Genomic DNA, 914135 nt, shown 5'->3' with positions numbered 1-914135 from the left:
GGCGGTCATGACGTACAACAGCCCCGCCTTCCTCATCGCCGCCTTCGGCGCATGGCACGCCGGCGCCACCCTGGTGCCCGTCAACCACAAGCTGCAGACCTCCGAGGTGGACCGGCTGCTGCGCCACTGCGGTGCCCGGCTGGCCGTCGTCGACGAGGCCGTCGGCGCCCGCGCGACCGATGCGGCGGCCGACGTCCGATGGCTGATCAGCCGCCCGGACGAGACGCCGGGCAAGGCGGGTCCGGACGCGGACGCGGACACGTCGGACTCCTTCGAAGCGCTGGTCGCGCACGCCGAGGAGTGGGAGGGCGCGCGCGGCGCGGACACCGACATCGCCCAGATCCTGTACACCTCCGGCACCTCCGGCCGCCCCAAGGGCTGCGTGCACACGCACCGGGGCATCGCGCTCACCGCCACCTACACCTCGGTGACCGTCCCGCTGCGGCGCGACGACCGGACCCTGATCAGCATGCCCATCTGGCATGCCTCCCCCCTGAACAACTGGGCCATGAGCACGGTCTTCATGGGCGGCACGATCGTGCTGCAGCGCGAGTACGAGCCGCGGGGCATGCTGGAGATCATCCAGAAGGAGCGCGTCACCGCTGTCTTCGGCGCCCCGATCGCCTTCCTCGCTCCGCTGCGGGCGGTGCCGGACTTCGCCGCGTACGACCTGTCCTCGGTACGGGCATGGATCTACGGCGCCGGCCCGCTCGACGCGGACAGCGCCCGCAGGCTGATGAGCGCCTACGGATCCACGAACTTCCACCAGGTGTACGGGATGAGCGAGATGGGACCCGTCGGGTCCTCGCTCTCACCCGACGAGCAGATCGACAAGGCCGGTTCGATCGGCCGGGGCGGCATGCCCGGCGTGGACCTGCGCGTGGTCACCATGGACGGCACCGACGCCACCGCAGGACAGACCGGGGAGATCTGGCTGCGCTCCGACACCCGCATGGTCGGCTACCTCGATGACGAGGAGGCCACTGCGAAGGCGTTCGACGGTGACTGGTACCGCAGCGGTGACCTCGGCCGGATCGACAAGGACGGCTTCGTCACGATCGTGGACCGGATGCAGGACCTGATCATCACCGGCGGGGAGAACGTCTCCTCGCAGGAGGTGGAGGGTGTGCTCCGCGGGCACCCGGACATCGTCGACGTCGCCGTCGTGGGCCGCCCGCACGCGCAGTGGGGGGAGACCGTCGTCGCCTTCGTCGTGCCGGGCGACGGCGGCGCACCGACCCTGGACGGGCTGCGCGAATGGATGGAGCCGCTGATCGCGCGCTACAAGATCCCGCGCGAACTGGTGCTCGTCACGCAACTGCCGCGCACGCCGTCGGGCAAGGTGACCAAGCACGTCCTCCGGGCCGAGCTGGCCGGCTGAACGGGCCGGCCGCGGCGTCGGCGGACCGTGCTGCCGGGGCGACAGCGACAGGACATCGCCCCGGCAGCGCGGCCGTTCGGTGGACTCCCTACTCGCCGATGCGTACCACCGCGAGCGTGATGTTGTCGGGGCCGCCCGCCTCGATGGCGGCCCTCCACAGCTCGAATGCGGCCCTGCCGTCGTCGTGCACCCGCAGCAGACCGTCGAGTTCATCCTCCGCCACCGGGTCGGTCAGCCCGTCGGTGCAGACCACATAGCGATCGCCCGCGGACAGCGGCGACGTCGTCACATGGGGCGTGATCGCGCTGAACCGGGGCGCGCCGCCGAGCGACTGCGTGATGAGTGACGTGGTGCGCCGGCCCGGCGCCAGCGGAGGGCTGTCGTCCACGCTCACCTGGCGGAGTCCGTCCTCGGCCACGTCGAGCACTCTGCTGTCGCCGACGTTGAAGGCGAGCAGCGACTCCGCCAGCACGACCGCGCCCGCGACCGTGGTCCCCATGGCGACCAGCTCCGGACGGCCGTCGGCGGCCGCGTACACGGCACGATTGCAGGCGATCAGCGCGTCCCGGACGGCTTCCTCGCTGTCCAGCGAAGGACCGACCGAAGCGAGCCGGCGGACGACGAGCGCGCTGGCCACCTCGCCGGCAGGCTGCCCGCCGATCCCGTCGGCGACCGCGACGACGAGCGGGGTGCCGAGCGGGAACAGCAGCGTCTGGGGATTCTCGGTGGCGGTGCCGCACAGCGTCCACGGTCCGACCACGAGGCTGTCCTCGTTGTGATCGCGGATCAGCCCGGTGTGACTCAATGCAGTGACGGCTATGTACGGCATCGAAGGGCCCCGCTTCTCCGCGACGGCTGGCGCGTTCCGCACCTCCATTGTGGCGCGGCGCGCCGAGTGGCCGCCCGTCGTCGCGTCCACCACGGTGCACTCGCCGGGCGAGGCGTTACGTCCTTCGGCCGCACGGGCAGGGATCGGCCCATGCCCGTGCTCGTCGGAACCTCGGGGTGGCAGTACAAGGACTGGCGCGACGTGCTCTACCCGCCCGGACAACCGCAGCGGCTGTGGCTGGAGGAGTACGCCCGGAACTTCGCCACCGTCGAGAACAACAACGCCTTCTACCGGCTTCCCACCGCGGAGATCTTCGCCTCCTGGCGGGAGCGGACGCCGGAGGGATTCGTCATGGCGGTCAAGGCCAGCCGCTATCTGACCCATCTGAAGCGGCTGCACGAACCCGAGGAACCGGTGAGCCGGCTGATGGACCGCGCCGAGGGCCTCGGCGACCGCCTGGGCCCCGTGCTGCTTCAACTGCCGGCGCACTTCCGGGAGGACACCGGGGCCCTGGACGCCTGTCTGCGCTGCTTTCCCGGCAGGGTGCGGGTGGCCGTCGAACTCCGGCACACCTCCTGGTGGGAGGCGGAGCGCGAGCTCCGGACGGTGCTGGAGCGCCACGGCAGCGCCCTGTGCTGGGCGGACCGGGGGTCCCGCCCGGTGACGCCTCTGTGGCGCACCGCGTCATGGGGATACGTGCGGTTCCACGGCGGCCTGGCAGAGCCGTCGCCGCGCTACGGCCGCCAGGCACTGACGTCCTGGGTCCGCCGCATCGTGGACGCCTGGCCCGACGAGGACGACGTGTATGCGTACTTCAACAACGATCTGGGCGGCGCGGCCGTCGTGGACGCCGCGACGTTCGCGCGGACGGTGGCCGCGTCGGGCCGGACGGTGAGCCGTACCCCGCCGGTCCCGCCGGCAGGGCGAACCTGAGATCCCCTGTTTTTCCCCGAGACCTGCCAGATGTGCGTCCGGGCCGGAGCTGTCGGCGCGGCCGGGGTGTTCGCCCTGCTGATCGTGGTTGTCTGGCAGGTGGCTGCGACCTGGCGTGACCGCATGGTCGCCGCCTGCGAGGAGCAGTACAGGCAGCTCGCCGGAAGGTACGCGGAGCTGCTCGAGGACGACGCCGAGCTGCACCGGCGGACGCTGGAGGAGCTGACAGGCCCGGACCTCGATCGCGTCGATGGAGAAGATGATGCGCGAGATCGACCAGTCCCGTGACGGGCTGTACGAGTGGTACGGCCGGGAGCGCCAACACCCGGCCATACCTGCGAAGTACACGCCGGACAACACCGTCCGCAGCCGCGGCGGGCTCTCACACCCTCACACCGCGGCACGGATTCCCTGTGTCCCTCACCGGCCTGCGGCCGGTCGCACCCCACCCTGGGAGATGACTCATGAAAGCGCTGCTCAGGCGTGCCGCCGGCATTCCCGCCGGGCGCCGCACCAAGTGGCTCGTGCTCGCCGCCTGGCTGATCCTCGCCGTCTCTCTCGGCCCGCTCGCGGGCAAGCTGGGCGAGGCCGAGAACACCGGCGCCAATGCGTTCCTGCCGCGCGGGGCCGAGTCCGCACAGGTGAACACGGCGCTGGAGAAGTTCCGTACCGACGCCGTCATGCCCGCCGTCGTCGTCTACAGCAGCGACCGGCCGCTCACCGGCGCCGACCGGGCCAGGGCCCTTGCCGACCGGGCCGCCTATGCGCATCTCGCCGCGGACGGTGAGCAGCCGGCGGGCCCGGTCGCGTCCGAGGACGGCAGAGCGCTGATGGTCGTCGTCCCGCTCGCGTACGGGGACGACCTCACCGGACGCGTCGACAAGGTCCGCGAGATCGCGCACGCCGACCCCCCTCCCGGCCTGGACATCGAGGTCGGCGGACCGGCCGGTTCGCTCGACGACCAGGTGGCGGTCTTCGGCTCCCTCGACTCGACCCTGATGATCGCGACCGGCCTGGTCGTCGCCGTCCTGCTGCTGATCACCTACCGCAGCCCCGTTCTCTGGCTCTTCCCGCTGCTCTCGGTCGGTTTCGCCGCCGTACTGACGCGGGTGAGCACCTATCTGCTGGCCAGGTACGCCGGCCTGCCGGTCGATCCGCAGAGCGCGGGCATCCTGATGGTGCTGGTCTTCGGTGTCGGTACGGACTACGCACTGCTGCTGATCGCCCGCTACCGCGAAGAGCTGCACCGCCACGAAGAGCGGCACACGGCGATGCGGATCGCGCTGAGCCGCTCCGGTCCCGCCGTCCTGGCCTCGGCGGGCACGATCGCGGCAGGTCTCGCCTGCCTGTCGCTCGCGGACGTCAACTCCTCGCGCTCCATGGGTCTGGTCGGGGCGGTGGGGGTGGTCTGCGGGTACCTCGCGATGGTCACGGTTCTGCCGTCGCTGCTGGTGATCGCGGGCCGCTGGGTGTTCTGGCCGTTCGTGCCCCGGTACGGCACCCCGTTCCGCAAGGTGCGGACCATCTGGTCCAGGGTCGGGGCCGCCGTTGCCGCCCGTCCCCGCCGGTCCTGGATGATGTCCGCCGCGGTGACCGCCGTGCTCGCACTGAGCGCCCTCGGCATCGACATGGGCCTGACGCAGTCCGAGATGTTCCGGACCGAGCCGGAGTCGGTCGTCGCGCAACAGAGGATCTCCGCGCACTACCCGTCGGGCTCCTCCGCCCCCGCGAAGATCGTCACCGACGCCGGTGCGGCGGACCGGGTCAGGCCGGTTGCGGCCGGAGTCGAGGGCGTCACCCGGGTCGAGGACGGCGACCGCACGCCCGACGGGCGGCCGGCCTCCCTCTCCGTGGTACTGAGCGACGCCCCGGACAGCCCGGCCGCCAAGGACACCGTCGATCGGCTGCGTACCGCGGTCCATGCGGTGGACGGCGCCGACGCTCTGGTCGGCGGCACCACGGCGCAGACCCTGGACACCCAGCGGGCCGCCGACCGCGACCTGCTCACGGTCATCCCGGTGGTGCTGCTGGTGGTCCTGCTGGTTCTCGTCTGGCTGCTGCGGGCCCTGGTCGGGCCACTGCTGCTGCTCGCCACGGTCGCCCTGTCCTATCTGGCGGCCCTCGGAGCCTCGAACCTGCTCTTCGAGCACGTACTGGGCTTCGCCGGGGTGGACTGGTCGATTCCGTTGATGAGCTTCGTCTTCCTGGTCGCGCTGGGGATCGACTACAACATCTTCCTGATGCACCGGGTGCGCGAGGAGACCGCACGGCTCGGCCACGGTCCGGGCGTGCTGGAGGGTCTGACCAGCACCGGAGGCGTCATCACCTCCGCCGGAGTGGTGCTCGCCGCGACCTTCGCCGTCTTCGCAGGGCTGCCCCTGGTCGCCATGGCCCAGCTGGGTGTCATCGTCGGCATCGGCGTCCTGCTCGACACCTTCCTCGTCCGTACGGTCCTGGTTCCCGCCCTCGCCCTCGACCTGGGCCGGTGGTTCTGGTGGCCGGGGAAGCTCTTCCGTGCGGCGGGCCCGCCCCCGCAGGTCCCGGCAACGGCGACCGGACAACGGGCGCACGCGGAGGCGTAGGAGGGCTTCGTCCGGACCGGTTCCGCCCGATGTGCGCCACAGAGCCGCGCGGTGCCCGCGCCGGTGGTGGGGACGCCGGCACGGGCACCGCTTGCGGGGGCCGGGTCAGCACAGGAGGTGGAGGGGGACGGCGTCGGCCATGGCCTCGTATGCGCCGCTGGCACGGATCCAGTGGTTGACGGCCCGCCGCGCGGCTTCGTTCCCGGGGCTGTAGAAGCCGAGGGTGTCGTCCTTGAACGGCAGGATCGTGCCGCCGTACACCGTCAGTCCGCGTGCGTGGGCGCGGGCGACGATCTGGCGGTGGGCGTCGATGATGTCGGAAGCGGGGACCTGCCGGGTGGGCTACACGACCAGCACCTGGAACAACGGCCTGACCGCGACCCTCACCCTCACCAACACCGGCAGCGCGCCCCTCACCGGCTGGTCGCTCGCCTTCACCCTGCCCGCGGGCCAGACGATCACCGCCGGCTGGGGCGCGAACTACAGCCCGGGCAGGGGGCCGTGACCGCCAGGGGGGCCTCGTACAACGCCACGCTCGCCCCGGGGGCCACCACCCAGATCGGCTTCCAGGCGACCCACACCGGCAACACCGGAAACCCGCCCGCCTTCACGCTCGACGGGACCACCTGCTCCACCGCCTGACGTCTCCCGCCCGGCGCGCGGCCGTCCCCGGCGTTTTCGGGCGGCCGCAGCCGGGCGGCGACCATCATGACCTGCTGCTCGTCGCCTCCTGGAGATACGCGGCCACGTCGGCCACGTCGTCGCCGATGTCCAGCACGCCGTCGATATCGGACGCGGACGCACCGTTCACCCCGGCGAAGAACACGTCGTGGCGCCCCTCGCGCGTCTCGAGATACCCGGCGACGGCCTCCGCGCCCACGCCCAGACGCTCGTTGAGCAGGTCACCCTCCGTGACGGTGCCCGTTTTGGCGGACACTCTGCCGCGGGCGGGACAGCTCCGGCAGGACGACGCGAGGGATCCGTCGACACCCAGGGTGGGCAGCGCCTCCCGGAAGCGGGTCGCCTCGGAGGTGCCTTGCCAGTACCTCAGGAGCTGGGCCACGGCGCGGGGTGTGACGCGGTCGGCCGGATTGCCGCCGCGGCCGTCGGAGAGCTGGACCGACTTGCGGTCCACCTTGGCGCTGCCCAGGAACTTCTCGAGCACGGGAAAGCCGTCCGCGCACCGGGAACTGCCCGTGCTGACGGCCATGAGGCAGATCCCGAGGTTGGCCCCGAGGTTGTGGCTCACCTTGAAGATGAGCCGGGCGTACGAGTCGTACGCCGGGGAGGTGAACCGGGCCACCACCGGCGCACCCCCGTACGAGCGGGGCAGCCGGGCCGCCGGGTTGGGTCCCACGGCCTTGGCGGTGACCGCGACCCCGGCCCGCTTCAGTGCCTCGATCAGGGCGGTACGGCCGAAAGCGTTCGGGTCCTTGATGTCCGACACCCGCAGGACCGGGGCGGAATCGATGGCGATGGTGCCGGAGACCTGGATACGGGTGCCGTCGGCGGAGGGCTTCACCTTGAGGGCGGTGGGCTTGCCGGCCGCGACGGTACGGACGGTGGACTTGACGCTGTACGGCGCGACGTGCGGGCGCCAGTCCAGCCGGGCGCGCGCGCCCGGAGTGTCGCCCGGGGTGGTGAGCAGGTCGATCAGGTTGTCGTTGATGATCAGCGGCGTCGGTGCCGGGTCGAGCAACGGATCGGGACGGAACAGCCGGGCGTCCACGATCACGTTGCCGTCCACCTTGGTGATCCCCGAAGCCCGTACCTGTTTGGCGAGTTGATTGATGCCGGCCAGCGGGTTGGGTGCGGTGAGCGTGGCTCCGGGAATGTCGTCGGCGTAGGTGTGGTCGATGTCCGTGAAGGCGACCGTGCCGTCCGGGCGCGTACGGCCGCCGAGGGTCAGATCGCCCTGGGCGACGAGATCCAGGTCCCCGACGAGGGTCGCGCCCTGGCGCTTCCCGACGGCGTGCACCGGCGTGACGAACTGGTGATCGCCCCCGAGGGTGCGCCAGGTGCCGCTGACGCCGAACAGCTTGGCCACGGATCCGGGCACGAAGAACTGGTCGGCGTTGCGCGACTCCACCACCTCGCCGCTGTCCGGGTTCTGCTGGAAGATCGCCCACTGGGCGTGCGGGTAGGCGGGCTTGCGCATGATCGAAGCGATGCGCGGGTCGAGGTCGTCCAGCGCCTTCGACGGAATCACCGCGGCGATCCCGAAGGCCGCCACCCAGGCGGCCAGCAGAAGGCCGAGGACAGTGAGAACGCGCTTGCGGGTCCGACTGCGCCGAGGGCTTCGGCTCCGGCTGCTGTCTGGCGTGAAGGCAAAGGACATGCGGACTCCACCGGTGGTGTGCGGCTCGCGGGTGTACTGGGCCCGAAAAGTGTGATTTGAGGCTATTGCCCAGGGGGGCGGCACACGGGGCGGACGGTCCCGGCGCGGCGGACGGGTCCCCCGGACGGTCGCGGGAGAGGGCCCCGGCGGGGCCCGGCGGGCGCGCCTGTACGGACGCCGGGTGCGGGACGGGCCCGGCGTCCGCCGCGGTGGCGTACGCCCGCGAGGGGCGCCGGGTCACTTCCCCAGCAGCGTCGGCAGGTCCGCGAAGGAGTCGAGGACGTGATCCGGGGTGCCGGAGGCGGACCTGTGCGTCTCCGGCAGGTATTTGCCGGTCCTGACCAGTACGCCGGTGATCCCGAAGCGCTGCGCCGCCAGTACGTCGGTCTCGATGTCGTCACCCACCATCAGCGTTCCGGACGCGCCGGCGCCGAGATGGGCCAGTGCGGTGGCGTAGAACGCCTCGGCGGGCTTGCCGGTGACCACCGCCTCGACCCGCGCCGCCCGTTCCAGCCCCGGCAGGAAGGCCCCCGTGTCGAGGTCGAGACCCTGCGCCGTACGCCAGTACAGGTTCCGGTGCATGGCGATCAGCCGGGCGCCGCCCTGGAGGTGGCGGAAGACCGCGTTGAGGGCCGCGTAACCGAATGCCTCTCCCGCGCCGCCCAGGACGACCACATCCACCGGAGCACCCTCGTCCGCTGGATCGACGAGGGTCACACCCGCCAGGTCCTCCCCGACATCGCCGCTGTTGAGCAGCGCGCACCGGGCGCCGGGGCAGTGTTCGCGCAGATACGCGGCGGTGACCGCCGGTGCGGTGAGGATGTCGTCCTGGCCGACGGGGAAACCCGCCCCGGCCAGCTTCGCAGCCATCTCGGCGCGGGTGCGGGAGGTGGTGTTGGTGACCAGGGCCAGCGGGAGCCCGGCGGCACGCAGCCGCTCCATGGCCGCCACCGCGCCGGGCAGCGGCTGCCAGTCCACGGTGAGCACGCCGTCGATGTCGATCAGGACCGCTCCGATTCGTTCCACAAGGTCGACTGTCGCCGACTTGCGGGACCGCCGCACATGGGGTTGCGTTCGAAGTGGATACGTACGTGGTCACTGTCTCCCCTGGTTCGGGGGTGAACCACCGTGTTGTTCGCCGATCGCGTGGATGCGGGGCGGCGCCTTGGCGAGGCGCTGCGGCATCTGGCGGAGGAGAAACCCGTCGTGCTGGGGCTGCCGCGCGGTGGGGTTCCCGTCGCCGCGGCGGTTGCCGCGGCACTCGGTGCCCCTCTCGATGTGATCGTGGTCCGCAAGCTGGGCGTGCCGTACCACCGCGAGCTGGCCTTCGGTGCCATCGGGGAGGGCGGGGTGCGGGTGATCAACGACGACGTCGTCCGGCGCGGAGGGATCGGGCCCGAGGACATCGCCACCGTCGAACGCACCGAGCAGGCGGAGCTCGAACGACAGGCGCGGCGGTTCCGCGAGGACCGGCCCCGGCTGCCGCTCGACGGCCGTACCGCGATCGTGGTCGACGACGGCATCGCGACCGGCGCCACGGCCGCGGCCGCCTGCCAGGTCGTACGGGCGCAGGGCGCCGCCCGCGTGGTGCTGGCCGTTCCGGTGGCGCCCGCAGACACCGTCGCCCACCTGCGTACGCAGGTGGACGAGCTGGTCTGCCTGTCCACGCCGGTGCTGTTCTCGGCCGTCGGCGAGTGGTACCGGGACTTCTCCCAGACGCCTGACGAGGAAGTCCTCTCCCTGCTGAAGGCGTAGGGCCCCGTCCGCACCATGCTCGGCCCGCGCCCGGTCAGTCCGCGCAGAACGTGTCCCGGTCCGGGCGTACCCCCGTGGTCAGGAACGTGGTGACCTTGCCGGTGCCGCACGCGTTGCCGTTGCCCAGGTAGACGCCGTGCCCGCCGTGGCCGACCGTGACGAGCCGCGCACGGCCGCCCAGGGCCTCGCGCATCTTCAGCGCCCCGAAGTACGGGGTCGCGGGGTCCCGGAGGTTCTGGATCATCAGGATGTCGGACGGGCCCTCGGCGGTGATCCTGGCCGGCTTCTCGACGGGCCCGTTCTTCCAGAACGCGCAGGGTGTGATGTTCGCCGGCATCCCGGCCGTCAACGGGTGATCCACCCGGTCGGCGGCCACCGCCCTCCGGTACGAGGCGACGGACGCCGGCCACCGCACGTCGTTGCAGATGACGGCGACCATGACCGCGGCGTCCTGGTCCGGCAGCGGGTATGCGAGCTCCGGCGGGAGGACCGGTGTCACGGCCGGGTCCTGGGCCGCCACGACGAGCCCGGACAGCTGCTCGAACGAGGCGTCGCTGTAGAGGGCGCTCTGCAGCGCCTGCCGCAGCCGGTTGCCGGTCAGCGCGATGCCCGCCGTGGTCGTCTCCCTCGGTCGGCGGTCCAGCTCCGCCGCCAGCGAGAGGATCAACGGCCGTACGTCCTGCGGCCGTCGGGCCAGGCGGAGCCCCTCGGCCTCCCGCGCCGGATCCGAGGCCCAGGCCGCGAAGTCCGGGAAGCGGTCGTCCGCCGCCTGCGCCATGTTGGCCAGCCAGCCGCGCTCGAGCCGGGACGGATCGGGGTCACCGCTGCTGTCCAGCACCCAACGGTCCGTGTGCCGCGGATACTTCTGCGCGTACACGGCGCCCACGTACGTACCGTACGAGACGCCCCACGCCGACAGTTTCTCCTCGCCCAGCGCCTGCCGGAAGCGGTCGATGTCGCGCACCTCGTTCGCCGTGCTGAAGCTGCGCAGCACGGCTCCGCCGTTGCGGGCGCAGGCCTCGGCGGTGCGGCGGGACCGGGCGACGTTCTCCGTGATGTCGCCGTCCGGCGCCGGCCAGGAACGCAGGGTCGTCATGTACCGGTCCTCCTCGTCGAGACCGCAGTTCGCCCTCGTACTGCCGCCGATGCCGCGCGGATCGAGGCCCACCAGGTCGTACGCCCCCGCCAGCTCCTTCTGCAGCGCCGCCCCCTTCTGCGTCAGCCGCTGCACCCCGGCGCTGCCCGGCCCGCCGGGGATGACGATCAGCGTGCCGCGTCGCGCGCCGGGCCGGTCGCTGCGCACACGGGAGACGGCGACGGTGAGCTGCGGGCCGTCTGGGTCGGCGTAGTCGAGCGGTACGGGCAGATCGGCGCACTCCTGCCCGGCAGGGCCGCCGGGCTGGGCGCACGACCGCCACGTGAGGGTGGGGACAGCGGTGGCGGAGTTCGCCGGTACGGCGAGGGCGGCAGGGACCGCGACGGCGGCGAGTGACGTGGCGACGACGGTCACGGACAGGGCGAGAAGCAGGGGCCGATTGCTGTAAGTGGTCATGGGGCAAGGGTTGTTGAACGGAAGTCCCCATCCCATCCGGCAGGCACCACGGCCTCCGGTGGGGCTGCCCCCCGCACGCCTGACGAGACGTCAGTCGCGTTCCTTGCCGAACAGCAGCTTCCACGGTGTGATCGCCGATTCGATCTGCACGCGCAGCCCCAACTTCGATTCGCCGTTCACCCGCTCCTCGAATCTGATCGGCACTTCGACGATCTTCAGTCCGCGCCTGACCGTCCGGTGGTTCATCTCCACCTGGAAGGAATACCCGTTGCTTCGGACGGACGGCAGATCGATCGCTTTCAGGGTGTCCGCCCGCCATGCCTTGAAACCGGCCGTGGCGTCCTTCACACGCAGCCGCAGAATCGCGTTGACGTAGAAATTCGCCCAGGCGGAGAGCGCCTTGCGGTGCCACGGCCACTCGGTGGCGAGCGAACCGCCTTTCACATAGCGGGAGCCGATCACGACGGCGGCGTCGTCGGCGAAAAGTCTCTCGACCATGAGCGGGACCACCGAAGCCGGGTGGGAGAGGTCGGCGTCCATCTGAATGACCACGTCCGCTTCTTTTTGCAGCGCGCGCGTCATACCGGCGACATACGCACGGCCCAGCCCGTTCTTCTCGCTCCGGTGCAGAACGCCGACCGTGCCCGAGGTCCCGCCTGCGAGCCGGTCCGCGACATCCCCCGTACCGTCGGGCGAATTGTCGTCGACGACGAGAACATGCAGGTTCGGCACGTGCAGGTCCATGAGCAGATCGACGAGGACGGGCAGGTTCGTCCGCTCGTTGTAGGTGGGGACGACCACCACGATCTTCGGGGAAGTCTTCTCCACGACCGTTCCCTTGCGCTCTCAGGCGTTTGCTGATGATCCACGCTCTTGATCCGCGCGAGCCTAACACCCGGGAACAGCGCCTCACCGGGCTCTCCGTACAGCGATCCGCGCAGGCCTCGGCACCGGAGAAAAACCCGCACCCGCCCCTACGCGACGCGACACCTTTTGCACGGGGAGGAAACGAGGAAAGGACCGGTCCCGATTCCGCGCGTGTCACACGGGAGCACGGCCGGCTCTTCCCGGAGTTCCGGGCTTCTGGGTACGCTGCCCGGCGGAGACCCGGGCCCGTTGCACCCGTTCGCCGCTGAATCGGAGCACGCCATCGACCATCCGCAGAATCCGGCGGTTCTGAGCGCGACGCCCCGTCCCGAAGAATGTTCCGGACCCCGCCCGGAACGGGATCCCGCACCGCCGTTCGCTTACCCGGCCGGATTGCTGTCCGCGCTGACGGCACTGCTGATGGGCCTCTGGGGAGTCCGTCGCGAAAACTCCATGTGGCGCGACGAGTCGGTGACCTACCAGGTGGCGCACCGAAGCCCCGACGAATTATGGCAACTGCTCGGCAATACCGACGCGGTGCACGGCCTCTACTACTTCTTCATGCACGCGATGTTCGCCGTCGGAGGCGACAGTCTGGTGACGCTCCGGCTCCCGTCGGTGCTCGCGACGTCCGTGTCCGCATTTCTGGTCGCACGGACCGGGAGCCGCCTCGCGGGCCCCCGCGCCGGATGCATCGGCGGTCTCGCCTTCGCCCTCATCCCTGTGGTCCAGATGTACGCGCAGGAGGGCCGCTCTTACGCGCTGGTCTGCGCGCTCGTCGCCCTCTCCACCCATCTGTTCGCCGGCGCCCTCGACGATTCCTCGCGCGGGCGCTGGACCGCCTACGCACTCACCGTCATCGTCGCCGGATGGCTGCACGAGTTCGCGCTTCTCGCCCTGCCCGCCCACGGTCTGACGCTGTATCTCTCACGGCTGCCGCGTCCGCTGCTGCGGTCCTGGGCGGTGGCGGCAGGGGTGTCGGTCGCCGCGGTCGCCCCGCTGGCCGTGCGCTCCGCGGGGCAGTCGGGGCAGGTCTCCTGGATCGGGTGGCCGCGTCCGGCCGAATGGCTCGTGGTCGCGGCCGTGACACTGATCGGCGTCCTCTGCGCGGTGTACGTGACGAAGCCGGCGGGGGCGGCGGCGCGGGCGGGCGGCCTTCGCCTGGTCCGGCTGGCTCTGCCGCTGCTGATCGTGCCCCCGGCCGCGCTGCTGCTCGCCTCGCTCCACGACCCCGTGTACCTGGACCGCTATGTCCTCTACTCCCACGTCGGGCTGGCCCTGCTCATCGGCCTCGCGGCGGACCGGCTGTGGGAGGCCGCCGGACGGACCGCCCGGACGGCGACACCCTGGCGGCGTGCCACGGTGTCCGGTGTCGCGGCGGTCGGTGTGGTCGCCGCTCTCCTCCCGGTGACGCTCCAGATGCGCACTCCCGACAGCCGTAAGGACGACGTCACCGCCATCGCCGCCCAGGTCCGTGCCATGGCGCCGGACGGCGCCGGCGTGCTCTTCATGCCGTCGCGGCGGAGGGAGTGGGCCCTCTCCTACCCGGACGACTTCCGGGGCCTGACCGATCTGGCGCTGCGGCGGAGCCCGACCGCCGGCAACACCCTCGAAGGCACGGAGGATTCGGCCGGCCGGATCCGGGCCCGGCTGCGCGGGTTCGACCGGATCGTGGCGCTCAGCGATCCGCCGGGGCAGCCGGAGGACGCGTTCCCCGGCGAAGTGGTCAAGCGGGACGTCCTGCGCCAGGAGTTCGTCGTATGCCGGCGGGTGCAGGTCAAGGGCGGCCGGGTCACGCTGTATGCGCGGCCGGGCCGGTGCTGAGCCGGCCGGGCGCCGGTCGTCCCTCGCGCCAGGCACGGCGCACACACGGGCGATAGTCTGGTGCGAGCAGGGGCCGTGCGGGTGACGGTTGCTGCGCGGCGGTGGGGCCCGCCGTACCCGAACCGCGGCAGCAGCGCCGCCAACGGTCCCTACTTGCGGCCGAGCGTGCCCGCTCGCGGGCACCCAGCAGGTAGGAGACGCATGTCCACGGGAGCGCAGCAGCCCCGGGTGTTCCCGGCATCGACGGGATCCCCGGACTCCTCCGTGCCGGATGACCCCGACGACGCCGAGGCCGCCATGTCCGTGCCCGCACGACTGGGCGCCCGGTCCGGCCGGCAGTGGCCGGTCGTCGCGGCCGTCGCCCTCGGCGGTGCGATCGGAGCGTGCGGCCGCTACGGGGCCTCGCTGCTCTGGACGACCGCGCCGGGCGGTTTCCCGTGGACGACGCTGCTGGTGAACGTCGTCGGGTGTGCGGTGATCGGCGTCTTCATGGTGGTGATCAGCGACGTCTGGGCGGCGCACCGGCTGGTGCGGCCGTTCTTCGGTACGGGGGTGCTGGGCGGGTTCACCACGTTCTCCACGTACGCGGTGGAGATCGAGCGGCTCGTGGACAGCGGCCGGGCCCGTGCAGGTGTCGCCTATCTCGGACTGACCCTGCTCGCGGCGCTCACCGCGGTGTGGAGTGCGGTGTGGCTGACGCGCCGCGTACTGGCGTGGAGGCGGCCATGACGCAGGAGACCAGCGGGACCGAGGGGGCCGGGGCGGCCGAACGGGCCCTGCGGCTGACGGTCCTCGTCGGGGAGTCCGACAGCTGGCACCACCGGCCCCTCTACTCGGAGATCGTGCACCGGGCGCACCGGGCGGGGCTGGCGGGTGCCAGCGTGTTCCGGGGCATCGAGGGCTTCGGCGCCTCGTCGATGATCCACACCCAGCGGCTGCTGTCACTGAGCGAGGACCTGCCGGTGGCCGTCGTGATCGTGGACACCGAGGAGCGCGTCCGCGCGTTCCTTCCGCTCGTCGACGAGCTGATCGGGGAAGGCGTGGCCGTGCTGGACGCCTGCGAGGTCATCCGCCGCCACGGCCGGGAGGAGGGCCCGTGAACTGGCTGCTCGTGATCGTCGGCGCTTCCGTCGGCGCACCGCTGCGCTACTTGACCGACCGGGCGGTCCAGTCCCGGCACGACACGGTCTTCCCGTGGGGGACCTTCGTGGTGAACACGGCCGGCTCCCTGGTGCTCGGTCTGCTGACCGGCGCGGTGGCGGCAGGCGCCGCGTCGTCACAGGTGCAACTGCTCGTGGGGACGGGGCTGTGCGGGGCGCTGACGACCTACTCGACGTTCAGCTACGAGACGCTGCGACTGGCCGAGGGCGGGGCGAAACTGTACGCGGCGGCCAATGTCGTGGGGAGCGTGGTGGCGGCGCTGGCCGCGGTGTTCGCAGGGGTCTCGCTCGCCGATGCGCTCTGGGCGTAGGACCGTTCGGGACGCCCCGCCGCACGGGCGGGACGTCCCGGGATCAATGAGCTGGGGTCTTTCGTCCGGATCAGGCGCGAGCCCAGCATGATCCGAACGAGAGGCCCTAGGACCGGCGCTGCGAGCCGCCGTTGCCCGTGCCGGACGACGTGCGGCGGCCCTGTGACGGGCGGCTGCGGCGGGCGCGGGACGACGGCGAGCCGCCGCTCTTCGCGCGCTCCGTGACCGGCGCCGAGATCGTGACCGGCACCCCCGACGGGGCCTGCGCGCCGGTGATCCGGCTCAACTCGGCCTCGCCGGAGCGGACCTGGGCGATTTTCGGGGTGATCCCCGCATCGGCCATCAGACGGGTCATCTCCCGGCGCTGATTGGGCAGCACCAGTGTGACGACGCTGCCGGACTCACCGGCCCGGGCGGTACGGCCGCCGCGGTGCAGGTAGTCCTTGTGGTCGCTCGGCGGGTCCACATTGACGACGAGGTCGAGATTGTCGACGTGGATGCCGCGGGCCGCGACGTTCGTGGCGACCAGCACCGTGACGTGCCCGGTCTTGAACCGGGTCAGGGTGCGGGTGCGCTGCGGCTGCGACTTGCCGCCGTGCAGCGCGGCTGCCCGTACCCCGCTGTTGAGGAGGTGGTCGGTGAGCTTGTCCACGGCGTGCTTGGTGTCCAGGAACATGATCACCCGGCCGTCGCGCGCCGCGATCTCCGTCGTGGTGGCGTACTTGTCGGCGCCGTGGACGTACAGCACGTGGTGCTCCATCGTCGTCACGGCACCGGCCGCCGGGTCGACGGAGTGGACCACCGGGTCGTGCAGATAGCGGCGGACCAGCAGGTCGACGTTACGGTCCAGGGTGGCCGAGAACAGCATCCGCTGGCCCTCGGGCGCCACCTGGTCGAGCAGCTCGGTGACCTGCGGCATGAAGCCCATGTCGGCCATCTGGTCGGCCTCGTCGAGAACGGTGATGGTGACACGGTCGAGGCGGACGTCGCCACGCTCGATGAGGTCCTTGAGCCGGCCGGGTGTGGCGACGACGACTTCGGCGCCGCCACGCAGCGCACTTGCCTGCCGTCCGATCGACATGCCGCCGACGACGGTCGCCAGCCGCAGCTTCAGCGACTTGGCGTACGGGGTGAGTGCGTCGGTGACCTGCTGCGCCAGCTCCCGGGTGGGGACGAGGACCAGGGCCAGCGGGCGTCGGGCGTCGGCGCGCCGGCCTGCCGTACGGGCCAGCAGGGCGAGGCCGAAGGCGAGCGTCTTGCCCGAGCCGGTGCGGCCGCGGCCGAGCACGTCGCGCCCGGCGAGCGAGTTGGGCAGGGTGGCCGCCTGGATCGGGAACGGCGTGGTCACGCCCTCGGCGGCGAGCGCCGCCAGCAGGGGTGCGGGCAGATCCAGATCGGCGAACGCCTCGGCGGCGGGCAGCGCGGGGGTGATCGTCTTCGGCAGGGCGAACTCGCCCTGCTTGGCGGCGGGCCGGCGTCCGTAGCCACCGGAGCGCGGACCGGAACCCGGGACGGAGCGGCCCGGGGCTCCGTAGCGGCTCTGGCCTCCCTGACCGCCGCCGGACTGCGAGTGGAAGCCGCCGCTGCGGGTGCGGGAGTATCGATCGTTCGTGCGAGCTGTGCGGTTCATGCAGAACCCTTCCTCGATATGGCGCGTATCGAGGAATTCACTGCGACGGCGGAGCGGCGCAGGAATCGCAAGAACGGGCCGATGAAATGCGTGGACGAAGCCCGGCTGCGATGAAACGAGCCGTGTCCGACACGGATGAACCGTGTCCGTCACAGGGACTTGGGGGCGGCGCACGATGGCGGGCCCGGAAAAAGCAACGAGCTGGGGCCCGCACCCAAGGTGCGGGCCCCAGCTGTGCGCAAGTGCGTCTCAGCGCGTCAGCGCCGGAGCGTTTGCAGGATCACGCGGGGGTGATGTTCTCCGCCTGCGGGCCCTTCTGGCCCTGCGTGACGTCGAAGGTCACCTTCTGGCCCTCCTGCAGCTCACGGAAGCCGCTCGCGGCGATGTTCGAGTAGTGGGCGAAGACGTCAGCGCCGCCACCGTCCTGCTCGATGAAGCCGAAGCCCTTTTCCGCGTTGAACCACTTGACGGTGCCAGTAGCCATGTTTGTCTCCTTCTGGGGCAGTGCCCGGGGATCCGCACCGTGCGCATCCCGCGTCGCCGCGATGATTACCCCGTCCGGAACATTAATGCCGGAAATACAAAAGCGCGCCCATCGACACATTACGCCGACGAGAGCACTTGGAGTTTTGGGAACCACAACTGCAACTGGCATCCACACTAGCACGATGGAAGCGTCCGGAAGCGGCAAGTAATTACACTCCGTCAGGTGCGCCATAAACCCTCATCGCGCATTGCATAAAATTCTGCACTTGCGGCAGCAGATATTCTGCCCCGCGGACCCGGCCTCAGGACCCCGTGCCCGCTCCGCCGACCGAACCCGTCCGGGACCGACGCAGCTCCGCGTTGAGGCGCAGGGCCTCCTCGAGCTGGTCCTCCAGGATGACGATGCGACAGGCCGCCTCGATCGGCGTACCGCCGTCGACGAGTTCACGCGCGCGGGCCGCTATGCGCAACTGGTAGCGGGAGTAGCGGCGGTGGCCGCCCTCGGACCGCAGGGGCGTGATCAGGCGGGCTTCGCCGATCGCCCGGAGGAAGCCGGGCGTCGCGCCGATCATCTCCGCCGCCCGGCCCATGGTGTAGGCGGGGTAGTCGTCGTCATCGAGCCGGTCGGCGGCGTGCGGAGGGGTCTCTGGGGGCATTTGCACCTCTTCCGGGCCCGCTGCGAGAGACATCGGAAGCGTCTCTGATTTCGTTGACCGAAAAAGAAACTCTCTGGGTGCGAGCCATCATCTCTATCATAGCCGCGACAGATTTCCCGGGCCTGTCAGGGGAAATTAGCTGTCCGGGCGGCCGACGGCCGTCCGGGTGCACGACGCCCCGCCGCACACCTCTTCGCGCGCCGCTTCCCGTCGCGACACGCGTGCGCCGATGCACACGTCGCGGGACACACTGACTGGACGGTCAGTTGATGACGGCCTGGCCGGCGGTCATAATGTACGAGTAGCCCTTCACGCATCCCCCGTCGTGAAGGGCTACGACCCGTTGCGGGCCCACCCGTACCGGACATACGACGACACCACGGGCAAGGGACTCCCCTCGTGGTCCCTTGCCCATGTTTTTTTGAGTTAACAGTGACGTAGAGTGTTTGCGCAAGCCCGCTCCTGGCACCGGAGCAGGATGTTCCGCTCGGACGGACGCGCGTGCGGCGGACGTGGACGTGGGGGCCCCGATGGACAACGGCGAAGAACACGCGCCGGAGCTGCGGACGCTGCAGCAGAAGGTCGAGTACATGGTGGAGGAGACCTTCCCCGGCCAGAAGATCTCCGGGCGGGTCTTCGCGGACCTGGTCAAGGAGCGCGGCGGCTCGCTGTCGCACAGCTACTTCTCCAACATCCTCGCCGGAAAGGTCACCCAGCCGTCCGAGGAGATCCTCAAGGCCCTCGGGCTGGGCTTCGGTGTCGACTGGCGCTTCTTCAAGGAGGAGTCCGAGGTCGTCGACGATGTCGTCGCGGGTCTGCGGTTCCTTGCGAAGCGTCGTACCGGGGAGATCAGCGGGCTGGCCGGCCGCGGCCTCGACGACGACGGTCTTCCGCCGGAGCTCCTGCAGTTCGCGCTCTCACTCCTGGAGGACGCGAAGGACCGCCGGGGCGACGCGGCCGACGGCCGGGCGGAGCAGTAGACCTCATGTCCCTGCGTGCGCTGCGGAAAGAGTGCGAGGCCGGGCTGGCCGACCTGCCCATCCCCGCGCCGTTCTCCGTCGCCGGCCTGGTGGCGAACATGGAGGCGGCCCGCGGCCGCACCATCGTGCTGCATGAAATGCCCGACCGGCTGGCGCGCGTCAATGCCGCCTGCGGACTGCGCCTGGCCTCGGGACGGACCAGCTTCGTGCTCTACCGGCGGCGCCCCACCGCGTACCAGACGCAGCACGTCATCCTGCACGAGCTGTGCCACGAGTGGTTCGACCACGGCACCTCGCTCGACGCGGAGCAACTCCAGCGGCTGCTCCCGGTCTTCGACACGTCCCTGATCTCCCGGGTCCTCGACTCCGGTGTCGCCGACGCGCTGCGGGCGGGCGGCGGCACCGTGCAGGCACGCGCCCAGTACGACACGCACGACGAGCGGATCGCCGAGTTCGGCGCCTCGCTCATCCCGCGTATGGCCAGGGACGTGACCAGCGACGACATGGTGGGCCGCCTGGCCGACTCGCTCTCCCGCCCCGTCGCGCGCCGCCGCCGGTCCGGCGGCCTGTTCCGCCGGACCTGACTGTTCGACAGCCCCCTCCCCCCACTCCAGAGGACTTCGCCGTGACCCCGCTCGACCTCGCCGGCTACCTGATAGCCGGCCTCATGACGGCCGTCGCCGTGTGGCGCATGCCGGCCGCCCTGTGGGGCGACGAGGAGGACAGACGCCGACGGGCCCTGTGGGGCTGCTACGCCGGATTCGCCGCCGCCCTGTGGACGAAGACCCGCGCCGTGCGCACCGGGCTCAACAACAGTGCGGTCACCGACCTGTCGGTCCTGATCAAGCACTACACCGCGACCGTCGCGATCCTGGCGATCCTCAGCTACATCGTCGCGATCTACGGCCAGTACCCCGAGGCCGGGGACGTCCCGCGGCACGTCCGGTTCGCGCGGATGATCCAGCAGGTGGCGGCGAAGGCGTCCGTCGCCACCCTGATCCTGCTGACGGTGCTCTTCTTCACCGTCGTCGACCGTTCCGTACCGTCGGACCGCTTCGTCTCCGACCATGCCGGTCAGTGGGGCGCCACGCTGTACATGAGCGTGTTCTACCTCTACCTGGGCGCCGCGTCCGCGGTCTGCGCGTACCAGTGGGCCCTGGCCACCGCCGGTGCGCGGCTGCGCCATCTGCGGGTGGGGCTGGGCATGATGACGTTCGCGATGGTCATCGGCGTCGGCTACACCGTCAGCCGCACGCTGTTCCTGTGGGTCAGCGTCATCGACCGGCCGAGCCCGGCCTTCGCCCTGGAGTTCGACGAGGTCACCGAGGCCGCGCAGCTGGTGCTGTTCGCGTTCTTCGCGGTGGGCGCGTCCCTCCCCGCTCTCAGCGAGGGACGGCGCCGGGTCAGACTGTGGCGGGCCCAGACCCGGCTGCACGGCCTCTGGTACGAGCTGATGACCGCGTTCCCCGACCAGCCGTTCGAGCCCCCGGCGTCACTGCGCCGCGAACTGACCCGGTTCGACACGCCCGCGGACCTCCGGATCGACCGGTGGGCCGCCGATATCGCGGACGCGGTCGAGAAACTGCGCCACTACGTGCCGGACACCCTGCTGCCGGCCGCCGGGGCGGCAGCCGCCCGCGACACCGCGAACCCCGCGAAGGCCGGACCGCTCGCCGACGCGTACTGGATCAAGGCGGCCCTGACCGCGAGGAACACCGGCGCCGCCGCCGGCCCTGCCGCGGCGGTCGGCACGCAGCACGCCACCGACCAGGACGACGAAGTGGCGTGGCTGGTGGAGGTGGCGGCCGCGTACCGGACGGTCTCCGAGGACCGGACCCGGCAGATCCTGGCCTCCGTGACAGCCATGGAGACGACGGAGAAGACGCAGGAGAAGGCGTGACGACGACGAACACCCCCGCGGCCCCTGCCCCCGCCGGCGAACGCACGCCGGCCGCCCGCACGGTCACGGACGTCCTCCAGCCCCGCAACGTCCTGCTCGCCGGCATGCTCGCCATCGGCGTGGCCGCCGCCGGCCACTGGACCGGTCTGCTGTGGGGCCTCCTCGGCGCCCTCTGTGCGGGAATCGTCCCGGCCGGGTACATCGAGTGGGAACGGGGGCGCGGCACCTGGGGCGACCGGCATGTCGTCGACCGTACGAAGCGTGCGCCGATCTTCTTCGTCATCCTCGGCTCGATCGGGGCGGGCTCGGTCGTCATGGTCCTCGGGCACGCGCCTGCCGGGATCCTGGTGGCGATGCTGGCCCTGTGGGCCATGACGGTCGTCCTGCTGGCCGTCAACACCGTCTGGAAGATCTCGGTGGACGCGTCGGTCGCCTCGGCGGTCGTCGCGCTGCTCGCCGCGGCCGACTCCCCGTGGTGGCTCCTGGCGTACCCGATGACGGCCGCCGTGTGCTGGTCGCGGGTGGCGCTCGGTTACCACAGCGTCGCCCAGGTGGTGGCGGGCGCGTCGCTGGGAGCGGCGACGGCGACGGCGTTCCTGGTCGCCTGACGCCCGGAGCGGCCGTCACCGGTTTCCTCCGGGCTCCCCCGGTTGCGTAATGCCACGTATGCCCAAATAGTCGTGTAGCGACAGGCTTTGTGGCCGGGCGGCTGCGCGGCGACGTCCTCGGTGCGCAGGTCGCCGACCGCGGCACCGCCCGGGTGAGGCCGGCGGTACGGGAACCAGGCCGGCGCACCACCGGCCCCAGGAGATCAGCATGCCCACCACCGCAGCATCCGCTGGATCCGCCACACCCGACTTCGCGGACCGTACGGACTTCGAGAACGCCGACCGGGGATTCGTGGCCGGCCCGTCGGTCACGGCCGTCACCGGCGACGACGGACGCGTGGTGTGGGACTTCGCCGACACCGCCTTCCTGGCGGGGGACTGCCCGGACTCCGTCAACCCGAGCCTGTGGCGGCAGTCCCAGCTCTGCGCCCGCGCCGGTCTGTACCGCGTGACCGACGGGATCTACCAGATCCGCGGCTTCGACCTGTCGAACATGACCCTCGTCGAGAGCGACACCGGAGTCATCGTCGTCGATCCGCTCGTCTCCGCCGAGACCGCGGCGGCCGGCCTCGCGCTCTACCGCGAGCAGCGCGGTGACCGGCCCGTCACCGGCGTGATCTTCACCCATTCGCACATCGACCACTTCGGCGGCATCCACGGCGTCGTCGGCCGGGACGACGACGTACCCGTCCTCGCCCCGCAGGGCTTCATGGAGCACTCCGTCACCGAGAACGTGTACGCCGGCACGGCCATGCTGCGGCGCGGCGCCTACTACTCGGGCATGAACCTCGACCGCGGGCCCACCGGCCTGGTCGGTACGGGCCTCGGCTTCACCACGTCCACCGGAACCACCGGCATCCTCCCGGCCACCATCGAGATCACCGGAACCGGGCAGGTCGAGACGGTCGACGGCGTGGTGTTCCACTTCCATCTGACGCCCGGCACCGAGGCACCCGCGGAGATGAACTTCCATCTGCCCGAACACCGCGCCCTGTGCATGGCCGAGAACGCCACCCACAACCTGCACAACATCCTGACCCTGCGCGGCGCCGTGGTCCGCGACGCCCGGATCTGGTCCCGCTATCTGAACGAGGCCGTGGAGCTCTTCGGCACCGAGAGCGACGTCCTGTTCGCCTCCCACCACTGGCCCACCTGGGGGACGGAGCAGCTGACCACGTTCCTGTCGGAACAGTGCGACCTGTACGCCTACCTGCACGACCAGACCCTGCGCCTGGCCAACCAGGGCCACACCGGCATCGAGATCGCCGAACTGATCGAGCTGCCGCCCGGCCTCGCCCGCTCCTGGCACGCCCGCGGCTACTACGGTTCCGTCAGCCACAACGTGAAGGCGATCTACCAGCGCTACCTGGGCTGGTACGACGGCCACCCGTCCTCGCTCTGGGAGCACCCGCCGACCGAGTCCGCGCGCCGCTACGTCGACTGCATGGGCGGCGTCGACGCGGTGGTCGACCGGGCCGGGCAGTACGTCTCCGAGGGCGATCTGCGGTTCGCGGCGCAGCTGCTCAAGCACGCGGTCTTCGCGGACCCCGGACACACCGCGGCCAAGGAGATGCTCGCGCAGACCTTCGAACGGCTCGCCCACGGCTCCGAGAACGCGACCTGGCGCAACTGCTATCTCATGGGCGCCCTCGAACTGCGCCAGGGCATCACCAGGACGCCCCTGTCCGCCGGAGGCATGACCGCGGCGCTGAGCGTGGAGCAGATCTTCGACTCGCTCGCCATCCGCATCGACGGCCCCAAGGCGTGGGACCACCGGGCCACTCTGGACTGGCACTTCACCGATCTGGGCGAGTGGTACCGGACCACCCTGCGCAACGGTGTCCTCGTACCGGCGAGGACGGACCCCACCGACACCGCGATCGACGCCCCCGCCGACGTGGCGTTCACCCTGACCCGGGCGCAACTGCTGCAGCTGCTGGCCGGCAAGGGGCTCGACACGATCGAGCACACCGGGGACATCGGCGCACTGCGGACCCTGGTGTCGGTGCTGGACACCCCCGACCCGGACTTCGCCGTCGTCACGCCCTGACCGCCGGCCCGGCGTGCGGGCCGTCGCGTTCCAGGTCCCTGTGCGACGGGTTCTTACGCTCCGGTGACGTGCCCGCACGGCGGCGGAGCGGAGCGCGCACGGCGATCTAACGTGGCGTCATGCGCGTACTGCTCACCGGCGGGGCCGGGTTCATCGGAGGACACATCGCCGAAGCGCTCGCCCGGCGCGGGCACGAGGTGGTGGTGTTCGACGCGCTGCTGGAGTCGGCGCACGGGCGCGGTGCGCGCGCCGGGCGGGAGGGCCTGGTCGTCGCCGATGTACGGGACCGGGGCGCGGTCGCCGATGCGCTGCGGGGCGTCGACGCGGTGTGCCACCAGGCGGCGATGGTCGGTCTGGGCAAGGACTTCGCGGACGCCCCCGAGTACGTCGGCTGCAACGACCTGGGGACGGCTGTCCTGCTGGCGGAGATGGCCGGGGCCGGGGTGGGCGGTCTGGTGCTCGCGGGGTCGATGGTCGTGTACGGCGAGGGCCGGTACGACTGCCCGCGGCACGGGCAGGTCAGGCCCGGACCGCGAGCCGTGGCCGATCTGGCGGCGGGCCGGTTCGAACCGCGCTGCCCGGACTGCGGGGCGGAGCTGACCCCCGGTCTGGTGGCCGAGAGCGCGCCGACCGACCCGCGCAACGTGTACGCGGCGACGAAGCTCGCCCAGGAACATCTCGCCGCGTCCTGGGCGCGGGCGACGGGCGGCCGGGCGGTGGCCCTGCGGTACCACAACGTGTACGGGCCGGGGATGCCGCGCGACACCCCGTACGCGGGCGTCGCCTCCTTCTTCCGCTCGTCGCTGGCCCGGGACGAGGCACCACAGGTCTTCGAGGACGGCGGCCAGCGACGCGACTTCGTCCACGTACGCGATGTGGCGGCTGCGAACGCGGTGGCGCTGGAGGCCGTGCTGGAACGTGCGGCGGGGAGCTTCGCCGCGTACAACACGGGGAGCGGGGACCCCCACACGATCGGCGAGATGGCGGCGGCACTGGCCGCCGCGCACGGCGGCCCGGCGCCGGAGATCACCGGTGGGTACCGGCTCGGGGACGTACGCCATGTGACGGCGGACTCGCGCCGGCTGCGGGAGGAACTGGGCTGGCGGCCGGAGGTGGGGTTCGCGGAGGGGATGAAGGAGTTCGCGGGGGCGGCGGCACTCAGAGCGGTCCCGGCCGGCGGGTGAGACGGCCGGCCGGACGCGGCTCTCAAGCCGGGGCGGCCGCCGGGAGGGTGACCTCGAAGCAGCAGCCACCCGTCACGTTGCGCACGTCCGCCCGGCCCTCGTGCGCCTCCACGATGCCGCGCACGATGGCCAGCCCCAGGCCCGCGCCGGCGGGGGGCGTACGTGCGTGGCTGCCGCGCCAGCCCGTGTCGAACACCCTCGGCAGGTCCTCCTCCGGGATGCCGCCGCAGCCGTCCGTCACCGAGAGCACCACCGCGCCTTCGGCGCGGTGCGCGGCCACCGCGACCGTGCCGTCGGCCGGGGTGCGGCGGATCGCGTTGATCAGGAGGTTGCCCAGGACCCGGCTCATCTCCTTGCTGTCGACCTCCACCGGCACGGCGTCGATGCGGTCGCCGACCAGCCGTACCCCGTGCTCGCGCGCCAGCGGGTCGGCACCCGCGAGGGCGTCGCCGACCAGGTCGTACACGGAGATGCGGGTGGGTGCCAGGGTGAGCGAACCGGCGTGGATCCGGGAGAGTTCGAAGAGGTCGCCGACCATGTCGTTCATGCGTTCCACCTCGGTCCGTATCCGACGGAGGTAGCGGCCCGAGTCGGCGGCCAGGCCGTCCTCCAGCGCCTCGGACATGGCCCGCAGCCCGGCGAGCGGGGTCCGCAGATCGTGCGAGATCCAGGCGACGAGCTCACGGCGCGACGTCTCCAGCGCGCGTTCGCGCTCCCGGGAGCGGTCGAGCTTGGCGCTGGTGGCCGCCAGTTCCCTGGCCAGGGAGGCGAGTTCGGCGGTCGCCCGCTCCTCGGGGACGGCGAACGTACCGCCGTCGCCGAACGAGCGGGCCGCGAGGGTCAGCTCCCGGCTCCTGGCCGCGACCCAGCGCCCCAGCAGCATCGCGGTGGCGAGGGACACCACGGCGGCCATGGCGACCACGGTCGTGACGACGGTCAGATCGTGCGGGGACAGGAACATCGCCCAGGCGACCACGAGGGTCCCGGCAAGCATCGCGGTCACGGCGACGGCGGCGACGACGCTCAGCGACACGACGAGCGAACGGTGCCGGAAGAGGCGCAGCGCCAGTGCGCCGAGCAGTCCGGCCGCTGCGGCGCCGAGGAACGCGCAGAGCGCAATGAGGAGGATGTCGGTCATGAGGGGCCCGCAGCGGTGGTGGGGTCGGCCGGCGTCCGGACGGAGGCCGGGGGTGAGGCCGGGGCCGGCTCCGGCTCCGGCTCCGGCTCCGGGGTCAGGCGGTAGCCCACGCCCCACACCGTCCGGATCAGCCGCGGTCCGGCCGGGTCGGCCTCGACCTTGCCGCGCAGCCGGCGCACATGGACCGTCACGGTCGACAGGTCCCCGAAATCCCAGCCCCAGACCTCCCGCATCAGCTCCTCCCGGGTGAAGACCCGGCCGGGGTGGCGCAGGAAGAAGGCCAGCAGATCGAACTCGCGGAGGGTGAGGGACAGTTCGCGGCCGTCCCGGGTGGCGCGGCGGGCCGCCGGCTCGAGACGGAGTCCGGAGCACTCCCACACGGCCGGCGTGGCGTCCGTGACGGGCGCCGCCTCCCGGCCCCGGCGCAGCACCGCATCGACGCGCAGCACGAGCTCGCGCGGGCTGAACGGCTTGGTGACGTAGTCGTCCGCGCCCGTCTCCAGGCCGAGGATGCGGTCGTCCTCGTCCCCGCGCGCCGTCAGCATGATGACCGGCACCCGGCCGTGCGCCCGCATCCGGCGGCACACCTCGAAGCCGTCCATGCCGGGCAGCATCAGATCGAGGACGACGAGGTCCGGCCGCCGCCCGCTGAAGCACTCCAGCGCCGCCGGACCGTCACCGGCCCGCCGGACGTCGTAACCCGCCCGGTGCAGATAGCCGACGACGACCTCGGCGACCGTCGGATCGTCGTCCACGACGAGGACATGGCCGCGCGGGGCGCCGGGGACCGGCCCGGAACCCCGGGTGTCCGGGATGTTCTCCATACCGCCACCTTGGCATCCCGGTCGCCGACAGGAGTGGTCCGCGGTCCGCCGAAGGGTCGACGTCCGCCTTTCGTAAGAACCCGAAGACCGAAATGCCGGTTTCTTCTCCGTAGGGTGAGCGAGGTGACCGATTCCTTCCGCAATCGAACCCCGCGCGCCGATGTGGTCCTGCCCTGTCTCGACGAGGCCGCGGCCCTGCCCCGGGTCCTGGGCCGCATCCCGGACGGCTGGCGCGCGATCGTCGTCGACAACGGTTCCACCGACGGATCGGCGGAGCTCGCCCGCTCCCTCGGGGCGACCGTCGTGCCCGAGCCTCGGCGCGGCTTCGGCGCCGCGTGCCATGCCGGACTGCTCGCCGCCGCGGCGGAGTTCGTCTGCTTCTGCGACTGCGACGGATCCCTCGACCCGGGGCTGCTGCCCGGCTTCGTGCGCCGGATCGCCGACGGGGAGACGGATCTGCTGCTGGGCCGCCGCCGCCCCGAGGGCCGCGGTGCCTGGCCGCTGCACGCCCGTGCGGGAAATCTGGCGCTGGCCCGCATGCTGCACCGCCGTACGGGCCTGCGGCTGCACGACCTGGGCCCGATGCGGGCCGCGCGCCGGGCGGACCTGCTGGACCTGGACCTCACCGACCGGCGCAGCGGCTACCCGCTGCAGATGGTGGTGCGTGCGTCGGACGCCGGACTGCGGGTCGCGGAGACGGATGTCCCGTACCTCCCGCGGACCGGCAGGTCCAAGGTGACCGGCACCTGGCGGGGCACCTGGCAGGCGGTACGCGACATGCGCGCCGTACTGCGCGAGCCACCGCGGCCGGCCGCCCCGCGCACCGTGCGGCCGGAGGCCTCCCGATGAGCGCGGCACCGGCCGCGCCCGGCCCCACCACCCTCCTCGTGATCGCCAAGGAACCGCTGCCCGGCCTCGTCAAGACCCGGCTGACCCCGCCCTTCACCCCTGCCGAAGCCGCGCAGCTCGCCGAGGCCGCGCTCCGTGACACGCTGCGCACGATGCTCGCGCTGCCGGCCCGGCGAAGGATCCTGGTGCTCGACGGGCGGCCCGGGCCCTGGCTCCCGCCCGGCATCGAGGTCGTCGCGCAGGGCACCGGCGGGCTCGACGAGCGGCTCGCGGCGGCGTTCGACGGCTGCACCGGACCGGCGCTGCTCATCGGCATGGACACCCCGCAGATCACCGCGGCCCATCTCGCGCCAGCGCTCTCCCCGGACGCGTGGGACGGCTGCGATGCGTGGTTCGGGCCGGCCGAGGACGGCGGCTTCTGGGCGCTCGGACTGGCCTGCCCCGACCCGGAACTGGTGCGCGGCGTGCCCATGTCCGTCCCGGAGACCGGGGCCGTCCAGCGGCGGCGACTCGTCGACGCCGGGCTGATCGTCCGCGATCTGCCGGCGCTGCGGGACGTGGACACGGTGGCGGACGCCGCGCGTGTGGCGGCCGCCGCACCGCACGGCCGGTTCGCCGAGACCCTCGCCCGGCTGACCGGGGCGGCGACCCGGTGAGCGGGACCGTACCGAAACGCTCCGTGCCGGCTTCCGTGCCCCCGGACACCCGCCACCCGGACGCCGAGCGCCGCGGCACCGGGCATCCGGACATCGCCCCGTGGAGCACCGACCCGTACGCCAATGCACTGCGCAACGGCCACGGTCCGCTCTTCCTGCGCCGCACGGACGGCTGGCTGCTGCCCCTCGACGTCGAGCGCTGGTGCGCGGGCGCCGACGCGGCCGATCTGTCCGCGCTGCTCCGCTGCGAGGGGCCGGTCCTCGACATCGGGTGCGGACCCGGCCGCCTCGTCGCGGAACTGGCCGCCCGCGGACACCGCGCGCTCGGCATCGACGTCAGCGAGGCGGCCGTCGCCCACACCCTGCGGACCGGCGGCTCGGCGCTGCGCCGCTCCGTCTTCGACCCGCTGCCCGGCGAGGGCCGTTGGGGCACCGTCCTGCTCGCCGACGGCAACATCGGCATCGGCGGAGACCCGCGCAGCCTCCTGCGACGCACCGCGGACCTGCTCGCCCCCGGCGGCCTGCTCATCGCCGAGACCGCGCCGATGGACATCGACGAACGGGTCCGGGTCCGGCTGTACGACGGCCGCCCCGCACCGGACACGACCGGCGGGCCGGACCGGGCCGATGCCGGCGACGACCACTTCCCCTGGGCCCGGATCGGCGCCCCGGCCCTGATCCGGCACGCACGGCCGAACGGCTGGCGCCCGGTCGATCAGTGGACGGCGGACGGCCGCACCTTCGTCGCCCTGCGCCGCGACCGGAGGGTCCGGACCGTGAGCCAGAGCGCCGACACCGCGAAGAGCGCCGCCGTGATCAGCAGCCAGTTCCCGAGGAAGACGTCGAGCGGGAGTCCGCTCGCCGGCTCGTAGCGCTCCGCCTGCCGGGTGATCAGGGGGAACCACATGAGCAGGAGAAGCCCCGACAGAAACGCCGGTACGCGGACGAAGTTGACCAGGCCGGAGCGCGGCCCCAGCACCCTGCGCACGGCCCGGTCCGCCGTCGCGTACACCGGCAGCAGCACCAGGTCGTGCACCAGCGCCGCGGCGACGAACCACACCGCCACCGCGAACGTGTCCCCCTCCAGCAGCCGCACCCCCGCATAGCCCGCGAGCGCGAACGTGACCGCCAGCAGGGCGAAATGCAGCGGCCCTTCCCCGTACCAGCGCCGGAGAACCGCCGCCGGTCTGAACCCTCCACGTCTGCGCACGGTTCTCCTCACGCTCCTCGTCAGAGCTCCCCGAACGTCAGCCGGGTCACCCATTTGGTGTTGAGCACGCCGGGCGCCGCCGGCACGATGATCCGCGCCGGATACCCGTGATCCGGCGACAGCGTCTCGCCGTTGACCTCCAGCGCCAGCAGCGATCGCGGGTCGCGCACCTGGTTGTCGCGCAGGGCCGCCTTGCGGAACGGCCCGCTGTGCTGCACCGACTCGACCAGCACACCCGGCGGCCGGTCCGGGTACCCCGCGACCACCGCCAGGTCCCGCAGCCGCACGCCGCGCCACCACTGGTCCGCTGTCGACCAGCCCTCCACGCACGCGATCGGCAGGGCCGCGCTGTACTGGTCCATGGCCAGCAGCTGTTCGCGGGTGAACGAGCGCTCGCCGGCGGGCCCGCTGACGGTCAGCCGCCACCGTTCCCCGGTGTCGGCCGGGGTGACCCGCACGGACGCGGCCGTCTTGTTGATCTGAAACCCGTTGGGCCCCGGTCCGGGGTCGGCGACGCCACGCGGGGTGAGCAGGGCGGTGCTCCGCAGCGCGTCGAAGCTCCGGCCCACCGAGGTGACCAGCAGGAGCAGCGATCCGGCGCCCACCACGGCGAACGCGCCGCGCCGGGTGAGAGTCGGCGCGTCGGGGGCCGGTGAAGCCAGCTCGTCCACCTCGCCGCGCAGTTCACCACTGCGCAACACCCGTACGGCTCTCGGGAGCTTCAGCCCGACATGGGCGACGAACCCCGCGAAGAACACCCACGCCCCGTAGAAGTGCAGCGGGTAGAACGACCCCGGGAACACGTACTCCACCTGGATGTTGAGCAGCCCGGTGACGAACTCGAACAGCGCCCCGCCGACGAGCAGCAGCAACGACACCCGCTCCAGCGCATGCCCCACCGACCGGGCCGGCGGCAACGCGAAGAGCTTGGGAATCACCGACCAGAGCTTTGCCAGCAGCACGGGTACGAGCACGATGCCGCCCGTGACATGCAGCCCCTGCGTCAGCCGGTACAGCCAGTGCGGTCCGGTCGGCCAGGCGAAGAGATAGAACCCCAGCAGCCCCTTCCCCGGCGTCTTGTCGTTGACCGCTGCCAGATCCGGGTTGTACGCGGCGTACGACAGCAGACCGGTCACGAACACCAGCGTCAGCCCGACGAGGAGGACGAGACCGAGCACCGCCGTGAACCGGACCCCGCGGACCGGGCTGCGCCAGAACCCGGGCGCGGAGGGAAGCCGCCCCCGTTCCTGGAGCCGCGCCAGGAACGCCGGGACCGGAAAGCGGAGTGCTCTGCTGTGACCTGTGTCGCCCATCCCCCGAAGCTAAGCCCGGGGTACCCGGCCGGGGCCCTTGCAACCCCTGACGAAACTCTGACGTCACTCCCGCGACGGCCGACCGGGCGATGATCCCCCGGCACCCGCCGGGCCGTCCCGCGTCGCGACGAGGATCTGACGGTTCCGTGACGCGCCCCGGTGGTACCGCCCGCGGACGCCCCGCCCTGCTTACCGTGCCTGCGTGAAGACCGAGGAACGCACCACCGGCCACCGTCCCCCGCAGCAGCAGCGGGCCGACGGCCACCGCGGCGACCTGATCGCCGCCGCCGCGGGTGTCCTGCTCGTGACCGCCGCCGTGCTGATCGGCCGCGCGATCCAGGACGCCCACGGAACGCTGGTCGTCCACTGGCCGCCGCTGCTGGCGTCCTGGTATCCGCACACCGGCCCCGGCACCGCGGCGGCCGTCGTCGTCGCGGCGGCCGTCGTCGCGTACGGGCCGGTCCTCGCCGGCCGGCTGCCCTGGCGGGGTCTGCTCGCCACCGCGTGGGCCGCCTCCCTCGCCTGGATCTTCTCGCTGGCGATGATCGACGGCTGGGGCCGGGGCATCGCCGACCGGCTCACCACGAAGCACGAATACCTCCGGGTCATCGGCCGGTTCGACGACATCGGCGCGGCCCTGCGCGGTTTCACCGGCCACATCCTGCTCAGCCACCCGGGCAACTGGCCCGCCCATGTCGCCGGTCATCCGCCGGGCGCCACGCTCACCTTCGTCCTGCTCGACCGGATCGGGCTGGGCGGCGGCGCATGGGCCGGTGTCTGGTGCATCGTGCTCGGCGGCTCCGCGGTGGCCGCCGTGCTGATCACGGTGCGCGCCCTCGCCGACGAACGTCTGGCGCGGCGCGCCGCGCCGTTCCTCGTCCTCGCGCCGATGGCGGTCTGGACGGGCGCCTCGGCGGACGGCTACTTCGCCGCGGTGGCCGCCTGGTCGGTCGCGCTCCTCGCCCTGGCCGCGACCCGCACCACCCGCCTCCCGGCGGCGGCCGCCCTCGGTTCCGGGCTGCTCTACGGACTGACCTGCTACCTCTCGTACGGTCTGACGCTCGTCGCGCTGCTGCTTGTCACCGTCCTCCTCCTGAACCGGACGGCCCGCCCCGTCCCCCTCTTCCTTCTCGGGGCGCTCGTCGTCCCGGTCTCGTTCACCCTGGCGGGGTTCAACTGGTGGGAGGGGTACCGGGTGCTGGTCGAGAGGTACTACCAGGGGGCGGGCGGGATCCGCCCGTACTCCTACTGGGTCTGGGCGAACCTCGCGGCGACGACGGTCGCCGCCGGACTCGCCACGGTCGCCGGCCTGCGCCGGGCCGTGGCCGGCGCCCCCTCCGCCGTCCGCGCCCTGCGCACCGGCACCGGCTCGGCACCGCACCGGCTGATCCTTCTCACCCTGGCCGGACTCCTCGCCCTCCTCGTCGCGGATCTGTCCGGGATGAGCAAGGCGGAGACGGAGCGCATCTGGCAGCCGTTCGTCCTCTGGCTCCTGCCGACCGCCGCGCTGCTCCCGGGCACCCGCCGCGGCTGGCTGGCCGCACAGGCCGTCGTCGCGCTCCTGGTCAACCATCTTCTCTGGACAGGGTGGTGACGGGTCCGCACATGGCCGAACGATCGCCCTTGAACCGATCACGCACCGGGTACAGGTGCCCCGTGCCGACATTCGAGATCACCACAGCAAGCGCCGACGACATCGAGATGCTGGGAGAGTGGGCCCACGCCGAGGGGTGGAACCCGGGCCGCGCCGACGGTCTGGCCTTCTTCGCCACCGACCCGCGCGGCTTCCTCATCGGCAGGCTCGACGGTGAGCCCGTCTCCTCCGTGTCCGTCATCCGGTACGGCTCCGGTTCCGGATTCCTCGGCTTCTATCTCACCCGCCCCGAGCTTCGCGGCCAGGGGTACGGCATCCAGGTCTGGCGCGCCGGAATGGACCGGCTCGCCGGACGCAACGTCGGGCTCGACGGCGTCGTCGCCCAGCAGGCCAACTACCGCAAGTCCGGCTTCCGTTCCGCCTGGACGAACATGCGCTGGGTCGGCCGGCCCACCGCGGACGCCGCCGTGCCGCCCGGCCTCACGCTCGTCGACGCCCGCTCGCTGCCCTTCGGCCGGCTGGCCGGCTACGACCGCCGCTTCTTCCCCGCCGAGCGCGACAGCTTCCTCGCCCCGTGGATCGCCGCGCCCGGGCGCACCGCCCTCGCCGCCGTCTCCGGCGACGGGGAGCTGCGGGGATTCGCCGTGATGCGTCCCGGCCGCACGTCGTCACGCGTCGGTCCCCTCCACGCCTCGTCGCCCGACGTGGCCGCCGCACTGCTGAGCGCCCTGTCGGCCGTCGCGCCGGACAGCGAGATCGCCGTCGACGTACCCGGCATCAATCCGGCGGCGGTCGCGCTCGCCGAACAGCTGGGCCTCGCACCGTCGTTCGAGACGGCCCGGATGTACACGGGGCCCATGCCGGATGTCGATCACACCGGGCTGTTCGGCATCACCAGTCTGGAGCTCGGCTGACGTCGCAGCGACCGCTGTCGGCGCCCCTAAGGGGCCTGCTCCGGTTCCGGGATCCGGGCCCGTGACGCCAGCACGGCGATGTCGTCCTCCGCGCCCGGGCCGAACCTCTCCAGCACCCCGTCCAGCAACTCGTCGAGGCTCCCGCTCGTCGGCAGGGTCATCTCCGCGAGCCGGCGCACCGATACGTCGATGTCCTCGCCCCGCCGCTCCACCAGACCGTCGGTGTACATGAACATCACCGTCCCCGGGCCGCACTCCACCGCCGTCGTCACATAGCCGCCGAACCCGGTGCCGAGCGGCGGGCCCGCCGCCACCTCGCCCAGCCGGGCCCCCGTGTCCCCCGGGCCGATGAACACCGGTGGCAGATGCCCCGCGCTCGCCATCTCGTACGTCCCGCCGGTGCGGTCGACGACCGCCAGCAGGCAGGTCGCCGCCCGGTCCGGACCCGAGCGCTCCACCATCCTGTCGAGCTGTTCCAGAATGCGGTGCGGCGGCAGCAGTTCATCGGCGAGCAGCCGCAGCAGGGAGCGGTAGTGGCTCATCGCGACCGCCGCCTCCACCCCGTGCCCCATCACATCGCCCATCGCCTTGAGATGGCGCCCGTCCGGCAGCGGGATGACGTCGAACCAGTCGCCGCCCACCATCGCGCCGCGGTCGGCCGGCAGATAGCGGGTGGCCACCTCGATGTGCGGGTGCGGCAGGCGCGGCTCGGACAGCAGGGAACGCTGCAGTTCCAGGGCGATGGTGTGCTCGTGGGCGAACCGCCGGGCGTGGTCGAGATCGACGGCCGCCCGCGCGGCCAGTTCCCGCGCGACCACGACGTCCTCGTCCGAGAACACCGGCGAGTCCCCCGCCCGGACCAGGCCGAGGACACCGAGCGGCCCGCCGCGCACCGAGAGCGGCACGACGACCGTCGAATGCATGCCGAGGGCGCGGTAGGCGGCCACCCGCTGGGGGTTCGCGGCGGCGCTGCCGAGATGCCGGTCGTCGCCGAGGTTCGCGACGACGGGCTGGTCGGTCTCCAGGCACCGGGGTACGGACGCGTCCTCCTGGTAATCGATGTACTCACTGGTCAGCCCGAACTCATCGAGCCCCTCCCGCAACCCGGCGACCGCTGTGATCGCCGCGCGGCGCAGCCGCAGCATCCCCGGCGGCGCGGGGCGCACGGGGGCTGCCACGTCCGGAGGGAACACCTCGACCGTCGCGGCGTCCGCCAGCGCCGGTACGACGAGGTCGACGAGTTCCGCGCAGGTGGTGTCCATGTCGAGGGTGGTGCCGATCCGGGAGACCGCGGCGTCGAGGAGCGTCAAGTTCCGCCGCGCCTGCTCCAGCTCGCGCTGCTCCTCGCCCGAGGCCATCACCTCCAGCACGATCGCGGCGATCCCCCTCACCTGCCCGTCCACCTCCAGCCGGTGGTACGCGCCGTGCCAGTACCGCCGGGCCCTGCCGGAGGCGGCGGGCGTGTAGCCGCTGGAGGTGATGTCGCGGGGTTTCCCGTCGGCGAGGACCGCCCGCATCGCGTCCTCCCGCGCGTCGAGATACGGCAGGACCTCGGAGACCGTCCGGCCGAGGTGTTCGGCGGCCGGGATGCCGTTGATCCGTTCGAGTGCCGCATTGACGTACACGTAGCGCAGCTCGGTGTCGAGGACGGCCACCCCGGCCGTGGTCCCGCCGACCACCGCCGCCAGGGTCGCGGGATCGAACGGTGGCTGGGCACCGGCGTACGCATCGGCCTGCAAGAGCACCTCCTGGGGCAGGGCGCGGGCCACCCGCCGGCCCGGCCTCCATGGTCGGCCGCCCGGCCCCGCCCCGCATCCGCGCCCACCCGTGGATCGGTGGCGCGGCCGGGCCCGGGACCCGGCGTGGTGGGCGCGCTCGGCGTGGAGACGGCCGCCACCGTGATCACGCCGTCCACACGCGGTGTGTCACGTCCCGTCGCCGTTGTCCGGCAGGGGTGTTGCCCGCTCCGTGCGCAGCCGGTCGTAGTCCACCGTGCCGTCCGTCGCCGGGGCGTCCAGCGGAAGCCGGAGGGCGGCGTCCACCGCCGCCGGCAGCGCGGCCAGCCCCAGCAGCCCCCTCACCAGCTCGGTCGTCAGCCCGTGCCACGCACCGGCGCGGCGGAGCATGGCATGGTCACTGTCGCGGATGGTCACCAGACAGGAGCGGGCGCCGGCCCGGCGGGCGCGGGTGGCGAGGGACTGGGAGCCCTGGGGGCTCGTCACACGGTCGCGGGTGCTGTGCAGCAGCACGACGTCCCGGTCGGCCAGTTGGGTCACCGGATCACCGGGCGGACACCAGGGAGCGAGGCCGACCACCCCCCGTACCGACGGATGACCGGCGGCGCGAAGGGCGGCGCGGGCTCCCATCGAGTGCCCGACGAGCACCACCGGAACGTCGCCGTGGGTGCGCCGCACGTCGTCCAGTGCACGTACCGCGTCGTGCAGGGCATCTTCCCGGGACCCGTTCCATCCGCGGTGTCCGTACTGGACCTCCCGTACCGCCACCTCCACCGGCTCGGCGCGCGTCACCCGGACAACGGCCCGCGCGAACGGCCGCATCCGCAGGGCCGGAAGGTTCAACGGCCCCGGCGGGGGCGGCCCCAGACCCGTCTCGCGCCCGCCGTGCAGGAGGAGCACCGCCGCCGACGGTGGTCGCCGAACCGCCATGGGTACCTCCTGGTCGCGAAAGCCACCACCGTAGCGAGCATGCTGTACCGGAACATCGCCGAACACCGCACACCCGTCGCACGCAAGGGGACCCACCATGGGATCGTCACCACAAGTCGGCCTGCCCGCCCCGGACTTCACCCTGCCGGGCGGCACACTCGCCGAAGACAAGTTCGAACGCCGCGACTACGCGCTCTCGGCCGCCCGCGGGCGTACCGTCGTTCTCGCCTTCTATCCCGGCGACAACACGACGGTCTGCACCAGGCAGCTCTGCTCGTACTCCTCCGGCCTGGATACCTTCACCGGTCTCGACACGGAGGTCTGGGGAATCAGTCCACAGGGTGTGGACAGCCATGAGTCGTTCGCCCGGGCACACGGTCTGCGGATGCCGCTGCTCGCGGACGCCGGACGGGAGATCGCCCGGGCGTACGGAGTCACAGCGCCCGGGATCGGGGTGCGCCGGGCCGTGTTCCTGATCGGGCCGGACGGCGTGCTGCGGTGGAAGCATGTCTCGCTCCTCGGGGCCACCTACCAGTCCCTGGACACGCTCGCCGAGCACATCTCCGGCATCAGGAACCGCACGGGGGAAGCCACTTCACCCGCCCCTGGGCAGCCGGCCGACGACACGGACGAGACCACCGACTGACCACTCCCACGACCTCGCGTGCCCGGCGGTGAGCAACGGACCGCCGGGCACGGCCGTGTCCGGCGCCCGGCCGTCCTCGTGCGGCTGCGCGCCGGCCGACGCGGCCCGGGAAGCCTCTGCGGGTCCCCGTCCGAAATCGCCCGCCCCCAAACGGTGGAAGTCTCCGGTTAAGGTAATGAGACATTAAAGAGATTGCCAAGTGCGTCGCTGTGCCGTCGTGCGCCTCGGGAGGAAGCCATGGGAACCCACCGGACCACGCTGCCCGGAGTCGGTGTGCAGTACGACTACACCACCGAGTCGGGACAGCACATCTCGGTCGTCGTGCACCACGACGGGCGGCGGTTCATCGGGTTCTACGAGCACGACGATCCCGATTCGTGCAGGCTCTCCGTGCCGCTGACTCCGCAGGAGGCCACCGCACTCGCGCATCTCATCGACTCCGCGCCCATCGACGCCGTACGGACCGAAGGCATCGATCTCGTCACCGAGCACATACCGCTCGGGTCGCGCTCACCGTACGGGGGGCGGCTGCTCGGGGACACCCGGGCGCGGACGCGGACCGGGGCGTCGATCGTGGCCGTGCTCCGGACGCACAGTGCGCATCCGTCGCCGGGGCCGGACTTCCGGCTGGCCATCGGGGACACGCTTGTCGTCGTCGGTACGCGTGAGGGCGTCGACGCGCTCTCCGAGATCATTGCGGAGGGCTGACCGTGCAAGACACGACCGCACTGCTGGTGGAGCTCGGCTCCGTCATTCTGGGGCTCGGGATCATCGGGCGGTTCGCCGGGCGGATAGGGCTCTCGCCGATTCCGCTCTATCTGCTGGCCGGGCTGGCGTTCGGGGACGGGGGGCTGCTGCCCCTCGGGGCCAGCGAGGAGTTCACCGCCGTCGGCGCCGAGATCGGTGTCATTCTGCTGCTGCTCCTGCTGGGGCTGGAGTACAGCGCCTCCGAGCTGGTGACCAGCCTCAAGACGCAATATCCGTCCGGGGTCGTCGACTTCGTGCTCAACGCGACGCCCGGCGCGGTGGCTGCGCTGCTGCTCGGATGGGGACCCGTCGGGGCCGTCGCACTGGCCGGGGTCACCTGGATCTCCTCGTCCGGCGTCATCGCGAAGGTGCTCACCGATCTGGGGCGGCTGGGAAACCGGGAGACGCCCGTCATTCTCGGAGTTCTCGTCATCGAGGACCTGTCGATGGCCGTCTATCTGCCGCTGCTCACCGCGATGCTCGCCGGTGTCGGCCTGGCCGGCGGCAGCATCGCCCTGCTGGTCGCACTCGGCACCGTCGGGTCGGTGCTGTATCTGGCGCTGCGGCACGGCCGGCTCATCAGCCGGGCCGTGTCCTCCGACAACCCGGAGATGCTGCTCCTCGTCGTCCTCGGGCTGACCGTCCTGGTGGCCGGGGTGGCCCAGCAGTTGCAGGTCTCCGCGGCGGTCGGGGCGTTCCTGGTGGGCATCGCCCTCTCGGGAGAGGTGGCGGAGGGCGCCCGCAAGCTGCTCACGCCGCTGCGTGATCTGTTCGCCGCCGTCTTCTTCGTGTTCTTCGGGCTCTCCACCGATCCGGCCGCGATTCCGCCCGTGCTGCTCCCGGCCCTGCTGCTGGCCGTCGTCACCGTCTTCACCAAGATCGGCACCGGGTGGTACGCGGCCCGGCGGGCCGGGATCGGGTCGCGCGGGCGGTGGCGTGCCGGTGGCACGCTCGTGGCGCGCGGTGAGTTCTCCATCGTCATCGCCGGTCTGGCCGTGGCGACCGAGCCCCGGATCGGCCCCATCGCCACCGCGTACGTCCTCATCCTGGTCATCGCCGGCCCGCTCACCGCCCGTTGGACGGAGCCGGTCGTGGCCCGGATCAAAAAGCGGCGGGAGCGCAGGCCCGACGAGGCCGGTGTGCTCGTGGTCCACGAGGAGCTTCCGGTCGTGGAGCGTGCCTCGGCCGCCGACTGAGCCGCCGTCAGAGCGGGGTCGCCGCGTGCAGGATCCGTACCAGCGTCACCGTCGCGTTCAGCGACGACAGCGCGGACACCGCGGTGCCGGCGGTGGCCACCAGTCCCGCGAAGGCGACATGGGCGGACGGCGGCGGCCAGAGCCGGGCCGGCGGGACGGGGTCCAGGAGCGCGGCGACCCGGCGCGGGACCGGGCCGACCGCCGCGAGCGCGGGCAGGGCGTCCGGTGACCGGTGGGCGAAGAGCGCCGCCTTGCCGACCGCCCCCGCCACCGCCCGCCGGTCGCCGGTCGCCTGCGCCGCCGCCTCGTCCGCCCACCGCTCCGTGCTGTACGCCACCGCCGTGCGCAACGGCAGCAGGAACGGGTTGGCCCGCGCGGCGAGTTGGGTGGCGAGGAGGTAGCGGTGATGGCGGGCGGTCAGATGGGCCCGCTCGTGGGCGACGAGCGCCCGGCGTTCGCGCGCGGTCAGGCACTCCATCATCGCCGTCGACACCACCACCCGGCCGGGGGTGCCGGGGAGTGCGTACGCGTACGGCTCCGGGTCCGGCAGCACGGCGACCGCGGAAGGCCGCTCCGGGAGGGACTCGAGGGCCCGGGTGGCGCGGACGCGCTGGCGTACGTGGTGGTGGACCGCCGCCGCGCAGGCCGCGACCACCGCCGCCAGTACCCCGATCGCGACGATGCCCGCCTTCTCCTCGTACGGCACCGCCGCGCGCACCTCGGGGTCCGACCAGCCGTCCGGCAGCGGATTGCCGGGGAGTTGGGCCGTGCGCACCACCATCAGCAGCGCCAGGCACACCGTGCTGCACAGGGCGAGCGTCGTGCCGACGGCCACCAGCAGACGGGTGGCGCTGCGCGGGTGCAGATGCTGTTCGGCCAGGTGCGCGATCGGCAGCGCGGTCAGCGGCAGCACGAGGGGCAGGTAGACGAAGACGCCCATCGGTCAGTCCCCCTCCCTCTCCGTCGTCTGCGCCAGCAGCGCGCGCAGACGTTCCTCGTCACCCGGGGACAGCACCGAGACGAACCGGGCGAGTACGGCCTCGCGGTCCCGCTCGCCGTCCAGGACCCGGCGCATCCGCAGCGCGGCGAGACCGGCCTCGTCGGAGGCGGACGTCCAGGTGTAGGAGCGGCCCTGGCGGGACCGGGTCACACAGTTCTTCTCGTACAGACGGGTCAGGATCGTGATGACGGTGGTGTACGCGAGGTCGCCGTCGAGGTGCTCCTGCACCCAGCCCGCCGTCGCGGGGCCGTGCGCCGAGCGCAGTACGGCGAGGATCTGGGCCTCCAGTTCGCCCTGACCGCGCTTGCGGGGGCGCCGGCCCCCGCCCACCGGGGCCGCCGGGGGCACGTTGTCGCCGGGCAGTTCGTTGTGCGGGTGGTGGCTGGCCCCGGCCGTGTCCATCGTGGTGACTGCCCTTCGTGCGATACCGCGTCGTCCACGGCGTCGCAGCATCGTACTGAAGGCCGGTTCCCGGACACCGCGGGCGGTCATCCTGCTTACTTCTACACCTATGTAGAGTTTGATCTCGTTCCGCCGACACAACGCAACGTATGGAGACGTCATGGCACTGTGGGATCGGATCAAGGAATCCGCGTCGACGATGCAGTCGCAGCTCGAGGCGAAGAAGAACGACCTGAAGAGCGGCGCGTTCCGCGACGCGAGCATGGCGATGTGCGCCCTGGTCGCCGCCGCCGACGGTTCCATCGACCCGTCCGAGCGTCAGCGCGTCGCCTCGCTGATCGCCTCGAACGAGGTACTTCAGAACTTCCCGGCCGACGACCTGCAACGGCGCTTCAACGACTACGTGAACAAGCTGACCGCGGACTTCGCCTTCGGCAAGGTCAGCGTGCTCCAGGAGATCGGCAAGGCGAAGAAGAAGCCGGCCGAGGCGCGTGCCGTCATCCAGATCGGCATTGTCATCGGTGGCGCCGACGGCGACTTCGACAAGTCGGAGCAGGCCGTGGTGCGGGAGGCGTGCTTCGCGCTCGACCTCCCGCCGCACGAGTTCGACCTGTAGGCACCGGCGCCGCACGGCCCTCGGGCCGGACCGCACTCGGGCCGGACCGCACTCGGGCCGGACCGCCGGGACCACCGCTGGTCCGGCCCCCAGGACCCCACCCTCGTACCGCGTATGCAACGCGTCACGGAGGCGGGGTTCTGCGTCAAGTCGGCATCAGGGCCGTACTCGTTCCCCTCGTCGGCGGGCTTAGCGTCATCAGTGCGGCCGCGTACACCTCGGCCGCAGTCCCCTCGAGGAGGAACACCATGTCCGACTGCGCCGAAACGGACGACCCCGAACCTCTTGAACCCGTCCCGGCCGGGCCGCTCTTCGTCCCCGTCCGGCCGGGTCTCACCGGCGGCTCAGCCGGCTGCACCGCACGGTTCTTCCGTACCCCCCTCGGCGACCGCACCGCCGTCGGCTTCACCTCCGCGCACCGGCTCGCCGCCACTCTCGGCGCCCGCCAGCCCTGGATCCGGCTCTCCGAACCGGCCCTGCGCGCCCTTGCCGCCCCGCTCGGTATCACCACCCTGACCGTGGATCCGCAGCTGACCGCGCAACCCGCATCCCCTTCCCGCGGGGCGCGTTGGCGGAACCCGTATCCGCAGGAGGCGCCCACCGCCGTCGCTGCGCAGCGGCGTTGAGGACCGGAAGGGGAACCATCGTGACCATCTCGTCCGAAGCCGTCGTCGAGGAGACCTCCTTGCGTGACGGCGATGTCTGGCCCGCCTCCGCCCGCACCGTGCCCGGCGGCGATGTGACCGTGGGCGGAGTGTCGCTCGCCGAGGCCGCCGACCGGTTCGGGACGCCCGTGTACGTCCTGGACGAGGACGAGGTGCGCCGGCGCTGCCGTGCGTACCGTGCCGCCTTCCCCTCCGCCGAGGCGGACGTCGTCTACGCCGCCAAGGCCTTCCTGTGCCGCGCCGTCGCCCGCTGGGTCGGCGAGGAGGGGCTCGGGCTCGACGTCTGCTCGGCCGGCGAACTGGGACTCGCCGTCGCCACGGGCTTCCCCGCCGAGCGGATCGTCATGCACGGCAACGCGAAGAGCCCGGAGGACCTGCATACGGCCGTACGTCTCGGGGTCGGCCGGATCGTCATCGACAACGCCTCCGAGATCGCCCGGCTGGCGACGATCGTGCCGCGGAACACCCGGCAGCAGGTCCTGGTGCGCGTGGTGCCCGGCATATCGGCCGGCGGGCACGCTGCGATCCGTACCGGCACCGACGACCAGAAGTTCGGTCTCTCCCTCACCGACGGGTCCGCGCAGCACGCCATCGCCAAGGTGCTCGGGCAGCCGAGGCTCCAGCTCATGGGCCTGCACTGCCACATCGGCTCGCAGATCGGCACGGTGAAGCCGTATCTCCAGGCCGTGCGGCGGATGGTGGGGCTGCTCGCCCGCGTCCGCGACCAGCACGGGGTGGTCCTGCCACAGCTCGACATCGGCGGCGGACACGCGATCGCCTACCGGCCCGGCGAGCGGAGCCTCGACATACGGACCCTCGCCACCCGGGTACGGAGCGAACTGGCCGACGGGTGCGCGCGGGCCGGGCTCCCCGTCCCCCGGATCACCGTGGAACCGGGGCGCGCCGTCATCGGTCCCGCCGCGGTCGCCGTGTACCGGGTGCTCGCGGTCAAGCGGACCGGGGCGCGCACCTTCGTCGCCGTCGACGGCGGGATGAGCGACAACCCGCGGCCCGCGCTGTACGGCGTGCGGTACGCGCCCCGCCTCGTCGGCCGCGCCTCCACCGCCGCCCCGCAGCAGGTGACCGTCGTCGGGCGGCACTGCGAGGCGGGCGACGTCCTCGCGGACGGCGTGGAGCTGCCCGGTGACGTACGGCCCGGCGACCTGCTGGCGGTGCCCGCGGCGGGGGCGTACCACCTGTCGATGGCGTCCGGATACAACCTGGTCGGCAGGCCTCCGGTCGTCGCCGTGGCGGACGGGACCGCACGCACCCTCGTGCGGCGCGAGTCGCTGGACGACATGCGGCGGCGGGACATCGGGGTGTAGGGCGGGAGACCGGCCTCGTCGTCAGGCACGGACCGGGGCCGGCTCCTCCACCCTCTGGGGACGGGGTGCGCCCCGGCGGTACAGGACCACGGTGACCAGCATCCCGAGGGCGAAGTAGCCCGCCGACCACCAGTACGCGGTGGAGTAGCTGTGCAGCTGGGCCCCGGCGATGTCGGCGGGGGTCGGCCGACGCCCGGCGAGGTAGCTCGTGGCGGCGCCGGTGGCGAGCGTGTTCAGCAGCGCCGTGCCGATGGAACCGCCCACCTGCTGGCTGGTGGTGACCATGGCCGAGGCCACCCCCGCGTCACGGGCGGCCACCCCGTACGTGGCCAGGTTCATCACGGTCGCGAAGACCATGCCGAGCCCCAGGCCGAGGAAGAGCAGATTGGGCAGCACATGGGTGACGTAACCGCTGGTCAGGTCCAGGCTGGTCATCCACACCATGGCGGCCGCTGCGATGCCCATGCCGAGCGGCACGACCGGCTTCGCGCCGAACCGCGGCACCAGCACATTGGTCGTCGTCATCGACGTCGCGATCATCAGGGCGACCATCGGGATGAACGCGAGACCGGTGGCGACCGGCGAGTAGAGCAGGGTCTTCTGCAGGTAGTACGTGAGGAAGAGGAACACGCCGAACATGCCGCCGCCGGCGATGAACATCGCCAGGTACGACGCTCCTCGGTTCCGGTTCAGCACCACCCGCAGCGGCAGCAGCGGGTGCACCGCCCGCGTCTGCCACCAGGCGAACGCCGCCACGAGCACTCCGCCCGCCGCGAGGAAACCCCAGGTGTGCGGTGAACTCCACTGGTGCGACCCGGCATTGGAGAAGCCGAAAACGATGCAGAAGAGACCCGACGAGACCAGGACCGTGCCCGGGACATCGAGCCTCGGGCGGTGGGCGGGGGCACCGGCGGACAGCAGCCGGGCTCCGCCGACGAAGGCGGCCAGGGCGAACAGCAGGTTGACGTACAGGCACCAGCGCCAGTTCAGATACTCGGTGAGGACCCCGCCGAGCAGCAGCCCCACCGCGCCGCCGGTGCCCGCGATGGCGCCGTAGATCCCGAAGGCCTTGGCCCGCTCCTTCGGGACGGTGAACGTCGTGGTGAGGAGAGAGAGCGCGGCCGGCGCGAGCAGCGCGCCGAACATGCCCTGGAGCGCGCGGGCGACGACCAGGACCTCGAAGCCCGGGGCGGCGCCCCCGATCGCCGAGGCCACCGCGAAGCCGACCAGACCGGTCAGGAAGACGATCTTGCGGCCCACCAGGTCGGCGATCCGGCCGCCGAGCAGCAGCAGCGAGCCGAAGACCAGGGCGTACGACGTCACGATCCACTGGCGGTTGCCGTCGGAGAAGCCGAGGTCCCGCTGGGCGGAGGGCAGGGCGATGTTCACGATGGTGGCGTCCAGGACCACCATCAGCTGCGCCAGACCGATCACCCCGAGCACCCACCATCGGCGCTCCGGTCCCTGCACGCGCCGGGGCTCGGGACGGGACGGCGCAGAGAGCGCGACATGCGGGGCGCCCCGGGGGGCCGGTCGGCCGGCGGACGGTTTCACCTCGGGGGACGGAGCGCGCGCATGACGTGCGTGACGTGCCATGGTTCTGGGTCTCCCTCGGTGCACACGTCCGAACACCCCCCGCACCTCACGCTAGGCGCAGCTCAGGATCGCCGCATGCGGGAAGGGGCGCACGGGTCCGGACCTGCCGGGATCCGGCAGATGAGGGGGTCCGTGGCCGGCCCGCACGCACCGGTCGAGGGGCCGGACCGGCCCCCGGGTGCGGCGGGGACGTCAGAGTTCGTTCGCCGGCCAGTCCAGCAGCCGGGCGCCGATCACCGCCGTCTGCAGCGTGTACCGGTGCATCGGGTCGGACGGATCGGAACCGGTCAGCTGATGGATCCGCTCCAGCCGGTAGGTGAGCGCCCGCACGCTCAGCGTCAGCCGCCGGGCCGCCTCGGCGGCGACACAGCCCGCGTCGAAGTAGGCGGCGAGCGTCTTCAGCAGCGGTTCCGCGCCGCCGCGGGCCTGTCGGAGGGGGCCCAGCTGGCTGCGCACCAGGTCGGCCATGGCCTGCCGGTCCCGGGTCAGGACGGGGTAGACCAGCAGGTCGGCGGCGTACAGCACCGGATCGTCCAGGTTCATGCGGTCCGCCAGGTCGATCGCGGCGAGCGCCTCGTCGTACGACTGGACGACACCGCCCGGGCCCCGGTGCGGGCGGCCGACCGCGACCCGGCCGCCGTCCGTCGCCGCATGCGCCTGCTTGGCGAAATGGCGCAGGGCCTCCGGCTGGGAGCCCGGGGCGATACAGACCAGACGCCCGTCCTTCGTCGTCAGCAGGATCTCCCGGCCGTCGAAACGGGCCAGCAGCGCCGACTCCACCTGGCGCGGCACCGCATCCGTCTCGGTGTACGCCTCCGGCCCCGCCGCCACGGCGACCGCATGGGCGCGTGACAGCCGCAGCCCGAAGCGGGTGGCCCGTTCGGCGAGCCGGCCCAGGTCGCTGCGCCCGTACAGCAGGTCGTCGATGAACTCGCGGCGCGCCGCCTCCTCCCGCCGTACGGTGAGCCGCTGGGCCCGCTCGAACCCCTCGGCGAACGCGTCGACGGCCTGCTCGACCGCGGCCAGCACGCAGCCGGCGGACGCCGGGCGGGCGGCGTCGATGCCCGGCCAGACGGTGCGGGTCGCCGCCAGATGGAGACCGACCAGGGCGCGCAGCTGGGCTCCGGCCTCGGCGGCCTTTCGGCCCAGATCCCGGCGGCTGTCCAGCTCGTCGCGTGTCAGCCGGCGCCCGGTCGCGGCGACCTCGCCCAGTATGCGGGTGTAATCCCCCAGCCAGTCGTCGGCGATCTCCGGCTCCGGCACGCCCTTGCCTCCAGTTTTGATGCGTCTCTGACACTTACTCAACGCATCGGGGCAGGTGCTGGTGCCCGGCATCAAGGAAGTACAAAGACTGCCGGATACCGGCAATGCGGCACAGGCGCATCGGCTGTCACGATCAGAACCGGCACCAGCCGGGGGAAACACGGGGGATACGGGGACGGGGGAGGACTCGGGTGCTGCGACGCCGCTGTCGGCGGCGTCGCAGCACCCGGGTCACCGCCGCACGACGCGTCCGCCGCGCCCCCGCTCACACGCAGGGGGGAGTGCACCGATGCAGGAGTTCCTGAGCGCGGCGTTCTCCTTTCCGGCCGCCCTGTTCGGTGCGGCCCTGGTGGTCGTCGTCTGCTTCTGGCTGCTGGTCCTGGCCGGCGCGGCCGACCACCACGCCTTCGACGGGGACCTCGACACCGACCTGGCCGGGATCAGCGGTGCGCCGGTCTCCGTCTCGGTGTCCGTGATGGTGGTCGTCGCCTGGTTCACCAGCCTGACCGGCTCCGTCCTGCTGCACCGCAGCACGGTCACGGGCACGGCCCGGGCCGTACTCGCCTGCGCCGTACTCGCCGGGGCGCTGCTGATCTCCTGGGCCGTGGTCCGGATCCTCGTTGGCCGCTACCGCCGCCACTTCCCGGACGAACCGCCGCCCTCGCGCCGGGACTTCCTCGGCCGGGTCTGCACGGTCCGCACCGGCTCCGTCAGCTCCGACTTCGGCCAGGCCGAGGTCGCGGCAGCCGACGGCTCCACCGCCATCGTCCAGGTCAGGCAGTTCTCGCAGCCGGACGAAGGGGTCCTCACCGCAGGCAGTGCGGGGCTGCTGTACGCATACGACGACGAGGGCGAGTTCTTCTGGGTCTCGCCGTACGACGTGACGCTCGACCCGGGACCACCGCCACCGTCGCAGCCCCGGCCGCTGCCGCGTACCAAGCCCCGCCGTTCCGGCTGAGCCGTCCGCCGACGACGCCGCCCGCAGATTTCCGGCGCGCAGACGCGGCTGCCCGACGCCGCCCGCTCCGTACCCCTCCTCCCCTCTTCTTCCTCACCAGCCGCCAAGGACTGTCATGGACGCCATCTCCCTGGGCTTCGGTGTGCTCATCGCCGTGGTCCTGCTCATCGCGATCACCCTGCTCCTCGTCGTCAGCCGGCTCTTCCGCAAGGTCGAACAGGGCAAGGCGCTGATCATCTCCAAGACCAAGAAAGTCGACGTGACCTTCACCGGCGCGGTCGTCCTGCCGGTGCTGCACAAGGCCGAGTACATGGACATCTCGGTGAAGACGATCGAGATCCGCCGCACCGGGCGCGAGGGCCTCATCTGCCAGGACAACATCCGCGCCGACATCCACATCAACTTCTTCGTACGGGTCAACAAGACCGTCGAGGACGTCATCAAGGTCGCCCAGGCCATCGGCACCGAACGGGCCAGCGACAAGGCCGCCATCCAGGACTTCTTCGCCGCGAAGTTCGCCGAAGCCCTCAAGACGGTCGGCAAGCAGCTGGACTTCGTCGATCTCTACACCAAGCGCGAGGAGTTCCGCGACCGCATCATCCGGGTCATCGGCACCGACCTGAACGGCTACCACCTCGACGACGCGGCCATCGACCACCTGGAACAGACGCCGATGACGCAGCTCGACGGCGCCAACATCCTCGACGCACAGGGCATTCGCAAGATCACCGAACTGACGACGATCGAGCATGTGCGCACCAACGAGTACCAGCGCACCGAGCAGAAGGAGATCACGCGGCAGAACGTCGACGCCCGCGAGACCATCCTGGAACTGGAGCGCCGGCAGGCCGAGGCCGAGATCAAGCAGCGGCGTGAGGTCGAGACGCTGCGGGCCCGCGAGGAGGCGGCGACCGCCCGGGTCCAGGAGGAGGAACGGCTCGGCGCGCAGGCCGCGTTCATCCGTACCGAGGAGCAGCTCGGGATCCAGCGCGAGAACCAGGCGCGGGAGATCGCCGTCGCGCAGAAGAACCGCGAGCGCGTCATCGCGGTCGAGAACGAGCGCATCGAGAAGGACCGGCTGATCGAGGTCATCGGGCGCGAGCGGCAGACCGAGCTCAACCGGATCGCCGCGACGAAGGAGGTCGAGGCCGAGCGCCGCGAGGTCGCCGATGTGATCCGGGAACGGATCGCGGTGGACCGTACGGTCGCCGAGCAGGAGGAGTCGATCAAGACGTTGCGGGCCGTCGAGGAGTCGGAGCGTACCCGCAAGTCGGTGATCATCGCCGCGGAGGCGGAGGCCCAGGAGAAGCTGGTCAAGGACATCAAGGCGGCGGAGGCCGCCGAGGCGGCCGCCACGCACCGCGCGGCGGAGCAACTGACGCTCGCCGAGGCCCGGCTGAAGAGCGCGGACCTCGACGCCCGGGCGAAGCTGCGGCTCGCCGAGGGCGTCCAGGCGGAGTCCGCGGCGCCCGGCCTGGCGGAGGTGCAGGTCCGGGAGGCGGCGGCCGACGCCATCGAGAAGACCGGCCTCGCCGAGGCCGAGGCCACCTCGGCCCGGCTCAAGGCCGAGGCGGAGGGGGCCAGGCTGAAGGCACTGGCCACCGCCGAGGGCACCCGGGCGCAGGCCACTGCGGACGCGGCGATGATCGGCGAGAAGCTGAAGGCCGAGGCGGCCGGGCTCACCGAGAAGGCGGCGGCGATGGCGGCGCTGGACGACGCGTCGCGCGGACACGAGGAGTACCGGCTGCGGCTCGCCGCCGAGAAGGAGATCCGGCTGGCCGGACTCGACGTGCAGCGGCAGGTCGCCGAGGCGCAGGCGACGATCGTGGCCACCGGTCTGGAGAACGCCGACATCGACATCATCGGCGGGGAATCGGTCTTCTTCGACCGGCTGGTCTCGTCGATCGCGCTCGGCAAGAGCGTCGACGGGTTCGTGGAGAACTCGGACACGGCGAAGGCCCTCGCCGGGCCGTGGCTGAACGGCACGTCGTCGTTCACGGACGACCTGACTCACGTGCTCGGCTCGGTCTCGACGGGCGATGTGCAGAACCTGACGGTGTCGGCGCTGCTGATGCGGATGATGAGGGCGCCGGGGACGGGGGCGGACGCCGGACAGCTCCGGCGACTCCTGGACTCGGCACGGCAGTTGGGCCTGGCGGACGTGCCGGTGGGGGCGGTACCGGCCACGGGTGACGTACCGGCGTCGCGAAACGGATCGCCGGTGGCCTGAGGGCTGTCGTGGACGGGGGCCGTTCCGTCCTCACGCACCGGACGGGCCCGGGACGGCCTCCCGGCGCCCGCCCACCGCACACCACAGGCCCGACCGGGCGGCTCCGTCCTCGGACGCCGGACGGACCCGAACGGCCGGGCGGGCCTTCCGGCCCGTCGAGGCCGTCCCCCCATTCCCTCGGGGCCATGGGGGAGTTCGAGGACGAAACCGCGGCCGGAGGCCGCGGCGACCGAACCACATCGCGCAGGGAGCCGTACGCATGGACACCGACCCCACCCCCACCGTGGACGCCGGCACCTACGACGTGCTCCGGCGCCGCCTCACCGTGCAGGCCGCCGAGCTCGCCCGCCGCGCCGAGGCCCTCAATGCCCGCCGCACCGAAGCGTTCGGTTCGACGGAGCTGCGGTTGCTGGCCACCGAACAGATCCGCACCGAGCAGCCGTCGCTGCCCCGCGATCTCACCGCCGTGGGCGGCCAGTTGCTGTTCGGCTTCGAGCGCGGACCGGGCACCCGCGGCGAGCCCGCCGTGGCCGACGTCCTCGCGCTGTACGACGCGGACCTGGCGACGGCCCCCACCGCCCTCCTCGCCGATGAGACCTTCGTACGCGAGTTCACCGCTCTGCACCGCTACTACCGCGACGCCCGCCTGCTGCGGCTGCGCCGCGTCGACGGCCGGCTGCTCGCGGTGTTCCGTACCGGTGAGAACGCCGACGACATCCGCGTCCTGCGCTGGGCGCTCGCCCCGGACGGCTCCCCCGGCGCGTTCCTCGACGCGCGCGGCGACCGCGACCACGCCTTCCCGCCGTCGCACGATTTCACCTGGACGGCCACCGGTCGCGAGTCGCACGTCCCCGGCCGCCACCCGCACATCGCGATCGGTGACAGCGGCGCCCTGTTCGTCGACACGCTCGGCGGCACCCTGACCGTCAAGACGGCCGACGACACCGGCACACCCGAAGGGATCTACGAGGAGCCGGTCGCCGACCCGCTCCAGTCCCTGGCCGACGCGGACGTCGAGTTCGCCGAGGTCGGGCCGCTGATCCTGCTGCGCATCCGCCCGTACAACGAGGACGCCTGGCGCCACCTGGTCTTCAACACACTGCTGTCGACCGTGCAGCGTCTGGACGCCATCGGTCCGGCCTGCCACCGGCTCCCCGAGGACCAGGGGATCATCTTCCCCGGCGGCACCTATCTCACCACCGGCGCCGTCAGGACCTTCGACCTCTCCGAGCCGCTCACCGACCCGGTCTTCGAGGGGGCCGTCCGCTCCCCCAACGGTGAGGACGTCCTCTACCTCTTCCGCTCCCGGGACGGCGCCCGCGCCCTGCTCCTCCCCTACAACCTCATCCGCCAGGAGGTCACCACCCCGCTGCTCGGCCGCGGTCACGCCCTCCTCGACGACGGCACGCTCGTTCTCCTCAAGGACCCGGCGGCGGCCGAACCGGCGCGCGTCCATCCGCTGCAGCGCTGGCGTACCCCGTACGTCTCCGACACCTACGCCGCCTCCCGTCCCGCCGGAACCGGTCCGCTCTCCCGCGTCGGCAACGCCGACCTGGTGCGCGGGATCTCCGACTGCCTCGCGCTCGCGCGCAGCGCCGCCGAAACCACGCCCACCACGGCCGTGTACGGACAGCTGGTCGCCGACTGCACCCGCGCCGCCGACCGCTACCACTGGCTGACGGATCCCGGACTCGGCGACCTGGCCGCCCCGTTGGCGGAAATGCACGGCACGGCACGCCAGGTACTGGCCGAGTTCGAGACCGTGCAGGAACTGACCCGGCAGGCCGCCGACGCGCTCACCGCAACGGCGGACCGGATCACCGGGCTCGTCCGGCGTATCCGCGGCGAGGTCCCGCCGTCCGCCGCCGCCTGGGTCGACCGGCTCACCGAACTGCGCCGCGCCCATGGCCACATGGCGACGCTCGCCGGGATGCGGTACGCGGACACCGGCCGGATCGCCGAGCTCACCGCGGCCACTGCCGCCGAACTCACCTCGGCGGCGCAGCGCGCGGTCGCGTTCCTGAGCCGGGACGACGCGTTCGCCGCCTACCACCGGGACGTGGAGCAGTTCACCGCCGACGCGTCGGCGTTCGCCACCGTCACCGACGCGGCGGCGCTCGGCGACCGGCTGACGCAGCTGGCGGACGGGCTGTCGACGGTCACGGATGTCGTCGCCGGGCTCGACATCGGCGACGCCACCGTCCGTACGTCGATCCTGGAGCGGATCGCCGACGTGCTCGGCGGTGTCAACCGGGCCCGCGCCACGCTCGCCGCCCGCCGGCGTGAACTTCTCGACCGCGAGGGACGGGCGGAGTTCGCCGCCGAGTCCGCCCTGCTCGGGCAGGCCGTCACGGGTGCGCTGGCCGCCGCGGACTCCCCCGACGCATGCGACGAGCAGCTGGCCAGGATGCTGCTCCAGGTGGAGAACCTGGAGTCCCGGTTCGCCGAGTACGACGACTTCCTCGCTGCCCTGGCAGAGCGGCGGACGGAGGTGTACGAGGCGTTCTCGGCCCGCAAGCAGACGCTGCAGGACGCTCGTGCACGCCGCGCCGAGCGGCTGGCCGAGTCGGCGGCCCGGGTCCTCGAAACGGTCTCACGCCGCCTGACGGCCCTTGCCGACCTGGACGCCGTGCACACGTTCTTCGCCTCCGACCCGATGGTCGCCAAGGTCGTCCGCACGGCGGACGAGCTGCGCGGACTCGGCGACCCGGTACGGGCCGAGGAGCTCGACGGGCGGCTGAAGGCGGCCCGCCAGGAGGCGGGGCGTGCGCTGCGCGACCGCAGCGAGCTGTACGCGGACGGCGGTGCGACGATCCGGCTCGGCCGCCACCGGTTCGCCGTGAACACCCAGCCGTTCGACCTGACCCTGGTGCCGTCCGGGGAACGCCTCGCGTTCGCCGTCACCGGAACCGACTACCGGGCTCCGGTCACCGACCCGGCGTTCGAGGCGACCCGCCCGTACTGGGAGCAGTTGCTGCCATCGGAGTCCCCGTCCGTCTACCGCGGCGAACACCTCGCCGCCCGGCTCCTGGACGAGCACGGCGCGGACGCACTGGCCGCCCGCGAACCGGACGAACTGCTGTCCTTTGTACGGGAGTCGGCGGCGGCCGCGTATGACGAGGGGTACCAGCGGGGCGTCCACGACGAGGACGCCACCGCCATCCTGACCGCGCTGCTCGGACTGCACGCCGGGGCGGGTCTGCTGCGCGTCCCGCCGCAGGTGCGGGCAGCGGCGCAACTCTTCTGGACGTACGAAGCCGATGCCGCCCTCCGCACCTCCTGGACGCGCCGCGCCGTGTCGCTGGCCCGCGCCCGAGCGGAGTTCGGGGCGGCGCCCGCGATCAGCGCCCTCCAGGAGGAATGGGCGGCCAGGATCGCCGGAGAGCACGGGCGACCGGCTGCCGCGTATCTCTTCGAGGAGCTGACTTCCGGGCCCGCCGGGTTCGTGACGAGCGCCGCGGTCCGTACCTTCCTGGACAAGTTCCGCCGCACGACGGGCACTTCGGCGTACGACGAGGACCTCGCCGCACTCCGCGACGACCTTCCCGCGCGCCGCCAGCTCGTCGAGGGCTGGCTGACGTCGTACGCCACCGCGAGCGGCGCCGGGATCGGGAGCGGCGATCTCGCGGAGGCGGTCGCCGTGGAGCTCTGCCCGGAACCGGCGACCGAGCGGTACGACTGCGAGGCACCGCTCACCGCCACCGTGCAGGGGCTGCTCGGCGCGCACCCGCGCATCGACCGGGGCAGGCTGTCCGTCCGCCTGGACGAACTCCTCGCCCGCACCGCCGGGTTCCGTGCGGCCGTCGTCCCCGGCTTCCGCGCCTACCAGCGGCAGCGGACCGCCCTCGTCGCCGCCGAACGTGCCCGGTTGCGGCTCGACGAGCACCGGCCGCGGGTGATGTCCGCGTTCGTCCGCAACCGGCTGCTCGACGAGGTGTATCTGCCGCTGATCGGCGACAGCCTCGCCAAGCAGCTCTCCACCGCCGATGCCGGCCGGCGCACCGACTCGCAGGGGCTGCTGCTGCTCGTCTCGCCGCCCGGATACGGCAAGACGACCCTCATGGAGTACGTCGCCCACCGGCTCGGCCTGGTCCTCGTCAAGATCAGCGGCCCTTCGCTCGGCCGCGAGGTGACTTCCCTCGACCCGGCGCAGGCACCCGACGCGACCGCCCGACAGGAGATCGAGAAGATCAACTTCGCGCTGGAGGCGGGCAACAACACGCTCCTCCACCTCGACGACATCCAGCACACCTCGCCCGAGCTGCTCCAGAAGTTCATCCCGCTCTGCGATGCCACCCGCCGTGTCGAGGGCGTACAGAACGGCGAGCCGCGCAGCTACGACCTGCGGGGCAAGCGATTCGCCGTGTGCATGGCGGGCAATCCGTACACCGAGTCCGGCGAGCAGTTCCGGATCCCGGACATGCTCGCCAACCGGGCCGACGTGTGGAACCTGGGCGAGGTGCTGAGCGGCCGCGAGGACGTCTTCGCGCTGAGCTTCGTCGAGAACGCGCTGACCGCCAACCCGGTGCTGGCCCCCCTCGCCGGCTGCTCCCGGGAAGACCTCGCACTGCTGGTACGCCTGGCCTCCGGCACGGAACCCTCGGCGCACGCGGACAGGCTCGGCCACCCGTACGCACCCGCCGAACTCGACGGGATCGTCTCGGTCCTGCGTCATCTGCTGACCGCCCGGTCCACCGTGCTCGCGGTGAACGCCGCATACATCGCCTCGGCCGCGCAGACCGATGCGACCCGCACCGAGCCGCCGTTCCGGCTGCAGGGCTCGTACCGCAACATGAACAGGATCGCCGAACGGATCGTGCCCGTGATGAACGACGCGGAGCTCGCCGCCGTCGTCGACGACCACTACGCGGGCGAGGCCCAGACGCTCACCACGGGCGCCGAGGCCAACCTGCTGAAACTGGCGTCCCTACGGGGCACGCTCACCCCCGAACAGGCCGAGCGGTGGGCGGCGATCACCGCCTCGTACGTGCGCACCCAGGCACTGGGCGGCCCGGACGGCTCGCGCGGCGGGGATTCCGTGTCCCGGGCGGTCGCGGCGCTCGGTCTGCTCGCGGACCGGATCGCGGCGGTCGAGTCGGCGATCCGGAACGGAGACCGCTGAAACGGGGCGGCACCCATGGAGCGGTGATCGTTCAGGGGATCCCTTCTGCCGCACGGCCGCGGGGGACAAGGCATGCTGGGTTCCGTGTCCACACTTCCCCAGCAGCCCCAACGCCCCACAGCCGAAGGCCACATGGTCGTCTGCGGTGACGACGCACTCGCACGGCGGCTGGCGGTGGAACTGCGGTACGTCTACGGGGAGCGGGTCACACTGCTGCTCCCGCCGGGACGCGACCCGCGCCGGCCGGAGCTGCCGCTGACCCAGCGCGGGCGTGCGGTCACGCTGTTCGGCCGGATGTCGGCGGCGATGAACCGCAACGGCGCGCCCGCGCCTTCGGGCACCGGGGACGGCGACACCAACGCCGGAGTCCAGGCCGTCCGCATCCTGGAGGCGGCGGAACCGTCCGACGAGGCGTTCGAGGAGGCGGGGGTCGACACGGCCGCCGCACTGGCGCTCGTCTACGACGACGACGAGCGCAACATACGTGCCGCGTTGACCGCCCGCCGCCTCAACCCCCGTGTCCGGCTGGTCATCCGCCTCTACAACCGCAAGCTCGGCCAGCACCTGGAGACCCTCCTCGACCAGGCCGCCGCCGTCGCCCTCCCCGGGCTCGGCACGACGGCACCGGACACGTCCACCACCGTGCTCTCCGACGCCGACACCGCCGCCCCCGCACTCGCCGCGACCGCACTGACCGGCTCCAGCAAGGTGATCCAGGCGGAAGGCCTGCTCCTGCGGGCCGTCGAACGCACCCCGCCCCGCCAGGGCGAGGTCGCCGACCCCGGTCTGTGCACGCTCGCGCTGCTCTCCTCCACCACGCATGACCCGGCGGGCACCGAAGGGTCCGAGAGCAGCGGCGCCGAGGGCCCCCAACTCCTTCCGGACCACCGGGCGGTGGCCGCCGCGACCGGCCGCGGCACCGTCGTCCTGGAGGCCATCCGGGAGGCCGCGCCGACCGGACCCGCCCCGCGGATGGGCGGCCGGAACGTACCGCTGAGCCAGATCTTCTCGCGCCGGCTGCGCTGGTCGGCACTGGGCGTCGCCGCGGCGGTCCTCGCGCTCGCGGTGGCCTCCACGCTCACCACAGGCGACAATCCGCTGCACGCCACGTACGTCACGCTCCTCGACCTGTTCGCCATGGGCGACCCGGCGATCGGCGACACCGCCGCACGGCAGATCATCCAGCTGCTCTCCGGCCTGGCCGGACTGATGCTGCTGCCGCTGCTGGTCGCGGGCGTCCTCGAAGCCTTCGGCTCCCTGCGCACGGCCTCGTCCCTGCGCCGCCCGCCGCGCGGACTCACCGGCCATGTGGTGCTGCTGGGACTCGGCAAGATCGGTACGAGGGTGCTGGTGCGGCTGCGTGAACTCGGTATCCCCGTGGTGTGCGTGGAGGACGACCCGAACGCGCGCGGCATCCCGGTGGCCCGGCGGCTGCACGTACCGGTCGTGCTCGGGGACGTCACCCAGGAGGGAGTCCTGGAAGCGGCGAAGATCGAGCGTGCCCGCGCGCTCCTCGCACTGACCAGCGCCGACACCACCAATCTGGAGGCCGTGCTCTACGCCCGCTCGGTCAAACCGGACCTGCGGGTGGCGCTGCGGCTGTTCGACGACGAGTTCGCCACCGCCGTCTACCGCACCCTGCGCACCGCCCATCCGCACGCCCTGACCCGCTCGCGGTCCGTCTCCCACCTGGCCGCCCCGGCGTTCGCCGGGGCGATGATGGGCCGGCAGATCCTGGGCGCGATCCCGGTCGAGCGGAAGGTGATGCTGTTCGCCGCGATCGAGGTGGCGGGCCACCCGCAGCTGGAGGGCCGGACGGTCGAGCAGGCGTTCCGGGCGGGTGCGTGGCGGGTACTGGCGCTGGATGCGACACCGCCGGAGGACCGCCACCGCGACCTGACGGCGTCCGCACCCGCGTCCCCGGACCGGCCGTCGGGCCTGGTCTGGGATCTGCACCCCGGCTACGTGCTCCGCGCCGAGGACCGCGTGGTGATCGCGGCGACCCGGCGCGGACTTGCGGAACTGCTGCGCAGGCGGGGCTCGATGACGTATTGCTGAGGGCTGTGCGGCCGGCGTCCTGCGCGGGCCGCCCGGTGCGCACCATGCCGACGGCGGGCAGGACGACGCACGTCACCGAAATGTGGAGAGCGCCCCGTGGCACACCGCGCGCGCGTCGATCCGGTGCCCGGCACGATGGTCCCGGGCACCCGGCGCCCGGCGAAATCCGGATGCTCCGCGGGCCCCTGCTGCCTACCCTCGCCGCATGGACCACACGGGACGGGACAAGCAGGACGGCGGACTCCTGAACGTCATCGACGTCGAGGCGACGTGCTGGGACGGGCAGCCGCCTCCCGGGGCCGTCAGCGAGATCATCGAGATCGGGCTGACCGTCGTCGACCTGCGCCCGGCCGACAGGGTCCGGGCTGCTCCATGGGGTCCTTCCGGCTCGGGCGCCGCCGACAGCCCGGGGAGGGAGCCGGGACCCCGGGGAAGGGTCGCCCGCCACCGGATCCTGGTGCGTCCGGCCCGGTCCACCGTCAGCGCGTTCTGCACCGAACTGACCGGCCTGACCCAGGCCGAGGTGGACACGGGCCTGTCCTTCGCCGACGCCTGCCGGCTGCTGGCGGCCGAGCACCTGGCCGGGGCACGCCCCTGGGCCAGCTGGGGCGACTACGACCGCCACCAGTTCACCCGCCAGTGCCGGGCCACCGGGACCCCGTACCCGTTCGGCAGCCGCCACACCAACGCCAAGATCCCCTTCACTGCCGCCCACGGCCTGCGCAAGCGCCCCGGCATGGCCCAGGCCCTGCAGATCGCGGGCCTCCCCCTGGAAGGCCGCCACCACAGCGGCGCGGACGACGCCTGGAACATCGCGGCGCTGATCCTGGATCTGTCGGCACGGGGTGCCTGGCCGGTGGCGGACGCGGGCTGGGCCGAGGCGGCGGGCGCGCCCCGGCCCGGCACCGCGAAGTCCTAGAGCACGCCCCCCATCACCGCCCGCACCTCGGCCAGCGTCTCCTCGGCCACGGCGTTGGCCCGCTCGTTTCCGGCCCGCAGCACCGACCGCACGTATGCCATGTCCTGCGCGTACTCCGCCCGCCGTGCCCGCACCGGTGCCAGCCGGGTGTTGACGGCGTCCGTCACCGTCCGCTTGAGCGCGGCGCCGCCGCCGTCGCCGATCTCCTCGGCGACGGCGTACGGGTCGCGGTCGAGGCAGAGCGCGGCGAGCAGCACGAGGCCCGACACCTCGGGCCGGGTCTCCGGTGCGTACGTGATGCGCCGGTCGGTGTCCGTCCTCGCCCCGCGGATCAGCCGGGCCGTCTCGTCGGGGGTGGCGCCGAGAGCGATGGAGTTGCCCCGGCTCTTGCTCATCTTGGTGCCGTCGGTGCCGAGCAGGAGCGGTGCGGCGGAGAGCAGGGCGTCCGGTTCCGGGAAGACCGCCCCGTACCGCTCGTTGAAGCGCCGGGCGATCGTCCGGGTCACTTCGAGGTGGGGCAGCTGGTCCTGCCCGACAGGTACGAGATTGCCCTTGCAGAAGAGGATGTCGGCGGCCTGGTGCACGGGGTACGTGAACATCAGCCCACTGACCGCCGACTGCCGGGAGTGCGCGATCTCGTCCTTGACCGTGGGGTTGCGGCTCAGCTCGGCGACGGAGACCAGACTGAGGAACGGCAGCAGCAGCTGGTTCAGGGCGGGCACGGCGCTGTGGTTGAAGATCGTGGTGCGGGCGGGGTCGAGGCCGATGGCCAGATAGTCCAGCAGCATCCCCTCCATGTACTCACCGAGCCGGTCGGCGACGTCCCGGTCGGTCAGCACCTGGTAGTCGGCGACGATCACGAAGACGTCCACGCCGAGATCCTGCAGCCGGACCCGGTTGTGCAGGGTGCCGAAGTAGTGCCCGAGGTGCAGGGGTCCGGTCGGCCGGTCCCCGGTCATGACCCGGAACCGTCCGGGTGCGTCCTGGATCCGCTGCTCCAGTCCGGCGCTGCGGCGCTCGGCGGGTGCGGTGGCGACGGTGGTCGTGATGCTCATGGGTCTCTCCTCGCGGGTGCTGGTGCGGTGCGTGGAGGACGGCCCGCCCGAAGCGGTCTTTCGTACCCGTGCGAGGGCAGAGAAAAAGGGCCGTCCCGATCGAACGGCCCTGGTTACGTGCAGATGAGGCGGCCGCTCCTAGGAGGAGCGCCACCAGTTCCGGCACGGTACGGAGGTCATGCCGCGAGTGTAACGCGGTACGGCGGCCCGGTCAGGTCACTTGTGGGCGTGGTCACCCACGTAGAACAGCAGGTAGACGAAGCCCGCGAAGAGGTGCGTGGCGAAGATGTAGACGAAGACGCGCAGCGCGACGCCGCGCTCCTTCCAGCTCTCGCTGTCGCCCACTGGCCCTGCCTCCCCGGGTCCGGCACGCCCGGCCCGTACCGGGGACTTCCGCATTCAGGGTACGCATCCGCGGCACCTTCGCCCGCCCCCGGAATAGGGAGGGCGGGTGCCCCGTTGTATCGTGCGAAGAAGTAGTTCAAGTTTCAACAATAAGCACTCACCGTTATGGAGGCGGGCGCCATGCAGTTCGGGATCTTCACCGTCGGAGACGTCACCACCGACCCCACGACCGGTACGACACCGACCGAGCACGAGCGGATCAAGGCGACCCTCGCCATCGCGCTCAAGGCCGAGGAAGTGGGCCTCGACGTCTTCGCGACCGGTGAGCACCACAACCCGCCGTTCGTCCCGTCCTCCCCGACGACCACGCTCGGCTACATCGCGGCCCGCACCGAGAACCTCATCCTCTCGACCTCGACCACGCTCATCACCACCAACGACCCGGTGAAGATCGCCGAGGACTACGCCACGCTGCAGCACCTCGCGGACGGCCGCGTCGATTTGATGATGGGGCGCGGCAACACCGGACCGGTCTACCCGTGGTTCGGCCAGGACATCCGCCAGGGCATCCCGCTCGCCATCGAGAACTACGCCCTGCTGCACAAGCTGTGGCGTGAGGACGTCGTCGACTGGGAGGGCAGGTTCCGCACGCCGCTGCAGTCGTTCACCGCGACCCCGCGCCCGCTGGACGGCGTCCCGCCGTTCGTCTGGCACGGTTCCATCCGCTCCCCGGAGATCGCGGAGCAGGCCGCGTACTACGGCGACGGCTTCTTCCACAACAACATCTTCTGGCCCATCGAGCACACCAAGAAGATGGTGAACCTCTACCGCCAGCGGTACGCGCACTACGGGCACGGCACCGCCGAGCAGGCCATCGTCGGCCTCGGCGGCCAGGTGTTCATGCGGAAGAACTCGCAGGACGCGGTACGGGAGTTCCGCCCGTACTTCGACAACGCGCCGGTCTACGGACACGGGCCGTCCCTGGAGGACTTCTCGCAGCAGACACCGCTGACCGTCGGTTCGCCGCAGGAGGTCATCGAGCGGACGCTGTCATTCCGTGACGCCGTCGGCGACTACCAGCGCCAGCTGTTCCTGATGGACCACGCGGGGCTCCCGCTGAAGACGGTCCTGGAACAGCTCGACATCCTCGGCGAGGAGGTCGTCCCGGTGCTGCGCAAGGAGTTCGCGAACATGCGGCCGGCCGGCGTGCCGGACTCCGCCCCCGTCCACCCGGCCGTCGCCGCCCGCACGAAGGAGATCTGACCCACCATGCACACCGAGGCCCTGAAGATCGTCGCCGTCTCGGCCGGACTGAGCCAGCCGTCGTCGACCCGGCTGCTGGCCGACCGGCTGGCGGCGGCCGCCCGGGAGCGGCTGACCACCGACCAGGACCGGCCGGTCGAGATCCGGGTGATCGAGCTGCGCGATCTGGCCGTCGACATCGCGAACCACCTGGTGACGGGGTTCCCGTCGCCGGCCCTGGACGAGGCGATCGAAGCGGCGGCGGAGGCCGACGGCCTGATAGCCGTGTCGCCGGTCTTCACCGCCTCGTACAGCGGTCTGTTCAAGTCGTTCTTCGACCTGATCGGCAACACGACGCTGACCGGCAAGCCCGTGCTGATCGCGGCGACCGGGGGCACCGCCCGGCACTCGCTGGTCCTGGAGCACGCGATGCGGCCGCTCTTCGCGTACCTGCGGGCCACCGTCGTACCGACATCCGTGTACGCGGCGTCGGAGGACTGGGGTTCGTCCGGGGACGAGTACACCGAGGGACTGCCGTCCAGGATCCGGCGCGCGGGCGGCGAGCTCGCGGGCATGATCGCGGGCGGCCGGGCGGTCTCCGGGGCGTCGAGGGCACTCGGACTCGACGACGCGGTGGTGCCGTTCGAGCAGCAGCTGGCAGACCTGCGACTGGACTGAACGCCTGAATGTCTGGTTTGACTGCAGTTATCCGCAAAGATGCAATGCGACGTGTATCCGCGGATGCGAGCTGAACCGAGCTGGAGGCAGAGATGGGCAGGATCGTAGTGGGCGTGGACGGCTCCGAGCAGTCGATCAAGGCGCTGCACTGGGCCGTACGCCAGGCCGAGCTGACCGGCGACTCGGTGGAGGCCGTCAACAGCTGGGAGTACCCCGCGACCAGCTGGGCGTCCATGATGCCGGGCATGCCGGAGGACTTCGATCCGCAGGCCGTGGCGATCGTGTCGCTCACCGAGGCACTGGAGGAGGCACTCGGAGCGGAGGGCGCCGCCGCGGTCAGCAAGATCGTGGTGATCGGCAACCCGGCGGAGGCCCTGCTGGACCGGGCGAAGGGCGCGAACCTGCTGGTCGTCGGGGCGCGCGGGTACAGCGGGTTCAAGGCGACCCTGCTCGGCTCGGTCAGCCTGCACGTCACCCAGCACGCGCCGTGCCCGGTGACGGTCGTCCGCGACTGAGCGGTCCCGGGCGGAACGGGAGGCCCCCGCGCAGGTGTGCGCGGGGGCCTCCCGCTGCCTACAGCGCCACCACGTCCGCGACGACGCAGGCCACGTTGTCCGGGCCGCCCGCCGCGTGGGCCAGCGCGACCAGTTCCCGAACGGCTGTGTCCGGGCCGTCCGCCGCGCCGAGCACCCGGGCCAGTTCCGTACCGGCGACCACCGCCGACAGGCCGTCCGAGCAGAGCAGATAGCGGTCGCCGGGCCCGGCGTCCTGCAGGCGTACGTCCGCGCGTCGCGCCGGGTCGTCCTGCCCTGGCCCGCCCACCAGGGCCTTGAGCAGCAGAGCACGCTGCGGGTGCGAGAACGCCTCCTCCTCGGTGAGCGAACCGTCGTCGACCATCGACTGGACCAGGCTGTGGTCGTGGGTGATCCGGAACAGCTCGCCACCGCGCAGCAGATACGCCCGCGAGTCCCCGATGTGCACCAGACCCAGCTGCGAACCCGTCCACATCAGCGCGGTCAGCGTCGTCCCCGACCCGTCCGGCGCCCCGTCGCTCCCCGCGACCGCGTCCCGTACCGCCTGCGCGGCCAGGTCCGCCGCATCCTGCAGGGCGTTCAGGAGCTCCGCGGCCGGCACCGCATGGCCCGCAGCGCCGCCCACCGCCCCGCGCGCCACCGGCTTCAGCGCGTCGATCGCTGCCGTGCTCGCGCCGGCGCCGCGGTCCCCGAACCCGTCGGCGACCGCGAGCAGCCGGGAGCCGGCGAACGCCGCATCCTGGTTGATCTCGCGCACCGCACCCGGGTCGGACTGCGCCGCGTACCGGATTCCCAGCGTGCCCAGGGTCCCCCGGGCCGTGTCCATGTGCGACATGGTGACTTCCTCCGCTGACAGATGATCGACGAGGAAGATCGCCAGGTCCCGCCGGGCCGCCGTCTCGGCCTCCACCTGCGCCCAGTACGCCCGTATCGCGGCGGCGGCCGCGCCCGCATCGAGCGCGACCACCTCCGCGATCCCGGCCAGCGGCATCCCGATCCGGCGCAGCCAGGCCACCAGCCTGGCCGTCTCCAGCTGCGTCCGGTCGTAGTACCGGTAGCCGTTCACCGGATCGACCAGGGCGGGCCGGAGGAGGCCCAGTTCGTCGTAGCGGCGCAGGGTCTTCGCCGACAGCCGTGACGACCGGGCGAACTCCCCGATCGTCACCAGTGCCGCCGTGTCCTTCGCACGCGTCTCGCGTTCCACCGCAACCTCCTCGTACCGGGCGGTCCGCCCGGCCCCGCCGATGCTGGGGCTTCCCCCGCGGAGAAGGTCAAGGATGAAGGAGACGGAGGGAGGACGGAGGCGGTCAGTGCTTCCTCACGTAGAACGAGTAGAAGGCGGTCACCAGCATGCCGGCGCCGGTCACCAGCCCCACCACGGAGGCGGCGAGCACGCTCTTTCCGGACAGGCTGTAGAGGAAACCGACCGTACCGCCGAACAGCGTGCCGTAGGCGAGGGCCTTCGCCTCCACCGGCAGTTGCTTCTGCGCCCGGCCGAGGGCGTAGCAGAGCCCCGCCAGGACGGCACCGGAGATCAGACCGAGCGCGAGCTGCGTGCCCGTGAGCACGCCACCGCCGCGCACGATGGACGTCGCCCACCAGCCCGCGATCACTCCCAGCGTGACGGGCACGGCCCAGCTGAGCGTGCTGGGGCGCCGTGTGCGCGCCGGCGTGGCGCGGCGCGTCGGCATCGAAGCGTGTGTGGCCATGGCCGAGAGCTCCTTCCGTCACCCCCTGATCCCTCCAGGGCACACCCGGCCGCACCGCCCGGCAACTCGAATGGCTCACGGTCCGCGGGCGCGCCGTCCGTGTCCGGGATTTCCTTGGGGGATGCGGACCTGTCTCTCAGCGACTCTGTCGATGGTGGTACTCGTCCTGCTCGCCGTCCTCGTCCCGCTGAGCGCCCTGTCCGCCTGGGTCGATCTGGAGATCGACAACACGGACCGGTACGTGGCCGCGGTGGAGCCGCTCGCCTCCGACCCGGGGGTACAGGGCATCGTGTCCGATCTGATCACCGACCAGGCGATGACACAGATCGACGCCGGGCCGCTCCAGGGCGCCCTGCGGGACTTCCTGCACGAGGCGGTGCAGTCGTTCACCACCACGGATGCCTTCCGTACCGCCTGGGTCGCCGCCAATCGCACGGCGCACACAGCCGTCACCGCCGCGATGAACGGTAAGAGCGGCGAGGCCGTGGTCATCGATCTCGGGCCGGTGATGGAGCAGGTCAGACACAATCTGGTGGACAGTGGGGTGCCGCTCGCCAACCAGATCCCCGTCCAGCACACCGACATCACCCTGATCTCCGCCGACCGCGCCGACCAGCTGCGCTCCACGTTCCGCCTGCTGCGGGCCGGCAGCATCTGGCCCGCCGTCGTCACCGTGGTGTTCGCCGTCGCGGCTGTGGCCGCGGCCGCGGTGCGCGGCGGGCGGAGCGCCGCGGCGGCCGCCGCGGCAGTCGTCGGGGCCGGCTTCGCGATCGGCGCGCTGATGCTGCGGGGATTGCTCGCGATCGCCAGGAACCGGGTGCTGGCCGGGGTTCCCGGGAGTGATCGCGACGGGGCTGCGGCGGTGTACGACGCGCTGACGGCTTCGCTCCGCACGACGGTGTGGATCGTCCTCGCAGTGGGACTCGCGCTGGCGCTGTGCGCGACGGCCGCCCGGATGTGGGCGCGGCGGCGGGAGGCCGTACGGATTTGATCCGCCGGCGGCCACCGGATTCGGCGTGCGGCAGCACACGGGCCGGGCAAGAGTGGAGCCCAGACTGCGTCACCGTCGGGGCGACTGAGAGGTCTTCCGTATGCGAGCCGTGGCCGTCAGCGCGTTCCGGGCCGAACCGGCCCTGATCCAGCTGCCCAAGCCGGAACCCGAACCCGGCGGCGTACGGGTGAAGATCGAGTACGCCGCGCTCAACCCGTCCGACTGGCAGACCGCGGACGGCGCCCTGGAAGGACTGGCTCCGCATGTGTTCCCGCTGGTCATCGGGGTGGACTACGCGGGCCGGGTGGACATGATCGGCAGCGGCGACAACCGTTTCCGGGTCGGCGACCAGGTCTTCGGCCGGGTCACCGAATCGCCGGTCGGCGCGGGTACGTACTGCGAATACGTGTCCGTACCGCAGGACTCCGCGATCACACTGATCCCGTCCGGACTGTCGCCGCGCACCGCCGCCGCGCTGCCGTCCGCCGGGATGACCGCCGCCCAGATCCTGGACACGGCGGTGCTGCGCGGTCACGAGAGCCTGCTGATCATCGGTGCTGCGGGCGGTGTCGGCAGCTGTCTGACGCAGCTTGCGTCGGCCCGGGACCTGCGTGTTCTCGCGGTGGTGCGCGGCGACGAGCAACGGCGGATGCAGGCGCTCGGCGCCGCCGTCACGATCGACACGACGGCCCGTCCGCTCGAAGCGGCGGTACGGGAGGTGTCCGCGGGCGGGGTCGATGCGCTCGTCGACCTGGTCTCCGGCACACCGGAGGCGTTCGCGGTCCATGCGGCACTGGTCCGCGACGGCGGCGTCGCGGTGACCACGCGGGGCGTCGCCGGCGGGGCGGCCGTTCCGCCGGGCGTCGGGGCCATCGACTTCCGTCTCGAACCGACACCCGTGCTGCTCGACGTCCTGGCTGCCGGGGCCGTGGAAGGCGTACTGCAGGTGCCCATCGACGCCGAACTCCCGCTGGAGAAGGCGCCGCAGGCCCTCGACCGGAACCGCACGGGCGGCGCCCGCGGCAAGACCTTGTTGGTGCTCCGGCCCACACCTCGGGGGAGAGGCCGCGCCCGCACGCGGTGACGGTTGCCCGACCGGCCACCCTCGGTGAGCGGCAGCCGTACCCGGGCTCAGGCCGGATGATCCCCGGGGCCACGGCTCTGGAGGCGCTCCATCTCGCGGCGGTCGCGTTTGGTGGGGCGGCCCGCACCGCGGTCGCGGACCGGCACCTGGATCACCGCTTCCCGCGGCGGCGGGGGCGGGCTGTTGTCGACGAAGCACTCGGCGGCCACCGGAGGGCCGACCCGCTTCTTCACGATCCGTGACACGACGACGATCCGGTCCCGTCCGCCGTGCCGGAGCCGTACCTCGTCTCCCACATGCAGGGTCTGCGCCGGCTTGGCCCGCTCGCCGTTGACCTTGACGTGCCCTGCGCGGCAGGCGGCAGCAGCCTGCGAGCGGGTCTTGGTCAGCCGTACCGACCAGATCCAACTGTCGACGCGGACGCTTCCCTCCGCCTGTGGCGCCTCACCCGAAACCATGGTTCCGACTCTAGGGCCTTGCGTCCGGAGTCGGTGACGGACGACCACACAGGAGGTGTGCGTGCCGGACCCCGTGAGCCCGGAGTGATCCGGACGGAAGACCCAGGGTCCCGGCGGGTCGTGCAGGTGACCGCACAGCCCGCAGCGCCCACGTCTCGCCGGCTGTAACCACAGGACTACGATGCGGACGATCTCCCGAGCGGACCGGCCGCACCACCGTCCGGACTTCCGGGGATCTGTTTCTGACATGCCGCCACATGTCGTGCCGTTGAAGGATGTACGGGGACACCGGCCGGGGCACGGCGCACTTCCGGAAGCAGTTGAGAACAGCGATGAGCAGCACGCCCGACAGGCCCGGCCGTGGGCTCCAGCCCAACGTCCTCGGCACGTTCCACACGATCGTGATGGCCGTTGCGGGCAGCGCCCCCGCCTACTCGCTGGCCGCCACCAGTGCCGTGCTCGTCGGCACGGTCGGTCTCGGCGGACCCGCCGCCCTGCTGTACTGCGCCATACCGATGCTCGGCATCGCCCTCGCCTACCGTCAACTCGGCCGGATCGACGTCAACGCGGGCGCCGGCTACTCCTGGGTGGGCCGGACCCTCCACCCCTTCCTCGGCTTCCTCAGCGGCTGGGCGCTGGTCGTCGCGGCGACCCTCTTCATGGTCGCCGGATCGCTGCCCGCGGGGACGATGACGCTGACCGTCATCGACTCCCGGTTCGCCGACGACACGACGCTCGCCACCCTCATCGGGGCCGGCTGGTTCCTGGTGATGCTGCTCGTCGTGCTCGGCGGGGCACGGCTCAGCGCCCGCGCCCAGCTGCTGATCTCCGGGGTCGAGCTGGTGATCCTGCTGGCCTTCGCGGTCCTCGCACTCGTCCACGGAACCACGGCGGGCCGGAACACGGGTACCGGCACCGCGCATGCCTTCGACTGGTCGTGGCTCGGCTTCGGGCACTTCGACGGCGTCTCCGGCTTCGCCTCCGGTGCGCTCATCGCGGCCTTCTACTACTGGGGCTGGGACGTCACCGGCAACCTCAGCGAGGAGACCCGCAACAGCCGCCGCACCGCGGGCCTGGCCGGGATCGTGGGCGTGCTCACCGTTTTCGCGCTCGTCGAGGTGTTCACCATTGCGGTGAACGTGATCCTCTCCGCCGACGACATCGAGCGGCACAGCACCAACGTACTGACCGTGCTCGGTGAGCAGGTCTGGCCCGGCGTCGGCGGAAAACTCCTGGTGGTGGCAGTGATGCTGTCGACCGTCGCGACGCTGCAGACGACGCTCATCCAAGTCACGCGCTCCCTGTTCGCCATGGGCCGCGACCGTACGATGCCCGCCGCGTTCGGCCGGGTGCACCACAGCTGGAACACCCCGTGGGTGGCGGTCGCCACCGTCGGCGGCGTCGCCCTCGCCCTGATCCTCGCCTCCCTGGCCCTCGGTCCGGTCCACCGCATCCTGGGCGTGGCCGTCGAGGCGATCGGACTGCAGGTCGCCGTGTACTACGGTCTCGCGGGCCTGGCCGCGGTCGTCGCGTACCGCAAGATGCTGCACCGCTCGGTCGCGGACTTCGTCCTCGGCGGACTCTGGCCGCTGACGGGCTCGCTCTTCATGTTCTGGATCTTCTTCGAGGCGCTCGGCAGCTTCAGCAGGACCGCGCTCGTGCTCGGCCTCGGCAGTCTCGCCGTGGGAGCCGTCCCGATGCTCTGGTACTGGCGGCAGGGCAGCTCGTACTACCGGCCGGCGAAACTCGACGCCTCGCGGACCGTGCAGGCCGGGGAGCCGTCCGGCTACGCCCACTCCACCACGATCGTCACCGACTACTGATGGCCGGACGCCGCCGCACGCCCCCGCCCGTGCGCTTCGACCCGGACCTCGGCGACCGGCCGCTCACCACGGCCCGCCAGGACATCGTCATCGGCCGCTGGCAGGGCGTACGCGACCTGCTGCACGCCACCGGCGACCACTGGGCCCTGCGCACCCACCGGGTCCGGCTGCTCGCCCACGCCGTCGCGGGCAGCACCACCGTGGAGACCTGGCTCGCCGCCGAACCGAAGAGCGCCGACGCGCAGGTGCTCAAGGCCGCGACCGAAGTGGTCCGGCTCTTCGGCCGGGCCGTCACCGCAGGCCGTGGCGCCGGGCTCGACCGGAACCGCGTGGACCGGGTCGTCGACTGCTGCCTGCGGGCCGCCGGCAGCTGCCCGCCCGACCCGATGCCCTGGGCGTCCCTGCTGACCGTGGCGCGGCTGTACGAGGACGGGACCAGGCACCGGGTCACCCAGTGGTGGGACGAACTGCTCCGCCGCGATCCGCACCACATGGAGGGACACGCCCAACTGCTGCGGTACTACTCGGCACGCTGGCACGGCACCCACGGCACCATGTACGACTTCGCCCGCGCCGCGGCGGGCGCGGCGCCGCCCGGTTCGCCGCTGCCGGTGCTGGTGCAGATCGCCAGGGTCGAGGAGTACCGGTACGTCTCCGACGCCACGCACGGGCGGCCCGTCGTCCCGCCGCGCACCGGGCAGCAGCACTGGGACCACGAGCTGGCCGTCACCGAGGTGCGCCGCACCTGGGAACGGTGGCTCGGGATGCGCGAGGCGGGGCCGGTGCCCGCGCAGGAGGTCGGCGAACTGAACTACCTGGCGCACGCGGCGTGTTACGCGGGACGGGCGGTGGAGGCCGCGGACGCGTTCCGGTTACTGGACGGCCGGGCGGTGCGGGTGCCGTGGTCGTACACCGGGGACCCGGAGGCACAGTTCACGCGGTGGCGCCGCCAGGTCGCCACCGCATGAGCCGCCGTACGCGCGTCCGGAAACCGGACGCCGATGTCACGGACGCACGGTACGACGCCAGGTGCACAGCCACGCGGTACGAAGCACTCCGCATGAGCGGGGAGTGAAATCGGGTCCACCGCTGCCCGATTGACACGGGCGCGGGCCGCACCAACGAACGGCCGGATCCGGCCGCTAACCTTACGTATCCGCCCTGGCCAGGGATAAATTCCCGCAGTACGGACATTCATCGCACTCAACTCATGCGAAAGGCCTCGCCCATGGGCATTCGGAGCTTGCTGCGCAAGGTGTTCGGCCGCGACCGCACGGAGCAGGACCAGCCGGCGACGGCAACGGTCCCGCCCCAGTCGGAGCGCACCGGGCCCACGGAGTCGGAGCCCGCCGTCGTCACGGTGACGGCGGACGAGACGGTGGTCGAACCCGCCCCGGCCGCCAAGGCCTCGGTGCCCGCACCCGCCTCACGCCGGTCCGGCTCGGGCGGAGGCGGGCTGGCGGCGGACCTGGTGGCGGAGGCCTTCGACAAGGCCTCCGCCCCCACCCCGAAGCCCACTCCCACGGTCCCGGCCCAGGGCTCGGCCCCGAAGCCGGTCGCCGCCGAGACCCCGGTGGAGCCGGCCGCGGAGGCGGACACCGCGGTCGCCGCGCCGGAAGCAGCAGCCGAGCCCGTCACGCCCGAGGCCCGGCCTGAGCCGGAGGCTGCTCCGGTCGCTGCCGAGGCCGAGGTTGCGGAGGTCGCCGAGCCCTCGGCCGAAACCGAGCCCGAGACGGCGGCCGATGTCGAGGTCGAGGTCGAGGTCGAGGCAGAGTCCGCCACCGTTGTGGCCGAGCCCGCGTCGGACGAGCCCGAGGTCAAGGCCGAGGCGGAACCGGTCGCTGTTGTGGCCGAGCCCGAGACGGAGACCGCCCCGGCCGTCGCCGAGGCCGAGCCGGAAGCCACGACGGAGCCCGCCGCCGCCGCCGCAGCCGAGCCCGAGGTCGGGATCGAGGCCGAGCCTGTCGCCGCCGACGTGGAGGCCGAGCCGGTCTCCGCCGTGGCCGCACCGGCTGCCGACACCGCCCCTGCCGCCGAGCCCGAGCCTCAGGTACGTGAGGTCGTGGAGCCGGCCCCCGCCAACGGGGCCGACGCCGAACCGGAGACCCCGGCCGAGGCCGAACCGGTCCTCGTCGCCGACGCCGAACCGGAGACCCCGGCCGAGGCCGAACCGGTCCTCGTCGCCGACGCCGAGCCGAAGGCCCCGGCCGAGGCCGAACCGGTCCTCGTCACCGCCGACGCCGAGCCGGTCGCCGCCGACGTGCTGCCCGAGCCGGATGCCGAGCCCGCGGCCGCAGAGGTCACCGAGCCCGCCGTCGGGGCCCCCGGCCCTGCTGTCACCGCCGCCCACGTCTCGTCGCTCGCACCCGCGCTCGTCGACCCGTACGGCGCGGCCCGGGACGCGCTGCAGGCGCACGGGCTGACCGGGCTCCGGGCCACCGTGTACCTGGTGCTCGACCGTTCCGGCTCCATGCGGCCGTTCTACAAGGACGGCAGCGCCCAGCACCTGGGCGACCGCACGCTCGCGCTCGCCGCGCACCTCGACGAGAACGCCACCGTGCCCGTCGTCTTCTTCTCGACCGACATCGACGGCACCGGCACGGTCGGCCTCGCCGACCACGAAGGCCGGATCGACGAGCTGCACGCGGGCCTCGGCCGCCTGGGCCGTACCAGCTACCACCGCGCCGTCGAGGAGGTCGTCGCGCACTACGAGAAGTCGGAGACCACCGGCCCCGCGCTGGTGATCTTCCAGACGGACGGCCCGCCGGACGCCAAGCAGCCCGCCAAGCAGGCGCTCGCGGAGGCGGCACGGCTGCCGCTGTTCTTCCAGTTCGTCGCGTTCGGCGACGAGGACGCGAAGGGCTTCGACTTCCTGCGGAAGCTGGACGCCCCGAACGCCGCGTTCTTCCACGCCGGCCCGACCCCGGCCGAGGTGCCGGACGCCACGCTGTACCGCGAGATCCTCGCCGCGCTCCCCGGCTGGCTCGCGGCCCGCGGGACGGCCGCCGGAAACGGCTGACCCGACGGTCCGGCCTGCAGACGTACGGTCACGGCGCGCCCGCCTCCGGGCCCGGCGCCGCCGTGACCGTACCGGCACCGGTCATCGGTGTGAGTGGATCTTCCGCGGGCCGTTAGGATTTCGACCATGGCGGCCACTGGATCCGAGAAGCAGGGGGCGACGGCGTACTACGTCTCGACCCCCATTTACTACGTCAACGACGCTCCTCACCTGGGCCACGCCTACACGACCGTCGCAGGCGACGTGCTCACCCGCTGGCACCGCCAGCGTGGCGAGAAGGTGTGGTACCTCACCGGCACGGACGAGCACGGTCAGAAGATCATGCGCACTGCCGAGGCGAACAACGTCACCCCGCAGGAGTGGTGCGACAAGCTCGTCGAGGAGGCATGGAAGCCCCTCTGGGAGCACCTGAACATCGCGAACGACGACTTCATCCGTACGACGGAGAAGCGGCACACGGACCGTGTGCAGGAGTTCGTGCAGGACCTGTACGACAAGGGCGAGATCTACAAGGGCGGGTACGAAGGCCCGTACTGCGTGGGCTGCGAGGAGTACAAGCTCCCCGGCGACCTCATCGAGGCGGAGGACGGCACGAAGCTGTGCCCGATCCACAAGAAGCCGGTGGAGATCCTCAAGGAGGAGAACTACTTCTTCAAGCTGAGCGAGTACGGCCCGAAGCTGCTGGAGTTCTACGCGAACAACCCCGGCTTCATCCAGCCCGAGTCGGCCCGCAACGAGGTCGTGAACTTCGTCCGGCAGGGTCTGCAGGACCTGTCGATCTCGCGCTCGACGTTCGACTGGGGCGTCCCCGTGCCGTGGGACGAGAAGCACGTCATCTACGTGTGGGTCGACGCGCTGCTCAACTACGCGACGGCGGTCGGCTACGGCGCCAACCAGGAGAAGTTCGACGGAACGTTCCCGGCCGACGTGCACCTGGTCGGCAAGGACATCCTCCGCTTCCACGCGGTCATCTGGCCCGCGATGCTGATGGCGCAGGGTCTGCCGCTGCCCGGCAGGGTCGCGGCCAACGGCTGGCTGATGGTCGGCGGCGAGAAGATGTCGAAGTCGAACCTGACCGGCATCAAGCCGCAGGACCTGACGTCGCACTTCGGCGTGGACGCGTACCGCTGGTACTTCCTGCGGGCGATCGCGTTCGGCAGCGACGGCTCGTTCTCCTGGGAGGACTTCACCGCCCGCTACACCTCCGAGCTCGCCAACGACTACGGCAACCTCGCCTCGCGCGTCGCCGCCATGGTCGGCAAGTACTTCGGCGGGGCGCTCCCGGAGGCCACGGCCGTCGGTGACGCCGAGAAGGCGGTCCAGGAGGGTCTCGCGAAGGCCGTCGCCACGGCCGACCGGAAGATCGGCGAGGAGCTCGACTTCCAGGCCGGCATTCTGGCGATCTTCGAATTCGTGAAGCAGGTCAACGGCTATATCACGGAGCAGGAGCCCTGGAAGGTCGCCAAGGACGAGTCGCCCGAGGGGCGGGCCCGCCTCGCGACGATCCTGTACACGGCCGCCGAGGCGCTCCGCGGTGTCGCGGTCCTGCTGAACGCCGTCATGCCGGAGACCTCACAGAAGCTGTGGGAGTCGCTGGGCGCCGAGGAGTCCCTGGGCGCGCTGCCCGACCAGCGCGTGCAGGACGCGGGCCGCTGGGGTCAGCTGCCCGCGGGCGCGACGGTGACGAAGGGTGCGGTGCTGTTCCCGCGCCTGGAGGAGAAGCCCGCGTAACGCTGCGGCTCGGTACGCAGATGAGGGGCCGGACCGGTCATGGTCCGGCCCTTCTCGTACGCATGGGCAGGGGCGGCTCCTGCAGGTGACGTCCGGTCAGCGCGCCAGCGCCGCCGCGTCGCCCATCACGATCACCGGGACCTTGGCCGGTTCGAGGATGCGCAGCAGCTCCCTCATCCGGTCCTCGGGCAGCGAGATGCAGCCCTGGGTCGGTCCGCCGTGGTCGACATGGAGCCAGATGCCGCCGCCTCGCTCGTCACCGAGCGGACGGGTCCGGTCCAGCGGGGAGACCCCGGGAACGCGGTTGTAGTCGATGGCGATGACGTAGTCGAACGACCCCTCGAGGGGCTCTCCGTGGAGCCCTTCACCGCTCACCGCGAAGTCGGAGCTCTGCTCGTACGGGAACGCGGTGCCCGGAGCTTCGAGCAGGCCGCCCGCGGACGTCAGCCCGTAGACGCCGATGGGGGTGCGGAGGTCGTCCACCCAGTGCTCGTAGGTCCAGCCGTACAGGGCGTTGTGGGCGGGCCACGGACCGGCGGCCGGCTGCCAGCCCGCCGCGGGGTCCTCGCGGGTGTAGAGAACGGCGGTGGCCAGGCTGGAGTCCTCGGAGTCGCCGGTGACGACCAGCGCCTGCCGGGACTCGGGCGGGATCGCGGCCCTGATCTCCGGTCCCAGCAACCGGATCCCGCGGGGCTGGGTGGGGGCGGCCGGCCCGCGCGCGGCGACCCCGGGACCCGCCGCACCCGATCCGCCGGCCGGTGCGGCGGAGCCGGGGCTTCCGACGGCGGTGGGGCGGGGGGCGAGGCCGACCGCACTGCATCCGGTGAGCAGCACGAGCAGTGCGGCGCAGACGACGTGCGACAGACGCCTGCGCATGGAGGGACGGGGCACCGGTTCGGGAACAGGCACGGTTTCGAGGACGGGCACGGGGAGCTCCTGGCAGTCGGCGTCGAGGGCGGCGGGGCGAAGGCCCCTGTACCGAAGCCCCGAGCCAGTCTTTGCCGAGTCGGCCGACGGCTAATCAGACAAAGGGGCCATCCGGGCGCATCAGATCCGGTGCCGTCCGCGTTTCCCGGCGTGTCCTGCTGGGCGAATCCGGCCTGCTTATGTAGGGGAAAGGGCCCGGAAGCGCACCCTGTCGTGGCGATTCCGGGCCCATCCCCTCCGCGGGGGAACGGAGCGTCAGAGGTCCGTGCCGTCGTGCGTCTCATCCGGGTCGACACCCATCGTGATCGACCCGACGACGCCACGCGCCATGTGGTTCTTGCGGTACGAGAGCTTCATCAGCCCGCCCGTGACACCGCTCTGGTCGTAGATGGTGTCCTCGGTGAGGGTCGTACGGGTGGTGGTACTGGTCGAGTACGGCGCGATCTTCGCCGAGTCGAGCACCGCGGACTCCGCGAAGAAGAACTGACCGGTGTGGCAGGTGCGTCCGCCCTCGTACCCGGCGTCGGTCATCTTCCCGCCTACGTGCACCTTGGTGTGAATGTGCACACAACGGCCCTGGTACCAGCCAGGGAAGATCGTCCTGAACTCCACGTACCCGTGCTTGTCGGTGAGCTGCGTGCCGCGCAGATAGCGCTCGTCGTCGGTGGGCTCCGCATGCCCGCCCCCGCCGCCGCCACCGGGCCCGCCGGACGGAGGCGTGCCCGTCGGGGCGCCGGTGGGGGCACCGGTCGGGGCATCCGTCGGGGCGCCGCTCGGCGGCGTGCCGCCACCGCCGGGGCCGCCGGCGCTCATCGACTCGTAACCGGAGTAGATGCCGAGCGCATCGCAGTGCCAGATGTCGACGGCCGCATGGCTCAGGGATTTGCAGGTGTCCGAGTCGATCACCTTGAGGCGGAGGGTCATCGGGATGCCCTCCCTGTCCTCGGTGATGTCCTTCCGGATCTTGTCGGCGTCGATGTAGTACGGCCCCTCAGTGGTCTCCGAGGTCAGCCGGTAACACTCCTCGCCCTGTCCGGCGGCGGACTTCTTTCCGCTGCCGCCGCTCGTGACCTCGTCGGCCGAGGCACCGGCCACCGCACCCGCCCCGATCCCGGCGGCCACGATGGCCGCACCACCGGCGAACACCATCCGGCGACGCGTCATGTCCTTCTTGTGTGCGGGTCCTTGAGTCTCTGTCATGGGAGGTGAGGCTAGGCAGGGGAGCTGGCAGGGGCGTGTGTGCCGGCTGTGCCTTGCTGTGGAGAGCGGCCACGACGCGGAACAGCCCCCGGCCGAAGGCCGGGGGCTGTTTCACGTGCAACCGAAGCGGAACCGGTGACGCTTACTTCGCGCCGGTGTCCCTCGCCACCGAGTCCTTGGCCTCGGCCTTCTCCTTCACCGGCGCGGCGGGCTTGCGGAGCTGGATGTTCAGCTCGCGCAGCCGCGCCTCGTCCAGCACGGTCGGAGCGCCCATCATCAGGTCCTGCGCGTTGCCGTTGAGCGGGAAGGCGATCGTCTCGCGGATGTTGGGCTCGTCGGCGAGCAGCATCACGATGCGGTCGACGCCCGGGGCGATGCCACCGTGCGGCGGGGCGCCGAGACGGAACGCGCGGAGCATGCCCGCGAACTCGTGCTCGACGGTCTCGCGGTCGTAACCGGCGATCTCGAACGCCTTGAGCATCAGCTCGGGCTCGTGGTTGCGGATGGCGCCGGAGGACAGCTCGATGCCGTTGCAGACGATGTCGTACTGCCAGGCGAGGATGTCCAGCGGGTCCTTCGTCTCCAGGTCCTCCAGGCCACCCTGGGGCATGGAGAACGGGTTGTGCGAGAAGTCGATCTTGCCGGTCTCCTCGTCCTTCTCGTACATCGGGAAGTCGACGATCCAGCAGAACCGGAAGACGCCCTCCTCGAAGTGGCCGGCGCGCTTGGCGGCCTCGACCCGGACGGCCGACATGATCTTGGAGACCTCGTCGAACTCGCCGGCACCGAAGAAGACGGCGTGACCCGGGACGAGCGAGAGACGCTCGGTGAGGGTCTTGATGTCCGTCTCGGTGAGGAACTTGGCGATCGGTCCGGCCAGCGTGCCGTCCTCGCCGACGCGGACCCAGGCCAGGCCCTTGGCACCCTGCTCGACGGCGTACTCACCGAGGCCGTCGAAGAACTTGCGGGACTGGCCCGCGGTGTCCGGCACCGGAAGGGCGCGGACGTGCTTGCCGGCGAACGCCTTGAACTCCGAGCCGGCGAAGACGTCGGAGATGTCGACGAGCTCCAGCTTGGCGCGCAGGTCGGGCTTGTCGTTGCCGTACTTCAGCATCGACTCGCGGAACGGGATCCGCGGGAACGGCGACGTGACGTGCCGGCCGTTGCCGAACTCCTCGAAGAGCTCGGTCATCAGCTTCTCGATCGGCTGGAAGACGTCCTCCTGCTCGACGAACGACATCTCGACGTCGAGCTGGTAGAACTCGCCCGGCGAGCGGTCGGCGCGGGCGTCCTCGTCGCGGAAGCACGGCGCGATCTGGAAGTAGCGGTCGAAGCCCGAGATCATCAGCAGCTGCTTGAACTGCTGCGGGGCCTGCGGCAGCGCGTAGAACTTGCCGGGGTTCAGCCGGGACGGGACGACGAAGTCACGGGCACCCTCGGGGGACGTCGCGGTGAGGATCGGGGTCGCCATCTCGTTGAAGCCGAGGGCCACCATCTTCGCGCGGATCGAGGCGATGACGGCGGAGCGCAGCATGATGTTGCGGTGCATGCGCTCACGGCGCAGGTCGAGGAAGCGGTACTCCAGACGCCGCTCCTCGTTGACCCCGTCGTCGGTGTTGATCGTGAAGGGCAGCGGGGCGGCCTCGCCCAGTACCTCGACCTCGGTGACCTCGATCTCGATCTCGCCGGTCGGGAGATCCGGGTTCACGTTGTCGGCGCCACGTGCGGAGACCTTGCCGTCGATCCGGACGACGGTCTCCTTGGTGAGCTTCGACAGGGCGTCGTTGCCGGGGGTGCCGGGGCGGGCGACGAGCTGCACGAGACCGTAGTGGTCGCGCAGATCGATGAAGAGGATGCCGCCCAGGTCTCGACGATTGTGCAGCCAGCCGCTCAGCCGGACGTCGGTGCCGACGTCAGAGGCGCGGAGCTCGCCGCAGGTGTGGGACCTGTACCGATGCATCGTCGTTCATCCAGTCTTCGCGGTTGGGGTGGATTCAGCCTCCCCAGGCTACCGCCCGCGCCCGCACGACTTCATTGACATAAACATTTCAAGATCATCCGGCGGGTCCGGACCACCCGACGGCGGCGGTCCTCGGTGGCGTCCACGGAGCACATATTCCTAAAGTGGGGCAATGCGCACCGAGGACGTCCTGGCCGCGACCGCGACCGGCCTGTGGCGCTGGGACAACACAGCCGGGACGGTCACGCTCGACGCAGAAGCCGCCCGGCTGGTCGACCTGCCCGCCAGGGACGGTGTCTTCCGCGAGGCCGCGGTGCGCGCGCGTTTCCACCCGATCGACTGGAACGAGATCTACGGGGTGGTGAATCTCGCCATCGCCGAAAACACCCTGGCGGAGGCCCGGCTGCGCATCGTCGACGGGGACGGCCGGGTGCTCCGTACCGTACGCAGCCGTTCCAAGCCTCTGCGTGTCGAGTCGGCCGACGGCTCGACGTACGTACTGGTCGGCACCATCCAGGAGGTCCCCGAACCGCAGCCGGGCACCGCCGGGGCGCACACACCCATCACCGGGGACTGGCGCCGGTCCCGGGAGGCGTTCCTGCTGGACGCGGGGCGGGCGCTCGCCGAGGCCCGTTCCACGGAGGAGGTGCTGCGGGTCGCCGCCTCGCTCTCCATGCCCGGCTTCTCACCGGACGGACTCGCCGTCTTCGGCGTCGCGGGCGACCGGCTGACGATCACCGGCCACCACGGCCAGACCATGGGCGACGAGGACCCGTTCAACGACATGCCGCTGGAGACCGACTACCCGGCCGCCGAGGTCGTACGGACCGGGCGGGCGATCTATCTCCCGTCGCCCGAGGAGTACCGACGCCGCTTCCCGGTCACCTGGCCGCTCGCCAGCCGCTTCGGACGCCGCTCCTGGGCCTTCCTCCCACTGATCGTTTCGGGCCGCACCATGGGCGCCTGGATGGCGGGGTTCCGGCACCCGGTGTCGTTCTCGCCGGACGAGCGTTCCGTGCTGACGACGGTGGCCCGGATGCTCGCACAGGCCCTGGCACGGGCCGGGGAGGCGGAGACCGAGCGGGAGCTGTCGCAGGGACTCCAGCGGTCGATGATGCCGACCCTGGACCCCGACATCCCCGGGATGACGGTCGCCGCACGCTACGTACCGACCGGTGGCGGGCTCCAGGTCGGTGGCGACTGGTACGACATGATCCCGCTCCCGAACGGCCGTATCGCCCTCGTCATCGGCGACGTCCAGGGCCATGACGTGCGGGCGGCCGGGCTGATGGGCCAGCTGCGGATCGCCCTGCGCGCGTACGCCTCCGAGGGGCACAGCCCGGACGCGGTGCTCTCGCGCGCCTCCCGGTTCCTCTCCGGGCTCACCGACGCGTACGACGACGGGAAGCAGACCGGTCCGCGGTTCGCGACATGTCTGTACGCGGAGGCCGACCCGGAGACCGGGACGCTCGATATCGCGCGGGCCGGCCACCCCGACCCGGTCGTGATCAGCAGCGACGGGACGGCGGTCATCCGGCAGACCGGCGGCGGACTGCCGCTCGGCATAGAGACGGACACCGACTATCCGACGACCCGGGTGGTCCTGCAGCCCGGCGACACGATCATGCTGTGCACGGACGGCCTGATCGAGACCGGCGGCCACGACCTGACCACCGGCTGGGACCGGCTCCGGCCGGTTCTGGAACAGCACACCGGGGACCTGGAGAAACTCGCCGACGCGCTGGTGCAGGCCGTGCACGGGCCGACCTCGCACTACACGACCGGGCCGCTGGCCGACCGCCGTGAGGACGACATCGCGGTGCTCGTGCTGCGCCGCGAGGACGGCCCGACGAAGCGGGCCGCAACGCGCCGTACCGCGATGACCGTCGCGCAGGCCGAGCCCGAACGGATCGCGGCCGCCCGGCAGCAGCTGCGCGAGCTGCTGCACGACTGGTCGGACCCGGAGCAGGTCGACACGGCCGTGCTGCTGATCTCCGAGATCACCACGAACGTCCTCCTGCACACGGACGGCGACGCGCTGATGGTCGTCGAGGTCGGCACGGACCGGGGCGGGCGATGCCTCCGGGTGGAGGTGACGGACGGCAGTGACGAACTGCCGCACAAGCGGCGGCCCGGCGAGATGGCTTCCAGCGGGCGGGGGCTGGTGCTGATGCAGCTGCTGGCCGATGCGTGGGGTGTGGAGCCGCGGGGGGCCGGGAAGTCCATCTGGTTCGAGCTGTACGAGTCGTAGGAGGCGGGGCGGTCACCGGGGAGCGCCCGGGTGGCCGCTTTGCCGTCAGCCGCCGGGCGGGCCCGATGCGCCGGGCGGAGGCGGTGCGCCCGGGGGCGGCGCAGCACCCGGGGCGGAGGCGTACCCCTTGCGGAGCTCGCCGACGACACCGAAGGCCGCAGCGCACACCGGTACCGCCAGCAGCAGGCCCAGCAGGCCCGCCACGCTCGCACCCGCCGTCAGCGCGATCATGATCATGGCCGGGTGCATCTGGACCGTTCGGCTCTGGATCACCGGCTGCAGCACGTGCCCCTCCAGCACCTGGACCGCGAGCACCACACCGAGCACCCAGATCGCGATCACGACCCCCCGGTCCGCGAGCGCGACCAGGACGGCGACCGCACCCGAGAGGAACGCGCCGAGGTACGGGATGTACGCGCCGACGAAGACCAGCGCGCCCAGCCCCACCGCGCCCGGCACCCGCAGGATCAGCAGACCCACCGCGATGCAGGTCGCATCGATCAGCGCAATGAACGTGGTGCCGCGCATGAAGCCCTCGACGGCCTCGAAGGCCCGCCGCCCCATCGCCTCGACCAGCTCACCGGTGTCGCGCGGGGCGAGGCTGTGGGCGAGGGCCGCGGCCCGGTCGGCGTCACGCAGGAAGAAGAAGGTCAGCAGCAGGGCGAGGACGCTCGTCGCGATCAGCGAGCCGACCAGGCTGATCCCGGTGAGCAGCCCGCCCGCGGCACCCGCCCCGAACTTCTCGACGAGCTTCTGCGCATTGGCGGCGAGGTTGTCCACATTGATGTCGCGCGCGAACCCGAAGTGGTCGACGACCCACTGACCGACGTCCTTCAGTGACCGGACGATCTGGCCGCCGGTGTCGATGAGCGCGGTGACGACGATGTACCCGGCGCCGCCGACCACCGCGACGAGCAGCACACAGGTGAGCCCGGCGGCCAGCGACCGGTTGACCCCGCGGGCGACGAGCCAGCGGTGGACGGGGCCGAGCAGCGCCGTACCGAGCAGGGCGAGCAGGACGGGTGTGACCGCGGTCTTGAGGGTGACGCACAGCCAGATGGCGACCGCGGCAACGCCCATGACCAGCAGAAGCACGACGCACCAGGCGGCTGTTCGCCGCGCGGCGTCGGGCAGGAGGGGCTTCCGGGTCTGCACCCTCCCACCCGATCACGGCGCGGGAGCCGTGTCCCGCCCGACGGTCCGCATGGGTGACGGACCGTCAGTGAGGACCGGCGGCAGGGTCACTCACCCATGCCGTGGACCGCGGGCACGGTGCCGAGGCGGCCGGCCTGGAAGTCCTCGAACGCCTTCTTGAGTTCGGCCTGGCTGTTCATGACGAACGGGCCGTAGTGCGCCATCGGCTCCCGGATCGGACGGCCGCCGAGCAGCACGACCTCCAGGTCGGGCGTGTTGCCGTCCTGCTTCTCGTCCGCACGGACGGTCAGCGAGGACCCGGCACCGAAGACCGCGGTCTGCCCCATGTGGACGGGGCGGCGCTCCTCACCGACCGTGCCGCGGCCGGCCAGCACGTACGCGAGTCCGTTGAAGTCCTCGCGCCACGGCAGGGTCACCTCGGCGCCGGGGCGCACGGTGGCGTGGACCATCGTGATCGGGGTGTGGGTGACGCCCGGGCCCTCGTGACCGTCGAGCTCACCGGCGATGACGCGGAGCAGCGCGCCGCCGTCCGGGGAGGCGAGGAGCTGGACCTGGCCGCCGCGGATGTCCTGGTAGCGGGGGGGCCATCATCTTGTCGGCCTTGGGCAGGTTCACCCAGAGCTGGAGGCCGTGGAAGAGGCCGCCCGACATGACGAGGGACTCCGGCGGGGCCTCGATGTGCAGGAGGCCGGATCCGGCCGTCATCCACTGGGTGTCACCATCGCGGATGGTGCCGCCGCCGCCGTTGCTGTCCTGGTGGATGAAGGTGCCGTCGATGATGTACGTGACGGTCTCGAAGCCGCGGTGGGGGTGCCAGGGGGTGCCCTTGGGCTCGCCCGGCGCGTACTCCACCTCGCCCATCTGGTCCATCATGATGAACGGGTCGAGGTACTTGTAGTTGATCCCGGCGAACGCACGGCGAACCGGGAAGCCTTCACCTTCGAATCCGCTCGGCGCCGTGGTGACGGCGAGCACGGGGCGGGCCGTGGCGTCGCCCGAGGCGGCGACCTTGGGCAGGGTCAGCGGGTTTTCGACGGTCACTGCGGGCATGAGAGCCACCTCCGGGATTGTCCTGGTTCCAATTTAGTTGAACAGTGAACATCTTGCAAGGGGTGCCTCATTCCCGCGCCGCCGCAGCACCCCCCGGACAGCGAGAAGGGGTCCGTACCGCTCGGGTACGGACCCCTTCTCGAAGGTCAGGAATCAGCCATACATGCGACGCATCGCGAAGTCGACCATCTGCTCGACGGCCTTGGCGTCGAAGACCATCCGGTGCTCGCCCTCCATGTCGAGGACGAACCCGTAGCCGGTCGGCAGCAGGTCGATCACCTCGGCGCCGGTGATCACGAAGTACTTGGACTCCTTGCCCGCGTACAGCCGCAGCTCCTTGAGCGTGGTGAACATGGGGATCACCGGCTGCTGGGTGTTGTGCAGGGCGAGGAAGCCGGGGTTGTCGCCGCGCGGGCAGTAGACCTTCGAGGTCGCGAAGATCTGCTGGAAGTCCTCGGCGGACAGGGATCCGGTGGTGAAGGCCCGTACCGCGTCACCGAGGGAGGGCGGCGAGGGCTCGGGGTACAGCGGCTGCTCGCCGTAGCCGCCACCCATCTGCTGCTGCGCGCCCTGATTCTGGTCGTAGCCGTACATGCCTCAAAGAGTAATCGGACACATCGCCGCCTCGAGGGGTTGCGTCTTATTACTGACGGGTAGCATCATCGGAGACGTCAGCTCATATACGGACCGCCAGCTCGTCGCCCGCCCGGACCTCACCCCTCACCGGGGCGCTGCGCGCCACTGCTATTGATTACGGAGCCTTCCCATGGGGCACTACAAGTCGAATCTCCGCGACATCGAGTTCAACCTCTTCGAGGTCCTCGGGCGCGACAAGCTGTACGGCACCGGCACGTTCGCCGAGATGGACGTCGAGACGGCGAAGAGCATCCTCGAGGAGGTCACCCGCCTCGCGGAGAACGAGCTGGCCGACTCCTTCGCCGACGCCGACCGCACCCCGCCGGCCTTCGACCCGGAGACCAACACCGCGCCGGTCCCGGAGACGTTCAAGAAGTCGTACCAGGCGTTCATGGACTCCGAGTACTGGCGTCTGGGCCTGCCCGAGGAGATCGGCGGCACGACCTCCCCGCGCTCCCTGATCTGGTCCTACGCGGAGCTGGTGCTCGGCTCGAACCCGGCCGTCTGGATGTACTCCTCGGGCCCGGCGTTCGCCGGCATCCTCTTCGACGAGGGCAACGAGGCGCAGAAGAAGATCGCCGAGATCGCCGTCGAGAAGCAGTGGGGCTCGACGATGGTGCTGACCGAGCCGGACGCCGGTTCGGACGTCGGCGCGGGCCGCACGAAGGCCGTCGAGCAGGAAGACGGCTCCTGGCACATCGAGGGTGTGAAGCGCTTCATCACCTCGGGCGAGCACGACATGTCCGAGAACATCATTCACTACGTGCTGGCCCGCCCCGAGGGCGCAGGCCCGGGCACGAAGGGTCTGTCGCTCTTCATGGTCCCGAAGTTCCACTTCGACTGGACCACCGGTGAGCTGGGCGAGCGCAACGGCGTGTACGCGACGAACGTCGAGCACAAGATGGGCCTCAAGGCGTCCAACACGTGCGAGATGACCTTCGGCGACCAGCACCCCGCCAAGGGCTGGCTGATCGGTGACAAGCACGACGGCATCCGCCAGATGTTCCGCATCATCGAGTTCGCCCGCATGATGGTCGGCACGAAGGCCATCGCCACCCTCTCGACGGGTTACCTGAGCGCGCTGGAGTACGCCAAGGAGCGCGTCCAGGGCACCGACCTGGCGAACTTCATGGACAAGACCGCGCCCAAGGTCACCATCACGCACCACCCCGACGTGCGCCGCTCCCTGATGACGCAGAAGGCGTACGCGGAGGGCATGCGCTCCCTCGTGCTGTACACCGCCTCCGTCCAGGACGCGATCCAGGAGAAGGAGGCCGCGGGCGAGGACGCCAAGGCGCTGCACGGCCTCAACGACCTGCTGCTCCCGATCGTGAAGGGCTACGGCTCCGAGAAGTCGTACGAGCAGCTGGCGCAGTCGCTCCAGACGTTCGGCGGCTCCGGGTACCTCCAGGAGTACCCGATCGAGCAGTACATCCGTGACGCCAAGATCGACACCCTCTACGAGGGCACCACGGCGATCCAGGGCCAGGACTTCTTCTTCCGGAAGATCGTCCGCGACCAGGGTGCCTCGCTGAACGCACTGTCCGAGGAGATCAAGAAGTTCCTCGCCGGCGCCCACGGAAACGAGGAGCTGTCCGGTGCGCTGGACTCGCTCGCCAAGGCGGCCGTGGACCTGGAGGCGATCGTCGGCACGATGATCACCGACCTCACCGCGACCGGCGAGGACGTCAAGAACATCTACAAGGTCGGCCTGAACACCACCCGCCTGCTGCTGGCCTCCGGCGACGTCGTCGTCGGCTACCTGCTGCTGAAGGGCGCGGCCGTGGCGGCCGAGAAGCTGCCGACCGCCGCCGCGAAGGACGTCGCCTTCTACCAGGGCAAGATCGCCGCCGCGAAGTTCTTCGCCGCGAACGTCCTGCCGGGCGTCTCCACCGAGCGCGCGCTCGCCGAGGCGGTCGACGGTTCGCTGATGGAGCTGGACGAGGCCGCGTTCTAGCCTTCGGCGCGCAGCATCGGTCGATGAAGCGCCGCCGCCCGAATTCCTTCGGGCGGCGGCGCTGCCGTATCAGCCGGGTGCACGGCCGGGAATCCCGTCCGGGGGACATCCACCGGAGCCCGCCACCACCGGCCCGGGCGCTCCGCACGACATCGGCGTCGGCCCGGCTGCGATCGACACGCTGCGGCCCCCGGCCCGCAGGGCGGGCTGGTGATACGCGGATTCTTCCCGGCGCATCGTCGTTACAGTGAAGAACATGAGTTCTCCCCTCCGCTTCGACCGCGGTCACACCGACGACCTGATGGCCTTCCTGATGGCCAGCCCCACTCCGTACCACGCCGTGGCCACCGCCGCGGCGCGGCTGGAGAAGGCCGGCTTCCGGCAGGTCGAGGAGACCGCGGCCTGGGACGCGTCCACCGGCGGGAAGTACGTGCTGCGCGGCGGGGCGATCGTCGCCTGGTACGTGCCGGAGGGCGCCGGTGCGCACACCCCGTTCCGGATCGTCGGCGCGCACACCGACTCGCCGAACCTGCGGGTGAAGCCGCTGCCCGACACGGGGTCGTACGGCTGGCGGCAGGTCGCCGTCGAGGTGTACGGCGGGACGCTGCTCAACACCTGGCTGGACCGGGACCTCGGTCTCGCGGGCCGGATCAGCCTGCGGGACGGCACGCACCGGCTCGTCGACATCGACCGGCCGCTGCTGCGTGTGCCGCAGCTGGCCGTGCATCTGGACCGGTCGGCCAACACCGACGGGCTCAAGCTCGACCGGCAGAAGCACATGCAGCCGATCTGGGGCCTCGGGGACGTCGAGGAAGGCGGCCTGATCCGGTTCGTCGCCGAGGAGGCGGGGGTCGACGCGGCGGACGTGACCGGCTGGGACCTGATGCCGCACGCCGTGGAGCCGCCGGCCTACCTGGGCCGCGATCGCGAGCTGCTGGCCGGCCCGCGGATGGACAACCTGCTCTCCGTGCACGCGGCGACGGCCGCGCTCGCCGCCGTCGCCGGACAGCCGGACGAAGAGATTCCGTACATCCCGGTACTGGCCGCGTTCGACCACGAGGAGAACGGCTCCCAGTCGGACACCGGCGCGGACGGACCGCTGCTCGGCACGGTGCTGGAGCGGTCGGTCTTCGCCCGCGGCGGTACGTACGAGGACCGCGCCCGGGCCTTCGCGGGGACCGTCTGTCTCTCCTCCGACACCGGTCACGCGATCCACCCCAACTACGGCGAGCGCCACGACCCGACACACCACCCGGTGGCGAACGGCGGGCCGATCCTCAAGGTGAACGTCAACATGCGGTACGCCACCGACGGCAGCGGCCGGGCCGTGTTCGCGGCGGCGTGCGAGAAGGCGGGCGTGCCGTGGCAGACGTTTGTCTCCAACAACTCGATGCCGTGCGGCACGACGATCGGCCCGATCACCGCGGCCCGGCACGGCATCCAGACCGTGGACATCGGCGTCGCGATCCTGTCGATGCACAGTGCGCGTGAGCTGTGCGGCGCGGACGACCCGTATCTGCTCGCGAACGCGCTGACGGCGTTCCTGGCGGGCTGAGCGGCCGGACCCCGGCGGGGCCGCTCCTCGAGCGGCCCCTGCCGGGCAGCCCTACCGACGGGCGGGCCCGCCCCTTGTATGAGGAACCGCCCGTTCCGTCCGGGCCGTCCCCTCCCCATCCGCCCCGCACACATGCTTGCTGCCGGGCCGGGTACGCGATCCGTACAACGGTCCGGAGCCTCCGGGCCGCCAAGGAGGCGTGACCATGGGACTCGGAGGATGCATCATCCTCATCGCCGTCGGGGCGGTACTCGCCTTCGCCACCGACTGGAAGATGGACACCGTCAATGTCGACCTGGTCGGCTGGATCATGATGATCGTCGGCATCATCGGGGTCTTCGTCTACGCGAGCATCGCGCGGCGCCGCCGGGTGGTCGTACCGCCCAGCGCCACGGTCGTGTCCGAGGACGAGCGCCGCGGTCTCTGAACCGGTTTCCGGCCTCTTCGCTGCTGCGGCGCAGCTCACAGCAGTTCGGCGTGGCCGCGGGCAGTGATCCCGGACCGCGACGCCTGGTCCGGCCCCGCACCCGCAACGGCCGAAACCCTGCCGGGCAATCGCAGCTGCGCCGGCACGGCTCGCCGCCGCCCGGTCACGCTCACGGGAGGCGGCGGCATGGCTGCCGTGAAGGCGCCCGGCGGCGAGGGTGTCGCCGCCGGGCGCGGCGTAGTGGGCGACGGGCTGCCGGACGAACGGGCTCCGTAACGGCGCCGACGTTCTCCGAGCCCGTCAGGCCTGCTCGTCCATTCCGGCGAGCACCAGCGGCAGCCGGGGCGTTCCCTCCGCGGTCACGCGGACGGGGACGCCCCAGTCCTGCTGGTGGACGTGGCACGCCGGGTACTCGTTCGCCGGGTCGTCGTCGCACGACGCCGCCATCGCGGACACATGCAGAACGCCTTCGCAGACGCCGTCGGCCAGGACGAGGTCGCGGAAGAGATCGGTGCCGGGACCGGCGCCCTCCGCGAGCAGCTCGGGCGGGGTCGACGAGATCAGCAGCCGGGTCGAGGGACCGTACCGGGTGTCGAGCTTCTGACCGGCGGGCGCCTGGAAGACCACGTCCAGGCGGAGCGTGCCGGGGGCGATCTCGGTGGCCGCGCGCTGGGTGCGGTGCGCCTGGTCGGCGACGCGTACGGCCTCCTCGGGCAGGCGCAGCCGGGTCAGCCGGTGGCGGGCCGACTCGACGACGACGAGGTCGTCACCGACCAGCACGGCGTCGCTCGGCTCGCGCAGATCGGTGGCCAGGGTGGTGACCTCACCGGTGGCCGGGTCGTAACGGCGCAGGGCGTGGTTGTACGTGTCGCTGACGGCGACGGACCCGTCGGGCAGCGCGGTGACGCCCAGCGGGTGCTGGAAGAGCGCCTGGTCGGCGGCGCCGTCACGGTGGCCGAAGTCGAAGAGGCCGGTGCCGACGGCCGTGTGCACGGTCCCGTCCCGGTCGACGTAGCGCAGCGCGGACGTCTCCGAGTCGGCGACCCAGAGCCGTTCGCCGTCGGCCGCGGCCGCGAGCCCGGACGGCTGGGCGAACCAGGCCTCGTCGGCCGGACCGTCCACCAGACCCTCGTTGGTGGTGCCCGCGGCGACCTGCACGGTCCCGGCTTCCGGGTCGTACGACCACAGCTGGTGCACGCCCGCCATGGCGATCCACAGCCGGTCCGCGAACCAGGCGACGTCCCACGGGGACGAGAGGTCGACCTCGCGGGCCGGGCCGGTGGTCGGAGAGCCCTGCCACCACTGGCGACCGGTACCGGCGAGCGTCGTCGTCACCCCGGTCGTGAGGTCGAGGGCGCGGATGGCGTGATTGACGGTGTCGGCGACCGCGATCCGGCCGTCGGGCAGCACGGCCAGCCCCTGCGGCTCGCTGAAGCGGACGTCGTCGGGTCCGCCGTCCGTGAGTCCCCGGTCCCCCGTACCGAAGTGACGGCGGACCGTCTCGCCGTCCTGCTCGAGCTCGACGAGACGGTGCCGCGTGGTGTCGGAGACCAGGAAGCCGCCGTCCGGCAGCAGCAGGGCCTTGCCGGGGAAACGCAGATGCGTGGCGACGGGCTCGGGCGCCACGTACGGGCCGTCGCCACGGCGCAGCGTGCCCTTCTCGGCGTGCTCCGCCTCCAGTTCCTCGACGAGCTTCTCGATGGCGTGCGCGTGTCCCTCGCCGGCGTGCTGGGCGACGATGTAACCCTCGGGGTCGATGACGACGAGCGTGGGCCAGGCCCGTACGGCGTACTGCTTCCAGGTGGCGAGTTCGGGGTCGTCGAGGACGGGGTGGTGGACCTCGTACCGCTCGACGGCGTCGACGACGGCCTGGTGCTCGGCCTCGTGGACGAACTTCGGCGAGTGCACGCCGATGATCACCACGGTGTCGCGGTGCTTCTCCTCCAGCTCGCGCAGCTCATCGAGGACATGCAGACAGTTCACACAGCAGAATGTCCAGAAATCCAGGATGACGATGCGTCCCCGCAGGTCAGCGAGGGTGTACTGGTGGTCGCCTGTATTGAGCCAGCCGCCCTTGCCGATCAGCTCGGGGGCCCTGACGCGCGCACGTGTAGCCATGTGAACAGTCAACATCACCGTGGCCGTCCGCATTCCGGAGGGTCGCACGCATTCCGGGGAGTCCCGGGGGGAACCTGTGAGCCATGAGATTCCTGGTGCGTGAGCGACTCTTCGCCGTCGGCGACGACTACTGGATCGAGGACGCGGACGGGCGCAAGGTCTTCCTCGTCGACGGCAAGGCCCTGCGGGTGCGCGACACCTTCGAGCTGAAGGACGCGCAGGGCCGGATTCTGATCGAGATCAGACAGAAACTGCTGAGCCTGCGCGACACGATGCTCATCGAGCGCGACGGCGAGCAGCTCGCCAGGATCAAACGCAAGCGGCTGTCCCTGCTGCGCAACCACTACCGGGTGACGCTGGTGGACGGCACCGGGCTCGATGTCAGCGGCAAGATCCTGGACCGCGAGTTCGCCATCGACTACGACGGCGAACTGCTGGCCCAGATCTCGCGACGATGGCTGACCGTCCGGGACACGTACGGCATCGATGTCGTACGGGAGGACGCCGACATGGCGCTGCTGATCGCCGTCGCCGTGTGCGTGATCGTGCTGGCGGACAAGGAGCACGACGAGGAGTGAGGGCATGTGGGCTGTTTCACGTGAAACAGCCCAGGCCGGTGGCGGTGCGCCACGCTCGATGCCGGTGCGTCGCCCGCCGGGGCAGCGGCTGCGTCAGCGGACCGCCGACGGCGGGGCGAGGCCCAGGCGCCGGTCCTTGAGCGCCGGGAACTGCTCCCGCGTGGCGGCGACCTTCGCCGGGTCGAACTCCACGGTGAGCACCTCCTCGCCCGCGCCCGCCTCGGCGAGCACCTCGCCCCACGGGTCGACGGCGATGCTGTGCCCGGCCTGCTCGACCCCGGCGTGGGTGCCCCCGGTGCCGACGGCCAGGACGTACGCCTGGTTCTCGACGGCCCGCGCCCGGGCCAGCAGGGTCCAATGGGCGCGGCGGCGCTCCGGCCAGCCCGCCGGTACGACGAGCGTCTGCGCGCCCGCGTCGACGAGGCCACGGAACAGCTCGGGGAAGCGCAGGTCGTAGCAGGTGGCGAGGCCGAGCGTGGTCAGCGGCAGGGCGACTGTCACGAGGTCCTCGCCGGCGCCCATCATCACCGCCTCGCCCTTGTCGAAACCGAAGCGGTGGATCTTGCGGTACGCGGCGGCCCGCTCGCCCTCGGGCGTGAAGACCAGGGACGTGTTGTAGAGCGTGCCGTCATCGGCACGTTCCACGAAGGATCCCGCGTGCAGCCAGACCCCGGCATCGGCCGCGGCCTTCGCCATCAGGTCGTGCGTGGGCCCCAGAAGGGGTTCGGCCTCGTCGGCGAAGGCGGTGTACGCGAACGCGCCGACCGGCCAGAGTTCGGGAAGAACCACCAGATCGGCACCCCGCTGCTGCGCGACCAGCGAAGCCACGCGATCCCTACGGGAATTGACCGATTCGTCCGGGTCTACTGCGATCTGGATGAGGGAGGCGTGCACACTACCACCGTCCTGGCATTCGAGCCGTCAACGCGGGCCTACGATCGTCACACGAAAGCACTGCCGGGGTGCCTGCTCGCAGCGTAACTTAGCGACCGAACCTCCCACGCAGCCCGCAGCCGCCGCCCGCCGACCGCGCCCGCAGTCCAGCCCATGCACCGCAGAACCGCACGAGGGGTCCCGTGACCGTCCATCCCATCCTCCAGACCTACGCCGATGCCTGGACCCACTCCGTCGAGTCGATAGCCGAGCTGGTGAAGCCGCTCCCCGAGGGGGAGTGGAACCGTCGTACACCGTGCCCCGGTTGGTCGGTGCGTGACATCGTCTCGCACGTCATCGGCATGGAGTGCGAGCAGCTCGGCGATCCGCGGCCGATCCACACGCTGCCGCGCGATCTCTACCACGTACAGAACGAGTTCACCCGCTACATGGAGATGCAGGTCGATGTGCGGCGCCACCACACCGCACCCGAGATGACCTCCGAGCTGGAGTACACGATCATCCGCCGCTCCCGTCAGCTGCGGAACGAGGCGCGTGATCCGGAGACCATGACCAGGGCGCCGCTCGGCGCCGAGCAGACCCTGGAACTGGCGCTGCGGATGCGGGCCTTCGACGTCTGGGTGCACGAGCAGGACCTGCGGGCGTCGCTGGGACAGCCCGGCAATCTGGACTCCCCCGGAGCCACCATCACCCGGGACGTCCTGCTCGCCGCGCTGCCGAAGGTGGTCGCCAAGGACGCCGGCGCACCGCCTCAGTCGGCAGTCGTGCTCGATGTGCACGGGCCGGTGGAGTTCATGCGCACGGTCAGGGTCGACGCGGACGGCCATGGCTCCGTGGACGGAGCGCCGTCGTTGGGTCCCGCGGTGACGCTGTCGATGGACTGGGAGACGTACGTCCGGCTGGCCTGCGGGCGGGTGCGGCTGTCGGCGGTCGCGGACCGCATCAAGACCGAGGGCGACCAGGAGCTGGCCGCGGCGATCCTGCAGAACTTCGCCGTGACGCCGTGACGTCCGGCACCGTCACGCCGTAACAGCCGGAAGGGCCGGCGGCGCCCGTCGTTTCGTGGGACGAGGAGACGGGCGCGCCGCCGAGCCGGCCGCCGCAGCGGTCACGCGGGTACGTGCACGGCCTCCACACGGCTGATCACATGGTGGCTCCGCTCCCGGCGCGTGGCGCGGGCGTGCAGCCGCAGAATCTGCACGACCCCGAGCGCCTCCAGCACGAAGACGGAGGCGAACGCGATGCGGTAGTCGTCGCCCGTGGCGTCGAGCAGCACTCCGACGGCGAACAGGGTGGTCATCGAGGCCGTGAAGCCGCCCATGTTGACGATCCCCGAGGCGGTGCCCTGCCGCTCCGGCGGATTGGCCGGGCGCGCGAAGTCGAAGCCGATCATCGAGGCGGGACCGCAGGCGCCGAGCACCGTGCAGAGGGTGATCAGCAGCCACATCGGCGCATGGTCGCCCGGGTACAGGATGGCCGATGCCCACAGGGCGGCGGTCACCACGACCGTGCCGAGGGCCAGCGGGGCGCGCGCGGCATGGTGGCGGGCGATGATCTGCCCATAGACGAGGCCGACGGCCATGTTGGAGAGCACCACCAGGGTGAGCAGCTCCCCGGCGGTGGACCGGCTCAGCCCCTCCGCCTCCACCAGGAACGGCATCCCCCACAGCAGCAGGAACACCATGGCCGGGAACTGCGTGGTGAAGTGCACCCACATCCCGAGCCGGGTGCCCGGCTCCCGCCACGAGGCCGCAATCTGCCTGCGTACGTACGCGGCGCCGGTGTGCTCGACGGGCGGCGGCTCATGCCCCTCCGGGTGGTCCTTCAGGAAGAGGAGCAGCAGCACCAGCACCACGACGCCGGCCATCGCGCTGCCCGCGAACGTGGCGGTCCAGCCGAAGCCGTGCAGGGCGCGGGCGATGAAGAGCGTCGAGACGAGGTTGCCCGCCATGCCGAAGAGCGCGGCGACCTGGCCGATCAGCGGTCCGCGCCGGGCCGGGAACCAGCGGGCGCCGAGCCTGAGCACACTGATGAACGTCATGGCGTCGCCGCAGCCGAGCAGCGCCCGGGAGGCCAGCGCAGCGCCGTAGGACGGGGAGAGCGCGAAGCCGAGCTGCCCGATGGTGAACAGGACGGCCCCGGTGGTGAGGACCTTCTTGGTGCCGAACCGGTCGACCAGCAGGCCGACCGGTATCTGCATGCCCGCGTAGACGAGCAGCTGAAGGATGGAGAACGTCGACAGGGCGGAGGCGTTGATGCCGAACCGGTCGGCGGCGTCCAGGCCGGCGACTCCGAGGCTCGTACGGAAGATGATCGCCACGAAGTAGACGGCGACACCGATGCCCCAGACCCGGGCGGCACGCCGGCCGCCGGGCGGGTCACCGGGCAGGGACAGGGTGGGGGCACCGGCAGAGCTCACCGGTCCTCACCCCGGACCAGCACCTTGACCCGGCTGACATGGCGCCGCACGACCTGCGCGGCGCCGTCGGCGTCACCGGCTCTGATCGCTTCCAGCAGCTCACCGTGCTCGGCGATGTTGGCGGCGATCCTGCCCGGGTGCGCCTCCATCACGGCGACCCCCATCCGCAGCTGCCGGTCGCGCAGCTGGTCGTAGAGGCGCGACAGGATGTTGTTGCCCGCGTGGCGCACGATCTCGGCGTGGAAGCAGCGGTCCGCGACCGACACGGCGGCGAGATCCCCGGCCTCCACCTGCCGCCGCTGCTCCTCGAGCAGCTCCTCCAGCCGGGCGATCAGCTTCGCGGAGGCGGGCACGGCCTTGCGGGCGGCGAACTCCTCGACGAGCAGCCGGGTCTCCACCACGTCCGAGATCTCCTGCGCGGAGACGGCGAGCACCAGGGCCCCCTTCTTCGGATAGAGCTTGATCAGCCCCTCGACCTCCAGCCGCAGCAGCGCCTCGCGCACCGGCGTGCGGGAGACGCCGACGGCCTCTGCGAGATCCCCTTCGGTCAGCAGCGTCCCGCCCTCGTAACGGCGGTCGAGCACCGCCTCCTTGATGTGGGTGTAGACGCGCTCGGCGGCGGGCGGCTGCTTGCCGGCCGGCTTCGCAGCGGACTTCACGGGGCGCTCCATCGAGCGCTTCACGACGGGGGGTGCGGCAGGCATGCACACAGCATAGATACAACATGGACACATGCGCCGCGCCGATCCGCCATCCGGACGGGCACCGCCCCCGGCGCCGCCCCGGCAACGTTCCCGAAATCACCCCATGTTTCGGTACATCCATCGCCCTGCCTCATGAGTCTCACCACCGAGCGGCACCCTTATGTAGCCGCATTCCAGGGGCATTTGGAGCGTTCGAATTGAAAATCGGAATCAAGGGAACACGTCGCGCATCCGCCGCCGCCACCGTGGCTCTGACCGCGGGCGCCGTCCTCACGGGCAGCGTGTTCGCCACCGCGGCGCAGGCCGCTACGCCGCCCACACCCACGATCGTCGCCAAGGGCGGCTTCGTGATGGACGACGGCACCGCGACGACCCTGTTCACCAAGGCCGCGGACACCCGTCGCTCCACCGGTTCCACCACCAAGATCATGACGGCCAAGGTGGTCCTGGCGCAGAAGAACCTCAACCTGGATTCCAAGGTCACGATCCAGCAGGCGTACAGCGACTACATCGTCTCCAAGGGCGCCTCGTCGGCCCACCTGATCGTCGGCGACAAGGTCACCGTCCGCCAGCTTCTGTACGGTCTGATGCTGCCGTCCGGCTGCGATGCCGCGTACGCCCTCGCCGACAAGTTCGGCACCGGCTCCACCCGCGCGGCCCGCGTGAAGTCGTTCATCGGCAAGATGAACGCCTCCGCCACGTCCCTCGGCCTGAAGAACACGCACTTCGACTCGTTCGACGGCATAGGGAATGGCTCGAACTACTCGACGCCGCGCGACCTGACGAAGATCGCCAGCAGCGCGATGAAGAACGCGACGTTCCGCACGGTCGTGAAGACGAGGTCGACCAGGCAGAAGGTCACCACGAAGAGCGGCGGTTACCGCTACATGTCGTGGACCAACACCAACAAGCTGCTCGGCACCTACAGCGGTGCGATCGGCGTGAAGACCGGATCCGGCCCGACGGCCAAGTACTGCCTGGTCTTCGCCGCGACCCGGAACGGCAGGACGGTCATCGGCACCGTCCTCGCCTCCACGTCCGAGACGACCCGGACGGCGGACGCGAAGAAGCTCATGGACTACGGCTTCAAGAAGGACGTTCCCCGGAGCATCCGAAGGGGCCTGTAGCACCACGCCCAGGCGGGTAGGCAGAAGGGGCCGGTGGCACTGGCAGTGCCACCGGCCCCTTCGGCGTACGCGGGGTGTTACGCCCAGGTGATCAGCCGCTTGGGCTGTTCCAGGATCGCCGCGACATCGGCGAGCACCTTCGAGCCGAGCTCGCCGTCGACCAGACGGTGGTCGAACGACAGTGCCAGCGTGGTGACCTGACGAGGCTTCACCTTGCCCTTGTGGACCCACGGCTGCAGCTTGATCGCGCCGACCGCGAGGATCGCGGACTCGCCCGGGTTCAGGATCGGCGTGCCCGTGTCGACGCCGAAGACGCCGACGTTGGTGATCGTCACCGTGCCGCCCGCCATAGCCGCGGGGGACGTCCTGCCCTCGCGTGCCGTGGTGACCAGTTCGCCCAGTGCCGCGGCGAGCTGGGGCAGGGTCTTGTCGTGCGCGTCCTTGATGTTCGGCACGATCAGACCGCGCGGGGTGGCGGCCGCGATGCCCAGGTTCACGTAGTGCTTCTGCACGATCTCCTGGTTGGCCTCGTCCCAGGCGGCGTTGACCTCCGGGTTCCGCTTGATCGCGACCAGGAGTGCCTTGGCGATGATCAGGAGCGGGTTGACCCGGACCCCCGCCATGTCCTTGTCGTCCTTGAGCTCCGCCACGAGCTTCATCGTGCGCGTGACGTCGACCGTCACGAACTCGGTGACATGCGGAGCCGTGAACGCGCTGCCGACCATCGCCTGCGCGATGGCCTTCCGCACGCCCTTGACCGGGATACGGGTCTCCCGAACACCCGGTTCGGAGACCGCCGCGACAGGTGCCGCGGGAGCGGGCACGGGTACCTGTGCCTGCGCCGGTACGGGCACGGCCGCCGCGTGCACGTCCTCGCGGGTGATGATCCCGTCCGGACCGGTCGGGACGACCGTCGCCAGATCGATACCGAGGTCCTTCGCCAGCTTGCGCACCGGCGGCTTGGCGAGCGGGCGGCTCGCAGGAACGGGCACGGCAGCCGGAGCGACGGCGGGGGCGGCAGCGTGTCCGCGGCCGTTGAGCTCGCCCTGTATCCCGGCGGCCGCGGCCACCGGGGCGGCCGTCCCGTCACCCTTGCGGGCACGCCGCTTGGTGGAGGACTCGGCCACGCCGTAACCCACCAGCACCGGCTGGCGGCCCTTCGGCTCTTCGGGCTCGGCCTCCGGTTCGGCGACGGGAGCGGCCTCCGGAGCCGGCGCCTCGGTGCTGCCCGGTGCCACGTCCACCGCGATGATCACCTGGCCGACGTCGACGGTCGTGCCCTCGGGGAAGCGCAGCTCGTGCACCACTCCGTCGAACGGGATCGGCAGTTCCACGGCCGCCTTCGCGGTCTCGACCTCGCACACGACCTGGCCGTCGGAGACGGTGTCGCCGGGCTGGACGTACCACTTGAGGATCTCGGCCTCGGTCAGTCCCTCGCCCACGTCGGGCATCTTGAACTCACGGAAGCGAGCAGACGTTTCGGTCATCGTCGTCACGACCCCTCTCCTCAGTACGCCAGCGAGCGGTCGACGGCGTCGAGCACGCGGTCCAGGCCCGGCAGGTACTCGTCCTCGAGCCGCGCCGGCGGATACGGGGCGTGATAGCCGCCGACCCGGAGCACCGGTGCTTCGAGATGGTAGAAGCACCGCTCCGTGATGCGGGCGGCGATCTCGGCCCCGGAGCCGTAGAACACCGGCGCCTCGTGGACCACGACCAGCCGGCCGGTCTTCTCGACCGACGCCTGGACGGTGTCGAAGTCGATCGGGGACATCGACCGCAGGTCCAGGACCTCGATCGACTTGCCCTCCTCCTGGGCGGCCGCGGCCGCCTCCAGGCAGACCTTCACCATCGGGCCGTACGCGACGAGGGTGAGGTCGGAGCCCTCCCGTACCGTCGCGGCCTTGTGCAGCGGGCCGGGGATGAGGTCGGTCTCGACCTCGCCCTTGTCCCAGTAGCGCCGCTTCGGCTCGAAGAAGATGATCGGGTCGTTGCTCTGGACGGCTTGCTGCATCATCCAGTAGGCGTCCGACGCGTTGGACGGCGAGACCACCTTCAACCCCGCGACATGCGCGAACAGGGCCTCGGGCGATTCGCTGTGGTGCTCGACGGCGCCGATGCCGCCGCCGTACGGGATCCGGACGACGACCGGCAGCTTGATCTTGCCGAGCGCGCGGGCGTGCATCTTGGCGAGCTGCGTGACGATCTGGTCGTACGCCGGGAAGACGAAGCCGTCGAACTGGATCTCCACGATCGGCCGGTAGCCGCGCAGGGCCAGACCGATCGCGGTGCCGACGATGCCGGACTCGGCGAGCGGGGTGTCGATGACCCGGTCCTCGCCGAAGTCCTTCTGGAGCCCGTCGGTGATCCGGAAGACCCCGCCCAGCTTGCCGACGTCCTCACCCATGATGAGGACCTTGGGGTCGGTGTCGAGGGCCTTGCGCAGCGACTCGTTGAGCGCCTTCGCGAGGGACATCTTCTGCGTGGCCATGACTAGTTGCCCTCCTCGGCGAACGAAGCCTGGTAGGCGGCGAACTGGGCACGCTCCTCGTCGACGAGCGGGTTCCCGTCGGCGTAGGCGTGGTCGAAGATCGCCATCCGGTCCGGGTCGGGCATGGCCCGCACCGCTTCCCGGACCCGCTTGCCGAGAGCCTCGCTCTCGGCCTCCAGCGCGGCGAAGAACGCCTCGTCGGCGAGCTCCTGCTTCTCCAGGTACGTACGCAGCCGCAGGATCGGGTCCTTGGCCTCCCAGGAGGCACGCTCCTCGTCCGCCCGGTACTTCGTCGGGTCGTCGGAGGTGGTGTGCGCGCCCATCCGGTAGGTGAACGCCTCGACGAGGGTGGGACCCTCGCCCCGGCGGGCCCGCTCGAGCGCCGACTTGGTGACGGCCAGGCACGCGAGGACGTCGTTGCCGTCGACCCGGACACCGGGGAAGCCGAAGCCCTGGGCGCGCTGGTAGAGCGGCACCCGGGTCTGCTTCTCGGTCGGCTCGGAGATCGCCCACTGGTTGTTCTGGCAGAAGAACACCACGGGCGCGTTGTAGACCGCGGAGAAGGTGAACGACTCGGCCACGTCACCCTGGCTGGAGGCGCCGTCACCGAAGTACGCGATCACGGCCGAGTCCGCGCCGTCCTTGGCGACGCCCATGGCATAGCCGGTGGCGTGCAGGGTCTGCGAGCCGATGACGATCGTGTACAGGTGGAAGTTGTTGGTGTTCGGGTCCCAGCCGCCGTGGTTCACACCGCGGAACATCCCGAGCAGGTTGGTCGGGTCGACCCCGCGGCACCAGGCGACCCCGTGCTCACGGTAGGTCGGGAAGACATAGTCGTCGTCGCGCAGCGCCCGGCCGGAGCCGATCTGGGCGGCCTCCTGGCCCAGCAGCGACGCCCACAGGCCCAGCTCGCCCTGACGCTGCAGCGCGGTGGCCTCGGCGTCGAAGCGCCGGGTCAGGACCATGTCCCGGTACAGACCGCGCAGCTCGTCCGCGGTCAGGTCGATCGTGTAGTCCGGGTGCTCCACCCGCTCGCCCTCGGGCGTCAGCAGTTGTACGAGCTCGGGCTCCGAACTCTGTGGCGTCCTCGCGGCGCTGGTCCGCTTGCTGCTGCGTCGCGGTTTGCGCGCGGCAGTGCTCTCCACGGTCACGTGCGTGCTCCTCCGTCGGTCCGGCCCCCGGGGTCTGCCGGGAGACCAGTGCGGCTCGCCTGTGTCCGTACCCGTGCACGGGGTGGGTGCCGCTCGGCCGGGAACAGGCGTGACAGGTGCCCCGGCGAGCGTCCTGCCAAAGGCACGTTACCCAGTGCGCCCCACAACTACGAAACCCTGTCTGACCTGCGATTTTGCTTGGATTTCCAAGTAAATCGAAAAAGTCGGGAACTTTCGCTGGTCACAGCACTGGTAACAGCCTTGCAGGCCGCCGGAACAACGGCACGTTATCCCGCCGTTCAGCGGCAGGGAAGAGGGGAGTGTGTGAGACTGCATTTGTGCGCGAAGAAGGAAAAATCACCGTTTTTCTACTGGATGACCACGAGGTCGTCCGACGGGGCGTCCATGAATTGCTCTCGTGCGAGCAGGACATCGAAGTCGTCGGCGAGGCCGGCACGGCGGCGGACGCGCTGGTCCGCATCCTCGCCACCCGGCCCGATGTGGCGGTGCTCGACGTGCGGCTGCCGGACGGCAGCGGGGTGGAGGTCTGCCGGGAGATCCGCTCCAAGGACGACAGCATCAAATGCCTGATGCTGACGTCGTACGCCGATGACGAGGCCCTCTTCGACGCGATCATGGCGGGCGCGTCGGGATATGTGCTGAAGGCGATCCGCGGCAATGAGCTGCTCACGGCAGTACGGGACGTGGCGGCCGGAAAGTCGCTGCTGGATCCCGTGGCCACCGCGCGCGTGCTGGAACGGCTGCGCGAGGGCAAGAAGAGCCGGAGCGACGACAAGCTGTCCTCCCTCACCGACCAGGAGCGCCGGATCCTCGACCTGATCGGCGAGGGGCTGACGAACCGGGTGATCGGCGAGCGGCTGCACCTCGCCGAGAAGACGATCAAGAACTATGTCTCCAGCCTGCTGTCCAAGCTGGGCATGGAGCGACGCTCGCAGGCGGCCGCCTATGTGGCGCGGCTGGAGGCCGAGCGGCGCTGAGCCGACGCGGCGCGCGGCACCGGGCCGCGGTCGCCGCGGACGTTTCGGGACCTTGGTCCCGGGCGACCCGGGGCTGCGGCCTCTTTCTGGGTCCACCACCGTGACGGAGAGTGGACGCATGCCCTCTGCGGAACCCCGGACGACGGAACCACCAGCACCAGCACCAGCACCCCCGGCGATGGAACCCCCACCGATGGAGCCGGGGGCGATCGAGCTGCTCGGGCGGGTGCGGTACGGCCGGCTGGCGACGACCCGTCGGGCCCTTCCGTTTCTGGCGGTGGCCCGCCATCTCGTGATCGACGGGCACGTGGTCCTGAGGATGCACAACGCGCTCGGCCGGAAGGAGTCGTGCGACGGCAGCGTCGTCGCGTACGCGGTGGACAACTTCAACACGGCGGACACCGGGGACGCGGGCGGCGGCGATCTGTGGTCGGTGCAGCTCACCGGTCCCGCCGAGGTCGTACATCCGACCGAGGAGCATCGCGCGCGCTTCGGTGCGACACCGCTCCAGGTCGACGGCGAGCCGTTCGAGCCGGTCTATCTCCGGCTCGCCCCGCACTTCGTCACTACGCACACTCTGAGCCGTCACGCAAGTCAGCCGAGTCACCACACAGCGTGATCTACCATTTGGTGAGTGCCGCGCTCATCTGTAGCCCTCCCACCCGTACCGCCGGTCATCGAGGTGCTGCAGCGCTACCCGGACGCGGGTGAGCCCCTCACCTGCAGCCCCGTCACCCAGGGCCTGCTCAACCACGGCTACCGCGTGTCCACCACCCGCGGCTCGTACTTCCTCAAGCATCACCTCGACGACTCCACCGGCGACCGCGCGACCATCGTCCGCCAGCACCGCGCCACCCAGCGGCTGCAGTCGCTCGGAGTGCCGGTCGCGCCGCCCGTCGAGGACACGGAGGGCGGCACGGTCACCGAGATCGGCGGCCGGTGCTATGCCCTGCACCCGTGGGTGGACGGACTGCACCGGGTGGGCGCCCAGCTGACCACCGCCCAGTCGCAGCGGCTCGGGGCGCTCCTCGGAGCCGTACACACCGGCCTTGCGCAGGTCATGGAGACTGGGGCCGCCCAGGGGCGCGGACCTGCGAGCCCGGACGCCGCCGACACGTTCGCCCTGATCGACGATCTGCTCGACGCAGCGCGCGGACGGCGGCCCCGGGACTCCTTCGACGAGCTGGCCGAGCACCGTCTCGTCGAGCGGCGCGCCCTCCTGGAGCAGTACGCCGACCGCCGGCCGCCCGCCCCCGACGTCCCGGCGACCGGTTGGGTGCACGGCGACTTCCACCCGCTGAACGTGCTGTACCGGGGGGCGAATCCGGTGGCGATCATCGACTGGGACCGGCTGGGGGTGCAGCCGCGCGCCGAGGAGGCCGTACGGGCCGCGGCGATCTTCTTCGTACAGCCCGCCGGAAAGCTGGAGCTGGACAAGGTACGGGCGTACGCACGGGCCTACCGGGGGGCGACCGGCGCGGGCGCCGCCGAACTCGCCGCCGCGGTGCACCGGGTGTGGTGGGAGCGGCTCAACGACTTCTGGATACTGCGCTGGCGCTACCGCCTGCACGACGGAAGGGCCGACCCGCAGTTTCCTGCGGTGTCGGCCCTGGCGGTCTGGTGGACGCGGGAGTACGAGGCGGTGCGCGAGGCCTTCACGGAGTGAGGGCCTCGCGGGTCCCCGGCCCGCACGGTCCCGGGGATCAGGGGGTGGTGCCCCCCGCGGTCGCCGGGTTGCCGTTGGCACCGGTGGTGGTCCCGCCATCGGTGAGCGTGCCCCCGTCGGTGCTCGTGCCCCCGTCGGTGCCTGTGCCGCCGTCCGTACCCGTGCCGCCGTCCGTACCCGTGCCGCCGTCCGTGCCCGTGCCGCCGTCGGTCGCCGTGCCGCCGTCGGTCTCACCGGTGTCCGGTGAGGTGGCCGTGTCGGACGGGGTCTCGGACGGTGTGCTGGGCGTGGTGCTCGGCGAGGCGGATGCCGGCGGCCAGTTCGACTGCTCATCGCCGCCGGTGGAGTCGTCCTGCGGCGGGACCACCGCCGTGTCCTCCTCGCTGGGCGCCTCCGAACTCTTCGTCGGGGCCGGAGAGCTGGAGTGCGTGGCCGGGGGAGGCTCGTGGTGGGTGCCGTTGCCGTTCGCCGCGTTGACCGCGATGGCGACACCCGCCCCGATCGCGATCAGCGCGAGGACGACGAACAGCCAGATCTTGCCGCGGCCGCCACCAGCGCCGTGCCCGCCCTCGTATCCGCCGTCGTCCGGGTTCATCGGCGGCAGGATCGGGCCCTGTGAGGTGTCCCCGTAATGCGGCTGCCCCATCGCCATCGTGCCGCCCGCCATGCCCATGGCGGGGACGTGACCGCCCTGGTGCACGGTGACCGGGCCGGTGTTCCACGTGCCCGTGTGGCCGCCCTGCACCTGCAGCATCTGCAGGCTGTACTGGACCAGCCCGCGCATCTCCTCGGCGCTCTGGAACCGGTCGTCCGGGTCCTTCGCGAGCGACCGCATGACGAGCCCGTCCAGCTCCGGTGGCACCGCACCCGAGACGTCGGACGGCGGCACCGGGATGTCCTGGACGTGCTGGTACACGACGGAGAGCGGCGTCTCACCCGTGAACGGGGGCCGCAGCGCGAGGAGTTCGTACAGCAGACAGCCGGTGGCGTACAGGTCGGAGCGGTGGTCGACGGCCTTGCCGAGCGCCTGCTCGGGGGAGAGGTACTGCGGCGTGCCCATGACCATGCCGGTCTGGGTCATCGTCGACTGCGCCCCGTGCAGGGCGCGGGCGATGCCGAAGTCCATCACCTTGACCGCGCCGGAGTGCGTGATGATCACGTTCGCCGGCTTGATGTCGCGGTGCACGATGCCGTGCTGGTGCGAGTACGCGAGGGCCTCCAGCACGCCCGAGACGATGATCAGCGCCTGCTCGGGCGGCGGGGCCTCGGCGTTGAGCAGCAGATCACGGATGGTGCGGCCCTCGACGAGCTCCATCACGATGTACGGGACGGTCTGGCCGCCCACGACGTCCTCGCCGGAGTCGTACACGGCGACGATCGCATGGTGGTTGAGGCCCGCGACGGACTGCGCCTCACGCGTGAACCGGGCCTTGGAGACCGGATCCTCGGCAAGATCGGAGCGGAGCAGCTTCACCGCGACCGTGCGTCCGAGCCGGACGTCCTCGGCCGCGAACACCTCGGCCATGCCACCACGGCCGAGGCGGTGCGTCATCCGGTAACGCCCGTCACCGACGACACCGCCTATGCCCCAGGAGTCGGCCGCATCCGAAACTCCGCCGCCGTTTGCTTCGGGTTCGGGTGCCATCAGTCCTCGCCGTCGTATCTGTCCGCGCGTCCGCGGGTTCTCACGGTGTCTTGCATGCCTTGCTGCATTGCCACGTCACGCTACAGCCTCCGCCGGACGCCCCGTTCTCGAGAGGGACGGGCCATCCAACCGGCTGCCGCGCCACGCACGCAAATTCCATGCCCGTCCTGTAACGCTTCCGAGACTCTTCCTGTGCGTAGGGTCACGGAACGGGCACCCGGCTTGACGTGTCGTACCCCTCGGGCAGACTTGGCGCGTATATAGGGATCTTCGCGCGAGACGCGCGCCTAGGGGGAAGCAAGTCATGAGCCAGGACGGCGCACACGGCGCCCAGGGGCGGTATGCGGGCGGTTCGGTCGCCGGCGGCCGGTACCAGCTTCGCGACCTGCTCGGCGAAGGCGGGATGGCGTCCGTATATCTGGCGTACGACTCCGCGCTCGATCGCCAGGTGGCGATCAAGACCCTGCACACGGAGCTGGGGCGCGAGCAGTCCTTCCGTGAGCGGTTCCGGCGCGAGGCACAGGCCGTTGCCAAGTTGCAGCACACCAACATCGTTTCGGTCTTCGACACCGGCGAGGACGAGCTCGGCGGCGCGCTGATGCCGTACATCGTCATGGAGTACGTGGAAGGGGAGCCGCTCGGCTCCGTACTCCAGGCAGACATCCGCGCCTATGGCGCGATGCCGGCCGCGAAGGCGCTCAAGGTCACAGGCGACGTGCTGGCCGCGCTGGACACCAGCCACGAAATGGGCCTGGTCCACCGCGACATCAAACCGGGCAACGTGATGGTGACCAAGCGCGGTGTCGTGAAGGTCATGGACTTCGGCATCGCCCGTGCCATGCAGTCGGGTGTCACCTCGATGACGCAGACCGGCATGGTCGTCGGCACCCCCCAGTACCTCTCCCCCGAACAGGCGCTGGGCCGTGGCGTGGACGCGCGCTCCGACCTCTACTCGGTCGGCATCATGCTGTTCCAGCTGCTGACCGGGCGGATCCCGTTCGACGCGGACTCGCCGCTGGCGATCGCGTATGCGCACGTCCAGGAGGAGCCGGTCGCGCCGTCCTCCATCAACCGCTCGATCACCCCGGCGATGGACGCGCTCGTTGCCCGGGCGCTGAAGAAGAATCCGAACGAGCGCTTCCCCAGTGCTGCCGCGATGCAGGACGAGATCACACGCGTGCTGAACGCGGGCGGGCAGACGGGCGCCCCTGTGATCATCAGCGGTGCACCCACCGGCAGCGGTTCGGGCGTCGGCTCGGCGGTCTTCCCGCCGGTCGACCAGTCCACACCCCCGGCGCACGGCGTGCAGATGCCGTACCAGCCGCAGCAGTACCAGCAGCAGCCCGGCCCGTACGGTCCCCCGACCCCGACCCCGACCCCGGCACCTTCGTACGGCTACCCGCAGGCGAATCCGGCGTACCGGACCCCGGCGCCGATGCAGCACCAGGCACCGGCGCCGTACACCGTCACTCCGCAGCCGGTGGGCGGCGGTGGTCCCGGCAGCGGCGGCAGCAAGCGGAACATGCCGGTGATCGTGGGCTCGATCGTGGTCGCGCTGATCGCGATCGGCGGCCTGATCACGGTCCTTTCCCTGAAGGACGACCCGGGCTCGGGAACGGGCGGCGACCCGACCAGCTCACCGGTGGCGGGCGAGCACAAGGATCCGGAGCGGAACCGGACGATGAAGACCGAGGACTGCACGGACGCCGTGGAGGACAGCGACGACCCGAACAAGGTCGACGCACCGAGCTTCCTGTACAAGGACATCCTCTCCGCGAAGGAATGCGCGCTGGCCGCGGGCTGGACGATCAAAACGATCCCGGTCCCCGGGAACGCCTACGCCGAGGACCAGGTCATCGACCAGTTCCCCTCTTCGGGTACCGCCGTCCCCGAGAAGGGCGCCCACTTCGAGCTGCGCATCTCCACAGGCGACCCGGCCTGAGCGAAGCGGCAGCACCGCACCTGGGGAAGTGACGGCCCGGCACGCGGGAGGTGTGCCGGGCCGTAGTGCATCCCGATCACCCCGGATGCCGGACATATCGGCACATGTGACGCTGACCTCATGGCTTCAGGACTCCTCCCTCCACGGTCTTCGAGGTGCCTGGCCTGTCTGGCGATAGCGATAGGGGTGGCGCTGGGGCCGGTACAGGGTCGGGCGCATGCGGACCAGCGCGAACCCGGCGGCACGCCGGGGCGGACGCGGGAGCCGGTCAGCGCTTCGCCGGCCGCGCCGCCCGCCGCACCGGACATATCCGACGCGGATCCCCTCTCCGCCTCTCCGACGGGTCCGGACATACCCGCGGATCCCCCCTCCGTCCCTCCCGCAGCACCGGAAGAGCTCGCGGGTCCCCCCGCCGGCGCCCCGCCCACCGGGCCGTCCGCCGCCCCCTCGGGCAAACCGTCCCTCCCTCCTTCGGCCGAATCCTCACCAGAACTTCCAGGACCTCCGGCACGTCCGGCGCCCTCGGCCCCGTCCGGCAGCACTCCGGGAGACAGCGCCGGGGGCAACCACCCCGGGAACAACCACTCCATCGGCGACAGCGGCCCGGCCGACAGCTCCGCAGGCGCCCGCCCGGCGGAGGACGGCAACGCCCCGGCCGATGCCTCCACGGACCACAGCGCCCAGGCCGGCAACACCCAGGCGGACAAGGCCGCGGCCGGCAGCTCCGCGGACGCTCCCTCCGGCCCGGCCCTGCAGCCCCCTTCCGGCCCCCGTTCCGATTCCGGCGGCTCGCCCGCCGGGTCGTCCGCCCGGCCCGATGCACCGCCTCTGCTCGCCGGACGCCAGGACGCGGAGGGGCGGCTGCGGCCCGGGCGGCCGTTCTCGCCCTGGGAGCTCACGCACCGGGACGACTTTCTCGGCCAGTTCGACCAGCCACCCCCCTCGGCGGCCCCGTCGGCAGCCCCCATGGCAGTGCCCAGATCGACGACGGGGTCCGACGACTCCCCGAAGTCGGGCCGGGCGGCACCGCGGGCCCTCGACCGGCCCGGCGCCCACCAGATGCAGCAGGTGTCACTGGGCATCGGCATAGCCCTGGTCGGACTGGGGCTGGGCTTCCTCGGACTCCGGATCCGGCGTACGAACTGAGCTGTTACAGGAGAGCAGCAGATACATCAGTGGTACGAAAGGGGCTTGCCTCGGGCAGCATACTCGGTATACATACTGAGTATGTCGATCCGCCATGGGCTCCTTGCCCTCCTGGAGCGCGGGCCGCGTTACGGCTCCCAGCTCCGCACCGAATTCGAATCACGCACCGGCTCCACCTGGCCCCTGAACGTCGGCCAGGTGTACACGACGCTCAGCAGGCTGGAGCGCGACGGCATGGTGGTCCAGGACGGTGAGGACGACCAGGGCCACGCCCTCTACTCGATCACCGACGACGGCCGCACCGAACTGCGGAACTGGTTCGAGACACCCGTCGACCGCAGCAGCCCACCGCGAGACGAGCTGGCGATCAAGCTCGCCATGGCCGTCGGCGCACCCGGCGTCGACATCCGGGCCGTCATCCAGTCCCAGCGCCACCACACCGTGAAGGCGATGCAGGACTACACCCGGCTGAAGGCACAGGCCCTGGCCGATGTCCCGGGCAACCGCGACGAGGTGGCCTGGCTGCTCGTGGTGGAACAGCTGATCTTCCAGGCCGAGGCCGAGGCCCGCTGGCTGGACCACTGCGAGGCGCGGCTGGTCCGCCTCGCCGAAGCCTCCGTCACGGATCCGGAACCTGAGGCGCACACGACCGGCCGCACCCCGGCTCGCACGCCTGCCCGGCCGCGTACCCGGCGCTGACCGTCCGCGTGCGCCGTCTCGACCACAGACCATTCCCAAGGGGGGAACCTCACCATGTCCTCGCACGACCCGTCCGCATCCCCGTCGTCCCAGCGGTCCGCCACGCCCCTGTCGGTCGACGCTCCCGTGCTCGAACTCCGCAGCCTCACACGTACCCACGGCACCGGCATCGCCGAGGTGCACGCCCTGCGCGGCATCAATCTCTCGGTGCACACCGGTGAACTCGTCGCCGTGATGGGTCCGTCCGGTTCCGGCAAGTCCACCCTGCTCACCCTGGCCGGCGGTCTCGACACCGCGACCGGCGGCCAGGTGATCATCGAGGGGCAGGACATCTCCGCCCTCGGCCGCAAGGGCGTCGCGGCCCTGCGCCGACGCAGCGTGGGTTATGTCTTCCAGGACTACAACCTGATCCCGGCGCTGACCGCCGCCGAGAACATCGCCCTGCCGCGTGAGCTCGACGGCGTCTCCGTGCGCAAGGCACGCAAGGAGGCGCGTGCCGCGCTGGAGGAGATGAACCTCCTGCAGATCGCCGACCGGTTCCCCGACGAGATGTCCGGCGGCCAGCAGCAGCGGGTCGCGATCGCCCGCGCGCTGGTGGGGGACCGGCGTCTGGTGCTCGCCGACGAACCGACCGGGGCGCTCGACTCCGAGACCGGTGAGACCGTCCTCGCACTGCTGCGCAACCGGTGCGACCAGGGTGCAGCCGGGGTGATGGTGACGCACGAGCCGCGGTACGCCGCCTGGGCGGACCGGGTCGTGTTCCTCCGCGACGGCTCGATCGTCGACCAGACGCTGGCCACCGGCGCCGACTCGCTGCTCGCCGCCGAGGGCGCCAAGTGAGCGTGTTCACGGGCTGGCGTGCCGCCCTCAGGATCGCCCGGCGCGACGCGATGCGAGCCAAGGGCCGCAGCGCACTGGTCGTCGCGATGATCGCGCTGCCGGTGCTCGGGGTGACGGCCGCCGATGTGACGTACCGCAGCGTGGAGCCGACCCAGGCCGAGAAGCTGACGGCCGCGATGGGCTCCGCGGACGCGCTGTACAGCGATCCGGGGATGGGGGGCCCGATCCAGCAGATGCCCGACGGGCAGTCGTACGACCTGGCGTCGCCGGACAGCACCCAGCCGGGCGGCGAACCCGTACCGCCGATCGACATCCGGTCCGCACTCCCCGGGGGCGCGCACGCGACAAGCATCCAGTCCGTCCCGGCAAGCGTCACCACCGAGTACGGCATCACCACCACCGAGATCGTCGAGTTCCGTACGTCGGACCCGATGGCACGCGGCAAGGTCGACCTCGTGCGGGGCAGACTTCCGCACGGCGAGCGTGAAATGGCCGCCACCGAGCCGTTCCTGACGAAGTCGGGGCTGCACGTCGGCTCGCGCACCACCCTGCGCGGCGCCGAGCGCACGTACACCATCACCGGTGTCGTCGAGCGGCCCGACGACCTCAAGTCCGAAGCCCTGTACGCCGATCCGGGGGCGGTCATCGCCCCGTGGACGAACACCGCCCGGCACGACAAGAAGGTGCTGCCGCCGAACGTCGACTCCAAGAAGTGGCTGGTCAAGGGCGCCGAGGGGGCTGGCGTGAGCTGGTCCGACGTGCTCGCCGCCAATGCACGCGGTGCCCTCGTCGTGTCCCGGCAGGTCGTCCTCGACCCGCCGCCGGACTCCGAGGTCCCGATGGCCCGGACCATGAGCGGCAACTCGTACAGCGGTTCCGAGGAGCTGAGCGCGGCACTGATCACCGTCGTCGCCATGGCCGTCCTGGAGATCGTGCTGCTCGCCGGACCCGCCTTCGCGGTCGGCGCCCGGCGCTCCCGCCGTCAGCTCGGCCTCGTCGGTACGTGCGGTGGCGACCGGCGCCATGTCCGGGCCGTGGTGCTCTCCGGCGGGCTGGTCCTCGGCGGTGTCGGGGCCGTGGCCGGTGTCGCGGCGGGACTCCTGCTCACCGTGGTGTTCCGCCCGGTGATCGAGAACTGGGCCGGATACCGCTTCGGATCACTGTCCGTGCGCCCGTCGGAGCTGCTGATCATTGCCGTGATCGGTCTGGTCACCGGTCTGCTGGCAGCGCTCGTACCCGCGATCGTGGCGAGCCGGCAGTCCGTGCTGGAGTCGCTCAGCGGCCGTCGCGGCATCCGTCACAGCTCCCGGGTACTCCCGGTGCTGGGCTTCGTCACCCTGCTGATCGGTGCGGCCGTCGCGGTCCGCGGCGGTACCAGCGGCAACTCGACGCTGGTCGCCGGCGGTTCGGTCGTCGCCGAGCTCGGACTGCTCGGCTGCATCCCGGTGATCGTCGGCCTCCTCGGGCGGCTCGGCCGCAGGCTCCCGCTCTCGCCACGGATGGCGTTGCGTGACGCGGCCCGCAACCGGGGGCGTACGGCTCCGGCGGTCGCGGCCGTGATGGCCGCCGTCGCGGGTTCGGTGGCGATCGCCACCTCCATGTCCAGCAGCCAGGCAGAGGTGGAGTACGAGTACACGGCGGGGCTCACCCCCGGCACGGTTGCGCTCATGGCCTCCGGCGACAAGTCGGCCGACCGGCTCCCCCTCGCCCGGGCCGCCGTCGAACACAACCTCGCCGTCACCGGTGGACACGCCGACGTCGGCCGGGTCTGGGCGGGCAGCGACTGCAATGTCTACTACGAGGACGAGGCGAGCTGCGGCTCGGTCGAGCTGATCAAGCCCACCGGCAAGGGCCACTCCTGCCCGCTCACCGGCAAGGGCGCCAGGAAACTCGCCGCGAGTCTCTCCGCCGACGAGCACAGGAAGCTGATGCGGACCCCCGCCTGTCTGGGCGAGTACATAAACGTCGACCCGTTCAACGGCTCGGCGGGTGGCGTCGTCCTGGGAGACGCGGCCTTCCTCTCCACCTATGTGAAACTCCAGGATCCCGCGGCCGCCAAGGCCCTGGCGGCCGGCACACCCGTGCTGCTCAACCCGGCGTACGCGAAGGACGGCGAGGTCACCCTCAAGGCCGTCCACAGGTACAGCGAGCGCGACAAGACGAACCGCAAGCTGCACCCGGGCACGGCCCAGACCCGTACCGACCGGCTGAAGGTGTATCAGGCACCGGAGCAGTACGCCGCCACGCCCGGGGTCCGCCTGATCCTTCCCCTGCAGACGGCGAAGCGGCTCGGCCTGCACACCGAGGTGAACGGCACCGTCTACACGGTTGCCCATGAGACGACGCCCAGCGAAGAGCAGCGGGTCTCGGCAGCGATCGACCTGGCCGGCGGCGGCATCTACCTCCAGTCGTCGCGCGGTCCGTCCGAGCGGCAGGACACGATCCTGCTGGTCCTCTCCCTGTTCGCGGGCATGGTGACCCTGGGGGCGGCCGCGATCGCGACCGGTCTCGCCAAGGCCGATGCGGAGGCGGACCTCACCACGCTCAGCGCGGTGGGCGCACCCCCACGCGTACGGCGGACCCTCTCCGGATTCCAGTGCCTGGTCGTCGCGCTCACCGGCGTCCTGCTCGGCACGGCGGCCGGTCTGGTGCCCGCGGTGGCGCTCCGGCTCGTCGATCTGCGTGAGGCCGTGAAACAGATGCGGGTGGAGCCGATGGAGTCCGCTTACACACCGATCGTGCTGCCCTGGGCGACCATCGGGTTGCTGGCCGTGGTCGTACCGCTGCTGGCCGGGCTGGGCGCCGCGGCGTTCACCCGCTCCCGGCAAACCCTGTCACGACGGGCCGGGTGACGGGCCGACCGGGTGGTTCCGGTGCCCCCGAAAACGGTGGATCAACCGTTTTCGGGGGCACCACCCTATTGAGCAGCACGTGTGCGAGACAATGGGCGGCATGGAGATGCCGAGGAATGAACGGTCGCAGGAGCACCCCCAAGTCCTCGTAGTGGGACAGGACGGCATGGCGATCGGCGGCGGTGGCACTGACGACGAATCGCGTGAGGTCCCGGTGACAGAAATGGTCGAACAGCCCGCGAAGGTCATGCGCATCGGCAGCATGATCAAGCAGCTCCTGGAAGAGGTCAGGGCGGCTCCTCTCGACGAGGCGAGCCGGGTCCGGCTCAAGGAGATCCACGCAAGCTCCGTGAAGGAGCTGGAGGACGGCCTCGCGCCGGAGCTGGTCGAGGAGCTCGAGCGGCTCTCTCTGCCGTTCAACGAGGAATCGGTCCCCTCCGAAGCGGAACTCCGGATTGCGCAGGCCCAGTTGGTGGGGTGGCTGGAGGGCCTCTTCCACGGCATCCAGACGGCTCTGTTCGCCCAGCAGATGGCGGCCCGGGCGCAGTTGGAACAGATGCGCCGCGCCCTTCCGCCGGGCAGCGGTCACGACGACGACAGCTCGGATCCGCACGGGGCGATCCGGTCGGGGCCGTACCTCTAGGCCGTACGGCGAGTTCCGTACAGCTGCTGAACCCCGACCCACCCACGTACGAACGAAGAGCAGGGCCCGGCACACGTTCCTGTATGCCGGGCCCTGCTGCCGCTCTGTCCGTTGTGCACCTTCTGTCGAGCTCTGCTCCTTACGCGCCCTCTGTCGGCTTTCGCGCCGCGCCCCGGTGCCGTGCGTCACCGGCTTCCGCTGTCCGCTCAGGCCGTCGTCGGTGTGCGCAGGAGAACCTTGCCGATGTGCTTGCTGGCCTCCAGCACCCGGTGCGCCTCCGCGGCCTCCGGCATCGGCAGTGTGCAGTCCACGATCGGCCGGACCACACCACTGCTGATCAGCGGCCACACATGCTCACGCACGGCGGCGACGATCGCGGCCTTCTCGGCAAGCGGACGCCCACGCAGGGATGTCGCGGTGACAGCGGCACGCTTGTTCAGCAGGGCGCCCAGGTTGAGCTCGCCCTTGATGCCACCCTGGAGGCCGATGATGGCGAGCCGGCCATTGACCGCGAGCGCCTGCACATTCCGGTCCAGGTACTTCGCACCGACGATGTCGAGGATGACGTCCGCGCCCGCCCCGTCCGTCGCCTTGTGCAGCTCCTCGACGAAGTCCTGCTCCCGGTAGTCGATCAGGATGTCCGCACCGAGCTCCGCGCAGCGCGCCAGCTTCTCGGGGCCGCCCGCGGTCACCGCGACCCGCGCACCCACGGCCTTGGCGAGCTGGATCGCCATGGTGCCGATGCCGCTGGAACCACCGTGCACCAACAGCGTCTCGCCGGGGCGCAGATGGGCCACCATGAAGACGTTCGACCAGACCGTGGCGGTCACTTCGGGCAGCGCCGCGGTCACCGACATATCGACGCCGTCCGGCACAGGCAGCAGCTGGCCGGCAGGCACGGCGACCTTCTCCGCGTAACCACCGCCGGCCAGCAGCGCGCACACCTCGTCGCCGACCGACCAGCCGGTGACACCGGGGCCGATCGCCGCGATCCGGCCCGCGCACTCCAGTCCCGGGTACGGGGACGCGCCGGGCGGGGGATTGTAGAAGCCCTGCCGCTGCAGCACGTCGGCGCGGTTGACGGCGCTGGACACGACCTCGACGAGGGCCTCGCCCTCGCCGGGTACGGGATCGGGGACCTCGGCCCACACGAGCGCTTCGGGGCCACCGGGTTCGGGGATCGTGATCGCATGCATGGCGGCGAGGCTACTCCGTAACGTCGGCGCGGCAAGCCTCCGACCGGCTCACACGACATGTCGCGGGCGTTCGCCCTCCGGGAACGGCGGGCATGCGGGCTGTCACCCGCCTTGCCGGTGCGATGTGTTCAGCGACTGAGCGTCGCCCGAGGCCCGCGCGATGGTGATCAGCCGATCCGTCAACTGCAGTGGGCTGGCCGACGGATCGTCGTAACCGATCAGCCGGTGGCCGCGCAGCACACTGACGACCAGATCGTCGGTCTCCCGGACACTCTTTCCGACCTCGGCCTTTATCACCGGTCGCTCGACGAGATCGAGGCCGCTTCCCTGCTGGATCAGATCCTCCATCACCGTGCCTGCGCTGGGGCTGAGCACGGAGAGGCCGAGCAGCCGGCCCGCAGCACTGGCACTGGTGATCACGGCGTCGGCACCGGACTGCCGCAGCAGCGGCGCGTTCTCCTCCTCGCGCACTGCCGCGACGATCTTCGCGCCGCGGTTGAGCTGCCGCGCGGTCAGCGTGACCAGCACCGCTGTGTCGTCGCGCTGGGTGGCGATGATGATCTGACGCGCCTTCTGGAGCTCCGCCCGCAGCAGCACCTCGCTGCGTGTCGCATCCCCGACGACGCCCACGAACCCTTCGGCGTTGGCGGCCTCGATCACCTTGGTCGCCGGGTCGACGATCACGATCTGTTCCTTCTTCAGACCGGTGGCGCAGAGCGTCTGGATGGCCGAGCGGCCCTTGGTGCCGAAGCCGACGACAACGGTGTGCTCACGCAAGTTTGTTCTCCAACGGTTCAGCCGGAAGTCCTCCCGGGTCCGCTCCGTCAGGACCTCCAGGGTGGTGCCGACCAGAATGATCAGGAAGAGCACGCGCAGTGGTGTCACGAGCAGCACATTGGTCAGTCGTGCGCCGTCGCTGTACGGGGTGATGTCGCCGTACCCGGTGGTGGAAAGAGTGACCGTCGAGTAGTAGACCGCATCCAGCAGGTCCACCGAGCCGTCGGCGGCGTCGTGGTAACCGGAACGGTCGGACCAGACGATCAGCACGGTGACGGCCAGGACCAGCAGCGCCATCAGCAGCCGTTTGACCACCTGCCGGATGGGCCGGTCGACGACACGGCGCGGGAGCAGGATCCGGGTGGGGGCGAGGTGCTCGTCGACCCGTCTGGCCATCGCATCGTGGCCGGGAAGTTTCACGTGAAACACCCTCCCGTCCACGGTGTCGCCGAGCCCCACGGCAGTTCGAGGATCTGCAGCTCGTCGCCGGATTGCGCCCCGCCCGGCGGTACGACGGCGAGCCCGTCGGCGGCGGCGATCCCGCGGAGCATGGCCGGACCGTTGTAGTGCAGGGGTACGACGTGCCCTGCGTCGCCACCGCCGGCCGCGCGGCCGGCGCCCCCTCCGGCGGCAACCCGGTGGACGACGGGGACCAAGCGGGTGTCGTGCGGGTGGCCGTGTACCTCGTCGCGCACGACGACCCGGTGCGTCTCCTCCGGTGAACGGCCGGCCAGGCCGCGCAGGAGAGGTTCGGCGAGCGTCAGAAGACCGGACACAGCGGCGAGCGGGTTGCCGGGCAGCCCGACGAGATACGGGCCACCGGAGGGCAGCCGAGCCAGCAGCATCGGGTGGCCGGGGCGTACGGCGACACCGTCGACCAACAGCTCTGCGCCGGTCTTGGCGAGAACGGGATGGACGTGGTCGACCGGGCCCGCGGCGGTGCCGCCGGTGGTGATGACGAGGTCGGCGTCGGAGGTCGTGAGGGCGTGCCGCAGAGCCTCCGCGTCGTCGCCCAGACGGCGTGGGGCGGAAACCTCGGCGCCCAGGGACCGCAGCCAGGGTCCGATCATGGGACCCAGGGCATCCCGGATCAGCCCGTCGTGCGGCAGACCGGCGGTGAGCAGTTCGTCCCCGAGGACGAGAACATCGACGCGCGGGCGGGGGACCGTCACCAGCTCGTCGTAACCGGCGGCCGCGGACAGGCCGAGAACGGCCGGCGTCACCAGCGTTCCGGCGGGCAGGAGTTGTTCACCGGACCGGCACTCCTGGCCGCGCGGCCGGATGTCCTGCCCGGGAACCACCTGGTGCTGTGCATACAGCAGCCTCTTGGCCTCGTCCGTGTGAGCGTGTTCGTAGCGGATCACGGCGGTGGCGTTCGCCGGGATGCGGGCGCCCGTGGCGATGCGTACGGCATCACCGTCGGGGAGCGCGGCCGGCGCACTGTGCCCAGCGAGAATGCCCAGCCCGGGACTCCCGTCCTCGCCCACCAGGACGGTCCACGGTCCGGGTCCGGCGACGGCCCAGCCGTCCATGGCGGAGGTGTCGAAGGACGGCAGATCGGTGAGGGCGGTCACGGGTTCGGCCAGTACGTGCCCGAGGGCCAGGTCGAGGGCGACCCGCTGTGTACGGGGAGAGGCTCCGCGACCGGCCCGCGCAGCACGGGCACGGGCCTCGCTCCAGACGGTGGCATCTCGGCGGGGGACGCGAGCGGGAGTCTGACCGGGGTTCCGCGCTGCGGCGCCACAACCGGGACCGTGAGCGGAGCGTCGGTCGGAGCCGGAGCCTGGGGTGGGAGTGGGGGTGGGATCGGGCCCAGGGCCAGGGCTGGAGTCGGGGCTCGGGTCGGCGTCCTGGCCGGCCCTGCGGTCGGAGCTCTGCTGGAGGCTCTGCGTCGTGGCCCCCGCGAGCGGCTGCGGCCGAGCCGAGAACCGAGGCTCGATCGAAACCCGGCATCCCACCAGCGCAAGCGCCTCATCAACGGCACGATCTTCCGCCGCGACGCGCGCCTGCTCAGCGGTGCGGACTTCCTCGGCCAGGCGGGCTTCCTCGACACCGCGAGTCCGCTCAGCCGCGCGGGCTTGTTCGGCAGCACGAGCCACCTCCGCGATGCGGGCCTGCTCAGCTCCACGGGCCGTCTCCGCCGCGTGGTCCTGCTCAGCGATGCCGACTTCCTCGGCCAGGCGGGCTTCCCCAACACGGCGAGTCTGCTCCGCCGCGCGGGCCCGCTCAGCTACACGGACCTGGTCAGCGACTCGGACCTGTTCGACCGCAACGACCGCCTCGGCGACGTTGGATTCCTCAGCCGCGCACGTCTGCTCCGCGACGCGGCCCTCCTCTGCGGGAGGGTCCTCCCTCGCAGCCCGGGGCGCCTCGGCCACGCGAGACTCCCTGGGAGTCAGCGGCCGGGCAGCAGACGGCTCAGCCCTCGCCGCGCCCGCAGCCCCGTTCACCGGGGCCGGCGGAAGCAGCAAATCCGGCGGCGGTCCCGATGCCCCGTCAATCGACGAGTCGTCACCGGCCCTGTCTTGATGCACCGTCATGGCCTCTCGGTCTCGGCCTCGTCTGCCCAGCGGAGGGCGAGAGCGGTCGCCTTGCGAGCCGCCTCGGCCACCGCCTCAGCGCCGCCATCGCTCGCCTTCGCCGCCGCGTACCCGACCAGAAACGTCGTCAGGGGCGCGGCGGGCCGGGCGACACCATGGGCGGCATCGCGGGCGAGGTCGAGCAGCACGCCGGTGTCGACGTCGAGCTCGATGCCCAGTTCGTTCTTGACTGCGGTGATCCATTCGTCCAGCACGGTCCCATGCTCTCTGATACGGGCCCGGGCTGCGGCAATGTCTTCCCAGGTGTCGCAGTCGAACGAGGCGAGGGGACCCGCCTCGACGCGGGCGAGGTCCAGTTCATGTGCCAGCAACCGCAGCGGCAGCCCGGCCAGACTCCCATGCTCCGTGGCAAGAAGTGCCAGCTCACGGCGGAGTGGCTCGGCACGGTAGACGGCGACGAGCGGCTGGTCCCGCCCGTCCTCGTCGACGCACAGGGCCCCGTCCCGTTCTCCGTGCCCGGCCGCCGCCAGCAGTGCCTTGACCGTGCTCTGCCCCAGGAACGGCAGATCCGCGGAGAGCACGAGCACGTGCTCCGCCGTCGTCTGCCGCACCCCGGCGCCCAGCGCCGCCAACGGCCCCCCGCCCTGCGGCTCTTCGCGCGTCCAGGTCACAGCGTGCAGCGTGGGCCGCCGTCCGCCCACCACAACGGTGACGGCGGCATCGGCGCAGGCGCCGAGCACCCTGTCGAGCAGCGCCCGGCCACCGACCTGGACAGCCGGCTTGTCGGCACCGCCGAGGCGCTTGGCGGCGCCTCCGGCAAGAACGATGGCGTCATACACGGTCATGCCCCGAGTATGCGTGCCGTGCGCCCCCGTTGGGCCTCCTCGTTCCCTCCCTTCTCGTCTTCCTCCACTTCCCCCTACAACGTGCGCAGCAACAGGGCCGGCTGTTCCACACAGTCGGCCACGTACCGCAGGAAGCCACCCGCCGTGCCTCCGTCGCAGACCCGGTGGTCGAAGGTCAGCGAGAGTTGGACGACCTGGCGAACGGCCAGCTCGCCCCGGTGCACCCACGGCTTGGCCACGATCCGGCCCACACCGAGCATCGCCGCCTCGGGGTGGTTGATGATCGGCGTCGATCCGTCGACCCCGAACACCCCGTAGTTGTTCAGCGTGAACGTGCCGCCGGTCAGCTCCGCCGGGGTCAGCGTGCCCGTCCGTGCCGCCTCGGTCAGCCGGCCGATCTCGGCGCCGATCGATTCCGCGTTACGGGTCTGCGCGTCCCGCACGACAGGAACGACAAGCCCGCGCTCGGTCTGGGCCGCGAAGCCGAGATGCACGGCGGGCAGCCGTACGATCTCCCGTGCCTCCAGGTCCACAGTGGAATTGAGCTCGGGGAACCGGGCCAGAGCCGCTGTGCAGATACGGGCCAGCAGGGCGAGCACCGACACCTTGGGCCCCGCGGAAGGACCACCGGCACCGTTCATCGCGGCTCTGGCGGCCATCAGCTCGGTGGCATCCGCGTCGACCCAGCACGTGGCGTCGGGTATCTCACGTCGACTGCGCGCCAGCTTGTCGGCGACCGCGCCCCGTACACCACGCAACGGAATCCGCTCCCCGGCGGCCGAAGGCGACACCGGCACCGGCCCGGGGGCCGAGGCGAGGGCCGGCACCTGAGCGGTCGCCGACACCGCGGCAGGAAGGGAAGCCGAAGCAGCCGCCGCCCTCCCCGCCGTTCCGTCCGCCGCAGCCCTGATCGCGGATTCGACATCGGCGCGCAGGATCAACCCGTCGGGCCCGGACCCCGTCAACTGCCGCAGATCGAGATCATGTTGCCGCGCCAGCTTCCGCACCAGCGGAGAGACCACCGCCACCGGGCCCGGCACCGCCTCGGGAACCACAGCGGAGACCGGCCGCGGCGCCGCATCCGGAGCCACCACCGCCCTCGCGGCAGAGGCCGAAATCGCCTCGGGCCGCACCCGCCGACGACGCGCCCTGGGCGCCCCGGTGCCGTATCCGACCAGCACATTGCCGGACGACTCGGTCTCCGCGGCGCCCGCATCGGAAGGAACCCCGGCACGGTCCTCCTCCGTGGACCCCACCGCCACCGTCAGCAACGGCGCCCCGACCGGAAGCTCCGCACCCTCCTCGCCGAAGCGGGCGGTCACGACACCCCCGTACGGGCACGGCACCTCCACCATCGCCTTGGCGGTCTCGACCTCGACAACCGGCTGGTCGATGGCGACCACATCGCCGACCTCCACCAGCCAGCGCACGATCTCCGCCTCGGTCAGGCCCTCGCCGAGGTCGGGCAGCTTGAATTCGAGCACCTGGGGCATCAGCTCCCCGCCTCCCACTGCAGCCGCGCGACCGCGTCGAGCACCCGGTCCACGCCCGGCAGATGGTGCCGCTCCAGCATCGGCGGCGGATACGGGATGTCGAACCCGGCGACCCGCAGCACCGGGGCCTCCAGATGGTGGAAGCAGCGCTCGGTGACGCGAGCGGCGATCTCTCCACCGGGGCCGCCGAACCCGGACGACTCGTGGACGACGACCGCGCGGCCGGTGCGCCGCACGGAAGCGGCGACCGTCTCGTCGTCGAACGGGACCAGCGAACGCAGGTCCACCACCTCGAGGTCCCAGCCCTCCTCGACGGCCGCCTCGGCGGCCTCCAGGCAGACCGGCAGGGACGGCCCGTAGGTGATCAGCGTCGCGCTGCGCCCGGGACGGCGGACAACGGCACGTCCTATCGGTTCGACCTCCACCGGCGCGTCCGGCGACCATGGCGCTTTCGACCAGTACAGCCGCTTGGGCTCCAGGAAGACCACCGGGTCGTCGGAGGCGATCGATGCCCGCAGCAGGCCGTACGCGTCGTCGACCGTGGCCGGCGTGACGACATGCAGGCCCGGCGTGGCCATGTAGTAGGCCTCCGAGGAGTCGCTGTGGTGCTCGACCCCGCCGATCCCGCCGCCGTACGGCACCCGCACCGTGATCGGCAGCGGCATGGCGCCCCGGGTCCGGTTCCTCATCTTGGCGACATGGCTGATGAGCTGCTCGAACGCCGGATAGGCGAACGCGTCGAACTGCATCTCCACCACAGGCCGCAGCCCGTACATCGCCATGCCGACGGCCGTACCGAGAATGCCCGCCTCGGCCAGCGGCGTGTCGGTACAGCGGTCCTCGCCGAACTCCTTGGCCAGCCCGTCGGTGATCCGGAAGACCCCGCCGAGCGTGCCGACATCCTCACCGAGGACGTGCACCGTCGGGTCCTCGGCCATCGAGTCGCGCAGTGCACGCCCGAGCGCCTGCGCCATGGTGGCCGGCTTGACCCTGTCAGTCCGCTCGCCGGCCATCGCCGCCGTGGTCATCGGCCGTCCCCCGCACCACTCGTACCGTCCTGGCCCTGCTCGGCGTCCAGCTCCACCCGCAGCCGGGCCGCCTGCTCCCGCAACTGTGCGGTCTGTTCCGCATAGACATGCGTGAAGAGATCCATGGGATCGAGCACCGGATCGGCGTTCATCCGCGCGCGCAGCCCGGCAGCCATCCGCTCCGCGGCCGCACGCGCCTCCTCGATGCCGTCCTCGCCGAGCAGCCCGCGCTCGGTGAGCTCCCGCTCCAGCAGCATGATCGGGTCGTGCGCCCGCCACGCCTCCACCTCGCTGTCGCCGCGATAGCGCGTCGCATCGTCCGCATTCGTATGCGCGTCCATCCGGTACGTCACCGCCTCGACCAGGGTCGGGCCCCCACCCGCCCGGGCCCGTGCCACCGCCTCGCCGAGCACCTGGTGCACGGCGGCCGCGTCATTGCCGTCGACCAGCCGGCCCGGCATCCCGTACCCCACCGCCTTGTGCGCCAGTGACGGCGCAGCCGTCTGCTTCGCCAGGGGTACGGAGATGGCAAAGCCGTTGTTCTGGACCAGGAACACCACCGGTGCCCGCCAGACGGCCGCGAAGTTCAACGCCTCGTGGAAATCGCCCTCGCTGGTCCCGCCGTCGCCGACCATGGCGAGCGCCACCACATCGTCCCCCTTGAGCCGTGCCGCGTGGGCCAGACCCACGGCATGCGGCAGCTGGGTGGCGAGCGGGGTGCAGAGCGGGGCGATGCGGTGCTCACGCGGGTCGTACCCGGTGTGCCGGTCGCCGCGCAGCAGAGTCAGCGCCTCGACCGGATCGAGGCCGCGCGCCACCGCCGCGAGCGTGTCGCGGTAGCTGGGGAAGAGCCAGTCGCGCTCCTCCAGCACCAGCGCCGCCGCTATCTCGCAGGCTTCCTGCCCGGTGCTCGACGGATAGACGGCGAGTCGGCCCTGCTTGGTGAGGGCGGTGGCCTGGGCGTTGTACCGCCGACCGCGCACCAGCTCGGCGTAGAGCCGCAGCAGCAGCTCGGGGTCTGCGTCGGCCACGGCAGCCGTACCGAGCACGCGGTACGGCTCGGGGTCCGGGAGCAGCGGCGCGGGGTTGGTGAGCGGCTTCCAGGCCGGAGGCGGCGTGGGCCGGTAGGCGGCCGCGCCGGGCAGCTCTTGGACCGTCATGACAAGCACCTCCTTGCATCGAGGGATATCGAGCGGCTTGGCGATATCGAGGGGTCATCCGATATCGAGGGGTGACTGAATATGTCGAAATGTCGAGCACTGTCCGAGACACGGATGTGGTGTGCCTCACCTACCGATTGTTCGGTCGCGGGCGCATTTTGGCTACAGGCGCCATCAGCCTGTGGACAAACGGTTCTCCACAGCCTGGGATAGGGACAGGTCGTCCAGGGCAGGGAGGCACGGGGACATGGCAGCTGAACAAATGGCCGACGGGGTCGAGGGTCCCGGCCAGGTTCCACCCGCGCGCCCGCTCGATGCCATCGACCGTGACATCCTCCGGCTGCTGCAGACGGACGGCCGCGCCTCGATACGGTCGGTGGCCGACCGCGTCCATGTGTCGCGCGCCAACGCCTACGCGCGGATCAACCGGCTCATCGACGACGGCGTGATCCGCGGCTTCAGCGCACGCGTGAACCATGAGCGGGCGGGGCAGGGCGCCTCCGCGTACATCACGCTCAAGATCGTGCAGAACTCCTGGCGGACGGTGCGCGAGCAGCTCCAGGCACTGCCGGGGGCGACCCACATCGCGCTGGTCAGCGGAGACTTCGACGTGCTGCTGCTGGTACACACCCCGGACAACCGGTCGCTGCGCGAGCTGGTCCTGACCAGAATCCAGGCCATCCCGGAGGTGCTGTCCACGCGCACGCTTCTGGTGTTCGAGGAGACCGATCTGGCCCCGGGGCCCGAGCGCCCCACCGAACTCACCTAGGGACTTGCTCACCCTGGAGATCGCCGCGTCGGTTCCGGTGCTCCCGGCACCCGGCCTCCGGTCGTCGACGACTCAGCGGCTGGAACGCATCCCCTCGAACGCCAGCTGCACGACCGTGTCCGCCAGCTGCTCCCCCTCGGCGCCACCGCCCGGCTGCGGCCGGTACCACTCGACCAGGGAGTTGACCATCCCGAAGAGCAGCCGGGTCGCCAGCCGTATGTCCACGTCGGAGCGGAGATCACCGTCCGCGACCGCCGCCTTCAGCAGCTCGGCCACCCGATGGTCGAACTCGCGGCGCCGTTCCATTGCCCAGCGCTCGGCCGCCGTATTGCCCCGCACACGCAGCAGCAGCGTGACGTAGGGCAGTTCGGCTATCAGCACCTCGACGGTACGGCGCGTGACGTATTCGACCCTTTCCATCGCGCGCCCGCGCGTCGCCCCGGCCTCGCCGAGAATCCCGAAGAGCCCGTCCAGCGCCCGGCTGACTGCGCGCCGCAGCAGCTCTTCCTTGCCCGCGACATGGTGGTAGATGGACGATTTGGAGATGCCCGCCGCCTTGGACAGGTGCTCCATCGACGTGCCGTCGTAACCGCGCTCGTTGAAGACACGGACGGCGACGGTGAGGAGAGTCTCCGGGGTGTACGTGTCCCGCTTGGCCGTGGTCATGTCCGCGATCCTCCCCTACGAGTTGTCCACAGGTTTCGTGGGCCCCCTTGTCCCGACCGATCGTTCGGTTACTCTAACTCTGTCCGCCCGTCCCTGCCCAGCTCGATGAGGAGTTGGTCCGTCATGGCCGCCGAGCTCTCCCCCCGACTGCTGTCCGACAAACACCGCCCCACGCTCGACCAGGCCCTCGACGCGATCCGCACGCGCGCCTACTGGTCCCCGCATCCCGAGCACCCGAAGGCATACGGCGAGGGCGGCGCCCCGGGCAGCCTGGGCGCCGCCGAGGGCAAGGCCGCGTTCGACGCCGTGCTGCACACCCGGCTCGACCTCGGCCAGCCGGGCACCGACGACTGGACGGGCGGGGAGATCTCTCCCTACGGACCGGAGCTCGGCGTCGAATATCCGCACGCCGACCTGGACGTGCTGCTTCCGGCGATGCGCGCGGGGATGGCCGCGTGGCGCGAGGCGGGGCCCGAGACCAGGGCTCTGGTGTGCCTGGAGATCCTGGCGCGGATCAGCGCCCGCACCCATGAGTTCGGCCACGCCGTGATGCACACGACCGGGCAGGCCTTCATGATGGCGTTCCAGGCGGGCGGCCCGCACGCCCAGGACCGCGGCCTGGAAGCGGTGGCGTATGCGTACGAGGAGCAGATCCGCACACCGCGGACCGCGGACTGGTCCAAGCCGCAGGGCAAGCGCGATCCGCTCCAGCTGCACAAGACGTACATCGCGGCGGGCCGCGGCATCGCACTGGTGATCGGCTGCAACACCTTCCCGACGTGGAACGGCTATCCGGGACTCTTCGCCTCCCTCGCCACCGGCAACCCGGTCCTGGTGAAGCCGCATCCGCGCGCCGTACTGCCCCTGGCGCTCACGGTCCAGGTGGCCCGCGAGGTGCTGACCGAGGCGGGCTTCGACCCCAACCTGGTCTGCCTGGCCGTCGAGCGGCCGGGCGAGGGCATCGCCAAGACCCTGGCGGTCCGCCCCGAGATCAAGATCATCGACTACACCGGATCCACGGCCTTCGGCGACTGGCTGGAGGCCAACGCCCGCCAGGCCCAGGTCTACACGGAGAAGGCGGGGGTCAACACGATCGTCGTCGACTCCACCGATGACTACCGGGGCATGCTGGCCAACCTGGCGTTCTCCCTCTCCTTGTACAGCGGCCAGATGTGCACCACCCCGCAGAACCTGCTGATCCCCCGGGACGGCATCACGACCAACGCCGGCGACAAGTCGTACGACGACGTGGTCGGTGACATCGCCGCCTCGGTCACCGGCCTGCTCGGAGACGACGCCCGGGCGAGCGCGCTGCTCGGCGCGCTCGTCAACCCGGAGGTGAAGGCCCGGCTGGAGGCGGCGAGCGAACTGGGTGAGGTCGCCCTGGCCTCGCGGGAAGTGTCCAACGCGGAGTTCCCGGACGCGGTGGTCCGTACCCCGGTCGTCGTCAAGCTCGACGCCACCAAGCCGGACGACGAGGCGGCCTGCCTGTCGGAGTGCTTCGGACCGGTGGCGTTCGCGGTCGCCGTCGACTCGACGGCGGACGCGGTGGAGCTGCTGCGCCGCACGATCCGCGATGAGGGCGCCATGACGGTCGGCGCGTACACGACCTCACCGGAGGTGGAGCGTGCGGTGGAGGACGTCTGCCTGGACGAGTCGGCCCAGCTCTCGCTGAACCTGACGGGCGGGGTGTACGTCAACCAGACGGCGGCCTTCTCCGACTTCCACGGCTCGGGCGGCAACCCTGCGGCGAACGCGGCACTGAGCGACGGAGCATTCGTGTCGAACCGCTTCCGCATGGTGGAAGTCCGCCGCCAGGCATAGCGCAGGCCCGTCGGCCGGTCCCTCGGGCGCGAGGGGCGGGGCCGGGGCAGAAGCCCCCGGCCCCGCCCCTCGGCCTTCGCCTCCTCAGACTCCGGCCTCCGGAATGTCGGCGTACCGCTGCACCCACGCATGCATGGCAATGGCCGCCGCCGCCCCCGCATTGATCGACCGCGTCGAGCCGAACTGGGCGATCGAGCAGACCATCGTGGCGTGCTTGCGGGCCTCCTCCGTCAGCCCCGGCCCCTCCTGCCCGAAAAGCAGCACACACCTGCGCGGCAGCTCGGTGCGCTCCAGCGGCACGGCTCCCGGCAGATTGTCGATCCCGATGATCGGCAGCCCCTCGGCCGCCGCCCAGGCGGTCAGATCCGCCGTGTCGGGGTGGTGCCGCACATGCTGGTACCGGTCGGTCACCATCGCACCGCGCCGGTTCCAGCGCCGCCGGCCCACGATGTGGATCTCCTTGGCCAGGAAGGCGTTCGCGGTACGCACCACCGACCCGATATTGAAGTCGTGACCCCAGTTCTCCACGGCCACATGGAAGTCGTGCCGTCGCAGATCCAGATCGGCGACGATCGCTTCCCGCGTCCAGTAGCGGTACTCGTCGCCGACATTGCGCCGGTCGCCGTGGGCGAGCAGCTCGGGGTCGTACCGCTCGCCCTCGGGCCAGGGCAGCGGGTGCGGTCCGACACCGATCTCCGCCCCGAACCCGTCGTCGTACTGCAGGGGCTCCACCGTCGGCTCACCCGCCGCGAGGGCTGAGCCCGAGGGGCCGCCAGTGGTGCTGGTACTGCTGCTGGTGCTGGTACGGCCGGTGCTGCCGGTATCGCTGCTCACCCGACGAGCGTATGGCCACCGCTTCCGGTGTGCTGCGGGGCCTCCTCCTCGCCGCCTCGCCGCGGCCCGGGCACCCGGCCCGAGCGGGAGAACAGCAGCTGCCGCCCGAGCGACACCTGGCCCCCCAGCCAGACCAGGAAGACCGTCGGCAGGAAGACGGAGTCGGCAGCGATCATCGCCATCGAGAAGAAAGGCAGCCCCAGCAGCAGGGCGATGCCGGCGTGCTCGCAGATCATGGCGACGAGCAGGACGTTCTTGACCCGCCGGTTGAAGAGGGTGAAGGGGAAGGCGACCTGCACGATGACTGTGCCGTACGTCAGGACCATGACCATCACACCGTTGGAGGCGAGCAGGTCGGACAGGGCGGGCCAGGGGGTGAAGTAGTCGAGCTTGAGCGGGTAGTACAGGGCGGTGCCGTCCTGCCACCGCGATCCCTGGATCTTGTACCAGCCGGCGGTCGCGTAGATCAGGCAGACCTCGACCATGATCACGACGAGCGTGGCGTTGTGGACGAGGTTGGCGATGACGTCCAGCAGAAGGCGCGGTTCACTGCGCGGCGCGTAGCGATTCAGGGCCCACCAGGCACCATGGCCGATCCACAGCACCCAGAGGAGAGCCGGCAGCCACCAGGTGCCGCCGAGTCCGTCTGTCGCCGAACCCGCCACGAGGACCAGGCCGAGCAGCACCCACAGGACCGTCCCGCCCACATTCGGCGCCGGCCTGCGTGCGCCCGGCCCCTCTGCAGTCGCCTCTCGCGTCGCCCGTGCCGCACGCCGCGCGTCCAGGGACCAGACCTGCCCGCAACGCGTCAGCACCAGATAGATCGCCATCAGATGGATGACGTTGTCGCCGCCGTCACCCAGGAAAATGCTGCGGTTCTGCAGCGAGAGCACGCCGACCATGAAGAGGACGGACATGACGCGGGTATGCCAGCCGAGCATCAGCAGCGCGGCGGACACCAGCGCGATCCCGTAGACGACTTCGAACCAGGCCGTGCTGTTCGACCACATGAGCACGGAGAAGGATTCGTTGCCCGATATGAGCTGCTTCGCCATGTCCCAGCCCCACGGGGCGTCGGGGCCGTACATCTCGTGGCGGTGCGGCAGCTCGCGGAGCAGGAAGAGCAGATAGGTGACGGAAAAACCGATCCGGATGACCGCGGTCTGATACGGACCGAGCGCCGAGGAGGTGATGCGCTGGGCGGCACGGGCGAGCTTGCGGCCGCGGGCAGGCGCGCTCGGGGAAGGCTCGCTCGAGGAAGACGTGCTCGGCGAAGACATGCTCGGGGAAGACATGCTCGGGGAGGGCTCGCTCACTGGTCCGCCTCCTCGGCGTTCTCGGGGAGGTCCGCGGAGGTGACGGTCCACCACGGCAGCACCCTGTAGTTCGGCCGGGTACTGATCTTCTCGGTGCTCCACGGCGGCGCTCCGACGGAACGCACTTCGGACCGGACCTGGATGCGCTCGATGGTGCCGCCGTAGTCGTGCTCGCTGAGGCGCAGCAACACCATCCGGCGGATGTAGCGCTCGGAGAGTTCGCCGCGCAGGCCGTTCGGCCGGTTCTCGGCGTCGTGCGAGTTGATGTAGAAGTCCCAGCCGCGGCGGAGTTCGTTCTGATGGACATGGCTGGGGAGAAGATTGCCGCGTATCGCCTTGCCGTCCTCGCCGGAGAGGCTCATCCACGGAGTGGTGCGGCGACCGTCGGCGCCGGCTATCTCGACCCGGACATGCACGGCGACGTTCTGCTGGAGCGGGTTGGGGGCGAAGAGCTTCCAGTTCTGCTCGAACTCGGGATAGACCCAGTCGTCCACCACCTTGCCGTGCTGCTTGGTCAGCGTGTTGGACGGTGCGACGTGCAGAAACACCATGGCCAGGTGGGTGCAGGCGATCAGCCCGATGATCGAGAGCGCGACGGCGGCACCGATCTGGTAGGGAAGAGACAGGCCCGCAATACCGGCACGCGGCAGCTCGGCGGCCGCATCGGAACCGGTGCCCTGACCGGTGTCGAACGGGGCGTCCTCACACCGGATCGCCCTCGGCCCGGCGCTCCCGCTCCCACCTCCGACGCCCCTGTCGTCGTACGAATCCATCCCGCCCCGATCCCCGTCGATCCCCGGTCAGTTATCCACAGGGTTGACACCCTACGGGCCAGCGACTCACCATTGAAGCCAATGAACCGAACGATCGGTCGGTAGGGAGCCCGGGATGGCGGCAGTGACTGCGGACCAGACAGCGCAGGCGACGGTGCAGGGGGGAACAGGCGGGCACGACGACGCGGACAGCGCCCTGCTGGCCGTGTTCGACGCTGCGGTGGCGGCGGACGAGCGCATCGAGCCGCGCGACTGGATGCCGGACGCCTACCGGGCCTCGCTGGTCAGGCAAATGGCGCAGCACGCCCATTCCGAAATCATCGGTATGCAGCCCGAGGCCAACTGGATCAGCCGTGCCCCCTCGCTGCGCCGCAAGGCGATCCTGATGGCCAAGGTGCAGGACGAGGCAGGGCACGGGCTGTATCTCTACAGCGCGGCGGAGACCCTCGGGACGAGCCGCGAGGAGCTGCTCGACAAGCTCCACGCAGGCCGCCAGAGGTACTCGTCGATCTTCAATTACCCCACGCTGACCTGGGCTGACGTCGGCGCGATCGGCTGGCTGGTGGACGGCGCCGCGATCACCAACCAGGTGCCGCTCTGCCGCTGCTCGTACGGCCCGTACGCCCGGGCGATGGTCCGCATCTGCAAGGAGGAGTCCTTCCACCAGCGTCAGGGGTACGAGCTGCTGCTCACCCTCGGCCGCGGCACGCCTGCGCAGCGCGAGATGGCGCAGGACGCGGTGAACCGCTGGTGGTGGCCGTCCTTGATGATGTTCGGCCCCCCGGACGACGCGTCGGCGCACTCGGCGCAGTCGATGACCTGGAAGATCAAGCGGCACTCGAACGACGAGCTGCGGCAGCGGTTCGTCGACATCTGTGTCCCGCAGGCCGAGACGCTGGGGCTCACCCTCCCGGACCCGGACCTCAGGTGGAACGAGGAGCGCGGACACCACGACTTCGGGGCGATCGACTGGACGGAGTTCCAGGAGGTCCTGAAGGGCAACGGCCCGTGTAACGAGCAGCGCCTCACCCAGCGGCGCCGGGCGCACGAAGAGGGCGCCTGGGTACGGGACGCGGCGGCCGCCTTCGCCGTGAAACACCGGACAGAGAATCCTCACGCGCGGACGCGCGAGGCAGACACAGCCACAGCGAACGCGGAGGCGACGGCATGAGCAGCTCGACGGACTGGCCCCTGTGGGAGGTGTTCGTGCGGTCGCGACGCGGCCTCTCGCACACCCACGCGGGCAGCCTGCACGCCCCGGACGCCGAGATGGCCCTGCGCAACGCCCGCGATCTGTACACGCGCCGTTCCGAGGGCGTCTCCATCTGGGTGGTGCCGTCGAAGGAGATCACGGCCTCCTCGCCGGACGAGAAGGACTCCTTCTTCGAGCCGTCGGGCGACAAGCCCTACCGGCACCCGACGTTCTACGAGATCCCGGAAGGGGTGAAGCACCTGTGACCGCGGCCCTCGCCCTCGGCGACGACGCGCTGGTGCTGTCGCACCGGCTGGGGGAGTGGGCGGGTCATGCGCCCGTGCTGGAGGAGGAGGTGGCCCTCGCCAACATCGCCCTGGATCTGCTGGGGCAGGCCCGGGTGCTGCTCTCGCTCGTGGGGGACGAGGACGAGTTGGCGTTCATGCGCGAGGAGCGGGCGTTCCGCAACGTCCAGCTGGTCGAGCAGCCCAACGGCGATTTCGCCCACACCATCGCCCGCCAGCTCTACTTCTCCGTCTATCAGCGGGGGTTGTACGAGCAGTTGACAGCCGGTGACGGGGAGTTCTCCGGACTGGCGGCGAAGGCGGTCAAGGAGGTCGCCTACCACCAGGACCACGCCGAGCACTGGACGCTGCGACTCGGTGACGGCACGGCGGAGAGTCACCAGCGGATGCAGCACGGGGTGGACGCGCTGTGGCGGTTCACCGGTGAGCTCTTCCAGCCGGTCGAGGGCGTGGAGATCGACTGGCAGTCGCTGCAGAACGACTGGCTGACGACGGTCACCGGCGTCCTGGAACGGGCGACGCTGACCGTGCCGGCCGGTCCGCAGTCCGGTGCCTGGACGGCCGGGGCCGGACGTCAGGGCATCCACACGGAACCATTCGGCCGGATGCTCGCCGAGATGCAGCATCTGCACCGCAGTCATCCGGGTGCGTCATGGTGACCGGGACGCTGCTGGAGGAGGAGGTGCGCAGACTCGCCGGGTCCGTGCCCGACCCCGAGCTGCCCGTCCTGACCCTGGAGGAGCTGGGGGTGCTCCGCGGGGTGGAGGTGCTCGCCCCCGGCAGGGTCACGGTCCGCCTCACCCCGACATACACCGGCTGCCCGGCGATCGAGGCCATGTCCACCGACATCGAGCGGGTGCTGCACGACCACGGGATACCCGAGGTCTCCGTGGTCACCGTCCTCGCGCCGGCCTGGTCGACGGACGACATCAGCGCGGAGGGGCGGCGCAAGCTCGCCGAGTTCGGCATAGCGCCCCCTCGCGCGCACGACGCGGCAGGCCGGTCCGGCGGGCCGGTGCCGCTCACCCTCTCGGTGCGATGCCCGCACTGCGGTTCCACGGACACGGAGCTGCTGAGCCGGTTCTCCTCGACCGCCTGCAAGGCGCTGCGCCGCTGTGTGAGCTGCCGCGAACCGTTCGACCACTTCAAGGAGTTGTAGATGTTCCATCCGCTCCGGGTCCGCGCGATCGAGCGGCTGACCGATGATTCGGTGGCCGTCACGCTCGCGGTGCCGGCCGAGTTGCGCGAGACCTTCCGCTACAAGCCCGGCCAACACCTCAATGTGCGTTACACGGTCGACGGCGAGGAGATCCGGCGTTCGTACTCGATCTGTGCCCCGGCCGCCGAGGCGTCCGCCGATCCGGCGCTGCGGGTGGGCATCCGGCTGGTCGACGGCGGAGCGTTCTCCACGTACGCCCTCAAGGAACTCGCCGTCGGCGACCAGGTCGAAGCAATGCCTCCGATGGGGCGCTTCGTGCTCACTCCTCGCGCCGGGCATTTCGCGGCGATTGTCGGCGGCAGCGGCATCACCCCGGTGCTGTCGATCGCATCGACGCTGCTGGCGCGGGAGCCCGAGGCCCGGTTCTGCCTGATCCGGAGCGACCGGACAGCGGCGTCGACGATGTTCCTGGACGAGGTCGCCGACCTCAAGGACCGTTACCCGGACCGTTTTCAGCTGGTGACGGTGCTCTCCCGGGAGGAGCAGCAGGCGGGCCTCCCGTCCGGCCGGCTCGACCGGGAGCGGCTCACCGGGTTGCTGCCCGCTCTGCTTTCGGTGGACGAGGTGGACGGCTGGTATCTGTGCGGGCCGCTCGGCCTGGTCGTGGCAGCAGAACGTGCGCTGCACGGCCTCGGCGTCGGCCGGACCCGTATCCACCAGGAGATCTTCCATGTCGACGACGGGCCGGCCGAGGCCGTCCGCGCCCGGGTCGAGGCACCTGCACACAGCACGCTCACCGCGACGCTGGACGGCCGCTCGGGAAGCTGGCCGGTCCAGGACGGCGAATCACTGCTGGAGACGGTGCTGCGCAGCCGCTCCGACGCGCCGTACGCCTGCAAGGGCGGGGTGTGCGGGACCTGCCGGGCCTTCCTGGTCTCGGGCGAGGTCCGGATGGACCGCAACTTCGCGCTGGAACCGGAGGAGACGGGGGCCGGCTATGTGCTGGCCTGCCAGTCGCACCCGGTCACTTCGGAGGTGGAGCTCGACTTCGACCGCTGACCCCACCGGGCTCCCCGGCCGTTCGCCGACGTCCCGCCCTCCTGTTCCTTTCTTGTAGAACCTGTTCTATCTTGACGATCCGTCAGGTCCTAGTACGGGCAATGCGGTTCGCAGGAGGTCAGGGCAGTGGACTTCACCTTCACCGAGGAGCAGCAGGCCGCCGCCGAGGCAGCGAGGGCGATCTTCTCGGGCGTCGAGCCCGACGCGGTACCCAGCCCCGCCCTCGTACAGGGCGCAGTGGCCCAGGACATCGATCGCTCGCTGTGGGCCGGCCTGGCCGCAGGCGACCTGCTGGGCCTGACGCTGGCGCCGGAACACGGCGGGTCCGGGCTCGATCCGGTCGCGCTCTGCCTGGTCCTGCGGGAGTCCGCCAAGGTGCTCGCCCGGGTACCACTGCTGGAGACCTGCGCTGTCGCGATGTCGCTCCAGCAGGACGGTGATCCCGGCCTGGCCGCCGAGCTGCTGCCCCGAGTCGGCCGGGGCGAGCTGGTCCTGACCGTCGGGGCCAACGGCCGCACCGGCCATGGCACCGCCGAGCTCGCCGTCACCGCCCGCCCGGGCGACGGGGAGAACGGCAGCGACACCCCGGTATGGGTGCTCGACGGGGTGCAGTCGGGGGTGCCGTGGGCGCAGTGCGCCGACTGGATCGCCGTGCCCGCCCGGACGAGCGACGGCCGGGCCGTACTGGCCCTGGTGAGCCGCACCGCCGAAGGCGTCACCCTGGCCGAACAGGTCTCCACCAGCGGCGAGTTGCTCGCCGAGGTCCGGCTCGACGCAGTGCGCGTCGACGACCGTGCGCTGATCGGCGCCCCGGGAGCCTGGGAGTGGCTGCGCGCCTTGCTCACCACCGGAACCTGCGCGCTCGCACTGGGACTTGGCGAGACCGTGCTGGCCATGACGAGCGAGTACACCGGCAAGCGCGAGCAGTTCGGTTTCCCGGTGGCGACGTTCCAGTCCGTCGCCGTCCAGGCCGCGGACCGTTACATCGATCTGCGGGCCATGGAAGTGACTCTCTGGCAGGCGGCCTGGCGGATCTCCACCGGCGCCGCCGGCCCGCTGCCCGTCGAGGGTGATGTCGCCGTGGCGAAGATCTGGGCGTCGGAGGGCGTCCGCCGGGTCGTGCAGACGGCCCAGCACCTGCACGGCGGCTTCGGCGCGGACACCGACTACCCGTTGCACCGCTTCCACGCCTGGGCGAAGCAGATCGAGCTCTCGCTCGGTCCGGCGGCGGCCCATGAGGAGGCCCTGGGCGACCTGCTGGCGGCCCATCCTCTCGACTGAGGGCCGCGCTCCGCCCCGGAGCCGTGGCACCGTGGGCGGACCGTCCGTTCCGGCCGGATCGGCGCGCTCTCCGGCCGGACCAGAGGTTACGGCCGGATCAGAGAACGAAGGCCGGGGTGCCGTTGTCGGTGACCATCGGACGGCCGGCACCGTCCCAGGCGAGCATCCCGCCGTCGATGTTTACGGCGTCGATGCCCTGCTGCACCAGGTACTGGGTGACCTGGGCGGACCGTCCACCGACGCGGCACATCACGTGCACGCGGCGGCCGTCCTCGGCCGCCTCGGTCAGCTCACCGAAGCGGCTGACGAAGTCACTCATCGGAATGTGCAGGGCACCTTCGACATGCCCGGCGGCCCATTCGTCGTTCTCCCGGACGTCCAGCACAAGGCCGTCCGACGGCACCGCCGCAACATCCACCGAGGGCAGCGGGGCGAAATTCATGGGTCATGCCTTCTCTCGTACGTACACTCCAGGGTCACCAGAAACGCTACTGCACCAGCCCGGCCAGTTCCGCCTCGCGCTGTGAGACCTCACCCAGCAGCTGCTCGGCGATCTCGTCCAGCAGCCGGTCCGGATCGTCGGGTGCCATCCGCAGCATCGCCCCGATCGCACTCTCCTCCAGCTCCTGGGCGAGCACCGTCAGCAGTTCCTTGCGCTGGGTCAGCCAGTCCAGCCGGGCGTAGAGCTCCTCGCTCTCGCTGAGCTCCGCCCGCTCCGCAACCGGCCCGGCCTCCCACTCCTGCGCCAGCTCTTTCAGCAGTGTCTCGTCGCCACGCCCGTAGGCGCCATTGACGCGGGTGATGAACTCGTCCCGGCGCGCGCGCTCCTTCTCGTCCTGAGCCAGATCCGGGTGAGCCTTGCGAGCCAGCTCGCGGTAGAGCTTGCGCGCCTCCTCGGTCGGCCGGACCCGCTTCGGCGGCCGAACCGGCTGCTCGGTCAGCATCGCCGCCGCCTCGGGGGACAGCCCTTCGGAGTCGATCCAGTCGTGGAACAGCTCCTCGACACCCGGCATCGGCATCACGAGCGCCCGCGCCTCCTGCGCCCTGCGCAGGTCCTCGGGGTCACCGGTCCTGGCGGCCCGGGCTTCCGCGATCTGCGCATCGAGCTCGTCGAGGCGGGCGTACATCGGGCCGAGCTTCTGGTGGTGCAGCCGGGAGAAATTCTCGACCTCGACGCGGAAGGTCTCCACTGCGATCTCGAACTCGATCAGCGCCTGCTCCGCCACTCGCACGGCCTTCGCCAGCCGCGCCTCGGGACGCGCCCCATCGGCGGCGCGGCCGGCTGCACCGTCCGTCTCGGCGTCCGCACCGGCATCGGCCGTGAGGCCCTGCTGCTCGTCCTGCACCTGCTGCCCGTCCTGCACCTGCTGCTCGTGCTGCCGGTCGTTGTCCTGCCGGTCATCGTCGTTCCGGGTGGTCGGCACCCCGGCGGCTTCGTGGGTCACCCGTCCAGCGTATGGCCCCGTCCCACGCCCCGAGGACGCGCGGTCGTGCAGCGGCGCCTCAGACCCCCAGCTCGGCCGCTATTCGGCCGGCGCCGACGGCCCGCACCAGCTCAGCGTGGTCCGCCTCCGTACGGTCCGCGTACGTCACCGCGAAGCTCGCCATCGCCTCGTCCAGCTCGTCGCTCTTCCCGCAGTACCCCGCGATCAGCCGCGGGTCGGCACTGTGCGCATGGGCCCGCGCCAGCAGCGCACCCGTCATCCGCCCGTAGTCGTCGACCTGGTCGGCCGTCAGGGCCACCGGGTCCACACTGCCCTTGCGGTTCCTGAACTGCCGCACCTGGAACTGCCGCCCGTCCACGGTCGCCCACCCCAGCAGAATGTCGCTGACGACCTGCATCCGCTTCTGCCCGAGCACCACCCGGCGCCCCTCGTGCGCCACCTCCGGCACCTCGAACCCGACGGTCGGCAGATACGGCGCCAGCGCGGAGGGCCGCGCCTCCTTCACCTGCAGCACCAAAGGCTCGCCCCGGTGGTCGAGCAAAAGCACCACGTACGACCGGGTACCGACGCTGCCCGTACCGACCACCCGGAACGCCACATCGTGGATCGCGTACCGTGCGAGCAGCGGCACCCGGTCCTCGGAGATCGTGCCCAGATAGTCTCCGAGCCCCGCGGCCACGGCCGCGGCCTCCGCATCCGGTACGCGCCGCAGCACCGGCGGTGCATCCACGAAGCGGCGCCCGCCGTCCTCGGACTCCTCCGTGGACTTGGCCGCGAAGCGCGCACTGGTGTTGTTGCGGGCCTTCTCCGAGACCCGTTCCAGCGTGCCGAGCAGATCGCGCGCATCCGTGTGCGAGACGAGTTCCTCGTCCGCGATGGCATTCCAGGCGTCGAGGGCGGGCAGCCTGGCCAGCAGCCGCATCGTCCGCCGGAACGCACCCACCGCGTCGTACGCACCCTGCCGGCAGGTGCCCTCGTCCGCTCCCGCCTCACGCCCCGCCAGCACCAACGAGGTGGCGAGCCGCTTCAGATCCCACTCCCACGGACCGAACACGGTCTCGTCGAAGTCGTTCAGATCGATGACCAGGCTGCCGCGCGCATCGCCGTACAGCCCGAAATTGGCCGCGTGCGCATCGCCGCACAACTGGGCCCCCACCCCCGTCACGGGTGTGCCCATCAGGTCATGGGCCATCAACCCGGCGGAACCCCGCAGGAACGCGAACGGCGTGGCAGCCATGCGCCCCACCCGGATCGGCGCCAGGTCGCGAACGCGGCCCCGGCTCGACTCCTCGACCGCTTGCACCGCGTCGGGCCGACCGGCCGGAAGGACCAAGGAGTCGTGGGAGTTCCTGGGCACCCGGCCGCGCAGCGCCTTGCCTGCCTGCTTCGGCGACGACGGGGCACTCCGCTCCGCCACCACCGCGCGCTGCGCGAACCCGGGCACGACCGGAATGCGCGGCCCGACCGTCACAGCCCGCTGCATCGGCACCGTCGCACTGAACTCACCCATGGCACGCAGCCTCCCCCGCCGTCGACCGGCGACCTTCCCCAACATCAACTGCCGACGACGGTACCGCCGTACACCAACGGGCGTCCGCCCCTGTGGAAAACCAGGGCGGACGCCTGTGGACAACACTCTGCCCTGGTCAGACCGCGACGGCCTCCTCGAGCTCTTCCTCCAGCTCCTCCTTCGCCTCGGCCTGTGACCGGAGCACCGCCTCGGACGGGCTCGCCGCCGTCCGGTTCTCCGCCCCGGCCCGGTGCCGGGAGCCGGCCGCGCCCTGGGCGTGCGCGGCAGCGCTCCGCCGCTTCCCCTCGGCCAGCCCGGCGGCACCCATCACGGCCAGACCCACCACGAACCACAGCGCGAGCACCAGCACATGGCCGCCGAGCGCATGCCCGTCGAAGTACACATGGCTGCGCACGCCCTCGACAAAGCCCGCACCGTTCCAGAAGGCATGCAGCGAACCGAAGAACCCGGGCTGCAGCTCGGGCCGGAAGATGCCGCCGGAACTGGTGAAGTTGAGCATCACGAACAGCACCATCACGCCGAGCGTCGTCCACCGCTTCAGGAAGGTGTGCAGCCCGATACCGACCAGCAGGATGCCCGCCGAGTAGAGCCACGCCATCGCCCAGACACCGCTGAGCCCGTGGTCCACCAGGCCGAACAGCGGCCCTGCGAATGCCGCTCCGACGGCACTCACGGCCAGCGACGCGCCGACGGCCAGCATCGCCCTGATCCGCAGGGCCAGCACCGCACCGGCGCCGCCGATCACCGCGACCGACGCGTACGACCCGATGCTCACCGCGACCAGCAGGAAGAAGATGCCCTGGCCGGTCGGATCGCCGTCCGCGGTCGGCGCCGTGTCCGTCACCTTCAACGGGTCGCCCTGCGCGGCCGCGACCTCGGTGAAGACCTTCTCCACCACTGTGGCACTGGTGTCGGAGGAGGCGGAGGCCACGAGCAGCCCGGGGTCCTTCCCCGGCAGGTATGCGCCATAACTCGCCTGTGTCTTGAGGTGGTTCACCGCGGTGGCCCGATCGGGGACCGTACGCACGCTCAGTGCCCCATCACTCTTGTCCTGCAGCGTCTGCGCGAGCACCTGGGCCTGCGGACCCGCCCCGACCACGTCCACCCTCAGGTCATGCGGCTCCGGGGCGTGGAACGCCCCGAGGTAGGCGAGCCCCATGCCGATGCACATCAACAGCGGGGTGACGAGATGGCTCAGCACATGACGTACGGCCCCGGCGGTGGAGCCGGTAGCGCTCGGGCCTGTGGACATCGGAACTCCAATAGTTGGCTTTTACAACTCCTATATTTGTTGTACTATACAACTGAAATTTGGTGAGGGAAGGTGAGATCCGTGACAGACACCCCCGGGGAACGCGAAGAGTCACTGGATGTCATTCAGCGCGAACTGACCGCGTTCGCGCGCCGGGCGCGCGCCGCCGCGGCCCGCCTCCATCCGGAGCTGCCCCTGGTCTCGTACACGCTGCTGGCGCACATCGACGACCGCCACGGCTGCCGCGCAACGGACCTGGCGGCGCATTACATGCTCGACAAGTCGACGGTCAGCCGGCAGATCCGCACCCTGGAGAAACTCGGCCTGGTGGAGCGCCACCCGGACCCCGCCGATCACCGCATCCAGGTGCTGCATCCCACCGAGGCCGGAACCCGCGCCCTCGCCTCGACCCAGGCCAGCCGCCGCACCGCCTACCAGGAGCGCCTGGCGGAGTGGACCTCGGACGATCTGGCCCGTTTCGCGGAGTACCTGCTGCGCTACAACGCGTCGGGCGGGACAAGCAGCCAGGGCACCGAGGAGGGGCACCAGCAGGCCTAGAAGCCGGGTGCACCATCCGAAGCGGCAGAAGTCACAGCCCCGGGGGCCGTCAGCAGCCGCCCCCGTCATCGGCGAGGTACGTCTTCGACCAGAGCGCCAGCTCCTTGAGTGCGGGCTCCATCGCGGCTCCTGCCCGCGTCAGACGGTACGAGACCCGCAGCGGGGGCCCCTCGTCGACCTGACGCACCACCAGGCCGGCCGCGCCGAGCTCGGACAGCCGGTCCGAGAGCATGCGCTCACTGATGCCCGGAATCGCCCGCCGCAGATCGGCGAAGTGCACCGGCTGCTGCATGAGCACGGAGACGATCGGGCCCGTCCAGCGCTTCCCGAACAGCTCGAAAACGCGCGTGATGCCCACGTCGACCCGCTGACACGCCTGCTCGCTGTGCTCCGCCATACACCAAGAGTACTGCGTCGTCGTGCGGGACTTACGAATAGTAAGGACCTATGTTATTACTAGGTACGTACAAAACAGATGCCCTCCCATCCGGCCGGACATCACCTCCCCTAGACATCCGTGGAGACCCCCATGGCCACGCTTCTGCACCTCGACTCCGCCGTCTTCCCCCAGGGCTCCGCATCGCGCGAGGTCACTGCGGCCTTTGTCCAGACATGGATCGAGCAGCACCCCGACGGACAGGTCGTCTACCGCGACCTCGCCGCGAACCCGCTGCCCCACCTGGACGCCGCCGCAGCCGCCGCCGGCGCCGGGGACTCGCTGCGCAACGAGCTCGCCGCCGAACTGGAAGCGGCAGACGCCGTCCTGATCGGCGCGCCGATGTACAACTTCAGCATTCCGTCCACCCTGAAGGCCTGGCTCGACCAGGTGATCATCGTCGGCCACAACGCAGGCCCCGACAGCCCCGTGGCGGGCACTCCGATCACCGTCGTCGCCAGCCGCGGCGGCTCGTACGCGCCCGGCACCCCGCGCGCGGACGCCGAGTTCGTGCAGAACTACCTGGAGAAGCTCCTGACGAGCATGTTCGGCGCCGAGGTCGACTTCATCGTTCCGGAGCTCACGCTGGCCCACTCCCAGCCGGCGATGGCCGAGCTCATCCCGCTCGCCGAGGCCTCCCGCGCCAAGGCGTTCACCGACGCCGCAGAGAAGGCCAAGGCGCTCGCCGCCCGCTTCGCCGCCTGAGCCGTACGACAAAGGGCCGGGGCCGCGGAGTACTCGATCTCCGCGGCCCCGGCCCTTCCTTGTGCTCACACAGCCCAGAACGCCCTGCCATGCCACGGAACACCCCGAATCAGGCGTTTCACGTGAAACAAGGAACAGAACAACGCCGGCACCGGACGCGACACCGGGAACGAAGAAGCCCCACAGACCATTGGCCTGTGGGGCTTCTCTCTTGTGCGCGAGGGGGGATTTGAACCCCCACGTCCCTAAGGACACTGGCACCTGAAGCCAGCGCGTCTGCCGTTCCGCCACTCGCGCATGAGTGGTGTTTTCAGACTCTCTCACCTGTTGGTGCGAGCGCCTGGCGACATCCGGAAGATTAGCACGCTGGACAGGGTGGATTCACATCCGTTGTTTCGTGGGCAGGTGCAGGACGAACCAAGGCGGCCGGAACCCGCGCCGCCCGCCCCCACTCCTCCTCAGTGCACCCCAGGTGCGGGACACTGTCAGGAGCCCACCTCTACGATCCATGTGAGAGGTGACACTCATCCACAGGGCAGACAAGGGGAACCAGCCGATTTCCCGACGCGTGGATACGATCAGTAAGCAGTACAGGGACGAGAACACCGGAGGAGGTGCCCCATGGGAGTCATGAAGCGTTTCGAGCAGCGTCTCGAAGGTCTGGTCAACGGCACCTTCGCCAAGGTGTTCAAGTCCGAGGTCCAGCCGGTCGAGATCGCGGGTGCCCTCCAGCGCGAATGCGACAACAACGCAACGATCTGGAACCGCGAGCGGACCGTCGTCCCCAACGACTTCATCGTCGAGCTCAGCGCCCCGGACTACGAGCGCCTCAGCCCGTACTCGGGCCAGCTCGGCGACGAACTCTCCGGTCTGGTCCGGGACTACGCCAAGCAACAGCGGTACACCTTCATGGGACCCATCAAGGTCCACCTGGAGAAGGCCGACGACCTCGACACCGGGCTCTACCGCGTACGGAGCCGCACCCTCGCGTCGAGCTCGTCGCAGCAGGGCCAGCAGGCTCCCCAGAGCCACCTGGGACAGTCCGGCCACCCGGGACAGGGGCGGCCCGCCGCTCCCCAGCCCACGGGTGGCTACGGCTACCCGCCCAGCGCCGTTCCGCCCATGCCCGCGGCCCCGCCGCCGGGCGGCGGCCGCCACGGCGCACCCGCCCACGACCGGCGCCCGCCGGCCGCGCCCGGCCCCATGCCGAACGCGCAGGTCCGACGCTGGATCGAGATCAACGGCACCCGCCATCAGATCTCCCGCCCGACGCTGGTGCTGGGACGCAGCACCGACGCCGACGTGCGGATCGACGACCCCGGCGTATCCCGCCGGCACTGTGAGATCCGGACCGGAACGCCCTCGACGATCCAGGATCTCGGGTCTACCAACGGCATCGTGGTAGACGGGCAGCACACAACCCGCGCTACGCTCCGCGACGGCTCGCGGATCGTCGTGGGCAGCACCACAATCGTTTACCGGCAAGCCGAAGGGTGAAGCGGGGGCAATGTCAGAGCTGACCCTGACGGTCATGCGGCTAGGTTTCCTGGCCGTTCTGTGGCTGTTCGTGATCGTGGCCGTCCAGGTCATCCGCAGCGACCTGTTCGGAACGCGCGTCACACAGCGCGGCTCACGCCGCTCTGCGTCCGACGCACGACCGCAACAGGCACGCCAAAACGCCGCGGCACCGCCGCAACAACGCCAGCAGCCCGGCCGCCAGCGCCGGGGGGCACCCACAAAACTGGTCGTCTCCGAGGGCACCCTCACCGGCACCACGGTGGCGCTCCAGGGACAGACCATCACCCTGGGCCGGGCCCACGACTCAACGATCGTGCTGGACGACGACTACGCGTCCAGCCGGCATGCCAGGATCTACCCCGACCGTGACGGCCAGTGGATCGTCGAGGATCTCGGGTCCACCAACGGCACATATCTCGACCGGACCCGTCTCACCACCCCGACGCCTGTTCCGCTGGGCGCGCCGATCCGGATCGGCAAGACCGTCATCGAGCTGCGGAAGTAGTACGACAATGAGCGAGCGGAGCGAGCGAGCCGCAGGGATCCGGGCAACGGACCCGGCCCGGCTCCCGACCGGAGGGTGGGCAGTGTGGCTCGAGACCGGCTGTACCCCGAGCCGACGGGCGAGGTGCGCATGAGTCTGTCCCTGCGCTTCGCCGCCGGATCGCACAAGGGCATGATCCGGGAAGGCAACGAGGACTCCGGCTATGCCGGTCCGCGCCTTCTCGCGATCGCCGACGGCATGGGCGGTCAGGCGGCCGGTGAGGTCGCCAGCTCCGAGGTGATCTCCACGCTCGTCCAGCTCGACGACGACGTACCGGGCTCGGACATCCTCACCTCGCTCGGCACGGCAGTCCAACGGGCCAACGACCAACTGCGCATGATGGTCGAGGAGGACCCCCAGCTCGAGGGCATGGGCACCACGCTCACCGCGCTGCTCTGGACCGGACAGCGCCTCGGCCTGGTACACGTCGGCGACTCCCGCGCGTACCTGCTGCGCGACGGCGTACTGACCCAGATCACCCAGGACCACACATGGGTGCAGCGGCTGGTCGACGAGGGCCGGATCACCGAGGAAGAGGCCACCACCCACCCGCAGCGCTCCCTGCTGATGCGCGCGCTGGGCTCCGGCGACCACGTCGAACCCGACCTCTCCATCCGTGAAGTCCGGGCCGGCGACCGCTATTTGATCTGCTCCGACGGGCTCTCCGGCGTCGTCTCGCACCAGACGATGGAAGAGACCCTCGCCAGCTACCAGGGCCCGCAGGAGACCATCCAGGAGCTCATCCAGCTCGCCCTGCGCGGCGGTGGCCCGGACAACATCACCTGCATCGTCGCCGACGTCCTCGACGTCGACAGCAACGACACCCTGGCCGGACGGCTCAACGACACTCCGGTCATCGTCGGCGCGGTCGCCGAGAACCAGGCCGCCCAGCTGAACGACGGCGGCATGATGGAGACCCCGGCCGGACGCGCGGCCGGCCTCGGCCGTTCCGTCCCACCGCCCGCAGGCGGCTTCGGCCCGCCCGGAAGCGGTGACGGCCTCGGCTACGGCGGAATGCCGGACGGCTCCTTCGACGCCTACACCGACGACGACTTCATCAAGCCCGGCGGCGGCCGCAAGTGGCTGAAGAGGACCCTGTACATCGTGCTCGCACTGGCCGTCATCGGCGGCGGTGTGTACGGCGGCTACCGCTGGACCCAGAACCAGTTCTACGTGGGCGCGAAGAACGAACACGTCGCGCTCTTCCGCGGCATCAGCCAGGACCTCGCGTGGGTCTCGCTCTCGAAGGTCGAGAAGGACCACCCCGAGATCGAACTCAAGTACCTCCCGCCCTACCAGCGCAAGCAGGTCGAGGCGACCATCGCCGAGGGCAACCTGGCCGACGCCCGCGAAAAGATCAACGAGCTCTCGACCCAGGCCTCCGCCTGCAAGAAGGACGCGCAGCGCCGCGCCGCCGAGGCGGAGAGCAACGCCCGCACCGGCGAGGGCGAAGCCGGCGGCACGGACACGGAAGTCACCAAGACGACCGCACAGTCCGGCACCACCAAGACCAAGCCGACCACAGCGACTCCCACTCCCGGCCCCAGCCTCTCGGAGGAAGAGAAAAAGCTGGTCCCGCAGTGCGGTAAGCAGTAAGCCGTAGGGGGCCTTCAGCACCATGAGCGTTGTCACCAACACGACCACGATCGGCGCGATCGACGCGCCGAGCCGCCGCAACACCGAACTGGGCCTGATGGCCTTCGCCATCGGCATCTCGGTATTCGCCTACGCCAATGTGGGCCTTGCCATGGACGGCGAACTGCCCTCCGGCATGCTCGGATACGGGCTCGGCCTGATCCTCCTCGGCGGCGTCGCCCACTTCGTGGTGCGCAAGTTCGCCCCATACGCGGACCCGCTGCTGCTGCCGCTGGCGACCCTGCTCAACGGACTGGGACTGGTGCTGATCTGGCGCCTGGACCAGTCGCCGCGACTGATCCAGCGGGCCGAGACACTGTTCGGCGGCTTCACCCCCGATGCCCCCAAGCAGCTGATGTACTCCGCGATCGGCGTCGCCCTGTTCGTCGCCGTACTGCTCGCGCTCAAGGACCACCGCATCCTGCAGCGCTACACCTACATCTCGATGGTCGTGGCGCTCGTCCTGCTGATCGCGCCGATGTTCTTCCCCTCGGTGAACGGCGCCAAGATCTGGGTCACTCTCGGTCCGTTCTCCATCCAGCCCGGCGAGTTCGCGAAGATCGTCATCGCGGTCTTCTTCTCCGGCTACCTGATGGTGAAACGAGACGCACTGGCCCTGGCCAGCCGCCGCTTCATGGGTCTGTACCTGCCCCGCGGCCGTGACCTCGGACCGATTCTCGTGATCTGGGGCCTGTCGATCCTGATCCTGGTCTTCGAGACCGACCTCGGTACGTCGCTGCTGTTCTTCGGCCTCTTCGTGATCATGCTGTACGTAGCCACGGAACGGACCAGCTGGATCGTCTTCGGTCTGCTGATGTCCGCAGCCGGCGCGGTCGGGGTGGCCACCTTCGAACCCCACGTCCAGTCACGTGTGAACGCCTGGGCCGACCCGTTCGCCTGCTACACGAGCGACACGAGCGGCGCGTGCGAGCAGATCGCCAACGCCATCATGTCCTTCGGCTCCGGCGGCACCCTCGGCACCGGCTGGGGCCAGGGCAACTCCGACCTGATCGGCTTCGCCGCGAACGCCGACTTCATCCTCTCCACCGTCGGCGAGGAACTCGGTCTCGCCGGAATGATGGCAGTCCTGCTGATCTACGGCCTCATCGTCGAGCGCGGCGTGCGCACCGCACTCGCCGCCCGCGACCCGTTCGGCAAGCTCCTGGCGATCGGCCTCTCGGGAGCCTTCGCGATCCAGGTCTTCGTCGTCGCCGGCGGTGTCATGGGACTCATCCCGCTGACCGGTATGACGATGCCGTTCCTCGCAGCCGGTGGGTCATCCGTGATCGCCAACTGGGCACTCATCGGCGTCCTGATCCGGATCAGCGACACCGCGCGCCGCCCCGCACCGGCCCCCGCACCCTCCTCCGACGCCGAGATGACCCAGGTGGTCCGACCGTGAACAAGCCCCTGCGCCGGATCGCAATCTTCTGCGGTGTCCTCATCCTCGCCCTGCTCGTGCGGACCAACTACCTCCAGTACGTCCGCGCCGACGAGCTGAACACCCGCGACGAGAACCGCCGCGTCCGCATCGAGCGATACGCCCATGAGCGCGGCAACATCATCGTCGACGGGAACCCCGTCACCGGTTCCGTCGTGACCAAGGGCAGCGACTTCAAGTACAAGCGGGTCTGGAAGAACGGCCCCATGTGGGCGCCCGTCACTGGATACTCCTCGCAGGCGTTCGACGCCAACTTCCTGGAGAAGATCGAGGACGGCATCCTCACCGGCAACGACGACCAGCTCTTCTTCGACCGCACCCTGTCGATGTTCACGGGCGAGAAGAAGCAGGGCGGCAACGTCGTCACCACCCTGAACGCCGCCGCGCAGAAGGCCGCCTTCGAGGGACTCGGCAACAAGAAGGGCGCCGTGGCCGCCCTCGACCCGCAGACCGGCGCCATCCTGGCCCTCGCCAGCACCCCCTCGTACGACCCCTCGACCTTCGCGGGCAACTCCGACAAGGACTCCGAGGCCTGGCAGAAGCTCCAGAAGGACAAGGACAAGCCGATGCTCAACCGGGCATTGCGCGAGACCTACCCGCCCGGCTCGACCTTCAAGGTCGTCACCGCGGCCGCGGCCCTGGAGAACGGCCTCTACACCGGTATCGACGACAAGACGGACTCCCCCCTGCCGTACCGGCTCCCGCAGGTGAGCACCGTCCTGCAGAACGAGGGCAACATCCCGTGTGAGAACGCCTCGCTCCGGGAAGCGCTGCGGATGTCCTGCAACACCGTCTTCGGCAAGATCAGCGACGACCTGGGCAACCAGAAGATGATGGACGAGGCCGCCAAGTTCGGCTTCAACAAGGAGATCTTCACTCCGGTCCGCTCGGCTGCCAGCATCTACCCGAAGGACAACCGGCCGCAGAACGCCATGGCCGGCATCGGCCAGGCGTCCAACCGAGCCACTCCGCTGCAGATGGCCATGGTCGCCTCCGCGGTCGCCAACGACGGCAAGCTCATGCAGCCGTACATGGTCGCCAAGCGCCAGGCGCCCAACCTGGACGACATCTACACCCACGAGAAGGAACAGCTCAGCCAGCCCCTCTCCGGTGAGAACGCACAGAAGCTCCAGGAAATGATGGAGACCGTCGTCAAGAGCGGTACAGGAACCAGGGCCCTCATCGACGGCGTCACCGTCGGTGGCAAGACCGGTACCGCCCAGCACGGCCTGAACAACAGCGAGAAGCCGTACGCCTGGTTCATCTCGTACGCGAAGACCAGCGACGGCAGCTCGCCGGTCGCCGTGGCCGTGGTGGTCGAGGACAGCCAGGCCAACCGGGACGACGTCTCCGGTGGCGGACTCGCCGCCCCGATCGCACGGGACGTGATGAAGGCGGTCCTCGGCAAGTAGACGTGACGCCCATCACATCGGGCGCCATATCTGCACATTGGGATACCGGTCAGATATCAGGTGACGGCTCGGGGCCGATCAGCCGGGGCGTGGCCGGTAGCGTATGCGCGAGCAGCACACCGCCGGACCCCACACCGGTGCGGTTCGGACTGACGGAGAGGGCTGGAACAGTTATGGAAGAGCCGCGTCGCCTCGGCGGCCGGTACGAGCTGGGCTCGGTGCTCGGTCGTGGTGGCATGGCCGAGGTCTACCTCGCTCATGACACCCGGCTCGGCCGCACCGTCGCTGTGAAGACGCTGCGGACCGATCTCGCCCGCGACCCGTCCTTCCAGGCCCGGTTCCGCCGAGAGGCGCAATCCGCCGCCTCGCTCAATCACCCGGCGATCGTCGCCGTCTATGACACCGGCGAGGACTACGTCGACGGAGTCTCCATCCCGTACATCGTGATGGAGTACGTCGACGGGTCGACGCTCAGAGAACTTCTGCACTCCGGCCGCAAGCTGCTGCCCGAGCGCACGCTCGAGATGACGGTCGGGATCCTCCAGGCACTGGAGTACTCGCACCGCGCAGGCATCGTCCACCGCGACATCAAACCGGCGAACGTCATGCTGACGCGCACCGGCCAGGTCAAGGTCATGGACTTCGGCATCGCCCGCGCCATGGGCGACTCCGGCATGACGATGACCCAGACGTCGGCCGTCATCGGCACCGCCCAGTACCTCTCCCCCGAGCAGGCGAAGGGCGAGCAGGTCGACGCCCGCTCCGACCTGTATTCGACCGGCTGCCTGCTCTACGAGCTGCTGACGGTCCGGCCGCCGTTCATCGGCGACTCACCCGTCGCGGTTGCCTACCAGCACGTGCGGGAAGAGCCGCAGACCCCCAGCACCTTCGACCCCGAGATCACGCCCGAAATGGACGCGATCGTGTTGAAGGCCCTGGTCAAGGACCCGGACTACCGCTACCAGTCGGCGGACGAAATGCGCGCCGACATCGAGGCCTGCCTCGACGGCCGGCCGGTCGCCGCCACCGCGGCGATGGGCGCGGCCGGCTACGGCGGGTACGGCGGCTACGACGGGTACGGCAACGACCAGCCGACCACAGCCCTGCGCGCCGCGGACCAGAACGGCGCCCAGACATCCATGCTGCCCCCGGTCAACCCGGACGACGGCGGCTACGGATACGACGACCGCCCCGACCGCCGCCGTCAGAAGAAGAGCAACACCTCGACGATCCTGCTGGTCGTCGCGGGCATTCTGGTGCTGATCGGCGCGATCCTGATCGGCAGATCCGTCTTCAGCGGCGGCAACGGCGACAACGGCAAGGTCGATGTGCCGAACATGGTCGGCTCGACCTTGAACGATGCGCAGGACCTCGCAAAGAACGCCGGCGTCCTCCTCAAGGTCGGCTCGCGCGAACCCTGCGAGGACCAGCCCAAGGGCAAGATCTGCAGCCAGAGCCCCGAAGACGGCAAGATGGCGGAGAACGAGACCGTCACGGTCGTCGTCTCCACCGGCGCGCCGAAGGTCGAGGTCCCGGACGTCACGGAGAAGTCCGAGGAGAACGCCCGCAAGATCCTTGAGGACAAGGGATTCACGGTGACGGTCGTGACGGCCGAATCGTCCACCGCGGATCCCGACACCGTACTCGAGCAGACCCCCAAGGGCGGCGCGAAGGCCGAGCGGGAGTCCGAGGTCAAGATCACGGTCGCCAAGCAGGCCACGAAGGACGTTCCCCCTGTGATCGACAGGTTGTACGACGACGCGGTGGCGCAGCTCAAGGCCAACGGCTTCGAGAACGTGTCGCAGACCCAAGTCGAATCGGAAAAGCCGATCAACACGGTGATCAATCAGACCCCGCCAGGGGGTAGCAAGGCGCCGCTGGACACCCAGATCGTCCTGACGGTCTCCAAGGGCCCGGCTCAGCCGGCGACGAAACCGATCCCCCAGGGGCTCCTGGGCAAAACGGTCGCGGAAGCCAAGCAGATCCTGGCCTCGCAAGGCTTCACGAACATCCAGTTCGCGCAGGGCAGCTCGCCGGACGACAACGCCAGAGTCACCGACGTCACGCCTGCGCCAGGCACACCGGCCGACCCGGCTACCCCCGTAACCCTCACCACCATCGGTGGGAACGGTAACGGCGGAGGCAATTTCTTCGGCGGCCCAACCGGCTCACGGAACTGACGCCGAATCGCACAAACGCGAAGGGCCCCGGCCACCTCAACGGTGACCGGGGCCCTTCGCTGTGTCCGTCGCATGCCTTGCACCTGGCATACCGCACATGCAGCCGTAAACCGATCGTGTCTTCATATGTGCCGATTCGTTGATCGGGTGGGGCGGGGCATCGGGCTCCGTTCGCACACACGGCTACGCGAAGGGTCAAGAGCGTGATCAACGAGGTTGCTCTGGTGGAGTCACAGGCATTGCGTCAGAGCTTTGCCGAGCGGACAGAGGCACTCGACCGAGTCAAAACACTGTCCTTGCTGCCGGACGGTATGCACGTGACCACCGCCATGGTCGCCACCTACTTCGAGGTGGCGGAAACAGTCATCAACAACCTCCTCAGCCGTCATCGCGAAGAGCTCGAATCAAACGGCCTGAGGGTGATCCGGGGCGCTGAGCTGCAGAAATTTAAGGAACTCACGTTGAGTTCCTATCCGGAGAGTTATCCACAGCCCCGTTCGAGCATGGCTCTGTGGCCCCGGCGGACCGTCCTGAACGTCGCCATGCTGCTCCGGGACAGTGAGATCGCGCGCCGCGTCCGCACGTATCTGCTCGACATCGAGCACGCTTCCCGGGCACGCCCGTTGATCCCGGATACCCCGCGGCATGACAGCGACGTCGAATCGCTCGACGCCCACATCACGCGACTCAGTGAGGAGAGCTTCACCCGTCTTCTCGGCACCACCGTCGTCCCCATACTCAACGCCCTCATCGAGACCTCTGGCGAGCAGCAGCGGGAACTCATCAGCCTCCGTGAGAACGTCCAGCAGATCGAGCGGCGGCTCGTCCGCCACGACATCCAGCTACGTCGCCTTCAGCGCACGCACGAGCAGCGCCCCCTCACCGGGGTCATGGCGTCGATGGACGCCATGAACTGGCGGGAGTTCGAGCAGCACATCGCCGGACTGCTGCGTCGGGACGGCTGCACCGATGTCGAGGTCCACGGTGGGAGCGGCGACCGCGGCGCCGACATCACCGCGTACACCTCCGATGGTCGCCGACTGGTCGTCCAGTGCAAGAACTTCGCCCCGTACCGTTCGGTATGGAGCGGCGAGATGCAGAAGTTCGTCGGCACCAAGACGCTGCACCAAGCTGACGTGGCCGTGTACGTGGCGACCTGCCCGTTCTCCCGCGAGGCGCTCGACATTGCGATGCAGGTCGGCGTCACCGCCGTGCACCGCGGCCTGCTGGAAGCCTGGAGCGCGGGCGCGACACTGCAGGCACTGCGGTAAATACGCCGAACGTCGAAGGGCCCGAAGTCGCAAAAGGAAGTTGCGGCTTCGGGCCCTTCGCCATCCTAGGGTCAGCGCAGCTCCGCCGGGACCGTACGGTCCTTGTCGACCTTCTCCGTACGCACCAGCTCGCCCCACACGATGTAGCGGTACCTCGACGTGTAGACCGGCGTACAGGTCGTCAGCGTGATGTAGCGGCCGGGCTTCTTCACGCCCGCTTCCTTCGGAACCGGCTGGAGCACCTTGACGTTGTACTTCGAGGTTTCGGGAAGCTCCTTGAAGACCTTGTAGACGTACCAGGTGTCCTTCGTCTCGAAGACGACCGCGTCACCCGTCTTCACCTTGTCGATGTTGTGGAACTTCGCCCCGTGCCCGTCACGGTGAGCCGCCAGCGTGAAGTTGCCCTGCTTGTCCCACGGGAGAGCCGACTTCACAGGATCGGTGTAGTAGCCGGCGACACCGTCATTGAGGATCTTGGTGTCGGTGCCCTTCTTGACCAGTACCTCGCCGTTCTTCATCGCGGGTACGTGCAGGAAGCCGATGCCGTCCTTGGTGTCCAGAGCGCCGGGTTCATCCGCCCACTGATCGCGGACGCTGTGGCTCTGCTTCTTGGCTTCGCGGTCGGCGAGCACGTTCGTCCACCACAGGGAGTAGACGACGAACAGTCCGAGCACCAGGCCGGCGGTGATCAGCAGCTCACCGAAGACGCTGATCGCGGTCGCGACGGGGTGGCGGTCCCTGTTCCGTACCGGGGGCGCGGACTCGTCCGTCTGCTCTTCCTGCTGCTGGGTCCTCGCTGCCACCGCACCCGTCCCTGTTGTGGTGATGTTCAGCCGACGAGCACGTCGGGCAATCCCTTGCTGCGCGGCCGTTCGTCGACCATCTTGCCCCAGACGATCAATCGGTACGTACTCGTGAATTCCGGCGTACAGGTCGTCAGAGTGATGTAGCGGCCGGGCTTTGTGAACCCCGATCCGGGCGGCACGGGTCCGATGACCGAGACGTTGGACGGCGATGTCTGCGGAAGGACGCTGGTCATCTCGTACGTGTAGTACGCATCGCGCGTCTCGACCACGATCGGGTCTCCCGGGCGCAGCCGGTTGATGTAGCGGAACGGTTCGCCGTGCGTGTTGCGGTGGCCGGCGAGCGCGAAGTTGCCCTGCGCGGCCGACGGCATCGCGGTACGGAGCGCACCCTCGCCGTAGTGACCGACCATGCCGCGGTCGAGAACCTTCTCCTTGCTGGTGCCCTCGGCGATGGGCGCGACCACATCCAGTTTCGGGATGTGGATGATGGCAAAGCCCTGCCCCGGTTCGAACGCCACGGGTTTGCGGTCGTCGCCACTCGCCCAGTCGTCCTGGATCTTGTGCGTCTCATTGCCGGCGATCTGGTCGGCTCGGACATTGGTCCACCAGAGCTGGTACGTCACGAACAGCAGCATCAGCACACCGAGCGAGATGAACAGCTCGCCGACGACCCGGCTTGCGACGACGGCGGGGCTGTCCTTGGCTGCGCGGGCGGCGCGGCGGGCCTCGACGCGCGTCAGCGGCCTGCCGTCCGAGGACGCCGATTCCGGTCGGGAATCCTGCTGCGGCTCGGCGCGACGGCGGCCGCGCCCCTTGGCGGCGCGCCGGCGTTCGGCGCGACCTCCGGTGGGTGGTTCTGCCAGCGGTTCGGGGCCCTGGATCTCCGGACCGGGGCCGGCCGCTACGGAGCCGTCCGCCTCCGGCACCGGGCCGTACTCGGGTACGTGGTCCGGCTCCGGCTCGAGTCGCGGTGGAGGAACAGCGGGCGGAGCCGATGCAGTTGTCGGAGCCGATGCCACCGCTCCGGCGACTGATCGGCGGATGTCGGCCGTCCGCAGACCGACGGTCTCGTCGTTGGAGGGGGGCGGCGGGGGCGAAGGCGCCGCAACAGGCTCCTGCTGCCCGTACCAGTCCCGTTCGTACCCCTCAGGGTCGTACCACTCGCGCGGGGCCCCTTGGGGCTCCTGAGGCCCCTGTGACGTCTGCATCTGCCCGACCTGCGCCGCCCCGGCCTGTGCCCCCTCCGGCGGAGGGCTCTCCGCCCGGAACCACGGCGCGGCATGCTGCCCCGGCAGCGGGTCGTTCAGCGGATCCGCCAGCTGGTCGACTGCCGCCTCGAACGCGCCCGTGGCCTCGTACGCATGGTGCTCGTACGGGCCGTCCTGTCCGGCGTCGTGCTCGGGACGGAGTGCGGTCACGCGACGGCCTTGCCCACCACCGGCGCGAGCCCCACCGACCTCGCGACGGCTCCCGCATCCCCGCACTCCGCAAGCCAGTTGGCCAGCATCAGGTGGCCGTACTGGGTCAGAACCGACTCCGGGTGGAACTGCACGCCCTCCACAGCCAGTTCCCGGTGGCGCAGGCCCATGATGATGCCGTCGGCCGTGCGCGCCGTCACCTCCAACTCCGGCGGAATCGTCTCCGGTTCGGCAGCGAGCGAGTGGTAACGGGTCGCGGTGAACGGGGACGGCAGCCCGGCGAAGACGCCCTTGCCCTCGTGGATCACCGGTGACGTCTTGCCGTGCAGCAGCTCGGGCGCCCGGTCCACCACACCTCCGTAGGCCACAGCCATCGACTGCATCCCGAGGCAGACGCCGAAGACCGGGACGTCGGTCGCCGCGCAGTGGCGCACCATGTCGATGCAGACACCCGCCTGCTCGGGGGTGCCGGGGCCCGGCGAGAGCAGGACACCGTCGAAGCCGTCCTGGGCGTGGGCCGTGGTCACCTCGTCGTTCCGCAGCACTTCGCACTCGGCGCCGAGCTGGTAGAGGTACTGAACGAGGTTGAAGACGAAGCTGTCGTAGTTGTCGACGACAAGGATGCGGGCGCTCACTGGCCGGCCCCCGTTCCGTTCGTGCCGTCGACCGTCACGTCGCCGAACGGAAGCAGCGGCTCGGCCCACGGGAAGACGTACTGGAAAAGCACATAGACGACGGCAAGTGCCAGAACGAGCGAGATGAGCCCGCGCACCCACGCGTTGCCCGGCAGATGCCGCCAGATCCAGCCGTACATGCTGTCCCCTTCATTCGGTACGGGACCAGACTAAAGGGCTGGGGCAGGAGCGTGGGTCAGCTGTGGAAAGCTGCTGGCCTGCCGTCGGTCACAGGCTGGGTCGCGTCGAGATGTGCCCAGACGATCAGCCGGTGGCTGCTGCCCCACTCGGGGTCGCAGGTGGTCAGCGTCAGATAGCGGCCGGGACCGTCGAACCCGGACTTGCGGGGGACGGGGTCGATCACGCCGATGTCGCTCGGCACGGTCCGGTACGGCCTCTTGTCGATGCGGTACGTGAACCACGTCGTGCCGTCCGTCAGTATCACCGGATCTCCGCGGCGCAGCTTCGGGAAGTCCTTGAAGGGATCCCCGTACGTACGGCGGTGCCCGGCCACCGCGAAGTTGCCGGTCGCACCGAGCGGGGCGGTTTCCCGGTAGTGGCCGAGGCCCCGCTGCAACGTCTTTACCTCGGTGTTCTCCAGAACGGGCCACTCCCAGCCCTTGCCGAGGCGGGGGATGTACAGCATCGCGAACGGCTTTCCGTCGCGGTATGCGTCGGGCGCGGATGCTGCGGGCGTGGGCGGCGGGGACGTCTGCGACGTGGCCGGCGCGGGTGTGGACACGGTCCCCTGCGCCCACTGGCTCTGCAAGTCGTCGATCTGTCCTTCGGTCGCGCCGGCGGCCTTCACTCCGGTCCAGAACAGCACGTACACCACAAAGAGGATGATCAAGGTGCCTGCGGTGATGCACAGTTCGCTGAGCGTTCTGACGATCAGTCGCACCGACACCGGTCGGCCTCCCGGAACTGCTCGCTACTTCACCGGCTGGGCATAGTGGAGATCCACTGTGCCCGAGTAGCCGGGAAGAGTCACCGTCTCGTGCTCGTCGACTTTCCAGCCCAGCCCGTACGCCTTCACGTAGAGCAGGTAGTTCTGGATCGCCGGGGAGTTGTCGAGGGCCTTCCTGAGATCGTCCGGATCGCCCACCGCGGTGATCTTGTACGGGGGTGAGTAGACCCGGCCCTGAAGGATCAGCGTGTTGCCGACGCAGCGCACCGCGCTGGTGGAGATCAGCCGCTGGTCCATGACCCGGATGCCGCGGGCGCCGCCCTGCCAGAGCGCGTTGACTACGGCCTGCAGGTCCTGCTGGTGAATGACCAGGTCGTTGGGTTGCGGGTCGGGGTAGCCGGGCTTCGCCGTGGCGTTCGGCGGGGCGTCGTCGAGCGTGACGGCGACAGCCGGGCCGGAGAGCTTCTTGGTGCCCGCCTCCTGCTCCAGCGCCTTGAGCCTGGCGTCCTCCGCCTTCGTGCTGCCGTCGTCGCGCTGGGCGAGGGCGTCGATGTCGTCGCGCAGGGCCGCGTTGGAGTCGTCGAGCCCCGCGTTCTTCCCGCTGCGCTGCTGGATCAGGTCCGAGAGCTTCAGCAGCGAGGAGTCCGTACGGATGTTGGTGCCCTTGGCCGTGTTGGCGCTGGTGACGAAGATCAGTCCGGCAAGGGCGAAGACAGCGGCAGTGAGCACCCGGACCGGGTGCCGGAAGGTACGCCGGACCGGCCCTTGGGGAGAGTCGGCAGAATTGCTCAACGTACCCTTATCTCCTTCGACGCCACGGAAGCACTACGCTAACGGACGCCCGGGGGAGGCAGCATTCCCCCTCGCGCCCTGCCCCGGCGCCAGCCATAGTTCCCTGCGCGGTCACGCAGCGCATCGACAGGAGAGTTCCTCGTGCCGAAGTCACGTATCCGCAAGAAGGCCGACTTCACGCCGCCTCCGGCGAAGCAGGCAACCAACATAAAGCTGACCAACCGCAGTTGGGTGGCGCCGGTGATGCTGGCGTTCTTCCTGATCGGTCTGGCCTGGATCGTCGTTTTCTATGTGACCGACGGCGATCTGCCGATCAAGGCGCTGGGGAACTGGAACATCGTGGTCGGCTTCGGCTTCATCGCCGGCGGCTTCGGTGTCTCCACGCAGTGGAAGTAGCTCCACCCCGCATCCGGCACCACAGATGACCCCGGTATCGCAACCCTTGCCCTGAGTTACCCACAGCGTTATCCACAGGCGGGGGAAAAGGTCGGACGATCTGTGGATAACTCCCTGGATGTTGCCGCCAGTATGACTGCAGCCTCCCCCGTCGAGGGGTGGTGCGCCCCTTGTCCGAGCTGGAAAAACCCAGCTCAGAGGCAAGGGGCACAGTTGTTCCCGCGGAATGCACAAGATCACACCCCGGTTGTGGACAACTTTCGTGAGACGGCTTGCGAGCGCTCCGTCATCAGGTCAGTGCGGCGGTTCTGGCGAGCACGATGAGGGCCACCGCCGCCAGGACCAGCGCGCAGGTCCCGTACTGCACCAGCGCACGCCGCCCCCGCGGTGCGTGCACCATGGCGATGGCGATCACCGTCCCCGCGATCAGGCCGCCGACATGCGCCTGCCAGGCGATCCCGCCCCAGGTGAAGGTGAAGAGCAGGTTCAGCGCGAGGAGCACGAAGACCGGCCGCATGTCGTAGTTCAGGCGGCGCATGAGCACGGCGGTGGCGCCCAGCAGACCGAAGATGGCACCGGAGGCACCGAGCGAAGGCTGATTCGGCGCGGCGAGCCAGTAGGTGAGAGCGCTGCCCGCCAGGCCGGAGATCAGATAGAGCGTGAGGTAGCGGGCGCGGCCGAGTGCCGCCTCCAGGGGGCCGCCGAGCCACCACAGTCCCAGCATGTTGAACGCGATGTGCCACACCTCCTGGTGCAGGAACATCGACGTCACCAGCCGGTACCACTGGCCCTCTGCAACGCCTTCCGGCGGACCGCCGTAGTAGAAGGTGGCCCGGCCCAGCAGCGTCAGGTCGTCGAGCAGTGACGCCTTCACGTGCACCGCGATGAACAGGGCGACATTGAGGGCGAGCAGAACCTTGGTGACCAGCCTCGGGTCGGCCGCGACGGTGCCGCCGGCGATCGTGCGCGGCCGGTTGGCGGCCGGGCCGTGCCCGGTACCGGATCCCTCGCGGACGCAGTTCGGGCACTGGAAGCCGACCGACGCGCTGACCATGCACTCGGTGCAGATCGGGCGGTCGCAGCGCGTACAGCGGATCCCCGTCTCACGGCCCGGGTGGCGGTAGCAGGCGAGCGGACCTCCGGTGGCAGCGGACCGGTCCTGGGCGCCGGGCGGCTTCTCGTCCATCGGTTCCCTCACTTCCTGGTCCCCTCGGTCGTCGTCGTGGACGCCGCCACATACGACGCCGCCCTGCTCGTCCGCTATGTAACAGTACGGACGAGCAGGGCGATTGGTTCCCGGAAGGGAGATCAGAGAGTGATCATTCGGTGACCACCGGCGATCAGCGGGTCTCGACGACGACCGACTCGATCACCACGTCCTGCACCGGGCGGTCTGTACGGGCGTTGGTCTGGGTGCCGGCGATGGCGTCCACGACCTTCTTGCTGGCCTCGTCGGCCACCTCACCGAAGATGGTGTGCTTGCCGGTCAGCCAGGCGGTCGGCGAGACGGTCACGAAGAACTGCGAGCCGTTGGTGCCCGGGCCCGCGTTGGCCATGGCCAGCAGGTACGGCTTGTTGAAGCTGAGATCCGGGTGGAACTCGTCACCGAACTCGTAGCCCGGGCCGCCGGTTCCGTTGCCCAGCGGGTCGCCGCCCTGGATCATGAAGCCGCTGATGACACGGTGGAACACGGTGCCGTCGTACAGCCTGTCCTTGGACTTCTTGCCGGTCGCGGGGTGGGTCCACTCGCGCTCGCCCGTGGCGAGCTCGACGAAGTTCTTGACCGTCTTGGGCGCGTGGTTCGGCAGAAGCCGGATCTCGATGTCGCCTTGGTTGGTCTTCAAGGTGGCGTAAAGCTGCTCGGCCACGATCTGCCTTCCGTAAGTCTTCGCTGACGTCCACCGAATCCTTGCACGGACCGTCCCTCGCGTCGCCCGACCGCCACCGACGAACGGACGTCCCTCACCTTCTTGCCCGAGTGCCCGCTGTGCGGCTGCCGCTTCCCGCAGGAACAAATGAGGCCAAGCGCGTGACGAACCGGCGCGTACTGAGCCGAACCATGGCATTGTCGTCGGCAAGCTCCCCTTGCACCGCATTGCCCGAGGACGTCTTTCGTGGCCGTCTCTCACGACCGTCGTTCATGACCCGGATGCCCGCCCCGCATGCCACTTGGGCCAGCGGGAGGCATGATCTCGAAATGGGTGGAAAGGCGGAGTATCAACCCGCCACCAAGGAGGAGGATCCCGTGACCCGCATCGACAGCGTGCGCGCCGCAACCGACTCGGCGAAGGAAAGCGTGCAGCACGCCGCGGAAGTGGTGGCGCCCTACGCCGACACGGCCAAGGACCAGGCCGCTCGCTATGCGCTCGAGGCCCGCGCGCGACTCGCGCCGAGGGCGTCGAAGGCAGCACAGCAGGCCCGCGTCCACTACGACGCTTATCTCGCCCCACGTATCGAACTGGCCCGCACTCACGTGCCCCCCAAGGTCGACGAGGTCACCCAGCTGGCCGCGCTCCGCACCCGGCAGGCCGCCAGGAGTGCCGCGGACTACACCGTGCCCCGCGTCGAGTCCGCCATGGCCGCCGCCCAGCCCGTCGCCGAGGAGGCCACGTCGCGCGGTATCGCGGCCCTGGCAGCGCTGCGCGGGCAGGTCACTCCGAAGGAGATCCAGCAACTGGCCAAGAAGCACCGGCGGAGGGCCAAGGCCGGCCGCCTGCTCAAGGGCTTCGCGGTGGTCTCCCTCCTGGTGGGTGGTGCCTATGCCGCGTGGCGGTGGTGGGACAAGCAGGCCAACCCGGACTGGCTGGTCGAGCCTCCCGCCCCCACGGAGGTCTCCGATCACGCGCCGCTGACCTCGGTCGACGGCACCGGCCCGACGGTCCTCGACCCGGACGTCCAGGCCAAGGAGGACGACGGGTCGGACGAGGTGGACGGCACCGACTTCGACGACCGCCCCTGAATCCCCCGCCCGCCACCGGCCGAGCAGCGCGGGCGCCGGGAAACCCCAGAGGTTTCCCGGCGCCCGTTGCGTTGCCCATCGAGTACAGCAGCCGCGAACCCGGAACCGCCGCCTCGCTGCGAGCGCGGGCCTTCTCACGGGGTTCGCGCCGCTCGATGTGAGCGTCCTGGTGTCCTCCGCATGGATGCCGGGGACGAAGAAAAGACCCCTCTGATCGCGTTTCCGCAGGTCAAAGGGGTCTTTCGATGTGGAGCCTAGGAGATTCGAACTCCTGACATCTGCCTTGCAAAGGCAGCGCTCTACCAACTGAGCTAAGGCCCCGAAAAGGTGGACAGCACCGGGCGCATCAACGTCTCGGTCTCCGTCGCAGACCACAGTACCGGGTGACCCCCTGAATCTTCCAAAAAGATTGGGACTCCCGGTCGGCGACCACTCTCCGTAAGATGCTCGTCGAGGTTCGCAGCAGCGAAGGGGAGACGCCATGGACGCAGCTCAGCAAGAGGCAACGGCAAGAGCCAGAGAGCTTCAGCGCAGTTGGTACGGAGAGCCGCTGGGGGCGCTCTTCCGCCGGCTGATAGATGATCTCGGCCTGAACCAGGCCCGGCTCGCCGCCGTACTCGGGCTGTCCGCGCCCATGCTCTCCCAGCTGATGAGCGGCCAGCGGGCGAAGATCGGCAACCCGGCCGTCGTCCAGCGCGTCCAGGCCTTGCAGGAGCTGGCCGGCCAGGTCGCCGACGGCAGCCTCAGCGCGGGGGAGGCCACCGACCGCATGGAAGAGATCAAGAAGTCTCAGGGCGGCTCCGTCCTCACCAGCACCGGTCAGACCTCGACCACCGGCGGGGCACCGACCGTCCGGCGCGTGGTCCGTGAGATCCAGTCGCTGCTGCGGTCGGTCGCGGCCGCCGGGGACATCATCGATGCCGCCAACTCCCTCACCCCGACCCACCCGGAACTGGCAGAGTTTCTCAAGGTGTACGGCGCAGGCCGCACCGCGGACGCGGTCGCGCACTACGAGGGACACCAGAGCTAGGGCCTCCCCACAGTCCTAGGGCACTACCCCCGAGAGCCGGCCACGAGCCGAAACAGGAACTGGGAGCGGGCGCAGCGCAATGGGTGAGGTCTTCGCTGGTCGGTACGAGTTGATCGACCCGATCGGACGTGGTGGCGTCGGCGCGGTCTGGCGCGCCTGGGATCACCGGCGCCGCCGGTATGTGGCGGCCAAGGTTCTCCAGCAGAGCGACGCCCACACGTTGCTGCGCTTCGTCCGCGAGCAGGCGCTGCGGATCGAGCATCCGCATGTGCTCGCCCCGGCCAGTTGGGCCGCGGACGACGACAAGGTCCTGTTCACCATGGATCTGGTCAGCGGTGGCTCGCTGGCACATGTCATCGGTGACTACGGCCCGCTGCCTCCACGCTTCGTCTGCACGCTGCTCGACCAGTTGCTGTCCGGGCTGTCGACGGTGCATGCGGAGGGCGTCGTGCACCGTGACATCAAACCCGCCAACATCCTGATGGAGGCCACCGGTACCGGCCGGCCGCACCTGCGGCTGTCCGACTTCGGCATCTCCATGCGCAAGGGCGAACCGCGTCTCACCGAGACCAACTATGTGGTGGGAACGCCGGGGTACTTCGCTCCCGAGCAGATGATGGGCGCAGAGCCCGACTTCCCCGCAGACCTCTTCGCCGTCGGTCTCGTCGCGCTGTATCTGCTGCAGGGTCAGAAGCCGGACGCCAAGGCGCTCGTCGAGCATTTCGCGTCGTACGGCACGCCCGGCGCCCCCCAGGGAATCCCGGAACCGCTGTGGCAGGTCCTCGCGGGTCTGCTTCAGCCGGATCCCCAGGCCCGTTTCCGGACGGCCACGGGTGCGCGCAAGGCCCTGGCCGCCGCTGTCGAGATGCTGCCGGAGCCGGGCATCGACGACGAGCCCGTGGAGGTCTTCGACCAGATCGGCCCGTTGCCCGCCGGATTCGGCCCCGAGGGCCCCGTTGCCGTCACCCAGACTCCTCCCCAGCCCGGCGTGACTGCACCGACCACCCCGACGGGCCAGACATTCCAGCAGGACGCCCACCAGTCCGTACAGCAGCCGCATACCCCGCCGCCCTCGCTGATGTCGGAGACGGGCAGCTTCCATCTGGCCCCGCCTCCTCAGCAGCCGTCCACCCCACAGCCCCCGGCTCCGCTCCCGGCGCATACGGGTTCCCCCTTCCCCGCCGCCGCACCGGACCCTTCGCAGGCCCCGACGTCCGCAGTGCAGCACGAACAAGCTCTCACTCGTGCATACACCGCTCAGCAGCCGCAGGTTCCGCATCCCGGAGCAGGAGTTCTCGCGCATCCGCCGCAGAAGCGTCCGGGACCACCCGCGAAGGTGGCGGTCCCGGTCCTGCTGGTGGCGCTGATCTGCTTCGCCGTGGGCATCTGGGCGCTGACCCAGGCCTGAGTCCGCCGGCCTGGCGACCGACGGGTCCGGACCAGCGGGCCCGGGACGGTGCTACCAGGCTTGCGGCGGACCTCCGTACGGTGCCTGCCCGGCCGCGCCGGTGGCGGTCGGCCCACCTGCGGCGCTCGCCGTGCGGCGCCGCGCGATCAGCGTCCAGGCCCCGAGCCCGAGTACCAGCACGGTGCCTGTGCCGATCCCGGCCGCTGCGACCGTGTTCATCGTGTCGCTCTTGGCGGCCTGAGGGGCGCTCTGGCCGCTTCTGGCCATGTCCTTGTCGTCCTGCGTGACACTGAAGACGCCGGCAGAACCCTCGTATGGCGACGGACCCGCGGAGTTCTCGACCTTCACCGTCAGGGTCATCGGGATCGCCTTCTTGCCGTACGCCTTCTCGACCTCCGGGCTCAGCGAGACCGACAGGTAGTACCAGCCCGCGAACCGCATGGCGCTGGCATCGGCGCTGGAGGCGAACCGGTTCTCGTACGCCACCGGGGGCAGCGGATCGAGTGACACGGAGGCCGGCTTGCCGGAGTACGACAGCGGAGACGCCTCGTCGACATGGCCGTGCGCCGGATTGTCCAGGGACAGGCCGAGCGCGCTGCCGATGTACTCGTTCGAACCGCCGACGCTGTTACCGAGGTCGACAGTGGCGAAGATCTGCTGTCCCCAGTCCACGGGTACCCGGTAGAAGTGGGTCTGCCCCGGTTCGATGCCATCCTTCCACTTGCCGGTCTGCAGGCTGGTGGCGTCGTAATAGCTTGTGCCGCCCGGCCGTTCCTGCGCGGTCTGGGTGAGCGGCGGCGGCGATGCCGAGGGCCAGTTCTCCGGCGCCCGGGTCGGGGTCGACCCGCCTTCCTTCGGCTTCGGCTCCGACTCGTAGCGAAGCTCCAGGTCCCACGCGTCCTGCGACGAGGTGGCCTTGCTCTCCCGCTCGACCAGCACGTTGTACGTACCGGCCTCGTCGCAGGTGGTGCTGTCCTTCTCCGGGACCCGGTAGGCGTACGCGGCGATCGGGCGAGCAAACTCCGCCGACTCGAATCTGGCATCCTCCGAGCTGCACTGCAGGTCGGTGCTGTCCCGGATACTGACCTTGATGCCGTCCCCGTACGCGACCTGGCCGCCGAGCTTGGGCACCGCCACCGCCGAGACATACGCATTCGTGTCGGCATCGAGGTCAAGGCGGTAGTAGAGCTTCTCGCCCGGCTTGATCGAGCTCTTGTACACGGATCCGGCGGTCAGCTCAGACGCGTCGGTGCTGATCTCCGCACCCTGGATCGTCTTGGCCTCGGGGTCGAAGGTGTACGGAGCAGACTCACCGGCGGCGTGCGCCTGCACCGGCAGCGCCGCCACCGCGCACATCGCCGCGACCGCGGCCAGCGTCGCCCGGCCTCTTCTGCGCTGCCTCATCACGCGCTTCCCCTCGTCGTCCGTGCGGCCACTCCGCCGCGGCCGCGCATGAACACGAGCCCCGCGGTCACCACCACCACGGCGCCCGTCCCGGCAGCGGCCGCGATGCTGGTCCATCCTGCCCCGCCCGCACCGTGGCTGTCTGCGGCCGCAGTTGAATTGCGTTCTTGTCCGCGTCGTTGTCCGCCTTCTTCGCCAGGACCGCGTCGCGCTCCGGCCCTGCCCGCGCGTCGTCGAGCACGGACACCCGTAGCCCCACACCGGTCTGCGGGGTGTCGACGATCTCCGCGTGCCCAGCGTCACCGAAATGGAGAACCCGCCCCCGGTGTGCACCGGCCGGACCACGGAGCCGTCGTTGAATCCGGTGCCGCCCCGCACATCCCAAAGGTCACCCGAAGGCGTCACGGCGCTCTTTCCGCCCGCGCCGTACTCCGGCTCCGGCGCGGCAGGCGTGACGCCCCTCTTCAGCGGCGCCTCACCTCGTGGGCGAGCTCCACCGGCCAACGCGCCGCGTCGGATCTCTTTTCGCTCTCCCGCTCCGCGACCAGTCGGACCGGCCAGTAGCGGGCTCGACTCCCCCGGGTCCATGGCGGACGACGACGGCACCGACCGGACCGAGATGGACTCCGCGCGTACCGCCGTGGGCACGGTCCTGGAGGGTCTTCCCGACGGCTGTCCGGCCAGTCTGCGCGCGGTGCCGCAGTCCGGGGCCGTTGTCGACACCTTCGACACGCTGCGCCCCCACCCGCACCCCTCGATCGAAGCACCGGTCCTTTTGCTCACGCAATCTACCGATTTGCTCAAGTGAACTCACGAGCACAGGTGTCACGGTCCCGCAACAGCACGAAGCCCCGGCCGCTCAGCGACCGGGGCCCGCAACAGGCTGATTCCGTCTCACACACCCGAACCTGCGGGCACGGAGTCGGTCGCCTCCGTCCACAGATCCTGCTCGGCGCGATCCGCCTGGATCTGGCGGTACACGAGGAGCCCGCCGATGGCGGCCAGTGCGACCAGGAGAAGCTTCTTCACCGCGCGACCTCGTCTTTCCTTGACATAGGAGACCTCTGCCGCCCGACTATACACACCGGCCGATACCGATCAGTGACCTCCCCGCGACCCAACCGGGGCTCGGGCAAATGCGACCTTCCCGACCGGCCTCACGCCGACTCGTCCAGCCCGGTTGAACCATACGAGTGGTGTTCATCTGAAGATCGGCGGATCCGTGGCGTCGGTCCATGAATTGGCGACCCGGATCCACATCATCAGAAAGGTAAGCAAACCGGACCACCCGAAAGTGAGGGGCCATGAGCACCTTCAAGGCCAAGAGCCTCTGGACCGCCTTCATCACCGCCTTCTTCGCGCTCCTCGCGTCGATGGGCCTCGTCAGCGCCCCCGCCGCGGCCGCGCAGCCGACGGCCACGAACCAGGAGCACACGGGTGCTGCCGTCGCAACCGCGACCGCCCCGTCTGTGCGATGGACCCTTCCGCGTGACAGGGCGCTGCCACCCACGATGAAGCAGCGCATCCGCGCCGAGGCTCACGGCTCCTCACCGGCCGCCAGGAACCTGTCCACGGACATGAGGAACACGCCGGCCGCCACAGGCACCACAGGCGCCGCCCGCACCGCCCACGGTGCCCCGGCAGGGGACGCATCACTCCTACCGCCGTGAGAGCGGCGCAACCGACGCACAGGGCCCCTGGTCCGGTTCACACCGGACGGGGGCTTTTCCGTGTGCCCCGCCTCGTCCTGTGTCCCGCCGGAGAGCCGACACAGCACACCCTCGCCCGCCCGGGATCCCGCCGCGGCGTACGACTGCCGGGCACACGAACACCTCTCCCGACACGGCCGGTCTGCCACCCCAGCCACCCGGTCACGGAGAGCCGGCTCCGGCCAAGGCCGGGAAGCGGCCATGTGCCGACGGTCACACACGGGGACGTCAGTACGACGCAGCCCGGAACCGCTGCCGCACCTGGGCAAACGAAGAGGGCGCCTCCCGCTTGGGAGACGCCCTCTTCTTGCTGTGGGGCTAACAGGATTTGAACCTGTGGCCTCATCCTTATCAGGGATGCGCTCTAACCAACTGAGCTATAGCCCCGCCGCGCTGCGCGCTGACTTCTGAAGATTAGCGCACGTCGGGGCCAGTCCCAAAATCGATACCCGAAGCGCTACTCGTCCTCGGCCAGCGTGAGCTCGACACCGCCCACGAAGCCGGCCGACAAGTTGTAGATGAAGGCGCCCAGCGTCGCCAGCGCAGTGGCCAGCACCACGTCGATCACCGCGATGACCGACGTGAAGACGAGAACGCGCGGAAGCGACAGGAACGACTGCAGATCGAAGCCGTTGCTCTCGTTGGAACCGGTCGCCTCGCTGATCGTGCCGCCTACGGTGGTGAAGACGCCCATGGCGTCCATCACCATCCACAGGACCGCGGCCGCCACGACCGTGCAGATACCGAGCGCGATGGAGAGCAGGAAGCTGACCTTCATCACCGACCACGGGTCTGCCTTGGCCACCCGCAGCCGCGCCTTACGGGTTCGCGGCGTTGTCCGCGCCCCCGTCCGCGGCCGACGGGTCGCCTGCGCTCCCTGGGGCCGGCCGCCCTGCGTCCCGCCCGCGGGCGAGGGGTACGCCTGCGGCGGGTGGTACGGCCCGCCTGCCTGCCCCGATGTGGGCTCGCGCTCACCGGGCAGCGGCCCGGTCGCGTATCCCTCGTATTGGGGCTGAGGCCCCCGGGTGTCCGTCACAGTGCCCCCTTGGGAGTCCGTGGCAGGGCCACGGGCACCGTTCGCTCCAGCTCCGGAAGCGGCCCCGGCGCCCGTGGCTCCACTCACGCTCTACTCCTCGTGCTCCCCGGCCGAAGGCGACGTGCCTTCGACTGTGCTTTCGACAGTCGCCTCGGCGGTCGTCTCACCCTCGGGGCCCTCGGCCCCGTCGACCTCTTCGGCCTCGCGACCGGCCTCGGCGTTACGAGCGATGCCGACGACGGCATCGCGCTTGCCCAGATTGATCAGTTGGACGCCCATGGTGTCACGGCCCGTCTCCCTGACTTCATTGACTCGCGTACGAATCACACCGCCGCCGAGCGTGATGGCGAGGATCTCATCCGTCTCCTCGACCACCAGCGCGCCGACCAGCGAGCCCCTGTCCTCCACGATCTTGGCGGCCTTGATACCGAGGCCGCCGCGACCCTGAACGCGGTACTCGTCGACGGCGGTCCGCTTCGCGTACCCACCATCGGTGGCAGTGAAGACGAACGTACCCGGCCGGACGACATTCATCGAGAGCAGTTCGTCCCCCTCGCGGAAACTCATGCCCTTCACACCCGATGTGGCACGGCCCATCGGGCGCAGCGCATCGTCCGTCGCAGTGAATCTGATCGACTGGGCCTTCTTGCTGATAAGCAGCAGATCGTCGTCGGCCGAAACCAGCTCCGCACCGATCAGCTCGTCATCGCTGCCGTCCTCCGTTTCGCGGAGGTTGATCGCGATGACGCCGCCCGAGCGCGGCGAGTCGTAGTCCTTCAGCGCGGTCTTCTTCACCAGGCCGCCCTTGGTGGCCAGGATCAGATAGGGCGCGGCCTCGTAGTCGCGGATCGCCAGGATCTCGGCGATCTGCTCATCCGGCTGGAAGGCCAGCAGGTTGGCCACATGCTGGCCGCGCGCGTCCCGGCCGGCGTCGGGAAGCTCATACGCCTTGGCCCGGTAGACGCGGCCCTTGTTGGTGAAGAACAGCAGCCAGTGGTGGGTCGTCGACACGAAGAAGTGGTCGACGATGTCGTCTTCCCTGAGCTTCGTGCCACGTACGCCCTTGCCGCCGCGCTTCTGCGAGCGGTAGTCGTCCGTCTTCGTACGCTTCACATAACCGCCGCGCGAGATCGTGACGACGATGTCTTCCTCGGCGATCAGGTCCTCGATGGACATGTCACCGTCGAAGGGCACCAGCTTGGAGCGCCGGTCGTCACCGAACTTCTCGACGATCGCCGCCAGCTCCTCGCTGACGATCTGCCGCTGCCGCTCCGGCGACGCCAGGATCAGGTTGTACTCGTTGATCTTCGCCTGGAGTTCGTCGTGCTCGGCGGTGATCTTCTGGTGCTCCAGCGCGGCCAGTCGGCGCAGCTGCATCTCCAGGATCGCGTTCGCCTGGATCTCGTCGATCTCCAGCAGGCCCATCAGGCCCTCACGGGCGACCTCGACCGTCTGGCTGCGCCGGATGAGGGCGATGACCTCGTCGATCGCGTCGAGCGCCTTGAGCAGGCCGCGCAGGATGTGCGCCCGCTCCTCCGCCTTGCGTAGACGGAACTTCGTACGCCGGACGATGACCTCGATCTGGTGCGTCACCCAGTGGCGGATGAACGCGTCGATCGACAGCGTGCGCGGCACCCCGTCGACCAGCGCCAGCATGTTGGCGCCGAAGTTGGTCTGCAGGTCGGTGTGCTTGTACAGGTTGTTCAGCACGACCTTGGCGACTGCGTCCCGCTTCAGCACGACGACCAGACGCTGGCCGGTGCGCGACGAGGTCTCGTCACGGACGTCCGCGATGCCGCCGACCTTGCCGTCCTTGACCAGGTCGGCGATCTTCTGCGCGAGGTTGTCGGGGTTGGTCTGGTACGGAAGCTCCGTGACGACCAGGCACTGCCGGTTCTGGATCTCCTCGACCGCGACGACCGCGCGCATCGTGATCGAGCCACGGCCGGTGCGGTACGCCTCCTCGATGCCCTTGCGGCCCACGACGAGCGCACCGGTCGGGAAGTCCGGGCCCTTGATCCGCTCGATCAGGGCGTCCAGCAGCTCCTCGTGCGAGGCCTCCGGGTGCTCCAGGTACCACTGCGCACCGGACGCGACCTCGCGCAGGTTGTGCGGCGGAATGTTGGTCGCCATGCCGACCGCGATGCCCGCGGAACCGTTGACCAGCAGGTTCGGGAAGCGCGCCGGCAGAACCGTCGGCTCCTGATTGCGTCCGTCGTAGTTGTCCTGGAAGTCGACGGTCTCCTCGTCGATGTCCCGGACCATCTCCATGGACTGCGGCATCATCTTGCACTCGGTGTACCGCATGGCGGCGGCCGGGTCGTTGCCCGGAGAACCGAAGTTGCCGTTGGAGTCCACCAGCGGCATCCGCATCGACCACGGCTGCGCCAGTCGCACGAGCGCGTCATAGATCGACGAGTCACCGTGCGGGTGGTACGTACCCATGACGTCACCGACGACACGGGCGCACTTGTAGAAGCCCTTCTCGGGCCGGTAGCCGCCGTCGTACATCGCGTACAGCACGCGGCGGTGCACAGGCTTCAGGCCGTCACGTACGTCGGGCAGCGCACGCGAGACGATGACGGACATCGCGTAGTCGAGGTAGGAGCGCTGCATCTCCGTCTCGAGCCCGACGGGCTCGACACGCATTCCCACACCCGCGGCTGCGGGATCCTCTTCGGGCGTCACAGGGGTGTTCTCGTCGGCCATTGCTGGTCAAAGTCCTTTCGAGCGGCTGCTTGCTGGTACGGCCGACTCAGATGTCGAGGAAGCGGACGTCCTTGGCGTTGCGCTGGATGAACGAGCGCCGTGCCTCGACGTCCTCACCCATCAGCACCGAGAAGAGGTCGTCGGCCTGCGCCGCGTCGTCCAGCGTGACCTGGCCGAGCACCCGGTGGTCGATGTCCATCGTGGTGATGCGCAGCTCCTCGGCGTTCATCTCGCCGAGACCCTTGAAGCGCTGGATCGAGTCTTCCTTGATCCGCTTGCCGTTCTGCTTGCCGAGCTCGACCAGGGCGTCGCGCTCACGGTCCGAGTACGCGTACTCGAAGTCGTCCCGGCCCCACTTGATCTTGTAGAGCGGCGGACGGGAGAGGTAGACGTGCCCGGCCTCGACGAGCGGACGCATGAAGCGGAAGAGGAACGTCAGCAGCAGGGTGTTGATGTGCTGACCGTCGACGTCGGCGTCCGCCATCAGAATGATCTTGTGATAGCGGAGCTTCTCGATGTCGAAGTCCTCGTGGACTCCGGTGCCGAAGGCCGAAATCAGCGCCTGGACCTCGGTGTTCTGCAGGATCTTGTCGACCCGGGCCTTCTCGACGTTCAGGATCTTGCCTCGGATCGGCAGGATGGCCTGGTACATCGGGTTACGGCCGGACTTCGCCGAACCACCGGCGGAGTCACCCTCGACGATGAAGATCTCGCACTTCGTCGGGTCGTTCGACTGGCAGTCGCTCAGCTTGCCCGGCAGCGAGGCGCTCTCCAGGAGCCCCTTGCGGCGGGTCAGATCGCGCGCCTTGCGGGCCGCGACACGGGCCGTGGCCGCCGCGATGCCCTTGCGGATGATGTCCGCCGCTTCGTTCGGGTTCCGGTCGAACCAGTCCGTGAGGTGCTCGTGGACGACCTTCTGCACGAAGGTCTTCGCCTCCGTGTTGCCCAGCTTGGTCTTCGTCTGGCCCTCGAACTGCGGCTCGCCCAGCTTCAGCGAGATGATCGCCGTAAGCCCCTCACGGATGTCGTCACCGGTGAGGTTGTCGTCCTTCTCGCGCAGCAGCTTCTTGTCCCGCGCGTACTTGTTGACCAGCGTGGTCAGCGCCGCACGGAAACCTTCCTCGTGGGTACCGCCCTCATGCGTGTGGATCGTGTTGGCGAAGGAGTAGACGCCTTCGCTGTACTGCGTGTTCCACTGCATCGCGATCTCGGCCGAGAGCAGTCGGTCCTTGTCCTCGGCCTCGATGTCGATCACCGACTGGTGAATGACTTCGCCCTTGCGGGAGTTGAGGTACTTCACGAAGTCGACGATGCCGCCCTCGTAGTGGTACGTGACCGTACGGGCCGCTTCCTCCTCGGCGACCTCGACGGCCTCCGCGACGTCCGCGCCCGCCGTCGCCTTTGCCGAATCACGCTCGTCCGTGAGCTTGATGGTCAGGCCCTTGTTGAGGAATGCCATCTCCTGGAAGCGGCGCGACAGGGTCTCGAAGGAGTACTCGGTGGTCTCGAAGATGTCGCCGTCGGCCCAGAAGGTGACGGTCGTACCGGTCTCGTCGGTGGCCTCGTTACGGGCCAGCGGCGCCGTGGGCACACCGAGCTTGTAGTCCTGGGTCCAGCGGTAGCCGTCCCGCCTGACCTCGACGGCGACGCGCGTCGACAGGGCGTTCACGACGGAGACACCGACACCGTGCAGACCACCGGAGACGGCATATCCGCCGCCGCCGAACTTGCCGCCGGCGTGCAGCACCGTCAGCACGACCTCGACCGCGGGCTTCTTCTCCGACGGCACGATGTCGACGGGGATACCGCGACCGTTGTCGATCACCCGGACCCCGCCGTCGGCAAGGATCGTGACGTCGATGGTGTCCGCGTGCCCGGCCAGGGCCTCGTCGACCGAGTTGTCGACGACCTCTTGCACAAGGTGGTGCAATCCACGCTCACCGGTCGAGCCGATGTACATGCCAGGTCGCTTGCGGACCGCGTCCAGGCCCTCGAGGACAGTGATCGCGCTGGCGTCGTACGAAGCAGGCACCTCGCCGCTCTCACCGGGTGTGGACGGAATGTTCTCGTTGGGGTTGCCGGAATCGGCCACGAAGCGCCCTTTCTGGCACAGCACAGGCCGTTCTCCGGGCAGGCGGGAGCGGCTGCGTCGTTCGGCTTGTATCGACGACTCCCGCAAGTAAGCGGGATTGTTCACCAGTCTACCGGTAGCGCCGACATGAATGGGGGTTTGCCGGTACCTGAGTCCGCATGTGCCGCCCTGAATGAGCGCCTGACGACTCCCCATATTCAGGAAGGGGCCCTAAGAGGCTCACGCGGGCATTGAGCGCTTCGACCTGTCAACCTCCCGCTACGGTGAGGGACGCATCAGCCCATCCGTGCGGTTTCAACCGCCACATACCTGCACATACAGGAAGCGCCGGGCACCACGACGGGCTGAGCAGCACACCTCCACAGCCGTGCCGCGACACAACCGGGAACAGGGGCCGCCAGAAGGGGGCAAAGAACGGGATACGGAGAGAAAGCCCAGGTCAGCCGTAGGTGTCGCCAGGGCCCGTGGAACCCGGCGCACGCAGTGGACCGAACCGGCGCTGTGGACCGCCCGGCCCCAACACCTTGATCAATTTCACTGTGCCGTGCCCCAGATCCGCGTTCAGCCGGGCCACCAGCTGCGGCGCCAGCAACCGCAGCTGCGTCGCCCATGCCGTCGAATCGCACTGCACCGTGAGCACCCGCTCGTCGGGGTCCTCGTCGTACCGCAGCGGCACACAGTGTTTGGCCAGATCCTCACCGACGATCTGCGGCCAGCGACCCATCACCCCGCCCACCGCGGCCGGCGTCTCCCAGCCTCGCTCAGTGATCAGACGATTGATCGCAGCGCCCAGCGGCAGCGGGTCACGGCCGTCCGCCCGCGCTCCGGAACGCAGTCCTCCACCCCGTCTGGCCTGCTTCTTCTGCTGCGCCGCAGCACCACGCGCCCGCGCCTGCTCCTTCGCTGCGCGCAGCGCCACCCGGGCCAGGTCGACCCCCGACGCCTCCGGCTGCCTCGCCTCGCCCGCCGGCCGACCCGTATCGCCCGACGGCTGCTGCGACGCCGAGCCGCCGTCCTTCACCGGACCACCGGAGCCGCTCATACGCGCTCCACCTCGCCCGCCGACACCGCATACCGCCTACCCGCCAGCACACCTGGAACGTCATCGTCCACCGCGGCCGTCACCAGCACCTGCTCGCCGGGAGCCACCAGCTCCGCCAGCCGCTCCCGGCGCCGCGCGTCCAGCTCGGCGAAGACGTCGTCCAGGACGAGCACCGGCTCATTGCCCTCCCCGCGCAGCAGATCGTACGAGGCCAGCCGCAGCGCCAGCGCATACGACCAGGACTCGCCATGGCTCGCGTACCCCTTGGCAGGCATACCGCGCAGCCCCAGCAACAGATCGTCCCGGTGCGGTCCCACGAGCGTCACGCCCCGCTCGATCTCCTGCTTACGGACCTCGGCCAGGGCCGCGATCAGCTGCTCGTACAACGCGTCACGGGTACGCGCGGGCTCAACCCCCGCACCGACCGAACTGCGGTACTCCAAGGTCACAGGGCCGCCGCCGGGCGCCACATCCCCGTACGCCTTGTCGGCGAGCGGCTGCAGGGTCGCTATCAGATCCAGCCGCTGCGCCAGAAGCTCCGCGCCCACCCGGCCCAGATGCTGGTCCCACACGTCGAGGGTGGACAGATCCATCGACCGGCCGCCGTGCCTGCGCGCCATCGCGGCGGACTTCAGCAGGGTGTTGCGCTGCTTCAGCACCCGCTCGTAGTCCGAGCGGACCCCTGCCATCCGTGGCGACCGCGCCGTGATCAGCTCGTCGAGGAAGCGGCGGCGCTCGCCGGGATCGCCCTTGACCAGCGCCAGGTCCTCCGGGGCGAACAGCACAGTTCGAACGATCCCCAGCACGTCACGCGGTCTGACCTGCGACGACCTATTGATCCGGGCGCGGTTGGCCTTGCCCGGATTGAGCTCCAACTCGATCAGCTGGGACCGTTCGCCCTGCGTGACTGCGGCCCGGATGACGGCCCGGTCCGCGCCCATCCGCACCAGCGGCGCATCGGAGGAGACACGGTGGCTGCCGAGCGTCGCGAGGTAGCCGACGGCCTCGACCAGATTCGTCTTGCCCTGGCCGTTGGCCCCCACGAACGCGGTGACGCCCGGATCGAGAGGTACCTCGACCCGGGCGTACGAGCGGAAGTCGGCCAGCGAGAGATGCGTGACATGCATGGGTGTACGCCGACCTTCCCGGCTTCCTGCTCCGTAGCGCGGGCCGGTGGTGCTGGTCCGGCCCGCCTTTCGTTGCGGTTACTTCTTGTTCTCGACCGCGTGGCCACCGAACTGGTTGCGCAGCGCGGCGATCATCTTCATCTGCGGGGAGTCGTCCTGCCGGGAGGCGAAACGGGCGAAGAGCGACGCGGTGATCGCGGGCAGCGGCACCGCGTTGTCGATCGCCGCCTCCACGGTCCAGCGGCCCTCACCGGAGTCCGCGGCGAAGCCACGCAGCTTGTCCAGGTGCTCGTCGTCGTCCAGCGCGTTGACCGCCAGGTCGAGCAGCCAGGAACGGATGACCGTACCTTCCTGCCAGGAGCGGAAGACCTCGCGCACATCGGTGACGGAGTCGACCTTCTCCAGCAGCTCCCAGCCCTCGGCGTAGGCCTGCATCATGGCGTACTCGATGCCGTTGTGGACCATCTTCGCGAAGTGGCCGGCGCCGACCTTGCCCGCGTGGACGGAACCGAAGTCGCCCTCCGGCTTCAGCGCGTCGAAGACCGGCTGAACCTTCGCGACGTGGTCGGCGTCGCCGCCGTACATCAGCGCGTAACCGTTCTCCAGGCCCCAGACGCCGCCGGAGACACCGCAGTCGACGAAGCCGATGCCCTTGATGCCCAGCTCGACCGCGTGCTTCTCGTCGTCGGTCCAACGGGAGTTCCCGCCGTCCACGACGATGTCGCCCGGCGACAGCAGCGCTGCCAGCTCGTCGATCGTGGCCTGGGTCGCGGCACCGGCCGGGACCATGACCCAGACGACGCGCGGACCCTTCAGCTTGCCCACAAGCTCTTCGAGGCTGTGGACATCGGAGACGTCCGGGTTGCGGTCGTAACCGATGACGGTGTGGCCTGCGCGGCGAATGCGCTCGCGCATGTTGCCGCCCATCTTGCCGAGGCCGACGAGACCGAGCTCCATCAGAGATTCCTTAAGCGTTGTGCCGATTCGTACCCAAAGCCGAGCCTACGCCCGGCAGGAGACAGGCCGCTGGGCAAGCTCCGCGCTGAGCGTGCCCGGCCGGACACTGCCGTGACAGGACCGATGGCCGGATCAGCCGGAAAGACGCACCGGCATGATCAGGTACTTGTATGCGTCATCCGCCTCGGCATCCACCGCGGGCCGGCCGCTGAGCAGCGCGGGCTTGGTGGAGGTCGTGAACGAGAGCTGTGCAACCGGGGAGTCGATCGCACTGAGCCCGTCGAGCAGGAAGGTCGGGTTGAAGGCGATCGAGATGTCGTCGCCGTCCAGCACGGCGTCGACGCGCTCCACAGCCTGTGCATCGTCGCTGGAACCGGCTTCCAGGATCAGCACACCCTGTTCGAAGCTGAGCCGCACCGGGGTGTTCCGCTCCGCGACGAGGGCCACACGCTTGACGGCCTCGACGAACGGGGCCGTCTCGATCACCGCGACCGAGTTGAACTCGGTGGGGAACAGCGTCCGGTACTTCGGCAGGTCGCCTTCGAGCAGCCGCGTGGTGGTCCGCCGCCCCGCGCCCTCGAAGCCGATCAGGCCCTCACCGGCGCCCGAGCCGGACAGCGCCAGAGTCACCGTGTCACCGCTGGTCAGCGCCTTGGCGGTGTCCAGCAGCGTCTTTGCGGGCACCAGGGCGACGGCCGAGGCGTCCGGGTTCTCCGGCTTCCACAGGAACTCGCGGACCGCGAAGCGGTAGCGGTCGGTGGAGGCGAGCGTGACCGTGTCGCCCTCGATCTCGATCCGCACACCGGTCAGGACGGGCAGCGTGTCGTCACGGCCGGCGGCGATGGCGACCTGGGCGGCAGCGGAGGCGAAGACCTCGCCGGGGACGGTGCCCGTCGCGGTCGGCATCTGCGGCAGCGCCGGGTATTCCTCCACAGGAAGGGTGTGGAGTGTGAATCGCGAGGAGCCGCAGACCACCGTGGCCCGTACACCGTCGGTGGAAATCTCCACCGGGCGGTTGGGGAGAGCACGGCAGATGTCGGCGAGCAGCCGGCCGGAGACCAGCACCGTGCCGTCCTCCTCGACCTCGGCGTCCACCGAGACCCGGGCCGAGACCTCGTAGTCGAAGCTCGAGAAGCTGAGAGAGCCGTCCTCGGCCTTCAGAAGAAGGCCCGCAAGAACGGGCGCCGGCGGACGGGCCGGAAGGCTGCGAGCCACCCAGGCCACCGCCTCCGCGAGTACATCGCGCTCCACCCGGATCTTCACCGGAACCGCCTCCTGCTGTTGCTCGCTCGCCCTGCTGGCCTTCGTCGTCTGGTCGGGGTCGCTCCGCCGATGGCAGGGGGAGGACGCCGGGGACCAGTCTGACGTACCGCACCGACACTCGGTGCTGCTCGGGGTCAAGTCGCGACAAGAGGTTCGGAGAGCTCCGGCACCAAGTTGTGCACAGCCCAGACTTCGAAGCGGAATCCGAGCTAACTCTATGTGGCAGTAGTAGTAGGGCCTGTGGAAACCGTGGATAACGTCGTTTTCCCAGGTCAGGCCCAGTTTTTTGTCCACCGGCCCTGTGGGTGGCATCGGTGGACAACCCGGTGTTTCTGTGGACACCCAGAAGTTCTGCACACCCGATGCACAGGGCGACGGTGTTTCTCCCCAGGGCTGTCCCCAGCTTTACCCAGGTTCCCCACAGCCCAACCGACCTCATCGGTGTGACGCCTTTCACTCTGCGCGGTGAAGAGCGGTGTTGCGTTGCCGAACAGTGGACAGGGGTGTGGAGAAGCTGGGGACAACATCACCCTGCCTGTGGGCCGCCGGTGGACAACACGGACGGCCCCTTGTGGACGAATATCTTGTCCACAGCTTGTGGATCACTGTTGACCACAAATCCCCAGGCTTCTGACCAGCCCTGATGGAGCATCGGCGGACCGCCCTGTGGAAGCAGTATGGACAACTTCGTGGTCCCCAGGCTGTGGAGGGGGAATTCTCCCCAGATCTGTGGAGAACTGCAGGTCGGCGACGCGTATTCGAACACCGAGGCTGCGGCGGAGGCGCCGTGAAGCCGTCCGGGGGGACGCACGGAGGCTGTTGGGAGGCGCCCGGAAGCCGCTGGAAGGCGTTCTGAAGCCGTCCGGAAACGACGAAGGGCGCCCCGGGGACTGTGTGAGAGTCCGTCCGGGGCGCCCTTCCGGTGCCGTACGTATGCGTGGCAGAGGCCGTACCCGGCCCTCCGTCAGCCGTTCTTGATGCGGTTGGTGAGCTCGGTGACCTGGTTGTAGATGGAGCGCCGCTCCGCCATCAGCGCGCGGATCTTCCGGTCCGCGTGCATCACGGTCGTATGGTCGCGGCCGCCGAACTGCGCACCGATCTTGGGCAGCGAGAGATCCGTCAGTTCACGGCAGAGATACATCGCGATCTGGCGAGCCGTCACCAGCACCCGGCTGCGCGAGGATCCGCAGAGATCCTCCACCGTCAGCCCGAAGTAGTCCGCGGTCGCCGCCATGATGGCCGACGCCGTGATCTCCGGAGCGGAGTCCTCGCCGCCGGGGATCAGGTCCTTCAGCACGATCTCGGTCAGCCCGAGATCCACCGGCTGCCGGTTGAGGCTGGCGAAGGCCGTCACCCGGATCAGCGCGCCCTCGAGCTCGCGGATGTTGCGCGAGATGCGGGACGCGATGAACTCCAGTACCTCCGGCGGTGCGTTGAGCTGCTCCTGCACCGCCTTCTTGCGGAGGATCGCGATCCGCGTCTCCAGCTCGGGCGGCTGGACGTCGGTGGTCAGTCCCCATTCGAAACGGTTCCGCAGCCGGTCCTCGAGGGTGACCAGCTGCTTCGGCGGCCGGTCCGAGGACAGCACGATCTGCTTGTTGGCGTTGTGGAGCGTATTGAAGGTGTGGAAGAACTCCTCCTGCGTCGACTCCTTGCTCGCCAGGAACTGGATGTCGTCGACCAGCAGGATGTCCACATCGCGGTACCGCTTGCGGAAGGTGTCGCCCTTGCCGTCGCGGATCGAGTTGATGAACTCGTTGGTGAACTCCTCGGAGCTCACATAGCGCACCCGGGTGCCCGGGTAGAGGCTGCGCGCGTAGTGCCCGATGGCATGCAGCAGGTGGGTCTTGCCGAGTCCCGACTCCCCATAGATGAAGAGGGGGTTGTACGCCTTCGCGGGCGCCTCGGCCACGGCTACGGCCGCCGCGTGCGCGAACCGGTTGGACGCGCCGATGACAAAGGTGTCGAAGAGGTACTTCGGATTGAGCCGGGCATGTGGTTCGCCGGGACCGGGCGCGGGTGCGGGCTGTGCGCCCATAGGCCCGGTGGCGCCGCCGGGGCGTCCGGTGCCGGCACCGGACGGCCGGTGCTGGGGCTCCTGCATGTCACGGCGCTCGAGGTGCTGCTGCTCGTACCCCTGACGCTCGGGCGGCTGCGACCGGTAGTCGTGCTGCTGCGGGCGGTAGTCGTGCTGCGGTTCGCGCCACTGCTCCGCGGACGTGTCGCGCTCCTGGAAGCCGCCGAGCCGGGGCTGCTGCCAGGAGAGGTCCTCCTGGGTGCGCGGCCAGGCGCCGGGCTCGGGTCGCTGCTGCTGGTAGTCCGGGTAGGCGGGCCGAGCCGTCGGCATGCCGTCGTCCGAGGGCCGGTGGCCGTAGCCGTCGTACCCGTCGTTGTGCTGGCGCTCGTCGTGCTGGGGTCCCTGGTAGCGGGGCGGCTGCTGGGGTTGGTGCATCGGCGGGGCCGGCGGACTCGGCGGTTCGCCCGCGGAGTCGTCCACGGTGATCGCGATCCGGATGGGGCGGCCGCACTCACGGCTCAGCGTCTCGCTGATGAGCGGCGCGAGCCGGCCCTCCAGGACGCGCTTGCCCCATTCGTTGGGGACGGCGAGCAGTGCGGTGTCGGCGACGAGTGCGAGAGGCTGGCAGCGCTCGATCCACTGCTTGTCCTTCGGCTCGATGCCTTGCTGGCCCTCCCCGAGGAGCTGCTCCAGCACTCGTGGCCACACTGCGGCAAGATCGGCAGGTACGTCAGCCACAAGGCACGCTCTCTCGCTGGTCCCACGAATGTGTGGTTCTCGGGACGGGATGGGTAAGGCCCGGCAGGCAGGAAGAAAAAGAACCGGAGTTCAGCCACGGTAGTCAGGCCGACCCGCGTCGTTCAAGTTGTTGTCCACAGGCTGTGTACAGCGCGGGTCGTTACAGGCTCGCCGTGGGGCCGGTTTGACCGGATGGCGTAGCCGCGCGTACCGTGACCAGGTCGAGTTGTCGATGGCTGCTGCCGCCTGCCTCCGATGGGCAAAGATCACGATCAGTGATTGTGAAGCGGTGCACTAAGGCGTTTACGCGAGTCTCTCGTGGGCGCACGGTGACAGCCAGGCGATGTCCCGCCATCACACGATCATTTCTGGAGCCCCCGAGTGAGCAAGCGCACCTTCCAGCCGAACAACCGTCGTCGCGCGAAGACCCACGGCTTCCGGCTGCGTATGCGCACCCGTGCCGGCCGCGCGATTCTCGCGTCCCGCCGTGGCAAGGGTCGCGCCAACCTGTCCGCCTGATCGCTTACAGGTCATGACGTGCTGCCTACCGAGAATCGGCTGAGGCGGCGCGAGGACTTCGCGACCGCAGTACGTCGAGGACGCCGGGCCGGCCGCCCGCTACTCGTCGTCCATCTACGCAGCGGTGCAACGGACCCGCACGTGACTGGGGAGAGTGCTCCCCCGCCACGTGCGGGTTTCGTTGTCAGCAAAGCCGTGGGTGGAGCGGTCGTACGCACAGCAGTGAAGCGGAGGCTTCGCCATCTGGTCCGCGAACGACTGCCCCTGCTGCCCCCCGGTAGCCTGGTTGTCGTACGAGCGCTGCCCGGATCGGGCGACGCCGACCATGAACAGCTGGCCCGAGACCTTGACGCCGCACTTCAGCGGCTACTGGGAGGGGGCGCGCGATGAAGTACCCGCTGCTGGCTCTTATCAAGCTGTATCAGTGGACGATCAGCCCACTACTCGGGCCTGTCTGCCGTTACTACCCGTCGTGTTCCCACTATGGATATACGGCGATCGACCGGCACGGAGCGATCAAGGGAACAGCGCTGACCGCATGGCGCATCCTGCGATGCAATCCGTGGTCACCCGGCGGCGTGGATCACGTCCCGCCACGCAAACGCCCGCGTTGGCACGAACTGCTGCGTCAAGCGATACGCAGCAGCAAGGGCGGGGACTCCGCCGCTGATGTGCCTTCTGGGGGGAACGGTCTCCGAACCCCCAGCCCGGCCTCAGAGACCTCGCCCAAAGCTCAAGGAGCCTGATTAGTGGACACGATTGCCAGTCTGTTCAGCTTTATCACCTACCCCGTCTCGTGGGTCATCGTTCAGTTCCACAAGCTGTACGGAGCGATCTTCGGCGACGACACCGGCTGGGCCTGGGGCCTGTCCATCGTGTCCCTGGTGGTGCTGATCCGCATCTGCCTGATCCCGCTTTTCGTGAAGCAGATCAAGTCGACGCGGAACATGCAGGTGCTCCAGCCGAAGATGAAGGCGATCCAGGAGCGCTACAAGAGCGACAAGCAGCGTCAGTCCGAAGAGATGATGAAGCTGTACAAGGAGACGGGCACCAACCCGCTCTCCTCGTGCCTTCCCATCCTGGCGCAGTCGCCGTTCTTCTTCGCCCTGTATCACGTGCTCTCGGCCATCGCCTCGGGCAAGACGATCGGTGTCATCAACCAGCCGCTGCTGGACAGTGCCCGGCAGGCACACATCTTCGGTGCCCCGCTGGCCGCGAAGTTCACCGATAGCGCTTCGGAGGTTGCCGCTCTTGGTGCGTCGCTGACCGATGTCCGCGTCGTCACTGCGGTCATGATCGTGATGATGTCGGCGTCGCAGTTCTTCACCCAGCGCCAGCTGATGACGAAGAACGTCGACCTGACGGTCAAGACGCCGTACATGCAGCAGCAGAAGATGCTCATGTACATCTTCCCGCTGATCTTCGCCGTCATGGGCATCAACTTCCCCGTCGGCGTCCTCGTCTACTGGCTGACCACCAACGTCTGGACCATGGGTCAGCAGATGTACGTGATCAACCAGAACCCGACCCCGGGCAGCAAGGCGCAGGACCACTACCTGGGACGTCTGCTGAAGAGCGTCACCGCTCACGGTGAGGTGCGGGGCAGGACGAAGCGCAACACCGTCAAGCGGATCGTTGCCAAGGGTGCGGACCGCAACGACATCGAGCGGAAGTTCATCACCGGGCTGGCCAAGCTGGGCCTCGTCGCCCAGGCGGACGGCACGGTGACCAAGAGCGATACCGCTGTGGCCGAGGCCGAGGGCGGAGCCACTCAGAAGCGTCAGCAGCCCAAGCGCCAGACCAAGGCGAAGCGCCAGACCGGTGCTGTCCAGCAGGGCGCGGCGAAGGACAGCGACTCTGCTGCCTCGACCGAGTCGGCGGATGCCAAGACCTCGCTGGAGAAGCAGGACGCACCGCAGGACGACAAGCCCAAGCCGGCGGGCAAGCCCGCGTCCGGCTCCTCACGCCAAGCCAAGTCCGGACAGCGCAGGGGCCCGCAGCGGCCCAAGCACCCGTCCAAGAAGTAAGAAGGAGTCCATCCGTGACGGAAGGCACCACCTCCACGGCCGCTGAGGGCAGCGACACCTTGACTCGCCTCGAGCAGGAAGGGGAGATCGCAGCCGACTACCTCGAGGGCCTGCTCGACATCGCCGACCTCGACGGTGACATCGACATGGATGTCGAGGCGGACCGGGCCGCGGTCTCGATCATCAGCGACTCGGCTCGTGAACTGCAGAAGCTCGTGGGCCGCGACGGTGAGGTGCTGGAGGCGCTCCAGGAGCTGACGCGACTGGCCGTGCACCGGGAGACCGGTGACCGTAGTCGGCTGATGCTGGACATCGCGGGCTTCCGGGCCAAGAAGCGGGAGGTCCTTGCCGAGTTGGGTGCCAAGGCCGCGGACGAGGTCAAGAAGACCGGTGAGCCGGTGAAGCTGGACCCGATGACGCCGTTCGAGCGCAAGGTTGTGCACGACGCGGTTGCGGCCGCGGGTCTGCGCAGCGAGTCAGAGGGCGAGGAGCCGCAGCGCTTCGTCGTCGTCCTCCCGGCCTGACCGGACCCTTGTTCTGTCGGCCCCGTCTGTTCGCAGGCGGGGCCGATCTTTGTCAGCCTGATAGTCAGCCACCCACAGTGCGGTTGTGCGGTAAGGAAGGACGGTTCCCGTGACGGCGGAAGTAGAGCTTCCCCAGGCGCCCGAAGAGGCGCGGGCGGTTTTCGGTGAGTTCTTCCCGGAGGCTGTCCGGTACGCGGAACTGCTTGCCGATGCCGGGGTCAAGCGAGGGCTGATCGGTCCTCGTGAGGTGCCGCGGCTGTGGGAGCGGCATTTGCTGAACTGTGCGGTGCTCTCGGAGGTCGTACCCGAGGGTGTGACGGTCTGCGATGTGGGCTCCGGCGCCGGTCTCCCGGGTATTCCGCTGGCACTGGTCCGTCCGGATCTGAAGATCACCCTGCTTGAGCCGTTGCTCCGGCGGACGAACTTCCTGCAGGAAGTCGTCGAGCTGCTGGGGCTGGATCACGTGACGGTCGTCCGTGGCCGGGCCGAGGAGGTCCTGGGGACGCTGCAGCCGGTCCATGTGGTGACGGCTCGCGCTGTCGCACCGCTCGACCGGCTGGCCGGCTGGGGTGTGCCGCTGCTGCGCCCGTACGGAGAGATGCTGGCGCTCAAGGGTGATACCGCAGAAGAGGAGATCAACGGCGCGCGTGCTGCCCTGAGCAAGCTCGGTGTGGTGGACACCGAGGTACTGCACGTCGGTGAAGGTGTGGTCGAACCGTTGTCCACTGTGGTGCGGGTAGTGGTCGGCGAGAGTCCGGGTGGTGTGAGGTTCGCCGCAAAGAGGGCGAAGGCTGCCAGGGTCGGCCGAGCGCGTCGCCGCCGCTGAAGGCGGCGGCAACACTGCGAGACTGCCTGTTACGGGTAGTTCATGCCGTTTTGTCAGTGATGCTCCGCGCGCGGTCATACGTACCGCATGCGGAGTGTCGTGCCCCTGTAGCTACGCTGCAGGGGCATCGTGTTTCACGTGAAACGTCGCTCTCTGTTGCATGGAATCATCAGCCGCGGTCGCGCGGCTGCCGCACCGCGGCATCGCAGGCCCTTTAGGGCTACGAAGTTGTCCACAGAAGTGGATTCATCCACAGAAGAGTGGGCCTCGCTGGTTCACGACCCCGAAAGCATGGCAGGCTCTGCTCATTGCGAGTCTGAAGTCGAGGAGAGTGAATCCTTGCGGTCCGACGCCAACATCGCGGGACCGATGACCGATCCGGTCCCCGGTCCCCGAACCGAATCGGCGGGGGACGGTGTTTCACGTGAAACACCGCCGCCGATGGATGACACACCCATCGGTCGCGCGGCCCAGCTGGCGGTCGAGGCCCTTGGCCGTGCCGGTGAAGGGCTGCCTCGCCCTGACCAGACACGCGTCATGGTGGTGGCCAACCAGAAGGGTGGGGTGGGTAAGACCACTACGACGGTCAACCTTGCCGCCTCGCTTGCCCTCCATGGTGCGCGCGTGCTGGTGGTCGACCTCGACCCGCAGGGCAACGCCTCCACCGCCCTGGGCATTGATCACCATGCCGAAGTTCCCTCCATCTATGACGTCCTGGTCGAGAGCAAGCCGCTCTCGGAGGTGGTTCAGCCCGTCCCGGACGTCGAGGGCCTCTTCTGTGCCCCCGCCACCATCGATCTCGCCGGTGCGGAGATCGAGCTGGTGTCGCTGGTGGCGCGGGAGAGTCGCCTGCAGCGGGCGATCCAGGCGTATGAGCAGCCTCTGGACTACATCCTCATCGACTGCCCGCCGTCGCTCGGTCTGTTGACGGTCAACGCTCTGGTTGCGGGCGCCGAAGTGCTGATCCCTATCCAGTGCGAGTACTACGCGCTCGAAGGACTGGGGCAGCTGCTGCGCAACGTCGACCTCGTCCGGGGGCACCTCAACCCCGATCTGCATGTGTCGACGATCCTGCTCACCATGTACGACGGCAGGACCAGGCTCGCTTCCCAGGTGGCGGAGGAGGTGCGCAGTCACTTCGGCAAGGAGGTGCTGCGCACGAGCATTCCTCGATCGGTGCGGATCTCGGAGGCGCCGAGCTATGGGCAGACCGTGCTGACCTACGATCCAGGTTCCAGTGGGTCCCTGTCGTATCTTGAAGCCGCTCGTGAGATCGCCCTGCGGGGGGTGGGGGTGCACTACGAGGCTCAGCATGCCCCGACGGGCAGCCTGAACAGCCAGCAGAACATTTCGGAGGGGATCCAGTGAGTGAGCGTCGTAGAGGGCTGGGGCGTGGGCTCGGCGCATTGATTCCCGCTGCCCCGCAGGAACGTCAGATGCCGACGTCCGGAGCAGGTTTGGTTTCTCCGGGCGGGATGCCCGCCATGACGACCGATCGCGGCGTGGCCGCCGCGAAGGTGACCACGCTCACCGCCGCTCAGGTCGTTCCGGAGCCGGGTACCCCCGTAGGGGACCCCGAGGAGTCGTCCTCGCAGCCGACGGATGCCGCGGGCGCCTACTTCGCGGAGGTCCTTCTCGGTTCCATCACTCCGAACCCCCGTCAGCCTCGTGAGGTGTTCGACGAGGACGCACTTGCGGAGCTGGTCACCTCCATCAAGGAGGTCGGGCTCCTCCAGCCGGTCGTCGTGCGGAAGCTGGGGCCGGAGCGCTATGAGCTCATCATGGGCGAGCGGCGTTGGAGGGCCTGCCGTGAGGCCGGTCTGGAGCGGATCCCGGCCATCGTCCGGGCCACGGACGACGAGAAGCTGCTTCTGGACGCGCTTCTGGAGAACCTGCACCGGGCTCAGCTGAACCCGTTGGAGGAGGCAGCTGCGTACGACCAGCTGCTCAAGGACTTCAAGTGCACACATGATCAGCTGGCCGATCGGATCGGGCGCTCCCGCCCGCAGGTGTCGAACACGCTACGTCTGCTGCGGCTCTCTCCGCCGGTGCAGCGCAGGGTCGCAGCCGGGGTGCTATCGGCCGGTCACGCGAGGGCACTGCTGTCTGTGGACGACTCCGAGGAGCAGGACCGCCTGGCTCATCGCATTGTGGCCGAGGGGCTCTCGGTGCGTGCGGTCGAGGAGATCGTGACGCTGATGGGCTCCCGGCCCAGCAGCACTCCCAAGTCCAAGGGCCCCCGAGCCGGCGGTCGGTTGTCGCCCGCCCTCTCCGATCTTGCTTCCAGGCTCTCGGACCGGTTCGAGACGAGGGTGAAGGTCGATCTCGGGCAGAAGAAGGGAAAGATCGTCGTCGAGTTTGCCTCGATGGAGGATCTGGACCGCATTCTCGGCAGCCTGGCACCGGGCGAGGGTCGTGTGCTGGAGCGGGGTCTTGCCGCGGAATCCGATGAGGACGGCGAGAACTGACGTCCGGACAAGGAACAGCAGGGCGGGCTGCATGCCGGAACATTCCGGAACACAGCCCGCCCTTTGCTTTGTCACGGTGTCGACTTCATCTCCGAGTGGATACGATTCGTTCTGGTATGGCACATCCAGCTTGATCCACCTCGGCGGAGGGAGGGCCATGCGTTCAGTGAGCCGCAGCCAACTGGTGACAGTGGGGCTGGGCCTAGGGGCTGTCGGAGGCTTTGTCGGCGGCCTGCTCCGAGAACGGAGCGCACTGGCCGCCGCACGCGATGCGGCGGGCGAAGGAAGCGAGGAACAGCCTTCATGGGACGGCGGCTCGTACCGCTCACACTGGATAACCTTCCCGATCTCCCCAAGCGGTGCCGCTCGTGTGTCTTCTGGGAGCTTGATCCGGTCAGTGGGGAAGCTGCGATAAAGGCAGGAACCCCCGAGCTGGAGAAGGAAGCCTGGATCTCTGCCGTCCTGCTGGAGTGGGGATCCTGCGGACGCGTCGTCTACGTGGACGACGTGCCGGTCGGCTTCGTTCTCTATGCGCCACCGGCGTATGTACCGCGCTCGACGGCCTTTCCCACCAGTCCGGTCTCCCCCGACGCTGTGCAGTTGATGACCGCCTGGATCATGCCCGGATATCAGGGCCAGGGACTGGGCCGCGTGATGGTGCAGACCGTCGCCAAGGATCTGCTGCGACGGGGTTTCAAGGCGATCGAGGCGTTCGGCGATGCTCGGTGGATGGAACCGGCCTGTGTGCTCCCGGCAGACCACCTACTGGCGGTGGGCTTCAAGACCGTACGCCCGCATCCGGTCCATCCACGGTTGAGACTGGAGCTGCGCACGACACTGTCGTGGAAGGAAGACGTCGAGTTGGCGCTGGACCGATTGCTCGGGGCTGTTCAGAAGGAACCGGCGCTGCGACCGCTGTGATTCAAGGCGTCACGGAAACGTGAAACGGGTCCGTCCCCCAGGGGACGGACCCGTTTCACGTGAAACAGTGGATCAAGTCCTACTCGGCGATGAAGCCTTCCAGGTCGCGGAGGATCGCAGCCTTCGGCTTGGCGCCGACGATGGTCTTTGCGACCTCGCCGCCCTGGTACACGTTCAGCGTCGGAATGGACATCACGCCGTACTTGGCAGCGGTGGCCGGGTTCTCGTCGATGTTGAGCTTGACGATTTCGATCTTGTCGCCGTGCTCAGCCGCAATGGCCTCCAGCGAGGGCGCGATCTGGCGGCACGGACCGCACCACGCGGCCCAGAAGTCCACCAGTACCGGCTTCTCGCTCTTCAGGACGTCCTCGTCGAAGGAGTCGTCAGTCACGTTCTTCAGGGCGCCGGCCACGGCGGCCTCCTTAACTTCGTGGGGTGAGGGGTGAGGGGTGAGGGGTGAGGGGTGAGGGGTGTGGATCAGACGGTGGCCGCAGCGGCCTTCTCGCCGTCGGCGAGCGCGGAAAGGAAGCGCTCGGCGTCGAGAGCGGCGGAGCAGCCGGTGCCGGAAGCGGTGATGGCCTGTCGGTAGGTGTGGTCGACGACGTCGCCGGCGCCGAAGACACCGGTCAGGTTCGTGCGCGTCGAGGGCGCGTCGACCTTGAGGTAGCCCTCGTCGTCGAGGTCGAGCTGGCCCTTGAAGAGCTCCGTGCGAGGGTCGTGGCCGACGGCGATGAACAGGCCGGTCACGGCGAGATCGGACGTCTCACCGGTCTTGGTGTTGCGCAGCGTCAGCCCGGAGAGCTTCTGCTCGCCGTGGACCCCGGCCACCTCGCTGTCCCAGGCGAACTTGATCTTCGGGTCGGCAAAGGCACGCTCCTGCATGGCCTTGGAGGCCCGCAGTGAGTCGCGGCGGTGGACGATCGTGACCGACCTGGCGAAGCGGGAGAGGAACGTCGCCTCCTCCATGGCCGTGTCGCCACCGCCGACCACAGCGATGTCCTGGTCCTTGAAGAAGAAGCCGTCACAGGTTGCGCACCAGGAGACGCCGCGTCCGGAGAGGGCGTCCTCATTCGGCAGGCCGAGCTTCCGGTGCTGCGAGCCGGTGGTGACGATGACTGCCTTGGCGCGGTGCACCGTGCCAGCCGTGTCGGTGACCGTCTTGATGTCACCGTTCAGGTCGACGGCAACCACATCGTCGGGGATGAGCTCGGCGCCGAACCGCTCCGCCTGGGCCCGCATGTTGTCCATGAGCTCAGGGCCCATGATCCCGTCCTGGAAGCCCGGGAAGTTCTCCACGTCGGTGGTGTTCATCAGAGCGCCACCAGCGGTCACAGCGCCCTCGAACACCAGGGGCTTCAGCGACGCACGCGCGGTGTACAGGGCGGCGGTGTAGCCCGCAGGGCCGGAGCCGATGATGATCACATTACGGACGTCGCTCACGGGTTTCTTCCTCGTCTCTGCAGACTGCCTACTGTCCACGCCTGATGGGGTCGGTTCAACGACTCACACCCCACCCAACGGATCCTACGGGGGATGCATTCCCGACGTGCCGGGGCCGCATCCGACGCGACTGTCAGTGGCGGGCGTAGGCGTGGGTCAGGAGCAGTTCGCCCTTGCCCGTGGGATCTGCTTCGACGCAGCCGGCGTCGATGACATAAGCCTGGACGAGCGTCGCGTCGCTCTGGTGCGGCAGAACGACAAGGAAGGCAGGCAGGCCCTCGTAGGTGCCTTCCTCGATGGCGAGGGCGGCAGACTTGCGCCCGATGCCTTGCTGGATGCAGGCGGGGACGGCCGCCGCGGGGGTGTGCAGCGACGTTCTGGGCGATGCAGAGGCGGAGGACTCGTTGTCGGGCGTCGACTGGCTATCGACCGAAGGCGCTCGTTTTTCGGAGAACGAGTCCTCGGCAGCAGGGGTACCGGAGTCGCTCAGGAGTGCGTGCACGCGCAAACCCAGTGGGGAGCCCGAGAACGCGTTTGCTCCGCTCTTTGAGGCGCCGCCCCGCATGTCCGCCGCCTTGCTGGTCGCGTCGGAGCTCTGGGAGGTCCGGACCGTCTGCAGCATGAGGACACTCGTGACGACGACGGCTGCGCCGAGCGCTGCGCTGAGAACGATGGTGCGGCGGCGTCGTGCCGACCTGCGCCCTGGGCCGGTGGCCGCCTGCGGCCGCCCTGCGGGACGACCTCCAGAGGCAGGCTGTGCCTCCGGGCCTCGTGTCTCGTGGCTCGCCCTCTCCGGGCCCTCTGGTTCTTGGCCCTCGGTTTCCGGACCTTCGGTACTCTGACCGTGTTCCGCGGCAGATGTTTCACGTGAAACATCTGCCGCTTCGTCCGACGCCGGCGTATCGAGAAGAGCCTCGGTGCTCAGCGCAGCGTCGATACGACGCGCGATGTCGTCGGGCATGGGTTCAGCGTCAGGCAGAGCGCCGAGCATCCCCTGGATCTCTTCGAGCGACGCCAGGACATCTCCGCAGAGGGTGCAGTCGTCCACGTGACGGCGCACTTCCTCGGTGCGGGACGGGGACAGCAGTCCTTCAGTGAGGTCGGAGATCTCCGAGATGTCCGGGTGCTGGGTCGTGTCGGTCGTCGATGTCATGTGCGCCCACCTCCGCCCTTCACTCCAGCAGGATCACTGGTCCCAATATCTCTCGGCCCCGGCACGGGTGGGACGGATGCTCTCTGCGTCCGGTTCCTCGCGGCGTTGACATCGCTGGTGTGACGGCCCTCGCTGCGCAGATGGGCGAGGAGGGGGGCCAGCCGAGCCCTGCCGCGTGCGCAGCGGCTCTTCACCGTGCCGGTCGGTACGTCGAGGATGAGGGCAGCCTCTGCCACGGGATAGCCCTGCATATCCACGAGGACGAGCGCGGCGCGCTGCTCGACAGGGAGGGTGCCGAGCGCTGCGAGAAGTTCGCGGTGCAGATCCTGGCGCTCGGCCGGCGCTTCGGCGGATTCGTGGGGCTCAAGGAGCTGCTCAAGCCGCTCGGTGTCGTCGACCGGCGAAGTCTTGCGCGAGGCCGCCTTACGGACCCGGTCGAGGCAGGCGTTGACGGTGATGCGGTGCAGCCAGGTGGTGACGGCGGACTGACCGCGGAAGGTGTGGGCGGCCCGGAAAGCGGAGACCAGGGCGTCCTGGACCGCATCGGCCGCTTCCTCGCGGTCGCCCAGGGTCCGTAGTGCCACGGCCCACAGCCGGTCGCGGTGCCGCCGTACCAACTCGCCGAAGGCATCCGGTTCACCGGCCACATGGCGAGCGAGGAGGTCTGAGTCGCTGAGTGGCTCTGACGGCTCGGCGGCCACCTCCCCTCCCTCCCTCTGTGTGTCGGGTGCGTCTGTCTATCACGATTCAGGCGAGCGGCGGCATGGAGACGAGGAAGATGGGTCCACGGAGGGCTGCGACCGTCCGTCGTCGGTCGCAGCCGCAGAGCCGACATGGTGAATGACTCCTGCCGGCCTGTTCTGTCAGCCGCGTACAGAGATCTCCGAGATCCCGCCGCGGAAGCGGCCTGCTGCCCCGTCCGGCGGGAGTTCGGTGATGTGGATCAGGATGTAGCGGGTCCGCACCGGTTTGTCGAGGCTCTCCTCCAGGCTGCTTCCGACCGTACCGAGCTCGGTGAGGCGCTGCGGGAAGTCGGAGACGGACGACGGCGTGGATGCGTTCTCGTCGGCGGCGAGCACTTCCGCCTTCTGCCCGCCGCGGTACATCTTGATCGTGAAGCCGCTGACGTCCTGCACGCGGCCGAGGTCAACGACTATGCCGCTGCCCTGCTTGCGGTTCGGCAGGTTGCCGAAATTGGCGTAGCCCTGGTACTGCGGGGTGATCCAGGCGGTGTCCGGCCTGCCGTCGACCGCGTTCGGTGCGTCCTCCTGCTGGATCCCCGAGCCGCCCGGCATGAACTCCGTCGCACCGGCGATCCGCAACGGCTTGGCCGGAGCAGGAATGTTCTTGTCGCCGTTCTCCGGGTTCGTCTGTGTGGTGCCGGTGCCGCCGGAATCGTTGCCGCGGTCCAGGAGCGTCTCTGCGAGCTGCCAGCTACCGAGGCCCAGGGCCGCGATGAGGAGTGCCGACACTGCCCACTTGAGAGCTTTGCCGGTACGGCTCTGGAGCGGCGCCGGCGGTGCGGGCATCACGGGCTGCGTCGCAGCACCGCCGGGAGCGGTGGGCGGGCGTCCGAAGCTGCCCTGCTGGTAGGTCGTGCGCTGGTACTCGGGCGGAGCCGTGAAGCTGGGCTCGGGCGGGCGGATGCGGGGCATCGCCGCAACGGCTTTGGCCAGCTCGTCGGGTGTGGTGCACGGCTGCTCCTGCCGGGAGGCGGTGGCTCCGTCGTTGGCGAGGGCGCGCATGGCAATTTCCGAGAGGCCGCGGTGGACCCCCGCCCGCACCTGGTCGGGGGCGAGCAGTCCGACGCCCTTGGGCAGCCCGGTAAGTCCGTAGGCATCGACCTCGTAGGGCCAGCGCTGGGTCAATGCGGCGTAGAGCAGGGCGCCGATCGCCTCGGTGTCTGCGCGCTGCGGGCCGTCGGCGGCAATGCCCCGCAGGGCGGCGTTCACCGCGAGGCCACGGATCCGGTACTGGCCGGTCGAGCTCCGCAGTACTGCCCCGGGGGTGAGCCGCAGATGTGCGAGACCCTCACGGTGTGCGGCCGCCATGGCCTGGGCGACCTGGCTGACCAACTGATAGGCGTCGTGAGCATCCATCGGACCGGCCGCCAGCAGAGCCGTGAGCTCGGTGGCATCGGGGAGCCATTCGTGGACGACATAGACGAGGTCGTCCTCCTCGACGGCGTCGAGGACCTGCACGAAGCGCGGGTCCCCGAGCAGCGCGGAGGATCGGGCCGCGGCCAGCACGGAGCGGGCTCGCGGATGGTCCGCGGGGAGCAGATGGACGCCCACCGCGCGGCGCAGTTTCTCGTCGACAGCACGCCAGCTGCTGAATCCGTCCAGACGGGTGACGCACTCCTCAAGGCGGTAGCGTCTGGCAAGTTTGTGGCCACTGTGCAGATCGGGGGTCGCTGACGCGGTTTCAGAGGGGCTCCGCTCACCGTCCGTGTCCTGGGCGGGGCTTGTGCCCGCGGTCTCCTGGGCTTCTGCCGTCCCGTCGGCCGTGGCCTCGTCCGCCTTGGCGGTCAGCGGCTCATCGCCGCTGTTGTCGGCCACGTCGACGGCAGCCGTGCTACGTTCCGCCACCGTCGTTCCTGCCTCCCCATCCGTTGAGCGATGCCAGCCAGCTCTGCACAGTCACGCCAATTGTGCCCACACTCCGGCGCTATGCACGACACGCGGAGACCGGCGATGGTTGTGCGCGACGACGATCCTCAGCGTCCGAGACGTCCGCGGACCATGCCGACCATGCCGTTGATCTCCTCGATCCGCATGCGCTTCGCAGCGACGAAGAAGACCCCCAGGAGAGCGGCCCCGCCGAAGAGCAGGGCGATCAGCGAACCGAAGGCACCCTCGCCCAGGGCCAGGAGCAGGGCGAAGCCCACGCCCCCGCCGATGACCGCCGCGGGGACCGCTGCGAGGCACAGTCGGGCGTAGGTACGGACGACCTGGGCGCCGTCCAGGTCGCCGCCCAGGCGGTTGCGGAGCCGCCGCCAGGCGATGCCCACGCCGACGGCGTAGGCCAGCCCGTACGAGGCCGCCATGCCGACGACAGCCCACTGGGCCGGAAGGACCACGTAGCAGAGAGCGGAGGCCGCAGCGTTGACCGCGGCGACGATGACCGTGTTGTAGAAGGGCGTGCGGGTGTCCTCGTACGCGTAGAAGCCACGCAGCACGACGTACTGCACGGAGTACGGGATGAGTCCGAGGCCGAACGCCATCAGGATGAAGCCCATGGACCGGGCGGCCTCGGTGCCGCTGGAGGAGTACAGCAGGGTGCACATCGGGACGCCCAGCGCGAGAAACGCGAAGGCCACCGGCACGATCGCCACGGCGGAGTTGCGCAGCCCCTGGGAGATGTCGTCGCGGACCGCACCGGGGTCGTTGTCGTGGGCGGCGCGCGAGATGCGGGGCAGCAGGGCCGCCATGACCGAGACGGTGATGATCGCCTGGGGCATGCCCCAGATCAGCTGGGCATTGGAGTACGCGAGGAATCCCGCGCCGTTCCTGCCGGAAGCCTTGCCCGCCGAGGTCGCGAGCTGCGTGACGACCAGTACACCGGCCTGGTTGGCGAAGACGAACAGCACGGTCCACTTGGCCAGCTTGACCGTCTTGCCGAGGCCGTGGCCCTTCCAGTCGAAGCGCGGACGGAAGCGGAAGCCGGCCTCGCGCAGATACGGGATCATCGCCAGGGCCTGGACGACCAGACCGAGCAGTGTGCCGATGCCGAGCAGCCGGATGCCCTCCGGCGGAATCGTCTGCACACCCATGTGGGACTCGGCGGAGGTGCCGTAGACCCAGATGAACATGCCGAACGTGAAGATCATGACGATGTTGTTGAGGACCGGGGTCCACATCATCGCGCCGAACCTGCCCCGGGCGTTGAGGATCTGGCCCATCACCACATGCACACCCATGAAGAAGATGGTGGGCAGGCAGTATCGGGCGAACGTCGTGGCCACGTTGTCGGCCGCCGGATCGTTCGCGATCGTGCTCGACATCAGGTGGATCAGCAGCGGAGCGGCAAAGACCGCGATGGCGACGATCACACCGAGCGCGACCATCACCAGCGTCAGCAGACGGTTGGCGTAGGCCTCGCCGCCGTCCTCGTCGTCCTTCATGGAACGGACGAGCTGAGGGACGAACACCGAGTTGAGACCGCCGCCGACGGTGAGGATGTAGATCATCGTCGGCAGTGTGTAGGCGATGGTGAAACTGTCACCGAGCAGTGCCGCACCCAGTGCAGCGGTGATCACCAGGCTGCGTACGAAGCCGGTGAGCCGGGACACCAGGGTGCCGGCCGCCATCACCGCGCTGGACTTGAGCAGGCCGGAAGCCCGGCCGCCTGCCTTCGGCGGGGCGGGTGCTGGAGCCGGTTCGGGCTCGGACGGGGCGGGAGATCCGGCTTGGCCCTCCTGGTCCCGGAACAGGTGGGCGAACGCGTCCGGTTCCTCGCGGTCCCCGGACGCCTGGGTGACGAGGTCGTCCACGCCGACGAACTGGGTCGTCGCCGCGTCCTCGCCGTAGGGCAGGTGCCGGGACGGGCCGGCGGGTTCGGGCGGTGGGGTCTGAGCCCAGATGCGCGGATCGGGGGCGTACTGCGTCGCCGGCGGCTGTTGGTAGAGCGGCTGCGGCGGCTGATAGGTGCCAGGAGGCGGGGGTGGGTGCGAGGCGCGGTCGTACAGCGCCTCGGCCACCGGGTCCTGGGCGGAGAGGTCCTGGGCACGGTAGGGATCGCGGTCGTACGCGTCCTGGAGGTACGGGTCCGGCACCGGAGGCCCCTGCTCCGGGCCTGAAGGCATCGAGGGTCCGCCGGAAGACCCGGCTCCGCCCGCACCTTGACCGCGGTCACCGTCGTACGGCGCGTTCATCGATACCCCACCTCATCGTCCCCGGCCGACCGGCCACGACAGACATCGCTCAACGGTCCACTTTCTCACCCGTGCCCGACGGCGCTCCGCTTTCCGGATCGGTGTCCGGCGTCGGGTCACTCGGCTGCTCGGGTTCACCGCCGTTGCCTTCCGCCGGATCGCCGGCGTTGGCACGCTTGCGATGGGTGTACATCCTGATGCCCGCAAGGACCAGTAGCAGCAGTCCTCCGGCGATCACCAGCAGCACAGTTGGTGTGACTTCGGAGACCTTCACGGTGAAGGTCATCTCCTCGCCGTACGGTGTGCCGTCCTCGGTGTAGAGCTGCGCTGTCACCTGCACCTGGCCGTTGGCGTTCGCCGCGGCGTTGAACTTCACGGACTGGCTGTGGCCGCCCGCGATACGGATCGGCCGCTCCGCGACTGCGCCGCCGCCGTTGAGCTTGAGCCGGGTCGCGTTCTCCGACTTCAGTCGGAGAACCAGATGATCGACACCCTGCACCAACTTGTTCTGCACGGTCACCGGGATGGTGGCGCTGCGGCCGGAAAGGGTGACGTCCGACTTAGCGATGAGCTGCACCTCGTTGGTGAGTCCATGCAGATACGTTCGTACGGAGTCCCGGTACTGCTGAGCCTCCAGCGGCCTGCCGCGCCATGACGTAGACATGGACCGGTTGATCGCGTTGCCGAAGGGGGTCACGACCCGCTCGGGCTGGGTGAGGATGACCCGGAAGTTGTCGAGCGAGTCCTGAGTGGCCTTGATGTCCTGGAAGGCCTGGGTCGGCAGCTCCTGGCTGCGGAGCTTCTTCGGGTACTCGGAGGTCCTGGGGACCCTCGTCGTCGCCTCTGCGTCGGGCTTCGCCTCGGCCGCGCCCACCAGGTCGAGGGGCTGTGTCCACCGCTCGTCGTCGAGGACGTGCAGGGCGCGCGCCATCGACTGCGCCTGGGCGGCGGTGGGCATCCGCTGCGGCGCGACGACGATGCTGCGGTCGCTGTCCGTGTCCTGCTCGGTCAGCGCAAGGCTCGTGGCGAGGAACTTCTGAACGGCAAGGGTGGATCGCCCCGCGTTCGACATGTCGCCCTCGAAGGCCTTGGAGAGCCGGGAGTCGGCGACGACGGCGGTGGTACCGCCACCGATCGGCCGAGCCGCGGTCGGTGTGTAGGGCAGCCCCCCGGTCTCCTGAAGGCTGTCGCTGCGGGCGATCACGTTGTGGGCACCGGCCGAAGTGGCGACATCGACGATCGACGGATCGATGGCACCGTCGATCGGCCACGCGAAGTCCGTGGACGGCTTCACATGCAGGACGGTCTCCACCGTCGGACCGGCCACCTCGGTGGCGTTCTGCAGGTGGCTCAGGGTTCCCGAGACGTTCTTTCCGCGGTGGGCGAGAGATGCCAGATCCGGGTCGGCGAACGGCAGCGCGACGACCTTGCGGTCCGCCACGGCTGCCTGCAGCGAAGTGAGCCACTGCTTGGCGACGGCCTGGTTCTTCCCTGCGATGGTGGTGTCCCCGGCCTTGATGCGGTAGTTCCCCGTCATCGCGTCGACGCCGGCCAGTAGATCCGGGTCGATCACCCACGTCACGGGCAGCTGGCTGCCCAGCGAGACCATCTGCTCCAGTCGTCCGCCGGGGGCGAGCTCAGTGGCCAGGTCGTCGTCCGCGAAGACCGGGGTCTGCTGCTCGTCGGAGCCCGTCTCGGCCGTCAGGTGCGCCGACGCGATCAGCGGCCAGAGATAGGTGATCCGGGTCGTGGAATCACTCTCCTCGGCCTGCCAGGGGAGGAAGGTCCGCTGGATGCCGAGCACGTGCTCGTACGGGGCACGGGAGGTCTGTCCGGACAGGGAGACACCGAACTGGTAGACACCGGAATCGTCGAGTTCCAGCTTGTCGACGGGCACGGACAGCGTGAAGTCCTGACTGATCCCGGACGGGAGCTTCGCGATCTTCAGCGTGTACCTGCCGCCGACCGGCGCCGGATCGATGCCGGGCACATATCCGGTGCGTTCGGCGGCCGCGTCGATGGATGTCCTGCCGAAGAGCCGTGGCCCCACGCGCAGGTCGACCCGGGCATCGGTGACCGTTTCCTTGCTCCTGTTGGTCAACGTGCCGGAGACGGTGAGTGTGTCCCCTTTCACGGGCGCGCTGGGGGCCAGGGAGTCCAGAGACACGCCCACGGTGCTGGAGCCGGTCGGCGCCTTGCTCGTCTCGCCGGCCTGCGCCGCGGGCGCGCCGGGACCGGCCAGCAGCATGGCGACGAGCGGCGCTCCGAGGAACGCGGAGGCTGTACGCCGCAGCCAGCGGCGGGCAGGAGAGTGACTGATCCCCTGAATGTCTGCCGCCTCGGCCACGCGCCTGTCCGTCCTTCGTCGTAGTCAGCTGCTGTCGATCGCTGTCGGTTGCTGCGTCCCCGCATGGTAACGATGTGCGCCGGGACTGAGTGCTGCGGAGTGAGCTACATGATCGGGAGAGTCTCGCAGGGCGGAAAGAAACGATGACGCCCGGGAGGGTTCGGGCACGTACCCTTTTCTGTTGTGCCGAACGCCAATGAAGAGAATTCCAGTGCCCTGACCCAGGTGCAGCACCTCGCAGTCAGCGAGCTGCTGCGGGTGTCCCCTGTCGCCGATGACCTCGCACGCCGTTTCCAGGATGCCGGATTCGGTCTCGCCCTGGTCGGCGGCTCGGTCCGGGACGCGCTTCTCGGCAGGCTCGGGAATGACCTGGACTTCACCACGGATGCCCGCCCCGAGGACGTACTGAAGATCGTCCGTCCTTGGGCCGACGCGGTGTGGGAGGTCGGTATTGCCTTCGGCACAGTGGGGTGCCAGAAGAACGGCTACCTGATCGAAGTCACCACATACCGGTCGGAGGCGTACGACAGGACCTCGCGCAAGCCGGAGGTTTCGTACGGCGACTCCATCGAGGAAGATCTCGTGCGCCGGGACTTCACGGTCAATGCGATGGCTGTGGCGCTGCCGCAGAAGGAATTCATCGACCCGCACGGTGGTCTCGATGATCTGGCGGAGCGTGTGCTGCGCACCCCCGGGACGCCCGAGGAATCATTCTCCGACGACCCGCTGCGCATGCTTCGCGCCGCACGCTTTGCCGCGCAGCTGGACTTCGATGTTGCCCCCGACGTCGTCGCCGCGATGACGGAGATGGCAGGCCGTATCGAGATCGTCTCTGCGGAGCGGGTCCGTGAGGAGTTCAACAAGCTGCTGCTCTCCGCGAACCCCCGCAAGGGTCTGGCTCTCCTGGTCTCCACGGGGCTGGCGCAGCAGGTGCTGCCGGAGCTGCCCGCCCTGCGGCTGGAGAGTGACGAGCATCACCGTCACAAGGACGTCTACGAGCATTCGTTGACCGTCCTGGAGCAGGCGATCGACCTGGAGGAGGACGGGCCCGATCTGACGCTGCGGCTTGCGGCGCTGCTTCACGACATCGGCAAGCCGCGGACCCGGCGCTTCGAGAAGGACGGGCGCGTCTCGTTCCATCACCACGAGGTGGTGGGCGCCAAGATGGTCAAGAAGCGAATGACGGAGCTCAAGTACGCCAACGACCTGGTCAAGGACGTTGCGAATCTGGTGGAGCTGCACCTTCGGTTCCATGGCTACGGCGACGGGGAGTGGACGGACTCCGCTGTGCGCCGGTATGTGCGCGATGCGGGCCCGCTGCTGGAGCGGCTGCACAAACTGACCCGCTCGGACTGCACGACCCGGAACAAGCGCAAGGCCGGCGCCCTCTCGCGCACGTACGACGCGCTTGAGGAGCGCATCGCGCAGCTGAAGGATCAGGAGGAGCTGGATGCCATCCGGCCCGACCTGGACGGGAACGAGATCATGCAGATCCTCGGTGTCGGTCCCGGGCCCGTGATCGGCAAGGCGTACGCGTTCCTGCTGGAACTGCGACTGGAGAATGGCCCGATGGAGCACGACGCTGCGGTCGCGGAGCTCAAGAAGTGGTGGGCCGCGCAGAGCTGAGGTCGCAGCGGCGGTCATGTTTCACGTGAAACATGACCGCCGCTGTCGTGTGAGGGGCGTTGTTTCACGTGAAACAACGCCCCTCGACATAGCGCCCCGCCTTGAGCGCCTGCCCGGTAGGCCGCGTGCCTGTCCAGGCCGAAGTGGGTCTCATGCGGTGGCACGCTAGAGCGCTTTGTCGGAATGACTCCATCGGAACATCGTCACTGCGACGATCGAGTAGAGCGCGGCAACCGCGATCACCACTGTGGGCGACTCGCCATCAGGCGGCAGGATCAAGGCGCACACCGCGGCAGCGCCGACAAAGGCCACGTTGAACAGCACGTCGTACAGGGAGAAGATCCGGCCGCGGAAGGAGTCGTCCACCGAGGTCTGCACGACGGTGTCCGTCGCGATCTTTGCTCCCTGGGTGACCATTCCGAGGACGAACGCTGCAACGAGCATCGGCTGGGGACTGAACCACAGCCCGAGCGCGGGCTCGAGGGCCGCGGCCGCGGTCGCGCAGACGGCCATCCATCGGAAACGGCCCAGCCGTCCCACCGCCCAGGGTGTCAGTACGGCCGCTGCGAAGAACCCCGCACCGGAGGCCCCTACCGCCAGGCCGAGCAGAGCGAGTCCGTCGGAGTCGTTGTCGGACCAGGCGTATCGGCACAGCATCAGCACCATCACGGTCAGCGCTCCGTAACAGAACCGGATCACCGTCATGGCCGCCAGCGCCCGTGCGGCGGCCCTTCGCGTGGCCAGGTGGTGCAGCCCGCCGGCGAGTCCCCGCGCGGTGGTGGTCAGGGCGTTCCGCAGCCTGAGACGGCTGTCATCCGGGTCCGGCCCGAGGAGACCAGCCGCAAGGCTCAGGGATGTCAGCGCCGACGCGAGATAGAGCCCCGCCCCCAGCAGAACCACCGCTGCATCGGAGTCTGCCGCGACCAGACGTACGACAAAGGCAAGACCGCCGCCCGCCGTGGCGGCGAGCGTGCCCGCAGTCGGCGAGAGCGAGTTGGCCATGACCAGTCGGTCCCTGTCGACGACCCGCGGAAGTACGGCCGAGAGGCCCGCCAGCACAAAGCGGTTGACTGCGGTGACGCTCAGGGCGGAGGCGTAGAAGAGCCAGGCGGGCGCCGAGCCGAGGATCAGCAGGGCCGTGCAGCAGGCGAGGGCGGCTCGCAGCAGATTGCCGTACAGAAAGACCTGGCGGCGCGGCCAGCGATCCAGAAAGACGCCGGCGAAGGGCCCGATGAGTGAGTACGGCAGCAGCAGCACGGCCATCGCGGAGGCGATGGCTCCCGCCGATGTCTGTTTCTCCGGGGAGAAGACGACGTGCGCAGCCAGGGCGACCTGGTAGACACCGTCGGCCGACTGGGAGAGCAGACGTACGGCGAGCAGACGACGGAAGTTCCGAAGGCGCAGGAGTACGCGCAGATCACGTACGACGGGCATGTGGGCAAGGGTCACATACGTTGAGGGTCCCCGGGCGGATTGCCCGGGGACCCTCAACGATGCGGGAAAGGTGGAGCGTTGCCGCTCATCGCCCTTCCACGGTCACACGCCGTTGCCGCTCGTGTCAGCGCTCGACGTCGCCGCTGATGAACTTCTCGACGTTCTCGCGGGCCTCGTCGTCGAAGTACTGGACCGGCGGGGACTTCATGAAGTACGAGGACGCGGAGAGGATCGGACCGCCGATGCCGCGGTCCTTGGCGATCTTCGCGGCGCGCACGGCGTCGATGATGACACCGGCGGAGTTCGGGGAGTCCCAGACCTCGAGCTTGTACTCCAGGTTCAGCGGAACGTCACCGAAGGCACGACCCTCGAGACGCACGTACGCCCACTTGCGGTCGTCCAGCCAGGCCACGTAGTCCGACGGGCCGATGTGCACGTTGTCCGCACCCAGCTCGCGGTCACGGATCTGCGAGGTGACGGCCTGCGTCTTGGAGATCTTCTTGGACTCCAGGCGCTCGCGCTCGAGCATGTTCTTGAAGTCCATGTTGCCGCCGACGTTCAGCTGCATCGTGCGGTCCAGGACGACGCCCCGGTCCTCGAAGAGCTTCGCCATCACGCGGTGCGTGATGGTGGCGCCGACCTGCGACTTGATGTCGTCGCCGACGATCGGGACACCGGCCTCGGTGAACTTGTCCGCCCACTCCTTGGTACCGGCGATGAAGACCGGGAGGGCGTTGACGAACGCGACCTTGGCGTCGATGGCGCACTGTGCGTAGAACTTGGCAGCGACCTCGGAACCGACGGGCAGGTAGCAGACGAGAACGTCGACCTGCTTGTCCTTGAGGACCTGAACGACGTCGACCGGGGCCTCGGTGGACTCCTCGATGGTCTCGCGGTAGTACTTGCCCAGACCGTCGTGGGTGTGGCCGCGCTGGACGGTCACGCCGGTGTTCGGCACGTCGGCGATCTTGATGGTGTTGTTCTCGCTCGCACCGATGGCGTCCGCGAGGTCGAGACCGACCTTCTTCGCGTCGACGTCGAAGGCGGCGACGAACTCGACGTCACGCACGTGGTAGTCGCCGAACTGGACGTGCATCAGGCCGGGCACCTTGCCGGCCGGATCGGCGTCCTTGTAGTACTCGACGCCCTGCACCAGCGAGGCGGCGCAGTTACCCACGCCTACGATGGCTACGCGAACCGAACCCATTCCGGTTGCTCCCTGTGTTGAGTGTTCTCGGTGATTCCGATGAAGGCCCTGCGGAACTGCTGGGACTTCACTTGCCGGTGTCGTCGGACGGATCCGGCGGGGCAGCGCCCCGGTGCCGGGGCAGGCCGTCCGTCTCTCCTGCTGTGTTCTGCGGAGCTGAGCCCTCGGGCGAGGATCGTCGCTGATCCCGTCCCGATCGCTCGCTCTCGATGAGCTCGTTCAGCCAGCGCACTTCGCGCTCCACGGACTCCATGCCGTGTCGCTGCAGCTCAAGTGTGTAGTCGTCGAGTCGCTCGCGGGTGCGTGCCAGAGAGGCGCGCATCTTCTCCAGACGCTCCTCCAGCCGGCTGCGGCGGCCTTCCAGCACGCGCATCCGCACCTCGTGCTCCGTCTGCCCGAAGAAGGCGAAACGTGCTGCGAAATGCTCGTCCTCCCAGGAGTCCGGGCCGGTGTGGGAGAGCAACTCCTCGAAGTGCTCCTTACCTTCTGCCGTCAGCCGGTAGACGATCTTGGCGCGGCGTCCCGCCAGTGTCGAAGCGGGGGCGACAGGACGGCCACCGGCGGGTGGAAGGTCGTCCGCGGAGCTACCTGTCTCCTCGATCAACCATCCATTGGCGACCAGCGTCTTGAGGCACGGGTAAAGGGTGCCGTAGCTGAAGGCGCGGAAGATCCCCAGCGACGTGTTGAGGCGTTTGCGGAGCTCGTACCCATGCATCGGGGACTCGCGGAGCAGACCGAGTACGGCGAACTCGAGGATGCCGGAACGTCTGCTCAACTTCGCCTCCTCCTTCTTCTCCGAGTGCTCTCAGGGAGCCTATGCCGAGCTGATGTATCGACTCGATACATCCTGACGATAGATCGCTCCGAGCGATGCGACAAGGGGGGCCATCGTGAACGGCGTCACATCATCAATTCGCAGCAGGTGACTTGCCTGATTTGAGGTGAACTTCGGCTCTAGGAGGGTTTTGACCGTGCGTAGTCTGTGCGGCATGCAGACCACCGGGAACCGTGTGACGCGCCCAAGCGTCAGTCATCGCGGACCGACCGGATGCGCTGCGGATGAGCCTGTCGCAGGGCTGGTCCGTAATTCGGGGGGACCGGATCTCAACTGCCGCTTCCAGGCACTCTTGCCTGCCCGAGGAGTAGTCGTTCGATGAGCGAGCACCGTCGCAAAACGCCGCAACCGCAGGGTGGCGGGCGCGCCGCGGCCAGACGAGCCGCCCAGCAGTCCTCAGGACGCCGCGCAGCTCCGTCACGCGGAGTAACTTCCGAGTCACCGTCCGGTTCGTACGGCGCGGAGAGTCCGTACGGCGGACGCGCCGAAGCCAGGAGGGCCGCCCAGCGCGGCGGCGGGCGGCGGGCCGCCGAGGGAGGTGGCGCAGGCTACGGCGGAGGAGGGGGCCGCCGACGCGGTGGTGACGACGGCGGGTACGACGGCCCCGGCCGGGGCCGTGGACGCGGCAGTCAGCGGCCCGTCAAGAAGCGCTTCATCGACTACCCGCGCGCCGACAAGTACGGGATGCGGCGCTGGGTGCCGTCGTGGAAGCTCCTCTCGGGTCTGTGCATCGCCTTCCTCGGCCTGCTCATGGGCTTTGCCGGGCTGGCCTACGCGATGGTTGCCACGCCCGAGGTGAAGGATGCCGCCAAGGCGGAGAACAACGTCTACTACTGGGCCGACAACACGCAGATGGTCGCGACGGGTGGTGAGACCAACCGTCAGATCATCGATTACTCGCAGATCCCCGCGGCCATGCGGAACGCCGTCATCTCGGCGGAGAACAAGTCGTTCGAAACGGACAGCGGCATCGACCCCATGGGTATCGCCCGGGCCCTCTACAACATGGCCAAGGGCGGCGAGACCCAGGGTGGCTCGACGATCACCCAGCAGTACGTGAAGAACTCGCGGCTCTCGCAGGAACAGACGCTGAGCCGGAAGTTCGAGGAACTGTTCATCACGCTCAAGGTCGGCAAGCAGATGGACAAGAAGGACATCATGGCCGACTACCTCAACATCTCGTACTACGGACGAGGTGCATCGGGAATCCAGGCCGCGGCCCGTACGTACTACGGCAAGGACGCGAAGAAGCTGAACCCGAGCGAGTGCGCTTTCCTGGCCACTCTGCTCAAGGGCGCGACTTACTACGATCCGGCGGGCGCGCCCGAGATCGATCCCGAACAGGCCACGCCGGCGAAGAACCTGGACCGGGCGAAGAAGCGCTGGAAGTGGATCCTCGAGGAAGAGGTGAAGGACGGCCGGCTGGACGCTTCGGACCTCGCCAAGTACAAGACGTTCCCCATGCCGGACGCGCCGAAGAAGAACGCCCAGCTGGGCGGACAGATCGGTTATCTGGTGGACCTCGCCAAGTCGAACTTCCTCAACAACAACGACCGGGGCATCACCGCGGACAAGCTCGCCCAGGGCGGTTTCGAGATCCACACCACCTTCGACAAGAAGAAGGTCGAGAAGCTCAACGCCGCGGTGAAGAAGGTCTACGACAGCAGGATCGACCCGAAGAAGCGCCCCTTGACGGACACGCACGTCCAGTTCGGTGGCGCGTCGGTGGATCCGAACACCGGTGCCATCCTCGCGATATACGGCGGTCAGAACGCGACGACGCACTACACCAACAACGCCGACACCACGGGCGCACAGGTCGGTTCGACCTTCAAGCCGTTCGTGCTGGCGGCCGCGATGGAGTACGGCAAGCGAGACCCGGATCTCGGCCCGGACCAGGGTGAGTCGGAGCGCGAGAAGGTCTCGCCCAAGAGCATCTACAACGCCAACGACATGCTGAAGATCAAGAAATACAACGGTGAGGTGTGGGAGGACGAGAACGGCAAGGAGTGGCTGCAGTCCAACGACGGCCATGAGTCGAGGGGAAACATCACCCTTCGTGAGGCCATGCAGTGGTCCGCCAACTCGCCCTACGTGCAGCTCGGTATGGACGTCGGCACCGACAAGGTGAAGGACGTCGCCGTCGCGGCGGGTCTGCGTGACGACAAGTACATGGCGGACTCGAACGTTCCGTCGTTCTCCATCGGAACGTCCCAGCCGAGCGCGATCCGCATGGCGGGGGCGTACGGCACCTTCGCCACCAGCGGTATGCAGCACGACCCGTACTCGGTCAGCGAGGTCAAGCAGCGTGGCGAGGTCATCTATCAGCACAAGAAGGTGAACAAGCGGGCCTTCGATCCCGTGATCGCCGACAACGTCACCGACGTTCTGAAGAATGTCGTGGAGAAGGGAACAGGCACGCCTGCCCGGCTCCCCGGCCGGGACGTGGCGGGCAAGACGGGTACCACCGACCAGAACAAGTCCGCCTGGTTCGTGGGCTACACCCCGCAGCTCTCGACGGCCATCAGCATGTACCGGCTGGACGACAACGAGAAGCACAAGGACCGTGGGTTCGAGGAGATGTACGGGACAGGCGGCGAGAGGACCATCCACGGTGCCTCGTTCCCGGCCCAGATCTGGCACGACTACATGATCGACGCGCTGCAAGGGACGCAGGCCGTGAGCTTCCCGAAGCCGCAGCCCTGGGGTGAGACGCTCTACGGCGGTGGCGCGAAGAGCCCCTCCCCGACGCCGAGCGTCGTGCCTTCGGACACCCCTTCCAGCACGCCGTCGTCGAAGCCTTCGAGGACTCCCGATGTCCCGAAGCCCGGCCCGAGCGACAGCTGCGGGGCGTGGGACTGGAACTGCCAGAACAACAACGGCGGCACCAACACGGGCGGCAACACCGGAACGACCGACGGCGGCACGGGAGGCACGACCCAACCCTCGACAGACCCGACATCCTCGCCAGGGGACACTGTGGGAGGCAACGGGAACGGGAACGGAAACGGGGGCGGAAACTTCTTCGGGGGCCCGGTCGGATAGCGTCCGGCCGGCAGGCGCTCCGGTCGGCGGCACGCCGACGAAGAGCAGCCGGAGAACGACCTCTCGAGGGCCGTCGCACCACTCGGTGCGGCGGCCCTCGCCGTTTCCACAGTCCCGTACGGCAGGATGTGCGGCATGCCAAGCGCAGAAGACACGAGCGTGCACCACGAACGGCCCGTCGTGAGGCCCACGCAGCGGGACGAGATCGCCGCGGCCGGCAGCGAGCTGATCGGCGGGCGGTCGGGGCGCTGGGCGCGGCTCGGTACCGGCCCGCTCACACCGGTGCGCGTCGTCGCGCTGGTGGCGATCGGGATGTTCGCGCTCGGCATGGTGCAGAAGGCGCCTTGCTACAACTGGGCGTGGTTCAGGGGTGCCAGCTCGCAGTACACGCACGCCTGCTACTCCGACATTCCGCATCTCTTCGTCGGGCGCGGCTTCGCCGACGGCCTTGTGCCGTACTTCGACCGCCTGAGCGGCGACATGCAGTACCTCGAGTACCCCGTGCTGACGGGTGTGTTCATGCAGGTCGCGTCCTGGCTGACGCCCGGCGGTTCCATGCAGCACCGCGAGCAGATGTACTGGATGGTCAACGCGGGCATGCTCATGATCTGCGCTGCGGTCATGGCCGTGTGTGTCGCCCGCACGCACCGGCGCCGTCCGTGGGACGGGCTGCTGGTCGCCCTGGCGCCCGCGTTCGCGCTCACCGCCACGATCAACTGGGACCTGCTGGCCGTCGCTCTGACGGCTGCGGGGATGCTCATGTGGTCCCGGCAGCGGACGCTGGCGTTCGGCATCCTCATCGGCCTCGCCACGGCCGCCAAGCTCTATCCCGTCTTCCTGCTGGGGCCGGTCTTCGTGCTCTGCTGGCGGGCGGGCAAATGGCGCGAGTTCTTTGTGGCGACGCTCGGCGCGGCCGCGTCCTGGCTGGCGGTGAACCTGCCGGTAATGGTGTTCGCGCCCGAGGGGTGGAAGAAGTTCTACACGTTCAGCCACGACCGGCCGCTCGACTTCGGTTCGTTCTGGCTGATCATTGCGCAGCGTGCCGGCATCTCCATCTCGGTCGACACCGTGAACAACATCTCGCTGCTGCTGACCATCCTGTTGTGCGCGGGTATCGGCGCGCTGACGCTGGCGGCCCCGCGCCGGCCGCGCTTCGCCCAGCTCGCCTTCCTCGTCGTCGCGGCGTTCATCCTCACCAACAAGGTCTATTCACCGCAGTACGTTCTGTGGCTGATCCCCCTGGCAGCACTGGCGAGGCCGCGCTGGCGGGACTTCCTCATCTGGCAGGCGTGCGAGGTCATGTACTACCTGGGGATCTGGATGTACCTCGCGTACACGACGAGCGGGGACAAGCACCAGGGGCTGCCGACGGAGGGCTACCAGCTGGCGATCGCCGTGCATCTGCTGGGCACGCTCTACCTCTGCGCCGTCGTTGTACGGGACATCCTGATGCCGGAGCGGGACGTCGTACGCAGCGACGGGTCGGACGACCCGTCGGGCGGGGTGCTCGACGGGGCCGAGGACGTCTTCGTGGTGGGGCGTGCGGCGGCGCACCGGCCGCGGCACGCGGCGCCCGCGGCCGAGGGACCGCGGGTGGAGTGGGGCACGGCACGCGAACCGGCCGGAGACTGAGCAGGGCCTCACCGGACGGCTGCGAGCCCCCGGCGAGGCCCTGGCCCCTACTTCGTTCTCTGGGTCGGCCCAGCGCCTCAGCAGTCGACGAGACGGTCGAACTGGGTGGTCGTGTGGCGCAGATGGGCGACGAGCTCGTCGCCGACCTTCGGTTCCGGCGCGTCCGCGGGCACGAACAGGATCGACACCTGCATGTGCGGCGGCTCGGCGAACCAGCGCTGCTTGCCCGCCCAGACGAACGGCGACAGGTTGCGGTTGACCGTGGCCAGCCCCGCGCGGGCGACGCCCTTGGCCCGCGGCATCACGCCATGCAGGGCCTTCGGGGCCTCCAGGCCCACGCCGTGCGACGTACCGCCGGCGACGACCACCAGCCAGCCGTCGGAAGCGGCCCTCTGCTGCCGGTAGCCGAACCGGTCGCCCTTGGCGACGCGCGTGACGTCGAGGACAGAACCCCGGTACTCCGTCGCGTCGTGGTCGCCGAGCCACAGCCGCGTGCCGATGCGGGCGCGGAAGCGGGTCTGCGGGAACTGCTGCTGCAGCCGGGCCAGCTCCTCGGCGCGCAGATGACTGACGAACATGGTGTGCAACGGCAGCCGGGCCGCCCGCAGGCGGTCCATCCAGCCGATGACCTCCTCGACCGCATCCGAGCCGTCCGTGCGGTCCAGCGGCAGGTGCAGGGCGAAACCTTCGAGGCGCACGTCCTCGATGGCGGCGTGCAGCTGCCCCAGCTCCTCCTCCTTGACGCCGTGACGCTTCATCGAGCTCATGCACTCGATGACGACCCGGGCCCCCACGAGTGCGTGCACACCGTCCACGGAGGAGACGGACCGGATGACGCGGTCGGGCAGCGGCACCGGCTCCTCGCCCCGCCGGAACGGGGTGAGCACCAGCAGATCGCCGCTGAACCAGTCCTTTATCCGAGCCGCCTCATAGGTGGTGCCGACGGCCAACGTGTCCGATCCGAAGCGGATCGCCTCGTCTGCGAGCCGCTCGTGACCGAAGCCGTATCCGTTGCCCTTGCAGACCGGTACGAGTCCGGGGAACTGGTCGAGTACGGATTTCTGGTGCGCCCGCCAGCGCGCGGTGTCGACGTAGAGGGAGAGCGCCATGGCCGGTCCGGAACCTTTCTGGTGGCTGCGGTGTATCAGAGGTATGCGGAGCTTGATGAAGTGCCTGAGCGTGTCGGCCTGCCTGCCGACGTGCCTGCTGAAGCGCCTGTTAATCCTGTTGGTGCGCCTATTGAAGCGAATGAAGCCGGTTTCGTCAGCGGCGCGACATATAAATGTCGAGCGCCTTGTGCAGAAGCTTGTTGAGCGGGAAGTCCCACTCGCCGAGGTATTCGGCCGCCTGCCCGCCGGTGCCGACCTTGAACTGGATCAGGCCGAAGAGGTGGTCGGTCTCGTCCAGCGAATCGGAGATGCCCCGCAGGTCGTAGACGGTGGCGCCCATGGCGTACGCATCGCGCAGCATCCGCCACTGCATCGCGTTCGAGGGCCGGACCTCGCGCTTGTGGTTGGCGGACGCACCGTACGAGTACCAGACGTGGCCGCCGACGATCAGCATGGTCGCGGCCGCGACATTCTCACCCTCGTGCCGGGCGAAGTAGAGCCGCATCCGATTGCGGTCCTCGTTGTTGAGGGCCGTCCACATGCGCTGGAAGTAGCCCAGCGGGCGCGGCCGGAAGTGGTCCCGCTCCGCGGTGATCTCGTACAGGCGCTGCCATTCGGCCAGATCCTCGTAGCTGCCCTGCACGACCTCGACGCCGGCCTTCTCGGCCTTCTTGATATTGCGCCGCCACAGCTGGTTGAAGCCCTTGTGGACGTCTTCGAGCGAACGATTGGCCAGTGGCACCTGGAAGATGTAGCGCGGCTGCACGTCGCCGAATCCGGCGCCGCCGTCCTCGCCCTGCTGCCAGCCCATCTTCCGCAGCCGGTCCGCGACTTCGAAGGCGCGCGGCTCGATGTGGGTGGCTTCGACGTCGCGCAGGCGCTTCACATCCGGGTCCTGGATGCCGGACTTGATGGCGGCCGCGTCCCAGCGTCGGATGACGACCGGCGGACCCATCTTCACGGAGAAGGCGCCCTGCTGCTTGAGATGCGCCAGCATCGGCTGCAGCCAGTCGTTGAGGTTCGGGGCGTACCAGTTGATGACCGGGCCCTCGGGCAGATACGCGAGATACCGCTTGATCTTGGGCAACTGCCGGTACAGCACCAGGCCGGCGCCGACCAGCTGACCGTCCTTGTCGAACCAGCCCAGGTTCTCCGAGCGCCACTCGGCCTTCACATCCGCCCACGCCGGGACCTGCATGTGACTGGCCGCGGGCAGACTCTGGATGTACGCCAGATGCTGCTCTCGGCTGATGGTCCTCAGGGTCAGGCTCATGCGGGGCGCTCCTCGGCAGGTGTGTCCCCATCGGTCAGGGGCTCCGGCTCTCGCGCCGAAGCCTACTGTGACCGGGAAGCGCGCCGTCTGGCCCTATGGGACCTTGCCGTTCCTGTGGGACCGGTGGCCAGCCCTACGGGGACCCGCACGGCCCCGTGGACGGGGGCCTGTACCGGGTTCCCGTGTTCCAGCGGGGTCCGCGCCCGGGTCAGCCGACCACGCCGCCGAAGAGGCCGCCGTGGGCCATGCCCAGGAAGAATCCGATGGCGGAAGCGCCCATACCGAGGATCAGCGGGAACCGCTCCCGCGTGGTCACCGAGATGTACTGCCCGTATGCCCCCGTCAGGATCCCGACGAGTCCGGCCCACGAACTGATCAGATGCAGATTGGCGAACATCGCGGTCACGAAGGCGAGAGCGCCGAGAGCCACGGTCACTGCCACCAGGGTGTCCTGGAGCGGATGGGACCTGCCGTCCGTGGCCAGCAGGGAAACGGGAGGGCGGGAACGCATTGTCTGTGCCATGGAGAACCTCCTGGCCGAAAGGCGGCGCATCGTGGCGCCGCTCACACCCGATGTGTACAGATTGCGTCTCCTGAGCACCGGATTTCAACCGGAAGCCGGTGTGCGGGTACTCTGTAACGTCTGCACCGGTGTCTGCCCAGGCCAGCACATCAGCCCCTCTTGACGGAGGGCGTTGTCAGTGGTGGCTGTTTTACTCGGAGACACTGTTGCTTTACGCATCACGACCCTCCTGCCACGGAACGACCGTGGCCGCTGAGTCCAAAGGAGGTGGGTTCCACATGCGTCACTACGAGGTGATGGTCATCCTCGACCCCGATCTCGAGGAGCGCGCTGTCTCCCCGCTGATCGAGAACTTCCTCTCCGTCGTCCGTGAGGGCAACGGAAAGGTTGAGAAGGTCGACACCTGGGGCCGTCGTCGTCTCGCTTACGAGATCAAGAAGAAGCCCGAGGGCATCTACTCGGTCATCGACCTGCAGGCCGAGCCTGCGGTCGTCAAGGAGCTCGACCGCCAGATGAACCTGAACGAGTCGGTCCTCCGGACCAAGGTCCTCCGTCCCGAGATCCACTGAGTATCTAGCTCAGCGGTCATCGGGTTCGAGTAGCAGCAAGCAGCCAGAAGCAATCCCCGCCGAGAGGTTCACCCATGGCAGGCGAGACCGTCATCACGGTCGTCGGCAATCTCGTCGACGACCCCGAGCTGCGCTTCACCCCGTCCGGTGCGGCGGTCGCGAAGTTCCGTGTCGCGTCCACTCCCCGCATCTTCGACCGGCAGACCAATGAGTGGAAGGACGGCGAAGGCCTGTTCCTCACCTGCTCGGTCTGGCGTCAGGCGGCGGAGAACGTCGCCGAGTCGCTCCAGCGAGGCATGCGCGTCGTCGTGCAGGGCCGGCTGAAGCAGCGGTCGTACGAAGACCGCGAGGGCGTGAAGCGCACGGTCTACGAGCTGGACGTCGAGGAAGTCGGCCCCAGCCTCAAGAGCGCCACGGCCAAGGTCACCAAGACCACCGGTCGCGGTGGCCAGGGCGGCCAGGGTGGTTACGGCGGCGGCCAGCAGGGCGGCGGCAACTGGGGCGGCGGTCCCGGTGGCGGCGGCCAGCAGGGTGGCGGCGGTGCTCCCGCCGACGACCCGTGGGCCACCAGCGCGCCGGCCGGTGGCCAGCAGGGTGGCGGAGGCGGTTGGGGCGGAAGCTCCGGCGGCTCCGGCGGTTCTGGTGGCGGCTACTCGGACGAGCCTCCCTTCTAGGGCAGCTCGTACCCCCACTTCTTGATCACACAGGAGAAACACCATGGCGAAGCCGCCTGTGCGCAAGCCTAAGAAGAAGGTCTGCGCGTTCTGCAAGGACAAGACCCAGTACGTGGACTACAAGGACACGAACATGCTGCGGAAGTTCATTTCCGACCGCGGCAAGATCCGTGCCCGCCGCGTCACCGGCAACTGCACGCAGCACCAGCGTGACGTCGCCACGGCAGTCAAGAACAGCCGTGAGATGGCGCTGCTGCCCTACACGTCCACCGCGCGATAAGGGAAGGGTGACCGAATAATGAAGATCATCCTCACCCACGAGGTCTCCGGCCTCGGCACTGCCGGCGACGTCGTCGACGTCAAGGACGGGTACGCCCGTAACTACCTGGTTCCGCGTGGCTTTGCCATCCGCTGGACCAAGGGTGGCGAGAAGGACGTGGCGCAGATCCGCCGCGCCCGCAAGATCCACGAGATCGCGACGATCGAGCAGGCCAACGAGGTCAAGGCCAAGCTCGAGGCCGTGAAGGTGCGTCTGGCTGTTCGCTCCGGCGACGCCGGCCGTCTCTTCGGCTCCGTCACCCCGGCCGACATCGCCTCGGCGATCAAGGCTGCCGGTGGCCCGGACGTCGACAAGCGTCGCGTCGAGCTCGGCTCGCCGATCAAGACGCTGGGCGGACACCAGGTGTCCGTGCGTCTGCACCCCGAGGTTGCGGCGAAGCTCGGCATCGAGGTCGTTGCTGCCTAAGGGCGGAGCTCAGCAGAGCATGCGAGGGGCCGCACTCCACGGGAGTGCGGCCCCTCGTCGTTTCACGTGAAACACGCTCTACGTCCCAGGGTCAGCGGGTGGCTCCGGTAACGATCCACTTACCGGAGCGGGTACGCAGCCAGAGCGTCATCATGCGCACCGCCATCATCAGGGTCATCGCCCACCACAGCGCGGTCAGACCGCCGCCGAATGTGGGAACGAGCAGGGCGACCGGAGCGAAGACGGCCAAGGTGATCAGCATGGCCCAGGCGAGGTACCGGCCGTCTCCGGCGCCCATCAGTACACCGTCCAGGACGAAGACCACGCCGGCGATCGGCTGGGACAGCGCCACGACCAGCAGGGCAGGGATCAGAGTGTTCTGCACCGCCCCGTCGCTGGTGAACAGCGGAGTGAACAAGGGCCTCGCGAGCACGACCAGGGCCCCGAGCACGACGCCCGAGGCAATGCCCCACTGCACCATGCGACGGCATGCCTCGCGGGCACCTTGGGCGTCACCGGCTCCCAGATAGCGACCGATGATGGCCTGCCCGGCGATGGCAATGGCATCGAGGGCGAAGGCCATCAGACTCCACAGGGAGAGGACGATCTGGTGGGCGGCGATATCGGCATCGCCCAAGCGGGCGGCGACGGCGGTGGCGATCAGAAGGACGGCACGGAGCGACAGTGTCCGGACCAACAGGGGGGCACCGGCCTGCGCGCTGGTCCTGATGCCTGTTGCGTCGGGGTACAACGAGGCCCCGTGCCGACGCGCTCCGCGTATCACCACGACCAGATAGGCGGCTGCCATCCCGCACTGGGCCATGACTGTTCCCCAGGCCGATCCGGCGATGCCGAGTCCCGCGCCGTACACAAGCCCCGCGTTGAGGGCGCCGTTGGCAGCGAAGCCGCCAATGGCGACGTAGAGCGGGGTTCTGGTGTCCTGCAGGCCGCGGAGTACGCCGGTCGCGGCCATCACGATGAGCATGGCAGGGATGCCGAGGCTGGAGATCCTCAGATAGGTGGTGGCGTACGGGGCGGCGGTTTCGGAGGCGCCAAAGGCATCGACGAGCCAGGGGGCGGAGGGGAGTGCCAGGACGATGACGGCGATCCCGAGGAGCAGTGCCAGCCAGATGCCGTCCATGCCCTGGCGTATCGCAGAGGCGAGATCGCCCGCGCCGACCCGTCGGGCGACTGCCGCCGTTGTGGCATACGCGAGGAAGACGAAGACGCTGACGGCGGTGGTCAGCAGTGCCGCAGCGACCCCCAGGCCGGCCAGTTGCGGTGTGCCGAGATGTCCGACGATGGCGCTGTCGACCATGACGAAGAGCGGTTCGGCGACGAGTGCGCCGAAGGCCGGAACGGCGAGTGCGACGATCTCGCGATCGTGCCGTCGGCGACTGGAGTGCGAGGTCGCAGGGGCCTGGGTCATGGGGGTCAATCTAATCTTCCACAGGTAATGGATGCAATGTCTCGGCAGTCCTTACATCTCCCTGGGTGATGTGTTCTTCTGCACGTGGTTTGCCGTGATCTTGTGCAGACTCGGGAAGTTTTTCTCCCCCACAGCCCGTGGATGGAGAAACCCCAGGTCAAGGCCGTGATGATGGCGGTGCTATGAGTTTGTCCACAGTGCTGTCCCCTGGTCCGTGCACAGGTTCCGCGGAGTTCTCCACAGCATCGGGTCCGTCGTCCACATGCCCTGTGGATAACCAGATTGGCTGACGGTGCCGGGCGGCCTACCGTGGAGCGGCGCCACACCCCGTTTCAGCCCTGGAATCCCGCAGAACTCGACGTGCCGGAACCGGAGTCGAGCGTCTTGTTTGTCGGTGCTGTGCCGTAAGAAAGAGTGGCATGGCGAGGGTCCGCTGAGCGGACGGGAGGAGGTGGCCCGGTGAGCATTCCCGAGCCTTTGGACGACCCCTGGGTCGACACCGGTCCCAGCGACCGTCTGCCCGTTTCCCGCCAGCGTCGCGGTGAGGGTCGGGACCGTGGTGAGCAGCACGACCGTGGCAGGGAGAGCAGTGCCTGGGACGGCGGGTCGCCCGGCTTCGAACGGGTGCCCCCGCAGGACCTCGATGCCGAGCAGTCGGTGCTGGGCGGCATGCTCCTGTCCAAGGACGCCATCGCCGACGTCGTGGAGATCATCAAGGGGCACGACTTCTACCGCCCCGCGCACGAGACCGTCTTCCAGGCGATCCTCGACCTCTATGCCAAGGGCGAGCCGGCCGACCCGATCACGGTCGCGGCCGAACTGGTCAAGCGCGGCGAGATCACCAAGGTGGGCGGCGCCCCTTATCTGCACACCCTCGTCCAGTCCGTGCCTACTGCGGCCAACGCCTCGTACTACGCGGAGATCGTCCACGAGCGGGCGGTGCTGCGGCGGCTCGTCGAAGCCGGAACGAAGATCACGCAGATGGGATACGCGGCCGACGGTGACGTCGACGAGATCGTCAACTCCGCGCAGGCCGAGATCTACGCCGTCACCGAGCAGCGCACCAGCGAGGACTACCTGCCGCTCGGCGACATCATGGAAGGCGCACTCGACGAGATCGAGGCGATCGGTTCGCGCTCGGGTGAGATGACCGGTGTACCGACCGGCTTCACCGACTTCGACGCACTGACGAACGGCCTGCACCCGGGCCAGATGATCGTCATCGCGGCACGTCCGGCCATGGGTAAGTCCACACTGGCCCTGGACTTCGCCCGGGCCGCTTCGATCAAGCACAACCTGCCGAGCGTGATCTTCTCCCTCGAAATGGGGCGCAACGAGATTGCGATGCGTCTGCTCTCCGCGGAGGCGCGGGTGGCGCTGCACCATATGCGCTCGGGCACGATGACCGACGAGGACTGGACGCGGCTGGCCCGCCGGATGCCGGACGTCTCGGCCGCCCCGCTCTACATCGACGATTCGCCGAATCTCTCGATGATGGAGATCCGCGCCAAGTGCCGCCGTCTGAAGCAGCGGAACGACATCAAGTTGGTGATCATCGACTATCTGCAGCTGATGCAGTCCGGTGGTTCGAAGCGGGCCGAGAGCCGCCAGCAGGAAGTCTCGGACATGTCCCGAAACCTCAAGCTGCTCGCAAAGGAACTGGAGCTCCCGGTCATCGCGCTGTCGCAGCTGAACCGTGGCCCGGAGCAGCGTACGGACAAGAAGCCGATGGTCTCCGACCTGCGTGAATCAGGTTCCATCGAGCAGGACGCCGACATGGTGATCCTGCTGCACCGCGAGGACGCGTACGAGAAGGAGTCCCCGCGGGCGGGCGAGGCGGACCTGATGGTGGCCAAGCACCGTAACGGCCCGACGGCGACGATCACTGTGGCGTTCCAGGGTCACTACTCGCGCTTTGTGGACATGGCGCAGACCTGAGGCGTGCCTGTACGGCCCCGTATTGCGTGCCGGCATCCCATGTCCGATGCCGGATACGGCATCGGCCGTGAGACCGACCGCGCCCTTGATGTCGCGTTGGCTCAGCAAGCGAGCCCGTACCTCGGCAGCCCATCGGCGCATCTTTTCCGCCTGGCGTGGCCGAAAAGGGGAGATCCAATTATCGCAGCGCTGTTATATTAGCGCTGTGACATCGGATCCCACGACGCTGCCCGATCCCTGGCAGCCACTGCACAAGTTGCTGGCCGCCATGGACGCCGAGATCGAGCAGGTCTACGTCGCACGCGGAATCGAGGGGGTGCGGCCGCGGTTCGCCTATCCACTGATCCGGCTCGCCCACGCCGGGCCGCTGACCATCCGCGAACTTGCGGAGTCCCTCGACCGCTCCCACTCGGCGATCAGCCAGACCATCGCCGCCATGCGCAAGGAGGATCTGGTCACCTCCTCCCCGGGGCCCGACGCCCGCACCCGGCGGATCGGCCTGACCGAGCGTGGGCGGTCGCTGGTGCCGTTTCTGGAGGCCGAGTGGCGCGCCACGCATGCGGCGGTCGCCGAACTGGACGGCGAAACCCCCTACGCGCTGACTGCTGTGGTCGAGGAGCTGCGGCGGGCGCTGGAACACCGTTCGATGCGGCAGCGGATCCTCGACCACCTCGTCGAGCCACCGGGATGAGGGGGAGTGCCAGGTTCCTCGACACCCGCCCGCTGCGTAGTAGCCGGCCGTTCCGCGACCTGTGGATCGGCTCCTCCGCCTCACAACTCGGCGGGCAGATAGCCACCGTGGCAGTGCTGGCTCAGGTCTGGGAACTGACCGGCAGCCCGGTGAGCACCGGAGCCATCGGGCTCGCAACCGGCCTGCCACTGGTGTTGTTCGGGCTGCTCGGCGGCACTCTGGCGGATGCCGTCGACCGCCGTGCGGTCGTGCGGGCCACCACCGCAGGCCAACTCCTGGCCGCCGCGGGGCTGTGCGCCCAGGCTCTGGCGGACAACCAGAACGTATTGCTGCTGTTCGTCCTGGTCGCCACGGGGGCCGCTTGCGGCGCGCTCGGCGCACCTTCCCGGCGCACCTTCCCGGTGCGGCTGCTGCCGGGCGACCAGGTCGCGGCCGGGCTCGCGCTGACCAACGTCTCCTTCCAGGCAGCGATGTTGGCAGGGCCGGCGCTGGCCGGGATGATCATCACCCACTGGGGCTTCCCCGCCGCCTACGCTGCACAGGTCCTGGCCGCGGCGGTCTCGGCGCTCGCGGTGATCCGGCTCCCGGCCATGCGACCCGAGAGCACTGACGCGGCAGAAAGACGCCGGCCGCAGCGCGGCGGCTGGCGGGTCGTCCTGCGCCGTCCGACGCTGTGGGGCTCGATGGCCACCGACCTGTCCGCGACGCTACTCGCCATGCCGATCGCGCTCTTCCCGCTCGTCAACGAGATCCGCTTCGACGGCGACCCGCAGACACTCGGCCTGTTCCTTTCGGCCGTCGCGGTCGGGGGGATCACCGTCGGCCTGCTCTCCGGCACGGTGACGCGCTGGCGCTGCGGCGGCCGGGTTCAGCTGATCGCGGCCGGTGTCTGGGGCCTGGCGCTCGCCGGCTTCGGTCTGGCGGGGCCGCTATGGCTGGCTCTCGGCTGCCTGGCTGTGGCCGGCGCCGCCGATACCGTGTCCGTAGTCACCCGCAGCGCCCTGGTCCAGTTGGAGACCCCGGACGCGTACCGGGGCCGGGTCTCTTCCGTGGAACACGTCATCGGCGTCGCGGGCCCCGAACTCGGCAACTTCCGCGGCGGCCTGCTGGCATCGGCCACTTCCGCCCCCTTCGCCCTGGTCGTCGGCGGCCTGTCCGCCACCCTGGCGATCGGAGCCGTGGCGGCGACCAACGCTTCCCTCCGTGCCTACCGCACACCGGCGCCCACCGCGCTCGCCGCCCCCGAGCCGACCGAACCCGGGGATGCCGGCGCGGCGACGGCCGCGGGGTAGGCAGTCCTGACCGGCCTCGTTGCCTCCGAACCCGCCTGAATGCACCACCGAGTATGGAGACAGCGCGTGGCGGTGCACTGGCGCCGCAACGACCGGCCACCCGGCAACCCGTGAGCCAGCCTCTGTCGCCCCCGGCCACAGCACAGCACGACGACATGGAATGCGGCATCCTGCACCCCGGCGGACTGGTCGCGAACATGCCGTCTCCCGCGATGAGGTGGCGGATCGACGAACGGCGCACCCCATGAGCGCAGCGCCAGGCATTGGCCGCTGTGCCCGCATGCTGCGAAATGGGCTCGCCACGGAGCGGCTGCGCCGGTACTTGTTGACCATGACCTACTCAGAAGAACTGCTTCCCGGCACGCAGCGTGCTCTGCTGCACCGCATCGCCACCGCGCAGGCGGAGGGCCGCACGCCCTCGGTTGTCGCCGCGGTTCAGCGTCAGGGCCGGATCGTCTGGATCGGTTCCCGCAGCTGCGTCGACGGGCACGCCCCGGACGCGGATACGCAGTTCAGGATCGGTTCCCTCACCAAGACCCTCACCGCCGTGCTGGTGCTGCGGCTGCGTGACGAGGGGCTGCTGGATCTGGACGACCCGCTGGAGAAGCACCTGCCCGGCACAGGCGTCGGCGGTGTCACCGTCCTCCAACTGCTCGGCCACAGTGCGGGCCTGGGCGCCGAGTCGCCCGCACCCTGGTGGGAGCGGACGCCGGGCACGCTCCGCCCTGAGCTCGCCGATGTCCTGGGCGAGCAGACCCGGATGCATCCGCCCGGCCGGCGCCATCACTACTCCAACCCCGGTTACACGCTGCTCGGCGCGTTGATCGAGGCGGTGCGCGGAGCGTCCTGGGCGGATGTGTTGCAGCGGGAAGTGCTGGAACCGCTGGGCATGAGGCGCACGAGTACCCAACCGCAGGCGCCGCACGCGGGTGGCTGGGCTGTGCACCCATGGGCCGATGCGCTGCTGCCGGAACCTCCTGAGGACCTCGGTCTGATGGCCCCGGCGGGACAGCTGTGGTCCACGGCCGCCGACCTCCTCCGGTTCGCCTCGTTCCTCAGCGAAGGAGACGACCGCGTGCTGGGGGCCGCCTCGGTCGCGGAGATGCACGTACCGTCCGCACCGTCCGAGTCCGGTGACTGGCAGAGCGGTTACGGTCTCGGGCTGCAGCTCGTCCGACAGGACGGCCGCACTCTTGTCGGGCACACCGGCTCGCTGCCGGGCTTCCTGGCTGCGCTCTGGCTCAGCGCCGAGGACGATGTGGCTGCTGTGGTACTCGCCAACGCCACTTCGGGCCTGTTCGTCGGAACGGTCGCCGCCGACCTCGTGGGGATCGTCGCCGAGGCCGAGCCCCGTATTCCGGAGCCATGGCGCCCGCTGCCCGAGGTCGATGCGGAACTCCTTGCGCTGACAGGCCCCTGGTACTGGGGTACGCGTGCGAACATCCTGCGCCTGACCGCGGATCGGGGGCTGGAGTTGCAGGTGCTGCAAGGCAGCGGACGTGGCGCCCGGTTCGTTGCACAGCCCGATGGCACCTGGATCGGCCTCGACGGCTACTACGCCGGGGAGACGCTACGTATCGTCAGGGCCGCCGACGGCAGCGTGACCCATCTCGACCTGGGGTCCTTCGTCTTCACGCGTGAACCGTACGACCCTGCGTCGGTGGTGCCCGGCGGAGTGGACCCGGAGGGCTGGAGAGGCCTCGGCGCCTGAGTGCGGGGCCGTAGCGCCATCACGGCGTCGCGTTTCACGTGAAACGCGACGTGTGCGGCCCGATCAGGCCGTCAACTCCCTTTCCAGCGGCGCACGGAAGCGTGGAGTGACCCGCGTGTCACCCACCCATTCCGACAGCCGGGAAGCCTCCGCCTCGATGGATGCGGAGGCTTCCCGGCCTACGTCGGACAGCAGTCGCCAGACCGGCTCGCCGTCGGTGAGCTGTGCCCAGCCGCCCACGATCCGGCCGTTCCACCACACCGTCGGGCCGATGTTGCCGGACCGGTCGAAGAGCGCCGCCCGGTGTTCGGCCGGAAGGTGGAAGTTGCGATCGGCCCAGCCCATCGCGCTCGGGTCGAGCGCGGGAAGCAGCGCCGCCCAGGGCTCCAGGGCAGGTTCGGGCTCCGTGTCGCCCGGCGAGACCCAGCCCGTGGCCCCGTTGTCGAGCCGCACCGCCTCGGCTCCCGCGGCTGCCAGAGCCTTGCGTACGTGCCCGAGGGTCCAGCCCGTCCACCACTTCAGGTCGGTTTCGGTGGCGGGTCCGTACGAGCGGAGCCAGCGCAGGGCAAGTTCCGCCTGTGCTCCTGCGGTCTCCTGGACGGGCCAGGGCTCGGACGCCGTCCAGCGGAACTGGCTGGACGTCCAGGAGCCGCGCGGCCTGTCCCGACGGATCAGACCCTCGGCCGCCATGACCCGTATGACGCGTGTGGCGATGCCCTGTACCGTCTCCTGCTTCTTGCCGGGAAAGACAGTGATCTTCGTTCGCAGCGCCGGCACGGCGGCGGAGAGCTCGCTGCCGGTCGCCGAGCCCCGAGCCGTCAGGACGGCGAGGGTCTCCTGCTCCGCCCTGGCGAGCCAGCGTTCATCCAGTCCACTTCCGTCGTCCTGCAGGTGCTTGAGGAGGGTTCGGCGCTCCTTGGCGGCCACGGCCCGGGCATTCGACGCGTCGATGTACGGAGCGATCTCGCGCGACACGGTGAAAAGCGTGTTGCGCATGGAGAGCAGCCGGACCAGGGAAACGTCTTCGTAGAGAGCCTGCTCCACCGTGCCGGTGCTCGCCTCGGTCAGCCGGGCGCAGGTGGAGAGGAAGACGGTGGCGGCGTCGGTGGCGTGCAGGGCCACCACTGCGTCGGCCACGGACACCGCGGAAGCCGCCCGTACGGACGGTGCCAGGAGATGGCGCCGGCCGAGCCTGGTCCGGCGCTGTGCGTCGCTGATGCTGTACACCGGGAGAGCTCCTCCGGTCCGGGGGATCTTGTGGGACTGCGGGCAGGTCAGAGGGTGAGCTTGAAGCCCACGTGGCTGGCGGTGAAGCCGAGCCGCGCGTAGAAGCGGTGCGCATCGGCCCGAGTGGCGTCGGATGTCAGCTGGACCAACTGGCAGTCCTGGCGCCGGGATTCGTCCACGGCCCAACTGATCAGCTGGGTACCGAGGCCGCTCCCGCGCTCATCGGCATGGACGCGGACACCTTCGATGATCGAGCGCGTCGAGCCGCGCCGGGAGAGTCCTGGGATCACCGTCAGCTGCAGGGTCCCCACGACAGTGCCCTCGCGCACGGCGACGACCAGATGCTGGTTCGGGTCGTCGGCGAGGCGCTGGAACGCGGCGTGGTAGGGGGTGAGGTCGTCCGGCGACTCCCGCTGTGCTCCCAGTGGATCGTCCGCCAGCATCGCCACGACGGCCGGGACGTCGGTGAGGACCGCCGGCCGTATTTTCACGTCACTCATGATCGGCAGACTACGCAGATCACGCAGCCTGCGCGGGAACCTTCAGCTCTTCGACCGTCCTGACGAGCGGGGCCAGCTCGGGGTTCTTGGCGGCCTCGTCGAGGGCGGCACGCAACGCGGTGTCATTGGTGGGCCGGGCCTCGGCGAGAAGGGTCAGGCCGGCGTCGGTGACGTCGGTGTAGATGCCGCGGCGGTCGGTGTCGCAGAGATACCGGGTCAGCAGTCCGCGGTCCTCGAGGCGGCTGACCAGGCGGGTGGTGGCGCTCTGGCTGAGCACGACGGCCTCTGCGACCTGCTTCATCTGGAGATGGCCGCCGGGGCCGCTGTGCTGTCGGCTCAGGACATCGAGCAGGGAGTACTCCCGCACGCTGAGGTCGTGCCCGGACTGCAGGGCCCGCTCGACATGGGCCTCGATCTTGCCGTGGAGCAGGGAGAGCGCGTACCAGCCCTGGGAGAGGGCGGTCAGTGCGGGGTCTGTCGCTGTCATGGTCTCTCCTCCGTGCGGGAGCTGCTTGCGTCCAGGATAGGGGACATCTGCAATAGCCCGCGTTTGCAATTAATCGGCGTCTGCAATTATTGTGAACGCTCGTAAGGCGCAGACGCAATCTTCTGGGAAGGTGAAACCCATGCCGCTCGCGCTCCTCGCCCTGGCCATCGGGGCATTCGGTATCGGAACCACCGAGTTCGTGATCATGGGGCTTCTCCCCGAGGTTGCTGCGGACTTCCAGGTCTCGATCCCGACCGCAGGGTTCCTTGTCACGGGCTACGCCCTCGGTGTCGTACTCGGTGCTCCGCTGATGACCGTTCTCGGCACCCGGGTCACCCGCAAACGCATGCTGATGCTCCTGATGGGGCTGTTCGTCATAGGCAACGTGGTGTCCGCCGTCGCCCCTGCTTTCGGTGTGATGCTTGCAGGACGGGTCATCGCGTCGCTCGCCCACGGTGCCTTCTTCGGCATCGGGTCGGTCGTCGCGGCCGACCTGGTCGCACCGCAGAAGAAGGCCGGTGCGATCGCCATGATGTTCACCGGCCTCACCGTCGCCAATGTCGTCGGCGTACCGCTGGGCACGTACATCGGGCAGAACGTCGGGTGGCGGACCACGTTCTTCATCGTTGCGGCCCTCGGAGTCGTCGGCCTTCTCGGTGTGGCCAGGCTGGTTCCCGAGCAGCCGAAGGCCGAAGGCGTACGCCTCCGCCACGAGCTGGCGGCTTTCCGTAATGTGCAGGTGCTGCTCGCCATGGCGATGACCGTCCTGGGCTTCGGTGGAGTCTTCGCCGCGATCACCTACATCACGCCGATGATGACGGAGATCGCCGGCTACTCCGCCTCGTCCGTCACCTGGTTGCTGGTCCTGTTCGGGCTCGGCATGGTCGGGGGCAATCTGCTCGGCGGCAAGTTCGCCGACCGTCATCTGATGCCGATGCTGTACGTGTCACTGGGGGCCCTTGCGGCAGTCCTGGCCGTATTCACGCTGACCGCCCACAACAAGATCGCGGCAGCCGTCACCATCGTTCTGATCGGTGGCCTGGGCTTCGCGACCGTGCCGCCGTTGCAGAAGCGGGTGCTCGACCAGGCGGCGGGCGCTCCGACCCTTGCCTCCGCCGTCAACATCGGCGCCTTCAACCTGGGTAACGCGCTGTCGGCGTGGCTCGGAGGCCTCGTCATCGCGGCAGGTCTCGGCTACACCGCACCCAACTGGGTCGGCGCCGTACTGGCCGCATCCGCACTCGTTCTCGCTGTCCTCTCCGGACTCCTGGAACGCCGCACGGGCGCACACAGCCGACGCGTCGCCGGCCACATCCCCGAACCGGTCGCAGTCGCCGAAGCCGGCCGCTGACACCTCCCACAGCCCCTGCAGACACAACACTCAACCGCACCAAGGAGTCATTCCTCATGACCAGCACCCCCACCTCGGTCGCCGTCGCCCCGCTGACCATCCAGGACGCGGAAGCGCTCGTCGCCACCGCATGCACCGCCGCGGAAGCCGCCGGCGTCACGGTGGCCGTCACCGTCCTGGACGCGGGCGGCCACCTGCTGGCCTTCCGGCGCGACGACCGAGCCGTTCTCGTCGCGGGGGAGACCAGCACCCGCAAGGCGTACACGGCCCTCCAACTCGGCGCCCCGACGGCCGAACTCGTCGACGCGGTCAAGCCCGGCGGGCTCTTCCACACCCTGCCGACCGCTCTCGATCGACCGCTGCTCTTCATCGCCGGCGGTGTCCCGGTCTTCCGTGACGGCCGGCTGGTCGGTGCCGTCGGCGTCGGCGGTGGCGCGCCCGAGCAGGACCACGGCTTCGCGACGGCTGCCGTGGAGGCGCTCGCCTAGCCGGCGACCCGCAGCGGAAACCCTGGGTGTCCGCCCTCATGTGCCCGCATCATCACGGCACATGGGGGCGGACACGTACCACCGGGCAGGCGGACGACGAGCCGGTGGGTCACTCCCCGGTCAGCCCGTCGCCACAGTCAGCGGCGCGAAGCGGCGGGACCAGTCACCCGGCAGCTCCGCAGCCCGGTAGGCCATCACCGTGGTTCCGGGAGCGGCCTGCAGACCGCGCTCCTTGAGCCGGCCGAGCAGCTCCGTGTGGCGTGCGTCGGCGTCCATGCGAAGAGGCCGGTCCGTCGCCTCGGCGAGCGAGGCGACGAGAGCCTCCGCAGTGTCGGTGTCCCGGGCGATCAGCGGACCGACGGCGTGGAGCCGATCACTCGGCCAGATCGCCGCATACCCAACGAGATCTCCGCCGTCCTCCGCGACCCGCAGGTGATCCGCGAAAGCCGGAAGCCGGGCGAGGAGATGCGTCCTGTCGGCGCCGAAGACCTCGGCATCCAGCCGGAGCATGGCATGCAGGTCCCCGGCTGCGGCCGGGCGGACGGTCACGGCGGATGCCGCGGAAGAGTCGCCGCTTGATACGCGCGGCCGGAAATGCCCGATCACCCGCTCGGCCTGTCCCACTGTTTCGAACCCGAGCTCTTCGTAGAGCGGCTGTCCAGACGCCGTCGCATACAGGCCGAGCACCGTCTCCCCGGACACCTCGATCACATGGCGCATCAGACGCCGGGCGATCCCCTGCCGCGTGTACCGCTCGGCGACGAGCAGCATGCCGATGGCAGCGAAGCCCTGGCCGTACGAGGTCACTACGCAGGTGGCCGCCAGGCCTTTGCCCTCGGGGTCGTCGATGCCGTAGGCCGTCCCCGCGGACAGGAGCAGCCCCCATCGGTGCTCGTCGCGCGGCCAGCCACGGTCCTCGCAGAGATCGGCGCAGGGGACCAGGTCTCCCCGGTTGAGGCGCCGGATGGGTGCGTCGGCGTGCGGACGGGGCAGTGAGCTGGGCATGAGGATCAGGCTGTCCGACGCAGTGATCGCTCGTCCACCGATTTGCCGGAACTGGCCGAGACGCGTAGTCGTCTGCCGCGCCGGGTCGGTCCCCACGGCTTCAGTACCGAGATTGCGGTGATGAACAGATAGGTGGCCGTCGCCACCGAAGGAGCGACGACGAGGTTGATGTCGACAGCCCCCCGTGCCGCAGCCTCATTGATCCCCGGTCGCAGCGAGAAGACCGACAGTGCCGTCGTGATCAGAGTGAGCCAGAACTTCGTCCAGACCCAGCGGTGCCGGGCAAGGCCCCACGGGGTGCCGAGCGCCAGGGCCAGACCGCTGAGCAGTGAGAGCAGGGCGACCGGCACGATCAGCCAGTCGCCGAAGACTTTCATGGCGAGGGTGACGGCCTGCTCGGTAGCGGGGTCGCGGGTCAGGAAGGCCGTGAGCCCGAGTGCCAGCAGGCCGACAGTCAGACCCAGCCAGCTGACGGAGACCGCGACATGGGCGACCAGGAGACTTCGGCGAGCGGGACGCTTGAGTGGTTTCACGTGAAACACGGTGCCTGGCGAAGAGCGGCCGGGCGTCCGGCGGCGGGAGTATCCGTCCGTACTGGCTTCGGCGTACGAGGTGCTTCCCCGCCGTCCCTTCACGCATGGAGCTGACCGCCGGCGTGCATTTCCGGCGCAGCCATGTGGCAAGGGAGCATAACGGGAAAACCGGTTCGGATACCCGGACTTCCCGCTATTTGTCCGGCCCGGAGCGCATGCGGGCATGCTGGGGCTCGGGGGCCGCACGCAGTGGCTGCCAGCACTGTCGGCACGCAATGAACCAGAAGATGTTCGAGGCGAGGCACAGTTATGGACGCTCCGGCCACCATGCCGACCGGCGACAGAACCTTCAGATCTTCCGATGCGATCCTGGTCCGTCGCACGCTGGCGGAGATCGTCCCTGCCGGGGATCAGGTCACCTCGTACTTCTACGCCCTGCTCTTCGTCCGTCACCCCGAACTGCGCGCCCTGTTCCCGGCTGCGATGGACGCCCAGCGCGACCGCCTCCTCCGGGCGCTGCTCACGGCCGCCGACCGGATGGACGACCCCGATGCGCTGAGCGAGTACCTCGGGGGACTGGCCCGGGGACACCGCAAGTACGGCACCCTGCCCACGCACTATCCCGCGGTCGGTGAGGCCCTCCTCGGCGCCTTGAGCCGCTACGCCACCACCACGTGGGACAAGGAGGCCGAGGCCGCCTGGATCCGCACCTACACCATGCTGTCCCAGATCATGATCGATGCCGCCGACGAGGACGGGCTGCATGGGCCCGCCTGGTGGATGGCCGAGATCGTCTCCCACGATCTCCGAACGCCTGACACGGCGATCCTCACGGTCCGCCCCGACCAGGCCTACCCTTTCCTCGCAGGCCAGTACGCCGCCATGGAAACGCCGTGGTGGCCGCGAGTCTGGCGGAACTACTCCTTCGCCTCGGCACCCCGGCCCGACGGTCTGCTCACGTTCCACATCAAGGCGGTCCCGGTGGGGTGGGTCTCCAACGCACTGGTGCACCGGGCCCGTCCCGGCGACGTTCTGCGCCTCGGCCCGCCCACCGGCTCGATGACGGTCGACCACACCACTCACAACGGTCTGCTCTGCCTGGGCGGCGGCACGGGTATCGCGCCCATCAAGGCGCTGGTCGAGGATGTCGCCGAACACGGTGACCGGCGCCCGGTGGAGGTCTTCTACGGCGCGCGCAGCGACCGCGACCTGTACGACCTCGAGACGATGCTGCGGCTCCAGCAGACCTTCCCCTGGCTCGTCGTGCGGCCGGTGGTCTCCGGCGCCTCGGGTGGGAACACGGGGCTCAAGGGCCTGTTGCCCGATGCCCTGCGCGAGCGTGGCCCATGGCCGGAGTACGAGGCCTATCTTTCGGGTCCGCCGGGAATGGTCCGCAGCAGCGTGGACGTACTCACCAGCATCGGCATGCCGCCCGAGCGCATTCGGTACGACTCCATCCAGGAGCCGGCGCCCGTGCAGGGGCCTGCCTGAACGCGAGGAACAGCAGCACGGCGCGGGGAACAGCGGTACTGCGCCGGGGGAACGGCGCCCGTGCACAGGGCGCGAGAGACGGCGGCAGGGCGCAGTAGCCGCAAGAGCAGGGCGCCGTCCGGGGATCAGCCCAGATCGGGTGCGTGCATCGCCCGTACGCCTTCGATATTGCCGTCCAGGTAGTGCCGCAGCGACAGCGGTACGAGATGAACGGCGGCGATCCCGATCCGGCTGAACGGCACCCGTACGACGTCGTACTCCCCGCACGGATCCTCGATCTCGGGGCCGTGCCGTCGGGACAGATCCATCGAGTCGAGCCGGCAGACGAAGAAGTGCTGCACTTTCACGCCCTTCACCCCGCCGCCCTCGATGTGTTCCACGGTGTCGACGAAGCAGGGGACCACATCGGTGATCTTGGCGCCGAGCTCTTCGTCCACCTCACGGTGCAGGGCGTCGACAACGGTTGCGTCCTCAGGCTCGACCCCGCCGCCCGGCGTGAGCCAGTACGGATCCACCCCCGGCTTGGTGCGCTTGATCAGAATGAGGTCGTCGCCGTCGAGCAGGATGGCGCGTGCGGTGCGCTTGACCACAGGACGTTCGGTCATGGCAAGAGAGTGGCCCACAGAACCCGTTCTGAAACACCCGCACGCCCGGGGGTCACCAGTCGGCGGCAGCGCGTACCAGCCACTCGTGCGCCCGCGCGATGTGCGGCAGGGCGAGTGTTCCGGTCCGCGCGGCCAGGAAGTAGGTGCGCAGCGGGGGCACCGGCGGGTCCAGGAGCGCCACCACCTCGCCCCGCTCCAGTGCCCCCGCGCACAGATAGCGCGGCAGTACGGCAAGCCCGGCGCCCGCCGCGGTGCACTCCAGGACAGCCCGCAGATCCGGTGTGATGACGGTTCCCGCGGCGGCGGGACGGCTGTCGAAGACGGCAGCCCAGTAGCGGGAGACGAAGGGCAGGCTCTCGTGCACCTCCACCACCGGAAGCTGCTCCAGCACCACAGGTCCCTTGCGGCGCAGCGTTCCGGGGCCGAGGCGTGCGGCCCAGCGCGGAGCGGCGACCAGCACATGCTCCTCGTCGCAGAGCGGAGTCGCGGTGAGCAGCCCTCCGCGCGGCCGGGCTGTCGCGATGGCCAGATCATGGTGTCCCGCGGCGAGTCCCTCGAATGTCTCCTCGGTGTTCGCGAGGAACGAGCTGCGCAGGGCGAGCCCCTGGGAGACGAGGGGGATCAGTGCGGGCAGGGCGCGCAGAGAGGTGAACTCCGGGGGCCCGGCCAGATGCAGCGTCCGTACCGCCGACTCCTCGTCGAGTCCGGTCTCGGTGATCTCGACCAGCGCATCCAGATGAGGGGCCGCCCGGTGCGCAAGCTCGTCGCCGATGGCTGTCGGGGTCACGCCGCGGGCCCGGCGCAGGAAGAGCGGGCGGCCCAGTTGCCGTTCCAGCGTGCGTATCTGCGAGGTCACCGCGGGCTGGGAGAGGCCGAGCAGTGCGGCGGCCCGGGTAAAGGATCCGGCCCGGTGCACCGTCACGAACGTACGCAGCAGGGCCAGGTCCATGTCCTGTCCCCTCCCACCCTTGCGAAGCGTCCGACCCGCACAACTATAAATATGTCGATAGGTCGCTGTCGCTACGGTGATTGGACACTGACGCAGAGTCAATTAGCCTTGTCCAGGCGGTTCTTCGCGCGTGGAACCGGGGCGGTCCGAGCCACGAGGGGGGAGGCTCGGACCGCCCGTACCGGCCATCCTGCGATGCCCCGCGGGCTCAGCGCCCGCTCGTCGCCTCGTCCAGCGCCCGCTCCACGTCGGCCACCAGATCGGTCACGTCCTCGGCCCCGACGGAGAACCGGATGAACCCTTCCGGTACGGCGTCGCCGCCCCAGCGCGCCCTGCGCTCGGCGGTGGAGCGCACGCCGCCGAAGCTCGTGGCGTCGTCGACCAGCCGCAGCCCGGCCAGGAACCGCTCGGCGATCTCGCGGTCGGGCAGCACGAAGGACACCACGGAGCCGAAGCGACGCATCTGCCGCACCGCGACCGGGTACGAGGGGTCGGTGGGCAGCCCGGGGTACCTCAGGCCGGTCACCTCCTGCCGCTTGCCCAGCGCCTCGGCGAGGACGAGCGCATTGGCGCACTGCCGGTTGATCCGCAGCTCCAGCGTGGCCAGCGAACGGTGCGCGAGCCAGGCCTCCATCGGCCCGGGGATCGCCCCGACGACCTTGCGCCAGCGTCGTACACCCGCTGCCAGTTCCGGATCGCGGCAGGTCACATGGCCGAGCAAAATGTCGCCGTGCCCGGTCATGCCCTTGGTGTCACTGGCCACCGAGAAATCGGCGCCCAGCTCCAGCGGGCGCTGGCCGAGCGGGGTGGCGAGCGTGTTGTCCACGGCCACCAGGACGCCGGCCGCGTGTGCGGCCTCGATGAGCCGCCGCAGGTCGCAGACATCGAGCCCGGGGTTGGACGGCGTCTCGATCCACAGCAGCCTGGCACCCTCCAGGACCGCCAGCTGTGCATCGCCCCCGGTCGGCGCGGTCCTCACCTCGACCCCGTATGCCTCCAGCTGCTCACGTACCAGCGGAAGCGCCTGATAGCCGTCGTCGGGCAGGACCACGGTGTCACCGGATCGCGCCTGGGACAGCAGTACGGCCGAGATCGCCGCCATACCGGAGGCGAACACGGTGGTCTCGACCGTCTCCCCCGGCGCTTCGAGCTCACCGATGGCCCGTTCCAGATGGGTCCAGGTCGGATTGGTGTCCCGGCCGTACGTGTACGGGCCGGTCGGCTCGCCGGAGAGGTGGAAGTGCGCGGCGAAGACCGGACCGGGCAGCGTGGGTTCGTACTGCTCCGGTTCGGGAAGGCCCGCCCGTACCGCTCGGGTTCCGTCGCCCATGGTGTTCATGCTGTTCCTTCTGTTCTCCGGACGCGCCGGTGTTGCTGGTACTGCGGTTCCTGCTGGTCCCTCTGATCCTCTGATCCTGGCGACCGCTCCGATTCGGCCGGATCAGTCCTCGTCGGGCAGGACGACATTCAGTGCCCAGGACACGATCGAGATGATCAGGCCGCCGAGCACGGCAGTCCAGAAGCCCTCGACATGGAAGCTGAGGTCGAACTGGTCGGCCAGCCAGGAGGTCAGCAACAGCATCAGCGCGTTCACCACGAGGGTGATCAGCCCGAGTGTGAGGATGAACAGCGGCAGCGTGAGCACCTTCACGATCGGCTTCACCACGAAGTTGACCAGCCCGAAGATCAGGGCGACGAGAACCAGGGTGAGCGCCTTGCGTCCGGTACTGCCACCGGACAGCGTGATGTTGTCGAGCAGCCAGATGGCCACGGCCAGCGCACCTGCGTTGGCGATCGTCTTGACTACGAAATTCTTCATGTGTCTGATCGTGGCAGACATGATCGATGGCGAACACTGGCAGAACGAAAGCAAGGGGCGGACGGGCCATGAAGGCATTCAGACTGGACGAACTGGAGGCGGAACGGGCCGCCAACGATGGTGCGTACCTGCAGTTTCTGCGCGAACGGAACATGTCCGTCGGTCTGTACGCGCTCGACGCCGGCGACCTCGACCCCCAGCAGCCGCACAGCCAGGACGAGGTCTACCTCATCGTCAGCGGCCGCGCCTCGATCACCGTCGGCATGGAGACCACGCAGGTGGGCAGGGGAAGCGTGGTGTACGTCCCGGCCGGTGTGGCCCACAAGTTCCACCACATCACCGAGGATCTGCGGGTCATGGTGGTCTTCTCTCCGCCGGAGAGCTGAGCCGGACCCTCAGGGATCCCTAGGGGTTCGATCAGGGGACTCCAAGGGCTCCAAGACCACCGCAGGCCGCCCCCGCGCCTCTAGCATCGAAGCAAGTGCTCATCGAAGCGGGTACTCACAGAGACGAGGTAGGGACGATGGCCGTGCGGGAGATATTCGCGGGGATGCCCTGGTGGGTGAAGTGGGTCGCGGTGCCCGTCATCGCGATCGTCGTGTTCGGCGGTCTGATCGCCAGCGTGATCGGATTCGTGATCGGTCTGCTCTTCAAGGCGCTGGTCTTCGTGCTCCTGGTCGGCGGGCTCGTCTTCGTAGTACGGAAGTTCATGTCGTCCTCGTCGTCGCGCGGTGACTGGTAGGACGGGGCCGGTCACCAGTCGGGCTATTAGCCCAGCTGAGCTAAGTACCAGACGAAACGACACCCCCTGCGGACGCTGCCGATACAGTGGCGCTCCGCTGCCGTTGCCTGGGAAAAAACTGTCCGTCACCGCCGTGACCAGTGATTTGCACGAACGTCCGGCCTGCGGACCCAGGATTGCGGCAGGCCCGTGGGGGCGGCCCCCACGGTCGGGCTGATAGCCCGTCACCATGCCTGGGGGTGACCTTTGACCACGGCATCGAGTACCGCTGTCCCGACGTTGATCGGTTCGGTTCAGCGGGCGTTGAGGCTGTTGGAGGCTGTGGGCGCCCATCGGGACGGGGCGCCCGCGAAGCAGCTCGCCCGGGAAGCGGGGCTTCCCCTTCCCACCGCCTATCACCTGCTGCGCACCCTCACCCATGAGGGCTATCTGCGCCGGGAGAACGGCGTCTTCCTCTTCGGTTCCGCCGCTGAGCGGCTGGTCGACGACGGTGCGCTGCAGAATCGTCGCAGCGGAATGACCCAGTCCCTGGCCCGCTGGAGCGACATCATCGGTGCGCCCGTGTACTGCGCCGTCTACCGCGAGGGAGAGATCGAACTCGTCGCGGTGGCCGATGCGCCTGCCGCGCCCGCGGTGGAGGAGTGGGCCTCGTTCCGGGAGACCGGGCACGCCCATGCGATCGGCCAGTGCCTGCTGGGCCAGCTCGACGAGAGGGCTCGTGAGGACCATCTGGACCGTCACCCTGTGCAGCCGCTGACCCGCTACACGGTGCGGGACAAATCGGCGCTTCTTGAGCGTTTGGGGTCGTCGAGCCCCATGGAGCCTGTCATCGAGCGACAGGAGTACGCCCTCGGAACCGTCTGCGCCGCCATCCCGATCACGGCCGGATTCACGGCAGCCGCCATGGCGATTTCGGTGCCTCTCGACCAAGAGGAGCAGTTGCTCCCCGCAATCGAACGGCTACGTGGCGAAGTGGCGAGCCTCTTGCGCTCGTTCGTGTTCTCTATCAGTATCTGAAAAATCACTCCTTGTGATCTGCTATCGCGTGCACCACGATGGCGTCAATAGGGCCATGGGGGATCATTCCTGGCCAGATTCATCTACTGCGGGGTTGAACGATGCGCGAGTCGGTTCAAGCTGAAGTCATGATGAGTTTTCTCGTCTCCGAGGAGCTCTCCTTCCGTATTCCGGTGGAGCTCCGGTACGAAGTGTGCGATCCGTATGCGATCCGGATGACCTTCCATCTGCCGGGCGACGCCCCCGTCACCTGGGCTTTTGGCCGCGAGCTGCTGCTGGACGGCCTCAACAGCCCCAGCGGCGACGGGGATGTGCACATCAGTCCCACGGAGCCCGAGGGGCTGTCCGACGTGCACATCCGCCTTCAGGTCGGCGCCGATCGCGCTCTCTTCAGGGCCGGCACGGCGCCACTCGTTGCATTTCTGGACCGAACGGACAAACTCGTCCCTCTCGGTCAGGAGTGCACACTGAGTGACTTCGAGGGGAGCCTGGAGGAGGCGCTCGGCCGGATCCTGGCCAAGGAACAGAACGCCGGCTGAAGAGGGGTTTGCGCCGACGGCCGGCACACCGTTCGAACACGGTGTCTGCCGAACGGGTGATACGTGCTCCGTGCCGGGACGTTCAGTGCTTCGCCCTGCGACGCCGGCCTCTTCCGCTCCGTACGGGTGCCGAAGCTCCGGCTTCCGCGCCGAGCCCCGTGCGGTCGGCGGAGACGACCAACGCCGCGAGCACCGTCGTCACCGGCACCGAGGCGACCAGTCCGATGGACCCGATCAGCGTCCGTACGATCTCCACCGCCACGAGTTCGCTGTTGGCCACGGTCCCCACGCTGCTCTGCGCGATCGAGAACAGCAGCAACAGGGGAAGCGCGGCGCCGGCATACGCGAGCACCAGTGTGTTGACCACCGAAGCGATGTGGTCGCGTCCGATCCTGATGCCTGCCCGGTACAGCTTCCGCGCCCCCATCGTCGGATCCGCCTGATGCAACTCCCAGACCGCCGATGTCTGGGTGACCGTCACATCGTCGAGCACGCCGAGCGAGCCGATGATGACACCGGCCAGCAGCAGGCCGCTCATGTCGATGTGCGGGTACAGGCCGTGGATGAGGCCGGTGCTGTCGTCGGTGTTGCCGCTCAGGCTCGCCCAGCCGATGAAGAGCGAACCGAGCAGCCCGATCAGCACCAGTGAGATCAGCGTGCCGATGACCGCGACCGATGTGCGGGCGCTCAGGCCGTGGCACATGTAGAGCGCGAGCAGCATGATCGCGCTGGCCCCGACGACCGCAACCAGCAGCGGATTCGAGCCCTGCAGGATCGCCGGCAGGATGAACAGGGTCAGCACGGCGAACGACGCGGCGAGCGCGATCAGCGCCATCACCCCGCGCATCCTGCCGACCACGACCACCGCGAGGGCGAAGATCCCGGCCAGCAGAGCCATCGGGAACTCCCGGTCCACATCCATGACGGAGTACTGGAGGTCATGGGGAGCATCGGGGGCGTACGCGACGACGACTCCCTGCCCCTCGTGCAACTGCCGTGGTGCGTCGGGCTGGACGATCTCGACGAAGGTCCTTCCCTTGTCGTGGCCGGTCGTCACCTCGATCGTGGCCTTCTCGCACAGCCCCGCCTCCCGGCCGGGGGTCGCGCTCCCCGAGGGCGTCGTGGTGTCGCCGGTGGCCGGTGCCTGCGCGGCGTTCACGTCCTTGCAGTCGACCTTGTCGATGTTCACCACCTTGCCCTGCTGGGTCTGCCGGTCGAAGCCGACACCGGTGCGCTCGTGCGCGGGCGCACCGCCAGGCCAGAGCACCACGAGGCCGACGACGACGGCGGTGGCGAACGGGATCAGCACGGCCGCGATGACCTTGCGCAGATGTTTCGATACCGGTGCGGCGGGCCCATGGCTGTGCGCGTGGGCGTGCTGATGGTCCTGCGGTCCGGAGTCGCTCTGGGGGGGACGTCACCCAGGGATCATCGCAAGGAGAGGAGGCCCTCTGTTCAGTACGGCTCGAAGGACGCTAGCGTGGCAGCACCTTTGCACACGCGGGAGCTCGGAGCACCGGGCTGAGAGGGCGCTGATATCCGTACGTCCGTACGGAACAGGCTGCGCCGACCGCCGAACCTGTTACCGGGTAATGCCGGCGTAGGGAGTAGGTCTCATGACCACATCGGACGCACGCACGCCTGCCTCGAACCGGAGCGCCGAGGCCGGGAAGTCCATCGGCTGGCACAAGGGGTACGTCCAGGGCTCGCGCCCGGACCTCCGGGTGCCGGTCCGGCAGGTGCACCTCACCAACGGCAAGGACGTGACGCTGTACGACACCTCGGGGCCGTACACCGACCCCGCCACCGACACCGACGTCCGGCGCGGCCTTGCGCCGCTCCGCGAGAACTGGATCACCGCCCGCGGCGACACCGAGCAGTACGCGGGCCGCCCGGTCCGGCCCGAGGACGACGGGCTCAAGAACACCTCGCCGCGCGGCGGACTGCGCAACCTCGACGCCGTCTTCCCCGGCCGCCCGCGCCAGCCGCGCCGCAGCCGCGACGGGCAGCCGGTGACCCAGCTCGCGTACGCCCACCGGGGCGACATCACCCCGGAGATGGAGTACGTGGCGATCCGGGAGAACGTGGAACCCGAGGTCGTACGCGAGGAGATCGCAGCCGGCCGGGCGGTCCTGCCGGCCAACGTCAACCACCCGGAGACCGAGCCGATGATCATCGGCAAGCGGTTCCTGGTGAAGGTCAACGCCAACATCGGCAACTCCGCGGTCACTTCCTCCATCGAGGAGGAGGTGGAGAAGATGACCTGGGCGACCCGGTGGGGCGCCGACACGGTCATGGATCTCTCCACCGGTCGCAACATCCACACCACCCGTGAGTGGGTTCTGCGCAACTCCCCGGTGCCCATCGGCACCGTTCCGCTCTACCAGGCCCTCGAAAAGGTCGACGGCAGGGCCGAGGAGCTGACCTGGGAGATCTACAAGGACACCGTCATCGAGCAGGCCGAGCAGGGCGTCGACTACATGACGGTCCACGCCGGTGTGCGCCTCCCGTACGTCCCGCTCACCGCCCGCCGCAAGACCGGCATCGTCTCCCGTGGCGGATCGATCATGGCGGCCTGGTGCCTGGCGCACCACAAGGAGTCGTTCCTGTACGAGAACTTCGAGGAGCTCTGCGAGATCCTCGCGACGTACGACGTGACGTACTCGCTGGGCGACGGGCTGCGCCCCGGCTCGATCGCCGACGCCAACGACGAGGCCCAGTTCGCCGAACTGCGCACGCTCGGCGAACTCAACACGATCGCCAAGCGGTTCGGCGTCCAGACGATGATCGAGGGCCCGGGCCATGTCCCGATGCACAAGATCAAGGAGAACATCGACCTCCAGCAGGAGATCTGCGAGGAGGCGCCGTTCTACACGCTCGGCCCGCTCACCACGGACGTCGCTCCGGCGTACGACCACATCACCTCGGGCATCGGCGCAGCGATGATCGCCTGGTGGGGGACGGCGATGCTCTGTTACGTCACGCCCAAGGAGCACCTGGGCCTGCCCAACCGGGACGACGTGAAGACAGGGGTGATCACCTACAAGATCGCGGCTCATGCCGCGGACCTGGCCAAGGGCCACCCCGGGGCGCAGGACTGGGACGACGCCCTGTCCGACGCGCGCTTCGAGTTCCGCTGGGAGGACCAGTTCAACCTGGCTCTCGACCCGGACACGGCACGGGAGTTCCACGACGAGACGCTGCCGGCCGAGCCGGCGAAAACGGCGCACTTCTGCTCGATGTGCGGCCCCAAGTTCTGCTCGATGAAGATCAGTCGAAGCATCACAGAGCAGTTCGGCGGTGACACCGGCTCGACGGCTGAAGAGATCGAGGCCGGGATGCTGGAGAAGTCGAAGGAGTTCGCGGCGGCGGGGAACCGGGTGTACCTGCCGCTCGCGGAGACGGGAGGCAGGTCGGCCGACTGACCCGGCCGCCTCAGCGGAGGGGGCCCGCCAGGCCACCGGTCCCGGCCGGCCCGCCTCCGCGAAACCCACCGCGAACGGCTTGTCGTCGTCGTCCGTCACCAGGTGGATGCTGCACTCCGTCACGCTGTCGCCCGGCCGGATTGTCCGCGCGACCCAGTCGGACGGACAGCCGGGCCCATGGCGGCCTTCTTGACGTATCTGGACAGGCGCATGGACTTCCCTTGCCGCACGATGATCCGGATCCGCCGGAGGACTGACGCATCGTAGGACGTCACCGCGGAGGGGGCGGGGCGGCCGGTCGTGCCTTGATCATCCAGGTGGGGCCTGACGCTGTCCTCGATGAAGATCTCCCGGGACATCCGGCGTGCGCACCGCGGTTCGCAGTCGGAGATCGAGGCCGGCATGGCCGAGAAGGCCAAGGAGTTCGCGGCGGCGGGCAACCGCGTCCATCTGCCGATAGCGGACTGATACCGAGGCATTCGGTGTGAGCGGTGGGGGTGGCTCTCCTGGCGCCCCCACCCCTGACGACGCCGTCGCTCACGGGAGGGGACCAGGGGCGTCCGGCCCTTCGACCTCCGGACACCCCCTGGTGGCCGGAGCGGCCGGTCAGTCCAGTTCGTGTTCCGGGCCGCCGAAGTCCGGACTGGTGAAGTCGGGACTCGTGAACGAAGGGCGGGGACCCGCCGCCGGGCCCTCCTCGGGGCTCGAGAAGTCCGGCCTGGAATAACCGATCTTCGGGATGCGGTTGGCCGAGCGGTGCGGTGTGCGCGACGCGGGGCCGGCCGTGGGATCGGCGAGCGCGTCCCGCAGGAACGGCAGGATGCCCCGCTCCAGCAGTGCATGCCGCCAGGCCTCTCTGGCGCGCGCCACATCCTCCGGCAGCTCGTCCTCGGGGTCCTCGGCGGGCAGCGACGTCGAGCCGTTGCGCAACGCGGTGATGAGCAGTCCGATGGCGGCGGCCAGTATCGCGGCCGCCATGACCGCCGCGAAGAACCAGCCCGCGGCGACCATGGTGTCGGCGAAGGACGGGGGCTGACTGAGCATCTTCAGGATGTAGCCGACCAGGAGGAAGATCAGCGCGGCGGTACCCGCGAGCATCGGTGCCAGGACGGTGACGACTGCCCCTATGCCGGCGCCAGGCCGGTTCAGATCGTCCGCGTCGGACCCGAGGCCCGAGCCCTGGGCCGAGCCGGCGGCCGGTCCGCGCAGTTCTTCGCGGACCTTCACATAGTGCTCGTACTCGGTGGCGGCCGCCGCGGTGATCAGGGCTGTGGCGTTCAGCGCCATGGTGCGCAACTGTTCCGCGTTGAGCCGTTCGCCGACTCCGGCAAGATCCGGTCGTTCATGGGCGTGACGCAGCGCGTCGCCGAGGATCCGCTCGTACTCGGGTCGGTCCTCGGCCAGCAGGTGCGGAGCGCTGTTCATCTGCATCCCCCGATGCTCCGTAGGGCCTGATTGCCCGCTTGGACCGGGCAGTTGGGCGGAAACGGAGGAGAGCCTGCTACTGATAGGCCGATGGTAGAGCGCCCACGGCACGGGGTGACAGGGGGTTTCCGTAAATAGGCCCAGTGGTCGGCATGGTCAGGTCGTGGATGCGTCTTCCCCGCAGACCGTCAGTCATGCAATGGCAGCTGGACGACCAGTAGCTTTCCGGCCATGGTCACGCCGCCGTCCATGGCGATGGCGAGCCCGTCCGCGTACACGTGGGGGCCGTTCACCACGGGGCCCGCACCGTCCTCGCCGTCCTCCGGGGAGACCTCGCCGAGCAGATACGGAATGGGGCTGTGACCATGCACGATGCGCTGTCCGCCGTACGCCGCCATCAGGTCCTGGACCGCCTGCGTGCCGCCCTCGTCGCGGAAGGCGAACCGCTTGGTGAGCTTGCGGAAGAGGTCCCAGCACTCGTCGGCGTCGTTGCGCGTGAGAATGGCGTGCACAGTCTCGTTGACGTCCTCGATGGTGGAGCCGTAGTCGAGGTAGGCCGTCGTGTCGGAGTGCATCAGAAGATGCCCGTCCTCCTCGACGACCGCGTCGAGCCGGGACATCCACTGGAGGTGCACGTCCTGGAGCCGCTCCATGTCGGTCTTCTGGCCGCCGTTGAGCAGCCAGGCGGCCTGGAACGTGGCGGTGCCCGCACCGGAGTTGACCGGTGTGTCGGCGAACCGCTTGGCGCCGATGAGCAGCAGTTCGTGGTTGCCCATCAGGGCCTTGCAGTAGCCGCCGGCGGCCGCGGCCTCGGCGGACAGGCGCATGACCAGGTCGATGACGCCGATGCCGTCCGGACCGCGGTCGGTGAAGTCGCCGAGGAACCAGAGCCGGGCGTTGCCTGCGGCCCAGGCGCCCTCGGCGTCGATGAGGCCCTTCTCGACGAGGGCTTCGCGGAGCTCGTCCAGATAACCGTGGACGTCGCCGACGACGTACAGCGGTCCGAGTCCCTGGTCCGCTGCGGGCCGCGGGTCCGGGACGGCCTGTACCTGGACGGTGCCACCGCGGTTGATCACGGGAAGATCGCGTGCGGTGGGCGTGTACCCCTCCGGCTCGTCGCCCGGGACGACGCTGCCGGGATGTGGCGCCGCGGGCGGCACCGGGGTCTGCGCATAGGGCGGCACGCGGAAGTCACGCAACGTCGCCGTCCGCACCACGGGTTCCTGACCGGCCCCCTGTGTCATCGACCCCTCCACCACCGTCGCGCCGCCGTACACCTGGCGGCCCCTGCTGGTCGGGGTGGTCCGCGGTGTCGTGCGCCCATCATAGGAATGCGGATCGTGCTCTGTGATGCACCAGGGGTGGTGAATCCGGGCGCACGCCGGGTTCACTGGCCGATTGGTCCTAATTGACCTGATCAATCCCCGGACGGGGAGCGAGGGGCGCTGACCGTGGTGCGGGGCGGACGGCGTTGCGAGGACGTCCGGACGATGAGTTCGGTCGGTATGACCCGTTCCACCGGACCGTCCTGATCGACGCCTTCGATGGCGTCGATCAAGAGCTGGACGACCGCTGTGCCGATGCGGCGCGGCTTGAGCGAGAGTGTCGTGATGGGCGGTTCGGTCGTCGCGTACACGGTGGACTCGCTGCAGCAGACGAGCAGCAGGTCCTCGGGAACGCGCAGTCCGTACCGGCGGGCGGCTGCCAGGAGATCGGTGCCGTTGGGGTCGAAGAGTCCGTAGACGGCGTCGGGCCGGTCGGGGCGGGCGAGGAGACGGTCGGCTGCGACCGCCCCCGCGCACGGGTCGTGAGCCGGATAGGACTCGTACACCGGGTCCTGGCCCACGCGCTCGCACCAGTGGAGGTACGCGGTGGTGGAGAGCCGGGTGTACGTGTCCGTGGTGGTGCCGGTGAGGAGGCCGATCCGGCGGGCCCCGGCGGCGGCGAGATGGTCGAGGAGGTCGAGCACCGCGGCACGGTGGTCGTTGTCCACCCAGGCGGTGACCGGAAGGGTCCCGGCGGGGCGGCCGTCCGAGACGACGGGCAGCCCCTGGCGGACGAGTTCGGTGACGACCGGATCCTGGTCGGAGGGGTCGATGACCACGGTGCCGTCGAGCGCCACATTCGACCAGACGTCATGGCGTGAAGTGGCGGGGAGGATGACAAGGGCGTAGCCGCGGGCGAGCGCGGCGGAGGTGGCCGCTCTGGCCATCTCCGCGAAATAGGCGAATTCGGTGAAGGTGAAAGGTTCATCCCCGTACGTCGTGACGGTCAGGCCGATGAGGCCGGACTTGCCGGTACGGAGCGTTCGGGCCGCGGCGGACGGGCGGTAGCCCAGGCGCTCGGCGACCTCGCGGACATGGCGGCGGGTGGCGTCCGGGAGCCTGCCCTTGCCGTTGAGCGCGTCGGAGACGGTCGTGATGGAGACTCCGGCGGCGGCGGCCACATCACGGATTCCCGCTCGTCCCTGCCGTCCGCCGCGCCGGGGTGTCTCCGTCCGGCTCACCTGGTGCTTCCCTGCTGCTGTCATGGCGAGCCGATAGTAGGGCTCGGGTGGCTGGTTGGGCCGGTCGCATATTCACGCATTGACAGACACGTTTCTGCATGATCATTGCACGTCAAATGCCTTGTAAAGCAAGGGAGTTGATGCGCTAGGTCATGGTCTGTGATGTGTCGATGCGGATGGGCCTGCTAAATGGTCGATGTTTCGAAGAGGTCTCAACTCACCTCTTCGGGGGATGCGCGCCACGGCGTGAACCACCGGCGTGCGCCAGGATGAGAAACGCTCCCCCCATTCCCGGGCCCACCGGACGATTCCTCCGCTCTCCCATTCGCAGCAGCGCCCAATCCTCATAAGGTGAGCAGTATTGATGTGTACGACGGTCGAGGAGGACCTGCGGTGAGCAAGACGAGCCCCAAGCTGCGCGCCGAGCTGGACGGCGTCCCCGCCTATGTACCGGGCCGGGCGGCGGCGGCCGGCGGACCGGTCGCGTTCAAGCTGTCCTCCAACGAGAACCCGTATCCGCCGCTGCCCGGGGTGATGGAGTCCGCCCTGGCCGCGGCCGCGAACTTCAACCGCTACCCCGACATGGCCTGCACCGGGCTGATGAACGAGCTGTCCGACCGGTTCGGTGTGCCTCTCTCGCATCTCGCCACCGGTACCGGCTCCGTCGGGGTGGCGCAGCAGCTGCTTCAGGCCACGTCGGGCCCGGGCGACGAGGTCATCTATGCCTGGCGCTCCTTCGAGGCGTACCCGATCATCACCCAGATCAGCGGTGCGACCTCGGTGAAGGTGCCGCTCACCGACGGCGAGGTGCACGACCTCGACGCGATGGCGGACGCGATCACGGACCGCACCCGGATGATCTTCGTATGCAACCCGAACAACCCGACCGGGACGGTGGTGCGCAGGGCCGAGCTGGAGCGGTTCCTGGACCGGGTGCCGGGCGATGTGCTCGTGGTGCTCGACGAGGCGTACAAGGAGTTCATCCGCGACATCGAGGTGCCGGACGGACTCGAGATCTACCGGGACCGGCCCAATGTTGCGGTGCTGCGGACGTTCTCCAAGGCCTACGGGCTGGCAGGCCTGCGGGTCGGGTTCGCGGTGGCCCATGAGCCGGTGGCGGCCGCACTGCGCAAGACCGCGGTGCCGTTCGGGGTCAGTCAAGTGGCGCAGGACGCGGCGGTCGCCTCGATGCGCGCCGAGGACGAACTTCTCGGCCGGGTGGGCTCCCTGGTCTGTGAGCGGACCCGCGTGCAGAAGGCTCTGGTGGGCCAGGGGTGGACCGTTCCGGATTCGCAGGCCAACTTCATCTGGCTGCGGCTCGGCGACCGTGCACTCGACTTCGCCGGGGCCTGCGAGCGGGCCGGTGTCGTGGTCAGGCCGTTCGCGGGCGAGGGTGTGCGGGTCACGATCGGCGAGGACGAGGCGAACGACGTGTTCCTGAGGGTGGCGGAGGCGTACCGCGAGGAGCTGTAGCCGACTCCTGCTCGCGCATACGGCAACGCGCCGAGGCGCGTATGTGTGCACCGGAAGGCCCCGCACCTCTCGTTCGTCGAGGTGCGGGGCCTTTCCGTGTGCGGGCGTCCCGGACGAGAGGCCCAGGGGGACCCCCCTCGAACATCCCGAAAGCCTGTGCGCCATAATGCTTGTGAATGTGAACGCGTTCACAAGCTGTCCTGTTTCTCCCTTGAACAGTCGGATTAACAGGGCAAACTGCCGCTGTGGCTACGGCGACGTAAGGAGAAGACGACGTGGAGCTAGCACTGGCGCCCGAGACCTTGGCGCGATGGCAGTTCGGCATCACCACCGTCTACCACTTCCTCTTCGTTCCCCTCACGATCTCTCTGGCCGCGCTCACCGCCGGCCTGCAGACCGCCTGGGTGCGGACCAACAAGGAGAAGTACCTCAGGGCCACGAAGTTCTGGGGGAAGCTCTTCCTGATCAACATCGCCATGGGTGTCGTCACCGGCATCGTCCAGGAGTTCCAGTTCGGCATGAACTGGTCCGACTACTCGCGATTCGTCGGTGACGTCTTCGGTGCCCCGCTCGCCTTCGAGGCGTTGATCGCCTTCTTCTTCGAGTCCACCTTCATCGGACTGTGGATCTTCGGCTGGGACCGGCTGCCGAAGAGGATCCACCTCGCCTGCATCTGGATGGTCTCCATCGGGACGATCCTCTCCGCGTACTTCATCCTGGCGGCGAACTCCTGGATGCAGCACCCGGTCGGCTACCGGATCAACAAGGAACGGGGCCGGGCCGAGCTCACCGACTTCTGGCATGTGCTCACCCAGAACACCGCGCTCGCCCAGTTCTTCCACACCATCTCGGCGGCCTTCCTGGTCGGCGGTGCGTTCATGGTCGGCATTGCCGCCTTTCATCTGGCGCGCAAGAAGCACATCCCGGTGATGCGCACCTCGCTCCGGCTCGGACTGGTCACCGTCGTGATCGCCGGTCTGCTCACCGCCGTCAGCGGCGACACGCTGGGCAAGGTCATGTTCAAGCAGCAGCCGATGAAGATGGCCGCGGCCGAGGCGCTGTGGGAGGGGCAGGACGCGGCCCCCTTCTCGATCTTCGCGGTCGGGGACGTGGCCAAGGGCCACAACACCGTGGAGATCTCGATCCCGGGGATACTGTCCTTCCTCGCGGACGACGATTTCCATTCGTACGTCCCCGGCATCAACGACATCAACAAGGCGGAGCAGGAGCGATTCGGCCCCGGCGACTACCGGCCCAACATCCCGGTCGCCTTCTGGAGCTTCCGCTGGATGATCGGCTTCGGCATGGCGTCCTTCGGCCTCGGCCTGCTCGGACTGTGGCTGACGCGCAAGAGGTTCATGCTGCGGCCGGGACTGCGGACCGGCGAGGACGAAGTGCCGCACCTGGTCCTCTTCAAGAACAAGGCGCTCAGCCCGAAGTTCGCCAGGCTCTACTGGATCGTCGCTCTGTGGACGCTCCTCTTCCCGTTGGTCGCCAACTCCTGGGGCTGGATCTTCACCGAGATGGGCCGCCAGCCCTGGGTCGTCTACGGGGTGCTGCAGACGCGCAATGCGGTCTCTCCCGGCGTCTCCCAGGGTGAGGTGCTCACCTCCATGATCCTCTTCACCCTGCTCTACGGGACGCTCGCCGTGGTCGAGGTCAAGCTGCTCGTGAAGTACATCAAGGCCGGACCACCGGAGCTCACGGAGTCCGATCTCAACCCGCCCACCAGGATCGGCGGCGACGACCACGACGACGCCGACCGGCCGATGGCCTTCTCCTACTGAGAGCAGAGGAGCGCAGAGATGGAACTCCACGACGTCTGGTTCGTACTCATCGCCGTTCTCTGGACCGGCTACTTCTTCCTGGAGGGCTTCGACTTCGGTATCGGTGTCCTCACCAAGCTGCTGGCCCGGGACCGCAAGGAGCGGCGGGTCCTGATCAATACGATCGGACCCGTCTGGGACGGCAACGAGGTATGGCTGCTCACCGCGGGCGGTGCGACCTTCGCCGCCTTCCCCGAGTGGTACGCGACCCTGTTCTCCGGCTTCTACCTGCCGCTGCTGATCATTCTGCTCTGCCTGATCGTGCGCGGTGTCGCCTTCGAGTACCGGGCGAAGCGGCCCGAGGAGAGGTGGCAGACCAACTGGGAGCATGCGATCTTCTGGACCTCGCTGATTCCGGCCCTGCTCTGGGGCGTGGCCTTCGGGAACATCGTGCGGGGCGTGAAGATCGACGCCGACATGGAGTACGTGGGCACTTTCGGGGACCTGCTCAACCCGTACGCAATCCTCGGCGGACTGGTCACACTCTTCCTCTTCACCTTCCACGGTGCGGTGTTCGCCGCGCTCAAGACGGTCGGGGACATCAGGGAGCGCTCGCGTGCCATGGCGTTCAAGCTGGGCCTGGCAACCGCGGTGCTCGCACTCGGCTTCCTGATCTGGACCCAGGCCGACAACGGCGACGGCAGGAGTCTCGTCGCGATGGTCATCGCCGTGCTGGCGCTGGTCGGAGCGATCGCTGCCATAGCGGCGGGACGTGAGGGCTGGTCGTTCGCGTTCTCCGGAGTGACCATCGTGGCCGCCGTCGCGATGCTCTTCCTGACCCTCTTTCCGAACGTCATGCCGTCCTCGCTGAACGACGCTTGGAACCTCACAGTCACCAACGCCTCGTCCAGCCCGTACACGCTGAAGATCATGACCTGGTGCGCCGGAATCGCCACTCCTGTGGTGCTGCTGTACCAGGGGTGGACGTACTGGGTGTTCCGCAAGCGCATCGGCACGCAGCACATCGCCGAAGCACACTGACGCACCCCGCGCGGGAGAGGGGTCCCGGCCTTTCTCCCGCTCCGGTCCACCGACTGAGCTCTCTGGGGGCTGTTTCACGTGAAACCGATCGATCCGCGTCTGCTCCACCACGCCCGCGCCACCCGTCTCTTCCTCATGGCCGTGGTGGCACTCGGGGCGGTCGGTGCGGCGCTGGTCGTCGCCCAGGCCGTGCTCATCGCCGACGTGGTGGTGGGCGGGTTCGAGGACGGGCTGACCGTCCCGGGGCTGCGCACCCCGCTGGTCCTGCTCGCAGCGGTCGCGCTGGGCCGGGGGCTGGTCTCCTGGCTGACCGAACTGGCCGCGTACCGGGCCAGCGCGGCGGTCAAGTCCGAACTCCGCGGCCGGCTGCTCGACCGGGCGGCGGCGCTCGGGCCGGAGTGGCTGAGCGGCCAGCGCACCGGCTCCCTTGTGGCCCTCGCCACCCGGGGTGTCGACGCGCTCGACGACTACTTCGCGCGCTATCTGCCGCAGCTCGGTCTCGCGGTGATCGTGCCGGTGGCGGTCCTCGCCCGGATCGTCACCGAGGACTGGGTCTCGGCGGCGATCATCGTGGTCACACTGCCGCTCATCCCGCTCTTCATGATTCTGATCGGCTGGGCCACCCAGTCCCGGATGGACCGCCAGTGGCAGTTGCTCTCCCGGCTCTCCGGACACTTCCTCGACGTGGTCGCCGGACTGCCCACGCTGAAGGTCTTCGGCCGCGCCAAGGCTCAGGCCGAGTCCATTCGCACCATCACCTCGCAGTACCGCAGGGCCACCCTCCGGACTCTGCGGATCGCCTTCCTGTCGTCCTTCGCGCTGGAGCTTCTCGCCACCCTGTCGGTGGCGCTGGTTGCCGTCACCATCGGCATGCGGCTCGTCCACGGCGAACTCGACCTCTACACAGGCCTGGTGGTGCTGATCCTCGCGCCCGAGGCCTATCTGCCGATCCGGCAGGTCGGCGCGCAGTACCACGCAGCGGCCGAAGGGCTCTCGGCCGCGGAGGAGATCTTCGCGGTCCTGGAGACCGAGCCGCAGGCCGGCGGCACGGCGGATGTCCCGCAGTCGCTGCGCCTGGAGCTGGAGGGGGTGACCGTACGGCACGCGGGCCGTACCGAGCCTTCGCTGGACAGGGCCTCGCTGGTGGTGGACGAAGGGGAGACCGTAGCCCTGGTCGGCCCGAGCGGCGTCGGAAAGTCCACGCTGCTCCATGCGCTGCTGGGGTTCGCGGCGCCCGACGAGGGCCGGGTGCGGATCGGCAGCGCCGATCTGTCGACGCTCGCGCCCGAGCGCTGGCGGGAGCGGATCGCCTGGGTGCCGCAGCGCCCACAGCTTTTCGCGGGCACGATCGCGGAGAACGTACGGCTGGCCCGGCCGGACGCGGACGACAGCGCGGTGGAGGCGGCGTTGCGGGACGCGGGGGCGCACGACTTCGTGACGGAGCTGCCCGACGGCGCGCAGACGCTCCTCGGCGAGGACGGCGCCGGACTCTCCGCCGGTCAGCGGCAGCGGCTCGCGCTCGCGCGGGCGTTCCTCGCCGACCGGCCGGTGCTGCTGCTCGACGAGCCGACCGCGAGCCTGGACGGCGAGACGGAGGCGGAGATCGTCGACGCGGTACGGAGGCTGGCGGCGGGGCGGACCGTGCTGCTCGTCGTGCACCGGCCGGCCCTGCTCGCGGTTGCCGACCGGGTGGTGACGCTGGAACGCGGTGATGCACCGCAAGGGCGGCCGGCCAGGAGGCCGGCCGAGGCGGTGGCCGCGGTGCCGCGGCAGGCGCGCACGGACGGGCCGGGGAGCCCGGACACGTACGAGGGCGAGCGGGAGCCCGAGGTGCTGCGCGAGACAGCGGCCCGCACCGGAAAGGTGCTCGCCCGGGTCCGGGAGGCCGCAGGGGCACAGCGCGGACGGTTCGCGCTCGCCCTGTTGCTGGGCAGCCTCGCCCTGGGTTCCACCGTCGGTCTCATGGCCGTCTCCGGCTGGCTGATCTCCCGGGCCTCCGAGCAGCCTCCCGTGCTCTATCTGATGGTCGCCGTGACCGCGACCCGTGCCTTCGGGCTCGGACGCGCCGTCTTCCGCTATGCCGAGCGTCTGGTCTCGCACGACGCGGTGCTGAGCATGCTCGCCGAGCTGCGCGTGGCCGTGTACCGCGGACTGGAGCGCATCGCACCGGCCGGTCTGCGCCGCACGCGGCGAGGGGACCTGCTGTCCCGGCTCGTCGCCGATGTCGACGCGCTGCAGGACTACTGGCTGCGGTGGCTGCTGCCCGCCGGGACCGCGGTGGTGGTGGGATCCGCAGCCGCAGGGTTCACCGGCTGGCTGCTGCCCCAGGCGGGCGTCGTACTCGCCGCCGGGCTGCTGCTGGCCGGTGTCGGGGTGCCGCTGGTGAGTGGTGCGGGCGCCCGCCGTGCGGAACGTCAACTGGCGCCCGCACGGGCCGACCTGGCCACCAGGATCACCGATCTGCTCGGCGGCACGGCCGAACTGACCGTCGCGGGCGCGCTGCCCGCACGCAAGGAGAGGACGCGGGAGGCCGACACCGTGTTGACCAGGATCGCGGCACGGGCAGCCGCGGCCACCGCGCTCGGCGGCGGCCTCTCCGCCCTGATCTGCGGACTCACCGTCGTCGTCGCCGCGCTCGTCGCGGTCCCGGCGGTTCACGACGGACGGCTGGAAGGCGTGGAGCTCGCGGTGGTGGTGCTCACCCCGCTCGCCGCGTTCGAAGCCGTGACCGGTCTGCCGCTCGCCGCCCAGTACCGGCACCGGGTCAGGCGGAGCGCGGAGCGGGTGTACGAGGTGCTGGACGCCCCGGTGCCGGTGCACGAGCCCGCCACCTCGGCCGAGGCCCCCGCAACACCGTTCCCGCTGGAGGTGCGGGGGCTGGCCGCCCGGTACGCGGGAGCGTCTCGGGACGCCCTGGACTCGGTCGACCTGACACTGACCGCAGGCCGGCGCATCGCCGTCGTCGGTCCCTCGGGCTCCGGGAAGACCACCCTCGCGCAGGTCCTGCTCCGCTTCCTGGACGCGCGGGCGGGGACGTACCGGATCGGGGGTGTGGAAGCCTCCACCCTGGACGGGGACACCGTGCGGCAGTACGTCGGACTCTGTGCCCAGGACGCCCATGTCTTCGACAGCTCCATCCGGGAGAACCTCAGGCTCGCCCGTACCGGCGCGACGGACGACGACCTGCGGGACGCTCTCGCCGAGGCACGGCTGCTCGACTGGGCCGAAGCGCTGCCCGACGGGCTCGACACCCTCGTCGGTGAGCACGGCGCGCGGCTCTCCGGCGGCCAGCGCCAGCGGCTTGCGCTGGCCCGCGCACTCCTGGCCGACTTCCCCGTGCTCGTCCTGGACGAGCCGGCCGAGCATCTCGACCTGGCAACGGCGGATGCCCTGACGGCGGATCTGCTGGCCGCGACCCGGGGCCGTACGACGGTCCTGATCACTCATCGGCTGGCGGGGCTCGAAGCCGTCGACGAGGTGGTGGTGATGGACGCGGGCAGGATCGTGCAACGCGGCCCGTACACCGTTCTGGCGGCCGCCGACGGACCGTTGCGCCGGATGCTGGAGCGCGAACAGGAGACCGTACAGATGCCGGACGTGGCCGCACGGCTGTAGCGCCCTTCCGCCGGCCCAAGAGGTGGGCCGGCGGCTGCCGGAGCGAGCCGCCGGACCACTCCAGCCGACTTTCCTCCCCAAAAGGGACTAACTAGGCTCTGGGTATGTCAGAGCAGGACCCGAAGGACTCACTCGAAGCCGCAACGCAGGCGACGCACAGCCTGCAGGGCCTGTCCACCGAGCTCACCGCCCGCGTCCCGCAACTCCTGGAAGCCATGCGTTCCGTCGGCACCGGGCTCGAACTGCACTCCACCCTCGACCGGATCTGCGACACCGCGGCCGAACTCGCCGACGCCCGCTACGCCGCCATCGGCGTCGTCGACGAGGAGGGCGCAGGACTCTCCGACTTCCTGACACACGGGGTGCCGAAAGAGGTGGAAGACGAGATCGGGCACCGGCCCGGCGGGCAGCGGGGGCTGCTCGGAGCGCTGATCCACGATCCGGCACCCGTCAGGCTCGCCGATCTGACGGCCGATCCGAGGTTCGAAGGATTTCCCGCCGGTCATCCCCCGATGCGGACCTTCCTCGGCGTCCCGATCCGGGTACAGGGAGAGATCTTCGGCAATCTCTATCTCGCCGAGAAGGAGGGCGGGGCCGAGTTCACCGACTACGACCTGCACATGGTGCGGGTGCTCGCCACGGAGGCCGGGATCGCCATCGGCAACGCCCGGCTGTACGAGGCAGCACGCCAGCGCGAACGGTGGATCGACGGATCGGTGGCCGTGACCACCGCGCTGCTCTCCGGCGGGGACGCCGACGACGCCCTCGCGGTCGTCGCCGAACAGGCCCGCCATCTCGCCGACTCCGCCGCGGGGATCGTGCTCCTTCCGGCCGAGGAGGGCGGTCTGGAGATCGTCGCCGTCTCCGCCGACAGCCCGTCAGCCTCGCTCGGAGTGATCATCGGCCCGGAGAGTCCTGCCGTCGCCGAACTGCTGGCCGGCGAGGCAGTCTTCATGGACGACCTGGCCACCGACTCCCGCATGGTCATCAGGCCGGCGCACCCGTACGGCCCGAGCATGTTCCTGCCGCTGCACAGCGGCGGACGGGTCCTCGGGGCGCTCGCCACCCCACGCGCCCGCGGCGACCGACCGTTCACCAAGACCGAACGGACACTGGCCACGCAGTTCGCCTCGCAGGCCGCGCTCGCACTGATGATGGCCGAAGCACAGCGGGACCGGGAGCGGCTCGCGGTGTACGAGGACCGCGACCGGATCGCCCGTGACCTGCACGATCTGGTCATCCAGCGGCTGTTCGCCACCGGGATGATGCTGGAGAGCGCGCAGCGCCGCTCGGACGTGCCGGAGGTGCAGACCGGCGTCGGCCGGGCGGTCGACGAACTGGACGTGACCATCCAGGAGATCCGTACCGCGATCTTCGCACTCCAGCCGGAGCCGGCCGAGGCGCCGTCAGGGCTGCGCACCCGCGTCCTGCGCGAGATCAACATGGCGGCCGTCCCTCTGGGCTTCAAGCCGTCCCACCGCTTCCTCGGCCCGGTCGACTCACTGGTGGGCGAGCGGACCGGCAAGAACCTGATCGCTGCGCTGCGGGAGGCGCTGTCCAACGCGTTCCGGCATGCCGAGGCGTCCTTGATCGACGTGGTCGTCGACGCGACGGCCGCACTGCCCGACGGACGCGACGCGGTACGTCTGTCGGTGGCCGACGACGGGGTGGGCATCCCGGAGGGCAGCCGCCGCAGCGGGCTGCGGAATCTGGCGCGCAGGGCGGAATCGCTGGGCGGGGCGAGCTGGTTCGGGCCGGGCATCGGGGAGGGCGGCGGAGGCACGACGGTGGTGTGGGAGGCACCGCTGTGACGGCCGGTCGCTGGTGCGAGGCTTCGTGGTCTGCCGCCGTTCGTGGCCGGTGTTCAGCCTTCGGTGCGGTGCGTCCGGCGCTCGGCGACCAGCCGTTCGACGACGACCGCGACACCGTCCTCGTTGTTGGTGACGGTCCGGCCGGAGGCGGCGGCGAGCGCTGCGGGGTGAGCGTTGGCCATCGCGTACGAGGTGCCTGCCCAGCTCAGCATCTCCACGTCGTTCGGCATGTCCCCGAAGGCGACGACCTCGGCGGGCGAGATGCCGCGCTCGGCACAGCAGAGCGCCAGCGTGCTGGCCTTGGAGACGCCGAGACCGCTGACTTCCAGCAGGGCCGTGGGGCTGGACCGGGTGAAGGACGCCACATCGCCGGCTGCGGCGCGGGCCACATCGAGGAAGTCGTCGGGGGCCAGCTCCGTGTGGTGCGCGAGAAGCTTCAGAACGGGGACGCCCGAGCCCGGGGTCTCCTCGTGGAGCAGCTTCTCGGCGATGGCGACGGTGGCGCCCGGGTCGACGTGGAACGGCGGGTAGGCCGGCTCGTAGTGGATGCCGGTCGTCAGCTCCACGGCGAACGTCGTGCCCGGGGCGGCCGCACGCAGGGCGTGGACGACCGCGAGGGCGGCGCCACGTTCCAGCGGCCGGACCTTCAGCAGCTTGCCGCCCGCGTGCAGATCGGCGACCGCGGCGCCGTTCGCGCAGATCGCCAGGCCGTGGCCGTGGACATGGTCGCTGACGACATCCATCCAGCGGGCCGGGCGTCCGGTGACGAAGAAGACCTCGATCCCGGCCTCCTCGGCCGCGGCGAGAGCCGCGACGGTGCGGTCCGAGACGGTTTTGTCGTCACGCAGCAGAGTGCCGTCCAGATCGGTGGCGACCAGCCGGGGAAGGGCAGGCAGAGGCGATTCGATAGCTGAGGTCACCCCGCCATTCTCGCGTACGACGGCGCACGGGTGTGCGGAGGGGCGCACATATGAGGGCGCGCGCCTCTGAGCTGGGGAACATGCCTGCCGCATATGCCAGGGGATCTCGGATCCCCTGGCGCGCTGCCGGCGGCCGACGACGGTCTGCCGCCGACAGCGGGTCCGAGGGTCAGCCGAGCTGGGACAGGCCTTCGGTGGCGATCCGCTCGAAGACCTTCTCGTCCGCCGCGAAGTCGGAGTCCGCGATCGGCCAGTGGATGACGATCTCCGTGAACCCCAGCTCGAAGTGGGTGCCTGCGAAGTCCACGAACGCGTCGAAGGACTCCAGGGGGCGGTCCGGGGTGAAGCCGGTGAGCAGGATCTTGTCCAGCTCACCGACATCCCGGCCGATGGCCTCGCAGGCCGTCCCGAGCTTCTTGAGCTGCCCGCGGATGGCCTCCACGGACTGCGCGGGCGTGCCCTCTTCGAACAGCTTGGGGTCGCCGGTGGTGACCCAGGCCTGCCCGTACTGCGCGGCGAGCTTCAGCCCGCGCGGCCCGGTGGCGGCCACGGCGAACGGCAGCCTCGGGCGCTGCACACAGCCGGGGATGTTCCGCGCCTCGTTCGCCGAGTAGAACTCCCCCTCGTGCGTGACCGACGGTTCCCGCAGCAGCCGGTCGAGCAGGGGAACGAACTCGGCGAAGTGGTCGGCCCGCTCGCGCGGGGTCCATGGCTCCTCGTCGCTCCGGCGCAGTGTCGTGGCGTCGAAACCGTTGCCGCCTGCACCGATACCGAGGGTGATACGTCCGTCGGCGACGTCGTCCAGCGTGATGAGGTCCTTGGCCAAGGTCACCGGGTGCCGGAAGTTCGGGGAGGTGACGAGGGTGCCCAGACGGATCCGCTCGGTGGCGGCGGCCGCTGCGGTCAGGGTCGGAACCGCACCGAACCACGGTCCGTCGCGGAAGGTCCGCCAGGCCAGGTGGTCGTACGTGTACGCGGCGTGGAAACCCAGTTCCTCGGCGCGCTGCCAGACCTTGCGGCCCTCGCTCCAGCGGTGGATCGGCAGAATTGCAGTGCTCAGACGCATACCTATGACCATACGGCGGGCGACAGGGCGGCAGGGGGACCGGTTCCGCGGTAGGTGCGGGTCGGGCTCAGCCGGGGAAGCGCAGGAACTCGGGCGGTACCGCGTCGGTGAGCCAGACGCCGTTCGCGCTGACGTAGAAGACGTGGCCGGCCCGGTGCATCGCCGCCGCGTCCACGGAGAGGACGACAGGGCGCCCGCGCCGGGCGCCGACACGGGTCGCCGTCTCGCGGTCGGGCGAGAGATGGACGTGGCGCCGGTTCATGGGGCGCAGCCCCTCGGTACGGATCGCGTCCAGGACGCGGCCCACCGTGCCGTGGTAGAGGTACGCCGGCGGCTCGGCGGGTGGCAGACCGAGGTCCACCGGGACGGTGTGGCCCTGGCTCGCACGGATGCGGTCGCCCTCGATGGCGTAGCGCTGTTTGTCATTGGCCGCGACGACATGGTCGAGCTCGGCCCGGGTGATGGGGAAATTGTGCCGGGCCGTGGCCCGCAGCAGCTCGTCGATCGGCACCCAGCCGTTCGCATCGAGAGTGATGCCGATGCGCTCGGGGTGATGCCGCAGGTGCTTCGAAAGGTATTTGGACACCTTGACGGTGCGTCTCTCGTCCATCCCGCTGTCGTCCATCCCGCAAGAGTGCCCGTGACGATCTCGTCAACGCATCCGGATTTGGTCAGGATGCACACCGCCGATTTTCGTTCACAGGTTTGATCCACAGCCAACTAGCTTTATCCACAGGCAATTTGGCGATTCTGTGGACAAGTACCAGAGAAATCAATCGATTTGATCAACTTGCCTGGATTTAGCGTGTGATGTGGCGAGTGTGTCCAATGTCCTTTTCTGTACCTCCCGTTCGGTGGCCGCCGTGATGAAGGACGTGACGTTCTCTGTCCCAACAAGCCGCTGCACGGCCTGTATCGTGTCCGGCGGAAGCAGCACAGAACGTGACTCATCGGCCGAGAACGCAGCTCCGAGCGGAGTGCCGGTGCCGAGATGGTGGTGCAGATGGCGGGTGGCGAACATCCGCATGGCACGGGCGAGTTCTGCATCGACCGTCTGCTGGGCGAGCGGCCGGAGCCGGCGCACCAGCTCGGCCGCCTCGGCCGCATCCGCGTCCGTCGGTGGCCGATGGCCGAGGTAACGGGCGAACACGTGCTCTGTGGTGAACTCCAGGAAACGGGAGGCGATGTGTTCCACCTGGACGCGAAGTTCCCTCAGATGTCCTGAGATTGCGGTGAGCGGCACACCGGCCGCGTGCAACTCGACTGCCACCGACAGTTCTTGCGGGCTCGGTACGAGGAACTCGTCCTCCTTTCCGGGGATCGGTTCAAGCACTCCGAGCTCGACCGCCTCGGCGACCGCCTGATCGTCCTGTATGCCGCCGAACTTCCGGTGCAGCTCGTCGCGGGTGATCCGGTCGGCCTGCTCGTCGGTCCACGGGCCGTGCACCTCGGCGACGAGCCCGAGCACCCCGCCGAGACCGCGGCCCTCGTCCCACGCCTCCAGCAACTCCTTGATGCTGGCCAGCGTGTAGCCACGGTCCAGCAGATCGGCGATCTGCCGGAGCCGGGCGAGATGCGTCTCCCCGTACACATTGGCCCGGCCGCGCCGCTCCGGGGTAGGCAACAGCCCCCGGTCCTGATAGGCCCGGATCGTGCGGACCGTGGCGCCGCTCGCATGCGCCAGGTCCTCGATCCGGTACTCGGCGCGTAGCCGACTCGTCCCGCCCGTTGTCCCCGGCCCGCTCACAGCGGCGGCTTCAGCCGGGCGATCCCGCGCAGTGAGCCGGGGCTGAACCGGGACAAAAACCTGGCGGCGCGGGCCTCCGGTGTCACCGGCACCACGGCACGGTTGTGCACCACGGCCTCGATGATCGCGTCGGCGACCTTCTCCGGCGGGTAGTTGCGGAGCCCGTACAGCCGGCCGGTCCGCTTCTGCAGCCGCTTCTCCTCGGCGGCGTCGGCCCCGGCGAAATGCGCCGTCGCGGTGATGTTGGTGTTCACGATGCCGGGGCAGATCGCGCTGACGCCGATCGAGCGCTCGGCCAGTTCGGCCCGCAGGCACTCGCTGAGCATCAGCACGGCAGCCTTGGAAGTGCTGTACGCGGGCAGCGCCCGGGACGGCTGATATGCGGCAGCGGAGGCGGTGTTGACGATATGGCCCCCCTGACCGCGCTCGGCCATCTGCCTGCCGAAGATCCGGCAACCGTGGATGACACCCCACAGATTGACGTCGAGGACGTTCTTCCAGTCCTCGCTCGTGGTCTCCAGGAATGAGCCGGACAGCCCGATCCCGGCATTGTTGACCAGAACGTCGACGATGCCGTACTCGGCGGCGACCTTCTCGGCGAGCTTCTCCATCGCCTGTTCGTCACTGACATCGACCGCCTCGCCCCAGGCCGCCGGGGAACCGATCAGCCGCGCCATCTCGGCCGTTCTGGCAGCCCCTTCCGCATCCCGGTCCACGGCCACCACCCGGGCGCCCGCCTCGGCGAAGGCGAACACGGTGGCCCGTCCGATGCCGGCGGCCGCGCCCGTCACCAGCACCAGCCGGCCGCCGAACCGGTCCGCATACGCCCCGGTCGGTGCGGTGGCCTGAAGTGGACGCCCCTCCTCCCGGTCCGACTCGTTGGTGGCGACGAACTCGGTGATCCAGGAAGCCAGCTGGTCCGGCCTGGTACGCGGCACCCAGTGCTTGGCCGGCAGGGAGCGTCGTACCAACTGCGGTGCCCAGAGCTCAAGTCGGTCGTAGAGCTTCTCCGAAAGGAAGATGTCGCCGGTCGGTGTGATCAGCTGGACCGGCACATGCGCGTACGCGTCGCCGCGCGGCCTGCCCAACCGGGCACGGACGTTGTCACGGTAGAGCCAGGCACCGTGCGCCGCGTCGTTCGGCAGGGACGGCGTCGGATAGTCGCCCGCCGGCACGTTCTCCAGGCGCTGGAGTATCCGTGGCCACTGTCTGCCGAGCGGACCGCGCCAGGCGAGCTCCGGCAGCACCGGAGTGTGCAGCATGTACACGTACCAGGATTTGGCTCCCTGGCCGAGCAGTTGGCCGACCCGGCGCGGGGTGGGCCGGGACATCCGCTGCTTGATCCAGTGTCCGAAATGGTCCAGGGAGGGTCCCGACATCGATGTGAAGGAAGCGATCCGGCCCTCGGTGCGCTTGACCGTCGCGAACTCCCACGACTGCACCGAACCCCAGTCGTGCCCGACCAGATGCACCGGCCGGTCCGGGCTCACCGCGTCGGCCACCGCCAGGAAGTCGTCGGTCAGCTTCTCCAGCGTGAACCCGCCGCGCAGCGGCGACGGCGCGGTCGACCTGCCGTGTCCGCGCACGTCGTACAGCACGACATGCCACTGCTCGGCCAGCCGCCGTGCAACCTCCGTCCAGACTTCCTTGCTGTCCGGGTAGCCGTGCACGAGCACCAGCGTGGGACGCGTCCCGTCGCCCAACTCGGCGACACACAGCTCGATCCCGCCCGTACGCACCCGGCGTTCGCGGTAATCCGGCAGATCCTGCAGACTCACGCCGCCACCTTCTCCTCGGCCCAGCGCCGCACATGCGGCAGATCGTCGTCCAGCCAGAAGGCGCTCTGCTCGGGGTCCTTGGAGTCGGTGACGACCAGGATCTCCTCGAACTTCGCTCCCGTGCCCCGGAATCCGAGATGGGGCTCGACCGCCCACAGCCCCGGCTGCGGCGGATGGTCGGAGAAGCGGTACGGACTCCACAGCGGCGACCAGCCGTCCCGGTGCCCGTGCAGCGCATCACTGACAAGACCCTTGAGCGACTGCGTGCCGAACCCGAAGACATGCGGGGACCAGCGGCGCTCGGCGACCCGGTCGATCTTGTGGGCGATGACTCCGAAGGGGTACGCGCGATGTCTGTTCGCGTACCCCTGCCTGATCATCAGCCGTTCGACGTCCTCGTAGATCTCGCGCAGCGAACGCCGCTCGCGCACCTCGCTCAGAATCAGAGCGCGATGGGCCTCCAGATCGGCCAGGAGCCTGTCGTGCAGCGGGTTGAGCCCGAGACAGCCGGAGTATCCGATGTCCGCCGTGAAACCCTTGTGGACGGGGGCCATGTCGAGGATGAACGGCATCCCCGGCTCCAGCTTCCGGTTGGTCGGGAAGAACTGCAACGGCACCTTGAAGCCGGTGAACGCCGTACGGTCCCCGAACCAGGCGAACGGGAGATGGAACCAGTCCCGCACCCCGCGCCTCCGCAGCCACTCCCGCTGCATCCGGGCCGCCTCGCGCTCCGTCATGCCCGGTTCGAGCCGGGCGGCGACCGCCTCCGCGCATGCGTACGCGAGGCGCTGCACCTCTTTGAACCCCTGGAGCTCCGGGGCCGATTGGTCTTTCACCGATGAGGCCATGCCACCGTCCGTCCCATGCCGTGTGCGGTACGTGCTCGTAACGTGACACTGATGAATGTGACAATGCCTGGCGGCTGCGTCAAGGGGTGTGCGCGGACCTGTGGACGACTCCACGCAAGGCGACTGCGATCCACTCCCGGCCGGATTCCCTGGAGCCGGTGCAGCCCCGGGCTTCGCGGCGGGCCCGGGTCCTCCTCCATGGGGTCCCCCTACGGGTCCGTACGACTGGAGTCTGACGCGGATACAACCGCCTGGTCTGACGACCGGTGTGGCCCGTACCACTACCGTCGAAGACGTGACTGTGATCGCGACCGAAAGCCTGAGCAAGCGGTTCCCCCGGGTGACCGCTCTTGACCGGCTCACTCTGGACATCGGGCCCGGTGTGACCGGGCTGGTGGGTGCCAACGGAGCCGGCAAATCCACACTGATCAAGATCCTGCTGGGTCTGTCCCCCGCCACCGAAGGCCGGGCCGCAGTGCTCGGGCTGGACGTCGCCACCAGTGGCGCCGCCATCCGGGAGCGGGTCGGGTACATGCCCGAGCACGACTGCCTGCCACCGGACGTCTCGGCCACCGAGTTCGTCGTCCACATGGCGCGGATGTCCGGACTGCCGCCGACGGCCGCGCGCGAGCGCACCGCCGACACCCTGCGCCACGTGGGGCTGTACGAGGAGCGCTACCGCCCCATCGGTGGCTACTCGACCGGCATGAAGCAGCGGGTGAAGCTGGCACAGGCGCTGGTCCACGACCCGCAGCTGGTCCTTCTCGACGAGCCGACCAACGGGTTGGACCCGGTCGGACGGGACGAGATGCTCGGCCTGATCCGCCGCGTCCACACGGACTTCGGCATCTCGGTCCTGGTGACCTCGCACCTGCTGGGGGAACTGGAGCGCACCTGCGACCATGTCGTCGTCATCGACGGCGGTGCGCTGCTGCGTTCCAGCTCCACCAGCGACTTCACCCAGATCACAACGACCCTCGCGGTGGAGGTCACCGACAGCGACACCCACCCGGACGGCACGGACGCGCTGCGCCGGACGCTGACGGCAGCCGGCGTGAAGCTCGTGGGCCTCGACGGAATCGAAGGGAACGGTCTGCCCGGCGCCGGGCACATCCTGCTGATCGAGGCCACCGGCGAGGAGACGTACGACGTGGTCCGCGACAGTGTCGCCGGGCTCGGACTCGGTCTCGTACGGATGGAGCAGCGACGCCACCACATCGCCGAGGTCTTCCGTACCGAAGGCACCGCAGAGGCCACGGAAACAGCCCTGGCCGGCGCCGTACAGCAGAAGGGGAGCGGTCACGATGAGCACTGAGACCGGGGCCGTGACCGGGAGCGAGACCACCCGGATCCACAACATCGGGTACCGCTCCTACGACGGCCCGCGCCTGGGCCGCGGCTATGCCCGCCGCTCGCTCTACTCGCAGTCGCTGCGGGGCTCCTTCGGACTGGGCCGTTCCGCCAAGTCCAAAGTGCTGCCGATGCTGCTCTTCGGTGTGATGTGCCTGGTCGCGCTGATCTTCGTGGCCGTCGCGATGTTCACGCCGGACGCGACGAAACTCCCGGTCAAGTACACCGCCTTCGCGATCTACATGCAGGCCGTCATCGGTCTCTTCCTCGCCGCGCAGGCACCGCAGTCCGTATCCCGGGACCTCCGCTTCAAGAGCGTCCCCCTGTACTTCTCGCGGCCCATCGAGCGGGTCGACTACGTCGCCGCCAAATACGCCGCCATGGCATCCGCCCTGTTCGTCCTCACCGCGACGCCGCTGCTGGTGATGTACGTGGGCGCCCTGCTGGCGAAGTTCGACTTCGCCGACCAGACCAAGTGGTTCGGACAGGGTCTGGTGTCGGTGGCGCTGCTCTCCGTGCTCTTCGCCGGAGTCGGCCTGGTCGTGGCCGCGCTGACACCGCGCCGCGGCTTCGGTGTCGCGGCGGTGATCGCCGGCCTCACCATCTCGTACGGAGCGGTCTCCACGGTCCAGGCCATCGCCTGGGAGACGGGCTCGGCGGGCGCCGTGCAGTGGCTTGGGCTCTTCTCGCCCATCACCCTGATCGGCGGCATCCAGACCGCGTTCCTCGGAGCCACCTCCGCCTTCCCCGGAGGGGAAGAACCCAGCGCCGGGGCAGGCGTGGTGTATCTGATCGCTGTTCTCGCGCTCGTCGCCGGCTCGTACGCCGTACTGATGCGCCGCTACCGGAGGGTCGGGCTGTGACCACCATCGAGATCGACCACACCTCGCGCTGGTTCGGCAATGTGGTCGCCGTCAACGACGTGAGCATGACCGTGGGCCCCGGAGTGACCGGACTGCTCGGCCCCAACGGCGCGGGCAAGTCCACGCTGATCAACATGATGGCCGGGTTCCTCGCTCCGTCGACGGGCACGGTGACGCTCGACGGCGCGCTGATCTGGCGCAACGAGGCGGTGTACCGGCAGATCGGCATCGTGCCGGAGCGGGAGGGGATGTACGACTTCCTCACCGGCCGCGAATTCGTGGTCGCCAATGCGGAACTGCACGGACTCGGTGATGCGGCTGCGCGCAAGGCGCTGGCCACGGTCGAGATGGAATACGCGCAGGACCGCAAGATCTCCACGTACAGCAAGGGCATGCGCCAGCGCGTGAAAATGGCGTCGGCGCTGGTCCACGAGCCGTCGGTGCTGCTCCTCGACGAGCCGTTCAACGGGATGGACCCGCGCCAGCGGATGCAGCTGATGGAACTGCTGCGGCGGATGGGTGCCGAGGGCCGTACGGTGCTGTTCTCCTCCCACATCCTCGAAGAGGTCGAGCAACTCGCCTCGCACATCGAGGTGATCGTGGCCGGCCGGCATGCCGCGTCCGGTGACTTCCGGAAGATCCGCCGGCTGATGACGGACCGCCCGCACCGCTATCTCGTACGGTCCAGCGACGACCGCGCACTCGCTGCCGCGCTCATCGCCGACCCGTCGACCGCCGGGATCGAAGTGGACCTGGGCGAACAGGCCCTGCGGATCCAGGCGGTCGACTTCGGACGATTCACCACGCTGCTGCCGAAGGTCGCGCGTGAACACGGCATCCGTCTGCTGACCGTCTCGCCGTCCGACGAGTCCCTCGAATCGGTCTTCTCCTATCTCGTAGCGGCCTGAGTAGCGGCCTGAAAGGAGCTGTGAAGCGTCATGTACAACCCCACAGTCGCCCGGCTCACCTACCGGGCCCTGCTCGGCCGGCGACGGGCCGCGATCCTCTTCGTCCTGCCCGCGCTGCTGATCTTCATCGCCGCGGCGGTACGGATGCTCGCCGGAGCGGATGACCAGGTCGCCGCGAACGTGCTGGGCGGTTTCGCGCTTGCCACGATGGTGCCGCTGATCGGCGTGATCGCCGGTACGGGGGCCATCGGGCCGGAGATCGACGACGGATCGATCGTCTATCTGCTGGCCAAGCCGGTGAAACGGCCGACGATCATCTTCACCAAGCTGATCGTGGCGATCGCCGTGACCATGGTCTTCTCCGCCCTGCCGACATTCATCGCGGGCCTGATCCTCAATGGCAACGGCCAGCAGATCGCGGTCGCGTACACGATCGCGACGCTGGTTGCCTCGATTGCGTACAGCGCGCTGTTCCTGCTGCTCGGCACGGTCAGCCGGCACGCAGTGGTCCTCGGCCTGGTCTACGCACTGGTGTGGGAGGCGCTCTTCGGCAGCCTGGTGCCGGGGGCACGGACGCTCAGTGTGCAGCAGTGGTCGCTCGCGCTTGCCGAGAAGGTCGGCGGGGAAGGCGTGATCACTTCCGACGTCGGACTGCCGCTCGCGACGGTCCTGCTGGCGGGTGTCACCGTCATCGCCACCTGGTACGCGGGCCAGAAACTGCGCACGCTGAAGCTCGCCGGCGAGGAGTGAGCAGAAGGTCTCTGCCGCACTGTCCTGTCAGCCCCTGCCCTTTGGGCGGGGGCTGACGCATGAGCGGACAGTCGTACGCGTAACTGTACGTTTATCGGCCCGTTGTTCAGGGTGCGTGGAGGCAACTGGGATCCGTGGCGTCGTAGCGTTCGTGAAATTGGGGAGTGCCGACTCCGGCGAGGCAGCGCCGGCCGGATCGGTCATCGGGTGAGTGGCAACCGTGAGCGACCTCCGCCCCTGAAGCCCGGGGAGAGGGCCGCCCATCGTCGTTTTCGCGAATGGAAGGCATGCCCATGCCTACAGAAGTCGCCCTGCTCGAATCGCGCGCACTGCGCGTCGAGCAGATGGGGCGCGTCGATGTTCTCGACAAGGTGAAGAGCCTTCTCATGCTCCCGGACGGAGTTCACGTCCGCACAGAGGACGTGGCTCGCTACTTCGAAGTATCCACAGCCTCGGTCAGAAGGCTGACCGATCGGCACCACAAGGAGTTCGCGGAGAACGGCATGCGCGTGCTGCGTGGTGCTGACCTGCGGTCATTCCATAGCGACATCGAGTCGCTATGGAATGGCGAGGGGGTGCAAAGTTATCCACAGGCTGCCACTCAGCTGAGGCTTTTCACCCGCAGGACCGTGCTCAATGTCGCGATGCTTCTTCGCGACAGCGACATCGCCCGATGCGTCCGCACCTATCTGCTCGACGCGGAGGAGGACCTGCGGGCGGGGTACGCCTCGCTCGATCGGCGTGTCACCCGGGTCGAGAGCTGCCTGGCCGGAGTCGGCGTGGCGCTCCAGGAACTCGGGCCGGTGCTCAACCGGATGTCGCACCGGCTCGACAGTCTCGACCAGAGGCTCGAGGCCACGAACCAGGTGGTCGGAGCCATGAGCGTCCGACTCGGAGACATCTCCGAGGACATCGTCCGTATCGATGCCCGGATGGACGACTTCGTCCTTCAGCTCAAGGATCTGCGCCGCCGCCGTAAGCGCCGCTGATCCCTGACCGACGCTCGCGGTCCGCTCCGGCCCGGTCCGTAACGGCCGGCCGCGGGCCGCGAGCAACGTCGTAGGCCGGGGCCGTGCTCGCCGCCCGGAAAATGGGTGGCGGACAACGGCCGCCCCGGGCACAGTGGTTGAGGAAGTGCACGCCACAGGACCGGGAGAGGAGCGCGGCGATGACCGAGAGTCCGAGTCCGTCGAGTTCCCAGCAGGGCGGCCCGGAGCAGGCGCCGGAGTAACCATCACCTCACTCCGCCGAGCCGCTCAGGGTGAGCCCGGGGCGGCCCTTCTGCGCGCATCGCGCGCGGCCGCCCTCCCGGAGGATTGGCCGAGTGGTAAGGCAGCGGCTTGCTAAGCCGTCGTCGGGGCTCTGAGCCCTGCGCGCGTTCGATCCGCGCATCCTCCGCCCAGTTCGGCGCGTCGGCACATTCCGCATCCGCGCGACCGGCGGCGCAGCCGCCTAGAGCAGCTGTTCCAGCACCAGCGCGATGCCGTCGTCCTCGTTCGACGCGGTGATCTCGTGCGCCACGGCCTTCAGGTCGTCGTGCGCGTTGGCCATCGCCACGCTGTGCTGCGCCCAGGCGAACATCGGGATGTCGTTCGGCATGTCACCGAAGGCGAGTGTGTCCGCCGCCTTCACACCCAGCCGGCGCGCGGCCAGCGAGAGCCCGGTCGCCTTGCTCAGCCCCAGCGGCAGGATCTCCACCACGCCGGGACCCGCCATGACCACGTCCACCAGATTGCCGACGGCTCCGCGTGCGGCCTTCGCCAGTGCGTCGTCGCCGAGTGCCGGGTGCTGGATGTAGACCTTGTTCAGCGGCGCGGACCACATCTCGGTCGCGTCGTCCACGAAGAGGGCCGGAAGCGGCCCCTCCTGTACCCGGTAGCCGGGGCCGACCAGCACCTCGCCGTCGAGTCCGTCGCGGCTCGCGGCCAGCGCCAGCGGGCCGACCTCCGCCTCGATCTTGGACAGCGCGAGACCGGCGAGCTGCCGGTCCAGCGTCAGTGAGGTCAGCAGCTTGTGCTCGCCCGCGTGGTAGACCTGCGCGCCCTGGCCGCAGACCGCGATGCCGTCGTAGCCCAGGTCGTCCAGGATGTGCCGGGTCCACGGAACGGCCCGACCGGTGACGATGATGTGCGCGGCACCGGCCGCGGCGGCGGCGGCCAGTGCCTCGCGGGTGCGCTCGGAGACCGTGTCGTCGTTACGCAGGAGCGTTCCGTCGAGGTCGGTCGCGACGAGCTTGTAGGGGAACGTCACTTGGCGACCGGCTCCAGAACCTCACGCCCGCCCAGGTACGGACGGAGTACCTCGGGCACACGTACGGAACCGTCGGCCAGCTGGTGGTTCTCCAGGATCGCCACGATGGTGCGCGGTACGGCGCAGAGCGTGCCGTTCAGTGTGGCGAGCGGCTGGACCTTCTTGCCGTCGCGCATCCGGACGGAGAGGCGGCGCGCCTGGAACCCGTCGCAGTTGGACGCGGACGTCAGCTCGCGGTACTTGCCCTGGGTCGGGATCCACGCCTCGCAGTCGAACTTCCGTGAGGCCGAGGAACCCAGGTCGCCGGTGGCCACATCGATCACCTGGAACGGAAGCTCGAGGCCGGTGAGCCACTGCTTCTCCCAGTCCAGGAGCCGCCGGTGCTCGGCCTCTGCGTCCGCCGGGTCGACGTACGAGAACATCTCGACCTTGTCGAACTGGTGGACGCGGAAGATGCCCCGGGTGTCCTTGCCGTACGTGCCGGCCTCGCGGCGGAAGCACGGCGAGAAGCCGGCGTACCGCAGCGGCAGCTTGTCGGCGTCGATGATCTCGTCCATGTGGTACGCGGCGAGCGGGACCTCGGAGGTGCCGACGAGGTAGTAGTCGTCCTTCTCCAGGTGGTACACGTTCTCCGCGGCCTGGCCGAGGAACCCGGTGCCCTCCATGGCGCGCGGGCGGACCAGCGCCGGCGTCAGCATCGGGATGAAACCGGCCTCGGTGGCCTGTGCGATCGCCGCGTTGACGAGCGCGAGCTCGAGCAGTGCGCCGACACCTGTCAGGTAGTAGAAGCGCGAGCCGGACACCTTGGCGCCGCGCTCCACGTCGATGGCGCCGAGCGCCTCGCCGAGCTCCAGGTGGTCCTTGGGCTCGAAGCCCTCGGCGCCGAAGTCGCGGATGGTGCCGTGCGTCTCGAGAACGACGAAGTCCTCCTCGCCGCCGATCGGCACGTCCTCATGGACGATGTTGCCGAGCTTCAGCAGCAGGTTCTTGGCCTCCGCGTCGGCCTCGTCCTGCGCCGCATCGGCAGCCCTGACGTCGGCCTTCAGCTGCTCGGCCTTCTTGAGCAGCTCGGTGCGCTCCTCGGGCGAAGCCTTGGGAATGAGCTTGCCGAGCGATTTCTGCTCGGAACGGAGTTCGTCGAAGCGGACACCGGACGACCTGCGCCGTTCGTCGGCGGAGAGAAGAGCGTCGACGAGCGCGACGTCCTCTCCACGGGCGCGCTGGGAGGCGCGAACACGGTCGGGGTCCTCACGGAGCAGGCGAAGGTCAATCACCTCTCCAGGCTACCGGTGTGCGCTTCCATAGCTCGAACCGATATTGCCAAGCGTGTCACTTTGTCCGAATTGCCAGCATTGGTAATGCTGGGGGTGCGTGTTGGCCGCAGTCGATCTCGCCCGTCGGTAAAGAGTCCCTATTCCCCTAAATGGGGCAGAAGGGGTCTCTGTTCTTGACGCACCGGCCTTGCGGGGGGCGGGAGTTGGAGGTCACTTGTCCACAGGCCTGAGGGTGTATCCAGAGTTATCCACAGGCTGTGAGGAAGATCTGTGGACATCGGAAGAGATCATTCCGAAAGCCGCATGAAGGGTCATGGATTCCCCGTTCAAACGCACTTCACACACTCATTCGGGTGGGAATTCCTCGCCCTGAAGAGTTGATCAAAGGAATTAAGGTGACACGGCCCGACCTGGGGCTCTGTGGATGGATGTGGGGCGACTGGAGCGATTTGTCGACCATGTCGTATTGAGGTGTCGACTTGTCCCCAGGTCGAGAACAGGCCCTGTGGATAACTCTGTGGGTTATGAAAAACGGCAGATAACACCGGTGATGCGCGCACGCTGCCACGGCGCACGCAGCAGCCCTCCGCGGGTGGGCCCGGCAACCGTCAGCGGCAGCCCCCACCTGCTCCACGAGACTGCGAGGCCCAGCCGCCCTACGAGACCGTCAGGCCCGGCCGTCCTGGTTCCGCGCCAGCCAGTCCGAGGCATCGGTGAAGTCCGCGTCCGACGTCCCCGGACGCAGCGGTCCTACGTCCTCCGGCGCCACCCCGGCCCGCGGATACGAGCCGAGGAACCGCACCTTGGGGCTGATCCGCTTCAGCCCCATCAATGCCTCGCCGACCCGGCGGTCGGCGATGTGCCCCTCGGCGTCCACCGCGAAGCAGTAGTTCCCGATGCCCGCACCCGTCGGCCGGGACTGGATCAGCATCAGGTTCACCCCGCGCACCATGAACTCCTGGAGGAGTTCGAGCAGCGCACCGGGGTGGTCGTCGCCCAGCCAGATGACCACCGACGTCTTGTCCGCGCCGGTCGGCGCCGCCGGCCGGGCCGGACGGCCCACCAGGACGAAGCGCGTCTGAGCGTTCTCCGCGTCGTGGATCTCTGTCACCAGCGGTTCGAGACCGTATGTCGCGGCCGCGAACTCACCGGCGAAGGCGGCGTCGAACCGTCCCTCCTGCACCAGCCGCGCACCGTCCGCGTTGGATGCGGCCGACTCCCACAGAGCCTCCGGCAGATGGGCCGCCATCCAGTTGCGCACCTGCGGCTGTGCGGCCGGGTGCGCGGTGACCGTCTTGATGTCGGACAGCTTGGTGCCGGGCCGCACGAGCAGCGCGAAGGTGATGGAGAGCAGCACCTCGCGGTAGATCATCAGCGGTTCGCCGGTGGTCAGCTCGTCGAGTGTCGCGGTGATGCCGCCCTCGACGGAGTTCTCGATCGGTACGAGGGCTGCCGCGGCAGCTCCGCTCCGTACCGCGTCCAGAGCCGCCGGGACGGAGACCATCGGGACGAGTTCCCGAGTGGCGGCTTCCGGAAGCGTACGGAGGGCGACCTCGGTGAAGGTGCCTTCGGGGCCGAGATAGGCGTAGCGCGTGGCGGACATACCGTCACCCTAATGCGCTGCGGTGGCTCAGGACTCCAGCAGCCGCTGCCCCACGTACTCCCCGGCCGCGGCGCCGCCCGGTACCGCGAACAGTCCGCTCGCCTCATGCCGGATGAACGGCGACAGGGCGTCCCCCCGGTCGAGTTTGCGCTGTACGGGCACGAACCCCTTCAGCGGGTCCGCCTGCCAGCAGATGAACAGCAGCCCGGCGTCCGGAGTGCCGTCCGCCGCGATGCCGTCGTGGTACGAGAAGGGGCGTCGCAGCATGGCCGCGCCGCTGTTCCGCTCGGGGGAGGAGATCCGGGCGTGGGCGTTGTCCGGGATCAGCAGTTTGCCGTCGGGGCCCGCCTTGTCGAGGTCCATCTCGGTGGTCTCGGTACCCCCGCTCAGCGGCGCACCGTCCGCCTTGCGCCGCCCTATGACCCGCTCCTGCCCGTCCACCGGGAGCTTTTCCCAGTCGTCGAGCAGCATCCTGATCCGTCGTACGACCGCGTACGAGCCGCCGGCCAGCCAGGCGTACTCCGCGTTGCCGCCCTCGCCTGTGTGCGGCGGCACGAAGATGCGGCGGTCGAAGTCGCTCTCCGAGGGCTTCGGGTTGCCGGTGCCGTCGATCTGGCCCATCAGATTGCGGGCGGTCATCGGCGCGGCCGTGGCGCCCGGGGTGCGGTTGAAGCCGTTCATCTGCCACCGCACCCGTGCCGTCGTGGCGGCCTCCTTCTGGATGGCGCGCAGTGCGTGGAAGGCGACGAGTGCGTCGTCGGCACCGACCTGTACCCAGAGGTCGCCGTTGGACCGCTTGGCGTCGAGCCGGTCGGAGGAGAACGGCGGCAGTGGGTCCAGCCCGGGCGGCCGATGGTCCACCAAGCCTGTGCGTTCGAAGAAGGTGTATCCGAAACCGAAGGTGACGGTCAGCGAGGACGGACCTGCGTCCAGCGCGATCCCGGTGTCGTGCGCCGTGCCGTCCTCGCTGCCGCCGGTGGGTTCGCCGGCCATCAGCCGCTCGGCCGCGGCGGACCAGCGGCGCATCAGGGCGGCGGCTTCCTTCTGCCCTGCGCCAGGTGCCAGATCGAAGGCGATGAGATGGCCGCGCGCCTGAAGCGGGGTGGTGATCCCCGGTTGGTGTTTCCCGTGAAACATTGCCCGGGTCGAGCCGACCGTGGTCAGGGCGGCCTGGTCATCGGGGCGGGTCGCGACGTATCCGGTCGCACCGCCGGCCGCGCCCAGCACCAGTCCGGTCGCACCGGCCGCGCCCACGCTGCCGAGCAGCCGCCGCCGGGAGAGGTCGCCCGTGGCCGCCTGGGATCCGGTGTCCGTGCCGACCTTGCTGTTCTTGCTGTTTGCGCCGCGCTTGCTGTTCGCACTGCTCATGCTGGTTCCGCTCACGATCCCGCTCAGCCGATCTTCACGTTCTTGCCGATGGTGGTCTGATCGATGTCCGATGTGCGCACGGTCACCGCGATCTTCCAGTTGCCCGCCATGGGGATCTGGACGCCACTGGCCGTCCAGTGCCCCTCGGTGAGCCGGTCGGGGACGACGGGCAGCGGACCGATGTCCTTGGACGTGAGGGTGAAGGCGAGCTTCACCTCGGGAACGTCCAGGGGGCGGCCGTCGGGGGCCTCGATCCAGATGTGCAGCCCGTTGGCACCGGTACGGCCGGGGTCGATGTCCAGCCGGACCGTCCCCTTGCCGTTGCGGCCACCGGTGTCGAACGGCAGGCTCACCGCAAGGGGGCCCGCGGTCGCGGGCACGGATGCAGCCGTCGAGGTGCGGGCCGCTTCCTCCTCGGTGCGTCCGGGCTCGGTCGACGTCAGTACGGTGGTCACCGCCAACAGCGCCACCGCGACCCCGACTTCGGCCAGCACCGAGCGGCGGAGCCCGGACCGGTCGGGGTCGGCATCACGGATCCGCTTCTTCGTGGCGGTCGCCACGGCTGCCTTCTGCCGGGCGAGCTGGGCGGCACGTGCGGGGTCCTCGGGCGCCGTCGCCGACTTAGTCTCCCCAGTGGCTTCGGCATCGTCATCGCTGTCGGCCGGGCACTCGTCCTGTGCCTGCGCCGTGCCCGCAGTCAGCCGCGCCGTCCACCGTCGCGAGATCCATGCGACCCCGACCAGTACGGCGACGAGCCCCACCTTGACGAGCAGCAGCTGCCCGTACGCGGTCCCGGTCAGCGCCGACCAGGAACCGACCTGGCGCCAGGACTGGTAGAGCCCGGTCGCGGTGAGCACGAGCACGCTGCCGAACGCGATACGGGAGAAGCGCCGTACCGCCGTGACTCCGATGTCCGGCGTCCGGTACAGCGCGACCAGCAGCGCCGCGAGGCCGCCCAGCCAGGTGGCGACGGCCAGCAGGTGAAGCACGTCGACCGGCATGGCGATGCCCGGCTGGATTCCGGTGGAGGCATGTTCGGCGAGCGCCCACGTACCGGCGATCCCGGCGGCGACGACCGCGCCGCCGATGGCCAGCCCGAAGGTGAGGTCCTTCTTCTCCCGCTCGTCCTCGCGTTTCGCGTACGCCCCGAACAGCACGGCGATGAAGAGTGCGGCGGCGCCGAGCAGCAGCAGCCGGGCCACCAGGGCGGCCCCCGCTTTGGTGTCGAGCACGGCCTTCAGGCCGTCCAGGTCGAAGGCGTCCGCGAGCTTCCCGGAGCCCGTGTACGGGTTCCGCAGCGCGAGCATGGCCAGAGTGGCCGCGGTGAGCGTCATCCAGCCGCGTACGACCAGGCGCTGCAGCGGCAGGGCCCCCGCCCCGCGCTGCCAGCAGGCGAGGACGAAGGCCGCGCCACCGGCCAGCAGGATGAATCCGGCGTACGCGGCATAGCGCGCGATGCCGTAGAGCGTGCCGACCAGGCCGCCGCCGGCCTGTTCCGTCGGAAGGGCGACGGTGGTCTTGGAGGGGGCGCCGATGGAGAAGGTGAAGGCGCCGGAGACCGGGTGGCTGTCCGCGGAGACGGCCTGCCAGGCCACGGTGTACGTGCCGTCGGGCAGCCCGGCATGCAGCGGGATGCCGTACCTCACGGTGGAGCCGCCCTGCAGATCGCGTGGTTCCGCGCCGGTGTCGGCGCGTTTTCCGCTGGGGTCCAGCACCCGGATGGAACCGTCACCCATGGCGACCTGTTCGGAGAAGGTGAGTGTGACCTGCGTGGGTGCGGTGGCGACCACCGCCCCGTCCTGCGGATCGCTCCCGGTGAGCGCGGCATGCGCGGTTGCGGGTGCCGCGCTCACCAGCAGCAGGCCGAACACCGTGCCGAGGAGTGCGGCAAGGAGTGCGGCGGCGGCGCGTGGCCGGCGCTGCGGTGACGCGGACGGGGTCGGTCCGAAGTGCGGGGCGGTGTCCGTCATGGAGTGTCAGTCCCTCACTGCTTCTTCGGGTTGTGGGTGGTCTCCTTCACGGGGAGATCCACCTTGATGGGGTCGGCCTTCTCGAAGTGCAGCTCCACGGACACCTTCTCGCCCTGCTTGGGCTGCTGTTTGAGTTTCATGAACATGATGTGGTTGCCGCCGCGTTCCAGATCCAGTTCGCCACCCGCGGGCACCTCGAAGGAGGACACCATGCGCATGGTCTGGTTCGTCGTCCTGTGGATCGTGACGTCGTCCGAGAGGGGGCTGGTGACCGAGGTGAGCCGGTCGGAGCTGCTGCCGCTGTTCTGCACGACGAGGAAACCGGCTGCCATGTCGTTGATCGGCTGCGGCATGAACGCGCCGGTGACCTTCAGTTCGGGTGCCCCTCCGGAGGACGAGCACCCCGCCAGCGTCAGCCCGGTGGTGAGGGCGAGCACGCCGGCGAGGACGGTGCGGCGGGTCACGGGTTCTCCCCCTTGATGATCTTGGGGAGGTCCTTGGTGTAGTCGTCGGGCGTGGTGTCCTCGCTGTACAGCACGTACCCCTTGTCGGTCTTCGGGGAGAACGCGATGACCTGCGACCCGTGCATCGAGACGATTGTTCCGTCCTTCTCCTTCTTCGGCGGGTCTATGCCGATGCCGATCTGCCGTGCGCCCGCCTGGATGGTCGGGAAGGCGCCGGTGAGACCGATGAAGGAGGCGTCCTGGGCCTTGAGCCAGCTCCCCAGTGAGGACGGGGTGTCCCGCTCGGGGTCGGTGGTCACGAAGACGACTTGGAGCTTGTCCTGGTCGGCCTTGGGCAGGGCCTTCTTGGCGATGGCGATGTTGCTCATGATGAGCGGGCAGACGTCGGGGCAGTGGGTGTAGCCGAAGTAGATGAGCGTCGGCTTGCCCCGGGTCTGCTCACGGAGGTCGTACGTCCTGCCGTGGGTGTCGGTCAGGACGAGGTCGGGCTTGGTGAACGGCTGGTCGAGCACCGTTGCAGCCTTGGTCTGCGCCGGGGCGGAGACGTCCGCGAGGGGCTTGCCGGCGTCGTCGCCGCTGCCGCAGGCCGACAGGGTGAGCGCGGCCGCGGTGACGAACGCCGCGGCCAGCACAGTCTTCTTACGCATGGATTACTGATTCCTGGTGGGTCGGTGTTTCGGTGGGGCCGGAGGGTCAGGCGGTGCGCCGACGGCCGGCGAGGACGCCGAAGGCCACTCCGGCGGCGCCGATGAGGATGCCGACGATGCCGAGGACCCGGGCCGTGGTGTCGCTGGAGGAGGACGACGCGGACGACGCCTCCGTGTGCTCGTCCTTCGCCTGGTCGGCGCCGGCCGCACCGCTCTTGCCGGCGGCGGCGCCGTGCTCGTCAGCGGTCGCGGCGGTCAGTTTGAGGACCGGAGCCGGGCTCTCGGGCTCCTCCGCGCCGTCCTTCTGCTCCTCGATCCAGCGCACGACTTCCTTGTTGTCGTACGTCTGGATGGCCTTGAAGACCAGCTGATCGGTGTCCTCGGGGAGCTGGCCGACGGAGAGCGGGAACTGCTGGAACTGGCCCGGGCGGATGCCGAGGTCGTTCTTGCTGCCGTCGGCGGTCCAGGTGACCTTGGAGACCGCCTCGTTGATCTTGTTGCCGTGGACCTCGAGCGGCTTGGCGAGCTTGCTCTTGGTGACGACGATCTTCCAGCCGGGCACCGGCTGCGGCATCACGGAAGCGAGCGGGTGGTCGGTCGGGAAGTTGACTTCGAGCTTGGTCGTCGAGGCGTCGTCGCGCTCGTTGGGGACCTTGAAGTTGATGGTGGCGTAGCCGCCCTTGGCGGCCGCGCCCTGCGGTTGCACGCTGACATGTGCGGAGGCGGTGCCGGCGAGGATCAGCACGGTGGACGCGGCGACGCCGCCGGCGAAGGCGAGGCGGGAAACGTTCATGTCAGGAATCACTCCACAGAGGCACGAAGGAAAGGTGGTCCGGCGCGCCGGTGCGCGACGGCATCGCGACACCTCTTCCTCACGTGCGCAGTGCGTGTACCGGGCCGCGCGGCCACCGCACGGCGAAGGGCCGGGCGATGACTGCGTCGAGCCGTGTGTACGACGGGCGGAGGGTGTCGCGTCAGGCTGCGAGGCTGAATACGGACGGAGGCCCGCGCCTGATCACCAGGTGCTGCAGTGGATCGCCGGTGGCGGGAGCCGGGGCGTCGGCCGCGGTGCGGGGGGCGCGCGGCCCGGTCGCCGGTTCGCCCGGGAGGCCGGCGCGCAGTGCCCGTACGAGAGCGAGCGCGGCCCGCAGCGCACGCAACCGGGCCCCGGCCACAAGCTGCCTGGCGCCGTACGCCGACAGCCGGAGCAGCCGGAACAGTGCGATTTCGCCACGCCGCAGCAGCCAGCCGGTGGCCAGTGCGGCCAGCAGGTGGCCGAGCAGCATGGGCAGGCTGGGCAGCAGTCCGGCGAGCGCGGTCGGGTCGGGCGCGGTGGTGACCACGGTCCCGGTCACGGCGGTCATGTGCTGATGGCCCTGGGCCATCACGGTCACCGGGTCGATGCCCGCGTCGGTGACGATGCGGCGGGCGTCGGCGGCGTTCAGCTGTGCCGGTCCTGCGCCGCATACGAGGCTCGCCGCGAACCGGATCAGCGAGCCGTCGCCGCCCGGCACCGCGTCCTTCGCCGCACCGGAGGCGCTGTGCGTGCCCAGTCCGAACAGGGTGTGCAGGGCGATCTGCCCGCCGGCCAGGGCGGCGGCGATGGACGGCATGGAACGTTCGCGTCCGGCGAGCGGCACCACCACGGCGAAGACCCCGAGGAAGCTCGCGAGCAATGTCCACCAGGGGACGATGTCGCAGGACGCCAGTGTGTGCCCTGCCGCGGACAGCGCGACACAGGCCGCGGTGAACACCGCGGCCCTCAGGAGCCGCAGACCGGCTCCGGCGCGTGCGACAGGCATAGACATGGCCGGGCCATCATCGCACTGCGCCCCCGGACTCCGGAGGGCAGGTCCGGAAGGTCGCCTTCCGCCCGATTGGATGCGAGGCGCGTGTGCTGGACGGGTCCGGCATACACGGGTGTACGGAGTGCGGGTATCCGCCGAATGAGCGGTCTCACATCGGAACTGTGCTTACGAACCGCCGTCTGCGGCAATACGTATCGGTATGTCGAGCCGCAGCCAGGAGGCTGGAGCATGAGCATCTGGTGGTCACTCCATTTGCGGCGCGAAGCTGCGAGCGTTCCGCTCGCGCGTCGTTTCCTGCTCGGCACCATGGAGACCGCGGGCGTGGATCCGGACATCTCCTTCGACCTGTCGCTCGCCCTCAGCGAGGCGTGTGCGAACGCTGTCGAGCACGGTGGGGAGCGCAGGGGCGCCGGCGACCTCGTCGCCGCGGGGGACTGCGATCCGTGGGATACGTGGGACTCCTGGGACGATCAGTCCGTCATGGCCTCCGGGCAGTACTGGGTCACCGCCTATCTGGACGGTGAGAAATGCCGTATCGAAGTCGCCGATCTGGGACCCGGGTTCCCTGCCCGGAGTGTGCTTCGCACCGCTGAACACCCGCAGCCGCATCAGCCGCAACCACAGACCCATCAACAGCAGCCGTATCCATCGCAGCAGCTCCCCCCGCTCAGCGCCGAGGACGGCCGGGGACTCTGCCTGATCGAGCAGCTCGCCGACCATGTCCACTTCGGCAACCGTCCGGGCCGGGGCGCGGTGGTGAGTTTCGACAAGGTCCTGAAATGGCGGAAGGGCGCCCTGCTCATGGTGTCCTGAGCGGGGCGCCCTCCGATGTGCCGCAACCGACTTGCGGTGATCAGCCCTTGAGCTGAGCCATCCACGCCTCGACCTCGTCGGCCTGGCGCGGCAGCTTGTCCGAGAGGTTCCGGTTGCCGTCCTCGGTCACGAGGATGTCGTCCTCGATCCGGACGCCGATGCCGCGGTACTCCTCCGGCACGGTCAGGTCGTCGGCCTGGAAGTACAGACCGGGCTCGACGGTGAGGCAGACGCCGGGCTCCAGCGTCCCGTTGACGTACGTCTCGGTCCGCGCGGCGGCGCAGTCGTGGACGTCCATGCCGAGCATGTGGCCGGTGCCGTGCAGGGTCCAGCGGCGCTGCAGACCCAGCTCCAGGACCTTGTCCACGGAGAGGTCGCCCAGCAGACCCCACTCGACGAGCTTCTCGGCGAGCACGCGCTGCGCGGCGTCGTGGAAGTCGCGGTAGTCCGCGCCGGGCTTGACGGCTGCGATGCCCGCCTCCTGGGCCTCGTACACCGCGTCGTAGATCTTCCGCTGCAGCGGCGTGAACGTGCCGTTGATGGGAAGGGTCCGCGTCACGTCGGCCGTGTAGAGGTCATTGGTCTCCACACCGGCGTCGAGCAGCAGCAGCTCGCCGGAGCGCACGGGGCCGTCGTTGCGCACCCAGTGCAGGGTGGTGGCGTGCGGGCCCGCGGCGCAGATCGAGCCGTAGCCGATGTCGTTGCCCTCGATGCGGGCGCGCAGGAAGAACGTGCCCTCGATGTAGCGCTCGCTCGTCGCCTCGGCCTTGTCGAGGACCTTCACGACATCCTCGAAGCCGCGCGCCGTGGCGTCGCAGGCCTTCTCCAGCTCGGCGATCTCGAAGGCGTCCTTGACGAGTCGCGCCTCGGAGAGGAAGACCCGCAGCTCCTCGTCGCGCTCCGCGGTGACTTTGTCCTTCAGCGCGGACTCGATGCCGGCGTCGTGTCCCCGGACGTTGCGGACCGGGCCGGTGGCTTCGGTCAGCGCGCCCGGAAGCTTCCGTACGTCCTTCGCCGGGAGGCCCAGCAGCTGCTCGGCCTCGGCCAGGGAGTGACGGCGGCCGACCCACAGCTCGCCCTGGCCGTCGAGCCAGAACTCGCCGTTCTCGCGGTTGGAGCGGGGCAGCAGGTAGACGGTCGCTTCGTGTCCGTCGTCCGTCGGCTCCAGGACGAGCACACCGTCCTGGGTCTGGTCGCCGGTGAGGTACGCGTACTCGGTGGACGCGCGGAAGGCGTACTCGGTGTCATTGGAGCGGGTCTTCAGGTTGCCCGCGGGAATGACCAGACGCTCGCCGGGGAAGCGCGCGGAGAGTGCGGCGCGGCGGGCGGCAGTGTGCTCGGCCTGGGCGATCGGCTCGAGGCCCTGCAGTTCGGTGTCGGCCCAGCCCGACTTCATGCTGGCGGCGAGCTCGTCGGAGACGCCCGGGTACAGGCCGTTCTTCCGCTGCTTGACCGTCTCTGCTTCTTCGGTCTCCGGGTTCTCCGGGGTGAGCTCCTCAGACACGACTTGTCTCTCCTTGCTACGACACTGGACCCCGTCCATCGTACGGGCGTACGGAAGGGGGCCCAGGGCCGGAAGACCTCTTACAGAGACCGGCCGTATGTCACCCAGGAGAATTGCGGAGCCCGGCAGCCCGGCGAACGGTGCGGCTCAGCCGAAGCGTGCGGCCAGGAGGACGACGTCCTCGGTGCTGTCGACCTGGTCGAGCCCGTCAGGCAGGACGGTCCGCAGCACATGGTCGGCCACCGATCCGGCGTCGTGGCGCAGTGCCTTCGGCACGCTCGCGGCCGCCGAGTGGAGCCGGGCGAACGCCCGGTCCGTCGAGTCGCCGGTACGGCGGAGCAGACCGTCGGTGTAAAGCAGCACGGTCTCGCCGGGTGCCGGAGCCATCTCCACGCTCGGCGCCTCCCAGCAGGCCAGCATGCCCAGCGGCGCGGACAGGGTGGTCTCGACGAACTCGGTGCGCCGGTCGCCGATCACCAGCGGTGGGGTGTGTCCGGCACCGGCCAGCACGACCTTGCGTGCGGCGGGCTCGCAGTAGGCGAAGAGCGCGGTCGCGGACCGTGCGGGTTCGGTCAGCCGCAGCAGCAGTTCCAGGTCGGAGAGCACCGCGACCGGATCCTCGCCCTCCATCACCGCGTACGCCCGCAGGCCGGCCCTCAGCCGCCCCATCGCGGCCAGAGCGCTCGGGCCCGAGCCGCCCACCGAGCCGACGGCTAGACCGAGCGCACCTTCCGGCAGCGCCAGCGCGTCGTACCAGTCGCCGCCACCGCACGGTGCCACGCGGTGGCGGGCGGCCAGCTGCACGCCGGGGACCCGGGGCAGCCGGCCGGGCCGCAGCTCCTCGGTGAGGGCGGCGGCCTCGGCCTTGGCCCGGTGCAGCTCCAGCAGCCGGGCCAGGTGCTCGCTCGCGTGACCGGAGTAAAGGCCGACGAGGTGGCGCTGGCGTTCGAGGGGTTCGGCGGGCTCGTCGTAGAGCCAGACGGCCGCGCCCAGCCGGCCGGTCGCATCGGTGGCGAGGGGCAGGGCGTAGCTGGCGGCGTATCCGAGCCGCGCGGCGACTTCGCGGTGGCGGGGGTCCAGGCTTGCGTCACTCAGCAGATCGGGGCTGGTCAGAGGTCCTTTGGCGTCCGGGAGGCCGTCCAGGATCCGGCCGTACGAGGTTGCGCAGCGCGGCACCGTCTCGATGTGGCCGAGGTCGGCATGGGCGAGTCCGAGGCCGATGGTGGCGACCGGGCCGCGGTGGTCGGAGGGTTCGAAGACGATCAGTCCGCGGCGGGCACCGACGAGGGCGGCGCCGGCGCCGAGTACCTCGTGCAGCGCGTCGTCGAGGGTGCTGGTTCCGGCCAGGCGCTCGGTGAGCTCGTGCAGCGTGGTGAGGTCGGAGACCCAGCCGGCCAGACGGTCCTGGAGGAAGGCTCCTGGCGCGGCGGGTACACCGGCCAGAGGCCCTGGAGTGTGCGCTGAAACAGGAACTGTGGGATCGATTCCAGCCACTTTCGGCAGGTGAGGGGCGCTCATGGCAATCGGCTTTCCGACCAGTGCGTTTCGTCGAATAGCATCGCAAACCCCCATGTCATTCTGCGCCGCTATCAGTGCATCCACATGTACACGCACAAGTAAGCAGATGTCCAGCATTGTCCCTGCAGGATTTGTGGTGTCCGTGTGACTACTAAGTTGGCCAAAAAATGCACCCCATGAACGTTATTTGCGGTCGACTGGGTCTTGTTCGACAGGGGTTCCCTCGGGGTGAAGTCCCGGGCGGAGCGTCATTCCAGGCATGCTGGGTACGTAATCGGTGAGGAACCAGGGGCAGTTCTGATCGCTCCGGAACCTGGCAGCGAGCCCGGACGTCCTCACTTGTGACGGCCGCGCCCCACCCCGAGTGGCGGGGCGGTGCACCATGGGGCGGCAGACGCGATGCGCGCAGCCCCTTGCCACGCTTTTGGCTGGACCCGGATCAGCTCGACTCGGCTCACGCTCGGTACCGACGGGATACCCGTACCGCAGACTTAGAGAGCATGTACGCACGGTGAAGTGATGCACACGCGGCGTGACGCACGCGTGGTGTGATGTGGCCCTCGGCGTTCAACGGAAAGGAACGAGCGCTCATGCGCGAGATCCTCGGAAGGCGACGCAGGCTCCGGCTCCGGCGCAAGGCAAGGCCCGCCCAGCTCGACGCGGCACTGACCTGTGCCACCGCATGGCACTGGCCCGTGCTGCCCGGAGTGGGGCTGAACGCAGCCGGTGGCCGCGGTGGCCGCGGCCGCGGCTGCGCCTGCCCCGATCCCGAGTGCGCCGTACCCGGCGCGCACCCCTTCGACCCCGGTCTTCTTGCGGCGACCACCGACGAGCGCATGGTGCGCTGGTGGTGGACCAACCGGCCGGCCGCACCGATCATGCTCGCCACCGGTGGCCGCGCCCCGTGCGCCCTGAGCCTGCCCGCCGTGGCCGGCGCCCGGGCGCTGACCGAACTCGACCGCATGGGCATGCGAGTCGGCCCGGTGGTGGCGACGCCGACGCGCTGGTCGCTGCTGGTGGCTCCGTACACCCTCGAACAGCTCGGTGAGCTGTTGCACGCCAAGGACTGGGTGCCCAGTTCGCTGCGGTTCCACGGCGAGGGGGGCTACCTCGTGCTTCCCCCGTCCGAGGTGGGTACGGGGCAGGTGCGCTGGGAACGGGCTCCGCTGCCCGGCTCCGCGGCCCCCTGGCTACCGGATGTGGAGGCGGTCGTGGACGCGCTGGTCGAAGCGAGCAGCAGCGCCCCCGGCGGCGGCAGCCGGCTCGCGTACTGAGGGCCGGCCGACGGTGGGTGTCGTGACCGGCCGGTGGGTCCGTGTGGCGGCCGGCAGGGTGTGCCGACGGCTCGGCTCACTCGTTCGGGTGTGAGCAGGTCCGAATTCTGCGGTAAATGGGTGCTCCTCATCCAGGAGCCCGCATTTTCGCCGATATCTTCGGCGCGCCGTCAGGAATTCCCGCGCAGTCGACAGGTGGGGCCGTCATGAATCTCCGCATGATCGTCATGACGGGTGTGGTGGTGTCCGCCGTCGTACTTCCGTTCGCGGCTTCGGCGGAACCCGCGGGCGTCCCTGGTTCCGTGTCGCGTCAAGCAAAGTCTGCCGATGCAAAGTCCCGCCCGGGCAGGATTTCTGACGGGCCTTCCGGGACCAGCTCGAAGGGCCTTTCGAAAGAGCCGTCGAAGAGGTATTCGGGAGCCGTTTCAAAGAGATCTTCGGGGTGGGGTGCCGGGACCGGATTTCTGTCCGATACCGACCCGTCGGACGGGGCGGGCGAAGCCGCCGGGTCCTACGGAGAGGCGAGCTCCGCTTCCGCCGCACCGTTCGGGCCCGCACCGGGGACCGTGGCGCGGTGCGGACCCGAGTTGACGTCTCCCGAGGGCGTCGAGGCGCAGACCTGCGTCATGACCGACGGACGCGACACATGGGCGCGCAGCTACTACCGCAATGCGACGGGCGACGAACTGCGTTCCGAACTCACGCTGATGGGCCCCGGCGGCCGGACCGTCGCCATGCGCTGCACCGTGGATCCACAGGATGAGCCAGGGGTCTGCCAGACACCGCGCCGCAGGTCGTACGGAGGTCCCGAGGGGTACGTGGCGGTGGCCGAGTACGCACGGGGCGGAGTGGCCGAGGGGGCGGAAGAAGAGGTTCCGCTGCTGTTGAGGTCCGGATCCAATCCGGCACCCTCCGCGTCGCGTTGACGCAGGATCCGCAGCCGCCGCGGGCCGTTCGGCACCACGCGTGGACATGAGAGCGCCCGATCGCTGGCGACGGGGGATGCACCAGCGACCGGGCTTCTAGAACGGTAACAAGAGATCTGCCGTTCGCAAATTCGATCTCGCTTATTCGGACAGCTATTTACCTGCGGGTACGGGGAGTTGTGACATGAGTCACCGATCGGCCCGCGGGAGTCCGCACGCCGTCACGGTCAGCTGAGCGTCACCTGGCGGTTGGTGAGGCCGCCGCGGGCCCGCCGCTCCTCCGCGGTCAGCGGCGCGTCCGAGGCGAGCGCCTGAGCCAGTCGCTCGGCGAGCTCGGCTGCGGGCTTCTCGCAGTCCTCGGCCCCCATCGCGCTCGGCAGGTCCCAGACCGGGACCATCAGCCCGTGCGCGCGGAAGGATCCGACCAGGCGCGTCCCCTCGCCGAGCGAGGAGGTGCCGGCGGCGTGCAGCCGGGCGAGCGCGTCGAGGAGCTGTTCCTCGGGGTGCGGCATGACCCACCGCAGGTGGTTCTTCTCGGGGGTCTCGCACCAGTACGCGGCGTCCACCCCGGAGAGCCGGGTGGTCGGGATCGCCGCCTCGTTCGCGCGCTCCAGGGACGCGGAGACCTCGGGCGTGGCGTTCTCCGCGTCCGGGACCCAGAACTCGAATCCGGAGTGGACGGTCGGCTCGAACGCGGATTCCGGGTCGAGCAGGTCCTGCAGACGCGGCCCGTCGGCCGGTACACCCTGGGCGGCGACGGGCGAACCGGGCTCGGCGTCCAGTGCGCGCTGCAGGGTGCCCGCCAGGTCACGGCTGAGGTCGCCGGACGGAGTGTCGTTCTGCAGGGCGAGCAGGACGGAGCCGTCGTCGCGGCGCAGCGCCGGCCATGCCATCGGCAGCACGGTCGCGAGCGTCACGGACGGCACGCCCTCGGGCAGCCCGCCCTTCAGGGCCAGTTCGACCGTGGCGGCGGGTACCAGTTCCCGCAGGGCGACCCAGTCGCACTCGCCGGCCAGGCCCTCGAACGGGCGGTGGACCAGCTCGGTGACGGCCTGGGCGGCGGCGCGGCCGTGGCAGGCCTTGTAGCGGCGGCCCGAACCGCACGGGCAGGGTTCGCGAGCCCCGACCACCGGGATCTCGCCGTCCTTGAGCTGCTGCTTCCCGGCCTTGGTCTGAGGGCGCTTCTTGGCCATGGTGGGCTTTCTCCCGATTGCGACAGTGCGGTCTGGGCCGCGAGCCTAGCCGCCCTTGTCGGGTCCGGTGTACAGACGCCCGGGCGCCCGCGGCATGTGTGCCGGATCGCCGGTGTGCACGTACATCTGTACGGTGCGCGAGTGCGTCCGTGCGCGGGCCGCTCCGCACCGTGTGTGCGTGCCCGTCGGTGCACCGGTCGTTGCGCGAGCCGACGCAGTGTGTGCCGGTCTCAGCCGGCGTCGTCGAAGGCGTCGGCGAAGTCCAGTCCGTCGAGCCCCGGTACGTGCCCGCTCCCATGACCGTGGTCATGGTCGTGGCCCTCGCTGACCACCACCCACACGGTGACCTCGCCGGACGAACTGTCGCGCACGCCCCATTCCTCGGCGAGCGCGCTGATGATGTTGAGCCCGCGACCGCCGCGCGCCGTCACGGACGGTGTGGCCGGAATCGGTCGGGTCGGACCGCCTCCGTCCGTCACCTCGACGGTCAGCCCGCCCGTTCCGTCGACGCGCCATGCGGCACGTACGTCGCCCTCACCCACATCCGTGTGCCGCCCCAGCGGCCTGCCGTGGCGGCAGGCATTGCTGAGAAGTTCGGAAAGGATCAATACAGCATCGTCGACAACCGAATCCGACACCCCGTAACTGCGCAGTTGCTCACGCATCCGGTGCCGCGCCTGACCCACGCCCGCAGGGCCATGGGGTACGGCCATGCTCGACGACGTGGGCACTTCCTGTGCCACCACCAACGCCACCCCCGAGACCTCCTTTGCCCCACGCCACGGAGTGGATGCCCTCCTGGACTGGACCGGAAACCGGCCAATGGCCTGCTGATGACGCACTCGTAACGATCGGATACGGGCTGAATGCGCCGGTGTACTCCCTGTAACTGACGTTAAAGGCGACCCAGTTGGGACAGGACCTGTTTTGGGCGATTCGTGATGATCGCCTCGATGCCGAGGCGGGCGCAGAGCTCGACGTCCTCGGGTTCGTTGACCGTCCAGACATGCACACGGTGGCCCGCGCGGTGCAGTCGCTCGATGTAACCGGGGTGACTGCGTACGATCCGCAGGCCCGGACCGGCGATACGGGCACCGGCCGGCAGCCGCCCGTCGCGCAGCCGCGGTGATACGAACTGCATCAGATAGACCGTCGGCAGAGTCGGCGAGGCCGCCTGGATGCGGTGCAGGGAGCGGGCCGAGAAGCTCATGATGCGCACCGGCGAGGGGCCGTCCGCCGGCGGGGCGTCCAGTTCGAATCGCTTCAGCAGATACAGCAGCCGCTCCTCCACCTGGCCTGCCCAGCGAGTCGGGTGCTTGGTCTCGATGGCCAGCTGGAGGGGGCGCCCGGCGGCGCGTGTCTCGACGACCAGTTCGAGCAGTCGCTCGAGCGTGAGTACAGAGGTGAGCTCGCCCGGCGCCGGATCCCAGTCCGGGGACTCCTCGCGGTCCTTCCAGGAGCCGAAGTCGAGAGCGGCGAGTTCGGAGAGCTCCAAGGCCGAGACGGCGCCGCGGCCGTTGGACGTGCGGTTGACCCGCCGGTCGTGCACACAGACGAGGTGGCCGTCGGAGGTGAGCCGTACATCGCACTCCAGTGCGTCGGCGCCGTCCTCGATCGCCTTGCGGTAGGCGGCCAGGGTGTGCTCGGGCGCGTCGTCGGACGCCCCGCGGTGCGCGATGACCTGGATGGGATGGTGCAGTGTGTGCTGCCGTGCATGGTTCACCGCGTCATGGTGTCACCGTGAGGCGACGGCGGCCCGCACCTTGCGACTGGAGACCGTTTTGCCGGATATAAAGATTGGTGTGCGGACGCACAGGTCCTGCTTACAGTGGCCTGACGGGTCATGGGAAAAGCTGACTCCAGACACGTACGCAGCGGATCTCTTGCCGACATTGATGAGGAACCGAGGAGTAAAAAGCTGTGAGCACAGAGAACGAGGGCAACGAGGGCACCGCGGCTCAGGCCGTACCGTCCGTACCTCCCGTGCCGGCCGCTCCTCCTGAGGGCACGCCTGCGCCCCCGTCGGCGCCCCCGGTTCCCGGCCTGTCGGACGCACCGGCATCGCAGCAGTCGGGACAGGCGAGGGACTGGCCGCCGCCGCAGCCTCCCCAGCAGGCGAAGGACTGGCCGCCGCCGCAGCCGCCGCACTCCCCCGAGCAGCAGACGACGCACGCGCAGCCGGGCCCGTCCGCGGAGGATCCGACTGCTGCCGTGACGACTCCGATGGCTCCGGTCGCTCCGGACAGCGGGACCGCGGCCCAGCCGCAGGCGGCCGGTGGCTGGCCGCCGCCCCCGCCCACCGTTCCCGCATACGCGCAGGATGCGGGTGCCGGTGGCGGAGGTCCCGTCTGGGGTGCGGCGGCCCAGCTGCAGTCGCCCGAGGCCTCGCAGCGGCGGCGGGCCGGCGGCCTGGTGGCCGCGGTGGCCGTGGCGGCACTCGTGGCGGGCGGTATCGGCGGCGCTCTCGGCTACTGGGCGGCCGACCGGAACGACAGCGGCAACTCCTCCGGTTCGACCACGATCTCGGCGTCGGCCAACCCGCAGGACCTCAAGCGCGACCCCGGTACGGTCGCGGGCGTCGCGGCGAGGGCGCTGCCCAGCGTGGTCACCATCGACGCGCAGAGCGGCGACGGCGAGGGCGGCACGGGCACCGGCTTCGTGTACGACAGGGAAGGCCACATCCTCACCAACAACCACGTGGTGGCTTCTGCGGCGAACAGCGGCCAGCTGACGGCGACGTTCTCCAACGGCAAGAAGTACGACGCCGAGGTCGTCGGCCGCGCCGAGGGTTACGACGTCGCCGTACTGAAGCTCAAGAACGCTCCGTCGGGGCTCGCCCCGCTGGCCCTGGGCAACTCGGACCAGGTCGCGGTCGGCGACTCGACGATCGCGATCGGCGCGCCGTTCGGTCTGTCCAACACGGTCACGACCGGCATCATCAGTGCGAAGAACCGTCCGGTCGCCTCCGGTGACGGATCCGGCGGCAGCAATTCGTACATGAGCGCACTGCAGACCGACGCCTCGATCAACCCGGGCAATTCCGGTGGCCCGCTGCTCGATGCGCGCGGTGCGGTCATCGGTATCAACTCGGCCATCCAGTCGACCGCCAGCAGTGGCCAGTCCCAGGCGGGATCCATCGGTCTCGGCTTCGCGATCCCGATCAACCAGGCGGAGAACGTCGCCCAGCAGCTGATCAAGACGGGCGAGCCGGTCTATCCGGTCATCGGCGCCACGGTCACGATGGACGAGAAGACCGGCGGTGCCGTCATCTCGGACCAGGGCTCGGGCGGCACATCGGCCGTCAGCCCGGACGGGCCCGCCGACAAGGCCGGTCTCAAGGCGGGCGATGTCATCACCAAGTTCGACGACGCGGTGATCGACAGCGGCCCGACCCTGATCGGCCAGATCTGGACCCACAAGCCGGGCGACCAGGTCACCCTCACCTACAAGCGCGACGGCAAGGTGTCGACGGCCGAAGTCACGCTGGGGGAGCGCAAGGGCGACAACTGACCGGCTAGGCTGTCCTCGCGTCGACGCCGGTCCATGACCGGTGACGCGGGGTGGGTTGCCCGAGCGGCCTAAGGGAACGGTCTTGAAAACCGTCGTGGCGCGAGTCACCGTGGGTTCAAATCCCACACCCACCGCCAGGCCGGCGCATGTGCAGGCCAGAAGGGGCGTCCGACCAGGGCGCCCCTTCGGCATGAGGCCTGCTGACAACCTGCGCGCTGCTGTCGTCCCGGCCGAGGCCGCCTGTCCGTCGGGGTGCGGCGGATCGCGGACAGGAACGTTCCGTATCAAGGGGACGGGTCAGGGCGCTCGGTGTCCTGCGGGTCCGTGGGGCGGTCCGCGGTCAGGCGGGCGGCCGAGGCGATGGTGGCCCGGGCCTCGCGTTCGGTGAGGCCGGTGCGGACGGCGGCGCTGGTGAGGGCGTCCGCCAGTTCGTCGCCGAAGCCGTGTTCGTACGCGCGGCAAGCGGCCCAGAAGAGACGGGTGTTGCGCTGTCCTTCGTGTGCCGCGAGGACGAACTGGACCAGGCCCTGGCCATGGTGGGGGCGGCCCGAGGGTTGGTGCGGGCGCGCGGGGGGTGTGAGCAGACGGAGGAGCGCGCGGGGGCAGGGGGCCGGGGAGAGATCCGCGGCGCCAGGGGCGAGGCGGTAGGTGCCGCGAGTGGTGACCGAGCCGGGACCGACCAGGTAGCCGCCACTGCCGCGGATGTCGATGCCCGGGGCGAGGCGGCTTGCGGAGTTCGGCACGGACACGCCGGGCGGGCCGGTGAGCCAGATGTGGCGGCCGCCGCTGGGCGTGATCACGGTGACCGTCGGCGGGATCGTGAACAGGTGATGCAGGGCCAGCTGCTGGAGAGCCGCCACGGAGTCGTTCCGGCCGGTGGTGTCGATGTCGAGGTCGACGCCGATGAGGTGGTGCGGGGCCCGGCCGCATGCGATGCCGTAGCCGGTGGCCCACGGAGCGGCGGCGAAGAGGGCTCGTACGGCGGCCGGGTTGGTGGTGGCGTCGTGGACGCCGTGCCCGGGAAGACCGCAGGCGCCCCGGCAGCGGACCGGCCGGTCCTCGTCGTGGTGGGGGGAGCGCAGCGCGGGGAGCTTGGTGGCGGACAGCGGGATGACGGGGAGCCCGTGCTCGGCGGCGGAGAGCGCGTGGGCGAGGGCCAGGGTGGCGGTCTGCCGGTCGGTGATGGCCATGGCTCTATTTTCGTACAACTGTTCGAGGAAGGGAAGGGCTGGCGATGGGGGTCGGCCGGCGAAGAGCGGCCGAGGCGTCGATGCGGGCGGATTGCCAGAAAATGCGGCGAAACGCTTTTCCTTGTGGGATGCACGGGATCGAAGGGTGTGCGGGTGTGCGCCGGGGTGCGGATTGGGGCTTTGAGATGCATAGGAGGTTTATCAGGTGTTCCTCATGCTTGCGGGGGAATAGGCGATCCTGGGCGGTTCGGAGGGGGTTCGGTGGGCAGCTTTGATCTCGCGACGTCGTGATCCGTATCGAGGCCGTCGGCCAACTGCCTCGGAGCAAGCAGCACATCCGTTTCTGGAGGAAATTGACATGGCAACCATCCGTACCGCCCGCATCCTCGCGGTTGTTGCCGCGCTGCCCCTCGCCGTCGCACTCTTCGGCGGCGTGGCTCAGGCCGACAACGGGGCGTTCGCGAGCGGCGGATCGAACGCGGGCGTCGCGACCATCAGCGGCAGCGGGGTAGGTGGGAACAACTCGGGCAACTCGTCCACTTCGCAGCAGCAGGCCACCGGCTCCGGGGCATCGAACCGGAGCAACTCGGCGCAGGTGAGCGGCTCGCCCTTCACTGTGATCGACCAGTCCGACAGGAGCATCGCGGTGAACTTCACCAATCTCTGGTGAGCCGGGGCCCGCCGTGGGCCGGTCGGGGGGCCGGAGCGGGGTGGGGTGAACGGCGGCCTGCGTGAGGGTGCTTCGGCGCCTTTGCGCAGGCCGTTCGCATGTCCCGGCGGGCGGGTTCGGGTGCCGCCGGCCTTGACAGCCACCTCGAATCTGACGGACAGTCAGAAATCCTGTTCCATTCACCTGTGTCCGGGAGGCCGGCTGCCGTGCACCTCGCCCCGACGGAGCGCCAGCTGCAGCTGCGCGCCGAACTCCGCAGGTATTTCCAGGATGTGACCTCCGGTCCGGATGTGCCCACCGGGGCGGATGCGGGGTCCGGGGCGCGGGCGAGACAGGCCGGGGATCCGGCCGAGCAGCGCCGACTGCTGCGCCGGGTCGGCGCCGACGGGATGCTCGGACTCGGCTGGCCCGTCGAGTACGGAGGTCAGGGCCGCGGACCCGACGAGCAGTTCGTCTTCTTCGACGAGGCGTACCGGGCGGGCGTGCCCGTATCCATGGTCACGCTCAACACCGTCGGCCCGACCTTCATGAAGTACGGGACCGAGGAGCAGAAGAAGTACTTCCTGCCGCGGATCCTGGGCGGCGACCTCGTCTTCGCGATCGGCTACAGCGAGCCGGAGGCCGGCACGGATCTGGCCGCTCTGCGCACCAGGGCGGTGCGGGACGCAGGGGGCGCCTCCCGCCCGAACGAGGCCGGGAGCGGGGGAGACTGGGTGATCGACGGGCAGAAGATCTTCACCAGCAATGCCCAGAACGCCGACTGGATCTGGCTCGCCTGCCGTACGGATCCGGATGCGCCCAGGCACCAGGGCATCTCGATCATTCTGGTCCCGACGGACGCCCCCGGGTTCTCCTGGACGCCGATCGAGACCGTGGGCGGCCTGACCACGACGGCCACCTATTACGACGGGGTGCGGGTACCCGCCACGAACCTGGTCGGTGAGGAGAACGCCGGCTGGGGGCTGATCACCAACCAGCTGAACCACGAGCGGGTGGCGCTCGCGGCGATCGGGATGCAGGCCGAGGAGTTCTACGAGGCTGCGCTCGCCCACGCCCGTACCCCCGATCCAGTGACGGGGCGCCGTCCGGTTGACGAGCCGTGGGTGCGGTCCCGGCTGGCCGAGGCGTATGCCCGGCTGGCGGCAACGCGCCTGCTCAACTGGCGTCTGGTGGGGGACGTGGGGGCGGGCTCACTGGCCCCGGGCGAGGCGAGCGGCGTGAAGTTCGCGGGAACCGAATCGGCCGTGGAGGTGTATCGAATGTGCCAGGAAATCACGGGCGAGGCCGGGATGATCCGGGGCGGTTCGCCCGGCTCCTTCGGGGACGGGGAGCTGGAGCGGATGAACAGGGCGGCGCAGATCAACACCTTCGGGGGCGGGGTGAGCGAGGTGCAGCGGGAGATCGTCGCGACGATGCGGCTCGGCATGAAGAGGGGGAAGCGGTGACGGGCACGCGGTACAGGCAGGTCGGGGGCGGTCCGGACGCGTTGTACGGGCGGCTGAAGGCGTACGAGGGGCGGGCGGCCGCCACCGCAGGTGTCGGCAAGGACCTGGTCAACGAGCCGATGATCCGGCACTGGTGCGAGGCCATGGGCGACACGAACCCGGCATACGCAGGGCCGGGGGCAATCGCTCCGCCGACCATGCTGCAGGCGTGGACGATGGGCGGCCTTTCGGGGCACTCGGATCGTTCCTCGGCGTACGACGAGCTGTTCGGGCTGCTCGACGGCGCCGGGTACACCTCGGTGGTCGCGACCGACTGCGAGCAGGAGTATCTGAGGCCGCTGAGGCCGGGGGACGAGATCACCTTCGACGCGGTGATCGAGTCGGTGTCGGAGCGGAAGACGACGAAACTGGGGACGGGCTATTTCATCACCACACGGACGGATGTCCGGGCAGCCGGGGAACCGGCCGGCACGCATCGTTTCCGCATCCTCCGGTACAGGCCTGCGGTGAGGGCGCGCGGGACGAAGCCGGGCGGCGGGCCGGAGGCAGGACAGGACGGCCGGAATCTGCGGCCGAGGCCCGTCATCAACCGGGACAATGCAGGGTTCTGGCAGGGGGTGGCTGAGCACAAACTGCTCATCCAACGGTGCGGGCAGTGCGGGGCCCTGCGCTTTCCCTGGCTGCCGGGATGCAATGAATGCGGCTGCCAGGAATGGGACACGGTCGAGGCGAGCGGCGAGGGCACCGTCTTCAGTCATGTCGTGATGCACCACCCGCCCTTCCCCGCCTTCCGCACCTCCGACGATGCGGGGCCGTACGCGGTGGCGCTGATAGAGCTGGCGGAGGGCGTACGGATGGTCAGCAACGTGGTCGGGGTCCCGCACGGCAAAGTGCGCACGGGGATGCCGGTCAGGCTGGAATTCCTGCGTACGGACCCCGAGTTGGAACTTCCGGTCTTCCGGGGGAGCGAGGGCTGACATGGACTTCACACCCACGGAGGAGCAGGCCGCGGCGCAGGGTCTCGCCGCGCAGATCTTCGGAGATCTGGCCACGCACGAGCGGCTGGCCGCCGCCGGGACGGGGACGGACACCGGGCTGTGGAAGGAGCTGTGCGCGGCCGGCCTGACCGGCGCCGTCGAGGAGATCGGGCTGCTGGGCCTGGTGCTGCTCCTGGAGGAGCAGGGGAGAACGACTGCGCAGGTGCCGTTCGCGGCCACATGTGTGTACGGGCTGCTCGCCGTCGCCACACATGGCACGGACGAACAACGGGAGCGAATACTGCCGCCGTTGCGGGACGGCACGGCTGTCGCCGCCGGCGCATTTCCGGCGCGTGGCGGTCTACGGGGCGACAGGGATGGGCGGTTGAGCGGCAGCGTGCCCTATGTGCCGTGGCTGCGGGACGCCACCGTGGTGCTCGTCGCGGACGCGGACCGGGCGCTGTGGCTCGTGCGGACGGCCGATCCTGGCGTGACGGCCGGTCCCGTGGAGACCACGGCTCCGTGGTCGGCGGCTCGGCTCACTCTGGACCGGGTGGCCGGTGAGCGGCTCGGTGGCGCAGGGGCCGGAGCGGAGGCGTACGGTGCTGTGCTCGCTGCGAGCCGGACGGCATTCGCGGGGTTGCAGGCCGGGGTGTGCGCGGGGTCGCTCGCCCGGGCGGTCGCCCACACCACCACCAGGGAGCAGTTCGGGCGGCCGCTCTCCACCAATCAAGGGGTGCTGCTCCGCGCCGCCGACGCCCATATGGACACCGAGGCGATACGGGTCACTGCGTACGAGGCGGCGTGGCGCTACGACCAGGGGCTGCCGTACGAGGCGCAGGCGCTGACCGCGGCCTGGTGGGCCTCGGAGGCCGGCAAGAGAGTCGTGCATGCCGGACAGCATCTGCACGGCGGGACGGGCGCCGACCTCGACCACCCGGTCCACCGCCACTTCCTCTGGGGCCGACAGCTCGACGCCTACCTGGGATGTGGCAGCGAAGTGCTCCAGGAATTGGGTCAGTTGCTGGTGAAGCAGGGATCGCAATGAAGGTCGGCGAGGAGCTGGAACCGCTGGAGATCGCGGTGACCCGCACGCTGATCGTCGCGGGTGCCGTCGCTTCCCGCGATTACCAGGACGTGCACCATGACGCCGAGCTCGCGCAGCAGAAGGGCTCCCCGGACATCTTCATGAACATCCTGACGACCAACGGGCTCGTCGGGCGGTACGTCACCGATCACTTCGGGCCCTCGGCGGTGCTCCACAGGGTCGCCATCAGGCTGGGTGTGCCCAACTATCCGGGGGACACCATGGTGTTGAGCGGCGCCGTCACAGCCCTCGGCGACGACGGGAGGGCCGAGGTGACGGTGGTCGGATCCAATGGCCTCGGCAGGCACGTCACCGGCAAGGTGACGGTCAGTGTCCCGGAGGGGGCCGCATGAGCGTGCGCAGGGCGGATTCCCTCGGCGGCCGGGCCGCGATCGTCGGGATCGGGGCAACCGAGTTCTCCAAGGACTCCGGGCGCAGCGAACTGAAGTTGGCTGTCGAGGCGGTGCGGGCCGCCCTCGACGACGCCGGGCTGACCCCCGCCGATGTCGACGGCCTGGTCACGTTCACGATGGACACCAGTCCCGAGATCACCGTCGCCCAGGCAGCCGGCATCGGCGAGCTGTCGTTCTTCTCCCGCATCCACTACGGAGGCGGGGCGGCCTGTGCCACCGTGCAGCAGGCGGCGCTCGCCGTCGCGAGCGGGGTGGCCGACGTCGTGGTCTGCTACCGCGCATTCAACGAGCGCTCGGGGAGGCGCTTCGGTTCCGGGATGCAGCACCGGGAACCGACCGCCGAGGGCGCCGCGCTCGGCTGGAACCTCCCCTTCGGACTGCTCACCCCGGCCTCCTGGGTCGCCATGGCCGCTCAGCGCTATCTGCACACGTACAACCTGACGCCGGAGGCCTTCGGTCATGTCGCGGTGACCGACCGGCGCCATGCCGCGCGCAATCCGGCGGCGTACTTCTACCGGAAGCCCATCACGCTGGCCGATCACGCCGCATCGCGCTGGATCGTCGAACCTCTCCGTCTGCTCGACTGCTGCCAGGAGACCGACGGCGGACAGGCGCTCGTCGTCACCAGTGCCGAGCGTGCCCGCGACCTGCCCCGGCCGCCCGCGGTGATCGTCGCGGTGGCGCAGGGCGCCGGGCGGGCGCAGGAGCAGATGACGAGCTTCTACCGTGACGGGCTGACCGGACTGCCGGAGACCGCCGTCGTCGCCGGACAGCTCTGGCGTACCTCCGGACTCGCCCCCCGCGACATTGATGTGGGCATCCTCTACGACCACTTCACTCCGTTCGTACTGATGCAACTGGAGGAGTTCGGCTTCTGCGGACCGGGCGAGGCCGCCGACTTCGTGGCGGACGGCGCGCTTCCCCTGAACACCCATGGAGGCCAGCTGGGCGAGGCGTATCTGCATGGGATGAACGGCATCGCGGAGGCGGTCCGGCAGATCCGGGGCACGTCGGTGAACCAGATACCCGGGGCGGCCAGGACGCTGGTCACCGCCGGTACGGGGGTCCCGACCTCGGGACTGATCCTGGGCACGGACGGCTGATCGGGGGGGCCGCGGGGCACCGGTCGGGCGGCGGGACGGTGAGTCCGTCCCAGGGGTGACCCCGAGTCCGCAGGACGGGGGCCCTACTCCTTCAGGAGGTGGGGCCGGCCCCACCCCTACAACCTGAGGCGGACGTGGCTTCGGGACCTGGGGCCGATCCCCCGCGTAGCGACCGCTCCTAGCGTGGACCCATGACCACGCCAGTCTGCACGGGCGCCTCCAGGGGAGCCGCTGCCGCCACCGGACACGCGCCACGCACCTTGCCGGCGTCACACACGCAGCACGCATCGGCCCTGTCGCAGGCACAGCATGCATCGGCGACCCCGCACGCGTCGCACGCCGCTGCTGCGCACGCTCCGTACGGGGCGCGTGCACCGCATGTTCCGTATCCGTCGTTCTCGTCGTTCGTGCGGGCGCGGGGGCCCGTACTGCTGCGCACCGCACGCTCGCTCACCGCGAACCCGAGCGATGCCGAGGATCTGCTGCAGACCGCGCTCGCCAAGACGTATGTCGCGTGGGAGCGGATAGAGGACCACCGGGCGCTCGACGGTTACGTCCGCCGGGCCCTGCTGAACACCCGGACCTCGCAGTGGCGCAAGCGCAAGGTCGACGAGTTCACGTGCGAGGAGCTGCCCGAGCAGGAGGCCGCTCCCGCACCCGATCCCGCCGAGCAGCAGTCGTTGCACGATGCGATGTGGCGGGCCGTGCTGAAACTCCCGGACCGGCAGCGGGCGATGGTCGTCCTGCGCTACTACGAGGATCTCAGCGAGGCGCAGACGGCCGAGGTGCTCGGGGTGTCCATCGGTACGGTCAAGAGCGCCGTGTCACGGGCGCTCGGCAAGCTCCGCGAGGACCCCGAGCTGATTCCGGTCCGCTGAGCCCGAACCGTGCGGGCGCGCGGGCGGGCACGCGGGCGCGGGACGGCTCCGGGACGGCCCCGGGCGGGGACTCGTCGCACCGCAGCTGCGCTCCCTGCGCCGCAATCCCGCTCCGCGCGCCGCGGGTCCACTCGCATGCGACGGCGGCGACGGCGCTGCGCGCGGACGGTGACGGCATTTCGGCAGTGTTCCGCCCAGGAGAATCCGGCGGAGACCGATTCGTACTCCCGGGAGTAGTGACATACCAATCGGTATGTGCGCAGAATCAGCGGAACCCTACTGCCGCGTAGCGCCCACCGGGAGGACGCCGTGCTGAGCACCATGCAGGACGTACCGCTGACTGTCACCCGCATCCTGACGCACGGGATGACGATCCATGGGAAGTCTCAGGTCACGACCTGGACGGGCGACCCCGAGCCGCAGCGGCGAAGCTTCGCCGAGGTGGGCCGTCGTGCCACGCAGCTCGCCCACGCCCTGCGTGACGAACTCGGTGTCGTCGGCGACCAGAGGGTGGCCACCCTCATGTGGAACAACGCGGAGCACGTGGAGGCGTATCTCGCGATTCCCTCCATGGGGGCCGTGCTCCACACGCTCAACCTGCGCCTTCCCGCCGAGCAGTTGATCTGGGTCGTCAAGCACGCCGACGACAAGGTCGTTCTCGTCAACGGCTCGCTGCTGCCGCTCCTCGCGCCGCTCCTCCCCCACCTGACGTCGATCGAGCATGTGGTCGTCGTGGGCGCCGGCGACCGCTCCGTGCTCGACGGCGCCGTCCCGCAGGTACACGACTACGAGGAGCTGATCGCAGGACGTCCGACCGGATACGACTGGCCGGAGCTGGACGAACGTCAGGCCGCCGCCATGTGTTACACCTCCGGCACCACCGGCGACCCCAAGGGCGTCGTCTACTCCCACCGCTCCATCTACCTGCACTCCATGCAGGTCAACATGACCGAGTCGATGGGGCTGACGGACAAGGACACCACACTGGTGGTCGTGCCCCAGTTCCACGTCAACGCCTGGGGTCTGCCGCACGCGACGTTCATGTCCGGCGTCAACATGCTCATGCCCGACCGTTTCCTGCAGCCCGCTCCGCTCGCCGACATGATCGAGCGTGAGAAGCCGAGCCACGCCGCCGCCGTCCCCACCATCTGGCAGGGACTGCTCGCCGAGGTCGTCGCCAACCCGCGCGATCTGTCCTCGATGGCCCGCGTCACCATCGGCGGCTCCGCCTGCCCGCCCGCACTCATGGAGGCGTACGACAAGCTGGGCGTCCGCCTCTGCCACGCCTGGGGCATGACGGAGACATCGCCGCTCGGCACCATGGCCAACCCGCCCGCGGGCCTGACCGAGGAGCAGGAGTGGCCGTACCGGATCACCCAGGGCCGCTTCCCGGCCGGTGTCGAGGCGCGGCTGGTCGGCCCCGGCGGCGGGCTTCTGCCCTGGGACGGCGCGTCGGCAGGTGAGCTGGAGGTCCGCGGTCCCTGGATCGCCGGTGCGTACTACGGAGGCGCGGACGGCGAGGCGCTGCGCCCCGAGGACAAGTTCAGTGAGGACGGCTGGCTGAAGACCGGCGACGTCGGCGTCATCAGCGACGAAGGCTTCCTCACCCTCACCGACCGGGCCAAGGACGTCATCAAGTCCGGTGGCGAGTGGATTTCGAGCGTGGAGCTGGAGAACGCCCTGATGGCGCACCCGGATGTGGCCGAGGCTGCCGTCGTCGCCGTCCCGGACGACAAGTGGGGCGAACGCCCGCTCGCGACCGTCGTCCTCAAGAGCGACGCCACCGCCGACTACGTGGCGCTGAGGGCGTTCCTCGCCGAGTCGGGCATCGCCAAGTGGCAGCTGCCGGAGCGTTGGACGGTCATTGCGGCGGTGCCGAAGACCAGCGTCGGCAAGTTCGACAAGAAGGTGATCCGCCAGCAGTACGCGCAGGGCGAGCTGGAGATCACCCACCTCTGATCGGGCACGGACGACGAGGGCGGTACGGGACTTCCCGTACCGCCCTCGTCGTCCGTCCTGGTGCCTTGTTCAGTTCGTGCCGATCTTCGCCAGCAGATCGACGATGCGGGACTGCACCTCGTCGCTCGTCGACCGTTCCGCCAGGAACAGCACGGTCTCGCCGGAGCTGAGCTTCGGCAGGTCCGCCCGGTCCATGCCGGCCGACGTGTAGACGACCAGCGGGGTCCGGTTGAGCTGGCCGTTCGCGCGCAGCCAGTCGACGATGCCGGCCCGTCGGCGGCGTACCTGCATCAGGTCCATCACCACGAGGTTCGGCCGCATCCGGGTGGCCAGCGAGACTGCCTCGTTGTCGGTCGCGGCCTGCGCGACCTGCATGCCGCGGCGTTCCAGCGTCGCCGTCAGCGCCACCGCGATCTCCTCGTGCTCCTCGATCAGCAGCACCCGCGGCGGGTGCTGCTCGCTGTCACGAGGGGCGAGCGCCTTGAGCAGCACGGCGGGGTCGGCACCGTACGCCGCTTCCCGCGACGCCTGCCCCAGACCGGCCGTCACCAGCACCGGAACCTCGGCGGCCACCGCCGCCTGGCGCAGCGACTGCAGCGCCGTACGGGTGATGGGGCCGGTCAGCGGGTCCACGAAGAGCGCGGCGGGGAACGCCGCGATCTGGGCGTCCACCTCCTCGCGGGAGTGCACGATCACAGGGCGGTAGCCGCGGTCGCTCAGCGCCTGCTGGGTGGAGGCGTCGGGCGCGGGCCAGACGAGGAGCCGGCGCGGGTTGTCCAGCGGCTCCGGGGGCAGCTCGTCGTCGGCCGGCTGCGGTGACGGCCGGTTGGCGACCTCGATCGCGCCGCCCGGACCGTCCAGTGGCTCCGGACCTTCGGCGCCCTCGTCGGGGGCCCCGATGGCGTAGGCGCGCCCCTCGGCCGCCGGGGCGGCGAGCAGCTGTCCCGAGGTGCTGGTGGTGGGCGCGGTGCCGGGCTGCGCGGTGGCAGCCGGGGTGGCGGCGGGCTGTGCGGCGGCCGGCTGCGGCACGGTGGCCGGTGCGGTGCGCTCGGCCGCGGGCGGCGCGGCGAGCTTGCGGCGCCGGCCGGCGCCGCCGAGCGTCTGGTTCTGCTGGTGCGCGAGGTGCTGGACGAACGGCACGCCCTGGCCGAGCGTCCGCACGCTGAACGCCCGCCCCTGCGTCGAGTCCGAGGACGCGGGCATGGGGGCTTCGGCGGGCAGCGGCTGTCGTCGCGCATCGGGCACGGCGGCGGCCGCCGGTGCAGGGACGGGAGCGGCGGCGGGCGCGTTCTCCCGCGGACGGCTCTCCCCTGCGGCGGCGTTGGCGGTGCCGGTGGTGTGCGTCGTGTGACCCGCGCCGGTCCAGTCCGGATCGTCGTCAGGGGCGGTCAGGGCGGTGAGGGCGGCCAGGCCCTGCCCCGAAGTGCCGTTGTCCGACCAGCCGCCGGGCTGCGCCGGCAGCCCGGACTGCTGCGGGGGTTCCGGCTGCTGAGCCTGCTGCGGTGCGTCGGCGGGGCGCGCCCGGCGGCGGCCGGTCGGTACGGGGTGTTCCTGCGACGGTGTGTGGGCGTCGCCCTGCGGCACCTGTACAGCGTCATGGCGCCCCGGCAGCGAGGCATCCGCTGCACCGGCCGTGGGCGGGATCCGGTCGGCCTCGGCGGGCGGGAGTGCGAACGCGGTACGCGGCCCCGCGGGCTCGGGCCGGTCCTGCGCGGTCGCCAGCGCCCGCCTGGCCCGCCGCCCGGTCTGCTGGGCCTGCGCGCCGCCCTCGCTCTGTCCCTGGCCGGCGGCAGGGGCGACTGCCGGGAGGGCCAGCTGGTTCTCGTTGCTCTGTCGTGCCGGCTGTCCGCCCGCGGGCACCGGCACCGCCATCTCGGCCGGCACACCCTGCGGCGGTACGGTCTGCCCGCGCTGCGGGCGGCCGCCACCGCCCTGCGCGCCCTCGGCAGCCGTCACCACGGAGCCCTCGGACGGCGCTGCGGCCGCGGACAGGGCCAACGCGGACCCAGGTCCCTGCGACGGCTGTGATCCCTGGGCAAGCTGCGCGGACGGCTCGGCCGTCTCGGCGGGGCTGGGCCTCCCCCGCCTGCGCCCCGATCCCTCGCCCTGCCGGTCCGGGACGAGCTCCTGCGGCGACTGCGGGACCTGCGGCACCGGCTGAGCCTGCTCGTCCGGTGCCACCGCCTCACGACGCGCCCTGCGCCGCCCTGTCGGCTCCGCCGCCGCGTCGCCGGACCCGGCCACGGCATCGGTCCCGCCCACCGGGCTCTCCAGGAACGCGTCCGTCGACGCCCGGCGTGCCCTGCGCCGCCCGCCGCCCGATGCGCCCTGCTGCTCCTGAACGGCCACGACACCGGCACCGGCCGTCGTCTCCGTCATCGGTGCCTGCACGGCGGGAGCCTCCGGCGGCACCACGGTGCCCGAACCCGCGCCCAGCGGCACCTCGAGCACGTACGCGCTGCCGCTCATGCCCGGCATCTCGTGCGTCTGGAGCACGCCGCCGTGCGCCCGTACGATCCCGCGCACGATCGGTTCGTGGACCGGGTCTCCCCCGGCGAACGGTCCACGGACCTCGATCCGTACGACCTCGCCGCGCTGGGCCGCGGCCACGACCACCGTCGAGTCGACGTAGCCGCCGCCCGGCACCAGTCGTGCCCGGCCGGTCGAGTCGACGCCGGCGACATCCGCGACCAGATGCGCGAGCGCGGTCACCAGCCGGCCCGCGTCGACCTCGGCCTCGATCGGCGGCGCGTGCACCGCGAACTGGGCCCTGCCGGGACCGATCAGCTCGACGGCGGCGTCGATGCCGGCCGTCACGACGCCGTCGAGCAGCGCCTTCTCCTTGACCAGCTGCTCCGCACCGGCGTCCAGCCGCTGGAAGCTCAGTACGTTGTCGACGAGCGTCGCCATCCGGGCGTAGCCCGCCGCCAGGTGGTGCAGGATCTGGTTGGCCTCGGGCCACAGCTGGCCCGCCGGGTCGGCGGCGAGCGTGAAGAGCTCGCCGCGCAGCTCCTCCAGCGGACCGCGCAGCGACTCGCCGAGGACGGCAGTCAGCTGGGTGTGCCGGGCGGTCAGATCCGTGAGCTGCTCGGCCTGCTCCTCCAGCTCGGCCGCGTACCGCTCGGTGCGGTCGGCCAGCTCGGCGGCGTGCTGCTCGGTCAGCCCCGTGACCTCGGCGGTGTGCCGTTCGGTGAGCTCGGTGACCTCGGTGGTGTGGCTCTCGGTCAGCTGCGCCAGCTGCTCCGTGTGCTGCTTGGCGAGTTCCTCGTAGGGCCTGCGGTCGGTGAACGTCATCACCGCACCGACCAGCTGGTCCCCGTCGCGCACGGGCGCCGTCGTCAGATCGACCGGTACCTGCGCGCCGCTCTTGGACCACAGGACCTGCCCGCGCACCCGGTGCTTGCGGCCGGACTTGAGCGTGTCGGCGAGCGGCGACTCCTCGTACGGGAACGGCTCGCCCTCCGCACGCGAGTGCAGGATCAGCGCGTGCAGCTGCCGGCCGCCCAGGTCGCTGGCGCGGAAGCCGAGGATCTGCGCGGCGGCGGGGTTGACCAGAACGACCCGGCCGTCCGTGTCCGTGCCGACGACGCCCTCGGCCGCGGCCCGCAGGATCATCTCGGTCTGCCGCTGCGAACGGGCCAGCTCGGCCTCGGTGTCGACGGTGCCCGACAGATCCCGTACGACGAGCATCAGCAGCTCGTCGCCCGTGTAGCTGCCGGTGTAGCCGGCCTGGACGTCGTTGTACGCGGCCTGCCCGTCCTCCAGGCTGGCGCTGGTGACCTCGACCGGGTACTCGGAGCCGTCGGTCCGCCGCGCGGTCATCCGCGTCGGCTTCGTACGGCCCCGCTCGTCCGCCGCCTCGGGCCTGCGCATCGACCCGGGAATCAGCTTGGAGTCGAACTCCGGCAGCAGATCGAGCAGTCCGCGACCGACGAGCGCGGTGCCCGGGGTCTCGAACATTTCGAGGGCGATGGTGTTGGCGTTGACGACCGTGCCGTTGCAATTGACGAGCAGCAGCCCGTCAGGAAGGGCATCGAGTATGGCTGCGAGGCGAGCAGTGCCTCGGGACGGCCTGCTGCTCACGACGACGCTTCCTCCCTGATTACCGCACCTTGCCGACAGCGGGCCCCATCTTGCCTCTCGGGCCGCAGGCTGTCACTGGAGGAGTCTAAAGGCAGGGGAGGGGCATCCGACGGCGGATGAGGGGGAGCTCTCACCAAGGTTCTGTGCATACGGTGTACGACTCCGGTTCTGTGCGTGTCCTGTGAAGAGCCTGGCAGGTGTCCTGCGACGGGCCCGGTCGCCCGTGACCGGCGGCTGCCGGCGGGCCCTCCGCCCGTGGTCAGCGGACGTTCGGGAGCACGGGAAGCAGGGCGTTCCAGCGCGCGATCTCGCAGCCGTTGGTCCGAACGAAGGACGCGTCGACCGGCTGTCCCCGCCATGTCCCGGTGACGCGGGCCGTGGCCGAACCGCCGAACTGCTGGGTGCACATGGCGTCCGCGGGCACCGGACGGAAGGGATCCGTGCCGCCATCCGTGGGTACGGCCAGCTCCGCCAGCCGGTCGCAGGCCTGCTGCGCCGACGGATGGGTGCCGCGGGCGGGGAGGCACTGCAGTTCGTACACGCCGTCGGCGGCCCGGTCTCCGGAGTCCGAGACCGTCACCTTCAGCTGGGTGGTGCCGGAGTCGCCGTTGTCCTGCGGCGCAGGCATCGGCAAGGGAAGGGGCAGCGGCAGGAGGTCGGTGGAGGCGGTGGCGGCCGGTGCTGCGGCGGACAGCACGGCGAGGGACGCAACGGCGGTGAGGGCGAGGCGGCGCAGCATGCGGACTCCTGTGGAAGCGGGAAGAGCGGGGAGGCGAAGCCCCCTTTCCCACTAACGCTCCGCACGCCGCGGCGTTGCGCAACCGCAGAGGCTTTGCCCTGGCGGCCGACTGCCTAGTACCGTAGGCGGCGATTGGAGACACAGCCCTCAGCTGTGTCATCATCTGCACGCACCACTCGCGCCAGCGCGAGGTGTGCTGGAGGCGTCGCCTAGTCCGGTCTATGGCGCCGCACTGCTAATGCGGTTTGGGTCTTAAAGCCCATCGAGGGTTCAAATCCCTCCGCCTCCGCTTGATCACTGAAGCCCCGTGCCACTGGCCGGGGCTTCAGTCGTATCCGGATGTGACAGCGGCACCGCGGGACCCCGCCACAAGCCGGCCGAACGGCGGGCTGTGAGGCGTTTTCGCAGGTCAGAGGTGGTTTGGTTAATGGATTTCGCGTGACGGCGCAGGTCATGTAATGTTGTTCCCGCAACGCCGACCAGGCAGAAAAGCCCGGAACGCCAAGCACTCGTAGCTTAACGGATAGAGCATCTGACTACGGATCAGAAGGTTGCAGGTTCGAATCCTGCCGAGTGCACACAGCTCAGAGGCCCCCAGGAGAAATCCCGGGGGCCTCTTGCGTTGCCCGTACAGCAACGAAGTACAGCAACCGTGTCAGCCGGTACCGCCCATCGCGTCTGACAGCCGGCTGATCGCGTCGCGGACTTCTTCTTCGCTCGCTTCGGCGTAGACCTCCATCGTCATGGCGATCTGCGAGTGCCGCAGGATCCGCTGAGCGATCTTCGGGTGAACCTTGAGGGCGACCAGGAGCGAACTGCATGTGTGCCGGGTGTTCCGGAGCGGGATGACCCGAAGGCCGGCACGGCGAGCCCGCAGCGCGAACATCCGGGTGAGGTTCCCCGGCTCGATCGGCGTACCGTGCTTCGTCGTGAAGACCAGGCCGTGAGCGTCCTGCCAGAGTTTTCCCGCGGCCTTCCGGTCGCCGAGCTGCTGAGCGCGGCGCATCCGGAGCGCCTTGAGGCAGAGTGCGGGGAGCGGCAGGAAGTCGTCTGAGTCCTCGGTCTTGGTCTCACGGTGGAGGATCTGACGCCCGGCGCGCTGGATCTGATGGTCCACGTACAGTTCGCCGGTCTCGAAGTCGATGGACTGCCAGGTCAGTCCCAGCACCTCACCCCGACGCAAACCGAGGGTCAGCACGAGCATCCAGGCTGCGAAGAGGTGATCATCACGAGCCACCGCATCAGCGAGGAACTGGCCGGCCTCGGCGACGGACCACGGCTTGATCCGGCGGCGGCGCGGCTTGGGTACCTTCACCAGCGAGGCCACGTTCTTGCCGATCTCTTCTTCGGTAACCGCATGCGTCAGCGCGGCCCGCAGAGCATCGCGGGAAGCTTGGATCACCCGACGCGACGGGTACGACTCGCAGCACTCCCCGACCGCGCAGCACTTCCGCCGAGCAGGAGTCCTCTTGGCGTCCTTGCCCTGGGCACAGCACTGGCAGACGGTCGCCAGCTTGGTCAGCCACTCACGCACGTCGCGAACGGTGAGCTTGTCCAGCCGCTTCGCACCGAGGTACGGCCCGATGTAGAGCCGGACGTACCCCTCGTACGAGACGTACGACAGCGGGGCGAGGTTGGGCTTCACGATGGAGTCGAGCCAGTACGCCAAGAAGGCTGCGAGGGTGCGGTGCCGGGTGGCTACAGGGCCGTTCCTGGCTTCCGCGTGCAGATTGATCCACTTGCTGTGAACCTCTTCGCGCGTCTTGCCGTAGACGTACTTTCGGGCGCGCTTCCCATCCGGTTTGGTCACCCACGCGTACGCTGCGTAGCCGTTCTTGTACGGGTAGATGGACCCTTCGCCGTTGCCGCGCTTGCCGCTCATGCCGCCCACCCTTCGACGTCAGAGGTGACGCGCTGGACGTACTCGTCCACCCAGGCCGGGAGGATGCGGCGGTTACGACCGACCTTCACCGAGCGGATCTCTCCGGTCAGGACCAGCATCTTGGTCTTGGACAGACCGAAGCCGAGCATTGCTGCAACTTCGTTTGTGGTGTGCCACTTGCGCTCGATCACTGCTGTGCTCATGCGGAATCACCTTCCTGGGCTTCGAGTTCGGCGCGGTGTTCGCGGGCGGTGTCGCGGTTGTGCTGGATGTCGCGGTGGATGTTGGCGGCGAGCCAGGATTCGCCGGGGGTGTGGCCGTGGCCGGCGTAGGCCCAGTGGGCGAGGGTGAGGGTGGTTGCTTCGGGGTGGTCGTCGGGGTCGGGCACGCCGAGGGCGGCGCGTTGCTGTTGGGCGCGGTAGTCGGCACGGACCTGGCGGAGGGCGCCGAGGGTGGTGGAGTAGCGGCGGGATTTGGTGGAGAAGTGGCCGCGGAAGCCGAGCATGTGGGCCCAGTCCCGGAGCTTGCGGTCGGGGAAGGCGTGGTGGAGGTCCAGGCAAGCTTCGATCAGGCGCCGGGGGTGGTCGGGGACGCCGAGCAGGACGAGGGCTTCTTTGTTGCCGATGCGGTGGTCGACGGTGCCGGTGGTCTCGGCCGCTTTGGTGGCGTACTTCGCGACGTAGGAGGCCACTGCCTGCTCGGTGAGGTCTTCGCCGTTCCCGAACGCTCCGATGGGCTGGACGTCGAGCTGTGTGCCCCAGCGCAGTACCCACTCATTGGCGAAGCCAGCACCGGGGTTGGCCGGCACGGTGACTTCGACCCGGGCGGCCGCCGCGCAGATGGCGTCGGTGAGCAGGTCGAGGGTGGCCCAAGCCGGGGGTGGGGAGTCGGGCCCGTCGGGGCCGTCGAAGCGGATCACGGCGTGGAAGTGGACCGCACCGCGCTTTTGGTACTCGGCGACCTTGCCGAAGGACAGGCGGGACTGCTCACGGGCGGCTGTCTGGGTGAGTCCGGCTCGGCGGGCGATCTCTCGGCGGAGGTAGATCGTGAAGTAGCGCCACAGGTCGGATGCGTGGTTGTTCCACAGCACCGCACCCGCGTAGTCGTACATGGTGGGGTCGAGGGCGGTGCCGAGTTCGGGCGCGTTGTCGGGGTGGTGGGCGCCGCAGCGGCAGGGCCGGTTCCCGGGACGGTTATGCACGGGGCCGAATGATGGGGCGGTGAGGGTCGCGAAGACGCGGGGGTGGTCGCGGATGGTGTGCGGGGTGCCCTTGTCGGGGTCGCCGGTGAGTCCGGCGCGGATGAGGTGGTAGGTGTCGCCGGCGTAGGTCCAGGCGCAGGCGGGGCACCGGGAGGCCCGCCGGTTGCCGCAGGCGATCCGTAACCGCCCGCCCGGTTCGGTGTCGGTGCTGTAGGAGTGCAGGACCGTGCCGGTTGCGCGGTCGATGGTCTTGGTGGCGCCGGTGAGGTGGATGGGTTGTGCGCATCCTCCGGTGCGGCGGATCTGTTCTTCCCAGCGGTCGAAGCCGGTGGACCCGGCCACCCGGAGCAGGTCGCCCAGGGTGATCGGGTCCAGGCCCGCCGCGGTGGCGGGGTCGGTCACTGGTCGTTCTCCTTGGGCGGGTGGTTGTCGATCCACTCTTCGGCGCACACCTTGTGGACGGGCTTGCCGCGGTCGGAGCGGAGCGGGGTGGGCTTGTCGCACAGCACGCAGGGCTTGTCGCCCGTGGCGTCGAAGTGCTTGGGCGAGCTCCAGTTCAGAAGGGCCACGGCGGTCACCTCTCGGCGCGGGCGTAGGCGCGGGCGGGGATGGCGCGGCCGGTGCCGCGGCAGGCCGGGCAGTCGGCGGTGATGGTGTGGCGCTGGCCGTCGAGGGTGGTCTGACCGGTGGCGATGGCGACCTGGGGGAAGCCGTCGCAGTGGGCGCAGATCGGCCCGGGCCGGGTGTGCTGGGGCATGATGGGTTCTCCCTTTCGGGTCTGCTTGATCTGGAAGGTGTTGAGGCGCCCGGGGCGGCGGAAGTTTGGCGACCGAGGCCGCCCCGGGGGCTGTTAGCGCTGCTGGTTCTGGCTGTTGAGGAGCGAGCGCAGGACGACAGCGCAGATCGCGACGGAGACGCCGGTGATGGCGACCGCGAGGAGCATCGAGACCAGGACCGCGCCGACGACGAGGACCACGGCGGTACCGCCCGCGGCGGCGACGATCAAGGAGCCCGGGGTGAGCTGCACAGCCGGCCGGGAGACCGGGACGGGCGCCGGGGCCGCGGGGGCGACGGGGCTGTGGTGGCAGCCGCATGCCGGGGCGTGAGCGTCGCCGGTCGGCATGGGGATCAGGTGCGCAGTGCGGGTCGGTGCGGTGTCCGGGGCCGGGTACTTGGGAGTGAACATGGACGGTTCTCCTCTCAGGGGTTGCAGCGATGGGTGCGGGCAGCGAGTTCGGCGGCGGACCGGTTGAGGTAGTCCGTGGAGAAGTTGCAGCCCGGGGCAGTGCAGGCGGCGGTGTGCTTGGTGCGACCCCGGCCGTCGTAGTGCGTGCCGACCTGCACGGGACCGATGCGGATCACGGCGGTGAAGCGGTTCGGACGCGGCATGCGGTGACCTTCCTTTCTGCTCAGGCGAGTTGAGCGGCGATGGCGTCGGCGAGCGGCCCGGGGACGCCGAGGCGGGCACGCAGGGTGGCCGGGTCGATCCGGGCGCCGGTCGTGGCGTGGTGGGTGTCGGCGACCTTGCGGGCGTGATCGAGCAGGGCCGGAGGAACAGCCACGGCCGGGACGGGCGGTAGTTCCGGGGCGGGCTCGGGGGCGCGCTCCACCGTGACGTCCGGGACCGGTTCGGGTGTCGGATCAGCCAGCGGCACAGGAGCCGGGACCGGTTCGGGTTCGGCCGGCGCAGCGGGGGCGTGGGCGAGGAGGGTTCCGCCGAGGAAGGCGAGGGCGGGCCAGCCAGCGACGAGGATCCGCAGCCAGGCCGGTACGTCGCCCAGGTCGAGGAGTCCGGCGGTGGCGATGTTCGCGCCCAACGATGCGGCCAGGGCGATCACGAACCAGCTCCAGGCGGCGCGGTTGTCCGCGTGGGTGCGCATGCGGCGCCAGGCGGCGACGAGCAGCAGATCCACGCTGATCGGGTAGGCCCATGCCTTCCAGCCGTCCTGTCCGGCCGCTTCTGCCAGGTCGTGCAGGTGGGAGAAGGACAGCGCACCGGCGATGACGGCCTGGATCAGAACGGCGTCCAGGCGGATGGTGCGGGACATCGGGATCACCTCCCTTTCACGGGGTGGGCCGGTGCCGGGCGGGATGCTTTGGTCGACCGCCCGGCGCCGGGGCGAGGGGGTCAGGGCTCGGGATTGGTGCCGGTGCCGAAGCAGTTCAGGCAGAGGCCGTCCTGCTGTCCGACCGGGCGACGCTTGCGCCCGACACGGACCGTGGCGGCAACGGTGCCGGTGCCCCCGCAGGGCGGGCACTTCATCGGCTCATCCGGTGCCGAAGCCTTCTTCGGGGTGGTCCTCTTGGTGGCCATGGCGGTGCGTCCTTTCCGGTTCCGGGCATGGGCGGGGTAGGGACCTGGCGCGAGGCGGTCACGCCGACCGTGGGGCGGGGTGTTACTCGGTGACCGGAACCGGCTTGACCAGCGGCCCAGTTGCGGCCGGGGCAGGGTCGGCGGGAACGAGCGGCCGGAACGGTGCCAGGGCCGCGATGTGTGGGGTCAGGTGCGCGTACTCGCGGCAGACGCCCACGGCCTGGGCGGGGGTCATTTCCGGGGTGCGGATGCGGGACCAGCCGCCCGAGGAGTCGCCGGCCACGGCCACACCGGGGCGGTCCGGAGCTATGGTGGTGGCGGCGAAGACCGCTTCGGGGGCGATGTCGCCCAGGCCCATGTCTGCGGTCTGCTTGTCGTTGACGCGGTGCACGACACGGCCGGTGAGTTGAGCGCGGAGCATGGTGGCGCCCTTGCCGAGGTCGGAGCCGAAGCGCTGTCCGCAGACTTCCAGGTAGATGCCGATCGCGCGGGCCATCTGGGCCAGGCGGATCATGTGCGTCACCATGCGGTCGCGGCGTTCCTCGTCCTTCTTCGCGGCGGTGAGGAAGAGTTCTGCCACCTCGTCCACCAGGACCACGAGCGGCACCGGACGAACCTTCGCGGGCAGGCTCCACAGGTCCGTGGCGCCGTGTTCGCTCAGGAGGTCGAAGCGGGCTTCCATCTCACCGACCAGCGCTTCCAGCAGACGGGATGCCTCATCCGGGGTGACCGCGAGAGCGGAGAGCCGCGGCGCGTAACCGCGCTGTTCCACGCCGCGCTTGCAGTCGATGCCGACCAGGCCGACCGGGAGTTTCGCAAGGCCGGCGATGAGGTTGCGCTGATACATCGACTTGCCCGACTGATTCGCCCCGAGCGTCAGGGCGTGCGGGATCTTCTGGTAGTCGCGGACGAACGCGGTTCCGTCGTCCCGCAGGGCCACCGGCACCACCATCGGGCCGGACATCAGCTTGCGCGGCAGCCGGCGCGGCATCTTCACCCGCCGCAGAACGTCGTAGCCAGTCATCCGCAGCTCGACGACACCGGGCTTGATCTCCATGACGTGCACGGAGTGAACTCCCCAGGCGTGCCGCAGTCGTTCCGAGGCGGCGGCCACGTCGGCAGGTTCCAGGCCGGCGGGAAGCCGGAGCGTGACCCGCATCCCGGTGGAGGAGCCGCGGACCCGGCGGACCTTCGGCGGGACCGGCTGCACGTCCTGGCGACGGGCCACGTTGCGGACCATGAACGCCCGCAGGCGGGACGGCTGAACCGTCAGCCCGCACACGTCCATCGTGGACCGGTAGGTGACCGAGAAGCGGACCCGGGCGACCGGCAGGCCGGCCAGCGACCAGAACACGCGAGGAGCGCGTACCTTCGCATAGCCGAGGCCGCCGGCGGCGGCTAAGGCCCCGGTTGCTTCGATCACCGTGGCGAGGTCCGACACGTCAGGCCCCCGGCGTGATCGCGACCGCGCGGAACGAGATCCCGTGTCGGGTCTGGCCGTTGAACGTGTTCTCCCAGTCACGGGCCTTGAGCCCGATCACCGAGACCGGCGTACCCGGGGCCAGGCCCTCGGGGATCCCGGTGTTGGGCACGGTCACCTGGTACAGGTTCCCCTCACCCTCGTCCGAGATCAGCAGGCCCACCGTCGCGAGCGGGGCACCGGTCTCTCGGTCGATCGCGATCTCACCGGTCTGCTTGCTCACGAGCTTCGGGGTCGGGGGCGTCGCGACGAACACGACAGCGGTCGAAACATCGATCTTGAACGACGGCATTTGCGTCTCCCTCATCGCGCTGGGGCAGCATGAGGACCGCCAACCCCAACTGGCTTGAGCCACTTACTGGCTTAAGCCAGTTGAGCATGCGTCAGTTCGCGCGTCAAGCTTCTGGCTTGAGCCAGTTGCTACGCTGACGCCATGACCTCGTCCGAGCCTCCTACTCAGCAGCCAGCAAGCAGACGCATCGCGGAAGAGCTGCGCCGACAGATCCACGCCGGCGAGATCGCAACTGGAGAGAAGTTGCCTTCGGAGCGTGCCCTGGCCGAGCAGTACGGAGCCGCCCGCAACACAGCGCGCGAGGCTGTGCGCCTACTCGCGGAGCAGGGGCTTGTGACCGCCAAGCACGGGCGAGGGGTGTTCGTACGAGAGCCGCAGAGGCTGTTCAGGTTCGGGAGCGATCGGTACTCGATCAAGAACCGGGAAACCGGGCTGACACCATTCCGACTGGAGGCCAAACGGCAGGGCAAAGAGCCAAGGATCGAGGTGCTCTACATCGAGCGCGAGGTTCCACCCCTGGACGTAGCGGAGCGTCTCGGCGTGCCGGCGGACGAGCAGAGCGTCGTGCACCGTGAAAACCACTACTTCGCGGACGACGAGCCCGTCCAGATCGTCTCCACCTACCTCCGGTGGGATGAAGCCAGAGACACCCTGCTCATGCAGGCCAAGACCGGCAAGGACGGAATCTATGGGCGCCTCGAAGAGTTGGGCCACACAATGACTCGGGTCCGAGACGAGATTAGCGCCCGAATGCCTACACCTGAGGAAGCCGGCATTCTTCACCTCGTTCCCGGCGTACCCATCCTTGAAGTACTCCACACGAGCCTCGATCAGAACCTGAAACCGTTCGAGGTCTCACGGTACGTGCATCGGGCCGACCAAACCGGCCTTCTTTATGAACTGCCGGTCGAATAGTTTCCCAGCCACAGGAAGGTTGCTTCATGTCGAGCGCTTTCGTTCGCCGGCGTAGTCAGGGCGACATTTTCGAAGCGGCGAAAGTACTCAGCGCCGTGCACGAGTCCGACGGATATCCCGTTGAAGGGGTGGCAGAGCCGGAAAAGTGGCTCACTCCGGCAGGCCTGTTGGCCGCATGGGTCGCCGAGTTGGACGGCCGTGTAGTCGGGCACGTGGTGGTCAACCGCCCTCAGCCAGGAGACGAAGCCGCACACATGTGGCAAGAGAGAAGTGGAGATGACTCCTCTGCCATCGCAGTGTTGGCGCGACTGTTCGTAGCGCGCGAGGCCCGCAAGGCGTCCGTCGGCGAAGGCCTCATGAGGGCCGCCATGGAGTACACGCGCGAAAACCGTATCCGCCTCGTACTGGACGTCATGAAGAAGGATGTTGCGGCCATCCGCCTCTACGAACGTTTGGGATGGCAGAGAATCGGCGAGGCCGTACATACCTTCGGGGGTGGGCAGATCGACGCCGTTTGCTTCGTCGCCCCCGCCTGACAGGCTAAGTCGACTTCAATCTGCCTCGACCGACTACCGCAACATATGGGTAGGGATCCGCGGACCTTCAATAAATCAAGAGTGCCAAACCATAACTACGCACCAGGGATGAGAGGCCTCAGTGTGTCAGTCCTTCTTTCTGAGAATTGCCGCATCTCCGTCGCCGACCCACGCCCAGAGCACCGTATCGCCATTGAGTGATGCCGCTGTCAAGGTCGCCCCACCTCCGCGGGTGAAGTGCAGGTCCACCGTTGTCGCAGAGCTGTAGTCCCCTGAAAACCATTCTCCCGCCCCTTCTACCACCTCCTCTGCGATGACCTTGACGCCGGAACCCTCCGTATAGGAGGTGTTCAGGCGCTTCGCTGTGAATGTCATGTTCTCTTTCAGGGTAAGAGAAGAGCCATTCTCGCCCTGCCAGACACCTGAAAGTTCACTCTTCGTCACCCCACTCACGTCGTCGAGGTTATTTCCGCAACCGGCTACGGCCATGGTCACCATAAGCGCCACCGTACTTTTCGAAATGAGTTGACGGACGCGAATGATCATTCTCCTCTGGGCCACCGGCCCAACCCCCTAGACCTCAAGTTCGTGCGCCAGTACGCCGGCTTTGACTGCCGCGGCTTGCGTGATCGTAGAGGTCCGCGACCAGTGCAGTCACGAGATCGGCGGTGAGTGGCCGAAGCCTCCCCTGTGCGCTGCTCCTCTGCCTCCTAACCGACGCGGGGTTACGGGGCAACCTCTAGCCTGTCCTACCGATCATGTGAGCCAGAGAACGGTGGAGAGGGAAGGCAGATGTGGGTGGCGCCTCAGTGCTGGATCAGGCCACCGACCGGAACGGACGCGACGTGACCGGTCGCTGGAACGGACTGCGCCAGGGCGAGGCCGACGTCGACCAGCGATGACCGGCGCAGGCAAGCAACATCGGGGATCGAAGTCCAGACCGACTCGGCGATTTCGCCGTTCGGCTCAGGCCGCAGTTGGCCGCCAGTGATGCGGACCCGGTAGAAGATGCCGACGTTCTGGTGCTCGACTCCCGCACGCGCGATGGCCATGGGGATCACCCTCGAGTCCACGCCCAGCAGGCGTTCGACCACCGCGTCGCAGCCGGTCTCCTCGGCGACCTCACGGATCACCGCATCGAACGGATCCTCCCCGTGCTCGACCCGACCACCCGGAAGAGTCCAGTTGCTCTCGCCCTTCGGTGGCACATGACAGGCGAGCAGCACACGCCCGTCCTCAATGCACACGGCGTACGCCGCCAGCCGAAAACTCATCCCCCGCACCTCCACCAGGCCCTATCCCAACATCCAAGATCCGCGCATCGGCCATCGTCAACCATCAGCTGGGATCGAAGTGCCAAGCATCTACCAGGGCCGGGCACCTTACGAGGGACGGCAGTTGTTACAGGTTTCTCTACCTCATCAAGACCCGCGCACGGCGCGGGCGCGCCGCCTCAGCGGCGCGGCCTGCCTCTGTCTTCGCCCCGGCTGGCCGCGCCAGGCGGCGCGCTACATGCTGCGGGCTAAAGCGAGAACTCATCCGCGGGTCAAGAACATGCCTCCGGCGGGGGCGCTCAGACTCCGGGATGGACGGGGCGCCGTTCGCGGGTGCCGGCCGGATCGTGGTGAGCGTTGTGGGCTCCCATCCCGTCCACCATCGACCCAGGCAGAGCCGAGCAGACGCGGCCCATGGCGTCCAGGTCGTTCGTACAGTGGCGCGCTCCACCTGGACGCCATGAACCACGCCCGCTCCACGGTGTGTGGGTCGACGGCGGACGGGATGGGAGCTGGGGCGAGTAGCGGGTACTGGGGGCATCAGCCATGGCGCCAGGCCGTGCTCCTAGAGCGCCTGTAGCGCCTAGAAGCGGACCGCGTTATCCGAAGCTCGACGCGAAGCTGCCCACAAGCAAGAGCGCGAGGGAAGTGACAGGTCCGAGCCACTCCGGGAGCCCGATCGTGCTGCGCTTCTCGAAGCCATGTCCAGCCCTTGGCACGGCGGCGTCGCGGCGACGCAGCAGCTCCTGCGCGACGGCGTCCCGCTTGGCCTTGCCCGTCAGAGGAGCGGCGTCGAGTGCAGCCACCGGAAGGCGACCGTATCCCGACACGACAAGAGTGAGGGCAGTCCGCCCCTCCAGCGCCGTGATCGAGTGGTAGGGGACGAGGTAGTGCGTGAACAGATTGTTCACGCGGAAGCGATCCTGCCCGAACGATACGTATGGGTTCAGGAACAGCCGCCAAATCATGTACTGGGCGAACAACGTGGGAGCCAGCGGGATCAGGCACGTCAGCCACGAGCCAGTCACGGCCGCCTGCTCCTGGAGCAACACCACCTGCAGTGCCACCAGCCCTGCCTGTCCTGCGATGGCCCACACCACCTTGGGGATTCTTCTGATCCTCGCCACCGAGCCGGTTCTTTCGTCGTGTCCACTCGGACAGTCCTGCCCAGCCCCCGGGAATCGGGCGGGGCAGGAAACCTACTACGTACTGTCCGACGGGTCACCCTCGCAGCCACAGCCGGATCGCTGAGAGGGTGACCGCGCCGTGGAATGCCACAACTTCGCCAGCGCCTACCAAGCCGTGGTCGGCCGACAAGGCCTGTGGCGGTACAGCAGCGAAGTACAGCAACCACACCAACTGGCCCCGGCCGGCGATGACCCCGTAAGGCCGTAGCGCGACTGGTCCGACCCTCACCGACCGATCTACATAGAACTACGGATCAGAAGGTTGCAGGTTCGAATCCTGCCGAGTGCACCAGCCGAAAGGCCCCCGGAGACCCGGGGGCCTTTCGCGTTTCCCGGTTCCGGTTGCGCCGGGTGTTCCGGGTGTTCTCCCTGGATCGGAAAGATCCGTACGGCTGCGGTACGGGCCTCGTTACGCTCACACGTATGGGTTGGCACTGCACCGGGCTGCGATGGCCCCAGGAGGGGCCGGTCCTGGGCTGGCGCAAGGACGGGCGGGCGGGCGGCGCCGGTTCGGTGCGGACGAGCGTGCTCGCGTACGGGGCGGAACTCGGTTTCCGCGCAGGGGGCGAGCGGCACTGCGTGGGTGCGCGGGGGAACGTGTGTCCGCTGGGGGCCGTGGTGTCCGGGCGGAGTACCGGGGCGCGGTGCCCGGAGTGCGCGCGGCTGGACCGGGCGCACTCGGTGGCCGCCGACACGATCGCCGACGACCCGCGGACGTACCGCGTCTATCTCGCCTGGTTCGGGCCCGGGATGGTGAAGGTCGGGATCACCGCCGAGGAGCGGGGTGCGGCGCGGCTGCGGGAGCAGGGCGCCGTGGTCTTCAGCTGGCTGGGGCGCGGGCCGTTGATGGCGGCGCGGCGGACCGAGGAGCTGCTGCGTTCGGCGCTGGGGGTGCCGGACCGGATCCCTTACGCACGCAAGCGTGCGGTGCGCGCCGCGCTGCCCGGGGCCACCGAGCGGGTGGCGGAGGTCGAGGGGCTGTACGGGCGGGCGGCGGCGCTGGAGGGCGAGGGCGGCGGGTGGCCGCGGTCTCTGGAGCGGCTGCCGTTCGAGCCCGTCGACCACACGGGGCTGTTCGGGCTCGACGGGGCGGTCGAGGTGGCGCGGGCGGTGACCGAGCTGGTGGCCGACGGGGTGGTCGCGGGGCGGCTGGTCGCGGCCGCCGGGCCCGATCTGCATCTCGCGGGTGCGGACCGGGTGGTCGTGCTGGACACCCGGCTGATCACCGGCTGGGAGCTGGCCGGGGCCGATGCGCGGTCGGGGGTGACCGTGCCGACGGCCGACATCGGGGGCGGCGGCGTGCAGGACGGGCTGTTCTGAGATCGTCGGTGGTCGGCCCGGGGCGGACGAGGAGTGCGTGGTGGACAACGGCAGCGATGACGTGGTGCGGTTCTGGGAGCGGCTCGGGCTGCCGGGGCTGATCGACGTCCATACGCACTTCATGCCGGAGCAGGTGCTCCGCAAGGTGTGGGCGTACTTCGACTCGGCCGGCCCGCTGACCGGCATGGAGTGGCCGATCGCCTACCGGCACGACGAGGACGAACGGCTCGCGCTGCTCCGGTCCTTCGGCGTGCGGCGGTTCACCTCGATGCTCTACCCGCACAAGGCGGGCATGGCGGCCTGGCTCAACGGCTGGGCGGCCGACTTCGCGCAGCGGGTGCCCGACTGCCTGCACACCGCGACGCTCTTCCCCGAGGAGGGCGTGGAGCGTTACGTCCGCGAGGCGCTCGAGGCGGGGGCGCGGGTCTTCAAGTCGCACCTCCAGGTCGGGGCCTACGACGCGAACGATCCGCTGCTCGAACCGGTCTGGGGGCTGTTGGCGGAGGCGGCGGTGCCGGTCGTGATGCACTGCGGTTCCGGTCCCGCACCCGGCAAGTACACCGGGCCCGAGCCGATCGGCCGGCTGCTCGCCCGCCATCCGCGGCTGCGGCTGGTGGTGGCGCACATGGGGATGCCCGAGTACGCGGAGTTCCTGGCGCTGGCGCAGCAGTACCCCGAGGTGCGGCTCGACACGACGATGGCGTTCACGGACTTCTCGGAGGACCTCTCGCCGTTCCCGGTGGCGGAGCGGGGGCGGCTCGCCGACCTCGGGGACCGGATCCTGCTGGGGACGGACTTCCCGAACATCCCGTATCCGTACGCGCATCAGCTGCACGCGCTGGAGCGGCTGGAGTTGGGGGACGCGTGGTTGCGGGCGGTCTGCCACGGGAACGCGCACGCGCTGTTCGACGGGCCCTGAGCCGGCGCCTCCCGGTTTCTCAGGGAATTCACAGAATCGGGAAAGGGACCTCTCAGAGGCGTCCCACAGGGTTGAGGCATGACGACGACCACGCCCCAGGGGCGTACCGAACTGCTGAGGCCGGACCGCAATCCCGTCCGCGTGCTGGTCGTGGACGACGAGGCACCGCTCGCCGAGCTGCTCTCCATGGCCCTGCGCTACGAGGGCTGGGAGGTGCGCAGCGCCGGGGACGGGGCGGGCGCCGTCCGGATGGCGCGCGAATTCCGGCCCGACGCGGTGATCCTCGACGTGATGCTGCCCGACACCGACGGGCTCTCGGTGCTCGGCAAGCTGCGACGGGAACTCTCCGAGGTTCCCGTGCTGTTCCTGACCGCGCGCGACTCGGTGGAGGACCGGATCGCCGGGCTCACGGCGGGCGGCGACGACTATGTGACCAAGCCGTTCAGCCTGGAAGAGGTCGTGGCGCGGCTGCGCGGGCTGATCCGGCGGTCCGGGACGGCGGCGGTACGGAGCGAGTCGACGCTCGTCGTCGGGGACCTGGTGCTCGACGAGGACAGTCATGAGGTGAGCCGGGGGACGACCTCCATCCACCTCACCGCGACCGAGTTCGAGCTGCTGCGTTTCCTGATGCGCAATCCGCGCCGGGTGCTGAGCAAGGCGCAGATCCTGGACCGCGTGTGGAACTACGACTTCGGCGGACAGGCGAACGTCGTCGAGCTGTACATCTCGTATCTGCGCAAGAAGATCGACGCCGGACGGACGCCGATGATCCACACCCGGCGCGGGGCCGGGTATCTCATCAAGCCCGGTGAATAGCGCGGTGAACAGCCCGGTGAGCCGTGGGGTGCGACGGCGCGGAGCGCGGTGGGGACGGGGGCCGTGGACGCTGCGGACCCGGCTGGTGGTGTCCGCGGTGACGCTGATCGCCGTGGTGGCCTCGGTGATCGGTTCGGTGACCACCATCGCCTTCCACAGCTACATGTACGGCAAGCTCGACGACCAGCTGGGCTCCATCGCCATGCGCGCCTCGAAGCCGCCGGGCGGCGCTGACGGTGCGGGTGGAGGCGCGGGGGAGCTGCCGATGCCCGGTGGCGGTCCGAACGGCGATCCGCTGGCCTTCATCGACGCCCGCGGGCAGCCCTTCGGCACGCTCGGTGCGGTGTCCGTGGACGGTGCGATCACCGTGTCGAGCGTGGTCCAGGAGAATTCCGCCGCCCTCGAGCAGACCGCCGCGGCCGGTGAGAGGCCGCTGAAGGGCGCGGAGGAGAAGGCGCTGGAGGCGGCGCACGTCGAGATCGGGGACGGGGTGCGGAGCGTCGATCTGCCCGGACTCGGCTCGTACCGCGTGAAGGCCGTCGAGGGGGTGGACGGGACGACCGTCCTCGTCGGCATTCCCGCCGCCGAGGTGCGCCGCGCCCTCACCACCCTGATCCTCGTCGAGGTCTGCGTCACCGCGGCCGGGCTGATCGCCGCCGGAATCGCCGGGGCAGCCATGGTCGGGGTCGCGCTGCGGCCGCTGCGCCGGGTCGCCGCGACCGCCACCCGGGTCTCCGAGCTCCGGCTGCACAGCGGTGAGGTGGCGCCCCTGGAACGGGTCCCGGACGCCGAGGCGGATCCGCGGACCGAGGTCGGGCAGGTGGGCGCGGCGCTCAACCGGATGCTGGGGCATGTCGGTTCGGCGCTGGCGGTGCGCCAGGAGAGCGAGATACGGGTACGGCAGTTCGTCGCGGACGCCAGCCATGAGCTGCGGACGCCGCTGGCCTCGATCCGCGGTTACGCCGAACTGACCCGGCGCGGACGCGAGGAGACGGGTCCCGACACCCGGCACGCGCTGGGGCGGATCGAGTCCGAGGCGGAGCGGATGACGGGCATGGTGGAGGACCTGCTGCTCCTCGCCCGCCTCGATGCCGGGCGCCCGCTCTCGTACGAGAGCACCGATCTGTCGCCGATCGTCGTCGATGCGGTGAGCGATGCCCGGGCGGCCGGGCAACGGGGTCACCACTGGCGGCTGGAGCTGCCCGACGAGCCCGCGACCGTGCACGCCGATCCGACCAGGCTCCACCAGGTGCTGGTCAATCTGCTGGCCAATGCGCGTACGCACACCCCGCCCGGCACCACCGTCACCGCACGCGTGCGGACCGTACCCGCGCATCCGTGGGTGACGCTGGAGGTGCAGGACGACGGGCCGGGAATCCCGGCGCAGCTGCTGCCGCACGTCTTCGAACGGTTCGCGCGCGGCGACGCGTCGCGCTCGCGCAGCGCCGGTTCCACCGGGCTCGGTCTCGCCATCGTGCAGGCCGTCGTCACCGCGCACGGCGGCCGGGTGGAGGTGCGGTCGGTGCCGGGGTGCACGGTCTTCGCCGTCCATCTGCCGGCGGTGCCGGTGGCGGTCGTGCCTGCCGCGCGGCCTGCTGTTCTGCCGGTCCGTACCGACTCACAGCCCTCCCACAGTCCCATCACACCGGTGTGACAGCGGGGTTGGCGACTGTCGACCCCATGCGAACCGACTCTTCTTGGAGCACCTTGCCGGCCCGGGAGCATCTCCTGGCCGGAGCGGTCGACGCGGCAGGTGCCCCCGTCCTCGATGTGGTGGTACCCGTCTACAACGAGGAGAAGGACCTCGAAACCTGTGTGCTGCGCCTGCACGACCATCTGGTGCGCACCTTTCCGTACGCCTTCCGGATCACCGTCGCCGACAACGCGAGCACCGACCGCACGCCCCAGGTGGCGGCCCGGCTGGCGGCGATCCTCCCGCGATGCCGTTCGTACCGGCTGGAGGAGAAGGGGCGCGGGCGGGCGCTGCGTAATGTCTGGTCGGAGTCGGACGCCCCGGTCCTCGCCTATATGGACGTCGATCTCTCCACCGACCTCAACGCTCTGCTGCCGCTCGTCGCCCCGCTGATCTCCGGGCATTCGGACCTGGCCATCGGATCGCGGCTGGCCCGCAGTTCGCGGGTGGTACGGGGGTCGAAGCGGGAGTTCATCTCGCGGGCCTACAACCTCATCCTCCGTTCGTCGCTGGCCGCGCGGTTCAGCGACGCGCAGTGCGGGTTCAAGGCCATTCGGCGGGACGTCGCACAGCGGCTGCTGCCGATGGTCGAGGACACCGGATGGTTCTTCGACACCGAGATGCTGGTCCTCGCCGAGCGGGCCGGGCTGCGCATCCACGAGGTGCCGGTCGACTGGGTCGACGACCCCGACTCCACGGTCCACATCGTGCGGACGGCCACCGAGGACCTGAAAGGCGTGTGGCGGGTGGGGCGGGCGCTGGCCGTCGGGGCGCTGCCGCTGGACCGTCTCGCCCGGCCCTTCGGGGACGATCCGCGCGACCGCGGGCTGAGCGGTGTGCCGGGCGGCCTGGCCCGGCAGCTGGTCGGGTTCTGTGTCGTGGGCGCGCTCTCCACGCTCTTCTATCTCGCCCTGTACTCGCTCTTCCGGCTGGGCGCCGGCCCGCAGATCGCCAACGGCGGTGCGCTGCTGGTCTCGGCCGTCGCCAATACGGCGGCCAACCGGAGGCTCACCTTCGGCGTACGCGGCCGGAACGGCGCGGTACGCCATCAGGCGCAGGGTCTCGTCGTCTTCGCCGTCGGTCTGGCGCTGACCAGCGGTTCGCTCGCGGCGCTGGGCGCGGCGTCCGGATCTCCCTCGCACGGTACGGAACTCGCCGTGCTGATCGCGGCCAACCTCGCGGCGACGGTGCTGCGCTTCCTGCTCTTCCGCGCCTGGGTCTTCCCGGACCGGGCCCCCGCGGCCGGCCGCGCCGACGACACTCACCACGAACTGGGGAACGTCCGATGACCACCCTGCATCCCACCGACCGGTTTCCGGCGCCGCCGGCCACGGCCGCACCGGCAGCGGACGAGCCGTTCCTGCGACGCGTACGGCGCGGCAGGCCCGAGGACCCGCGCTGGGCACGACCCGCCTTCCTCGCCCTGCTGCTGGCCATTGCGCTGGCGTATCTGTGGAATCTCAGCGCCTCCGGTTACGCCAACTCCTTCTACTCCGCGGCCGTGCAGGCCGGCAGTCAGAGCTGGAAGGCGTTCTTCTTCGGTTCGCTGGACGCGGCGAACGCCATCACCGTCGACAAACCCCCGGCCACGCTCTGGCCGATGGCCCTGTCGGTGCGGATCTTCGGCCTCAGCTCGTGGGCGATCCTCGCCCCGCAGGTGCTGATGGGGGTGGCGACGGCCGGGGTCCTGTACGCGGCGGTACGCCGCCGGTTCAGCGCGACCGCCGGACTGATCGCGATGACGGTGTTCGCACTCACGCCCGTCGCCGCGCTGATGTTCCGCTTCAACAACCCGGACGCGCTGCTCGCGCTGCTGATGACCGTGACCGTCCACTGCGTGCTGCGCGCGCTGGAGAACGGCCGGACGAAGTGGCTGGTGTGGGCCGGGGTCGCGGTCGGGCTCGCTTTCCTGTCGAAGACGCTGCAGGCGTTCCTGATCCTGCCGCCGCTGGCCGTGCTGTACGCCGTGTGCGCGCCGACGTCGGTACGGAAGCGGTTCGGTCAACTCGGGCTGGCGGCGCTCGCGATGGTCGTCGCGGGCGGCTGGTGGGTGGCGATCGTCGAACTCTGGCCCGCCTCCTCCCGTCCGTACATCGGCGGTTCGCAGAACAACTCCTTCCTGGAACTGACCTTCGGCTACAACGGGCTCGGCCGGATCAACGGCGACGAGACCGGCAGCGTGGGAGGGGGAGGCGGCGGCCAGGCCGGTGGGCAGTGGGGCGAGACCGGCATCGGCCGGATGTTCAACTCGGAGATCGGCAGCCAGATCTCGTGGCTGCTGCCCGCCGCCCTGATCCTGCTGGCCGCGGGCCTCTGGCTCACCTGGAAGGCGAAGCGGACGGACACCGCCCGTGCGGCCTTCCTCGCCTGGGGCGGCTCGCTGCTGATGACCGCGGTCGTCTTCAGCTTCATGGCCGGCATCTTCCACCAGTACTACACGGTCGCCCTGGCCCCCTACATCGCGGCGCTCGTCGGCATGGGCGTCACGGTCCTGTGGGAGGAGCGGGCCACGTGGGCGGCGAGCGGACTGCTCGGTGCGACGGTCGCCGTGACGGCAGTCTGGTCGTACGTCCTGCTGGGGCGGACCCCGGACTACCTGCCATGGCTGCGCCAGGCCGTCCTGATCGGCGGTCTCGTGGCCGCGGTGGGCCCGCTGCTCGCGGGCCGGGCCGGACGCCGAGTGGCGCTGGCCGCGGCGGGCATCGGGTTCGTCGCGTCACTGGCCGGGCCGACGGCGTACACCGTCAGCACGCTGGACACCGGGCACCAGGGCTCGATCGTCACGGCCGGCCCGGCGGGCGCCTCCACGATGGGCGGTGGCGGCCGGGGCGGTCCCGGTGGTGGCGGAATGCAGCCTCCGGGCCAGAACAGCCGGAACGGACAAGCCAATCAGCAGGGCGGCGGCATGGGCCGGCCGCCTGCCGGCGGCCAGGGCGGCTTCCCGGGCGGCGGCCCACAGGGTCAGGGCAATCAGCAGAACGGCCGACAGCAGAACGCCATGCCGGGCGGCAGCCCCGGTGGCATGGCCGAAGGCGGCATGGGCGGAGGCGGCGGGATGGGCGGCCTGCTCAACGGCTCCTCCGTCAGCTCCCAGGCCAGGAAACTCCTGGAGCAGAACGCCGGCGCGTACACCTGGGCAGCCGCCGCCATCGGCTCGCAGAACGCCGCCAGTTACCAGCTCGCCACCGGCGACCCGGTGATGGCCATCGGCGGCTTCAACGGCAGTGACCCGTCCCCGACGCTCGCCCGGTTCAAGGAGTACGTCGAGGACGGGAAGATCCACTACTTCATTTCGAGCGGCACGGGCGGGATGGGCGGCGGTGGCGGAAACAGCGGCACCTCGTCCGAGATCAGCTCGTGGGTCGAGGACACCTTCGAGAAGGTCACCGTGGGAAGTGCGACCTTCTACGACCTGACCCGACCCACGAGCTGATCCGGACCGGCCGTCAGCGCCGGAGCAGCAGATCGGCGACAACCGGGCGGTGGTCCGAGGCGAGCGTCTCGGCCCCCGCCGCGTCGCGTACCCGCACGCCGTCCTTCGACACCGCCACGAAGTCGATCCGTTTCACCGGGTCCAGTGCGGGGAAGGTCGGCGCGCCCGGGTCGGCATCGGCCAGCTCGTTCCAGAGGGGGGCCAGTTCCGGGGCGCCCGGTTCCGCGTTGAAGTCGCCGAGCAGCACCTTCCGCCCCCGGTCCTCCGCCATGATCCGCCGGGTGTCGGCGACCTGCGCCATCCGTACGGACGGGTCGGGGCGGTAGTCGAGGTGCGTCACATACACATGCACGGGCACCCCCTTCACCCGTACGACCACCTCGCCGAAGCCGGGCGCCGGGGCCGGCACGGGATCGGGGACCTGAGTGGAGAGCCGGGTGATCTCGTGGTTCTCGGCGCTCACGATCCGGTACCTGGACAGCACCGCGACGCCGTACTCGCGTCGCGGCGCCCCCGGCGTCGTGGGATCGAGGCTGTATATCGGGGCGAACGACACCTGCATGTCCAGCCGTTCGGCCAGCTCGGCCGCGACATCACGCCACTGGCTGCGGGTGTCCCAGTGGACGTCGACCTCCTGAAGCCCGATCACATCGGCGTCCAGCGCACGGAGCTGGGCTGTCTGCCGGTCCAGATCGAAGACGTTGTCCATGCCGGCGCCCGCATGGATGTTGTACGTGGCGACGCGCAGCGGCACCGAACGGCCCTGCCCGGCGGCTCCGGCGGGCGGGACGGCGGCGACCCCCAACAGGCCTGCGGCGAACAGGACTTCCACCGTACGACGACGCAGTGACATATCACTCCCCGGTCCCAAGGCCTTTGGATCAGCGCCGAGCACCGTACCGCGGGAAAGTCGCTTGTACACCGTAAGAGGGATGTCTTACGGTGTACAACGCATGGCTCGTACACCGTAGAAGACCTCCACAGGCCCAAGGAGCCCGCATGACGGCGACCACAGCCGCCGGGAACCGGCTCACGCCCCCCGCCCACCCGCAGCGCTGGCTGATCCTCGGCGTCATCTGCCTCGCCCAGCTCACCGTGCTGCTCGACAACACGGTCCTCAACGTCGCGATCCCGTCCCTCACCCGGGAACTCGACGCGTCCACCGCCGATGTGCAGTGGATGATCAACGCGTACTCGCTCGTCCAGTCGGGTCTGCTGCTCACCGCGGGCAGCTCCGCCGACCGCTACGGGCGCAGGAAGATGCTGCTCGCGGGGCTCGTGCTGTTCGGTGTCGGTTCGCTGGTGGCGGGGCTCGCCCAGTCGTCCGGGCAGCTGATCGCCGCCCGGGCCGGCATGGGTGTCGGCGGTGCGCTGCTGATCACCACGACCCTGGCCGTCGTCGTCCAGACCTTCGACGACACCGAGCGCGTGAAGGCGATCGGCATCTGGTCCACCGTCAACTCGCTCGGATTCGCCGTCGGGCCGCTGATCGGCGGGGTCATGCTCGCCCACTTCTGGTGGGGCGCGATCTTCCTGGTCAACATCCCGGTCGCGGTCGTCGGCCTGATCGCCGTGGTCCGGCTCGTACCGGAGTCCAAGAACCCGCGTGGCGACCGCCCCGATCTGCTCGGCGCGCTGCTCTCCACCGTCGGCATGGCCGCCGTCGTCTACGCGATCATCTCCGGACCGGGGTACGGCTGGACCTCGGGCCGGGTCCTGCTCACCGCTTTCACCGGCGTCGCCGTGCTGGCCGGCTTCGCGCTCTGGGAGCTGCACATCCCGTACCCGATGCTGGACATGCACTTCTTCCGGAACCAGAAGTTCATCGGGGCGGTCGCGGGCGCGATCCTGGTGGCCTTCGGGATGGGCGGCTCGCTCTTCCTGCTCACCCAGCAGCTCCAGTTCGTCCTCGGCTACGGGCCGCTGGAGGCGGGCCTGCGTACGGCTCCGCTGGCGCTGAGCGTCGTCGCGCTCAACCTCACGGGCGTGGGCGCCAGGCTGGTGCCCACGCTGGGCACGCCCGTCACGATCGCCTCCGGGATGGGCCTGCTGGCCGCCGGGCTGGCCGCGATCGCACTGTTCGGCGGGGGCGGGTACGGCGGGATGCTGCTGGGTCTGGTCGTGATGGGTGCGGGCATCGCCCTGGCCATGCCCGCCATGGCCAACGCCATCATGAGCGCCATTCCGCCGGAGAAGGCGGGCGTGGGCGCCGGGGTCAACGGCACGCTCGCCGAATGCGGCAACGGGCTCGGGGTCGCGGTGCTCGGTGCGGTCCTCAACTCGCGGTTCGCCGCGCTCGTACCGGCAGCGGTCGGGGCCGCCTCGCTGCCCGCCGCACTCGCCGCGGCCGGCGGAGACGGGGAGCGGCAGCGCATCACGGACGCGTTCTCGGCCGGTCTGCAGACCAGTCAGCTGGTCGGAGCCGTGGCGGTGCTGGCCGGCGGCCTGCTCGCCGCCGTGCTCCTGCGGCGTGCGGAGCGGGCAGAATCGGCACTGGCAGACCCGGCCGCGAAAGCGGCATAGTCCGGAAGACGAGGAGAGCGCGTCATGGCGTCCGCGGCCGACCGTGTGAAGAGCCCTGCCCGGACCAGCGTCTGGCTCGAGCAGCGGCCGCCCTCGCGCACGCGCAGGGCCGACCAGCCGGCCGGCCTCGACCGGGAGAAGATCACCGCGGCAACGGTGCGGCTGCTGGACGCCGAGGGGCTCGCGAAGTTCTCCATGCGCAGGCTCGCCGCCGAGCTGGACGTCACCGCGATGTCCCTCTACTGGTACGTCGACACCAAGGACGACCTGCTGGAGCTGGCCCTCGACTCGGTCTACCGCGAGATCACGCCTCCCCGGGAGGAGGACGCGCACTGGCACGACCGGCTGCGCGAACTGGCCACCACCTACCGGGAACTGCTGGTCCGGCACGTCTGGGTGTCGCCGCTCGCGGGTCACTTCCTCAATATCGGCCCGCACTCGATGCTGTTCTCGTACGCCGTCCAGGACGTGATCCGGGCGACGGGGCTGCCGTTGCGCCGGCAGACGGGAGCACTCTCCGCGGTCTTCCAGTTCGTGTACGGATTCGGCACCATCGAGGGCCATTTCGTACAGCGTTCCGCGGAGGCGGGACTCAGCCAGGACGAGTTCTTCCAGCAGGCCATGGGCACGATCCGGTCCCAGCCGCAGTTCAGCCGGATGGTCGAGTCGTCGCAGGACCTGATGGACGCCCGCGGCGGCGACACGGTCGAGGAGATGCGCGAGCGGGACTTCGACTTCGCCCTGGACCTGCTGATCGCGGGCATCGAGGCGATGCGGGACCGCTGAGGCCTTCGTCCGGATCGGGCCGGCTCAGGGAGCGGGGGCCCAGCCGGGCCGACGTGGTCCCGACGAGGGCCCCTGGGTCCTGTCGAGCGCGTCCCGCACCCGTCAGTACCCGCGCCCCACGTCCACGGCCGTCCCCGGCAACCGTCCCGCCGCCAGCGCCTCCCAGCACGCGGCGAAGTCCGTGAGGATGTCCTCGTCCGCCGTGATGCCCGCGGAGTGCGAGGTGATCACCGTGCGGGGCAGCTGCCAGTTGCGGTCGCCGGGCGCGGCGGGTTCCTCGGGCAGCACGTCCAGCACGGCCCCGCCCACCGCACCGGAGCGCAGCCCGGCCTCCAGCGCCCGCATGTCCACCGTGGCGCCCCTGCCGACATTGATGAACGTGGCACCACCCATGCCCGCGAACCGGTCCGCTCCGAAGAATCCGGCCGTGGCGGGGGTCAGCGGCAGTGTGGAGACCACCCAGCGCGCGGACGCGAGCGGTCCGGCGTCGTCGTCGGCCCCGACGACCCGGTCGAAGCCGGCAGGCGCCGCACGTGATCCGCGCCCCACCCCCACGGTCCGGATGCCGCACGCCCGCAGCAGGCCGGCGACGGCCGAGCCGATGCGACCCGTCCCGTAGATCACGGCCGTCTGTCCCGCGACGAGTTCGGAGGGGATGCGGCGCCATTCGGCCCGTGCGTGCTGGGCGGCGAACTCGGGGACGGACTGGCAGTCGGCGAGCACCCAGGCCAGCACGTACTGGGCGATCCGTTCACCCATGCGGCCGACCGTCCGGGTGAGCAGCACCCCGGGCGGCCACGGCCCCGCGCTCAGCAGGGCGTCCGTACCGGCGTTCACGCTGTGGAACCAGACCAGCGGCCCGCCCCGCAGCGTCTGCGGCAGGGTGGCCCCGACACAGATGAAGGGCTCCTCCGGCGGTGTGCCGGGGAAACCCTGTTCGACCGGGCGGCCGGTGATCTCCTCCAGACCGCGGACGACAAAGGCGCCGACGGCCGGCGCGGCCAGCAGCCGGGCCCGCGCGAGCAGACCCGGCGCCGGAGCGTTCTCCCGCATCCTGGAACAGCCGTCAGCTGCCGGGTGCCAGGTGGGCGGGGAAGCCGCCCGTGGCGATCGGCCCCCACCGCTCCGGAGTGATCCGGATGATGGACTTGCCCTGCTTCACCATCGCCGCCCGGTACTCGTCCCAGTCCGGGTGCTCCCCCGAGATGTTCCGGAAGTACTCGACGAGCGGTTCCACGGACTCGGGCGCGTCGATCACCTCGGCCGAGCCGTCGATCTGCACCCACGCCCCGTTCCAGTCGTCCGACAGGACGAGCACGCTCACGCGCGCGTCCCGCTTCGCGTTGCGGGTCTTGGCCCGTTCGGGGTACGTCGAGACGACGATCCGGCCCGAGTCGTCGACGCCGCAGGTGAGCGGGGAGGCCTGGGGGCGGCCGTCGGACCGGGTCGTCAGCAGGATCGCCCGGTGCCGGGGCCGCACGAACGCCAGCAACTCATCGAGGTCCACGGTGGTGTTGGTCGCGATGTTGGGTGCCATGTCCGCAGACTACGACGGCAGTGACTCACCCTGCACGGCCTGGATGTCCAGTTCGACCCGGAGCGTCGTACCGATCGCCGAGATGCCGGCCTGGACCACCTGGTTGTAGTTCATGGCGAAGTCGTCACGGCGCAGTTCGGCCGTGGCGCTGAACGCCGCGCGCGTCCCGCCCCACGGGTCGGGACCGGTGCCGAGATAGCTCAGATTCAGGTCGACCCTGCGCGCGACACCGCGCATGGTCAGCTCGCCGTGCACGGTCCAGCGGTCGGGACCGGCCGGATCCAGCCCGTCGGAGCGGTACGTGATCTCCGGGAACCGGTCCGCGTCGAGGAAGTCCGGAGACCGCAGGTGCTTGTCCCGCATGCCGTTGCCGGTGTCGATGCTGGCCGCGCTGATGACGGCGTCGACCCGGGACCGGTGGAGCTCCTCGGCGATCTCGATCCGGCCGCTGAACTCGGTGAACCGGCCGTGCACGCTGGAGATCCCCAGGTGCTGCGCGACCGCGCCCACCGTGCAGTGCGCCGGGTCCAGCGACCAGGCCCCCGGCGGCGGCAGCTCCACGCCGCCCTGGCGGGCCAGCACCACCGTGCCCGCCTCGACCCGGCCGCTCGCCGTGACGAGGGCGGTCGAGGCGGCGGGGGCGTACCCGACGGCCGTCACGATCACCGTGTACGCGCCGGCGGGCAGCTGAGCGTCGGTCCGGACCGCCCCGTCCTCGTCGGCGGCGGCTCGCAGCACCTGGTTGCCGGTCATGTCGGTCAGCGTCACGACCGCGTGCTGGACGGCCCAGCCGTCCCGCGTCCGTACCTGTGCGCGAAGTCCCATCCCGTTTCTCTCCTTGCTCCATGACTCAATGAGTCGGGCCCCGGGGCGGGGACGGCAGGCCGTCCCCTGCCTGCCGTCCCCACCACCGGGGCCCATTTCCACCGGGGGCAGCCTCTCCGCTCGAGGCGCTGCCCGCCAGGGGTCCTTGTTACTCGGTCACTCGCCGGGGTGGGCGAGCTCGATGTCGTGGCCGTCGACCCCGCGACCGGCCACGGTCAGCGCGCCGGCCACCGGCGGGTAGCCGGTCGCGATGACCGAGTACTCGCCCGCGTCCAGGTCGGCGAAGGCGTACGCCCCGTCGTCCCCGGTCGTCGAGGTGGCGACCACATTGCCCGCCGCATCGATCAGCGTGACGCGGGCGTCGGGCAGCGGCCGGCGGGCGGCACCGGCCCGCACGACACCCTGGACCAGCGCACCCGCCTGCAGGGCGGCGTCGACCCGGGTGACGCCCTGGCCGCCGATCTCCACCGGCAGTGCCAGCGGACGGAACCCGGCGGCGTTCACCGCGACGGTCACCGCACCGGGCACCAGCTCGGCGAAGGCGAACTCGCCGCTCTCGGCGGACTTGCCGGTGGCCAGCACGTCGCCGCGGACATCGGTCACGATGACCATGGCGCCGTCGACCGGAGCACCGCTCTCGGCGGCCCGCACGGTCCCGGTCAGGCCGCTCGTACCGACGAGCAGGATGTCGTACGACAGCTGCTCGTCGCCGACGACCACGGTGGACGCCTGCGGCTGGAAACCGTCGGCGGATGCGATCAGGACGTAGCTGCCGGAGCCCGGCGCCTCCAGACCGTAGGTGCCGTCGGCCTGGGCGACGGAGCGCCCGAGCTGCCGGCCGCCCAGCGAGATCAGCGTGACGGCGGCCCCGGCCACCGGCGCGCCTTCGGCGCCGCGCACCACACCGCGCACCGCGGTGCCAGGCGTGGTCGACACCGGAGCCTCGAGTGTGTCGACCGAGGTGACCCCGGCCGCTCCCTCGGCGATCAGCGCGGCGGCCCCGGACGGGACCTCGGCGAGCACCGCGGCGGGAACCTCGGTCTCCGCCGGGGCGTCGTTCGCGGCGTTCGTCTTCAGCGCGACCTCCTTGATGAAGATCGTGATCAGGAAGGCGATCAGCGCGGCCGGAGCGGCGTACAGGAAGACATCGCCGACACCGTGCCCGTAGGCGCTCTCCACGACCGTACGGAAGGGCGCGGGCAGCTTGTCCAGGTCGGGGATGCCTCCGCCGCCGGTACCGCCGTGGCCCAGGGCGGCGCCCTTCGGACCGAGGTCCGCGAGGCCGTCCTTGACGTAGTGGGTGACGCGGTTCGCCATGACGGCGCCCAGCGCCGAGACGCCGATCGCACCACCGAGGGAACGGAAGAAGGTGACGACGGAGCTGGCCGAGCCGAGGTCGGACGGGGCGACCTGGTTCTGCGTGGCGAGCACCAGGTTCTGCATCATCATGCCGACGCCGAGACCCATCACGAACATGAAGACCGCGATGTGCCAGTACTCCGTGTCGTACCGGATCGTGCCGAGCATCCCGAGCCCGGCGGTGACCAGGAAGCCACCGCTGACCAGCCAGGCCTTCCAGCGGCCGGTCTTGGTGATGATCTGGCCGGAGATGGTCGACGAGAGGAACAGGCCGGCGATCATCGGGATCGTCATGACGCCGGACATCGTCGGCGACTTGCCGCGGGCCAGCTGGAAGTACTGGCTGAAGAAGACGGTGCCCGCGAACATCGCGATACCGACGAACAGCGAGGCGACCGAGGCCAGCGTGATGGTGCGGTTACGGAAGAGGCGCAGCGGGATGATCGGCTCGCTGGCCCGGGACTCGGTGAAGACGAAGAGTGCGACCAGCACCAGGGAGCCGGCCAGCATCGCGGCGGTCTGCCAGGACTTCCAGTCGTACTTGTCGCCCGCGAAGGTCACCCAGAGCAGCAGCAGCGAGACGGCGGCGCTGATGAAGAACGCGCCCGTCCAGTCGACCTTGACCTCGCGCTTGACGACCGGGAGCTTGAGGGTCTTCTGCAGCACGATCAGTGCGATGACCGCGAACGGCACACCCACGTAGAAGCACCAGCGCCAGCCCATCCAGCTGGTGTCGGTGATGACACCGCCGAGCAGCGGACCACCGACGGTGGCGACGGCGAAGACCGCGCCGAGGTAGCCGCTGTAGCGACCGCGCTCACGCGGGGCGATCATCGCGGCCATCACGATCTGGGCGAGGGCGGAGAGACCGCCGACGCCGATGCCCTGTACGACACGGCAGACGATGAGCATGCCGCTGCTCGTCGACATACCGGCCACGATCGAGCCGGTGACGTAGATGATCAGTGCTATCTGGACCAGCAGCTTCTTGCTGAACAGGTCGGAGAGCTTGCCCCACAGAGGCGTGGTGGCCGTCATCGCGAGCAGCGAGGCCGTGACGACCCAGGTGTACGCGGACTGGCCGCCGCCGAGGTCCGAGATGATCTCGGGCAGAGCGTTGGAGACGACGGTCGACGACAGGATCGCGACGAACATGCCGAGCAGCAGCCCGGTCAGTGCTTCCATGATCTGCCGGTGTGTCATCGGCGCGCCGTCGGGGGAAGCGGTTTCCCCGTGCTTGGCGTGGCCGCCCCGCACACCGGTGGGTGTGGTCGTAGCCATTGAGTTCCTTGTCTTTGCTTCTGTTACACAGGTGTACGGGTGTACGAGTCGTCGTCGCTGTCGGCGGGCCGCAGACGGCACTCGTCGCTGTGCTTTCCGGGGGCGCACCCACCGGAGCCGCGACGGGCGAAGCTGTCGCGCAGCCGGGCCAGCAGCGTGTTGAGCTGTCCGACGTCGTCGTCGGACCATTCCTGAAGGTGATGGGCGAACATGTCGGTGATCCGCAGGTTCAGGTCGACGAGTGCGTCGACTCCCGCGGGGGTCAGCCGCAGAATGCGGGACCGCTTGTCCGCTGGGTCGGGAGACCGTTCTATCCAGCCACGTTCGGCCACATGGGCTACATGACGGCTGGTCACCGACATGTCGACGGCCAGCAACTCGGCGAGTCTGCTGATCCGCATTTCGCCGTGCTGACTGAGGAGAGCCAGTACGGCGGCGGATCCGCCAGGACATTCAGCAGGCAGGATGCGGGCGATCCCTCGCTTGACGGCCCCGACGGCGCTGAGCTGCCGAGCCAGTTCTTCGTACTGACTCCGTGCGGCCACGGGACCCCCAGACTGATCTACATGCATCTTGTTGCTTAGGGCAACCATAGAACTGTTGGTTGCTGCAGGCAAACGAAACGGGGCTTGCATAAGTAAAGGAACGCAAAAGCCTGTGCCGTGTTCGGGTCAAACGCCCAGCGTGTGACCGGTGGACTTTGCGGGGATGTGTCCTGCGCCACGGACCGGAGCGGTTCACCGGTTCTCCGTCTCCACCCCCGGCCCTTCACGGACCCGGGGGTTGGGGCGTACCCCCGAGTTCGCTAGGGTCCTGGCCCATGGCACACAACCCCCATGCGCCCCAGGGTCCCGAGGGTCACGACCCGGCGGGCAGCACGCAGATGTTCCGCGCCTTCGTCGACGAGGGCGAGCCGCAGCGCCGGCAGCAGCCGCCCGCGTCGTCCGGACCGAAGACCGGGGTGATCCTCGCTGTCGTCGCGGTGGTCGTCGTCCTCGGCGCGGTCGCCTGGCTCGCGCTCGGCTGACCGGCTCCGGCCCCCTCCACCCGTCACTTCCAGACGGCGGTGACGTCCCGGGTCTCGACATGCATGCCCAGGGGCACCCGCCAGGCGTCCGCACAGACGGTGTACGTCTTCTTCCGCGCCGCCCCCGCGTCGATCGGCGCGGGCAGCGGCGCGGACGTTTCCACGGTCGCCCAGTCGATCCCGAGCGCGCCGATGATGTGCGTGGCGAACGTGACCGTTCCCGACCGGACCGGTGAGCCACCGGTGTTGCGGAACTCGAGGGTCACCTTCTCGCACCAGCGGTCATCGGCCGCCGCCCGCTCGGGTGCGCCCAGCGCCAGCACCGCAGGCCCTGCGGGTGCGGTGGCGCCCGGCGCGGACGGGGTGGAGGAGCCGGGCGAGCCGCTTCCTGCGCCGGTACCGCCCGTGCCGCTCGAACCTCCGGTACCGCTCGTACCACCTGCCCCGCCGTCACCGCCGCCGCCCGAGCTGCTCGCGGAGCCCGGGGTGACCCCGGACGGCGAGGCGCCGGGCGAGCCGGGCGCCTGTGTACCGGTGTCCATACCGTCGCCGGTGTCCCCGGGGCCTCCCGCATTCCCCGCGCCGTCGCTCTTCGCGGAGGATCCCGGCTTCGGCCGTGCACCGCCGCCGTCGCCCCCGGAACCGTCCAGCGGGATCAGCGTCACCTTCCCCGAGGGTGCCACCGGCGCGGTGGGCGCCTTCTCCCGCCCCGCCCCCGCCGCGCCGACCGCCACATAGCCGTCACCGTCGCCCGCCCCCGCGCCGCAGGCGGCGAGCGCGCCGCCCAGGCACAGCACGGCCGCCGAGGCGGCGATCAGGGTGCCCCGGCGGCCGGTCGAGCCGAATGTCTGACGTCGCATCGCGTCAGTGTGGCTGACGGTCCGTCAATTCGGAACCCTTGTGCTCCTGGCTCCACGGTCGGCGAGGAGCCCCTCGCGCTGCAGGCTCCCAGGGCCTCTCGTTCGGATCATGCTGGGCTCGCGGGGTCGGGCACGCACATCTGCCGCGTTGTCGTCAGTCCCCGACGCTCCGCGTCGGCTCCTTCCTCCGCCCTGCAGCTGCACGCACCAGACCCCGCTCCCTGATCCAGCCTGATCCGAACGAAAGGCCCTAGTCGGCGATGAGTCCTTCCCGGAGCTGGGCCAGGGTCCGGGTGAGCAGCCGCGAGACATGCATCTGCGAGATGCCGACCTCCTCGCCGATCTGCGACTGGGTCATGTTGGCGAAGAACCGCAGCATGATGATCTGCCGCTCGCGGGGCGGGAGCTTGGCCAGCAGCGGCTTCAGCGATTCGCGGTACTCGACTCCTTCCAGTGCCGAGTCCTCGTAACCGAGCCGGTCCGCGAGGGAGCCCTCACCGCCGTCGTCCTCGGGAGAGGGCGAGTCCAGTGAAGAGGCTGTGTACGCGTTGCCGACGGCCAGTCCGTCGACCACGTCCTCCTCGGAGACCCCGAGCGCCGCCGCGAGCTCCGGCACGGTCGGCGAGCGGTCGAGCTTCTGGGCCAGCTCGTCGCTGGTCTTGGTCAGCGCGAGCCGCAGTTCCTGGAGCCGGCGCGGCACCCGCACCGACCAGGAGGTGTCACGGAAGAAGCGCTTGATCTCGCCGACGACGGTGGGCATCGCGAACGTCGGGAACTCCACACCCCGTTCGCAGTCGAACCGGTCGATCGCCTTGATCAGGCCGATCGTGCCGACCTGGACGATGTCCTCCATCGGTTCGTTACGGCTCCGGAACCGCGCCGCCGCGTACCGCACGAGCGGGAGGTTGAGCTCGATGAGTGTGTCCCGCACGTAGGCACGCTCCGGGCTGTCCGGTCCGTCGTGGTCCGGTGCCGGACCCAGGGCGGCGAGCCGCAGGAACAGGGAGCGGGACAGAGTGCGGGTGTCGATGGCTTCCGGCGAGCTGGTGAGCACAACGGGTGCGGGTGCGCTCTTGGTGAGCGTGAGCACCTTCGAGCTGCCCTGTTCTACGGACATGCCACCCCCTTGAGGTCGCGGACGGTCGCGTTGAGCCGCGACCATCGGAGGAACGCAGCCTCCACCTGAATACCGGAGGCGGGGCTGCGGCAAACGCGGTTCACGCAGAATGTCACATGTCGGCAACACGCTGTAGTGACATGTCGACAAGTCAAGGTGGAATACGTGCAGTTAACAAGGCGTGTGCGGCATTCCGTCGACCTGGAAGGGACCTTGAACGGTTTACCCGTTCCGGTTACGCCTCGATCCTGTTTGCGGATCGAAGTCGGGCGAAACTTCGGGCCAGCAGCCTTGACACGTGCATCTGGGAGACACCCAACTCGGCGCTGATCTGCGACTGCGTCAGATTGCTGTAGTAGCGCAGCAGCAGGATCCGCTGCTCACGTTCGGGTAGCTGGACGAGCAGATGCCGGACCAGATCGCGGTGTTCGACCCCGGCGAGCGCGGGGTCCTCGTAGCCGAGCCGGTCGAGCAGTCCGGGCAGTCCGTCGCCCTCCTGGGCCGCTTCCAGCGACGTCGCGTGGTAGGAGCGGCCCGCCTCGATGCAGGCGAGGACCTCGTCCTCGGAGATCTTCAGCCGTGCGGCGATCTCGGCGGTGGTGGGTGAGCGGCCGTGCGCGGTCGTCAGGTCCTCGGTGGCGCCGGTGACCTGGACCCAGAGCTCGTGAAGCCGCCGCGGTACGTGGACGGTACGTACGTTGTCCCGGAAGTACCGCTTGATCTCGCCGACGACGGTCGGCATCGCGAAGGTCGGGAACTGGACGCCGCGCTCGGGGTCGAACCGGTCGATGGCGTTGATCAGGCCGATCGTGCCCACCTGGACGACGTCCTCCATCGGCTCGTTGCGGCTCCGGAAGCGGGCCGCGGCGTACCGCACGAGGGGGAGGTTCGCCTCGATCAGCGCCGCCCGCACCCTGCCGTGCTCCGGCGACCCCGGTTCCAGCCCCTTGAGCTGCCCGAAGAGGACCTGGGTGAGAGCCCTGGTGTCCGCGCCACGGGTCCGGGCGGGCGGCATCGAACTGTCGGGTGTCTCGGTCTGGACCGTTTGCGCGTCCTGGACAGACTGCGCGTTCTGTACCGGTTGCGCGTTCTGGACAGCCTGCATGTTCGGGGCTGGCTGGAGGGGCTGGGCGGTCTGGGGAGGCACTTGAGGCGCTGTACTGGCCGGCACGATGACGCCACCCCTTTGCGGTCAACTTCGGTCAACTCATCCGTCAAAAGCGGTCATAGCATCACAAGACATGTCCACTGTGTGCAAGCACCGCGCATCCCCGTGTTGGGGTCAAGTTGGTTTAAACGCATGGAAAAGCCCCTCACCGGATCGGTGAAGGGCTTGGGGCGCCCGGACCCTGGGGGTTCGGGCGTCACGACCGGGGGGTCAGAACGGATAGTCGGCGATCACCCAGGTGGCGAAGGACCGCCACTGTCCGGCGGCGGCCTGATGGGCCGGGTGCTCGACGTAGCGCTTCAGTGCGTCCTCGTCGGCGACCGCGGAGTTGATGGCGAAGTCGTACGCGATCGGCCGGTCGGTGATGTTCCAGGCGCATTCCCAGAACTCCAGCTCGGGGATCTTCCCCGCCAGCTCCTGGAACGCCTTCGCCCCGGCGACGACCTGCGGATCATCGCGCTGCACGCCGTCGTTCAGCTTGAACAGGACCAGGTGGCGGATCATGGGGGTCTCCTACTTCACGAGCTCGGTCATGAAATCGCCGACGCCCTGTGCGGCACTCGCAACGCCCTCGAACCCTACCTCGACGAGATCTGCGGCCCGTTTCGGGGACGTGATGATCGTGTACAGCACGAAGACCACAACCATGTAGAGCGCGATCTTCTTCGCTTGCGCCACAGCCCCTGCCTCCCCATCGATCCCCTGTGCAGTCGGGCGATTCTATCCGCACGGATGGTCGTATCCGATGGGGGTTTCCGTGGGGGTTTCCGATGGGTTTTCGATCACACCTCCGATTCGATGCTCGTGTACCGGCGATTGCCTCGCCGCCCTGCACCCCTGCCGACCGACGCCGCGCCCCGCCGAGTTCGCCGCCGGCATCACCACACACGCCCGGTGCTCGTCCCGCAGCGCGCTCTCGATGCACCACTTCTGTCCTGAGGCACACCGCCTCGGCCTGCTCCCCGTGCACGCCCGCGTCGTGGACCCCCGGGGCCGGCCGTCCTCAGTGCGCGTGCCGGTCCGCCTTGTTCATCCATGTGCCGTAGGCCGCCCCGGGCGCCGATTTCGCGATGGGTCTGCTCGACCCTGATCGACCGCCGGCCGAGCGGCCTTCTGAAGTCCTCGTACGGATGGACGTCGTCGAAGCCGATCCGGCGGGTGTCGTCCAGGCCGCAGCCGAAGTGCACCGCGTCGATCCGCGACCAGTGGATGACGCTCATGCACATCGGACAGGGAGCGCATCGGCGGAACAGAAACGGACTTGGCGCGGGGAACAAAAGACCGCCCCCGACCTGCTTTCGCAGGATCAGAGGCGGTCTTCCGAAGCGATAGCGGAGGGATTTGAACCCTCGGCGAGTTTCCCCGCACTCGCTTTCGAGGTCTGCTCGTGCAGGTCAGATGGGAATTCGGTGCTGTTCAGCCCCGTTCATTCACGTAGCCGCGCCCGTCGCGTGAACTGCTCTGGACGGCCCCGGGCGGGGGTGAATGAGACAGGAACTGAGACGGGGCACCTCAGGGCTGACCTGGACTAGTGGCCGCTGCGAACGATCTTCTTCTTGTCGATCTTGTTGAAGCTGTCCTTGATGACTTGGACCTTCTTCTTGTGTGTCTCGTCGCCGACGGTGCAGCGGTTGTTCGCGACGTACTGGTGCGTGGACTGTTCGGCGTTGCCACCGTCTCCGCCATCGGCGCTGCCGAAGTTTGCTGCCCCAAGGCCGACCCCGTCCCCGCCGGTGTTGTCGCCGTACGGGAGCGTACTGACTCCGCCGTGGTAGCCATCCCCGCCCAGACCGACGCCCAGGCCCTTGGCGACCTGGCCGAGCAGCCCGCCGTTGCCGCCGCCGGCATCCACGAGGCTGAAGTTGAACGGGTTGTTGCAGAACACGGTAACGGCGTCATTCTTGTCATGGCTGTCGTCGGCCGAGGCAACTCCGCCGATACTCGCTGTGGCAAAGGCGAGCGGAACCACAATCGCCATACACCTTCGAATCCTCATGCTTTCTCCTTCTCAAGCGCCAGAATTGAGGTCTTGCCATCTCAAACAGATCACCTGTGACAAAGGGTGCGAAACTTACTCGGAAATAGACCCATTCGCGCAGGATTCCCAGGTGAGGCGATAGTCATGAGGGTGATGAAGGCTCACTGGATGTGTGCCTCAACGTTCAGGTGATAAGCGCTCAACGGCCTGTCGTAGGCGTTGATAACCCAAGTTGCCAATCAGACAACCAACAATGTGAGTCACATTATCGAAATCAACATCGATGGCTCCGTCAGCACGGGAAACGGCAATGCCGCGAATACGGCTGGCGGCGGTGGTGGCCGGCAGATCGGGTCGTGGCGCCGGCTCTCGGGCTTCGTCAGGGCGAGGCCCTCGGCCTCGAGTGGGGATGTGGACCTGTGCCGAGGGGTGCTGATGGTGCGTCGGAGTCGTCGGCGCCCTCGCTCCGCCCACGGGTGCGCCGACACATGCGGCAGGAAGGCCGGCTACCGCCCGCAGAGTCTCGGAGAGGGCCGTCATGGCCCTCATGGGGAGGTCCAAAACCGCCATGGCCGCGCGTATCAGCACATGGTCGACTCGGTACGCAGTGACGTTGCCCGACAGGTAGGCGGACTCATCCAGGAGCCGAACGGAGACGGGCCCGACGACGACGGGGCCGCCGGCGTGCCCGTACCGGCCAACTGAGACGGAGCAGCACGAAGGGCCCGGTCCAGATGGACCGGGCCCTTCGTCTACCTGCGGTAGCGGAGGGATTTGAACCCTCGGTGAGTTTCCCCACACTCGCTTTCGAGGCGAGCTCCTTCGGCCGCTCGGACACGCTACCGAGAGAGAGCTTAGACCATCGGGGCCGTGGGTCGAAATCCGATTCCCCGTGACGCCCCGAGCCGGCCCCCGGACCGTGCAGCGGCGGCGCTCCCGGGCGGGGTCAGCGGTCGCGGAAGAAGGCCGTCAGCTGGGCGGAGCAGTCCTCCTCCAGGACTCCGTGGATCACTTCGGGGCGGTGGTTGAGCCGCCGGTCCCGTACGACGTCCCAGAGCGAGCCGGCCGCGCCCGCCTTCTCGTCCCGAGCCCCGTAGACCACACGGGCCACCCGGGACTGCACGAGCGCACCCGCGCACATCGTGCACGGCTCCAGGGTGACCACCAGCGTGCACCCGGCAAGCCGCCATGCACCGAGGGCCGCCGAGGCCCGGCGCAGCGCGACGATCTCGGCGTGCGCGGTCGGGTCGCCGGTCGCCTCGCGTTCGTTGTGCCCTGTGGCGAGCAGGTCGCCGCCCGGGCCGAGAACGACGGCGCCGACCGGCACATCGCCGGCCCGCGCCGCGTGCGCCGCCTCGTCCAGGGCGTGGCGCATGGGCGCCCGCCACGGGTCCCGCACGGGGTCGTGCGGTGGTTCGCCCGTCGGATCGTGCGGTTCTGACGGTCGGTGCGGGCCCGGTCGTTCGGTCACCCGCGGACCCTAACGGACGGTTTCCAGGACCTCGGCCGCTCCCAGCGCGTCCGCGATCTCCGCCAGTGCGTCCGTCCGCAGGAGCAGCAGCTCCTTCTCGGGGAGCCCGAGGTCGGACAGGATCCCGGTGTCGCCGAGGGGACCCGCCGGTACGGCGTCGGCGTCGAGCCCGTCGTCGTCGTTGTCGTCGTTGTCGTCGTTGTCGTTGTCGTTGTCGTCGAGGTCGGTGTCGTTGTTGTCGGTGGTCTGGTCCGGCTCGTCGTCCTCCGTACCGTCGAGGCCGACGAGCTCTTCGAGGGCGGCAATCGCGTCCTCGGCCCCGGGTTCGCGGCCGAGCAGTTCATCGGTGAGCAGGATCTCCCCGTACGAGGAGCGGGCGGCGGCGGACGCGTCCGAGATGTAGATACGGGGGTCCTCCTCACCGTCCACCCGGATGACGCCGAACCAGGCGTCCTCCTGTTCGATGAAGACGAGCACCGTGTCCTCGTCCACCGAGGCCTCACGGGCCAGATCCGTCAGATCGGACAGGGTCTCCACATCGTCGAGCTCCGTGTCGCTCGCTTCCCACCCGTCTTCGGTGCGCGCGAGCAGTGCGGCGAAGTACACCGTGACTCTCCCACTGGTCATAGGGGTGTCGGTCCGGCGGGAGGCCAGTCGGTGATCCGGCTGCCCTGCGTCCCGCCCATCGGAATCGTGGCAGAAAGGAAGCGTTCGCGAGAGGAGTTCGACCGTTGCGTCGGCCATCAGTTGTCGAGGACACCGCTTCGGCGGGGCCGTCCGGCGGCGCTGTCCGGCGGGTTTGGGCGGCTACCAGCGGAAGGTCCGCATCCGCATGGCTTGGCGCATTCGGGCGGCCCGGGCCCGGCGTGGCTGCACCCGGTCGCGCAGTGCCTTCGCCTCGTGGAGCTCGCGCAGAAACTGGGCGCGGCGCCTGCGTCGCTCCGTGTCCGTCTCGGGCGCGTCCAGCGTGTCCCGTGGGCCCTGTGTGGCCTGCGGAACCGACTGGTCCCGATTCTGCTGCTCCCCGTGCGGCATCGGCACATCACCCCCAGGCTGGGTCCGTATGCCCCCACCTTCCCTCCGAACGTGCGGTTGATGCCAGCGCACAGGTGCGGAGACCCCCGCTACTGTTGAGCCCATGCGGATCCACGTCGTCGACCACCCGCTGGTCGCGCACAAGCTCACCACCCTGCGCGACAAGCGCACCGACTCCCCGACCTTCCGGCGGCTCGCCGACGAGCTGGTCACCCTGCTCGCGTACGAGGCCACCCGGGACGTGCGCACCGAGCAGGTCGACATCGAGACCCCGGTGACGCCGACCACCGGCGTGAAACTGTCGTACCCGCGACCGTTGGTCGTGCCGATCCTGCGGGCCGGTCTCGGCATGCTCGACGGCATGGTGCGGCTGCTGCCGACCGCCGAGGTCGGCTTCCTGGGCATGATCCGCAACGAGGAGACGCTCAAGGCGGAGACCTACGCCACGCGGATGCCGGACGACCTCTCGGGCCGCCAGGTGTACGTCCTGGACCCGATGCTCGCCACCGGCGGCACGCTGGTCGCGGCCATCCGGGAGCTGATCAAGCGCGGTGCGGACGATGTCACCGCCGTCGTGCTGCTCGCGGCGCCCGAGGGCGTCGAGGTGATGGAGCGCGAACTGGCCGGTGCACCGGTCACCGTGGTCACCGCCTCGGTCGACGAGCGGCTCAACGAGAACGGCTACATCGTGCCGGGCCTCGGCGACGCGGGCGACCGCATGTACGGCACCGTCGACTAGGACCCGTCAGGCCCTCAGGCGTCACGGTTCGGCGAAGACCTGCGGCTCTCGGGCCCTTTCTGCGGTGTCACCCGCAGGAGGGCGCGGGGGCCGGCTTGTTCAGGACGGCCAGGGCCGCCGCAGCGTCCTTCGGTGTGTTGAGCTTCTTGAACGCCGTACCGATGATCAGATCGACGTCCGCCGTCTTGCGCGTGTCGGTCTTCGGCGTGGTGCCCGCCAACTGCGTACCCAGGACCGGGAACGAGCCGTTCATGGCCGTCGGCGCCCCCACCAGTACCGCGGGCCCGGGAACCTTCTTGTCGTACGCGGCCGAGGCGTTGCCCACCTTGCCGATACGGAAGCCGCGCTTCTTCAGCTCGTCGGCCGCGGCCTTCGCGAGCCCGCCGCGCGGTGTCGCGTTGTAGACGTTGACCGTGATCCCGCCCGGCTTCGGCAGCGCCTTCGCGGGCGCGGACGGCTTGGCGGAGGAGCATGCGGCCGCGCGCCCGGCGGCGCCGGCGTTTCCGTCACCGCCGGTGAAGACGTCGATGAGCTGCAGCGACCCCCATCCGGCCAGCCCGAGGGCCACCACGGAGGCAAGGGAAGCCAGGACCAGTGTCCGGCGGCGTCGAGGGCGGCGCATGCGGGGGTACTTGTCACCCGTGATGCGGTACTTTCCGCCCATGCCGGGGGGAGTCAGCATGCTCATGGGCGCAGCGTAATGCGACCTGGTGAAGATGCGTACTAAATGATCAATGGATGGCGCCCGTCCGAGTGCGAAAGCACTCGAAAGCACCCGAAAAATCGTCCGGCGCGCGCCGTGCGTCAGCCGAGCTCGAGCACGCGGGCGTGCAGAACCTGGCGCTGCTGGAGCGCCGCACGGACCGCGCGGTGCAGCCCGTCCTCCAGATAGAGGTCGCCCTGCCACTTCACGACGTGGGCGAACAGGTCCCCGTAGAACGTCGAGTCCTCGGCCAGGAGCGTTTCGAGGTCCAGCTGCCCCTTGGTCGTCACCAGCTGGTCGAGGCGGACCGGGCGCGGCGCGACATCCGCCCACTGCCGGGTGCTTTCCCGGCCGTGGTCGGGATAAGGCCGCCCATTTCCGATGCGCTTGAAGATCACACGGAAAGCCTACCGGCCAAGGGCCTCCGGGCGCAGCCATGGAGCGGTACTGCGATGCTTGTCGGAGCGCCATAAAAGCAGGCATTCCGGAACAGGGGCCGTGATGAGTGACGTCGGAGAAGCCGCCGGGGTGCTGCCGCAGCCTGCTCAGAAGATCGCCGACGGGTACGCCGTCGACGGAGCCGCCCTCGGTCTGGGTGCGCTGCTCTGGGACGGAGCGTGTCTGCCCGGCGCTCAGATCCGGGTCCCGCTGGGGATGCTCAACCGGCACGGACTCGTCGCGGGCGCCACCGGCACCGGCAAGACGAAGACCCTCCAGCTGATCGCCGAACAGCTGTCGGCGAACGGAGTGCCGGTCTTCCTCGCCGACATCAAGGGAGACGTGTCCGGCATCGCCGCTCCCGGCGAGCCGGGCGGCAAGGTCACCGAGCGGGCCGGGCAGGTCGGGCAGAGCTGGGAGGCCAAGGGCTTCCCCTGCGAGTTCTACGCGCTCGGCGGCATCGGTCCCGGCATTCCGCTGCGGGCGACCGTCACCAGCTTCGGGCCCGTACTGCTCTCCAAGGTGCTCCAGCTCAACCGGACGCAGGAGCAGTCGCTCGGCCTGATCTTCCACTACGCCGACGGCAAGGGCCTGGAGTTGGTGGACCTGAAGGATCTGCGGGCCGTCGTCGCGTTTCTCGTCTCGGACACGGGCAGGCCCGAGCTGAAGGGGATCGGTGGGCTCTCCACGGCCACCGCCGGGGTGATCCTGCGATCGCTCACCGCCTTCGAGCAGCAGGGGGCGGGCGACTTCTTCGGCGAGCCGGAGTTCGACACGGCGGAGCTGCTGCGGCAGGCGCCGGACGGACGAGGGCTGGTCTCCGTACTGGAACTGGCCGCCGTACAGGACAAGCCGCAGCTCTTCTCGACGTTCCTGATGTGGCTGCTCGCGGATCTCTTCCACGATCTGCCGGAGGTCGGCGACCTGGACCGGCCGAAGCTGGTGTTCTTCTTCGACGAGGCGCATCTGCTCTTCGACGGGGCGTCGAAGGCGTTCCTGGACGCGATCACCCAGACCGTGCGGCTGATCCGTTCCAAGGGCGTGGGCATCTTCTTCGTCACGCAGACGCCGCGCGACGTCCCCGGGGATGTTCTGGCGCAGCTCGGCAACCGGGTGCAGCACGCGCTGCGGGCGTTCACGCCGGACGATGCGAAGGCGTTGCGGGCGACGGTGAAGACGTTCCCGAACTCGCCGTACGACCTGGAAGAGCTGCTGACCGGGCTGGGCATCGGCGAGGCGGTGATCACCGTACTGAGCGAGAACGGTGCGCCCACACCGGTCGCCGCTACCCGGCTGCGGTCGCCGCAGTCACTGATGGGGCCGCTCGCCGCGACGCAGCTGGACGCGGCGGTGAAGGGCTCGCCCCTGTACGGGCGTTACGCCGAGGCGGTGGACCGGGAGTCGGCGTACGAGAAGCTCACCGCCGAGCACGAGGCCGAGCAGCAGGCCGCGGCGGGCACGGCGGGCACGGCGGAGGCGGCGGGCAAGGCTGCGAAGAAGGCGAAGAAGGCGCCCAGGCAGCCGGAGGACGACGCCTCGCTGGTGGAACAGGTGGTGGGGAGCGGGATGTTCCGGTCGCTGGCGCGGTCGGTCGGGACGCAGCTGGGGCGGGAGATCTCGCGATCGCTCTTCGGTACGGCACGTCGCCGGCGGTAGGGGGCGGGACCGCTGTCGGGGCCCCCACCCCTCCCCCATCCTGATCTGTCCTGCGGTGACGGCGGTGAGCCGTCCGGGGCTCAGCTCTTCTTTGCGGCCGCCGCCTTCGCCGCGGCCTTCGCCTCCTGCTTGTATGCGCGGACCCTGGCGAGTGAGTCGGGGCCGGTGATGTCGGCGACCGACCGGTGCGACCCCGCCTCCCCGTACGGGCCTGCCGCCGCCCGCCAGCCGGCCGGCCGGACGCCCAGCTGCTTGCCGAGCAGCGCCAGGAAGATCTGTGCCTTCTGGGTGCCGAACCCGGGCAGCGCCTTCAGCCGCTTCAGCAGCTCGGCGCCGGTCCCGGCATCGCCCCACACCGCGTCGGCGTCTCCGTCGTACTCCGCCACCAGGAACTGGCAGAGCTGCTGCACCCGTTTGGCCATGGAGCCCGGATAGCGGTGCAGAGCGGGTTTCGCGGTGAAGAGCTGGGTGAACGCCTCGGGGTCGTAGGCGGCGATCTCGTGGGCGTCCAGGTCGTCGGAACCCATCCGCTGTGCCAGGGTGAACGGGCCGGAGAAGGCCCACTCCATCGGAACCTGCTGGTCCAGCAGCATGCCGATCATGGCCGCCAGCGGGCTGCGGCCGAGGAGTTCGTCCGCCTCCGGCTGCTGGGCGATCTGCAAGGTATGGGCCGTGCTCCCGTTGCTCTGTGTCATGTCTTCGATCATCGCGACATGGGCGGGCGACGGCGAGTCCAGACGCGGCCGACGCGCGCCTGCTGCGACTGAAGGGGTATCCGAAGGCGGCTGCCGAGGCTCACACATCGCCTCCGCCGTCGAGGATCGGCCGGATGACGACGGGGTGGACGGGGGCGCCGTCGGGAGCCGGGCACCGCGCGATGCGCGCCGCGATCTCCGTGACCCGCTCCAGGCTCTCGCAGTCGAGCACCCAGAACCCGGCGAGCAGCTCCTGGGTCTCCCCGTACGGCGACCACATCCAGCTTCAGGGTGTTGCCCTGCCTGGCGGTGAAGACGATGTTCTGCTCGCCCGGGTGACTGCCCTGGCTGTCGTTGCCGTACACCTGCCAGGTCGGGTGGGACCAGGTCTGGCCGCCCGGGTTCCTGGCGACGGTCTTCCGGCCGGTGCCGTCGGCCGCGGCGACCACCAGATCGCCGTGACCGTCGACGAAAGCGGCCCTGGAGCCGTCGGGGGACCAGGCGAGATCCCGTACCGCGGTGCCGAAGTCGACGGAAGTGCCTTTCATGAGGACGGTGTTCGAGCCGTTGCTGATGGTCAGCCGGTTCGCCTTTGACGTGCCGTTCATCCCGCTCCCGGCCGGCGTGCCGCCACCCGGCCCGGCCGGAGCGGAGGTGCCCGTAGCGGAGGTGCCCGGGGACGAGGTGTTCGGAGCGGTGCTCGACGCGGCGTCCGCGGAACTCGACGGATCGCAGGCGGCGAGGAACATCGCGCTGCTGGTGGTGATCAGGGTTGTCGCGGCAATGGCGGCGAGGCGGCTGCGTGCAGGCATGACTCTGCACCCCCCTGGACTGAGCTGTGTGAGGGGAGAAGAGTGCCAGTCGTCTGCTGCGGAATCGATGCGGAAACCGTCACGGCGGCACAACAGCGCCCATCCCCGATGAGCCCTTTTCCAAAAAGAATTGATGGAACATCAGGATGGGTGGGATCTGCGGCGACGGCGCACCCGGCCCCCCGCTCTCCCGTGCAGTGGGAGCGCAAGGAGCCGGGGGAGGGGCGGCCTCGGCGAGACCGCCCCCCGACGTGTCACCGGCTCGGCCGGCCTGTCCGGAGCCGGGTCCCCGCAGTGAGGACCCGGACTCTGCGGGCGGGTCAGAAGCCGCAGTACACCAGGCTTCCGTAGTCGCTCAGGAGGTCGTCGCGGACCCACCCGTAGGTACCCGTGCTGTCGTTCCTGAGGTACGTCCAGGTGTAGTCGCCGGCCACCGTGTAGCAGTGGTAGTCCAGCTTGTGCCCGGAGTACGCGATTCCGTTGATCGCGCAGCCGGTGCTGGAACCACTACGTTCGTTGGCCCCGCCGGCCGTGGCGTTCCAGGCGCTGCTGTCCTTGTCGGCGACGGTCTTGCCGCAGGCGGCGGACGCCACCGCCGGGGTGGTGGAGAGCGCGATCGGAATACTCGCGGCCACCGCCACGAGCGCGGGCAGGACGACTGCGATTCGACGCTTCATTGGATCCCCCATCGTTGACTTCTGTTTTCGCTGCTCCCGTGTGGCAGGTGCTCCTGGAAAGGAGGCAGCGACCGCTGCATCACCGGGGATGCGAGTGGCGCTAGTACGATTTCGAACCGAAAATTCTGAAGAAAGGATTCCGCCCACAGATGGCCATTTTTGATTCCAGTGAGGCCGAAAGATCGCAGGGCGAAAACAGGACATGGGAGGGGTGCGAGGCCAATTCGAATGGCCCGAAAGGCATGTGCGCGGCAGCCCTCGGTTTCCGCGTTCGGCGGCGACGGCCCTGGCCGAATGAGGCCTGTGAGGGAGTGGCTCGAGGATCGACTTCGGCCATTTTCTTGTGCGGAATCGGCCACGTCATTTTCGATTCATCCGTGGAGGATTTAGTTCCGAATGAGGGTTTGAGCATTGCTCATTCGTCCCGGCCGTTGACCGGGTACTCTGTGAAATTCCAGCCGGAGGAGTCCCGTTGAGTGCTCGCATACTGGTCGCCGAAGATGACGTGAAACAGGCGCGACTGATCAGGATCTATCTGGAGCGGGAGGGGAACGAGGTCCAGGTCGTCGCCGACGGCCGTTCGGCGGTCGACCGGGCCAGATCCACCCGGCCCGATCTCATCGTGCTCGACGTGATGATGCCGAACGTCGACGGTCTCGACGTGTGCCGCATCCTGCGCGCCGAATCCCAGGTGCCCATCCTGCTGCTCACCGCGCGGACCACGGAGGAGGACATGCTCCTCGGGCTCGACCTCGGGGCCGACGACTACATGACCAAGCCGTACAGCCCGAGGGAGCTGACTGCTCGGGTCAGGGCACTGCTGCGGAGGGCGAAGTCGGCCGGGGGTGACGAGTCCGCTGTGCTCGCGGTCGGGGATCTGGAGGTGGACACCGCCCGCTTCGAAGTGCGAGTGGCAGGGGCACCGGTGGTGCTGACCGGCAAGGAGTTCGCGATCCTGACCGTGCTGGCGGGGGAGCCCGGGCGGGTGTTCACCAGGGCGCAGATCATCGACCGGGTCTTCGGGTTCGATCAGAACGTCCTGGAGCGCACGGTCGATGCCCATGTGATGAATCTGCGGCGGAAGCTGGAGAAGGGCCGAGAAGGCGCCCGGTATGTGGAGACCGTCTACGGGCGGGGCTACCGGCTGGCGGGCGGGCCCAGGGAGACGCGGTGAGTCTGCGGTTGCGGGTCATCGGCCTGCTCATGCTGGTCGCCATGGCCGCCACGGCGGCCACCGCTTGGCTGACGCTACGTCAGGTGACCAGTCAGGTACGCGAGTCCGATCGTGCGGGGCGGCAGGAGGTGTCCCGGATCACCGGCGAGCTCCATGCGTACGGCTTCGCACACGGCACCTGGGAAGGCGTCTCGCCGACGGTCGCGGAGCTGGAGAGGGACACCGGACAACGCATCCGGGTCACCACGGAGTCCGACGTGCTGCTGGCCGATTCCGACGCCCTCGCAGGCCGCGAGCCCCGCGCGGTGAGCAGCCGGCCCCCGGTCCCCGTCGACCCGCGCCCCGAACTGCGGTTCCCCCAGGGGAAGGTGCCGCTGGCCTCGGTCAAACTCACCGTGACCGCGATCGGTGAGTACCGTGCCGTGGCGGCGTACCAGACCTGCCTGACCCGGGCGGGCGTCAGGATGACGGCCCGGCCGAACAGCTTCGGAATCCCCCGGATCAGTACGGACCGCCGCCCACCCCAGTGCAAGGAGCCGGCCGGCGATGCGGATCCGGGCGCCGCCCAGGATCACGACGCCGCCTCGACCTGTGTGTCCGACCCGCGTCTCGCAGCATGTCTGCAGCGAGTTTTCGACGAGCGGACGGCGTCCGTCGCGCCGCCGCGCCTTCAGGTACGCCTCGGCGTACGGGACGAATCGCCGGCCACTTTGGCCGCCGCGCCCACGGTGGCTGTCGCGGTCGGGGTCGGCCTTGCCGTCATCCTCGGCGGACTGCTCCTGAGCAGGGCGGTGCTGCGCCCGGTGCGAGCCCTGACCCTGGCAGCCCGGGGGCTGGGGGAAGGGGACCTGGAGCGGCGGGTCCCCGCCTCGGGTCGCGACGAGATCGCCGAACTCGGACGTGCCTTCAACAGGATGGCCGACTCCGTCCAGACCGGCGAGGAGCGTCAGCGCCGTCTCATCGGCGACATCGCACATGAGCTCCGTACCCCGCTGGCCAATCTGCGCGGCTATCTGGAAGCGCTGCAGGACGGGTTCGTCGAGCCGACCCCCGAACTGCTCGACTCCCTCCACGAGGAGGCGATGCTGCAGCAGCGGATCGTGGACGATCTGCAGGACCTGGCGCTGGCCGAGGCCGGTGCACTCACCTACCACCACGCGGTCGTCGATCTGCTCGACGTCCTCGACACCTGTCGCACCGCCCATCGGGCCCAGGCCGAGGCAGCCGGTGTGTCCCTGGAGCTGGAGGGGCCGCAGCGGGTGTACGTGGACGCCGATACGGACCGACTGCGTCAGGTCGTCGGCAATCTCATCGGCAACGCGCTGCGGGCCACGCCGCCGGGTGGCACCGTGACGCTGGCTCTGGTCCGGCACGGCGAGTCGGCGGTCCTTCAGGTGCGGGACACCGGGAAGGGGATACCGGCCGAGCATCTGCCGCACCTCTTCGACCGCTTCTGGCGGGCGGATGCGGCCCGGGGCCGCGCCACCGGCGGCAGTGGTCTGGGGCTTTCCATCGCCCGGCAGATCGTGACCGATCACCGGGGGACGATCGACGTGGAGAGCACGGTGGGTGCCGGGACGACCTTCACCGTCGTGCTCTCCACGGTCCCGGCGGCCGCCCGGTGACCCGGTCCGTCCGGCCGGGGAGGAGTGCGGTCGGGTCAGGAACCCGCGAGGGCCTGTGTGGGGGCCAGGCGCCCGGCCCGTACTGCCGGGTAGAGCCCGGCGACCGCCCCGATCAGCAGTGTGACGGCGATCCCGGCAGCCGCCGCCCACGCCGGTACCTCCGTCGGCCATCCCCGTACGTATGCGTACCCGGCGGTGATGGCCGTGCCGAGGACCGTGCCGCCGAGCCCGCCCAGCGCGGACAACAGCAGTGACTCCGAGACGAACTGGCCCCGGATCTGGCCGCTGGTGGCGCCGAGGGCCCTGCGCAGGCCGATCTCGGGGCGCCGTTCGAGCACCGAGATGACCATGGTGTTGCCCACGCCGACCCCGCCCACCAGGAGCGCGACCCCGCCGAGGCCGAGCAGCAGCCCGGTCAGCGCCGACTCCGTGGCCTCCCGCGCGGCCAAGGCGTCGGACGGCCGGGAGACCAGCACGCCGCTCGGCTTCTCGGGGTTCGCCGTCGCCGCGAGCACATCCCGCACCGCCGTCACCTGGTCGTCCCTGGCGCGCACGTAGACGGTGGACGGATGGCCGTCGAAGCCCAGATACGTCTGGGCGGCCTGCCAGCCGACCAGTGCCGAACTGTCCACCTCAGGTGCCAGCGGCATCGGTTCGAGCACCCCGACCAGGGAGAACCACTTCCCGCCCAGCCACAGCCGCGTCCCCGGGGTGTAGACGTCGAGTCGCCGGGCCGCCTGGGCGCCGAGCACCACGGCCGGAAACTCCTCGGTGGCCGACTCGAGCCACCGGCCGGTGCGCACCTTTCCGCCGATCGCCGGCAGCAGGTGCGAGCCGGCTGCGGCGACCTCGACGCTGCTGGTCCGCCCTACCGGCACATGCTCGTTGCGGTAGACGGCGGCGCCCTTGACCGTGCCGGTCGCCGCCACCTGCTGCACCGGACCGATACGCCCGATCATGGGCACCGCCTCCTCGGGAAGGCGGGTCGTCTCGCCGTCGGGGGTCTGGCCCGGGGCGACGCGCAGCATGTTGGTGCCCAGCCGGTCGAGCCGGCGGTCGACCTCGGCCCGGCTGGAGCTGGAGATACCGACGACGGCGACCATCGCCGCCACACCGATCGCGATGCCCAGCGCGGACAGGAACACACGCAGCGGCCGGGTCCGCAGCCCGGTTCCGCCGAGGCGGACGATGTCGGCGGGGCTCAGCCGGGCAGGGCGCAGTGCGGCTGCCCGGCGCCTGCGGCTCATCTCCGGACTCCGGTGCGGGGCACCGGGGAAAGGCCGCTGTCGGCCACGATCCGGCCGTCGCGCATCTCGACCTTCCGGTCGAACGCCTCGGCCATCTCCCGGTCGTGTGTGATGACCACCACCGTGGTTCCGGCCGCGTGCAACTCCCGCAGCAGCTCCAGAACCGCCGCGCCGGAGGCCGAGTCGAGGTTGCCGGTGGGTTCGTCGGCGAGCAGCAGGGCCGGTTCGCCGATGACTGCGCGGGCGACCGCGGCCCGTTGGCGTTCGCCCCCGGAGAGCTGGTGGGGGAGGTGGTCGAGCCGGTGATCGAGTCCCACTCGGGTCAGTGCCCGTGCGGCTCTGCGCCGGCGTTCCCGCAGGGGCACGCCCGCGTACAGCAGGCCGTCGGCGACCGTGTCCAGCACAGGTACCCCCACGGCCAGGTGGAACTGCTGGAAGACAAAGCCGATCCGCTGGGCCCGCAGCGCGGAGACCTCGCGGTCGGACAGCTCGGCGATCTCGTGACCGTCAATGGCGATCCGGCCGGCGGACGGCCTGTCCAGGGTTCCCATCAGATGCAGCATCGTCGATTTGCCCGAGCCGGAAGGGCCGACGACACAGGCAAGTTCTCCGTACTGGATGGCCAGGTCGACCCCGCTGACGGCGGTGACGCGTCCGGGGTAGGTCTTCGACACCGCGGTGAACGCGACGACCGGGGTATCGGGCATGCCGGGCGAGATCACTCGGGGATCCTCACCTTCATGCCTTCGCGGACCCGGGGGCCACTCACCTCGACCTTGCCTCCCGCGTACAGACCGGTCCTCGCGGGCACGAAGCGGCCGGCCACGCTGCCCGCGCCCCCGCCGTCCCCGTCCTCCGCGGCGAGTTCCAGGCCGTAACCGCCCTCGGCCAGAGCCACCAGGGCGGCGACCGGAACGGTCAGGACCGCCTTGCGCTGCTTGACCACATGGCGGACTGTGACCGGCCCGCTCTCCAGCCTGCCCAGCGAGCCCTGGTCGGCGAAGGTGATCACCACGGACACGGTGGCCGCGGCGCCGTCCGAGCTGTCACCGCCGTCCTCGCCGCCCTTGCCCGCGGTGTCCCCGCCGCCGGAGGCGCCGGACGAGGACGCGTCCTTGCCCACGCGCGCGATCTCGCCCTTGACCGAGCGCCCGTCGGGAAGGTCCACCGCGACCTCGCTGCCCCGCTGCGCCCAGTTCGTGTCCGTGGCAGGGACGTTCACGGTGACCATGCGCGATGTGCTGGTGTACGTGAGCGGGTTGCCGGAAGCGTCGGCTCCGACCAGCGCGGCGGTGCCCGCGATCCGGACAGGGCCGGGCGCGTAGACGATGTCGCCGGCATCGACCTCGCCCGTCTGCGGCAGGCCGAGGTCCTTCTGCCAGCGCTTGACCGCATCGGCGGTCAGCACGGTGTACGACTCGTCCACGGTGAAGCCCGAGTAGCCGAGGGCGCTGAGGTTGCTCTCGAACTGCTTGACGTCCATGCCGTGCAGTGGTGCCGGCTGTCGCGGCGCTCCGGCCGCTCGAACCGCCCCGGCGTCCTCGGCGTTCGCAGAGCCGCCGCCCGCGGAACCGCCGTCGGCCTCACCGCCCTTGGCGGTTCCGGTGCCGCCGTCCGGCCCGTCGCCGCTGCCCGTGGCCGCGTCCTGGGGCTCCGCCTCCGTCACACCCAGGTCGCGATACATGGGCAGACTTCCGTAGAGGAGGATCACCGGGCGGTCGTCGACCCGCAGCACCTTCCCTCCGCGCCGCACCGTGCTGCCGATCGTCGGCAGCCAGGTCAGTGTTCCCTCTGCCTTGATCTGGAACGGGACTTCCGGACCATGACCCAGCCGTCCGTCGACCTCGGTCTGCTCGGTCAGCGTCTCCCGGGTCACGGGCACCACATGGCTGCTTCTGCCCGGCGCCGCACCGTCGTCGTCGGTGCCGCCTCCGCCGAGCCCCAGGGCTCCGACCGTGCTGACCACGGCGACCAGAAGAAAGCCGGCCGCTATGAGGAGGGGGCCCCGTCTGCGCCTTCCGGTTCTCCCGCCACCGGCGCGGTCGTCCGCCCCGTCGTCGCCCGCTGCGCGCTCCCGGCCCGCATCCTTCATGACGTCCACGGTTTCTCGCCCCGTCAGCCCTTGGGCGTGGGCGCGTCGTCCGGGATGCCGATGATCGAGGCGCAGGAGCGCGTGGCCCGCTTGGCACCCGCCGATGTCGAATCCCATGTGACGTCCCGGAAGTGGCCGTCCGCCCCGGCGTCGGGGAAGTCGGGCGCCCCGTGTTCCTGCATGCATTGCGCGTACTGCTGGTTCTTCCGGATCTCACCCGCGGTGAGCTCGGGCTGCTGCGCCTTCTCGACGCTCTCCGGTACCGGCACGCTGAGGTCCGAGCACTTCTCCTGCGCCCTGAGGGCCTTCGGGTCGCGCTTCCACTTGGACCGGTCACCGAGGTCGACCTTGCCCCTGGAATCCGGATCAGGGGCGTCGAGCCCCTCGTCACGCAGACATGTGACCCACTTGCGCTGCGCCTCGACATACTCGGCCAGCTCGCTCGAACTGCTCTTGGAAGCCTGGGCGCCGGTCTTGTCGCCCCCCGCGGACGCGACCCCGTCGCCCCCGTCACCGCCTCCTCCGCAGCCGCTGACGGCCAACGCCATCACCGACGCCGTCGCAGCCAGCACCATCCGGCCCCCGAACCGCCGACGCGAACTCATCCTCATGGGCTCCTCACACCTGTGCCACCGGCCGGCCCCGTGGTGGGCGGCCGGTGCCGAATGTAGGACCGCCCCTGTGAAGGACCTATGAAGAAGCCGTCAAGAACCGTCCCTGCACGGTGGGGGCCGCTCCGAACGGAAGGGAACGCAACCGGAACAGCGGCCACCGGAACCCAGGGGTCACGCCGAGGCGCTGCGCCATGCCCCGAGCAGTTCCTCCGGCCCGTACGCCGCATGGAGCCCGGAACAGCTGATCCCGTTGCGGGAGACAGCCACGAGCGGCACGGGGTCGTCCGTGATCGCCGCCCGGTGCTTCTGCAGCGCCGCCAGGTCGTGGCTGTCGAACGTGGAGTTCTCCAGCCACTTGACCGAGCCCAGGAAGAGCAGCCGCTTGGCCACCGGCCGCCGGTCGGCGCCCACCAGGTCGATCTCGACGTCGTTGCTGCGGGTCCAGTAGCCACCGATCGCCGGGGCGGCAGGCAGGGCTTCGTCCGGCAGCAGACGGGCGAGGGAGTCACGGACGAGCGGCTCGACGGCGCGGCCCCGCCAGCTCGTCCACCGCTCCTTGATCCGGCTCAGCGTGAGGTCGCCCCGCATCCGTTCGATCTCCGCCATGTGCGGATCCAGAAAGGCCAGCCAGAACCGCAGGTACGGGTCCGCCACCCGGTAGCGGCGCTCCTTGGACGGCCGCAGCGAGAGCGGTAGCTCGGCCGCCACCACTCGCTTCTCGATCAGGACGTCCGTGGCTCTGGTGAGGGTGGTGTGGGCGATGCCGCCGGCGGCGCGCGCGATGTTGGTGAAGGTGCGCTCTCCCGTCCCGATGGCCCGCAGTACTTCGCGGCTCATCGCCTGGGGCGGAAACTCTGCGGCCAGTGAGCGTTCGGCGGAGACCAGCAGCGCCGAGAGCGGGTTGTCCAGCGATGCGCGGAGAAACTCCCAGACGGTCGCCCCGGCCCGCCACTCGGCACAGATCAGTGGCAGTCCGCCGGTGACCAGAGCGGCGTCGAGGGCGGCCGCCGGTGGCAGGCCGAGCATCTCGCCGATGTCTGCCGGGTTCAGCGGCCCCACGACCATCTCGCGCCCCCGCTGGTGGAACGGGCGGTCGTAGCTGTCCAGCGCCTCCATCATCGAGAGGTCGGAACCGACCAGGAGGAGAAGCACGGGCTTGCGGCTGAGCAGCCGATCCCATGCCCGCTGGAGCATGCCCTCGAAGGCGTCGATGCGGTTCATGAGATACGGGACCTCATCGATGACGACCACGCTCGGGCGGTCATCGGGCAGGACCTCCGCGAGCAGCCTGAACGCCGCGTTCCACTGCCCCGGGGCCTCCTCGGCGAACAGTCCCCGGTCCGGGAGCGTGGAGGTGGCGACGGCGTCGAGCAGCTCGGTCAGTTCGTCCTCCGCCGAGCCGCCGGCCGCAGTGAAGAAGAGATTCGGCGCCTCGGTGCGCCGGAGGAACTCCTCGACGAGGCTGGACTTGCCGACCCGCCGCCTTCCCCGCATGAGGATGCACTGACCGGGGTTCGCGGAACCGGCGGCCTCGCCGACTTCCCGGAAGGCGTTGCGGAGCACGTTCAGCTCCCGGTCCCGTCCGATGAAACGGCGCATGGCAGACCTTCCGGGAGTCAATAGTCTCAATGGAGATACTATCTCTCCCGATACTATCCTCGGATGCGGTATCTGTGCCCCGGCTCGGCGAGCCGCAGGGCCGGTCTCCGGGCGCCGGGGCCCGACGGACGGCCCGTGGCCGTGCGGATCCGTTCCGGCGAGCGCCGGCACCTGGCCGGCGGGTGCCGCGTCGATGCCGGGGACGGTGGGACGGGCTTCGGCCGAGTGATCATGACGAGTCCGCCGGTCAGCCGGAGGCCGGCGGGGTACTGCCCGGGTCGGGGCCGATCGGGCGCGAGGGGCTGCCCCCGATCCCGGATGGGATCGGCTCTCTCATGCGCCAGGTGTCCACCACGGTCAAGCCCGTCGGATGAACTCTCGAGGATCAGGCACGGCCCAGCGCTGCGCGAAGCTTGTTCCGCGAGTTGACGTCGAGCTTGGTGAACACCTTGTGCAGGTGCCATTCGACCGTGCGGGGGCTGATGAACAACTCGGCGCCGATTTCGGGGTTCGTCTTTCCGTCGGCGGCCAGCCGGGCGATCTGGGCTTCCTGCGCGGTGAGTGCCTCACGTTCTTCGACCGCGCGTTGCCGTACCGACTCGCCGGTGGCCAGCAGTTCGCGACGGGCGCGCTCGGCGAAGGCGGTGGCTCCGAAACCTTGCAGCATCTCGTAGGCGGTGCGCAGGTGCTCGCGCGCGTCGAGGCGCCGATTCTCGCGGCGGAGCCACTCGCCGTACACCAGGTGGGTGCGGGCGAGGTGGACGGCGATCCGGCTGCGCTCGAGGCGCTCGATGGCCTCGCGGTACAGCAGTTCGGCGGCCTGACCGTCACAGAGCAGCGCTCTCGACCGGGCCAGAACGCCGAGGGCCCAGTCCGTGCCGCTGGCGCCGGCTCGTTCCTCGAGCCGGCGCAGGGCCGCCGCGGCCGCCTCGGGGGCATCACTGCGAGCGCACGCCTCGATGAGTTCGACGAGGGAGAACCCGACGACCGCCACATCCTCGTGCTCCCCCGCCTGCTGGGCGCTGGCCACGGCGTCCTGGTAGCGGCCGAGGCCGTTGTACAGCACCGCGAGCAGGTAGCTGGCCAAACCGATCGCCCGCCCCTCGCCCCAGGAGGTGGCGTCCTGGACGGCGGACTGGATCACCTCCGGCGCCCCGGCGTCCTCGCCGCGCCAGGCCAGGAGCAGAAGCGAGGGGTACGCGAGGGGCGAGTTGCCGGTCACCTCCGTGATGGTGTCGGACTCGTCGACCAACGCCGAGGCAAGGTCGAACTCTCCGGCGTGCACGTGCATGGCGGCGCGGTAGGCGAGAGCCAGGGGAAGAAAATTGAGTGCGCCGGTCTCGCGAGCCGCCCGGACCGCGTGCGTGGTCAGCACATGCCACGTCTCGTCGTCCCACATGTCGCCGGCGATCAGCCACGTGAGCCAGAGCCAGCGCACGACGTCGTCCTCGTTGCGTCCGGCGGCTTGCCGGAACGCCAGCAGCGCGGGCTTGAGCTGCGCCGCACCTGCGACGCAGCCTTCGGCGAACCACGTCGCCAGGCCGTCGAGAAGTACGTCCGCCGGCCGCGGAGGCTGTGGTCCGCGCGGTGCGGCGCGGACGGCCTCGGCGACCTCCCGCACTCCGATACGTCCTCTGAGGCGACCGGCGAAGATCGCTGCTCCCATCGCATCGAGGTACGCCTCACGCGCCTGTCCCTCGTCGGCCCGTTCCAGCCGGCCGGCCGCGTCGAGCAGCAACGGCAGCGCCTCACCGCCGCGCCTGCGAGCGAAGACGATCTGGGCACGGAGCCGCGTCAGGCGCGCGTGCTGGACCTCGTCCAACGGGCCCATCTCCGCGGCGGCGAGGAGTTCGAGCGCCGCATCGGGGGTCCCGGCCTCGAAGGTGACCTGTGCCGCGGTCACGGCCCTCTTTCCACGTCCGGCCGGATCGGGCGTCAGCTCGGTCGCACGTCTCAGGAACGCGGCCGCCGCCGCGATACCGCCGCGGGCCTGGGCCCGGTCGGCCGAGCGCTCCAGCTCGCCCGCCAGGGCCTCGTCGGGTTCGACCGCCGCGTGGGCGCGATGCCAGGCTTGGCGGTCCGAGTCGAAATCGGGATCGGTCGCTTCGGCCAGCGCACGATGCACGTCCCGGCGTACTCCGGGGTCGGCCGCGCGATAGGCCGCCGAGCGCACCAGCGGATGATGGAACCGCACCCGTGCGCCGAACTCGATCAGCCCCGCGGCCTCGGCCAACCCCGCGGCGTCCGCCCCGATGTCGAGCCGCTCGGCCACCCGCCTCAGCAACGGCAAGTCCCCGACCGGTTCGGCGGCGGCCGCCAGCAGCAGTCGTTGCGCCGCATCCGGAAGCGCTCCTATGCGCCGCAGGAAACTCTGCTCGATCTGACTGGCCAGCGGGCGCGCGTCCGGACGCCCGAACCCGCCGGCCAGCTCCGCCGCAGTCAACCCACGTGTCAATTCCAGCAGCGCCAGCGGGTTGCCGCGGGTCTCGGCGACGACCCGGTCCCGGACGCGCTCGTCCAGCCGCCCGGGGACCACCGAGTCCAGAAGCGCACGCGCATCGTCGTCGCGCAGACCCCGGATCACGAGCTCCGGCAGCCCCACCAGCGCTGCGTCACCCGGAGCGAGTGTCGACGTACGCACCGCGAACACCAGCGCCACCCGCTCCGCGAGCAGCCGGCGCGCGACAAAGGCCAGCGTCTGCGTGGAGACCCGATCGAGCCACTGGGCATCGTCCACGACGCAGACGAGCGGCTGCTCCTCCGCCGCCTCGGCCAGCAGGCTGAGCACCGCCAGCCCGACCATGAAACGGTCCGGCGCGCTCCCCGCACTCAGGCCGAACGCGACGGCCAAGGCGTCGCGCTGCGGTTCGGGAAGGCGATCGAGGTACCCCATCATCGGCAGGCACAGCTGGTGCAGACCGGCGAACGCCAGCTCCATCTCGGACTCGACGCCGACGGCCCGCAGGATCTGGCATCCCGCCGCACTCCCTGCGAGGTACTCCACCAATGCGGACTTGCCGACCCCGGCTTCGCCACGCAGCACCAGTACCCGGCTGTGACCCGCCCTTGTGTCGGCGACCACCCGATCCAGCGTCCCGCACTCGCCGCGACGGCCACGCAGCACGCGCTGAGGAGCGCTGTTCGACATCCACCACTTCCGCAGGTCAATGGGGTCAGACCCTGATCAACTCGAATCGTCCCCATCATGCACCAGTGGCGCGGGCCGGACAATCGGCCGGAAAGTCACCGTCGGAGCCCGCAGAAGCCTTGCCAACTGCTGGTAGCGGCATGGTCATCAAGGAGGATCATCGGTGTGTGGCGAGGGCGAAGACCGTCGGCCGTGAGGCCGGCCATCGGCTCAACTCGCCCAGTGTCCTTGACGTTCGCCGGTGACGGCCGCGCCGACGGCTCCGCAGCGTGGGGCCCGACGCGCGACCGGTCGGTGCCGATCACGCCGGTGGGGCCGCGCTCCATCCACCCACCACGTACGCGTCCGGCGACGGCGCACCGTCGCACGGCATCCGGGCTGCCCGATGCGGCACCGTTCTGCACGCAGCAGTGAACGGCGGTCCGCCCAGCGGCGCTTCGCGGCACCCGACTGTCCGCACCGCCGGCTGCGCCTTGTCCCTTCATGCGCTCCGATGCCGCACGCTCCGCCCGCGTCGCCCGTTTCCGTCCGCTTGCAGCACTCCTCCCCTGCTCACTCGACACAGCGTCGCCAGGAGCTCAACGAAATGTCTGCATTGGTACGTTATGCGCATCCGGTGGTCACAGCAGGTGACACTCCGGCATCCAAGTGGGAAGGCAACTGCCGGAGATGCGCAAACCAACACGGCACGATCTGCTCACGGGAACCGCGGCCCTCGGCGCCGCCGCCATCGCCGACGGAGCGCTGGGCACACCCGCGCGGGCGCTCGTCCGAGCAAGGCCGGAGGGGGCGGTGACCCGGCTGCCGCGGCCCGATGGACGCGGCGGCGCCGGGAACGCTGGTCGACGAGGCCCAGCGCCAGCTGCGCGAGCTGCACGGACCCGACGCCCGCATTCCCGAGCCGACGTCGGCCTACTTCCAGGACTGGGTACAGGACCCGTACGGAGCCGCCTACCACTTCTGGCAGGTGGGGGCGAAGAGCTGGGAGATCATGCCGCGCATGCGCCACCCGGTCCCCGGCGCCAACCTGTACGTCTGCGGAGACGGGTGGTCGACCGGGCAGGGATGGGTCTACGGCGCGCTCACCCAGGCCGAGTTGATGCTCGAAGAGCACTTCGGCCTGCCCCGCCCGACGTGGCTCTCACCGGACGTCTACCTCGGCTGGTAGGCAGGCCGCCGCGGAGCCCGATCGCCGGAGCCTCCACCGGGCGCAGGCGATCACCACCCGATCGCTCGCAGGAGCGTCGACCTCGGGGTCCCCGACCGGGCCGTGATGTACATCACGGCCCGGTCGTCAGCGGTGACGGCGGCGCACTGCCGGCACGTGACGGGCGGCGTCCTCGCCGGCGTCGCGCGGCGGGCCGGTGGACGGGGCGTGGCCGAGGGCCCCGGCGAGAGCGGCCCGGAGGACTCCGAAGAGTCTCGTCGAGACCGCAGATGAGACGACGAACGCCGAAGGGCCCCACCGCAAGCGGTGGGGCCCTTCGACGTATTGCCCGGTGAGAGCAATGGCGGAGGATACGAGATTCGAACTCGTGAGGGGTTGCCCCCAACACGCTTTCCAAGTGTGCTTGTGCTCCTCGGAGGGTCGTACGGAGCCGTTCACCTGGGTCTACATAGATCCGCCGCCTTGGAGACCGAGCTGTGCGAGTACTCATCCGGACGGGACGGTACGCCTGCGAATGAGACCAAAAGCGAGACCAGGACCGGGACCGGCTTTGTTGGCCGTCGGAAAATCGAACACACTTGATCGGGTCGCCACGACCTGCAACATCACTTGCTGGTTGCGACAACGGCCGTGGCATAGGAGGCTCTGGTCCGTGCTCAGGGAACCTAGTCAGCTGACGATCGCAGAAGACGGCTCGGTCGTCCTCCCGCTTGGGGTGCTAGCCGAGGCGGGGCTATCGCCCGGGAGCTCCGTGCTGGCCTACAGCAATGGCGACGGCCGGATCGTGTTGCGCAGGGAAGAGGATGCGGTGCAGGACCTCATCCAGTTCGGGCGCCTCGATTAACCGGAGCCGCGGCGTCGAGAACCCCGAGGATGCGCTCCACAGCCGCATCCGGAGCCTCGTGCTCCCACACGCGGACGACTGTCCACCCGGCGGCTGTGAGGGCCTCGTCGGCGGCTCTGTCCCGTGCAACGTTGCGCTCTAGCTTCGGCCCCCAGTAGCCGCCATTAACGCCGGGCTGCCGACCGTGCTCGGGGCAGCAGTGCCAGAAGCACCCGTCTACGAAAATGGCGACTCGTGCCCGTGTGAAGACGATGTCTGGCCGCGGGCGCGCGCCCTCAAGCTGTAGACGAACGTCTACCCGGTACCGCTTTCCCGCGGCATGGAGCAAGGACCGGATCGTCCGCTCGGGCTTAGTGTCCCGCCGCTTGATCGCAGCCATGTTACGCGACCGACCAGGGGTCGGCGGTGTCGATGCTGCGGGGTCAGGGCTGACGGTCATCGCTTCCACCGTAGCTAAGCTGTCAGACTCACAGTGTTTGATGGGTCAGGATGGTAGACCTGTGCAAGCCAGACCTGGAGGTACGAGCGTGGCTGATCTGTCGGCCGTGGAAATCTGCGCGGGCGCTGGCGGCCAGTCGCTCGGCCTTGAGCTGGCAGGTTTCGAACATGAGGTGGCCGTCGAGCTCGACGAGAACGCGGCGAACACTCTCAAGAAGAACCGCGAGCACTGGGACGTGCGACACGGCGATGTGGCTGACGAGGGGATCTGGAACTACAAGGATTTCCCGGACGTCGACTTGCTCGCTGGTGGGGTTCCCTGCCCCCCGTTCTCCATCGCTGGCAAGCAGCTCGGGGCCACCGACGAGCGGGACCTTTTCGCGTGGGCCGTTGAACTCGCCGGAAAGCTGCAGCCGAGGGCTGTCCTCTTGGAGAACGTGCGAGGGCTCTCAATGCCGCGTTTCTCCGCATACCGCCAGCACGTGAAGGACCGACTGAAGGACTTCGGGTACTGGTCCGACTGGAAGCTTCTGCACGCAAGTGACTACGGCGTACCCCAGCTGCGTCCCCGTTTCGTCCTAGTCGCAATGCGCAACGAAGACGCTCAGTGGTTCGAGTGGCCCGAAGAAGCACCCTATAAGGGAACCGTCGGAACAGCGCTCTTCGACCTGATGGCAGCGAATGGCTGGCGGGGCGCTGAGGCTTGGAAAGACAAGGCGAACGACATTGCGCCCACCATTGTGGGTGGCTCCAAGAAACACGGCGGAGCTGATCTTGGTCCGACTCGCGCCAAGGCCGCGTGGCGTGAACTCGGTGTAGACGCGATGGGTGTTGCCGATGCCCCGCCAAACGCGTCGCACCCTGTCGACTTTGTGCCCAAGCTGACCACAGAAATGGTCGCGCGCATCCAGGGCTGGGGACCTGAGCCGGAATATGCCTGGGAATTCACAGGCCGCAAGACAACAAAGTATCGGCAGATCGGCAACGCCTTCCCCCCGCCGGTGGCCAGGGCGGTCGGTACGTCGATCGCCAACGCGCTCAACCGCAAGGGCGAGCCGAAGGAACTGTCCGAGGTGGAGAACGAGGTCATGCATGACCGTCTCTACCTGGCCTTGAAGAGCGCTCCAGCTCCGCTCACGGAAAAAGAGCTGGTGAAGCTGGCCGGAGAGAAGATTGATTCCCCCGCCTTCGAGCGCCGGATGGCCATGCTCGCGAGAGACTTCGTGATCGACGAGGATGACCAGCTTGGCGGGCGCGCATACCGGCTCGTGGGCTTCAAGGGGTTTATAGGCCAGGAAGGCCACGAGCGGCACGCGCGATTCGCTGAAATGCGCTCCCGAATCAGCTAGTTGTGGCCCAGCAACTTCTCTACATAGCCGATTAGTTTCTCGTTTTCGCTGTGGGACAGCTTGCGTGCGCGGTCATACGCGCGATCGAGCTTCGACCGTGAGCGTTCGCCGGTGCGGAGCCAACTCAGGAGTAGTGTCAGATCGGCTTTTCTTAGCTGCTTGATTTCTGCGGCTACCTCATCATACTGCTCCGGATCAGGAAGCTCGTTCCGTACCGTCTCGTTGCAGCGTGCGCATTCTGTCCGCCAATTGTCGATATCGTCTGCAGCACCGCGTGATCGCAAGCGCTCTTGTGGGACACGGTGTCCAATAGTGAGTTTGGCTTTACTACCTGGTTCGCCCGGGTAAGACTCTCCGTCGCCCACCCCGCATACCTTGCAGCGAGATCCATCTCGATCGAGGACGATTCGACGCGTACGCTGTGAAAACTTGGGAGCGCCGTTAGAGCGTTTCCTTTCGTCCTGTAGCCAGAGCCTGCGTCCCTTGGTTTCCAGTCGGTAAGTGTCCTGCGGGAGAGTCCGGTCATCCTTGTAAGACGGGATTATCCACTCGAACTCTCTCAGCTTGCGAAGCCGTCGGTTGAGATGCTCTGACTCGCCTACGATTTCAGGGCCGAGGGCTGTTCGTAGTTCCCTCATGGTGAAGGTCTCGCCGACTTCCTTGTGGAACCATATCCAGGCGCCTAGCTTTGGTTCCTGGCCGAACTCCCTTTTAGTGCCAGGCCAAAAAGAAAGTTCCCACCAGAGCGTGCCGTCGGGAGCTCTCTGCTCGTCGTGCGGTTCGTCCGCGTCCATTGGAAGCATGCGAGGGAGTATGGCCGGCTCAGTGGATCTTTGCCGAGATACCTCGGCCCCGTCGTTGCGGTAGAGAGCAGGACTCAGACTTGGCCCGCCCTGCTGGAGACTGGCTCACGTCTCTGGCACAGCCAGTATTCGATCTTGAGCGCCCGTCAGTTCAGCTCGGGGACAAGCCACCTGCGGCGCAGCATACTTACTGGTTGGTAGCACTGGAGGTGCTAGCGCAACCTCCCAACTAGCGCAAGTTCAAAGTGATTTATGGGACAGCGTGCTCGGCATGTGCTTACAGTTGTCTCTGGACGTGGTGCGAGGACGTGCTGCGACGTATGGAGCCGGGGGCTGTCCCGGAGGCTCTGCCGCCGGGGTTACCCGGCTGGTCGGGCTGTTGTCAGTGGCGAGGTACGACGCAAGGGCGTCTTTACTCCTGCGTGACGACAACCGCGTCGGCTCGGCGTCGCGAGACGTCGCGCGTGGCTAGGGGAGTTGCCCACCGCCCTGTTCCATCGGTTTGCCGAGGCATCAGGAAGACAGCCCGGCGTGTGCCGAACTTGGCTGACTGCTCTCCCGTACGGAGTTGGTCGCCGTGACCACCGCACCCCTGAAGTCGAGCATCTACTTCGTAGATGACAGCGGCGACGCTCGTCGACTAGCCGTACTCGGCTGGCTCCGTGTCGATCTTGGTTTCTGCGCCGGTCCTCTCGGTCATTGGCAAGTATTTCTTTCGGAGCTTCACGCCGACCCTTACCTTGACATCCGCCCGGGCGACAGCCTGCATGCAGTGTCACTCGCCGCAGGACGTGGCCGTCCGGTCTATGGTGTCCGCCGTCCGCCGGGGACCTCTGTCAAGCAGCCATACCGCGAAGTCATTCGTCGGGCACTGGCCGCTATCAGCTTCATGCCGGGAGTTGCCGTCGGCAGTGCCTTCCGGGTGGGGGAGCCGGACGTTCACTACGGACAGCTCAAGCAGGACCTGTACGAGGCTTGGACGCGGCAGGTCAATGCCGCGCACGCAGCCGCAGGCACGCACGCCTTCGTCGTCTTTGATGGCGATGGGTCCGAGGCGGGTCTGCGCCGCGTCCACCGCCGTCTCGGCGAGCCCCGTCACGTTGTTGGCGATCCATACCTCGTGCCCGCTCGCCGTAGCCCGCTGCTCCAGGCTGCAGACCAGGTCGCCTACAGCGGCTTCCAGCAGCTGGTCCGCCAACCGCGTCGGCGTTTCATGTGGGAGTGGCTCCAGGAGCTCATCCCTAAGGTCGAAGGCCCATTTCAGCTCTCAACGAACGAGGTCCGGGCTCCGGCATCACTGCCGGAGCCCGGTATGCGGACCTGGTAGCCCGGTCGTCCGGACCAGGACCGCCAACTACCAGCTTCCCACATCAGCGAGCGAGCAACGGAGGCGTCATGAACAGCTCCACACCCTCTCCTGCCATCTCAGTCAACTGGGAGGGCGAGACCATCATCGTCTCGAACGTTGAGCGAAAATTGCCGGCGCTATCGACGGGGGATGATCGCGGTGAAGTTGTTGCCGCGGGGGGCTCCAATCCCTTGACCCCCCTTCCAGTAGACGCTTGGCACGCGGTGGCTCGCGCTCTGGTCACCCCTGCGGCCGTGGCTGCGCAGCTCCAGCAGTCCAAGAACGCACCCGGTGGACTGTTGCAGGAAGAGCACGTCGAAGGTGCGACCCTCCGGTCGGTTCTCTCCAGGGCCTGGCTGCTGGAGTTGTTTCCGGGTATCCAGCCACGCACGGGCATGGAGGTCATGGAGACCGCTGACCCGCGGGTCGAAGGCATGACGGAAAGTGGGAATCCGACTACGCTTCTGCGCTACACGTATAAGACCCTGGAAGATCTCAAAAGCCACGTGTGGCAGACGATCCAGGGCACCTTGTTCCTCAACAACTACACGCCTTCAATCCTCAGCCGGAAGGTGACGCGGGCGCTGATCACCCATCCTGTCGAATTCGCTTTTGAGGACGGCACCGAATCAATCTATGCACTCGTGGTGCGCGACGGAATCACGCGTTTGGCGAGCGCCTGGAAGGTATTGGCGGGCCCGGGTAAGAGCGTGGATGATGCGGCAACCGCGGCGGTGGATGCGTTGTTTGGGACGATTTCCGCAAAGAAGGCAGGGGATAAGCCTCTGACTCAGCGGATGGCTGCAAGTCGGGAAGCTCGGCGCCGTACGCTCGCCACGGAATTCGCTGATGACTGGGTTGGTGTTCAGCCGGGGGTAAGGGCAATTGAGGTGGCCCAAACATGTGCCGTTCCTGTTCAGATCACCGTTGGGGTGCAGAGGCATATGAGTGGGCCGGCGCTGGCTGCCGAGGACCTCTTTGATGACGCGATGCGCTCCATCCTGGCATCTGTGCATTTGGAATTCAAAGAATGGGATCCGTTCGCCCAGAACGTTGAAGTCGCTACGCGCGCCCTCAAGCGAGTAATGCAGCTTGGGTTGGGAGGCTGGGATAAAGACGATTTGAAAGTAGTGTACGGCCTGGCTGTCGGGCGAACTCCTGTGGAAGACTTGCCGAAGGAGTACGGAAGCAACGAAATTCCAGGTACGGCTCTGTGGCGCGCTGTATATCTCGTGCATGCTCTGACACATCAAGGTCTCTATGAGCCACTTAAGGAGCAGTCCAAGTCTATAAAAGGCGAGCGCCGAATGTCGGAGAAGGGGTTTGGTGGCTTGCTCGCGCCCATCGTGGACCTTCCGTGGCGCAGCACAAAGCGGGACGTGATTAAGCAGGCCCGCAATGCTTGGGCCAACGGCGGCGTTCTCGCCAAGGATCTGCTCGTTAGCGTCTGGGAACCTGTTCCCACAACCGATTTCACTACGCTGATTGAGCCCGCCCGTCAGGGCGACGAAAACGCGCGGTTCACGCTGGCAGTCGCCGGTGGTACGGCGCTGATCGCCGACAAGCTGCTGACGAGAAACGTTGGTTCTGCCCTTATGGCCCCCAAAGATAAGGGAGGTGTTCCATTCCGTGCCGACGTCAACGATATTGTGGGAGACCTTGCGCAAGCGGACAACGAGCTGGGCTTGTGGACACTCGCCCTAGCAGCGCAGCGGTTTGACGCCGGGCGGCTGCCGCAAAACTCTGCTACCACGCGCCAGATCACACGACAGCAAGGGGTCGCGGCCAGGCCTAACGACTATGTCCACGTCCTAGTGGATCTCGAGGCGTCTGACCGGGTGGCGCGGGATGCAGCGGGGAAGCCGATTCCTCTTACGCAGTGGGATGTTGTGTGGGCCTCCGATGAGCCCCGTGCGAATAGAGAGATGGCGCGTAGGGCGCGTTCTAGTTCGCCGATTCCCCTGTCGCCGATTCCCCCGATCACCAGTCTGCAGCCGACAGCGGCTGAGTCCGCGGATGAGGAGAAGTCGGAAGAAGGAATCCCCACCGAGGGCGAGACTGCCGCGGAATCTGGTGCTCCCCGTCCGCTGGCTCAACGCGCTGCAGACGAACGCCGGGTACTCAAGGACTCGCTGGGCGACGCGCGGCACGCGCTCGACGAGTTGATCAAGCTCGAATCGGAACACAGTGGATGGCCGCCGCTTTTCCCCCTCGACGACCTCAAGCCGATGCACGCTGATGCCCAGGACATAAAGCATGAGCTGTACCAAAGACTCAAGGCGGCTGAGGAGCGGCAGCGACAAGAGGATGAGGTAGCGCTGGAGGAGGCCAATGACGGCGACGAAGAATCGTAAGAACCGATCCATCCTCGCTAGCGGGGCGTGGCGCTGTAGTCGGCCGGTGACGTGAGGTCGGTGGAGCGGCTTTGGGCTGGAGCTGCTTTGGGGCGAGTGATCATGGCCCCGTAAGCTTCCGGCGAGTCGGGCAGTCTGTGGACCTGCCCGTTAAAGCACGACGTTGGGGCCATGATCTTAGAGGCTCGCCCCAAAGTGGCTGCCTAAAGCCGTGGAGCCGACCGCCCCAGCCACAGAGGGGTCTCCCACTTCATGCCCGCTGCCGCTAGCGCGCCGCCTGGCGCGGCCAGCCGGGGCGAAGACAGAGGCAGGCCGCGCCGCAGAGGCGGCGCGCGCCCGCGCCGTGCGCGGGCCTTGATGAAGTAGGGAAACTTCTACCGCACCTGGATCAGGTGCTTGGCGTCATGGCCCCGGAAGTCTTCGTCCACCACGGTTCCCGCCGCAGAGACAGAGTGCTTCGCCGTAGCCCTTGAACCGGTCGGGTTAGGCATCGAAGTCGTACTCGAGGACGTACGACGCGGAATCGAGGGTCATCTCGTTGACCTCAACTGCCCGGCCTTCGTCCGCGAACGCCGTACGCACGATCAGGATCACCGGCGTACCCATGGACAGGGAGAGCCGCTCAGCCTCGTCGGCTGACGGCATCCGGCATCGGATCTCTTCGCGGAAGTGGACTGGCTTGTATCCGAGTTCTGCGAGTCGGGCGTACGTTCCGCCTGGGCCTGTGTCCTCCTGGGTGATCGTGGAGCCCTCCACGATCTCGGACGGTAGGTAGGACGTCGCGATCAGCACGGGCTTCTCGTCGAGAACGAACCGGCGACTGCGCACGCACACTGGCGATCCCGGTGCCAGATCGAGCGCTCCAGCAATCCGTTCGTCGGCCGACCTCTCCCGGACTTCGACCTGGTCCACCACAAGGGTCCGGTCCTCGGTGTCGGCTGACCAGATGGACCGCCCGGAACCCCACTGCTCCTGGGCCAGACGCTGGATGCCGCGGCGACGCAGCGGTTTGAACTCCCGGACGAACACACCGGCACCCTTGCGGGCCTCGGCGAGCCCTTCGTTCTGCAGCACGCTCAACGCCTGGCGAGCGGTCATACGCGCCACTTCGTACGTGGCCATGAGGTCGTTCTCGCCCGGCAGCCGGTCCCCCGGGCCGTACTCGCCTGCCTGGATCGCAGCCTTCAGCACATCCGCGATGCGCTGGTACTTCGGCGGCTGGCGGCCGTTGCCCTGGTTGGCCATTAGCTGATCACTCCTCCTCTTCTCTAGACAGCCTAAGGGGCACACCCGTCAGCCGCGCACCCCACAGGTCGGCGTCGCGAGCGTGCCCTCGATCTATCAACCAACGCATCTCTAGAGATGTGTTGACGGATTGCAGTGCAGCCGCTTCACTGGAGACATCTCTAGAGAGGTTGCCCATCCCGGGGTGGCCTCGCTGCCCTGGGAGCGTCTTCATGCGTCAGATCCCCGTCGACACCTCCGCCGCCTCCGTGATGGTGGCGCAGTCTCCGCAGCCGAAGATCAAGGACCGCCGCACCGGTGAGGTCGCCACCGACACCGAGACCGGGGGCACGCTGATGACCGTGAGCGTGATGTTCGCGGCCAACGACACCGTGGAACTCCTGCCCGTGACCGTCCCGGAAACCGGCATCTCCGGCGACCTGGCGATGGGAACCCCGGTCGCACTCACCGGCCTGATCGCCCGGCCGTGGGAGCGAGACGGCCGCCACGGCGTCGCCTTCCGCGCCGTCGCCGTCACCTCGCTGACAGCCGGTGCCACGAAGCCCAAGGCGGCCTGATCATGTCGTGGCTGACCGTCCTCGTGGTCCTGGTCGTCGTCACCGCGGGTCTCCTGCGGTGGCGGCGCCCCGCCTGGTACTGGCTGACCTTCGGCGTCACCCTGGCCACGCTGCGCGTTCTGATTCGCTACGGCTCGGTCATGGACGCCTGCGGGCTGACCGTTCCTCCGTCCCGGTGGCGGATCGCCGTCGCCCGGATGGCCAACCGGCCCGCTCCCGAGTCCCGTGCGCCGCGCATCCTGCGGGTTCGGCCGACCCGGACGGGCCTGGTCTTACGGTTGGGGCTCCGCCCTGGTCAGGACGCGTTCGACGTGGCCGCGTCCTGCGACCGATTGCGGCACTCGTTCGCGATGTACGGCGTCACCTCGCGGGAGATCCGCTCGGGTGTCGTCGAGCTGCGGATGACCGGTTACGACATCCTCAAGCGTGTGCAGATGCCCGCAAGGGTGGCCACTGTTCCGATGCGCGTTCCGGTCGCTCTGCGCGAGGACGGTGCCGTGCATTACCGCGACTACCGCACCACTCCGCATGCCCTGACGCTCGGCGCCACGAAGTCGGGCAAGTCGGTGTACCAACGCAACCTGGTGGCTGAACTCGCTTCGCAGGACGTCGCCTTGGTCGGCATCGACTGCAAACAGGGTGTGGAACTGTTCCCGCTGGCCCGCCGCTTCTCCGCGCTGGCGGACAACCCTGACACCGCCGCCGAACTCCTCGACGCGCTCGTCTCCCACATGGAAGGCGTCTACCACCTGATCCGCGCTGAGCAACGCATCACTGCCGATGTGCCGGACGCGGAGATAGCCGCCGACATCTGGGACCTGCCCGACCACCTGCGCCCGACCCCGGTCGTCCTCCTGGTCGACGAGGTCGCCGAACTCGCCCTGTTCGCCACCAAGGACGAAGAGAAGCGCCGGGACCGGATCATCACCGCACTCGCCCGCCTGGCCCAGCTCGGCCGCGCCGCCGGCATCTATCTGGAGATCTGTGGGCAGCGCTTCGGCTCCGAACTCGGCAAGGGCATCACCATGCTCCGCGCCCAGCTCACCGGCCGCACCGCACACCGCGTCAACGACGAATCCTCCGCCAACATGGCCTTCGGCGACATCGCCCCGGACGCCGTCGTCGCCGCGATCCAGATCCCGACCGACAAACCCGGTCTCGCCGTGGTTGGCGACGCTACGGGCGGCTGGGCCCGTGTCCGCACCTCGCACACCACGCTGCGGCAAGCCGTGAACGCCTGCAACCGCCACGCCCACCGCACTCCGGACCTGCCAGCGCTGGCCCGCTTCCGGCCCACGCTGCCGCCCAATGCGACCGTCCCGGCTCCGGCGGTCGAGTCTGCCCCGGCTCCAGCCTGACCCATCCCGCACCCCGGTCGGCGCGACCGCCTCGCGCCAAATCCCTACCCGCGTCATGCCCGAAACCGGAATTGAGGCACCATCCATGGCCACCAATCGCAAGCGCCGGGCGAAGAAGTGCCCGGACTGCAACGGCACCGGCGAGACCGCCGAAACCGTCCGCGTCGGCTCCGTCCGCAAGTCCCGCGAGACCACCGACCAGCAGGCCGCTCTCTGCCTGACCTGCTTTGGCACCGGTGACGCGCCCACCGACTGACACCGCTGGCACCGGGCGGCCGGCCCACGATCCCCGCCCCGTGCTGGCCCAACCCCTGAAGGAGGTGGAGACATGACCCGCTCGATCCGACCGGATGCCGTACTCGTACAGGCCGTGATCGCCGGTGCTCTGTCCTTCGCTCACCTGCATGACCTGGCCGCAGCCGCCGGACAGGACGGCTGGAAGGCATGGGCCTACCCGATCAGTGTCGACCTGCTGCTGGTCGCCGCCTGGCGTCGGCTGCGTAGCAACGGCCCGTCGCGGCTGGCCTGGTGCTGGTTCCTGATTGCCCTGGTCGCCTCGCTCGGAGCGAACGTGGCCACTGCCGGGTTCCTCGACCTGGACCACCCGCCCGCCTGGCTGCGATTTGGCATCGCGGGATGGCCCGCGCTCGCCTTCCTCGGCGGCACGCTCCTCGCCCACTCACCAGACGTCGTCGACCACGACTCCTCACCGGAACCTGAGCTGGTCGAGGTCACGCAGGCTGAATCGGCCCCGGCTTTTCAGCCTGCGTCCGTCGAGCTGTCGACACCTGCTCCAGCCCTGCCTGCTGCCGAGCCCGCCCCCGCCGCGGCACCGCTGTCGGTCCCGGCAGCCCTGGTCGACCACGCACGCAAAGTCGCAGCCGACCACCGCGCCCGTACCGGCGCCCCGATCGACACCGACACCCTGCGTGCTCGTCTTGGCGTCCCCGCCCAGATGGCCGACGCCATCGCCGCCCAACTCGCCTGAACCGAAAGGAGATCACGACCATGCCCGCCCGCGACAACTTCCACTCAGTGATGCGGATCGGCCCAGTGCAGATCGGCACCCATCGTGACCGGCACGGCCGCTCCAAGCACGCCGCCGTCTGCACCTCCGACCGCTGCGGCTGGTCCGCCGACTACTCCAGCCAGTCCGCTGCCCAGCTCGCCGCCCGCACCCACCGCTGCCGCCCCACCGACTGATCGGAGACCCGTCATGGACGTCCCGCTCTGGCTCGCCCTGATCGTCGTTGGCGCCCTCGGCATCAAGCTCATCCGCCCGCCCTGGTGGCTCGTCGCTGTGCTCCTCCTCGGCGGCTACCTCCTCGCCGACAGCCTGCTCGCCCCCGCCATCGACGCCGCCGTCAAGTAGCGCACCACAGAAGGGAGAACCCTCATGCTCCGCCCGAAGATCCCCACCATGCCGACCCCGACCGGCATCGTCACCCCGGTTGCCGTCGAGCCGACCACTGCCGTCCAGCACACCCTGGCCCCGGCTCCCATAGCACCGACGGCGCCGACGCGGCCCACGGTCCAGCTCACGCCCGGCGCCCTGGCAGCCCTCGTCGGCGGCGGCACCGCCGTCGTGCTCGTCGTCGGCGCCGTCCTGGTCTCCATGCTCCTCGCGGTCGCCATTACCGCTGCCTCGGTCGCCGTGTGCGCGCTGGTCGTCCGCTCGCTGGTCGCATCCGAGGCCAAGCGCCACTGACCGGCTCCCGGGCGGCCTCGATACCGCCAAGCATCCGCCGCCCGGGAGCCGTGCCCCTGCCCGAACCACTGATCCGGAAGGAACACCCATCATGACCGACCGCATTACCGCCCCCGCGCGGGTCTGCCCGAACTGCGACGGCTTCCCCACCGTGAGGGTCACACTCGGCGGTCGCGACCCGCACGGACATCTGCGCACCATCACCGTCCACTGCCCGGCCTGCCACGGCACCGGCACCCGCTCGGCCCGCCGCCCCGCCTCGACCCGCACCCAGGTGGCCGCGTGAACGACACCGCCACCCTGGCGGGCCTGGATCCGGCCACCCTGGGGGACATCCTCCGGGTGGCCGGGTCCCCCGGCTTCGACCGCTGGCAGGACCAGGTGCGCCGCACCGGCGGCTGCTCCGACCCGATCCACCTGACCGGCTGGACGCTCGCCAAAGACCGCGTAACCGGTGAGACGCTGCGCCGGTACTCGACCGATACCGAGCCGGACGGACGGCTCCGCGTCGCCTGCGGCAACCGCCGCGCCTCCCGCTGCCCCTCCTGCGCCTACACCTACGCCGGAGACACCTACCACCTGATCCGCGCTGGGCTCGCCGGAGACGAATCCAAGGACATTCCCGCCACCGTCCGCGACCACCCCCGTGTGTTCGCCACCCTCACCGCGCCCTCGTTCGGCCCGGTCCACAACCGGCCCGACCGCGGGGTCTGCCGCTGTGGCACCCGGCACGCCGAGGATGATTCCGCCCTCGGCACCGCCCTCGACCCGGCCACGTACGACTACGCCGGGACGGTCCTGTTCAACAACCACGCCGGGCAGCTCTGGCAGCGCTTCACCACCCGGCTGCGCCGCGAGCTCGCCGCCCGCGCCGGACTGTCACAGCGCGCCCTGGCCGACCAACTGCGCCTGTCCTACGGCAAGGTCGCCGAGTTCCAGAAGCGCGGTGCGATCCACTTCCATGCCGTGATCCGCCTCGACGGACCCGACGGGCCCGACTCCCCGCCGCCCGTCTGGGCCACCACCGCTGTCCTCACCGACTCGATCCGGGCCGCGGTCGCCCACTCGTACACGACCGTCACCGTGCCCGCCGCGGGGAACCAGCCGTGCCGGCCTTTCCGCTGGGGCCGACAGCTCGACATCCGACCCGTCAAGGCGTTCGGCGACGGCTCCCACATCACCGAGCAGGCGGTCGCCTCCTACGTCGCCAAGTACGCCACCAAAGCAGCCGAGTCGACCGGCAGCCTCGACCGCCGGATCGGGAACCGGGAAGTCCTCGCCCTGCTTGACGTGCCCGACCACCCTCGCCGACTCATCGAGGCCTGCCTCGATCTCGCCCCGCTCTACCCGGACAGGAAGTTGGCGGCCTGGGCGCACATGCTCGGCTTCCGAGGCCACTTCTCCACCAAATCCCGCCGGTACTCCACCACCCTCGGCGCCCTCCGCCAGATCCGCGCTGACTACCGCACCGCCCAGGAACAGGACGCCCTGGATGGCGAGCCGGACACCGTGCTCGTCCTCGCCTCCTGGCAGTACGCCGGGCACGGGCACACCCCCGGCGAGTCTGCTCTCGCCGCCACCATTGCCCGCGGCATCCGGCTCAACCGCGAAACCGCTCGTGAAGAGATTGCAGCTTTGGAAGGGGCCGACCATGCGTGACCGTCTGCCGATCGTGCCAGGTACGGACTGCCCGGTGTGCCGACAGGACTGCACCGACCGCGCGGCCTGTTCCGCTGCCCTTGCCGCGGGGGAGTGGACGGCCTGCCTGGAGTGTGGTGGCGATGGCCGCCACTCGACCGAACCGCGTTTCCCGTGCCCCCTTTGCGGTGGCTCCACGCTTATGCCCACGCGTGAAGTCCTGACCTTGCTCGGTCTCGATCCCTGGGAGGCGATGTGACCACGGCAGCACCCGCAGTGACCCTCGTGGCTGCCGACCCGACGCTCCTGCTCCTGCCTGTCGAGGAAGCCGCTCGCCGACTCGGTATCGGCCGAACGACGTGCTTCGCGCTCATCGCCTCGGGCGAACTTGAGTCGGTCAAGGTCGGAAGCTTGCGGCGCATCCCCGCTGACGCCCTGGCTGTGTACGTGGCACGTCTGCGCGAGGTTTCCACTGCTCCCCGGGCTGGGGGTGCGTGATGGCGAAGAAGAGCCGTGAGCCGAACGGCGCCGCCTCGATCTACAAGGGTGCCGACGGCCGGTGGCATGGCCGCGTCACGGTCGGGGTCCGTCCAGATGGCAAGCCGGATCGGCGGCACGTTGGCCGAAAAACCAAGGCCGAAGTCGTCAAAGCGGTCCGTGAGATCGAACGGAAGCGGGACGCGGGGAGCCTCAGCAAACCAGGGGAGAAGTGGACTCTCGGCAGCTGGCTGGAGCACTGGGTGCATGAGATCGCCAAGAAGTACGTCTCCGAGAACACGTACGACGGCTATGAGGTCGACGTGCGCGTCCACCTGGTCCCGGGCATCGGGGCACACCGGATCGACCGGCTTGAGCCGGAGCACCTGGAGGCCTTCTACGCCAAGATGCAGTGCGACGGCAGCAAGCCCGGGACCGCGCATCACGTGCACCGCACCGTGCGTGTGGCACTCGCCGAGGCCAGGCGGCGCGGGCATGTCTCCCGGAACGTCGCCGAGATCGCGCGAGCTCCCCGGATCGAAGAGGAGGAGATCGAGCCGTACAGGATCGATGAGGTTCAGAGCCTGCTCCTGCAGGCGTCGAAACTCAGGAACAGCGCGCGATGGGTCGTCGCCCTGGCACTCGGCCTCCGCCAAGGTGAGGCGCTCGCACTCCAGTGGGAGGACGTGGACCTCGACGCCGGGTATCTCCGCATCCGGCGGAACCGGCTCCGGCCGAGGTACCGGCACGGCTGCGATGACGAGCCGTGCGGCAGGAAACCGGGCTACTGCCCCAAGCGCGAGCAGATCCGGCGTGAGCACAAGAACACGAAGTCGCGCTCCGGACGCCGCACAGTCGGTCTGCCGGATCCGCTGATCACACTTCTGCGTCAGCATGCGGACGCGCAGGACTGCGAGCGGGCAGATGCCGGTGCCAACTGGGAGGCCAAGGACTACGTCTTCGCGTCGCCGACGGGCGGGCCCCTCAGCCCGAACACCGACTACCACGTGTGGAAACGGCTCCTCCGGGACGCGGGCGTACGTGACGGGCGGCTGCACGACGCTCGGCACACGGCGGGCACTGTCCTTCTCCTGCTCGGCGTCCCGGATGTGATCGTGGACACAATCATGGGCTGGGAGCCAGGCGGTGCCGCCCGGATGCGCGCTCGCTACATGCACGTGACGGGGCCCATGCTCCGCAGGGTGGCGGACCAGGTCGGCGAGACGCTGTGGGGCTCTTCCGGGGCCGAATGAGACCAAAACTGAGACCACTAACGCCGAAGGGCCCCACAGCAAGCTGCGGGGCCCTTCAACGTATTGCCCGGTGAGAGCAATGGCGGAGGATACGAGATTCGAACTCGTGAGGGGTTGCCCCCAACACGCTTTCCAAGCGTGCGCCCTAGGCCACTAGGCGAATCCTCCGCGGCAAACAATACAAGACGTTGAAGGGTGCTCGCGAACACGATCCCCGGCGGGGGGTCGGGAAGGGGAACGGGTGGACTTGATCCGGTGGGGATCGGCTAAGGTGGGCACCAGCCCCTCACGTGGCGCTATCTGACTGAACTCCCCCAGGGCCGGAAGGCAGCAAGGGTAGGTCGGCTCTGGCGGGTGCGTGGGGGGCCCTTGCGTTTCCGGGGGCCTTGCGGGTTCCCGGTGCCTTCCGTGGCGCGGGGTCGTCGGTCTCCGGTGGTGTGCCCGGGCCGGGCCCGGTTGTCGGTCCGCCCCGATAACCTCGTATGTGTGTCGTCCCTTGCGCTGTACCGCCGCTACCGCCCCGAGTCGTTCGCCGAGGTCATCGGGCAGGAGCATGTCACTGACCCGCTGCAGCAGGCCCTGCGGAACAACCGGGTCAATCACGCGTACCTGTTCAGTGGTCCGCGCGGCTGCGGGAAGACGACCAGTGCGCGCATCCTCGCCCGCTGTCTGAACTGCGAGCAGGGGCCCACGCCGACTCCCTGCGGGGAGTGCCAGTCCTGCCGGGACCTCGCGCGCAACGGGCCGGGATCGATCGATGTCATCGAGATCGACGCCGCATCGCACGGTGGCGTGGACGACGCCCGTGATCTGCGGGAGAAGGCGTTCTTCGGACCCGCGTCGAGTCGTTACAAGATCTACATCATCGACGAGGCGCACATGGTCACGCCGGCGGGGTTCAACGCCCTGCTGAAGGTGGTCGAGGAGCCGCCGGAGCACCTCAAGTTCATCTTTGCGACCACCGAGCCCGAGAAGGTCATCGGCACGATCCGGTCGCGCACGCATCACTACCCGTTCCGCCTCGTGCCGCCGGGGACGCTGCGCGAATATCTCGCCGAGGTCTGCGGCAAGGAGAACAGCTACGTCGAGGACGGCGTGCTGCCTCTGGTCGTGCGGGCCGGTGCCGGATCCGTGCGTGACTCGATGTCCGTGATGGACCAGCTGCTGGCGGGAGCGGGCGACGACGGTGTGACCTACGCCATGGCGACGTCGCTCCTCGGCTACACGGACGGCTCGCTGCTCGACTCCGTCGTGGACGCGTTCGCGGCGGGCGACGGGGCAGCGGCGTTCGAAGTGGTGGACCGGGTGATCGAGGGAGGCAACGACCCACGGCGCTTCGTCGCCGACCTGCTGGAGCGGCTGCGCGACCTGGTGATCCTGGCCGCCGTGCCGGACGCCGGGGAGAAGGGCCTCATCGACGCGCCCGCCGACGTGGTCGAGCGGATGCAGGCCCAGGCGTCCGTCTTCGGCGCCGCCGAGCTGAGCCGCGCCGCCGACCTGGTCAACGAAGGGCTCACGGAGATGCGCGGGGCGACCTCGCCGCGCCTCCAGGTCGAGCTGATCTGCGCCCGGGTGCTGCTGCCCGCGGCCTTCGACGACGAGCGTTCGCTGCAGGCCCGGCTGGACCGGCTGGAGCGCGGTGCCTCCTTCGCGGCCGCCGGGGCGGGCCCCGCCCTGGGGTACGTACCGGGGCCGGAGGCACAGGCGCATGCGCCCGTGGCCACGGCGGCGCCGGGTGACGGGGTCGCTGCGGCGCGCGCCGCCGTACGCGGAGACGTCCCCGAGGCCGCGCCGGCCGGCGCTTCCGTCGCACCCCCTGCCGTGTCCGCGCCGCCCGCGCCGTACGCCGCGCCCGCTGCTGCCGCCCCCGCCGCCCCCGCTCCGCAGCCTCCCGCCGAGGCTCCCGCCGGCGGGCAGCGTCCCGGGGCATGGCCCGCCGCGGCAGCGCCGGAGTCCGGGCGCCGTCCCGGTGGCTGGCCGACCGCCTCCGCTCCGGGACAGGCACCGGCCCCCGCCGCCCCCGCCCCCGCTCCTGCCCCGGTTCCCGCGGCCGCCGTTCCCGGTGCGGCCCAGCCCGGTCCGGGCATGGCGCAGGGCTCGGCCCAGGTGCGGAACATGTGGCCGGACATCCTGGAGGCCGTGAAGAACCGGCGCCGGTTCACCTGGATCCTGCTCAGTCAGAACGCGCAGGTCACCGGCTTCGACGGCACCACCCTGCAGATCGGCTTCCTCAACGCCGGCGCCCGCGACAACTTCGCGAGCAGCGGCAGCGAGGACGTGCTCAAGCAGGCCCTCGCCGAGCAGTTCAACATGCAGTGGAAGATCGAGGCGATCGTCGACCCGTCGGGCGGCGCGGGACAGCCCCCGCAGACCGGTGGCGGCCGTCCGTCCGCCCCCCCGGTGCAGCAGCGCCCGGCCGCACCCGCCCCGCAGCAGTACGAGTCCCGGCCCGCACCGGCCCCGCACCAGCAGCCGAACGCCGCCCCTGCCGCGGCACCCGCCCCGCAGTCGCACGCCGCCCCCGAGCCGCCGCGTTCGGTCGCCCCGGAGGACGACACCCCGGAGGCGGACGACCCGGATCTGGTCGACTCGGCGCTCTCCGGCCATGACCTGATCGTCCGGGAGCTGGGCGCCACGGTCGTCGAGGAGTTCACCAACGAGTAGCGCTCCTCGGACAGCCCGCGGCACGCCCCGCAGGCCGTCCACGGAGCGGCTTCCGTCAAGGCCGCCGCGCCCCGGCGGCTAGGCTGCACCCCGTGAAGGTCCTCGTCATCGGCGGCGGCGCCCGCGAACACGCCCTGTGCCGCTCTCTCTCCCTCGACCCCGAGGTCACCGCTCTGTACTGCGCGCCCGGCAATGCCGGCATCGCAGAGGTGGCCGAACTGCACCCGGTCGACGCACTCGACGGCGACGCCGTCGCGCGCCTCGCCACCGAACTGGGCGCCGAGCTGGTGGTCGTCGGCCCCGAGGCTCCGCTCGTCGCCGGGGTCGCGGACGCCGTGCGCGCAGCCGGCATCCCCTGCTTCGGGCCCTCCCGTGAGGCGTCCCAGCTGGAGGGCTCCAAGGCGTTCGCCAAGGACGTGATGGCCGGCGCAGGTGTCCCCACCGCCCGCAGCTACGTCTGCACCACCCCCGCGGAGATCGACTCCGCCCTCGATGCCTTCGGCGCCCCGTACGTCGTCAAGGACGACGGCCTCGCCGCCGGCAAGGGCGTCGTCGTCACGGACGACGTCGCGACCGCCCGCGCCCACGCGCTGGCCTGCGAACGTGTGGTCATCGAGGAGTTCCTCGACGGCCCCGAGGTGAGCCTCTTCGCGATCACGGACGGCACCACCGTGCTGCCGCTCCAGCCCGCCCAGGACTTCAAGCGCGCCCTCGACGACGACGAGGGCCCGAACACCGGCGGCATGGGCGCGTACTCCCCGCTTCCGTGGGCCGACCCCAAGCTGGTCGACGAGGTCATGGAGACGGTCCTCCAGCCGACCGTCGACGAACTCCGCCGCCGCGGCACCCCGTTCTCCGGGCTGCTGTACGCGGGTCTCGCGATCACCTCGCGCGGCGTCCGCGTCATCGAGTTCAACGCCCGCTTCGGCGACCCGGAGACCCAGGTGGTCCTGGCCCGGCTGAAGACCCCGCTGGCCGGTGTCCTGCTGGGCTCCGCCAACGGCACCCTCGACCAGCTCCCCCTGCTCAAGTGGCGCGACGACGCCGCGGTCACCGTGGTCATCGCCTCGCACAACTACCCGGACACGCCGCGGACGGGTGACCCGATCGAGGGCCTCGACGACGTGGCGGCGCAGGACGCCCCGCATGCGTACGTCCTGCACGCCGGGACCAGGCGCGAAGGCGACACGATCGTCAGCGCGGGCGGCCGTGTGCTGTCCGTGACCGCGACCGGCAAGGACCTCGCCGACGCGCGTGAGCGCGCCTACACGGCGGCCGCCCGGATCCGGCTCGACGGCTCGCAGCTGCGTACGGACATCGCCCGGAAGGCCGCCGGAGCCTGACCGGAGGCCGGGAGACCTTCGCGCTCCCGGCCGACCCCACACATCGCGCCCCCTCCGGCCCCCGGCCGGAGGGGGCGCGGCCATGCCGCCCGAGCCCCGGCCGGGCGGATGAGCAGCTGCCGCCCGGGCGCCCGGGCGGCCACCGCGACCCCCTCGACCGGCTGCCGCGCGACCGGCCCCCGCCCGCCGCCGGCGACGGCTCCGGCCGGCCCGCCCGAGCCCCTTTGCCGCATGGACACCGGCACGTCAGCACCTTTGCCCAAAGCCATTCCATCGAGTGACGGCTAGGCCATCCGGATGACGTTCGTCGAGGCCCCAACTAGGGTGCGGCGCAAGCGTTCCGGCACTTGGCCCACCGGCATTGCGATGTCAGTGACGGGTGCCACAGTGGGGGAGTGAGCAATACCGCCGCGGGGGCAGAGGGGGTGACGTCCGGCTGTGTCCGGTACCGGTACTGGTGAGGAGCTGGGTGTGCAGGCTGCGCGCACCCGAGCTCTCGCCCTGCTGCGCATCCGCAGCAGGGCCACGGCCGCGGCCCTGCTGCCGGCGGCGGTTGCCGTCGTGCTGCTCGTCGCGGCCGCGCAGGGCCGTATCGGCGGCAGCGGCTGGGACACCGCGCGCTGGGTGGTGACGGCGTGCGCGGTGGTCGTGCTGCTGGGCGCTGCTGCGGTCTCGGTCGCGATCGTACGAGCGAGACCGGCGGTCAGCCCGACCGTCCCGCTCACGGAGCAGGCCGCCCCCGATCTCTACCGGCTGGTCCGGGACCTCGCCGACCGGCTCGGCGTGCCCGCACCGTCGGCGATAGCCCTCACGCCCGACTGCGACAGCTGGCTGGAGGACCGCACCCATCCCTCCGCGCAGCCTGCCGGGAACGCCGCGGGCGCCCGGTGGAGCGCCGCCTCCGGCGGCCGTCGGCGCCGGGTGCAGGCGGCGCCTGTGCTGGTCATCGGCTCGCCGTTCCTGTGGTGGATGCGGGTCGCGGAACTACGGGCGGTGCTCGCCCCCGTCGTCGCGGGCACGGGCCCCTCCGCCCACCCCGACATAGCCGCCGCCCGCCGTTTCGTACGGGGGCTGGACGGCGCGGTCGCCGACGCGGCCGCCCCCGCCCCGGGACCGCTCGCGAAGCTGCGCAGGCTGCCGCGCGTCTTTGTCGGCTGGATCGCCCGGCTGCTGCTGCGCAGCTGCCGTGGCCATGCCGCCGCGATGGAACGGGGCGTTGCCGCCGCCGCGTCCGAGCGTGCACAGGCTGTGGATTACGGGCTGCGGATCGCAGCCCAGGAGCAGGTCGGCCTCGCCTACGCGGGCTGGGACCGGCTGCTCACCCGGGTCGCGCTGCCCGCCTGGCGGATGGGCCGCTGGCCGTCCCGGCTCGACGCGGGTGTCGTCTCCGCCCTCACGGAGCTGTCCCGGCGCGACCGGCTCGCCGAGGGCTTCGCGTCACGGCTCGGCGAGCGCCCCGCCTGCGACCTCTTGGAGGAGCCCGGTGCGGCCGACGAGGCGGCCTCGCTGCTGGCTGCCCGGCTCTTCCACGGCGGTCCCGCGGAGGCCGGTCCCGACTGGTCCCCGGTCGACTGGCAGCAGTATCCGGACGAGGTCGTCGACCGGAAGTGGCGCGCCGAGGCGGCCCGTCTGCTGCGTGTCCTGGACGCAGTGGGTGTGCCGCCCGCGCCGACGGCCGAAGGACTGAGCGAGGCGTCCGTGGGGGCCACGGAAGCCGGGTCGGTCGGTGCGGCCCGGGCGGCCAGGGCGCGCAGCGCCGATCCTGTCGCCGTGCCCACGCTCGCCCGGGTCGTGGAGCATCTCGCCGGCCCGGGCGGACGGGGCGAGGAGCTCGCGGCCGGGATCAGCGCCGCGGTGGCCCGCGAGGAGGCCGCAGCCCCTCAGCACCTGCCCACGGGTTCGCCCCCCGGAGCCGCCGGAGACCCCGGAGGCGATGACATGCTCGACTTCTGGGGTCCCGCCCCTCTCCCGCTCTTCCCGCTCCAGCCGCCGCGTACGGGTACGGAGCTGCTCGCCGACCACGTCGCGGCGATGGTCTGCTGCGCCGCCGTGGACACGGCGGGCGCGACGCCCGGCCTCGACTGGCTCGACGGGCCGGCCCTCCTGGTCGACGGCGAGCGCCGGGCGGATCTGGGCAGTCCGGTCCTCAGCCTGGTCGAGGACGGGGACGCCGGACCGCTCCGATCCTGGCTCGCCTCGGTCGGCGTCCGCACCGACAAACCCGTCCGTCTCGTGTGACACAGGGACCCACCCCGGCACCATCAACATCCGGAAGGGTGGGTTCCGTTCACGTCAATTCACGACGAACGGTGACGGAGTGCATGCGTTATGTGATGTGCTGGGGATCGGCGCTGACAGCGGCGGCATCACAGGCTGACACGCGGCGCGTGCACATGGCACACCACAGTCGGCACACCACAGTTGTCTCGGGGGACTCGAGGGAGGTAGCGATATGGGGGCGGAGCAGATTCGCCGGTGGGAATCGGGTGCCCTCGCGCACGCCGTCTCCGACCCCTTCGGTCAGGGTCCGCTGCCCTGGCTGCGCGGCAGCGAGAACTACTTCGACGACACCGGCCAGGTCGTCCCCTGGTACGCCGATCTCGCCCTGGCCCGCGGCACCGGCGGCGGCACCCGTACCGCCGACGACGTGCACCGCCAGATCAAGGGCTTCATCTCGACCGGCGCCGCGGCCCCCGGCGAGGCGATCGACTTCCACATCACCGTCGACCCGCCCCAGCAGTTCTCCGTGGACATCTACCGGATCGGTCACTACGGGGGCGACGGCGCCGCCAAGATCACCACCAGTCCGCGGCTCTCCGGCATCGTCCAGCCGCCCCCGCTCGCCGCCGACCGCACCGTCTCCTGCCACCACTGGTGGCTGTCCTGGCGGCTGCAGATCCCTGCCTACTGGTCGATCGGCGCCTATGTCGCCGTCCTCACCACGGCCGACGGATACCGCTCCCACATCCCGTTCACGGTCCGCGACGACCACCCGGCCGATCTGCTGCTCGTCCTGCCGGACATCACCTGGCAGGCGTACAACCTCTATCCCGAGGACGGCCGCACCGGCGCGAGTCTCTACCACGCCTGGGACGAGCAGGGCCGGCTCCTGGGCGAGGAGGACGCCGCGGTCACCGTCTCCTTCGACCGCCCGTACGCAGGCGCCGGCCTGCCGCTCCACGTCGGCCACGCCTACGACTTCATCCGCTGGGCCGAGCGGTACGGCTACGACATCGCGTATGCCGACACCCGCGATCTGCATGCCGGCCGGGTCGACCCCGGGCGCTACCGGGGCCTGGTCTTCCCGGGCCACGACGAGTACTGGTCCGTGCCGATGCGCCGCACCGCGGAGGCCGCCCGGGACGGCGGGACCTCGCTCGTCTTCCTCTCCGCCAACACCATGTACTGGCAGGTCAGCCTCGCCCCCTCGCCGTCCGGGGTACCGGACCGGCTGCTCACCTGCCGCAAGCGCCGTGGCCCGGGGAAGCCCGCGCTCTGGCGCGAGGTCGACCGGGCCGAGCAGCAGCTCCTCGGCATTCAGTACGCGGGCCGGGTCCCCGACCCGCACCCCCTGGTCGTGCGGAACGCGCAGCACTGGCTCTGGGACGCGACCGGGGCCGGCGAGGGCGACGAGATCGACGGCCTGGTGGCGGGCGAGGCCGACCGCTACTTCCCGCGGACCACGCTCCCCGAGCACGAGAACCGCATCCTGCTCGCCCACTCCCCGTACCAGGACAGCGAAGGTGTGACACGCCACCAGGAGACGTCCCTCTACCGGGCCCCCTCGGGCGCCCTCGTCTTCGCCTCCGGCACGTTCGCCTGGTCCCCGGCGCTGGACCGTCCCGGCCATGTGGACACCCGCATCCAGCGGGCCACCGCCAATCTCCTCGACCGCATCTGCAAACGCGCCTGACGGACATCCGCACATACGCCCGAGCGGCGCGATGCGGCCGCCCCACGCCGCCCCGCTCCACCCCCGCTCCACGTCACCCACCCGGATACGGGACAATCGGAACGACTCCTGGATCAACCTACGCGGAGGCAGCGTGTCCGGATTTGTAGAAAAGCCCGAACCTGTGGTGGTCCCCGGACTCACCCACCTCCACACCGGCAAGGTGCGCGACCTGTACCGGAACGAGGCGGGCGACCTCGTGATGGTCGCCAGCGACCGCATGTCCGCGTACGACTGGGTCCTGCCCACCGAGATCCCCGACAAGGGCCGCGTCCTCACCCGGCTCTCGCTGTGGTGGTTCGACCAGCTCGCCGATCTCGTCCCGAACCACGTCCTGTCCACGGAGCTCCCCGCCGGAGCCCCGGAGGACTGGGCCGGCCGGACGCTGATCTGCAGGTCGCTGCGGATGGTCCCGGTCGAGTGCGTCGCCCGTGGCTATCTGACCGGCTCGGGCCTCGTCGAGTACAACGCGTCCCGTACGGTCTGCGGCCTCGCCCTTCCCGAGGGCCTCGTCGACGGCTCCGAACTCCCGGCACCGATCTTCACGCCCGCCACCAAGGCGGCCGTCGGCGACCACGACGAGAACGTGTCGTACGAGGAAGTGGCCCGTGAAGTCGGCGCGGAGACCGCCTCCCAACTGCGCCGGACGACTCTGGACGTCTACGGCCGCGCCCGGGACATCGCCCGTGAGCGCGGCATCATCCTCGCGGACACGAAGTTCGAGTTCGGCTTCGACGGTGATGAGCTGATCATCGCGGACGAGGTGCTGACCCCGGACTCGTCCCGTTTCTGGCCGGCCGCCGCCTGGGAGCCGGGCAGGGCCCAGCCCTCGTACGACAAGCAGTTCGTGCGCGACTGGCTGACCTCGCCGGCCTCCGGCTGGGACCGTACGAGCGAGCAGCCGCCCCCGGCCCTGCCGCAGGAGATCGTCGAGGCGACCCGGTCGAAGTACCTGGAGGCGTACGAACTCCTCACCGGCACCACCTGGCAGTAGGACACGAAGAAGGCCCCGGTCACGAGGACCGGGGCCTTCTTGCGTGGAGCGAACGACGAGGTTCGAACTCGCGACCTCAACCTTGGCAAGGTTGCGCTCTACCAGCTGAGCTACGTTCGCATGCGCCGAAGCGCGAGACCAACTATACCCACGCTCGCTCCCGTACGAGACGCACCGCCGCATGTCGGTTCTCCGCGCCGAGCTTCGAGGCGGCCGCGGAGAGGTGGTTCCGCACGGTTCCCCGCGACAGTGACGCCCGTTCCGCGATCTCCGCGACAGGCGCCCCGTCCGCCGCCAGTTCCAGCCCGTCGGCCTCGCGCACGGTCAGCGGAGAGTCCCCGGCGAAGATCACGCCGACGGCCAACTCCGGGTCCACAGACCGGTTTCCGGCATGCACGGCAGGGATGATGCCGGCCGGCCACGAGCGCCGTCCGTCTTCGGCACGAACGCCCGCACGCCCGCCGCGAGCGCCCGCTTCAGATGCCCGCGTCGGCCGTGACCGGTTGCGATCATGATCCGGCAGCCGGGCGGTTCGGCCCGCAGTGATGTGGCCACGCTCACACCGTCCGTGCCCGGCATCTGCAGATCGAGCACCGCCACATGCAGTTCGCTCAGCGTCTCCTGCAGCCGGTGCGGGTGCGGATCCCGGTCCGCCGGCCGCCGGACGCGGACCGAAGCTGTAGCGGCAGCCGCGGCGCGGCGATCCCGTCAGGCAGTCCGAACCGGATCCGGGCCGGACGGACGCCGTCGCCTCTGGCGGGCGTGCCCGCCACCACGGTCCGGCCCCGGTGCATGATCGCCGGCCGGCCGGCGGGCGATTCCGTCTCTTCCAGGTGGTGCCGGGTGAGCGCGGGCTGTCGCCACTGTTCGGGACAAGCGTCATGGGCGGTTATGGAGTGGGGCGCCGGAATACGACGAAGGCCCTGGTCGATATCGACCAGGGCCTTCACACGATCAAGAGCGGACGACGAGATTCGAACTCGCGACCCTCACCTTGGCAAGGTGATGCTCTACCAACTGAGCCACGTCCGCATTGCTGCCGCTCGGCTTTCACCGGGCGGTGCGAGCACCACTCTACCTGATCCACCGGAGTGGTCTGAAAGAGCGATGCAGAGCGGGTGACAGGAATTGCACACTGCGCCTTCCCCCTGGAAGGGGGATGTTCTGCTACTGAACTACACCCGCACGCTGCGTGAGGTCCGGCCTTTCGGCCTCGCCCCTCGGCGTGCTCCAGACTCTAGCCGAACTGATGGGGTGTCGCGCAAGTCGGTGCCCGCGGGGTGTCGTCGCAGGTGCGCTCGGGTGACGTCCCCTCGCACCTCGCGGGTCGTTTCCCGGCCGCCCCTCAACTCGCTTCACGGAACGCCTCGTAGACCTTCTTGGGGATCCGGCCGCGGGCCGGCACCTCCATCTGGTGGGACCGGGCCCAGGCGCGCACGGCCGCCGGGTCGGGTGCGAGCGCGGTGTGCCGGTACGACACGGGGGTCCTGCCGTGCTTGCCGGTTTTTGTCTGCTTACGGCCTGCCGCCATGTACGGGGCCAGGACCTTGCGCAGTTTCTTTGCATTGGACGGATTCAGGTCGATCTCGTACGACTTCCCGTCCAGGGCGAAGGTAACCGTTTCCGCCGCTGCTCCCCCGTCGATGTCGTCGGAGAGCGTGACCACTACGCGCTGAGCCACGGATATTGGTCCTTTCCTACGGCATCCGCGCATCTGACATGGGCTGATGTCGGCCTTCTGGCTGTCAGGCGGATGCAGGTCGACCGGTGTCGACTGTTTAGGGGCAATGTTGCTTTCCCTGCTAATCATTTGTACAGCGGTTGGCGCCGCATTGTGAAGCCCGGCCAATTACCTCCGCGTGTCCGCCTTCTCCGCGTGATCCTGTGAGGATTTTTTTCGTAGGACATTCCCTGCGTGTTGGCACGCCCGATATCTCGGTGTGATCATGGCCGGCGATATCTACCCGCGTAGAATTTCTGGCCAGGTAAGCTGAGGTCACCTGCGGGGGTCTGGGGAGCCCCCCGGAGAAACAGCCGCACCACACCACCACCGGGAGTGCCAGTGGCACGCGTCGTAGTCGACGTCATGCTCAAGCCGGAGATCCTCGACCCGCAAGGACAGGCGGTGCAGCGTGCGCTGCCCCGTCTCGGCTTCGAGGGAATCGCGGACGTACGTCAGGGAAAGCGTTTCGAGCTCGAGGTCGAGGGGCCGGTCGACGACGCCGCCCTCAGCCGCATTCATGAGATGGCGGAGACGTTCCTCGCCAACACCGTCATCGAGGACTTCACCGTGAAGGTGGAGAAGGCCGAGGAGTCGAAGTGACTGCTCGTATCGGAGTCGTCACCTTCCCCGGCACGCTCGACGACCAGGACAGCCTGAGGGCCGTACGGGTCGCGGGCGCCGAACCCGTATCGCTGTGGCACCGCGACAAGAACCTGCACCAGGTCGACGCGGTCATCCTGGCGGGCGGCTTCTCCTACGGCGACTATCTGCGGGCCGGAGCCATCTCCCGGTTCTCGCCGGTCATGGAGACCGTCATCGAGCAGGCGAAGGCCGGAATGCCGGTCCTCGGTATCTGCAACGGCTTCCAGATTCTGACCGAGGCGCATCTGCTGCCCGGCGCGATGCTGCGCAACAATCACCTGCACTTCATCTGCCGCGACCAGAAGCTGCGCGTCGAGAACGCGGAGACCGCCTGGACCTCGGACTACTCCGCGGGCCAGGAAATCTCCGTACCGCTCAAGAACATGGACGGGCGTTACGTCGCCGACGAGCGCGTCCTCGACGAGCTGGAGGCGGAGGGCCGGGTCGCCTTCCGCTACCTGGACGTGAACCCCAACGGTTCGCTGCGCGACATCGCCGGCATCACCAACGCCGCGGGCAACGTCGTCGGCCTGATGCCGCACCCGGAGCACGCCGTCGAGCCGCTGATCGGAACCGGTCGCACCGACGGTCTCGGTTTCTTCACCTCGATCATCAAGAAGCTGGTCAACGCATGAGCCTGGATACGGTCAAGCACGCGGCCGAGACCCCGGACACGGCGCAGCCCTGGAAGGAGCTCGGCCTCAAGGAGGACGAGTACGCCCGGATCCGCGAGATCCTGGGCCGCCGTCCCACCGGCGCCGAGCTCGCCATGTACTCCGTGATGTGGTCCGAGCACTGCTCCTACAAGAGCAGCAAGGTCCATCTCAAGCAGTTCGGCGAGAAGGTCCCGGCCAACGACGCGATGCTCGTCGGCATCGGCGAGAACGCCGGTGTGGTCGACGTCGGTCAGGGTTACGCGGTCACCTTCAAGGTCGAGTCGCACAACCACCCCTCGTACATCGAGCCCTACCAGGGCGCGGCCACCGGCGTCGGCGGCATCGTCCGCGACATCCTCGCCATGGGCGCCCGCCCCGTCGCGGTCGTCGACCCGCTGCGGTTCGGTGCGGCCGACCACCCCGACACCAAGCGGGTCCTGCCCGGCGTCGTCGCGGGCATCGGCGGGTACGGCAACTGTCTCGGCCTGCCGAACATCGGCGGCGAGGTCGTCTTCGACGCCTGCTACCAGGGCAACCCGCTCGTCAACGCCGGCTGCATCGGTGTGATGAAGCACGAGGACATCCACCTCGCCCAGGCCTCCGGCCCCGGCAACAAGGTGATCCTCTACGGCGCCCGCACCGGCGGCGACGGCATCGGCGGCGTCTCGGTCCTGGCCTCGGAGACCTTCGAGTCGACCGGCCCGGCGAAGCGTCCGGCCGTCCAGGTCGGCGACCCGTTCCAGGAGAAGCTCCTGATCGAGTGCACCCTGGAGATCTTCGGCGAGAAGCTCGTCGCCGGTATCCAGGACCTCGGCGGCGCCGGCCTGTCCTGCGCCACCTCCGAGCTGGCCTCCGCCGGCTCCGGCGGTATGCGCGTCGAGCTGGACACCGTCCCGCTGCGCGACTCCTCCCTCTCGCCCGAGGAAATCCTCATGAGCGAGTCGCAGGAGCGCATGTGCGCGATCGTCGAGCCGCAGCACGTCGACCGCTTCCTGGAGATCTGCGAGAAGTGGGACGTCATCGCCACCGTCATCGGTGAGGTGACCGAGGGCTCGCAGCTGGAGATCTTCTGGCACGGCGAGCAGATCGTCGACGTGCCGCCGCGGTCCGTCGCGCACGAGGGCCCGACGTACCACCGCCCGTTCGCCCGCCCGTCCTGGCAGGACGCGCTGCAGGCCGACGACGCGAACAAGCTGGCCCGGCCGGCGAACGCGGCCGAGCTGCGCGAGCAGGTCCTCAAGCTGGTCGCCTCCCCGAACCAGGCCTCCAAGGCGTGGATCACGGACCAGTACGACCGGTTCGTGCAGGGCAACACCGTGCTCGCGATGCCCGAGGACGCCGGCATGGTCCGGATCGACGAGAAGTCGAACCTCGGCGTGGCCATGGCGACCGACGGCAACGGCCGGTACGCGAAGCTCGACCCGTACACCGGCGCGCAGCTCGCACTGGCGGAGGCGTACCGCAACGTCGCCACCTCCGGCGCCAAGCCGCTCGCCATCTCGGACTGCCTGAACTTCGGTTCGCCCGAGGACCCGGACGTCATGTGGCAGTTCGCCGAGGCCACCCGTGGTCTCGCGGACGGCTGCCTGGAGCTCGGCACCCCGGTCACCGGCGGCAATGTGTCGCTGTACAACCAGACCGGTGAGACGGCGATCCACCCGACGCCGGTCGTGGCCGTGCTCGGTGTGATCGACGACGTGACGCGGCGTACGCCGGTCGCCTTCAAGGAAGAGGGCCAGCTCCTCTACCTGCTCGGCGACACGCGTGAGGAGTTCGGCGGCTCGGCCTGGTCCGAGGTCGTCCACAACCACCTCGGCGGGCTGCCGCCCAAGGTCGATCTGGCCCGCGAGAAGCTGCTCGGCGAGATCCTGATCTCGGCGTCCCGCGACGGCATGGTCGACGCGGCGCACGACCTCTCCGACGGCGGTCTGATCCAGGCGGTCACCGAGTCCTGCCTGCGTGGCGGGAAGGGTGCCCGGCTGGTCGTGCCGGACGGTCTGGACGCGTTCACCTTCCTCTTCTCGGAGTCGGCGGGCCGCGCGGTCGTCTCGATTCCGCGCAGCGAGGAGCTCCGCTTCAACGACATGTGCGGGGCGCGGGGTCTGCCCGTCACCCGCATCGGTGTCGTGGACGGCGAGGAGATCGAGGTCCAGGGCGAGTTCAGCATCCCGCTGAGCGAGCTCCGTACGGCGCACGAAGCGACCATCCCGGGTCTGCTCGCCTGAGCCGGTTCCGTGTCAGCGCTTTGAGCGAAGCCCCCGTCCGGTCCACCGGGCGGGGGCTTCGTCATCGCGTGCGTCCCGGTGCCGGATCGGTCGGGCGGTGGTGAGTCGCAGCGTCACTGCGGCTCGGAGCACCGCCTGGGGTCCTCCACGACCGAGGCCGACCGGGGCACGGCGCCTGCCGACTGCCCGTAGGCTCGCTGCCATGCCGCCGTCCCAGAAGCGCGCCCGCCGCTACGACCTCGTCCGGACCCGCACCGCCGTGCAGGCGCAGTTCGCCCATGTCCGGGCGGCGGTCGGCACTCTGACGCAGGATCAGCTGGCTCTGCCGACCCGGCTCGGGGAGTGGACGGTGCGCGAGCTCGCCGCCCATCTGACGATGGCTGTCTCGAACGTCTGCCGGAACCTGGAGCTGCCGGAACCGCCCGGCGAGAAGCCCGAGCTCACGCTGCTGGAGTGGCCGTTCTCGACCGCCGGGCGGGCCGGCCGGATCGCCGACGACGCCGCGGCGCTCGCCACGGACCGCCCCGACCTCGACGCGTTGTACGCGGAGACCGCCGACCGGTTCGAGGCGGCGGTGCCGGGCGTGGCCGAGGACCGGCTGCTGCCGACCCGGGTGGGCGTGATGCGGCTGGGCGACTTCCTCGTCACCCGCACCGTCGAACTGGTCGTGCACACGGACGACCTGAACGCGGCGGCCGGGCTGGACATCCCGTACGACCGGCAGGCCCTCGCCGCCTGCACCCGGCTGCTCACCGACGCCCTTGCGGAGAAGGCGCCCGGCGGTTCGGTCGAGGTGCGCGTCCCGCCGTTCTCGGTCGTCCAGTGCGTCCAGGGTCCGAAGCACACCCGCGGTACGCCGCCCAATGTCGTCGAGACCGATCCGCTGACCTGGATCCGGCTCGCCACCGGGCGTACGCAGTGGTCCCGGGCGCTCGACGAGGCGAAAGTCAGCGCGAGCGGTGAGCGGGCCGACCTGAGCGACCTGCTGCCGCTGCTCCGCTGACGGAGGCGGGGGAACCGGACCGGACCCTCGCCCCGTCACAGGGCCATGTTCGGACAACGAATGACTGTCAGTGTCCTGGCTCTCCTCACCCTCACCGCGTGCGGTACGGAGCCGGGGTCCGACGACGGCAGCGGCACCGTACGGACCGACCAGCCTGTCATCGGCGTCCACTGGAACGTCGATGCGGTGACGGTCGGAGGGAAGAGGACCGTGGCCCCGGACGGCGCCCACGTCACGATCACGCCTGACGGCAGGGCCACCGGGAACTTCGGCTGCAACCACTTCACCGCCCCGGTCCGCGTGGACGGCGGCACGGTCACCGTGAAGCCGGCCACGACCACCGAGATGGGCTGCGAGAAAAATCTTCAGCAGTTCGAGCGGGCCCTGTCCAGCACGTTCAGCGGCAGACTCACCGCTGCTGTGACGGAGAAGGGCCTGACCCTGACCACGGCGAAGGGCGACACCATCGCCTTCACCTCGGAGCCTTCGGCCCCGCTCATCGGCACCACCTGGACCGTCACCGCTCTGGTCTCCGGCTCGGTCGCCTCGTCGCTGCCCGCCGGTGCGGAGAAGAAGGCGCGGCTGACCTTCGGCAAGGACGACTCCGTGGCGGGCAGCCCCGGCTGCAACCAGATCCGCGGCGCCGCGACGGTCTCCGGCGCGGGCATCACGTTCGGCCGGATCAACGGCACCAAGACGATGTGCCCGGATCCGCAGATGAAGGTGGAGCGTGCACTGCTCGCGATCCTGGACGGGCGGGCCACGTACCGGATCGATCACCGAACGCTGACCCTCACCGCGGCGAACGGCGAGGGCTTCAGCGCGACGGCACCCGCACCCGGGACGTGACACCCGCACCCGGGAGGTGGTTCAGGACCCCGTCGGGTACGGCAGCAGGCCGGCGTCCGTCCTCTCCCAGGACGCCCGCAGCTCGGCCAGCAGCGCCGGCTCGGCCTGCGCACGGTCCGCCTGTTCCCGCTGGTCATGGGCGAGCTGGAACAGCTGGTCGGCCCCTCCCTTGCCCCGGTAGTACTTCCAGTCGCCGCGCCGCAGCGCCCGCTCCCCGCGCACCCGCCAGAACAGGTCCCGCTCCTTCGGCTCCTCGCCCCTCAGCAGGTACCCGGCGAGGCTGATGCCGTCCAGCGGGTACGCGGGGTCCGGCCGCGCGCCGCCGAGCTCCAGCAGCGTCGCCGTCCAGTCCGGCGAGAACACCGGCAGACCGCTCACCTGGTGCGGGTCGATCCTGGCCGGCCAGCGCAGCACCGCCGGTACCCGGATGCCGCCCTCCTGCAGCGAGGACTTGTTCCCGGAGAGCGGCCATTGGTACGAGAACCGCTCGCCGCCGTTGTCGCTCGCGAAGAAGACCAGCGTGTCCTCCTCCTGGCCGGACCGCTCGAGTGCCTTCAGCACCTCGCCGACCGAGCGGTCCAGGTCCTCGACCATCTGCTTGTACTTCTCGACCGAACCCCCGTCCGCGTGGAACAGCCCGGCCAGGCCTCCGGCCCTGATCTTGCGGACGATCTCGGCGCTCTCGGCCGTGTCGCCCTCCGCGATCCACGGCCAGTGCGGGGTGGTGAAGTTCAGGTTGAGCAGCCACGGCCTGTCGTGGCCGCGTTGTACGTACGCGCTCGCCCGCTCGGTCAGAATCCGCGTGTAGTAGCGCAGGTCCTTGTACTCGGCGTCGCCCTCGAACAGGTCGTACTCGCCGCCGAGGCCGAGCTTGGAGTAGTACTCCAGCGCCCCGCCGAAGTTCCCGAAGAACTCGTCCCAGCCCGACCTGGTGGGGCTGTAGTCCGGCAGATAGCCGCAGTGCCACTTGCCGATCAGTGCGGTGCTGTATCCGACGCCGCGCAGCAGCGAGGCGAGCGTCGGATGGGTGGGTTCGAGGCCGACCGAGCGGTCCGCGATGGGCTCGGCGAGACCGCCCCTCGTACGGCCCGGATAGCGCCCGGTGTAGAGGCTGAACCGGGTGGGGGAGCAGGTCGCGGACCCGGCGTAGGCGTCCGTGAACCGCACGCCCTGGCGGCCCAGCCGGTCCAGGTTCGGGGTGTGGATGTGCGGGGAGCCGTACGAGGAGAGGTCGGCCCAGCCGAGGTCGTCGCCGAGGATGAAGAGGATGTTGGGCCGCCGGGAGTGCTTGCCGCGGGCCGCCCGGAAGGGCCGTTCCCGGGTGGCCTCCGGGTGGTCGCCGGCCTGGGCGGAAGCTGCCGGGGCGGCGGAGGCGGGTGTGGCCGCGGCGACCGGGATGCCGACGGCGGCGGTGGCGGCGGTGGCGCCGACGGCGGTCCCGAAGGCGCGCCGGGTCAGCGACGCCGAATCCGTTCCGTTGTTCGAGTTGCTTGCATCGCGAGAAGGCATGACTGCTCCAGGGCAGGGCTCGGCCGCGCACGGCGGGGCGGAGAGGGAAGGCCCGGACGAACCCGTCAGGCGTCAGGTGAGGACACGCGGACGCACGGCGGGTGCGGGTACGGGTGAGGGAGGCGGAGAGGGGAGGCGCCTGCGCAGGGAGCGGGGCTCAGGCCTGGCGCGAGGTGTGGCGCGTCGCGGACGTCAGGCGCAGCGACAGATGGCGCTCGCGACACGTCCCAGATCGACGTGGCGGCGCTCCACAAGCGTGACCGAGCGATCACCGAGGGGCTGCATGGGGCAGGAGCCTGCCAAGAGGGCATGCGCCTGTCAACGCCGGTCTCGCACTCCGGACGGCGCGCAACTCGCCCCGGACGGAGCGCCATGCACCTCCGGACCCGGCGCAGCGCCCCCGGTCGATGTGAGGCTCACCACGAAACGGGTGTTCGGCCGGCGCCCGCTTCGGCCCGTCGGCCGGCTTCCCGGCCGGGCTCCCGGGGCCGCCGCCCCTCATGACGCCCCTGGCCTGAACTCGCCGGTAGCCCCCGGAAGGCCGGGCCGCGACCGCCCCGCGGCCCCTCCCGGGCCGCCCCGTATCCCGCCCGAAAGGGGCAACCGTCACTGTCTGTGATCAGCCGATGCACCCGGCACACGCAGTCCCGGTGCTCGTCCCCGGCGCTCGGGCGAGGTGTCCCCAATTCGGACCGGTGGTCGATCTCGCCTACACTCGGTGGCGTGCCCCGTGGTGATGGACGACTCAACCACGACCTGCTCCCCGGAGAGAAAGGCCCCCAGGACGCTTGTGGCGTCTTCGGTGTCTGGGCTCCGGGTGAAGAGGTCGCCAAGCTCACCTATTTCGGACTGTATGCCCTGCAGCACCGTGGACAGGAGTCCGCGGGCATCGCAGTGAGCAACGGGTCCCAGATCCTGGTCTTCAAGGACATGGGACTGGTCTCGCAGGTCTTCGACGAAACGTCTCTGGGATCTCTCCAGGGCCATATCGCGGTCGGTCATGCCCGCTACTCCACCACCGGTGCCTCGGTGTGGGAGAACGCGCAGCCGACGTTCCGTGCCACTGCGCACGGCTCGATCGCCCTGGGTCACAACGGCAACCTGGTCAATACGGCCCAGCTCGCCGAGATGGTCGCCGACCTTCCCCGCAAGGACGGCCGCGCCACCCAGGTCGCCGCGACGAACGACACCGATCTGGTGACCGCTCTGCTCGCCGGCCAGACCGACGACGACGGCAAGCCGCTGACCATCGAGGAGGCCGCCGCCAAGGTGCTTCCCGACGTCAAGGGCGCCTTCTCGCTCGTGTTCATGGACGAACACACCCTCTACGCGGCCCGCGACCCGCAGGGCATCCGCCCGCTGGTCCTCGGCCGGCTGGAGCGCGGCTGGGTGGTGGCCTCCGAGTCCGCCGCCCTCGACATCTGCGGCGCCAGCTTCGTCCGTGAGATCGAGCCCGGCGAGCTCGTCGCCATCGACGAGAACGGCCTGCGCACCTCGCGCTTCGCGGAAGCGAAGCCCAAGGGCTGTGTCTTCGAGTACGTCTATCTGGCCCGCCCCGACACCGACATCGCCGGGCGGAACGTGTACCTCTCCCGGGTGGAGATGGGCCGCAAGCTGGCCGCCGAGGCCCCGGTCGAGGCCGATCTGGTCATAGCGACTCCGGAGTCCGGCACCCCCGCCGCCATCGGCTACGCGGAGGCCAGCGGCATCCCGTTCGGCGCCGGTCTGGTCAAGAACGCGTACGTCGGCCGGACCTTCATCCAGCCGTCCCAGACCATTCGCCAGCTGGGTATCCGCCTCAAGCTGAACCCGCTCAAGGAAGTCATCAAGGGCAAGCGCCTGGTGGTCGTCGACGACTCGATCGTCCGCGGCAACACGCAGCGCGCACTGGTCCGGATGCTCCGTGAGGCCGGAGCCGCCGAGATCCACATCCGGATCTCGTCCCCGCCGGTGAAGTGGCCCTGCTTCTTCGGTATCGACTTCGCGACCCGCGCCGAGCTGATCGCCAACGGCATGTCCGTCGACGAGATCTGCACGTCGATGGGGGCCGACTCGCTCGCGTACATCTCGCTCGACGCGATGATCGAAGCGACGACGATCGCCAAGCCGAACCTGTGCCGTGCCTGCTTCGACGGCGAGTACCCGATGGAGCTCCCGGACCCGGAGCTGCTCGGCAAGCAGCTGCTGGAGACCGAGCTGGCGGCGGGCCCCGCGGCCACCGCAGCGACCGACGCCCTGCGTCGTCCGTGACCGGCCAGGCACCCCAGCCCTGCCACCAGCCCCGTATTTCCACACGAAAGATCCCAGGCAATGTCTGAGACAACAGGTGCTTCCTACGCGGCAGCGGGCGTCGACATCGAGGCCGGTGACCGTGCCGTCGAGCTCATGAAGGAGTGGGTGAAGAAGACGCGGCGCCCCGAGGTCCTCGGCGGCCTCGGCGGTTTCGCCGGCCTCTTCGACGCCTCGGCGCTGAAGCGTTACGAGCGTCCGCTGCTCGCCTCCGCCACCGACGGCGTCGGCACGAAGGTCGACCTCGCCCGCCAGATGGGCGTGTACGACACGATCGGCCACGACCTCGTCGGCATGGTCGTCGACGACCTGGTCGTCTGCGGCGCCGAACCGCTGTTCATGACCGACTACATCTGCGTCGGCAAGGTGCACCCCGAGCGCGTCGCGTCCATCGTGAAGGGCATCGCCGAAGGCTGTGTCCTGGCGGGCTGCGCCCTGGTCGGCGGCGAGACCGCCGAGCACCCCGGTCTGCTCGGCCCGGACGACTTCGATGTCGCGGGCGCCGGTACGGGCGTCGTCGAGGCCGACCGGCTGCTCGGCCCGGACCGTATCCGTAAGGGTGACGCGGTCATCGCGATGGCGTCGTCCGGACTTCACTCCAACGGGTACTCGCTCGTCCGCCACGTCGTCTTCGACCGGGCCGGCTGGGCGCTGGACCGGGACGTCGAGGAGTTCGGCCGCACCCTCGGTGAGGAGCTCCTGGAGCCCACGAAGATCTACTCGCTGGACTGCCTGGCGCTGACCCGTACGACCGAGGTGCACGGCTTCAGCCACGTCACCGGCGGCGGTCTCGCCAACAACCTGGCCCGGGTCATCCCGGACGGTCTGCACGCCACGGTCGACCGCTCCACCTGGACGCCCGGTGCGGTCTTCGATCTGGTCGGCAAGGCCGGGCAGGTCGAGCAGCTGGAGCTGGAGAAGACGCTCAACATGGGCGTCGGCATGATCGCGATCGTCCCCGAGGGATCGGTGGACGCCGCGCTGACGACGCTGGCCGACCGCGGGGTCGACTCCTGGGTCGCCGGCGAGATCACGGAGCGCGGCGCGCACGCGACCGGCGCCGAGCTCACGGGTTCGTACGCGCGCTGAGACGCTGCGCCCTCGGCCGCCGGGCAGGTGTGAGGTCACGCCTGCCCGGCGACGTGGAGCAGTCGGCGGCACACCCGCCGGTCATGGACCGTCCGGCCGGACGGAGCCGCTGCAGCCGGACGCTGAGGATTCATTCGGACCGGGACAGCACAGAACCCGGTCCGGGCAGGCCCGGACCGGGTTGTTGTGTCAGCGCGAGGTCAAGCGCCGCGGCGCTGTGACGACGGACCGGACTGATCGTCCTCGTCCTCGTCCTCGTCGTCGTTGTACAGATCCGCGTACTGTGCGTACGGGTCATCTTCCTCGTCGTCGTCCTCGAACGGCTCTGCGTTCGGTGGCTGACTCGAAGGCGATGCGCCCAGCTCATTGGCCAGACGCGACAGGTCAGTCCCGCCGCTGCTGTACTTCAGCTGGCGGGCGACCTTTGTCTGCTTGGCCTTTGCCCGGCCGCGCCCCATGGCTCGACCCCCTCGGTGACGGGGCTCGACGGCCCCAGAGTCTTGACACGCGTTCATGTTTCAGGACGGACTCTCGGCAGAGAGACCGTGCCCGTAGGGCTTTAACGGTACCTGCTTCCGTGGCCATACGGTACGCCGCCCGCATCACACGCCCCGGAACAGGACCAGCAAGAAGCCCTGTCCTCGCTGGTCAACTGCGATTTTAACCTCTTCTTGGCATGCGACCCGCCGACCGGCGTGAGTCTTGTCTCGCAGGTCGGCGGATCGGTGGGCCCGTGGAGGCCGCGGACGGGAAGACGCCCGGTGAGGCTCTCGCGACCCTCGGTGACCGGATCAGCGGCGGCGCGCCTCGAACATCCGCTGCTCGGCGATCCGGTCGGCCGCTGCGGCCGGCGGAATGCCGTCTTCCTTCGCACGTGCGAATATGGCCAGCGTGGTGTCGAAGATCTTCGACGCCTTCGCCTTGCACCGGTCGAAGTCGAAGCCGTGCAGCTCGTCGGCGACCTGGATGACACCGCCCGCGTTCACCACGTAGTCGGGGGCGTACAGGATCGAACGGTCTGCGAGGTCCTTTTCGACGCCCGGATGCGCGAGCTGGTTGTTGGCCGCACCGCACACCACCTTGGCCGTGAGCACCGGAACGGTGTCGTCGTTCAGTGCCCCGCCGAGCGCGCACGGGGCGTAGATGTCGAGGCCCTCCGTACGGATCAGCGCGGCGGTGTCCGCGGCGACCGAGACCTCCGGGTGGAGTTCGGTGATCCGGCGCACCGACTCGTCCCGTACGTCCGTGATGACGACCTCGGCGCCGTCCGACAGAAGATGCTCGACGAGGTGGCGGCCGACCTTGCCGACGCCCGCGACCCCCACTTTTCGGCCACGCAGCGTCGGGTCCCCCCAGAGGTGCTGGGCCGAGGCCCGCATGCCCTGGAAGACGCCGAACGCGGTGAGGACCGAGGAGTCCCCGGCGCCGCCGTTCTCCGGGGAGCGGCCGGTGGTCCACCGGCACTCGCGCGCGATGACGTCCATGTCGGCGACATACGTGCCGACGTCGCAGGCGGTCACGTAACGCCCGCCGAGCGAGGCCACGAACCGGCCGTACGCCAGCAGCAGTTCCTCGGTCTTGATCTTCTCGGGGTCGCCGATGATGACGGCCTTGCCGCCACCGTGGTCGAGACCGGCCATGGCGTTCTTGTACGACATGCCGCGCGCCAGGTTCAGCGCATCCGCGACGGCCTCCTCCTCGGAGGCGTACGGATAGAAGCGGGTGCCGCCCAGGGCCGGGCCCAGGGCGGTGGAGTGGATGGCGATGACGGCCTTGAGGCCGCTGGCACGGTCCTGGCAGAGCACGACTTGCTCGTGGCCCCCCTGATCCGAGTGGAACAGGGTGTGCAGGACGCCGTCGGTCACATCGGTCACTGTGGTGACTCCCAAGTACGAAGCGGCGGAAGACCCTCCTGAAGGTGGGGAGGGTCCCGGACCGACCGGTGCGGCCGGTCCGGCTTGGGCAAGAGCGTAAGTCCTGCGGAGACGCAGATCTGTTCCAGTGCTGAGGATCACCCCCTGGCGGAGTACGGGCGTGACACGATTTGCTCCATGTCGGTGGAGTCTTCGGTGCTCGTCCCCTACGCGTCCTATCTCCGGGTCTACGAACCGCTGGCCGCCTTCCCGGAACCGGAGCGCGCCCACTGGGCCCGGTACGCGGGGCGTGCCCGCATTCCCACGGCCCAGGACGAACTGCGGCGTTCGCTGGCGGACTTGGTGGCCACCCCGCCGGTGGGGGTGCCGGTGCACGAGAGCGGGGACGCGTTCGTCGCCGAGGTGGACGGTGTGGTCTGCGTCTGTCCGTGGCGGACCCGGCTGCGCGGCTGGCTGGCGCTGGAGGAGCTGGCGGAGATGTTCCCGGCCCCGGTGCTGGACGCGGTGCTGCCGCCGGTGGTGCGCGGGCAGGCGGTCGCGGACCACGAGCGGTGGGCGGAGCGCAATCCGGACGCCCGGCCGTGGATCCGGACCACGGTGTGGCAGGTCCCCGTGCGCTGGTTCGTTCTTTTCTCCGACGAGGAGCGGGAGCACGCCGAGGCGGATGCCGAGGGGGAGGCGCCGGTGCTGCGCTACCGGACCCCGATGGTGCAGGCGCGGCGCCGGCTGGCCCGGGCGCTGAAGGCGCTGCGCGAGAGCGCCGACGAGGGCCCGCTGACCGAAGGGCTGGTGGACGTGGGGCGCTGGCTGGAGGAGTTCCATCCGCGCGCACTGGTCGAGCTGGACTACGGCGGCCTCGTGCACACCCTGTCGGCGAAGCAGCTCGCGGAGGACCGGTCGGCGCTGGACGTAGCCGAGGGCATCGCGGCGCTCCAGGCCGGCGACACCGAGAAGGCGGGCGAGGCGTACGGGCGGCTGGCCGAGCGGTGGCGGGCCGTGAGGGACCGTCAGTTCGCCAACTGACCCCGATCGAGTCCGGCCGGGCCTCCGACCGGGTCCGGCAGGACCGGGCCTGAACCGTTGTTCCGCGTGACGCGTGAGAGTGGTGGGGGCCAAGGGGCGGGGGTGCGATCCTGTGGCCTTAGGACCTACGTCCCGAACCGGGCCTTTGACTCAAGGGTGACGGATAGCACTAACGGGGCTCTTGCGCCCTTCCCTACTCCTCGTGCCAAAATAGGACAAGGAGTCCGGGGAGGACTTCATCCGTCCAAGTATGGGCGGAATACTCAGCATTGCACGCTATGGGGGGTCTGATGGCTCCTGATCGCTCTGTGACTGATCGTCACGGTGGTGTGACTGTCCGCTATGGCATGGTCCATCGGCTTCCGTCGCTGATGAACACCTGGGAGGGCAATTCCATCGGTTTGGCCGACGCGGCTGGACGGATGGTGTAGTTGTAGTGCCGAGGACAAGCCGTTCGTCCTATAACCGACTCGGCCCGCGTCCGCCATTTCGGGCAACGTGGGCCAAGGTGCAGAATTTAGAGGAAAGAACCGAGATGGTTCGGTTCTCCCGAGGAGGCCGCTCATGACCGCTCGCACCCCTGATGCCGAGCCGCTGCTGACCCCGGCTGAGGTTGCCACGATGTTCCGCGTGGACCCGAAGACGGTCACCCGTTGGGCCAAAGCAGGCAAGCTCACGTCCATCCGCACGCTCGGTGGACATCGCCGGTACCGCGAGGCAGAGGTCCGCGCACTGCTTGCGGGTATTCCGCAGCAGCGCAGCGAGGCCTGACACACCCCCTGTCGCCGCGCCACAACCGGGCTGCCCGGGTCCCCCAACCCGTGTTCGCCCACCCATAGCTCCACACGACGGGCGCTCGCCCCAACGGGCGCCATTCCTGTGCAATACGGGTAAGTCGTTTTGATCGCGCTGGACTCCGCCGGGTCCAGCGCGATCTTTTTTGTGCCCGCGCGGACGGGCGGCGGGCCCGGGATCAGTCCGGGATCAGTCCGGGACCGGCCCGGGACCGGCCCGGGACCGGCCGGGACCGGCCTGCCCCCAGCCCGGGACCGGCCTGGGATCAGCCTGGGGATCGGCTGCGCGGCGGCTTGTCGCCGGCTGTCGTGCGGGTCTGTTCGACCCTGTCGGAGGGGCCCGAAGCGCTCTCCCGGCGGTCCCGTGATGACCCCGTCCGGGGGGTGCAATTGCACATATTAAATTCGCCAGTTGTAGGAAGGGTGTAAAGTGACCCTTTCTCAAAACACTTTCAGTGACTCCCGTCACATGGCCCTGGTCTTGCCAAGGCCGATCCCGGCACTGCGCGGAAGTGGAATTCGCGGCCATCGGTCACGGGGCGACGGGACTTCCGCTTTCGGCCCTCGCCCCGCCGGCCGGTGCGTCGGGGCCGTGGGCGGACGCGGCGATGACGGCGGTGTCCGGAACGGCCGCTGACGCACCGCCGGGTAAGCCGGGCGGTGCGGAGGAGGGAGAGGGGCCGGCGGCCGTCGTGGGCTCCATGGGCTCTGTGGCGGCCGCCACGGGGGCGTTCGCCGCCGTGAGGCCGCCGGCGGACTGCAGGAAGTCGGCGGAGGGTTCCATGGCGTCGTCGGAGGGTTCCATGGCGAGCCGCAGGAGCCGGTGGCAGATCGGGCAGTGCCGGGTGAGATGTCGGTAGCCGGAAGCGGCCGCCAGGTGTGCGCGCAGCAGTGCGCGGGTCTCGTGCCTCGCTGTGGATGCAGCCATCCGCGCCACCTCCCGGTGGAACGCGCCGCCCCGCGCCGAGGAACAGGGGCAGCCCCTGTTGTCTGAGTACTCGTTGGCAGTTGCCGGAGTCAAGACACGCGAAAGCCCGGATCCTTGGGGATCCGGGCTTTCGTTACTGCGGTCCTGACGGGATTTGAACCCGCGGCCTCCACCTTGACAGGGTGGCGAGCACTCCAAACTGCTCCACAGGACCAGGTTTTCGCGGCCGCCTTGCGGCTGCCTGCGAAAACAGACTGTACAGGAGTTTGGAGGCTCTGGTCGACCTCACTCCAGGTGGTGGTCCGGTTACGCCCTCCCGGCCATGCGGATCACGGCGCCGCGGCGTCGATCGCCTTCACGATCCGCTTGTCGGAGACGGGGTACGCGGTGCCCAGGGCGTGGGCGAAATAGCTGACCCGGAGCTCCTCGATCATCCAGCGAATGTCCAGGACCTCCTGCGGAACAGGCCTGCCCTGTGGCATCTGTTCGAGCAGCCAGGCGTACTCGTCCTGCATCTCGTGGACCTTCTCCATGCGCGTGGTGTCGCGCTGGACGGCCGTCGGCATCTGCTGGAGCCGGCGGTCCGCGGCGACCAGATAGCGCATCAGGTCGGGCAGCCTGCGCAGCCCGGTCGCGGTGACGAATCCCGGCGGTACGAGGGCCGAGAGCTGGTCCCGCACATCGGTGACGTTGTTGACCAGGACGAGGCTGCCGGTGGCCTTCAGGCGCCGCTCGCAGGCCTGCCAGGCGGCCAGTACCTGCTGGACCTGGGCGACCGTGTGCTCGGTCAGCGCGACGAGGTCGGCGCGGACCTTGTCGTACAGCTTCCGGAACGACTCCTCGTCCCAGGCCGGCCCGCCGTGCGCGGCGATCAGCCGGTCCGCGGCCGCGGTCGCGCAGTCCTCGAACAGCGCCTGGATGGAGCCGTGCGGATTGCGCGACAGGGCCAGCTTCTGCTGGTTCGTCAGCTTGTCCGAGGCGAACTTGGCCGGGTTCACCGGGATGTTCAGCAGGATCAGCTTCCGGGTGCCGCGCCACATGGACTGCATTTGCTCGGCCTCGGTGTCGAAGAGGCGCACGGCCACGGTCTCGCCCTGGTCGACGAGCGCCGGGTACGCCTTGACCGGCTGGCCGGCCCGCCGGGTCTCGAAGACCCGGTTCAGGGTGCCGATCGTCCAGTTCGTGAGGCCCGACCGCTCGATGGACTCGCCCGACGGGCCCGCAGTGGCCGCAGCGGCCTTGGAGAGGGCCTGGCGGGCCTTGGGGCGCAGCTGCAGCTTCAGCGCCTCCAGGTCCTTGTCCTCTGCCACCCTGCGGCGCCGCTCGTCGACGATCCGGAACGTGATCTTCAGGTGGTCCGGGATCCGGGACAGGTCGAAGTCGTCGGCGGAGACGGGGACGCCGACCATCCGCTGGAGCTCGCGCGCGAGTGTGGCCGGCAGCGGCTCCTGCAGGGGCACCGCCCGGTCCAGGAACTTGCCCGCGTAGTTCGGCGCGGGGACGTAATGCCGGCGGATCGGCTTGGGCAGGGACCGGATCAGCTCGGTGACGACCTCTTCGCGCAGACCGGGGATCTGCCAGTCGAAGCCCTCTGCGGTGACCTGGTTGAGCACCTGGAGCGGGACATGGACGGTCACGCCGTCCGCGTCCGTACCGGGCTCGAACTGGTACGTCACCTTGAACTTGAGCTTGCCCTGCCGCCAGGAGTCCGGATAGTCGTCCTTGGTGACGGCCCCGGCCTTCTCGTTGATGAGCATCGAGCGCTCGAAGTCGAGCGCGTCCGGCTCGTCGCGGCGCTTGTGCTTCCACCAGGAGTCGAAATGCGCACCGGAGACGATGTGCTCGGGGATCCGCTGGTCGTAGAAGTCGAAGAGCGTCTCGTCGTCCACGAGGATGTCGCGGCGACGGGCGCGGTGCTCCAACTCCTCGACCTCGCCGAGAAGTTTGCGGTTGTCGTGGAAGAACTGGTGGTGCGTCCGCCAGTCGCCCTCGACCAGTGCGTTCCGGATGAAGAGATCGCGGGACGTCTCCGCGTCGATACGGCCGAAATTGATCTTGCGCTGGGCGACGATCGGTACGCCGTACAGCGTGACCCGCTCGTACGCCATCACGGCCGCCTGGTCCTTCTCCCAGTGCGGCTCGCTGTAGGTGCGCTTCAGCAGATGCTGGGCCAGCGGTTCGATCCACTCCGGCTCGACCTTGGCGTTGACCCGCGCCCACAGCCGGGACGTCTCGACCAGCTCGGCCGACATCACGAACCGCGGCTGCTTCTTGAAGAGCGCCGACCCCGGGAAGATCGCGAACTTGGCGCTGCGCGCACCCAGGTACTCGTTCTTCTCGGTGTCCTTCAGCCCGATGTGCGACAGCAGCCCGGCCAGCAGCGAGGTGTGCACCGCCTGCTCGGGCGCGTCCTCCTCGTTCAGATGGATGCCCATCTGCTTGGCGACCGTGCGCAGCTGCGCGTAGATGTCCTGCCATTCGCGGATGCGCAGGAAGTTCAGGTACTCCTGCTTGCACATCCGGCGGAAGCTGGACGAGCCGCGTTCCTTCTGCTGCTCGCGGATGTACCGCCACAGATTCAGGAACGCCAGGAAGTCCGACGTCTCGTCCTTGAAGCGGGCGTGCTGCTGATCGGCCTGCGTCTGCTTGTCCGAGGGCCGCTCGCGCGGGTCCTGGATGGAGAGCGCGGCGGCGATCACCATGACCTCGCGCGTGCAGCCGTTGCGGTCGGCCTCGATGACCATGCGGGCCAGGCGCGGGTCGACGGGCAGCTGCGAGAGCTTGCGTCCCAGCTGCGTCAGCCGCTGTCCCTTCCTCCCCTCCCCGGGGGACTTCTCCTCCAGGTCGAGCGCGCCGAGTTCCTGGAGCAGCTGCACACCGTCGCGGATGTTGCGGTGGTCCGGCGGGTCGATGAAGGGGAACTTCTCGATGTCGCCGAGGCCGGCCGCGGTCATCTGGAGGATGACGGACGCCAGGTTCGTGCGGAGGATCTCGGCGTCCGTGAACTCCGGGCGGGTCAGGAAGTCGTCCTCGGAGTACAGCCGGATGCAGATGCCGTCCGACGTACGGCCGCAGCGGCCCTTGCGCTGGTTGGCGCTGGCCTGCGAGATCCGCTCGATCGGCAGCCGCTGGACCTTGGTGCGGTGGCTGTAGCGGGAGATGCGGGCGTTGCCCGGGTCGATCACGTACTTGATGCCGGGGACGGTCAGCGAGGTCTCGGCGACGTTCGTCGCCAGAACGATCCTGCGGCCGGTGTGGCGCTGGAACACCCGGTGCTGCTCGGCGTGCGACAGGCGCGCATAGAGCGGGAGCACCTCGGTGTGGCGGAGGTTCTTCTTGTTGAGGGCGTCCGCGGTGTCGCGGATCTCGCGCTCGCCGGAGAGGAAGACCAGGATGTCGCCGGGGCCCTCCGACTGGAGCTCGTCCACGGCGTCGCAGATCGCGGTGATCTGGTCGCGGTCGGAGTCGTCGCCCTCTTCCTCCAGGAGAGGCCGGTAGCGCACCTCGACGGGATACGTACGGCCGCTGACCTCGACGATCGGCGCGCCCGGCGGCTCCGCGCCGCCCGTCATGTCCACGGCGGCGACGCCACCGAAGTGCCGGGCGAAGCGCTCCGGGTCGATGGTCGCCGAGGTGATGACGACCTTCAGGTCCGGGCGCTTGGGCAGCAGCCTGGCCAGATAGCCGAGCAGGAAGTCGATGTTCAGCGACCGCTCGTGGGCCTCGTCGATGATGATCGTGTCGTAGGCGAGCAGCTCGCGGTCCGTCTGGATCTCGGCGAGCAGGATGCCGTCGGTCATCAGCTTCAGGAACGTGGCGTCCGGGTTCACCTGGTCGGTGAAGCGGACCTTCCAGCCGACCGCCTCGCCGAGCGGGGTCTTCAGCTCGTCGGCGACGCGCTCGGCGACCGTACGGGCCGCGATCCGGCGCGGCTGGGTGTGCCCGATCATGCCGCGGACGCCGCGTCCCAGCTCCATACAGATCTTCGGGATCTGCGTGGTCTTTCCGGAGCCGGTCTCACCGGCGACGATCACGACCTGGTGGTCGCGTATCGCCTCCAGGATCTCGTCCTTCTTCTGGCTGACCGGAAGCTCTTCCGGGTACGAGATGGCGGGCAGCCGAGCGGCGCGTGCTGCGAGCCGCTCGGCTGCCTTCCCGGCCTGGGTGGCGATCTCGTCCAGCACGGCCTGCCGGGCCTCGGGCTTACGGATCCGGCGCGCCCCTTCGAGGCGGCGGCCGAGCCGGTGCGCGTCGCGGAGCGAGAGCTGTCCGAGCTGGGACTGGAGATCGGCAAAGGAAGTAGACATACGGGTCCCAGGATCGCACCCGGGCCCGAGGAACGGCGAACCTATTTCGCGCGGTCTGCGTCACGGCCGGGGTGACTGCACGGAAGTGCGGGATCACAGTACGTACCATTTCGGGCAACCGGTCCTGTGACTCCCGGCTCCCGGTCCTCGCAGACCCCTGTGCACGGAGAATTCCACGCCCATGCCTCACGCCCCCTCGTCGAAGCCGTCCGCCAGGAAGCCGCTGCTCTACGGCTGCGGCGTCGCCCTCGCCGCCGCACTGCTCGGCTACGCCTCCTACCGGGCCACCGACCCCGGCCACCGGCCCGCCGTCTCCCCGTCGGCCGTCGATGCCACCGCCGGCCCGGCCGCCGGCGTCGTCCCCGAGCTGGTGAAGCTCGCCCGCCGCGATCCGGGGGACAAGCTGGCGCGGGGACGGGCGGACGCGCCGGTCGTCGTCATCGAGTACGCAGACTTCACGTGCGGCCACTGCGCGAGGTTCGCCCGGGACACCGAACCCGCCCTGGTGAAGAAGTACGTCGACAACGGCACCCTGCGCATCGAGTGGCGCAACTTCCCGATCTTCGGCGCCGAGTCCGAGGCCGCGGCGCGCGCCGCCTGGGCCGCCGGACAGCAGGACCGCTTCTGGCAGTTCCACGCCGCCGCGTACGCCGAAGGGGTCAAGGAGAAGGGCTTCGGCAAGGCCAGGCTGACGGCCCTCGCGCGCCAGGCGGGGGTGGCGGACCTCGACCGGTTCGCACGCGACGCGGACAGCCCCGCCGCGCGGGCGGCGGTGAGCAGGGACCAGGCAGAGGCGTACGGCATCGGTGCGACCTCCACCCCGTCGTTCCTCGTCAACGGGCGCCCGATCGTCGGATACCAGCCGGTGGCCGTCTTCGCACAGGTCATCGAGGCGGCGGCCGGCGGGACCGGGAACACCGAGGACGCCAAGGGCACCGACAAATGGCCTCGGACACCGGTCACTTCGCTCCTGGCCTGAACTCCCCGGAGCGGGAAGAGGCCTGACACGACGAAGGCCCCGTCCGGTGGACGGGGCCTTCGAGTGGTGGCTGGGGCCGGGATCGAACCGGCGACCTATCGCTTTTCAGGCGATCGCTCGTACCAACTGAGCTACCCAGCCACGCAGCGCATAAGAGCTGCAGCGGTCCTGACGGGATTTGAACCCGCGGCCTCCACCTTGACAGGGTGGCGAGCACTCCAAACTGCTCCACAGGACCAAGCAATGTGCGAGACAAGTCTCGCACACGTTAAAGCGTGCCCCCAACGGGATTCGAACCCGTGCTACCGCCTTGAAAGGGCGGCGTCCTGGGCCACTAGACGATGAGGGCTAAGGGCCCACCTGCGCGCTTTCCAGCGCGTCGGGGACGTGAGAAGCATATGGGATGGGCGGAGGTAACGCCAAAACGGTTTACGGCGAGGTCGTCGGAGTCGTCGGCGAAGGGCTCTCGTTCGGGGTGTTCTCCTCCGGCAGATGGCGGCTGACCTCGGCCGTCGTCAGGCCGAGACCGCCGAGCGTGATCTCGTCCCAGGCCTGCAGACGGCGCGTTGCGCGGTCCAGATAGAGCACCGATGCGCGCACCGGCTCAGGCTTCCTGCTCTGCAGGGCGCGCAGCCCGCCGCCGCCCGTGGAGCCCTCGACCTTGAGCCGGGTGCCGAAGGGCATCAGTTCGTTCTGCCGGTGGTGCACATGGCCGGCGAGGACCAGGGGAACCGTGCCGTCCGTCTCGCGGGCCGCGTCCGGCTCGTGGGTGACGGCGATGTCGGCCGGGGTGCCGGCCTGCTCCTGGGCGCGCAGCGCGGCGGCGAGCCGCATGCCGGCCAGCCGCTCGGCGGCCGCGCCCTGGGCGGGCAGCGAGCGGTCCGGGGTGAACTGGGGGTCCCCGATACCGGCCACTCGCAGCCCGCCGACGTCCACCGCACGGCCGTCGTCCAGCACATGCACGTTCCTGAACCGCTTCAGGTAGGTCTGCGTGAGGCGCGAGTCGTGGTTGCCGCGGACCCAGACGTAGGGCACGCCGAGGTCGCGGACCGGGTCGAGGAAGCCGTTCTCGACGGCGGAGCCGTGGTCCATGGTGTCGCCGGAGTCGATGATCACGTCGATGTCGTACTGCTGGACCAGCGAGCCGATGATCTGCCAGGCCACGGGGTTGAGGTGGATGTCCGAGACATGCAGGACGCGGAGGGTGGCGGGGTCCGGCCGGTAGACGGGGAGCGTCGACGTGGCGTCGTACAGCTTGGTCACATTGGTGACGAGCCGGGCCAGTTCGCGCTGGTAGACGTCGAAGTCGGTGACGATCGAGCGGGCGTCGCCGACCACCGAGGGAGCGCTGGAGAGCAGTCCGGAGAACTTCGGTTCCAGGACGGACTTCGGGTTCCAGGTGGCGTACGCGCTGACGCCGGACGCGGCCAGGAGCGCGAGCGCGAGCCCTCCGGCGGCGAGGGCGCGGCGCGGGCGGCGGTAGACGGCGAGGCCGAGGGCGGTGGCACCGGAGACGACGGCGACGCAGGAGCGCACGGCGAGATCGCGCGTACCGGTGGAGACATCCGCGCCGACCTCCTCCTGGAGGCCGGAGAGCCGCTCGGGGTGCTGGACCAGTGCCTCGGAGCGCACCGGGTCGAGGCGGTCGACGTCGACGTCGAGGCGGACCGGGGCGATGTGGGAGCGCAGCTCCAGGGTGCCGAGCGGAGCCACATTGATCTTCGTGCCGCCGGTGAGGGAGGGGCGTAGGGCCATCGTGGTGTCCATCGGCCCCACGGGCGTACGGACATTGCCGACGATCAAAAGGCCCAGCCAGGCGCCGAACACGACGACGGCTATGAGGCCCAGGGCGCGGGCGTACGGGTGCGGGGTGGGGGCCAGGGTGGTGGTGCTGCTGGCGGTCGCGGAGCGGTAGGGGTGGCGGATGCGGGCGACTGCGGTTGCTATTGCTGCGCGGAACGGGTCGCGGGGCATTGGGCGCGTATGCCCGGGTAAGGCTGCGGCCATGCGGGGCGCGAGGTGGCGGGAAGTGGCGGTCAGGAGCCGGGCGGGCCGGGTTACGTGACAATGGCGGGGTGCTGGAGATGACGCGCGAAGAGTTCGAGGAACTGGTCGCCGAGGCCCTGGACCGCATTCCACCGGAGCTGACGCGGCTGATGGACAACGTCGCGGTGTTCGTCGAGGACGAACCGGACCCCGGCGATCCGGAACTGCTGGGGCTGTACGAGGGCACGCCGCTGACCGACCGCGGTGAGTGGTACGCCGGGGTGCTGCCGGACCGGATCACGATCTACCGGGGCCCGACGCTGCGGATCTGCGAGTCGCGCGAGGATGTGGTCGCCGAGACCGAAATCACGGTCGTCCATGAGATCGCCCACCATTTCGGCATCGACGACGAGCGGCTGCACGCGCTGGGTTACGGCTGATCCGCGGGCACGCGGAAGGCCCGGGAGCGGGGCGCGGCGGGGTGCGGAGCCCTTGGGGCCGGGGGCGGCCGGGTGGGTGGGGGAGTCCGGCGATCGGGGTTCGGTGGGGCGCAGGGCGTGTCCCCGGCGGGGGAACGGGAGTTGGGCACAGTGCCCCCCTCCATGTCCCTGCCCGCCTCTCTTCGCTCCCCGCCTCCCGGAGGTGCCACCCGTGCGCCAGATGTCCGCCTTGTCCGTGCCCGTTCGATGGGCAGCCGTCACCGCAGTGACGATCGCCGCGTCCACCGGCTGCATGAGCATCAGCGACGACGGCGGGAAACCGGTCCCGTCGCGGTCGGCCCGGCCCGAGGGGGCGGCGGCCGAGCCGGACGGTTCCACCACGGGCGGCGCGGGGTGGGCCCGTACCGGCCGTGGCAGTGGCGCCGAGCCGCACTTCGACCGGGAGACCACCGGATCGCCGGACCCGAGCGCCTCTGCGGGCAAATCGGCCGGCCCCGGCGGCGGGCCGGCGAGCGCCGGGTCCGGTGATCCGGCACCGACACGGGGCGGGCACCTGCCGATGCCCTCGGAAGCGGGGTCCGGCGGGCCGCAGCAGTCGGCGGGGCCGTCGTCGGAGCCGTCGGGACCCTCCGAGCCGTCCGGGCCGGCCACGCCGGAGGCGCCGAACTCGCCCGCCCCCTCGGATCAGCCGCCGGGGCCGTCCGATTCACCGGCCGCGCAGCTCCGCAACAGCGCGATGGGTGCGCCGGGCCGACTGGAAACCAGGCGGACTCCCGAGGTATCACCGCAGGTGGGGCCGGTGTAGAGCCGGCCTCGGGGCGCGGTCGGGAGAGTGCGGTTTGCGCAATGTGGGTGAGAGTGCGTATGGTAGTAGATCGTTTGATCCCATTGCCCGGCGCCGACACAGAAGAGCGCCGTGTGGCGCGTACTCTCCCTTGCCGTGGCTGGACCGCATTGAGGCGGTCGAAATTGCGAATCACGGAGTTATGGGCGCGTGCCGAGACTCCGGAAGGTTTCGCATTTCGCATGTCCAATTTCAGCTCTGACAACACCGTCATGCCCGAGAACGACGAGATTGTCACCGACGCCGAGGCCGTAGTGGCCGAGGCCGCCGAGGTGTCCGAGTCGACCGAGATCGTCGACTCCGCCGAGGCCACCACCGACATCACCCCCGCCGACGACGCGGACGCCGAGCCGACCGTCACCTTCGCGGACCTGGGCCTGCCCGAGGGCATCGTCCGCAAGCTCGCGCAGAACGGCGTGACCGAGCCCTTCCCGATCCAGGCCGCGACCATTCCGGACGCCCTGGCCGGCAAGGACATCCTGGGCCGCGGCCGTACCGGCTCCGGCAAGACGCTCTCCTTCGGTCTGCCGACCCTGGCCACGCTGGCCGGCGGCCACACCGAGAAGAAGAAGCCCCGCGCCGTCATCCTCACCCCGACCCGTGAGCTCGCGATGCAGGTCGCGGACGCGCTTCAGCCGTACGGCGACGTGCTCGGCCTGAAGATGAAGGTCGTCTGCGGCGGTACGTCGATGGGCAACCAGATCTACGCGCTGGAGCGCGGTGTCGACGTCCTCGTCGCCACCCCGGGCCGGCTGCGCGACATCATCAACCGGGGCGCCTGCTCCCTGGAGAACGTCCAGGTCGCCGTGCTCGATGAGGCCGACCAGATGTCCGACCTGGGCTTCCTGCCCGAGGTCACCGAGCTGCTCGACCAGGTTCCGGTCGGCGGTCAGCGCATGCTCTTCTCCGCCACGATGGAGAACGAGATCGGCACGCTGGTCAAGCGTTACCTGAACAACCCGGTGAGCCACGAGGTCGACAGCGCCCAGGGCAACGTCACGACCATGACGCACCACGTCCTCGTCGTGAAGCCGAAGGACAAGGCGCCGGTCACCTCCGCCATCGCCGCCCGCAAGGGCCGCACCATCATCTTCGTCCGTACCCAGCTGGGTGCCGACCGCATCGCCGAGCAGCTCGTCGAGGCGGGGGTCAAGGCGGACGCGCTGCACGGCGGCATGACGCAGGGTGCCCGTACCCGCGTGCTCGCCGACTTCAAGGACGGTTACGTCAACGCGCTCGTCGCGACCGACGTCGCCGCCCGCGGTATCCACGTCGACGGCATCGACCTGGTGCTGAACGTGGACCCGGCCGGTGACCACAAGGACTACCTGCACCGCTCGGGCCGTACCGCCCGCGCCGGCAAGTCCGGTGTCGTCGTCTCGCTGGCGCTGCCGCACCAGCGCCGCCAGATCTTCCGCCTGATGGAGGACGCGGGCGTCGACGCCTCGCGCCACATCGTCGGCGGCGCGGGAGCGTTCGACCCGGAGGTCGCCGAGATCACTGGCGCCCGTTCGCTGACCGAGGTCCAGGCCGACTCCGCGAACAACGCCGCCAAGCAGGCGGAGCGCGAGGTCGCCGACTTGACGAAGCAGCTGGAGCGCGTCCAGCGCCGCGCCGGTGAACTCCGCGAGGAGGCAGACCGTCTGGTTGCCCGTGCCGCACGCGAGCGGGGCGACGACCCCGAGGCGGCAGTGGCCGAGGCCGCCGCTGAGGCGGAGGCCGCGATCGAGGCCGTCGTCTCCGTGCCGGAGCAGCCGGCCGCGCGTGACGACCGTCGCGACGACCGGGGCAACTTCGACCGCCGCGACAACCGCGGTGGCGACCGCCGGGACGACCGTGGTGGATACCGCGGCGGTGACCGTGGTGGCGACCGTGGTGGTTTCCAGCGTCGTGACGACCGTCCGTCGGGTGGTTTCCGTCGTGACAACGACCGTCCGTCGTTCAACCGCGACCGTGACGACCGTCCGTCGTTCAACCGGGACCGTCGTGACGACCGTGGCGGCGACCGTGGTGGTTTCCAGCGTCGTGACGACCGTCCGTCGGGTGGTTTCCGTCGTGACAACGACCGTCCGTCGTTCAACCGGGACCGTCGTGACGACCGCGGTGGCGACCGTGGTGGTTTCCAGCGTCGTGACGACCGTCCGTCGGGTGGTTTCCGTCGTGACAACGACCGCCCGTCGTTCAACCGCGACCGTGACGACCGTCCGTCGTTCAACCGCGACCGTCGTGACGACCGCCCGTCCGGTGGCTTCCGCTCCGGTGGCAGCGACCGTCCGTTCAACCGCGACCGTCGTGACGACCGCCCGTCGGGCGGCTTCCGCTCCGGCGGCAGCGACCGCCCGACCGGCCGCCGCGACGACCACCGTGGTGGCACGGGCACCGGCACCAACACCGGTTCCTTCGGCCGCCGCGACGACAAGCCGCGCTGGAAGCGCAACGGCTGAACATAGCTGATCCGTCAGGCCGAAAGGCCCTGCCCGATGCACCGCATCAGGCAGGGCCTTTCGGCATTTTGTGATCAGGCCATGCCAACGCGTGCATCCGCTGATAGCCTCCGCTTCCTATGTGCGTGGTTCTGACACACGTACCTCCACACGTACTTTCTTGTTTCCCGTGTCCACGCACGGGACCACCAGAGGGCCCCACACCTCTTCGCTGCCCGGAACGCGCCATGGCGCCTTCCGGCCTCCGCAGATTTGGGGGGTCCCTCTGTGGGCCGTCATGTCCTGGCACGCCCTCGTACGATCCGAAACGTCGCTACTGCAGTGGGTGTCGCAGCTGCTCTTGTCGGGATCCTGGGGCCGCTGGGCGGCCCGGCGGGCGCCGCAGTTCCGGCGCCCGAGGCGGTACTCGAGGCAGCCACGAGAACGATCAGCCCCGGCTATCCCGTGGTTGCGGGACGCACCGGCTTCGCGTACCGGAGGGCCGACGGCGGCTATCAGTGGACGGACTACGCGAGCGGTGCGACGTCCGAACTGCGCCTGCAAGGCATTACCTTCATGCCCGTCAACACCATGTCGGACGTGATCGCCTATCCCGTCACCGCCGACACGATCAATGTGGTCGATGCGCCGGACGGTGCCACCCGGACTGTACAACTGCCCCCGGGATTCAAGTATCTGACGGCTCATGGTGAGACGGTTGTGGCCGTCGCGACGACTGGAGAAGCGGCAGGGGAGTGCCACCTCTTCCGCTTCGACGGCCCGGTTCTCACCGAGCGCAAGGTGCTCGGGCTGCCGTCCGGCGCCGTCTGCACCGCTTCCTTCACACCCACATACGGGATCGGGGACCCTTCCAGCACGGTCGTCGGGTACGTGGCCGGAGAAGTCCATCACTACGGGCTCGTCGACCTGGACGAAGCCACGTCCACCGAACTGCCGTTCACCGGCCGTCCGAAGAACATCCAGATCACCAAGGACTCCGTGTCCTGGTACGAACTCGCGTCCAAGAGCGTCAAGGTGCTCTCCCGCGCCGATCTGCAGGCAGTCCCTCGAAGCGTGCCGATCGTCAATTCGGTCAACGCGAGTGCGGGGGTGACGACGTTCCTGCTCGGCGATCAAGTGGTCTCGATGAATGACGGGAACGGTGTGCTCACCGCCAGAGCCCCCGACGGCAAGGCCACCAACTTGCTCGCCTTCGCATACGCGGATCGCGCGCTGCCGGGCCCGGACGGCAGTCTGCTCGTCCTGGGCCGTGGCCCCTCGGGTGACTACGCCGTACACCGTTTCACCGTGGGCCCGGACGGCGCACCCCTGCGCAGCGAAGTCCTGACCGTGCCGTGGCAGCCGTCCCGGAGCGCCAGGCTCGCCCTGGCCGGGAACCGGCTCGTCACGTACGAGACGGACCCGGCGGGCACGGGCATCGGCTTCTTCGAGCGGCAGCCGGCCCTGACGGGCACACCGACGGTGAGCGGCAGCACATATCTCGGGGCATCCGACTGGTACCGCACGGTATGCAAGGAGGCGCAGAGCTGCCCGGAGCTGTACCCGGCAGCTGACGGCTCCGCCGTATACACGACGCTCGAGGACAACGGATACCGGATCCACGTGGTCGACAAGGACGATCCCGCCCCAGGAAGTCACGTGACCGTGGGCGCCGCAGCGCCGAGGGTCTACGGCGTGTCCGGCCACTACATCGCCTACGGGACGGGGGACGGTACCGCGGCACGCACCGAAGTACGCGATCTGGACTCCCTCGAGGTGGTGCGCACAGCGCCCGCCGGGGCCTCCGCCCTCTGGGGCAACACGCTTTGGCAGCTGTCCACGGCGGGCAAGCTGACCGCCACCGACGTAGCGAAGGGCACGGTCACCCGCACGCTCACCACCGGGGCATCCTGCGCAGCTCCTGCCCTGCAGGCTTCCGCGCGGTACCTCTACTGGGAGTGCGGTGCATCGCCGAGCGCCGCCGGAGTCGTCGATCTCGCCGACGGAAAGGCCAGGACGATCGGCGTCGGCGCCACTCCCGGCCGGCTCGGCGACGGTTTCGTCTCCCGACTGGACGCCGACGACCGGGTTGTTGTCACGGACCTCACCGGCGCGTCTCCCGCCGACCTGGTGATGGGAACGGCCAACTCATCCGTTCCTGGGGTCGGTTGGACGGCCGACCCGCACAGTGACCTCGTGGCATATGCCGGTAAGGATCAGAAGGTGCATCTCGCGCCGACCGGGATCGGTTCGGCCCCCCTCGCCCAGATCGACTCGTCGGTGCCGACCACCAGGAATGTGGAACAAGAGGGCCTTCACTGGACCCCGAAGTGGTGGCTGTCGAAGGCGGCGGGGTCATGGAAGCTGTCGCTGAAGAACAAAGCCACGGGCATCACGGTGGAGACGCTCTCCGGAGGGGAGACCCGCGGGCTGATCGAGGCCTCTTGGTACGGTGTGCCATCGGCCGGCCACCCTGTGGCCAACGGCGCCTACACCTGGACGCTGACGGCGCAGCCCGCGGACGGTGTCGGAGCGGCGCTGACGAAGTCGGGGACGGTACAGGTGACGGGCGGCAGCGCGGTGCCGCGCGACTTCGTGAAGAGTGACGGGTTCGGTGATCTGCTGGCGTTCACGTCGGCGGGTGTGGCCGACTTCCGCGGCGGTACGGGTACGGGCCTTGTGGATGCGAAGGTGTCGGGGTCGGGTTGGACCGGTGCCAACACGGTGACGTCGGCGGTGCCGTTCGATGATGTGAGCGGTGACCACCGGTGCAATGACGTGCTGGTGCGGGTGTCGAGCGGTGAGCTGCGGGCGTACAAGCCTTCCTGCGGGGGCGCGCTGAAGTCGTCGACTGCGTACACGAAGGTCGGTGCGGGCTGGAATGTCTATGACGTGCTGACCTCGCCCGGTGATCTGACGGGGGACGGTCGCGCGGATCTGCTGGCTCGTGAGACGTCGACCGGTTACCTCTACCTGTACGAGAGTGCGGGTGCCGGTGTCTTCAAGTCGCGCGTGAAGATCGGTACGGGCTGGAAGGGCTACCTTCTCGCCGGGGCCGGTGATCTGAACGGTGACGGCAAGGGTGACCTGCTGGCGCGGGACACGGCCGGGGTGCTGTGGCGTTACCCCGGGACCGGCGCCGGAACCCTGGGGCCCCGGGTGAAGGTCGGCGGGGGCTGGCAGATCTACAACTCCCTGGTCGGGGTGGGTGATCTGAGTGGTGACGGCAAGGCCGATCTGCTCGCCCGGGACACGTCCGGGGTGCTGTGGAGCTACCGCGGTGACGGCAAAGGGCTCTTCGCGACGCGGATGAAGGTCGGCGGCGGCTGGCAGATGTACTCCCGACTCTCCTGAGTTCCCCGCCTTGTGATTCGGGGCCCGTACGACACCGGCTCGGTGGCGTACGGGCCCTGGTGCATGGAACGGGCGTATGAGCGGCGCGTTGAACGGGTTCGAAAAACCTTCCGTTGCTGATGAGGCCGCTGGTAAGGTCTGCCCACTTGCATGGGGGCGGTGTGGTTGGGGGGCCTTCTCGCACACTCTGCTCGGCATTTCCGCCGAGTGCAGACGCCGCTGATTTCCCATGCCTCTCAGATGTATCAGGGGAGGACCCGAGTGCCTCGTAGCGCTCTTCTACGTCATTCCGTTGCGGCTGTCGCCGCAGCGACCCTTCTTGCCGGTATCGGCCCGCTGTCGTCGACGGCGGCCGCCGCCCCGGTTCTATCGACGCCGGCCGGTGCCGCCGCAAGCCTTGACCCGTGGGCGGCGTCCGCGGCGCTGACGGACGGCACGGCGATCCAGTATGTTCTCGACGTCAGGACGGCCAAGAACGGAGCCGTCGTCACCCTCTGGAACCGCATACCCGGCGACCACAGCAAGCGCGAACTCGTCGTGTCGGTGCGCCCGGCCGGCAGCGGCACGTGGGGAGCGCCGCACGTTCTCACGACTACGGCGTATGAGCGCGGCAACGCGGAGCTCGTCGTCTCGGCCGACGGTTCCGTCACGGCGGCGTGGGTGGAGTATCCGAACGACATCCTGAACTACCAGGAAAAGCCGGGTGCTGTGTTCCGGATGGCCGTGCTCGCGGCCGGCGCCACGACCTGGTCCACCCCGGTCGACATCGTGACCGACCCGGACAACATCCAGGGGGGCAAGCTGGTTGGTTCGCCGTCCGGGACTCTCGTTGCGGTGTGGAGGCGCAACTCGGAACGCTCGTCCGCGCTGTACTCCTCGGTCCGTGAGGCGCCCGGCCAGGCCTGGTCGGAGCCGGCCCGTCTGGACGAGGAACTTGCGGACATGGAGATCGTCTCCGATCCGGAGCTCGTCTACTCGGACCAGGGCACGGCGACCGTGGCCTTCACGCAGTACGGTGCAGGCAGCTATGCGATCAAGGTTGCCGACCGGGCCCACGACGGGACGGGCTGGACCAAGCCGGTCACCGTCTCCGACCCGAACGCTGACACGAGCAATCCCACGCTGACGCTCGGCCAGGACGGCCGCTCCACGCTGGTCTGGACGACTTTGGAGTCCCCGGAGGGCGGCGGGACGACCGAGGTGTTCGCCCAGCGTCCGGCCGGAAGCCTGGTCTGGGGAGCCCAGGAGCCGATCAACGGGTTCGCGACCGGCGGCTGGCGCAAGGTCGCCGTCGGCCCCGAGGGCGATGTCACCGTGCTTGGGGTCGCCTATGCCGAGGGCTCCGGCTTCAGAGCCCTGACCGCCACCCGGTCCGCGGCGACCGGCAACTGGTCCGCCGTGAAGACCCTTTCCACGGGCTCCGCGACGGAGGACCAGTTCGATCTCGCGGTTGGTTCCGACGGGAGCGCGCACGCGGTGTGGAGCCAGAGCGGCTCGTCCCGGAAGACGATGACGTCTTCCCGGGTGAACGGTGTCTGGTCCGCGGCCCCGACGGCGCTGAGCACCAACACCAGCGGCTACGCCATTGGGCAGATCACTGTCGGCGCCGACAACCGCCCCGTCGCCGTGTGGGCGCAGTCCACCGGTGACTTCACCACCCAGGTGCGTGCGGCCACCACCGCCCCTGTGAAGCCGCTCCCCAAGTGGCGTGACTTCAGCGGCGACGGCAAGGGCGACCTGCTCGCACTGACCTCGGGCGGGACGCTGACCGTGCGCACCGGGTCGGGCGCGGGAGGCCTCGGTACGGGCGCCTCGGCGACCGGCTGGCCGGCAACGTCGATGGTCGTTCCGATCGGGGACCTCTCCGGAGACCGGTGCAACGACCTGCTCGTGCGGAACTCCGCAGGTGTGCTGACTCGGTACGACGGCAGTTGTGGGAAGGCCTTCTCTCCGAGCGGGACGCGGCTGACGATCGGCAGCGGCTGGAACATCTACAACGCGCTCACGTCGCCGGGCGATCTGACGGGCGACGGCCGGACGGACCTGGTGGCCCGCACGCCGGCCGGCGAGCTGTGGTTGTACGCCGACAACGGCGCGGGCAAGCTCGCACCGCGCGTGAAGATCGGCAATGGCTGGCAGATCTACAACACGGTCATCGGCGTCGGGGATCTGAACGGCGACAAGTTCGGCGATCTGCTGGCCCGGGACACGGCCGGCGTGCTGTGGCGGTACAACGGCACCGGTAAAGGCACGTTCGCGACCCGGGTGAAGGTCGGCGGCGGCTGGCAGATCTACAACACGCTCGCGACCGTCGGCGACATCACCGCCGACGGCAAGGCGGACCTGGTCGCCCGGGACACGGCCGGCGTGCTGTGGCGGTACAACGGGACCGGCGCCGGCACCTTCGCCGGACGGGTGAGAATCGGCGGCGGCTGGCAGATGTACAAGACCCTGTCCTGACGTGTGACCTGATGTTCAGGGCCCGTACGACTGGTGGTTGCCGTACGGGTCCTGAGCCTTTGAGCGGGTTCGAAACCCCCTGTCAGGCTGTCCGAGGCTGCTGTTAAAGTCGCCGCATCTGCTCGGGGGTGGTGGTGCGAGCGGTAGCAGCCGCACCACGAAGGCCACAGTGCGTCCACTGCGGGCCTCCCCTCGTGCCATGTGTCCTGGGGAGGGACTTTCACATTGACTCGCTCATCCAGCGGGTGGAGAAGCCGGCGCGCGTCCGGCCGTATCGCCCTCTTGGTCACCCTGGCGGTCACCGCCGGGGTCGGTGCGACCGCCACGGGGACGGCCGTCGCCGACACGTCCGGCGACACCGTCGTGGTGAAGCCGGGAGCACGCTTCGTGCCCCGCGCCACGCGCGTGCTCAACGCCGGTGAGACAGGCTTCCTGACGGCGCAGGAAGGCGACGACCGTCTGCGCTGGATCGACTACGCCACCGGAGCGGCCACCGTTCTGGCCGACCGGCTTCCGAAGCCGCTCGAGTACGACGTCGAGGCAGGCCGCCCCGTCGGCACCTGGCCCACCGGCTTCGGCCACGGGTCCGACACCGTGGCGATCTACTCGGCGACCCCGAGCCCGCACGTCACGCTGCAACAGGGCGCGGGCGGCGGGGCGACCACCACCGTGCCGATTCCGGAAGGACAGTCGTACGTCGAGACGTACGGCACGACCGTCATCACCCGCACCGGCACCGAGAAGGCCACGACGAGTCTCCATCTGCTGCGGGCGGAGGCCGGCGGGGTCAAGGAGCAGCGGCTGGAGGGGCTTCCCGAAGGGTGGAGCCTGACCATCTCGGAGGGTGACACCCGGTCGGTCGTCGTCCGGGGCATCCTCTGGGAAGGCACCACCATGAAGAATGGCTGGTGGCTCGTCGACCTCGCGAGCGGACAGATCAGGGCGCTGGACGCCCACGCCCACAGCGTCACCCTCGGCAAGGACACCCTTCTGCAGGTGGGCCCGGGGGATGGCACCGGCGACGTCGCCGAGGTGTTCGACCGGAACGATCTGACGGCCCCGCCCCGCGTGCTGGACATCAGGAACTTCTACGCCGACTCGTTCCGCATGCTCGGGAACTCGCTCATCGGCGCCCCCTCCCTCAACGGTGGGGACAACGAGTACCGCGGGCAGCCGCTACGCCGTCTCTCCGATGACGGCGAGACCACCGAGGAACTGCTGGCTGTCGCCCGCACCGACCTCTCCTGGGCGCCGGACGGCTCCGTCCTGGTCGCCGGTGCCGAGAGGCGGACCGACTACGGTCCGCTCGACTGGGGCTACTACCGGTTCACGGCCGCCGCCGACGGCACCGTGACGCGCAAGCGCGTCGCCGACATCGAGGACATGCCCGCACAGCCCGCAGGCATCTCCCTGGGCAGCGGCATTCTCACCACGGCCGACGACTCGAACCTCTTCCAGCCGAACACGTACATCGGCGGCTACCGCAGTACGTGGCTCAAGACCTCTGGCCGTCCCGAGGAGATCCGGACGACGGTGGACGGGCTCACCAGCGGGCGGGAGGCGGACTGCGGATGGACGGACGGCTCCTACTGCGTCACCATGCTCGCGAGCGGCGACGGACACCACGGCCAGAAGGAGGGCACCGAGCAGGCCGACGGCAAGACCAAGACGATCCTCTTCCCGAACGGGACCGCGAACTGGGGGCCGAGGCTCACCACCGGCATGCACACCCCGGAGCTCGTCGACCTCTCCGGCCGGTTCGGGGTCGTGAACGAGGCGTCGGGCGGCAATCAGGCGATCGTCGAGTTCCAGGGCGCCGATTCCGGCGCGGTGGTGGAGAACCGGTCACAGACCACCGCGGCGGTGTGGGGCAACACATTCTGGAGTGGCCTCAAGGACTCGCCCACGGTGTCCTCGAAGACCCTGCCGGCAGGCGCGGCGGGTACTTCCTTCACCACGCTCAACAAATGCGTTCCCAGCGAGCTGCAGGCCGTGGGCCGCTGGGTGTACTGGGAGTGCCGGGACAACTGGTTCAGGGGCGCCGGCGTCTACGACCGGCAGACCGGGCGTTCCGTGACGGCGCCGGACGCCAAGATCCTCCTTGCCGACGGCTACTTCGTCGCGTACACGGAGGAAGCCGGACTCACCCTCTTCGATCTGCACAACGGCCTGCCGACCAGCGGCGCGTACGCGAATCTGACCAACCGCCCGCTGGTGAGCGCGGCGGACCTGGGCAAGGGCGTGGTGCGTCGCGCCGGCTGGACCGTCGACCGCTTCGGCGGCCACGTCGCGTACACCGGGGACGACCGGCGGGTTCGCATCGTCCCCACGGGTGTCCCGGCCTCGCCGCTCTCGGTGATCGACACGAAGGCGCCCGGAACCTCGCTCGACATGCGGGCGGCCGCTCCGAGCTGGGCGGGCACCTGGTGGCTGTCCAAGCCGGCCGCGTCGTGGCAGGTCACGGTGAAGAACACGGCGTCGGGCCAGGTCGTGCGTACGGTCGCCGGCGGAGAGGCCCGCGGCACGGTCAGCGCCACGTGGGACGGGAAGGACGCGGCGGGCAAGATCGTCGCCAACGGTGCGTACACCTGGACGCTGTCGGCCAAGCCGGCCGACGGCCAGGGTGCGGCTCTCGCGGTGTCGGGTTCGGTGAAGCTGACGGGTGGTGCTGCTGTCCGTCGTGACTTTGTCGGCAACGACGGTTTCGGTGATCTGCTGGCGTTCACGTCGGCGGGTGTCGCGGACTTCCGGGGTGGCACGGGCAACGGGACCGGCACGGTCAGTTCGAAGGTGTCGGGGTCAGGTTGGACCGGTGCCAATGAGGTGACGGCGGCGATGCCGTTCGACGATGTGAGCGGCGACCGGTGCAATGACGTGCTGGTACGCGTGAAGAGCGGTGAGCTGCGGGCGTACAAGCCGGCGTGCGGTGGGGCGCTGAACTCCACGACTGCGTACACGAAGGTCGGTGCGGGCTGGAACGTGTACGACGCGCTGACCTCTCCCGGTGACCTGACCGGGGACGGCCGGGCGGATCTGCTGGCCCGTGAGACGTCGACGGGTTATCTGTACCTGTACACGAGCAAGGGCACGGGTGCCTTCAACGCCCGCGTGAAGATCGGTACGGGGTGGAAGGGCTACCTCCTGGCCGGTGCGGGTGATCTGAACGGTGACGGCAAGGGCGACCTGCTGGCGCGGGACTCGGCCGGTGTGCTGTGGCGATACGCCGGGACCGGTACCGGCACGCTCGCGACCCGGGTGAAGGTCGGTGCCGGCTGGCAGATCTACAACTCGCTGGTCGGTGTGGGCGACGCGAGTGGTGACGGCAAGGCCGATCTCCTCGCCCGGGACACGGCCGGTGTGCTGTGGGCCTACCGGGGTGACGGCAAGGGTCTCTTCGCGACGCGGGTGAAGGTCGGTGCCGGCTGGCAGATGTACAAGACCCTCTCCTGACGTGTGACCCCATGTTCGGGGCCCGTACGACATCGACTCGGTGTTGTACGGGCCCTCACTTTGAACAGGTTCGAAAATTCCCTATCGGCGCCTGTGCGGCTGCTGTTAAAGTCGGCCCACTTGCATGGGGGGTTGGGGCCGGGGGGCTTTCACTTCGCGCGGACCGCGGCACTTGCTGCCGCGTCCTCCTCATGCCCTGTGTGGGTTGCCGGGGAGGGACGCGTATGACATCGGTACGGAAGGGCCTGTTGGCCCCATTGCTTGCCGCGGCCGTCGGAGGAGCGGTGCTCCTGCCGCTCAGTACTGGTGCGGCCCAGGCCGAGACCCCCGCTGCCGAGGTGGTGCTGGACAATCCGAGTCAGGACCAGCCGCGTCTGATGCAGTTGCTGTCGGCTGGTACCACCGGTTTCCTGCATCGACAGGCCGGCCGGGATGCGGAGGGGCTGCTGTGGACTCCGTACGACGGCGGGAAGACCGTGTCCGTACAGGACAGCGCTGGTGTGTACCACATGCCACAGTCCATCGGGAGATGCTTCTCCATCCCGAGCCTCTGCCCGGACGGCGTTTTCGGCCTTGGTGGTGACACGGTCGCCATGCCTTCCCTCCGTCAGAGCCCTGTCCAGTTGCGGGACGTGACCACGAACGCGCTCCGCATCGTCGATGGTTACCAGGGGCCCTACCAGGGGACGTTCGGGGACGTCGCCATATTTGGCTACATCCGGGGTGAGTTCGAGCTCATTGACGCTGTCGACGGCGAGCAGCGCATCCGCGACGTGAGCGGGATCCCCGACGGCATCAGCAACGTTGTGGTGACGACCGGTGACGCCCGGGGTGCCGTAGTCCGCTGGCAGCGCGAGGATGGCGTGTATGTCCTCGGATATGTGGATTTCGCCATGGCGACGGTCGCCGAGATTTTCGTGACCGACCTCGGCACCGAGGCCTGGACCGTGCCCGAAACGTTGCTGGACCGCGATCGCGTCGGCTGGATCGCGCCGGACTCGGTCGTGCATCTCAAGTCCCGCTCGAACCTGGGTGGTCAGGAGACGGTACGTACTCTCGCGGGTACCTCCGGAGACCGCCATGAGGCAGTCCTGGTCGGCAACTGGCTGGTCCTGGCGCAGAGCGAGGCCTCGGGGCCGATCGTGGCCCTTCCCCTCGACGGAGGTCCGGCAAAGGTGCTGTTGGCGAAGGCGGGCCAGGGCGTCCAGCCCGCCCCCGACGGCTCGGCACTGGTCATGGGGGGTACGGGCAATACCGACTGGTGGGTGCAGCGCATCACGCAGGACCCGCAGGGCGCGCTCGCGCTCACCAAGGTGTACAAGGTCGCCCCGTACGAGGCCCTCAAGGGAGGACTCGCCTTCAGCCGCGGTCAGCTGAGAGTGGCGTACGGCACGTCCGGCACATTCGATACCAATGTCTGGGACCTCGGGACGAGCGGAGATCCCGTTCCTGGCAAGCCCATTGCCGGAGACGCCATCGGTGCAGCCGGCGAGATCTGGGGCAACCATCACACCGGTGGCGACATCGTTCTGGCGCACAGTTTCGTCGACCAGAACGTGGAGAGCGACGTTGCGCACTCGCTGGGCGACGGAGTCGTCACCGCCGACGTCGAGTTCGGCCCGGGCACCGACGGCGGAACTCTTGTCGATGTGGCCGACCGCTTCGTCGTCTACAACTCGGGCGGCCCGACGCCCAAGCAGTATGTCGGGGAGGTCGGCCGGGGAGTCCAACTGACCGGACCGGTGCGAGCTGCCGCGCTTGCCGGGCGCACGCTGTGGCGATCCACCACCACGGCGGGGCAGGTCACCTCGTACGACCTGCGCGCGTCGAAGACGACGAGCACGGTCTCCGTCGGGGCGCCGTGCATCCCGGCAGAGCTGCAGGCGGCCGGGAAGTGGCTGTACTGGAGCTGCGGCAGCACCGGTCCGGCCGGGGTGTACGACACGGTTGCCAAGAAGTCCGTCGCCGTGAACGGCGGCGACGTGCTGCTGGGTGACGGCTTCACGGTGCGGCACGACCACAGCGACGGCAAGCTGCTGCTCACCGATGTGACCGGCGGTGCGTCGGCGACCCGGACACTCGCGTCCTTCCCCGACAAGGGGCGGGCCACGGACCGCCGTTACTCCTGGGCCGTGGACGAATACACCGGCATGGTGGCGTACACCGGTGAGCTGGACCAGGTGCATGTGCTGGGCACCAACACAGCTCACTCGGCGCTCGCTTCGGTCGACAGGGATGTATGGGACGGGATCTATCTCCGCGAACCCGGCTACGAGACCTGGTTCGGGTCCTGGCATCTGTCGCGCCCGGTGGACTCGTGGACTGTCACCGTCAGGGACACGGCCGGGAGGACTCTGAGGACCCTCACCGGGCGTGACACCCGGGCTGTGATCCAAGCGAGATGGAACGGGCGCACCGACTCGGGTGCGTACGCCCCGAACGGCAGGTTCAGCTACTCCGTGGACGCGGTGCCCGCGGGTGGCGGCGCGTCGGTCCGGCTGGCCACCGGTACCGCAATGCTGGGTGACGGTGCAGCGGTCTTCCGCGATTACTCCGGCGGATGGGGCCGGCCCGACGGGTTCGGTGATCTGCTGGCGTTCACGTCGGCCGGTGTCGCGGACTTCCGGGGCGGTACGGGGACGGGTTCGGTGAGCTCGAAGGTGTCGGGCTCCGGCTGGACGGGTGCCAACACGGTGACGTCGGCGGTGCCGTTCGACGATGTGAGCGGTGATCGGTGCAATGACGTACTGGTACGGGTGTCGAGCGGTGAGTTGCGGGCCTATAAGCCTTCGTGCGGTGGTGCGCTGAAGTCCACGACTGCGTACACGAAGGTCGGTGGGGGTTGGAACGTCTATGACGCGTTGACGTCCCCGGGTGATCTGACGGGTGACGGCCGGGCTGATCTGCTGGCTCGTGAGACGTCGACGGGTTACCTCTACCTGTACACGAGCAAGGGCACGGGTGCCTTCAACGCCCGCGTGAAGATCGGTACGGGGTGGAAGGGCTACCTCCTGGCCGGTGCGGGTGATCTGAACGGTGACGGCAAGGGCGACCTGCTGGCGCGGGACTCGGCCGGTGTGCTGTGGCGATACGCCGGGACCGGTACCGGCACGCTCGCGACCCGGGTGAAGGTCGGCGGTGGCTGGCAGATCTACAACGCGCTCGTCGGTGTGGGTGATGTGAGCGGTGACGGCAAGGCCGACCTGCTCGCCCGGGACACGTCCGGGGTGCTGTGGAGCTACCGCGGTGACGGCAAGGGCCTCTTCGCCGCCCGCACCAAGGTCGGCGGCGGCTGGCAGATGTACTCCAGGCTCTCCTGACGTCCGTGTCCCACATCGCACCAGGCTCCTGAGAGGAAAGGAAATCCCTTGCTCATATCCACGCGCGCACGAAGAGGAGCGGCAGCTCTGGCGGTGCTCGCCTCGGTCGGCGGAGCGCTGCCCGCCGCGAGCGCTTCCGCGCAGGAGGCTGCTCCGGCTTCGGGACCGACCCCCGTCACCACGACCGGTGTCTGGGGCCTGGACTTCGGCGGTGGCGTGCTGAATACCGTGGAGCGTGCCGCCAACGGTGAGCAGTACGTCATGTCGCGCCGGATCAGCGCGGACGGAGCGTCCGCGGGCGAGCCGGTGCGCGGGGCCTTCGCAGGCCAGTACGCGTTCGGGCAGAGCCTTGAGCGGGTGCCGTGCGATGCCGGTTCCTGTGTGACCCTGGTCGCTGCGGGCAACGGCCACTACGGCGTGACTCAGGTGGGGTCGGACGGTCGCGAGACCGTGCAGGTCTGGGTAACTCCCAGCAGTCTCTACTACGTTCCCGACGCCACGTTCCCAGCGACGCGGATCGTGGACCTGACCGGCCGCTACGCGGTCGTCGACGCGGGATCGCCCGCCACGCAGTACATCTCCGGGATCCAGAAGTACCGCGCGACCCAGGAGAACTGGACGCGCAAGCCCACCGCCGCCGCCGTCTGGGGCACCAGGCTCTGGGCGGCGGGATCCGTCACCGGCGCGCTCACCTCGATCGACATCGCGCAGAAGAAGGTCATGGAGACGGTCGCCACCGGCGCCCCCTGTGTGATCAAGGAGGTGCGTACGGTCGGACGCTGGGTCTACTGGAACTGCGGGCCGGCCGGCGCGGCCGGCGTCTACGACCGTACGGCGAAGAAGTCCTTCACGGTGCCGTCCGGGCCCGCCCTCGTCGGTGACGGGTTCCTCGTCCGGCACGACCGGGATGCGGGGCAGCTCCTGCTGACCGACTTCCACACCGGCGGGGCCGCCGCGCCCCGGGCGGTGGCCGACCTCCCGGCCGGGAACACCGCCGACCAGCGGCGGCTGACCTGGGCGGTGGACAAGTTCGGCGGGGACATCGCGTACGTCGATGCCGCGCACTCCCTCCACATCGTGCCCAGTGGTGTGCCCGCACAGCCCCTCGCGAAGATCGCTTCCGACGTCAGCGACAGCGACATCGACATGAAGGGCCCGGACGGCGTGCCGGTGTGGTCCAGCACCTGGCAGTTCAACAAGCCGGCCACCTGGACGTACACGGTCAAGGATTGGCTCGGCCGTACCGTACGCACCATGAAGGGTGGTTCCGGTACCGAGGCCGACGTCGAATGGAACGGCCGGACCGACGCGGGGGAGCCCACCGGCAACGGCCGGCACACCTGGTCCTTGCAGGTGACGGCCGAGGACGGCGCGGGGACGTACACCACCAGCGGTACCTTCTCGGTGGCCGGAGGGAAGGAGGGCTTCCACGACCAGGGCTACTTCAGCCTCGGTGACCTGGTCACCCTCAACTCCACCGGCGGGCTGACCGTCCAGTTCGGGCAGAGCGGAGGCCGCTTCGAGGGCAAGTCGTCCGGCTCCGGCTGGCCGGCCGGCACGCTTGCCGTGCCGTTCGCGGACACCGGCAGCGACCACTGCGCCGAACTGCTCGTACGGCTGCCGGGCGGCGAACTGCGCCAGTATGCGGGCCGCTGCGGCAAGTCGGGGTACACGCCCGGCTCCGGACACACCACGATCGGAAAGGGCTGGCAGCAGTACGACGTGCTGACCTCGCCCGGCGACCTGAACGGGGACGGCCGGGCCGACCTCGTCGCCCGGCAGACGGCCACCGGCGACATGTACTTCTACGCAGGAGCGGCCGGTGGGAAGTTCGCGGCCAGGGTCAGGATCTTCGCCAACTGGAAGACGTACGGGCAGATCACGGGCGTCGGCGACATCACCGGTGACGGCCGCCCCGACCTGCTCGGCCACGACCGCAACGGCGGCCTGTGGCGCTACAACGGTCTGGGCAACGGCACCTTCGCGCCGCGGGTGAAGGTGTTCTCGGACTGGGGGCGTACCTACAACTCGGTCGTGGGCATCGGTGACCTGAGCGGTGACGGCAAGAACGACATCGTCGTGCGCGACTCGGCCGGAAAGCTCTTCCGCAACGACGGCAACGGCAAGGGGTCGTTCGGACCCCGTACCCAGATCGCCACCGGGTGGCAGGTCTACAAGGGGATCTTCTGATGAGCAGACGTACAAGCAGCGCAACAGCGCGGCGCCGTTCCGGCCGCCTCCTCACCGTGATGGCGGCCTCCGGGGCGCTGGTCTCGGGGCTGCTCGGCATGGGGGTGTCGGGCGCGTCGGCGGCCTCCTCCGTGCCGTCATGGGTCATCCCGCTCTACAACGAGGACTGGGCGAACGGCTCCCACCGGGCCTGCACCGGCATCGTCCTGTCGAAGACCAAGACACTCGCCACTCCGGACTGCTTCACCGGGATGGACGAACAGGACATGTCCTCGGAGTACAGCCTGACGTCCGGTCAGATCACCGGCGGTGTTGGTGCGATGCAGTACCGCAGCCATCCGCAGTACGACGCGGCGAGCCGCCGCGCCGCCCTCACCGTCGCCATCCGGGGGACCCCGGACAACAGCGGCAAGCCGGTCCTCGCCTCCGCGGCGGACTCGGCGCTCCGGGCGGCCGGGGCGAAGGCGACGTACTACTCCTGGTCCGGTCTCGATCTCGACTCGGCGCCCCGGGTGCGCCACTCCGAACAGGTGGTCGTGAAGTCGGCGGCTGAATGCGCCTCGCTGCTCGGGGCCGCGCTGCCATCCGGGGGGTTGTGCACCGCGCCCGCGCCGGGCGCACCGCCGATCGCGGACGAGGACCAGTGCTTCGGGGACGCAGGGGGCGCCCTGGTCGCCGGTGGCAAGCTCGTCGCCGTCTCGGCGACGAAGTCGACCGGGTGCGTACAAGGCGGGGTCCGGCTCTACACCCGTATCGACTCCTACCGGGCGCTGGTCGACGAATGGTCCAGGGACGTCGACCTGGACTACAGGAACGGCGGCAGCGTACTCGCCCTGGAGAAGCTCGGGACCGACTACTACTTGTTCGACATCTGTTCGACGGACACGCGGCGCAGGCTGGCGGACTGCTATGTGGACAACATCGGCGCCGGCGTGGCTGGTGGCTATTCCACACTCCTGCAGGCCGGGGACATGAACAGCGACGGCTACGGCGACATGGTCGCGCGTACCACCGGCGGAACCCTCTACCGCGTACCCAGCAGCGACGCCGACGGCCCGGACGGCTTCGATCACCGGGTGCGGATCGGTGGCGGCTGGAACATCTACAACCAGCTGGTCGCTGTCCGTGACATCTCCGGCGACGGCCGGATGGACCTCATCGGCCGGGACTCCGGCGGGGTGCTCTGGCTCTACCGGGGCGCCAGCGACGGCAAGTTCGCGGGGCGTACGCGCATCGGCGGCGGCTGGAACGTGTACACCTCGCTCGCCGGGCGCGGTGACCTCTCCGGTGACGGCCGGTCGGACCTGGTGGCGCGGGACAAGGCCGGGGTCCTGTGGCTGTACCGCGGCAACGGCAAGGGCGGGTATGCCGCCCGGACCCGGGTCGGCGGGGGCTGGAACGTGTACAACGCGATCGTGGCGAGCGGGGACATGGACCACAACGGGCGGCAGGACATCCTGACCCGCACGCCGGCCGGGGCGGTGTACCTGTACAACGCCAACCACAAGGGCGGGTTCGACAGCAGGAAGCAGCTCGCGGTCACGCGCTGGAAGAACTACGCCAAGATCAGCTGAGAGCGGTCCACGAGGCCCCGCCTCGCGTCACCGTATCGAGGCTCGAGACGGCGCATGCCGTGCCCCCGGCGAGGGAATCGCTGGGAGCATGACAAACACCAGCACACACCGTCCCCGCGGTGCCCCGGAACCGGGCGCGGACGAAGCGCGCCTGGCCGAACTCGGCTACACGCAGGTCCTCGCCCGCCGGATGTCCGCGTTCGCCAACTACGCCGTCTCGTTCACGATCATCTCGGTGCTCTCCGGCTGCCTGACGCTCTATCTGTTCGGCATGAACACCGGCGGCCCGGCCGTCATCACGTGGGGCTGGGTCGCGGTCGGCCTGATGACGTTGTTCGTCGGCCTGGCGATGGCGGAGATCTGTTCGGCGTACCCGACGTCCGCGGGCCTGTACTTCTGGGCGCACCGGCTGGCCCCGCCGCGTTCGGCGGCGGCCTGGGCCTGGTTCACCGGCTGGTTCAACGTGCTGGGGCAGGTCGCCGTCACCGCCGGGATCGACTTCGGGGCGGCGTCCTTCCTGGGGGCGTACCTGAACCTCCAGTTCGACTTCGAGGTCACGCCCGGCCGTACGGTCCTGCTGTTCGCCGCGATCCTTCTGCTGCACGGGCTCCTGAACACCTTCGGGGTCCGCATCGTCGCCGTCCTGAACAGCGTGAGCGTGTGGTGGCACGTCCTCGGGGTCGCGGTCATCGTCGGCGCCCTGACCTTCGTACCGGACTCCCATCAGTCGGCGTCGTTCGTCTTCACCGAGTTCGTGAACAACACTGGGTGGGGCAGCGGCTTCTACGTCGTGATGATCGGCCTGCTGATGGCCCAGTACACGTTCACCGGCTACGACGCCTCCGCCCATATGACGGAGGAGACCCACGACGCCGCGACGGCCGGTCCGCGCGGCATCGTCCAGTCGATCTGGACGTCGTGGATCGCCGGCTTCGTCCTCCTCCTCGGCTTCACCTTCGCCATCCAGTCGTACGACGGAGCCCTGAACTCCCCGACCGGCGCCCCGCCCGCCCAGATCCTGCTGGACGCCCTCGGCGCCACCACCGGAAAGCTTCTGCTGCTGGTCGTCATCGGCGCCCAGCTGTTCTGCGGGATGGCGTCCGTGACCGCGAACAGCCGCATGATCTACGCGTTCTCCCGGGACGGCGCACTGCCGTTCTCCCGCGTCTGGCACACGGTCAGCCCCCGTACCCGAACGCCCGTCGCCGCGGTCTGGCTGGCCGCGATCGGCGCACTGGTCCTGGGTCTGCCGTACCTGATCAACGTCACCGCGTACGCGGCAGTGACCTCGATCGCGGTGATCGGCCTCTACATCGCGTACGTCATCCCCACCCTGCTCCGACTCCTGCGAGGCGACGACTTCGTCCCGGGCCCCTGGCACCTGGGCCGCTGGTCCCGGCCCATCGGAATCGTCGCGGTGGTGTGGGTGGCGGTCATCACGGTCCTCTTCATGCTGCCGCAACTGTCCCCGGTCACCTGGGAGACGTTCAACTACGCACCGGTAGCGGTCCTGGTGGTGCTGGGGTTCGCGGCGACATGGTGGTTCGCGTCGGCGCGCCACTGGTTCCTCAAAACGGATCACAAGGGTATGAGCACGGACATTGCGTCGGACTGACCGGCCCAAGTCCCCGGTTCGACGGGCCCGGCGACCGATACTCGATCGGCGGCCGGGCCGCGGCGGGCTATGCTCAGGGGTGATCGCCGAGGGCCGTTAGCTCAATTGGCAGAGCAGCGGACTTTTAATCCGTTGGTTGTGGGTTCGAGTCCCACACGGCCTACCGGGCCCCTCGGGGTCGGAGCCCCCGTTGACCTGCGTCAACGGGGGCTCTGTCATGTTCGGGTCCTGCTCCGGGGCGGAATCCGGCGGTCAGGTGGTCACCCAGTGGTCGCGCACGTCATCGGCAGGCGCAGACACTCAGAGCAGCGACTTGTACGTCTGCCAGCCGCTGCCGATCTTCACCCGGGCGGAGAAGACGCCGGAACCCGTGCCGTTGTAGCGCCACAGCACACCAGCCGTGTCCCGCGCGACCAGATCCGCCTTGCCATCGCCGGTGATGTCGCCGGCACCGGCGATCGCGTTGTAGATCTGCCAGCCTCCGCCGACCTTCACCCGGCCCTTCAGCGTGTTCTTGCCCGTGCCGTCGTATCGCCACAGCACACCCGCCGCGTCCCGGGCCAGCAGGTCGCCGGCCTTGTCGCCGTTCAGGTCGCCGGCACCGGCGATCGTGTTGTAGATCTGCCAGCCTCCGCCGACCTTCACCCGGGTCTTGAACGCGCCCGCGCCGCTGTCCGCGTACAGATACAGCTCACCCGCCGGCGTACGCGCCAGCAGATCCGCACGCCCGTCACCCGTCAGGTCCCCCGGCGAGGTCAGCACGTTGTAGATGTTCCAGCCCGAACCGATCACGCGCTTGGGCCCGCTCGGTGCGAACGCCTTGCCGCAGGCCCCGTCGTAGCGCGTCAGCACACCCGAGGAGTTCCGCACCAGCACGTCGTTGCACCGGTCGCCGGACAGGTCCCCGAACGGGACGACGACCGAGGTAGCCGGCCAGCCCGCCGCGGACACGCCCGTACCGAACCCGCCCGCGCTCGTACCCGTCCGCACCGCCAGCGAGCCGCCCGACGTCAGGCCGAGCAGATCACCCCGGCCGTCACCACTGAAGTCACGCCATTTGGGCAGCGGCTTGGACGGAGCGGGGGGAGCGGGCGCGGTGGTGGCGGAGCGCACCTGGGTGGTGGCGTCCCTGGTGTCCTGCGCCCACATGGTGGCCTGCGTCCACACGGCGACGGGGCGGTTGCCGGCGTCCACGGTGACCTGGCCCTGACTGTTGCCGTCGGTGTTGGTGCTCAGCCGGACGGGCGTGGTCCAGACCCCGTTCACCCGGGAGGCGGTGTACAGCGCGTAGGTGGGGCCGTCGCCGGGAACCTCCTGGCGCCAGACGGCATGCGCGGTGCCGTCCGCGCCCACCGTCAGGTCGATCCGGTCGTCCAGCACGTGATCGCTCGAGAGTTGCTTCACGGCGGACCACGTGCCTGTGGCCGCGGACCGTGTGGTGGCGCGCACGACAAGGTTGCCGATGGCGTCGCGGCCGCCCCAGAGCAAGGTGATGTCGCCGTCGGGGCCGACGGCCAGGTCCCGTACGGGCTGGACCCCGACGCCGGTGATCGGCTCCGCGGCTCCCCACGTGCGGCTGCCGGCCGGTCGCTGCGCGAGCATCGCGGACTCGTACGCCGTCCACACCAGCGCGGCCCGGCCGTCCCGGCCCAGCGTCAGCGAGGCGCCGTTCGCGTAGATCCCGGACTCCGGAGCCGCAGTGAAGACCGTGACCGGCGCGGACCAGTCCTGACTGTCGGCCGCCAGGTCGACGACCTTGACGGAGTGGCCGTAGGAGGGGGAGGTCTTCCCGAAGGCCACGGTCGCCGTGCCGTCGTCCGCATACACGAGCTGCGGATTGTCGACGTCCGGCTGTCCCGGCGTGCCGACATCTATCTGCGCCGGGTGCGACCAGGCGGCACCGGGCGCCGGGCGGACGGACGAGAAGAGACCGAACGACGACGGGTCGCCCGCCACGTCCCGCCAGACGGCGACGAGCTTCCCGGAAGGGGAGCCCACCAGCCGCGCGTCCCGGATGGCGTCGGAGGCGGCGATGTCGGACGGGCCCGACCAGGTGGTGGCACCGGCCGCGAGCACGGACATCCGGAAGACGCCGCCGAGCCTCTCGCCGTCGGGCGGGGTGTCGTTCGGATACTCCGTCCAGGACGCGACGACGGAACCGTCCGTCGAGGTGACGATCTGCGCGTCACCTCGCGCGGTGGGGGTCGTGGCCAGCACCTGCGGCGCGCCCCAGACGGTGCTCCCGGCCGGGCGGACCGCCGCGACCAGCTCACGCCTGTTCTTGTCGGCGGGCTTGCGGTTCCACAGCGCGACGACGGCTCCGTTCCCGGCCGTCTTCACGTCAAGGACGTCCTGGATGGTGGTGCCGTCCGTCAGGGGTACGGACGCCGCCCACGGGTCGAGCGCCACCGCGGCGGCGGCGGCAGCGGGACGGGCGGCCGGGGCGGCGAACGCGGCGTGGACGCCGGTCGCCGCGATACCGAGTCCGAGGACAGGCACGAGTGCGCTGCCGAGAACCCGGCGGACGGTGGCCCGCCGGGGCTGGGTGTAGTGACTCACGGGTGTCTCCATTGATGCGACCGGAGCATGGAGAGGACGCGGCAAGGCTGTGCCGCGGTCGACACCGTGAAGTGATGAGCCCCCCTGGGCCCCACCCCCCATGCAGTGCGGGGAGACTAACACCGGCCTCCAGGTCGCCGACCTGCAGGGACGGCCACCCGCTCCTGTGTGAATCGCGAGGACCGGGCCTCACGCGCAGCACCCACCGACGGCGCACGGAGCGGCGGTGCATGGAGATCACCCGCGTGCACGGCCCCGAGCTCTCCGGACGCCGAACGTGCGCCGGGCGGTCACTCGGCCGGGACCCCCCGGCCGAGTGATCACCCCCGCGTCCTGCTGCCTCTTCTTCGCGGCGGCGCGCCGGTTGCCGCCGATGTGCGGTACATCGTCAGTAGGCTGACGCGTCCGGACGAAGGAGCACATCCCATGAGCCTGCGCCTGAAGGCGATCACCCGTGAGGAGCACCTGGCGTTCGTCGGGCGCCGACCCTCCGCGAGTCACATGCAGGTTCCCTCGTGGGGGGATGTGAAGCCGGACTGGCGGGCACGGAGCCTGGGTTGGTTCGACGAGGGCGACCGGCTCGTCGGCGCGGGGCTGGTCCTGCTGAGGCCGCTGCCGAAGCTCAAGCGGTACCTCGCCTATCTGCCCGAAGGGCCGCTCATCGACTGGTCCGCGCCGGATCTGGAGCGGTGGCTGCGCCCGATGCTGGGCCATCTGAAGGCGCAGGGCGTGTTCTCGGTGAAGATGGGCCCGCCCGTCGTCACCCGCCGCTGGAGCGCGGAGGCCGTCAAGGCCGCGATCGCCGATCCACAGGCCGGACGGCTGCGGGACGCCGAGGCCACGTCCCACGAGCCGGGGGCCCTCGCCGTCGCCGACCGGCTGCGCGCGATGGGCTGGCGGCAGACCGAGCCGGGCGACGAGGACGGGTTCGCCGCCGGCCAGCCCCGGTACGTCTTCCAGGTCCCGTTCGCCGGGAAGTCGCTGGAGGAAGTCCAGCAGGGCTTCAACCAGCAGTGGCGCCGCAACATCAAGAAGGCCGAGAAGGCGGGCGTCAAAGTCGTCCGGGGCGGCTACGAGGACCTGCCCGCCTTCTACGAGCTCTACGTGGAGACCGCACGACGGGACAGGTTCATCCCGCGCCCGCAGGCCTACTTCGAACGGATGTGGACCGCCCTCGCGGCCGAGGACCCGGACCGTATGCGGCTCTACCTCGCCCATCACGACGGCGAGGTCCTCTCGGCGGCGACGATGCTGACCGTGGGCGAGCACGTCTGGTACTCGTACGGCGCGTCGACCGACCGCAAGCGCGAGGTCCAGCCGAACAACGCCATCCAGTGGCGGATGATGTCCGACGCCCACGAACTCGGCGCGAGCGTCTACGACCTGCGCGGCATCACGGACACTCTGGACGAGGGCAACCACCTGCTGGGCCTGCTCCGGTTCAAGGTCGGCACCGGCGGCCAGGCGGTGGAGTACCTGGGTGAATGGGACTTCCCGCTCAACAGGTTCCTGCACAAGGCGCTCGACCTGTACATGTCCCGCCGCTGAGGCCGGGCCCGGGAAGTCCCCCACGCCCATCGCGGGTCAGTCCTCGCCCTCCAGTTCCCCCTCCGCCTCCAGGAACACCTGGCGCAGCGCCTCCAGTACCGCGGGGTCCGGCTTGGCCCACATGCCGCGGGACTCGGCTTCCAGGAGGCGTTCCGCGATGCCGTGGAGGGCCCAGGGGTTGGCCTGCTGGAGGAACTCGCGGTTGGCCGGGTCCAGGACGTAGGTCTCGGTGAGTTTGTCGTACATCCAGTCGGCGACCACGCCCGTCGTCGCGTCGTAGCCGAAGAGGTAGTCGACCGTCGCGGCCAGTTCGAAGGCGCCCTTGTAGCCGTGGCGGCGCATCGCCTCGATCCACTTGGGGTTGACCACGCGGGCGCGGAAGACACGGGACGTCTCCTCGACCAGGGTGCGGGTGCGGACCGTCTCCGGGCGGGTGGAGTCGCCGATGTACGCCTCGGGGGCCGTGCCGCGCAGGGCGCGGACGGTGGCCACCATGCCGCCGTGGTACTGGAAGTAGTCGTCCGAGTCCGCGATGTCGTGCTCGCGGGTGTCCGTGTTCTTGGCGGCCACGGCGATGCGCTTGTAGGCCGTCTCCATCTCGTCGCGGGCCGGACGGCCGTCCAGTTCACGGCCGTAGGCGTAGCCGCCCCACACCGTGTAGACCTCGGCGAGGTCGGCGTCGGTGCGCCAGTCGCGGCTGTCGATGAGCTGGAGGAGGCCCGCTCCGTACGTACCGGGGCGGGAGCCGAAGATACGGGTGGTGGCGCGTCGTTCGTCGCCGTGTTCGGCGAGATCGGCCTGGGCGTGGGCGCGGATGTGGTTGTGGTCGGCGGGTTCGTCGAGGGATGCGGCGAGGCGTACCGCGTCGTCGAGCAGGCCGATGGTGTGCGGGAACGCGTCGCGGAAGAAGCCGGAGATGCGCAGGGTCACGTCGATGCGCGGCCGGCCGAGGTCGGCGAGGTCGATCGGTTCCAGGCCGGTGACGCGGCGCGAGGCGTCGTCCCAGACCGGGCGGACACCGAGCAGCGCCAGCGCTTCGGCGACGTCGTCGCCCGACGTACGCATCGCGCTGGTGCCCCACAGGGAGAGGCCCACCGAGGTGGGCCATGTGCCGTGGTCGGTGCGGTAGCGCTCCAGGAGCGATTCGGCCAGGGCCTGGCCGGTCTCCCAGGCGAGGCGGGAGGGGACCGCCTTGGGGTCCACCGAGTAGAAGTTGCGGCCGGTCGGCAGGACGTTGACGAGGCCGCGCAGCGGGGAGCCGGACGGGCCCGCCGGGACGAAGCCGCCGTTCAGGGCGTGGACGGTGTGGTCCAGTTCCGCCGTGGTGGCGGCCAGGCGGGGGACCACTTCACGAGCGGCGAAGTCGAGGATGTCCGCGACCGGCCGGGGGTGGGACGCCGCCACGGTCGCGACGGCCGACGGGTCCCAGTCCGCGTCCTCCATCGCCTGGACCAGAGCCCGCGCCTGCTCCTCGGCCTCGTCCGCCGTGGTGCGGGTGGCGGCGGACTCGTCGAGGCCCAGTGCCTCGCGCAGCCCCGGCAGCGACGCCGTACCGCCCCAGATCTGTCGGGCGCGCAGGATCGCCAGGACCAGGTTGACCCGGTCCGGGCCGGCCGGGGCGCCACCCAGGACGTGCAGGCCGTCGCGGATCTGGGCGTCCTTGATCTCGCAGAGCCAGCCGTCCAGATGCATGATGAATTCGTCGAAGCCCTCGTCGTCCGGGCGGTCGTCGAGCCCCAGGTCGTGGTCGAGCTTCGCGGCCTGGATCAGGGTCCAGATCTGCGCGCGGATCGCGGGCAGCTTCGCCGGGTCCATCGCGGCGATCTGGGCGTGCTCGTCGAGGAGCTGCTCCAGCCGGGCGATGTCGCCGTAGCTGTCGGCGCGGGCCATCGGCGGCACGAGGTGGTCGATCAGGGTGGCGTGGACGCGGCGCTTGGCCTGCGTGCCCTCGCCCGGGTCGTTCACCAGGAACGGGTAGACGAGGGGAAGGTCGCCCAGTGCCGCGTCCGGGCCGCAGGCCGCGGACAGGCCCGCGTTCTTGCCGGGCAGCCACTCCAGGTTGCCGTGCTTGCCGAGGTGGATCATCGCGTCGGCGCCGAAGCCGCCGTCGCTCTGCGCCGCCGCGATCCAGCGGTATGCGGCCAAGTAGTGGTGCGAGGGCGGCAGATCGGGGTCGTGGTAGATCGCGATCGGGTTCTCGCCGAAGCCGCGCGGCGGCTGGATGAGGATCAGCAGGTTCCCGCGGCGCAGGGCGGCGAGCACGATGTCGCCCTCCGGGTTGCGGGAACGGTCCACGAACATCTCGCCGGGCGGCGGGCCCCAGTGACGCTCGACCGCGTTCCGGAGTTCCGCGGGGAGCGTCGCGTACCAGCGCCGGTAGTCGGCGGCCGGGATCCGCACCGGGTTGCGGGCCAGCTGCTCCTCCGTCAGCCACTCCTGGTCGTGGCCGCCCGCCTCGATGAGGGCGTGGATCAGCTCGTCGCCGTCGCCGGAGACCAGTCCGGGGAGGCCGGCCTCGGGGCCGAAGTCGTAGCCCTCGGCGCGCAGCCGGCGCAGCAGGGCCACGGCACTGGCCGGGGTGTCGAGGCCGACCGCGTTGCCGATACGGGAGTGCTTCGTCGGATAGGCGGAGAGGACGAGTGCCAGGCGCTTGTCCGCGGCCGGGATGTGGCGCAGCCGGGCGTGGCGTACGGCGATTCCGGCGACGCGGGCGGCGCGCTCGGTGTCGGCGACGTACGTGGGCAGGCCGTCCTCGTCGATCTCCTTGAAGGAGAACGGGACGGTGATCAGCCGGCCGTCGAACTCGGGGACCGCGATCTGGCTGGCCGCGTCGAGCGGTGAGACGCCCTCGTCGTTGTCCTCCCAGTCGCTGCGCGAGCCGGTCAGGCAGAGCGCCTGCAGGATCGGTACGTCGAGGCCGGTGAGGGCGCCCGCGTCCCACGACTCGTCGTCGCCGCCCGCCGACGCCTCGGCGGGCCGGGTGCCGCCGGCGGCGAGGACGGTGGTGACGATGGCGTCGGCGGCGCGCAGTTCGTCGATGAGTGCGGGTTCCGGGGTACGCAGCGAGGCGACGTACAGGGGGAGGGCGCGGGCGCCCGCGTCCTCGACCGCCCGGCAGAGCGTGTCGATGAACGCGGTGTTCCCGCTCATGTGGTGGGCGCGGTAGTAGAGCACCGCGATCGTCGGGCCGTCGGTGGGGCGCGCGGTGCGCTCCAGGGGACCCCAGGAGGGGGCGGGCGCCGGGGGTTCGAAGCCGTGGCCGGTCAGCAGGACCGTGTCGGAGAGGAACCGGGCCAGCTGGTCCAGGTTGGCGGGGCCGCCGTGCGCCAGGTAGGCGTGGGCCTCGGCCGCGATCCCGATCGGCACGGTGGAGGCGGCCATCAGCTGGGCGTCGGGGGCCTGTTCACCGGTGAGGACGACGACCGGCCTGCCGGTGGCGAGGACTTGGTCGAGCCCCTCCTGCCAGGCGCGGACACCGCCGAGGAGGCGTACGACGACGAGGTCGGCGCCGTCGAGGAGAGCCGGGAGGTCGTCGAGCGGCAGGCGCGAGGGGTTGGCGTAGCGGTAGGGCACCGGACCGTCCGCGGCGCGGGCGCTGAGCAGGTCGGTGTCGGACGTCGACAGGAGCAGGATCATGCGGCGTCGGGCCTTCCTCGGGGTGTCCACGCCCCGGGCGGTGTCGGAATGGGGTTCTCCCCTGCTCGAGCGGGATCGAGAGCGTGGGGAAGGGAGTTCCTGACTCGCCCGGCTGTTGCAGCCGGACTCACAGTGGCGGGACCGCGCCGGATTCGCACCGGGCTTCCTCCCCTGTCGCCGTTTCTGGCGATGCCGGGCCGGGTGGCCCGCTGCTAGGCATAGTAAGGGCCGTACATCGGATGGTGTTCATACCGCTCAGGATGATGGTCGGTATGCTCGCCGCCATGTCCACTTCCGACACCCCTCCGTCGGCCTCGGGGGAGCCCTTCTCCCGGGACCGTGGCGATGCCTGCCCGGGGTCGCTGCGGCTCCACCGGGCGGACGACGGGGCACTGGCGCGGGTGCGGATTCCCGGCGGCGTGCTGAACATGCGTCAGGCGGACGTGCTCCGGCAGGCGGCACGGGAGTTGAGCGACGGTGAGTTGCATCTCACTTCGCGGGGCAATGTCCAGTTGCGCGGGCTCGACGCGGACTGCGGCGGGCGGCTCGCCGAACTCCTCGGCACGGCAGGGCTGCTGCCGTCCTGGAGCCATGAGCGGATACGCAATGTGGTGGCCTCACCGCTCTCCGGGCTCGACGGCCGGGGCCGGACGGACGTCCGGCCGTGGCTGACCGGGCTGGACGGGCTGTTGTGCGGAAGTGACAAAGCGGCCGGGCTGTCCGGCCGCTTTCTGTTCGCGCTCGATGACGGCCGCGGTGATGTGGACGCCCTGGGTGCGGACGTGACGTTGCTGGGGCGGGGCGACGGGACCGCGCTGCTGCGGATCGGGGCCGCGGAGGCGGTGCTGAGGGTCTCCGGGGCGGATGCGCCCCGTGCCGCGCTCGTTGCCGCCGAGACGTTCGTGGACGCGGCGCGGGAGACGGGCGCCTGGCGGGTGAGCGAATTGCCGCTCCCGGCAGAAGAGTTGTTGTCGCAGGTGGGAACGGCATTGCGTGCGGCGGGAGTTGACGCGGCCGACCGCCTGGAGCACGTACCGCCGCCGACGACGGCGCAGGAGCCCGCGTACGGACGCGTCGGCACCTCCGAACCGGTCGCGCTCTGTGTGGGTGTGCCGTTCGGACGCCTCACCGGCGCGCAGTGGGAGGGCCTGACCCGCGCGGGCGGTGAGGTGCGGCTGACCCCCTGGCGGAGCGTCGTCGTGACAGGTGTGGCACGCGGCGGGGCGGCGGCGCGGCTGGCCGAGTGGGGCGCGGCCGGACTGGTGGTCGGACCCGGCTCCGCGTGGACCGGCGTCGGGGCCTGTATCGGCCGGCCGGGCTGTGCGAAGTCCCTGGCGGATGTACGGGGGGACGCGGAGGCCGCGGTGACGGCGGGGGATCCGGGTATCGCTCGACTGCCCGTGTACTGGTCCGGCTGTGAACGCCGGTGCGGCCACCCCAAGGGCAGCTGGGTCGACGTCGTCGCCGTCCCCGGCGGGCACCAGGTGTCCCTGGTGCGCGGCGACGTGCGGGGCGCCCCGGCGACGGTCCTCGGCAGCCCGTCCGAGCTGGCCGCCGCGGTGACGGCCGCCCGCAGCACCTCCAGCTGAACCACCGGCCCCAGGGCCCCACACTCTGTCAGCCCGACCACCCATCGACCGGAGAGAGCGAACCCACCGTGTTCCAGTACGAGAAGGACGGACCGGCGATCTACCGCCAGTCCTTCGCCACCATCCGCGCCGAGGCGGATCTCGCGGGGCTGCCCGCCGACGTCAGCCAGGTCGCGGTCCGCATGATCCACGCCTGCGGCATGGTCGACCTCGTACGCGACATCGGCTTCACCCCGGGGGTGGTGGCCGGGGCCCGCGCGGCGCTGCGCTCCGGTGCGCCGATCCTGTGCGACGTCGCCATGGTCGCCAGCGGTGTCACCCGCAAGCGGCTGCCCGCCGGCAACGAAGTCATCTGCACCCTGTCGGACCCCACGGTCCCCGATCTCGCGGCGAAGCTCGGCACGACCCGCAGCGCCGCGGCGATGGAGCTGTGGCGGGACCGCATGGAGGGGGCCGTCGTGGCTGTCGGCAACGCGCCGACCGCCCTGTTCCGGCTGCTCGAGATGATCGAGGAGGGTGCTCCCCGCCCGGCCGCCGTCATCGGCGTGCCCGTCGGTTTCGTCGGAGCAGCCGAGTCCAAGGACGCCCTGGCCGACCATCCGTCCGGTCTGGAACACCTGGTCGTACGGGGCCGTCGCGGCGGCAGCGCCATGGCCGCGGCCGCGCTCAACGCGATCGCCAGCGAGGAAGAGTAAGAGTGAGCGAGCAGAACACGGGCCGGCTGTACGGGGTGGGGCTCGGGCCCGGCGATCCGGCGCTGATGACCGTACGAGCGGTGCAGATCATCGCCGAGGCCGATGTCGTCGCCTATCACAGCGCCCGCCACGGACGGTCCATCGCGCGCTCCATCGCCGCCGAGCACATCCGCGCCGACCACATCGAGGAGAAGCTGGTCTATCCGGTCACGACGGAGACCACCGACCACCCCGGGGGCTACCGGGGTGCGATGGAGGAGTTCTACGGCGAGGCCGCGGCCCGGCTGGCGGTGCACCTGGACGCCGGACGGACGGTGGCGGTGCTCGCCGAGGGCGACCCGATGTTCTACGGCTCGTACATGCACATGCACAAGCGGCTCGCCGACCGCTATCCCACCGAGGTGATCCCGGGGGTGACGTCGGTCAGCGCGGCCGCCGCCCGGCTGGGCACCCCGCTCGCCGAGGGTGAGGAGGTGCTGACGATCCTGCCCGGCACCCTGCCGGAGGAGGAGCTGACGGCCAGGCTGGCCGCCACCGACGCCGCCGTGGTGATGAAGCTGGGGCGTACGTTCCCCGCGGTGCGCCGTGCCTTCGAGGCGTCGGGGCGGCTCGGCGAGGCGCACTACGTGGAGCGCGCCACGATGGCCGGGGAGCGTACCGGCGAACTGGCGGACACCGACCCGGACTCCGTGCCGTACTTCGCCGTCGCGGTGCTGCCCAGCCGGATCGACGCGCCCCGCCCGGAAGCGGGTGCGGATGCGGCCGTCACCGGTGAGGTCGTGGTCGTCGGTACGGGTCCCGCCGGACCGCTGTGGCTGACCCCGGAGACCCGTGGGGCGCTGGCCGCCGCCGACGACCTCGTCGGCTACACCACGTATCTGGACCGCGTCCCGGTCCGCCCCGGGCAGGCCCGCCACGGCTCGGACAACAAAGTGGAGTCGGAGCGCGCCGAGTTCGCCCTCGACCTGGCCCGCCGCGGCCGCCGCGTGGCCGTCGTGTCCGGCGGCGATCCGGGGATCTTCGCCATGGCGACGGCCGTGCTGGAGGTGGCCTCGCAGGACGCGTACGCCAAGGTGCCCGTGCGGGTGCTGCCTGGCGTGACCGCGGCAAACGCCGCCGCCGCCCGTGCGGGCGCGCCACTCGGCCACGACTACGCCACGATCTCGCTCTCCGACCGGCTCAAGCCGTGGGAGGTGATCGCCGCCCGGCTGCGCGCGGCCGCGGCGGCGGATCTGGTGCTGGCGCTGTACAACCCGGGTTCGCGGACCCGCACCGAGCAGGTCGGCAAGGCCCGTGACCTGCTGCTGGAGCTCCGTTCGCCGGACACCCCGGTGGTGGTGGGGCGGGATGTGGGCGGGCCCTCGGAGAGCGTACGGATCGTCACCCTGGCCGAGCTGGAACCGGCCGAGGTCGACATGCGGACGATCCTGCTGGTCGGTTCCTCGCAGACGCGGTCGGTGCTGCGGGGGGACGGCCGGCAGATCGTGTGGACGCCGCGGCGGTACCCGGAGGTCTGAGTTCCGGCCTCAGCCGCGCAGGCCGGTCAGCCAGTCCACGGCGAGTTCCGGTGTACCGACCACGGGTACGCCCGCCGGGACCGGCGGCCGGCGGACCACCACCACCGGAATGCCGGCCTCCCGGGCGGCGGTCAGCTTCGGGGCGGTGGCGTCGCCCCCGCTGTCCTTCGTGACGAGGACATCGACGCGGTGACGGCGGATCAGCTCGCGCTCACCGTCGAGGGTGAAGGGCCCACGGTCCAGCAGGACCTCCATCCGCGCCGGGTGCGGCCCGTCGGGGGCGTCCACGGACCGCATCAGGAACCAAAGGGAGTCGAGGCCGGCGAAGGCCGCGAGCCCCATCCGGCCCGTGGTCAGGAAGACCCGGCGGCCCAGCGCGGGCAGGGCCGCGGCCGCCTCGTCCAGCGACCCGGCCGGATGCCAGCGGTCGCCGTCGACCGGCACCCAGCCGGGCCGGCGCAGCGCGAGCAGGGGAACATGGGCGGCGGCAGCGGCCGAGGCCGCATGGAAACTGATCGTCCCGGCGAAAGGATGGGTGGCATCGATGAGCGCGTCGACCCGGTGCGTACGCAGCCACTCGGCGAGCCCGTCGGCTCCGCCGAACCCGCCGACCCGCACCTCGCCCGGCGGCAGCTTCGGACTGGCCACCCGGCCGGCGAGCGAGCTGGTGACCCGGGCTCCGGCGGGGAGCGCCCCGGCCAGGATCCCGGCGAGCCGGCGGGCCTCCGTCGTGCCACCGAGGACGAGTACGTGCATGGGATCGGTCCAGACATGAGTGAGGCGACGGGCGGGCGCAGCGCCCAACTCAAACACACCGGTCTGCGGCCCGGCTGGACGACCGGTGCCTGTGCCACCGCGGCAGCCACCGCCGCGTACACGGCCCTGCTGACCGGTGACTTCCCCGACCCGGTGACCATCACCCTGCCCAAGGGCCAGACCCCCGCGTTCGCGCTGGCCGTGGAGGAACTCGACGGGGAGCGGGCGACGGCCGGGGTGGTCAAGGACGCGGGAGACGACCCGGACGTGACACACGGCGCGCTGGTACGGGCCACCGTGCGCCGTCTGCCGCCCGGTTCGGGTGTGGTGTTCCGGGCGGGGTCCGGCGTGGGCACGGTGACCCGCCCCGGCCTGCCGCTGGACGTCGGCGAGCCGGCCATCAACCCGGTGCCGCGGCAGTTGATGCGCGACCACATCGCACGGGTGGCGGCGGAGCGCGGCGCCACGGGTGACGCCGAGATCACCGTCTCCGTCGATCACGGCGAGGAGATCGCCCGTTCCACGTGGAACCCGCGCCTGGGCATCCTGGGCGGTCTGTCGATCCTCGGCACGACCGGGGTCGTCGTCCCGTACTCCTGCTCGGCGTGGATCGACTCGATCCGCCGCGGCGTGGATGTGGCCCGCGCGGCGGGGCACACGCATGTGGCGGGGTGCACGGGGTCGACCTCGGAGAAGACCGTCGTCGCCGAGTACGGCCTGCCGGAGATCGCCCTGCTCGACATGGGGGACTTCGCAGGAGCGGTGCTCAAGTACGTACGCAGGCATCCGGTGGACCGGCTGACGGTGTGCGGCGGGTTCGCGAAGCTGTCGAAGCTCGCGGCGGGCCATCTGGATCTGCACTCGGCCCGCTCGCAGGTCGACAAGGGATTCCTCGCCGAACTCGCCCGGCGGGGCGGTGCGGACGCCGCCCTGGCCGCCGAAGTGGCGGACGCCAACACGGGCCTGGCCGCCCTTCAGCTGTGCGCGGCGGCCGGGGTCCCCCTGGGCGACCTGGTCGCGGTCGCCGCCCGCGACCAGGCGCTGTCGGTGCTGCGCGGGGCGCCGGTGTCCGTGGACGTCCTCTGCATCGACCGCGCGGGGACGGTCGTGGGCCGCAGCGAGCCACGCTGACGACGGCCCGGCGAACGGGTCAGCAGACGTGCCGCTCGCGCTCCGCCGAGTACAGGTGGCTGTCGCGGAACTGCTCGGCGCCCAGCGTGCGGCCCACCATGATGACGGCGGTACGGATGACGCCCGCGGCCTTCACCTGACCGGCGATGTCGCTGAGGGAACCGCGCAGGATCAGCTCGTCCGGGCGGGACGCCATGGCCACGACGGCGGCCGGGCAGTCGGCCCCGTAGTGCGGCAGCAGCTCCTCGACGACCCGGTCCACGTACCGGGCGGCCAGATGCAGCACGATCAGCGCACCACTGCGCCCGAGCGTCGCCAGGTCCTCGCCGTCCGGCATGGCGGTGGCACGGTGGGCGATGCGGGTGAGGATGACGGTCTGGCCGACGGTCGGCACGGTCAGTTCCCGCTTCAGCGCGGCTGCGGCCGCCGCGAACGCAGGTACTCCGGGCACCACTTCGTACGGCACCCCTGCCGCTTCGAGCCGCCTCATCTGCTCGGCGACCGCACTGAAGACGGACGGGTCGCCGGAGTGCAGCCGGGCCACGTCGTGCCCGTCCCCGTGGGCGCGGACCAGCTCGGCGGTGATCTCGTCGAGGGTGAGCTGCGCGGTGTCGACGAGGCGTGCGTCCGGCGGGCATTCGGCGAGCAGTTCCCGGGGGACCAGGCTGCCCGCGTACAGACAGACCTGGCAGGCGGCGAGCGTCCGGGCGCCGCGCACCGTGATCAGGTCGGCGGCGCCGGGCCCGGCACCGATGAAGTACACGGTCATCTGTTGTCTCCTGTGTCTTCTGATGCGGACGGTGCCGAGGGCTTGCACACGGACCACTGGGTGACCGGCATGGACTGACGCCAGCCGGTGAAGCCGCCGACCGGTACCGCGTGGGCCACCGCGAGCCGTACCAGCTCGCCGCCGTGGCGCCCGTACCGCTCGGTGAGCAGCGCCTCGGACTCCAGCGTCACGGTGTTGGCGACCAGCCGGCCGCCGGGCGGCAGCGCGTCCCAGCAGGCGTCGAGCAGGCCCGGCACGGTCAGTCCGCCGCCGATGAACACGGCGTCCGGAACCGGCAGTCCGGCGAGTGCCTCCGGGGCCCGCCCGGCCACCACGCGCAGCGCGGGGACGCCCAGCCGGTCGGCGTTACGGGTGATGCGTCCGGCCCGCACCGGATCGCGTTCGACGGTCACGGCACGGCAGGACGGGTGGGTGCGCATCCACTCGACGGCGATCGAGCCGGATCCGCCGCCGATGTCCCAGAGCAGCTCGCCGGGGGCCGGGGCCAGTGCCCCGAGCGTGGCTGCGCGGATGTGACGTTTGGTGAGCTGGCCGTCGTGTTCGTACGCGACGTCCGGCAGCCCGGGAACGGCCCCGAGCCGCAGTGCGTCCGGGGCCCGGCGGCACTCGACCGCGATGACGTTCAACGGGTCGCCCGGCGGATGCGCCCATGCCTCGGCCGTACCCGCCGCACCGTCCTCGGCCTCGCCGCCGAGCCGCTCCAGCACCCGCATCCGGCTGGGCCCGAAGCCGTGCTCGCGCAGCAGCGCCGCCACGTCGCCCGGGGTTCCGGCACCGGCGCTCAGCACCAGCAGCCGCCGGCCGTCGTGCAGGGCGGCGGCCAGCCGGGCCGCCGGGCGGCCGACGAGCGTGACGACCTCGGTGTCCTCCAGCGGCCAGCCGAGCCGGGCACAGGCGTAGGAGACGGAGGACGGATGCGGCAGGACACGGAGGTTTTCGGCGCCCAACTCCTCGCTGAGCGCGCGCCCGATGCCGTAGAACATGGGGTCGCCGCTGGCCAGCACGGCGATCCGGAGTCCCTGATGTGCGGTCAGGAGAGCGGCCACGGCGGGCCGCAGCGGCGAGGGCCAGGGAACGCGCCGCCCCGTGCACTGCGGTGGCAGCAGCTCCAACTGCCGTGCACCGCCGATCACCACCTGTGCGCCGAGCAGCGCCGCGCGCGAGTCCTCCGGCAGCCCCTGCCATCCGTCGGCGCCGATCCCCACCACGGTCGGCGCAGGGGGCGGGGGCGGGCTGGGCTCTGCGGGTATCACGGCCGGTACCTCGGAGTTCGGGGGCTGACGCAGCCGAAACTCTACTGTTCGTCCCTGCCCGGCCGGTGGGCCGGGCAGGGACCGCCTGCCGGGAGCGGTCAGAACCGGAAGACGGGGCCCGTGACCGATGCCAGCACACAGGCGTTGGCGAAGGTCCGCTGCCAGGACACCGGGCGGCCGTCGTACTGCCCCTCGGCGGTGGCGGTGACCGGCTCGTAGAGGTGCGCGCACCGACGAGGGTCGCCCGGCAGCCCGTCGGGATCGCCCCCGGCCGCGTTCAGTGCTGCGCAGGCCTCGGCGGCCTGCGGGTGGTTGCTCCCGGAAGCGGACGGGCACTCGAGGAGGACGCCGCGGATCCACGTGTCGTCGCTGCCGGACACGGTCAGCAAGAGCCCGTCGTCGGGGGCGGCGGCGTGTGCAGTGGGGGACATGAGCAGTGGCGCGGCGAGGGCGGCGGCGGTCAGCGAGGCGGCGGCCAGGCGCCGTGCGACAGTGGAGACGATCATGCTGGGGTAACGAACCTCGGGTCGCGAGGGCACGAGCCGGGGCCATCCAGGCCGGCGACAGGGGGAGTCCCGTCAGCTCGGCGACGCGGCCGGCTCGATGTTGTGGTTGACGTGGAAGACGTTGTCCGGATCGTAGGCGCGCTTGACGGCCGCGAGACGGTCGTAGTGGTCGCGGTAGGAGGCGCGGACCCGGTCGGGGGTCTCACCCGTTCCCATGAAGTTCACGTACGTTCCGCCCATCGAGTGCGGGTGGAGCTCCTCCCAGTAGTCGACGCACCACTGCCTGAGCGTCTCGGCCTTGTCCGGGTCGGGGTCGATGCCGGCGATGACGCCGGACCAGACCGCGTCCCGGTACGCCCACGCCGTGTCGTCCGCGCCGATCCGGTGGGCGGCTCCGTCGACCGGGTACAGGTGCGTGGTCGACAGGTCGGTGGGGAGGTTCTCGGCGTACTTGACGTGCACGTCGACGGCGTCGTCCGTGATCCGGTCGAAGAAGTTGCCCCGCCAGTACCACTGCAGGCCGGCCGGGAGCAGTCCGTCGAACATGGTCTGCAGCGCCGGGTAGGGCATCGGTGCGGTGAAGTGGAACGCGGGGGGACCCGGTTCGTCCACCACGGCGAGCGTGGTGCCGAGGAGGCCGGGGTCGCCGGTCCAGCACCAGATGACCCCGCACATCTTCTGACCGTGGATCTCCTCGGGGAACGGCGGACCCGGCGGCACGCTGAGCGCCGCGAAGAAGCCGTTCAGGTCCTCGGGCGCCTGCGGCAGGAAGTCCCGGTACCACTCGAGGACTTCGCGGGTCCGGTCGACCGGCCACACCGTGATCCCGACGCCCACGGTGTCCACCGGATGGAGCCGGAAGGTGAACGCGGTGACGATGCCGAAGTTCCCGCCGCCGCCGCGCAACGCCCAGAACAGGTCGGCGTTCTCGGTCTCGTTCGCGGTGACGAAGCTTCCGTCGGCCAGGACGACGTCCGCCGAGAGGAGGTTGTCCACCGCCAGTCCGTACCTGCGGGTGAGATGACCGTGACCGCCGCCGACGGTGAGCCCGCCGACGCCGGTCGTCGACATGATCCCGGACGGGGTGGCCAGCCCGAACGCATGGGCGGCGTGGTCGAGGTCGCCCAGCACGGCGCCGCCGCCGACCCGAGCCGTCCTGGCCCCCGGATCGATGTCCGCCCAGCGCATCGGCGACAGGTCGAGGGTGACACCGTCGTCCACCAGACACAGCCCGGCGCCGCTGTGCCCGCCGCCCCGGACGGCGAGTTCGAGTCCTTCGGTACGGAGGAAGCCGACCGCTGCCATGACGTCCGCCGCGTCCGCGCACCGCACCACGGCGGCCGGACGCCGGTCGATCATGGCGTTGTAGACCGTGCGGGCCTCGCGGTACTCCGGGTCCTGCGGGCCGATGACCGGACCGCGCAGCGCGGCCCCCATCGCCTCGAGCGTGCTGCCGTCCATGACCCTCTCCTTGCCGGGGCGCGGAGCGCTGATGTCTCCACGCTCCCGCCCGCGAGGAGGCCGTGCAATCGCCCGGCGCCGGGCAAAGAGCGACATGCGGTGTCCGGGAGGCGGGGAGCGGTGGGCGGTGGCGACCCGCAGGCGCACCATGAAGCCATGGACGGACGTCCGGGGCCCTTCGACGGCGGCGTCAGCCCCCGGGGGCGCCTCGCCGGGCCCGGCGAGGGCATCAGCCCGGAGGAGCTCGCGCTCGCGGCGCGCAACCACGGTCTGCCGCTGGAGGCGCTGCGCTACGACGTCACGCCGTCCGGCCTCCACTACGTACTGGTCCACTACGACATTCCCTATGTCCCCGACGCCTGTGCCGGGCGCTCCCACGGCTGGCAGCTCACGGTGCACGGCCGGGTCCGCAGGCCGCTGGCGCTGGACGCGGCGGCCCTGCGGTCGTTCCCGGCCGTCACGCATCGCGTCACGATGGAGTGTGCGGGCAACGGGCGGGCCCTGCTCACCCCGCGTCCGGTCAGCCAGCCGTGGCAGGTCGAAGCGGTCGGTACGGCCGAATGGACCGGGGTGCCGCTGCGGCTGCTGCTCGCCGAGGCCGGGGTCGAGCCGGACGCCGTCGAGGCCGTCTTCTGCGGGGCCGACCACGGCGTCGAGCGGGGCGTCGAGCAGGACTACCGGCGGAGCCTGCCGTTGGAGGTGGCCATCGGCGACGACCCGGACGTGCTGGTGGCGTACCGGATGAACGGCGGGCCGCTGCCGCCGCAGCACGGCCATCCGCTCCGGCTGGTGGTGCCGGGCTGGTACGGCATGGCCCACGTGAAGTGGCTCCGCGAGATCCGGCTCACCAGCACCCCGTTCACCGGGTTCCAGCAGACGACGGCGTACCGCTACCGCCAGGAGCCCGACGATCCCGGCGAGCCCGTCACCCGGATCGCCCCGCGGGCGCTGATGATCCCGCCCGGCTTCCCGGACTTCATGTCCAGGACCCGTTTTGTCCATCCCGGGCGGCTGCTGCTGGAAGGCAGGGCCTGGTCGGGGCGGCCGCCCGTCACCCGGGTCGAGGTGACCACCGACGACTGCCGTTCCTGGTACGACGCCGAGCTCGCCGCGCCGGACGGGGACGGGTCGCACATCTGGGCGTGGCAGCGGTGGCAGGCGTCGTGGAAGGCCACCCCCGGCAGGCATGTCCTCGCCGCCCGCGCCACCGATGCGGCGGGCCGGGTACAGCCCCTGCGCCAGCCGTGGAACCGCGGCGGCTTCGGCAACAACGCTGTCCAGCGGATCCCGGTGCACTGCGGGGCGGGGCGTCCGGACTGAACCGGGACGCCCGGGAACGAGCTGCACCGCCGGGGCCGGGCGGTGCAGCTCGGACGCGGAGTACGCCTCAGATCAGGAGCTTCGTCTTGGCCTGCACGAACTCCTCGTCGGTGATCGCGCCACGGTCCCTGAGGTCCGCGAGTTTGGCCAGTTCGTCGACGCTCGGGCCGCCCTTCGCCGCGGCGCCCTTGCCGCCCGTGCCCGCCGCCTCGCGCACGTACGCCTTGAAGGCGGCCTCTCTCTCCTGGGCCTCCTTCACGTCGCGCTTCCCCATGGACTTGCCGCGCGCGATCACGTAGATCAGGACGCCGAGGTACGGCACCACCAGGGCCAGGATCAGCCAGCCCGCCTTGGCCCAGCCACCCAGGTCGTCGCTGCGGAAGATGTCCACGATGACCTTGAAGAGCAGGAACAGCCACATGATCCAGAGGAAGAACCAGAGCATGGTCCAGAAGAGATTGAGCAGGGGGTAGTCGTCCATGTTCAGCTCCCTAGTCGTCGCCGCGGTTCAGCGCCGAATGACTGAATGCTGAATTAGTCATATCACCACATATGGGCGTCTGCTCGTCGTGGTTCGGCACCGGTCCTCCGGGGGTGCTGCGGAGTACCGTGGAACCGTCGACGAAGGCGTGGGCGAGTGCGAGGGCGTATGAGAGCCGCAGACGAGTCCGCTCTGAGCCCGGTCGGGGCGGTGGGGCGCGTCACCGTGCCGATCCCGCAGGGTGGCCCGGGCGAAGTGCTGGTGGCCGTACGGGGCGGTTCGGAGGCCTACACCGCATGGTCGTCGACGTCGATCGACAGGGACGAACGCGTCGTTGTCGTCGACTCGGTCTCGGCGCGCAGCGTGATCGTCGAACGTCTGCCGTCCTGAACGGGATCCGGCACCGGGGGATGACGTCGGGGGACGACGTCGAGGTGAAATGACGTACGGCAGGAGTCCGCTCATGTTGTTCTGGCACGTTCCCGCCCCCAACGAGGCGATGCTCATCTCCGGATCGAAGCGGCAGACGCAGGACACGCAGTTCCGGATCGTCACCGGCCACGGCAGTTTCGTCGTACCGGTGAAGCAGAAGGCGCGCATGCTCTCCCTGGCGCTGCGCGAGGCCGAGATCACCGAGGACTGCGTCACCCAGCAGGGCATCCGCCTCAACGTCCGCGCGGTCGCCGTCTTCAAGGTCGGTGACGACGCCGTCTCCATCGCCAACGCGGCACGCCGCTTCCTGTCCGAACAGGACCAGATGGAGGAACTCGCGGGCCGGATCTTCGCCGGTCACCTGCGATCCATCATCGGCGGGCTGACCGTCGAGCAGATCATCCGGGAACGGAACCGGGTCTCCCAGGAGGTCATCGCCGGCAGCCACGGCGAGATGGAGAAGCTGGGCATCGTCGTGGACGCCCTGCAGATCCAGGAGATCGACGACGCCACCGGCTACATCAGCAACCTCGCCGCCCCGCACGCGGCCGCCGTCGCCAGCCAGGCCCGGATCGCCCAGGCCAGGGCCGACCAGGAGGCGTCCGAGCGTGAGCAGCAGGCCGCGGCGCTCAAGGCCGAGTACGAACGGGACACCGCGATCAAGCGGGCCGGCTTCCTCGCCGAGACCGAGCAGTACAACGCCCGCGCCGCCCAGGCCGGGCCGCTCGCCCAGGCCAGGTCGTCGCAGGAGGTCATCGAGGAGCAGACCGCCCTGGCGGAGCGCCAGGCCGCGCTGGCCGCACAGCGGCTGGAGGCGGAGGTCAGGCGTCCGGCGGACGCCGAGGCGTACCGGCAGCGCACGCTCGCCGAGGCCGCCCGGGACCGGGCGAAGTTCCAGGCCGACGGCAATGCGTACACCGAGCGGACCCTCGCCCAGGCGCAGGCCGATGCCAACACCGCCCGCGCCGCCTCGCTCCGGGACGGAAACCAGGAGCTGATCGCGGCCAACCGCATCGTGGAGAACCTGCCGGCGCTGGCGGACGCGGCGGCCCGCGGGATGAAGGGCGCCGACCTCACCGTGCTCAACGGCACCAACGGGGTCAACGAGATGGCGGCGGGCGTGGTCGGCCAGGGGCTGGCCATCCTCCACGCGCTCCAGCGCAGCGCGGGGGCGGGAGCGGGTGCGGTCAACGGGAAGCAGACGCCGCGCATCACCGAATCGAAGTGACCGGGGACCCGCCCCGGGCCGGGTCCGGCAGAGGCCCGGGGCGGGCCGGGACCGCCAGGATCTCGTGCCCGGGGCCGGGCGGTTCGGCACTCATTCCACAATTGGTCAGCAGCCCGTCCCGGATGGCGTAGAGTTGTGTTCACCGACGCGGGGTGGAGCAGCTCGGTAGCTCGCTGGGCTCATAACCCAGAGGTCGCAGGTTCAAATCCTGTCCCCGCTACTGAAACATCAGGCCCGGCACGCATCAAGCGTGCCGGGCCTGATGCGTATGTGTCCTCTCCCCCCATTGGCCGACGAGGAGTCGCCGCGTGAGGCCGCTCCGGCGAACCTGGGAGGTCACAGGGCGCACCGGGCAGGAGAACACAGGTGGGGATGGCGGAGAAGCCGAGCGGTGCGCAGGCCCTGGGCGACGGCTGGGCCTGGCAGTTCGTCCGGACGCTGCCGGTCCTGATGATCGTCGGCGGGATTCTCTTCGACTACTTCGCGCCGCCGGCCTTCACCGCCGTGCCGCTGTTCGTGGCGGCCCCGTTGATCGCCGCCCCGTTCGTCTCGCTGGCCGGCGCCATCCGTACCGGCGCGGCAGCGGTCCTCGCCATCGTCGTGCTGCGGACGGCCAGCGGCACGCTGATGCACGTCGTGCCGGTCATCGAGGTCTTCACCGTGCTCACGGTCTCGATCCTCGCCGTCGTCATCAACGGGGTGGTACGGCACAGCAACGAGCAGCTGGCCTCGGCGCGGTTCATCGCGGAGACCGCCATGCGGGCCGTGCTGCCGGCCCCCATGGACCGGATCGGGGGGCTCCGCGTCGCGGCGCGGTACGAGGCGGCCCAGGCGGACGAGTACGTCGGCGGCGACCTGTTCGCCGTGGCGGAGAGCCCGCACGGGGTGCGGCTCGTCGTCGGGGACGTGCGCGGCAAGGGGCTCCAGGCGGTCGAGGCGGTGGCCGTGATCATCGGTGCGTTCCGGGAGGCCGCCGAGCAGGAGGACTCGCTGGAGCGCGTGGCGCAGCGGCTGGAACGGGCGCTGGCGCGGGAGGGGGCGCGGCAGCGCGGGATCGATCCGGTCGAGGGGTTCGTGACGGCCGTGCTCGCCGAGATCCCGCCCGGCGCGGACGAGGTGCGGATCGTCAACCGCGGCCACCCCGAGCCATTGCTGATCCACCCCGACGGCGCCCTGGACGTGCTGGCGCCGTCGGTGCCCGCGCTGCCGCTCGGCATGGACCTGGGGGTGTGGGCGGACCGGGCCGACGTATGGGGTCTGGCCGCCGGCGCGACGCTGCTCGCCTTCACGGACGGGCTCTCCGAGGCCCGCGACCCACAGGGGGTCTTCTACGATCCGGCGGCCCGGCTGCGCGGCCGGATCTTTCCCGGGCCCGAGGAGCTGCTGTCCGCGCTCTCCGACGACGTACGGCTGCACACCGGCGGCAAGTCCACCGACGACATGGCGCTGCTCGCCGTCGAGCGCCCCGCGGAGGGGCAGCCGGAGCGGCGGACGACGGTGAAGATCGTGGGACGTGATGCGCGTGCGGGCGAAGGAAATCCGGGCCGGTGAGAAGACTCGGCCGAGCCGGTGAGAGGACTGTGTGGGCCGATGCCACTGTCCGTGACCGAAAGACGCCGCTCCGCATAACATTTGACGCAACGTCAGAAACCGGGTAATGGCTGAGGGGCGTTCAACTCGCCCGTTTCCGCCCGATTGTGTCCCGTAAAGTCCAGGCCAAGGCCGTGAATGATCACTGGGAACGGCTTGGAATCGGGCCCGTGTGTCTATTAACGTTCGATAACGCAGCGCGGTTGTCCCAGCCGTCGTCAGTGGCGGCACCGTGCGCGAGCGCCGAATTCCGCAAGGGAACCGGGGAACCACCTACATGGGGTGAATCGGACACCTGTGTCTCGTAAGAGGCAGAGGGATCCGTAGGAGACCTTCCTGCTCCGAACCCGTCAGCTAACCCGGTAGGCGAGAAGGAAGGAAAGGAGTGCGCCCCCGTGGCGTCCAACAAGCCTGCCCCCGAAGCCCCCTCCCGGTTCGGCTCCGACTTCGCGAGCGAGTACGGAAACGACCGGAGAACCGAATTCGGCGCCGAGTTCACCACTGACTTCACAGCCGACGGCTTCGGTGAGAGCGACCGGTCCTGGGAGGAATGGAATCCCACCGAGGAGTCCGTCCGCCCCGTGCGCGGCAGGCATCGCGTCGCCAAGCAGCGCAACGGACTCGCCCGCAGCTCCACGGTGCTCGGAGTCGGCGTCATCGCGGCCGTCGGCGCGGGCGGCATGGCCACCGCGCAGAGCAAGCCGCCGGTCTCCATCTCCCTTCCCGACTCCCTCGCGGACAACCTCCCCGACGCCAAGTCCCTTCCCGGCGTGGGCAGTCTGTTCGCCGACGACTCCGTCGACCAGGCGAAGGCCGCGGAGTCCGCGGCCCCGCTCACCAGCGCCGGCATCACCACCGCCGAGGCCGAGCAGGGCGCCACCGACGCCGGCGAGGCACTGCGCGCCCGCATCCTCCAGCAGGCCGAGCAGCAGCAGAGCGCCGCCGACGCGGAGGCCAAGGCCGCCGAGGAGAAGGCCGCCACCGAGAAGGCCGCCGCCGAGGCCAAGGCGAAGCAGGACGCCGCGGAGGCCAAGGCCGCCGCCGAGAAGAAGAAGGCGGAGGAAGCCGCGAAGGCGAAGGCCGAGGCCGAACGGATCGCCAAGCTCGCCGCGTCGTTCACCATCCCCACCTCCTCGTACACGATCACCTCGACCTTCGGCGAAGCCGGTTCGATGTGGTCCTCCGGCTACCACACCGGCCTCGATTTCGCGGCGCCCACCGGCACCCCGATCAAGGCCGTCCACAGCGGCACCATCAAGTCGGCGGGCTGGTCCGGCTCGTACGGCTACCGCACGGTCCTGGAGCTGGAGGACGGTACGGAGCTGTGGTTCTGCCACCAGTCGTCGATCGACGTCACCGTCGGCCAGAAGGTCACCACCGGTGACACCATCGGCCGTGTCGGCGCCACCGGCAATGTGACCGGGCCCCACCTCCACCTGGAGGTCCACACTCCGGCCGGCACCGGCATCGACCCGATGACCTGGCTGCGCGACAAGGGCCTCACCGTCTGAGCCCGCGCCGGTTCCCCGGCATCCGAACCCCGGCAGTCCCGACGCTCACCCCCCGACGTCAGGGCTGCCGGTCCGCTTTTCCCGAGTCCCGGCGCCTCACCCTCGGGGCGTGATGCCGGCTGGGCACATGCCCTCTGCACGGAATAGCGGGCGCGGCGGAATTCGTTGATCCGCCGTGACTTCTCTCCGTAAGCTCGGCTCTTCCGACCTTCAGGTCTTCCCGCTCGCCCTCGGCGGCAACGTCTTCGGCTGGACCGCCGACGAGGCACAGTCGTTCGCCGTGCTCGACGCCTACGCCGCGGCGGGCGGCAACTTCATCGACACCGCCGACGTGTACTCCGCCTGGGTCCCGGGCAACGAGGGCGGCGAGTCGGAGACGATCATCGGCAAGTGGCTCGCCGCCCGGGGCAACCGTTCCGACATCGTCGTCGCGACCAAGGTCGGCTCCCACCCCGCATACAAGGGACTCTCCGCCACGACCATCAAGGCCGCGGCCGAGGAATCGCTGCGCCGGCTCGGCACCGACCACATCGACCTCTACTACACGCACTACGACGACGAGACGGTCCCGGTCGAGGAGATCATCAGCGCCCTCGACCGGCTGGTGAAGGACGGCAAGGTGCGCGCCATCGCGGCCTCCAACATCAGCCCGGAGCGGCTCCAGGCCTCGCTGGACTTCTCGGAGCGCGAGGGGCTCGCCCGGTACGTCGCGCTGCAGCCGCACTACAACCTCGTCTCGCGCGACACCTACGAGGGCGAGCTCCAGGAGACGGCCGCCCGCGCCGGGCTCGCCGCCGTCCCGTACTTCGCCCTGGCCTCGGGCTTCCTCACCGGTAAGTACCGTCCGGGCGTGTCGGTGGAGAGCGCCCGCGCCGAGAAGGCCGGCCGGCACCTGGAGTCGGAGCGGGGGCAGAACGTCCTGGCCGCACTCGACAGGGTCGCCAAGGAGCGCGACGCCGAGATCGCGACGGTCGCCCTGGCCTGGCTCGCTGCCCAGCCGACCGTTGCCGCGCCGATCGCCTCGGCCCGCACGGTCGAGCAGGTGCCCGCCCTGGTGGACGTCGCCGGCCTTCAGCTGACCGAGCAGGAGCTGGCGGAACTCACCGGAGCGTCCGCCTGAGTCCCTACCAGGAGCGCCCGGGCGGTTGGCTGCCGTAGGGCGGCCGGGTGTGGGGCGGCAGATAAGGGGAGGGGCCGTAGCCGCCGTACTGCTGGTGCGGGGCCGGCCCCGGGGATATGTACCGGGGGCGCAGACGACCCGATGCCTGCGCCGCGTACGCCAGGGCGGGGCCGGCCACCTCCCTGCGCTGCCAGAGGTGGTGCAGCAGTTCCAGCTCGCGCGCCGCGAAGTCCGGGTCCGCCGCTCCGCGGCGGGCCCGGCGGCGCAGGAACGCCAGGGACGTCGCGAACGATTCGTACTCGGCGACCGCACGGGCCGCCGCCTTGCCACGCGCCTTTGCCTGCGCCTTGGCATGGCTGCGGACCTGCGCCGCGACCCGGTTGCCGCCGTACGCCGGGAGGTGGGGCTGCGGGTGACCGGGTGCCGCGTATCCGGGTGGTGCGTATCCGGCGGCTGCATACCCGGGTGGTGCGTACCCGGGCGTCGGGTAGCCGTGGCCCGCGCCGGCGTAGGGGGTGGCGTACGGGGATCCGTACCCGTGCGCGTGCTGGCGGCGGGCCATGTCCCGGGCCATGCCGCGGGCCCGTATCGACGAGAGCGCGAGGGGCTCGGCCGGGGTCAGCCAGCCGGCCGCCGCATAGACGGGCAGCTCGGTCGCCAGAGTGCGCAGCTCACGTTGGCGCGACCAGATCACCAGCCAGGAGACCAGCCCGAAGACCGGGACCATGAACACCCCGTACACGGCATAGAAGCCGTACGGGCCGAACGCCGCCGAGCCGTTCCACAGGGCGTGCATGCCCATCGCGAGAAACAGTCCGAGCAGCGGCAGCAGGATCCGGCGGGTGCGCCGGCGGCGTGCGGCCATTGCCGCGAAGCCGAAGCCCAGACCGGTCAGCACGGTGAAGAGCGGATGCGCGAACGGCGTCATCACCCCGCGTACGAAGAACGTCGCGGCGGTCACCGACGCGAAGCCCGAGCCGATCTGCTGGTCCTCGCCGAAGGCATTGCCCAGATAGAGGATGTTCTCGGTGAAGGCGAAGCCGGTCGCGGTGAAGCCGGCGATCACCACACCGTCGACGACGCCGCTGAAGTCCCGCCGCCGGAACAGGAAGATCAGCAGGACCGCCGCGGCCTTCGCGCTCTCCTCGACGACCGGCGCTATCACCGTGGCCCCGAGGGTGTCCGCACTTGCCGGGTCGGCGGTGGCCGTCGCGATCCAGTGGGTCGCGAACGAATTCGCGATGATCGCGACCAGGGCGGCGGCGCAGGCACCCCAGCCGAAGGAGAAGAGCAGATTCCGCCAGGGCCACGGTTCGACCCGGTCCAGCCAGCGGAACGCCGCCATCAGCAGGGGGACGGGCAGCACGGCCAGCCCCAGCCCGACCAGGAAACCCTCGGTGCCGGTCTCGGCGCGGACGAGGGCCAGGATCACCAGCCCGCACAGCGCGAGCACCGTGAACACCGCAGCGATACGGAATGTCCTGCTCCGCCACACCATCCCGACCCGGCGCGGCCGGTAGCGCCACTGGCTCCGTTCCGGTACGGCCGCGAGGATCTCGCCGACCCGCTGCTCCTCGAGAAGCGGGACGGCCGGCTGCGACTCCTGCTGCTGCACAGACCCGTCGGACACCCCATGACCCTAACGAGGGGGACCGACAACTGACCATGGGGCAGCACCAGCCACGTTGTTCGCAGGCTCCGCGATTGCGCAGCTCAGCGGCGGTTGAACAGCAGGTCGTGCACGACATGGCCCTTGTCCAGGCCCTGCCCCTCGAACCGGGTCAGCGGCCGGAACGCGGGCCGCGGTGCGTAGCCGCCGTCCGCCTGGGTGTTCTCGAAGCGGGGGTGCGCGGTCAGCACCTCCAGCATCTGCTCGGCGTACGGCTCCCAGTCGGTCGCGCAGTGCAGCACGGCCCCCGGCTTCAGCCGCTGCGCCACCAGATCGAGGAACTCCGGCTGGATCAGCCGCCGCTTGTGGTGACGCTTCTTGGGCCACGGGTCGGGGAAGTACACCCGCAGTCCGTCGAGCGCGTCCGGCGGCAGCATCTCGCGCAGCAGGATGATCGCGTCGCCGTTGGCCACCCGGATGTTGGACAGCCCGTTCCGGTCCGCGAGACCGAGCAGATTGCCCTGGCCCGGGGTGTGCACATCGACGGCGAGTATGCCGGTGCCCAGGTCGTCGGCCGCCATCTGCGCGGTGGCCTCACCCATGCCGAAGCCGATCTCCAGCACGACCGGCAGCCCGTCGAACAGCGCGGGCAGGTCGAGGACCGACTGACCGTCGATGTCCAGGCCCCACTTCGGCCAGAGGCGCTGCAGGGCGTCCTCCTGGCCGGCCGTGACACGGCTGCGGCGCGGCTGGAAGCTGCGGATCCGGCGCTCGTGGTGCGATCCGGCCGGATCGGCGGCGGGCCCGCCGGGGAAGCGCGGCTCCTGACGCAGCCTGCGCTGCCGCTCGAAGGCGGCGGCGCGCAGATCGTGGGCCTCGACGGTCTCGGGGGCGGGGTTCAAGGACTCAGACACAATGCCCCGATTCTACGGCGGGCGGCTTCCACCCCGTCCCGCGTGCCCGGAGCAGCGCCCTGCGTGCCACCTCCCGCCCGATGGGCAGCGAGGCCGTCGCGGCGGGCGACGGAGCGTTCAGGACATGCACGGTGTGCGGGGCCTCGCGGATCAGGAAGTCGTCCACCAGCGTGCCGTTGCGCAGCACCGCCTGCGCCCGGACACCGGCCACGGCGGGACGCAGGTCGTCCTCCGTGACCTCGGGCAGCAGCCGCCGCACGGCCGCCGTGAAGGCACGCTTCGACAGCGAACGGTGCACCTCCCCCGCCCCGTACCGCCAGTGCCTGCGTGCGATCCGCCAGGAGCCCGGCCAGGCCAGTGTGTCCAAGAGCTCATTCGGGCGTACGACCGGCCAGCCGTACCCCTCGCGGGCCAGCGCCGGCACCGCGTTCGGCCCGACGTGGACGCTTCCGTCGTGGCCCCGGGTCAGATGCACCCCGAGGAACGGGAACGCCGGATCGGGCACCGGGTAGACCAGTCCGTGCACCAGATCCGGCCTGGCCAGCTCGTAGTACTCCCCACGGAAGGGCACGATCCGCATGCCCGGGTCGTCGCCCGCGAGCAGCGCCACCCGGTCGCTCTGCAGCCCCGCGCAATTGACCAGGACCCGGGCCCGCACCACCCGTCCGTCCGTCGTCCGCACCGCCACACCCCACGGGCGGCGGTCGATCGCCGTGACCTCCGCGCCGAACCGGATCAGCCCGCCCGCGCCCCGCACCTCGGCCGCGAACCGCTCGGTGACCGCCTTGAAGTCGCACACCCCGGTCGTGCCGACCCGGATCGCCGCGAGCCCCCGCACCTGCGGCTCGTACTCCGCGATCTGTGCGGGTCCCAGCTCCCGCACCGGCAGACCGTGCTGCCGGCCACGCTGCACCAGCGCATGCAGCCGGGGGAGCTCGGACCGTTCCGTCGCGACGATCAGCTTGCCGGTCACCGCGTGCGCAATGCCGTGTTCGGCACAGAAGTCGACCATCTCCGCGGAGCCACGCAGTGCATAGCGGGCCTTCAACGAGCCCGGACGGTAGTAGATGCCGCTGTGGATCACCCCACTGTTGCGCCCCGTCTGATGGCGCGCCGGGCCCCATTCCTTCTCCAGCACCGTCACCTGTGTGCCCGGAGCGGTCCGTGTGATCGCATACGCCGTCGACAGGCCGACGATTCCGCCGCCGATCACCAGCACATCGCAGTCGTACGCCGCGTGCGTCATCATCACGCCACCTCCCACCCCGATAGTGCACTGACCCACTGACATCGCACTCAAACCAGCGGCGGCCAGCGTGGCGCCGAGATTTCGGCCGGCGGTCGCCTGCACGTCGCCCGGAGGACTCCCCGCAGGCACCCGGGAGGCACGAGGGAGGCACGAGGGAGCGCGGGCGGCAGCGGGAGGCACCGCTACGCGGGCGCCACCAGCAGTGGTCGCGCCCGCTCGCGCAGCTCGGCGACGCGGGGTTCGTCCCCGTACGGTTCGAGGCGGTGCAGCAGGTCACGTACGTACTCGGTCGTCCGCGCCGACGAGATGCGGCCCGCCACCTCCACGGCCCGGGTGCCTGCCGCGCACGCCGCGTCCAGATTGCCCGACTCCAGCTCGGCGACCGCCGAGACCACCAGCCGCAGTCCGTGCGAGCGGACGAACTCCTCGGTCGGCCGGGAGAGCGCCTGTTCGGTGAACCGCCGCACCTGCCGGGGCGCCTTGAGGTCGCGATAGCACTCCGCGGCGTCGGCGGCGAACCTGTCGTACGAGTAGAAGCCCAGCCACGACGGGTCCGCGTCGCCGTCGCGGGACCGCTCCAGCCAGCTCTCGGCAGCCTTCAGCGCGGCCCCCGCGGCCGGTGCGTCATTCGCCTTCGCATGGGCCCGCGCCTCGACCAGCCGGAAGAAACTCATGGTGCGGGCGGTGGCGAGCCCGCGGTTGCGCTCGACGGCGGCCTGCGCGAGGTCCACCCCCTCGTCGGCGAAGCCGCGGTAGGTCGCCTGCAGCGACATGGAGGCGAGGACATAGCCGCCGAGCGGTACGTCGGCGGCGGCCCGGGCCAGCCGCAGCGCCTGGATGTAGTACCGCTGAGCGGCCTCCTGCTGGCCGGTGTCGAACGCCATCCACCCGGCGAGTCTGGTCAGTTCGGAGGCGGCGCCGAACAGCGCCCGGCCCACGTCGTCGCTGTACGAGCCGAGGAGCAGCGGCGCCGCGTCCACGCGTAAGCACTCCGGGACCATGGAGGAGCGCCAGTCGCCGCCGCCGTACTTGGAGTCCCAGCGGCGCGCGTCCTGGGCCGCCTCGCGGAGCTTGGTCACATCGCTGTGGCCGACCCGCAGCGGCGAGATGTCGTTCAGGGAGTCCGGCCCCGGCTGCTTGGGAACGCCGGGCGCAGTGGGTGCGCCAGGCGTGCTCGGGACTGCGCTCGTTTCGCCCCCTGATGCGCCCTGTTGTGCGCCCGGCGCACTCAGCGCGCTCTGCGCACCCTGTGGCCTCGTCGGGGCCTGCGGAGACGGTGTGCCGAGGATCGCCTCCTGTACCGCCGACGAGTCACGTCCCACCGACGGGTCGGCGGGGGATATCAGCCAGCGGGATGCGGGTGTCGCGTACGCACTCACCGAGAACGAGCCCGCCAGCGACTGCCAGATCCCGCCGCCGCCCGCCCGGCGTCCGGCCAGATCCAGCCGGTACAACTCGGTGGCCGAACGCACCGCCTCACCCACATCGCGCGGGAAGGCCAGACCGACCTCCGGCGCCGGATCGGCGTCCGCGAGCCCGATCTCGTGCAGCGGGACCGGCCGGCCCAGCTTGGCGCCGATCGCCGCGGCGATCAGATGGGGCGCGGCGCCCTGCGGCACCATGCCCTTGGAGACCCATCTCGCCACCGAGGTCTTGTCGTAGCGAAGGGTCAGTCCGCGCTGCGCCCCGAGGTCGTTGACCCGCCGGGCGAGCCCGGCGTTGCTGATTCCCGCGAGGGCGAGAACGGTTCCGAGCTTCTCGTTCGGCCCGCGTTGCTCCCTGGACATGCGCCACCCCTCGACACACAGACGGCCGCCGCGTCACCTGTCGAGGTGCGCGGCATTCGTACCGTGTCCTCCCCAGGGACGGACCCCGGCACTCCGGCCGCACACGCGTATGGCCGAGCTCCGAGGAATATGCCTCCTGCCGAGAACCTCAGTAAACCCAGCGTAGTTCGCCGCATCCCTACCGTTAAGGGGCAGACGTCCGTATGGCGGGATTGTTGTCCGTGCGGACGGTCCCGTACGGGCGGTGGGCGGACAGTGGAGGGGCCCGCGTGACCGGGGAAGGCGTGAGGGGTGCGCGGGACGCGTGAGGCGGACATACGGCGGACGCGAGGAGGACGGGGAGCGAGCCCGCCGTGACGATCCGGTCGCTGTGGCGGACCCGCCGGAACGCAGCTCCGACGCCGCGGGGTGAGCTCCCGTCGTGCTCCTGTTGTGTGGCCGTGCGCCCGGCCGTGCGCTGTTGTCCGGCCGTCGGGAGAGCGCTTCCATGGGTCCTGCGTGGGTCGGCCCACTGCACTGGACTCAGTGGGCTGGGGGACACTGCCGCCTCATTCCCCGCAGGCGGCGGAGCGGTCCGGGAGGCGAACCGCGCCTCCCGGACTGTGCGTCGAGCCGGTGGCGAACCGGCCGGGAGCGGTGCGGTGCGGGTGCGGAATCGGTCCTGCGGCCCTGCGTCGAAGCGGGACGGAACGGCGCATTCGGTGCGGGCTCCGTCAGCCCCCACGGTCGATACGCGCTTCGAGAATGGCCGAATGACGTCGGTCCGCCGTGGGTTGGGCCGAGTCAGTCGCGGACACGTGGAGGGTCGTTGGCGGACCGTCGAGGAGGTGGCCGGAAGTCGGCCGGTACGGTCCGGAGCCGGCGGGGAAGGCAACAAGCGGAACAGTCAGGTCCGTTGCCTCTCCGGGCGTCTCGCCGGGGCCGGGTAACGACATCCTCTCTTCGGCTTTTTGCCAGGGGCGCATGCGCTTCCGACGTGCGCCCCTCCATAGCCGCTCCTGCGCGCCGTTGTCGTGGCAGCATGTTCGCAACGGCGCTGCGTGTTCCCGCAGTTCTCCCGACGTGTTCCTGGCGCGCCGTTTTGTCCACAGCCTGTGGAGGCGGCGATGCGTTGGTTGGTGGGCTGGAGCAGTATCGCCGCGAGTTTCGGCACGGTCGGGGCGGTCGGCGCGGGTGACGAGGGGCGCACGGTGCACCCCGTGGGCTCCCAGCTCCTGTGGGGCGACCCGGATCCGCTCTGGGCCGTGGGCGACTGGCGTCCCGACGAGATCCGGATCAGCACCCTCGAGACCGCCGAGGGCGCACCCACGGCCCGTCTCGCCGTTCTCGGCTGCTGCGGCGCCACCGACGAACAGCTGCGGCTCGGCCTGCTCGCCGCCCGCGGCGGCGCGTTGCGCCATCTCACCGCCTGGTCGGGCAGTTACACGGCCGTCGTCCAGATAGGCCGACGGATCACCGTCGTCGGGGACCTCGCCGGAGCCCGCCCGGTCTTCTACACGCCCTGGGCCAGCGGTACGGCGTACGCAACCGCCGCGCTCCCGCTCGCCGATCTGATCGAGGCGCAGCTGGACATCGGTCACCTGGCCGCGCTGCTCGCCTGCCCCGAGACACCGGAAGCGCTGCGCGACGGCACTCCGTACGCGGGTGTGAAGCGCATCCCGCCTGGGCACGCGCTCATCCTCCGCGAAGGCTCGCGCGAGGTCACCGGGTACGAACCGGTGGCCTCCCTCGCCGTCGCCGCGCCCCAGCTCGACCCGGTGAGCGCCGTCGACGGGGTGCGCGACGCGCTGGTCGAAGCGGTACGCACCAGGCTCACGGCCCCGCGGCACGCCCCCGAGACCCAGCCGCCGGACCCCGGCCCGGTTCCAGGCATGGGCCCCGCCGAACGCCGTGCCGCCCGCGGCGCGCCCGTCCCCGGCATCGGCGCCGACCTCTCCGGAGGCAGTGCCTCAGCCACCCTCGCCCTGCTCGCCGCGGGCCTGCCGGGCCTGCCGGGCACTCTCCTCGGCCACGGCACGGGAGCGGGGGAGCGGCTGCTCGCCGTCACCTTCAACGACCTCACCACCCGCGACCACGAGGACGAACTCGAACGGGCGGCGGTCATCGCCGCCAACCCGCGTCTGCACCATGTCGTCGTCGCGGCCGGCGAGGAGGCCCTGCCCTACGCCGACCTGGGCGGCGGCCCGCTCACCGACGAACCGGCCCCGTCCCTCGTCGTCGCCGAACGCCACCGCCGCCGGCTCACTGCCGGCAGCGCCGACCACTTCGTCGGCGACGGCGCACGGCAGGTCCTCGACGCCCACCCGGCCCGTCTTGCCGACCTGCTGATGGACCGGCGCCGACGCCACCTCCTGCGCCCGGTCGCCGCCCTGGCCAGAGCCGAACCGCCGTCCGCGCACTCGCTGTTCGTACCGCTGACGGTCTACCGTGCGGCCCGCCGCCTGGCCCGTACGTCGTACCGCACCGGCCTCGAAGCGGCGGCCGACCGGCTCCCGGACGCCAACCGGCACACGCCCGGCCTCGGCACCCCCGCCGACGCCTCGCTGGCCGCGCTCACCTGGTCGCGGCCGGGCCCGGCCGCCCGCTGGCTGACAGGGGAAGCGCTCGCGGAAGTATCGGTCCGTCTTCAAGAGGCGGCGCTCCGTCCCGCCTCCGTCCAGCGCCCCGGCGAGGCGCGCGCCCGCGCCGCGCTCGCCCGGCACGCCGCAGACCACCGGATCCTGGAACAGGCCGCGGAGATCCGCAGCCAGCGGCTGCACGCCCCGTTCCTCGACAACCAGGTGGTACGCGCCGCCCGCGCGCTGCCCGAATCGCTCCGGGTCCAGCCGGGCGCCCGCGCCGCTGTCCTGCGCCGGGTCCTCGCGGGTGCGGGCATCCACGAACTGCCGCCGGGCTGGGGCACCCCCTCCCAGGCCACGTCGACCGCGGTCAGCCGCACGGGCCTGCGCACCGCGCTCCCCGACCTGATCGCCCTCTTCGACGCCCCGCTGCTCGCCGACGCGGGCCTGATCGAGGCCCGGGTGGTGCGGAAGGCCCTGCGGGCGGCCTCCGAGGGCGCACCGCTGCCCCTGGACGGCCTCGCCGACCTGGCAGCCACGGAACTCTGGCTCCGGCGTCTCGTTTCGCGCCGCGGTACCTGCTGGACGGGCACGGCGGCGCCGCGCCAACGGGCGGTGGCAGGCGGGGTGGCCCCGGCCCGCCGCGCCGTGCAGCGCTGACCGCGACCCCGCCGACCGGCGGGCGGGTCACCCGGCGGGGTCCGCTCCCCCGCCCGGGCGTGCCCCGGCCGCGTCTCAGCGGCAGCTGATTCTGGACTCCGCCCAGTCGGCCAGCGTCACTCCGCCGAACGGCGTGTGCGGTTCGACGACGAGCCGGATCCGCTGCCGCCCCTCGACACCGATCCCGACCGGCACGGCCGGATGGTTGCCGTTCATCACCGGGGACTGCCACAACCGTGCCCCGTCACCGTCGAACACGGAGAAGCGCACCGAGCCGAGCCCCCGCGCCAGATCGTCGACCCCGACCATCGCCTCGTAACGGGTGCAGGACCGGTTCAGCCGGATGGTCACCGAGGAATGGCTGTTCACGGTCACTCCGTGGGCGTACTGCGTGCCACCGACCGACAGGCCGGAGCGCCGCCAGACCCAACTGCTCGCACCCAGCACCACCTCCGGCTCGGTGTGATCGCCGTGGACGGAGTAGTCCAACTCGCTGACCTGATACACGGTCGGCGGCGCGGGCGGTGGGGGCGGCGCGGGCGTCGGCATCGGGGACGGCGTCGGGGACGGCGGCGGCGCAGGGACCGGCGGCTTCGGTTTCGGTTTCGGTGTGGGTGTGGGCGCGGGCGCCGGGGACGTCGGATCCGCCTTCGGCGGCGGAGCCGGCGCAGGGGCGGCCTGCGCTGGCATGCCCGGCGGCAGGGACTTCGCTGCCGGCGGCGGGGGCGACGGCACGGCGGGTGCCACCACCGGCGGCCTGGTCTCCGGCTTGGTCTCCGGCTTCGGCGTCTCGCCACCGATCAGCGCCCACACCAGACCAGCCACGGCCGTCATGGCCACCGCCGCCGCGATCCCGGCCTTGGCCGGCGCGCCGAGCCCTTCCGAGGCGGCTGCGCCACCGGCCGCACTGCCGCCGGACGAACTCCCGCCCGTCGCCACCGCTGCGGCACCCGCCCCGGCCGCCCCGCCCGCCACGATCCCGGCGGCCTTGAGTGCGTACCCGCCGGCGAACCAGCCGATGACCGCGACCGGAAGCAGCGCCGGAATCCCGGCGTTGACATGCGCGAGTTCACCTGCGGCGACCCGGCACCTCGCGCACTCGTCCAGATGCTTGCGCAGCCCGCGCTCGGCCCGGATCCGCAGCCCGCCCCGGGCGTACGCGCCGAGCCGGTCGGCATAGCGCGCACAGTTGCCGCCCGAGGTGAGCGACTGGCTCACGTGCGCCTGCAGATATGCCTGCTTCAGCCCCTCACGGGCCCGGCTGGCCAGCACCGCCGTGGCGTTGGCGGTCAGCCCGAACAGCGGCGCGACCTCGCCAGGAGACTCCTCCTCGACCGTGGTGTGCCACAGCACCGCCTGCCAGCGCTCCGGCAAGCTGCGGAACGCCTTCATCGCCATCGACTGCTCGGCCTCGTGCATCGCCAGGACGTCGGCGCCGAGGTCCAGCGTGTCCGCATCCGACATGTCGGAGGAGCGGACCGCCTGCGCGGCGAACACAGCGAAGTCGTCGACCAGTTGCTCCCGCTTCGCCGTTTTTGTCCAGGCGGCCGCGACGTGCCGGACGGCCGTCATCAGGTACGCCCTCACGGCTTCCTCGGGCCCCTTGCCGCCCCGTACCGCCTGCAGTGTGCGGGCGAAGACCTCAGCCGTCAGGTCGTCGGCGGTGTGGGCGTCGCGGCAGCAGGTGCGCGCATAGCGGCGGACCCTGTCCGAGTGGCGCCGGAACAGCTCCTCGTACGCGAGATCGTCGCCGTCCCGCATCTGCAGGATCAACTGGGCGTCGGAGAGGGCGAGACCGGCCGCGGCGGGACCGCGGCCGCCCTCTCGCTGCATCGGTACGGCGGCACCGGACGCGGACCCGGCCTCGCCGCCCGGCTCCGCCGGCCCGCGGTGACCGGGCGCACCGTCGGCCGGTCCGCCGTCACCGGGCCCGTCGCCGACGGGCCCGGGCGTCCAGGGGCCGGACAGTACGGTGCCGCCTTCGGCGTCCCCGTCGGACCGCCCGGGTCCGGCCTGACTCGGCACCTGCCGCAAGGGGGGCACCCCTCCGGCGTCCGTGCCGCCCGTGGCCGACATGCCGTCGAGCGACTCTTCCTGCTGCCCGTCACCGCTCATCGCGGAAGCCCCCGTATGCACCTTCGGACCCGAACACCGGGCAAGAGTGTCACACGGCTCAATGACGACGGCCGTTCAGTCACTGCAACCACTCATCCGGGGCGTTTTCCCGAATACGAGCACTAACAGCCATCGAACAGGGAGGGATCAACGCGCCTCCGCGTCGGGCGAGTTGCCGATCATGTTCCGCGCACGCGGACCACACCGATTCCCCCCCGCCGCCCTCACCGGACCGGAACGACACCCTCACGGATTCGGCCCCGCTCGCACGGCCTCGGCCCTACGGCTACGCCCATTCCGCTCCGCCCGCTCCGGCCCGGCAGTGTCCGGGCGACCCGCTCACGCAGGGCGCGAACGCAGACCCTCCAGCAGGATGTCCAGCAGCCGGGCCGAAGCGGCGGCCTGCTGAGCCGAATCCGGCAGCGAGGGCGCCGCTGTGGCGATGACCAGCAGCACGTCGGCCACCGTCACGTCGCGGCGCAGTTCACCCGATGCCCGCGCCCGGTCGACCAGCCGGCCCACGACCTCCAGCAGCTCGGCCGAGCCCATGTCGTCGTCCGCGAGTCCGGTCTCGTCGGCGGAGATCCGGCCGGCGGCCCGCAGGTCGGTCTGCCCCACTCCCTGCCGCTGCTGAGGAACGCGTGCCGTGTCCCGGGCATCACCGGAGGGGGCGGAGCCCGCGCCCGCGTCCCGTACGACTCCCGCTTCCCCGACGACCGTCGAGTCGTCCACATCGACGCCGACCCGCAGCACCTGGGGCGGCAGCAGTCGGCCCGCGCCCGAGGCCACGGACGTCCGGAGGAAGCGCGAGAGCGCCGACCACGGCTCGTCCTCCTGCCCCAGTGCGCTGCGCGCCTGGTCGGTCAGCCGGGCGGTCTCCTCCTCGGCTATCCGCCGCACCAGCACGTCCTTGCTCGGAAACCGCCGGTACACCGTGCCGACCCCGACCCGGGCGCGACGCGCCACGTCCTCCATCGGAGCCCCGTACCCCAGCTCGCCGAAGACCTCACGCGCAGCCCGCAGTACATGCTCCAGATTGCGCTGTGCGTCCACGCGCAGCGGTGTCGAGCGGGAGGCGCTGCCGCCGGTCCCGACCGCACTTCCCGTTCCGGCGGAGCCCACCGAGCCGATTGGTCCCGTCGAACTCAATGTGCCGATTCGTCCGTTTCCTTCGGACGTGACGGTAGTGCTCTGCCCATGCGAATCCTGAATGTGCATAACTTCCCCCGGTTATGACGTCTCCCCCCGGAGACTTCCCGCCGTGTCAGCCGGGGAGCGGATCTCCATCCCAACCCGACACCCCGACGACATACGAACATAGTTGAGCCCCGGTCAATTCAGAAGGGGGTTGTTCCGCACGGAGCGTCCCCCGATCGGAGCAAGGACCGATCCGTTCCTGTTCCCGCCCTGCTCCACCACCTCCGCGGCAACGCCTGACCTGCGTGCCTTCCGCATTCCCGGAGGCATCGACGACACAGGCCCACGGAAAACCTCCGGTCACACAATTTGCCGGGGCTGTGGACAAACACCGGAGCGCGTTGCGTCATGGGGAGGTGATGGCTTCAGATTCCCGGGGTACGATCCCCGGCCCACCGCCCGGTGTGCGCATTCTCGTCGTCGGCGGTGGCTACGTCGGGATGTACACAGCTCTGCGTCTGCAGCGGAAGCTGAAGCAGAGACTCAAGTCCGGCGAGGCCGAGATCGTCGTCGTCACGCCCGAGCCCTATATGACATATCAGCCGTTCCTGCCCGAAGCAGCCGCCGGTTCGATCTCGCCGCGCCATGTCGTCGTGCCGCTCCGACGCGTCCTGGCGCACTGCACCATCGTCATCGGCGAGGCGCAGCGCATCGACCACACCAAGCGCACCGCGACCGTCACCACCCTTGCCACCGGCGAGGACGGTACGGGCGCCGTCGAGATCCCGTACGGCGAGATCGTCATCGCCCCGGGCTCCGTGTCGCGCACCCTCCCGGTCCCCGGCCTCGCCGAGCACGGCATCGGTTTCAAGACCATCGAGGAGGCCATCGGCCTGCGTAACCACGTCATCGAGCAGATGGACATCGCTTCCGCCACCCGCGACCCGGCGATCCGCGACGCCGCCCTCACCTTCGTCTTCGTCGGCGGCGGCTACGCGGGCGTCGAGGCGCTCGCCGAACTCGAGGACATGGCGCGCTACACCGCCCGCTACTACCACAACATCAAGGCCGAGGACCTGAAGTGGATCCTCGTCGAGGCCTCCGGCCGGATCCTTCCCGAGGTCGGCGACGCGATGGGCACGTACGCCATCCGAGAGCTGCGCGGCCGCAACATCGACGTACGTCTCGACACCCGGCTGGACTCCTGCGAGGACCGGATCGCCGTCCTCAGCGACGGTTCCCGCTTCCCGACCCGCACCCTCGTCTGGACCGCGGGCGTCAAACCCGCCCCGGTCCTCGCCGCCACCGATCTTCCGCTCGACGAACGCGGCAGGCTCCGGTGCACGGCGCAGCTCACCGTCGAGGGCACCGCACACGCGTGGGCCGCCGGGGACGCCGCGGCCGTACCCGACCTGACCGCGGACGAGCCGGGCAAGGAGACCGCCCCCAACGCGCAGCACGCGGTGCGCCAGGCCAAGGTGCTCGCCGAGAACATCCTCGCGGCGATCAGCGGCGAGCCGCTCACGGACTACCGGCACAGCTATGCGGGCTCCGTCGCCTCACTCGGCCTGCACAAGGGCGTGGCCCATGTCTACGGGCGCAAGCTCAAGGGCTATCCGGCCTGGCTGATGCACCGCACGTACCACCTGAGCAGGGTGCCGACGTTCAACCGGAAGGCCCGCGTCCTTGCCGAATGGGCCCTCGCCGGACTCTTCAAACGCGAGATCGTGTCCCTCGGTTCGCTGGAACACCCGCGCGCCGAATTCGAACTCGCCGCCGGGGGAAGACGTCCCGACGGCAAAGGGCCGTCGAAGAAGGACGGCTGACTGTCAGTACGGTCCGTCACACTGGACGTGTGACCATAGGTGGGCCCACACCTGCACAGAGTGACCCGGCCGGCAGTGACCAACAGTGACCAGCACCACGAGGCCCGGCTGCGCCTCACCGGGGGTCCGGCCCCCGGCGCCCCCGACCCCGGCGAGAGAGAAACCGGTAGCAGAACCGGACGGCAGAACCGGCAGAGGAAGCAGCTCCGCCCGGGCGGAGAAGACCGCCCGAGCGGACCAGACCGACACACGAGGCCAGAAATTCCGTGAACTTCACGCGTTGGAGCGCCCGCCTACCAGGAACGCAGCGCCGTGCCGCAGCCCGGGACGACCGCAGTTCCGTGCCCTCGGCCCGCGCCGAGTACGCCAGGTCCGAGCCCGGATCCGGCTCCCCGGGCGGCGACACTCCCGAGGCATCCGCAGAGAACTCCCGGAAGCCCGATCAACCCGCGGACCAGTCCTCCGGTCGTCCCTCCGGCCCCGCCCTGGAGGATCTCCCCGCCCACGAGATCCTCGGCCGGCTGCCCGCCCTCGTCGCCCTGGTGCACGGCCCCGACCACCGCATCGCGTACGTCAACGACGCCTACGCCGCAGCCTTCGGCCCCCGTCCCACGGGCGCCACCGCCGCCGAGGCCATGCCCGAACTCGACGAGCTCAGCCTGCTGCCCCTCATGGACCAGGTCCTGCGCAGCGGCACGCCCCGCACGGTCAAGTCCCGCAAGGTCCGCAGCGGAAACTCGTACACCGTGACCTGCACCCCCGTCGCCACGCCCACCGGCCTCGCCGCGCACGGCAGCAGCAAGAACAAGAACGGCAGAAACAGCGCAGGGGACAAGGGGAGCGGGGGCGGTGTCCTCGTGTACGCCGCCGATGTCACCGACCATGCCGAAGCGGCCGAGCGCCTGCGCGCCAGCGAACGCCGCCTCCGCGAAACGGCCGTCACCCTCCAGCGTTCCCTGCTCCCGCAGGAGCTCGAACAGCCCGACGACCTGCGGATCGCCGCCACGTACCAGCCGGGCGGCGTGGACGCGGCGGTGGGCGGCGACTGGTACGACGTCATCACGCTCGGCGCCGGCCGCACCGCCCTCGTCATCGGGGACGTGATGGGCCGCGGAGTGCGTGCCGCCGCGGTGATGGGCCAGCTCCGCACGGCCGTGCGCGCCTACGCCCGCCTCGACCTCCCGCCGCACGAGGTGCTCCAGCTGCTCGACGGCCTTGCCGCGGAGATCGACGCCAGCCAGATCGCCACCTGCGCCTACGCGGTCCACGACCCGAACGAGGGCCGGCTCGTCTACGCCTCCGCCGGCCACCTCCCCATCCTGGTCCGCGACGAGGACGGTACGGTCCACCGCGCCGAGGACCCGACCGGACCACCGTTGGGCACCGGTGGCTGGATCCACACCTCGGGCACGATCGAGCTCCCGCCGGGTTCCACTGCCGTCCTCTACACGGACGGCCTCGTCGAACGCCGCAGCGAGGACATCGACGAAGGCGTCGCCGCCCTGGAGCGGGCTCTCTCCGGAGCCAAGGGGTCCCCGCAGGTCGTCTGCGACCGTCTCATCCGCTCCCTCGGCGTGACCGCCGAACACGACGACGACGTGGCGGTGCTGGTCGTCCAGCACCCCGCCCGCACAGGCACGAATGCGGAGCTGTTCCACAACGCCTCGCTCGAACTCCTCGGCGGCATCGAAGCGGCCCCGCGCGCCCGCGCCTTCGCAACCGGCGTCCTCGCGTCGTGGCGCTTCCCCGTGGAGTTGTGCGACCTGGGCGTCCTGGCCGCCAGCGAACTGGTGGCCAACTCCCTCCAGCACGGCACCCCGCCGATGCGCCTGGGCCTGCGTCGCACCGACCGCCGCCTGATCATCGAGGTGACCGACGGCGACGACCATCTGCCGCGCCGCCGCCGCGCCGATCCGGCGGACGAGGCGGGCCGCGGCATCTCCATCGTCGCGACGATCGCCTCGTCCTGGGGCAGCCGCCGCACACCGGGCGGCGGCAAAGCGGTCTGGTGCGAGTTCGCGCTGCCTCAGTGACCGGCAGCGCGTGACGTCACCCTGCGGCAGCGGGGACGATGGCCGGCTCGGACACCCGCTCGGGGACAGCCCCCGCGGTGTCCGGCCGGGACACGGCCACCACCCGCGACGGCGCCGCCACGAGCGACGGCTGGTCCTGTACCGGGGTGAGCTGACGGCCCAGCCGCAGCGCGAGCACGGTGATGCCCAGGGAGAACAGCACGAACGTCACGATGTACGGACCGTGCAGCGAGGCGCCCATCGGCCCGCCCACGGCCGGTCCGACCGCCAGTGCAAGCTGCTTGACCAGGGCGAACGCCGAGTTGTATTGACCGACCATCGACTCGGGCGCCAGATCGGCGACCAGCGGTGCCACCGTCGGCGACAACATCGACTCGCCGAGCCCGAACAGCGCGTACGTCGAGATCATCGCGGCCGTCGCCATGGTCTGGCTGCCGTGCCCGAGCCCCGCGTACCCCGCCACGATCCAGGCGAACGCCCAGATCAGGCCGACCGCGGCGATGACCCGGCTGCGCTTGCGGCGCTCGACGAGCCGCAGCACGACGAACTGCGCCACGACGATGACCGCGGTGTTGGCGGCCAGCGCGATGCCCAGCGTCGAGGGCTCGATCCCGGCAGCCTCGGTGCCGTACGCCGCGAGACCGGACTCGAACTGGCCGTAACAGGCGAAGAACAGCACGAAGCCCAGGACACACAACTGCACCATGGCCCGGTGCGACAGCAGCACGCGCAGTCCGCCCCCGGCGGCGGACCCGTCGGAGGGCCGGGCGTCCACGATCGCGGGAGCACGGGGCGTCCGCACCGTCGCAGCGACGACGCCGAGCACGATGAACATCGCCGCCTCGATCAGGAACAGCAGCGTGAAGGTCTCCGGCCGGCTCGTGTCGACGATCTGCCCGCCGACCAGCCCGCCGATGCCGAGCCCCAGGTTCTGCAGGAAGAACTGCATGGCGAAGGCGCGTGTACGAGTCGCCGTGCTGGAGCACCGGACGAGCATGGTGGCGAGCGCCGGCGACATGACCGCCGTGCCCGCACCGAGTACGGCGGCCGACAGCACGGCCGTCGTCACGCTCGACGAAAGTCCGAGGGCCGCCGCACCCACGGACGCCACCACGGCGGCGACGATCAGCACCGGCATCGGACCGCGCCGGTCGATGGCCCGCCCGGTGAACGGCAGGACAGCCAGCGCAGCCATGGCGAAGACCGCCAGCACGACACCCGCCGTACCGGCACCCAGATCCCGGACCTGCGCCACATAGACGTACAGATACGGGACGGTGAACCCCACACCGAACGCGCTCAGCGCGCTTCCCAGCTGGATCCGCCGCAGCGCTGCGCCCATTTCCCTGGTCACACTCACCTACCTCAAGTTCGCGAAGGACTCACGTCCTAAGACTTCAACAGTAAAGTTAGAACTTCAACAGTACAGAATGAAGGACTTCGACGCCAACGAAAGGCGTGCCATACTGCCCGCCATGTCTGACACCACCGAGCCGTCCGGCCTCGAGGAGCCGAGCCTCGACGAGCAGATCGCGGCCTATCAGCGCGAGTTCCGAGACCTCGATCCCCAGGTCGAGCAGGTCGTCTCGGCCCTGGGCCGGCTGAACCGCCGGATGAACGTCGGGTACGGACGCCAGCTGGCCGACCTCGGCATCAGCAACACCGAGTGGGAGGTCCTCAAGACCCTCGTCGTGGCGGGCTCGCCGTATCGGCTGGGCCCGGGCGAGCTGGCCAAGCGCCTCGGCTTGACCCCGGCGGCGATGACCCATCGCATCGACCGCATGGCGAGCGAGGGCCTGGTCACCCGCGACAGGGACGAGAGCAACCGGGTACGTGTCATCGTCGAGCTGACCGACGAGGGCCGCACGAAGTGGCTGGAGGCGATGCGCATGGCATCCGCCTTCGAGGAGGACCTGCTCCAGGACCTCTCGGGCGACGAGCGCGGCGCTCTGGGTGAGATGCTCATCCGCCTCCTGCGCCGGGTGGAACACACCCAGCCGGACGCCGGCGGCCGCCTCACCGACCTGGACTGACCCGGGACGGGCACGCGGGGAACGTGCGACGAAAAACGGCTTGACCTGGCGGGGTTGACACGTCCCTCGTCGATCCGTAAAGTTCTCCGAGTTGTCATGGGGCCGGAACGGTTCTGCGACAGCCGATCCCGCCGCGAATGCGGCAACCAAAACTCTGTACGGTTTCCCACTCGGGATGATTTCGGCATGCCGGAATTCATTTCGAAGACGCGATTATGAATCGCCGGGAAGAATCCGCTAGGGTTTGGGTGTCGGAACGGCCCAATGGCCGGGATGACAAGCCCGCTGACTGGGAATCAGGCCCGAGAGGATCTGATAGAGTCGGACTCGCCGGAAAGGGAAACGCGAAAGCGGGAACCTGGAAAGCGGAACCCGCTTCGACCGGGAATCGGACACGAAAGAGTCTGGTAGAGTCGGAAACGCAAGACCGAAGGGAAAAGCCCGGAGGAAAGCCCGTGAGGGTGAGTACGAAGGAAGCGTCCGTTCCTTGAGAACTCAACAGCGTGCCAAAAGTCAACGCCAGATATGTTGATACCCCGGCCTGTTTCGGCAGGTTGGTGGTTCCTTTGAAAGTCCTGCCGGGCCTTGTGGTTCCGGTGGGCAATTTTACACAGCGAGGACGCTGTGGACGACCGGTCCTATTCCGACCGGTTGTTCCGCTCTCGTGTGTGTCGTCCCGATTACGGGAAAACATTCACGGAGAGTTTGATCCTGGCTCAGGACGAACGCTGGCGGCGTGCTTAACACATGCAAGTCGAACGATGAAGCCCTTCGGGGTGGATTAGTGGCGAACGGGTGAGTAACACGTGGGCAATCTGCCCTTCACTCTGGGACAAGCCCTGGAAACGGGGTCTAATACCGGATAACACTCTGTCCCGCATGGGACGGGGTTGAAAGCTCCGGCGGTGAAGGATGAGCCCGCGGCCTATCAGCTTGTTGGTGGGGTGATGGCCTACCAAGGCGACGACGGGTAGCCGGCCTGAGAGGGCGACCGGCCACACTGGGACTGAGACACGGCCCAGACTCCTACGGGAGGCAGCAGTGGGGAATATTGCACAATGGGCGAAAGCCTGATGCAGCGACGCCGCGTGAGGGATGACGGCCTTCGGGTTGTAAACCTCTTTCAGCAGGGAAGAAGCGAGAGTGACGGTACCTGCAGAAGAAGCGCCGGCTAACTACGTGCCAGCAGCCGCGGTAATACGTAGGGCGCAAGCGTTGTCCGGAATTATTGGGCGTAAAGAGCTCGTAGGCGGCTTGTTGCGTCGGTTGTGAAAGCCCGGGGCTTAACCCCGGGTCTGCAGTCGATACGGGCAGGCTAGAGTGTGGTAGGGGAGATCGGAATTCCTGGTGTAGCGGTGAAATGCGCAGATATCAGGAGGAACACCGGTGGCGAAGGCGGATCTCTGGGCCATTACTGACGCTGAGGAGCGAAAGCGTGGGGAGCGAACAGGATTAGATACCCTGGTAGTCCACGCCGTAAACGTTGGGAACTAGGTGTTGGCGACATTCCACGTCGTCGGTGCCGCAGCTAACGCATTAAGTTCCCCGCCTGGGGAGTACGGCCGCAAGGCTAAAACTCAAAGGAATTGACGGGGGCCCGCACAAGCAGCGGAGCATGTGGCTTAATTCGACGCAACGCGAAGAACCTTACCAAGGCTTGACATATACCGGAAAGCATCAGAGATGGTGCCCCCCTTGTGGTCGGTATACAGGTGGTGCATGGCTGTCGTCAGCTCGTGTCGTGAGATGTTGGGTTAAGTCCCGCAACGAGCGCAACCCTTGTTCTGTGTTGCCAGCATGCCCTTCGGGGTGATGGGGACTCACAGGAGACTGCCGGGGTCAACTCGGAGGAAGGTGGGGACGACGTCAAGTCATCATGCCCCTTATGTCTTGGGCTGCACACGTGCTACAATGGCCGGTACAATGAGCTGCGATGCCGCGAGGCGGAGCGAATCTCAAAAAGCCGGTCTCAGTTCGGATTGGGGTCTGCAACTCGACCCCATGAAGTCGGAGTTGCTAGTAATCGCAGATCAGCATTGCTGCGGTGAATACGTTCCCGGGCCTTGTACACACCGCCCGTCACGTCACGAAAGTCGGTAACACCCGAAGCCGGTGGCCCAACCCCTTGTGGGAGGGAGCTGTCGAAGGTGGGACTGGCGATTGGGACGAAGTCGTAACAAGGTAGCCGTACCGGAAGGTGCGGCTGGATCACCTCCTTTCTAAGGAGCATCTAGATTCCGCAAGGAATCCAGAGCCACTACGTCGGCAAATGTTCGACGGTGGTTAGCTCATGGGTGGAACGTTGACTATTCGGCACGACAGGTTGTTGTTCACCAGTACTGCTTCGGCGTGGAACGTGGAGAATGGTCGGTCGTGTCGGGCACGTTGTTGGGTATCTGAGGGTACGGGCTCGTTTGAGTCTGTCCTTCGGTTGCCGGCCCCAGTGAACTCGCCCTTGTGGGTGGGGTGATGGGTGGCTGGTCGTTGTTTGAGAACTGCACAGTGGACGCGAGCATCTGTGGCCAAGTTTTTAAGGGCGCACGGTGGATGCCTTGGCACCAGGAACCGATGAAGGACGTGGGAGGCCACGATAGGCCCCGGGGAGCTGTCAACCGAGCTTTGATCCGGGGGTGTCCGAATGGGGAAACCCGGCAGTCGTCATGGGCTGTCACCCGCTGCTGAACACATAGGCAGTGTGGAGGGAACGAGGGGAAGTGAAACATCTCAGTACCCTCAGGAAGAGAAAACAACCGTGATTCCGGGAGTAGTGGCGAGCGAAACCGGATGAGGCCAAACCGTATGCGTGTGATACCCGGCAGGGGTTGCGCATGCGGGGTTGTGGGATCTCTCTTTTGCGGTCTGCCGGCCGTGAGACGAGTCAGAAACCGTTGATGTAGGCGAAGGACATGCGAAAGGTCCGGCGTAGAGGGTAAGACCCCCGTAGCTGAAACATTGACGGCTCGTTTGAGAGACACCCAAGTAGCACGGGGCCCGAGAAATCCCGTGTGAATCTGGCGGGACCACCCGCTAAGCCTAAATATTCCCTGGTGACCGATAGCGGATAGTACCGTGAGGGAATGGTGAAAAGTACCGCGGGAGCGGAGTGAAATAGTACCTGAAACCGTGTGCCTACAAGCCGTGGGAGCGTCGCTCACATCTTCGGATGTGGGTCGTGACTGCGTGCCTTTTGAAGAATGAGCCTGCGAGTTTGCGGTGTGTTGCGAGGTTAACCCGTGTGGGGAAGCCGTAGCGAAAGCGAGTCCGAATAGGGCGTTTTAGTAGCACGCTCAAGACCCGAAGCGGAGTGATCTAGCCATGGGCAGGTTGAAGCGGAGGTAAGACTTCGTGGAGGACCGAACCCACCAGGGTTGAAAACCTGGGGGATGACCTGTGGTTAGGGGTGAAAGGCCAATCAAACTCCGTGATAGCTGGTTCTCCCCGAAATGCATTTAGGTGCAGCGTCGTGTGTTTCTTGCCGGAGGTAGAGCACTGGATAGGCGATGGGCCCTACCGGGTTACTGACCTTAGCCAAACTCCGAATGCCGGTAAGTGAGAGCACGGCAGTGAGACTGTGGGGGATAAGCTCCATGGTCGAGAGGGAAACAGCCCAGAGCATCGACTAAGGCCCCTAAGCGTACGCTAAGTGGGAAAGGATGTGGAGTCGCAGAGACAACCAGGAGGTTGGCTTAGAAGCAGCCACCCTTGAAAGAGTGCGTAATAGCTCACTGGTCAAGTGATTCCGCGCCGACAATGTAGCGGGGCTCAAGCGTACCGCCGAAGTCGTGTCATTCCAGCATTGAGGGCCAACGCCTGCTGGGATGGGTAGGGGAGCGTCGTGTGCCGGGTGAAGCAGCCGCGGAAGCGAGTTGTGGACGGTTCACGAGTGAGAATGCAGGCATGAGTAGCGATACACACGTGAGAAACGTGTGCGCCGATTGACTAAGGGTTCCTGGGTCAAGCTGATCTGCCCAGGGTAAGTCGGGACCTAAGGCGAGGCCGACAGGCGTAGTCGATGGACAACCGGTTGATATTCCGGTACCCGCTTTGAAACGCCCAATACTGAATCAGGCGATGCTAAGTCCGTGAAGCCGGCCCGATCTCTTCGGAGTTGAGGGTAGTGGTGGAGCCGACGAACCAGACTTGTACTAGGTAAGCGATGGGGTGACGCAGGAAGGTAGTCCAGCCCGGGCGGTGGTTGTCCCGGGGTAAGGGTGTAGGGCGTGTGATAGGCAAATCCGTCACACATTAAGTCTGAGACCTGATGCCGAGCCGATTGTGGCGAAGTGGATGATCCTATGCTGTCGAGAAAAGCCTCTAGCGAGTTTCATGGCGGCCCGTACCCTAAACCGACTCAGGTGGTCAGGTAGAGAATACCGAGGCGTTCGGGTGAACTATGGTTAAGGAACTCGGCAAAATGCCCCCGTAACTTCGGGAGAAGGGGGGCCATCACTGGTGATTGGATTTACTCCATGAGCTGGGGGTGGCCGCAGAGACCAGCGAGAAGCGACTGTTTACTAAAAACACAGGTCCGTGCGAAGCCGTAAGGCGATGTATACGGACTGACGCCTGCCCGGTGCTGGAACGTTAAGGGGACCGGTTAGCTGACTTTCGGGTCGGCGAAGCTGAGAACTTAAGCGCCAGTAAACGGCGGTGGTAACTATAACCATCCTAAGGTAGCGAAATTCCTTGTCGGGTAAGTTCCGACCTGCACGAATGGCGTAACGACTTCTCGACTGTCTCAACCATAGGCCCGGTGAAATTGCACTACGAGTAAAGATGCTCGTTTCGCGCAGCAGGACGGAAAGACCCCGGGACCTTTACTACAGTTTGATATTGGTGTTCGGTTCGGCTTGTGTAGGATAGGTGGGAGACTTTGAAGCAGCCACGCCAGTGGTTGTGGAGTCGCCGTTGAAATACCACTCTGGTCGTGCTGGATGTCTAACCTGGGTCCGTGATCCGGATCAGGGACAGTGTCTGATGGGTAGTTTAACTGGGGCGGTTGCCTCCTAAAGAGTAACGGAGGCGCCCAAAGGTTCCCTCAGCCTGGTTGGCAATCAGGTGTTGAGTGTAAGTGCACAAGGGAGCTTGACTGTGAGACCGACGGGTCGAGCAGGGACGAAAGTCGGGACTAGTGATCCGGCAGTGGCTTGTGGAAGCGCTGTCGCTCAACGGATAAAAGGTACCCCGGGGATAACAGGCTGATCTTCCCCAAGAGTCCATATCGACGGGATGGTTTGGCACCTCGATGTCGGCTCGTCGCATCCTGGGGCTGGAGTCGGTCCCAAGGGTTGGGCTGTTCGCCCATTAAAGCGGTACGCGAGCTGGGTTTAGAACGTCGTGAGACAGTTCGGTCCCTATCCGCTGCGCGCGTAGGAATATTGAGAAGGGCTGTCCCTAGTACGAGAGGACCGGGACGGACGAACCTCTGGTGTGCCAGTTGTTCTGCCAAGGGCATGGCTGGTTGGCTACGTTCGGAAAGGATAACCGCTGAAAGCATCTAAGCGGGAAGCCTGCTTCGAGATGAGTATTCCCACCCCCTTGAGGGGTTAAGGCTCCCAGTAGACGACTGGGTTGATAGGCCAGATGTGGAAGCCCGGTAACGGGTGGAGCTGACTGGTACTAATAGGCCGAGGGCTTGTCCTCAGTTGCTCGCGTCCACTGTGTTAGTTCTGAAATAACGAACGGCCGTGTTGTTGTCCGGTGTTGGTTAATTTCATAGTGTTTCGGTGGTCATTGCGTTAGGGAAACGCCCGGTTACATTCCGAACCCGGAAGCTAAGCCTTTCAGCGCCGATGGTACTGCAGGGGGGACCCTGTGGGAGAGTAGGACGCCGCCGAACAATTATTCCGGAAAAGCCCCGCACCTCTGGTGCGGGGCTTTTCTGCGTTCACAGGGCGGCAGGGTACGACGATCCTGTGATGCCTGACGAGTTGTCGGTGACTTCCTGCCAGTACATGCGGAGATACCGAGTAGCGCGTGCACCGGCCACACCTGCTTCAACACCCATTGCGCGGCCTCGCAGCCCTCGACCTTGTCGTACAAAGCCCGCGGCTACAGCGGACACCACTGGCCCAGACCGTTGGGCGCCCCTTCCCGGATAAAGGTGCACACAAGGCGCGACGCGTGCTCGATGTTCAGGACGAAGTCACCCGTGAACTCTGCTGGACCGTCGATGCTCGGGATGTCGACCACGGCGTCGGAGGGGACGACGCCATCTCCCAAGAGAAGAGAAACCCTCTCTGCATCTCTGAACAGATGGACGACCGCGTGATCACCTCGGAAGCCGAGGGTGAGCAGAGGATAGTCACTGTCCGGTAGCCGGACTTCGAGGTATCCGTGCCCGAGGGCACGCAGTTGGCCGAAACGGACTGAGAGGACGCTGATGTCCGAACGTCTCTCAACCGTTGAGAACCGCCCGGATTCCGGCGACGTCGTCGCCCAGACCACGTTCACGCAACCCCCAAAGATCGGTCCCTGCCCTCAACTGCCGGTCACGATAGGGCCATCAGGACCCGCGTGATCGTGCCATGAGCTCTATGGGCGGGAAGCGCCTCACCTACTCGGCTCATGTACCCGGCGGCGATCCGGAGGCGCTGCAGAGCGTCGATGCCGTTCGAGGGGCCGGCGAACGCCTCGTCCCTGCTCTCCTTGGACACCGGAAGCGACTCACGTGTGACGGCCGTCAGTCGGGATCCGGGCCGGACAGCGCCCGGTTGAGGAGTGCGACCGCGCCGGTGGCGAGTTCGCGGATCACGTCCGCGGCGGGTTCGATCCTCGTGACGGCACCGACCGCCTCGCCCGCGTAGAGCGGCATCGCGTCCACCTGACCGGTCGTGGTCCGGGTCGGGCAGAACGGACTGGATGCCGGGACCGGTACGGCGGCGCCGGCCAGCAACGTCTCGGTCGTGGCAATGAACCGGGTTCCGATACGAGCTCCGTCGGCGCCGGCGGCGAGGACCGCTGCCACGGATCTCGCGGTGGCGATGCCGCCGGCTGCGACGACCGGGATATCGACGTGCTCCACCACCTCACCGAGCAGCGGCAACAGGGCCCGCGATCCACGGACGTGCCCGCCCGCCTCCACTCCCTGGACGACGACGAAGTCGCACCCCGCGTATGCCGCCTCTCGCGCCTCCTCCACCGAACCGACCTGCCACGCGGCGAGCGCCCCACCCGCCTGGACCCGAGCGACCAGACGCGGGGAGGGAGTTGCCCAAAGGAACTCGACGACAGACATCCGCTCCGCGGCGATATCGATGCACGCGTGGTCCTGGAGGAGCGGAAGAAGGAAATTGATCCCCACCGGACGGGTGGTGCGCCGCCGCACGTCCTCCAGTAGCCCGGTCAGGGCCTCGGGTGTCGCCATGGGGAAGGCGACCATGCCGAGGCCGCCGGCCTGGGAGACCGCGGCCGAGAGGTCCACGCCACTCACCCAGCCCATGCCGGCCAGCTGGACGGGCACCGTGCAGCCGACGAGTTCCGTGAAGCGGGTGCGCAGAGACGGTGGTGCAGTTGCCATGTTCCGATGGAACTAACCCGCCGCCGGATGGAGCGGCTCCGACGCGGTTGCTCGGACATGCGTCATGCGCAAGGCGTAGCACGGGGCAGCAGCCCTCTGATTCAGTCGTGCGATCCGCTCGGTCTTCAGCGTTCCGGCTCGCTGCCTGTTCACTGCGAGGGGTGGACCAGGCCTCCCTCGTAGGCGGCAATGACCAGGTGCGCCCTGTCTCTGGCCCCCAGCTTCACCATGGCCCGGTTCACATGTGTTTTCGCCGTGAGGACGGAGATGCCGAGGTGATCCGCGATCTCGTCGTTGGACAGTCCCATGGCCGCCAGCATCACCACCTCGCGCTCCCGACCGGTCAGACTCTCCAACATCGGCGCAGCGTGCCGTACGGCGGGCCGGCGTGCGAGGAAGCGCTGGATCAGCGACCGTGTCGCTGCGGGCGACAGCAGCGCGTCACCGGCGGCGATGGTCCTGATCGCATCGATCAGCTCCTGCGGGTGGATGCTTTTGCCGACGAATCCACTCGCTCCCGCTTGCAGTGCATCCGCTACGTGCTCGTCGGTCTCGAACGTGGTCAGGATGAGTACTTTCACCCCGGCAAGGGCCTTGTCACCGGTGATGATCCGGGTCGATTCGATCCCGTCGAGGCCGGGCATGCGGATGTCCATCAGCACCACATCCGTTGGCTGACTTCGCACGTGTTCCACGGCGTCCGACCCGTCGGATGCCTCACCGACGACCTCGATGCCCGGTGTGGCCTCCAGCAGGATGCGGAAGGTCCCTCTGAGCAGCGCCTGGTCATCGACCAGGAGCACGCGGATACTCATCCGCTCTCCCGGGGGCTTGCCTGCGGAAGGCCGTGAGAACCGAGGGGCAAGAGTGCGTGAACGCGGAAGCCGCCTGACATCTGGGGGTCGGCCTGCAGGGTTCCGCCCGCCGCGCGCACGCGTTCTGTGAGGCTGATCAACCCCAGGCCCGTGCCGGGACCGTGACCTGGTCCGGTGCCCCCGTCGTCGGTGACGGAGACTTCCAGGTGGGTTCGGTGAACCGCGATGACCACGGACACACGGGCATCGGCAACGTGCTTTCGCGCGTTCGTCATCGCCTCCTGGACCACCCTGTAGGCGGCCAGGTCGGTCAGGGGCGGAAGAGTGGCGCGTGGCCTGTCGTACTGGGCTTCCACGCAGAGGCCGGCATGGCGGAACGAGTCCAGCAGCGCCGGCAGGTCATGCAGTCCGGGCGCCGGGGTGAGGGGCTGGTCGGAGTCGTCTGCCTGACGCAGCAAGCCGACGGTGGCGCGCAGTTCGTCAAGTGCCGCTCGGCTGGTGTCGTGGATCTGCCCGAGTGCCTTGTAGGCGCGCTCGGCATCCTGGCGAACCAGATGGTGGGCCACTCCGGCCTGCGCGTTGACCAGGGTGAGGTGGTGCGTCACGACGTCATGCAGTTCCCGGGCGAGGCGCATGCGCTCGGCCACGACCTGTCGGCGCGCTTCTTCTTCCCTGGTCGCCTCGGCGTGCTCTGCGCGTTCCTGATAGGAGACCAGCAGTTCGCGTCGGCTCCGTACCGCGTCCCCGACCGCGGTCGGCAGTTGGGTCCATGCCAGAAGCGCAAGGTTGGCCTCCACGGCCGACATTTCGGGGCGCACGACGAACGCGGCAGCGGTCATCGCGACGCCCACTGCCGCGCCGGTGCGTACGGCGGTTCGGCGGTCCGTCCGGGCTGCGAGCAGGAAAAGCGCTGCGACTGCCGGTGCGGGGGGCGGCGGCGTATCGGGCACAAGGGCGAGAAGTACCACGCTGGTCGTGGCCGTTGCCCACGTTGTTGCGCGTGGCCATCGGTGGGCGCACAACACCAGCAGACTGCAGACTGCGGATATCGCTCCGGCCGGGCGAAGATCGGCTCGGTCCTGGTGCGACACCAGCATCATGATCGGTCCGGTGATGAGCACGCAGCAGACAGCGGCCACGGCGTCCACGGCGAATGGCCGCCGGGCTGGACGGTCGGCGAGGTTCCTCACCGTCGTCCAGATGCCTGTGACTGGTGCCATATCCCTTCCCGTATCCCGTATCCCGTATCCCGTACGTGTTGCGTATGCGACCCGGCGAGCGTCGGCGTGACTCACGGCGCGATCGAGATCTCTTGTCGCCGTGGTTCGCGGCAGTGCTGTCGGAGTGGAAGCCGTTGGCGGCCTTCGTCTCGGACCGGCCCAGTGCCCGCGGTCCTTCGGAACGAGCTCCGGATGTCACGGTTGCGGTAGATGCAGGATAATTCCCGCCCTGGCAACGGGGTGCGTCAGGGCTCCCGGGCGGCTGCGGGCGCCGGGTTCTCCTCCTCCCACAGCGGGTGGTGGTGACGCGCCCAGTCCCGTGGGACCTGCCCGGTGCGCAGCCCACGGCGGGCCTGTGCGTCGCGGACGGCCATCCGTATGTGGCCGAGGACCAGAGCCGCGATGAGCAGGGCCAGCCAGTCGTGGACGAATGTCGCTCCGGTGCGCCACAGGAGGGGCGCAAGGCGAGGGAACCACATCAGGAGCCCTGTGCCGATCATGACGAGCAAGGCCCCGGCGAGGACGTTCGCGTACAGCTTCTGCCCGGCGTTGAATTTTCCGGCTGTACGAGGCCGCCGGCGAAGGGCGGCACGCACCCATCCGCGGTCGTGCGGGCCGAACCGGTTCAGGCGGCTCAGGTCGGCACGAAACGCACGGGAGACCAGGCCGGCCAGGAGCGGGACGGGCATGGCGATGCCCGCCCACTCGTGCACGGTCACCAACAGCCTGCGCCGTCCGACGAGTTCGGCCAGCACCGGCAAGTAGAGGAAGGCGGCAGTAACGAGGGCGGTTCCCACCAAAGCGGCTGTGCCCCGGTGTATCCAGCGTTCGGCGGCAGTGAAACGCCTGATCAGGTCCGGTTGTTCAGCTGGTCGGGGCATCATCGCGTCCGTTCGACTTGCCGACCCAGCCGTCCACGTCGTAGCCGAAATGCTCCCAGTAGCCCGGCTGGACATGATCGGTGACGGTGATGCCGGACAGCCACTTGGCTGACTTGTAGAAGTACATCGGGGCGGCGTACAGGCGCACCGGCCCGCCATGGGCAGCGGTCAGCGGCTCGTCCCGCATCTTGTAGGACACCAGCATGTCGTGGCGTCGCGCCTGCTCCAGGGTGAGGCTTTCGGAGTAGACCCCGTCGAAACAGGTGAAACGCACCGCGGCGGCGTCGGGCCGCACTCCGGCGACGTCAAGGAGATGAGACAGCGGTACCCCGGTGAAGGCCGTCTGGGGAACGCGCCAACCGGTGACGCACTGCACGTCCCGCACCAGGCGGGTGCTCGGCATGGCCGTCAGTTCGTCCAGTGTGTACGACGCGGGGCGGTCCACCAGACCGTCCACGGTCAGCCGGTAGTCGTCGGCAGAGCGGTGCGGGACCTTGTCGGCGACGGAATAGAAGCGGAAGCCGCCGCCACCGGGCAACAGTGAGAAAAGGCCGGTGGGGTCCTTGCTGGCTACCGCGGCGAGTGTGTCGTCAAGCCTGCGTTGTGCAGGCGCGCCCACAGCCACTCCCAGGGCGCCGAGCCCCAGAGCACCAAGAATGATCCGCCGTCCGACGGGCCTGTCCTCGCGGCGCCCTCGGGCGGGGCCGCCGGTGCTGTTCGCCGTCACCGTCGGTCGGCCCGCAGCTTCCTGATGCCGCCGACCAGGAGCGTCACACCCACGATGGCCACGATCAGGCCGATGAACAGCCACTGTGATTCGCCGGACATCACTTCGCTGTTGTCGACAACGCCGGAGCCTTGCAGTGACCACACCACGCCTACGAAGAGCAAAAATGCTCCGATCAGTGGCCGTACCCACTTCTTCATCTGCTGCTCCCCGAAGTCCGCATGCGTCTCCTGCGACGCGTCATGTCCGAGACGCGTCATGTCCGACAGGAACAGTCTCTCTCCGCACTGCTCTCCGACGGTCATCCGCAGGAACGGAGTTCGGCTACCACCGCCACGGTGGACATCTGTGCCGCATACCACGGCCGTGGTACGCGGCAGGGGGTGCGATGAACGGCCGGTGCGCCCTCCTGGGGCCGGTGGTCACGCAGGATCTTCCAGCTCTTCAGCGATGCCTACGGCGTGCCGGGAAGCCCGACCGTGACGAGGAGACCGCCGGCGGGGCGGGGGACGAGGTCGAGGGTCCCGCCGTGGGCGCGGACGATGCTGTGCACGATGGCCAGGCCGAGGCCGACACCGGCGTGCTCGTCGGTGCGTACGCGTTCCGTTCCGCGCTGGAAGGGTTCGGTGAGGGTCGGTACCAGTTCCGGTGGGAGCCGGCGGCCCGTGTTCTCGACCCGCAGCACGCTCGTGTCGCCGTGCGCCTCGGTGTGGACCGTCACGGTGCCGCCGGCGGGGAGGTTGTGGACGATGGCGTTCTGGACGAGGTTCGTCACCATCTGCAGCAGGAGCTCCGCGGAGCCACTGGTCCGGGCCGCCCCGCCGGTGACGTCGAGCGTGATCCGGCGCTGTTCGGCGAGGGGAAGCAGCGTTTCGGCGGCTTCCTCGGCGATGAGGGAGAGGTCGACGCTCTCGCGGGTGAAGTTGCCGCGGTCGCCGCGGCTGAGCAGCAGGAGGGCCTCGGTGAGGTCGATCGCCCTCGTATTGACGGCGTGCAGGCGTTCGATGAGTTCATCCCGGTCCCGCGTGGGGTCCTTGCGGGCGACGTCGAGGAGCGTCCGCGAGATCGCCAGCGGGGTGCGCAGTTCGTGGGAGGCGTTCGCGGCGAACCTCTGCTGCTCGACGACGTGGGACTCGAGTTGTCGGAGCATCGAGTCGAACGCGTCGGAGAGTTCACGGAATTCGTCCTGGCGGCCCTTCATGCGGATGCGGTGGGACAACGACCCGTTCTCGGCCATCCGTGCCGCATCCGTGATCTGTGTGAGTGGCGCGAGCATCCGGCCGGCGAGGAGCCATCCTCCCAGCAGGCCGAACACGAGCAGGAAGGCCATCGCCACGGCCGCGGCGGGCGCGAAGGTGTGTACAAGGAGGTAGCGGTTGGGCGAGATCCCGAGAAGGCCCTTGGGGCTGTCGGGCACGTAACGCAGCAGGTACCCCCACACCACGGCCAGCAGGAGAGCGCCGGCGATGGCGAGGAATCCGGCGTAGCTGAGGGTGAGTTTCAGTCGGGCGCTGAGCCCTGGGCGTCTATGCACGCGTACTGCCGGGGTCGGAAGTGTCCTTGCCGGGGGCGATGATGCCCATAGGGGTGTCGACCCGGTAGCCGACGCCGGGCACCGTGGCGATGATCCACGGTTCGCCGAGCCGTTTGCGCAGTGCGGAGACGGTGATGCGCACGGCGTTGGTGAGGGGGTCGGCGTTCTCGTCCCAGGCCCGTGCCAGCAGCTCCTCGGCGCTGACGACCCCGCCCTCGGCGGCGACGAGGACTTCCAGCACCGCGAACTGTTTGCGGGTGAGCGCGATGTAGCGTCCGTCGCGGAAGACCTCCCGCCGGAAGGGGTCGAGCCGCAGGCCCGCGATCTCGCGGACCGGGGGCCGGGCGTACGCGCGTCTGCGGTCGAGCGCCCTCAGCCGCAGGACGAGCTCCCGCAGCTCGAACGGTTTGGTGAGGTAGTCGTCGGCGCCGAGCCCGAACCCGGACGCCTTGTCGTCGATCCGGTCGGCAGCGGTGAGCATGAGGATCGGGATGCCGCTGCCGGAGGCGACGATGCGCCGGGCGACCTCGTCGCCGGAGGGGCCGGGGATGTCGCGGTCGAGGACCGCGAGGTCGTAGGAGTTGACGCTGAGCAGTTCCAGGGCGGAGTCGCCGTCGCCGGCGATGTCGGCGGCGATCGCCTCCAGCCGCAGGCCGTCACGCACGGCTTCGGCCAGGTAGGGCTCGTCCTCCACGATCAGTACGCGCATGTCTGAAGCCTAAGCAGCACGCCATGTCGCCGACGTATGCAAAGACGTGTGCACTCCGGGCACGCGACTCAGCCTGCCGGTGCCGGCGCGGGGCGAGGCTGGTCCGACGGAGCGTGCGCCGTGGTGCGCCACCAGCGGCGCGACGCCAGTGCGGCCAGCAGGGCGCCGGCGGCGTTGACCAGTACGTCGTCCACGGAGGACACCCGGTCCAGCCGCAGGACGTACTGTGCGGTCTCGACCAGGACCGAGCAGCCCGCCCCGAGTGCCAGGATCCGCGGCACGGAGGCCAGCGCCGCGAACCGCATCGGGGCGAAGAACCCCAGCGCCGCGAAGACCAGGAGGTTGCCGACGATCCCGAGCGGCCCCATCGTGACCAGGTCCCGCAGCGGTACCAGGCTGAACCGGCCGGGGACGGTGCAGGCCCCGGCGCCCGGCATCATGGTCAGCCAGAGGAACGGCACCGTCCCGTGGACCATGCCCACCTCGGCCAGCGACATCCGCCACGCCGTCGTGCCGTCGGCGCCACGCCGACGGCACGACGGCGTGGCGCCGACGGCACGAGCACGGCCAACGGCAGCGCGACCAACGTCATGAGCACCACACCGTTGAACGTGTCGAAGCAGCCGTGCCACCGCCCGGCCATGCATCTCGGAGCGGACATCATGAGCGGCCGGCGCACGACGTACACGGCGCTCGCCAGGCCGAGGATCGCCAGGCCGAGGAGCACGATGCTGCGCGTGCGGCGGGGTGGTGCCGACAGGGCTACGTTGTGGTTCACGTTCCCATTGGAGACGGAGGGCCGTTGCGGTGGCGTATGCGATTTTCGATACCCCGGCGATACACGGAAATCCCCGGCATCGAGGAACTGGCGCGAGCCGGCGATGAGATGGTCCCGCCGCCGATGATCGCGTCGGCCCAGCCACTGCCGGTGCCGGACGACTCGTCCGTGAACATCGCACTGCCGAGCATCCGGGCCGAGCTCGTCGTCACGCCCGCACATCTGCCCTGGACCGTGAACGCCTGAAGGCCGTCACATATAGAGGGGAGAGCGATCCGCCATGGCGAGCTTGTGAAGCCGGGCGATGCCGAGCATGGCCTGGTGGACGCCGTGCCCGTAAGACGGCTTCGCCCGGGTCTTCGTCACCCCTGAACTCGACGGGTGGACCTTCGTACCCGAGGCGTGGTGCGACCCCTGCGACGCCGAACGCAGCGAGGAGATCCTGAGGAACTCTGCACCCTGCTCACGCTACGGACGGGCCCAGGCGTACGGCTGCGGGGCGCAGGACGGTGAGGGCAGCGACGTGTCGCGTACCCCCGGGGCGGCGGGGCAGGTGAGGGCGAAAACGGCTTGACCTGGCGGGGTTGACACGTCCCTCGTCGATCCGTAAAGTTCTCCGAGTTGTCATGGGGCCGGAACGGTTCTGCGACAGCCGATCCCGCCGCGAATGCGGCAACCAAAACTCTGTACGGTTTCCCACTCGGGATGATTTCGGCATGCCGGAATTCATTTCGAAGACGCGATTATGAATCGCCGGGAAGAATCCGCTAGGGTTTGGGTGTCGGAACGGCCCAATGGCCGGGATGACAAGCCCGCTGACTGGGAATCAGGCCCGAGAGGATCTGATAGAGTCGGACTCGCCGGAAAGGGAAACGCGAAAGCGGGAACCTGGAAAGCGGAACCCGCTTCGACCGGGAATCGGACACGAAAGAGTCTGATAGAGTCGGAGACGCAAGACCGAAGGGAAAAGCCCGGAGGAAAGCCCGTGAGGGTGAGTACGAAGGAAGCGTCCGTTCCTTGAGAACTCAACAGCGTGCCAAAAGTCAACGCCAGATATGTTGATACCCCGGCCTGTTTCGGCAGGTTGGTGGTTCCTTTGAAAGTCCTGCCGGGCCTTGTGGTTCCGGTGGGCAATTTTACACAGCGAGGACGCTGTGGACGACCGGTCCTATTCCGACCGGTTGTTCCGCTCTCGTGTGTGTCGTCCCGATTACGGGAAAACATTCACGGAGAGTTTGATCCTGGCTCAGGACGAACGCTGGCGGCGTGCTTAACACATGCAAGTCGAACGATGAAGCCCTTCGGGGTGGATTAGTGGCGAACGGGTGAGTAACACGTGGGCAATCTGCCCTTCACTCTGGGACAAGCCCTGGAAACGGGGTCTAATACCGGATAACACTCTGTCCCGCATGGGACGGGGTTGAAAGCTCCGGCGGTGAAGGATGAGCCCGCGGCCTATCAGCTTGTTGGTGGGGTGATGGCCTACCAAGGCGACGACGGGTAGCCGGCCTGAGAGGGCGACCGGCCACACTGGGACTGAGACACGGCCCAGACTCCTACGGGAGGCAGCAGTGGGGAATATTGCACAATGGGCGAAAGCCTGATGCAGCGACGCCGCGTGAGGGATGACGGCCTTCGGGTTGTAAACCTCTTTCAGCAGGGAAGAAGCGAGAGTGACGGTACCTGCAGAAGAAGCGCCGGCTAACTACGTGCCAGCAGCCGCGGTAATACGTAGGGCGCAAGCGTTGTCCGGAATTATTGGGCGTAAAGAGCTCGTAGGCGGCTTGTTGCGTCGGTTGTGAAAGCCCGGGGCTTAACCCCGGGTCTGCAGTCGATACGGGCAGGCTAGAGTGTGGTAGGGGAGATCGGAATTCCTGGTGTAGCGGTGAAATGCGCAGATATCAGGAGGAACACCGGTGGCGAAGGCGGATCTCTGGGCCATTACTGACGCTGAGGAGCGAAAGCGTGGGGAGCGAACAGGATTAGATACCCTGGTAGTCCACGCCGTAAACGTTGGGAACTAGGTGTTGGCGACATTCCACGTCGTCGGTGCCGCAGCTAACGCATTAAGTTCCCCGCCTGGGGAGTACGGCCGCAAGGCTAAAACTCAAAGGAATTGACGGGGGCCCGCACAAGCAGCGGAGCATGTGGCTTAATTCGACGCAACGCGAAGAACCTTACCAAGGCTTGACATATACCGGAAAGCATCAGAGATGGTGCCCCCCTTGTGGTCGGTATACAGGTGGTGCATGGCTGTCGTCAGCTCGTGTCGTGAGATGTTGGGTTAAGTCCCGCAACGAGCGCAACCCTTGTTCTGTGTTGCCAGCATGCCCTTCGGGGTGATGGGGACTCACAGGAGACTGCCGGGGTCAACTCGGAGGAAGGTGGGGACGACGTCAAGTCATCATGCCCCTTATGTCTTGGGCTGCACACGTGCTACAATGGCCGGTACAATGAGCTGCGATGCCGCGAGGCGGAGCGAATCTCAAAAAGCCGGTCTCAGTTCGGATTGGGGTCTGCAACTCGACCCCATGAAGTCGGAGTTGCTAGTAATCGCAGATCAGCATTGCTGCGGTGAATACGTTCCCGGGCCTTGTACACACCGCCCGTCACGTCACGAAAGTCGGTAACACCCGAAGCCGGTGGCCCAACCCCTTGTGGGAGGGAGCTGTCGAAGGTGGGACTGGCGATTGGGACGAAGTCGTAACAAGGTAGCCGTACCGGAAGGTGCGGCTGGATCACCTCCTTTCTAAGGAGCATCTAGATTCCGCAAGGAATCCAGAGCCACTACGTCGGCAAATGTTCGACGGTGGTTAGCTCATGGGTGGAACGTTGACTATTCGGCACGACAGGTTGTTGTTCACCAGTACTGCTTCGGCGTGGAACGTGGAGAATGGTCGGTCGTGTCGGGCACGTTGTTGGGTATCTGAGGGTACGGGCTCGTTTGAGTCTGTCCTTCGGTTGCCGGCCCCAGTGAACTCGCCCTTGTGGGTGGGGTGATGGGTGGCTGGTCGTTGTTTGAGAACTGCACAGTGGACGCGAGCATCTGTGGCCAAGTTTTTAAGGGCGCACGGTGGATGCCTTGGCACCAGGAACCGATGAAGGACGTGGGAGGCCACGATAGGCCCCGGGGAGCTGTCAACCGAGCTTTGATCCGGGGGTGTCCGAATGGGGAAACCCGGCAGTCGTCATGGGCTGTCACCCGCTGCTGAACACATAGGCAGTGTGGAGGGAACGAGGGGAAGTGAAACATCTCAGTACCCTCAGGAAGAGAAAACAACCGTGATTCCGGGAGTAGTGGCGAGCGAAACCGGATGAGGCCAAACCGTATGCGTGTGATACCCGGCAGGGGTTGCGCATGCGGGGTTGTGGGATCTCTCTTTTGCGGTCTGCCGGCCGTGAGACGAGTCAGAAACCGTTGATGTAGGCGAAGGACATGCGAAAGGTCCGGCGTAGAGGGTAAGACCCCCGTAGCTGAAACATTGACGGCTCGTTTGAGAGACACCCAAGTAGCACGGGGCCCGAGAAATCCCGTGTGAATCTGGCGGGACCACCCGCTAAGCCTAAATATTCCCTGGTGACCGATAGCGGATAGTACCGTGAGGGAATGGTGAAAAGTACCGCGGGAGCGGAGTGAAATAGTACCTGAAACCGTGTGCCTACAAGCCGTGGGAGCGTCGCTCACATCTTCGGATGTGGGTCGTGACTGCGTGCCTTTTGAAGAATGAGCCTGCGAGTTTGCGGTGTGTTGCGAGGTTAACCCGTGTGGGGAAGCCGTAGCGAAAGCGAGTCCGAATAGGGCGTTTTAGTAGCACGCTCAAGACCCGAAGCGGAGTGATCTAGCCATGGGCAGGTTGAAGCGGAGGTAAGACTTCGTGGAGGACCGAACCCACCAGGGTTGAAAACCTGGGGGATGACCTGTGGTTAGGGGTGAAAGGCCAATCAAACTCCGTGATAGCTGGTTCTCCCCGAAATGCATTTAGGTGCAGCGTCGTGTGTTTCTTGCCGGAGGTAGAGCACTGGATAGGCGATGGGCCCTACCGGGTTACTGACCTTAGCCAAACTCCGAATGCCGGTAAGTGAGAGCACGGCAGTGAGACTGTGGGGGATAAGCTCCATGGTCGAGAGGGAAACAGCCCAGAGCATCGACTAAGGCCCCTAAGCGTACGCTAAGTGGGAAAGGATGTGGAGTCGCAGAGACAACCAGGAGGTTGGCTTAGAAGCAGCCACCCTTGAAAGAGTGCGTAATAGCTCACTGGTCAAGTGATTCCGCGCCGACAATGTAGCGGGGCTCAAGCGTACCGCCGAAGTCGTGTCATTCGAGCATTGAGGGCCAACGCGCTGCGGATGGGTAGGGGAGCGTCGTGTGCCGGGTGAAGCAGCCGCGGAAGCGAGTTGTGGACGGTTCACGAGTGAGAATGCAGGCATGAGTAGCGATACACACGTGAGAAACGTGTGCGCCGATTGACTAAGGGTTCCTGGGTCAAGCTGATCTGCCCAGGGTAAGTCGGGACCTAAGGCGAGGCCGACAGGCGTAGTCGATGGACAACCGGTTGATATTCCGGTACCCGCTTTGAAACGCCCAATACTGAATCAGGCGATGCTAAGTCCGTGAAGCCGGCCCGATCTCTTCGGAGTTGAGGGTAGTGGTGGAGCCGACGAACCAGACTTGTACTAGGTAAGCGATGGGGTGACGCAGGAAGGTAGTCCAGCCCGGGCGGTGGTTGTCCCGGGGTAAGGGTGTAGGGCGTGTGATAGGCAAATCCGTCACACATTAAGTCTGAGACCTGATGCCGAGCCGATTGTGGCGAAGTGGATGATCCTATGCTGTCGAGAAAAGCCTCTAGCGAGTTTCATGGCGGCCCGTACCCTAAACCGACTCAGGTGGTCAGGTAGAGAATACCGAGGCGTTCGGGTGAACTATGGTTAAGGAACTCGGCAAAATGCCCCCGTAACTTCGGGAGAAGGGGGGCCATCACTGGTGATTGGATTTACTCCATGAGCTGGGGGTGGCCGCAGAGACCAGCGAGAAGCGACTGTTTACTAAAAACACAGGTCCGTGCGAAGCCGTAAGGCGATGTATACGGACTGACGCCTGCCCGGTGCTGGAACGTTAAGGGGACCGGTTAGCTGACTTTCGGGTCGGCGAAGCTGAGAACTTAAGCGCCAGTAAACGGCGGTGGTAACTATAACCATCCTAAGGTAGCGAAATTCCTTGTCGGGTAAGTTCCGACCTGCACGAATGGCGTAACGACTTCTCGACTGTCTCAACCATAGGCCCGGTGAAATTGCACTACGAGTAAAGATGCTCGTTTCGCGCAGCAGGACGGAAAGACCCCGGGACCTTTACTACAGTTTGATATTGGTGTTCGGTTCGGCTTGTGTAGGATAGGTGGGAGACTTTGAAGCAGCCACGCCAGTGGTTGTGGAGTCGCCGTTGAAATACCACTCTGGTCGTGCTGGATGTCTAACCTGGGTCCGTGATCCGGATCAGGGACAGTGTCTGATGGGTAGTTTAACTGGGGCGGTTGCCTCCTAAAGAGTAACGGAGGCGCCCAAAGGTTCCCTCAGCCTGGTTGGCAATCAGGTGTTGAGTGTAAGTGCACAAGGGAGCTTGACTGTGAGACCGACGGGTCGAGCAGGGACGAAAGTCGGGACTAGTGATCCGGCAGTGGCTTGTGGAAGCGCTGTCGCTCAACGGATAAAAGGTACCCCGGGGATAACAGGCTGATCTTCCCCAAGAGTCCATATCGACGGGATGGTTTGGCACCTCGATGTCGGCTCGTCGCATCCTGGGGCTGGAGTCGGTCCCAAGGGTTGGGCTGTTCGCCCATTAAAGCGGTACGCGAGCTGGGTTTAGAACGTCGTGAGACAGTTCGGTCCCTATCCGCTGCGCGCGTAGGAATATTGAGAAGGGCTGTCCCTAGTACGAGAGGACCGGGACGGACGAACCTCTGGTGTGCCAGTTGTTCTGCCAAGGGCATGGCTGGTTGGCTACGTTCGGAAAGGATAACCGCTGAAAGCATCTAAGCGGGAAGCCTGCTTCGAGATGAGTATTCCCACCCCCTTGAGGGGTTAAGGCTCCCAGTAGACGACTGGGTTGATAGGCCAGATGTGGAAGCCCGGTAACGGGTGGAGCTGACTGGTACTAATAGGCCGAGGGCTTGTCCTCAGTTGCTCGCGTCCACTGTGTTAGTTCTGAAATAACGAACGGCCGTGTTGTTGTCCGGTGTTGGTTAATTTCATAGTGTTTCGGTGGTCATTGCGTTAGGGAAACGCCCGGTTACATTCCGAACCCGGAAGCTAAGCCTTTCAGCGCCGATGGTACTGCAGGGGGGACCCTGTGGGAGAGTAGGACGCCGCCGAACAATTATTCCGGAAAAGCCCCGCACCTCTGGTGCGGGGCTTTTCTGCGTTCACGGGGAGTTGCTCAATTCGATGGTGACCATATGTACGGGGTCGTCGTGGTCACTGCGTGAAAACCGAGACGGCGCAGGATCGGTGCGCTGTCGTCGGATGCGTCCACTTGCAGATAGGTGACTCCGCGGGCTGCCGCGATCTCGGCACGGGCGGAGACCAGTGCTCGGTAGATGCCGCGTCCTCGCCATTCGGAGAGGGTGGAACCACCCCACAGACCGGCGAATTCGGTGCCCTCCCTGAAGACCAGCCAGGCCGCGGAGACGAGCTCGCCGCCGGCTTCGGCGACCAGGACGGCGATGTCGTCAGGGGCAACGGCCACCCGGCCTGCCAGATCGTCGCCGATCATGCTCAGGTCCTCGCCCCAGATCGCCGACTCCATCGCCGCTATGCGGTGCATGTCGGCGGCCTCGGTGACCTGGCGGAGTGCAACGCCGTCCGGGAGCACGGGCGGTGATGCCATGTCCTTGGTGAGACCGATGAGGATGGTCTCCTCGTCCTCCGGAACGAAACCGGCCGCGCGCAGCCGCTCGGGGAGGTCGGCGGGGAGGTCGTGGCCCCGCGTCTTCCATTCCACCGACTCCCCGCGCGCGGCGAAGTAGTCACGCTGACGCACGATCAGCTCGTCGAGTGCGGCGCCCCGCACGCCCACGTCACGTGGGGCGTTGATGAAGCCGCGGAACTGGCCGACGGTCCGGATGAGGGGCCCGTCCTCTTCATGGACGACCCCTGCCGGCGGGTGGGGCGATGCACCGCGGATCTGCTCGTCGTAGGCCGCGAGCAGGCCTTTCATGTCTGTCACGGAAGTACACAGTACGAGCCCGAGATTTGGACGGGCATGCGAATTCGATTGCCTGGGCGCGGGGCGCGGGACAGGATCGGCGTATGGACTATGTGATTCGCCCCGTACGTGCCGAGGAATGGCCGCTGGCCAAGGAGATCAGGCTCGCGGCTCTGCAGGATCCTGTGGCTCCAGTGGCGTTCCTGGAGACGTACGAGCAAGGGGTGTCCCAGCCCGACAGCTTCTGGCAGGCGCGGGCTGCCGGTGCGGCGGAGGACGGCGACGGCGAGAAGCGTCAGTTCGTCGCCGAGGCGCCCGACGGGAGCTGGGCCGGCACGATCACTGTGCTCGTCGAGCGACCGGACGGGGATCTGCGATTCGGCGAGCCCGCCGAGGTCGACCAGGCCCACGTGGTCGGGGTCTTCGTACGGCCCGAGGCGCGGGGAACCGGCCTTGCCGAGCAGCTGTTCGGGGCCGGGGTCGACTGGGCGTGGTCACTGGGCGAGCCGCGGATCCAGCGGGTGCGTCTCTATGTGCACGAGAGCAACCCGCGGGCCGCTGCGTTCTACCGCCGGTTCGGCTTCGCACCGACCGGGGAGACCCTCGCCGTACCGGACGATCCGACGTCGCTGGAGCTGGAGTACGAGATCGTCCGGCCCGCCTGATGCCGACGGCAACGGCTGGCTGAAGGCTGTCAGCCCGGACCGGATGGCTGCCGGCAGGGCCTCCCCGGGGGACCGGGGAGGCCCGCACACGCGATGCCCGTCGCTCGACGGCTCAGAGCGGGGACGACCAGCGGGCGCGGGCCTGTTCCTCGGAGCGGAGCAGGACCAGCGTCGGCAGGCCCTGGTCCTGGCCCGTCGACAGCAGCTCCGGGAGCTGAGGCACGGGCGCCACGGCCGCGACGTCGTCGAGGACGAGCGTCATTGGTGGGTCGAGCCGACCGTCGGTTGACCGTGCGGCCATGCGGCGGCCGTGCTCGACCACGTGTGAGGCGAGGGCGGTGAGCAGAGGCATCGCACCCGGGGCGGAGCGAGGATCCTCGATGGGTTCACCAACCACATAAAGAGTGCCCCCTTCGCCTGTAAAAGATTCCAGTGCGAGCGCATCGGATCGGTTCGGTGTGCAGGCTTCGCGGATGTGGATCGAGGAGAGCGCGGCGAAGGCCCGTACCGTCAACTCCTGGGCCATCTCCCTGCGTTCGGGGTGGCCGGTGAGCGCGGACTCCAGCAGGCCGGCGAGTCCGGAGGAGGCCTTGGGGTGTGTACGGAGCAGGCGTACCGGTTCGTGGGCGCTGGAGCCGAGGGCCCAGCGGTGGACCTGACGGAACGGGCGGCCGTCTATGGCAGCGGCGTGGAGCCAGCACTGGAGGAGGGTCTCCGCGGTCTCCGCCGTCATGGCGTCGATACGGGCCTGCGGCCGGACCGGGGCGAGGAGCGCGAGGGCGCGGGCGGCTGCCGTGTCCGGTGCTTCGCACCCGGCGGTGGGGGACCAGTGGAGGCGGGCCGGGGTGTCGCAGAGATGGCCCGGGTCGTAGACGAGAACCGGGCCGAGTTTGGCGCGGGCATCCTTCGTCTCGGCCCAGACCGTGGGGTCCGAGGTGACGACCAGCGCCGGTCCGTCGGCTTCCCGGATGGCCTGTACGACGGTGGGGCGGCGGGTGGCGGCCGGGCCGTAGACGATGTGCGGCGTACGGGGGGAGGGGACGGCCGGGGGGAGAGGGAGGGTTTCCGCCGTGCTGGGTGCGCCGGGTGTGCTGGGCGTCCCGGTTCCGACCTCTGCCGCAGCCTCTGGGGGTGTCGGGGCCGTGGTTGCCGGCGCCTGTTCGGGGACGAGTGCCTGCATCATGACGGGCTCGTCGTGTTCCGTGCGTGCCGTCTGCCGTGCGTGCCGGCGCTGGGTGCGTACCGCGCGCCAGCGGGTCACCACCCCCATCACGAACACCGTCAGCACCATGAGCACCATGAGTTCACCGATGAACAGGCCCCAGAACAGCCCGTATCCGGAGAGCTCGCCCACCGGTGTGTCGGGCCATGCGGCCGGGATGTCATGCGGTGACGCCGCCAGTCGGCGCATGGCGAGCGGGGTCTCGGTGAAGGTGACGCCCTTCGGCCAGGCGCCGTGGGCGAACAGGCCGGACATGCCGGTGGCCGTCCAGACCAGGACCGTCAGCCCGAGCAGGAAGCCCAGCAGGCCGACCAGCAGGCCGTCGGGGATGCCGCCGGTGCCCTGCTCGTTGCCCCGGTCCGGAGTGCGACCCGCCATGTCATGCCACCGTTGACTCGGACGACTCGTTCAGCCGTTGCTGGTGCTCGATGCGTGCCGCGCGCTGTTCCGCCTCCAGGTCTGCGGCGCGTACGTCCTCCGGGCGCAGGTCGGCGGCGGAGGACTCGGTCATGGCGCGGTCGGTGTAGACGAGGGGGCGTTCCGCCTCGGTGATCAGGTGTTTGACGACCTGTACGTTGCCGTTGACGTCCCATACCGCGATGCCGGGGGTGAGGGTGGGAATGATCTCGACCGCCCAGCGGGGCAGGCCGAGCACCCGCCCCGTCGCTCTGGCCTCGTCGGCCTTCTGCGCGTAGATCGTGCGGGTCGAGGCCATCTTGAGGATGGCCGCCGCCTCACGTGCCGCGGCCCCGTCGACCACGTCGCTGAGGTGGTGGACGACGGCGACGAACGACAGACCCAGGCGTCGCCCGAACTTCAGGAGGCGCTGGAAGAGCTGGGCGACGAACGGCGAGTTGATGATGTGCCAGGCCTCCTCGACCAGGAAGATGCGCTTCTTCCGGTCGGGCCTGATCCAGGTGTGCTCCAGCCAGACGCCGACGATCGCCATCAGGATCGGCATCGCGATCGAGTTCCGGTCGATGTGCGACAGGTCGAAGACGATCAGTGGTGCGTCCAGGTCGATGCCTGCGGAGGTCGGGCCGTCGAACATGCCGCGCAGGTCGCCGTCGACCAGCCGGTCCAGGACGAGGGCGACATCGAGACCCCAGGCCCGTACGTCGTCTATGTCGACGTTCATCGCCTCGGCGGACTCGGGTTCCGGGTGGCGCAGTTGCTCGACGATGTCGGTCAGCACGGGCTGCCGGTCGGTGATCGTCTCGTTGACGTAGGCGTGCGCGACCTTCAGCGCGAACCCGGACCGTTCGTCGAGGCCGTGCCCCATCGCGACTTCGATGATCGTGCGGAGCAGGGCGAGCTGGCCGGTCGTGGTGATCGAGGGGTCCAGCGGGTTGAGCCGGATCCCGCCGTTCATGGCCGAGGTCGGGTCGAGCCGGACGGGGGTGAGGCCGAGCTCCTGGGCGATGAGGTTCCACTCGCCGACGCCGTCCTCGCCCTGCGCGTCGAGGACGACGACCTGGCGGTCACGGAACCTGAGCTGGCGGAGCACGTACGTCTTCTCCAGCGCGGACTTGCCGTTGCCGGACTCCCCGAGCACCAGCCAGTGCGGGGCGGGGAGCTGCTGTCCGTACAGCTGGAAGGGGTCGTAGATGTAGCCCTTGCCGGAGTACACCTCGCGGCCGATGATCACGCCGGAGTCGCCGAGGCCGGGGGCGGCGGTGGGCAGGTAGACGGCCTGCGCCTGGCCGGTCGAGGTGCGTACGGGCAGCCTGGTCGTCTCCACCTTCCCGAAGAGGAAGGAGGCGAAGGCATCCGACAATGCGGACAGCGGATCTCGCATGGCGTGACTGCCCTCTCGGTTAGCGACGGATGCCGGTGGCGAACGGCAGGGTGTTCACAAAGGCGCGGTGGTGCTCGCGGTCGCACCACTCCAGCTTCAGATACGACTTGCCGGCCGAGGCGCGGATCGTCCGCTTGTCACGGGCGAGGGACTCGGGTGATCGCGACGACACGGTGATGTACCCCACGAGGTTCACTCCGGCCGCTCCGCTCGCGAGATCTTCACCCCGCTGGTCGAGCCTGCCGTGGGCGGCGATGTCGCGCGGGTCGACGGTCCGGTTCATCTTGGCCTGGCGGCTGGCCTCGGCCTCGTCGTTCGTCTTCTCGGTGAGCATGCGCTCGATGGCGACCTCGGTGGGTTCGAGGTCCATACAGACCGCGACCGTGCGGATGACATCGGGTGTGTGGACGAGGAGCGGGGCCAGGAAGTTGACGCCGACGGGCGTCATCGGCCACTCCTTCACCCAGGCCGTGGCGTGGCACCAAGGGGCACGGGTCGCCGATTCGCGGGTCTTGGCCTGCAGGTACGTCGGCTCGACGGCGTCCAGCTCGGCGGGCCAGGCGTTGCGCTTCGTCATCGCCTGGATGTGGTCGATGGGGTGGTCGGGGTCGTACATCGAGTGCACGAGGGACGCGAGCCGGCTCTGGCCGAGCGGCTGGCGCACCCGGATGTCCGCCTCGGCGAGGCGGGCGCAGATGTCGGTCAGTTCACGTGCCATGACGACGGCGAGGCCGGCGTCCCGGTCGAGCTTGCGGCCGGCCTGGGGGCGGGCGGCGCGGGCCATGGCGTTGGCCTCGGCGGCGAGTTCGCGTCCGTAGTGCATGCATGCGACGAGGTAGGCGCGGTGCTGTTCGCTGGAGGTCGAGACCATCGACTGGAGCTGGTCGTACGACTCCTGCAGCCAGCCCGGGGACGACTGGTCGCCGCGCTGGGCGACGTCCTTGGCGTGGGCGTCGGGGTCGGCGGGCAGGGTGCGGGCCAGCATCTGAACGCGGGTCACGAAGCCGTCGCCGTTGGCCACATGCTTCAGCAGTGTGCCGAAGCGGTCGACCAGGGCCTCCTGGTCCTCGCTGTCGCGCAGCCCGACGCCGGGACCCTCGATCTCGATCGCGGCGGTGACGGTGCGGCGGTCGGCGTGCAGCAGTACGGCGATCTCGTCCGGGCCGAAGGGGGCGGCCAGCCAGCTGATCCGTCCGATGCCCGGGGGCGGTCCGATCTCGACCTCACGGCCGTCGGCCCGTACGCCCGCTTCCATGGCTGCGGACCGGTACGTCGTGCCGCGGCGCAGAGAACGCTTGAAGCTGCGGTTGATCTCGAACCATTTGTAGAAGGTGCGGTGCTTGTACGGGACGTACACCATGGCGAGCGCCAGCAGCGGGAAGCCCGTGAGGAGCACGATCCGCAGGGACAGGACGGGGACGATCAGCCCGCTCATCATGCCGAGGAACGCGCCGGCGATGATCAGCGCGATCTCGCCGGTCTCGCGGTTCTTGCCGACGATCGCGTTCGGCCGGGCCCGGCCGATGAGATACGTGCGGCGGGGCGCGACCGGATGGGACTGGGTCGTCAACGCCCTCCACCTCCTGTGCGGTTGGTGCCTGAGTTACCTGATCCGCCGCGCGGGCTGCGGCTGCTGTGGGGGGTGCCGGCGGTGGGGCCGGACCCGCTGCGGGGCGGAGGTGCGGCGGAGGGGACAGATCCGCCGCCGACCCCGCTCCCGCCGGGGTTGCGGGAGCTGTGCGCGGCCACCCCGCCGCTGACCGGATTGGCGGGCCTGCCGCCGCTGCCGCCTCCGCTGTTGTCGGCGCCTCCGCTGCGGCTGCTGTGGGTCTTGATGCCCTGCGAGACGAGGGCGGCCGGCGAGCTGATCAGGGCGGCGGCCTGGGCGCCGTCGGTGGCCTGCTTGCGGTTGGTGCGGGCGCCCTGGATCTCGTCGCCGAAGCCGGGCACGAACCGGTAGATCATCGCCGAGGCGAAGATCGCGAGCAGGATGATGGCGAGGCCGGAGACGACGGCGGAGAACGCGTTCGGGCCGCCGTCGGAGGAGAGCGCTCCGGCCAGCCCGAGCACGATGACGATGACCGGCTTCACCATGATCACAGCGATCATGATGCCTGCCCAGCGGCGGACGTGGCCCCACATGTTCTTGTCCACGAGTCCGGAGTAGACGACGACACCGAGGAGCGCGCCGACGTAGAGCAGCGCGGCCCGGATCACGAGCTCGAGCCAGAGCACGCCCGCGGCGAGGATCGAGACGAGCGAGACGACGATCAGCATGATCGGTCCGCCACCGATGTCCGAGCCCTTGCTGAGCGCCTCGGCGAACGACCCGAAGAAGACGTCCGTCTGCCCGCCGGAGGACGACGCGATGACGTCGGTGACACCGTCGGTCGCCGAGACGACCGTGTAGAGGATCAGCGGCGTGAACGCGGAGGCGAGCACGGTCAGCCAGAGGAACCCGACGGCCTCGGAGATCGCGGTGGCCACCGGGACGCCGCGGATGGCGCGCTTGGCGACGGCGAGCAGCCAGAGGACCAGCGTGAGCACGGTGGAGGCCGCGAAGATGACCGCGTACTGCTGGAGGAACTTGGGGTTCGTGAAGTCGACGTTCGCAGTGCCCTTGACCGCGTCGCTGAGCTTGCCGACGATCCAGGCCGCGGCGTCGGCGCAGCCGCGGGCGAGGGAGGAGAGGGGGTCGAGGGCGTTGGTGGCGTCGTCGGGGGAGACGGTTTTGGGGCTGCCGGCGTCGCCGTTTTCGCAGTAGTTCCTCGCCGGGCCGCGAATCAGATCGCATGCGTTGTTGCTCTTGCTCGGCGATGGGCTAGGAGAGGGCTCGGCGAACGCGCGACTTGCCAGCAGTACGACAGCGAGCTGCAGGCCTGACACGACCGTGGCCAGGGAGAGGGCGTGGCGAGATCGATTACCGGGCATACGTGAACCCTCCGAACTGTTCCACGGCGTCGGCCATCTCCTGGGCGGGGGATGCGGCCTGGTCACGGCCAACCGGGACAGGGCCGTCCTTCTGCGTGAAATCGGTGATCTTCCAGTCGCCATCCATCCACGCCAACTCGAAGGTGTTGGTGAACCAGCTTTCGGACACGGGGTTCTTCGAGCCTTCACCGGCTAGTCCGAAAAGGGCGGAGTACCAAACGGCGACACTTGCTGTGTCGCCGCTGAACTTCACGACCTTGGTGCCGGCGGGGTTGGAGCGCGAGATGAAGGTCATGCCGCTTGGGGCGGTGCCGTCCTCGTTCAGCCCGATGCTCGTGAGGAACGCCTCGCCGGAGTACACCTTGTCCAGGTCGCCTTGGCGGGCAGCGGCCACATCAGGTGCGTACACAGCGTTCACGATCTGGCGGCGACGATCCCCGTCGAACATATCGGCGGAGCCGAGCGCAACGGAGTAGTTTGCGGCCGCGCTCTGCGCACCCTGCTCGTCATGGGCGAAGCCCGACGGAACCGTGCCGTTCTTTCCCGTCACCGGCTTCGTCCCCGTCGCCGCCGTCGGTGCCGCGCCCGCCTTGCTGTCGCCGCGCCCGCTGCCGCCCGAGGCGTCGTCCGTGCCCCCGCCCATGTTCGCGAATGCGATAGCCGAGATGAGCAGAACGACCACGCCGACGACCATCACCAGGGATCGTGAGCTGCGGGCCGGCCGGCGGGTACTGCCGTAGCCGTCGCCGCCGCCCTCAGGGAATCGGGTACGGGTCTGGCGCGTACCACCGAGGGTGCTGTATCCATCATCGGTACGGCTTGAACCGGAATCGCTGCCGTAGCCGTGACCGTCACCATGACTCATACCGCGTAGGCCCCCTCAACCGTGTGCGATTCCGCGTAGTACGACGGTAGCCGTGCTGGTTCCCGCGTGAGTGCGGTGTGGTGACTCGACATCAGGGAGACACAACCTCTGTCGGTGGGCACGACGGACGGATGGTGTGGGAGTCGGGTGCGGTGGACGGAGCCCCGATCAGGCTGACGGGCGGCTAGATGGCCATGCCATAGACGATGGTGAACAGGGTCCCGAGCGATCCGATGATGAACACACCGGTCAGACCGGCAACGATCAGACCCTTGCCCTGTTCGGCGCTGAACGTGTCGCGCAGCGCCGTGGCACCGATGCGCTGTTTGGCCGCTCCCCAGATGGCGATGCCGAAGCAGAGCAGGATGGCGACGGCCATGACGACCTCGATCATCACCTTGGCTTCGTCGCCCAGGGCTCCGAACGGCCCCCACTTGGGCGCGATGCCGTTGATGATGGTGCTGATACCGCCCTTATCAGTGTCAGCTGCCAGGACCATGTAAGTCACCGCCCCTGTTGGGTAGTTCATGCCCCTGCCACATGGCACGGGTCACCCTCTATCTTCGCTGATGAAACCGCTCTCGCACGACGACTTGGCGGCTCTCTTTCCTCGAACCCCGCACGTTTGACCGGTTCGACCGCCCTGACCTGCGGATCGAATCGGTGTGTGACCGAACACGTATGGTTACTCTGTGTATCACGGAGCGTGACCCTGGGCAATGATCGGCATCCCGCCACCCTGGCCGACACCCACTTCATGGGCCGAAAGCGCGAGATGACGGGCGGTCAGGAGGGAGTGTCCGAGCCCGCGCGGTCGTGCTCCGCGAAGTGGTCGAACTCGCCGGCCGTCACTCCCTTGGTGAAGGCATCCCATTTCGTCATGGTGGTCGTCACGACGTTGCCGGGGTCGCTGGTCTCCCGTAGATAGACGAACTCGCCCGGCCCGAATGCCACCTCGATCCAGGGGCCGGGCCCCTGTTCGCCGTCGGGTGCGGCGCGGATCCAGGTGAGGTCGGCCGGGATCGCCGGGTCAGCCACGGCAGGTGCCGTCCTTGACGGTTCGAATGAGCGCGGCCCAGGCGGCGGGGGTGATGCGGAGTATCGCTCCGCTGGGATCGCCGCTCTCGGTGACGTTGATCGTGCCGTGGTGAGCTGCTACGTGCACGCAGGAGTTCCCCTGGGCGCAGTAGGAGGACTTCTGCCAGGTGGGAGCGTCCATCGTGGATTCCTTCACAGGCTGCGGGCGATGTTGTGGATGAAGTCTCGCGAACGGTCGGCGTCGAGTGCTGTGGATTCCATGCGGCCGAGGAGTACGCGGTACTTCGTCAGTTGAGCCTCGGCGTCGAGGAAGACGGGCCCGTGCGACTGGTCGAGATTGACGGTGTCGAGCTGGGGCACCGGCCCGGAGAAGTAGTAGATCGACTGACCGGACCCGGCGAAGGTTCCCGCCGAGAACGGAATCACGTGGAGGGTGATGTGCTCCCGCTCGCCCATGTCCAGCAGGTGCCGAAGCTGTTGGCGGGTCACCGCTGCGCCGCCGAACTGCATCCGCAGCGCGGCTTCGTGGACGACTGCCTGGTGTGGCGTCGGTGACTCGCGGAACAGGACTGCCTGCCGCTTGATACGGAAGGAGATGCGGTGCTCGATGTCGGGCGGCGACAGCTCCGGTACGTCTTGGCGGAAGACTTCGCGCGCGTATTCCGCGGTCTGGAGGAGGCCGGGAATGTGGACGGTGACAGCGGTGCGAAGTCGATGCGCATGGTGCTCGATCTCGGCCAGATCGAGCAGGGGTGCGGGCAGGATCTCCCGGTACTCCTCCCACCAGCCGCGCGTACGGTCGGCGGTCATCTCGCCGAGCGCTGTGACGAGGCCCTTGTCCGTGCAGTCGTAGTGGCAGGCAAGCGTGTGTACCCGCTCGGGGCTCACGCCGACGCGACCGGCCTCCATGTTGCTGATCTGGTTCTGCTTCACGCCCAGCAGTTGACCTGCCTGGGTGGCGGTGAGGCCGGCGCGTTCGCGGAGCTTGCGCAGTTCGCTGCCGAATCGGAGTTGGCGACCCGTTGGGTTGGTTCTCACGGGAGTGTTCGCCTCCTTGAGCGGCTGGTCACCCACAAGGGTGTCAGTTTATGGATTCCCCGGGAATCGGTTAACACGTTAGCCGTGGATCGCTACGTTTGATGCTCAGGCCTTCGCCCGGAAGTACCCCGCAACTTCAGCGGCGGGTCACTGTCGCTGACCCTCGTCCAGATCGGCAACGGCGGCCTGCTGCTGGTGCTGACCCAGTACCTGCAGTTCGTCCTCGGCTACTCGCCGGTCAAGGCGGGCCTCGCGTTCGTCCCGCTGGCCGTCACCGCGCTGGTCGGTAACCTCGCGGGTGCCGGGCTCGCCGCGAGGATCGGCAACCGGCTGCTGGTCCTGGCCGGGATGCTCGTCATGGCCTCGTCCTTCGCGCTGCTGACCACCGTCTCGGCCGACACCGCCTTCGCCGTCCCGGCGATCGCGCTCGGTCTGCTCGGACTCGGCGCGGGCCTTGCGATGCCGGCCGCGGTCGGCGCGCTGATGGGCACCATTCCGGCGGACAAGGCGGGCGTCGGCTCGGCCTTGAACGACACCATCCAGCAGGCGGGCACCGCGCTCGGCATCGCGATCCTCGGCTCGCTGCTGTCGAGCGGCTTCGCCCGTGAGATGTCCGACGGCGCACCCGAGCAGGCGAAGCACTCGATCGCCGGCGCGCTGGCCGTGGCCCACGGCGACACCGGTCTGATCCAGGCCGCCCGGGACGCCTTCACCGCCTCGATGGCGACCACCTTCACGGTCGGCGCGATCGGCGTCGTCGCCGCTGCGGTCCTGGCCGCCCTGGTCATGCGCGACACCAAGCCCGAGCCCGCCGCAGAGCCGGCGGGCGAGGCCGAACTCGTCGCCTGATCTCGGGCGGGAAGGTCGGTGCCCCCGCGGGTGCCGGCCTTTCTGCCGTTGCCTGAGACCCGGCACCGCGTCAGCGGGCAGCTGGTGCGTACGTGGTCATGGCGCTCGTCTGGGCGGCGGTGATCCGCTGGATGACGAGGACGAGGAGTACCGCGGCGATCAGATACAGCGCCTGGCTCGCCGCCGACACGACGACGGAGTCGGCGTAGGCCGAGGAGGCAGCCATCATGGCTCCCACCATGTGTGCCATCCACGCCGCCCACCAGGCGTTGATGAGGGCGATGGTGGCGTCCGGGGCGGGGTCGTGGCCGATGGCTCGATGGATGTCGAGGGCGATGCGGCGAGGCCGCCACCACATCAGCACCGGAGTGAACCAGGCGCCCACCGCCCAGCCCGGCGAGTGGGCGAACGGGCCGACCGACAGTGCCTGGGCGTTGTAGCGGCATCGGCGGAACCAGAGGAGGAAGGTGACGAGCGTGGCGAGCTCCACGAGGGAGGAGACCGACAGGTAGCGGGAGTAGAAGAGCCCGTGGTCGGTCGTACTGAAGAGTCTCGGCCGCATGGGGTCGAGCAGGGCGGACAGCCCTATGAGGATCTGTGCGGCCCGGGCGAGCGACTGAAGGGTGCGGGGTATGGCACCGGGTGATCTTGTCATGGCCGGTGAATGTAGCCCAGAGGCGGGCGGCAGCTCCGGGTGGTGTCGGTCTTCGGGGACGGCCCCCGGTCCCCAGGGCGGTGATGGTGCCTGAGGGCCGGGGGCCGGAAGTGCTGTGGGTACCGGGTCGCCGGTCACGCTGCCGGGTGTGCGTACCGCCCCGGGTGCGCGGATCACGCCTCGGCTTCGGGCTCCGAGGTCCAGCTGCCCAGAGAGATCTCGGCGGTGATGCCTGGGCCGAAGCCGGCCATCATGCCGCGTTGGCCGTGGAGGGTCGATGCCTCGTCGAACATCCGGCCCAGGGCGTCGAGCACCACCGCGCTGGCTATGTTGCCGTACTCGGTGAGCGTCGCCCGACTGAAGCGGAACGCCTCGGGCGGAACGTCGAGGAAGCGGCTCAGGTCGTCGAGGATGCGCGGGCCGCCTGCGTGGATGATGTAGAAGTCCAGTTTGCTGGCGTTCCATTGGTGCTGTTCCGCGAGGGAGCTCAGGGCCGGAGCGAGTGGTTCCATGGTCCCGGGCACGCGCTTGTCGAGCTGGAAGTGGAAGCCCGTGGACCGGACTGCGTAGGAGATCCAGTCCTCGGTGTCCGGGATGACGTACGAGCCGTTCCGTTCCAGGCGGATCCCGGTGCCGCCCCTGCCCCGGACCACGACGGCTGCGATTCCGTCGCCGAACAGGCCGTTGGACAGCAGGGACCCCACGCCCAGATCGGTGGGCTGGTAACAGAGCGAGCAGAACTCGCAGGCGACGATGAGCACATTGGCGTCGGGGTGTGCCGTGCAGAAGTCGTGGGCCCGGTTGACGGCCGCACCGCCCGCGGCGCAGCCGAGTTGGGCGATCGGAAGTTGCCGTGTCTCCGGACGGAAGCCCATCTTGCCTATGAGCCAGGCCGTCGGCGGAGGCATCATGAAGCCGGTGCAGGAGACGTAGACGATCAAGTCGATCTGTGGCGGTTCGAGTTCCGCCTGGTCGAGTGCCTGGCGGACGACAGCCGGCACGCGGTCCTTGGTCTGCTGCTCGTAGACGATGCTCCGAGCATCGAACCCCGGATGTTGCAGCACTTTTTCGATCGGCTGGATCAGGTGCCGCTTCTGCACACCGGTGTTTTCGATCAGGCGCAGTGCGAGACCGAGCTGCGGATGGTCCCCGTGCAACCGTTTTGCCAGTTCGAGAGTTTCGTCGTTGGTGATGACGTACTCGGGAACTGCGATTGCCGGTTTGCAGAGTACCGCCATGGATCTCCTCCTAGCGGACGGTGGTCCACGCGGCCGGGCCCTGCCGGTGCGGGGCATGCGGTCCACGACAGCAGCCACCACGGCGCCGCGCGGGTCGGCGCGAAGCCTGTTGTCTTCGGTGGTTGCGGTGCCGGGTTCGATGCTCCTGGAGTGGGCGCGGACGGGCCGACCGACGAAAGACCAAGTTCTCACCGTGTGGGCAGATGTATTTCCGCCTCACCTCGGCTGGCCTCCGCATCACGCTACGGCAGGCGCATGAGGGTCGCATGTCGGGCAGAACGCGCTGTCGGCCCGGCCCGGAATATGCCGGATTCCGTCGGCTCGGGGAGGGTGACGCAGGGCTGGTGGCGAGCCTTTTCGGACCATCGTGGGGCGATGACAGCCCTTTCCTCAGCCACAGTCAGCCGGGCTCCGGGATCGGCTGCTGTCCCGGCTGTCCCGCCCGCCGACGGGTCTCCCGCTGTCTCCGGCGGTGGGTTCCGCGTCCGACGGGACGCACCGCACGTCACCTGATCGGCGCCTCTCCTGTTGCGCCTTCCCGGCCGGCCGTGTCCCGGCCGGCCGGGAGGGGCCGGTGCCTCGTGCGGGTACCGACGTCACCAGGTGACAGGCAGCGCAAGCGGATAGCGCCAGATCGACGTCTTGTTCCACCGCACTTCCTCGGCCGGCTTCGCGAGCTGCAGGTCCGGGAAACGCTCCAGGAGGGTGCCGAGCGCGACCTCGAGTTCTGTGGCGGCGAGCGGGGCGCCGAGACAGTGATGGCCACCCCAGCCGAAGGTCATGTGGGACGGACCCGTGCGCTCCAGATCCAGCTCGTCGGGACGGTCGAACTTCCGTCCGTCCCGGTTGGCCGTCAGGTAGGAGACATGCACCACGTCGCCCGCCCGGATCTTCACGCCGCTCAGTTCCACGTCCTCCAGGGCGATGCGGGGGATGCCGACGCCCTTGCGGAAGGGGATGAAGCGCAGCATCTCCTCGATGGCCTGCGGGAGCATCGCGGGCTGGGCCCGCAGCATGGCGAGCTCCTTGGGGCGGGTGAGCAGGGTGTAGGCGAGGTTCCCGATCTCGTACGTGGTGGTGTCCTGGCCGGTGATGAGCAGGACCATGGCCATGACGGCCAGTTCCTTGTCGTTGAGAAGCTCGTCCCCGTCGCGGGCGGTGGCCAGCGCGCTGATCAGGTCGTCGCCCGGGTTGGCCCGCCGGTCCGCCGTCAGCGTCGTGAAGTAGGCACGGAGATCGGCCTTGGCCCGTACCGCGTTCTCCTTGTTGTCGATGGTGAGGTCCATCATGGTCCGCGCATGAGCCCGCAGTTGTGCGCGGTCGGCCTCGGGAATGTCGAGGACCTCGCAGATGGTGGTCAGGGGAAGCGGGGCCGCCAGGTGCTCGAAGAGATCGGCTGGGGAACCGTGCTCCTCCATCCGGTCCAGCAGTTCGTCCACGACATGCTGGGTCCGTGCCCGCATGCGTTCCATGTGGCGCGGCGCGAAGCCCTTGGAGATCAGGCTGCGCAGGCGGCTGCTGGCCGGCGGGTCCATCACGTTGATCGCCTCGTCCTGAACGATGGGTTCAGGAGTCATGCGGGGGAAGTCGGTGCCGATGATGGCGTTGCGGCTGAAACGCCGGTCGGTGGTCACCGTGCGCACGTCGTCGTAGCCGGTGACGAGCCACGCCTCGCCTTCACCGTGGGGCAGCACGATGCGGGCTACGGGTTCTTCGTTCTGCAGTTGTCTGAGCACCGGGTCGAATTCGAGGGCCTCGGCGTAGTCGAATGGGCAGTCACGGGCGGTGGAGACTGGTTCCATACGGAGCTCCAGATATGGGTTCTGAGGGGTGATTCAGTACCTACCGCAATGAAGCAGGGCATAGGTATGTCGTGGGTACCCGATCGGCCGCCGGGACACTCACCGCTGTGCGGCAATTGGCCCCATAAGCCCCTGTGAAGCGGCCGCGGCCCGCCCCCGGTGACGCCCTGCGGGGCCGGTGGGGGCGGGCGGTCGAAGGCGAGCGGTGTCGCTGACAGCGAGGGGTGGTCACCGGCAGCGCGGAGAGACTGTGGCGGCCATGAGTCACCTGCGCGTCATACTCCGCTGGTCGGCACGACGTTCGTGGCGTTCACTGCGTGGCGCAGCGCTCGGGCGAGCTTGACGGCGTTGCCCACGGCCCAGAAATGGGTGAAGAACAGGCGGGGGCTCTCCGTCAAGTGGTGGTTGTGCAGCTCGACGAGCTTGATCCCGCCCCGTCGCAACGCCTCCAATACGTCCTGGACCTCCTCGGCGAGCATGACGCAGTCGCCGCTGAGCGCGGCCCGGCCGCGACCCAGCGGCTGGAAGATGAACGCACTGGTCGCGCCCAGGCCGGGAGGCAGTACCAGATGGCCGTCGCGGATCGTCTCGCGACGGGCGAAGACGGCCTTGTAGACCACGCCGTCGCTGGAACCCTTGGCGCCCAGCGCCCGGTCGATTCCGGCAGTGTCCAGGGCGAGGGGGCGCGGCCGGCCGGGCGGCGCGGCCGGCAGGATGCCGGTTCTGTCGAATCCCGCGCGCAGGCCGCGTGCCAGGGTCGGTGCGTCACGGCCGTGTCCGTGGACGTGGACCCACCAGATGTCGGGATGCTGGGCAGGCAGATGCTTGTGGAGCGCGGTCTGCGAGATTCCGTGTTTCTGCCAGGCGTCGATCACATGCTGCAGTTCCCGCTCGGTGACCGCCACGTCACCCATGCACATCGTGGTGCCGTCGGCGTAACGGACGAAGGCCACGTGCGCGCCCAGGGCGAGCGCCGGTGTGATCGTGACGCCGTCGGCGACGACATGGAGATCGTCGCGGGGGAAGGGTGTGTGGTACGTCGTTCCCCGCAGCAGGTTGCCGCTGCGGCCCAGCTCCTTCGCCACCTCCGCCCAGTGCGACATGCTGGTGGTCAGCGGCTTGACCATCTCCTGCTTTCGCGCCCCGGGCATCGCGCCGGCCGCGGCCGGCCCCACCCCTGCCAGCGTCGGTGCCAGTGCGGCTGCGGCCAGAATGCGCCGCCGCGACGTGGTCCTCGGCGGGTTGGCGTCCTGCTGTCGGTCTTCAGTCATCATCTGATTTCCTCCATGGCGAGATGGAACCATGCGCAATGGGAAGAAACGTGATATCTCGCCATCAATTGGGACTATATGGACTACGCGTGTTCTTTCGGGCCAGGTCGGGGGCGTTGCCGGGGGATGACAGCCCATCATTCGGGTGAATGCCGCGGCGGGCGCGGCGGGCGTGCAGCCTTGCAATTCAGGGCCTTGCGCCTGTGACGGGTGCTGATGCGGACGGCATGTCGGGTGTCCCGTCTTTGGCACAGTGCCGCTCCACGATCAAGGAGCGGGGTGAGCGGCGTGGCCGCGGTGGGCGGGCAGAAGCAGCAGAGGTTGAGTGATCTGAGTGGGACCGGCGGGGCTGGAGGCGGCTGTGGCCGGGACGAGCTGAGACACAGCGACGGTCCCTGGCAGCGGGCCGCCGGGGGAGCGGAGGCGGTGCACGCGCTGCTGGGGCCGGTGAAGTCCGAGCTGGGGACCGCGCACGAGGGCGTGGTGTCGGGGACCGCCGGACTCGGTGCACTGGCCGAGCTGGGCGCCGTACGCGAGTCGTGGGAGCGACGGTTCGAGGCCGCGCGGAACGAGTGCCGGAGCCTCGCCGGGAAACTGCGGGACGTCGCGCGGGCGCAGGGCGGGACGGACGAGGCCGTGAGGGCGTCCTTCGCGCCGGTCGCGGGGCAAAGGGGTGGCCGATGAGTTCCACGCTCACGTGGGCGCAGTTACGGGACCTGAAGTGTGCCGAACTGGAGGGCGCCGCCGATGGGTGGGGCCGGGCGAGCAACCTGGCCGACGCGGGCCGGGACCACATCGACAAGCAGCTGCTGAACGCGTTGCGGGGCACACAGCGGGGCGAGGCGGCGGACGCGGCCGTGGGGCGGCTGCGGCAGTTGGGCCGGAACTTCCAGTACGTCTACACGGAGTGCGGTCTGCTCCGTACCGCGCTGAACAGCCTGGCACACGAGATGAGGGCCCAGCAGCGGGCGTTGCGGGAGGCGCTGGACGACGCGGATGCCCTGAGGCTCACGGTGCACGCGGACGGTTCGGTGACGTTCCCGGAAGCGGGCGAGGGCCTGATCGACGGGAAACCGCTGCCGGGAGGGACGGTGACGGGCGGCGGGGTGCCGGGGCTGCGGCCGGCCTCGGGGCTGGTCGCGCCCAACCCGAACGCGGCAAAGGCGCAGGACATCGCGGACCGGGTGCAGAAGGCCGTACGGACGGCGGCCGAGATCGACTGGCGATACACGCGGATCCTGCGGAAGTTGAGGGCCGAGGACGGTCTGAAGGTCCCGGACGCCGCATGGACGGACGCGGCGGCGGACGCGGCGGCCGTACGGGGCGCGGCGCGCGGGTACCTGAAGGACGCCATCCCGCACGACGCGAGTCCGGCCGAACGCAAGGCGTGGTGGGCCGGGCTGACCCAGGAACAGCGGGAGGAGTACCTCGCGGTGTACCCGGACCAGATCGGCAACCTGGACGGGATCCCCGCGGTGGTACGCGACGCTGCGAACCGGGACAACCTCCAGTTGCTGATCGGGAAGCTGGAGGGGCGGGGCGACGAGAAGGCGGAGACGCAGCTGGCGGGTCTGCGGGAGATCGACCGGCAGCTGAACTTGTCGCCTAGGTCTGGTGAGCCGCAAATATATTTGCTGGGTATTGGTGATGAAGGGAACGGGCGCGCGATCGTCTCGTTTGGTAACCCGGACACTGCGCGAAATGTATCGACGTACGTTCCAGGGTTGAATACGTCACTGGACAAGGACTTTGCAGAGGGTGATATCAAGCGGGCCCGCGACACTGCGATCGGAACTCGGTATCTCGATCATTCCAGCGCTGCGATCGTCTGGCTTGGTTACGATGCGCCACAGTCTCCGGATGGGCTGGGGAGCCTGGCAGTAATGGGCGACGAGAGAGCGGAGCGGGGTGGCGGCGCGTTAAATGGTTTCATGAGTGGCCTAGTGGCTACAAACGAGAATGAGGATCCACATCTCACGGCCATTGGGCACTCATATGGTTCGCGCACCGTGGGCGCTGCCACACAGCGGGCGGGCGGGATCCCTGGGGTGGATGACATCGTCCTGGTCGGTAGTCCAGGGGTCGGTGTGGACCGTGCTGAGGATCTCGGAGTCGGGAAAGGCCACGTATTTGTCGGGGCGGCCGAGAATGATGTGGTGACCAAACTCCCGTCCAAGCGGCAGGCTGCTGTCGGTGCTGCAGGGTTCGCTGCCGGAGGGCCGGGCATTGCCTACATGCTCGGAGATCTAGCCGATCAGGGAGATGACGACCTCTGGTTCGGGAAGGACCCGGCGAGCGAAGCGTTCGGCGCGAGACGTTTTCCTGTGAACGAGGGGCCACGACTGATTACTGGTAACGGGATCTCGATTGACGCGCATTCGCAGTACTTCGACCCGGACAGGGATGCGGTATCGGCAAGCAACATTGCCCTTGTTGCCGCAGGGCGTTCGAACAAACTTAAGATAGAGGAGTACCGATGAGGTGTCGATTTAGGGCCGCGGTGACGTTACTTCTGCTGTGCGTGACGCTTTCCGGTTGTGCGAATGGAGGGAAGAGGAGCGACATGAATATGCAAGAAGCAGCGGACCGCGCCGATGGCATTCTTGATGCCGTGTTGAAGGAAATTGAACCGGAGGTTCAGTGGGCACACGGGCCGACCACGACGGGCACCTGCGATGTGACTCGAAGGCGCGCAGTAATGACTGTTGTGTCGGCCGAGCGTCGTGGCAGCTTTTTGGGTGTAGTAGATCGTTTCTGGCGCCAGAGCGGCTACAGGATCAAGGCGGTTAACAAGGATGCAGACCTGCCGGCGATCTTTGCGCAGACGAAAGACGGATTCGGTGTCACTCTGATCATTGGAGGTGAAGGTCAGGCATTCTTTGAGGTTGATACCCCATGCGTGGAAAAGTCGGAGGTTGCCGAGTCCACCACCCAACCCAACGGGCCTAGCTACGTGGGGGTGGAGACGCTCCCGCGACCCAACGTGCACTCCGACTTCTGGTCCGCCGAGGCCGTCTGATGGCTGGTCAGTGATTCGGACAACTCGCACACACCCGCGAAACCGCCCTTGAACCCCGCCCCGATGGGGGATGGTTGAGGGGTGCGTAAATTCTGGGTGGTCGGTGGGATCGGCGTCGGGTTGGCCATGTGCTTCGTGGCGCTGCTTGTCGTCGGTACGTACTCCGCCGCCGCCGGTCTCGTCGGCGGCGTCAACGGGGCCGTCGGCCTGGCCAAGGGGGCCGTGCCGGCGCAGTTCCAGCCGCTCGTCCAGAAGTGGGGCAACCTCTGCCCGGCCATCAACCCCGCTTTGCTGGCAGCCCAGTTGTACCAGGAGAGCGGCTGGAACCCCCGCGCCCAGAGTCCGGCCGCCGCGCAGGGCATCGCGCAGTTCATCCCCGGGACGTGGGCCGGGCACGGGATCGACGGGGACGACGACGGGGACCGGGACGTATGGGATCCGGCCGATGCGATCCCGTCGGCCGCCAGCTACGACTGTGAACTCGCCGGGTACGTCAAGAAGGTGCCGGGGGATCAGACGGACAACATGCTCGCCGCGTACAACGCCGGTGCGTACCGCGTGATCCAGGCGGGCGGTGTACCGCAGATCGCCGAGACGCAGAATTACGTCAAAATCATCCGGACCCTGGAGAAGAGCTTCGCGCGGCCCGTGGGGCGGGTCGAGCCGTCGAGGCAGGCGGCCGGAGCGATCTACTTCGCGCAGAAGAAGCTCGGTACGAAGTATCTGTGGGGCGGAAACGGGACGGCCGAGCAGGGCGGGCGGTTCGACTGTTCCGGGCTGACGCAGGCCGCGTACCGGACGGTCGACATCGAGCTGCCGCGCGTGGCGAACGATCAGTACAACGCCGGGCCGCACCCTTCACGGGACGAGCTGCTCCCCGGTGACCTGGTGTTCTTCTCCGACGATCTGACGAACTCCCGGGCGATCCACCACGTCGGGCTGTACGTCGGCGGCGGATACATGATCAACGCGCCGTACACCGGGGCCGTGATCCGGTTCGACAAGATCGACACGCCCGACTACTTCGGTGCGACGCGTGTCACCAAGGACGGGGCCGCGGCTCTTCCGACCGCGCAGCCGGGAGTGTGACGCGGCGTCGGCCGTGGCCGGAACTCTCCGTGAAGCCTGGGCCCTGAGCTGCGACGATGAGTCACTCTTCGATAACGTCATGGTGATCATTCGGTGGAGGGCGGAACGTACACCCGGAGCGTGTCGTTCCCTGGACTGGGACAGCATGCGCACTGACCATGCGGCGCTGTCCGATGACGTCACACAGGTGATCGAATCGAACACGGGGGTTCGTCATGAGCGGTGCACACGGGCGTGCACCGCGGCAGCAGACAAGGCAAGGGGCCGCAGCAGATGGCTGGACTCGCACTGGATGGGTCGAACCCCGATGTCAGCCTGCTCTACGACATCAATGGGCTCGCGAAGTCGGCTCCGACCTGGTTCGACCGGGCCATGGAGTTCGTCGGTGAGTACGGGATCATGCTCGGCATGGTCCTGGTGGTCCTGTGGTGCTGGTGGAGCGTCCGCCGGCGCGGCACGGCCGAGGACTCGGTGACGGCCGTCGCCGGGCTCGTCTGGGCGCCTCTCGCCGCCGGAATCGCGCTGCTGGTCAACATCCCGATCCGGGGCTTCGTGGAGCGGCCGCGCCCGTTCCGCGACCATCAGGGACTGGACGTCCTGGTGTCGGGCAAGAACGACTTCTCCTTTGTGAGCGACCACGCGACGATGGCGATGGCCCTGGCCGTCGGAGTGTTCGTGGCCCACCGGAAGTTCGGCTTCGCCGCGATCGCCCTCGCCCTGGCGGAGGGGTTCTGCCGGATCTACATGGGTGTCCACTACCCGACCGATGTCATCGGCGGATTCGCCCTCGGTACCGCCGCCGCGCTGCTGCTCGCGCCGCTTGCGATGGCGCTGCTCACTCCGGTGGTGACGGCCGTCGCGCGGTCGGAGCGGGTGGGGTGGCTGGTGCGGTCGCGCCGGCCCGTGCCGGTGACGGCCGGGAGCCGGGGCGGGGCGCTCGGGATCCCCGAGCCGCGCCCGGGGTCGGGCGGCGGCGGGGCCGGCGAGAAGGATCTGGCGGCGTAGGGGTTCCGGCGGCGGTGGGCTGCGGGGGCGTTCCCGCAGCCCCGACGTCACAGGGCCTGAGGGAACGAGAACAGGCGCCCGGGGTCGTACTGGTTCTTCAGACGGGTCAGGCGGTCGGCCGCCGAGCCGTAGTACGCCTGCCGCCAGTCGGTCAGCGTCGGGTCGATGTAGTTCTGGTACGCAGCCCCGGACGCATAACGGCGCAGCGCCGCATGAGTGTTTTTCAGCCAGTCCTGCTGGGCGGTGCCCGCCGTGCCGGCGCGCCAGGAGCCGATGTACTGGGAGAGCATCCGGGAGCGGCGGTGGACGAAGGCCGTCGAGGCCGGGTCGACCCGGTTGATCGCCCCGCCCAGCGCGGTGAGCACGATCGCCGCACCGCCACCGCTCGGGCCCGCGCCGATCCGGGTGAACGCCTCGGTCCGGTCGAGCAGGGCGCGTACGCCCGCCGGGGACAGGGAGCCGTCGAAGAAGTCGGACGCGGCGGCGTACGTCTCGCGCTGGAGCGTGCCCTGCGGGGTGCGGCCGGGCGTCGTTCCCGGCAGATGGCACTGGGCATCGGTGATGCCCGAGCAGCCCGCGTACACGAGCATCGCGTCCTGGTAGCTGCGGCGGCGCAACGAGACCGAGGTGGCCGAGGCGCCGATCCGGTCGGCGAGGCGGTCGACGGCGTTCTGCAGGTCACCGTAGGTGCCGAGGCTGAAGGCGGCGACCGTCACCGTCGGGTCGGCGCCACCGGGACCGGCCGCGAGGTGTGCGGAGGACCAGATCTCGTCCGGCTGGTCGGGTCCCCACGCCTGCCAGGCCGTGATCACGGACTGGGCGCGCGACCACGGCCAGGACATGTAGGCCATCACGGTCTGCGGGGCCGGACGGGTGCGGAACTTCAGCTCGGTTACCACGCCGAAATTGCCGTTGCCCGCGCCGCGCAGCGCCCAGAAGAGGTCCGAGTGGCGCTTGGCGTCGGCGGTCACGGTCGTGCCGTCGGCGGTGACGAGGGTGGCCGAGGTGAGGCTGTCGCAGGTCAGGCCGTAGGCGCGGGACGCGACACCATGGCCGCCGCCGAGCGTCAGGCCGGAGATGCCGACCGTGGGGCAGGAGCCGCCGGGGATCGTCAGGCCGTGCCGGACGAGGCCCTGGTAGACGTCGATGAGTCTGGCGCCCGCACCGATGGTGCCGTCCTGGTCGACCTGGGCGAGTGACGAGACGTCAATGACCAGGCGGCCGTTGCCGCTCGACCAGCCCGCGTACGAGTGGCCGCCGCTGCGGATGGAGACGGGGGTGGAGCTGCGGCGGGCGAAGGCCAGGCACTCGCGGATGTCCGCCTCGTGCCGGACATAGGCGACGGCGGCGGGTTTCTGGGTGTCGTACCGGGTGTTGTAGAGCTGGCGGGCCGTCGGGTAGGCGGCGTCGTCGGGGCGTACGAGAGTGCCGTCGAGGCTCTTGGCCAGTGCCGACCAGCTTGCCGGACCCGTGGGGGAGGCGGGTGCGGAGGGGGATTTCGGCGGAGTGCGTGTCGCCGTGGCGGCGGAGGGGCTGCCGTCCGGGCTGCTTCCGGAGCCGGGGCTGCCACAGGCGGCGACGGTGGCGGTGACGCCGGCGAGAGCTGTTGCCGCGCCCGCGGTGAGCACGGTGCGCCGGTTCGGCAGGTTCATCGGACCTCCGGGTGGTGGCCTCTTCGCGGGCCGGACGGATCCAGCGGATCGAGTGGATGTGCGGAGCGCACGGCCGGGCGGATCGAGGACCGGCGGTCGGCGAGGTGATCGGTGATCAGAAGGCGGAGCGGTGCTCTTCGGCATCGGTGCGGGCGCGGTCGCGGGAGCGGCGGGCCGGACCGGTCCAGCCGCAGTCGCAGCGGGCGATGCAGAACGAGCCGTGCTCGACGGTGTACGGCTCGTGGGTGGGAGATGTGCCTGGTGAGGCGGGAGCGCTCGGGGGAGCCTCGGCGGTGTGTTGGTCGTACACGCGTCCACGGTACTGGGACGGTCGCCCGGTCGTGAGGTCCGGGGCCCGATCCGGGAGGTGCGCCGGGGGAACCGCTGCAGGGGGGCTTGGAGGACACGGCGTGACGGTGGACACGGGCGGTCGTTATGCGAAGCGGGCGGGGCTCGGCAAGCGGTGACGTCGTTGGGGGTTGGCAGGCGATGGTGGTGCAGCAGCACAGGTCCGGAGGCGGGGCGCGTGCTGTCTGTGCCCTCGCCGTGGTGGGCGTGATGGCGGCGACCGCCGGATGCTCGGACAGCGGTGGCGGTGTCGTCGGAGACCGGGCCGTCGCGGACGAGCGGGGCGGCGCCGATCCCGTGGAGGCCGTTCACCGGGCGGCCGAGGTGCTCGTCGGCAAGGGGAGCGGGGGCGGGAACCGGTCGGGGGCGGGCCGGGCCGTCGCCGGGAGCGCCGAGGTGCATACGTCGATGGAGACCGCCGTCGGCGGGACGCGGGTGACGATCACCGGCCGGGGGAGGTACGACTTCCGCAAGCAGCTCGGCCGGCTCACGGTCGTGCTGCCGGAGGACGCCGCGGGTGAGGCGGAACACCGCCCCATCACCGAACTCCTTGCCCCCGGCGCGCTGTACATGAAGAACCGGGGCGCCGGAGTGCCCGACGACAAGTGGGTCAGGGTCGACACGACGACTCTGGAGGACGGCAATCTGGTCACCGGTGGGGTCACCGACCCGATGGCTGCGGCGGAGCTGCTGCGCACGGCGCGCTCGGTGACGTATGTAGGGGAGAGCGATCTCGCCGGGGTGACCGTCCGGCACTACCGGGGGACCGCGGACATCGGACGGGCGGCGCGGGCCGCTTCGCCGGGATCGCGCGATGCGCTCGCCGCGGCGGCAAAGGGGTTCCGCACGCACACGGTGCCGTTCGACGCCTATCTGGACACGGCGGGGCGGCTGCGGAAGGTGCGGCACCGGTTCAGTTTCGCCAACGGGGGGCGGGTGGTGGAGGTGATCTCGACGACGCTGCTGTCCGGATTCGGGGTGCCGGTGACCGTACGGCTTCCGGACGATCGGGACATCTACACCGGCAAGATCCAGCAGGGGCCGCGGTAGCCGCGCGGGGCCGTGCTGAGGTGAGGGAGTGGCGGTTGTGGCCGGGGCGCGTAGGCATCCGGCGGGGGCCGGAAATGGTCCGTCCGTGCCATGCGCGGCGTGCGGTCCGCTCCCTACGCTAGGAAGTCGGCGACGGCAGTGAGAGGTGACGACGTGGTGACGCTCAGCGCTCGGACCGATCAGGACCATGTGGCCCTTGCGGAGATCGAGCTGTGCGGTGAGCTGATGATCGCGGCGTCGGCGGCGATGGGGGACCGGCTCAGTGCGGACCGTATCGATGAGGTGCTCAACGTCAAGGTGAGCACCGAACGCACCACCGTCCCCCGGCAGGGCGAGCACCGGGAGTGACGAAGGGGGCGGCGGACGGACGGCGGAGGGGTGACCGGGAGGCGACGTCAGGCCACTTCAGGCCACGTCGGGTGGGGTTGCCTCAGGTACGGAGAAGGCGGGCGATCGCCTTCGTGGCCTCCTCGACCTTCGCGTCGATCTCCTCGCCGCCCTTGACCGCGGCGTCGGCGACGCAGTGTCTCAGGTGCTCCTCCAGGAGCTGGAGCGCGAACGACTGCAGGGCCTTCGTGGACGCCGAGACCTGGGTCAGTATGTCGATGCAGTAGACGTCCTCGTCGACCATCCGTTGCAGACCGCGGATCTGGCCCTCGATCCGGCGCAGACGCTTGACGTGCTCGGCCTTCTGGTGGTGGTAGCCGTGTATGCCGCGGTCGTGGTCGGTGACGATCGACGTCGGGTCCATCGCGTCCTCGATGTCCGCGGAACCCGTCGTCCCTGTCGGTTCCGTGGCCTCGGTGGTGCTCATTGCTGCCTCCCGTTTTCCCATTACCCTGCGGTTTAGATACCCCTGGTGGGTATATCCTAACGAATTCAGCTGAAACGTGACCGGGGGCCCGTGCTGATCACCGTGTTCGATGCGCGACACTGAAGAATGCCGGTTAGCCGTGGCCGGATGATGCGCCTAGCATCAGCCTGACCGAATCCAAAGCATCCCGAGGACCCCACGTGCGCTTTCGTCTGACCCCCAGGGAGACGAGCTTCTATGACATGTTCTCCGCATCCGCGGACAACATCGTCACGGGCTCGAAACTCCTGATGGAACTGCTCGGGGCGGACTCTGCCTCCCGAGCCGAGATCGCGGAGCGCATGCGGGCAGCGGAGCACGCGGGGGACGACGCCACCCACGCGATCTTCCACCAGCTGAACTCCTCTTTCATCACGCCGTTCGACCGCGAGGACATCTACAACCTCGCATCGTCGCTCGACGACATCATGGACTTCATGGAGGAGGCCGTCGACTTGGTCGTGCTGTACCAGGTCGAAGAACTCCCCAAGGGTGTCGAGCAGCAGATCGAGGTGCTGGCGCGGGCGGCCGAGCTGACCGCCGAGGCGATGCCCAACCTGCGGACGATGGACAACCTCACCGAGTACTGGATCGAGGTCAACCGTCTGGAGAACCAGGCCGACCAGATCCACCGGAAGCTGCTCGCCCATCTCTTCAACGGCAAGTACGACGCCATTGAGGTGCTGAAGCTCAAGCAGATCGTGGATGTGCTGGAAGAGGCGGCCGACGCGTTCGAGCACGTCGCCAACACGGTGGAGACCATCGCGGTCAAGGAGTCCTGAACCACGTGGACACCTTTGCGCTGATCGTGACCATCGCTGTCGCGCTCGGCTTCACGTATACGAACGGGTTCCACGACTCCGCGAACGCCATCGCCACCTCGGTCTCCACCCGGGCTCTGACCCCGCGGGCGGCCCTGGCGATGGCCGCGGTCATGAATCTCGCCGGTGCCTTCCTGGGGCAGGGCGTCGCCAAGACCGTCAGTGAGGGTCTGATCGCGACGCCCGAGGGGGAGAAGGGGATGGGAATCCTCTTCGCCGCGCTCGTCGGTGCGATCATCTGGAACCTTGTGACCTGGTACTTCGGGCTTCCGTCGTCGTCCTCGCACGCCCTGTTCGGCGGCATGGTCGGTGCGGCGCTGGCCGGCGGGACGATGGTGCACTGGGACGGGGTGCTCGACAAGGTCGTCATCCCGATGTTCGTCTCGCCCGTCGTCGGTCTGATCGTCGGCTATCTGGTGATGGTCGCGATCATGTGGATGTTCCGGAAGTCCAACCCGCACAAGGCCAAGCGTGGTTTCCGGATCGCGCAGACGGTGTCTGCGGCCGGTATGGCGCTCGGACACGGTCTGCAGGACGCGCAGAAGACGATGGGCATCGTGGTGATGGCGCTGGTCATCGCCGATGTCGAGGAGCCGAACGATCCGATCCCGGTCTGGGTGAAGCTCGTCTGCGCGCTGATGCTCTCGCTGGGTACGTACGCGGGTGGCTGGCGGATCATGCGGACGCTCGGCCGGAAGATCATCGAGCTGGACCCGCCGCAGGGCTTTGCGGCGGAGACGACCGGAGCGTCGATCATGTTCGGCTCGGCGTACCTCTTTCACGCGCCGATCTCCACGACACATGTGATCACCTCGGCGATCATGGGTGTGGGGGCTACGAAGCGCGTGAACGCGGTGCGGTGGGGGGTCGCGAAGAACATCATCCTCGGGTGGTTCATCACGATGCCGGCTGCGGCGCTGGTCGCTGCGGCGAGTTATGGGCTTGTCGTTCTGCTGTTCGGGTGACGACGGGCCGGGCGGCGAGGTACCGGGACCGTCCGGTGGCCGCCGCGTCGTCCCTCACCGGGCGGGCTTGATTCTGTTCGATGCCCGGCAGGCAGCCTGACGTGAATTGGGTCCGCCCCCGCTCCCTCGTGGGAGCGGGGGCGGACCCTTTGCCTTGCGGGTGGCACCGCCATGCAGCACCCCAAGGCTGTCCTTGGTCACCCAAAGCGGCCGGAGATGTAGTCCTCCGTCGCCTGGACCGACGGGTTGGAGAAGATCCGCTCCGTCTCGTCTATTTCCACGAGCTTGCCGGGCCTGCCGACCGCCGCGAGGTTGAAGAACGCCGTGCGGTCCGAGACACGGGCCGCCTGCTGCATGTTGTGCGTCACGATGACGATCGTGAAGCGTTCCTTCAGCTCGCCGATCAGGTCCTCGATGGCGAGGGTGGAGATCGGGTCGAGGGCGGAGCACGGTTCGTCCATCAGCAGCACGTCCGGCTCGACCGCGATCGCGCGGGCGATGCACAGGCGCTGCTGCTGGCCGCCGGAGAGACCGGAACCGGGCTTGTTCAGGCGGTCCTTGACCTCGTTCCAGAGGTTGGCGCCGCGGAGGGACTTCTCGACGATGTCCGACAGCCGGCTCTTCTTGTACGAGCCGTTCAGCTTCAGGCCCGCCGCGACGTTGTCGAAGATCGACATCGTCGGGAACGGGTTCGGGCGCTGGAAGACCATGCCGACCGTGCGGCGCACGGTGACCGGGTCGACGTTCGCCCCGTACAGGTTCTCGTCGTCCAGCAGCACCTTGCCCTCGACGCGGCCACCGGGGGTGACCTCGTGCATCCGGTTCAGGGTGCGCAGGAAGGTGGACTTGCCACAGCCGGACGGGCCGATGAAGGCGGTCACGGAGCGGGGCTCCACGGTCATCGAGATGTCCTCGATGGCGAGGTGGGAGCCGTAGTAGGCGGACAGGCCGCTGACGTCGATGCGCTTGGCCATCTGAATCACTGCTTCTTTCGTGCCGCGTCAGCGGCCGGTCTTCGGGGCCTTCCAGCGGGCGATGCCGCGGGCCACCAGGTTGAGGATCATGACGAAGGCGATCAGGACCAGAGCGGCGGCCCAGGCACGGTCGTACGACGGCTCGCTGCCGATCTTGTACTGCTCCCAGATGTAGAACGGGAGCGACGACTGTGCACCTTGGAAGGGATTGGTGTTGATCAGCTGGCTGCCGAAGACCAGCAGCATGATCGGCGCGGTCTCGCCGGCGATCCGGGCGATCGCGAGCATCACACCGGTGGTGATGCCGCCGATCGCGGTGGGCAGGACCACCTTCAGGATGGTGCGCCACTTCGGGATGCCGAGGGCGAGCGAAGCTTCGCGGAGCTCGTTCGGGACGAGCTTGAGCATCTCCTCGGTGGAGCGGACCACGACCGGGATCATCAGGATCGTGAGCGCCAGCGAACCCATCAGACCGGACGGCTGGAGCTTCGTCAGCAGCATGATCGACAGGATGAAGAGGCCGGCCACGATGGACGGGATGCCGGTCATCACGTCGACGAAGAACGTCACGGCCTTGGCGAGCGCGCCCTTGCCGTACTCCACCAGGTAGACGGCGGTCAGCAGCCCGATCGGGGCGGAGATCAGGGTGGCGATGCCGACCTGCTCCAGGGTGCCGATCAGCGCGTGGTAGACGCCACCGCCCGGTGCCATGCCGAGCACACCGGCCATGGAGTGGGTGAGGAAGTAGCCGTCGAGGACCTTCGCGCCGCGGCTGACCGTCGTCCAGATCAGTGAGGCCAGCGGCACGACGGCCAGGAGGAAGCACACCCAGACGATGCTGGTGGCGAGCCGGTCCTTGGCCTGGCGCCGGTTCTCGACGACCGAGGTCGTGACGTACGAGATGGCGACGAAGAGCAGCGCGGAGAACAGGCCCCACTGCATACGGCTCTGCCAGCCCGCCGCCGCGCCGATGCCGACGCCGAGGACGAGCGCGGCTGCCGCAAAGGCGAGGGGAGCCCAGCGGGGGAGCGCCCGGCTGCTGAGGCTGTTCCGGGAAGCGGCCGCCGTGGAGGTGGGGCGCTCCTGTATGCCGGTGTTGGCTGCCTGGCTCATGCGTTGGCCCCCGAGTACTCCTTGCGGCGGGCGATGATGAGCCGGGCCGCGCCGTTGACCAGCAGGGTGAGGATGAAGAGGACGAGGCCGGAGGCGATCAGGGCGTCACGCCCGAACTGGTCGGCCTCGTCGAACTTGGCGGCGATGTTCTGGGCGAACGTTCCGCCGCCGGGGTTGAGCACATGCGCCGAGATGATGAAGCTCGGCGACAGGACCGTGGCGACGGCCATCGTCTCGCCGAGTGCGCGGCCGAGGCCCAGCATCGACGCGGAGATCACGCCGGAGCGGCCGAAGGGCAGCACCGAGAGGCGGATGACTTCCCAGCGGGTGGCGCCGAGGGCGAGGGCCGCTTCCTCGTTCATCTTCGGGACCTGGAGGAAGACCTCGCGGCTGACGCTCGTCACGATCGGCAGGATCATGATCGCGAGCAGGATGCCGACGGTGAAGAGCGAGCGGGCGACGCCGACCTCGGTCTTCTCGAAGATGTACGTCCAGCCGAAGAACTGGTCGAGCCAGAGGTTCAGGCCCTCCAGGTACGGGACGAGGAAGAGGGCGCCCCAGATGCCGTACACGATGCTCGGCACTGCGGCGAGCAGATCGACGACGTACGCGAGGGGCGCGGCCAGCCTGCGCGGCGCGTAGTGCGAGATGAAGAGGGCGATGCCGACAGCGACCGGGACCGCGATGACCATCGCGATGATCGAGCTGACGATCGTGCCGAAGAGCAGGACCGCGATACCGAAGGCCGGCTTGTCGCCGACCGGGTTCCAGTCCAGCGTGGTGAAGAAGTTGGCCTCGTCCTTGGAGACGGCGAGGGTTGCTCGGTACGTGAGGAACACGGCGATCGACGCCATGATCACGAGCAGCAGAATGCCTGAACCCCGCGAGAGGCCCAGGAAGATCTTATCGCCCGCGCGTCCTACGGCCTTGGGCCTGGCGCGCCTGCGCTGCACCGGGTGCGCCGGTGGCGTGTCTATCGGTGTGGTGGAAGCCATGGTCTTTCCGGTCTGTGTGGGGGAGCGAGCGAGCTCCCCTGGCGGCGGTGCACCGGATGGGGTGGGACGGCGGGCCGGTCCGGAGCTGCCCCGGGCCGGCCTGCCGGTTGTGCTGGCTGAGCGGGTGTTACGGGTGGTGCTTCTGGTTACGAGAGGGAGGCGATGGTCTCGCGCACCTTGGCGTTGATCTCGGTCGGGATCGGCGCGTAGCCGGCCTCGCTGAGGAGCTTCTGGCCCTCGTCACCGGCGGTGTAGTTGAGGAAGGACTTGACCGTGGGGAGCGTCTCGGCCTTGTTGCCCGTGTCGCAGACGACCTCGTACGTCACCAGGACGATCGGGTACGCACCCTCGGCCTTGGTGGTGTAGTCGAGGTCGAGCGCCAGGTCCTTGCCGGTGCCCTTGACCTTGGCGGCGGCGATGGCCTTGGAGGCGTTCTCCGAGGAGGCCTTGACCGGGGCGGAGCCGCCGGTGTTGATGTCGACCGTGGAGATGGACTGCGAAGAGGCGTAGGAGAGCTCGAAGTAACCGATCGCGCCGTCGACCTGCTTCACCTGGGCGGCGACACCGGCGGAGCCGGACGCGGCCTGGCCACCCGGGGCCGGCCACTTCTTCTCGGGCTCGTACTTCCAGTCGTTCGGAGCGGTGGCGGCGAGGTACTTGCCGAGGTTCTGCGTGGTGCCGGAGTCCTCGGAGCGGTGGAAGGCCTGGATGGCCTTGTCCGGAAGCTTCGCGCCGGTGTTGAGCTTGGCGATCGCCTCGTCGTTCCACTTCTTGATCTTGCCGTCGAAGATCTTGGCGAGCGTGGGGGCGTCCAGCGTCAGGCTGTCGACACCCTCGAGGTGGAAGCCGATCGCGATCGGGCCGCCGACCATCGGGAGGTTGATGCCCTGGCCGGTCTTGCAGATCTTCTTCGAGTCGGCGACCTCTTCGGGCTTCAGCGCCGAGTCGGAGCCGGCGAAGCCGACGGTGCCCTGGTTGAAGGCGATGATGCCTTCGCCGGAGGACGACGACTTGTAGTTGACCTCGACGCCCGTGCAGCCGGCCATGTAGTCCTTGACCCAGAGGTCCATGGCGTTCTTCTGTGCGCTGGAGCCGGAGGCGAGGAGCTGGCCCTTGGCGTCGTCGCACTTGATGTTCGACGCGGCGCTCGTCTTCTCGCTGCTGCCGCCCGTGCTGCTGCCGCCGCTGTTGTTGTCCGAACCGCACGCCGTGAGGACCAGGGCGCTGGAGACGGCGAGGGCACCGAGCGCGGTGGCACGAAGCCGGTTCTTGCGCTGAAGCTTCACTTTCGGGTTTTTCCTTCCAGGAGCCGCCGAGGTCTTTTTCGTTCTACGACGGCGTGCGTTGTGGTGGGTGGTGCGGCGTTTCGCCGCGCACCGTGCACTGCCGAAATTAGGCAGAACAGGTGAAGCGGCCTACGGGGGAGAGTGAACGGAAGGTGAACCGTGGCGGGCGGCCTGGTTCACACGCGCGCGCCGCTGTTCCGGGGTGGGGGGTTCCGTCCTCAATCGCCGGACGGGCTCGGGGTGTCCGTCCCGGCGCGGTTCTCCGGGGGTGCGGTCGCCTTGGTTCGGTGGGTGGTGGTCCGGGGCCCCTCCGGGGTGTCTCCTCGAACGACGAACGTTCGGGCTCGTCGTCGGGCGAGCCCGGCTATCCGTTCGTCGTCCTGCGGGGACCCCCCTGCACGGCCCCGGACCGGGCCGTCGCGCGTCAGCGGCCCGGTGGGCCTTCATGTCCGACCACCGGGTCGCAGGCGCGAGTGATACATGGTGGGGCCGTGCAGGGGAGTCCCCGCAGGGACTGGCGCACCTGCCGGGCTCGTCCGCGTTGCGGGCTTCCGCGCCAGTCCTGAGGAGACGCCCCGGAGGGGCACCGCCCACCCCACCCCCGGCCGGAGGCGACGGCACCCCCACGGCCCGGGGTGACACAACCAAGCCCGTCCGGCGATTGAGGACGGAACCCTCCGCCCCGGACCCGGGCGCGACGTCATCCGAGCCGCAGCGCGTCCAGCAGGTCGCGGTCCCGGGGCTGGGTGAGGCGGGCGCGGGCAGCGTCGGGGCGGAGCCAGAGGATGCGGTCCACCTCGTCGTCCGGGACGAACGTGCCGTCCGTCGCCTCGGCCGCCCAGTACATGACTTCCTTGGGCCGGCCGTTCGCGACGTACCGGATCGTCGGCAGCCGGGCCCCCGGTATGCAGTGGTGCCCGGTCTCCTCCAGAACCTCGCGCAGAGCGGCGTCGATGGCCGGCTCGCCGCGCTTGAGCTTGCCCTTCGGGTGCGACCAGTCGTCATAGCGGGGCCGGTGGACCAGGCAGATCTCCAGCTCTCCGGAGTGCGGTGCGCGGCGCCACAGCACGCACCCCGCGGCCCGCACGGTGGTGGTGTCGCTCATGGCGCGGTCGCCGCCGCGGTGTGGGGCCAGGTCTCCCGGAACACCTCGCGGGCCGCCTCCACCTCGTGGCGCTGGTCGGCGTGGAGCACGCCCAGGGCGTACGCGGTGGCCGGGGCGATCCGGGGTGTGCGGGCCGCAGCGGCTGCCGCCGCGGCCGCCTCCGCCGCGTCCCGGTGCAGGTCGAGCGCGTGTCCGGGCGCGGCCAGGACCGGGTCGGGGGCGCCGCGCACCACCTCGTGGGCGTAACGGTGCAGGCGCAGCAGAAGGCGGGTCTGGTGCCAGGGCGCGTCGTACGCCTCGTCGTACGGCTCGACCGCCTGGTGGGCGGAGGGGAGCGCGGCCACCGCACCGAGCAGCCGCTGTTCGGCCCGGCGCGCGGGTCCGTGCAGCATCTCGGCGGCCGGGGCGGTGGACGCGGCGGAGAGCGGGACCTCGGAGGCGAGCAGGGCGACCGCGTCGGCGACCGCGTGGAACCGGGACGAGCCGAACGCCTGGAGGGCCGCGGAGTGCGCGCGGGTCCTGGCAAGGGTCAGCTGCCGTTCCAGCAGCGCCCCGGCCCGCGCCGCGCCGACATCGAGCGCGGCGCGGGTCCGGGGGCCGGCCACAGGCTGCGGGGTGACGTCGTGCGGAGGGGTTTCGGGCGGGGCGGCATCGGTGTCGCGGGGTGCGGTGCCCGGGGCGTTCGCGATCTCCACAGCCCCCGCCGCCTTCGCGCGGGTGCGGGCCGCCGGTACCGCCGAGGTGCCGGACAGGGCGTGCAGCGCCTCGAGGAGCCGGGTGAGCCGGGTCGCGTACGCGTGTTCGCGGGCCAGCGTGCCGGAGAGCCAGGACAGTTCCGTACGGAGCTGCTCGGCCCAGCCCGGTTCGAGCGCCGAGCGGAAGGTGTGCAGGGTGCCGCTGATCCGGCGGGCCGACCGGCGCAGCGCACCGGCGGCCTCCTCGGCGGCGAGTGTCCCGGCGTCCGTGGGGGCACTGCTCTCGCGGTGCAGGCGCAGGCTCCGCAGGAATTCCGCGGCCTGATCCTGCAGGTACGGAGCGAGGACCGCACCCGCGGTCACGTCCGTCCGGGTTGTCGTCTGGTGGTCAGGGCGTGGCACGCCGGCGCCTCCGGGCGTCAATGAGCATTTCCTGTACGTGCCGCAGCGGCTGGCCGTCCGCGTCCGTGGCGTGCCGGGTCCAGTTCCCGTCGGGACCGAGGTGCCAGGAGGAGGTGGTGTCGGCCATGCCGGTCTCCAGGAGTCGGCTGAGCGCGGCACGGTGGGCGGGGTCGGTGACCCGGACCAGTGCTTCGATCCGGCGGTCGAGGTTACGGTGCATCATGTCGGCGCTGCCCAGCCACACTTCGGGTTCCCCGCCGTTGCCGAACGAGAAGACCCGGGAGTGTTCCAGGAAGCGGCCGAGTATCGAGCGGACCCGGATGTTCTCGGAGAGGCCGGTGACGCCGGGGCGGATCGCGCAGATGCCGCGCACCCAGATGTCCACCGGCACGCCCGCCTGGGCGGCCCGGTAGCAGGCGTCGATGATCGCTTCGTCGACCATCGAGTTGACCTTGAACCGCACGTAGGCGGGGCGCCCGGCGCGCTGGTGCGCGATCTCCTTGTTTATGCGCGCGATCAGCCCGTCGCGCAGGGACTTCGGGGCGACCAGGAGACGGCGGTACGTCTCGCGGCGGGAGTAGCCGGAGAGCCGGTTGAAGAGGTCGGAGAGGTCCGCCCCGACCTGCGGGTCGGCGGTCAGCAGGCCGAGGTCCTCGTACAGCCGCGCGGTCTTGGGGTGGTAGTTGCCGGTGCCGACGTGCGAGTAGCGGCGCAGCGTGTCTCCCTCCTGGCGGACCACGAGGGAGAGCTTGCAGTGCGTCTTCAGCCCGACGAGGCCGTAGACGACATGGCAGCCGGCCTCCTCCAGCTTGCGCGCCCACTTGATGTTGGCCTGTTCGTCGAAGCGTGCCTTGATCTCGACGAGCACGAGGACCTGCTTGCCGGACTCGGCGGCGTCGATCAGGGCGTCGACAATCGGTGAGTCGCCCGACGTGCGGTACAGGGTCTGCTTGATCGCGAGCACGTCCGGGTCGCTCGCCGCCTGCTCCAGGAACGCCTGGACGGAGGTGGAGAACGAGTCGTACGGGTGGTGCAGCAGCACATCGCGTTCGCGCAGCGCGGCGAAGATGTCCGGCGCGGAGGAGGACTCGACCTCGGCGAGGTCGCGGTGGGTGCCCGCGATGAACTTGGGGTACTTCAGCTCGGGCCGGTCCAGCGACGCGATGCCGAACAGGCCGGTGAGGTCGAGCGGTCCGGGCAGCGGGTAGACCTCGGCGTCGGACACCTTCAGCTCACGGACCAGCAGGTCGAGGACGTACGGGTCGATGGACTCCTCGACCTCCAGGCGCACCGGCGGGCCGAAGCGGCGCCGCATGAGTTCCTTCTCCAGGGCCTTGAGGAGATTCTCGGCGTCGTCCTCCTCGACCTCGAGGTCCTCGTTCCTGGTGACCCGGAACATGTGGTGGGCGAGGACCTCCATGCCCGGGAAGAGCTCTTCCAGGTGCGCCGCGATGACGTCCTCGATGGGCACGTACCGCTGCGGCGACGCCTCCAGGAACCGGGTCAGCAGCGGCGGCACCTTGACACGGGCGAAGTGGCGGTGGCCGCTGACCGGGTTGCGCACCACGACCGCGAGGTTGAGCGAGAGACCCGAGATGTAGGGGAACGGGTGCGCCGGGTCGACGGCCAGCGGTGTCAGTACGGGGAAGACCCGCTGCCGGAAGAAGGTGAACAGCCGGGCCTGTTCCTTCTCGGTCAGTTCGGGCCAGCGGATCAGCTGTATCGACTCGTCGGAGAGCGCCGGCGCGACGTCCTGCTGGTAACAGGCGGCATGCCGCGCCATGAGCTCGCGCGACCGGGTCCAGATCAGGTCGAGGACCTCACGCGGCTGCAGACCGGACGCGGAGCGGTTGGCGACGCCGGTGGCGATACGGCGCTTGAGTCCGGCCACCCGGACCATGAAGAACTCGTCCAGGTTCGAGGCGAAGATGGCGAGGAAATTGGCCCGCTCGAGAAGGGGCGTCGCCGGGTCCTCGGCGAGTTCGAGCACGCGCTCGTTGAACGCGAGCCAACTGCGCTCGCGGTCGAGGAAACGGCCCTGGGGCAGCTCGTTGCCGTCGACATCGGGCTCGTACCCGTCCACGTCGGCATCGAGGTCGGGATCGAAGTCGGCGGCGGTGGAAAGACCGCCGTTGGACGCCGCGACGGCATGCGGACGGTGCGCGGCGAGCGAGCCGATGGACGGCTGCGCGGCGGGCTGTACCGGGACCTCGGAGCTGGGCTGCTGGCTCATGGCCCTATTGTTCCGCGCGGAAGGCTTCCGGGGCGCGTCGGAGAGTGCGGGGATCGCGGGGAACGCGCGGTCTCCGCCGGGATTTCTCCCGTTGCGGGGGGTCGGCACAGCTGGCTGCATCCTGAGAGGGTCGCAAGCGCTTCTGAATGGCCGGTAACGGCGACATGACGTGCAGGAAGCGGTGTGCGGTGGCGGGGTTGCCGTGGGTGTGCCGTCCGGGGCGCCCGGGCGGAGGGTCGGCCGGGGTGGCGACCGGCCCGCGCGGTGCCCGGGCCGACCCCGCGCGACCCGCCCCGGGCGACGGCAGCGGCAGCGGCGCCGAGGACGGGCAGGAGGCCGGTCCGACCGCCGGAAACGCCGGGCCGGATGGTGGTCGGCGTGCCGCCCGGCGGTGCCGTGCCCGGTGAGGCGCCGGGCCTCGTCGGCCGTAGGGGCCGGCAGATCTCCATCGGAGGGCGGGCGCCGCCGCCGGTGGCACGGCCGGTCCCGACGGTGCAGGTCCCGGCGGCCATCCCGGTCCCGTCCGCGGCGGTGCTGATCGCCGTCCGCAGGGGCCGCAGTCCGCTGCGTACGGTTCCCGGGATCAGGATCACCGTGAGCGCGGGCCGTGTGCGGCGAGGACGTCCTTTGAGGGGCGGCGGCGCGTGGCGCCGCCCCCGGGAGGAGCCCTGCCGTCTCAGGACTCCGTGCGGTACATCAGGTCCACCTCGTGGGTGGCGAATCCCATCCGCTCGTACACCGACAGGGCCGCCTTGTTGTCCGCGTCGACATAGAGCATCGCCGTCGGCATCCCCTCGGCGGCGAGATGGCGCAGCCCGATCGCGGTGAGCGCCTTGCCGAGGCCGCCGCCCTGCGCGTCGGGCCGGATGCCGACGACGTAGACCTCGCCGAGCTGCTCCTCAGCGTGCACCTTGGTCCAATGGAAACCGATCAGCTCGCCGTCGCGCTCGGCGAGGAAGAAGCCCTTCGGGTCGAACCACGGCTCGGCCTTGCGGTCGTCCAGGTCGCGCTGGGTGAGCGCCCCCTGCTCGGGGTGGTGGGCGAAGGCGGCGCTGTTCACCGCGAGCCAGGCGGCGTCGTCCTGGCCGGGCACGAAGGTGCGGACGGTGACACCCGGCGGCAGTACGGGCTCCGCGATGTCCAGCGGGCTCAAGCCGCGGCGCAGTTGCCGCAGTTCACGGAAGAGGGAGAGGCCGAGGACCTGGGCGAGATGGCGCGCCGCGGACTTCCCGCCGTGCGCCCAGACGCGCAGCCGCTTCCCGGTCGCGGCGAGCAGTGCGGCACCCAGCGCCCGGCCGTGTCCCTGGCCTCGGTACGAGGGGTGCACGACCAGTTCGGCGGCCGGCGCCTCGACGGGGTCCGTGTCCTCCAGCTGCGCGTACCCGACGAGGGTCCCGGACAGGGTGAGCAGCAGATGCCGCACGCCCTCCCGGCTCCCGCCCCTGAGCTGCAGCCGCCCCTGCTCGGAGACCGCGGGCCGGCCGTCGGCGCGGGTGGCCTCACCGAGCAGGTCGAGGACGGCGGCGGCCTGGTCGTCGGAGAGCACGTCCAGCGTCTGGATCTCGCGCCCGGGGGCGGGGAAGGGTACATCAGTCGTCATGCGTACGAGCGTACGGCGGGGCGGGGGGAGGTGGGGGAGGGTCGGGGCCGACGTCTCGGGGCGTGCCTCCGGTCGAGCTGTTCGCGGGCGTGGTGCGGTACGCCGTCCGTGCTGCGGGCGAGGTTCCGGCGCCGGCGCCGGGCTGCGACCGTACCTGCGCCGGGGCCGGTGCGACCGGACGCGTTCCGTCGGTCATCGGGCAGCGGCCGGGCGGCAGTTCGGGCCCGGCCGGTCCGTGCGGCACGGGGGCGGCGCCCGTGCACGCATGCCGTATATGTGCGCCATGCGGGTGATGCGCGGGACTTGGTCCCCTTACTGACCACAAGGCAACCAGTTCGTAACTCGAAACACCTGTCGCGCTACGCGCGTTGACTCTAGGCTGCGGGCCGAAGCCTCCCTCTGAACTCCCGCTGAACTCACAAGGGGACCGATGTCAGCGACACCGCAGAAGAACCGTGCGTCACGGCGGGTGCTGTCCGCCGCAGCCGGGCTGGCCACCGTCGGCGCGCTCGTCGCCGCGATGCCGGCCGGCGCCCAGGACCACGGTCACGGCCACGGGCACCATGAGCCCGCACGCACCGTCGACGTCCAGCTGCTGTCCTTCAACGACCTGCACGGCAACCTGGAGCCGCCGGCCGGCTCGGCCGGCAACGTCACCGAGACGCAGGCCGACGGCACGACGAAGTCGATTCCGGCCGGTGGTGTCGAGTACCTCGCCTCCTCGCTGCGTACCGCGCGCAAGGGTCACGCCTACTCCATCACCGCGGCCGGCGGCGACATGGTGGGCGCCAGCCCGCTGCTGTCCGGGCTCTTCCACGACGAGCCGACCATCGAGGCGCTCAACAAGCTGGACCTCGATGTGACATCCGTCGGCAACCACGAGTTCGACGAGGGCGCCACCGAACTGGCCCGCCTCCAGAACGGCGGCTGCCACCCCGTCGACGGGTGTTACGAGCAGGGCAAGACGTTCCCGGGCGCCGACTTCCCGTATCTCGCCGCCAACGTGACGAGCGAGGAGACCGGCAAGCCGATCCTCAAGCCGTACACGGTGTGGGAGAAGAACGGCGTCAAGATCGGCTTCATCGGGGTGACCCTGGAGGGGACGCCGAACATCGTCACCGCCAACGGCGTCAAGGGCCTGAAGTTCCACGACGAGATCGAGACGGTCAACAAGTACGCCAAGGAGCTCGACCGGCAGGGCGTGAAGTCCATCGTCGCGCTCATCCACGAGGGCGGTGCCCCCGCCTCCTCGTCGTACAACTACAACTGCGACAGCCCCGGCGCCGGCGACGGCATCTCCGGGCCGATCGCGGACATCGCCAAGGGCATCAGCCCGAAGGTCGACGCGCTGGTCACGGGCCACACCCACCAGGCGTACGTGTGCACCGTGCCGGACCCGGCGGGCAACCCGCGCATGGTCACCTCGGCGTCGTCGTTCGGCAAGCTGTACACGGACACGACCCTCACGTACGACCGCCGCACCAAGGACATCGTGCGTACGGCGGTGAAGACGGCGAGCTCGTCGAACCCGACCTCGGCCAACCACATCGTCACCCGTGACCAGCCCAAGGCCACCGACATGACGGCCCTGATCGCCCGCTGGAACACCCTCGCGGCCCCCATCGCGAGCAGGCCGCAGGGCTTCATCTCCGCCGACATCAACGGCCGCGGCTCCACGGCCCCCGAGAAGCCGCTCGGCAACCTGATCGCCGACGCGCAGCTGGAGGGCATGGCCCCGGCGGACAAGGGCGGGGCGGTCGTCGCCTTCATGAACCCGGGCGGCATCCGCGCGGACCTGGTGTACACGTCGACCGGCAGTGAGGGCGACGGGGTGGTGACGTACGGCGAGTCGTTCACCGTGCAGCCCTTCACCAACATGATGAACGCCGTCGACCTGACCGGCGCCCAGCTGATCAGCGCGCTGCAGCAGCAGGTCAGCGGCGCCAACGAGGCCAGCCCGAAGATCCTGCAGGTGTCCAGGGGCCTCACGTACACCCTCGACATGACGAAGACGGGAGCTGACCGCGTCGTCGTCGGCACGATCAAGCTGAACGGTGCGGCGATCGACCCGGCCGCGACGTACCGCGTCGCGATGAACGAGTTCCTGGCCGGCGGCGGCGACGGCTTCGCGGCGCTCGGACAGGGCACCAACAAGCTGGTCGGCCCGTCCGACCTGGACCTGTTCAACGCGTATCTGGCGGCGCACTCGTCGGCCACGGCGCCGCTGGCCCCGCCGGCCACGGACCGGATCACGGTCGTTCAGTAGGCCGGAGGACCGGGTGAGCGGGGCGGTGGGCCATCCGGCCCACCGCCCCGCTGTCGTCAGCGGTTCGGGGCAGGGCCTCGCATAGTGTCGGAAACATGACTGCAGACGCAGATGACGGCTTGGTCACCGTTGCCGGGAACGGGACCGTCCGCGAGACGATCGACCGGCTCCAGGAGGCGATCACCGCCTCGGGGTTCCAGGTGTTCGCGCGGATCGACCACGCGGACCATGCCGCCAGCATCGGCCTGGATCTCCGGCCGACCGAGCTGCTGATCTTCGGCAAGCCCGAGGGCGGGACGCAGCTGATGCAGGACCGGCAGACCGCCGGCATCGACCTCCCGTCGAAGGCGCTGGCCTGGCAGGACGCCGCCGGTGACACCTGGGTGACCTGCAACGATGCCTCCTGGCTGGCGGCTCGTCACGGTCTGGGGCCCGCGAGCGAAGCGGGCGTCGCGGCGGTGGAGGCCAGCACGGTGGCCGCCGTACGCCAGGCGACGGGGCCCGTCCCGGAGTAGGCCGGCCGGGCGGGTCACGGCCGAGGCCGCGGCACAGACGCCCCGCAGGCCCCGGTCCGGGGGGCGGCCGTCATGCCCCCGTCGTCTCCGGCGGCGGCTGCGGGGCGCCCGGCAGACGGATCCAGGCCTCCGTGCCGCCTCCCGGCGCCGGGCGCAGGGAGACTTCGCCGCCGGACTGCTGGACCGTACGCGCGACGATCGACAGGCCCAGGCCCGAGCCCGGCAGCTGGCGGGCGGACGGGGAACGCCAGAAGCGTTCGAAGACATACGGGAGTTCTTCGGGCGGGATGCCAGGGCCCCGGTCCAGTACGGTCAGCTCCCCGCCGCGCAGGGCCACCTCGATCGTGCCGTGCTGCGGACTGAACTTCACTGCGTTGTCCAGGACGTTGACGACGGCCCGTTCCAGCGCCGCCGGCTCGGTCCGCACGTACCAGGGTTCGAGGTCCGCGGTGATGGTCAGCTCGGGCCCGCGGAGCCTGGCCCGTTCCAGGGCGGCGGACGCGATGTCGTGCAGGCCGACGACCTGCAGCGGGCCGCTCCTGGCCGCATCGGGTCGGGCCAGCTCCTGGAGGTCGCCGATGAGGGAGGCCAGCTCGGTCATCTGCGCCGTGACGGACTTCATCAGCGCCCTGCGGTCGTCCGGCGGAATCGGCCGGCCGGTCTCCTCGCTGCGGGCGAGCAGTTCCACGTTCGTACGCAGCGAGGTCAGCGGGGTGCGCAGTTCGTGGCCGGCGTCCGCGATCAGCTGCGACTGCCGGTCGCGGGACGTGGCGAGGGAAGCGGTCATCGAGTTGAAGGAGCGTGACAGCCGGGCGATCTCGTCCTCGCCCTCGACCGGGATGCGGAGAGTGAGGTCCTCGGTGCGGGCGACGTGCTCGACGGCCTCGGTGAGTTCGTCCACGGGGCGCAGGCCGGTTCGGGCCACCCACAGGCCGGCGGCGCCCGCGCCGATGACGCCGATGCCGGAGACGGAGAGCAGGACGAGCGCCAGCTGGTCGAGGGGGTCGGTGACCTGTTTCATGGGCAGGGCCACGGATACGGCGATCCCGGGGCGGCTTCCCGGACCGTGAACGGCCGAGGTGTAGACGCGCATCTCGGTGCCGTCCTTCGCCGCGGTGGTGTGCACCGCGTCCCTCCGCACCCCGGCGGCGACGGCCCGGTCGGCGAGCTGCACCGGGATCGGGGACTTCTCCGGCTGGGTGCAGGGCGTCGTGCTCGTCGCCAGCACCAGCTGGAGCGTGTAGGACGTGGGGAGGAACAGGACTTCGTCCGGGTCGGCGCAGGCCCGCGTGAGGACGTCGACGTCGGCCCCGGTGGGACGGACCTGTCGCAGACTCGAGTCGAGCTGTTCGATCAGCCGGTCCCGCGTGGTCAGCCAGCAGGCCAGAGCCACCGCCGCCACCGCGACCGCCACCGCGGTCGCGACCAGCATCGCCAGCCGGGAGCGCAGCGGCAGCGCGCGGATCCGGTGCAGCGGGCCCGTCACCCGTCACCCCCGCCGGCCCGCAGCGCGTACCCGACGCCCCGCACCGTGTGCACGAGCCGCGGTTCACCGCCCGCTTCCGTCTTGCGGCGCAGGTACATCACGTACACGTCCAGGGAGTTGGAGCTCGGTTCGAAGTCGAAGCCCCAGACCGCCTTCAGGATCTGCTCGCGGGTCAGCACCTGCCGCGGGTGGGCCAGGAACATCTCCAGCAGCGTGAACTCGGTCCGGGTCAGTTCGACGCGGCGCGTACCGCGGGTGACCTCACGGGTGGCGAGGTCCATCCGCAGATCGGCGAACGACAGCACATCGGCGTCGGGGACGTCGCCGCCCGCCGCGGCCGCGTACGAGCTGCGGCGCAGCAGGGCCCGGATGCGGGCGAAGAGCTCGTCCAGTTCGAACGGCTTGACCAGATAGTCGTCGGCGCCCGCGTCGAGCCCGGTGACCCGGTCGCCGACCGTGTCACGCGCGGTGAGCATCAGGATGGGGGTGGTGGCCCCGGTGGAGCGGATGCGGCGGGCGGCGGTCAGGCCGTCCATCCGCGGCATCTGGATGTCGAGGACGATCAGATCGGGGGCGTACGACTCCGCCCTGGCCAGCGCGTCGAGGCCGTCGACGGCGACCTGCGTGGCGTATCCCTCGAAGGCGAGGCTGCGCTGCAGGGCCTCGCGCACGGCGGGCTCGTCGTCGACGATCAGGATGCGCTGCGGATCGTCTTCGGCGGGGCTCATCGCTCGTCTTCCTCTTCTCTGTGTCCGGCCGTGCTCTCCGTGTCCGGCCGTGCGGGGTCCTGTCCGGGGTCTCCGCGCCCCGCTCTCTCAGCCTCGCACGGCCGCGGCGCGGCGTCGTGCGGCCCGGTTCCCGCGCGGCGGGCGGTGCCGGTGGGGGTGCCGGGCGGGTGGTTCACGGCCGGGCGCCTCAGTCCCCGTCGCCGGACCGCAGTGTGCCGAGGTCGGCCTTGAGCGTGTTCACCGGGATGGCGAAGCCGAGACCGACGCTGCCCGCACCGGAGCTGCTCGATCCGTCCGGCGAACTCGCCGAGTACATCGCCGAGTTGATACCGATGATCTCGCCCTTCATGTTGATGAGCGCGCCACCGGAGTTGCCGGGGTTGAGCGAGGCGTCGGTCTGGATGGCCTTGTAGGTGGTGGTCGAGTCGCCGGTGTCACCGTTGAACTGCTGCCCGCCGAACTGGAACGGCCAGCCGCCGTCGCCCCCGCCCTGCTGCCACTGGCCCCGGCCGTCCTCGCTGTCCTTGGCGACGGTGACATCGCGGTTCAGCGCGGAGACGATGCCGCTGGTGACGGTGCCGGTGAGGCCTTCGGGCGAGCCGATCGCGACGACCTGGTCGCCGACCTGGACCCCGGACGAGTCGCCGAGCGTGGCCGTCTTCAGCCCGCTCGCGCCCTGCAGCTCGATGAGCGCGAGATCCTTGTCCGCGTCCGTGCCGAGGACCTTCGCGGTGTACGTCCTGCCGGTGCTCAGCGTCACCTTGATCGAGGAGGCGCCCGCGATGACGTGGTTGTTGGTGACGATCTCGCCGTCGGACGTGATGACCACGCCGGAGCCGGTGGACTCGCCCGCGGTCGAGGTCGCGCCGATCTCGACGATCGCCGGCGACACCGCCTTCGCGACGCCGGCGACGGTGCCCGCACTGCTCTGCGAGACCGTCGTGCCACTGACCACACCACTGCTGCCGGTGCCGCCGGAGCCGGCGTCGGTGAACTGGCCGATGGCGGTGGCGGTGACCCCGCCGACGACCGCCGCCGCGATGGCCACGGACGCCAGGAGGGCGACCGGTCGCCGGACCCGGCGTCCGTGCCCGGACGGCTGGGGGGCGGGCTGCGGCAGCCCCTGGCCGTGGCCGCCGTAGCCGTCGCCGCCACCGCTGTGACCGTCGGCGCCGCCGTTGCCTGGCCACACGGTGGTTCCGGGGCCGGTGGAGATCGGCTGCGCGGGCCGGTAGGCGGGCGGCGGCGGGTAGGCCGCGTCACCGTTGCCGTACGAGGGGTACGTCGGGTACTCGCCGCTCGGGCGCTGGCTCTCAGTCATGTCTACGACTGTGGCCACGGAACATGAGAGAAGCCTGAGCGGGCGCTGAGAAGCCCGGCAGAACCGCGTATGCCCGATATAAAGACCGTACGGGCGTCGGCCGCCTACTGGAGCAGACCGGCCGCCGGCTCCCCGCACCCGCACGAGCGCCGCACCACGAGCGCCGACGGGAACTGCTTCAGCCGCTCCCGCCGCGACCCCGACACGCGCAGCGCGTCGTCGAGCACCAGGTCCACCGCGGCGCGCGCCATCGCCGGGCGGTCCGAGGAGATCGTGGTCAGCGGCGGATCGGTCAGACCCGCTTCCTTCACGTCGTCGAAGCCCGCCACCGCGAGCTCCCCGGGCACATCGATCCGCAGTTCGCGCGCCGCCCGCAGCACCCCGATGGCCTGGTCGTCCGTCGAGCAGAAGATCGCCGGCGGGCGGTCCGGGCCGGCCAGCAGCCCGAGCGCCACCTGGTAGGCGTCGTAACGGTTGTACGGGGCCTGGAAGAGCCGGCCCTCGGTCGACCGTCCGGACTCGTGCATCGCCCGGCGCCAGCCCTCGACGTGGTCGGCGACCGGGTCGCCGACCGCCGGAGTCGTCTCCATGCCGCCGAGGCACGCCACGTACGCGTTGCCGTGCTCGAGCAGGTGCCGGGTGGCCAGCTGCGCGCCGCCGATGTCGTCCGTGACGACCGCGACGTCATCGATCGCCTCCGGCCGCTCGTGCAGCAGCACGACCCGCGCGTCCCATGCCTCTATCTCGGCCGCCGCCCGCTCGCTGGGGCCCTGGCTGACCAGGATCAGCCCGGAGACCCGCATCCCGAGGAAAGCCCGCAGGTAGTGGACCTCGCGCTCGTCGCGGTAGTCGGAGTTGCCGACCAGGACCATCTTTCCGCGCTCGGCCGCGGCCTGTTCGACCGCGTGCGCCATCTCCGCGAAGAACGGCTGGCGGGCGTCCGGAACGATCATTCCTATGAGGTCGGTCCGCCGTGACGCCATCGCCTGGGCGACCCGGTCGGGCCGGTAGCCCAGCTCCTTGATCGCGCCGAGTACCCGCTCGCGCGTGGCCGGGGCAACCGGCCGGGGTCCGTTGTTGATGACGTAGCTGACGACCGCGGTCGACGTCCCCGCCAGTCTCGCCACATCGTCCCGCGTCACCTTGGCCACGCGCGGCAGTCTACGCGGATGGACCTACCTGTTGGCAGGCCGGACAGGGGCTTCTTCCGTGACCTCGGCTACCTCCGAGTACTCCGGACGGGTGAGGGCTCCGGCCGGCGCGTCCGCCCCCGTCTTCGCCGCCCTGGCCTTGGCCTCCTCGGCCGCGCGCTCCACCTTCTCCGGCGTGACGAAGCGGTAGCCGACGTTGCGGACCGTGCCGATCAGCGACTCGTGCTCGGGGCCGAGCTTGGCGCGCAGCCGCCGGACATGGACGTCGACCGTCCGCGTACCGCCGAAGTAGTCGTAGCCCCAGACCTCCTGGAGCAGCTGGGCGCGGGTGAAGACCCGGCCCGGGTGCTGTGCGAGGTATTTGAGCAGTTCGAATTCCTTGAAGGTCAGGTCGAGGACCCGGCCCTTCAGCTTCGCGCTGTACGTCGCCTCGTCGACCGACAGATCGCCGTTGCGGATCTCCATCGGGGAGTCGTCGCAGGTGATCTGCTGCCGGCCGGTGGCCAGCCGTAGTCGTGCCTCGACCTCCGCCGGTCCGGCCGTGTCCAGCAGCACGTCGTCGATGCCCCAGTCGGCGGTGACGGCCGCGAGACCGCCCTCCGTCACGACGAGGATCAGCGGACAGCCCGGTCCGGTGGACCGCAGCAGCTGGCACAGCGACCGCACCTGCGGCAGGTCGCGGCGCCCGTCGACCAGGATGACGTCGGCACCGGGGGTGTCGACGAGAGCGGGGCCCTCGGCAGGGGCCACCCGCACGTTGTGCAGCAGAAGACCGAGGGCGGGAAGCACCTCCGTCGACGGCTGGAGGGCATTCGTCAGAAGCAGCAGTGAACTCATCGCCGCCCACCTGCCTGAGTCGTCGGTCGATGATCGTGCACGGTTTGCTCGCCCATTACGTCGGTCCTCCTCGTTCCCTGCGAGAGGGGCACTCCCGGGCGGGACCCGGGGGAGTATGCGGCACTTCTTCGTACGTTTTTACGGTGCTCCCGCACGACATCCGTCACACGGGTTTTACGGTGCGGCCCCGCGCCCTGGGTCCGCTGAGCTTGTCGAAACGTCGTCGTAACAACGCGGGGAAAGCACAAAAGGACCCGGGGGCTGCGTTGCCCGGATCCTCTTCCCAGCAGAATAGCCCACATGAGTTCTGTGTCCGAGAGTCCGTTTCGGAGTTCCCCTGTTTGTTTGATCACGCCGGGGGCCCGGCGTGCGACATTGCGGACGGATGACGGGCTGTCGATCGAGGCGGTGTACGAACCGTGTACGACCGGTGCCGGGCCCGGCACCGGCCCGGTCGGCGCCGGTACGGCGATCGTGGTCGCGCACGGTTTCACGGGCGCGGCGGACCGGCCCGCCGTGCGGCGGGCGGCGCGGGTGTTCGCCCAGCGTGCGGCCGTGATCACGTTCTCCTTCCGGGGGCACGGCGGGTCCGGCGGGCGGTCGACGGTGGGTGACCGCGAGGTGCTGGATCTGGCCGCCGCGGTGGCCTGGGCGCGCTCCCTCGGGCACCGCCGTGTGGTGACGGTCGGGTTCTCGATGGGTGGTTCCGTGGTGCTGCGGCACGGCGCGCTGTATACGGCGCCCGGTACGGCCGAGGTCACCGGTGGGACTGCCCGTCCGGTTCCCGCGCACGGGGGGCGCACAGAAGCGCACGCGGATGCAGTGGTTGCCGTGAGTGCCCCCGCCCGCTGGTACTACCGGGGAACGGCCCCGATGCGGCGACTGCACTGGGTGGTGACCCGGCCCGTCGGCCGGGTGGTCGGCCGGTACGGCTTCGGCACCCGGATCGACCGCAACGAGTGGAACCCCGTGCCGCTCTCGCCGGTCGAGTCGGTCCCGCTGATCGCCCCGGCCCCGCTGCTGATCGTCCACGGCGACCAGGACCCCTACTTCCCGCTCGACCACCCGAGAATGCTGGCCGACGCGGCCCGGGGCGGTGCCGAAATGTGGCTGGAGCGGGGCATGGGGCACGCGGAGAACGCGGCGGACGAGAGCTTGCTCACCCGTATCGCGGACTGGTCGGTGGCCGCGTGATTCATCATGGACAGCTGACGCCAGACGAAGGGAGCGTCGCCATGCCAGCGGTAACCATCCGCTACTGGGCCGCCGCCAAGGCCGCCGCCGGGACCGCGGAGGAGCCGTACACAGCCGCGACGCTCGCAGAGGCGCTCGACGCGGTGCGTGAGAGGCACCCGGGAGAGCTCACCCGGGTGCTGCAACGGTGCTCGTTCCTGATCGACGGTGACCCCGTCGGGACCCGCGGCCATGAGACCGTACGCCTTGCCGAGGGCGGCACGGTCGAGGTGCTCCCGCCGTTCGCAGGAGGGTGAACCGCAGAACATGAGCAGCAGCGATCAGCAGCATCCGTACGGACAGGAGCCCGGGTCGGGACCGGGTGCCGGGTACGGCTACGCGTACGGGCAGGAGCCGCAGGCGGCGTACGGCGAGCAGCCGTACGGGCAGCAGGCCCCGTACGACCCGAACGGCCAGGCGTTCCCGGACCCGGGCGTCACACAGACGTGGGAGGGCCAGACCTGGGACACCCAGTACCAGCCGGCCGTCCAGCCCGCGCCGCAGCCGCAGTACGGGCAGCCGCAGTACGGGCAGGCGCAGCAGGACGGGCAGTCCTATGCCCAGCCCCAGTACGGGCAGGCGCAGCAGGACGGGCAGTCCTACGCCCAGCAGCAGTACGAGCAGCCCTACGCCCAGCAGCAGTACGAGCAGCCGTACGCCGAGGCCGCCCCGCAGCCGCCACAGGGCGCCACGGGCTCCCACCCACTGCCGGCCGAGGTCCAGGCCGCCCCCGGCGCTGTCACGGCGGAAGCCGCCGCACACGACACCTCCGGCTACAGCGCCCCCACCACGCTGGGCAACAGCCGCATCACCGACGCCCAGCGCGCCCGTGCCGAGGGCCGTTCGCCGATCATCGCGCCGGGCATGCAGCCGGCCGCGATCACCGCGGGGCTCGGGCTGCTGCTCGCCCTCGGTGCCGCGATCGGGCAGTACGCCCTGTTCGTACCGCTGGTGCTGCTCCAGGCCGTGACCGCGGCGGGCTGGTTCCGGCTGAACGGCATGTGGCCGGCCCGGCAGGGCATCGCGCTCGCTTTCGCCGGCGGGTTCGTCGCCGATGTCGTGCTGCTCGCCGCGGGCCGGGAGAACGCTCCGGCGGCGATCCTCGGCACCCTCGGCATCTGGGTGCTGCTCACCGTCGTCCTCCAGCTGCGCAGTCACGCGGGCGCCGACGAGCGGATGTACGGGCTGATGGCCACCGTCGCCTCGGCGGCCCTGGCGATCCTCGCCGCCGGGCACCTTGCCGCGGTGCCGGACGCGGTGACGGTGGGCGGTGTGTCCGTCGCGGTCGCCGTGCTCGCCCGGGCGCTGCCGCTGCCCGGACCGGCCTCGGTGGTGGTCGCCCTGCTCGCGGCCGCGGGGGCCGGTGTCGCGGCCGGCGGGCTGACCGACCTCGGTGCGAAGGGTGCCCTCCTCGGGCTCGCGGCCGGGGGCTGCGCGCTGATCGGGCTGCGGGCGGCCAGCTATGACTACCCGTCACGTTTCGTGCACATGACCGCCGGTGTGGCGCTGCCGCTGACCGCCGCGGCGCCCGCCGTCTATCTGATCGGCCGCGCGCTCTCCTGACCCGCACGATCCCTGCCCCGCGTTCCCGGGCCGATACCTGTGTACCGGCCCGGGAACCGGGGAGGACCCCCCGCTCGTCGATCCCCCGGGTGTGCCGTGCAGCCACAGCAGGCTCACGGACACCGGGGGTCCGGCCGGAACGGATGCAGGGTGGGGGAAGAACGGGCATGCGCGCACTGCGAATACTGCTGGTCGTCGTGGTGGTTCTGGGCGGGGTCTGCATCGCCGTGGACCGGGCGGCGGTGTACTTCGCCGAGTCGGAGGCCGAGGGCAGGGTCGACATCAGCGGCTCCACGGTCGACTCGACGGACGTCTCCATCAAGGGTTTCCCGTTTCTGACACAGGTCGCCGGATCCACGCTCGACGAGGTCGACATCAGGCTCACCGGCATCGAGACCGCCGCGGCGGGGCGCAGGATCCGGATCAGCGAGATGAACGCCGAACTCCACGACATCGCGCTGTCCGGCGGCTTCTCCAGCGCCACCGCCGCCCGCGCCACGGGCACGGCGACCATCTCGTACGAGGATCTGACGCACGTGGCCGACGACGGTGTCGTGGTCGAGTACGGCGGCAACGGCAAGGTGAAGGTGACCGGCACCGTCGACATCCTCGGCCGGACGCTCTCGCGCAGCGTGACCTCCACCGTCACGCTCGTCGACGGGCACACCGTCCGGGTGCATGCGGACAAGGTGCCGGGCGAGGGCATCCCCGGCCTCGAAGATCTGGTGCGCAAGAAGACCGACTTCGAGCGGGAGGTCGGCGCCCTGCCGAACGGCCTGAAGCTGCAGCGGATCGAGCCGACGAGGGACGGCCTGGAGATCTCGGTGACGGGTTCGGACATCCCGCTCGGCGGATGAGCGGCCGGGCCGGCAGCCGGCAGCGGTCCGGTCCGGTCCGCAAACGGGCCGGTGATGCGACACGTAATCCGTGTCGCGACCGGATAGGCGTCCTGGTGGCCCGTCGCGCCACATAATGAGACGGACCTGTCCGACCTGTAGATGACCGAGCGGTCCGACCGGCCGGGGATCGGTGCGCGCGGCGGGGCCAACCCGCTGACGTACCACAGTGTGGACGATCGTGTCTCAAGATGCGACACAACGGTGACATGGCCGCCCGCACGTCCCTACGATCGGACGCATGAAGCGACAGGCGGATCTCACGAAGCGGCGGGCAGTAGACCTGTGCCGCATCGCCGCCATGCTCTGTCGCACCGTCTGAGCGGGGATCGACGCATCCCGCATTCCCGGCCCTTCGACCGCTGTCAGGGCCCGCCCCGTGCATGTTGTGTACGCGCTGAAACCGCGCCCCGTACATCCCGCATCACGCACCATCTCGCCGCAGACTGCCCCGGAGGAGAACAGAATGAGCCGCAGTGACGTCCTCGTAGACGCCGACTGGGTCGAGGCCCACCTCGACGACCCGCAGGTCGCCCTTGTCGAGGTCGACGAGGACACCTCGGCGTACGAGAAGAACCACATCAAGAACGCGATCCGGATCGACTGGACCAAGGACCTCCAGGACCCGGTCCGCCGCGACTTCATCGACCAGGCCGGCTTCGAGAAGCTCCTGTCGGAGAAGGGCATCGGGAACGACACCACGGTCGTCCTCTACGGCGGCAACAACAACTGGTTCGCGTCCTACGCGTTCTGGTACTTCAAGCTGTACGGCCACCAGGACGTGCGTCTGCTCGACGGCGGCCGCAAGAAGTGGGAGCTGGACTCCCGCGACCTGGTCGACGGCGACCAGATCCCGTCCCGCCCGGCCACCGAGTACAAGGCCAAGGCCCAGGACGAGTCGATCCGCGCCTACCGCGACGACGTCGTGGCCGCGATCGGCAACCAGAACCTGGTCGACGTGCGTTCGCCCGACGAGTTCAGCGGCAAGCTGCTCGCCCCCGCGCACCTGCCGCAGGAGCAGTCGCAGCGCCCCGGCCACGTGCCGAGCGCCCGCAACATCCCGTGGTCGAAGAACGCCAACGACGACGGCACGTTCAAGTCGGACGAAGAGCTCAAGGCGCTCTACGAGGCCGAGCAGGTCGACCTGGCCAAGGACACCATCGCGTACTGCCGCATCGGTGAGCGTTCCGCGCTGACCTGGTTCGTGCTGCACCAGCTGCTCGGTGTCGAGAACGTCAAGAACTACGACGGCTCGTGGACCGAGTACGGCTCCCTCGTGGGTGTGCCGATCGAGCTCGGCGCCAACAAGTAACTCCGCACGACCCGGACCAGCACGACCCCCGACCAGAAGGACAGAACGCCATGTGTGGAGCAAAGGCCGGCGGCCCCGACGCTTCGACCATCAAGCCCGGTGAGACCACCATCCAGGGCAGCGTGACCCGCGACGGCGAGCCCGTCACCGGCTACGTCCGCCTCCTGGACTCGACCGGCGAGTTCACCGCGGAGGTCCCGACCTCGGCGACCGGGCAGTTCCGCTTCTACGCGGCCGAGGGCACGTGGACGGTGCGGGCGCTCGTACCCGGCGGCAGCGCCGACCGCACGGTCGTCGCGCAGACCGGTGGCCTCTCCGAGGTGGCCATCGCGGTCTGATCCGCGGCACAGATCGGCCGGAGGGCCGTACCCCAGGGGGTTGGACGCCTTCTGAACCGGGGTACGGCCCTTCGCGCCGTTCACCTGCGCCCGACCGGGGCCTACGCTTGAAGCATGTACGCCCGGCGCCGTCGCCGCTATTTCCTGCTGATGGGCGGATGCATCGTCCTGTTCGTGTCCGCCTGGGCCGTCGTGCGGCTCTGGTCGATGCCCGTCGCCATAGGGATGTGCGTCGTCGCCATGGTCATCCCGCCGGTCGCGGCGATGGTCGCCAACCGGCGGGGGCCGGAGGACCGCTGGTGGGACGATCCGTCCGGCGACCCGAAGTCGGACGAGTGGTGGGACGAACTCGACGGCAAGAAGCGCCGTCAGTAGACGGCCGCCCGAGTGACCGGCTGCCTCAGTAGACGAGGGCCTGGACGTCCTCGGCCATGATCTCGCTGACGAAGACCTGGGCGCCCGCGATGCGTACGCCTTCCAGGACGTCGCTCTCGGTGATGTCGCGACGTGCGGCGCACTGCGTGCAGAGGGTGATCAGGCCGCCCGCCTGAATCGACTCGATCAGATCCGGCAGCGGTGCGGAGTGCGGGAGTTCGAACTCGGCGGCGCGGCCCGGCAGGGCGAACCAGGCGGACTCGCCGGTCAGCCAGAGGGAGACCTCCACACCGCTGGCGACGGCGACGGCCGCCACCGTGAACGCCTGGGAGCAGCGCTCGGCGGAGTCGGCACCTGCGGTCACCTTGATCACGAGCTTCTTCGGCATATGCAGAACTGTAATCCTCGGCCGCGCAACCCCGGACCCTTGCTGTGGGTCAGTGGTGTGCGCAGGTAACGGAATCTGCGCCTCAGGGCTCGTGGGGGGACCCCTTTTGGAACCGAAAGACACTATTCCTGACGAGCCGGCCGAGCCGCCCGTGCAGGTCGAGGCGCCGGTGCGGCCCGTAGAGCCGCCCGCGCCGCCGGCGGAGCCCGCGCCCTCTTTGGTGGCGGAGCCCGTGTACGTCCCGGTGGCCGAGCCCGCGCCGACGGCCGGTTCCGAAGCGCCGACACCGACGGCTGCGCGACGGCCGCGGGGCCGTACGGCGCTGCTGATCGCCGCGGCCGCGGTGCTCGGGATCTCCGGCGGCACCGCCGTCGGTTACGGCGTACAGGCCGACCGCGCTCCGACCCCGCTGCCCGCCCTGTCGCAGCCGGGCCTCGGTTACCCGGTGAAGGCGCTGCCCGCGGACAAGGCCCCGGACCCGCTGCCCGTGTCGCAGGACCGGCAGCTGAAGACGGACGGCGATCTGCTCAGGCTGCTCGTCGACAGGCCCACGGGGGCGCGCAGCCCCCGCGCGTCCCTGCCGGCCGAGAGGTGGATGTCTCTCGACGCGTACGCGATGGAGTTCAAGAGCGAGGACTACATGTTCGAGCGGCTCGCGGACGGCGATGTCCGCCGCATCGCAGCCGCCGACTGGGAGCAGGGGCAGCACCGCGGGGTGAGCATCCGCCTCGTGCAGTTCCGCTCGAGCGCACAGCTCGGAGCCTCGGACCATGCGAACGGCCAGCTGGACTACATGCCCGATGCCGAGGAGGGCGCGGGCAACAGCGGCACCGCGATCAAGGGCAGCGGTAACGGCCGCTACTTCGTGTACAAGCCCCGCTACAAGGCGGGCTATCTGCCGAGCTACCGGGCCCGGGCCATCGCTCAGCGCGGCGACGTCATGTTCGACATCCACATCTTCGACACCGCGCCGATCAGCAAGAAGGACATCCGGACCCTGGCCGAGCGACAGCTGGAGCGGCTGTGAACGACGACATGACACCTGACAGCGTCCCCGCAGCCCCGCCCGTCCTGTCGGAGCCGCCTGCCTTCACAGCCACGCCGGCCCGGCGGGGCCGGGCCCGACGTGCGGTGCTGGCCGCGCTTCCCGTGGTCCTGGTCCTCGGAGCCGTCGGCGGCGCGGCCGCCTACACCAAGGTCACCGTGGACGACGCCGACCGCACGGTCACCACCGAGGTCTGGGGCGGGGGCTCGGGGGCGCCCTCCAAGGACCCCGCCGGGGACGTCGGCAGCGGGAGGGCGGACACCGAGCTCAGCAAGCTGCTGCTGCCGGTTCCCGACGGCTACCGTCTCGGCCCGGATGTCGGTGAGTACGGAAACGACAGCGAGGTCAGCGGCAAGAAGGCCACGGCCCAGATGAAGGAGAGCGGCCGGGGGATCGCGGGCAAGGAACGCCGTGAGCTGGACAAGCGCATCGACCGGCTCCATGTCCAGGGCATCGCGCAGCGTTCGTACATCTCGGGCTACGGCGATCTGGTGGTCGTCCATATCGTGAAGATGAAGGACAAGAAGGCCGTCCACGACATGTACGCCTTCCAGACGGAGCTGATGGACACCTACGGCGGCTTCCGCAAGGGGCCGAAGGTCGACGGCCACAAGAAGGCCACGTGCTTCCGGGCGTCCACGACGAGCAAGGTGAAGCTGGACGGCCTGTCCTGCCTCGCGTACGACGGGGAGCTGTTCGTCACCGTCGACGCGTCCGGCACCAAGCCGTTCAGCGCGCCCGACATCGCCGATCTGGTGAAGGACCAGCTCGACCACATCGAGTCCCCGGGGGAGTACGTATGACCGAGAAGACGGCGGAACCGACCGCCGCGACGGCCCCGGCCGTGGAGCCGGCGGTTCCGGCGCAGGAGCCCCCGGCGGCGCAGGCGGAGCCCGCACCGCCCGCGGAGCAGCCTGTTCCGGCTCCGGAGTCCGTCCCCGCCCCGGAGGATGTCCCGGCCCCGAAGCGGCCCCGCCGGGTCCTTCGGGCCGTTGCCCGCTGGACCGCCGCCGTGCTGGTGCTCGGGGGCCTGGGCACCGGTACGGCGCTGGGGATCACCTCGATGGAGCGCACCGATGTACCGGGTCTGGCCACCGAGGACGACGGGCGCTGGGACTATCCCGAGCTGAGCCTGCCCGCGCTCCCGGCCGGCTCGCCCCGCCCGTTCAACGACGGCAACATCGCCGAGATCCACCACGCCGACCTGCGGAAGCTGCTTCTGCCGGCCCCGGCCGGAGCAACGCCGGACAAGAAACTCACCGGTGGGTGGGTGAGTACGGCGCAGTACCTCTCCGTCTACGAGAAGGGCAGGCGCGCCGAGCTGGACCAGGTGCTGAAGGACTCCGCGCTGCGTCACATCGCGGCGCGCGGCTGGACCATGCCGGACGGCACGTCGTCCCGGATCTATCTGCTCCAGTTCAATTCGACGGCGTTCGCCGAGGCGTTCCGGGACGTGATCTCCGAGAACACCACCACCGGTGCTCTGCTCGTCGGGTCGCCCCTGACGGACATCGACGAGACCTGGCAGGGCGGCGGGCGGGTGGAAAACACCACGACCTATGTGTATGCCGAGGACAAGCCGTACGGCTCCGAGCAGGTCCGCCACGCGTATGCGCTCTCCGGCGACACGCTCGCCCTGGTCATCCAGTCCCGCAAGGGCACGGCAGGTACGGAGCACGTCCCGTTCCACCAGACGCTGATCCTGCAGGACCAGCTGCTGGGCTGACCCGCACGCCCGGGGGATCCACTCCCCCGGGCACGCCCCGAACCATCGTGCCGGGCCCCCACCCATTAGGCTGGGGCCCGGCCCTGTACTGCCGCCATACCGCTCGTTACCGCTCGTCCGAGGAGCTCCCGTGCTTGAGGCATTCTTCTCCACCCTGCTGGTCCTGGTCTGCGTCGGTGTTCTCGCCTTCGCCGGCCTGACCGTGAAGAAGCTGTACCAGGGCCAGCGCTGACCCGCGTCCGCACCGCTCATCACCCCCTCACAGATCGTCTGAGCCGCTCATGATCGAGATCCCGTCCGACCTCCACCCGGACCTCGTCCCCCTTGCCTTCCTGCTCGGCAACTGGGCGGGCGCGGGCGTGTCCGATTTCCCCGGCGCCGAGAAGTGCAACTTCGGTCAGGAAGTCTCCTTCAGCCACGACGGCCGGGACTTCCTCGAGTACGTCTCGCACTCCTGGGTGCTCGACGCCGAGGGCAACAAGGTCAAGCCGCTGGAGACCGAGTCCGGCTACTGGCGCATCGACAAGGACCGCAAGGTCGAGGTCGTCATGGTCCGCGACCAGGGCGTCATCGAGATCTGGTACGGCGAGCTCGCCCACCAGAAGCCGCAGATCGACCTGGTCACCGACGCGGTGGCCCGGACGGCGGCCTCCGGCCCGTACAACGGCGGCAAGCGGCTCTACGGCTATGTGAACAGCGACCTGATGTGGGTCGGCGAGAAGGCCACCCCCGAGGTGGAGCTGCGCCCCTACATGTCGGCGCATCTGAAGAAGGTCGTCACCCCCGAAGAGGTCGAGGCGATGGCGAAGAGCCTCGGAGACCTGCCGGACGACGGCATCGCGTTCTTCAAATAGACGCGCGACCCCCGGGCGGGTGTTGGTCCGGTCCTACACTGGGCCTGTGGTGAGCACCGACTGGAAGAGCGACCTTCGGCAGCGCGGCTACCGGCTGACGCCGCAGCGGCAGCTTGTCCTCGAAGCGGTCGAGAAGCTGGAACACGCGACGCCGGACGACATCCTGTGCGAGGTCCGCAGGACGGCGTCCGGCGTGAACATCTCCACCGTCTACCGGACCCTGGAGCTCCTGGAGGAGCTGGAGCTGGTCAGCCACGCCCATCTGGGGCACGGGGCGCCGACGTACCACCTGGCCGACCGTCACCACCACATCCATCTGGTCTGCCGGGACTGCACGAACGTCATCGAGGCCGATGTCGGCGTCGTCGACGAGTTCACCACGAAGCTGCGGGACACGTTCGGGTTCGAGACCGACATGAAGCACTTCGCGATCTTCGGCCGCTGCGCCGAGTGCACGGCGAAGGCCGCCGCGGCCGGGCCGGGGCGGACTCCCGGTTCCGAGCAGTAAATCGAGTCGTACGCTGGTCGCATGAAGAGCCCTCTGCTGTCCCTGCCCGGCGCCGTCCCCGCCGAAGGCCGCGACGAAGGCGTCGCCGCGCACTACGGCGACCTGTTCCGCGAGCAGCGCGCCCTCGCCGACGGCACCGGCCTCGTCGACCTCTCGCACCGCGGCGTCATCACCGTCACCGGAAGCGACCGGCTGGCCTGGCTGCACCTGCTGCTCACCCAGCACGTCAGTGAACTCGCCCCCGGACAGGCCACCGAGGCGCTGATCCTCTCCGCGCACGGGCACATCGAGCACGCCCTCTGTCTCGTCGACGACGGCGAGACGGTGTGGGCGCACGTCGAGCCGGGCACCCAGGGCGAACTGATCGCCTATCTGGAGTCGATGAAGTTCTTCTACCGGGTCGAAGTCGCCGACCGGACCGAGGACTTCGCCGTCGTGCACCTGCCGGCCGGCTCCATCGAGGAGGTGCCGGAGGGCGTCACCGTACTGGAGGCGCCGCACGGCCGGGACCTGTTCCTGCCCCGCGCCGGTCTGGAGAAGTTCGCCGCCGAGCACGGCCCGGTGGCCGGCGTTCTGGCGTACGAGGCGCTGCGCGTCGAGGCCCACCGTCCGCGGCTCGGCTTCGAGACCGACCACCGCACCATCCCGCACGAGCTGGGCTGGATCGGCACCGCCGTCCACCTCCAGAAGGGCTGCTACCGCGGTCAGGAGACCGTCGCCCGGGTGCAGAACCTGGGGAAGCCCCCGCGCCGGCTGGTCTTCCTGCACCTGGACGGCAGCGACGTGCTGCTGCCCGGGCACGGCACGCCCGTGCGGCTCGCCTCGGACGGGGCGGAGGGCCGGCAGCTCGGCTTCATCACCACGTCCGCCCGCCACCACGAGCTGGGCCCGATCGCGCTGGCCCTGGTCAAGCGGAACGTGGCGGTGGACGCGGAACTGCTCGCGGGCGACACGGCGGCGGCTCAGGAGACGGTCGTCGAGCCGTAGGCCCTGCCGTCGAGCCGCGGGTCCGGCTCAGACCTCGACGAGCACGGTGAACGGGCCATGGTTCGTGAGCGAGACCCGCATGTCCGCTCCGAACCGGCCCGTCTCCACATGCGCCCCCAGCGCCCGCAGCTGCGCCACCACCTCGTCGACCAGCGGTTCGGCGAGCTCGCCGGGTGCCGCTGCGTTCCAGGTGGGCCTGCGGCCCTTCCGGGCGTCCCCGTAGAGAGTGAACTGCGAAATCACCAGAAGTGGCGCATTCACGTCGGAGCAGGACTTCTCGCCCTCGAGGATGCGGACCGACCAGAGTTTGCGGGCGAGCTGAGCCGCCTTCTCCACGGTGTCCCCGTGGGTGACTCCGACCAGCACACACAATCCCTCGCCGACGATCTCGCCCACCACCGCGGGTCCGCTGCCGTCGCCCGCGCCGTCGGCCACCGTGACGCTCGCGCCATCCACCCGCTGTATCACTGCACGCATACAGACCAACCTATCTTGGGCTGAACGGGTACAGAGCACCTGCGTAGTCACCGTGCGGAGTGGCACCATGCACGGAGGCGGTGTGCCGACGCACCGGTCGAGGGGATGGACTGAGCATGAGTACATATGGAGCCGGGCAGCCACCCGGTACCGTACCGATCACGCTGGTCACCACCAGTACCAGCACCAGTACCACCAGTACCGGCGCCGTCACCATGCGCCCACCCGTGCAGCGGACCGGCCCGGGCCTCGACAACGGACTGCCGGGGCAGCCGCCGCCCGACCTCGGCACCCTGCGGCTCCCCGAGCTGCGCACCCTGCGCCGCGACGCGCAGCGCGACGAGGCCGACCTCAGCTACGTGCGCCGCCTGGTGCAGGGCCGCGTCGACATCCTGCGGGCCGAACTGGCCCGCCGCCGTGACCCCGAGGCGCCGGTCGTGGACCGGCTCTCCGAGATCCTCACCGACACCCCGTCCCGGCACCGCTCCTCCGCCCGGCATGTCACGCTCACCACACCGCGGAGCGACGAATTCCGCCGGCTTGCGGCCGAGACGCTCGCCGAGGTCGAGCTCTCGGACCTCGACGCCCGCACGGACGAGGAGCTGCACGCCGCGATGGGGCGGCTCGTCCGCTACGAACAGCAGGTGTCCCGCCGCCGTCACCAGCTGCAACGGACCGCTGACGATTGCAGCGCCGAGATCGCCCGCAGGTACCGTGATGGGGAAGCACAAGTAGACGACCTGCTCACCTGAAGCGATCCTTCCGGGGCGGGTCCCGCCCCGCCCCGGAAGGCCGCGCCATGACCTCCACACCCCTCATATCCCCGGCGTCTCCTGCCCGCCCGGCTCTTCCGGATCTCCCCGTTCTGGCCGAGGTCGTACGGTCCGGCTTCGTGGAGGGCCACCACCGCGGCTCGCTGGTCGTGCTGGCCGCCGACGGCAGCGTGGAGCTGGCCCTGGGAGACCCGGCAGCGCCGGTCTTCCCGCGTTCCTCCAACAAGCCCATGCAGGCCGCCGCCGTGCTGCGGGCCGGGCTCGACCTCTCCGGGGAGCGGCTGGCGCTGGCCGCCGCGAGCCACTCGGGCGAGGTGTTCCATCTCGATCTCGTACGCAAGATGCTCGCCGAGCACGGACTGACGCCCGACGATCTGCAGACTCCGGCCGACCTGCCGCTGGACCCGGCGGAGGCGGAGACGTATCTCGCCGCGGGCCAGGTCAGGGAGCGGCTCACCATGAACTGCTCCGGCAAGCACGCCGCCATGCTCGCGGTGTGCGCACTCAACGGCTGGGACCGGGCGAGCTACCTGGACCCGGCGCACCCGCTCCAGCAGCTCGTCCACCAGGTGGTCGAGGAGGCGGCGGGCGAACCGGTCGCGGCGGTCGGTACGGACGGCTGCGGGGCGCCGCTGATGGCGATCAGCCTGGTGGGTCTGGCGCGGGCGTTCCGCTCGTTCGTGCTGGCCGAGGAGGGCACCGCGGAGCGCCGGGTGGCGGACGCGATGCGCGCCCACCCCGAGTACGTCGCGGGCACCCGGCGGCCCGACACCTGGCTGATGCGCGAAGTGCCGGGCGCGCTGTCCAAGATGGGCGCGGAGGCGGTCCAGGCGGTGGCGCTGCCGGACGGCCGGGCGCTGGCGTTCAAGATCGCCGACGGTGGGGGACGGGCACTCGGGCCGGTGCTGGCCAGGGCGCTGGGACTGCTCGGTGTCGACGCACCGGTGGCGGACCGGATCGGCCGGGCGCCCCTGCTGGGCGGCAGCGCGGAGGTGGGCGCGATCAGGGCGGCTTTCTGATCGGACCGCTCGGTTCCGTCCAGCTGTCCCACGGGGAGCGCACCGTCCTGCCCCCATATTCGGGCGACAATCGCCGCGCCGTGTGCCTAGCGTGGGGCGCATGACCCTTGAGATCCGTTCCGTCACCGCGTCGGAATTCCCCGGCTGGCTGCGCGCCGTGAACACCGGTTTCCTGCGCCCGCCGACGGTGACGGACACCGAGGTGGCGAGTCGCCTCCCGCACAACGACCTGTCCCGGGTGCAGGGGGTGTTCGACGACGGCCGGTGCGTGGCGTCGTTCCGGTCGTTCGCACAGGAGCTGACGGTCGTCGGCGGTGCCTCGGTGCCGTCCGACGCGGTCACCAACGTCACCGTGTCGCCCACGCACCGCCGCCGTGGGCTGCTCGGCCGGATGATGGCCATGGACCTGGCGGCGGCGAAGGACCGCGGCGACGTGGTGGCCACGCTGATCGCCGCCGAGTACCCGATCTACGGGCGGTACGGGTTCGGCCCGGCCGCCTGGACCACCGAGTGGGAGATCGACGTCCCCCGGGCCGGCCTGGACCTTCACCGGCCGGGCCCGTCCACGGCGGACGGCGGCCGTATCGACCTGGTGGACGTGGCGGAGGTACGCAAGATCGGCCCCGCCCTGCACGAGCGGCTGCGGGCCCGGCAGCACGGGGTGGTCAGCCGCAACGACCGGTGGTGGCAGCTGAGCACCGGCGCGGACGTGCCCGTACCTGGCTCCTGGACCGAACCGTTCCACGCGGTGTACCGCACCGCGGACGGTGAGGTGGACGGCCTGCTCGTCTACCGCGCCGACGACAACTGGGGCGACGCGAAGCAGCCGCTGAACCGGGCGACCGTCCTCGGCCTGATCGCCGAGACCCCGGCGGCCGAACGGGCGCTGTGGCACTTCGTCTGCTCGATCGACTGGATCACCACGGTCCGCTCCGGCCACCGCGCCCCCGACGACCTGCTCCCCCTTCTCCTCCCGGACCCCCGGGCGGCCCGCATCGTGACGCAGGCGGACTGGTTGTGGGTGCGTGTCCTGGACGTCGTACGAGCCCTGGAGGCCCGCACCTACGCGGTCCCGGCCACCCTGACCCTGGACATCCACGACCCGGCAGGCCTCGCCGGCGGCCGCTTCCGCCTGGACGCCTCCCCGACGGGCGCCTCGTGCATCCCGACGACACAGAGCGCGGGTCTGGCCCTGGACATACGGGAGTTGGGCACGCTCTACCTCGGCGACGAATCGGCGCTGCGGCTGACGGCACTGGGCCGCATCGAGGAGCGCACACCGGGCGCGGCCGCGGTGGCGGACGGGGTGTTCCGGGCGGCGCGGCGGGCGTGGTGCCCGGATGTGTTCTGAGACGGCGGGCAGGTGGCCTGCCCGCCGCTTCTAGCGGCTTGACCCGGCGAGCAGCGCGAGAATCACGCAGCCCGCGATCAGGCACTTCGTGTTGCCCAACTTGACTCCGGCTGCCACGAGGGAGGCGCTCACGCCACCCATGAAGCCGAGTTTCCATTGGATCAGTTGCTCCAGGAAAAGGGTGATCCAGGGCATGGCGGTCCCTCCTCGGGAGGTGGGGAGCGGAGAGGCTCCGGGGAATCAGCCGATGCGCGAGCAGCACCCGTACGACGGTGGACGGGCGAGCGGGGGATGTGCCGGGTCGAACTCGGGGAGGTTACGACCAACTACGTGAGTTGTTCCCAGTTGGTGCCATCTCGTAAACAACTCCCGCTCGATGGCCGGAAGTTGTAGCGTTCTGTTGTGACTCCTGAGCGCACAGCAATGAACGGCAGTCGTAAGCCCTCGCCCGATGACGTAGCGGATGCGCTTCGGGCGCGCATCCGTACCGGAGACCTGAAGTCCGGCGACCAGCTGCCCACCCAGGCCGTGCTGGCCGAGGAGTTCGGGGTCGAGCGCGGAGTGGTCCGGCTGGCGCTTCAGCGTCTGCAGGGCGACGGGCTGCTCACGGGCGTCACCCGAGGGGCTCCGCCCCGGGTCGCCAGCCCGGCCGCGGTGGAAATCCCGCAGCAGACGGCGGCGGGGCTCGGACCCCGGATCCTGGGGGCGTTCCAGGGCGACGCCGTACGGATCGATGCACTCTGCCTGACGGCCGAGTCCCTCACCCTCGCCCTGTCCGAGCCACTGCAGCGGATCAGGGCGGGAAGGCTTTCCCCGGGTTCGGTGAAGGTCCGGGTGATGCTGCCGGCCCGCGACCTCGACCTCGCCTTTCCCAGACGGGCCGAACCTCTGCAGGACGACGGGGCCGTGCACCAGCGCTGGCTGGCGCTGCGCAACTCGCAGGGGCAGGTGCTCAGGCACAACCTTGAATCGCTGCGCAGCACGCACGACCTGGACGTCGAAGTGACCATGAAGGCCCTGCCGTTCACTCCTCCGGTGAAGCTGTATCTGCTGAACGGGACGGAGGCACTGTTCGCGTACTACACGGTGGAGAAGCGTGAGGAGCTGATCGAGGGCTCACCGACCGAGCTGTTCGATGTGCTGGGCAGTGACTCGACGCTCTTCCGCTTCGAAGTCACTGCCGGGGTACGCGATCAATTGTTCGTGACGCAGTCCGCGGCATGGTTCGAGAGCCTGTGGAACACGATTGCGACCGAACTGGTTCTGGGTACCTGACACGGAGTGCCCCAATTGTCGTCGTGGCCATGCTGATTGATGGCCGGACTCCTCTGATGTTCCCGGGGACTGCGGGCAGTATGGAGAGTGCGAGCCCCGCCACTTGCCTGCTGCCCGACGGACGGAGTGCTGTGACCAACCCGCACCCGAGGGCGTTGTCGGCCCTTTTCGCGTCGGCCAAGTGCGTGCTCTTCGACTTCGACGGGCCTGTCTGCGATCTGTTCTCCGGCCACACCGCGAAGCGGGTCGCCCAGGCGCTGGCGGGTGAACTGGGCCTGCGCGGGGGCGATCCGGCCCACGTGTCCGAGGCGGTCGGAGAAAGGGACCCGCTGGCCGTGCTGCGGACGGTCGCCGGCCTCTACGCGAACCCCGAACTGGTCGGGCATCTGGAGCGGCGGCTCACGGCCGAGGAGGTCGAGGCCACCAGGAGCGCCGAGGCCACTCCCGGCGCCGACTTGCTGATACGTACCCTCCGCGACGGTGGATTCGTCTTGGCCGTGACGACCAACAACTCCGCAACCGCGGTGCATCACTATCTCGAGAGCCGCGGCACGGCCGACTGCTTCAGACCGCATGTGCACGGCCGGATGTCCGACCCCGCGCTCCTCAAACCGGATCCGCACTGCCTGGGCCGGGCCCTGGAGTCGACCGGATCGGCGGCGGCCGACGCACTCATGATCGGGGATTCCTGGGCCGACCGCGAGGCCGCCCGGAGGCTGGGCATCCCCTTCATCGGATATGCGAAGAACCACAGGAAGTGGGAGGCACTGGGTGCCGAGGACGGGGTCACCGTCGGGCGCCTGGAGCTCCTGGTCGAGGCAGTGAAGGACGTTCGGGGGCAACGGCGGTGAGGGTGTTCGGGCAGCGCGCCATCTGGTGGAGTGAAACTCACGGAGTCTCTGTAATACGCGCCCCGGAAAGGCGATGGCACCAGTAGTCACCTTCACGAGCTCCAGTCCAAAGGCGCCGAGACATGGAAGTTCCGCTGGAATCCGGGGTCAAGCGCCGAGCGGCGGACATGTTCGGGCTGCCTCTCGACCACCCGGCGATCGAAGGCCCCCTCAAGGGGCACCATCACGAGGCCTACGCCGTCCCGCTGCCCGGAGGGGGTCGCGCCAAGTACCGGGAGCCGCGCGAGGGGCTGCTCTGGTTCGACCGGAGATGTTTCGCCCTGGAGGAGGAACTGCTCCGGGACCTGCAGGGACGAGTGACACGGATCCCGGAGGTGCTCGACTACGGCGTACTGCTGCAACGGTTCATCGAGGGGAGGACTCTCGGGGTCGGCGTGGCGAGCGAGACCCTGTCACCGAAGCACCGGACTCAGCTCGGCGAACTCTTCGGCGAGCTGGCCTCCCTCGGCATCGACGATGTCGCAGCGCGCAGGATCTGTGACGATGCGGACCGTCCCGTCGACGGCGACTCCCACGGATTCCTGACCCGGCTCATCAACTTCACCGAGCAACGCGTGTACCAGGAGCACGGTGTCGCGTATCACGGACTTCTGGCGGAGCTCGGCGTGCGGGAAGGGGCGTTGGACGGGCTCAAGAAGTCCGCCGAGACCCTCACCGGACGTACCTTCACGCTCCTGCACGGTGATCTGCACGGGCTCAATCTCATCGTCGACGAGCAGGGTGACCTCTGGGCCGTCGACTGGGAACTCGCGATGATCGGCGATCCTCTGTACGACCTGGCAACCCACCTCCATCTGATGCGCTACTCGCGCAAGGAGGCGGAGCGGGTCACCGGACTCTGGCGGCGGGCCGTCGAGAGCCGGCGGCCGGAGTGCGTCAAGGGGTGGGAAGTGGATCTGGACGTCCTGCGCGACTACAAGCGAGCCCAGTCGGTGTACACCGATGTGATCCGGGCCGCGCTGGCGCTGAGCCGGCGACCTCCGGAGCTCAACCTGGATCAGTTGCAGAAGGTCGCCGGGCGGGTGCAGCAGGCATTGGCGGCGGCCCGGCGTCCGCTGGGCCTGCAGGCGGTGCCCACGCTCCGTCAGGTGGCGGCCGCCTACGCCACCTGGTTCACATCCCACTCGGATACGGTCGCCCCGTCCGCGTCCTGACAGGCAGGGGTGCCGGTCGTCCGCACGAGGTGAGCGCCAACGGCGGCCCCCGGGCCCCGTCACCCCTCCTTTTGCGCGCTCAGCAGCACCTTGCCCAGCAGTCCGCGTTCCTCGATCGCCGTGTGCGCGTCGGCCGCCTGTGACAGTGGGTAGACGTGGCCGATCACCGGACGCAGCCGCCCGGCCGCCGCCTCGGCGAGTGTGCGGCCCGCCAGGCGTACGTACTCCGCGTCCGTCAGCTGTACGTCCCCGATGCCGCGCAGCGTGATGCCGCGCCGCGCGGCCTCCTGCGGTTCGATCGGGGCGAAGCCGCCCGTCGGCGCCCCGTGGGCGGAGAAGCGGCCGCCGTCGGCGGTCAGGGCGAAGGCGGCCGCGCCCATGGCGCCGCCCACGCCGTCCAGGACCACGTCGGCCGGGCCGCCCGCCGCCGCCAGGGCCGTGCGGGCCCGCTCCGCCCACTCCGCGTCCGAGCCGTCGATCACGTCGTCGGCGCCCAGCTCCCGTACCAGCGCCGTCTTCCGTTCGCCGCGTGCCACGGCGACGACATGTGCGCCGGCCGCGTGCATCAACTGGACGAGGAGGGTGCCCATGCCACCGGAGGCGCCGAGGAGCAGTACGCGTTCGCCGGGACCGGGGGCGGTCGCCTCCATCAGCGCGGCGGCCGTCACCCCGTCGTGGGCGAGCGCGGCGGCCTCGCGCAGCCCGAGTCCGTCCGGTACCGGTACCAGGCGGTCGGCGGAGGTCACCGCCCGCTCGGCGTAGCCGCCGGTGAAGCCGACGGAGGCGATGACCCGGCGGCCGGTCCATCCCGCGTCGACGCCCTCGCCGGCCGTATGCACCGTTCCGGCGACCCCGCCGCCCGGTACGTACGGGGGCTGGACCGGGAAGTAGGCACTGAACGCACCCGACCGGATCTGGGTCTCCACGAAGAGCGTGTCAACGTGACTCACGTCGATCACCACCTCGCCGGGGCCCGCGACCGGATCGGGCAGCTCGGCCGGAACCAGTACCTCCGGACCACCCAGCTCCCTGACCAGCGCCACACGCATGCGGATCACACCCCTCCGTCAGTGGGCGGCCGACCCGTCCGGCACCCTTGCGGCCACCCTCGGACGTCAAGTCCGGTTGAGGTCAAGGGCGTACCCTTCATGGTCATGAGCGGAGAGACGACCGGCCCCGGGACGGTGACGCGGCAGCCGATCAGCCTGCGTGAGCGGAAGAAGCAGCTGACGTACGAGGCGGTCTCCGATGCCGCGATCGCGATGTTCCTGGAGCGGGGCTTCGACAAGGTCTCCGTGGCGGAGGTGGCGGCCGCCGCCGACATCTCCAAGCCGACGCTGTTCCGGTACTTCCCGTCCAAGGAGGACCTGGCGCTGCACCGGTTCGCCGACCACGAGGACGAGGCCGCCCGGATCGTCGCGGCCCGCGCGGACGACGAATCCCCGCTCGACGCCCTGCGCCGCCATTTCCTGGACGGCCTGGAGCGCCGCGACCCGGTGACCGGGCTCTGCGATCATCCGCAGGTGCTGGCGTTCCACCGGATGCTGTACGGGACACCGTCCCTGGTGGCCCGCCTGTACGGATACCAGAGCCGCTCGGAGGCTGCGCTCGCCCGCGCGCTGGGGGACGGGGTGCGGGAGCAGCTGGCGGCCGGCCAGATCATCGCGGTGCAGCGGATCCTGGCGATGGAGAACTGGCGGCGCATCGATGCCGGGGCGAGCGCGGACCAGGTGTACGAGGGGGCCGTGCGGGCGGCCGAACTCGCGTTCGTCCAGCTGAGGTCGGGGCTGGAGAAGGAACAGTAGGAACGGTGGCCGCCCGGCTCGGGCGGGGCCGTCGCCACCGGGACGCAGCACCTTTTCGGCGACCTCCCGCACCCGTGCCGGGTGATGCCCGTGCGTCCGCTGTGCCACCGCCCGGGGCGGTCCGTGGGCCCAGCTCGGTGCGCGGGCGCCGCCTGGCGGGCTCTCGTGCGTCAGCAGACAATGAGGACGGGAGCGGATGGTGCCCACCAGACAGCGGCTACGCCGGTCGTCGTCCGGGAGGTGGTAGCGATGCGTCAGACCAATCTCACCGGGGAGCCGGCCGATTACGTCAGCGCCCGCGAGGAGCTGCGCCAGGCCGAGGTCGAGCTGATGCGTCACCGCGAACGCGTCGCCGACCTGCGCCGGCGGCTGCCGCCGGGCCCTGTCGTCGACGACTACGTGTTCGAGGAGGGCCCTGCCGACCTTCAGGCCGGTGACGCGCCGGTGAAGACCGTGCGACTGAGTGAACTGTTCACCGGGCCAGGGCGTGACCTGGTCGTCTACCACTTCATGTACGGCAAGCAGCAGACCGATCCGTGCCCCATGTGCACGATGTGGATCGACGGGTTCAACGGCATCGCCCACCACGTCGTGCGGAACGTCGACCTCGCCGTCGTCGCCGCGGCCGACCTGCCCGTGCTCCGTGCGCACGCCCGGATCCGGCAGTGGCCGAACCTGCGCCTGCTCAGCGCCGGGTCCAGCACCTTCAAATACGACCTCGGCAGCGAGGACGCCGACGGCAACCAGGACTCGACGGTGTCGGTGTTCACCCGCGACGACGACGGGTCGGTGCGCCACTTCTACTCTGCGCACCCCCGGATGGACGACGGCATCGACCAGCGGGGCATCGACCTGCTCAGTCCGGTGTGGCACATCCTCGACCTCACACCCCGAGGCCGGGGCGACTGGTTCCCCGCACTCGGCTACTGACTCGGTGCTGAGCCGGGAATTCGGTGCGGATCTCCGGCGAGGTTCTGTCGGAGGAACGGGGTTCGTCACGTGGCTGTTCACGCCGGCCGCTTCGTACGGGTACCCGAGGAAGGCACCGCAGGAGGCACGACCTGTGCCGCTGCTGGGCGCGAGCCCGGCCAGGCGGTCCGACGCGGGGGAGAGGCGCCGCAGGTCGGGCGGATGGGTGCTGGATACCGATGGCGAAGGGGCTGACTCGATGGGACTCACTGCGGAGTGGGAGGGAGCGCTCGATGCCCGGCTCGCGATGTGCCCCACGTCCCCGGTGCATGTGCTCAACGATCTTCTGCAGGAACGTCTGAAAACGCGGCGTCGGGCGCCGCCTGGGAGAGAAATCCCAAGATCTTCTCCCAGGACGGCCTCGCACAACGCATCAGGGCCACCTACTCGCAAGAGCAGGTGGCCCTGATGTCTCAGCTGTCGGGGTGGCGGGATTTGAACCCACGACCTCTTCGTCCCGAACGAAGCGCGCTGCCAAGCTGCGCTACACCCCGATCGCCGCCGTTGTCCTGGCGACATCGATTACTTTAGCCCACCCGCGGCCGGAGGTGAAATCCGGTTTCTGTCCCGGCGCCCGCGGGGCCCGGGCAGGCGGTGCAGAGGGATCAGCCGCGGGGGGTCAGCGTCAGCAGGGTCGCCTCGGGCGGGCAGGCGAAGCGGACCGGGGTGTAGCGGTTGGTGCCACAGCCTGCCGAGACGTGGAGGTAGGCGCGCCGGTCGCCGACCGTGTGGCTGGAGAGGCCCTTGACCCGGTCGGTGTCCAGGTCGCAGTTGGTGACCAGGGCGCCGTAGAAGGGGATGCAGAGCTGGCCGCCGTGCGTGTGGCCCGCGAGGATCAGGGGGTAGCCGTCGGCCGTGAAGGCGTCGAGGGAGCGCAGGTACGGGGCGTGCACCACGCCGATCGAGAGGTCGGCGCCCGTTTCCGTCCCGCCCGCGACCTCCGCGTACCTGTCCCGCTTGATGTGCGGGTCGTCGAGACCGGTGAAGGCGATCTCCAGGCCGTCGACCTTGAGACGGCCGCGGGTGTTGCTCAGGTTCAGCCAGCCCGCCTCGTCGAACGCGTCGCGCATCGGCTCCCACGGGTTGTGGACGACGCCGACCGCCGGGGCGTTCCCGTTGAGACCGTGCTTGCCCCGGGCCTTCTCGAGGAGGTAGCGCGCCGGGTTGCGGAGCTTGGGGCCGTAGTAGTCGTTGGAGCCGAAGACGTACACACCGGGGACGTCCATCAGCGGGCCGAGAGCGTCCAGCAGCTCCGGCACGGCCTGGGGGTCGGAGAGGTTGTCGCCGGTGTTCACGACGAAGTCCGGGCGCAGCCCGGCCAGCGACTGCAGCCAGCCGCGCTTCTTGCGCTGGCCGCTCACCATGTGGATGTCGGAGACCTGCAGCACGCGCAACGGGCGTGCCCCGTGCGGGAGTACCGGGATCGTGACCCGTCGGAGCCGGAACGAGCGGGCCTCGAATCCTGCCGCGTAGGCGAGACCGGCGGCGCCGACCGCAGCGCCGACTGCCGTGACTTTCAGGGGTACTCCGTAGCGTGCGCGCATGCGCCCATCGTTGCAGACACCGTGCGCCCCGCGGAAAACCGGCGGGCGGTCCGCACCCCGCACCTGCCACAATCAGCTCATGACCACGCTCAAGTCCAAGCTCAAGGAAGACCTCACGACGGCCATGAAGGCGCGCGACGAGCTGACCTCGTCCACGCTCCGGCTGACTCTCACCGCGATCACCAAGGAGGAGGTCAGCGGCAAGACGGCCCGTGAGCTCTCCGACGACGAGGTGCAGAAGGTGATCGCCAAGGAGGCGAAGAAGCGCCGCGAGGCGGCCGAGGCCTTCGCGCAGGGCGGCCGGAGCGAGCAGGCCGAGCGCGAGCGGGCGGAGGGCGAGCTGCTCGACGCCTACCTGCCGAAGCAGCTGAGCGACGACGAGCTGGGCGCGATCGTGGCGGCGGCCGTCGACGAGGCGAAGGGCGCCGGCGCCGAGGGGCCGCGGGCCATGGGCGCCGTCATGAAGATCGTGAACCCGAAGGTCGCGGGGCGCGCGGACGGCGGCCGGGTGGCGGCCGCGGTGAAGAAGCTCCTCGCGGGCTGAGGCGGTAGTTCCGTACCTACGCGAAGGTGGGGTGGACCGGATGTTCCGGTCCACCCCACTTTTCTGTGGCGGCTGTGTGTGACGGGGCCGGTCAGGGACCGGTCGTGCCGCCATTGTTCTGGCCGGGCTTGGCCCCGTTGTTCCCGCCGCGCATGTCCGGCGGGAAGCTGATGCCGGGGAACGGGCTGTCGCCGGGATTGTCGCCGCCGTCGTCGCCGCGGCCGCCCCTGTCGTGGCCCCTGCCGCGGCCCCTGTCCTCGTCGTCCTTCGGCGCGTCCGGAATGTCGACGGTGACGAAGGACGGGGCGGGCTGGTCGCTGAGGGCGCTCGTCATGGCGTCACGCCAGATCGGTCCGGGGACCTCACCGCCGTACACCTTGTCCCGGTACACGCCACCGATGGTGATGTTCTCCATCTCGACCTTCTGGGACGGGCTGCCGACCCAGACGGCACCCGACATGTTCGGCGTGTAGCCGACGAACCAGGCGTTCTTGCGGGCGTCGGTCGTACCCGTCTTGCCCGCGTTGTCACGGTTCTGGAGACCGGCCTCACGGCCCGTACCGGAGTCGATCACGCCGCGCAGCAGGGTGTTGATGGTGTCGGCCGTCGTCTGCGACATCGCCTGCGTGCAGGTGGTCTTCGGTACGGAGAGCGAGTCGCCGTTCGCCGTCTTCACCGACTCGATGGCGATCGGCGTGCAGTAGGTGCCGCGGTTGGCGAACGCCGCGTACGCGCTGGCCATCGTCAGCGGCGAGAGACCGTTGGAGCCGAGGGTCAGCGTGGACGGGTTCTGCGGCAGCTTGGTGCCGTCGCCCTGCACCACGCCCAGCTTGTCGGTCATGTTCGAGACCGGGCACATGCCGATGTCCTGGAGCATCTGCACGAAGTAGGTGTTGACCGACTTCGCCATGGCGTCCTTCAGCGCGTACGGGCCCTCTTCGCTCTCGCTCTCGTTCTCCAGGTGATACTTCGGCACCGCGTTGTTGACCCACGGCTTCCCGCAGGTCTGGACCGTGTCCGGGTAGTCCATCTCGTACGGGGCCGAGTACATCTGCGTCGCCGGCTTGCCGCCCTCTATGGCTGCCGCGGCAAGGAACGGCTTGAACGTCGACCCGGTGGGGAAGCCGTAGTTCGAACCGCCCATGGCCTTGTTGACCGAGTAGTTGTACTGAGTCTCGTTCGGCCCGAGTCCGTACGGCTTCGACTGGCCCATGCCCATGATCTTGCCGGTGCCCGGCTGGACCAGGGTCACGGCAGTGGCGACCTTGTCCGTCTTGTAGACGTGACTCTTGATCGAGTCCTGCACCCCCTGCTGCGACTGCGGGTCGAGCGTGGTGCGGATCGTGAGACCGCCCTGGTTCCAGATCTTGGCCCGGTCCTCCTTGGTCTTGCCGAAGGCCGGGTCGGTGAGGAAGACCTGGCGTACGTAGTCACAGAAGAGACCGGCGCCCTTGACGGCGGTGATGCAGCCGTTCTTCGGCTTGCTGACCTTCAGCTTGATCGGCGTCGCCTGCGCCTTGTCCGCCATGGCCTGCGAGATGTCCCCGACGTCCGCCATCCGCTGGAGCACGGTGTTGCGACGCTTGGTCGCCTCCTCCGCGTCGTTGACCGGGTCATAGCGGCTCGGCGACTGGACGAGGCCGGCCAGCAGCGCGGACTCCTCCAGATTCAGGTCCTTCGCCGACTTGGAGAAGTAGCGGTGCGAGGCGGCCTCGATGCCGTACGCCTGCTGACCGAAGAAGGTGATGTTGAGGTAGTTCTCCAGGATCTTCTTCTTGCCGAGCTCCTCCTCGATCTGGATCGCGTACTTCAACTCCTGGACCTTGCGGCCCACCGTCTGCTGGGTGGCCTGCGCGACCTTGGTCGGGTCGTCGCCCGCCTCCTCGACGAAGACGTTCTTCACGTACTGCTGGGTGAGGGTCGACGCGCCCTGCGCGGTCCCACCGGCCTGCACGTTGCGATTCATCGCGCGAAGGATGCCCTTGAGGTCGACCGCCCCGTGCTCGTAGAAGCGCGCGTCCTCGATCGCGACGATCGCCTTCTGCATGGACGGGGAGATGTCCTTCAGCGGGACGACGGTGCGGTCGCGCGAGTAGACCGTGGCGATCGCGCCGCCCTGACTGTCCAGGATCGTGGTGCGCTGGCTCAGCGGCGGAGTCTTGAGATTGGCCGGGATTTCGTCGAATCCCTCGACCGTCCCCTTGGCGGCGAGTCCCAGAACTCCGGCGGCCGGCAGCGCGAGGCCTGCGAGCACGACTCCGGAGAGCGCGGCGACACCGAGGAACTTGGCGGCCTGCTGGGTCGCGGTGAGACCACCGCCCGAGCGGTTCTTTGGCATGGGGGCAGCCTACGTTCTCATTCGCCGGACAGGCGTATATGCGTTGGCCTAAGCTGCTCACAACTGTCACAGCAGTCCGGTTCTGTATCAACCCCCATGCACAACCCGGCCTTGACCCGGCCGTGACCCGAGGTGCTCCCGAAATCGCCTCGTGTGTCATCGAACATCCGTTGTGACCCAGGCGAACTGTCCCGATTTGGTCGGGATAGTCACGGATGTCGCCACCTCACTCCCCTGGGTGATCTGCCGCGTACGCATAGTCCGTTCGGGCCATTCAAGATTGGGCCCGAAGGGGGTGTTGTGCTGTCGCTGCCTTCCGTAACGTCCTCAACTGGCAGCGGTGAATATGCCGCTACCGCCGTGGGGGAGCCTCGATTCGGGAGAGGACGGCGCCGTGATGGGCTGGGTAACCGACTGGAGTGCGCAGGCAGCCTGCCGCACTACCGATCCGGATGAACTGTTCGTACAAGGGGCAGCGCAGAACAGGGCCAAGGCGGTGTGCACCGGATGCCCGGTGCGGACCGAGTGCCTGGCCGATGCGCTGGACAATCGCGTCGAGTTCGGCGTGTGGGGCGGAATGACCGAGCGGGAGCGGCGCGCACTGCTGCGCAGGCGGCCCACCGTCACGTCCTGGCGCCGACTGCTGGAGACCGCTCGCAGTGAGTACGAGCGGTCCACGGGCATCCTGCCGGTGGCGATCGGTCTGGATGACGACGAGCTGCACGAGACGTACGCCGCTGTGGGATAGGCCTCGCAGGCCGCTCGGCCTTTCAGGTGGTCAGGCAGCTCCGGCCGGCGCGGAACCGGTCGCGAGCCGGTCCCCGACGGCCCGAAGCCCTGCCAGGTCGTGCACATCACCCGGCAGTGCGGCGACTTCGGTCACGGCCACCTCGGGGTGCAGCGCGGTGAAGCGGGCGCGGGTGTGCTGTTCGTGCGCGACGACCTGCATGCGTTCGGCATGCAGTCGCAACAGACCTGCGGTCAGCTGTTCTACGGAGACAGCTTCGGATGAGGGTTCGATTCCGAGGGCCTCTGGTTCCGTTCGGTGAGCCGCGGGCCCGGTTTTGCGAGCCTCGCGTTCGGCCAGGTGTGTATCGCTGTCGGTCTCAGGGTCTTCGGTGTGTTCGGAACGGGCGAGGGAGGGCGGCGGCTCGGCGGCCTCGGGGGCTTCGGGAGAGGCGACTGCAGAGCCGGCCGGGTCACGAAGTCCAGCCTTCCCGGCCGCCTGATCCACAATGCCGATGTCGTCAAGATTTTCTGCGGCCGCCAAGGCGCGCTCGGCGGAGAGCCGGGCGGCGCCGCTGCCGTGTACCCGGTTGAGGACCAGACCCGCCAGTGGCATGTCCTCCGCGGCCAGCCGTTCCACGAAGTACGCGGCCTCGCGCAGCGCGTCGCGCTCCGGTGTCGCGACGACGAGGAACGCCGTACCGGGGGCCTGCAGCAGTTTGTACGTGGCGTCGGCCCGGGTCCGGAAGCCGCCGAACATGGTGTCCATCGCCGCGACAAACGTCTGTACGTCACGCAGGAACTGACCGCCGAGGAGTTTGCCGAGGGTCCCGGTCATCATCGACATGCCGACGTTGAGGAACTTCATCCCGGCCCGGCCGCCCATTTTCGCCGGTGCCATCAGCAGCTTGATGAACTTCCCGTCCAGGAACGATCCCAGCCGCTTGGGCGCATCCAGGAAATCCAGCGCGGAACGCGACGGCGGGGTGTCGACGATGATCAGGTCCCACTCGTTGCGCGCCCGCAGCTGCCCGAGCTTCTCCATCGCCATGTACTCCTGCGTGCCCGCGAAACCGGCCGACAGGGACTGGTAGAAGGGGTTCTCCAGGATCGCGCGGGCCCGCTCGCCGTCCGCGTGCGCCTCGACGATCTCGTCGAAGGTCCGCTTCATGTCGAGCATCATGGCGTGCAGTTCCCCGGCACCTTCGCCGTCGATGCCCGGCACCCGGCGAGGGATGTTGTCCAGCGAGTCGATGCCCATGGACTGGGCGAGCCTGCGGGCCGGGTCGATGGTGAGGACGACGACCTTCCGGCCGCGCTCGGCCGCCCGTACGCCCAGCGCCGCGGCGGTCGTGGTCTTGCCGACGCCGCCCGAACCGCAGCAGACGATGATCCGGATGTCCGGGTCGGCGAGCAGCGCGTCGGCGTCCAGGGCCGGGGCGGTGTCCAAGAGGGCTTCCTCGCCGGGGTCCTGCGCGGTCTCCGGGGCCGCGCCCGTACCCGTGGCCGCGCCCGTCCTCGTACGCGCTGTCATGTACCCACCCCTTGTCCCGCCTCTTCGCCCACGCCCTGCTTGCGGAGTTCGATCGCCAGGTCGTACAGCCCGGGGAGGTCCACACCTTCACCGATCAGAGGGAGTTCGCCGGTCGGCAGGTCCAGCCCGGCGAGGACCGCGCGCTGCTCGCGCTCCAGCTCGACCCGCTGGGCATGCTCGGCGGCCTGCTCGACCAAGGGCCGTACGAGCGCCGCGGAGCCGGTCACACCGGCCCTGGTCAGCGCCTTCGCGATCTCCCTGCGACGGTTGCCCGACGCGGTGCGCAGCGCGTCCTCGTCCAGCAGATGCGGTCGCACCATGTTCACGATGACCCTGCCCACCGGCAGTTCGGCCGCCTGCAGCTCCGCGATGCCGTCCACGGTCTCCTGGACCGGCATCTCCTCCAGCAGCGTCACCAGATGGACCGCCGTCTCGGGGGACTTCAGCACCCGCATCACGGCCTGCGCCTGATTGTGTATCGGGCCGATCCGGGCCAGCCCCGCCACCTCGTCGTTCACGTTGAGGAAGCGCGTGATGCGGCCGGTGGGCGGCGCATCCATGATCACGTAGTCGTAGCTGTACCGGCCCTGCTTGTCCTTGCGGCGTACGGCTTCGCAGGCCTTGCCGGTCAGCAGCACGTCCCGTACGCCCGGCGCGATGGTGGTGGCGAAGTCGATCGCGCCGAGCTTCTTGAGCGCCCGGCCCGCGCTGCCGAGCTTGTAGAACATCTGGAGGTAGTCGAGGAGCGCGCGCTCCGCGTCGATCGCGAGGGCGTACACCTCGCCGCCGCCCGGCGCGACGGCGATCTTGCGCTCCTCGTACGGAAGGGACTCCGCCTCGAAGAGCTGGGCGATGCCCTGCCTGCCCTCGACCTCGACGAGGAGGGTGCGCCTGCCCTCGGTCGCGAGGGCGAGCGCGAGGGCGGCGGCGACCGTGGTCTTACCGGTACCACCCTTGCCGCTGACGACCTGGAACCTGCTCACGTATTCGAGCCTAACCAGTCGGGCCGCGGGCTACGCACGAGGCCGTACGTGCCAGGCATTACAGTCGGCCCATGACCAAGTGGGAATACGCGACCGTGCCGCTTCTCGTGCACGCGACCAAGCAGATTCTGGACACCTGGGGCGAGGACGGCTGGGAGCTGGTCCAGGTCGTTCCCGGCCCGAACAACCCCGAGCAGCTCGTGGCCTACCTGAAGCGGGAGAAGGCGTAGTGGCGGGCGCCGTCGAGGCGAAGCTCGCCGAGCTCGGGCTGACGCTGCCGGACGTCGTACCGCCGCTGGCCTCGTACCAGCCGGCCGTCCAATCCGGTGTATATGTGTACACATCGGGCCAACTGCCCATGGTGGAGGGCAAGCTCTCGGTCACCGGCAAGGTCGGTGCCGAGGTCACGCCGGACGAGGCCAAGGAGCTGGCGAAGACCTGCGCGCTCAACGCGCTGGCCGCCGTGAAGTCGGTCGCCGGTGACCTGGACCGGATCAAGCGGGTCGTGAAGGTCGTGGGCTTCGTCGCCTCGGCCGCCGACTTCACCGGACAGCCCGCCGTGATCAACGGTGCGAGCGAGCTGCTGGGCGCGGTGCTCGGCGACAAGGGCGTGCACGCGCGCAGCGCGGTGGGCGTCGCGGTGCTTCCGCTGGACGCACCGGTCGAGGTCGAGGTCCAGGTCGAGCTGACCGGGGCCTGAGCCGCCGCCGCAGTGGTGGGACGAGTGGTCTCCGCGATCCCGTCCGGTCGATGCGACCGGGCGGGATCGCGCGTTCGGGGACGGGTCGTGGAGGGGCGACCGGGCGGCATCATTCGGGATCGCGGGTGGCGCGACCGGCACCCCTCGAACATCGACGCGGTTCCGGATAGCCTCCGGCCATGTCCAATGGTCAGTGGTACCCACCGGAATGGCCCGACCGGATCCGGGCGCTCGCCGCGGGCGAGCTGACGGCCGCGACTCCCCGGCGCGCCGCCACCGTGATGCTGCTCCGGGACCCCGCTGACGCCGGCGGCCTGCCCACCGTCCACATGTTGCGCCGCCGCGCCTCCATGGCTTTTGCCGGAGGCGCGTACGCCTATCCGGGTGGCGGGGTCGATCCGCGCGACGACGACCGCCTCGTCGGCTGGGCCGGCCCCGCGCTGGAGAGCTGGGCCGAGCGGCTCGGTGTCGGTACGGCGGCCGAGGCGCAGGCCGTCGTCTGTGCGGCGGTCCGCGAGACGTACGAGGAGGCGGGTGTCCTCCTCGCCGGGCCGACCGCCGACACGGTCGTCGGAGACACCACGGGCGCCGACTGGGAGGCCGACCGGGAGGCGCTGATCGCCCGCGAGCTGTCCTTCGCCGAGTTCCTGGACCGGCGCGGCCTGGTACTGCGCTCCGATCTGCTCGGGGCGTGGGCGCGCTGGATCACGCCCGAGTTCGAGCCGCGCCGCTACGACACCTGGTTCTTCGTCGCCGCGCTCCCCGAGGGCCAGCGCACCCGCAACGCCTCCACGGAGGCCGACCGTACGGTGTGGATCGCCCCCGCTGATGCCGCCGACGGGTACGACAGGGGCGAGCTGCTGATGATGCCGCCGACCGTGTCGACGCTGCGTCAGCTGCGGCCGTACGCCACCGCGGCCGAGGCACTGAAGGCCGCGTCCTCGCAGGACCTCACCCCCGTCCTCGCGCAGGCCCGGCTCGACGGCGACGAGTTGGTGCTGAGCTGGCCGGGGCACGACGAGTTCACCAAACACATTCCGGCCGGCGGCGCGGGCGGTGAGGTCCTGTGAGCGAGGCAGCGGTTCTTCCCGGACAGCCGCGCGGCGGAGTCGTGTCCGGTCCTGCCACCACTCGTACGGTCAACGTCCTCGCGCCCAACGCCTCGGCGATGACCCTCGACGGCACCAACACCTGGATCGTCGCCGAACCGGACTCCGACCTCGCGGTCGTCATCGACCCGGGCCCGCTGGACGACAGCCATCTGCAGGCCGTCATCGACACCGCCGAGCGCGCGGGACGGCGGGTCGCGCTCACCCTCCTCACCCACGGGCACCCCGACCACGCGGAGGGCGCGGCGCGCTTCGCCGAGCTGACCCGGACGAGAGTGCGGGCGCTGGACCCGGCGCTGCGCCTCGGTGACGAGGGCCTGTCCCCGGGCGACGTCATCACGACCGGGGGTCTGGAGATGCACGTCGTCCCGACCCCGGGGCACACCGCGGACTCGCTCTCCTTCCATCTGCCCGCCGACCGGGCGGTGCTGACGGGGGACACCGTCCTGGGACGCGGCACGACGGTCGTCGCGCACCCGGACGGGCGGCTCGGCGACTACCTCGACTCGCTGCGGCGGCTGCGCTCGCTGACGGTCGACGACGGGGTGCACACGGTGCTGCCGGGGCATGGACCGGTGCTGGACGACGCCCAGGGCGCGGTCGAGTTCTACCTCGCACACCGCGCGCACCGGCTGGCGCAGGTGGAGACGGCGGTGGAGGCGGGGCACCGTACGGCCTCCGAGGTGGTGGCCCAGGTGTACGCCGATGTGGACCGCTCGCTCTGGCCGGCGGCGCAGCTCTCGGTGCTGGCCCAGCTGGAGTATCTGGGGGAGCACGGGCTGATCTGACGCGAGGCGACGCGTGGACGTCGCAGGCGCGTGTACGGGGCGGACATGCGTGGAGGGTCCCGCCATCCGACGGGACCCTCCACGTCGCTACGAGGCGGCGTCCGCGGCTAGCGCGAACGCTTCGCGAGGCGCTCCACGTCCAGCAGGATCACGGCCCGCGCCTCCAGGCGCAGCCAGCCGCGGCCCGCGAAGTCCGCGAGCGCCTTGTTGACCGTCTCGCGGGAGGCGCCGACCAGCTGGGCCAGCTCTTCCTGGGTCAGGTCGTGGACGACGTGGATGCCTTCCTCCGACTGGACGCCGAACCGGCGCGACAGGTCGAGGAGGGCGCGGGCGACACGGCCCGGTACGTCGGAGAAGACCAGGTCGGACATCTGGTCGTTGGTCTTGCGCAGGCGGCGGGCGACGGCACGCAGCAGGGCCGTGGCCACCTCGGGGCGGGCGTTCAGCCAGGGCTGCAGGTCGCCGTGGCCGAGGCCGAGGAGCTTGACCTCGGTGAGCGCGGTCGCGGTGGCGGTGCGCGGGCCCGGGTCGAAGAGCGACAGCTCACCGATCAGCTCACCGGGGCCGAGGACCGCGAGCATGTTCTCGCGTCCGTCGGGGGACGTGCGGTGGAGCTTCACCTTGCCCTCGGTGACCACATACAGGCGGTCGCCCTGGTCGCCCTCGTGGAAGAGCGCGTCGCCGCGTGCGAGGGTCACCTCACTCATCGAGGCGCGGAGCTCCGCGGCCTGTTCGTCATCGAGCGCCGCGAAAAGCGGGGCGCGCCGCAGAACGTCGTCCACGAGTTCTCTCCTTGTCGGCCTGTTCAGGGAACCGTGGTCCCCATCATGCCGGACGGTAAAACAGTGCGATCAATCACAAACCAGTTTGACGCACGGGCGCGGCTCACCGTGCGGCAGGGGGCCGATTGAGGGCGGATCCGCGGTGACCGGGGCGGATGTCAGTGCCTGGCTCTAGGCTGGCCGGGTGTCCAAATCGCCGGTGAGAGCGCAGGCCAAGGGGGCTGATGGGGTGTCGGAAGGCCGTAATTCCGCTGTGGGCGAACAGGGTGCGAATCACCCGGCAGAGGCGACAAAAAGCCCAACGGTGAAGCCGGGGAGGCGGACGGTGTCGGGGAGTGCGAAGAAGCCGGTGAAGGACACGAAGCCCGGAAAGCCGGAATCCCACCTCGCGATGGTCCGCCGCGCCCGCCGGATCAACCGCGAGCTCGCCGAGGTCTACCCGTACGCCCACCCGGAGCTGGACTTCAGGAATCCCTTCGAGCTCCTCGTCGCCACGGTCCTGTCCGCCCAGACCACCGACCTGAGGGTCAACCAGACCACCCCCGCGCTCTTCGCCGCCTACCCGACCCCCGAGGACATGGCGGCGGCCGTCCCGGAGGAGCTGGAGGAGATCATCCGGCCGACCGGCTTCTTCCGCGCCAAGGCCAAGTCGCTGATAGGGCTCTCCGCATCGCTCAGGGACGACTTCGGCGGTGAGGTACCGGGCCGGCTGGCGGACCTGGTCACGCTGCCGGGTGTCGGCCGCAAGACCGCCAATGTCGTCCTCGGCAATGCCTTCGGCGTCCCCGGCATCACGGTCGACACCCACTTCGGGCGGCTGGTCCGCCGCTGGAAATGGACGGACCAGGAGGACCCGGAGAAGGTCGAGGCGGAGATCGCCGCGATCTTCCCCAAGAGCGAGTGGACGATGCTCTCGCACCGCGTCGTCTTCCACGGCCGCCGTATCTGCCACGCTCGCAAGCCCGCGTGCGGTGCCTGTCCGATCGCCCCGCTCTGCCCCTCGTACGGCGAGGGTGAGACCGACCCGGAGAAGGCGCGCAAGCTCCTGAAGTACGAGATGGGCGGGCAGCCCGGCCAGCGGCTCAGCCCGCCGCCGGACTACCCGGGGAAGCCCGCTCCGCCGCTGGGAGCCGGGTGACACGGGCGGCAGCCGACCGACGAGGGCGCCCGCTCAGGAACGAAATGCGCGGCGACAGGCGTTGTGAGACGACGAGGGGTGCCGATGAAGACGCATGAACAGAGCCACGACCACAGTCACGTCCAAGGCCGCCCGGAGGGCCATGCGGAGGGCCGCGCAGAGACCTCCGGGGCACAGGACCAGAGCTCGGCGCAGGGGCACGCAGAGGGCCGCCTGCAGCCTTACGAGCAGGACCGCGAGCAGCGACGCGCAGACGGGTACGCACGGACCCGTGAGCAGGCGTACGAGCGGCGCGACGCCCAGAGGCGCGAACCGGACCGCGCCGGTGCCACGGACGCGGGCCGTGACGAGGCCGTCGCCGTCACGACCGAGGGGCTGCCCGGCTGGCTGGAGCCCGTCGCCCGCGCCGCACGGACCATCGAGCCCCTGCAGCTCAGCCGATTCCTGCCGCCCGAGAGCGGTGCGGGACGGCAGTCCGCGGTCCTCATCCTGTTCGGCGAGGGTGAGCGCGGCCCCGAGCTGCTTCTGATGGAGCGCTCCGGGTCCCTGCGTTCCCACGCGGGGCAGCCCTCGTTCCCCGGCGGCGCACTGGACCCGGAGGACGGCGACCAGGCGACCACGGGGCCGCTCAGGGCCGCTCTGCGGGAGGCCGAGGAGGAGACCGGTCTCGATCCCCGCGGTGTCCAGCTCTTCGGTGTGCTGCCCAGGCTCTACATCCCGGTGAGCAGCTTCGTGGTGACGCCGGTCCTCGGCTGGTGGCGGGCGCCGAGCCCGGTCGGAGTCGTCGATCCGGCGGAGACGGCCCGGGTCTTCACGGTTCCCGTGGCGGATCTCACGGATCCGGCCAATCGGGTGACGACCCGGCATCCCAGCGGTCACCGCGGCCCGGCATTTCTGGTCGAATCCGCCCTGGTCTGGGGTTTCACGGCCGGGGTGATCGACCGCATTCTGCATTTCGCCGGCTGGGAGCGCCCGTGGGACAGGACCAGACAGGTGCCGCTCGACTGGCGCGCATGACAGGCTGACTCCCGTGCTGGGGCCCCCCGGGCCTGCCCGGTCCCAGCCGAACGAAAACGGGTCCGGTGACGAATCTGCGAGGGCAATAGACGGTGAACGTGCTGGACATCCTGCTGCTGGCCGGCGCCGTGTGGTTCGCAGTGATCGGCTACCGCCAGGGCTTCGTCGTCGGCATCCTGTCGGTGATCGGCTTTCTCGGCGGCGGCCTGGTGGCCGTCTATCTGCTCCCGGTCCTGTGGGACCAGCTGACCGACGGCTCCGAGGTCTCCTCGACGGCGGCTGTCGTCGCGGTCGTGATCGTGATCGTGTGCGCGTCGGTCGGCCAGGCCTTCACCACGCACCTCGGCAACAAACTCCGCCGCTACATCACGTGGTCACCCGCCCGCGCCCTCGACGCGACCGGCGGCGCGCTGGTCAACGTGGTCGCGATGCTGCTGGTGGCGTGGCTGATCGGCTCCGCCCTCGCGGGAACGTCACTGCCCACGCTGGGCAAGGAGGTCCGCAGCTCCTCGGTGCTGCTCGGCATCTCCCGGGTGATGCCCGCCCAGGCCTCCACCTGGTTCACGGACTTCTCCTCGGTCCTCGCGCAGAACGGCTTCCCGCAGGTCTTCAGCCCCTTCGCCAACGAGCCGATCACCGAGGTCCAGGCCCCGGACCCGACGTTGGTCAGCAGCCCCGTCGCGGCACGCGCCAAGCAGTCCATCGTCAAGGTCGTCGGTACGGCCCCGAGCTGCGGCAAGGTACTCGAAGGCACCGGCTTCGTCTTCTCCGACCGCCGGGTGATGACCAACGCGCACGTCGTCGGCGGCGTCGACGAGCCGACCGTCCAGATCGGCGGCCAGGGGCGGCTGTACGACGCGAAGGTCGTCCTCTACGACTGGCAGCGCGACATCGCCGTACTCGACGTCCCGGACCTCGACGCGGCGCCGCTGAAGTTCACCGGCACCGACCAAGACGCGCGGACGGGGAACAGCGCCATAGTCGCGGGCTTCCCGGAGAACGGCTCGTACGACGTGCGTGCCGCCCGTGTCCGCGCCCGCATCGACGCCAACGGCCCGGACATCTACCACCGGGACACGGTCCGCCGCGATGTGTACTCGCTCTACACGACCATCCGCCAGGGCAACTCCGGCGGCCCACTGCTCACGCCCGACGGCAAGGTGTACGGGGTCGTGTTCGCCAAGTCGCTGGACGACGCCCGCACGGGTTATGCCCTCACGGCCGACGAGATCCGCCAGGACATCACCGCCGGCCGCGCCGCCAACCAGCAGGTCGACAGCCAGGGGTGCGCGCTGTAGGACGCGGGGGGACGAGAGAGTGCGGGGCAGTTGCCCCGCACGCAGCCCCCGCCGTGTGAGCGGGTGAGGGGCGGGTCATCCGCGGGGATGCCGCAGTCGCGCCGAGACCCAGCGGGCCCGGCGGCGGAGGATGCGGGGAATGCCCAGCCGGGGATCGTGCAGATGTGCACGGTGCACCCGGCCCTGGGGGCCGTCCCCCTCATGAGTGCCCGGATCCGCCGTAGCGGTCGAGCGGCGATTGCGTGCTGCGTCACCGAAGTCGTGCGTCCAGCCCATACCCCGACGTCTGCCCGTGCCTCATGGTCGGTAATCGCCCATGCCTCAGCCAATTGGCCTATGCGCCGGGCAATTGGCTGTTCGTCGGACAACTGTGCGCTTCCAGCCACCGGTTGGTTCCACCGGGTGACCGTTCCGGCCGTCCCGGGAGCCCGTCGCGCGCGGCTGCCCGGGCTACCGGTCCGGTTCGGGATCCTTGAGCCAGTTGATGAGTTCGGTCGAGAACCCGTCCGGATCCTCCTCGTGCGGGAAGTGCCCCAGACCGTCGAAAAGTCGCCAACGGTAGGGCGCTTCGACGTACTCGCCGGACCCGGCCGAACTCCGCGTACGGACGGCCGGATCGAGCGATCCGTGCAGATGCAGCGTGGGCACCCGCACGGGGCGCTTCATCCTCCGGTTGAACTGGATGCCGTCCGGACGTGCCATGGACCGCACCATCCAGCGGTACGGTTCGATCGAGCAGTGGGCCGTCGACGGGATGCACATCGCACGCCGGTAGACGTCCACCACCGCGTCGTCGGGGAACTCCGTCGCGCGTGGTCCCGACCAGTCACGGATCAGCCGGCCCACCAACGCCGCGTCGTCCGCGACGAGCTGACGCTCCGGCACCCATGGCCGCTGGAAGCCCCAGATGTACGAGCCTGCCCGGGACTGCGCGAAGTCGGAGAGCATGGAGGACCGCCAGCGGCGCGGGTGCGGCATCGAGGAGACAGCCAGTCGGCGCACCAGCTTCGGCCGCATCACCGCGGCCGTCCAGGCGAGGTAGCCGCCCATGTCGTGGCCGACCAGAGCCGCGTCCGGCTCACCGAGCGAACGGATCACGCCGGTGATGTCGAGGGCCAGGTTGGCGGGGTCGTAACCCCGCGGCGTGCGGTCGCTGCCGCCCACTCCGCGCAGATCCATCGCGACGGCACGGAATCCGGCGCCGGCGAGCGCGGTCAGCTGATGGCGCCAGGTCCACCAGAACTGCGGGAAGCCGTGGAGCAGCAGCACCAGCGGCCCGTCGCCCAGCTCGGCGATGTGGAAGCGCGCACCGTTGGCCGCCACGTCGCGGTGGGTCCAGGGACCGTCGAGGCGTACGGGTCCGGCCGAGCCGGAACCGGAGCCGGCGCCAGTCGGGCCGAATGCGCTGAAATCGGGGACGGTCATGCGGACGAGCGTGCCACAGCAGATGCCTCGTCCTGGACCGAAGCCTTCGCCACGGCCTTGCCCGACGGCGTGCCGCCCGAGCTGGTGACGGCCGGCAGGCTCGCGCCCGCCGTGACGGCGGGCCGCGGATGCGGCTTGACGCCCTGCAGCACGGCCGCCGTCTGCTTGGCCGACGCGATGGATTTCTCCGGCGGCTTGACCTTCTTGAACTTGGCGACGGCGAACAGGGCGAGCAGCGCTCCCAGCAGGATGAAGGCGGCGCCCACGATCAGGAACGACCAGGCGAGCCCGAGCCCCAGGTTGTGGATTCCGTACGCCGCCGCAAAGCTCAGCACCGGCACCGCGAAGAGGATCAGCACACCCGCGATGATGAACGCCACACTGCCGGTCACACCCCGCTTGACGTCCTGCCGCACCTCGGCCTTGGCCAGGGCGATCTCGTCGTGCACGAGTGCGGACACCTCGGCCGTCGCCGAGGCGACCAGCTGCCCGAGACTGCGGTCGGCGCTGCCCGCGTAGTTGCCGGGGTCGCTCATCCCTGACTCCCTCTTCTGCTCCAGCTCAACACATCTGGTGTCAGATCATGCCGGACTGTCCGGCTTGCTGCTCGCTGCCCCCGCCAGTTCGGCAAGGCGGCGATGCTCCGCGGCCTTCTTCTCGTGGAGCGCAGCCATCCGAAGGTGGTACTCCGGATTCTCCTGTTCGTAGATGTCGGGCACTCCGTCCTGGTCCTCGTCGAGCTCCTCCGCCTCGTACAGCGCCCGGTATCTGCGTACCCGGAGTTTGAGCAGTACACCGGCGATCACGGCCGAAATCAGGGAACCCGTCAGCACCGCGGCCTTGATCTCGTTGGTGAGGCCGGCGTCCCCTTCGAACGCGAGCTCGCCGATGAGCAGGGAGACGGTGAAGCCGATCCCGGCGAGCGAGGCGACCGCGAGGACGTCCGCCCAGGCCAGGTCCTCGTTCAGCTCCGCCCTGGTGAAGCGGGCGGCCAGCCATGTTCCGCCGAAGATGCCCACCGTCTTGCCGACGACGAGCCCCAGCACGACACCGAGCGTCTCGGGGCGGGCGAAGACCCCCGCCAGCGCGTCACCGGAGAGTGAGACCCCGGCCGAGAAGAGCGCGAACAGGGGCACGGCGAGACCGGCCGACAGCGGGCGTATCAGGTGCTCGATGTGCTCGCCGGGGGAGTGCTCCTCGCCCTCGCGCCGGGTGCAGCGCAGCATCAGGCCCATGGCGACACCGGCGATGGTGGCGTGGACGCCGCTGTTGTACATCAGGCCCCAGATGATCAGGGCGAGCGGTACGTAGACGTACCAGCCGCGCACGTTCTTGTGCAGCAGCAGACAGAAGACGGCGAGGCCGACGACGGCGCCGATGAGCGCCAGGAAGTTGATGTCCGCGGTGAAGAAGACGGCGATGATCAGGATTGCGCAGAGGTCGTCGACGACGGCGAGCGTGAGCAGGAAGGCGCGGAGCGCGGACGGCAGCGAGGTGCCGATGACCGCGAGGACGGCCAGTGCGAAGGCGATGTCGGTCGCGGTGGGGACTGCCCAGCCGCCTGTGTCACCGCCGCCGAACACGTTCACCAGTGTGTAGACGACGGCCGGCACAGCCATTCCGCACAGGGCGGCGACGACCGGGAGGGCGGCTGCCTTGCGGTCACGGAGGTCCCCCGCGACCAGTTCCCGTTTGAGTTCGACGCCCGCGACGAAGAAGAAGACCGCGAGCAGCCCGTCGGCCGCCCAGTGCTCCACGGAGAGGTTCAGCCCCAGGGAGTGCGGCCCGAGGTGGAAGTCGCTGATGGTCCGGTAACCGGAGCTGAAGGTGTTTGCCCAGACCAGTGAGGCGATGGCGGCGACCAGCAGGATGACTCCGCCGACGGTCTCGGTGCGAAGGGCGTCCGCGAGGTAGTTCCGCTCGGGAAGGGAGAGGCGCCCGAGAAAGGTCCGGCGGGGGGAGCGGGGTGCGGGGGTGGGCGCGGCCACGGGTCAAGACCTCCGGGTCGGTACGGCAGCAATGGCATGGCTGATGCACTTGCCGACCAGACTTCCCGGCACACCCTGTGGAAATTTCTTGATGTGTTGTTGATGCAGCTGCCACTGTACCTGGGGCGTGCGGGGCCGTATCCAGTGTTTTTCACCCTAAATGCCCGAGGGGCACCCGGCGCGTTTCCGGATGCCCCTCGGGGTCGTACCGCTCGATCCCGCTGTTCCCCCCGCAGGACGATGTTTCGCCCCGCGGGGGACGCTGCGTCTCAGTCCTCGGAGGACGACGACGGCAGCTGTGTCTGGATGAGGTCCATCACCGAGGAGTCGGTGAGCGTGGTGACATCGCCCAGCTCGCGGTTCTCCGCGACATCGCGCAGCAGTCGCCGCATGATCTTGCCGGATCGGGTCTTCGGCAGCTCGGCGACCGGCAGGATCCGCTTCGGCTTGGCGATCGGGCCGAGCGTGGCACCGACGTGGTTGCGCAGATCGGCGACGAGGCTGTCGGAGGCGGACGCCGTGCCACGCAGTATCACGAACGCGACGATGGCCTGGCCGGTCGTCTCGTCGGCCGCACCGACCACGGCGGCCTCGGCGACGGACGGGTGCGACACGAGCGCCGACTCGACCTCGGTGGTCGAGATGTTGTGCCCGGACACGAGCATCACGTCGTCGACGCGGCCGAGCAGCCAGATGTCGCCGTCCTCGTCCTTCTTGGCGCCGTCGCCCGCGAAGTACTTGCCCTCGAAGCGCGACCAGTAGGTGTCGATGAAGCGCTGGTCGTCGCCCCAGATGGTGCGGAGCATCGACGGCCACGGCTCGGTGAGGACGAGGTAGCCGCCCCCGCCGTTCGGAACCTCGTTGGCCTCGTCGTCGACGATGGTGGCGGCGATACCGGGCAGCGCCCGCTGCGCCGAACCCGGCTTGGTCTCCGTGACACCGGGAAGCGGCGAGATCATCATCGCGCCGGTCTCGGTCTGCCACCAGGTGTCCACGATCGGGCACTTGTCGGCGCCGATGTGCTTGCGGTACCAGATCCACGCCTCGGGGTTGATCGGCTCACCGACCGAGCCGAGGATCCGCAGCGACGACAGGTCGAACTTGGCGGGGATGTCGTCTCCCCACTTCATGAACGTACGGATCGCGGTCGGTGCGGTGTAGAGGATCGTCACGCCGTACTTCTGGACGATCTCCCAGAAGCGTCCCTGGTGGGGGGTGTCGGGCGTGCCCTCGTACATCACCTGCGTCGCGCCGTTGGCCAGCGGTCCGTACACGATGTACGAGTGGCCGGTCACCCAGCCGATGTCGGCGGTGCACCAGTAGACGTCGGTCTCCGGCTTGAGGTCGAAGACCGCGTGGTGCGTGTACGCAGCCTGCGTGAGGTACCCGCCGGACGTGTGCAGGATGCCCTTCGGCTTACCCGTCGTGCCCGACGTGTAGAGGATGAAGAGCGGCTGCTCGGCGTCGAACGCCTCCGGGGCGTGCTCGGTGGACTGGCGGCCGGTGATCTCGTGCCACCAGACGTCGCGGCCCTCGGTCCACGGGGTGTCCTGGCCGGTGCGCCGCACCACGAGGACGTGCTCGACGGCGTCGATGCGGGAGACGGCGTCGTCCACGGCGGGCTTCAGCGCGGACGGCTTGCCGCGGCGGTAGCCACCGTCGGCCGTGATGACGACCTTGGCGTCCGCGTCCTGGATACGGGCGGCGATGGCGTCCGCGGAGAAGCCGCCGAAGACCACCGAGTGCGCGGCGCCGATGCGGGCGCAGGCCAGCATCGCGACGGCGGCCTCGGGGATCATCGGCAGATAGACGGCGACCCGGTCGCCCTTGCCGACGCCGAGTTCGGTGAGGGCGTTGGCTGCGCGGGAGACCTCGTCCTTCAGCTCCGCGTAGGTGATCGCACGGCTGTCGCCCGGCTCGCCCTCGAAGTGGATGGCCACCCGGTCGCCGTGGCCCGCCTCGACGTGGCGGTCCACGCAGTTGTACGCGACGTTCAACTTGCCGTCGGCGAACCACTTCGCGAAGGGCGGGTTGCTCCAGTCGAGCGTCTCGGTCGGCTCCGTGGCCCAGGTCAGGCGCCGGGCCTGCTCGGCCCAGAAGCCCAGCCGGTCCGCCTCTGCCTGCGCGTACGCCTCGGCTGTGACGTTGGCGTCGGCGGCCAGATCGGCGGGGGGTGCGAACCGACGATCTTCCCGAAGCAGATTGGCCAAGCTCTCGTTGCTCACGACATCTCCCATTCCCAGGGTGTCCGTTGTGTCCCAGGGCATAGCTCATCAGGCCAGGGGCCGGGTGACAAGTGTCTGCCGGGAATTGGTTTAGACCTGTGCTTTCGTGTATGAGGAATGACCACAAGGTCTCACGGACCCGAGGCGCATGTGGTTCAGGCGCTCGTGCGTTCCAACCCGTCGGAACCGGACGGGCCGACCGGATCGGTGCTGTCCCCGGGGGCGACGGGGGCGCCGAGCCCGTCGTGACCCGTGGGATCGGCGATGGTGTCGTACGAGCCGGCGTGGCTGTACGGGTCACCGGGGCCCACCCGGTCGAAGACCTCGTCCATCCCCGTACCGGCGCTCGCGTCGTCGGTCAGCAGGTACGCCTGTGCCTCACCGACATGGAAGTACATCCCGTGCAACTGGAGTGTGCCTTCCGCGAGTCGCCGCGCCACCGACTCATGGGCCCGCAGATGGTCCAGCTGCTGGACCACATTGGTGAGGCAGAGCTGCTCCACCGCATCGGCTGGGAGCCGTCCGGAGATCCGTGCCCACGCCTGATGCCGGGACGCCATCCGCTCCAGACTCGGCAGACCGTGCCGCAGCCAGCGCCACAGGGACGTCTGCGGGGTGCCCGGCTTCGCGCCCGTCAGCGCCTGCATCGCGCCGCAGCCGGAGTGGCCGCAGACGGTGATGGATTCGACCTTCAGTACATCCACCGCGTACTCGATCGCGGCGCCCACCGAGTCGTCACCGGCCTCCGCCCCCGGCGGGGGGACCAGGTTGCCCACGTTCCGCACGGTGAACAGGTCACCCGGGCCACTGGCCGTGATCATGCTGGTGACCAGACGGGAGTCCGCGCAGGTGATGAAGAGCTGAGAGGGGCGCTGCCCCTCGCGGGCCAGCCGGGCCAGCTCGCCGCGCACCAGCGGAGCCGTATTGCGCTGGAACGAACTCAGCCCGCTGACCAGCCGGTGCGTCCCGCTCAGGCGGGGAGCGGCGGCTCTCCCGAAGGGGTCTTCGGTCCGGTCGGCGTGGCCGGTGGGGGTGATGGCGTCGGTGGCACGGGGCACCGGAGTGACGTAGGCGTGGGAATCGGCGACCACCGAGCCCGTGCCGGGGCCGTCGGCCAGGTGCTTCCCGGGGTCGAAGGCGGCCTTGGTGGCGGCGCTCCGGCGGGCGCCGGCCGTAGTGCCGGCGGCGCGCTGCCCGGGCCGGTCGTGGCAGTGGTGGTTGCGCCATGGCGTCCAGGGGCGGCAGCAGGAGTGGGCCGCCGAGGCGGGTTCGGCGATCCGGCCGCCGGATCGACCGGTGAAGACGATCCGGGCGCCTTGGGCGGTCTGGGCGTTGCTCCAGTCCTGGATCGTCTCGTACGCCGCATGGTCCATGAAGAAGCCGTCCAACTCGACCACCGCGTCCCCGCCCTGCGGCAGCTGGCTGAGGGCCCGGCTGAGCCGTGGCACTGCCAGGAACGTCAACTGTCCGCGCACGATCACCAGATGCTGACCGTTCTGATCGGTCACCGTGATCCTGGTACGGGCCAGCCGGTGGAGCGCGACGGCCACGGCCACGGCGATCCCGATGGCCACGCCCTTCAGCACGCCGAAGAGCACCACGCCGGTGATCGTCGCCGCGTATGCCGGGAATTCGCGGTGCCTGTGGACGTTGCGGATGTGGGCGAAACTCACCATCTGGAATCCGACCATCATCACCAGGGCGGCGAGCGCCGCCAGCGGGATCCACTCCAGGACCGTGACCAGCAGCCCGGCGGCCAGAAGCACCCAGACGCCGTGCAGCACGGTGGCCGCGCGGCCGGTGGCCCCGGCCCGTACATTCGCCGAACTCCGCACCGCGCCTCCTGACACCGGCAAGCCGCCGAGCAGCCCGGACAGCACATTGGCGATGCCTTGACCGCGCAACTCCCGATCCAGGTCGGAGCGCTGGACCGGCGGGGCGGTGGCGGTACCCATGGCAGGTGGAGCTGTGGTGGCAAGCGGGCTCTCGGGGGCGCTGGGGACCGAGTCGGTGGTTCGCGCGCCGGTGCGGTCGGCGGTCAGCTTGTCCACGGCCACCGCGGCGAGCAGCGACTCGAGACTGGCCACCAGCAGCACCGTGAGCACAGCGGTAACCAGGGCCGTCACGGGCCCCTGCGGCAGTTCGGGCAGGGCATGCGAACGCCAGGAGGGCAGATCGACCCGGGCGATCCCGGGCGCCGCGACCGCGGCCACCGCCGTCGCGAGCACCACGGAGACGAGGGCCGCCGGAATCCGCCGTAGCCGTTTCCCGATCCGTCCGGGGAGCCGCGGCCACACCACCAGTACGGCGATGGTCAGCGCACCGATCATGGACGCCGCGGGGCTCAGCCGTCCCAATCGGTCCGGCAACGACAGGACGTTGGCGACGGCCGAACTCTGTGGTGAGCCGCCGAGCACGATGTGCAGTTGGGCGAGTGCGATGGCCACGCCGATGCCGGCAAGAGTGCCGTGCACGATGGCGGGGCTGACGGCGAGAGCGCTGCGCGCCGCTCGCAATGAGCCCAGCAGGATCTGCAGAAGCCCGGCGCCGATAGTGATCGCGCAGGTGGTGCGCCAGCCGTAGATCTGGATCAACTCGGCTGTGACCACCGTCAGTCCGGCGGAAGGACCGCTGACCTGGAGGGGCGTGCCGCCGATCAGCCCGGCGACGATGCCGCCGACCGCGGCGGAGATGAGTCCGGCCTCCAGCGGGGCGTCCATGGCGACGGCCAGGCCGAGCGACATGGGAACGGCGATGAGAAAGACAGTGATCGATGCGGACAGATCGGCGCCCGTGACGCGGAATCGTCCGCGGGGGTGCGGTGGTGGCGGGCTGTGAGGCCGCTTGATTCCCGAGGCGCGGGAAGGCAGCGAACTGTGGGATGTGCGGTCATGACGAGTGGGGACGCAGGCAGACATGTTTCCCGTCTCCTCCGGGGCAGCGCGGTCGCGGAATGTGGGGGACGCGGCCGTGGGTCACGGCGTGCAGCGGCGGGATTTCTCAACGCTCAGTAAATGAATCGTAATGGAGAGTAAAGATTTGTGTCCATGATTCAGGTCAAATGGTCCACTCGATCACCCATTAAAGTGAATAAGGTGCTTTGCGTATGAGTTGTCGTCCCGATTCCGTCGAGGGCGCACGCGATCTTGGCCGCGCTGTGTCGGTATTTTCCGTGCAAAATGCCTGAAAAGGCAGATAGCGGGCGGATGGTGGCTGCCACGAAGAGGGTCGCCCTGGGCGTCACGGCGTCACGGCCGTGGCGCTGATCTGGGAGCGGCCGGCTGCTCGGGTTCCGGCTCGCCTTCTGCTTCGGACGGTTCCGGTTCGGCTGTCGGCGCGGGCCGCAGTTCAGCTGCTGCTTCGGGTGGTGTGGGGGCGAGCGTCGGGAGAGGGGCTGCCGAGTCGAGGCGGAACGCTCCCGGAGTGCCGTCGAGAACGCCTTACGGCTCCGGGCGATGGCTTTACCGCCTTCACCGGGAGCCGGCCCGAGCAGCCGCGACCGAAGCACCTGGCACCCGGTCAGAAGCCGTCGCAGTTCATGGTGTTCTCGTGAGACGGCGCGGGCGAGGGCGGCCGGAAACCGTTCTCGCGCTTCCGCGAGGTCGGCAGGAAGTACCACGCGCACATGACGTACTGGGTGGCCTGCCTCCAACGGTCCTCCAGGACGGACCACGCGCCCGGCGCGGCCGACGGGATGCCTGCGGAGCGCTGAGCCTTTGCCGCCGGGCCGGTCGCCGGGTTGAGGGCGACCGGCTGTCGGGGATCGGCGCGGGGCGGGGCGGCCGGGCGGCAGAGGTGAGCGGTCAGGTGTCGCGACCCGCTCGGGCGGCAGGGCTAAGCGGTGAGGTGTTGCGACCCGCTCAGGCGGGCTGGGCGGCGCCGGAATGGGTGATCCGCTCGTCGAGCACGAAGGCGGGGTCGACCTGGGCAGCCAGATCGGTGCCCGTCTTTTCGTTGCCCCAGCTCGCGGCGTTCTTCAGATGGAAGTGGACCATCTGTCGCGTGTAACGCTCCCAGTCGCGCTCTTCGTACGAATCCTCCGCCGCGTTCTGCAGGGCCTGCAGAGCCATCCGGTTGTCCGCCTCCAGCAGCTCGAAGCGAGCCGGCCGGCCCTTCTCCATCGCCCGTACCCAGTCGGAGTGCCCGACGCTCACCAGCAGGTCGTCGCCGACCTCGGCCCGCAGGAAGTCCAGATCGTCCTGGCCCTGCACCTTGTTTCCGACGACCTTCAGGGCGACCCCGAAGTCCCGCGCGTACTCCTTGTACTGGCGGTAGACCGAGACGCCCTTGCGGGTCGGCTCAGCGACCAGGAACGTCATGTCGAAGCGGGTGAACATCCCGGACGCGAAGGAGTCCGAGCCCGCTGTCATGTCGACGACCACATACTCGTCGGGGCCGTCGACGAGATGGTTGAGGCAGAGCTCGACCGCGCCGACCTTGGAGTGGTAGCACGCCACCCCCAGATCCGATTCGGTGAACGGCCCGGTGGCCATCAACCGGATGTCCCCGTCGTCCAGGGCGACCGTGCGGGCACAGGCGTCGTAGACCGGGTTGTCCTCACGGACGCGCAACAGCCGCGAGCCCTCGCCGGGCGGAGTCGTCTTGATCATCGTTTCGGTGGAGGCGATGCGGGGGTTGCTGCCGCGCAGATACTCCTTGATCAGGGGGAGGTGCGCACCCATGGCGGGCAGCACCGCCGCCTCCTCCTCGTCGAGGCCGAGCGCGGCCCCCAGGTGCTGGTTGATGTCGGCGTCCACCGCGACGACGTGGGCTTCATTGGCGGCAAGGTGGCGGATGAAGAGCGAGGACAGCGTGGTCTTGCCGCTGCCGCCCTTCCCCACGAAAGCGATCTTCATGTTCACCTAGGGTAGCCGCCCAACTGCGTTCCGCTGTCGAACTTCGTGAAGAAGGCCACTCCGGGGCGGTATGGGTGTAGGGGGCGCGTAGCCTCGCTACTTATGAGTACGCCTGCCCCAGATCCGCTTGCCACCCTGGGCGCCCTGCCGGGGGTCGCCGATGCGGTGGACTCCGTACGCAAGGCCGTCGACCGGGTCTACGGTCACCGCGTCATGCGGCGCCGCAGCAACGAGGTCACCGCGGAGGCGGCGCTGCGCGGCGCCCGCGGCTCCGCCGCACTCTCCGGCGCCGACTGGAACCTGGAGGAGGTGCGCCGACGTACCGACTTCAGTGGTGACAGCGAGTCGCAGGTGATCGGAGCGGCCCTCCGGCTCACCGCCGAGGCGGGCCAACTGCTCTCCATCTGGCGGCAGTCACCGCTGCGGGTTCTCGCCCGGCTGCATCTCGTGGCGGCCGGCGGAGCCGCGCCCGAGGATGCGGTCGGCCGTCCGCGACTGGCGGGCGAACCGGTGGACGAGCCGCTGATCGAAGCGCCGCTGCCGGACGCGGACGAGGTCGCCGGGAGGCTGGAAGGCCTCTCCGGGCTGATCCTTGCGGGGAGCACGGCGCCCGCGCTGGTGACGGCGGCGGTCGTGCACGGCGAACTGCTTGCGCTGCGTCCCTTCGGCTCGCGCAACGGGCTGGTCGCGCGGACCGCCGAGCGGATCGTACTGATCGGGAGCGGGCTCGACCCGAAGTCGATCTGCCCCGCCGAGGTCGGCCATGCCGAGCAGGGCCGGGCGGCGTACCTCGCGGCGTTCGAGGGTTATGTGTCGGGGACGCCGCGCGGCATGGCTGCCTGGATTGCGCACTGCGGGCGATCGGTGGAGTTGGGGGTCAGGGAGTCGACGGCGGTCTGCGAGGCGCTCCAGCGCGGGGCGGCGTAGCCGACCTCGGACGCGTGGAGCGTCAACTCTCGGGCTCGGATGCCGATTTCACGCCCCATGAAAGGGTTGCGGCGGTACCGTCCTCGGTACCGCCGCTGGCACGTCCACCCAGTTACCATGCGTCCTCGATAAGTGCCCATCAGGTCGGGAACTCAGCCCGTTCCTGGTGCGGCTGGCCCGTAATCGACGGGTCGACGTCGCGTGGGTGCTCGGTTTTCATGCTTCGGTCCGTGGGGCCTTCTCTGCGTTACAGGTAATCCTTTCGGATGTCCTTGGTCTCGCGGGCCGTTGAGTCCTTTGTACTCCTGAGCCGGGGCAAGCGGTAGTGCTGGCCATATTCTTTACTTTTAGGTTCAAGTAGGGCAGGCCGGACAGGTTGAACGACGCTGACCGGGCCGCTGATCGGGCCGCTGTCCGGAGGTGGGCTCCGGACAGCGGCCATGCCGGGCGGCGCTCAGCGGGCGGGACCCCAAGGGCGAGTTCCGGAGGCGGAGTCCGGTAGGTGCCGAGCCGCGGGCCCGGCGTGGCAAGGCTCGCAGGGTGCTGGTGTGGGTACGGGTGTGGCTGCAGGCGTGGGGTGTCAGGCGGGTGTTGCGGTCGCGCGTCGGCGTGAGGTGTACCAGACCAGTCCCGCGGTGAGGGCTGCCGCACCCACCGCTGCCGCGGCGACGAGCATCGGCCGGGGAGGGATGGAGAACGTGGGCAGCCGCTGCTTGAGCCGGACCGGTCGGTCGAAGACGAGAATCGGCCAATCCCGGAGCGTCGCTTCACGTCGCAGCGCACGGTCCGGGTTCACTGCGTGCGGGTGGCCGACGGACTCGAGCATCGGCACGTCGGTCGCGGAATCGCTGTAGGCGTAACAGCGTGAGAGGTCGTATCCCTCCGTCAGGGCGAGCGTCCTGACGGCTTCGGCCTTCGTCGGCCCGTATGCGTAGTACTCCACCTCGCCGGTGAAACATCCGTCGTCACCGACGACCATGCGTGTGGCGACGACCCGGTCGGCGCCCAGCAGCTCACCGATCGGCTCGACGACCTCGGCGCCCGAGGTGGAAACGATGACCACATCGCGTCCGGCGGTGTGGTGCTCCTCGATGAGGGTGGCGGCCTCGTCGTAGATGATCGGGTCGATCAGGTCGTGCAGGGTCTCGGCGACGATCTCCTTCACCTGCCGGACGTTCCAGCCCTTGCAGAGCGCGGAGAGATATTCGCGCATCCGCTCCATCTGGTCGTGATCGGCGCCCCCGGCGAGGAACACGAACTGTGCGTACGCGGTGCGCAGTACGGCACGGCGGTTGATCAGTCCGCCTTGGTAGAAGGACTTGCTGAAGGTCAGAGTCGAAGACTTCGCAATGACCGTCTTGTCCAGGTCAAAGAAGGCTGCTGTGCGCGGCAAGGAGTGGTTTTCCACAAGGCAGAGCATAGGGGCCCACCATTCGGCGTAAACTCTGGCGCGTGGGTTTGCCTGAGAAGGCTCTCGGGTACACCATGGAAGTCACGGATCGTTCGCGACCGTGCTAACCCGGTCCGACTCCTCCCCCCCCCGAGTCGGCCGTGGGGACGACCCCCGCTCTCCCCCCCGGCGGGGGTCGTCGCATGTCCGGACGCCTTTTTGGGCTCGGAACCAAGCATTCTGCCTCCTTCTCGGCCGTGACGGCCCATTTTTCGGCGCTCTCGAACTGTCGTGACTCGTCACAGTGTGTAACGGAATGGCTGCTCTCCGGAAGTCGCTGGTTTGAGTGACGGAGATATTCACAACGGTGGAGTTGTCCACAGTTTTTGAGCAAGATCCACAAGATTTTCCGAGGCGTTGCACGGTGATTCCACCCGCGAAGTCCGCGGGTTCCGGATATCGCCGATCTCGGAACGCTCCGAGATCGCTGCGAATCCGCGGTGAAGGTGCAGTGAGAAGGGGGCGGAGACCGTGGCCGAATCCATCGCACGGGACCGTCTGCCGGTCGCCGAAGGGCGACGCGGCGGACCGCTGATCGTGACCGAGGATGTGGAACTGCTCGACGATCTGCTGCGGCTGTGCGCGGCCGCCGGAGCGGAGCCGGAGGTCCACCACGCGCTGCCCGAGGGCAGAGGGGGCTGGGAGCAGGCCCCGATGGTCCTGGTGGGCGACGACGCGGCTGCGCGATGCCGGGGCGCCGCGCGCAGACCGGGCGTGATGCTCGTCGGACACGACCAGGACGCCCCGGACGTCTGGCGGCAGGCCGTGGAGATCGGGGCGGAATATGTGCTGCGGCTGCCCGATGCGGAGAGCTGGCTCGTCGATCAGATCGCCAATGCCGCGGAAGGCGTGGGCCGGCCCGCGCTCACCGTCGGCGTGATCGGCGGGAGGGGTGGCGCGGGAGCGTCGACGCTGGCCTGTGCGCTGGCCGTGACCGCGGCCAGAAGTGGGCGGCGGACCATGCTGGTCGACGGCGATCCGCTGGGCGGTGGCATCGATGTGCTGCTCGGCGGCGAGCGGGCCGAGGGCATGAGGTGGCCGGATTTCGCCCACTCCAAAGGGCGGGTGGGCGGGGGCGCCCTGGAGGAGTCACTGCCCGCGCTGCACGGGCTGCGGGTCCTCAGCTGGGGCCGCGACGACTGGGTGGTCGTTCCGCCACCGGCCATGGAGGCGGTGCTGGCGGCCGCGCGCAGGCTGGGTGGGGTGGTGGTCGTCGATCTGCCGCGCCGGGTGGACGAGTCGGTGGCCGAGGTGCTTGCTCAGCTGGACCTCGGACTGCTGGTGGTCCCCGGCGAACTGCGGGCGGTCGCTGCGGCGAAACGGGTGGCGTCGATGACCTCGATGGTCCTCGGCGACCTGCGGGTGGTGGCGCGCGGACCCTACGCGGCAGGGCTGGACGACCACTGGGTGGCCCATGCGCTGGGGCTGCCGCTCGCCGGTGAACTTCCGCTGGAGCCGGGGCTGCTGGCCGCCCAGGACGGCGGCCGGCCGCCCGGCGGCAGCGCCCGCGGCCCGCTGGCTCGATTCTGTACGGCGTTCTGGGAGCGGGCGCTCGCCGGAGGCGTTGCCGGGGACGGTGCGTCATGACCGACGCGCTGCTCGACGCCGTGCGGCAGCGGCTGGCGCAGAGCGGCGCCGCACCGACCCCGGCCGGGGTGGCAGCCGCGCTGCGCGCCCAGGGCAGGCTGCTCGGCGATGCCGAAGTGCTCGGCGCCGCAGAGGAGTTGCGTGGCGAACTGGTCGGCACCGGGGTACTGGAACCACTGCTCGCCGATCCCGCGGTGACGGATGTGCTGGTGTCCGCACCGGATCGGGTCTGGGTGGACCGGGGCGGCGGGCTCGAACTCACCGGGGTGACTTTTCGGGATGCTCCGGCTGTGCGCAGGCTGGCGCAGAGGCTCGCGGCGGTGGCAGGCCGGCGGCTGGACGACGCCCGTCCCTGGGTGGACGCACGGCTGCCGGACGGGACCCGGATGCATGCGGTGCTGCCGCCGGTGTCCGTCGGCTCCACATGTCTGTCGCTGCGGGTGGTGCGTCCCAGGGCCTTCTCGCTGGCGGAGCTGGTTGCGGCGGGGACCGTGCCGCCGGGTGGGGACCGGGTGCTGCGGGCGCTGGTGGAGGCCCGGGTCTCGTATCTGATCAGCGGCGGCACGGGTGCCGGGAACCCGGAACTCTGGTTAAGACACCTCTACCAGAAACGGGCCGAGGGCATGACGTGCGTAACGCACGTCATGCCCCCTGACCTGCGGTTTTGCAGCCGTTCCGAGTGGCGCGCGAGCGGCCCTCGTCCACGCCTTCGATTCCAAGGTTGGGGGCGAAACGGGCACGGCAGAGCCCCGACCGCGGGTGCAGTCGGGGCTCCGGTCGACGAGCAATAAGCCCGCCCGCACCCTGGCCGCCGCCGGCCTCGGGTACGGGCGGGAGTCAGCTGCGCCAGGTGGTTCCGGGGCGGTCCCATGACGCGCGGGTGTACGGGTCGAAGTGGTCCCCGTCGTGCCCGGGGTCCCGAGTGCAGCGCGCCGCAGTTTCCGGGTCCATGTCCCAGCAGACGTGCGTGATGATGTCGGTGCTCTCGGTCTTCATGCCCGCCCCCGGTGCAGCGGGTCGGCGGCCTGCTGCTCGGCCCGCTTCGTGCACGCCTTGGAGTCGGCGCAGGCGCGAGGGAACCACGAGTACGCGGCCCCGTTGGTCGGCCTGGTGCGCTGCTCGCCGAGGTCGATGTCGTCGCCCACCGTGAGGGGGTACCGGCACCAGACGCACCGCCACCCGCGGCGCTGCTGCTCGGTGAGCTCGTTGACTGGCGGTAGATCCCCCCGCACGGCCATGGCCCTGTGCTGGGCTGCCACCTGCCCGGTAGGCTCGTTCATGTCATCAGCTCCCGTTGCTGGTGTCCGCACCCCCGGGCCGTGCCATCGGCCGCGGGGGTTATTCGTGTCGACCACCATATGCCCGCCATGGTGCACCCTGGTAGGTCTAGTACATCTCGCGTGGTCTGGTGCCCTACACCAATGCTGGGCGCATGGTCGAGTGGGAACCGGATATTGCCCGGTGGAAGCAGGTAGCGGACATCATCCGGGAGCGCATCGCTGATGGGACGTACCCGCCGCGGTCCCGGATTCCGTCCGTGGTCGACATGCTCGAGGAGTTCGGCATCAGCACGTCGACCGGGCAGAAGGTGCACAGGGCGCTGCGTGCGGAGGGGCTCACCCATACCGAGCCAGGAATTGGGACGTTCGTTGCTCGGCAGGCCGAACCGCCGGCCAGCACCTGACGCTGGACGCGCGAAAACGCCCCCCGCCCCGGCCGTAGCCGGAGCAGGGGGCGTGATCACTTTGTCGGCAGCGACAAAGTGACAAGCGTTTTCACTTTCGCGGTGCCACGAAAGTGATCAAGGGCGGCGCCGATCAGCTGGCAGGCCGAGGATCGTCGGACCCTTCGCCGGGTCGTCAGGGGTGGACGGGGCATCGCGCCGGCACATCAGCCCATCGGGATCCCCTGGGGGCGGCTGCAGGGTGTACCCGTCGGGGCAGGTCTGCCCATCACGACCGTCGGTCCCGTTGGTCCCGTCGCGGCCGTTCGTGCCGTCCGCCCCGGGTGGGCCTACAGCCCCGGTGTCGCCCTTGGGTCCGGCCGGCCCGGGCACGGTGGAGTCCGCGCCAGCTTGGCCGGCCGCGCCCGACGGGCCCGGGGACGGGGTGATGGTCGGGGCAGCTGCCCCTGTGTCGCCCTTGTCGCCCTTCGGGCCGGGCGGCCCGGGGATCGGTACGGGCACCTCGGCCCGGGCGGGCAAATCGTCGACCGCCTGCTCGGGATCCGGTGCGGCCGGGGTGCCACCCTTCGCCTGGATCTGCGACCGCAGCTTCCGTACATCGGTGGCCAGGGTTGTCACGGCGTCGCCGCGACGGTCCGCCTCGGTGGCCAGCTCGGACGCGCGTGCCTCGGCCTGGCCAATCTGGAGGAACGCGACCGCGAGGCCGCCGCCAAGGAAGAGCATTCCGGCGACGATCCACAGGAGGTAGCGGCGCCGGTAGAGGATTCGCTCGGCTCTCGTCATGGCGTCCCCCCGAGCTGGGTGACCATGAACCGCAGCCTTGCCACTTCCAACTCCAGTGCCGCGGCTCGCTGTTCGGCCGCCGTCTGGTCCTTCTCTGCCTTGTCCCGCTCAGCTGCGAGCTTGGACGTCAGGCTGTCGTATCCGCCGATGACTCCGCCCTCCCGGGTCGCTCTCGTGGCGCCCCGGGAGCCGTACACGGCCGCTGCTGCGGCCAACGGCGAGGCCAGCAGTGCACCCAGCGCGGTGACCATGGCAGCGTCCATTTATTTCTCCCGAGGCGCTCAGCGGGCAGCTCAGACACCCTTGGCGAGCGAGGCGGAGTTCGCGACATCCCGCAGCCGCGCGACGATGCCCTTCACGAGGGAGAACGCCGCGGCGACCCCGCCGGACAGGGCGGTGTACCACATGCCCCCGTCGAGGGGCTGGGTGATGACGAACCCGGCAACGAAGCCACCGAGGAACGAGGCGACCACCCGTTCGAGGAGGTCGCGCCCATACGTCTTGGCGCTCTTGATGACGGTCTGCGTGTCGGGCAGGGGGAAGTCGGTCATGGTTAGTCCTTCAGTCGGGCGGCGAGGGTGTTGGCGATGGCGGCTGCCAGTGCCGGGTGGGTGGCGACGGCTTGCGCGATGGAGGCGACCTGCGCGTCGGTGAGGGGATGCGACTCCAGCTCCTTGACGCGGGCCTCCAGCCGCTTCACTGCGGCCTCGGTGTCGCGCAGGTAGGCGTAGGCGTCACGCGGGTCCGGCTTGCCGCCGAGCTTCCCGTGGTACGCCCAGACGTCGATGGGGCCCATGTCGGTGTCCTCCTCGGACGGGGGGTTGGGAATGGTGGGGCTCTTCCAGCTGGGGTCGGCCGAGACGATCCCGCCCGGGTAGGCGGGGTAGCCGTAGCCGTACACGTAGGCGTCGCGGCGCTGTCGCACCTTGCGGTACACCCCGTCGCCCTCGGCCGACCCGGAGGTGTTCGTGTTGCCCTCGATCGTGGTGATGGTGGTCGCGTCGTAGGCGATAACCACGCCCGTGTGGGACCCGCCGCCGGGGCCGAACATGACCTGGGCGCCGATCGCCGGGTACTCCGACCACCTGTTCTGCTGCTTCCACCAGGTCGTCGCCATTGCGCACGACGCGGTCACCGGGTACGAGCCCCTCGGCATCCCGGCCGTCTGGAACACCCAGGTAGTGAAGGTGCAGCACCACGCCTGATAGTCCGACCACTCCAGGCCCGGCACGGCGCCGGAGTACTTCTGCTTGTTGTTCCAGTGGCCGCCCGACTTGCCTTCGTGGTAGCCGACTTCGGCTGTGGCGACTCGTGCGACGTCGGCTGCGGAACCAGCCATGCGTATCTCCAGATATGCGAAAGGCCCCGGCCGGCGGCTCGGGGCGGTGGGATGGAACGCGGCTTAGGAGACGACGAGGTCCGACCAGCGGGCCTTGACGTCGCGTACTCCCAGGTGGGGGTACATGTCACCCCGGTATGTGGCGTCCGTGACCGTGACGCTGTTCGGCGCGCCAATGGTGGTCCGTGTGGCGGTGATCTGGCCTGGCGTTACCTGTACCCGCAGGTGGTACACCGTCCCGGGAACGAGCGCGGCACTGACCACTCCGCCGAGTTTCGTCGCTGGTGTGGTGCCGCCGTAGGTCTTGAAGATGTCGACGGCCCCGTTGCTGCGCACCAGGATGTTGTAGCCAGCCGCCCGCGCGCCCCCGGTGGTGACGTCGTCGTCGTATTCGACGTCGCCGGTGGTGAGCGCGAGCTGGAGTGACGACCCTGCGGAGTCTGCAGCGTCGAGCACGAAGTCGAAGTCGAGCGTAAACGCGTCGCCCAGCGGTCCGAGGTAGCCCTGCATGACCCCCAGGTAGCCGAGGTTCTCGGCGTGCAGGGTGCCGGAGGTGTCGAGCCCGAACCATGCTGGCGCCTGGAACTGGCCGCGGTCCTCTTTGCCGTCGACGATGCCGAGCATTCCGTGGAAGTACGTCTGCGCGCTGAAGATGTCCCGGGTGCGCATGGGCGCTGTGGTCCTGGCGTACCAGGGGTCGTCGGAGATGACCGCCCACACGGAGGCCAGTGGCAGGGCCGCGTAGTCCACCCGGCGGTTGACGGTGTAGACGATGACCTTCAGCCCGGCTGCCGCTGCTGCCTGAATGGTGGAGGCCTGCGCCACGGCCGGGTTGATGCCGAAGTACTCGGTGCCGGCGGCGAGCAGGCCTTCGTAGGTCTGCCCGGACAGGATGCCGTCTTCGTCGAGGAGGATCGTCGGGATGCCCGCGGCGCGGGCCGCTGCCAGCTCGGTCTCGTTCCACGCCATGACCAGGACGGAGTCCGCGCGCTCCTGCCGCTGGATCTCGGCGACTGCCGCCGCCCCGGATCCGGCGTTGTTGCAGTGGACGACCAGTGGAACGATGCCGCCCATCTCGGCGAGCAGGTCCGCGAACAGCGGGATCCGCAGGTCGTTGGGCCAGGTGTTGCAGAACCAGGTGCCCGCGTCGATGCGGCCGCGCAGCACGGCCGGGGTGGTCAGGCCGCCGGTGGACCCGGTCAGGTTGCTGGTGTGGTCGGCGGTGCTGTCGTGCATGACGACCAGGCCGCCGTCCTGGAGCCGGTAGACGTCGATCTCGATCGCGTCGATGCCCAGCTCCGCGGCCATCCGGTAGGCCTCGACAGTGTTCTCTGGCGCGAGCCAGCGGCCGCCTCGGTGTGCGATCCAGCGGGGGGCTGGAAGGTTGGCGAGGTCCGCCCAGGTGGCTACCGGGTAGGTCGGGTCAAGCGGCACTGAATCCCCTTTCACAGGCTGTACTCGACTGCCTCGGCCGGGTCGGTTCGAGGCGGGTGGGTGGCGCGTGTCAGGTGATGGGCTCTCCGGGCTCTGTCGTCTCAGGGCCGGGCTCCTCGGACGCCGGCGGTGGCGGCTCGGATGTCGCGATGGGCATGAGGCTGCCCTCGGGCAGCGGCAGTTCGGGAGGCAGGGCGGTCATGGTGGTCCTCGGGTCAGGACTGGATGGTGTACGCGCTGAACAGGGAGGCGCGGATGGTGCCGGTGCCGCTGTCGCGCTTGGCTTCGACCGTGATGTCGACCTGCTGCATGTGCTCAAAGTTGGCGAGGGAGTAGGGGCCGAGGGTGTAGTAGCCGACGGCGAACCCGACACTCTGGCTGGGTTGACTCACATCGCTGATCTTGAGACCGATCGATCCGGTGGCCCCGGAGGTGTCCATCGATGCGCGCACCACGACGACGATCCGCGGCTGCTGCTTGTAGATCCGGCCGCCCCAGAGCTCGGTCATCGTGGTGGCGCTGGTGCGAGGCCAGTAATCCCACGCCCCGCCGTATGCGGGAGCGAGGGCCACGGGCAGGTAGGGGCGGGCCAGGCCGGCTCCGCTGTTGGCGTCCTCGGCGAGGACGACGGACCCGGAGTTGTCGTAGAACTTCCAGGCCTGGGCCTCTGATCCGAACGGCGGGTAGGAGAAGCAGCTGAGCATCGGGCTGCCGTCCTCGCGTCGGAGGAAGATGCCCTGCTGCCGGGTGCCGTCGCCGTGGTTGTAGTCGTCGTTGGTGATCGCGCCGATGTCGACCATGTGCTTCTTGGCGGGGGTGTCCATGGCGAACCGGCCCCCGTCGACGACACGGACGCCGCCGGCGCCAACCGAGGCGTTCTCCAGGCGGCGTGCCGCGCGCAGTTCGCGGACCTCGCGTTCCAGGGCTGCGAGGCGGCGGGCCAGGTCGGTCGCCCCGCCGGGGAGTTGGTCGCCTGCAGTGGGCACGTCAGTCCTCCTGTACGAGGGTGGGCTTGATCCGGTCGGCGCCGGGGTCGAGTTCCCATGCCCAGGCTCGGGCGACGATGTCGGCGCCGCGCGGGTGTCGGGGTGAGTGGTCGATGGCGACTCGGACGGTGTCGCCGATTCCCCAGTCCCGCCCAAGTCGCGGGGCCCGGGACGCGACGGCGTCGATCGCCCAGACGGTGGCGCCGGTCTGCATGACGCCCAGGCTCTTGCCGGCGTGGGCGGTGAGCTGGTCAGGGTTGGTGATGCCGGACGCCGGGGTGTAGCGGTAGACGTACCGCGGCCAGCCCGCCGCTTCCAGGGCGGTGGCGATCTGCGCTGCGCTCGTCAGGCGGCCGGCTCCCTCGCCCTCGCCGCGGGCCTGGACGACCGTGGCCCCCTTGCCCTGCTCGTAGGACTCGGCGAGCGTGTACGCGCTGATGGAGCCGGGGAAGTCGAACACGGCCTCCGGCTCCGCGGCCTGGGTGCCGATGGCGGGCCGGACGCGCACAGGTAGGACGAAACCGGTGTGCGCCGCGTCCGCCCACGCGACGTCGACAGTCCATTCCGGCCCGCCATCCATTCCCGTGATCTCTGTGAGGGCGGACAGGACGGTGCGGTCGTCGATGTCCTGCACCGTGTAGTCCATGAGGACTCCGGTCGGCGGTGCGTCCATGACGAACGGCGGGCCCTGGGTGAGCGGGGACACCATGAGGGCGGTGATGACGGTGGCCTGGTCCTGCTGGATGAGCGTCTGGTCTCCGGTGAACCGCCGGTCCAGGTAGGCCTCCGGGGTTGCGGTGCCAAGGGACACGGTCGGTCCCGATCCGCCCTCGCGGGTGAGGACCATGCCCGCCCATACGGGCTGGTCGGTCACCGTGTCCACGCCCACGATCAGGGTTCGGCCTTCGTCGGTGGCCTCTTCCCACCCGTTCGGCGCGCCGCCCAGCCCGAGCTCGAAGGTCGCCGAGGTGTGCTTGCCCAGCTGCTTGGTGAGGGCCCCGGTGGGCTTGAGCGAGGGCAGGTCCTCGATGATCTGACCGGTGCGGAGGTCGCAGCCGTACCAGGCAAGGACGACCGGGCGGGCAGTGTCAGGCTGCTCGAGGCTGGCCGCTTCCAGCCGTTCCAGGCTGGTCATGTCAGGGGGTACCTGCAGCCAGCGACGGTGAACCACAAGGCTTCAACGCTGCTCGGAGGTCCGGCGTCCTGGCTAAACAGGGCGACGGTGCCATCCTGGTTGAAGTCGACCTTGAGGGAGTGGATGACGCTGTTGGTGTTCGACACCCCATTGATCGCGACTCCGTTTCGGGGAACCACGAACGAGGCGCGGTACGCGGGTCGCAGGCCTGCGGCCAGTGCGGTGCTGAGGACGTTCGTGGTCTGCGCCCCGGAGACGCGGGTGGCGCCACCGGCCCACTCGATGAAGTCGACGCCCCGGTCGGTGATCTTGCGGTAGCGAAGCGGCCCGTTCAGGTTGCCGTTGGTGGAGCTGTCGCCCTGGGTGTAGCCCGTCCCCACCGAGACGGTCGTGAATCCGACACTCTCTTTCTTCTGGTACGTCTCCCAGGTGGAGCCGTTGTACCGCAGCAGGTCGTTGCCGTTGTCGTAGAACTGTCCCGTGTACGGCGAGGTGGGTGCGGCGGTCTGCAGGGGCAGAATGCCGCCCGGCGCCACCGTGATCGGTCGCACCGTTGTGGACACCGACGGCGAGCCGCCACCCGAGGCGGGCACGCTGATCGTGGCGAGCGGGATGTAGATCTGGGTGCCCGCAGGAACGGGCGCCACGGGTGTCGATGACGCGGTGCCGGCGAGGTACACGGCATCGGCCTTGTTCAGGCCGGACGCGTCCACCGCGTTGTCCCAGACCCGCAGATAGACAAGGTCGATGCGGGCGAGCGTGGCGTGCGCGGCCGTCAGCGTGGCAGTGGCACCCGAGGCGAGAGCCGCCCGGTACATGCCCTGTCCGGACTGGTAGACCCACGCTGTGCCGGCGCCCACTGTGATGGTGCTGCCCGCGATGGAGACACCCAGACCGTTGCCCCCGGGCACGACCCCGGCGCGCCCGCCCATGGCCGTGCCGTTGTGCATGACGAGCAGCTGGTCGACGCGGCGCAGCTCCTGGGCGTCGAGGGTTACTCCATTGATCCACGTCGGATCTGTTGCGACCACGGTGGGCCTCCTTTCACATCCAGGCGGAGCGCCAGCGGGCGGTCAGCATGGCGTCGGGGTCGTAGGTGTCGGACCGGAACTGGAAGCTGACGGTGCCGCCGGCGGGGATGATGGGCCAGCCCGTCGGGGTGGTCAGGAACCGGCGTCTGGAGACGGCGCCGTTGAGGATGACGCTGTGCGCGTCGGTGTCGATGACCAGCTGCTCGCCGACGTTGAGGGTCTGGGAGTAGCCGATGATCCGGACGCTGCCATCGGGCATCTGGGCGAGGACCTGCGGGGCGATTACCGGTCCGTCGATGACGAGGATGGGCCGCGAGTCGAACGTGCCCGCGTTGTACGCATCGATCTGGCCCGCGACGGTGACGGCGTCGACCAGCACCGGCGGGGTCAGCGGCGGGGTGGCGCCACCGGTGGATGACGGCAGGGGCGTGGACGCTTCCTGCAGGTCGGTCGAGTACCGCCGGGGGTCGGCCGCTGTGACCATCAGCGAGTACGTCGCGACGCTATCCGTGACGTGCTTGATCAGCAGCTTCCCGGACCGGCGCACCATCGCCTGCTTGGGGGTGCTCTCCTGGACGACGAGCAGGGTGTCGGTGAGCGAGACCGCCACGCGCAGGCGATCCATCGCGTCGTCCAGCGAGGCCCGGTCCGGAGCGACGATCGTCCCGGCGGCAGTGATGGGCCGCTCACGCAGGTAGACCGGAGTGAACCAGCTGCCGTGGTCGCCCTCGCGCGCCTGGGTCTCCCCTTCGGAGGCCGGGGAGTCCCACCCGTCCATCTCCTGCAGGTGCCAGGCGACCCCGGCGGAGTCGACACCGCCCAGCGGGATGTCGCCGAGGTCGACCCTCAGGCCGCCGCCCAGAGTGTCGCCTGAGGTGTACGGCATCGGCCGGTCCCTCCTTTCAGCTGATCAGTGACATGTGTCGGGCGACGTCCATTGCTTGCTCGCCGGACGTCTGCTTGGCGCCGTGCAGGTGGAGCTCGATGTGCTTGGTGACCTGCTGGGTGACAGGCGCACCGCTCGGGCCGCTTCCCCATCGCCCAGCCGGCCGGGCGTCGTAGCCGAGCATCCGAGCGGTCGTGGCCAGCAGCGCACGGGATCGGGCGGACCCGTTGATGGGGATGTACGCCTCGGCTCCCGCTTCACCCGCGAGCACGGTGGGTGATCCGAGGATGCCGCCGCGCGCCATCGCAGTGATGCCGGTCTGACCGGCGAACTGCTTCAGGAACGCCGCCTTGTTGGCCTCGGGCAGGCTGTTGATCTGGGCGAGCATCTTGGGGACGAGGGACCGGATCGTGCCCGCGTCCAGTCCTGCGGCAATCAGGTCGGCGTATCCGCGCCCAGTACCGCCCCGCAGAGTGGTCAGCAGGACCAAGGCGTTGGACAGGTCTTCGCCGGATAGGGCTTGGCCTGCTGTGGTGACCGCGGCGTTGGCCTTCGCCACGTCGGCCGAGTTGCCGGTTGCCGCGGCGTGGGCGAGAGCCTGCGCGTTGGCGTCGCCCTGGGCGGCGAGCGCCTGCGCCAGGTCCCCGTAGCCCTTCGCTGCGAGGGTCTGCAGGTCGCTGGCGAACTGGGCGTTGACCTTGTTCGCGGCGTTGAGCTGCTGGGTGAAGTCGGCCAGCGTCGCCTTGGCGGTGTCGCCGGTCGCCTTCAGCTTGGACACGATGTCCTTGAACTGCTTGTCCGACGCTCCCGCGAGGGAGTTGACCAGGGCGTACCCGTCTTCACCCATGGCCTCCAGCAGGGCCTGGATCTCCGCCCCGCCCCTCTTGCCGATCTTCGCCAGGTTGTTGCGCCACTTCGTGGTCGCGGCGAGCGAGGCAGTGAGCTGCTTCTGGTAGGCAGCCAGGTTGAAGGTGGTGGGCGCCTTCGCACCCCTCTTCACGCCCAGCGCCTTGTCGGCGTCGTAGACGTCCTGCCGTTCCTCCTTCACCTTTGCGTCAGCAGTCTTCTTGGACTTGCGCGCGGCGGTGACCTTGTCTTCAGCCACCTCCAGCTGATGCTTGGTGTGCTTGCCCTTGCGGACCTTCGCCAGGTTCTTCTCGGCGTCCCTGAGCGCGTCGGCCTTCTTCTTCGCGTCGGCCAGCGCCTTGGTCAGCGCGTCCCACGCGGCCTTCAGGTCGGCGAGCTCCTTGTCGTACCGGGCCTTTGCATCGCCTGGCCCGCCAAGTACGGCGGTGCCGGTCGGGGTGTACGTGAAGCCCGCGAGGCCGCCGCCGGCGAACCGGCCGGCGTTGAGCCGGTCGAACATGGCCACGCCGTACTTCTGGACGCTCGAGGCCTTGACGACGTACTCGCCGTTGCTGATCAGGGCGGGGATGCTGTCTGACGTTCCGGTCCCCGGGCCGAAGACTGCACCGCCTTGCGGGTAGTACCGCACCGCGCCGCCACCCGCACGCCGCACGATGCCGCCCTGGGCACGGGCCTGGATCATGTCCGGGACCCCGTTGGCGTCGGTGTCCGACGTGGTGGCCTTGAGGTAGACGCCGATGCCGACGGGCTTGCCTGAGATTCCGTTGATGGCGCGCTGGATGGCGCCCACCTGGGCGATCGGCGTCCCGGTCGGGACCGAGACCTTTACCGACCCGTCCTTCATGTGGGTGACCGTGTAGCCGAGGTCCTTCAGCAGCTTTTCGGCGGTCTTGGTCATCGCCGTCATCGTGAACGGCTTGCCCTTGGTGCTCCGGATCTTGTCCTGAACGGTCTGCAGGTCCTTGACCGCGGCCTTGGTGTCTGCGGTGATCTTTGTGCTGGCCTCCGGCGGGAGCTGGGTGTAGGCGGCCGTCAGCTTGTCGATGGCGTCCTTGGAGAATCCGGCGGCGTGCATCGTCGCCTTGAGCGCCTCGACGTCCTTGACGAGAACCTCGTTGCCGGCCTCGACGCTGTCCTTCTGCTCGGCCACCGCCTGGGCGTGCTCCATCGCAGCCTTCGCGGCCTCGAGGAACGCGCCCTTTACAGCCCGGCCCTTCTCCGACGTGACGTCCAGCGAGTGTCCGTTGTCCTTCACCGCACCGGTCAGGTCGGCCAGCGACTTGCGGAAGCTGATCTCCTGCTCGGCCGCCCCGATGTTGATCCCGTTGAGCGCCTTCAGCGTGTCGGTCAGCTTCTCAGCCTCAGACCGCTGGTCCTGAAGCTCGTCAGTCGTCAGGGCCAGGTCGCTCGCGAGGTCTTCCTGCGACTTTCCGGTGAGCTGCTGCTCGATGCCCGTGTTCGCCAGCGCATCGGTGTACCCCGGCAGCAGCGTCTTCAGCTTCTCGACCGAGGTGCCGTTCTTCTCCGCGTTCGCCGCCATGATGTCGAACGCTTCGGCGGCCACGTCGGCATGCCCGGAGGTGACCAGCCCGCCGAGAGCGTCGTCGATCGACTTGACCTGATCGCGGGCGTCCTGCAGGGCGATGTCCGTCTCGGCAATACCCTCGGTCATCTGAAGCGTCAGGCTGTTGACGATGTCCGTCGCGCGGTTCTCCCCGCTCGGGTGGGCGATGCGGCTCACCGCGTCACCGAAGCCGTCGAGGTTGTCACCGAAGGTCTTCGTGAGCTCCCCGGCCGCCTTGCCCTTCTGCGCCAGGTCGACGAGGGACGCCGCCATCTTCGCGGTCGACGGCGGGGCGTCCGCGAACGTGTCCCGCACCTTCTGTGAGGCCATGGAGACGAGCTCGAGGCCGGCCACAACAGCACCGACCTGTCCCAGCACCATCATCGACGTGCGGGCCCGTGCCGCCGTGACACCCATGCTCGCCAGGGCGGCACGGGTGGCGGCGATCCGCGGGAGAAGCAGGAGCATTGCCGACCCGGCGAGCGTCACCGCGCCGCCGATACCGGCGAACAGGGTGACGGCGTGCTGCAGCGGGGCGGGCAGTCTGTTGTAGGCGTCGACGACCGTGGTGATCCACTGGGCCATCGTCCGCAGTGCCCCGTTGGCCGACGAGCCGCCCTCGATGAGCGCCACCTCGATGGCACCCTTGAGGCGCTCCATGTCGCCGACGAGGTTGTCGGTCTGCACGGACGCCATGCGCTGGGCGGCGCCCTGGTCGTCGACGGCCCTCTTGTAGGCGTCGATGCCCTTGGCTCCGAGCTCGTACAGGATGGTCGCCGATCGGACTGCATCCGACCCGAAGATGGTGGCCATGGCGGAGTTGCGGGCCTCGGGCGTGAGCTTGCCGAAAGACTCCTTCATGCGCTGGGCGGTCTCGGACAGACCGACGAACTGGCCACTTGAGTCGTAGGCGCTGAACCCGATCTTCTCCATGGCGGCCTGCGCCTCTTTGGACTGGGGCACCAGCCGCTGAAGCATCGTCTTCAGCGACGTACCGGCATCCGAGCCGATCAGCGCGTGGTCGGCGAACGCGGACAGCGTCGCCACGGTGTCCTCGATGGACAGGCCCGTCTGGTGGGCGAGGAGACCGCCCTGGCGCAGGGCTGTGCCCAGCCCGTGGACGTCCGCAGCGGACTTGTTCGCGCCGGCCGCGAGGAGGTCGGCGATGTGGCCGACGTCCTTGCCGGTCAGGCCGAAGGTGTTCATTGCCTGGGCGGACAGGGTGGCTGCCTCGGCGAGGTCGACCTGCCCGGACGCGGCCAGGGCGAGCGACCCCTTGAGCGCACCGCCGATGATGTTGGCGGTGCTGACGCCCGCACGGGCGAGCTCGGCCTCAGCGTTCGCCGCCTCGGTGGCCGTGAACACCGAGGTCTTGCCCGCGTCCAGGGCGGCCGCACGCAGCTTGGCCATGTCTGCCGTGGACGCTCCGGTGACGGCGCGGACGTTGGACAGGGCCTTGTCGAACTTCGCAGCCGCGGCCGCCGCCACCGCGAACCCGGCGAGCAGCGCCGCGCCAGCTGCCGCACCGCCATTGGCGAGCCGCGACGTGTTGTCCGAGGCGTTCCGCATGTTGCGGGTGTAGTTGGAGATGTCAGCGCGGAGCCGGACGGTGACGGTACGGGTGACCACGGCTCACCTCCTGCTCTTGCGGTGCTCGAGATGGACGTGGAGCCCATCGGCGGAGCCCTTGTTGTCCTGGTGGGCGCGCACGGTCTTGGCCGACATGGCGCAGGCGTGGCACATCACCAGCTGGGCCTTGTACTGGTCCTCGTTCTTGGCGTCGGTGGCCTCCGACCACGGCTGACCGCAGTCGGGGCAGGTGTCCGCCTCGATCTCGGCCAGAGCGAGCGCCCACGCCCGGTCTTCCTCGGTCCACGCCGACTCGCCAGGGGCGACGACACGGCCGAGGAAGACAGAGCGCGGGACACCCCACGCGCGTGCGGTCTCTACTTCTCGCCGCCACCGGCCGCCGCCAGGAGAGCGGAGGCGGCCAACGAGAAAGGGACGAGACCAGCGGCGTTATGAACGTCCCAGGCCGCGTCGAACAGGCGCTGGATCTGCCCCTGGTTGATGACCTTGAACAGTTCCTTGGCCTCGTCCGCGGTCATGACCGGGTCGACGCACGAGGCGGCGATCAGCGCCCGGGGGAAGCTGTCCGAGTCGAACAGCTCTTCCTTGCTCGCCGACGGGTGTGCGGCCAGGAGGCTGGAGTACGCCTCGTCGCCGATGTACCGGAACCGAAACTCGGCCTCCGACTCGCGCGCCTTCTCCCGAAGCTCGGCGATCTGCGCAGCGATGGCCCGGCCGGGGTGTTCCTCGGCCAGGTCTGAGGGCTGCCAGTCTTCCGAGACCTCGAGGAGCTCGGCCTCCAGGCGCTCGATCTCTCCGGCGGTCGCACCGTCCAGCATGACCTTGACGGTGCGCTCGCGAGGTTTGGCCTTGGCCAGCAAGGCCTTGATGTCGGGCACGTCAGGCCACCGTTGCGGCAGTCGCCGGCGGGTCCGTCACCTTCATCGGGCTGACGAACTTCATGACCTCGTTCGCCGCCGGGCTGGAGTTCTGGGGCTCACCGCAGGTGATCGGGTACACCTCCACCTTCTGGGCGACGGCCCAGGCGGTGGTGTAGTCGACTCCGCGGCGCACGACCAGGAACCCGCTGACGCCGTACTTCAGGGTCGAGTACGGGGCGTCGTCGGTCGGGTTGTCGCCACGCTTGAACGTGAGCTCGGTGTCGTACCCGACCCGGCCCGCGGTCTTGGTGTCGAACTTGCTGGCTAGGGACGACGTGTCGACGTCCGCCGTGGACGGGTCGATCTTGAGGCCGTCGGGGGTGATGCGCTTGGTGTAGTCCGCGCCGGCGGTCAGTTCCGCCACGGTCGGCGCGTTGAGGTTGGCGACGGTCGACAGCCAGGCGACGCGAGTCTTGCCATCGCTGATCAGGTCGGACATGGGGCCCTCCAGGGCATGAAGAAAGCCCCGGCCGACGGCACGGGGCGTACAGGGTGGGTGGGGGTCAGATGCGGAGCGAGGCGACCGTGACGGACGCCGATGCGGAGTAGCCGACCGCGCACAGGCCGTCGGTGCTGTTCTGCAGGAGGTCCGGCTGGACCGGCCCGATGAACCGTTCGCCGGCTGCGGGCACGGCCACGGTCAGGTTGGACACGGCCTGGCCGCGCACCGAGGCGGTGGCGGTCAGCGTCACGGTGACGCTGGACGCCGAACCGTTCTTCACGTGGATGAAGTTGCGGTCACCGCACTCGACCTTGTCGCCGCCGGCGGCGGCCGTGGCGTAGGTGGGGTTGAGGCCTGCCAGGGCTACCGCCTGGGTGGCGAGAGTCGCCATGAGCTTTCTCCGATCAGGAGGGGATGGACTGGATCCGGTACTGCACCGGCACGAACCACAGGGGTGGGGTGACGTCGTCGTCGCGCTGGACGGGCGGGCCTCCCTGGTCCTCGGGGCGCCATGCCGCACGCCCAGCGACCGTGAGCGGCCCTGAGAGCACCTCTCGCACCCGGTCGGCCACCCAGAGCGCCCGCTCCACTGAGCCGCCCACACAGGTCACCTGGAACATCGCGGTGAAGTCTGTGCGGTCGTCGGCGAGTGAGGCCCGGGCGGCCTGCCCCGGCTCGGGGTAGATGACCGCGAACTTGTCGGGCGGTACCCATCCGGTGGTGGTGGGTGTGCCGCCGATGTAGACGGTCAGCCCGCCCCCGGTCAGCGCTGCCTCTACGGCATCAACGTGGGGCAGGACGGTGGGTGTCGTCATCGGCTCACCACCACGTCAATCCGCGCTCCAGGATGAGCGCCATCTGTGCCTCGAACTGCGGCACCTCGTTGACCAGGGCCCTTCCGCCGTCGTTGTGCGGCGGATTTTTCACCGACCCGTACTCCAGCAGGTTGCCGAGGGCGCCCTGAGTGCCGGACTTCTCGGGGCCGATGATGGCCAGGACCTGATCCGGGCCGAACGTGTGCACGTCGTACCCGATGGTCCGCGGGTAGGCCGGTGCGTGCTTCGGTGCGGACTGGCGGGCGTTCTGCCGCCATTCCTTCTTGATGTTCAGGGCACCGCGGGCGACGACCGCCCGGGTGTCGCGCCGGGCTCGGGGGATGCCCCGGGCAAGGTGGATCCGCAGGCGCCGGACATCGCGCATGTCGAACGGGTTCCCAATCACGATCGGTCCTCCGCTGAAATCCGCCACGCCGTGGCCTGGGACGAGAACTGTCCGCCGGTCGCCCACAGGACCACCCCCACCATCCGGGGGTCGTCCGACTCCAGCACCTCTATCCGAGCGCCCGGCAGAAGCCGGGTACCGGGCAGGACGGTGGACCAGGGCACCGACACCTCGACCTCGCGGAGAACGACCTCTCGTTCCCCGGCCTGGGTGTCCTCGCCGGCGGACTGGGCGACGGGCTTGACCCGGGCCCGGCCGACGTAAAGGACGGTCCGGGCCCCGGGGGTGGTGGTGCCGGACGCCCTGTCGAAGACGTCCTCGGCCTGGTTGTAGATGCGGATGAGGTCCCGCATCCGACGTTCGGCGGCCACCCGCCCCTGGGTCAGGGCCGCGTCTTCGCTCACGGGGTCACGACCGGGGCGCCGGGAACGATGCTGAACGCCGAGGTACGGACGGGACGGAGTTCGTCGATCTCCGCTTCGGTCAGGTAGATCTCGCCCGAAGACCGGGACGAGTCGACCGTGAACGAATAGTCGTCGATGGACTCCTGCCGCAGCCCGTTCGGGTTCCGCAGGACCCGCAGGACCATCGCGCAGCAGACCTTCTTGGAGACGGCCGTCGGCGTGGTGGCGTACTGCGGGAACCGGTCGAGGATGACCGACGTCGCGTCGTCGAGGAGAACGGGCGCCTGGCGGTCCTCTACGTCCGTGAGGTCACGGCCGAGCCGGTCCGCCAGTTCCGCGGGGGTCGCCAGGGTCACCACGGCTACTCCTTCTTGGCGTCGCCCTCGGTCTTGGCCGGGGCCTTGACCTCAGAGATGCCCTCCGACTCGGGGAGGCCGCGCAGCCGCTTCACGACCGCGGCATCCGTGGTCTCAAGCTGGCCGCCCTCGAACCGGGCCCAGATCCCCTTGTCGTCCTGCAGGGTCAGGGCCGGGTACTTCGCGCTCCTGAACTTCGCCATGACGGCGTCTCCTTAGCTGAGGTCCTTGATGACGCCGTGGTAGACCTCGGGGCCGTACTCCAGCCCGACCTCGCCGTACAGCTGCCACTTCTCGGAGGCGCCGACCTTGGCGAGCTGCTCCGCGAACAGCAGGCCCTTGCCGGGGATCTCCAGCCACACCGGGGCGCAGACGGAGAGGTCGACGACGCCGATCTGCCCGGCCGGCATCCACCGGTCGAGCATCACGCCGAACGTCCCGAAGTCGGTGACGAGCGTGTCGACGGCGACGCCACCGATATTGCGGGTCATCGTCGGCTGGTTCAGCGAACCGGTGCCGTACAGGTTCGACAGGGCGACCTTCTGCGCCGGGCCCACCATGAACACGGTGGACTCCTGCGGCAGCTTGGCGCCCGCGGCGAACATCGCCGACAGCTGGGCGTCGACGATCGTCTTCGAGATGGCGCGCGGGGTGCCGCCGTTGGCGTTGACGTTCGTGGTGATGGCCGCGAGCAGGCCGCGGGTCTTGCGGGCGGTCGAGTTGTTCGCCGGCTTGGCGTAGACGCCGGTCAGGAACGACAGCTCGATGTCCACAGCCATGGCCTCGAGCTCGGCCGTGATCTGCGCGGTCAGCTCGTCGTTGACCGGGTTGTCGTCGGCACCGATGTTGATGCCGCCGTACATGCCGGTCGCCGCCTGGCGGGTGTAGGACACCTCGATGGCGGACTGGTGGATCTCCACCACGTTGGAGACGTTCGAGCGGGAGCGGGCCACACCGGTCGGCGCGGCCGCACCCTCGACCACCGAGTTGTTCGTGGTCGACGCGCGGCGGTCGACGGTCTGCCACTCGAACTCAACGGACTTGGTCCGCTTGCCGCCGGACAGGCCGCCGATCGCCGACAGGAACGGCGTCTCGGTCGGAGTGACGGTGTACAGCTCACCGTGGTAGTTCGGCAGGTTGTAGGTCGTGCCCTGCCCGGAAACTGCGCCCATGATGGGGTCCTCGCTTCTGATCTATGGGCGGGCGAGGCCGACGGCCTGCCCGGTTACTTGGTCGATTGGCTGATCTCGCGGAGCTGCTGCGTCTTGAGCGCCAGCGCGAGCTTGGTGTTACCGCCGGACTCCGCCTCGGTGATTCGCTGCCCGAGGGTCGCCGTACTGCCCGGCCGGGCTCCCTGTGAGGGGTCCGGCGCCGGCACCCGCGGCCCGGGCGCGGTAGCGGCCCAGTGCGGCTTGCGTTCCAGCAGGCTGTCCAGAGCGGCCGTGATGGCGTCCCGGTCGATGCCGCCGTCCTCGGTGAGGAACTCGGCGCCCTGAAGGGCGTCAACGGCGTCCTGCGGGTCGTGGAAGCGCCCGGCGGCCAATGCCTCCACCTTGGAGGCGGTCGCCAGCCTGGTGGCTGCTGCGGCCCGCTCCTCGGCCTTCGTAGCCCGGTCGACGAGCTTCTCGGCCTCGGTCTTGTCGCGGTCCGTGAACTCCTGCAGCTTCGCGGCCTGTTCCTTGCTCAGGCGCTCGGCTTCCTTCGCACGGTTCTTCCACTCGGCCAGCGCCTTCTCCCCGGCAGGGCCGAGGGGTGCGTCGTCGGCGGGTTCACCGTTCAAAGGCTCGGCCGCAGGCGGCTCGGCCGCGGTAGCTGCCGGGTCCTGCGGGTTGCCCGCGGACGGATCGGCGTTCGGTTCGCTGGGGGTACTCATGACGTGCTCCCGTTGCAGGAGGGTGGGACCGTCGGCGTTGCGCCGGGGTCAGGTCAGATAGCCGAAGCGCCTGAGCATCGCGATGGCTTCATCGCGGCTGCCTGCGCGCCGGAAAATCTCCTCGGGCATGAGCCGAGGCGTGCGGATCTGGAACATGCGGCCGATGTCCGCCGGGACTTCCCCCGCGTCGATCGCTCGCCGCCGCTCCACGTTGTAGAAGTGGGAGCCGCGCCGGGTGCCCACGCGGGTCGCCGAGACGCGGCCGTCACCGATCCCGGCCTGGTACATGCCGCGGCGGGCGTTGATGACCTGCCCCATGTCGGCGCCCTCGCGGATCGCACTGGCGCCGGCGGCGGTGAACACGCGGTCCTGCTCGGCCCTGGACAGGGTGTTGAAGTACGCCCGGGGATCGAGGAAACCGCGGCCGCCCTCGCCGGGTCGTGTCGTCGGTGAGAACCGGTCAGAGCCGATGGACCCGCGGCCGGCCCGGTTGCGGGCGATCAGGGTGGTCGGTAGGTGGATGCAGTCGCACCGGGGATGCCGTTGAAAGCCGGAGTTCCACCCGTACTCCTTGCCGGCCAGGATCACGCAGCGGGCGCATGCGGGAGGCTGCACGACCCGCACATAGCCCTGGATCGCGCGACGGCCCGCCATGCCGGACGCCACCGCGCCTCGGCCCGCATCGGCCACCTGCGTCGCCGTGAGCCGCAGAGCACTCGACAGCGCGCCGCGGGCCGCGTCCTCCATCGACTGCCCGGCCAGCATCCGCACCTTCCAGCCGATGACCGGCTGGTAGAGCAGGGAGAGCAGGGAGCGTCCGTCAGAGGCCACGCCAGCGAAAGCGGTGGGCACGACCCGGCCGGCGGCCGCAGTCTCGGCGCCCTCGGCGGCCTGGATGGCGTCCAGGTACGCGTCGGCGAACGCCGCGGCCGCGATCTGCTCGGCGATGACGGCCTGTTCCAGCGACGGGGCGAGTTGCTCCCACGATCCGGTGATGTCGCCGCGGTCGATGCGGCGCCACAGGGTCTGTACGCGGTTCGTGGCCCGGCGTACCGCGCTCTGCTGGCGGCGGTACTGGTCCAGTGCGATCGCTCGCACGTCCTGGGCGACCACGGGCTACTCCTGCAGCTGCGGGTCAGCCACGGGCGGTGTGGGCTTCGGCCCGTACTCGGCGGCCAGGTCAGGGCCGATGACCCGGTCCATGGCGGCGGTGTCCATCTGCCGCATCCGCTCGCGCTGCACCGCCGTGTACCCGAGGTCCTCGCGGCCCTGCTCGATCGGCAGCAGCCCAACCTGGACCAGCTTCACGACGGCGTCCGCCTGCTGCGCGAACGTCGGCGTTGCCGGGTTGCGCCACAGGGTCTCCAGTGACTGGGCACGCGGGTCCCACTTGCCGTCCCGGATCCGCAGGGCCAGGCGCATGGCGTCCTCGTAGGCACCGCCCCAGGCGCGCTGCTTGCGCTCGGCCCGCTTGACCAGCCGTGTCTCAGCCGAGCGGATCGCGTCGGCCGAGGGCGGGTTGTCGGTGGCCAGGCCCAAGAAGTGCGGCGGCATCCCGGACAGCGAAGCCGTGATCCGGGCCAGCTGGTTCAGCGTGCTGTGGAAGTTCGCCAGCTGGGCCTCGGGGAACTGGATGACGTCAGCGCCGTCACCGTCCGGGCCCGTCTTGCGGTTCTTCGTCGTCGCCCAGATCCGGCCGGCGATCCTCGACCACACCGAGACCGGGTTGCCGTTCTCGTCGGTGAAGTCCTGCTCGTCAACGCCGAACGCGACCCGGCGGGGCATCGCGTGGTACTCCGCGCTGACCATCATGTCCGTCGCAATTTTGCAGGCCGCGTCGGACAGCGGCAGGATGTCCGCCAGTTCGGAGACCCCGCCCGGCTTCAGCAGCCTGGGACGGTTCACGACCGGCACCACAGGCGGCACCTCGAGCCCGTGCTCGTCCCGGCTCTCCTCTTTCCAGTTGCCCGGTGTCGTCTGGGCGTAGAAGTGCGTCACGCCCGGCAGGTACAGCGTTGCGTACTGGTCCGTGATGGCGTCGGTGATCGGGTCCTGCTCGTGGTACCGCTTCAGCGCCGACCGCACCGTGCGGGTTCGCGGGTCCCAGTCGACGACCATCTGCAGCGGCGACTCCACCGTCACCAGGGGCGTGGCGGGGTCCTTCTCGTTCGTGCCGCCGACCAGGAACGCGCGGCGCATCGTCAGAGCGTCCACGTGGCCCTGCTGCGTGGCCTCGTCCAGGCCGTTGGCCTGCCAGATCTTCCACAGGTCCTCGGCCGCCGTCTCGTCGTCGGCGTATCGGAACCCTTCGACGTCCAGGCGCTCCTCGAGCGCGTCGACAACCAGCCGCGGCCAGTTGATGACGACCTGCTTGAGCTGCTCGCCCAGCTCCTCCAGAAGCTCGGGGTGCATGTAGGAGAGAGGTTGCTGGCCCTCGTAGTAACGGTTCAGCTCCTCGAGCTTGGGCTTCTGCGCTTCGTGCACGCGCGCCAGGTAGGCCACCCATTCGTCAGCGGTACGGTCCATCAGCGCATCACCTCCTTCGCCCCATCACGATCATTCGGGAGCTCTTCTTAGGCTTGGCCTGGCCTGCCGCGATCGCGTCGACCGCGGCCTCATGGGCGAGGACGGAGCAGACGACCAGGTCGATCTTTTGGTGCACGGACGCTTTCCTGAGCACGTACCGGTTCGCCGGCCTCGCTGCTTTGCGGGCGTTCCGCATGTGCAGGGACGTCGTCTGGCACCCGTCGTGCCGGAAGGTGCTGTCGGCCTTGAGGACGTCGGTCAGCAGCTGCTCGCACGCGGCGTGCATCTGCACCGGGCGGGTGGTGTGCCACTCCGTCACGCGCTTCTCGCCGTGCCGGGCCTGCCACGCAGCGACCTCGCTCGTCCAGTACGGCGGGTCCGCGTACATGCGGATCACGTCGTACCGGTCGAACATCTCGTCCACGGCGGCATCGACTTCAAGGCGCGGCACCTGACCCTCCCACTCGGCCGGGTCCCACACGGTGGGGCGCCGGTCCGGCCCATAGACCGGGGTGAACTGAAAGCCGTCCAGGGTCTCGGCCCGTAGGCCGGTCCAGTCGTCGACGTCGGAGCCGTCGAAGCCGAGGACGATGCGCGTGCCGTCTGGCGGCAGTTCCAGCGGGTCATCCTTGCGGGCGTCCCATCGGTCCTGCTGCACCCAGGCGCCCATACCGGCGACGATCCGGTTGCCGTAGAAGCGCTCGGCCTCGGCCGGCTCCTTCTCCAGCAGCTCGGCGGCCTCGCCCTCGATGGCGTCGAGGTCGATGTGCGCGCTGCCGTCGTAGACGTGGGCGTGGATACGTCGCCGTTCGGCCTTGTTCGTGTAGGACAGGCCCTTCGGTGGGAGCCGGTGGAACCGGTAGATGTCCTCTTGGTTCGACTCGGCGGTCTTCTGGGCCTGGGAGTTTTCTGACGGGTCCCAACTGTTCGTGGTCTCCATCGAGCGGCCCTGCATGCCCGCCAGGCCGCGCCGTTGAGTGGTCGCGACCTTGGTCATCTTGTTGCCGTCGGTCCAGATGCCCGTCTCGTCCTGGACCACGAAGGTGACCGGGTTGCCGAGGCGGGACTGGGCGCTCGAGGTGACGACGTCGATACGGCCGTCGTTCGGAAGGCGGATGAACTGCTCGCCGACCTTCATCAGCTCTTTGAGCGGCCCGTTGCGGATCATCGCCTGCAGCGGCCGGTAGACGTTGTCTGTCTGGTCCTCGCTGGTGGCCGTGATCTGGAGGAGCGGAGTCGTCCAGGGGCGGCCGATCGGCTCGCCCGGCTCGTACTCGTAGGCCCAGCCGCAGCTGCAGCCGTGCCTGTGGCACTCGTACCGTTCGCCGCCCTCTGCCCAGCCGCCGAAGAGGACCGGGCCGACAGCCTCGGCTGCCACGATCCCGGCTGTCCACGGGCCCTTGCCGGACTTCTGTGGTGCGACGACCTGTGCGCGCCGGTAGTGGAACGCGGTGGACAGCTTGCCCACCGTGGCAGTGGGTCGGACCCGGTAGAAGTTGGCCGTGGCCCGCAGCTGCCAGTCGTACATCTCGAACGGTTGCGGCTCGGTGACCAGGCCGCCCACCGACTGGAGTCGGCAGTGCTGGGCGATCCAGTCCGGGACGACGTACAGGGTGGGGAAGTCGAGCGGCCAGGTTCCGTCGTCAGCCGCTACCACCAGGCACCGCCCTCAGCCTGGCGCGGGCCGAGTTCGGGGCGATCGGCGTGTGGCCGGCCGTCTGCTCTTCGGCTTCCTCGGGTCGGTCGATGCGCCACCGGTTGGCGCGCATCCCGGGCGTCGTCAGGCCGAGCGAGTCAGCCATCTGCCGCACCAGCGTGGTCAGCACCGCGGCGGACCCTCGTTCCTCGGCCTCGACCAGGCGCCGCACGTACAGGGCGACTTCAACTTCCTGGCCGTACCGCTCCCAGACCAGGGCCTGGGGCTTGGACCAGAGGTCTTCCCACAGGTCCTCTTCGCGCTCTGCCTGCGAGGTCAGCGGCCACTGGGGCGTTGCGCCCTGGCGGCCCTCCGCGGGCAGGATCGTCCACTCGCCGGCATCCCTGTCGCGCTTCAGCGCGGTCGGGTCGGGCGCCGGCCCGGACCTGGTTCGTGCACCACCCTTTGCCATGTTGATCACTCCAACTGTGCCGCGTTGCGCGACGAAAGCGCCGTCACGTTGCGTGACAGCGAGGCATGATCGTTGATCAACGGACCAAGATCATCGGAGGCTCTGAACCCGGCAGACCGGGCGGCCACCTCCCCGGCGGTCCGTCTGATGATCATGATCAAGGTCCCCTCCCCGGGGTGATCATGGACCGGATGGATCTTGATGACGGTCCGTGATGATCAGCTGTCGGCCGGCGGGGTCCAGCCGAGCGCCACCAGGACGTCGTGGACGCCGGCGCCAAGGATGACCTCGGCCTCGATGGAGCCGACCGTGCTCACGTCGATCAGCTGGAGGTCGACCTCCAGCTGAGGGAGGGTGCCGGCGCAGCCCATGGTCAGCGTCAGGCCGGTGGCACCCTGCGAGATGTCGTGTCCGTCGATCTTGAGGCTGTGCTTGAGGCCATCGCTGCCGATCTCGACCTGATGCCTGCTCACGCGTTCCACCCTCCTGGCTGGTGCTGTGCCGTCTCGCTGCTGTGGCATGGCTGGCACAGGCCGCGCCCGTTGGCCGGATCGTCAGGGTCCTTGCCGGCCGCGGTGAGCTCGCGTCTGCTGAGTGGCCAGTGGTCTGCGTGCACGGACCGTTGGCCGCATGGGCTGCCGTGTCCGTGCGCCTCCTCGGTGCATACGCACCGCGGGTCGCGGGCGAGGACGGCCGGCCGGAACCTGGTCTCGTGCCCTCGTCCGTAGCCTCGCTGTCGCGCGCTGCCTCGCCGCTGCTCAGCTTCGCTGCGATGGTCGGGGCACCGACCCCCTTGATCGGTGTACTCCGGGCACCCCGGCGTGGAGCACACTCGCCAGCCTGTTCGTCTGGCCACGGTCACCTCGGCTCTGTACGGTGTCGCACCCTGGGGGTGGTGCGAATGAAGCGGATAGATGCTCCGCTGGGAATCGTCGCGGCCGGGCTGATTGTGGCGGTCGGCTGTCGAGTGGCTGGTTGGATGCCAGGCGTCGTGCTGGGCGCTGCGATCGTGCTGGGGGGCCTGGCTGTTGCGTGGGCCGGCAAGAACAAGCGCGGGCGCTGACGCCAGCCCTAGAGCTGGGTGATGACGAGGTTCCGCCAGTGCGGCTTGGTCGCCAGGTTGGTGATGCCGCCATTCGACAGCCCGAAGTACAGCCCGCGGTATGTCGTGTCGGCGATCGGCCCGGTGGTCCACCCCGTGCTGTCGGTCCGCCGGAGCTCGACCGTCGTCGCGGTGACGTCCAGCTGGAACGACATGGGGTTGTCGGCGACGACGGCCGTCGTCGGCTGCGCCGTGCCGAGCGCCGTGCCCGTAGTGACGCCGGCGGCGTGTCGGTTGAGCTGCATCTGCCCGTTGGCCCGCATGACCATGTGGTAACCGCCGGTGGCGTTGGCCGTGCCGAAGCGATAGGCGTCGTCCGAGGTCTTCCCGAAGTAGATCCCGGCGTGCTCGGTCGTCAGGGTCGGAATGCCCTCGAACCTCATGTCGAAGCTGATCCGGTACCCGCCGGCGCCGCCGACGATCGGGCAGTAGGTGCCGAGCCCGTAGGACTGGCCGGTGGAGTTGATGTACACCCAGCCAACGTTCGGGGCGTCGTCCCACTTGAGGGCGTAGGTGCTGTCGTAATCGAGGGTCGGGACGCCGCCCGGCTCCTTGACCTGAGTGGACCAGTTACTTGCGGTACGCATCGGGGTGCTGCGGCTGACGTACTGGATGTCGCTGGTCATCATGCCGACGACGCCGAGGCCGCTGAGCCGGTCGCGCTGGCTGCGTCGGTAGACGGGCCAGGAGAAGACGGGCTTGCCGCGGGCGACGATCTGAGTGACGCGGGCGTCGGCCATGGTGGTCTGGACGCCCCAGTAGTCGACGTTGGAGTCCTTGCCGTCCATAGCCGCGTCGGTGGTGCCGTCGTCGACGTACACCCAAGTCTTGAAGCCGGCGCCCTTTGCCCACGGCAGGCTCGCCGTGCCGACGTGCGCCTTCCATACGACGCTCTTGTTGGCCGTCGGGTAGAAGGTGGTCAGCATCTGCTGGAGCGGGACGACGGCGTCGTTGCCCTTGGCTTCCAGGAAGATGACGACCTTGCCGAGGAAGGTGTCGAGGACTTCGCGCAGGGTGGGGATGGGCTGGTCGGTCCACCCTTGCCCTTGCAGCGTTCGCCCGTTGGTGAGGACCCGGTTCTTCAGCTCCGGCCACGTCCACGTGTTGACCGCGCCGGTGCTGTACGTGGTCCGGGTCAGGGTCGTGTCGTGGATGCAGACGAGCGTCCCGTCGGCGGTCACGTTCACCGAGACCTCGATGGCCTGCGCCCCGGACGCCACGGCGGCCTGGTAGCCAGCCATGGTGTGCTCGGGACTGACCATGCCCTGCCCGCGGTGCCCGAAGTACGCGGGGACCGTGGACAGCAGGTTGGTGATGGTGACGGCGGCCTGGGGGACGTAGGCGGCGTTGGAGCGCGTCACCTCGCCAGCGACGGCGGTATCGGTGTACGCCTGGGCGTTCGCCTGGCTGCCGGCCGGGCCTTGCGGTCCGGGCGGGCCCGGTACGAGGACGTAGTCCCCGGTGTACGGCTCGACGGGGGCCAGGGACGCAAGGTCGATGGTGCCCATGCCTGCGGTGAGGAGTACGGGGTACGAGCGGACCTCGGCGTCGTATGGGCGCTCGGTGACGCGGTAGGTCCACCCGGTGGGGGTGATGCCGTCTGCGTCGCATGCGAGGACGGTGACGCTGAAGTCGCCGTCGACCCATGCAACTTCGGCACTGCCCATGACGATGGTGCCGTGTTCGGCGCTGGTGACGACGGGCACTTCGGGCGTGAGGACGACGCGGCCGCGCATGGGGCCACCGTCGGGGTGCGTGCGGCTATCGACCACGGTCACGGTCTGGAGGCCGGGGGGCAGGGCCATGTCGACCTCCTCCGGGTACGACGACGGCCCCGACCGGGGGGATTGGTCGGGGCCGTCGCGTTGTCTGCGGTGTCCGGGCATGCCGGATGTGCCCTCAGTGTTACACCTGCGGCTTACTGGTTCAAGCGGCGTTGACCATTGGCCGTGGTGCAACTTCGTTGAGGTCGACGAGGGTTCGGCCGGCCTGGTCGTGGCCGTGGTGGGTGAGCTTGCCGCGGTGGAGCCACACGCGGAGGGTTCCGGCCTTGATGCCGGTGGCGGCCTGGGCGGCGTACACGTCGACGAGGAGCGGCTGCATGTGACCAGTGTGCCGGTCCTGCGTGCGGTCGGTGGTCTGCGGGCGAGGGAGACGGCAGTAGGGGCCAGGAGAGGCGCTCATACGCCCGTTCTGGCCCCTACTCGAACCGCGCTCCCTGCCTCCCTGAATCGTCGTTTTACCTGATCAAGGGCGGTTTTAGGATGCAGGGAGTTGATCGGGGAGAACTCCCCGCCTCCCTGCCGCCTCCCTACGCTTCGGTTGCCTCGTCGTCGGCCTGGCCGCGCTCCTCGATGGCCCTCTCGATGCGCTCCCGGCTGACGTGCATGCGCCCGCCGTCGGTCTTGTACTCGCCGTGGCCGACGTCGTCGAGCAGCTGCTTGAGGTCGCCCGGCGTCCACTCGCGGTACTCCTGCGGGTTCTTCTCGGCGAGCCGCTGCAGCACCTCCTGCGTCCGCATCCGCGGAAGGTCGGCAAGGACGAACGCGATGTCGGCGAGAGCGTCGACCTCTTCGACCGACTCGGCCGCGGCCCGCGTGGTGACTGCGCTGCGGCGCTGCTTGGCCCGCTCGGCAATCTCCTTGGCGTGGTCCTCGTCGATGTAGTGCGTGCGCACCGTCACGGACGTCTGGCCGGCGGCCAGCTTGATGCCGTCACCCGCGACGACGACCGTGCCCTTGTCGAGGCCCTGGCGCAGCTTGTGCGGTGCGGCGCCCCCGTCGATCGCTGCGTCCCCGATCGCCATGCGGGCCTGCGACTCTGTGCCGAGGACCAGCGACGAGCGGATGTGGTTGCCCTCGCGGGACCGCTTCGGCAGGTTCTCGTTCGTCGGGTCCTGCGTGCCTTCCCACGTGGTGATATTCACCGCGCGCCCCTGGTCGTGGATCGCCTTTATGGCACGGAAATACCTGCTCGTCGCCTTGGAGCCGCCGTAGGGGATCTTGTTGCCGTCGACGGCCCCGGACCCGTAGGCGACCTGCGCCTCGTCGACGATGACGACGATCGGGTGGGCCGTCTTCCCGTCCGGGGAGAGCAGCCGCCGGTTCATCTCGCGGACCGCCTCCTCGGCCATCTCGGTGACCGCCATGACGTGCTCGTCGGTCGGCCCTTCGATCAGCACGGTGGCCAGGCCCTTGAACATCGCCCAGTCGCCAACACCCTTGAGGTCGCCGAGGCGGAACTCGACCGTCGGGTCGGACGCCAGCCACAGGGCCAGCGCCCGCAGGCTCGCGGTCTTCCCCTGGTTCGACAGCCCGGTGATGAGCAGCATCCGCTGAAAGAGGCTGATCAGGGCCGCGTCGCCGCGGAGATCCTGCCCCCACGGGGCCCGCCCGGTCTTGTAGTTCGCGGTCACATCCATGTCGGTGACCAGCGGAGACGGGCCGATCGGCTCGTCCAGGGCGCCGCTGTCCGCGATCCACAGGCGCACCGTCCGCGGCGACGGGGGGATCGTGATGAACACCTCGTGCTCATGCCGGTTCAGGTTCTCCGCGAGCTTGCGCCGGCGGCTCTGAATCTCCGCGGTACTGACCCCGGACGGCAGGTGTACGTCGACCTCGACACCGCACCCGGCGATCGTGATCAGGCTGAGCATCTGCGCGCCGACGTCGCCCATCTCCTTGATGGCCGCCTTCAGTGCGGAAACGCCCAGGTCACGCATGGCGGTGACCACGATCGACGGGGTGATCGGTGCCCCGTCGCCGCTGCGCACGTTCGCGGGCAGCGCCCATTCCGGGGCGGTGTGCATCTGCCGTCCGACGGCCCACAGTCCGGCGAGGATGGCCCACGGCAGGATCATCGAGGCGACGCCCCAGACGACCGTGCCGATGATGACGGCCCACCGGATCGCGTCGACGAGGAACAGCGTCGGGGCGAGGACGTCGCTGATGTCCTTGTTGGCGACGGCCAGGGCGACCCCGGTGCCGAGCAGCAGGCCGGCGCCAACTGCGGTACCCGCCACGGCGCTCTTGGCCAGCTGCTGCGGGGACGTCAGCATCTCCATGCGGCGGCGGTGACGGGCGGCACGGAACTGCTGGCCACGCTCCTCCCACTCCTTGGCCTCTTCAAGGTTCCCGGCGGCCTCGGCGGCGCGGATCATCCGCTCGTACCGTGCGGCGCTGCGGGCGTCCCAGGCGCGGCGGATGACGATCCGGGTGCCGCCGGCCAGGTAGCCGCCGTGGCGGACGACGAGGTGCCCGGCGGTGCGGGTGCGATCGTGGGTGGCGACGTGCTTGACGGCCCGTCCAGCGCGGACGTACAGGCGCGGCCCAGGCGGCTTGACCAGCGGTTTTACCAGGTTGGCCGGGGCGGTGGTCGTCTTGTCGAGGGCGTCGGGGCTGATGGGGCGCAGCTTCTCAATGGCGTGCCCGTTGACCGGGCGGACGATGCTTTCGGTCATGATGTGGGTCTCCTGCTCTCTGGTGAGGTGCGGGGGCACGGGGCGGCCGGCTGTCTTGGCGGATGACGGCCGCCCCGTGGTGTGGCTAGTCGCGGCGTTCGGCCCGGTTCACGGCCCGCTCGGAGCGCCTGAGCTGCTGCTCGGCATCCCGCACCTGCCGCCTGGCCGCGGCCCGCTCGGCCCACGGCGCGGTGCGCAGTGTGGCCTTGGCGGTAGCGACGGCCTGGCGGTCCTTCTCCCGTACCGCGTGCAGGGCGTTGAGCTCCCGCTGTCCGCGCTCGGCGGCGACTCGGTCGATGGCGTCGATACGGGCGTTCACCTTCGGGTCGACGCAGTCGGCGAGGGCCTGGTGGAAGCCCTGGCGGAACAGCTTTGCGCGCTGCCGCTTTTCTGCCGGGGTGTAGCTGTACATGGGGCTCTCCTTCTGGTCAGGCAGCAGGGGCGGTGCGGTGGTTGTGACGGCAGATCGGGCAGGTCTTCTCGTTGCCGTCGATGGCCCAGGCGAGGCCGAGGTAGAGGCCGACCGGCGTGAACGCGGCGGCGATGGCGATAGGGGCGGCCAGCCAGAGGAAGACGGCGACGGCGATGCCAGCCGTTGTGACGACGGGGTTGGTGCTGAGGTGGTGGATGGCCTGGGCGGTCTTCCTCACGGCACGGAAGAGGGCGTGCACCTCGAAGGTGATCCGACTGCGCCAGGTGTTCTCGGTCTGCGTGGTCATGGCTGGTCCTCTCGGTGGTTGGGGTGATGGGCGGTGGTTTGCCTTGTGCGCGGGCATCAGTCGCCGCCCTTGCGGATGTCCTGCCACACGGAGCGCAGGATCAGCAGGCAGATGGTCAGGGCCACCGCGGAGATGGCTACGGCGATCGCGGACACGGCCACGGTCAGCAGGAACACCGACCCGCCGACCCCGATACCGATCCACTTCGCGGCGCCCCCGGACGTCCGGGCTGCGGGCTGCGGGTGGTGACAGGCCGGCGCGTGCTGCTGCGCCTGCTGTGCGGCGGTGACCGCGGCGAGGATCACGGCGTACTGATCGGACTGGCGGGCGGCGTCGATGGCTTCCTGCGACGCCTTGCTGAGGTCGCTCATGACCGGCTGCTTCCTACGATGTCGCGGCGGAGGTCGGTGGCGTCGCGGCGAGACAGCCCGTACTCCTCGCGGAGCCGTTCGATGGTCACCTGCTTGCCGGTCTCGGATACCAGTTCCCGGTTGAGCTTGCGGGCCTGTCGCCGCAGTTCAGCGTGGGTGATGGTGACCGGGACGGTGACCACCTGTCGGGGTTCGGCGGCGGCCAGGTTGCTGGTCAGCTCGGCCGGGCGCTGATGGTCATCGATGGTGTCGAGGGATGACCAGTCGAGCATCTTCCAGTCGGTCTCGATCGCGGGCCGGGTGACCACCTGCTCGGGCTCGACGGCGACTCGTTCGATGGTCACCTCGGTGGTCGGCTCGGGGGCGACGATGGGCAGCAGGGTGACCCCGGCGGGTACCACCTCGGGGCGGCGTCGGATGACCACCGGGTCGCCGTACACCCTGGCGACCTTGGCGGCGGCCAGCTCGGCGTGAAGGTTCCGATCCTCGACTGGCGCTGGCAGTGCCTCCGTTGCCTGCTGAGCAATGGAGGGTGCCTCGCTGAGCCGGTGAACGCGCCACAGGACGAGCGGGGCGATCGCAGACACGGCGACCACCAGCGGCCACGACACCGGAACGATGCCGGAGCTCACCAGGTGCGACGCGGCGTTCACGAGGATGAGGGCGATGACCGCCGCGGTGACGTCCCGCTTCGCCCGCAGCGCCTTCACTGCGTAGATGTCGAGGGCCCCGGGGACGCCGGCGGCGACGTAGGTGCCGAAGCCGCAGGCGCGGGCCAGGTCGTACTCCGCTGACGCGAGGACGACGAGGACGGCGATCAGGGCGCCCCACAGGAGCGGGTCGCGCTTCACTGGTTCTCCTCGGTGAGCAGGGCGGCGAGTTGCCGGGCGTGGACGCGGAGGACGGCGGCGTGCTCGACGAGGGCGTCGGCGGCCTGGAGGAGGCCTGCCGGGTCGAACTCGTGCCACTGGTCCAGCTCGATCACGGCGTGGATCCGGCTGTCGGTCGGGCTGAACGGCCGCCAGGCGAAGAACACGGGAAGCGCGGCGGCGAGCCCGTGGCAGGCGGTGGGCACGAGGAGCGGCGTCTGGGTGCCGTAGTGCTCGATGTCCACCCGGTAGCCCTCGGCGGCATGCGGTGCGATGCACCACTGGGGCTCAGGGATTACGAGGGCGCCGTGGTCGGCGGTGTGCACCGTGACGGTGCGCGGGGCGCTCACTGGCCGGCCTCCGTCCGCGGGGTGCCGTAGTGGCGGTAGCCGGTAGGCGGGTGCTCGGCGAGGCGTTCCCGCAGGTATGTGGTCGTCCACTCGACGCTCATCTGGGGCTTGTCGTCGAGGACGCTGCGGAGCGCGATCGCCGCGTGCATGGCGCGGTCGGCCAGGATCTGGTCGTGCGTCTCGGTGTCGCCGATGGTCGCGGGGTGGGGGATGTCGAGCGCTTCGAGCACGGCCGTGAGGAGGTTGCGGGTGGGGTCCGTGCTGCTGGCGCCATCGTGGAACGCGGTCACTGTGACACCCCCTTGGCAATGAGCCGGAGGAGCTCGGCGTACTCGCCCCTCGTCTGGTTGTCGCGGACCCGCGGGGCGGCGGCGAGGAGGTCCTGCTCGGCGGCGAACGCCTTCTCGGTGGGGCCGTGCAGCTGCTCGGCGAACACGAGGGCCTGGGCGAGTCGGGTCGCTTCGAGCATCACGGCGTTGGGCCGGTGGGCGTCGAGCTTGTCGGCGAGGAGGCCGAGGAGGGTGCGGGTGTCGTCGCTGAGGACGAGGCCGGCGCTCATCGGGCCACCGCCGGCCGGGGGTTACGGACGCGGCGCAGGGCCTCGTCCATGTCCGGGTCGCTGTCACGGGGGTCCGGCGGGGATACGCACACAGGGGTGCGCATGGAATGATCGGCCATAGCCGATGCCTCCTGGTCTAGTCAGGAAGTGCTCGGTCAGGGAGTCGGGCGACGCGCGCGCCCCTCCGGTGTTCGAGCACCGGGGGGAGCTGTCGTCTGGCTCCCGTCGTGCTTATGCGGTTGTCGGGTCCGTTCGAGCGGGCCCGTTCTTCTTGATCGCCTGGTCGATGGCGGTCCAGCTCTTGCCGAGGTCTTTGGCGACCTTGTAGACGCTGCCGAGTTCAGCGACGCCTTCGGCGAGTGCTGCCGCCCTGCGTTTGGCGGCTTGTGACACCTGGGCTTGGAGCTGTTCGAGCAGCTCGTCCTCCTGGTGAACACGTTCCCGCCAGGGCTTCGTGTCCATCGCTGACACGTTATCACGGGGAGGGTGTGACAGTCGAGCGGTTCGCACTCAACTCACCTGCGTCCGAGGTCTGTTACCTGCCCGCTGGAACGCGTCATGGATGAGCCGCTGCGCCTCGGCCAGGTGGCGCGCGCAGATCTTCAGCTCGGCACCGGCGTCGACCGCCTCGCCGGTGCACTGCACGCCGCGGCCGGTCAGCACCCGGCAGGTCACGTACTTGGCGGCCATCAGGCGGCTTCCTTCTCGTCGTGGTCGATGAACTCCTTCAGCCCCGCCCAAGTGGCCGGCGGGAACGCGCAGGTGCACCAGGGGCAGGTCACGACGGTCTCACCGCGCCGGTAGGTGAGGATGGCGCCGCAGATGTTTCCGGACTCGTCAACCGCCGGGCACTTCCCGAGCCGGATCCCGCGCTCGGCCGGATCGAGCGGGGCGATGATCGAGCTGACCGACTTGGTGAGGTCGCGGATCTCCTCGGCGAAGGTGCCGGCGTCCGGCCAGCTGACCGCGATCCACGGCATGTTGGCCAGCAGCCCGGACACCGCGGCCTTCAGCCGGCCCTCGACCGACCCGGCCGCGACCGGCTGTCGCATGCCGCGCTCGAGGCGGACGGCGCTCAGCCAGTCCTCGACCACGCCGACCATGCCGCCCGGGCCGCGCAGGTCGAGGATCGCCTCGACAACCGGGAGCGGGGCGGGGCCGCCCTTCCCGCTGCGGCCCTGGCTGACAGCGGCGGACGGGGTGAGGAACGGCAGCAGCCCGTCGTACAGGCCAGGCAGGCACTCCAGGCGCACCACGGTGGCCTTGGTGCAGCCCGGGCACAGGTAACCGCCGGTCTCGTCGGGCTGCTCGCACAGCAGGCAGGTGGTCACCGGGACTCCTGCAGCTGGACAACGGCGTCCCGCCAGTTGTCGGTGGCGTGGCGCTTGAGGGTGCGCTGCAGCTGGTCTTCAGCGGTGCGCTGGGCCCGGCGGTCATCGGACATGTTGCCGACCAGGACGACGGCGGAGGTAATGAGCACGCCGAGGTTGATGCCGGCGGCGAGGGTGAGGGCGTCGTGGGTGTTCATGGTCTGCCTCTCAGAAGGGGGGTTCGTCGGAGTAACCGGGGTGGCCACTGCCCCATCCGCCGGCCTGCTGCGGGGGTTGGGCGTCAGCCGTTGCCTGCTGAGCAACAGTTGCCTGGCCGCCGCCGACCGGGTTCTTCGTGACCTTCGCCGAGGCGCGGAGTAGCGACGGGCCGACCTCGTGGACGTCGATCTCGTACACGGTCCGCTTCACCTGCTCGCGGTCCTCATACGTGCGCTGCTTCAGCTGGCCCTGGACGATGACTCGCATCCCGCGGGTCAGGGTCTCGGCCGCGTTCTCGGCGGCCTGCCGCCACACGGAGCAGGTGAGGAACAGGCCTTCGCCGTCCTTCCACTCATTGGTCTGCCGGTCGAAGATCCGAGGGGTGGAGGCGACGCGGAACTTGCAGACGGCGGTGCCGGCCGGGGTCCATCGAAGCTCGGGATCGTCGACCAGGTTGCCGACGATCGTGATGACGGTCTCGCCACTCATGGCGTACTCCTTCTGTGGTGTGCTGGGTGGGTGGCCGGGCCCGATATCCGCGGGCCCGGCCGGTGTCGTGCGGGTCAGACCTGGTCCTCGTAGATCGCGCCGGTGAGGATGTCCTCCGCCATGGACGTGATGACGTCCCGGCGGGTGAGAGCTCCTTGCGCGGTGGGTGCGGGGTAGTCGGCGGGAAGATCCCGCTCGACGGCGTCGACGACATCGGCGGTCTTGAAGGTGATGCCGGAGTGCGCCGCGAGGCCGGCGATCTGTTCCACTGCCTTGTGGGTGCGGCCGATCAGGTCTTGGGCGAGCGTCTGCATGTCCATGGATCAGTTCTCCTCGGTGTCGTTTGTCTCCTTCGGGGTGACGGAGACAGATCCGTCCGTCGTGCGGACGGAAAGGTTGCGGAGCTTGGCGGCGTGGCGGGCGGCGAGGCCGCGGCGGCGGGCGGCGGACAGTTCCTCGCGCCGCCGCTTCGCTGCCTGGATACGAATGCGGGCGGCCTCTATGCGGGCGGCCACGACGTCGTCGACGTTCACGGCTGGCCGCCAGGGTCGGCGGGCGGGACCAGCTGTCCGCCGAGCGGCCCGTCGTCGACCTGTGCCACCCCGTCGGGGTCGGTGAAGATCGGCGATCCGTAGCCAGCCGTATCGATAGCCCAGCCGAGGACCAGGTGCGAGGTCTCGCCGTCGACTACGAGGCGCCAGCCCTGGCCGGGGAGCACGGCGACGATCGCCGGGGCTTGCTCCAGCCCGCGGAAGTCAGGCAGCGAGGAGGCCGGGACGCGGCAGCCGAGGCGCTTGTCGACGACGAGCGCGTCGCCGTCGGTGGACCAGCCGTCGACCGGCACGGTGTGGCCGGGCTGCTTGAGGCGCTTCTGCTCGTCGGAGCGGTAGCAGGCGATCCAACCGGTAGGGGTGGGAGTGACGGGCATGAAAGTTCTCCTTCTGTGGTCCCTCCGGCCTCTCGTTTCTCACTTCTCACCCCCTAAGAGAGGGGGGGTGAGTGAGAAAGTGGGCCGGGAAGTGGGAAGGGCTTGAGAATCTGAGAATCAGCAGGTCAATGCCGGTTCGGGCAGTGAGAACGTGGTGAGAACGTGAGAATCAGGGCGATTCCCGAAGGGGCGATTCTCACGCGGAAATGAGAAGGATTTTTCACGCAGCGTCACCGACCGACTCCCGGATCGTGGCACCTGGTAGTGCCCACCGGGGCTGCTTCTCGGTTCCCACCTGGCGGAGCAGGCCGAGCCGCTCCAGCTTTCCGATGGACCGGTAGCCGCTGGACGTGGGTACCTCGGACGCGGCGATGATCTGGGACCGCGACGCCACACTGTTGGCGAACGCCTCACGCATGATCGTGAGGATCGCCTCGTCGTTCTTCGTCAGCTTGTCCTCGTCGCCCGGAGAGCCGAGCCGGTTATCGAGGACGACCGACTCCAGGACGGGGCGCATCTTCAGGAAGACGGTGTCGAAGTCCTCGACGTCCTTCTGCTTGTCGCAGTGGACCTCGACGTAGTCGTCGTTCTTGACGACCTTCACGATGGACGTGGCGGCACCGTCGAATGCCGAGGCGCCGCGCATGTTCTCGCCGTTCCTGCCCGAGTGGTGGATCATCAGGACGCAGGCGCCGGTAGCTTCACGCAGCTGGTCGGCAGCGGCAACGACGTTGCCCATCTCGCCGTTGTCGTTCTCGTTCGAGCCGACAGTGCATCGGGCCTGGGTGTCGATCACGATCATGGCGGGCTTCATCTCCTCGGCGAGGAGACAAAGCGCCGCAAGGTCGATGCCGTTCAGCAGCTGGACAGCCACTGGCAGGAACGTCACCCCCGCCATGGCGACACGCGTGTTCTGCTCCCACGCCCTGACTCGCCGGCGGATGCCCGATGTTCCCTCGGCCACGAGGTACAGCACGGCGCCGCGGCTGATTTCGCGCATGGCCCACGGCAGCCCATTGGCGACGCACCCGGCCCAGTCGATGGCGATAAAGGACTTGCCGGACCCCGGCTTGCCGTAGATCCAGGCAAGGGAGTCGCGAAAGAGAACGCCGTCGATGAGGGGGACCGGGTCGGGCAGACCATCAAGCCCGTTCGTGTCGACCAGTGCAGCCTTCAGCTTGGCGAGCCGGACCTGCGTGGGGTTCTCGCTCTCCCCGTTGGTCATGTCCTCGGGCGGTTCCTCGTCGCCGAAGAACCGGGCGGCCGCCTCGTCGAACTCGGTGGTCGTCATGCCGCCGCCCACGTCTTGTCGGACGGGCGACGGGCGGCGCTCTGAATGGTTGCGAGGATCTCGCTGTCGGTGAGGCCGACGGACTGGCCTGCGGCGACAAGTGCGTTCTCGGCCTCGTACAGGTCGATGGCGCCCTGGTCCGCGGTCTCGTGTGCGCGGCAGGCCGCGAAGTACAGGCTCGCGTTGCGGTTGCCCTCGCCTGCGTCCATCACGTGCTGCACCAGCGTCTCGACGGTCCAGTGCTTTCCGGGCCGGCGGATCCCGGACAGCGACGACTGCCGACGGGGCTGCCCAGGGATGCGCGGCTTCTCCTTGCGGGGCAGCAACGTGCTGGGCCAGGCGACGACCGGCTTGTGGAAGACGTTGCCGGTGCCGGGCCACTGATAGCGGTAGCCGGAGGAGTGCACGGACGGGGCGAGCAGGATGTACCCGTTGTGCTTGAAGTCGATCCCGGGGAACGGCTCGCCGGGGAGGTCGAAGCCGGGGGAGAGGTACAGCATGTGGAGGCCGTCGCCGCCGGTGATCTGCATGGTGGTGCCGGGCAGGACGCCGACGCGCTGCTCGAGGGCGCACAGCGAGTCGTGGCCGCCGTTGCGCGGGTCGACGTCGAGAACTGCCCAGCCGTTGAGCTTGCACGGGGCGCCGACGTTCGCGTCAGGCTCCTCTGTCCACCACCTGTGGATGAGCTCGGGATCGGTGGTGGCTGCCCAGAACCCGTGGCAGGTGGCCACCCCGCACTGGCATTCTTCGGGCCGGTGCTTGATGTAGATGCTGCTCTTGGTGTCGCAGCGGGGGCAGTTGGCGTAGGGCGCTTTGTTGCGGCGGACGCGGAAGACCTTGATGCCGAGGGCGGCGTAGGCCAGCGCTGCGTCCAGGGGGACCGCCGGGATGGTGACGTTCACGAACGGGCTCTCTTCTGCGAGCTGGGGGTACGGGGTGTCCGTGGGCCCGGGGCGCGGCGGCACCCCGGGCGGGGTGGTCACCCGGTGTTGCGCAGCTGCTGGTCGAGCTCGTCGGCAATGGCAGCGATGGTGTTGATCCAGCGGCGCTTCGCTGCGTGGCGGCAGACCTGGCTGGGCTGTGCTTCGAGGTCGGCGCGGATGGCGCCGAGCGTGACGTGGAAGCGGGCCTGTTCGGCGGTGAGCGCCAGGTGCTGGGCGCCCTGCTCGTCGACGGCGGGCAGTTCTACGGGGTTGTCGACCGGCCACTGGCCGCGACGGCGCTCAGTCACAGCTGACCTCCAACCCGGTAGCTACGGGTCGGCTTTCCGCCGTGCGCGATCCAGCCGAGTTCCTGTTGGTCGGTGCGCTCGGGCATGTCCATCCATGTGCGGGCCCAGTTCCCGTTTGGCATGCGGACGGGCGGCGGATATCCCCAGGTGTGGGCGAGCGAGCCGATGGGCGCCAGGACGGCGTTCCACTTGCCGCGCGTCTCGGTGCACACCCACAGGTCGTGAGCATCGTCCATCTGGGCGGCAGCCCACCGGTAGCCCTCCATCAGGCCGCCGTTCCGCCGGGCCAACTCGGCGATGCCGGTGAGGGACTCGACGGCGAGAAAGGCGTCGACCCAGTGGCGGCCGCGAGCATCCTCGAAGAGGGCCGCGACCCGGACGTCGCCCAGGAGGTAGGTGGGCCCACTGTTGCCGAGCCAGCGCGTCGAGGTAGTGAGGGTGAACTCGGCTCGCTCGGCCTCGTTGAAGGCGCGCATGGCTGCTTCGAGCTGTTGCTTGTGGTCGCTCACGCTGCCCGCTCCTTGTGGTCGGTCGGCTGGTGGAAGGCAGAGCGGATGCGTGCGCGCTGCAGGTCGGTGAGGGGCGGCGCTGAGTCGGCGATGCGCCGGATGCGCGCCCAGTACGCGGCGTCCCCGTGGTCGGCGCCGGCCGGGCGGCCGGGGGTGTCCTCGGCCAGCGCGGTGGTGTGCATTTTGGTCACGCCCGGCTCCCTGCGGTATTCGACGGAGTGGCCCGCTCGCGGGTGAGCAGACGGAGGACGATGCCGAGCGCGCCCGCAGGGTCGTGCGTGCAGGAGATGATCGCGATCAGGTGGTCCATGAACTCCTCGTATGCGGGAGTGGACTTACCTGCGGCCTGCATCGCAGCCCGGTCGATCTCCAACTGGTCCACGATCCGCTGAGCGGTGACAGAGGCGTCGTGGGCCGTGGCGCACTCGGCGCACAGGCCGAACTGATTGCCCGCCCGGCCGGTGCGGACGGTCACTGCGGGGCTGCCCTCGTAGGTGCAGACGGTGGCGGCCTTCATGCCCGGACCTCCACCGCGACGGGGCGGGTGGGGATGCCTGGGATGAGCGGGTGCACGACGGTTTCGAACGGCTGGGGGAGCGGGGTGACGTCGAGGCCGATCGCCTCGGCGAGCAGGTACCGGGCGATCGTGTCGCGCTCGAAGTCGTCGCGGCCGGTCGGCATGGCCAGGAAGCGCCGGCCGTCGTCCCGGGTGACGCAGGCTCCGAAGTAGCAGGTCTCGGGCATGTCGATGTCGACGACCTGCGCGTTCAGGTCGGTGAGGACCTGGTCAAGCGGGGAGCCCATCAGGCGACCGAGCGTGTAGCCGAGGTGGCTAACGGTGTTCACCTGCGGGGTGTCGGAGAGGTCTGTCAGAATGGGCACTGAGCTTCCGATCTGCTTCACGGTGGTTTCGAATTGCTCGACAGACAGCGCTTGGGTAGCCGCCCGGGCGCTGTTGTCGTTTGTGGCGGTGGTCGCCATGTGGCTGGTCACGCGGCCTCATCCGACGCGACGTCGGCGATCTGGCAGCCGAGGGCGTCGGTGATCTTCTTCAGGGTTTCCGGGCGGGGTCGGCGCTGCCCGGTCTCGATGCGGCTGAGAGCGGGTCCGCTGATCCCGGCGATGGCCGCGAAGCGGTTCATCCCGTGCCCGAGCGCGATCCGCCGACGGCGAATCAGAAGTCCGTTCGTCTTCATGACCGGAAAGCTACCCGACTGGTGGCATCGATGCCAACCATTGACGCCAAAATGTGTAGTGACGTAGCCAGGATGTAGCCAGAGTGCACGCTTTGGTAGGGAGAGTGCGCGCCTTCGTTGCCAGAGTGCACGGTTTCGTAGCCAGAGTGGGGTGGACAGCCTGGCCGCCCGATGCCAAAGTCGTAGCCTGTAACCGTTGCCAATCGTTGACAGGAGTGGATATGGCGATCACCGTTCCCCGAGATCCCGAAGCTTGGGCCAAGCTCGGCGCGAGGATCCGCGAGCACAGGGAGGAGGCTGGGTACAGCCGCAGGGTGCTGGCGGAGAAGGCGGGCGTTTCTGAGAAGAGCATCCAAGTTGCAGAGGAAGGCCGCGTGCCACGCGGTCGGATGCCTCAGTCGCTTAGCAGGATCGAGCGGGCGTTGGGTTGGCCGCCAGGCGCGTACCTATCGGTCCTTCTGGGCAAGCCCTTGGTGCGTACCTCAGGCCGGGAAGTGGAGGCCGAGATCGAACCGCCGAATGCCTCTGATCGGATCGATGTGCCGGTGCCGGATGCGGCAGCAGCCTTTCGGTTGATTGATGCCCGTGTAGTGGAAGCAACTCAATCGGGGCATCTCGCTCAAGACACCTTCATCCGCCAGATGAAGCGTTACCGCAGAATGCAGAACGTATCGAGGGAAGAACTTGCAAAGCGCCTTGCTGCTCGCGGTGTAGGTATCGACCTGGCTGCGCTTACGCGCCTCGAAGACGGCACGCGCCTGCTGAAGATGTCAGAGGCTGACTTGCTTGCGGAAGCGCTGGGCACGGACGTGCAGTGGCTGCTCGGCTCGGGCTTCAGTGGTGATGCGCCCGAGGAGATGACGGCGCCTCCCACGGATGAGGAGCTGCAGGCGGAAGCCAAGGCCATCGAGCGGCGAATGTTGGAAATGGGGTCCCAGGTCAACAGTGCATCGCAAAGTTTCACGGCTGCTCGACAACGCGAAGCCGCAGCGCGCGAGAATGCGGAGATGGCTATGGCCTATCTCCGTCAGGTCACTGCGCAGCAGGCCGAACTGGAAAGGCAGTACCACTATTTGATCGGGCGCATCGATTCCCTGCGTGCGGCAAAAGGGGAAGAGCAGATCATCCAGGTTCACCCCGTATATGAAGATGAGGGCTGACGGTCTATCGCAGCCATTGCGTTTCGATGGCTTCGTAGTCGAAGTACCCGCCGTCCGGCATGCGGCCGGGACGCGGCGGTCGGAGCGTCACCTCCAGGAGGGCGCGCAGCACGGTGCGCCGGCGGTCCAGGTCGAGCCCCTTCCACGCCTTCCGTACATCGGGCACACCCACCAGTCCCACCAGCGGGTCTTTGACCGCGGCCCGGGCCAGCTGCCGGGTGACGCCGTCGAGTTGGGCGCGCGCGATGTCCGTGCCCTCGGTGAACTGGGCCATGTCGATCGTCCCGGCCCCGAACATGGCCGCGAGGTCGGTGAGGCGCCGGCGGATCTGTTCGCTCTCCATCTGCAGGGCTGCCACGTTCACGCCGTCCGCGGCAGGCTGCAGCAGTTCGCCCGCATCCTCGCGTGACAGGCGCTCGATCAGCAGGTCCTCGATGTACGTGTCGAGTTTCTCGGCGTTGCGGCCGCCGCCGTGCTGGTCGGGGCATCGGTAGCTCGGGTGGTTCCCGCCGCCCGTTCGTGTGCACTTCACCGTCTTCGTGCACCCCTTGTGCCCGCACAGGTAGATCAGCGAGCCGAACCACTTCGGTGTCGGCCCCGGCGTCGACACCCGCGACGGGTTCGTCAGGATGGCCACAACGGCCCTGAAGCGCCCCTCGTCGACGACTGGCTCCCAGAGCCCGGCCCCGATCTCCTCGCCCTGGTAGACCGCGATTCCGGCGTTCCTCGGGCGCATCAGCAGATCGCGCGCCGCCTGGTGGTCGATCGGCTTGCCCGTGCTGGACATCAGACCCTTATCGGCGAGCCAGCGGACCCATCCCCTGACCGATCCGCCGGCCAGGATCTGGTCTGTGCCCGCATCGAGTGCCGCGGCTTCCTCGGGGACCGCCTTGTTCATGTCGAGGACGGGCACGTCGATCTCCTCGTCCGTGCCCTTCACGGTCTTCTTCCGGGTCTCGCCGGTGGGTACGCCCCACCCGAACGGGCGCAGGCCGCCGCCGAACTTTCCGGCCTTCGCCTTCTGCAGGCGGGCCCGGGCGACACGCTCGGCCTTGTGCTCGGACTCGTGCCGGGCTACGGCCCCGTGGATGCGGGCGGTCATCCGGCCGGACGAGGTGGACAGGTCGAGTTCGCCGGCCTGGCAGGTGTGAGTGTCGACACCGCGGCGCTGGCTGAGGTCGATGTACTCCTCCAACTCGGTGGGGGAGCGGTGCAGCCGGTCGGTGTGCCAGGCGATGACGACGGTGGCGGTGCCGAGTTCGAGGTCTGCGAGCATCCGCCGGTAGTCCTTGCGCGGCTTGCCCGAGTACGCCGACAGGTCGTTGTCGATGTAGACCTCGACGACTTCCCAGCCGCGGGATTCGGCGAGCGCATCGCAGTCCTCGCGCTGCCGGTCGACGCCGAGGTGGGCGCCGGTCCGGTCCTGGCTGATACGGACATAGATCACTGCGCGTGTTGGCCCGCTCTTGGGCGTCCGGCTGTTCTTCATCATCCGAGTGTGCGTCACCAGTGGTGTCTTTGTCCGGTGTTCGGGAAGACCACGTTGCTGTCGAGCCTGCTGGGCGCTGTCGGGGAGCGGGAGCGGATCGTTCTGGCCGAGGACTCGGCGGAGCTGCGGCCGGACCACCCGCATGTGGTGCGCCTGGAGTCGCGCCCCGCCAACCAGGAGGGGGCGGGGCGGGTGACCCTGCAGGACCTGGTGCGCCAGGCGTTGCGGATGCGGCCGGACCGGCTGGTGGTGGGGGAGGTGCGCGGTTCCGAGGTGACAGTGCTGCTGGCCGCGCTGAACACGGGCCATGAGGGCGGCTGCGGCACGGTCCATGCGAACGCCGCCGAGCATGTCCCGGCCCGTCTGGAGGCACTCGGGACGGCGGCCGGTCTCGACCGGGTGGCGCTGCACAGTCAGTTGTCGGCCGCGCTGTCGGTGGTGGTCCACCTCGTACGCGACCGGGCCGGGCTGCGAAGAATCGCCGAGGTGCATGTGCTGGAGCGGGATGCGGCCGGGCTCGTGGTGACGGTGCCGGCGCTGCGCTGGGGCGCCGGCGGTTTCGTCCGGGAGCGGGGCTGGGAGCGGCTGCGGTCGTTGATCGGGGGTGCACTGTGACCGGCGGGACGGCGGCGGGGGCGGCGGCCGGGGCACCCGGGTACGCGACGTATGCGCTGGCTGTGTGCGCGGGGGTGGCTGCCTGGTTGGCGGTGGGGCAGGACCAAGGGCTGCGGCGGGCCAGGGTGTTGTTCGTCGACGGGGTGGGTGAGCGGTCTTCGCGGAGCATCCGGGAGCGGGCCCTGGTGTGGTTCCGGGCGATGTTCCGGGGGCGGCGGGAGTGGTGCTGTCTGCCGGTGGCGCTCGTGCTCGCCGTGCTGGGGGAGTCGGTGCTGCCGGTGGTCGCAGGGGCGGTGGCGGTGCCGTTGGTACGGCGGTGGATGCGGAAACGGGCCGCCCGGCGCGAACGGGAGCGCCGGGCCGACGCGGTGGTGGCGCTGTGCGGCGCGGTGGTGGGCGAGCTGCGGGCCGGCCACGAGCCGGGGCAGGCGCTGCTGGTCGCTGTGCGCGGCACCGGAGCGTTGGGCGCTGCGGAGGCTGCCGTGTCGGCCGCCGCACGGTTCGGTGGCGATGTGCCGGCGGCGCTCGGGCAGGCGGCGCGTGAGCCTGGTCTGGAGGGGCTCGCCGGGGTGGCGGCGTGCTGGCGCGTGGCGGTGGACGGAGGGGCGGGGCTGGCGGCCGGTCTGGACCGCTTGGAGGGAGCGTTGCGGGCAGAGCGGCGCCGGCGGGAGGAGCTCAGGGCGCAGTTGGCGGGGGCCTGGTCGACGGTGGCCGTGCTGGCGCTGCTGCCGGTGCTGGGTCTGGGACTGGGGGCAGCGCTCGGGGCCGATCCGTTGCGGGTGCTCCTCCACGGTCCGGCCGGGCTGGCCTGCCTGGTGGTGGGCGGGTTGCTGGAGACGGCCGGTCTCCTGTGGGCCGGCCGCATCGTACGGGCGGGGGAGGCGCCATGAGTGGGGCTGGGCGCGGTCGCGATTCCGGCTCTCGCCCTGGCCGGGCGGAGGCGGGAGGGGGCGGTGCGCCGTCGAGGTGCGTTGCTGCTGGCGGTCGGCCCGGGGAAGCCGCGGTTCAGGCGGCCGGTGTCCGGGGCCCGGGCCGGGGAACTGGTGGCGCCGCTGGGCGCTGTGGTGGCCGGCTGGACTCTCGTCGGCGGTCCGTGGGGGTGCGCGGCCGGACTGGCCGCGGCGTACGGCACGTGGCGGTGGCAGCGGACGAGGCGCGGGCGCGGGCCCGCCGTGCCCGCCGCGGAAGTGGCGGAGACCGTACGGCAGCTCCCCCTGGCAGCCGACCTGCTGGCGGCCTGCATCTCGGCCGGGGCCGGTCCGCGGGAGGCGGCGGAAGCGGTGGGGGAGTCGCTCGGCGGTCCGGTCGGCGAGCGGCTGGCGCGGACGGCGGCGGAGATCCGGCTGGGCGGTGAACCAGCCGTGTCCTGGGGGAGGTTCGGCGACATACCGGGCGCCGGCGCGCTGGCCCGCTGCCTGGAACGGGCGGGCTCGACCGGGGCTCCGGCAGCGGAACCGGTCTCCCGGCTGGCAGAGGCGATGCGGGCGGAACGGTCGGCTGCAGCTGTGACGCGCGCACAGCGGGCCGGCGTGCTGATCACCGCACCGGTGGGGCTCTGCTTTCTGCCCGCCTTTCTGGCGGTCGGGGTGGCGCCCGTGGTCATCGGTCTGGCGACCGGACTACTGCACACGGGTTGAGGCAGAAGCTGTCATAAATGTTTATTCGGTTCAAATGGAACAATTCCCGGGGGTTGAAATGGCTCAGCGAATCAGGGGCTGGATGCGGGGCATGGTGCGCCGGACCCGGTCGGACCGTGGGATGACGACGTCCGAATATGCGGTGGGGACGATCGCGGCCTGCGCATTCGCGGCGGTGCTCTACAAAGTGGTCACCAGTGCGCCTGTCATGACGGCGCTGCAGTCCCTGCTCAAGGACGCGCTCGATGCGAAGTTCTGAGAGGCGGCGCCCCGGGAGCCGGGCTGGGTCCGGTGCGGGCGAGGACGGCGCGGGCAAGGACGGTGTGGAAGGCCGTGACCGGGGGGCGGTGACGGCGGAGGCGGCCATGGTGATTCCCGTGCTGCTGCTGTTCGCCCTGGCCTTGGTCTGGGCGCTGATGGCCGCCGCCGCGCAGATCCGGTGTGTGGATGCGGCGAGGGCCGGGGCGCGGGCGGCGGCCCGCTCCGAACCGGAGGCGCAGGTCCTGGCAGTCGCCCGTTCGGCGGCGCCTGACCGGGCGCGGGTGGATCTGGAACGGGCCGGGGAGCTCTGGCGGGTACGGGTGGACGCCCCGGCGCCCGGACTCGGTCCACTCGCCCTGACGCTGAGCGCGCAGGCGGCAGCGCTGGCCGAGGACACGGTGGGGGTGGAGCCGTGACACGGAAGGGGGCCGGTGCGCAGCAGGCGGCTCCGCGGCGCGCCTGGTGGATGTGGTGCGTGCGGCGGCACCGTCGGCGCGGTGAGCGGGACCGTGGAGTGGCGACTGTCTGGGTGGCGATGACCACGGCCACGCTGTGTGCGGTTTTCGCGGTCGTACTCGCGCTCGGACAGGCGGTGGCCGCCCGGCATCGGGCAGGCGGGGCGGCCGATCTGGCGGCCCTGGCAGCGGCCGACCGGGCGTTGCAGGGGGTGGCAGCGGCGTGCCGGGCGGCCGAGGAGGTGGCCACGGCACAGGGGGCGGTGGTGGCGCGGTGCACTGTGCAGGGGGAGATCGCCGATGTGACGGCCCGGGTGCGGTTCGGGCCCTACGCGCCGGTGGTCAGGTCGCGGGCGGGCCCTCCGGGTGCTGCAGCGGTTCTGCCGGGCCCTTCGGAGGTCGCTGCGGTTCCGCCGGGCCCGCAGGCTCCTCCGGGTCCGGCGGGGCGGAGCGGAGGAGTTCGCTGAGGAGGCGTACGGCCCCTCGCTTGTGCAGCGGATCGTTGCCGTTGCCGCACTTGGGGGACTGGATGCAGGACGGGCAGCCCGCCTCGCACTCGCAGGACGCGATGGCCTGGCGGGTGGCGGTGAGCCAGCCTCGAGCGGTGTGGAAGGCGCGTTCGGCGAATCCGGCTCCGCCGGGATGGCCGTCGTACACGAAGACCGTGGGCAACAGGGTGTCCGGATGGAGTGGCACGGAGACGCCGCCGATGTCCCAGCGGTCGCAGGTGGCGAAGAGCGGCAGCATCCCGATGGACGCGTGCTCGGCGGCGTGGAGGGCGCCGCCCAGGATCTCCGGGTTGATGCGGGCGGCGTCCAGCTGGTCCTGGGTGACCGTCCACCACACGGCGCGGGTGCGCAGCGTACGGGGCGGCAGGTCCAGTTTGGTCTCGCCGAGGACTTCGCCGGTGATCAGTTTGCGACGCAGGAAGGAGACGACCTGGTTGGTGACTTCCACGGAGCCGTAACAGAGTCGCCCGTCACCCCACGGGATCTCCGTGTCCGTCTCCAGAACGGCGATGGAGGTGGTGTCGCGGGCGGTCGTCGAGTACGGCGGGTCGGCCTGCTCGACCAGGGCCACCGAGTCCTCCAGGTCCAGTTTCCGGACCAGATAGGCAAGGCCCTGGTGGAGGTGGACGGCTCCATCGTGGACGGCGGTGTGCGCGGCCGATTCGTCGACGGTGCCCAGCAGCCGGCCGGTTCCCTCCTCGACGATCTGGACCGGGCGGCCTCCCTCGCCGCGGATGTCGGTGAGGTCGGCGGCCCGCTCGCGGCGGGTCCAGTGCCAGCCCGACGCCCGTTTGCGCAGCAGCTTCGCGGCCTCCAGCTGCGGCAGCAGCTCAGCCACGGCGGGCCCGAACAGCTCCAGATCCGTCCCGGTGAGCGGGAGCTCCGCGGCGGCCGCGCAGAGATGGGGGGCGAGGACGTAAGGGTTGTCCGGGTCGAGGACGGTCGACTCCACGGGTTGCTGGAACAGCGCCTCGGGGTGGTGGACGAGGAAGGTGTCCAGCGGGTCGTCGCGGGCCACCAGGATGGCCAGGGCACCCTGTCCGGCGCGTCCGGCGCGTCCGGCCTGCTGCCACAGGGACGCCCTGGTGCCGGGGTAGCCCGCGATGACGACGGCATCCAGGCCCGAGACGTCGATGCCGAGCTCGAGGGCGGTGGTGGCGGCCAGGCCCAGCAGCCGGCCGGAGTGCAGGGCGCGCTCCAGGGCGCGGCGTTCCTCGGGGAGGTATCCCCCGCGGTAGGCGGCGACCCGGGCGGGCAGCGAGCGGTCCACCTCGGCGAGCCGTTCCTTGGCGATCACGGAGATGAGCTCGGCGCCGCGCCGGGAGCGCACGAAGGCGACCGAGCGGACGCCCTGGACGGTCAGATCGGTGAGCAGGTCGGCGGTCTCGGCGGTGGCGGTACGACGTACGGGGGCGCCCTTCTCGCCGTGCAGTTCGGTCAGCGGCGGTTCCCACAGGGCGAAGACCATCTCGCCGCGGGGGGAGGCGTCGTCGGCGACCTCCCTGACCGGCAGGCCGGTGAGCCGGCCCGCGGCGACCGAGGGCTGCGCCGCGGTGGCCGAGGCGAGCAGGAAGACCGGATCGGCCCCGTAGCGGGCGCACAGGCGGCGCAGCCGACGTATCACCTGGGCGACATGGGAGCCGAACACGCCGCGGTAGGTGTGGCACTCGTCGATGACGACGAAGCGCAGGGCGCGCAGGAAGGAGGACCAGCGGGGGTGGGAGGGCAGGATCCCGCGGTGCAGCATGTCGGGGTTGGTCAGGACGTAATTGGCGTACTGGCGCACCCACTCGCGTTCCTCGACCGGGGTGTCGCCGTCGTAGACCGCGGGCCTGATCCCGTTGGCGAGCGGTGCCGCGAGCTCCTTCACCGAACGGCGCTGATCGGCGGCGAGGGCCTTGGTGGGGGCGAGATACAGGGCGGTCGCGCCACGGCCGTTGGGGGCCTCCGAGCCGTCGAGCAGGACGCTGAGGACCGGGGCGAGGTAGGCGAGCGACTTGCCGGAGGCGGTTCCGGTGGCGATCACGACGGACTCGCCGTCCAGGGCGTGCTCCGCGGCGGCCGCCTGGTGCGCCCACGGGTGGTCGATTCCGGCCTTCCGGATGGCGGCGATCACTTCTGGCCGGATGCGATCCGGCCAGATGGCATGGGTTCCCGTACGCGGGGGCAAGTGCTCCGTATGAGTGATGCGCGCGGACCGGCTTGCGCCTGCGGCGAGCCGGTGGAGGACCATGGCGGGAGAGGGGCGGGAGTCCCCGCTCTCGGGTGGTCGACTGGGGCGGTGATTCTTGGCCATCGGCACCGAGTGTGTCACCGCCGTGACGGACAATGGTCCCAAGGCGTCGTGCATGGCTGCTGGTAAGTGATTGAATGCCATCGCGGCTGGCGATCCGTCCCCTGGCTCCGTCGGGGAGACCGAGGGGCGACCGCTCGATAGCAAGGTGCTGGAGGATCCGTGGACCTGTCCTTGTCGACTCGCAATGTGTCCGGCCCTGGTGGCGACCGTACGGTCGTCGAGGTCGGTGGCGAGATTGATGTGTATACCGCGCCCAAGCTGCGCGAGCAGTTGGTCGAGTTGGTGAATGACGGCAGCTACCACCTGGTTGTCGACATGGAAGGTGTCGACTTTCTCGACTCCACCGGCCTCGGCGTGCTCGTGGGCGGCCTGAAGCGTGTCCGAGCCCATGAGGGCTCGCTGCGCCTGGTCTGCAACCAGGAGCGCATTCTCAAGATCTTCCGGATCACCGGTCTGACCAAGGTGTTCCCGATTCACACCACGGTCGACGAGGCTGTCGCGGCCACCGACTGAGGTCGGTCCGCGGCCGGATCGGCCGAAGGCCGGTCCGGCAGGCAGCCCGTTCGGCGGACTGCCGGACAGAAAGTCTGTTCGGTGGCCGACCGGTTCGGTGGAACGTCGGTCCGTTGGATCGTCGGTTCGCCGGGCCGGGCCATCGGCTCCCGGTGGCCGGACCGGACGGTCGGCTGCAAGCTGCCGACTGCCGGAGCCGGAGGGGCGGTGCTCCGCCGGCTTCCGGAGGAAGAGCAGGGACCGGGCGGCACGCCCGGGCCCCTGAGATGCACGCCCGTATGTCTGAGGGGGATCGCATGGCCACCGTTGAACTCCGCTTCAGCGCCCAGCCCGAGCACGTCAGGACGGCCCGCCTCGTGGCAGCCGCCGTGGCGCGCCGGGCCGGGGTCGACGAAGCAGTGCTCGACGAGGTCAGACTCGCCGTCGGTGAGGCCTGCAGCCGTGCCGTGGGGCTGCACCGCAGCCATGGCATCACCGCTCCGATCTGGGTCGTCCTGACCGAGGAGGAGAAGTCCTTCTCCATCGAGGTCGGCGACGAGGTGCCCGGCCCGGGGGACGGGGCAGGATCCGGAGCGGAGCCCGGGACACGCGGCGCCACGCCCGGCGGTGGGCGCGACGAGCCGGAATCCGAGGCGGACGCGGACAGCGAGGACGAGATGGGCCTCGCGGTCATCAGCGGTCTCGTCGATGATGTGGAAGTCAGATCGGCGGCCGATGGCGGAGTGATCCGCATGAGCTGGCCGAAGACGCCCACACCCGCGGTTTCCTGAGGCGCGACGGGGCATCGGACCGTACCGGCCCGCCCGGCCCCGATCACTTGATCCATTCTTTGAGGCCCTGCTGAGCAGGGCCTTTTTCATTTCTGCTTGATCAATGATCTACGGATAATGTGCCTGACCCCTTACTGCATTCGGCTCAATCCGAGAACGCGATCATTTGCCGATCGGGGGGTGAAGGTCAATTACCTATTGCTGCGCACTGTTTTGATCAGGTTCCGCTCCCTACAATCCGTCCACGTCTTGAGCGCTGAGCGTCGAGGAGGACGTATGGCGGGGTTCTTCAACACACCACTGGCAGAACTGCCCGAAGTTTCCGCACTTTCCGACCGGCCCACCACACTCGCGGCTGCGGTGCTCACCGATGACAACCGCGTCATCGTGATCGTCGTGGCCGTCGTGGCCGTCGCCGCACTGATCGTCGCCAGGCTGCTGGTACGCCAGGTGCTGGCGGCCGGTGAGGGCACTGACCGAATGAAGGAGATCGCGGCAGCGGTCCAGGAAGGCGCGAATGCCTATCTGGCCCGGCAGTTGCGCACCGTAGGCATTTTTGCCGTCGTGGTCTTCTTCCTGCTTCTGCTGCTGCCTGCCGACAACTGGTCGCAGCGCGCGGGACGTTCCGTGTTCTTCCTGGTGGGTGCCCTGTTCTCGGCAGCCACCGGATACATCGGCATGCGTCTCGCCGTGCGCAGCAATGTGCGGGTGGCCGCCGCCGCCCGCGAAGCGACTCCGGCGCCGGGCGAACCGGAAAAGGATCTCACCGCCGTATCGCACCGGGCGATGAAGATTGCTTTCCGCACGGGCGGCGTGGTCGGCATGATCACCGTGGGGCTCGGACTGCTCGGCGCCTCCTGCGTGGTGCTCGTCTATGCAGCCGACGCGCCCAAGGTGCTGGAGGGTTTCGGGCTCGGTGCCGCGCTGATCGCCATGTTCATGAGGGTCGGGGGTGGCATCTTCACCAAGGCCGCGGACGTCGGCGCCGACCTCGTGGGCAAGGTCGAGCAGGGCATCCCGGAGGACGATCCGCGCAACGCCGCCACGATCGCCGACAACGTGGGCGACAACGTCGGCGACTGCGCGGGCATGGCGGCCGACCTCTTCGAGTCGTACGCCGTGACGCTCGTCGCCGCGCTCATCCTCGGCAAGGCCGCCTTCGGCGACGCCGGACTGGCCTTCCCGCTGATCGTGCCGGCGATCGGCGTGGTCACCGCGATGATCGGGATCTTCGCGGTCGCCCCGCGGCGCGCCGACCGAAGCGGGATGACCGCCATCAACCGCGGCTTCTTCATCTCCGCGGTTATCTCGCTCGTCCTGGTGGCGGTGGGCGTCTTCGTCTATCTGCCGTCCTCGTACGCCGATCTGGACGGCGTCACCGACGGAGCCATCACCTCGCACGACGGCGACCCGCGGATCTTCGCCCTGGTCGCCGTCGCCATCGGCATCGTGCTGGCCGCGCTGATCCAGCAGCTCACCGGCTACTTCACCGAGACGAACCGGCGTCCCGTCCGGGACATCGGCAAATCCTCGCTGACCGGCCCGGCGACCGTCGTGCTCGCCGGGATCTCCATCGGTCTGGAGTCCGCCGTCTACACCGCGCTGCTGATCGGCCTCGGCGTCTACGGGGCGTTCCTGCTCGGCGGTACGTCGATCATGCTGGCGCTCTTCGCGGTGGCACTCGCCGGGACCGGACTGCTCACCACCGTCGGGGTCATCGTGGCCATGGACACCTTCGGTCCGGTCTCCGACAACGCTCAGGGCATCGCCGAGATGTCCGGTGATGTCACCGGCGCCGGCGCCCAGGTCCTCACCGATCTGGACGCCGTCGGCAACACCACCAAGGCGATCACCAAGGGCATCGCCATCGCCACCGCCGTTCTCGCGGCGTCGGCGCTCTTCGGTTCGTACCGCGACGCGATCGCCACGGCGGTCGACGACGTCGGGGCCGGGGCCGGGGAGCTCGGACTGAGCCTCGACATCTCCCAGCCCAACAACCTGGTGGGGCTGATCCTCGGCGCCGCGGTCGTCTTCCTCTTCTCCGGTCTGGCCATCAACGCGGTGTCCCGGTCCGCCGGGGCCGTCGTCTACGAGGTGCGGCGGCAGTTCAGCGAGCACCCCGGGATCATGAACTACACCGAGAAGCCGGAGTACGGACGCGTCGTCGACATCTGCACCAAGGACGCACTGCGCGAGCTTGCCACGCCCGGGCTGCTCGCGGTGCTCGCGCCGATCGCGGTCGGCTTCACCCTGGGAGTCGGGGCGCTCGGTTCGTATCTCGCGGGCGCGATCGGCACCGGCACGCTGATGGCGGTCTTCCTCGCCAACTCCGGAGGCGCTTGGGACAACGCCAAGAAGCTTGTCGAGGACGGTCATCACGGCGGCAAGGGAAGTGACGCCCACGCCGCGACCGTGATCGGCGACACGGTCGGCGATCCGTTCAAGGACACGGCCGGACCGGCGATCAACCCGCTGCTCAAGGTGATGAACCTGGTGGCGCTGCTCATTGCTCCCGCAGTGGTGCAGTTCAGCTACGGGGCGGACGCGAGTGCCGGTGTGCGGGCGGTCGTGGCGGTACTCGCCATTGCGGTCATCGTCGGAGCGGTCTATGTCTCCAAGCGGCGTGGGATCGCCGTGGGCGAGGAAGACCCTTCCGACGACGAGGACGGCGACAGGCCCGCCAAGTCGACTGATCCGGCGCCGGTTTCGTGAGGCGGGCGCCAGGAACGGCACAGCTGCGTGCAGACAGTGGCTGACCGGATCCGGGCAGCGGCCGGTCGGACCCTCGGCGGCTGCTGATCAAAGAGTGGGCGGACGGCGCATCCTGATGCGCCGTCCGCCCCTTTGCCTCTTCGGTGCATGCATCGGGCGGTGCATTCACCCATTCGCGCAGGAGTGGCATCTCCCTCATTTCTCTTGGTGCAAATGGCTGCAAAAGGTCATTCTCCGGACGCCCGGCACCCGGATGGAGGTCTTCCGGCGTGTAAGTTCCGGGGCCGAGAGCCTTGGAAGGGACCGATCCGGTGAACAAGAAGCTTGCGGCCGCACTGTCCGGCGGTGCGGTACTCGTGCTCGCGCTGTCGGGCTGCAGCGATGACAGCAGTGACAACCAGGTGAACGACTGGGCCAAAAAGGTATGTGACCAGGTCAAGCCCCAGTTGCAGAAGATCGCGAACGCCAACGCCGCCATCCAGCAGCAGACCGCGGACAACAGCAAGCCCGCCGATGTCCAGAGGACCGACTCGGCCGCCTTCCAGCAGATCTCGCAGGCGTACAAGGCGCTGGGTGCTGCTGTGGACTCGGCGGGCGCACCGCCGGTCGACGACGGTGAGACCACGCAGAAGGAGGCCGTGAAGGAGCTCAACGCCTCCTCGGCCGCGTACGCGGAGCTGCAGAAGAAGGTCGACGCGCTCAACACGAAGGACCAGGCGAAGTTCGCCGACGGCCTGAAGGGTATCGCCGACGAGCTGAACAAGATCAGTACCAGCGGCGACGAGGCGCTGAAGAAGCTTCAGTCCGGCAAGGTGGGCGAGGCGATGGCCAAGCAGCCGGGCTGCCAGAAGCCGAAGGCTTCCGTCGCGCCGAGCACCGAGCCTTCGAAGGCGCCCGAGAAGTCGGCTTCCCCGTCCGCCTCGCCCAGCAAGAAGTCGTAACCGGCACCCGCACGATCCGTCCCGGGGGCTCAGGTGGCGGCCGGGACGGTGCCGTTGTCAGCGGGAGCGGACACAATGGGCGGGTGAGTACGACCAGTCTCCCCGCGCCCGACCGTTCGCTCCGGCTCCGCGAAGCCCTGCTTGCCGCCGCTTTCACCGCCGACGGGCTTCTCGACCTGCTCGGTGCGCCCGCCTACGCCGCGCTCGCCCGCAGCGAGACGGTGCCGGCGCTCCGCGCCACCCGTGGCGATTCCCCGCTCGACACGCTGGTGCGGCTCTTTCTCCTCCAGCGCCCCGTTCCGTACGCGTCGGCCCGTGCCGCGCTCCCGCTGGCCGAGTGCATCGAGGACGGCTGGGTCGTCCAAGAAGGCGACGAGGTAAGGGCCACCGTCGACGTGCGGCCGTACGGCGGCCCCGAGGGACAGGACTGGTTCATCGTCTCCGACCTGGGCTGCGCGGTCGGCGGCGCGGGCGGTATCGGCTCGCACGAGGAGGGGGTGGTCCTCGGAGTCGGCGGTGCGTCGACCACACTCGCCGGCATCACCGTGCGTACACCGGTCGCCTCCGCGCTCGACCTCGGAACGGGCTCCGGCATCCAGGCGCTGCACGCCTCGCAGCACGCCACCAGGGTCACGGCCACGGACCTCAATCCCCGTGCCCTCGTCTTCACCCGGCTGACCCTCGCCCTGTCCGGTGCCGCCCCGGCCGATCTGCGCGAGGGTTCGCTCTTCGAGCCGGTCGACGCCGAGACCTACGACCTCATTGTCTCCAACCCGCCGTTCGTCATCTCGCCGGGCGCCCGCCTCACCTACCGCGACGGCGGCATGGGCGGCGACGACCTGTGCCGGACGCTGGTGCAGCAGGCCGGCGACCGGCTGAACGACGGCGGGTATGCGCACTTCCTCGCCAACTGGCAGCACGTCGAGGGCGAGGAGTGGCAGGACCGCTTGCGTTCCTGGGTGCCGCGCGGCTGCGACGCCTGGATCGTTCAGCGTGAGGTGCAGGACATCACGCAGTACGCGGAGCTGTGGCTGCGCGACAGCGGCGACCACCGCACGGAGCCCGCGCAGTACGCCGCGCGGTACGACGCCTGGTTGGACGAGTTCGAGGCCCGCAAGACGAAGGGGGTCGGGTTCGGCTGGATCACGCTGCGGAAGGCGGAATCGGCCGCGGAGAATCCGTCGATCGTGATCGAGGAATGGCCTCATCCGGTGGAGCAGCCGCTCGGCGCTGCCGTGGTGGCCCACTTCGCCCGCCAGGACTATCTGCGGACCCACGACGACGCGGCGCTGCTCGCGGACAGCTTCACGCTGGCCGCGGAGGTGATGCAGGAGCAGGTCGGGCTGCCCGGCGCGGAGGACCCCGAGCATGTGGTGCTCCGTCAGAACCGCGGTATGCGACGCGCGACGAAGGTCGATGCGGTCGGCGCGGGTTTCGCGGGCGTCTGCGACGGGTCGCTGCCCGCGGGCCGGATCCTGGACGCGATCGCCCAGTTGATGAACGAGGACCCGGTGCTCCTGCGCGACCGCACCCCGCAGGCGATCCGGCTGCTGGTGGAGGAGGGGTTCCTGGAGGCGGCGGGGCAGGCCTGACGTGACGTCCTGCTCCCTCTCCGGGGCGGGGCATCGTCCGTCGGAGCCGGATGCCATCCGGGCCACGCCGCCCGGGGTCGTGCGGGCCGGGCCCAGGAGCGCTGTCCGGAGCGGCGGCCCCCGCACTTTTGCCCGTACCTCGACGGCCCCGAAGCGGCCTGCGCCGCACTCTCGGATGTGTACGCCGCGTACGGGGAAGGAGCGCCGGAACCGCACCGGCCGGCCATTGCGGCGCCTTGCCGAGGACGAAGTCCTCATCCGTGCCCGGACGTTCGCGACCGAAGGCATCGACGCGCTCTTCGCCGGGCTCCGCTCCGGTCCCGGCACGCACTGCCGTATGTGCTGAACGGCTCCCTCATCAGCGTCTTAGCGATCGCTTCCGCCTGCTGTCGGCTGGGGCTGCGGGTTCCGGTTGGCTCGGTGCGGTGCTCGTCGTCGCCGCGGCCGGCTGCTTCGCTTCCGGGTTTGCGCCGGGGTGCTCGACCTGCGTCCCCGCGACGTGTTACCGGCGCCCGACGTGGTGAGTTCGGTACTCCTTCCGCTCACCGGGGCGAATGCGCCGCGCGAGGCACTGCCGGAGTGGATGCGGGCCGTCGGGAGTATTGCCGCTGACCCATGCTGCCGAGGCCGCGCGTCAGTTGTCCGCGGGAGGCGGCCGCGACACGGGGCGGCTCGGCGTCGAACCGGCGACAGGGGCGGCTCGGCGGTGCCCGCCTGGGCCCCTGCCGGCGGTCTCGAACGCGGCAGCCGCCGACGCGCGGCGCTCGGCGTGATGTGAATCCGGTCATGGTGGGTGGTGGCCGATTGCGGCGACCGCCGCCGCCGACCGCGGGGCTGGAGTTCACCCGCGGTTCGTGTCGGCGACGCCCGTGCGTGGCAGCCTCCCCCTGACGCGAGGCGGCACGACGCGGGCATCGGCCCGGCGTCGGGCGGGGACAGAGAGGCGTACGGACATGGAGAGCGGACCTGCGATCTTCGCCGGAACGGCGTTCGCGCTGTTCGGGGCCGCGCTGCTGGTATGGACGGGGGCGCGCGTCGTACACCGTGCGCCGGTCGCGCACGGAGTGAGCCCCGTCGTCTCCACCGCACTCGCCACTCTGTTCGGCGTACTTTTCCTCGCCCTCGGCGTGTGGTGCTTCGCTCGCTTCTGATCCGCTCCCCGGCCGCCGCTCCGGTGCGGCCACCGCGCCGGGACCCGCGAACACGCCCGGCCGCCCTGCTTCTCTCCTTCGGTGGCCGCAGTGCGGCCACGGCGCTGCGAAACCCGCAGGCAGCGGCCGTACGCACTGCGTAACGGGCACTCCGGGCGGCAGGAATGGCGGAAGTCGGGTTACCGTTCGAGTGGCCGTTGCGGGCTTTTGCCGTTTGACACGGGGGCGGGTTGTACCGTCACACTCCGCAGCGACAGCACCGTCGGCAGCGCCATCGCGCTGCCCGGATGCCCACTGAGTGTCGACCGGAGAGAAGAGCGAAGTTGTCCCCGACCAGCGAGACCGCACACGGCGGCCGCCGACTCGTCATCGTCGAGTCGCCTGCCAAGGCGAAGACGATCAAGGGGTACCTCGGCCCCGGATACGTCGTCGAGGCGAGCGTCGGGCACATCCGCGACCTGCCGAACGGCGCCGCAGAAGTCCCCGACGAGTACACCGGCGAGGTCCGTCGGCTCGGCGTCGACGTCGAGCATGACTTCCAGCCCATCTATGTCGTCAACGCGGACAAGAAGGCGCAGGTCAGGAAGCTCAAGCAGCTGCTGGCCGAGTCCGACGAACTGTTCCTCGCCACCGATGAGGACCGCGAGGGCGAAGCCATCGCGTGGCACCTGCAGGAAGTGCTCAAGCCGAAGGTCCCGGTCCACCGGATGGTCTTCCACGAGATCACCAAGGACGCGATCCGGGAGGCGGTGGCCAACCCGCGTGAGCTCAACCAGCGCATGGTCGACGCCCAGGAGACCCGCCGTATCCTCGACCGGCTCTACGGCTACGAGGTCTCGCCGGTCCTGTGGAAGAAGGTCATGCCGCGGCTGTCGGCCGGCCGCGTCCAGTCCGTCGCCACCCGCCTCGTCGTCGAGCGGGAGCGCGAGCGCATCGCCTTCCGTTCCGCCGAGTACTGGGACCTGACCGGCACCTTCGGCACCGGCCGTTCCGGTGACGCGTCCGACCCGTCGACGCTGACCGCCCGCCTCAGCGCGGTCGACGGCCGGCGGATCGCCCAGGGCCGCGACTTCGGTCCGGACGGGCAGCTGAAGGCCGGCTCCGGCCAGGTGCTGCACCTGGACGAGGCGAACGCCCGGGCCCTGGCTGCCGCGCTCGCCGACTCCGCGTTCGCCGTGCGGTCCGTCGAGTCGAAGCCGTACCGCCGCTCCCCGTACGCCCCGTTCCGTACGACGACCCTCCAGCAGGAGGCGAGCCGCAAGCTGGGCTTCGGGGCCAAGGCCACCATGCAGGTCGCACAGAAGCTGTACGAGAACGGCTTCATCACCTACATGCGTACGGACTCCACGACCCTGTCCGACACCGCGGTCTCCGCGGCAAGGGCGCAGGTCACGCAGTTGTACGGGGCCGACTACCTGCCGGACAAGCCGCGTACCTACGCCGGGAAGGTCAAGAACGCGCAGGAGGCGCACGAGGCGATCCGCCCCTCCGGCGACCGCTTCCGCACGCCCGCCGAGACCGGACTGACCGGCGACCAGTTCCGGCTCTACGAGCTGATCTGGAAGCGGACCGTCGCCTCGCAGATGAAGGACGCGGTCGGTAACTCCGTCACCGTGAAGATCGGCGGCCGGGCGAGCGACGGCCGGGACGCCGAGTTCTCCGCGTCCGGCAAGACGATCACATTCCACGGCTTCATGAAGGCGTACGTCGAAGGCGCCGATGACCCGAACGCCGAGCTCGACGACCGTGAGCGGCGGCTGCCGCAGGTCGCCGAGGGCGACGCGCTGTCCGCCGACGAGATCTCCGCCGACGGCCACGCCACCAAGCCGCCGGCCCGCTACACCGAGGCCTCGCTGGTCAAGGAGCTGGAAGAGCGCGAGATCGGCCGCCCGTCGACGTACGCCTCGATCATCGGCACCATCCTCGACCGCGGCTATGTATTCAAGAAGGGCACGGCGCTCGTCCCGTCGTTCCTCTCCTTCGCCGTGGTCAACCTGCTGGAGAAGCACTTCGGCCGGCTTGTCGACTACGACTTCACCGCGCGGATGGAGGACGACCTCGACCGCATCGCGCGGGGCGAGGCCCAGTCCGTGCCGTGGCTGAGGCGCTTCTACTTCGGCGAGGGCGACGACACCGTCAGCGGCGCGGCCTCCGCCGCGGGCAACGGCGACGGCGACCACCTCGGCGGTCTGAAGGAGCTCGTCACCGACCTCGGCGCGATCGACGCCAGGGAGATCTCCTCGTTCCCCGTCGGCAACGACATCAAGCTCCGCGTCGGGCGGTACGGCCCGTACATCGAGCGCGGGGAGAAGGACGCCGAAGGCCACCAGCGCGCGGACGTGCCGGAGGAACTGGCGCCCGACGAGCTGTCCGTCGAGTACGCGGAGGAGCTGCTCGCCAAGCCGAGCGGTGACTACGAGCTCGGTGCGGACCCGGTCAGCGGGAACCAGATCATCGCGAAGGACGGCCGCTACGGTCCGTACGTCACCGAGGTGCTGCCCGAGGGCACGCCGAAGACCGGCAAGAACGCGGTGAAGCCGCGGACCGCGTCGCTCTTCAAGTCGATGTCGCTGGACACGGTGACGCTGGCCGACGCGCTCAAGCTGATGTCGCTGCCGCGGGTCGTCGGTGAGGACGCCGAAGGCGTGGAGATCACCGCGCAGAACGGCCGCTACGGTCCGTACCTGAAGAAGGGCACGGACTCGCGTTCGCTCACCTCCGAGGAGCAGCTCTTCGACATCACGCTCGAAGAGGCCCTCGCGATCTACGCCCAGCCGAAGCAGCGCGGGCGGGCCGCCGCCAAGCCGCCGCTGAAGGAGCTGGGCACGGACCCGGTGAGCGGCGCGCCGGTCGTCGTCAAGGACGGACGGTTCGGCGCATACGTCACCGACGGCGAGACGAACGCGACGCTGCGCACCGATGACAGCGTCGAGGACATCACGCCGGAGCGCGGCTACGAGCTCCTTGCGGAGAAGCGCGCCAAGGGACCCGCCAAGAAGAAGACGGCGAAGAAGGCCCCGGCAAAGAAGGCGACGACCGCGAAGAAGACGGCCGCCAAGAAGACGACGGCGACCGCCAAGAAGACCGCAGCGAAGAAGACGACGGCCGCGAAGAAGACGGCGTCGTCGGCGACGGCGAAGAAGGCCGTGGCCAAGAAGGCGGCTGCGGCGACCCCCACCGACGACTGACGCACGCGCAAGCGCTCGGGCCCGGCACCTCTCCAGGTGCCGGGCCCTTCGTGCGTCAATGCGGTCGCACGGCATCGTCATCCCCTCGGGCGTTCGAGGAGCGGGAGGCCGGGGGGCGGAGCCCCGCCACGTGGCGGGCCGCACACCGGGTGCAGGGGGAAGGAGCGGGCAGGGGAACGGGCGACCGCGGGCGCCCCGCCCGCTCCCGGCGCCCGTTTGTTCGGATGGGGCCACCGGTGACCGCGCCGCTCCGGATAGGCTGGGCGGATGACGCGAGCCGAGCAGCCAACGGTCGTGAGCCCCACCTCCGACACACTTGCCGCAGACTCACGCGAGCGCGCCGTACGAGCCCTGTTGCGTGTTCCCCCGCTGAAGCGGTTGTGGAGCGCCCAGCTCGTCGGCGGTATCGGCGATGCACTCGCCCTTCTCGTGCTGGTGCTGCTGTCGCTGCAAGCGGCGGTCCTGGAGGGCTCATTCGGATCCGGATACCGCGGGGCGGCCTTTGCCGTCGCCGCCGTCTTCGGCGCCCGAATCCTTGCCACGCTCCTCTTCGGAGCCGTACTCCTGGGGCCGTTGACGACGCTCACCGCGCCCGGCGGGCCGCTGGACCGGCGGTGGCTGATGATCGGGGCGGACGGGCTGCGGCTCGCACTGCTCGTCGTCGCACCGCTGTGGATCGACTGGATGCCCGACAAGGCGCTCATGATGATCCTCGTCACAGTCTTCGTCACCGGCGTCGGCGAACGGCTGTGGACCATCGCCAAGGAGGGCGCCGCGCCCGCGCTGCTGCCCGCCCCGCCCGCCGAGGGCGCCGCCGTGCGCCCGCTGCCGGACCACCTCGACGCACTGCGGCGGCTCTCTCTCCGTACGGACTTCGCCGCCGTCCCCGCCGCCGCGACCGTCCTGCTGATCGCCACACTCATCGGCAATATCCTGGGCTCGGGGCTGGAGTGGTTCTCCCTCCACCAGGCGGCCCTCGGTTCGTACGTCGCGGCCGGACTGTTCTCGGCCTCGATCTCCACCCTGTACTTCCTCGAACTGCCCGGCTCGCCGACGCCCCGTCCCCGCTCGCCCCTGGAGGGCCTGCGCCGGCCGTCCACCGCCGGTGTCCCGGACCGGGGCCGCACCGGCGCCATCGCGATCACCGTCGCCACGTGCGCCGCGGTCGCCGGGGCGATCGCGGCCGCGGCCGCCGTGGCCGTGCTGCACGCGGCCGACCTCGGCGGCGGCCCCGTCACCTTCGCGCTGCTCATCCTCGCCCTGACCGGCGCCACAGGGGTCGGCATCCGCACCGCGGAGAAGGTGCTGCCCGCGCTGTCGCGGCGCCGGCTGCTCGCCCTCGCCACCGCCGTCACCGGGGTCGCGCTTCTCGCGATGGGCTTGGTGCCGGACACCGCGACCGTGGTGTTCATCGCGGTGCTCGCCGGTTACGCGGCAGGTGTGGCCGCCCGCACCGGACACACGCTGGTCGACCAGGAGACCGAGGAGCCCCGCCGGGCCAGGACCACCGAGCACCTCCAGGCCGTCGTCCGGGTCCTGATCGCGCTCGGCGCGGTCGGAGGCCCGCTGCTGGCCGCCGCCATCGGCAGGCACCGGCTGACCGCCGACGACTTCGTCTTCGCGCACGGCGGCGCCGCTTTCGCCCTGATGCTCATCGGCGCCCTGCTGCTGCCGGTCGCCGCGATCGTCCTCGCCAGGACGGACGACCGGTCCGGAGTGCCGCTGCGCCGCGATCTGCGCGAGGCCCTGCGGGGCGGCGAACCGGCCGTCGCGCCCGCGGCGACCGGCTTCTTCCTTGCCCTGGAGGGCGGCGACGGGGCCGGCAAGTCCACCCAGGTCGAGGCGCTCGCCGAGTGGATCCGCGCCAAGGGCCACGAGGTCGTCGTCACCCGTGAGCCGGGCGCGACACCGGTCGGCAAGCGGCTGCGGTCGATCCTGCTCGACGTGTCGTCGGCCGGTCTGTCGAACCGGGCCGAGGCCCTGCTGTACGCCGCCGACCGCGCCGAGCACGTCGACTCGGTGGTCCGTCCGGCGCTCGAGCGCGGCGCGATCGTCATCTCCGACCGTTACATCGACTCGTCCGTCGCCTACCAGGGCGCCGGCCGCGACCTGTCGCCGACCGAGATCGCCCGGATCTCGCGGTGGGCGACGAGCGGCCTCGTACCGCATCTGACGGTGCTGCTCGACGTCGCTCCGGAGACCGCGCGGGAACGGTTCACCGAGGCACCCGACCGGCTGGAGTCAGAGCCGCCCGAGTTCCACGCCCGGGTACGGGCCGGCTTCCTGACGCTGGCCGCCGCCGACCCGACCCGCTACCTGGTGGTGGACGCCGGCCAGGAACCGGAATCGATCACCACCGTCGTACGCCACCGGCTCGACCAGCTCCTGCCGCTCTCCGAGGCCGAGATCAAGGCCCAGGACGACGCGCGGAAGGCGGCCGAGGAGGAGGCCCGGCGCAAGGCCGAGGAAGAGGCCGCCCGCAAGGCGGAGGAGGACCGGCTGGAGCGCGAGCGCCAGGAACAGCTCGCCAAGCTGCGCGCCGAGGAGGAGGAGCGTCAGCGCCGCGAGCTGGAGGAGGCGCGGCAGCGCGAGGCCGAACGGCAGGCAGAGGAGGCGCGGCAGCGCGCCGAGGAGGCCCGCAGGGTCGCCGAGGAGGAGCGGGTCAGGCGCGAGGCCGAGGAGCAGGCGCGCGAGGCCGAGCAGGCGCGGCTGCGCAGGCAGGCCGCGGAGGAGGCCAGGCTCCGCAAGGAGGCCGAGGCACGGCGCCTGGAGAAGCAGCGCAAGGCCGAGGAGTCGCTGCTGCGGGCCGAAGCGGCCCGGCGGCAGGCGGAGGCCGAGGCGGCTGCGGCCGCGGAGGCTGCGCGTGCGCAGGCCGCGTCGCATGCGGAGGCTGAGCGTGCGGGATCGGCGTCCGTTCCGGACAACGAGCTGACGGTGCCGACACCGATGGTCGGCCCGAACGAGATCACGCAGCCGGTGCCGTCGCCCGTCGCCCCGCCGTCGCCCGAGGCGGAGACGGCGATGCTTCCGAAGTTCTCCGAGCGCTCCGACCGTTCCGAGCACGACGACCGGTCCGAGCGTCCTTCGGCGCGCGACGCCGCGGGCGCCGCGGACGAGACGACGGTTCTCCCGGCGGTACGCGACGAGCACCCGGCGGACCGGGTTCCGCGCGGCATCTTCCGTGACGAGCACCCGGCCGACGCGGCACCGGAGAGCGAGAACGAGCGCACCCGGGAGCTGCCCCAGTTCCACGACCCGCACGCTGCTCCGCCGGCCGACGAGGAACGCCGGTCACGTGGCCGGCGCCCCCGCCCGGACTGGGCCGAGGAGACTCCGCTGGACGATCTGCCGACGCTGGCGGACGAGCTGCTCGGTGACCGCGGCAGCGACGACGAGGACCCCGGCGCGTCCGGACGCGGCCGCCGCCCGCGCCGCTGACCGGGGTCGGCCGGCGGGCTCCCGGCGGATGTCCGGGGGCCCGCGGACCGTCGGCCTGCAAGCCGGCGTACGGGGGCTCGCCGACCCGTGGCAGGGAGCCTGCCGCCCGGTGACCGGGGGCCGGGGACGGACCGGATCGCCGGGATTGTCAGACCGTTCCGCCACAATGGGAAGCCGCAGCCGTACACGACCACCGGAAGGGCGGTGACCCATGACCGTATGGGACGACCTGGTCGGCCAGGACCGGGTGCAGGAGCAGCTCGGCGCCGCCGCCCGGGACGCCGATGTGCTGGTCACCGCGGTCTCCGGCGGGGAGCAGGTGCCGCCCGGCTCGAAGATGACCCATGCCTGGCTGTTCACCGGCCCGCCGGGTTCCGGGCGGTCCACCGCCGCCCGGGCCTTCGCCGCCGCCCTCCAGTGCACCAGCCCGGACCGCGCCCTGGGCGGCGCGCCGGGCTGCGGATTCTGCGACGGCTGTCACACGAGCCTCGTAGGTACGCATGCCGACGTCGAGGTGGTCCGCACGGACCTGCTCTCCATCGGTGTGAAGGAGACCCGTGAGCTGGTCCGCCGTGCCCAGCTCTCCCCGGCCGTGGGCCGCTGGCAGGTGATCATCCTGGAGGACGCCGACAGGCTCACCGAGGGCGCGGGGAATGTGCTCCTGAAGGCGGTCGAAGAGCCCGCGCCCCGTACGGTGTGGCTGCTCTGCGCACCCTCCCTCGAAGACGTGCTGCCCACGATCCGGTCCCGCTGCCGTCACCTCACGCTGCGCACCCCGCCGGTCGACGCCGTCGCCGACGTGCTGATCCGGCGCGACGGCATCGACCCGGAGCGGGCCGCGTCCGCCGCGCGCGCCACGCAGGGGCACATCGGCCGGGCCCGCCGCCTCGCCACCGACGAGAAGGCCCGCGCGCGCCGCGCGGCCGTCCTCAAGCTCCCCCTCAGGGTTGAGGACGTCGGCGGCTGTCTGAAGGCCGCCCAGGAGCTCATCGACACCGCCACCGAGGATGCGAAGCAGGTCTCCGAAGAGGTCGACGTCAAGGAGACGGAGGACATGAAGGCCGCCCTCGGTGCGGCTGCCGGAGGCCGGATGCCACGTGGCACGGCGGGGGTGATGAAGGAGCTGGAGGACAAGCAGAAGCGCCGCAAGACCCGCACCCAGCGCGACAGCCTGGATCTGGCACTCACCGATCTGACCGGCTTCTACCGCGACGTGCTGGCGCTGCAGCTGGGCTCGCAGATCGCGCTCGCCAATGTCGATGTACGGGACGCGCTCGACCGGATCGCCGGATCCTCGACACCCGAACGCACCCTGCGCCGGATAGAGGCGGTGATCGCCTGCCGCCGGGCGCTGGACCGCAATGTGGCGCCGCTGCTCGCGGTGGAGGCGATGACGATGGCACTGCGCGCAGGCTGACCCGGCCTCGCGACAGGGGCGGACCTGCGGGGAGAGGAGTTCCCGCGTGCCACGACGCCGCTTCATCCGATGGGGGTAATGAATCGGGTGAATCACCCCCTTGCGGCTACGCTCCGAGGATGGACACCAGGCGCCTGCTCCGCACCTTTGCCACCACGCTCGGCACTGCCGGCCTGCTCATCTCCGGCTGCAGCAGCGGCAGTTCGTCGACGAGCACGTCGGGTTCCACGCGCGCCGTACCCGCAGCACTCAAGTCGTACTACGCACAGCACCTGAACTGGCGGGACTGCGGCGTCTCCGGATTCCAGTGCGCGACGATGAAGGCGCCGCTCGACTACGCGAAGCCGGGCGGCGGCGACATCAAGCTGGCCGTCTCGCGCAAGAAGGCCACCGGTCCGGGCAAGCGGATCGGCTCCCTCCTGGTGAACCCGGGCGGCCCCGGCGGCTCGGCCATCGGCTACCTCCAGAGTTACGCCGGCATCGGGTACCCCGCGCGGATCCGCGCCCGCTACGACATGGTTGCCGTCGACCCGCGCGGCGTCGCCCGCAGCGAACCCGTCACATGTCTCACCGGTCCGCAGATGGACGCCTACACCCAGGTGGACCAGACCCCCGACGACAACGCCGAGGTCACGAAGCTGAGCGATTCCTTCGAGAAGTTCGCGAGCGGCTGCGAGCAGCACTCCGCCAAGATCCTTCCGCACGTCTCCACCGTCGAGGCGGCCCGCGACATGGATGTCCTGCGGGCCCTGCTCGGCGACGAGAAACTGACGTACTTCGGCGCGTCGTACGGCACCTACCTCGGTGCCACGTACGCCGAACTCTTCCCCGACCGGGCCGGCCGCCTCGTCCTCGACGGCGCGATGGACCCCTCGCTCACGTCGATCGACATGAACCGCGAGCAGACCGAGGGCTTCGAGACCGCGTTCCAGTCCTTCGCCGCGGACTGCGTGAAGAAGGCGAACTGTCCCCTCGGCACCACTTCCACCGCCGACGCGGCGACCCGCCTCAAGCGGCTCTTCGCCGACCTCGACGCCAAGCCAGTCTCCACCGGCGCGAGCCGGCGGCTCGGCGAGTCCCTGGCCACCACCGGCGTCATCGCCGCGATGTACGACGAATCGTCCTGGCCCCAGCTTCGCGAGGCACTGACCGGGGCGCAGGCGGGCGACGGTTCCGGTCTGCTTGCCCTCTCCGACAGCTACTACGAGCGTGAGCCGAACGGTTCGTACGCGAACCTCATGTTCGCCAACGCCGCTGTGAACTGCCTGGACGCGCCTCCGGCCTTCGCGGCCCCGAGCGCCGTCGACCAGGCCCTCCCCAGCTTCGAGAAGGCATCCCCGGTCTTCGGGAAGGCCTTCGCCTGGGCCTCCCTGAACTGCGGCCACTGGCCCGTCGGCCCCACCGGTACCCCGCACCAGATCCACGCGAAGGGCGCGTCCCCGATCGTCGTGGTCGGTACCACCCGCGACCCGGCCACCCCGTACAAGTGGGCGAAGTCCCTGGCCGGCCAGCTCTCCTCGGGCAGGCTCCTCACGTACGAGGGCGACGGTCACACGGCGTACGGCCGCGGCAGCCACTGCATCGACACGGCGATCAACACCTACCTCCTGGACGGCACCCCGCCCGCCGACGGCACCAGGTGCTCCTGACCCCCTGATTCGCTGCCTCCCCTCTGACCTGCGGATACGGCTCCGGGGGAGGGCGGTACGGAGCACCCCCGGAAACTGTGTAGACTTGGCGACGCCGCTGATCGCACCATGGTGCGACGGGGCGCGCCGCCTTAGCTCAGTTGGCCAGAGCAACGCACTCGTAATGCGTAGGTCTCGGGTTCGAATCCCGAAGGCGGCTCTGTAGAAGCCCCAGGACTCACTCGCCGTGACCTGGGGCTTTTGCTTTTGGTGGACGCGGCGTCGACGACGGGCGCGGGCTGCGCGGCGGTCGGTGGTCCAGCGGTGGGGGCGGGCGCCGCACGCGTGAGCGTCCTGGATTCCTCCCGCGTGAACGGGTTCGCCGCGGTCTCGTCGATGGTGGGCGGGTCCACCAGCGTGGCGACGTTCTCGCCGATGATCCGGCGGCGGTGGGCGACCTTCAGGGCACGCGACAGGATGCGGTGAACCGGGGATGATGTCGTTGGGGGTGCCGGGCTGCGATCCTCCGATCACGCCGAGCCGGTGGTCACCGGTTTCGCTTTCCGGGCGTGAACGGGCCGGTCTCGGGACCTGCGAAAGATTCGACGACGGTCTTCTCGGCCTCCGCTGAGCCGTCCAGGCAGAGCCGTCCGCTCTTTTCACGCAGGTCGAGGAAGAACCGCGTGGTCGCGCCGGACTGCTTGAGGCCGTGGATGCGTTCGTCGACATAGCCGAGGTCGTTCAGGATCTTCCTGACCTTGCCGGGGGTTGGATCCGCCAGGTCCCAGAGCGCGTGGGTGATGCGTTCTTCATGGAGGCTGCTCGCGCACCAGTCGCGAGCGTTCAACTCTGCTTCCGGCCCTGTCGTAGGGGCGATGGGCTCGATCGCGTCGCTCGGTGGTGTCTGAACCGGGCCGGTCTGCGGCTCCTCCGCCGGGACGTTCGACTGCGGTCCCTGCGGGGGGCCCGGGTGCAGGGCGCCCAGGGTGCCCGAGGGACACGACTGCGCGACCTTGTTCAGCATCTCCAGGAAAGCCACCTGCGGATCGGGGCCGGGCCGCGCGGCAGCTTGCTGCGCCCCGATGGTGTCGGCGGGTCCGTTCTGCGATGCGCCGGCGCTCGGCTTCTCGGTGCCGCAGGCGGTGAGCGTCAGAGCAGCGAGGGCTGTTACCGCGAGGGTCAGCCGCGGGTGGCGCGGGGAGCGGGTGACCGTACGGGGCAGGGCAGGGATTCGTGTCATGCGCACAGTCTTCGATCAAGCTCCTCGCCGCACGTGAGTACGCGTACTCACCTGAGTAGGAACGCTTCCTCAACAGCCCTTAGGCATCCGAGATGGCCACTGATCGGTCCAGTTGGCCAGTAGCGTGCTCAGTGGACGGTTCCGGATCGGTCGGCTGTCGAGACCACAACCGCGACCGGCGCGGACGCCACCCAAGCGTTCCTGTCTTTGCTCCGTGGTCACGGCTGGACACCTGCGGACCGAGATCGGACAACTCGTCATGCGTAGGTCTCGGGTTCGAATCCCGAAGGCGGTTCTGTAGGAGCCTCCTCTCCGGACTCACTCGCCGTGACCTGGGGCTTCTGCTTTTGACGGATGCGGTGACGGGCGCACCGCGCGGCGGTCGGTGGTCTCGGACACAGGTCCCGGAGCCGGCGCCCGGGCGTGGGCAGAGCGGCGGCCGTGGCGGTGAGGGCCGCTGTGACGATCCCAACTCAAGGATTTCTTTGGGCGTGTGTGAAACATTCCGCCCTGGCTGCCGCATCAGACAGGTGTAAGGCCGCACAGGGGGAGGACAGGAAGCGCATGAGGCGACAGTCCCGTTCAGAGGACTTCCGTGAGTTCGCGGCCGAGCGGGCCGGCCATCTCTACCGCTCCGCCTGCCTGCTCACGTGCGGCGACACCCACCTCGCCGAGGACCTCGTGCAGGAGACGCTGGGCCGGATGTACACGGTCTGGGGCCGGATCACGCGGATCGACAATCCTGCGGGCTACGCGCAGACCGTTCTCGTACGGACCTTCCTCGCCCACCAGCGGCGCCGCTCGGCCACGGAACGCCCGGTCGGGGAGATGCCCGAGGGGGCGTCGGCCGGAGACGACCCGGCGCTGCGGGTGGCGCTGCTCGACGCGCTGACGCGCCTCGCGCCGAAGGACCGGGCGGTCGTGGTGCTGCGGTACTGGGAGGACCGCTCCATCGGGGAGACCGCCGACGTGCTGAACGTCAGCTCGGCCGCCGTACGGACCAGAGCGGTGCGGGCGCTGGCGAAGCTGCGCGAGCAACTGGGCGGAAGTCTGGCCGAGTTCGCCTCCCTCTAGAACGCTCCAGGACGCTTTCACTTCGTATCGACGCGAATGGGTAGGTTTGCCATGCCATTTGAGGACCAGCTGAGCGATTCGCTGCGTCGCACCGGCGACAGCTTTCACCTCGACGACCGCCCCGCCCTGATCGCGGGCGGCCTGCGCCGCGGCCGCCGCACGGTCCGCCGCCGGCGCACGGCAGCGGTCACCGGCAGCGTGGTGGCGCTTGCGCTGGTGGGGTTCGGCGGGGCGTACGCCGACGGACTGCTCGACGGGGGCGGCGCGCAGGAGACCTCGGTGGCTGCACCGGCCACGCCGACGCCGCTCGCGGGGAAGGACCAGGGCGGGGCGGTTACCGCCGACCAGATGGTCACCATCCTCAAGTCCGTCCTCCCGGGCGGGAAGCTCACCAGGACGGAGGGGCGTGGCTCGGGCGGGGGCATCCCGCCGCTGGCCTACGGGGTGTACGACGACGGCAAGGGCGAGGGGGCGATCTCGCTCGTCGTGGACCGGATCGACCCCTCCATGGTGCCGGAGCTCAAGAAGAGCCAGGGCTGCGCGAGCGGGGCACAGGACTCCTGCACGACCGAGACGCTGCCCGACGGCTCCTGGCTGAAGATCTACAAGGGGTACGAGTACCCGGACCATCGGGCCGAGACCAAGGACTGGACCGCCTCGCTGATCACGCCGCAGGGCTACCGGGTCGACGTCAGCGAGTGGAACGCCGCCGCGGAGAAGGACGCTCCGGTCAGCCGCGACGAACCGCCGCTCTCGTCAGCCCAGTTGAAGGCTCTGGTCACGGCCAAGGAGTGGAAGCCGGTGCTCGCCGCCCTCGAGCCCGCGGGCAAGCCTGCCTTTGAGGGCACCCCCGAAAAGGGCACGGCGGATCCGTCCGCCGCGTCCGTCCAGAAGACGCTGCTCCTGTCGCTGCCCGCGAACTTCAAGGTGTTCGGCCGTGGCAGCCAGGACGGTTACGCCTTCGTCGTGGTCGACGACGGAAGGGGGCGGAGCCTCGTCCAGATCAATGTCCAGCGGAACATGTCCGACGTCTCGCCCCTGGGGGACACCACGACGCTCCCCGACGGCACCGTGCTGGGGCTGAGCAAGCGGGCAGGCGAGAAGGGCGGTGCGGGCGTGGTGCGGTGGACGGCGGACGCGGTGGCCCCCGACGGGTTCCGTGTGGTGATCTCCGCGTTCAACAGCGGGGACCAGGCCTCCGCGTCGACCCGCGCGGAACCGGCCCTCGCCCTGGCCGCGCTGAAGTCGATCGCGCTGGACGCGAAGTGGCGCAAGCTGAAGTAGTGGGCCCGGGGGCCGGGGCGCCTGCGGCGCGATTCCCCTGCCCGTTCCTTCCCGGAACCCGGGGAGCCCCCGGTTCCGGAAGGAATTTCGGAGGGTTCCGCCCCCGGTCCTCAATCGCCGGACGGGCCTGATGGTGCCGCCGAGCCGCCTGCCCGGGCATGCGGTGGCTCAGGTGGTCGGTCCGGGAATGGCCCAGGGGCCGACACCGGAGATGCGGTCCGGGGAGTAGCGGACGATGTAGCCGGGGGCGTCGGCGGGGGCCGGGAAAGAGAATCCAGGGGCGACGTAGACGGGGGCCAGACGGGTGAGGAGGGCGTGGGCGCCGCCCTCCTCGACGACGGCCGTACCGCGTAGGACGGCGTGCTCCGCGAGGAAGACGCCGGGGGTGCGGGGCGCTTCGAAGGACAGCGCGAAGCGCGGATCCCGCCGGAGATTGCGCAGTTTCAGATGGAGGTCCATGTGACCGCTGACGATGTCGTCGCCGTCCAGGCCGATCCAGATGACGGACACCTGGGGGCTGCCGTCCTGGTTCACGGTGACGAGGTGCCCCAAGGGGCCTGTGGCGATCAGGTCGCGCAGCTCGGGCGGAAGAGTGGTCACTGAGTCAGCCTTCGTGAGGAGCGGAGGAGTGGTGGTGCACGGCCGGCCGGGCCACCGGGGTCACGTTTGCGGGAGCGGTGTACCGGCGCCGGTCGGTGATCCACCGTGAAGCTACGCGGCGCGGTGGACGCGGGGGAGGATTCGGCGGTTCATGGCTCGATCGGGTGGATCGGGTCGTGCTGACGTCAGCGGTCAGAAGTGCGTGGCGATGCCGAATTTCTGACGGAGCCGGGCCATGTCGTGACGGTCGTGATCGGCTGGTTCGTAGCCTTGGTGGAAGTGGACCTGCTGCTCGGCCGAGATACAGGGAACGGTTGTGTCGTCGATCCTGCCGGTGACGAAGCACCGGGCGGGATAGACGAACGGCCGCCCGGGGTCCGGTGAGGCCTGGGCGGCGGAGCCGTCCGGGGCGAAGACCAGGGGATGGAGATCCACTTCCTGGCCTGCCGGATGGGTGACCACGAACCGCACCGGACGCAGGTCGAGGGTCTCGACGAAGCCGGCTCCGGCGAGGGCCACGACGACCAGCGGCTCCTGATCGAGCCGGTGCATGAGATTCCAGATCGCGATGCAGGCGGGTCTGTACGCCCACAAGCGCATCGATGCCCCAGCCGCCGCCGACCCAGACGTCGGTGCCGGCGTCACGCAGCCCCGCAAGGACGGACAACACGTCGTGGGCGGCCATCATGTGGCGGACCCTAGTGGTGATGTCCCGTGCAGGCGACTGAATTGACCGCTGACGAGCGGAAGGGGACGTCCCCGGTCCGCGGAGGCCCGGTACGGGGCGTACGGCACATCGACATCGGTGTGGCCCGTCGCCGATCCGCCTGCGGGCCGGACCTCACCCGGAGAGTTCCCCGATCAGGGCGGCGGCCTCGTCGATGAGGGCCACCTCGTGCGGGCTCAGGTTCGAGTCCGCCCTCCGGCGGTGCCTGGCCCGGTCGAGGTGAGGGGCGGGGATGCCGCCCTGGGCGTCGAGACGCGGGAGCAGGGCGGCGAGCAGCGAGCGGGCGCCCGTTGCCGCCGGGGATGCGGGGTCCACCGCCACCTGGGCCAGGATCAGTGACGACATGGCGCGGTCCAGGGCGGGCGGCCCCTCCGCTGCTGTGCGCCAGTCGATCACCACCGGGCCGTCGGGCGTCAGCATCACGTTGTCCGGGTGCAGATCAAGGTGGAGGATCCGGTCCTCCGGGTCCAGCGAGAGCCTGGCCGGGATCGTGTGCAGATCGGTGAGGAGGCTTGCGAGTATCGCGGCACCTTCGTCCTCGGACAGAGCGCCGGAGCGCAGCGACTGCAGCATCGTGGGGCCGGCCAGGCGTTGCAGCACCATGTCGGAGGGGGTGGCGGCGGCCGGGCTCGGGCCGAGGCGGGGGACCGGGTAGCCGCACGCCGAGAGGTAGGACAGCACGGCGAGTTCCGGTGTGGCGTCGCTGCTGTCGCGGTACCGGCGCAGGACCCATGCCTCGTCGATCGCGTAGACGTCGGCGGATCGTCCCGTACCCAACAGCTGTCCTATTCGCATGAGGGGGAACCTACTGGTGCGGTACTCGGCCGGGGAGATCGCCTGCACTCCGGGACGGCCGTTCTCCTGTGGGGCGGCGGGGGCGGCAGGGGCCGCCCGAGGGGCCGGGGCGGCGGGAGTAGCCTGTAAATGTCGAGAATGCTCCGTATGTCGGTTCCTCGACTTCCTTCTGTGCGTGCGAAGGGGGCCGTCTCTGATGGACACCTTGATCACCGTGGTGGTCGTCCTGGCGATGATCGCGCTGACCGCGTTTGTCATCCATCTGCTCAACGGGCGGCACCGGCATCACCATCTGCGTGCGGTGCATTACGACCACGGACTGGCGGGATTCGGTGGAACCGGGGGGCCGAGCGCCGGCATGGGGCGCGTGGTCCCGCCCGCGCAGACCGTTCAGCCCACGCAGTCGACGCGACCCATGCAGTCCATGCAGCCCATGCAGTCCAGGCGGGGGAGGGGGCCTGGGGTGGCCGAACGGTCCGGTGGGCCCGGCTCCGGTGAGTGATCCCTCCTACTTGGCGTCGGAGTAGCGCTCCACGATCGCCGTCGTGAAAGGGAAGCGCACCGGCGTCTCGCCGAAGGCGGTCCGTCCGGCCCGTTCACCAGCCGCCCGGATCGCCTCCACGACGGCCTCCGCCTCCTCCTGCGGACAGTGCACCATCACCTCGTCGTGCTGGAAGAAGACCAGTTCGGCGCGGAGTCCGGCGGCGGTCAGCGACTGGCGCAGTGCGGCGAGGAACAGCAGCGCCCAGTCCGCGGCGCTGCCCTGCACCACGAAGTTGCGGGTGAAGCGCCCGCGCGCGCGGGCATTCGACGAGGCGTAGCCCGGGGTGAAATCGCCGTCGCCGGACGGCTGCTCGTCGCTCTCCTGCGGGATACCCGCCTCGTCGTCGTCCCCGCTTCCGGCGGCGGGCGGGCTGGTCCTGCCCAGCCATGTCCGTACGAGCCGGCCCTCCTCGCCCGCCTTCGCGGCATCGTCGACATAGGCCACGGCCAGCGGGAAGCGCCGTCGCAGCGCCGCCAGGTTCTTCAGGCCGTCGCCCGATGTCTGGCCGTAGATCGCTCCCAGCAGGGCGACCTTGGCGTGGTCGCGGTCGCCCTGGAACGCGCGGTCCGACAGCGCCGTGTAGAGGTCGCCGTCGTGGCCCGCCACCTCCATCAGGCCGGCGTCGCGGGAGATCGCGGCCAGGACCCTCGGCTCCATCTGATCGGCGTCCGCGACGACCAGCCGCCAGCCGTCGTCGGCGACAACCGCCTGCCGTATCACCTTGGGAATCTGCAGCGCCCCGCCGCCATTGGTCGTCCAGCGGCCGCTGACCGTGCCGCCCGGCTGGTACTCGGGGCGGAACCGGCCGTCGCGCACCCAGTCCTGGAGCCAGCTCCAGCCGTGCGCCGTCCAGATCCGGTACAGCTTCTTGTACTGGATCAGCGGCTGCACCGCGGGATGGTCCAGCTCCTCCAGCTCCCAGCGGCGGGTCGACTTCACCTTGATGCCGGCCTGCGCGAATGCCTTCACCACGTCCGCGGGAAGGTCCGGGCGGACGCGGCGGCCGAACGCCGCGGACACCTCGTCCGCGAGCTCGGCCAGCCTGCGGGGCTCACCGCCGCCCGCGTAGCGCTCGCCCAGCAGCTCGTGCAGGACGTCTCGGTGCACATCGGCACGCCAGGGCATGCCCGACCGGTTCATCTCCGCGGCGATCAGCATGCCGGCCGACTCGGCGGCCGTCAGGAGGCGCATTCTGCCGGGGTGGGCGGTGGCGTCGTGGCGGCGCAGCTGTTCCGCGTACACCTGGAGGAGCGCCTCGAACGGGATGTCCGTGCCGGACGGCGGCTCGAAGAGGGAGGACTGCGAGCCGGGCTCCGCGGCGCGGGACGGGGGGTCCGGGGGGACGGGGGCGTTGTGGAGGCGGGCGTAGGCGGCCGCGGCGGAGCGGGGCTCGCCGAGCCGGCCCTCGTGGGCGAGGAGGAGTGATTCGGCCGCCTCGATGTCGTAGCAGCGGCTGACGCGGACGCCCGCTGCGAGCAGGCGGGGGTAGATCTCGGCGGTCGACCGCCACACCCAGCGGGTGACGTGCGGGCGGGAACGGACGGCCTCCACCAGGTCGGGTTCGGTGAGGGCCGGGGCGGTGGGCGTGCCGATGGGGGTCAGCGGGGCGAGGTGGGCTCCGCCGGCCCCTGTGGCGGTCAGAGCCCAGCGCTCGGTCATGTGTGTGAGTTTGGCAGGTGGGACTGACAGTGGGCGCGCTGCGCGCGGGGCGGGCGGTGGGGTGGAGGTGGGGGTGGACCGGGCACCGACGCCCGTTGGATATCCACAGGGTGTGGATGAACATTGTGCAAGGCCGCCGGTATCGCGAACGGGGAGGGCCAGGCCTTCCCGCCGTCCCGTCCTGCCTACCCTGACCTCATGGAATCGGTGATCGACCAGGCATTCGCGGCAGCCCTCTACTCGGATGGCGACGCCGGGCTCGACACCGGTGCTTCCCGTCTCGCCGCCGACCCGTCGGCCGACGCGGAACTGTTCCGGCGCGGCGAGGAGTTCGTCCGCCGGGCCTGGGAACGCGGCTGGCAGCCCGCCGATGTCGTACGGATCGTCCGCCGCGAACTCGACGAGACCGCGGCCGGCCTGGCCGCCGATCTGATCGCCACGGAGACCGGGCGGTACGAGCAGCTGCCGTACCGCTGGCGGTCCCAGCTTGCCGAGCTTCCCGCGCCGCCGCCCCGGAACCGGCCCGACCGGTTCTCGTACGCCTCCGCTCTGCTCGGTCTCTACAGGCTGCTGCTCCGGCTTCCCGCGATCGAGCCTGTCGGTCCGCCGCCCGGCACCCCCGGCCACCGGCTGCACCTGCCGCCCGCGCACGACGAACCCCGCATGCTGACCCGGATCCGCGCGCTGCTCGCGAAGGCGGAGGCGACCGGTTTCCCGGAGGAGGCGGAGGCCCTCACCACCAAGGCGCAGGAACTGATGGCCCGGCACTCCATCGACGAGGCCCTCCTCGCCGCCCGTACGCACAGCAAGGAGGCGCCGGGCGCCTGCCGGATCGGGGTCGATGCCCCGTACGAGACGGCGAAGGCGATCCTGCTCGACGCCGTCGCCTCGGCGAACCGCTGCCGTGCCGTGTGGAACAGCGATTTCGGCTTCTCGACGGTCGTCGGCTTCGAGCCGGACCTGGAGGCCGTGGAACTGCTCCACACCTCCCTGCTGGTCCAGGGCACGGCGGCGATGACAAAGGCCGAGGCGGGCCAGCGGGCCGGTGGCCGCAAGCGGACCAAGACGTTCCGTCAGTCCTTCCTGATGGCGTACGTCCAGCGGCTGGGTGCCCGCCTCGCGGCCGACACCGCCCGGGTGACGGCGGCCTCGGTCGCGGAGGGGGCGGCGGCCGAAGGGGATCTGCTCCCGGTCCTGGCGGCGCGGGACGTGGCGGTCACGGACGCCGCGGACCGGATGTTCCCGGAGACGACGAGCACCCGGGTGCGCGGAGCGACGGACGGCGAGGGCTGGGCGCACGGCACGGCCGCCGCCGATCGCGCCCGGATGGGCGAGCGAAGGCCCGGCATCGACCGCTCCTGACAGTTCGATATCGACCGTCTTGGTAGCAATGCCGGACAGATCCGGATTACGGGCATTCCCGCTAGGCTCTGGGCATGAGCTGGCTCCGGGCGCTGAAGGAGACCGCCCGCTCGGGGCTGAAGATCGAGCGGCGGCGCCTCGAACCGCTCATCGCGATGCGTGGTGCGGCCGGGCTCGCCCTGGTCATCGGGGTCGGCCTCGCCGCGTTCGGGCCGCTGGTCGCCGCCAGCTCCGCCTTCGGCGCCTTCCAGGCGGCCATCGCCACGTTCCAGCGCAGCTGGCGCCCCAGGCCCGTTCTCGCCCTGGTCTCCGGCGCGAGTCTCGCCGTATCGACGTTCCTCGGCTACGTCACCGGTCCCCACCTCCTGCTGTTCATCGCCCTGCTGGTGCTCTGGACATTCGCGGCCGGACTTGCCTGGGCGGCGGGGCCGACGGGCGGCATCATCGCGTCGTCCAACGTCGCGATCATGCTGGTCACGATCACCCTCCCCACCTCGGTCGCGGAGGCGGCCGTGCACGGCGCGATGATCGCGTTCGGCGGGGTGGTCCAGGCCGCGCTGATCGTCCTCTTCCCGGTACGCAGGTGGGGTGCCCAGCGCGACGCCCTCGCCGACGCGCTGGCGGCCGAGGCCGACTACGCCCGCAGGCTGTGCCACGACCCGGCCGCGGAGTTCGATCCGGTCCCGCTGATGACGGCACGCAGCGCCGCCGCCATCACCCCGCACCAGGCCCGCCACCGCCCGGCCGAACTGCGTGGCTCCCGCGGCGTCGCGGAACGGATCAGGCCGGTGCTCGCCTCCCTCGCCGACCCGGCGATGGGTGTCCCGGACGAGGGCCCCGAACGCGACAGGGTCCGCGAACTCCTGGCCGCCGCAGGATCCGTACTGGACGCGGCGGCCCGCGCGATCCGCCACGGCGATCCGGTCCGCCTCGCCGCACCCGCCGTCGCCACCCTGAAGACCCCCGACACGGCCGTGCTCCTCACCGGCCCCGCCCGCCGGGCCGCCGCCCGCCTCGGCGCGCTGCTCGCCGACGTCATCGAGACGGCCGAGGGCGAGGGCACGAAGGAGGAGCAGGCCGAGGCCACGGAAACCGCCGACGCCCTTGCCCCGCACCGCCGCCGCCCCACCCTCCTGCGGCTGGTCCCCGTCGTCCTGGGAGCGATGCGGGCCGAGCTGCGCTCCGGTTCACCGATCCTGCGGCACGCCGTCCGGGTCTCCGTCGTCGTCGGCGTCGGCTATCTCATCGGCACCGCGCTGCCGTTCGGCCACGGCTACTGGGCGCCGATGGCCGCCGTCATGGCGATGCGTCCCGAGTTCTCCCAGACGTACGCACGTTCCGTGGCCCGGTTCGGCGGCACGATCGTCGGGGTCGCCCTCGCCACCGCCGTCGTCCAGGCCGCCCACCCCGGAGTGCGTCTCTCCGCCGTCCTCGCCGTGCTGTGCGCCCTGCTGATGTACCTGCTGATGCGCACCGGTTACGCGGTCGCCCAGGCCTGCGTCTCCGCTTACGTCGTTTTCCTGCTCGGCATGGCGGGCGGCGACTGGTCGCAGACCGTACTCGAGCGGGTCGTCCTCACCCTTGCGGGCGGCCTGCTCGCGATGGTCTCGTACGCCGTCTACCCGGCCTGGGAGACGCCACGGCTCCGTCACCGGCTCGGCGACTGGCTGGCCTCGGACGGGCGCTACGCCGCCGCCGTCGTCGACCAGTACGCCGCCCCGGCGGAAGCGGGCCGGGAGGACGTCCGGGCCGCGCTCCTCGCCACCCGCCAGGCCCGCGTGGCCTATCAGGAGGCGGTGGCGACCGCCCAGCACGAACCGGTGCGCAGCCGCGGCCTCTCCCGCACCGCCGCCGACGACGCCCAGCACGCCCTCGCCCAGTTCGGCCGCGCCGCGATGCTGCTGGAGGCCCACCTTCCGTCGGTCGGCACCACCCCCGTGCCCGCCGCCGCATTCCTGGCCGACGCGCTGCGCCGCGACACCGAGAAGGGCGCGAAGGACGTGCGGGAGCGGCGCGCACCGCGCTGGGACGCGGTCCGTGCGGCGCTCGCACGATGGGACGAGGAGACCCGTCCGCACGGACAGATGCCGAACCCGGTCGTACGGAACGGGGGCGATCTGCTGCTCGAAACCCTGGAGGAGTTCTCGCGGGGCCTGGACGACGGCTCGGCCGGCCCGGAAGGAGCCGGCCGAGCCGTCCCGTAGCAGGGCACTCAGGGAGTGGGCAGTCCCGGCAGCGCCGTCGGCAGTGCACCCGGTTTGGTCTTGGCCAGGGTGTCCTTTCCGCCGGCGTCCCACGACACGGTGATCGTCTTGCCGTCGTTGGACTCGATGGATCCCATGGTCCGGTCGGTGTTGCCGTCGGTGCACTTCAGCACCAGCATCACCTTGCCCATCTCCTTCACCTCGCCCGAGCAGACGTGTGCGTCTGCGACGAGAGCGGCCTTCCCGGAGGCGACGGACAGGGCGACCGCCTTGCCGTCGGTCAACCCGGCCCAGGTGCCCTCCAGTGCCGATGCGTCGCCGGTGGAGCCGCTGTCCCCGGAGTCGCCGCCGCCGGAGCCGCTGCCGCCGGTGGCCGAGGCCTGCCCGCCGGTGCTGCCCTTGCCCGAATCGCTCTTCCCGCCGTCACTGCCACAACCGGTGAGTGCGACAGCGGCGACCAGACCCGCTGTGACGACGGCTGCGGTGCGTACGAGTTCGTGCACGTGAAATTCCCCCTTGTCGACGAAAGACCGCGCAAAACTACCAGGGTGCGCGGATCGGCTCGCGCGGGAACGGCGGGGTGGAACCGCGGCAACTCCCGGGAACGGGAGCCAAATAGACGCTCCGTTCGTCTATCTCTTGGGCGGCGGGCGGCGGGCGGCGGGCGGACGGGGACGGTAAAGCTGTAATCAAAGGACCACCGCGCGTGCACGTGCATCTGCTCATGCATGCGCATATGAACAGAGCTATGATCCGAGACAGTTGACACTTGCACCTTGCAACTCGGGGAGCGTCCTGTGCACCACGTGTACAACGGCATGGCGGCCACAGAGCTTCGCGGAGTCGTCTGGCAGAAGAGCAGGCACAGCAACTCCCAGGGATCTTGTGTGGAGTTCGCCAAACTGCCCGACGGTGATGTGGCGATGCGGAATTCACGCCACCCCGACGGGCCGGCCCTGGTCTATACGCCGGCCGAGATAGAGGCGTTGCTGCTCGGTGTGAAGGACGGGGAGTTCGACCACCTGATAGCGGGCGGCTGACACACGCGCGCCCGTGAACGGTCGCGCGGCGCGTGGGCTCCCGCGACCGGCTCTTAGGCCTGTGTGTACGGGGCGCGGGCCCCGTACGGTCACACGTCGTCGGACAGCCGGAACAGTGCCCAGACGACCTTGCCGCGTGGAGCCGGCGCCTCCTTCGGCAGGTTCTCCGTACCCAGTACAGGGGATGTGTGCCAGCCCCAGGAGTCGCTGAACGACTCCACCAGGAACAGGCCGCGGCCCGACTCCGCCGACTCGGCCGCCTCGGCCGCGACCGGGCTCTCCTGGCTGGGGTCGCGCACCGCGCACACCAGCCGCGAGGTCCAGCGCATGAGGTGCAGCCGCACGGGAGCGTCCTGGGAGTCCCTCGGGGCGTCCGCCGGCAGTGCGTGCCGCAGCGCGTTGGTCACGAGTTCGGAGACGACCAGTGCGACGTCGTCGAAGCGGTCGCTCAGCTCCCACCGGTTCAGTGTCGCCCTGGTGAACTGCCTGGCCCCGCCGACGGCTTCGTAGCGGGCCGGAAGAGTGCAGGTGGCCGACCCGGAGACGGCTGAGGGATCGATGGGGGGAAGCCCCTGCCGTAACGGCTCGAGCATCGTCGATCCATTCGTCCCCATGCGAGGCACTCCCGGGATTCGCGGCTGTAGCAGTACTGCGGTGGTACAGCGGCACAACACGAACGAGCACGCAGGTGCGCGGGGTCCATGGTTCCGAATGCGCTGGGCAGATGCAAGGGCAGATGCACGTGCACGCGCCGGACCTGTCCGATCCCGTGCCGGTTCTTGCTCATTTCTTCCTGCGGGCGGTTTCGCAGCTTTCTGGAAGTCTTCTCATTTCCGTAATCGAATGAGTACGGGCTGAAGCGTTTTGATGGCAGAATCCGGCTCTTGGGGTTCAGGGGGAGCCCCGATGCCCAGGAAGCGATGGGGAGGGTTGGACCGGTGGCGGCAGGCGAGTCGAGTGGATCCGTGGTGCGGCGCATCCTGCTGGGGTCTCAGCTCAGGCGGCTGCGCGACTCGCGCGGCATCACCCGCGAGGCGGCCGGCTACTCCATCCGGGCTTCCGAGTCGAAGATCAGCCGCATGGAGTTGGGACGGGTGAGCTTCAAGGCCAGGGACGTCGAGGACCTGCTCACGCTCTACGGTGTCACGGACGAGGTGGAGCGCGACTCCTTGCTCGGCCTGGCCCGTGAGGCGAACGTGGCGGGTTGGTGGCACAGTTACGGAGACGTGCTGCCCGGCTGGTTCCAGACGTACATCGGTCTGGAGGGAGCTGCCTCGCTCATCCGGATCTACGAAGTCCAGTTCGTCCACGGGTTGTTGCAGACCGAGGCCTACGCCCACGCCGTCGTCTCCCGCGGCATGCGCGGCGCCCCCGCCGCCGAGATCGACCGCCGGGTCGCGCTCCGGCTGGAGCGGCAGAAGGTGCTGGTCTCCGAACGGGCGCCGCGTTTCCATGCCGTACTGGATGAGGCGGCGCTGCGCCGCCCCTACGGTGAACGCGAAGTGATGCGCGCACAATTGCGGCATCTGATCGAAATGTCGGAGCAGCCGAACATCACGCTTCAGGTGATGCCCTTCAGTTTTGGCGGGCACGCGGGCGAGAGCGGTTCCTTTACGATGCTGAGTTTCCCGGAATCCGATCTGTCGGACATCGTCTATCTGGAGCAGCTGACAAGTGCGCTCTATCTGGACAAGCGCGAGGAAGTCGCCCAGTACGAAAAGGCCATGGTGCGGCTCCATCACGACAGTCCGGGTCCCGAGGAGAGCCGCGATCTGCTTCGCGGCCTGCTCCAACTGTCCTGATACATCAGTACGATGACGTCTCAACAGGAGTCTGGATCTGCAGTAAGGGATCGCATGTCCTTCTTCAATGAGCTGGCCAACCAGTACATCGACGGTGAGTGGCGGACCGGTACCGGCTCCTGGGACATCATCGATTTCAATCCGTACAACGGCGAAAAGCTCGCGGCGATCACTGTCGCCACCGCACAGGAGGTCGACGAGGCCTATCGCGCGGCCGAGCGCGCCCAGCGGATCTGGGCCGGCACCAATCCGTACGAACGCCGCCTCGTCCTCGAACGCGCCCTGCGCATCACCGATGAACTCACCGAGGACATCATCGGCGCGATCATCGACGAGCTGGGCGGCACCCGGCTCAAGGCGGAGTACGAGATCCGCTGCGCCAAGGACTTCCTGCGTGAGGCGATCCAGCAGGCGCTGCGCCCCGAGGGCCGGATCCTGCCGTCCCCGGTGGAGGGCAAGGAGAACCGCGTCTACCGGGTGCCCGTCGGCGTCATCGGCGTGATCAGCCCCTTCAACTTCCCCTTCCTGGTGACGATGAAGTCGGTCGCGCCGGCCCTGGCGCTCGGCAATGCGGTCGTCATCAAGCCCAACCAGCACGCCCCCGTCGTCGGCGGCGGACTGATCGCCAGGATCTTCGAGGAGGCCGGGCTGCCCGCAGGGCTGCTCAACGTCCTGGTCACCGACATCGCCGAGATCGGCGACGCGCTCATAGCGCACCCCGTACCCAAGGTGATCTCCTTCGCCGGCTCGGACCGGGTGGGCCGCCATGTCGGCGCGACCGCCGGTGGACTCTTCAAGCGGGCCGTCCTCGAACTCAGCGGCAACAGCGCCCTGGTGGTGCTGGACGACGCGGACATCGACTACGCGGTCGACGCGGCGGTGTTCAGCCGCTTCGTCTACCAGGGGCAGGTCTGCATGGCAGCCAACCGCATCCTGGTGGACCGCTCCATCGCGCCGGAGTTCACCGAGAAGTTCACCGCGAAGGTGGCCGCGCTCAGGACCGGCGACCCGCGGGACCCGGAGACCCAGATCGGCCCCGTCATCAACACCTTCCAGGCCGATGCGCTGACCGCCCTGGTCGAGCAGGCGGTCGCGGAGGGCGCCACGGCGCTCGTGCGCGGCCGCACCCGCGGCAATCTCGTCGAGCCGACCGTGCTCGCCGGGCTGCCGGAGGACTCCCCGCTGCTGGCCCAGGAGATCTTCGGCCCGGTGGCCCTGCTGCTGACCTTCGACGGCGAGGAGGACGCGGTGCGGATCGCCAACGACTCCCCGTACGGGCTGAGCGGCGCCGTGCACACGGCCGACGCCGAACGCGGGGTGCGGTTCGCGCAGCGCATCGTCACGGGGATGTTCCACGTCAACGACTCCACCATCCAGGACGATCCGCTGGTGGCCTTCGGCGGCGAGAAGTTCTCCGGATCCGGGCGGCTGAACGGCGACGCCACGGTGGAGGCGTTCACCACCCAGAAGTGGATCTCGATCCAGCACGGCCGGACCGACTTCTCGCTCTGATGCCCGCCTGTTGAGGACCGAAGTTGTCCGCAAGGGTCCGTAGCGTGGTCGTTGTCAGGAAGACACCGGGCGCAGGCCCGCACGGCACCGAAGGGCGGACATCATGGTCACTCACGTTCCGGCAGAGGCTCACGGCGACGAGCGCGGCGCGCTTCTCTCGTTCGTCGAGGCACAGCGCGGCGCGATCCGGCGCTCGCTGATCGGGCTGACCGAGGAGCAGGCGGCGAGCCGGCCGAGCGCCAGCGAGCTCTCTCTTTCCGGGCTGCTCAAGCATGTCGCGGAGACCGAACTGAACTGGCTGCGCCTCGCCCAGCAGCTTCCCAACGAGCAGGCCCGCACCGAGGCGACCTGGGCGGACAGCTTCCGGCTCGTCGGGGACGAGAACGTCCCGCAGATGCTGGAGTTCTGGGCGAAGGTCGCTGCGGAGACCGAGGACTTCATCCACGCGGTGGACAGCATGAACGACACGTTCCCGCTGCCCGAGGCGCCCTGGTTCCCGAAGGACGCGGAGTGCTCGATGCGCTGGCTGCTGGTCCATCTCGTCGAGGAGATCGCCCGGCACGCCGGGCATGCGGACATCATCCGGGAGTCGCTGGACGGCCGTACCGCGTTCGAGCTGATCGCGCAGGAGGCGGACTACCCTAGTCAAAGTTGAATAGGAAGGGTGAGTGGATGTCCGCGATCCGGCTGCTGGTCCTCGGCGCCGTGCGACAGCACGGCCGGGCGCACGGCTATCAGGTCCGCAACGACCTGGAGTACTGGGGCGCCCACGAGTGGTCCAACGCCAAGCCGGGCTCGGTCTACCACGCCCTGAAACAGATGGCGAAGCAAGGGCTGCTGGTCGCCCATGAGATCGCTCCGAGTACCGCAGGGGGGCCGCCCCGCACCGAGTACGAGATCACGGGGCGGGGCACCGAGGAGTACTTCGCGCTGCTGCGCGCGGCGCTGACCTCGTACGACCAGAAGATGGACGTGCTGTCGGCGGGCATCGGCTTCATCGTCGACCTGGAGAGGTCCGAGGCGGTCGCGCTGCTGAAGGAGCGGGTGGCGGGGCTGGCGGCCTGGCGAGCCTCGGTCACCGAGTACTACACGCCGGAGGAAGGGCCCGAGTCGCTGGGCCACATCGGCGAGATCATGAACATGTGGGTCCATTCGGCGGACGCGGGGGCCGCGTGGACGCGGGGGCTGATCGCGCGGATCGAGGGCGGTGCGTACACCTTCGCGGGCGAGGGCGATCCGTTCGTCGGCGTACTCGCCGAGGGCGAGGAGAACCCCTACGCGACCGGCTCCCCCGCTCCACGGCAGGGGCGGTAGGGCGTCGCGGGAGCCGCCACCCGCTCAGTGGTGGAAGGCCGTCGCGACCTCCCTGTCATGACTCAACGGATGCCGTTGGCCGCGCAGTTCGGGCAGCAGCTGCCGCAGGTCCTCCAGGAGCAGTTCCGCGAGGTCCGAGGAGAAGCCGTTGCGGCACACCACCCGGAGCACCGACAGATCCTGACGGTTGGGGGGGGAAGGTGTACGCGGGGACCAGCCAGCCGTGCTCGCGCAGCCGCCGCGACACGTCGAAGACGTCGAACGCCCGCACGTCCGGGGCGGTCGTCAGGGCGAAGACGGGCAACTCGTCGCCCCGGGTGAGGAGATGGAAGTCGTCCAGCTTCTCGAACTGGGCGGCCAGGCTGCTCGCCACATCGCGGGCGGCCTGCTGAACGGCCCGGTAGCCCTCCCGGCCCAGCCGCAGGAAGGTGTAGTACTGCGCCGCGACCTGAGCGCCGGGCCGGGAGAAGTTCAGCGCGAAGGTCGGCATGTCGCCGCCCAGGTAGTTGACGCGGAAGACGAGCTCCTCGGGGAGCTCGGCGGGCGAACGCCACAGCGCCCAGCCGACGCCCGGGTAGACCAGGCCGTACTTGTGCCCGGAGGTGTTGATCGACGACACCCGGGGAAGCCGGAAGTCCCAGACCAGGTCCTCGTCCAGGAACGGCGCCACCATCCCGCCGGACGCGCCGTCGACATGGACGGGGATGTCGAGGCCGGTGCGCTCCTGCAGGTCGTCGAGGGCCGCGCAGAGTTCGGCGATGGGCTCGTACGAACCGTCGAAGGTGGAGCCGAGGACTCCGACGACGCCGATGGTGTTCTCGTCGCAGAGCTCGGCGGCGGCCTGCGGGTCGAGATGGAAGCGGCCACCCTCCATCGGGACCTGGCGGGCCTCCACCTCCCAGAAATTGCAGAACTTGTCCCAGCAGACCTGCACATTGATGCCCATGACCAGATTGGGCCGCGCGGTCGCCGGGTACCGGTCGGCGTTCCTGGCCGCCCAGCGGCGTTTGAACGCCAGTCCGGCGAGCATGCAGGCCTCACTGGAGCCGGTGGTCGAACAGCCCACCGCCGTCGCGGGGTCGGGGGCGTTCCACAGGTCGGCGAGCATGGCCACGCAGCGCCGTTCCAGTTCGGCGGTGCGCGGGTACTCGTCCTTGTCGATCATGTTCTTGTCCCGGCACTCGCCCATCAGCACCCCGGCCTCGGGCTCCATCCAGGTGGTGACGAAGGTGGCGAGATTGAGCCGGGAGTTGCCGTCGAGCATCAGCTCGTCACGGACCAGGCCGTACGCGGTCGAGGGCGGCAGCGGGCCGTCGGGCAGCCGGTGGCGCGGCGGCGCGGACGTCATGCCGGCTGTCGGATCCGCCTCCCCGAAGAACGGGTTGAAGGCGCGCCTGCGTCGCTCCTCGGACGGTTCCTTGGTGTGGTTCGAACCTTTGTGGAGAGGCATCGGCGGACAGCCCTTCTCAGTTCTCGGCGGTGAGGCCGGTCTTGGTCGCCCGGGTGGACTTCACGACCCGCTCGGCCTGTACCCGGGCGGCTGTCGCCTTCGTGCGCACGGCCCGGGCCGCGGCGGAGCCGATGATCGCCTGCGGCATGTGTCCGGCCGCCGTGCGCAGCCGTACCTTTGCACCTGCCTTCTCGGTGTGCTCGGCGATGACTTCGGCCGTGGTGGCAACGGTGCCGGCGGGGGAGCAGTGAAGGACGGCGACGTCGACAGACGTGGGCATTGCGGGAAACCTCCGACGGACAGATCGGGATGTGACTATTCGAATGCGACGATACGGACAAGTGGCGCAACCGGCGCGTCGGACGGGGCGGTTGCGGGACCCCGGCAGGTCACCCCGGCAGATCGTCCCGACAGATCCTGACGGGCTCCGGTTCACCGCAGTGGTGTGCCGTCCTCGTGGAGCTGCATCTGCGGCCTCCCGGTCACCAGCAGCCAGCCCGGCAGCGAGGCGACGCACAGCATCGGCAGTACGGTCGCGTCGCTGCTCAGCACCGCTGCCGTGAACAGGCTCAGCCAGCCTTGCCGGGTGATGGCCAGCAGTACCCCCAGCACCCCGCACGGGACCGCAAGCGCCAGAGGTACCGCGCCGACCAGGGCATGGGCGCACATTCCGAGCGCGACCCCGGCGAACACGGCTGGGAAGATCCGGCCGCCCCGGAAGCCGCAGGTGGCGGCGATCACCAGAGCGGCCGTCTTCACCACCGCCATGACCGCGAACTGCCCGGCCGACCAGCCGCTCGGATCGGCGCTGAGCCGCTTCACCTCGTCCAGTCCCTTGAAGAGGGTGAGATGCCCGCCGAGCGCGCCGAGCAGGCCGAGCAGCAGGCCGCCGCAGGCCGGCATCAGAACGGGGTGGCGAAGCGTGCGGAAGGCGCGGTGTGTCCACGGGAACGCGTACACCGCCGCGAGTCCCAGCAACGCCGCCGCGGATGTGATCACGACCGCGGAGAGCAGATCGCCCCAGTGCGGGCCGAGGTAGGGCGGAAGTGACAGGTCGAAGCTGGGGTGGGCCAGCAGTGTCATGGTGAGAGCCCCCGCGGCGCCCGCCGCGAGCGGGCCGAAGAGCCGGTCCCAGAGGGCGCCCGGCTCGCCCTCGCCGGTCGCGATCGACTCGGAGAGGATCAGGGCCGCGGCGACGGGGGTGCCGAACAGCGCGCCGATGGTGCCGGCCGAGGCGAGGGCGATCCAGAGGGCGGCCGGAGTCCGCGGGGCGGCCCGGCGGCCCAGCCAGAAGGCGAGCGCGATATTGGCGGCGGTGATCGGGTTCTCGGGCCCCAGGCTGACCCCGCCCGCCAGTGCCAGGACGGTCACGGCCAGTAGTCCGGGGATGATGTCCGGCGGCAGGGGCGCGTCGACCAGTCCTGTGGTGGCCGGATCGGGCCCGGCGTGACCGTGCACCGTGCGGACGACCAGGCCGACGGCGAGACCGGTCGCGGTCAGCACGATGATCATCCACAGCGAGGAGTACCTGCCGAGGGAGAGCGCGTCGGGAAGCGTCTTCCAGAGCACGTCCTGCAGCCTTTCCGCGAGCAGGCTGACGCAGAGCAGGACGAGTGCCGAGGCCACTCCGACGGTCAGGGCGGGCACGATGAGAAACGGCAGCCGGCGCGCGGGCGCGGGGTCGACGAGCGCGGGCGAGTCGGAGGCCATCGGCCCACGATAGCCAGACAAAAGCGGCATAACACCCTTATTGCTCGCGGGCGTGAGGCAATTCGGGCTTGCACCTCACGTCACGTCAGGGCTCAGGCTCGGACACGTACCGACGCACCGACGCGCGAAGAGAGGGAAGGGAGCGGGTGACCGTGGATCACGCCGTGGGACAGGTCGCCGGCTTCGCCGGCGTCACGGTGCGCACCCTGCACCACTACGACGCCATCGGTCTGCTCTCGCCCAGCGGGCGCAGCCACGCGGGCCACCGCCGCTACGACGACGGCGACCTCGACCGGCTGCAGCAGATCCTGTTCTACCGGGAGCTCGGCTTCCCGCTCGAAGAGATCGCGGTGCTGCTCGACGACCCGGACGCGGATCCGCAGGACCACCTGCGCCGCCAGCACGCCTTGCTGTCCGGCCGGATCGCCGAGCTCCAGAAGATGGCCACCGCCGTCGAAACAGCCATGGAGGCACGGAAGATGGGCATCAATCTCACGCCCGAGGAGAAATTCGAGGTCTTCGGGGCCAAGGACCCGGAGGAGCACGCGGAGGAGGCCGAGCGCCGCTGGGGCGGGACGGCCACGTACGCCGAGTCGCAGCGCCGGGTGGCCCGCTACACCAAGGACGACTGGAAGCGGATGCAGGCCGAGGTCGCCGAGTGGAGCGAGGCGTACACCGCGGTGATGGAAGCGGGCGAACCGGCCACCGGCGAGGCTGCGACGGAGCTGGCCGAGGCGCACCGGCTCCACATCACCAAGTGGTTCTACGACTGCACCTACGAGATGCACCGCGGGCTCGGCGAGATGTATGTGAGCGACCCGCAGTTCCACGCGTACTACGCCTCGATCAGGCCCGGCCTGGCCGAGCATCTGCGGGACGCGATCAACGCCAACGCCGAGCGCAGGGCGTAACCGGCCGTACGGGTGTGCGTACGGGGCCGGGGGTGCGAGTCCTCGGCCCCGTACCGGCGTATGCGCAGGTCAGATCTTGTTGATCACGGCTGCCGTGCCGTAGGCGCAGACCTCGGTGCCCACGTCCGCCGCCTCCGTCACATCGAAGCGCATCATCAGCACCGCATTGGCGCCGCGGGCCATGGCCTGCTCGACGAGCCGCTCCATGGCCTGGTTGCGGGTTGCGACGAGGGTCTTGGTCAGCCCCTTCAGCTCACCGCCGATCATCGACTTCAGCCCGGCACCGATCTGGCTGCCGAGGTGACGTGAGCGCACCGTCAGGCCGAACACCTCACCGATCACCTGGGTCACCTGGTACCCGGGGACGTCATTGGTGGTGACGACCAGAACCTCGGACTGTGCGGGCTGGCCGCCGCCGTAATCTTCCATGCCCATCGTGTGGCACCTCCTGGGGACAGCTTTGTCCCGGTTCACCCTCTGTGCATCCGCGCGTGGGCCACTGGAACCCGGAGGCGCCCCGTGGCGTTGATAGCTTTGGGCGGCCACGCAGCCGCCATCGACCGATCCTGGAGCCCGGACCCTTGAATACGCTTGCGCTCGGACCGAGCTGGCTGGACCCGGACTATCTCATCGGGCAGTTCGGGCTGCTCGGCGTTCTGGTCATTGTCTTCGCCGAGTCAGGACTGCTGATCGGCTTCTTCCTGCCCGGCGATTCGCTGCTGTTCACCACGGGTCTGCTGGTGACGACGGGCAAGCTGCACACCCCGCTGTGGCTGGTCTGCATCCTGGTGGCGCTGGCGGCGGTCATCGGCGACCAGGTGGGCTATCTCTTCGGCCGCAAGGTCGGCCCGTCGTTGTTCAAGCGGCCGGACTCCCGCCTCTTCAAGCAGGAGAACGTCGAGAAGGCGCACGACTTCTTCGAGAAGTACGGTCCGAAGTCGCTGATCCTGGCCCGCTTCGTGCCCGTCGTGCGTACGTTCACGCCGATCATCGCCGGTGTGAGCCGGATGAACTACCGCTCGTTCATCACGTACAACATCATCGGCGGCGTGCTCTGGGGAGTCGGCGTCACGCTGCTCGGCGCCGGGCTCGGCCGGATCGACTTCGTCCACGAGAACATCGAGGCGATGCTGGTCCTGATCGTGCTGATCTCGGTGGTGCCGATCGCGATCGAGTTCCTGCGCGCCCGCAGCAAGGCGAAGAAGGAATCAGTCGCGCCGGGCGGCGGGGGCCAGGGGCACGGCCCGGTCGCCGGAGGCGGCAGCGCACCCGCGGGCCGCGGCCGCCACGCCAAGCGCTGACCACCGGGCGACCGGGTCCGCACCCCGCCGTCAGAAGCCGCGCGTCCGCTTGGCCGCGCGGCGGGTCGCCCCGCCGACCGCCCCCGGCACCCGCATGAACAGCCGCGAGATCTCGCTTCCCAGGTTCACCCCGATCGCGATGGCCAGCGCCGTCGCCACCGCGGTCGACAGAGCGGCGAGTCCCCGGTCCAGTTCGTTCTGCGCGACACCGAGCAGGCCGAAATACGTGGCCGAACCCGGCAGCAGCGGACCGATCGCCGCCGTGACGAACGGCAGCGACGAGGTGTGCCGGTACCGCGAGAACAGCTGCCCGAACAGCCCCACCAGGCCCGCCGCCACCGCCGTGGCCGCCACCGGCGAGATACCCGCGGTCCGGGCCATCGCCCCGTAGATCACCCAGGCCACGCCGCCGTTGAGAGTCACCGCGAGCACCGTGGACCGCTCCTGCTGCAGCAGGATCGCGAAGGCGAAACAGAGCGCCATCGACGCCAGGATCTGCACCACGGGCCGGTCGTGGAGCACGAACCCCGCTTCCGGGTTCAGCTGGGCACCCAGCTGCAGCCCCAGATACAGGACCAGCAGCACACCGGTGATGATGCCGATGAACAGGTACATGACTTCGAGGAGCCGGGCCGCCGCGGTGATGTAGAAGCCGGTCAGGCCGTCCTGGACGCCCGCCACCAGGGCCCGCCCGGGCAGCAGGGCGAACAGCCCACCGGTGATGACGGCGGACGGCGGGATGTCCGTCGAGTGGGTCAGGGTCAGCGCGACGCCCATCGCGGCCGGGGGCATCGCCGCCACCACGAACTGGTAGAACTCCGGCAGCCCGCGCCCCGCGAAGAGCCAGGCGAGCCGGTCGCCGAGCATCGCGCCGACCGCCGCCACCACGAAGACCAGCGCGTTGCCGCCGACCAGCACCGACGCCGCGCCGGCCAGCCCGCCGCCGGCCAGGGTCAGTACCCAGCCGGGGTACGGGTGCCGGTTGCGCCGGATCTCGGCGAGCCGCCGGTACGCCTCCTCCAGGGAGACCTCGACGTCCTCGGTGGTGATGTCGTCGACGAGCCGGAAGACGGCCGCCAGCCGGGTGTAGTCGGTGCCGCGGCGGCGTACGGTGCGGCTCGCCGTCACCGGGTCGTCGACCAGCGACGGCTGGTGCGAGATCGACAGCAGAGTGAAGGTGACCGTCGGCTCGCTGCGGTCGAGACCGTAGCTGCGGGTCACCGCGAACATCGCGGCCTCGACGTCCTCCGCGCCCTCGCCGCCCGCGAGCAGCAACTCCCCGATACGCAGGGTCAGGTCGAGCACGCGCGGCACTGCGGGCCCCGCTTCGTCCGACTTCTGCACCGGCTCGGGCGCCGGCCGCTCGGCGACCGGCATCCGCAGCATCGTGCGCATCCGGTCCTGCCAGGGGGCCTCCTTGGTCAGCAGGACCATGGGAATGCCGTGCGCCGGGGTGAAGGCGGGCAGCGGCTCCCTGGCGCCGCGGGTGCGCGGCGGGGCGAACGCCGAAGCCGCCGTCTCCGATCCGGAGCCCGAAGCGGAATCGGGCCCGGAGGCCGATGCCGGGCCGGCCCCCGGCAGCTCGGCCAGGGAGGCTGGGACGGCAAACTCCGAACTGGGGTGGTCGTCCTCGGAGGCGGCTGCGGGCCTGCCCACGCCGGCCGGCGGGACGAAGGCGCTGTGTGCCTCGTCGGACTGGGGCTTCTGGTCCTCCGGACCGCCCGGTTCCGCCACCACTCGACCCTGCTCCTTCTCGGCTGCGTGTCTTCGGTGCGCCTGTGCCCAGTATGGGCGCCCATACGAAACGGGCGGCACACCGGTGAGGGTGTACCGCCCGTTCCTGGCCGGAACCGCAAGTGGAACCGGAATCAAGCCTGTCCTGACGCCTGCGGGGACCGCAGGCGTCAGTGCGCGCCGCCCTGCGCCTCGAGGCGCTTGTAGGAGGCCTCGATCTCGGCCTCGGCCTCGGCGCGGCCGACCCAGTCGGCGCCCTCGACGGACTTGCCGGGCTCCAGGTCCTTGTAGACCTCGAAGAAGTGCTGGATCTCCAGGCGGTCGAACTCCGACACGTGGTGGATGTCGCGCAGGTGCTCCACCCGGGGGTCGGAGGCCGGGACGCACAGCAGCTTGTCGTCGCCGCCGGCCTCGTCCGTCATGCGGAACATGCCGATGGCGCGGCACTTGATGAGGCAGCCGGGGAAGGTCGGCTCGTCCAGGATGACCAGCGCGTCCAGCGGGTCGCCGTCCTCGCCGAGAGTGTTCTCGACGAAGCCGTAGTCCGCCGGGTAGCTGGTCGAGGTGAAGAGTCGACGGTCCAGGCGGATCCGACCGGTCTCGTGGTCCACCTCGTACTTGTTCCGCGAACCCTTCGGGATCTCGATGGTGACGTCGAACTCCACGGGTGGCTCCTCCATGATCAACACATACGACTGGTGATTAAGTGTCCCCCACGGAGATGTGTGCTCGCGAAAGGGGCTGGTCAACGGTGGCCGAGCCGGTGAAAAGACCATCGATCAATCCGTTGAAGACGCTCGGCGGGCGGGCCGGAGCAAGCCGACCGAGCACATGGAACGGACTGAGCAACTGGCAGTTCACGGCAGGCTCCGCCGTCCTCGGCCTGGCGCTCGCAGCCGGCGCCGTCGTCGCCGCCGGTCCCTGGGACTCGGGTCAGCGTAAGGCCGAGCAGGAGTGGGCCGCCGCCCAGGACCGCACAGGTGTTGCACATCACGAGCCCGCCGCACCGTCCGGACCGGCCCCCGCCCCCAGCGCCCCGGCGGTCCTGGCGGGCCTGAGCAGCGGGTTCAACAAGTCCGCACCGGACGTACCCGACACCCCGGACGGGGCAACGGCCGACCTTCGCGAGACCCTCACCCCGCTGCTGAGCTCCTCCGCGCTCGGCACCGTCCGCAGTGCCGTCGTCATCGACACCGCCACCGGCAAGCGGCTGTACGGCAAGCGCGCCGACACGCCCATGACGCCCGCCTCCACCGTCAAGATCGCCACCACCGTCGCCGCGCTCTCCGCCCTCGGCCCCGGACACCGCATCGCCACGACGGTCCAGGCCTCCCCGGACTCCCGCACGCTCACCCTCGTCGGCGGCGGCGACCCCACGCTCGACAAGGCGGCGCTGCGCGAGATGGCCGCCGACACCGTGCGCGCGCTGCGCGACCGCGGGATCGGCACCGTCCGGCTCGCGTACGACACGTCCCGGTACTCCGGCCCCGCACTGCACCCGATCGGCCCCAACGAGAACATTGCCCCGGTCAGCGCCCTGATGATGGACGAGGGGCGGCTCGACCATTCGGACAGCGGCCCCGCCCCGCGCAGCGGCGACCCGGCCGGTGACGCCGCCCGTGCCTTCGCCGGACTGCTCGACGACGCGGGCATCGACACCGGGTCCGGCCCGGCGCCCGGCCGCCCCGCCGCGAAGTCCCGGCCCGTCGCCGAACACCTCTCCGTCCCGCTGTCTGGCCTCGTCGAACGGGCCCTGACCAACAGCGACAACGACATCGCCGAGGCGCTGGCCCGGCAGACCGCCCTGGCCTCGGGCGAACCGGCCGACTTCGCCGGCGGCCGACGGGCCGTCACCGCCCAGCTGAAGAAGCTTCATCTGCCGCTGGCCGGCGCAGACTTCGCCGACGGCAGCGGACTGAACCGGCAGGACAAGGTCACCGCCGGTCTGCTGGCCGGTCTGCTGGCCCGAGCCGCCGACCCGGCCCACCCCGAACTGCGCCCCGTCCTCACCGGCCTCCCGGTGGCCGGCTTCAGCGGCACGCTCAAGGGCCGGTACACGCCGAAATCGACCGGCACCGGTCTGATCCGCGCCAAGACGGGCACACTCACCGGGGTGAACACCCTCGCCGGAACGGTCGTCGACAGGCAGGGGCGGCTGCTCGCCTTCGCTTTCCTGGCGTCCGGTACGACCTCACCGGCCGAGGCCCAGCCCGCTCTCGACGCCCTCGCCGCGAGCCTCGCCGGCCGCACCCGATGAGCCGGTCAACAGCTCACCGCGGAGCGATCCGAGCACGTACGGTTGACGCATGACGAGCATCGGTGGTGCCGAGATGGTCGACTGGAATCTGGCGGTCGCGACCGCGACCCGGCTTGTGCGGCCGGGCCCCGAGATCAGCCGTGAGGAGGCCCGCGAAGTCGTCGCGGAGCTCCGGCGGCATGCCAAGTCCGCGGAGGAGCACGTCCGCTCGTTCACCCGGATGATCCCCGACGGGACCGAACCGGAGGACACCCCGGTTCTGGTCGTCGACCGGGCCGGCTGGATCAAGGCGAACGTCGCGGGCTTCCGCGAACTGCTCCGGCCGCTCCTGGAGAAGATGCAGGACCGGCGCGGCAACAGCCCGGGCGGCGCGGTGCTCGGTGCGGTCGGCGGCAAGGTCACCGGCGTTGAGCTCGGGATGCTGCTGTCGTTCCTGGCGTCCCGGGTGCTCGGCCAGTACGAGACGTTCGCCCCGGCCGGCCGCGACCTCCCGGCGTCCGCCGGCGGCGGAGGCAGGTTGCTGCTCGTCGCCCCGAACATCGTCCACGTCGAGCGCGAACTGGAGGTCGACCCGCACGACTTCCGGCTCTGGGTGGCGCTCCACGAGGAGACCCACCGCACCCAGTTCACCGGGGTGCCATGGCTCCGCGACCATCTCCAGGGTGAGATCCAGTCGTTCCTCGACGAGACCGACGTCGACCCGATGACCGTGCTGGAGCGGCTCCGTGAGGCCGCCCAGTCGCTCGCCGGAGGCCGGCCCGAGGGCGAGGCGGGCGAGGACGACGGCCGCAGCCTCGTCGAGATCGTCCAGACCCCCGCCCAGCGCGAGATCCTCGGCCGGCTCACCGCGGTGATGTCCCTGCTCGAAGGGCACGCCGACTACGTGATGGACGGTGTCGGCCCCGAGGTCGTGTCCTCCGTCGGAGAGATCCGGGAGAAGTTCCAGCAGCGCCGGGCGCGCGGGGCGTCCCGTCTCGACCAGGCACTGCGCAAGCTCCTGGGTCTCGATGCCAAACTGCGCCAGTACCGGGACGGTGAACGGTTCGTGCGCGCGGTGGTCGACGAGGTCGGCATGGACGGCTTCAACCGGGTCTGGACGTCTCCGAACACCCTCCCCACCAAGGCCGAGATCGCCGCCCCCGAGGACTGGATCGCGAGGGTGCACCGTAAGGCAGAGTCGTGATCATGGCGCGGCCGACGGAGGAAGACGACAGAAGTACGCGCCGGTAATCACCCATCCGAGGGACCGTTGTGGCATGGAAAGGCGTGCAATGCTCGATGGACGGCTTGGTTCTGTCACCATCGACGCACTCTGAGTGACGGCATTCCTCCGTCCCGACGCTCCGAGGCACCCCCCGAAACTTCACGAAGGGCACCGGACATGGGTCCCCATCCTGCGGTCGCGGCGATACGCCTGGCGGTCCGCCGCGTACTCCACGACGTACTCAACGAACATGCCGAACACGCCGGACGCATCGAGCGGCGCACCGCGCGCCCCGAACTCGCCGAAGCCGGTTCCGGCAGGCGGAACGCCACACTCCCCGATCGCCCCGCACGCCTCGACCGGCCCGGCACCCCGCTGGTGCTGGTCGCCTGCTCGGGCGGCGCCGACTCCATGGCGCTCGCCTCCGCTCTCGCCTTCGAGGCCCGCAAACTCGCCGTCCGGGCCGGCGGCATCACCGTCGACCACAACCTTCAGCACGGGTCCGACGTCCGCGCCGCCGAGGTCGTCGCCCGGCTCAGGTCCATGCACCTCGACCCGGTCGAGGCCGTCGCCGTGCACGTCGGCCGCGAGGGCGGACCCGAGGCGGCAGCCCGGGACGCCCGCTATGCCGCCCTGGACGCCGCGGCGGAACGGCACGGCGCCGCCGCCGTGCTGCTCGGGCACACCCGCGACGATCAGGCGGAGACGGTCCTGCTCGGCCTCGCCCGGGGCTCCGGTATCCGCTCGCTCTCCGGCATGGCCGCCGCATCCGGCCCGGCCGGCCGCTACCGCCGTCCCTTCCTCCAGCTCGACCGGCAGACCGCCCGCAAGGCCTGCCTCGTCCAGTCCCTGCCCGTCTGGGACGACCCGCACAACATCGACCCCGCCTACACCCGCTCCCGGCTGCGCCACGAGGGCCTGCCCGCCCTGGAGAAGGCCCTCGGCAAGGGCGTCGTCGAGGCCCTGGCGCGTACCGCGCAGCTCTCCCGCGACGACGCCGACGCCCTGGACACCTGGGCCGCCGAGGCGGACTCCGCCGTACGCGACGACGCCGGGCAGCTGGACTGCGCCAAGCTGTACGCGCTGCCGCCCGCCGTCCGTCGCCGGGTGCTGCGCAGAGCGGCCGTGGAGGCCGGCGCTCCGGCAGGTTCGCTGTTCGCCCGGCACATCGAGGAAGTCGACCGGCTGATCACCGGCTGGCGCGGCCAGCAGGCCATCAACCTCCCCGGCCGAGTCGAAGCCCGGCGCCAGGGTGGCAGACTGGTGATTCGGCAGAGCTGACGCACAGCGGCTGACATGCAGGCGAGCAGCCGCGCAGGTCCGGGGCATCACCCCGGGCCGGGCAGGCAGAGAAAGAGACGCGGGTGAACGAGAAGGACATGGGCACCGACCTTCAGGCGGTGCTCCTCACCAAGGAAGAGATCGACGCGAAGCTCGTCGAGCTGGCCGCGAAGATCGACGCGGAGTACGCGGGCAAGGACCTGCTCATCGTCGGTGTCCTCAAGGGCGCAGTGATGGTGATGGCGGACCTGGCGCGCGCGCTGTCCACCCCCGTCACCATGGACTGGATGGCCGTCTCGTCGTACGGCGCGGGCACCCAGTCCTCCGGTGTCGTCCGGATCCTCAAGGACCTGGACACCGACATCAAGGGCAAGCACGTCCTGATCGTCGAGGACATCATCGACTCGGGCCTGACGCTGTCCTGGCTGATGTCGAACCTGGGCTCGCGTGAGCCGGCCAGCCTGGAGATCTGCACCCTGCTGCGCAAGCCGGATGCGGCGAAGGTCGCGCTCGACTGCAAGTGGGTCGGCTTCGACATCCCCAACGAGTTCGTCGTCGGATACGGGCTGGACTACGCGGAGAAGTACCGCAACCTGCCCTTCGTCGGGACGCTCGCCCCGCACGTCTACGGCGGCTGACCGGCCTGCACCCCCGTCCCCGGCCCCTGCCCGACCTGGGTGGGCTCCGTGGGGAACCCTTGGCCGCCGCCCGCCGTTGGACCATTCGAAGGCGGGTTTGACAGACGTCCCCGGCGGTCGCGGGTGACAATGCTGGGGTACCGTCCGAAGAACAGTCTTTATCTCACAGCAGCATTTACCTACGGGCAGGAGGGACGGGGCGACTTCGCTCCGTATGGATGGACGTGAAGCGATACTTCCGTGGGCCGGTCATGTGGATCGTGCTGGCCGTCCTCGCCGTGGTCGTGTTGATGCAGGTCGTCGGCTCGTCGGGCGGCTACAAGACGGTGGACACCGGCAAGGTGATCCAGGCGATCAGCAAGGACCAGGTGGAGCAGGCCAAGCTGACCACCGGTGACGAACAGATTCTCAAGATTGAGCTGAAGGACGGCCAGAAACTCTCGGGCGAGTCCGGCAGCAAGTTCCAGGCGAGCTACATCGGTGACCAGGGCGTCCAGCTCGCCAACACGCTGCAGAAGAAGTTCGAGAGCGGTGACATCGAGAAGGGTTACACCGTCTCGCCGTCGAAGCAGTCCCCGTTCATCTCGATCCTTCTTTCGCTGCTGCCCTTCGTCCTGATCGTGGTCGTCTTCCTGTTCCTGATGAATCAGATGCAGGGCGGCGGCTCCAAGGTCATGCAGTTCGGCAAGTCCAAGGCCAAGCTGATCACCAAGGACACCCCGAAGACGACCTTCGCCGATGTGGCGGGGTCCGACGAGGCTGTCGAGGAACTCCACGAGATCAAGGAGTTCCTCCAGGAGCCGGCGAAGTTCCAGGCCGTCGGCGCCAAGATCCCCAAGGGTGTCCTGCTGTACGGGCCTCCCGGTACGGGCAAGACGCTGCTCGCGCGTGCCGTCGCCGGTGAGGCGGGCGTCCCGTTCTACTCGATCTCCGGTTCCGACTTCGTCGAGATGTTCGTCGGTGTCGGTGCCTCCCGGGTCCGTGACCTGTTCGAGCAGGCCAAGGCGAACGCCCCGGCGATCGTCTTCGTCGACGAGATCGACGCCGTCGGCCGGCACCGCGGTGCCGGTCTCGGCGGTGGTCACGACGAGCGCGAGCAGACCCTGAACCAGCTGCTCGTCGAGATGGACGGCTTCGACGTGAAGGGCGGCGTCATCCTGATCGCCGCCACGAACCGGCCGGACATCCTCGACCCGGCGCTGCTGCGCCCGGGCCGCTTCGACCGGCAGATCGCGGTCGACCGGCCGGACATGCAGGGCCGCCTCGAGATCCTCAAGGTGCACCAGAAGGGCAAGCCGGTCGCCCCGGACGTCGATCTCGGCGCCGTGGCCCGTCGGACCCCGGGCTTCACCGGTGCCGACCTGTCGAACGTGCTGAACGAAGCGGCGCTCCTCACGGCGCGCAGCAACCAGAAGCTGATCGACAACGTGATGCTGGACGAGGCGATCGACCGTGTCGTGGCGGGCCCGCAGAAGCGGACCCGGATCATGTCCGACAAGGAGAAGAAGATCACCGCGTACCACGAGGGCGGACACGCCCTGGTCGCGGCGGCTTCGCCCAACTCCGACCCGGTCCACAAGATCACGATCCTCTCCCGCGGCCGCGCCCTCGGTTACACGATGGTGCTGCCCGAGGAGGACAAGTACTCCACGACGCGCAACGAGATGCTCGACCAGCTGGCCTACATGCTGGGTGGGCGCGCGGCCGAGGAGCTGGTCTTCCACGACCCGACCACCGGCGCTGCGAACGACATCGAGAAGGCCAGTGCCACGGCCCGCGCGATGGTCACGCAGTACGGCATGACGGAGCGGCTCGGCGCGATCAAGTTCGGCGGCGACAACACCGAGCCCTTCCTGGGCCGTGAGATGGGTCACCAGCGCGACTACTCGGAAGAGGTCGCGGCGCTCGTCGACGAAGAGGTCAAGAAGCTCATCGAGACCGCGCACAACGAGGCCTGGGAGATCCTCGTCGAGAACCGCGACGTTCTCGACAACCTGGTCCTCCAGTTGCTGGAGAAGGAGACCCTCGGCAAGGAGGAGATCGCCGAGATCTTCGCCGGAATCGTGAAGCGTCCGGCCCGCCCGGCGTGGACCGGCTCCGCACGGCGTACGCCGTCGACGAGGCCTCCGGTGCTCTCGCCGAAGGAGCTGGCCCTGACCAACGGTGTCACCACCGCCAACGGCTCGACGCAGACGGACACCGCGCCGGCCACCGAGGCGGTCCCGGAGGACCGTCCCGAGAGCTAGTACCGACGCCGGTGTGACCCCCGCCACGGGGGTCGGACCGACCCGGAATGGATGCCGCGCCCCCCAGGTTTTAGCCTGTGGGGGCGCGGCTTTCTGTTATGTCTGCGCGATGTCCGCGCAGGTGACAGTTGAGGGAACAAGGAACGAGGCACAGATGACCGACCCGGTGACGCTGGACGGCCCCACTTCGATCGGTGAGTTCGACGAGAAGCGGGCCGAGGCCGCGGTGCGCGAGCTGCTCCTGGCCGTCGGGGAGGACCCGGACCGGGAAGGGCTGCGCGAGACCCCTGGACGGGTGGCGCGCGCGTACAAGGAGATATTCGCGGGCCTGTCCCAGGCGCCCGAGGACGTCCTGACGACGACGTTCGACCTGGGCCACGACGAGATGGTGCTGGTCAAGGACATCGAGGTGTTCTCGACCTGCGAGCACCACCTGGTGCCGTTCCGCGGGGTCGCGCATGTCGGGTACATCCCGGCGACCAGCGGAAAGATCACCGGTCTGTCGAAGTTGGCCCGGCTGGTCGACGTGTACGCCCGGCGGCCTCAGGTCCAGGAGCGGCTCACCACGCAGATCGCCGATTCGCTGATGAGGATCCTCGAGCCGCGCGGGGCCATCGTCGTCGTCGAGTGCGAGCACATGTGCATGTCGATGCGCGGGATCCGCAAGCCGGGGGCGAAGACGCTGACCTCGGCGGTGCGCGGTCAGCTCCGTGACCCGGCGACGCGCGCCGAGGCGATGAGCCTGATCATGGCGAGCTGACGCCGGAGGCTGTGCCGGCACCGCAGGCGGTGCCGGCGCCGAAGGCCGTGGCGGTGCCGGAGCCCGTCCGTCAGGCGGAGGTGGCGCTCTTGTCGTCGTCCTTGTCGTCCGGGAGCTTGCAGACCCGCTCCAGGAACAGGGCGGCGGCAATGACTCCTGCGCCGGCCAGCACCGCCAGGCCGGCGTAGATCGCCTGGTCGCGGCGGGCCGGGATGTCGAGCGAGCCGAGCAGGAAGGCCCCCGTGCCGCCGTACATGCCGGCGACCAGCGCGACGACGAGGGCGCTGGCCTGACCGAACACCACCGCGCGGGCGGCCATCAGTGGCTCGACGCCCTTCGCACCCGGCCGGCGCTCACGCTGGGCGCGCAGCCGGGAGCGGATGGAGAGCGCCGTCGCCAGGAGGATGACGGCGATCACCGCGAGCACGACGGGTGCGGCGAGGGGCACGCTGGGCAGGGTGGCGAGCGAGTCCCAGAGGCGGGCGCCGCCCCAGGACAGCACACCGGCCGCGAGGAAGAGTCCGGCCAATACCCCGAGCCGTAGTTGCTTCACCGCGAGAGCCGCCCTTCGCAGACGGTCCACGGGACCCTCTGCCCTGTCCGTCCGTCTGTTGTGTCTGTCCGTTGCGAGCCGTGCCGTTGCCGGCCCGCCCTGAGCCTAACGACTACTCGGGCAGCCGGAGTTCCAGATCGACACGGGGCTGTATGCCGTCGCGGCCGACGCCGGCCAACAGGTCGGCGACCCGGCCGCGGCCGGGCAGCTTGGCCTCGGGGTCGATGTCGTACCACGGGGCGAGGACGAAGGCGCGCTCATGGGCCCGGGGGTGGGGGAGGGTGAGAGCCGGGTCGTCGGAGACGACGTCCGCGTACGCCACGATGTCGACGTCGAGGGTGCGCGGTCCCCAGCGCTCCTCACGGACCCGCTCGAAGGCCTCTTCCACGGCCTGGCCGCGCTCCAGCAGGGAGGACGGGGGGAGTGTCGTCTTCACGACGATCACCGCGTTGAAGTACGACGGCTGGGAGCCGGGCGCGACGCCCCAGGGCTCCGTCTCGTACACCGGGGAGACCGCCTTGACCCGGAGGCCGGGGGTGTCCTCCAGGGCGTCGATGGCGCCCTGCAGGGTCTCCATGCGGTTGCCGAGGTTGGAGCCGAGGGAGATCACGGCTCGTTTGGGATTGGACAGCGTGACGTCCGCGGCGTCCACCTGCTCGACCACGGAGGCGGGAACCGGCTGTACGGTCGGGTCGCTCTGCCCTTCGACGGAAAATGCAGTCATGCTCGGCTCCGGGTGATGGTGACGGTCACATCGTCGAACGGAACGGTGATCGGCGCATCGGGCTTGTGGACGACGACCTCCACTTCCTCGACGCCTTCGTGCCCCAGGCACTTCTGCGCGATGCGTTCGGCGAGCGTTTCGATCAGATCGACCGGGTCCCCCTGTACGACCTCGACGACTTCCTCCGCGACCACGCCGTAGTGCACGGTCTTCGTCAGGTCGTCGGAGGCTGCCGCGGGGCGGGTGTCGAGGCCGAGAACCAGGTCCACGATGAAGGTCTGGCCCTCTTCCCGCTCCCGGGGAAAGACGCCATGGTTCCCACGGGCCCTGAGGCCGCGCAGCGCGACACGATCCACGCGAATCACTCCTGCTGTCGTTGGTCGTAGGGCACAGGGCCGCGTGCGGGCGGCGAGGTGTCCTCATTCGAATCTACCTGCGAGCACCGACAGTGCTCGCCTGCGGGGCCGGGGAACGGGACTGCGGCAGGGGCCGGTAGCCGCCTCACCTACCCCGCGTCCCGGAGTCCAATCGCTCCTGGTGGAGATACCTGCTCAGGAGGACGTGTCGTCCTCGTCCTCGTCGTCGGAATCGCCGAGTACCGGTGACCCGTGGTGGGACCAGAGCTTCCAGCCGTCCGAGGTGCGGCGGAACACATTGGTGGCGACGACGAGCTGGCCGACCAGCGGTCCGAGCTCGCCGCCGTCCTCCGCGGGGCCGCCACTGAGAATGTTTTCGGTGCAGGTCACCAGGGCCGTGTCGCCGGTCATCGAGACATCGACGTCGGTCAGGAAGAACTGGATGTACTCGGTGTTCGCCATGATCAGCGCATAGCTGCGCAGCACCTCGCCGCGGCCGCTGAGCACCGGCCAGCCGGGGTGGACGCAGGAGACGGTGAGGTCCTCGCCCGGCAGCCACACCGCGGAGAGCGCGTCGAAGTCGCCGCGCTCCATCGCCTCGTAGAAGGCCGTGTTCGCCTGCTCGACCGCCGCGATGTCGGCGGCGATCTCCGCCTGGTCGTCGGGGCTCTCGCTCACGCGGCTCCCTCGACCGCGCGGGCGACCCGTACGGCATCGGCGGTGGCCCGGACCTCGTGGACCCGGACCGCCCAGGCGCCAGCCCCGGCGGACAGGGCGGAGATCGCGGCGGTGGCCGCGTCGCGCTCGCGGGCGGGCGGCGGGGCGGAGCCCTCGCGGGCCAGCACATGGCCGAGGAACCGCTTGCGGGAGGCGGCGACCAGCAGCGGGCGGCCCAGGGCGCGCAACTCGTCGAGGTGGGCGACGAGAGCGAGGTCGTGGGCGGCGTCCTTGGCGAAGCCGAGGCCGGGGTCGACCACGATCCGTTCGGGGTCGACACCGCCCGCGACCACGGCGTCCATACGCATCCGCAGTTCCGCGACGACCTCGGCGACGACGTCCTCGTACACCGCGCGGCTGTTCATGGACTCGCTGAAGCCGCGCCAGTGCATGACGACGAACGGCGCGTCGGACGCGGCGACGACCGGGATCATGTCCGGATCGGCGAGCCCGCCGCTCACGTCGTTCACGAGGGCCGCACCGGCGGCGACGGCCTGTTCGGCGACGCGCGCCCGCATGGTGTCCACGGAGATCGTGACGCCCTCCTGGGCCAGCCCCCGGACGACCGGGACCACGCGGCGCAGCTCCTCGTCCTCGTCCACCCGGCTGGCGCCGGGGCGGGTCGATTCGCCGCCGACATCGATCAGGTCGGCGCCCTCGGCGACCAGCTCGAGGCCGTGCTTGATCGCGGCCGTGGTGTCGAACCAGCGGCCCCCGTCCGAGAAGGAGTCCGGGGTCACATTGACGACACCCATGACCGCGCAGCGGTCCCACTCCGGAAGGCCTCGGACCGTGCCTCGTCCACGCAACGTACTCATGCGACCAGCGTAGGCCCGTACGGAGCCGAGCTACGCCGGGTGTGCACCGTGCTCCTGACTGCGGACCGCCGCGTGGGCGCAGGGGCGGGGCCCGGCGGCCGGGAACCGGCGGGCGAACGGACGCGGCAGGCCGACGTTGACGAAGCCCTCGGCCTGCATCGCGGCGAACGAGATCCGGGGCAGGTCGCGGCTGGAGCGGTAGACGACGAAGCGGGGCTCCCAGCGGGGCCGGAACTTGGCGTTGAACTTGTACAGCGACTCGATCTGGAACCAGCGCGACAGAAAGATCAGCAGGCCGCGCCAGACCCGGAGCACCGGGCCGGCGCCCAGTTTCTCGCCGCGGGCGAGTGCCGAGCGGAACATCGCGAAGTTCAGTGAGACGCGCTCGATGCCGAGCCGTGGCGCGTCCTGGAGGGAGGCGACGATCAGCAGCTCGTTCATGCCGGGGTCGGCGGAGCGGTCGCGGCGCATGAGCTCCAGGGACATGCCGTCCGTGCCCCACGGGACGAAGTGGATGACGGCCTTCAGATCGCCGTACGGGGAGCCGGCGGTGTGCTCGCCGGGCTTGTGGGCGGTGGCGATGACGCAGTCGCCGTCGGCCGGGTCGCCGATCCGGCCGAGCGCCATGGAGAAGCCGCGCTCGGTGTCGGTGCCGCGCCAGTCGGCGGCTGCCCGCCGGATGCGGTCCAGTTCGGCCCCGTCGAGGTCGCGGACGCGCCGGACGCGGGTCTCGTAACCACCCCGCTCAATGCGCTTCACCATCTGGCGCACATTGCGCATCGCGCGTCCGGCGAGCGAGAAATCCGCGACGTCCACCACCGCCTCGTCGCCGAGTTCCAGCGCGTCGAGCCCGGTCTCGCGGGTCCAGACCTCGCCGCCGGTCTCGCTGCAGCCCATCACCGCGGGCGTCCAGGAGTGCGCCTTGGCCTCGTCCATGAACCGTTCGATGGCGCCCGGCCAGGCCTCCACATCGCCGATCGGGTCGCCGCTGGCCAGCATCACCCCGGACACCACGCGGTAGCAGACGGCGGCCTTGCCGCTGGGGGAGAAGACGACGCCCTTGTCGCGGCGGAGGGCGAAGTGGCCGAGGGAGTCGCGGCCGCCGTGCCCGCCGAGGAGGGCGCGCAGCCTGACCTCGTCCTCCTCCGTGAGGCGTGCGGCCGGGTGTTCGGGGCGCAGCGCGAAGTAGATGGTGGTGATGGCGGTCAGTAGTCCGAGTGCGCCGAGCGAGTACGCCACGGTCCATGAGGTCACTCCGGCGTACTCGACGGGGCCCTCGAAGCCGAGCATTCCGTACAGGACGTGCTGGAGCCGGTCGGCGATGGAGGGGTTCCCGATGACGTGGCCGGGGTGGACGGAGACGATGACCAGCCCCAGACCGAGCGAACCCGCCCCGAGCAGCACGAAGTTGGCCAGGGCCCGCCAGCGGCTCCGCGGGTCGGGGAGCGCCGCGAATTCACTCCGATGGCGTATCAGCAGGTGGCACAGCGTCAGCGAGACGACGGTGCCGATGACCGAGTGGCGGTAGACGAACTGCGCTGCCGCACCGGCCGGCAGCAGGACCACGGCGGCGCGCCAGGCCCGCCGCTTGTGCCGCTTGAGGCCGTGGGCGAGGAGGAGCAGCAGGACTCCGGCGCTCAGCGACAGTGCGGCGGCGAACGGGCCGAGGGCTCCGGGGAGAACCTCGGCGAGGGTGTGCATCCTGCTGTGCCTGAAGCGGGGGAACACGCCCGCAGCGATGTCGATCAGGCCGACGACCGCGCAGGCGGTGCCGACGAGTGCCGGTACGGCCTCCGGACGCGGCCCGCGTACGACCCTGCGCACCGCATGCGGAACCGATCCAGATTTATCCCCATCTTGCGTGACAGACATCGCTTCCCGTGGTTCCGCGAGAGATTGTTGAGTCCGTCGGCCGAAGCGCTCCGGACGATGTGCGCTCTCTAGGACGAGGCTTCCGGGCGGCAGGTTCACCCGTCCTACGGAAAATTCCCGACAGAAGGCGCACCCAGCATGGGGCTCACCAGCAAGACAGTTCTGGCCCTGGCCATGGCGTCGGCCGTCGTTCTGTTCGCCGCCACGATCCGGCTGTGGCCGCGGCTGGCGCGACGCGGCGTGGCCGCGGTGTGCGGCAGGGTCGGTCTGCTGCTGGCGACACAGGTGACGCTCCTCGCCACGGTCGGCCTGGTGGCCAACAACTCCTTCCTGTTCTACGGCTCCTGGGCCGATCTCCTGGGCCGGGAGCAGTCGCCGGGTGTGGTGACGGACCATGCGGCCGGGGCGGCGGCCTCCCGGCATGTCGTCCGGGTCGGGATGGAGCGGCCGGATGTCCCGGGCGGATCCCGGTCCACGGCGGGCGGCCGGATCGACAAGGTCGTCGTCGCGGGACGGCGGTCGGGAATCAGGAGCCCGGCGTACGTGTATCTGCCGCCGGAGTACTTCCGCCCCGCGTACGCTCGCAGGAAGTTTCCCGCGGTCGTGGTCCTCACCGGCTATCCGGGCACGGCGGAAAACCTTCTGACGGGTCTTCACTACCCGCGCACGGCACTCGGCCAGGTGGAAGCCGGACGGGCGCAGCCGATGATCCTGGTGATGCTGAGACCCACGGTCGCGCCGCCGCGGGACACCGAGTGCGTGGACATAAAGGGCGGCCCGCAGACCGAGACGTTCCTCTCCGAGGACCTGCCGCAGGCGGTCTCGGAGGCGTACCGGGTCGGGAGGCGGGCGCGCAACTGGGGCATCATCGGGAATTCGACCGGTGGCTACTGCGCACTGAAGATCGGACTGCACCACCCCGACAGGTTCACGGCGAGCGCGGGGCTGTCCGCGTACTACAGGGCGGCCGAGGACCCGACGACCGGCGATCTCTTCCACGGGAACCGGCGGGCCCGCGAGCGCGCCGACCTGTTGTGGAGCCTGGACCATCTGCCGCAGCCCGGCTCGTCCTTCCTGGTGACCACATCGCGGGAGGGGGAGGGGAACTACTGGGGTACGCGGCAGTTCGTGGGCAAGGTGAAGGCTCCCGCGCAGGTGTCGTCGATCGTGCTGGACAGCGGCGGGCACAACTTCAACACGTGGCGGCGGGAGATCCCTTCGGCGCTGGTGTGGATGAGCAGCCGGCTCAGCGAGAGCTGACGGTCTCCACGGTCTCGACGGCGACTTCGGCGCGCGGCACGTCCTGGGCGTCCGCGTCGATCGAGCGGCGCAGCGCCTCATGGAGGCGGGCCGGGGTGAGCACTCCGAGGAACCTGCCGGTGCTCTCCTTGTCGATCACCGCGATCCAGCCCGCGTCGTGCTGGAGCATGGTGGCGAACGCCTGCTTGAGCGGGGCGCCGACGGGAAGCCAGGCATCCATGCGGCGGGCGTGCTCCCGGACCGTGCCCGTGGCCCCGGCGAGGTCGATGGCGGCCGGGATCCAGCCGTGCAGACGGTCGTCCCGGTCCAGGACGACGGCCCAGCGCGCCCCTTCGGCGCGCAGCCGGCCGGTCGCGGCGGAGAGCGGGTCGTCCAGGTGGACGACGGGCGGCTGGTCGAGGTCGCTCTCCTCGATGGGGGTGACGGAGAGCCGCTTGAGACCGCGGTCGGCGCCGACGAAGTCCGCGACGTACGGGGTGGCGGGTGCGCCGAGCACGGTCGCCGGGGAGTCGAACTGCTCGATGGAGCCCTGCCCATAAACGGCGATGCGGTCGCCGAGCCGGACGGCCTCCTCGATGTCGTGGGTAACGAACAGCACCGTTTTGCGGACCTGTTCCTGGAGTCTGAGGAATTCGTTCTGCAGACGTTCCCGGACGACCGGGTCGACCGCGCCGAAGGGCTCGTCCATCAGCAGCACCGGCGGATCCGCCGCCAATGCCCGGGCCACTCCGACACGTTGGCGCTGGCCGCCGGAGAGCTGCTCCGGATAGCGGTCGCCGTAAACGGACGGATCGAGTCCGACGAGGTCGAGGAGTTCGGCGGCGCGCTCGCGGCCCTTCTGCTTTTTCCAGCCCAGGAGATGGGGAACGGTCGCGGTGTTCTCCAGCACCGTCCGGTGCGGGAAGAGACCGACCTGCTGGATCACGTAGCCGATTCGACGGCGCAGCCGGACGGGGTCGATGGCGGATATGTCGTCCCCGTCGAGGAATATCCGGCCCTCGGTCGGTTCGATCAGCCGGTTCACCATCTTCATGGTGGTCGTCTTGCCGCAGCCCGACGGACCGACGAGCGTGACCAGTTCACCCTCCGCCACGTCGAAGGAGAGATCGTCGACGGCGGTCGTGCCGTCCGCGTACCGCTTGGTGACGTGCTCGAAACGGATCATGGTTCCCCATTGTGGCGGGTGTTCTGTGAAGGACATGTTGCTGGAATACAACGGCCCCGGCGATTGTCAGTGGTCGAGGATATGGTCACCGGACATCGATGCGACACGGTGATCGGGAGGTGGGGGGACGGGTGGCCGGACAGAACTGCCTGGTGGCGAACGACTGGATCTGTGGGGAGTATCTGCGTTCCCGCAGCCAGGAGTTGACCGATGCGACCGTCCAGCACATCTGGATCACCGCGGTCTCGGTGGCGATCGGTCTCCTGGTGGCATTTCCGCTGGCGCTCCTCGCCCGCCGCAGCCGGCGGCTGGCGGGACCGGTGCTCGGGCTGACGACGGTGCTGTACACCGTGCCGTCGCTGGCGATGTTCTCGCTCCTGCTTCCGCTGTTCGGACTTTCCGCCGCGCTGGTGGTCACCGGCCTTGTGCTGTATTCGCTGACCATTCTCGTGCGGAACATCCTGGCCGGGCTCGAAGCGGTGCCGCAGGAGGCCAAGGAAGCCGCGAGGGGCATGGGGTACGGACCGGGCAGGCTGCTGTGGGAGGTCGAACTCCCGCTGGCGATGCCCGCGGTGATGGCCGGGGTCCGGATCGCCACGGTCTCCACGATCGCCCTGACGACGGTCGGCTCGATCGTCGGCCGGGGAGGTCTCGGCAACCTCATCGAGGACGCCCTGCCGAGCTTCTTCAAAGCGCAGGTGCTCACCGCGTCGGTGCTCTGCGTGCTGCTCGCGACAGCCGCCGACGTGCTGCTGCTCGGGGTGCAGCGGCTGCTGACGCCCTGGACTCGCATCCGCACGGCCCACGGCGCCGTGGTCACGGCCGCCACGGGAGAGGGGGCCTGACCCATGGGAGTTCTCGGAGAGGCCTGGACCTGGCTGACGACCGGGGCCAACTGGTCGGGGGAGAGCGGGGCGGGCCACCGGCTCGCCGAGCATCTGTACGTCAGCGGGGTGTCACTCGCGCTGGCCTGCGTCATCGCGCTGCCGGTGGCCCTCTACCTGGGGCACATCGGGAAGGGGGGCGCGCTGGCCGTCAACATCTCCAATGCGGGGCGGGCGATTCCGGTCTTCGCGGTGCTGGCCCTGTTCATGGTGTCGCCGTTGCGCAACGCCGGATACGTGCCGACGGTCATCGCGCTGGTGCTGTTCGCCGTGCCGCCGCTGCTGACCAACGCCCATGTCGGGATGACGGAGGTGGACACGTCGGTGGTGGAGGCGGCGCGGGGCATGGGGATGTCCGGCGGTCAGCTCTTCGTCCGGGTCGAACTCCCGCTGGCCTACCCGATGATCATGACCGGTCTGCGCTCGGCCGCGGTCCAGGTGATCGCCACGGCAACGATCGCCGCGATGGTCGGACAGGGCGGTCTCGGCCGGATCATCACCGCCGGGTTCAACACGTACGACACGCCTCAGGTGGTGGCGGGTGCGCTGCTCGTCGCCGTGCTCGCACTGCTGGTGGAGGCGGTGCTGGTGGGTCTGGACCGGGCCCTGTCGCCGCTGCGCCGCCGCCGGGCGGCGTGACCGGCATCCACCACCCCATCGCCCCGCCACTCGCCCCAATGCCCATCTCGCCTTGTGAACAGCCCTGTTGCTGTGGACGGAGAACAACATGAGCAAGACCTCGCGCATAGCGGGTGCGGTCATCGGCATGATCGCGCTGGCCGGCTCGCTCGCCGCCTGCGGCGGCGACAGCCTGGAGAAGGACAAGGGAGGCTCCGCCGCGTCCGGCGACTCCGGGAAGAAGGGCTCGCTCGTCGTCGGCGCCGCCGCCTTCACGGAGTCCAAGGTGCTCGCCGAGCTGTACGCGCAGATTCTCGCCGACGCCGGATACAGCACCTCGGTCACCACGGTGAAGAACCGGGAGCTGTACGAACCGTCCTTGGAGAAGGGCGAGATCGACGTCGTACCGGAATATGCCGCGACGATCGCCGAATTCCTCAATGCCAAGGTGAACGGGGCGAAGGCGGCCGAGGAGAAGCCGGTCGCCTCCGGTGATGCGACGGCCACCGTCGCCGCTCTGGAGAAGCTCGCCACCCCGCGTGGACTGAAGGTGCTTCCGGCCGGTGACGCCGTCGACCAGAACGCCTTCGCGGTGACCAAGGAATTCGCCGACAAGAACAAGCTCACGACTCTTTCGGACCTCGGCGCGTCCAAGCTGAAGGTGAAGATCGCGGCGGGTGACGAGTGCGAGGTGCGGCCCTTCTGCGCACCGGGGCTGAAGAAGACGTACGGCATTGATGTCACCGGGATCGACCCCAAGGGAGTCGGCACTCCGCAGTCCAAGCAGGCCGTGAAGGACGGCAAGGACCAGCTGGTCCTGACCACCACCACGGACGCGGTGCTGGACAGCTACGGCCTGGTGTTCCTCGACGACGACAAGAAGCTTCAGAACGCGGACAACGTCCTTCCGGTTCTCAATGCCAAGGACGCCGGCGCACCGGACATTGCCGAGGCACTCGGCAAGCTCACCCAGGCCCTCACCACGGAGGACCTCGCGGAACTGAACCGCAAGGTGGACGCCGAGCGTGCCAAGCCCGCCGATGTGGCCAAGGACTATCTGCAGTCGAAAGGCCTGATCAAGAAGTAGCAGGTGACGGCTCGGGAGGCCGCCGGTAAGCCCGTCAGGTAACTGCCGGGGAACAGATTGCCGGGCGGCCTCCCAAGTGACCCCTACGCACGGTAAATTTCAGGCCATGCCACGTGGACGTCATCGCCATTCGCCACCTCTGCACAGAATCCTTCCTCCTTCGGTCGTCGCCGGAGCGGCAGTCGTCTGTGCGGCGGGCGCCTGGCTGCTCTCCGAACCCCTGGTCCTGCGCGGACTGGTCGCCGCCACGGCGGTCGCCGCTGTCATCGGTGCGTATCTGATGCGCGCCTGGGACAGGGAAGCGGGCCGCCGCGTCGCGGAGCTGACACGCGCCCGTGCCAGCGACGAATGGAAGACCGAGGAGCGCGTAGCGGAGCTCGAGGCCGACCTCGACGAGTCGCGGGCGCTGCGCGTCCGGCTGGAGACGAAGCTGCGCCGCAAGCGCGTGGAGCTCGCCGGCCTGCGCGGTGAGCACGCCGCACTGCTGCGCCGGTACGCCAACGCCGAGACCGAGCGGGCCAGCGCGCTGGAGGGCCGCAGGCAGCTCGCGATCGAAGCGGCCGCGGTTCCCAAGGAGCTGCCCACCGCCCGTTCCACGCCTACACCGGCCGCGTATCTGCGCGCCGCCCAGGCCCTGCAGGACCTGACCCGCAATGCCGCGCTCCAGGAGGCCCGCCGCACCGCCGAGCAGGCCAGGAAGCGTGATCTCGAGGAGCGTGCCCGGGAGGCCGAGGAGCCGCAGGGCAAGCACGCGGCTGCCGGGGCACAGGGTGCCGAGCAGCACCGCCGCCCGCAGGCGGCCCTGCCCCCGGTCCGCCCCTCGACGGTGCTTCCCGCGCCGCGCACGGTCCCGGTCGCCAGCGCGGTCGCCCCGTACAGCGCGTCCCGGCGGCACCCGGTGCCGCAGGGCAGCTTCGACTTCTTCGGTACGCAGAAGGCGCACGCCTCGATCGAGTCCGTCCAGAACGAGGACCTCGCGGACGTGGTGGGGGAGGAGGCGCTGGCGGCGCACCGTACGGGAACAGCCGCGAACCGTGCCGTCGGCAAGGTCATCGACCTGACCGTGCACGACGAGACCGAGCAGCTGGACGTCGCCGAGCTGCGCAGCGCGATCTCGTAGCGGTCCGGCGGCCCGGGCGCCGTGCGGGCTACTTGTCGATGTCGCCGACGACGAAGAACAGCGAGCCCAGGATCGCCACCATGTCGGCGACGAGCGTGCCCGGCAGCAGCTCGGTGAGCGCCTGGATGTTGTTGTACGAGGCGGAGCGGAGCTTCAGCCGGTACGGGGTCTTCTCGCCCTTGGAGACCAGGTAGTAGCCGTTGATGCCGAGCGGGTTCTCGGTCCAGGCGTAGGTGTGGCCCTCGGGGGCCTTGAGCACCTTGGGCAGCCGCTGGTTGATCGGCCCGGGCGCCAGTTCGGCCATCCGGTCCAGGCAGGCGTCCGCCAGGTCCAGTGCGTTGTGGGTCTGCTCCAGCAGGCACTCGAACCGGGCCAGGCAGTCGCCCTCGGTGCGGGTGACGACCTTGAGCGTGTCCTGCAGCTCCCCGTACGCGAGGTACGGCTCGTCGCGCCGCAGATCGAAGTCGACCCCGGAGGCGCGCGCGATCGGACCGGACACCCCGTACGCGTGCACGGTCTCGGCGGACAGCACCCCGACACCACGGGTGCGGCCGCGGAAGATCTCGTTGCCGAGCACCAGCCTGTCGTAGACGTCCATCCGCGAGCGGACCGACGCGACGGCGTCCCGGGCGCGGCCGAGCCAGCCCGCCGGGAGGTCCTCCTTGAGGCCGCCGACCCGGTTGAACATGTAGTGCATCCGGCCGCCGGAGACCTCCTCCATCACGGCCTGGAGCTCCTCGCGCTCCCGGAAGGCGTAGAACACCGGGGTGATACCGCCCAGTTCGAGCGGGTACGAACCGAGGAACATCAGATGGTTGAGCACCCGGTTGAGCTCGGCGAGCAGCGTCCGGGTCCAGACCGCGCGTTCCGGGACCTCCATGCCGAGCATCCGCTCCACGGCCATCACGACGCCCAGCTCGTTGGAGAACGCCGACAGCCAGTCGTGGCGGTTGGCGAGCATCACGATCTGCCGGTAGTCGCGGGCCTCGAAGAGCTTCTCCGCGCCGCGGTGCATATAGCCGATGACCGGCTCGGCGTGCTGGATCCGCTCACCGTCGAGGACGATCCGCAGACGGAGCACGCCGTGGGTCGAGGGGTGCTGGGGCCCGATGTTGAGCACCATGTCGGTGCTCTCCGCCGCGCCGCCGATGCCGACTGTCGTCTCCGTCATACGGCCAGTATTCCCTGCGTGCCGTCCGGCGTGCTCCGGGCCCCGGGCTTTCGGGCCCGGCCTCCCGGCGCCCCGGGCCGCGTTCCTGCCGGGGCGCTGCCCCGGAACCCGCTCCTCAACCGCCGGAGGGGTTCGAGAGGCCGCCGGAAGGGCGCGGTGCGTTCGCGCCCACCCGCTGCGTCAGCCAGCCGAAGTCGCCCAGCCCGCCCCGCGCGGTCAGCTCCGCCGCCTCTCCCGCCCCGGCCAGTGCCCGGACGTACCCCGCCGGATCGGTCGAGGCCAGGGCGAGCGGCGGCCGCTCCCCGCTGACCCCCAGCCCTCGCAGCGCCTCCCGCTGATCCACCACCTCGGGCACCGCACCGCCGCCCGCCCCGGCCGCCGCACACGCGTCCAGCGCCACATGCGAGGTGAGGTCGCAGCTGCCGTCGGGCACCGGCCGCACCTCGCGCCCCGCCCGGAAACCGGTCAGCGTGCCGAACGGCGGCCGTGCCTCCCGTACGTGGGCGTAGTCGACGGCCACCGCGAGCCCCGCGGACAGGGTGGAGACCGCCCGTGCCCACGCCTCGTCGCGCGGCCGGCCGATCTCTGCGCGGCCGCCCGGCCCGGCCGACGGCCACCAGCGCCGCAGCCACGCGGCGTCCGCCCCGGTCACGGGTGCACCCAGCCGTTCCGCACCGTCCGCCGTCCGGACCAGGACGTACCGTTCGACGCCGTCCGCGTCGGTCTCGGCCACCGGCGTCGGGACGTTGTCCAGCCACTCGTTGGCGAACAGCAGCCCCCGCACCCCCTGCGGGGGCTCGGAGCACCACTCGATCCGGGGGTCCAGGCCCTCCGGCCGGCCGGAGATCTCCACGGCGTACGCCCGTACCGAAAGCCCTGCCGGGGCGATGCCCGGCAGGGCCGCGAGCACCCCGGTCACCAGCTCGCCCCGCCCGGCCCCCACATCCACCAGATCGACCGTGTCCGTCCCCAGCTCCCGGGCCGTCCTGACCAGCAGCCGGGCCACGGCGGCGGCGAACAGCGGGGAGGCGTGCACGGACGTACGGAAATGCCCGGCCGGCCCTTCGGGGCTCCGGTAGAACCCCCTGTCCCCGTACAAAGCGGTCTCGGCCGCCTCCTGCCATCCACGCCACTCATCCGTCACGGGGCCAAGTCTCCACCTTGGGGAGTACGGTCCCGGGAACCGGATCGCCCCTCCGGCTGACCCCTGCACCTTCCGCCTGTCCCTACGCTGGGTCACGTGCAGCGTCTCTACGACTTCATCCGCAGACACCCGACGGGCGTCGACATCTTCTGGGCTGTCGTCCTCCTCGGGCTCTCCGGCGTGTCTGTCGTGGCCGACCAGAGCCGTGGTTTGAACCGCCTCGCCGCCGTGCCGATCGTCATCTGCCTCTGCCTGGTCGTGGCACTGCGCCGCAGGGCGCCGGAGAAGATGCTGCTGCTCGCCGTCGCGACGGGCGTCGCGCAGCTGGTGCTCGGCGTCAGGCCGAGCGTGGCGAACTTCGCCCTGCTGGTGATCACCTACACGGTGGCGACGGTCGGAGAGCGCTGGGCCTCACGGCTCGCACTGGTCTGCAGTCTCGGCGCGGCCGGTCTCTCGCAGCTTCGCTGGCCGGAGGAGCCGGCGGGCGGCTGGGCGCAGCGCGTCTTCGTCGTCATCGTCATGACCGTGCCGTTCGTGCTCGCCTGGGTGCTCGGCGACTCGTTGCGGACCCGGCGGGCGTACTTCGACCAGCTGGAGGAACGGGCCGCCCGGCTGGAGCGGGAACGCGAGGCGCAGTCGAAGGTCGCGGTCGCCGCGGAGCGGGCCCGTATCGCCCGCGAACTGCACGATGTCGTCGCGCACAACGTCTCGGTGATGGTGGTGCAGGCCGACGGTGCGGCGTACGTGATGGATGCGGCACCCGACCAGGCCCGGCAGGCCCTGGAGACCATCTCCAGCACCGGCAGGCAGGCCCTCGCCGAGATGCGCCGGCTGCTCGGCGTGCTGCGGACCGGCGACGGCCGGGACAGCGGGGAGTACGTCCCGCAGCCTGATGTGCAGCAGATCGAGGACCTGATCGAGCAGGTCAGGCAGACCGGCCTGGCGGTCGATTTCAAGATCGAGGGCACCCCGCGCCCGCTGCCCAGCGGGGTCGAGCTGACCGCGTACCGCATCGTGCAGGAGGCCCTGACCAACACGCGCAAGCACGGCGGCCCGGACGCCGGGGCCAGCGTGCGGCTCGTCTACTTCGACGACGGGCTCGGGCTGCTGGTCGAGGACGACGGCCGGGGCGCCGCGCACGAGCTGTACGAGGACGGCGGGGCCGACGGCGCGGGCCACGGGATGATCGGTATGCGCGAGCGGGTCGGCATGGTCGGCGGCACGCTGGACGCGGGGCCGCGGCCCGGCGGCGGGTTCCGGATCAGCGCCCTGCTGCCGCTCAAACCCGCTCACTAGCCACCGCCCCGCTGGACAGGAAACAGGAGACAAGGACCCTCATGGCGATCCGCGTGATGCTCGTCGACGACCAGGTGCTGTTGCGCACCGGCTTCCGGATGGTGCTCGCAGCCCAGCCGGACATGGAGGTCGTCGCCGAGGCCGGCGACGGCGCGGAGGCGATCGAGAACCTCCGCTCCACCGCCGTCGACGTGGTGCTGATGGATGTACGCATGCCGAGACTGGACGGCGTCGAGGCGACCCGGCGCATCTGCGCCCGGCCGGATGCGCCCAAGGTGCTCATCCTGACCACGTTCGACCTCGACGAGTACGCGTTCTCCGGTCTGAAGGCGGGGGCGAGCGGCTTCATGCTCAAGGACGTGCCGCCGGGCGAACTGCTCGGTGCGATCCGCTCGGTGCACAGCGGCGACGCGGTCGTCGCGCCGTCCACCACCCGGCGGCTGCTCGACCGCTTCTCGTCGTTGCTGCCGAGCACCGCCGACGAACCCGGGCACAAGGACATCGGCAAGCTCACCGACCGCGAACGCGAAGTGATGCTGCTGGTCGCTCAGGGCCTGTCGAACGGCGAGATCGCGGCGCGGCTGGTGCTCTCCGAGGCGACGGTGAAGACGCACGTCGGCCGCATCCTCACCAAGCTGAACCTGCGCGACCGGGTACAGGTCGTCGTGCTGGCGTACGAGACGGGGCTGGTGCGGGCCGGCGGGGGCGCGGCGGGCTGACGCGGGCGGGCGTGCCGGTCACCTCACCGCAGCACGCCCTCCAGGAAGTCGCTGCCGAGCCGCGCCACCACCGTCAGGTCCAGCTGGTGGAGTACGTATCTGCCGCGCCGTCGTGTGGTGACCAGGCCGGCCTTCTTCAGTACCGAAAGGTGCCGGGAGACCTCGGGTGCCGTAATGCTGTGCGAGTCGGCGAGTTCACCGGTCGTGTACGGGGAACGGGCGAGATTGCGGCACAGGCGCATGCGCATGGGGTGGGCGAGCGCTTCCATCCGCAGCCGGAGCAGTTCGACCGGGGCGGGGGAGGGCAGCTCGGGCCGGTGCACCGGATAGTGGATCACCGGCCGCCAGCCCGGTGCGTGCAGCACCATCAGATGCGGCCAGCCGAAGCTGGTCGGTATGAGCGTGAGCCCGGCGCCGACGGCCGGGTCGGTCGCGGTGGTCGATCCCTCCGTCATCTTGTCGGCGCTGATCCTGCTCGTGTCCTCGTCGAGCGAGAGCGCCGCGGACACCGCGCCCAATGCCTCACCGGTCCCCTTGCGGCGCAGCAGATCCGTCTTGTGCCGGACGTCGGCGACCAGCTGGACCTGCACCCGGCGCCAGGTGTCCGCGAAGAACGCCTGGTCGCAGTCCTCGAACAGCCGCCGGACCCAGCGGCGTACGGGGGCGGGGTCGCCCAGCAGCTGGCGGGTGAACTCCAGCTGCCGCGGGCCGCGCGCCGCCGCCATGTCCAGGGCGCGGGCGCGCATCGCCGGGTCGCTGAGCGGGGAGGGAGCGCCGATCCCGTACAGGCTGGCGCAGGTGAACTCCAGGGCGGAGGCGACGAACCGTTCGTCGTCCAGTCGGTCGAGGATGTCCAGATCCTCCGCGAGCGTCGCCCCGGTCCGGCCGTCACCGCCGCGCACCCCGGCGAACGGCATGAAGACGTCGGAGAACGTGTTGCGCCACAGGAAGTCGGCCTCGTGCAGCCGGTCCGCCAGATCGGCCTCCAGCGAGGCGGCGGTGGCCGTCGCCCAGCCGTGCAGGCCGGGATGGTGCCCCGGCTCGGAAAGCGCGTGCAGGGCCAGACCCAGCTCGGCGAGGGGCGAGGTCTCGAAGACGATGCGCTCGGGCGGCAGTCCCGCGATGTCGATGTTCACGCTCACCCCTCCATAGTGCGGGGTGCGGGGAAAGCGCCCTCGCCATTTGACGGTGGCCGTCAATCGGCGCGTGGGACGGTCGGGACCGGCTCACGCTGAGGTCATGGACGCCATACGGCAGCACATGATCGACAGCTGGCGCGCGGCCCGGCACGGGGAACCGCCACCGCCGCTGCCGGGGCGGTACGACGGGGCGGTGATACGGGAGGCACGCGACCGGCGCCGCTTCGACGCGGTGATGGCGGGCCGCCCGGCCGGGCGGCGTCGGCGCGCGGCGCTACGGGAACGATTCACCCGCGAAGGCGCGTGACACGACCCGGCGCCGCAGCGACACCCGTGCCCGGGAGGCCCTCGTGCGTTTCGGCTCGGGCGGGCGCTGTGCGGGCGGTGCGGTTGCCGAGGACGGACTGGTCATCGGGCGGGCCCGGTGTGCTCGCGTCGCCGCGAGGGCGCCCGTGCCGGGGCCGCCGGCCGGTGCGGCGCTCGAGGGAGGGTGCGGGCACCGGACGACCCCGGTGCCCGCACCCCCGCTACGCCAACCGCTGCACGAACTCCTCCACGGCAGCCCGCACATCCCGGGCCGTCCACTCCAGCCCCGCCTCCGACACCGTGACCTCCGTGTACGACAGCCCGGGCGGCCCGGCCGAAGCCGGGTGCCACCGGCGGAAGAGCGCCACGCCCGTCTCCTCCGCCTGCCGCACCGCCGCCTCCGTCAGGACATCCGCCCCGTACGGCAGCCACACCTGGAACTGGTGCGTGTGCGGCGGCTCGGGATGCACCCGGAACCACGGAACGGCCGACTCCGTGAGGCCCTCGGCCAGCGCCCCGGCCACCACCTTCGCCTGCGCCACGTACGAGGACAGCTTCGGCAGCTCCCGGTCCAGGCCGATGAGCGCGGCGAGCGCCGCCGGGAACTGCTGGAAGAGCAGGCCGCCGTACCGGTGGCGCCAGGTGCGGGCCTCCTCGATCAGGGACTCCGGACCGGCGAGCGCGGCCCCGGAAAGCCCGCCCAGGGTCTTGTAGAACGACACGTAGACGCTGTCCGCGAGCGCCGCGATCTCCGGCAGGCCGCGCCCGAAGCGGGGGGCGCACTCCCACAGCCGCGCGCCGTCGACGTGCACCACCGCATCGCGTTCACGGGCGGCCGCCACGACGGCCTCCAGCTCTTCCCACTCCGGCAGCACGAATCCCGCGTCGCGCAGCGGCAGTTCCAGCATCAGCGTGCCGAACGGTTCGGCGAAGTCGTGGATCTCCTGCGCGGTGGGCAGCCGCGGTTCGGACGTCGGGTGGACAGTACGCAGCCCGCTCACCGATCCCAGTGCCCCGCGCTCGTGCACCTCCGGGTGGGCGAGCGGGTGCAGCGCCACGGTCGGGTTGCCGGTGCGCCCCGCCCAGCAGCGCAGGGCGACCTGCTGCGCCATCGTCCCGGTCGGGAAGAAGGCCGCGGCCTCCATGCCGAGCAGACCGGCGATCCGCTCCTCCAGCACGCCGACGATCCCGTCGCCGTAGATGTCCGCGGGCTGCTCCAGATCGGCGACGGAACCGGCGTACGCGGTCAGGTCGGCCAGCTGCTCGCCGAGGGTGCGGTCGACGGGCGGCCGCGCCAGAATCCGCTCGGCCCGGCGCCAGGCCGTGATCCGCCTCAGGCGTTCGGCCTGCTCGTCGTCCGAGGCCCCGCCCCGTACTCCGTACTGCGCCCGCACCTGCGGCCGTACCTGCTCGTCCGTGTCCGTCATGGGACGATCATTACGCAGAAGGCGGCCGCCGCCCACATCGCGGCCCGGTCCCCGCCCCGGCGGCCCTCCACGTGTTCGTCCACAGCCTGTGGACGGCCAGGAGTCCGGACGAAACGCTGGCGTAGCATGCAGAGAAATCGTCCGGTACCCCCCGCGGACTGGAACGGAAGGCCATCGCCGCGTGAACGCATCACCCTTCAAGGAGCCCCTCGACGCGAGGGACCGCCCCGCCCGCCTGACCGTGGGCGTCGTGGGCGCGGGCAGGGTCGGCCCTGCCCTCGCCGCATCCCTGCAGCTCGCAGGGCACCGCCCGGTCGCCGTGTCGGGTGTCTCCGACGCGTCGGTGCGCCGCGCGGCCGCGCTTCTGCCCGACGTGCCCCTCGTGCCGCCCGCCGAGGTCCTCGCGCGGGCCGAGCTGGTCCTGCTGACCGTGCCCGACGACGCCCTGCCCGGTCTCGTCGAGGGCCTTGCCGAGACGGGTGCGGTCCGCCCGGGACAGCTGATCGTGCACACCTCGGGGAGGTACGGGACACGGGTCCTGGACCCCGCCCTGCGGGCCGGCGCACTCCCGCTCGCCCTGCACCCGGCGATGACGTTCACCGGCACCAGCGTCGATGTCCAGCGGCTGGCCGGCTGCTCCTTCGGCGTCACCGCCCCTGACGAGCTGCGGCTCGCCGCCGAGGCGCTCGTCATCGAGATGGGCGGCGAGCCCGAGTGGATCGCGGAGGAGTCCCGTCCGCTGTACCACGCGGCGCTCGCCCTCGGCGCGAACCACCTGGTCACGCTGGTCGCCGAGTCGATGGACCTGCTGCGTACGGCAGGGGTCGCGGCCCCCGACCGGATGCTCGGTCCACTCCTCGGCGCCGCGCTCGACAACGCCCTGCGCTCCGGTGACGGCGCGCTGACCGGTCCGGTCGCCCGCGGCGACGCGGGCACGGTCGCCGCGCACATCGGCGAGCTGCGCAGGCACGCCCCGCAGACCGTGGCCGGCTACCTCGCGATGGCCCGCGCCACCGCCGACCGCGCGCTCGCCCACGGCCTGCTCAAGCCGGAGCTGGCGGAGGACCTGCTGGGCGTCCTGGCCGACGGTGCCGCGGGCACGACAGGCAGCACAGGACCGGGGGAGACCCGATGACCGAGACCTCCAGCACGCTGCTCCGTACGGCCGCCGAGCTCGCCGCGTTCGGCGCGGGCAAGGGACCGCGGGCCGTCGTCATGACCATGGGCGCCCTGCACGAGGGCCACGCCGCCTTGATCCGGGCGGCCCGCGCCGCCACCGGCCCGGACGGGCAGGTCGTCGTCACCGTCTTCGTCAACCCGCTGCAGTTCGGGGAGGCGGCGGACCTCGAGCGCTACCCGCGCACCCTCGACGCCGATCTCGCCGTGGCGGGCGCCGCAGGCGCCGACGCGGTCTTCGCCCCGTCCGTCGACGAGGTCTACCCCGGCGGCGAACCGCAGGTCAGGATTTCCGCGGGCCCGATGGGCGAGCGGCTGGAAGGGGCGTTCCGCCCGGGACACTTCGACGGGATGCTGACCGTCGTCGCCAAGATGCTGCACCTCACCCGCCCCGGTGCCGCGTTCTTCGGGCAGAAGGACGCTCAGCAGCTGGCGCTGATCCACCGCATGGTGCGCGACCTGAACTTCCCGGTGGAGATCGTCGGCGTGGAGACGGTCCGCGAGCCGGACGGCCTCGCGCTCTCCAGCCGCAACCGGTTCCTCGACGCCGAGGAGCGCCGCACCGCCCTCGCGCTGTCCAAGGCCCTGTTCGCGGCCCGCGACAGGCTCGCCGCCCAGCAGGCGCTGCACGCCCGTGCGCAGACCACCCCGGCGACGGTGGGCCGGGCCGCGGCCCTCACCCGGCTCGGCGAGGCGCGCGCGGCCGCCGACACCCAGGCGGTCGCCCGGGCCCGGCCGGACGACGGACCAGCGGCGGTACGCGCCGCCGCGCGCATGATCCTCGACGACGCGGCCGCCGAGCAGCCCCCGCTCGCCCTCGACTATCTGGCGCTCGTGGATCCGGCGGACTTCACCGAGATCCCCGACGACCGGACCACCGGTGACGCGATCCTCGCCGTCGCCGCTCGGGTGGGTGCCACCCGCCTGATCGACAACATCCCGCTGACCTTCGGAGCCGACACGTGACCGGAATACGGCTGACCGCCCCCGCCCCCGGCTGGGCCATCGACGCGGATGTCGTGGTGGTCGGCTCCGGCGTCGCCGGCCTCACCACCGCGCTGCGCTGCGCGGCCGCGGGTCTCGCCACCGTCGTCGTCACCAAGGCCCGCCTCGACGACGGCTCCACCCGCTGGGCGCAGGGCGGTATCGCTGCGGCCCTCGGCGAGGGCGACACCCCCGAACAGCATCTGGCCGACACCCTCGTCGCGGGCGCGGGCCTGTGCGACGAGTCGGCGGTACGGACCCTGGTCACCGAAGGCCCGGACGCCGTACGCCGTCTGATCGAGACCGGCGCGCAGTTCGACACCACCGCAGCCGGCGACATCGCGCTCACCCGCGAGGGCGGCCATCACCGCCGTCGTATCGCGCACGCGGGCGGGGACGCGACAGGAGCCGAGATCTCCCGTGCCCTGGTCGAGGCGGTCCGTGCCGCCGCCCTCCACACCGTGGAGAACGCCCTGGTCCTCGACCTGCTGACGGACGCCGAAGGCCGGACCACGGGCGTCACCCTGCACGTCATGGGCGAGGGCCAGCACGACGGCGTCGGCGCCGTCCACGCCCCCGCGGTGGTCCTCGCCACCGGCGGCATGGGCCAGGTCTTCTCCGCCACCACCAACCCGGCGGTCTCCACCGGCGACGGTGTCGCTCTCGCGCTGCGGGCCGGCGCGGAGGTCTCGGACCTCGAGTTCGTCCAGTTCCACCCGACGGTCCTGTTCCTCGGCGCCGACTCCGAGGGCCAGCAGCCCCTCGTGTCGGAAGCGGTGCGGGGCGAGGGCGCCCATCTCGTCGACGCGTCCGGCACCCGCTTCATGCTCGGGCAGCACGAACTGGCCGAGCTCGCCCCGCGCGACATCGTCGCCAAGGCCATCACCCGCCAGATGCAGCTGCACGGCACCGAGCACATGTACCTCGACGCCCGGCACTTCGGCGCCGAGATGTGGGAGCAGCGCTTCCCCACGATCCTGGCGGCCTGCCGCGCCCACGGCATCGACCCGATCACCGAACCGATCCCGGTCGCCCCCGCTGCGCACTACGCCTCCGGCGGCATCCGTACGGATCTGCGCGGCCGTACGACGGTTCCGGGGCTGTACGCGTGCGGCGAGGTCGCCTGCACGGGCGTGCACGGGGCGAACCGGCTGGCGTCCAACTCACTCCTGGAAGGCCTGGTCTTCGCCGAACGCATCGCGGCCGACATCGTCGAGGACCGCCCGCGCCCGACGGCCGTGGTCCCCGAAACGGACCGGGCCGCCGGTCTTCCCGACCCCTCGCCGTTGCTCGCGCCCGAGGTGCGGACCACGATCCAGCGGATCATGACCCAGGGCGCCGGAGTCCTGCGTTCCGCCACCAGCCTCGCCACCGCCGCCGACCGGCTGGAGGCCCTGCACAACCGAGCGGCGGCCGACGCCCGGGCGGCCGAGCCGAAGGTCGCGGTGCCCGGCGTCGAGGCGTGGGAGGCCACCAACCTGCTCCTCGTCTCGCGCGTCCTGGTCGCCGCCGCCCGGCAGCGCGAGGAGACCCGCGGCTGCCACTGGCGCGAGGACCGGCCCGAGCGTGACGACGAGACCTGGCGCCGCCACCTCGTCGTCCGGCTCACCCCGGACCGCCGGCTGGTCCTCAGCCGGACGGAGTCCGAGGGATTTCCACCCGTACGCCCGTCCGGGGCACCAGACTGCGCAGCAGCACCCATGACCCACCCCACCCCCGAGGAGCCGTAACCGTGAGCACGCCCGAAGAGAATCCGCGCCCCACACCCGTGGACGTACCGCTGATCCAGATCGGCGCGCCCGCACCGTCCGCGGGCGGCTGCGGGGACGCCTGCGGCTGCGGCGGGGAGGACGGCTACGAGCTGGACCCCCTGGAATGCGGCCTCGACCCCGACCTCGCCCAGCTCCTCGCCGACGCGGGCCTCGACCCGGTCCAGGTCGAGGACGTCGCACACGTCGCCATCGAGGAGGACCTCGACAACGGCGTGGACGTCACGACCGTCGCGACGGTCTCCGAGGAGGCCATGGCCATCGGTGACTTCACCGCCCGTGAGGCCGGTGTCGTCGCCGGCCTGCGCGTCGCCGAGGCCGTCCTGTCCATCGTCTGCACGGCCGAGTTCGAGGTGGAGCGCCACGTCGAGGACGGCGACCGCGTCGCCCCCGGCCAGAAGCTGCTGACCGTCACCACCCGCACCCGCGACCTGCTCACCGGCGAGCGCAGCGCGCTCAACCTGCTCTGCCGGCTCTCCGGTATCGCGACCGCGACCCGCGCCTGGGCCGACGTGCTCGAAGGCACGAAGACCAAGGTGCGCGACACCCGCAAGACCACCCCGGGGCTGCGCGCCCTGGAGAAGTACGCGGTGCGCTGCGGTGGCGGCGTCAACCACCGGATGTCGCTCTCCGACGCCGCGCTCGTCAAGGACAACCACGTCATCGCGGCGGGCGGCGTCGCCCAGGCGTTCAAGCGGGTGCGCGACGAGTTCCCGGACGTAGCGATCGAGGTCGAGGTCGACACCCTGGACCAGGTCCACGAGGTGCTGGCAGCGGGCGCCGACCTGATCCTGCTGGACAACTTCACGCCGACGCAGACCGAGGAGGCCGTCGCGGTCGTCGGCGGCCGCGCGGTCCTGGAGTCGTCCGGCCGCCTCACCCTCGACACCGCCCGTGCCTACGCCGAGACGGGCGTCGACTACCTCGCCGTCGGCGCGCTCACCCACTCCTCGCCGATCCTCGACATCGGCCTGGACTTCCGCGACACCCATGGAGCCGGCGTCTGATGCTGCTCACCATCGATGTCGGCAACACCCACACCGTCCTGGGCCTGTTCGACGGTGAGGAGATCGTCGAGCACTGGCGGATCTCCACCGACGCCCGGCGTACCGCGGACGAGCTCGCCGTGCTGCTCAACGGCCTGATGGGCATGCACCCGCTGCTCGGCATGGAGCTGGGCGACGGCATCGAGGGCATCGCGATCTGTGCCACCGTCCCGGCGGTGCTCCACGAGCTGCGCGAGGTCACCCGCCGCTACTACGGCGACGTCCCCGCCGTGCTCGTGGAGCCGGGCATCAAGACGGGTGTGCCGATCCTGGTGGACAACCCGAAGGAGGTCGGCGCGGACCGCATCATCAATTCGGTCGCCGCAGTCGATCTCTACGGCGGCCCGGCGATCGTCGTCGACTTCGGCACGGCCACCACCTTCGACGCGGTCTCCGCCCGTGGTGAGTACGTGGGAGGGGTCATCGCCCCCGGTATCGAGATCTCGGTCGAGGCGCTCGGCGTCAAGGGCGCCCAGCTCCGCAAGATCGAGCTGGCCCGGCCGCGGAGCGTGATCGGCAAGAACACGGTCGAGGCCATGCAGGCGGGCATCGTGTACGGCTTCGCGGGCCAGGTCGACGGCGTCGTCGAGCGCATGAAGCGGGAGCTGGCGGCCGACCCGGACGATGTCACCGTCATCGCGACCGGAGGCCTTGCTCCGATGGTGTTGGGCGAGTCCTCTGCGATCGACGAGCACGAGCCCTGGCTCACGCTCATAGGGCTGCGTCTGGTGTACGAGCGCAACGTGGCCCGGATGTAGGGAGAACGCCCGGCACCTGCGGGAACGGCGCGGCGGCGCGACCCCGGCCGCCGCGCCGCCATCGGCCAGCTAAGCCGATTTTGTCCATTTAGCACGTATTGTCGCGTCATGCCCACGCCTTACGGATCACGCGGCGGTATGGCGTTCAGCGCGGACGAGCTGCGTGTGCTCCGACGCGCCCTCGCCAACGCCCTCCACCCTGCTCCCCTGCCCGACGAGGATGTCCAGGACTGCCTGCGGCTTGCGGGCTCCGTCGACGAGGCGGCCGGCGAGGCGGGACGGCTGCGCGCGTTCCTCCTCGCCGACCTCGCCCGCTACCGAGACACCCTCCCCGGCTCCGTCACCGGCTATCTGGAACTGCTCCAGGACGCCCTGGCCGCCGGCTACGACCCCCTCCCCGAGGACCTGGCCGCACTGCGCGCCCAGCGCAGCAGACCGGTGGCAGCGGCGCTCCTGGAGCGCTGTCAGGTGCTCGCGGAACGGTCGGTGCGGGCCAGGCTCGCCGGCCGGGCCGTCCCCGCGACGACCCCCGCACCGCGCAGCCGGCTGCTCGCGCTGCCAGGCGGCAGGGCGGCGGCCGCCGAACCCGAACGGCCGAAGACCCCGGCGGCCCCGGCCCGTCCCGTGCCCCCGTCCGAGCGCCCCGCGCCGAAGCCTTCGGAGGTCTTCCCGCCGCGGCGCCGTCCGGCCCCGCCGCCACAGCAGCGCTTCGCGGGATAGCCGCGCGGCCCGCGGAGGGGGCGCGCGGAAGTCCGTACTCCGCTCGCTACTCTGGACGCCATGGACTACGTATCCGCGCTCGTACCCCCCGTGGTGATGGCCGCCTTCTTCATCGGCCTCGTCGTGACGATCGTCAAGAGCCAGGGCGGCCCCAACAAGGCCAAGGAGGACGCGGCCGTGGACTCGGCGATCAGCCGCGCCGAGATGGCGAAGCAGGCCCCGCGGACCGACGGCGTCTGACCGGCACCCGCGGTACCGGACCGGGGCCGCGGCGCACCGCGCCGCATCTCGCACTGCCGAAGGGCGTGCGGCTCATCAGGAGCCGCACGCCCTTTTTATTGTGCGAATAACCTGCCATTTCAGACATCTGGCACTAAGGTGACGCTGTGCCCCGCCAATTGGGAGAGCTGGAAGACGCCGTGATGACACGGGTCTGGCAATGGAACCGTCCGGTCACCGTGCGGGAAGTCCTCGAGGACCTTCAGCAGGAACGGTCCATCGCATACACGACCGTCATGACGGTATTGGACAATCTCCATCAGAAGGGCTGGGTGCGCAGGGAAGTCGAGGGCCGCGCATATCGATATATGGCGGTCTCCACCCGCGCCGCCTACTCGGCCGCACTGATGAACGAAGCCTGGTCGCACAGTGACAACCCGGCCGCGGCCCTTGTCGCGTTCTTCGGCATGATGTCCGCCGAGCAGCGTGACGCTCTGCGCGATGCGATGCGGATCGTCAGGCCGGATCTCCAGGCGACCGGTGATCGCCCGGCCGATGACACGGAGCCGGACGGCGAGCGATAGCGTCGGCACATGTCATCAGAGCTTCCGGATACCGATTTCCGTACCGAACCGTCGGTTATAAACGCAGCCGTCACCGTCCGGCGTGCCAGGACGAGCGATGTGCCCGCGGTCCGCCGTCTCCTCGACGGGTACGTACGCGAAGGCATCCTGCTCGACAAAGCAACGGTGACCCTTTACGAGGACATCCAGGAGTTCTGGATCGCGGAACGCGACGCCGATGCCAGGATCATCGGCTGCGGTGCACTCCATGTGATGTGGGAAGACCTCGCCGAAGTCCGTACTCTCGCGGTCGATCACAGCATCAAAGGTGCCGGAGTGGGGCATCAAGTACTGGACAAGCTGTTGCAGACCGCCCGCTGGCTGGGCGTGCGCCGGGTTTTCTGTCTCACCTTCGAAGTCGACTTCTTCGCCAAGCACGGCTTCGTGGAGATCGGAGAGACGCCGGTCGACACCGATGTCTACAGCGAGCTGCTGCGTTCCTATGACGAGGGTGTAGCGGAGTTCCTCGGTCTCGAACGAGTCAAGCCGAACACCTTGGGCAACAGCCGGATGCTTCTGCACCTGTGACCGCCGGAAGAAGCCGGAACCCCTATGTCCGAATCGCGCATGTTTCCCGTGTTCTCACGCTCCTGAACCTCTGCCAGGGGTTTGTGTTTTCCGGAGAAAAGCGGTTTCCTTTCCGCGTACTGCATTTTCGATGAAAGGAAATCCGGTGGCACAGAAGGTTCAGGTCCTTCTTGTCGATGACCTCGACGGTGGCGAGGCGGACGAGACAGTGACGTTCGCTCTGGATGGCAAGACGTACGAGATTGACCTCACGACGACCAACGCGGACAAGCTCCGTGGTCTTCTCGAGCCGTACACCAAGGGTGGCCGGCGCACCGGTGGCCGCGCTGCCGGCACCCGTGGCAAGGGTCGCGCCGTTCCCGGCGGCAACAAGGACACCGCCGAGATCCGTAAGTGGGCGCGCGAGAACGGTCACAATGTGAATGACCGCGGTCGTGTTCCGGCAGAGATTCGTGAAGCTTACGAGAAGGCCAACGGCTGAGCCGGCGACTGATCGGCCGAGTACCCCGTTGTCGGCCGTCCTGTCCTGGCATGCATCAAACGGGCCCGGTGGCATTCCGTCGCCACCGCGTCCACGAGCCGTACGAGATCGGGAGTATCCCCACCCCTGCTCCCGAGGCCGGCGAGGGCCGGAAGCCTCGACTCCCCCTCGTGGCACATCTCGGGGGGCCGCAGCCATACGGCGGCCCCCGGCAGGCCGGAAGCCCACCCGGGCGGTTCCGGCGCGGTGAGCCGCCCGCCCCTACCGAGGGCGGTCAGCGTGAGGGCCACCCCGCCCCACTCCAGCCAGTCGAGCAGCCCCGGCAGCTCGTCGGCGCTTCCCGGGGCCACCAGCAGCCCCATGGTCTTTCCCGTCAGTGCCACCGGCCCGGTGCGTCCCACCCGCCGCAGTACCGCGTGACCCGCGGCCGCAGGAAGCTCCAGGACGTCGAACCGCAGCCCCGTGAGCAGGCGCACCGGGGCCGTTCCCTCCGTCGCCCAGCCGAGTTCGTGCTCGTACCACCGTGCACGGTCGCCGCGGCCGACCCGCTCGTCGTCGACGAGCGGTGAGCGCGGAGGCGGGACGGTGAGTGCCATGCCGGAAGAACTGCCGAGCGGCCTCAATGGTTACGCAGAGTTCAAGATCGCGTGCGCAGCGTGTCCGTAATGGGGGCGTACGGACGCATGAGGGAGCGCAAGGATGTTCGCCCGTAGCGGAGGGAACCGGCGTGCGCCGCATGGACTGTCTGTAGTTGCGGGTAAGACATCCCTAGTGGGGAGGGGCGACACGCAGGTCTGGACGTCTCACGTTCGCCGTCGGCGTACTGGTGATAGGGGTATCTGCCTGGCCTGCGGGAACATCGTCTCGCACCATCGGGTTGGAGCAGTTGTCGGCGTTCGGGGCAGGAGGCCAAGGACGGGTGTCGGCAGTTGGAATGAGCGGTCCCCGCTTGCGGGACTAAGCTGCGGAAGGACAGGGAGGGGACCGACCCCTTACTGCCTGACCGCTCTGAGGAGCGATTAACGATGTTCGAGAGGTTCACCGACCGCGCGCGGCGGGTTGTCGTCCTGGCTCAGGAAGAAGCCCGGATGCTCAACCACAACTACATCGGCACCGAGCACATCCTCCTGGGCCTTATCCACGAGGGTGAGGGTGTCGCCGCTAAGGCCCTGGAGAGCCTCGGGATTTCGCTCGAGGCGGTCCGCCAGCAGGTGGAGGAGATCATCGGCCAGGGCCAGCAGGCCCCGTCCGGGCACATCCCCTTCACTCCCCGAGCCAAGAAGGTCCTGGAGCTGTCGCTCCGCGAGGCCCTCCAGCTCGGCCACAACTACATCGGCACGGAGCACATCCTGCTCGGCCTGATTCGCGAGGGTGAGGGCGTCGCCGCCCAGGTCCTCGTGAAGCTGGGTGCCGACCTGAACCGTGTGCGGCAGCAGGTCATCCAGCTGCTCTCCGGGTACTCGGGAGGCAAGGAGGCGGCCACTGCGGGCGGCCCCGCGGAGGGCACGCCCTCCACGTCCCTGGTGCTCGACCAGTTCGGCCGGAATCTCACCCAGGCCGCTCGTGAGTCCAAGCTCGACCCGGTCATCGGGCGCGAGAAGGAGATCGAGCGGGTCATGCAGGTGCTGTCCCGCCGTACCAAGAACAACCCGGTTCTCATCGGCGAGCCCGGCGTCGGCAAGACGGCGGTCGTCGAAGGCCTGGCGCAGGCCATCGTCAAGGGCGAGGTGCCCGAGACCCTCAAGGACAAGCACCTCTACACCCTCGACCTCGGTGCGCTGGTCGCCGGTTCCCGCTACCGCGGTGACTTCGAGGAGCGCCTGAAGAAGGTCCTCAAGGAGATCCGCACCCGCGGCGACATCATCCTGTTCATCGACGAGCTCCACACCCTGGTGGGTGCGGGTGCCGCCGAGGGCGCGATCGACGCGGCGAGCATCCTCAAGCCCATGCTGGCGCGAGGCGAGCTCCAGACGATCGGTGCGACGACGCTCGACGAGTACCGCAAGCACCTGGAGAAGGACGCGGCCCTCGAGCGCCGCTTCCAGCCCATCCAGGTCGCGGAGCCGTCGCTGCCGCACACCATCGAGATCCTCAAGGGTCTGCGCGACCGCTACGAGGCCCACCACCGCGTCTCCATCACGGACGAGGCGCTGGTCCAGGCCGCGACGCTGGCCGACCGCTACATCTCGGACCGCTTCCTGCCGGACAAGGCGATCGACCTGATCGACGAGGCCGGTTCCCGGATGCGCATCCGCCGGATGACCGCGCCGCCGGACCTCCGTGAGTTCGACGAGAAGATCGCGGCCGTCCGCCGTGACAAGGAGTCGGCCATCGACTCCCAGGACTTCGAGAAGGCGGCGTCTCTCCGTGACAAGGAGAAGCAGCTGCTGGCGGCGAAGACCAAGCGGGAGAAGGAGTGGAAGGCCGGCGACATGGATGTCGTCGCCGAGGTCGACGGTGATCTCATCGCCGAGGTCCTGGCCACGGCCACCGGCATTCCGGTCTTCAAGCTGACGGAGGAGGAGTCCTCCCGTCTGCTGCGCATGGAGGATGAGCTCCACAAGCGTGTCATCGGCCAGAAGGACGCCATCAAGGCCCTCTCGCAGGCGATCCGCCGTACGCGAGCCGGTCTGAAGGACCCGAAGCGCCCCGGTGGCTCGTTCATCTTCGCCGGTCCGTCCGGTGTCGGTAAGACCGAGCTCTCCAAGACGCTCGCCGAATTCCTCTTCGGCGACGAGGACGCGCTGATCTCCCTCGATATGTCGGAGTTCAGCGAGAAGCACACGGTTTCCCGCCTCTTCGGTTCTCCCCCCGGTTACGTGGGTTACGAAGAGGGCGGCCAGCTCACCGAGAAGGTGCGCCGCAAGCCGTTCTCCGTCGTCCTCTTCGACGAGGTGGAGAAGGCCCACCCCGATATCTTCAATTCCCTGCTCCAGATTCTGGAAGACGGTCGCCTGACCGACTCCCAGGGCCGGGTCGTGGACTTCAAGAACACGGTCATCATCATGACGACCAACCTCGGGACCCGGGACATCTCCAAGGGCTTCAACCTGGGCTTCGCCGCCCAGGGCGACGTCAAGACCGGCTACGAGCGCATGAAGAACAAGGTCAACGAAGAGCTCAAGCAGCACTTCCGGCCCGAGTTCCTCAACCGTGTGGACGACACGGTCGTCTTCCACCAGCTCACCGAGACGGACATCATCCAGATCGTCGACCTCATGATCGCCAAGGTGGACGAGCGCCTGAAGGACCGCGACATGGGCATCGAGCTCAGCGCGGAGGCCAAGTCCCTCCTGGCGAAGAAGGGCTACGACCCCGTGATGGGCGCCCGGCCGCTGCGCCGGACGATTCAGCGCGAGATCGAGGACATCCTCTCGGAGAAGATTCTCTTCGGTGAGCTGCGCCCCGGTCACATCGTGGTCGTGGGCACCGAGGGTGAGGGTGAAGCCAAGAAGTTCACCTTCCGTGGCGAGGAGAAGTCGGCACTGCCCGACGTCCCGCCGATCGAGCAGGCGGCAGGCGGCGCCGGCCCGAACCTGACGAAGGACGCGTAAGGGCGCGCTGAGCGTCTGAACAGCCGAAGGGGGTGCCCCGGACCGTTTCGTACGGTTCCGGGGCACCCCCTTTTGCTGTGCCGTCCCGGTGCGTCCCACCGGGCCCGGTGGGTGACGCGGAGGCCGCCGGGTGCCCGGAGGGGACGCAGCGGAGGCCGCCGGGTGCCCGAGGGGCGGACCGGAGGCCGCCGGTGCCCGAGGGGGCGGCTCCGGGCTTCTGGGCATCCCTCGCCGGGGCCTGCGCAGCGTCGGCCGCGGCTGTCCCCGGGAGCCGGAGACGCTTCGTTCCGGCGAAATCGGGTGGCAGGCCGAAGGTCCCGAAACGGACAGCCTTTGGGCCCACCGGCGGTGACAAGGCACACAGCGCTTTTGAGGCCTACTACGCGCGCTAGGAGATGCGGCCGCGACTGCGGGAGGGCCCTTCGCCCCGGTGGGGTCCGGGACTTTCAGGACGATGGTCGGAGATGCTCCGAACACCAGTAAATGTCCGTTTGGGGCGGTTTGGAGCTGGGGTTAAACCCGCCCCGCCCGAAGAGATTCGGCGAGGTGGAGCGCGAGTGGCGCGGGACCTGTGGTGGTGGGCTCCCGAGGTTCCAACTACGGCTTTTGTTCGTAGATGGGGTGTTTGAGCATCCCTGGGGGTCCGGGTTACCAAGGTATGGCCCAGCCCGGCAGGCACGCCGGGTCCACTCACCTCCGGAGGATCTCGCTTATGTCGAAGCGCGCTACGTTCCAGCACATCCGCCGCCCGTCCGTCTCCCGTGTCCGTGGCGTCGTGCTCGCAGCCGGTCTGGGGACGTCGATGGTTCTCGGCGCGGGTGCTGCGTTCGCGGCCGGTCCGGCGAGCGCCCCCGGCGCGGCGAGCCTGGCCAGCACGAACGCGGCCGAGTCGGTCGCCAAGCAGGCGTTCGCGCAGGGCAAGGCCGCTGCGGTCAAGAAGGCGGCTGCGCTCAAGAAGGCGGCCGCGGTCAAGAAGGAGGCGGCGAAGGCCGCTCAGTCCGCCTCTGCCTGGATGGCACCGGTTCACCGCTATGAGCTGAGCGCCAGCTTCGGCAACGACGGCTCCCGCTGGGCCCACAAGCACTCCGGCCAGGACTTCGCCGTGCCGATCGGCACCAAGGTCGAGGCCGCGCACGCCGGTGTGGTCGTGAAGGCCGGCCCGAACGGCGGCGGCGACGGTCCCGCGTACGGCAACGCCATCGTGATCAAGCACGGCAACGGCATGTACTCGCAGTACGCCCACCTGTCGAAGATCGACGTGCACATAGGCCAGACGGTGCAGAAGGGGCAGAAGATCGCCCTTTCCGGCAACACCGGCAACTCCAGTGGCCCGCACCTGCACTTCGAGATCCGGAACACCGCCAACTACGGTTCCGCGGTCAACCCGGTCGCCTTCCTGTCCAAGGAAGGCGTCAAGATCTGACCCGACCGGACGCGCTCACCGCAGCCCGGGCCCCGCTACTTCGCGGGGTCCGGGCTGTGGGCTTGGGTGACGAGACCGACGGCGACTTCGAGGACGGCCTCGCGCTTGTCCTCGACGTCGCCGCCGACGTCCTTGAGGAAGAACATCCCGGCGTGCATCGAGATGAGCGCGCTGACGCAGCGGACCTGGTCGGCGAGGGCGGCGTCGGGCTCCTTGAGCAGATCGAGCAGCTCCATGAGCCGCTTCTTCGAGGTCTCCCCGACGCTGAGATCGCGCATGGCCGCCTGGTTCTCCTGCATGAAGCGGAACAAGGGGGCGGCGCCGATCAGTGCGTCGCTGTAACGGACCAGGAGCTCCTTCTTCGTCTCCAGGGTCCGCGGCTGTTCCTTGCCCCAGGCGATCAGCTCCTCGACGGGCCGGTTGAGGTCGTCGAAGATGCTGATGAGGATGTCTTCCTTGGTCTTGAAGTGGTAATAGAGCGCGGCCTTGGTGACGTCCAGCTTCTCGGAGATCTCCCGCAGCGAGGTCTTCTCGTAACCCTGCTCGGCGAAGAGCTCCAGGGCGACGTCCTGGATGCGCTGGCGCGTATTGCCGCGGCGTGGCTGCGATGTGCTGCCCATGGTGCTCTCCCAAAAACTTACTTGACGCCCGGCTAGTTACGGGTCTACTTTCCCAGTGTAGTCAACTAGCCGGGCGGCAAGTAAGTGCCCGACGAGCAGGAGATCGGGGAAAAGGGATCATGGCGGACCTGAAGAAGGCGTCGGACGGGAAGGCGGACGGCAGACCGGCCGACGAGGCCGCTGCCGAGGAGACCGCGGCACCCGAGCCGCGGCAGCGCAGCGTCCAGGTGGTGATGCTCGCTCTGATGATCACGATGCTGCTGGCCATGCTCGACAACCTGATCGTCGGTACCGCGATGCCGACCATCGTCGGCGACCTCGGCGGTCTGGAGCATCTGTCCTGGGTCGTCACGGCTTACACCCTGGCCACCGCGGCCTCCACCCCCATCTGGGGCAAGCTCGGCGACATGTACGGACGCAAGGGCATCTTCCTCACGTCCATTGTGGTCTTCCTGGTCGGCTCCGTACTGAGCGGAATGGCCCAGGACATGGGTCAGCTGATCGGCTTCCGGGCGATCCAGGGTCTCGGCGCCGGCGGCCTGATGGTCGGCGTCATGGCGATCATCGGCGACCTGGTGCCGCCCCGCGAGCGCGGCAAGTACCAGGGCATGATGGCCGGTGTGATGGCCATCGCCATGATCGGCGGACCGCTGGTCGGCGGCACCATCACCGACCACCTCGGCTGGCGCTGGAGCTTCTACATCAACCTCCCGCTGGGCGCGGTCGCGCTCGCCATGGTCACCGCCGTGCTGCACCTGCCGGACAAGGAGCGCCCCAAGGCGAAGGTCGACTACCTCGGCGCCGGGCTGCTGACCCTCGGCATCACGGCGATCGTGCTGGTCACCACCTGGGGCGGTTCGGAGTACGCCTGGGGCTCCGCCGTGATCATGGAGCTCATCGCGATCGGTGTCGTCGCGCTCGTCGGCTTCCTCTTCGTCGAGACCAAAGCTGCAGAACCGATCATGCCGCTCCACATCTTCCGCAACCGGAACTTCACCCTGATGTCGGTCATCGGCTTCATGTCCGGCTTCGTGATGTTCGGCGCGGTGCTCTTCCTGCCGCTGTACCAGCAGTCTGTCCAGGGCGCATCCGCGACCAACTCCGGTCTGCTGCTCCTGCCGATGCTGCTTTCGATGATGGTCGTCTCCCTGTTCGCCGGACGGGTCACCACCACCAGCGGCAAGTACAAGATCTTCCCCATCATCGGCTCCGTCCTGATGGTGGGCGGCCTGTTCCTGCTCTCGCTGATGGACACCGGCACCACCCGCTTCACCTCCGGCGTCTACATGGCGGTGCTCGGCGCGGGCATGGGCTTCCTGATGCAGATCACGATGCTGGTCGCGCAGAACAGCGTCGAACTGAAGGACATGGGCGTCGCCTCCTCCGCGACCACCCTCTTCCGTACGCTCGGCAGCTCCTTCGGCGTCGCCATCATGGGAGCGCTGTTCACCGGACGGGTGCAGGACGAGATGATGGCCCGCGGCGGCGGAGGAGCCACCGCGAGGTCCGCGCAGCTGGACGCGGCGAGCCTGGCGAAGCTTCCGGACGCGGTGCGTGAGGCGTACCAGTTCGCGGTCTCGTCCGGTACACACATCGCCTTCCTGGTCGGCGCCTGCGTCGGTGTGATCCCGCTGGTGGCGGCGGTGTTCGTCAAGGAGGTGCCGCTGCGGGGGGCGGGCCCGGAGGCCAAGGCGGAGCCCAGCGATCAGGCGCCGGCCGACGCCAAGCAGACCGAGACCGTCTGACCGGCCTGACCTGGCCGACCACAGAACAGGCAGGGCCCCTGGGGCGCGCGGACCGCGCATCCCAGGGGCCCTGCCCGTTCCGTCCGCCCGATCAGCTGCCGTCCGGGGAGGCGTTCGGCCCCGTGCTCCACGTGCTCCCCGTGCCGCGCGGCTCTGCCCCGCCCTCCGCCTTGCGCTGTTCGGCGAGCTGGAGGACCGGGAAGCTGCCCGTGTTCGTCGGGGCGTGCTCCGGCAGCCACAGCACGGCGACCGCGCCGCCGGCACCCTCCGCCGCGCCCTGCGGTGCCGCGTTCCGGAAGGTCAGCCGGGCGCCGAGGACCCGTGCCTGTCCGGCCGCGATGGTCAGCCCCAGGCCGTGCCCGTGCCCGGCACGGTCGCTGCTTCCGGTACGGAACCTGCTCGGGCCCTCGCGCAGCAGCGTCTCCGGGAAACCGGGTCCGTGGTCGCGTACGCGCACCACCCGGCCCTCGACCGTGACCTCCACGGGAGTCGAACCGTGCTTGGCGGCGTTGCCCAGCAGATTGCCGAGGATGCGTTCGAGACGGCGCGGATCGGTGTTGACCCACGACTCGTGCACCACCTGCACCCGCACATCCGGGTCCAGCAGCGCGACCCGCCGGCTGACGAACTCGCCGAGCGCGATCTCCTGCAGCTCGGCCCGTTCCGACGCGCTGTCCAGCCTGGCCACCTCCAGCACGTCCTCGACGAGCGTGCGCATCGCCTGCGCCCGGTCCCGTACGAGCTCGGTGGGGCGGCCCGGAGGCAGCAGCTCGGCCGCCGTCAGCAGCCCGGTCACCGGTGTGCGCAGCTCGTGCGCGATGTCCGCGGTGACCCGGCGCTCAGCCTCGATCCGTTCACCCAGCGCGTCCGTGAGGGCGTCCACCGCACGGGCCAGCTCATCGGTCTCGTCCCCGATGAGTCCACCGATGGCCTCCCTGACCCGTACCTCCGTATTGCCCTGTGCGACCTTTCCGGCCGCGGCCGCCGCCTTGCGCAGCCGGCGCGACAGCTGTCCGCCTATCAGTACGCCCAGTGCGCAGCCGCCGAAGACCACCGAGACGGAGCCGATGATCAGCGCCCGGTCGAGATCGCCCATGATCGTGGCGCTGCGGTTGGCGAAACGGGTGTGCAGCGACAGCACATCGCCGTTGGCCAGCGGCACGGCCGCCCACACATCGGGCACCCCGTCCGCGTACTCGTCGACATGCGTGGCGCGCCGGTTCCTGCTGGTCTCCGCCCGCAGGCTCTGCGGCATCGTCGGGTCGTTGAGCTTGGCACCGAACTTGGGGTCGGCGTTCTTCGTCTTCGTCGCCTCGTACAGCAGCTGCGCATACGTCAGCCGCTCCAGCTGGACCTCGCGGGCGTTCTCGAGCATCGAGACGCGTGCGGCGTTGTGCACGACGAGGCTCAACGCGACCGCGATCAGCGCGCCGACCGCCGCGATCGCGATACTGATCTTCCAGCGGACCCCTGTCCGCAGAGCCAGCCGGTTCATGCCTTGAGCTTGTAGCCGAAGCCGCGGACCGTCTCGATCCTGTCCTGCCCGATCTTGGTGCGCAGCCGCTGCACATGGACGTCCACGACCCGGGTGTCGCCGCCCCAGCCGTAGTCCCAGACCCGTTCGAGGAGCTTGTCGCGGGAGAGCACCGTGCCGGGCGCGGACGAGAACTCCAGCAGCAGCCGCATCTCGGTCGGGGTGAGCGCCACCTGCTCGCCGCTCTTGCGCACCTCCATGCCCTCGGTGTCGACCTCCAGATCGCCGAAGACCAGCACCCCGCCGACCGGCTGCGACTCGGTCTCCGCGCCGCCCGGCTGCCCGCCCGAGGCATGACCGAAGCGGCGCAGCACGGCGCGGATCCTGGCGACCAGTACGGCGCCGTCGAAGGGCTTGGTGACGTAGTCGTCGGCGCCGGCCTCCAGGCCGAGCACCACATCGATCGAATCGGCGCGGGCCGACAGCATGATCACGGGCACCGTCGACTCGTCCCGGATGCGGCGGCACAGGCTGACCCCGTCCAGGCCCGGCACCATCACGTCGAGCAGCGCGATGTCCGGCCGGTGGGCACGGAACGCCTCCAGACCGGAGAGGCCGTCAGGCATCGCGGTGACCGTGAAACCGTCCCGCTCCAGCGCCAGCTGGGTGGCCTCACGGATGACATCGTCGTCCTCGACGAACAGGACGTGGGTCTCGGCCATCGACTGCTCTCAGCTCTCGGTTCTCGGCTCGTGCCGTGCTCTGCTCCGGCGGTCTCAGCTCTTCGCCGGCTCCGCGGCGGCGGGGAGATCCGCTTCTCCGTTGCCGACGGCCCTGTTGAAGTCGTTGTGCACCCGGTCGTGCTCGCTGAACCGGTTGCCTGCCCAGTGGTACGTGACCACTTCCTCGCCGGACGGGTACGCGACGGCGTCCTTCTTCTCGTACACCTGGGTCGTCACCACCAGGTCACCCCGGTCGATGGTGCCGTAGATCGCGGGCTGTTCCATGGTGAAGACGTTCTCGTACGTGCCGTTGCTCCGCGGGCGGTACACGTAGGTACCGACCCCCACCGAGTCGCCGCAGGTCATCACATTCACCACGACGTCCGCCGGCGATCCGCCGGTCAGCGTGCCGTACGAGCTGTCGACCGGGTACTCGTTCCCCGTGCAAGGCTTCAGGTCCGTCCTGACCCGCTCGCTCACCCGGGGGTCCTGCTTGACCAGCTGGACGGCGTCGACGCGCCGGTCGGCCTTGCCGGTGGGAGGGGCGGTGACCGACGGTGTGACCTGGGCGACCGGCTGGGTGCCGGCCGGCCCCTCGTCACGGGTACCCGTACCCCCGGTGGAGCAGCCGACGGCGAGCAGGCCGAGCGCGGTGAGACCGGCCATGGCCGTACTGCCCGCCGCCCACCCGGTGAGCCGGTTTCCGCCCCTGCCGGACGCCCCGCCACTGTCTGTCAGGCCGCGCACCGTTCCCGCCCCCGCTCGTCATGCCGCCGGTCCGCCTGTTCGCGCACCTGCGCCCGTACTCGTGCACGCTCCGGAACACGGGCGGCCGGAACGCGGTCGCCGGCCGTGCGGCCCTGGGCCTCACGGGCCCTGGCTTCCCTGCTCATGGCCTCGCGGCTCTCCAGCTCCTGGCGCAGTCGCGCCAGCGCCCGGTGCAGCGTGCTCTTCACCGTACCGGCCGACATTCCGAGCGCCGCAGCCGTCTCCTCCGTGCTCATCTGCTCCCAGTGTCGCAGCACGACCACGCTGCGCTGCTTGGGAGCCAGCACGCTCAGGACGTCCATCAGCAGGGCACGGTCGGCGCGCTGCTCGGTGCCGTCCTCGATGCTGGCGTCGGGCAGCTGCTCGGTGGGAACCTCCTCCAGCCTGCGGGCCCGCCACCACTCCGTACGCGTGTTGATCATGACGCGGCGCAGGTAGGCGTCGGCGAGGGACTTGTCCGCGATGCCGTCCCAGCGGCCGAACGTCCGTGCCAGGGCGGTCTGCAGCAGGTCCTGCGCGTCCACCGGGTCGGGGACCAGACGGCGCGCGCTGCGCAGCAGGGCCTCCTGCCGGGTGCGTACGTACTCTTCGAATTCGAGCACCTCGCCCTGCGCCATTCCAACCGCCTCCGTCCCCGTAGATCCCCGTGTGACCTCAGCCAGCCGCTGATCGCGTGAGCTGACGGTCGGAGACGTTACGGAGCGGTTGTCACGGCGCTGTCCGGAGCAGCCATAGGCCGATGCACGGCTGTCCATCGGTTGTGTAACAGCGGGCGGGAGCCCACCCGACCCGAAAGCGGGAGGATCTAACTGAGCGGCAGCCGGTACTGTCCGCCCGGAAGCGGTTCGACCAGGCCGTCGGCGACCAGGCCGTCCAGCGCGCGGGCCCGTTGCACCGGCTCCTCCCATACGGCGTCCAGCGCCGTCTGCGGCACCGGGGTCACCGCCTCACGCAGCACGGCCAGCAGCCGGCCGCGCACCTGCCGGTCCGTACCCGCATAACTCTGACCGCGACGCGGGGGCCCCTGGTGCTCGGGCTTCCCGGCCAGCCGCCACGCGCACTGCGTGGCGATGGGGCAGCGCGTGCAGTCCTCGTTCTTCGCGGTGCAGACCAGCGCTCCGAGCTCCATCGTCGCGGCTGCCCAGCGGGCCGCGCGTTCGTCCTCGTCGGGAAGGAGCGCGCGGGCGAGCTTCCGTTCGGCGGCGGTGGTCGCGTTCGGCGGGTACTGAATGCCGGTCGCGGCCCGGGCGAACACCCGGCGGACGTTCGTATCGAGGACGGCATGGCGCTGCCCGTAGGCGAACGAGGCCACGGCTGCTGCCGTGTACTCACCGATCCCGGGCAGTGCGAGCAGCTGACTGTGCTCGCTCGGTACGTCGCCCCCGTGCCGTTCAGTTATTGCCTGCGCGGCTCCGTGGAGGCGCAGGGCTCGCCGCGGGTAGCCGAGCCTGCCCCAGGCGCGGACCGCTTCGCCGGGCGGCTCGGCCGCCAGGTCGGCGGGGCGGGGCCAGCGGGCCAGCCACTGTTCGTACACCGGGAGAACCCGGTTGACGGGGGTCTGCTGCAGCATGAACTCGCTCACCATCACACCCCAGGCACCCGCTTCGGGGCGGCGCCAGGGCAGATCGCGGGCGTGCTGGTCGAACCACCCGATGACGGGAGTGTGGAGGGAAGTGGGGGGCGTCTGTGTCGCAGTCATGGCAGTCATCGCTCGTCGATCCTGGCACGGAAGGGCGCACAACGGTCATGGCAGCAGGGGTGTCGCCCCTCTTGAGGGCTCTTGGGGTGATATTGCCACCCGTCTGTCCCCACAGCGAGCCCGGCCGGTGCCCCTGCACACGGACTTCGGCTCCTCCTCCGGGACGGCGGTCCAGTTCCGCTCGGTGACAGAGCGTAGGCGTCACTGCAGAGTAGTCACAGTGGGTGACTGTCAGGCGTCTCACCTGCGGAAACGCGGCGGTGGAACGCGCCGTTCCATGATGATGATCCGCAAAACTTGAGGATCGGAGCGGCGGGTGGGGCGGGAGTTGGCGCAGAACTCTCGTACAGTTTGGGCCGTGGGATCTCTGCGTAATCCGATCGGGCCGCTTCCCTCCTCCATCTACTGGCGACGGAGGGCCGTGGCGGCTGCGCTGATCGTGCTGCTCGCGCTGCTGATCGCATGGGCCGTCACGTCCGGGGGCGGCGGGAAGAACATGGACGACTCCCGGCCCAGGGGCTCGGGCCCCGCACAGTCGATCACCCCCGGACCCTCCGGTTCCGGTCCGGCCATCAGTCAACGGCCGGGCGGACGCGACGAGTCGGGCGACTCCGATGGGAGCGGCGACAACGGCAGCGGTACGGACGAGAGTTCCGGCGGGACCGGCGACGGCGGCAACGGCGCGGGATCCGGACCGGGTTCGGGCGGCGCGTCCGGCGGCAGTGAGGGCCAGCAGATTCCGGCCGGGTCGTCGATCCCCTACTGCTCTTCCTCCGCACTGCAGTTGACCCTGCGCACCGATCTCAACTACGGCCCCGGCGAGAAGCCCGAGTTCGAACTGGTCGCCAAGAACACCTCGTCCCTCACCTGCAAGGCCGACCTCGGGCCGAAGAGCGCGGTGCTGACCATCACCGAAGCCGGCGGCGACGACAACGAGGTGTGGTCCTCCAAGGACTGCCCGCGCAACGCCGGCCGGGTGCTCCTGAAGGTCCCGGCGGGCGAGACCGTCGTCCACACCGTGGAGTGGGACCGCAGGAAGAGCTCCCCGAACTGCGCGACGCCGCCCGCGGGGAACGCGGGACCCGGTACGTATCTCGTCGAGGCGAAGGCCCCCGGCGAGCCGGTGCAGCGCGCCTCGTTCGTCCTCGCGAAGGACTGAGCGGGCACAGCCGACGAGCAGCATGGGCGACCGGACCCCGGAACGAGGTCCGCGAGACGCAGAGCGGGGCCCGGTCCACCGACCGGGCCCCGTGACGTTTCGCAACCGCTGAACGGCGACCGCTACACGTACCGCTCAAGGATCGACGACTCGGCCAGCCGCGACAGCCCCTCGCGCACGCTGCGCGCCCGCGCCTCGCCGACCCCGTCCACCGTCTGGAGATCGTCGACGCTCGCCGCGAGCAGCTTCTGCAGGCCGCCGAAGTGCTCCACCAGCCGGTCGATGATCGCCCCGGGCAGCCGCGGCACCTTCGCCAGCAGCCGGAAGCCGCGCGGGGAGACCGCCGAATCGAGGGTCTCGGGCGAGCCGCTGTACCCCAGGGCGCGTGCCACGACCGGGAGTTCGAGCAGCTCGGTGTGGGAGAGCCCGTCCAGCTCGGTCAGCGCCTCCGTGACCGTGCGGGACCGCTTGGCGGTCGGCTCCGGCACGTAATCGCGCACGACGAGCTCGCGCTCGGGCTCGACGCCGGCGATCAACTCGTCGAGCTGGAGGGAGAGAAGACGGCCGTCGGTGCCCAGCTCCACCACGTACTCGGCGATCTCGGTCGCGATCCGCCGGACCATCTCCAGGCGCTGTGCGACGGCCGTTACGTCCCGCACCGTCACCAGGTCCTCGATCTCCAGCGCGGAGAGCGTGCCCGCGACCTCGTCGAGGCGGAGCTTGTACCGCTCCAGGGTCGCGAGGGCCTGGTTGGCGCGCGAGAGGATCGCGGCGGACTCCTCCAGGACGCGGCGCTCCCCGTCCACGTACAGCGCGATCAGACGCATCGACTGCGAGACCGAGACGACCGGGAAGTTGCACTGCTTGGAGACCCGGTCCGCCGTGCGGTGGCGGGTGCCGGTCTCCTCGGTGGGGATGGAGGCGTCCGGGACCAGCTGCACGCCGGCCCGAAGGATCTTCGTCATGTCCTTGTCGAGGATCAGCGCCCCGTCGAGCTTGGCGAGCTCGCGCAGCCGCGTCGCGGTGAACTCCACGTCCAGCACGAAGCCGCCGGTGCACATCGACTCGACGGTCTTGTCCATGCCGAGCACGATCAGCCCGCCGGTGTTGCCACGGAGGATGCGCTCCAGGCCGTCCCGCAGGGCCATTCCGGGCGCGACGGCGCTCAACGAGGCGCGCATCAGCGCCTCATTACCGGTGCCTTGGCCGGACTTTCCGGGCGATGATGCCCGGTCGTTGGCTGCCACTGCACTCCTCCGGTCACAGGTTTGCGGTGCCCTACGTCACTCATACCGTTCGTACGGACGGGCGAGACCAGGGCAAAGTCTACCGGCGCGCGTTGTCCTCCCGTGGGGCCTCCGGGCGAGACCGGCGCGGGAGCACTCTGAGCGCGTCGCCGACGTTGGCGACTTCCGTGACCTTCATGCCGGGCGGGACCTTTCCGGGATCGGTCGGAACCAGCGCGTGCGTGAAGCCCAGACGGTGTGCTTCGGCCAGCCTGCGCTGCACCCCCGTAACCCTTCTGACCTCGCCCGCGAGCCCCACCTCGCCGATCGCCACCAGGTTCTTGGGCAGGGGTGTGTCGCTTGCCGCGCTGGCCAGCGCCAGCGCCACCGCGAGGTCCGCGGCGGGCTCGGAGAGCTTCACGCCACCGACCGTCGCGCTGTAGATGTCCCGCTTGCCGAGCGCGCTGATCCGGCCGCGCTGCTCCAGAACGGCCAGCATCATCGAGACCCGGGACGTCTCCAGACCGGAGGTCGTGCGCCGGGGCGAGGGGATCTGTGAATCGACCGTCAGCGCCTGCACCTCGGCGACGAGCGGGCGCCGCCCCTCGAGCGTGACCGTCAGACAGGTGCCCGGTACGGGCTCGTCACGCCGGGTGAGGAAGAGGCCGGACGGATCGGCGAGGCCCGTGATGCCCTCGTCGTGCAGTTCGAAACAGCCGACCTCGTCGGTCGCGCCGTACCGGTTCTTCACGCCCCGGACGAGCCGGAGGCGCGCATGGCGGTCGCCCTCGAAGGACAGCACCACATCGACGAGGTGCTCCAGCAGCCGGGGCCCGGCGATCGCACCGTCCTTGGTCACATGGCCGACCAGCAGCGTGGACATGCCGCGCTCCTTGGAGGCGCGGATGAGCGCTCCGGCGACCTCCCGGACCTGCGCCATGCCGCCGGGCGCACCCTCGATCTCCGGCGAGGCGACCGTCTGCACGGAGTCGAGGACGAGCAGGGACGGCTTGACCGCGTCCAGATGGCCGAGGACCGCGGAGAGGTCGGTCTCGGCGGCGAGGTAGAGGTGGTCGTTGATCGCCCGGATCCGGTCGGCGCGCAGCCGCACCTGGCTCGCGGACTCCTCCGCGGTGACATAGAGGGTGCGGTGCTCGTCACTGGCGGCCTTGGCGGCCACGTCCAGCAGCAGCGTCGACTTGCCGACGCCCGGCTCGCCCGCGAGCAGCACCACGGCCCCGGGGACCAGCCCGCCGCCGAGCACCCGGTCCAGCTCGTCGACCCCGGTCGACCGTGCGGTGGCCTGCCGGCTGTCGACCTGGCCGATGGGCAGTGCGGCCGAGCTGACGCGGCCGGCCGCCGTCGTCCGTACGGCAGGGGCGCCGCCGAACTCCTCGACCGTCCCCCACGCCTGGCACTCGGGGCATCGGCCGAGCCACTTGGCGGTCGTCCAGCCGCATTCGGTGCAGCGGTAGGACGGCCGGTCCTTCGCGGATTTCGTACGGGCAGCCATGGCGCCACCGTATAGGTGAGGTCTGACAACGCTGCCCGGGGCGGGTGCGCAGGCGCTCGCGACGGCGGGTGCGGGGAGTGCGGGCAGGGTGCGGCCGTCCGCAAAGCCCTGCCGGAGTCGAATATTCCTGTCCCCTTTCGAGGCATACGTTCATCCGTAAGGGTTAAATGTGCGCAAGGGGTGCCAAGGGCATGCCCGGCCCTGCCTACGGTCGCCAGGTGACGAGCAGCAGGCTGGAGATCCACACGCACACCACCGGCGCACACCGGGCCCAGCGCCGTGCGCCCCGGTCGTCGCCGAAGCGAACGCCCGCCCGTTACGAGGCGTATCTCGACGGCCTGTTCACCTACTGCCTCTCCGTGCTCTGCGATCACGACGGAGCCGTCGAGGCGCTGGGCACCGTGCTCGCGCTCGCGGAGCGGCAGGACGGGCGGTGCCCGAAAGGTGAGGAGGAACGTAAAACCTGGATGTATGCGCTGGCCAGGTGGACGTGCCTGCGCAAGCTCGCCGAGCAGAAGCGGGGCCGCCAGGCGCACCGCCATCAGCCGGCCAAGCACCAGTGCAGGACGACGGCGGCCGCCCACGGGGCGCGTGCGCAATCCGGTAAGCCCCCCGCGCCCGTCCCCGCCCCCGCAGCCGCTGCGAACGCCCCCGAGACCGATGCGGCCGCCGAGGCGCACCGCCGCGAACTCGCCCAGCTCGCCTGGCCCGAGGCCGCGGGCACCACCCCCGAGCAGCGCGAGGCGCTCGAACTGGCGGTACGCCACCACCTCGCCCCGCGCGCCGTTGCCTCCGTCCTCGGGCTCGACCCCGCGACGGCCCGCGAGCTCCTCGCCACCGCGGCCTGCGAGGTGGAACGCACCCGGGCCGCCCTCGCCGTCGTCGAGACCGGCAACTGCTCCACCGTCGCCCGGCTCACCGGCGACCACCGTCTCCTGCTTTCCGCCCCCCTGCGCCGCGAGCTCGTCCGCCACGTCGACGACTGCCCCCGCTGCCGCCGCGTCGCCGAGCGGGCGGGCGCCGAAGGCCCCTGGCCGGGTGCGACCGTCAGCCCGGGCGCCGCACTTCCGGTCGTCGAGGCCCCGCGGCCGTCCGCGTACGTGGCGATGATCCACGCCCAGAGGAATCGGTCCGGCACTCCGCGCTTCGACCGGACGGGCTTCCCGCTGGATCCGAAGGACCACGCCGCGCGCCGGGACCGGCTGCGGGCGAGAGTCGTGACGACGACGCTGGTGGCCACCGTCGTCGCCGCCCCTGTGATCGCGCTGTGGTCCGCCTACCGGGGCGCGCCGCTGACCGGCGAGGGGCATGACGGCTCATCGGTCGCCGCGACCGGGACCGACGACCGGAGCGACCTCGACGGCGACCCGTACGACCGCTACGAGAACGCGGGCAACGCCAGCCCCCAGCCCGGCTCCCGCTTCCAGGACGGCAGCGGCACGCCGGACGTGTCCGCCGAGGTGATCAGTTCCGGAACGGGGCAGCACGGCCCCGGCAGATTCGCCGTCGCGGCCCGCTCGGTCGGCGACACGACGCTGATCACGCTGACCGCCTCGGGCGGTGCACCCGTGGCCTGGTCGGCACGGGCGGACGCCCCCTGGCTGCGCCTCAGCAGGCTGTCCGGAACCCTCGCCGCGGGCGAGAGCGTCACGATCCGGGTCTTGGTGGACCATGCGCGGGAGCCGGCCGGGGCCTGGAGCGCGCACATCCGTCTGGCGCCGTCGGGCTCGACCGTGATGATCAGCGGACACCGGGCGGTGGCGGCGGCGTCTCTACCGGCCAGGCCCACCCAGCCGTCCCATCCGTCGACTCGGCCCCCGACGTCGCCCGGCCCCTCGGAGACGGCCGAGCCGTCGCCCGATCCCACACCGCCACCGACGGACCCGGCGCCCTCCCCGGACCCGTCGGGCTCGTCGAACACGCCCGCTCCGTCCGATCCCGCCGACCCGGGGACAAGCCCGAGCGACCCGGCACCGACGGGCTGAAGCACGCCTTCAGCCCGCCCCGGCTGCTTAGGGCTGCACCGGATCCGCCGGATGCGGCGCCATGGGCAGCAGCGACGAGAGCCGCTCCTCGCACAGTTCGGCCAGACGCTCGTAGCCCTCCTTGCCCATCAGCTCGGTGAGCTCGGGCCGGTACGACACATAGACGGGCTCCCCGGCCCCGTGCGCCGAGGTCGCCGACGTGCACCACCAGTGCAGATCGTGCCCGCCCGGACCCCAGCCCCGGCGGTCGTACTCGCCGATGGAGACCTGGAGCACGCGCGTGTCGTCGGGCCGGTCGATCCAGTCGTACGTACGCCGGATCGGCAGCTGCCAGCACACGTCCGGCTTGGTCTCCAGGGGCTCCTTGCCATCGCGGAGCGCCAGAATGTGCAGCGAACAGCCGGCCCCGCCCGCGAACCCGGGCCGGTTCTGGAAGATGCAGGACCCGTTCCAGCGACGCGTCTGGCGTTCTCCGTCGTCGTCGAGCTGGACCCAGCCCGTCTCCGTACCGACATCGTGGAACTGCCACAGATCCGGGGTCAGCCGGGAGACGTGTTCCGCCACCCGCTTCTCGTCGTCCTCGTCGGAGAAGTGCGCCCCCAGCGTGCAGCACCCGTCGTCCGCACGGCCCGCCTGGATGCCCTGGCAGCCACTGCCGAAGATGCAGGTCCACCTGGAGGTCAGCCAGGTCAGGTCGCAGCGGAAGACCTGTTCGTCGTCAGCGGGGTCGGGGAACTCGACCCAGGCGCGTGCGAAGTCGATCCCCTTCTCATCCTCGGACCGGTCCGGCCCGTTCACTTCCGGCTGCTGCATCTCCTGCTTCGTTCTCTGCTTCTTCGTGACTTTGCCCGGCTTCGCCTTTTTCGTCTTTGGCACAGGCCAAGAGTAAGTCCGCGAGGGCAGTAGCGTTCCGGCTATGAGACTCGGAGTCCTCGACGTGGGGTCGAACACGGTTCATCTGCTGGTGGTGGACGCGCATCCCGGCGCCCGCCCGCTGCCCGCGCATTCGCACAAGGCGGAGCTGCGCCTGGCCGAACTCCTCGACGCGGACGGGGCGATCGGCCCCGAGGGTGTGGACCGGCTTGTCACGACGATCGCGGATGCGCTGCAGGCCGCCGAGGACAAGGGCTGCGAGGACGTGCTGCCGTTTGCCACGTCCGCGGTGCGGGAGGCGAGCAACGCCGACCAGGTGCTGGCCCGGGTACGGGAGGAGACCGGCATCGACCTCGCCGTCCTCAGCGGTGCGGAGGAGGCCCGGCTCACCTTCCTCGCCGCCCGCCGCTGGTTCGGCTGGTCGGCGGGGAAACTGCTGGTCCTGGACATCGGCGGCGGCTCGCTGGAGATCGCGTTCGGTATCGACGAGCAGCCCGACGCCGCGGTGTCGCTGCCGCTCGGGGCCGGACGCCTCACGTCCGGCTGGCTGCCGGGCGATCCGCCGGACCCGGCCGAGGTGAAGGCGCTGCGCCGCCATGTGCGGACGAGCATCGCCCGTTCGGTCGGCGAGTTCAGCCGCTTCGGCCGCCCCGACCATGTCGTCGCGACCTCCAAGACGTTCAGGCAGCTCGCCAGGATCGCGGGCGCCGCACGGTCCACGGAGGGCCTGTACGTGCAGCGTGCGCTCACCCGCAAGGCGCTGGAGGAGTGGGTGCCGAAGCTGGCGGCGATGACCGCCGACCAGCGGGGCCGGCTGCCCGGGGTCTCCGAGGGACGGGCCGCGCAGCTGCTGGCGGGGGCGCTGGTCGCGGAGGGAGCGATGGACCTCTTCGGGGTGGAGGAGCTGGAGATCTGCCCGTGGGCGCTGCGCGAGGGAGTGATCCTGCGCCGGCTCGACCACCTTCCGACAGCGGCCGCGGCCCTGAACTGACCCGCACCACCCGCCCGGCGGACCCCGGCGCGAAGGGGACCCGTCGGGTGGCCGGCTTCCGCGCCCAGGGCCGTCGGGGGCCCCGCGGACCTGCCGGGGGCACCGGGCGCCGACCATGGTGCTGCTCACTTTCCGCCCGAGCTCCTCGGTGGCACGCACAGCCTCCCCGTACCCTGTCCCCGTGGCAGAACCAGTGGTGCGCATCCCGGATGCGAAGGTCGCCCTGTCGACGGCTTCGGTGTATCCGGAGTCGACGGCGACGGCCTTCGAGATCGCCGCGCGTCTGGGCTACGACGGTGTCGAGGTCATGGTCTGGACCGACCCCGTGAGCCAGGACATCGAGGCGCTGCGACGGCTCTCGGACTACCACCAGGTGCCGATCCTCGCCGTTCACGCGCCCTGCCTGCTGATCACGCAGCGGGTCTGGTCCACCGATCCATGGGTGAAGCTCCAGCGGGCCCGCACGGCCGCGGAGAAGCTCGGCGCGTCGACGGTCGTCGTCCACCCGCCGTTCCGCTGGCAGCGGCAGTACGCGCGCGACTTCGTCACCGGCATCTGGCGCATGGCGGACGAGACGGATGTCAGGTTCGCGGTCGAGAACATGTACCCGTGGCGGTACCGGGACCGCGAGATGCTCGCGTACGCCCCCGACTGGGACGTCACCAACGACGACTACCGGCACTTCACCGTGGACCTCTCGCACACCGCGACCGCCCGCACCGACGGCATGGCCATGGTCGAGCGGATGGGCGACCGCCTCGCGCACATCCACCTGGCCGACGGCAAGGGCTCGAACAAGGACGAGCACCTGGTGCCCGGCCGCGGTGACCAGCCCTGCGCCGAACTGCTGGAGCGGCTGGCCCGTACCGGCTTCGACGGCCATGTCGTCATCGAGGTCAACACCCGCCGCGCCATGTCCGCCGCCGAACGCGAGGCCGACCTGGCGGAGGCGCTCGCCTTCACCCGGCTCCACCTGGCGTCCGCGACGGCGCAGGTGCCGCGCCCATGACCATCCACAGGGACGGCGACTCGCCCGGTCCCGACGAACGCCCCAGACGCCGCGGCCGCCCTGCCCGTACGGACGAGGTCACCGGTCCCGGGGCCCGCGAACGCATCCTCGAGGCGGCCCGTACCGAGTTCGCCGGACGTGGCTACGACAAGACGTCGATCCGCGGCATCGCCAAGGCGGCGGGCGTCGACGCCGCGCTCGTCCACCACTACTTCGGTACGAAGGACGAGGTCTTCGCGGCTGCGATCGAGGTCTCCTTCGAGCCCGCACTGGTGCTGTCGGCCATCATCGGCAGCGGCACGGACGGCCTGGGGGAGCGCCTGGTCCGCTACTTCATCGGTGTCTGGGAGAACCCGGTGTCCCGAGCGCCGCTGCTGGCGATCATGCGGTCCGCGCTGACGCACGAGGCGGCGGCGAAGGTGCTGCGCGGTTTCGTGCTGCGGCGGCTGCTGGAACGGATCGCGGAGACACTGGACGTACCGGACGCGACGTTCCGCGCGGAACTGGCCGCCTCGCACATGATCGGGATCGCGATGCTGCGGTACGTGATCCAGGCGGAGCCGCTGGCGTCGGCGGAACCGGAGAAGATCGTGGCGATGGTGGCACCGACCCTGCAGCGCTACCTGACAGAGGACTGACCGGCGCTCCGGGAACCTCTTCGGCGTCCGCACAGCCGCTCGACGTGCCAGGGTGACGATCCGGCCCGCGCGATACCGAGGACCCGGGCCGCGGTGCCGGGGAGGGGCGGCGAACGACCCCACCCGCCCACACAGCGAGCACCCCGTCCCGCATTCCGGACGCCGTGTCCAGATCTTGGAGCCAAGGCGTAACCTCGAAGACAGTCTTTTCTGTCGAAGGAGCGAGAGACGATGCCCCAGCTGAGGTCCCGCACTGTCACCCACGGCCGCAACATGGCGGGCGCCCGCGCCCTTATGCGGGCCTCGGGCGTAGCCAGCGAGGACATCGGCAAGCCGATCATCGCGGTCGCCAACTCCTTCACCGAGTTCGTCCCCGGTCACACGCACCTCGCCCCGGTGGGCAGGATCGTCTCCGACGCCATCAAGGCGGCAGGCGCCGTGCCGCGCGAGTTCAACACCATCGCCGTCGACGACGGCATCGCGATGGGCCACGCGGGGATGCTCTACTCGCTCCCCTCCCGCGACCTGATCGCCGACTCCGTCGAGTACATGGTCGAGGCGCACTGCGCGGACGCGCTGATCTGCATCTCCAACTGCGACAAGATCACCCCCGGCATGCTGATGGCAGCGATGCGCCTGAACATCCCGACGGTCTTCGTCTCCGGCGGCCCGATGGAGGCCGGCAGGGCCACCCTCGTCGACGGCACCGTCCGCAAGCTCGACCTGATCAACGCGATCAGCGACGCCGTCAACGAGAACGTCTCGGACGAGGACATCCTCCGCATCGAGGAGAACGCCTGCCCCACCTGCGGCAGCTGTTCCGGCATGTTCACCGCCAACTCGATGAACTGCCTCACCGAGGTCCTCGGCCTCTCCCTCCCCGGGAACGGCTCCGTCCTCGCCACGCACACCGCCCGCAAGGCGCTGTACGAGGAGGCCGGCCGCACGGTCGTCGAGATCACCAAGCGCTATTACGAGCAGGACGACGAGACGGTCCTGCCGCGCTCCATCGGCACCCGCGCCGCGTTCGACAACGCGATGGCGCTGGACATCGCCATGGGCGGCTCCACCAACACGATCCTGCACCTGCTCGCCGCAGCCCAGGAGGCCGAGCTGGCCTACGACCTCGACGACATCAACGAGGTCTCGCGCCGCGTCCCCTGCCTGTCGAAGGTCGCGCCGAACGTGGCCCCCGGCGGCACGTACTACATGGAGGACGTCCACCGGGCCGGCGGCATCCCCGCCATCCTCGGTGAGCTCCACCGCGCCGGCCTGCTCGACGAGGACGTGCACTCGGTGCACTCCGCCACCCTCGCCGAGTGGCTGAAGAACTGGGACGTCCGCGGTGGCTCCCCGTCGCCCGAAGCCGTCGAGCTGTGGCACGCGGCCCCCGGATGCGTCCGTTCCGCGACCGCCTTCTCGCAGTCCGAGCGCTGGGAGACCCTCGACCTGGATGCGGCGGGCGGTTGCATCCGCGACCTGGAGCACGCCTACTCCAAGGACGGCGGCCTCGCGGTCCTGAAGGGGAATCTCGCCGAGGACGGCTGCGTCGTGAAGACGGCCGGCGTCGACGAGTCGATCTGGACCTTCGAGGGCCCGGCCGTCGTCTGCGAGTCGCAGGAGGAGGCCGTCGACAAGATCCTCCGCAAGGAGATCAAGGAGGGCGACGTCGTCGTCATCCGTTACGAGGGCCCGCGCGGCGGCCCCGGCATGCAGGAGATGCTCTACCCCACGTCCTTCCTCAAGGGCCGCGGTCTCGGCAAGAGCTGCGCCCTGGTGACCGACGGCCGCTTCTCCGGCGGTACGTCGGGCCTGTCGATCGGCCACGCTTCGCCGGAAGCGGCATCGGGCGGCACGATCGCGCTCGTCGAGGACGGCGACCGGATCAGGATCGACATCCCGAACCGGTCGATCGAGCTCCTCGTCCCCGAGGCCGAACTGACCGCCCGCCGCGAGGCGCTGAACGGCGTGTACGCGCCGAAGAGCCGCGAGCGCAAGGTCTCGGCGGCGCTGCGGGCGTACGCCGCGATGGCGACGAGCGCGGACCGCGGGGCGGTCCGCGACGTCTCCAAGCTCGGCTGACACACGCATCCGCACGGCCCGTCCGGCCCCCGGTGACCAGCGGTCGCCGGGGGCCGGCCCGCACCCGTACCCCTGCCGCCCGGGGATAATCGACCTCGTGAGCGAGAACCCCGAAGCCCCCGACGGCACCGAGTCCGGATCCACCGCCCCCGGCCCGCAGCCCGAGCCCATCCGTTTCTTCGGCACGACCTGGGTCGAGCACGACGGTCATTACGGACTGCGCCGCGCCGGTGTGGCTCTCGGTTCCCTCGCCGCGGCCGTCGCGTCCTGCTTCGTGCTCCGCTTCGCCTACCAGGGCCTGGAGATCGCCGACGTCGGCAGCTTCGTCGGGATCCTGGTCGTCCTGATGTTCGCCGTCTGCAGCGCCGTCGCCTTCCGCAAGACCTGGGAAGGGTTCAGCCACCGCCCCGCCGACCAGGCCCGCGAGGACAATCTGCGCGGTCTGAAGACGATCGGTTTCATCGGCTCGCTGCTCGCGTACTTCTTCCGCGCGTTCCTGGAGGCGCCGGGCGAGAAGCTGCGGCGCACGGAGTACGAGACGGCTGTCGCGCGGTACGCGAAGCGCCGCTCGGCGCGGACCGGGAACCCGGCGGGACGCAGGACGACCAAGCCCGGAAAACCTCGGCGCAAGTAACCCGGCCCGGGCGACGATGCCCCCATGTCTCACACGGATCCCACCACCTCCACCGGCCCCGGCGCGTCCACGCCCCACCACGGTCGGTCCCGCGCGCTCTCCTTCGACCGCGCAGCCGCCCAGTACTCCGCGGCCCGCCCCGGCTACCCGCCCGCCCTCTTCACGGCGATCGAGGAGCTCGCCGGCCGTCCCCTGCGGGGCGCCCGCACCCTCGACGTCGGCGCCGGCACCGGCATCTCCACCCGCCTCCTCCGCAACCACGGCGCCCATGTCACAGCCGTCGAGCCCGGCCCCGGCATGGCCGCGGAACTGCACCGGACGCTTCCGCAGGTGCCGATGGTGCGCGGCGACGGCAACCGCCTCCCCTTCGCCACCGCCTCGGCCGACCTGATCACGTACGCCCAGTCCTGGCACTGGACCGACCAGGCCCTCGCCGCCCCCGAGGCCGTCCGCGTCCTGCGCCCGGGCGGCGCCCTCGCGCTCTGGTGGAACGTCTCCGACCACTCGGTCCCCTGGATCGCCGAGCAGGACGCCCGCCTCCGCCGTTTCTTCGGCGCGGACGACAGCGCCCACGGTTCGTCCGTCCGCCCCCGCGACCTCCCGGCCGAGCTCGACTTCGCCAACCGCAAGGTGTCCTGGACCCGTCAGGTGTCGCTCGACACCCATCTCGCCAACCTCGGCAGCCACTCCGCCTTCCTCGTCCGCGGCGAGGAGGACGCGCGCCGGTTCCTCACGGACGAACGCGAGATCCTCGCGGAGCTCTTTGCGGACGGGACGGTCGAAGAGAGTTACGTGGTCGACCTCAGCGTGGCGACGCGCTGACGGTCACACCGAAGCGGCACGGCGGGGCGGTGGCAGGTCACCGCCGCCGTGTCACTGTGCCGCCCCGTCACCGCGACCTCTTCGCGACGCTCGTGCCACGGCGGCCTCGGCAGCGTGCCGAGCGCCCCGGGCCCGGACCGCATCCGGCTCCGCAGGCCCTTGACGCAGGGCGTTGCCGGACCCAATATTCATCGCATGATGAATTCTTCGGGCTTCGCCATCGAGGCCCGCGGCCTCACCGTCGTACGAGGCGACCGAACCGTCCTGCGCGGCATCGACTTCACCGTCGAACCCGGCAGGATCACCGGCCTCCTCGGCCCCTCGGGCTGCGGCAAATCCACCCTGATGCGAGCCGTCGTCGGCACCCAGGCCAAGGTCACCGGTACCCTCCACGTCCTCGGGACCCCTGCGGGCCACCCCGCCCTCCGCCCGCGCATCGGGTACGTCACCCAGGCCCCGTCGGTCTACACCGACCTCAGCGTCCGGCAGAACCTCGACTACTTCGCGGCCGTCCTCCAACCGGGCCGCAGCCACCGGGACAGCCGCCGGGCCGCCGTCACCCAGGCCATCGATGATGTGGACCTGGCCGACCATGCGGATGCCCTCGCCGGCACCCTGTCCGGCGGCCAGCTCACCCGGGTCTCCCTCGCCGTGGCCCTGCTCGGCACCCCCGAACTCCTGGTCCTCGACGAACCGACCGTGGGTCTCGACCCGGTGCTCCGCCGCGACCTGTGGGCCCTCTTCCACAGTCTGGCCGCCGACCACGGCACCACGCTTCTCGTCTCGTCCCACGTCATGGACGAGGCCGAGCGCTGCCACCGACTGCTCCTCATGCGTGAGGGCGAGATCCTCGCCGACGGCACGCCCGAGGCGCTGCGCACCGACGCCAGCACCGCCACCGTCGAAGAAGCCTTCCTCCACCTGGTCGACGAGGCCGCCAGCCGTCAGGAGAACGCCCGATGAGCACGACGAACACGGACAACGCGACCGACGCGAGGACCACCCCCCGGGCCGCCGGCCGCCCGGCCCCCAAGCCCCGGGCGCTCAGCCCGGCCCGGACCCTCGCCACCGCCGCCAGGGTCCTGCGCCAGTTGGCGCACGACCCGCGCACCGTTGCGCTGCTGCTTCTGATCCCGGTCGTGATGATCACGCTGCTGCGATTCGTCTTCGACGGCAGCCCACGCACGTTCGACGCCATCGGAGCCTCACTCCTCGGCATCTTCCCGCTGATCACGATGTTCCTGGTGACATCGATCGCCACTCTCCGCGAACGGACCTCGGGCACCCTGGAACGCCTCCTCGCCATGCCGATGGGCAAGGGCGACCTGATCGCCGGTTACGCCCTCGCCTTCGGCGCCGTCGCGATCCTCCAGTCCCTCCTGGCCACCGCGCTCTCGGTCTGGGCGCTCGGCCTCGACGTGATCGGATCGCCCTGGCTGCTGCTCATCGTCGCCCTCCTCGACGCGCTGCTCGGCACGGCGCTCGGGCTGTTCGTCTCCGCCTTCGCCGCGTCCGAGTTCCAGGCCGTCCAGTTCATGCCGGCCGTGATCTTCCCTCAGCTGCTGCTCTGCGGACTCTTCATCGCACGTGACCGGATGGCGCCCGTCCTCGAAGCGATCTCGAACGTCCTGCCCATGTCCTACGCGGTCGACGGCATGAACGAAGTCCTCCACCACACCGACGTGACCGGCAACTTCGTCCGCGACGTCCTGATCGTCGCCGGCTGCGCCCTCCTCGTCCTCACCCTCGGCGCGGCCACTCTCCGGCGCCGCACCGCCTGAGGGCTGTCCCGTAGATGGCCTCTCCGTCCCGGTGCGAGGATGGCGGCGACGACGCACCACCAGAACCGCGAACCACCGCACCGTCCGGAGGGTGAACCACATGACCCAGACAGTCGCAGTCCTCGGCACCGGCAAGATCGGCGAGGCACTGCTCAGCGGCATGATCCGGGCGGGCTGGCGCGCCGCCGACCTGCTGGTCACCGCCCGTCGCTCCGAGCGCGCCGAGGAACTCCATACCCGCTACGGCGTCGAGTCGGTCACCAACGCGGAAGCCGCCAAGCGCGCCGACATCCTGATCCTTGCGGTCAAGCCCCAGGACATGGGGCGGCTCCTCGACGAGCTCTCCCCCCACGTCACCGCCGACCGCCTGGTCATCAGCGCCGCCGCCGGCATCACGACCGGCTTCATCGAGGACCGCCTCGCCGCGAGCACCCCGGTCGTACGTGTCATGCCGAACACCCCCGTCCTGGTGGACGAGGGCATGTCCGTCATCTCCGCGGGCAGCCATGCCACCGTCGACCACCTCTCCACCACCGAGGCGATCTTCGGCGGGGTCGGCAAGACCCTCCGCGTTCCCGAGTCCCAGCAGGACGCGGCGACCGCGCTCTCGGGCTCGGGACCCGCGTACTTCTACTTCCTCGTCGAGGCGATGACCGACGCGGGCATCCTGCTCGGCCTGCCCCGTGCCCAGGCCCACGACCTGATCGTGCAGGCCGCCATCGGCGCCGCGGTGATGCTCCGCGACAGCGGTGAACACCCGGTCAAGCTCCGCGAAGCCGTGACCAGCCCGGCCGGCACCACCATCAGTGCCATCCGCGAGCTGGAGAACCACGGCGTGCGCGCCGCGCTCATCGCCGCCCTCGAAGCGGCCCGCGACCGCAGCCGCGAGCTGGCCTCGGGCAACGGCTGACCCTCACTTCCCCGCGGCAGCCACCAGCTCCGCGCTGGTCACGACCTTCGCGAACCCACCGCTGTGCAGCGACACGGCGGTGGCCCGCGCCAGCTCGTCCGCGCTCAGTGCCCACCCCCACGGCCCGACCCCGTCGAACGTGTGCGTGGCATCGAGCGCGAAGAACACCTCGTACCCGAGATTGCCGCCCATGCGTGCTGTCGTCTCCGCGCACATATTGGTCTGGATTCCGGCCACCACGATCTGCCGCACTCCGCCCTCGCTCAGCCACGCCCCCAGATCGGGCGTCCCGTAGAAGGCGGAATTCACGGTCTTCGTCAGAAACAGCTCGGGCCCGCTCCCCTTCCCCCGCCGCTCCTCCACATACGCCTTGAAACCGTTCCCCGGGTACCCGGGCCGCAGCGGCGAATCCGGCTTCGGCGAGTCATGCCGTACGAACACGACGGGCCGCCCGCTCGCCTGCCACGCGTCGATGAGCTCGGCGATGTTCCGATCCGCATCCGGATTGTTCCGCGGCCCCCAGTGCGCCTCCTCCTCGAAGCCTTCCTGAACGTCCACCACGACCAGCGCTGCGTTCTCTGCGATCTCCATGCCGACGATGCTGCCGCCCCTCGCCCCTGTCGCCCAGAGGCCGGAAAGTCATCGATCGATGCTTTACTGCCACCATGGCGACCATGCAGGCCCCCGCCCCCACCCGCATCGCCCTCGTCTCGTTCCCCGGTGTCCGGGCCTTCGACGTTTCGGTGATCACCGAGGTCTGGGGCGTGGACCGCACCGACCGCGGGGTTCCGCCCTTCGACCTGCACCGCACGGCCGCCGATCCGGCCCCCATCCCTCTGCGCGGGGGTCTCTCCCTCACCCCGGACCGCACCCTCGCCTGGCTGACCCGCGCCGATCTGATCGTCGTTCCCGGCCTCGACGACCACCTGACACCCGCGCCCACCCCGGTCCTCGAAGCCCTGCGCAGCGCCCACGCCCGTTCCGTCCCCATCGCCGCGCTCTGCGGCGGCGCGTTCACCCTTGCCCAGGCAGGCCTCCTCGACGGCCGACGGGCCGTCACCCACTGGAACCTCACCGAGCTCCTGCGCACCCGCCACCCCGCAGTGACGGTCGTCCCGGACGCCCTGTTCCTTCAGGAGGACAACATCTGGACGTCAGCAGGGACCGCGGCCGGCATCGACCTCTGCCTCCACCTCGTCCGTACGGCCCATGGCGCCGAAGCCGCAGCGGCGATCGCCCGTTCGATGGTCACGGCCCCGTTCCGCACCGGAACCCAGGCCCAGTTCATCGAGCACCCCACCCCGCACACCGACCGGGACGCCGACACGCTCGCCTCGGTACGGGACTTCGCCCTGACCCATTTGGCCGAACCGCACACGGTGGCCGACCTCGCCGCCCGCGCCGGCATGTCCGCCCGCACCTTCGCCCGCCACTTCCAGGCGACCACCGGCACGACGCCCGTGCGCTGGCTGATCACTCAACGCATCGCCGCAGCTCAGAAGCTTCTGGAGCGCACCGACCTGCCCCTGCCCGAGGTGGCCCGCCGTACAGGCTTCGGCAGCGAGATCACGATGCGTCAGCACTTCGCCGCCCACCTGGCCACCAGCCCGCGCGACTACCGCTCGGCCTTCCGCCACACCCAGGGACCACCCATGGTTGACACGGGCCGCCTGCATCCGTAATGTACTCCGAGTTGTCCGACGTGAGCGCCGACCCCGGTCGGTCCCCGGACAGCCATTCCGCAGTAACCACAACGAGCCATCGACGCCTGTCGTACGGCTTTCCGTGCGCATTCGCGAAATGAAGAATCCACGTTCGAAGGAGCGTGACCCCGATTAGCGTCGGGGCCAGGGGTTCGCTAAGGTCTCACTCGTCCGAACGGCCCAACAGCCGGTAGGACAAACCCCGCTGACCGGGAATCAGGCCCGAGAGGATCTGATAGAGTCGGACTCGCCGGAAAGGGAAACGCGAAAGCGGAAACCTGGAAAGCGGAACCCGTTTCGACCGGGAATCGGACACGAAAGAGTCTGGTAGAGTCGGAAACGCAAGACCGAAGGGAAAAGCCCGGAGGAAAGCCCGTGAGGGTGAGTACGAAGGAAGCGTCCGTTCCTTGAGAACTCAACAGCGTGCCAAAAGTCAACGCCAGATATGTTGATACCCCGGCCTGTTTCGGCAGGTTGGTGGTTCCTTTGAAAGTCCTGCCGGGCCTTGTGGTTCCGGTGGGCAATTTTACACAGCGAGGACGCTGTGGACGACCGGTCCTATTCCGACCGGTTGTCCCGCTCTCGTGTGTGTCGTCCCGATTACGGGAAAACATTCACGGAGAGTTTGATCCTGGCTCAGGACGAACGCTGGCGGCGTGCTTAACACATGCAAGTCGAACGATGAAGCCCTTCGGGGTGGATTAGTGGCGAACGGGTGAGTAACACGTGGGCAATCTGCCCTTCACTCTGGGACAAGCCCTGGAAACGGGGTCTAATACCGGATAACACTCTGTCCCGCATGGGACGGGGTTGAAAGCTCCGGCGGTGAAGGATGAGCCCGCGGCCTATCAGCTTGTTGGTGGGGTGATGGCCTACCAAGGCGACGACGGGTAGCCGGCCTGAGAGGGCGACCGGCCACACTGGGACTGAGACACGGCCCAGACTCCTACGGGAGGCAGCAGTGGGGAATATTGCACAATGGGCGAAAGCCTGATGCAGCGACGCCGCGTGAGGGATGACGGCCTTCGGGTTGTAAACCTCTTTCAGCAGGGAAGAAGCGAGAGTGACGGTACCTGCAGAAGAAGCGCCGGCTAACTACGTGCCAGCAGCCGCGGTAATACGTAGGGCGCAAGCGTTGTCCGGAATTATTGGGCGTAAAGAGCTCGTAGGCGGCTTGTTGCGTCGGTTGTGAAAGCCCGGGGCTTAACCCCGGGTCTGCAGTCGATACGGGCAGGCTAGAGTGTGGTAGGGGAGATCGGAATTCCTGGTGTAGCGGTGAAATGCGCAGATATCAGGAGGAACACCGGTGGCGAAGGCGGATCTCTGGGCCATTACTGACGCTGAGGAGCGAAAGCGTGGGGAGCGAACAGGATTAGATACCCTGGTAGTCCACGCCGTAAACGTTGGGAACTAGGTGTTGGCGACATTCCACGTCGTCGGTGCCGCAGCTAACGCATTAAGTTCCCCGCCTGGGGAGTACGGCCGCAAGGCTAAAACTCAAAGGAATTGACGGGGGCCCGCACAAGCAGCGGAGCATGTGGCTTAATTCGACGCAACGCGAAGAACCTTACCAAGGCTTGACATATACCGGAAAGCATCAGAGATGGTGCCCCCCTTGTGGTCGGTATACAGGTGGTGCATGGCTGTCGTCAGCTCGTGTCGTGAGATGTTGGGTTAAGTCCCGCAACGAGCGCAACCCTTGTTCTGTGTTGCCAGCATGCCCTTCGGGGTGATGGGGACTCACAGGAGACTGCCGGGGTCAACTCGGAGGAAGGTGGGGACGACGTCAAGTCATCATGCCCCTTATGTCTTGGGCTGCACACGTGCTACAATGGCCGGTACAATGAGCTGCGATGCCGCGAGGCGGAGCGAATCTCAAAAAGCCGGTCTCAGTTCGGATTGGGGTCTGCAACTCGACCCCATGAAGTCGGAGTTGCTAGTAATCGCAGATCAGCATTGCTGCGGTGAATACGTTCCCGGGCCTTGTACACACCGCCCGTCACGTCACGAAAGTCGGTAACACCCGAAGCCGGTGGCCCAACCCCTTGTGGGAGGGAGCTGTCGAAGGTGGGACTGGCGATTGGGACGAAGTCGTAACAAGGTAGCCGTACCGGAAGGTGCGGCTGGATCACCTCCTTTCTAAGGAGCACTTCTTACCGAGCTTGCTTGGTCAGAGGCCACTACGTCGGCAAATGTTCGACGGTGGTTGCTCATGGGTGGAACGTTGACTATTCGGCACGACAGGTTGTTGTTCACCAGTACTGCTTCGGCGTGGAACGTGGAGAATGGTCGGTCGTGTCGGGCACGTTGTTGGGTATCTGAGGGTACGGGCTCGTTTGAGTCTGTCCTTCGGTTGCCGGCCCCAGTGAACTCGCCCTTGTGGGTGGGGTGATGGGTGGCTGGTCGTTGTTTGAGAACTGCACAGTGGACGCGAGCATCTGTGGCCAAGTTTTTAAGGGCGCACGGTGGATGCCTTGGCACCAGGAACCGATGAAGGACGTGGGAGGCCACGATAGGCCCCGGGGAGCTGTCAACCGAGCTTTGATCCGGGGGTGTCCGAATGGGGAAACCCGGCAGTCGTCATGGGCTGTCACCCGCTGCTGAACACATAGGCAGTGTGGAGGGAACGAGGGGAAGTGAAACATCTCAGTACCCTCAGGAAGAGAAAACAACCGTGATTCCGGGAGTAGTGGCGAGCGAAACCGGATGAGGCCAAACCGTATGCGTGTGATACCCGGCAGGGGTTGCGCATGCGGGGTTGTGGGATCTCTCTTTTGCGGTCTGCCGGCCGTGAGACGAGTCAGAAACCGTTGATGTAGGCGAAGGACATGCGAAAGGTCCGGCGTAGAGGGTAAGACCCCCGTAGCTGAAACATTGACGGCTCGTTTGAGAGACACCCAAGTAGCACGGGGCCCGAGAAATCCCGTGTGAATCTGGCGGGACCACCCGCTAAGCCTAAATATTCCCTGGTGACCGATAGCGGATAGTACCGTGAGGGAATGGTGAAAAGTACCGCGGGAGCGGAGTGAAATAGTACCTGAAACCGTGTGCCTACAAGCCGTGGGAGCGTCGCTGTTGTTCTTCGGAGCAACAGTCGTGACTGCGTGCCTTTTGAAGAATGAGCCTGCGAGTTTGCGGTGTGTTGCGAGGTTAACCCGTGTGGGGAAGCCGTAGCGAAAGCGAGTCCGAATAGGGCGTTTTAGTAGCACGCTCAAGACCCGAAGCGGAGTGATCTAGCCATGGGCAGGTTGAAGCGGAGGTAAGACTTCGTGGAGGACCGAACCCACCAGGGTTGAAAACCTGGGGGATGACCTGTGGTTAGGGGTGAAAGGCCAATCAAACTCCGTGATAGCTGGTTCTCCCCGAAATGCATTTAGGTGCAGCGTCGTGTGTTTCTTGCCGGAGGTAGAGCACTGGATAGGCGATGGGCCCTACCGGGTTACTGACCTTAGCCAAACTCCGAATGCCGGTAAGTGAGAGCACGGCAGTGAGACTGTGGGGGATAAGCTCCATGGTCGAGAGGGAAACAGCCCAGAGCATCGACTAAGGCCCCTAAGCGTACGCTAAGTGGGAAAGGATGTGGAGTCGCAGAGACAACCAGGAGGTTGGCTTAGAAGCAGCCACCCTTGAAAGAGTGCGTAATAGCTCACTGGTCAAGTGATTCCGCGCCGACAATGTAGCGGGGCTCAAGCGTACCGCCGAAGTCGTGTCATTCGTACATGTATCCCCAACGGGAGTACGGATGGGTAGGGGAGCGTCGTGTGCCGGGTGAAGCAGCCGCGGAAGCGAGTTGTGGACGGTTCACGAGTGAGAATGCAGGCATGAGTAGCGATACACACGTGAGAAACGTGTGCGCCGATTGACTAAGGGTTCCTGGGTCAAGCTGATCTGCCCAGGGTAAGTCGGGACCTAAGGCGAGGCCGACAGGCGTAGTCGATGGACAACCGGTTGATATTCCGGTACCCGCTTTGAAACGCCCAATACTGAATCAGGCGATGCTAAGTCCGTGAAGCCGGCCCGATCTCTTCGGAGTTGAGGGTAGTGGTGGAGCCGACGAACCAGACTTGTACTAGGTAAGCGATGGGGTGACGCAGGAAGGTAGTCCAGCCCGGGCGGTGGTTGTCCCGGGGTAAGGGTGTAGGGCGTGTGATAGGCAAATCCGTCACACATTAAGTCTGAGACCTGATGCCGAGCCGATTGTGGCGAAGTGGATGATCCTATGCTGTCGAGAAAAGCCTCTAGCGAGTTTCATGGCGGCCCGTACCCTAAACCGACTCAGGTGGTCAGGTAGAGAATACCGAGGCGTTCGGGTGAACTATGGTTAAGGAACTCGGCAAAATGCCCCCGTAACTTCGGGAGAAGGGGGGCCATCACTGGTGATTGGATTTACTCCATGAGCTGGGGGTGGCCGCAGAGACCAGCGAGAAGCGACTGTTTACTAAAAACACAGGTCCGTGCGAAGCCGTAAGGCGATGTATACGGACTGACGCCTGCCCGGTGCTGGAACGTTAAGGGGACCGGTTAGCTGACTTTCGGGTCGGCGAAGCTGAGAACTTAAGCGCCAGTAAACGGCGGTGGTAACTATAACCATCCTAAGGTAGCGAAATTCCTTGTCGGGTAAGTTCCGACCTGCACGAATGGCGTAACGACTTCTCGACTGTCTCAACCATAGGCCCGGTGAAATTGCACTACGAGTAAAGATGCTCGTTTCGCGCAGCAGGACGGAAAGACCCCGGGACCTTTACTACAGTTTGATATTGGTGTTCGGTTCGGCTTGTGTAGGATAGGTGGGAGACTTTGAAGCAGCCACGCCAGTGGTTGTGGAGTCGCCGTTGAAATACCACTCTGGTCGTGCTGGATGTCTAACCTGGGTCCGTGATCCGGATCAGGGACAGTGTCTGATGGGTAGTTTAACTGGGGCGGTTGCCTCCTAAAGAGTAACGGAGGCGCCCAAAGGTTCCCTCAGCCTGGTTGGCAATCAGGTGTTGAGTGTAAGTGCACAAGGGAGCTTGACTGTGAGACCGACGGGTCGAGCAGGGACGAAAGTCGGGACTAGTGATCCGGCAGTGGCTTGTGGAAGCGCTGTCGCTCAACGGATAAAAGGTACCCCGGGGATAACAGGCTGATCTTCCCCAAGAGTCCATATCGACGGGATGGTTTGGCACCTCGATGTCGGCTCGTCGCATCCTGGGGCTGGAGTCGGTCCCAAGGGTTGGGCTGTTCGCCCATTAAAGCGGTACGCGAGCTGGGTTTAGAACGTCGTGAGACAGTTCGGTCCCTATCCGCTGCGCGCGTAGGAATATTGAGAAGGGCTGTCCCTAGTACGAGAGGACCGGGACGGACGAACCTCTGGTGTGCCAGTTGTTCTGCCAAGGGCATGGCTGGTTGGCTACGTTCGGAAAGGATAACCGCTGAAAGCATCTAAGCGGGAAGCCTGCTTCGAGATGAGTATTCCCACCCCCTTGAGGGGTTAAGGCTCCCAGTAGACGACTGGGTTGATAGGCCAGATGTGGAAGCCCGGTAACGGGTGGAGCTGACTGGTACTAATAGGCCGAGGGCTTGTCCTCAGTTGCTCGCGTCCACTGTGTTAGTTCTGAAATAACGAACGGCCGTGTTGTTGTCCGGTGTTGGTTAATTTCATAGTGTTTCGGTGGTCATTGCGTTAGGGAAACGCCCGGTTACATTCCGAACCCGGAAGCTAAGCCTTTCAGCGCCGATGGTACTGCAGGGGGGACCCTGTGGGAGAGTAGGACGCCGCCGAACAATTATTCCGGGAAAGCCCCGTGCCCTTGTGGCACGGGGCTTTTCTGCGTTCCGAGCGTCTAGGCTCGAACCATGCGCTACGAACTGGTCATCTTCGACAACGATGGTGTGCTCGTCGACAGTGAGCCGATCTCCAACACCATCCTCTCCGGCTACCTGACCGAGCTCGGTCACCCCACCTCGTACGAGGAATCGCTCCGTGACTACATGGGGTCCGCGGTGCACCGTGTGCACGACCTGGTCGAGGAGAGGACCGGGGACAAGCTGCCCGCGGACTTCGACGACACGCTCCACTCCCGGATCTTCGCCGCGTTCCAGGAGGAACTGGAGCCGGTCGAGGGGATCGACGACGTGCTGGGGAAGCTCGTCGCCGACGGAGTGCCGTACTGCCTCGCCTCGTCCGGGAGCCACGAACGGATCCGGGTCGGGCACCGCAAGACCGGGCTCGACCAGTGGTTCGAGGAGGAGTGGATCTTCAGTGCGGAGGACGTGAGTCGCGGGAAGCCGGCGCCCGATCTGTTCCTCCATGCCGCCGAACGGATGGGTGTGCCGCCCGACAGGTGTGTCGTCATCGAGGACAGCCCGCTCGGTGTGGAGGCGGCCCGGGCCGCAGGGATGGATGTGTACGGGTTCACGTCGATGATGCCCGCCGATGGGCTCGCGGGGGTGACCGGGCACTTCTCCGACATGACCCAACTGCGGGAATTGCTCGCCTGATTCATCTACCCATGGGTAGGCCAGGGCCCTACGCTGTGCGGCCATGACAGATGCGCGGTTGCGGCACGGTAGGGCCTCCCTGGCGTTGAGCTTTTTCGTGCAAGGGGTCACCTTTGCTCTGCTCGTGACGCGGATTCCTGCCATTCAGGACCGGTACGGGATATCCGACGGGCTGCTTCCCGTGTTCCTTGCCGCCGTGCCGATCCTGGCCGGTGTGGGCAGTGTGGCCACCGAGAAGGTGGTCGCGCGGGTACGGCCCGGCTCCGTACTGAGGTGGGCGCAGCCCGTCGTGCTGCTGACGTTGCTCGCTGTCGGGGCCGGCAGCGAGCTGTGGCAGGCGGCCGTGGCGCTCGGTGTGTTCGGGCTGGCCGTCGGGGCGCTCGACGCCTCCATGAACATGATGGGAGTCAGCCTTCAGCGGGCGTACGGGCGCAGCATCATGCTCGGGTTCCATGCCGCATACAGCCTGGGCGGGATCGCCGGGGCGTCGATGGCGTGGGCCGGGGCGCACTGGGATCTGACGCTGCTCGTCTCGTACCTTCCCGCGGTCGTCCTGCTGCTGCCCGCCGCGCTCGTCGGAAGCCGGTGGTACGCGGAGGGGAAGGCGGAGGAGGACGGGCAGCGGAAGGAGCGGCAGGGGACTTCGGTCTCGTTCAGGCTGTTGATGCCGCTCTGCCTGGTGATGAGTTTCGCCTACATCGGGGACTCGACGGTCTCCAACTGGAGCGCGAAGTATCTGCAGGACGTGCTGGGCAGCTCGGAGCAGCTGGCGACCGTTCCGTACAACGTCTACATGGTGACGACCCTGCTGGGGCGGGCCGTGGGGGACTTCGGGGTACGGCGGTTCGGGGCCGTGGCCGTGGTGCGGTTCGGGAGTGTGCTGGCCGCTGCCGGGTTCGGGGTGGTGGCCGTGGCGTCCGGGGCGTGGATCGGGATGCTCGGGTTCACCATGCTGGGGCTCGGGCTCTGTGTGATCGTGCCGCAGACGTTCGCGGCGGCGGGGCGGATGTTCCCCGGGGCGAGCGATACGGCGGTCGCCCGGCTGAACGTCTTCAACTATGTGGGCTTCCTGGTGGGGTCGCCGTTGGTGGGGGCGCTGGGGGACGCGTGGACCTACCGGGGCGCGATGCTCGTCCCGATGGTGCTGGTGCTCGCGACGCTCGTGTACGCCAAGTCGTTCGGCGCGGAGCCTGCCCGATACGGTGGCGGGCATGAGCGGCCGCGCACAGTTGATGTGGGATGACGGAGTAACGGGCTACGACTTCGGGAGCAGTCATCCGATGGACCCCGTCAGGCTGGCCCTGACGATGGGTCTGGTGCGGGCGTTCGGGCTCGACAGTGCGGTGGATGTGGTGGCCGCCAAGCCGGCCGGTGACTCCACGCTGCGGCTGGTGCACCGCGAGGACTATGTGGCGGCCGTGCGCGCGGCCTCGGCGGACCCCAGGGCGGCCGATCAGAACTACGGGCTCGGGACGATGGACGATCCCGCGTTCGCGGGGATGCACGAGGTGTCGGCGTTGATCGCCGGGCAGTCGGTGGCGGCGGCCGAGGCGGTGTGGCGCGGGGCCACGCCGCACGCGGTGAACTTCGCGGGCGGGCTGCACCATGCGATGCCGGGTGCTGCGTCCGGTTTCTGTGTCTACAACGACCCGGCGCTGGCCATTGCCCGGCTGCTGGAACTGGGTGTGGAACGGGTCGCGTACATCGATGTGGATGTCCACCACGGGGACGGGGTGCAGGCCGCGTTCTGGGAGGACCCGCGGGTTCTGACGGTGTCGCTGCACGAGCATCCGCGGACGCTCTTTCCGCAGACCGGCTGGCCGGAGGAGACCGGTGCGGGTGCGGGGGAGGGGGCTGCGGTGAATGTGGCGCTGCCCGCCGGGACGGGGGACGCGGGATGGCTGCGGGCCTTCCACGCCGTGGTGCCGGAGCTGCTGGCGGACTTCCGGCCGCAGGTGCTGGTGACCCAGCACGGGGCCGATACGCACTTCGAGGATCCGCTCGCCCATCTGGCGGTGTCGCTGGACGCGCAGCGGGCGGTCATGGAGTCGTGTCACGAGCTCGCCCATGAGCACGTGGAGGGCGGGCGGTGGGTGGCGCTCGGCGGCGGGGGGTATGCGGTCGTCGATGTGGTGCCGCGGTCCTGGACGCATCTGGTGGGGATCGCCGCGCATGCGCCGGTGGATCCGGAGGCAGTGATCCCCGCTTCGTGGCGGGACGAGGTCTATGCCCGGACGCGGCAGCTGGGGCCGGCCCGTATGACGGACGGGCGTACGCCTTCGTGGCAGCCGTGGGAACGCGGGTACGACCCGGCGGACCGGCTGGACCAGGCGGTGCTCGCGACCCGGCGGGCGGCGTTCCCGTTGCGCGGGTTGCTGACCTGAGTCGGGCGTAGACGGTCCGGTGCGGCCGTTTCCGCGCAGCGGTGCGGAATGGTTACGCCAACTGTGGGGCGTAACCGGGCTTCCGGCCCTCCGTCCGGGTGGTTGGGGGAGCATCGGCAGGGTGTTGAGCACCGGAGCGCTGCGTGCGCATCTGCTGGCGTCCCGGCTGGCCGGGTCCGTGGCCACCTCGCGAGATGTGAGCCTGCGCAGCTATCGGCTGTTCGCGGCGAGGGATCCGCGGGTGCTGCTCGGGCTCGATCCGGCATGGGGGTGGGGAGAGTCCGATCTGCTTCGGCTGATGGCAGACAAGTGCGGAGTCTCGGCCGACCCTGGTCATGTTTCGGGCCCTGATGTGATCGATCCGGAGCGGACTCTGGCCGGTCTGGATGCGTTTGCCGAGCGGTTGTCCAGTGTCGCGGTCCGGCGGGCACCTGTGCTGCTCGGGACGGGGCACCCCCACCGGCTGCTCGGGTTCTACGCCGCGCTGGCAGACGCCTTGTCGGCGGCCGGGTGCCCCGTACTCACCCCCGCGCAGGGGAGATGTATCGACATAACGACCCGGTTCGGCGTACGCACCTACAACCTTGATTACGTACGGGGTGTCGCCCTGGTGCGCGAAACCGGCGTGCGGGCCCCGGGCAGTGAGCCGGGCGCACATACCCACTCCCCGCTGCCGGTTCGGGTGGCGCTGGAGGCCGCCGTGGCCGCCCACGGATGGCTGCCCGAGCTGGTCGTCGGGGACCACGGATGGGTCTGCGGAGCAGGTCAGCTGGGCATTGAGGCGATCGGTCTGGCGGACACGGACGACCCGGCGCTGTTCGTGGGGGAGGCCGAGGGGCAGGTGTCGGTCGCCGTTCCGCTTGACGACGCCGTGCGGTCCGCTTACTACCGGCCGCTTACTCGCTATGTGCTCAATCGGGCGTGTCTGTCACAGTAGGCGGCCGATGGTCCCTCCTCTTCCCCACTCGCATCACCCGCCCCTAATCTGGGGAGTGAGCGCACAACGACGAAGAGTCACCGGAGGGGAAGCCGGTGCGCGTCTCGTGCGGAAGGTACAGGTGGGTCATGGCTGCTGGCAGCGAGAGGCCTCTCAACGAGGTCAAGTTTCTGACCGTGGCGGAAGTCGCCTCGGTCATGCGAGTGTCGAAGATGACCGTGTACCGCTTGGTGCACAGCGGTCATCTGCCGGCGATCCGGGTGGGCAGGTCCTTCCGGGTGCCGGAGCAAGCGGTTCACGAGTATCTCCGCGAGTCCCTGGTGGGGGTGGAGTCCGCCTGAGGTTCCCCTCGGATTACGTCCCTCACGCGGTGGCGGGTAGGCTAGGCCGACGTAGGTCGTGTGGGCCCAGACGCCCCGCACCAGTGAAGAGAAGTGAGCGAGGGTAGTCGTGGGCTCTGTTATCAAGAAGCGGCGCAAGCGGATGGCCAAGAAGAAGCACCGCAAGCTGCTCAAGCGCACGCGCGTTCAGCGTCGCAACAAGAAGTAAGCGAACGCAGTTCGTGAATCCGCAGCCCTCCCGCCGACTCGGCGGGAGGGCTGCGGCGCTTTGTGCGGGCGACGTGAGCGGCTGCGGGCGGCCATACACATATTTGAGCCAAAGACTCGACAGAACGCCGTCGTGCAGTCATCACAGGGCAACATCCACCCGCTACGGTGACGGCCAGGGGAAACCTCTTCGACGGAAGGCGCTGATCTTGGGGAAGGTCGTGCTCGTCACGGGAGCGGCCCGGCAGCTGGGTGGCCGGTTCGTGCGGCGTATCCAGCGTGATCCCGACGTGGACCGGGTGATCGCCGTCGATGCGATCTCGCCCGGGCACCAACTGGGTGACGCCGACTTCGTCCGCGCGGACATCCGGCAGCCCGCAATCGCCAGAGTCCTCGCCGAGCATGCCGTCGACACGGTCGTGCATCTGGACGTCAGCGGCAAGGCGCTCGGGGCCGGTGGCCGCACCACGGTCAAGGAGACCAACGTCATCGGCACCATGCAGCTGCTCGGTGCCTGCCAGAAGTCGCCGACGGTCCGGCGACTGGTGATCAAATCCAGTACGAGCGTGTACGGCTCCGCGCCGCGCGATCCGGCGGTCTTCACCGAGACCACCCCGCCCAAGTCCCTGCCGAGCGGGGGCTTCGCGAAGGACGCCGTGGAGGTCGAGGGGTACGTACGGGGCTTTGCGCGCCGCCGGCCGGACGTGGCCGTGTGCGTGCTGCGGTTCGCGAACATCCTGGGGCCCGACGCGGACTCGCCGCTCGCCGACTATCTGTCGCTGCCCGTCCTGCCGACGGTGTTCGGGTACGACCCGCGGCTCCAGTTCGTCCACGAGGACGACGTCATCGACGTACTGGGGATCGCCTCGCACGAGCCGCGGCGCGGGACGCTGAACAGCGGCACGTTCAATATCGCGGGCGACGGGGTGCTGCTGCTGTCGCAGTGCTCGCGTCGGCTCGGGCGGCCGACGGTGCCGGTGCCGCTGCCCGCCGTCACCTGGGTGGGCCAAGCGCTCCGTACCGTCGGCATGACGGACTTCTCGCCGGAGCAGATCAGGCTGCTCACGCACGGCAGGGTGGTCTCCACCGTGCAGATGCGCGAGACGCTGGGGTTCCACCCGGTCTTCACCACCGCGGAGACGTTCGCGGACTTCGCACGGAGTCAGGCACCCGGACTGCTGCCGCCGGAGGTGGTCGGCAGGGCCGTCGACCGGCTGGCGGCGATGCCGTTCGCCGGCGGGACCGGCGTCACCGGGGCCGACGGCACACAACCGACCCACAGCGCGAGATAGAGGAGCGCACCGACGATGGCGGATGCCAAGGTCATTCCGTTCGACGACGACCGTTCACGGTCGGGCGGCGCGCCGCGGTCGGCGCGGCGGCGGTCCGGGGCGGGCCCTGCGGTGGGCACTGCGGCCCTGAGCGCCCTGCCGGGGCAGTTGGACACCGCGCCGGTCCAGGAGGCGGTGCAGGGGGACGGGGAGCCCGTGGAGGGTACGCAGGACGAGGTGCGGCGAGGCGGCTGGGACCGGCGGATCGCGGGTGGGCTCGCGTTCCTCCGGCGGCGGGTCACCGGTGACTACGAGGTCGACGAGTTCGGGTACGACAAGGAACTCACCGACCAGGTCCTGATGTCGATGCTGCGGCCGTTGTACGAGAAGTACTTCCGGGTCGAGGTGAAGGGCATCGAGAACATCCCGTCGGACGGCGGGGCGCTCGTCGTGGCCAACCACTCGGGGACGTTGCCGCTGGACGGGCTCATGCTCCAGGTCGCCGTGCACGACAACCATCCGGCGGGCCGTCATCTGCGGCTGCTCGCCGCGGATCTGGTCTTCATGCTGCCGGTGGTGAACGAACTGGCCAGGAAGGCCGGGCACACGCTGGCCTGCGCGGAGGACGCGGAGCGGCTGCTCAGGCAGGGGCAGGTCGTCGGTGTGATGCCGGAGGGTTTCAAGGGCATCGGGAAGCCGTTCGGTGAGCGGTACAAGCTGCAGCGGTTCGGGCGCGGCGGCTTCGTGTCGACGGCGCTGCGGGCCGGGGTGCCGATTGTGCCGTGCTCGATCGTGGGGGCGGAGGAGATCTACCCGATGATCGGGAACGCGAAGACGCTGGCGCGGGTGCTGGGGGTTCCGTATTTCCCGATCACGCCGACGTTTCCCTGGCTGGGGCCGTTGGGGGCGCTGCCGTTGCCGACGAAATGGACGATTCAGTTCGGTGAGCCGATTCCCACGGAGGGATATCCGGTGGAGGCGGCGGAGGATCCGATGCTGATGTTCAACCTGACGGATCAGGTGCGGGAGCAGATTCAGCACACGCTGTACAAGCTGTTGGTGCAGCGGAGGTCGGTGTTCTTCTGACGGCGAGTGACGGCGGGCGGGCGCGTCCGGTGGGCGCTCCGCCCTCCATCGCCGGACGGACCTCGATCGCCGGACAGGCGCGTGGAGCTGGTTGCGCTGTGTCCGGCGATCGGGGTCCGTGGGTGTCAGTACTCGTCCGTGTCGTCGTCGCTGTGGATGCCCAGGCCGGGGAGCAGGCCGGGGAGCAGCGGCGGCAGCGTGACGTCCGGGGTGGGCGGGGTGTTGTCCCTGCCCGAGGTGGACGGGCTGGCGCCCGGGGACGAGGGGTCCAGGAGGCCGTCCGTGCCGCCTGCGATCAGGTCGTCCTCCGAGGTGGAAGCGGAGTCGGACGGGTCGGGGGTGCCGCTGCTGCCCGTCTGGCCCTCTGAGGCTTCGGGGAAGGCGGGGGCAGGGTCGTCCGTGTCCGGTGAGTCTCCGGTCGGCTGCGAGGAGCCGGGCTCCTGGATGTCGGTGCTCCGGTCCGGGGTGCGGGGGAGCAGGGACTGCAGCGGTGCGACCTCTTCGTCTATGGCATCGAAGACCGAGCTGACCTCGTCCCCGACGTCCGTCAGCTGGACCGGCAGCCGGTCGCGCAGGCTGCTCCACGTCCCGCGGTGGGAGCGGGAGAAGGAGTCCAGGGTCTGGATCGGGGCGAGCGCCCCGTCGCGCTGGTACACGGCGTGGAGCAGGCGGTGGCCCTCGCTGGCGTCGTGCGTCATGCCGTTGAGCGTGCGCCTGATCTCGCCGAGTGATTCGTGGTCCAGATCGCCCGTTCGGCCGCGCTCCATCAGCCGGCGGGCCTCGCTCAGCCGGGTCGACGCCTGGTCGAGGTAGACCTCGCCGCGGTCGGCGTCGCCGTCGGCCATGCCGAGGTGGATGTCCTCCATGCCGCGCTTCAGCCCGTACAGCGAATCACCCGGCAGGGCGTCGGAACTGGCAGCGGCCACTCCGCCGAAGGCTCCCGCGGCCACACCGACGGTGAGCCCGCCGGCGGCGAGGCCCTTCGTCCAGCGGGAGCGGGGGCGCAGTTTCCGGAGCGGGGAGGCCCGGTGGGCCCCCCTGCCCCGTTGTTCGGGCACGGTAGGGCCCGTGGACGCGCCGCCCTCGGCAAACATGGCTTCCATGGCGGCGACGAGCTGGGCTCGCTGCACCATTTTGACCTGGGGATCCAACTCGGGCCTCGGCAGCTCACCGAGGCCGTTCGCCAGGGCCAACAGCGGTCCGTGGTCGGCCTGTTCGGCCGGGTCCTCGGGCTGTACGGCCGCCGCACCCGGGAGCTCCTGCTCCTCCAGGGCCTGGGCGAAGGCGTTCGCCCGCCGGTGTGCCGAAACGTTTGCGATCACTGGCGGCACCTCCTCTCGTCATGACGGTCGACTCCCCTGGGGTTCCGGAAGGTTGCACACCTTGAGCGCTTCCACACGAAAGAGTGAGTGGCGGCGGACACGGTGTGACGACAGGGGGCCTGCAACCGGCACAACGAGTGGCTCGGCACTCGGGTTACGCGCAAAAGATGATCGGAACAGTGCGTGAGGCCCGTGTCGCCGAGCGTGTTCTCAGCGGGCATCGTCCGGCAGCAGCCGGGCGAGGGTGCGGACGGCGCGGTACTGCAAGGTTTTGATCGCGCCTTCGTTCTTGCCCATCACGCGGGCCGTCTCGGCGACGGAGAGGCCCTGCAGGAAGCGCAGGGTCACGCACTCCTGCTGCTGGGGGTTGAGCCGCCGCACGGCCTGCAGCAGTGCGGCGTTGGAGAGGGACTCCAGCACGGAGTCCTCGGGGCTGCGCTCGACCTCGTTGGCGTCGAGCATCTCGCCGGTGGTCACTTCCAGCCGGAAGCGGCTGGACTTGAAGTGGTCGGCCACCAGGTTGCGGGCGATCGTGACCAGCCAGGCGCCGAAGTCGCGGCCCTGCCAGGTGAAGGTGGAGATGCGGCGCAGGGCGCGCAGGAAGGTCTCGCTGGTGAGGTCCTCCGCCGTCGCCTTGCCGCCGACGCGGTAGTAGATGTACCGGTACACCGTGTCGCTGTACTGGTCGTAGAGGCGGCCGAAGGCGTCGGCCTCACCGGCCTGTGCGCGCTCGACGAGATCCATCATGCGCGCGCTGTCGCTGTCGGCGGTCGGCCGACGAACGGTGGACGTGGTCGTTGCGCCGCGGTTGCTGCGTCTTCCGACCGCCGCACCGCGCTCGGCCAGGGCATAGCAAGGGCCGACAGGTGCAGGGGTGGCAAAGGCGGGTACGGCGTACGCGGTGGGGACGAAGCCGCGCAAGCGGTCGGCGACCGTTGCGCGCAGCGTAGCCAGGCCCGAGGTGTCAACCCCGACGTGTGGGTACACGGGACTCCCAGAGGCAGAGCTTCCATCACGTGCAGTGCGAAACCGTCACTCGTCGTAGTGAGTGGCGGATTCCGGAATGCGTCTGAGGAGAATAACGCTTCGTACAGGCAGTGCTACACCCAGTTGCTCAAATCACCGGTTCCGTCGCTTCTGTAGCGACTACGAGGCGCATCAAGTAGCACATCGTGACCGATTGTTGATCGGATTACTTCGTGATCTGCCTGCGACCGCAACGGGTTGTGGTCGGGTGCGCGCAATCCGACTGGCGGGAGCGGTTCGTGGGTATGGGGCCCCGATTGGTGGCAGGAGGCCGGGCGTGGCTCGGCCCCCTGGACGGGGGCCGATCACGCGTGCGGCAGACGGCCGCCCGTGTACGTGCGGTCAGCGGCGGCGGCGGTGCAGGGCGACGGCGGCCGCGGTGCCGCCCGCGAGGGCGCCGACGCCGGCCGCGGCCGGGATGCCGACCTTGGCGGCCTTGCGGCCCGTGCGGTAGTCGCGCAGCCGCCAGTCGAGGGCCCGGGCGTGCTTGCGGAGCTTGGTGTCCGGGTTGATCGCATAGGGGTGACCGACCAGGGACAGCATCGGGATGTCGTTGTGCGAGTCGCTGTACGCCGCGCAGCGCGCCAGGTCGAGGCCCTCGGCGGCGGCCAGGGCGCGTACGGCCTCGGCCTTCGCCGGTCCGTGCAGCGGCTCGCCGACCAGGCGCCCGGTGTAGACGCCGTCGACGGACTCGGCGACGGTGCCGAGCGCGCCGGTCAGGCCGAGGCGGCGGGCGATGATCGTGGCGGTCTCCACCGGGGCGGCGGTGACCAGCCAGACCTTCTGCCCGGCGTCGAGATGGGCCTGGGCGAGGGCTCGGGTGCCGGGCCAGATGCGGTCGGCCATGTACTCGTCGTAGATCTCCTCGCCGATGGACATCAGCTCGGAGACGCGGTGGCCCTTGACGATGGACAGGGCGCTGTCGCGGGCGTCCTGCATGTGTTCCGGGTCCTCGACGCCGGCCAGCCTGAACCAGGCCTGCTGCCAGGCGAACCGGGTCAGCTCGCGGCGCTGGAAGAACTTCCGCTTGTACAGGCCGCGGCCGAAGTGGAAGATCGCCGCGCCCTGCATGACGGTGTTGTCCAGGTCGAAGAAGGCGGCGGCCCGTTCGTCGCCGACGACGGGGAAGGCCGGTTCCGGCTCCGCGGTCGTGGCGGGGGTCGTGTCGGTGGATCGTTCGGGGGACTGTTCGGCGTGGAGCGACGACTTCCGCGCTGCTTCGGCTGCTGCCTCGCCTGCCAGCACGCTCCGTGCTGTCGCGGAACGCCTACGGGGTGTGAGCCATCCAAGAGCGGCCATGTCGTGAGCATAGCCAGTCCGTTCGGCCCTTCCCGGCCTGGCGGGATGCGGTGGCGTGAACTCTCGGGGGCCGAATTGTTAAACGGGCGATTCCGGGCGTACCGGTTTCGTGCCGTGTCCGTACCGGATGTGTGCCGGGCGCGTTCCGGAAGCAGCGGGCGGGCGGCGCAGAATGAAGGCATGAGTGCTTTGTTGCGTCGTACGAAGAAGAAGCCCGCGGACCGGTTGGTGACCCTGGTCGGGAAGCCGGGGTGTCACCTCTGTGACGACGCGCGGCTGGTGGTGCGGGAGGTCTGCGAGGAGACCGGTGCGGCCTGGGAGGAGAAGGACATCACCCAGGACGAGGAGCTGCACCGGGAGTACTGGGAGCAGATTCCGGTGGTTCTCATTGATAACGAACAGCACACGTTCTGGCGGGTGGACCCGGTGCGGCTGCGCAGCGCACTGCTTTCGTGAGCAAAACCCGGTTACCATCATGGGCGTTTTGAGTGGTCTCGGGGGCGTAGTCGTGAGGAGTGTGTGCTGCTTTGCCCCCTTCGGGCCTGCAACGGGCTGATGCGATCCAAGGTTCCGGGATCGCGCAACGGATGCGCGTGACCCCGGTCACTTTGACCGGACAAAACGGACACCATCTTTGTGCACGCGTTCACAAAGACATAGCCTGCATTCGACGGGGCGGTCTTGGAACATATGGCCGCCTGCAGCCCCGCTCATCCCGCAGGAGCACCGTGGCAACTGGCCGAACTCACCGACCGGCGACCCGTAGCCGAGGAATTCCCGAGGCCACCGTCGCCCGGCTTCCGCTGTATCTGCGCGCACTGACCGCGCTCTCCGAGCGCTCGGTACCCACGGTCTCGTCCGAGGAGCTCGCCGCCGCGGCAGGGGTCAACTCCGCCAAGCTGCGCAAGGACTTCAGCTACCTGGGGTCCTACGGAACGCGCGGTGTCGGGTACGACGTCGAGTACCTCGTCTACCAGATCTCCCGCGAGCTCGGGCTCACCCAGGACTGGCCGGTCGTCATCGTCGGCATCGGTAACCTCGGCGCCGCGCTCGCCAACTACGGCGGCTTCGCCTCCCGCGGTTTCCGTGTCGCCGCGCTGATCGACGCCGACCCGGCGATGGCCGGTACGCCCGTCGCCGGGATCCCCGTCCAGCACGCCGACGAACTGGAGAAGATCGTCGGCGACAACGGTGTGTCGATCGGTGTCATCTCGACCCCGGCCGGTGCCGCGCAGCAGGTCTGCGACCGGCTCGTCGCCGCGGGCGTCACCTCCATCCTGAACTTCGCGCCGACGGTGCTCTCCGTGCCCGACGGCGTCGACGTCCGCAAGGTCGACCTCTCGATCGAACTCCAGATCCTCGCCTTCCACGAGCAGCGCAAGGCCGGTGAGGAAGGCTCCGGGGGCGGCATCGACCAGGCCGCGCCGCCCATGCGTGCCGCCGCGAGCAGCAGCCGGAAGGGACCCGACGGGGACATGCCCGCCGTGATGCCGGCATGAGTCTCCTTGTCGTAGGGCTGAGCCACCGCAGCGCCCCGGTCTCCGTACTGGAGCGGGCGTCGCTGGCTGCCGAGACGCAGGCCAAGCTGCTGCAGGACACCCTCGCCGCGGAGCCCGCGGCCGAGGCCGCCGTCCTCGCCACCTGCAACCGCATCGAGCTGTACGCCGACGTGGACAAGTTCCACGCGGGCGTGGCCGAGCTGTCCACGCTCCTCGCCCAGCACAGCGGGGTCGGACTGGACGAGCTCACTCCGTATCTCTATGTGCACTACGAGGACCGGGCCGTCCACCACCTCTTCTCGGTGGCGTGCGGACTGGACTCGATGGTGATCGGCGAGGGCCAGATCCTCGGCCAGATCAAGGACGCGCTGGCGCTGGGGCAGGAGATCCACACGGCCGGCCGGCTGTTGAACGACCTGTTCCAGCAGGCCCTGCGGGTCGGCAAGCGCGCCCACAGCGAGACCGGGATCGACCGGGCCGGGCAGTCGCTCGTCACCTTCGGTCTGCAGCAGCTCGCGAACGGCGCGGACACCGCCGACTGGGCCCGCGGCAAGCGTGCCCTGGTGATCGGCGCCGGCTCGATGTCGTCGCTGGCCGCCGCCACGCTGGCCCGTACCGGTGTCGCCGAGATCGTCGTCGCCAACCGGACCCGGGCCCGCGCCGACCGGCTCGTCGAGATCCTCAACCAGCCCGGTGGTACGGGTGTGGTCGCCCGAGCCGTGGAGATGGCCGCAGTCTCCGACGAACTGACACGTGCCGATGTCGTCGTGTCCTGCACCGGCGCGACGGGTCTCGTACTGACCGGTGAGGCCGTCGCCGACGCGCTCGGCCTGCCGTTCGACGCGGCCGTCAGCACCGTCGAGGCGCCCGCCGCACCCGCCGCCGATCTCGACCGGCACGCCGCATGGGTGGAGAACGGCTCCGCACCCGCGACCGCACAGGCGCAGGCCGTCCGCCGGGCCACCGTGCCCGCGCAGTCCACCGGGCCGGTCCGGCTCGCCCTGCTCGACCTCGCCATGCCGCGCGACATCGACGGAGCGGCCGCCCGGCTCGAGGGTGTGCGCCTCGTCGACATCGAGTCGCTCGCGGAGGCGTCCGCGGACGCCCCGATGGCCGCCGACGTCGACCTGGTCCGCACCATCGTCGCCGACGAGGTCGCGGCGTTCGGCGCCGCCCAGCGCGCCGCCCACATCACCCCGACCGTCGTCGCCCTGCGCACCATGGCCGCCGATGTGGTGGCCGGCGAGATCGCCCGGCTCGACGGACGCCTTCCCGACCTGGACGAGAAGCAGCGCGCCGAGATCACCCAGACCGTGCGCCGCGTCGTCGACAAGCTCCTGCACGCGCCCACCGTGCGGGTCAAGCAGCTCGCCAGCGAGCCCGGCGGCGCCGGGTACGCCGACGCGCTGCGGGAACTCTTCGACCTCGACCCGCAGACGGTCGCGGCCGTCTCCCGGGCAGACCTGAACGACCCGAATCGAGGGCGGTCATGACCGACAACTCACCCCTGCGCGCGCGGGCCGGCGCGCCGCTCCGGCTGGGCACCCGGCGCAGCAAGCTCGCCATGGCGCAGTCCGGCCACGTCGCCGACGCGGTCAGCGAGGTGACCGGGCGTGCCGTCGAGCTCGTCGAGGTCACCACGTACGGAGACACCTCGAAGGAACATCTCGCGCAGATCGGCGGCACGGGTGTGTTCGTCGCCGCGCTGCGCGAGGCGCTGCTGCGCGGCGAGGTGGACTTCGCCGTCCACTCCCTCAAGGACCTGCCGACCGCCCAGCCCGAGGGCCTCGTGCTGGCCGCCGTGCCCGTGCGCGAGGATCCGCGCGACGTGCTGGTGGCGCGGGACGGGCTGACCTTCGAGCAGCTGCCGCCCGGTGCCCGCATAGGCACCGGCTCGCCGCGCCGCATGGCGCAGCTCAATGCGTACGCCCGCAGTCATGGCCTCGACATCGAGACCGTACCGATCCGGGGCAACGTCGATACGCGGATCGGATTTGTACGAAGCGGCGAGCTGGACGCGGTGGTTCTCGCCGCGGCCGGGCTCAGCCGTCTCGGCCGGACCGGTGAGGTGACCGACTTTCTGCCGGTCGACACCGTTCTGCCCGCTCCCGGCCAGGGAGCACTGGCGATCGAATGCGCTGCAACCAGCGCGGACCTCGCCGCCGCGCTCGCCGAGCTCGACGACCCGTACACCCGGGTCGCCGTGACCGCCGAGCGTTCCCTGCTCGCCGCCCTGGAGGCCGGCTGCTCCGCACCTGTGGGTGCGCTGGCCGACCTCCTGGCCGACGGTCAGGCTGTCAATGAACTGCGCCTGCGCGGTGTCGTCGGTTCCACCGACGGCGCCTCGCTGGTACAGATGTCCATCACCGGTCCCGTCCCCACGTCGCACGACGACGCGGCGGCCCTCGGTCGCGAGCTCGCGGCCGAGATGCTTGCCAAGGGTGCGGCCGGTCTTATGGGGGAGCGAGCACTTTGAGCCCCACCGGCCCCGCCGCATCCGACTTTCCGGTCCTGTCCGCAGGGCACGTCACCTTCCTCGGCGCCGGTCCCGGCGATCCGGGACTGCTGACTCTGCGCGCCGTCGAGGCGCTCGCGAGCGCGGACGTTCTTGTCGCCGAGCCGGACGTGCTCGGCGTCGTCCGCGGCCATGCGCGGGCAGGCGTAAGCACGCCTGAGCTGACGGTTGTTGACGTCTCGTCAACAGCCGCCGACGTTCCCGTTCTCAGGGACGCGGCCAATCTTGTCATGGAGGCCGCGAAGGGCGGCAGGCGGGTCGTCCGTGCCGTGTCCGGGGACCCGGGACTCGACGGGAACGCGGGCACGGAGATGCTCGCCTGCGCCGCCGCAGGCATCCCCTTCGAGGTCGTGCCAGGTGTGGCGAACGCCGTGGGTGTACCCGCGTACGCCGGTGTGCCGCTGCGTGACGCGCAGGGCGCCGACGTCCGGTTCGTCGACGCCCGTACCGCCTCGGACCGCTGCTGGACCGAGCTCGGCGCGAGCGACGCCACGGCCGTCGTCTCGACGACGCTGGACTCGGTCGCGGCCGCCGCGGGCGAGCTGGTCTCGGCCGGCCGCAAGCCCGACACCCCGCTGACCGTCACGGTCGCCGGTACGACGACCCGGCAGCGCACCTGGACGGCGACGCTCGGGACGATCGCCCAGGTCCTGAAGCAGGCCAAGGTGCTGCCGTCGCCGGACGGGCACCAGCCGGTCATAGCCGTGGTCGGGGAGCGCAGCTCCGCCGCCCAGCGCGACCAGCTCGCGTGGTTCGAGTCCAAGCCGCTGTTCGGCTGGAAGGTGCTCGTGCCGCGCACGAAGGAGCAGGCGGCGTCGCTCTCCGACCAGCTGCGTTCGTACGGCGCTGTGCCGCACGAGGTTCCGACGATCGCCGTCGAGCCGCCGCGTACGCCCCAGCAGATGGAGCGGGCGGTCAAGGGCCTCGTCACGGGCCGCTACGAGTGGATCGCCTTCACCAGCGTCAACGCCGTCAAGGCCGTCCGGGAGAAGTTCGAGGAGTACGGGCTCGACGCCCGCGCCTTCGCCGGGATCAAGGTCGCCGCGGTCGGCGAGCAGACCGCGGCCGCGCTGATCGACTTCGGTGTGAAGCCGGACCTGGTGCCGTCCGGTGAGCAGTCCGCCGCCGGTCTGCTGGAGGACTGGCCGCCGTACGACCCGGTCTTCGACCCGATCGACCGTGTCTTCCTGCCGCGCGCCGACATCGCCACGGAGACTCTGGTCGCGGGGCTCATCGAGCTGGGCTGGGAGGTCGACGACGTCACTGCGTACCGCACGGTCCGCGCCTCGCCGCCGCCGTCCGACACCCGTGAGGCCATCAAGGGCGGCGGTTTCGACGCGGTGCTCTTCACCTCGTCGTCGACCGTCCGGAACCTGGTCGGCATCGCGGGCAAGCCGCACAACGTGACCGTCATCGCGTGCATCGGCCCCGCCACCGCGAAGACCGCCGAGGAGCACGGCCTGCGGGTCGACGTCCTGTCGCCGGAGCCGTCGGTGCACAAGCTGGCCGAGGCGCTCGCCGAGTTCGGCGCGCAGCGCCGGGAGGCGGCGAAGGAGGCCGGTGACCCGGTGACGCGGCCGAGCGAGCGGCGTCCCGGGGCGCGCAGGCGTCGTACGACGACCTGACCGGCCCGTTCGGGAGTGTTGGGGGCCCGGTTGCTTCGGCAGCCGGGCCCCTGCCTGTTCGCCGGCCCGTTCTCCCGTTCGTTTTTCCGGTACGGGTGTCGGTAAGACGGTGATGTGTACGGGTCTATCGTCGAAGGATGACTGTGTACGGAAACTTCCCCGGCTCCCGCCCCCGGCGGCTGCGGACGACCCCGGCGATGCGGCGGATGGTCGCCGAGACACGGCTCGACCCGGCGAACCTGATCCTGCCCGCGTTCGTACGCGAGGGCATCACCGCGCCCGTCGCCATCTCGGCCATGCCCGGTGTCCAGCAGCACACCCTGGACACCCTCCGGAAGGCCGCCGTCGACGCGGTCTCGGCCGGGGTCTCCGGGATCATGCTCTTCGGTGTTCCGGCGGACGAGAAGAAGGACGCCCGGGGGACCGCGGGTACCGACCCGGACGGCATCCTCCAGGTCGGTCTGCGCGCGGTGCGCGAGGAGGTCGGTGACGATCTCGTCGTCATGTCGGACCTGTGCCTCGACGAATACACGGACCACGGCCACTGCGGTGTCCTGACCGCCGACGGCCGCGTCGACAACGACGCCACGCTCGAGCGGTACGCCGAAATGGCGCAGGTCCAGGCCGACGCGGGTGCCCATGTGGTCGGCCCCAGCGGCATGATGGACGGCCAGGTCGGCGTCGTCCGCGACGCGCTCGACCAGACGGGCCACGAGGACGTGTCGATCCTCGCCTACACGGCGAAGTACTCCTCGGCGTTCTACGGACCGTTCCGTGAGGCCGTCGGCTCCTCGCTCAAGGGCGACCGCAAGACGTACCAGCAGGACCCGGCGAACGCCCGCGAGTCCCTGCGCGAGCTGGCGCACGACCTCGAAGAGGGCGCCGACATGGTCATGGTCAAGCCGGCCGGGCCGTACCTGGACATCCTTGCGAAGGTCGCCGAATCGGTGGACGTGCCGGTCGCCGCGTACCAGATCAGTGGCGAGTACGCGATGATCGAGGCCGCCGCCGAGAAGGGCTGGATCGACCGGGACGCGGCGATCATGGAGAGCCTGACCGGGATCCGGCGCGCGGGTGCGCAGATGATCCTGACGTACTGGGCGACGGAGGTCGCCGAGCGGCTGCGCCGTTCGTAGCAGCGGACACCGGGAGCCCGCGCCGCCTCATGCCGCGGGCTCCAGGCCCCAGGACGAGAGGATGCGGACCGCTTCGTGGCCCAGCGCGGCGTCCTCGGACAGCCGGTGCAGCACCTCGATCCGCTTGTCGCTGGGGCCCGCCTCGTCGAGTGCGGCCAGGGCGTTGTCCCGTACGAGCCGGTCGAAGTCGTCCATGATGGCGGCGGCCAGCACCTCGTGGACCTCCGGATCGTCGGCGTAGGGCCCGAGCGCCATGGCCGCGTACTGGCGGACCAGGTTCTCGTCGGGGCCGCGCAGCACCGCCAGCAGTGCCCGGCCCGCGCGGAGCCGGAATTCCGCCTCGGCCGGCGGCCGCAGGCGCAGTGCTTTGGTGGCCTCGACCCTGGCGAGGTCGTACTCCTCCGTGTCGGCGGTCAAACAGGTGAGGAACGGAACGATCACCGGATGGTCGGGCCGGTCCGAGAGGATGTCACCCATGTCGGCGACGAGTTCACATTTCTTGTCGCTTTCGGCAGGCAGTGCACGGAACTGTTCGACGAGGCTGTCTGTCCGGTCCATGATGTGTGCGCTTCCCCGAGCGCGGTGCTGTATTCCTCGGCGGAAGTGGCCGCCCCCCGGCGGGAGATCGCCGGGGGAGGGGTGAAGTGCGCCTTCAGTCCCACCAGAACGACCACGACTCCTGGCCCAGCAGATGCTGGTCGGCGTAGGCCTGCAAGGTGTCCGGAGTGTTGTGGGCGATGTTGTCCGGGCAGAACGCGAAGTGCTCGGCGGCCAGCGCCAGGGCCTCTTCGGGCGAGGTGGGCGGGGTCGCCACCGAGACGATCAGACGGTCGAAGCCGAGCGCCACGACCCGTGTGCCGAACCGGTCCTCCCAGGACCGGAGCACCGCGCAGAGCCGCGCCACGTCGTTCTCGTGATTGAGCGGGCCCGTCCAGCCGATCGCCGCCGGTATGTCCGCGCTGCGCCGCGCGGGGACCAGCGCCGCCCGGGCGCCCGGCATGCGGCCGTCCGCGTCGGTGAGCCGAGCGGCGATCCCGGCGGCCCATTCCTCCGCGTCGACGGGGCCGCTCACGGCCGGGGCCGGAGCGAGGCCCGGCCACTCCGGGCCGAACGGGTCGATCGCCGTCTCTTCCAGTTCGTCCTCCGCGTACTCCTCCCAGAACTCGCCCAGCACGTCCTCCGCGTGGTGGTCACCCGGGTACGACATCATGCCGGGGCTGAGCTCCCACTTCTCGGGCCACTCGCCGCGTATCCCGCCGTCAAGGAGGACGGGGAGCAGCCCGACCTTCCTGCCCTCGTCGAGGAGCCGGGGCCAGGTGTCCGGGGTCGCGGGCCCGTCTGCGTACCAGAGCAGCGGTTCGTGCCAGGGGCCGTCGTGCGTCGCGTCGACCAGGGTGCCGGGCGGGAGCCGGAGTCCGGAAGTGGCCAGTGACGGCAAGGGGTTCGGGAGTGTCGCCATGCCGGTGACCTTAGAGGTCGCCACTGACGACCGACGGTCCGACCCCTGACGTGACCGGGCCTGCCCGGTCTGTGAGTTGGGCCCGGGTCAGGTCGTCGGCTGAGCGGAACATGCCGACAGGCTGCGTGGTGCGGGTCCGGTCAGGGCCGCTGCTCGGGTGCGGTGAACTCGACGGCCTCCCGGACGTCGGCGTGCGGGTCCTGCGAGAGCCGGTGCAGGAGTTCCGTGACGCCCGGTGTCGACCAGCCGGCGACCGCTTCGACCAGTGCCACGCGGACCTGCGGGTCCGGGTGGTCGGCGAGGTGGGTCAGCCGGCCGACCGGTCCGCGGCGGCGCAGGCCGAACCAGTTCAGCGTCGCGCAGAGTTTCGCCGAGTCGCCGGGGGTCCCGGCTGCGGCAATCTGTTGCAGCAGGACGGGGGTGGCGGGGGCCGGGCCGTCGAGGGGGTGCGGGCGGCGTTCGCGCAGGCGTTGCGAGCCGTATTCGCCGCGCACTCTGCATCCGTAACAGGTGCAGGGTGGTATGCCGTTGGAGTCGGGGAAATAGCGCCATCCGGTGACCTGGCCGACGGCGCGGAGCCGGTGCACTTCGCGTCTGGTGACCGCTCGCGGGACGAACACTTCCCAGCCGCGCGGGTCGTCCAGAGCGGCGATGCGGCGTACGGCGTCGCTTGCCGTGGTTGCCGTGGGGCCCTGTCCGGGGCGGTCGTTGTAGCGGCCGACGGTGACGGGTTCGTCGTCGGGAAGACGGATGTGTACGGCGACGAGCCCGCGCGGGCCACCGTGCCGGGCGAGTTCGCGCAGCCACTGGTGAGTGAGGGTGTACGACGGCAGGACGGGGAAGCAGAAAAGGCCCCGTGATCCGTCGCGGCCGTGACTGACGGCCCGTATCCCGGAACGGCGGATGCGGGCAGCATGCGCTGCGGGTGTCAGGTGCATGAACATCGCCATGGGGTCGATGCTAGGCGTCACCGCGCACTTGCGGCGGCGGCAACTGGCCGACGCAGGTGCGCGGATGAGGGTTGCGAGCTCCAGGCCGGTCGGTACTGCCGTCTGTCGCGCCAGGTATCCGGAGCTGGAGTGGAGCAGCGGCCGCGACGGGACGCTGCGCATCGATGACGGCGGGAAGCCGTTCCGTGCGAGCAGCGTCAAGGCGCGACCGCAGTACTCCTACGTCGACGAGGTCGCCGAGTGGTCCGCCGGCTGATACCCGGAAGGAGACGTGACGGCCGCAGGGGCGCAGCAGTGGGGCCCGCCACCGATCGGTGCCGGGCCCCACTGCTGCGCGCGGGTGATGTCAGAGGCGCTCGGGCGTCCGGATGCCGAGCAGCGCCATGCCCCGGTGCAGGGTGCGGGCCGTGAGGTCGCAGAGGAAGAGCCGGTTCTCCACGACCTCGGTGGGGTTGTCGTCGCTCAGCACGTGGCACTGGTCGTAGAACGTCGTGTAGTGAGAGGCCAGCTGGTAGAGGTACGCAGCCAGCTTGTGCGGCTCGTACGTCGACGCCACCTCGGCGAGGTTCTCGCCGAACTGGTCCAGGTGCAGGCCCAGCGCCCGCTCGGCCGGGGCCAGTGCCAGCTCCGGGTGGGCGACCGGCCGGATCTCGCCCGCCTTGCGCAGGATGGACTTGATCCGGGCGTACGCGTACTGGAGGTACACGGACGTGTCGCCGTTCAGCGACACCATCTGGTCCAGGTCGAACTTGTAGTCCCGTACCGCGGACGTGGAGAGGTCGGCGTACTTCACCGCGCCGATGCCGACGTACTCGCCGTTCTCGACGATCTCCTGCTCGGTCAGGCCGACCTTCTCGGCCTTCTCGCGCACGACGGCCGTCGCCCGGTCGATCGCCTCGTCCAGCAGGTCGACCAGCCGCACCGTCTCGCCCTCACGGGTCTTGAACGGCTTGCCGTCCTTGCCGAGGACGGTGCCGAACGCCAACTGGACGGCCTTGACCTCGTCGTTCAGCCAGCCGGCCCGCCGGGCCGTCTCGAAGACCATCTTGAAGTGGAGCGACTGCCGGGCGTCCACCACGTACAGCAGGGTGCTCGCCTTGAGGTTCTGGACCCGGTCACGGATCGCGGAGAGGTCCGTCGCCGCGTAGCCGTAGCCGCCGTTCGTCTTCTTGACGATGAGCGGCGTCGGGTTGCCGTCCGGGCCCTTCACATCGTCGAAGAACACGCACAGCGCACCCTCGGAGCGGACGGCGACGCCCGTCTCCTCCAGGATCCGGCAGGTCTCCTCGAGCATGTCGTTGTAACCGGACTCGCCGACGATGTCGGGGTCACGGATCTCCATGTCGAGCTTGTTGAAGACCGAGTAGAAGTAGATCTTCGACTCGTCGACGAACCGCTGCCACAGCGCGACCGTCTCCTCGTCACCGGCCTGGAGCGCGACCACCCGGTCCCGGGAGCGGGCCTTGAACTCCTCGTCGGAGTCGAACAGCGCCCGCGACGCCTTGTAGAGCCGGTTGAGGGAGGACATGGCGGCCTCGCCGTCCACCTCGTCGGCGTCCTTGTGGTCCAGCTCGTGCGGGTGCTCGATCAGGTACTGGATGAGCATGCCGAACTGGGTGCCCCAGTCGCCGATGTGGTGGCGCCGGACCACGCTCTCGCCCGTGAACTCCAGGACCTCCACCATCGCGGCACCGATCACCGCGGAGCGGAGGTGCCCGACGTGCATCTCCTTCGCCACGTTCGGCTGCGCGTAGTCGACGACCGTCGTGCCCGCGTTCTGCGCGTAGGGCACACCGAGCCGGCCCTCGTCGTCCGCGGCGCGCGCGGCCAGGGTCTCGATGATCGCCTTGTCGCTGAGGGTGATGTTCAGGAAGCCGGGACCCGAGACCTCGATCTCCTGGATCAGGTCGCCCGCCGGGATGGCGGCCGTCACCTGGGACGCCAGCTCGCGCGGGTTGCCCTTCAGCTTCTTGGCGAGGGCCAGGATCCCGTTGGCCTGGAAGTCGGCCCGGTCGCTTCGGCGCAGCAGCGGGTCCGCGGTGCCGGCATCCGGCAGAGCTGCCGTCAGGGCGTCCGCCAGCTGCTGCTGGAGCGTGGAAGCGAGGGAATGGACCGAGGCCATGGGACGGCTGCCGTTTCCGTAGGGGTACAAGGGATCACGCCCAGTATCCCACGCACTGTAAAGCCGTTTTCGCACTGCCGGGTGGACCTGGGAGAATGGTGGTGCCCTTACGAGCCCTACCAGAGAGAAGGACGTGCCGACCGTGGCTCAGAGTCAGAGCAGCACCGAGGCCGACTGGGTCTCCCGCTTCGCGGACGAGGTCATCGCCGAATCGGAGCGTCGTGCGCCTGGCAAACCGGTCGTCGTCGCGTCCGGTCTTTCGCCGTCGGGCCCCATCCACCTCGGCAACCTCCGCGAGGTCATGACCCCGCACCTGGTCGCGGACGAGATCCGCCGCCGTGGGTACGAGGTCCGCCACCTGATTTCCTGGGACGACTACGACCGCTACCGGAAGGTCCCGGCCGGCGTCCCCGGTATCGACGAGTCGTGGGCCGAGCACATCGGCAAGCCGCTGACGTCCGTGCCCGCACCGGCCGGGTCCGCGTACCCGAACTGGGCCGAGCACTTCAAGGCCGCGATGACGGCCGCGCTGGACGACCTGGGTGTCGTGTACGACGGCATCAGCCAGACGGAGCAGTACACGGCGGGGACCTACCGCGCGCAGATCCTGCACGCGATGAAGCACCGCGCCGACATCGACGCCGTCCTCGACCGGTACCGGACGAAGAAGGACCCGGCAGCCGCGGGCAAGGGCAAGAAGCCGCAGCAGCAGAAGAAGGTCGACGAGGCCGAGCTGGAGGCCGAGGCGGGCTCCGGCGCGGCGAGCGAGGACGACGGCAGCGGCGGCTCCGCCGGCTACTTCCCATACAAGCCCTACTGCGGCAACTGCGAGAAGGACCTCACCACCGTCACGTCCTACGACGACGAGACGACCGAGCTGAACTACACGTGCAACGCGTGCGGTTTCGCCGAGACCGTCCGGCTCAGCGAGTTCAACCGCGGCAAGCTGGTCTGGAAGGTCGACTGGCCGATGCGCTGGGCGTACGAAGGCGTGATCTTCGAGCCGAGTGGTGTCGACCACTCGTCGCCCGGCTCGTCGTTCGTCGTCGGCGGCCAGATCGTCCGCGAGGTCTTCGACGGTGTGCAGCCGATCGGCCCCATGTACGCCTTCGTCGGCATCTCCGGCATGGCGAAGATGTCCTCCAGCAAGGGCGGCGTGCCGACGCCGGCCGATGCGCTGAAGATCATGGAGGCGCCGCTGCTGCGCTGGCTGTACGCGCGCCGCAGGCCGAACCAGTCCTTCAAGATCGCCTTCGATCAGGAGATCCAGCGGCTGTACGACGAGTGGGACTCGCTGGCCCGCAAGGTCGCCGACGGCTCCGTGCTGCCCGCCGACGCCGCCGCGTACGCGCGGGCCGTCGGCACGGCCGCCGGTGAGCTGCCGAGCACGCCGCGCCCGCTGCCGTACCGCACGCTCGCCTCCGTCGTCGACATCACGGCCGGGCACGACGAGCAGACGCTCCGGATCCTCAGCGAGCTGGACCCGGAGAACCCGCTGACCTCGCTCGACGAGGCACGGCCGCGGCTCGACCGCGCGGAGAACTGGATCACCAGCCAGGTCCCGGCCGAAGCCCGCACCGTCGTCCGCGACGAGCCGGACAAGGAGCTCCTCGGTTCGCTGGACGACCAGGGGCGCCAGTCGCTGCGGCTGCTCCTGGAAGGGCTGGACTCGCACTGGTCGCTCGACGGGCTGACGACGCTCGTCTACGGCGTGCCGAAGGTCCTGGCGGGGCTGGAGCCGGATGCCAAGCCGACGCCCGAGCTGAAGACCGCGCAGCGGTCGTTCTTCGCCCTGCTGTACCGGCTGCTCGTCAGCCGGGACACGGGGCCGCGGCTGCCCACGCTGCTGCTCGCCGTGGGGGCGGACCGGGTGCGGAGGCTGCTGGGCGCGTAGCCGCCTGCTGCTGTTGAACGGAGGGCCGTCACCCGGTGATGCGGGTGACGGCCCTCCGTTCTGCGCGGCCCGTCCTGGGCGTTCCGTCCTCGAGCGCCGGACGGTCCGGGTGGTGCCGGTCTACGCGATGTGATCCGCTTCCAGCTCCGAGTGGTACCGGTTCTTGAACTCCGGCATCAGACGGCGGATCAGGGCGGCGCTGCGCGGGTGCCTGACGTTGTGGCCGTCCGAGACATGTATGTCCAGGGCCTCGACGCTCGGGTAGTCGTTGTGGTTGTTCACGTATGCCGCGAACACCTCGTACGCGATCTCGCCGAACTCCGCGTCCTCCTGCGCCCACTCGGCCGGGTCCGCCTCGGGCTGCTGCGGCTGCTGGGGCTGTTCCGGCAGGGGTTCCTCGCTGCGGGGGTGCGGGACCGCGCCGATTGTGCCCACGTTGCCCAGGGGGCGGGTGCGGCCGCCCGGACCCGACGGGATCATGACCGGGGTGGGCTCCAGGCCCTCGACGTACGTCGGGTTGTACGTGCCCTCGTACGTACCCTCCGAGACCTGCTGAGCGGCGAACCACGGGCTGTCGTGCGAGCCGGGGCCCTCCTGCGGCCATGCCTCGGCGGCCGGGTCGGAGGGGTGGGCGTGCTGCTGCTGGTGCGGTGGCTGGGGCTGCTGGGAGTCGGCGTACTGCGCCTGCTGTTGCTGCTGCGGGGCGTACGGCAACTCGGCCTGGGGCTGCGGCGTCTCGACGGCCGGGGCCGGGGCCGGGGGCAGCAGGGCGGGTTCGATGCCCGCGGCCGCCAGCCCGGCCGGGCCGGTGTCGGCCAGCGGAACGCCGAACTTCGCCAGTCTGAGCGGCATCAGGGACTCGACCGGGGCCTTGCGCCGCCAGTTGCGGCCGAAGCGGGCCTGGAGCCGGGCCTGATAGATCAGCCGGTCCTGTTCGAGCTTGATGACCTGCTCGTACGAACGCAGCTCCCACAGCTTCATCCGGCGCCACAGCTTGAATGTGGGGACCGGGGAGAGCAGCCAGCGGGTGAGGCGGACGCCCTCCATGTGCTTGTCGGCCGTGAGGTCGGCTATCCGGCCGACCGCGTGCCGGGCGGCCTCGACCGCGACCACGAACAGCACCGGGATCACCGCGTGCATGCCGACGCCCAGCGGGTCGGGCCAGGCCGCGGCGCCGTTGAAGGCGATCGTCGCCGCGGTCAGCAGCCAGGCCGTCTGGCGCAGCAGCGGAAACGGGATCCGCATCCAGGTCAGCAACAGGTCCAGCGCCAGCAGCACGCAGATGCCCGCGTCGATGCCGATCGGGAAGACCAGGGAGAAATTCCCGAAGCCCTTCTGTTCTGCGAGCGCGCGCACGGCGGCGTACGAGCCCGCGAAGCCGATCGCGGCGATGACTGCCGCGCCGGCGACGACGACCCCGATCAGTACTCGGTGCGTGCGTGTCAGCTGCATCGCGGCCACCCGCGATCCCCTCCCTGTATCCCCTTCTCCGACCTCTGGCGGGCACAGCCTGGCACATGTGCGAGGGGTGTGTTGCGCGGGGAGGGACGAAGTCCGGTTCCCGGGGGAGTGCCGGACTCCGTGAAAACGCTTCTGTGCAGGGCTGTTGGGCCGGCTGCCGGATGTGCCGGTGCCGGGTCAGGCTCCTCGTTACGCCTTGTCCGACGACGACTTGGACGGCGACGGGCTCGACTTCTGCTCGCCGGCACCGGCGTCCGTGCCGGCGACCGCTGCGACGGCCTCCCTGACGGCCTTCTCGGCGCCCTTCAGGATGTCGTCCGCGGACGGCGTCTTCGCGCCCGCGTAACCCGCACCGTTGTAGGTCAGGGTGACCACGACGTTCCCCGTACGGGCCACGATCGTCGTGTACTTGAAGTCCTCATCGGTCTTGCTGAGGTCGTACGTGATCTTGGTGGCCTGGTCACCGATCCCGTTGACGGGGGACCCGACGACCTTCTTGGCGCCCTCGGTCGCCTTGGTCTTGGCGACCTGGTTCGCGAGGTCCTCCTGGGCGCGCTCGGCGCCACTGCCGAGGGCCTGGTCCGAGTCGTAGCGGGTGAAGCCGACGTCGAGCCAGCGGTACTGCGAGCCCTTGACGCCGTTGTCGTCGAGGCCGTTCCAGGAGCAGCCGGCGCGCGCCGCGGTGTCGCTGGACGTGGCCGCCGTACCGCCCTTGCTCTTGGCCTTCGGTACCAGGGTGGTGATCGTCTTAGAGGAGATCGACTTGCACGGGTCCGGCAGCCCGGCGAACTTCGCCGGCTCCACCTTCGCTTCCGACTTCTTCGCGCCCGGAGCGGCCGAGGAGGACGAGCCGTCCGATTCCTTGCTGCCGGAGTCCGACGAGCAGCCGGCGACGACGAGCATCACCGGGACGGCGGCGCAGGCGAGTATGCGGGTGAGTCGCGGGGCTGATCGGTGCATGGTTCCTTCACTCGGATGGCGCGTGCAGGCGGCGCGGCGGTCGGGGCGGGGTCGTGGTCGGGCAGGTGTTCCGGAGGGCCACGGTACGACGGACGGCGGCCGGATGCCGCCTCGGCCGGACACTTCACCGAGGGGCTCGATGCCCGTCCGGGGGCGCCCGGCGCGTCGTTATTCGCTGAACCTGTCGACCAGTTTCCGGGCCAGCGACTGGGCCTTGTCCTGCAGTTCCTTGCTGTCCGGGATCGTCGTCGCGAGGGCGGGCTGCTCGGTGTACCGGACGGTCACGAGGACGTTCGATGTGCGGAATACCACGCTCACCGTGCGGTGTTGTGCGGTGGAACCTGTCCGTGTGAGCAGATCGTCCAGAAATGCGGCATCTCCGAGACCGTCGAGGACGCGCGGCTGAAGATCATCGGCGGTGTCTGTGGTCCCCTCGCTCTTGTCGGCATCCTGCGCCGAGGCGGACGGGGAGTTCGAGGGGGAGCCCGAGGGCGAGTCCGAGGGGGAATCGTCCTTCGCTCCGCCGGGTGTGGCGGAGCCCGGTGGCAGATGGGCGGCGTCCCGCTTCTTCGCGTACAGCTCGTCGGCGCGGTCGTCGTCGCTCACGGAGGTGTCGTACGAGACGACCCGCTCGAAGTCGAGGGAGAGGCTGCGGGACGAGTCCGGCGCCTCGGCCTTCCATGTGCAGCCGACGCGGCGGTCCGTGTCGTAGGTGACGGAGGCTGTTCCCGCGTACGCCTTCTCCTGCTGATCCTCCGGCACTTGGGCGATACCCGGCAGGAGGTCCCTCAGCGTGGAGTGCCCGATGGAGCGGCAAGGTTCTGGAAGCGTGCGGTACTTGCCTGCCGGCGCCACGGAGGTCATCGGGTCGCCGGGTTTGTCGTCGGCGGCGGAGCCTTCGGTCCCGGTATCGGCGCTACAGCCGACGACGAGCGCTGCGAGGAGCGCGACGCCGGGTACGTACGCCATTTGTCGCACGGTCCTCGGCTCCCTTCGTGCGAAAAAAACGGTTGCCGCTCGATGGCGGCCGGTGAACACAATGTGTATCGCACGCGCCGCTGTGAATGCCGGTCGGCCGACTTGTTTGCCGACCTTGGCACCGGTTTTGCGCTATCAGGCTTTTCGGGGGAATTGAGGAACTATGTCGTACACCGAGGTAGCAGGGGCCAAGGTCCCCATCCGCATGTGGGCCGACCCGGCTTCGGTCGAGGACGGCGCCATGCAGCAGCTGCAGAACGTGGCCACCCTGCCCTGGATCAAGGGGCTGGCCGTCATGCCCGATGTGCACTACGGCAAGGGCGCGACCGTCGGCTCGGTGATCGCGATGCACGGTGCGGTCTGCCCGGCGGCGGTGGGGGTGGACATCGGCTGCGGGATGTCGGCGGTGAAGACCTCCCTGACGGCCAACGACCTGCCGGGAGACCTCTCGCGGCTGCGGTTGAAGATCGAACAGGCCATTCCGGTGGGCCGCGGGATGCACGACGACGCCGTGGACCCGGGACGGCTGCACGGCATCGCGGCGGCGGGCTGGGACGACTTCTGGGGCCGGTTCGACGGGGTGGCCGACGCGGTCAAATTCCGTCAGGAGCGGGCCACGAAGCAGATGGGGACGCTGGGGTCCGGGAATCACTTCATCGAGTTCTGCCTCGATGAGTCGGGTTCGGTCTGGCTGATGCTGCACTCCGGATCCCGAAACATCGGCAAGGAGCTCGCCGAGCACCACATCGGGGTCGCGCAGAAGCTGGCGCACAACCAGGGCCTGGTCGACCGTGACCTGGCGGTCTTCATCGCGGACACGCCGCAGATGGCGGCGTACCGGAACGACCTGTTCTGGGCCCAGGACTATGCGAAGCGCAACCGCGCGATCATGATGGGGCTCTTCCAGGACGTCGTCCGCAAGGAGTTCAAGAAGGCCAGGGTGACCTTCGAGCCGGTCATCTCCTGCCACCACAACTACGTGGCGGAGGAGCGGTACGACGGCATGGACCTGCTGGTCACCCGCAAGGGTGCGATCCGTGCCGGTTCGGGGGACTTCGGCATCATCCCGGGCTCGATGGGCACCGGCTCGTACATCGTGAAGGGTCTGGGGAACGCGAAGTCGTTCAACTCGGCCTCGCACGGCGCCGGCCGGAAGATGAGCCGCAACGCGGCCAAGCGGCGCTTCTCGACGCGGGATCTGGAGGAGCAGACACGGGGCGTGGAGTGCCGTAAGGACTCCGGCGTCGTGGACGAGATCCCGGCTGCGTACAAGCCGATCGAGCAGGTCATGGAGCAGCAGCGGGACCTGGTGGAGGTCGTCGCGAAGCTCAAGCAGGTGGTGTGCGTGAAGGGCTGAGCGTCCTTGCGCCGATGAACGGAGGAGCCCCGGACCCTGTGGTGGTGGTCCGGGGCTCCTCTGCGTGCGTCGGTACGGTCAAAGGGTGCGGTGGACCTTGGAGTTGGAGGCCTGGGCGCGCGGGCGGACCACCAGGAGGTCGATGTTGACGTGGCTGGGGCGGGTGACCGCCCAGGTGATCGTGTCGGCCACGTCGTCGGCGGTGAGCGGGGCGTCGACGCCCGCGTAGACCTTGGCGGCCTTCTCCTTGTCGCCGCGGAAGCGGGTGGTGGCGAACTCCTCCGTCTTGACCATGCCGGGGGCGACCTCGATCACGCGGACCGGGGTGCCGACGATCTCCAGGCGGAGCGTCTCGGCCAGGACGTGCTCGCCGTGCTTGGCGGCCACGTAGCCACCGCCGCCCTCGTACGCGGAGAGGGCCGCCGTCGAGGAGAGGACCACGATCGTGCCGTCGCCGCTCGTGGTGAGGGCGGGGAGCAGGGCCTGGGTGACGTTGAGGGTGCCGATGACGTTCGTCTCGTACATCTGGCGCCAGTCGGCCGGGTCGCCGGTGGCGACGGGGTCGGCGCCGAGGGCGCCGCCCGCGTTGTTGACGAGGACGGCGAGGGTGCGGAAGGCGGTGGCGAACGCGTCGACCGCCTCGCGGTCCGTGACGTCCAGGGCGTACGCCGTGGCCTCGTGGCCCGCTTCGCTGATCTCGGCGGCGAGCGCCTCGATGCGGTCCTTGCGGCGGGCGGTCAGGACGACGCGATAGCCGGCGGCGGCCAGCTGCCGGGCGGTGGCGGCGCCGATGCCGCTGCTCGCTCCGGTGATGACGGCAATGGGGGTGGCGGCCATGCGGACTCGACTCCTCGGACAGCTGATCGGTACGGGGTCAGGATAGGCAGGTGGGAGGGGTGGGCGTTCGGCGGCCGTCCGTGGGCGGCGCGTGGGCGCCCGGGTGCGCCGGGTGTGCCGGGTGCGGCAGGTGCGGTCAGTGGTTGCGGGGGACGTACATGATCACGGCCATGCCGGCCAGGCAGATCAGTGCGCCGATCACGTCCCAGCGGTCCGGGCGGTAGCCGTCGGCGACCATGCCCCAGGCGAGCGAACCCGCGACGAAGACCCCGCCGTACGCGGCGAGGATGCGGCCGAACTCGGCGTCGGGCTGGAGCGTGGCGACGAAGCCGTACGCGCCGAGGGCGATGACTCCGGCGCCGATCCAGATCCAGCCCCGGTGCTCGCGCACGCCCTGCCAGATGAGCCAGGCGCCGCCGATCTCGAAGAGCGCGGCGACGACGAAAAGTGCGGCTGAGCGGGCGACGACCATGGGAGCAGCGTTTCACGTGGGTGTCTGGGGGGAGCGCGGGTGGGCCGGTGAGGCAGGCGGGTGGAGTTGGCGCGTCGGGTCGGTGTGTAAATATGAATGATTCGGGCTGATCGTTATCTTCGGGACATGCTAGTGACGCGTAAGGCTCGGCTGGTGGTGTCCGCCGCGGCGGCGACTGTGGTGTGCGGGTTCGGACAGGCGGCCGTGGCGGCCCCGGTACCCGCGCCGGTGGCCGCGGCCGTGCCGGTCCCGGTGTACCGGTCGGTGGCGCCGGAGGCGGACGTCTCCCATCACGGGCACGTCTCGCTGTGGGGCAGGGGACTCGGTGTCTGGCTGCTCAGTGAGAACCACGGCCCGTCGAGCCTCGCCGCCGCCACCGTGCGGCTGCGCTTCTCGGCGAACCTCGTCGGCCGGCAGGAGATGCCGGACGCCTGTCTGCAGGCCGACGCCCGCACCGTGCTGTGCCGGACGGGTCCGCTGCCTGCGGACGGGTCGGCGGGGCGGCAGCTCGCGCTCGAACTGCAGCTCGCCGGGCGGCCGAACGAGGTGGTCGTCCGCATCGACACGGTGTGGAACGGCGGCGCGACCGATCGGAACCCGCAGAACAACGAGCACGAGGTGCTGGCGCCCGCCACCGGGGACGAGTACGTCTTCTGACCGCCGGCCGCGGCGCTCGCGTGAGGAGGTCATCGGGTGAGGGCGGCCCGCAGGGCCGCCGGGCCGGGCCGTTCGCCTGCCCAGGCGACATAGCCGTCGGGGCGGACGAGCAGCACGGTGGTGCGGTCGCCCGTCCAGTGCGCGTGCACCAGTGGGGTCGGCGAGACCGGCGTGGGCGTGTCGGCGGGGGTCACGAGGACGAACTCGCCGTCACGCAGCACCTCCTGGAGGCGGCCCTCCACCAGTCCCAGGTCGGGGGCGCGCTTTCCGGTGAGGGGATGCGCACGGCGCGGCGCGGCGTAGGCGATTGCGAGGCCGGAGATCATGCCGATCGCCTTGCCGGCGGCCGGCTGCACCAGGGACAGGAAGCGGGCGGCGGCCGTGCGGATCGCCCGTTGCCACGGGGTGCGGGCCATGGCGAGGCGGACCAGTGCACCACTGCTGCGCAGCACGGCGGCGCCGACCGGGTGGCGTTCGGCGTGGTAGCTGTCGAGGAGCGCTTCCGGATCCGCCGTGTCCCCCCGCAGGACGGCTGCGAGCTTCCAGGAGAGGTTGGCCGCGTCCTGCAGTCCGGTGTTCATGCCCTGCCCGCCCGCGGGGGAGTGGACATGGGCGGCGTCCCCGGCGAGGAAGACCCTGCCGGTGCGGTAGGCGGGCACCTGGCGTTCGTCGCTGTGGAAGCGGGAGATCCAGCGCGCGTCGTGCATGCCGAGGTCGCTGCCCAGGGCGAGGCGGGTGATCTCGCGCAACTCGTCGAGCTCGACGGGGTCGCTGTCGTCGGCCTGGTGGTTGCGGTTCCATCCCATGGCCCGGTACCAGCCGGCGCCGAACGGGGCGACGAAGGCGAACGCCTCGCCCACGCCGTTGGCCGTGAGGAGGTCCGCGGGTGCTTCGGTGAGCCGGACGTCGGCCAGGATGATCGACCGGATCACCGACCTGCCGGGGAAGGGGAGTCCGAGCGCCTCACGGACGGTGCTGCGCACTCCGTCGGCGCCGACGGCGTAGCGGGCGGAGAGCGTGTCCGGCGTCCCGTCGGGGTCCTGCACCTCGGCGGTGACCGTGTCGGTGGACTGGCGCAGGCCGGTCAGCTTCGTGCCGTAACGGAAATGCACGCCCGCGGACAGTGCCCGGCGCTCCAGCAGGCGCTCGACCTCGTACTGCGGGGTGATCAGTACGAAGGGGAAGCGGGACCTGAGTCCGGACAGGTCGAGCGAGAGGCCGCCGAAGAGCCGCAGACCGGTGAGGCGGGAGCCCGTCCTGAGCAGCTCGTCGGCGAGGCCGCGGGCGTCGAACACTTCGAGGGTGCGGGCATGGACGGCGAAGGCGCGCGTCATGTTGTTCGTCCGGTGCGGACGGCGCTCGACGACGGTGACCGAGAGGCCGCGGGCGGCGAGATCGCCTGCGAGCAGCAGTCCGGTGGGGCCTGCTCCCACCACGAGGACGTCGATGGTTTCGGGGGTGTCGCCGGCCTGGTGCAGGGCTTCGGCGTTTGCGCGCGTGCTGGGCTTGCCGGTCATGGCGGCCTCCTGGAGCCGGTTGCCGACGCATGTCGGTCAACAGCTGTAGGTCAACGCTTGTTGGCAAATGTAGATCCGACGGATCTGGCATGTCAACACCTGTTGGCCTACAGTTGTTGGCGTGACGATGCAGACCCCCGGCGCCCCCCGCCGCTCGGACGCCACCAAGGCCGCGATTCTCGAAGCCGCCCGTGAGCGGTTCGCCGCCGACGGCTACGAGCGCGCCACCATCCGGGCCATCGCCCGCGACGCGAACATCGACCCGTCGATGGTGATGCGCTACTACGGCAACAAGGAGGGGCTGTTCGCCGCGGCGTCCGTGATCGATCTGCGCATGCCCGCGCTCGGCTCGCTGCCCGGAAAGCACATCGGGGCCGCACTCGTCACGCACTTCCTGGACCGCTGGGAGCAGGACGACGTGCTGACGGGACTGCTCAGGGTCGGTGTCACCAACGACGCGGGGGCCGAGCGCATCCGGGCCGTCTTCGCCGAGCAGATCGGCCCGGTGGCCGCTGCGGTCTGCCCCGACCCGGCCGATGCCCCGCGCCGCGCCGCGCTCGTCGCCTCCCAGATCCTGGGGATGGCGCTCGCGCGGTACGTGCTGTGCCTCGCGCCCGCCGTCTCCATGCCGCGCGAAGAAGTGATCGCCTGGCTCGCGCCCACGGTCCAGCGCTATCTGACCGTCGAGCGGCCGTAGCGCACGCGGAGGCCCCGGCGAGGAGTGGTCGGCCTGAGGCCAGGCCCCGTGCAGGCCGCGGAGGGACTGCCTAAGGGCTGTCCCGTCATCCCTGGTGGATCAGCGCGCGGCGTCAGATGTGGTGCATCGCAAGACGGAGGAGCGTCCTCATACCGGTCGTATTCGGGCGTTCCGACAACGCGGCGAGGTGCCACAGCTGTCGTCGTGCGCCCGCCAGGGATGACGGGACGGCCCTTAGCGGGGTGGGGCGGCCTGATCTGAGGCGTCGCCGAACTCGTGCACCGCGTTGGCGACGATCTTCTCGAGGCGGGCGTGATGGGCGCCGCGCCAGTACACCCGGCCGCACTCCGTGCACTGCGCGAAGACGTCGTACGACCGCTGCGTCCCGTGCTCCAGCTGTCCGCTGACGGACTGCTTGTCGGCCTCGGTCAGCTGCCCGTTGCAGGCTGTGCACCGGGTCCACGGGGCCAGCACCGGTGCGAACCGCTCCAGCACGTCCCGCAGCTGGTCGTCCGGCCGGTCGCTGTAGATGTACGCCCCGGCCCAGATCTCCCGCCGCCGCAGCAGCCCCCGGTCACGGGAGAGCAGCACCCGCTGCTCCGTCGCCGACAGCGTGGCCAGCGCCGGATCCCCGATGTCCTCGCTCCGGTACGCGGCGTCGACCCCCAGCAGCCGCAGCCGCCGGGCGAGCGTGCCGAGGTGGACGTCGAGGAGGAAGCGCAGGGGCGCGCCCTCGATGCGCTGCGGGCGGACCACCGCGCGGACCTCCACCAGTTCGCCCGCGCCCGGGATGTGCGAGACCGGAACGGGCCGGCCGTCGACGAGCAGCTGACCGGCCTCGGTGAGCGGGACCCCGAGCGACTCCACGACATGGCCGAGGGTCGAGGAACCGTCGGTGGTCACGGCCGTGCGCCCGTTGCGGCGCTCGTGGGCGACGAAGAGCCGCAGTTCGGGGTCGACTACAAGATGGATCTCCGGTCCGTTCACGCCGCCAGGATGCCATCGACCGGTCCGCGTCAGCCAGGGGATTCGCGGGGGGAGGGACGGCATCCCGGGCGCGGAACGCCGCGGCGACGGCCCGCCCGGCACAGTGCCTCCGGGGCCCTGGTGGCCTGTCCTACAGTTCCCGCATGGAGATTCTCGATCTTGAACCCGGCGACGCGCGGCTCGCCGCCGACCTGCTCCCCGTCCTGCGTGAGCTCCGTCCGCATCTGACGGATGACCTCTTCCGCGAGGTCTACGAGCGGGGGTACGCGCAGGGGCTCCGCTTCACCGCCGCCTACGACGACAGCGGCGCATGCGTGGGGGCGGCCGGGTGGCGGATCGTCGACAACACCAGCCAGATCCGCAAGCTGTACGTCGACGACCTGGTCACCGCCGGGCACGCCCGCTCCACCGGCGCCGGCCGGCGGCTTCTCGGGCATCTGGAGCAGCGTGCCCGGGAGGCGGGCTGCCGGGCCTTCGCCCTGGACTCTGGGACGCACCGTACGCGGGCCCACCGCTTCTATCTGCGGGAGCGGCTGGACATCGTCGCCTTCCACTTCAACAAGCGGCTGGTCCCGGAAGCGGACTGAGACCGGCGTGGGCCGCGGGTCCGACCCCGGGCCGGGGCTACGGGGCGGGCGCCGGGCCGAGGTCCAGCCGCCAGTCGTTCGTCAGCAGCACACGGCCGGGCGGGTACTCGAAGTCGCACTCACCGATCAGGGTGAAGCCCGCCTTGCGGCACACCGCGTTCGACGCGGCGTTGTCGACGGACGGGTAGGCGTGCAGATGGCGGTGCTTGCGCTCGGCCCGGGCCTGCTCGGCGACAGCCACGGCCGCGGCCGCCGCGATGCCCCGCCCCTGGTACCCCGCGAGGACGGCCCACCCCGTCTCGTACACCTGCCGGCCCTCCCAGCTCCGCTCCCAGAACCCGATCGTGCCGACGGCCCTGTCCCCGCCGCCGTCGGCCAGGGCGATCCGGAACATCCTGCCCCGGCCCGTGCGGTCCGCGCTCAGCTCCACATAGCGGTCATGGCGCGCCATGAGCTGCTCCTCGGACTCGGGGCCGCCCAGATGGTCCATCAACTCGGGTGCGTTGGCACGGCGGAGCAGCTCCAGGTCGTCGTCCGACCAGGGCACGATCCGCACGACGGGCGCCGGTGATGACGAGGTGCGTTCCATACCAAGACAGTAGGCCGCACCACCGACAACCACCGGTACCGACCGTCAACGGGCGACGAGTGCCGTTGGCGGGGCGCCGATCGTCGATGTGAAGTCCCTGGTCAGGTGGGCCTGGTCGCTGTACCCGAGGTCCGCGGCCAGCTCCGCCCAGTCCACCTCGGGGTCCGACTCGGCGCGTTCCAGCGCCTCGTGGATGCGGTAGCGGAGGATCACCCACTTGGGACTGACGCCCACGTACGCGGCGAAGAGCCGCTGCAGCGAGCGTGCCGACAGCCCTTCGACGCGGGCGAGTTCGTCGACCCGGCGCATCGTGCGGTCGGTGCGGACGCGCTCGACCAGCGCCATGGCGCGCTCGGCCTGCGGGTCCGGTTCCGGGGCGAGCGCCAGCAGGTACGTGTCCAGCGCCGCGACCCGTGCGTCCTCCTCGGCCGGGTCCAGTACGGCCGCCACCGGAGCGGGTACGGCGAGGACCTCGTGCGCCAGGAGTCGCCGGCCCGTCCACTGCGACACCGGGCGGCCCGGCGCGAACGGCCGGAAGCCGCCTGGCCGGAACTTCACCCCGCACACCCGCCCCCGGCCCTCCAGCTTCTGGGCGAAGAGCCCGAGATCGATGCCCGCGACCTCCGCGAAGGCGGCCTCGCCGCTGCTCTCGTGGCGCTGGAAGACCAGGTTCACCGAAGGGTGCGGGACCACGTGCGAGGTGTACGGCTCCGGCAGGTCCCAGTCGATCAGCCAGTAGGAGTCCACCCGTGTCCGCAGTCCGGGAGCGGGCTCGCGGCGGCGGAAGTGCACATGCGCGAAGAGTTCGCGGGCGTCGACGATGCCCCGGGTGTCGCGTCGAGGAGCAGACATGGGACCGATCCTATGGTGAACGTGAGTTCGAATCGGTGGTGTCGCGTTTGTTCAAGACACGGGCCGCCGCTGGGCGGACGGTCGCAGCATGAAGAAAATCAGTGAACTGCTGGCTGTGGCCGCCGATCGTGCTGCTCCCGTCGTACGCGGGATCGATGACAGCCGGCTGGGCGACCCCACACCGTGCACGGAGTACGACGTGCGGGCCCTGGTCGACCATCTCTTCCAGGTGATCGTCAACTTCCAGGCCCTGGCGGCCCGGGAGGAGCCGGACTTCGGCGCGAGGCCGACCGCGGTGACTGCGGACTGGCGGAGCCGCTTCGACGAGGAGACGGCCAAGCTGGTGGCGGCGTGGGGTGCGCCGGGCGCGGACGAGGGGACCGCGGGTTCCATGGGGTTTCCCGCCCGGACCGTCGCGCGGATGGTGCTGGGCGATCTGACCGTGCATGCGTGGGACCTGGCACGGGCCACCGGGCAGGAATTCGTCCCGGACGAGGCCGTGGTGAGCGAACTCGGCCCCGGGCTCGCCGAGATGGCGCCGAACGCGCGCAAGGCGAAGGTGTTCGGTGAGCCCTTCCCCGTAGCGGACAGTGCTAGCCCCTTCGAGCGGATGCTGGCTGTGACCGGCCGTGACCCGGACTGGCAACCGCCCCGGGCGTGAACCCCGGGGCGCCTGGCACGCTGGTGGCCCCCATGCCCGGAACGGTGGTTTCCGAGACGCCGTAGAACCCCTTCAGCGTCGCGTACGCCCCGTCGACGATCTCCTCGGCGGCCGCGACCGTCTCGCGATCGGCGAGGCGTGCCGCCTGATGGGTGTACAGGGACGGCGGCGCCGGGATCCGGCGCCGCCACCAGGTCTCGCACCCTGCGTGGATACCGGCGGCGAGGACCAGCACGGGGACGGACAGGGCCAGCAGAGTGTCGCCCATGAGCAGACCTCCTCGACGTCGATGCCTTGCACACCGACTGACTCCACCGGCTGCGTGACCTGCGTCGGCCGCCCCGGCGGTATCGGCTGTACGGGGGGTGCATCGGCAGAGTCGGCAGGTCGGCTGAAGATCTTTCTTCGGCCAATGAATGGCCGAATGCCGTCGTGGGCTGTCCTACGCGTCCAAGGCCCACAGATGCAGGACGTCCCCGGCCCCGGACACCGTGTACCAGGTGCCGTCGCCGAGGGCCGTGGGCGTGCCGGAGACCGGGAACGGGTACGCGACCTGCCCGAGCGGACGCATTCCCGCCGTCTCCAGCAGCCAGTGGCGGACCGGCCCGCACTCCTCCTCCGCGTCCGTGCTGGAGATGGCCGTGTCCTTGTCCACGAATCCGCACTCGTAGTCCCACATCACCTCGTCGGCGTCGAAGTCGTCCGGGTCCGCTTCGGGGTGACGGGGAACGGCGTCCCCGGCCTCCAGCTCGGCCACCACCGCACCGTCCGCGACCCGGTGCAGCGCCAGCGAATCGAGATCGTGAGCCACCGTCAGGAAGTGCTCGCCCGTGGGACTCACCGAGGTCAGGATCCGCTCCTCCTCGCCGAAGTGCTCCACGGACAGCTCCACCCCGTCCCACCGTCCCCACAGCAGCGGCGCCCCGTCCTGGCCCTCCCCGACGCTCAACCCCATCTGTGCCGGATCGGGATGCGGTACGTGCTCCGAGCCCGCCGCCACGGTCTGCGCGTCCGCCCGCCCCAGCACCCGCCCGTCGGCCGCATCGATGACCAGCCACTCGTCGAGCGCCTCGGGGTCCGGGGCCGCCGCGGCCACGGGGCCGCGGACATGGGCCCACACGAGCGACCCGTCCGCCGAGAACACCACCGAGCCGCTGTCGGCGTACAGATGCGCCCTGCTGTCCGCGTACTCCTCGAACGACTCGTGCAGGACGCGACAGCCCCCGTCCCAGCAACCGTGCCGCACCTCCCAGAGCACTGCGCCCGCCGGATCCACCGCGCGCACCGTGTGCACCCCTGCGAAGACCGCGAGATCCCCGTCCGGCGCCACCGTGAACGTACCGAAACGACGCGGCCAGGGAGCGGGAAAACGGGTCTGCGGGGCGGACCGGGCGTCCAGATCGACGGCGACCGCCTCGAAGTCGCCGCGCTGTATCAGCAGCCGGCGATCCGGCCACCGCAGGACGGACGGCGCGTACGCGGCGTCGCGTTCGCGGGCCAGGGGCGCAGTGAGCGTGGCGACAAGACGAGCGGATACGGCGCTGGTGGTCATGGGTCCCCTCCCGAACGTGCAGCGTGCACGAGAACAGGGGAGAACCGTAGAGCCCCGGGGTGACAGCCTTGCCACGGGGTGGTGCCGGGACCCGCTCGGGGTCGGTTCGGGGCTGCCTCAGGGCCACACCAGGCAGTAGGCCTGGTGCCCCGCGTCATGCAGCCGGTGCGAGAAGTCCTGCCACTCGTGCAGCAGCTGGTAGACGTTGAACGCGTCGCGCGGGCCGCCGCGGTCCGGGACCGTGGACCAGATGAACGCCGCGGCGCCGACCGACTCCTCGCTGACGTCGCGCAGCGGGTCGACGACCGTCATCGGGAGCTTGACCACCGCGTAGTCGGGGTGCAGGACGACCAGTTCCAATGGGGGGACCTTGTGCAGGGGTATGCCCTGGATGCCGGTGAGGACCATGGCCGCTACGGTCTCAGGTTTGATCTTGGTGAACATGCCGCCCATGCCCAGCTCGTCGCCGCCGAGTTCCTCGGGGCGCATCGAAATGGGCACGCGTGCGGCAGTGGCCCCGTCCGGGGCCCCGAAATATTTGTAGGTCACCCCCACCCGGCCACCACTCCCGCTTCCGGCCCGGGCACTGTCGGCCCGTATGCCCTGCTTACGCTCAGCCTCACGCCGGTGCCGACCGCGCCGGGCAGGCTCGGGCCCCAGGTCGTCGGTCCCTTCGCCCACTTCGCCACCGCGATGCATATCTCATCCACCCGACTACTACTTAGGAGACACAGCCCCCGCCGCGCAACCCGATCATCGTGTCAGTGACCTCCCCCACGGGCGTGGTGTGAAACACCTGTCCGCAAGACCGCCGGTGGCTCTGACACCATGGCTTGTGTGAGCTTTCCCTATGACGCCCCAGTTTCGCAGACGCTTTTCGACCGCGCTTCCCTCGTGACGCCCGGCGGCGTGAACTCTCCTGTCCGTGCCTTCCGGGCCGTGGGCGGTACGCCCCGCTTTATGGTGTCCGGTACCGGTCCGTATCTCACCGATGCCGACGGCCGTGAGTATGTCGACCTCGTGTGTTCGTGGGGGCCGATGATTCTCGGCCACTCCCACCCCGAGGTCATCGCTGCAGTCCAGGAGGCTGTCGCCCGCGGCACCTCGTTCGGTACGCCCGGTGAGGGCGAGGTCGCGCTCGCCGAGGAGATCGTGGCCCGGATCGAGCCGGTGGAGCAGGTACGGCTGGTGTCGTCCGGCACCGAGGCGACCATGTCCGCGATCCGGCTGGCCCGCGGTTTCACCGGCCGGGCGAAGGTCGTGAAGTTCGCCGGCTGCTACCACGGGCACGTCGATGCGCTGCTCGCCGCCGCCGGGTCCGGGGTCGCGACCTTCGGCCTCCCGGACACCCCGGGGGTCACGGGTGCGCAGGCGGGCGACACGATCGTGCTGCCCTACAACGACCTGGAGGCCGTGCGGACCGCGTTCGCCGCGCACCCCGGTGAGATCGCCTGTGTGATCACCGAGGCGTCGCCCGGCAACATGGGCGTCGTTCCGCCGCTCGACGGCTTCAACGCCGGGCTGAAGGAGATCTGCGCCGCCGACGGTGCGCTGTACATCTCCGACGAGGTCATGACCGGTTTCCGTACCTCGAAGGCCGGCTGGTTCGGTGTCGACGGGGTGCGGCCCGACCTGATGACCTTCGGCAAGGTCATGGGTGGCGGCTTCCCGGCCGCGGCCTTCGGCGGGCGCGCCGATGTGATGGCGCACCTCGCCCCGGTCGGCCCGGTCTACCAGGCGGGCACGCTCTCCGGTAACCCGGTCGCCACCGCCGCCGGTCTCGCCCAGCTGCGGCTGCTCGACGACGCGGCGTACGCGAAGGTCGACGCGGTCTCCGCGGAGATCCGGTCCCTGGTGGGCGAGGCGTTCACCAAGGAGGGCGTCGCGCACACCGTGTCCTCGGCCAGCAACATGTTCTCCGTGTTCTTCACGGATCAGCCGGTGCGGAACTACGAGGACGCGAAGAAGCAGGAGGCGTTCCGCTTCACCGCCTTCTTCCACTCGATGCTGGCGCAGGGCGTCTACCTGCCGCCGTCCGCGTTCGAGTCCTGGTTCGTCTCCACCGCCCATGACGCGCAGGCCGTCGAGCGGATCGCCGCCGCCCTGCCCGCCGCCGCCCGCGCCGCATCGGAGGCCACCGCGTGAGCGCCGCCGCCAAGGACATCACCGTTGTTCATCTGATGCGTCACGGGGAGGTGCACAACCCCGACGGCGTGCTCTACGGGCGCCGCCCCGGCTACCACCTGTCCGAGCTCGGCCGGCAGATGGCCGACCGGGTCGCCGAGCACCTGGAGAGCCGTGACATCACCCATGTCGTCGCCTCCCCGCTGGAGCGCGCCCAGGAGACGGCGACGCCGATCGCCAAGTCGCACGGTCTCGACCTGGCCAGCGACGAGAGGCTGATCGAGGCCGCCAATGTCTTCGAGGGCAAGACCTTCGGGGTCGGTGACGGGGCGCTGCGCAAGCCTGACAACTGGAAGCACCTCACCAATCCGTTCCGCCCGTCCTGGGGCGAGCCGTACATCGAGCAGGTCGTACGGATGATGGGCGCGCTCGACGCCGCGCGTGACGCGGCGCGTGGGCACGAGGCGGTCTGTGTCAGCCATCAGCTGCCGATCTGGATCGTGCGGAGCTTCGTCGAACGGCGTCGTCTGTGGCACGACCCGCGCAAGCGGCAGTGCACGCTCGCCTCGCTGACCAGCTTCACGTATCAGGGCGACAAGATCGTCTCCGTCGGCTACAGCGAGCCGGCCCGTGATCTGGTGCCGGCGCATCTGCTGGCCGGTGCCAAGCCGGTGAAGGGGAAGTCCAAGGCGTTCGGAGCCTAGGGCCCGAAAGGCCCTGGATCCTTTTCTCGCCGATTCCGCCGCGGGCCCCGCCGATTCGTCGGCCGGGGCCCGCGGTGTGTTCGGCCGGCGGCGGCTCCGGGCACACAGAAGTTGGCGGTCGGCGGAACCCCTGCGTCGTTTCGCCCATCTAAGCCTTCGCCAGTTTGTATGCAGTTGGGCCGGAACGACCGCAGATGGGGACGCCATGCGCGACATCAGCCGAAGGAGTCTGCTCGGAGCCGGACTGGGAGCCGCGGCTGCCGTCGGGATGGCGGGCTGCGGTTCTCCGCCCTCTCCCGAAGGAAGCCGGTCGGTTCCCGTCCCGGCCGAGACGGCGGACGGCAAGGACGAGGGGGACGGCGCCGGAGGTGAGGACGTCCGCGAGATCGGGGACGGTTCCACCGCGGACACCGGGGAGCAGCCGAACCAGCCTTCCGCGCCGGTTCCACTGGAGCCCGGCGAGACCCCGCCGCAGTTCGTGATCTTTTCCTGGGACGGGGCGGGCGAGGTCGGTACCGGTCTCTTCCCGCGTTTTCTCGATCTCGCCAAGGAGTACGACGCGGCGATGACCTTCTTCCTCTCCGGGATCTACCTGCTGCCCGAGTCGAAGAAATCCCTGTACCGGCCGCCGAACAACCGCACAGGTGCCTCCGACATCGGCTATCTCACCGATGCCCACATCAAGGAGACGCTGGGCCACATACGCACGGCCTGGCTCGACGGCCATGAGATAGGCACGCACTTCAACGGGCATTTCTGCGCCGGTTCCGGGTCGGTCGCCCACTGGACGCCCGCCCAGTGGGAGAACGAAATCGAGCAGGCGATCTCCTTCGTCACCGAATGGCGCACCAACACCGGCTGGACCGATCTCGAACCACTGCCGTTCGACTACCGCAAGGAACTCGTCGGAGCGCGCACGCCCTGTCTGCTCGGCCAGGACAATCTGCTGCCCGCCGCGCGCAAACTGGGCTGGCGCTACGACGCGAGTTCGCCCGGCGGCACCCAGATCTGGCCGGAGAAGCGCCAGGGCCTGTGGGATCTTCCGCTCCAGGGCATACCGTTCCCCGGGCACACCTTCGAAGTGCTGTCGATGGACTACAACATACTTGCCAACCAGTCGGTGAATTCCACCCACGGAATACCGTCGCGCTTTCCGGCCTGGCGCACACAGGCCACCCAGTCGTATCTCGCCGGTTTCGACCGGGCGTACGGAACGAATCGCGCACCCTTCTTCATCGGCAACCACTTCGAGGTGTGGAACGGCGGCATCTACATGGATGCGGTCGAGGAGACCATCAAAAGGATTGCGGAGAAGCCCGGGGTGCGGCTCGTGTCGTTCCGGCAGTTCGTCGACTGGCTCGACGTCCAGGACCCGGCCGTGCTCGCGAAGCTCCGTACGCTGGACGTCGGCCAGTCGCCCGACGGTGGCTGGAACGCCTTCTTTAAACAGGCCTGACAACGGGCTTTACGGGCACCGAGGGGGGTGCGCAAGATCCCCGAAACCGACATGCGAAACTTTTCACATGAGCTTTGGCCGCGCACTCCGACGCCGCTTCACCCTGCTCGCCGCGCCCGCAGCGGCCGCCGCGCTGGCGTTGACCCTGACCGCCTGCGGCGGTGACGGCAACCAGGCCCGTGGTGGCGGCAACTCCCACTTCGTCACCGGCAGTGGCGGGATTTCCACGGTGGCCAGGGCGGACCGTCAGGACGCGCCGAAGCTCGACGGGACGACGCTGGACGGCAAGCCGCTGGACATCGGCGCCTACAAGGGCAAGGTCGTCGTGCTGAACGTGTGGGGCTCGTGGTGCGGCCCCTGCCGTCTCGAGGCCAAGCACTTCGCGAAGGTGTCGAAGGAGACCGCGAGCCAGGGCGTCCAGTTCATCGGGATCAACACCCGGGACGCCGAGAAGGGCCCGGCGGTGAACTTCGAGCAGGACAACGGCATCACCTATCCGAGCTTCTTCGACCCGATCGGCAAGCTCATCCTGCGCTTCCCGAAGGGCACGCTGAACCCGCAGGCCATCCCGTCGACCGTGGTCATCGACCGGGACGGGAAGATCGCGGCCCGCACCCTCGCGGCCCTCGACGACGTCAAGCTCCGCAAGATGATCGACCCGTTGATCGCGGAGAAGTGATCCTGTGCTCACGCTCGCCGCGACCACGGGCATGAACGAGACCGTGTTCAGCGGGGCCCTGCTGGTGGCCCTGCCCATCGCCGTGCTCGGCGGACTCGTCTCGTTCTTCTCGCCGTGCGTGCTGCCGCTGGTGCCCGGCTACCTCTCGTACGTCACCGGGGTCAGCGGGACCGATCTGGCCCAGGCCAGACGCGGGCGGATGGTCGTCGGCGCCTCGCTCTTCGTGCTCGGCTTCTCCGCCGTGTTCGTCTCCGGCGGTGCCCTCTTCGGCTTCTTCGGGGAGCGGCTGCAGGACCACAGCGAGGCGATCTCCAAGATCCTCGGCGTGCTGATGGTCCTGATGGGTCTCTTCTTCATGGGGCTGATGCCCTGGATGACACAGCGCGAATTCCGCATTCACAAGCGGCCGGTGACGGGTCTGGTCGGAGCACCGCTGCTCGGAGTGCTCTTCGGGGTCGGCTGGACGCCGTGCCTCGGCCCGACGCTCACCTCGGTGCAGGTGCTCGCCATCGACCAGGGGACCGCCGGACGCGGGGCCGTCCTGACCCTCGCGTACTGTCTCGGACTCGGCCTGCCGTTCGTGCTCGCCGCAGTCGCCTTCCGCAAGGCGCTCGGTGCCTTCGGATGGGTCAAGCGCCACTACGCATGGGTCATGCGGATCGGTGGCGCAATGATGATCGTGACCGGACTGCTCCTGCTGACCGGTGTGTGGGCCAGCATGATGCAGGAACTGCAGGGCTGGTCCAACGGCTTCACGGTGGGGATCTGAGTTCCATGAGCAACACCAGGACAGACGCGGCCGAAGAGCACGCGAACGAGAGTGAGCGCGAGGGCGAGAGCCCGGGCGAGCGCGAGGGCCGGCAGGAGCGGGAGAACGCGGCCGAGCTCGGCGCGGCCGGCTCGCAGCTGTCCACCGCCCCGCGCGAGGAAGCCCTGGCCACGCTGCCCGCCATGGGCGTCATCGGCTGGGCCCGCTGGTTCTGGCGCCAGCTCACGTCGATGCGGGTCGCGCTGATCCTGCTCTTCCTGCTGTCGCTCGGCGCCATCCCCGGCTCGCTGATCCCGCAGAACAGCGTGGACGAACTGAAGGTGCAGACCTTCAAGGAAGCCCACACCACGGTCACGCCGCTCTACGAGAAGCTCCAGTTCTTCGACGTCTACAGCTCGGTGTGGTTCTCCGCGATCTACATCCTGCTGTTCATCTCCCTCATCGGCTGCATCGTCCCGCGCACCGGCCAGTTCATCGGCCAGCTGGGCAGCCGCCCGCCGGGCGCCCCCAAGCGGCTGACCCGGCTGCCCGCGTACACGACGTGGCGCACCGACGCCGCGCCCGAGGAGGTCCGCGAGGCGGCGCTCGCGATGATGCGCAAGCGGCGCTTCCGGGCGCACGCCGTCGATGACGCGGTCGCCGCCGAGAAGGGGTATCTGCGCGAGGCCGGGAACCTGATGTTCCATGTCGCGCTGATCGTCATGCTCGTGGCCTTCGCCACCGGGCAGCTCTTCAAGTCCGAGGGCGGCAAGCTGATCGTCCAGGGCGACGGCTTCTCCAACACGCTGACCCAGTACGACGACTTCAAGTCCGGATCGCTCTACGACACGGACTCGCTCGTCCCGTTCAGCTTCACCCTCGACAAGTTCATCGGCACGTACGAGCGCAACGGCCCGCAGATCGGCACCCCGCGGAAGTACGAGGCCCACGTCACGTACGCCGAGGGCGCGTACGGCAAGCCGAAGAAGGCCGTCATCAAGGTCAACGAGCCGCTGGTGGTCGACGGCTCCAAGGTCTATCTGATCGGGCACGGGTACGCCCCGGTCGTCTCCGTCAAGGACGGCAGGGGCAAGGAGGTCTACAAGACCGCCGTTCCCCTGCTGCCGATCGACTCCAACGCCACCTCGACCGGCGCGATCAAGGTGATGGACGGCTACCGCGACAAGAACGGCAAGAAGGACCAGCTGGGTTTCCAGGCGTTCTTCGTCCCGACGTTCGCGGGCAACGGCAAGGGGACGATGTTCTCGCAGTTCCCGGCCGCGGACTTCCCGGTGCTCGCCCTCAACGGGTACCACGGCAGCCTCGGCGTCGACTCCGGGCTGCCGCAGAACGTGTACCAGCTGAACACCTCGAAGATGAAGGCGTTCAAGGACGGCAAGGGTGACAAGCTGAAGCAGCGGCTGCTGCCCGGCGAGACGATGAAGCTTCCCGACGGCGCCGGATCGATCACCTTCGAGGGCATCGAGCAGTGGGCCACCTTCCAGATCTCGCAGCAGCCCGCCAGTGGCTGGGCGCTCACCGGCGCCATCGGAGCGATCGCCGGTCTGGCCGGCTCGCTGTTCATCCAGCGGCGCCGGGTCTGGGTCCGGGCCGTGCGGGGAGCGGACGGTGTCACCGTCGTCGAGATGGCGGGACTGGGCCGCAGCGAGTCCGCGAAGCTTCCCGAGGAACTGGCCGATCTCGCGGTCACGCTCCATGACATGGCGCCCACCGCGCCCGACGAGGCATCCGCCGAAGCACATTCCGAAGAACCTGCCGAAGGGGCTGAGAAGTGAATCTCGCCGCCGCAACCAACGAGAATCTGGCACACACCAGCAATGTGCTGATCTATTCGTCGATGGCCGTCTACACCATCGCCTTCTTCGCGCACATCGCGGAATGGGTGTTCGGCAGCCGCAGCAAGGTCGGCCGTACCGCCGCCGCGCTGACCGGGGCCGGGGCCGCCGGCTCCTCCCCGGCGAAGATCCAGGTCCAGGTCGCCCAGCAGGGCGGCGCCACCGCCGTACTGGACCGGCCGAAGATCATCACGCGCTCCGCGGCCGGTTCGCGTGACGTCCCGGACGGGCCCGGCGCCGCCGGTGGCACGTTCAAGGGCGATCTGTGGGGGCGGATCGCGGTCTCGATGACCGTGCTCGCCTTCCTCGTCCAGGCCGCCGGGGTCGTCGCCCGCGCACTGTCGGTGCAGCGCGCCCCGTGGGGCAACATGTACGAGTTCTCGATCACCTTCTCCACGGTGGCCGTCGCCGCGTACCTGATTCTGCTCGCGCTGAAGAAGAACGTCCGCTGGATGGGCCTGCTGCTGGTCACCACCGTCCTGCTGGACCTCGGCATCGCGACCACCGTGCTCTACACGTCCAGCGACCAGCTGGTGCCCGCCCTGCACTCGTACTGGCTGTGGATCCACGTCTCCACCGCCATCATCTGTGGCGCCGTCTTCTACATCGGCGCGGTCGGCACCCTGCTCTACCTGTTCCGTGACAGCTACGAGAACAAGCTCGCGAACGGCACCGAGCCGGGATCGTTCGCCCAGTCCGTGCTCTCCCGGCTGCCCGCCGCGGCGACCCTCGACAAGTTCTCGTACCGCGTCAACGCCGCCGTCTTCCCGCTGTGGACGTTCACGATCATCGCGGGCGCGATCTGGGCGGGCGACGCCTGGGGCCGCTACTGGGGCTGGGACCCCAAGGAGGTCTGGTCCTTCATCACCTGGGTCGCGTACGCCTGCTACCTGCACGCTCGCGCCACCGCGGGCTGGAAGGGGCGCAAGGCCGCCTACCTGGCGCTGATCGCCTTCGGCTGCTGGCTGTTCAACTACTACGGCGTGAACATCTTCGTCACCGGCAAGCACTCCTACGCCGGCGTCTGAGCCACCGCGCCCATCCCCCGTACGGGTGCCTTCATCCGTACGGGTGCGGAACGCGTCCCACCGGGCCACGCTGGAACCATGAGCGACACGTATCCCGTGATCGAACGTGGCGCCGCGGAGACCGACGGCGACAGGCGCATCCTGCGGTTCACGCTCCGGCTGCCCCACCCCGTCGAACGGGTGTGGGCAGCCGTTGCCAGTTCCGAGGGGCTGCGGGGGTGGCTCGCCGCCGCCGAACCGTTCGAGCCGCGCATCGGCGGAAGGATCACGCTGCGCTGGCTCAACACCGACGAGGCGGGGAACGCCACGGTCGCCTCCGGCACCGTCACCGCATGGGACGTCGAGCGGGTCGCCGAATACACCCTCGAGGGGATGCACGGCCGGATCCGCTTCCACTTGGAGCCGCCCCGCGGCGACCATGTGGTGCTCCGCTTCACCAATGAGTTCCGGGGCGACGACGCGTTGCGACTGGACTGCCTGGCGGGCTGGCACCACCACTTCGAATACCTGCTCCAGGCACTGGACGGGCACCCCGCCGACTGGTCCGCGTGGACGTTCACGCGGTGGCAGGAGCTGCGGGACGGGTACGCGGCGGAAGCCCCCGGGCGCGACGGCGACGCCGGCAGGCAGTTCTGATCCGTCGGCGGGCAGCGCATTCCGGGGCGGCGGCGGGCGCCTCCTGAGAGGCGGCGCCGTCAGCCGACCGAGATCGCGTCCAGTTTCGCGCGCAGATACGTGTGCGAATCCACCGGCTCATACGTGACCCGGCCGGTCGGCGCGGGCACCGACTCGACCGTGGTGCGCGGGTCGCACTCGTAGAAGTAGACGAGCGACATCAGTTCCTCGGCCGGCACGTCGGAGGGCGGCGGCAGTACCCGGTGCCGGCCGGAGCGCCAGCGGTCACCCGTCCAGCGCGCCATGAGGTCACCGATGTTGATGGTGAAGGCCTCGGGGTCGTACGGGGCGTCCTCCCAGCCGCCCTCGTCCGTGAAGACCTGCAGTCCGCCCTTCCCGGCCTGCCGGTCGAGCACCGTGACCGTGCCGAAGTCGGTGTGCGGGCCGATCCGGAACTGGCCCGGCTCCGGCTTTCCGACCACCTCCGTACCCGGATACCAGTTGATGTTGAAACCCCAGGTCGGGTGCGTGGTGTGCCGGGTGAAGAAGTCCTCGGGCTCGCCGAGCGCCGTGCCGAGCAGCTCCAGCAGCCGGTCAGACAGGGTCCGCATCTGCGCGAGGTACTCCGTCACCAGGGCTTTCAGCTCGGGCGCCTCGCCGGGCCAGGTGTTGGGCAGGAACCACTCGGCGTCGACCGCCGGATCCCCGGTGGGGTCCTCGGCGGCGAAGGAGAGCGACTCCTTGAGGTCCGGGGGCGTCCGCGTGCCCTCCGCACAGCCGTTGGCCTCGGAGCCGGGGCCGAGCCAGCCGCGGCCGCCGACCCTGACCGCGTACGGCTCCTTCGTGGCGGCGGGCAGCCGGAAGAACGGCCGCGCGGCGTCGCGGATCGCGGTCCGCAGCGCGGGATCCACGCCGTGCCCGGTGACCAGCAGGAAGCCGGCCGTGCGCAGCGCCTCGTCGACGGTGGCCGCGATCGCGCGGCGGGCCCCGCCGTCGCCGGAGAGCCACGGCCGCAGATCGATGGCGGGAATCCTCGGGGTCCTGGGTTCACGCATCGCCGATGTCCTCGTTCCAGACGTCCGGGTGGTCCTGGATGAACGCGCGCATCATGGCGGTGCACTCGGCGTCGTCGAGGAGCACGACCTCGACGCCGTGCCGGGACAGCCAGTCGTGCCCGCCGTGGAAGGTCGCCGCCTCACCGACGACCACCCGGGAGATCCCGAACTGGCGCACCAGACCGCTGCAGTACCAGCAGGGCGACAAGGTGGTCACCATCGTCGTGCCGCGGTACGAGCGCTGCCGGCCGGCAGCACGGAAGGCGGCGGTCTCCGCGTGCATGGACGGGTCGCTGTCCTGGACGCGGCGGTTGTGCCCGCTGCCGAGGAGCGTGCCGTCCGCGCCGTACAGCGCGGCGCCGATCGGAATGCCGCCCTCGGCCAGTCCGGTGCGGGCCTCCGCTACGGCGGTCGCCAGCCACGCCCGGTCGACGTCACGGCCGGTGCCCCCGGCGTCGTCCCTGTCCTTCATGCAGTTCCCCTTCCCGGCCGTGCGGTGTCCTCAAGCGCCGGACAGGCCCGGAAATCGAGCCCGTCCGGCGTCCGGCCGAACGGAAAGCGGCTGTACCCGTGAATCCTGCGCGGTCACGTGGCGGGCGGAGCGGACTCCTCCGGACCGGCCCCGCTCTCGCGGCGCTTGAGCTCCTCCTCGCGGCGGCGCAGATCCGCCTCCCAGTCCTTGAGGAGCGACTCGTCCTTCTTGTTCTCTTCCTTCAGCGCCTTCAGGAACTCCGGATTGTCGTCCGGTGCCACCCACTCGTGGCGGTGGTTGCGGTGCCATTCCGACGGCGTACGGCCTCCGGCGGGCACGTGGCGCATCTTTCCCGCGGCCAGCCAGACGATCGGGCCGACGATCCAGAACAGCAGGATGATGAAGACCCAGGCGATCTTCGGCAGGTGCCTGGCCTCGTCCTCCGGCGTGTTCAGACAGTCGATGAACGCATAGATCGTCAGAGCCAGAGGCAGGAGATAGATCAAGGCCCGGAACATGATGGAAGGGTCCCCCCGCGGAGAGATGGCGGGGCGCTGTCCCGCCCCGGTGACGGGGCCAGGGTAGCCCGTGGCCGATACTGGTCCGCATGGCTTACGACGATCTTCGTTCCCTCCTCCGGGCACTGGAGCGCGAGGGCGAGCTCAAGCGCATCAAGGCCGAGGTCGACCCCTATCTGGAAGTCGGCGAGATCGTCGACCGGGTGAACAAGGCGGGCGGGCCCGCGCTGCTCTTCGAGAACGTCAAGGGGTCGTCGATGCCCCTGGCCATGAACGTGTTCGGGACCGACCGGCGGCTGCTGAAGGCACTCGGGCTGAAGTCGTACGCCGACATCGGCGAGAAGATCGGCGGTCTGCTGAAGCCGGAACTGCCGCACGGCTTCGTCGGGGTGCGCGAGGCCTTCGGGAAGCTCGGGTCGATGGTGCACGTGCCGCCGAAGAAGGTGAAGTCCGAGAGCGCCCCGGTGCAGGAGGTCGTCCTCACCGGCGACGACGTGGACCTGGACCGGCTGCCCGCGCTCTTCACCTGGCCCGAGGACGGCGGCTCCTTCTTCAACCTGGGGCTCACCCACACCAAGCACCCGGAGACCGGGGTACGGAACCTGGGTCTGTACCGGCTCCAGCGCCACGACCGGCGCACCATCGGGATGCACTGGCAGATCCACAAGGACAGCCGCAACCACTACCAGGTCGCCGCCAAGCGCGGGGAGCGGCTGCCCGTCGCGATCGCGTTCGGGGCACCGCCCGCGGTGACGTACGCCTCCACCGCCCCGCTGCCGGGCGACATCGACGAGTACCTCTTCGCCGGGTTCATCCAGGGCAAGCGGATCGAGATGGTCGACTGCAAGACCGTGCCGCTGCAGGTCCCGGCGCACGCGGAGGTCGTCATCGAGGGGTGGCTGGAGCCCGGGAAGATGCTGCCCGAGGGGCCGTTCGGCGACCACACCGGCTTCTACACGCCGCAGGAACCGTTTCCCGCACTGACCATCGACTGCGTGACCATGCGCAAGCGTCCGCTGCTCCAGTCGATCGTGGTGGGCCGGCCGCCCACCGAGGACGGGCCGCTGGGACGGGCCACCGAGCGGTTCTTCCTGCCGCTGCTCAAGATCATCGTGCCGGACATCGTGGACTACCACCTGCCGGAGGCGGGCGGCTTCCACAACTGTGCGATCGTCTCGATCGACAAGAAGTACCCGAAGCACGCCCAGAAGGTGATGAGTGCCATCTGGGGCGCGCACATGATGTCGCTGACCAAGCTGATCGTCGTCGTGGACTCCGACTGCGATGTCCACGATCTGCACGAAGTGGCGTGGCGGGCGCTCGGCAACACCGACTACGCCCGGGACCTCACCGTCACCGAAGGCCCGGTCGATCATCTCGACCATGCCTCCTACCAGCAGTTCTGGGGCGGGAAGGCGGGCATCGACGCGACGAAGAAGTGGCCCGAGGAGGGCTACACGCGGGACGGCGGCTGGCCGAACATGGTCGAGTCCGACCCGGAGACGGCGGCGAAGGTCGACCGCCGGTGGAAGGAGTACGGGCTGTGAGTGCGGCCGAAGCGGCGCTGGGCCCCGGGCCCGCGCATCCGACCAGCAGGGTCAGGGCGTTCCTGCGGCTGGTGATGATCGAGCACTCGGTCTTCGCGTTGCCGTTCGCCTACATCGCCGCGCTGACCGCGATGTTCCAGCTCGACGAGAACATCCATTGGGGGCGGCTGCTGCTCGTCACCGTTGCGATGGTCGGGCTGCGGACGTTCGCGATGGCCGCGAACCGGATCATCGACCGGGAGATCGACGCCCGTAACCCGCGTACCGCCCATCGCGAGCTGGTCACCGGTGCCGTGTCCGTGCGGTCGGCGTGGACGGGGGCGCTCGTCGCCGTCGTCGTCTTTCTCGGTGCCGCCGCCCTGCTGAACCCGCTCTGTCTGGCGCTGGCGCCGATCGCCGTCGTGCCGATGGTCGTCTATCCGTACGGCAAGCGGTTCACCCATTACCCGCACGCGATCCTCGGGATCGCGCAGGCCATGGGACCCATCGGTGCCTGGCTGGCGGTCACCGGCAGCTGGTCGTGGGACGCGGTGATCCTCGGTCTCGCGGTCGGTGTGTGGATCGGCGGTTTCGACCTGATCTTCGCCTGCCAGGACGTCCAGGCGGACCGCGCGCACGGCGTGCTGTCGGTCCCGGCCCGCTTCGGTGTCCCGGCCGCACTGTGGGGCGCCCGGGTCTGCCACGCGGTGACGACCGGGCTGCTGGTCTGGTTCGGGGTAGTGACGGATGCGGGGCTCTTCTACTGGGCCGGCATGGTCGTCGTCGCGGTGGCGTTCGTGTACGAGCACCGCGTGGTGCGGCCGCACGACCTGTCCCGGCTGAACCGGGCGTTCTTCTCCGTCAACGGGTTCATCGGGATCGCGCTCTTCGCGTGCGCCCTGCTGGACCTGCTGGTGCGCGGCCTCACACCGTAGGAGCAGGGGGTGCCGGACGGGCGGTGCGGCGCGGGCGGCGGAACGCGAACGCCGCGCCCACCCCTCCGATCAGCCCGAACAGATGCGCCTGCCAGCTGATCCCGGAGTCGGTCGGCAGGACGCCCCACAGCAGCGATCCGTAGATCGCGGCGATCACGAGCCCCACCACGATGTCGAGCGGCCGGCGGTCGACGAAGCCGCGGACCAGCAGATAGCCGAAGAGGCCGAAGACGACACCGGACGCGCCGAGCGTGACCGTGTACGGCGGCGCGGTCAGCCAGACGCCGAGGCCGCTGACCACGATCACGGTGAGGACGACGGCGGCGAACCGGCGTATCCCGCCGAGGGCGGCGACGAAGCCGAGGATCAGCAGCGGAAGCGTGTTGGAGGCGACATGCCCCCAGCCGCTGTGCAGGAACGCGGCGGGCACGATGTCGACAAGCTCGCCCGGCTCGCGCGGGCTGATGCCGTAGGTGTCGAGCGCCTGGCCGGTCGCCATGTCGATGGATTCGAGCACCCACAGCAGGGCGATCCAGCCCAGCATCAGCGCACCGGCCGTCATCGCCCGTGCGGACGCGCCTGTACGGGTACCGGTCATGGCCGCCCCCCTGTCCGTGGCTGGGCCACCGCCGTATGCGGCCCGTCCTTCATCTGTCGGAACGCCTGGCGCCCCTCACTCGGTTCCGCACGGTCCATGCCGGATAGGCTCGGGTGTGTGGAATCCGGGACTTCAGTGAGTCAGCAGCAACGGCGGCCTTGGATTGTCGGGGTTTCCGGTGCTTCGGGCACCCCATTCGCCGCTGCCGTGCTGCGCGGTCTGCTGGCCGCGGGGGAGAGCGTCGACCTGGTGGTGAGCCGCGCGTCGCGGCTGACGCTGCTGGACGAGACCGGGATCGCCTTCCGCGACGCGCACTGGCAGGAGGACCTGCGCAGCTGGCTGGCGCGCGGCGCGGACGGGAAGCCGCACACCTTCGATGTGGAGATCGACGGGGTACGGCACTGGGCGGCCGGTGATCTCGCGGCCGGGCCGTCGTCGGGGTCGTATCCGGCGAAGGGAATGCTGATCGTGCCGGCCTCGACGGCCTGTGTGGCCGGTGTGGCGCTGGGGCTCTCGAAGGATCTGCTGCAGCGGGCGGCGAGCGTGACGCTCAAGGAGCGGCGGAAGCTGGTCGTCGCGGTGCGCGAGACTCCGCTGAGCGGGCAGACGCTGAAGCAACTGGTGGCCCTGGACGAGGCGGGCGCCGTGGTGCTGCCCGCCTCTCCGGCGTTCTACGCGGGCGCGACGCACATCCAGGATCTGGTGGACTTCGTCGCGGGGCGGGTGCTGGATGCGGCAGGGGTGCCGCATCGGCTGTACCGCCGGTGGGAGGGGGAGCTCGGTGGCTCCCGTCGCTGAGGCCGGGCCGGTGGGGCCGGGGTTCAGCGCTTCTTCGGGACGCGCGGGGTGCGGGTCTTGTCGGCCCGGCGCGCGGCGTCGGGGTGGTGGGCACGCGAGCGGTTGGCCAGGTCCTGCAGCTCGCGCATCCGGGCGTAGGCCATCTCGATCGTGTACACGGTTTCGTCACTCCTGAGGATTCGAAAGAACTTCTTTGAAAATCTGAAAGATCTGCAGGGTGTGGACCCTGCGTGCCTTAGATTCTATACGTAAACTCGCGGTACTGCTGAACAATGGAAGGTTTCAGTCATATGGACGCGGTGGACAGGCAGCTCATCCAGGCCCTCAGGGAGAACGGCAGGGCCTCGTACGCCGAGCTCGGGCGGCTCGTGGGGCTTTCCGGGCCCAGCGTCACCGACCGCATCAACCGGCTGGAAACCGCCGGTGTCATCACCGGGTACCGCGCCACCGTCGACGCCGCCTCCCTCGGGCTCGGGGTCACGGCCCTGATCGGCATCTCGCTCTCCGACGCCGCCGACCACGAGGACGTCGCGCGCCGGCTCAGGGACCTCGCCGAGATCGAGGACTGCTGGTTCATCGCGGGCGACGACTCGTACATGCTCAAGGTGCGCGTCGGTGACGTCGACGGGCTGGAGAAGACCATCCGCCGGCTCAGCGGGACGAAGGGCGTCTCCCGCACCCGCACCACGATCGTGCTCTCCACCAAGTGGGAGAACCGGGTCGGGGAACTTCCCGAGGAGTCGTAGGCGTAACGTGGTGGAGCCTCCGGGTGACCGGGGGTTCCACCCGGTGTTTCCGGGAGAAACGCACGCATCGCACAGCACGTAAGAGACTTCTGGGAGGCAGCCGCATGGACGTCGGGCTCAAGCGCGAGCTGGAGGAGAAGGTCCGCGCAGGGGAGCGGCTGACCCGCGAGGACGGTATCGCCCTCTACGCGTCGGACGATCTGGCCTGGCTCGGCGGCCTCGCCCACGAGGTGCGCACGCGCAAGAACGGCGACGTCGTGCACTTCAACGTCAACCGGCACCTCAACATGACGAACGTGTGCACCGCGTCCTGCGCGTACTGCTCGTTCCAGCGCAAGCCGGGCGAGAAGGACGCGTACACGATGCGCATCGAGGAGGCCGTCCGCCTCGCGAAGGCGATGGAGGGCGAGAACCTCACGGAGCTGCACATCGTCAACGGGCTCCACCCCACGCTGCCGTGGCGCTATTACCCGCGCTCGCTCAGCGCGCTCAAGGAAGCCCTCCCGCAGGTCTCCCTCAAGGCGTTCACGGCCACCGAGATCCACCACTTCGAGACCATTTCCGGGCTCTCCGCCTCCGAGATCCTCGACGAGCTGATCGAGGCCGGCCTGGAGTCGCTGACCGGTGGCGGCGCGGAGATCTTCGACTGGGAGGTCCGCCAGCACATCGTGGACCACAACACCCACTGGGAAGACTGGTCGCGCATCCACCGGCTGGCGCACGAGAAGGGGCTGAAGACCCCGGCGACGATGCTGTACGGGCACATCGAGGAGCCGCGTCATCGAGTCGACCACGTACTGCGGCTGCGTGAGCTGCAGGACGAGACCGGCGGTTTCCAGGTCTTCATCCCGCTGCGCTACCAGCACGACTTCGTGGACATGAAGGACGGCAAAGTCCGCAACAAGCTGCAGGCGCGGACGACGATGGCGACCGGTGCCGAGGCGCTGAAGACATTCGCGGTCTCGCGTCTCCTCTTCGACAACGTCCCCCACGTCAAGGTGTTCTGGGTGATGCACGGGGTGCAGACCGCCCAGCTCGCGCTGCAGCACGGTGCGGACGACATGGACGGTTCGGTCGTCGAGTACAAGATCACGCACGACGCGGACAACTACGGCACGCCGAACAAGCTCGGCCGTGACGATCTGCTGGAGCTGATCCGGGACGCGGGCTTCCGCCCCGTCGAGCGCAACACCCGGTACGAGATCATCCGTGAGTACCCGGGTCCGGACGCGGAGCGCCGCGAGGCGCCGCAGCCGATGCGCGTCTGACGACGGCCGGAGCGTTCCGCGCAGCCTGTTCTGCCGAGAGTCCCACTCTGTACGAAAGCCCCGGCCGCCGTCCCCGGCCGGGGCTTTCTCGCGTGCTGGACGGCATTTGAGGCGATCGCGCGGTAATGGCTACCCTGCGGCCATGGCGCTTACGTTTGAGCTCGATCCCAAGATCGACCGCACCCTGCGGGACGGCATCTGCACGCTGTGGGCCGATGTCTCCAACGCGGGCGGCGCCGTGGGCTTCGTGCCGCCCGTGACCGGCGAGGACATACGGCCCGCGCTGGTCAAGCACCTCGTCGCGATGGCGGAGGGGCGTACCCGCCTGCTGGTCGGCTACGACGAGGAGGGTGCCGTCGCCGCGTCCGCCTTCCTCACCCACAACACCCACCGGCTGATGACCCACTGGCTCTGGCTGTACACGGTGATGGTCCACCCCCGCCACCAGGGCAACGGCTACGGCCGCGAACTGATGTCCGCCGTGGCGGACGCCGCCCGCGGGATCGAGGGCATAGAGGCCGTCCGGCTCACCTGCCGGGGCGGCACCGGGGCCGACCGCTTCTACGCGTCGTGCGGCTACAAGGAGGTCGGCCGGGTGCCCGGCGCGATCCGGGTCGCCGAAGGGGACGATCGCGACGACATCATCATGCTGCTCCCGCTGGGCTGAATGCCGCTCCCGGCGGGCCGGGCCGCCGCCCGCCGAAGTGATCGATTCCGGGGCATGCTTCACTGGTCGGGCAGGGTTTGTCGTACGTAGAGAGAAGGCCAGCCGTGTCCGCTGCCAAGCCGAGCGCAACGATCCGGTACACGCTGATGCGCCTGAGCATCTTCGTCGGCTGTCTCGCCGTCGTCGCCGTGGCCGTCTCGTACGGCCTGCTGCCCTCCGGACTCGGCGGGTCCAACGTCGTGTGGGTCGTGCTGCTCGCCCTGCTCATCTCCGCACCCCTCAGCTATGCCCTGCTGCGCAAGCAGCGTGACGAGATGTCCGCCCAGATCGCCCCGAAGATCGACCGCGCCAAGGCCAGGCTGGCGGCGAACCAGGGCCAGGAGGACGGCGTCGCCCCGTAGGCGGTGCAGGCCGGGTGAGGGCCGGGTGAGCGTCGCGTAAGGTTCCTCACACCGCACCCGTTTCCGTTCGAAACCCCAGTGCCGGAGCGTGCGCTCCTGTACTGGGGTTTTTGTGTTCCGTTGCGCCGCGCGGGGCGGGCTGCCGTCGGAATCCCCCAAAGAAGACCTTTGAGGTTCTCAAAGTTCAGGTGTTAACGTGTTCGACATGAAGACAGCTGTGCGCCCACACCACCGAGCGAGCATTCCGCTCGTGGTGCGCCTGCATGTCGATCTCTGCCGCTGTATGTCCGCGGTCTGTTGCCGCAACGTCTGAACCGGCACCATGCAGCGGCGCCGCCCCTGACGCGGGCGCCGCACCCCCGTCCCCCGTTCGTCTCCGTGCGCCCCGATGCGTCATCTCTGGAGTGTGTCCGTGTCCGCGAATCCCGCGTCCACCACCGCCGGTACCGGTCAGCCGTCCGGCTCCGGTTTCCGCATACCCAAGGTCCCGTTCTGGGCCCAGATCGTCGCCGGTCTCGTCCTCGGTGTGCTGCTCGGCTGGCTCACCCGCAGCTATGACATCGAGTGGCTGTACACCACGCTCGACAAGGTCGGCCACATCTTCGTCCAGCTGCTGAAGCTGGCCGTCGCACCCCTCGTCTTCTTCGCGATCCTGGTGTCCATCACCAACCTGCGCAAGGTCAACAACGCCGCCCGGCTGGCCGGCCGCACCGTGCTCTGGTTCATGATCACCTCGCTGATCGCGGTCGCCATCGGCCTGGCGATCGGTCTGATCACCAACCCGGGCTCGGGTACCGGCCTGACCCCGAAGGACGGCAAGCTGCCGGAGCACGCAGGCTCCTGGCTCGACTTCCTGACCGGCATCGTCCCGGAGAACGTGATCACTCCGTTCACCGAGCTGAACGTCCTGCAGATCGTCTTCATGGCGGCCGTCGCCGGTATCGCCGCCCTGCAGCTCGGTGAGAAGGCCCAGCCGATCCTCACCCTCAGCGAGTCGATCCTGGAGCTCCTCCAGAAGGCCCTGTGGTGGGTCATCCGCCTCGCCCCCCTCGGCACCGTCGGCCTCATCGGCTACGCGATCGCCGACTACGGCTGGGACCTGATCGGCAAGTACGCGACGTTCACCGCCGACGTCTACATCGGCTGCGCCCTGGTGCTGTTCGGTGTGTACCCGCTGCTGCTCGCCACGGTCGCCAAGGTGAACCCCCTCCAGTTCTTCAAGGGCGCCTGGCCCGCGATCCAGCTGGCCTTCGTCTCCCGCTCCTCGGTCGGCACGATGCCGGTCACCCAGAAGGTCACCGAGCGTCTCGGCGTCCCGAAGGAGTACGCGTCGTTCTCGGTCCCGTTCGGGGCGACGACGAAGATGGACGGCTGCGCCGCGATCTACCCGGCGCTGGCGGCGATCTTCATCGCGCAGATCTTCGACGTCCAGCTGGGTGTCGGTGACTACATCCTGATCGCGTTCGTCTCGGTGATCGGCTCGGCGGCCACCGCCGGTCTCACCGGTGCGACGGTCATGCTGACCCTCACACTGTCGACGCTGGGTCTGCCGCTGGAGGGCGTGGGTCTGCTGATGGCCATCGACCCGATCCTGGACATGATGCGCACGGCGACGAACGTGGCCGGCCAGGCGCTCGTCCCGGTGATCGTCTCGGCCCGCGAGAAGATCCTCGACCTCGACGCGTACAACTCGGCCTCGTCCTCCCCGGTCGACGACGAGGTTCGCGACGCGGACCCGGTGAGGGTGCCGGTCGCCGCGTAGCGGACACCTCTTCGGTGAGCGCCCCTGGTCCGCGACGGACCGGGGGCGCTCACTCGTGTGTGCGTACGCACGCGGCGGACAGGGACGGGCCGGGGGTGAAACCGGCCACGGTGCGGGCCGGGAGGCGTTCTCCTACGACGCGCGCGCAGACGGCGCCGTAGTCTTGCCGAGGAGTGGCGCAGTGGGGTGGGGAGGAAGTCGGACGTGGGTGCTGTGAAGAGCAAACGGATGCCGCGTGCCGTGCGCGAGCAGCAGATGATGGACGCCGCGGTGCAGACATTCGGGCAGCTGGGGTACCGGGCCGCCTCGATGGACGAGATCGCGGAGCTGGCCGGGGTGTCCAAACCGTTGGTCTATCTGTACCTGAACTCCAAGGAGGAGCTCTTCACCGCCTGTATTCAGCGCGAGGCGAAGGCGCTGGTCATGGCGGTGCGGTCGGGGGTGGAGCCGGGGCTGCCGGCGGACCGGCAACTGTGGGCCGGACTGCGGGCGTTCTTCACGCACACCGCGCAGCACCCGGACGGCTGGGCGGTGCTGCACCGGCAGGCGCGTACGCACGGGGAGCCGTTCGCCGCCGAGGTCATGGCGATGCGGGACGAGATCGTTGCGTTTGTGACGGGTCTGATCGGTGCCGCGGCCCGCGAGGCGCACCATGATCCGGCGCTCCCGGACCGCGATGTGGCGGGCCTGGCTCAGGCGCTCGTGGGGGCCGCGGAGTCGCTGGCCGGCTGGGCGAACGACACCCCGGGCGTCTCGGCGAAGGAGGCGGCGGCCACGCTCATGAACTTCGCGTGGGCGGGCCTGGGGAACCTCATGCGCGATCGTCCGTGGGCGCCGTCGAACCGGTGAGGTGGACGCGGTCGCCGCTGCGGAGCTGGAAGGCGGTGCCCGCGCCGTCCGTCGCGTAGGTCACGGTCGCCGGGAGCAGTACGGGAGCCCTGAAGTCGGCCCGCACGCAACGGATCGTGCCCGGTTCGGCGGACGCGGCCAGGCAGCGGGCGACCGTCCACATGCCGTGCGCGATCGCTCGCGGGAAGCCGAACAGCCGGGCGGTGAACGGATACAGGTGGATGGGGTTCCGGTCGCCCGAGGCGGCTGCGTAACGACGGCCCAGATCGCCGGGGAGACGCCACTCGGCGACGGCGGGGAGTTCGGGTGCGGCGGGTGCGACGGCGGAAGGGGGCGGGGCCCCGTGCGTCGCGTGCCGGGAGAGATAGCCGCTGCGCGACTCCCACACCAGTGCGCCGTCCGAGCGCGCCTCGGTCACCACCGTGACCTCGGTTCCCCTTCGGTGTGGAGTCAACTCCTGTGCGTATACCGTCAGTTCGAGTATGTCGGTGGGGTGCAGCACCCGGTGCCGGGTGATCTCGATCCAGGTGTGGACCAGCCCGACGACCGGCAGCGGGAAGGTCCGCCCGGTCATCAGCCGCATGGCCGTCGGGAAGCCCAGCACATGCGGGTACGTGAGCGGCAGCGCGCCCGAGTCGGGGAAGCCGCAGATCCTGCGGTACGAGGCGAGCGGGCCGGGGGCGATGCGTACGTCCCGGACGACGAGGCGGCCGGCCGGCAGCACGGCGTCGGGCCGGCCCGCGCGCTTGAACGGGGAGGTGAGTGCGCCGCGTACGAGGGACGCCGTCAGGATCCGGGAGGGGGTGGCGACCGGCATCGGCGTCACGCCCCCAGCAGGCTCTGGCCGCAGACCCGCACGATCTGGCCGTTCACGGCCGTCGATGCGGGCTGGGCGAACCATGCGGTCGTCTCGGCCACATCCACCGGAAGGCCGCCCTGGGAGAGGGAGTTCATGCGGCGGCCCGCCTCCCGGATGAAGAAGGGGACCGCGGCGGTCATCCTGGTCTCGATGAAACCGGGGGCGACCGCGTTGACGGTGACGCCGTGGTCGGCGGCGGCGCGCGGGGCCAGGGAGCGGACCAGTCCGATGATGCCCGCCTTGCTGGCCGCGTAGTTCGTCTGGCCGTTGTTGCCCGCGATGCCGGCGATGGACGCGGTGGCGACGATCCGGCCGCCGCGGTTGACGGTGCCCGCCTTGAGCAGCGCGTCGGTGGTGCGCAGCACGCTGTCGAGGTTGACCTCGACAACCTGCGCCCAGCGGTCGGCGGGCATGTTGGCGAGCCGCCGGTCGCGGGTGATGCCCGCGTTGTGGACGAGGACGTCCAGGCCGCCGGGGGCCGCTGCGGCGATCTGCTCGGCGGCGTCGTCGGCGGTGATGTCCAGCGGCAGTGCCGAGCCGCCGAGCCGGTCGGCCGTACGGGTCAACTCGTCCTGAAACTGCGGGATGTCGAGGCAGATGACGTGTGCGCCGTCCCGGGCCAGGACCGACGCGACCGAGGCGCCGATGCCGCGCGCCGCACCGGTGACCAGCGCGGTGCGCCCGGCGAGCGGCGCGGCCCAGTCGGTGACCGGGTCGGGTGCGGCGCCGGTGAGTTCGACGACCTGGCCGCTGATGTACGCCGACCGGGGCGAGAGCAGGAACCGGAGGGTGGACTCGGCCGAGGCGACCGCGCCGGGCGCGATCCGCAGGAGCTGGACGGTGATGCCCCTGCCGATCTCCTTGCCGAGCGAGCGCACGAACCCTTCAAGGGCCTGCTGGGCGGCCGCCTGATGATGGTCGTCGGCCGAGGGCCGCACCCCGAGGACCACGACCCGGCCGCCCGGCGCTGCCGAACGGATCACGGGGTGCAGCGCGGCGTGCACGTCGCCGAGTCCGGCGGCGGTGGCAACGGCCGTCGCGTCCAGTACGACTGCCGCGGGGCGGGATGCCTGTCCGGTGCCGCGGGCGACGGTGAGGCCGGTCGCGGCGAGCACCGTGGCGAGTTCCTCCGTCACGGTGGATTCCCCGGCTGTCAGATGCAGCAGCGGGCCGTCCAGAGACTGCGTCTCCAGCGACCAGCGGCGCAGCCGTGCCGGCTGGGGCAGGCCGAGCCTACGGGTCAGAAATCGGCCAGGTGCTGTGCCGGTGACGTGCAGATAGCGGTCGGCCATTGTCCAGACTCCCTGCTCGGTCATAGATTTACTGTGGAGTAAGGTTACTTAAGAGTCAGGAGCAGGTCGAGATGAGCTGGTCGAGATGATCCCTCTCGCTCTCCCGCAGCCGCGCCGGGTCGCGGTCATCGGCGGCAGTCGTATCCCGTTCGCGCGTTCCGACGGCCCGTACGCACACTCCTCCAACCAGGAGATGCTCACCGCCGCACTGAACGGTCTGGTCGAGCGGTTCGGGCTCCAGGGGGAGCAGGTCGGCGAGTTCGTCGCAGGCGCCGTCCTCAAGCACAGCCGCGACTTCAACCTGGCCCGCGAGACCGTCCTCGGCTCGGCGCTCGACCCGCGCACCCCCGCGTACGACATCCAGCAGGCCTGCGGCACCGGTCTCCAGGCCGTCATCGCCGCCGCGAACAAGATCATGCTCGGCGCGGTCGACTCCGCGATCGCGGGCGGCACGGACACCACGAGCGATGCGCCCCTCGGCGTCAACGACCAGCTGCGCAGGCTGCTGCTGGCGGCCCGGCGGGCGAAGTCGGCCGGCGGGCGGATCAGGGCACTTGCAGGGATACGGCCCCGGCATCTCGTCCCGGACATCCCGCGCAACGCCGAACCCCGCACCGGGCTCTCGATGGGCGAACACGCGGCGATCACCGCCCGCCGCTGGGCCATCGGCCGTGCCGAGCAGGACCTGCTGGCCGCCACCAGCCACCGGCGTCTCGCCGCCGCGTACGAACGGGGCTTCCTGCACGACCTCGTCGTCCCCTACCTCGGCCTGGCGCGTGACCAGAACCTCCGCCCCGGCTCCACGGTGGAGAAACTCGCCACTCTCAAGCCGGTGTTCGGCGCCGACCATCCCGACGCGACGATGACCGCGGGTAATTCGACTCCGCTCACCGACGGCGCCGCCACCGTGCTGCTGGCGAGCGACGAGTGGGCCGAGGCGCACGGCCTGGAACCGCTCGCGTACCTCTCGCTGTACGAGACCGCCGCGGTCGACCACGTGGGCGGCGAGGACGGGCTGCTGATGGCACCCGCGTACGCCGTACCGCGGATGCTGGAGCGCGCCGGGCTGGGTATCGAGGACTTCGATCTCTTCGAGATCCACGAGGCCTTCGCCTCCCAGGTCCTCGCCACACTGGCCGCGTGGGAGAAGCAGGGGCTCGCCCCGGTCGACCGCGCGAAGCTGAACGTGGCCGGATCGTCCCTCGCGACCGGGCATCCGTTCGCCGCGACCGGGGCGCGGATCGTCGCCACCCTGGCCGGACTGCTGGCGGAGCGGGAGACTCCGGGCCGTGGGCTGATCTCGATCTGCGCCGCGGGCGGCCAGGGGGTCACCGCGATCCTCGAACGCCCTTGACACCCACGTCCGTTCGGCCATCGAGGACATCCCGCACCCAGGACGTTCTCCCGACGGTCCGGCCATCGAGGAAGAACGGCCGCCGGACGGACCCTGCGTACTGCCCGACCCACGTTGAGGAGCCGCTCGTGTCCACGTCAGCCTCTGCCGCCGCACCCGCCGCGACGCCCGCCGTACCCGTTCTGGTCGAGCCGACGAAGGTCAGGGCGGCCGACGGTTCCGTGCAGCAGGTCTCCGTGCCACTGCTCGCGCCGCCCGTCCGGCGCGGATCGCTCGCCGAGATCCCGTTCGACAACGCCCGCGAGGCCCCGGCCGAAGCCGTTCTCAGCCGTAAGCAGCCGGACGGCAGCTGGCAGGACGTGACGGCCGAAGAGTTCGCCGGTGAGGTGCTGGCGGTCGCCAAGGGGCTGATCGCGGAGGGACTGCAGACCGGTGACCGCATCGCGATCATGTCCCGTACGACGTACGAATGGACGCTGCTCGACTTCGCCGGCTGGGCCGCCGGACTCGTCACCGTCCCCATCTACCCCACGTCCTCCGCCTTCCAGGCCCGCTGGATACTCCAGGACGCGGGGGCCGTCGCGTGCGCCGTTGAGACGTCGGAGGAGGGGCGGCTGATCAGCCAGGAACGCAAGCAGCTCGGCGACCTCACCCACCTGTGGCAGTTCGACACCGGCGCGCTCGGCCGGCTGAAGGCGCTCGGCAGGGACGTGCCCGACGCCGCCGTCGCCGCCCGCCGGGCCATCCTGGGGCCGGAGACGACCGCCACCCTCATCTACACCTCGGGCACCACCGGGCGCCCCAAGGGCTGCGTCCTGACCCACGGCAACTTCTTCGCCGAGGTCGACAACGCCGTCGAACTCCTCCACCCCGTCTTCAAATCGGTCAGCAAGGAACCGGCCTCGACCCTGCTCTTCCTGCCGCTGTCGCACGTCTTCGGGCGGATGGTCGCGGTCGGCTGTCTGCGCGCCCGGGTCCGGCTCGGCCATGCCCCGTCCATCCGGACCGAGGACCTGCTCGCCGACCTGGCGGGCTTCGGGCCGACGTTCCTGCTGGCCATCCCGTACGTGCTGGAGAAGGTCTACAACACCGGCCGGGCCACCGCCGAGAAGATGGGCCGCGCCTCGTCGTTCGACCGCGCCGCGAAGATAGCCCAGCGGTACGGGCAGGCCGTCGAGGCCGCCGAACACGGCACCGGCCCCGGCCCGGGCTGGGGCCTGCGAGCCGCCAGGGCCCTGTACGACCCGCTGGTCTACCGCCGCATCAGGTCGGCCCTCGGCGGACACGTCCGGTACGCGGTCTGCGGCGGCTCCCCCCTGGGCCGCCGGCTCGCTGCCTTCTACGCGGGCGCGGGCATCGAGATCTTCGAGGGGTACGGGCTGACGGAGACCACGGCCGCCGCCACCGTCACCCCGCCGCTCAAGCCACGCCTCGGTACGGTCGGCTGGCCGCTGCCGGGCACCGCCGTACGGATCGCGGACGACGGCGAGGTGCTGCTCAGCGGTGGCCAGGTGTTCAGCGGCTACTGGGACACCGAACGCGGCGCACCGGTCCCGGCACTGGACGGCGGCTGGTTCGCCACCGGCGACCTGGGCGCCCTCGACGAGGACGGCTACCTCACCATCACCGGCCGCAAGAAGGACATCATCATCACGTCGGGCGGCAAGAACGTCGCTCCGGCCCCGCTGGAGGACTGGCTGCGCGCGCACCCGCTGGTCAGCCAGTGCATGGTGGTCGGCGACAACCGCCCGTTCGTCACCGCCCTGATCACGCTGGAGCCGGACGGGCTGCTGCACTGGCGGCAGATGCGCAAGAAGCAGGACGTGCCGATCAGGGACCTGGTGGCGGACGAGGAGCTGCGCGGTGCGCTCCAGCGCGCGGTCGACGAGGCCAATCGCCTGGTCTCGCGCGCCGAGTCGATCCGCGCGTTCGCCGTCCTGCCGGTGGACTTCACGGAGGAGGGCGGACATCTGACGCCGTCGCTGAAGCTGAAGCGGGACGCGATCGCGCGAGACTTCGCGGCGGAGATCGAGGCGCTGTACCGGAGGTAGGGACCCGGACCTGGACGTGACCGCGCAGGGCGGGCCCACCCGGGTCCGCCCTGGGCCCGTCCCGGCCCTCACCGGGTCCTCCGGGTCCACTGGGTCTACTGGGGACGGCGAAACTCCGGCACTCTTGGGTCCGTTCAACCCGCATTGATGCCCCGCAACGCACTCCACGCCCGGATTCGACTCGGAGGACGCATGCGCTCCCTACGTATCGCCTTACTGGCCCTCGTGGCTCTGCTCGCAGGACTTCTCACCGCAACCCCCGCCGCAGCCGCGCCGAATTTCAAGGCGCCGTTCCCCTGCGGTCAGACCTGGACCTACAGCCACCATTCGGCGGAGGTCAGATCGGCGCTCGACTTCGTCCGCACGGACGGCGGGACGACCGCCGGGACCCCGGTCCTCGCCTCGTCCGGCGGGACCGCCCACCGCTACTCCCAGCCCAGCGGCGCGGGCAACTACATCGTGATCGACCATGGTGGCGGCTGGCAGACCTACTACTTCCACCTCTCCTCGTACTCCGTCGCCGACGGCGCCTCGGTCGCCCAGGGGCGGCAGATCGGCGTGACGGGCTCGACCGGCAACAGTTCCGGCGCCCACATCCACTACGAGCAGCTGTACAACGGGGTCGGCCAGACCATCGCGATCAACGGTCAGTCGCTGGCCCCGTACCCCGGCTCGTACTACAGCAAGTACCTGACCAGCGACAACGGATGCGGTGGTGGCAGTGCCAAGTACTGGGTGGACACCTTCGCCAACGCGACGGGCTACGCCGCGCCCGACACCGCCGACGCCCAGGGCGTACTGAACGCGGGCACGAACTACGTGTACTGCAAGGTCTGGGGCGCCCAGGTCGGCTCGGGCAGTGCCTACAACCACTGGTGGCTGAAGACCGACCTGGACACGGTGTACACGGGCAAGAACGGCTACGGCGCGTATGTCTCGGCCTACTACCTCTCCCGCTGGGGCAATGACGAGGCCCGCGACAACAACGGCACGGTCATTCCGGACTGCTGACGCGTATCCGCCGGGTGGTCCCGCCCGCACCGTGCAGGACCGGCGGGCGGGACCACCCGGCGGCCCTGCTGGATCGCGCAGGAAGGACAGCGTCGGTCCCGCCCCGTCCGGATCGCACAGGTACGCGCCGTCGTCCCACTCCTCGTCCGGGACCCCGTACATGGCTGCCCCTCGGTCCGGGTCGGGTGATGCGGACGACCGTACCGAGTGCCTCCCCCACCCATGCGGTCGTGGAGCCGGCCGCCGTCCGTGACTGCCCTGCGCCCGCCCCGGGCGGTGGATCCGCCGTTCTCTCCTCCCTCTTGTCTGATGCATCGTCAGGTACGACGATGGCACCCGCCTCGAAAAATGACGGAGCGTCAGATTCGGTCGGGGCGGACACGGAGGAAGGGAGGCGACCCGGTGCCGATACTGCCCGCCGGGCGGCTGTCGTACGGGATGCAGCTCCCGGTCCAGTCGCAGAGCACCATCTACACGGAAGCCTGGGAGGCCGCGGCCGGTCCCGGTGACCTCGCCGAGATCGCGCGGACCGCCGACCGCGCCGGCTTCGCCTATCTTGCGAGCTGCGACCATGTCGCGATCCCGCGGCGGCTCGCCGAGGTCATGAGCACCGTCTGGTACGACCCCGTGGCCACCCTCGCCTTTCTCGCGGGGATCACCGAACGGGTCCTGCTGATGAGCCATGTCGCCGTCGTCGGGCTGCGCCATCCGCTCGCCACCGCCAAGCAGTACGCCACTCTCGATCACCTGTCCGGCGGCCGGCTGATCCTCGGGGTTGGGGCGGGGCATGTGCGGGAGGAGTTCGAGGCGCTCGGGGCGGACTTCGACGGGCGCGGCGGCGTGCTCGACGAGACCATCGACGCGTTGAAGGCCGCGCTCGGGCCGGAGGAGTACCCGGAGTTCGCCGGGGAACGGTTCTCGTTCAGCGGGCTGGGGCAGCGGCCGCGGCCCGCGCAGGAGCGGGTGCCCGTCTGGGTGGGCGGTTCCTCGCCCGCCGCCGTGCGGCGGGCCGCGCTGCGCGGGGACGGCTGGCTGCCGCAGGGGGATCCCAGGGACCGGCTGCCGCAGCAGATCGCCAAGGTGCGGGCGTTGCGGGAAGGGGCCGGTATCGAGGAGCCGCTGGTCGTCGGTGCCATCACCGAGCCGTTGTACGTAGGGGAGCCCGGCTGGGCCGTGGGGCGGCGCACGCTCAGCGGGAAGCCGGAGGCCCTTGCCGAGTCGCTGCGCGCGTACGGGGCGATGGGTGTGCACCAGATCCAGGTGCGGTTCCGCAGCAGGAGCCGCAGCGAGCTGACCGATCAGATGGCGGCGTTCGCCGCCGATGTCGCTCCACATCTCGAACAGCAGTGAGGGAGTAGGGACATGGGCAAGCTGGACGGGCGCACCGTGCTGATCAGTGGTGCGGCGCGCGGGCAGGGCGAGCAGGAGGCGCGGCTCTTCGTCGCGGAGGGCGCGCAGGTGGTGATCGCCGATGTGCTCGACGACCAGGGGGAGGCCCTGGTGAAGGAGCTGGGGGAGGGGGCCGCCCGGTTCGTGCATCTCGATGTGAGCCGGGAGGAGGAGTGGCAGGGCGCGGTGGCCGCCGCCAGGGAGGCCTTCGGGAAGATCGACGGGCTGGTCAACAACGCGGGGATCCTTCGGTTCAACGAGCTGGTGTCCACGCCTCTGGACGAGTTCCAGCAGGTCGTGCAGGTCAACCAGGTGGGCGCCTTCCTGGGGATCAAGAACGTCGCTCCCGAGATCGAGGCTGCCGGTGGCGGGACCATCGTCAACACCGCGTCGTACACCGGGCTCACGGGGATGGCCTTCGTGGGGGCGTACGCGGCGACCAAGCATGCCGTGCTGGGGCTCACCAGGGTCGCCGCGGTCGAGCTCGCGGGAAAGGGGATACGGGTCAACGCCGTGTGCCCGGGGGCCGTGGACACCGCGATGACCAACCCGGCCGCGCTGGACCCGGCGGCGGACCCGGAGGAGTCCAGGGCGGCCGTGGCCGGGCTCTACAGGAAGCTCGTGCCGCTCGGGCGGATCGGCCGGCCGGAGGAGGTGGCGGCCCTGGCGCTCTTCCTGACCTCGGAGGACTCCTCGTACATCACCGGGCAGCCGTTCGTCATCGACGGCGGGTGGCTGGCGGGCGTCAGCCTGTTCTGAGTGTCCGGTTGACTGACGGAGTGTCAGCTATTGACGGGTCGGACCGTCGGTGGAACAGTCGGTCGCATCACGATCTGACGGTGTGTCAGAAATGATTGAGGACGGTGAACCTCCTTGGAATTCGGGCTGTTTGTACAGGGGTACGTACCCGCCGCGCGCGCCGAGATCGACCCCGAGGCGGAGCACAAGGCGCTGATCGAGGAGACCGAGTACGTCATCGAGGCGGACAAGTCCGGCTTCAAGTACGCCTGGGCCTCCGAGCACCACTTCCTGGAGGAGTACTCGCATCTCTCCGCCAACGACGTGTACCTGGGCTACCTCGCGCACGCCACGGAACGGATCCACCTGGGGTCCGGCATCTTCAATCCCCTCGCTCCCGTGAACCATCCGGTGAAGGTGGCCGAGAAGGTCGCCATGCTCGACCATCTGTCGGAGGGACGCTTCGAGTTCGGCACCGGGCGCGGGGCCGGCAGCCACGAGATCCTCGGGTTCATGCCGGGCATCACCGACATGAACCACACCAAGGAGCTCTGGGAGGAGACCATCGCCGAGTTCCCCAAGATGTGGCTCCAGGACGAGTACGTCGGCTTCCAGGGCAAGCACTGGTCGCTGCCGCCCCGCAAGATCCTGCCGAAGCCGTACGGGAAGTCGCACCCGGCGATGTGGTACGCGGCCGGGTCGCCGTCCTCCTACGCCATGGCCGCCAGGAAGGGACTCGGCGTGCTGGGGTTCAGCGTGCAGAAGGTCTCCGACATGGAGTGGGTCGTCGACTCGTACAAGACGGCCGTCAAGGACGCGGAGCCGGTCGGCGGCTTCGTCAACGACAACGTCATGGTGACGTCGACGGCGATATGCGCCGAGACGCATGCGAAGGCCGTCGAGATCGCGGTGGGCGGCGGGCTGAACTACCTGCAGTCGCTGCTGTTCCGCTACCACGACACGTTCCCGAGGCCCGAGGGCATTCCCGAGTGGCCGGAGCTGCTGCCGGAGTACAGCGAGGAGATCATCGAGCTGCTGATCGCCGAGGAGCTGATGATCTGCGGCGATCCGGACGAGGTACTGCGGCAGTGCCGGCGGTGGGAGCAGGCGGGGGCGGACCAGCTGAGCTTCGGGCTGCCGATCGGCATCAGCCGTGAGGACACGCTGAACTCGATCCGGCTGATCGGTGAGCACGTGATCCCGGAGATCGACACGGATCCGGTGCACCGGACCTCGCGGTTCCGCGCGGCGGCGTAGGCGGGGACTGCCCCCGGATCCCCGCTCCTCGATCGCCGGAGCGGCGTGAGCCGGAGCGGCGTCTTCCCGGGCCGCCGCTCCGCCGGCCGGGGTGCGTACCGCGGTCGTACGCACCCCGGCCGCATCCCGTACAGATCAGAAGGGAACCCGACATGCTCGACCACCTCATTCGCGGAGCGACCGTCGTGGACGGCACCGGCGCTCCCTCGTACGCCGCCGACCTCGGCATCCGCGACGGACGCATTGCCGTCATCGCCGAGCCGGGCACCCTCACCGAGGAGGCCGTGACCTCGGAGGACGCCACCGGGCTCGTGCTCGCCCCCGGCTTCGTGGACCCCCACACGCACTACGACGCCCAGCTCTTCTGGGACCCGTACGCCACCCCCTCCATGAACCACGGTGTCACCACCGTCGCCGGTGGCAACTGCGGCTTCACCCTCGCACCGCTCCACCCCGGCCGGCCCGACGACGCCGACTACACCCGCCGCATGATGTCCAAGGTCGAAGGCATGGCCCTCGCGGCCCTGGAGGAAGGCGTCGACTGGTCGTGGTCGACCTTCGGCGAGTACCTCGACGCCCTCGAGGGGCGGATCGCCGTCAACGCCGGGTTCATGGTCGGCCACTGCGCCGTACGCCGCCACGTCATGGGCGCCGACGCGGTCGGCGGACAGCCCACGCCCGCCCAGCTCGACGCGATGCTGCGGCTCCTCCACGACGCCATGGACGCGGGGGCGTGGGGGCTGTCCACCACCCAGTCGTCCACCCACTCCGACGGTGACGGGAAGCCCGTCGCATCCCGGCACGCGCTCCCCGAGGAGCTCCTCGCGCTCTCCCGGGCCGTCGGCGAGCACGAAGGCACCCAGCTCGAAGCCATCGTCGCGGGCTGCCTCGACCGGTTCTCCGACGAGGAGATCGACCTTCTCGTCGACATGTCAGCCGCCGCGGGCCGTCCCCTCAACTGGAACGTCCTCACCATCGACGCCGCCGTCCCCGACCGCGTACCGCGCCAGCTGATACCCAGCGAACGCGCCCGCCGGGCGGGCGGGCGGATCGTCGCCCTCACCATGCCGATCCTCACCCCCATGAACATGTCGCTCGGCACCTTCTGCGCGCTCAACCTCATCCCCGGCTGGGGCGAGATCCTCTCCCTGCCCGTTCCCGAACGGATCGGGCGGCTCCGCGACGCCGCCACCCGCACCGAGATGCTCCGCCGCGCCGAGAGCAAGGAGGCCGGTGTCTTCCGGCGCCTCGCCGACTTCGGCCGGTACGTCATCGGTGACACGTACAGCGCGGCGAACGAGGGCCTCGGCGGGCGCGTCGTGCGCGACATCGCCGCCGAGCGCGGACAGGACCCGTTCCACTGCCTCGTCGAGATCTGCGCCGCCGACGAGCTTCGTACGGTGCTGTGGCCCATGCCCACCGACAATGACCCGGACTCCTGGGCCCTGCGGCAGCAGACCTGGCAGCACGAGGACGTCCTGCTCGGCGGTTCCGACGCGGGCGCCCACCTGGACCGGATGTGCGGCGCCCCGTACACCACCCGCTTCCTCGGCGACTGCCTGCGCGGCCGCAGACTCGTCCCCCTCGAACAGGCCGTCAGGATGCTCACCGACGACCCCGCCCGGCTCTTCGGGCTGCGTGACCGGGGCCGCATCCAGGAAGGCTTCCACGCCGACCTCGTCCTCTTCGACCCCGAACGCATCGACGCCGGGCCCGCCACCCTCGTACACGACCTGCCCGGCGACAGCCCGCGCCTGGACTCCAAGGCCATCGGCATCGTGTCGGTCCGCGTCAACGGCGTCGAGACGCTGCGCGAGGACAAGGTGACCGGTGCGGTCCCCGGCACGGTGCTCCGCTCCGGCCGCGACACCCGGACGGTGAGCACCCGATGACCACCGCACCCCAGCGCCTCTTCATCGGCGGAGAGTGGACCGAACCCGCCCGTGGCCACTACGAGGTGATCAACCCCGCCACCGAGGAGGTCGTCGGTCTCGCCCCCGAGGCGAGCCGCACGCAGGTGTACGCGGCGGCCGCCGCGGCCCGCGAGGCGTTCCCCGCCTGGTCGCGCACCCGCCCGGAGGAGCGGGCCGCGATCCTCGACCGGGCCGCCGCTCTGATACAGCGCGACATCGCGGCGCACACGGCACTCGCGCAGGCGGAGAGCGGTGCGACGACCGGAACGGCCCGGTCCATGCAGGTCGCGGTCGGCGCGGCCCGTTTCCGGCGGTATGCGAGGGGCGCCCTGGAGCCGGTCGAGGAGGCGATCGCGCCGCAGATCAACGAGGCCGGACCGATGGGCGGGGCCGGGGTGTTCGGTGCGGTCGCCGTGCGCCAGCCGGTCGGCGTCGTCACCTGCATCACCTCGTACAACAACCCGTGGGCCAACCCGGCCGGCAAGATCGCCCCCGCGCTCGCCATGGGCAACACGGTCGTCGTGAAACCCGCCCCGCAGGACCCGCTCTCGGTCTACCGGATGGCCGAGGCCCTCGCGGAAGCGGGCGTGCCGGCGGGCGTCGTCAACGTCGTCACGGGTTCGGGCCCCGAGGCGGGCGAGGCGGCCGTCGATTCGCCGGACGTCGACATGGTCAGCTTCACCGGATCCACGGCCGTCGGACAGCGCATCGCCGAGGTGTGCGGGCGAGGGATGAAGCGGCAGTTGATGGAGCTGGGCGGCAAGGGCGCCGCGGTCGTTCTCGACGACGCCGACCTGGACGCGGCGGTGGCGGGCATCGGCACGACGTTCTCCTTCTACAGCGGACAGATCTGTACGGCTCCGACCCGCGTCCTCGTCCAGCGCGGCAGCCACGACGCGCTGATCGGGAAGCTCGCCGCATACGCGGGCCGTCTGAAGGTCGGCGACCCGGCGGCGCGGGGAACGATCGTCGGGCCGGTCATCTCCGCCGCCCACCGCGACCGCATCGAGTCGTACGTCGAACTCGGCCGGAAGGAGGGCGCCCGGGTCGTCGCGGGCGGCGAACGGCCCGCCCACGTCGACCGCGGCTTCTACGTCGCGCCGACGCTCCTCGCCGACTGCACCAACGACATGCGGGTCGTCCGGGAGGAGATCTTCGGCCCGGTCGTCGTGGTCGTCCCCTTCGACGACGAGGAGGAAGGCATCGCACTCGCCAACGACAGCGACTACGGACTGATCGACTATGTGTGGTCCGGCGACGTGGCCCGGGCCTTCCGGGTGGCGCGGCAGTTGCGCGCCGGCGGGGTCGGGGTGAACACGATCGGGCGGAACATGGAGGCCCCGTTCGGCGGGTTCAAGAGGAGTGGCGTGGGACGCGACGTGGGTTCGTACGCGCTGCACGCGTACAGCGAACTGCAGGCGATCGTCTGGCCGGGCTGAGCCGCCCCACCGGGGGTGGGGCGGGCGCCCGCGCTCAGGCGGTGGCGCGCCAGTACCCCAGCGCGTTCACCCGCTCCTTGGGAACGGCCAGTTCCCTGCGTAGGTACGTGGCCAGCGAGCGCGTCGTCGCCGTGTCGCACGCGATCCAGACGTACGCCTCCGAGGGGTCGCCCAGCAGCGCGGGCAGCGCGGACTTCACCTGGTCGACCAGGTGGGTGCCCGCGTCGCGGCGCGGGACCCGGTGCAGGGTGTGACGGTCGGCGTCCAGGCGGAACGGCAGCTCCTCGTCGGAGGCGTGCGCCGTCTCGAACCAGATCGTCGCCGGGGTCTGCGGGACCGCGTCCAGCAGCGAGTTGATCGCGGGCAGGGAGGCCGGGTCGCCGATCACGAAGAGCCGGGCGGGCCGTGGCGCGGGCAGGGCGAAGCCGGTGCCCTGGAGCGTCGCCTCGATCGTGTCGCCGGGTTGCGCCTTGCGCGCCCAGTCGCTCGCGGCCCCGTCGTGCAGGGCGAATTCGAGACTGAACGTGCCGGCGGCCGGGTCGGGGTCGACCAGGGTGTAGGCGCGCTGGTGTGGCCTGCCCGCCTGTTCGAACCAGATCCTGACCCACATCGTGGGATGCGCACCGCCGGTCGCGGCGAGCAGCCCGCCGTCGGTCAGATGCACCCGCCGGAAGTCGTCGGTGACCTGTTCGGCCCCGGTCACGGTGAACTCGAAGTCCCTCCCGCGCATCAGCTTGAGGACGACGCCCTCCCAGCCATGCCCCACAGCTGTCTCCTCCCCGGAAAGCCATCCGAGATCGCTTTTAGGTTAGGCTAACCTAAATTTTGGAGGCTGGGGAGTCGAGCGAGGGCGGGAACGGCATGCGCAACGAGGTCTACCGGGACGACTGGGGCATACCTCACCTACGGGCGGCCGACGCCCTCGAACTCGCCCACGCCCAGGGCCGTAACGCCGCCCTGGACCGCGCCTGGCAGATCGAGGTCGAACGGCACCGGGCGCAGGGCACCACGGCCGCCTTCCTCGGTGCGGAGGCGGTCGAGTGGGACCGGTTCGCCCGCCGGAGCCGGCTGGACGACACCGCCCGCCGCTGCTTCGAGCGCCTGTCACCGGAGACCGCCGCGTGGGTGAGCTCGTACGTCGACGGCGTCAACGCGGCGCTGGGCGAAGACGCCGCACAGGCAACCGAGTTCGCCGCCGCCGGGCTCGCCCCGGGTGTATGGCGGCCCTGGACGCCGCTGGGCGTGTGGCTCTCCACCCACATCCTGTTCGCGGGCTTCCCCACCAAGCTCTGGCGTGAGGAGGTCGCCCGCAGGCTGGGCGACGACGCGACCGAACTGTTCGCCACCGACGGCCCCGGCACCTCCGGCAGCAACGGCTGGCTCGTCACCTCCGAGCGCACCGCCACCGGGTCCCCGATCATCGCGGGCGACCCGCACCGGTTCATCGAGGACCCGGGCGTCTACCAGCAGATCCGGCTCGCCTGCCCCGAGTTCGACGTGGTGGGCCTGGCCGTCCCCGGTGTTCCCGGCATCGCGCACTTCGGCCACACCGGCCACGTCGCCTGGGCGATCACCAATGCCATGGCCGACTACCAGGACCTCTACCGGGAACAGCTGCGACGCACACCGGCCGGCGGGGTGGAGGCGCTCGGTCCGGACGGCTGGGAACCGGCCGCCTCCCACACCGAGACCATCGACGTGGCCGGCGCCGGCACCGTGCCGGTCGAGATCGTCGAGACCGGCCGGGGTCCGGTGATCATCGGCGGTCCCGGCGACGGCGGGGAAGCCGTCAGTCTGCGCCACCCGCCGCGCGTCACCGGCGACCTCGGCTTCGACGTGCTGCCCGCCCTGCTCCGTGCCCGCACGACCGCCGACCTCGATGCAGTCCTGGACCGCTGGGTGGAGCCGGTCAACGTGGTGCTGGCCGCGGACACCGCAGGGGCGACGCTGCACCGGGTCGCCGGACACGTGCCCGTGCGCCCGCGTGCGAACCGGCTGCGCACCGTGCCCGCCTGGGACCCCGCGTACGCCTGGCAGGGCCGCCACGCGCCGATGGAACGCGCGGACGTCCACGGCACGGCGGTGATGGCCAACCAGCGGGGGATCGCCGCCCCGTTCGGCATCGAGTTCGCGCCCCCGCACCGCGCCGACCGGATACAGGAACTGCTTGACGAGTCCGCCCGCTGGACCGCCGAGGACATGGCGGCCATCCACATGGACACGTATCTCGCCTCCGCCCGGCCCCTGCTGGGGCTGCTGGAGGAGGCGGCCGGGGTGACCGCCCCGGAGGCCGTGCGGCTGCGCGACCGGCTGCTGCGCTGGGACCGGCGGATGGACGCCGGCAGCACGGACGCCACGCTGTACGCGGCGCTGCGTGCGGAGGTCGTCCACCGTCTGGCCGCGCACCCGGCGTTCGGCCCGCTGGGCAGGACGGTGCACCGGGACCCGTATCCGGAGCTGTTCCGGCCGTGGCTGGCGACGGTGCCGAGGGTGGCGTACGCGCTGGAGGGCCTGCTGACGGGCAAGGGCGGGCCGCTGTCGCACGCGGACCGGCTGGCCGTCGTCACCGCGGCGCTGGAGCAGGTGGCGCTGGAGCAGATCACCGGTGGGCAACCGGTCGTCCCCTGGGGCGAGGTGCACCGGCTCGCCCCCTGGCAGGCGCTGCCCGTCGACCCGGGCGAGACCTGGCCGGGGCTCGCGGGCGACCACGACTGCGTCCTGTCCACCTCCAGCGTCCCGGGCATCACCGACCACAGTGCGCGCGGCCCCGCAGCCCGGTACGTATGGGACCTGGCGCGGCGCGAGAACAGCCTCTGGGTGGTGCCGCTCGGGACGTCCGGGGTGCCGGCGGACGCCCATCACCGCGATCAACTCCCGCTGTGGGTGCGGGGCGAACTCGTCCCTGTGGTCACGGACTGGAATCTGCTGCACCGAGAAGAGGAGAGACCTGACATGAGTGCCGGTACGAGCGCCGAGTCCGCCGTGTTCGAGCGGGAGGTCGACGGTTTCGGCACCGTGCGCCTCGTCCCCGTCGACCCGGCCCGCGACATCGACCTGCTCCACTCCTGGGTCACCGAGGACCGCGCCCGCTTCTGGGGCATGGGCGGGTACAGCCGTGAACAGGTCCTGGAGACCTATGAGTTCCTGGACTCGCTCACCACGCACCACGCCTATCTCGCCCATCGCGACGGTGTACCGGCCGCCCTCTTCCAGACGTACGAGCCGGAGGCCGACCCGGTCGGCGCGTGCTACGACGTCCGGCCCGGCGACCACGGCGTGCACCTGCTGATCGGCCCCACCGGTGGCACCGAACCGGAACCCGGCTACACCGGCGCGCTGCTGTCCGTGCTCGTCGACTACGTCTTCAGCGACCCCGCCCATCTGCGGGTCGTTGTCGAGCCCGACGCCCGCAACACGAAGGCGATCGCCCGGATGGTCCGGGCCGGGTTCGAGCTGGGCCCGGAGATCGAGAAGCCGGAGAAGCGGGCCCGGCTCGCGTTCCTGAGCCGGGCCGCCGCTCATCGTGACTGATCGATGTCCAGGAACACCGGATTGGTGAGGGCCGCGAGCGCCCCCGGCAGCCCCGGCACGGCCGCCGGGTGGCGGACCTCGGCACGGACATAGGCGGCGTACGCGGGAGTCGTGCGCCACTCCACCGTGCCCGCGCCCGGCTCCGGCAGCGCCGACGTGAACAACGTGCCCTGGTCCGTGACGAAGTGGGCGGTGCAGCCGGGCGCCCCGGTGACCTCCAGCCGTACCGTGACCGGGCTGTCCGCGCCTGCCCGCAGCCGCTCACCGATCCCCGCGTGCCCGCCCCGCCCGCCCGAGGCGCGGAAGGAGAGGCTGACGGCGGACGATTCGGCGATGTACGAGTGCCCGGCCCGGATGCCCGCCACGATCGCCTCGCGCGAGAGTTCCTCGGCGAGGACGACGGTCTGCGGCAGGCCCACCTGGTCCGGCTCGCGGTGCGCGTCGCTGTTGCCCATGGCCGGAAGCCAGGGTTTGGACGCGCGCACGGCGGCGACGAGGGAGTTGTCCCACTCGGCGAGCGCGACCTCGTCGTCCGGGGTGTACGGCCCGTTCCACACCTCCACCGCGTCCGCCTCGCCGAAGCCGAACTTCCAGTTGCAGCCGATGCAGGTGGCGTGCGGATGGGCCGGTACGACCAGCCCGCCGGCGCGGCGCACAGCCTTCGCGTAGTGCCCGAAGCGGTTGTCGCGGGCCCGGTAGCGCCAGTCGACGAAGGTGCCGGGGTCGGTGGCGAGCGCGACCACATGGCCATTGCGGGTGGTGATCTCCTCGCCGCACAGGATGAGCAGGTCGTCGCCCCACAGTCCCTGCCACGCACGGTGCGCGGTGTGGGTGTTGTGCTCGCTGCTGTTGATGAAGTCGAGCCCGGCGGCGCGCGCGGCGGTGGCGATCTCGGCGGGGGCGCGCCTGCCGTCCGAGTGGACGGAGTGCAGATGGCAGTCGCCGCGGTACCAGGCGCGGCCGCGCCCCTTGGCGCGCTCCGGCGGGTACACGGGCGCCGGGGTGGTGCCGGGCGCGCCGAAGCGCAGGGTGATCGTCACCTCGTACGGAAGCCCTTCGGGGGCGACGGTGTACGGGCCCAGTGCGATGTGCCAGGTCCCGGCGCGTACCGGCCCCGCGACATAGCCGGGCGTCGCCTCGTCCGCCCGGATGAAGAAGCCGGTACGCGCCCCGCCGGACCATCCGCGGAAGCCGCTCCCGCCCAGCTCCGTGCCGCGCTCGTCGAAGACGCCGATGTCGAGGGCGTTGCCCTGGGTACCGGCCGGGACGGGCGTCTTCTCGTACGTGTACGAGACGGCCATCTCCCGCACGCCGTGCGGTACTTCGACCGGAAGGTAGACGTAATCGGGCGACCCGGCCGGCAGGGTGCCGCGGACGGTCTCCGTCCGGTCGGCCGGGTCCGTACCGCTGCCCCTGCCGCCGTCCTCACCGGGCGCGGCGTTCGCGAAGCTCACGGTGGACAACGTTAGGGCGGTGGCGGCGGTTCCGACGAGAAGGCCGCGTCTGCCGAGCGGGCTGTTCTGCGAGGCGTGCGATCCGGTCATACGAGTGGCTCCCCAGAGTGTCGTGAGTGACGAGGGCGACGGACCCGAACCCTGCTATGGGGCCATGAACTCACGGCGAACGGAAGGCGAGTCACGGACAAGAAGCGCGGCGCGCGATGCCCTGGGCGTCCTGACCGGCACCGCATAGGTTGGCGCCTTACGACGACGGAGGTGTCCTCGCATGCGGATCGCAACCACGATCTTCCTCACCGACGAGACGATCACGCCGGTACGGCTTGCGCGCGAACTCGAACAGCGCGGATTCGCCGGGCTCTATCTGCCGGAACACACCCACATCCCGGTGAGCAGGGACACCCCGTACCCGGCGGGCGGCGACCTCCCGCCCGAGTACGGCCGTACCCTCGACCCGTTCGTGGCGCTCGGTCAGGCCGCAGCGGTGACGGAGCGCCTCGCACTCGGCACCGGCATCACACTGATCGCCCAGCACGACCCGATCGCCCTGGCGAAGCAGATCGCCACGCTCGACCATCTCTCGGGCGGCCGGTACACGCTCGGCCTCGGTTTCGGGTGGAACGTCGAGGAGGCCGCGGACCACGGGGTGACCTGGTCGACGCGGCGGGAGCTGGGCCGTGACCGGATGGCGCTGATGCGCGCCCTGTGGACGGAGGAACCCACCGGTCACGCAGGTGAGTTCGGCTCGGTCCGGGCCAGCCACGCCTACCCGAAGCCGGTCCAGAAGCCGCGCGGCCCGGTGACCGGCCCTCGCACCCTGATCGGCGGCGCGGCCGGCCCCAAGCTGTTCGCGCACATCGCGGAGTACGCGGACGGCTGGCTCCCGATCGGCGGCCGGGGCCTCACGGAGTCGGTGCCCGTGCTGCGCGCGGCCTGGGAGGCGGCGGGCCGCGACCTCGAGCAGCTCCAGGTGGTGCCGTACGCCGTTCTGCCGAGTGCGGGGAAGCTGGCGCACTACGCGGAGCTGGGCGTCCAGGAGGTCGTCCTGCAGCTGCCTCCGGCGGGCGAGGCGGAGGTGCTGCGGACGCTGGACGACTACGCGGCGTATCTCTGACCGCGGTGGCGGGGCGGCGCGGCGCACGCCGGCCGCCCCGACTCGCGGGGGAAGGCCGTGACCGTCGCGCACGGCCTCCCTCTGCGTGCCTCCTGACAAGGCCGGTCCTGTGCCCAGCTCCGGGGCCCGTCCCGGTGCAACCGCTTACCCGCCACGCGCATCTTCCACTGACGGAGATCACTTGTGTTCCGGGGGAGCGCCCGGGGAGCGGGAGAAACGATGAACAGGCCGTTGCGCCACATAGCCGTCTTCTGCGGGCTGCTGGTGCTGGCCCTGCTGCTGCGGGCGAACTGGCTCCAGCACTTCCAGCGCGACGCCCTGGCCACCGACGAGCACAACCGCCGCGTGAAGATCGCCCAGTTCGCCACCCCGCGCGGCGACATCATCGTCGGCGGCAGGGCGATCACCGGCTCCAAGGCGGTCGACGGAACGGACTTCAAGTACCAGCGGACCTTCAAGCAGGGTGCGATGTATGCCCCCGTCACCGGCTACGCCTCCCAGGCACAGGGCATGTCGCTCCTGGAGAAGACGTACGACAGCGTGCTCAGCGGCCAGGACGACCGGTTCGCGTTCCGGCACGCCAAGGCCGTTCTCACCGGTGAGCAGCGGCGCGGCGGTGATGTGATCACCACGATCGACCCGAAGGCGCAGGAGGCCGGCTACAAGGGGCTGACCGACCTCGGCGCCCGGGGCGCGGTCGTCGCCCTCGACCCCCGCACGGGAAAGGTGCTGGCGCTCGTCTCCACCCCCTCGTACGACCCGTCCGTCTTCGCCGGCAACACCTTCAAGGAGGGTGACCGGTTCCAGGCGCTGGTCGACGAGAAGAGCAAGCCTCTGGCCAACCGGCCGCTGCGCGAGACGTACCCGCCCGGCTCCACCTTCAAGATTCTCACTGCGGCCGCAGCCCTGGAGAACGGTGTGGTCACCGATGTCGACGCCCGGTCCGACGCCGTCTCCCCGTACCCGCTGCCGCTCTCCTCGAACAGGATCAGCAGTGAGGCCGGTGACGCGGTCTGCAGCAAGGCGTCCCTGAAGACCGCCATGCAGCACTCCTGCAACAACGTCTTCCTCGACGCGGCGTCCAAGGTCGGTGCGGACAGGATGCGTGAGGCGGCGGAGAAGTTCGGTTTCAACTCCGATGTCTACTCGGACGAGTTCGGCGACATGCTCGCCACCAGGAGCCTCTACCCGAGCGGCCTGGACAAGCCAGGAACCGCGCTGACCGGCATGGGCCAGGGCAGTCTCACCAGCACCCCGATGCAGATGGCCATGGTGACCGCTGCGATCGCCAGCGACGGCAAGCTGATGCAGCCGTATCTCGTCGAGGAGCTGCGCGGCCCCGACCTGGCCACTCTCGAGAAGAACGAACCCATGCTCAAGAGTCAGGCCGTCTCCGAGGGAACGGCGAAGAAGGTCCAGGAAATGATGGAGTTCACCGCCAAGGAGGGCAGCGCTCAGCGGGCCCTGATCGACGGCGTCACGGTCGGCGGCAAGACCGGCACGGCGCAGCGCGGTGTGGATGTGAAGAAGGAGGTGCCGTACGGCTGGTTCGTCTCGTACGGCAAGAAGACGGACGGTTCCTCGGTGGCGGTCGCGGTCTTCATCGACCCGACGAACATGGACATCTCCCGGTCAGACATCTCGGGCGGCCGGCTGGGCGCCCCGATCGCGAGGAGTGTGATGCGGGCGGTGCTGGGGGTGTAGCTCCGTCGACACGGCCTTCGTCGCAGATGTGCCGCGGTGTCCACGAGCGGGGGCCGGCCGGACGCCGGCCCCCACTCGGTCAGGGCAGCACCAGGATCGCGTCGCCGACCGGGCGCTCGCCCGCCGCGTCCGACGGCTGATTGATCAGCTTGCCGTCGACGACCATCGTCGTCGAGCCGCCGCCGTCCAGGTTGACGGCGCTCTTCATGCCGAGGGAGTCGGCCACTGCGGCGCTCTCCGGGATGGACAGACCGAGGTTGTCGACCGCGCGGCCGTCGACCGTGGCCAGCATGATCCGGCCGTGCGCGTCCACGCCGGCGATCGTGCGCGGGTTCCGCTTGGCCGCCCAGCCGTAGTAGAAGCTCGGGTCGCCGGGCCGGACCATGCCGTCGGCCTGCACCGTCACATGGGGGCGGCCGTCGCGGACGAGTTCCGGGCCGCCGTTGACCGCCATCTGCGGGGTGCGGGCCGGTCGTCCCCGCTCGTCGGTCAGATGCCCGCTGACGGTGAGACGGGCGCCCGGCTCGGCGATCGCGCGCAGGGCGGCGGCCTCGGTGCCGGTGCCCTGGACCGAGCGGGCGCCGGCCGGGAGCGCGCCGCCGCGGGGCTCGCGGACCTCGGTCACCCGGCCCTGCCGGTCGAGGACGGCCTCCACGCCGGGGCCGGCCGGCGTGGAGGCGCCGTAGTCCGCGGTGAAGGCGACGAGCTCGTCGGGATCCTTGCAGGTCGTGTCGTGGAGCGGGTGGCTGGTGGGCAGATCGTCGTGGGTGCCGCCGCAGTTGCGGATGAGGCCGGGGACGCGGTTGATGCCGTCGAGGGCCAGTGCGGTGCGGCCCGCGCGGACCTGGCCGGTCCAGCTGTACCGCTCGACGCCGGCGTGCTGCGCGTCGGTGCCGAACGTGAACACCGGGCGCCCGTTGGTGGCCTCGCTCAGCAGCTTCCCGTTGTAGGCACCCAGACCGGCGGGGTCGCCGGGAGCCCCGGCCGCGGGGTCGAGCACGAAGAACCCGGCGTTGACGCCCGCAGTCGCGTTCCGGGCCCGGGCGAGCACGCTGGTGGTCTCACGCCGCTCGATGTCCGGCCCGAAGTCGCCGACGAGGTCGCCGCGGAACTTCTTGGGGTCGATGGTGAGCAACTGAACACGCCACGGACCGCGGTCGGTCGAGGCACCGTCCCACCCGGTGAAGACGACGGAGGCGGTGAAGCCCGCGGCCCGCACCTGGGTGAGGAGGGTGTTGGCGGTTGCCTTGTCGGCGTCGAGCCCGATCCGTACCCGGAAGCCGAGCGTCCCGCCGGCGAAGTCGGCCACGGCAGGGGTGGTGACCTCCTCGACGCGAGCGGTGAAGCCCTTGCCGGACAGGGTTTCGGCGAGCGCGTCGGCATGCGCCCGGTCGCCGACGGCGGTGGGCGGCGCATCGGGGTCGGGGTCGTTGCCGCCACCGGGGACGGCGATCTCGACGGTCCAGCCGTCGGCCGGATCGGACTCGCCGCGCACGATCGTGGTCAGGGTGACGCCGGGCTGGAGCGTCTCGACGGTGCGGGTCTCGGGAAGACCGCGCGGGCCGAGGGGCAGCCCGTGGTCACGTTCGGCCGCCGCGGTCGGCCCGGCGACCGTCCCGGCCACAAGGGCTATCGCTGCCATGACGGCAAAATTCCTGGCTCTGACCGGCATATGACACCTCGTCGTGGATCCGGTGATGGTGGCCTCACCTAAACACGGGAGTCCGTTGCGTGTAAGCCCTTTCTAAGATCGACCGGGTAAATGGGGGGCGCCTGCCCAGCCCCGCTACGCCGCCTCCCATTCACCCGGCCGATCCAAGATCGGATGCGCTTCGGGCCGGGCCCGGCCGACGACGCCTCCGGCCGTGGTTCCGTCCCCGGCCGTCGGCCGCGCCGGACGGGTGCCCTGCCACGCCGGTACGGGGGCGGCAGGCACCCGGAGCGGGGGGCCCGGCCTCCCCAGCGGGCGTCCCGCCCGCCCGCTCGTCTCGCTCGTATGCTCGGTTCATGACCGATCCTCAGCGCGGACGTCCCACCACCAGTTCCATGCGGCGTGCCCTCAAGCGGGCCCGTGACGGCGTCGCCCTCGATGGGGCCGAGGCAGCCGTCCTGCTCCAGGCGCGCGGCGACGACCTGCGCGATCTCGCCGCGTCGGCCGCCCGGGTGCGGGACGCGGGCCTCGAAGCAGCGGGCCGGCCGGGCGTCATCACGTACTCCCGCAAGGTCTTCATCCCGCTGACCCGGCTCTGCCGCGACAAGTGCCACTACTGCACCTTCGTCACCGTCCCCGGCAAGCTCCGCAAGGCCGGCCACGGCATGTTCCTGTCGCCCGACGAGGTCCTCGACATCGCCCGTCAGGGTGCGGCCATGGGCTGCAAGGAAGCGCTGTTCACGCTCGGCGACCGGCCCGAGGACCGGTGGCCCGAGGCGCGGGAGTGGTTGGAGGCCGAAGGGTACGACGACACCCTCGCGTACGTACGGGCCATGGCGATCCGGGTGCTCGAGGAGACCGGACTCCTTCCGCACCTCAACCCCGGCGTGCTGACCTGGACCGATCTTCAGCGGCTCAAGCCCGTCGCCCCGTCCATGGGCATGATGCTGGAGACGACGGCGACCCGCCTGTGGTCCGAGCCGGGCGGCCCGCACCACGGCTCCCCGGACAAGGAACCGGCTGTCCGGCTGCGGGTGCTCGAGGACGCCGGCCGGTCCAACGTCCCGTTCACCACCGGGATCCTGATCGGGATCGGCGAGTCGTACGAGGAGCGCGCCGACTCCCTCTTCGAGCTGCGCAGGACGGCCCGCGCCTACCACGGCATCCAGGAGGTCATTGTCCAGAACTTCCGCGCCAAGCCCGACACGGCGATGCGCGGGATGCCGGACGCCGAGCTGGAGGAGCTGGCAGCCGCCGTCGCCGTCGCCCGCCACATCCTCGGCCCGTCCGCCCGCATCCAGGCCCCGCCGAACCTCGTCGACGCCGAGTACGCCCTGCTCATCGGCGCCGGGATCGACGACTGGGGCGGTGTATCGCCGCTCACCCCGGACCATGTGAACCCCGAGCGGCCCTGGCCGCACATCGACGAACTCGCCGCCAGGACCGCCGAGTCGGGCTTCGCGCTCCGTGAACGGCTGACCATCTACCCGGAGTTCATCCGGCGCGGCGAGCCGTGGCTCGACCCCCGCCTCCTCCCGCACGTCCGGGCGCTCGCCGACCCGGAGACCGGGCTGGCGAAGGAGGGCGCCGTCCCGGCCGGTCTGCCCTGGCAGGAGCCCGACGAGGGGTTCAACGCCTCCGGCCGCACCGATCTGCACCGCACCATCGACACCGAGGGCCGCACCGCCGACCGCCGCGACGACTTCGACGAGGTGTACGGGGACTGGGAGGCGCTGCGCGAAGCCGCCGCCCCCGGCATGGTGCCGTCCCGCATCGAAACCGATGTGAAGTCCGCCCTCGCCGTCGCCGCGGACGACCCGACCAGGCTCACCGACGACGAGGCGCTCGCCCTGCTCCACGCCGACGGGCCCGCCCTCGACGCGCTCTGCCGGATCGCGGACGAGCTGCGCCGTGACGTGGTCGGCGACGAGGTCACGTACATCGTCACCAGGAACATCAACTTCACCAATGTCTGCTACACCGGCTGCCGGTTCTGCGCCTTCGCCCAGCGGCGCACCGACGCCGACGCGTACACCCTCTCGCTGGACCAGGTCGCCGACCGGGCCGCACAGGCGTGGGACGTCGGTGCCGTCGAGGTCTGCATGCAGGGCGGCATCCACCCGGATCTGCCCGGGACCGCGTACTTCGACATCGCGCGGGCGGTGAAGGAGCGCGTGCCCGGCATGCATGTGCACGCCTTCTCCCCGATGGAGGTCGTCAACGGCGCCACCCGCACCGGGATGTCCGTCCGTGACTGGCTGACCGCCGCCAGGGAGGCCGGACTCGACTCGATTCCGGGCACCGCCGCCGAGATCCTCGACGACGAGGTCCGCTGGGTCCTCACCAAGGGGAAACTGCCGACGGCAACCTGGCTCGACGTCATCAGGACCGCCCACGAGGTGGGGCTGCGCTCGTCCTCGACCATGATGTACGGGCATGTCGACCAGCCCCGCCACTGGCTCGGTCATCTGCGCACCCTGGCCCGGCTCCAGCAGGAGACCGGCGGTTTCACGGAGTTCGTCACGCTGCCGTTCATCCACACCAACGCGCCGGTCTACCTCGCGGGCATCGCCCGGCCGGGCCCGACCGACCGTGACAACCGGGCCGTCACCGCCATGGCCCGGCTCCTGCTGCACCCGCACATCACCAACATCCAGACCAGCTGGGTCAAGCTCGGCACGGAGGGCGCCGCCGAGATGCTGCGCTCCGGAGCGAACGACCTCGGCGGCACGCTGATGGAGGAGACCATCTCCCGGATGGCGGGCTCCGGTTACGGCTCGTACCGATCGATCCGGGATCTGGAGGCCATCGCCGAGCTGGCGGGCCGTCCGGCGAAGCCGCGTACGACGCTGTACGGGGAAGTGCCGCAGGAGCGGGTGGCGGCCGCCACGGCCTCGGACGGGCACCTGCCGGAACTGCTGCCGGTGCTGCCGAGCTGAACCGGACGGCCGCGGCCCGGACGCCGATGCGACCGGCCGCGGCCCGATCCGGGGAAGGCCCCGAGGGGAGGGGCCGACGGCCGGCCTCAGCCCACCAGCAGGTCCCGCTTCAGGTCGCGGACGTCCTTGCCGTCCAGGCCGAGCGCCTGCTTCTCGTACGCGGCGAAGGCCCCGTACTTCTGCTCGACCTCCTGGAACCCGGAGTTGAGGTACTCGGGGCGCACGTCGGGCAGCGGCTTGTACACGGCGGCCTGCGCGGCCGGCATCGAGGCGAGCGCCGCGGCGTTGGCCTCGGCCCGGTAGTCGTCGGAGGCCGGACAGTCCGACATCACCGTGGTGCGCGGCACGCCGAAGGCCGTGAGCAGTGCGGCGTTCCCCCAGCCGGTACGGTCCTTGCCCGCGATGCAGTGGGACGGGATTTCCCGTAACGCCCGGTGAACGCAGGCCGAAATCACGCCGAACCCCGCGAACCCGGTGAGCCGCCGACCCGGGTCGTGCGGAGTCGGGGTGTAGCAGTCCGGCGGCGGGACCAGGGCCGGCCCGGCGGCTGCCGTCCGCGCCATGGAGCCGCTGCGGCTGTGGTCCCGCGGTACGGAAATCCCTGGAGATTGCTGTTCAAAAGCGACCGCGAGAGCTACTCCGTACATACCGATCCGGTCCCCGATCGACCGTTCCCCGGTCGATTAAAGTGCTGCGAAGTCGGGGCTCGCAGGCCGTACGCGGTCGGGGAAGGAGCGCGGTGAGCGCAGGAGCCACAGGTGTCTGGGGCCGTGCCGAGCAGCAGGACTTCCGCAGCCGGGTCCGCGGCTGTCTGCTGGGCGGTGCCATCGGTGACGCGCTCGGCGCGGCGGTCGGCGGACTGTCGCTCGAGGAGATCCGCGCGGCCCACGGTCCCGACGCCGTCACCGACTTCGTCCCCGCGTACGGCAGACGAGGTGCGGTCACCGCCGTCACCCAGCTCAGCCTGTTCACCGTGGACGGGCTGATCCGTGCCCAGGTCCGCCGCGACACCGGCGCCTGGCATCCGCCGACCGATGTGTACCGCGCCCATCGGCGCTGGGTCGCCACCCAGCACGACTGGGGGCCCGACGAGCGCCGCAAGGAGAACGGCTGGCTCGCCCAGGAGGAATGGCTGTACGCCCGCCGCGCCCCCACCCGCGAATGCCTCACCGGTTTCGGCGACACCACGATGGGCACCCTCGACCTGCCCAAGAACCCTGCCGCACGCGATTCGGCGGCCCTCACCCGGTCCGCCCCGTTCGGACTGCTGGTGGGGTGGGAGCCGCAGCTCGTGCTCCAGCTGGCCGTCGAATGCGCCGCCCAGACCCATGGCCACCCCACCGCCCTGCTGGCCGCCGGCGCCCTCGCCGTCATGGTGCACGGCCTGGCCCGTGGCGAGACCCTGGACGGTTCCGTGCAGCACGCCCTTGCACTGCTTGCCGAGCGCCCCGGCCATGTACAGGTCACCGACGCCCTCCAGCAGGCCCTCGGCTCCGTGCGGCAGGGCATCCCCGGTCCTGCGCTCATCGAGGCGCTCGGCGACACGGACTCGGCCGAGGAGGTCCTGGCCGTCGCCGTGTACTGCGCCCTGGTGGGCGAGGACGTGCGGCACGGGCTGCGGCTCGCGGTGAATCACAGCGGACCGTCGGCGGCCACCGGGGCGCTGTGCGGGGCCCTGCTCGGGACGCTGCACGGCGAGACCGCGCTGCCGCCGGCCTGGCTCGCCGAACTGGAGGGCAGGCCCACCCTCCTCGAACTCGCCGACGACTTCGCCATGGAGATGACGCAGGGCCCGGCCCTGCACGGCCCGTCGGCCTCCGCACCGGGCTGGCTGACCCGCTATCCGCGCGGCTGAGCGTTCCGTCGGCTCCTGCACCGCTGATCCCCGCAGCGCATGACGGCTCATCGGGTGCACGCGCGAGGGGCGGGGTACGGACACCGCCGTGTCCGTACCCCGCCCCTCGGCTCTGTGCGAGCCGATCAGTCCTTCACGCCCTTCACGACGGCGGCGTCGCTCGTACCGGCCTGCGCCGGAATCGTCGCGCCCGTCGACGAACCGTCGCCGTCCGAGTTGATCAGCTCGATCAGCGCATCGCGCTCAGGGGTGTCCTCCGGCTTGATGAAGCCGATCGCGATGTAGAGCACCAGCGAGATCGCCAGCGGCAGTGCCACCTGGTACTGGAGCGCGACACTCGTCTTCACCGAACCGTCGAAGTTGTAGTTGGTGAAGTAGAACGCCAGCAGACCCGCGGCCCAGCTGACGAGCGCCGCCGTCGGACCCGACTTACGGAACCTGCGCAGCAGGCCCAGCATGAACGGGATCGCGATCGGGCCCATCAGACCGGCCACCCACTTGATGACGACGGAGATGATGTCCTTGAACGTCGGCGAGTTGATCTGGGTGGCGAGCGCCATCGACAGACCGAGGAAGCCGAGGGTGGACACGCGGGCCGCCAGCAGACCGGTGCGGTTGCTCCAGGTGCGGGCCGCCTTCGAGAGGACCGGTGCGATGTCGCGGGTGAAGACGGCCGCGATGGCGTTGGCGTCCGAGGAGCACATGGCCATCGTGTGCGAGAAGAACCCGACGACGACCAGACCCAGCAGGCCGTGCGGCAGCAGCTGCTCGGTCATCAGGGCGTAGCTGTCGGAGGCGTCCGGCTTCTGCGCGTGGACCAGCAGCGGGGCGCACCACATCGGGAAGAACAGGACCGTCGGCCAGACCAGCCACAGGATGGCGGAGAGCCGGGCCGAGCGCTTGGCCGAGGCGGCGGAGTCCGTGGCCATGTAGCGCTGGGCCTGGTTCCACATGCCGCCGTTGTACTCGAAGGTCTTGATGAAGAGGTACGCCAGCAGGAAGGTCACCGTGTACGGGTCCGCCGTCGGGTCCGTGTGGCCCTCGGGCAGCTTGTCCCAGACCGTCCACAGGGTGCTGATGCCGTCCAGCTTGGCCATGGCGGTGACGAGCATCGCGATACCGGCGAAGAGCTGGATGATGAACTGCCCGAGCTCGGTCAGCGCATCCGCCCACAGGCCGCCGACCGTGCAGTAGACGGCGGTGATGCAGCCGGTAATGAAGATGCCCTGGGCGATCGAGATGCCGGTGAAGACGGAGAGCAGGGTGGCGATGGCCGCCCACTTGGCGCCGACGTCCACGATCTTCAGCAGCAGGCCCGACCAGGCGAGCGCCTGCTGGGTCGGGATGTTGTAGCGGTTCTTGAGGTACTCGAGCGGCGAGGCGACGTGCAGTCGCGAGCGCAGCCGGTTGAGCCGCGGTGCGAAGAGCTGGGCGCCGATGCCGATGCCGATGGCGATCGGCAGCGACCAGGTCACGAACGACGTGACGCCGAACTGGTACGCGATGCCGGCGTACCCGGTGAACATCACCGCGCTGTAGCCGGACATGTGGTGCGAGATGCCGGACAGCCACCACGGCATCTTGCCGCCGGCCGTGAAGAAGTCGCTGACGTTGTCCACACGCTTGTGGGACCAGAGTCCGATCGCGATCATCACGCCGAAGTAGCCGATGAGCACGACCCAGTCGAGACTGTTCATGTGCCCCCTCCTGGGGTCCGCCTTATGAACGGGGTACGCACTTCGTCAGTACGGCCGCCCAGCGGGGCCCCCGTGCGGGAGCGGGGACATCGGGGATTGAACCGCCTGTTCGGTACCCCGGTCAAGGTTTTTGGCGATCAGGGATGTGAACGCGAATCAGCAAGCCGAACGATTTTACTCGTTCTTGACCCACGGGGGCGTTGTAGTGAACGTGACGGCAGCCACACCATGAGCGGGCACTTCGTCAGGCTGTGCAGAACGTCAAGAGCACCGCAGAGCACAGAAAGACCGCACGGGATGCGGGTCCCGTGCGGCCGAGAAGGAGGAGAGCCGCCCCCGGCGGCAGTGGATCAGTGCAACAGGCCGTCAGCCGCGTCGGCCCGGTCAGCGCATCAGCTCGCCGGCGTTGACCAGCAGCGACTGACCGGTGATCGCCCGGGCCCGGTCGGAGGCCAGGAACGCCGCAGCCTCCGCAACGTCGCCGTCCGTGGCCAGCTCGGGCAGCGCCATCCGCTCGGTGAGCCTGCCGAGCACCTCGGCCTCCGGTATGCCTTCGGAGTGCGCGGTGAACCGCACGTACGCCTGGACCGGTGGCCCCCACATCCAGCCCGGCAGCACCGTGTTCACCCGGATCCGGTGCGGGCCGAACTCCCGTGCCATGGAGTACATCGCCGAAGTGAGTGCGCCCTTCGACGCCGCGTACGCCGCCTGTCGCACCTGGGACGGTGCGGCCACCGACGACTGCGTGCCGATGACGACCACGGAGCCTCCCCGCTCCTTGAGGCCGGGCAGGCAGGCGCGTGTCATCCGCAGCGTGCCGAGCAGATTGACGTCCAGCACCGACTGCCAGGTGGCGAGGTCGGCGTCCTCGACGCCGCCGAAGTAGCTGTCCCAGGCGGCGACGTGGACCACCGCGTCGATCCGCCCGAACCGCTCCAGTGCCAGTGCGGCGAGCGCCTCGCACTGCGCCTCGTCGGTGATGTCGGTGGCCAGGTGGGCGGTGCGCAGGCCCTCGGGGTCGATGTCGGCGGCCGACTTGGCGAGGCGGTCCGCGGTACGCGCCCCGAGGACGGCGCTGCCGCCGTCCCGTACCACCGTCTCGGCGATCCGGTGCCCCAGCCCGGCCCCAACCCCGGACACCACGACGGTCTTCCCCGCGAGCAACATCGGTGCCTCCCGGCCCCTGGCAGATTTTCTGACGGTGCGTCAGAGTAGGGCGTTGTGGCGGAGTACGGAAGGGGAACGGCATGAGCGACGAGACGCGCAGCGGCACGTACGCCGAACTGGCCGCGCTGGGGCCCTACGGGGTCCACCCCGGCCACGCGCTGATCACCATGGTGGAACCGCACCCGGGCCATGAGTACGCGTACAACCGCTGGTACGAGGACGATCACTACTATGCCGGTGCGATGGCGATGCCCTGGATGTTCGCGGGGCGGCGCTGGGTGGCCACCCGGGAGCTCCAGGGGCTGCGCTATCCGGAGAAGTCCGCGGTCGCGCAGCCGGTCGGAGCCGGGTGCTACCTGTCCACGTACTGGGTGACGGACGGGCGCTACGACGACCACATGAAGTGGACGGTCGGGATCAACAAGCGGCTGAACCGGGACGGCCGGGTCTATCAGGACCGTACCCATGTGTACACCGCGTTCCAGGACCACGAGGCGACGGTCTACCGGGGCGGTGCCGCCGGCCCCCGGGACCAACACGCCCTCGACCACCCGTACCGCGGACTGGTGCTCCAGGTGATCGACGCCGAAGGCGCCGTCCGGCGGGCCGAGTTGCTGGAGTGGCTGCGCTCACGGCATCTGCCGCGGAGACTCGCCGGATCGCCCGCGGCGTTGGTGACCGTGTTCCGCCCCACGCCGCTGCCTGGTGACCGGATGACCTATGTGAAGCAGGTCGAGGGCGTCGACACCCGGCTGACCTTGCTCTGGTTCCTCCAGGAGGACCCGCGGGACTGCTGGGCGGAGCACTTCACCGGGCTCGACGCAGCGGTCGCGGAGTCCGGCCTGGGGCGGGTGGAACTGGTGGCGCCGTTCATTCCGACCGTACCCGGCACGGACCGGTATGTGGATCAGCTGCGTTGACCGGACCGGACGGTGGAGCCCCCTCGGCCAGGACGGCGAACCAGTCGAGAGGGCTTCCGGCGGCACCGCCGGCGGTGCCGCACCGCGTTCTGTGGAAGGGCATCGTCAGGCGGAGACGGAGCCCTGTGCGATGTCGGAGACAAAGGCGTTCCACGCGCTGGGCACGAACGTGATCGAGGGGCCTTCGGGGGCCTTCGAGTCGCGCACCGCGATCGCCTGCACGAGAGGGGACCTGACCTCGACGCAAGCGCCGTTCCCCCCGGAATACGACGACTTCGTCCAATTGTCCGTAGCACCCTGACGAATAGCCATGTTCACTCCGGTTCAGAGAGTTGTGTGAGAGTTACCAACCGCATGACCGCTGGCGTGATCGACGCTACTCGCCAACATCGTTGCGTGAAGGGGCCGTTCACTCGACCGGATGGCATATTTCATTCGGCTCTTCCGCTTTGAGGTGGCGACGGTGTACCGTGCCGTCGCCTCACCAGTAACATCGCTCCTTTTCGCGCATAACGGACTTTGCGGAATGTGTCCGATTCCAGCGCGGTCCGCCCGGTGTTCTGCCGGCGTATGGCCGGTGTTCAGCCGGTGTTCAGCTGGGCGTACTGCTTTGCGATGTCTGCGATGAAGTGCCGGGTCTGTTCCACATTCAGCGCCTGGGCCCGCAAGTGCTCGTACATGACGCTGTATCGCTGCACGTCATTCGCTTTCTCCAGATAGAGGTCGCTGGTGACGCCCTCGATATAGACCACGCTGGAGTCCGCGGTGTCCGGGAATTCCAAAATGGCGTACTGGCCGTTGATGCCCGGGTGGGCGCCCATCTCGAAAGGCAGTACCTGCACGGTCACGTGCGGCAGGTGCGACAGTTCGACGAGCTGTTCCAGCTGCTCGATCATCACCTGCTTGCCACCGACCAGCCGGCGCAGCGCGGACTCGTCGATGACCGCCCAGAGCCGCAGCGGGTGTTCCTGGTCGGTGATGCGGTCCTGGCGGCGCGCGCGGACACTGACGCGCTTGTCGATGTCGGACGGCGGCGCCTCCGGCAGCGCGCCGTTGATCAGCGCCTCGGCATAACTCCGGGTCTGCAGCAGGCCGGGGACGACCTGGGGTTCGTACACCCGCAGCGATTCGGCGTCGGTCTCCAGGCCGATGTAGACGCTGTACGGGATGTCGCCGAAGGCGTGCCACCAGCCCTGCTGGCGGGAGTCCTTGGCCATCTGCATGAGCGAGTCGACGATGCGGTGGTCCTCGACCTCGTACACGCCGCAGAGGTCGCGGACGTCGCGCTGGCTGATGGACCGTCGGCCGTTCTCCAGGCGGCTGATCTTCGACTGCGAGACCAGCAGCCGCTCCGCCACCTCCTCGGCCGTCATGCCCTTGAGTTCGCGCAGGCGGCGCAATTCCTGACCCAACCGGCGTCGCCTGACGGTGGGATTGACGTTGGTCGGCACGGAAACGGCACCTCCGGCTATGTAGCTGTGCGTATCTACTGCTCAGCAGATTGCCACCCGTTGCCCTGGTCGCGCTGGGAAATGGCCACACGCAGGCGCGCGGGGCAGCCGGTCAACCGGCTGCCCCGCGCGTGGTGCGGCTCCCGAACCGGGTCTTGGGGACGTCGGTGCGGCGGTATTCGGTTGTCCGATGCCGGCCTGTGGTGCGGTGCGGCCTGTGGCGCGGGTGGTGCCGGTGGTGCGGTCTGCCGCCCTAGTGGGCCGCGGTGTGCACCATGCTGTCGCGACGTGACTGCGACGGCACTTGCGTTTGCAACGGTCCTCCCGCCGCCTGGTTGCGGCGCGGTTGTGCGACCGCGCCGTTCTGGACATCCATCACGGCGTGCGCCACGAGGCCGCCCATGGGGTCGTGTCTGATCAGGTCCCGGAGCCGGGAGCGCGACGAGCGCCCCTCGTTCCCGGGGTAGAGGTGCTTGCCGAGTCCGACCGCGTGGGCCAGTGCGGCGAGCGCCGCGGTCCGCGGGTCCGGCGGTACGCCGGTGCGGATCGCGCTGTCCAGCCGGGACCTGATGTCCCGGCTGATCGCCGTGTCCGTCGCCTGGTAGCGAGTCGTCGGCAGTACCCCGCACATCTGTCCCGCCACGGCATGCACCATGCCGCATCGCTCCAGATGCGAGAGATAGGTCTGGCGCAGCCCCAGCCGGGGCCCGCCGATCCAGTGGACGGCCCGAACCGGGCTGCCGCGTCGGCGCAGCAGTTCCAGTGCGGAGTCCAGAGTCGGATCTCCTGTCGGCCGTGGCATCACCACGGCGATACGATCCCCGTCAGGGGCTATCCGTCCTGCCAGAGCCAGCTCCACTAGCTGAGCTCCGGCGAGGCCGAGGTCGAGCGACTGCGGCTGCGCTGTGGTACCCGTGGTCGGGTCCAGAGCGAGCAGCAGAAGCTCCTCCGGAATTGTTCTGCGGCTCCTGCCCATCCATGCCTCCCCGCGTGGATGAATGACAGGGTGACCCCTCTCACATTGGTCTGTCGAGAGCGCCTGGGTGCTTCGTACGGGAACCAGTAGGTATGTCGTTCTCGTCTTGCAGCGCGGCCAAGGGTTCACACAGGACACTGGTAGATGGTTCGGACAGCGCGGGGCTTCCCCGCGGCGCATGGAGGAGGCATCGGTGGCGGGCGAGTCCCCCGACAAGTCGGAGCAGCAGAAGTCGTCGGGCGTGGCTCGGAGCGAGCGCGATCCGCGGCTGAGCGTCTTCCGTGAACCGGCTGCCGCGGCGGAAAGCGGAGCCGGAAGCGGAACCAGCGGTGGGCTCGACACGGCGACGGCGGTGTTCCGTACGAAGCCTGCGGAGGCCGGCGAGGACGAGAGGCCGGAGTCCCGCGAGGGCCACGGCGGCTCGGAGGGCTCCCGGGGGCCCGAGGGCGCGGACAGGGCCGCTGAGGGCGCCGAGGCGGCCGACGAGCCGGAGGAGGCCGCTGAGGCCGCCCAGGACGCGGAGACGGCCGAGCAGGCGGGAACCGGCTCCGCATCCGAGGAGACGGACGCGCGGCTGCGTGCGGCCGTCGCCGCGTGGGTGGGGAAGGGCGCCGCCGCGGAGAAGGCCGAGAAGGACGAGGAGCCCGAGTCGGTCACCGGGAGCGACGACGTCACGGGGGGCGACACGCCCGGGTCCGTCGACGAGGCGAGCGACAAGGGGACGACGGCCGCCGAGGACGGAACGACGCCCGCCGACGCCGACGCCGACGTGGAAGAGCGGGACGAGCCGGATGCGTCGCGCGACGCCGGTGCCGGCTCCGACGCCGCGGACGGTGACGACGCGGACGGTGACGGAGGCGCGGCAGCCGAGAAGCCTGCGGCATCCGACGACGCCGAGGACGCGGACGCGGAGAAGCCTGCGGCATCCGACGGCGCCGAGGGCGTGGACGCCGACGCGGGCGAGGCGGCCGACCGGGCCGAGGACGCCGGGACCCCTGGCGGGACCCCCCGTGCCGCCAAGAACACCGAGTCCTCCGGGCCCGACGAGGACAAGCGCGGAATCGACCAGCCCACGGCCGTCTTCAAGACCGTCCGGCCCAACCGGATCGACCAGCCGACGACCGCGCTGAAGAAGATCACTCCGCCCGCTTCGAAGCCTGCACAGAAGCCCGGGCAGAAGCCGGAGTCCGCGCCCGAGAGCGCCGCCGAGCGCACCAGCCGGTTCGTGCCGCTGCGCCGCGAGGAAGCACGGCCCGCACCCGCGTTCCCCAAGCCCGAGACACCCGCGGCCGCACCCGCGCAGGCCGAGGCCCCTTCGCTCAGCGGCGCCGAGCGGACCCGGCAGCAGCCGATGCCGCCCCGGCCGCCGCTCGACCTGCTGGCCGAGCTGACGAACACGCCTCCGCCGCCGCAGACGCCCGTCCGCACGGCCTTCCGCAGGGTCAAGATCTGGACCCCGCTGGTCGTGCTCCTGCTGATCGTCTTTGCGATCGTGCAGGCGGTGCGCCCGCTGCCGACGCCCGAGCTCCGGCTGACGGCGAAGCCGACGTACACCTTCGAGGGCAGCAAGCCGTCACTGCCGTGGCCGAACGAGGGCCAGGGCTACATGGCGGCGACCGGCCTCGGCACCGTGGATTCGTTCGGCGAGCAGAAGGCCGTGCCGATCGGCAGTGTGGCCAAGGCGATGACCGCGTACGTCGTGCTCAAGGACCACCCGCTCAAGAAGGGCGAAGCCGGTCCGTCCATCACGGTCGACGCCAAGGGGGAGTCGGACGGCAAGCTGGACACCACGGGCGGCGAGTCGACGCTCAACACCGTGAAGGCCGGGGACAAGCTCACAGAGCAGGAGGCCCTCTCGGCCATAATGATTCCGTCCGCGAATAACATCGCGCGGCTGCTGGCGCGCTGGGACGCCGGCTCCGAGGAAGCGTTCGTCAAGAAGATGAACGACACCGCCACGTCCCTCGGCATGAAGAACACCACGTACACGGATCCGTCCGGACTCCAGGCGACCACGGTGAGCTCGGCCGAGGACCAGGTGAAGCTCGGTCAGAAGCTGGTGGAGATCCCGGCGCTGATGGCGATCACCAAGCTGCCGTCGTGGACCGACCCCTCGGGCAAGAACTGGCGGAACTACAACACCCTCGTGCCGTACAACGGCGCCCTCGGCATCAAGACCGGCTCCACGACCAAGGCGGGCGGCAACCTGCTCTTCGCCGCGCACAAGATGGTCGGCGACACCGACCAGCTGATCGTCGGTGCGGTGCTGGGTCAGCACAAGCCGGCCATCATCGACACGGTCAACGCGGTCAGCAAGGACGTGATGCTCGCGACCGAGAACCTGCTGAAGAGCGGGAAGGTGGTCAGGAAGGGCGATGTCGTCGGCATGGTCGACAACGGGTTCGGCGGTACCACCCCGGTCGTCGCGACCGAGGACGTGGCAGCGGTCGGCTGGCCCGGTCTGACGGTCAAGCTGGAACTGTCCGACGACGGGAAGACGCTCCCGCACGAGGCAGCGGCCGGAACCCACGTCGGTACGCTCACCGTGGGTGAGGGCTCCAGCCAGGTGAAGGTGGCGGTGGCACTGCAGAGCGATCTGACGGGGCCGACCTTCGGAGAGAAGCTGACCCGAATCAGCTGATGCGGACGGGGGTGGGGGCGCCGATACCGGCACCCCCACCCCCTTTGCGCACGTGTTAGCGTCCCCGGACAACCGGGGAGCGCCGGGCGGCGTCCTCACAGGTGATACGGAGACGGGGAACGGGGCCGGCGGAGACGGGGGAAACCGTAGTGACCACCGCGGAGCCGATACCCGGCCGTGAGGCGGCCGGCGGCAGCGATGTGCGAGGCGACGTGACGAGCGGCAGTGGCGGCAGCATGAATGTCCGGCTGCCCGCCCCGCGTACCCCGGAATCGCAGGCCGAGGCCGCCGAGCCGCCCCGCAGCCGGCAGGTCCGGGCCCGGCAGTTGCTGCAGCACCCCGTCACCGTTGCGACGGCGGCCGCCGCGGTCACCCACATCCTCTGGTTCCTCTTCTTCGCGAACAGCGGCGGCGACCTCGCGGCGCAGGACGCCTGGGCCGAGTTCGTCGGCCGGCATCCCGGTACGGCCTACAACCTTGCCTGGTACGGGGGCATGCACCCGGTCTCGTACAGCGTGGTCTCGCCGTATCTGATGTCGGTGCTCGGCGTGCGTACGACGATGATGATCGCCGGGACGGTGTCGGCGGGGCTGACCGCGCTGATCCTGGTCCGGGTCCGGGCCGTCCGCAATCCGCTCGCCTGCTCGCTCGCCGGCGTGTTCGCCTATCTGTGCAACGCGCTGTCCGGTCGGGTCACGTTCGGCCTCGGCATGATGTTCGCGCTGGGCGCGGTGGCCGCGGTGTTCTGCTGGCCGTACCGGTGGCGTCACAGGCGCTGGGCGAAGGCGGCCGTCGCCGCCCCGCTCGCCGGGCTGGCCACGGCGGGCAGTCCCGTCGCGGGGCTGTTCCTCGGTGTGGTGGCCGCCGCGCTGTTCCTGAACAAGCGGCGCCCGGGTGCGTACGCCCTGGGCCTGGCGCCGGTCGCCGTGGTGGTGCTGTCGTCGTGGCTGTTCCCGTTCTCCGGTACGCAGCCGATGTCGCTCGCGACGCTGTCCCTGCCGTTCCTCTTCGCCGTTCTCGTCCTCGTCCTCGTGCCGTCCGACTGGCGCACCGTGCGAACCGCTGCCGCCGTGTACGGGGTCGGGACGCTGCTGACCTATGTGGTCGACTCGCAGATCGGCTCGAACGTCACCAGGATGGCGATGCTGTTCGCCGGGGTGGTGCTGCTCGCCGCGCTGCCGTACGCCGTGCCGCGGTCGCGGCGCTGGTACGCGCTGATCCTGGCCTTCGCCGGGATGAACTTCTGGGTCGGTTTCAAGGGCGTCGACGACATCGTCCGTACCGCCCCCGCCGCCTCCTGGACGCGGGAACTGGCCCCGCTGGTCAACGAGCTCCAGCAGGCCGGCGCCGAGCGCGGCAGGGTCGAGGTGGTGCCGGCCAGCAGCCACCGGGAGGCGTCCGCGCTCGCCCCGTACGTCAATCTGGCCCGCGGCTGGAACCGGCAGGCCGACATGGAGCGCAACCCGCTCTTCTACGACGACACCCTGAACTCCGCGAACTACCGCCGGTGGCTCGACCGCTGGGCCGTGCACTACGTGGTGCTGCCCAAGGGCGAGCCGGATTCCAGCGGGGCGGTGCAGGAGGCGGCGCTGGTCGAGAAGGGCCTTCCGTATCTGAAGGCCGTCTGGTCCGACGCGAACTGGCAGCTCTTCGCGGTCGACGTCCCGGTGCCGCTGGCCGACCCGCCGGCGACGGTGGACCGGGCCGGGGCCGGCGAGCTGACCATCCATGTGAAGCGGGCGGGCCGGGTGCTGATCCGGATCCCGTACTCGCGCTGGCTCGCCCTGGTCGACGACGAGGGCAAGAGCGTGGAACGGCCGCAGGAGACCGAGGCGTCCAAGAAGCGCGCGGACCAGGACAGCCCGCGGACGTTCCTCAACACGAACGGCTGCCTGATCAAGGTGGACGAGGACGAGTACGGCGACGAGTGGACGGAACTGCTCGCGCCGCGACCCGGGGTGTACCGGATGGCGGCCCCGTACCAGCTGTCGCCCGGCACGCCGTGCCCGGAGGAGCTGCGCTGAGCCCTGCCGGACGACCGCCGGGACGCCGGGGCGGGGGCGGGTACGCGTCGGGCGCAGGGTGGGCACAGGGTGGACACAGGCAAATCACGCCTGTTCTCTCCCTCTGGGGGCTCTGCCCTGGCATGGTGTGCTGCCATGAGGTGCCAACGGTGCGGCGGTGAACAGCGGGGCGCGCTGCCGGGGATGGTGTGTCCGGACTGCGGTTCGGTGGCCCGCTCGGTCGGCGGGGAGGGTTCCTGGATCGCCCGCGAGACGCTCGCGGGCCGGATATCCACGCTGCCCCGAGGCGGAAAGGTCCTGCTCGTGGCGGGAGTTGTGGCGGTGGCGGGCTCGCTGGTGACGGGCACCTCGCTGCTCGCATCGGGTGGTGGTGGCGACGACGGCAGAAATACGGGGGCGGTGGGCCGTGCGGGAGTCCCGACGGCCGGCATCGGGGGCGGCGCTCCCACCCGGATCGGTCCGTCCGGAACGGAGAGCCCGGATCCGGCCCCCACTTTTGCGACGTCGCCGACCCCCTCGTCCCCGCGGAGCCCGTCCCGTACCCCCGAGGCGCCGTCCGACAGCGGTGGTCACACGTACTCCGCCTGGGCGGGACCCGGATGCTCGACGGGCGAGTACCGCGAGCACGGCCGGTTCGAGAACGGTGAGAACGGCTGGTACACGCTCGGTTCGGGCGGCTACCGGGGCAGCACGTGCGACGGACGGTTCAGCGCCGTGCCGATGTCCGGCAGCCCGACCGAGGACCGGGGCAACACCGCCACGTGGTCCTGGCACCTGGGCAGCGGCTACCACGCGTGCGCGCTGACCGTGTTCGTACCGGACAGCGGCCGTGACCGCGACGTCGCGGGTGATCCCACCGTGTACCGGGTGCTCTCGGACCCGGACGACGCGGACTCCGCCTATACGGGCTTCGCCGTCCGCCAGACCGTGCATCGTGGCAGCCCCGTGGAGGTGAGCAGCTACCCGGTCAAGGGCAACACCTTTGCGGTACAGCTGATCGACCGGGGCCGCGACTGGGGCGACGAGGCACGGGTGGGAGCGCATCACGCCGCGGCGCAGCTGAAGGTGGACTGCCGCTGAGGCCGGACGCCGGGTGTGGAGCAGAACGGCATGTATCCGCCCAACCGGGGGACCATAGTGGATGTATGAGCCTGACCACCGACGGAGAGCCGCCCGGTCCCGTGCGGTTCCACCTCCAGTGCGACCGCTGGGGATGCCGGGCGCGGGCCGTGTTCGACATGGTCATCGCGGAACCGCCACCGGACATCGAGGCCGATCTGTTCGGCCACATCCTGCACAGTGCCACCGTCGCCTCCCCACACATCGAGGCGCTCGGGTGGATCTACGTCCAGCAGGAGGGCTATTGGTGTCCGACCTGCGCCGCACCGGGCCGCCGCCCGAGGTCGAGGGGCGTCACGTCGTCCTGACCGGCGCCGCCGCGCGCCCCGGCCCCCGCAGGCCATCTCACACAGTCCCGCCCACCGGAGCCCCTGAACACCCGGTCCCGCGTCGATGGCCCGTCCAGTGCGTTACGCGCGTCCCGCGCCCAAACGCACCCGCATCCACACCGTGGCGATCCCTGTCCCCGCCAGCAGCCCGGCACTGACCAGCAGACTCACCCGCATGCCCGCCATGAACCCGTCAGTGATCAGCGCGCCGAAGGCGGCGATGCCCAGGCCCCCGGCCACCTGGCGGGCGGAGTTGAGCACACCCGCTGCCAGTCCGGCCCGGTCGGCGGGCACCGCGTCCATCATCGCCGTCGTCAACGGCGGCACCGTCAGCGCGCAGCCCAGCGACAGCGGTACCAGGAGCAGGGCCAGGAGGACCGCGGGTGTTTCGCCGTCGACCTGCAGGAGGAGCAGCAGCCCTGCCGCCGCGAGCGGTTGGCCCACGAGCATCGGCAGACGCGGCCCGAAGCGGGCCGCCAGCTTGCCCGCGACGACATTCGTCACCGCGATCACACCCGTCATCGGCAGGAACATCAGCCCGGCAGACAGCGCCGAACGCCCTTGCACCTGCTGGAAGAAGAGGCTGAAGACGAAAATCATGCTGTAGAAGGCCACGCTCACCGCCGCACCCGCCGCGACCGTGATGGCCACGGTGCGGTTGCGGAAGAGTCCCGGCGGGACGACCGGATGCGGGTGCCGGGCCTCGATCCGCAGGAACACGGCGCCTGCCGCCACCGCGACGACCAGCGCGACGAGACCCGTCGTACCGCCCTCGATCACCGCGAAGGCCAGCGCCGCCAGGGCGATGACGGCGGTCAGCTGTCCCGGCAGGTCCAGGGGGGCGGGCCGTCGCACCGACCGCGGAGCGCGGACCAGCAGGGCGAGGGCCAGCGCCGCCAGCGGCAGGTTGACGAAGAAGATCCCTCGCCAGTCCCACGCGGTGGTCAGCACCCCGCCCGCGACCGGGCCGACCGCGACGGCCGCCGAGCCGCCCGCCGTCCACAACGCCACAGCGCGCGCACGCTTGGCGGCGTCGTCCGGATATGCCTGGCGTACGAGGGCGAGCGAGGCGGGCAGCATCACGGCGGCGGCGACGCCCTGCACCACCCGTGCCCCGATCAGGACCGGCAGATTCGGGGCGAAGCCGCAGGCCGCGGAGGCGAGGGCGAACACCGTGATGCCGAGTGCGTAGGTCCGGGTGGCACCCGCCCGGTCCGCGAGGGCGCCGGTGGACAGCATCAGCGCGGCGAACGCGAGGGTGTAGGCGTCCACCACCCACTGCAGCCCTGTGGTCCCGCCGCCCAGTGAGGACTCCATCGAGGGCAGTGCCACATTCACCACGGAGGCGTCGAGACAGGTCAGCGTGAAGCCCAGCAGGGCGGCGGCGAGAGTCAGGCCTGGGGAAGGCTGACGCGAGGCATTGAACAACTTGCCCTGCTCGGAGGTCAGTTGATCGATATCGGTGATGTGGTCCGTAGCCATGCCCCCACTCTGGCGATCTCCGGCGGCGTACAGTAGTGGCCTGAATGCCATACGCCCGGAGGTTCTGGCCATGCCGCAGCTCCAGCCGCACCGAGCACACCGCGTCGCCGTGGTCGCCCCGTCCCCCGTGTCGATGTTCAACCTGGCGATCCCCGAAATGCTCTTCGAGAAGGCAGAGGTGGACGGGGGCCCCGGTTACGAGGTGATCGTCTGCACACCGGTGCCCGGCAGGATCGCCACCACCGGTGGGCTCTCGCTGGTGGTGGACCGCGGTCTGGACGCCGTGCACGACGCCGACACGGTGCTGGTCGCGGGCACCGGGCACCGCTACGAACCCGATCCCCTGACCGTCGCCGCTGTCCGCGACGCCGCAGCCGCGGGCAAGCGGATCGCTTCCATCTGCAGCGGTGCGTTCGTACTCGCCGAGGCGGGGCTGCTGGAGGGGCGCAGCGCCACCACGTACTGGGAGCTCGCCGAGGAACTGCGTACCCGTTACCCCGCGCTCGACCTCAAGGGCGACGTGCTCTACGTGCACGACGGGTCGGTCATGACGTCGTCCGGATACGCCGCCGGCATCGACCTGTGCCTGCACATCATCCGCTCCGACTACGGCGCCGCCGTGGCCAACCGGGTGGCCCGTGCCGCGCTCGTCGCCCCTGTGCGGCCCGGTGGCCAGACCCAGTTCACGCAGACCCCGCTCCCGCCCGAGCTCGGCAACAGCTATGCGGACACCCGGGGCTGGGCGATGCGACACCTCGACGAGCCGCTCACCCTCACGGACCTGGCCCGGCACGCGCGGGTCAGCGTACGCACGCTGACCCGCCGCTTTCATGCGGAGAGCGGCGTGAGCCCCCTGCAGTGGCTCCTGCATCAGCGCATCGAGCGAGCGAAGGAACTGCTGGAGACGACGACGCTGCCGATGGACCAGGTGGCCCGAGCCTGCGGGCTCGGCACGGCGGACTCTCTCCGCAGCCATGTGGTGCGTCGCACCGGACTCACCCCGAGCGCCTACCGGGCCCAGTTCAGCCGCCTCGTACTCGCAGCCTCGGCCGGGACGGAGGTTGCGCCATAGGCCGAGGGCGACGCGGGCTTCGGCCGTGCCCCAGTGGGGCGGCTTCGCAGGCGGTGCCCTCGGCGGGATCCGAACCCGACCCCCTACCGGGCTTCGTGGTCGGTGAGGCCCTCGCTCGCCCGTGCACGGGCGGCGCGGTGCGCACGGGCGCTCTGCACGTCGAGCACGGCCTGGAACTGCTGGTGCGCCTCGCGGACGCGGCCTGTCGCCACGTAGGCGCGGCCCAGGCGGAAACGGATGTCCATCTCCAGCCAGTCGTAGCTGGGGTCGGTGAGCGGGGACAGCAACTGGTGCTGAAGGAGGGCCTGGTGATGGAGGGCTATGGCCGCGCCCGGGTTGCCCTCGCCCTGCTCTGCCGTGCCCAGCCGGGTCAGGCTGCGCGAGCAGAGGAAGATGTCCCCGACCTGCTCAACCAGGTGGACCGCTTCGCGGAGCAGGCTCTTGGCCTCACCGTAGTGGCCGAGGCGGAGGTGGACGTCGGCGGCGCAGCTCAAGGGCCTGCCGAGCATGCGCGGTCTGCCGTCCCTCTCGGCATGGGTATGGGCGTCGGCGAAGCAGTCCAGCGCCTCCTCGTTCCGCCCCGCGAATTGGTGGGCGAGGCCGAGGATGACGAGTGCCGTCGAGGCGACCCAGTCGTCGCGCAGTCGCTTGGCCAGGTCCACCGCTGCGGTGGCATGGCGAATCGCCCGGTCGCCCTCGCCCACGCTCAGATCGAGAGCGCCCAGGCCGGCGAGAGTCCGGACCTCTTCGCACGGGTCGGGGTGGCGCCGGCCGAGTTCCAGTGCTTCGGTGAAGCAGGTGCGTGCCTGCGTGTACGTGCGTTGGTGTATGCCGGTGTAGCCCAAGCAGTTCCGCAGGGCGAGGACCATCCGTTGGTCGGTGGCCTCGCCCACGTGCGCGAGTGCGATCTCCAGAGCTGTCTGGCACTCGTGGTAGCGGCCCTGTCGTACGAAGTAGTCGACCACCGCCTCGGCGATCCAGCAGGCGTAGTCGGCTTCGCCGAGGGCCGCGGCGTGTCCGACGACGTCGGCGAGCTCTCCGCCGGCCGCGTCCAGCCAGGTCTCCGCTTCCTTCCAGTGCGTGAACGGTGCGTCGACGGGCTGGGGTCCGGTGGGGAAATTGCGAAGGCCCCAGTCGCTGGTGATCCGGGCCGCGTCCAGGTAGAGGCGGAGTGCGGCCCTGCGTGCGGTGGCGGCCTCGGCGGGCTTGGCCTCCGCGAGGCGTCGTGCGTGCACGCGAACCAGGTCGTGCAATCGGTAGCGGCCAGGACGCGGCTCCTGCAGAAGGCTCGTGTCGACCAGGCTCTCCAGGATCTGCTCGGTGGCGTGGGGCGGCCGATCGAGCATGGTCGCCGACGTCAGCACGTCGAACTCGACCGTCGGCGCCAGGCCCAGCGCGCGGAATGCGCGCTGCTGCTCGGGTGCGAGCTGTTCGTACGACAGGCTGAAGGCCGCCTCCACGCTGCGATCCCCGACGCTCAGTTCGCCGAGCCGGTGCTCATCGCCGGCCATGCGGCCCGCCAGGTACTCCACCGTCCAGGTGGTGCGGTTCTGCAACCGCGACCCGGCGATGCGCAGGGCCAGCGGCAGCCCGTCGCACAGTCTGACCAGTTGATGCGTCGCCTGCGGCTCCCTTCCTGCACGCTCCTCTCCGATGATGTGCGTGAGCAGGGACACCGCGTCCCTGCTGTCCAAGGGCTCCAGGGTGACCCGCCGGTCGGCGTCCAGTTCGGCCAGCCGCCGTCGGCCGGCCACCAACACCCTGCTTCCCGCTCCCGCCGGCAGCAGCGGTCGTATCTGGTCGGCGTCCAGGGCGTCGTCCAGTACGAGGAGCAGCCGTAGCGAGCTCGTCGCCGCACGCCAGACGGCAGTGAGTTCTTCGAGGTCGCTCGACAACTCGCCTTTGGCCGCGCCGAGCGAGCGCAGCAGTCGCTGCAGCGCTCGCTCCGGCGATTGCCGCCGCTGCGTGCTGTGCGCGCGCAGGTCCACGAACAGGCAGCCGTCCGGGTACTGGGCGCTGAGCACACGGGCCGCGCGTACGACGAGCGCGGTCTTGCCGACCCCGGCCGTACCGTCCACCGTGACGATCGATACGGATCCGGGCGCGGAAGGCGCGATCAGCTGCGCCAGCTCGGCGTCCCGCGCGATCAGGCGGCCGGCGTCACCCGGCAGGTCGTTGACCGCGCGGCGGGGCTTGGGGGAAGCGGGAGCCGGAGGAGCGGTGGAGCGCGCCGCCGTCGGGCCGAGGAGGCGTACGTCGTCCTGGCGCAGCACCGCCTGGTGCACTCGCTGGAGCTCCTCGCCGGGGTCGACGCCGAGCTCGTCGTTCAGGCGCCTGCGCATGTCCTGATAGACGTTCAGCGCCTCCGCCTGGCGTTCGCTTCCGTACAGGGCGCGCATGCGCAGCGCCGACAGCGACTCGTCACACGGATGGGACGCGGCCAGAGCGGCGGTGTCGTCCAGGGCCTCGGCGAACCGGCCCAGCAGGACCAGGCATTCGAGCCGCTCCAGCTGAACCGTGTGCCGCCGCTCCAGCAGTCGCTGCCGCTCGGCGTCGGCGTACGGTCCCGGCAGCCCGGCGAGCGGCTCCCCGTCGAACAGGGCGAGCGCCCCCGACAACCGGTCCACCGCCGCGGCCGGATCGCCGGACGCCATCGCGCGCTGAGCGCCGTCCACCTGTTCGGCCAGGTCCGCCACGTCGAGCCGGACGCCGTCGGCGACGAGGCGGTACCCGCCCCGTTCCCCGCGGATGACCGAATCGGCCGGACCGCTGCCGTCGTCGTCGAGCTTCTTGCGCAGCCCATAGACGTAGCTGGGCAGTACCTTGCGGCCGGACTTCGGCGGCCTCTCCCCCCAGACCCCGTCGAGCAACTGCTCACGACTCACCAGGAGACCCGGACGCAGCGCCAGCGCGGCCAGCACCGCCTGTTGCCGGACGGGCCCGAGGGGCAGTTGCCTGCCGTCACGCCAGGCCCGTACCGGTCCGAGCACCGCGAGCCGTAGCCGTCGACGAGATCCCGCGCCCACCCGAAGGCCTCCGCTCCGCGCATCATCAGAATTTCATTCGCATTGCAGCGCCTTCCTGAATGGTTTGCAAGAGCGGCGGCCGTCGACGGGGAGCGGCCGCCGCCCCTCCCGAGGAAGGAACACGAACATGGCCGTCATCGAGAGCTCTCTCGCGACGATGCTGAAACAGCGGAGGCTCTTCCTCACCCGGGAGCGGAGCGATGCCGCCGAGATCGTGTACGTATGCGTGGACGACGGCCTCCCCGGCGGCTATCCGGTCGGCTACGTCATCCCGTCCCGTGCGGGAACCTGGTTCGCGTACGCCCGGGCCCGCCCCGGCCGCGTCTTCGCCTGCGACCAGGTGGACGCCGGCCTGCTGAGCATCGACGCGGCCGTACGCGCCGTCCTGGACCATGCTCGCTACGGGGACGTGCTGTACGCCCTGGAACAGGGAGCCGGCTCCGACGCCGCGTACACCACCGAGGTGCGTCAGGACCACGCCGTCTGGCTCGCCGCGCTTGCCGAGCCCGAAGGAATCACCCACCTCGGCAACGGCAGGGTCCGCTTCACCGGCCCCGCCGTCGCGTATCTGCGCGGCCTTCCGGAACGCCTCGGCTGTCATGTGGACGACGAGGACCGGATCCGGCTCGCGGGCGAGTCGTACCGGCTGATCCGCGAGACCCGGCACACCGGCCCTGCACACCCCGAAAGAGGCATCGGGTAGCGAACCCGCCGATGACGGCCCGTCGTCCGCGCGCCGACCAGGCCCTCGTCGGGTGCCTGCGGCGCCGGCACCCGACGAGGGCCCGGGGAGAGACCCTGGGACGATGTCTGAACGCGTTGTGCCTGCGGCAGAATTCAACGTCCGGAACCGCTGAGGGAGTTCGCGCGGACGGGCTTCGGGGAGCAGCTGGCCGACTGGAACACGACCGCCCAGGAATGTTCAATACCGGTTCTGTCCGCTGCCGTTGGTGCCGCCTGTTGATGTCGCCTGATGCCGGGACGGATGTCCGTAGGGAGCGTGTCGGGGCTGAGCTGCTCACGGACGGTGGTGACAACGCGGTGGTGCGCCCACCCGGCCGCCGCTTCCCCGGCGTACTGATTCAGGGTGACTTGCTCTCCGTCCTCCGCCGCGACGTCGCCGAAGTGGTGGAGCGTTCAACCGGGGTGATGATGCCCGCGAGACCGCCGGCCTTCCCCTGGCGGACCTTGCTGCGCTGCTCGCGCGCCACTCCTCGGATGCGGTGCTTCGGGGCGCTTGCATGTCAGTGCGCTGCGACGGGCGGCCAGCCGATGGCGTAAGGGCCAGGATGCAAGGAACCGGAGTCGGGATGTGCGCCCTGAGCCTGGGCTGTCCACGACCAGAGGGTGCTTAATAGCACAATTTGGACGATTAGACAACCCTTGGCGGACAGAGCAGCATGGATCCTGGTTGGGAGGTGAAGATCGCGAATCCTTGGGCAGTGGTGCTGCTGCCGGTCGGCAGGCGCCCGGGTGGACCGATCCCTAAATGATCACACAGACATGAGTTCAAACGAGCTCGCTTTCTCTTCTCTGGCCGTGAAGAGCCGACCGTCCGTACACATAGCTCTTCTCGGCGGTTTCGACCTCGTGGTCGGCGACGTCCCGGTGGCAGTCCCGCTCGGCTCGAAGCGACTCCTGGCGTCAATCGCGCTCAACTACCGCGCCTCTGTCCCTCGGACCTTGATCGCCGGAAGCCTCTGGCCCGAAGCGTCCGAGCAGAGGGCGAACACGAACCTTCGGGCGGCACTGTCACGCCTGCACGACCTCGGCCGGAAAGCACTGGACGTCTCCCCCAACGAGGTGCGCCTCGCGCGGGAGGTCACCGTCGACCTCTATCACGCCCGGTCGTTGGCCGAACGCATACTCGACCCCGGCGTCCCGGCCGAGGACCTCGGCCTCAACGCGGCGACCGTCGACCAGCTCTCCGCCGATCTGCTGCCCGGCTGGTACGACGAGTGGGCCTTGCTCGAGGCGGAGCATTGGCGTCAGCTTCGACTCCATGCCCTCGAGAAACTGGCGGGAGAACTCATCGACGCCGAGCAGTTCGCCGGGGCGGTGACGGCGGCCCATACGGCCGTCCAGGCAGATCCACTGCGGGAGAGCAGCCAGATCTCGCTGATCCGCGCCTACCTGGCGGAAGGCAACCTGGTCGAGGCGCTGGACCACTTCGAACGCTACGCGCAGCGTCTCCGCAACGAGTTGGGACTCTGCCCCACGCAGCAGCTGCGCCAGCTCGTGGCCGAACTGCGGCGGTCGCACCCCGGTGGCGGAAAAGTGCAGGAGTGACCGCGAAGGGCACGGCCCGTCCGCGACGTCCTCGGTAGTGGACATCTGCGAACCCGCCACTGTTGCCAGTGGCGGGTTCGCTTTGTCGAAGAGGGTCGGTACATGTGTGGTGTGTTCAGAAGCCGCCGACGGCCTGGTTGCCCTGGTTGGCTCCGCCGAAGCCACCGACGGCCTGGTTGCCCTGGTTGGCTCCGCCGAAGCCGCCGACGGCCTGGTTGCCCTGGTTGGCTCCGCCGAAGCCGCCGACGGCCTGGTTGCCCTGGTTGGCTCCGCCGAAGCCGCCGACGGCCTGGTTGCCCTGGTTGGCTCCGCCGAAGCCGCCGATGGCCTGGTTGCCCTGGTTCACGGGGCCGCCGCCGCCGATGGCCTGGTTGCCCTGGTTCACGGGGCCGCCGCCGCCGATGGCCTGGTTGCCCTGGTTCACGGGGCCGCCGCCGCCGATGGCCTGGTTGCCCTGGTTCACGGGGCCGCCGCCGCCGATGGCCTGGTTGCCCTGGTTCACGGGGCCGCCGCCGATGGCCTGGTTGCCCTGGTTGGTTCCACCGGTGTTGCCGATGGCCTGGTTGCCCTGGTTCACGGGGCCGCCGCCGCCAATGGCCTGGTTGCCCTGGTTGGTTCCACCGGTGTTGCCGATGGCCTGGTTGCCCTGGTTCACGGGGCCGCCGCCGCCGATGGCCTGGTTGCCCTGGTTCACGGGGCCGCCGCCGATGGCCTGGTTGCCCTGGTTGGTTCCACCGGTGTTGCCGATGGCCTGGTTGCCCTGGTTCACGGGGCCGCCGCCGATGGCCTGGTTGCCCTGGTTGGTTCCACCGATGTTGCCGATGGCCTGGTTGCCCTGGTTGGTTCCACCGATGTTGCCGATGGCCTGGTTGCCCTGGTTGACCCTGCCGGTGCCGCCGATGGCCTGGTTGCCCTGGTTGACCCTGCCGGTGTTGCCGATCGCCTGGTTCCCCTGGTTGACCCTGCCCCTGTTGCCGATGGCCTGGTTGCCCTGGTTGACCCTGCCGGTGTTGCCGATCGCCTGGTTCCCCTGGTTAACGGTGCCCCGGGGGCAGATGTTCGGCCTGGGCTGCTGGCCGCAGAAAGTCGGTGCCGCGGTCGGGGTCTCTGACTTTGATACCTCCTGAGGTGCTGCTGCGGCGGCCCCCGCGCCTGCTCCGAGAGCAAGCGTCGCTGCCAGGCTGGACGCGCCTATCAGACGAGGTATGCGATGCCGGATCACCATGGCGGTCTCCTTGCATGTGAAAGCGGGTTTGCGCTTGCCTGCACCAGTCATCGTGGGGTGGTGGGCATCACCGTCGCGTGACGCAGGCGTGACCAGGGCCGGTTGGCTCCCGCCGGCGAGCATTTCGTCCAGCTGGCTCCGTATGGTCGGGGCCCACGAGTCGCCCCAGGTCATCGCCATGCCCCGGTCCCGGTCCCACCCCAAAACCGACGAAACCCGCCACGAGGCCGTGGCGGGTTCGCGTTGTCGAGGCTGATCGGCAGGTTCGGCGTGTTCAGCCCGGGATCGGGGTCACTGCATCCGATCCGCAACGTTCGTCTGGCTGGCCTCACCGGCCGCACCCTGCGCCAGGTTCCTCTGCTGGAAGCTGCTCGACGCACTCTGCGCCTGTCAGGGGACCGGCGTGAGCGAGAAGCCGAGTGCGATGGTGTTTCGGATTGCCTGGTTGACCTGGATCGTTCTGCCGATGTTTCCGACGGCTTGGTTGGCCTGGTTGACCTTGCCGGTGTTTCGGATTGCCTGGTTGACCTGGATCGTTCTGCCGATGTTTCCGACGGCTTGGTTGGCCTGGTTGACCCTGCCGGTGTTTCCGATTGCCTGGTTGACCTGGATTGTCTTGCCGATGTTTCCGACGGCTTGGTTGGCCTGGCTGACCCTGCCGGTGTTTCCGATTGCCTGGTTGACCTGGATTGTCCTGCCGGCGTTACCGACGGCCTGGTTGGCCTGGTTCACAGCCGGTCGCGGCACTTGCGGCGCCATGTCATCCAACAGGTCGGTCGCGTGGAGTGGCTGAGTTCTTCCGTAGGGGGAGTCGCTGTAGTCGGCGGCGCAGGCGCTTCCCGCGCCGAGGGCGACCAGGCCCCCGACAGCTGCAACGGTGATTGCGACCTTCTGGAGCTTGCGCATGAATCTTGCCCTCCGGGCCTCTGCATTGCGGAACTGTATTACCCGCTGCAATCGAATGAGCACTAAAAGTACATTCGGAGTGGATTCATCTCCCATCAGGGACCCGTGTCGGGCATTGCGATCACTCATTCACCCTCTCCAGGAGCGCCCACGCCCCCATTCACCCGTGGAGGAGGTCGCGCACAGTAGTGACGAGCCGTCGTGGCTGTTGCGGACGACAACCCGGTGCGCGATCGCGCTGGCCATGCCCGGGCCCCTGCCGCGCAAGACGTCTCCTGCCGGGTGCTCGACCTTCGGGATGGAGTCCGTGCCGGACGAGGAGGCGTTGACCGTGCGCCGCGCGCAGACCGAATTGCGGAAAGGTCGGCTCTTCGACAAGGCACCGAAGCGTCCGGTCTGTGTGGGCGGCTTGAGGAGTCCGAGCAAGAGGACGCCATTACGTGTCGCGGTAGAGGGTGCAGTGGCGCAGTGAAACGCCGGGGACCGTGGCCGTGCGCCGTCGCTGATGTCAGGTTTGGATGTCAGGCCGACCGAGGCACGATGCTCACGCCGCGGTAGTCGTAGCCACCCCGTCTGCAGTCCGAGGCTTCCCAGGTCAGGTCCACTTGCTGTCCGGGCGACAGCGTGCGGAACCCGGTCATCCGGATGTCGGAGCGCTGGCCGAGGCCGGGTGGAGGGGCGTCGGGCCGGCGGTGGTGCTCCCGAGGCGCCGGCGGCGCCTCGGGGTCAGTGCGCGTGGTGATCGTGGTCGTCCCGGTGGTCGTGGCCCGCGGGGCGTTGCGCCAAGGCATGGGCGCGCGCGGTGACTTCGTCCGCGGACACGGTGCACAGGCCGACGAGCACGTCCTCCAGAGCGGCCAGCCAGAGCTGGTAGTAGTTGTAAGGCTCGTCCTGGGCGGGAGCGGTCTCCCAGGCCGCGATCCGGGCGATCAGTGCGGCCCGGAATTGCTGCCAGGTGAACGCGCCTGCCTGGTGCAGGCTGACGGCCATGCCGAAGGCGCGGCTCTCCCATGGCTCGGCAAACACCAACTCGCCGTTGGAGCGCGGTGGAGCGGCCGGGCCTTCGATGTCCAGCGGCGCGGTCATGGTGCCGCCACCTTGGCCACGCCGACCATCGCGTCCCGGGTCACCAGTGGCACGAGCTGTTCCTCGGACAGATGCTCGGTTCCGGCCGGGCGCTCGGGCAGGACCAGCCAGCGCACCTCACTCGTGCTGTCGTGGACGGTGATCTGCACGTCGTCGTCGAGTTCGAGTCCCATCTCGGACAGCACCGTGCGGGGCTCCTTCACCACGCGCGCGCGGTAGGCGGGGTCTTTGTACCAGCTCGGCGGCAGGCCGAGCACCGGCCACGGGTAGCAGGAGCACAGCGTGCACACCACCACGTGATGGGTGGTCGCGGTGTTCTCCACGACGACGGTGTGCTCGCCCTGCGGCCCCGAAAAGCCGAGCTCTTTGATGGCCGCGGTGCCGTCGTTGAGAAGCCGTCGCCGGTACTCCGGGTCGGTCCACGCCTTGGCGACGACCTTGGCGCCGTTGAGGGGGCCCACGTTGGTCTCGTAGGTGGTGATGATCCCGTTCATCAGCTCCGTGTCGAGCAGGTTCCGTTCGGTGAGCAGTTGCTCGAGTGCCTCGGTGCGCAGGGCCGGGGAAAGGCGTTCGCCTGATCCGGTGGTGGTCATGAGGTGGTCTCCAGGTAGCTCTCGTACATCTCGACCGTGAGTGCGAAGGGTTCGGCGTCGGCGCCCCACAGCTCCTGTGAGTCGAATCGCACCGAGTAGACGTGCTGCGGGTTCTCGCCCTGGAAGTGGGCGTTGGTGTCCGGCAGCACGAAAGCGGGCCGGATGGCCTCGACCATGCCGGTATGTCCCCGCACATACCCCGGCAGTCGGGTGTGCCCGGGCACCGACATGGCCCTGGCCCGTACGCGCTCGCCGACAGCGAAGGCCGGCGCGGTGTCCACGGAGCGCAGCGAGCCCTCGGCGGTCGGCGCGTAGTCGGGCCGGGCGGGCTCGGGGACCGGCGGCTCCTCCACGCGTTCGCCGCGCAGGTTGCGGGCGCGGGCGTCGATCGCGCCCGGCGCAAGGATGGCGCTCTCGGTGAGCATCAGTTCCCCGGCATTGAGCCAGCGGCCGAAGTAGCCGTCGTCCAGGTAGGCGGCCCGGTCCAGTCGCTCCAGCGCGTACCGGAAGGCGTCCGTGTTGACGCCGCCGCACGCGATGCGGCCGGAGAGAATCGCCAGCGCAAACGCCTGGCGCTGCCAGGGCTCCTCGAAGACGGGTTCATCACGCCGCGGCGGACGAACGGGACCCCACCCCGGGGTGCCTCCCATGTCGGCGATTCCCTCCATGGCGCGACTCCTCAAATACCCGCATAACGGACTGGACGCCTGAATCGTATGCGTCAGGTGTCGTCCGCGCCCCGATGACTGCGCCGCACATGCGCCGAGGCCGCGCCCCTGAGTCCGCCGTGTTCGGGCCAGGCGACGGCTGGGGATCAAACGTGGATGCCAAGGGCCCCGGACCATGATCGGTCCGGGGTCTTTTGTACTGGTGCCCCGGCAGGATTCGAACCTGCGACACCCGCTTCAGGGCGTCAGGCCCTTAGGGCCTGTCCGGCGGATCATGTCGGAGACGCCGGGTCTGGCGCGCCCATCTGCGGCGTTGTCGTCGGTTGCCGACGCTCCGCGTCGACGCCCTCCTCCGCCTTGCAGCTGAGCGCGCCAGACCCCGCTCACCTGCGCTTTGCAGATGCCGCCCTTCCCTCCGACCTGATCCGCCGGACAGGCCCTGGCAGGGCGCGGCGAGTGTTCCGGGAGGCGCGCAGGATCGGGTCGGTGTGCTGACGTCGCCGTCAGAAAGGTTCGACCAGGTCCGCCTCTGCTGCCGGCAGCCGAGGGCTCGCACCTGCAGGTGCTCGAGCCGCAGGACTACAAGCTCCCCCTGGGGCTGGGGGACCTGGACGATGCCTCGGGCCACGATGCGGACCTATGGCGCTTCCCCCCGGGAGCGATCGTCCTGCTGTACACCGACGGGGTGACCGAAGCCCGTGACAGCCACGGCACGTTCTACGACCCGGTGGACCGCCTCCACGGCCGCCGCTTTTCCGGACCGGGAGCCCTGCTGGACGCCTTGGTGGCGGATGTCCGTCAGCACACTGGCGGACACACCGACGACGACATGGCGCTGCTCGCCGTCATGAGACTCCCGGCGAACGCCCCGCCCCCGTCAACACACCCAGGGTGAACCGGATGCGGAGACCGTGCAGATCACTGTCCGCTACGGCACCGCGAGCCCAATGGTCTGGGACCGTATCCATCCCCGGCTCACCACCCGCTCGGCCGGACCCGCATCGACTGGCCGCCCCACGTGAGCCCTGCTACACCGGTGGGAAGGGAGGTGTGCATGCCGCGTCATCCGGTCAAGGGGCTGACCGCGCTCCTTGCTGCAGTGGCAGTCCCGCTTGCCGTAAGCGCGGTGCTGCTGCCGGTCCGGGACACCCTGTCCCACACGAACGTGGCCCTGATCCTGATGTTGGTCGTGGCTGCGGTGGCTGCCCTCGGCTACCGCTGGGCCGCGGCCCTCACGGCCTTGTCCGCCGCCGCGTGGTTCGTCTTCTTCTTCACCACTCCGTACGGAAGCTTCATCCGCTTCAACAACGCGGACGAGATCGTCACCGCCGGGCTGCTGCTGGTCGTCGGCCTGGCTGTCTCTCAGCTGGCCCGCCGCTATTCCCGTGAGCACGCCATCGCCACCACGCTGCAACGCAGCTTGCTGCCCCGTGTACTGCCGGACACCAGCGCCGCCCGGGTGGCGTGCCGGTACGTGCCCGCCGAGGCCGAGGTCGGCGGGGACTGGTTCGACGTGATCCCTCTGCCGGGCTTCCGCACCGCCCTGGTGGTCGGCGACGTGGTCGGCCATGGCCTGCGCTCCGCTGTCATCATGGGTCGACTGCGCACCGCGGTCCTCAATTTCTCCACCCTTGACCTGCCGCCCGACGAGCTGCTGGCCCGCCTTGACGACGTGGTCAATCAGATGGATGCGGAGGCGGGCGCCAGTCAGGATGTGAACGTCGTGGCTACCTGCCTGTATGCGATCTACGACCCGATCTCCCGTAGCTGCACGATGGCAAGAGCCGGTCACCTTCCGCCCGTCATCGTCCATCCGGACGGTCGTGTGGAGACTGTCGACCTGCCCGCAGGACCCCCGCTCGGGCTGGGCGGCCTGCGCTTTCAGGCCGTCGAGCGGAGGCTGCCGGAGGACACGCAACTCGTGCTCTACACCGACGGGCTCATCCACAACCGGTACCGCGACATCGGGAGCGGCCTGAAGCTGCTGTGCGACACGCTCTCCGGCGTGGGGCTCGACCCGGAAAAGACGTGCGAGATGATCCTGGAGAAGGTGCTACCCGCCCGTTCAGTCGATGACGCCGCTCTCCTGGTCGCCCGCACCCGCGCGTTTCCCCGTGACCGTATCGCCGAATGGGACATCCCGGCCATTCCCGCCTCGGTGCCCGCCCTGCGCTCCGAGGTGCTCGCGAAGCTGGCCGAGTGGAATCTGGAGGAGACGGCATTCGCCACCGAACTGATCCTCAGCGAGCTGGTCACCAACGCCATCCGCTACGGTGCACCCCCTGTCCACCTGCGCCTTCTGCGCGATACCACCCTGGTGGTGGAGGTCAGCGACGGCAGTAGCACCTCCCCGCACCTGCGCTACGCAACGGACATGGACGAAGGCGGTCGCGGAATCTTCCTTGTCTCTCAGTTCGCCGAGCGGTGGGGAACCCGCTTCACCCCCACCGGGAAGATCGTCTGGGCCGAGCAGTCAGTTCCATCAGTTCCCGTCGCCCCCGTCCTGGCATCGGTTGGGTGACCGGGCCGGACTGTCCGAAATCCTCCACAGGGCGCCTGCTCGCTGTCCCTCGGCTGGCCGGCCGCTGAGGTTCGCCGTTGACCAGTGTCATCCGCGCTTGTTGGTGTCAGTCGCTGATGTCAGGAGCCTGGACCCTCTCGAAGGCCCCGGACCATGATCGGTTCGGGGCCTTTTGCCTGGTGCCCCCGGCAGGATTCGAACCTGCGACACCCGCGTGAGGAGCGTGGTGGGGCGAGTTGGGGTCTGACCTGGGGGATGCCGACTTCGGCGGCTACTGGCTTCGGCGGCCCCAGCAGCCGCGGTTCCCCGTGAGTCCCCGCCCGATCGGGCGCGGTTGTGGCACGGGGGAACTTCTGAACTATCGCGAGCTCACTCGCGAGTCCTGTTGCCACCTCGGCCGCCGCGCCCTCGCCGAGGACGCCGCCGCGCGCCGCTGCTGGCGCAGGAGTCGCACCATCACTGCGCACACCACGACCGGCACGGTCACGAGCACGGTCCACCACGGGATGTCGAGCCACCCCGACGCGGCCCCCACACCCACGCCGACGCAGATGTTGGTGAAGGCCAGCCACCTGCCGTACGGCTCCCAGACGAAGGGCGCGTAGGCGGTCGGCCTGGCCAGGCGGACCGCGCCGAATACCAGCGACTGGGCCGCGAGGAGGGCGACGAGGACGCCCATGGCGGCATTCCCCTGGTGCTCGTCGCGGGGTGCGTCGGAGGTGTTCTGGCGGACGCGGTCCTTGCTGAGGACGACGATGTCGCGGCGCCAGCCGGTCGCGATGACCTCGTCACCCCGATGCAGCTCGTCGAAGAGCGGCCCGGAGTCGCTGAACCGCACGACCCTCTGCCAGGAGTCGTCGCGCTTGTCCTTGAGAGTCGCCTCGTAGTTCCTGACCTTTCCTGCGAACGTGGACTCGGTCTTCGCGACGGTGAAGTGCCAGGTAGTGAGGCAGTCCTTCGCAGCAACCTCCTGCGGGGTCGCCTGCGCGGGGCACGGCTCGGCTGCCCGGTAGTGCTCGTAGCGCGTCTGTTGGCCCGGCACCCACACCGTGAACGCCAGGTAGCTCAGCACCGCCCACAGCAGAGACAACGCGATCAGCACCACGCCCGTGAGCCGCGGCCGGCCCGGCGACCTCCGGTCGGGACTGGCCTTCCTGCCCGCCGTGGCCCACGCCCGCTCTGCCATCGCTGACCCCCTCCACCGGGTTTTCATGAGCTGGAGCAGGCATAGCACCCCTTGTTTGCTCCATCAACCAACCATTCACCCCAGCTCCCATCCCGTACGCCGTCGACCCACACACCGTGGAGCGGGCGTGGTTCAGGGCGTCAAGGTGGAGCGCGCCACTGTACGAACGACTGTGAGGATGGGTCATGGCACCGCTCGGCGGCCTTGTCGCATTGGGGCACGTCATGAAGCCCGCGCGATGAGTCGGCCTGCTCGCGTTGAGACGCGACTGCCGTCAAATGGTGGCGTCAAAAGGCCCCGGACCATGATCGGTTCGGGGCCTTTTGCCTGGTGCTCCGGCAGGATTCGAACCTGCGACACCCGCTTCAGGAGTTCGAGCCGCAACGGTTCGGGGACTGGCCTGAACGCCCGTGGACGGGGCTGAATGAGACGGGAGCTGAGACGGGCCGGGCCGTGTTGGCTCGGGCGTCCACGTGGTCAGTAGCGGAAGCGGGCCGTAGTGCCGTCGACGTGGGTGACCGGACAGATGCCCACCTCACCGCGTGTCAGCGGCGGCTGCTCCGGCGCCTGCTGCGGATGAGGTGCTGGGCCACGAGGTGCCCCGACCCTGCGCCGAGGCCCGGGCCGGGGTGGGTCGAGGCGCCGATGTGCCACAAGCCGGGTACAGGTGTGGCGTGCCGGGCCGCGCCCGGTAGGGGGCGCCACAGCAGGGCCTGGTCGAGTTCGGCCGAGCCGCCGTAGGGGTCGCCGTTGACCGCGTTCGGATTGTGCGCCATCAGGTCCGACGGTGTGACGGCGTCCCAGGCGAGTAGTTTCTCCGGCAGGTCGGGCGCGTGAAGCGCGATCCTGGCGAGGACCCGTTGGACGTATCCCTCGGTCAGCTCCTTCGTCCAGCGGCCGTGGGCGTCCAGTTCGCCCGCCGCGTCGCCGGTCGGCTTGTAGGGCAGTTCTTGGAGCTGGATCCACAAGGTAGCCGCGCCGTCCGGCACGCGTGAAGGGTCCAGCACATACTGCTGGCCGACGACCAGTGTGGGCCTGCGCGGCAGCAGTCCCGCCTCGGCCTCCGCGCACGCGATCGCGGTGCTCGCGGACCCGTCGCTGAGATGGACCAGCGGTACGCCGGCCAGGCGCGCATCGCGCCAGCCGAGCGGGGCGGAGAGGGCGACGTGGAGCTGCATCGCAGCGCGTCCGTACCGATAGCGCAGGGCCTCGTCGCGGATGGAGGGCGGGACGGGCGCGTCCTGTGGCAGTAGCTCGCCGTACAGCGCGGTCGGGGTTACCGAGACCAGGACGGCGTGGCGGGCCAGGATGGTTTCGCCGTCGGTGGCGACGCCCATGACCCGGCCGCCTGTGAGGAGCAGCCGCTCCGCCGACTGCCCCGTGGAGATGTGCACCCCGAGCTCGCCGAGCAGTGCCTCGAAGGCGCGGACGAAGTTCCGGGCGCCGCCCGCCACCACGGGCATGCCGAAACCGTGCAGGGTCGCGGCCATGACAGGCAGCGTCAGGCCGCCCAAGGCGTGGTCCGGAGACAGTCCGGCGTGCAGCAGCCAGGGTATCCACAGCACATCAGGCTCGTCGCCGCGGAAGGTGCCGCGGCAGTAGGAGCGGCCGCTGGTCACGGCGGCCCGCAACCACTCCTCGGTGCCACTGAAGCGCTCGCGGCGCAGCAGTTTCACCACATGCCGGAGCACACGGGGCGAGCGTGGTTCACCGCCCAGGATGCCGCCCAGTGCGTCGGCGTTGTCGAGGAACCTCTGCAGCAGGGTGAGGTAGGCGGTCCGGTCCTCGGAGTGGCCGAACATCTCGGCGGTGGCCGCGGGGTCGCGGTGGGCAAGGACCACGCGCCCTTCGTCGGTGACGGTGCCCGTGATCAGTCCGTCGGTGTTGCGATACTCCAAACCGTGACGGTGCAGGTCCTCACCGAGGGCGGCGTAGGCCCCGCCGGACACGAACAGCGGGTGCCACGAGGAGTACGTGTCGTGCAGGTAGCCAGGCAGAGTCCGCTCCTCGGTGGCAATGAAGCCGCCCAGCCGGTCGCTTCCTTCGATGAGGGCCACCGACCAGCCGCCCTTGGCCAGCTGGGCAGCGGCGACCAAGCCGTTCACGCCGGACCCGATCACGACCGCGTCGAAGGTAGGTGTCATCAGCGCTCCTCTGACGTGAGGGGGGTGCCAAGGCTCCGCCGAGCGAGCCACCACCAGCGAGGACGAGGGCGCGGCCCTCGCCAATCCAGCCTTCCCCTCAGGAGCCGGGTTGTCCAACGCTTGCAGGCGCCGCCCAGGCTCTGAGTACCGCGCCGGTCAGGCACCGGCGTGATCAGCGGCTACCACGCCGCCCTCAACGCCGCCGCCGTCGGCCTGGGCTTCGAGGTCCTGGTCTTCGTCCACCTGGGCCACGGTGACCGCGAACAGCTCGCGGCCTTCGACCAAGAGCTCGCAGCCATCCCCGAGGTGATCCAGGCGGAGCGACTGTTAGGCACCCCGACTACCTGCTGCGCGTGGTCACCGCAGATCTCGCGCCTACCAGCGGCCTTTCGAGGACAAGCTGGCCACGCTGCTCAACCCACTACCTTCCCCCGCTGCCATCCCGTACGCCGTCGACCCACACACCATGAACCGCGCCTGCTCGGCTCTGCCCGGGTCGTTGGGGGCGGGATGGGAGCCCCCAACATCCGCCACGACGGACCCGCAGTCGACGACGGTGCCCCCTCCATCCCGGTGCCGGCCGATCCCCCGCCGGAGGCTCTGTTCTGACCATGGCCGCGCTCTACGGGAGATCGACTCATGTCGGCCGGCCTACCCACGCGTGGGCGCGCGTTGGCGCAGCCCGCGCGGAGCGGGTCGAAGGCAGGAGCGTCGCGCGGAGCGGAGCCGGGGCTTGATGAAGTAGGGAAACTCTTACCGCGCCAGGGCTGCAGAGGGCTGTAGAGGGCTGTCCTGTCTCCGTTGACTGTCTCTACATGGCTGCGTACATCTGGGAGAACGATCACTCTGGCAGGATGCGGATATGGGGAACACATGTGCCTGGCCCGTGTTGCGGACCGGGGACCTGGCTGAGGCATTGAGCCTCGCCGACAGGTTGTTGTCCGTCGCTTCCTGGTACGAGCCGAGCGACTGCTACTTGGATGCTTGGGCGCGCGCTGATGATGATCTGCGGCGTCTGACAGAGGCTCTACCGGGCGTGAGGGCTGAGTCGTACGGGGAGGGCGGTGCCGGCCTACCCGTGAGGCTGAGCCTGGGCGTTAGTACATTCGCGCAGGCGCGCGAGGCCCTGGACATCTGGGCTGGCATCACTAGGGCCCGATCTCGATACCGGCGCACTGCTCCTCGGACCAGGACTCGTATTCCTCCGCCGTGATCTGCTCATGCATCCACGCCGGGGCCACCATCTCGGCCGTCATGAAGCACCTCCTGGACACTGTGCTGCGGGCCCTGTCCCGCTGGATTCAGCGTACTGTCTGGCATCCGTCCGGCACGCTGGCCCGGCCATGTATCTGAGGGGGCTCTGGTGCGCGTACGTCATGCTGCGGTGGCTGTGGCCGCCCTAGCGATCCTTGGCACGTCGGCATGTTCCGCCGGCTCGTCGCCACACTTGAGGACGGCATGGACTCGGGGCGAGCCGTAGGTTCCGCCGGAATCCAGCGGTGTTCTCGGCGGCGACCAAGCTGCGCTGTCGGCGCTGCTGAAACTGCGGCAGGTCCTTCCGCCGCGGATCGCGCACCGACTTGGTGAGATGGATGCCGTCTTTGTGCCGGCTGGTCAGGGGGCGTACATCTCCAGCTCCCAGGCATGCCTTCCCGCGAAGGGATGCGAGGGTTCGACTGGATCGCGGCCGGGAGCCGGCGGGTCCGGTCGCTGGCGGATCCGTCTTTGGAGCGAACCGTGGGACACGCCGCCTGTCTCGGCGAGGTGTCCCACGGTTCACTTCACGGTCGAAGCGTTCGAGCCCCTTGGGCGCGCCCTGGCCCACGCTCCACCGCGCCACCGTCGTCCAGTGGCACGGTCACAGTTGTTACTTACTTTCCGTTGAGCGAGAAGGCATAGAGCTTGTCGTTGTCGCCCTTGTAGCCGAGACCGAGGCCGGCGGTACGGTAGCCGCTGCCCCAGTAGACGTTTCCGTCGACGACCGACGCGCCGGCCCACACAGAGCCGCCGCTGGGGAAGGCCCACTTGATCTGGCCGGTTTCGGCGTCGAGGGCATACATGTTGTTGCCGGTGGGCGCGCCGGAGCCGGCGTACACCACGCCGTTGGCAGCGGAGACGAAGGCGTCATCGACGTAGCCGCCCTGCGGGTCGGCGGTCTGCCACACGATCTTACCGGTGGCCGCGTCGAGGGCCGCCCACAGGCCACCGGTCGTCGTGGTCTTCTTTCCGTCGTACGACGTCACCGTGTACGTCTTGTGCGACGCGTTCGCGATCGCGGCGTAGATGCGCTTGCCGTCGGTGGCCGAGCCCCACTCGATGCCGCCGAGCGATCCGCCCGGTCCGGCCTCGGTCTTCCAGACCACCTTGCCGGTGGCCGGGTTGAGCGCCCAGTAGATGCCGCTCTTCTGGCCGATGCCGAGCAGGTCGGTGCGCTTGCCGTTCACGGTGGTGGTGTAGAGGTTGGGCGCGCTGCCGAAATCGTAGTCGGGTGCGCCGTTCTGGACGGGTACGGTCCAGGTGTCCGCGCTCAGCGTCGGGCGGGCCCACTTGATCTTGCCGCTCTTGAGGTTGAGCGCCAGGATGCTGTCGATGTGGTTTTCCGCGACCGGCGGGATGCAGTCGGCCTGACCGGGGTCGGTGCAAACACCGTCAGGCGTCGTGTAGTTGTTGCCGGTGGCCACGAAGAGATTGCCGGTCTTGTGATCGACGACCGGCTGGCTGCCCCACATGGCGCCGCCCGTGTAGCCCTTGGGAATGGTGTAGGTCTTCCACAGAATCTTGCCAGTGGTGGCGCTGGCCGCGATGATCGATCCGCGGAAGGTCTGCGGCCCGCTCAGGGTCTCGCCCTTGGAGGACGTGCCGAAGTAGACCACTCCGTTGTCCACGGTCGGCGAGCTGGTGATGATGGTGGCCGGGTCCTTGTCGACCTTGGTACGCCACCGCATCTTGCCGGTGCGGGCGTCGATGCCCACTATGTAGGCGCTCTTCATCGCTGAGACGCCCTGTGCTCCGGTGCCGATCACGAGCTCGCCGTTCGAGTACGCCGGGCTCGTGCGCGACACATCACCAGGGATGCCGTTGTAGGAGCTGATATCGCGGGACCAGATGGCCTTGCCCGTAGTGGTGTTGATCGCCCAGAGCTTCCCGCCCCAGTCCGGTACGTAGGCCACTCCCTTGACCACGGTCGCCGTGGCCGAGATGTTACCGGCGGCGGTGAAGGTCCACTTGGGCTTCAGCTTTCCTACGTTCGCCGAGTTGATGGTGTGTTCGGTCGCGGCATACCGGGTGTTGTGGTTGTTCTGCCCGGCGCTGGCCCAGTCCGGCTGCACGGAGACACGTGCCTTGGCATGGCCGCCCGGGGCCGTGTGGCCCCCGAGCACGGCCGCTCCCGCAGGCCAGGAGGCAAGGGCTCCCAGCGCGAGCGCGCCCGAGACCCCTACGGCCCACAGCTTTGACCGCCGGCCGGGTTGACTGGTCTTGGTCGACATACGGATCGCTCCTTCAACAGGCCCACTCCTGCTCGTGCGAACACGGCCGCTATCAGCACTCGGGTGGGCAGCGCTCCGCAGCAGATGTAAATGTTCTGCTGCAGTTGTACTGACAGCGAGCCTAGATTTTGCACAGCGATCGGTTTGACTGCGAGTGCACATGGATTAGCCCAGGAGCGATGGGGTTTGGGTGTAGACCTTCTGAGGGTGTCCCATTGGGGCGATTTGTGGTGATTTGGGTGTGGCTGGTCGTGTCGGCTTCTACCGTCGCCGGGTCGAGCCCCTTCGGCGGCGTCGAGGTCGCCGAGGCGGGAGAGGATCATCCCGGATTCGTGGGCCCAGCGGCCGGGGGAGTAGTGGGCGGCCCAGGAATCGCTGCCTGCGGTAGCGGGTCTGCCGATGGCGGTCTCGGACATGGCGAGGTGCTTGGTCGCCATGTGGCGGTCGTCGTCCTGGGACGCGGCGTTTGCGAGGGTGGCTTCGTAGTAGGCGACGGCTCGCGGGTTGTCCAGGTGGCGGCCGTACTCCACGCAGGCTTCGCCGAGCTGAACGGCCTCGGCTCGGTACCCCAGGTCGACGCACTGGACAGCGAGCCCCCGCAAGGCGGCCGCGGACAGCTCCGCGTCGCCGGCCTCGGCGGCCAGGCGGAAGGAGTGGGCGTAGTACCCTGCGCGAGCCCGCGGAGTTCGGGGGTGTCGCCTTCGTCCTGGGCCATCCAGCCGGCGAGGTGGACCAGCTGGGAGGTCGCGGCGAACAGCTCGCGCCCGGTGGCTTCGGTGAAGCGTCCTTCCAGCCAGGGACCGACGTCCTGGGTCAGGTAGCGGACTGCCAGATGGCGAGCGTGGCCGCCACCGAGTTCGGACGCCGAGTCGCCGAGGGCCTTCACCATGCGGCGCACGGCTGCCACCTCGCCCCTGGCGGCCGGAGTCGCGCCCCGCGTCGTGATGGAGATCCTCGGACACAGCCAGATCAGCATCACCATGGGCGTCTACGCCCACGTCGTCCAGGACACGCAGCGCGAAGCCATGAGCCACATGGACCGGCTACTCAGGAAGAGGCGCCCTGGTCGCGCGTGACCATCCGCGTTGATGTCAAAGGCCCACCACCTCCGAAAATCCGGAAGTGGTGGGCCTTTGACCTGTGGGCCCCCGGCAGAATTCGAACCTGCGACACCCGCTTTAGGAGTTCGACCAACTGGACGGCTCGCCTGCTTGCCGAGCTGACGGCAAGGCGCAGTACGTGCTCCGGGAGGCGGTCAAGTCCGCTTCAGTGTGTCGACGTTGCCGTCAGAGATTGCCGTCACGGCAGCTGCGTAGCCCCGTGGCTTGATCAAAGTTGATGAGTTCGGGAGTCACTCACGGCCCCGGCGGACGGCATGTGGGAAATCTTTCACGGCACTCCCGCCCTACACCGACATCACCACTGAAGCGCCGACTTGTGTGCCCGTAGCGGAGCGCGCTCAGGTTGGCCGGTCGTAGCGTTCCGATAGGGCGCCGGGTCGCAAGATCTGCCCCCAAGTCAAATCTTTACCCAAAGGGACGCGGCCGTGTCTGTGGACACCATAACGCCACCAAAGCGATCATCACGCCTTGCAGGCGAAAAGCTTGATCACGCGGTTGAGCGAATCATGTGCGAAACCGATTCACATCTCCCTCCCGGATCTTTTCCTTTTAGCTGCGATCCCATGAGCATATCTGGATCTCGCAAAGGGATGGATGCACGGAGCGAGTCTGGCCTTTCAGCAAGGACGGAATATGTCCAAAATCCATCTGATTTTCGGTCGACGTCGACACAGGCACCGGCCCCGGCGCCACGCAGTCAGTCGCATCATCGGGGCCACGGCAGCTGGCATGGTGGCGATGCTCATCGCCGGTACCTCCCATGGCGCGGAAAAGCCGACGCCCGACCAGTGGCCGATGTTCGGTCAGAATCTGAACAACACCGCAAACGGGAAGACCAGCGCTATCGGGACCCGCAACGTCTCGCGTCTCGCGCCGAAGTGGACGTTCACGACCGGCGGCGACGTTTCCGCACGAGCCGCCGTGGTCAAAGACGTCGTCTACTTCCCCGACTGGTCGGGACACCTCTATGCGGTGAAGGCCAAGAACGGCACGGCCCTATGGTCGAAGAATGTCCTGAAGGACTACCTTCCGGACGCATTCTCCAGCCCGCCGTCGAAAGTGGTCTCGCGCACTACCCCCTACATCGACACAGCAAGCAATACGCTCTACACCGGTACGCAGGCCGGAGCGTACATGCTGGCCATCAACGCCACCACCGGCAAACTGAAGTGGAAGACCAAGCTGGATTCTCACCCGCAAGCGGTCGACACTCAGTCGCCGGTGGTCTACAAGGGTGTGCTCTACGTCGGCGTCTCGTCGATCGAGGAGCTTGCGGCTGCGGATCCGAACTATAAGTGCTGCACGTTCCGGGGGAGTGTGCTCGCGCTCAACGCGACCACCGGAAAGAAGCTTTGGAAAACCCACACAACGCCCACCGGATACAGCGGAGCGGCCGTCTGGGGCAGCACGATCGTCCCGGACCCGGAGCGAGGGGTTGTGTATGCCACCACGGGAAACAACTACTCGGAGCCAACGGATCCGGCTTACCTTGCGTGCATCGCGGCCGGCGGCACGCAAGAGTCCTGCCAGTCTCCGCACAACCATTTCAACTCTGTCCTTGCCTTGAGGGTGAAGGACGGATCGGTGTCCTGGTCGCAGCGGTTGGGAAGTACGGACGACTGGAATACAGCGTGCTTTATCGGCGGTGTGAACTGCCCGGCGAGCCCCGGTCCCGACTTCGACTTCGGCCACGGGGTCAACAGGTTCACCATCCAGACGCACAAGGGGCCGAAGACTCTCATCGGTGCCGGTCAGAAGAGTGGTATCTACTCCGTATTCGACCCGGCCAACGGTGGAAAATTGGTCTGGGCCACCAAGGTCGGTCCGGGTTCGGAGCTCGGCGGCATGCAGTGGGGAGCCGCCACCGACGGCAAGCGCATCTATGTCGGAATCGGCAACCTGAACAGAGAGCCCTACACGCTCCAGCCGTCCGGCCAGCAGACGAACGTCGGCTCGTGGAGCGCACTGGACCCAGCCACCGGGCGTATTCTCTGGCAGACCGCCGACCCCAGTGGCGCAATGGCTCTGGGTCCGTTGACCGTCGCCAACGGTGTCGTGTACGCACCGTCGACGGCCGGCGGCTCCAGCAAGAACATGTTTGCGCTCGACGCCGCCACCGGCACCCCCCTGTGGAGCTTCGCCTCGGGTGGAACGGTGATCGCTGGCGCCACTGTCGTTGACAAGACCGTGTACTGGGGTTCCGGGTACAGCGCTATTCCCGTCCCCGGATTCACCCCGAACAACAAGTTCTACGCCTTCACCGTCTCCGGACGGTAGGGCACCGGCATCCGCTGTTCGCGGACGCCTTCGGCTGGGCAGCGGGGATCACTCGGCGCCGTGTGATCACGTGAGACCGTAAGTCCTCGCTGCCCGACAGCTCGTACCCGCCCCTCCCGACCCCATGAATCAACCGGGCAGGCGACGGCTGGTGATGGAGCGTGAGATAGGCGAACGTGCCTTATCCAATCGTCTGACCAGGGTCGCGGTGGCGGCGCGGGCCACACGTCCGGGCCGCCGCCGAGTCCCACGATCAGTAGCGGGTCGTCAAGGGCGATGGTGCCCGGGTCGAGACCTGCCCGGCGCATGAACCCGTTCACGACGAGGTCGGTGCAGCGGCTTTGGGCGGGCCATGGGGGCGAGAGTTCGGGGCCCGAACGTTGGTCGCGAATCGGACAGTCTCTGGACCTGCCCGCAATAGCTCGATGTGGGCCCCAATCTTCGAGGCTCGCCCCATGGTGGCTGCGTAAGGCCGCGGAGCCGACCGCCCCAGCCACAGTGGGCTACCGTCTCGCGCATCCGGCGTTGCTCGCTCAGCCGCGCGGCCGGCGTAGCCGGGCCCGGAGCGGTGGCGGAGACAGAGAGCGTCGGGCCCGGCGGCGAGCCAGGGCCGCGCGCGGCGAGCGGAGCGAGCCGCCTTGTTGAACGTAGGGAAAGTCTGTCGATCCATGACCCGGCTGTCCGGGTCCCGCGTCGAATGCCGGCGGTCTCGGGGCTGTAGTGCGTGACGGACGGCCTGCCCCGTGGTTTCGCTGTGTGCCGGCACTTTTCGACCTCGACAACACGCTGATCGACCGGCGTGCGGGCCTTGAGGATTGGGTCCCCGCCTTGTGCGCGTTCGGTGCCTGCCCCGGGAGGCGGTGCCCATCATGTGCGATCGGCTCCGCGAGCTGGCTTACCCGAGCTCGGGCGCGTCAAGGACGCCGTAGCCGTAGTCCATCGGCCGAAAGGTGTCGCGATGCCGAAGGATTCGGGTGTCAGTCAACCCGTATCGCGTAGCGGTCGCCTGCTTGCCACCTGTGGATCGTTGCCGTCAAAACGCCCCGGACCATCCCGGCCCGGGGCGTTTCCCCTGGTCACGCTTGTGCCCCCGGCAGGATTCGAACCTGCGACACCCGCTTTAGGAGCGTGGTGGGGCGGGTTGGGGTTTGACCTGCGGGATATCGACTTCGGCGTCTGCTGGCTGTGGCCCTCGCCAGTAGCCGCAGTTCCCCGTGAGTCCCCGCTCCTTCTGGCACGTCTGTGGCACGGACCAGCCCTCTCGATACGAACTCGCCGGCGACCGCCCTCGAGCGCTGATATGAGCGGGCATGAGCGGTCGGGCCGGGTTGCTGCGCGTGATCGCCCGTCATGACTGCACCATCACCGGTCCCGCATGACCACCCTGCTGTCGACCAGCCGGTCGTGCAGGCCCTGCTTCTTCGGGCTGAGGTTAGTCACCGTCACGTGGGCGATCATGAATACCGGGACCGCGTGCAGCGCGAGGTTGCTCAGGTGGCGTAGCAGTGCGGCGCCGTAGGAGAGCCGTCCGCCGTCGACGTCCCGCACGACCTCCATGCCGAGGAGCCGCTTGCCCACCGTGCCGCCCCACCGCGGACGCTTCGGCCGCCTCAGTCCCTGACGGGTTCCTCGCGGGGCTGGTCGTCGGGCTCCAGAATGTACAGGTCCCAGGCGTCGGGGTCGCCGACGAGCACGTACAGCTTCGGGTGCTCGGGGGTCCCGAACACCTCCCAGGGGCCCAGGCTCCCATCGCAGGCGTCGACGGAGACCCCCACATTCTGGGACCACGACCCGTCGCCCGGGTGGTGGACCCAGGTGCCGGCACCGGTGCAGGGCTGCCCCGCGTCGTGACGGTCATCGTCGAAGCCGAAGGTCTTGACCCTGTCGGCCGTGACCTTGCCGTCCGCCGTGAAGGTGATCCTGCCGCCGTTGCCGTCGGACCACGTCCCGGCGAGCCGTTCCGCGGTCAGCCGCGGAGGCTCGTACCCGATCCCGGCGTACAGGGCGACACCGGCGAGCGCACCGATGACGACGACGCCGAGCGTCCCGTACAGCGCCACCCAGCCGAACATCGCGATACCGGACACCCGCGGGCGGTCCGGCAGCACCAGCCTGCGGACGACCAGCGCCGGGACGCCGAGCGCCGCAGCGCCCATGAACCACCCAATGAGGCCCGACGAGACGTTCTCCGGGAACCCGGCGGGCACCATCGACGCCGAGACGAGCCCCGGCAGGGTGCCGCCAGCGGCCGCCAGGAGCGGGATCCACCACCAGACGTCACGCCCCGAGACCGTGCGGCCGAGCCATCCGGCGACGGCCGCGAGCGGCATCACCACGGCGACCGACAGCAGGACGGCGCCGACCGCCCCGGCCGCCACTCCGATCAATCCCATGACGAACAGGAAGAAGATGTTGAACAGGTTGTAGCCGAGGGCCGGGACCTCCTGGGTCTCCATCCACACGTAGAACACGATCGACCCGATCACGGCCTCGAAGAACAGCACCGAGACCGACGCCGTGAACGCCGAGCCGAACCGGTCTCTCACCCGCACCCGCACCCGCGTCTGCGCCCGGGCCGGAACCTGTACCTGCCACGGGGCCCCTGCCTGCACCTGATCCCGCATTTTTGAACGCATTCGAATCCCCTCCGCCGCGCATCATCCTCCATACAGGGCGGAGCCGCACCCCTGGGGTCGCCTAGTACTCCAGCAGGAGCAGACACGGAGCCTGCTGGACCTGTGGCGCGAGCGGCAGGACAAGGAGCGTGCCGAATGGGAGACGAACACCAAAGCCTGGAAGAACACGGGCCTGGTGTTCACCTGGGAGGACGGAACGGCCTACCCCCGGAGTACCTGTCGCAGGTGTTCATGCGCCTGATGAAGAAGCTCGACCTGCCGCCGGTGCGCCTGCACGACCTGCGGCACTGCGCGGCGACGCTGTCTCTGGCCGCCGGCCTGCACATGAAGTCCATCCAGGTGCTGCTCGGGCACTCCTCCTTCTTGCTGACCGGCGACACCTACACCTCGGTGCTACCGCAGTTCGAGGAAGCCCAAGCCGAGGCGCCGCTTGCTCTCGTTCCGCGCAAGTCGCCGGCGCAACGGGTCCTCGCCCCGGAGCCGGAAGAGAAGGCCGACGTTCCCCAGGAGGACGCTGCATAACGGCGCGTTCCCCATTCGTGCCCCTTGAAGCCCAAAAGGCCCCTCGGAGCTCAGCTCCGAGGGGCCTTTCTGGTGTTCCGTGCCTGGTCAGGCATGGTGCCCCCGGCAGGATTCGAACCTGCGACACCCGCTTTAGGAGAGCGGTGCTCTATCCCCTGAGCTACGAAGGCGCTGCTGCTGGCAGCAGTCCAGGACAGGGTAGCGGATGAGGTGTGGGGGTGCGGGAGGCAGGCGGGCGGCGTAGCGGCAGGTCGGCTCTCGAGGGCCCGCGCTCGGGCTGGGTGGGGCTCGGAGCGTCCTCGGCCGGAGTGGGAAGCGAGGGCGGGGGAGGGGGCGTTGATGTGATGCAGGTCACTGCAACGGTGGTGGTCGAGGGGACAAGACAGGACGTGAACTACTCGATGCATGCCCGCATCCGCGCGGGGGAGCCGGAAGCCTTCCGGGAGCTGTTCCGCGATTACGCCCAGCTCGTCTACCGGTACGCGGTGCGCAGCACCGGGAATTGGGGTGCGGCCGAGGATGTCGTGTCGCTGACCTTTCTGGAGGCGTGGCGGCTGAGGGAGAGGCTGCGGGACGAAGGCGACAGTCCGCGGCCCTGGCTGATGGGCATCGCTGTCAATGTGCTGCGCAATACGAGGAGGGCGGCCCGGCGTCATGACCGGGCGCTGGCTCGGATGCCGGTGCGTGATGTGGTGCCCGACTTCGCCGACGAGCTGGTCGGACGGATGGCGGACTCCGATGAACTGGCGGCGGCTAAGACCGCGTTGGGGCAGTTGCGGCGCTCCGAGCGTGAGGGGTTCGCGCTGTGCGTGTGGTCCGGGCTCGGGTATGCGGAGGCCGCGGAGGCGCTGGGAGTGCCTGTCGGGACGGTGCGGTCGCGGCTTTCGCGCGCCAGGACCCGGCTGCGTGGGCTCACCGAGGGGGAGCTGCGTCGCATGCGAAGAAAATCGGAACCGCGTGCGAGGAGCGGACAAGTGCAGAGTGACCGTGTTGCTGCGGTCCGGTCGATCGAGAAGAGGACCCGATGAAGTGCACCCCTTGGCCGCGACGCGATGAGCCGCTCGATCACGCGGAGTCGGCGCGGCTTCTGCCCGCGCCCGGCGATCCGGAGCTGTCTCCCGGCCGTCTGACCAGGCTTGAGGAGCATCTGATGAGTGAGATCCAGCAGCACGTCGAGCGCCGTGCGGGGCGGCACGAAGGTGAGTCCGAAGGTGAGTCCGAAGGCGAGGGGGGAGGTGAGCGCGGTGGGGTGGAGCGGGACGGCGGTCGCACGCGTCGCTGATTTCGGTGTGCGCGCCGACCTGGGGTGCGGTGCCGGCAGGACAAGACCGGAACGGCCCCGTGGCCGTGCCTTGACGGTGCGAGGAGGCGGGCCTAGCGTCACGAATGTACTGAGCGAACGCTTAGAAAGGTCGATCGTGTCGCACTCCGACCCGACCCACTCCGACGCGAACCACTCCCGCCCGACACGGACCGGCCCGGTCCCCGGGGCCGTTGTGTCGGCCGCCGACGCCGCGTCCGCCGCCGCCCGTGTCGATGCCGCGCTGACCGGCCCCGGAGCCCCGTTCGCGGTCGTGCGGGTGCATGACGGCCCGCAGGCGGGGTTGCTCGTGTATGCGGACGGGCCCAGGACCCTGCGCGAATTCGTGGAGACCACCTGGGCCTTCGGGGACCAGCCGTTCCTGATCGCCGCCGAGCGGAGCTACTCGTATGCGGAGTTCTTCGCTGCCGCCTCCGCGCTGGCCTGCCGGCTCAGTGAGGTGTACGGGCTCCGCCCCGGCGACCGGGCCGTCGTCGCGATGCGCAACCACCCCGAGTGGCAGATCGCGTTCTGGGCGGCACAGCTGGCCGGTCTGGTCGCCGTTCCGCTCAACGCCTGGTGGACGGCGGACGAGTTCGCGTACGCGCTCGACGACGGCGAACCGCGGGTGCTGCTGGTGGACGGGGAGCGACTGCCGCGCGTCTCTGCCTGGGCGGAGAAGACCGAGGCACGTATGGTCGTCTTCCACCACCGGGACGGCGAGGTTCCGCCGGGTGCCGAGCGATACGAGGACCTGCCCGCGCCCGACCCGCTTGCCGCGCCTCCCGCGGTCGAGATCCGCCCCGAGGACGACGCGACGATCATCTACACCTCGGGCACCACCGGCCGCCCCAAGGGTGCTGTTGCCACTCACCTCGCCCAGGTGGGCGCCGCACTCAACCCGCGCTTCTACGCCTCCGCCTCCGCGCTCCGCCGAGGGATCATTCCGGGACAGGGGCCCGCCCCCGTCGCCTTGATGAGCTTTCCGTTCTTCCATGTCGCCGCGTTCACCAGTTTCTACGCGGCGATGGCAGCGGGCGGCGCGCTCGTGCTCATGCGGAAGTGGGACGAGAAGGAGGCGCTGCGGCTGATCCGCGAGCATGGCGTCACGCACTTCGCCGGCGTCCCGGCCACCGCCCTCCAGCTGCTCGCCGCCGCCGAGCGGGCGGGCGACGAGCTCGAGAGCCTCCAGATGCTGAACACCGGCGGGGCCGCAGCCCCGCCCGACCTGGTGGCGCAGCTGACCGCCCGCTACGGCGAGCGGATCGAGCCGCGCAACGGCTACGGCCTGACCGAGACCAGCGGCGGCGTCCTGGCGAACTTCGGCGACGAGTACCGGCTCCATCCAGACAGTGTCGGCCGGCCGACACCCGCCACCGAGGTGCGGATCGCCGGTCCGGCGGGTGAGGAGTTGCCCGAGGGCGAGGTCGGCGAGCTGTGGCTGCGCGGCCAGTCCCTGGTCCGCGGCTACTGGAACGATGACGCGGCGACGTCCGAGGCGTTCACGGACGGATGGTTCCGCACCGGTGATCTTGCGCTGGTGCGGGACGGACGGGTCAGCGTCGTGGACCGGCTCAAGGACATGGTGATCCGCGGCGGTGAGAACGTGTACTGCGTGGAGGTGGAGGCGGTGCTCCACGATCACCCGGATGTCGAGGATGCGGCGGTGCTGGGTGTGGCGCACCCGGTCCTCGGCGAGGAGGTCGCCGCGGTCGTCCGGCTGCGAAGCGGAGCCACCGTCACGGCTGACGAGTTGCGGGCGCACGTCGGGCGGACCCTGGCCGCGTTCAAGGTCCCGGCCCATGTCCTCGTGCGGGACGAACCGCTGCCGCGGAATCCGACCGGGAAGATCCTCAAGCGCGAGCTGCGCGGGCCGGTCGACGACGAGGTGCGGAGAAGGGAAGGGGAGGGGCGGCGCCCCGGGTGAGGGGGCCCGGGGAGGGGGAGCGGGAGGGCGCTGGGGCGCGGATCAGGAGCGGGTTATGCGGACCCGGTAGTTGCCCTTGGAGTCCTTGCTCACGACGGATATGCGTATCCCCTTGGCCCGGTCCGTGAACGTCTCGCCGGGCTTGTACGGAGCGTCGGAGAGCTCGGCGTGCACATTGGGGGCCCGCGTGCAGCCGCCGCTGTTCTTGGTGCTGTCCTCGACGGTGATCGGTCCCTCGCCGGTGTCCACGTCCGCGCTCACCTTGTAGATCAGTACGCCGGGCTTGCAGACGGCCTGGTCGTTGCCCGCCTGGGTCCGTACCTCCGCCGCGTAGCCCGACTCCTCGGACAGGGGCACGAAGGCCAGCTTCAGGCCGCCCCGGGTGGCCAGCGGGTGAAGTATGTGATCGGTGGTGCCCGGCCTGGAGGCGCAGCTGACCCGCTTGTTGTCGAGCCAGCCGAGCTTCCACTTGTGCCAGCCCAGCAGATCGTTGCCGGCCCCCCAGTCCTCGGACATGATGTCCCAGTGCCCGACGGCGCCGCCGCCGTCGGGGGTGTACAGGTCGGGCAGGCCGAAGACGTGGCCGTTCTCGTGCGGCAGGACGCGGTAGCCGGTCTTTGCGTACGACCCCGAGCCGTCGTCCTGGCGGCTGTAAACGAAGGACGTGTTGGCGAGCGGGGCGCCGTCCGCGAGCGGGGCGTCGTCGTTGCCGGAGAAGGTCACGGACAGGACGGTGTCCAGCGCGGAGGGGCCGGCATTCGGCGTGACGAGGACATTGACCAGGTCGTATGCGCTGAAGTCCACTTTGTCGTCGGCGACGGCCACGATGTCCTGGACCAGATGGCGGTAGCCCGGCTCGTACGATGCGCCGCGATCTATCCCGTACGCCGAGAACGGCAGCGGCATGCGCAGCCAGCTCCTCACGGGGGTTGAGGGCTCGTAGGTGAGCCGTCCGTACGAACTGGTGCGGAACCAGGTCGTGGTCTGCGGGAAGAACTCGTGGAACCGGTCCATGGCCGGCTCCGTCCCCGGTGCGTCCGGGAAGTCGATCATCAGGTTGAGTGCCTTCACCTTGCCCGTGGACCGGGAGTAGCCGTTGGGCGTCGGCATGCCCTCCGACATCTGCACGCCCATCGTCGTGGCCATCCGGCACGGGCCGCGCCCAGCCACCTCCGTGCTGGCTACCGGGCCTGAGGAGGCGTGGTGGGAAAGGGAGAGCGTCCCACTGGCGGAAGCCGTGGCGGCTATGACCAGGGTGGTTGCACCGGCGAGTGCGAGGGTGCGGCGGCGGTCGCGTATCCGGTGGCGGGGCTGCTGCATAGAGGCGCCTTCGCGGTCCGCGGCAGTCGGCCGACCCTGACTGCGCTCCTGTGGATCACCCTGTGGCGGGTGGTGCCGTGCCGCGCGTTGGGTGCGCCGATCGGTGGATTCCTCGTTCGCCGCATGTGACGCAGGTCACATATGAGGCGGGAAATAACCGGGGACCTCTTCCCCGTTTGAACCCGTGTCCCCGCGAAACGGGGAGGCGTTCCCCGGTTGTACGGACCGAGGTCGTCGAAAGCGCAGCAGAAACAGCAAAGCCGGAAGGGAAGGACTGCCGTCGTGGAGACCGTCGCTCGCATCGCCGCCGACATCGACCGTGTCGCCGGTACCGATGACGGCACCGGAACGGCGCCGCGCCGCACGCCCCGCCCGCGGGCCGATGCGCTGCGCAACCGGGAGCGGATCGTGACGGCGGCTCGAGAGATGTTCGTCGAGTTCGGGCCGGACGTGCCGCTCGACGAGGTGGCCCGCCGTGCAGGCGTCGGCAACGCCACGCTCTACCGCAACTTCCCCGACCGGGCTGCGCTGACCCATGAGGTCGTCCTCTCGGTCACCTCCCGCATCACCGAACGCGCGGACGAGGCGGCGGCCGAGGAGGCCGACCCCTTCGTCGCGCTCAGCCGCTTCGTCCATGCGGCGGCCGACGAACGCATCGGGGCGCTCTGCCCGATGCTGTCCGGCGGCTTCGACACGTGTCATCCCGAACTGCACGCCGAGCGTCGCCGCCTCGAAGAGGCCGTCGAAGGGCTCGTGGCGCGTGCCATGTCCGCGGGGCGCCTGCGCACCGACATCGCCGTCGGTGACGTACTGGTCGGCCTCTCCCAGCTCACCCGGCCGCTGCCCGGCACTGCTTGCCTGGACATCGACCGGTTCACCCACCGTCATCTTCAGCTGTTCCTGGACGGCCTCGAGGCTCCGGCCCGGTCCGAACTGCCGGGTGCGGCGGCAACTTTGGAGGATCTGCGGCGCCGGCCATGACACCTGTACCGGGCTGCTGAGACAGGCGCCCAGCTGCGTGTCCGACGCGCCCTCACCACCCCCGTCTCACGACTGACCTGACGTCCGTTCCCGTCCCGGGACTCCCTCTCCTCAACTTCACCGTTCACCGGCCGCGCCTGTCGCGGTCACGGTTCACGACTCTTCGCGTCCACGCGCGTCCTTAGGTGGCTTTTCCATGTCAAAAACGGCCGATATCCGACTTCCTGATCCCAGTCGCTGGAAAGCGCTGGCCTTCATCGCACTCGCGCAGTTGATGGTCGTGCTCGATGCCACGATCGTGAACATCGCGCTGCCGCACGCCCAGACGGCCCTCGGCATCACCGACGCCAACAAGCAGTGGGTCATCACGGCCTACGCCCTCGCCTTCGGCGGGCTGCTGCTCTTCGGCGGCCGGATCGCCGACCTCTGGGGCCGTAAGCGCACCTTCGTCGTCGGCCTGATCGGCTTCGCGCTGGCCTCCGCGCTCGGTGGCGCGGCCCAGAACCAGGGCATGCTCTTCGGCTCGCGCGCGCTCCAGGGTGTCTTCGGTGCCCTGCTCGCCCCCGCAGCGCTCTCGCTGCTCGCCGTGATGTTCACCGATGCCAAGGAGCGCGCCAAGGCGTTCGGCATCTACGGTGCGATCGCCGGTGGCGGTGGCGCCGTCGGTCTGATCCTCGGCGGTTTCCTCACCCAGACGCTGAACTGGCGCTGGACGTTCTTCGTCAACATCCCGTTCGCCGTCGTCGCGGCCGCGGGCGCGTACTTCGTGATCCGCGAGCCGGCCGGCAGCCGTAACCGCTCGTCGCTCGACATCCCGGGCGTGGTGCTCTCCGCGCTGGGTCTGGTCTCGCTGGTCTACGGATTCACCCGCGCCGAGTCCAGCGGCTGGTCGGACCCGCTGACCATCGGCACGTTCGTCGCGGCCGGTGTGCTGCTCCTGTCGTTCGTCCTGACCGAGGCCAGGGTCAAGTCGCCGCTGCTGCCGCTGCGCGTGGTGATGGACCGCAACCGCGGTGGCGTCTACCTCTCGCTGGGGCTGGCCATCATCGCGATGTTCGGGCTGTTCCTCTTCCTGACGTACTACCTGCAGGTCGTGAGGGGGTACTCGCCGATCCGGACGGGGTTCGCCTTCCTCCCGATGATCGCGGGCATGATCACCGGTTCGACGCAGATCGGTGCCCGGCTGATGACGCGGGTCCCGGCCCGCAAGCTGATGGGCCCGGGCTTCCTGACCGCGGCCGTGGGCATGCTGCTGCTGCTGACGCAGCTGGAGATCGGTTCCTCCTACCCGGCACTGATCCTGCCGGCGCAGCTCCTGCTGGGTCTGGGCATGGGTACGGCGTTCATGCCGGCCATGTCGCTGGCCACGCACGGTGTGGAGCCGCGCGACTCGGGTGTCGCGTCCGCGATGGTCAACACCTCGCAGCAGGTGGGCGGCGCGATCGGTACGGCGCTGCTGAACACGATCGCCGCCTCGGCCGCCACGGCGTACGCCACCTCGCACGCCGCGCTGGCCGCCACGGACCCGGAGCTGCTGAAGCTCCAGTCGATGGTGCACGGCTTCACCGGAGCCATCTGGTGGGCCGTCGGCATCCTGGTGGTGGCGGCTGCGATCGCGGTGACGTTCATCAACGCCGGACGTCCGTCGGCGACCGAGGTGAAGCCGGGCTCCGGTTCGGCGGATGCCGACGGGGTCGAGGACGAGTTCAAGGTTCCGGTCGTCGCGCACTGACGCGGGGCGCGCGGCGTGATGCCGCACGTGGAGTCACGCGAGTGACGTGAAGACGGGTCTGCCCCGGTTCCGCTCGGCGGAGCCGGGGCAGAGCCGTGCCAGGGGCACGGTGTGTCGGTCGGAGACCCTTCAGCGCAACCAGGGGAGGTCCGCGTCCGTGCCGTCCGGCTCCAGACCCGAGGCGATGATCTGCATGATCTCGCCGAATGAGCGCACCTGCTCCGGTGTCAGCCGGTCGAACATCGCCTGGCGCACGGCACGGACATGGCCCGGCGCGGAGCGGCGGAGCATCTCGTACCCCTCGTCGGTGAGGACCGCGTTCTGCCCGCGCTTGTCGGACGGGCAGTCCTCGCGTCGCACCCAGCCGCTCCGCTCCAGCCGGGCGACGGCGTGCGAGAGCCGGGAGCGGGTGATCTTGACGTCCTTCGCCAGCTCGGTCATCCGCATCTGGCGCCGGGGTGCCTGGGCGAGCTGGACGAGCAGTCCGTAGTAGATGTGCGGCATGCCGGCGTCGCGCTGCAACTGGCGGTCGAGATGGTCCTCCAGGAGCGTGGTGGCGTGGAGGTACGCACGCCAGACACTCTGTTCTTCGTCGGAGAGCCAGCGGGTCCCGCCGGTGGATGCCGTGGTCATGTACTCCACTCTACGACCTTTTCTTGAAAGTTGAACTAGATAGCGCTAAGGTCTCTGTAGCTGGGAACTTGAAGCTTCAAGAAACTTCACATGCGTCAGAAGGCCCCGGCAGAAGACGTGCCTTGAGCAGTAGTGGATGGGGAGTGTCATGACTGTCACCGCGGAGCGCATGCCCGCCCTCTATCTCTCCCACGGCGCACCGCCGCTGGCCGACGACCCGGTCTGGCCCGGCCAGCTGGCCGCGTGGTCCGCCGAGTTGCCCCGGCCCACGGCCGTCCTCATGGTCTCCGCCCACTGGGAGGAGGCCCCGCTCGCGCTCGGCGCGACCGAGACCGTTCCGCTCGTCTACGACTTCTGGGGCTTTCCCGAGCACTACTACCAGGTGCGGTACGCGGCCCCGGGTGCTCCCCGCCTGGCGGAGAGCGTACGAAAGCTGCTGCGCAGCGCCGGTACGCCGGTCCAGGACATCCCGGACCGCGGGCTCGACCACGGGGCGTACGTCCCGCTGGCGGAGATGTTCCCGGGTGCGGACATCCCGGTACTCCAGATCTCCATGCCGACGCTGGACCCGCAGAAGCTGATGGACATCGGGCGCAAGCTCGCACCACTGCGAGACGAGGGCGTGCTGATCATCGGCAGCGGTTTCTTCACCCACAACCTTGCCGCGCTGCGGCACACGGGCGGCGGCAACCCCGGCTGGTCGGTGGAGTTCGACGACTGGGGGCACCGGGCGCTGCAGGCACAGGACATCGACGCGCTGCTCGACTTCGAGCGCAAGTCCCCGGCCGGCCGCCTGGCCCACCCGCGCACCGAACACTTCGCGCCGCTCTTCGTGACGCTGGGCGCCGCGGAGGACGAGCTCGACCAGGGGCGCAGTGTCATCGACGGGTTCTGGATGGGCCTCGCGAAGCGGTCGGTGCAGTTCGGCTGAGCGCCGCAGGCGGCCGGGCCGGGAGAGGCGGGCCGTGCTGGTCACAGAGCCGGGGGGTTCAGTTCGATCGAGCGGAGCGCGGCGGCGAGAGCCGTCGCGTCACCGACGTCCAGCGCGGTGTCGGTGAACTTGATCGTGTGATCGTCGCCGTGCGCCGCTGCCCGCGCAAAGATCTCGTCCGCGGACGGCGCCGACGGCGCCGCGGTCCGGGGGGCGGCTTCGGCCGGGCTGTACGCGGCGGTGACCGCGGCGCTCGCCGCCCAGGCGGCTGCCAGGCTCGGTGCCCATAGGGCGCGGGGGAGAGCGGGCAGCGTACGCAGCACGGCATTGGGGGCCGTCGCGGCGTGCACCAGCATGATCGGCCCGCCGTGGCCGTGGGTGGCGTAGCGATGGGTCGCGGCCCGGACCAGTTCCGTCAGCCGGACGTGCGCCGCGTCCGGGTCGTCCGCGAACCGCTCCGGCCACACCGGGAACGCGGTGAGCTGGGCCAGCCGGTCGCGGATGCCGCCGCGCTGATCGGCGACCGGCTGTACGGCGTCCAGGGCGGCTGCGGCGGTCGGCGCGGGCGCGAGCGAGGTCAGCGCGGGCAACGGCTGGTGGCGGGCGGCCCAGTAGCCGAGGCCGTGTGCGAGCTCGGTGATCCGGGGCGCACTCGCGTCGCCGCCGAGCAGGGTGCGCACCGCATGGCCGACCCGGATCACGGGGTGGGTGGCGCCGGCTGCGATGCCCGGCAGGAGGAGCGGCCACCATGCGGTGAGGACGTCCTGCCAGGGGCGCTCGGCCGTCTCCCGCTCGAAGTACGCCGTCCAGTCGGCGATCCTGCGCGGGTCGCCGAGGGCCGTGCGCCAGTTCTCCGTGGTCACCCGGGTCGCGGGGGCCGGCATGTCCTCCAGCTTGTGGCTGTAGTGGTCGAGCCAGCGGTGGACGGCCGGTGCCTGGCCGTGTCGTACGAGTGCTTCGACGGCCATCGGGCCGTGGTTGCTGAGCCAGCCGTTCCGTTCGGGGCCGGCGGTGTGGAGCCGCTCCAGCGCCTCGTCGAGTGTGCCGGTGGGGTCGACGGGCGAGGCGCCCGGTGCGCCTGCCCGGTCTTCCGCGCCCGGCGTGTCCGAGGCGCTCGTCGCGCCTGCGATGCCTGTCGTGTCGGTGTTCCCTGTCGCGTCGGTCATGCTCGAACACGCTAGGCGCGGGGCCCGGCACCCGTAACGGGCTGTGGACCCAGCCCGGGGTCCCGCCGGACCTAGGCCTCCGGTCCCAGTCGCTTCTCGTACCAGGCCACGTCCCAGTACGTGCCGAACTTCCGGCCCACCTCGGAGTACGTACCGACGTGGCGGAAACCGAAGCGCTCGTGCAGCCGGACCGAGGCGTCATTGGGCTGGGTGATGCCCGCATACGCGCGGTGCAGATCCTCATCGGTGAGGGCCTCGAAGAGCGACTTGTACAGGAGCGTGCCGATGCCGCGTCCGGTGGCCGACGGGGCGCAGTACACGCTCACCTCCACCGACGTCCCGTACGCCGCCTTCGGGCGGAAGGCGCTGCTGGTGGCGTAGCCCAGGACCGATGCGGGGCCGACTATGCGGACATCCTGAGCAACCAGAAGGCGGTGCGGACCGTCTTCAGGATGGGAGACCAGCCACGGCAGCCGCTGTTCGGGTGTAAAGGGTGCGGTGTCGAATGTGAGCGCGGTCTCACGGACGTAGTGGTTGTAGATGTCCGTGAGGGCTACCAGATCACCCTCCTTGCCGGGCCTGACCTGCACCTCTGTGTGAATCTCCGACATCCGTGCTCCCTTCGCGGCCGGACAGGATACTGCATGATCGCGAAATGAATGCGAGGCATGGGAATTCTGTCCGGATTCCAGTCGTTGTTTCCATCGGATGCAGGGCACCCGAGAGGGTGTCGCGACCTACTCAGCAAGGGAGCACGCATGGCAACCCGTGCCGTCGCCCGTCGTTCGTCCGACTCCGGTGGGACCAGCAGGGCAAGCAGCGTTCGCGCCATGGGCGGAGACATCGCCGATCGCGACCTGGTTGGCATGTACCTGGACGAGATTGCGCGTACGCCGCTGCTCGACGCCGCCAAGGAGGTCGAGCTGTCCCAGACCGTAGAGGCGGGCGTCTTCGCCCGGCAGGTCCTTGACGGGGTGGTGGAGAGCAAAGCCGGCGGGGCGACGCGTGAGGAGCTGGAGGTGCTGGTCGCCGAGGGCGAGCGCGCCAAAGACGTATTCATCCGTTCCAATCTTCGACTCGTCGTTGCTGTCGCCCGCCGCTATCCGCGGGCCGGGCTGCCCCTGCTCGACCTGATCCAGGAGGGGAACGCAGGCCTGGTGCGCGCGGTCGAGAAGTTCGACTACGCCAAGGGATTCAAGTTCTCCACGTATGCGACGTGGTGGATCCGTCAGGCCATCACCCGTTCGATCGCCGACCAGTCGCGCACGATCCGGCTCCCCGTCCATCTGGTGGAGGAGCTCGGTCGGATCCGCCGTGTCCAGCGCGAGTTCAACCGTGAGCACGGGCGAGAGCCGGAGCACGCGGAGATAGCGGCCGAGCTCGACTCGACGGCCACGCGTGTCGGCGACGTCCTGGACTGGGCCCGTGACCCGGTCAGCCTCAACATGTCGGTGGACGACGAGGGCGAGACCCAGTTCGGGGATCTGCTGGAGGACACCTCCGCGGTGTCGCCCGAGCAGTCCGTGATGACGCTGCTGCGCAGCGAGGAGCTGGAGGACCTGATCGGCAAGCTCGACAACCGCACCGCGTCGATCATCCGCATGCGATACGGCATCGAGGACGGCCGCGAGCGGACTCTGACCGAGGTCGGCAAGCAGCACGGTCTGACGCGCGAGCGGATCAGGCAGATCGAGAAGCACGCGCTGCTCGAACTCAAGCGAATGGCCCACGACACGGGTTTTGACGCTGCGGCGTGACCCCGAGTCCAGTAGCCTCCGATATAGGCCGCTTCGAGCGGACCCCATGAGCTGAGTCCCGGCGCCCACCCCCCCTGGCGCCGGGGCTCATTCCTTTCCGGCGCCGGGTTCGGAGAGCGTCGCCGCACGCGTCAGCCGGGCGCCCAGGTCGCTCAGGAACTCCACCAGCTGCGGCGGCTCGTGCGCGGTGAACTCGCAGTCGAGCAGCGCCAGGCGGAGCGCCACCCACTCCAGCGAGTCCGTCAGGACCGCACGCAGCCGGCAGCTGTGCTCGCCGGTGGGCTCCAGCGGGCCGAACGCCGCGGGCAGCCGCGCGGAGACGAAATCCGCCGGAGCCGCGAAACTCACCTCCACCGCCAGCTCCGGCGTCCGGCGCTGGATGGAACTGCTCAGGAACGCCGCGGCGTCCCCCGTCGGCAGCTCGCGTGGTGTGAAACGGGCCCCCGTGGCGAACGGCTCGCTCACCCGGTCGACGCGGAACGTACGCCACGCCTCGCGCCCCAGGTCGTACGCGACGAGATACCACCGCCACCCCGTGCTCACCAGCCGGTACCCCTCGACCTGCCGCCTCGTCTCGGCGCCGTCCCCCGCCCGGTACGCGAAACGCAGCCGTTCCCGCCCGGTGACCGCCGCCGCGATCACCGTCAGCGTGTGCGGATCGATGGTCGAACCGTCGCCCCGGGTCAGCGGCATGGTCGCGTTCTGCAGGGTCGAGACCCGGTGCCGCAGCCGGGACGGCAGCACCTGCTCCAGCTTCGCCAGGGCCCTTACGGACGCCTCGTCGACTCCTTCGATGGCGTGTCCGGCTCCCGCGCGCAGCCCCACCGCGATGGCCACTGCCTCCTCGTCGTCGAGCAGCAGCGGCGGCATGGCGGCGCCCGCGACCAGGCGGTAGCCGCCCACCGAGCCGCGCGACGCCTCGACCGGATAGCCGAGGTCGCGGAGCCGGTCGATGTCGCGGCGGATGGTGCGCGGGCTGACGTCGAGCCGCTCGGCGAGCTCACTGCCCGGCCACTCGCGGGGCGTCTGGAGGAGCGACAGCAGATTCAGCAGCCGTGCCGGGGTGTCGGTCATAAATCCAGGATGCGCGCCCATTGGGTCATGACCTGACCTAATGGGCCTTTAAGTTCTTCCTATGACTTCCTCCGCATCCGTGCCGTCCACGGCGGCCGATCCCACGGTGTCCCCGGGCCCGTCGGACCGGCGCCGTTGGTTCGCGCTCGCCATCGTGATGACCGCGGCCTTCATGGACCTGGTCGACGTCACGATCGTCAACATCGCCATACCGAGCATCCAGCGCGACACCGGTGCCTCGTTCAGCTCGATCCAGTGGATCACCGCCGGGTACGCGCTGGCCTTCGCCGCCGGTCTGATCACAGGCGGCCGGCTCGGCGACATCTACGGCCGCAAGCGGCTCTTCCTCATCGGCATCGGCGGCTTCACGTTGGCCTCCGCGCTCTGCGGCTTCGCCGCGAACCCTGAGATGCTGGTCGCGTCCCGCATCCTGCAGGGCGGCACCGCGGCGCTGATGGTCCCGCAGGTGCTGTCGATCGTGCACGCCACGTTCCCGGCGCACGAGCGCGGCAAGGTCTTCGGCCTCTTCGGCGCGATCGTCGGCCTCGGAGCGGTCTCGGGACCGCTGCTGGGCGCGCTGCTCACCGAGTGGAACCTCGCGGGCCTGGAGTGGCGGCCGATCTTCCTGATCAACCTGCCGGTCGGTATCGCGGGACTGGTCCTGGGCCGGAAGTTCATCACGGAGTCCAAGGCCCCGAAGGCGCTCCGACTCGACCTGATCGGTGTCGCGCTGGTGACGCTGGGGCTGCTGATGCTCCTCTACCCGCTGACCCGCGGGCGCGAGCTGGGCTGGCCGGTGTGGGGCTACCTGTCGATGATCGGCAGCGTCCTGGTGTTCGCGGCCCTGGTGCTGTTCGAGCGGGAGAAGGCGCGCAAGGACGGCTCGCCGCTCGTCGAGCTCTCGCTGTTCCGGGTCAAGAGCTTCGCGGCGGGCATCGCCGTCCAGCTGACCTTCGGGATCGGCCTCGGCATCTTCTTCCTGGTCTGGACGCTGTACATGCAGATCGGCCTCGGCTGGAGCGCGCTGCGGGCAGGTACGACCGGTATCCCGTTCTCGATCGCCGTCTCGTTCGCGGCCGGGATCTCCGTACAGAAGCTGGTGCCCCGGTTCGGCCGCAAGGTCCTGCAGGCGGGCGCGCTGCTGATGGTCGCCGGGCTGCTGCTCTACATCTGGGAGTCCGACCGGTACGGCATGTCGATCACGTCCTGGCAGATGGCGCTGCCGCTGGTCGTCATGGGGCTCGGGATGGGGCTGATCGTGGCCCCGCTGACCGACGCGGTCCTGTCCGAGGTGCCGAAGGAGCACTCCGGATCGGCGTCCGGGCTGATCAACACCGTGCAGCAGATGGGTAACGCGCTGGGGCTCGGCCTGGTCTCGGTCGTCTTCTTCGGGTCGATCAGCGACCGGCTGGCGCCGCAGGCGGTGGGCCCGGCGTTCGCCGAGGCGTTCCAGCACTCGCTGTGGTGGGTGGCCGGGGTGCTCGCGCTGATCTTCCTGGTGATGTTCGCGCTGCCGGCGCGACCGCGGCAGCACGTGGAGGGCGGCGAGGACGAGGACGTCCAGGACACCGTCACCGCGGCGGGCGAGGTGGCCAAGGAGACCGCGCTGACGCACTGACCCTGCTCGGCCGGCCGGTCGCGCACCGACGTACGCGAAAGTGCCCGCACCCTTCGGGGTGCGGGCACTTTCGCGTACGTCGGGCTCGGCTGCCGGTCAGCAGATGCGCGTACGGTTCTCCATCGCCTCGCGCGCCGCCTGCTCGTCCCCGTACACCTCGCACATGTGGCGGCCGTCCGGCGTCGCGGTGTGCTCGACCTCCCACAGGCTCGTCTCGCTGCCGTCGAGAAGCAGGAACGCGTGTTCGTAGAGCGTGAACCCGGCATCCCGCCCGTCGACCCGGCACTGCCGGCCGAAGATCTGGGTGATGTGGTGGGCGAAAGCGCTCCGCAGCAGGCGCGCGGTCTCGTCGCCCGGCGCGTCGCCGTTCTCCGCGCGACGCAGTACCCGGCGGGCGTGGTCCGCGGAGTCGTCCGGCGCGTACATGCGGGGCAGCGGGGCCGGAGGCGCGGCCATCAGGACCGTGAGGGTCTCCAGATCCGCCTGCGCGCCTTCCTCACCGAACACCGGCATGTCGTGGAGACTGCCGGCCAGCCGGGCGGCGGCGACATGGGCGTCGGTCTCGTCGTCGTACAGCTCATGGTGCTGGAGGGTGGGCCGCTTCCGGAACCTGGGATCCGCCGCGCCCCCGTGGACCAGCTCCCACAGGGTCAGGGTTGAGCCGTCGGCCAGCAGAAACGTATGCCGGTAGGTCTCGCGGTGCAGTACGGAGCTGTGGTGCGAGGAGTGCAGGGAGCTGCTGTGCGCCAGTGCCGTGCCGAGCCGGTCGACCGTGCTGTCGGGCAGCTCGAAGGAGTTGAGTGCCCGTCGCAGGAGTCGCTCGAGGTGCTGCTCGGTTGTCTCGTACGGATCGCTCAAGATTCTGTCTCCAGGCCGTCGCCGCGTGTGACGTGATGCGTGCTAAACGTAGTCCCTGGGTCCGACATCGCGACCGGGGTTCTGGAAAACGTACGACGCGCGCCGATGGTTCCTGGCGTTTCGTCCGAACTTCCCTGTGGGGACGGCGAGTCGACGTCGCGCGGGTTTCGAGTCCGGTCCGGGCGGCCGGTCCCGACCGGTGTACTGGGGCGGGTGGGTCAGCGGGTCCCGTAGAGATCACCGTACGAGGGGTACGTGCCCGCTCCGGGCCGGCGGATGTCGACGCCCCGTGCCGCCCTTACGGCCTTCACGATGGCGCGGGTCAGGACGTCCGCGCCGGCCGCCAGGAGCTCGTTCAGCGCGGCCGGACCCTCCGGTGCCAGTGGCCGCTCGCCCGTGGCCAGTGCGAAGACCGTGTCTCCGTCGGTCAGCAGATGCACGGGACGCACCGCGCGCGCCAGCCCGTCGTGCGCCGTCCCCGCGAGCTTCTGGGCCTGCGCCCGGGTGAGCTCCGCGTCCGTCCCGACGACGGCGAGCGTGGTGTTGAACGAGGGGCCTGCGCTCGCGTCCCGCGCTTCGGCCAGCCGGCGTACGGCGGTTCCGTGAGCCTGCGCCGTGGGGTACACGGGCGGTTCGGCGGCGCCGTACTCCCCGAACAGCACCCCGGTCACCGGGTCGATCACCGAACCCGCCGCGTTCACCACGACCAGCACGCCGACCGTGATCCCGGACGGCAGCCGCATGCTTGCCGTGCCCACGCCGCCCTTGATTCCGCCGGCGACCGCTCCCGTACCGGCGCCGACTCCGCCCTCGTCGACGGGGGCCCCGGGCTCCGTGTCCGCCGCGGCCTCCACCGCGGCGCGGCCGGTCGAGGCATCCGGCCGGGCCCGCCAGTCGCCGCCCCGGCCCAGGTCGAAGATGCATGCGGCCGGGACCACCGGCACCACCTGCGACGGATCGGGGCCGACGCGCACGCCCCGGCCCTGCTCCTCGAGCCAGGCCATCACGCCCGACGCCGCGTCCAGTCCGTACGCGCTGCCGCCCGTCAGGACGACGGCGTCGACGCGCTGCACCAGATTGCGGGGGTCGAGCGCATCCGTCTCCCGGGTGCCCGGGCCGCCGCCCCGTACGTCGACGGCGGCGACCGCACCGCCCTCGGGGGCGAGGACGACGGTGGTGCCGCTCAGTGCGCCGTCGCCCGGCACCCGCGCATGACCGACCCGCAGCCCGGCGACATCCGTCAGGGCGTCCCGCCCGGCCGCGGGGAGGACGGTCGGCGGCTGCGCGTCCTGTGCCTGGCCCTGCCCGGTGTGCTGTCCGGCCATCGTGTGCTCCTCACGCGTGGGTCGGCGGAACGGAGGTGGAAGTCGGCCCGTCCGGCGCCGGGCGCCGCGACAGCGCCACTCCGGCCGCCACGGTCGCGGCCGCCACCAGGCCTGCCGCGAAGACCGCGTAGTCCCCGGCGAACGTACAGGCCAGGATGGCCACCGCGGCCAGGGGGAGGGGCAGTTGCTCCGCGAGGTCGCGCTTGAAGTGGCGGGCGTGCAGCAGCCATACCGTCAGCAGAAAGACTGCCGAGGGGACGGTCACAGCGGCCGAGGCGGCCGCCGTCGACACATGGGCCTTTCCGGTGGCCTCCTCCACCGCGACCTCGATGCCCGCCCCGATCGCGGCGGCCGAACCGAAGATCACGTAGTGGCCGTATCCCCAGATGAACGACTGCCTGCTACCGCGGAGATAGTCGTGGATCGGCACGGCGAAGTAGATCCACCAGCCGGCGAAGACGATCAGCAGTCCGCCCGCGGCGACCGGCAGCAGTTCACCCAGCGCGTCGTGCTCGTCGACCGACTCCTGGACGGCGACCGTTGCCGCGGCGATCGTCTCGCCGAGCACGATGATGGTGAACAGGCCGTACCGTTCGCCGATGTGATGCGGATGCCAGCTCGTCCCGCGGTCGCGCTCGGCGACGGCCGGAACCGACAGCTCGCACAGGGCGAGCACCACGTAGACCGCGGTACGGGTGTCGGTGGGCACGAACAGTATGCCGATCCAGCCCAGTTGGACCAGAGCGATCCCGGTGGCATACCGCTGCGCGACCCTGCGCTCCGCGCCCTCGGAATCGTGGGCCACCCGCAGCCACTGGCTGGTGAGCGCGAGCCGCATCACCACATAGCCGATGACACCGAGTGTCCAGTCCCCGTTGTCGAAGGCGCGCGGCACCCCGGCGGCGAAGATGAGCACACCGGTGATCTGGACGAATGTGACCAGGCGGTAGAGCGTGTCATCGGTGTCGTACGCGGAGGCGAACCAGGAGAAGTTCACCCAGGCCCACCAGATCCCGAAGAACACGGCCAGATAGCCGGCGATTCCGGTGCCGGGATGTCCCTCGGCGAGGGCGTGCACGAGACGACGCCCTGCCTGGGCGACGGCCACGACGAAGCACAGGTCGAAGAAGAGTTCCAGCGGGGTCGAGGTGCGGTGCTTCTCGGTACGGCTGCGGGCGGTCATCCGGGGCATGGCGCCCAGCACAGCAGACCACTGGGGTGGTCGGCGGCGGGACGCGCAGGCATACAGGGGCAGCGTCCTGGCTGAGGTCCTGCACCGAGGACCGTCACGCCCCCGGACGCCGTGCTGTCGGGTGACAGACTCACCCCGCCGCACATCAAAACAGGACCAATCGCCCTATACGCCCCTACGGTGGCCGAGTGACCGAGCCCCCAGAAGCCCCAGACGCAGCCACAGACGCACCGGGCCGGGCTGCGGCAGCACCCGTCCCGCCCGCGGGCGGTCCCCGCACCGGCGCCCTCCGATCCGTCACCGTGCGCGCGACCGTGGTCGGCGTGATCGTCTCGGTCCTGCTGATCCTCGCGATCGTCTTCGGCAGCCGGTTTCTGGAGAACTTCGACTCGGCCCTCCTCCCGTATGCGGTCGCCACGGTCTTCCTCGCCTTCGGTGTCGCCTACCGCTACACGGTCTGGGTATCCGCCCCCGGCGCCCGGCGTCTGTTCGATCAGGGCTGGCGGAGCTTCTTCTCCATGACCAACTTCCGCCAGGCCCCCACCGCCCTGCCGAAGATGATCGCCACCTATCTGGGCCTCCAGAAGTTCCTCGGCGCCCGCTCCCATGCCCGCTGGGCCGCTCACCAGCTGATCTTCTGGGGCTGCATCCTCGCCGCCCTGATCACCTTCCCGCTCACCTGGGGCTGGTTCACCTTCACCTCGGGCACCGGCTCGGGCCCCGGCTACGAGATGCGTATCTGGGGCTTCAAGGTCATCGGATTCGGTGCGCTGAACATCGTCGGCTGGCTGATGTTCCACGGCCTGGACATCGCCGCCGTGCTCGTTATCCCCGGCGCCTGCTACTTCCTGTGGCGCCGGATGAAGGACCGCGGCGCCATCACCGGCCAGCGCTTCGCCTACGACCTGGTGCCGCTGATCGCCCTGATCGTCATCTCCGTGACCGGGCTGCTGCTCACCTTCTCGTCGATCTTCCTGCACGGCGGCGGATACGAGTTCCTGGCGATCCTCCACATGGTGTCGGTGGTCTTCACTCTCATCTACATCCCGTTCGGGAAGTTCTTCCACATCGTCCAGCGCCCGGCCGCGGTCGGTATGCAGCTGTTCAAGTACACCGCCCGGCAGGACCAGCAGATCTTCGGCTGCCGCCGCTGCGAGGAACCCATCGACACGGGGCCGTACGTCGAGAACCTGCGCGGGACCATGCGCGACCTCAGCCTCGACTTCGACGAGTGGGCCGAATACTGCCCGCGCTGCAAGCGGGTCCTGCGTGGCAGTGCCTACCTCTCCCATGTGAAGAAGGGCTTCAAGTGACCGCGGATCCACGAGCCGGCGCCTCAGGTGCGGCTGTCCCGCTCGACCCTTCCCTCGCTCCGCCCGGCACCCGGGCCTTCCGGGACGCGGGCGGCATCCCCGCCGACCGGTGGCACGCCGACCAGAACGGCGAGACCCTCGTCCCCACCCACTGCTGCTTCTGCGGCGTCCAGTGCGGGATGTATCTGCGTGTCGACCGCGGCGGAAAGGTCTTCGGGGTCGAACCCCGCAACCACGACATCAACCGGATGCGGCTGTGCCCCAAAGGCATCAACGCGTATCAGCAGGTCAACCACCCCGACCGGCTCACCGCCCCGCTGATGCGCCGTTCCCGCGACGAGGAGTTCCACGAGGTCTCCTGGGACGAGGCGCTCGATTTCACGGTCTCCGAGGTCAAGCGCATCCAGCAGGCCTATGGCAACGACGCCTTCGGGCTCCTCGGGGGCGCCAGCCTGTTCTCCGAGAAGACGTATCTGGTCGGCAAATTCGCCCGGGTCGCCCTCAAGTCCCGGCATGTCGACTACAACGGCCGACTTTGCATGGTCAGCGCCGCGGGCGCCAACAAGCTCGCCTTCGGCATCGACCGGGCCGGCAACCCGTTCTCCGACATCCTGCTCACCGACTGCCTGCTGATCGCGGGCTCCAACGTCGGCGAATGCTTCCCCGTGATGACCCAGTACGTGTGGGGAGCCCGGGATCGCGGCGCCAGCCTGATCGTCGTCGACCCGCGCGAGACCGCGATCGCCCGCACCGCCGACATCCATGTCGCCCTCAAGCCGGGCACCGACTCGGCGTTCTTCACCTCCGTGCTGAACGTGGTCATCGAGGAGGGCCTCACCGACGAGGCCTATCTCGCCGCCCACGCCACCGGCTGGGACGAGGTCAAGGCCAAGGCCGCCGAATACCCACCGTCCCGCGCCGCCGAGATCTGCGACGTCCCCGCCGAGCAGATCGTCCAGGTCGCGCGCACCTTCGCCCGCGCCCCCAAGGCCATGGCCTGGCACGCCCGCGGCATCGAACACCACTCGCAGGGCGTCGAGAACTGCCTCACCGTGATCAACCTCTGCGCCGCGACCGGCCACATCGGCAAGCCCGGTGCCGGCTACGGCACCATCACCGGCCAGGGCAACGGGCAGGGCGGCCGCGAACACGGCCAGAAGGCCGATCTCCTCCCCGGCGGCCGCTCGATCATGAACGAGGAGCACCGTCGGCAGATCTGCGAGATCTGGGGCATCGAGGAGTCCGAACTCCCGCCCGCCGGCACCTCGATGATGGAAATGGTCTGGCAGATGCAGCGCCGCGAGATCCGCGGCCTGATCGGCATCTGCAACAACCCCTTCGTCTCCCTGCCCAATTACCGGGTGGTCAAGGAGGGGTACGACGCCACCGAATTCCATGCCCAATTCGACTTCTTCCTTTCCGAGACCGCTGCCAACGCACATGTGGTCTTCCCCGTCACCACCTGGGCCGAGGACGAAGGGGTGATGGCCAACGCCGAGGCCCGCGTCGTCAAGCACAACAAGGCCCAGGACCCGCCTGCCGGGGTACGGACCGACACTTGGGTGATGTGCGAACTCGCCCGGCGGCTCGGCGCCGGCGACAAATTCGCGTTCGCCGACTCGCGCGCCGTCTTCGACGAGCTGCGGATCGCCTCCGCCGGGACCGTCAACGACTACTACGGCATCACCTACGAACGGCTGGAGGAGACCGGCGGCATCGCCTGGCCCTGCCCCTCCACCGACCACCCCGGTACCCCTCGGCTCTTCGAGGACGGCCGGACCTACCACCCCGACGGCAAGATCCATATGCAGGTCGTCGACTGGCACCCGCCGATGGACCCGTACGACGACGAGCACCCCATGTCGCTCACCACCGGCCGCACCGTCGCCCACTTCCTCTCCGGCAACCAGACCCGTCGCCTGGGCGGCCTCGTCGAACAGACCCCGCGTCCCTGGGCCGAGATCCACCCCTCGCACGGCTTCCGCAACGGCGAACCGGTCCGTGTCGTCACCCGGCGCGGCAGCGAGGTCTTCCCCGCCCTCGTCACCGAGGCGATCCGCCCCGACACGGTCTTCATCCCGTACCACTGGCCGGTCCCCACCGCTGCCAACGCACTCACCATCGACGCCCTCGACCCACGCTCCAAGATCCCCGAATACAAGGTGTGCGCCTGCCGCATCGAGCACGCCGAAGCGATCGACGAGGTCCCTGCGCCTCCCGTCGCACCCGGCCACGTGGCCTACCCGGCGGCCCAGGTCTCCCGCACCGACCCCTTGCCGCCCACGTCGCCGCAGGGCCGTGGCACCTCGGAGAGGGGCTGAGAACCGGATGATGGGCAGAACGATCTTCATCGACCCCGGGCGCTGCATCGGCTGCCAGGCCTGTGTCTCCGCCTGCCGGGAGTGCGACTCGCACCGCGGCAAATCGATGATCCACCTCGACTACACCGATGAAGGCCACTCCGTCGCCTCCCTTCCCACGGTCTGCATGCACTGCGAGGACCCGGTAGCACCGTGCGCCGAGGTCTGCCCGGCCGACGCGATCCTGGTCACGGCCGACGGCGTGGTGCAGCAGGCCGACACCACCCGCTGCATCGGCTGCGCCAACTGTGTCAACGCCTGCCCCTTCGGCGTCCCGAAGATCGACCTCCAGGCGAAGCTGCAGATGAAGTGCAACCTCTGCTACGACCGCACCGCCTACGGTCTCGCCCCCATGTGCGCCACCGTCTGCCCGACCGGGGCGCTGTTCTACGGAACGGTGGAGGAACTCCAGGCCGAGCGGCCCGGTGTCCAGGTCGCCGACACCTTCACCTTCGGCGAGACCGAGGTCCGTACCGGCGTGGCGGTGGTCGTCCCCGCCGACAAGGTCCAGTGGCCGGTGCCCGGCGGTCTTCCCATCGTCGAGGTCAACGGGAAGGACGTCCGCCGATGAGCGTCACCGAACAGCCACCGGCCGGGGACCGGCGTCCCGGCGGGGACCCGCGCGAAGCCCTGCACGACCGGATCGCCGCCGACTCCCTCACCACCCGGCGGGACTACCTCCGGATCGTCGCCACCGTCTCGGGCGGACTCGCCGTCGGCAGCCTCGGTGTGGCCGGCGGAATGCTCCCGCGCCACGGGGAGACCGATGACGGCAAGGCCCCGGCGCCGAGAAGGATCGCCGGCCGGCTCCTGCCCGGCGAGTCCATCGCCTTCAGCTACCCCGACGAGGAGGACAGTGCGGTCGCCGTCCGGCTGAACGACGGCACTCTCGTGGGCTACTCCGCGATCTGCACCCATCTCGCCTGCGCAGTGCTCTGGCGCAAGGACCGCGGTGCGGAGGGGGAGCTCTACTGCCCCTGCCACGAAGGTGTCTTCGACGCCCGCACCGGAGAAGTCACCGCCGGACCCCCGCCCCGCCCACTGCCCAAGGTGGTGCTCACGGAGGAGACAGACGGCAGCGTCTGGGCCATCGGCACCACCCGCTCCGACGAGAGCATCGAGCAGGGCCTGTGCCGCCAGATCAGCTCCGAGCGCCCGGACCTCGCCTCCCGGATCGGCTGTCCCTCGGTCCGCGACGGCGGTGGGCAGGCACCCCGCGCGCAGACTTCCGGTGCGAAGGCGCACCGTATCGGGGCAACCGAAACCGCGACCTCCGGAGGGCAGACATGAGCGACGCCCGGCAGCCCACAGGCCCGGAGCAGCGGGCCTACCCGGAGTACCACCCGGGCAGCGCCCGGCCGGAGCTGAACCGTCCCCTCCGTGAGCGCTATCCGCAGCTCCGCTCCACCAGCGGCTACGGCGATCCCCGGGTCCGCCACACCGGTCCGGGCCCGGGAGCGGGTACCGACCAGGAACCCGAGCGTTCCTCGAAACTGACGGCCCGGCTGGCCCTGGCCATGACCGTCGTCATCGGCCAGCTCTGGGGTCTGACCGTCGTCGTCGACGAGTGGATGGAGGGCAACACCGGAACGGCCTGGTGGGGTACGGGCTTCCTCTGTCTGTCGTTCCTGGTCGTCCTGGGGCTCTGGATGCTCGACCCGAAGGATCGCTGACCGCCGCCGTACCCTGGTGGTATGAGCACCGCCCCCACCCCTGGACCGCGCGATTCGAAGCCGACGCAGCCGACACAGCCGGAACAGAGGAAGCCCAAGCCGGCTCTGATCTTCGACGATCCGCTGGACCAGCAGTCCGCGGACGATACGGACCGGGCGTGGGGTGAGCGGGCTCCGGCCGGCGGCAGCGCCGCCGACCTCGCGCGCTTCCTCGACGAGAAGCCCCCCCACCACATCTGAGCTACTCGTTGTGGCCGCGGCCCGGGTCCTGGCCGCGGCTTTCGTCCGCCGGAGTGCTGCGCTGCGAGACGAGCACGTCGCGGATCTCCTCCAGCACCTCCAGCTCGCTCACCTCCAGCGTCTCCTGCACGCCGGCCTTGGCAGCCTGCATCGCCGCTCGCCTGGCGAGGTACTTGGCCATCGGCAGCACCATCAGGAAATAGACGACGGCCGCAGTGATCACGAAGCTGAGCGTGGCACTGAGCACCGAACCCCAGAGGATCCGGATGCCCTCGGTCGCCTCGCCCGTCTTCGGATCCGTGGCACAGGGGCCCTTGAGGCAGGAGCTGTAGCTCTCCAGATCCTTGGTGCCGAACGCACCGACGAGCGGATTGATGACGCCCTTGACGATCGCGTTCACGATGTTGGTGAACGCGGCGCCGATGACGACCGCGATCGCCAGGTCGATCACATTGCCGCGCAACAGGAAGGCCTTGAAGCCCTCCATCAGGCTGACCTTCTTCTCGGTCACGGGTGCGTCTTCCTCCGCATGTGCCGTGGGGGGAGCGAACTGCTCCGCAACCTACGGCAGTACGCGGCAGAACCACCTGATCCATGCCTTCGGGCCGGTGACATGACAGCTCGTCAGTGCGAATAGGGCGGTGCGTCCGGTTCAGCACAACGTCACCGCCAGCCGGGCCGAGATTCCCGCGCCGGCCAGGGACACGGCCGTGCTCCGGGGCACGGACAGCACGACCAGCGCGCCACCCTCCGCAGGGTCCTCGGCAGAACCGTCGGCGGCCGACCGCGGCACCGCCGCCACCTCGGCTCCTTTGGCCACCACCCTGGCGTCGGCCCCGGGCCCCTCGTCCGCGATCACATCGACGCGATCACCCGGCTGCAACAGCCGCACCGTCGCCGCATCCGCGATCCGGACCGGCGCGGACACCAGCTGAACCGGCCGCCGCTCATCGTCCGGCGCCGCCCCGGTCACCCCGGCCGCCCCGGACGAGCCTCGCGCGCCTGCCGCGTCACCACCGCCACCCAGTCCGGTCGCGGCCAGCGCCGCAGCGGTCAGTGCCAGGCCGGCCGCCATCGCGCGGCGTTGCCGCCACACCGCCCTCCGCAACCGACGCCCGCCGCCCCCGCGCACGCGCAGCGGCGCGAACGCCGGCACCCCGCACGGCGGGGGCGCAGACATCGGCGGACCCGGGACCGCCGGACGCACATCGGACGAAAAGGCCGAGGCGGCGGACGGGGAGGGGGACGGGCGAGCGGACGGGGAAGCGTTCGGAGAAACGGGGAACATGGCCGGCACCACCTGCCGTGACGGAGCGTGGAGTGAGGAGTGAGAAGCCCAAGGCCCTCAGTCCGACGGAGTTCGGATGAACTCCCACGTCCGTCACGATCCACCGTCTGCGGGATTCCTGCCGAGCCCTGTGGACGGCCCGCCTGATGTGGACAACTCCGTCACCCGTACGTGCCCCGCCCCGCGCCGCAAGGGCCGGAGCCGGCACCCGCCACGACAGTTGCCGGCACCCGCTACGGCAGTTCGATCCCCGTCTCGATCCCGTCCAGCACGTGTGCACAAGGACAGGTCCGGTCCCCCTCCGCGGGCAGCGCCGTCACCGCTTCGAACAGCACCGACCGCAGCCGGTCCACATTGGCGGCGAACACCTTCAGCACCTCTCCGTGGGAGACGCCCTCGCCCGCCTCGGCGCCCGCGTCCAGGTCCGTCACGAGCGTCATCGTGGTGTAGCAGAGCCCCAGCTCACGGGCGAGCACGGCCTCAGGATGCCCGGTCATCCCGACCACCGACCAGCCCATCGCCGCATGCCAGCGGGACTCGGCCCGGGTCGAGAAGCGCGGCCCCTCGACGACCACCAGCGTCCCGCCGTCCACCGCCTCCCACCCCTTGCCGCGGGCTGCGGCGAGCGCCACCTTGCGCCCCTCCGGGCAGTACGGATCGGCGAAGCCCAGGTGCACCACGTTCGGTGCCACCCCGTCCGCCCGGGTCTCCCCGTCGTAATACGTCTGTGTGCGGGCCTTGGTGCGGTCCACCATCTGGTCCGGCACGAGCAGCGTCCCCGGTCCGTACTCGGGACGCAGTCCGCCGACCGCGCACGGGCCGAGCACCTGACGGACACCCACGGAGCGCAGGGCCCACAGGTTGGCGCGGTAGTTGATGCGGTGCGGCGGCACATGGTGGCCGCGGCCGTGGCGGGGGAGGAAGGCGACCCGGCGGCCGCCGATCTCACCGAGGAAGAGGGAGTCGCTCGGCTGTCCGTACGGGGTGTCCACACGAACCTCGGTGACATCCTCCAGGAAGGAGTAGAAGCCCGAGCCGCCGATGACACCGATCTCTGCGTTCACCATGTGATCACAGTAGCGGGGCCCGAAAACGCCGAGGGCCCGGCCGATCGGATCGGCAGGGCCTCGGACGAAGTGCGAAGCGGGGTACTCCGGCTCAGGCGGCCGACGTACCGCTCGACGCCGACGCGGAGGACGACGGCGAGGAAGAGGAAGAAGCGGCGGACGCAGGCGCGGACGGCTTCGAGTCCGACCCCGTCGAAGAAGACGAAGCGGAACCGGATGCCTTCGCGGACGACGACGCCGGCGAGCTGCTCGACGACGAGCCGCGGCTGTCGTTCCGGTAGAAACCGGAACCCTTGAAGACGATGCCGACCGCCGAGAACACCTTCTTCAGGCGTCCCTCGCAGTTCGGGCACACGGTCAGGGCATCATCGGTGAACTTCTGCACCGCCTCGAGGCCCTCGCCGCACTCGGTGCACTGATACTGATAGGTCGGCACTTGATCCTCCTGGCACTCTGACTCAATGAGTGCTAACGACGCTCCATACTGACCTATTCCGCTGGATCAGTCCACCGTGACCGGCTCTCGGTGACCGACACCACGTGCCACGGTCCGTCCGGACCCCCTTCCCGGCGCCCTCGGTGTCAGCCGCGAACGCAGGGTCACCAGGGTCACCAGCGCCAGTACGGTCCCCACCAGCGGCACCACGAATCCGGTGCTCGCTCCGTGGGCGTCCGCGAGCTGTCCGGCGACCGTCACCGCTGCCGCCTGACCGAGCGCGACCGCGCCTGTCAGCCAGGTGAACGCCTCGGTCCGCACCGACGCCGGAACGAGCGCTTCGACGAGCGTGTATCCGCTGATCAGCGCCGGTGCGATGGAGAGTCCGACGAGCAGGCCGAGCCCGGCCAGCAGTGGCATGGAGTGCACGGCCCACAGCCCGGACGCGGTCAGCGTCAGCGCCGCGTACCCGGCGATCAGTCTGCGCCGCGGTCCGCTCTTCCAGGCGATGGCACCGCAGGCGATGCCGGCCAGCATGTTGCCGGCCGCGAAGATCCCGTACAGCAGGCCGTTGGCACCGGGCCGGCCGATCTCCTCGGCGAACGCGGTCAGTGAGACCTGCATGCCGCCGAAGACGGCGCCGATCCCGAGGAAGGCGACCGCGAGCACCCGTACGCCCGCCACGGACAGGGCGGAGGTGTGCCGTTCGGACGCGACGGACGTGGTGGCCCGGACCGCGGGCTGGGTGCGGTGCTGCGCCGCGAAGAGCAGGCCGCCGGCCAGCGTCAGCGCGGCTTCCGCGACCAGTCCGGCCGCCGGGTGCACTCCGGTGCACAGGGCGGTGGCGAGGACGGGTCCGATGACGAAGGTCAGCTCGTCCGTCACCGATTCGAAGGCGGCGGCGGTCGGCATCAGGGGCGAGGCCTTCCGGCCCGGTGCCGCGCCCAGCAGGGCCGCCCAGCGGGCCCGCACCATCGGGCCGACCTGCGGGACGGACGCACCCGTCGGCACGGCGGCAAGGAACAACAGCCACAGCGGTGCTTCCGCCAGGGCGAGTGCGGTCAGCGCCGAAACGGACGCCGCGTGCACGAGAACGCCCGGTAGCAGGACGGCGCGCTGGCCGATGCGGTCGGCGAGCTTTCCGCTCTGCGGTGCGAACAGTGCCATGGAGACACCGGTGACGGCCGCGACGGCGCCCGCGCTGCCGTACGAAACGGTGGTGTGCTGCACCAGCAGCACGATGCCGATGGTCAGCATCGCGAAGGGCTGCCGTGCGGCGAAGCCGGGAAGAAGGAAGGTCCACGCACCGGGGGTGCGCAGCAGCCGCCCGTAACCGGTGCGGTCGGAGACCGTGGACGCCACGGTCCTTGCCTTTCTGCCGCCTGGTAGCCGTGCTCCCACCCTCCGTCCGCACCTGTGGGCGCCGGCCGTGGACGGGAGCTGCCGAGAGCTGTCCTCTTCGCGCGGAACTGCGGTAGATGCCGGGCGTTCGCAGCAGAGGCGGAGGACGCCACGACCGCCATACGGTCGCGCCAGCTCTGCGTCAGGCAGAGTTGGTCGATCCGGCGTCGGCCGGATCTATCGAGCTTTGTCGATCACGTTTCCTTCATGCTACAGGGCAGGATCCGGTGCGTGCCTGTGATTGCGCGCCATCAGATCTTCGGAGCCTCGGATCAGTGGGGCGTCCTCGTCCTGCCGATTCCGTCGGTGCCGCCGTCGGTCCCCAGCCACCCGGCCAGCTTGCCGCCCTCGCCGACCGCCCGCAGCCGTGCCTCGGCCGCGTCGCGCACCGGATCGGTCGCGACGACCAGCAGCTCGTCCCCGCGGCGCAGCGTCGTCGACGGCCCGGGTACGAAGCTCTTCCCGTCCCGGACGACGAGAGTGACCGCGGCTCCGGCGGGCAGCCGCAGTTCGGCGATCTCCACGCCGTGCATTTTCGACTTCCCGGGGATCGCCACCGACAGCAGATGTCCGCGGAGCCGTTCCAGCGGCGCCGACTCGATGCCCAGGTCGGTCGCCTCGGACGGGTCCTCGGCGATCTTCAGGGCCTTGGCCAGCCAGGGCAGGGTCGGTCCCTGAATCAGCGTGTAGACGACGACGAGCACGAAGACGATGTTGAAGACGTGGGCGGAGCCCTCGATTCCGGACACCATGGGAATGGTCGCCAGGATGATGGGTACGGCGCCGCGCAGCCCTGCCCATGACATGAAGGTCTTCTCCTGCCAGGACATCCGGAAGGGGATGAGAGAGATGAAGACCTCCATCGGGCGCGCGACCACCGTCAGCACGAGGCCCACGATCACCGCGGCCCAGAAGTCCTCGAGCAGGTTGTGCGGGGCGACCAGCAGTCCGAGCAGGACGAACATGCCGATCTGGGCCAGCCAGCCGAGCCCGTCGGCGAAGCCGCGGGTGGCGGGCCAGTGGGGCAGTTTGGCGTTGCCGAGGATCATCGCCGCCAGATAGACGGCAAGGAAGCCGCTGCCGTGGAGCATCGCGCCCGCCGCGTACGCGGACACGGCGATCGCCATCACCGCGATCGGGTAGAGACCCGAAGCGGGCAGGGCCACATGACGCAGCCCGTACGAGCCGAGCCAGCCGACGGCGACACCGACGGCCGCGCCGATCGCCAGTTCCAGGGCGATCTCGCCGACCAGTACGTACCACCTGTCCACAGGCCCCCTGGTGGAGAAGGCCACCACCAGGATCACCACGGGGGCGTCGTTGAAGCCGGATTCGGCCTCCAGTACACCGGTGATCCGGGCCGGCAGCGGCACCTTGCGCAGCACGGAGAAGACCGCGGCGGCGTCGGTGGACGAGACGACCGCGCCGATGATCAGTGACTGCCGCCAGTCCAGGCCGACCAGATAGTGCGCCCCGGCCGCGGTGACGCCGACGCTCACCGCGACGCCGACGACCGAGAGCATGGCCGCGGCGGGCAGCGCCGGTCTGATCTCTTTCCACTTCGTGCCCAGGCCGCCCTCGGCCAGGATCACGACAAGAGCGGCGTAGCCGAACACCTGGGTGAGTTCGGCGTTGTCGAACTTGACGTGGAAGATCCCGTCCTGCCCTATGGCGATCCCGATGCCGAGATACAGGAGCAGGCTGGGGAGGCCGCTGCGGGACGAGATGCGTACCGCCGCCACGGCGACGAGCAGGACGATCGAGCAGACGAGCAGGAGTTCGTTGAGCGCGTGGACAGTCAGTGGCCGTTCCTTCCCTGCGTACGCCTGCCGGATCGTCCTCCGGCGGCCGGTACTTCGTTACCTTACCTAATCTTTAACGTTTTCTTGACGCGGTCGAGTGCTCGTGCGATCGCTCGTCAATTCGATGCATCTCTGTACCGCGTCGGACTCGCTTCGGTGCTGCGCCTATGGTTGCTCCTGCACTCCCAGGACCACCCTGCCCCTCGAAGGACAGCGATGCCCGCCAACACAACCGCCTCTTCCGGCTCTTCCGGCTCCGCCGGCGAGAAGACCGGCAAGAAGAAGGGGCGACGTGCCCGCCTGATCGTGATCGTCCTGGTGCTGGCGCTTGTCGCGGGTATCGGTTACGGCGCGTTCTGGTCCGTAGCTACCGTGCGGGCCTCGTACCCGCAGACGAACGGGTCGGTCAAGATCGACGGCCTCTCCGGAAGCGTCGACGTCAAACGCGACAGCTATGGAATTCCGCAGATCTACGCGGACTCCGACGCCGACCTGTTCCGCGCCCAGGGCTTCGTGCAGGCCCAGGACCGCTTCTGGGAGATGGACGTCCGCCGTCACCTGACGGCCGGCCGGCTCTCCGAGATGTTCGGCTCCGGTCAGGTCGACACGGACGCCTTCCTGCGCACGCTGGGCTGGCGCAAGATCGCGCAGGAGGAGTACGACACCGTCCTGTCCGCGGACACCAAGAAGAACCTCCAGGCGTATGCGGACGGGGTGAACGCCTACCTCAAGGGGCGCGACGGCAAGGACATCTCCGTCGAGTACGCCGCGCTCGGCCTGACCAACGACTACAAGCCGACCGAGTGGACCCCGGTCGACTCGGTCGCCTGGCTGAAGGCGATGGCCTGGGACCTGCGCGGCAACATGCAGGACGAGATCGACCGCTCGCTGATGACCAGCAGGCTCAGCGCGAAGCAGATCGCGGACCTGTACCCCGCGTACCCGTACGACAAGCACAGGCCGATCGTCGGCCAGGGCGCGATCGCGCCGGTCACCGGCGTGTTCGACCCGGCGGCGACGCCGTCCACCGGTGTCGGTTCGAGCACGGTGCAGGGCGCCACCGAGGGCCTGAACACCCAGCTCTCCTCGCTCTCCGACACCCTCGACGAGATCCCCGCGCTGCTCGGCCCGAACGGCAACGGCATCGGGTCCAACTCCTGGGTCGTCTCCGGCACGTACACCACCACCGGCAAGCCGCTGCTCGCCAACGACCCGCACCTGGCGCCGCAGCTGCCGTCGCTCTGGTATCAGATGGGGCTGCACTGCCGGCAGCTCTCGGCGACCTGCCGGTACGACACCGCCGGCTACACCTTCTCCGGCATGCCGGGCGTGATAATCGGCCACAACCAGGACATCGCCTGGGGCTTCACCAACCTCGGCGCGGACGTCACCGACCTCTTCCTGGAGAAGGTCTCCGGCGACGGCTACCAGTACGACGGCAAGGTGAAGCCCTTCGTCACCCGTAAGGAGACCATCAAGGTCGCGGGCGGTGCCAGCCGCCACATCACGGTGCGTGAGACGAACAACGGTCCGCTGGTCTCCGACCGCAGCGGTGAGCTGGAGAAGGTCGGCCAGAAGGCTCCCGTCACCAACTCCGCGCCGGACCGGGCCGACGGTTACGCGGTCGCCCTGAAGTGGACCGCGCTGCAGCCCGGGCACTCGATGGACGCCGTCTTCGAGCTGAACCAGGCCAAGGACTTCAAGACCTTCCGGGCCGCCGCCAGGCATTTCGAGGTGCCCTCGCAGAACCTCGTCTACGCGGACACCAAGGGCAATATCGGCTATCAGGCACCCGGCACGATCCCGGTCCGCAAGACGGGAGACGGCACGATGCCCAGCCCCGGCTGGACGTCGGCGTACGGCTGGCGCAAGGACCCGATCCCGTTCGACGAGCTGCCGTACGAGTACAACCCGAAGCGCGGCTACATCGTCACCGCCAACCAGGCCGTCATCGACGAGAAGAAGTACCCCCACCTCCTCACCAAGGACTGGGGCTACGGCACTCGCAGCCAGCGGATCAACGACCTCATCGAGTCGAAGATCAAGGGCGGCGGGAAGATCTCGACCGACGACATGCAGAAGATGCAGATGGACAACACCAGCGAGATCGCCGCGCTGCTGGTGCCCGAGCTGATGAAGATCAATGTCTCCGACAAGAGCGTCCGTGAGGCACAGAAGCTCCTGGAGGGCTGGGACTACACCCAGGAGCCCGACTCGGCGGCCGCCGCGTACTTCAACGCGGTCTGGCGCAACATCCTCAAGCTGGCCTTCGGCGACAAGCTGCCCAAGGAGCTGCGGGTCAAGGGCGAGTGCCTCACCGTGCTCCCGGCCGACAGCACGGGCCCGGTCGACGAGCAGGACAAGCCGGTGCGCGAATGCGGCCAGCGCGACACGGACTCGGCGCAGCCGGACGGCGGCGATCGCTGGTACCAGGTGGTCGCGAGCATCATGGACGACGAGAACAACGACTGGTGGAAGGCGCCGAAGAACCGCAAGGACACGGCGACCGAGAGCCGTGACGAGCTGTTCGGCCGCGCCATGAAGGACGCCCGCTGGGAGCTGACCGCCAAGCTCGGCAAGGACATCACCACCTGGAGCTGGGGCCGGCTGCACCAGCTGACCCTGAAGAACCAGACCCTCGGTACCGAAGGTCCCGATCTGCTCCAGCGGGCCCTCAACCGCGGCCCGTGGAACCTGGGTGGCGGCGAGGCCGCGGTCAACGCCGCCGGCTGGAACGCGGCGGGCGGCTACGAGGTCATCTGGGTCCCGTCGATGCGGATGGTCGTCAACGTGGGGGACTGGGACAAGTCCCGCTGGATCAACCTCACCGGCGCCTCCGGGCACGCGTTCAGCGCGCACTACACGGATCAGACCGACCTGTGGGCCAACGGTGACCTGCTCGACTGGTCCTTCGGGACGAATGCCGTGGCCCAGGCGACGAAGGACACGTTGACGCTCAAACCGTCCTGACGGGGCGGGCCGGCACAGCCGCGGCGGGCCGGCACCGGGGTGCCGGGCCCGGCGCGCTCCGGGCCCGGCTCAGACGGTGAAGCGCCGCGCTCCGGCCGGTGTCACCACGGCGTCCACGGGGTGGTCGTGCGGTTCCACGGGAACCTGCGCGACCACCTCGTCGTCGTAGAGCAGGACGATCAGGGCCGGATGCGCCCCGGCCGCCGAGAGCCGGGCCAGCACCCGGTCGTACGAACCGCCGCCGCGGCCGAGCCGCATCCCGCGCCCGTCCACCGCGAGCCCCGGCAGCAGGACCACGTCGGCGTCGAGGACGACGTCCGGCCCGAGCCGCGGACCGTCCGGTTCCAGCAGCCCGCGTCCTGCCCGCGCCAGGCTGCCGGCACCTTCGTAGGCGGCCCAGTCCAGATCGTTGTCCGGGAGGAGTACCGGCAGCAGCACGCGTACGCCCCGCGCGCGCAGCGCATCCAGGAGTGCACGGGTCCCCGGCTCGCTCCCCACCGAGACGTACGCGGCGACGGTGCGGGCCTCGGTCAGCTCCGGGAGGTCCATCGCCGCACGGGCCAGCACCACCGCGGTGTCCTGCACGTCGTCCCCGCTCAGGAGCGATCGCCCGGCAAGCAGTTCGCGCCGAAGCGCAGCCTTTGCGGACATGTCGGTATTCAACGGGCACCCGCAAGTCTCTCGTATGTACATATAGAGGTACAAAGTTAACCGGAGTCTAATCTTCACCCCAAAGGCACGGGCTATCGTTACGCGCATGACTCAGTCGCACCCCAGGATCAGCAAGGCTGTCATCCCGGCCGCAGGCCTCGGTACCCGCTTCCTGCCGGCCACCAAAGCCACTCCCAAGGAGATGCTGCCTGTCGTCGACAAGCCTGCGATCCAGTACGTCGTCGAGGAGGCGGTGGCCGCCGGCCTCTCCGACGTACTCATGATCACCGGACGCAACAAGCGCCCGCTCGAGGACCACTTCGACCGCAACTACGAACTGGAGTCGGCACTCACCCGCAAGGGAGACGCCGACCGGCTCCGGAAGGTCCAGGAGTCGAGCGACCTCGCCACCATGCACTACGTCCGCCAGGGCGACCCGCGCGGCCTCGGCCACGCCGTGCTGTGCGCCGCCCCGCACGTCGGCGACCAGCCGTTCGCGGTGCTCCTCGGCGACGACCTGATCGATCCGCGCGACCCGCTGCTCGCCCGCATGGTCGAGGTGCAGGAGCGCGAGGGCGGCAGCGTCATCGCGCTGATGGAGGTCGAGCCGGAGCAGATCCACCTGTACGGCTGTGCGGCCGTCGACACCACCGTCGACGGTGATGTCGTCAAGATCACCGGCCTGGTCGAGAAGCCCGATCCGGCGGACGCGCCCAGCAACCTCGCCATCATCGGCCGCTATGTGCTCGACCCGGCCGTCTTCGAGATACTGCGCAGGACCGAGCCGGGCCGCGGCGGCGAGATCCAGCTCACCGACGCCCTGCAACTGCTCGCCGAGGACGAGAAGGTCGGCGGCCCCGTGCACGGTGTCGTGTTCAAGGGCCGTCGCTATGACACCGGCGACCGCAGCGATTACCTCCGCGCCATTGTCAGACTCGCGTGCGAACGTGAAGATCTGGGCCCGGACTTCCGCGCCTGGCTCCGCAGTTACGTCACCGAGGAGATGTAGCACTTTGAGCAGCACGATCTGGTCGGTGGACGAGCACCTGGACGACATCCTCGCCGCGGTACGGCCGCTCGATCCCATCGAGCTGCAACTGCCCGAGGCCCAGGGCTGTGTCCTCGTCGAGGACGTCATGGTGGAGATCGCCCTGCCGCCCTTCGACAACAGCTCGATGGACGGTTACGCGGTCCGCATCGCCGATGTCGAGGGCGCCAGCGAGGAGTTCCCCGCGGTGCTCACCGTCATCGGTGACGTCGCTGCCGGCAGCGACGGACTCTCCGACGACCAGACCGTGGGCCCCGGCGAGGCCGCCCGCATCATGACCGGCGCCCCGCTGCCGGCCGGTGCGCAGGCCGTCGTACCGGTCGAGTGGACCGACGGCGGTACGGGGGGCGGCCCGGCGGACACCATGCGCGCCCACAGCGACGCCCCGCAGGACGCGGGCGGCGAGGTCCGCGTCCACCGCCCCGTCGCGGCACGTGCCCATGTGCGGGCCCGCGGCAGCGATGTACAGCCCGGCGATCTGGCCCTGCGGGCCGGTTCGGTCATCGGGCCGCCGCAGATCGGGCTGCTCGCCGCGATCGGCCGCTCCACCGTGAAGGTGCGGCCCCGGCCGCGCGTCGTCGTCATCTCCACCGGCAGCGAATTGGTGCAGCCCGGCGAGGAGCTGACCGGCGGCCGGATCTACGACTCGAACAGCTTCGCGCTGACGGCCGCCGCGCGTGACGCCGGAGCCATCTCCTACCGGGTCGGTGCCGTCGCGGACGACGCCGATACGCTCCGCGCCACGATCGAGGACCAGCTGATCCGCGCCGACATCGTCGTCACCACGGGGGGCGTCAGCGTCGGCGCGTACGACGTGGTCAAGGAGGCCCTGTCCTCCGTCGGCGACGAGGACGAGCCGGGCAGCGGCGTCGACTTCCGCAAGCTCGCCATGCAGCCGGGCAAGCCGCAGGGCTTCGGCTCGATCGGCCCCGAGCACACGCCGCTGCTGGCGCTGCCGGGCAACCCCGTCTCGTCGTACGTCTCGTTCGAGCTGTTCGTGCGGCCCGCGATCCGCAAGCTGATGGGCCTGGAAGAGCTGAACCGTCCGAGGGTCCGGGCCACCCTGAAGACCGACAAGGCCCTCACCTCGCCGGCCGGCAGGCGCCAGTTCCTGCGCGGCACGTACGACGCGGAGGAGGGCAGCGTCACGCCCGTCGGTGGCTCCGGGTCCCATCTGATCGCCGCCCTCGCCCAGGCGGACGCGCTGATCGTGCTGCCCGAGGACGTCACCTCCGCGGAGTCCGGCGCGGTCACCGAGGTGATCCTGCTCCGCTGAACGCGAGCCGGTGGCGGTACGGTGTCTGCCGCTGTGCCTTACCGGGGGACACCCCCCGGACCCCCGGCCCGCACCCCGGTGCGGGCCGAGCGGGCAACCGGCGCCCTACCGCTAGGCGGAGTTCAGTGAGTACGCAGAACAGGCTGACGCATATCGACGAGGCGGGCGCGGCCCGGATGGTCGACGTGTCCGAGAAGGACGTCACCGCGCGCGTGGCCCGCGCCAGCGGCCGGGTCCTCGTCTCGCCGCGCGTCGTCGAACTGCTCCGGGGCGAGGGCGTTCCCAAGGGCGACGCCCTGGCCACGGCCCGTATCGCCGGGATCATGGGCGCCAAGCGCACCCCCGAGCTGATCCCGCTCTGCCACCCGCTCGCCGTCTCCGGTGTGAAGGTCGACCTGAGCGTCGCCGACGACGCGGTGGAGATCCTCGCCACGGTGAAGACGACGGACCGCACCGGCGTCGAGATGGAGGCCCTGACGGCCGTCTCGGTCGCCGCGCTCACCGTGATCGACATGATCAAGGCGGTCGACAAGAGCGCGGTCATCACGGATGTCCGGGTCGAGGCGAAGTCCGGCGGCAAGTCCGGCGACTACCGGCGCCCCGCGCCGGAGGGAGCGGACGCATGACGGTGCCCGAGGCCGTGCCGGCCGGCGGTTCGCACGAGGGCGCGCCTTCCGGCCGTGAGCACCGGGCCGCACCGTCCGGCAGCGCGCTGCCCGCCCCCCGTTCCGCACTCGTCGTGACCGCGTCGAACCGTGCCTCGGCAGGGGTCTACGCCGACCGGGGCGGCCCCTTGATCGTCGAGGCGCTCACCGCGCTCGGCTTCACCGTCGACGGGCCGCAGGTCGTCCCCGACGGCGACCCCGTCGAGCAGGCACTGCGGGCAGGGGTGGCCGCCGCGTACGACGTCATCGTCACCACCGGCGGTACGGGCATCTCGCCGACCGACCGCACCCCCGATGTCACCCGCCGCGTCCTCGACCACGAGATCCCCGGCATCCCCGAGGCGATCCGCGCCGAGGGCCGCGACAAGGTCCCCACGGCGGCGCTCTCCCGGGGCCTCGCAGGTGTGGCCGGCCGGACCCTCGTCGTGAACCTGCCGGGCTCCACCGGCGGGGTGCGCGACGGGCTCGCCGTCCTCGAACGCCTTCTGGTGCACGCCGTCGACCAGCTGCGCGGCGGCGACCACCCCCGACCCGGGAGCCCGAGCTGAACGTCCCCACCTGGCCGGTGACCCTGACGGACGGCGTGATCGCCCTCCGGCCGATAAAGCTGCGTGACCAGCGTGTGTGGCGCGAGGTCAACCGGCGCAACCGTGACTGGCTGCGCCCCTGGGAAGCGACCGTCCCGCCGCCCGGCCCGGGTGGCCCGGTGGCCCGGCGCCCCACGTACCGTCAGATGATCCGCCATCTGCGCTCGGAGGCGAACGCGGGCCGGATGCTGCCCTTCGCCATCGAGTACGAGGGCCGCCTGGTCGGGCAGTTGACGGTCGCCGGCATCACGTGGGGATCGATGTGCTCGGGCCATATCGGTTACTGGGTGGACCAGGAAGTGGCGGGCCGCGGTGTGATGCCGACGGCGGTCGCCCTCGCCGTCGACCACTGCTTCAGGTCGGTCGGACTTCACCGCATCGAGGTGTGCATTCGCCCCGAGAACGGGCCCAGCCGAAGAGTCGTGGAGAAACTCGGATTCCGCGAGGAAGGGCTGCGTCCACGCTATCTCCACATTGACGGCGCATGGCGGGACCATCTGATCTTCGCGCTCACCGCGGAGGAAGTGCCCGACGGGCTGCTTCGGCGCTGGCATCGGGCGCGGCCGGAACGCCACGCAAAATAAAATAAGTGTTCGAAATTGATCGCGGCGCGACTGCTAACGAGCACGCAAACGCCGACTGTTGATCCGAACAATCACAAAAAAAGTCCGTGATATCAGCCAGATCGTGCGACACACCGGGCCAATTGGCGGATGCCCCCGTGCAAACCCCTCTACGGTGTGAGACGTGAGCAGCAGCGGCCTCATCTATGCAGTCATCGTCGGGGCGTGGGCCGCCTACTTGGTGCCGATGTGGCTCCGCAGGCAGGACGAGCTCAACGAAGCCCGTCCGACGGAACGCTTCAGCACCGCCATCCGGCTGCTGTCCGGACGGGCGGCCATGGAGCGCCGGTACGCCAAGGAGCTGCGGGAACGCACCGCCGAGGAGGCGGAGCCCGACGCCGACCCGGACGTGGTCACGGACCGAATGGATTCCGTGGACGTCCGGGCCTTTGCCGCGCCTCCGGCGCACACCGAAGCCCGCGTGAACGACCCGGCGCATGCGCCGGAGCGTGCGGCTTCCGCGTCGCAGGCGCCCGAGCAGCAGACCCAGGACAGACCCGCACACCCGACTGTGCCCGCGCCCGCACGGCGCGCGCGCCCCGGTGGAATCGACGCGGAGCGCGCCCGGCGCGCCCAGCGCTCGCAGGTGCTGGCGCGCCGCCGGCGCACCACGTCGATCCTCTTCCTCGCCTTCACTCTCGGCGCGGTCGTCGCCGCGGTCGGCGGTCTCCACTTCCTCTGGGCGCCCGCGGTGCCGGCCGTGCTGCTGAGCACGTACATCGTGCATCTGCGGGCCCAGGAACGGCGCCGGTTCGCCTTCACCATGGACCGGCGCAGGGCGGAGGTGGCGGCTCAGCACCTGCGCGAGAACCGCCCCCGCAGGCACCAGCCGGCGGCGACGGCGCCCGCCGAGCCCGACGAGGAGCCCGAAGCGCGCCGCCCCGAGTCCGATCCCGTTCCCACGGTCTCCCCGCAGGAAGCGGGCCGCCGCGCGCTGGTCGAGCAGACGGACCACGCGGAATGGGTCGACCAGCAGCGCGAACGCGGCCGGGCCCAGGGCGACAGCTGGGAGCCGGTCCCGGTCCCGTTGCCGACGTACGTCACCGCCCCCGTCGCCCCACGCGCCACGGGCGGCGTCGAGGTCGGCAATCCGGAGACCTGGAGCGCGGCCCGCTCCAGCACCGCCGAACCGACGCAGACGGGCACGGCGGCCCCCGCGGCGCCACCGGTGGACACGGCCCCGCGCCAGCGCACCAACACGTCCCGCCGCACCCGCGACCGCGGCCGGACCCCGCTCTTCGACCAGTACGAGGACGGCGACCGGCCCCGCGCCGCCAACGAGTGAGACCTGCTGTGAGGCCGACCCGGCTGACCAGCGGGGGAGCGGATTTCCAAGCACCCCGGTGAGGGTGCTAGAGTTTCACTCGTTGCAAGGGCCTGTGGCGCAGTCTGGTAGCGCACCTCGTTCGCATCGAGGGGGTCTGGGGTTCAAATCCCCACAGGTCCACCGCAGCCAAAGAGCCCCTACCGGGGAAATCCGGTAGGGGCTCTTTGGCGTTGTGCGGCAGCTGAGTACAGCCGAAAAAGCTTCGCCCCCGGCCGGCCGGTCGTGGGGGAGAAGAGCGGTTCGTGCAGCGGCGAAGGTTCGTGGTTCGTACAACGGTCGAACTCGGGGGCGCCTACGCTGTTTTCGCTCGCCCCGCCCGCCCGGTGCCGCCCCTCGTGGCGACCGCGCGGCAGGACGGGTCGCAGTTTCCCGCCCGCGATTCCCGTACGGAGGAGCGTCCTGTGACGGCCGGCCCGCTCAAGCCCCTGATCGACACCACCACACCCCATCCGGCGCGCGTCTACGACTGGCTCCTCGGCGGCAAGGACAACTATCCGGTCGATCAGGCGGTGGGGGAGAAGCTGCCCCCGGAGGCGCGGGCCAATGCGGCGCGGAACCGGGCCTTCATGCACCGGGCCTCCGCCTGGCTGGCGCACCGGGGCGTCGATCAGTTCCTCGATGTCGGCACCGGCATTCCCACCTCGCCGAACCTGCACCAGATCGTCCAGGCGATCACGCCCTCGGCCCGGATCGTGTACACGGACAACGACCCCATCGTTCTGCGTCATGCGGAGGCGCTGCTCGTCAGCAGTCCCGAGGGGGCCACCCACCACATCCACGCGGACGTGCGGCAGCCGCAGCTGATCCTCGACCGCGCCCGTGAACTGCTGGACTTCGACAGGCCCATTGCTCTGTCCCTGATCGCGCTCATGCACTTCCTGCCCGACGACCAGGACCCGTACGGGATCACCCGCACCCTGGTGGACGCCCTGCCGTCGGGCAGCTATCTGGTGCTGTCGCACGGTACGGCCGACCAGCATCCGGAGCTCCGCGACGAGACCGAGTCCGCGTACAAGAAGGGCGCCATCGCGCTGCGGATGCGCACGCGCAGTGAGGTCGAGCCGTTCTTCGGCGGTCTGGATCTCGTCGAGCCCGGGCTGGTGACGGCCGCGGAGTGGTACCAGGAGGAGCCGGCTCCTCAGAACGAGCGCAGCGGCTTCCACGTGGGTGTCGGGCGCGTGCGGTGAGCACAGCGGGCGGTGCCGATGCCGGTGCCCCGTCGTGATCCTGTGTCAGGCGCCGGTCGCAGGCGCGCCGGCCGCGGACGTCGAGGCCCTGCACCGGCTGATCGCGCGCGGCGCGCTCGTCGCCGGCTGCCGGGCGGCCGCCGGGCCCGGAGCAGCCCGAGCCGTTCGACGCCGCGCAGTTCGTGTTCTTCAGCGGGCCCTGTACCGGAACAGTGCCCGGCTCACGATTCCTGGAGCGGTTTGGCGAAGCAGAGGCTGTTCTCGTACGTGCGGTAGTAGCCGAACTTCTCGCAGGGGGCATAGCCGCTGGAGACGTACAGCGCGACGGCCTCCGGCTGCTGGTTGCCGGTCTCCAACACCATCCGGGTGCGGCCCGCTGCCCGTGCGTCCGCTTCGAGGGCGGAGAGGATACGGCGGGCCAGACCCTGTCCGCGGCTTTCCCGGATCACGAACATCCGCTTGAGCTCGGCGTCGCCGTCCGAGTAGCCCTCCCCGTTCCGGTCCTGGGCGCGCCAGCCGCCGGTGGCGACCGGCGCGTCCGACTCGTCGTAGGCGAGCAGATACAGACCGTTCGGCGGCCGGAACATCGACGGGTCGAGCGGTGTGACATCGCCCTCGTCCCCGTAGCGCTCGGCGTACTCGAGCTGCACCTCGTCGTTGAGTTTGACGGCGTCGGGGTGGTCGAACGACCGCGGCTGGATATGCATACGAAGTATGGTACATGTATGCGACAGCGGTTGTCGGTATTGTTCCGGGATGCTCACCGTGACCACTGTAAATGTGAACGGGCTCCGCGCCGCCGCGAAGAAGGGCTTCACCGAGTGGCTGGCGCAGACCGACGCCGATGTGATCTGCCTGCAGGAAGTGCGCGCCGAACCGCAGCAGCTCGCTGCCGAGGTGCGTGAGCCCGACGGCTGGCACACCGTGCATGCACCGGCCGGCGCCAAGGGGCGGGCCGGGGTCTCGCTGTACACGCGCCGCGCACCGGAGCGGGTGCAGATCGGCTTCGGCGGCTTCGGGGACGCCGGGAGCGAGGAGTTCGACGGCAGTGGCCGGTACGTCGAGGTCGACCTGCCCGGTGTCACGGTGGCGAGCCTGTACCTGCCCTCCGGTGAGGTCGGCACGGAGCGGCAGGATGAGAAGGAGCGCTTCATGGACGCGTTCCTGCCGTACCTGAAGGGGCTCAGGGGGCGGGCCGCGGCCGACGGCCGCGAGGTGCTGGTGTGCGGCGACTGGAACATCGCCCACCAGGAGGCCGACCTGAAGAACTGGAAGGGCAACAAGAAGAACTCCGGCTTCCTGCCGGAGGAGCGGGAGTGGCTGACCCGGGTCTTCGGTGAGGCCGAGTACGTCGATGTGGTGCGGGCGCTCCACCCCGACGAGGAAGGGCCGTACTCCTGGTGGTCCTACCGGGGACGGGCCTTCGACAACGACACGGGCTGGCGCATCGACTACCAGGTGGCGACCGCCGGTCTCGCCGGGCGTGCGGTGAAGGCGTGGGTGGAGCGGGCCGCCACGCATGCCGAGCGGTGGAGCGACCATGCGCCGGTGACGGCCGTCTTCAACCTGTAAGGGTGCGGCGGTAGCTGCTGCCGTCCTTGGGCCGGGTCAGCAGGCCGGCCTCCACCAGGTAGCGGCGCAGCGCCGGGTAGTCGTCGTGCACTGTCAGCAGCGCCTCGTTGACCTCGCGCTCGCTGTATGTGCGGTCCGGCTCGAACAGCGTCTGCGTCAGGTGGACGAGCAACTGTTCGCGGCGGGCCGGCTTGCGGGGGATCGAGGTCAGCCGTCCGCGGGAGAACAGGGCTTCGACCCCGTGCGAACCGCTCGGATTGGTTTCGGGCATGGGCGGAAGCCTTGCGCACGGGCGGGGCCGCGGGCAACGCGATTTCGGTCGAGGCTCGCGGGGGTACTGCTTCGAGGGCTACGGCTCCGACGGCTGCGACCCGGTGTCGTCGTCCCGGCGCAGCCTGCGGTCCAGAGCCATCGACAGTTCCGCGTCCACCACCGCGCGGGCGAGCGGGCGGAGTTGGGGCGGTTCCGGCTCCGTGGAGTGGGCCCGCATCACCCCGACGAAGAGGTCGGCGAGCGCGTCCGCGTGTGCGCGGACCTCGCGGCCCGCCGAGAGCACCGCGGAGAGGGGTACCCCTTCCCGTACCAGCTCCGCCGACACCTCCAGGAGGCGGCGGCTGATGTGCACGATCTCGTCGCCGTCGGTGGCGAGATAGCCCAGGTCCAGGGCAGCGGCGAGGTTCTCCGCGGTGACCTCGCCCTCGAAGTAGTCCGCGAGCTGTTCGGGTGTGAGGTGGACCGGGGTCTCCTCGGTCGGTTCGCCCAGCCCCAGGACCTCGGCGACATCGCGGCCGCTCTCGAAGGTGCGGGCCAGATCGGCGATCCCGGTCAGGGTGTGGCCCCGCTCGAGCAGGCCGGTGATCGTCCGCAGTCGCGCCAGGTGGTGGTCGTCGTACCAGGCGATGCGTCCCTCCCGGCGCGGTGGCGAGATCAGACCCCGCTCCCGGTAGAAGCGCACGGTCCGCACGGGGATGCCGGCCTCCTTGGCCAGCTCCTCCATGCGGTATTCGCGGTGCTCGCGTCCTTCAGCCACAACGGCACCCTATGTTGTACCGTCGGTAACTTTCCCTTGCCGGACCCCTACCCATCGGTACGGGCCTGCTCTACTCTCCCAACAATGCCAGTGATTGCTGGCAGAGTCGTGTGACGTACCGCGGGAGGCGGCAGCATGGCCCAGCACGAGCATGTACGAGTGGCGGTGATCGGATCCGGATTCGGGGGCCTGGGGGCCGCCGTCCGGCTGCGCCGCGAAGGCATCACCGACTTCGTCGTCCTGGAACGGGCCGACTCCGTCGGCGGCACCTGGCGCGACAACAGCTATCCGGGCTGCGCCTGCGACGTGCCGTCCCATCTCTACTCGTTCTCGTTCGCCCCCAACCCTGACTGGCCGCGCACCTTCTCCGGACAGGAGCACATCCGCGCCTACCTGGAACACGTCGCCGACACCTTCGGTCTGCGCCCGCACATCAGGCTGGGCCACGAAGTGACGATGATGCGGTGGAACAGCGACGAGCTGAACTGGACGATCGAGTCCGCGAACGGGACCACGATCGTCGCCGATGTCGTCGTCTCCGCGACCGGCCCGCTCTCCGACCCGAAGATGCCGGACATGCCCGGTCTCGCCGACTTCCCCGGCAAGGTCTTCCACTCGGCCCGCTGGGACCACGACTACGACCTGACCGGCAAGCGCGTCGCCGTGATCGGCACCGGCGCCTCCGCCATCCAGATCGTGCCGGCGATCCAGTCGAAGGTCGGCCGTCTCACCCTGTTCCAGCGCACCCCGCCGTGGGTCATGCCGCGCATGGACCGCAACATCAGCGGTACCGAGCGATGGCTGCACCGCACGCTGCCGTTCACCGGCGCCGCGCGTCGCGGACTGCTGTGGGGCATAAGGGAGTTGCAGGTCAGCGCCTTCACCAAGCACCCGAACGAGCTCGGTCTCGTCGAGAGGATCGCCAAGTCCAACATGGCCCGGGCCATCAAGGATCCGGCGCTGCGGGCCAAGCTGACCCCGTCGTACCGCATCGGCTGCAAGCGGATCCTGCTCTCCAGCAGCTACTACCCGGCTCTCGCCCAGCCCCACGTGGATGTGGTCGCCTCGGGGCTGACCGAGGTGCGCGGTTCCACGGTCGTCGCCGCCGACGGAACGGAGGCCGAGGTCGACGCGATCATCTTCGGTACCGGCTTCCATGTGACGGACATGCCGATCGCCGACCGCGTCGTCGGCGCGGAGGGCATCACGCTCGCCGAGTCCTGGAAGGACGGCATGCAGTCGCTGCGCGGCGCCACCGCCGCGGGCTTCCCCAACTGGATGACGATCATCGGCCCCAACACGGGGCTCGGGAACTCCTCCATGATCCTGATGATCGAGTCCCAGCTGAACTACATGGCGGACTATCTGCGCCAGTTGAACGTCCTGGGCGGGCGGGTCGCGCTCGGTGCGCGGACGTCGGCGGTCGGGGTGTGGAACCGGCGGGTCCAGGAGCGGATGAAGCGGACCGTGTGGAACACCGGCGGCTGCACCAGCTGGTATCTGGACGCCAACGGGCGCAACACCACGGTCTGGCCGGGTACGACCGGTGAGTTCCGCCGGGCGACGCAGGCGGTGGACCTCGGGGAGTACGAGGTCATCCGGCCACCGAAGCCCGATGCCGCCGGGACCGCCGTCGCGCGGAAGGCCGTCGCCGAGGAGGTCGCCCGATGAGCCGGCCGCTGCGTCGCGAGGACGCCCCACCGGTGCCCGCGCAGGAACTCACCGCCGTCTCCGCCGACGGCTCCCGCATCCACGTCGAGGTGCACGGGCCGGACGGTGCGCCCGCGGTGGTGCTGGCACACGGCTGGACCTGCAGTACCCACTTCTGGGCCGCGCAGATCCGGGACCTGGCGGTGGACCACCGGGTCATCGCCTACGACCAGCGCGGCCACGGCCGTACGCCCGCCGTCGCCCGCGGGGGGTACAGCACCGACGCGCTCGCCGACGACCTCGAAGCGGTGCTGGCCACCGCCCTCGCCCCCGGCGAGCGCGCGGTGCTTGCCGGGCACTCCATGGGCGGCATGACGCTGATGGCCGCGTCGCGACGGGCCGGGCTGCGCGAGCACGCGGCGGCCGTACTGCTGTGCAGCACCGGCAGTTCGCGGCTGATCGACGAGTCGCTCGTCGTACCGATGCGGGCCGGCGCGGTCCGGACCCGGATGACCCGCGCCATCCTCGGGTCGCGGGCCCCGCTCGGTCCGGTCACATCCGTCTCGAAGCGGATCCTCAAGTACGCGACGATGGGTTCCGGTTCGGCCCCGGAGCGGGTCGATTCCTGCGCCCGGATCGTGCACGCCTGCCCGCGGGCGCCGCGGGTCGCCTGGGGGCACGTGCTCGCGGAGCTCGATCTCGACGCGGGGGTACGGGAACTGCGGGTGCCCACGGCCGTGATCGCGGGCACCGAGGACCGGCTGACGCCGCCCGTCCACGCGCGCGCCCTGGCGGCGGCGCTGCCCGTCCCCCTCGGGCTCACCGAGCTGGCCGGCATGGGCCACATGACGCCGGTGGAGGCGCCGGAGGCGGTCACCGCGAAGATCCGGGAACTGGTGGCCGGGTATGTCACGCCCGCCGCCGGTACCACCAGTGACAGTGTGGAGGAGGAGGTCGTATGAGCGGCAGGCGCAGTCTCGAAGGACAGGTCGTGGTCGTCACGGGCGCGGCCCGCGGAGTGGGCGAGCTGCTGGCCCGCAAGCTCTCGGCGCGTGGTGCGAAGCTGGCGCTGGTCGGTCTCGAGCCGGACGAACTGAAGAAGGTCTCCGAGCGGCTGCACGCGGAGAGCGACCACTGGTACGCGGACGTCACCGACCATGTGGCGATGGCGCAGGTCGCGCAGGAGGTGAAGGAGCGGTTCGGCAAGGTCGACGTCGTCGTCGCCAATGCCGGGGTCGCCTCGGGCGGGCCGTTCGCCGACTCCGACCCGGATGCGTGGCGGCGGGTCATCGAGGTCAATCTGATCGGCGGCGCGGTGACGGGGCGGGCGTTCCTGCCCGTACTGATGGAGAGCCGGGGCTACTTCCTGCAGATCGCGTCGCTCGCCGCGATCACTCCGGCGCCGATGATGACCGCGTACTGCGCGTCGAAGTCGGGCGTGGAGGCGTTCGCGCACAGCCTGCGGGCGGAGGTCGGGTACCGGGGGGTGAAGGTCGGCGTCGGCTATCTGTCCTGGACGGACACCGACATGGTGCGCGGCGCCGACGAGGACGACGTCATGCGGGAGTTGCGGCAGCGGCTGCCGTGGCCATCGAACCGCACGTACCCGCTGGGCCCGGCGATCGACCGGATCGTGGCGGGCATCGAACGGCGGTCCGCGCATGTGTATGCGCAGTGGTGGCTGCGGGGCATGCAGCCGGTGCGGGGCTACCTGCCGGCGCTCATCGGCGTGGTCGGGCAGCGCGAGATGAAACGGTTCGGGCCGCGACTGGCGGGCGTGAGCAAGGGGCTCGTGGGCGCGGGGGGCGCGGCGGACGAGAGCGCGCGGGGTGTGCGCACGCAGCGTGACTGATCGAAATGCGTGGAATGTGCCGTCGTGTAACTCTGGTCGAGGCCCCTCCGGGGGCCACCCCATCGCATCCCGAACACCCCACTAGGAGTGAACAGCATGGGTATTGCAGACCAGTTCAAGGACAAGGCGCAGGAGCTCGCCGACCAGGCGAAGAAGAACGTCGGCGACAAGAAGGGCGGCGACACGCGGCAGAAGTCGCCCCAGTCGGACCGGGCGCACGACAAGGCCCAGGGCACGACGCGCGGCGCTGCGCGGGGCGGGGCGCGGAGCGCTTCGCCGGGTGCTGCGCGGGGTGCTGCGCAGGGCTCGCGCAACCGGATCGACGACCAGTCTTGACTTGATCGTTGGTCGCCTGCGCGAGGATGTGGCTGAGGCTTCGCGCAGGTGAGGGGCGCGTCCGGGAGACCGGGCGCGCCCTTTCGCGTGCGCGGGGTGTTTCCGCCGTTCCGGCGGGAGCTGCCCCCGCCCGCCGTTCTCAATCGCCCGAGGGGTTGGGCGCGTTCGGCGGGTACGTGCTGAGACGCGTCGGCCCCTCCGGCCGCTGTTCCCCAATCGCCGGAGAGGCTCGGTGCGTTGGTCGGTGGGCGGGGTCTGCGCGTCGGCGTTCGGGGGGTGTCCCGGTTCCCTGACTCTCAATTGCCGCAGGGCATGGGTGTGTTCATCGGGGGGAACGGAGTCGTCCGCGCGTCGACCTGTCGGCTGCACCGCCCTCGGACTCCCGCTCCTCGATCGCCGGAAGGGTCTGTGGATCTCCTCCTGGACGGGAGAGGCATGCGCAGCGGCAGAGCGAGAGCAGCGCCGGCGCCATCGCGCCCGTCCGGGCGGTCGAGGCCGGCCCGTCCGGGCGCTTGAGGATGCAAGCGTGGCGAGACCGTTCCCGAGGTCACGGCAAGGCCGTTCACGCGCGGCGGCCCGGCCCGTCCGGCGTTCGAGGACGGAGGGCCGGGGCGTCGGTCACTTGGGTGGAAGCAGCCGGGGCGTCGGTCACCGGGGCGGGAGCGGCGGCCGTACCCGGTTCGGCGCGGAGTCGTACGTCGGCGGCGCCGCAGCGGGGTGCGCCTCCAGCAGGTCCAGCGCCACCTGTACCGCGTCGTCCAGCACCGCGTACCGGCCCTCCGCCCAGTCCAGGGGAGAGCGCAGGGCCTCCAGATCCGGTTCCACGCCGTGGTTCTCCACCGACCAGCCGTAGGCGTCGAACCATGCCGCGTTCATCGGCACCGTGATGACCGTGCCGTCGATCAGCCGGTGCCGCCCGGTCATGCCGACCACGCCGCCCCACGTCCGCTGGCCCACCACCGGTCCGAGTTTCAGTTGCCGGAACGCGGCGGTGATCATGTCGCCGTCGGAGGACGTCGCCTCGTCGGCGAGGGCCACCACCGGGCCCCGGGGGGCATTGGAGGCGTACGAGACCGGCTGGGCGTTGCGGGTCAGGTCCCAGCCGAGGATCGTGCGGGTCAGTTTCTCGACCACCAGTTCGCTGATGTGGCCGCCCGCGTTGCCGCGCACGTCGACGATCAGCGCCGGGCGGGAGACCTCCAGGCGCAGGTCCCGGTTGAACTGGGCCCAGCCCGATCCGCCCATGTCGGGGATGTGCAGGTAGCCGCACTTGCCGCCGCTCAACTCGCGTACGACCTCCCGGCGCTTGGCCACCCAGTCCTGGTAGCGCAGGGGGCGTTCGTCGACCAGGGGGACGAATGCGACACGGCGCGCCGGGCCTTCGCCCTCGCCGGGGCGGAAGGTGAGCTCCACGGTGGTGCCGCCGGCTGCGGCGAGGAGCGGGTAGGGGCCCGTGACGGGGTCGATCGGGCGGCCGTCCACGTGCGTGAGGATCGCGCCGTCCCGGATGCCCGTTCCGGCCAGCGGTGAACGGGCCTTGGAGTCCGATGAGTCGCCGGGCAGGATCCGCCGGACCACCCAGACCCCGTCCCGGCACACCAGATTCGCACCGAGCAGGCCGATCGGCCGCTGGTAGTGCGGCGGTCCTTCGTTGCGCCGGGCGGGCGCCACATACGCGTGCGAGGTGCCCAGTTCGCCGAGCACCTCGCGCAGCAGGTCGGCGAACTCATCGGGAGTCGCGACCCGTTCGACGAGCGGACGGTACTGGTCGAGCACACCCTCCCAGTCGATGCCGCACATGTCCGGCTCCCAGAAATAGGAGCGGATGATGCGGCCCGCTTCTCCGTAGGCCTGTCGCCATTCCGCCGGCGGATCGACGTCGTGGAGGATCCGCCGCAGGTCGAGGTAGACCGTCGAGTCGCTGTCGCCGGTTTCGGTGGCCGGTACGGCGCGCAGTTCGCCGTCGTCCATGACGACGAGCCTGGTTCCGTCGCCGCTGACGGCGAACCAGTCGAGATGGCCGACGAGTTCGGTCTTCCTGGCTTTGGTGATGTTGAAGTGTTCGAGGGTGGGGCGCCCCGAGGTGTCGGCAGGGTTGACGAACGTCTCGCCGAGGGCGCCGGAGATCGGCCAGCGCAGCCAGACGAGCCCGCCGCCGCTGACCGGGCGGAGAGCCGAGTACTTCGAAGCGGTGACCGGGAAGGGGGTCACCCGGTTCTCCAGCCCCTCGAACTCGACCGTGACCGTGGCCCCTTCGGCCGGGGCCGTCTCCGGAGCGTCGACCGGGTCGAGGCCACCCGCCGCCGGGCGTCCTTCCGGTGAGAGTGCGAACGGCGACGGGGTGGCCGAGGAGAGCGGGACCAGATACGGGCGGCAGCCGAGCGGGAAGGAGAGGTCGCCGGTGTGGACGTCGTACACCGGGTCGAAGCCGCGCCAGGAGAGGAACGCGAGATAGCGGCCGTCGCCGGTGAAAACCGGGTTCTCGTCCTCGAAGCGGCCGTTGGTGACGTCGACGATGATCGGCGCGCCGGGCCCCATGATCCGGGCCAGCTTGATCTGCCGCAGTGAGCGGCCGATCCCCGGATGCGACCAGGTCAGCCAGGCCCCGTCGGGTGAGAACGCCAGGTCGCGGACGGGACCGTTGGTGGAGCAGATGAGCTCGGTCGGTCCGGCGGTGGACTCCTCGGCGGTCTCCAGGAGCAGCAGACGGCCGTCGTTCGTGGCGATCGCGAGCCGTTCGCCCTCCTGGTCGGAGATGAACTCCTCGACGCGGCCCACCTGCCCGGAGGCCAGCCGGCGCGGGGCCCGGTCGCCGCTGGCGCGCGGCAGGTAGGCGATCTCGATCGCGTCCGCGCCGTCCGTGTCCGTGACGTACGCGACCTGGCCGGTGCAGCCGAGCATCTCGGGCAGCCGGACCCGGACCCCCGGGGTGTCGGCGATCGTGCGGGCGGGCCCGTCGCGGTGGGTGAGCCAGTACAGACTGCCGCGTACCGCGACGGCGCTCGCCCGGCCCGTCTCGTCCACCGACAGCGAGTCGACATGGCTGGACGCCGGTACCTGGTACGGACGCCGTCCGGCCCGAGGCCCGCCGAGCCGTACTTCCACCCTCCGCGGCATGGCGTCCGGTGACAGGTCGTCGACGAGCCACACCTCGCCCGCGCACTGGTAGACGACCCTGCGGCCGTCGCTGGACGCGTGCCGGGCGTAGAACGCGTCGTGGTCGGTGTGGCGGCGCAGATCGCTTCCGTCGGGCAGGCAGGAGTACAGGTTGCCGACGCCCTCGTGGTCGGAGAGGAACGCGATCCGGCCCTGGACGAACATCGGGGAGTCGAGGTGGCCGCCGATATCGGGCAGCAGCCGCACGCCGTGCAGCCACAGCCGCCCGGTCGCCCCGCCCCGGTACCGCTTCCAGGCGGCCGGTTCGTGCGGCGGTGTGCCGGTGAGCAGCAGGGTGCGCCGCTCGCCGTCGATCTCGCCGATCGCGATGTCGGAGACCGGGCCCCAGGGGAGCTTCGCGCCGGGTGAGCCGTCCGTGGGCACGTTGTACGCCCAGGAGAAGTAAGAGAACGGCTGGGCGTGCGAGGACACGGCGAGGATCTGGGACTGCTCGCCCGGATCGGGGGTCCAGCCGCAGACCCGTGCGTCGGTCGACCCCCAGTAGGTGAGCCGGCGGGCCGGCCCGCCGTCGACCGGGGCGAGATGGATCTCGGGGTCGAGACTGCGCCAGGTCGTGTACGCGATCCGGGTGCCGTCGGGGGAGAAGCGCGGGTGGCTGACCCGCGTCCGGTCGACGGTCACCCGCCACGCCCGGCCGGGTCGCTGCCCCTCGGGGACGAGGGGGGCGACCCAGAGGTCGTCCTCGGCCGCGAAGCAGAGCAGATCCTCATGGAGGTGCGGGAAACGGAGATACGCGACGTCGTCACTCACCCCCCAATGTTTTCCGGGTCAGGGGGCCGCGGCAACTTGTGGTGCAACACACAAGCGAAACGATGCAGTTTCGCTGGGGCGGCGGAGTAGCGTCGAGGTGTACGAAACAGTTTCGTTCGGCGAACTGCCGTACGAAACCGGCCGACGCGCAAGCCGAAGAGCAGGAGGTTGCACCATGGCACGCACCAGGCTCACCCCTGAGCGCGAGAGCGAGATGTACGCCGCGGTGCTCGACCTGCTGCGCGAGGTCGGCTACGACGCCCTGACCATGGACGCCGTCGCCGCCCGCACCCGTTCCAGCAAGGCCACCCTCTACCGCCAGTGGGGGAGCAAGCCCGAGCTGGTCGTCAAGGCGCTGCGGCACAACAAGCCGGGCGGCCTCGCCGAAGTCGACACCGGGTCGCTGCGGGGTGACTTCCACGCCGCGCTGGGCCGTACCGACGACTGTCAGATGGAGAAGGACTCCGCGCTGATGCGGGGCCTGATGCATGCCGTCCACGACAATCCCGATCTCCACCAGGCGCTGCGCGAGCTGCTCATCGAGCCGGAGATGACCGGCCTCGACATGCTGCTGCGCCGAGCCGTGGGCCGAGGTGAGCTGCGCCCGGACAACCCGGCGCTGCCCTATGTGCCGCACATGCTGATCGGCGCCTTCGCCGCTCGGCAGCTGGTCGAGGACCGCGCCGTCGACCAGGCGTTTCTCATCGATTACGTCGACTCCGTGATCCTCCCCGCTCTCGGTGTCTGACGCTCGTCCCTTCCGTACGGCCCTCTCCCCAAGCCCCACCTGACACGCCGCTCTCGTCGTCGGGCTGGTTCCTCACGCCCTTTTCCACTCATACGACCTGACCGGGAGTACGCCTCCGTGGCCACATTCCTCTACAAACTCGGACGGCTCGCCTTCCGGCGCCGCCGCTATGTCGCCCTCGTCTGGGTGGCGCTGCTGGCGCTCGCCGGATTCGGCGCGGCCTCCGCGTCCACCGCCACCTCCAGCTCCTTCTCCATTCCGGGTACGGAGGCCCAGAAGGCCTTCGACCTGCTGGAACAGCGCTTCCCCGCCGCCAGTGCCGACGGCGCGACCGCACGAGTCGTCTTCAAGGCGCCCGACGGCGAGAAGATGACGGACCCGGCCAACAAGGCGGAGGTGCACAAGGTCGCGGACGCGCTGAAGTCCGGCTCGGACCAGATCGCCTCGGTGACCGACCCGTACACGGCGCATGCCGTCAGCAAGGACGGTTCCACCGCCTACGTCTCCGTCTCCTACAAGGTCAGCTCGATGGAGCTGACCGACGCGACCCGGGACGACCTCCAGGACGCGGGCGAGGCGGCGCAGCACAGCGGGCTCGCCGTGGAGATCGGCGGTGACGCGCTCCAGGTGATGCCGGAGACCGGCGCCACCGAGATCATCGGTGTGGCGATCGCGGCGGTCGTGCTGGTCATCACCTTCGGGTCGCTGATCGCGGCCGGGCTGCCGCTGCTCACCGCGCTCATCGGCGTCGGCATCGGTGTCTCGACGATCACGGCGCTGGCGAACGTGCTCGACCTGGGTTCCACCACCTCCACCCTCGCGATGATGATCGGCCTCGCGGTCGGCATCGACTACGCGCTCTTCATCGTCTCCCGCTACCGCGCCGAGCTGGCCGAGGGCCGCGAGCGCGAGGAAGCGGCGGGGCGGGCGGTCGGCACGGCCGGTTCCGCGGTCGTCTTCGCCGGTCTCACCGTGGTCATCGCCCTGGTCGGCCTGGCCGTCGTCAACATCCCGATGCTGTCGAAGATGGGCTTCGCCGCGGCCGGTACGGTCGCGATCGCCGTCCTGATCGCGCTGACCCTGGTCCCGGCGATGATGGGCTTCGCGGGCAAGCGGGTGATGGGACGCAAGGCGCGCAAGGCCGCCGAGGCGGAGACCACGATGGTTGCGAAGCCGAACATGGGCACCCGGTGGGCGCGGTTCGTGCTGCGCAGGCCGGTGTGGGTACTGCTGGTCGGAGTCATCGGCCTCGGGACCATCGCCGTACCAGCCACCTCGCTGGAGATGGGCCTGCCCGACGACGGCTCGCAGCCCACCAGCACCACCCAGCGCCGCGCCTACGACCTGCTCTCCGACGGCTTCGGCCCCGGCTTCAACGGGCCGCTGATGGTCGTCGTGGACACGGCGAACAGCTCGGACGGCAGGACCGCGGTCACTCGTGTCACCGACGACATCTCCGGTATCCCGCACGTCGTCGCCGTCTCCCCGGCCACCTTCAACAAGGCCGGCGACACCGCGATGATCACCGTCGTTCCGCAGGACCGGCCGAGCTCGGCCGAGACGGAGAACGTGGTCCACGCGATCCGTGACGCGGGCAAGGACATCAGGTCCGACACCGGCGCCGAGGTCCTGGTCACCGGCTCCACGGCGATGAACATCGACTTCTCGCAGAAGATGAACGACGCACTGCTGCCGTACCTGGCGCTCGTCGTCGGCCTGGCCTTCCTGCTCCTGATGGTGGTCTTCCGGTCGGTTCTGGTGCCGCTGAAGGCGGCCCTCGGCTTCCTGCTCTCGGTCGTTGCGGCCCTGGGCGCGGTCGTCGCGGTCTTCCAGTGGGGCTGGCTCGGTTCGCTCTTCGGCGTCGAACAGACCGGCCCGATCATGTCCATGATGCCGATCTTCATGGTGGGTGTGGTCTTCGGTCTCGCCATGGACTACGAGGTCTTCCTCGTCACCCGGATGCGCGAGGCGTACGTCCACGGGGAGAAGCCCCCGCAGGCGATCGTCACAGGCTTCAAGCACGGCGCCCGCGTCGTCACCGCCGCGGCCGTGATCATGATGGCGGTCTTCTCCGGGTTCATCGGCTCCAGCGAGTCGATGATCAAGATGATCGGCTTCTCGCTCGCCATCGCGGTCTTCTTCGACGCGTTCGTCGTCCGGATGGCGATCGTGCCCGCGGTCCTCGCCCTGCTCGGCAAGCGCGCCTGGTGGCTGCCGCGCTGGCTGGACCGGCTGCTGCCCAACGTGGACGTGGAGGGCGAGGGGCTGCGCAAGCAGCTCGGCGAGACGCCGACCGGCGGTGACGGGCGCGGTGACGCGCAGGGTGAGCGCGAGCTGATCCGCGTCTGATCCTTACGAGCCCCGGGGCCCGCGTGTGAGCGGAGCGCGGCCCCGGACTGCGCCGGTTGCCTGTGGGGACGGGGGGCCGGGGCGACGATGAGCCCCCGTGCGAGCGGCACGGGGGCTCATCCATGCCGTCACGTCCGGCTGGTCACCGTGTGTGCGGCCTCAGGACTGCTCTCGTCGTGAATGCGGTCCAGGAAGCGGTTCATCGACGCGTTGTCGAACTGCACCACCTCGACGCCGTCTGCCGAGTGCTTCTCCACGACCAGCTGCGCCCGGCCGCAGGGCCATATCCGGATGGCGCCCCGCCGGGCGGGGGAGCGCATCCCGCCTTCCAGCAGGTCGCGGCCGAAGGCCCAGTCGGTGCCTCCGGGGAAGGAGACATGGACCGTACGGGGGTCGGAGGTGGCGTCGTACCGCAGGTCGACGGGGACCGCGAAGGTGTCGGTGGCCTCGGTGATGAGCCGGGCTTCGGTGTGCTCTTCGATCACGAGGGACATGGCCGACTTCTCCTATTCGTTCATTCTTGCCCTCTAATGTCCCATATTTTGGCCGGTCGGCGCGGCGAGGGCGCGGGCGGCCGGGCGTAGCTGTGAAGTATGCGCTCTTGCGAATGGTTCGCAACAAGGCCCTATTATTGAGAGGTTCATGCCCCCGCGCAGCAACGCAGGAAGCGGAGCCTCCTTCATGCATGTACCCGACGGATTCATCAACGCACCCGTCTCCGCCGCCGCCGGTGTCGTCGCCGCGGGTGCCGTCGCGGTCAGTCTGCGGGGCGCCCGTCGCGAGCTCGACGAGCGCACCGCGCCGCTCGCGGGCCTGGTCGCCGCCTTCGTCTTCGCGGTGCAGATGCTGAACTTCCCCGTCGCCGCGGGTACCAGCGGCCACCTCCTGGGCGGGGCGCTGGCCGCGATCCTGGTCGGTCCGTGCACCGGGGTGCTCTGTATATCCGTCGTCCTGCTCATGCAGGGCATCCTCTTCGCGGACGGCGGGCTCACCGCGCTGGGCGTCAACATCCTCGACATGGGCATCACGACCACCGTCGTCGCCTACGCCCTCTTCCGCGGCCTGCTCCATGTGCTGCCACGGACCCGTCGCTCGGTGACGGTCGCGTCGTTCGTCGCCGCGCTGGTCTCCGTACCGGCCGCGGCGGTCGTCTTCACGCTGATCTACTGGGTCGGCGGCACCACCGACATCCCGATCGGCAAGGTCTTCACCGCGATGGCCGGCGTGCACGTCCTGATCGGGATCGGCGAGGCCCTGATCACCGCATTGACCGTCGGCGCCGTCATCGCCGTCCGCCCCGACCTGGTGCACGGCGCCCGCGGACTCACCGCACCGCTCAAGCTCCGGGTCGGCGGCGAGCTCGTCGACGCACCGGCCCGGGAGACCACCCCCGTCGCCGGCCGGTCGACGCGCAAGGTCTGGGCCACCGGACTGGTCACCGCCCTCGTCCTCGCCGGCTTCGTCTCCTTCTACGCCTCCGCCAGCCCGGACGGCCTGGAGAAGGTCGCCGCCGACCAGGGCATCGACAAGAAGGCCGAGCCCCATGCGTCCAAGGACTCCCCGCTCGCCGACTACGGCGTCCGGGACATCTCCGACGCCCGTGTCTCCGGCGGCCTCGCCGGAGTGATCGGGGTCGGCGCCACGATCGTGGTCGGCAGTGGGGTCTTCCGGGCCGTACGCCGCCGCCGTACGGCGGACGCCCTTGAAGCGCGCACCGAGGAAACCGTCTGATGGGCGCCGGACACGCCCACAAGCTCTACCGGCACGCGCACTCGCCGGTCCATGAGCTGCCGCCGCACTGCAAGCTGGCCGCCGTCTTCTGTTTCGTGGTGGTCGTCGTCTCGACGCCCCGCGAGGCGGTCTGGGCGTTCGCGCTGTACGCGGTGCTGATCGCCGGGGTCGCCGCGGTGGCCCGGATCCCCGCCGGCTTCCTCCTCAAGCGGCTGCTGATCGAGGTGCCGTTCGTCGCGTTCGCGCTGCTCATGCCGTTCGTGGTGCCCGGCGAGCAGACCGAACTCCTCGGGATCTCCGTCAGCGTCCCCGGCCTCTGGGGCGCCTGGAACGTGCTCGCCAAGGGCACGCTCGGCGTCGCGGCCTCCGTACTGCTGGCCTCCACCACCGAACTGCGCGCCCTGCTGCTCGGCCTCCAGCGGCTGAGGCTGCCGCCGCTGCTCGTCCAGATCGCCTCGTTCATGATCCGGTACGGGGATGTGGTCTCCGATGAGATGCGGCGGATGTCGATCGCCCGCCGCTCCCGGGGTTTCGAGGCGCGCGGCGTACGGCAGTGGGGCGTGCTCGCCGCCTCGGCGGGCGCGCTCTTCATCCGGTCCTACGAGCGCGGCGAACGCGTTCATCTCGCCATGGTCAGCCGTGGCTACACCGGCTCCATGCCGGTCATCGACGACGTGACGGCGTCCCGTGCCCAGTGGGCGTACGCCGCGGCACTCCCCGTCCTCGCCCTTGTCGTCTGTCTGCTGGGATGGAACCTATGAGCCTGCCCCCTGTCACCGCACCGTCCCTCGAGGTCAGCGGCCTCGCCTACGCCTACCCCGACGGCCACCAGGCGCTCTTCGGCGTCGACCTGACCGTCGGCCGCGGCGAACGCGTCGCCCTGCTCGGCCCGAACGGCGCCGGCAAGACCACGCTCGTTCTCCACCTCAACGGCATCCTCGAGGCGGGCGCGGGTACCGTCCGGGTCGCCGGGCTCCCGGTGGAGAAGCGCAACCTCGCCGAGATCCGGCGCCGCGTCGGCATCGTCTTCCAGGACCCCGACGACCAGCTCTTCATGCCGACCGTCCGTGAGGACGTCGCCTTCGGGCCCGCCGCCTCCGGGCTGCGCGGCGCCGAACTGGAGGAGCGGGTCGTCGAGGCCCTCGAACAGGTCGGCATGGCGGGGTTCGCCGACCGGCCCCCGCACCACCTCTCCTTCGGTCAGCGCCGCCGCGTCGCCGTCGCCACCGTGCTCGCGATGCGCCCCGAGATCCTCGTCCTGGACGAGCCGTCGTCCAACCTGGACCCCGCATCCAGGCGTGAACTCGCCGACATCCTGCGCTCACTGGACGTCACTGTGCTGATGGTCACGCACGACCTGCCGTACGCCCTGGAGCTCTGCCCGCGCGCCGTCATCCTCGGCGACGGTGTCATCGCCGCCGACGACCGCACCCAGGAACTGCTCTGCGACGAGGAGCTGATGCGCGCCCACCGGCTGGAGCTGCCCTTCGGCTTCGACCCGCGTTCGGTGACTGTGGGCGCGTGACCGGCGCGGGAGGCGCGGCCGCCCCGGTCGTGCCGGGATGAAGGTCACCCGCGGTACAGCTCACCTGCGGCGCGATGCACCATGGGGGGATGAGCGGGAGTGCAGGAGCAGGCGTGGACGTACGGGGCACGGTGGCTGCCGGATTCGAACCGGTCAGGGACGCGTTCATCCGTAACTTCGAGGAGCGCGGCGAGCGGGGGGCCGCGGTCGCCGTCTACCGGGACGGGCGCAAGATCGTCGATCTGTGGGCCGGTACGCGGGACGTCGACGGCGTCGAACCGTGGGCGGTCGACACCGTGCAGATCGTCCGCTCGGCGGGCAAGGGCATCGCGGCCGCCGTACCCCTGCTGCTGCACCAGCGCGGCCAGGTGGACCTGGACGCGCCGGTCGGCACGTACTGGCCGGAGTTCAAGGCTGCCGGCAAGGAACGGGTCCTCGTCCGCCATCTACTCGCCCACCGGGCCGGAGTCCCCGCCCTCGACCGTCCGCTGACGCCGCAGGAGGCCGCCGACCCGGTCTCCGGGCCGCTGGCCGTCGCCGCGCAGCGCCCGCAGTGGGAGCCCGGCACCGCACACGGCTACCACGCGCAGACGTACAGCTGGCTCGTCGGCGAGCTGGTGCGCAGGGTCACCGGGCGCACCGTGGGCCGCTGGATCGCCGAAGAGATAGCCCGCCCCCTCGGCCTGGACTTCTGGTTCGGGCTCCCGGCGGACGAGGCGCACCGGGTGGGCCGGATCGGCCCGGTCGAGCCGCCCGCCCTCCCGGACAACGGCGGCGCACTGCGGATACGCCCCAAGCGGTCGGTCGTCGAGGCCTACCGCGACCCGGAGTCGCTGACCCGCCGTGCGTTCGGGGCGATCGACCCGCTGCCCGACGAGAACGACGCCGCCTACCGGGCGGCCGAACTGCCCGCCTCCAACGGCATCGCAACCGCCCGCGCCCTGGCCCGCTGCTACGCCGCGATGATCGGTCCGGTCGACGGCCACCGGCTGTTCGCCCCGGCCACCCTCACCCTGGCCCGCACCGAGGAGTCCGCGGGCCCGGACCGGGTGCTCGTCGTGAACACCCGCTTCGGCCTCGGCTACATGCTGCACGGCCCGGCCGCCCCACTCCTCGCCCCCGGCTCCTTCGGCCACCCGGGACGCGGCGGCTCGCTCGGCTTCGCGGACCCCGAATCCGGCATCGCGTTCGGCTATGTGACGAACGGTCTGCAGAAGGGAGTCACCGCCGACCCCCGTGCCCAGGCCCTGGTCCGAGCAGTACGGTCGGCGCTATGACTCCTACCGGTGATTCCAGGTTCGACGGATACGGCGTACTCATCACGGGTGCGGGACAGGGGATCGGCGCGGCC

At 69.8% G+C, this 914135-nt stretch carries 806 protein-coding genes, 23 tRNA genes, 9 rRNA genes, 1 other RNA gene, 21 pseudogenes and 3 riboswitches (2 of these 863 only partly in view); of the genes and pseudogenes, 438 read left to right on the top strand and 422 right to left on the bottom strand.

Features of this window, described 5'->3' with window-relative positions; translation table 11 throughout:
• Window positions 1-1381: the 3' portion of an AMP-binding protein gene (locus LRD69_RS16805; RefSeq protein ID WP_277327384.1), read on the top strand. The gene continues 161 nt to the left of window position 1, outside the view; the window shows 1381 of its 1542 coding nt (coding positions 162-1542); the start codon falls outside the window, past its left edge; it ends in the stop codon at window positions 1379-1381.
• Between the two features lie 88 nt (window positions 1382-1469).
• Here the strand turns inward: LRD69_RS16805 and LRD69_RS16800 are convergent, their stop codons facing one another.
• Window positions 1470-2210, bottom strand: coding sequence for a PP2C family serine/threonine-protein phosphatase (locus LRD69_RS16800; protein WP_277327383.1), 741 nt, complete (start codon window positions 2208-2210; stop codon window positions 1470-1472).
• 150 nt (window positions 2211-2360) lie between these two features.
• On the opposite strand from LRD69_RS16800, the gene LRD69_RS16795 reads away from it, so the two are divergent.
• From LRD69_RS16795 to LRD69_RS16785, 3 genes and pseudogenes are all read left to right on the top strand, one after another.
• A complete protein-coding gene (locus LRD69_RS16795; protein ID WP_277327382.1) occupies window positions 2361-3143 on the top strand; it encodes a DUF72 domain-containing protein in 783 nt (260 codons plus the stop codon).
• Window positions 3144-3173: 30 nt separating this feature from the next.
• Window positions 3174-3420 (top strand): annotated as a pseudogene (locus LRD69_RS16790) (hypothetical protein); the annotation flags it as partial.
• A gap of 187 nt (window positions 3421-3607) precedes the next feature.
• Window positions 3608-5725, top strand: coding sequence for an MMPL family transporter (locus LRD69_RS16785; RefSeq protein ID WP_277327381.1), 2118 nt, complete (start codon window positions 3608-3610; stop codon window positions 5723-5725).
• A gap of 105 nt (window positions 5726-5830) precedes the next feature.
• On the opposite strand, the gene LRD69_RS16780 is transcribed toward LRD69_RS16785, so the two are convergent.
• Complete coding sequence (locus LRD69_RS16780; RefSeq protein WP_277327380.1) at window positions 5831-5986, bottom strand: hypothetical protein; 156 nt, start codon at window positions 5984-5986, stop codon at window positions 5831-5833.
• A gap of 49 nt (window positions 5987-6035) precedes the next feature.
• Here LRD69_RS16780 and LRD69_RS31055 point away from each other — a divergent pair, with 49 nt between their 5' ends.
• Together LRD69_RS31055 and LRD69_RS31050 are read left to right on the top strand one after the other, a co-directional pair.
• Window positions 6036-6230 carry a cellulose binding domain-containing protein gene (locus LRD69_RS31055; RefSeq protein ID WP_346771911.1) on the top strand — a complete coding sequence of 65 codons (195 nt, stop codon included), beginning with the start codon at window positions 6036-6038 and terminating at the stop codon, window positions 6228-6230.
• A complete protein-coding gene (locus LRD69_RS31050) occupies window positions 6227-6367 on the top strand; it encodes a cellulose binding domain-containing protein (protein WP_346771910.1) in 141 nt (46 codons plus the stop codon). The genes LRD69_RS31055 and LRD69_RS31050 overlap by 4 nt, the downstream gene beginning before the upstream one ends.
• A 64-nt stretch (window positions 6368-6431) precedes the next feature.
• On the opposite strand, the gene dacB (LRD69_RS16770) is transcribed toward LRD69_RS31050, so the two are convergent.
• Window positions 6432-8063, bottom strand: coding sequence for a D-alanyl-D-alanine carboxypeptidase/D-alanyl-D-alanine-endopeptidase (gene dacB, locus LRD69_RS16770; RefSeq protein ID WP_277327379.1), 1632 nt, complete (start codon window positions 8061-8063; stop codon window positions 6432-6434).
• 237 nt (window positions 8064-8300) lie between these two features.
• Window positions 8301-9089 carry an HAD-IIA family hydrolase gene (locus LRD69_RS16765; protein ID WP_277327378.1) on the bottom strand — a complete coding sequence of 263 codons (789 nt, stop codon included), beginning with the start codon at window positions 9087-9089 and terminating at the stop codon, window positions 8301-8303.
• Between the two features lie 102 nt (window positions 9090-9191).
• Here LRD69_RS16765 and LRD69_RS16760 point away from each other — a divergent pair.
• A pseudogene (locus LRD69_RS16760) lies at window positions 9192-9809 on the top strand (phosphoribosyltransferase family protein); the annotation flags it as partial.
• 43 nt (window positions 9810-9852) lie between these two features.
• Here the strand turns inward: LRD69_RS16760 and LRD69_RS16755 are convergent.
• Window positions 9853-11370: an alpha/beta hydrolase gene (locus LRD69_RS16755; protein WP_277327377.1), complete on the bottom strand. Its 1518-nt coding sequence runs from the start codon at window positions 11368-11370 to the stop codon at window positions 9853-9855.
• Window positions 11371-11460: 90 nt separating this feature from the next.
• Window positions 11461-12198 (bottom strand): polyprenol monophosphomannose synthase, encoded by a 738-nt coding sequence (locus LRD69_RS16750; protein WP_277327376.1) that lies wholly within the window; start codon window positions 12196-12198, stop codon window positions 11461-11463.
• A gap of 432 nt (window positions 12199-12630) precedes the next feature.
• On the opposite strand from LRD69_RS16750, the gene LRD69_RS16745 reads away from it, so the two are divergent.
• The 4 genes from LRD69_RS16745 to crcB (LRD69_RS16730) all read left to right on the top strand — a co-directional run bounded on the left by LRD69_RS16745 (window position 12631) and on the right by crcB (LRD69_RS16730) (window position 15532).
• Window positions 12631-14061 (top strand): glycosyltransferase family 39 protein, encoded by a 1431-nt coding sequence (locus LRD69_RS16745; protein WP_277327375.1) that lies wholly within the window; start codon window positions 12631-12633, stop codon window positions 14059-14061.
• A 297-nt stretch (window positions 14062-14358) separates the two neighbouring features.
• Window positions 14359-14790: a fluoride efflux transporter CrcB gene (gene crcB, locus LRD69_RS16740; protein WP_277329761.1), complete on the top strand. Its 432-nt coding sequence runs from the start codon at window positions 14359-14361 to the stop codon at window positions 14788-14790.
• Window positions 14787-15161 (top strand): DUF190 domain-containing protein, encoded by a 375-nt coding sequence (locus LRD69_RS16735; RefSeq protein ID WP_277327374.1) that lies wholly within the window; start codon window positions 14787-14789, stop codon window positions 15159-15161. The genes crcB (LRD69_RS16740) and LRD69_RS16735 overlap by 4 nt, the downstream gene beginning before the upstream one ends.
• Window positions 15158-15532 (top strand): fluoride efflux transporter CrcB, encoded by a 375-nt coding sequence (gene crcB, locus LRD69_RS16730; protein WP_277327373.1) that lies wholly within the window; start codon window positions 15158-15160, stop codon window positions 15530-15532. The genes LRD69_RS16735 and crcB (LRD69_RS16730) overlap by 4 nt, the downstream gene beginning before the upstream one ends.
• A gap of 106 nt (window positions 15533-15638) precedes the next feature.
• On the opposite strand, the gene LRD69_RS16725 is transcribed toward crcB (LRD69_RS16730), so the two are convergent.
• From LRD69_RS16725 to LRD69_RS16715, 3 genes are all read right to left on the bottom strand, one after another.
• Window positions 15639-17162 carry a DEAD/DEAH box helicase gene (locus LRD69_RS16725; RefSeq protein ID WP_277327372.1) on the bottom strand — a complete coding sequence of 508 codons (1524 nt, stop codon included), beginning with the start codon at window positions 17160-17162 and terminating at the stop codon, window positions 15639-15641.
• Between the two features lie 280 nt (window positions 17163-17442).
• The gene (locus LRD69_RS16720) at window positions 17443-17646 is read right to left on the bottom strand and encodes a cold-shock protein (protein WP_277327371.1); all 204 of its coding nucleotides are present in this window, start codon (window positions 17644-17646) and stop codon (window positions 17443-17445) included.
• Window positions 17647-17950: 304 nt separating this feature from the next.
• Window positions 17951-18304, bottom strand: a complete 354-nt coding sequence (locus tag LRD69_RS16715; RefSeq protein ID WP_277327370.1) for a MerR family transcriptional regulator — start codon at window positions 18302-18304, stop codon at window positions 17951-17953.
• A 530-nt stretch (window positions 18305-18834) separates the two neighbouring features.
• Between LRD69_RS16715 and LRD69_RS16710 the strand changes: the two genes are divergently transcribed.
• The 6 genes from LRD69_RS16710 (at window position 18835) to LRD69_RS16685 (ending at window position 25026) form a co-directional block, all read left to right on the top strand.
• The gene (locus LRD69_RS16710) at window positions 18835-19284 is read left to right on the top strand and encodes a hypothetical protein (RefSeq protein WP_277327369.1); all 450 of its coding nucleotides are present in this window, start codon (window positions 18835-18837) and stop codon (window positions 19282-19284) included.
• A gap of 5 nt (window positions 19285-19289) precedes the next feature.
• Window positions 19290-19868 (top strand): toxin, encoded by a 579-nt coding sequence (locus tag LRD69_RS16705; RefSeq protein WP_277327368.1) that lies wholly within the window; start codon window positions 19290-19292, stop codon window positions 19866-19868.
• A 41-nt stretch (window positions 19869-19909) separates the two neighbouring features.
• Window positions 19910-21184 carry an MAB_1171c family putative transporter gene (locus LRD69_RS16700; protein ID WP_277327367.1) on the top strand — a complete coding sequence of 425 codons (1275 nt, stop codon included), beginning with the start codon at window positions 19910-19912 and terminating at the stop codon, window positions 21182-21184.
• Window positions 21181-21792: a hypothetical protein gene (locus tag LRD69_RS16695; protein ID WP_277327366.1), complete on the top strand. Its 612-nt coding sequence runs from the start codon at window positions 21181-21183 to the stop codon at window positions 21790-21792. The genes LRD69_RS16700 and LRD69_RS16695 overlap by 4 nt, the downstream gene beginning before the upstream one ends.
• A 208-nt stretch (window positions 21793-22000) precedes the next feature.
• Window positions 22001-23842 (top strand): alkyl sulfatase dimerization domain-containing protein, encoded by a 1842-nt coding sequence (locus LRD69_RS16690; protein WP_277327365.1) that lies wholly within the window; start codon window positions 22001-22003, stop codon window positions 23840-23842.
• Window positions 23843-23961: 119 nt separating this feature from the next.
• Window positions 23962-25026 (top strand): NAD-dependent epimerase/dehydratase family protein, encoded by a 1065-nt coding sequence (locus LRD69_RS16685; RefSeq protein WP_277327364.1) that lies wholly within the window; start codon window positions 23962-23964, stop codon window positions 25024-25026.
• Between the two features lie 22 nt (window positions 25027-25048).
• On the opposite strand, the gene LRD69_RS16680 is transcribed toward LRD69_RS16685, so the two are convergent.
• Both LRD69_RS16680 and LRD69_RS16675 read right to left on the bottom strand, forming a co-directional pair.
• A complete protein-coding gene (locus LRD69_RS16680) occupies window positions 25049-26164 on the bottom strand; it encodes a HAMP domain-containing sensor histidine kinase (RefSeq protein WP_277327363.1) in 1116 nt (371 codons plus the stop codon).
• Entirely contained in the window at window positions 26161-26988 is an 828-nt protein-coding gene (locus LRD69_RS16675) for a response regulator transcription factor (protein WP_277327362.1), read from the bottom strand. The genes LRD69_RS16680 and LRD69_RS16675 overlap by 4 nt, the downstream gene beginning before the upstream one ends.
• 123 nt (window positions 26989-27111) lie before the next feature.
• On the opposite strand from LRD69_RS16675, the gene LRD69_RS16670 reads away from it, so the two are divergent.
• The 3 genes from LRD69_RS16670 to LRD69_RS16660 all read left to right on the top strand — a co-directional run bounded on the left by LRD69_RS16670 (window position 27112) and on the right by LRD69_RS16660 (window position 29365).
• Complete coding sequence (locus LRD69_RS16670) at window positions 27112-27837, top strand: glycosyltransferase family 2 protein (protein WP_277327361.1); 726 nt, start codon at window positions 27112-27114, stop codon at window positions 27835-27837.
• Window positions 27834-28493, top strand: coding sequence for a DUF2064 domain-containing protein (locus tag LRD69_RS16665; RefSeq protein WP_277327360.1), 660 nt, complete (start codon window positions 27834-27836; stop codon window positions 28491-28493). The genes LRD69_RS16670 and LRD69_RS16665 overlap by 4 nt, the downstream gene beginning before the upstream one ends.
• A gap of 92 nt (window positions 28494-28585) precedes the next feature.
• Complete coding sequence (locus LRD69_RS16660) at window positions 28586-29365, top strand: methyltransferase domain-containing protein (RefSeq protein ID WP_277329760.1); 780 nt, start codon at window positions 28586-28588, stop codon at window positions 29363-29365.
• A 358-nt stretch (window positions 29366-29723) separates the two neighbouring features.
• Here LRD69_RS16660 and LRD69_RS16655 read toward each other — a convergent pair whose 3' ends face one another.
• Complete coding sequence (locus LRD69_RS16655) at window positions 29724-31016, bottom strand: molybdopterin-dependent oxidoreductase (RefSeq protein WP_277327359.1); 1293 nt, start codon at window positions 31014-31016, stop codon at window positions 29724-29726.
• Window positions 31017-31218: 202 nt separating this feature from the next.
• Between LRD69_RS16655 and LRD69_RS16650 the strand changes: the two genes are divergently transcribed.
• Window positions 31219-32610, top strand: a complete 1392-nt coding sequence (locus LRD69_RS16650; protein WP_277327358.1) for a hypothetical protein — start codon at window positions 31219-31221, stop codon at window positions 32608-32610.
• 62 nt (window positions 32611-32672) lie between these two features.
• On the top strand, window positions 32673-33524 hold the full coding sequence (locus LRD69_RS16645) for a GNAT family N-acetyltransferase (RefSeq protein WP_277327357.1): 852 nt from the start codon (window positions 32673-32675) through the stop codon (window positions 33522-33524).
• A gap of 26 nt (window positions 33525-33550) precedes the next feature.
• On the opposite strand, the gene LRD69_RS16640 is transcribed toward LRD69_RS16645, so the two are convergent.
• Window positions 33551-35263 carry a SpoIIE family protein phosphatase gene (locus tag LRD69_RS16640; RefSeq protein ID WP_277327356.1) on the bottom strand — a complete coding sequence of 571 codons (1713 nt, stop codon included), beginning with the start codon at window positions 35261-35263 and terminating at the stop codon, window positions 33551-33553.
• 186 nt (window positions 35264-35449) lie between these two features.
• Window positions 35450-36190 carry an alpha/beta fold hydrolase gene (locus LRD69_RS16635; RefSeq protein WP_277327355.1) on the bottom strand — a complete coding sequence of 247 codons (741 nt, stop codon included), beginning with the start codon at window positions 36188-36190 and terminating at the stop codon, window positions 35450-35452.
• A gap of 97 nt (window positions 36191-36287) precedes the next feature.
• On the opposite strand from LRD69_RS16635, the gene LRD69_RS16630 reads away from it, so the two are divergent.
• The 3 genes from LRD69_RS16630 (at window position 36288) to LRD69_RS16620 (ending at window position 38779) form a co-directional block, all read left to right on the top strand.
• Window positions 36288-36836, top strand: a complete 549-nt coding sequence (locus LRD69_RS16630; protein WP_277327354.1) for a peroxiredoxin — start codon at window positions 36288-36290, stop codon at window positions 36834-36836.
• Window positions 36837-37073: 237 nt separating this feature from the next.
• The gene (locus LRD69_RS16625; RefSeq protein WP_277327353.1) at window positions 37074-37544 is read left to right on the top strand and encodes a TrkA C-terminal domain-containing protein; all 471 of its coding nucleotides are present in this window, start codon (window positions 37074-37076) and stop codon (window positions 37542-37544) included.
• A 2-nt stretch (window positions 37545-37546) separates the two neighbouring features.
• Entirely contained in the window at window positions 37547-38779 is a 1233-nt protein-coding gene (locus LRD69_RS16620) for a cation:proton antiporter (RefSeq protein ID WP_277327352.1), read from the top strand.
• Window positions 38780-38786: 7 nt separating this feature from the next.
• On the opposite strand, the gene LRD69_RS16615 is transcribed toward LRD69_RS16620, so the two are convergent.
• Both LRD69_RS16615 and LRD69_RS16610 read right to left on the bottom strand, forming a co-directional pair.
• Entirely contained in the window at window positions 38787-39719 is a 933-nt protein-coding gene (locus tag LRD69_RS16615) for a M56 family metallopeptidase (protein ID WP_277327351.1), read from the bottom strand.
• Between the two features lie 3 nt (window positions 39720-39722).
• Window positions 39723-40181 carry a BlaI/MecI/CopY family transcriptional regulator gene (locus LRD69_RS16610; RefSeq protein ID WP_277327350.1) on the bottom strand — a complete coding sequence of 153 codons (459 nt, stop codon included), beginning with the start codon at window positions 40179-40181 and terminating at the stop codon, window positions 39723-39725.
• 160 nt (window positions 40182-40341) lie between these two features.
• On the opposite strand from LRD69_RS16610, the gene LRD69_RS16605 reads away from it, so the two are divergent.
• The 3 genes from LRD69_RS16605 to lysA all read left to right on the top strand — a co-directional run bounded on the left by LRD69_RS16605 (window position 40342) and on the right by lysA (window position 42787).
• Window positions 40342-40797, top strand: coding sequence for a TerB family tellurite resistance protein (locus LRD69_RS16605; protein WP_277327349.1), 456 nt, complete (start codon window positions 40342-40344; stop codon window positions 40795-40797).
• A 248-nt stretch (window positions 40798-41045) separates the two neighbouring features.
• Window positions 41046-41423, top strand: a complete 378-nt coding sequence (locus tag LRD69_RS16600; RefSeq protein ID WP_277327348.1) for an SAV_915 family protein — start codon at window positions 41046-41048, stop codon at window positions 41421-41423.
• 59 nt (window positions 41424-41482) lie between these two features.
• Window positions 41483-42787, top strand: coding sequence for a diaminopimelate decarboxylase (gene lysA / locus LRD69_RS16595; RefSeq protein ID WP_277329759.1), 1305 nt, complete (start codon window positions 41483-41485; stop codon window positions 42785-42787).
• A gap of 21 nt (window positions 42788-42808) precedes the next feature.
• On the opposite strand, the gene LRD69_RS16590 is transcribed toward lysA, so the two are convergent.
• The gene (locus LRD69_RS16590) at window positions 42809-44383 is read right to left on the bottom strand and encodes an MFS transporter (RefSeq protein ID WP_277327347.1); all 1575 of its coding nucleotides are present in this window, start codon (window positions 44381-44383) and stop codon (window positions 42809-42811) included.
• A 192-nt stretch (window positions 44384-44575) separates the two neighbouring features.
• Window positions 44576-45646: a helix-turn-helix domain-containing protein gene (locus LRD69_RS16585; RefSeq protein WP_277327346.1), complete on the bottom strand. Its 1071-nt coding sequence runs from the start codon at window positions 45644-45646 to the stop codon at window positions 44576-44578.
• A gap of 289 nt (window positions 45647-45935) precedes the next feature.
• Between LRD69_RS16585 and LRD69_RS16580 the strand changes: the two genes are divergently transcribed.
• The 5 genes from LRD69_RS16580 to LRD69_RS16560 all read left to right on the top strand — a co-directional run bounded on the left by LRD69_RS16580 (window position 45936) and on the right by LRD69_RS16560 (window position 56933).
• Window positions 45936-46604, top strand: a complete 669-nt coding sequence (locus LRD69_RS16580; protein WP_277327345.1) for a hypothetical protein — start codon at window positions 45936-45938, stop codon at window positions 46602-46604.
• Window positions 46605-46719: 115 nt separating this feature from the next.
• The gene (locus LRD69_RS16575) at window positions 46720-48834 is read left to right on the top strand and encodes a flotillin family protein (protein ID WP_277327344.1); all 2115 of its coding nucleotides are present in this window, start codon (window positions 46720-46722) and stop codon (window positions 48832-48834) included.
• Between the two features lie 259 nt (window positions 48835-49093).
• On the top strand, window positions 49094-53956 hold the full coding sequence (locus tag LRD69_RS16570; protein WP_277327343.1) for a DNA repair ATPase: 4863 nt from the start codon (window positions 49094-49096) through the stop codon (window positions 53954-53956).
• A 72-nt stretch (window positions 53957-54028) separates the two neighbouring features.
• The gene (locus LRD69_RS16565) at window positions 54029-56014 is read left to right on the top strand and encodes an NAD(P)-binding protein (protein WP_277327342.1); all 1986 of its coding nucleotides are present in this window, start codon (window positions 54029-54031) and stop codon (window positions 56012-56014) included.
• A 205-nt stretch (window positions 56015-56219) separates the two neighbouring features.
• Entirely contained in the window at window positions 56220-56933 is a 714-nt protein-coding gene (locus tag LRD69_RS16560; RefSeq protein ID WP_277327341.1) for a 3'-5' exonuclease, read from the top strand.
• On the opposite strand, the gene trpS is transcribed toward LRD69_RS16560, so the two are convergent.
• Entirely contained in the window at window positions 56930-57988 is a 1059-nt protein-coding gene (gene trpS / locus LRD69_RS16555; protein ID WP_277327340.1) for a tryptophan--tRNA ligase, read from the bottom strand. The two genes, LRD69_RS16560 and trpS, sit on opposite strands and share 4 nt — an antisense overlap.
• A 216-nt stretch (window positions 57989-58204) precedes the next feature.
• Window positions 58205-58333 carry a DUF6126 family protein gene (locus LRD69_RS16550; RefSeq protein WP_277327339.1) on the bottom strand — a complete coding sequence of 43 codons (129 nt, stop codon included), beginning with the start codon at window positions 58331-58333 and terminating at the stop codon, window positions 58205-58207.
• A 180-nt stretch (window positions 58334-58513) separates the two neighbouring features.
• On the opposite strand from LRD69_RS16550, the gene LRD69_RS16545 reads away from it, so the two are divergent.
• From LRD69_RS16545 to LRD69_RS16535, 3 genes are all read left to right on the top strand, one after another.
• On the top strand, window positions 58514-59596 hold the full coding sequence (locus tag LRD69_RS16545; RefSeq protein WP_277327338.1) for an LLM class flavin-dependent oxidoreductase: 1083 nt from the start codon (window positions 58514-58516) through the stop codon (window positions 59594-59596).
• A gap of 6 nt (window positions 59597-59602) precedes the next feature.
• Window positions 59603-60253, top strand: coding sequence for a CE1759 family FMN reductase (locus LRD69_RS16540; protein WP_277327337.1), 651 nt, complete (start codon window positions 59603-59605; stop codon window positions 60251-60253).
• Between the two features lie 92 nt (window positions 60254-60345).
• Entirely contained in the window at window positions 60346-60768 is a 423-nt protein-coding gene (locus LRD69_RS16535) for a universal stress protein (protein WP_277327336.1), read from the top strand.
• A gap of 58 nt (window positions 60769-60826) precedes the next feature.
• Here LRD69_RS16535 and LRD69_RS16530 read toward each other — a convergent pair whose 3' ends face one another.
• Together LRD69_RS16530 and LRD69_RS16525 are read right to left on the bottom strand one after the other, a co-directional pair.
• A complete protein-coding gene (locus tag LRD69_RS16530; protein ID WP_277327335.1) occupies window positions 60827-61990 on the bottom strand; it encodes a MerR family transcriptional regulator in 1164 nt (387 codons plus the stop codon).
• Window positions 61991-62093: 103 nt separating this feature from the next.
• A complete protein-coding gene (locus tag LRD69_RS16525; protein WP_277327334.1) occupies window positions 62094-62495 on the bottom strand; it encodes a hypothetical protein in 402 nt (133 codons plus the stop codon).
• A gap of 121 nt (window positions 62496-62616) precedes the next feature.
• On the opposite strand from LRD69_RS16525, the gene LRD69_RS16520 reads away from it, so the two are divergent.
• Together LRD69_RS16520 and LRD69_RS16515 are read left to right on the top strand one after the other, a co-directional pair.
• Window positions 62617-63486, top strand: coding sequence for a hypothetical protein (locus LRD69_RS16520; protein ID WP_277327333.1), 870 nt, complete (start codon window positions 62617-62619; stop codon window positions 63484-63486).
• Window positions 63487-63586: 100 nt separating this feature from the next.
• On the top strand, window positions 63587-64570 hold the full coding sequence (locus tag LRD69_RS16515; protein WP_277327332.1) for an NADP-dependent oxidoreductase: 984 nt from the start codon (window positions 63587-63589) through the stop codon (window positions 64568-64570).
• 47 nt (window positions 64571-64617) lie between these two features.
• On the opposite strand, the gene LRD69_RS16510 is transcribed toward LRD69_RS16515, so the two are convergent.
• Window positions 64618-65028, bottom strand: coding sequence for an RNA-binding S4 domain-containing protein (locus tag LRD69_RS16510; protein ID WP_277327331.1), 411 nt, complete (start codon window positions 65026-65028; stop codon window positions 64618-64620).
• Between the two features lie 332 nt (window positions 65029-65360).
• On the opposite strand from LRD69_RS16510, the gene LRD69_RS16505 reads away from it, so the two are divergent.
• The 4 genes from LRD69_RS16505 (at window position 65361) to metG (ending at window position 71601) form a co-directional block, all read left to right on the top strand.
• Window positions 65361-66851 (top strand): APC family permease, encoded by a 1491-nt coding sequence (locus tag LRD69_RS16505; protein ID WP_277327330.1) that lies wholly within the window; start codon window positions 65361-65363, stop codon window positions 66849-66851.
• Window positions 66851-67819, top strand: a complete 969-nt coding sequence (locus LRD69_RS16500; RefSeq protein ID WP_277327329.1) for a hypothetical protein — start codon at window positions 66851-66853, stop codon at window positions 67817-67819. Before LRD69_RS16505 ends, LRD69_RS16500 begins: the two co-directional genes overlap by 1 nt.
• 260 nt (window positions 67820-68079) lie before the next feature.
• Window positions 68080-69870: a VWA domain-containing protein gene (locus LRD69_RS16495; protein WP_277327328.1), complete on the top strand. Its 1791-nt coding sequence runs from the start codon at window positions 68080-68082 to the stop codon at window positions 69868-69870.
• Window positions 69871-69996: 126 nt separating this feature from the next.
• Entirely contained in the window at window positions 69997-71601 is a 1605-nt protein-coding gene (gene metG, locus LRD69_RS16490) for a methionine--tRNA ligase (RefSeq protein WP_277327327.1), read from the top strand.
• A gap of 96 nt (window positions 71602-71697) precedes the next feature.
• Here metG and LRD69_RS16485 read toward each other — a convergent pair whose 3' ends face one another.
• The 3 genes from LRD69_RS16485 to aspS all read right to left on the bottom strand — a co-directional run bounded on the left by LRD69_RS16485 (window position 71698) and on the right by aspS (window position 75688).
• Window positions 71698-72477 (bottom strand): L,D-transpeptidase family protein, encoded by a 780-nt coding sequence (locus LRD69_RS16485; RefSeq protein ID WP_277329758.1) that lies wholly within the window; start codon window positions 72475-72477, stop codon window positions 71698-71700.
• Between the two features lie 306 nt (window positions 72478-72783).
• A complete protein-coding gene (locus LRD69_RS16480; RefSeq protein ID WP_277327326.1) occupies window positions 72784-73728 on the bottom strand; it encodes an intradiol ring-cleavage dioxygenase in 945 nt (314 codons plus the stop codon).
• Window positions 73729-73870: 142 nt separating this feature from the next.
• Window positions 73871-75688, bottom strand: coding sequence for an aspartate--tRNA ligase (gene aspS / locus LRD69_RS16475; protein WP_277327325.1), 1818 nt, complete (start codon window positions 75686-75688; stop codon window positions 73871-73873).
• Between the two features lie 172 nt (window positions 75689-75860).
• Here aspS and LRD69_RS16470 point away from each other — a divergent pair, with 172 nt between their 5' ends.
• Complete coding sequence (locus LRD69_RS16470) at window positions 75861-77939, top strand: SpoIIE family protein phosphatase (RefSeq protein ID WP_277327324.1); 2079 nt, start codon at window positions 75861-75863, stop codon at window positions 77937-77939.
• A gap of 45 nt (window positions 77940-77984) precedes the next feature.
• Here the strand turns inward: LRD69_RS16470 and LRD69_RS16465 are convergent, their stop codons facing one another.
• From LRD69_RS16465 to LRD69_RS16455, 3 genes and pseudogenes are all read right to left on the bottom strand, one after another.
• Window positions 77985-79094, bottom strand: coding sequence for an AI-2E family transporter (locus tag LRD69_RS16465; protein WP_277327323.1), 1110 nt, complete (start codon window positions 79092-79094; stop codon window positions 77985-77987).
• 86 nt (window positions 79095-79180) lie between these two features.
• A pseudogene (locus tag LRD69_RS16460) lies at window positions 79181-80144 on the bottom strand (pirin family protein).
• A gap of 153 nt (window positions 80145-80297) precedes the next feature.
• Entirely contained in the window at window positions 80298-80738 is a 441-nt protein-coding gene (locus LRD69_RS16455) for an SseB family protein (RefSeq protein WP_030930244.1), read from the bottom strand.
• Between the two features lie 172 nt (window positions 80739-80910).
• Between LRD69_RS16455 and LRD69_RS16450 the strand changes: the two genes are divergently transcribed.
• From LRD69_RS16450 to LRD69_RS16440, 3 genes are all read left to right on the top strand, one after another.
• A complete protein-coding gene (locus tag LRD69_RS16450) occupies window positions 80911-82737 on the top strand; it encodes an acyl-CoA dehydrogenase (protein ID WP_277327322.1) in 1827 nt (608 codons plus the stop codon).
• 256 nt (window positions 82738-82993) lie between these two features.
• Window positions 82994-84292: a M18 family aminopeptidase gene (locus tag LRD69_RS16445; RefSeq protein WP_277327321.1), complete on the top strand. Its 1299-nt coding sequence runs from the start codon at window positions 82994-82996 to the stop codon at window positions 84290-84292.
• A gap of 205 nt (window positions 84293-84497) precedes the next feature.
• Window positions 84498-84719 carry a DUF6458 family protein gene (locus LRD69_RS16440; protein ID WP_277327320.1) on the top strand — a complete coding sequence of 74 codons (222 nt, stop codon included), beginning with the start codon at window positions 84498-84500 and terminating at the stop codon, window positions 84717-84719.
• A gap of 300 nt (window positions 84720-85019) precedes the next feature.
• Here the strand turns inward: LRD69_RS16440 and LRD69_RS16435 are convergent, their stop codons facing one another.
• Window positions 85020-86837, bottom strand: a complete 1818-nt coding sequence (locus LRD69_RS16435; RefSeq protein ID WP_277327319.1) for a thioredoxin-like domain-containing protein — start codon at window positions 86835-86837, stop codon at window positions 85020-85022.
• An 83-nt stretch (window positions 86838-86920) separates the two neighbouring features.
• Between LRD69_RS16435 and LRD69_RS16430 the strand changes: the two genes are divergently transcribed.
• Entirely contained in the window at window positions 86921-87415 is a 495-nt protein-coding gene (locus LRD69_RS16430; protein WP_277327318.1) for an LURP-one-related family protein, read from the top strand.
• A 93-nt stretch (window positions 87416-87508) separates the two neighbouring features.
• Here the strand turns inward: LRD69_RS16430 and LRD69_RS16425 are convergent, their stop codons facing one another.
• Complete coding sequence (locus LRD69_RS16425) at window positions 87509-88309, bottom strand: carbon-nitrogen family hydrolase (RefSeq protein WP_277327317.1); 801 nt, start codon at window positions 88307-88309, stop codon at window positions 87509-87511.
• 182 nt (window positions 88310-88491) lie between these two features.
• Here LRD69_RS16425 and LRD69_RS16420 point away from each other — a divergent pair, with 182 nt between their 5' ends.
• Window positions 88492-89316: a maleylpyruvate isomerase family mycothiol-dependent enzyme gene (locus tag LRD69_RS16420; RefSeq protein ID WP_277327316.1), complete on the top strand. Its 825-nt coding sequence runs from the start codon at window positions 88492-88494 to the stop codon at window positions 89314-89316.
• Between the two features lie 101 nt (window positions 89317-89417).
• On the opposite strand, the gene LRD69_RS16415 is transcribed toward LRD69_RS16420, so the two are convergent.
• Both LRD69_RS16415 and LRD69_RS16410 read right to left on the bottom strand, forming a co-directional pair.
• Window positions 89418-90728 carry an MFS transporter gene (locus LRD69_RS16415; protein WP_277327315.1) on the bottom strand — a complete coding sequence of 437 codons (1311 nt, stop codon included), beginning with the start codon at window positions 90726-90728 and terminating at the stop codon, window positions 89418-89420.
• Window positions 90725-91399 (bottom strand): GntR family transcriptional regulator, encoded by a 675-nt coding sequence (locus LRD69_RS16410; RefSeq protein WP_277329757.1) that lies wholly within the window; start codon window positions 91397-91399, stop codon window positions 90725-90727. Before LRD69_RS16410 ends, LRD69_RS16415 begins: the two co-directional genes overlap by 4 nt.
• A gap of 230 nt (window positions 91400-91629) precedes the next feature.
• Here LRD69_RS16410 and LRD69_RS16405 point away from each other — a divergent pair, with 230 nt between their 5' ends.
• Window positions 91630-92559 carry a D-alanyl-D-alanine carboxypeptidase gene (locus LRD69_RS16405; protein ID WP_277327314.1) on the top strand — a complete coding sequence of 310 codons (930 nt, stop codon included), beginning with the start codon at window positions 91630-91632 and terminating at the stop codon, window positions 92557-92559.
• A gap of 77 nt (window positions 92560-92636) precedes the next feature.
• Here LRD69_RS16405 and LRD69_RS16400 read toward each other — a convergent pair whose 3' ends face one another.
• From LRD69_RS16400 to pdhA (LRD69_RS16390), 3 genes are read right to left on the bottom strand one after another with little or no spacing between them, the layout of a single operon-like run.
• On the bottom strand, window positions 92637-94055 hold the full coding sequence (locus LRD69_RS16400) for a dihydrolipoamide acetyltransferase family protein (protein WP_277327313.1): 1419 nt from the start codon (window positions 94053-94055) through the stop codon (window positions 92637-92639).
• Between the two features lie 11 nt (window positions 94056-94066).
• On the bottom strand, window positions 94067-95047 hold the full coding sequence (locus LRD69_RS16395; RefSeq protein ID WP_277327312.1) for an alpha-ketoacid dehydrogenase subunit beta: 981 nt from the start codon (window positions 95045-95047) through the stop codon (window positions 94067-94069).
• Window positions 95048-95049: 2 nt separating this feature from the next.
• Complete coding sequence (pdhA, locus tag LRD69_RS16390; protein ID WP_277327311.1) at window positions 95050-96198, bottom strand: pyruvate dehydrogenase (acetyl-transferring) E1 component subunit alpha; 1149 nt, start codon at window positions 96196-96198, stop codon at window positions 95050-95052.
• A gap of 338 nt (window positions 96199-96536) precedes the next feature.
• Here pdhA (LRD69_RS16390) and LRD69_RS16385 point away from each other — a divergent pair, with 338 nt between their 5' ends.
• The 3 genes from LRD69_RS16385 to LRD69_RS16375 all read left to right on the top strand — a co-directional run bounded on the left by LRD69_RS16385 (window position 96537) and on the right by LRD69_RS16375 (window position 98862).
• On the top strand, window positions 96537-97196 hold the full coding sequence (locus LRD69_RS16385) for a response regulator transcription factor (RefSeq protein WP_277327310.1): 660 nt from the start codon (window positions 96537-96539) through the stop codon (window positions 97194-97196).
• A gap of 178 nt (window positions 97197-97374) precedes the next feature.
• Window positions 97375-97815, top strand: a complete 441-nt coding sequence (locus LRD69_RS16380) for a pyridoxamine 5'-phosphate oxidase family protein (protein ID WP_277327309.1) — start codon at window positions 97375-97377, stop codon at window positions 97813-97815.
• A 63-nt stretch (window positions 97816-97878) separates the two neighbouring features.
• Window positions 97879-98862, top strand: a complete 984-nt coding sequence (locus tag LRD69_RS16375) for a phosphotransferase (RefSeq protein WP_277329756.1) — start codon at window positions 97879-97881, stop codon at window positions 98860-98862.
• Window positions 98863-98899: 37 nt separating this feature from the next.
• Here the strand turns inward: LRD69_RS16375 and LRD69_RS16370 are convergent, their stop codons facing one another.
• Entirely contained in the window at window positions 98900-100507 is a 1608-nt protein-coding gene (locus LRD69_RS16370; protein WP_277327308.1) for a protein kinase, read from the bottom strand.
• Between the two features lie 304 nt (window positions 100508-100811).
• Here LRD69_RS16370 and LRD69_RS16365 point away from each other — a divergent pair, with 304 nt between their 5' ends.
• The 6 genes from LRD69_RS16365 to LRD69_RS16340 all read left to right on the top strand — a co-directional run bounded on the left by LRD69_RS16365 (window position 100812) and on the right by LRD69_RS16340 (window position 108629).
• Complete coding sequence (locus LRD69_RS16365) at window positions 100812-102449, top strand: protein kinase (protein ID WP_277327307.1); 1638 nt, start codon at window positions 100812-100814, stop codon at window positions 102447-102449.
• Between the two features lie 966 nt (window positions 102450-103415).
• The gene (locus tag LRD69_RS16360; RefSeq protein ID WP_277327306.1) at window positions 103416-103595 is read left to right on the top strand and encodes a hypothetical protein; all 180 of its coding nucleotides are present in this window, start codon (window positions 103416-103418) and stop codon (window positions 103593-103595) included.
• A gap of 81 nt (window positions 103596-103676) precedes the next feature.
• Window positions 103677-104294, top strand: coding sequence for a PadR family transcriptional regulator (locus tag LRD69_RS16355; RefSeq protein WP_277327305.1), 618 nt, complete (start codon window positions 103677-103679; stop codon window positions 104292-104294).
• 54 nt (window positions 104295-104348) lie between these two features.
• Complete coding sequence (locus tag LRD69_RS16350) at window positions 104349-105134, top strand: ABC transporter ATP-binding protein (RefSeq protein ID WP_277327304.1); 786 nt, start codon at window positions 104349-104351, stop codon at window positions 105132-105134.
• Window positions 105131-107986, top strand: a complete 2856-nt coding sequence (locus LRD69_RS16345) for an FtsX-like permease family protein (RefSeq protein WP_277327303.1) — start codon at window positions 105131-105133, stop codon at window positions 107984-107986. The genes LRD69_RS16350 and LRD69_RS16345 overlap by 4 nt, the downstream gene beginning before the upstream one ends.
• A 100-nt stretch (window positions 107987-108086) precedes the next feature.
• Window positions 108087-108629 carry a bacterial proteasome activator family protein gene (locus tag LRD69_RS16340; RefSeq protein WP_277327302.1) on the top strand — a complete coding sequence of 181 codons (543 nt, stop codon included), beginning with the start codon at window positions 108087-108089 and terminating at the stop codon, window positions 108627-108629.
• Between the two features lie 206 nt (window positions 108630-108835).
• On the opposite strand, the gene LRD69_RS16335 is transcribed toward LRD69_RS16340, so the two are convergent.
• From LRD69_RS16335 to pdhA (LRD69_RS16305), 7 genes are all read right to left on the bottom strand, one after another.
• Window positions 108836-109825 carry an NAD(P)H-quinone oxidoreductase gene (locus LRD69_RS16335; RefSeq protein ID WP_277327301.1) on the bottom strand — a complete coding sequence of 330 codons (990 nt, stop codon included), beginning with the start codon at window positions 109823-109825 and terminating at the stop codon, window positions 108836-108838.
• 102 nt (window positions 109826-109927) lie between these two features.
• The gene (locus LRD69_RS16330; protein ID WP_277327300.1) at window positions 109928-111061 is read right to left on the bottom strand and encodes a potassium channel family protein; all 1134 of its coding nucleotides are present in this window, start codon (window positions 111059-111061) and stop codon (window positions 109928-109930) included.
• Window positions 111019-112638, bottom strand: coding sequence for a molybdopterin molybdotransferase MoeA (locus tag LRD69_RS16325; protein ID WP_277329755.1), 1620 nt, complete (start codon window positions 112636-112638; stop codon window positions 111019-111021). Before LRD69_RS16325 ends, LRD69_RS16330 begins: the two co-directional genes overlap by 43 nt.
• 500 nt (window positions 112639-113138) lie before the next feature.
• Window positions 113139-113987 carry an NTP transferase domain-containing protein gene (locus tag LRD69_RS16320; protein WP_277327299.1) on the bottom strand — a complete coding sequence of 283 codons (849 nt, stop codon included), beginning with the start codon at window positions 113985-113987 and terminating at the stop codon, window positions 113139-113141.
• Between the two features lie 74 nt (window positions 113988-114061).
• Complete coding sequence (locus LRD69_RS16315; protein ID WP_277327298.1) at window positions 114062-115480, bottom strand: dihydrolipoamide acetyltransferase family protein; 1419 nt, start codon at window positions 115478-115480, stop codon at window positions 114062-114064.
• Window positions 115480-116508 (bottom strand): alpha-ketoacid dehydrogenase subunit beta, encoded by a 1029-nt coding sequence (locus tag LRD69_RS16310; RefSeq protein ID WP_277327297.1) that lies wholly within the window; start codon window positions 116506-116508, stop codon window positions 115480-115482. Before LRD69_RS16310 ends, LRD69_RS16315 begins: the two co-directional genes overlap by 1 nt.
• Complete coding sequence (gene pdhA / locus LRD69_RS16305; protein ID WP_277327296.1) at window positions 116505-117668, bottom strand: pyruvate dehydrogenase (acetyl-transferring) E1 component subunit alpha; 1164 nt, start codon at window positions 117666-117668, stop codon at window positions 116505-116507. The genes LRD69_RS16310 and pdhA (LRD69_RS16305) overlap by 4 nt, the downstream gene beginning before the upstream one ends.
• A gap of 247 nt (window positions 117669-117915) precedes the next feature.
• Between pdhA (LRD69_RS16305) and LRD69_RS16300 the strand changes: the two genes are divergently transcribed.
• Entirely contained in the window at window positions 117916-118437 is a 522-nt protein-coding gene (locus LRD69_RS16300; protein ID WP_277327295.1) for an Lrp/AsnC family transcriptional regulator, read from the top strand.
• Between the two features lie 72 nt (window positions 118438-118509).
• Here the strand turns inward: LRD69_RS16300 and LRD69_RS16295 are convergent, their stop codons facing one another.
• Complete coding sequence (locus LRD69_RS16295; RefSeq protein WP_277327294.1) at window positions 118510-119103, bottom strand: TetR/AcrR family transcriptional regulator; 594 nt, start codon at window positions 119101-119103, stop codon at window positions 118510-118512.
• A gap of 123 nt (window positions 119104-119226) precedes the next feature.
• Here LRD69_RS16295 and paaN point away from each other — a divergent pair, with 123 nt between their 5' ends.
• The gene (gene paaN / locus LRD69_RS16290) at window positions 119227-120927 is read left to right on the top strand and encodes a phenylacetic acid degradation protein PaaN (protein ID WP_277327293.1); all 1701 of its coding nucleotides are present in this window, start codon (window positions 119227-119229) and stop codon (window positions 120925-120927) included.
• A gap of 84 nt (window positions 120928-121011) precedes the next feature.
• On the opposite strand, the gene LRD69_RS16285 is transcribed toward paaN, so the two are convergent.
• Genes LRD69_RS16285 through LRD69_RS16275 form a run of 3 tightly spaced genes read right to left on the bottom strand, consistent with a single transcriptional unit; the run spans window position 121012 to window position 123850 of the window.
• Window positions 121012-121761 carry a TrmH family RNA methyltransferase gene (locus LRD69_RS16285; RefSeq protein ID WP_277327292.1) on the bottom strand — a complete coding sequence of 250 codons (750 nt, stop codon included), beginning with the start codon at window positions 121759-121761 and terminating at the stop codon, window positions 121012-121014.
• Complete coding sequence (locus LRD69_RS16280; RefSeq protein WP_277327291.1) at window positions 121758-123041, bottom strand: HTTM domain-containing protein; 1284 nt, start codon at window positions 123039-123041, stop codon at window positions 121758-121760. The genes LRD69_RS16285 and LRD69_RS16280 overlap by 4 nt, the downstream gene beginning before the upstream one ends.
• A gap of 32 nt (window positions 123042-123073) precedes the next feature.
• The gene (locus tag LRD69_RS16275; protein WP_277327290.1) at window positions 123074-123850 is read right to left on the bottom strand and encodes a DUF5819 family protein; all 777 of its coding nucleotides are present in this window, start codon (window positions 123848-123850) and stop codon (window positions 123074-123076) included.
• 115 nt (window positions 123851-123965) lie between these two features.
• Here LRD69_RS16275 and paaA point away from each other — a divergent pair, with 115 nt between their 5' ends.
• The 6 genes from paaA (at window position 123966) to LRD69_RS16245 (ending at window position 128846) form a co-directional block, all read left to right on the top strand.
• A complete protein-coding gene (gene paaA, locus LRD69_RS16270) occupies window positions 123966-125021 on the top strand; it encodes a 1,2-phenylacetyl-CoA epoxidase subunit PaaA (protein ID WP_277327289.1) in 1056 nt (351 codons plus the stop codon).
• A complete protein-coding gene (gene paaB, locus LRD69_RS16265; protein WP_277327288.1) occupies window positions 125018-125308 on the top strand; it encodes a 1,2-phenylacetyl-CoA epoxidase subunit PaaB in 291 nt (96 codons plus the stop codon). Before paaA ends, paaB begins: the two co-directional genes overlap by 4 nt.
• Window positions 125305-126006, top strand: a complete 702-nt coding sequence (paaC, locus tag LRD69_RS16260; RefSeq protein WP_277327287.1) for a 1,2-phenylacetyl-CoA epoxidase subunit PaaC — start codon at window positions 125305-125307, stop codon at window positions 126004-126006. Before paaB ends, paaC begins: the two co-directional genes overlap by 4 nt.
• Entirely contained in the window at window positions 126000-126506 is a 507-nt protein-coding gene (paaD, locus tag LRD69_RS16255; protein ID WP_277327286.1) for a 1,2-phenylacetyl-CoA epoxidase subunit PaaD, read from the top strand. Before paaC ends, paaD begins: the two co-directional genes overlap by 7 nt.
• On the top strand, window positions 126507-127565 hold the full coding sequence (gene paaE, locus LRD69_RS16250) for a 1,2-phenylacetyl-CoA epoxidase subunit PaaE (protein WP_277327285.1): 1059 nt from the start codon (window positions 126507-126509) through the stop codon (window positions 127563-127565).
• Between the two features lie 126 nt (window positions 127566-127691).
• Window positions 127692-128846 carry an acyl-CoA dehydrogenase family protein gene (locus LRD69_RS16245; protein WP_277327284.1) on the top strand — a complete coding sequence of 385 codons (1155 nt, stop codon included), beginning with the start codon at window positions 127692-127694 and terminating at the stop codon, window positions 128844-128846.
• Window positions 128847-128943: 97 nt separating this feature from the next.
• Here LRD69_RS16245 and LRD69_RS16240 read toward each other — a convergent pair whose 3' ends face one another.
• From LRD69_RS16240 to LRD69_RS16225, 4 genes are all read right to left on the bottom strand, one after another.
• Window positions 128944-129288 (bottom strand): rhodanese-like domain-containing protein, encoded by a 345-nt coding sequence (locus tag LRD69_RS16240; protein WP_277327283.1) that lies wholly within the window; start codon window positions 129286-129288, stop codon window positions 128944-128946.
• Window positions 129289-129334: 46 nt separating this feature from the next.
• Complete coding sequence (locus tag LRD69_RS16235) at window positions 129335-130291, bottom strand: hypothetical protein (protein ID WP_277327282.1); 957 nt, start codon at window positions 130289-130291, stop codon at window positions 129335-129337.
• A 58-nt stretch (window positions 130292-130349) separates the two neighbouring features.
• Window positions 130350-131801, bottom strand: coding sequence for a DUF2252 domain-containing protein (locus tag LRD69_RS16230; RefSeq protein WP_277327281.1), 1452 nt, complete (start codon window positions 131799-131801; stop codon window positions 130350-130352).
• 136 nt (window positions 131802-131937) lie between these two features.
• Window positions 131938-133074, bottom strand: coding sequence for a hypothetical protein (locus LRD69_RS16225; protein ID WP_277327280.1), 1137 nt, complete (start codon window positions 133072-133074; stop codon window positions 131938-131940).
• Between the two features lie 81 nt (window positions 133075-133155).
• Here LRD69_RS16225 and LRD69_RS16220 point away from each other — a divergent pair, with 81 nt between their 5' ends.
• A complete protein-coding gene (locus tag LRD69_RS16220) occupies window positions 133156-133632 on the top strand; it encodes a MarR family winged helix-turn-helix transcriptional regulator (protein WP_277327279.1) in 477 nt (158 codons plus the stop codon).
• 49 nt (window positions 133633-133681) lie between these two features.
• Here the strand turns inward: LRD69_RS16220 and LRD69_RS16215 are convergent, their stop codons facing one another.
• Entirely contained in the window at window positions 133682-134029 is a 348-nt protein-coding gene (locus LRD69_RS16215) for a helix-turn-helix domain-containing protein (RefSeq protein ID WP_277327278.1), read from the bottom strand.
• A gap of 132 nt (window positions 134030-134161) precedes the next feature.
• On the opposite strand from LRD69_RS16215, the gene LRD69_RS16210 reads away from it, so the two are divergent.
• Window positions 134162-134773 carry an NAD(P)H-dependent oxidoreductase gene (locus tag LRD69_RS16210; RefSeq protein ID WP_277327277.1) on the top strand — a complete coding sequence of 204 codons (612 nt, stop codon included), beginning with the start codon at window positions 134162-134164 and terminating at the stop codon, window positions 134771-134773.
• 214 nt (window positions 134774-134987) lie between these two features.
• On the opposite strand, the gene LRD69_RS16205 is transcribed toward LRD69_RS16210, so the two are convergent.
• Window positions 134988-135070: transfer RNA gene (locus LRD69_RS16205), tRNA-Leu, on the bottom strand.
• Window positions 135071-135394: 324 nt separating this feature from the next.
• On the opposite strand from LRD69_RS16205, the gene LRD69_RS16200 reads away from it, so the two are divergent.
• The 7 genes from LRD69_RS16200 (at window position 135395) to LRD69_RS16170 (ending at window position 144774) form a co-directional block, all read left to right on the top strand.
• Window positions 135395-136270 carry a DUF3662 and FHA domain-containing protein gene (locus LRD69_RS16200; protein WP_277327276.1) on the top strand — a complete coding sequence of 292 codons (876 nt, stop codon included), beginning with the start codon at window positions 135395-135397 and terminating at the stop codon, window positions 136268-136270.
• 10 nt (window positions 136271-136280) lie between these two features.
• Window positions 136281-136796 carry an FHA domain-containing protein gene (locus LRD69_RS16195; protein WP_277327275.1) on the top strand — a complete coding sequence of 172 codons (516 nt, stop codon included), beginning with the start codon at window positions 136281-136283 and terminating at the stop codon, window positions 136794-136796.
• A gap of 129 nt (window positions 136797-136925) precedes the next feature.
• On the top strand, window positions 136926-138431 hold the full coding sequence (locus LRD69_RS16190; RefSeq protein WP_277327274.1) for a Stp1/IreP family PP2C-type Ser/Thr phosphatase: 1506 nt from the start codon (window positions 136926-136928) through the stop codon (window positions 138429-138431).
• A gap of 22 nt (window positions 138432-138453) precedes the next feature.
• Window positions 138454-139872, top strand: coding sequence for an FtsW/RodA/SpoVE family cell cycle protein (locus tag LRD69_RS16185; RefSeq protein ID WP_277327273.1), 1419 nt, complete (start codon window positions 138454-138456; stop codon window positions 139870-139872).
• Complete coding sequence (locus LRD69_RS16180) at window positions 139869-141323, top strand: penicillin-binding transpeptidase domain-containing protein (RefSeq protein ID WP_277327272.1); 1455 nt, start codon at window positions 139869-139871, stop codon at window positions 141321-141323. The genes LRD69_RS16185 and LRD69_RS16180 overlap by 4 nt, the downstream gene beginning before the upstream one ends.
• A gap of 173 nt (window positions 141324-141496) precedes the next feature.
• Window positions 141497-143503 (top strand): Stk1 family PASTA domain-containing Ser/Thr kinase, encoded by a 2007-nt coding sequence (pknB, locus tag LRD69_RS16175; RefSeq protein ID WP_277327271.1) that lies wholly within the window; start codon window positions 141497-141499, stop codon window positions 143501-143503.
• Between the two features lie 311 nt (window positions 143504-143814).
• On the top strand, window positions 143815-144774 hold the full coding sequence (locus tag LRD69_RS16170) for a restriction endonuclease (RefSeq protein ID WP_346771936.1): 960 nt from the start codon (window positions 143815-143817) through the stop codon (window positions 144772-144774).
• Between the two features lie 71 nt (window positions 144775-144845).
• On the opposite strand, the gene LRD69_RS16165 is transcribed toward LRD69_RS16170, so the two are convergent.
• Genes LRD69_RS16165 through LRD69_RS16140 form a run of 6 tightly spaced genes read right to left on the bottom strand, consistent with a single transcriptional unit; the run spans window position 144846 to window position 149371 of the window.
• Window positions 144846-145577 carry a class E sortase gene (locus LRD69_RS16165; protein ID WP_277327269.1) on the bottom strand — a complete coding sequence of 244 codons (732 nt, stop codon included), beginning with the start codon at window positions 145575-145577 and terminating at the stop codon, window positions 144846-144848.
• 26 nt (window positions 145578-145603) lie between these two features.
• The gene (locus tag LRD69_RS16160; protein ID WP_277327268.1) at window positions 145604-146998 is read right to left on the bottom strand and encodes a class E sortase; all 1395 of its coding nucleotides are present in this window, start codon (window positions 146996-146998) and stop codon (window positions 145604-145606) included.
• The gene (locus tag LRD69_RS16155) at window positions 146995-147633 is read right to left on the bottom strand and encodes an aminodeoxychorismate/anthranilate synthase component II (RefSeq protein ID WP_277327267.1); all 639 of its coding nucleotides are present in this window, start codon (window positions 147631-147633) and stop codon (window positions 146995-146997) included. Before LRD69_RS16155 ends, LRD69_RS16160 begins: the two co-directional genes overlap by 4 nt.
• Entirely contained in the window at window positions 147630-147812 is a 183-nt protein-coding gene (locus LRD69_RS16150; RefSeq protein ID WP_277327266.1) for a hypothetical protein, read from the bottom strand. Before LRD69_RS16150 ends, LRD69_RS16155 begins: the two co-directional genes overlap by 4 nt.
• Before the next feature lie 56 nt (window positions 147813-147868).
• Window positions 147869-148579, bottom strand: coding sequence for a class E sortase (locus LRD69_RS16145; RefSeq protein WP_277327265.1), 711 nt, complete (start codon window positions 148577-148579; stop codon window positions 147869-147871).
• Window positions 148580-148603: 24 nt separating this feature from the next.
• Complete coding sequence (locus LRD69_RS16140; RefSeq protein WP_277327264.1) at window positions 148604-149371, bottom strand: DUF881 domain-containing protein; 768 nt, start codon at window positions 149369-149371, stop codon at window positions 148604-148606.
• 141 nt (window positions 149372-149512) lie between these two features.
• Between LRD69_RS16140 and crgA the strand changes: the two genes are divergently transcribed.
• Window positions 149513-149767, top strand: coding sequence for a cell division protein CrgA (gene crgA / locus LRD69_RS16135; RefSeq protein ID WP_277327263.1), 255 nt, complete (start codon window positions 149513-149515; stop codon window positions 149765-149767).
• A 289-nt stretch (window positions 149768-150056) separates the two neighbouring features.
• On the opposite strand, the gene LRD69_RS16130 is transcribed toward crgA, so the two are convergent.
• Window positions 150057-150953, bottom strand: a complete 897-nt coding sequence (locus LRD69_RS16130; RefSeq protein ID WP_277327262.1) for a rhomboid family intramembrane serine protease — start codon at window positions 150951-150953, stop codon at window positions 150057-150059.
• Window positions 150954-151107: 154 nt separating this feature from the next.
• Complete coding sequence (locus LRD69_RS16125; protein WP_277327261.1) at window positions 151108-151635, bottom strand: peptidylprolyl isomerase; 528 nt, start codon at window positions 151633-151635, stop codon at window positions 151108-151110.
• A 377-nt stretch (window positions 151636-152012) separates the two neighbouring features.
• Between LRD69_RS16125 and LRD69_RS16120 the strand changes: the two genes are divergently transcribed.
• Complete coding sequence (locus LRD69_RS16120) at window positions 152013-152726, top strand: DUF5324 family protein (protein ID WP_277327260.1); 714 nt, start codon at window positions 152013-152015, stop codon at window positions 152724-152726.
• Between the two features lie 248 nt (window positions 152727-152974).
• Here the strand turns inward: LRD69_RS16120 and LRD69_RS16115 are convergent.
• A tRNA-Ala gene (locus tag LRD69_RS16115) sits at window positions 152975-153047 on the bottom strand.
• Between the two features lie 160 nt (window positions 153048-153207).
• Here LRD69_RS16115 and LRD69_RS16110 point away from each other — a divergent pair.
• Window positions 153208-153756 (top strand): DNA-binding protein, encoded by a 549-nt coding sequence (locus tag LRD69_RS16110; protein ID WP_277327259.1) that lies wholly within the window; start codon window positions 153208-153210, stop codon window positions 153754-153756.
• Window positions 153757-153835: 79 nt separating this feature from the next.
• Complete coding sequence (locus LRD69_RS16105; RefSeq protein ID WP_277327258.1) at window positions 153836-155164, top strand: protein kinase; 1329 nt, start codon at window positions 153836-153838, stop codon at window positions 155162-155164.
• Window positions 155165-155215: 51 nt separating this feature from the next.
• Here the strand turns inward: LRD69_RS16105 and LRD69_RS16100 are convergent, their stop codons facing one another.
• Complete coding sequence (locus LRD69_RS16100; RefSeq protein WP_277327256.1) at window positions 155216-156568, bottom strand: hypothetical protein; 1353 nt, start codon at window positions 156566-156568, stop codon at window positions 155216-155218.
• A 586-nt stretch (window positions 156569-157154) separates the two neighbouring features.
• Between LRD69_RS16100 and LRD69_RS16095 the strand changes: the two genes are divergently transcribed.
• Complete coding sequence (locus tag LRD69_RS16095) at window positions 157155-157376, top strand: hypothetical protein (RefSeq protein WP_277329925.1); 222 nt, start codon at window positions 157155-157157, stop codon at window positions 157374-157376.
• Between the two features lie 86 nt (window positions 157377-157462).
• On the opposite strand, the gene LRD69_RS16090 is transcribed toward LRD69_RS16095, so the two are convergent.
• Complete coding sequence (locus LRD69_RS16090) at window positions 157463-157597, bottom strand: DLW-39 family protein (protein WP_003958712.1); 135 nt, start codon at window positions 157595-157597, stop codon at window positions 157463-157465.
• 275 nt (window positions 157598-157872) lie between these two features.
• Between LRD69_RS16090 and LRD69_RS16085 the strand changes: the two genes are divergently transcribed.
• Entirely contained in the window at window positions 157873-158238 is a 366-nt protein-coding gene (locus tag LRD69_RS16085; RefSeq protein WP_277327255.1) for a DUF6344 domain-containing protein, read from the top strand.
• A 352-nt stretch (window positions 158239-158590) separates the two neighbouring features.
• Here LRD69_RS16085 and LRD69_RS16080 read toward each other — a convergent pair.
• The 9 genes from LRD69_RS16080 to dnaA form a co-directional block, all read right to left on the bottom strand.
• Window positions 158591-158664, bottom strand: a tRNA-Ile gene (locus LRD69_RS16080).
• A gap of 70 nt (window positions 158665-158734) precedes the next feature.
• Window positions 158735-159313: a DUF3566 domain-containing protein gene (locus tag LRD69_RS16075; RefSeq protein ID WP_277327254.1), complete on the bottom strand. Its 579-nt coding sequence runs from the start codon at window positions 159311-159313 to the stop codon at window positions 158735-158737.
• 90 nt (window positions 159314-159403) lie between these two features.
• Window positions 159404-162022: a DNA gyrase subunit A gene (gene gyrA, locus LRD69_RS16070; RefSeq protein ID WP_277327253.1), complete on the bottom strand. Its 2619-nt coding sequence runs from the start codon at window positions 162020-162022 to the stop codon at window positions 159404-159406.
• A 46-nt stretch (window positions 162023-162068) separates the two neighbouring features.
• Complete coding sequence (gene gyrB, locus LRD69_RS16065) at window positions 162069-164138, bottom strand: DNA topoisomerase (ATP-hydrolyzing) subunit B (protein ID WP_277327252.1); 2070 nt, start codon at window positions 164136-164138, stop codon at window positions 162069-162071.
• A gap of 415 nt (window positions 164139-164553) precedes the next feature.
• Window positions 164554-165156 carry a DciA family protein gene (locus LRD69_RS16060; protein WP_277327251.1) on the bottom strand — a complete coding sequence of 201 codons (603 nt, stop codon included), beginning with the start codon at window positions 165154-165156 and terminating at the stop codon, window positions 164554-164556.
• Complete coding sequence (recF, locus tag LRD69_RS16055; RefSeq protein ID WP_277327250.1) at window positions 165153-166283, bottom strand: DNA replication/repair protein RecF; 1131 nt, start codon at window positions 166281-166283, stop codon at window positions 165153-165155. Before recF ends, LRD69_RS16060 begins: the two co-directional genes overlap by 4 nt.
• A 78-nt stretch (window positions 166284-166361) precedes the next feature.
• Entirely contained in the window at window positions 166362-167240 is an 879-nt protein-coding gene (gnd, locus tag LRD69_RS16050; RefSeq protein WP_277327249.1) for a phosphogluconate dehydrogenase (NAD(+)-dependent, decarboxylating), read from the bottom strand.
• A 132-nt stretch (window positions 167241-167372) separates the two neighbouring features.
• Window positions 167373-168503 carry a DNA polymerase III subunit beta gene (dnaN, locus tag LRD69_RS16045; RefSeq protein WP_277327248.1) on the bottom strand — a complete coding sequence of 377 codons (1131 nt, stop codon included), beginning with the start codon at window positions 168501-168503 and terminating at the stop codon, window positions 167373-167375.
• 964 nt (window positions 168504-169467) lie between these two features.
• Window positions 169468-171258, bottom strand: a complete 1791-nt coding sequence (dnaA, locus tag LRD69_RS16040; protein WP_277327247.1) for a chromosomal replication initiator protein DnaA — start codon at window positions 171256-171258, stop codon at window positions 169468-169470.
• A gap of 381 nt (window positions 171259-171639) precedes the next feature.
• On the opposite strand from dnaA, the gene rpmH reads away from it, so the two are divergent.
• From rpmH to LRD69_RS15995, 9 genes are all read left to right on the top strand, one after another.
• Complete coding sequence (gene rpmH, locus LRD69_RS16035) at window positions 171640-171777, top strand: 50S ribosomal protein L34 (RefSeq protein WP_030930485.1); 138 nt, start codon at window positions 171640-171642, stop codon at window positions 171775-171777.
• 18 nt (window positions 171778-171795) lie between these two features.
• Window positions 171796-172167, top strand: coding sequence for a ribonuclease P protein component (gene rnpA / locus LRD69_RS16030; RefSeq protein ID WP_277327246.1), 372 nt, complete (start codon window positions 171796-171798; stop codon window positions 172165-172167).
• Complete coding sequence (yidD, locus tag LRD69_RS16025; protein ID WP_277327245.1) at window positions 172164-172523, top strand: membrane protein insertion efficiency factor YidD; 360 nt, start codon at window positions 172164-172166, stop codon at window positions 172521-172523. Before rnpA ends, yidD begins: the two co-directional genes overlap by 4 nt.
• 3 nt (window positions 172524-172526) lie before the next feature.
• The gene (gene yidC, locus LRD69_RS16020; protein WP_277327244.1) at window positions 172527-173804 is read left to right on the top strand and encodes a membrane protein insertase YidC; all 1278 of its coding nucleotides are present in this window, start codon (window positions 172527-172529) and stop codon (window positions 173802-173804) included.
• A gap of 14 nt (window positions 173805-173818) precedes the next feature.
• Entirely contained in the window at window positions 173819-174328 is a 510-nt protein-coding gene (locus LRD69_RS16015; RefSeq protein WP_277327243.1) for a R3H domain-containing nucleic acid-binding protein, read from the top strand.
• Window positions 174329-174437: 109 nt separating this feature from the next.
• On the top strand, window positions 174438-175154 hold the full coding sequence (rsmG, locus tag LRD69_RS16010) for a 16S rRNA (guanine(527)-N(7))-methyltransferase RsmG (protein WP_277327242.1): 717 nt from the start codon (window positions 174438-174440) through the stop codon (window positions 175152-175154).
• A 291-nt stretch (window positions 175155-175445) separates the two neighbouring features.
• Window positions 175446-176522 carry a ParA family protein gene (locus LRD69_RS16005; protein ID WP_277329754.1) on the top strand — a complete coding sequence of 359 codons (1077 nt, stop codon included), beginning with the start codon at window positions 175446-175448 and terminating at the stop codon, window positions 176520-176522.
• Complete coding sequence (locus LRD69_RS16000) at window positions 176519-177622, top strand: ParB/RepB/Spo0J family partition protein (RefSeq protein WP_277327241.1); 1104 nt, start codon at window positions 176519-176521, stop codon at window positions 177620-177622. Before LRD69_RS16005 ends, LRD69_RS16000 begins: the two co-directional genes overlap by 4 nt.
• Before the next feature lie 303 nt (window positions 177623-177925).
• Entirely contained in the window at window positions 177926-178543 is a 618-nt protein-coding gene (locus LRD69_RS15995; protein WP_277327240.1) for a GNAT family N-acetyltransferase, read from the top strand.
• A gap of 79 nt (window positions 178544-178622) precedes the next feature.
• Here the strand turns inward: LRD69_RS15995 and trxA are convergent, their stop codons facing one another.
• The 7 genes from trxA to LRD69_RS15960 all read right to left on the bottom strand — a co-directional run bounded on the left by trxA (window position 178623) and on the right by LRD69_RS15960 (window position 188356).
• Complete coding sequence (gene trxA / locus LRD69_RS15990; protein ID WP_030930508.1) at window positions 178623-178955, bottom strand: thioredoxin; 333 nt, start codon at window positions 178953-178955, stop codon at window positions 178623-178625.
• 65 nt (window positions 178956-179020) lie between these two features.
• On the bottom strand, window positions 179021-179983 hold the full coding sequence (gene trxB, locus LRD69_RS15985; RefSeq protein WP_277327239.1) for a thioredoxin-disulfide reductase: 963 nt from the start codon (window positions 179981-179983) through the stop codon (window positions 179021-179023).
• Window positions 179984-180116: 133 nt separating this feature from the next.
• Complete coding sequence (locus LRD69_RS15980; protein WP_277327237.1) at window positions 180117-181136, bottom strand: hypothetical protein; 1020 nt, start codon at window positions 181134-181136, stop codon at window positions 180117-180119.
• The gene (gene sigM, locus LRD69_RS15975) at window positions 181133-181837 is read right to left on the bottom strand and encodes an RNA polymerase sigma factor SigM (protein WP_277327236.1); all 705 of its coding nucleotides are present in this window, start codon (window positions 181835-181837) and stop codon (window positions 181133-181135) included. Before sigM ends, LRD69_RS15980 begins: the two co-directional genes overlap by 4 nt.
• Before the next feature lie 162 nt (window positions 181838-181999).
• Window positions 182000-183724: a serine/threonine protein kinase gene (locus tag LRD69_RS15970; RefSeq protein ID WP_277327235.1), complete on the bottom strand. Its 1725-nt coding sequence runs from the start codon at window positions 183722-183724 to the stop codon at window positions 182000-182002.
• 128 nt (window positions 183725-183852) lie between these two features.
• Complete coding sequence (gene murJ, locus LRD69_RS15965; RefSeq protein ID WP_277327234.1) at window positions 183853-186009, bottom strand: murein biosynthesis integral membrane protein MurJ; 2157 nt, start codon at window positions 186007-186009, stop codon at window positions 183853-183855.
• Window positions 186010-186058: 49 nt separating this feature from the next.
• Complete coding sequence (locus LRD69_RS15960) at window positions 186059-188356, bottom strand: DUF6049 family protein (protein WP_277327233.1); 2298 nt, start codon at window positions 188354-188356, stop codon at window positions 186059-186061.
• 183 nt (window positions 188357-188539) lie between these two features.
• On the opposite strand from LRD69_RS15960, the gene LRD69_RS15955 reads away from it, so the two are divergent.
• Complete coding sequence (locus LRD69_RS15955; RefSeq protein ID WP_277327232.1) at window positions 188540-189982, top strand: CCA tRNA nucleotidyltransferase; 1443 nt, start codon at window positions 188540-188542, stop codon at window positions 189980-189982.
• Window positions 189983-190147: 165 nt separating this feature from the next.
• On the opposite strand, the gene LRD69_RS15950 is transcribed toward LRD69_RS15955, so the two are convergent.
• From LRD69_RS15950 to LRD69_RS15940, 3 genes are all read right to left on the bottom strand, one after another.
• Entirely contained in the window at window positions 190148-191416 is a 1269-nt protein-coding gene (locus LRD69_RS15950; protein ID WP_277327231.1) for an MFS transporter, read from the bottom strand.
• Window positions 191417-191540: 124 nt separating this feature from the next.
• Window positions 191541-192623, bottom strand: a complete 1083-nt coding sequence (locus tag LRD69_RS15945; RefSeq protein WP_277327230.1) for an inositol-3-phosphate synthase — start codon at window positions 192621-192623, stop codon at window positions 191541-191543.
• 67 nt (window positions 192624-192690) lie between these two features.
• Entirely contained in the window at window positions 192691-193398 is a 708-nt protein-coding gene (locus LRD69_RS15940; RefSeq protein WP_277327229.1) for a helix-turn-helix transcriptional regulator, read from the bottom strand.
• A gap of 378 nt (window positions 193399-193776) precedes the next feature.
• Between LRD69_RS15940 and LRD69_RS15935 the strand changes: the two genes are divergently transcribed.
• Both LRD69_RS15935 and LRD69_RS15930 read left to right on the top strand, forming a co-directional pair.
• The gene (locus LRD69_RS15935) at window positions 193777-196503 is read left to right on the top strand and encodes a transglycosylase domain-containing protein (protein ID WP_277327228.1); all 2727 of its coding nucleotides are present in this window, start codon (window positions 193777-193779) and stop codon (window positions 196501-196503) included.
• A 135-nt stretch (window positions 196504-196638) separates the two neighbouring features.
• Window positions 196639-198135, top strand: coding sequence for a glycosyltransferase 87 family protein (locus LRD69_RS15930; protein ID WP_277327227.1), 1497 nt, complete (start codon window positions 196639-196641; stop codon window positions 198133-198135).
• A 77-nt stretch (window positions 198136-198212) separates the two neighbouring features.
• Here LRD69_RS15930 and LRD69_RS15925 read toward each other — a convergent pair whose 3' ends face one another.
• The 3 genes from LRD69_RS15925 to LRD69_RS15915 all read right to left on the bottom strand — a co-directional run bounded on the left by LRD69_RS15925 (window position 198213) and on the right by LRD69_RS15915 (window position 201040).
• A complete protein-coding gene (locus LRD69_RS15925) occupies window positions 198213-199244 on the bottom strand; it encodes an alanine racemase (protein ID WP_277327226.1) in 1032 nt (343 codons plus the stop codon).
• Between the two features lie 154 nt (window positions 199245-199398).
• On the bottom strand, window positions 199399-200517 hold the full coding sequence (locus tag LRD69_RS15920) for a peptidoglycan bridge formation glycyltransferase FemA/FemB family protein (RefSeq protein ID WP_277327224.1): 1119 nt from the start codon (window positions 200515-200517) through the stop codon (window positions 199399-199401).
• 208 nt (window positions 200518-200725) lie between these two features.
• Window positions 200726-201040, bottom strand: a complete 315-nt coding sequence (locus LRD69_RS15915) for a hypothetical protein (RefSeq protein WP_277327222.1) — start codon at window positions 201038-201040, stop codon at window positions 200726-200728.
• Between the two features lie 278 nt (window positions 201041-201318).
• Here LRD69_RS15915 and rpsF point away from each other — a divergent pair, with 278 nt between their 5' ends.
• The 4 genes from rpsF (at window position 201319) to rplI (ending at window position 203028) form a co-directional block, all read left to right on the top strand.
• On the top strand, window positions 201319-201609 hold the full coding sequence (rpsF, locus tag LRD69_RS15910) for a 30S ribosomal protein S6 (protein ID WP_015609864.1): 291 nt from the start codon (window positions 201319-201321) through the stop codon (window positions 201607-201609).
• A gap of 74 nt (window positions 201610-201683) precedes the next feature.
• A complete protein-coding gene (locus LRD69_RS15905) occupies window positions 201684-202283 on the top strand; it encodes a single-stranded DNA-binding protein (RefSeq protein ID WP_277327220.1) in 600 nt (199 codons plus the stop codon).
• A 43-nt stretch (window positions 202284-202326) separates the two neighbouring features.
• A complete protein-coding gene (gene rpsR, locus LRD69_RS15900; protein WP_003967857.1) occupies window positions 202327-202563 on the top strand; it encodes a 30S ribosomal protein S18 in 237 nt (78 codons plus the stop codon).
• A gap of 18 nt (window positions 202564-202581) precedes the next feature.
• Complete coding sequence (gene rplI, locus LRD69_RS15895) at window positions 202582-203028, top strand: 50S ribosomal protein L9 (protein WP_030930556.1); 447 nt, start codon at window positions 202582-202584, stop codon at window positions 203026-203028.
• Between the two features lie 91 nt (window positions 203029-203119).
• On the opposite strand, the gene LRD69_RS15890 is transcribed toward rplI, so the two are convergent.
• Window positions 203120-204457, bottom strand: a complete 1338-nt coding sequence (locus LRD69_RS15890; RefSeq protein ID WP_277327218.1) for an MATE family efflux transporter — start codon at window positions 204455-204457, stop codon at window positions 203120-203122.
• A 459-nt stretch (window positions 204458-204916) separates the two neighbouring features.
• Here LRD69_RS15890 and dnaB point away from each other — a divergent pair, with 459 nt between their 5' ends.
• The 5 genes from dnaB to LRD69_RS15865 all read left to right on the top strand — a co-directional run bounded on the left by dnaB (window position 204917) and on the right by LRD69_RS15865 (window position 210089).
• Window positions 204917-206395, top strand: coding sequence for a replicative DNA helicase (gene dnaB, locus LRD69_RS15885; RefSeq protein WP_277327217.1), 1479 nt, complete (start codon window positions 204917-204919; stop codon window positions 206393-206395).
• Window positions 206396-206600: 205 nt separating this feature from the next.
• Window positions 206601-207086 (top strand): MarR family winged helix-turn-helix transcriptional regulator, encoded by a 486-nt coding sequence (locus LRD69_RS15880; RefSeq protein WP_277327216.1) that lies wholly within the window; start codon window positions 206601-206603, stop codon window positions 207084-207086.
• Complete coding sequence (locus LRD69_RS15875) at window positions 207083-208378, top strand: MFS transporter (protein ID WP_277327215.1); 1296 nt, start codon at window positions 207083-207085, stop codon at window positions 208376-208378. Before LRD69_RS15880 ends, LRD69_RS15875 begins: the two co-directional genes overlap by 4 nt.
• 110 nt (window positions 208379-208488) lie before the next feature.
• The gene (locus LRD69_RS15870) at window positions 208489-208626 is read left to right on the top strand and encodes a hypothetical protein (protein WP_277327214.1); all 138 of its coding nucleotides are present in this window, start codon (window positions 208489-208491) and stop codon (window positions 208624-208626) included.
• Window positions 208627-208709: 83 nt separating this feature from the next.
• Complete coding sequence (locus tag LRD69_RS15865; RefSeq protein ID WP_277327213.1) at window positions 208710-210089, top strand: serine hydrolase domain-containing protein; 1380 nt, start codon at window positions 208710-208712, stop codon at window positions 210087-210089.
• A 63-nt stretch (window positions 210090-210152) separates the two neighbouring features.
• Here LRD69_RS15865 and LRD69_RS15860 read toward each other — a convergent pair whose 3' ends face one another.
• From LRD69_RS15860 to LRD69_RS15850, 3 genes are read right to left on the bottom strand one after another with little or no spacing between them, the layout of a single operon-like run.
• Window positions 210153-211316 carry a winged helix DNA-binding domain-containing protein gene (locus LRD69_RS15860; RefSeq protein ID WP_277327212.1) on the bottom strand — a complete coding sequence of 388 codons (1164 nt, stop codon included), beginning with the start codon at window positions 211314-211316 and terminating at the stop codon, window positions 210153-210155.
• 47 nt (window positions 211317-211363) lie between these two features.
• The gene (locus LRD69_RS15855; RefSeq protein ID WP_277327211.1) at window positions 211364-211816 is read right to left on the bottom strand and encodes a GNAT family N-acetyltransferase; all 453 of its coding nucleotides are present in this window, start codon (window positions 211814-211816) and stop codon (window positions 211364-211366) included.
• Window positions 211817-211835: 19 nt separating this feature from the next.
• The gene (locus LRD69_RS15850) at window positions 211836-212303 is read right to left on the bottom strand and encodes a MarR family transcriptional regulator (RefSeq protein WP_277327210.1); all 468 of its coding nucleotides are present in this window, start codon (window positions 212301-212303) and stop codon (window positions 211836-211838) included.
• A 139-nt stretch (window positions 212304-212442) separates the two neighbouring features.
• Here LRD69_RS15850 and LRD69_RS15845 point away from each other — a divergent pair, with 139 nt between their 5' ends.
• Together LRD69_RS15845 and LRD69_RS15840 are read left to right on the top strand one after the other, a co-directional pair.
• Window positions 212443-213654, top strand: coding sequence for an MFS transporter (locus LRD69_RS15845; RefSeq protein ID WP_277327209.1), 1212 nt, complete (start codon window positions 212443-212445; stop codon window positions 213652-213654).
• Between the two features lie 56 nt (window positions 213655-213710).
• Window positions 213711-214142: a heme-binding protein gene (locus LRD69_RS15840; protein ID WP_277327208.1), complete on the top strand. Its 432-nt coding sequence runs from the start codon at window positions 213711-213713 to the stop codon at window positions 214140-214142.
• A gap of 120 nt (window positions 214143-214262) precedes the next feature.
• Here the strand turns inward: LRD69_RS15840 and LRD69_RS15835 are convergent, their stop codons facing one another.
• On the bottom strand, window positions 214263-215147 hold the full coding sequence (locus LRD69_RS15835; protein WP_277327207.1) for a GNAT family N-acetyltransferase: 885 nt from the start codon (window positions 215145-215147) through the stop codon (window positions 214263-214265).
• Window positions 215148-215152: 5 nt separating this feature from the next.
• Window positions 215153-215680 carry a DUF2269 domain-containing protein gene (locus tag LRD69_RS15830; protein WP_277327206.1) on the bottom strand — a complete coding sequence of 176 codons (528 nt, stop codon included), beginning with the start codon at window positions 215678-215680 and terminating at the stop codon, window positions 215153-215155.
• A gap of 309 nt (window positions 215681-215989) precedes the next feature.
• Between LRD69_RS15830 and LRD69_RS15825 the strand changes: the two genes are divergently transcribed.
• Window positions 215990-217171, top strand: a complete 1182-nt coding sequence (locus LRD69_RS15825; RefSeq protein WP_277327205.1) for a globin domain-containing protein — start codon at window positions 215990-215992, stop codon at window positions 217169-217171.
• A gap of 125 nt (window positions 217172-217296) precedes the next feature.
• Here LRD69_RS15825 and LRD69_RS15820 read toward each other — a convergent pair whose 3' ends face one another.
• From LRD69_RS15820 to LRD69_RS15805, 4 genes are all read right to left on the bottom strand, one after another.
• Window positions 217297-217776, bottom strand: a complete 480-nt coding sequence (locus LRD69_RS15820) for an NUDIX hydrolase (RefSeq protein WP_277327204.1) — start codon at window positions 217774-217776, stop codon at window positions 217297-217299.
• A 52-nt stretch (window positions 217777-217828) separates the two neighbouring features.
• On the bottom strand, window positions 217829-218725 hold the full coding sequence (locus LRD69_RS15815) for a LysR family transcriptional regulator (protein WP_277327203.1): 897 nt from the start codon (window positions 218723-218725) through the stop codon (window positions 217829-217831).
• A gap of 208 nt (window positions 218726-218933) precedes the next feature.
• The gene (locus LRD69_RS15810; protein WP_277327202.1) at window positions 218934-220064 is read right to left on the bottom strand and encodes a cystathionine gamma-lyase; all 1131 of its coding nucleotides are present in this window, start codon (window positions 220062-220064) and stop codon (window positions 218934-218936) included.
• Window positions 220065-220166: 102 nt separating this feature from the next.
• Window positions 220167-220544: a phage holin family protein gene (locus tag LRD69_RS15805; RefSeq protein WP_277327201.1), complete on the bottom strand. Its 378-nt coding sequence runs from the start codon at window positions 220542-220544 to the stop codon at window positions 220167-220169.
• Between the two features lie 68 nt (window positions 220545-220612).
• Here LRD69_RS15805 and LRD69_RS15800 point away from each other — a divergent pair, with 68 nt between their 5' ends.
• The 4 genes from LRD69_RS15800 to LRD69_RS15785 all read left to right on the top strand — a co-directional run bounded on the left by LRD69_RS15800 (window position 220613) and on the right by LRD69_RS15785 (window position 222842).
• On the top strand, window positions 220613-220930 hold the full coding sequence (locus LRD69_RS15800; protein ID WP_277327200.1) for a cupin domain-containing protein: 318 nt from the start codon (window positions 220613-220615) through the stop codon (window positions 220928-220930).
• A gap of 143 nt (window positions 220931-221073) precedes the next feature.
• Window positions 221074-221286, top strand: coding sequence for a DUF5326 family protein (locus LRD69_RS15795; protein WP_277329753.1), 213 nt, complete (start codon window positions 221074-221076; stop codon window positions 221284-221286).
• Between the two features lie 246 nt (window positions 221287-221532).
• The gene (locus tag LRD69_RS15790) at window positions 221533-222303 is read left to right on the top strand and encodes a helix-turn-helix domain-containing protein (RefSeq protein WP_277327199.1); all 771 of its coding nucleotides are present in this window, start codon (window positions 221533-221535) and stop codon (window positions 222301-222303) included.
• A gap of 101 nt (window positions 222304-222404) precedes the next feature.
• Window positions 222405-222842 carry an SsgA family sporulation/cell division regulator gene (locus LRD69_RS15785; RefSeq protein WP_277327198.1) on the top strand — a complete coding sequence of 146 codons (438 nt, stop codon included), beginning with the start codon at window positions 222405-222407 and terminating at the stop codon, window positions 222840-222842.
• Between the two features lie 82 nt (window positions 222843-222924).
• On the opposite strand, the gene LRD69_RS15780 is transcribed toward LRD69_RS15785, so the two are convergent.
• Complete coding sequence (locus LRD69_RS15780) at window positions 222925-224160, bottom strand: YibE/F family protein (protein ID WP_277329752.1); 1236 nt, start codon at window positions 224158-224160, stop codon at window positions 222925-222927.
• A gap of 172 nt (window positions 224161-224332) precedes the next feature.
• Window positions 224333-224466, top strand: a riboswitch (TPP riboswitch).
• Between LRD69_RS15780 and thiC the strand changes: the two genes are divergently transcribed.
• Window positions 224459-226267, top strand: a complete 1809-nt coding sequence (gene thiC, locus LRD69_RS15775; protein ID WP_277327197.1) for a phosphomethylpyrimidine synthase ThiC — start codon at window positions 224459-224461, stop codon at window positions 226265-226267. Its footprint overlaps the riboswitch before it by 8 nt.
• Window positions 226268-226606: 339 nt before the next feature.
• Window positions 226607-226735 (top strand): hypothetical protein, encoded by a 129-nt coding sequence (locus LRD69_RS15770; RefSeq protein ID WP_277327196.1) that lies wholly within the window; start codon window positions 226607-226609, stop codon window positions 226733-226735.
• Between the two features lie 138 nt (window positions 226736-226873).
• Here LRD69_RS15770 and LRD69_RS15765 read toward each other — a convergent pair whose 3' ends face one another.
• The 3 genes from LRD69_RS15765 to LRD69_RS15755 form a co-directional block, all read right to left on the bottom strand.
• Window positions 226874-227698 (bottom strand): hypothetical protein, encoded by an 825-nt coding sequence (locus LRD69_RS15765; protein WP_277327195.1) that lies wholly within the window; start codon window positions 227696-227698, stop codon window positions 226874-226876.
• A 182-nt stretch (window positions 227699-227880) separates the two neighbouring features.
• Window positions 227881-228936 carry a metallophosphoesterase gene (locus tag LRD69_RS15760; protein WP_277327194.1) on the bottom strand — a complete coding sequence of 352 codons (1056 nt, stop codon included), beginning with the start codon at window positions 228934-228936 and terminating at the stop codon, window positions 227881-227883.
• 173 nt (window positions 228937-229109) lie between these two features.
• Window positions 229110-230222, bottom strand: coding sequence for a LacI family DNA-binding transcriptional regulator (locus LRD69_RS15755; RefSeq protein WP_277327193.1), 1113 nt, complete (start codon window positions 230220-230222; stop codon window positions 229110-229112).
• Window positions 230223-230591: 369 nt separating this feature from the next.
• On the opposite strand from LRD69_RS15755, the gene hisC reads away from it, so the two are divergent.
• From hisC to LRD69_RS15730, 5 genes are all read left to right on the top strand, one after another.
• Window positions 230592-231671, top strand: a complete 1080-nt coding sequence (gene hisC, locus LRD69_RS15750; RefSeq protein WP_277327192.1) for a histidinol-phosphate transaminase — start codon at window positions 230592-230594, stop codon at window positions 231669-231671.
• Between the two features lie 275 nt (window positions 231672-231946).
• Entirely contained in the window at window positions 231947-233458 is a 1512-nt protein-coding gene (locus LRD69_RS15745; RefSeq protein WP_277327191.1) for a cytochrome ubiquinol oxidase subunit I, read from the top strand.
• An 18-nt stretch (window positions 233459-233476) separates the two neighbouring features.
• Entirely contained in the window at window positions 233477-234478 is a 1002-nt protein-coding gene (gene cydB, locus LRD69_RS15740) for a cytochrome d ubiquinol oxidase subunit II (RefSeq protein WP_277327190.1), read from the top strand.
• 78 nt (window positions 234479-234556) lie between these two features.
• Window positions 234557-238093, top strand: a complete 3537-nt coding sequence (gene cydD, locus LRD69_RS15735) for a thiol reductant ABC exporter subunit CydD (protein ID WP_277327189.1) — start codon at window positions 234557-234559, stop codon at window positions 238091-238093.
• Window positions 238094-238197: 104 nt separating this feature from the next.
• The gene (locus LRD69_RS15730; protein WP_277327188.1) at window positions 238198-239904 is read left to right on the top strand and encodes a GAF domain-containing protein; all 1707 of its coding nucleotides are present in this window, start codon (window positions 238198-238200) and stop codon (window positions 239902-239904) included.
• Between the two features lie 53 nt (window positions 239905-239957).
• On the opposite strand, the gene LRD69_RS15725 is transcribed toward LRD69_RS15730, so the two are convergent.
• From LRD69_RS15725 to LRD69_RS15700, 6 genes are all read right to left on the bottom strand, one after another.
• Entirely contained in the window at window positions 239958-240824 is an 867-nt protein-coding gene (locus LRD69_RS15725; RefSeq protein ID WP_277327187.1) for a Cof-type HAD-IIB family hydrolase, read from the bottom strand.
• A 169-nt stretch (window positions 240825-240993) separates the two neighbouring features.
• Window positions 240994-241890 carry an LLM class flavin-dependent oxidoreductase gene (locus LRD69_RS15720; protein WP_277327186.1) on the bottom strand — a complete coding sequence of 299 codons (897 nt, stop codon included), beginning with the start codon at window positions 241888-241890 and terminating at the stop codon, window positions 240994-240996.
• A gap of 67 nt (window positions 241891-241957) precedes the next feature.
• Window positions 241958-242500 (bottom strand): RNA 2'-phosphotransferase, encoded by a 543-nt coding sequence (locus tag LRD69_RS15715; protein WP_277329751.1) that lies wholly within the window; start codon window positions 242498-242500, stop codon window positions 241958-241960.
• Window positions 242501-242662: 162 nt separating this feature from the next.
• Window positions 242663-243637, bottom strand: coding sequence for a MerR family transcriptional regulator (locus LRD69_RS15710; protein WP_277327185.1), 975 nt, complete (start codon window positions 243635-243637; stop codon window positions 242663-242665).
• The gene (locus LRD69_RS15705) at window positions 243634-245415 is read right to left on the bottom strand and encodes an SDR family oxidoreductase (protein WP_277327184.1); all 1782 of its coding nucleotides are present in this window, start codon (window positions 245413-245415) and stop codon (window positions 243634-243636) included. Before LRD69_RS15705 ends, LRD69_RS15710 begins: the two co-directional genes overlap by 4 nt.
• Window positions 245412-246263 (bottom strand): M24 family metallopeptidase, encoded by an 852-nt coding sequence (locus LRD69_RS15700; RefSeq protein ID WP_277327183.1) that lies wholly within the window; start codon window positions 246261-246263, stop codon window positions 245412-245414. Before LRD69_RS15700 ends, LRD69_RS15705 begins: the two co-directional genes overlap by 4 nt.
• 301 nt (window positions 246264-246564) lie before the next feature.
• Here LRD69_RS15700 and LRD69_RS15695 point away from each other — a divergent pair, with 301 nt between their 5' ends.
• The 6 genes from LRD69_RS15695 to LRD69_RS15670 all read left to right on the top strand — a co-directional run bounded on the left by LRD69_RS15695 (window position 246565) and on the right by LRD69_RS15670 (window position 251532).
• A complete protein-coding gene (locus LRD69_RS15695) occupies window positions 246565-247578 on the top strand; it encodes an ABC transporter ATP-binding protein (RefSeq protein ID WP_277329750.1) in 1014 nt (337 codons plus the stop codon).
• Entirely contained in the window at window positions 247568-248476 is a 909-nt protein-coding gene (locus LRD69_RS15690) for an ABC transporter permease (RefSeq protein ID WP_277327182.1), read from the top strand. The genes LRD69_RS15695 and LRD69_RS15690 overlap by 11 nt, the downstream gene beginning before the upstream one ends.
• The gene (locus tag LRD69_RS15685; protein WP_277327181.1) at window positions 248473-249384 is read left to right on the top strand and encodes an ABC transporter ATP-binding protein; all 912 of its coding nucleotides are present in this window, start codon (window positions 248473-248475) and stop codon (window positions 249382-249384) included. Before LRD69_RS15690 ends, LRD69_RS15685 begins: the two co-directional genes overlap by 4 nt.
• A gap of 30 nt (window positions 249385-249414) precedes the next feature.
• Entirely contained in the window at window positions 249415-250134 is a 720-nt protein-coding gene (locus LRD69_RS15680; protein WP_277327180.1) for an ABC transporter permease subunit, read from the top strand.
• 293 nt (window positions 250135-250427) lie between these two features.
• Window positions 250428-251123 carry a hypothetical protein gene (locus LRD69_RS15675; protein WP_277327179.1) on the top strand — a complete coding sequence of 232 codons (696 nt, stop codon included), beginning with the start codon at window positions 250428-250430 and terminating at the stop codon, window positions 251121-251123.
• Between the two features lie 321 nt (window positions 251124-251444).
• Window positions 251445-251532, top strand: a tRNA-Ser gene (locus LRD69_RS15670).
• A 54-nt stretch (window positions 251533-251586) separates the two neighbouring features.
• On the opposite strand, the gene LRD69_RS15665 is transcribed toward LRD69_RS15670, so the two are convergent.
• The 9 genes from LRD69_RS15665 to LRD69_RS15625 all read right to left on the bottom strand — a co-directional run bounded on the left by LRD69_RS15665 (window position 251587) and on the right by LRD69_RS15625 (window position 261518).
• Entirely contained in the window at window positions 251587-252384 is a 798-nt protein-coding gene (locus LRD69_RS15665) for an HAD family hydrolase (RefSeq protein WP_277327178.1), read from the bottom strand.
• Window positions 252381-253658, bottom strand: a complete 1278-nt coding sequence (gene serS, locus LRD69_RS15660; protein WP_277327177.1) for a serine--tRNA ligase — start codon at window positions 253656-253658, stop codon at window positions 252381-252383. Before serS ends, LRD69_RS15665 begins: the two co-directional genes overlap by 4 nt.
• Window positions 253659-254325: 667 nt before the next feature.
• The gene (gene pheA / locus LRD69_RS15655; RefSeq protein ID WP_277327176.1) at window positions 254326-255261 is read right to left on the bottom strand and encodes a prephenate dehydratase; all 936 of its coding nucleotides are present in this window, start codon (window positions 255259-255261) and stop codon (window positions 254326-254328) included.
• Window positions 255262-255288: 27 nt separating this feature from the next.
• Entirely contained in the window at window positions 255289-256629 is a 1341-nt protein-coding gene (gene efeB / locus LRD69_RS15650; RefSeq protein ID WP_277327175.1) for an iron uptake transporter deferrochelatase/peroxidase subunit, read from the bottom strand.
• 23 nt (window positions 256630-256652) lie between these two features.
• Window positions 256653-258599 carry a copper resistance protein CopC gene (locus LRD69_RS15645; RefSeq protein ID WP_277327174.1) on the bottom strand — a complete coding sequence of 649 codons (1947 nt, stop codon included), beginning with the start codon at window positions 258597-258599 and terminating at the stop codon, window positions 256653-256655.
• A gap of 14 nt (window positions 258600-258613) precedes the next feature.
• On the bottom strand, window positions 258614-259063 hold the full coding sequence (locus LRD69_RS15640; RefSeq protein WP_277327173.1) for a copper chaperone PCu(A)C: 450 nt from the start codon (window positions 259061-259063) through the stop codon (window positions 258614-258616).
• Window positions 259060-259710 (bottom strand): SCO family protein, encoded by a 651-nt coding sequence (locus LRD69_RS15635; protein ID WP_277327172.1) that lies wholly within the window; start codon window positions 259708-259710, stop codon window positions 259060-259062. Before LRD69_RS15635 ends, LRD69_RS15640 begins: the two co-directional genes overlap by 4 nt.
• Window positions 259711-259756: 46 nt before the next feature.
• On the bottom strand, window positions 259757-260503 hold the full coding sequence (locus LRD69_RS15630) for a YcnI family protein (RefSeq protein ID WP_277327171.1): 747 nt from the start codon (window positions 260501-260503) through the stop codon (window positions 259757-259759).
• Between the two features lie 181 nt (window positions 260504-260684).
• A complete protein-coding gene (locus LRD69_RS15625; RefSeq protein WP_277327170.1) occupies window positions 260685-261518 on the bottom strand; it encodes a hypothetical protein in 834 nt (277 codons plus the stop codon).
• Between the two features lie 228 nt (window positions 261519-261746).
• On the opposite strand from LRD69_RS15625, the gene LRD69_RS15620 reads away from it, so the two are divergent.
• Window positions 261747-262331: an ATP-binding protein gene (locus LRD69_RS15620; protein ID WP_277327169.1), complete on the top strand. Its 585-nt coding sequence runs from the start codon at window positions 261747-261749 to the stop codon at window positions 262329-262331.
• 40 nt (window positions 262332-262371) lie between these two features.
• On the opposite strand, the gene LRD69_RS15615 is transcribed toward LRD69_RS15620, so the two are convergent.
• Together LRD69_RS15615 and LRD69_RS15610 are read right to left on the bottom strand one after the other, a co-directional pair.
• Window positions 262372-263835 carry an aminopeptidase P family protein gene (locus LRD69_RS15615; RefSeq protein ID WP_277327168.1) on the bottom strand — a complete coding sequence of 488 codons (1464 nt, stop codon included), beginning with the start codon at window positions 263833-263835 and terminating at the stop codon, window positions 262372-262374.
• Window positions 263836-263982: 147 nt separating this feature from the next.
• The gene (locus tag LRD69_RS15610) at window positions 263983-265470 is read right to left on the bottom strand and encodes a PP2C family protein-serine/threonine phosphatase (protein ID WP_277327167.1); all 1488 of its coding nucleotides are present in this window, start codon (window positions 265468-265470) and stop codon (window positions 263983-263985) included.
• A gap of 473 nt (window positions 265471-265943) precedes the next feature.
• On the opposite strand from LRD69_RS15610, the gene LRD69_RS15605 reads away from it, so the two are divergent.
• Complete coding sequence (locus LRD69_RS15605) at window positions 265944-266627, top strand: bifunctional DNA primase/polymerase (RefSeq protein WP_277327166.1); 684 nt, start codon at window positions 265944-265946, stop codon at window positions 266625-266627.
• A gap of 626 nt (window positions 266628-267253) precedes the next feature.
• Complete coding sequence (locus LRD69_RS15600) at window positions 267254-267553, top strand: hypothetical protein (RefSeq protein ID WP_346771909.1); 300 nt, start codon at window positions 267254-267256, stop codon at window positions 267551-267553.
• Window positions 267554-267780: 227 nt separating this feature from the next.
• Here the strand turns inward: LRD69_RS15600 and LRD69_RS15595 are convergent, their stop codons facing one another.
• The 3 genes from LRD69_RS15595 to LRD69_RS15585 form a co-directional block, all read right to left on the bottom strand.
• Window positions 267781-268746 (bottom strand): DUF5926 family protein, encoded by a 966-nt coding sequence (locus LRD69_RS15595; RefSeq protein ID WP_277327165.1) that lies wholly within the window; start codon window positions 268744-268746, stop codon window positions 267781-267783.
• A 230-nt stretch (window positions 268747-268976) separates the two neighbouring features.
• Entirely contained in the window at window positions 268977-269588 is a 612-nt protein-coding gene (locus LRD69_RS15590) for an ATP-binding protein (RefSeq protein WP_277327164.1), read from the bottom strand.
• 53 nt (window positions 269589-269641) lie between these two features.
• On the bottom strand, window positions 269642-270469 hold the full coding sequence (locus LRD69_RS15585) for a glycerophosphodiester phosphodiesterase (RefSeq protein ID WP_277327163.1): 828 nt from the start codon (window positions 270467-270469) through the stop codon (window positions 269642-269644).
• Window positions 270470-270666: 197 nt separating this feature from the next.
• On the opposite strand from LRD69_RS15585, the gene LRD69_RS15580 reads away from it, so the two are divergent.
• Window positions 270667-272256 (top strand): trypsin-like peptidase domain-containing protein, encoded by a 1590-nt coding sequence (locus tag LRD69_RS15580; RefSeq protein WP_277327162.1) that lies wholly within the window; start codon window positions 270667-270669, stop codon window positions 272254-272256.
• Between the two features lie 49 nt (window positions 272257-272305).
• Window positions 272306-272393, top strand: a tRNA-Ser gene (locus tag LRD69_RS15575).
• A 147-nt stretch (window positions 272394-272540) separates the two neighbouring features.
• On the opposite strand, the gene LRD69_RS15570 is transcribed toward LRD69_RS15575, so the two are convergent.
• The gene (locus LRD69_RS15570) at window positions 272541-273446 is read right to left on the bottom strand and encodes a bifunctional DNA primase/polymerase (protein WP_277327161.1); all 906 of its coding nucleotides are present in this window, start codon (window positions 273444-273446) and stop codon (window positions 272541-272543) included.
• 358 nt (window positions 273447-273804) lie between these two features.
• Between LRD69_RS15570 and LRD69_RS15565 the strand changes: the two genes are divergently transcribed.
• The 8 genes from LRD69_RS15565 to LRD69_RS15530 all read left to right on the top strand — a co-directional run bounded on the left by LRD69_RS15565 (window position 273805) and on the right by LRD69_RS15530 (window position 281978).
• Window positions 273805-274116: a hypothetical protein gene (locus tag LRD69_RS15565; protein ID WP_277327160.1), complete on the top strand. Its 312-nt coding sequence runs from the start codon at window positions 273805-273807 to the stop codon at window positions 274114-274116.
• Between the two features lie 206 nt (window positions 274117-274322).
• The gene (locus tag LRD69_RS15560) at window positions 274323-275561 is read left to right on the top strand and encodes an acyl-CoA dehydrogenase family protein (protein WP_277329749.1); all 1239 of its coding nucleotides are present in this window, start codon (window positions 274323-274325) and stop codon (window positions 275559-275561) included.
• Window positions 275558-276538, top strand: coding sequence for a bifunctional MaoC family dehydratase N-terminal/OB-fold nucleic acid binding domain-containing protein (locus LRD69_RS15555; RefSeq protein WP_277327159.1), 981 nt, complete (start codon window positions 275558-275560; stop codon window positions 276536-276538). The genes LRD69_RS15560 and LRD69_RS15555 overlap by 4 nt, the downstream gene beginning before the upstream one ends.
• Window position 276539: 1 nt before the next feature.
• Window positions 276540-277586, top strand: coding sequence for an acyl-CoA dehydrogenase family protein (locus tag LRD69_RS15550; protein ID WP_277327158.1), 1047 nt, complete (start codon window positions 276540-276542; stop codon window positions 277584-277586).
• Window positions 277583-277978 carry a MaoC family dehydratase gene (locus LRD69_RS15545; protein WP_277327157.1) on the top strand — a complete coding sequence of 132 codons (396 nt, stop codon included), beginning with the start codon at window positions 277583-277585 and terminating at the stop codon, window positions 277976-277978. Before LRD69_RS15550 ends, LRD69_RS15545 begins: the two co-directional genes overlap by 4 nt.
• Window positions 277975-279141 (top strand): lipid-transfer protein, encoded by a 1167-nt coding sequence (locus tag LRD69_RS15540; RefSeq protein ID WP_277327156.1) that lies wholly within the window; start codon window positions 277975-277977, stop codon window positions 279139-279141. Before LRD69_RS15545 ends, LRD69_RS15540 begins: the two co-directional genes overlap by 4 nt.
• A gap of 191 nt (window positions 279142-279332) precedes the next feature.
• Window positions 279333-280019, top strand: coding sequence for a SigE family RNA polymerase sigma factor (locus LRD69_RS15535; protein WP_277327155.1), 687 nt, complete (start codon window positions 279333-279335; stop codon window positions 280017-280019).
• A 309-nt stretch (window positions 280020-280328) separates the two neighbouring features.
• Complete coding sequence (locus tag LRD69_RS15530; RefSeq protein WP_277327154.1) at window positions 280329-281978, top strand: long-chain fatty acid--CoA ligase; 1650 nt, start codon at window positions 280329-280331, stop codon at window positions 281976-281978.
• A gap of 69 nt (window positions 281979-282047) precedes the next feature.
• Here the strand turns inward: LRD69_RS15530 and LRD69_RS15525 are convergent, their stop codons facing one another.
• A complete protein-coding gene (locus tag LRD69_RS15525) occupies window positions 282048-286061 on the bottom strand; it encodes a PAS domain-containing protein (RefSeq protein WP_277327153.1) in 4014 nt (1337 codons plus the stop codon).
• 259 nt (window positions 286062-286320) lie between these two features.
• On the bottom strand, window positions 286321-286800 hold the full coding sequence (locus tag LRD69_RS15520; protein WP_277327152.1) for an SSI family serine proteinase inhibitor: 480 nt from the start codon (window positions 286798-286800) through the stop codon (window positions 286321-286323).
• 198 nt (window positions 286801-286998) lie between these two features.
• Between LRD69_RS15520 and LRD69_RS15515 the strand changes: the two genes are divergently transcribed.
• Together LRD69_RS15515 and LRD69_RS15510 are read left to right on the top strand one after the other, a co-directional pair.
• Window positions 286999-287089, top strand: a tRNA-Ser gene (locus tag LRD69_RS15515).
• Window positions 287090-287305: 216 nt separating this feature from the next.
• A tRNA-Arg gene (locus tag LRD69_RS15510) sits at window positions 287306-287378 on the top strand.
• A 77-nt stretch (window positions 287379-287455) separates the two neighbouring features.
• Here LRD69_RS15510 and LRD69_RS15505 read toward each other — a convergent pair.
• The 11 genes from LRD69_RS15505 to LRD69_RS15455 form a co-directional block, all read right to left on the bottom strand.
• Window positions 287456-288691 carry a site-specific integrase gene (locus LRD69_RS15505; protein ID WP_277327151.1) on the bottom strand — a complete coding sequence of 412 codons (1236 nt, stop codon included), beginning with the start codon at window positions 288689-288691 and terminating at the stop codon, window positions 287456-287458.
• Window positions 288679-288885, bottom strand: coding sequence for an excisionase family DNA-binding protein (locus tag LRD69_RS15500; protein ID WP_277327150.1), 207 nt, complete (start codon window positions 288883-288885; stop codon window positions 288679-288681). Before LRD69_RS15500 ends, LRD69_RS15505 begins: the two co-directional genes overlap by 13 nt.
• Complete coding sequence (repSA, locus tag LRD69_RS15495; protein ID WP_277327149.1) at window positions 288882-290285, bottom strand: replication initiator protein RepSA; 1404 nt, start codon at window positions 290283-290285, stop codon at window positions 288882-288884. Before repSA (LRD69_RS15495) ends, LRD69_RS15500 begins: the two co-directional genes overlap by 4 nt.
• Window positions 290282-290452 (bottom strand): hypothetical protein, encoded by a 171-nt coding sequence (locus LRD69_RS15490; protein ID WP_277327148.1) that lies wholly within the window; start codon window positions 290450-290452, stop codon window positions 290282-290284. Before LRD69_RS15490 ends, repSA (LRD69_RS15495) begins: the two co-directional genes overlap by 4 nt.
• A 5-nt stretch (window positions 290453-290457) precedes the next feature.
• Window positions 290458-290640, bottom strand: coding sequence for a hypothetical protein (locus LRD69_RS15485; RefSeq protein ID WP_277327147.1), 183 nt, complete (start codon window positions 290638-290640; stop codon window positions 290458-290460).
• A gap of 93 nt (window positions 290641-290733) precedes the next feature.
• Window positions 290734-291069 (bottom strand): SpdD protein, encoded by a 336-nt coding sequence (locus LRD69_RS15480; RefSeq protein WP_277327146.1) that lies wholly within the window; start codon window positions 291067-291069, stop codon window positions 290734-290736.
• Between the two features lie 14 nt (window positions 291070-291083).
• Window positions 291084-291272, bottom strand: a complete 189-nt coding sequence (locus LRD69_RS15475) for a mobile element transfer protein (RefSeq protein WP_277327145.1) — start codon at window positions 291270-291272, stop codon at window positions 291084-291086.
• 20 nt (window positions 291273-291292) lie between these two features.
• The gene (locus tag LRD69_RS15470) at window positions 291293-291931 is read right to left on the bottom strand and encodes a DUF2637 domain-containing protein (protein ID WP_277327144.1); all 639 of its coding nucleotides are present in this window, start codon (window positions 291929-291931) and stop codon (window positions 291293-291295) included.
• Between the two features lie 80 nt (window positions 291932-292011).
• Window positions 292012-292197: a hypothetical protein gene (locus tag LRD69_RS15465; protein ID WP_277327143.1), complete on the bottom strand. Its 186-nt coding sequence runs from the start codon at window positions 292195-292197 to the stop codon at window positions 292012-292014.
• Window positions 292198-292279: 82 nt separating this feature from the next.
• Window positions 292280-293638: an FtsK/SpoIIIE domain-containing protein gene (locus LRD69_RS15460; protein WP_277327142.1), complete on the bottom strand. Its 1359-nt coding sequence runs from the start codon at window positions 293636-293638 to the stop codon at window positions 292280-292282.
• Window position 293639: 1 nt separating this feature from the next.
• On the bottom strand, window positions 293640-293969 hold the full coding sequence (locus LRD69_RS15455; protein WP_277327141.1) for a hypothetical protein: 330 nt from the start codon (window positions 293967-293969) through the stop codon (window positions 293640-293642).
• Window positions 293970-294110: 141 nt separating this feature from the next.
• Between LRD69_RS15455 and LRD69_RS15450 the strand changes: the two genes are divergently transcribed.
• The gene (locus LRD69_RS15450) at window positions 294111-294884 is read left to right on the top strand and encodes a GntR family transcriptional regulator (RefSeq protein ID WP_277327140.1); all 774 of its coding nucleotides are present in this window, start codon (window positions 294111-294113) and stop codon (window positions 294882-294884) included.
• Window positions 294885-294910: 26 nt separating this feature from the next.
• Complete coding sequence (locus tag LRD69_RS15445) at window positions 294911-295420, top strand: GNAT family N-acetyltransferase (RefSeq protein WP_277327139.1); 510 nt, start codon at window positions 294911-294913, stop codon at window positions 295418-295420.
• A 126-nt stretch (window positions 295421-295546) separates the two neighbouring features.
• Here the strand turns inward: LRD69_RS15445 and LRD69_RS15440 are convergent, their stop codons facing one another.
• From LRD69_RS15440 to LRD69_RS15430, 3 genes are all read right to left on the bottom strand, one after another.
• Entirely contained in the window at window positions 295547-295918 is a 372-nt protein-coding gene (locus tag LRD69_RS15440; RefSeq protein ID WP_277327138.1) for a hypothetical protein, read from the bottom strand.
• A 308-nt stretch (window positions 295919-296226) separates the two neighbouring features.
• Window positions 296227-296694, bottom strand: coding sequence for an NUDIX domain-containing protein (locus tag LRD69_RS15435; protein ID WP_277329748.1), 468 nt, complete (start codon window positions 296692-296694; stop codon window positions 296227-296229).
• 599 nt (window positions 296695-297293) lie between these two features.
• Entirely contained in the window at window positions 297294-297794 is a 501-nt protein-coding gene (locus tag LRD69_RS15430; protein WP_277327137.1) for a hypothetical protein, read from the bottom strand.
• 510 nt (window positions 297795-298304) lie between these two features.
• On the opposite strand from LRD69_RS15430, the gene LRD69_RS15425 reads away from it, so the two are divergent.
• The 6 genes from LRD69_RS15425 to LRD69_RS15400 all read left to right on the top strand — a co-directional run bounded on the left by LRD69_RS15425 (window position 298305) and on the right by LRD69_RS15400 (window position 306062).
• Entirely contained in the window at window positions 298305-299201 is an 897-nt protein-coding gene (locus tag LRD69_RS15425) for a DUF2797 domain-containing protein (protein WP_277327136.1), read from the top strand.
• A gap of 40 nt (window positions 299202-299241) precedes the next feature.
• Window positions 299242-300120: an amidohydrolase family protein gene (locus tag LRD69_RS15420; RefSeq protein ID WP_277327135.1), complete on the top strand. Its 879-nt coding sequence runs from the start codon at window positions 299242-299244 to the stop codon at window positions 300118-300120.
• Window positions 300121-300198: 78 nt separating this feature from the next.
• Window positions 300199-300936, top strand: a complete 738-nt coding sequence (locus LRD69_RS15415; protein WP_277327134.1) for a response regulator transcription factor — start codon at window positions 300199-300201, stop codon at window positions 300934-300936.
• Between the two features lie 28 nt (window positions 300937-300964).
• Window positions 300965-302590 (top strand): HAMP domain-containing sensor histidine kinase, encoded by a 1626-nt coding sequence (locus LRD69_RS15410; RefSeq protein WP_277327133.1) that lies wholly within the window; start codon window positions 300965-300967, stop codon window positions 302588-302590.
• Between the two features lie 26 nt (window positions 302591-302616).
• Window positions 302617-303918 carry a bifunctional glycosyltransferase family 2/GtrA family protein gene (locus tag LRD69_RS15405; RefSeq protein ID WP_277327132.1) on the top strand — a complete coding sequence of 434 codons (1302 nt, stop codon included), beginning with the start codon at window positions 302617-302619 and terminating at the stop codon, window positions 303916-303918.
• Complete coding sequence (locus LRD69_RS15400; RefSeq protein WP_277327131.1) at window positions 303915-306062, top strand: glycosyltransferase family 39 protein; 2148 nt, start codon at window positions 303915-303917, stop codon at window positions 306060-306062. Before LRD69_RS15405 ends, LRD69_RS15400 begins: the two co-directional genes overlap by 4 nt.
• A 13-nt stretch (window positions 306063-306075) precedes the next feature.
• Here LRD69_RS15400 and LRD69_RS15395 read toward each other — a convergent pair whose 3' ends face one another.
• Window positions 306076-306915: an endonuclease/exonuclease/phosphatase family protein gene (locus LRD69_RS15395; RefSeq protein WP_277327130.1), complete on the bottom strand. Its 840-nt coding sequence runs from the start codon at window positions 306913-306915 to the stop codon at window positions 306076-306078.
• 146 nt (window positions 306916-307061) lie between these two features.
• On the opposite strand from LRD69_RS15395, the gene LRD69_RS15390 reads away from it, so the two are divergent.
• Window positions 307062-308585 (top strand): MFS transporter, encoded by a 1524-nt coding sequence (locus LRD69_RS15390; protein WP_277327129.1) that lies wholly within the window; start codon window positions 307062-307064, stop codon window positions 308583-308585.
• A gap of 24 nt (window positions 308586-308609) precedes the next feature.
• Window positions 308610-309371: pseudogene (locus LRD69_RS15385) on the top strand (TetR/AcrR family transcriptional regulator C-terminal domain-containing protein); the annotation flags it as partial.
• Window positions 309372-309473: 102 nt separating this feature from the next.
• Here the strand turns inward: LRD69_RS15385 and LRD69_RS15380 are convergent.
• The 5 genes from LRD69_RS15380 to LRD69_RS15360 all read right to left on the bottom strand — a co-directional run bounded on the left by LRD69_RS15380 (window position 309474) and on the right by LRD69_RS15360 (window position 314918).
• Complete coding sequence (locus tag LRD69_RS15380) at window positions 309474-310424, bottom strand: NAD(P)-dependent oxidoreductase (protein ID WP_277327128.1); 951 nt, start codon at window positions 310422-310424, stop codon at window positions 309474-309476.
• A 13-nt stretch (window positions 310425-310437) separates the two neighbouring features.
• A complete protein-coding gene (locus LRD69_RS15375; RefSeq protein WP_277327127.1) occupies window positions 310438-310908 on the bottom strand; it encodes a PPOX class F420-dependent oxidoreductase in 471 nt (156 codons plus the stop codon).
• A gap of 9 nt (window positions 310909-310917) precedes the next feature.
• Window positions 310918-311733, bottom strand: a complete 816-nt coding sequence (locus tag LRD69_RS15370) for a YceI family protein (RefSeq protein ID WP_277327126.1) — start codon at window positions 311731-311733, stop codon at window positions 310918-310920.
• Window positions 311734-311889: 156 nt separating this feature from the next.
• Window positions 311890-314373 (bottom strand): MFS transporter, encoded by a 2484-nt coding sequence (locus LRD69_RS15365; protein ID WP_277327125.1) that lies wholly within the window; start codon window positions 314371-314373, stop codon window positions 311890-311892.
• A 23-nt stretch (window positions 314374-314396) separates the two neighbouring features.
• Complete coding sequence (locus LRD69_RS15360; RefSeq protein WP_277327124.1) at window positions 314397-314918, bottom strand: MarR family winged helix-turn-helix transcriptional regulator; 522 nt, start codon at window positions 314916-314918, stop codon at window positions 314397-314399.
• 275 nt (window positions 314919-315193) lie between these two features.
• Between LRD69_RS15360 and LRD69_RS15355 the strand changes: the two genes are divergently transcribed.
• The gene (locus LRD69_RS15355) at window positions 315194-315400 is read left to right on the top strand and encodes a hypothetical protein (protein WP_277327123.1); all 207 of its coding nucleotides are present in this window, start codon (window positions 315194-315196) and stop codon (window positions 315398-315400) included.
• Window positions 315401-315423: 23 nt separating this feature from the next.
• Here the strand turns inward: LRD69_RS15355 and LRD69_RS15350 are convergent, their stop codons facing one another.
• From LRD69_RS15350 to LRD69_RS15325, 6 genes are all read right to left on the bottom strand, one after another.
• Window positions 315424-316260, bottom strand: a complete 837-nt coding sequence (locus LRD69_RS15350; protein ID WP_277327122.1) for a hypothetical protein — start codon at window positions 316258-316260, stop codon at window positions 315424-315426.
• A 250-nt stretch (window positions 316261-316510) separates the two neighbouring features.
• The gene (locus LRD69_RS15345) at window positions 316511-317377 is read right to left on the bottom strand and encodes an RNA polymerase sigma factor SigF (protein WP_277327121.1); all 867 of its coding nucleotides are present in this window, start codon (window positions 317375-317377) and stop codon (window positions 316511-316513) included.
• A gap of 235 nt (window positions 317378-317612) precedes the next feature.
• Entirely contained in the window at window positions 317613-318392 is a 780-nt protein-coding gene (locus LRD69_RS15340; RefSeq protein WP_277329747.1) for an RNA polymerase sigma factor SigF, read from the bottom strand.
• A gap of 363 nt (window positions 318393-318755) precedes the next feature.
• Window positions 318756-319049, bottom strand: a complete 294-nt coding sequence (locus LRD69_RS15335) for a Dabb family protein (protein ID WP_277327120.1) — start codon at window positions 319047-319049, stop codon at window positions 318756-318758.
• Between the two features lie 9 nt (window positions 319050-319058).
• Window positions 319059-319223: a hypothetical protein gene (locus LRD69_RS15330; protein WP_277327119.1), complete on the bottom strand. Its 165-nt coding sequence runs from the start codon at window positions 319221-319223 to the stop codon at window positions 319059-319061.
• Between the two features lie 850 nt (window positions 319224-320073).
• Window positions 320074-320523, bottom strand: coding sequence for a hypothetical protein (locus tag LRD69_RS15325; protein ID WP_277327118.1), 450 nt, complete (start codon window positions 320521-320523; stop codon window positions 320074-320076).
• Between the two features lie 356 nt (window positions 320524-320879).
• On the opposite strand from LRD69_RS15325, the pseudogene LRD69_RS15320 reads away from it, so the two are divergent.
• A pseudogene (locus LRD69_RS15320) lies at window positions 320880-321228 on the top strand (site-specific integrase); the annotation flags it as partial.
• Window positions 321229-321282: 54 nt separating this feature from the next.
• Here LRD69_RS15320 and LRD69_RS15315 read toward each other — a convergent pair.
• The 4 genes from LRD69_RS15315 to LRD69_RS15300 form a co-directional block, all read right to left on the bottom strand.
• Window positions 321283-321367 (bottom strand) — tRNA-Ser (locus LRD69_RS15315).
• Between the two features lie 102 nt (window positions 321368-321469).
• Window positions 321470-321898: a tRNA adenosine(34) deaminase TadA gene (gene tadA, locus LRD69_RS15310; RefSeq protein WP_277329746.1), complete on the bottom strand. Its 429-nt coding sequence runs from the start codon at window positions 321896-321898 to the stop codon at window positions 321470-321472.
• Between the two features lie 105 nt (window positions 321899-322003).
• Window positions 322004-322600 (bottom strand): hypothetical protein, encoded by a 597-nt coding sequence (locus LRD69_RS15305; protein ID WP_277329745.1) that lies wholly within the window; start codon window positions 322598-322600, stop codon window positions 322004-322006.
• Window positions 322601-322801: 201 nt separating this feature from the next.
• Window positions 322802-323029, bottom strand: coding sequence for a hypothetical protein (locus tag LRD69_RS15300; protein WP_277327117.1), 228 nt, complete (start codon window positions 323027-323029; stop codon window positions 322802-322804).
• 103 nt (window positions 323030-323132) lie between these two features.
• Between LRD69_RS15300 and upp the strand changes: the two genes are divergently transcribed.
• The gene (upp, locus tag LRD69_RS15295; protein WP_277327116.1) at window positions 323133-323768 is read left to right on the top strand and encodes a uracil phosphoribosyltransferase; all 636 of its coding nucleotides are present in this window, start codon (window positions 323133-323135) and stop codon (window positions 323766-323768) included.
• Window positions 323769-323835: 67 nt separating this feature from the next.
• Here upp and LRD69_RS15290 read toward each other — a convergent pair whose 3' ends face one another.
• The gene (locus tag LRD69_RS15290) at window positions 323836-324432 is read right to left on the bottom strand and encodes a LytR C-terminal domain-containing protein (protein WP_277329744.1); all 597 of its coding nucleotides are present in this window, start codon (window positions 324430-324432) and stop codon (window positions 323836-323838) included.
• Window positions 324433-324572: 140 nt separating this feature from the next.
• Window positions 324573-324869, bottom strand: coding sequence for a type II toxin-antitoxin system VapB family antitoxin (locus tag LRD69_RS15285; RefSeq protein ID WP_003955420.1), 297 nt, complete (start codon window positions 324867-324869; stop codon window positions 324573-324575).
• Window positions 324870-324972: 103 nt separating this feature from the next.
• Here LRD69_RS15285 and LRD69_RS15280 point away from each other — a divergent pair, with 103 nt between their 5' ends.
• On the top strand, window positions 324973-326565 hold the full coding sequence (locus tag LRD69_RS15280) for a helicase HerA-like domain-containing protein (RefSeq protein ID WP_277327115.1): 1593 nt from the start codon (window positions 324973-324975) through the stop codon (window positions 326563-326565).
• A gap of 80 nt (window positions 326566-326645) precedes the next feature.
• Here LRD69_RS15280 and LRD69_RS15275 read toward each other — a convergent pair whose 3' ends face one another.
• Together LRD69_RS15275 and LRD69_RS15270 are read right to left on the bottom strand one after the other, a co-directional pair.
• The gene (locus LRD69_RS15275) at window positions 326646-327260 is read right to left on the bottom strand and encodes an HhH-GPD-type base excision DNA repair protein (protein WP_277327114.1); all 615 of its coding nucleotides are present in this window, start codon (window positions 327258-327260) and stop codon (window positions 326646-326648) included.
• 100 nt (window positions 327261-327360) lie between these two features.
• Window positions 327361-327531 (bottom strand): annotated as a pseudogene (locus tag LRD69_RS15270) (YciI family protein); the annotation flags it as partial.
• Window positions 327532-327806: 275 nt separating this feature from the next.
• Between LRD69_RS15270 and LRD69_RS15265 the strand changes: the two are divergent.
• Entirely contained in the window at window positions 327807-328184 is a 378-nt protein-coding gene (locus LRD69_RS15265; protein WP_277327113.1) for a hypothetical protein, read from the top strand.
• A 208-nt stretch (window positions 328185-328392) separates the two neighbouring features.
• On the opposite strand, the gene LRD69_RS15260 is transcribed toward LRD69_RS15265, so the two are convergent.
• Window positions 328393-328749, bottom strand: a complete 357-nt coding sequence (locus LRD69_RS15260) for an SH3 domain-containing protein (protein ID WP_277327112.1) — start codon at window positions 328747-328749, stop codon at window positions 328393-328395.
• Between the two features lie 472 nt (window positions 328750-329221).
• Between LRD69_RS15260 and LRD69_RS15255 the strand changes: the two genes are divergently transcribed.
• Together LRD69_RS15255 and LRD69_RS15250 are read left to right on the top strand one after the other, a co-directional pair.
• On the top strand, window positions 329222-329923 hold the full coding sequence (locus LRD69_RS15255; RefSeq protein ID WP_277327111.1) for a response regulator transcription factor: 702 nt from the start codon (window positions 329222-329224) through the stop codon (window positions 329921-329923).
• Window positions 329920-331548 carry an ATP-binding protein gene (locus LRD69_RS15250; protein ID WP_277327110.1) on the top strand — a complete coding sequence of 543 codons (1629 nt, stop codon included), beginning with the start codon at window positions 329920-329922 and terminating at the stop codon, window positions 331546-331548. The genes LRD69_RS15255 and LRD69_RS15250 overlap by 4 nt, the downstream gene beginning before the upstream one ends.
• A gap of 35 nt (window positions 331549-331583) precedes the next feature.
• Here LRD69_RS15250 and LRD69_RS15245 read toward each other — a convergent pair whose 3' ends face one another.
• The 6 genes from LRD69_RS15245 to LRD69_RS15220 form a co-directional block, all read right to left on the bottom strand.
• A complete protein-coding gene (locus LRD69_RS15245) occupies window positions 331584-332795 on the bottom strand; it encodes an ABC transporter permease (protein ID WP_277327109.1) in 1212 nt (403 codons plus the stop codon).
• Window positions 332792-333502: an ABC transporter ATP-binding protein gene (locus LRD69_RS15240; RefSeq protein ID WP_277327108.1), complete on the bottom strand. Its 711-nt coding sequence runs from the start codon at window positions 333500-333502 to the stop codon at window positions 332792-332794. Before LRD69_RS15240 ends, LRD69_RS15245 begins: the two co-directional genes overlap by 4 nt.
• A gap of 11 nt (window positions 333503-333513) precedes the next feature.
• Window positions 333514-334887 (bottom strand): peptidoglycan-binding domain-containing protein, encoded by a 1374-nt coding sequence (locus tag LRD69_RS15235; RefSeq protein ID WP_277327107.1) that lies wholly within the window; start codon window positions 334885-334887, stop codon window positions 333514-333516.
• A gap of 23 nt (window positions 334888-334910) precedes the next feature.
• Window positions 334911-335492: a hypothetical protein gene (locus LRD69_RS15230; RefSeq protein ID WP_277327106.1), complete on the bottom strand. Its 582-nt coding sequence runs from the start codon at window positions 335490-335492 to the stop codon at window positions 334911-334913.
• 180 nt (window positions 335493-335672) lie between these two features.
• The gene (locus LRD69_RS15225; RefSeq protein ID WP_277327105.1) at window positions 335673-337100 is read right to left on the bottom strand and encodes an ATP-binding protein; all 1428 of its coding nucleotides are present in this window, start codon (window positions 337098-337100) and stop codon (window positions 335673-335675) included.
• 385 nt (window positions 337101-337485) lie between these two features.
• The gene (locus LRD69_RS15220) at window positions 337486-340248 is read right to left on the bottom strand and encodes a LuxR family transcriptional regulator (protein ID WP_277327104.1); all 2763 of its coding nucleotides are present in this window, start codon (window positions 340246-340248) and stop codon (window positions 337486-337488) included.
• Between the two features lie 814 nt (window positions 340249-341062).
• Between LRD69_RS15220 and LRD69_RS15215 the strand changes: the two genes are divergently transcribed.
• Window positions 341063-341416: an FAD-dependent oxidoreductase gene (locus LRD69_RS15215; protein ID WP_277327103.1), complete on the top strand. Its 354-nt coding sequence runs from the start codon at window positions 341063-341065 to the stop codon at window positions 341414-341416.
• Window positions 341417-342234: 818 nt separating this feature from the next.
• Here LRD69_RS15215 and LRD69_RS15210 read toward each other — a convergent pair.
• Complete coding sequence (locus LRD69_RS15210) at window positions 342235-342699, bottom strand: very short patch repair endonuclease (RefSeq protein WP_277327102.1); 465 nt, start codon at window positions 342697-342699, stop codon at window positions 342235-342237.
• Between the two features lie 88 nt (window positions 342700-342787).
• Between LRD69_RS15210 and dcm the strand changes: the two genes are divergently transcribed.
• Window positions 342788-344047, top strand: a complete 1260-nt coding sequence (gene dcm / locus LRD69_RS15205) for a DNA (cytosine-5-)-methyltransferase (protein ID WP_277327101.1) — start codon at window positions 342788-342790, stop codon at window positions 344045-344047.
• Here dcm and LRD69_RS15200 read toward each other — a convergent pair.
• Window positions 344044-344850, bottom strand: coding sequence for an HNH endonuclease signature motif containing protein (locus tag LRD69_RS15200; RefSeq protein ID WP_277327100.1), 807 nt, complete (start codon window positions 344848-344850; stop codon window positions 344044-344046). The two genes, dcm and LRD69_RS15200, sit on opposite strands and share 4 nt — an antisense overlap.
• A 775-nt stretch (window positions 344851-345625) precedes the next feature.
• Window positions 345626-346048: a hypothetical protein gene (locus LRD69_RS15195; protein WP_277327099.1), complete on the bottom strand. Its 423-nt coding sequence runs from the start codon at window positions 346046-346048 to the stop codon at window positions 345626-345628.
• Window positions 346049-346245: 197 nt separating this feature from the next.
• Here LRD69_RS15195 and LRD69_RS15190 point away from each other — a divergent pair, with 197 nt between their 5' ends.
• A complete protein-coding gene (locus tag LRD69_RS15190; RefSeq protein WP_277327098.1) occupies window positions 346246-348552 on the top strand; it encodes a hypothetical protein in 2307 nt (768 codons plus the stop codon).
• A gap of 483 nt (window positions 348553-349035) precedes the next feature.
• Here the strand turns inward: LRD69_RS15190 and LRD69_RS15185 are convergent, their stop codons facing one another.
• Entirely contained in the window at window positions 349036-349797 is a 762-nt protein-coding gene (locus LRD69_RS15185; protein WP_277327097.1) for a GntR family transcriptional regulator, read from the bottom strand.
• A 212-nt stretch (window positions 349798-350009) separates the two neighbouring features.
• Here LRD69_RS15185 and LRD69_RS15180 point away from each other — a divergent pair, with 212 nt between their 5' ends.
• From LRD69_RS15180 to LRD69_RS15130, 11 genes are all read left to right on the top strand, one after another.
• Window positions 350010-350354: a hypothetical protein gene (locus tag LRD69_RS15180; RefSeq protein WP_277327096.1), complete on the top strand. Its 345-nt coding sequence runs from the start codon at window positions 350010-350012 to the stop codon at window positions 350352-350354.
• A 2-nt stretch (window positions 350355-350356) separates the two neighbouring features.
• Window positions 350357-351712, top strand: a complete 1356-nt coding sequence (locus LRD69_RS15175) for an FtsK/SpoIIIE domain-containing protein (protein WP_277327095.1) — start codon at window positions 350357-350359, stop codon at window positions 351710-351712.
• 85 nt (window positions 351713-351797) lie between these two features.
• Window positions 351798-351968, top strand: a complete 171-nt coding sequence (locus LRD69_RS15170) for a hypothetical protein (RefSeq protein ID WP_277327094.1) — start codon at window positions 351798-351800, stop codon at window positions 351966-351968.
• A gap of 72 nt (window positions 351969-352040) precedes the next feature.
• Window positions 352041-352700 (top strand): DUF2637 domain-containing protein, encoded by a 660-nt coding sequence (locus LRD69_RS15165; RefSeq protein WP_277327093.1) that lies wholly within the window; start codon window positions 352041-352043, stop codon window positions 352698-352700.
• 20 nt (window positions 352701-352720) lie between these two features.
• Window positions 352721-352915 carry a mobile element transfer protein gene (locus tag LRD69_RS15160; protein WP_277327092.1) on the top strand — a complete coding sequence of 65 codons (195 nt, stop codon included), beginning with the start codon at window positions 352721-352723 and terminating at the stop codon, window positions 352913-352915.
• Window positions 352916-352928: 13 nt separating this feature from the next.
• Window positions 352929-353084, top strand: coding sequence for a hypothetical protein (locus LRD69_RS15155; RefSeq protein ID WP_277327091.1), 156 nt, complete (start codon window positions 352929-352931; stop codon window positions 353082-353084).
• Between the two features lie 24 nt (window positions 353085-353108).
• Window positions 353109-353420, top strand: a complete 312-nt coding sequence (locus LRD69_RS15150) for a SpdD-like protein (RefSeq protein WP_277327090.1) — start codon at window positions 353109-353111, stop codon at window positions 353418-353420.
• Window positions 353421-353511: 91 nt separating this feature from the next.
• Entirely contained in the window at window positions 353512-353706 is a 195-nt protein-coding gene (locus LRD69_RS15145; RefSeq protein WP_277327089.1) for a hypothetical protein, read from the top strand.
• The gene (gene repSA / locus LRD69_RS15140) at window positions 353703-355079 is read left to right on the top strand and encodes a replication initiator protein RepSA (protein WP_277327088.1); all 1377 of its coding nucleotides are present in this window, start codon (window positions 353703-353705) and stop codon (window positions 355077-355079) included. Before LRD69_RS15145 ends, repSA (LRD69_RS15140) begins: the two co-directional genes overlap by 4 nt.
• Window positions 355080-355313: 234 nt before the next feature.
• Window positions 355314-355556: an excisionase family DNA-binding protein gene (locus LRD69_RS15135; protein ID WP_277327087.1), complete on the top strand. Its 243-nt coding sequence runs from the start codon at window positions 355314-355316 to the stop codon at window positions 355554-355556.
• A complete protein-coding gene (locus LRD69_RS15130) occupies window positions 355556-356788 on the top strand; it encodes a site-specific integrase (RefSeq protein ID WP_277327086.1) in 1233 nt (410 codons plus the stop codon). Before LRD69_RS15135 ends, LRD69_RS15130 begins: the two co-directional genes overlap by 1 nt.
• A gap of 80 nt (window positions 356789-356868) precedes the next feature.
• On the opposite strand, the gene LRD69_RS15125 is transcribed toward LRD69_RS15130, so the two are convergent.
• A tRNA-Ser gene (locus LRD69_RS15125) sits at window positions 356869-356956 on the bottom strand.
• A 109-nt stretch (window positions 356957-357065) separates the two neighbouring features.
• On the opposite strand from LRD69_RS15125, the gene ffs reads away from it, so the two are divergent.
• From ffs to LRD69_RS15095, 6 genes are all read left to right on the top strand, one after another.
• Window positions 357066-357162, top strand: an RNA gene (ffs, locus tag LRD69_RS15120) — signal recognition particle sRNA small type.
• A gap of 112 nt (window positions 357163-357274) precedes the next feature.
• Window positions 357275-359452: a DNA polymerase III subunit gamma and tau gene (locus LRD69_RS15115; protein WP_277327085.1), complete on the top strand. Its 2178-nt coding sequence runs from the start codon at window positions 357275-357277 to the stop codon at window positions 359450-359452.
• A gap of 92 nt (window positions 359453-359544) precedes the next feature.
• Window positions 359545-360795 (top strand): phosphoribosylamine--glycine ligase, encoded by a 1251-nt coding sequence (gene purD, locus LRD69_RS15110; RefSeq protein ID WP_277327084.1) that lies wholly within the window; start codon window positions 359545-359547, stop codon window positions 360793-360795.
• Between the two features lie 438 nt (window positions 360796-361233).
• Window positions 361234-363033: a hypothetical protein gene (locus LRD69_RS15105; RefSeq protein ID WP_277327083.1), complete on the top strand. Its 1800-nt coding sequence runs from the start codon at window positions 361234-361236 to the stop codon at window positions 363031-363033.
• Window positions 363034-363247: 214 nt separating this feature from the next.
• Window positions 363248-364708: a N,N-dimethylformamidase beta subunit family domain-containing protein gene (locus LRD69_RS15100; protein ID WP_277327082.1), complete on the top strand. Its 1461-nt coding sequence runs from the start codon at window positions 363248-363250 to the stop codon at window positions 364706-364708.
• Between the two features lie 133 nt (window positions 364709-364841).
• Entirely contained in the window at window positions 364842-365741 is a 900-nt protein-coding gene (locus LRD69_RS15095; RefSeq protein WP_277327081.1) for a phosphoribosylaminoimidazolesuccinocarboxamide synthase, read from the top strand.
• A 44-nt stretch (window positions 365742-365785) separates the two neighbouring features.
• On the opposite strand, the gene LRD69_RS15090 is transcribed toward LRD69_RS15095, so the two are convergent.
• The 5 genes and pseudogenes from LRD69_RS15090 to LRD69_RS15065 form a co-directional block, all read right to left on the bottom strand.
• Window positions 365786-365861, bottom strand: a tRNA-Gly gene (locus LRD69_RS15090).
• Between the two features lie 22 nt (window positions 365862-365883).
• Window positions 365884-366341 (bottom strand): annotated as a pseudogene (locus LRD69_RS15085) (response regulator transcription factor); the annotation flags it as partial.
• A 359-nt stretch (window positions 366342-366700) separates the two neighbouring features.
• A tRNA-Gly gene (locus LRD69_RS15075) sits at window positions 366701-366773 on the bottom strand.
• Window positions 366774-366854: 81 nt separating this feature from the next.
• A tRNA-Gly gene (locus LRD69_RS15070) sits at window positions 366855-366926 on the bottom strand.
• Window positions 366927-367086: 160 nt separating this feature from the next.
• Window positions 367087-367422 (bottom strand): Lsr2 family protein, encoded by a 336-nt coding sequence (locus LRD69_RS15065; RefSeq protein WP_277327080.1) that lies wholly within the window; start codon window positions 367420-367422, stop codon window positions 367087-367089.
• Window positions 367423-367803: 381 nt separating this feature from the next.
• On the opposite strand from LRD69_RS15065, the gene purS reads away from it, so the two are divergent.
• The 5 genes from purS (at window position 367804) to LRD69_RS15040 (ending at window position 372839) form a co-directional block, all read left to right on the top strand.
• Entirely contained in the window at window positions 367804-368064 is a 261-nt protein-coding gene (gene purS / locus LRD69_RS15060) for a phosphoribosylformylglycinamidine synthase subunit PurS (protein ID WP_176729353.1), read from the top strand.
• The gene (purQ, locus tag LRD69_RS15055; RefSeq protein WP_277327079.1) at window positions 368061-368741 is read left to right on the top strand and encodes a phosphoribosylformylglycinamidine synthase subunit PurQ; all 681 of its coding nucleotides are present in this window, start codon (window positions 368061-368063) and stop codon (window positions 368739-368741) included. Before purS ends, purQ begins: the two co-directional genes overlap by 4 nt.
• Complete coding sequence (purL, locus tag LRD69_RS15050; RefSeq protein ID WP_277327078.1) at window positions 368738-370987, top strand: phosphoribosylformylglycinamidine synthase subunit PurL; 2250 nt, start codon at window positions 368738-368740, stop codon at window positions 370985-370987. Before purQ ends, purL begins: the two co-directional genes overlap by 4 nt.
• Before the next feature lie 202 nt (window positions 370988-371189).
• Window positions 371190-371990 (top strand): maleylpyruvate isomerase family mycothiol-dependent enzyme, encoded by an 801-nt coding sequence (locus LRD69_RS15045; protein WP_277327077.1) that lies wholly within the window; start codon window positions 371190-371192, stop codon window positions 371988-371990.
• A gap of 60 nt (window positions 371991-372050) precedes the next feature.
• Window positions 372051-372839: an META domain-containing protein gene (locus tag LRD69_RS15040; protein WP_277327076.1), complete on the top strand. Its 789-nt coding sequence runs from the start codon at window positions 372051-372053 to the stop codon at window positions 372837-372839.
• A 21-nt stretch (window positions 372840-372860) separates the two neighbouring features.
• Here LRD69_RS15040 and LRD69_RS15035 read toward each other — a convergent pair whose 3' ends face one another.
• Entirely contained in the window at window positions 372861-374348 is a 1488-nt protein-coding gene (locus LRD69_RS15035) for a sulfatase-like hydrolase/transferase (protein WP_277327075.1), read from the bottom strand.
• A gap of 723 nt (window positions 374349-375071) precedes the next feature.
• On the opposite strand from LRD69_RS15035, the gene purF reads away from it, so the two are divergent.
• Together purF and purM are read left to right on the top strand one after the other, a co-directional pair.
• Window positions 375072-376598, top strand: coding sequence for an amidophosphoribosyltransferase (gene purF, locus LRD69_RS15030; RefSeq protein ID WP_277327074.1), 1527 nt, complete (start codon window positions 375072-375074; stop codon window positions 376596-376598).
• Between the two features lie 60 nt (window positions 376599-376658).
• Window positions 376659-377726 carry a phosphoribosylformylglycinamidine cyclo-ligase gene (gene purM / locus LRD69_RS15025; protein WP_277327073.1) on the top strand — a complete coding sequence of 356 codons (1068 nt, stop codon included), beginning with the start codon at window positions 376659-376661 and terminating at the stop codon, window positions 377724-377726.
• 200 nt (window positions 377727-377926) lie between these two features.
• On the opposite strand, the gene LRD69_RS15020 is transcribed toward purM, so the two are convergent.
• Complete coding sequence (locus LRD69_RS15020; protein ID WP_030929682.1) at window positions 377927-378184, bottom strand: DUF3073 domain-containing protein; 258 nt, start codon at window positions 378182-378184, stop codon at window positions 377927-377929.
• A gap of 333 nt (window positions 378185-378517) precedes the next feature.
• Window positions 378518-379600 carry a Glu/Leu/Phe/Val dehydrogenase dimerization domain-containing protein gene (locus LRD69_RS15015; RefSeq protein ID WP_277327072.1) on the bottom strand — a complete coding sequence of 361 codons (1083 nt, stop codon included), beginning with the start codon at window positions 379598-379600 and terminating at the stop codon, window positions 378518-378520.
• A gap of 177 nt (window positions 379601-379777) precedes the next feature.
• On the opposite strand from LRD69_RS15015, the gene LRD69_RS15010 reads away from it, so the two are divergent.
• Both LRD69_RS15010 and bldC read left to right on the top strand, forming a co-directional pair.
• A complete protein-coding gene (locus tag LRD69_RS15010) occupies window positions 379778-380623 on the top strand; it encodes a hypothetical protein (protein ID WP_277327071.1) in 846 nt (281 codons plus the stop codon).
• Window positions 380624-381187: 564 nt separating this feature from the next.
• Window positions 381188-381394, top strand: a complete 207-nt coding sequence (gene bldC, locus LRD69_RS15005) for a developmental transcriptional regulator BldC (protein WP_003949541.1) — start codon at window positions 381188-381190, stop codon at window positions 381392-381394.
• 555 nt (window positions 381395-381949) lie between these two features.
• Here bldC and LRD69_RS15000 read toward each other — a convergent pair.
• From LRD69_RS15000 to hrpA, 3 genes are all read right to left on the bottom strand, one after another.
• Window positions 381950-382345, bottom strand: a complete 396-nt coding sequence (locus LRD69_RS15000; RefSeq protein ID WP_277327070.1) for a DUF6274 family protein — start codon at window positions 382343-382345, stop codon at window positions 381950-381952.
• A gap of 139 nt (window positions 382346-382484) precedes the next feature.
• Window positions 382485-382559: transfer RNA gene (locus LRD69_RS14995), tRNA-Asp, on the bottom strand.
• Between the two features lie 115 nt (window positions 382560-382674).
• Window positions 382675-386652: an ATP-dependent RNA helicase HrpA gene (gene hrpA / locus LRD69_RS14990; RefSeq protein ID WP_277327069.1), complete on the bottom strand. Its 3978-nt coding sequence runs from the start codon at window positions 386650-386652 to the stop codon at window positions 382675-382677.
• A 181-nt stretch (window positions 386653-386833) separates the two neighbouring features.
• On the opposite strand from hrpA, the gene LRD69_RS14985 reads away from it, so the two are divergent.
• Window positions 386834-387631 (top strand): DsbA family protein, encoded by a 798-nt coding sequence (locus tag LRD69_RS14985; protein ID WP_277327068.1) that lies wholly within the window; start codon window positions 386834-386836, stop codon window positions 387629-387631.
• A 64-nt stretch (window positions 387632-387695) separates the two neighbouring features.
• Here the strand turns inward: LRD69_RS14985 and LRD69_RS14980 are convergent.
• From LRD69_RS14980 to LRD69_RS14965, 4 genes are all read right to left on the bottom strand, one after another.
• Window positions 387696-387772, bottom strand: a tRNA-Phe gene (locus LRD69_RS14980).
• A gap of 22 nt (window positions 387773-387794) precedes the next feature.
• Window positions 387795-387869: transfer RNA gene (locus LRD69_RS14975), tRNA-Asp, on the bottom strand.
• Window positions 387870-387907: 38 nt separating this feature from the next.
• Window positions 387908-387980: transfer RNA gene (locus LRD69_RS14970), tRNA-Glu, on the bottom strand.
• Between the two features lie 80 nt (window positions 387981-388060).
• Window positions 388061-389605: a metallophosphoesterase gene (locus LRD69_RS14965; protein WP_277327067.1), complete on the bottom strand. Its 1545-nt coding sequence runs from the start codon at window positions 389603-389605 to the stop codon at window positions 388061-388063.
• A gap of 101 nt (window positions 389606-389706) precedes the next feature.
• Here LRD69_RS14965 and LRD69_RS14960 point away from each other — a divergent pair, with 101 nt between their 5' ends.
• From LRD69_RS14960 to LRD69_RS14910, 10 genes are all read left to right on the top strand, one after another.
• Window positions 389707-390057 (top strand): metallopeptidase family protein, encoded by a 351-nt coding sequence (locus LRD69_RS14960; RefSeq protein WP_277327066.1) that lies wholly within the window; start codon window positions 389707-389709, stop codon window positions 390055-390057.
• Between the two features lie 1026 nt (window positions 390058-391083).
• On the top strand, window positions 391084-393345 hold the full coding sequence (locus LRD69_RS14950) for a DEAD/DEAH box helicase (RefSeq protein ID WP_277327065.1): 2262 nt from the start codon (window positions 391084-391086) through the stop codon (window positions 393343-393345).
• A 321-nt stretch (window positions 393346-393666) separates the two neighbouring features.
• Complete coding sequence (locus tag LRD69_RS14945; protein WP_277327064.1) at window positions 393667-396678, top strand: FG-GAP-like repeat-containing protein; 3012 nt, start codon at window positions 393667-393669, stop codon at window positions 396676-396678.
• Window positions 396679-396939: 261 nt separating this feature from the next.
• Complete coding sequence (locus tag LRD69_RS14940; protein ID WP_277327063.1) at window positions 396940-399138, top strand: VCBS repeat-containing protein; 2199 nt, start codon at window positions 396940-396942, stop codon at window positions 399136-399138.
• Between the two features lie 282 nt (window positions 399139-399420).
• Complete coding sequence (locus LRD69_RS14935) at window positions 399421-402588, top strand: FG-GAP-like repeat-containing protein (protein ID WP_277327062.1); 3168 nt, start codon at window positions 399421-399423, stop codon at window positions 402586-402588.
• A gap of 224 nt (window positions 402589-402812) precedes the next feature.
• Entirely contained in the window at window positions 402813-405908 is a 3096-nt protein-coding gene (locus LRD69_RS14930) for an FG-GAP-like repeat-containing protein (protein WP_277327061.1), read from the top strand.
• Between the two features lie 48 nt (window positions 405909-405956).
• On the top strand, window positions 405957-408098 hold the full coding sequence (locus LRD69_RS14925; RefSeq protein ID WP_277327060.1) for a VCBS repeat-containing protein: 2142 nt from the start codon (window positions 405957-405959) through the stop codon (window positions 408096-408098).
• Window positions 408098-409672 carry an FG-GAP-like repeat-containing protein gene (locus tag LRD69_RS14920; RefSeq protein WP_277327059.1) on the top strand — a complete coding sequence of 525 codons (1575 nt, stop codon included), beginning with the start codon at window positions 408098-408100 and terminating at the stop codon, window positions 409670-409672. Before LRD69_RS14925 ends, LRD69_RS14920 begins: the two co-directional genes overlap by 1 nt.
• A gap of 88 nt (window positions 409673-409760) precedes the next feature.
• The gene (locus tag LRD69_RS14915; protein WP_277327058.1) at window positions 409761-411287 is read left to right on the top strand and encodes an amino acid permease; all 1527 of its coding nucleotides are present in this window, start codon (window positions 409761-409763) and stop codon (window positions 411285-411287) included.
• A 90-nt stretch (window positions 411288-411377) separates the two neighbouring features.
• Window positions 411378-411450: transfer RNA gene (locus LRD69_RS14910), tRNA-Lys, on the top strand.
• 137 nt (window positions 411451-411587) lie between these two features.
• Here LRD69_RS14910 and LRD69_RS14905 read toward each other — a convergent pair.
• Window positions 411588-413846: an FG-GAP-like repeat-containing protein gene (locus LRD69_RS14905; protein ID WP_277327057.1), complete on the bottom strand. Its 2259-nt coding sequence runs from the start codon at window positions 413844-413846 to the stop codon at window positions 411588-411590.
• Window positions 413847-414272: 426 nt separating this feature from the next.
• Between LRD69_RS14905 and LRD69_RS14900 the strand changes: the two genes are divergently transcribed.
• Window positions 414273-415394, top strand: a complete 1122-nt coding sequence (locus tag LRD69_RS14900) for a peptidoglycan bridge formation glycyltransferase FemA/FemB family protein (protein ID WP_277327056.1) — start codon at window positions 414273-414275, stop codon at window positions 415392-415394.
• A gap of 36 nt (window positions 415395-415430) precedes the next feature.
• Here the strand turns inward: LRD69_RS14900 and cobN are convergent, their stop codons facing one another.
• Window positions 415431-419030 carry a cobaltochelatase subunit CobN gene (gene cobN, locus LRD69_RS14895; RefSeq protein WP_277329742.1) on the bottom strand — a complete coding sequence of 1200 codons (3600 nt, stop codon included), beginning with the start codon at window positions 419028-419030 and terminating at the stop codon, window positions 415431-415433.
• A 93-nt stretch (window positions 419031-419123) separates the two neighbouring features.
• Window positions 419124-419199, bottom strand: a riboswitch (cobalamin riboswitch).
• 103 nt (window positions 419200-419302) lie between these two features.
• Between cobN and LRD69_RS14890 the strand changes: the two genes are divergently transcribed.
• The 3 genes from LRD69_RS14890 to LRD69_RS14880 all read left to right on the top strand — a co-directional run bounded on the left by LRD69_RS14890 (window position 419303) and on the right by LRD69_RS14880 (window position 422831).
• Window positions 419303-420619 carry a cobalamin biosynthesis protein CobG gene (locus LRD69_RS14890; protein ID WP_277329741.1) on the top strand — a complete coding sequence of 439 codons (1317 nt, stop codon included), beginning with the start codon at window positions 419303-419305 and terminating at the stop codon, window positions 420617-420619.
• Between the two features lie 68 nt (window positions 420620-420687).
• Window positions 420688-421314, top strand: coding sequence for a precorrin-8X methylmutase (locus tag LRD69_RS14885; RefSeq protein WP_277327055.1), 627 nt, complete (start codon window positions 420688-420690; stop codon window positions 421312-421314).
• Between the two features lie 2 nt (window positions 421315-421316).
• A complete protein-coding gene (locus LRD69_RS14880; protein WP_277327054.1) occupies window positions 421317-422831 on the top strand; it encodes a precorrin-2 C(20)-methyltransferase in 1515 nt (504 codons plus the stop codon).
• A gap of 9 nt (window positions 422832-422840) precedes the next feature.
• Here the strand turns inward: LRD69_RS14880 and LRD69_RS14875 are convergent, their stop codons facing one another.
• Entirely contained in the window at window positions 422841-423587 is a 747-nt protein-coding gene (locus LRD69_RS14875) for a cobalt-precorrin-6A reductase (protein WP_277327053.1), read from the bottom strand.
• Window positions 423588-423602: 15 nt separating this feature from the next.
• Here LRD69_RS14875 and LRD69_RS14870 point away from each other — a divergent pair, with 15 nt between their 5' ends.
• A complete protein-coding gene (locus LRD69_RS14870) occupies window positions 423603-424718 on the top strand; it encodes a cobalt-precorrin-5B (C(1))-methyltransferase (RefSeq protein WP_277327052.1) in 1116 nt (371 codons plus the stop codon).
• Between the two features lie 19 nt (window positions 424719-424737).
• Here the strand turns inward: LRD69_RS14870 and cobM are convergent, their stop codons facing one another.
• The 4 genes from cobM to LRD69_RS14850 all read right to left on the bottom strand — a co-directional run bounded on the left by cobM (window position 424738) and on the right by LRD69_RS14850 (window position 428728).
• Window positions 424738-425487, bottom strand: coding sequence for a precorrin-4 C(11)-methyltransferase (gene cobM / locus LRD69_RS14865; RefSeq protein WP_277327051.1), 750 nt, complete (start codon window positions 425485-425487; stop codon window positions 424738-424740).
• Window positions 425484-426758 carry a precorrin-6y C5,15-methyltransferase (decarboxylating) subunit CbiE gene (gene cbiE, locus LRD69_RS14860; protein ID WP_277329740.1) on the bottom strand — a complete coding sequence of 425 codons (1275 nt, stop codon included), beginning with the start codon at window positions 426756-426758 and terminating at the stop codon, window positions 425484-425486. The genes cobM and cbiE overlap by 4 nt, the downstream gene beginning before the upstream one ends.
• Before the next feature lie 101 nt (window positions 426759-426859).
• The gene (locus LRD69_RS14855) at window positions 426860-427267 is read right to left on the bottom strand and encodes an SSI family serine proteinase inhibitor (protein WP_277327050.1); all 408 of its coding nucleotides are present in this window, start codon (window positions 427265-427267) and stop codon (window positions 426860-426862) included.
• 72 nt (window positions 427268-427339) lie between these two features.
• The gene (locus LRD69_RS14850) at window positions 427340-428728 is read right to left on the bottom strand and encodes an FAD-binding oxidoreductase (protein WP_277327049.1); all 1389 of its coding nucleotides are present in this window, start codon (window positions 428726-428728) and stop codon (window positions 427340-427342) included.
• A gap of 156 nt (window positions 428729-428884) precedes the next feature.
• Here LRD69_RS14850 and LRD69_RS14845 point away from each other — a divergent pair, with 156 nt between their 5' ends.
• Window positions 428885-430048, top strand: a complete 1164-nt coding sequence (locus tag LRD69_RS14845) for a sulfite oxidase (protein WP_277327048.1) — start codon at window positions 428885-428887, stop codon at window positions 430046-430048.
• Window positions 430049-430115: 67 nt separating this feature from the next.
• Here LRD69_RS14845 and LRD69_RS14840 read toward each other — a convergent pair whose 3' ends face one another.
• On the bottom strand, window positions 430116-430529 hold the full coding sequence (locus tag LRD69_RS14840) for an SHOCT domain-containing protein (protein ID WP_277327047.1): 414 nt from the start codon (window positions 430527-430529) through the stop codon (window positions 430116-430118).
• 168 nt (window positions 430530-430697) lie between these two features.
• On the opposite strand from LRD69_RS14840, the gene LRD69_RS14835 reads away from it, so the two are divergent.
• The 6 genes from LRD69_RS14835 (at window position 430698) to LRD69_RS14810 (ending at window position 436410) form a co-directional block, all read left to right on the top strand.
• Window positions 430698-430919, top strand: coding sequence for a hypothetical protein (locus LRD69_RS14835; protein ID WP_277327046.1), 222 nt, complete (start codon window positions 430698-430700; stop codon window positions 430917-430919).
• A 73-nt stretch (window positions 430920-430992) separates the two neighbouring features.
• Complete coding sequence (locus LRD69_RS14830; protein WP_277327045.1) at window positions 430993-432189, top strand: flotillin family protein; 1197 nt, start codon at window positions 430993-430995, stop codon at window positions 432187-432189.
• Between the two features lie 146 nt (window positions 432190-432335).
• Window positions 432336-432409: transfer RNA gene (locus LRD69_RS14825), tRNA-Met, on the top strand.
• 152 nt (window positions 432410-432561) lie between these two features.
• Entirely contained in the window at window positions 432562-433740 is a 1179-nt protein-coding gene (locus LRD69_RS14820) for a PP2C family protein-serine/threonine phosphatase (RefSeq protein ID WP_277327044.1), read from the top strand.
• A 270-nt stretch (window positions 433741-434010) separates the two neighbouring features.
• A riboswitch (cyclic di-AMP (ydaO/yuaA leader) is annotated at window positions 434011-434163 on the top strand.
• Between the two features lie 11 nt (window positions 434164-434174).
• Complete coding sequence (locus LRD69_RS14815; RefSeq protein ID WP_277327043.1) at window positions 434175-435290, top strand: M23 family metallopeptidase; 1116 nt, start codon at window positions 434175-434177, stop codon at window positions 435288-435290.
• A gap of 175 nt (window positions 435291-435465) precedes the next feature.
• Window positions 435466-436410 carry an aldo/keto reductase gene (locus tag LRD69_RS14810; RefSeq protein ID WP_277327042.1) on the top strand — a complete coding sequence of 315 codons (945 nt, stop codon included), beginning with the start codon at window positions 435466-435468 and terminating at the stop codon, window positions 436408-436410.
• A 4-nt stretch (window positions 436411-436414) separates the two neighbouring features.
• Here LRD69_RS14810 and LRD69_RS14805 read toward each other — a convergent pair whose 3' ends face one another.
• The 4 genes from LRD69_RS14805 to LRD69_RS14790 all read right to left on the bottom strand — a co-directional run bounded on the left by LRD69_RS14805 (window position 436415) and on the right by LRD69_RS14790 (window position 441969).
• On the bottom strand, window positions 436415-438040 hold the full coding sequence (locus LRD69_RS14805) for a PrsW family glutamic-type intramembrane protease (protein WP_277327041.1): 1626 nt from the start codon (window positions 438038-438040) through the stop codon (window positions 436415-436417).
• An 83-nt stretch (window positions 438041-438123) separates the two neighbouring features.
• A complete protein-coding gene (gene trmB / locus LRD69_RS14800; RefSeq protein ID WP_277327040.1) occupies window positions 438124-438933 on the bottom strand; it encodes a tRNA (guanosine(46)-N7)-methyltransferase TrmB in 810 nt (269 codons plus the stop codon).
• On the bottom strand, window positions 438926-440182 hold the full coding sequence (gene lhgO / locus LRD69_RS14795; RefSeq protein ID WP_277327039.1) for an L-2-hydroxyglutarate oxidase: 1257 nt from the start codon (window positions 440180-440182) through the stop codon (window positions 438926-438928). The genes trmB and lhgO overlap by 8 nt, the downstream gene beginning before the upstream one ends.
• Before the next feature lie 182 nt (window positions 440183-440364).
• Complete coding sequence (locus LRD69_RS14790) at window positions 440365-441969, bottom strand: sporulation protein (RefSeq protein ID WP_277327038.1); 1605 nt, start codon at window positions 441967-441969, stop codon at window positions 440365-440367.
• Window positions 441970-443075: 1106 nt separating this feature from the next.
• Between LRD69_RS14790 and LRD69_RS14785 the strand changes: the two genes are divergently transcribed.
• Window positions 443076-445187: an asparagine synthase-related protein gene (locus LRD69_RS14785; RefSeq protein ID WP_277327037.1), complete on the top strand. Its 2112-nt coding sequence runs from the start codon at window positions 443076-443078 to the stop codon at window positions 445185-445187.
• A gap of 75 nt (window positions 445188-445262) precedes the next feature.
• Here LRD69_RS14785 and LRD69_RS14780 read toward each other — a convergent pair whose 3' ends face one another.
• Both LRD69_RS14780 and LRD69_RS14775 read right to left on the bottom strand, forming a co-directional pair.
• Entirely contained in the window at window positions 445263-447302 is a 2040-nt protein-coding gene (locus LRD69_RS14780) for a sigma-70 family RNA polymerase sigma factor (protein WP_277327036.1), read from the bottom strand.
• A gap of 339 nt (window positions 447303-447641) precedes the next feature.
• Window positions 447642-448520 carry a helix-turn-helix domain-containing protein gene (locus LRD69_RS14775; RefSeq protein WP_277327035.1) on the bottom strand — a complete coding sequence of 293 codons (879 nt, stop codon included), beginning with the start codon at window positions 448518-448520 and terminating at the stop codon, window positions 447642-447644.
• Window positions 448521-448858: 338 nt separating this feature from the next.
• On the opposite strand from LRD69_RS14775, the gene LRD69_RS14770 reads away from it, so the two are divergent.
• Both LRD69_RS14770 and LRD69_RS14765 read left to right on the top strand, forming a co-directional pair.
• Window positions 448859-450265, top strand: a complete 1407-nt coding sequence (locus LRD69_RS14770) for an NAD(P)/FAD-dependent oxidoreductase (RefSeq protein WP_277327034.1) — start codon at window positions 448859-448861, stop codon at window positions 450263-450265.
• Window positions 450266-450531: 266 nt separating this feature from the next.
• On the top strand, window positions 450532-452298 hold the full coding sequence (locus LRD69_RS14765; RefSeq protein ID WP_277327033.1) for a SpoIIE family protein phosphatase: 1767 nt from the start codon (window positions 450532-450534) through the stop codon (window positions 452296-452298).
• Between the two features lie 16 nt (window positions 452299-452314).
• Here LRD69_RS14765 and LRD69_RS14760 read toward each other — a convergent pair whose 3' ends face one another.
• Window positions 452315-453640 carry an MFS transporter gene (locus LRD69_RS14760; protein ID WP_277329739.1) on the bottom strand — a complete coding sequence of 442 codons (1326 nt, stop codon included), beginning with the start codon at window positions 453638-453640 and terminating at the stop codon, window positions 452315-452317.
• A 133-nt stretch (window positions 453641-453773) separates the two neighbouring features.
• Between LRD69_RS14760 and LRD69_RS14755 the strand changes: the two genes are divergently transcribed.
• The 5 genes from LRD69_RS14755 (at window position 453774) to LRD69_RS14735 (ending at window position 460649) form a co-directional block, all read left to right on the top strand.
• Window positions 453774-454331, top strand: coding sequence for a MarR family transcriptional regulator (locus LRD69_RS14755; RefSeq protein WP_277327032.1), 558 nt, complete (start codon window positions 453774-453776; stop codon window positions 454329-454331).
• A gap of 693 nt (window positions 454332-455024) precedes the next feature.
• Window positions 455025-456550: ribosomal RNA gene (locus LRD69_RS14750) — 16S ribosomal RNA — on the top strand.
• A gap of 301 nt (window positions 456551-456851) precedes the next feature.
• Window positions 456852-459974, top strand: a 23S ribosomal RNA gene (locus LRD69_RS14745).
• 79 nt (window positions 459975-460053) lie between these two features.
• Window positions 460054-460170, top strand: a 5S ribosomal RNA gene (gene rrf / locus LRD69_RS14740).
• Together the 16S, 23S and 5S rRNA genes form the textbook arrangement of a ribosomal RNA operon.
• A 284-nt stretch (window positions 460171-460454) precedes the next feature.
• Window positions 460455-460649, top strand: coding sequence for a hypothetical protein (locus LRD69_RS14735; RefSeq protein WP_277327031.1), 195 nt, complete (start codon window positions 460455-460457; stop codon window positions 460647-460649).
• Between the two features lie 364 nt (window positions 460650-461013).
• Here LRD69_RS14735 and LRD69_RS14730 read toward each other — a convergent pair whose 3' ends face one another.
• From LRD69_RS14730 to LRD69_RS14690, 9 genes are all read right to left on the bottom strand, one after another.
• Window positions 461014-461850 (bottom strand): nitronate monooxygenase, encoded by an 837-nt coding sequence (locus tag LRD69_RS14730; RefSeq protein ID WP_277327030.1) that lies wholly within the window; start codon window positions 461848-461850, stop codon window positions 461014-461016.
• Between the two features lie 149 nt (window positions 461851-461999).
• Window positions 462000-462665 carry a response regulator transcription factor gene (locus LRD69_RS14725; protein WP_277327029.1) on the bottom strand — a complete coding sequence of 222 codons (666 nt, stop codon included), beginning with the start codon at window positions 462663-462665 and terminating at the stop codon, window positions 462000-462002.
• Complete coding sequence (locus LRD69_RS14720) at window positions 462662-463516, bottom strand: histidine kinase (RefSeq protein WP_277327028.1); 855 nt, start codon at window positions 463514-463516, stop codon at window positions 462662-462664. The genes LRD69_RS14725 and LRD69_RS14720 overlap by 4 nt, the downstream gene beginning before the upstream one ends.
• Window positions 463517-464130: 614 nt before the next feature.
• Window positions 464131-464766 carry a cytochrome b/b6 domain-containing protein gene (locus LRD69_RS14715; protein ID WP_277327027.1) on the bottom strand — a complete coding sequence of 212 codons (636 nt, stop codon included), beginning with the start codon at window positions 464764-464766 and terminating at the stop codon, window positions 464131-464133.
• Window positions 464750-465493 (bottom strand): molybdopterin-dependent oxidoreductase, encoded by a 744-nt coding sequence (locus LRD69_RS14710; RefSeq protein ID WP_277327026.1) that lies wholly within the window; start codon window positions 465491-465493, stop codon window positions 464750-464752. Before LRD69_RS14710 ends, LRD69_RS14715 begins: the two co-directional genes overlap by 17 nt.
• Complete coding sequence (locus tag LRD69_RS14705) at window positions 465490-465753, bottom strand: hypothetical protein (protein WP_277327025.1); 264 nt, start codon at window positions 465751-465753, stop codon at window positions 465490-465492. The genes LRD69_RS14710 and LRD69_RS14705 overlap by 4 nt, the downstream gene beginning before the upstream one ends.
• Window positions 465754-465947: 194 nt before the next feature.
• Window positions 465948-467027: a HAMP domain-containing sensor histidine kinase gene (locus LRD69_RS14700; RefSeq protein WP_277327024.1), complete on the bottom strand. Its 1080-nt coding sequence runs from the start codon at window positions 467025-467027 to the stop codon at window positions 465948-465950.
• Window positions 467020-467736: a response regulator transcription factor gene (locus LRD69_RS14695; RefSeq protein ID WP_277327023.1), complete on the bottom strand. Its 717-nt coding sequence runs from the start codon at window positions 467734-467736 to the stop codon at window positions 467020-467022. Before LRD69_RS14695 ends, LRD69_RS14700 begins: the two co-directional genes overlap by 8 nt.
• A 68-nt stretch (window positions 467737-467804) precedes the next feature.
• On the bottom strand, window positions 467805-468233 hold the full coding sequence (locus LRD69_RS14690; protein WP_277327022.1) for a VanZ family protein: 429 nt from the start codon (window positions 468231-468233) through the stop codon (window positions 467805-467807).
• Window positions 468234-468550: 317 nt separating this feature from the next.
• Here LRD69_RS14690 and LRD69_RS14685 point away from each other — a divergent pair, with 317 nt between their 5' ends.
• The 4 genes from LRD69_RS14685 to rrf (LRD69_RS14670) all read left to right on the top strand — a co-directional run bounded on the left by LRD69_RS14685 (window position 468551) and on the right by rrf (LRD69_RS14670) (window position 474882).
• The gene (locus LRD69_RS14685) at window positions 468551-468760 is read left to right on the top strand and encodes a hypothetical protein (RefSeq protein ID WP_277327021.1); all 210 of its coding nucleotides are present in this window, start codon (window positions 468551-468553) and stop codon (window positions 468758-468760) included.
• A gap of 977 nt (window positions 468761-469737) precedes the next feature.
• A 16S ribosomal RNA gene (locus LRD69_RS14680) occupies window positions 469738-471263 on the top strand.
• Between the two features lie 301 nt (window positions 471264-471564).
• Window positions 471565-474686: ribosomal RNA gene (locus tag LRD69_RS14675) — 23S ribosomal RNA — on the top strand.
• 79 nt (window positions 474687-474765) lie between these two features.
• Window positions 474766-474882, top strand: a 5S ribosomal RNA gene (gene rrf, locus LRD69_RS14670).
• 62 nt (window positions 474883-474944) lie between these two features.
• Here the strand turns inward: rrf (LRD69_RS14670) and LRD69_RS14665 are convergent.
• On the bottom strand, window positions 474945-475733 hold the full coding sequence (locus LRD69_RS14665) for a GNAT family N-acetyltransferase (protein WP_277327020.1): 789 nt from the start codon (window positions 475731-475733) through the stop codon (window positions 474945-474947).
• Window positions 475734-475816: 83 nt separating this feature from the next.
• Here LRD69_RS14665 and LRD69_RS14660 point away from each other — a divergent pair, with 83 nt between their 5' ends.
• Complete coding sequence (locus tag LRD69_RS14660; RefSeq protein ID WP_277327019.1) at window positions 475817-476377, top strand: GNAT family N-acetyltransferase; 561 nt, start codon at window positions 475817-475819, stop codon at window positions 476375-476377.
• A 112-nt stretch (window positions 476378-476489) separates the two neighbouring features.
• Here LRD69_RS14660 and LRD69_RS14655 read toward each other — a convergent pair whose 3' ends face one another.
• From LRD69_RS14655 to LRD69_RS14615, 9 genes are all read right to left on the bottom strand, one after another.
• Window positions 476490-477977, bottom strand: a complete 1488-nt coding sequence (locus LRD69_RS14655; RefSeq protein WP_277327018.1) for a type IV secretory system conjugative DNA transfer family protein — start codon at window positions 477975-477977, stop codon at window positions 476490-476492.
• 1 nt (window position 477978) lies between these two features.
• Complete coding sequence (locus tag LRD69_RS14650) at window positions 477979-479397, bottom strand: ATP-binding protein (RefSeq protein ID WP_277327017.1); 1419 nt, start codon at window positions 479395-479397, stop codon at window positions 477979-477981.
• 19 nt (window positions 479398-479416) lie between these two features.
• Window positions 479417-480967, bottom strand: a complete 1551-nt coding sequence (locus LRD69_RS14645; protein WP_277327016.1) for an SCO6880 family protein — start codon at window positions 480965-480967, stop codon at window positions 479417-479419.
• A complete protein-coding gene (locus LRD69_RS14640) occupies window positions 480964-482328 on the bottom strand; it encodes a hypothetical protein (protein WP_277327015.1) in 1365 nt (454 codons plus the stop codon). The genes LRD69_RS14645 and LRD69_RS14640 overlap by 4 nt, the downstream gene beginning before the upstream one ends.
• Entirely contained in the window at window positions 482318-483193 is an 876-nt protein-coding gene (locus LRD69_RS14635) for a hypothetical protein (RefSeq protein WP_277327014.1), read from the bottom strand. The genes LRD69_RS14640 and LRD69_RS14635 overlap by 11 nt, the downstream gene beginning before the upstream one ends.
• A gap of 184 nt (window positions 483194-483377) precedes the next feature.
• Window positions 483378-483692 (bottom strand): hypothetical protein, encoded by a 315-nt coding sequence (locus LRD69_RS14630; protein WP_030924923.1) that lies wholly within the window; start codon window positions 483690-483692, stop codon window positions 483378-483380.
• Window positions 483693-483979: 287 nt separating this feature from the next.
• Window positions 483980-484231, bottom strand: coding sequence for a DUF397 domain-containing protein (locus LRD69_RS14625; protein WP_277327013.1), 252 nt, complete (start codon window positions 484229-484231; stop codon window positions 483980-483982).
• Window positions 484224-484412 (bottom strand): DUF397 domain-containing protein, encoded by a 189-nt coding sequence (locus LRD69_RS14620; RefSeq protein WP_277327012.1) that lies wholly within the window; start codon window positions 484410-484412, stop codon window positions 484224-484226. The genes LRD69_RS14625 and LRD69_RS14620 overlap by 8 nt, the downstream gene beginning before the upstream one ends.
• Window positions 484413-484423: 11 nt before the next feature.
• Window positions 484424-485269 carry a helix-turn-helix transcriptional regulator gene (locus LRD69_RS14615; RefSeq protein WP_277327011.1) on the bottom strand — a complete coding sequence of 282 codons (846 nt, stop codon included), beginning with the start codon at window positions 485267-485269 and terminating at the stop codon, window positions 484424-484426.
• Between the two features lie 129 nt (window positions 485270-485398).
• On the opposite strand from LRD69_RS14615, the pseudogene LRD69_RS14610 reads away from it, so the two are divergent.
• Window positions 485399-486118: pseudogene (locus LRD69_RS14610) on the top strand (MFS transporter); the annotation flags it as partial.
• A gap of 70 nt (window positions 486119-486188) precedes the next feature.
• Here the strand turns inward: LRD69_RS14610 and LRD69_RS14605 are convergent.
• The 4 genes from LRD69_RS14605 to LRD69_RS14590 form a co-directional block, all read right to left on the bottom strand.
• Window positions 486189-486773, bottom strand: a complete 585-nt coding sequence (locus tag LRD69_RS14605) for a DUF4328 domain-containing protein (protein ID WP_277327010.1) — start codon at window positions 486771-486773, stop codon at window positions 486189-486191.
• Window positions 486774-486946: 173 nt separating this feature from the next.
• A complete protein-coding gene (locus LRD69_RS14600) occupies window positions 486947-488011 on the bottom strand; it encodes a type III polyketide synthase (protein ID WP_277327009.1) in 1065 nt (354 codons plus the stop codon).
• 596 nt (window positions 488012-488607) lie between these two features.
• A complete protein-coding gene (locus tag LRD69_RS14595) occupies window positions 488608-489813 on the bottom strand; it encodes a cytochrome P450 (RefSeq protein WP_277327008.1) in 1206 nt (401 codons plus the stop codon).
• A 275-nt stretch (window positions 489814-490088) separates the two neighbouring features.
• On the bottom strand, window positions 490089-491084 hold the full coding sequence (locus LRD69_RS14590; protein ID WP_277327007.1) for a DUF1259 domain-containing protein: 996 nt from the start codon (window positions 491082-491084) through the stop codon (window positions 490089-490091).
• Window positions 491085-491363: 279 nt separating this feature from the next.
• Between LRD69_RS14590 and LRD69_RS14585 the strand changes: the two genes are divergently transcribed.
• The 5 genes from LRD69_RS14585 to LRD69_RS14565 all read left to right on the top strand — a co-directional run bounded on the left by LRD69_RS14585 (window position 491364) and on the right by LRD69_RS14565 (window position 496197).
• Window positions 491364-491768 carry a hypothetical protein gene (locus LRD69_RS14585; protein ID WP_277327006.1) on the top strand — a complete coding sequence of 135 codons (405 nt, stop codon included), beginning with the start codon at window positions 491364-491366 and terminating at the stop codon, window positions 491766-491768.
• Window positions 491765-493564, top strand: a complete 1800-nt coding sequence (locus tag LRD69_RS14580) for an alpha/beta hydrolase (RefSeq protein WP_277327005.1) — start codon at window positions 491765-491767, stop codon at window positions 493562-493564. The genes LRD69_RS14585 and LRD69_RS14580 overlap by 4 nt, the downstream gene beginning before the upstream one ends.
• An 83-nt stretch (window positions 493565-493647) precedes the next feature.
• On the top strand, window positions 493648-494103 hold the full coding sequence (locus tag LRD69_RS14575) for a hypothetical protein (protein ID WP_277327004.1): 456 nt from the start codon (window positions 493648-493650) through the stop codon (window positions 494101-494103).
• Between the two features lie 81 nt (window positions 494104-494184).
• Window positions 494185-495192, top strand: coding sequence for a bifunctional lytic transglycosylase/C40 family peptidase (locus LRD69_RS14570; RefSeq protein ID WP_277327003.1), 1008 nt, complete (start codon window positions 494185-494187; stop codon window positions 495190-495192).
• 273 nt (window positions 495193-495465) lie between these two features.
• On the top strand, window positions 495466-496197 hold the full coding sequence (locus LRD69_RS14565) for a phosphatase PAP2 family protein (protein WP_277327002.1): 732 nt from the start codon (window positions 495466-495468) through the stop codon (window positions 496195-496197).
• A 47-nt stretch (window positions 496198-496244) separates the two neighbouring features.
• Here LRD69_RS14565 and LRD69_RS14560 read toward each other — a convergent pair whose 3' ends face one another.
• Window positions 496245-497849 carry an FAD-binding oxidoreductase gene (locus tag LRD69_RS14560; RefSeq protein ID WP_277327001.1) on the bottom strand — a complete coding sequence of 535 codons (1605 nt, stop codon included), beginning with the start codon at window positions 497847-497849 and terminating at the stop codon, window positions 496245-496247.
• A 115-nt stretch (window positions 497850-497964) separates the two neighbouring features.
• A complete protein-coding gene (locus tag LRD69_RS14555) occupies window positions 497965-498159 on the bottom strand; it encodes a hypothetical protein (protein ID WP_277327000.1) in 195 nt (64 codons plus the stop codon).
• Window positions 498160-498338: 179 nt separating this feature from the next.
• Here LRD69_RS14555 and LRD69_RS14550 point away from each other — a divergent pair, with 179 nt between their 5' ends.
• Window positions 498339-499247 carry a hypothetical protein gene (locus LRD69_RS14550; protein WP_277326999.1) on the top strand — a complete coding sequence of 303 codons (909 nt, stop codon included), beginning with the start codon at window positions 498339-498341 and terminating at the stop codon, window positions 499245-499247.
• A gap of 153 nt (window positions 499248-499400) precedes the next feature.
• The gene (locus tag LRD69_RS14545) at window positions 499401-499595 is read left to right on the top strand and encodes a hypothetical protein (protein WP_277326998.1); all 195 of its coding nucleotides are present in this window, start codon (window positions 499401-499403) and stop codon (window positions 499593-499595) included.
• Window positions 499596-499677: 82 nt separating this feature from the next.
• On the opposite strand, the gene LRD69_RS14540 is transcribed toward LRD69_RS14545, so the two are convergent.
• A complete protein-coding gene (locus LRD69_RS14540; protein ID WP_277326997.1) occupies window positions 499678-500061 on the bottom strand; it encodes a metal-sensitive transcriptional regulator in 384 nt (127 codons plus the stop codon).
• 200 nt (window positions 500062-500261) lie between these two features.
• Here LRD69_RS14540 and LRD69_RS14535 point away from each other — a divergent pair, with 200 nt between their 5' ends.
• Window positions 500262-500882, top strand: coding sequence for a DUF47 family protein (locus tag LRD69_RS14535; protein WP_277326996.1), 621 nt, complete (start codon window positions 500262-500264; stop codon window positions 500880-500882).
• Window positions 500883-500887: 5 nt separating this feature from the next.
• Complete coding sequence (locus tag LRD69_RS14530; protein WP_277326995.1) at window positions 500888-501886, top strand: inorganic phosphate transporter; 999 nt, start codon at window positions 500888-500890, stop codon at window positions 501884-501886.
• A 197-nt stretch (window positions 501887-502083) separates the two neighbouring features.
• Here LRD69_RS14530 and pstB read toward each other — a convergent pair whose 3' ends face one another.
• The 8 genes from pstB to mshD all read right to left on the bottom strand — a co-directional run bounded on the left by pstB (window position 502084) and on the right by mshD (window position 512289).
• The gene (pstB, locus tag LRD69_RS14525) at window positions 502084-502860 is read right to left on the bottom strand and encodes a phosphate ABC transporter ATP-binding protein PstB (RefSeq protein ID WP_277326994.1); all 777 of its coding nucleotides are present in this window, start codon (window positions 502858-502860) and stop codon (window positions 502084-502086) included.
• Window positions 502861-502887: 27 nt separating this feature from the next.
• Window positions 502888-503973 (bottom strand): phosphate ABC transporter permease PstA, encoded by a 1086-nt coding sequence (gene pstA, locus LRD69_RS14520; protein WP_277326993.1) that lies wholly within the window; start codon window positions 503971-503973, stop codon window positions 502888-502890.
• Window positions 503970-504968 (bottom strand): phosphate ABC transporter permease subunit PstC, encoded by a 999-nt coding sequence (gene pstC, locus LRD69_RS14515; RefSeq protein ID WP_277326992.1) that lies wholly within the window; start codon window positions 504966-504968, stop codon window positions 503970-503972. The genes pstA and pstC overlap by 4 nt, the downstream gene beginning before the upstream one ends.
• 146 nt (window positions 504969-505114) lie before the next feature.
• Window positions 505115-506254, bottom strand: coding sequence for a phosphate ABC transporter substrate-binding protein PstS (gene pstS / locus LRD69_RS14510; RefSeq protein WP_277326991.1), 1140 nt, complete (start codon window positions 506252-506254; stop codon window positions 505115-505117).
• A 700-nt stretch (window positions 506255-506954) separates the two neighbouring features.
• Entirely contained in the window at window positions 506955-507359 is a 405-nt protein-coding gene (locus LRD69_RS14505; RefSeq protein WP_277326990.1) for an NUDIX hydrolase, read from the bottom strand.
• The gene (locus tag LRD69_RS14500; protein ID WP_277326989.1) at window positions 507356-508456 is read right to left on the bottom strand and encodes a CHAD domain-containing protein; all 1101 of its coding nucleotides are present in this window, start codon (window positions 508454-508456) and stop codon (window positions 507356-507358) included. The genes LRD69_RS14505 and LRD69_RS14500 overlap by 4 nt, the downstream gene beginning before the upstream one ends.
• Window positions 508443-510689: an RNA degradosome polyphosphate kinase gene (locus LRD69_RS14495; RefSeq protein WP_277326988.1), complete on the bottom strand. Its 2247-nt coding sequence runs from the start codon at window positions 510687-510689 to the stop codon at window positions 508443-508445. Before LRD69_RS14495 ends, LRD69_RS14500 begins: the two co-directional genes overlap by 14 nt.
• A gap of 676 nt (window positions 510690-511365) precedes the next feature.
• Complete coding sequence (mshD, locus tag LRD69_RS14490) at window positions 511366-512289, bottom strand: mycothiol synthase (RefSeq protein WP_277326987.1); 924 nt, start codon at window positions 512287-512289, stop codon at window positions 511366-511368.
• A gap of 430 nt (window positions 512290-512719) precedes the next feature.
• Between mshD and LRD69_RS14485 the strand changes: the two genes are divergently transcribed.
• Both LRD69_RS14485 and LRD69_RS14480 read left to right on the top strand, forming a co-directional pair.
• The gene (locus LRD69_RS14485) at window positions 512720-514555 is read left to right on the top strand and encodes a bifunctional metallophosphatase/5'-nucleotidase (protein WP_277326986.1); all 1836 of its coding nucleotides are present in this window, start codon (window positions 512720-512722) and stop codon (window positions 514553-514555) included.
• A 95-nt stretch (window positions 514556-514650) separates the two neighbouring features.
• The gene (locus LRD69_RS14480) at window positions 514651-515070 is read left to right on the top strand and encodes a DUF302 domain-containing protein (protein ID WP_277326985.1); all 420 of its coding nucleotides are present in this window, start codon (window positions 514651-514653) and stop codon (window positions 515068-515070) included.
• Window positions 515071-515140: 70 nt separating this feature from the next.
• On the opposite strand, the gene LRD69_RS14475 is transcribed toward LRD69_RS14480, so the two are convergent.
• The 5 genes from LRD69_RS14475 to LRD69_RS14455 all read right to left on the bottom strand — a co-directional run bounded on the left by LRD69_RS14475 (window position 515141) and on the right by LRD69_RS14455 (window position 520593).
• A complete protein-coding gene (locus tag LRD69_RS14475) occupies window positions 515141-516502 on the bottom strand; it encodes a HAMP domain-containing sensor histidine kinase (protein ID WP_277329738.1) in 1362 nt (453 codons plus the stop codon).
• A gap of 50 nt (window positions 516503-516552) precedes the next feature.
• Window positions 516553-517284 carry a response regulator transcription factor gene (locus LRD69_RS14470; protein ID WP_277326984.1) on the bottom strand — a complete coding sequence of 244 codons (732 nt, stop codon included), beginning with the start codon at window positions 517282-517284 and terminating at the stop codon, window positions 516553-516555.
• A 187-nt stretch (window positions 517285-517471) separates the two neighbouring features.
• Window positions 517472-518605, bottom strand: coding sequence for a trypsin-like peptidase domain-containing protein (locus LRD69_RS14465; RefSeq protein WP_277326983.1), 1134 nt, complete (start codon window positions 518603-518605; stop codon window positions 517472-517474).
• Window positions 518606-518709: 104 nt separating this feature from the next.
• Window positions 518710-519756 (bottom strand): LacI family DNA-binding transcriptional regulator, encoded by a 1047-nt coding sequence (locus LRD69_RS14460; protein ID WP_277326982.1) that lies wholly within the window; start codon window positions 519754-519756, stop codon window positions 518710-518712.
• A 24-nt stretch (window positions 519757-519780) separates the two neighbouring features.
• Window positions 519781-520593 (bottom strand): response regulator transcription factor, encoded by an 813-nt coding sequence (locus LRD69_RS14455; protein ID WP_277326981.1) that lies wholly within the window; start codon window positions 520591-520593, stop codon window positions 519781-519783.
• A gap of 375 nt (window positions 520594-520968) precedes the next feature.
• Between LRD69_RS14455 and LRD69_RS14450 the strand changes: the two genes are divergently transcribed.
• The 7 genes from LRD69_RS14450 (at window position 520969) to LRD69_RS14420 (ending at window position 526310) form a co-directional block, all read left to right on the top strand.
• Window positions 520969-521787 (top strand): alpha/beta fold hydrolase, encoded by an 819-nt coding sequence (locus tag LRD69_RS14450; RefSeq protein ID WP_277329737.1) that lies wholly within the window; start codon window positions 520969-520971, stop codon window positions 521785-521787.
• A 41-nt stretch (window positions 521788-521828) separates the two neighbouring features.
• A complete protein-coding gene (locus LRD69_RS14445) occupies window positions 521829-522083 on the top strand; it encodes a MoaD/ThiS family protein (protein ID WP_072488004.1) in 255 nt (84 codons plus the stop codon).
• A gap of 10 nt (window positions 522084-522093) precedes the next feature.
• Window positions 522094-523389: a hypothetical protein gene (locus LRD69_RS14440; RefSeq protein WP_277326980.1), complete on the top strand. Its 1296-nt coding sequence runs from the start codon at window positions 522094-522096 to the stop codon at window positions 523387-523389.
• Window positions 523390-523556: 167 nt separating this feature from the next.
• Window positions 523557-524246 carry a DUF2993 domain-containing protein gene (locus LRD69_RS14435; RefSeq protein ID WP_277326979.1) on the top strand — a complete coding sequence of 230 codons (690 nt, stop codon included), beginning with the start codon at window positions 523557-523559 and terminating at the stop codon, window positions 524244-524246.
• A 505-nt stretch (window positions 524247-524751) separates the two neighbouring features.
• Entirely contained in the window at window positions 524752-525597 is an 846-nt protein-coding gene (locus tag LRD69_RS14430; protein WP_277326978.1) for a sulfurtransferase, read from the top strand.
• 50 nt (window positions 525598-525647) lie between these two features.
• A complete protein-coding gene (locus LRD69_RS14425; RefSeq protein WP_030925040.1) occupies window positions 525648-525935 on the top strand; it encodes a DUF1416 domain-containing protein in 288 nt (95 codons plus the stop codon).
• Between the two features lie 114 nt (window positions 525936-526049).
• The gene (locus tag LRD69_RS14420) at window positions 526050-526310 is read left to right on the top strand and encodes a DUF3099 domain-containing protein (protein WP_277326977.1); all 261 of its coding nucleotides are present in this window, start codon (window positions 526050-526052) and stop codon (window positions 526308-526310) included.
• A gap of 25 nt (window positions 526311-526335) precedes the next feature.
• On the opposite strand, the gene LRD69_RS14415 is transcribed toward LRD69_RS14420, so the two are convergent.
• Window positions 526336-526698 (bottom strand): DsrE family protein, encoded by a 363-nt coding sequence (locus tag LRD69_RS14415; protein ID WP_277326976.1) that lies wholly within the window; start codon window positions 526696-526698, stop codon window positions 526336-526338.
• Between the two features lie 106 nt (window positions 526699-526804).
• Between LRD69_RS14415 and LRD69_RS14410 the strand changes: the two genes are divergently transcribed.
• From LRD69_RS14410 to LRD69_RS14385, 6 genes are all read left to right on the top strand, one after another.
• Window positions 526805-527725, top strand: coding sequence for a hypothetical protein (locus LRD69_RS14410; RefSeq protein ID WP_277326975.1), 921 nt, complete (start codon window positions 526805-526807; stop codon window positions 527723-527725).
• A complete protein-coding gene (locus LRD69_RS14405; protein WP_277326974.1) occupies window positions 527722-528546 on the top strand; it encodes a hypothetical protein in 825 nt (274 codons plus the stop codon). Before LRD69_RS14410 ends, LRD69_RS14405 begins: the two co-directional genes overlap by 4 nt.
• Window positions 528543-529469, top strand: coding sequence for a hypothetical protein (locus LRD69_RS14400; protein WP_277326973.1), 927 nt, complete (start codon window positions 528543-528545; stop codon window positions 529467-529469). The genes LRD69_RS14405 and LRD69_RS14400 overlap by 4 nt, the downstream gene beginning before the upstream one ends.
• A gap of 281 nt (window positions 529470-529750) precedes the next feature.
• Entirely contained in the window at window positions 529751-530323 is a 573-nt protein-coding gene (locus tag LRD69_RS14395; protein WP_277326972.1) for an FABP family protein, read from the top strand.
• A 46-nt stretch (window positions 530324-530369) separates the two neighbouring features.
• Window positions 530370-530831: a transcriptional repressor gene (locus LRD69_RS14390; RefSeq protein WP_277326971.1), complete on the top strand. Its 462-nt coding sequence runs from the start codon at window positions 530370-530372 to the stop codon at window positions 530829-530831.
• Between the two features lie 21 nt (window positions 530832-530852).
• A complete protein-coding gene (locus LRD69_RS14385) occupies window positions 530853-531818 on the top strand; it encodes a glycine cleavage T C-terminal barrel domain-containing protein (protein ID WP_277326970.1) in 966 nt (321 codons plus the stop codon).
• Between the two features lie 27 nt (window positions 531819-531845).
• Here LRD69_RS14385 and dtd read toward each other — a convergent pair whose 3' ends face one another.
• Window positions 531846-532295: a D-aminoacyl-tRNA deacylase gene (gene dtd, locus LRD69_RS14380; RefSeq protein ID WP_277326969.1), complete on the bottom strand. Its 450-nt coding sequence runs from the start codon at window positions 532293-532295 to the stop codon at window positions 531846-531848.
• Window positions 532296-532411: 116 nt separating this feature from the next.
• Here dtd and LRD69_RS14375 point away from each other — a divergent pair, with 116 nt between their 5' ends.
• From LRD69_RS14375 to LRD69_RS14365, 3 genes are all read left to right on the top strand, one after another.
• Entirely contained in the window at window positions 532412-533047 is a 636-nt protein-coding gene (locus LRD69_RS14375; RefSeq protein ID WP_277326968.1) for an ABC transporter substrate-binding protein, read from the top strand.
• A gap of 47 nt (window positions 533048-533094) precedes the next feature.
• Window positions 533095-534087: an asparaginase gene (locus LRD69_RS14370; protein WP_277326967.1), complete on the top strand. Its 993-nt coding sequence runs from the start codon at window positions 533095-533097 to the stop codon at window positions 534085-534087.
• A 100-nt stretch (window positions 534088-534187) separates the two neighbouring features.
• Window positions 534188-535438 (top strand): GNAT family N-acetyltransferase, encoded by a 1251-nt coding sequence (locus LRD69_RS14365; RefSeq protein WP_277326966.1) that lies wholly within the window; start codon window positions 534188-534190, stop codon window positions 535436-535438.
• Window positions 535439-535468: 30 nt separating this feature from the next.
• On the opposite strand, the gene LRD69_RS14360 is transcribed toward LRD69_RS14365, so the two are convergent.
• Entirely contained in the window at window positions 535469-535633 is a 165-nt protein-coding gene (locus LRD69_RS14360) for a hypothetical protein (protein WP_277326965.1), read from the bottom strand.
• Between the two features lie 207 nt (window positions 535634-535840).
• Between LRD69_RS14360 and LRD69_RS14355 the strand changes: the two genes are divergently transcribed.
• The 3 genes from LRD69_RS14355 to LRD69_RS14345 all read left to right on the top strand — a co-directional run bounded on the left by LRD69_RS14355 (window position 535841) and on the right by LRD69_RS14345 (window position 538778).
• Entirely contained in the window at window positions 535841-536713 is an 873-nt protein-coding gene (locus LRD69_RS14355; RefSeq protein WP_346771908.1) for a GntR family transcriptional regulator, read from the top strand.
• A 131-nt stretch (window positions 536714-536844) separates the two neighbouring features.
• Complete coding sequence (locus LRD69_RS14350; RefSeq protein WP_277326964.1) at window positions 536845-537564, top strand: HAD hydrolase-like protein; 720 nt, start codon at window positions 536845-536847, stop codon at window positions 537562-537564.
• Window positions 537565-537686: 122 nt separating this feature from the next.
• Window positions 537687-538778, top strand: a complete 1092-nt coding sequence (locus tag LRD69_RS14345; protein ID WP_277326963.1) for a phosphotransferase — start codon at window positions 537687-537689, stop codon at window positions 538776-538778.
• Between the two features lie 59 nt (window positions 538779-538837).
• On the opposite strand, the gene LRD69_RS14340 is transcribed toward LRD69_RS14345, so the two are convergent.
• Complete coding sequence (locus LRD69_RS14340; RefSeq protein ID WP_277329735.1) at window positions 538838-539827, bottom strand: zinc-binding dehydrogenase; 990 nt, start codon at window positions 539825-539827, stop codon at window positions 538838-538840.
• Between the two features lie 99 nt (window positions 539828-539926).
• Between LRD69_RS14340 and LRD69_RS14335 the strand changes: the two genes are divergently transcribed.
• From LRD69_RS14335 to LRD69_RS14325, 3 genes and pseudogenes are all read left to right on the top strand, one after another.
• Window positions 539927-540583 (top strand): TetR/AcrR family transcriptional regulator, encoded by a 657-nt coding sequence (locus LRD69_RS14335; RefSeq protein ID WP_277326962.1) that lies wholly within the window; start codon window positions 539927-539929, stop codon window positions 540581-540583.
• Window positions 540584-540832: 249 nt separating this feature from the next.
• Window positions 540833-541513 (top strand): DUF899 family protein, encoded by a 681-nt coding sequence (locus LRD69_RS14330; RefSeq protein WP_277326961.1) that lies wholly within the window; start codon window positions 540833-540835, stop codon window positions 541511-541513.
• A 58-nt stretch (window positions 541514-541571) separates the two neighbouring features.
• Window positions 541572-541961 (top strand): annotated as a pseudogene (locus LRD69_RS14325) (LacI family transcriptional regulator); the annotation flags it as partial.
• An 11-nt stretch (window positions 541962-541972) separates the two neighbouring features.
• Here the strand turns inward: LRD69_RS14325 and LRD69_RS14320 are convergent.
• Window positions 541973-542046, bottom strand: a tRNA-Pro gene (locus tag LRD69_RS14320).
• 111 nt (window positions 542047-542157) lie between these two features.
• Complete coding sequence (locus tag LRD69_RS14315; protein ID WP_277326960.1) at window positions 542158-543096, bottom strand: metallophosphoesterase; 939 nt, start codon at window positions 543094-543096, stop codon at window positions 542158-542160.
• Window positions 543097-543175: 79 nt separating this feature from the next.
• On the opposite strand from LRD69_RS14315, the gene LRD69_RS14310 reads away from it, so the two are divergent.
• Window positions 543176-543640 (top strand): GatB/YqeY domain-containing protein, encoded by a 465-nt coding sequence (locus LRD69_RS14310; RefSeq protein WP_277326959.1) that lies wholly within the window; start codon window positions 543176-543178, stop codon window positions 543638-543640.
• Between the two features lie 91 nt (window positions 543641-543731).
• Here the strand turns inward: LRD69_RS14310 and LRD69_RS14305 are convergent, their stop codons facing one another.
• Window positions 543732-545978, bottom strand: coding sequence for a transglycosylase domain-containing protein (locus LRD69_RS14305; protein ID WP_277326958.1), 2247 nt, complete (start codon window positions 545976-545978; stop codon window positions 543732-543734).
• Window positions 545979-546375: 397 nt separating this feature from the next.
• Between LRD69_RS14305 and LRD69_RS14300 the strand changes: the two genes are divergently transcribed.
• Window positions 546376-546726 carry a WhiB family transcriptional regulator gene (locus LRD69_RS14300; RefSeq protein WP_030925100.1) on the top strand — a complete coding sequence of 117 codons (351 nt, stop codon included), beginning with the start codon at window positions 546376-546378 and terminating at the stop codon, window positions 546724-546726.
• Window positions 546727-546756: 30 nt separating this feature from the next.
• On the opposite strand, the gene LRD69_RS14295 is transcribed toward LRD69_RS14300, so the two are convergent.
• Window positions 546757-548238: an ArsA family ATPase gene (locus tag LRD69_RS14295; protein WP_277326957.1), complete on the bottom strand. Its 1482-nt coding sequence runs from the start codon at window positions 548236-548238 to the stop codon at window positions 546757-546759.
• A complete protein-coding gene (locus tag LRD69_RS14290) occupies window positions 548235-549221 on the bottom strand; it encodes an ArsA-related P-loop ATPase (protein WP_277326956.1) in 987 nt (328 codons plus the stop codon). The genes LRD69_RS14295 and LRD69_RS14290 overlap by 4 nt, the downstream gene beginning before the upstream one ends.
• Before the next feature lie 71 nt (window positions 549222-549292).
• On the opposite strand from LRD69_RS14290, the gene LRD69_RS14285 reads away from it, so the two are divergent.
• From LRD69_RS14285 to LRD69_RS14270, 4 genes are all read left to right on the top strand, one after another.
• Window positions 549293-549451: a DUF4177 domain-containing protein gene (locus tag LRD69_RS14285; RefSeq protein WP_003967454.1), complete on the top strand. Its 159-nt coding sequence runs from the start codon at window positions 549293-549295 to the stop codon at window positions 549449-549451.
• Complete coding sequence (locus tag LRD69_RS14280; RefSeq protein ID WP_277326955.1) at window positions 549451-549921, top strand: RidA family protein; 471 nt, start codon at window positions 549451-549453, stop codon at window positions 549919-549921. The genes LRD69_RS14285 and LRD69_RS14280 overlap by 1 nt, the downstream gene beginning before the upstream one ends.
• Before the next feature lie 179 nt (window positions 549922-550100).
• Window positions 550101-550991: an NUDIX hydrolase gene (locus LRD69_RS14275; RefSeq protein WP_277326954.1), complete on the top strand. Its 891-nt coding sequence runs from the start codon at window positions 550101-550103 to the stop codon at window positions 550989-550991.
• Complete coding sequence (locus LRD69_RS14270) at window positions 550988-551818, top strand: MBL fold metallo-hydrolase (protein WP_277326953.1); 831 nt, start codon at window positions 550988-550990, stop codon at window positions 551816-551818. Before LRD69_RS14275 ends, LRD69_RS14270 begins: the two co-directional genes overlap by 4 nt.
• Window positions 551819-551925: 107 nt before the next feature.
• On the opposite strand, the gene LRD69_RS14265 is transcribed toward LRD69_RS14270, so the two are convergent.
• Window positions 551926-552600 (bottom strand): Crp/Fnr family transcriptional regulator, encoded by a 675-nt coding sequence (locus tag LRD69_RS14265; RefSeq protein WP_030925113.1) that lies wholly within the window; start codon window positions 552598-552600, stop codon window positions 551926-551928.
• Window positions 552601-552925: 325 nt separating this feature from the next.
• On the opposite strand from LRD69_RS14265, the gene nth reads away from it, so the two are divergent.
• From nth to LRD69_RS14250, 3 genes are all read left to right on the top strand, one after another.
• The gene (nth, locus tag LRD69_RS14260; protein ID WP_277326952.1) at window positions 552926-553738 is read left to right on the top strand and encodes an endonuclease III; all 813 of its coding nucleotides are present in this window, start codon (window positions 552926-552928) and stop codon (window positions 553736-553738) included.
• Window positions 553739-554113: 375 nt separating this feature from the next.
• Window positions 554114-554755 carry a CoA pyrophosphatase gene (locus LRD69_RS14255; protein WP_277329734.1) on the top strand — a complete coding sequence of 214 codons (642 nt, stop codon included), beginning with the start codon at window positions 554114-554116 and terminating at the stop codon, window positions 554753-554755.
• 92 nt (window positions 554756-554847) lie between these two features.
• Window positions 554848-556053 (top strand): MarP family serine protease, encoded by a 1206-nt coding sequence (locus LRD69_RS14250; RefSeq protein WP_277326951.1) that lies wholly within the window; start codon window positions 554848-554850, stop codon window positions 556051-556053.
• Window positions 556054-556128: 75 nt separating this feature from the next.
• Here LRD69_RS14250 and LRD69_RS14245 read toward each other — a convergent pair whose 3' ends face one another.
• The 6 genes from LRD69_RS14245 to LRD69_RS14220 form a co-directional block, all read right to left on the bottom strand.
• Window positions 556129-556329, bottom strand: coding sequence for a hypothetical protein (locus LRD69_RS14245; RefSeq protein ID WP_277326950.1), 201 nt, complete (start codon window positions 556327-556329; stop codon window positions 556129-556131).
• 174 nt (window positions 556330-556503) lie between these two features.
• Entirely contained in the window at window positions 556504-557478 is a 975-nt protein-coding gene (locus LRD69_RS14240) for an alpha/beta hydrolase (RefSeq protein WP_277326949.1), read from the bottom strand.
• The gene (locus tag LRD69_RS14235; protein ID WP_277326948.1) at window positions 557475-558014 is read right to left on the bottom strand and encodes a phage holin family protein; all 540 of its coding nucleotides are present in this window, start codon (window positions 558012-558014) and stop codon (window positions 557475-557477) included. Before LRD69_RS14235 ends, LRD69_RS14240 begins: the two co-directional genes overlap by 4 nt.
• A 45-nt stretch (window positions 558015-558059) precedes the next feature.
• Complete coding sequence (nhaA, locus tag LRD69_RS14230) at window positions 558060-559466, bottom strand: Na+/H+ antiporter NhaA (RefSeq protein WP_277326947.1); 1407 nt, start codon at window positions 559464-559466, stop codon at window positions 558060-558062.
• Between the two features lie 269 nt (window positions 559467-559735).
• A complete protein-coding gene (acs, locus tag LRD69_RS14225) occupies window positions 559736-561733 on the bottom strand; it encodes an acetate--CoA ligase (RefSeq protein WP_277326946.1) in 1998 nt (665 codons plus the stop codon).
• A 113-nt stretch (window positions 561734-561846) separates the two neighbouring features.
• The gene (locus LRD69_RS14220) at window positions 561847-564609 is read right to left on the bottom strand and encodes a bifunctional SulP family inorganic anion transporter/carbonic anhydrase (RefSeq protein WP_277326945.1); all 2763 of its coding nucleotides are present in this window, start codon (window positions 564607-564609) and stop codon (window positions 561847-561849) included.
• A 476-nt stretch (window positions 564610-565085) separates the two neighbouring features.
• Here LRD69_RS14220 and LRD69_RS14215 point away from each other — a divergent pair.
• Window positions 565086-565328: pseudogene (locus LRD69_RS14215) on the top strand (hypothetical protein); the annotation flags it as partial.
• A 223-nt stretch (window positions 565329-565551) separates the two neighbouring features.
• Here LRD69_RS14215 and LRD69_RS14210 read toward each other — a convergent pair.
• Entirely contained in the window at window positions 565552-566547 is a 996-nt protein-coding gene (locus LRD69_RS14210; protein WP_277326944.1) for an ATP-binding protein, read from the bottom strand.
• A gap of 102 nt (window positions 566548-566649) precedes the next feature.
• Between LRD69_RS14210 and LRD69_RS14205 the strand changes: the two genes are divergently transcribed.
• Window positions 566650-567474 carry an oxidoreductase gene (locus LRD69_RS14205; protein WP_277326943.1) on the top strand — a complete coding sequence of 275 codons (825 nt, stop codon included), beginning with the start codon at window positions 566650-566652 and terminating at the stop codon, window positions 567472-567474.
• 580 nt (window positions 567475-568054) lie between these two features.
• On the opposite strand, the gene LRD69_RS14200 is transcribed toward LRD69_RS14205, so the two are convergent.
• Window positions 568055-568894, bottom strand: coding sequence for an HAD-IB family hydrolase (locus tag LRD69_RS14200; protein ID WP_277326942.1), 840 nt, complete (start codon window positions 568892-568894; stop codon window positions 568055-568057).
• A gap of 501 nt (window positions 568895-569395) precedes the next feature.
• On the opposite strand from LRD69_RS14200, the gene ssd reads away from it, so the two are divergent.
• Together ssd and LRD69_RS14190 are read left to right on the top strand one after the other, a co-directional pair.
• Window positions 569396-570511: a septum site-determining protein Ssd gene (gene ssd, locus LRD69_RS14195; RefSeq protein ID WP_277326941.1), complete on the top strand. Its 1116-nt coding sequence runs from the start codon at window positions 569396-569398 to the stop codon at window positions 570509-570511.
• Window positions 570508-571086: pseudogene (locus LRD69_RS14190) on the top strand (ATPase, T2SS/T4P/T4SS family); the annotation flags it as partial. The gene ssd and the pseudogene LRD69_RS14190, both read left to right, overlap by 4 nt.
• Window positions 571087-571348: 262 nt before the next feature.
• Here LRD69_RS14190 and LRD69_RS14185 read toward each other — a convergent pair.
• Both LRD69_RS14185 and LRD69_RS14180 read right to left on the bottom strand, forming a co-directional pair.
• Window positions 571349-571507, bottom strand: a complete 159-nt coding sequence (locus LRD69_RS14185; protein ID WP_277326940.1) for a hypothetical protein — start codon at window positions 571505-571507, stop codon at window positions 571349-571351.
• Complete coding sequence (locus LRD69_RS14180; RefSeq protein WP_277326939.1) at window positions 571504-571791, bottom strand: hypothetical protein; 288 nt, start codon at window positions 571789-571791, stop codon at window positions 571504-571506. Before LRD69_RS14180 ends, LRD69_RS14185 begins: the two co-directional genes overlap by 4 nt.
• A gap of 128 nt (window positions 571792-571919) precedes the next feature.
• On the opposite strand from LRD69_RS14180, the gene LRD69_RS14175 reads away from it, so the two are divergent.
• The gene (locus LRD69_RS14175; RefSeq protein WP_346771907.1) at window positions 571920-572195 is read left to right on the top strand and encodes a winged helix-turn-helix domain-containing protein; all 276 of its coding nucleotides are present in this window, start codon (window positions 571920-571922) and stop codon (window positions 572193-572195) included.
• A gap of 117 nt (window positions 572196-572312) precedes the next feature.
• Here LRD69_RS14175 and LRD69_RS14170 read toward each other — a convergent pair whose 3' ends face one another.
• The 52 genes from LRD69_RS14170 to LRD69_RS13915 all read right to left on the bottom strand — a co-directional run bounded on the left by LRD69_RS14170 (window position 572313) and on the right by LRD69_RS13915 (window position 609262).
• Window positions 572313-572978 carry a collagen-like protein gene (locus LRD69_RS14170; protein ID WP_277326938.1) on the bottom strand — a complete coding sequence of 222 codons (666 nt, stop codon included), beginning with the start codon at window positions 572976-572978 and terminating at the stop codon, window positions 572313-572315.
• Window positions 572975-573241 carry a hypothetical protein gene (locus LRD69_RS14165; RefSeq protein WP_277326937.1) on the bottom strand — a complete coding sequence of 89 codons (267 nt, stop codon included), beginning with the start codon at window positions 573239-573241 and terminating at the stop codon, window positions 572975-572977. Before LRD69_RS14165 ends, LRD69_RS14170 begins: the two co-directional genes overlap by 4 nt.
• A gap of 30 nt (window positions 573242-573271) precedes the next feature.
• Complete coding sequence (locus LRD69_RS14160) at window positions 573272-573529, bottom strand: hypothetical protein (protein WP_277326936.1); 258 nt, start codon at window positions 573527-573529, stop codon at window positions 573272-573274.
• Window positions 573530-573531: 2 nt separating this feature from the next.
• Window positions 573532-574317 (bottom strand): CHAP domain-containing protein, encoded by a 786-nt coding sequence (locus LRD69_RS14155; RefSeq protein ID WP_277326935.1) that lies wholly within the window; start codon window positions 574315-574317, stop codon window positions 573532-573534.
• 63 nt (window positions 574318-574380) lie between these two features.
• On the bottom strand, window positions 574381-575751 hold the full coding sequence (locus tag LRD69_RS14150; protein ID WP_277326934.1) for a glycerophosphodiester phosphodiesterase: 1371 nt from the start codon (window positions 575749-575751) through the stop codon (window positions 574381-574383).
• A gap of 215 nt (window positions 575752-575966) precedes the next feature.
• Window positions 575967-576737 (bottom strand): hypothetical protein, encoded by a 771-nt coding sequence (locus tag LRD69_RS14145; RefSeq protein ID WP_277326933.1) that lies wholly within the window; start codon window positions 576735-576737, stop codon window positions 575967-575969.
• A gap of 1 nt (window position 576738) precedes the next feature.
• Complete coding sequence (locus LRD69_RS14140; RefSeq protein ID WP_277326932.1) at window positions 576739-577872, bottom strand: hypothetical protein; 1134 nt, start codon at window positions 577870-577872, stop codon at window positions 576739-576741.
• A complete protein-coding gene (locus LRD69_RS14135) occupies window positions 577869-578903 on the bottom strand; it encodes a hypothetical protein (RefSeq protein ID WP_277326931.1) in 1035 nt (344 codons plus the stop codon). Before LRD69_RS14135 ends, LRD69_RS14140 begins: the two co-directional genes overlap by 4 nt.
• Before the next feature lie 13 nt (window positions 578904-578916).
• Entirely contained in the window at window positions 578917-579789 is an 873-nt protein-coding gene (locus LRD69_RS14130; RefSeq protein ID WP_277326930.1) for a phage tail domain-containing protein, read from the bottom strand.
• Window positions 579790-579805: 16 nt separating this feature from the next.
• The gene (locus LRD69_RS14125) at window positions 579806-583849 is read right to left on the bottom strand and encodes a phage tail tape measure protein (RefSeq protein WP_277326929.1); all 4044 of its coding nucleotides are present in this window, start codon (window positions 583847-583849) and stop codon (window positions 579806-579808) included.
• Between the two features lie 317 nt (window positions 583850-584166).
• Window positions 584167-584688 (bottom strand): hypothetical protein, encoded by a 522-nt coding sequence (locus LRD69_RS14120; protein WP_277326928.1) that lies wholly within the window; start codon window positions 584686-584688, stop codon window positions 584167-584169.
• Window position 584689: 1 nt separating this feature from the next.
• Window positions 584690-585169: a hypothetical protein gene (locus tag LRD69_RS14115; protein WP_277326927.1), complete on the bottom strand. Its 480-nt coding sequence runs from the start codon at window positions 585167-585169 to the stop codon at window positions 584690-584692.
• Window positions 585170-585233: 64 nt separating this feature from the next.
• Window positions 585234-585563: a hypothetical protein gene (locus LRD69_RS14110; RefSeq protein WP_277326926.1), complete on the bottom strand. Its 330-nt coding sequence runs from the start codon at window positions 585561-585563 to the stop codon at window positions 585234-585236.
• 13 nt (window positions 585564-585576) lie between these two features.
• A complete protein-coding gene (locus tag LRD69_RS14105; protein WP_277326925.1) occupies window positions 585577-585987 on the bottom strand; it encodes a hypothetical protein in 411 nt (136 codons plus the stop codon).
• Window positions 585988-585991: 4 nt separating this feature from the next.
• Window positions 585992-586393 carry a hypothetical protein gene (locus LRD69_RS14100; protein WP_277326924.1) on the bottom strand — a complete coding sequence of 134 codons (402 nt, stop codon included), beginning with the start codon at window positions 586391-586393 and terminating at the stop codon, window positions 585992-585994.
• Window positions 586390-586797 carry a DUF6093 family protein gene (locus LRD69_RS14095; RefSeq protein ID WP_277326923.1) on the bottom strand — a complete coding sequence of 136 codons (408 nt, stop codon included), beginning with the start codon at window positions 586795-586797 and terminating at the stop codon, window positions 586390-586392. The genes LRD69_RS14100 and LRD69_RS14095 overlap by 4 nt, the downstream gene beginning before the upstream one ends.
• Window positions 586794-587156 (bottom strand): hypothetical protein, encoded by a 363-nt coding sequence (locus LRD69_RS14090; protein ID WP_277326922.1) that lies wholly within the window; start codon window positions 587154-587156, stop codon window positions 586794-586796. Before LRD69_RS14090 ends, LRD69_RS14095 begins: the two co-directional genes overlap by 4 nt.
• A 2-nt stretch (window positions 587157-587158) precedes the next feature.
• The gene (locus LRD69_RS14085) at window positions 587159-587356 is read right to left on the bottom strand and encodes a hypothetical protein (RefSeq protein ID WP_277326921.1); all 198 of its coding nucleotides are present in this window, start codon (window positions 587354-587356) and stop codon (window positions 587159-587161) included.
• Window positions 587357-587368: 12 nt separating this feature from the next.
• On the bottom strand, window positions 587369-588325 hold the full coding sequence (locus LRD69_RS14080) for a DUF5309 family protein (protein ID WP_277326920.1): 957 nt from the start codon (window positions 588323-588325) through the stop codon (window positions 587369-587371).
• Window positions 588326-588378: 53 nt separating this feature from the next.
• Window positions 588379-589026 carry a hypothetical protein gene (locus LRD69_RS14075; RefSeq protein ID WP_277326919.1) on the bottom strand — a complete coding sequence of 216 codons (648 nt, stop codon included), beginning with the start codon at window positions 589024-589026 and terminating at the stop codon, window positions 588379-588381.
• A gap of 48 nt (window positions 589027-589074) precedes the next feature.
• Window positions 589075-590139: a hypothetical protein gene (locus LRD69_RS14070; protein ID WP_277326918.1), complete on the bottom strand. Its 1065-nt coding sequence runs from the start codon at window positions 590137-590139 to the stop codon at window positions 589075-589077.
• Window positions 590140-590142: 3 nt separating this feature from the next.
• Complete coding sequence (locus LRD69_RS14065; RefSeq protein WP_277326917.1) at window positions 590143-591552, bottom strand: phage portal protein; 1410 nt, start codon at window positions 591550-591552, stop codon at window positions 590143-590145.
• 7 nt (window positions 591553-591559) lie between these two features.
• Window positions 591560-593209, bottom strand: coding sequence for a hypothetical protein (locus LRD69_RS14060; RefSeq protein ID WP_277326916.1), 1650 nt, complete (start codon window positions 593207-593209; stop codon window positions 591560-591562).
• The gene (locus LRD69_RS14055; RefSeq protein ID WP_277326915.1) at window positions 593196-593660 is read right to left on the bottom strand and encodes a hypothetical protein; all 465 of its coding nucleotides are present in this window, start codon (window positions 593658-593660) and stop codon (window positions 593196-593198) included. The genes LRD69_RS14060 and LRD69_RS14055 overlap by 14 nt, the downstream gene beginning before the upstream one ends.
• A 5-nt stretch (window positions 593661-593665) precedes the next feature.
• Window positions 593666-593821: a hypothetical protein gene (locus LRD69_RS14050; RefSeq protein ID WP_277326914.1), complete on the bottom strand. Its 156-nt coding sequence runs from the start codon at window positions 593819-593821 to the stop codon at window positions 593666-593668.
• A 57-nt stretch (window positions 593822-593878) separates the two neighbouring features.
• On the bottom strand, window positions 593879-594133 hold the full coding sequence (locus tag LRD69_RS14045; RefSeq protein ID WP_277326913.1) for a hypothetical protein: 255 nt from the start codon (window positions 594131-594133) through the stop codon (window positions 593879-593881).
• Between the two features lie 598 nt (window positions 594134-594731).
• Window positions 594732-596567 (bottom strand): glycerophosphodiester phosphodiesterase, encoded by a 1836-nt coding sequence (locus LRD69_RS14040; protein WP_277326912.1) that lies wholly within the window; start codon window positions 596565-596567, stop codon window positions 594732-594734.
• 121 nt (window positions 596568-596688) lie between these two features.
• Entirely contained in the window at window positions 596689-596865 is a 177-nt protein-coding gene (locus LRD69_RS14035) for a hypothetical protein (protein ID WP_277326911.1), read from the bottom strand.
• A gap of 208 nt (window positions 596866-597073) precedes the next feature.
• On the bottom strand, window positions 597074-599221 hold the full coding sequence (locus tag LRD69_RS14030) for an ATP-binding protein (protein ID WP_277326910.1): 2148 nt from the start codon (window positions 599219-599221) through the stop codon (window positions 597074-597076).
• Between the two features lie 85 nt (window positions 599222-599306).
• Window positions 599307-599633 (bottom strand): hypothetical protein, encoded by a 327-nt coding sequence (locus LRD69_RS14025; RefSeq protein ID WP_277326909.1) that lies wholly within the window; start codon window positions 599631-599633, stop codon window positions 599307-599309.
• A 16-nt stretch (window positions 599634-599649) separates the two neighbouring features.
• Window positions 599650-599940, bottom strand: coding sequence for a hypothetical protein (locus LRD69_RS14020; RefSeq protein ID WP_277326908.1), 291 nt, complete (start codon window positions 599938-599940; stop codon window positions 599650-599652).
• A 56-nt stretch (window positions 599941-599996) separates the two neighbouring features.
• Window positions 599997-600311, bottom strand: coding sequence for a hypothetical protein (locus LRD69_RS14015; RefSeq protein ID WP_277326907.1), 315 nt, complete (start codon window positions 600309-600311; stop codon window positions 599997-599999).
• On the bottom strand, window positions 600308-601162 hold the full coding sequence (locus LRD69_RS14010; RefSeq protein WP_277326906.1) for a hypothetical protein: 855 nt from the start codon (window positions 601160-601162) through the stop codon (window positions 600308-600310). Before LRD69_RS14010 ends, LRD69_RS14015 begins: the two co-directional genes overlap by 4 nt.
• The gene (locus LRD69_RS14005; RefSeq protein WP_277326905.1) at window positions 601159-601530 is read right to left on the bottom strand and encodes a hypothetical protein; all 372 of its coding nucleotides are present in this window, start codon (window positions 601528-601530) and stop codon (window positions 601159-601161) included. The genes LRD69_RS14010 and LRD69_RS14005 overlap by 4 nt, the downstream gene beginning before the upstream one ends.
• The gene (locus tag LRD69_RS14000) at window positions 601527-601820 is read right to left on the bottom strand and encodes a hypothetical protein (protein ID WP_277326903.1); all 294 of its coding nucleotides are present in this window, start codon (window positions 601818-601820) and stop codon (window positions 601527-601529) included. Before LRD69_RS14000 ends, LRD69_RS14005 begins: the two co-directional genes overlap by 4 nt.
• Window positions 601817-602089: a hypothetical protein gene (locus LRD69_RS13995; RefSeq protein ID WP_277326902.1), complete on the bottom strand. Its 273-nt coding sequence runs from the start codon at window positions 602087-602089 to the stop codon at window positions 601817-601819. The genes LRD69_RS14000 and LRD69_RS13995 overlap by 4 nt, the downstream gene beginning before the upstream one ends.
• A 231-nt stretch (window positions 602090-602320) precedes the next feature.
• Window positions 602321-602551 carry a hypothetical protein gene (locus LRD69_RS13990; RefSeq protein WP_277326901.1) on the bottom strand — a complete coding sequence of 77 codons (231 nt, stop codon included), beginning with the start codon at window positions 602549-602551 and terminating at the stop codon, window positions 602321-602323.
• A 48-nt stretch (window positions 602552-602599) separates the two neighbouring features.
• Window positions 602600-602779 carry a hypothetical protein gene (locus LRD69_RS13985; protein WP_277326900.1) on the bottom strand — a complete coding sequence of 60 codons (180 nt, stop codon included), beginning with the start codon at window positions 602777-602779 and terminating at the stop codon, window positions 602600-602602.
• The gene (locus tag LRD69_RS13980) at window positions 602779-603420 is read right to left on the bottom strand and encodes a hypothetical protein (RefSeq protein ID WP_277326899.1); all 642 of its coding nucleotides are present in this window, start codon (window positions 603418-603420) and stop codon (window positions 602779-602781) included. Before LRD69_RS13980 ends, LRD69_RS13985 begins: the two co-directional genes overlap by 1 nt.
• Entirely contained in the window at window positions 603417-603617 is a 201-nt protein-coding gene (locus LRD69_RS13975; protein ID WP_277326898.1) for a hypothetical protein, read from the bottom strand. The genes LRD69_RS13980 and LRD69_RS13975 overlap by 4 nt, the downstream gene beginning before the upstream one ends.
• Before the next feature lie 10 nt (window positions 603618-603627).
• Window positions 603628-604107, bottom strand: a complete 480-nt coding sequence (locus LRD69_RS13970; protein ID WP_277326897.1) for a single-stranded DNA-binding protein — start codon at window positions 604105-604107, stop codon at window positions 603628-603630.
• A gap of 74 nt (window positions 604108-604181) precedes the next feature.
• On the bottom strand, window positions 604182-604427 hold the full coding sequence (locus LRD69_RS13965) for a hypothetical protein (protein ID WP_277326896.1): 246 nt from the start codon (window positions 604425-604427) through the stop codon (window positions 604182-604184).
• A 3-nt stretch (window positions 604428-604430) separates the two neighbouring features.
• Window positions 604431-604640, bottom strand: coding sequence for a hypothetical protein (locus LRD69_RS13960; protein ID WP_277326895.1), 210 nt, complete (start codon window positions 604638-604640; stop codon window positions 604431-604433).
• Complete coding sequence (locus LRD69_RS13955; RefSeq protein WP_277326894.1) at window positions 604637-605035, bottom strand: hypothetical protein; 399 nt, start codon at window positions 605033-605035, stop codon at window positions 604637-604639. The genes LRD69_RS13960 and LRD69_RS13955 overlap by 4 nt, the downstream gene beginning before the upstream one ends.
• Before the next feature lie 220 nt (window positions 605036-605255).
• Window positions 605256-606326 carry an AAA family ATPase gene (locus tag LRD69_RS13950; protein WP_277326893.1) on the bottom strand — a complete coding sequence of 357 codons (1071 nt, stop codon included), beginning with the start codon at window positions 606324-606326 and terminating at the stop codon, window positions 605256-605258.
• Complete coding sequence (locus tag LRD69_RS13945) at window positions 606323-607309, bottom strand: bifunctional DNA primase/polymerase (RefSeq protein ID WP_277326892.1); 987 nt, start codon at window positions 607307-607309, stop codon at window positions 606323-606325. Before LRD69_RS13945 ends, LRD69_RS13950 begins: the two co-directional genes overlap by 4 nt.
• The gene (locus LRD69_RS13940) at window positions 607306-607557 is read right to left on the bottom strand and encodes a hypothetical protein (protein WP_277326891.1); all 252 of its coding nucleotides are present in this window, start codon (window positions 607555-607557) and stop codon (window positions 607306-607308) included. Before LRD69_RS13940 ends, LRD69_RS13945 begins: the two co-directional genes overlap by 4 nt.
• Window positions 607554-608066, bottom strand: a complete 513-nt coding sequence (locus LRD69_RS13935; RefSeq protein ID WP_277326890.1) for a hypothetical protein — start codon at window positions 608064-608066, stop codon at window positions 607554-607556. The genes LRD69_RS13940 and LRD69_RS13935 overlap by 4 nt, the downstream gene beginning before the upstream one ends.
• A complete protein-coding gene (locus LRD69_RS13930) occupies window positions 608063-608248 on the bottom strand; it encodes a hypothetical protein (RefSeq protein ID WP_277329732.1) in 186 nt (61 codons plus the stop codon). The genes LRD69_RS13935 and LRD69_RS13930 overlap by 4 nt, the downstream gene beginning before the upstream one ends.
• Window positions 608249-608253: 5 nt before the next feature.
• Window positions 608254-608583, bottom strand: coding sequence for a hypothetical protein (locus LRD69_RS13925; RefSeq protein ID WP_277326889.1), 330 nt, complete (start codon window positions 608581-608583; stop codon window positions 608254-608256).
• Window positions 608580-609059: a hypothetical protein gene (locus tag LRD69_RS13920; protein ID WP_277326888.1), complete on the bottom strand. Its 480-nt coding sequence runs from the start codon at window positions 609057-609059 to the stop codon at window positions 608580-608582. Before LRD69_RS13920 ends, LRD69_RS13925 begins: the two co-directional genes overlap by 4 nt.
• Window positions 609056-609262, bottom strand: a complete 207-nt coding sequence (locus LRD69_RS13915; RefSeq protein ID WP_277326887.1) for a helix-turn-helix transcriptional regulator — start codon at window positions 609260-609262, stop codon at window positions 609056-609058. The genes LRD69_RS13920 and LRD69_RS13915 overlap by 4 nt, the downstream gene beginning before the upstream one ends.
• 221 nt (window positions 609263-609483) lie before the next feature.
• Between LRD69_RS13915 and LRD69_RS13910 the strand changes: the two genes are divergently transcribed.
• Window positions 609484-610422 (top strand): helix-turn-helix transcriptional regulator, encoded by a 939-nt coding sequence (locus LRD69_RS13910; RefSeq protein ID WP_277326886.1) that lies wholly within the window; start codon window positions 609484-609486, stop codon window positions 610420-610422.
• A gap of 4 nt (window positions 610423-610426) precedes the next feature.
• Here LRD69_RS13910 and LRD69_RS13905 read toward each other — a convergent pair whose 3' ends face one another.
• Window positions 610427-611911 (bottom strand): recombinase family protein, encoded by a 1485-nt coding sequence (locus tag LRD69_RS13905; protein WP_277326885.1) that lies wholly within the window; start codon window positions 611909-611911, stop codon window positions 610427-610429.
• A gap of 42 nt (window positions 611912-611953) precedes the next feature.
• Between LRD69_RS13905 and LRD69_RS13900 the strand changes: the two are divergent.
• From LRD69_RS13900 to LRD69_RS13875, 6 genes and pseudogenes are all read left to right on the top strand, one after another.
• Window positions 611954-612526: pseudogene (locus tag LRD69_RS13900) on the top strand (ATPase, T2SS/T4P/T4SS family); the annotation flags it as partial.
• Window positions 612523-613416 carry a type II secretion system F family protein gene (locus tag LRD69_RS13895; protein ID WP_277326884.1) on the top strand — a complete coding sequence of 298 codons (894 nt, stop codon included), beginning with the start codon at window positions 612523-612525 and terminating at the stop codon, window positions 613414-613416. The pseudogene LRD69_RS13900 and the gene LRD69_RS13895, both read left to right, overlap by 4 nt.
• The gene (locus LRD69_RS13890; RefSeq protein WP_277326883.1) at window positions 613417-614163 is read left to right on the top strand and encodes a type II secretion system F family protein; all 747 of its coding nucleotides are present in this window, start codon (window positions 613417-613419) and stop codon (window positions 614161-614163) included.
• 58 nt (window positions 614164-614221) lie between these two features.
• Window positions 614222-614422 (top strand): DUF4244 domain-containing protein, encoded by a 201-nt coding sequence (locus tag LRD69_RS13885; protein WP_277326882.1) that lies wholly within the window; start codon window positions 614222-614224, stop codon window positions 614420-614422.
• 106 nt (window positions 614423-614528) lie between these two features.
• The gene (locus tag LRD69_RS13880) at window positions 614529-614840 is read left to right on the top strand and encodes a TadE family type IV pilus minor pilin (RefSeq protein WP_277329731.1); all 312 of its coding nucleotides are present in this window, start codon (window positions 614529-614531) and stop codon (window positions 614838-614840) included.
• A 50-nt stretch (window positions 614841-614890) separates the two neighbouring features.
• A pseudogene (locus LRD69_RS13875) lies at window positions 614891-615253 on the top strand (Rv3654c family TadE-like protein); the annotation flags it as partial.
• Here LRD69_RS13875 and LRD69_RS13870 read toward each other — a convergent pair.
• Window positions 615222-617765 (bottom strand): DEAD/DEAH box helicase, encoded by a 2544-nt coding sequence (locus LRD69_RS13870; RefSeq protein ID WP_277326881.1) that lies wholly within the window; start codon window positions 617763-617765, stop codon window positions 615222-615224. The pseudogene LRD69_RS13875 and the gene LRD69_RS13870 overlap by 32 nt on opposite strands.
• A gap of 78 nt (window positions 617766-617843) precedes the next feature.
• Between LRD69_RS13870 and LRD69_RS13865 the strand changes: the two genes are divergently transcribed.
• The 11 genes from LRD69_RS13865 (at window position 617844) to LRD69_RS13815 (ending at window position 635254) form a co-directional block, all read left to right on the top strand.
• Window positions 617844-618197 (top strand): STAS domain-containing protein, encoded by a 354-nt coding sequence (locus tag LRD69_RS13865; protein WP_003967428.1) that lies wholly within the window; start codon window positions 617844-617846, stop codon window positions 618195-618197.
• Between the two features lie 296 nt (window positions 618198-618493).
• Entirely contained in the window at window positions 618494-618967 is a 474-nt protein-coding gene (locus LRD69_RS13860; protein ID WP_277326880.1) for an ATP-binding protein, read from the top strand.
• 276 nt (window positions 618968-619243) lie between these two features.
• A complete protein-coding gene (locus tag LRD69_RS13855; protein ID WP_277326879.1) occupies window positions 619244-621679 on the top strand; it encodes a sodium-translocating pyrophosphatase in 2436 nt (811 codons plus the stop codon).
• A gap of 311 nt (window positions 621680-621990) precedes the next feature.
• On the top strand, window positions 621991-622620 hold the full coding sequence (locus tag LRD69_RS13850; RefSeq protein WP_277326878.1) for a small secreted protein: 630 nt from the start codon (window positions 621991-621993) through the stop codon (window positions 622618-622620).
• Between the two features lie 83 nt (window positions 622621-622703).
• Complete coding sequence (locus LRD69_RS13845; RefSeq protein WP_277326877.1) at window positions 622704-624212, top strand: class I SAM-dependent methyltransferase; 1509 nt, start codon at window positions 622704-622706, stop codon at window positions 624210-624212.
• A gap of 953 nt (window positions 624213-625165) precedes the next feature.
• On the top strand, window positions 625166-625363 hold the full coding sequence (locus LRD69_RS13840) for a hypothetical protein (RefSeq protein ID WP_277326876.1): 198 nt from the start codon (window positions 625166-625168) through the stop codon (window positions 625361-625363).
• A 323-nt stretch (window positions 625364-625686) separates the two neighbouring features.
• Window positions 625687-628551, top strand: coding sequence for a type I DNA topoisomerase (gene topA, locus LRD69_RS13835; RefSeq protein WP_277326875.1), 2865 nt, complete (start codon window positions 625687-625689; stop codon window positions 628549-628551).
• A 267-nt stretch (window positions 628552-628818) separates the two neighbouring features.
• Window positions 628819-631989: a dTMP kinase gene (gene tmk, locus LRD69_RS13830; RefSeq protein WP_277326874.1), complete on the top strand. Its 3171-nt coding sequence runs from the start codon at window positions 628819-628821 to the stop codon at window positions 631987-631989.
• A gap of 211 nt (window positions 631990-632200) precedes the next feature.
• On the top strand, window positions 632201-633406 hold the full coding sequence (locus LRD69_RS13825; RefSeq protein ID WP_277326873.1) for a DNA polymerase III subunit delta': 1206 nt from the start codon (window positions 632201-632203) through the stop codon (window positions 633404-633406).
• Window positions 633407-633525: 119 nt separating this feature from the next.
• Window positions 633526-635055 (top strand): alpha/beta hydrolase, encoded by a 1530-nt coding sequence (locus LRD69_RS13820; RefSeq protein WP_277326872.1) that lies wholly within the window; start codon window positions 633526-633528, stop codon window positions 635053-635055.
• Window positions 635056-635180: 125 nt separating this feature from the next.
• Window positions 635181-635254: transfer RNA gene (locus LRD69_RS13815), tRNA-Thr, on the top strand.
• Window positions 635255-635387: 133 nt separating this feature from the next.
• On the opposite strand, the pseudogene LRD69_RS13810 reads toward LRD69_RS13815, so the two are convergent.
• A pseudogene (locus LRD69_RS13810) lies at window positions 635388-635522 on the bottom strand (integrase); the annotation flags it as partial.
• A 59-nt stretch (window positions 635523-635581) separates the two neighbouring features.
• Entirely contained in the window at window positions 635582-636274 is a 693-nt protein-coding gene (locus tag LRD69_RS13805; RefSeq protein ID WP_277326871.1) for a hypothetical protein, read from the bottom strand.
• Window positions 636275-636838: 564 nt separating this feature from the next.
• Between LRD69_RS13805 and LRD69_RS13800 the strand changes: the two genes are divergently transcribed.
• Both LRD69_RS13800 and LRD69_RS13795 read left to right on the top strand, forming a co-directional pair.
• Window positions 636839-637348: a SigE family RNA polymerase sigma factor gene (locus LRD69_RS13800; protein ID WP_277326870.1), complete on the top strand. Its 510-nt coding sequence runs from the start codon at window positions 636839-636841 to the stop codon at window positions 637346-637348.
• A 51-nt stretch (window positions 637349-637399) separates the two neighbouring features.
• Window positions 637400-638632 (top strand): hypothetical protein, encoded by a 1233-nt coding sequence (locus tag LRD69_RS13795; RefSeq protein ID WP_277326869.1) that lies wholly within the window; start codon window positions 637400-637402, stop codon window positions 638630-638632.
• Between the two features lie 168 nt (window positions 638633-638800).
• Here LRD69_RS13795 and LRD69_RS13790 read toward each other — a convergent pair whose 3' ends face one another.
• The 3 genes and pseudogenes from LRD69_RS13790 to LRD69_RS13780 form a co-directional block, all read right to left on the bottom strand.
• Window positions 638801-639232 carry a PPOX class F420-dependent oxidoreductase gene (locus tag LRD69_RS13790; protein WP_277326868.1) on the bottom strand — a complete coding sequence of 144 codons (432 nt, stop codon included), beginning with the start codon at window positions 639230-639232 and terminating at the stop codon, window positions 638801-638803.
• 192 nt (window positions 639233-639424) lie between these two features.
• Window positions 639425-639917 (bottom strand): annotated as a pseudogene (locus tag LRD69_RS13785) (amino acid transporter).
• A gap of 156 nt (window positions 639918-640073) precedes the next feature.
• The gene (locus LRD69_RS13780; protein ID WP_277326867.1) at window positions 640074-640754 is read right to left on the bottom strand and encodes a phosphotransferase; all 681 of its coding nucleotides are present in this window, start codon (window positions 640752-640754) and stop codon (window positions 640074-640076) included.
• A 196-nt stretch (window positions 640755-640950) separates the two neighbouring features.
• On the opposite strand from LRD69_RS13780, the gene LRD69_RS13775 reads away from it, so the two are divergent.
• Window positions 640951-641256, top strand: a complete 306-nt coding sequence (locus LRD69_RS13775; protein WP_277326866.1) for a hypothetical protein — start codon at window positions 640951-640953, stop codon at window positions 641254-641256.
• Between the two features lie 6 nt (window positions 641257-641262).
• Here LRD69_RS13775 and LRD69_RS13770 read toward each other — a convergent pair whose 3' ends face one another.
• Entirely contained in the window at window positions 641263-642957 is a 1695-nt protein-coding gene (locus LRD69_RS13770) for a bifunctional 3'-5' exonuclease/DNA polymerase (RefSeq protein ID WP_277326865.1), read from the bottom strand.
• A 198-nt stretch (window positions 642958-643155) separates the two neighbouring features.
• Between LRD69_RS13770 and LRD69_RS13765 the strand changes: the two genes are divergently transcribed.
• Window positions 643156-644319 carry a DUF2786 domain-containing protein gene (locus LRD69_RS13765; RefSeq protein WP_277326864.1) on the top strand — a complete coding sequence of 388 codons (1164 nt, stop codon included), beginning with the start codon at window positions 643156-643158 and terminating at the stop codon, window positions 644317-644319.
• A gap of 74 nt (window positions 644320-644393) precedes the next feature.
• Window positions 644394-646523, top strand: coding sequence for an FUSC family protein (locus tag LRD69_RS13760; RefSeq protein ID WP_277326863.1), 2130 nt, complete (start codon window positions 644394-644396; stop codon window positions 646521-646523).
• Between the two features lie 8 nt (window positions 646524-646531).
• Here LRD69_RS13760 and LRD69_RS13755 read toward each other — a convergent pair whose 3' ends face one another.
• Window positions 646532-647026 (bottom strand): hypothetical protein, encoded by a 495-nt coding sequence (locus tag LRD69_RS13755; protein WP_277326862.1) that lies wholly within the window; start codon window positions 647024-647026, stop codon window positions 646532-646534.
• Window positions 647027-647320: 294 nt separating this feature from the next.
• On the opposite strand from LRD69_RS13755, the gene LRD69_RS13750 reads away from it, so the two are divergent.
• Window positions 647321-647563 (top strand): DUF397 domain-containing protein, encoded by a 243-nt coding sequence (locus tag LRD69_RS13750; RefSeq protein WP_037690973.1) that lies wholly within the window; start codon window positions 647321-647323, stop codon window positions 647561-647563.
• An 89-nt stretch (window positions 647564-647652) separates the two neighbouring features.
• On the opposite strand, the gene LRD69_RS13745 is transcribed toward LRD69_RS13750, so the two are convergent.
• A complete protein-coding gene (locus tag LRD69_RS13745) occupies window positions 647653-648156 on the bottom strand; it encodes an ATP-binding protein (protein WP_277326861.1) in 504 nt (167 codons plus the stop codon).
• Between the two features lie 327 nt (window positions 648157-648483).
• Between LRD69_RS13745 and LRD69_RS13740 the strand changes: the two genes are divergently transcribed.
• The 4 genes from LRD69_RS13740 to LRD69_RS13725 all read left to right on the top strand — a co-directional run bounded on the left by LRD69_RS13740 (window position 648484) and on the right by LRD69_RS13725 (window position 652191).
• Complete coding sequence (locus LRD69_RS13740; RefSeq protein ID WP_277326860.1) at window positions 648484-649365, top strand: helix-turn-helix transcriptional regulator; 882 nt, start codon at window positions 648484-648486, stop codon at window positions 649363-649365.
• A 54-nt stretch (window positions 649366-649419) separates the two neighbouring features.
• Entirely contained in the window at window positions 649420-650877 is a 1458-nt protein-coding gene (locus tag LRD69_RS13735) for an aldehyde dehydrogenase family protein (RefSeq protein WP_277326859.1), read from the top strand.
• Between the two features lie 103 nt (window positions 650878-650980).
• Complete coding sequence (locus LRD69_RS13730) at window positions 650981-651532, top strand: DinB family protein (RefSeq protein ID WP_277326858.1); 552 nt, start codon at window positions 650981-650983, stop codon at window positions 651530-651532.
• A 17-nt stretch (window positions 651533-651549) separates the two neighbouring features.
• Window positions 651550-652191: a PadR family transcriptional regulator gene (locus LRD69_RS13725; protein WP_277326857.1), complete on the top strand. Its 642-nt coding sequence runs from the start codon at window positions 651550-651552 to the stop codon at window positions 652189-652191.
• A gap of 24 nt (window positions 652192-652215) precedes the next feature.
• Here LRD69_RS13725 and LRD69_RS13720 read toward each other — a convergent pair.
• The 3 genes and pseudogenes from LRD69_RS13720 to LRD69_RS13710 form a co-directional block, all read right to left on the bottom strand.
• A pseudogene (locus tag LRD69_RS13720) lies at window positions 652216-653641 on the bottom strand (glutamate decarboxylase).
• A 16-nt stretch (window positions 653642-653657) separates the two neighbouring features.
• On the bottom strand, window positions 653658-653921 hold the full coding sequence (locus tag LRD69_RS13715) for a hypothetical protein (protein WP_277326856.1): 264 nt from the start codon (window positions 653919-653921) through the stop codon (window positions 653658-653660).
• Window positions 653922-654073: 152 nt separating this feature from the next.
• Complete coding sequence (locus LRD69_RS13710; RefSeq protein WP_277326855.1) at window positions 654074-655351, bottom strand: ion channel protein; 1278 nt, start codon at window positions 655349-655351, stop codon at window positions 654074-654076.
• A 152-nt stretch (window positions 655352-655503) separates the two neighbouring features.
• Between LRD69_RS13710 and LRD69_RS13705 the strand changes: the two genes are divergently transcribed.
• Window positions 655504-656262, top strand: a complete 759-nt coding sequence (locus LRD69_RS13705) for a MerR family transcriptional regulator (protein WP_277326854.1) — start codon at window positions 655504-655506, stop codon at window positions 656260-656262.
• Between the two features lie 69 nt (window positions 656263-656331).
• Here the strand turns inward: LRD69_RS13705 and LRD69_RS13700 are convergent, their stop codons facing one another.
• Complete coding sequence (locus LRD69_RS13700) at window positions 656332-656697, bottom strand: YbjQ family protein (RefSeq protein ID WP_277326853.1); 366 nt, start codon at window positions 656695-656697, stop codon at window positions 656332-656334.
• A gap of 146 nt (window positions 656698-656843) precedes the next feature.
• Here LRD69_RS13700 and LRD69_RS13695 point away from each other — a divergent pair, with 146 nt between their 5' ends.
• Window positions 656844-657563: a VTT domain-containing protein gene (locus LRD69_RS13695; protein WP_277326852.1), complete on the top strand. Its 720-nt coding sequence runs from the start codon at window positions 656844-656846 to the stop codon at window positions 657561-657563.
• Window positions 657564-657593: 30 nt separating this feature from the next.
• Here LRD69_RS13695 and LRD69_RS13690 read toward each other — a convergent pair whose 3' ends face one another.
• Window positions 657594-659300, bottom strand: coding sequence for a threonine/serine exporter family protein (locus tag LRD69_RS13690; RefSeq protein WP_277326851.1), 1707 nt, complete (start codon window positions 659298-659300; stop codon window positions 657594-657596).
• 167 nt (window positions 659301-659467) lie between these two features.
• Window positions 659468-659962, bottom strand: coding sequence for an inorganic diphosphatase (locus tag LRD69_RS13685; protein ID WP_003968257.1), 495 nt, complete (start codon window positions 659960-659962; stop codon window positions 659468-659470).
• 86 nt (window positions 659963-660048) lie between these two features.
• Between LRD69_RS13685 and dacB (LRD69_RS13680) the strand changes: the two genes are divergently transcribed.
• The 6 genes from dacB (LRD69_RS13680) to folE all read left to right on the top strand — a co-directional run bounded on the left by dacB (LRD69_RS13680) (window position 660049) and on the right by folE (window position 667683).
• Window positions 660049-661554 (top strand): D-alanyl-D-alanine carboxypeptidase/D-alanyl-D-alanine-endopeptidase, encoded by a 1506-nt coding sequence (gene dacB, locus LRD69_RS13680; RefSeq protein ID WP_277326850.1) that lies wholly within the window; start codon window positions 660049-660051, stop codon window positions 661552-661554.
• A 49-nt stretch (window positions 661555-661603) separates the two neighbouring features.
• Complete coding sequence (locus tag LRD69_RS13675; RefSeq protein WP_277326849.1) at window positions 661604-662737, top strand: zinc-dependent metalloprotease; 1134 nt, start codon at window positions 661604-661606, stop codon at window positions 662735-662737.
• Window positions 662738-662935: 198 nt separating this feature from the next.
• Window positions 662936-664039 carry a tRNA lysidine(34) synthetase TilS gene (gene tilS, locus LRD69_RS13670; RefSeq protein ID WP_277326848.1) on the top strand — a complete coding sequence of 368 codons (1104 nt, stop codon included), beginning with the start codon at window positions 662936-662938 and terminating at the stop codon, window positions 664037-664039.
• A 98-nt stretch (window positions 664040-664137) separates the two neighbouring features.
• Complete coding sequence (gene hpt / locus LRD69_RS13665; RefSeq protein ID WP_030972308.1) at window positions 664138-664677, top strand: hypoxanthine phosphoribosyltransferase; 540 nt, start codon at window positions 664138-664140, stop codon at window positions 664675-664677.
• A 218-nt stretch (window positions 664678-664895) separates the two neighbouring features.
• On the top strand, window positions 664896-666923 hold the full coding sequence (ftsH, locus tag LRD69_RS13660) for an ATP-dependent zinc metalloprotease FtsH (RefSeq protein ID WP_277326847.1): 2028 nt from the start codon (window positions 664896-664898) through the stop codon (window positions 666921-666923).
• A gap of 154 nt (window positions 666924-667077) precedes the next feature.
• The gene (gene folE / locus LRD69_RS13655; RefSeq protein ID WP_277326846.1) at window positions 667078-667683 is read left to right on the top strand and encodes a GTP cyclohydrolase I FolE; all 606 of its coding nucleotides are present in this window, start codon (window positions 667078-667080) and stop codon (window positions 667681-667683) included.
• A gap of 70 nt (window positions 667684-667753) precedes the next feature.
• Here folE and LRD69_RS13650 read toward each other — a convergent pair whose 3' ends face one another.
• The 6 genes from LRD69_RS13650 to LRD69_RS13625 form a co-directional block, all read right to left on the bottom strand.
• Complete coding sequence (locus LRD69_RS13650; protein WP_277329730.1) at window positions 667754-668236, bottom strand: DUF3180 domain-containing protein; 483 nt, start codon at window positions 668234-668236, stop codon at window positions 667754-667756.
• A gap of 112 nt (window positions 668237-668348) precedes the next feature.
• Window positions 668349-668960, bottom strand: a complete 612-nt coding sequence (gene folK, locus LRD69_RS13645; protein ID WP_277326845.1) for a 2-amino-4-hydroxy-6-hydroxymethyldihydropteridine diphosphokinase — start codon at window positions 668958-668960, stop codon at window positions 668349-668351.
• Window positions 668957-669316, bottom strand: coding sequence for a dihydroneopterin aldolase (folB, locus tag LRD69_RS13640; RefSeq protein WP_277326844.1), 360 nt, complete (start codon window positions 669314-669316; stop codon window positions 668957-668959). Before folB ends, folK begins: the two co-directional genes overlap by 4 nt.
• 195 nt (window positions 669317-669511) lie before the next feature.
• Window positions 669512-669994: a nuclear transport factor 2 family protein gene (locus LRD69_RS13635; protein WP_277326843.1), complete on the bottom strand. Its 483-nt coding sequence runs from the start codon at window positions 669992-669994 to the stop codon at window positions 669512-669514.
• Entirely contained in the window at window positions 669991-670788 is a 798-nt protein-coding gene (folP, locus tag LRD69_RS13630) for a dihydropteroate synthase (protein ID WP_277329729.1), read from the bottom strand. The genes LRD69_RS13635 and folP overlap by 4 nt, the downstream gene beginning before the upstream one ends.
• Before the next feature lie 93 nt (window positions 670789-670881).
• Entirely contained in the window at window positions 670882-672723 is a 1842-nt protein-coding gene (locus LRD69_RS13625; RefSeq protein ID WP_277326842.1) for a phosphatidylglycerol lysyltransferase domain-containing protein, read from the bottom strand.
• A 138-nt stretch (window positions 672724-672861) separates the two neighbouring features.
• Between LRD69_RS13625 and LRD69_RS13620 the strand changes: the two genes are divergently transcribed.
• Window positions 672862-673983: an alpha/beta hydrolase-fold protein gene (locus LRD69_RS13620; protein WP_277326841.1), complete on the top strand. Its 1122-nt coding sequence runs from the start codon at window positions 672862-672864 to the stop codon at window positions 673981-673983.
• Here LRD69_RS13620 and LRD69_RS13615 read toward each other — a convergent pair.
• Window positions 673970-675148 carry a betaine/proline/choline family ABC transporter ATP-binding protein gene (locus LRD69_RS13615; protein WP_277326840.1) on the bottom strand — a complete coding sequence of 393 codons (1179 nt, stop codon included), beginning with the start codon at window positions 675146-675148 and terminating at the stop codon, window positions 673970-673972. The two genes, LRD69_RS13620 and LRD69_RS13615, sit on opposite strands and share 14 nt — an antisense overlap.
• A 131-nt stretch (window positions 675149-675279) precedes the next feature.
• On the opposite strand from LRD69_RS13615, the gene LRD69_RS13610 reads away from it, so the two are divergent.
• From LRD69_RS13610 to LRD69_RS13595, 4 genes are all read left to right on the top strand, one after another.
• Window positions 675280-675993 (top strand): ABC transporter permease, encoded by a 714-nt coding sequence (locus LRD69_RS13610; RefSeq protein ID WP_277326839.1) that lies wholly within the window; start codon window positions 675280-675282, stop codon window positions 675991-675993.
• Window positions 675994-675996: 3 nt separating this feature from the next.
• Window positions 675997-676671, top strand: a complete 675-nt coding sequence (locus LRD69_RS13605) for an ABC transporter permease (protein ID WP_277326838.1) — start codon at window positions 675997-675999, stop codon at window positions 676669-676671.
• A gap of 88 nt (window positions 676672-676759) precedes the next feature.
• Window positions 676760-677737, top strand: a complete 978-nt coding sequence (locus LRD69_RS13600; RefSeq protein WP_277326837.1) for an ABC transporter substrate-binding protein — start codon at window positions 676760-676762, stop codon at window positions 677735-677737.
• Window positions 677738-677843: 106 nt separating this feature from the next.
• Window positions 677844-678857 (top strand): hypothetical protein, encoded by a 1014-nt coding sequence (locus LRD69_RS13595; protein WP_277326836.1) that lies wholly within the window; start codon window positions 677844-677846, stop codon window positions 678855-678857.
• Window positions 678858-678885: 28 nt separating this feature from the next.
• On the opposite strand, the gene LRD69_RS13590 is transcribed toward LRD69_RS13595, so the two are convergent.
• The gene (locus LRD69_RS13590) at window positions 678886-680028 is read right to left on the bottom strand and encodes an NADH-quinone oxidoreductase subunit D (protein WP_277326834.1); all 1143 of its coding nucleotides are present in this window, start codon (window positions 680026-680028) and stop codon (window positions 678886-678888) included.
• 115 nt (window positions 680029-680143) lie between these two features.
• The gene (locus tag LRD69_RS13585; RefSeq protein WP_277326833.1) at window positions 680144-681172 is read right to left on the bottom strand and encodes an SAM-dependent methyltransferase; all 1029 of its coding nucleotides are present in this window, start codon (window positions 681170-681172) and stop codon (window positions 680144-680146) included.
• A 96-nt stretch (window positions 681173-681268) separates the two neighbouring features.
• Between LRD69_RS13585 and LRD69_RS13580 the strand changes: the two genes are divergently transcribed.
• Entirely contained in the window at window positions 681269-682468 is a 1200-nt protein-coding gene (locus tag LRD69_RS13580) for a sensor histidine kinase (protein WP_277326832.1), read from the top strand.
• 41 nt (window positions 682469-682509) lie between these two features.
• Window positions 682510-683187, top strand: a complete 678-nt coding sequence (locus LRD69_RS13575; RefSeq protein WP_277326831.1) for a response regulator transcription factor — start codon at window positions 682510-682512, stop codon at window positions 683185-683187.
• 23 nt (window positions 683188-683210) lie between these two features.
• On the opposite strand, the gene LRD69_RS13570 is transcribed toward LRD69_RS13575, so the two are convergent.
• Window positions 683211-684323, bottom strand: a complete 1113-nt coding sequence (locus tag LRD69_RS13570) for a DUF5937 family protein (RefSeq protein ID WP_277329728.1) — start codon at window positions 684321-684323, stop codon at window positions 683211-683213.
• Between the two features lie 103 nt (window positions 684324-684426).
• Here LRD69_RS13570 and LRD69_RS13565 point away from each other — a divergent pair, with 103 nt between their 5' ends.
• Window positions 684427-684633 carry a hypothetical protein gene (locus LRD69_RS13565; RefSeq protein ID WP_277326830.1) on the top strand — a complete coding sequence of 69 codons (207 nt, stop codon included), beginning with the start codon at window positions 684427-684429 and terminating at the stop codon, window positions 684631-684633.
• 220 nt (window positions 684634-684853) lie between these two features.
• On the opposite strand, the gene LRD69_RS13560 is transcribed toward LRD69_RS13565, so the two are convergent.
• Window positions 684854-686059 (bottom strand): beta-eliminating lyase-related protein, encoded by a 1206-nt coding sequence (locus LRD69_RS13560; RefSeq protein WP_277326829.1) that lies wholly within the window; start codon window positions 686057-686059, stop codon window positions 684854-684856.
• A 181-nt stretch (window positions 686060-686240) separates the two neighbouring features.
• Between LRD69_RS13560 and LRD69_RS13555 the strand changes: the two genes are divergently transcribed.
• From LRD69_RS13555 to LRD69_RS13510, 10 genes are all read left to right on the top strand, one after another.
• Window positions 686241-687194 carry a DUF2520 domain-containing protein gene (locus tag LRD69_RS13555; protein WP_277326828.1) on the top strand — a complete coding sequence of 318 codons (954 nt, stop codon included), beginning with the start codon at window positions 686241-686243 and terminating at the stop codon, window positions 687192-687194.
• The gene (panC, locus tag LRD69_RS13550; protein ID WP_277326827.1) at window positions 687191-688201 is read left to right on the top strand and encodes a pantoate--beta-alanine ligase; all 1011 of its coding nucleotides are present in this window, start codon (window positions 687191-687193) and stop codon (window positions 688199-688201) included. The genes LRD69_RS13555 and panC overlap by 4 nt, the downstream gene beginning before the upstream one ends.
• Window positions 688198-689949 (top strand): L-aspartate oxidase, encoded by a 1752-nt coding sequence (locus LRD69_RS13545; protein ID WP_277326826.1) that lies wholly within the window; start codon window positions 688198-688200, stop codon window positions 689947-689949. The genes panC and LRD69_RS13545 overlap by 4 nt, the downstream gene beginning before the upstream one ends.
• Window positions 689950-689951: 2 nt before the next feature.
• Window positions 689952-690995, top strand: coding sequence for a carboxylating nicotinate-nucleotide diphosphorylase (nadC, locus tag LRD69_RS13540; RefSeq protein WP_277326825.1), 1044 nt, complete (start codon window positions 689952-689954; stop codon window positions 690993-690995).
• On the top strand, window positions 690995-691792 hold the full coding sequence (locus LRD69_RS13535) for a type III pantothenate kinase (RefSeq protein ID WP_277326824.1): 798 nt from the start codon (window positions 690995-690997) through the stop codon (window positions 691790-691792). Before nadC ends, LRD69_RS13535 begins: the two co-directional genes overlap by 1 nt.
• Before the next feature lie 138 nt (window positions 691793-691930).
• Window positions 691931-692512: a hypothetical protein gene (locus tag LRD69_RS13530; protein ID WP_277329727.1), complete on the top strand. Its 582-nt coding sequence runs from the start codon at window positions 691931-691933 to the stop codon at window positions 692510-692512.
• A 60-nt stretch (window positions 692513-692572) separates the two neighbouring features.
• Window positions 692573-692752: a hypothetical protein gene (locus LRD69_RS13525; protein ID WP_277326823.1), complete on the top strand. Its 180-nt coding sequence runs from the start codon at window positions 692573-692575 to the stop codon at window positions 692750-692752.
• Window positions 692753-692898: 146 nt separating this feature from the next.
• Entirely contained in the window at window positions 692899-693315 is a 417-nt protein-coding gene (locus tag LRD69_RS13520) for a BlaI/MecI/CopY family transcriptional regulator (RefSeq protein WP_277326822.1), read from the top strand.
• Window positions 693316-693324: 9 nt separating this feature from the next.
• A complete protein-coding gene (locus tag LRD69_RS13515; protein WP_277326821.1) occupies window positions 693325-693882 on the top strand; it encodes an amino-acid N-acetyltransferase in 558 nt (185 codons plus the stop codon).
• Window positions 693883-694027: 145 nt separating this feature from the next.
• On the top strand, window positions 694028-694363 hold the full coding sequence (locus LRD69_RS13510) for an Lsr2 family protein (RefSeq protein WP_277326820.1): 336 nt from the start codon (window positions 694028-694030) through the stop codon (window positions 694361-694363).
• Here the strand turns inward: LRD69_RS13510 and LRD69_RS13505 are convergent.
• A complete protein-coding gene (locus LRD69_RS13505; RefSeq protein WP_277326819.1) occupies window positions 694342-694959 on the bottom strand; it encodes an SCO3374 family protein in 618 nt (205 codons plus the stop codon). The genes LRD69_RS13510 and LRD69_RS13505 overlap by 22 nt on opposite strands.
• Before the next feature lie 429 nt (window positions 694960-695388).
• On the opposite strand from LRD69_RS13505, the gene LRD69_RS13500 reads away from it, so the two are divergent.
• Window positions 695389-697917, top strand: coding sequence for an ATP-dependent Clp protease ATP-binding subunit (locus LRD69_RS13500; protein WP_277326818.1), 2529 nt, complete (start codon window positions 695389-695391; stop codon window positions 697915-697917).
• Between the two features lie 712 nt (window positions 697918-698629).
• Window positions 698630-699340, top strand: a complete 711-nt coding sequence (locus tag LRD69_RS13495) for a M23 family metallopeptidase (RefSeq protein WP_277326817.1) — start codon at window positions 698630-698632, stop codon at window positions 699338-699340.
• A 35-nt stretch (window positions 699341-699375) separates the two neighbouring features.
• On the opposite strand, the gene LRD69_RS13490 is transcribed toward LRD69_RS13495, so the two are convergent.
• Complete coding sequence (locus tag LRD69_RS13490) at window positions 699376-699960, bottom strand: TetR/AcrR family transcriptional regulator (RefSeq protein WP_277326816.1); 585 nt, start codon at window positions 699958-699960, stop codon at window positions 699376-699378.
• A gap of 119 nt (window positions 699961-700079) precedes the next feature.
• Between LRD69_RS13490 and LRD69_RS13485 the strand changes: the two genes are divergently transcribed.
• Window positions 700080-701705 (top strand): MDR family MFS transporter, encoded by a 1626-nt coding sequence (locus LRD69_RS13485; RefSeq protein WP_277326815.1) that lies wholly within the window; start codon window positions 700080-700082, stop codon window positions 701703-701705.
• A 91-nt stretch (window positions 701706-701796) separates the two neighbouring features.
• Here the strand turns inward: LRD69_RS13485 and cseC are convergent, their stop codons facing one another.
• The 5 genes from cseC to LRD69_RS13460 form a co-directional block, all read right to left on the bottom strand.
• On the bottom strand, window positions 701797-703200 hold the full coding sequence (gene cseC, locus LRD69_RS13480; RefSeq protein WP_277326814.1) for a two-component system sensor histidine kinase CseC: 1404 nt from the start codon (window positions 703198-703200) through the stop codon (window positions 701797-701799).
• Window positions 703197-703901: a two-component system response regulator CseB gene (cseB, locus tag LRD69_RS13475; RefSeq protein WP_277326813.1), complete on the bottom strand. Its 705-nt coding sequence runs from the start codon at window positions 703899-703901 to the stop codon at window positions 703197-703199. The genes cseC and cseB overlap by 4 nt, the downstream gene beginning before the upstream one ends.
• A 54-nt stretch (window positions 703902-703955) precedes the next feature.
• Window positions 703956-704567, bottom strand: coding sequence for a hypothetical protein (locus LRD69_RS13470; RefSeq protein ID WP_277329726.1), 612 nt, complete (start codon window positions 704565-704567; stop codon window positions 703956-703958).
• 68 nt (window positions 704568-704635) lie between these two features.
• A complete protein-coding gene (locus LRD69_RS13465; RefSeq protein ID WP_277326812.1) occupies window positions 704636-705286 on the bottom strand; it encodes a SigE family RNA polymerase sigma factor in 651 nt (216 codons plus the stop codon).
• Window positions 705287-705474: 188 nt separating this feature from the next.
• Entirely contained in the window at window positions 705475-706377 is a 903-nt protein-coding gene (locus tag LRD69_RS13460) for an A/G-specific adenine glycosylase (RefSeq protein ID WP_277326811.1), read from the bottom strand.
• Window positions 706378-706726: 349 nt separating this feature from the next.
• Here LRD69_RS13460 and LRD69_RS13455 point away from each other — a divergent pair, with 349 nt between their 5' ends.
• Complete coding sequence (locus LRD69_RS13455; RefSeq protein WP_277326810.1) at window positions 706727-707527, top strand: hypothetical protein; 801 nt, start codon at window positions 706727-706729, stop codon at window positions 707525-707527.
• Between the two features lie 122 nt (window positions 707528-707649).
• Here the strand turns inward: LRD69_RS13455 and disA are convergent, their stop codons facing one another.
• On the bottom strand, window positions 707650-708774 hold the full coding sequence (gene disA, locus LRD69_RS13450; protein WP_277326809.1) for a DNA integrity scanning diadenylate cyclase DisA: 1125 nt from the start codon (window positions 708772-708774) through the stop codon (window positions 707650-707652).
• Between the two features lie 79 nt (window positions 708775-708853).
• Entirely contained in the window at window positions 708854-710266 is a 1413-nt protein-coding gene (gene radA, locus LRD69_RS13445) for a DNA repair protein RadA (protein WP_277326808.1), read from the bottom strand.
• Between the two features lie 167 nt (window positions 710267-710433).
• On the opposite strand from radA, the gene LRD69_RS13440 reads away from it, so the two are divergent.
• Window positions 710434-712251 (top strand): hypothetical protein, encoded by a 1818-nt coding sequence (locus LRD69_RS13440; protein ID WP_277326807.1) that lies wholly within the window; start codon window positions 710434-710436, stop codon window positions 712249-712251.
• A 27-nt stretch (window positions 712252-712278) separates the two neighbouring features.
• Here the strand turns inward: LRD69_RS13440 and LRD69_RS13435 are convergent, their stop codons facing one another.
• Window positions 712279-713127 carry a hypothetical protein gene (locus tag LRD69_RS13435; protein ID WP_277326806.1) on the bottom strand — a complete coding sequence of 283 codons (849 nt, stop codon included), beginning with the start codon at window positions 713125-713127 and terminating at the stop codon, window positions 712279-712281.
• A gap of 40 nt (window positions 713128-713167) precedes the next feature.
• Here LRD69_RS13435 and LRD69_RS13430 point away from each other — a divergent pair, with 40 nt between their 5' ends.
• The 9 genes from LRD69_RS13430 to proC all read left to right on the top strand — a co-directional run bounded on the left by LRD69_RS13430 (window position 713168) and on the right by proC (window position 721991).
• Window positions 713168-714115: a Ppx/GppA phosphatase family protein gene (locus LRD69_RS13430; protein ID WP_277326805.1), complete on the top strand. Its 948-nt coding sequence runs from the start codon at window positions 713168-713170 to the stop codon at window positions 714113-714115.
• Between the two features lie 181 nt (window positions 714116-714296).
• The gene (locus tag LRD69_RS13425; RefSeq protein ID WP_277326804.1) at window positions 714297-715124 is read left to right on the top strand and encodes a sugar phosphate isomerase/epimerase; all 828 of its coding nucleotides are present in this window, start codon (window positions 714297-714299) and stop codon (window positions 715122-715124) included.
• A complete protein-coding gene (locus LRD69_RS13420) occupies window positions 715121-715762 on the top strand; it encodes a TetR family transcriptional regulator (RefSeq protein ID WP_277326803.1) in 642 nt (213 codons plus the stop codon). The genes LRD69_RS13425 and LRD69_RS13420 overlap by 4 nt, the downstream gene beginning before the upstream one ends.
• 231 nt (window positions 715763-715993) lie before the next feature.
• On the top strand, window positions 715994-717844 hold the full coding sequence (ilvD, locus tag LRD69_RS13415) for a dihydroxy-acid dehydratase (protein ID WP_277326802.1): 1851 nt from the start codon (window positions 715994-715996) through the stop codon (window positions 717842-717844).
• A gap of 97 nt (window positions 717845-717941) precedes the next feature.
• Window positions 717942-718478, top strand: a complete 537-nt coding sequence (locus LRD69_RS13410) for a hypothetical protein (protein WP_277326801.1) — start codon at window positions 717942-717944, stop codon at window positions 718476-718478.
• 24 nt (window positions 718479-718502) lie between these two features.
• Window positions 718503-719300, top strand: coding sequence for a class I SAM-dependent methyltransferase (locus LRD69_RS13405; protein ID WP_277326800.1), 798 nt, complete (start codon window positions 718503-718505; stop codon window positions 719298-719300).
• A 195-nt stretch (window positions 719301-719495) separates the two neighbouring features.
• A complete protein-coding gene (locus LRD69_RS13400) occupies window positions 719496-720263 on the top strand; it encodes an ABC transporter ATP-binding protein (RefSeq protein ID WP_277326799.1) in 768 nt (255 codons plus the stop codon).
• Window positions 720260-721081: an ABC transporter permease gene (locus LRD69_RS13395; protein WP_277326798.1), complete on the top strand. Its 822-nt coding sequence runs from the start codon at window positions 720260-720262 to the stop codon at window positions 721079-721081. Before LRD69_RS13400 ends, LRD69_RS13395 begins: the two co-directional genes overlap by 4 nt.
• Before the next feature lie 100 nt (window positions 721082-721181).
• Window positions 721182-721991: a pyrroline-5-carboxylate reductase gene (proC, locus tag LRD69_RS13390; RefSeq protein WP_277326797.1), complete on the top strand. Its 810-nt coding sequence runs from the start codon at window positions 721182-721184 to the stop codon at window positions 721989-721991.
• Between the two features lie 3 nt (window positions 721992-721994).
• Here the strand turns inward: proC and LRD69_RS13385 are convergent, their stop codons facing one another.
• The gene (locus LRD69_RS13385; protein ID WP_277326796.1) at window positions 721995-722582 is read right to left on the bottom strand and encodes a cysteine hydrolase family protein; all 588 of its coding nucleotides are present in this window, start codon (window positions 722580-722582) and stop codon (window positions 721995-721997) included.
• 83 nt (window positions 722583-722665) lie between these two features.
• On the opposite strand from LRD69_RS13385, the gene LRD69_RS13380 reads away from it, so the two are divergent.
• From LRD69_RS13380 to LRD69_RS13325, 12 genes are all read left to right on the top strand, one after another.
• Entirely contained in the window at window positions 722666-723673 is a 1008-nt protein-coding gene (locus LRD69_RS13380; protein WP_277329725.1) for a helix-turn-helix domain-containing protein, read from the top strand.
• 634 nt (window positions 723674-724307) lie between these two features.
• Window positions 724308-725833: ribosomal RNA gene (locus LRD69_RS13375) — 16S ribosomal RNA — on the top strand.
• A 303-nt stretch (window positions 725834-726136) separates the two neighbouring features.
• Window positions 726137-729261, top strand: a 23S ribosomal RNA gene (locus LRD69_RS13370).
• Between the two features lie 79 nt (window positions 729262-729340).
• Window positions 729341-729457 (top strand): 5S ribosomal RNA (gene rrf, locus LRD69_RS13365).
• Window positions 729458-729529: 72 nt separating this feature from the next.
• Window positions 729530-730174, top strand: a complete 645-nt coding sequence (locus tag LRD69_RS13360) for an HAD family hydrolase (protein ID WP_277326795.1) — start codon at window positions 729530-729532, stop codon at window positions 730172-730174.
• Between the two features lie 43 nt (window positions 730175-730217).
• Window positions 730218-731417 (top strand): MFS transporter, encoded by a 1200-nt coding sequence (locus LRD69_RS13355; RefSeq protein ID WP_277326794.1) that lies wholly within the window; start codon window positions 730218-730220, stop codon window positions 731415-731417.
• The gene (locus LRD69_RS13350; RefSeq protein ID WP_277326793.1) at window positions 731386-732558 is read left to right on the top strand and encodes an acetoin utilization protein AcuC; all 1173 of its coding nucleotides are present in this window, start codon (window positions 731386-731388) and stop codon (window positions 732556-732558) included. The genes LRD69_RS13355 and LRD69_RS13350 overlap by 32 nt, the downstream gene beginning before the upstream one ends.
• A 121-nt stretch (window positions 732559-732679) precedes the next feature.
• Window positions 732680-733495, top strand: a complete 816-nt coding sequence (locus LRD69_RS13345) for a phosphatase (RefSeq protein WP_277326792.1) — start codon at window positions 732680-732682, stop codon at window positions 733493-733495.
• A gap of 128 nt (window positions 733496-733623) precedes the next feature.
• Window positions 733624-733836 (top strand): helix-turn-helix domain-containing protein, encoded by a 213-nt coding sequence (locus LRD69_RS13340; protein ID WP_277326791.1) that lies wholly within the window; start codon window positions 733624-733626, stop codon window positions 733834-733836.
• A 109-nt stretch (window positions 733837-733945) separates the two neighbouring features.
• Complete coding sequence (locus LRD69_RS13335) at window positions 733946-734044, top strand: AURKAIP1/COX24 domain-containing protein (RefSeq protein WP_003948845.1); 99 nt, start codon at window positions 733946-733948, stop codon at window positions 734042-734044.
• A 208-nt stretch (window positions 734045-734252) separates the two neighbouring features.
• The gene (locus tag LRD69_RS13330; protein WP_277326790.1) at window positions 734253-735335 is read left to right on the top strand and encodes an NAD-dependent epimerase/dehydratase family protein; all 1083 of its coding nucleotides are present in this window, start codon (window positions 734253-734255) and stop codon (window positions 735333-735335) included.
• A 15-nt stretch (window positions 735336-735350) separates the two neighbouring features.
• Window positions 735351-736400: a lysophospholipid acyltransferase family protein gene (locus LRD69_RS13325; protein ID WP_277326789.1), complete on the top strand. Its 1050-nt coding sequence runs from the start codon at window positions 735351-735353 to the stop codon at window positions 736398-736400.
• Between the two features lie 125 nt (window positions 736401-736525).
• Here LRD69_RS13325 and LRD69_RS13320 read toward each other — a convergent pair whose 3' ends face one another.
• The 3 genes from LRD69_RS13320 to LRD69_RS13310 all read right to left on the bottom strand — a co-directional run bounded on the left by LRD69_RS13320 (window position 736526) and on the right by LRD69_RS13310 (window position 740047).
• Entirely contained in the window at window positions 736526-737722 is a 1197-nt protein-coding gene (locus tag LRD69_RS13320; protein ID WP_277326788.1) for a DUF5667 domain-containing protein, read from the bottom strand.
• A 210-nt stretch (window positions 737723-737932) separates the two neighbouring features.
• Entirely contained in the window at window positions 737933-738709 is a 777-nt protein-coding gene (locus LRD69_RS13315; RefSeq protein ID WP_266417839.1) for an ECF subfamily RNA polymerase sigma factor, BldN family, read from the bottom strand.
• Window positions 738710-739090: 381 nt separating this feature from the next.
• Entirely contained in the window at window positions 739091-740047 is a 957-nt protein-coding gene (locus LRD69_RS13310) for an HAD-IB family hydrolase (RefSeq protein ID WP_277326787.1), read from the bottom strand.
• Window positions 740048-740227: 180 nt separating this feature from the next.
• Between LRD69_RS13310 and LRD69_RS13305 the strand changes: the two genes are divergently transcribed.
• The 6 genes from LRD69_RS13305 to hemB all read left to right on the top strand — a co-directional run bounded on the left by LRD69_RS13305 (window position 740228) and on the right by hemB (window position 746822).
• Window positions 740228-740503, top strand: coding sequence for a glutaredoxin family protein (locus tag LRD69_RS13305; protein ID WP_277326786.1), 276 nt, complete (start codon window positions 740228-740230; stop codon window positions 740501-740503).
• Between the two features lie 272 nt (window positions 740504-740775).
• Entirely contained in the window at window positions 740776-741546 is a 771-nt protein-coding gene (locus tag LRD69_RS13300) for a redox-sensing transcriptional repressor Rex (protein ID WP_277326785.1), read from the top strand.
• A complete protein-coding gene (locus LRD69_RS13295) occupies window positions 741543-743039 on the top strand; it encodes a glutamyl-tRNA reductase (protein WP_277326784.1) in 1497 nt (498 codons plus the stop codon). Before LRD69_RS13300 ends, LRD69_RS13295 begins: the two co-directional genes overlap by 4 nt.
• The gene (gene hemC / locus LRD69_RS13290) at window positions 743036-744022 is read left to right on the top strand and encodes a hydroxymethylbilane synthase (RefSeq protein ID WP_277326783.1); all 987 of its coding nucleotides are present in this window, start codon (window positions 743036-743038) and stop codon (window positions 744020-744022) included. Before LRD69_RS13295 ends, hemC begins: the two co-directional genes overlap by 4 nt.
• Window positions 744019-745686 carry a bifunctional uroporphyrinogen-III C-methyltransferase/uroporphyrinogen-III synthase gene (locus LRD69_RS13285; RefSeq protein WP_277326782.1) on the top strand — a complete coding sequence of 556 codons (1668 nt, stop codon included), beginning with the start codon at window positions 744019-744021 and terminating at the stop codon, window positions 745684-745686. Before hemC ends, LRD69_RS13285 begins: the two co-directional genes overlap by 4 nt.
• A gap of 137 nt (window positions 745687-745823) precedes the next feature.
• Window positions 745824-746822: a porphobilinogen synthase gene (hemB, locus tag LRD69_RS13280; RefSeq protein WP_277326781.1), complete on the top strand. Its 999-nt coding sequence runs from the start codon at window positions 745824-745826 to the stop codon at window positions 746820-746822.
• A 27-nt stretch (window positions 746823-746849) separates the two neighbouring features.
• Here hemB and LRD69_RS13275 read toward each other — a convergent pair whose 3' ends face one another.
• The 3 genes from LRD69_RS13275 to LRD69_RS13265 all read right to left on the bottom strand — a co-directional run bounded on the left by LRD69_RS13275 (window position 746850) and on the right by LRD69_RS13265 (window position 749231).
• Window positions 746850-747380, bottom strand: a complete 531-nt coding sequence (locus LRD69_RS13275) for a HEAT repeat domain-containing protein (RefSeq protein ID WP_277326780.1) — start codon at window positions 747378-747380, stop codon at window positions 746850-746852.
• Window positions 747381-747474: 94 nt separating this feature from the next.
• A complete protein-coding gene (locus LRD69_RS13270; RefSeq protein WP_277326779.1) occupies window positions 747475-748281 on the bottom strand; it encodes a DUF4253 domain-containing protein in 807 nt (268 codons plus the stop codon).
• A 140-nt stretch (window positions 748282-748421) separates the two neighbouring features.
• Complete coding sequence (locus LRD69_RS13265; RefSeq protein WP_277326778.1) at window positions 748422-749231, bottom strand: HEAT repeat domain-containing protein; 810 nt, start codon at window positions 749229-749231, stop codon at window positions 748422-748424.
• Window positions 749232-749295: 64 nt separating this feature from the next.
• Between LRD69_RS13265 and LRD69_RS13260 the strand changes: the two genes are divergently transcribed.
• On the top strand, window positions 749296-749487 hold the full coding sequence (locus LRD69_RS13260) for a hypothetical protein (protein ID WP_277329924.1): 192 nt from the start codon (window positions 749296-749298) through the stop codon (window positions 749485-749487).
• Between the two features lie 90 nt (window positions 749488-749577).
• Here LRD69_RS13260 and argS read toward each other — a convergent pair whose 3' ends face one another.
• Window positions 749578-751353, bottom strand: a complete 1776-nt coding sequence (gene argS / locus LRD69_RS13255) for an arginine--tRNA ligase (protein ID WP_277326777.1) — start codon at window positions 751351-751353, stop codon at window positions 749578-749580.
• A gap of 133 nt (window positions 751354-751486) precedes the next feature.
• Between argS and lysS the strand changes: the two genes are divergently transcribed.
• A complete protein-coding gene (gene lysS / locus LRD69_RS13250) occupies window positions 751487-753247 on the top strand; it encodes a lysine--tRNA ligase (RefSeq protein WP_277326776.1) in 1761 nt (586 codons plus the stop codon).
• Window positions 753248-753367: 120 nt separating this feature from the next.
• Here the strand turns inward: lysS and LRD69_RS13245 are convergent, their stop codons facing one another.
• The 3 genes from LRD69_RS13245 to LRD69_RS13235 form a co-directional block, all read right to left on the bottom strand.
• Entirely contained in the window at window positions 753368-754708 is a 1341-nt protein-coding gene (locus LRD69_RS13245) for a DUF2637 domain-containing protein (RefSeq protein ID WP_277326775.1), read from the bottom strand.
• 189 nt (window positions 754709-754897) lie between these two features.
• Complete coding sequence (locus LRD69_RS13240; protein WP_277326774.1) at window positions 754898-755668, bottom strand: DUF3558 family protein; 771 nt, start codon at window positions 755666-755668, stop codon at window positions 754898-754900.
• A 168-nt stretch (window positions 755669-755836) separates the two neighbouring features.
• Window positions 755837-756637 carry a DUF3558 domain-containing protein gene (locus tag LRD69_RS13235; protein ID WP_277326773.1) on the bottom strand — a complete coding sequence of 267 codons (801 nt, stop codon included), beginning with the start codon at window positions 756635-756637 and terminating at the stop codon, window positions 755837-755839.
• Window positions 756638-756809: 172 nt separating this feature from the next.
• Here LRD69_RS13235 and LRD69_RS13230 point away from each other — a divergent pair, with 172 nt between their 5' ends.
• Window positions 756810-758003 (top strand): RtcB family protein, encoded by a 1194-nt coding sequence (locus tag LRD69_RS13230; RefSeq protein ID WP_277326772.1) that lies wholly within the window; start codon window positions 756810-756812, stop codon window positions 758001-758003.
• A gap of 78 nt (window positions 758004-758081) precedes the next feature.
• On the opposite strand, the gene LRD69_RS13225 is transcribed toward LRD69_RS13230, so the two are convergent.
• Both LRD69_RS13225 and LRD69_RS13220 read right to left on the bottom strand, forming a co-directional pair.
• Window positions 758082-758840, bottom strand: coding sequence for an SDR family NAD(P)-dependent oxidoreductase (locus LRD69_RS13225; RefSeq protein ID WP_277326771.1), 759 nt, complete (start codon window positions 758838-758840; stop codon window positions 758082-758084).
• A gap of 136 nt (window positions 758841-758976) precedes the next feature.
• Window positions 758977-759312, bottom strand: coding sequence for a YnfA family protein (locus LRD69_RS13220; protein WP_277326770.1), 336 nt, complete (start codon window positions 759310-759312; stop codon window positions 758977-758979).
• Between the two features lie 126 nt (window positions 759313-759438).
• Here LRD69_RS13220 and LRD69_RS13215 point away from each other — a divergent pair, with 126 nt between their 5' ends.
• A complete protein-coding gene (locus LRD69_RS13215) occupies window positions 759439-759969 on the top strand; it encodes a hypothetical protein (RefSeq protein ID WP_277326769.1) in 531 nt (176 codons plus the stop codon).
• 29 nt (window positions 759970-759998) lie between these two features.
• Here the strand turns inward: LRD69_RS13215 and LRD69_RS13210 are convergent, their stop codons facing one another.
• Window positions 759999-761486 carry an FAD-dependent oxidoreductase gene (locus tag LRD69_RS13210; RefSeq protein WP_277326768.1) on the bottom strand — a complete coding sequence of 496 codons (1488 nt, stop codon included), beginning with the start codon at window positions 761484-761486 and terminating at the stop codon, window positions 759999-760001.
• 121 nt (window positions 761487-761607) lie between these two features.
• On the opposite strand from LRD69_RS13210, the gene LRD69_RS13205 reads away from it, so the two are divergent.
• Window positions 761608-762183 carry a TetR family transcriptional regulator gene (locus LRD69_RS13205; RefSeq protein ID WP_277326767.1) on the top strand — a complete coding sequence of 192 codons (576 nt, stop codon included), beginning with the start codon at window positions 761608-761610 and terminating at the stop codon, window positions 762181-762183.
• A 234-nt stretch (window positions 762184-762417) separates the two neighbouring features.
• On the opposite strand, the gene LRD69_RS13200 is transcribed toward LRD69_RS13205, so the two are convergent.
• Complete coding sequence (locus tag LRD69_RS13200) at window positions 762418-763170, bottom strand: Mut7-C RNAse domain-containing protein (RefSeq protein WP_277326766.1); 753 nt, start codon at window positions 763168-763170, stop codon at window positions 762418-762420.
• A 143-nt stretch (window positions 763171-763313) separates the two neighbouring features.
• On the opposite strand from LRD69_RS13200, the gene LRD69_RS13195 reads away from it, so the two are divergent.
• The gene (locus LRD69_RS13195; protein ID WP_277326765.1) at window positions 763314-763757 is read left to right on the top strand and encodes a GNAT family N-acetyltransferase; all 444 of its coding nucleotides are present in this window, start codon (window positions 763314-763316) and stop codon (window positions 763755-763757) included.
• 37 nt (window positions 763758-763794) lie between these two features.
• On the opposite strand, the gene LRD69_RS13190 is transcribed toward LRD69_RS13195, so the two are convergent.
• On the bottom strand, window positions 763795-764346 hold the full coding sequence (locus LRD69_RS13190) for a GNAT family N-acetyltransferase (RefSeq protein ID WP_277326764.1): 552 nt from the start codon (window positions 764344-764346) through the stop codon (window positions 763795-763797).
• Window positions 764347-764391: 45 nt separating this feature from the next.
• The gene (locus LRD69_RS13185; RefSeq protein ID WP_277326763.1) at window positions 764392-765198 is read right to left on the bottom strand and encodes a helix-turn-helix domain-containing protein; all 807 of its coding nucleotides are present in this window, start codon (window positions 765196-765198) and stop codon (window positions 764392-764394) included.
• Between the two features lie 88 nt (window positions 765199-765286).
• Here LRD69_RS13185 and LRD69_RS13180 point away from each other — a divergent pair, with 88 nt between their 5' ends.
• Window positions 765287-765859, top strand: a complete 573-nt coding sequence (locus tag LRD69_RS13180; protein WP_277326762.1) for a TIGR03086 family metal-binding protein — start codon at window positions 765287-765289, stop codon at window positions 765857-765859.
• Here LRD69_RS13180 and LRD69_RS13175 read toward each other — a convergent pair.
• The 3 genes from LRD69_RS13175 to LRD69_RS13165 all read right to left on the bottom strand — a co-directional run bounded on the left by LRD69_RS13175 (window position 765792) and on the right by LRD69_RS13165 (window position 768110).
• On the bottom strand, window positions 765792-766127 hold the full coding sequence (locus tag LRD69_RS13175; protein WP_277326761.1) for a hypothetical protein: 336 nt from the start codon (window positions 766125-766127) through the stop codon (window positions 765792-765794). The two genes, LRD69_RS13180 and LRD69_RS13175, sit on opposite strands and share 68 nt — an antisense overlap.
• A 174-nt stretch (window positions 766128-766301) precedes the next feature.
• Window positions 766302-767411, bottom strand: a complete 1110-nt coding sequence (locus tag LRD69_RS13170) for a hypothetical protein (RefSeq protein ID WP_277326760.1) — start codon at window positions 767409-767411, stop codon at window positions 766302-766304.
• A gap of 117 nt (window positions 767412-767528) precedes the next feature.
• Window positions 767529-768110 (bottom strand): hypothetical protein, encoded by a 582-nt coding sequence (locus tag LRD69_RS13165; RefSeq protein WP_277326759.1) that lies wholly within the window; start codon window positions 768108-768110, stop codon window positions 767529-767531.
• Window positions 768111-768248: 138 nt separating this feature from the next.
• On the opposite strand from LRD69_RS13165, the gene hemL reads away from it, so the two are divergent.
• From hemL to LRD69_RS13125, 8 genes are all read left to right on the top strand, one after another.
• Window positions 768249-769556, top strand: a complete 1308-nt coding sequence (hemL, locus tag LRD69_RS13160; RefSeq protein ID WP_277326758.1) for a glutamate-1-semialdehyde 2,1-aminomutase — start codon at window positions 768249-768251, stop codon at window positions 769554-769556.
• Window positions 769557-769591: 35 nt separating this feature from the next.
• Window positions 769592-770239: a histidine phosphatase family protein gene (locus LRD69_RS13155; protein WP_277329724.1), complete on the top strand. Its 648-nt coding sequence runs from the start codon at window positions 769592-769594 to the stop codon at window positions 770237-770239.
• A gap of 205 nt (window positions 770240-770444) precedes the next feature.
• The gene (locus LRD69_RS13150; protein ID WP_277326757.1) at window positions 770445-771695 is read left to right on the top strand and encodes a hypothetical protein; all 1251 of its coding nucleotides are present in this window, start codon (window positions 770445-770447) and stop codon (window positions 771693-771695) included.
• A gap of 67 nt (window positions 771696-771762) precedes the next feature.
• Window positions 771763-772374: a TlpA disulfide reductase family protein gene (locus LRD69_RS13145; protein WP_277326756.1), complete on the top strand. Its 612-nt coding sequence runs from the start codon at window positions 771763-771765 to the stop codon at window positions 772372-772374.
• 4 nt (window positions 772375-772378) lie between these two features.
• Window positions 772379-773143 (top strand): cytochrome c biogenesis protein CcdA, encoded by a 765-nt coding sequence (locus LRD69_RS13140; protein ID WP_277326755.1) that lies wholly within the window; start codon window positions 772379-772381, stop codon window positions 773141-773143.
• 5 nt (window positions 773144-773148) lie between these two features.
• The gene (locus tag LRD69_RS13135; RefSeq protein ID WP_277326754.1) at window positions 773149-774918 is read left to right on the top strand and encodes a cytochrome c biogenesis protein ResB; all 1770 of its coding nucleotides are present in this window, start codon (window positions 773149-773151) and stop codon (window positions 774916-774918) included.
• Window positions 774915-776006 carry a c-type cytochrome biogenesis protein CcsB gene (gene ccsB, locus LRD69_RS13130; RefSeq protein ID WP_277326753.1) on the top strand — a complete coding sequence of 364 codons (1092 nt, stop codon included), beginning with the start codon at window positions 774915-774917 and terminating at the stop codon, window positions 776004-776006. Before LRD69_RS13135 ends, ccsB begins: the two co-directional genes overlap by 4 nt.
• A 78-nt stretch (window positions 776007-776084) precedes the next feature.
• On the top strand, window positions 776085-776642 hold the full coding sequence (locus LRD69_RS13125; protein WP_277326752.1) for an SRPBCC domain-containing protein: 558 nt from the start codon (window positions 776085-776087) through the stop codon (window positions 776640-776642).
• A gap of 59 nt (window positions 776643-776701) precedes the next feature.
• On the opposite strand, the gene LRD69_RS13120 is transcribed toward LRD69_RS13125, so the two are convergent.
• The 3 genes from LRD69_RS13120 to LRD69_RS13110 all read right to left on the bottom strand — a co-directional run bounded on the left by LRD69_RS13120 (window position 776702) and on the right by LRD69_RS13110 (window position 778666).
• Entirely contained in the window at window positions 776702-777676 is a 975-nt protein-coding gene (locus LRD69_RS13120) for a 2-oxoglutarate and iron-dependent oxygenase domain-containing protein (RefSeq protein ID WP_277326751.1), read from the bottom strand.
• Window positions 777669-778148 (bottom strand): nucleoside deaminase, encoded by a 480-nt coding sequence (locus tag LRD69_RS13115; protein WP_277326750.1) that lies wholly within the window; start codon window positions 778146-778148, stop codon window positions 777669-777671. Before LRD69_RS13115 ends, LRD69_RS13120 begins: the two co-directional genes overlap by 8 nt.
• A gap of 113 nt (window positions 778149-778261) precedes the next feature.
• A complete protein-coding gene (locus LRD69_RS13110) occupies window positions 778262-778666 on the bottom strand; it encodes a PLD nuclease N-terminal domain-containing protein (protein WP_277326749.1) in 405 nt (134 codons plus the stop codon).
• A gap of 89 nt (window positions 778667-778755) precedes the next feature.
• Here LRD69_RS13110 and LRD69_RS13105 point away from each other — a divergent pair, with 89 nt between their 5' ends.
• Together LRD69_RS13105 and mqnP are read left to right on the top strand one after the other, a co-directional pair.
• A complete protein-coding gene (locus LRD69_RS13105) occupies window positions 778756-780213 on the top strand; it encodes a menaquinone biosynthesis decarboxylase (RefSeq protein ID WP_277326748.1) in 1458 nt (485 codons plus the stop codon).
• Window positions 780210-781127 carry a menaquinone biosynthesis prenyltransferase MqnP gene (gene mqnP, locus LRD69_RS13100; protein WP_277326747.1) on the top strand — a complete coding sequence of 306 codons (918 nt, stop codon included), beginning with the start codon at window positions 780210-780212 and terminating at the stop codon, window positions 781125-781127. The genes LRD69_RS13105 and mqnP overlap by 4 nt, the downstream gene beginning before the upstream one ends.
• On the opposite strand, the gene LRD69_RS13095 is transcribed toward mqnP, so the two are convergent.
• Window positions 781117-781725 carry a rhomboid family intramembrane serine protease gene (locus LRD69_RS13095; RefSeq protein ID WP_277326746.1) on the bottom strand — a complete coding sequence of 203 codons (609 nt, stop codon included), beginning with the start codon at window positions 781723-781725 and terminating at the stop codon, window positions 781117-781119. The two genes, mqnP and LRD69_RS13095, sit on opposite strands and share 11 nt — an antisense overlap.
• 135 nt (window positions 781726-781860) lie before the next feature.
• On the opposite strand from LRD69_RS13095, the gene LRD69_RS13090 reads away from it, so the two are divergent.
• Window positions 781861-782523, top strand: coding sequence for a UbiX family flavin prenyltransferase (locus tag LRD69_RS13090; protein ID WP_277326745.1), 663 nt, complete (start codon window positions 781861-781863; stop codon window positions 782521-782523).
• Window positions 782524-782546: 23 nt separating this feature from the next.
• Here LRD69_RS13090 and LRD69_RS13085 read toward each other — a convergent pair whose 3' ends face one another.
• Window positions 782547-782681, bottom strand: coding sequence for a hypothetical protein (locus LRD69_RS13085; protein ID WP_277326744.1), 135 nt, complete (start codon window positions 782679-782681; stop codon window positions 782547-782549).
• 132 nt (window positions 782682-782813) lie between these two features.
• Between LRD69_RS13085 and LRD69_RS13080 the strand changes: the two genes are divergently transcribed.
• From LRD69_RS13080 to LRD69_RS13055, 6 genes are all read left to right on the top strand, one after another.
• Entirely contained in the window at window positions 782814-783269 is a 456-nt protein-coding gene (locus LRD69_RS13080; protein WP_277326743.1) for an Lrp/AsnC family transcriptional regulator, read from the top strand.
• Window positions 783270-783373: 104 nt separating this feature from the next.
• Window positions 783374-784537 carry an aminofutalosine synthase MqnE gene (mqnE, locus tag LRD69_RS13075; protein ID WP_277326742.1) on the top strand — a complete coding sequence of 388 codons (1164 nt, stop codon included), beginning with the start codon at window positions 783374-783376 and terminating at the stop codon, window positions 784535-784537.
• Between the two features lie 142 nt (window positions 784538-784679).
• Window positions 784680-785204, top strand: a complete 525-nt coding sequence (locus LRD69_RS13070) for a GNAT family N-acetyltransferase (protein WP_277326741.1) — start codon at window positions 784680-784682, stop codon at window positions 785202-785204.
• 104 nt (window positions 785205-785308) lie between these two features.
• Complete coding sequence (locus tag LRD69_RS13065; RefSeq protein ID WP_277326740.1) at window positions 785309-785605, top strand: DUF4229 domain-containing protein; 297 nt, start codon at window positions 785309-785311, stop codon at window positions 785603-785605.
• 412 nt (window positions 785606-786017) lie between these two features.
• Window positions 786018-787367 (top strand): dicarboxylate/amino acid:cation symporter, encoded by a 1350-nt coding sequence (locus LRD69_RS13060; RefSeq protein ID WP_277326739.1) that lies wholly within the window; start codon window positions 786018-786020, stop codon window positions 787365-787367.
• Between the two features lie 228 nt (window positions 787368-787595).
• Window positions 787596-788216: a TetR/AcrR family transcriptional regulator gene (locus LRD69_RS13055; protein ID WP_277329723.1), complete on the top strand. Its 621-nt coding sequence runs from the start codon at window positions 787596-787598 to the stop codon at window positions 788214-788216.
• Here the strand turns inward: LRD69_RS13055 and LRD69_RS13050 are convergent.
• Together LRD69_RS13050 and LRD69_RS13045 are read right to left on the bottom strand one after the other, a co-directional pair.
• On the bottom strand, window positions 788179-789033 hold the full coding sequence (locus tag LRD69_RS13050; RefSeq protein WP_277329722.1) for a MaoC/PaaZ C-terminal domain-containing protein: 855 nt from the start codon (window positions 789031-789033) through the stop codon (window positions 788179-788181). The two genes, LRD69_RS13055 and LRD69_RS13050, sit on opposite strands and share 38 nt — an antisense overlap.
• A 5-nt stretch (window positions 789034-789038) precedes the next feature.
• A complete protein-coding gene (locus tag LRD69_RS13045) occupies window positions 789039-790367 on the bottom strand; it encodes a 3-oxoacyl-ACP reductase (RefSeq protein WP_277329721.1) in 1329 nt (442 codons plus the stop codon).
• Between the two features lie 85 nt (window positions 790368-790452).
• On the opposite strand from LRD69_RS13045, the gene LRD69_RS13040 reads away from it, so the two are divergent.
• The 8 genes from LRD69_RS13040 to LRD69_RS13005 all read left to right on the top strand — a co-directional run bounded on the left by LRD69_RS13040 (window position 790453) and on the right by LRD69_RS13005 (window position 801519).
• Entirely contained in the window at window positions 790453-791721 is a 1269-nt protein-coding gene (locus tag LRD69_RS13040; RefSeq protein WP_277326738.1) for an acetyl-CoA C-acetyltransferase, read from the top strand.
• A 128-nt stretch (window positions 791722-791849) separates the two neighbouring features.
• A complete protein-coding gene (locus tag LRD69_RS13035) occupies window positions 791850-793772 on the top strand; it encodes a long-chain fatty acid--CoA ligase (RefSeq protein ID WP_277326737.1) in 1923 nt (640 codons plus the stop codon).
• A 192-nt stretch (window positions 793773-793964) separates the two neighbouring features.
• Window positions 793965-794783 (top strand): M23 family metallopeptidase, encoded by an 819-nt coding sequence (locus tag LRD69_RS13030; protein ID WP_277326736.1) that lies wholly within the window; start codon window positions 793965-793967, stop codon window positions 794781-794783.
• 402 nt (window positions 794784-795185) lie between these two features.
• The gene (locus LRD69_RS13025) at window positions 795186-796133 is read left to right on the top strand and encodes an LLM class F420-dependent oxidoreductase (RefSeq protein WP_277326735.1); all 948 of its coding nucleotides are present in this window, start codon (window positions 795186-795188) and stop codon (window positions 796131-796133) included.
• A 12-nt stretch (window positions 796134-796145) separates the two neighbouring features.
• Window positions 796146-796931 (top strand): glucose 1-dehydrogenase, encoded by a 786-nt coding sequence (locus LRD69_RS13020; RefSeq protein WP_277326734.1) that lies wholly within the window; start codon window positions 796146-796148, stop codon window positions 796929-796931.
• 114 nt (window positions 796932-797045) lie between these two features.
• The gene (locus LRD69_RS13015; protein WP_277326733.1) at window positions 797046-798167 is read left to right on the top strand and encodes an LLM class flavin-dependent oxidoreductase; all 1122 of its coding nucleotides are present in this window, start codon (window positions 797046-797048) and stop codon (window positions 798165-798167) included.
• A 152-nt stretch (window positions 798168-798319) separates the two neighbouring features.
• Window positions 798320-800059 carry a D-aminoacylase gene (locus tag LRD69_RS13010; RefSeq protein ID WP_277326732.1) on the top strand — a complete coding sequence of 580 codons (1740 nt, stop codon included), beginning with the start codon at window positions 798320-798322 and terminating at the stop codon, window positions 800057-800059.
• Entirely contained in the window at window positions 800056-801519 is a 1464-nt protein-coding gene (locus LRD69_RS13005) for an aldehyde dehydrogenase family protein (protein WP_277326731.1), read from the top strand. The genes LRD69_RS13010 and LRD69_RS13005 overlap by 4 nt, the downstream gene beginning before the upstream one ends.
• Window positions 801520-801553: 34 nt before the next feature.
• Here LRD69_RS13005 and LRD69_RS13000 read toward each other — a convergent pair whose 3' ends face one another.
• Window positions 801554-802285, bottom strand: a complete 732-nt coding sequence (locus tag LRD69_RS13000; RefSeq protein WP_277326730.1) for a siderophore-interacting protein — start codon at window positions 802283-802285, stop codon at window positions 801554-801556.
• Window positions 802286-802380: 95 nt separating this feature from the next.
• Here LRD69_RS13000 and LRD69_RS12995 point away from each other — a divergent pair, with 95 nt between their 5' ends.
• Window positions 802381-805050 (top strand): GNAT family N-acetyltransferase, encoded by a 2670-nt coding sequence (locus tag LRD69_RS12995; RefSeq protein ID WP_277326729.1) that lies wholly within the window; start codon window positions 802381-802383, stop codon window positions 805048-805050.
• Here LRD69_RS12995 and LRD69_RS12990 read toward each other — a convergent pair.
• On the bottom strand, window positions 805038-806594 hold the full coding sequence (locus LRD69_RS12990) for a CehA/McbA family metallohydrolase (RefSeq protein WP_277326728.1): 1557 nt from the start codon (window positions 806592-806594) through the stop codon (window positions 805038-805040). The two genes, LRD69_RS12995 and LRD69_RS12990, sit on opposite strands and share 13 nt — an antisense overlap.
• Before the next feature lie 181 nt (window positions 806595-806775).
• On the opposite strand from LRD69_RS12990, the gene LRD69_RS12985 reads away from it, so the two are divergent.
• Together LRD69_RS12985 and LRD69_RS12980 are read left to right on the top strand one after the other, a co-directional pair.
• Window positions 806776-807621 (top strand): LLM class F420-dependent oxidoreductase, encoded by an 846-nt coding sequence (locus LRD69_RS12985; RefSeq protein ID WP_277326727.1) that lies wholly within the window; start codon window positions 806776-806778, stop codon window positions 807619-807621.
• Between the two features lie 219 nt (window positions 807622-807840).
• Complete coding sequence (locus tag LRD69_RS12980) at window positions 807841-809325, top strand: penicillin-binding protein 2 (protein ID WP_277326726.1); 1485 nt, start codon at window positions 807841-807843, stop codon at window positions 809323-809325.
• A gap of 79 nt (window positions 809326-809404) precedes the next feature.
• Here the strand turns inward: LRD69_RS12980 and LRD69_RS12975 are convergent, their stop codons facing one another.
• Window positions 809405-810967 carry a phosphodiester glycosidase family protein gene (locus LRD69_RS12975; RefSeq protein WP_277326725.1) on the bottom strand — a complete coding sequence of 521 codons (1563 nt, stop codon included), beginning with the start codon at window positions 810965-810967 and terminating at the stop codon, window positions 809405-809407.
• A 365-nt stretch (window positions 810968-811332) separates the two neighbouring features.
• Here LRD69_RS12975 and LRD69_RS12970 point away from each other — a divergent pair, with 365 nt between their 5' ends.
• Window positions 811333-813915 carry a bifunctional FO biosynthesis protein CofGH gene (locus LRD69_RS12970; RefSeq protein ID WP_277326724.1) on the top strand — a complete coding sequence of 861 codons (2583 nt, stop codon included), beginning with the start codon at window positions 811333-811335 and terminating at the stop codon, window positions 813913-813915.
• Window positions 813916-814001: 86 nt separating this feature from the next.
• On the opposite strand, the gene LRD69_RS12965 is transcribed toward LRD69_RS12970, so the two are convergent.
• A complete protein-coding gene (locus tag LRD69_RS12965; protein ID WP_277326723.1) occupies window positions 814002-814478 on the bottom strand; it encodes a tyrosine-protein phosphatase in 477 nt (158 codons plus the stop codon).
• A gap of 176 nt (window positions 814479-814654) precedes the next feature.
• Between LRD69_RS12965 and LRD69_RS12960 the strand changes: the two genes are divergently transcribed.
• On the top strand, window positions 814655-815770 hold the full coding sequence (locus LRD69_RS12960; RefSeq protein WP_277326722.1) for an ADP-ribosylglycohydrolase family protein: 1116 nt from the start codon (window positions 814655-814657) through the stop codon (window positions 815768-815770).
• Between the two features lie 125 nt (window positions 815771-815895).
• On the opposite strand, the gene LRD69_RS12955 is transcribed toward LRD69_RS12960, so the two are convergent.
• Together LRD69_RS12955 and LRD69_RS12950 are read right to left on the bottom strand one after the other, a co-directional pair.
• On the bottom strand, window positions 815896-817467 hold the full coding sequence (locus LRD69_RS12955) for a sodium:solute symporter family protein (RefSeq protein WP_277326721.1): 1572 nt from the start codon (window positions 817465-817467) through the stop codon (window positions 815896-815898).
• 384 nt (window positions 817468-817851) lie between these two features.
• Window positions 817852-818634 carry an SDR family oxidoreductase gene (locus LRD69_RS12950; protein WP_277326720.1) on the bottom strand — a complete coding sequence of 261 codons (783 nt, stop codon included), beginning with the start codon at window positions 818632-818634 and terminating at the stop codon, window positions 817852-817854.
• Window positions 818635-818714: 80 nt separating this feature from the next.
• Between LRD69_RS12950 and LRD69_RS12945 the strand changes: the two genes are divergently transcribed.
• Complete coding sequence (locus tag LRD69_RS12945) at window positions 818715-819554, top strand: hypothetical protein (RefSeq protein ID WP_277326719.1); 840 nt, start codon at window positions 818715-818717, stop codon at window positions 819552-819554.
• A 105-nt stretch (window positions 819555-819659) separates the two neighbouring features.
• On the opposite strand, the gene LRD69_RS12940 is transcribed toward LRD69_RS12945, so the two are convergent.
• From LRD69_RS12940 to LRD69_RS12930, 3 genes are all read right to left on the bottom strand, one after another.
• A complete protein-coding gene (locus tag LRD69_RS12940; RefSeq protein ID WP_277326718.1) occupies window positions 819660-819866 on the bottom strand; it encodes a DUF397 domain-containing protein in 207 nt (68 codons plus the stop codon).
• Between the two features lie 269 nt (window positions 819867-820135).
• A complete protein-coding gene (locus LRD69_RS12935) occupies window positions 820136-821005 on the bottom strand; it encodes a helix-turn-helix transcriptional regulator (RefSeq protein ID WP_277326717.1) in 870 nt (289 codons plus the stop codon).
• A 253-nt stretch (window positions 821006-821258) separates the two neighbouring features.
• On the bottom strand, window positions 821259-821981 hold the full coding sequence (locus LRD69_RS12930; RefSeq protein WP_277326716.1) for a GPP34 family phosphoprotein: 723 nt from the start codon (window positions 821979-821981) through the stop codon (window positions 821259-821261).
• A 193-nt stretch (window positions 821982-822174) separates the two neighbouring features.
• Here LRD69_RS12930 and LRD69_RS12925 point away from each other — a divergent pair, with 193 nt between their 5' ends.
• The 4 genes from LRD69_RS12925 to LRD69_RS12910 all read left to right on the top strand — a co-directional run bounded on the left by LRD69_RS12925 (window position 822175) and on the right by LRD69_RS12910 (window position 828073).
• Window positions 822175-824622 (top strand): D-alanyl-D-alanine carboxypeptidase, encoded by a 2448-nt coding sequence (locus LRD69_RS12925; protein WP_277326715.1) that lies wholly within the window; start codon window positions 822175-822177, stop codon window positions 824620-824622.
• A gap of 149 nt (window positions 824623-824771) precedes the next feature.
• Window positions 824772-826646, top strand: coding sequence for an MFS transporter (locus LRD69_RS12920; RefSeq protein WP_277326714.1), 1875 nt, complete (start codon window positions 824772-824774; stop codon window positions 826644-826646).
• A 135-nt stretch (window positions 826647-826781) separates the two neighbouring features.
• Entirely contained in the window at window positions 826782-827726 is a 945-nt protein-coding gene (locus LRD69_RS12915; protein WP_277326713.1) for an adhesin, read from the top strand.
• A 65-nt stretch (window positions 827727-827791) separates the two neighbouring features.
• Window positions 827792-828073: a hypothetical protein gene (locus LRD69_RS12910; RefSeq protein ID WP_277326712.1), complete on the top strand. Its 282-nt coding sequence runs from the start codon at window positions 827792-827794 to the stop codon at window positions 828071-828073.
• A gap of 102 nt (window positions 828074-828175) precedes the next feature.
• Here the strand turns inward: LRD69_RS12910 and LRD69_RS12905 are convergent, their stop codons facing one another.
• Entirely contained in the window at window positions 828176-829576 is a 1401-nt protein-coding gene (locus tag LRD69_RS12905; protein WP_277326711.1) for an MFS transporter, read from the bottom strand.
• A 70-nt stretch (window positions 829577-829646) separates the two neighbouring features.
• Here LRD69_RS12905 and LRD69_RS12900 point away from each other — a divergent pair, with 70 nt between their 5' ends.
• Window positions 829647-830648, top strand: a complete 1002-nt coding sequence (locus tag LRD69_RS12900; RefSeq protein ID WP_277326710.1) for a helix-turn-helix domain-containing protein — start codon at window positions 829647-829649, stop codon at window positions 830646-830648.
• 83 nt (window positions 830649-830731) lie between these two features.
• Here the strand turns inward: LRD69_RS12900 and LRD69_RS12895 are convergent, their stop codons facing one another.
• Window positions 830732-833674: a BTAD domain-containing putative transcriptional regulator gene (locus tag LRD69_RS12895; protein ID WP_277326709.1), complete on the bottom strand. Its 2943-nt coding sequence runs from the start codon at window positions 833672-833674 to the stop codon at window positions 830732-830734.
• A gap of 127 nt (window positions 833675-833801) precedes the next feature.
• On the opposite strand from LRD69_RS12895, the gene LRD69_RS12890 reads away from it, so the two are divergent.
• The gene (locus LRD69_RS12890; protein WP_277326708.1) at window positions 833802-834377 is read left to right on the top strand and encodes a hypothetical protein; all 576 of its coding nucleotides are present in this window, start codon (window positions 833802-833804) and stop codon (window positions 834375-834377) included.
• An 800-nt stretch (window positions 834378-835177) separates the two neighbouring features.
• Window positions 835178-835963 (top strand): BTAD domain-containing putative transcriptional regulator, encoded by a 786-nt coding sequence (locus LRD69_RS12885; protein WP_277326707.1) that lies wholly within the window; start codon window positions 835178-835180, stop codon window positions 835961-835963.
• A gap of 115 nt (window positions 835964-836078) precedes the next feature.
• Here the strand turns inward: LRD69_RS12885 and LRD69_RS12880 are convergent, their stop codons facing one another.
• The 6 genes and pseudogenes from LRD69_RS12880 to nthB form a co-directional block, all read right to left on the bottom strand.
• Window positions 836079-837188 (bottom strand): hypothetical protein, encoded by a 1110-nt coding sequence (locus LRD69_RS12880; RefSeq protein WP_277326706.1) that lies wholly within the window; start codon window positions 837186-837188, stop codon window positions 836079-836081.
• A 390-nt stretch (window positions 837189-837578) separates the two neighbouring features.
• Window positions 837579-838094, bottom strand: coding sequence for a hypothetical protein (locus LRD69_RS12875; RefSeq protein WP_277326705.1), 516 nt, complete (start codon window positions 838092-838094; stop codon window positions 837579-837581).
• Window positions 838095-838615: 521 nt separating this feature from the next.
• Window positions 838616-838747: pseudogene (locus LRD69_RS12870) on the bottom strand (cold shock domain-containing protein); the annotation flags it as partial.
• A gap of 73 nt (window positions 838748-838820) precedes the next feature.
• Entirely contained in the window at window positions 838821-839180 is a 360-nt protein-coding gene (locus tag LRD69_RS12865; protein WP_277326704.1) for a nitrile hydratase accessory protein, read from the bottom strand.
• On the bottom strand, window positions 839177-839773 hold the full coding sequence (gene nthA, locus LRD69_RS12860) for a nitrile hydratase subunit alpha (RefSeq protein ID WP_277326703.1): 597 nt from the start codon (window positions 839771-839773) through the stop codon (window positions 839177-839179). The genes LRD69_RS12865 and nthA overlap by 4 nt, the downstream gene beginning before the upstream one ends.
• Window positions 839770-840441, bottom strand: a complete 672-nt coding sequence (nthB, locus tag LRD69_RS12855) for a nitrile hydratase subunit beta (RefSeq protein WP_277326702.1) — start codon at window positions 840439-840441, stop codon at window positions 839770-839772. The genes nthA and nthB overlap by 4 nt, the downstream gene beginning before the upstream one ends.
• Before the next feature lie 562 nt (window positions 840442-841003).
• On the opposite strand from nthB, the gene LRD69_RS12850 reads away from it, so the two are divergent.
• Complete coding sequence (locus LRD69_RS12850; RefSeq protein ID WP_277326701.1) at window positions 841004-841336, top strand: SpoIIE family protein phosphatase; 333 nt, start codon at window positions 841004-841006, stop codon at window positions 841334-841336.
• Between the two features lie 159 nt (window positions 841337-841495).
• Complete coding sequence (locus LRD69_RS12845; RefSeq protein ID WP_277326700.1) at window positions 841496-842962, top strand: SpoIIE family protein phosphatase; 1467 nt, start codon at window positions 841496-841498, stop codon at window positions 842960-842962.
• 177 nt (window positions 842963-843139) lie between these two features.
• Here the strand turns inward: LRD69_RS12845 and LRD69_RS12840 are convergent.
• The 5 genes and pseudogenes from LRD69_RS12840 to LRD69_RS12820 all read right to left on the bottom strand — a co-directional run.
• Window positions 843140-843241 (bottom strand) — tRNA-Glu (locus tag LRD69_RS12840).
• Between the two features lie 79 nt (window positions 843242-843320).
• Entirely contained in the window at window positions 843321-844148 is an 828-nt protein-coding gene (locus LRD69_RS12835; protein WP_277326699.1) for a hypothetical protein, read from the bottom strand.
• A 545-nt stretch (window positions 844149-844693) separates the two neighbouring features.
• Complete coding sequence (locus tag LRD69_RS12830) at window positions 844694-846292, bottom strand: NAD(P)/FAD-dependent oxidoreductase (protein WP_277326698.1); 1599 nt, start codon at window positions 846290-846292, stop codon at window positions 844694-844696.
• Window positions 846293-846448: 156 nt separating this feature from the next.
• The gene (locus LRD69_RS12825; protein WP_277326697.1) at window positions 846449-846577 is read right to left on the bottom strand and encodes a hypothetical protein; all 129 of its coding nucleotides are present in this window, start codon (window positions 846575-846577) and stop codon (window positions 846449-846451) included.
• Window positions 846578-847449: 872 nt separating this feature from the next.
• A pseudogene (locus LRD69_RS12820) lies at window positions 847450-847548 on the bottom strand (Uma2 family endonuclease); the annotation flags it as partial.
• Between the two features lie 239 nt (window positions 847549-847787).
• Between LRD69_RS12820 and LRD69_RS12815 the strand changes: the two are divergent.
• Window positions 847788-847898 (top strand): annotated as a pseudogene (locus LRD69_RS12815) (transcriptional regulator); the annotation flags it as partial.
• A gap of 265 nt (window positions 847899-848163) precedes the next feature.
• Here LRD69_RS12815 and LRD69_RS12810 read toward each other — a convergent pair.
• Both LRD69_RS12810 and LRD69_RS12805 read right to left on the bottom strand, forming a co-directional pair.
• Window positions 848164-849780 (bottom strand): PQQ-binding-like beta-propeller repeat protein, encoded by a 1617-nt coding sequence (locus tag LRD69_RS12810; protein WP_277326696.1) that lies wholly within the window; start codon window positions 849778-849780, stop codon window positions 848164-848166.
• Between the two features lie 287 nt (window positions 849781-850067).
• Window positions 850068-850696, bottom strand: a pseudogene (locus LRD69_RS12805) (tetratricopeptide repeat protein); the annotation flags it as partial.
• Between the two features lies 1 nt (window position 850697).
• Between LRD69_RS12805 and LRD69_RS12800 the strand changes: the two are divergent.
• Both LRD69_RS12800 and LRD69_RS12795 read left to right on the top strand, forming a co-directional pair.
• Window positions 850698-850856, top strand: a pseudogene (locus LRD69_RS12800) (site-specific integrase); the annotation flags it as partial.
• Window positions 850857-851630: 774 nt separating this feature from the next.
• A complete protein-coding gene (locus tag LRD69_RS12795; protein WP_277326695.1) occupies window positions 851631-853178 on the top strand; it encodes a PQQ-binding-like beta-propeller repeat protein in 1548 nt (515 codons plus the stop codon).
• A gap of 1362 nt (window positions 853179-854540) precedes the next feature.
• Here LRD69_RS12795 and LRD69_RS12790 read toward each other — a convergent pair.
• On the bottom strand, window positions 854541-854756 hold the full coding sequence (locus LRD69_RS12790; protein ID WP_277326694.1) for an RDD family protein: 216 nt from the start codon (window positions 854754-854756) through the stop codon (window positions 854541-854543).
• 32 nt (window positions 854757-854788) lie between these two features.
• Window positions 854789-855724 (bottom strand): hypothetical protein, encoded by a 936-nt coding sequence (locus LRD69_RS12785; protein WP_277326693.1) that lies wholly within the window; start codon window positions 855722-855724, stop codon window positions 854789-854791.
• 225 nt (window positions 855725-855949) lie between these two features.
• Between LRD69_RS12785 and LRD69_RS12780 the strand changes: the two genes are divergently transcribed.
• Entirely contained in the window at window positions 855950-856336 is a 387-nt protein-coding gene (locus LRD69_RS12780) for a tyrosine-type recombinase/integrase (protein WP_277326692.1), read from the top strand.
• Window positions 856337-856430: 94 nt separating this feature from the next.
• Here the strand turns inward: LRD69_RS12780 and LRD69_RS12775 are convergent.
• Window positions 856431-856506: transfer RNA gene (locus LRD69_RS12775), tRNA-Arg, on the bottom strand.
• Window positions 856507-856737: 231 nt separating this feature from the next.
• Between LRD69_RS12775 and LRD69_RS12770 the strand changes: the two genes are divergently transcribed.
• The gene (locus LRD69_RS12770) at window positions 856738-857364 is read left to right on the top strand and encodes an RNA polymerase sigma factor (protein WP_277329720.1); all 627 of its coding nucleotides are present in this window, start codon (window positions 856738-856740) and stop codon (window positions 857362-857364) included.
• A gap of 468 nt (window positions 857365-857832) precedes the next feature.
• A complete protein-coding gene (locus LRD69_RS12765) occupies window positions 857833-859563 on the top strand; it encodes a class I adenylate-forming enzyme family protein (protein ID WP_277329719.1) in 1731 nt (576 codons plus the stop codon).
• A gap of 42 nt (window positions 859564-859605) precedes the next feature.
• Here LRD69_RS12765 and LRD69_RS12760 read toward each other — a convergent pair whose 3' ends face one another.
• A complete protein-coding gene (locus LRD69_RS12760; protein WP_277326691.1) occupies window positions 859606-860883 on the bottom strand; it encodes a M6 family metalloprotease domain-containing protein in 1278 nt (425 codons plus the stop codon).
• A 312-nt stretch (window positions 860884-861195) separates the two neighbouring features.
• Between LRD69_RS12760 and LRD69_RS12755 the strand changes: the two genes are divergently transcribed.
• Together LRD69_RS12755 and LRD69_RS12750 are read left to right on the top strand one after the other, a co-directional pair.
• Window positions 861196-861864 carry a TetR/AcrR family transcriptional regulator gene (locus LRD69_RS12755; RefSeq protein ID WP_277329718.1) on the top strand — a complete coding sequence of 223 codons (669 nt, stop codon included), beginning with the start codon at window positions 861196-861198 and terminating at the stop codon, window positions 861862-861864.
• Between the two features lie 196 nt (window positions 861865-862060).
• Window positions 862061-863596 (top strand): MFS transporter, encoded by a 1536-nt coding sequence (locus tag LRD69_RS12750; protein ID WP_277326690.1) that lies wholly within the window; start codon window positions 862061-862063, stop codon window positions 863594-863596.
• A gap of 129 nt (window positions 863597-863725) precedes the next feature.
• On the opposite strand, the gene LRD69_RS12745 is transcribed toward LRD69_RS12750, so the two are convergent.
• A complete protein-coding gene (locus tag LRD69_RS12745; protein WP_277326689.1) occupies window positions 863726-864238 on the bottom strand; it encodes a MarR family transcriptional regulator in 513 nt (170 codons plus the stop codon).
• 139 nt (window positions 864239-864377) lie between these two features.
• Between LRD69_RS12745 and LRD69_RS12740 the strand changes: the two genes are divergently transcribed.
• Window positions 864378-865160: a class III extradiol ring-cleavage dioxygenase gene (locus LRD69_RS12740; RefSeq protein ID WP_277326688.1), complete on the top strand. Its 783-nt coding sequence runs from the start codon at window positions 864378-864380 to the stop codon at window positions 865158-865160.
• A gap of 41 nt (window positions 865161-865201) precedes the next feature.
• Here LRD69_RS12740 and LRD69_RS12735 read toward each other — a convergent pair whose 3' ends face one another.
• Window positions 865202-866326, bottom strand: a complete 1125-nt coding sequence (locus tag LRD69_RS12735) for a questin oxidase family protein (protein ID WP_277326687.1) — start codon at window positions 866324-866326, stop codon at window positions 865202-865204.
• A 71-nt stretch (window positions 866327-866397) separates the two neighbouring features.
• Window positions 866398-866937: a GNAT family N-acetyltransferase gene (locus tag LRD69_RS12730; RefSeq protein WP_277326686.1), complete on the bottom strand. Its 540-nt coding sequence runs from the start codon at window positions 866935-866937 to the stop codon at window positions 866398-866400.
• Between the two features lie 147 nt (window positions 866938-867084).
• Here LRD69_RS12730 and LRD69_RS12725 point away from each other — a divergent pair, with 147 nt between their 5' ends.
• Window positions 867085-868083 (top strand): sigma-70 family RNA polymerase sigma factor, encoded by a 999-nt coding sequence (locus LRD69_RS12725; protein ID WP_277326685.1) that lies wholly within the window; start codon window positions 867085-867087, stop codon window positions 868081-868083.
• 87 nt (window positions 868084-868170) lie between these two features.
• Here LRD69_RS12725 and LRD69_RS12720 read toward each other — a convergent pair whose 3' ends face one another.
• Window positions 868171-869157, bottom strand: coding sequence for a transcriptional regulator (locus tag LRD69_RS12720; RefSeq protein WP_277326684.1), 987 nt, complete (start codon window positions 869155-869157; stop codon window positions 868171-868173).
• Between the two features lie 61 nt (window positions 869158-869218).
• Here LRD69_RS12720 and LRD69_RS12715 point away from each other — a divergent pair, with 61 nt between their 5' ends.
• On the top strand, window positions 869219-870775 hold the full coding sequence (locus tag LRD69_RS12715) for an MFS transporter (protein WP_277326683.1): 1557 nt from the start codon (window positions 869219-869221) through the stop codon (window positions 870773-870775).
• 96 nt (window positions 870776-870871) lie between these two features.
• Here LRD69_RS12715 and LRD69_RS12710 read toward each other — a convergent pair whose 3' ends face one another.
• The 3 genes from LRD69_RS12710 to LRD69_RS12700 all read right to left on the bottom strand — a co-directional run bounded on the left by LRD69_RS12710 (window position 870872) and on the right by LRD69_RS12700 (window position 874150).
• Window positions 870872-871633 carry a DUF6227 family protein gene (locus LRD69_RS12710; protein ID WP_277326682.1) on the bottom strand — a complete coding sequence of 254 codons (762 nt, stop codon included), beginning with the start codon at window positions 871631-871633 and terminating at the stop codon, window positions 870872-870874.
• Window positions 871634-871851: 218 nt separating this feature from the next.
• Window positions 871852-872958 (bottom strand): P1 family peptidase, encoded by a 1107-nt coding sequence (locus LRD69_RS12705; RefSeq protein WP_277326681.1) that lies wholly within the window; start codon window positions 872956-872958, stop codon window positions 871852-871854.
• 10 nt (window positions 872959-872968) lie between these two features.
• Complete coding sequence (locus LRD69_RS12700) at window positions 872969-874150, bottom strand: low temperature requirement protein A (RefSeq protein ID WP_277326680.1); 1182 nt, start codon at window positions 874148-874150, stop codon at window positions 872969-872971.
• A gap of 188 nt (window positions 874151-874338) precedes the next feature.
• On the opposite strand from LRD69_RS12700, the gene LRD69_RS12695 reads away from it, so the two are divergent.
• Genes LRD69_RS12695 through LRD69_RS12670 form a run of 6 tightly spaced genes read left to right on the top strand, consistent with a single transcriptional unit; the run spans window position 874339 to window position 879736 of the window.
• Entirely contained in the window at window positions 874339-875463 is a 1125-nt protein-coding gene (locus LRD69_RS12695) for an MFS transporter (protein ID WP_277326679.1), read from the top strand.
• The gene (locus tag LRD69_RS12690; RefSeq protein ID WP_277326678.1) at window positions 875460-877784 is read left to right on the top strand and encodes a molybdopterin oxidoreductase family protein; all 2325 of its coding nucleotides are present in this window, start codon (window positions 875460-875462) and stop codon (window positions 877782-877784) included. The genes LRD69_RS12695 and LRD69_RS12690 overlap by 4 nt, the downstream gene beginning before the upstream one ends.
• 7 nt (window positions 877785-877791) lie before the next feature.
• The gene (locus LRD69_RS12685) at window positions 877792-878394 is read left to right on the top strand and encodes a 4Fe-4S dicluster domain-containing protein (RefSeq protein ID WP_277326677.1); all 603 of its coding nucleotides are present in this window, start codon (window positions 877792-877794) and stop codon (window positions 878392-878394) included.
• Window positions 878391-879113 (top strand): Rieske (2Fe-2S) protein, encoded by a 723-nt coding sequence (locus LRD69_RS12680; protein ID WP_277326676.1) that lies wholly within the window; start codon window positions 878391-878393, stop codon window positions 879111-879113. Before LRD69_RS12685 ends, LRD69_RS12680 begins: the two co-directional genes overlap by 4 nt.
• Window positions 879110-879496, top strand: coding sequence for a hypothetical protein (locus tag LRD69_RS12675; protein WP_277326675.1), 387 nt, complete (start codon window positions 879110-879112; stop codon window positions 879494-879496). The genes LRD69_RS12680 and LRD69_RS12675 overlap by 4 nt, the downstream gene beginning before the upstream one ends.
• Before the next feature lie 21 nt (window positions 879497-879517).
• Window positions 879518-879736 carry a hypothetical protein gene (locus LRD69_RS12670; RefSeq protein ID WP_277326674.1) on the top strand — a complete coding sequence of 73 codons (219 nt, stop codon included), beginning with the start codon at window positions 879518-879520 and terminating at the stop codon, window positions 879734-879736.
• Between the two features lies 1 nt (window position 879737).
• On the opposite strand, the gene LRD69_RS12665 is transcribed toward LRD69_RS12670, so the two are convergent.
• The 6 genes from LRD69_RS12665 to LRD69_RS12640 all read right to left on the bottom strand — a co-directional run bounded on the left by LRD69_RS12665 (window position 879738) and on the right by LRD69_RS12640 (window position 885703).
• Window positions 879738-880247, bottom strand: coding sequence for an MscL family protein (locus LRD69_RS12665; protein WP_277326673.1), 510 nt, complete (start codon window positions 880245-880247; stop codon window positions 879738-879740).
• A gap of 141 nt (window positions 880248-880388) precedes the next feature.
• Window positions 880389-880916 (bottom strand): hypothetical protein, encoded by a 528-nt coding sequence (locus LRD69_RS12660; protein WP_277326672.1) that lies wholly within the window; start codon window positions 880914-880916, stop codon window positions 880389-880391.
• A gap of 341 nt (window positions 880917-881257) precedes the next feature.
• Window positions 881258-882091: an S-methyl-5'-thioadenosine phosphorylase gene (locus tag LRD69_RS12655; protein ID WP_277326671.1), complete on the bottom strand. Its 834-nt coding sequence runs from the start codon at window positions 882089-882091 to the stop codon at window positions 881258-881260.
• A gap of 91 nt (window positions 882092-882182) precedes the next feature.
• Window positions 882183-882527 (bottom strand): FmdB family zinc ribbon protein, encoded by a 345-nt coding sequence (locus tag LRD69_RS12650; protein WP_277326670.1) that lies wholly within the window; start codon window positions 882525-882527, stop codon window positions 882183-882185.
• A gap of 66 nt (window positions 882528-882593) precedes the next feature.
• Window positions 882594-883889, bottom strand: coding sequence for an MFS transporter (locus LRD69_RS12645; protein ID WP_277326669.1), 1296 nt, complete (start codon window positions 883887-883889; stop codon window positions 882594-882596).
• Between the two features lie 311 nt (window positions 883890-884200).
• Window positions 884201-885703 (bottom strand): potassium/proton antiporter, encoded by a 1503-nt coding sequence (locus LRD69_RS12640; RefSeq protein WP_277329717.1) that lies wholly within the window; start codon window positions 885701-885703, stop codon window positions 884201-884203.
• Between the two features lie 243 nt (window positions 885704-885946).
• Between LRD69_RS12640 and LRD69_RS12635 the strand changes: the two genes are divergently transcribed.
• Window positions 885947-888700, top strand: coding sequence for a penicillin acylase family protein (locus LRD69_RS12635; RefSeq protein WP_277326668.1), 2754 nt, complete (start codon window positions 885947-885949; stop codon window positions 888698-888700).
• A 69-nt stretch (window positions 888701-888769) separates the two neighbouring features.
• On the opposite strand, the gene LRD69_RS12630 is transcribed toward LRD69_RS12635, so the two are convergent.
• Window positions 888770-889351 carry a 5-formyltetrahydrofolate cyclo-ligase gene (locus LRD69_RS12630; protein ID WP_277326667.1) on the bottom strand — a complete coding sequence of 194 codons (582 nt, stop codon included), beginning with the start codon at window positions 889349-889351 and terminating at the stop codon, window positions 888770-888772.
• A gap of 106 nt (window positions 889352-889457) precedes the next feature.
• Between LRD69_RS12630 and galU the strand changes: the two genes are divergently transcribed.
• The 8 genes from galU to LRD69_RS12590 all read left to right on the top strand — a co-directional run bounded on the left by galU (window position 889458) and on the right by LRD69_RS12590 (window position 896064).
• The gene (gene galU / locus LRD69_RS12625; protein ID WP_277326666.1) at window positions 889458-890360 is read left to right on the top strand and encodes a UTP--glucose-1-phosphate uridylyltransferase GalU; all 903 of its coding nucleotides are present in this window, start codon (window positions 889458-889460) and stop codon (window positions 890358-890360) included.
• A 4-nt stretch (window positions 890361-890364) separates the two neighbouring features.
• On the top strand, window positions 890365-891675 hold the full coding sequence (glp, locus tag LRD69_RS12620) for a gephyrin-like molybdotransferase Glp (protein WP_277326665.1): 1311 nt from the start codon (window positions 890365-890367) through the stop codon (window positions 891673-891675).
• A 125-nt stretch (window positions 891676-891800) separates the two neighbouring features.
• The gene (moaC, locus tag LRD69_RS12615) at window positions 891801-892301 is read left to right on the top strand and encodes a cyclic pyranopterin monophosphate synthase MoaC (protein ID WP_277326664.1); all 501 of its coding nucleotides are present in this window, start codon (window positions 891801-891803) and stop codon (window positions 892299-892301) included.
• The gene (locus LRD69_RS12610) at window positions 892298-892888 is read left to right on the top strand and encodes a MogA/MoaB family molybdenum cofactor biosynthesis protein (protein WP_277326663.1); all 591 of its coding nucleotides are present in this window, start codon (window positions 892298-892300) and stop codon (window positions 892886-892888) included. The genes moaC and LRD69_RS12610 overlap by 4 nt, the downstream gene beginning before the upstream one ends.
• 17 nt (window positions 892889-892905) lie before the next feature.
• The gene (locus LRD69_RS12605; protein WP_277326662.1) at window positions 892906-893511 is read left to right on the top strand and encodes a GNAT family protein; all 606 of its coding nucleotides are present in this window, start codon (window positions 892906-892908) and stop codon (window positions 893509-893511) included.
• Between the two features lie 163 nt (window positions 893512-893674).
• Window positions 893675-894835 carry a gephyrin-like molybdotransferase receptor GlpR gene (glpR, locus tag LRD69_RS12600; protein WP_277326661.1) on the top strand — a complete coding sequence of 387 codons (1161 nt, stop codon included), beginning with the start codon at window positions 893675-893677 and terminating at the stop codon, window positions 894833-894835.
• Between the two features lie 88 nt (window positions 894836-894923).
• Window positions 894924-894997 (top strand) — tRNA-Ala (locus LRD69_RS12595).
• A 281-nt stretch (window positions 894998-895278) separates the two neighbouring features.
• Window positions 895279-896064 carry an SAM-dependent methyltransferase gene (locus LRD69_RS12590; protein ID WP_277326660.1) on the top strand — a complete coding sequence of 262 codons (786 nt, stop codon included), beginning with the start codon at window positions 895279-895281 and terminating at the stop codon, window positions 896062-896064.
• Window positions 896065-896285: 221 nt separating this feature from the next.
• On the opposite strand, the gene LRD69_RS12585 is transcribed toward LRD69_RS12590, so the two are convergent.
• Entirely contained in the window at window positions 896286-896771 is a 486-nt protein-coding gene (locus LRD69_RS12585; protein ID WP_277326659.1) for a GNAT family N-acetyltransferase, read from the bottom strand.
• A 49-nt stretch (window positions 896772-896820) separates the two neighbouring features.
• Between LRD69_RS12585 and LRD69_RS12580 the strand changes: the two genes are divergently transcribed.
• Entirely contained in the window at window positions 896821-897636 is an 816-nt protein-coding gene (locus tag LRD69_RS12580) for an exodeoxyribonuclease III (RefSeq protein ID WP_277326658.1), read from the top strand.
• Here the strand turns inward: LRD69_RS12580 and LRD69_RS12575 are convergent.
• Together LRD69_RS12575 and LRD69_RS12570 are read right to left on the bottom strand one after the other, a co-directional pair.
• Window positions 897626-897907 (bottom strand): DUF2087 domain-containing protein, encoded by a 282-nt coding sequence (locus tag LRD69_RS12575; protein WP_277326657.1) that lies wholly within the window; start codon window positions 897905-897907, stop codon window positions 897626-897628. The two genes, LRD69_RS12580 and LRD69_RS12575, sit on opposite strands and share 11 nt — an antisense overlap.
• A 78-nt stretch (window positions 897908-897985) precedes the next feature.
• The gene (locus tag LRD69_RS12570; RefSeq protein ID WP_277329716.1) at window positions 897986-898633 is read right to left on the bottom strand and encodes a MerR family transcriptional regulator; all 648 of its coding nucleotides are present in this window, start codon (window positions 898631-898633) and stop codon (window positions 897986-897988) included.
• 168 nt (window positions 898634-898801) lie between these two features.
• Between LRD69_RS12570 and LRD69_RS12565 the strand changes: the two genes are divergently transcribed.
• The 4 genes from LRD69_RS12565 to LRD69_RS12550 all read left to right on the top strand — a co-directional run bounded on the left by LRD69_RS12565 (window position 898802) and on the right by LRD69_RS12550 (window position 902504).
• Window positions 898802-900337, top strand: coding sequence for an NAD(P)/FAD-dependent oxidoreductase (locus tag LRD69_RS12565; RefSeq protein WP_277326656.1), 1536 nt, complete (start codon window positions 898802-898804; stop codon window positions 900335-900337).
• Window positions 900334-901278, top strand: coding sequence for an alpha/beta fold hydrolase (locus tag LRD69_RS12560; protein WP_277326655.1), 945 nt, complete (start codon window positions 900334-900336; stop codon window positions 901276-901278). Before LRD69_RS12565 ends, LRD69_RS12560 begins: the two co-directional genes overlap by 4 nt.
• Window positions 901275-902168: an SDR family oxidoreductase gene (locus LRD69_RS12555; RefSeq protein WP_277326654.1), complete on the top strand. Its 894-nt coding sequence runs from the start codon at window positions 901275-901277 to the stop codon at window positions 902166-902168. The genes LRD69_RS12560 and LRD69_RS12555 overlap by 4 nt, the downstream gene beginning before the upstream one ends.
• Before the next feature lie 96 nt (window positions 902169-902264).
• Window positions 902265-902504, top strand: a complete 240-nt coding sequence (locus tag LRD69_RS12550; protein WP_277326653.1) for a hypothetical protein — start codon at window positions 902265-902267, stop codon at window positions 902502-902504.
• A 648-nt stretch (window positions 902505-903152) separates the two neighbouring features.
• Here the strand turns inward: LRD69_RS12550 and LRD69_RS12545 are convergent.
• Window positions 903153-906431, bottom strand: a complete 3279-nt coding sequence (locus LRD69_RS12545; RefSeq protein WP_277326652.1) for a S41 family peptidase — start codon at window positions 906429-906431, stop codon at window positions 903153-903155.
• Window positions 906432-906606: 175 nt separating this feature from the next.
• Here LRD69_RS12545 and LRD69_RS12540 point away from each other — a divergent pair, with 175 nt between their 5' ends.
• The gene (locus LRD69_RS12540) at window positions 906607-907179 is read left to right on the top strand and encodes a TetR/AcrR family transcriptional regulator (protein WP_277326651.1); all 573 of its coding nucleotides are present in this window, start codon (window positions 906607-906609) and stop codon (window positions 907177-907179) included.
• 117 nt (window positions 907180-907296) lie between these two features.
• The gene (locus LRD69_RS12535; RefSeq protein ID WP_277326650.1) at window positions 907297-909528 is read left to right on the top strand and encodes an MMPL family transporter; all 2232 of its coding nucleotides are present in this window, start codon (window positions 907297-907299) and stop codon (window positions 909526-909528) included.
• Window positions 909529-909656: 128 nt separating this feature from the next.
• Here LRD69_RS12535 and LRD69_RS12530 read toward each other — a convergent pair whose 3' ends face one another.
• Window positions 909657-910022 carry an SsgA family sporulation/cell division regulator gene (locus LRD69_RS12530; protein WP_346771906.1) on the bottom strand — a complete coding sequence of 122 codons (366 nt, stop codon included), beginning with the start codon at window positions 910020-910022 and terminating at the stop codon, window positions 909657-909659.
• 187 nt (window positions 910023-910209) lie between these two features.
• Here LRD69_RS12530 and LRD69_RS12525 point away from each other — a divergent pair, with 187 nt between their 5' ends.
• The 5 genes from LRD69_RS12525 to LRD69_RS12505 all read left to right on the top strand — a co-directional run.
• Entirely contained in the window at window positions 910210-911259 is a 1050-nt protein-coding gene (locus LRD69_RS12525) for an energy-coupling factor ABC transporter permease (protein ID WP_277326649.1), read from the top strand.
• Window positions 911259-912020, top strand: a complete 762-nt coding sequence (gene cbiQ, locus LRD69_RS12520; protein WP_277326648.1) for a cobalt ECF transporter T component CbiQ — start codon at window positions 911259-911261, stop codon at window positions 912018-912020. The genes LRD69_RS12525 and cbiQ overlap by 1 nt, the downstream gene beginning before the upstream one ends.
• On the top strand, window positions 912008-912784 hold the full coding sequence (locus LRD69_RS12515) for an ABC transporter ATP-binding protein (RefSeq protein ID WP_277326647.1): 777 nt from the start codon (window positions 912008-912010) through the stop codon (window positions 912782-912784). Before cbiQ ends, LRD69_RS12515 begins: the two co-directional genes overlap by 13 nt.
• A 113-nt stretch (window positions 912785-912897) precedes the next feature.
• A complete protein-coding gene (locus tag LRD69_RS12510; protein WP_277329715.1) occupies window positions 912898-914061 on the top strand; it encodes a serine hydrolase domain-containing protein in 1164 nt (387 codons plus the stop codon).
• Window positions 914058-914135, top strand: the start of a protein-coding gene (locus LRD69_RS12505; RefSeq protein ID WP_277326646.1) for an SDR family NAD(P)-dependent oxidoreductase. 717 nt of this gene lie beyond the right edge of the window; only the first 78 of its 795 coding nucleotides appear in the window; it begins with the start codon at window positions 914058-914060; the stop codon falls past the right edge of the window. The genes LRD69_RS12510 and LRD69_RS12505 overlap by 4 nt, the downstream gene beginning before the upstream one ends.

Source organism: Streptomyces sp. JH14 (assembly GCF_029428675.1).
Lineage (GTDB): Bacteria > Actinomycetota > Actinomycetes > Streptomycetales > Streptomycetaceae > Streptomyces.
The sequence above is the reverse complement of the archived record's forward strand: the minus strand, read 5'-3'. Positions and strand labels throughout refer to the sequence as shown.

What these genes read in the sequence shown, in the direction of transcription:
- LRD69_RS16800 (WP_277327383.1), bottom strand. Translation starts at nt 2,210, where the DNA reads ATGCCGTACATAGCCGTCACTGCATTGAGTCACACCGGGCTGATCCGC.
- LRD69_RS16795 (WP_277327382.1), top strand. Translation starts at nt 2,361, where the DNA reads ATGCCCGTGCTCGTCGGAACCTCGGGGTGGCAGTACAAGGACTGGCGC.
- LRD69_RS16785 (WP_277327381.1), top strand. Translation starts at nt 3,608, where the DNA reads ATGAAAGCGCTGCTCAGGCGTGCCGCCGGCATTCCCGCCGGGCGCCGC.
- LRD69_RS31055 (WP_346771911.1), top strand. Translation starts at nt 6,036, where the DNA reads ATGATGTCGGAAGCGGGGACCTGCCGGGTGGGCTACACGACCAGCACC.
- dacB (WP_277327379.1), bottom strand. Translation starts at nt 8,063, where the DNA reads ATGTCCTTTGCCTTCACGCCAGACAGCAGCCGGAGCCGAAGCCCTCGG.
- LRD69_RS16755 (WP_277327377.1), bottom strand. Translation starts at nt 11,370, where the DNA reads ATGACCACTTACAGCAATCGGCCCCTGCTTCTCGCCCTGTCCGTGACC.
- crcB (WP_277329761.1), top strand. Translation starts at nt 14,359, where the DNA reads ATGTCCGTGCCCGCACGACTGGGCGCCCGGTCCGGCCGGCAGTGGCCG.
- LRD69_RS16735 (WP_277327374.1), top strand. Translation starts at nt 14,787, where the DNA reads ATGACGCAGGAGACCAGCGGGACCGAGGGGGCCGGGGCGGCCGAACGG.
- LRD69_RS16725 (WP_277327372.1), bottom strand. Translation starts at nt 17,162, where the DNA reads ATGAACCGCACAGCTCGCACGAACGATCGATACTCCCGCACCCGCAGC.
- LRD69_RS16720 (WP_277327371.1), bottom strand. Translation starts at nt 17,646, where the DNA reads ATGGCTACTGGCACCGTCAAGTGGTTCAACGCGGAAAAGGGCTTCGGC.
- LRD69_RS16715 (WP_277327370.1), bottom strand. Translation starts at nt 18,304, where the DNA reads ATGCCCCCAGAGACCCCTCCGCACGCCGCCGACCGGCTCGATGACGAC.
- LRD69_RS16710 (WP_277327369.1), top strand. Translation starts at nt 18,835, where the DNA reads ATGGACAACGGCGAAGAACACGCGCCGGAGCTGCGGACGCTGCAGCAG.
- LRD69_RS16705 (WP_277327368.1), top strand. Translation starts at nt 19,290, where the DNA reads ATGTCCCTGCGTGCGCTGCGGAAAGAGTGCGAGGCCGGGCTGGCCGAC.
- LRD69_RS16690 (WP_277327365.1), top strand. Translation starts at nt 22,001, where the DNA reads ATGCCCACCACCGCAGCATCCGCTGGATCCGCCACACCCGACTTCGCG.
- LRD69_RS16685 (WP_277327364.1), top strand. Translation starts at nt 23,962, where the DNA reads ATGCGCGTACTGCTCACCGGCGGGGCCGGGTTCATCGGAGGACACATC.
- LRD69_RS16680 (WP_277327363.1), bottom strand. Translation starts at nt 26,164, where the DNA reads ATGACCGACATCCTCCTCATTGCGCTCTGCGCGTTCCTCGGCGCCGCA.
- LRD69_RS16675 (WP_277327362.1), bottom strand. Translation starts at nt 26,988, where the DNA reads ATGGAGAACATCCCGGACACCCGGGGTTCCGGGCCGGTCCCCGGCGCC.
- LRD69_RS16665 (WP_277327360.1), top strand. Translation starts at nt 27,834, where the DNA reads ATGAGCGCGGCACCGGCCGCGCCCGGCCCCACCACCCTCCTCGTGATC.
- LRD69_RS16655 (WP_277327359.1), bottom strand. Translation starts at nt 31,016, where the DNA reads ATGGGCGACACAGGTCACAGCAGAGCACTCCGCTTTCCGGTCCCGGCG.
- LRD69_RS16635 (WP_277327355.1), bottom strand. Translation starts at nt 36,190, where the DNA reads ATGGCGGTTCGGCGACCACCGTCGGCGGCGGTGCTCCTCCTGCACGGC.
- LRD69_RS16630 (WP_277327354.1), top strand. Translation starts at nt 36,288, where the DNA reads ATGGGATCGTCACCACAAGTCGGCCTGCCCGCCCCGGACTTCACCCTG.
- LRD69_RS16625 (WP_277327353.1), top strand. Translation starts at nt 37,074, where the DNA reads ATGGGAACCCACCGGACCACGCTGCCCGGAGTCGGTGTGCAGTACGAC.
- LRD69_RS16615 (WP_277327351.1), bottom strand. Translation starts at nt 39,719, where the DNA reads ATGGGCGTCTTCGTCTACCTGCCCCTCGTGCTGCCGCTGACCGCGCTG.
- LRD69_RS16610 (WP_277327350.1), bottom strand. Translation starts at nt 40,181, where the DNA reads ATGGACACGGCCGGGGCCAGCCACCACCCGCACAACGAACTGCCCGGC.
- LRD69_RS16605 (WP_277327349.1), top strand. Translation starts at nt 40,342, where the DNA reads ATGGCACTGTGGGATCGGATCAAGGAATCCGCGTCGACGATGCAGTCG.
- LRD69_RS16600 (WP_277327348.1), top strand. Translation starts at nt 41,046, where the DNA reads ATGTCCGACTGCGCCGAAACGGACGACCCCGAACCTCTTGAACCCGTC.
- LRD69_RS16590 (WP_277327347.1), bottom strand. Translation starts at nt 44,383, where the DNA reads ATGGCACGTCACGCACGTCATGCGCGCGCTCCGTCCCCCGAGGTGAAA.
- LRD69_RS16580 (WP_277327345.1), top strand. Translation starts at nt 45,936, where the DNA reads ATGCAGGAGTTCCTGAGCGCGGCGTTCTCCTTTCCGGCCGCCCTGTTC.
- LRD69_RS16575 (WP_277327344.1), top strand. Translation starts at nt 46,720, where the DNA reads ATGGACGCCATCTCCCTGGGCTTCGGTGTGCTCATCGCCGTGGTCCTG.
- LRD69_RS16570 (WP_277327343.1), top strand. Translation starts at nt 49,094, where the DNA reads ATGGACACCGACCCCACCCCCACCGTGGACGCCGGCACCTACGACGTG.
- LRD69_RS16565 (WP_277327342.1), top strand. Translation starts at nt 54,029, where the DNA reads ATGCTGGGTTCCGTGTCCACACTTCCCCAGCAGCCCCAACGCCCCACA.
- LRD69_RS16560 (WP_277327341.1), top strand. Translation starts at nt 56,220, where the DNA reads ATGGACCACACGGGACGGGACAAGCAGGACGGCGGACTCCTGAACGTC.
- trpS (WP_277327340.1), bottom strand. Translation starts at nt 57,988, where the DNA reads ATGAGCATCACGACCACCGTCGCCACCGCACCCGCCGAGCGCCGCAGC.
- LRD69_RS16545 (WP_277327338.1), top strand. Translation starts at nt 58,514, where the DNA reads ATGCAGTTCGGGATCTTCACCGTCGGAGACGTCACCACCGACCCCACG.
- LRD69_RS16540 (WP_277327337.1), top strand. Translation starts at nt 59,603, where the DNA reads ATGCACACCGAGGCCCTGAAGATCGTCGCCGTCTCGGCCGGACTGAGC.
- LRD69_RS16535 (WP_277327336.1), top strand. Translation starts at nt 60,346, where the DNA reads ATGGGCAGGATCGTAGTGGGCGTGGACGGCTCCGAGCAGTCGATCAAG.
- LRD69_RS16525 (WP_277327334.1), bottom strand. Translation starts at nt 62,495, where the DNA reads ATGGCCACACACGCTTCGATGCCGACGCGCCGCGCCACGCCGGCGCGC.
- LRD69_RS16520 (WP_277327333.1), top strand. Translation starts at nt 62,617, where the DNA reads ATGCGGACCTGTCTCTCAGCGACTCTGTCGATGGTGGTACTCGTCCTG.
- LRD69_RS16515 (WP_277327332.1), top strand. Translation starts at nt 63,587, where the DNA reads ATGCGAGCCGTGGCCGTCAGCGCGTTCCGGGCCGAACCGGCCCTGATC.
- LRD69_RS16510 (WP_277327331.1), bottom strand. Translation starts at nt 65,028, where the DNA reads ATGGTTTCGGGTGAGGCGCCACAGGCGGAGGGAAGCGTCCGCGTCGAC.
- LRD69_RS16505 (WP_277327330.1), top strand. Translation starts at nt 65,361, where the DNA reads ATGAGCAGCACGCCCGACAGGCCCGGCCGTGGGCTCCAGCCCAACGTC.
- LRD69_RS16500 (WP_277327329.1), top strand. Translation starts at nt 66,851, where the DNA reads ATGGCCGGACGCCGCCGCACGCCCCCGCCCGTGCGCTTCGACCCGGAC.
- LRD69_RS16495 (WP_277327328.1), top strand. Translation starts at nt 68,080, where the DNA reads ATGGGCATTCGGAGCTTGCTGCGCAAGGTGTTCGGCCGCGACCGCACG.
- metG (WP_277327327.1), top strand. Translation starts at nt 69,997, where the DNA reads ATGGCGGCCACTGGATCCGAGAAGCAGGGGGCGACGGCGTACTACGTC.
- LRD69_RS16485 (WP_277329758.1), bottom strand. Translation starts at nt 72,477, where the DNA reads ATGCGCAGGCGTCTGTCGCACGTCGTCTGCGCCGCACTGCTCGTGCTG.
- LRD69_RS16480 (WP_277327326.1), bottom strand. Translation starts at nt 73,728, where the DNA reads ATGACAGAGACTCAAGGACCCGCACACAAGAAGGACATGACGCGTCGC.
- aspS (WP_277327325.1), bottom strand. Translation starts at nt 75,688, where the DNA reads ATGCATCGGTACAGGTCCCACACCTGCGGCGAGCTCCGCGCCTCTGAC.
- LRD69_RS16470 (WP_277327324.1), top strand. Translation starts at nt 75,861, where the DNA reads ATGCGCACCGAGGACGTCCTGGCCGCGACCGCGACCGGCCTGTGGCGC.
- LRD69_RS16455 (WP_030930244.1), bottom strand. Translation starts at nt 80,738, where the DNA reads ATGTACGGCTACGACCAGAATCAGGGCGCGCAGCAGCAGATGGGTGGC.
- LRD69_RS16450 (WP_277327322.1), top strand. Translation starts at nt 80,911, where the DNA reads ATGGGGCACTACAAGTCGAATCTCCGCGACATCGAGTTCAACCTCTTC.
- LRD69_RS16445 (WP_277327321.1), top strand. Translation starts at nt 82,994, where the DNA reads ATGAGTTCTCCCCTCCGCTTCGACCGCGGTCACACCGACGACCTGATG.
- LRD69_RS16440 (WP_277327320.1), top strand. Translation starts at nt 84,498, where the DNA reads ATGGGACTCGGAGGATGCATCATCCTCATCGCCGTCGGGGCGGTACTC.
- LRD69_RS16435 (WP_277327319.1), bottom strand. Translation starts at nt 86,837, where the DNA reads ATGGCTACACGTGCGCGCGTCAGGGCCCCCGAGCTGATCGGCAAGGGC.
- LRD69_RS16430 (WP_277327318.1), top strand. Translation starts at nt 86,921, where the DNA reads ATGAGATTCCTGGTGCGTGAGCGACTCTTCGCCGTCGGCGACGACTAC.
- LRD69_RS16410 (WP_277329757.1), bottom strand. Translation starts at nt 91,399, where the DNA reads ATGGAGCGCCCCGTGAAGTCCGCTGCGAAGCCGGCCGGCAAGCAGCCG.
- LRD69_RS16395 (WP_277327312.1), bottom strand. Translation starts at nt 95,047, where the DNA reads ATGGCCACGCAGAAGATGTCCCTCGCGAAGGCGCTCAACGAGTCGCTG.
- LRD69_RS16380 (WP_277327309.1), top strand. Translation starts at nt 97,375, where the DNA reads ATGGAACCCCCACCGATGGAGCCGGGGGCGATCGAGCTGCTCGGGCGG.
- LRD69_RS16370 (WP_277327308.1), bottom strand. Translation starts at nt 100,507, where the DNA reads ATGGCACCCGAACCCGAAGCAAACGGCGGCGGAGTTTCGGATGCGGCC.
- LRD69_RS16365 (WP_277327307.1), top strand. Translation starts at nt 100,812, where the DNA reads ATGAGCCAGGACGGCGCACACGGCGCCCAGGGGCGGTATGCGGGCGGT.
- LRD69_RS16360 (WP_277327306.1), top strand. Translation starts at nt 103,416, where the DNA reads ATGGCAGTGCCCAGATCGACGACGGGGTCCGACGACTCCCCGAAGTCG.
- LRD69_RS16355 (WP_277327305.1), top strand. Translation starts at nt 103,677, where the DNA reads ATGTCGATCCGCCATGGGCTCCTTGCCCTCCTGGAGCGCGGGCCGCGT.
- LRD69_RS16350 (WP_277327304.1), top strand. Translation starts at nt 104,349, where the DNA reads ATGTCCTCGCACGACCCGTCCGCATCCCCGTCGTCCCAGCGGTCCGCC.
- LRD69_RS16340 (WP_277327302.1), top strand. Translation starts at nt 108,087, where the DNA reads ATGGAGATGCCGAGGAATGAACGGTCGCAGGAGCACCCCCAAGTCCTC.
- LRD69_RS16335 (WP_277327301.1), bottom strand. Translation starts at nt 109,825, where the DNA reads ATGCATGCGATCACGATCCCCGAACCCGGTGGCCCCGAAGCGCTCGTG.
- LRD69_RS16320 (WP_277327299.1), bottom strand. Translation starts at nt 113,987, where the DNA reads ATGACCGTGTATGACGCCATCGTTCTTGCCGGAGGCGCCGCCAAGCGC.
- LRD69_RS16315 (WP_277327298.1), bottom strand. Translation starts at nt 115,480, where the DNA reads ATGCCCCAGGTGCTCGAATTCAAGCTGCCCGACCTCGGCGAGGGCCTG.
- LRD69_RS16310 (WP_277327297.1), bottom strand. Translation starts at nt 116,508, where the DNA reads ATGACCACGGCGGCGATGGCCGGCGAGCGGACTGACAGGGTCAAGCCG.
- pdhA (WP_277327296.1), bottom strand. Translation starts at nt 117,668, where the DNA reads ATGACGGTCCAAGAGCTGCCCGGCGCGGCCGCCTACCGGCCCACGCCG.
- LRD69_RS16300 (WP_277327295.1), top strand. Translation starts at nt 117,916, where the DNA reads ATGGCAGCTGAACAAATGGCCGACGGGGTCGAGGGTCCCGGCCAGGTT.
- LRD69_RS16295 (WP_277327294.1), bottom strand. Translation starts at nt 119,103, where the DNA reads ATGACCACGGCCAAGCGGGACACGTACACCCCGGAGACTCTCCTCACC.
- paaN (WP_277327293.1), top strand. Translation starts at nt 119,227, where the DNA reads ATGGCCGCCGAGCTCTCCCCCCGACTGCTGTCCGACAAACACCGCCCC.
- LRD69_RS16280 (WP_277327291.1), bottom strand. Translation starts at nt 123,041, where the DNA reads ATGTCTTCGCCGAGCACGTCTTCCTCGAGCGAGCCTTCCCCGAGCGCG.
- LRD69_RS16275 (WP_277327290.1), bottom strand. Translation starts at nt 123,850, where the DNA reads ATGGATTCGTACGACGACAGGGGCGTCGGAGGTGGGAGCGGGAGCGCC.
- paaA (WP_277327289.1), top strand. Translation starts at nt 123,966, where the DNA reads ATGGCGGCAGTGACTGCGGACCAGACAGCGCAGGCGACGGTGCAGGGG.
- paaB (WP_277327288.1), top strand. Translation starts at nt 125,018, where the DNA reads ATGAGCAGCTCGACGGACTGGCCCCTGTGGGAGGTGTTCGTGCGGTCG.
- paaD (WP_277327286.1), top strand. Translation starts at nt 126,000, where the DNA reads ATGGTGACCGGGACGCTGCTGGAGGAGGAGGTGCGCAGACTCGCCGGG.
- paaE (WP_277327285.1), top strand. Translation starts at nt 126,507, where the DNA reads ATGTTCCATCCGCTCCGGGTCCGCGCGATCGAGCGGCTGACCGATGAT.
- LRD69_RS16240 (WP_277327283.1), bottom strand. Translation starts at nt 129,288, where the DNA reads ATGAATTTCGCCCCGCTGCCCTCGGTGGATGTTGCGGCGGTGCCGTCG.
- LRD69_RS16230 (WP_277327281.1), bottom strand. Translation starts at nt 131,801, where the DNA reads ATGGGTGAGTTCAGTGCGACGGTGCCGATGCAGCGGGCTGTGACGGTC.
- LRD69_RS16225 (WP_277327280.1), bottom strand. Translation starts at nt 133,074, where the DNA reads ATGTCCACAGGCCCGAGCGCTACCGGCTCCACCGCCGGGGCCGTACGT.
- LRD69_RS16215 (WP_277327278.1), bottom strand. Translation starts at nt 134,029, where the DNA reads ATGGCGGAGCACAGCGAGCAGGCGTGTCAGCGGGTCGACGTGGGCATC.
- LRD69_RS16210 (WP_277327277.1), top strand. Translation starts at nt 134,162, where the DNA reads ATGGCCACGCTTCTGCACCTCGACTCCGCCGTCTTCCCCCAGGGCTCC.
- LRD69_RS16200 (WP_277327276.1), top strand. Translation starts at nt 135,395, where the DNA reads ATGGGAGTCATGAAGCGTTTCGAGCAGCGTCTCGAAGGTCTGGTCAAC.
- LRD69_RS16195 (WP_277327275.1), top strand. Translation starts at nt 136,281, where the DNA reads ATGTCAGAGCTGACCCTGACGGTCATGCGGCTAGGTTTCCTGGCCGTT.
- LRD69_RS16190 (WP_277327274.1), top strand. Translation starts at nt 136,926, where the DNA reads ATGAGTCTGTCCCTGCGCTTCGCCGCCGGATCGCACAAGGGCATGATC.
- LRD69_RS16185 (WP_277327273.1), top strand. Translation starts at nt 138,454, where the DNA reads ATGAGCGTTGTCACCAACACGACCACGATCGGCGCGATCGACGCGCCG.
- pknB (WP_277327271.1), top strand. Translation starts at nt 141,497, where the DNA reads ATGGAAGAGCCGCGTCGCCTCGGCGGCCGGTACGAGCTGGGCTCGGTG.
- LRD69_RS16170 (WP_346771936.1), top strand. Translation starts at nt 143,815, where the DNA reads ATGCACGTGACCACCGCCATGGTCGCCACCTACTTCGAGGTGGCGGAA.
- LRD69_RS16150 (WP_277327266.1), bottom strand. Translation starts at nt 147,812, where the DNA reads ATGTACGGCTGGATCTGGCGGCATCTGCCGGGCAACGCGTGGGTGCGC.
- LRD69_RS16130 (WP_277327262.1), bottom strand. Translation starts at nt 150,953, where the DNA reads ATGGACGAGAAGCCGCCCGGCGCCCAGGACCGGTCCGCTGCCACCGGA.
- LRD69_RS16110 (WP_277327259.1), top strand. Translation starts at nt 153,208, where the DNA reads ATGGACGCAGCTCAGCAAGAGGCAACGGCAAGAGCCAGAGAGCTTCAG.
- LRD69_RS16105 (WP_277327258.1), top strand. Translation starts at nt 153,836, where the DNA reads ATGGGTGAGGTCTTCGCTGGTCGGTACGAGTTGATCGACCCGATCGGA.
- LRD69_RS16100 (WP_277327256.1), bottom strand. Translation starts at nt 156,568, where the DNA reads ATGAGGCAGCGCAGAAGAGGCCGGGCGACGCTGGCCGCGGTCGCGGCG.
- LRD69_RS16095 (WP_277329925.1), top strand. Translation starts at nt 157,155, where the DNA reads ATGGCGGACGACGACGGCACCGACCGGACCGAGATGGACTCCGCGCGT.
- LRD69_RS16085 (WP_277327255.1), top strand. Translation starts at nt 157,873, where the DNA reads ATGAGCACCTTCAAGGCCAAGAGCCTCTGGACCGCCTTCATCACCGCC.
- gyrA (WP_277327253.1), bottom strand. Translation starts at nt 162,022, where the DNA reads ATGGCCGACGAGAACACCCCTGTGACGCCCGAAGAGGATCCCGCAGCC.
- LRD69_RS16060 (WP_277327251.1), bottom strand. Translation starts at nt 165,156, where the DNA reads ATGAGCGGCTCCGGTGGTCCGGTGAAGGACGGCGGCTCGGCGTCGCAG.
- recF (WP_277327250.1), bottom strand. Translation starts at nt 166,283, where the DNA reads ATGCATGTCACGCATCTCTCGCTGGCCGACTTCCGCTCGTACGCCCGG.
- gnd (WP_277327249.1), bottom strand. Translation starts at nt 167,240, where the DNA reads ATGGAGCTCGGTCTCGTCGGCCTCGGCAAGATGGGCGGCAACATGCGC.
- yidD (WP_277327245.1), top strand. Translation starts at nt 172,164, where the DNA reads ATGAAGTACCCGCTGCTGGCTCTTATCAAGCTGTATCAGTGGACGATC.
- LRD69_RS16005 (WP_277329754.1), top strand. Translation starts at nt 175,446, where the DNA reads ATGGCAGGCTCTGCTCATTGCGAGTCTGAAGTCGAGGAGAGTGAATCC.
- LRD69_RS15995 (WP_277327240.1), top strand. Translation starts at nt 177,926, where the DNA reads ATGGGACGGCGGCTCGTACCGCTCACACTGGATAACCTTCCCGATCTC.
- LRD69_RS15980 (WP_277327237.1), bottom strand. Translation starts at nt 181,136, where the DNA reads ATGACATCGACGACCGACACGACCCAGCACCCGGACATCTCGGAGATC.
- murJ (WP_277327234.1), bottom strand. Translation starts at nt 186,009, where the DNA reads ATGAACGCGCCGTACGACGGTGACCGCGGTCAAGGTGCGGGCGGAGCC.
- LRD69_RS15950 (WP_277327231.1), bottom strand. Translation starts at nt 191,416, where the DNA reads ATGCCCGTCGTACGTGATCTGCGCGTACTCCTGCGCCTTCGGAACTTC.
- LRD69_RS15945 (WP_277327230.1), bottom strand. Translation starts at nt 192,623, where the DNA reads ATGGGTTCGGTTCGCGTAGCCATCGTAGGCGTGGGTAACTGCGCCGCC.
- LRD69_RS15935 (WP_277327228.1), top strand. Translation starts at nt 193,777, where the DNA reads ATGAGCGAGCACCGTCGCAAAACGCCGCAACCGCAGGGTGGCGGGCGC.
- LRD69_RS15930 (WP_277327227.1), top strand. Translation starts at nt 196,639, where the DNA reads ATGCCAAGCGCAGAAGACACGAGCGTGCACCACGAACGGCCCGTCGTG.
- LRD69_RS15925 (WP_277327226.1), bottom strand. Translation starts at nt 199,244, where the DNA reads ATGGCGCTCTCCCTCTACGTCGACACCGCGCGCTGGCGGGCGCACCAG.
- LRD69_RS15920 (WP_277327224.1), bottom strand. Translation starts at nt 200,517, where the DNA reads ATGAGCCTGACCCTGAGGACCATCAGCCGAGAGCAGCATCTGGCGTAC.
- LRD69_RS15915 (WP_277327222.1), bottom strand. Translation starts at nt 201,040, where the DNA reads ATGGCACAGACAATGCGTTCCCGCCCTCCCGTTTCCCTGCTGGCCACG.
- rpsF (WP_015609864.1), top strand. Translation starts at nt 201,319, where the DNA reads ATGCGTCACTACGAGGTGATGGTCATCCTCGACCCCGATCTCGAGGAG.
- LRD69_RS15905 (WP_277327220.1), top strand. Translation starts at nt 201,684, where the DNA reads ATGGCAGGCGAGACCGTCATCACGGTCGTCGGCAATCTCGTCGACGAC.
- rpsR (WP_003967857.1), top strand. Translation starts at nt 202,327, where the DNA reads ATGGCGAAGCCGCCTGTGCGCAAGCCTAAGAAGAAGGTCTGCGCGTTC.
- rplI (WP_030930556.1), top strand. Translation starts at nt 202,582, where the DNA reads ATGAAGATCATCCTCACCCACGAGGTCTCCGGCCTCGGCACTGCCGGC.
- LRD69_RS15890 (WP_277327218.1), bottom strand. Translation starts at nt 204,457, where the DNA reads ATGACCCAGGCCCCTGCGACCTCGCACTCCAGTCGCCGACGGCACGAT.
- LRD69_RS15875 (WP_277327215.1), top strand. Translation starts at nt 207,083, where the DNA reads ATGAGGGGGAGTGCCAGGTTCCTCGACACCCGCCCGCTGCGTAGTAGC.
- LRD69_RS15865 (WP_277327213.1), top strand. Translation starts at nt 208,710, where the DNA reads ATGACCTACTCAGAAGAACTGCTTCCCGGCACGCAGCGTGCTCTGCTG.
- LRD69_RS15855 (WP_277327211.1), bottom strand. Translation starts at nt 211,816, where the DNA reads ATGAGTGACGTGAAAATACGGCCGGCGGTCCTCACCGACGTCCCGGCC.
- LRD69_RS15850 (WP_277327210.1), bottom strand. Translation starts at nt 212,303, where the DNA reads ATGACAGCGACAGACCCCGCACTGACCGCCCTCTCCCAGGGCTGGTAC.
- LRD69_RS15845 (WP_277327209.1), top strand. Translation starts at nt 212,443, where the DNA reads ATGCCGCTCGCGCTCCTCGCCCTGGCCATCGGGGCATTCGGTATCGGA.
- LRD69_RS15840 (WP_277327208.1), top strand. Translation starts at nt 213,711, where the DNA reads ATGACCAGCACCCCCACCTCGGTCGCCGTCGCCCCGCTGACCATCCAG.
- LRD69_RS15835 (WP_277327207.1), bottom strand. Translation starts at nt 215,147, where the DNA reads ATGCCCAGCTCACTGCCCCGTCCGCACGCCGACGCACCCATCCGGCGC.
- LRD69_RS15825 (WP_277327205.1), top strand. Translation starts at nt 215,990, where the DNA reads ATGGACGCTCCGGCCACCATGCCGACCGGCGACAGAACCTTCAGATCT.
- LRD69_RS15820 (WP_277327204.1), bottom strand. Translation starts at nt 217,776, where the DNA reads ATGACCGAACGTCCTGTGGTCAAGCGCACCGCACGCGCCATCCTGCTC.
- LRD69_RS15815 (WP_277327203.1), bottom strand. Translation starts at nt 218,725, where the DNA reads ATGGACCTGGCCCTGCTGCGTACGTTCGTGACGGTGCACCGGGCCGGA.
- LRD69_RS15810 (WP_277327202.1), bottom strand. Translation starts at nt 220,064, where the DNA reads ATGAACACCATGGGCGACGGAACCCGAGCGGTACGGGCGGGCCTTCCC.
- LRD69_RS15805 (WP_277327201.1), bottom strand. Translation starts at nt 220,544, where the DNA reads ATGAAGAATTTCGTAGTCAAGACGATCGCCAACGCAGGTGCGCTGGCC.
- LRD69_RS15800 (WP_277327200.1), top strand. Translation starts at nt 220,613, where the DNA reads ATGAAGGCATTCAGACTGGACGAACTGGAGGCGGAACGGGCCGCCAAC.
- LRD69_RS15785 (WP_277327198.1), top strand. Translation starts at nt 222,405, where the DNA reads ATGCGCGAGTCGGTTCAAGCTGAAGTCATGATGAGTTTTCTCGTCTCC.
- thiC (WP_277327197.1), top strand. Translation starts at nt 224,459, where the DNA reads ATGACCACATCGGACGCACGCACGCCTGCCTCGAACCGGAGCGCCGAG.
- LRD69_RS15770 (WP_277327196.1), top strand. Translation starts at nt 226,607, where the DNA reads ATGAAGATCTCCCGGGACATCCGGCGTGCGCACCGCGGTTCGCAGTCG.
- LRD69_RS15765 (WP_277327195.1), bottom strand. Translation starts at nt 227,698, where the DNA reads ATGCAGATGAACAGCGCTCCGCACCTGCTGGCCGAGGACCGACCCGAG.
- LRD69_RS15760 (WP_277327194.1), bottom strand. Translation starts at nt 228,936, where the DNA reads ATGACACAGGGGGCCGGTCAGGAACCCGTGGTGCGGACGGCGACGTTG.
- LRD69_RS15755 (WP_277327193.1), bottom strand. Translation starts at nt 230,222, where the DNA reads ATGACAGCAGCAGGGAAGCACCAGGTGAGCCGGACGGAGACACCCCGG.
- cydB (WP_277327190.1), top strand. Translation starts at nt 233,477, where the DNA reads ATGGAACTCCACGACGTCTGGTTCGTACTCATCGCCGTTCTCTGGACC.
- LRD69_RS15730 (WP_277327188.1), top strand. Translation starts at nt 238,198, where the DNA reads ATGTCAGAGCAGGACCCGAAGGACTCACTCGAAGCCGCAACGCAGGCG.
- LRD69_RS15720 (WP_277327186.1), bottom strand. Translation starts at nt 241,890, where the DNA reads ATGCGTCTGAGCACTGCAATTCTGCCGATCCACCGCTGGAGCGAGGGC.
- LRD69_RS15715 (WP_277329751.1), bottom strand. Translation starts at nt 242,500, where the DNA reads ATGGACGAGAGACGCACCGTCAAGGTGTCCAAATACCTTTCGAAGCAC.
- LRD69_RS15700 (WP_277327183.1), bottom strand. Translation starts at nt 246,263, where the DNA reads ATGGCCTCATCGGTGAAAGACCAATCGGCCCCGGAGCTCCAGGGGTTC.
- LRD69_RS15690 (WP_277327182.1), top strand. Translation starts at nt 247,568, where the DNA reads ATGAGCACTGAGACCGGGGCCGTGACCGGGAGCGAGACCACCCGGATC.
- LRD69_RS15680 (WP_277327180.1), top strand. Translation starts at nt 249,415, where the DNA reads ATGTACAACCCCACAGTCGCCCGGCTCACCTACCGGGCCCTGCTCGGC.
- LRD69_RS15675 (WP_277327179.1), top strand. Translation starts at nt 250,428, where the DNA reads ATGCCTACAGAAGTCGCCCTGCTCGAATCGCGCGCACTGCGCGTCGAG.
- pheA (WP_277327176.1), bottom strand. Translation starts at nt 255,261, where the DNA reads ATGTCCGCCACGCGCTACGCCTATCTCGGCCCCGAAGGCACCTTCACC.
- efeB (WP_277327175.1), bottom strand. Translation starts at nt 256,629, where the DNA reads ATGAGCAGTGCGAACAGCAAGCGCGGCGCAAACAGCAAGAACAGCAAG.
- LRD69_RS15645 (WP_277327174.1), bottom strand. Translation starts at nt 258,599, where the DNA reads ATGACGGACACCGCCCCGCACTTCGGACCGACCCCGTCCGCGTCACCG.
- LRD69_RS15635 (WP_277327172.1), bottom strand. Translation starts at nt 259,710, where the DNA reads ATGCGTAAGAAGACTGTGCTGGCCGCGGCGTTCGTCACCGCGGCCGCG.
- LRD69_RS15630 (WP_277327171.1), bottom strand. Translation starts at nt 260,503, where the DNA reads ATGAACGTTTCCCGCCTCGCCTTCGCCGGCGGCGTCGCCGCGTCCACC.
- LRD69_RS15625 (WP_277327170.1), bottom strand. Translation starts at nt 261,518, where the DNA reads ATGTCTATGCCTGTCGCACGCGCCGGAGCCGGTCTGCGGCTCCTGAGG.
- LRD69_RS15620 (WP_277327169.1), top strand. Translation starts at nt 261,747, where the DNA reads ATGAGCATCTGGTGGTCACTCCATTTGCGGCGCGAAGCTGCGAGCGTT.
- LRD69_RS15610 (WP_277327167.1), bottom strand. Translation starts at nt 265,470, where the DNA reads ATGCTGGACATCTGCTTACTTGTGCGTGTACATGTGGATGCACTGATA.
- LRD69_RS15605 (WP_277327166.1), top strand. Translation starts at nt 265,944, where the DNA reads ATGCGCGAGATCCTCGGAAGGCGACGCAGGCTCCGGCTCCGGCGCAAG.
- LRD69_RS15600 (WP_346771909.1), top strand. Translation starts at nt 267,254, where the DNA reads ATGACCGACGGACGCGACACATGGGCGCGCAGCTACTACCGCAATGCG.
- LRD69_RS15595 (WP_277327165.1), bottom strand. Translation starts at nt 268,746, where the DNA reads ATGGCCAAGAAGCGCCCTCAGACCAAGGCCGGGAAGCAGCAGCTCAAG.
- LRD69_RS15570 (WP_277327161.1), bottom strand. Translation starts at nt 273,446, where the DNA reads ATGGCCATCACCGACCGGCAGACCGCCACCCTGGCCCTCGCCCACGCG.
- LRD69_RS15565 (WP_277327160.1), top strand. Translation starts at nt 273,805, where the DNA reads ATGGCAACCATCCGTACCGCCCGCATCCTCGCGGTTGTTGCCGCGCTG.
- LRD69_RS15550 (WP_277327158.1), top strand. Translation starts at nt 276,540, where the DNA reads ATGGACTTCACACCCACGGAGGAGCAGGCCGCGGCGCAGGGTCTCGCC.
- LRD69_RS15545 (WP_277327157.1), top strand. Translation starts at nt 277,583, where the DNA reads ATGAAGGTCGGCGAGGAGCTGGAACCGCTGGAGATCGCGGTGACCCGC.
- LRD69_RS15540 (WP_277327156.1), top strand. Translation starts at nt 277,975, where the DNA reads ATGAGCGTGCGCAGGGCGGATTCCCTCGGCGGCCGGGCCGCGATCGTC.
- LRD69_RS15535 (WP_277327155.1), top strand. Translation starts at nt 279,333, where the DNA reads ATGACCACGCCAGTCTGCACGGGCGCCTCCAGGGGAGCCGCTGCCGCC.
- LRD69_RS15520 (WP_277327152.1), bottom strand. Translation starts at nt 286,800, where the DNA reads ATGCTGCGCCGCCTCGCCCTCACCGCCGTTGCGTCCCTCGCCGTGCTG.
- LRD69_RS15500 (WP_277327150.1), bottom strand. Translation starts at nt 288,885, where the DNA reads ATGAGCACAGCAGTGATCGAGCGCAAGTGGCACACCACAAACGAAGTT.
- LRD69_RS15485 (WP_277327147.1), bottom strand. Translation starts at nt 290,640, where the DNA reads ATGCCCCAGCACACCCGGCCCGGGCCGATCTGCGCCCACTGCGACGGC.
- LRD69_RS15480 (WP_277327146.1), bottom strand. Translation starts at nt 291,069, where the DNA reads ATGTTCACTCCCAAGTACCCGGCCCCGGACACCGCACCGACCCGCACT.
- LRD69_RS15475 (WP_277327145.1), bottom strand. Translation starts at nt 291,272, where the DNA reads ATGCCGCGTCCGAACCGCTTCACCGCCGTGATCCGCATCGGTCCCGTG.
- LRD69_RS15470 (WP_277327144.1), bottom strand. Translation starts at nt 291,931, where the DNA reads ATGTCCCGCACCATCCGCCTGGACGCCGTTCTGATCCAGGCCGTCATC.
- LRD69_RS15465 (WP_277327143.1), bottom strand. Translation starts at nt 292,197, where the DNA reads ATGGCCACCAAGAGGACCACCCCGAAGAAGGCTTCGGCACCGGATGAG.
- LRD69_RS15455 (WP_277327141.1), bottom strand. Translation starts at nt 293,969, where the DNA reads ATGCCGTCGTTCAAGATCGATGTTTCGACCGCTGTCGTGTTCGTCGCG.
- LRD69_RS15450 (WP_277327140.1), top strand. Translation starts at nt 294,111, where the DNA reads ATGACCTCGTCCGAGCCTCCTACTCAGCAGCCAGCAAGCAGACGCATC.
- LRD69_RS15445 (WP_277327139.1), top strand. Translation starts at nt 294,911, where the DNA reads ATGTCGAGCGCTTTCGTTCGCCGGCGTAGTCAGGGCGACATTTTCGAA.
- LRD69_RS15440 (WP_277327138.1), bottom strand. Translation starts at nt 295,918, where the DNA reads ATGGTGACCATGGCCGTAGCCGGTTGCGGAAATAACCTCGACGACGTG.
- LRD69_RS15435 (WP_277329748.1), bottom strand. Translation starts at nt 296,694, where the DNA reads ATGAGTTTTCGGCTGGCGGCGTACGCCGTGTGCATTGAGGACGGGCGT.
- LRD69_RS15425 (WP_277327136.1), top strand. Translation starts at nt 298,305, where the DNA reads ATGGGTTGGCACTGCACCGGGCTGCGATGGCCCCAGGAGGGGCCGGTC.
- LRD69_RS15415 (WP_277327134.1), top strand. Translation starts at nt 300,199, where the DNA reads ATGACGACGACCACGCCCCAGGGGCGTACCGAACTGCTGAGGCCGGAC.
- LRD69_RS15405 (WP_277327132.1), top strand. Translation starts at nt 302,617, where the DNA reads ATGCGAACCGACTCTTCTTGGAGCACCTTGCCGGCCCGGGAGCATCTC.
- LRD69_RS15400 (WP_277327131.1), top strand. Translation starts at nt 303,915, where the DNA reads ATGACCACCCTGCATCCCACCGACCGGTTTCCGGCGCCGCCGGCCACG.
- LRD69_RS15395 (WP_277327130.1), bottom strand. Translation starts at nt 306,915, where the DNA reads ATGTCACTGCGTCGTCGTACGGTGGAAGTCCTGTTCGCCGCAGGCCTG.
- LRD69_RS15390 (WP_277327129.1), top strand. Translation starts at nt 307,062, where the DNA reads ATGACGGCGACCACAGCCGCCGGGAACCGGCTCACGCCCCCCGCCCAC.
- LRD69_RS15380 (WP_277327128.1), bottom strand. Translation starts at nt 310,424, where the DNA reads ATGCGGGAGAACGCTCCGGCGCCGGGTCTGCTCGCGCGGGCCCGGCTG.
- LRD69_RS15375 (WP_277327127.1), bottom strand. Translation starts at nt 310,908, where the DNA reads ATGGCACCCAACATCGCGACCAACACCACCGTGGACCTCGATGAGTTG.
- LRD69_RS15370 (WP_277327126.1), bottom strand. Translation starts at nt 311,733, where the DNA reads ATGGGACTTCGCGCACAGGTACGGACGCGGGACGGCTGGGCCGTCCAG.
- LRD69_RS15365 (WP_277327125.1), bottom strand. Translation starts at nt 314,373, where the DNA reads ATGGCTACGACCACACCCACCGGTGTGCGGGGCGGCCACGCCAAGCAC.
- LRD69_RS15355 (WP_277327123.1), top strand. Translation starts at nt 315,194, where the DNA reads ATGGCACACAACCCCCATGCGCCCCAGGGTCCCGAGGGTCACGACCCG.
- LRD69_RS15350 (WP_277327122.1), bottom strand. Translation starts at nt 316,260, where the DNA reads ATGCGACGTCAGACATTCGGCTCGACCGGCCGCCGGGGCACCCTGATC.
- LRD69_RS15345 (WP_277327121.1), bottom strand. Translation starts at nt 317,377, where the DNA reads ATGTCCGTAGAACAGGGCAGCTCGAAGGTGCTCACGCTCACCAAGAGC.
- LRD69_RS15340 (WP_277329747.1), bottom strand. Translation starts at nt 318,392, where the DNA reads ATGCCGCCCGCCCGGACCCGTGGCGCGGACACCAGGGCTCTCACCCAG.
- LRD69_RS15335 (WP_277327120.1), bottom strand. Translation starts at nt 319,049, where the DNA reads ATGATCCGCCACCTGGTCCTGTTCAAGCTGAACGACGGCGTGCAGCGC.
- LRD69_RS15325 (WP_277327118.1), bottom strand. Translation starts at nt 320,523, where the DNA reads ATGGCGATTGTGGTTCCGCTCGCCTTTGCCACAGCGAGTATCGGCGGA.
- tadA (WP_277329746.1), bottom strand. Translation starts at nt 321,898, where the DNA reads ATGCGCCACGCCCTGGACGAGGCGGCGCACGCGGCGCGGGCCGGCGAT.
- LRD69_RS15300 (WP_277327117.1), bottom strand. Translation starts at nt 323,029, where the DNA reads ATGCCGCACGGGGAGCAGCAGAATCGGGACCAGTCGGTTCCGCAGGCC.
- upp (WP_277327116.1), top strand. Translation starts at nt 323,133, where the DNA reads ATGCGGATCCACGTCGTCGACCACCCGCTGGTCGCGCACAAGCTCACC.
- LRD69_RS15290 (WP_277329744.1), bottom strand. Translation starts at nt 324,432, where the DNA reads ATGGGCGGAAAGTACCGCATCACGGGTGACAAGTACCCCCGCATGCGC.
- LRD69_RS15280 (WP_277327115.1), top strand. Translation starts at nt 324,973, where the DNA reads ATGAGTGACGTCGGAGAAGCCGCCGGGGTGCTGCCGCAGCCTGCTCAG.
- LRD69_RS15275 (WP_277327114.1), bottom strand. Translation starts at nt 327,260, where the DNA reads ATGACACAGAGCAACGGGAGCACGGCCCATACCTTGCAGATCGCCCAG.
- LRD69_RS15265 (WP_277327113.1), top strand. Translation starts at nt 327,807, where the DNA reads ATGAGGACGGTGTTCGAGCCGTTGCTGATGGTCAGCCGGTTCGCCTTT.
- LRD69_RS15260 (WP_277327112.1), bottom strand. Translation starts at nt 328,749, where the DNA reads ATGAAGCGTCGAATCGCAGTCGTCCTGCCCGCGCTCGTGGCGGTGGCC.
- LRD69_RS15245 (WP_277327109.1), bottom strand. Translation starts at nt 332,795, where the DNA reads ATGAGCCGCAGGCGCCGGGCAGCCGCACTGCGCCCTGCCCGGCTGAGC.
- LRD69_RS15240 (WP_277327108.1), bottom strand. Translation starts at nt 333,502, where the DNA reads ATGCCCGATACCCCGGTCGTCGCGTTCACCGCGGTGTCGAAGACCTAC.
- LRD69_RS15235 (WP_277327107.1), bottom strand. Translation starts at nt 334,887, where the DNA reads ATGAAGGATGCGGGCCGGGAGCGCGCAGCGGGCGACGACGGGGCGGAC.
- LRD69_RS15230 (WP_277327106.1), bottom strand. Translation starts at nt 335,492, where the DNA reads ATGAGTTCGCGTCGGCGGTTCGGGGGCCGGATGGTGCTGGCTGCGACG.
- LRD69_RS15225 (WP_277327105.1), bottom strand. Translation starts at nt 337,100, where the DNA reads ATGCGCCGTTTCATCGGACGGGACCGGGAGCTGAACGTGCTCCGCAAC.
- LRD69_RS15220 (WP_277327104.1), bottom strand. Translation starts at nt 340,248, where the DNA reads ATGTCGAACAGCGCTCCTCAGCGCGTGCTGCGTGGCCGTCGCGGCGAG.
- LRD69_RS15215 (WP_277327103.1), top strand. Translation starts at nt 341,063, where the DNA reads ATGGACGCGGCGGCGCCGGGAACGCTGGTCGACGAGGCCCAGCGCCAG.
- LRD69_RS15210 (WP_277327102.1), bottom strand. Translation starts at nt 342,699, where the DNA reads ATGACCGTCAGCCCTGACCCCGCAGCATCGACACCGCCGACCCCTGGT.
- LRD69_RS15200 (WP_277327100.1), bottom strand. Translation starts at nt 344,850, where the DNA reads ATGCTTCCAATGGACGCGGACGAACCGCACGACGAGCAGAGAGCTCCC.
- LRD69_RS15190 (WP_277327098.1), top strand. Translation starts at nt 346,246, where the DNA reads ATGAACAGCTCCACACCCTCTCCTGCCATCTCAGTCAACTGGGAGGGC.
- LRD69_RS15185 (WP_277327097.1), bottom strand. Translation starts at nt 349,797, where the DNA reads ATGGCCAACCAGGGCAACGGCCGCCAGCCGCCGAAGTACCAGCGCATC.
- LRD69_RS15180 (WP_277327096.1), top strand. Translation starts at nt 350,010, where the DNA reads ATGCGTCAGATCCCCGTCGACACCTCCGCCGCCTCCGTGATGGTGGCG.
- LRD69_RS15175 (WP_277327095.1), top strand. Translation starts at nt 350,357, where the DNA reads ATGTCGTGGCTGACCGTCCTCGTGGTCCTGGTCGTCGTCACCGCGGGT.
- LRD69_RS15170 (WP_277327094.1), top strand. Translation starts at nt 351,798, where the DNA reads ATGGCCACCAATCGCAAGCGCCGGGCGAAGAAGTGCCCGGACTGCAAC.
- LRD69_RS15165 (WP_277327093.1), top strand. Translation starts at nt 352,041, where the DNA reads ATGACCCGCTCGATCCGACCGGATGCCGTACTCGTACAGGCCGTGATC.
- LRD69_RS15160 (WP_277327092.1), top strand. Translation starts at nt 352,721, where the DNA reads ATGCCCGCCCGCGACAACTTCCACTCAGTGATGCGGATCGGCCCAGTG.
- LRD69_RS15155 (WP_277327091.1), top strand. Translation starts at nt 352,929, where the DNA reads ATGGACGTCCCGCTCTGGCTCGCCCTGATCGTCGTTGGCGCCCTCGGC.
- LRD69_RS15150 (WP_277327090.1), top strand. Translation starts at nt 353,109, where the DNA reads ATGCTCCGCCCGAAGATCCCCACCATGCCGACCCCGACCGGCATCGTC.
- LRD69_RS15145 (WP_277327089.1), top strand. Translation starts at nt 353,512, where the DNA reads ATGACCGACCGCATTACCGCCCCCGCGCGGGTCTGCCCGAACTGCGAC.
- LRD69_RS15130 (WP_277327086.1), top strand. Translation starts at nt 355,556, where the DNA reads ATGGCGAAGAAGAGCCGTGAGCCGAACGGCGCCGCCTCGATCTACAAG.
- LRD69_RS15100 (WP_277327082.1), top strand. Translation starts at nt 363,248, where the DNA reads ATGGGGGCGGAGCAGATTCGCCGGTGGGAATCGGGTGCCCTCGCGCAC.
- purL (WP_277327078.1), top strand. Translation starts at nt 368,738, where the DNA reads ATGAGCCTGGATACGGTCAAGCACGCGGCCGAGACCCCGGACACGGCG.
- LRD69_RS15045 (WP_277327077.1), top strand. Translation starts at nt 371,190, where the DNA reads ATGCCGCCGTCCCAGAAGCGCGCCCGCCGCTACGACCTCGTCCGGACC.
- LRD69_RS15040 (WP_277327076.1), top strand. Translation starts at nt 372,051, where the DNA reads ATGACTGTCAGTGTCCTGGCTCTCCTCACCCTCACCGCGTGCGGTACG.
- LRD69_RS15035 (WP_277327075.1), bottom strand. Translation starts at nt 374,348, where the DNA reads ATGCCTTCTCGCGATGCAAGCAACTCGAACAACGGAACGGATTCGGCG.
- purM (WP_277327073.1), top strand. Translation starts at nt 376,659, where the DNA reads ATGTCTGAGACAACAGGTGCTTCCTACGCGGCAGCGGGCGTCGACATC.
- LRD69_RS15020 (WP_030929682.1), bottom strand. Translation starts at nt 378,184, where the DNA reads ATGGGGCGCGGCCGGGCAAAGGCCAAGCAGACAAAGGTCGCCCGCCAG.
- LRD69_RS15010 (WP_277327071.1), top strand. Translation starts at nt 379,778, where the DNA reads ATGTCGGTGGAGTCTTCGGTGCTCGTCCCCTACGCGTCCTATCTCCGG.
- bldC (WP_003949541.1), top strand. Translation starts at nt 381,188, where the DNA reads ATGACCGCTCGCACCCCTGATGCCGAGCCGCTGCTGACCCCGGCTGAG.
- LRD69_RS15000 (WP_277327070.1), bottom strand. Translation starts at nt 382,345, where the DNA reads ATGGCTGCATCCACAGCGAGGCACGAGACCCGCGCACTGCTGCGCGCA.
- hrpA (WP_277327069.1), bottom strand. Translation starts at nt 386,652, where the DNA reads ATGTCTACTTCCTTTGCCGATCTCCAGTCCCAGCTCGGACAGCTCTCG.
- LRD69_RS14985 (WP_277327068.1), top strand. Translation starts at nt 386,834, where the DNA reads ATGCCTCACGCCCCCTCGTCGAAGCCGTCCGCCAGGAAGCCGCTGCTC.
- LRD69_RS14965 (WP_277327067.1), bottom strand. Translation starts at nt 389,605, where the DNA reads ATGCCCCGCGACCCGTTCCGCGCAGCAATAGCAACCGCAGTCGCCCGC.
- LRD69_RS14950 (WP_277327065.1), top strand. Translation starts at nt 391,084, where the DNA reads ATGTCCAATTTCAGCTCTGACAACACCGTCATGCCCGAGAACGACGAG.
- LRD69_RS14930 (WP_277327061.1), top strand. Translation starts at nt 402,813, where the DNA reads ATGACATCGGTACGGAAGGGCCTGTTGGCCCCATTGCTTGCCGCGGCC.
- LRD69_RS14920 (WP_277327059.1), top strand. Translation starts at nt 408,098, where the DNA reads ATGAGCAGACGTACAAGCAGCGCAACAGCGCGGCGCCGTTCCGGCCGC.
- LRD69_RS14915 (WP_277327058.1), top strand. Translation starts at nt 409,761, where the DNA reads ATGACAAACACCAGCACACACCGTCCCCGCGGTGCCCCGGAACCGGGC.
- LRD69_RS14900 (WP_277327056.1), top strand. Translation starts at nt 414,273, where the DNA reads ATGAGCCTGCGCCTGAAGGCGATCACCCGTGAGGAGCACCTGGCGTTC.
- cobN (WP_277329742.1), bottom strand. Translation starts at nt 419,030, where the DNA reads ATGATCCTGCTCCTGTCGACGTCCGACACCGACCTGCTCAGCGCCCGC.
- LRD69_RS14890 (WP_277329741.1), top strand. Translation starts at nt 419,303, where the DNA reads ATGCTCGCCGCCATGTCCACTTCCGACACCCCTCCGTCGGCCTCGGGG.
- LRD69_RS14875 (WP_277327053.1), bottom strand. Translation starts at nt 423,587, where the DNA reads ATGCACGTACTCGTCCTCGGTGGCACGACGGAGGCCCGCCGGCTCGCC.
- LRD69_RS14870 (WP_277327052.1), top strand. Translation starts at nt 423,603, where the DNA reads ATGAGTGAGGCGACGGGCGGGCGCAGCGCCCAACTCAAACACACCGGT.
- cobM (WP_277327051.1), bottom strand. Translation starts at nt 425,487, where the DNA reads ATGACCGTGTACTTCATCGGTGCCGGGCCCGGCGCCGCCGACCTGATC.
- LRD69_RS14855 (WP_277327050.1), bottom strand. Translation starts at nt 427,267, where the DNA reads ATGATCGTCTCCACTGTCGCACGGCGCCTGGCCGCCGCCTCGCTGACC.
- LRD69_RS14850 (WP_277327049.1), bottom strand. Translation starts at nt 428,728, where the DNA reads ATGGACGGCAGCACGCTCGAGGCGATGGGGGCCGCGCTGCGCGGTCCG.
- LRD69_RS14845 (WP_277327048.1), top strand. Translation starts at nt 428,885, where the DNA reads ATGGACGGACGTCCGGGGCCCTTCGACGGCGGCGTCAGCCCCCGGGGG.
- LRD69_RS14840 (WP_277327047.1), bottom strand. Translation starts at nt 430,529, where the DNA reads ATGGACGACTACCCCCTGCTCAATCTCTTCTGGACCATGCTCTGGTTC.
- LRD69_RS14835 (WP_277327046.1), top strand. Translation starts at nt 430,698, where the DNA reads ATGAGAGCCGCAGACGAGTCCGCTCTGAGCCCGGTCGGGGCGGTGGGG.
- LRD69_RS14830 (WP_277327045.1), top strand. Translation starts at nt 430,993, where the DNA reads ATGTTGTTCTGGCACGTTCCCGCCCCCAACGAGGCGATGCTCATCTCC.
- LRD69_RS14820 (WP_277327044.1), top strand. Translation starts at nt 432,562, where the DNA reads ATGGCGGAGAAGCCGAGCGGTGCGCAGGCCCTGGGCGACGGCTGGGCC.
- lhgO (WP_277327039.1), bottom strand. Translation starts at nt 440,182, where the DNA reads ATGATGACGCACGCGGCGTACGACTGCGATGTGCTGGTGATCGGCGGC.
- LRD69_RS14790 (WP_277327038.1), bottom strand. Translation starts at nt 441,969, where the DNA reads ATGTCCAGGGAGCAACGCGGGCCGAACGAGAAGCTCGGAACCGTTCTC.
- LRD69_RS14785 (WP_277327037.1), top strand. Translation starts at nt 443,076, where the DNA reads ATGCGTTGGTTGGTGGGCTGGAGCAGTATCGCCGCGAGTTTCGGCACG.
- LRD69_RS14780 (WP_277327036.1), bottom strand. Translation starts at nt 447,302, where the DNA reads ATGAGCGGTGACGGGCAGCAGGAAGAGTCGCTCGACGGCATGTCGGCC.
- LRD69_RS14775 (WP_277327035.1), bottom strand. Translation starts at nt 448,520, where the DNA reads ATGCACATTCAGGATTCGCATGGGCAGAGCACTACCGTCACGTCCGAA.
- LRD69_RS14770 (WP_277327034.1), top strand. Translation starts at nt 448,859, where the DNA reads ATGGCTTCAGATTCCCGGGGTACGATCCCCGGCCCACCGCCCGGTGTG.
- LRD69_RS14760 (WP_277329739.1), bottom strand. Translation starts at nt 453,640, where the DNA reads ATGGGCGCAGCGCTGCGGCGGATCCAGCTGGGAAGCGCGCTGAGCGCG.
- LRD69_RS14755 (WP_277327032.1), top strand. Translation starts at nt 453,774, where the DNA reads ATGTCTGACACCACCGAGCCGTCCGGCCTCGAGGAGCCGAGCCTCGAC.
- LRD69_RS14730 (WP_277327030.1), bottom strand. Translation starts at nt 461,850, where the DNA reads ATGGCAACTGCACCACCGTCTCTGCGCACCCGCTTCACGGAACTCGTC.
- LRD69_RS14725 (WP_277327029.1), bottom strand. Translation starts at nt 462,665, where the DNA reads ATGAGTATCCGCGTGCTCCTGGTCGATGACCAGGCGCTGCTCAGAGGG.
- LRD69_RS14715 (WP_277327027.1), bottom strand. Translation starts at nt 464,766, where the DNA reads ATGCCCCGACCAGCTGAACAACCGGACCTGATCAGGCGTTTCACTGCC.
- LRD69_RS14705 (WP_277327025.1), bottom strand. Translation starts at nt 465,753, where the DNA reads ATGACGCGTCTCGGACATGACGCGTCGCAGGAGACGCATGCGGACTTC.
- LRD69_RS14695 (WP_277327023.1), bottom strand. Translation starts at nt 467,736, where the DNA reads ATGCGCGTACTGATCGTGGAGGACGAGCCCTACCTGGCCGAAGCCGTG.
- LRD69_RS14690 (WP_277327022.1), bottom strand. Translation starts at nt 468,233, where the DNA reads ATGTCGCTGGCCGAGGTGGGCATGGTCCACGGGACGGTGCCGTTCCTC.
- LRD69_RS14685 (WP_277327021.1), top strand. Translation starts at nt 468,551, where the DNA reads ATGCGATTTTCGATACCCCGGCGATACACGGAAATCCCCGGCATCGAG.
- LRD69_RS14660 (WP_277327019.1), top strand. Translation starts at nt 475,817, where the DNA reads ATGGACTATGTGATTCGCCCCGTACGTGCCGAGGAATGGCCGCTGGCC.
- LRD69_RS14655 (WP_277327018.1), bottom strand. Translation starts at nt 477,977, where the DNA reads ATGGCGGGTCGCACTCCGGACCGGGGCAACGAGCAGGGCACCGGCGGC.
- LRD69_RS14650 (WP_277327017.1), bottom strand. Translation starts at nt 479,397, where the DNA reads ATGCGAGATCCGCTGTCCGCATTGTCGGATGCCTTCGCCTCCTTCCTC.
- LRD69_RS14640 (WP_277327015.1), bottom strand. Translation starts at nt 482,328, where the DNA reads ATGCCCGGTAATCGATCTCGCCACGCCCTCTCCCTGGCCACGGTCGTG.
- LRD69_RS14635 (WP_277327014.1), bottom strand. Translation starts at nt 483,193, where the DNA reads ATGAGTCATGGTGACGGTCACGGCTACGGCAGCGATTCCGGTTCAAGC.
- LRD69_RS14630 (WP_030924923.1), bottom strand. Translation starts at nt 483,692, where the DNA reads ATGGTCCTGGCAGCTGACACTGATAAGGGCGGTATCAGCACCATCATC.
- LRD69_RS14620 (WP_277327012.1), bottom strand. Translation starts at nt 484,412, where the DNA reads ATGGACGCTCCCACCTGGCAGAAGTCCTCCTACTGCGCCCAGGGGAAC.
- LRD69_RS14605 (WP_277327010.1), bottom strand. Translation starts at nt 486,773, where the DNA reads ATGACAAGATCACCCGGTGCCATACCCCGCACCCTTCAGTCGCTCGCC.
- LRD69_RS14600 (WP_277327009.1), bottom strand. Translation starts at nt 488,011, where the DNA reads ATGGCGGTACTCTGCAAACCGGCAATCGCAGTTCCCGAGTACGTCATC.
- LRD69_RS14595 (WP_277327008.1), bottom strand. Translation starts at nt 489,813, where the DNA reads ATGGAACCAGTCTCCACCGCCCGTGACTGCCCATTCGACTACGCCGAG.
- LRD69_RS14590 (WP_277327007.1), bottom strand. Translation starts at nt 491,084, where the DNA reads ATGACTGAAGACCGACAGCAGGACGCCAACCCGCCGAGGACCACGTCG.
- LRD69_RS14580 (WP_277327005.1), top strand. Translation starts at nt 491,765, where the DNA reads ATGAGTTCCACGCTCACGTGGGCGCAGTTACGGGACCTGAAGTGTGCC.
- LRD69_RS14575 (WP_277327004.1), top strand. Translation starts at nt 493,648, where the DNA reads ATGAATATGCAAGAAGCAGCGGACCGCGCCGATGGCATTCTTGATGCC.
- LRD69_RS14565 (WP_277327002.1), top strand. Translation starts at nt 495,466, where the DNA reads ATGGCTGGACTCGCACTGGATGGGTCGAACCCCGATGTCAGCCTGCTC.
- LRD69_RS14560 (WP_277327001.1), bottom strand. Translation starts at nt 497,849, where the DNA reads ATGAACCTGCCGAACCGGCGCACCGTGCTCACCGCGGGCGCGGCAACA.
- LRD69_RS14550 (WP_277326999.1), top strand. Translation starts at nt 498,339, where the DNA reads ATGGTGGTGCAGCAGCACAGGTCCGGAGGCGGGGCGCGTGCTGTCTGT.
- LRD69_RS14540 (WP_277326997.1), bottom strand. Translation starts at nt 500,061, where the DNA reads ATGAGCACCACCGAGGCCACGGAACCGACAGGGACGACGGGTTCCGCG.
- pstB (WP_277326994.1), bottom strand. Translation starts at nt 502,860, where the DNA reads ATGGCCAAGCGCATCGACGTCAGCGGCCTGTCCGCCTACTACGGCTCC.
- pstA (WP_277326993.1), bottom strand. Translation starts at nt 503,973, where the DNA reads ATGAGCCAGGCAGCCAACACCGGCATACAGGAGCGCCCCACCTCCACG.
- pstC (WP_277326992.1), bottom strand. Translation starts at nt 504,968, where the DNA reads ATGGCTTCCACCACACCGATAGACACGCCACCGGCGCACCCGGTGCAG.
- LRD69_RS14505 (WP_277326990.1), bottom strand. Translation starts at nt 507,359, where the DNA reads ATGAGCGACACCACCACCGTGCGGGCCGCGGGGTGCGTGCTGTGGCGC.
- LRD69_RS14495 (WP_277326988.1), bottom strand. Translation starts at nt 510,689, where the DNA reads ATGAGCCAGCAGCCCAGCTCCGAGGTCCCGGTACAGCCCGCCGCGCAG.
- mshD (WP_277326987.1), bottom strand. Translation starts at nt 512,289, where the DNA reads ATGACGACTGATGTACCCTTCCCCGCCCCCGGGCGCGAGATCCAGACG.
- LRD69_RS14485 (WP_277326986.1), top strand. Translation starts at nt 512,720, where the DNA reads ATGTCAGCGACACCGCAGAAGAACCGTGCGTCACGGCGGGTGCTGTCC.
- LRD69_RS14480 (WP_277326985.1), top strand. Translation starts at nt 514,651, where the DNA reads ATGACTGCAGACGCAGATGACGGCTTGGTCACCGTTGCCGGGAACGGG.
- LRD69_RS14475 (WP_277329738.1), bottom strand. Translation starts at nt 516,502, where the DNA reads ATGCTGGTCGCGACCGCGGTGGCGGTCGCGGTGGCGGCGGTGGCTCTG.
- LRD69_RS14470 (WP_277326984.1), bottom strand. Translation starts at nt 517,284, where the DNA reads ATGAGCCCCGCCGAAGACGATCCGCAGCGCATCCTGATCGTCGACGAC.
- LRD69_RS14465 (WP_277326983.1), bottom strand. Translation starts at nt 518,605, where the DNA reads ATGACTGAGAGCCAGCGCCCGAGCGGCGAGTACCCGACGTACCCCTCG.
- LRD69_RS14455 (WP_277326981.1), bottom strand. Translation starts at nt 520,593, where the DNA reads ATGAGTTCACTGCTGCTTCTGACGAATGCCCTCCAGCCGTCGACGGAG.
- LRD69_RS14445 (WP_072488004.1), top strand. Translation starts at nt 521,829, where the DNA reads ATGCCAGCGGTAACCATCCGCTACTGGGCCGCCGCCAAGGCCGCCGCC.
- LRD69_RS14440 (WP_277326980.1), top strand. Translation starts at nt 522,094, where the DNA reads ATGAGCAGCAGCGATCAGCAGCATCCGTACGGACAGGAGCCCGGGTCG.
- LRD69_RS14435 (WP_277326979.1), top strand. Translation starts at nt 523,557, where the DNA reads ATGCGCGCACTGCGAATACTGCTGGTCGTCGTGGTGGTTCTGGGCGGG.
- LRD69_RS14430 (WP_277326978.1), top strand. Translation starts at nt 524,752, where the DNA reads ATGAGCCGCAGTGACGTCCTCGTAGACGCCGACTGGGTCGAGGCCCAC.
- LRD69_RS14425 (WP_030925040.1), top strand. Translation starts at nt 525,648, where the DNA reads ATGTGTGGAGCAAAGGCCGGCGGCCCCGACGCTTCGACCATCAAGCCC.
- LRD69_RS14420 (WP_277326977.1), top strand. Translation starts at nt 526,050, where the DNA reads ATGTACGCCCGGCGCCGTCGCCGCTATTTCCTGCTGATGGGCGGATGC.
- LRD69_RS14415 (WP_277326976.1), bottom strand. Translation starts at nt 526,698, where the DNA reads ATGCCGAAGAAGCTCGTGATCAAGGTGACCGCAGGTGCCGACTCCGCC.
- LRD69_RS14400 (WP_277326973.1), top strand. Translation starts at nt 528,543, where the DNA reads ATGACCGAGAAGACGGCGGAACCGACCGCCGCGACGGCCCCGGCCGTG.
- LRD69_RS14395 (WP_277326972.1), top strand. Translation starts at nt 529,751, where the DNA reads ATGATCGAGATCCCGTCCGACCTCCACCCGGACCTCGTCCCCCTTGCC.
- LRD69_RS14385 (WP_277326970.1), top strand. Translation starts at nt 530,853, where the DNA reads ATGAAGAGCCCTCTGCTGTCCCTGCCCGGCGCCGTCCCCGCCGAAGGC.
- dtd (WP_277326969.1), bottom strand. Translation starts at nt 532,295, where the DNA reads ATGCGTGCAGTGATACAGCGGGTGGATGGCGCGAGCGTCACGGTGGCC.
- LRD69_RS14375 (WP_277326968.1), top strand. Translation starts at nt 532,412, where the DNA reads ATGAGTACATATGGAGCCGGGCAGCCACCCGGTACCGTACCGATCACG.
- LRD69_RS14370 (WP_277326967.1), top strand. Translation starts at nt 533,095, where the DNA reads ATGACCTCCACACCCCTCATATCCCCGGCGTCTCCTGCCCGCCCGGCT.
- LRD69_RS14365 (WP_277326966.1), top strand. Translation starts at nt 534,188, where the DNA reads ATGACCCTTGAGATCCGTTCCGTCACCGCGTCGGAATTCCCCGGCTGG.
- LRD69_RS14360 (WP_277326965.1), bottom strand. Translation starts at nt 535,633, where the DNA reads ATGCCCTGGATCACCCTTTTCCTGGAGCAACTGATCCAATGGAAACTC.
- LRD69_RS14345 (WP_277326963.1), top strand. Translation starts at nt 537,687, where the DNA reads ATGGAAGTTCCGCTGGAATCCGGGGTCAAGCGCCGAGCGGCGGACATG.
- LRD69_RS14340 (WP_277329735.1), bottom strand. Translation starts at nt 539,827, where the DNA reads ATGCGTGTGGCGCTGGTCAGGGAGCTGGGTGGTCCGGAGGTACTGGTT.
- LRD69_RS14335 (WP_277326962.1), top strand. Translation starts at nt 539,927, where the DNA reads ATGGTCATGAGCGGAGAGACGACCGGCCCCGGGACGGTGACGCGGCAG.
- LRD69_RS14330 (WP_277326961.1), top strand. Translation starts at nt 540,833, where the DNA reads ATGCGTCAGACCAATCTCACCGGGGAGCCGGCCGATTACGTCAGCGCC.
- LRD69_RS14315 (WP_277326960.1), bottom strand. Translation starts at nt 543,096, where the DNA reads ATGCGCGCACGCTACGGAGTACCCCTGAAAGTCACGGCAGTCGGCGCT.
- LRD69_RS14310 (WP_277326959.1), top strand. Translation starts at nt 543,176, where the DNA reads ATGACCACGCTCAAGTCCAAGCTCAAGGAAGACCTCACGACGGCCATG.
- LRD69_RS14305 (WP_277326958.1), bottom strand. Translation starts at nt 545,978, where the DNA reads ATGCCAAAGAACCGCTCGGGCGGTGGTCTCACCGCGACCCAGCAGGCC.
- LRD69_RS14300 (WP_030925100.1), top strand. Translation starts at nt 546,376, where the DNA reads ATGGGCTGGGTAACCGACTGGAGTGCGCAGGCAGCCTGCCGCACTACC.
- LRD69_RS14295 (WP_277326957.1), bottom strand. Translation starts at nt 548,238, where the DNA reads ATGACAGCGCGTACGAGGACGGGCGCGGCCACGGGTACGGGCGCGGCC.
- LRD69_RS14285 (WP_003967454.1), top strand. Translation starts at nt 549,293, where the DNA reads ATGACCAAGTGGGAATACGCGACCGTGCCGCTTCTCGTGCACGCGACC.
- LRD69_RS14275 (WP_277326954.1), top strand. Translation starts at nt 550,101, where the DNA reads ATGTCCAATGGTCAGTGGTACCCACCGGAATGGCCCGACCGGATCCGG.
- LRD69_RS14245 (WP_277326950.1), bottom strand. Translation starts at nt 556,329, where the DNA reads ATGGGCTGGACGCACGACTTCGGTGACGCAGCACGCAATCGCCGCTCG.
- LRD69_RS14240 (WP_277326949.1), bottom strand. Translation starts at nt 557,478, where the DNA reads ATGACCGTCCCCGATTTCAGCGCATTCGGCCCGACTGGCGCCGGCTCC.
- LRD69_RS14235 (WP_277326948.1), bottom strand. Translation starts at nt 558,014, where the DNA reads ATGAGCGACCCCGGCAACTACGCGGGCAGCGCCGACCGCAGTCTCGGG.
- acs (WP_277326946.1), bottom strand. Translation starts at nt 561,733, where the DNA reads ATGCCCTGGGACACAACGGACACCCTGGGAATGGGAGATGTCGTGAGC.
- LRD69_RS14220 (WP_277326945.1), bottom strand. Translation starts at nt 564,609, where the DNA reads ATGTCTGCCTGCGTCCCCACTCGTCATGACCGCACATCCCACAGTTCG.
- LRD69_RS14210 (WP_277326944.1), bottom strand. Translation starts at nt 566,547, where the DNA reads ATGAAGATCGCTTTCGTGGGGAAGGGCGGCAGCGGCAAGACCACGCTG.
- LRD69_RS14205 (WP_277326943.1), top strand. Translation starts at nt 566,650, where the DNA reads ATGAGTACGCCTGCCCCAGATCCGCTTGCCACCCTGGGCGCCCTGCCG.
- LRD69_RS14200 (WP_277326942.1), bottom strand. Translation starts at nt 568,894, where the DNA reads ATGCTCTGCCTTGTGGAAAACCACTCCTTGCCGCGCACAGCAGCCTTC.
- LRD69_RS14185 (WP_277326940.1), bottom strand. Translation starts at nt 571,507, where the DNA reads ATGAAGACCGAGAGCACCGACATCATCACGCACGTCTGCTGGGACATG.
- LRD69_RS14180 (WP_277326939.1), bottom strand. Translation starts at nt 571,791, where the DNA reads ATGAACGAGCCTACCGGGCAGGTGGCAGCCCAGCACAGGGCCATGGCC.
- LRD69_RS14170 (WP_277326938.1), bottom strand. Translation starts at nt 572,978, where the DNA reads ATGACGAGAGCCGAGCGAATCCTCTACCGGCGCCGCTACCTCCTGTGG.
- LRD69_RS14165 (WP_277326937.1), bottom strand. Translation starts at nt 573,241, where the DNA reads ATGGACGCTGCCATGGTCACCGCGCTGGGTGCACTGCTGGCCTCGCCG.
- LRD69_RS14160 (WP_277326936.1), bottom strand. Translation starts at nt 573,529, where the DNA reads ATGACCGACTTCCCCCTGCCCGACACGCAGACCGTCATCAAGAGCGCC.
- LRD69_RS14155 (WP_277326935.1), bottom strand. Translation starts at nt 574,317, where the DNA reads ATGGCTGGTTCCGCAGCCGACGTCGCACGAGTCGCCACAGCCGAAGTC.
- LRD69_RS14140 (WP_277326932.1), bottom strand. Translation starts at nt 577,872, where the DNA reads ATGACCAGCCTGGAACGGCTGGAAGCGGCCAGCCTCGAGCAGCCTGAC.
- LRD69_RS14130 (WP_277326930.1), bottom strand. Translation starts at nt 579,789, where the DNA reads ATGCCGTACACCTCAGGCGACACTCTGGGCGGCGGCCTGAGGGTCGAC.
- LRD69_RS14115 (WP_277326927.1), bottom strand. Translation starts at nt 585,169, where the DNA reads ATGTCCGACCTGATCAGCGATGGCAAGACTCGCGTCGCCTGGCTGTCG.
- LRD69_RS14110 (WP_277326926.1), bottom strand. Translation starts at nt 585,563, where the DNA reads ATGGCGACTCTCGCCACCCAGGCGGTAGCCCTGGCAGGCCTCAACCCC.
- LRD69_RS14105 (WP_277326925.1), bottom strand. Translation starts at nt 585,987, where the DNA reads ATGACGACACCCACCGTCCTGCCCCACGTTGATGCCGTAGAGGCAGCG.
- LRD69_RS14085 (WP_277326921.1), bottom strand. Translation starts at nt 587,356, where the DNA reads ATGGCGAAGTTCAGGAGCGCGAAGTACCCGGCCCTGACCCTGCAGGAC.
- LRD69_RS14080 (WP_277326920.1), bottom strand. Translation starts at nt 588,325, where the DNA reads ATGGGCGCAGTTTCCGGGCAGGGCACGACCTACAACCTGCCGAACTAC.
- LRD69_RS14075 (WP_277326919.1), bottom strand. Translation starts at nt 589,026, where the DNA reads ATGAGTACCCCCAGCGAACCGAACGCCGATCCGTCCGCGGGCAACCCG.
- LRD69_RS14065 (WP_277326917.1), bottom strand. Translation starts at nt 591,552, where the DNA reads ATGGACCGTACCGCTGACGAATGGGTGGCCTACCTGGCGCGCGTGCAC.
- LRD69_RS14055 (WP_277326915.1), bottom strand. Translation starts at nt 593,660, where the DNA reads ATGGCAAAGGGTGGTGCACGAACCAGGTCCGGGCCGGCGCCCGACCCG.
- LRD69_RS14040 (WP_277326912.1), bottom strand. Translation starts at nt 596,567, where the DNA reads ATGGCCCTGCCCCCCGGCCTCCAGACCGTGACCGTGGTCGATAGCCGC.
- LRD69_RS14035 (WP_277326911.1), bottom strand. Translation starts at nt 596,865, where the DNA reads ATGCAGCCGCTCCTCGTCGACGTGTACGCCGCCCAGGCCGCCACCGGC.
- LRD69_RS14030 (WP_277326910.1), bottom strand. Translation starts at nt 599,221, where the DNA reads ATGACCGAAAGCATCGTCCGCCCGGTCAACGGGCACGCCATTGAGAAG.
- LRD69_RS14025 (WP_277326909.1), bottom strand. Translation starts at nt 599,633, where the DNA reads ATGTACAGCTACACCCCGGCAGAAAAGCGGCAGCGCGCAAAGCTGTTC.
- LRD69_RS14020 (WP_277326908.1), bottom strand. Translation starts at nt 599,940, where the DNA reads ATGACCACGCAGACCGAGAACACCTGGCGCAGTCGGATCACCTTCGAG.
- LRD69_RS14015 (WP_277326907.1), bottom strand. Translation starts at nt 600,311, where the DNA reads ATGAGCGACCTCAGCAAGGCGTCGCAGGAAGCCATCGACGCCGCCCGC.
- LRD69_RS13995 (WP_277326902.1), bottom strand. Translation starts at nt 602,089, where the DNA reads ATGAGCGCCGGCCTCGTCCTCAGCGACGACACCCGCACCCTCCTCGGC.
- LRD69_RS13990 (WP_277326901.1), bottom strand. Translation starts at nt 602,551, where the DNA reads ATGGACACGAAGCCCTGGCGGGAACGTGTTCACCAGGAGGACGAGCTG.
- LRD69_RS13985 (WP_277326900.1), bottom strand. Translation starts at nt 602,779, where the DNA reads ATGGCCGCCAAGTACGTGACCTGCCGGGTGCTGACCGGCCGCGGCGTG.
- LRD69_RS13975 (WP_277326898.1), bottom strand. Translation starts at nt 603,617, where the DNA reads ATGAACACCCACGACGCCCTCACCCTCGCCGCCGGCATCAACCTCGGC.
- LRD69_RS13970 (WP_277326897.1), bottom strand. Translation starts at nt 604,107, where the DNA reads ATGAGTGGCGAGACCGTCATCACGATCGTCGGCAACCTGGTCGACGAT.
- LRD69_RS13965 (WP_277326896.1), bottom strand. Translation starts at nt 604,427, where the DNA reads ATGGACATGCAGACGCTCGCCCAAGACCTGATCGGCCGCACCCACAAG.
- LRD69_RS13955 (WP_277326894.1), bottom strand. Translation starts at nt 605,035, where the DNA reads ATGCCCGTCACTCCCACCCCTACCGGTTGGATCGCCTGCTACCGCTCC.
- LRD69_RS13950 (WP_277326893.1), bottom strand. Translation starts at nt 606,326, where the DNA reads ATGACGACCACCGAGTTCGACGAGGCGGCCGCCCGGTTCTTCGGCGAC.
- LRD69_RS13930 (WP_277329732.1), bottom strand. Translation starts at nt 608,248, where the DNA reads ATGCACACCACCGCGCTGGCCGAGGACACCCCCGGCCGCCCGGCCGGC.
- LRD69_RS13925 (WP_277326889.1), bottom strand. Translation starts at nt 608,583, where the DNA reads ATGAAGGCCGCCACCGTCTGCACCTACGAGGGCAGCCCCGCAGTGACC.
- LRD69_RS13915 (WP_277326887.1), bottom strand. Translation starts at nt 609,262, where the DNA reads ATGAAGACGAACGGACTTCTGATTCGCCGTCGGCGGATCGCGCTCGGG.
- LRD69_RS13910 (WP_277326886.1), top strand. Translation starts at nt 609,484, where the DNA reads ATGGCGATCACCGTTCCCCGAGATCCCGAAGCTTGGGCCAAGCTCGGC.
- LRD69_RS13905 (WP_277326885.1), bottom strand. Translation starts at nt 611,911, where the DNA reads ATGAAGAACAGCCGGACGCCCAAGAGCGGGCCAACACGCGCAGTGATC.
- LRD69_RS13885 (WP_277326882.1), top strand. Translation starts at nt 614,222, where the DNA reads ATGGCTCAGCGAATCAGGGGCTGGATGCGGGGCATGGTGCGCCGGACC.
- LRD69_RS13880 (WP_277329731.1), top strand. Translation starts at nt 614,529, where the DNA reads ATGGTGATTCCCGTGCTGCTGCTGTTCGCCCTGGCCTTGGTCTGGGCG.
- LRD69_RS13870 (WP_277326881.1), bottom strand. Translation starts at nt 617,765, where the DNA reads ATGGCATTCAATCACTTACCAGCAGCCATGCACGACGCCTTGGGACCA.
- LRD69_RS13860 (WP_277326880.1), top strand. Translation starts at nt 618,494, where the DNA reads ATGGCCACCGTTGAACTCCGCTTCAGCGCCCAGCCCGAGCACGTCAGG.
- LRD69_RS13855 (WP_277326879.1), top strand. Translation starts at nt 619,244, where the DNA reads ATGGCGGGGTTCTTCAACACACCACTGGCAGAACTGCCCGAAGTTTCC.
- LRD69_RS13840 (WP_277326876.1), top strand. Translation starts at nt 625,166, where the DNA reads ATGGAGAGCGGACCTGCGATCTTCGCCGGAACGGCGTTCGCGCTGTTC.
- tmk (WP_277326874.1), top strand. Translation starts at nt 628,819, where the DNA reads ATGACGCGAGCCGAGCAGCCAACGGTCGTGAGCCCCACCTCCGACACA.
- LRD69_RS13825 (WP_277326873.1), top strand. Translation starts at nt 632,201, where the DNA reads ATGACCGTATGGGACGACCTGGTCGGCCAGGACCGGGTGCAGGAGCAG.
- LRD69_RS13820 (WP_277326872.1), top strand. Translation starts at nt 633,526, where the DNA reads ATGGACACCAGGCGCCTGCTCCGCACCTTTGCCACCACGCTCGGCACT.
- LRD69_RS13805 (WP_277326871.1), bottom strand. Translation starts at nt 636,274, where the DNA reads ATGACACGAATCCCTGCCCTGCCCCGTACGGTCACCCGCTCCCCGCGC.
- LRD69_RS13800 (WP_277326870.1), top strand. Translation starts at nt 636,839, where the DNA reads ATGAGGCGACAGTCCCGTTCAGAGGACTTCCGTGAGTTCGCGGCCGAG.
- LRD69_RS13795 (WP_277326869.1), top strand. Translation starts at nt 637,400, where the DNA reads ATGCCATTTGAGGACCAGCTGAGCGATTCGCTGCGTCGCACCGGCGAC.
- LRD69_RS13780 (WP_277326867.1), bottom strand. Translation starts at nt 640,754, where the DNA reads ATGCGAATAGGACAGCTGTTGGGTACGGGACGATCCGCCGACGTCTAC.
- LRD69_RS13775 (WP_277326866.1), top strand. Translation starts at nt 640,951, where the DNA reads ATGGACACCTTGATCACCGTGGTGGTCGTCCTGGCGATGATCGCGCTG.
- LRD69_RS13770 (WP_277326865.1), bottom strand. Translation starts at nt 642,957, where the DNA reads ATGACCGAGCGCTGGGCTCTGACCGCCACAGGGGCCGGCGGAGCCCAC.
- LRD69_RS13765 (WP_277326864.1), top strand. Translation starts at nt 643,156, where the DNA reads ATGGAATCGGTGATCGACCAGGCATTCGCGGCAGCCCTCTACTCGGAT.
- LRD69_RS13760 (WP_277326863.1), top strand. Translation starts at nt 644,394, where the DNA reads ATGAGCTGGCTCCGGGCGCTGAAGGAGACCGCCCGCTCGGGGCTGAAG.
- LRD69_RS13745 (WP_277326861.1), bottom strand. Translation starts at nt 648,156, where the DNA reads ATGCTCGAGCCGTTACGGCAGGGGCTTCCCCCCATCGATCCCTCAGCC.
- LRD69_RS13740 (WP_277326860.1), top strand. Translation starts at nt 648,484, where the DNA reads ATGGGGAGGGTTGGACCGGTGGCGGCAGGCGAGTCGAGTGGATCCGTG.
- LRD69_RS13735 (WP_277326859.1), top strand. Translation starts at nt 649,420, where the DNA reads ATGTCCTTCTTCAATGAGCTGGCCAACCAGTACATCGACGGTGAGTGG.
- LRD69_RS13730 (WP_277326858.1), top strand. Translation starts at nt 650,981, where the DNA reads ATGGTCACTCACGTTCCGGCAGAGGCTCACGGCGACGAGCGCGGCGCG.
- LRD69_RS13725 (WP_277326857.1), top strand. Translation starts at nt 651,550, where the DNA reads ATGTCCGCGATCCGGCTGCTGGTCCTCGGCGCCGTGCGACAGCACGGC.
- LRD69_RS13715 (WP_277326856.1), bottom strand. Translation starts at nt 653,921, where the DNA reads ATGCCCACGTCTGTCGACGTCGCCGTCCTTCACTGCTCCCCCGCCGGC.
- LRD69_RS13710 (WP_277326855.1), bottom strand. Translation starts at nt 655,351, where the DNA reads ATGGCCTCCGACTCGCCCGCGCTCGTCGACCCCGCGCCCGCGCGCCGG.
- LRD69_RS13700 (WP_277326853.1), bottom strand. Translation starts at nt 656,697, where the DNA reads ATGGGCATGGAAGATTACGGCGGCGGCCAGCCCGCACAGTCCGAGGTT.
- LRD69_RS13675 (WP_277326849.1), top strand. Translation starts at nt 661,604, where the DNA reads ATGACGAGCATCGGTGGTGCCGAGATGGTCGACTGGAATCTGGCGGTC.
- tilS (WP_277326848.1), top strand. Translation starts at nt 662,936, where the DNA reads ATGGGTCCCCATCCTGCGGTCGCGGCGATACGCCTGGCGGTCCGCCGC.
- hpt (WP_030972308.1), top strand. Translation starts at nt 664,138, where the DNA reads ATGGGCACCGACCTTCAGGCGGTGCTCCTCACCAAGGAAGAGATCGAC.
- ftsH (WP_277326847.1), top strand. Translation starts at nt 664,896, where the DNA reads ATGGACGTGAAGCGATACTTCCGTGGGCCGGTCATGTGGATCGTGCTG.
- folE (WP_277326846.1), top strand. Translation starts at nt 667,078, where the DNA reads ATGACCGACCCGGTGACGCTGGACGGCCCCACTTCGATCGGTGAGTTC.
- folK (WP_277326845.1), bottom strand. Translation starts at nt 668,960, where the DNA reads ATGACTGCATTTTCCGTCGAAGGGCAGAGCGACCCGACCGTACAGCCG.
- folP (WP_277329729.1), bottom strand. Translation starts at nt 670,788, where the DNA reads ATGGGTGTCGTCAATGTGACCCCGGACTCCTTCTCGGACGGGGGCCGC.
- LRD69_RS13625 (WP_277326842.1), bottom strand. Translation starts at nt 672,723, where the DNA reads ATGTCTGTCACGCAAGATGGGGATAAATCTGGATCGGTTCCGCATGCG.
- LRD69_RS13620 (WP_277326841.1), top strand. Translation starts at nt 672,862, where the DNA reads ATGGGGCTCACCAGCAAGACAGTTCTGGCCCTGGCCATGGCGTCGGCC.
- LRD69_RS13615 (WP_277326840.1), bottom strand. Translation starts at nt 675,148, where the DNA reads ATGATCCGTTTCGAGCACGTCACCAAGCGGTACGCGGACGGCACGACC.
- LRD69_RS13605 (WP_277326838.1), top strand. Translation starts at nt 675,997, where the DNA reads ATGGGAGTTCTCGGAGAGGCCTGGACCTGGCTGACGACCGGGGCCAAC.
- LRD69_RS13600 (WP_277326837.1), top strand. Translation starts at nt 676,760, where the DNA reads ATGAGCAAGACCTCGCGCATAGCGGGTGCGGTCATCGGCATGATCGCG.
- LRD69_RS13595 (WP_277326836.1), top strand. Translation starts at nt 677,844, where the DNA reads ATGCCACGTGGACGTCATCGCCATTCGCCACCTCTGCACAGAATCCTT.
- LRD69_RS13590 (WP_277326834.1), bottom strand. Translation starts at nt 680,028, where the DNA reads ATGACGGAGACGACAGTCGGCATCGGCGGCGCGGCGGAGAGCACCGAC.
- LRD69_RS13575 (WP_277326831.1), top strand. Translation starts at nt 682,510, where the DNA reads ATGGCGATCCGCGTGATGCTCGTCGACGACCAGGTGCTGTTGCGCACC.
- LRD69_RS13565 (WP_277326830.1), top strand. Translation starts at nt 684,427, where the DNA reads ATGGACGCCATACGGCAGCACATGATCGACAGCTGGCGCGCGGCCCGG.
- LRD69_RS13560 (WP_277326829.1), bottom strand. Translation starts at nt 686,059, where the DNA reads ATGACGGACACGGACGAGCAGGTACGGCCGCAGGTGCGGGCGCAGTAC.
- panC (WP_277326827.1), top strand. Translation starts at nt 687,191, where the DNA reads ATGACCGAGACCTCCAGCACGCTGCTCCGTACGGCCGCCGAGCTCGCC.
- LRD69_RS13535 (WP_277326824.1), top strand. Translation starts at nt 690,995, where the DNA reads ATGCTGCTCACCATCGATGTCGGCAACACCCACACCGTCCTGGGCCTG.
- LRD69_RS13530 (WP_277329727.1), top strand. Translation starts at nt 691,931, where the DNA reads ATGGCGTTCAGCGCGGACGAGCTGCGTGTGCTCCGACGCGCCCTCGCC.
- LRD69_RS13525 (WP_277326823.1), top strand. Translation starts at nt 692,573, where the DNA reads ATGGACTACGTATCCGCGCTCGTACCCCCCGTGGTGATGGCCGCCTTC.
- LRD69_RS13515 (WP_277326821.1), top strand. Translation starts at nt 693,325, where the DNA reads ATGTCATCAGAGCTTCCGGATACCGATTTCCGTACCGAACCGTCGGTT.
- LRD69_RS13505 (WP_277326819.1), bottom strand. Translation starts at nt 694,959, where the DNA reads ATGGCACTCACCGTCCCGCCTCCGCGCTCACCGCTCGTCGACGACGAG.
- LRD69_RS13500 (WP_277326818.1), top strand. Translation starts at nt 695,389, where the DNA reads ATGTTCGAGAGGTTCACCGACCGCGCGCGGCGGGTTGTCGTCCTGGCT.
- LRD69_RS13495 (WP_277326817.1), top strand. Translation starts at nt 698,630, where the DNA reads ATGTCGAAGCGCGCTACGTTCCAGCACATCCGCCGCCCGTCCGTCTCC.
- LRD69_RS13490 (WP_277326816.1), bottom strand. Translation starts at nt 699,960, where the DNA reads ATGGGCAGCACATCGCAGCCACGCCGCGGCAATACGCGCCAGCGCATC.
- LRD69_RS13485 (WP_277326815.1), top strand. Translation starts at nt 700,080, where the DNA reads ATGGCGGACCTGAAGAAGGCGTCGGACGGGAAGGCGGACGGCAGACCG.
- cseC (WP_277326814.1), bottom strand. Translation starts at nt 703,200, where the DNA reads ATGAACCGGCTGGCTCTGCGGACAGGGGTCCGCTGGAAGATCAGTATC.
- cseB (WP_277326813.1), bottom strand. Translation starts at nt 703,901, where the DNA reads ATGGCCGAGACCCACGTCCTGTTCGTCGAGGACGACGATGTCATCCGT.
- LRD69_RS13470 (WP_277329726.1), bottom strand. Translation starts at nt 704,567, where the DNA reads ATGGCCGGTCTCACCGCGCTCGGCCTGCTCGCCGTCGGCTGCTCCACC.
- LRD69_RS13465 (WP_277326812.1), bottom strand. Translation starts at nt 705,286, where the DNA reads ATGGCGCAGGGCGAGGTGCTCGAATTCGAAGAGTACGTACGCACCCGG.
- LRD69_RS13460 (WP_277326811.1), bottom strand. Translation starts at nt 706,377, where the DNA reads ATGACTGCCATGACTGCGACACAGACGCCCCCCACTTCCCTCCACACT.
- radA (WP_277326808.1), bottom strand. Translation starts at nt 710,266, where the DNA reads ATGGCTGCCCGTACGAAATCCGCGAAGGACCGGCCGTCCTACCGCTGC.
- LRD69_RS13440 (WP_277326807.1), top strand. Translation starts at nt 710,434, where the DNA reads ATGTGCGCAAGGGGTGCCAAGGGCATGCCCGGCCCTGCCTACGGTCGC.
- LRD69_RS13430 (WP_277326805.1), top strand. Translation starts at nt 713,168, where the DNA reads ATGAGACTCGGAGTCCTCGACGTGGGGTCGAACACGGTTCATCTGCTG.
- LRD69_RS13420 (WP_277326803.1), top strand. Translation starts at nt 715,121, where the DNA reads ATGACCATCCACAGGGACGGCGACTCGCCCGGTCCCGACGAACGCCCC.
- ilvD (WP_277326802.1), top strand. Translation starts at nt 715,994, where the DNA reads ATGCCCCAGCTGAGGTCCCGCACTGTCACCCACGGCCGCAACATGGCG.
- LRD69_RS13405 (WP_277326800.1), top strand. Translation starts at nt 718,503, where the DNA reads ATGTCTCACACGGATCCCACCACCTCCACCGGCCCCGGCGCGTCCACG.
- LRD69_RS13400 (WP_277326799.1), top strand. Translation starts at nt 719,496, where the DNA reads ATGATGAATTCTTCGGGCTTCGCCATCGAGGCCCGCGGCCTCACCGTC.
- LRD69_RS13395 (WP_277326798.1), top strand. Translation starts at nt 720,260, where the DNA reads ATGAGCACGACGAACACGGACAACGCGACCGACGCGAGGACCACCCCC.
- proC (WP_277326797.1), top strand. Translation starts at nt 721,182, where the DNA reads ATGACCCAGACAGTCGCAGTCCTCGGCACCGGCAAGATCGGCGAGGCA.
- LRD69_RS13385 (WP_277326796.1), bottom strand. Translation starts at nt 722,582, where the DNA reads ATGGAGATCGCAGAGAACGCAGCGCTGGTCGTGGTGGACGTTCAGGAA.
- LRD69_RS13380 (WP_277329725.1), top strand. Translation starts at nt 722,666, where the DNA reads ATGCAGGCCCCCGCCCCCACCCGCATCGCCCTCGTCTCGTTCCCCGGT.
- LRD69_RS13360 (WP_277326795.1), top strand. Translation starts at nt 729,530, where the DNA reads ATGCGCTACGAACTGGTCATCTTCGACAACGATGGTGTGCTCGTCGAC.
- LRD69_RS13355 (WP_277326794.1), top strand. Translation starts at nt 730,218, where the DNA reads ATGACAGATGCGCGGTTGCGGCACGGTAGGGCCTCCCTGGCGTTGAGC.
- LRD69_RS13350 (WP_277326793.1), top strand. Translation starts at nt 731,386, where the DNA reads ATGAGCGGCCGCGCACAGTTGATGTGGGATGACGGAGTAACGGGCTAC.
- LRD69_RS13340 (WP_277326791.1), top strand. Translation starts at nt 733,624, where the DNA reads ATGGCTGCTGGCAGCGAGAGGCCTCTCAACGAGGTCAAGTTTCTGACC.
- LRD69_RS13325 (WP_277326789.1), top strand. Translation starts at nt 735,351, where the DNA reads ATGGCGGATGCCAAGGTCATTCCGTTCGACGACGACCGTTCACGGTCG.
- LRD69_RS13310 (WP_277326787.1), bottom strand. Translation starts at nt 740,047, where the DNA reads ATGGCCGCTCTTGGATGGCTCACACCCCGTAGGCGTTCCGCGACAGCA.
- LRD69_RS13305 (WP_277326786.1), top strand. Translation starts at nt 740,228, where the DNA reads ATGAGTGCTTTGTTGCGTCGTACGAAGAAGAAGCCCGCGGACCGGTTG.
- LRD69_RS13295 (WP_277326784.1), top strand. Translation starts at nt 741,543, where the DNA reads ATGAGTCTCCTTGTCGTAGGGCTGAGCCACCGCAGCGCCCCGGTCTCC.
- hemC (WP_277326783.1), top strand. Translation starts at nt 743,036, where the DNA reads ATGACCGACAACTCACCCCTGCGCGCGCGGGCCGGCGCGCCGCTCCGG.
- hemB (WP_277326781.1), top strand. Translation starts at nt 745,824, where the DNA reads ATGACTGTGTACGGAAACTTCCCCGGCTCCCGCCCCCGGCGGCTGCGG.
- LRD69_RS13275 (WP_277326780.1), bottom strand. Translation starts at nt 747,380, where the DNA reads ATGGACCGGACAGACAGCCTCGTCGAACAGTTCCGTGCACTGCCTGCC.
- LRD69_RS13270 (WP_277326779.1), bottom strand. Translation starts at nt 748,281, where the DNA reads ATGGCGACACTCCCGAACCCCTTGCCGTCACTGGCCACTTCCGGACTC.
- LRD69_RS13265 (WP_277326778.1), bottom strand. Translation starts at nt 749,231, where the DNA reads ATGGCGATGTTCATGCACCTGACACCCGCAGCGCATGCTGCCCGCATC.
- LRD69_RS13260 (WP_277329924.1), top strand. Translation starts at nt 749,296, where the DNA reads ATGAGGGTTGCGAGCTCCAGGCCGGTCGGTACTGCCGTCTGTCGCGCC.
- argS (WP_277326777.1), bottom strand. Translation starts at nt 751,353, where the DNA reads ATGGCCTCGGTCCATTCCCTCGCTTCCACGCTCCAGCAGCAGCTGGCG.
- LRD69_RS13240 (WP_277326774.1), bottom strand. Translation starts at nt 755,668, where the DNA reads ATGCACCGATCAGCCCCGCGACTCACCCGCATACTCGCCTGCGCCGCC.
- LRD69_RS13235 (WP_277326773.1), bottom strand. Translation starts at nt 756,637, where the DNA reads ATGGCGTACGTACCCGGCGTCGCGCTCCTCGCAGCGCTCGTCGTCGGC.
- LRD69_RS13230 (WP_277326772.1), top strand. Translation starts at nt 756,810, where the DNA reads ATGTCGTACACCGAGGTAGCAGGGGCCAAGGTCCCCATCCGCATGTGG.
- LRD69_RS13225 (WP_277326771.1), bottom strand. Translation starts at nt 758,840, where the DNA reads ATGGCCGCCACCCCCATTGCCGTCATCACCGGAGCGAGCAGCGGCATC.
- LRD69_RS13220 (WP_277326770.1), bottom strand. Translation starts at nt 759,312, where the DNA reads ATGGTCGTCGCCCGCTCAGCCGCACTTTTCGTCGTCGCCGCGCTCTTC.
- LRD69_RS13215 (WP_277326769.1), top strand. Translation starts at nt 759,439, where the DNA reads ATGCTAGTGACGCGTAAGGCTCGGCTGGTGGTGTCCGCCGCGGCGGCG.
- LRD69_RS13210 (WP_277326768.1), bottom strand. Translation starts at nt 761,486, where the DNA reads ATGACCGGCAAGCCCAGCACGCGCGCAAACGCCGAAGCCCTGCACCAG.
- LRD69_RS13195 (WP_277326765.1), top strand. Translation starts at nt 763,314, where the DNA reads ATGGAGATTCTCGATCTTGAACCCGGCGACGCGCGGCTCGCCGCCGAC.
- LRD69_RS13190 (WP_277326764.1), bottom strand. Translation starts at nt 764,346, where the DNA reads ATGGAACGCACCTCGTCATCACCGGCGCCCGTCGTGCGGATCGTGCCC.
- LRD69_RS13185 (WP_277326763.1), bottom strand. Translation starts at nt 765,198, where the DNA reads ATGTCTGCTCCTCGACGCGACACCCGGGGCATCGTCGACGCCCGCGAA.
- LRD69_RS13180 (WP_277326762.1), top strand. Translation starts at nt 765,287, where the DNA reads ATGAAGAAAATCAGTGAACTGCTGGCTGTGGCCGCCGATCGTGCTGCT.
- LRD69_RS13175 (WP_277326761.1), bottom strand. Translation starts at nt 766,127, where the DNA reads ATGGGCGACACTCTGCTGGCCCTGTCCGTCCCCGTGCTGGTCCTCGCC.
- LRD69_RS13170 (WP_277326760.1), bottom strand. Translation starts at nt 767,411, where the DNA reads ATGACCACCAGCGCCGTATCCGCTCGTCTTGTCGCCACGCTCACTGCG.
- LRD69_RS13165 (WP_277326759.1), bottom strand. Translation starts at nt 768,110, where the DNA reads ATGCATCGCGGTGGCGAAGTGGGCGAAGGGACCGACGACCTGGGGCCC.
- LRD69_RS13155 (WP_277329724.1), top strand. Translation starts at nt 769,592, where the DNA reads ATGCGTCACGGGGAGGTGCACAACCCCGACGGCGTGCTCTACGGGCGC.
- LRD69_RS13150 (WP_277326757.1), top strand. Translation starts at nt 770,445, where the DNA reads ATGCGCGACATCAGCCGAAGGAGTCTGCTCGGAGCCGGACTGGGAGCC.
- LRD69_RS13145 (WP_277326756.1), top strand. Translation starts at nt 771,763, where the DNA reads ATGAGCTTTGGCCGCGCACTCCGACGCCGCTTCACCCTGCTCGCCGCG.
- LRD69_RS13135 (WP_277326754.1), top strand. Translation starts at nt 773,149, where the DNA reads ATGAGCAACACCAGGACAGACGCGGCCGAAGAGCACGCGAACGAGAGT.
- LRD69_RS13125 (WP_277326752.1), top strand. Translation starts at nt 776,085, where the DNA reads ATGAGCGACACGTATCCCGTGATCGAACGTGGCGCCGCGGAGACCGAC.
- LRD69_RS13120 (WP_277326751.1), bottom strand. Translation starts at nt 777,676, where the DNA reads ATGCGTGAACCCAGGACCCCGAGGATTCCCGCCATCGATCTGCGGCCG.
- LRD69_RS13115 (WP_277326750.1), bottom strand. Translation starts at nt 778,148, where the DNA reads ATGAAGGACAGGGACGACGCCGGGGGCACCGGCCGTGACGTCGACCGG.
- LRD69_RS13110 (WP_277326749.1), bottom strand. Translation starts at nt 778,666, where the DNA reads ATGTTCCGGGCCTTGATCTATCTCCTGCCTCTGGCTCTGACGATCTAT.
- LRD69_RS13105 (WP_277326748.1), top strand. Translation starts at nt 778,756, where the DNA reads ATGGCTTACGACGATCTTCGTTCCCTCCTCCGGGCACTGGAGCGCGAG.
- LRD69_RS13095 (WP_277326746.1), bottom strand. Translation starts at nt 781,725, where the DNA reads ATGACCGGTACCCGTACAGGCGCGTCCGCACGGGCGATGACGGCCGGT.
- LRD69_RS13080 (WP_277326743.1), top strand. Translation starts at nt 782,814, where the DNA reads ATGGACGCGGTGGACAGGCAGCTCATCCAGGCCCTCAGGGAGAACGGC.
- mqnE (WP_277326742.1), top strand. Translation starts at nt 783,374, where the DNA reads ATGGACGTCGGGCTCAAGCGCGAGCTGGAGGAGAAGGTCCGCGCAGGG.
- LRD69_RS13070 (WP_277326741.1), top strand. Translation starts at nt 784,680, where the DNA reads ATGGCGCTTACGTTTGAGCTCGATCCCAAGATCGACCGCACCCTGCGG.
- LRD69_RS13055 (WP_277329723.1), top strand. Translation starts at nt 787,596, where the DNA reads ATGCCGCGTGCCGTGCGCGAGCAGCAGATGATGGACGCCGCGGTGCAG.
- LRD69_RS13050 (WP_277329722.1), bottom strand. Translation starts at nt 789,033, where the DNA reads ATGCCGGTCGCCACCCCCTCCCGGATCCTGACGGCGTCCCTCGTACGC.
- LRD69_RS13045 (WP_277329721.1), bottom strand. Translation starts at nt 790,367, where the DNA reads ATGGCCGACCGCTATCTGCACGTCACCGGCACAGCACCTGGCCGATTT.
- LRD69_RS13040 (WP_277326738.1), top strand. Translation starts at nt 790,453, where the DNA reads ATGATCCCTCTCGCTCTCCCGCAGCCGCGCCGGGTCGCGGTCATCGGC.
- LRD69_RS13030 (WP_277326736.1), top strand. Translation starts at nt 793,965, where the DNA reads ATGCGCTCCCTACGTATCGCCTTACTGGCCCTCGTGGCTCTGCTCGCA.
- LRD69_RS13020 (WP_277326734.1), top strand. Translation starts at nt 796,146, where the DNA reads ATGGGCAAGCTGGACGGGCGCACCGTGCTGATCAGTGGTGCGGCGCGC.
- LRD69_RS13010 (WP_277326732.1), top strand. Translation starts at nt 798,320, where the DNA reads ATGCTCGACCACCTCATTCGCGGAGCGACCGTCGTGGACGGCACCGGC.
- LRD69_RS13005 (WP_277326731.1), top strand. Translation starts at nt 800,056, where the DNA reads ATGACCACCGCACCCCAGCGCCTCTTCATCGGCGGAGAGTGGACCGAA.
- LRD69_RS12995 (WP_277326729.1), top strand. Translation starts at nt 802,381, where the DNA reads ATGCGCAACGAGGTCTACCGGGACGACTGGGGCATACCTCACCTACGG.
- LRD69_RS12990 (WP_277326728.1), bottom strand. Translation starts at nt 806,594, where the DNA reads ATGACCGGATCGCACGCCTCGCAGAACAGCCCGCTCGGCAGACGCGGC.
- LRD69_RS12985 (WP_277326727.1), top strand. Translation starts at nt 806,776, where the DNA reads ATGCGGATCGCAACCACGATCTTCCTCACCGACGAGACGATCACGCCG.
- LRD69_RS12980 (WP_277326726.1), top strand. Translation starts at nt 807,841, where the DNA reads ATGAACAGGCCGTTGCGCCACATAGCCGTCTTCTGCGGGCTGCTGGTG.
- LRD69_RS12975 (WP_277326725.1), bottom strand. Translation starts at nt 810,967, where the DNA reads ATGGCAGCGATAGCCCTTGTGGCCGGGACGGTCGCCGGGCCGACCGCG.
- LRD69_RS12970 (WP_277326724.1), top strand. Translation starts at nt 811,333, where the DNA reads ATGACCGATCCTCAGCGCGGACGTCCCACCACCAGTTCCATGCGGCGT.
- LRD69_RS12965 (WP_277326723.1), bottom strand. Translation starts at nt 814,478, where the DNA reads ATGGCGCGGACGGCAGCCGCCGGGCCGGCCCTGGTCCCGCCGCCGGAC.
- LRD69_RS12955 (WP_277326721.1), bottom strand. Translation starts at nt 817,467, where the DNA reads ATGAACAGTCTCGACTGGGTCGTGCTCATCGGCTACTTCGGCGTGATG.
- LRD69_RS12950 (WP_277326720.1), bottom strand. Translation starts at nt 818,634, where the DNA reads ATGTTGCTCGCGGGGAAGACCGTCGTGGTGTCCGGGGTTGGGGCCGGG.
- LRD69_RS12945 (WP_277326719.1), top strand. Translation starts at nt 818,715, where the DNA reads ATGAGCGACGAGACGCGCAGCGGCACGTACGCCGAACTGGCCGCGCTG.
- LRD69_RS12940 (WP_277326718.1), bottom strand. Translation starts at nt 819,866, where the DNA reads ATGGCTATTCGTCAGGGTGCTACGGACAATTGGACGAAGTCGTCGTAT.
- LRD69_RS12930 (WP_277326716.1), bottom strand. Translation starts at nt 821,981, where the DNA reads ATGGGCAGGAGCCGCAGAACAATTCCGGAGGAGCTTCTGCTGCTCGCT.
- LRD69_RS12915 (WP_277326713.1), top strand. Translation starts at nt 826,782, where the DNA reads ATGAGGTGCCAACGGTGCGGCGGTGAACAGCGGGGCGCGCTGCCGGGG.
- LRD69_RS12910 (WP_277326712.1), top strand. Translation starts at nt 827,792, where the DNA reads ATGAGCCTGACCACCGACGGAGAGCCGCCCGGTCCCGTGCGGTTCCAC.
- LRD69_RS12905 (WP_277326711.1), bottom strand. Translation starts at nt 829,576, where the DNA reads ATGGCTACGGACCACATCACCGATATCGATCAACTGACCTCCGAGCAG.
- LRD69_RS12900 (WP_277326710.1), top strand. Translation starts at nt 829,647, where the DNA reads ATGCCGCAGCTCCAGCCGCACCGAGCACACCGCGTCGCCGTGGTCGCC.
- LRD69_RS12890 (WP_277326708.1), top strand. Translation starts at nt 833,802, where the DNA reads ATGGCCGTCATCGAGAGCTCTCTCGCGACGATGCTGAAACAGCGGAGG.
- LRD69_RS12885 (WP_277326707.1), top strand. Translation starts at nt 835,178, where the DNA reads ATGAGTTCAAACGAGCTCGCTTTCTCTTCTCTGGCCGTGAAGAGCCGA.
- LRD69_RS12880 (WP_277326706.1), bottom strand. Translation starts at nt 837,188, where the DNA reads ATGGTGATCCGGCATCGCATACCTCGTCTGATAGGCGCGTCCAGCCTG.
- LRD69_RS12875 (WP_277326705.1), bottom strand. Translation starts at nt 838,094, where the DNA reads ATGCGCAAGCTCCAGAAGGTCGCAATCACCGTTGCAGCTGTCGGGGGC.
- LRD69_RS12865 (WP_277326704.1), bottom strand. Translation starts at nt 839,180, where the DNA reads ATGACCGCGCCGCTGGACATCGAAGGCCCGGCCGCTCCACCGCGCTCC.
- nthA (WP_277326703.1), bottom strand. Translation starts at nt 839,773, where the DNA reads ATGACCACCACCGGATCAGGCGAACGCCTTTCCCCGGCCCTGCGCACC.
- nthB (WP_277326702.1), bottom strand. Translation starts at nt 840,441, where the DNA reads ATGGAGGGAATCGCCGACATGGGAGGCACCCCGGGGTGGGGTCCCGTT.
- LRD69_RS12845 (WP_277326700.1), top strand. Translation starts at nt 841,496, where the DNA reads ATGCCGCGTCATCCGGTCAAGGGGCTGACCGCGCTCCTTGCTGCAGTG.
- LRD69_RS12835 (WP_277326699.1), bottom strand. Translation starts at nt 844,148, where the DNA reads ATGGCAGAGCGGGCGTGGGCCACGGCGGGCAGGAAGGCCAGTCCCGAC.
- LRD69_RS12830 (WP_277326698.1), bottom strand. Translation starts at nt 846,292, where the DNA reads ATGACACCTACCTTCGACGCGGTCGTGATCGGGTCCGGCGTGAACGGC.
- LRD69_RS12810 (WP_277326696.1), bottom strand. Translation starts at nt 849,780, where the DNA reads ATGTCGACCAAGACCAGTCAACCCGGCCGGCGGTCAAAGCTGTGGGCC.
- LRD69_RS12795 (WP_277326695.1), top strand. Translation starts at nt 851,631, where the DNA reads ATGGTGGCGATGCTCATCGCCGGTACCTCCCATGGCGCGGAAAAGCCG.
- LRD69_RS12780 (WP_277326692.1), top strand. Translation starts at nt 855,950, where the DNA reads ATGGGAGACGAACACCAAAGCCTGGAAGAACACGGGCCTGGTGTTCAC.
- LRD69_RS12770 (WP_277329720.1), top strand. Translation starts at nt 856,738, where the DNA reads ATGCATGCCCGCATCCGCGCGGGGGAGCCGGAAGCCTTCCGGGAGCTG.
- LRD69_RS12760 (WP_277326691.1), bottom strand. Translation starts at nt 860,883, where the DNA reads ATGCAGCAGCCCCGCCACCGGATACGCGACCGCCGCCGCACCCTCGCA.
- LRD69_RS12750 (WP_277326690.1), top strand. Translation starts at nt 862,061, where the DNA reads ATGTCAAAAACGGCCGATATCCGACTTCCTGATCCCAGTCGCTGGAAA.
- LRD69_RS12740 (WP_277326688.1), top strand. Translation starts at nt 864,378, where the DNA reads ATGACTGTCACCGCGGAGCGCATGCCCGCCCTCTATCTCTCCCACGGC.
- LRD69_RS12735 (WP_277326687.1), bottom strand. Translation starts at nt 866,326, where the DNA reads ATGACCGACGCGACAGGGAACACCGACACGACAGGCATCGCAGGCGCG.
- LRD69_RS12730 (WP_277326686.1), bottom strand. Translation starts at nt 866,937, where the DNA reads ATGTCGGAGATTCACACAGAGGTGCAGGTCAGGCCCGGCAAGGAGGGT.
- LRD69_RS12725 (WP_277326685.1), top strand. Translation starts at nt 867,085, where the DNA reads ATGGCAACCCGTGCCGTCGCCCGTCGTTCGTCCGACTCCGGTGGGACC.
- LRD69_RS12720 (WP_277326684.1), bottom strand. Translation starts at nt 869,157, where the DNA reads ATGACCGACACCCCGGCACGGCTGCTGAATCTGCTGTCGCTCCTCCAG.
- LRD69_RS12715 (WP_277326683.1), top strand. Translation starts at nt 869,219, where the DNA reads ATGACTTCCTCCGCATCCGTGCCGTCCACGGCGGCCGATCCCACGGTG.
- LRD69_RS12705 (WP_277326681.1), bottom strand. Translation starts at nt 872,958, where the DNA reads ATGGCCGGACAGCACACCGGGCAGGGCCAGGCACAGGACGCGCAGCCG.
- LRD69_RS12700 (WP_277326680.1), bottom strand. Translation starts at nt 874,150, where the DNA reads ATGCCCCGGATGACCGCCCGCAGCCGTACCGAGAAGCACCGCACCTCG.
- LRD69_RS12685 (WP_277326677.1), top strand. Translation starts at nt 877,792, where the DNA reads ATGATGGGCAGAACGATCTTCATCGACCCCGGGCGCTGCATCGGCTGC.
- LRD69_RS12680 (WP_277326676.1), top strand. Translation starts at nt 878,391, where the DNA reads ATGAGCGTCACCGAACAGCCACCGGCCGGGGACCGGCGTCCCGGCGGG.
- LRD69_RS12675 (WP_277326675.1), top strand. Translation starts at nt 879,110, where the DNA reads ATGAGCGACGCCCGGCAGCCCACAGGCCCGGAGCAGCGGGCCTACCCG.
- LRD69_RS12670 (WP_277326674.1), top strand. Translation starts at nt 879,518, where the DNA reads ATGAGCACCGCCCCCACCCCTGGACCGCGCGATTCGAAGCCGACGCAG.
- LRD69_RS12660 (WP_277326672.1), bottom strand. Translation starts at nt 880,916, where the DNA reads ATGTCTGCGCCCCCGCCGTGCGGGGTGCCGGCGTTCGCGCCGCTGCGC.
- LRD69_RS12655 (WP_277326671.1), bottom strand. Translation starts at nt 882,091, where the DNA reads ATGGTGAACGCAGAGATCGGTGTCATCGGCGGCTCGGGCTTCTACTCC.
- LRD69_RS12635 (WP_277326668.1), top strand. Translation starts at nt 885,947, where the DNA reads ATGCCCGCCAACACAACCGCCTCTTCCGGCTCTTCCGGCTCCGCCGGC.
- LRD69_RS12630 (WP_277326667.1), bottom strand. Translation starts at nt 889,351, where the DNA reads ATGTCCGCAAAGGCTGCGCTTCGGCGCGAACTGCTTGCCGGGCGATCG.
- galU (WP_277326666.1), top strand. Translation starts at nt 889,458, where the DNA reads ATGACTCAGTCGCACCCCAGGATCAGCAAGGCTGTCATCCCGGCCGCA.
- LRD69_RS12610 (WP_277326663.1), top strand. Translation starts at nt 892,298, where the DNA reads ATGACGGTGCCCGAGGCCGTGCCGGCCGGCGGTTCGCACGAGGGCGCG.
- LRD69_RS12585 (WP_277326659.1), bottom strand. Translation starts at nt 896,771, where the DNA reads ATGCATATCCAGCCGCGGTCGTTCGACCACCCCGACGCCGTCAAACTC.
- LRD69_RS12580 (WP_277326658.1), top strand. Translation starts at nt 896,821, where the DNA reads ATGCTCACCGTGACCACTGTAAATGTGAACGGGCTCCGCGCCGCCGCG.
- LRD69_RS12575 (WP_277326657.1), bottom strand. Translation starts at nt 897,907, where the DNA reads ATGCCCGAAACCAATCCGAGCGGTTCGCACGGGGTCGAAGCCCTGTTC.
- LRD69_RS12570 (WP_277329716.1), bottom strand. Translation starts at nt 898,633, where the DNA reads ATGGAGGAGCTGGCCAAGGAGGCCGGCATCCCCGTGCGGACCGTGCGC.
- LRD69_RS12565 (WP_277326656.1), top strand. Translation starts at nt 898,802, where the DNA reads ATGGCCCAGCACGAGCATGTACGAGTGGCGGTGATCGGATCCGGATTC.
- LRD69_RS12560 (WP_277326655.1), top strand. Translation starts at nt 900,334, where the DNA reads ATGAGCCGGCCGCTGCGTCGCGAGGACGCCCCACCGGTGCCCGCGCAG.
- LRD69_RS12555 (WP_277326654.1), top strand. Translation starts at nt 901,275, where the DNA reads ATGAGCGGCAGGCGCAGTCTCGAAGGACAGGTCGTGGTCGTCACGGGC.
- LRD69_RS12550 (WP_277326653.1), top strand. Translation starts at nt 902,265, where the DNA reads ATGGGTATTGCAGACCAGTTCAAGGACAAGGCGCAGGAGCTCGCCGAC.
- LRD69_RS12540 (WP_277326651.1), top strand. Translation starts at nt 906,607, where the DNA reads ATGGCACGCACCAGGCTCACCCCTGAGCGCGAGAGCGAGATGTACGCC.
- LRD69_RS12530 (WP_346771906.1), bottom strand. Translation starts at nt 910,022, where the DNA reads ATGTCCCTCGTGATCGAAGAGCACACCGAAGCCCGGCTCATCACCGAG.
- LRD69_RS12525 (WP_277326649.1), top strand. Translation starts at nt 910,210, where the DNA reads ATGCATGTACCCGACGGATTCATCAACGCACCCGTCTCCGCCGCCGCC.
- cbiQ (WP_277326648.1), top strand. Translation starts at nt 911,259, where the DNA reads ATGGGCGCCGGACACGCCCACAAGCTCTACCGGCACGCGCACTCGCCG.
- LRD69_RS12515 (WP_277326647.1), top strand. Translation starts at nt 912,008, where the DNA reads ATGGAACCTATGAGCCTGCCCCCTGTCACCGCACCGTCCCTCGAGGTC.